This window comes from Pseudoalteromonas sp. JB197, assembly GCF_002332205.1.
Lineage (GTDB): Bacteria > Pseudomonadota > Gammaproteobacteria > Enterobacterales > Alteromonadaceae > Pseudoalteromonas > Pseudoalteromonas nigrifaciens.
The window spans coordinates 865,073-1,787,818 of sequence record NZ_NRGZ01000001.1 but is presented as its reverse complement, the minus strand read 5'-3'; the positions used below and the strand labels follow the sequence as shown (position 1 = coordinate 1,787,818).

791 protein-coding genes, 36 tRNA genes, 3 rRNA genes, 25 pseudogenes, 2 CRISPR repeat arrays and 2 riboswitches (2 of these 859 only partly in view) are annotated in these 922,746 nt (G+C 39.9%); of the genes and pseudogenes, 472 read left to right on the top strand and 383 right to left on the bottom strand.

Annotation, left to right across the window (positions count from 1 at the left end):
- The 10 genes from CIK86_RS08435 to cas6f all read left to right on the top strand — a co-directional run.
- On the top strand, positions 1–1,773 hold the 3' portion of the coding sequence (locus tag CIK86_RS08435) for a Mu transposase C-terminal domain-containing protein (protein ID WP_086999364.1). 51 nt of this gene lie to the left of the window's left edge; only the last 1,773 of its 1,824 coding nucleotides appear in the window; its start codon lies beyond the left edge, outside the window; the stop codon is at positions 1,771–1,773.
- A 2-nt stretch (positions 1,774–1,775) separates the two neighbouring features.
- Entirely contained in the window at positions 1,776–2,777 is a 1,002-nt protein-coding gene (locus tag CIK86_RS08430) for a TniB family NTP-binding protein (RefSeq protein WP_086999362.1), read from the top strand.
- 568 nt (positions 2,778–3,345) lie between these two features.
- Entirely contained in the window at positions 3,346–5,247 is a 1,902-nt protein-coding gene (locus CIK86_RS08425; RefSeq protein WP_086999359.1) for an AAA family ATPase, read from the top strand.
- Positions 5,244–7,088 carry a UvrD-helicase domain-containing protein gene (locus CIK86_RS08420; protein ID WP_058155013.1) on the top strand — a complete coding sequence of 615 codons (1,845 nt, stop codon included), beginning with the start codon at positions 5,244–5,246 and terminating at the stop codon, positions 7,086–7,088. Before CIK86_RS08425 ends, CIK86_RS08420 begins: the two co-directional genes overlap by 4 nt.
- A gap of 543 nt (positions 7,089–7,631) precedes the next feature.
- Positions 7,632–7,928, top strand: coding sequence for a helix-turn-helix transcriptional regulator (locus CIK86_RS08415; RefSeq protein ID WP_086999356.1), 297 nt, complete (start codon positions 7,632–7,634; stop codon positions 7,926–7,928).
- Positions 7,929–7,967: 39 nt separating this feature from the next.
- Positions 7,968–9,422: a hypothetical protein gene (locus CIK86_RS08410; RefSeq protein ID WP_086999353.1), complete on the top strand. Its 1,455-nt coding sequence runs from the start codon at positions 7,968–7,970 to the stop codon at positions 9,420–9,422.
- 61 nt (positions 9,423–9,483) lie between these two features.
- Positions 9,484–10,659, top strand: a complete 1,176-nt coding sequence (locus CIK86_RS08405; RefSeq protein WP_086999350.1) for a TniQ family protein — start codon at positions 9,484–9,486, stop codon at positions 10,657–10,659.
- 3 nt (positions 10,660–10,662) lie between these two features.
- A complete protein-coding gene (locus tag CIK86_RS08400; RefSeq protein WP_086999347.1) occupies positions 10,663–12,714 on the top strand; it encodes a type I-F CRISPR-associated protein Csy2 in 2,052 nt (683 codons plus the stop codon).
- Complete coding sequence (csy3, locus tag CIK86_RS08395) at positions 12,714–13,742, top strand: type I-F CRISPR-associated protein Csy3 (protein WP_086999342.1); 1,029 nt, start codon at positions 12,714–12,716, stop codon at positions 13,740–13,742. The genes CIK86_RS08400 and csy3 overlap by 1 nt, the downstream gene beginning before the upstream one ends.
- Positions 13,739–14,341 carry a type I-F CRISPR-associated endoribonuclease Cas6/Csy4 gene (cas6f, locus tag CIK86_RS08390; RefSeq protein WP_086999339.1) on the top strand — a complete coding sequence of 201 codons (603 nt, stop codon included), beginning with the start codon at positions 13,739–13,741 and terminating at the stop codon, positions 14,339–14,341. The genes csy3 and cas6f overlap by 4 nt, the downstream gene beginning before the upstream one ends.
- Before the next feature lie 116 nt (positions 14,342–14,457).
- Positions 14,458–14,667: a CRISPR direct-repeat array (repeat unit 29 nt; unit sequence AGTGAACTGCCGAGTAGGCAGCTGGAAAT).
- A gap of 92 nt (positions 14,668–14,759) precedes the next feature.
- On the opposite strand, the gene CIK86_RS08385 is transcribed toward cas6f, so the two are convergent.
- Complete coding sequence (locus CIK86_RS08385) at positions 14,760–15,209, bottom strand: antitoxin Xre/MbcA/ParS toxin-binding domain-containing protein (RefSeq protein WP_086999337.1); 450 nt, start codon at positions 15,207–15,209, stop codon at positions 14,760–14,762.
- 316 nt (positions 15,210–15,525) lie between these two features.
- Between CIK86_RS08385 and CIK86_RS08380 the strand changes: the two genes are divergently transcribed.
- The 9 genes from CIK86_RS08380 (at position 15,526) to CIK86_RS08335 (ending at position 27,491) form a co-directional block, all read left to right on the top strand.
- The gene (locus CIK86_RS08380; RefSeq protein ID WP_024601566.1) at positions 15,526–15,828 is read left to right on the top strand and encodes a hypothetical protein; all 303 of its coding nucleotides are present in this window, start codon (positions 15,526–15,528) and stop codon (positions 15,826–15,828) included.
- A 90-nt stretch (positions 15,829–15,918) separates the two neighbouring features.
- Positions 15,919–16,260 (top strand): PDZ domain-containing protein, encoded by a 342-nt coding sequence (locus CIK86_RS08375; protein ID WP_051385864.1) that lies wholly within the window; start codon positions 15,919–15,921, stop codon positions 16,258–16,260.
- Between the two features lie 351 nt (positions 16,261–16,611).
- Entirely contained in the window at positions 16,612–17,481 is an 870-nt protein-coding gene (locus CIK86_RS08370) for a hypothetical protein (RefSeq protein WP_140391205.1), read from the top strand.
- A 399-nt stretch (positions 17,482–17,880) separates the two neighbouring features.
- Positions 17,881–18,444 carry a hypothetical protein gene (locus tag CIK86_RS08360; protein ID WP_086999328.1) on the top strand — a complete coding sequence of 188 codons (564 nt, stop codon included), beginning with the start codon at positions 17,881–17,883 and terminating at the stop codon, positions 18,442–18,444.
- A gap of 98 nt (positions 18,445–18,542) precedes the next feature.
- Positions 18,543–18,863, top strand: a complete 321-nt coding sequence (locus tag CIK86_RS08355) for a hypothetical protein (protein WP_086999325.1) — start codon at positions 18,543–18,545, stop codon at positions 18,861–18,863.
- 817 nt (positions 18,864–19,680) lie between these two features.
- Positions 19,681–22,128, top strand: a complete 2,448-nt coding sequence (locus CIK86_RS08350; protein WP_086999321.1) for a TerB N-terminal domain-containing protein — start codon at positions 19,681–19,683, stop codon at positions 22,126–22,128.
- A 2-nt stretch (positions 22,129–22,130) separates the two neighbouring features.
- On the top strand, positions 22,131–23,438 hold the full coding sequence (locus tag CIK86_RS08345; RefSeq protein ID WP_086999318.1) for an ATP-binding protein: 1,308 nt from the start codon (positions 22,131–22,133) through the stop codon (positions 23,436–23,438).
- A complete protein-coding gene (locus tag CIK86_RS08340) occupies positions 23,435–25,624 on the top strand; it encodes a DEAD/DEAH box helicase (protein WP_086999315.1) in 2,190 nt (729 codons plus the stop codon). The genes CIK86_RS08345 and CIK86_RS08340 overlap by 4 nt, the downstream gene beginning before the upstream one ends.
- Positions 25,625–25,997: 373 nt before the next feature.
- The gene (locus tag CIK86_RS08335) at positions 25,998–27,491 is read left to right on the top strand and encodes an acetyl-CoA hydrolase/transferase family protein (protein ID WP_086999312.1); all 1,494 of its coding nucleotides are present in this window, start codon (positions 25,998–26,000) and stop codon (positions 27,489–27,491) included.
- Between the two features lie 228 nt (positions 27,492–27,719).
- Here the strand turns inward: CIK86_RS08335 and CIK86_RS08330 are convergent, their stop codons facing one another.
- The 5 genes and pseudogenes from CIK86_RS08330 to CIK86_RS08315 all read right to left on the bottom strand — a co-directional run.
- Positions 27,720–28,124, bottom strand: coding sequence for a DUF6691 family protein (locus CIK86_RS08330; RefSeq protein WP_011328659.1), 405 nt, complete (start codon positions 28,122–28,124; stop codon positions 27,720–27,722).
- A 3-nt stretch (positions 28,125–28,127) separates the two neighbouring features.
- Positions 28,128–28,541, bottom strand: a complete 414-nt coding sequence (locus CIK86_RS08325; RefSeq protein ID WP_086999309.1) for a YeeE/YedE thiosulfate transporter family protein — start codon at positions 28,539–28,541, stop codon at positions 28,128–28,130.
- A gap of 3 nt (positions 28,542–28,544) precedes the next feature.
- Positions 28,545–29,408 (bottom strand): outer membrane protein transport protein, encoded by an 864-nt coding sequence (locus CIK86_RS08320; protein WP_254910782.1) that lies wholly within the window; start codon positions 29,406–29,408, stop codon positions 28,545–28,547.
- 124 nt (positions 29,409–29,532) lie between these two features.
- On the bottom strand, positions 29,533–29,784 hold the full coding sequence (locus CIK86_RS19380; RefSeq protein ID WP_244181034.1) for a hypothetical protein: 252 nt from the start codon (positions 29,782–29,784) through the stop codon (positions 29,533–29,535).
- A gap of 229 nt (positions 29,785–30,013) precedes the next feature.
- Positions 30,014–30,205, bottom strand: a pseudogene (locus CIK86_RS08315) (MFS transporter); the annotation flags it as partial.
- A gap of 126 nt (positions 30,206–30,331) precedes the next feature.
- Between CIK86_RS08315 and CIK86_RS08310 the strand changes: the two are divergent.
- Positions 30,332–32,524, top strand: coding sequence for an exonuclease domain-containing protein (locus CIK86_RS08310; RefSeq protein WP_086999306.1), 2,193 nt, complete (start codon positions 30,332–30,334; stop codon positions 32,522–32,524).
- On the opposite strand, the gene CIK86_RS08305 is transcribed toward CIK86_RS08310, so the two are convergent.
- The 5 genes from CIK86_RS08305 to dinG form a co-directional block, all read right to left on the bottom strand.
- Positions 32,513–32,674 (bottom strand): YbaM family protein, encoded by a 162-nt coding sequence (locus tag CIK86_RS08305; RefSeq protein WP_086999303.1) that lies wholly within the window; start codon positions 32,672–32,674, stop codon positions 32,513–32,515. The two genes, CIK86_RS08310 and CIK86_RS08305, sit on opposite strands and share 12 nt — an antisense overlap.
- The gene (locus CIK86_RS08300) at positions 32,664–32,939 is read right to left on the bottom strand and encodes a late competence development ComFB family protein (protein ID WP_058373746.1); all 276 of its coding nucleotides are present in this window, start codon (positions 32,937–32,939) and stop codon (positions 32,664–32,666) included. Before CIK86_RS08300 ends, CIK86_RS08305 begins: the two co-directional genes overlap by 11 nt.
- Positions 32,940–33,079: 140 nt before the next feature.
- Positions 33,080–33,688: a primosomal replication protein gene (locus tag CIK86_RS08295; RefSeq protein ID WP_086999300.1), complete on the bottom strand. Its 609-nt coding sequence runs from the start codon at positions 33,686–33,688 to the stop codon at positions 33,080–33,082.
- Position 33,689: 1 nt separating this feature from the next.
- The gene (locus CIK86_RS08290) at positions 33,690–34,466 is read right to left on the bottom strand and encodes a TSUP family transporter (protein ID WP_086999296.1); all 777 of its coding nucleotides are present in this window, start codon (positions 34,464–34,466) and stop codon (positions 33,690–33,692) included.
- Between the two features lie 2 nt (positions 34,467–34,468).
- Entirely contained in the window at positions 34,469–36,544 is a 2,076-nt protein-coding gene (gene dinG, locus CIK86_RS08285) for an ATP-dependent DNA helicase DinG (protein WP_086999293.1), read from the bottom strand.
- Between the two features lie 59 nt (positions 36,545–36,603).
- Here dinG and CIK86_RS08280 point away from each other — a divergent pair, with 59 nt between their 5' ends.
- From CIK86_RS08280 to CIK86_RS08270, 3 genes are all read left to right on the top strand, one after another.
- The gene (locus CIK86_RS08280; RefSeq protein ID WP_086999290.1) at positions 36,604–38,949 is read left to right on the top strand and encodes a DNA polymerase II; all 2,346 of its coding nucleotides are present in this window, start codon (positions 36,604–36,606) and stop codon (positions 38,947–38,949) included.
- Positions 38,950–39,321: 372 nt separating this feature from the next.
- The gene (locus tag CIK86_RS08275) at positions 39,322–42,144 is read left to right on the top strand and encodes a TonB-dependent receptor (protein ID WP_086999287.1); all 2,823 of its coding nucleotides are present in this window, start codon (positions 39,322–39,324) and stop codon (positions 42,142–42,144) included.
- Positions 42,145–42,401: 257 nt separating this feature from the next.
- Positions 42,402–44,153, top strand: coding sequence for a DEAD/DEAH box helicase (locus tag CIK86_RS08270; protein WP_086999284.1), 1,752 nt, complete (start codon positions 42,402–42,404; stop codon positions 44,151–44,153).
- Between the two features lie 36 nt (positions 44,154–44,189).
- Here the strand turns inward: CIK86_RS08270 and CIK86_RS08265 are convergent, their stop codons facing one another.
- The gene (locus CIK86_RS08265; protein ID WP_011328642.1) at positions 44,190–44,525 is read right to left on the bottom strand and encodes a ribonuclease E inhibitor RraB; all 336 of its coding nucleotides are present in this window, start codon (positions 44,523–44,525) and stop codon (positions 44,190–44,192) included.
- A 202-nt stretch (positions 44,526–44,727) separates the two neighbouring features.
- Between CIK86_RS08265 and CIK86_RS08260 the strand changes: the two genes are divergently transcribed.
- The 3 genes from CIK86_RS08260 (at position 44,728) to CIK86_RS08250 (ending at position 51,119) form a co-directional block, all read left to right on the top strand.
- Entirely contained in the window at positions 44,728–46,455 is a 1,728-nt protein-coding gene (locus CIK86_RS08260) for an autotransporter assembly complex family protein (protein ID WP_086999281.1), read from the top strand.
- Positions 46,455–50,132, top strand: coding sequence for a translocation/assembly module TamB domain-containing protein (locus tag CIK86_RS08255; protein ID WP_086999278.1), 3,678 nt, complete (start codon positions 46,455–46,457; stop codon positions 50,130–50,132). Before CIK86_RS08260 ends, CIK86_RS08255 begins: the two co-directional genes overlap by 1 nt.
- A 90-nt stretch (positions 50,133–50,222) precedes the next feature.
- Positions 50,223–51,119, top strand: a complete 897-nt coding sequence (locus tag CIK86_RS08250) for a peptidylprolyl isomerase (RefSeq protein WP_086999275.1) — start codon at positions 50,223–50,225, stop codon at positions 51,117–51,119.
- 45 nt (positions 51,120–51,164) lie between these two features.
- On the opposite strand, the gene queF is transcribed toward CIK86_RS08250, so the two are convergent.
- A complete protein-coding gene (queF, locus tag CIK86_RS08245) occupies positions 51,165–52,010 on the bottom strand; it encodes an NADPH-dependent 7-cyano-7-deazaguanine reductase QueF (protein ID WP_086999272.1) in 846 nt (281 codons plus the stop codon).
- 59 nt (positions 52,011–52,069) lie between these two features.
- On the opposite strand from queF, the gene syd reads away from it, so the two are divergent.
- On the top strand, positions 52,070–52,609 hold the full coding sequence (syd, locus tag CIK86_RS08240) for a SecY-interacting protein (RefSeq protein WP_086999371.1): 540 nt from the start codon (positions 52,070–52,072) through the stop codon (positions 52,607–52,609).
- A 96-nt stretch (positions 52,610–52,705) separates the two neighbouring features.
- Here syd and CIK86_RS08235 read toward each other — a convergent pair whose 3' ends face one another.
- The 3 genes from CIK86_RS08235 to CIK86_RS08225 all read right to left on the bottom strand — a co-directional run bounded on the left by CIK86_RS08235 (position 52,706) and on the right by CIK86_RS08225 (position 54,117).
- Entirely contained in the window at positions 52,706–53,479 is a 774-nt protein-coding gene (locus CIK86_RS08235) for a Zn-ribbon-containing protein (RefSeq protein WP_086999269.1), read from the bottom strand.
- A 16-nt stretch (positions 53,480–53,495) separates the two neighbouring features.
- Complete coding sequence (locus CIK86_RS08230) at positions 53,496–53,759, bottom strand: hypothetical protein (protein WP_086999266.1); 264 nt, start codon at positions 53,757–53,759, stop codon at positions 53,496–53,498.
- A 121-nt stretch (positions 53,760–53,880) separates the two neighbouring features.
- Positions 53,881–54,117 (bottom strand): DUF2789 domain-containing protein, encoded by a 237-nt coding sequence (locus CIK86_RS08225; RefSeq protein WP_011328634.1) that lies wholly within the window; start codon positions 54,115–54,117, stop codon positions 53,881–53,883.
- Between the two features lie 278 nt (positions 54,118–54,395).
- Between CIK86_RS08225 and CIK86_RS08220 the strand changes: the two genes are divergently transcribed.
- Complete coding sequence (locus CIK86_RS08220; protein WP_086999262.1) at positions 54,396–55,037, top strand: GNAT family N-acetyltransferase; 642 nt, start codon at positions 54,396–54,398, stop codon at positions 55,035–55,037.
- A gap of 933 nt (positions 55,038–55,970) precedes the next feature.
- Here the strand turns inward: CIK86_RS08220 and CIK86_RS08215 are convergent.
- Both CIK86_RS08215 and CIK86_RS08210 read right to left on the bottom strand, forming a co-directional pair.
- The gene (locus CIK86_RS08215) at positions 55,971–56,270 is read right to left on the bottom strand and encodes a DUF3301 domain-containing protein (RefSeq protein WP_011328632.1); all 300 of its coding nucleotides are present in this window, start codon (positions 56,268–56,270) and stop codon (positions 55,971–55,973) included.
- The gene (locus tag CIK86_RS08210) at positions 56,271–57,299 is read right to left on the bottom strand and encodes a DUF3549 family protein (RefSeq protein WP_086999257.1); all 1,029 of its coding nucleotides are present in this window, start codon (positions 57,297–57,299) and stop codon (positions 56,271–56,273) included. It lies immediately after the preceding gene.
- Positions 57,300–57,509: 210 nt separating this feature from the next.
- On the opposite strand from CIK86_RS08210, the gene CIK86_RS08205 reads away from it, so the two are divergent.
- The 4 genes from CIK86_RS08205 to CIK86_RS08190 all read left to right on the top strand — a co-directional run bounded on the left by CIK86_RS08205 (position 57,510) and on the right by CIK86_RS08190 (position 60,185).
- The gene (locus CIK86_RS08205) at positions 57,510–57,830 is read left to right on the top strand and encodes a YqcC family protein (RefSeq protein ID WP_086999254.1); all 321 of its coding nucleotides are present in this window, start codon (positions 57,510–57,512) and stop codon (positions 57,828–57,830) included.
- Entirely contained in the window at positions 57,823–58,587 is a 765-nt protein-coding gene (truC, locus tag CIK86_RS08200; protein ID WP_086999251.1) for a tRNA pseudouridine(65) synthase TruC, read from the top strand. Before CIK86_RS08205 ends, truC begins: the two co-directional genes overlap by 8 nt.
- Positions 58,588–58,590: 3 nt before the next feature.
- Positions 58,591–59,034, top strand: coding sequence for a flavodoxin (locus tag CIK86_RS08195; RefSeq protein ID WP_011328628.1), 444 nt, complete (start codon positions 58,591–58,593; stop codon positions 59,032–59,034).
- A gap of 77 nt (positions 59,035–59,111) precedes the next feature.
- Positions 59,112–60,185, top strand: coding sequence for an aminoglycoside phosphotransferase family protein (locus CIK86_RS08190; RefSeq protein ID WP_011328627.1), 1,074 nt, complete (start codon positions 59,112–59,114; stop codon positions 60,183–60,185).
- Between the two features lie 44 nt (positions 60,186–60,229).
- On the opposite strand, the gene CIK86_RS08185 is transcribed toward CIK86_RS08190, so the two are convergent.
- Together CIK86_RS08185 and gloB are read right to left on the bottom strand one after the other, a co-directional pair.
- A complete protein-coding gene (locus tag CIK86_RS08185; RefSeq protein WP_011328626.1) occupies positions 60,230–61,813 on the bottom strand; it encodes a LysM peptidoglycan-binding domain-containing protein in 1,584 nt (527 codons plus the stop codon).
- Positions 61,814–61,969: 156 nt separating this feature from the next.
- Positions 61,970–62,743, bottom strand: a complete 774-nt coding sequence (gene gloB, locus CIK86_RS08180; protein WP_011328625.1) for a hydroxyacylglutathione hydrolase — start codon at positions 62,741–62,743, stop codon at positions 61,970–61,972.
- A 53-nt stretch (positions 62,744–62,796) separates the two neighbouring features.
- Here gloB and CIK86_RS08175 point away from each other — a divergent pair, with 53 nt between their 5' ends.
- Positions 62,797–63,564, top strand: a complete 768-nt coding sequence (locus tag CIK86_RS08175) for a class I SAM-dependent methyltransferase (RefSeq protein ID WP_011328624.1) — start codon at positions 62,797–62,799, stop codon at positions 63,562–63,564.
- 21 nt (positions 63,565–63,585) lie between these two features.
- Here the strand turns inward: CIK86_RS08175 and rnhA are convergent, their stop codons facing one another.
- Positions 63,586–64,050, bottom strand: coding sequence for a ribonuclease HI (gene rnhA / locus CIK86_RS08170; protein ID WP_086999248.1), 465 nt, complete (start codon positions 64,048–64,050; stop codon positions 63,586–63,588).
- Positions 64,051–64,118: 68 nt separating this feature from the next.
- Here rnhA and dnaQ point away from each other — a divergent pair, with 68 nt between their 5' ends.
- From dnaQ to CIK86_RS08125, 9 genes are all read left to right on the top strand, one after another.
- Positions 64,119–64,832 (top strand): DNA polymerase III subunit epsilon, encoded by a 714-nt coding sequence (dnaQ, locus tag CIK86_RS08165; protein ID WP_086999245.1) that lies wholly within the window; start codon positions 64,119–64,121, stop codon positions 64,830–64,832.
- Between the two features lie 9 nt (positions 64,833–64,841).
- A complete protein-coding gene (locus tag CIK86_RS08160; RefSeq protein ID WP_086999242.1) occupies positions 64,842–66,212 on the top strand; it encodes a TIGR03503 family protein in 1,371 nt (456 codons plus the stop codon).
- Positions 66,213–66,310: 98 nt separating this feature from the next.
- Positions 66,311–66,387: transfer RNA gene (locus tag CIK86_RS08155), tRNA-Asp, on the top strand.
- Positions 66,388–66,420: 33 nt separating this feature from the next.
- Positions 66,421–66,497: transfer RNA gene (locus CIK86_RS08150), tRNA-Asp, on the top strand.
- A gap of 41 nt (positions 66,498–66,538) precedes the next feature.
- A tRNA-Asp gene (locus CIK86_RS08145) sits at positions 66,539–66,615 on the top strand.
- Positions 66,616–66,648: 33 nt separating this feature from the next.
- Positions 66,649–66,725: transfer RNA gene (locus tag CIK86_RS08140), tRNA-Asp, on the top strand.
- Between the two features lie 38 nt (positions 66,726–66,763).
- Positions 66,764–66,840 (top strand) — tRNA-Asp (locus CIK86_RS08135).
- A 47-nt stretch (positions 66,841–66,887) separates the two neighbouring features.
- Positions 66,888–66,964, top strand: a tRNA-Asp gene (locus CIK86_RS08130).
- Between the two features lie 47 nt (positions 66,965–67,011).
- A tRNA-Asp gene (locus tag CIK86_RS08125) sits at positions 67,012–67,088 on the top strand.
- Between the two features lie 109 nt (positions 67,089–67,197).
- Here CIK86_RS08125 and CIK86_RS08120 read toward each other — a convergent pair.
- Together CIK86_RS08120 and fadE are read right to left on the bottom strand one after the other, a co-directional pair.
- Positions 67,198–69,138: a S9 family peptidase gene (locus CIK86_RS08120; RefSeq protein ID WP_086999237.1), complete on the bottom strand. Its 1,941-nt coding sequence runs from the start codon at positions 69,136–69,138 to the stop codon at positions 67,198–67,200.
- Between the two features lie 191 nt (positions 69,139–69,329).
- The gene (fadE, locus tag CIK86_RS08115) at positions 69,330–71,789 is read right to left on the bottom strand and encodes an acyl-CoA dehydrogenase FadE (protein ID WP_011328618.1); all 2,460 of its coding nucleotides are present in this window, start codon (positions 71,787–71,789) and stop codon (positions 69,330–69,332) included.
- Between the two features lie 312 nt (positions 71,790–72,101).
- Here fadE and CIK86_RS08110 point away from each other — a divergent pair, with 312 nt between their 5' ends.
- Together CIK86_RS08110 and CIK86_RS08105 are read left to right on the top strand one after the other, a co-directional pair.
- Positions 72,102–72,866 carry a class II glutamine amidotransferase gene (locus CIK86_RS08110; RefSeq protein WP_011328617.1) on the top strand — a complete coding sequence of 255 codons (765 nt, stop codon included), beginning with the start codon at positions 72,102–72,104 and terminating at the stop codon, positions 72,864–72,866.
- A gap of 114 nt (positions 72,867–72,980) precedes the next feature.
- Positions 72,981–73,415 (top strand): PACE efflux transporter, encoded by a 435-nt coding sequence (locus CIK86_RS08105; RefSeq protein WP_011328616.1) that lies wholly within the window; start codon positions 72,981–72,983, stop codon positions 73,413–73,415.
- A 136-nt stretch (positions 73,416–73,551) separates the two neighbouring features.
- Here CIK86_RS08105 and CIK86_RS08100 read toward each other — a convergent pair whose 3' ends face one another.
- From CIK86_RS08100 to cmoA, 5 genes are all read right to left on the bottom strand, one after another.
- On the bottom strand, positions 73,552–74,349 hold the full coding sequence (locus CIK86_RS08100; RefSeq protein WP_231613495.1) for a DUF3108 domain-containing protein: 798 nt from the start codon (positions 74,347–74,349) through the stop codon (positions 73,552–73,554).
- Entirely contained in the window at positions 74,303–74,950 is a 648-nt protein-coding gene (gene purN / locus CIK86_RS08095; RefSeq protein ID WP_011328614.1) for a phosphoribosylglycinamide formyltransferase, read from the bottom strand. Before purN ends, CIK86_RS08100 begins: the two co-directional genes overlap by 47 nt.
- Positions 74,950–76,002, bottom strand: coding sequence for a phosphoribosylformylglycinamidine cyclo-ligase (gene purM / locus CIK86_RS08090; RefSeq protein ID WP_011328613.1), 1,053 nt, complete (start codon positions 76,000–76,002; stop codon positions 74,950–74,952). The genes purN and purM overlap by 1 nt, the downstream gene beginning before the upstream one ends.
- 189 nt (positions 76,003–76,191) lie before the next feature.
- Positions 76,192–77,160, bottom strand: coding sequence for a tRNA 5-methoxyuridine(34)/uridine 5-oxyacetic acid(34) synthase CmoB (gene cmoB / locus CIK86_RS08085; protein WP_011328612.1), 969 nt, complete (start codon positions 77,158–77,160; stop codon positions 76,192–76,194).
- A 16-nt stretch (positions 77,161–77,176) separates the two neighbouring features.
- Positions 77,177–77,902, bottom strand: coding sequence for a carboxy-S-adenosyl-L-methionine synthase CmoA (gene cmoA / locus CIK86_RS08080; protein ID WP_011328611.1), 726 nt, complete (start codon positions 77,900–77,902; stop codon positions 77,177–77,179).
- Between the two features lie 116 nt (positions 77,903–78,018).
- On the opposite strand from cmoA, the gene CIK86_RS08075 reads away from it, so the two are divergent.
- Positions 78,019–78,708: a DUF3334 family protein gene (locus tag CIK86_RS08075; RefSeq protein ID WP_011328610.1), complete on the top strand. Its 690-nt coding sequence runs from the start codon at positions 78,019–78,021 to the stop codon at positions 78,706–78,708.
- A gap of 120 nt (positions 78,709–78,828) precedes the next feature.
- Here the strand turns inward: CIK86_RS08075 and CIK86_RS08070 are convergent, their stop codons facing one another.
- Positions 78,829–80,085: an adenylosuccinate synthase gene (locus CIK86_RS08070; protein ID WP_011328609.1), complete on the bottom strand. Its 1,257-nt coding sequence runs from the start codon at positions 80,083–80,085 to the stop codon at positions 78,829–78,831.
- Positions 80,086–80,206: 121 nt separating this feature from the next.
- On the opposite strand from CIK86_RS08070, the gene CIK86_RS08065 reads away from it, so the two are divergent.
- The gene (locus CIK86_RS08065; protein WP_011328608.1) at positions 80,207–81,109 is read left to right on the top strand and encodes a LysR family transcriptional regulator; all 903 of its coding nucleotides are present in this window, start codon (positions 80,207–80,209) and stop codon (positions 81,107–81,109) included.
- 149 nt (positions 81,110–81,258) lie between these two features.
- Entirely contained in the window at positions 81,259–82,272 is a 1,014-nt protein-coding gene (locus CIK86_RS08060; RefSeq protein ID WP_086999234.1) for a DUF5924 family protein, read from the top strand.
- A gap of 42 nt (positions 82,273–82,314) precedes the next feature.
- Here CIK86_RS08060 and CIK86_RS08055 read toward each other — a convergent pair whose 3' ends face one another.
- Entirely contained in the window at positions 82,315–82,815 is a 501-nt protein-coding gene (locus tag CIK86_RS08055) for a YgjP-like metallopeptidase domain-containing protein (protein ID WP_011328606.1), read from the bottom strand.
- A gap of 44 nt (positions 82,816–82,859) precedes the next feature.
- Entirely contained in the window at positions 82,860–83,708 is an 849-nt protein-coding gene (locus tag CIK86_RS08050; protein ID WP_086999231.1) for a DUF72 domain-containing protein, read from the bottom strand.
- A gap of 248 nt (positions 83,709–83,956) precedes the next feature.
- Between CIK86_RS08050 and aspS the strand changes: the two genes are divergently transcribed.
- Positions 83,957–85,735, top strand: a complete 1,779-nt coding sequence (aspS, locus tag CIK86_RS08045; protein ID WP_086999227.1) for an aspartate--tRNA ligase — start codon at positions 83,957–83,959, stop codon at positions 85,733–85,735.
- 87 nt (positions 85,736–85,822) lie between these two features.
- A complete protein-coding gene (locus CIK86_RS08040) occupies positions 85,823–86,428 on the top strand; it encodes a pentapeptide repeat-containing protein (RefSeq protein WP_086999224.1) in 606 nt (201 codons plus the stop codon).
- A gap of 28 nt (positions 86,429–86,456) precedes the next feature.
- Here CIK86_RS08040 and CIK86_RS08035 read toward each other — a convergent pair whose 3' ends face one another.
- Both CIK86_RS08035 and CIK86_RS08030 read right to left on the bottom strand, forming a co-directional pair.
- Complete coding sequence (locus CIK86_RS08035) at positions 86,457–86,780, bottom strand: hypothetical protein (protein WP_011328600.1); 324 nt, start codon at positions 86,778–86,780, stop codon at positions 86,457–86,459.
- 146 nt (positions 86,781–86,926) lie between these two features.
- Positions 86,927–88,129 (bottom strand): bifunctional alpha/beta hydrolase/OsmC family protein, encoded by a 1,203-nt coding sequence (locus tag CIK86_RS08030; protein ID WP_086999221.1) that lies wholly within the window; start codon positions 88,127–88,129, stop codon positions 86,927–86,929.
- A gap of 276 nt (positions 88,130–88,405) precedes the next feature.
- Here CIK86_RS08030 and CIK86_RS08025 point away from each other — a divergent pair, with 276 nt between their 5' ends.
- Both CIK86_RS08025 and CIK86_RS08015 read left to right on the top strand, forming a co-directional pair.
- Positions 88,406–89,245, top strand: coding sequence for a 2OG-Fe(II) oxygenase family protein (locus CIK86_RS08025; RefSeq protein WP_058373708.1), 840 nt, complete (start codon positions 88,406–88,408; stop codon positions 89,243–89,245).
- Positions 89,246–89,856: 611 nt separating this feature from the next.
- Entirely contained in the window at positions 89,857–91,257 is a 1,401-nt protein-coding gene (locus tag CIK86_RS08015; protein ID WP_011328596.1) for a DEAD/DEAH box helicase, read from the top strand.
- 104 nt (positions 91,258–91,361) lie between these two features.
- Here the strand turns inward: CIK86_RS08015 and CIK86_RS08010 are convergent, their stop codons facing one another.
- Both CIK86_RS08010 and CIK86_RS08005 read right to left on the bottom strand, forming a co-directional pair.
- The gene (locus CIK86_RS08010) at positions 91,362–92,105 is read right to left on the bottom strand and encodes a DUF3307 domain-containing protein (RefSeq protein ID WP_011328595.1); all 744 of its coding nucleotides are present in this window, start codon (positions 92,103–92,105) and stop codon (positions 91,362–91,364) included.
- Positions 92,105–92,728: a hypothetical protein gene (locus CIK86_RS08005; protein WP_041454486.1), complete on the bottom strand. Its 624-nt coding sequence runs from the start codon at positions 92,726–92,728 to the stop codon at positions 92,105–92,107. The genes CIK86_RS08010 and CIK86_RS08005 overlap by 1 nt, the downstream gene beginning before the upstream one ends.
- 150 nt (positions 92,729–92,878) lie before the next feature.
- Here CIK86_RS08005 and CIK86_RS08000 point away from each other — a divergent pair, with 150 nt between their 5' ends.
- The 7 genes from CIK86_RS08000 (at position 92,879) to CIK86_RS07970 (ending at position 98,933) form a co-directional block, all read left to right on the top strand.
- A complete protein-coding gene (locus tag CIK86_RS08000) occupies positions 92,879–93,382 on the top strand; it encodes an NYN domain-containing protein (protein ID WP_086999215.1) in 504 nt (167 codons plus the stop codon).
- Between the two features lie 189 nt (positions 93,383–93,571).
- Entirely contained in the window at positions 93,572–94,495 is a 924-nt protein-coding gene (gene nudC, locus CIK86_RS07995) for an NAD(+) diphosphatase (RefSeq protein ID WP_086999213.1), read from the top strand.
- A 2-nt stretch (positions 94,496–94,497) separates the two neighbouring features.
- On the top strand, positions 94,498–95,679 hold the full coding sequence (locus CIK86_RS07990) for a cystathionine beta-lyase (protein ID WP_086999208.1): 1,182 nt from the start codon (positions 94,498–94,500) through the stop codon (positions 95,677–95,679).
- A gap of 143 nt (positions 95,680–95,822) precedes the next feature.
- Positions 95,823–96,650 (top strand): ABC transporter permease subunit, encoded by an 828-nt coding sequence (locus CIK86_RS07985; protein WP_086999203.1) that lies wholly within the window; start codon positions 95,823–95,825, stop codon positions 96,648–96,650.
- Positions 96,647–97,555, top strand: a complete 909-nt coding sequence (locus CIK86_RS07980; protein ID WP_086999200.1) for an ABC transporter ATP-binding protein — start codon at positions 96,647–96,649, stop codon at positions 97,553–97,555. Before CIK86_RS07985 ends, CIK86_RS07980 begins: the two co-directional genes overlap by 4 nt.
- Positions 97,555–97,929, top strand: a complete 375-nt coding sequence (locus CIK86_RS07975; protein WP_011328588.1) for a PH domain-containing protein — start codon at positions 97,555–97,557, stop codon at positions 97,927–97,929. The genes CIK86_RS07980 and CIK86_RS07975 overlap by 1 nt, the downstream gene beginning before the upstream one ends.
- A gap of 200 nt (positions 97,930–98,129) precedes the next feature.
- The gene (locus tag CIK86_RS07970) at positions 98,130–98,933 is read left to right on the top strand and encodes a putative porin (RefSeq protein ID WP_086999197.1); all 804 of its coding nucleotides are present in this window, start codon (positions 98,130–98,132) and stop codon (positions 98,931–98,933) included.
- A gap of 362 nt (positions 98,934–99,295) precedes the next feature.
- On the opposite strand, the gene CIK86_RS07965 is transcribed toward CIK86_RS07970, so the two are convergent.
- On the bottom strand, positions 99,296–100,333 hold the full coding sequence (locus tag CIK86_RS07965; protein ID WP_096317089.1) for an IS110 family transposase: 1,038 nt from the start codon (positions 100,331–100,333) through the stop codon (positions 99,296–99,298).
- Between the two features lie 423 nt (positions 100,334–100,756).
- On the opposite strand from CIK86_RS07965, the gene CIK86_RS07960 reads away from it, so the two are divergent.
- Positions 100,757–103,033, top strand: a complete 2,277-nt coding sequence (locus CIK86_RS07960) for an acyl-CoA dehydrogenase (protein WP_011328586.1) — start codon at positions 100,757–100,759, stop codon at positions 103,031–103,033.
- A gap of 79 nt (positions 103,034–103,112) precedes the next feature.
- On the opposite strand, the gene CIK86_RS07955 is transcribed toward CIK86_RS07960, so the two are convergent.
- Together CIK86_RS07955 and cysK are read right to left on the bottom strand one after the other, a co-directional pair.
- The gene (locus tag CIK86_RS07955; protein WP_086993391.1) at positions 103,113–103,547 is read right to left on the bottom strand and encodes a hypothetical protein; all 435 of its coding nucleotides are present in this window, start codon (positions 103,545–103,547) and stop codon (positions 103,113–103,115) included.
- 141 nt (positions 103,548–103,688) lie between these two features.
- Positions 103,689–104,657: a cysteine synthase A gene (gene cysK / locus CIK86_RS07950; protein ID WP_086993393.1), complete on the bottom strand. Its 969-nt coding sequence runs from the start codon at positions 104,655–104,657 to the stop codon at positions 103,689–103,691.
- Positions 104,658–105,367: 710 nt separating this feature from the next.
- Between cysK and CIK86_RS07945 the strand changes: the two genes are divergently transcribed.
- The 12 genes from CIK86_RS07945 to CIK86_RS07890 all read left to right on the top strand — a co-directional run bounded on the left by CIK86_RS07945 (position 105,368) and on the right by CIK86_RS07890 (position 110,887).
- A complete protein-coding gene (locus CIK86_RS07945; RefSeq protein ID WP_086993395.1) occupies positions 105,368–106,513 on the top strand; it encodes a dicarboxylate/amino acid:cation symporter in 1,146 nt (381 codons plus the stop codon).
- Between the two features lie 148 nt (positions 106,514–106,661).
- A complete protein-coding gene (uvrY, locus tag CIK86_RS07940; RefSeq protein ID WP_011328582.1) occupies positions 106,662–107,312 on the top strand; it encodes a UvrY/SirA/GacA family response regulator transcription factor in 651 nt (216 codons plus the stop codon).
- Positions 107,313–107,321: 9 nt separating this feature from the next.
- Positions 107,322–109,145, top strand: coding sequence for an excinuclease ABC subunit UvrC (gene uvrC / locus CIK86_RS07935; RefSeq protein WP_086993397.1), 1,824 nt, complete (start codon positions 107,322–107,324; stop codon positions 109,143–109,145).
- A 42-nt stretch (positions 109,146–109,187) separates the two neighbouring features.
- Positions 109,188–109,733, top strand: a complete 546-nt coding sequence (pgsA, locus tag CIK86_RS07930) for a CDP-diacylglycerol--glycerol-3-phosphate 3-phosphatidyltransferase (RefSeq protein ID WP_011328580.1) — start codon at positions 109,188–109,190, stop codon at positions 109,731–109,733.
- Between the two features lie 216 nt (positions 109,734–109,949).
- A tRNA-Gly gene (locus CIK86_RS07925) sits at positions 109,950–110,025 on the top strand.
- A 19-nt stretch (positions 110,026–110,044) separates the two neighbouring features.
- Positions 110,045–110,118: transfer RNA gene (locus CIK86_RS07920), tRNA-Cys, on the top strand.
- A 37-nt stretch (positions 110,119–110,155) separates the two neighbouring features.
- A tRNA-Leu gene (locus tag CIK86_RS07915) sits at positions 110,156–110,242 on the top strand.
- Positions 110,243–110,317: 75 nt separating this feature from the next.
- Positions 110,318–110,393 (top strand) — tRNA-Gly (locus CIK86_RS07910).
- A gap of 39 nt (positions 110,394–110,432) precedes the next feature.
- A tRNA-Leu gene (locus tag CIK86_RS07905) sits at positions 110,433–110,519 on the top strand.
- A 75-nt stretch (positions 110,520–110,594) separates the two neighbouring features.
- Positions 110,595–110,670: transfer RNA gene (locus tag CIK86_RS07900), tRNA-Gly, on the top strand.
- Positions 110,671–110,689: 19 nt separating this feature from the next.
- A tRNA-Cys gene (locus tag CIK86_RS07895) sits at positions 110,690–110,763 on the top strand.
- Between the two features lie 37 nt (positions 110,764–110,800).
- A tRNA-Leu gene (locus tag CIK86_RS07890) sits at positions 110,801–110,887 on the top strand.
- 683 nt (positions 110,888–111,570) lie between these two features.
- On the opposite strand, the gene CIK86_RS07885 is transcribed toward CIK86_RS07890, so the two are convergent.
- Positions 111,571–112,989 (bottom strand): sodium:alanine symporter family protein, encoded by a 1,419-nt coding sequence (locus CIK86_RS07885; protein WP_086993238.1) that lies wholly within the window; start codon positions 112,987–112,989, stop codon positions 111,571–111,573.
- Positions 112,990–113,595: 606 nt separating this feature from the next.
- Between CIK86_RS07885 and CIK86_RS07880 the strand changes: the two genes are divergently transcribed.
- The 9 genes from CIK86_RS07880 to ihfA all read left to right on the top strand — a co-directional run bounded on the left by CIK86_RS07880 (position 113,596) and on the right by ihfA (position 125,888).
- Positions 113,596–115,131 (top strand): 16S ribosomal RNA (locus CIK86_RS07880).
- A gap of 299 nt (positions 115,132–115,430) precedes the next feature.
- A 23S ribosomal RNA gene (locus tag CIK86_RS07875) occupies positions 115,431–118,319 on the top strand.
- A 205-nt stretch (positions 118,320–118,524) separates the two neighbouring features.
- Positions 118,525–118,639, top strand: a 5S ribosomal RNA gene (gene rrf, locus CIK86_RS07870).
- The 16S, 23S and 5S rRNA genes sit together here, the layout of an rRNA operon.
- 138 nt (positions 118,640–118,777) lie before the next feature.
- Positions 118,778–119,813 (top strand): IS630 family transposase gene (locus CIK86_RS07865; protein ID WP_176359663.1). Its coding sequence is split into 2 segments (ribosomal slippage): positions 118,778–119,244 and positions 119,243–119,813, totalling 1,038 coding nucleotides; the frame shifts between segments, so codons are not numbered across the junction.
- Positions 119,814–120,352: 539 nt separating this feature from the next.
- Positions 120,353–121,408 carry a DUF2066 domain-containing protein gene (locus CIK86_RS07860; protein ID WP_011328578.1) on the top strand — a complete coding sequence of 352 codons (1,056 nt, stop codon included), beginning with the start codon at positions 120,353–120,355 and terminating at the stop codon, positions 121,406–121,408.
- Positions 121,408–122,118, top strand: a complete 711-nt coding sequence (gene hda, locus CIK86_RS07855; protein ID WP_172459224.1) for a DnaA regulatory inactivator Hda — start codon at positions 121,408–121,410, stop codon at positions 122,116–122,118. The genes CIK86_RS07860 and hda overlap by 1 nt, the downstream gene beginning before the upstream one ends.
- Before the next feature lie 84 nt (positions 122,119–122,202).
- Positions 122,203–123,183: a phenylalanine--tRNA ligase subunit alpha gene (pheS, locus tag CIK86_RS07850; protein WP_011328576.1), complete on the top strand. Its 981-nt coding sequence runs from the start codon at positions 122,203–122,205 to the stop codon at positions 123,181–123,183.
- A 15-nt stretch (positions 123,184–123,198) separates the two neighbouring features.
- Entirely contained in the window at positions 123,199–125,586 is a 2,388-nt protein-coding gene (gene pheT, locus CIK86_RS07845; RefSeq protein ID WP_086994471.1) for a phenylalanine--tRNA ligase subunit beta, read from the top strand.
- Positions 125,587–125,588: 2 nt separating this feature from the next.
- Positions 125,589–125,888: an integration host factor subunit alpha gene (gene ihfA, locus CIK86_RS07840; protein ID WP_011328574.1), complete on the top strand. Its 300-nt coding sequence runs from the start codon at positions 125,589–125,591 to the stop codon at positions 125,886–125,888.
- 66 nt (positions 125,889–125,954) lie between these two features.
- Here ihfA and CIK86_RS07835 read toward each other — a convergent pair.
- A pseudogene (locus CIK86_RS07835) lies at positions 125,955–126,754 on the bottom strand (DUF2989 domain-containing protein).
- 200 nt (positions 126,755–126,954) lie between these two features.
- Here CIK86_RS07835 and CIK86_RS07830 point away from each other — a divergent pair.
- From CIK86_RS07830 to ccoG, 9 genes are all read left to right on the top strand, one after another.
- A complete protein-coding gene (locus CIK86_RS07830; RefSeq protein WP_086994474.1) occupies positions 126,955–128,397 on the top strand; it encodes a glyceraldehyde-3-phosphate dehydrogenase in 1,443 nt (480 codons plus the stop codon).
- A 174-nt stretch (positions 128,398–128,571) separates the two neighbouring features.
- Positions 128,572–129,699, top strand: coding sequence for a M14-type cytosolic carboxypeptidase (locus CIK86_RS07825; RefSeq protein ID WP_011328571.1), 1,128 nt, complete (start codon positions 128,572–128,574; stop codon positions 129,697–129,699).
- A 148-nt stretch (positions 129,700–129,847) separates the two neighbouring features.
- On the top strand, positions 129,848–131,515 hold the full coding sequence (locus CIK86_RS07820) for an AGCS family amino acid carrier protein (RefSeq protein WP_011328570.1): 1,668 nt from the start codon (positions 129,848–129,850) through the stop codon (positions 131,513–131,515).
- Positions 131,516–131,573: 58 nt separating this feature from the next.
- A complete protein-coding gene (locus tag CIK86_RS07815; protein ID WP_011328569.1) occupies positions 131,574–131,900 on the top strand; it encodes a hypothetical protein in 327 nt (108 codons plus the stop codon).
- Between the two features lies 1 nt (position 131,901).
- Positions 131,902–132,183 carry a DUF1315 family protein gene (locus tag CIK86_RS07810; protein WP_011328568.1) on the top strand — a complete coding sequence of 94 codons (282 nt, stop codon included), beginning with the start codon at positions 131,902–131,904 and terminating at the stop codon, positions 132,181–132,183.
- Positions 132,173–134,854 carry a DUF349 domain-containing protein gene (locus tag CIK86_RS07805; RefSeq protein ID WP_086994477.1) on the top strand — a complete coding sequence of 894 codons (2,682 nt, stop codon included), beginning with the start codon at positions 132,173–132,175 and terminating at the stop codon, positions 134,852–134,854. Before CIK86_RS07810 ends, CIK86_RS07805 begins: the two co-directional genes overlap by 11 nt.
- A gap of 93 nt (positions 134,855–134,947) precedes the next feature.
- Positions 134,948–135,502 carry a DUF1439 domain-containing protein gene (locus tag CIK86_RS07800; protein ID WP_011328566.1) on the top strand — a complete coding sequence of 185 codons (555 nt, stop codon included), beginning with the start codon at positions 134,948–134,950 and terminating at the stop codon, positions 135,500–135,502.
- Positions 135,503–135,694: 192 nt separating this feature from the next.
- On the top strand, positions 135,695–137,113 hold the full coding sequence (locus CIK86_RS07795; RefSeq protein WP_086994480.1) for a sigma 54-interacting transcriptional regulator: 1,419 nt from the start codon (positions 135,695–135,697) through the stop codon (positions 137,111–137,113).
- A 146-nt stretch (positions 137,114–137,259) separates the two neighbouring features.
- Positions 137,260–138,642: a cytochrome c oxidase accessory protein CcoG gene (gene ccoG, locus CIK86_RS07790; protein WP_176359664.1), complete on the top strand. Its 1,383-nt coding sequence runs from the start codon at positions 137,260–137,262 to the stop codon at positions 138,640–138,642.
- Positions 138,643–138,720: 78 nt separating this feature from the next.
- Here ccoG and CIK86_RS07785 read toward each other — a convergent pair whose 3' ends face one another.
- The gene (locus CIK86_RS07785; protein ID WP_011328563.1) at positions 138,721–139,635 is read right to left on the bottom strand and encodes a M14 family metallocarboxypeptidase; all 915 of its coding nucleotides are present in this window, start codon (positions 139,633–139,635) and stop codon (positions 138,721–138,723) included.
- 244 nt (positions 139,636–139,879) lie between these two features.
- On the opposite strand from CIK86_RS07785, the gene CIK86_RS07780 reads away from it, so the two are divergent.
- Entirely contained in the window at positions 139,880–142,075 is a 2,196-nt protein-coding gene (locus tag CIK86_RS07780) for a UvrD-helicase domain-containing protein (RefSeq protein WP_086994483.1), read from the top strand.
- A gap of 49 nt (positions 142,076–142,124) precedes the next feature.
- Here CIK86_RS07780 and CIK86_RS07775 read toward each other — a convergent pair whose 3' ends face one another.
- Positions 142,125–142,712 carry a hypothetical protein gene (locus CIK86_RS07775; protein WP_086994486.1) on the bottom strand — a complete coding sequence of 196 codons (588 nt, stop codon included), beginning with the start codon at positions 142,710–142,712 and terminating at the stop codon, positions 142,125–142,127.
- 256 nt (positions 142,713–142,968) lie between these two features.
- On the opposite strand from CIK86_RS07775, the gene CIK86_RS07770 reads away from it, so the two are divergent.
- On the top strand, positions 142,969–144,600 hold the full coding sequence (locus CIK86_RS07770; protein ID WP_086994489.1) for a cyanophycinase: 1,632 nt from the start codon (positions 142,969–142,971) through the stop codon (positions 144,598–144,600).
- Between the two features lie 78 nt (positions 144,601–144,678).
- Here the strand turns inward: CIK86_RS07770 and CIK86_RS07765 are convergent, their stop codons facing one another.
- Positions 144,679–145,077, bottom strand: coding sequence for a YkgJ family cysteine cluster protein (locus CIK86_RS07765; protein WP_086994494.1), 399 nt, complete (start codon positions 145,075–145,077; stop codon positions 144,679–144,681).
- A gap of 166 nt (positions 145,078–145,243) precedes the next feature.
- On the opposite strand from CIK86_RS07765, the gene CIK86_RS07760 reads away from it, so the two are divergent.
- On the top strand, positions 145,244–145,492 hold the full coding sequence (locus tag CIK86_RS07760; protein WP_086994497.1) for a hypothetical protein: 249 nt from the start codon (positions 145,244–145,246) through the stop codon (positions 145,490–145,492).
- A 128-nt stretch (positions 145,493–145,620) separates the two neighbouring features.
- Here the strand turns inward: CIK86_RS07760 and CIK86_RS07755 are convergent, their stop codons facing one another.
- Positions 145,621–146,244, bottom strand: coding sequence for an SDR family oxidoreductase (locus CIK86_RS07755; RefSeq protein WP_217896473.1), 624 nt, complete (start codon positions 146,242–146,244; stop codon positions 145,621–145,623).
- A gap of 19 nt (positions 146,245–146,263) precedes the next feature.
- Positions 146,264–146,485, bottom strand: a complete 222-nt coding sequence (locus CIK86_RS19295; protein WP_217896474.1) for an SDR family NAD(P)-dependent oxidoreductase — start codon at positions 146,483–146,485, stop codon at positions 146,264–146,266.
- A 180-nt stretch (positions 146,486–146,665) separates the two neighbouring features.
- Between CIK86_RS19295 and CIK86_RS07750 the strand changes: the two genes are divergently transcribed.
- Positions 146,666–147,166: a nuclear transport factor 2 family protein gene (locus CIK86_RS07750; RefSeq protein ID WP_086994499.1), complete on the top strand. Its 501-nt coding sequence runs from the start codon at positions 146,666–146,668 to the stop codon at positions 147,164–147,166.
- Between the two features lie 97 nt (positions 147,167–147,263).
- On the opposite strand, the gene CIK86_RS07745 is transcribed toward CIK86_RS07750, so the two are convergent.
- Positions 147,264–147,340, bottom strand: a tRNA-Pro gene (locus CIK86_RS07745).
- Positions 147,341–147,464: 124 nt separating this feature from the next.
- Positions 147,465–148,088, bottom strand: a complete 624-nt coding sequence (locus CIK86_RS07740; RefSeq protein ID WP_086994502.1) for an arylesterase — start codon at positions 148,086–148,088, stop codon at positions 147,465–147,467.
- Between CIK86_RS07740 and CIK86_RS07735 the strand changes: the two genes are divergently transcribed.
- The 31 genes from CIK86_RS07735 to cas1e all read left to right on the top strand — a co-directional run bounded on the left by CIK86_RS07735 (position 148,089) and on the right by cas1e (position 171,666).
- A complete protein-coding gene (locus CIK86_RS07735; RefSeq protein ID WP_011328551.1) occupies positions 148,089–148,802 on the top strand; it encodes an ABC transporter ATP-binding protein in 714 nt (237 codons plus the stop codon).
- Positions 148,792–151,293 (top strand): FtsX-like permease family protein, encoded by a 2,502-nt coding sequence (locus CIK86_RS07730; protein WP_086994505.1) that lies wholly within the window; start codon positions 148,792–148,794, stop codon positions 151,291–151,293. Before CIK86_RS07735 ends, CIK86_RS07730 begins: the two co-directional genes overlap by 11 nt.
- Positions 151,294–151,422: 129 nt before the next feature.
- On the top strand, positions 151,423–151,947 hold the full coding sequence (ruvC, locus tag CIK86_RS07725) for a crossover junction endodeoxyribonuclease RuvC (RefSeq protein WP_011328549.1): 525 nt from the start codon (positions 151,423–151,425) through the stop codon (positions 151,945–151,947).
- Between the two features lie 2 nt (positions 151,948–151,949).
- Positions 151,950–152,567 (top strand): Holliday junction branch migration protein RuvA, encoded by a 618-nt coding sequence (ruvA, locus tag CIK86_RS07720; protein ID WP_086994508.1) that lies wholly within the window; start codon positions 151,950–151,952, stop codon positions 152,565–152,567.
- A gap of 7 nt (positions 152,568–152,574) precedes the next feature.
- Positions 152,575–153,582: a Holliday junction branch migration DNA helicase RuvB gene (gene ruvB, locus CIK86_RS07715; protein ID WP_011328547.1), complete on the top strand. Its 1,008-nt coding sequence runs from the start codon at positions 152,575–152,577 to the stop codon at positions 153,580–153,582.
- A 1,054-nt stretch (positions 153,583–154,636) separates the two neighbouring features.
- Entirely contained in the window at positions 154,637–155,341 is a 705-nt protein-coding gene (gene tolQ, locus CIK86_RS07710) for a protein TolQ (protein WP_041454480.1), read from the top strand.
- Positions 155,328–155,759 (top strand): protein TolR, encoded by a 432-nt coding sequence (gene tolR / locus CIK86_RS07705; protein ID WP_041454479.1) that lies wholly within the window; start codon positions 155,328–155,330, stop codon positions 155,757–155,759. Before tolQ ends, tolR begins: the two co-directional genes overlap by 14 nt.
- A gap of 4 nt (positions 155,760–155,763) precedes the next feature.
- The gene (gene tolA, locus CIK86_RS07700; RefSeq protein WP_086994511.1) at positions 155,764–156,669 is read left to right on the top strand and encodes a cell envelope integrity protein TolA; all 906 of its coding nucleotides are present in this window, start codon (positions 155,764–155,766) and stop codon (positions 156,667–156,669) included.
- Positions 156,670–156,678: 9 nt separating this feature from the next.
- Positions 156,679–158,037 (top strand): Tol-Pal system beta propeller repeat protein TolB, encoded by a 1,359-nt coding sequence (gene tolB / locus CIK86_RS07695; RefSeq protein ID WP_011328543.1) that lies wholly within the window; start codon positions 156,679–156,681, stop codon positions 158,035–158,037.
- 35 nt (positions 158,038–158,072) lie between these two features.
- Entirely contained in the window at positions 158,073–158,615 is a 543-nt protein-coding gene (pal, locus tag CIK86_RS07690; protein WP_011328542.1) for a peptidoglycan-associated lipoprotein Pal, read from the top strand.
- A 13-nt stretch (positions 158,616–158,628) separates the two neighbouring features.
- Complete coding sequence (gene ybgF, locus CIK86_RS07685; RefSeq protein ID WP_086994514.1) at positions 158,629–159,375, top strand: tol-pal system protein YbgF; 747 nt, start codon at positions 158,629–158,631, stop codon at positions 159,373–159,375.
- 179 nt (positions 159,376–159,554) lie between these two features.
- A tRNA-Lys gene (locus tag CIK86_RS07680) sits at positions 159,555–159,630 on the top strand.
- 69 nt (positions 159,631–159,699) lie between these two features.
- A tRNA-Lys gene (locus CIK86_RS07675) sits at positions 159,700–159,775 on the top strand.
- Positions 159,776–159,844: 69 nt separating this feature from the next.
- Positions 159,845–159,920, top strand: a tRNA-Lys gene (locus CIK86_RS07670).
- An 85-nt stretch (positions 159,921–160,005) separates the two neighbouring features.
- Positions 160,006–160,081 (top strand) — tRNA-Lys (locus tag CIK86_RS07665).
- Between the two features lie 69 nt (positions 160,082–160,150).
- Positions 160,151–160,226: transfer RNA gene (locus tag CIK86_RS07660), tRNA-Lys, on the top strand.
- Between the two features lie 85 nt (positions 160,227–160,311).
- Positions 160,312–160,387, top strand: a tRNA-Lys gene (locus CIK86_RS07655).
- Between the two features lie 69 nt (positions 160,388–160,456).
- Positions 160,457–160,532: transfer RNA gene (locus CIK86_RS07650), tRNA-Lys, on the top strand.
- An 85-nt stretch (positions 160,533–160,617) separates the two neighbouring features.
- A tRNA-Lys gene (locus CIK86_RS07645) sits at positions 160,618–160,693 on the top strand.
- Between the two features lie 145 nt (positions 160,694–160,838).
- A complete protein-coding gene (nadA, locus tag CIK86_RS07640) occupies positions 160,839–161,879 on the top strand; it encodes a quinolinate synthase NadA (RefSeq protein ID WP_058373665.1) in 1,041 nt (346 codons plus the stop codon).
- 203 nt (positions 161,880–162,082) lie between these two features.
- Positions 162,083–162,172: transfer RNA gene (locus CIK86_RS07635), tRNA-Ser, on the top strand.
- 260 nt (positions 162,173–162,432) lie between these two features.
- Positions 162,433–162,609 carry a hypothetical protein gene (locus CIK86_RS19245; RefSeq protein ID WP_176359680.1) on the top strand — a complete coding sequence of 59 codons (177 nt, stop codon included), beginning with the start codon at positions 162,433–162,435 and terminating at the stop codon, positions 162,607–162,609.
- A gap of 94 nt (positions 162,610–162,703) precedes the next feature.
- A complete protein-coding gene (locus CIK86_RS07630; RefSeq protein ID WP_086996192.1) occupies positions 162,704–163,273 on the top strand; it encodes a WYL domain-containing protein in 570 nt (189 codons plus the stop codon).
- Between the two features lie 138 nt (positions 163,274–163,411).
- Positions 163,412–165,820, top strand: a complete 2,409-nt coding sequence (gene cas3, locus CIK86_RS07625; protein WP_086996195.1) for a CRISPR-associated helicase/endonuclease Cas3 — start codon at positions 163,412–163,414, stop codon at positions 165,818–165,820.
- Positions 165,821–165,838: 18 nt separating this feature from the next.
- Positions 165,839–166,384, top strand: a complete 546-nt coding sequence (gene cas6e, locus CIK86_RS07620) for a type I-E CRISPR-associated protein Cas6/Cse3/CasE (RefSeq protein ID WP_086996199.1) — start codon at positions 165,839–165,841, stop codon at positions 166,382–166,384.
- Between the two features lie 14 nt (positions 166,385–166,398).
- Positions 166,399–166,818: a type I-E CRISPR-associated protein Cse2/CasB gene (locus CIK86_RS07615; RefSeq protein ID WP_086996202.1), complete on the top strand. Its 420-nt coding sequence runs from the start codon at positions 166,399–166,401 to the stop codon at positions 166,816–166,818.
- A 39-nt stretch (positions 166,819–166,857) separates the two neighbouring features.
- On the top strand, positions 166,858–167,883 hold the full coding sequence (gene cas7e, locus CIK86_RS07610) for a type I-E CRISPR-associated protein Cas7/Cse4/CasC (RefSeq protein ID WP_086996204.1): 1,026 nt from the start codon (positions 166,858–166,860) through the stop codon (positions 167,881–167,883).
- A gap of 47 nt (positions 167,884–167,930) precedes the next feature.
- Complete coding sequence (cas5e, locus tag CIK86_RS07605; RefSeq protein WP_086996207.1) at positions 167,931–168,578, top strand: type I-E CRISPR-associated protein Cas5/CasD; 648 nt, start codon at positions 167,931–167,933, stop codon at positions 168,576–168,578.
- Positions 168,565–170,034 (top strand): type I-E CRISPR-associated protein Cse1/CasA, encoded by a 1,470-nt coding sequence (locus tag CIK86_RS07600; protein ID WP_086996210.1) that lies wholly within the window; start codon positions 168,565–168,567, stop codon positions 170,032–170,034. Before cas5e ends, CIK86_RS07600 begins: the two co-directional genes overlap by 14 nt.
- Before the next feature lie 34 nt (positions 170,035–170,068).
- The gene (locus tag CIK86_RS07595) at positions 170,069–170,911 is read left to right on the top strand and encodes a KilA-N domain-containing protein (RefSeq protein WP_086996213.1); all 843 of its coding nucleotides are present in this window, start codon (positions 170,069–170,071) and stop codon (positions 170,909–170,911) included.
- Positions 170,911–171,666, top strand: a complete 756-nt coding sequence (gene cas1e / locus CIK86_RS07590) for a type I-E CRISPR-associated endonuclease Cas1e (protein WP_086996216.1) — start codon at positions 170,911–170,913, stop codon at positions 171,664–171,666. The genes CIK86_RS07595 and cas1e overlap by 1 nt, the downstream gene beginning before the upstream one ends.
- Before the next feature lie 24 nt (positions 171,667–171,690).
- Here cas1e and CIK86_RS07585 read toward each other — a convergent pair.
- The 3 genes and pseudogenes from CIK86_RS07585 to CIK86_RS19375 form a co-directional block, all read right to left on the bottom strand.
- Positions 171,691–172,176, bottom strand: a pseudogene (locus CIK86_RS07585) (IS3 family transposase); the annotation flags it as partial.
- Between the two features lie 62 nt (positions 172,177–172,238).
- Positions 172,239–173,762, bottom strand: a complete 1,524-nt coding sequence (gene ltrA, locus CIK86_RS07580; RefSeq protein ID WP_008109360.1) for a group II intron reverse transcriptase/maturase — start codon at positions 173,760–173,762, stop codon at positions 172,239–172,241.
- A 663-nt stretch (positions 173,763–174,425) separates the two neighbouring features.
- Positions 174,426–175,126: pseudogene (locus CIK86_RS19375) on the bottom strand (IS3 family transposase); the annotation flags it as partial.
- 248 nt (positions 175,127–175,374) lie between these two features.
- On the opposite strand from CIK86_RS19375, the gene cas2e reads away from it, so the two are divergent.
- Positions 175,375–175,683 carry a type I-E CRISPR-associated endoribonuclease Cas2e gene (cas2e, locus tag CIK86_RS07560; protein ID WP_086994878.1) on the top strand — a complete coding sequence of 103 codons (309 nt, stop codon included), beginning with the start codon at positions 175,375–175,377 and terminating at the stop codon, positions 175,681–175,683.
- A gap of 76 nt (positions 175,684–175,759) precedes the next feature.
- Positions 175,760–178,060: direct repeats of the CRISPR family, unit length 29 nt; unit sequence GTGTTCCCCGTACCCACGGGGCTGAACCG.
- A 454-nt stretch (positions 178,061–178,514) separates the two neighbouring features.
- On the opposite strand, the gene CIK86_RS07555 is transcribed toward cas2e, so the two are convergent.
- From CIK86_RS07555 to CIK86_RS07540, 4 genes are all read right to left on the bottom strand, one after another.
- A complete protein-coding gene (locus CIK86_RS07555) occupies positions 178,515–180,686 on the bottom strand; it encodes a M3 family metallopeptidase (protein ID WP_086994881.1) in 2,172 nt (723 codons plus the stop codon).
- A 244-nt stretch (positions 180,687–180,930) separates the two neighbouring features.
- The gene (locus CIK86_RS07550; RefSeq protein WP_086994884.1) at positions 180,931–181,812 is read right to left on the bottom strand and encodes a c-type cytochrome; all 882 of its coding nucleotides are present in this window, start codon (positions 181,810–181,812) and stop codon (positions 180,931–180,933) included.
- 292 nt (positions 181,813–182,104) lie between these two features.
- Positions 182,105–183,217 (bottom strand): methyl-accepting chemotaxis protein, encoded by a 1,113-nt coding sequence (locus tag CIK86_RS07545; RefSeq protein WP_086994887.1) that lies wholly within the window; start codon positions 183,215–183,217, stop codon positions 182,105–182,107.
- Between the two features lie 229 nt (positions 183,218–183,446).
- Positions 183,447–183,836 (bottom strand): DUF2750 domain-containing protein, encoded by a 390-nt coding sequence (locus tag CIK86_RS07540; protein ID WP_086994890.1) that lies wholly within the window; start codon positions 183,834–183,836, stop codon positions 183,447–183,449.
- A 257-nt stretch (positions 183,837–184,093) separates the two neighbouring features.
- Here CIK86_RS07540 and CIK86_RS07535 point away from each other — a divergent pair, with 257 nt between their 5' ends.
- The 7 genes and pseudogenes from CIK86_RS07535 (at position 184,094) to recD (ending at position 199,123) form a co-directional block, all read left to right on the top strand.
- Complete coding sequence (locus tag CIK86_RS07535; protein ID WP_086994893.1) at positions 184,094–185,137, top strand: alkene reductase; 1,044 nt, start codon at positions 184,094–184,096, stop codon at positions 185,135–185,137.
- A 214-nt stretch (positions 185,138–185,351) separates the two neighbouring features.
- Positions 185,352–187,721 (top strand): TonB-dependent receptor, encoded by a 2,370-nt coding sequence (locus CIK86_RS07530; RefSeq protein WP_086994895.1) that lies wholly within the window; start codon positions 185,352–185,354, stop codon positions 187,719–187,721.
- A gap of 69 nt (positions 187,722–187,790) precedes the next feature.
- A pseudogene (locus CIK86_RS07525) lies at positions 187,791–188,930 on the top strand (alkaline phosphatase family protein).
- Positions 188,927–189,970: an alkaline phosphatase D family protein gene (locus tag CIK86_RS07520; RefSeq protein WP_086994898.1), complete on the top strand. Its 1,044-nt coding sequence runs from the start codon at positions 188,927–188,929 to the stop codon at positions 189,968–189,970. Before CIK86_RS07525 ends, CIK86_RS07520 begins: the two are co-directional and overlap by 4 nt.
- Before the next feature lie 156 nt (positions 189,971–190,126).
- The gene (recC, locus tag CIK86_RS07515) at positions 190,127–193,426 is read left to right on the top strand and encodes an exodeoxyribonuclease V subunit gamma (protein WP_086994901.1); all 3,300 of its coding nucleotides are present in this window, start codon (positions 190,127–190,129) and stop codon (positions 193,424–193,426) included.
- On the top strand, positions 193,413–197,084 hold the full coding sequence (gene recB / locus CIK86_RS07510) for an exodeoxyribonuclease V subunit beta (protein WP_086994904.1): 3,672 nt from the start codon (positions 193,413–193,415) through the stop codon (positions 197,082–197,084). Before recC ends, recB begins: the two co-directional genes overlap by 14 nt.
- Positions 197,081–199,123, top strand: coding sequence for an exodeoxyribonuclease V subunit alpha (recD, locus tag CIK86_RS07505; RefSeq protein WP_086994907.1), 2,043 nt, complete (start codon positions 197,081–197,083; stop codon positions 199,121–199,123). The genes recB and recD overlap by 4 nt, the downstream gene beginning before the upstream one ends.
- Positions 199,124–199,192: 69 nt before the next feature.
- On the opposite strand, the gene ttcA is transcribed toward recD, so the two are convergent.
- The 11 genes from ttcA to ccoN all read right to left on the bottom strand — a co-directional run bounded on the left by ttcA (position 199,193) and on the right by ccoN (position 209,238).
- On the bottom strand, positions 199,193–200,107 hold the full coding sequence (gene ttcA / locus CIK86_RS07500; RefSeq protein ID WP_086994910.1) for a tRNA 2-thiocytidine(32) synthetase TtcA: 915 nt from the start codon (positions 200,105–200,107) through the stop codon (positions 199,193–199,195).
- An 87-nt stretch (positions 200,108–200,194) separates the two neighbouring features.
- The gene (gene uspE, locus CIK86_RS07495; protein WP_086994913.1) at positions 200,195–201,121 is read right to left on the bottom strand and encodes a universal stress protein UspE; all 927 of its coding nucleotides are present in this window, start codon (positions 201,119–201,121) and stop codon (positions 200,195–200,197) included.
- Positions 201,122–201,269: 148 nt separating this feature from the next.
- A complete protein-coding gene (locus tag CIK86_RS07490; RefSeq protein WP_058373651.1) occupies positions 201,270–202,007 on the bottom strand; it encodes an FNR family transcription factor in 738 nt (245 codons plus the stop codon).
- 41 nt (positions 202,008–202,048) lie between these two features.
- Entirely contained in the window at positions 202,049–202,720 is a 672-nt protein-coding gene (locus CIK86_RS07485; protein ID WP_041454477.1) for a sulfite exporter TauE/SafE family protein, read from the bottom strand.
- Positions 202,713–202,880, bottom strand: a complete 168-nt coding sequence (gene ccoS / locus CIK86_RS07480) for a cbb3-type cytochrome oxidase assembly protein CcoS (RefSeq protein ID WP_008109812.1) — start codon at positions 202,878–202,880, stop codon at positions 202,713–202,715. The genes CIK86_RS07485 and ccoS overlap by 8 nt, the downstream gene beginning before the upstream one ends.
- Positions 202,877–205,252 carry a heavy metal translocating P-type ATPase gene (locus CIK86_RS07475; protein ID WP_086994916.1) on the bottom strand — a complete coding sequence of 792 codons (2,376 nt, stop codon included), beginning with the start codon at positions 205,250–205,252 and terminating at the stop codon, positions 202,877–202,879. The genes ccoS and CIK86_RS07475 overlap by 4 nt, the downstream gene beginning before the upstream one ends.
- A gap of 8 nt (positions 205,253–205,260) precedes the next feature.
- On the bottom strand, positions 205,261–205,752 hold the full coding sequence (locus CIK86_RS07470; protein WP_086994918.1) for a FixH family protein: 492 nt from the start codon (positions 205,750–205,752) through the stop codon (positions 205,261–205,263).
- 142 nt (positions 205,753–205,894) lie between these two features.
- Positions 205,895–206,929, bottom strand: a complete 1,035-nt coding sequence (locus CIK86_RS07465) for a c-type cytochrome (protein ID WP_011328520.1) — start codon at positions 206,927–206,929, stop codon at positions 205,895–205,897.
- A complete protein-coding gene (locus CIK86_RS07460) occupies positions 206,926–207,111 on the bottom strand; it encodes a cbb3-type cytochrome c oxidase subunit 3 (protein WP_011328519.1) in 186 nt (61 codons plus the stop codon). The genes CIK86_RS07465 and CIK86_RS07460 overlap by 4 nt, the downstream gene beginning before the upstream one ends.
- A 6-nt stretch (positions 207,112–207,117) precedes the next feature.
- Positions 207,118–207,792 (bottom strand): cytochrome-c oxidase, cbb3-type subunit II, encoded by a 675-nt coding sequence (ccoO, locus tag CIK86_RS07455; RefSeq protein WP_011328518.1) that lies wholly within the window; start codon positions 207,790–207,792, stop codon positions 207,118–207,120.
- A gap of 12 nt (positions 207,793–207,804) precedes the next feature.
- Entirely contained in the window at positions 207,805–209,238 is a 1,434-nt protein-coding gene (gene ccoN, locus CIK86_RS07450) for a cytochrome-c oxidase, cbb3-type subunit I (RefSeq protein WP_011328517.1), read from the bottom strand.
- Between the two features lie 344 nt (positions 209,239–209,582).
- On the opposite strand from ccoN, the gene CIK86_RS07445 reads away from it, so the two are divergent.
- The 3 genes from CIK86_RS07445 to CIK86_RS07435 all read left to right on the top strand — a co-directional run bounded on the left by CIK86_RS07445 (position 209,583) and on the right by CIK86_RS07435 (position 214,747).
- Positions 209,583–210,005 (top strand): hypothetical protein, encoded by a 423-nt coding sequence (locus CIK86_RS07445; RefSeq protein ID WP_086995009.1) that lies wholly within the window; start codon positions 209,583–209,585, stop codon positions 210,003–210,005.
- Between the two features lie 822 nt (positions 210,006–210,827).
- Positions 210,828–213,275: a TonB-dependent receptor gene (locus tag CIK86_RS07440; RefSeq protein ID WP_086994921.1), complete on the top strand. Its 2,448-nt coding sequence runs from the start codon at positions 210,828–210,830 to the stop codon at positions 213,273–213,275.
- Positions 213,276–213,379: 104 nt separating this feature from the next.
- Positions 213,380–214,747 carry a hypothetical protein gene (locus tag CIK86_RS07435; protein WP_086994924.1) on the top strand — a complete coding sequence of 456 codons (1,368 nt, stop codon included), beginning with the start codon at positions 213,380–213,382 and terminating at the stop codon, positions 214,745–214,747.
- Between the two features lie 50 nt (positions 214,748–214,797).
- Here CIK86_RS07435 and CIK86_RS07430 read toward each other — a convergent pair whose 3' ends face one another.
- The 8 genes and pseudogenes from CIK86_RS07430 to CIK86_RS07395 all read right to left on the bottom strand — a co-directional run bounded on the left by CIK86_RS07430 (position 214,798) and on the right by CIK86_RS07395 (position 223,695).
- Entirely contained in the window at positions 214,798–215,052 is a 255-nt protein-coding gene (locus tag CIK86_RS07430; RefSeq protein ID WP_086994927.1) for a DUF3862 domain-containing protein, read from the bottom strand.
- Between the two features lie 25 nt (positions 215,053–215,077).
- Positions 215,078–215,914: a peptidoglycan binding protein CsiV gene (locus CIK86_RS07425; RefSeq protein ID WP_086994930.1), complete on the bottom strand. Its 837-nt coding sequence runs from the start codon at positions 215,912–215,914 to the stop codon at positions 215,078–215,080.
- A complete protein-coding gene (gene mfd, locus CIK86_RS07420) occupies positions 215,914–219,387 on the bottom strand; it encodes a transcription-repair coupling factor (RefSeq protein WP_086994933.1) in 3,474 nt (1,157 codons plus the stop codon). The genes CIK86_RS07425 and mfd overlap by 1 nt, the downstream gene beginning before the upstream one ends.
- 61 nt (positions 219,388–219,448) lie before the next feature.
- The gene (locus tag CIK86_RS07415; protein ID WP_086994936.1) at positions 219,449–220,342 is read right to left on the bottom strand and encodes a carbon-nitrogen hydrolase; all 894 of its coding nucleotides are present in this window, start codon (positions 220,340–220,342) and stop codon (positions 219,449–219,451) included.
- Positions 220,339–221,394, bottom strand: a complete 1,056-nt coding sequence (locus CIK86_RS07410; RefSeq protein WP_086994939.1) for an agmatine deiminase family protein — start codon at positions 221,392–221,394, stop codon at positions 220,339–220,341. Before CIK86_RS07410 ends, CIK86_RS07415 begins: the two co-directional genes overlap by 4 nt.
- A 57-nt stretch (positions 221,395–221,451) precedes the next feature.
- Entirely contained in the window at positions 221,452–222,060 is a 609-nt protein-coding gene (locus tag CIK86_RS07405; protein ID WP_086994942.1) for a PilZ domain-containing protein, read from the bottom strand.
- A gap of 225 nt (positions 222,061–222,285) precedes the next feature.
- Positions 222,286–223,046, bottom strand: a pseudogene (locus CIK86_RS07400) (haloacid dehalogenase type II).
- Positions 223,046–223,695, bottom strand: a pseudogene (locus CIK86_RS07395) (peroxiredoxin-like family protein). The pseudogenes CIK86_RS07400 and CIK86_RS07395 overlap by 1 nt, the downstream one beginning before the upstream one ends.
- A 119-nt stretch (positions 223,696–223,814) precedes the next feature.
- Between CIK86_RS07395 and CIK86_RS07390 the strand changes: the two are divergent.
- Positions 223,815–224,378, top strand: a pseudogene (locus CIK86_RS07390) (LysR family transcriptional regulator); the annotation flags it as partial.
- Positions 224,374–225,435 (top strand): annotated as a pseudogene (locus tag CIK86_RS07385) (TonB-dependent receptor); the annotation flags it as partial. The pseudogenes CIK86_RS07390 and CIK86_RS07385, both read left to right, overlap by 5 nt.
- Positions 225,436–225,555: 120 nt before the next feature.
- On the opposite strand, the gene CIK86_RS07380 reads toward CIK86_RS07385, so the two are convergent.
- The 6 genes from CIK86_RS07380 to CIK86_RS07355 all read right to left on the bottom strand — a co-directional run bounded on the left by CIK86_RS07380 (position 225,556) and on the right by CIK86_RS07355 (position 231,246).
- On the bottom strand, positions 225,556–225,999 hold the full coding sequence (locus CIK86_RS07380) for a PA2169 family four-helix-bundle protein (protein WP_011328498.1): 444 nt from the start codon (positions 225,997–225,999) through the stop codon (positions 225,556–225,558).
- Positions 226,000–226,172: 173 nt separating this feature from the next.
- Positions 226,173–227,111, bottom strand: a complete 939-nt coding sequence (locus CIK86_RS07375) for a LysR family transcriptional regulator (RefSeq protein ID WP_086994945.1) — start codon at positions 227,109–227,111, stop codon at positions 226,173–226,175.
- A gap of 17 nt (positions 227,112–227,128) precedes the next feature.
- Positions 227,129–228,844 carry a bifunctional isocitrate dehydrogenase kinase/phosphatase gene (gene aceK / locus CIK86_RS07370; RefSeq protein ID WP_011328496.1) on the bottom strand — a complete coding sequence of 572 codons (1,716 nt, stop codon included), beginning with the start codon at positions 228,842–228,844 and terminating at the stop codon, positions 227,129–227,131.
- 110 nt (positions 228,845–228,954) lie between these two features.
- Positions 228,955–229,434 (bottom strand): hypothetical protein, encoded by a 480-nt coding sequence (locus CIK86_RS07365; protein WP_086994948.1) that lies wholly within the window; start codon positions 229,432–229,434, stop codon positions 228,955–228,957.
- Positions 229,435–229,534: 100 nt separating this feature from the next.
- Positions 229,535–231,028 (bottom strand): DUF3413 domain-containing protein, encoded by a 1,494-nt coding sequence (locus CIK86_RS07360; protein WP_086994951.1) that lies wholly within the window; start codon positions 231,026–231,028, stop codon positions 229,535–229,537.
- A gap of 5 nt (positions 231,029–231,033) precedes the next feature.
- Positions 231,034–231,246, bottom strand: a complete 213-nt coding sequence (locus tag CIK86_RS07355; RefSeq protein ID WP_011328493.1) for a DUF1414 domain-containing protein — start codon at positions 231,244–231,246, stop codon at positions 231,034–231,036.
- Positions 231,247–231,308: 62 nt separating this feature from the next.
- Here CIK86_RS07355 and yejK point away from each other — a divergent pair, with 62 nt between their 5' ends.
- A complete protein-coding gene (yejK, locus tag CIK86_RS07350) occupies positions 231,309–232,325 on the top strand; it encodes a nucleoid-associated protein YejK (protein ID WP_011328492.1) in 1,017 nt (338 codons plus the stop codon).
- A 79-nt stretch (positions 232,326–232,404) separates the two neighbouring features.
- Here the strand turns inward: yejK and rne are convergent, their stop codons facing one another.
- A complete protein-coding gene (gene rne, locus CIK86_RS07345) occupies positions 232,405–235,872 on the bottom strand; it encodes a ribonuclease E (RefSeq protein WP_096317095.1) in 3,468 nt (1,155 codons plus the stop codon).
- A gap of 770 nt (positions 235,873–236,642) precedes the next feature.
- Here rne and rluC point away from each other — a divergent pair.
- Entirely contained in the window at positions 236,643–237,602 is a 960-nt protein-coding gene (gene rluC / locus CIK86_RS07340) for a 23S rRNA pseudouridine(955/2504/2580) synthase RluC (RefSeq protein ID WP_011328490.1), read from the top strand.
- Complete coding sequence (locus tag CIK86_RS07335) at positions 237,599–238,267, top strand: HAD-IA family hydrolase (protein WP_254910722.1); 669 nt, start codon at positions 237,599–237,601, stop codon at positions 238,265–238,267. Before rluC ends, CIK86_RS07335 begins: the two co-directional genes overlap by 4 nt.
- Here the strand turns inward: CIK86_RS07335 and CIK86_RS07330 are convergent.
- The gene (locus tag CIK86_RS07330; RefSeq protein ID WP_058373622.1) at positions 238,264–238,872 is read right to left on the bottom strand and encodes a Maf family protein; all 609 of its coding nucleotides are present in this window, start codon (positions 238,870–238,872) and stop codon (positions 238,264–238,266) included. The two genes, CIK86_RS07335 and CIK86_RS07330, sit on opposite strands and share 4 nt — an antisense overlap.
- A 131-nt stretch (positions 238,873–239,003) precedes the next feature.
- On the opposite strand from CIK86_RS07330, the gene yceD reads away from it, so the two are divergent.
- The 14 genes from yceD to CIK86_RS07260 all read left to right on the top strand — a co-directional run bounded on the left by yceD (position 239,004) and on the right by CIK86_RS07260 (position 250,836).
- On the top strand, positions 239,004–239,528 hold the full coding sequence (gene yceD / locus CIK86_RS07325) for a 23S rRNA accumulation protein YceD (RefSeq protein WP_011328487.1): 525 nt from the start codon (positions 239,004–239,006) through the stop codon (positions 239,526–239,528).
- Between the two features lie 9 nt (positions 239,529–239,537).
- The gene (gene rpmF, locus CIK86_RS07320; RefSeq protein ID WP_011328486.1) at positions 239,538–239,708 is read left to right on the top strand and encodes a 50S ribosomal protein L32; all 171 of its coding nucleotides are present in this window, start codon (positions 239,538–239,540) and stop codon (positions 239,706–239,708) included.
- A gap of 11 nt (positions 239,709–239,719) precedes the next feature.
- Positions 239,720–240,757 (top strand): phosphate acyltransferase PlsX, encoded by a 1,038-nt coding sequence (plsX, locus tag CIK86_RS07315; RefSeq protein ID WP_086994957.1) that lies wholly within the window; start codon positions 239,720–239,722, stop codon positions 240,755–240,757.
- A gap of 57 nt (positions 240,758–240,814) precedes the next feature.
- Positions 240,815–241,741: an ACP S-malonyltransferase gene (fabD, locus tag CIK86_RS07310; protein WP_086994960.1), complete on the top strand. Its 927-nt coding sequence runs from the start codon at positions 240,815–240,817 to the stop codon at positions 241,739–241,741.
- A gap of 11 nt (positions 241,742–241,752) precedes the next feature.
- On the top strand, positions 241,753–242,499 hold the full coding sequence (fabG, locus tag CIK86_RS07305) for a 3-oxoacyl-ACP reductase FabG (RefSeq protein ID WP_086994963.1): 747 nt from the start codon (positions 241,753–241,755) through the stop codon (positions 242,497–242,499).
- A 250-nt stretch (positions 242,500–242,749) separates the two neighbouring features.
- A complete protein-coding gene (gene acpP / locus CIK86_RS07300; protein WP_006792304.1) occupies positions 242,750–242,986 on the top strand; it encodes an acyl carrier protein in 237 nt (78 codons plus the stop codon).
- 208 nt (positions 242,987–243,194) lie between these two features.
- Positions 243,195–244,433 (top strand): beta-ketoacyl-ACP synthase II, encoded by a 1,239-nt coding sequence (gene fabF / locus CIK86_RS07295; protein ID WP_086995015.1) that lies wholly within the window; start codon positions 243,195–243,197, stop codon positions 244,431–244,433.
- Between the two features lie 59 nt (positions 244,434–244,492).
- Positions 244,493–245,317: an aminodeoxychorismate lyase gene (gene pabC, locus CIK86_RS07290; RefSeq protein WP_086994967.1), complete on the top strand. Its 825-nt coding sequence runs from the start codon at positions 244,493–244,495 to the stop codon at positions 245,315–245,317.
- Positions 245,311–246,297, top strand: coding sequence for an endolytic transglycosylase MltG (mltG, locus tag CIK86_RS07285; protein ID WP_086994970.1), 987 nt, complete (start codon positions 245,311–245,313; stop codon positions 246,295–246,297). Before pabC ends, mltG begins: the two co-directional genes overlap by 7 nt.
- A gap of 6 nt (positions 246,298–246,303) precedes the next feature.
- Positions 246,304–246,930, top strand: a complete 627-nt coding sequence (tmk, locus tag CIK86_RS07280) for a dTMP kinase (RefSeq protein WP_086994973.1) — start codon at positions 246,304–246,306, stop codon at positions 246,928–246,930.
- 1 nt (position 246,931) lies between these two features.
- Entirely contained in the window at positions 246,932–247,846 is a 915-nt protein-coding gene (locus CIK86_RS07275; RefSeq protein WP_086994976.1) for an AAA family ATPase, read from the top strand.
- Between the two features lie 10 nt (positions 247,847–247,856).
- Positions 247,857–248,183, top strand: coding sequence for a PilZ domain-containing protein (locus CIK86_RS07270; protein ID WP_086994980.1), 327 nt, complete (start codon positions 247,857–247,859; stop codon positions 248,181–248,183).
- A gap of 9 nt (positions 248,184–248,192) precedes the next feature.
- Complete coding sequence (locus tag CIK86_RS07265; protein ID WP_086994983.1) at positions 248,193–248,972, top strand: YchF/TatD family DNA exonuclease; 780 nt, start codon at positions 248,193–248,195, stop codon at positions 248,970–248,972.
- A 4-nt stretch (positions 248,973–248,976) separates the two neighbouring features.
- Complete coding sequence (locus tag CIK86_RS07260; protein WP_086994986.1) at positions 248,977–250,836, top strand: alkaline phosphatase D family protein; 1,860 nt, start codon at positions 248,977–248,979, stop codon at positions 250,834–250,836.
- On the opposite strand, the pseudogene CIK86_RS07255 reads toward CIK86_RS07260, so the two are convergent.
- Positions 250,833–251,699 (bottom strand): annotated as a pseudogene (locus CIK86_RS07255) (O-antigen ligase family protein); the annotation flags it as partial. The gene CIK86_RS07260 and the pseudogene CIK86_RS07255 sit on opposite strands and share 4 nt — an antisense overlap.
- Before the next feature lie 80 nt (positions 251,700–251,779).
- On the opposite strand from CIK86_RS07255, the gene CIK86_RS07250 reads away from it, so the two are divergent.
- Positions 251,780–252,502 (top strand): VpsP family polysaccharide biosynthesis protein, encoded by a 723-nt coding sequence (locus CIK86_RS07250; RefSeq protein WP_086994989.1) that lies wholly within the window; start codon positions 251,780–251,782, stop codon positions 252,500–252,502.
- A gap of 228 nt (positions 252,503–252,730) precedes the next feature.
- Here CIK86_RS07250 and rsmF read toward each other — a convergent pair whose 3' ends face one another.
- Positions 252,731–254,179 carry a 16S rRNA (cytosine(1407)-C(5))-methyltransferase RsmF gene (gene rsmF, locus CIK86_RS07245; RefSeq protein WP_086995018.1) on the bottom strand — a complete coding sequence of 483 codons (1,449 nt, stop codon included), beginning with the start codon at positions 254,177–254,179 and terminating at the stop codon, positions 252,731–252,733.
- 263 nt (positions 254,180–254,442) lie between these two features.
- Here rsmF and CIK86_RS07240 point away from each other — a divergent pair, with 263 nt between their 5' ends.
- From CIK86_RS07240 to prpF, 5 genes are all read left to right on the top strand, one after another.
- Positions 254,443–255,141, top strand: a complete 699-nt coding sequence (locus tag CIK86_RS07240) for a GntR family transcriptional regulator (protein WP_011328452.1) — start codon at positions 254,443–254,445, stop codon at positions 255,139–255,141.
- Positions 255,142–255,212: 71 nt separating this feature from the next.
- Complete coding sequence (gene prpB, locus CIK86_RS07235) at positions 255,213–256,085, top strand: methylisocitrate lyase (protein ID WP_011328451.1); 873 nt, start codon at positions 255,213–255,215, stop codon at positions 256,083–256,085.
- 25 nt (positions 256,086–256,110) lie between these two features.
- Entirely contained in the window at positions 256,111–257,235 is a 1,125-nt protein-coding gene (prpC, locus tag CIK86_RS07230; protein ID WP_086994992.1) for a 2-methylcitrate synthase, read from the top strand.
- A 134-nt stretch (positions 257,236–257,369) separates the two neighbouring features.
- Positions 257,370–259,979, top strand: coding sequence for a Fe/S-dependent 2-methylisocitrate dehydratase AcnD (acnD, locus tag CIK86_RS07225; RefSeq protein ID WP_086994994.1), 2,610 nt, complete (start codon positions 257,370–257,372; stop codon positions 259,977–259,979).
- 14 nt (positions 259,980–259,993) lie between these two features.
- Positions 259,994–261,160 (top strand): 2-methylaconitate cis-trans isomerase PrpF, encoded by a 1,167-nt coding sequence (gene prpF / locus CIK86_RS07220; RefSeq protein WP_041454466.1) that lies wholly within the window; start codon positions 259,994–259,996, stop codon positions 261,158–261,160.
- Between the two features lie 90 nt (positions 261,161–261,250).
- Here the strand turns inward: prpF and CIK86_RS07215 are convergent, their stop codons facing one another.
- Positions 261,251–262,267, bottom strand: coding sequence for a LacI family DNA-binding transcriptional regulator (locus CIK86_RS07215; RefSeq protein ID WP_086994997.1), 1,017 nt, complete (start codon positions 262,265–262,267; stop codon positions 261,251–261,253).
- A 145-nt stretch (positions 262,268–262,412) separates the two neighbouring features.
- On the opposite strand from CIK86_RS07215, the gene CIK86_RS07210 reads away from it, so the two are divergent.
- The 4 genes from CIK86_RS07210 to CIK86_RS07195 all read left to right on the top strand — a co-directional run bounded on the left by CIK86_RS07210 (position 262,413) and on the right by CIK86_RS07195 (position 267,315).
- Entirely contained in the window at positions 262,413–263,456 is a 1,044-nt protein-coding gene (locus CIK86_RS07210) for a UDP-glucose--hexose-1-phosphate uridylyltransferase (RefSeq protein WP_011328446.1), read from the top strand.
- A complete protein-coding gene (gene galK, locus CIK86_RS07205) occupies positions 263,456–264,601 on the top strand; it encodes a galactokinase (protein ID WP_086995000.1) in 1,146 nt (381 codons plus the stop codon). The genes CIK86_RS07210 and galK overlap by 1 nt, the downstream gene beginning before the upstream one ends.
- A 41-nt stretch (positions 264,602–264,642) precedes the next feature.
- Positions 264,643–266,205, top strand: a complete 1,563-nt coding sequence (locus CIK86_RS07200) for a sodium/sugar symporter (protein WP_086995003.1) — start codon at positions 264,643–264,645, stop codon at positions 266,203–266,205.
- A gap of 135 nt (positions 266,206–266,340) precedes the next feature.
- On the top strand, positions 266,341–267,315 hold the full coding sequence (locus CIK86_RS07195; RefSeq protein WP_041454464.1) for an aldose epimerase family protein: 975 nt from the start codon (positions 266,341–266,343) through the stop codon (positions 267,313–267,315).
- Between the two features lie 29 nt (positions 267,316–267,344).
- Here CIK86_RS07195 and CIK86_RS07190 read toward each other — a convergent pair whose 3' ends face one another.
- Both CIK86_RS07190 and CIK86_RS07185 read right to left on the bottom strand, forming a co-directional pair.
- A complete protein-coding gene (locus tag CIK86_RS07190) occupies positions 267,345–267,548 on the bottom strand; it encodes a hypothetical protein (protein ID WP_011328442.1) in 204 nt (67 codons plus the stop codon).
- Positions 267,549–267,654: 106 nt separating this feature from the next.
- Entirely contained in the window at positions 267,655–269,142 is a 1,488-nt protein-coding gene (locus CIK86_RS07185) for a bifunctional 2-methylcitrate dehydratase/aconitate hydratase (protein ID WP_086995006.1), read from the bottom strand.
- Between the two features lie 106 nt (positions 269,143–269,248).
- Between CIK86_RS07185 and CIK86_RS07180 the strand changes: the two genes are divergently transcribed.
- The 7 genes and pseudogenes from CIK86_RS07180 to CIK86_RS07150 form a co-directional block, all read left to right on the top strand.
- A complete protein-coding gene (locus tag CIK86_RS07180) occupies positions 269,249–270,217 on the top strand; it encodes an IS30 family transposase (protein WP_096317094.1) in 969 nt (322 codons plus the stop codon).
- 308 nt (positions 270,218–270,525) lie between these two features.
- Positions 270,526–271,380 (top strand): pirin family protein, encoded by an 855-nt coding sequence (locus tag CIK86_RS07175; protein WP_011328431.1) that lies wholly within the window; start codon positions 270,526–270,528, stop codon positions 271,378–271,380.
- A gap of 164 nt (positions 271,381–271,544) precedes the next feature.
- Positions 271,545–272,432, top strand: coding sequence for a LysR family transcriptional regulator (locus tag CIK86_RS07170; protein ID WP_086995354.1), 888 nt, complete (start codon positions 271,545–271,547; stop codon positions 272,430–272,432).
- A 100-nt stretch (positions 272,433–272,532) separates the two neighbouring features.
- A complete protein-coding gene (locus tag CIK86_RS07165; RefSeq protein WP_086995358.1) occupies positions 272,533–273,228 on the top strand; it encodes a pirin family protein in 696 nt (231 codons plus the stop codon).
- Position 273,229: 1 nt separating this feature from the next.
- Positions 273,230–273,961, top strand: a complete 732-nt coding sequence (locus tag CIK86_RS07160; protein WP_086995362.1) for a sulfite exporter TauE/SafE family protein — start codon at positions 273,230–273,232, stop codon at positions 273,959–273,961.
- Positions 273,962–274,018: 57 nt separating this feature from the next.
- The gene (locus tag CIK86_RS07155) at positions 274,019–274,642 is read left to right on the top strand and encodes a nitroreductase family protein (RefSeq protein WP_217896478.1); all 624 of its coding nucleotides are present in this window, start codon (positions 274,019–274,021) and stop codon (positions 274,640–274,642) included.
- 370 nt (positions 274,643–275,012) lie between these two features.
- Positions 275,013–275,405: pseudogene (locus tag CIK86_RS07150) on the top strand (TonB-dependent receptor); the annotation flags it as partial.
- A 65-nt stretch (positions 275,406–275,470) separates the two neighbouring features.
- Here the strand turns inward: CIK86_RS07150 and CIK86_RS07145 are convergent.
- The gene (locus CIK86_RS07145; protein WP_086995365.1) at positions 275,471–276,202 is read right to left on the bottom strand and encodes an FCD domain-containing protein; all 732 of its coding nucleotides are present in this window, start codon (positions 276,200–276,202) and stop codon (positions 275,471–275,473) included.
- 403 nt (positions 276,203–276,605) lie between these two features.
- On the opposite strand from CIK86_RS07145, the gene CIK86_RS19240 reads away from it, so the two are divergent.
- A complete protein-coding gene (locus CIK86_RS19240) occupies positions 276,606–276,743 on the top strand; it encodes a hypothetical protein (RefSeq protein ID WP_176359668.1) in 138 nt (45 codons plus the stop codon).
- Here CIK86_RS19240 and CIK86_RS07140 read toward each other — a convergent pair.
- Positions 276,730–277,866, bottom strand: coding sequence for an ISAs1 family transposase (locus tag CIK86_RS07140; protein WP_008466968.1), 1,137 nt, complete (start codon positions 277,864–277,866; stop codon positions 276,730–276,732). The two genes, CIK86_RS19240 and CIK86_RS07140, sit on opposite strands and share 14 nt — an antisense overlap.
- 86 nt (positions 277,867–277,952) lie before the next feature.
- On the opposite strand from CIK86_RS07140, the gene CIK86_RS07135 reads away from it, so the two are divergent.
- Complete coding sequence (locus tag CIK86_RS07135) at positions 277,953–278,282, top strand: hypothetical protein (RefSeq protein WP_086993439.1); 330 nt, start codon at positions 277,953–277,955, stop codon at positions 278,280–278,282.
- Positions 278,283–278,460: 178 nt separating this feature from the next.
- Here CIK86_RS07135 and CIK86_RS07130 read toward each other — a convergent pair whose 3' ends face one another.
- The 6 genes from CIK86_RS07130 to CIK86_RS07105 form a co-directional block, all read right to left on the bottom strand.
- Complete coding sequence (locus CIK86_RS07130; protein WP_086993441.1) at positions 278,461–280,785, bottom strand: TonB-dependent receptor; 2,325 nt, start codon at positions 280,783–280,785, stop codon at positions 278,461–278,463.
- A 712-nt stretch (positions 280,786–281,497) separates the two neighbouring features.
- Positions 281,498–283,018, bottom strand: a complete 1,521-nt coding sequence (locus CIK86_RS07125; protein ID WP_086993443.1) for a catalase — start codon at positions 283,016–283,018, stop codon at positions 281,498–281,500.
- A gap of 400 nt (positions 283,019–283,418) precedes the next feature.
- A tRNA-Val gene (locus tag CIK86_RS07120) sits at positions 283,419–283,495 on the bottom strand.
- 146 nt (positions 283,496–283,641) lie between these two features.
- Positions 283,642–283,718 (bottom strand) — tRNA-Val (locus CIK86_RS07115).
- A 114-nt stretch (positions 283,719–283,832) separates the two neighbouring features.
- Entirely contained in the window at positions 283,833–284,885 is a 1,053-nt protein-coding gene (locus tag CIK86_RS07110) for a DUF3080 domain-containing protein (RefSeq protein WP_086993445.1), read from the bottom strand.
- Positions 284,863–286,218 (bottom strand): MATE family efflux transporter, encoded by a 1,356-nt coding sequence (locus CIK86_RS07105; RefSeq protein ID WP_086993447.1) that lies wholly within the window; start codon positions 286,216–286,218, stop codon positions 284,863–284,865. Before CIK86_RS07105 ends, CIK86_RS07110 begins: the two co-directional genes overlap by 23 nt.
- A 171-nt stretch (positions 286,219–286,389) precedes the next feature.
- On the opposite strand from CIK86_RS07105, the gene CIK86_RS07100 reads away from it, so the two are divergent.
- Positions 286,390–287,013: a riboflavin synthase subunit alpha gene (locus tag CIK86_RS07100; protein WP_086993449.1), complete on the top strand. Its 624-nt coding sequence runs from the start codon at positions 286,390–286,392 to the stop codon at positions 287,011–287,013.
- Here CIK86_RS07100 and CIK86_RS07095 read toward each other — a convergent pair.
- Positions 287,010–287,213: a CPXCG motif-containing cysteine-rich protein gene (locus CIK86_RS07095; RefSeq protein WP_011328409.1), complete on the bottom strand. Its 204-nt coding sequence runs from the start codon at positions 287,211–287,213 to the stop codon at positions 287,010–287,012. The two genes, CIK86_RS07100 and CIK86_RS07095, sit on opposite strands and share 4 nt — an antisense overlap.
- 135 nt (positions 287,214–287,348) lie before the next feature.
- Positions 287,349–288,209 carry a fructosamine kinase family protein gene (locus CIK86_RS07090; protein WP_086993452.1) on the bottom strand — a complete coding sequence of 287 codons (861 nt, stop codon included), beginning with the start codon at positions 288,207–288,209 and terminating at the stop codon, positions 287,349–287,351.
- 109 nt (positions 288,210–288,318) lie between these two features.
- On the opposite strand from CIK86_RS07090, the gene CIK86_RS07085 reads away from it, so the two are divergent.
- From CIK86_RS07085 to CIK86_RS07065, 5 genes are all read left to right on the top strand, one after another.
- Positions 288,319–289,011, top strand: coding sequence for a hypothetical protein (locus CIK86_RS07085; RefSeq protein WP_011328407.1), 693 nt, complete (start codon positions 288,319–288,321; stop codon positions 289,009–289,011).
- A 186-nt stretch (positions 289,012–289,197) separates the two neighbouring features.
- Entirely contained in the window at positions 289,198–290,166 is a 969-nt protein-coding gene (locus CIK86_RS07080; RefSeq protein ID WP_096317079.1) for an IS30 family transposase, read from the top strand.
- A gap of 47 nt (positions 290,167–290,213) precedes the next feature.
- Positions 290,214–290,999 (top strand): hypothetical protein, encoded by a 786-nt coding sequence (locus tag CIK86_RS07075; protein WP_086996996.1) that lies wholly within the window; start codon positions 290,214–290,216, stop codon positions 290,997–290,999.
- 100 nt (positions 291,000–291,099) lie between these two features.
- A complete protein-coding gene (locus tag CIK86_RS07070) occupies positions 291,100–292,482 on the top strand; it encodes an amidohydrolase (RefSeq protein ID WP_011328405.1) in 1,383 nt (460 codons plus the stop codon).
- Between the two features lie 12 nt (positions 292,483–292,494).
- Positions 292,495–293,736 (top strand): amidohydrolase family protein, encoded by a 1,242-nt coding sequence (locus CIK86_RS07065; protein ID WP_086996993.1) that lies wholly within the window; start codon positions 292,495–292,497, stop codon positions 293,734–293,736.
- Positions 293,737–293,890: 154 nt separating this feature from the next.
- Here CIK86_RS07065 and CIK86_RS07060 read toward each other — a convergent pair whose 3' ends face one another.
- Both CIK86_RS07060 and cspD read right to left on the bottom strand, forming a co-directional pair.
- A complete protein-coding gene (locus CIK86_RS07060; RefSeq protein ID WP_011328403.1) occupies positions 293,891–296,113 on the bottom strand; it encodes an NADP-dependent isocitrate dehydrogenase in 2,223 nt (740 codons plus the stop codon).
- A gap of 795 nt (positions 296,114–296,908) precedes the next feature.
- Positions 296,909–297,127 carry a cold shock domain-containing protein CspD gene (gene cspD, locus CIK86_RS07055; protein WP_011328402.1) on the bottom strand — a complete coding sequence of 73 codons (219 nt, stop codon included), beginning with the start codon at positions 297,125–297,127 and terminating at the stop codon, positions 296,909–296,911.
- 209 nt (positions 297,128–297,336) lie between these two features.
- Between cspD and clpS the strand changes: the two genes are divergently transcribed.
- The 6 genes from clpS (at position 297,337) to CIK86_RS07025 (ending at position 303,445) form a co-directional block, all read left to right on the top strand.
- Positions 297,337–297,645: an ATP-dependent Clp protease adapter ClpS gene (gene clpS / locus CIK86_RS07050; protein WP_083497543.1), complete on the top strand. Its 309-nt coding sequence runs from the start codon at positions 297,337–297,339 to the stop codon at positions 297,643–297,645.
- 68 nt (positions 297,646–297,713) lie between these two features.
- Positions 297,714–299,975, top strand: a complete 2,262-nt coding sequence (gene clpA, locus CIK86_RS07045; protein WP_086996990.1) for an ATP-dependent Clp protease ATP-binding subunit ClpA — start codon at positions 297,714–297,716, stop codon at positions 299,973–299,975.
- A gap of 211 nt (positions 299,976–300,186) precedes the next feature.
- Positions 300,187–301,155, top strand: a complete 969-nt coding sequence (locus CIK86_RS07040; RefSeq protein ID WP_096317079.1) for an IS30 family transposase — start codon at positions 300,187–300,189, stop codon at positions 301,153–301,155.
- 50 nt (positions 301,156–301,205) lie between these two features.
- On the top strand, positions 301,206–301,511 hold the full coding sequence (locus CIK86_RS07035; protein WP_013465796.1) for a hypothetical protein: 306 nt from the start codon (positions 301,206–301,208) through the stop codon (positions 301,509–301,511).
- Entirely contained in the window at positions 301,508–301,861 is a 354-nt protein-coding gene (tnpB, locus tag CIK86_RS07030; RefSeq protein WP_254910727.1) for an IS66 family insertion sequence element accessory protein TnpB, read from the top strand. The genes CIK86_RS07035 and tnpB overlap by 4 nt, the downstream gene beginning before the upstream one ends.
- Before the next feature lie 39 nt (positions 301,862–301,900).
- Complete coding sequence (locus tag CIK86_RS07025) at positions 301,901–303,445, top strand: IS66 family transposase (protein ID WP_086960352.1); 1,545 nt, start codon at positions 301,901–301,903, stop codon at positions 303,443–303,445.
- A 179-nt stretch (positions 303,446–303,624) separates the two neighbouring features.
- On the opposite strand, the gene infA is transcribed toward CIK86_RS07025, so the two are convergent.
- The 4 genes from infA to trxB form a co-directional block, all read right to left on the bottom strand.
- Entirely contained in the window at positions 303,625–303,843 is a 219-nt protein-coding gene (gene infA, locus CIK86_RS07020; RefSeq protein ID WP_002962494.1) for a translation initiation factor IF-1, read from the bottom strand.
- A 90-nt stretch (positions 303,844–303,933) separates the two neighbouring features.
- The gene (locus CIK86_RS07015) at positions 303,934–304,638 is read right to left on the bottom strand and encodes an arginyltransferase (protein WP_041454455.1); all 705 of its coding nucleotides are present in this window, start codon (positions 304,636–304,638) and stop codon (positions 303,934–303,936) included.
- Entirely contained in the window at positions 304,631–305,347 is a 717-nt protein-coding gene (gene aat / locus CIK86_RS07010; protein ID WP_011328398.1) for a leucyl/phenylalanyl-tRNA--protein transferase, read from the bottom strand. Before aat ends, CIK86_RS07015 begins: the two co-directional genes overlap by 8 nt.
- A 97-nt stretch (positions 305,348–305,444) precedes the next feature.
- Positions 305,445–306,395 carry a thioredoxin-disulfide reductase gene (gene trxB, locus CIK86_RS07005; protein ID WP_086998685.1) on the bottom strand — a complete coding sequence of 317 codons (951 nt, stop codon included), beginning with the start codon at positions 306,393–306,395 and terminating at the stop codon, positions 305,445–305,447.
- A 288-nt stretch (positions 306,396–306,683) separates the two neighbouring features.
- Here trxB and pssA point away from each other — a divergent pair, with 288 nt between their 5' ends.
- Positions 306,684–308,009: a CDP-diacylglycerol--serine O-phosphatidyltransferase gene (gene pssA, locus CIK86_RS07000; RefSeq protein WP_086998682.1), complete on the top strand. Its 1,326-nt coding sequence runs from the start codon at positions 306,684–306,686 to the stop codon at positions 308,007–308,009.
- Positions 308,010–308,137: 128 nt separating this feature from the next.
- Here pssA and ald read toward each other — a convergent pair whose 3' ends face one another.
- Complete coding sequence (ald, locus tag CIK86_RS06995; protein WP_011328395.1) at positions 308,138–309,259, bottom strand: alanine dehydrogenase; 1,122 nt, start codon at positions 309,257–309,259, stop codon at positions 308,138–308,140.
- 138 nt (positions 309,260–309,397) lie between these two features.
- On the opposite strand from ald, the gene lrp reads away from it, so the two are divergent.
- The 7 genes from lrp (at position 309,398) to CIK86_RS06960 (ending at position 317,025) form a co-directional block, all read left to right on the top strand.
- Positions 309,398–309,877: a leucine-responsive transcriptional regulator Lrp gene (gene lrp, locus CIK86_RS06990; RefSeq protein ID WP_011328394.1), complete on the top strand. Its 480-nt coding sequence runs from the start codon at positions 309,398–309,400 to the stop codon at positions 309,875–309,877.
- A gap of 197 nt (positions 309,878–310,074) precedes the next feature.
- Positions 310,075–312,561: a DNA translocase FtsK 4TM domain-containing protein gene (locus CIK86_RS06985; RefSeq protein WP_086998679.1), complete on the top strand. Its 2,487-nt coding sequence runs from the start codon at positions 310,075–310,077 to the stop codon at positions 312,559–312,561.
- Positions 312,561–313,187, top strand: coding sequence for an outer membrane lipoprotein chaperone LolA (gene lolA, locus CIK86_RS06980; RefSeq protein ID WP_086998676.1), 627 nt, complete (start codon positions 312,561–312,563; stop codon positions 313,185–313,187). The genes CIK86_RS06985 and lolA overlap by 1 nt, the downstream gene beginning before the upstream one ends.
- Positions 313,180–314,523: a replication-associated recombination protein A gene (locus CIK86_RS06975; RefSeq protein WP_086998673.1), complete on the top strand. Its 1,344-nt coding sequence runs from the start codon at positions 313,180–313,182 to the stop codon at positions 314,521–314,523. The genes lolA and CIK86_RS06975 overlap by 8 nt, the downstream gene beginning before the upstream one ends.
- On the top strand, positions 314,516–314,896 hold the full coding sequence (gene crcB, locus CIK86_RS06970; RefSeq protein WP_041454454.1) for a fluoride efflux transporter CrcB: 381 nt from the start codon (positions 314,516–314,518) through the stop codon (positions 314,894–314,896). The genes CIK86_RS06975 and crcB overlap by 8 nt, the downstream gene beginning before the upstream one ends.
- Before the next feature lie 8 nt (positions 314,897–314,904).
- Positions 314,905–316,209 carry a serine--tRNA ligase gene (serS, locus tag CIK86_RS06965; RefSeq protein WP_058373536.1) on the top strand — a complete coding sequence of 435 codons (1,305 nt, stop codon included), beginning with the start codon at positions 314,905–314,907 and terminating at the stop codon, positions 316,207–316,209.
- A gap of 513 nt (positions 316,210–316,722) precedes the next feature.
- Complete coding sequence (locus CIK86_RS06960) at positions 316,723–317,025, top strand: hypothetical protein (RefSeq protein ID WP_086998670.1); 303 nt, start codon at positions 316,723–316,725, stop codon at positions 317,023–317,025.
- Positions 317,026–317,065: 40 nt separating this feature from the next.
- Here the strand turns inward: CIK86_RS06960 and CIK86_RS19370 are convergent.
- A pseudogene (locus CIK86_RS19370) lies at positions 317,066–317,205 on the bottom strand (IS110 family transposase); the annotation flags it as partial.
- A gap of 105 nt (positions 317,206–317,310) precedes the next feature.
- Between CIK86_RS19370 and CIK86_RS06950 the strand changes: the two are divergent.
- Positions 317,311–317,745, top strand: a complete 435-nt coding sequence (locus CIK86_RS06950; protein ID WP_086998667.1) for a hypothetical protein — start codon at positions 317,311–317,313, stop codon at positions 317,743–317,745.
- Between the two features lie 39 nt (positions 317,746–317,784).
- Here the strand turns inward: CIK86_RS06950 and CIK86_RS19235 are convergent, their stop codons facing one another.
- Both CIK86_RS19235 and CIK86_RS06945 read right to left on the bottom strand, forming a co-directional pair.
- Positions 317,785–317,928 (bottom strand): hypothetical protein, encoded by a 144-nt coding sequence (locus CIK86_RS19235; RefSeq protein WP_176359705.1) that lies wholly within the window; start codon positions 317,926–317,928, stop codon positions 317,785–317,787.
- Positions 317,929–317,993: 65 nt separating this feature from the next.
- Positions 317,994–319,184 carry a PQQ-dependent sugar dehydrogenase gene (locus tag CIK86_RS06945; protein ID WP_086998663.1) on the bottom strand — a complete coding sequence of 397 codons (1,191 nt, stop codon included), beginning with the start codon at positions 319,182–319,184 and terminating at the stop codon, positions 317,994–317,996.
- Here CIK86_RS06945 and CIK86_RS06940 point away from each other — a divergent pair.
- Positions 319,169–319,609: a hypothetical protein gene (locus CIK86_RS06940; protein ID WP_086998659.1), complete on the top strand. Its 441-nt coding sequence runs from the start codon at positions 319,169–319,171 to the stop codon at positions 319,607–319,609. The two genes, CIK86_RS06945 and CIK86_RS06940, sit on opposite strands and share 16 nt — an antisense overlap.
- A 106-nt stretch (positions 319,610–319,715) precedes the next feature.
- Here CIK86_RS06940 and CIK86_RS06935 read toward each other — a convergent pair whose 3' ends face one another.
- Positions 319,716–320,915 (bottom strand): Nramp family divalent metal transporter, encoded by a 1,200-nt coding sequence (locus CIK86_RS06935; protein ID WP_086998656.1) that lies wholly within the window; start codon positions 320,913–320,915, stop codon positions 319,716–319,718.
- Between the two features lie 301 nt (positions 320,916–321,216).
- Positions 321,217–322,479: a valine--pyruvate transaminase gene (locus CIK86_RS06925; protein ID WP_086998653.1), complete on the bottom strand. Its 1,263-nt coding sequence runs from the start codon at positions 322,477–322,479 to the stop codon at positions 321,217–321,219.
- Between the two features lie 519 nt (positions 322,480–322,998).
- Here CIK86_RS06925 and CIK86_RS06920 point away from each other — a divergent pair.
- The 4 genes from CIK86_RS06920 to CIK86_RS06905 all read left to right on the top strand — a co-directional run bounded on the left by CIK86_RS06920 (position 322,999) and on the right by CIK86_RS06905 (position 328,269).
- Positions 322,999–324,081 (top strand): endonuclease/exonuclease/phosphatase family protein, encoded by a 1,083-nt coding sequence (locus CIK86_RS06920; RefSeq protein ID WP_086998694.1) that lies wholly within the window; start codon positions 322,999–323,001, stop codon positions 324,079–324,081.
- Between the two features lie 238 nt (positions 324,082–324,319).
- Positions 324,320–324,739, top strand: coding sequence for an MAPEG family protein (locus CIK86_RS06915; RefSeq protein WP_011328379.1), 420 nt, complete (start codon positions 324,320–324,322; stop codon positions 324,737–324,739).
- Positions 324,740–325,145: 406 nt separating this feature from the next.
- Positions 325,146–326,540: a sodium:proton antiporter NhaD gene (nhaD, locus tag CIK86_RS06910; RefSeq protein ID WP_086998649.1), complete on the top strand. Its 1,395-nt coding sequence runs from the start codon at positions 325,146–325,148 to the stop codon at positions 326,538–326,540.
- Between the two features lie 352 nt (positions 326,541–326,892).
- Complete coding sequence (locus tag CIK86_RS06905) at positions 326,893–328,269, top strand: NAD(P)/FAD-dependent oxidoreductase (RefSeq protein WP_011328377.1); 1,377 nt, start codon at positions 326,893–326,895, stop codon at positions 328,267–328,269.
- Positions 328,270–328,351: 82 nt separating this feature from the next.
- Here CIK86_RS06905 and CIK86_RS06900 read toward each other — a convergent pair whose 3' ends face one another.
- The gene (locus tag CIK86_RS06900) at positions 328,352–330,199 is read right to left on the bottom strand and encodes an ABC transporter ATP-binding protein (RefSeq protein ID WP_086998646.1); all 1,848 of its coding nucleotides are present in this window, start codon (positions 330,197–330,199) and stop codon (positions 328,352–328,354) included.
- Positions 330,200–330,388: 189 nt separating this feature from the next.
- Between CIK86_RS06900 and CIK86_RS06895 the strand changes: the two genes are divergently transcribed.
- Positions 330,389–330,793, top strand: a complete 405-nt coding sequence (locus tag CIK86_RS06895) for a GFA family protein (RefSeq protein ID WP_086998643.1) — start codon at positions 330,389–330,391, stop codon at positions 330,791–330,793.
- A gap of 3 nt (positions 330,794–330,796) precedes the next feature.
- On the opposite strand, the gene CIK86_RS06890 is transcribed toward CIK86_RS06895, so the two are convergent.
- Positions 330,797–331,594 carry a hypothetical protein gene (locus CIK86_RS06890; protein WP_086998640.1) on the bottom strand — a complete coding sequence of 266 codons (798 nt, stop codon included), beginning with the start codon at positions 331,592–331,594 and terminating at the stop codon, positions 330,797–330,799.
- Between the two features lie 199 nt (positions 331,595–331,793).
- Here CIK86_RS06890 and CIK86_RS06885 point away from each other — a divergent pair, with 199 nt between their 5' ends.
- A complete protein-coding gene (locus tag CIK86_RS06885) occupies positions 331,794–333,212 on the top strand; it encodes a M28 family metallopeptidase (RefSeq protein WP_086998636.1) in 1,419 nt (472 codons plus the stop codon).
- 125 nt (positions 333,213–333,337) lie between these two features.
- Positions 333,338–333,784, top strand: a complete 447-nt coding sequence (locus CIK86_RS06880) for a DUF4826 family protein (protein ID WP_086998633.1) — start codon at positions 333,338–333,340, stop codon at positions 333,782–333,784.
- Between the two features lie 62 nt (positions 333,785–333,846).
- On the opposite strand, the gene CIK86_RS06875 is transcribed toward CIK86_RS06880, so the two are convergent.
- The 5 genes from CIK86_RS06875 to mnmA form a co-directional block, all read right to left on the bottom strand.
- Positions 333,847–334,314, bottom strand: coding sequence for a GNAT family N-acetyltransferase (locus CIK86_RS06875; protein ID WP_011328372.1), 468 nt, complete (start codon positions 334,312–334,314; stop codon positions 333,847–333,849).
- A 9-nt stretch (positions 334,315–334,323) separates the two neighbouring features.
- Positions 334,324–335,469, bottom strand: coding sequence for a cupin domain-containing protein (locus CIK86_RS06870; protein WP_086998629.1), 1,146 nt, complete (start codon positions 335,467–335,469; stop codon positions 334,324–334,326).
- An 89-nt stretch (positions 335,470–335,558) separates the two neighbouring features.
- Positions 335,559–336,929 (bottom strand): adenylosuccinate lyase, encoded by a 1,371-nt coding sequence (purB, locus tag CIK86_RS06865; RefSeq protein ID WP_011328370.1) that lies wholly within the window; start codon positions 336,927–336,929, stop codon positions 335,559–335,561.
- A 31-nt stretch (positions 336,930–336,960) separates the two neighbouring features.
- Complete coding sequence (hflD, locus tag CIK86_RS06860) at positions 336,961–337,563, bottom strand: high frequency lysogenization protein HflD (RefSeq protein WP_011328369.1); 603 nt, start codon at positions 337,561–337,563, stop codon at positions 336,961–336,963.
- Positions 337,563–338,663, bottom strand: coding sequence for a tRNA 2-thiouridine(34) synthase MnmA (gene mnmA / locus CIK86_RS06855; RefSeq protein ID WP_011328368.1), 1,101 nt, complete (start codon positions 338,661–338,663; stop codon positions 337,563–337,565). Before mnmA ends, hflD begins: the two co-directional genes overlap by 1 nt.
- A 293-nt stretch (positions 338,664–338,956) precedes the next feature.
- On the opposite strand from mnmA, the gene CIK86_RS06850 reads away from it, so the two are divergent.
- Positions 338,957–340,228, top strand: coding sequence for a sensor domain-containing diguanylate cyclase (locus CIK86_RS06850; RefSeq protein WP_086998625.1), 1,272 nt, complete (start codon positions 338,957–338,959; stop codon positions 340,226–340,228).
- Positions 340,229–340,293: 65 nt separating this feature from the next.
- On the opposite strand, the gene CIK86_RS06845 is transcribed toward CIK86_RS06850, so the two are convergent.
- Genes CIK86_RS06845 through CIK86_RS06820 form a run of 6 tightly spaced genes read right to left on the bottom strand, consistent with a single transcriptional unit; the run spans position 340,294 to position 343,023 of the window.
- Positions 340,294–340,977 carry a pseudouridine synthase gene (locus CIK86_RS06845; RefSeq protein WP_086998622.1) on the bottom strand — a complete coding sequence of 228 codons (684 nt, stop codon included), beginning with the start codon at positions 340,975–340,977 and terminating at the stop codon, positions 340,294–340,296.
- Complete coding sequence (locus CIK86_RS06840) at positions 340,977–341,306, bottom strand: TusE/DsrC/DsvC family sulfur relay protein (RefSeq protein ID WP_011328365.1); 330 nt, start codon at positions 341,304–341,306, stop codon at positions 340,977–340,979. The genes CIK86_RS06845 and CIK86_RS06840 overlap by 1 nt, the downstream gene beginning before the upstream one ends.
- Positions 341,307–341,309: 3 nt before the next feature.
- On the bottom strand, positions 341,310–341,576 hold the full coding sequence (tusB, locus tag CIK86_RS06835; protein WP_041454715.1) for a sulfurtransferase complex subunit TusB: 267 nt from the start codon (positions 341,574–341,576) through the stop codon (positions 341,310–341,312).
- A gap of 20 nt (positions 341,577–341,596) precedes the next feature.
- Positions 341,597–341,953 carry a sulfurtransferase complex subunit TusC gene (gene tusC / locus CIK86_RS06830; protein WP_041454449.1) on the bottom strand — a complete coding sequence of 119 codons (357 nt, stop codon included), beginning with the start codon at positions 341,951–341,953 and terminating at the stop codon, positions 341,597–341,599.
- Positions 341,950–342,303, bottom strand: coding sequence for a sulfurtransferase complex subunit TusD (gene tusD / locus CIK86_RS06825; RefSeq protein ID WP_011328362.1), 354 nt, complete (start codon positions 342,301–342,303; stop codon positions 341,950–341,952). Before tusD ends, tusC begins: the two co-directional genes overlap by 4 nt.
- A 54-nt stretch (positions 342,304–342,357) precedes the next feature.
- Positions 342,358–343,023 carry a Bax inhibitor-1/YccA family protein gene (locus CIK86_RS06820; protein ID WP_041454448.1) on the bottom strand — a complete coding sequence of 222 codons (666 nt, stop codon included), beginning with the start codon at positions 343,021–343,023 and terminating at the stop codon, positions 342,358–342,360.
- A gap of 251 nt (positions 343,024–343,274) precedes the next feature.
- Between CIK86_RS06820 and CIK86_RS06815 the strand changes: the two genes are divergently transcribed.
- The 21 genes from CIK86_RS06815 (at position 343,275) to CIK86_RS06715 (ending at position 372,388) form a co-directional block, all read left to right on the top strand.
- Positions 343,275–343,365: transfer RNA gene (locus tag CIK86_RS06815), tRNA-Ser, on the top strand.
- Between the two features lie 101 nt (positions 343,366–343,466).
- Positions 343,467–343,557: transfer RNA gene (locus tag CIK86_RS06810), tRNA-Ser, on the top strand.
- A 167-nt stretch (positions 343,558–343,724) separates the two neighbouring features.
- On the top strand, positions 343,725–344,105 hold the full coding sequence (locus CIK86_RS06805; RefSeq protein WP_086998619.1) for a hypothetical protein: 381 nt from the start codon (positions 343,725–343,727) through the stop codon (positions 344,103–344,105).
- 128 nt (positions 344,106–344,233) lie between these two features.
- Positions 344,234–344,692 carry a GAF domain-containing protein gene (locus CIK86_RS06800; protein WP_086998616.1) on the top strand — a complete coding sequence of 153 codons (459 nt, stop codon included), beginning with the start codon at positions 344,234–344,236 and terminating at the stop codon, positions 344,690–344,692.
- Positions 344,692–344,970 carry a hypothetical protein gene (locus CIK86_RS06795; protein WP_011328358.1) on the top strand — a complete coding sequence of 93 codons (279 nt, stop codon included), beginning with the start codon at positions 344,692–344,694 and terminating at the stop codon, positions 344,968–344,970. Before CIK86_RS06800 ends, CIK86_RS06795 begins: the two co-directional genes overlap by 1 nt.
- A gap of 15 nt (positions 344,971–344,985) precedes the next feature.
- Entirely contained in the window at positions 344,986–345,624 is a 639-nt protein-coding gene (proQ, locus tag CIK86_RS06790; RefSeq protein WP_086998613.1) for an RNA chaperone ProQ, read from the top strand.
- 26 nt (positions 345,625–345,650) lie between these two features.
- The gene (gene prc / locus CIK86_RS06785) at positions 345,651–347,675 is read left to right on the top strand and encodes a carboxy terminal-processing peptidase (RefSeq protein WP_086998610.1); all 2,025 of its coding nucleotides are present in this window, start codon (positions 345,651–345,653) and stop codon (positions 347,673–347,675) included.
- Between the two features lie 179 nt (positions 347,676–347,854).
- Positions 347,855–349,318, top strand: a complete 1,464-nt coding sequence (gene nhaC, locus CIK86_RS06780) for a Na+/H+ antiporter NhaC (RefSeq protein WP_176359703.1) — start codon at positions 347,855–347,857, stop codon at positions 349,316–349,318.
- A gap of 48 nt (positions 349,319–349,366) precedes the next feature.
- Positions 349,367–351,961, top strand: coding sequence for an aminopeptidase N (gene pepN / locus CIK86_RS06775; protein ID WP_086998604.1), 2,595 nt, complete (start codon positions 349,367–349,369; stop codon positions 351,959–351,961).
- Positions 351,962–351,964: 3 nt separating this feature from the next.
- A complete protein-coding gene (locus CIK86_RS06770) occupies positions 351,965–352,186 on the top strand; it encodes a DUF2835 domain-containing protein (protein ID WP_086998601.1) in 222 nt (73 codons plus the stop codon).
- Positions 352,187–352,439: 253 nt separating this feature from the next.
- Positions 352,440–354,539: a DUF1302 domain-containing protein gene (locus tag CIK86_RS06765; RefSeq protein ID WP_086998598.1), complete on the top strand. Its 2,100-nt coding sequence runs from the start codon at positions 352,440–352,442 to the stop codon at positions 354,537–354,539.
- A gap of 13 nt (positions 354,540–354,552) precedes the next feature.
- Positions 354,553–355,917, top strand: coding sequence for a DUF1329 domain-containing protein (locus CIK86_RS06760; protein ID WP_011328351.1), 1,365 nt, complete (start codon positions 354,553–354,555; stop codon positions 355,915–355,917).
- Between the two features lie 131 nt (positions 355,918–356,048).
- Positions 356,049–357,044, top strand: coding sequence for a YCF48-related protein (locus CIK86_RS06755; protein ID WP_011328350.1), 996 nt, complete (start codon positions 356,049–356,051; stop codon positions 357,042–357,044).
- On the top strand, positions 357,044–359,365 hold the full coding sequence (locus tag CIK86_RS06750; protein WP_086998595.1) for an MMPL family transporter: 2,322 nt from the start codon (positions 357,044–357,046) through the stop codon (positions 359,363–359,365). Before CIK86_RS06755 ends, CIK86_RS06750 begins: the two co-directional genes overlap by 1 nt.
- A 210-nt stretch (positions 359,366–359,575) precedes the next feature.
- Positions 359,576–364,405: an NAD-glutamate dehydrogenase gene (locus CIK86_RS06745; RefSeq protein ID WP_086998592.1), complete on the top strand. Its 4,830-nt coding sequence runs from the start codon at positions 359,576–359,578 to the stop codon at positions 364,403–364,405.
- A gap of 136 nt (positions 364,406–364,541) precedes the next feature.
- A complete protein-coding gene (pyrD, locus tag CIK86_RS06740; protein ID WP_011328347.1) occupies positions 364,542–365,552 on the top strand; it encodes a quinone-dependent dihydroorotate dehydrogenase in 1,011 nt (336 codons plus the stop codon).
- 179 nt (positions 365,553–365,731) lie between these two features.
- Positions 365,732–366,262, top strand: a complete 531-nt coding sequence (locus tag CIK86_RS06735) for a cell division protein ZapC (protein ID WP_086998691.1) — start codon at positions 365,732–365,734, stop codon at positions 366,260–366,262.
- Positions 366,263–366,352: 90 nt separating this feature from the next.
- Entirely contained in the window at positions 366,353–368,470 is a 2,118-nt protein-coding gene (rlmKL, locus tag CIK86_RS06730) for a bifunctional 23S rRNA (guanine(2069)-N(7))-methyltransferase RlmK/23S rRNA (guanine(2445)-N(2))-methyltransferase RlmL (RefSeq protein WP_011328345.1), read from the top strand.
- Entirely contained in the window at positions 368,463–368,702 is a 240-nt protein-coding gene (locus CIK86_RS06725) for a glutaredoxin family protein (RefSeq protein ID WP_041454446.1), read from the top strand. Before rlmKL ends, CIK86_RS06725 begins: the two co-directional genes overlap by 8 nt.
- Before the next feature lie 15 nt (positions 368,703–368,717).
- Positions 368,718–370,634: an ABC transporter ATP-binding protein gene (locus CIK86_RS06720; protein ID WP_011328343.1), complete on the top strand. Its 1,917-nt coding sequence runs from the start codon at positions 368,718–368,720 to the stop codon at positions 370,632–370,634.
- Between the two features lie 11 nt (positions 370,635–370,645).
- Positions 370,646–372,388, top strand: a complete 1,743-nt coding sequence (locus CIK86_RS06715; protein WP_086998588.1) for a DUF3466 family protein — start codon at positions 370,646–370,648, stop codon at positions 372,386–372,388.
- 93 nt (positions 372,389–372,481) lie between these two features.
- On the opposite strand, the gene CIK86_RS06710 is transcribed toward CIK86_RS06715, so the two are convergent.
- Positions 372,482–372,988: a DUF2062 domain-containing protein gene (locus tag CIK86_RS06710; protein WP_011328341.1), complete on the bottom strand. Its 507-nt coding sequence runs from the start codon at positions 372,986–372,988 to the stop codon at positions 372,482–372,484.
- On the opposite strand from CIK86_RS06710, the gene CIK86_RS06705 reads away from it, so the two are divergent.
- Genes CIK86_RS06705 through tcdA form a run of 7 tightly spaced genes read left to right on the top strand, consistent with a single transcriptional unit; the run spans position 372,968 to position 380,438 of the window.
- Positions 372,968–375,235 carry a DNA internalization-related competence protein ComEC/Rec2 gene (locus CIK86_RS06705; RefSeq protein ID WP_086998585.1) on the top strand — a complete coding sequence of 756 codons (2,268 nt, stop codon included), beginning with the start codon at positions 372,968–372,970 and terminating at the stop codon, positions 375,233–375,235. The genes CIK86_RS06710 and CIK86_RS06705 overlap by 21 nt on opposite strands.
- A 60-nt stretch (positions 375,236–375,295) precedes the next feature.
- Entirely contained in the window at positions 375,296–377,041 is a 1,746-nt protein-coding gene (gene msbA / locus CIK86_RS06700; protein WP_086998582.1) for a lipid A export permease/ATP-binding protein MsbA, read from the top strand.
- Positions 377,038–378,018, top strand: a complete 981-nt coding sequence (gene lpxK, locus CIK86_RS06695) for a tetraacyldisaccharide 4'-kinase (protein WP_086998578.1) — start codon at positions 377,038–377,040, stop codon at positions 378,016–378,018. Before msbA ends, lpxK begins: the two co-directional genes overlap by 4 nt.
- On the top strand, positions 378,008–378,205 hold the full coding sequence (locus CIK86_RS06690) for a Trm112 family protein (RefSeq protein ID WP_011328337.1): 198 nt from the start codon (positions 378,008–378,010) through the stop codon (positions 378,203–378,205). The genes lpxK and CIK86_RS06690 overlap by 11 nt, the downstream gene beginning before the upstream one ends.
- Positions 378,193–378,954 (top strand): 3-deoxy-manno-octulosonate cytidylyltransferase, encoded by a 762-nt coding sequence (gene kdsB / locus CIK86_RS06685; RefSeq protein WP_011328336.1) that lies wholly within the window; start codon positions 378,193–378,195, stop codon positions 378,952–378,954. The genes CIK86_RS06690 and kdsB overlap by 13 nt, the downstream gene beginning before the upstream one ends.
- The gene (locus CIK86_RS06680) at positions 378,951–379,631 is read left to right on the top strand and encodes a TIGR01621 family pseudouridine synthase (protein WP_011328335.1); all 681 of its coding nucleotides are present in this window, start codon (positions 378,951–378,953) and stop codon (positions 379,629–379,631) included. Before kdsB ends, CIK86_RS06680 begins: the two co-directional genes overlap by 4 nt.
- Positions 379,632–380,438 (top strand): tRNA cyclic N6-threonylcarbamoyladenosine(37) synthase TcdA, encoded by an 807-nt coding sequence (gene tcdA / locus CIK86_RS06675; RefSeq protein WP_086998574.1) that lies wholly within the window; start codon positions 379,632–379,634, stop codon positions 380,436–380,438.
- Between the two features lie 34 nt (positions 380,439–380,472).
- On the opposite strand, the gene CIK86_RS06670 is transcribed toward tcdA, so the two are convergent.
- The 3 genes from CIK86_RS06670 to CIK86_RS06660 all read right to left on the bottom strand — a co-directional run bounded on the left by CIK86_RS06670 (position 380,473) and on the right by CIK86_RS06660 (position 383,542).
- Entirely contained in the window at positions 380,473–380,889 is a 417-nt protein-coding gene (locus CIK86_RS06670; protein ID WP_086998571.1) for a SufE family protein, read from the bottom strand.
- 14 nt (positions 380,890–380,903) lie between these two features.
- Positions 380,904–382,130, bottom strand: a complete 1,227-nt coding sequence (locus CIK86_RS06665; RefSeq protein WP_086998567.1) for a SufS family cysteine desulfurase — start codon at positions 382,128–382,130, stop codon at positions 380,904–380,906.
- A 125-nt stretch (positions 382,131–382,255) separates the two neighbouring features.
- The gene (locus CIK86_RS06660; RefSeq protein ID WP_011328331.1) at positions 382,256–383,542 is read right to left on the bottom strand and encodes a citrate synthase; all 1,287 of its coding nucleotides are present in this window, start codon (positions 383,540–383,542) and stop codon (positions 382,256–382,258) included.
- A 406-nt stretch (positions 383,543–383,948) separates the two neighbouring features.
- Here CIK86_RS06660 and sdhC point away from each other — a divergent pair, with 406 nt between their 5' ends.
- The 8 genes from sdhC (at position 383,949) to sucD (ending at position 393,830) form a co-directional block, all read left to right on the top strand.
- On the top strand, positions 383,949–384,326 hold the full coding sequence (gene sdhC / locus CIK86_RS06655) for a succinate dehydrogenase, cytochrome b556 subunit (protein ID WP_011328329.1): 378 nt from the start codon (positions 383,949–383,951) through the stop codon (positions 384,324–384,326).
- Positions 384,317–384,664, top strand: coding sequence for a succinate dehydrogenase, hydrophobic membrane anchor protein (sdhD, locus tag CIK86_RS06650; RefSeq protein ID WP_086998564.1), 348 nt, complete (start codon positions 384,317–384,319; stop codon positions 384,662–384,664). The genes sdhC and sdhD overlap by 10 nt, the downstream gene beginning before the upstream one ends.
- Complete coding sequence (gene sdhA, locus CIK86_RS06645; protein ID WP_086998560.1) at positions 384,665–386,437, top strand: succinate dehydrogenase flavoprotein subunit; 1,773 nt, start codon at positions 384,665–384,667, stop codon at positions 386,435–386,437.
- A gap of 10 nt (positions 386,438–386,447) precedes the next feature.
- Complete coding sequence (locus CIK86_RS06640; RefSeq protein WP_011328326.1) at positions 386,448–387,164, top strand: succinate dehydrogenase iron-sulfur subunit; 717 nt, start codon at positions 386,448–386,450, stop codon at positions 387,162–387,164.
- A gap of 88 nt (positions 387,165–387,252) precedes the next feature.
- A complete protein-coding gene (gene sucA / locus CIK86_RS06635; RefSeq protein WP_011328325.1) occupies positions 387,253–390,072 on the top strand; it encodes a 2-oxoglutarate dehydrogenase E1 component in 2,820 nt (939 codons plus the stop codon).
- A 3-nt stretch (positions 390,073–390,075) separates the two neighbouring features.
- Entirely contained in the window at positions 390,076–391,614 is a 1,539-nt protein-coding gene (gene odhB, locus CIK86_RS06630; RefSeq protein WP_011328324.1) for a 2-oxoglutarate dehydrogenase complex dihydrolipoyllysine-residue succinyltransferase, read from the top strand.
- Positions 391,615–391,791: 177 nt separating this feature from the next.
- The gene (sucC, locus tag CIK86_RS06625; protein ID WP_011328323.1) at positions 391,792–392,958 is read left to right on the top strand and encodes an ADP-forming succinate--CoA ligase subunit beta; all 1,167 of its coding nucleotides are present in this window, start codon (positions 391,792–391,794) and stop codon (positions 392,956–392,958) included.
- Positions 392,958–393,830: a succinate--CoA ligase subunit alpha gene (gene sucD / locus CIK86_RS06620; protein WP_011328322.1), complete on the top strand. Its 873-nt coding sequence runs from the start codon at positions 392,958–392,960 to the stop codon at positions 393,828–393,830. Before sucC ends, sucD begins: the two co-directional genes overlap by 1 nt.
- 44 nt (positions 393,831–393,874) lie before the next feature.
- Here the strand turns inward: sucD and CIK86_RS06615 are convergent, their stop codons facing one another.
- On the bottom strand, positions 393,875–395,200 hold the full coding sequence (locus tag CIK86_RS06615; protein WP_096317081.1) for an IS4 family transposase: 1,326 nt from the start codon (positions 395,198–395,200) through the stop codon (positions 393,875–393,877).
- Positions 395,201–395,335: 135 nt separating this feature from the next.
- Positions 395,336–396,406, bottom strand: coding sequence for a DUF3083 family protein (locus CIK86_RS06610; RefSeq protein ID WP_086994245.1), 1,071 nt, complete (start codon positions 396,404–396,406; stop codon positions 395,336–395,338).
- 216 nt (positions 396,407–396,622) lie between these two features.
- Between CIK86_RS06610 and glnS the strand changes: the two genes are divergently transcribed.
- Positions 396,623–398,281 (top strand): glutamine--tRNA ligase, encoded by a 1,659-nt coding sequence (gene glnS, locus CIK86_RS06605; protein WP_086994249.1) that lies wholly within the window; start codon positions 396,623–396,625, stop codon positions 398,279–398,281.
- 113 nt (positions 398,282–398,394) lie between these two features.
- On the opposite strand, the gene fur is transcribed toward glnS, so the two are convergent.
- The 5 genes from fur to CIK86_RS06580 form a co-directional block, all read right to left on the bottom strand.
- Entirely contained in the window at positions 398,395–398,838 is a 444-nt protein-coding gene (gene fur, locus CIK86_RS06600) for a ferric iron uptake transcriptional regulator (RefSeq protein ID WP_011328319.1), read from the bottom strand.
- A 196-nt stretch (positions 398,839–399,034) separates the two neighbouring features.
- Complete coding sequence (gene fldA / locus CIK86_RS06595) at positions 399,035–399,562, bottom strand: flavodoxin FldA (RefSeq protein ID WP_011328317.1); 528 nt, start codon at positions 399,560–399,562, stop codon at positions 399,035–399,037.
- A gap of 12 nt (positions 399,563–399,574) precedes the next feature.
- Positions 399,575–399,853, bottom strand: a complete 279-nt coding sequence (gene ybfE, locus CIK86_RS06590; RefSeq protein ID WP_011328316.1) for a LexA regulated protein — start codon at positions 399,851–399,853, stop codon at positions 399,575–399,577.
- 2 nt (positions 399,854–399,855) lie between these two features.
- Entirely contained in the window at positions 399,856–400,077 is a 222-nt protein-coding gene (locus CIK86_RS06585; RefSeq protein WP_011328315.1) for a DUF2788 domain-containing protein, read from the bottom strand.
- 95 nt (positions 400,078–400,172) lie between these two features.
- Positions 400,173–400,940 (bottom strand): alpha/beta fold hydrolase, encoded by a 768-nt coding sequence (locus CIK86_RS06580; RefSeq protein WP_086994251.1) that lies wholly within the window; start codon positions 400,938–400,940, stop codon positions 400,173–400,175.
- A 263-nt stretch (positions 400,941–401,203) separates the two neighbouring features.
- On the opposite strand from CIK86_RS06580, the gene seqA reads away from it, so the two are divergent.
- The 6 genes from seqA to CIK86_RS06550 all read left to right on the top strand — a co-directional run bounded on the left by seqA (position 401,204) and on the right by CIK86_RS06550 (position 408,633).
- On the top strand, positions 401,204–401,794 hold the full coding sequence (gene seqA, locus CIK86_RS06575) for a replication initiation negative regulator SeqA (RefSeq protein WP_086994255.1): 591 nt from the start codon (positions 401,204–401,206) through the stop codon (positions 401,792–401,794).
- 9 nt (positions 401,795–401,803) lie between these two features.
- A complete protein-coding gene (gene pgm, locus CIK86_RS06570; RefSeq protein WP_011328312.1) occupies positions 401,804–403,441 on the top strand; it encodes a phosphoglucomutase (alpha-D-glucose-1,6-bisphosphate-dependent) in 1,638 nt (545 codons plus the stop codon).
- A 97-nt stretch (positions 403,442–403,538) separates the two neighbouring features.
- On the top strand, positions 403,539–404,594 hold the full coding sequence (astE, locus tag CIK86_RS06565) for a succinylglutamate desuccinylase (RefSeq protein WP_011328311.1): 1,056 nt from the start codon (positions 403,539–403,541) through the stop codon (positions 404,592–404,594).
- A 264-nt stretch (positions 404,595–404,858) separates the two neighbouring features.
- Positions 404,859–406,073: a thiamine pyrophosphate-dependent dehydrogenase E1 component subunit alpha gene (locus tag CIK86_RS06560; protein WP_086994258.1), complete on the top strand. Its 1,215-nt coding sequence runs from the start codon at positions 404,859–404,861 to the stop codon at positions 406,071–406,073.
- On the top strand, positions 406,073–407,050 hold the full coding sequence (locus CIK86_RS06555; RefSeq protein WP_011328309.1) for a transketolase C-terminal domain-containing protein: 978 nt from the start codon (positions 406,073–406,075) through the stop codon (positions 407,048–407,050). The genes CIK86_RS06560 and CIK86_RS06555 overlap by 1 nt, the downstream gene beginning before the upstream one ends.
- Before the next feature lie 8 nt (positions 407,051–407,058).
- Complete coding sequence (locus CIK86_RS06550; protein ID WP_086994262.1) at positions 407,059–408,633, top strand: dihydrolipoyllysine-residue acetyltransferase; 1,575 nt, start codon at positions 407,059–407,061, stop codon at positions 408,631–408,633.
- Between the two features lie 76 nt (positions 408,634–408,709).
- Here CIK86_RS06550 and CIK86_RS06545 read toward each other — a convergent pair whose 3' ends face one another.
- A complete protein-coding gene (locus tag CIK86_RS06545; protein WP_086994265.1) occupies positions 408,710–409,882 on the bottom strand; it encodes a putative manganese transporter in 1,173 nt (390 codons plus the stop codon).
- Positions 409,883–410,003: 121 nt separating this feature from the next.
- Positions 410,004–411,629, bottom strand: coding sequence for a M28 family metallopeptidase (locus CIK86_RS06540; protein WP_086994268.1), 1,626 nt, complete (start codon positions 411,627–411,629; stop codon positions 410,004–410,006).
- Between the two features lie 116 nt (positions 411,630–411,745).
- On the opposite strand from CIK86_RS06540, the gene CIK86_RS06535 reads away from it, so the two are divergent.
- The 4 genes from CIK86_RS06535 to CIK86_RS06520 all read left to right on the top strand — a co-directional run bounded on the left by CIK86_RS06535 (position 411,746) and on the right by CIK86_RS06520 (position 417,679).
- A complete protein-coding gene (locus CIK86_RS06535; protein ID WP_011328305.1) occupies positions 411,746–412,558 on the top strand; it encodes a DUF3025 domain-containing protein in 813 nt (270 codons plus the stop codon).
- The gene (locus CIK86_RS06530) at positions 412,555–413,343 is read left to right on the top strand and encodes an ATP-binding cassette domain-containing protein (protein ID WP_086994271.1); all 789 of its coding nucleotides are present in this window, start codon (positions 412,555–412,557) and stop codon (positions 413,341–413,343) included. The genes CIK86_RS06535 and CIK86_RS06530 overlap by 4 nt, the downstream gene beginning before the upstream one ends.
- Complete coding sequence (locus CIK86_RS06525) at positions 413,336–414,544, top strand: ABC transporter permease (protein WP_011328303.1); 1,209 nt, start codon at positions 413,336–413,338, stop codon at positions 414,542–414,544. The genes CIK86_RS06530 and CIK86_RS06525 overlap by 8 nt, the downstream gene beginning before the upstream one ends.
- Before the next feature lie 423 nt (positions 414,545–414,967).
- Positions 414,968–417,679: an ATP-binding protein gene (locus CIK86_RS06520; RefSeq protein ID WP_254910713.1), complete on the top strand. Its 2,712-nt coding sequence runs from the start codon at positions 414,968–414,970 to the stop codon at positions 417,677–417,679.
- Between the two features lie 121 nt (positions 417,680–417,800).
- Here CIK86_RS06520 and CIK86_RS06515 read toward each other — a convergent pair whose 3' ends face one another.
- From CIK86_RS06515 to CIK86_RS06495, 5 genes are all read right to left on the bottom strand, one after another.
- Complete coding sequence (locus CIK86_RS06515) at positions 417,801–419,525, bottom strand: proline--tRNA ligase (RefSeq protein WP_086994275.1); 1,725 nt, start codon at positions 419,523–419,525, stop codon at positions 417,801–417,803.
- A 94-nt stretch (positions 419,526–419,619) separates the two neighbouring features.
- A complete protein-coding gene (tsaA, locus tag CIK86_RS06510) occupies positions 419,620–420,324 on the bottom strand; it encodes a tRNA (N6-threonylcarbamoyladenosine(37)-N6)-methyltransferase TrmO (protein WP_041454438.1) in 705 nt (234 codons plus the stop codon).
- Positions 420,325–420,727: 403 nt separating this feature from the next.
- The gene (locus CIK86_RS06505; protein WP_011328299.1) at positions 420,728–421,297 is read right to left on the bottom strand and encodes an outer membrane beta-barrel protein; all 570 of its coding nucleotides are present in this window, start codon (positions 421,295–421,297) and stop codon (positions 420,728–420,730) included.
- Between the two features lie 261 nt (positions 421,298–421,558).
- A complete protein-coding gene (locus CIK86_RS06500; protein WP_011328298.1) occupies positions 421,559–422,023 on the bottom strand; it encodes an acyl-CoA thioesterase in 465 nt (154 codons plus the stop codon).
- A 121-nt stretch (positions 422,024–422,144) separates the two neighbouring features.
- Positions 422,145–423,791: an electron transfer flavoprotein-ubiquinone oxidoreductase gene (locus tag CIK86_RS06495; protein WP_086993361.1), complete on the bottom strand. Its 1,647-nt coding sequence runs from the start codon at positions 423,789–423,791 to the stop codon at positions 422,145–422,147.
- Between the two features lie 219 nt (positions 423,792–424,010).
- Between CIK86_RS06495 and CIK86_RS06490 the strand changes: the two genes are divergently transcribed.
- A complete protein-coding gene (locus CIK86_RS06490; RefSeq protein WP_086993363.1) occupies positions 424,011–424,760 on the top strand; it encodes an electron transfer flavoprotein subunit beta/FixA family protein in 750 nt (249 codons plus the stop codon).
- A complete protein-coding gene (locus tag CIK86_RS06485) occupies positions 424,761–425,687 on the top strand; it encodes an FAD-binding protein (protein ID WP_086993365.1) in 927 nt (308 codons plus the stop codon).
- Positions 425,688–425,962: 275 nt separating this feature from the next.
- Here the strand turns inward: CIK86_RS06485 and asnS are convergent, their stop codons facing one another.
- Positions 425,963–427,360 (bottom strand): asparagine--tRNA ligase, encoded by a 1,398-nt coding sequence (gene asnS, locus CIK86_RS06480; protein WP_086993367.1) that lies wholly within the window; start codon positions 427,358–427,360, stop codon positions 425,963–425,965.
- 304 nt (positions 427,361–427,664) lie between these two features.
- Here asnS and CIK86_RS06475 point away from each other — a divergent pair, with 304 nt between their 5' ends.
- Positions 427,665–428,099: an ATP-binding protein gene (locus tag CIK86_RS06475; protein ID WP_011328293.1), complete on the top strand. Its 435-nt coding sequence runs from the start codon at positions 427,665–427,667 to the stop codon at positions 428,097–428,099.
- 56 nt (positions 428,100–428,155) lie between these two features.
- Here CIK86_RS06475 and CIK86_RS06470 read toward each other — a convergent pair whose 3' ends face one another.
- The 5 genes from CIK86_RS06470 to bioA all read right to left on the bottom strand — a co-directional run bounded on the left by CIK86_RS06470 (position 428,156) and on the right by bioA (position 433,999).
- Complete coding sequence (locus CIK86_RS06470; RefSeq protein ID WP_086993369.1) at positions 428,156–429,175, bottom strand: ABC transporter ATP-binding protein; 1,020 nt, start codon at positions 429,173–429,175, stop codon at positions 428,156–428,158.
- Between the two features lie 14 nt (positions 429,176–429,189).
- A complete protein-coding gene (locus tag CIK86_RS06465; protein ID WP_086993371.1) occupies positions 429,190–430,689 on the bottom strand; it encodes an iron ABC transporter permease in 1,500 nt (499 codons plus the stop codon).
- The gene (locus CIK86_RS06460; RefSeq protein ID WP_011328290.1) at positions 430,689–431,729 is read right to left on the bottom strand and encodes an extracellular solute-binding protein; all 1,041 of its coding nucleotides are present in this window, start codon (positions 431,727–431,729) and stop codon (positions 430,689–430,691) included. Before CIK86_RS06460 ends, CIK86_RS06465 begins: the two co-directional genes overlap by 1 nt.
- Positions 431,730–432,542, bottom strand: a complete 813-nt coding sequence (locus CIK86_RS06455) for a hypothetical protein (RefSeq protein WP_011328289.1) — start codon at positions 432,540–432,542, stop codon at positions 431,730–431,732.
- Positions 432,543–432,697: 155 nt separating this feature from the next.
- Positions 432,698–433,999 (bottom strand): adenosylmethionine--8-amino-7-oxononanoate transaminase, encoded by a 1,302-nt coding sequence (gene bioA / locus CIK86_RS06450; protein ID WP_086993373.1) that lies wholly within the window; start codon positions 433,997–433,999, stop codon positions 432,698–432,700.
- A gap of 99 nt (positions 434,000–434,098) precedes the next feature.
- Between bioA and bioB the strand changes: the two genes are divergently transcribed.
- The 7 genes from bioB to CIK86_RS06415 all read left to right on the top strand — a co-directional run bounded on the left by bioB (position 434,099) and on the right by CIK86_RS06415 (position 440,293).
- Complete coding sequence (gene bioB / locus CIK86_RS06445) at positions 434,099–435,139, top strand: biotin synthase BioB (RefSeq protein ID WP_086993375.1); 1,041 nt, start codon at positions 434,099–434,101, stop codon at positions 435,137–435,139.
- Between the two features lie 53 nt (positions 435,140–435,192).
- Positions 435,193–436,344: an 8-amino-7-oxononanoate synthase gene (locus CIK86_RS06440; RefSeq protein WP_086993377.1), complete on the top strand. Its 1,152-nt coding sequence runs from the start codon at positions 435,193–435,195 to the stop codon at positions 436,342–436,344.
- Positions 436,341–437,225 (top strand): methyltransferase domain-containing protein, encoded by an 885-nt coding sequence (locus tag CIK86_RS06435; RefSeq protein ID WP_086993379.1) that lies wholly within the window; start codon positions 436,341–436,343, stop codon positions 437,223–437,225. Before CIK86_RS06440 ends, CIK86_RS06435 begins: the two co-directional genes overlap by 4 nt.
- 80 nt (positions 437,226–437,305) lie before the next feature.
- A complete protein-coding gene (bioD, locus tag CIK86_RS06430) occupies positions 437,306–437,989 on the top strand; it encodes a dethiobiotin synthase (RefSeq protein WP_086993381.1) in 684 nt (227 codons plus the stop codon).
- A 154-nt stretch (positions 437,990–438,143) separates the two neighbouring features.
- Complete coding sequence (htpX, locus tag CIK86_RS06425; RefSeq protein WP_058373453.1) at positions 438,144–439,013, top strand: protease HtpX; 870 nt, start codon at positions 438,144–438,146, stop codon at positions 439,011–439,013.
- Between the two features lie 116 nt (positions 439,014–439,129).
- On the top strand, positions 439,130–439,582 hold the full coding sequence (locus tag CIK86_RS06420; protein ID WP_086993383.1) for a DUF302 domain-containing protein: 453 nt from the start codon (positions 439,130–439,132) through the stop codon (positions 439,580–439,582).
- Positions 439,583–439,630: 48 nt separating this feature from the next.
- Entirely contained in the window at positions 439,631–440,293 is a 663-nt protein-coding gene (locus CIK86_RS06415) for an NAD(P)H-dependent oxidoreductase (protein WP_086993384.1), read from the top strand.
- A gap of 82 nt (positions 440,294–440,375) precedes the next feature.
- Here the strand turns inward: CIK86_RS06415 and gloA are convergent, their stop codons facing one another.
- Together gloA and CIK86_RS06405 are read right to left on the bottom strand one after the other, a co-directional pair.
- Entirely contained in the window at positions 440,376–440,903 is a 528-nt protein-coding gene (gene gloA / locus CIK86_RS06410) for a lactoylglutathione lyase (RefSeq protein ID WP_086993386.1), read from the bottom strand.
- Positions 440,904–441,191: 288 nt separating this feature from the next.
- Positions 441,192–441,953, bottom strand: coding sequence for an IS5 family transposase (locus tag CIK86_RS06405; protein WP_096317075.1), 762 nt, complete (start codon positions 441,951–441,953; stop codon positions 441,192–441,194).
- Between the two features lie 118 nt (positions 441,954–442,071).
- On the opposite strand from CIK86_RS06405, the pseudogene CIK86_RS06400 reads away from it, so the two are divergent.
- The 5 genes and pseudogenes from CIK86_RS06400 to CIK86_RS06385 all read left to right on the top strand — a co-directional run.
- Positions 442,072–442,629 (top strand): annotated as a pseudogene (locus CIK86_RS06400) (cold shock domain-containing protein); the annotation flags it as partial.
- A 1-nt stretch (position 442,630) separates the two neighbouring features.
- Positions 442,631–442,732, top strand: a pseudogene (locus tag CIK86_RS19495) (NAD(P)H-dependent oxidoreductase); the annotation flags it as partial.
- A gap of 313 nt (positions 442,733–443,045) precedes the next feature.
- On the top strand, positions 443,046–443,513 hold the full coding sequence (locus CIK86_RS06390; protein WP_086995271.1) for a hypothetical protein: 468 nt from the start codon (positions 443,046–443,048) through the stop codon (positions 443,511–443,513).
- Positions 443,514–443,648: 135 nt separating this feature from the next.
- Complete coding sequence (locus CIK86_RS19365) at positions 443,649–443,783, top strand: hypothetical protein (RefSeq protein ID WP_254910725.1); 135 nt, start codon at positions 443,649–443,651, stop codon at positions 443,781–443,783.
- 127 nt (positions 443,784–443,910) lie between these two features.
- Positions 443,911–444,672, top strand: coding sequence for an IS5 family transposase (locus CIK86_RS06385; RefSeq protein ID WP_096317093.1), 762 nt, complete (start codon positions 443,911–443,913; stop codon positions 444,670–444,672).
- A 143-nt stretch (positions 444,673–444,815) separates the two neighbouring features.
- On the opposite strand, the gene CIK86_RS06380 is transcribed toward CIK86_RS06385, so the two are convergent.
- Positions 444,816–446,009 carry an acetyl-CoA C-acyltransferase family protein gene (locus CIK86_RS06380; protein WP_086996982.1) on the bottom strand — a complete coding sequence of 398 codons (1,194 nt, stop codon included), beginning with the start codon at positions 446,007–446,009 and terminating at the stop codon, positions 444,816–444,818.
- Positions 446,010–446,293: 284 nt separating this feature from the next.
- Here CIK86_RS06380 and CIK86_RS06375 point away from each other — a divergent pair, with 284 nt between their 5' ends.
- Together CIK86_RS06375 and CIK86_RS06370 are read left to right on the top strand one after the other, a co-directional pair.
- The gene (locus CIK86_RS06375; protein WP_343251998.1) at positions 446,294–447,298 is read left to right on the top strand and encodes a transposase; all 1,005 of its coding nucleotides are present in this window, start codon (positions 446,294–446,296) and stop codon (positions 447,296–447,298) included.
- Positions 447,299–448,095: 797 nt separating this feature from the next.
- Positions 448,096–450,207, top strand: a complete 2,112-nt coding sequence (locus CIK86_RS06370) for a TonB-dependent siderophore receptor (protein ID WP_086996976.1) — start codon at positions 448,096–448,098, stop codon at positions 450,205–450,207.
- Positions 450,208–450,304: 97 nt separating this feature from the next.
- On the opposite strand, the gene msrA (CIK86_RS06365) is transcribed toward CIK86_RS06370, so the two are convergent.
- From msrA (CIK86_RS06365) to CIK86_RS06350, 3 genes are all read right to left on the bottom strand, one after another.
- Positions 450,305–450,904: a peptide-methionine (S)-S-oxide reductase MsrA gene (gene msrA / locus CIK86_RS06365; protein WP_086996973.1), complete on the bottom strand. Its 600-nt coding sequence runs from the start codon at positions 450,902–450,904 to the stop codon at positions 450,305–450,307.
- An 810-nt stretch (positions 450,905–451,714) separates the two neighbouring features.
- Entirely contained in the window at positions 451,715–452,236 is a 522-nt protein-coding gene (locus tag CIK86_RS06355) for a TetR/AcrR family transcriptional regulator (protein ID WP_086996965.1), read from the bottom strand.
- 510 nt (positions 452,237–452,746) lie between these two features.
- The gene (locus CIK86_RS06350; protein ID WP_011328256.1) at positions 452,747–452,950 is read right to left on the bottom strand and encodes a hypothetical protein; all 204 of its coding nucleotides are present in this window, start codon (positions 452,948–452,950) and stop codon (positions 452,747–452,749) included.
- A gap of 151 nt (positions 452,951–453,101) precedes the next feature.
- On the opposite strand from CIK86_RS06350, the gene CIK86_RS06345 reads away from it, so the two are divergent.
- Entirely contained in the window at positions 453,102–453,602 is a 501-nt protein-coding gene (locus CIK86_RS06345) for a GNAT family N-acetyltransferase (protein WP_011328255.1), read from the top strand.
- Between the two features lie 251 nt (positions 453,603–453,853).
- Positions 453,854–454,060: a hypothetical protein gene (locus CIK86_RS19230; protein WP_140391195.1), complete on the top strand. Its 207-nt coding sequence runs from the start codon at positions 453,854–453,856 to the stop codon at positions 454,058–454,060.
- A 334-nt stretch (positions 454,061–454,394) separates the two neighbouring features.
- On the opposite strand, the pseudogene CIK86_RS06340 reads toward CIK86_RS19230, so the two are convergent.
- Positions 454,395–455,605 (bottom strand): annotated as a pseudogene (locus tag CIK86_RS06340) (porin).
- A gap of 717 nt (positions 455,606–456,322) precedes the next feature.
- Between CIK86_RS06340 and CIK86_RS06335 the strand changes: the two are divergent.
- From CIK86_RS06335 to CIK86_RS06305, 7 genes are all read left to right on the top strand, one after another.
- Positions 456,323–457,912: an ABC-F family ATPase gene (locus CIK86_RS06335; protein ID WP_080516828.1), complete on the top strand. Its 1,590-nt coding sequence runs from the start codon at positions 456,323–456,325 to the stop codon at positions 457,910–457,912.
- 151 nt (positions 457,913–458,063) lie between these two features.
- Positions 458,064–458,546, top strand: a complete 483-nt coding sequence (gene purE, locus CIK86_RS06330; RefSeq protein ID WP_011328251.1) for a 5-(carboxyamino)imidazole ribonucleotide mutase — start codon at positions 458,064–458,066, stop codon at positions 458,544–458,546.
- A gap of 2 nt (positions 458,547–458,548) precedes the next feature.
- The gene (locus tag CIK86_RS06325) at positions 458,549–459,697 is read left to right on the top strand and encodes a 5-(carboxyamino)imidazole ribonucleotide synthase (protein WP_086996962.1); all 1,149 of its coding nucleotides are present in this window, start codon (positions 458,549–458,551) and stop codon (positions 459,695–459,697) included.
- A gap of 57 nt (positions 459,698–459,754) precedes the next feature.
- Positions 459,755–459,979, top strand: a complete 225-nt coding sequence (locus CIK86_RS06320) for a DUF2798 domain-containing protein (protein WP_011328249.1) — start codon at positions 459,755–459,757, stop codon at positions 459,977–459,979.
- Positions 459,980–459,985: 6 nt separating this feature from the next.
- Positions 459,986–460,912: a putative sulfate exporter family transporter gene (locus CIK86_RS06315; RefSeq protein WP_096317092.1), complete on the top strand. Its 927-nt coding sequence runs from the start codon at positions 459,986–459,988 to the stop codon at positions 460,910–460,912.
- Complete coding sequence (locus CIK86_RS06310) at positions 460,912–462,084, top strand: endonuclease/exonuclease/phosphatase family protein (RefSeq protein WP_086996959.1); 1,173 nt, start codon at positions 460,912–460,914, stop codon at positions 462,082–462,084. The genes CIK86_RS06315 and CIK86_RS06310 overlap by 1 nt, the downstream gene beginning before the upstream one ends.
- Before the next feature lie 102 nt (positions 462,085–462,186).
- Entirely contained in the window at positions 462,187–464,691 is a 2,505-nt protein-coding gene (locus CIK86_RS06305; RefSeq protein ID WP_086996956.1) for a prolyl oligopeptidase family serine peptidase, read from the top strand.
- A gap of 55 nt (positions 464,692–464,746) precedes the next feature.
- On the opposite strand, the gene rrtA is transcribed toward CIK86_RS06305, so the two are convergent.
- Positions 464,747–465,331: a rhombosortase gene (rrtA, locus tag CIK86_RS06300; RefSeq protein ID WP_086996953.1), complete on the bottom strand. Its 585-nt coding sequence runs from the start codon at positions 465,329–465,331 to the stop codon at positions 464,747–464,749.
- Between the two features lie 94 nt (positions 465,332–465,425).
- Here rrtA and ggt point away from each other — a divergent pair, with 94 nt between their 5' ends.
- The 3 genes from ggt to CIK86_RS06285 all read left to right on the top strand — a co-directional run bounded on the left by ggt (position 465,426) and on the right by CIK86_RS06285 (position 469,978).
- Positions 465,426–467,204, top strand: coding sequence for a gamma-glutamyltransferase (gene ggt / locus CIK86_RS06295; protein WP_086996951.1), 1,779 nt, complete (start codon positions 465,426–465,428; stop codon positions 467,202–467,204).
- Positions 467,205–467,355: 151 nt separating this feature from the next.
- Positions 467,356–469,050, top strand: coding sequence for an NAD-dependent malic enzyme (locus CIK86_RS06290; RefSeq protein ID WP_086996947.1), 1,695 nt, complete (start codon positions 467,356–467,358; stop codon positions 469,048–469,050).
- Between the two features lie 217 nt (positions 469,051–469,267).
- Positions 469,268–469,978, top strand: a complete 711-nt coding sequence (locus CIK86_RS06285; RefSeq protein WP_011328242.1) for an SIMPL domain-containing protein — start codon at positions 469,268–469,270, stop codon at positions 469,976–469,978.
- Between the two features lie 9 nt (positions 469,979–469,987).
- Here CIK86_RS06285 and CIK86_RS06280 read toward each other — a convergent pair whose 3' ends face one another.
- Positions 469,988–471,334, bottom strand: coding sequence for a DUF2254 domain-containing protein (locus CIK86_RS06280; RefSeq protein ID WP_086996944.1), 1,347 nt, complete (start codon positions 471,332–471,334; stop codon positions 469,988–469,990).
- Between the two features lie 121 nt (positions 471,335–471,455).
- Between CIK86_RS06280 and CIK86_RS06275 the strand changes: the two genes are divergently transcribed.
- From CIK86_RS06275 to CIK86_RS06260, 4 genes are all read left to right on the top strand, one after another.
- Positions 471,456–471,830 carry an MAPEG family protein gene (locus CIK86_RS06275; RefSeq protein ID WP_011328240.1) on the top strand — a complete coding sequence of 125 codons (375 nt, stop codon included), beginning with the start codon at positions 471,456–471,458 and terminating at the stop codon, positions 471,828–471,830.
- A gap of 8 nt (positions 471,831–471,838) precedes the next feature.
- Positions 471,839–472,471, top strand: coding sequence for a sulfotransferase (locus tag CIK86_RS06270; protein ID WP_086996941.1), 633 nt, complete (start codon positions 471,839–471,841; stop codon positions 472,469–472,471).
- An 87-nt stretch (positions 472,472–472,558) separates the two neighbouring features.
- On the top strand, positions 472,559–473,131 hold the full coding sequence (locus CIK86_RS06265; protein ID WP_011328238.1) for a tRNA-(ms[2]io[6]A)-hydroxylase: 573 nt from the start codon (positions 472,559–472,561) through the stop codon (positions 473,129–473,131).
- 238 nt (positions 473,132–473,369) lie between these two features.
- The gene (locus CIK86_RS06260; protein WP_086996938.1) at positions 473,370–473,591 is read left to right on the top strand and encodes a DUF1090 domain-containing protein; all 222 of its coding nucleotides are present in this window, start codon (positions 473,370–473,372) and stop codon (positions 473,589–473,591) included.
- 1,816 nt (positions 473,592–475,407) lie between these two features.
- On the opposite strand, the gene CIK86_RS06255 is transcribed toward CIK86_RS06260, so the two are convergent.
- Complete coding sequence (locus tag CIK86_RS06255) at positions 475,408–475,686, bottom strand: hypothetical protein (protein WP_086994068.1); 279 nt, start codon at positions 475,684–475,686, stop codon at positions 475,408–475,410.
- A gap of 250 nt (positions 475,687–475,936) precedes the next feature.
- On the opposite strand from CIK86_RS06255, the gene CIK86_RS06250 reads away from it, so the two are divergent.
- The 19 genes from CIK86_RS06250 (at position 475,937) to CIK86_RS06170 (ending at position 485,930) form a co-directional block, all read left to right on the top strand.
- The gene (locus CIK86_RS06250; RefSeq protein ID WP_086994072.1) at positions 475,937–476,185 is read left to right on the top strand and encodes a hypothetical protein; all 249 of its coding nucleotides are present in this window, start codon (positions 475,937–475,939) and stop codon (positions 476,183–476,185) included.
- A 951-nt stretch (positions 476,186–477,136) separates the two neighbouring features.
- A complete protein-coding gene (locus CIK86_RS06245; protein WP_086994075.1) occupies positions 477,137–477,475 on the top strand; it encodes a hypothetical protein in 339 nt (112 codons plus the stop codon).
- A complete protein-coding gene (locus tag CIK86_RS06240) occupies positions 477,472–477,696 on the top strand; it encodes a hypothetical protein (protein ID WP_086994078.1) in 225 nt (74 codons plus the stop codon). Before CIK86_RS06245 ends, CIK86_RS06240 begins: the two co-directional genes overlap by 4 nt.
- 99 nt (positions 477,697–477,795) lie before the next feature.
- Positions 477,796–478,413, top strand: a complete 618-nt coding sequence (locus tag CIK86_RS06235; protein WP_086994081.1) for a hypothetical protein — start codon at positions 477,796–477,798, stop codon at positions 478,411–478,413.
- Positions 478,414–478,424: 11 nt separating this feature from the next.
- Positions 478,425–479,030 carry a hypothetical protein gene (locus tag CIK86_RS06230; RefSeq protein WP_086994083.1) on the top strand — a complete coding sequence of 202 codons (606 nt, stop codon included), beginning with the start codon at positions 478,425–478,427 and terminating at the stop codon, positions 479,028–479,030.
- Positions 479,031–479,032: 2 nt separating this feature from the next.
- Positions 479,033–479,725, top strand: coding sequence for a hypothetical protein (locus CIK86_RS06225; RefSeq protein ID WP_086994086.1), 693 nt, complete (start codon positions 479,033–479,035; stop codon positions 479,723–479,725).
- Positions 479,726–479,876: 151 nt separating this feature from the next.
- Complete coding sequence (locus CIK86_RS19360) at positions 479,877–480,002, top strand: hypothetical protein (RefSeq protein ID WP_257010379.1); 126 nt, start codon at positions 479,877–479,879, stop codon at positions 480,000–480,002.
- A 141-nt stretch (positions 480,003–480,143) separates the two neighbouring features.
- Entirely contained in the window at positions 480,144–481,037 is an 894-nt protein-coding gene (locus CIK86_RS06220; protein ID WP_254910711.1) for a major capsid protein P2, read from the top strand.
- A gap of 9 nt (positions 481,038–481,046) precedes the next feature.
- Positions 481,047–481,364 (top strand): hypothetical protein, encoded by a 318-nt coding sequence (locus tag CIK86_RS06215; RefSeq protein ID WP_086994089.1) that lies wholly within the window; start codon positions 481,047–481,049, stop codon positions 481,362–481,364.
- Between the two features lie 10 nt (positions 481,365–481,374).
- Positions 481,375–481,512 (top strand): hypothetical protein, encoded by a 138-nt coding sequence (locus tag CIK86_RS19225; protein ID WP_176359658.1) that lies wholly within the window; start codon positions 481,375–481,377, stop codon positions 481,510–481,512.
- Positions 481,512–481,682 carry a hypothetical protein gene (locus CIK86_RS19220; RefSeq protein WP_176359659.1) on the top strand — a complete coding sequence of 57 codons (171 nt, stop codon included), beginning with the start codon at positions 481,512–481,514 and terminating at the stop codon, positions 481,680–481,682. Before CIK86_RS19225 ends, CIK86_RS19220 begins: the two co-directional genes overlap by 1 nt.
- 1 nt (position 481,683) lies before the next feature.
- Complete coding sequence (locus CIK86_RS06210) at positions 481,684–482,061, top strand: hypothetical protein (RefSeq protein ID WP_086994092.1); 378 nt, start codon at positions 481,684–481,686, stop codon at positions 482,059–482,061.
- Between the two features lie 128 nt (positions 482,062–482,189).
- Positions 482,190–482,993 carry a hypothetical protein gene (locus CIK86_RS06205; RefSeq protein WP_086994095.1) on the top strand — a complete coding sequence of 268 codons (804 nt, stop codon included), beginning with the start codon at positions 482,190–482,192 and terminating at the stop codon, positions 482,991–482,993.
- A gap of 2 nt (positions 482,994–482,995) precedes the next feature.
- Entirely contained in the window at positions 482,996–483,649 is a 654-nt protein-coding gene (locus CIK86_RS06200; protein ID WP_086994098.1) for a hypothetical protein, read from the top strand.
- Positions 483,637–484,185 (top strand): hypothetical protein, encoded by a 549-nt coding sequence (locus tag CIK86_RS06195; protein WP_086994101.1) that lies wholly within the window; start codon positions 483,637–483,639, stop codon positions 484,183–484,185. The genes CIK86_RS06200 and CIK86_RS06195 overlap by 13 nt, the downstream gene beginning before the upstream one ends.
- Positions 484,178–484,393 carry a hypothetical protein gene (locus CIK86_RS06190; RefSeq protein WP_086994105.1) on the top strand — a complete coding sequence of 72 codons (216 nt, stop codon included), beginning with the start codon at positions 484,178–484,180 and terminating at the stop codon, positions 484,391–484,393. Before CIK86_RS06195 ends, CIK86_RS06190 begins: the two co-directional genes overlap by 8 nt.
- Before the next feature lie 37 nt (positions 484,394–484,430).
- The gene (locus CIK86_RS06185) at positions 484,431–484,865 is read left to right on the top strand and encodes a hypothetical protein (RefSeq protein ID WP_086994189.1); all 435 of its coding nucleotides are present in this window, start codon (positions 484,431–484,433) and stop codon (positions 484,863–484,865) included.
- Positions 484,866–484,958: 93 nt separating this feature from the next.
- Positions 484,959–485,375: a hypothetical protein gene (locus CIK86_RS06180; protein WP_086994108.1), complete on the top strand. Its 417-nt coding sequence runs from the start codon at positions 484,959–484,961 to the stop codon at positions 485,373–485,375.
- A 174-nt stretch (positions 485,376–485,549) separates the two neighbouring features.
- Positions 485,550–485,930, top strand: coding sequence for a hypothetical protein (locus CIK86_RS06170; RefSeq protein ID WP_086994114.1), 381 nt, complete (start codon positions 485,550–485,552; stop codon positions 485,928–485,930).
- 193 nt (positions 485,931–486,123) lie between these two features.
- On the opposite strand, the gene CIK86_RS06165 is transcribed toward CIK86_RS06170, so the two are convergent.
- The 4 genes from CIK86_RS06165 to CIK86_RS06150 all read right to left on the bottom strand — a co-directional run bounded on the left by CIK86_RS06165 (position 486,124) and on the right by CIK86_RS06150 (position 489,800).
- On the bottom strand, positions 486,124–486,882 hold the full coding sequence (locus CIK86_RS06165) for a hypothetical protein (protein WP_096317091.1): 759 nt from the start codon (positions 486,880–486,882) through the stop codon (positions 486,124–486,126).
- A gap of 78 nt (positions 486,883–486,960) precedes the next feature.
- Entirely contained in the window at positions 486,961–487,434 is a 474-nt protein-coding gene (locus tag CIK86_RS06160; RefSeq protein WP_086994120.1) for a DUF3653 domain-containing protein, read from the bottom strand.
- 425 nt (positions 487,435–487,859) lie between these two features.
- The gene (locus CIK86_RS06155) at positions 487,860–488,819 is read right to left on the bottom strand and encodes a sugar-binding transcriptional regulator (RefSeq protein WP_086994123.1); all 960 of its coding nucleotides are present in this window, start codon (positions 488,817–488,819) and stop codon (positions 487,860–487,862) included.
- Between the two features lie 303 nt (positions 488,820–489,122).
- On the bottom strand, positions 489,123–489,800 hold the full coding sequence (locus CIK86_RS06150) for a hypothetical protein (protein ID WP_086994126.1): 678 nt from the start codon (positions 489,798–489,800) through the stop codon (positions 489,123–489,125).
- A 424-nt stretch (positions 489,801–490,224) separates the two neighbouring features.
- Here CIK86_RS06150 and CIK86_RS06145 point away from each other — a divergent pair, with 424 nt between their 5' ends.
- From CIK86_RS06145 to CIK86_RS06125, 5 genes are read left to right on the top strand one after another with little or no spacing between them, the layout of a single operon-like run.
- Positions 490,225–490,608 (top strand): response regulator, encoded by a 384-nt coding sequence (locus CIK86_RS06145; RefSeq protein ID WP_086994129.1) that lies wholly within the window; start codon positions 490,225–490,227, stop codon positions 490,606–490,608.
- A gap of 13 nt (positions 490,609–490,621) precedes the next feature.
- Positions 490,622–491,527, top strand: coding sequence for a MoxR family ATPase (locus tag CIK86_RS06140; RefSeq protein ID WP_086994132.1), 906 nt, complete (start codon positions 490,622–490,624; stop codon positions 491,525–491,527).
- A 5-nt stretch (positions 491,528–491,532) separates the two neighbouring features.
- Complete coding sequence (locus CIK86_RS06135; protein WP_086994136.1) at positions 491,533–492,522, top strand: DUF58 domain-containing protein; 990 nt, start codon at positions 491,533–491,535, stop codon at positions 492,520–492,522.
- Positions 492,519–494,501 carry a DUF3488 and transglutaminase-like domain-containing protein gene (locus tag CIK86_RS06130; RefSeq protein WP_086994139.1) on the top strand — a complete coding sequence of 661 codons (1,983 nt, stop codon included), beginning with the start codon at positions 492,519–492,521 and terminating at the stop codon, positions 494,499–494,501. The genes CIK86_RS06135 and CIK86_RS06130 overlap by 4 nt, the downstream gene beginning before the upstream one ends.
- The gene (locus CIK86_RS06125) at positions 494,498–495,820 is read left to right on the top strand and encodes a Na+/H+ antiporter family protein (RefSeq protein ID WP_086994142.1); all 1,323 of its coding nucleotides are present in this window, start codon (positions 494,498–494,500) and stop codon (positions 495,818–495,820) included. Before CIK86_RS06130 ends, CIK86_RS06125 begins: the two co-directional genes overlap by 4 nt.
- Positions 495,821–496,018: 198 nt before the next feature.
- Here CIK86_RS06125 and CIK86_RS06120 read toward each other — a convergent pair whose 3' ends face one another.
- From CIK86_RS06120 to CIK86_RS06110, 3 genes are read right to left on the bottom strand one after another with little or no spacing between them, the layout of a single operon-like run.
- Positions 496,019–496,453: an acyl-CoA thioesterase gene (locus CIK86_RS06120; RefSeq protein WP_011328175.1), complete on the bottom strand. Its 435-nt coding sequence runs from the start codon at positions 496,451–496,453 to the stop codon at positions 496,019–496,021.
- Positions 496,454–496,458: 5 nt separating this feature from the next.
- Positions 496,459–497,277: a M23 family metallopeptidase gene (locus tag CIK86_RS06115; RefSeq protein WP_086994146.1), complete on the bottom strand. Its 819-nt coding sequence runs from the start codon at positions 497,275–497,277 to the stop codon at positions 496,459–496,461.
- The gene (locus tag CIK86_RS06110) at positions 497,270–498,127 is read right to left on the bottom strand and encodes a 6-carboxytetrahydropterin synthase (protein ID WP_011328173.1); all 858 of its coding nucleotides are present in this window, start codon (positions 498,125–498,127) and stop codon (positions 497,270–497,272) included. Before CIK86_RS06110 ends, CIK86_RS06115 begins: the two co-directional genes overlap by 8 nt.
- Positions 498,128–498,330: 203 nt before the next feature.
- Between CIK86_RS06110 and fabA the strand changes: the two genes are divergently transcribed.
- Positions 498,331–498,846, top strand: coding sequence for a bifunctional 3-hydroxydecanoyl-ACP dehydratase/trans-2-decenoyl-ACP isomerase (gene fabA, locus CIK86_RS06105; RefSeq protein ID WP_086994149.1), 516 nt, complete (start codon positions 498,331–498,333; stop codon positions 498,844–498,846).
- A gap of 76 nt (positions 498,847–498,922) precedes the next feature.
- Here fabA and rmf read toward each other — a convergent pair whose 3' ends face one another.
- On the bottom strand, positions 498,923–499,093 hold the full coding sequence (rmf, locus tag CIK86_RS06100) for a ribosome modulation factor (protein WP_011328170.1): 171 nt from the start codon (positions 499,091–499,093) through the stop codon (positions 498,923–498,925).
- Positions 499,094–499,479: 386 nt separating this feature from the next.
- Here rmf and CIK86_RS06095 point away from each other — a divergent pair, with 386 nt between their 5' ends.
- The 3 genes from CIK86_RS06095 to CIK86_RS06085 all read left to right on the top strand — a co-directional run bounded on the left by CIK86_RS06095 (position 499,480) and on the right by CIK86_RS06085 (position 501,645).
- A complete protein-coding gene (locus CIK86_RS06095; RefSeq protein ID WP_086994152.1) occupies positions 499,480–500,115 on the top strand; it encodes a TetR/AcrR family transcriptional regulator in 636 nt (211 codons plus the stop codon).
- Positions 500,116–500,163: 48 nt separating this feature from the next.
- Entirely contained in the window at positions 500,164–501,156 is a 993-nt protein-coding gene (locus tag CIK86_RS06090) for an MDR family oxidoreductase (RefSeq protein ID WP_086994156.1), read from the top strand.
- Positions 501,157–501,228: 72 nt separating this feature from the next.
- Complete coding sequence (locus CIK86_RS06085) at positions 501,229–501,645, top strand: VF530 family protein (protein WP_011328167.1); 417 nt, start codon at positions 501,229–501,231, stop codon at positions 501,643–501,645.
- A gap of 103 nt (positions 501,646–501,748) precedes the next feature.
- On the opposite strand, the gene CIK86_RS06080 is transcribed toward CIK86_RS06085, so the two are convergent.
- Together CIK86_RS06080 and CIK86_RS06075 are read right to left on the bottom strand one after the other, a co-directional pair.
- Positions 501,749–502,192 (bottom strand): DUF3859 domain-containing protein, encoded by a 444-nt coding sequence (locus CIK86_RS06080; protein ID WP_011328166.1) that lies wholly within the window; start codon positions 502,190–502,192, stop codon positions 501,749–501,751.
- Between the two features lie 61 nt (positions 502,193–502,253).
- The gene (locus CIK86_RS06075; protein ID WP_086994159.1) at positions 502,254–504,068 is read right to left on the bottom strand and encodes a serine/threonine protein kinase; all 1,815 of its coding nucleotides are present in this window, start codon (positions 504,066–504,068) and stop codon (positions 502,254–502,256) included.
- Positions 504,069–504,282: 214 nt separating this feature from the next.
- On the opposite strand from CIK86_RS06075, the gene CIK86_RS06070 reads away from it, so the two are divergent.
- Entirely contained in the window at positions 504,283–505,800 is a 1,518-nt protein-coding gene (locus CIK86_RS06070; RefSeq protein ID WP_086994162.1) for a leucyl aminopeptidase, read from the top strand.
- A gap of 339 nt (positions 505,801–506,139) precedes the next feature.
- Here CIK86_RS06070 and CIK86_RS06065 read toward each other — a convergent pair whose 3' ends face one another.
- Positions 506,140–506,613, bottom strand: coding sequence for a hypothetical protein (locus CIK86_RS06065; RefSeq protein WP_086994165.1), 474 nt, complete (start codon positions 506,611–506,613; stop codon positions 506,140–506,142).
- A gap of 257 nt (positions 506,614–506,870) precedes the next feature.
- On the opposite strand from CIK86_RS06065, the gene nirK reads away from it, so the two are divergent.
- From nirK to CIK86_RS06050, 3 genes are read left to right on the top strand one after another with little or no spacing between them, the layout of a single operon-like run.
- Positions 506,871–508,274, top strand: coding sequence for a copper-containing nitrite reductase (gene nirK, locus CIK86_RS06060; protein ID WP_011328157.1), 1,404 nt, complete (start codon positions 506,871–506,873; stop codon positions 508,272–508,274).
- Between the two features lies 1 nt (position 508,275).
- The gene (locus CIK86_RS06055) at positions 508,276–509,034 is read left to right on the top strand and encodes a formylglycine-generating enzyme family protein (RefSeq protein WP_086994167.1); all 759 of its coding nucleotides are present in this window, start codon (positions 508,276–508,278) and stop codon (positions 509,032–509,034) included.
- Between the two features lie 4 nt (positions 509,035–509,038).
- Positions 509,039–509,626: an SCO family protein gene (locus CIK86_RS06050; protein ID WP_086994170.1), complete on the top strand. Its 588-nt coding sequence runs from the start codon at positions 509,039–509,041 to the stop codon at positions 509,624–509,626.
- 419 nt (positions 509,627–510,045) lie between these two features.
- Here the strand turns inward: CIK86_RS06050 and CIK86_RS06045 are convergent.
- A pseudogene (locus CIK86_RS06045) lies at positions 510,046–511,044 on the bottom strand (alpha-amylase family glycosyl hydrolase).
- Positions 511,045–511,526: 482 nt separating this feature from the next.
- On the opposite strand from CIK86_RS06045, the gene CIK86_RS06040 reads away from it, so the two are divergent.
- Both CIK86_RS06040 and CIK86_RS06035 read left to right on the top strand, forming a co-directional pair.
- Positions 511,527–512,501, top strand: coding sequence for a DUF1852 domain-containing protein (locus CIK86_RS06040; protein ID WP_086994173.1), 975 nt, complete (start codon positions 511,527–511,529; stop codon positions 512,499–512,501).
- A gap of 70 nt (positions 512,502–512,571) precedes the next feature.
- Entirely contained in the window at positions 512,572–513,621 is a 1,050-nt protein-coding gene (locus tag CIK86_RS06035; RefSeq protein WP_086994175.1) for a methionine synthase, read from the top strand.
- Positions 513,622–513,748: 127 nt separating this feature from the next.
- On the opposite strand, the gene CIK86_RS06030 is transcribed toward CIK86_RS06035, so the two are convergent.
- Positions 513,749–514,570, bottom strand: coding sequence for a sulfite exporter TauE/SafE family protein (locus tag CIK86_RS06030; protein ID WP_198408426.1), 822 nt, complete (start codon positions 514,568–514,570; stop codon positions 513,749–513,751).
- Between the two features lie 281 nt (positions 514,571–514,851).
- Here CIK86_RS06030 and CIK86_RS06025 point away from each other — a divergent pair, with 281 nt between their 5' ends.
- Positions 514,852–515,736, top strand: coding sequence for a LysR family transcriptional regulator (locus tag CIK86_RS06025; protein WP_086994178.1), 885 nt, complete (start codon positions 514,852–514,854; stop codon positions 515,734–515,736).
- Between the two features lie 275 nt (positions 515,737–516,011).
- Here CIK86_RS06025 and CIK86_RS19215 read toward each other — a convergent pair whose 3' ends face one another.
- The 3 genes from CIK86_RS19215 to CIK86_RS06010 form a co-directional block, all read right to left on the bottom strand.
- Complete coding sequence (locus CIK86_RS19215) at positions 516,012–516,218, bottom strand: hypothetical protein (RefSeq protein WP_089368250.1); 207 nt, start codon at positions 516,216–516,218, stop codon at positions 516,012–516,014.
- Positions 516,219–516,357: 139 nt separating this feature from the next.
- A complete protein-coding gene (locus tag CIK86_RS06015) occupies positions 516,358–517,020 on the bottom strand; it encodes a hypothetical protein (protein ID WP_086994180.1) in 663 nt (220 codons plus the stop codon).
- Positions 517,021–517,096: 76 nt separating this feature from the next.
- A complete protein-coding gene (locus CIK86_RS06010) occupies positions 517,097–517,897 on the bottom strand; it encodes a class III extradiol ring-cleavage dioxygenase (protein WP_086994183.1) in 801 nt (266 codons plus the stop codon).
- 660 nt (positions 517,898–518,557) lie between these two features.
- Here CIK86_RS06010 and ltrA (CIK86_RS06005) point away from each other — a divergent pair.
- Complete coding sequence (gene ltrA, locus CIK86_RS06005) at positions 518,558–519,913, top strand: group II intron reverse transcriptase/maturase (protein WP_256620722.1); 1,356 nt, start codon at positions 518,558–518,560, stop codon at positions 519,911–519,913.
- 80 nt (positions 519,914–519,993) lie between these two features.
- Here ltrA (CIK86_RS06005) and CIK86_RS06000 read toward each other — a convergent pair whose 3' ends face one another.
- The 6 genes from CIK86_RS06000 to CIK86_RS05975 form a co-directional block, all read right to left on the bottom strand.
- Positions 519,994–520,200, bottom strand: coding sequence for a hypothetical protein (locus CIK86_RS06000; protein WP_086996165.1), 207 nt, complete (start codon positions 520,198–520,200; stop codon positions 519,994–519,996).
- Between the two features lie 15 nt (positions 520,201–520,215).
- Positions 520,216–520,530, bottom strand: a complete 315-nt coding sequence (locus CIK86_RS05995) for a hypothetical protein (protein ID WP_086996161.1) — start codon at positions 520,528–520,530, stop codon at positions 520,216–520,218.
- 2 nt (positions 520,531–520,532) lie between these two features.
- Positions 520,533–520,760, bottom strand: coding sequence for a hypothetical protein (locus CIK86_RS05990; RefSeq protein ID WP_086996158.1), 228 nt, complete (start codon positions 520,758–520,760; stop codon positions 520,533–520,535).
- 149 nt (positions 520,761–520,909) lie between these two features.
- On the bottom strand, positions 520,910–522,745 hold the full coding sequence (locus tag CIK86_RS05985; RefSeq protein WP_086996155.1) for an AAA family ATPase: 1,836 nt from the start codon (positions 522,743–522,745) through the stop codon (positions 520,910–520,912).
- Between the two features lie 113 nt (positions 522,746–522,858).
- A complete protein-coding gene (locus tag CIK86_RS05980; RefSeq protein ID WP_086996152.1) occupies positions 522,859–523,635 on the bottom strand; it encodes an HNH endonuclease signature motif containing protein in 777 nt (258 codons plus the stop codon).
- A 140-nt stretch (positions 523,636–523,775) separates the two neighbouring features.
- On the bottom strand, positions 523,776–524,306 hold the full coding sequence (locus CIK86_RS05975) for an AAA family ATPase (protein ID WP_086996187.1): 531 nt from the start codon (positions 524,304–524,306) through the stop codon (positions 523,776–523,778).
- A gap of 248 nt (positions 524,307–524,554) precedes the next feature.
- Between CIK86_RS05975 and CIK86_RS05970 the strand changes: the two genes are divergently transcribed.
- Positions 524,555–525,517, top strand: a complete 963-nt coding sequence (locus CIK86_RS05970; protein WP_086996149.1) for an integron integrase — start codon at positions 524,555–524,557, stop codon at positions 525,515–525,517.
- 74 nt (positions 525,518–525,591) lie between these two features.
- Here the strand turns inward: CIK86_RS05970 and CIK86_RS05965 are convergent, their stop codons facing one another.
- The 7 genes from CIK86_RS05965 to CIK86_RS05935 all read right to left on the bottom strand — a co-directional run bounded on the left by CIK86_RS05965 (position 525,592) and on the right by CIK86_RS05935 (position 533,258).
- Positions 525,592–526,362, bottom strand: a complete 771-nt coding sequence (locus CIK86_RS05965; RefSeq protein ID WP_086996146.1) for an SDR family oxidoreductase — start codon at positions 526,360–526,362, stop codon at positions 525,592–525,594.
- Between the two features lie 9 nt (positions 526,363–526,371).
- Positions 526,372–527,262 carry a 3-hydroxyisobutyrate dehydrogenase gene (gene mmsB / locus CIK86_RS05960; RefSeq protein ID WP_086996141.1) on the bottom strand — a complete coding sequence of 297 codons (891 nt, stop codon included), beginning with the start codon at positions 527,260–527,262 and terminating at the stop codon, positions 526,372–526,374.
- 4 nt (positions 527,263–527,266) lie between these two features.
- Positions 527,267–528,409, bottom strand: coding sequence for an enoyl-CoA hydratase/isomerase family protein (locus tag CIK86_RS05955; RefSeq protein WP_011328138.1), 1,143 nt, complete (start codon positions 528,407–528,409; stop codon positions 527,267–527,269).
- Positions 528,409–529,206, bottom strand: coding sequence for an enoyl-CoA hydratase (locus CIK86_RS05950; protein WP_086996137.1), 798 nt, complete (start codon positions 529,204–529,206; stop codon positions 528,409–528,411). The genes CIK86_RS05955 and CIK86_RS05950 overlap by 1 nt, the downstream gene beginning before the upstream one ends.
- 10 nt (positions 529,207–529,216) lie before the next feature.
- Positions 529,217–530,374: an acyl-CoA dehydrogenase family protein gene (locus tag CIK86_RS05945; RefSeq protein WP_086996134.1), complete on the bottom strand. Its 1,158-nt coding sequence runs from the start codon at positions 530,372–530,374 to the stop codon at positions 529,217–529,219.
- Positions 530,375–530,501: 127 nt separating this feature from the next.
- On the bottom strand, positions 530,502–531,992 hold the full coding sequence (locus CIK86_RS05940; RefSeq protein ID WP_086996131.1) for a CoA-acylating methylmalonate-semialdehyde dehydrogenase: 1,491 nt from the start codon (positions 531,990–531,992) through the stop codon (positions 530,502–530,504).
- A gap of 84 nt (positions 531,993–532,076) precedes the next feature.
- Entirely contained in the window at positions 532,077–533,258 is a 1,182-nt protein-coding gene (locus CIK86_RS05935; protein WP_086996128.1) for an acetyl-CoA C-acyltransferase, read from the bottom strand.
- A gap of 330 nt (positions 533,259–533,588) precedes the next feature.
- Here CIK86_RS05935 and CIK86_RS05930 point away from each other — a divergent pair, with 330 nt between their 5' ends.
- The 9 genes from CIK86_RS05930 to CIK86_RS05890 all read left to right on the top strand — a co-directional run bounded on the left by CIK86_RS05930 (position 533,589) and on the right by CIK86_RS05890 (position 543,199).
- Entirely contained in the window at positions 533,589–534,023 is a 435-nt protein-coding gene (locus tag CIK86_RS05930) for a MerR family DNA-binding transcriptional regulator (RefSeq protein WP_086996125.1), read from the top strand.
- Positions 534,024–534,062: 39 nt separating this feature from the next.
- Positions 534,063–535,238 (top strand): isovaleryl-CoA dehydrogenase, encoded by a 1,176-nt coding sequence (locus CIK86_RS05925; RefSeq protein WP_011328132.1) that lies wholly within the window; start codon positions 534,063–534,065, stop codon positions 535,236–535,238.
- A gap of 10 nt (positions 535,239–535,248) precedes the next feature.
- Positions 535,249–536,856 (top strand): carboxyl transferase domain-containing protein, encoded by a 1,608-nt coding sequence (locus CIK86_RS05920; RefSeq protein WP_086996122.1) that lies wholly within the window; start codon positions 535,249–535,251, stop codon positions 536,854–536,856.
- Positions 536,857–536,868: 12 nt separating this feature from the next.
- Positions 536,869–537,639: an enoyl-CoA hydratase/isomerase family protein gene (locus CIK86_RS05915; RefSeq protein WP_011328130.1), complete on the top strand. Its 771-nt coding sequence runs from the start codon at positions 536,869–536,871 to the stop codon at positions 537,637–537,639.
- An 8-nt stretch (positions 537,640–537,647) separates the two neighbouring features.
- Positions 537,648–539,651: an acetyl/propionyl/methylcrotonyl-CoA carboxylase subunit alpha gene (locus CIK86_RS05910; protein WP_086996184.1), complete on the top strand. Its 2,004-nt coding sequence runs from the start codon at positions 537,648–537,650 to the stop codon at positions 539,649–539,651.
- Positions 539,651–540,547, top strand: coding sequence for a hydroxymethylglutaryl-CoA lyase (locus CIK86_RS05905; RefSeq protein WP_086996119.1), 897 nt, complete (start codon positions 539,651–539,653; stop codon positions 540,545–540,547). Before CIK86_RS05910 ends, CIK86_RS05905 begins: the two co-directional genes overlap by 1 nt.
- An 88-nt stretch (positions 540,548–540,635) precedes the next feature.
- Positions 540,636–541,334, top strand: coding sequence for a CoA transferase subunit A (locus CIK86_RS05900; RefSeq protein ID WP_086996116.1), 699 nt, complete (start codon positions 540,636–540,638; stop codon positions 541,332–541,334).
- Between the two features lie 17 nt (positions 541,335–541,351).
- A complete protein-coding gene (locus CIK86_RS05895) occupies positions 541,352–542,008 on the top strand; it encodes a 3-oxoacid CoA-transferase subunit B (RefSeq protein WP_011328126.1) in 657 nt (218 codons plus the stop codon).
- A 297-nt stretch (positions 542,009–542,305) separates the two neighbouring features.
- Positions 542,306–543,199, top strand: a complete 894-nt coding sequence (locus tag CIK86_RS05890; protein ID WP_086996113.1) for a LysR family transcriptional regulator — start codon at positions 542,306–542,308, stop codon at positions 543,197–543,199.
- Positions 543,200–543,526: 327 nt separating this feature from the next.
- Here CIK86_RS05890 and msrA (CIK86_RS05885) read toward each other — a convergent pair whose 3' ends face one another.
- Positions 543,527–544,810, bottom strand: coding sequence for a peptide-methionine (S)-S-oxide reductase MsrA (gene msrA / locus CIK86_RS05885; RefSeq protein ID WP_086996109.1), 1,284 nt, complete (start codon positions 544,808–544,810; stop codon positions 543,527–543,529).
- A 251-nt stretch (positions 544,811–545,061) separates the two neighbouring features.
- Between msrA (CIK86_RS05885) and pxpB the strand changes: the two genes are divergently transcribed.
- The 6 genes from pxpB to CIK86_RS05860 all read left to right on the top strand — a co-directional run bounded on the left by pxpB (position 545,062) and on the right by CIK86_RS05860 (position 550,097).
- Entirely contained in the window at positions 545,062–545,724 is a 663-nt protein-coding gene (gene pxpB / locus CIK86_RS05880; RefSeq protein ID WP_086996106.1) for a 5-oxoprolinase subunit PxpB, read from the top strand.
- A complete protein-coding gene (locus CIK86_RS05875; RefSeq protein WP_086996103.1) occupies positions 545,721–546,659 on the top strand; it encodes a biotin-dependent carboxyltransferase family protein in 939 nt (312 codons plus the stop codon). The genes pxpB and CIK86_RS05875 overlap by 4 nt, the downstream gene beginning before the upstream one ends.
- 42 nt (positions 546,660–546,701) lie before the next feature.
- The gene (locus CIK86_RS19490) at positions 546,702–546,782 is read left to right on the top strand and encodes a hypothetical protein (protein ID WP_303394021.1); all 81 of its coding nucleotides are present in this window, start codon (positions 546,702–546,704) and stop codon (positions 546,780–546,782) included.
- Complete coding sequence (gene pcp, locus CIK86_RS05870) at positions 546,775–547,443, top strand: pyroglutamyl-peptidase I (protein WP_011328121.1); 669 nt, start codon at positions 546,775–546,777, stop codon at positions 547,441–547,443. Before CIK86_RS19490 ends, pcp begins: the two co-directional genes overlap by 8 nt.
- A 157-nt stretch (positions 547,444–547,600) precedes the next feature.
- Entirely contained in the window at positions 547,601–549,274 is a 1,674-nt protein-coding gene (gene asnB, locus CIK86_RS05865) for an asparagine synthase B (protein WP_086996100.1), read from the top strand.
- Positions 549,258–550,097: a PhzF family phenazine biosynthesis protein gene (locus CIK86_RS05860; protein ID WP_086996181.1), complete on the top strand. Its 840-nt coding sequence runs from the start codon at positions 549,258–549,260 to the stop codon at positions 550,095–550,097. The genes asnB and CIK86_RS05860 overlap by 17 nt, the downstream gene beginning before the upstream one ends.
- A 4-nt stretch (positions 550,098–550,101) precedes the next feature.
- On the opposite strand, the gene egtD is transcribed toward CIK86_RS05860, so the two are convergent.
- Positions 550,102–551,088: an L-histidine N(alpha)-methyltransferase gene (egtD, locus tag CIK86_RS05855; RefSeq protein ID WP_086996097.1), complete on the bottom strand. Its 987-nt coding sequence runs from the start codon at positions 551,086–551,088 to the stop codon at positions 550,102–550,104.
- On the bottom strand, positions 551,085–552,359 hold the full coding sequence (egtB, locus tag CIK86_RS05850; protein WP_086996092.1) for an ergothioneine biosynthesis protein EgtB: 1,275 nt from the start codon (positions 552,357–552,359) through the stop codon (positions 551,085–551,087). Before egtB ends, egtD begins: the two co-directional genes overlap by 4 nt.
- A 496-nt stretch (positions 552,360–552,855) precedes the next feature.
- Here egtB and CIK86_RS05845 point away from each other — a divergent pair, with 496 nt between their 5' ends.
- Positions 552,856–554,436 carry a BCCT family transporter gene (locus CIK86_RS05845; protein WP_011328116.1) on the top strand — a complete coding sequence of 527 codons (1,581 nt, stop codon included), beginning with the start codon at positions 552,856–552,858 and terminating at the stop codon, positions 554,434–554,436.
- Positions 554,437–554,526: 90 nt separating this feature from the next.
- Here the strand turns inward: CIK86_RS05845 and CIK86_RS05840 are convergent, their stop codons facing one another.
- The 3 genes from CIK86_RS05840 to CIK86_RS05830 all read right to left on the bottom strand — a co-directional run bounded on the left by CIK86_RS05840 (position 554,527) and on the right by CIK86_RS05830 (position 558,305).
- Positions 554,527–555,237, bottom strand: coding sequence for a 3'-5' exonuclease (locus CIK86_RS05840; protein WP_011328115.1), 711 nt, complete (start codon positions 555,235–555,237; stop codon positions 554,527–554,529).
- A 7-nt stretch (positions 555,238–555,244) separates the two neighbouring features.
- Positions 555,245–557,140: a putative nucleotidyltransferase substrate binding domain-containing protein gene (locus CIK86_RS05835; RefSeq protein ID WP_011328114.1), complete on the bottom strand. Its 1,896-nt coding sequence runs from the start codon at positions 557,138–557,140 to the stop codon at positions 555,245–555,247.
- A 157-nt stretch (positions 557,141–557,297) separates the two neighbouring features.
- Complete coding sequence (locus CIK86_RS05830) at positions 557,298–558,305, bottom strand: rhodanese-related sulfurtransferase (RefSeq protein ID WP_086996089.1); 1,008 nt, start codon at positions 558,303–558,305, stop codon at positions 557,298–557,300.
- Positions 558,306–558,501: 196 nt separating this feature from the next.
- Here CIK86_RS05830 and CIK86_RS05825 point away from each other — a divergent pair, with 196 nt between their 5' ends.
- Both CIK86_RS05825 and CIK86_RS05820 read left to right on the top strand, forming a co-directional pair.
- On the top strand, positions 558,502–559,824 hold the full coding sequence (locus CIK86_RS05825; RefSeq protein WP_086996086.1) for a DEAD/DEAH box helicase: 1,323 nt from the start codon (positions 558,502–558,504) through the stop codon (positions 559,822–559,824).
- 2 nt (positions 559,825–559,826) lie between these two features.
- Entirely contained in the window at positions 559,827–560,657 is an 831-nt protein-coding gene (locus CIK86_RS05820) for a S1-like domain-containing RNA-binding protein (RefSeq protein ID WP_086996083.1), read from the top strand.
- A gap of 65 nt (positions 560,658–560,722) precedes the next feature.
- Here CIK86_RS05820 and CIK86_RS05815 read toward each other — a convergent pair whose 3' ends face one another.
- The 10 genes from CIK86_RS05815 to gyrA form a co-directional block, all read right to left on the bottom strand.
- Entirely contained in the window at positions 560,723–561,097 is a 375-nt protein-coding gene (locus CIK86_RS05815) for a hypothetical protein (RefSeq protein ID WP_172459228.1), read from the bottom strand.
- A gap of 93 nt (positions 561,098–561,190) precedes the next feature.
- Positions 561,191–561,895 (bottom strand): orotidine-5'-phosphate decarboxylase, encoded by a 705-nt coding sequence (pyrF, locus tag CIK86_RS05810; RefSeq protein WP_086996074.1) that lies wholly within the window; start codon positions 561,893–561,895, stop codon positions 561,191–561,193.
- Positions 561,896–561,940: 45 nt separating this feature from the next.
- On the bottom strand, positions 561,941–563,077 hold the full coding sequence (gene lapB / locus CIK86_RS05805) for a lipopolysaccharide assembly protein LapB (protein ID WP_086996072.1): 1,137 nt from the start codon (positions 563,075–563,077) through the stop codon (positions 561,941–561,943).
- Between the two features lie 2 nt (positions 563,078–563,079).
- Positions 563,080–563,361, bottom strand: coding sequence for a LapA family protein (locus CIK86_RS05800; protein ID WP_086996069.1), 282 nt, complete (start codon positions 563,359–563,361; stop codon positions 563,080–563,082).
- 22 nt (positions 563,362–563,383) lie between these two features.
- On the bottom strand, positions 563,384–563,671 hold the full coding sequence (gene ihfB, locus CIK86_RS05795) for an integration host factor subunit beta (RefSeq protein ID WP_011328106.1): 288 nt from the start codon (positions 563,669–563,671) through the stop codon (positions 563,384–563,386).
- Between the two features lie 63 nt (positions 563,672–563,734).
- Positions 563,735–565,402, bottom strand: a complete 1,668-nt coding sequence (gene rpsA, locus CIK86_RS05790) for a 30S ribosomal protein S1 (protein WP_086996065.1) — start codon at positions 565,400–565,402, stop codon at positions 563,735–563,737.
- A 95-nt stretch (positions 565,403–565,497) separates the two neighbouring features.
- Positions 565,498–566,208 (bottom strand): (d)CMP kinase, encoded by a 711-nt coding sequence (cmk, locus tag CIK86_RS05785; protein ID WP_011328104.1) that lies wholly within the window; start codon positions 566,206–566,208, stop codon positions 565,498–565,500.
- Between the two features lie 105 nt (positions 566,209–566,313).
- Positions 566,314–567,591 (bottom strand): 3-phosphoshikimate 1-carboxyvinyltransferase, encoded by a 1,278-nt coding sequence (gene aroA, locus CIK86_RS05780; RefSeq protein WP_086996061.1) that lies wholly within the window; start codon positions 567,589–567,591, stop codon positions 566,314–566,316.
- Positions 567,591–568,673, bottom strand: a complete 1,083-nt coding sequence (serC, locus tag CIK86_RS05775; RefSeq protein ID WP_086996058.1) for a 3-phosphoserine/phosphohydroxythreonine transaminase — start codon at positions 568,671–568,673, stop codon at positions 567,591–567,593. Before serC ends, aroA begins: the two co-directional genes overlap by 1 nt.
- A 324-nt stretch (positions 568,674–568,997) precedes the next feature.
- A complete protein-coding gene (gene gyrA / locus CIK86_RS05770) occupies positions 568,998–571,697 on the bottom strand; it encodes a DNA topoisomerase (ATP-hydrolyzing) subunit A (RefSeq protein ID WP_011328101.1) in 2,700 nt (899 codons plus the stop codon).
- Between the two features lie 177 nt (positions 571,698–571,874).
- On the opposite strand from gyrA, the gene ubiG reads away from it, so the two are divergent.
- The 6 genes from ubiG (at position 571,875) to CIK86_RS05740 (ending at position 580,067) form a co-directional block, all read left to right on the top strand.
- On the top strand, positions 571,875–572,585 hold the full coding sequence (gene ubiG / locus CIK86_RS05765; RefSeq protein WP_086996055.1) for a bifunctional 2-polyprenyl-6-hydroxyphenol methylase/3-demethylubiquinol 3-O-methyltransferase UbiG: 711 nt from the start codon (positions 571,875–571,877) through the stop codon (positions 572,583–572,585).
- Positions 572,585–573,265, top strand: coding sequence for an HAD-IA family hydrolase (locus CIK86_RS05760; RefSeq protein ID WP_086996052.1), 681 nt, complete (start codon positions 572,585–572,587; stop codon positions 573,263–573,265). The genes ubiG and CIK86_RS05760 overlap by 1 nt, the downstream gene beginning before the upstream one ends.
- Before the next feature lie 412 nt (positions 573,266–573,677).
- Positions 573,678–575,960 carry a class 1a ribonucleoside-diphosphate reductase subunit alpha gene (nrdA, locus tag CIK86_RS05755; protein ID WP_011328098.1) on the top strand — a complete coding sequence of 761 codons (2,283 nt, stop codon included), beginning with the start codon at positions 573,678–573,680 and terminating at the stop codon, positions 575,958–575,960.
- Positions 575,961–576,027: 67 nt separating this feature from the next.
- Positions 576,028–577,158 (top strand): class Ia ribonucleoside-diphosphate reductase subunit beta, encoded by a 1,131-nt coding sequence (gene nrdB / locus CIK86_RS05750; protein WP_011328097.1) that lies wholly within the window; start codon positions 576,028–576,030, stop codon positions 577,156–577,158.
- Complete coding sequence (gene yfaE, locus CIK86_RS05745) at positions 577,158–577,427, top strand: class I ribonucleotide reductase maintenance protein YfaE (RefSeq protein ID WP_011328096.1); 270 nt, start codon at positions 577,158–577,160, stop codon at positions 577,425–577,427. The genes nrdB and yfaE overlap by 1 nt, the downstream gene beginning before the upstream one ends.
- 273 nt (positions 577,428–577,700) lie before the next feature.
- Complete coding sequence (locus CIK86_RS05740) at positions 577,701–580,067, top strand: TonB-dependent receptor (protein ID WP_086996049.1); 2,367 nt, start codon at positions 577,701–577,703, stop codon at positions 580,065–580,067.
- Positions 580,068–580,306: 239 nt separating this feature from the next.
- Here CIK86_RS05740 and CIK86_RS05735 read toward each other — a convergent pair whose 3' ends face one another.
- The 6 genes from CIK86_RS05735 to CIK86_RS05710 form a co-directional block, all read right to left on the bottom strand.
- Positions 580,307–580,927, bottom strand: coding sequence for an FKBP-type peptidyl-prolyl cis-trans isomerase (locus CIK86_RS05735; protein ID WP_011328094.1), 621 nt, complete (start codon positions 580,925–580,927; stop codon positions 580,307–580,309).
- 69 nt (positions 580,928–580,996) lie between these two features.
- Entirely contained in the window at positions 580,997–581,383 is a 387-nt protein-coding gene (locus CIK86_RS05730) for a hypothetical protein (protein WP_011328093.1), read from the bottom strand.
- Positions 581,384–581,433: 50 nt separating this feature from the next.
- Positions 581,434–581,524 (bottom strand) — tRNA-Ser (locus tag CIK86_RS05725).
- A gap of 154 nt (positions 581,525–581,678) precedes the next feature.
- Positions 581,679–582,056 carry a hypothetical protein gene (locus CIK86_RS05720; protein WP_011328092.1) on the bottom strand — a complete coding sequence of 126 codons (378 nt, stop codon included), beginning with the start codon at positions 582,054–582,056 and terminating at the stop codon, positions 581,679–581,681.
- A 324-nt stretch (positions 582,057–582,380) separates the two neighbouring features.
- Positions 582,381–582,929, bottom strand: coding sequence for an NAD(P)H nitroreductase (locus CIK86_RS05715; protein WP_086996046.1), 549 nt, complete (start codon positions 582,927–582,929; stop codon positions 582,381–582,383).
- A gap of 220 nt (positions 582,930–583,149) precedes the next feature.
- On the bottom strand, positions 583,150–585,111 hold the full coding sequence (locus tag CIK86_RS05710; RefSeq protein ID WP_086996043.1) for an NADPH-dependent 2,4-dienoyl-CoA reductase: 1,962 nt from the start codon (positions 585,109–585,111) through the stop codon (positions 583,150–583,152).
- Between the two features lie 316 nt (positions 585,112–585,427).
- Here CIK86_RS05710 and sppA point away from each other — a divergent pair, with 316 nt between their 5' ends.
- Both sppA and ansA read left to right on the top strand, forming a co-directional pair.
- A complete protein-coding gene (sppA, locus tag CIK86_RS05705; protein ID WP_086996040.1) occupies positions 585,428–587,293 on the top strand; it encodes a signal peptide peptidase SppA in 1,866 nt (621 codons plus the stop codon).
- 72 nt (positions 587,294–587,365) lie between these two features.
- Positions 587,366–588,376 carry an asparaginase gene (gene ansA, locus CIK86_RS05700; protein WP_011328088.1) on the top strand — a complete coding sequence of 337 codons (1,011 nt, stop codon included), beginning with the start codon at positions 587,366–587,368 and terminating at the stop codon, positions 588,374–588,376.
- Between the two features lie 256 nt (positions 588,377–588,632).
- On the opposite strand, the gene gndA is transcribed toward ansA, so the two are convergent.
- Complete coding sequence (gndA, locus tag CIK86_RS05695) at positions 588,633–590,006, bottom strand: NADP-dependent phosphogluconate dehydrogenase (RefSeq protein ID WP_011328087.1); 1,374 nt, start codon at positions 590,004–590,006, stop codon at positions 588,633–588,635.
- A gap of 337 nt (positions 590,007–590,343) precedes the next feature.
- Between gndA and pyk the strand changes: the two genes are divergently transcribed.
- A complete protein-coding gene (pyk, locus tag CIK86_RS05690; protein ID WP_011328086.1) occupies positions 590,344–591,780 on the top strand; it encodes a pyruvate kinase in 1,437 nt (478 codons plus the stop codon).
- Between the two features lie 81 nt (positions 591,781–591,861).
- Here pyk and CIK86_RS05685 read toward each other — a convergent pair whose 3' ends face one another.
- The 10 genes from CIK86_RS05685 to thrS all read right to left on the bottom strand — a co-directional run bounded on the left by CIK86_RS05685 (position 591,862) and on the right by thrS (position 602,251).
- Complete coding sequence (locus CIK86_RS05685; RefSeq protein ID WP_058373312.1) at positions 591,862–592,686, bottom strand: LytTR family DNA-binding domain-containing protein; 825 nt, start codon at positions 592,684–592,686, stop codon at positions 591,862–591,864.
- A complete protein-coding gene (locus CIK86_RS05680) occupies positions 592,686–593,756 on the bottom strand; it encodes a histidine kinase (RefSeq protein WP_086996036.1) in 1,071 nt (356 codons plus the stop codon). Before CIK86_RS05680 ends, CIK86_RS05685 begins: the two co-directional genes overlap by 1 nt.
- A gap of 195 nt (positions 593,757–593,951) precedes the next feature.
- Positions 593,952–595,508: a SulP family inorganic anion transporter gene (locus tag CIK86_RS05675; protein ID WP_011328083.1), complete on the bottom strand. Its 1,557-nt coding sequence runs from the start codon at positions 595,506–595,508 to the stop codon at positions 593,952–593,954.
- A 132-nt stretch (positions 595,509–595,640) separates the two neighbouring features.
- Positions 595,641–596,099, bottom strand: a complete 459-nt coding sequence (locus CIK86_RS05670) for an Lrp/AsnC family transcriptional regulator (RefSeq protein WP_011328082.1) — start codon at positions 596,097–596,099, stop codon at positions 595,641–595,643.
- 94 nt (positions 596,100–596,193) lie between these two features.
- Entirely contained in the window at positions 596,194–596,835 is a 642-nt protein-coding gene (locus CIK86_RS05665; RefSeq protein ID WP_086996033.1) for an MBL fold metallo-hydrolase, read from the bottom strand.
- A gap of 1 nt (position 596,836) precedes the next feature.
- A complete protein-coding gene (locus CIK86_RS05660; protein WP_086996030.1) occupies positions 596,837–598,654 on the bottom strand; it encodes a M14 family metallopeptidase in 1,818 nt (605 codons plus the stop codon).
- A 273-nt stretch (positions 598,655–598,927) separates the two neighbouring features.
- The gene (rplT, locus tag CIK86_RS05655) at positions 598,928–599,290 is read right to left on the bottom strand and encodes a 50S ribosomal protein L20 (protein WP_086996027.1); all 363 of its coding nucleotides are present in this window, start codon (positions 599,288–599,290) and stop codon (positions 598,928–598,930) included.
- A 15-nt stretch (positions 599,291–599,305) separates the two neighbouring features.
- A complete protein-coding gene (gene rpmI / locus CIK86_RS05650; RefSeq protein ID WP_004587840.1) occupies positions 599,306–599,506 on the bottom strand; it encodes a 50S ribosomal protein L35 in 201 nt (66 codons plus the stop codon).
- Between the two features lie 212 nt (positions 599,507–599,718).
- Entirely contained in the window at positions 599,719–600,279 is a 561-nt protein-coding gene (gene infC, locus CIK86_RS05645) for a translation initiation factor IF-3 (protein WP_080516827.1), read from the bottom strand.
- 61 nt (positions 600,280–600,340) lie between these two features.
- Entirely contained in the window at positions 600,341–602,251 is a 1,911-nt protein-coding gene (thrS, locus tag CIK86_RS05640; RefSeq protein WP_011328077.1) for a threonine--tRNA ligase, read from the bottom strand.
- Positions 602,252–602,633: 382 nt separating this feature from the next.
- Here thrS and CIK86_RS05635 point away from each other — a divergent pair, with 382 nt between their 5' ends.
- Together CIK86_RS05635 and CIK86_RS05630 are read left to right on the top strand one after the other, a co-directional pair.
- A complete protein-coding gene (locus tag CIK86_RS05635; RefSeq protein WP_011328076.1) occupies positions 602,634–603,080 on the top strand; it encodes a DUF3010 family protein in 447 nt (148 codons plus the stop codon).
- A gap of 182 nt (positions 603,081–603,262) precedes the next feature.
- Positions 603,263–604,910: pseudogene (locus CIK86_RS05630) on the top strand (AMP-binding protein).
- Between the two features lie 85 nt (positions 604,911–604,995).
- Here the strand turns inward: CIK86_RS05630 and hflX are convergent.
- The 7 genes from hflX to CIK86_RS05595 all read right to left on the bottom strand — a co-directional run bounded on the left by hflX (position 604,996) and on the right by CIK86_RS05595 (position 613,104).
- Positions 604,996–606,348, bottom strand: a complete 1,353-nt coding sequence (gene hflX / locus CIK86_RS05625) for a GTPase HflX (protein WP_086996024.1) — start codon at positions 606,346–606,348, stop codon at positions 604,996–604,998.
- A 208-nt stretch (positions 606,349–606,556) separates the two neighbouring features.
- Positions 606,557–607,909: an NADP-specific glutamate dehydrogenase gene (gene gdhA / locus CIK86_RS05620; protein WP_011328073.1), complete on the bottom strand. Its 1,353-nt coding sequence runs from the start codon at positions 607,907–607,909 to the stop codon at positions 606,557–606,559.
- 433 nt (positions 607,910–608,342) lie between these two features.
- A complete protein-coding gene (locus CIK86_RS05615) occupies positions 608,343–608,816 on the bottom strand; it encodes a DUF1456 family protein (RefSeq protein WP_086996018.1) in 474 nt (157 codons plus the stop codon).
- A gap of 134 nt (positions 608,817–608,950) precedes the next feature.
- Positions 608,951–610,195: a lipoprotein-releasing ABC transporter permease subunit gene (locus CIK86_RS05610; RefSeq protein WP_086996178.1), complete on the bottom strand. Its 1,245-nt coding sequence runs from the start codon at positions 610,193–610,195 to the stop codon at positions 608,951–608,953.
- Positions 610,185–610,883 (bottom strand): lipoprotein-releasing ABC transporter ATP-binding protein LolD, encoded by a 699-nt coding sequence (gene lolD, locus CIK86_RS05605; protein WP_011328070.1) that lies wholly within the window; start codon positions 610,881–610,883, stop codon positions 610,185–610,187. Before lolD ends, CIK86_RS05610 begins: the two co-directional genes overlap by 11 nt.
- Positions 610,876–612,093 (bottom strand): lipoprotein-releasing ABC transporter permease subunit, encoded by a 1,218-nt coding sequence (locus CIK86_RS05600; RefSeq protein ID WP_086996175.1) that lies wholly within the window; start codon positions 612,091–612,093, stop codon positions 610,876–610,878. Before CIK86_RS05600 ends, lolD begins: the two co-directional genes overlap by 8 nt.
- Before the next feature lie 138 nt (positions 612,094–612,231).
- Entirely contained in the window at positions 612,232–613,104 is an 873-nt protein-coding gene (locus CIK86_RS05595; protein ID WP_086996014.1) for a LysR family transcriptional regulator, read from the bottom strand.
- A 129-nt stretch (positions 613,105–613,233) separates the two neighbouring features.
- Here CIK86_RS05595 and CIK86_RS05590 point away from each other — a divergent pair, with 129 nt between their 5' ends.
- From CIK86_RS05590 to CIK86_RS05580, 3 genes are all read left to right on the top strand, one after another.
- Positions 613,234–614,355: an S-(hydroxymethyl)glutathione dehydrogenase/class III alcohol dehydrogenase gene (locus tag CIK86_RS05590; RefSeq protein WP_011328067.1), complete on the top strand. Its 1,122-nt coding sequence runs from the start codon at positions 613,234–613,236 to the stop codon at positions 614,353–614,355.
- Between the two features lie 58 nt (positions 614,356–614,413).
- Positions 614,414–615,256 (top strand): S-formylglutathione hydrolase, encoded by an 843-nt coding sequence (gene fghA, locus CIK86_RS05585; protein WP_086996010.1) that lies wholly within the window; start codon positions 614,414–614,416, stop codon positions 615,254–615,256.
- A 161-nt stretch (positions 615,257–615,417) separates the two neighbouring features.
- Positions 615,418–615,834: an MgtC/SapB family protein gene (locus CIK86_RS05580; RefSeq protein WP_011328064.1), complete on the top strand. Its 417-nt coding sequence runs from the start codon at positions 615,418–615,420 to the stop codon at positions 615,832–615,834.
- A gap of 72 nt (positions 615,835–615,906) precedes the next feature.
- Here the strand turns inward: CIK86_RS05580 and CIK86_RS05575 are convergent, their stop codons facing one another.
- Positions 615,907–617,814 carry a beta-ketoacyl synthase gene (locus tag CIK86_RS05575; protein ID WP_011328063.1) on the bottom strand — a complete coding sequence of 636 codons (1,908 nt, stop codon included), beginning with the start codon at positions 617,812–617,814 and terminating at the stop codon, positions 615,907–615,909.
- A 127-nt stretch (positions 617,815–617,941) separates the two neighbouring features.
- Between CIK86_RS05575 and CIK86_RS05570 the strand changes: the two genes are divergently transcribed.
- The 3 genes from CIK86_RS05570 to CIK86_RS19350 all read left to right on the top strand — a co-directional run bounded on the left by CIK86_RS05570 (position 617,942) and on the right by CIK86_RS19350 (position 620,250).
- Complete coding sequence (locus tag CIK86_RS05570; protein ID WP_086996007.1) at positions 617,942–618,952, top strand: helix-turn-helix domain-containing protein; 1,011 nt, start codon at positions 617,942–617,944, stop codon at positions 618,950–618,952.
- Positions 618,953–619,021: 69 nt separating this feature from the next.
- A complete protein-coding gene (locus CIK86_RS19355; RefSeq protein ID WP_254910734.1) occupies positions 619,022–619,594 on the top strand; it encodes a GAF domain-containing protein in 573 nt (190 codons plus the stop codon).
- Positions 619,561–620,250 carry an EAL domain-containing protein gene (locus CIK86_RS19350; RefSeq protein ID WP_343252007.1) on the top strand — a complete coding sequence of 230 codons (690 nt, stop codon included), beginning with the start codon at positions 619,561–619,563 and terminating at the stop codon, positions 620,248–620,250. Before CIK86_RS19355 ends, CIK86_RS19350 begins: the two co-directional genes overlap by 34 nt.
- A gap of 28 nt (positions 620,251–620,278) precedes the next feature.
- Here the strand turns inward: CIK86_RS19350 and CIK86_RS05560 are convergent, their stop codons facing one another.
- From CIK86_RS05560 to CIK86_RS05530, 7 genes are all read right to left on the bottom strand, one after another.
- Positions 620,279–620,794, bottom strand: coding sequence for an MgtC/SapB family protein (locus CIK86_RS05560; RefSeq protein ID WP_011328060.1), 516 nt, complete (start codon positions 620,792–620,794; stop codon positions 620,279–620,281).
- Positions 620,795–620,836: 42 nt separating this feature from the next.
- The gene (locus CIK86_RS05555) at positions 620,837–621,994 is read right to left on the bottom strand and encodes a GNAT family N-acetyltransferase/peptidase C39 family protein (protein ID WP_176359679.1); all 1,158 of its coding nucleotides are present in this window, start codon (positions 621,992–621,994) and stop codon (positions 620,837–620,839) included.
- Positions 621,994–623,388 carry a RimK family protein gene (locus tag CIK86_RS05550; protein WP_086996005.1) on the bottom strand — a complete coding sequence of 465 codons (1,395 nt, stop codon included), beginning with the start codon at positions 623,386–623,388 and terminating at the stop codon, positions 621,994–621,996. Before CIK86_RS05550 ends, CIK86_RS05555 begins: the two co-directional genes overlap by 1 nt.
- Positions 623,389–623,710: 322 nt before the next feature.
- The gene (locus tag CIK86_RS05545) at positions 623,711–624,187 is read right to left on the bottom strand and encodes a GreA/GreB family elongation factor (protein WP_041454691.1); all 477 of its coding nucleotides are present in this window, start codon (positions 624,185–624,187) and stop codon (positions 623,711–623,713) included.
- A gap of 108 nt (positions 624,188–624,295) precedes the next feature.
- Positions 624,296–625,237: a protein translocase subunit SecF gene (secF, locus tag CIK86_RS05540; protein ID WP_086996002.1), complete on the bottom strand. Its 942-nt coding sequence runs from the start codon at positions 625,235–625,237 to the stop codon at positions 624,296–624,298.
- Complete coding sequence (secD, locus tag CIK86_RS05535) at positions 625,230–627,068, bottom strand: protein translocase subunit SecD (RefSeq protein WP_086995999.1); 1,839 nt, start codon at positions 627,066–627,068, stop codon at positions 625,230–625,232. Before secD ends, secF begins: the two co-directional genes overlap by 8 nt.
- A gap of 108 nt (positions 627,069–627,176) precedes the next feature.
- The gene (locus CIK86_RS05530) at positions 627,177–627,713 is read right to left on the bottom strand and encodes a hypothetical protein (RefSeq protein WP_086995996.1); all 537 of its coding nucleotides are present in this window, start codon (positions 627,711–627,713) and stop codon (positions 627,177–627,179) included.
- 137 nt (positions 627,714–627,850) lie between these two features.
- On the opposite strand from CIK86_RS05530, the gene CIK86_RS05525 reads away from it, so the two are divergent.
- From CIK86_RS05525 to CIK86_RS05510, 4 genes are all read left to right on the top strand, one after another.
- Positions 627,851–629,641 (top strand): ABC transporter ATP-binding protein/permease, encoded by a 1,791-nt coding sequence (locus CIK86_RS05525; RefSeq protein ID WP_086995993.1) that lies wholly within the window; start codon positions 627,851–627,853, stop codon positions 629,639–629,641.
- A 191-nt stretch (positions 629,642–629,832) separates the two neighbouring features.
- Positions 629,833–631,914 (top strand): M13 family metallopeptidase, encoded by a 2,082-nt coding sequence (locus tag CIK86_RS05520; protein ID WP_086995990.1) that lies wholly within the window; start codon positions 629,833–629,835, stop codon positions 631,912–631,914.
- Positions 631,915–632,104: 190 nt separating this feature from the next.
- The gene (locus CIK86_RS05515; protein ID WP_011328051.1) at positions 632,105–632,818 is read left to right on the top strand and encodes a YebC/PmpR family DNA-binding transcriptional regulator; all 714 of its coding nucleotides are present in this window, start codon (positions 632,105–632,107) and stop codon (positions 632,816–632,818) included.
- Positions 632,819–632,892: 74 nt separating this feature from the next.
- Positions 632,893–634,179, top strand: coding sequence for a leucine-rich repeat-containing protein kinase family protein (locus tag CIK86_RS05510; RefSeq protein WP_086995987.1), 1,287 nt, complete (start codon positions 632,893–632,895; stop codon positions 634,177–634,179).
- 83 nt (positions 634,180–634,262) lie between these two features.
- On the opposite strand, the gene gap is transcribed toward CIK86_RS05510, so the two are convergent.
- The 5 genes from gap to glk form a co-directional block, all read right to left on the bottom strand.
- Positions 634,263–635,267 (bottom strand): type I glyceraldehyde-3-phosphate dehydrogenase, encoded by a 1,005-nt coding sequence (gap, locus tag CIK86_RS05505; protein WP_086995984.1) that lies wholly within the window; start codon positions 635,265–635,267, stop codon positions 634,263–634,265.
- Entirely contained in the window at positions 635,264–635,896 is a 633-nt protein-coding gene (gene eda / locus CIK86_RS05500; protein ID WP_011328048.1) for a bifunctional 4-hydroxy-2-oxoglutarate aldolase/2-dehydro-3-deoxy-phosphogluconate aldolase, read from the bottom strand. The genes gap and eda overlap by 4 nt, the downstream gene beginning before the upstream one ends.
- 30 nt (positions 635,897–635,926) lie before the next feature.
- The gene (gene edd / locus CIK86_RS05495; RefSeq protein ID WP_086995981.1) at positions 635,927–637,780 is read right to left on the bottom strand and encodes a phosphogluconate dehydratase; all 1,854 of its coding nucleotides are present in this window, start codon (positions 637,778–637,780) and stop codon (positions 635,927–635,929) included.
- Between the two features lie 348 nt (positions 637,781–638,128).
- On the bottom strand, positions 638,129–639,142 hold the full coding sequence (locus tag CIK86_RS05490; protein WP_011328046.1) for a LacI family DNA-binding transcriptional regulator: 1,014 nt from the start codon (positions 639,140–639,142) through the stop codon (positions 638,129–638,131).
- Between the two features lie 26 nt (positions 639,143–639,168).
- The gene (gene glk, locus CIK86_RS05485; protein WP_086995978.1) at positions 639,169–640,167 is read right to left on the bottom strand and encodes a glucokinase; all 999 of its coding nucleotides are present in this window, start codon (positions 640,165–640,167) and stop codon (positions 639,169–639,171) included.
- Between the two features lie 471 nt (positions 640,168–640,638).
- Between glk and CIK86_RS05480 the strand changes: the two genes are divergently transcribed.
- Positions 640,639–641,655: a LacI family DNA-binding transcriptional regulator gene (locus CIK86_RS05480; protein ID WP_086995975.1), complete on the top strand. Its 1,017-nt coding sequence runs from the start codon at positions 640,639–640,641 to the stop codon at positions 641,653–641,655.
- 293 nt (positions 641,656–641,948) lie between these two features.
- Positions 641,949–642,566 (top strand): trimeric intracellular cation channel family protein, encoded by a 618-nt coding sequence (locus tag CIK86_RS05475; RefSeq protein ID WP_041454410.1) that lies wholly within the window; start codon positions 641,949–641,951, stop codon positions 642,564–642,566.
- A gap of 16 nt (positions 642,567–642,582) precedes the next feature.
- Here the strand turns inward: CIK86_RS05475 and CIK86_RS05470 are convergent, their stop codons facing one another.
- From CIK86_RS05470 to CIK86_RS05440, 6 genes are all read right to left on the bottom strand, one after another.
- Entirely contained in the window at positions 642,583–642,879 is a 297-nt protein-coding gene (locus CIK86_RS05470) for a hypothetical protein (RefSeq protein ID WP_086995971.1), read from the bottom strand.
- 483 nt (positions 642,880–643,362) lie between these two features.
- Complete coding sequence (locus tag CIK86_RS05460) at positions 643,363–643,680, bottom strand: hypothetical protein (RefSeq protein ID WP_086995966.1); 318 nt, start codon at positions 643,678–643,680, stop codon at positions 643,363–643,365.
- 94 nt (positions 643,681–643,774) lie between these two features.
- Positions 643,775–644,989: a serine hydrolase domain-containing protein gene (locus CIK86_RS05455; RefSeq protein WP_076921832.1), complete on the bottom strand. Its 1,215-nt coding sequence runs from the start codon at positions 644,987–644,989 to the stop codon at positions 643,775–643,777.
- Between the two features lie 62 nt (positions 644,990–645,051).
- Positions 645,052–645,642, bottom strand: a complete 591-nt coding sequence (locus tag CIK86_RS05450) for a hypothetical protein (RefSeq protein ID WP_086995962.1) — start codon at positions 645,640–645,642, stop codon at positions 645,052–645,054.
- 96 nt (positions 645,643–645,738) lie between these two features.
- On the bottom strand, positions 645,739–646,293 hold the full coding sequence (locus tag CIK86_RS05445) for a hypothetical protein (RefSeq protein WP_086995959.1): 555 nt from the start codon (positions 646,291–646,293) through the stop codon (positions 645,739–645,741).
- 33 nt (positions 646,294–646,326) lie between these two features.
- Positions 646,327–646,986 carry a hypothetical protein gene (locus tag CIK86_RS05440; RefSeq protein WP_176359678.1) on the bottom strand — a complete coding sequence of 220 codons (660 nt, stop codon included), beginning with the start codon at positions 646,984–646,986 and terminating at the stop codon, positions 646,327–646,329.
- 655 nt (positions 646,987–647,641) lie between these two features.
- Between CIK86_RS05440 and ltrA (CIK86_RS05435) the strand changes: the two genes are divergently transcribed.
- The gene (ltrA, locus tag CIK86_RS05435) at positions 647,642–648,997 is read left to right on the top strand and encodes a group II intron reverse transcriptase/maturase (protein WP_256620722.1); all 1,356 of its coding nucleotides are present in this window, start codon (positions 647,642–647,644) and stop codon (positions 648,995–648,997) included.
- A gap of 68 nt (positions 648,998–649,065) precedes the next feature.
- On the opposite strand, the gene CIK86_RS05430 is transcribed toward ltrA (CIK86_RS05435), so the two are convergent.
- The 10 genes from CIK86_RS05430 to CIK86_RS05385 all read right to left on the bottom strand — a co-directional run bounded on the left by CIK86_RS05430 (position 649,066) and on the right by CIK86_RS05385 (position 666,342).
- Positions 649,066–649,368, bottom strand: a complete 303-nt coding sequence (locus tag CIK86_RS05430; protein WP_217896477.1) for a hypothetical protein — start codon at positions 649,366–649,368, stop codon at positions 649,066–649,068.
- On the bottom strand, positions 649,355–651,499 hold the full coding sequence (locus tag CIK86_RS05425) for a hypothetical protein (protein ID WP_086995346.1): 2,145 nt from the start codon (positions 651,497–651,499) through the stop codon (positions 649,355–649,357). Before CIK86_RS05425 ends, CIK86_RS05430 begins: the two co-directional genes overlap by 14 nt.
- Positions 651,500–651,609: 110 nt before the next feature.
- Positions 651,610–652,086, bottom strand: coding sequence for a hypothetical protein (locus tag CIK86_RS05420; protein WP_086995343.1), 477 nt, complete (start codon positions 652,084–652,086; stop codon positions 651,610–651,612).
- 354 nt (positions 652,087–652,440) lie between these two features.
- Positions 652,441–654,156, bottom strand: a complete 1,716-nt coding sequence (locus CIK86_RS05415; RefSeq protein ID WP_086995340.1) for an alpha-amylase family glycosyl hydrolase — start codon at positions 654,154–654,156, stop codon at positions 652,441–652,443.
- A 72-nt stretch (positions 654,157–654,228) separates the two neighbouring features.
- Positions 654,229–656,634 carry a glycoside hydrolase family 15 protein gene (locus tag CIK86_RS05410; RefSeq protein ID WP_086995338.1) on the bottom strand — a complete coding sequence of 802 codons (2,406 nt, stop codon included), beginning with the start codon at positions 656,632–656,634 and terminating at the stop codon, positions 654,229–654,231.
- Positions 656,635–656,648: 14 nt separating this feature from the next.
- Positions 656,649–658,136 carry an MFS transporter gene (locus CIK86_RS05405; protein ID WP_086995334.1) on the bottom strand — a complete coding sequence of 496 codons (1,488 nt, stop codon included), beginning with the start codon at positions 658,134–658,136 and terminating at the stop codon, positions 656,649–656,651.
- Complete coding sequence (locus CIK86_RS05400) at positions 658,126–659,997, bottom strand: alpha-amylase family protein (RefSeq protein WP_086995331.1); 1,872 nt, start codon at positions 659,995–659,997, stop codon at positions 658,126–658,128. Before CIK86_RS05400 ends, CIK86_RS05405 begins: the two co-directional genes overlap by 11 nt.
- Before the next feature lie 106 nt (positions 659,998–660,103).
- Positions 660,104–661,960 (bottom strand): glycoside hydrolase family 13 protein, encoded by a 1,857-nt coding sequence (locus CIK86_RS05395; RefSeq protein ID WP_089368199.1) that lies wholly within the window; start codon positions 661,958–661,960, stop codon positions 660,104–660,106.
- Positions 661,961–663,457 carry a tryptophan halogenase family protein gene (locus CIK86_RS05390; protein ID WP_086995328.1) on the bottom strand — a complete coding sequence of 499 codons (1,497 nt, stop codon included), beginning with the start codon at positions 663,455–663,457 and terminating at the stop codon, positions 661,961–661,963. It lies immediately after the preceding gene.
- 98 nt (positions 663,458–663,555) lie between these two features.
- On the bottom strand, positions 663,556–666,342 hold the full coding sequence (locus CIK86_RS05385) for a TonB-dependent receptor (RefSeq protein ID WP_086995325.1): 2,787 nt from the start codon (positions 666,340–666,342) through the stop codon (positions 663,556–663,558).
- Between the two features lie 659 nt (positions 666,343–667,001).
- Here CIK86_RS05385 and CIK86_RS05380 point away from each other — a divergent pair.
- A complete protein-coding gene (locus CIK86_RS05380; protein ID WP_086995322.1) occupies positions 667,002–668,627 on the top strand; it encodes an alpha-glucosidase family protein in 1,626 nt (541 codons plus the stop codon).
- 336 nt (positions 668,628–668,963) lie between these two features.
- The gene (locus CIK86_RS05375) at positions 668,964–669,206 is read left to right on the top strand and encodes a hypothetical protein (RefSeq protein ID WP_011328030.1); all 243 of its coding nucleotides are present in this window, start codon (positions 668,964–668,966) and stop codon (positions 669,204–669,206) included.
- Between the two features lie 418 nt (positions 669,207–669,624).
- Here CIK86_RS05375 and topA read toward each other — a convergent pair whose 3' ends face one another.
- A complete protein-coding gene (gene topA, locus CIK86_RS05370; protein WP_086994334.1) occupies positions 669,625–672,342 on the bottom strand; it encodes a type I DNA topoisomerase in 2,718 nt (905 codons plus the stop codon).
- A gap of 253 nt (positions 672,343–672,595) precedes the next feature.
- On the bottom strand, positions 672,596–675,040 hold the full coding sequence (locus CIK86_RS05365) for a hypothetical protein (RefSeq protein WP_254910714.1): 2,445 nt from the start codon (positions 675,038–675,040) through the stop codon (positions 672,596–672,598).
- A 440-nt stretch (positions 675,041–675,480) separates the two neighbouring features.
- On the opposite strand from CIK86_RS05365, the gene CIK86_RS05360 reads away from it, so the two are divergent.
- Positions 675,481–676,812, top strand: coding sequence for a dicarboxylate/amino acid:cation symporter (locus CIK86_RS05360; RefSeq protein ID WP_011328027.1), 1,332 nt, complete (start codon positions 675,481–675,483; stop codon positions 676,810–676,812).
- A gap of 85 nt (positions 676,813–676,897) precedes the next feature.
- Here the strand turns inward: CIK86_RS05360 and sohB are convergent, their stop codons facing one another.
- Entirely contained in the window at positions 676,898–677,914 is a 1,017-nt protein-coding gene (gene sohB, locus CIK86_RS05355; RefSeq protein WP_041454407.1) for a protease SohB, read from the bottom strand.
- Between the two features lie 100 nt (positions 677,915–678,014).
- Positions 678,015–680,444 (bottom strand): VolA/Pla-1 family phospholipase, encoded by a 2,430-nt coding sequence (locus CIK86_RS05350; RefSeq protein ID WP_086994331.1) that lies wholly within the window; start codon positions 680,442–680,444, stop codon positions 678,015–678,017.
- A gap of 206 nt (positions 680,445–680,650) precedes the next feature.
- On the opposite strand from CIK86_RS05350, the gene CIK86_RS05345 reads away from it, so the two are divergent.
- The gene (locus tag CIK86_RS05345) at positions 680,651–681,397 is read left to right on the top strand and encodes a YciK family oxidoreductase (protein WP_011328024.1); all 747 of its coding nucleotides are present in this window, start codon (positions 680,651–680,653) and stop codon (positions 681,395–681,397) included.
- 285 nt (positions 681,398–681,682) lie between these two features.
- Here CIK86_RS05345 and rluB read toward each other — a convergent pair whose 3' ends face one another.
- The 3 genes from rluB to CIK86_RS05330 form a co-directional block, all read right to left on the bottom strand.
- Positions 681,683–682,555, bottom strand: a complete 873-nt coding sequence (gene rluB / locus CIK86_RS05340) for a 23S rRNA pseudouridine(2605) synthase RluB (RefSeq protein ID WP_011328023.1) — start codon at positions 682,553–682,555, stop codon at positions 681,683–681,685.
- Positions 682,552–683,142 carry an SMC-Scp complex subunit ScpB gene (gene scpB, locus CIK86_RS05335; RefSeq protein ID WP_086994328.1) on the bottom strand — a complete coding sequence of 197 codons (591 nt, stop codon included), beginning with the start codon at positions 683,140–683,142 and terminating at the stop codon, positions 682,552–682,554. Before scpB ends, rluB begins: the two co-directional genes overlap by 4 nt.
- Before the next feature lie 152 nt (positions 683,143–683,294).
- Positions 683,295–683,816 (bottom strand): calcium-binding protein, encoded by a 522-nt coding sequence (locus CIK86_RS05330; RefSeq protein WP_058373266.1) that lies wholly within the window; start codon positions 683,814–683,816, stop codon positions 683,295–683,297.
- 314 nt (positions 683,817–684,130) lie between these two features.
- Between CIK86_RS05330 and xthA the strand changes: the two genes are divergently transcribed.
- From xthA to CIK86_RS05315, 3 genes are read left to right on the top strand one after another with little or no spacing between them, the layout of a single operon-like run.
- Positions 684,131–684,937: an exodeoxyribonuclease III gene (gene xthA / locus CIK86_RS05325; protein WP_086994325.1), complete on the top strand. Its 807-nt coding sequence runs from the start codon at positions 684,131–684,133 to the stop codon at positions 684,935–684,937.
- Positions 684,938–684,941: 4 nt separating this feature from the next.
- Positions 684,942–685,589: an energy-coupling factor ABC transporter permease gene (locus CIK86_RS05320; protein WP_086994321.1), complete on the top strand. Its 648-nt coding sequence runs from the start codon at positions 684,942–684,944 to the stop codon at positions 685,587–685,589.
- Entirely contained in the window at positions 685,586–686,407 is an 822-nt protein-coding gene (locus tag CIK86_RS05315) for an L-histidine N(alpha)-methyltransferase (RefSeq protein WP_086994317.1), read from the top strand. The genes CIK86_RS05320 and CIK86_RS05315 overlap by 4 nt, the downstream gene beginning before the upstream one ends.
- Positions 686,408–686,420: 13 nt before the next feature.
- Here CIK86_RS05315 and yfbV read toward each other — a convergent pair whose 3' ends face one another.
- Complete coding sequence (gene yfbV, locus CIK86_RS05310) at positions 686,421–686,867, bottom strand: terminus macrodomain insulation protein YfbV (protein WP_011328017.1); 447 nt, start codon at positions 686,865–686,867, stop codon at positions 686,421–686,423.
- Positions 686,868–687,405: 538 nt separating this feature from the next.
- Between yfbV and CIK86_RS05305 the strand changes: the two genes are divergently transcribed.
- Genes CIK86_RS05305 through CIK86_RS05290 form a run of 4 tightly spaced genes read left to right on the top strand, consistent with a single transcriptional unit; the run spans position 687,406 to position 690,065 of the window.
- Positions 687,406–687,903: a PTS glucose transporter subunit IIA gene (locus CIK86_RS05305; RefSeq protein ID WP_011328014.1), complete on the top strand. Its 498-nt coding sequence runs from the start codon at positions 687,406–687,408 to the stop codon at positions 687,901–687,903.
- A gap of 4 nt (positions 687,904–687,907) precedes the next feature.
- A complete protein-coding gene (locus tag CIK86_RS05300; RefSeq protein ID WP_086994314.1) occupies positions 687,908–688,252 on the top strand; it encodes an ArsC family reductase in 345 nt (114 codons plus the stop codon).
- Positions 688,252–689,382: a succinyl-diaminopimelate desuccinylase gene (gene dapE / locus CIK86_RS05295; protein WP_011328012.1), complete on the top strand. Its 1,131-nt coding sequence runs from the start codon at positions 688,252–688,254 to the stop codon at positions 689,380–689,382. Before CIK86_RS05300 ends, dapE begins: the two co-directional genes overlap by 1 nt.
- A complete protein-coding gene (locus CIK86_RS05290; RefSeq protein WP_086994311.1) occupies positions 689,382–690,065 on the top strand; it encodes a M15 family metallopeptidase in 684 nt (227 codons plus the stop codon). The genes dapE and CIK86_RS05290 overlap by 1 nt, the downstream gene beginning before the upstream one ends.
- Here the strand turns inward: CIK86_RS05290 and CIK86_RS05285 are convergent.
- Positions 690,062–690,934, bottom strand: a complete 873-nt coding sequence (locus CIK86_RS05285) for a DMT family transporter (protein WP_086994308.1) — start codon at positions 690,932–690,934, stop codon at positions 690,062–690,064. The genes CIK86_RS05290 and CIK86_RS05285 overlap by 4 nt on opposite strands.
- Positions 690,935–691,140: 206 nt before the next feature.
- On the opposite strand from CIK86_RS05285, the gene CIK86_RS05280 reads away from it, so the two are divergent.
- From CIK86_RS05280 to CIK86_RS05265, 4 genes are read left to right on the top strand one after another with little or no spacing between them, the layout of a single operon-like run.
- On the top strand, positions 691,141–692,505 hold the full coding sequence (locus tag CIK86_RS05280; RefSeq protein WP_086994305.1) for an adenine DNA methylase: 1,365 nt from the start codon (positions 691,141–691,143) through the stop codon (positions 692,503–692,505).
- Between the two features lie 8 nt (positions 692,506–692,513).
- Positions 692,514–692,939 (top strand): YcfL family protein, encoded by a 426-nt coding sequence (locus CIK86_RS05275; protein WP_058373255.1) that lies wholly within the window; start codon positions 692,514–692,516, stop codon positions 692,937–692,939.
- Positions 692,940–692,950: 11 nt separating this feature from the next.
- The gene (gene lpoB, locus CIK86_RS05270; RefSeq protein WP_086994302.1) at positions 692,951–693,571 is read left to right on the top strand and encodes a penicillin-binding protein activator LpoB; all 621 of its coding nucleotides are present in this window, start codon (positions 692,951–692,953) and stop codon (positions 693,569–693,571) included.
- 16 nt (positions 693,572–693,587) lie between these two features.
- The gene (locus CIK86_RS05265) at positions 693,588–694,055 is read left to right on the top strand and encodes a glycine zipper 2TM domain-containing protein (RefSeq protein ID WP_086994301.1); all 468 of its coding nucleotides are present in this window, start codon (positions 693,588–693,590) and stop codon (positions 694,053–694,055) included.
- A gap of 71 nt (positions 694,056–694,126) precedes the next feature.
- Here the strand turns inward: CIK86_RS05265 and CIK86_RS05260 are convergent, their stop codons facing one another.
- Entirely contained in the window at positions 694,127–695,344 is a 1,218-nt protein-coding gene (locus tag CIK86_RS05260) for a pyridoxal phosphate-dependent aminotransferase (RefSeq protein ID WP_011328004.1), read from the bottom strand.
- Between the two features lie 130 nt (positions 695,345–695,474).
- A pseudogene (locus CIK86_RS05255) lies at positions 695,475–695,819 on the bottom strand (Hpt domain-containing protein).
- 137 nt (positions 695,820–695,956) lie between these two features.
- Between CIK86_RS05255 and CIK86_RS05250 the strand changes: the two are divergent.
- Together CIK86_RS05250 and CIK86_RS05245 are read left to right on the top strand one after the other, a co-directional pair.
- Positions 695,957–696,550, top strand: a complete 594-nt coding sequence (locus tag CIK86_RS05250) for a tRNA-uridine aminocarboxypropyltransferase (protein WP_011328002.1) — start codon at positions 695,957–695,959, stop codon at positions 696,548–696,550.
- A gap of 32 nt (positions 696,551–696,582) precedes the next feature.
- On the top strand, positions 696,583–697,368 hold the full coding sequence (locus CIK86_RS05245; protein ID WP_086994341.1) for a CLCA_X family protein: 786 nt from the start codon (positions 696,583–696,585) through the stop codon (positions 697,366–697,368).
- A gap of 17 nt (positions 697,369–697,385) precedes the next feature.
- Here CIK86_RS05245 and dcd read toward each other — a convergent pair whose 3' ends face one another.
- On the bottom strand, positions 697,386–697,970 hold the full coding sequence (gene dcd, locus CIK86_RS05240; RefSeq protein ID WP_011328000.1) for a dCTP deaminase: 585 nt from the start codon (positions 697,968–697,970) through the stop codon (positions 697,386–697,388).
- A gap of 6 nt (positions 697,971–697,976) precedes the next feature.
- Entirely contained in the window at positions 697,977–699,053 is a 1,077-nt protein-coding gene (gene apbC / locus CIK86_RS05235) for an iron-sulfur cluster carrier protein ApbC (RefSeq protein ID WP_086994297.1), read from the bottom strand.
- A gap of 176 nt (positions 699,054–699,229) precedes the next feature.
- Between apbC and metG the strand changes: the two genes are divergently transcribed.
- Entirely contained in the window at positions 699,230–701,251 is a 2,022-nt protein-coding gene (gene metG / locus CIK86_RS05230) for a methionine--tRNA ligase (protein WP_086994338.1), read from the top strand.
- Between the two features lie 78 nt (positions 701,252–701,329).
- On the opposite strand, the gene CIK86_RS05225 is transcribed toward metG, so the two are convergent.
- Positions 701,330–702,118 carry a hypothetical protein gene (locus CIK86_RS05225; protein ID WP_086994294.1) on the bottom strand — a complete coding sequence of 263 codons (789 nt, stop codon included), beginning with the start codon at positions 702,116–702,118 and terminating at the stop codon, positions 701,330–701,332.
- Between the two features lie 27 nt (positions 702,119–702,145).
- Complete coding sequence (locus CIK86_RS05220; protein WP_011327996.1) at positions 702,146–702,328, bottom strand: hypothetical protein; 183 nt, start codon at positions 702,326–702,328, stop codon at positions 702,146–702,148.
- A gap of 180 nt (positions 702,329–702,508) precedes the next feature.
- Here CIK86_RS05220 and CIK86_RS05215 point away from each other — a divergent pair, with 180 nt between their 5' ends.
- On the top strand, positions 702,509–703,045 hold the full coding sequence (locus CIK86_RS05215) for a DUF3365 domain-containing protein (RefSeq protein ID WP_086994291.1): 537 nt from the start codon (positions 702,509–702,511) through the stop codon (positions 703,043–703,045).
- A gap of 87 nt (positions 703,046–703,132) precedes the next feature.
- Here CIK86_RS05215 and CIK86_RS05210 read toward each other — a convergent pair whose 3' ends face one another.
- The 3 genes from CIK86_RS05210 to CIK86_RS05200 all read right to left on the bottom strand — a co-directional run bounded on the left by CIK86_RS05210 (position 703,133) and on the right by CIK86_RS05200 (position 705,800).
- On the bottom strand, positions 703,133–704,695 hold the full coding sequence (locus CIK86_RS05210) for a phospholipase D family protein (RefSeq protein ID WP_176359662.1): 1,563 nt from the start codon (positions 704,693–704,695) through the stop codon (positions 703,133–703,135).
- Between the two features lie 111 nt (positions 704,696–704,806).
- On the bottom strand, positions 704,807–705,331 hold the full coding sequence (locus CIK86_RS05205) for a DUF2937 family protein (RefSeq protein WP_086994284.1): 525 nt from the start codon (positions 705,329–705,331) through the stop codon (positions 704,807–704,809).
- A 52-nt stretch (positions 705,332–705,383) separates the two neighbouring features.
- Positions 705,384–705,800: a DCC1-like thiol-disulfide oxidoreductase family protein gene (locus CIK86_RS05200; protein WP_086994279.1), complete on the bottom strand. Its 417-nt coding sequence runs from the start codon at positions 705,798–705,800 to the stop codon at positions 705,384–705,386.
- A 327-nt stretch (positions 705,801–706,127) separates the two neighbouring features.
- Here CIK86_RS05200 and CIK86_RS05195 point away from each other — a divergent pair, with 327 nt between their 5' ends.
- Positions 706,128–707,264, top strand: coding sequence for an ISAs1 family transposase (locus CIK86_RS05195; RefSeq protein WP_008466968.1), 1,137 nt, complete (start codon positions 706,128–706,130; stop codon positions 707,262–707,264).
- Between the two features lie 184 nt (positions 707,265–707,448).
- Positions 707,449–708,060: a PilZ domain-containing protein gene (locus CIK86_RS05190; RefSeq protein WP_254910729.1), complete on the top strand. Its 612-nt coding sequence runs from the start codon at positions 707,449–707,451 to the stop codon at positions 708,058–708,060.
- A gap of 76 nt (positions 708,061–708,136) precedes the next feature.
- On the opposite strand, the gene lepB is transcribed toward CIK86_RS05190, so the two are convergent.
- The 4 genes from lepB to aceK (CIK86_RS05170) form a co-directional block, all read right to left on the bottom strand.
- Positions 708,137–708,712 (bottom strand): signal peptidase I, encoded by a 576-nt coding sequence (gene lepB / locus CIK86_RS05185; RefSeq protein WP_086995578.1) that lies wholly within the window; start codon positions 708,710–708,712, stop codon positions 708,137–708,139.
- A gap of 141 nt (positions 708,713–708,853) precedes the next feature.
- Entirely contained in the window at positions 708,854–709,105 is a 252-nt protein-coding gene (locus CIK86_RS05180) for a DUF2999 domain-containing protein (RefSeq protein ID WP_058373242.1), read from the bottom strand.
- Between the two features lie 82 nt (positions 709,106–709,187).
- The gene (locus tag CIK86_RS05175; RefSeq protein ID WP_086995580.1) at positions 709,188–710,150 is read right to left on the bottom strand and encodes a zinc-binding dehydrogenase; all 963 of its coding nucleotides are present in this window, start codon (positions 710,148–710,150) and stop codon (positions 709,188–709,190) included.
- An 89-nt stretch (positions 710,151–710,239) separates the two neighbouring features.
- Entirely contained in the window at positions 710,240–712,018 is a 1,779-nt protein-coding gene (gene aceK, locus CIK86_RS05170; protein WP_086995583.1) for a bifunctional isocitrate dehydrogenase kinase/phosphatase, read from the bottom strand.
- A 102-nt stretch (positions 712,019–712,120) separates the two neighbouring features.
- On the opposite strand from aceK (CIK86_RS05170), the gene CIK86_RS05165 reads away from it, so the two are divergent.
- Positions 712,121–713,068 (top strand): LysR family transcriptional regulator, encoded by a 948-nt coding sequence (locus CIK86_RS05165; RefSeq protein ID WP_011327987.1) that lies wholly within the window; start codon positions 712,121–712,123, stop codon positions 713,066–713,068.
- A gap of 112 nt (positions 713,069–713,180) precedes the next feature.
- On the opposite strand, the gene CIK86_RS05160 is transcribed toward CIK86_RS05165, so the two are convergent.
- Positions 713,181–713,549, bottom strand: coding sequence for an MliC family protein (locus CIK86_RS05160; protein ID WP_011327986.1), 369 nt, complete (start codon positions 713,547–713,549; stop codon positions 713,181–713,183).
- Between the two features lie 314 nt (positions 713,550–713,863).
- On the opposite strand from CIK86_RS05160, the gene CIK86_RS05155 reads away from it, so the two are divergent.
- Positions 713,864–714,310, top strand: coding sequence for a hypothetical protein (locus CIK86_RS05155; RefSeq protein WP_086995586.1), 447 nt, complete (start codon positions 713,864–713,866; stop codon positions 714,308–714,310).
- Positions 714,311–714,322: 12 nt separating this feature from the next.
- Here CIK86_RS05155 and icd read toward each other — a convergent pair whose 3' ends face one another.
- Together icd and CIK86_RS05145 are read right to left on the bottom strand one after the other, a co-directional pair.
- On the bottom strand, positions 714,323–715,573 hold the full coding sequence (icd, locus tag CIK86_RS05150) for an NADP-dependent isocitrate dehydrogenase (RefSeq protein WP_041454683.1): 1,251 nt from the start codon (positions 715,571–715,573) through the stop codon (positions 714,323–714,325).
- Between the two features lie 225 nt (positions 715,574–715,798).
- On the bottom strand, positions 715,799–716,359 hold the full coding sequence (locus tag CIK86_RS05145) for a hypothetical protein (RefSeq protein ID WP_086995589.1): 561 nt from the start codon (positions 716,357–716,359) through the stop codon (positions 715,799–715,801).
- A gap of 344 nt (positions 716,360–716,703) precedes the next feature.
- Between CIK86_RS05145 and CIK86_RS19210 the strand changes: the two genes are divergently transcribed.
- From CIK86_RS19210 to CIK86_RS19345, 4 genes and pseudogenes are all read left to right on the top strand, one after another.
- Positions 716,704–716,871, top strand: a complete 168-nt coding sequence (locus tag CIK86_RS19210; protein ID WP_007375427.1) for a hypothetical protein — start codon at positions 716,704–716,706, stop codon at positions 716,869–716,871.
- A 137-nt stretch (positions 716,872–717,008) separates the two neighbouring features.
- Positions 717,009–717,734: a hypothetical protein gene (locus tag CIK86_RS05140; protein ID WP_254910730.1), complete on the top strand. Its 726-nt coding sequence runs from the start codon at positions 717,009–717,011 to the stop codon at positions 717,732–717,734.
- A gap of 256 nt (positions 717,735–717,990) precedes the next feature.
- Positions 717,991–719,028: an IS110 family transposase gene (locus CIK86_RS05135; protein WP_096317089.1), complete on the top strand. Its 1,038-nt coding sequence runs from the start codon at positions 717,991–717,993 to the stop codon at positions 719,026–719,028.
- A gap of 215 nt (positions 719,029–719,243) precedes the next feature.
- A pseudogene (locus tag CIK86_RS19345) lies at positions 719,244–719,441 on the top strand (hypothetical protein); the annotation flags it as partial.
- A gap of 34 nt (positions 719,442–719,475) precedes the next feature.
- On the opposite strand, the gene CIK86_RS05125 reads toward CIK86_RS19345, so the two are convergent.
- The 5 genes from CIK86_RS05125 to CIK86_RS05105 form a co-directional block, all read right to left on the bottom strand.
- Positions 719,476–720,054, bottom strand: coding sequence for a YceI family protein (locus CIK86_RS05125; RefSeq protein WP_086995546.1), 579 nt, complete (start codon positions 720,052–720,054; stop codon positions 719,476–719,478).
- A 66-nt stretch (positions 720,055–720,120) separates the two neighbouring features.
- The gene (locus tag CIK86_RS05120) at positions 720,121–720,675 is read right to left on the bottom strand and encodes a cytochrome b (protein WP_011327979.1); all 555 of its coding nucleotides are present in this window, start codon (positions 720,673–720,675) and stop codon (positions 720,121–720,123) included.
- 233 nt (positions 720,676–720,908) lie between these two features.
- Complete coding sequence (locus tag CIK86_RS05115) at positions 720,909–721,661, bottom strand: ScpA family protein (protein WP_089368950.1); 753 nt, start codon at positions 721,659–721,661, stop codon at positions 720,909–720,911.
- Positions 721,662–721,757: 96 nt separating this feature from the next.
- Entirely contained in the window at positions 721,758–722,378 is a 621-nt protein-coding gene (locus tag CIK86_RS05110; RefSeq protein WP_011327977.1) for an L-threonylcarbamoyladenylate synthase, read from the bottom strand.
- Positions 722,375–723,229 carry a PHP domain-containing protein gene (locus tag CIK86_RS05105; RefSeq protein ID WP_011327976.1) on the bottom strand — a complete coding sequence of 285 codons (855 nt, stop codon included), beginning with the start codon at positions 723,227–723,229 and terminating at the stop codon, positions 722,375–722,377. The genes CIK86_RS05110 and CIK86_RS05105 overlap by 4 nt, the downstream gene beginning before the upstream one ends.
- A gap of 488 nt (positions 723,230–723,717) precedes the next feature.
- On the opposite strand from CIK86_RS05105, the gene CIK86_RS05100 reads away from it, so the two are divergent.
- The 6 genes from CIK86_RS05100 to trpA are packed head-to-tail and all read left to right on the top strand — an operon-like array spanning position 723,718 to position 730,336.
- The gene (locus CIK86_RS05100) at positions 723,718–725,286 is read left to right on the top strand and encodes an anthranilate synthase component 1 (RefSeq protein WP_086995549.1); all 1,569 of its coding nucleotides are present in this window, start codon (positions 723,718–723,720) and stop codon (positions 725,284–725,286) included.
- Position 725,287: 1 nt separating this feature from the next.
- On the top strand, positions 725,288–725,890 hold the full coding sequence (locus tag CIK86_RS05095; protein WP_041454404.1) for an aminodeoxychorismate/anthranilate synthase component II: 603 nt from the start codon (positions 725,288–725,290) through the stop codon (positions 725,888–725,890).
- An 11-nt stretch (positions 725,891–725,901) separates the two neighbouring features.
- Positions 725,902–726,969, top strand: a complete 1,068-nt coding sequence (gene trpD / locus CIK86_RS05090; protein ID WP_086995552.1) for an anthranilate phosphoribosyltransferase — start codon at positions 725,902–725,904, stop codon at positions 726,967–726,969.
- Positions 726,962–728,326, top strand: a complete 1,365-nt coding sequence (gene trpCF / locus CIK86_RS05085; RefSeq protein WP_086995555.1) for a bifunctional indole-3-glycerol-phosphate synthase TrpC/phosphoribosylanthranilate isomerase TrpF — start codon at positions 726,962–726,964, stop codon at positions 728,324–728,326. Before trpD ends, trpCF begins: the two co-directional genes overlap by 8 nt.
- Positions 728,327–728,333: 7 nt before the next feature.
- The gene (trpB, locus tag CIK86_RS05080) at positions 728,334–729,518 is read left to right on the top strand and encodes a tryptophan synthase subunit beta (protein ID WP_011327971.1); all 1,185 of its coding nucleotides are present in this window, start codon (positions 728,334–728,336) and stop codon (positions 729,516–729,518) included.
- The gene (trpA, locus tag CIK86_RS05075; RefSeq protein WP_086995558.1) at positions 729,515–730,336 is read left to right on the top strand and encodes a tryptophan synthase subunit alpha; all 822 of its coding nucleotides are present in this window, start codon (positions 729,515–729,517) and stop codon (positions 730,334–730,336) included. The genes trpB and trpA overlap by 4 nt, the downstream gene beginning before the upstream one ends.
- An 83-nt stretch (positions 730,337–730,419) precedes the next feature.
- On the opposite strand, the gene CIK86_RS05070 is transcribed toward trpA, so the two are convergent.
- Positions 730,420–730,689, bottom strand: a complete 270-nt coding sequence (locus CIK86_RS05070) for an HU family DNA-binding protein (RefSeq protein WP_011327969.1) — start codon at positions 730,687–730,689, stop codon at positions 730,420–730,422.
- A gap of 197 nt (positions 730,690–730,886) precedes the next feature.
- Positions 730,887–732,311, bottom strand: a complete 1,425-nt coding sequence (locus tag CIK86_RS05065; protein ID WP_086995562.1) for a sodium-dependent transporter — start codon at positions 732,309–732,311, stop codon at positions 730,887–730,889.
- A gap of 188 nt (positions 732,312–732,499) precedes the next feature.
- Between CIK86_RS05065 and CIK86_RS05060 the strand changes: the two genes are divergently transcribed.
- The 6 genes from CIK86_RS05060 (at position 732,500) to CIK86_RS05035 (ending at position 736,837) form a co-directional block, all read left to right on the top strand.
- Positions 732,500–732,802, top strand: coding sequence for a YciI family protein (locus tag CIK86_RS05060; protein WP_058373227.1), 303 nt, complete (start codon positions 732,500–732,502; stop codon positions 732,800–732,802).
- A gap of 159 nt (positions 732,803–732,961) precedes the next feature.
- Positions 732,962–733,234, top strand: a complete 273-nt coding sequence (locus tag CIK86_RS05055; RefSeq protein ID WP_086995566.1) for a PepSY domain-containing protein — start codon at positions 732,962–732,964, stop codon at positions 733,232–733,234.
- A gap of 3 nt (positions 733,235–733,237) precedes the next feature.
- Entirely contained in the window at positions 733,238–733,912 is a 675-nt protein-coding gene (locus CIK86_RS05050; protein ID WP_007375447.1) for a response regulator transcription factor, read from the top strand.
- Positions 733,906–735,243 carry an ATP-binding protein gene (locus CIK86_RS05045; RefSeq protein ID WP_011327965.1) on the top strand — a complete coding sequence of 446 codons (1,338 nt, stop codon included), beginning with the start codon at positions 733,906–733,908 and terminating at the stop codon, positions 735,241–735,243. Before CIK86_RS05050 ends, CIK86_RS05045 begins: the two co-directional genes overlap by 7 nt.
- Positions 735,230–735,640: a hypothetical protein gene (locus CIK86_RS05040; RefSeq protein ID WP_086995569.1), complete on the top strand. Its 411-nt coding sequence runs from the start codon at positions 735,230–735,232 to the stop codon at positions 735,638–735,640. Before CIK86_RS05045 ends, CIK86_RS05040 begins: the two co-directional genes overlap by 14 nt.
- A 102-nt stretch (positions 735,641–735,742) precedes the next feature.
- On the top strand, positions 735,743–736,837 hold the full coding sequence (locus CIK86_RS05035; RefSeq protein WP_086995572.1) for an FAD-dependent oxidoreductase: 1,095 nt from the start codon (positions 735,743–735,745) through the stop codon (positions 736,835–736,837).
- Between the two features lie 50 nt (positions 736,838–736,887).
- Here the strand turns inward: CIK86_RS05035 and CIK86_RS05030 are convergent, their stop codons facing one another.
- Both CIK86_RS05030 and CIK86_RS05025 read right to left on the bottom strand, forming a co-directional pair.
- The gene (locus tag CIK86_RS05030; RefSeq protein ID WP_086995575.1) at positions 736,888–737,922 is read right to left on the bottom strand and encodes an AI-2E family transporter; all 1,035 of its coding nucleotides are present in this window, start codon (positions 737,920–737,922) and stop codon (positions 736,888–736,890) included.
- A gap of 141 nt (positions 737,923–738,063) precedes the next feature.
- Complete coding sequence (locus CIK86_RS05025; RefSeq protein ID WP_096317073.1) at positions 738,064–739,290, bottom strand: RNA-guided endonuclease TnpB family protein; 1,227 nt, start codon at positions 739,288–739,290, stop codon at positions 738,064–738,066.
- Positions 739,291–739,328: 38 nt separating this feature from the next.
- On the opposite strand from CIK86_RS05025, the gene tnpA reads away from it, so the two are divergent.
- The 3 genes from tnpA (at position 739,329) to CIK86_RS05010 (ending at position 742,073) form a co-directional block, all read left to right on the top strand.
- Positions 739,329–739,724: an IS200/IS605 family transposase gene (tnpA, locus tag CIK86_RS05020; RefSeq protein ID WP_011327281.1), complete on the top strand. Its 396-nt coding sequence runs from the start codon at positions 739,329–739,331 to the stop codon at positions 739,722–739,724.
- A gap of 139 nt (positions 739,725–739,863) precedes the next feature.
- Positions 739,864–740,754 carry a TIGR01777 family oxidoreductase gene (locus tag CIK86_RS05015; RefSeq protein WP_086994235.1) on the top strand — a complete coding sequence of 297 codons (891 nt, stop codon included), beginning with the start codon at positions 739,864–739,866 and terminating at the stop codon, positions 740,752–740,754.
- Between the two features lie 140 nt (positions 740,755–740,894).
- A complete protein-coding gene (locus CIK86_RS05010; RefSeq protein WP_086994232.1) occupies positions 740,895–742,073 on the top strand; it encodes a GGDEF domain-containing protein in 1,179 nt (392 codons plus the stop codon).
- A gap of 75 nt (positions 742,074–742,148) precedes the next feature.
- On the opposite strand, the gene CIK86_RS05005 is transcribed toward CIK86_RS05010, so the two are convergent.
- Together CIK86_RS05005 and CIK86_RS05000 are read right to left on the bottom strand one after the other, a co-directional pair.
- Positions 742,149–742,817, bottom strand: coding sequence for a DUF2987 domain-containing protein (locus tag CIK86_RS05005; RefSeq protein ID WP_086994229.1), 669 nt, complete (start codon positions 742,815–742,817; stop codon positions 742,149–742,151).
- A complete protein-coding gene (locus tag CIK86_RS05000) occupies positions 742,810–743,619 on the bottom strand; it encodes a glucosaminidase domain-containing protein (RefSeq protein WP_086994224.1) in 810 nt (269 codons plus the stop codon). The genes CIK86_RS05005 and CIK86_RS05000 overlap by 8 nt, the downstream gene beginning before the upstream one ends.
- A gap of 186 nt (positions 743,620–743,805) precedes the next feature.
- On the opposite strand from CIK86_RS05000, the gene CIK86_RS04995 reads away from it, so the two are divergent.
- Complete coding sequence (locus CIK86_RS04995; protein ID WP_086994220.1) at positions 743,806–745,098, top strand: anti-phage deoxyguanosine triphosphatase; 1,293 nt, start codon at positions 743,806–743,808, stop codon at positions 745,096–745,098.
- 87 nt (positions 745,099–745,185) lie between these two features.
- On the opposite strand, the gene CIK86_RS04990 is transcribed toward CIK86_RS04995, so the two are convergent.
- Positions 745,186–747,342, bottom strand: a complete 2,157-nt coding sequence (locus tag CIK86_RS04990; RefSeq protein ID WP_086994217.1) for a prolyl oligopeptidase family serine peptidase — start codon at positions 747,340–747,342, stop codon at positions 745,186–745,188.
- A 154-nt stretch (positions 747,343–747,496) separates the two neighbouring features.
- Here CIK86_RS04990 and CIK86_RS04985 point away from each other — a divergent pair, with 154 nt between their 5' ends.
- Positions 747,497–747,805: a DUF962 domain-containing protein gene (locus CIK86_RS04985; protein ID WP_086994214.1), complete on the top strand. Its 309-nt coding sequence runs from the start codon at positions 747,497–747,499 to the stop codon at positions 747,803–747,805.
- A 202-nt stretch (positions 747,806–748,007) separates the two neighbouring features.
- Entirely contained in the window at positions 748,008–750,590 is a 2,583-nt protein-coding gene (locus tag CIK86_RS04980; RefSeq protein ID WP_086994211.1) for a TonB-dependent receptor, read from the top strand.
- Positions 750,591–750,699: 109 nt separating this feature from the next.
- Here the strand turns inward: CIK86_RS04980 and CIK86_RS04975 are convergent, their stop codons facing one another.
- From CIK86_RS04975 to CIK86_RS04965, 3 genes are all read right to left on the bottom strand, one after another.
- Positions 750,700–751,701: a branched-chain amino acid aminotransferase gene (locus CIK86_RS04975; RefSeq protein ID WP_254910712.1), complete on the bottom strand. Its 1,002-nt coding sequence runs from the start codon at positions 751,699–751,701 to the stop codon at positions 750,700–750,702.
- Positions 751,702–751,925: 224 nt separating this feature from the next.
- The gene (locus CIK86_RS04970) at positions 751,926–752,978 is read right to left on the bottom strand and encodes an acyl-CoA desaturase (protein ID WP_086994208.1); all 1,053 of its coding nucleotides are present in this window, start codon (positions 752,976–752,978) and stop codon (positions 751,926–751,928) included.
- Entirely contained in the window at positions 752,975–754,018 is a 1,044-nt protein-coding gene (locus CIK86_RS04965; RefSeq protein ID WP_086994205.1) for an FAD-binding oxidoreductase, read from the bottom strand. Before CIK86_RS04965 ends, CIK86_RS04970 begins: the two co-directional genes overlap by 4 nt.
- A 227-nt stretch (positions 754,019–754,245) precedes the next feature.
- Here CIK86_RS04965 and CIK86_RS04960 point away from each other — a divergent pair.
- Together CIK86_RS04960 and CIK86_RS04950 are read left to right on the top strand one after the other, a co-directional pair.
- Positions 754,246–754,426, top strand: a pseudogene (locus CIK86_RS04960) (DUF6435 family protein).
- 453 nt (positions 754,427–754,879) lie between these two features.
- On the top strand, positions 754,880–755,302 hold the full coding sequence (locus tag CIK86_RS04950; protein ID WP_176359660.1) for a GNAT family N-acetyltransferase: 423 nt from the start codon (positions 754,880–754,882) through the stop codon (positions 755,300–755,302).
- A 29-nt stretch (positions 755,303–755,331) separates the two neighbouring features.
- Here the strand turns inward: CIK86_RS04950 and CIK86_RS04945 are convergent, their stop codons facing one another.
- The 5 genes and pseudogenes from CIK86_RS04945 to CIK86_RS04925 form a co-directional block, all read right to left on the bottom strand.
- A complete protein-coding gene (locus CIK86_RS04945) occupies positions 755,332–755,925 on the bottom strand; it encodes a DUF2238 domain-containing protein (RefSeq protein WP_086994238.1) in 594 nt (197 codons plus the stop codon).
- A 42-nt stretch (positions 755,926–755,967) separates the two neighbouring features.
- A pseudogene (locus tag CIK86_RS04940) lies at positions 755,968–756,758 on the bottom strand (SDR family oxidoreductase).
- Between the two features lie 51 nt (positions 756,759–756,809).
- On the bottom strand, positions 756,810–757,313 hold the full coding sequence (locus tag CIK86_RS04935; protein WP_011327946.1) for an Mpo1-like protein: 504 nt from the start codon (positions 757,311–757,313) through the stop codon (positions 756,810–756,812).
- Between the two features lie 87 nt (positions 757,314–757,400).
- Complete coding sequence (locus CIK86_RS04930; protein ID WP_086994199.1) at positions 757,401–757,808, bottom strand: hypothetical protein; 408 nt, start codon at positions 757,806–757,808, stop codon at positions 757,401–757,403.
- A gap of 198 nt (positions 757,809–758,006) precedes the next feature.
- Positions 758,007–758,960, bottom strand: coding sequence for a LysR substrate-binding domain-containing protein (locus CIK86_RS04925; RefSeq protein ID WP_086994196.1), 954 nt, complete (start codon positions 758,958–758,960; stop codon positions 758,007–758,009).
- A gap of 108 nt (positions 758,961–759,068) precedes the next feature.
- On the opposite strand from CIK86_RS04925, the gene CIK86_RS04920 reads away from it, so the two are divergent.
- On the top strand, positions 759,069–760,016 hold the full coding sequence (locus CIK86_RS04920) for a sodium-dependent bicarbonate transport family permease (protein WP_011327943.1): 948 nt from the start codon (positions 759,069–759,071) through the stop codon (positions 760,014–760,016).
- Positions 760,017–760,439: 423 nt separating this feature from the next.
- On the top strand, positions 760,440–761,609 hold the full coding sequence (locus tag CIK86_RS04915; RefSeq protein ID WP_086994193.1) for an MFS transporter: 1,170 nt from the start codon (positions 760,440–760,442) through the stop codon (positions 761,607–761,609).
- 131 nt (positions 761,610–761,740) lie between these two features.
- On the opposite strand, the gene CIK86_RS04910 is transcribed toward CIK86_RS04915, so the two are convergent.
- Positions 761,741–762,148, bottom strand: a complete 408-nt coding sequence (locus tag CIK86_RS04910) for a hypothetical protein (RefSeq protein ID WP_011327941.1) — start codon at positions 762,146–762,148, stop codon at positions 761,741–761,743.
- 216 nt (positions 762,149–762,364) lie between these two features.
- Here CIK86_RS04910 and CIK86_RS04905 point away from each other — a divergent pair, with 216 nt between their 5' ends.
- Both CIK86_RS04905 and sbcB read left to right on the top strand, forming a co-directional pair.
- Positions 762,365–763,126 carry an IS5 family transposase gene (locus CIK86_RS04905; protein WP_096317088.1) on the top strand — a complete coding sequence of 254 codons (762 nt, stop codon included), beginning with the start codon at positions 762,365–762,367 and terminating at the stop codon, positions 763,124–763,126.
- A gap of 245 nt (positions 763,127–763,371) precedes the next feature.
- Positions 763,372–764,817: an exodeoxyribonuclease I gene (gene sbcB / locus CIK86_RS04900; protein ID WP_086993433.1), complete on the top strand. Its 1,446-nt coding sequence runs from the start codon at positions 763,372–763,374 to the stop codon at positions 764,815–764,817.
- 232 nt (positions 764,818–765,049) lie between these two features.
- Here the strand turns inward: sbcB and CIK86_RS04895 are convergent, their stop codons facing one another.
- Positions 765,050–765,931, bottom strand: coding sequence for an NAD(P)-dependent oxidoreductase (locus tag CIK86_RS04895; RefSeq protein WP_041454398.1), 882 nt, complete (start codon positions 765,929–765,931; stop codon positions 765,050–765,052).
- 118 nt (positions 765,932–766,049) lie between these two features.
- On the opposite strand from CIK86_RS04895, the gene CIK86_RS04890 reads away from it, so the two are divergent.
- Positions 766,050–766,544 carry a glutathione peroxidase gene (locus CIK86_RS04890; RefSeq protein ID WP_086993431.1) on the top strand — a complete coding sequence of 165 codons (495 nt, stop codon included), beginning with the start codon at positions 766,050–766,052 and terminating at the stop codon, positions 766,542–766,544.
- 53 nt (positions 766,545–766,597) lie between these two features.
- Here the strand turns inward: CIK86_RS04890 and CIK86_RS04885 are convergent, their stop codons facing one another.
- The gene (locus tag CIK86_RS04885; RefSeq protein WP_011327935.1) at positions 766,598–767,923 is read right to left on the bottom strand and encodes a sodium-dependent transporter; all 1,326 of its coding nucleotides are present in this window, start codon (positions 767,921–767,923) and stop codon (positions 766,598–766,600) included.
- Positions 767,924–768,096: 173 nt separating this feature from the next.
- Here CIK86_RS04885 and CIK86_RS04880 point away from each other — a divergent pair, with 173 nt between their 5' ends.
- A complete protein-coding gene (locus CIK86_RS04880; protein ID WP_086993429.1) occupies positions 768,097–768,840 on the top strand; it encodes a 4'-phosphopantetheinyl transferase superfamily protein in 744 nt (247 codons plus the stop codon).
- Here the strand turns inward: CIK86_RS04880 and lysC are convergent.
- On the bottom strand, positions 768,817–770,208 hold the full coding sequence (lysC, locus tag CIK86_RS04875; RefSeq protein ID WP_172459232.1) for a lysine-sensitive aspartokinase 3: 1,392 nt from the start codon (positions 770,206–770,208) through the stop codon (positions 768,817–768,819). The two genes, CIK86_RS04880 and lysC, sit on opposite strands and share 24 nt — an antisense overlap.
- Positions 770,209–770,283: 75 nt before the next feature.
- Positions 770,284–770,456: riboswitch (Lysine riboswitch) on the bottom strand.
- 132 nt (positions 770,457–770,588) lie between these two features.
- On the bottom strand, positions 770,589–771,836 hold the full coding sequence (nhaD, locus tag CIK86_RS04870) for a sodium:proton antiporter NhaD (protein WP_086993424.1): 1,248 nt from the start codon (positions 771,834–771,836) through the stop codon (positions 770,589–770,591).
- A 231-nt stretch (positions 771,837–772,067) separates the two neighbouring features.
- Between nhaD (CIK86_RS04870) and CIK86_RS04865 the strand changes: the two genes are divergently transcribed.
- From CIK86_RS04865 to CIK86_RS04850, 4 genes are all read left to right on the top strand, one after another.
- On the top strand, positions 772,068–773,339 hold the full coding sequence (locus CIK86_RS04865) for a hypothetical protein (protein ID WP_086993437.1): 1,272 nt from the start codon (positions 772,068–772,070) through the stop codon (positions 773,337–773,339).
- Positions 773,340–773,344: 5 nt separating this feature from the next.
- Positions 773,345–773,893 (top strand): hypothetical protein, encoded by a 549-nt coding sequence (locus tag CIK86_RS04860; protein ID WP_011327929.1) that lies wholly within the window; start codon positions 773,345–773,347, stop codon positions 773,891–773,893.
- Positions 773,890–776,664: an ATPase gene (locus CIK86_RS04855; RefSeq protein WP_086993422.1), complete on the top strand. Its 2,775-nt coding sequence runs from the start codon at positions 773,890–773,892 to the stop codon at positions 776,662–776,664. Before CIK86_RS04860 ends, CIK86_RS04855 begins: the two co-directional genes overlap by 4 nt.
- A gap of 109 nt (positions 776,665–776,773) precedes the next feature.
- Entirely contained in the window at positions 776,774–777,319 is a 546-nt protein-coding gene (locus tag CIK86_RS04850; protein ID WP_011327927.1) for a DUF4136 domain-containing protein, read from the top strand.
- Between the two features lie 148 nt (positions 777,320–777,467).
- Here the strand turns inward: CIK86_RS04850 and CIK86_RS04845 are convergent, their stop codons facing one another.
- Positions 777,468–777,977: a peptide-methionine (S)-S-oxide reductase gene (locus CIK86_RS04845; RefSeq protein WP_086993420.1), complete on the bottom strand. Its 510-nt coding sequence runs from the start codon at positions 777,975–777,977 to the stop codon at positions 777,468–777,470.
- Positions 777,978–778,141: 164 nt separating this feature from the next.
- Between CIK86_RS04845 and CIK86_RS04840 the strand changes: the two genes are divergently transcribed.
- Positions 778,142–780,010, top strand: a complete 1,869-nt coding sequence (locus tag CIK86_RS04840) for a TonB-dependent receptor (RefSeq protein WP_086993418.1) — start codon at positions 778,142–778,144, stop codon at positions 780,008–780,010.
- A 55-nt stretch (positions 780,011–780,065) separates the two neighbouring features.
- On the opposite strand, the gene CIK86_RS04835 is transcribed toward CIK86_RS04840, so the two are convergent.
- Positions 780,066–780,329 (bottom strand): YkgJ family cysteine cluster protein, encoded by a 264-nt coding sequence (locus tag CIK86_RS04835; protein ID WP_086993416.1) that lies wholly within the window; start codon positions 780,327–780,329, stop codon positions 780,066–780,068.
- A 312-nt stretch (positions 780,330–780,641) separates the two neighbouring features.
- Between CIK86_RS04835 and CIK86_RS04830 the strand changes: the two genes are divergently transcribed.
- Positions 780,642–782,312, top strand: coding sequence for an RluA family pseudouridine synthase (locus tag CIK86_RS04830; protein WP_086993414.1), 1,671 nt, complete (start codon positions 780,642–780,644; stop codon positions 782,310–782,312).
- 62 nt (positions 782,313–782,374) lie between these two features.
- Here the strand turns inward: CIK86_RS04830 and CIK86_RS04825 are convergent, their stop codons facing one another.
- Both CIK86_RS04825 and CIK86_RS04820 read right to left on the bottom strand, forming a co-directional pair.
- Positions 782,375–782,998, bottom strand: a complete 624-nt coding sequence (locus CIK86_RS04825) for a LysE family translocator (protein WP_011327920.1) — start codon at positions 782,996–782,998, stop codon at positions 782,375–782,377.
- A gap of 120 nt (positions 782,999–783,118) precedes the next feature.
- Complete coding sequence (locus tag CIK86_RS04820; RefSeq protein ID WP_086993435.1) at positions 783,119–784,054, bottom strand: LysR family transcriptional regulator; 936 nt, start codon at positions 784,052–784,054, stop codon at positions 783,119–783,121.
- Between the two features lie 168 nt (positions 784,055–784,222).
- Here CIK86_RS04820 and CIK86_RS04815 point away from each other — a divergent pair, with 168 nt between their 5' ends.
- Entirely contained in the window at positions 784,223–784,879 is a 657-nt protein-coding gene (locus tag CIK86_RS04815; protein ID WP_086993412.1) for a nitroreductase family protein, read from the top strand.
- A 72-nt stretch (positions 784,880–784,951) separates the two neighbouring features.
- On the opposite strand, the gene ribB is transcribed toward CIK86_RS04815, so the two are convergent.
- The 7 genes from ribB to dapB all read right to left on the bottom strand — a co-directional run bounded on the left by ribB (position 784,952) and on the right by dapB (position 794,708).
- Complete coding sequence (gene ribB / locus CIK86_RS04810) at positions 784,952–785,605, bottom strand: 3,4-dihydroxy-2-butanone-4-phosphate synthase (RefSeq protein WP_011327916.1); 654 nt, start codon at positions 785,603–785,605, stop codon at positions 784,952–784,954.
- 158 nt (positions 785,606–785,763) lie between these two features.
- Positions 785,764–785,944: riboswitch (FMN riboswitch) on the bottom strand.
- 64 nt (positions 785,945–786,008) lie between these two features.
- A complete protein-coding gene (locus CIK86_RS04805) occupies positions 786,009–787,067 on the bottom strand; it encodes a S66 peptidase family protein (protein WP_086993410.1) in 1,059 nt (352 codons plus the stop codon).
- A 207-nt stretch (positions 787,068–787,274) separates the two neighbouring features.
- On the bottom strand, positions 787,275–788,120 hold the full coding sequence (locus CIK86_RS04800; protein WP_011327914.1) for a magnesium transporter: 846 nt from the start codon (positions 788,118–788,120) through the stop codon (positions 787,275–787,277).
- Between the two features lie 522 nt (positions 788,121–788,642).
- Positions 788,643–789,119 (bottom strand): transcription elongation factor GreA, encoded by a 477-nt coding sequence (gene greA, locus CIK86_RS04795; RefSeq protein WP_011327913.1) that lies wholly within the window; start codon positions 789,117–789,119, stop codon positions 788,643–788,645.
- A gap of 53 nt (positions 789,120–789,172) precedes the next feature.
- On the bottom strand, positions 789,173–792,391 hold the full coding sequence (gene carB, locus CIK86_RS04790) for a carbamoyl-phosphate synthase large subunit (RefSeq protein WP_086993409.1): 3,219 nt from the start codon (positions 792,389–792,391) through the stop codon (positions 789,173–789,175).
- A gap of 16 nt (positions 792,392–792,407) precedes the next feature.
- On the bottom strand, positions 792,408–793,544 hold the full coding sequence (gene carA, locus CIK86_RS04785) for a glutamine-hydrolyzing carbamoyl-phosphate synthase small subunit (RefSeq protein WP_041454397.1): 1,137 nt from the start codon (positions 793,542–793,544) through the stop codon (positions 792,408–792,410).
- Positions 793,545–793,904: 360 nt separating this feature from the next.
- Complete coding sequence (gene dapB / locus CIK86_RS04780) at positions 793,905–794,708, bottom strand: 4-hydroxy-tetrahydrodipicolinate reductase (protein WP_086993407.1); 804 nt, start codon at positions 794,706–794,708, stop codon at positions 793,905–793,907.
- A 308-nt stretch (positions 794,709–795,016) separates the two neighbouring features.
- On the opposite strand from dapB, the gene CIK86_RS04775 reads away from it, so the two are divergent.
- Both CIK86_RS04775 and CIK86_RS04770 read left to right on the top strand, forming a co-directional pair.
- Positions 795,017–796,330, top strand: coding sequence for a Na+/H+ antiporter NhaC family protein (locus tag CIK86_RS04775; RefSeq protein ID WP_011327909.1), 1,314 nt, complete (start codon positions 795,017–795,019; stop codon positions 796,328–796,330).
- A 116-nt stretch (positions 796,331–796,446) separates the two neighbouring features.
- Entirely contained in the window at positions 796,447–797,235 is a 789-nt protein-coding gene (locus CIK86_RS04770; protein WP_086993405.1) for a nucleoside-binding protein, read from the top strand.
- Positions 797,236–797,359: 124 nt separating this feature from the next.
- Here the strand turns inward: CIK86_RS04770 and CIK86_RS04765 are convergent, their stop codons facing one another.
- Positions 797,360–798,157, bottom strand: coding sequence for a M48 family metallopeptidase (locus CIK86_RS04765; RefSeq protein WP_011327907.1), 798 nt, complete (start codon positions 798,155–798,157; stop codon positions 797,360–797,362).
- Between the two features lie 401 nt (positions 798,158–798,558).
- On the opposite strand from CIK86_RS04765, the gene CIK86_RS04760 reads away from it, so the two are divergent.
- A complete protein-coding gene (locus CIK86_RS04760; protein WP_086993359.1) occupies positions 798,559–799,761 on the top strand; it encodes a Bcr/CflA family efflux MFS transporter in 1,203 nt (400 codons plus the stop codon).
- Positions 799,762–799,788: 27 nt separating this feature from the next.
- Here the strand turns inward: CIK86_RS04760 and grpE are convergent, their stop codons facing one another.
- Positions 799,789–800,400, bottom strand: coding sequence for a nucleotide exchange factor GrpE (gene grpE, locus CIK86_RS04755; RefSeq protein WP_011327905.1), 612 nt, complete (start codon positions 800,398–800,400; stop codon positions 799,789–799,791).
- Positions 800,401–800,457: 57 nt separating this feature from the next.
- Positions 800,458–801,423, bottom strand: a complete 966-nt coding sequence (locus CIK86_RS04750; RefSeq protein WP_086993358.1) for an HrcA family transcriptional regulator — start codon at positions 801,421–801,423, stop codon at positions 800,458–800,460.
- Between the two features lie 167 nt (positions 801,424–801,590).
- On the opposite strand from CIK86_RS04750, the gene nadK reads away from it, so the two are divergent.
- Together nadK and recN are read left to right on the top strand one after the other, a co-directional pair.
- Positions 801,591–802,475 (top strand): NAD(+) kinase, encoded by an 885-nt coding sequence (gene nadK / locus CIK86_RS04745; protein WP_086993357.1) that lies wholly within the window; start codon positions 801,591–801,593, stop codon positions 802,473–802,475.
- Positions 802,476–802,834: 359 nt separating this feature from the next.
- Complete coding sequence (recN, locus tag CIK86_RS04740; protein WP_086993355.1) at positions 802,835–804,508, top strand: DNA repair protein RecN; 1,674 nt, start codon at positions 802,835–802,837, stop codon at positions 804,506–804,508.
- A 687-nt stretch (positions 804,509–805,195) separates the two neighbouring features.
- On the opposite strand, the gene CIK86_RS04730 is transcribed toward recN, so the two are convergent.
- Complete coding sequence (locus tag CIK86_RS04730) at positions 805,196–805,534, bottom strand: Grx4 family monothiol glutaredoxin (protein ID WP_004335359.1); 339 nt, start codon at positions 805,532–805,534, stop codon at positions 805,196–805,198.
- 267 nt (positions 805,535–805,801) lie between these two features.
- On the opposite strand from CIK86_RS04730, the gene CIK86_RS04725 reads away from it, so the two are divergent.
- The 4 genes from CIK86_RS04725 to CIK86_RS04710 all read left to right on the top strand — a co-directional run bounded on the left by CIK86_RS04725 (position 805,802) and on the right by CIK86_RS04710 (position 811,364).
- Positions 805,802–806,383: a Fe-Mn family superoxide dismutase gene (locus CIK86_RS04725; RefSeq protein ID WP_011327899.1), complete on the top strand. Its 582-nt coding sequence runs from the start codon at positions 805,802–805,804 to the stop codon at positions 806,381–806,383.
- Positions 806,384–806,593: 210 nt separating this feature from the next.
- Positions 806,594–808,516, top strand: coding sequence for a PrkA family serine protein kinase (locus CIK86_RS04720; RefSeq protein WP_011327898.1), 1,923 nt, complete (start codon positions 806,594–806,596; stop codon positions 808,514–808,516).
- A gap of 30 nt (positions 808,517–808,546) precedes the next feature.
- Entirely contained in the window at positions 808,547–809,830 is a 1,284-nt protein-coding gene (locus tag CIK86_RS04715; protein WP_086993351.1) for a YeaH/YhbH family protein, read from the top strand.
- Between the two features lie 19 nt (positions 809,831–809,849).
- Positions 809,850–811,364 (top strand): SpoVR family protein, encoded by a 1,515-nt coding sequence (locus CIK86_RS04710; protein ID WP_041454394.1) that lies wholly within the window; start codon positions 809,850–809,852, stop codon positions 811,362–811,364.
- Positions 811,365–811,442: 78 nt separating this feature from the next.
- Here CIK86_RS04710 and CIK86_RS04705 read toward each other — a convergent pair whose 3' ends face one another.
- Together CIK86_RS04705 and CIK86_RS04700 are read right to left on the bottom strand one after the other, a co-directional pair.
- On the bottom strand, positions 811,443–812,414 hold the full coding sequence (locus CIK86_RS04705) for a diguanylate cyclase (RefSeq protein ID WP_086993349.1): 972 nt from the start codon (positions 812,412–812,414) through the stop codon (positions 811,443–811,445).
- A 5-nt stretch (positions 812,415–812,419) separates the two neighbouring features.
- Entirely contained in the window at positions 812,420–813,424 is a 1,005-nt protein-coding gene (locus CIK86_RS04700; RefSeq protein WP_086993347.1) for a response regulator, read from the bottom strand.
- A 225-nt stretch (positions 813,425–813,649) separates the two neighbouring features.
- Between CIK86_RS04700 and tpx the strand changes: the two genes are divergently transcribed.
- Positions 813,650–814,231, top strand: coding sequence for a thiol peroxidase (tpx, locus tag CIK86_RS04695; protein ID WP_011327893.1), 582 nt, complete (start codon positions 813,650–813,652; stop codon positions 814,229–814,231).
- A 73-nt stretch (positions 814,232–814,304) separates the two neighbouring features.
- On the opposite strand, the gene adk is transcribed toward tpx, so the two are convergent.
- From adk to CIK86_RS04645, 11 genes are all read right to left on the bottom strand, one after another.
- Positions 814,305–814,949, bottom strand: a complete 645-nt coding sequence (adk, locus tag CIK86_RS04690) for an adenylate kinase (RefSeq protein WP_011327892.1) — start codon at positions 814,947–814,949, stop codon at positions 814,305–814,307.
- Between the two features lie 164 nt (positions 814,950–815,113).
- Positions 815,114–817,027, bottom strand: a complete 1,914-nt coding sequence (gene htpG, locus CIK86_RS04685) for a molecular chaperone HtpG (protein WP_086993345.1) — start codon at positions 817,025–817,027, stop codon at positions 815,114–815,116.
- A gap of 110 nt (positions 817,028–817,137) precedes the next feature.
- Positions 817,138–817,851 (bottom strand): RluA family pseudouridine synthase, encoded by a 714-nt coding sequence (locus CIK86_RS04680; RefSeq protein ID WP_086993343.1) that lies wholly within the window; start codon positions 817,849–817,851, stop codon positions 817,138–817,140.
- A gap of 350 nt (positions 817,852–818,201) precedes the next feature.
- Positions 818,202–818,810 carry a recombination mediator RecR gene (gene recR / locus CIK86_RS04675; RefSeq protein ID WP_058373067.1) on the bottom strand — a complete coding sequence of 203 codons (609 nt, stop codon included), beginning with the start codon at positions 818,808–818,810 and terminating at the stop codon, positions 818,202–818,204.
- 6 nt (positions 818,811–818,816) lie between these two features.
- Entirely contained in the window at positions 818,817–819,143 is a 327-nt protein-coding gene (locus CIK86_RS04670) for a YbaB/EbfC family nucleoid-associated protein (protein WP_011327886.1), read from the bottom strand.
- A gap of 63 nt (positions 819,144–819,206) precedes the next feature.
- Positions 819,207–821,741, bottom strand: a complete 2,535-nt coding sequence (gene dnaX, locus CIK86_RS04665; RefSeq protein WP_086993341.1) for a DNA polymerase III subunit gamma/tau — start codon at positions 821,739–821,741, stop codon at positions 819,207–819,209.
- 3 nt (positions 821,742–821,744) lie between these two features.
- Positions 821,745–822,290, bottom strand: a complete 546-nt coding sequence (apt, locus tag CIK86_RS04660) for an adenine phosphoribosyltransferase (protein WP_011327884.1) — start codon at positions 822,288–822,290, stop codon at positions 821,745–821,747.
- A 163-nt stretch (positions 822,291–822,453) separates the two neighbouring features.
- The gene (locus tag CIK86_RS19340) at positions 822,454–822,576 is read right to left on the bottom strand and encodes a hypothetical protein (RefSeq protein ID WP_011327883.1); all 123 of its coding nucleotides are present in this window, start codon (positions 822,574–822,576) and stop codon (positions 822,454–822,456) included.
- A gap of 72 nt (positions 822,577–822,648) precedes the next feature.
- Positions 822,649–823,401 carry a putative DNA-binding domain-containing protein gene (locus CIK86_RS04655; RefSeq protein WP_011327882.1) on the bottom strand — a complete coding sequence of 251 codons (753 nt, stop codon included), beginning with the start codon at positions 823,399–823,401 and terminating at the stop codon, positions 822,649–822,651.
- 45 nt (positions 823,402–823,446) lie between these two features.
- Complete coding sequence (locus CIK86_RS04650) at positions 823,447–824,274, bottom strand: DUF692 domain-containing protein (RefSeq protein ID WP_086993388.1); 828 nt, start codon at positions 824,272–824,274, stop codon at positions 823,447–823,449.
- 123 nt (positions 824,275–824,397) lie between these two features.
- Complete coding sequence (locus CIK86_RS04645; protein WP_011327880.1) at positions 824,398–824,934, bottom strand: hypothetical protein; 537 nt, start codon at positions 824,932–824,934, stop codon at positions 824,398–824,400.
- A gap of 217 nt (positions 824,935–825,151) precedes the next feature.
- On the opposite strand from CIK86_RS04645, the gene CIK86_RS04640 reads away from it, so the two are divergent.
- Both CIK86_RS04640 and CIK86_RS04635 read left to right on the top strand, forming a co-directional pair.
- Positions 825,152–826,132 (top strand): tRNA-dihydrouridine synthase, encoded by a 981-nt coding sequence (locus CIK86_RS04640; protein ID WP_086993336.1) that lies wholly within the window; start codon positions 825,152–825,154, stop codon positions 826,130–826,132.
- A 60-nt stretch (positions 826,133–826,192) separates the two neighbouring features.
- A complete protein-coding gene (locus tag CIK86_RS04635) occupies positions 826,193–826,519 on the top strand; it encodes a conjugal transfer protein TraR (RefSeq protein WP_086993334.1) in 327 nt (108 codons plus the stop codon).
- 35 nt (positions 826,520–826,554) lie between these two features.
- Here CIK86_RS04635 and CIK86_RS04630 read toward each other — a convergent pair whose 3' ends face one another.
- The 9 genes from CIK86_RS04630 to pyrC form a co-directional block, all read right to left on the bottom strand.
- Positions 826,555–827,598 carry a hypothetical protein gene (locus tag CIK86_RS04630; protein ID WP_086993332.1) on the bottom strand — a complete coding sequence of 348 codons (1,044 nt, stop codon included), beginning with the start codon at positions 827,596–827,598 and terminating at the stop codon, positions 826,555–826,557.
- Between the two features lie 62 nt (positions 827,599–827,660).
- Positions 827,661–828,920, bottom strand: coding sequence for a tetratricopeptide repeat protein (locus tag CIK86_RS04625; protein ID WP_086993330.1), 1,260 nt, complete (start codon positions 828,918–828,920; stop codon positions 827,661–827,663).
- Between the two features lie 11 nt (positions 828,921–828,931).
- Positions 828,932–829,549 (bottom strand): energy transducer TonB, encoded by a 618-nt coding sequence (locus CIK86_RS04620; protein WP_086993328.1) that lies wholly within the window; start codon positions 829,547–829,549, stop codon positions 828,932–828,934.
- Entirely contained in the window at positions 829,549–829,953 is a 405-nt protein-coding gene (locus tag CIK86_RS04615) for a biopolymer transporter ExbD (protein ID WP_007583867.1), read from the bottom strand. The genes CIK86_RS04620 and CIK86_RS04615 overlap by 1 nt, the downstream gene beginning before the upstream one ends.
- 14 nt (positions 829,954–829,967) lie before the next feature.
- Complete coding sequence (locus CIK86_RS04610) at positions 829,968–830,492, bottom strand: MotA/TolQ/ExbB proton channel family protein (RefSeq protein ID WP_011327873.1); 525 nt, start codon at positions 830,490–830,492, stop codon at positions 829,968–829,970.
- On the bottom strand, positions 830,492–831,856 hold the full coding sequence (locus tag CIK86_RS04605; RefSeq protein ID WP_086993326.1) for a MotA/TolQ/ExbB proton channel family protein: 1,365 nt from the start codon (positions 831,854–831,856) through the stop codon (positions 830,492–830,494). The genes CIK86_RS04610 and CIK86_RS04605 overlap by 1 nt, the downstream gene beginning before the upstream one ends.
- 6 nt (positions 831,857–831,862) lie before the next feature.
- Positions 831,863–832,633: a DUF3450 domain-containing protein gene (locus tag CIK86_RS04600; protein ID WP_058373057.1), complete on the bottom strand. Its 771-nt coding sequence runs from the start codon at positions 832,631–832,633 to the stop codon at positions 831,863–831,865.
- Positions 832,634–834,086: 1,453 nt separating this feature from the next.
- Positions 834,087–834,290 carry a cold-shock protein gene (locus CIK86_RS04595; RefSeq protein WP_002961702.1) on the bottom strand — a complete coding sequence of 68 codons (204 nt, stop codon included), beginning with the start codon at positions 834,288–834,290 and terminating at the stop codon, positions 834,087–834,089.
- Between the two features lie 493 nt (positions 834,291–834,783).
- On the bottom strand, positions 834,784–835,836 hold the full coding sequence (gene pyrC / locus CIK86_RS04590; protein ID WP_086993324.1) for a dihydroorotase: 1,053 nt from the start codon (positions 835,834–835,836) through the stop codon (positions 834,784–834,786).
- Between the two features lie 206 nt (positions 835,837–836,042).
- Between pyrC and CIK86_RS04585 the strand changes: the two genes are divergently transcribed.
- The 3 genes from CIK86_RS04585 (at position 836,043) to CIK86_RS04570 (ending at position 840,697) form a co-directional block, all read left to right on the top strand.
- Positions 836,043–838,412: a GGDEF domain-containing protein gene (locus CIK86_RS04585; protein ID WP_086993322.1), complete on the top strand. Its 2,370-nt coding sequence runs from the start codon at positions 836,043–836,045 to the stop codon at positions 838,410–838,412.
- 579 nt (positions 838,413–838,991) lie between these two features.
- Positions 838,992–839,879 carry a LysR family transcriptional regulator gene (locus CIK86_RS04575; protein WP_011327866.1) on the top strand — a complete coding sequence of 296 codons (888 nt, stop codon included), beginning with the start codon at positions 838,992–838,994 and terminating at the stop codon, positions 839,877–839,879.
- Positions 839,880–839,932: 53 nt separating this feature from the next.
- Positions 839,933–840,697: a YdcF family protein gene (locus tag CIK86_RS04570; RefSeq protein WP_080516809.1), complete on the top strand. Its 765-nt coding sequence runs from the start codon at positions 839,933–839,935 to the stop codon at positions 840,695–840,697.
- Between the two features lie 384 nt (positions 840,698–841,081).
- Here CIK86_RS04570 and CIK86_RS04565 read toward each other — a convergent pair whose 3' ends face one another.
- From CIK86_RS04565 to CIK86_RS04545, 4 genes and pseudogenes are all read right to left on the bottom strand, one after another.
- On the bottom strand, positions 841,082–842,263 hold the full coding sequence (locus tag CIK86_RS04565; RefSeq protein WP_086993320.1) for an MFS transporter: 1,182 nt from the start codon (positions 842,261–842,263) through the stop codon (positions 841,082–841,084).
- Between the two features lie 106 nt (positions 842,264–842,369).
- Positions 842,370–842,773, bottom strand: a pseudogene (locus CIK86_RS04555) (VOC family protein).
- Positions 842,774–842,880: 107 nt separating this feature from the next.
- Positions 842,881–843,213, bottom strand: a complete 333-nt coding sequence (locus tag CIK86_RS04550) for a YnfA family protein (protein WP_041454392.1) — start codon at positions 843,211–843,213, stop codon at positions 842,881–842,883.
- 295 nt (positions 843,214–843,508) lie between these two features.
- Positions 843,509–844,261: a Nif3-like dinuclear metal center hexameric protein gene (locus tag CIK86_RS04545; RefSeq protein WP_011327858.1), complete on the bottom strand. Its 753-nt coding sequence runs from the start codon at positions 844,259–844,261 to the stop codon at positions 843,509–843,511.
- A 150-nt stretch (positions 844,262–844,411) separates the two neighbouring features.
- Between CIK86_RS04545 and CIK86_RS04540 the strand changes: the two genes are divergently transcribed.
- Complete coding sequence (locus CIK86_RS04540) at positions 844,412–844,753, top strand: hypothetical protein (RefSeq protein ID WP_011327857.1); 342 nt, start codon at positions 844,412–844,414, stop codon at positions 844,751–844,753.
- A 127-nt stretch (positions 844,754–844,880) separates the two neighbouring features.
- Here CIK86_RS04540 and CIK86_RS04535 read toward each other — a convergent pair whose 3' ends face one another.
- The 6 genes from CIK86_RS04535 to CIK86_RS04510 all read right to left on the bottom strand — a co-directional run bounded on the left by CIK86_RS04535 (position 844,881) and on the right by CIK86_RS04510 (position 856,013).
- The gene (locus CIK86_RS04535; protein ID WP_086993317.1) at positions 844,881–848,063 is read right to left on the bottom strand and encodes an amidohydrolase family protein; all 3,183 of its coding nucleotides are present in this window, start codon (positions 848,061–848,063) and stop codon (positions 844,881–844,883) included.
- Between the two features lie 99 nt (positions 848,064–848,162).
- Positions 848,163–848,987 (bottom strand): M90 family metallopeptidase, encoded by an 825-nt coding sequence (locus CIK86_RS04530; protein ID WP_011327855.1) that lies wholly within the window; start codon positions 848,985–848,987, stop codon positions 848,163–848,165.
- Positions 848,988–849,045: 58 nt separating this feature from the next.
- Positions 849,046–851,934, bottom strand: a complete 2,889-nt coding sequence (locus CIK86_RS04525; RefSeq protein ID WP_086993316.1) for a ligand-binding sensor domain-containing diguanylate cyclase — start codon at positions 851,932–851,934, stop codon at positions 849,046–849,048.
- Between the two features lie 136 nt (positions 851,935–852,070).
- Complete coding sequence (locus CIK86_RS04520; RefSeq protein ID WP_080516808.1) at positions 852,071–852,709, bottom strand: chloramphenicol acetyltransferase; 639 nt, start codon at positions 852,707–852,709, stop codon at positions 852,071–852,073.
- 123 nt (positions 852,710–852,832) lie between these two features.
- Complete coding sequence (locus CIK86_RS04515) at positions 852,833–853,873, bottom strand: Glu/Leu/Phe/Val dehydrogenase (RefSeq protein ID WP_086993314.1); 1,041 nt, start codon at positions 853,871–853,873, stop codon at positions 852,833–852,835.
- Positions 853,874–854,486: 613 nt separating this feature from the next.
- The gene (locus CIK86_RS04510; RefSeq protein WP_011327851.1) at positions 854,487–856,013 is read right to left on the bottom strand and encodes a fumarate hydratase; all 1,527 of its coding nucleotides are present in this window, start codon (positions 856,011–856,013) and stop codon (positions 854,487–854,489) included.
- Positions 856,014–856,178: 165 nt separating this feature from the next.
- On the opposite strand from CIK86_RS04510, the gene pabB reads away from it, so the two are divergent.
- The 3 genes from pabB (at position 856,179) to CIK86_RS04495 (ending at position 859,588) form a co-directional block, all read left to right on the top strand.
- Positions 856,179–857,519 (top strand): aminodeoxychorismate synthase component I, encoded by a 1,341-nt coding sequence (gene pabB / locus CIK86_RS04505; RefSeq protein ID WP_086993312.1) that lies wholly within the window; start codon positions 856,179–856,181, stop codon positions 857,517–857,519.
- Positions 857,520–857,535: 16 nt separating this feature from the next.
- Positions 857,536–858,111 (top strand): CoA pyrophosphatase, encoded by a 576-nt coding sequence (locus CIK86_RS04500; RefSeq protein WP_086993310.1) that lies wholly within the window; start codon positions 857,536–857,538, stop codon positions 858,109–858,111.
- A 100-nt stretch (positions 858,112–858,211) separates the two neighbouring features.
- Positions 858,212–859,588, top strand: coding sequence for an L-serine ammonia-lyase (locus CIK86_RS04495; protein WP_086993309.1), 1,377 nt, complete (start codon positions 858,212–858,214; stop codon positions 859,586–859,588).
- 94 nt (positions 859,589–859,682) lie between these two features.
- On the opposite strand, the gene cysB is transcribed toward CIK86_RS04495, so the two are convergent.
- The gene (gene cysB / locus CIK86_RS04490; protein ID WP_011327847.1) at positions 859,683–860,660 is read right to left on the bottom strand and encodes an HTH-type transcriptional regulator CysB; all 978 of its coding nucleotides are present in this window, start codon (positions 860,658–860,660) and stop codon (positions 859,683–859,685) included.
- 286 nt (positions 860,661–860,946) lie between these two features.
- On the opposite strand from cysB, the gene CIK86_RS04485 reads away from it, so the two are divergent.
- Positions 860,947–861,705, top strand: coding sequence for a hypothetical protein (locus tag CIK86_RS04485; protein ID WP_086993308.1), 759 nt, complete (start codon positions 860,947–860,949; stop codon positions 861,703–861,705).
- 76 nt (positions 861,706–861,781) lie between these two features.
- On the opposite strand, the gene CIK86_RS04480 is transcribed toward CIK86_RS04485, so the two are convergent.
- Positions 861,782–863,074, bottom strand: a complete 1,293-nt coding sequence (locus CIK86_RS04480) for an NCS2 family permease (protein WP_050754470.1) — start codon at positions 863,072–863,074, stop codon at positions 861,782–861,784.
- A gap of 437 nt (positions 863,075–863,511) precedes the next feature.
- On the opposite strand from CIK86_RS04480, the gene CIK86_RS04475 reads away from it, so the two are divergent.
- Positions 863,512–863,946, top strand: a complete 435-nt coding sequence (locus tag CIK86_RS04475) for a SulA-like leucine-rich domain-containing protein (RefSeq protein WP_011327844.1) — start codon at positions 863,512–863,514, stop codon at positions 863,944–863,946.
- A gap of 40 nt (positions 863,947–863,986) precedes the next feature.
- On the top strand, positions 863,987–864,466 hold the full coding sequence (locus CIK86_RS04470) for a YchJ family protein (RefSeq protein ID WP_011327843.1): 480 nt from the start codon (positions 863,987–863,989) through the stop codon (positions 864,464–864,466).
- 218 nt (positions 864,467–864,684) lie between these two features.
- On the opposite strand, the gene CIK86_RS04465 is transcribed toward CIK86_RS04470, so the two are convergent.
- The 3 genes from CIK86_RS04465 to CIK86_RS04455 form a co-directional block, all read right to left on the bottom strand.
- A complete protein-coding gene (locus tag CIK86_RS04465; protein WP_086993306.1) occupies positions 864,685–865,605 on the bottom strand; it encodes a diguanylate cyclase in 921 nt (306 codons plus the stop codon).
- 307 nt (positions 865,606–865,912) lie between these two features.
- Complete coding sequence (locus CIK86_RS04460; protein ID WP_011327840.1) at positions 865,913–866,215, bottom strand: DUF6172 family protein; 303 nt, start codon at positions 866,213–866,215, stop codon at positions 865,913–865,915.
- Between the two features lie 288 nt (positions 866,216–866,503).
- Complete coding sequence (locus tag CIK86_RS04455; RefSeq protein WP_011327839.1) at positions 866,504–867,031, bottom strand: VC2046/SO_2500 family protein; 528 nt, start codon at positions 867,029–867,031, stop codon at positions 866,504–866,506.
- A 112-nt stretch (positions 867,032–867,143) separates the two neighbouring features.
- Here CIK86_RS04455 and CIK86_RS04450 point away from each other — a divergent pair.
- Both CIK86_RS04450 and CIK86_RS04445 read left to right on the top strand, forming a co-directional pair.
- Positions 867,144–867,228: transfer RNA gene (locus CIK86_RS04450), tRNA-Tyr, on the top strand.
- Positions 867,229–867,277: 49 nt separating this feature from the next.
- Positions 867,278–867,362, top strand: a tRNA-Tyr gene (locus CIK86_RS04445).
- Between the two features lie 76 nt (positions 867,363–867,438).
- On the opposite strand, the gene CIK86_RS04440 is transcribed toward CIK86_RS04445, so the two are convergent.
- On the bottom strand, positions 867,439–868,125 hold the full coding sequence (locus CIK86_RS04440) for a SprT family zinc-dependent metalloprotease (protein WP_011327838.1): 687 nt from the start codon (positions 868,123–868,125) through the stop codon (positions 867,439–867,441).
- Between the two features lie 170 nt (positions 868,126–868,295).
- On the opposite strand from CIK86_RS04440, the gene CIK86_RS04435 reads away from it, so the two are divergent.
- Both CIK86_RS04435 and CIK86_RS04430 read left to right on the top strand, forming a co-directional pair.
- On the top strand, positions 868,296–871,619 hold the full coding sequence (locus tag CIK86_RS04435) for an MHYT domain-containing protein (RefSeq protein ID WP_086993305.1): 3,324 nt from the start codon (positions 868,296–868,298) through the stop codon (positions 871,617–871,619).
- 3 nt (positions 871,620–871,622) lie between these two features.
- Entirely contained in the window at positions 871,623–872,618 is a 996-nt protein-coding gene (locus tag CIK86_RS04430) for a two-component system response regulator (RefSeq protein ID WP_086993304.1), read from the top strand.
- Between the two features lies 1 nt (position 872,619).
- On the opposite strand, the gene CIK86_RS04425 is transcribed toward CIK86_RS04430, so the two are convergent.
- Together CIK86_RS04425 and CIK86_RS04420 are read right to left on the bottom strand one after the other, a co-directional pair.
- On the bottom strand, positions 872,620–873,051 hold the full coding sequence (locus CIK86_RS04425) for a VOC family protein (RefSeq protein ID WP_086993303.1): 432 nt from the start codon (positions 873,049–873,051) through the stop codon (positions 872,620–872,622).
- Positions 873,038–873,709 (bottom strand): HD domain-containing protein, encoded by a 672-nt coding sequence (locus CIK86_RS04420; RefSeq protein WP_041454389.1) that lies wholly within the window; start codon positions 873,707–873,709, stop codon positions 873,038–873,040. Before CIK86_RS04420 ends, CIK86_RS04425 begins: the two co-directional genes overlap by 14 nt.
- A 140-nt stretch (positions 873,710–873,849) precedes the next feature.
- Here CIK86_RS04420 and CIK86_RS04415 point away from each other — a divergent pair, with 140 nt between their 5' ends.
- Entirely contained in the window at positions 873,850–875,040 is a 1,191-nt protein-coding gene (locus CIK86_RS04415; RefSeq protein WP_086993302.1) for a class I SAM-dependent methyltransferase, read from the top strand.
- Positions 875,041–875,084: 44 nt separating this feature from the next.
- On the opposite strand, the gene CIK86_RS04410 is transcribed toward CIK86_RS04415, so the two are convergent.
- The 12 genes from CIK86_RS04410 to CIK86_RS04355 all read right to left on the bottom strand — a co-directional run bounded on the left by CIK86_RS04410 (position 875,085) and on the right by CIK86_RS04355 (position 891,051).
- On the bottom strand, positions 875,085–875,846 hold the full coding sequence (locus CIK86_RS04410) for an IS5 family transposase (RefSeq protein ID WP_089367531.1): 762 nt from the start codon (positions 875,844–875,846) through the stop codon (positions 875,085–875,087).
- A gap of 144 nt (positions 875,847–875,990) precedes the next feature.
- Positions 875,991–876,287 carry a PilZ domain-containing protein gene (locus tag CIK86_RS04405; RefSeq protein WP_086998101.1) on the bottom strand — a complete coding sequence of 99 codons (297 nt, stop codon included), beginning with the start codon at positions 876,285–876,287 and terminating at the stop codon, positions 875,991–875,993.
- A gap of 8 nt (positions 876,288–876,295) precedes the next feature.
- On the bottom strand, positions 876,296–876,676 hold the full coding sequence (locus CIK86_RS04400) for a response regulator (protein WP_086998104.1): 381 nt from the start codon (positions 876,674–876,676) through the stop codon (positions 876,296–876,298).
- Between the two features lie 76 nt (positions 876,677–876,752).
- Positions 876,753–880,640 (bottom strand): ATP-dependent RNA helicase HrpA, encoded by a 3,888-nt coding sequence (hrpA, locus tag CIK86_RS04395; RefSeq protein ID WP_176359699.1) that lies wholly within the window; start codon positions 880,638–880,640, stop codon positions 876,753–876,755.
- 127 nt (positions 880,641–880,767) lie between these two features.
- On the bottom strand, positions 880,768–881,802 hold the full coding sequence (locus CIK86_RS04390; RefSeq protein WP_086998110.1) for an isoaspartyl peptidase/L-asparaginase: 1,035 nt from the start codon (positions 881,800–881,802) through the stop codon (positions 880,768–880,770).
- A 122-nt stretch (positions 881,803–881,924) separates the two neighbouring features.
- Positions 881,925–882,629 carry a SapC family protein gene (locus CIK86_RS04385; RefSeq protein ID WP_086998113.1) on the bottom strand — a complete coding sequence of 235 codons (705 nt, stop codon included), beginning with the start codon at positions 882,627–882,629 and terminating at the stop codon, positions 881,925–881,927.
- 341 nt (positions 882,630–882,970) lie between these two features.
- Positions 882,971–883,681 carry a 6-phosphogluconolactonase gene (pgl, locus tag CIK86_RS04380; RefSeq protein ID WP_086998116.1) on the bottom strand — a complete coding sequence of 237 codons (711 nt, stop codon included), beginning with the start codon at positions 883,679–883,681 and terminating at the stop codon, positions 882,971–882,973.
- The gene (gene zwf / locus CIK86_RS04375; RefSeq protein WP_011327826.1) at positions 883,681–885,156 is read right to left on the bottom strand and encodes a glucose-6-phosphate dehydrogenase; all 1,476 of its coding nucleotides are present in this window, start codon (positions 885,154–885,156) and stop codon (positions 883,681–883,683) included. The genes pgl and zwf overlap by 1 nt, the downstream gene beginning before the upstream one ends.
- 299 nt (positions 885,157–885,455) lie before the next feature.
- Positions 885,456–887,102 (bottom strand): glucose-6-phosphate isomerase, encoded by a 1,647-nt coding sequence (pgi, locus tag CIK86_RS04370; protein ID WP_086998119.1) that lies wholly within the window; start codon positions 887,100–887,102, stop codon positions 885,456–885,458.
- Between the two features lie 272 nt (positions 887,103–887,374).
- Complete coding sequence (locus tag CIK86_RS04365) at positions 887,375–889,633, bottom strand: aminotransferase class V-fold PLP-dependent enzyme (RefSeq protein ID WP_086998122.1); 2,259 nt, start codon at positions 889,631–889,633, stop codon at positions 887,375–887,377.
- 133 nt (positions 889,634–889,766) lie between these two features.
- Entirely contained in the window at positions 889,767–890,840 is a 1,074-nt protein-coding gene (locus CIK86_RS04360; RefSeq protein WP_011327823.1) for an AI-2E family transporter, read from the bottom strand.
- Positions 890,833–891,051, bottom strand: a complete 219-nt coding sequence (locus tag CIK86_RS04355; RefSeq protein ID WP_011327822.1) for a hypothetical protein — start codon at positions 891,049–891,051, stop codon at positions 890,833–890,835. The genes CIK86_RS04360 and CIK86_RS04355 overlap by 8 nt, the downstream gene beginning before the upstream one ends.
- A 146-nt stretch (positions 891,052–891,197) precedes the next feature.
- On the opposite strand from CIK86_RS04355, the pseudogene CIK86_RS04350 reads away from it, so the two are divergent.
- The 5 genes and pseudogenes from CIK86_RS04350 to CIK86_RS04330 all read left to right on the top strand — a co-directional run bounded on the left by CIK86_RS04350 (position 891,198) and on the right by CIK86_RS04330 (position 894,724).
- A pseudogene (locus tag CIK86_RS04350) lies at positions 891,198–891,864 on the top strand (hypothetical protein).
- A 1-nt stretch (position 891,865) separates the two neighbouring features.
- Complete coding sequence (locus tag CIK86_RS04345; protein WP_011327820.1) at positions 891,866–893,323, top strand: M48 family metalloprotease; 1,458 nt, start codon at positions 891,866–891,868, stop codon at positions 893,321–893,323.
- Positions 893,324–893,376: 53 nt separating this feature from the next.
- Positions 893,377–893,724, top strand: a complete 348-nt coding sequence (gene arsC / locus CIK86_RS04340; RefSeq protein WP_011327819.1) for an arsenate reductase (glutaredoxin) — start codon at positions 893,377–893,379, stop codon at positions 893,722–893,724.
- Positions 893,724–894,278 (top strand): NAD(P)H:quinone oxidoreductase, encoded by a 555-nt coding sequence (gene wrbA, locus CIK86_RS04335; protein ID WP_011327818.1) that lies wholly within the window; start codon positions 893,724–893,726, stop codon positions 894,276–894,278. Before arsC ends, wrbA begins: the two co-directional genes overlap by 1 nt.
- A complete protein-coding gene (locus tag CIK86_RS04330) occupies positions 894,275–894,724 on the top strand; it encodes a DUF2069 domain-containing protein (RefSeq protein WP_011327817.1) in 450 nt (149 codons plus the stop codon). Before wrbA ends, CIK86_RS04330 begins: the two co-directional genes overlap by 4 nt.
- Before the next feature lie 161 nt (positions 894,725–894,885).
- On the opposite strand, the gene CIK86_RS04325 is transcribed toward CIK86_RS04330, so the two are convergent.
- Both CIK86_RS04325 and CIK86_RS04320 read right to left on the bottom strand, forming a co-directional pair.
- The gene (locus CIK86_RS04325; protein WP_086998125.1) at positions 894,886–896,223 is read right to left on the bottom strand and encodes an ankyrin repeat domain-containing protein; all 1,338 of its coding nucleotides are present in this window, start codon (positions 896,221–896,223) and stop codon (positions 894,886–894,888) included.
- Positions 896,224–896,444: 221 nt separating this feature from the next.
- Complete coding sequence (locus CIK86_RS04320; protein ID WP_086998128.1) at positions 896,445–897,038, bottom strand: ABC transporter substrate-binding protein; 594 nt, start codon at positions 897,036–897,038, stop codon at positions 896,445–896,447.
- Between the two features lie 245 nt (positions 897,039–897,283).
- Here CIK86_RS04320 and CIK86_RS04315 point away from each other — a divergent pair, with 245 nt between their 5' ends.
- Together CIK86_RS04315 and CIK86_RS04310 are read left to right on the top strand one after the other, a co-directional pair.
- Complete coding sequence (locus CIK86_RS04315; RefSeq protein ID WP_011327814.1) at positions 897,284–897,811, top strand: acyloxyacyl hydrolase; 528 nt, start codon at positions 897,284–897,286, stop codon at positions 897,809–897,811.
- Between the two features lie 94 nt (positions 897,812–897,905).
- On the top strand, positions 897,906–898,052 hold the full coding sequence (locus tag CIK86_RS04310; RefSeq protein WP_011327813.1) for a DUF2897 family protein: 147 nt from the start codon (positions 897,906–897,908) through the stop codon (positions 898,050–898,052).
- A 37-nt stretch (positions 898,053–898,089) separates the two neighbouring features.
- On the opposite strand, the gene CIK86_RS04305 is transcribed toward CIK86_RS04310, so the two are convergent.
- Together CIK86_RS04305 and bamC are read right to left on the bottom strand one after the other, a co-directional pair.
- Positions 898,090–899,505 (bottom strand): YjiH family protein, encoded by a 1,416-nt coding sequence (locus tag CIK86_RS04305; RefSeq protein ID WP_086998131.1) that lies wholly within the window; start codon positions 899,503–899,505, stop codon positions 898,090–898,092.
- 65 nt (positions 899,506–899,570) lie between these two features.
- Positions 899,571–900,629, bottom strand: a complete 1,059-nt coding sequence (gene bamC / locus CIK86_RS04300) for an outer membrane protein assembly factor BamC (RefSeq protein ID WP_086998134.1) — start codon at positions 900,627–900,629, stop codon at positions 899,571–899,573.
- A gap of 353 nt (positions 900,630–900,982) precedes the next feature.
- On the opposite strand from bamC, the gene CIK86_RS04290 reads away from it, so the two are divergent.
- Together CIK86_RS04290 and bcp are read left to right on the top strand one after the other, a co-directional pair.
- On the top strand, positions 900,983–901,519 hold the full coding sequence (locus CIK86_RS04290) for an ACT domain-containing protein (protein ID WP_011327809.1): 537 nt from the start codon (positions 900,983–900,985) through the stop codon (positions 901,517–901,519).
- 14 nt (positions 901,520–901,533) lie between these two features.
- Positions 901,534–902,013 carry a thioredoxin-dependent thiol peroxidase gene (gene bcp, locus CIK86_RS04285; RefSeq protein ID WP_058373011.1) on the top strand — a complete coding sequence of 160 codons (480 nt, stop codon included), beginning with the start codon at positions 901,534–901,536 and terminating at the stop codon, positions 902,011–902,013.
- Between the two features lie 251 nt (positions 902,014–902,264).
- Here bcp and CIK86_RS19335 read toward each other — a convergent pair.
- The 4 genes and pseudogenes from CIK86_RS19335 to queE form a co-directional block, all read right to left on the bottom strand.
- Positions 902,265–902,506 (bottom strand): annotated as a pseudogene (locus CIK86_RS19335) (DUF2789 domain-containing protein).
- A 103-nt stretch (positions 902,507–902,609) separates the two neighbouring features.
- The gene (locus CIK86_RS04275) at positions 902,610–903,071 is read right to left on the bottom strand and encodes a flavodoxin family protein (RefSeq protein WP_086998138.1); all 462 of its coding nucleotides are present in this window, start codon (positions 903,069–903,071) and stop codon (positions 902,610–902,612) included.
- A gap of 409 nt (positions 903,072–903,480) precedes the next feature.
- Entirely contained in the window at positions 903,481–904,224 is a 744-nt protein-coding gene (locus tag CIK86_RS04270; protein ID WP_086998142.1) for a class I SAM-dependent methyltransferase, read from the bottom strand.
- A 195-nt stretch (positions 904,225–904,419) separates the two neighbouring features.
- On the bottom strand, positions 904,420–905,085 hold the full coding sequence (gene queE, locus CIK86_RS04265; protein ID WP_041454388.1) for a 7-carboxy-7-deazaguanine synthase QueE: 666 nt from the start codon (positions 905,083–905,085) through the stop codon (positions 904,420–904,422).
- Positions 905,086–905,231: 146 nt separating this feature from the next.
- On the opposite strand from queE, the gene queC reads away from it, so the two are divergent.
- Positions 905,232–905,888: a 7-cyano-7-deazaguanine synthase QueC gene (gene queC / locus CIK86_RS04260; RefSeq protein WP_011327802.1), complete on the top strand. Its 657-nt coding sequence runs from the start codon at positions 905,232–905,234 to the stop codon at positions 905,886–905,888.
- A gap of 47 nt (positions 905,889–905,935) precedes the next feature.
- Here the strand turns inward: queC and CIK86_RS04255 are convergent, their stop codons facing one another.
- Entirely contained in the window at positions 905,936–906,385 is a 450-nt protein-coding gene (locus CIK86_RS04255) for an isoprenylcysteine carboxylmethyltransferase family protein (protein WP_011327801.1), read from the bottom strand.
- 185 nt (positions 906,386–906,570) lie between these two features.
- Here CIK86_RS04255 and CIK86_RS04250 point away from each other — a divergent pair, with 185 nt between their 5' ends.
- On the top strand, positions 906,571–906,813 hold the full coding sequence (locus CIK86_RS04250) for a hypothetical protein (protein WP_011327800.1): 243 nt from the start codon (positions 906,571–906,573) through the stop codon (positions 906,811–906,813).
- Here the strand turns inward: CIK86_RS04250 and CIK86_RS04245 are convergent.
- From CIK86_RS04245 to CIK86_RS04230, 4 genes are all read right to left on the bottom strand, one after another.
- A complete protein-coding gene (locus CIK86_RS04245; RefSeq protein WP_086998145.1) occupies positions 906,808–907,854 on the bottom strand; it encodes a hypothetical protein in 1,047 nt (348 codons plus the stop codon). The genes CIK86_RS04250 and CIK86_RS04245 overlap by 6 nt on opposite strands.
- A gap of 309 nt (positions 907,855–908,163) precedes the next feature.
- Complete coding sequence (locus CIK86_RS04240; RefSeq protein WP_086998148.1) at positions 908,164–909,102, bottom strand: class I SAM-dependent methyltransferase; 939 nt, start codon at positions 909,100–909,102, stop codon at positions 908,164–908,166.
- A gap of 2 nt (positions 909,103–909,104) precedes the next feature.
- Positions 909,105–911,099, bottom strand: coding sequence for an excinuclease ABC subunit UvrB (gene uvrB / locus CIK86_RS04235; RefSeq protein WP_011327796.1), 1,995 nt, complete (start codon positions 911,097–911,099; stop codon positions 909,105–909,107).
- On the bottom strand, positions 911,096–912,472 hold the full coding sequence (locus tag CIK86_RS04230) for an MATE family efflux transporter (protein WP_086998150.1): 1,377 nt from the start codon (positions 912,470–912,472) through the stop codon (positions 911,096–911,098). Before CIK86_RS04230 ends, uvrB begins: the two co-directional genes overlap by 4 nt.
- A 1,049-nt stretch (positions 912,473–913,521) precedes the next feature.
- On the opposite strand from CIK86_RS04230, the gene CIK86_RS04225 reads away from it, so the two are divergent.
- The 12 genes and pseudogenes from CIK86_RS04225 to nth all read left to right on the top strand — a co-directional run.
- Positions 913,522–913,598: transfer RNA gene (locus CIK86_RS04225), tRNA-Asn, on the top strand.
- Positions 913,599–913,620: 22 nt separating this feature from the next.
- Positions 913,621–913,697 (top strand) — tRNA-Asn (locus CIK86_RS04220).
- Between the two features lie 22 nt (positions 913,698–913,719).
- Positions 913,720–913,796, top strand: a tRNA-Asn gene (locus tag CIK86_RS04215).
- A gap of 22 nt (positions 913,797–913,818) precedes the next feature.
- A tRNA-Asn gene (locus CIK86_RS04210) sits at positions 913,819–913,895 on the top strand.
- 150 nt (positions 913,896–914,045) lie between these two features.
- Positions 914,046–915,979, top strand: a pseudogene (locus CIK86_RS04205) (EAL domain-containing protein).
- 274 nt (positions 915,980–916,253) lie between these two features.
- Positions 916,254–916,835 carry an electron transport complex subunit RsxA gene (rsxA, locus tag CIK86_RS04200; protein ID WP_011327791.1) on the top strand — a complete coding sequence of 194 codons (582 nt, stop codon included), beginning with the start codon at positions 916,254–916,256 and terminating at the stop codon, positions 916,833–916,835.
- 1 nt (position 916,836) lies between these two features.
- Positions 916,837–917,391: an electron transport complex subunit RsxB gene (gene rsxB / locus CIK86_RS04195; protein WP_011327790.1), complete on the top strand. Its 555-nt coding sequence runs from the start codon at positions 916,837–916,839 to the stop codon at positions 917,389–917,391.
- Positions 917,392–917,399: 8 nt separating this feature from the next.
- Positions 917,400–919,823: an electron transport complex subunit RsxC gene (gene rsxC / locus CIK86_RS04190; protein ID WP_096317087.1), complete on the top strand. Its 2,424-nt coding sequence runs from the start codon at positions 917,400–917,402 to the stop codon at positions 919,821–919,823.
- Positions 919,820–920,878 carry an electron transport complex subunit RsxD gene (gene rsxD, locus CIK86_RS04185; protein WP_041454387.1) on the top strand — a complete coding sequence of 353 codons (1,059 nt, stop codon included), beginning with the start codon at positions 919,820–919,822 and terminating at the stop codon, positions 920,876–920,878. The genes rsxC and rsxD overlap by 4 nt, the downstream gene beginning before the upstream one ends.
- Positions 920,875–921,516: an electron transport complex subunit RsxG gene (gene rsxG / locus CIK86_RS04180; RefSeq protein ID WP_011327787.1), complete on the top strand. Its 642-nt coding sequence runs from the start codon at positions 920,875–920,877 to the stop codon at positions 921,514–921,516. Before rsxD ends, rsxG begins: the two co-directional genes overlap by 4 nt.
- Positions 921,513–922,211, top strand: coding sequence for an electron transport complex subunit E (locus CIK86_RS04175; protein ID WP_086998156.1), 699 nt, complete (start codon positions 921,513–921,515; stop codon positions 922,209–922,211). Before rsxG ends, CIK86_RS04175 begins: the two co-directional genes overlap by 4 nt.
- A gap of 40 nt (positions 922,212–922,251) precedes the next feature.
- Positions 922,252–922,746: the 5' portion of an endonuclease III gene (gene nth / locus CIK86_RS04170; RefSeq protein ID WP_041454385.1), read on the top strand. Its footprint extends 141 nt past the window's final position; 495 of the gene's 636 nt are visible here — the first part of the coding sequence; its start codon is at positions 922,252–922,254; its stop codon lies beyond the right edge, outside the window.

Genomic DNA, 922,746 nt, shown 5'->3' with positions numbered 1-922,746 from the left:
GTAGAGACCAAACTACCTCAAAATTACGCCAAAGATTTACAAGCCCTTCCTGAAAAAATTAAAACAACAACATTTGCTAAGCTTAAATATATTCAATGGCTTGAGGCTAATATTCAAGGCGGTTGGACACAAAAAAACCTTGAGCCTTTATTAAAAGTAATGCCCGAAGTTGAGGGAGAAAAAAAGCCCAGCTGGAGAACAGCTGCACGATGGTATAGCGCTTATACCAATGCAGATAAAAATATCATGGCGCTAATACCAAGCCACCAAAAAAAGGGTAACAGGGAGCGCGATACAGCCACCGATAAGTTTTTTGAAAAGGCACTTGAGCGTTACTTAGTAAAAGAAAAGCCATCAGTGGCTTCGGCTTATAAGTATTACGCAGACTTAGTTATCATTGAAAACGACAGTGTTGTAGGCAGTGATTTAAAGCCTTTAACATACAAAGCATTTAAAAACAGAGTAGATAACTTACCGCAATACGACGTGATGGTTGCTCGTTATGGTAAGCGCCTTGCTGATATTGCTTTTAATAAAGTAGAAGGGCATACACGGCCTACCCGAGTACTAGAAAAAGTTGAAATTGACCATACACCGCTGGATCTTATTTTATTAGATGATGAGCTACATATCCCGCTTGGTCGGCCGACACTCACCATGTTAGTTGATGTGTATAGCCATTGTATTGTTGGCTATTACTTCAGCTTCAGTGAGCCTAGCTACGACGCAGTAAGGCGAGCAATGCTAAATGCGATGAAACCTAAAAGTGAAGTGGCAAAGCTATACCCTGATACGGTAAATGAGTGGAAGTGTGCTGGTAAAATTGAAACACTCGTTACTGATAATGGAAGAGAGTTTTGGGGTAACAATCTTGAGCTTGCTGTTTGTGAAACTGGAGTAAATATTCAATATAATCCAACGAAAAAGCCTTGGCTTAAACCTTTTGTAGAACGTATGTTTGGCACTATTAACACCGAGTTATTAGATCCGATTCCAGGTAAAACCTTTTCTAACATTTTGCAAAAACATGAATATAACCCCAAAAAAGATGCAATCATGCGCTTTACAACATTTATGAAACTATTTCATAAATGGGTAGTAGACGTTTACCATCAAGATGCCGACAGCCGCTTTAATTATGTACCGAGTCAGTTGTGGGAGCAAGGCTTTAGTACGTTACCACCAACAATGCTGAGTGATGCTGATCTTCAACAACTGGATGTTGTGCTCAGTATTTCAAATCATCGGGTACTTCGTAAAGGTGGAATAAGGCTAGAAAATTTAAGCTACGACAGTACTGAACTGGCGAACTATAGAAAGCAGTTTAGCCACAAAGTATCTCAAGAAGTTTTAATTAAATTAAACCCCGATGATATCTCTTATATATACGTATACCTCGATAAGCTAGAGCATTACATAAAAGTGCCATGCATAGATCCAAACGGTTACACTCAAAATTTAAGTTTGAATCAGCATAAAATAAATATACGTATTCATCGCGATTTTATTTCGGGCTCTATCGATAATGTCGGCTTAGCAAAAGCGCGTATGTTTATTCATAATAAAATTCAAAACGAGTTTGAAGAGTTAAAAAATGCGCCAAAAAACTCAAAGGTAAAAGGGGGTAAAGCGTTAGCTAAGCATCAAAGTGTTAGTAGCGACTCGCAGAAATCAATAGCTCAGAGCGAACCAGTAGAACCCAAAAAGGTTACACCTAAAGAGCAGCCAGCTGATAGTTGGGATGACTTTATCTCAGATCTAGATGGATTTTAATTATGCTGACCGATAAACAAAAAGAAAAGCTTAATGAATTTCGCGATATATTTATTGAATATCCAATAATAACCACTGTATTTAACGACTTTGACAGATTAAGACTTGGTAAAGGGCTAGCGGGCGAAAAGCCCTGCATGCTGTTAAATGGCGATACAGGCACAGGTAAAACAGCACTGCTCAAGCAATATAAAGAACGACATTTACCGCAATTTATTAATGGAGTGATGAATCACCCTGTATTAGTCAGTCGCATACCTAGCAACCCTACACTAGAATCTACTTTAGCTGAGCTTCTTAAAGACTTAGGGCAAGTTGGCAGCACAGAGCGCAAGCTGCGAGTAAACGGTACTCGGTTAACTACATCATTAATAAAGTGCCTAAAAACGTGTGGCACAGAGCTTATAATTATTGATGAGTTCCAAGAGCTAATTGAGCACAATCAAGGTAAAAAGCGCCGCGAGATTGCTAATCGATTAAAATATATTAACGATGAAGCGGGTGTATCAATCGTATTGGTAGGTATGCCGTGGGCAGAAAAAATAGCAGACGAACCCCAGTGGTCATCGCGTTTATTAGTAAGGCGGCAGCTGCCTTATTTTAAGTTATCAGAAAACCCAAAGCATTTTGTGCAGTTAATAATTGGTTTAGCCAACCGAATGCCATTTATCGAGAAGCCAAACCTAAGTGAACAAGCAACAGTGTTTGCTTTGTTCTCCTTATCAAAAGGTTGTTTTAGAACATTAAAATACTTTTTAGATGATGCCGTGCTTTATGCATTAATGGATAACGCGAAAACCCTCACAACCAAGCATTTGGTCAAAGCATTTGAAGTACTGTTTCCTGATGTACCAAACCTATTTACGTTGCCTGTTGCAGAAATAACAGCAAGCGAAGTTGAGCGCTACTCACTCTATAAACCTGAAAGCGCCCAAGACGAAGATCCGTTTATAGCGACCAAGTTTACTGACAAGATGCCAATAAGTCAGTTGTTGAGGAAATAGATAATACAAAGTTTAAACTTCAATGAGTCTAGTTTCAATTCAACAATATCTAAGCATTTAAAGTGCTGAATTTCTTAGTGGCGCACACTGTTATACTAGATATGCTTAATGTGTTAGCAATAGACTGGAAAATATGTAAAAACTACACTTTAATACAGCCAAAAACTGAGTTGAAATTGTCACTAAGTGATGACTTTTCATGCAGGTGGAGCATTAACATAGCTGACTGATTGGGATTTTTTAATAGGTGCACTCATCACCTTTGGCATTACTTTTTCCAGTAAGGGTTTAGCCTTGTTTATATTGAACACTACCTTTTTGACTTGACAGGATAGCTCTTCACTTAAAAGTTATTTTTTACAATATGTTTCAATTATAAATGTGACACAGTATATTAAATCAAGCTAGTACATATATTTGAATATAAGACTTTAAGAACAAGTTAGGCTAGCTAAAGCATTGTTATTGAGCACGCCATTTAGAGAAAGAAGTCATTCAACTAGGATGTGTTAATTAATTTAATTGATCTCATTTATTACAGAGTCTAGCAATTGAACAAGGATAGTGTATGTATTTATCGAGTATAACGGCCGAGAATTTTAGAGGCTTTGTATCAACTCATGTTACTTTAAACAAAGGATTGAACCTACTAGTTGGTGAAAACGATGCTGGCAAAACGAGCTTAATAGATGCTGTAAGATTGGTCTTAGATACTAACTCAGCTGAATGGGTGAGGATTAAGTATTCAGATTTCAGGTCGGGATCGACAAAGCTAAAAATAAGATTGAAATTTTGTGAACTGAATGCTCATGATGGTGGGGCATTTGCTGAATATCTGACGTTTGAACAAGATGAAGATGGTAATGTTCAAACTGTGTTGCATATAACATTAACTGCTTCCATAAATGAAACCCAGACGAATAATTCACAAGGTATACGAACTGAAATCCGTGCAGGCGCTGATGATGAAGGGCCAATTTTAGATCGTGATACGCGATTATATCTTTCTACTACTTACCTTAAGCCATTAAGGGATGCTGAAAATGAACTTTCTGCAGGAAGAATGTCTCGATTGTCACAACTACTAGGCAGTAAGAGCAGCATTGGTGGTAACGAGCAGGATATAGAACGATTAATCACTTTGGTTGTAAAGGCTAACCAAATGATCAAAGCTGATGCCTCGATTTCGACTTCCAAAAATAGTGTCGAAAAACTCCTAGAAAAAATAACGTTCAAAGACACGCTATTTGCTCCTGTGATTGACATGCTTGGCAGTAAGAATGTCGAAGATATGAGTGTAGCGGAGAAGAATTCAGCATTTAAAGCAATTGTGGAGCGGCTTACTCTTGGACTGAATGATACAGGTATGTCTCATGGGTTAGGGTACAGCAATTTATTGTTTATGGCCGCCGAACTAATGCTTTTAACACAGTCAGGTGAAGGCTTTCCACTTTTGTTAATCGAAGAGCCTGAAGCACACCTTCACCCGCAGTTACAAATGAAGTTCATCCAATACCTAGCAGAAGAGCAAGAAGGCTTACAGTGCATCTTATCAACGCATAGCCCTAACCTCGCTTCAAAAGTGTCACTTGAAAATATAATACTGATGAATAAGGGGCAGTCATTTCCATTAAGGCGAGGGGCGACCCTGCTGAGTAATGATGATTACCCGTTTTTGGAAAAATTTCTTGATGTTAGCAAAGCAAATATGTTTTTCGCTAAGAGCGTTCTGTTGGTTGAAGGTGATGGTGAAAATATATTGCTGCCAACTATTGCCAAATTATTAGGGCGTCCTCTTGAAGATTATGGCGTGTCTATCGTGAATGTTGGCAACCTAGCTTATAAACGGTATGCAAAGATCTATCGTAAAAAAGTGGCTGATGAGCAACCATTCCCTATTAAAGTAGCTTGTGTAACTGATCTTGATATTTGGCCAGATAAGGCAGAAAAGAAGCAAGAGAATGACTACGGCTTTAAATTGAAAAAAGAACCTAACCTAGCCGAAGGGAAGAAAGGGAATTTGAATCGATGGATTAGCCACTATGATGATAAGCCAGATGATCTAGCAGCACGAAAAGCAAATAAGTGTGAGCAGGATGGAGAAAATGTAAAAACATTTATCTCTGAGGAATGGACTTTTGAATATTGCCTAGCCAAATCAGGTTTAGCTAAAGAAATGTATTGCTCTGTGAATGATAGTGAAGTTGGCTTTGAAAATCTTAGTGATGATCCTGAAGAAAAAGCTATTCAAATATACGGCATGGTTGAAAAAAAATCGTCTGGAAAAACTGAGGTCACATACAAATTAGCTGAAATATTAAGCAAGACCTATCAAAAGGACCCAACAGGGCTTAAAAATAAACTGCCTGCGTATATTGTTAGCGCCATTGAATATGTAACTGAACTGATTATTATAGAGGCAGAAGAGGAGCAGCCTGCTCAGTTAATCGAAGCGGAAGGTGCAGAATGATACCTTCTATAACCGATAACGATATCGAGGATTTTCAAGTTGAGACGGGGCTTATTTTTGATCATAAACGTCGACAAGCCATAAAAGAATTTGTCGATGTTCAAGCTTGCCCAGGTAGCGGTAAAACAACTCTTATTGCTGTGAAATTAATACTGCTAGCAAAGAGTTGGAAGCAGAGTACAAGTGGCATATGTGTACTTAGCCATACCAATGTAGCTAAAAATGAAATTATTAGTCGATTGGAGCGTAATGAATATGGATGTAAACTCTTATCTTATCCTCACTTCATTGGAACGATTCAAGAGTTTGTTAATCGATTCCTAGCATTACCTTTCTGTAGGTCAAAGAGCATAGTAATTAAGCGTATTGATGATGACGCTTGCTTTGATTATATTGATAGTAAACTTTCTTGGAAGGCAAGAAGGTATTTGGAAGGAAAGCCCAAAGCTAGTATATCTAACTTGCAAATTAGATATGTTGATGGTGAATTTAAAAAAATCATTCCTGGCTTCACAAAGCCCTCTACATCGGATAGTTTTAAAAACCTGTATGCAATAAAGGAAGCGATGTTGAGCGAGGGTTTATTCTTTTATAGAGAGATGTTTGAGTATGCAAAGGCGTACTTGGATATTAATCCAAATGTAATAAAAGCTATTCAATCAAGGTTTCCTTTGGCACTTGTAGATGAGATGCAAGATACATCCCTAGTGCAAGATGAAATAATTAATAAGTTATTTTGTTATAGAGGCGGCGCGCTTCAACGATTAGGTGATGCTGATCAGGCGATATTTTCTGGTGGCGAAGAAGAAAATAGCAATAGCTATAATGATTTGCAGCTGCAGGTTATAAATACCAGCCATAGATTTAACCCAAGCGTCGCAGCCCTAGCTAGTCGGTTGAGTACAAATAAGGTAGCATTGAGTTCTACTCACTTAGTCTATAACGCTCAGCCACATACGATCTACATCGTTGATGAGCAGAGCAGATCTAAAGTACTTTCAGCCTTTGCACAATTGTGCGCTAATAACCTTCCGTTAGATGAGAGACATCCAATTAAGGCCGTTGGTGGGGTTGGTAAGACTAAGCCGGAAGGTCTTACGGTTAAACACTACTTTTCAAATTTTGAAAAACGTAACTCCAGTAAAAACTTCAAACCAGAAAGAATGATCGAATACTTTAGAAGGGCTCAGAATATTGCTGCATGCAATGCAGATGGTTATAGAATAGTTTTGGAAGGAATTCGTAGGTTATTACCTATTGCAGGTTACGAACATGTACCTATATCTCAGCTAAAAAGTATGTTAAAGGACAGTCCAAAGCGTAATGAAATTAATCAAATTATAATTAAGATTCAAAATTCTGTTCTTAACGATAGTAATGCATGGGGAGATAATATTAAGGACTTATTAACAGCTCTTGGTTTGTTGGATAAGTATACAGTGCTTACCGACTTTATTTCGTATGTGGCACCAAGAGCTATAACTGATGATGAAGTTGTGTCGGCTAATATGTATGTTGAAAAAATAAATGATCGTGATATCTATATTGAGGTTGATACGATTCACTCCGTTAAGGGGGAAACGCACTCAGCGACTTTACTGCTAGAAACACAATTCTACGAGTATGATGTACATCAGGTGTTGGATTATATTATCGGTGTTAATAATACAACGCCAACAGGGGTTAGGAAGCCTAAATTTATGAAACAGCTGTATGTAGCAATGACGAGGCCAAAACACCTAATTGGCATTGCTATTGATGAATCTAGATTTCCTGAGGCTAAGCGAGCGATTGCTATTATGAATGGTTGGAATGTTGTAGATTTAACATTTGGTAATTAATATGGCACAACTATACCCACTAATTCCTATCGATTTCCTACTTTACAGGGAGTTGTTGTATAAATATGGCTTAGTTAAACGTCCATTAGTATTTCATGACTACTAGTTTAAAATAGGAAGTTAGCAGCCCAGACTGGCATTTTCAGTCGTCTCATTAGAGTTGCATAGTTATGAGTAATAGAGCTTAACGAGTGTAATCAATCACTTAATATGGTGTAAAATAATGGCATGTTTTAGACTCTTCTTTTGTAGTATAAGCAAATGAGTGTGCTTTTATTTTTCCGCCATTGCATGCAATTAAAAGGCATTACATGCGATACAAAAGCAATTGCATGCTTTACCATTTTTGACATTATTTATTGAAACAATCTTACCAGAAGCATCGCTAGCAAAAACAAGCATAAAATTCCTTTTAACTCATAAATTTATAGTTTAAGACATTACTAATTAAGTGTATATTTAAAAACTAAAATATCCTTAGTACACTTATAGGTTAGATACTAAGAGAATCTTAGCTAGATATGTTTTATAGCTAAGGTTCACATGGAAACTCCAACACCTTCACGCCTAAAATCTGCAAGAAAAGCAGCTGGCCTTACTCAGCAACAGCTAGGTATGGCATTAGGAATGGAGCCAAACACGGCTAGTGCTCGCATGAACCAATATGAAAAAGGCAAACATGCCCCTGATTTCTTAACCATGAAACGCATTGCTAAAGAGCTAGATGTACCAGTAGCTTATTTCTATTGTGAAGAAGATATTTTATCTGAATTAATTTGTGCTTTAGGTCAGTTAAGTAGAGAAGAGCAAAAAGAAATCTTATCCAAAATAAAATTATAAACTTGATTTCATGATTCATGTAGTTAGGGGAGATGAATAATGCGAGGAAAGCCAGAAGAAACAGATTTTACACTTTTCTGCGAAAGGCAAGGCATTGTGTGCTCAAAACCGGAAGAGGATACTAACGGATGGGATCGCCTACTTGAATACACATTTGAGGAAATTGAATATAAGGTTTACGTACAGGTTAAAGCTATGGAAGGTGCTTATGAAAGTTATAGAGGACGTAATGTAAAATTATCCAATATGCTGAAATTTGGAAGGACACTTGCCCCATGTTTCTTTGTTTTTGTTGAAACCAAACATAATCATAATACTAAGTTTCATCTAGTACATTACGACAAAAAGCTACTTGAAAAAACCTTACGTAAAAAAACGCAGTTAGAATCTGAGGGGAAAGATGAACTACATAAGATTAATATAAAAGTTAATCCAAAAACTGCAAATGAGGTTGTTGTAATAAGTAATGGTGATTGTATAAAATCTAAGATTTGTCAATTGATGAAATCATTTGGTAAAACTTATAAGGAATATATTAGTTATAAATCACAGGAGTTGGAATCTCTTGGTTATGAAGATGGTCGTTATCAAATAAACATGAAGTTTGAGCCTCAGCAGTTTGAGAAGCTTATATTTGGAGAGCAAAAAGAGATTCAAGTAGAGGTAACAGGGGCTTCGGAGAGTCGATTTGGGATTACTCTAACAGCCGATTCAGGGTTACAAAAGTTGGTCGGAAGCCCAAATGCAAGCTTAGTTTCTCCCGATTTTGTACCTGATTCGATAAAGGAACAAGTCGTCCACCTTGATAACAACGCTAATAGTAAGACAAAAGAATATGAGTTCGATTTTGGTGAAGCCTATTTCCCTATAAAAATGTCGGGTACACTTCTTTTAAGTCCTGTTACAGATGCGATGAAATTAACCTTTAGCTTCTTTTCTATAACTTACTATTTTGAAAACCACGAAATTAATTTAAAAATATTCCTTAATGAATTTTTTAAGAAGCCAAGGACACTATTTGAAATTAAAAGATGCTTTAAGCTATTGGAATTAATTGAGCAGTTTGACTTTCATATTGTAGATAAAAGCGAAGAAAGGATTCGATTACCTTTTAATTCTTTTAAAGGAAAATTACCAGTCATACTCAAGTTACTTGATACGCTCAAATTGTATACCAAATTTCTTACGGATTTAGATCTAGAATATGAGGAATTATTTGCAGGAAATTTCTTCGAAACGCAATTCCTTAATATCATATGTGGGGGTGATAATTTTCACTTAGATTGTAAAAGGAATATTGAATACTTAAATTGCTATTTTATCTTCGGTAATGAACATAGAAAGTTTTGTTCAAGCTATCATTTTAAGAAAGGGCTAGGTTCTAATAAATCTAATTATTATTATGATCATCATATTGAAAAGAGAATAATTTCAGATCTTAGCGAATTTCGCAGTGCTTTAAATCAAAAAGAGGATCTAATTATAGAGCTTTGAGTTGACTTTCATAATCGACTATTCTAAACCTAAACTAAGATTTTCTTAGTTTAGGTTGGCGATGCATTTTTTAGTTCAAACAAAACCTTATCCAGATGAAGCGCTTGAAAGCTATTTACTAAGGCTTGCAAGAGATAACTCATACGATGGCTATAGTGAGCTTGCTGATATTTTATGGCAATGGCTTGCAGAGCAAGATCATGATCTTGAAGGTGCGTTGCCGTTAGAGCTGAGTAAAGTTGATGTTTATCATGCTAGGCAAGCGAGTAGCTTTAGAATAAGAGCGCTTAAGTTGGTAGCTCAATTAGCTGATGTAAACGCTGGTGATATTCTTGGACTTGCATGGCGGCGCAGTAACTTTAAATTTGGCAACCTAGCAGCAGTAAGCCGTAATGAGCTGACTATTCCCCTTGAACTACTTCGCACTGATAACATACCTGTTTGCATTGAATGCTTAGCTGAATCTTCATATATTCCTTTTTATTGGCATTTAAAGCCCTATAAAGCGTGCCATAAACATGAAACACGATTGACTATACAATGTAGTGAATGTCATAACTTAATTGATTACAGAGCTTCTAAGGCGTTTTTAGAGTGTAATTGTGGTTGTAAACTAACCAGTAGTGAACAGTTAAACGATGCAGACTTTAAAATTGCATCTGCACTTGCAAGTAGTCACAGCCAAAAAATAGTCGGGTTAATATCCTGGTTTGCGAAGGTTAAGCAACTTGATGTAAGCGATGCTGACTTTAATCGATCGTTTGTTGATTACTTTAGTACTTGGCCTAAAAGCTTTAACGCTGAATTAGATTTACTCACAAATAATGCGCGGCTCAAGCAACTTAACCCTTTTAATAAAACTAAGTTCAGCTCTGTTTATGGCGATTTGATCCGTGATGCTCAAATAGCTGCAACAAGTAACCGTAAAAACAAAGTACTTGATGAGGTTATTAATTACTTTGTCGAATTAGTTGATAGTAACCCTAAAGCTAAACATCCAAACATTGCAGATTTACTGCTTTGTACTTTTGATGCCGCAGTATTATTAAATACCACTACAGAGCAAGTTTACAGGCTTCATCAAGAAGGTTTTTTAAACTGCGCTTACCCACAAAAAAAGCACGAACGACTCAGAGCTGATAGCCATGTATTTTATTTACGCCAAGTGATTGAGCTACAGCAAGCATTCGCAGCTGAAACGCCTCAAACAAAAAAACAATTTATAGCGCCGTGGTAACTTATGAACTTACAAGATGCATTTGCAATTGAATCACTAAAAGAAAAAACCACAACACTTAGAAAGTTGTTTGCGCCATACACGCCTCATGTTGCAGTAGATGGTTTTGAGGAACAAGCGCTGACTGTGCTCATTAACCTAGTTTATAAGCGCAGTGAAATTGATGATTTAACAAGTGTAAGAACTGCTAAAAGTGTATTACGCGATGAAGTGTTATTGAGTAAGTGCATTAACGAAGTTAAATGGTTTCATACTCATAATTTAAAATACCCCGATATACGAGTAAGCCATCAACGTTTAATTAGTGAAGTTGTAAGTGAAGATATTGCGGGTATTTGTAGCCGGTCATTACCTTTAAGTTTTGGCTGGTCGCACAACAGTGCTGAAATTAATCATGCAAAGTTATTTTTAACCTCATTTATTTGGCAAGGCGAAGTAACTTGTTTAGCAAAGTTACTAATAGCTGAAGAACCTGTTTGGATTAATTTAATCAGAGCATACGGGTTTACTAAAAAGGCGGTTTTAAACATCTCGGGCAAAATAAAACAGCTTTTGCCAGTGGCAGAACTCCCATTAGAAGTAAGCTCTTTTTCACCACAATTACAAATGCCATTTCAGCAAAGTTACCTTGCGGTTACGCCTGTAATAAGTCACGCAATGCTAGCTAAAATTCAGCAATTAACAACTGAGCGTAAACTAAACTTTGGTTTAGTTGAGCACTCAAGACCTGCCAATGTTGGCGATTTAGCAAGCTCAGTAGGTGGTAATATAAGAGTGCTTCGTTACTTTCCTAAAACATATTCAAAGGCTATTAACCGCTCTAAAGTAGCCAATAATGATATTGAAAAAGCATTTAAAATTCGTGCGCTATTAAGCAGTCAATTTCAACAGGCACTTTTGGTGTTGGTAGGCATTAAACAGTTTAATACGTTAAGGCAAAAGCGATTAGCGCGAGTAGCGGCTATTAGGCAAGTACGTGTTAGTTTGCAGTTATGGCTTGATAATATTCTTGAAGCTAAAAATAACGCGCAAAACCAAGCTTATCCTGAGTGGGCAAAGCATTATTTAGATCAGAGTATTACTAACTGTATAAGCCAATTTAGTAACATATTAAATGAAAGCCTTAGTTCTTTGAGCAAACTTAAACGCTTTGCGTATCACCCTAATTTAATGGGGCTGTTCAAAACGCAGTTAAACTATGTATTTACTCATTGTGCAACTGAACAAGAAACATTAAAAGATGAGCAAATAGTGTATGTACATTGCCAAGATATGCGAGTGTTTGATGCCGAGGCAATGGCTAACCCGTATATTCAAGGTATGCCGTCACTTACTGCTTTAAATGGGCTTGCTCATAACTTTGAGCGTAAGCTAAAAAACTTTATAGACCCTTCAATTAAGTGTATTGATAGTGCTATTTACATTGAAAACTATCAACTACATACGGGTAAACCATTACCTGAGCCAAGCAAGTTAAAACAAGTTACAGGGCGTAGTCATGTTATAAGTTCTGGTATTATCGATAAACCTAAATGCGATATAACACTCGATTTAGTGTTTAGGCTTTTCGTACCAAATACTGAGTTGTTAGATAAGTTAAACAGTCAGCTTATAAAGCCAGCAATTCCATCTTCATTTGCGGGTGGGACTATGCATCCACCTTCGTTATACCAGAGTATAGATTGGTGTCATGTACATACTAAACCGAGTGAGCTATTTAAAAATATAAAGGCAAAATCGTTAAATGGCAGTTGGTTGTACCCTTCAAAAAAAGTAGTCAAAAGTTTTGAACAATTGATAGATGCGCTTAACGGTAACTTTAATTTAAGACCCGCTGCAATTGGCTTTGCTGCGCTTGAAGAACCCGTAAAGCGAGATGCAGCTTTACATGAACACCATTGTTATGCAGAGCCCGTAATTGGGTTGTTAGAGTGTGTTAGCAATACATCAGTAAAGTACGCAGGCGCTAAGCAGTTTTTTCATAATGCATTTTGGGTTATGGATGTTCAAAAAGAGTCTATGCTTATGAAAAAGTCTAAGTTTGAGTATGAATAATGCAATTACCTCGGCACTTAAGTTACACGCGTTCGCTTTCACCCAGTAAAGCGGTGTTTTTTTATAAAACATCGGAGTCTGATTTTGAACCGCTACAAATAGAGCAAAATAAATTAGTTGGGCAAAAGTCAGGGTTTGGCGATGCGTATCAAAATCAAAATGAGGCTAAAAATTTAGCGCCACAAGATCTTGCTTTTGGGAACCCACAAACAATTGATGTGTGCTACGTGCCTCCAACGGTAAATGAGCTATTTTGCCGTTTTTCACTCAGGGTTGAGGCTAATAGTATAGAGCCTCATGTTTGTGATGACCCTAAAGTTATTTATTGGTTAAAACGGTTTTTTGAAACCTATAAAAAGCACAATGGCCTTAATGAAGTTGCAACTCGCTATGCTAAAAATATACTGATGGGCAACTGGCTTTGGCGCAACCGCCAATCACCAAATGTTGATATTGAAATCCTCACAGAACATTTAGACCCAATAATTGTTGAGGGTGCACAAAAGCTAAAGTGGCAGGGCAATTGGAAAAATAATCAAACAGCACTAATAACACTATCAGAAGCTATTCAAGAAGGGCTTAGCAGCCCTCAAAATTATTGTTATTTAGATATAACCGCAAAGATTAAAAATGCATTTAGCCAGGAGGTTCACCCAAGTCAAAAGTTTGTAGATGCTGTTGAACAGGGCATGTCATCTAAACAACTTGCGTACACCCAAGTGGGCGATAAAAAAGCAGCAAGTTTAAACTCACAAAAAGTAGGGGCGGCTATCCAAACTATCGATGATTGGTACGAGGGAGGCTACAAACCTTTACGCACTCACGAGTATGGCGCAGATAAGCAAATATTAGTTGCACACAGAACACCTAAGAGCCATTCAGACTTTTATTCATTACTCCCGCGCATTGCTTTGCATATTAAACACATGGAAAAGCATGGTTTAGAGCAAGGTGAAGAATCAGACGCAGTTCACTTTATTGCGGCAGTGTTGATCAAAGGCGGCTTGTTCCAAAGGAGTAAAGGTTGAAGCGCTATTATTTTACCATTACTTATATACCTAAAAATTGTGATGTAAGCCTTCTCGCAGGACGTTGTATTGGTATTTTGCATGGGTTTGTGAGTTCACGTGAAATAATTAATATTGGTGTGTGCTTTCCTAAATGGAATGAGCAAACAATAGGTAATCAAATAGCGTTTGTATCGACAGATAAAAAGCAATTAACCAATCTATCTCAGCAAAGCTATTTTGAGATGATGACTCATGATAAGTTATTTGGCTTATCAAAAATACTCGAAGTACCAGTAAACCAAAGCGAAGTCATGTTTGTTCGCAACCAATCAGTAGCCAAAGCATTTGTTGGTGAAAAGCAAAGACGATTGAAACGCGCTAAAAAGCGAGCTGAAGCTAGAGGGGAGGTTTACAACCCTGAATATAAATTTGAGGCAAAGGACATAGGCCATTTTCATTCAATACCTGTATCAAGCAAAGGCAACGGGGAAAGTTTTATACTTCATATACAAAAAATTGAAAATACTAATGCGGTAGGAAATCAATTTAATAATTATGGCTTTGCTACAAATCAAACATTCCAAGGCACGGTTCCCTCTTTGAATACCCTTTTTTAATAGTTTTAAAACACTCTTTTAATTTTCAATGAGTTATCTGATTGATTGAAAATAAGGGTAAATAATTTAAATTCATTTAACAGTTTGGTATTTGTAGAAATTTAAACTATTTTTAATAGTGAACTGCCGAGTAGGCAGCTGGAAATTCATAGCGACCTGAACGCCTTATGTTATACAAGTGAACTGCCGAGTAGGCAGCTGGAAATTGAGTACGTAAAAGAGCTGACTGCTCGACTTAGTGAACTGCCGAGTAGGCAGCTGGAAATATAAAAAACGATACATAGCGCTAATATATATTGTGAACTGCCGAGTAGGCAGCTGAAGTTAGGCCGGGAAGTGAATAACCACAAATTGTGACTTTTTACTGCCGAAAAGGCAGAGGTTAAATAGAAAGTCCCCAGCAAACGCTGGGGTCTTTTTAAGCGTTATAACCGTATTTAAGGCTATTAACAACGTTCTTAATTAGCCTTCTTCCTGCAATAGTATTTACAAACATCAAAGGTGCTTTAGAGCTAAATTGTAAGGAGTACGTATTTAGCCATTTATTCCATCGTTCAATATTTTCAAAGTAATCAATACAAGCTGATGCTAGATGAGCTAACTCAAAGGTATTTTCACTCAAAGTTGCATTTAAGCGTGTGTACTCTTTTTTATGACGTTTCAAAGTTCTAATATTTGTACCAATTGCTTTAGCAAAGGATTGAATATCCCAACCTAACTGAAGCCTAAACTTCTCAACACTCTTTATATCTAAACCACGCTGAATTAATTCAATTTCATCTAAAGGGTTTGAGCTTAAATTAACTTTTCCATTGCTGAGTATATCTACAAATTTATGATTAGTGCTAGGTTGCATATCACTAGGCATACATACCTCAAAGTCAGGAAAGTTATATTTAATAATAGCACTTCTACTATTAAGCTGATAGTCGGGTTAGAGCGAGAAGCGGACATTGAGAGTGGCTAAATGTAAGAGTTAATTGATTGGTCAAACTGTTTTTTACTCATATATTCATGAAATGAGGAAAAGCGTATATTGTTGACTCAGCTTTTTTGTAGGCGATAGAAACTTAGAGATAGTAATATCTTAGGTAATTTGGTAAAACTATGTAGATATTATCGTGCCTATAGCAGAGAAATGCGCTATTCGCGTGCTATTAAATTATACACATGGAGTAAGGGTATTGTTCAATAAATTAATTCCAATTTCTCTGATCGTTTTGTTATCAGCTTGTGGTGCAACCCAACCAGCACCATACCAAAAAGATAAAATACTTGAAGATAGAGATCAATATAACGGTTTAGAAGGTATGGCTCAGTATCAAAAAGATCAGAATTACCTTGTAAGTAAAGAGCTGTCTGATAAATGTACCAAAGCTAAAATTGACTTAGCAGTTGCAGAAACAAATAAAAATGCTAACGAAATTAAGAAACAAAATTCACTAATTAGCAATACGTGTATAAGGTTTTTCAAGTCGGGCCTCTAACAGTTTTGTCGGTTCCACGTCGTTTCATATTTTAGCAAATAATTACAAACCGCTTAAAACGGCGGTTAATTTTTTAAAGGAGTAAGGTTTTTGAATTTAACTAGGAAGGTTCTATTAATTTGTTTGTTTTTTCCATTTGTAGCTTTCGCCAAAGGGAAAGTTGGGATTGCCGTCGGTGTGTCTGTTGATGGGTTTTTTAGTCCTGAAATAACCGAGTTTAAAATTGATGAAGTTCATTCTGGATCTCCTGCAGAAAAAGCTGGAGTTAAAGTTGGTCAATTAGTTATCGAACTTGATGGTTGCAAAATCCCGGGCTGCCCAGCAGATAAAGCTAAAAAGCTTATGGATAAAGAAACAGGTGAAATATTACTATTACTAGTTAAAAACTTAGATGGCAGTGAAGCTTTGCTAAAAATACATGTAGGTGAGTAAAAATCTAACGAGAAACTAAACAAGGATAAAAAAGTTGGCTTTTATATGGGCTCCATTAACTTCAAGAGCTTATTTTGGGGTTATTCTACAACTTTATTGTTACAGTCCGCTTATTGCACTGAGCCGAACTTCGGCAAAGAGCGAATAGCAGACGGTCGAGTAAACTCGTTTTTGGACAAAATTTTACTAGTGACTTTACTAATGTATTAATGCATGAATTACTTCAGGTATTAAAAAGTCCCTCTTTCTTGTATGCTATGTGTCACTCTAACCGCTCCAAAAGATGTACAGGAAATGACGCCCCATAAGACCAAACTTGCTTCGCTGTTATTGTTAGTACCAGCATTGGCAATGGCTAAAACTGAAGTTATCGATATACCCGCAGAACAGAATTATCTATTGTCCTACAGCTGGAAAATAGATAAGGATACGACATTCACTTTATCTAGATACTGTGACCCTAAAAGGGACGAGGGCATTTTCGTTTCTTACAAGGAAAGCTACTGCAACAACTCTGCCTATGTTCGCAGCACTATGGCAAATGACTCAAGAACGCGCTTTGGTCATAGCTATACCGTTACAGTTAGCAATGGTGAAACGAGTGTCAGGTCTAACAGTTCTTGGAATAGGTCGAGTCAAAGGACAGAGAATAAGTTTATTCGCTCGCTATTTCAGAAGTCCGATCCTGTTGTTAGGGTGAATGGGTATGGTCAAATATCCGATGACAAGCTAATTAAACTGGATGGTCTTAAGCAAGTTAAGGTTCCTAAAAGTCTGTTTAAGAACGACCAAACATATTCAATTGATAAGTCAGTTCGTTTGCTTGGATACCGTGATGCCTACAACGCTATTCATGATGACGCTAAAGCCGAGTTCAATGCTAAGTATGATGCGCAGAACCAAAGACTTGCACTAATACTGCTCATGATTGCCATAGCGGTTCTTGGTGGAAGTTATGCGACTTGGAGGTACGTGTTAAAGCCAGCTGCGAATAAGCTGAGTAAAACGCGCAAAGAAGTGTCTGATAAGCTTGAGAAAAACAAGGTTAGTAAGATTGCCAAAGAAGAAGCGATTCGACAGAGCGTTCGTACCACAATCGAAAACGACAATGCTGCGATTACTGCACTGAAGTCTCAGATTAAAGAAGCTCTTGATAACGATGATGCTAAGACCGCGAAGGTTCTGATAGAAGCGCTAGATAAGATAGAGTCTAAGGACTGAATCACCATAAATCCATAGGCACTTTGTGGCATGATAAATAAAATAACTATGTATAAAAATGAGGCACAGCACAGTTCTAGCTTAGAATGGGGCAGAAACGAGTTACATCTTAATGTCCGCAATTGGCACTTTTGCGAAGTTCGGCTGTGAGCGAGAACCGGTCATTGAGGTTGGCTTAATACAACAGTTAATTGATTTGCTAACTGTGTTGTTCGCGCATATATTCAAGCAAACGAGCGTCACGCGCATTTTGTTTCATTTAACTTTACTTAAAGTTATAGAAAACTCAGCTATAGTAATACCTTAGGTTATTTGTTAAAACTATATAAGGTAGATAAATGAGTGTGGCGTCGGCAGCGATGAGCGCACCATTAAATTGTTATATATTTAGGAGAGTGTGTGCTTGTATTTATCTTAGGGGCCATTTCAGGAGCTTTTGTTTTATTAGTAGGATTTCTAATTTTTAAGTTTGAATTCGACTTAGCTCTTATGACTAATGTTGTAATTGCCGCAGCAACAGTTGTTGCAACGATAATCCATCTTGATTCAACAAGAAAGCAAAGAAAAGATCGAATTTGGGATATTAATAAAGATGCTCTGTTAAATTTGGCTCATTCTCTTTCTTTGGTAATTCATGCTTCGGAATATTATTCTGAGCTTGAGTGTTATCGTAATCAAGGCATTAATGAGTCACCTAGCATTCGTGAACCCAAAGATGGTGTTTATGAAAATTTTAATAATAACCAAGAGCAAGTATTAAATGTATATCGTACATTAATGGATAAAGAATTAATTGATAGCCTTGAGTCTTGCAAAGCACAAAATAAAAAAATATCTGAGGCAGTAGATCATGACGCAATAAATAATTATGAAGCTTATGATGCTTCATTAGATTCATATAAAGAACTGCAAAATAAATTAAATATTTTCATTGCAGAAATGTCAGGCATCAAAAGTATATAACAAGGAATTTAAACGGAACAAAAACAGTGGGTTACGTTTCGCTTCGCTACACATTTTAACCCGCTACTTTTGTCCGCTTAATGCGGCGTTAGGTGTATATGATAATCGACAAGCTTGCAGGATTTAACAACCCATACAGCCTGATGGCAGAAAGAGATGTTAGAGCGTCCGCGTGGGTTTACCTAAAAAGAAGTACAATTACCGAAGTAGGAGCGTTGCTTTTATGGTGGCGCTTCCAATACGAAATTACTTTAGATTTCATCAACAAAGGACGACAATTTTACGACATCTCATCATTTAATGGTAGAAAATTAGTCTCATTTAAAGAGAGGCTTAAGCTTTATCGTGAAAGTGGTGAAAAGCATCCTGTTGAATTACCTTTGCATTACAGCTCGTACTGGCAAGACAACCAGCTTTAATTCACTTAACAAGGTTGTAACCGGCGTTACAAACGTCCGGAAATGGCACATAGCAGCCAATTAAACTTGGCAGTATTTTTATGTGGTTGGCTTCATAAAGCCTGTATTTGGTAACTTTATGCCATTATAAGCTTCAATATTATGCCAACTTACACTTCAATTGCTACGCTGTAGCCCAGTAAAAAGGTATGTTCTTATGCCAGTTTATGCTTCAAACAACATTGGGTGTTACAAATTTAATTTAATATACTTCATAAACATATACTTTTTAAATAAAGCTATTAAAGCTTGCTTAACCATATTCTGATTTTTAAATTAGCTTTCTTAAGTATGATCATTTAAATGGAATTAAAAGCTTAATTTATGTCTACAGTTTCCAAAGTGTTTTTACCTGATGAGGGAAAAACTACACCTCTAATAAAATTCTATCTTTAGATGAAGCAAAACTATTCAAGCTTAGACGTTTTTTGAGAGAGCCTGAAGGGTTAGGTAGTATTTTATGTATTACATGTTTTGAGCCTTTAATTCTTGCTGGTACTCCACCTGCGGCAACTTTTTAATTATGAACCAAGTTCAGTTTAGCCTTTGAATTTTGTAAGTTTGACATTTTACTACGGGTGATCAAGTTAATCCCGAGTAACAGTTTGAATTGCTATACATAGTAAGCTTTATTAAAGACGGTTTTATTGTTTGCTTAAGAATAATTGAAATTACTTAGCAACAGTACTATACATTTATGAATTTTTTAGTGGTATGTTAGTAGTAGATGGAGTTTTAAATAACAAAATGGTGCCAACCATTTTTAAAGGGATGTTGCATGGAATTCGTTTTTATAATTGCAGTTGTTATATTGATAATTTGGTTAATTACAAGTTCACGCTCAGATTCAAAAAAAACAAAGCCTAGAGTGCTAGGTAACCCGAGTCAAAATATAAAAGAAACTCGTGATGCGGCTGCTTCTAAACATTCTTTATCTAAGCCTTCTTTATCTAGACCTTCGAGTGACGTAACTAGCTCGATAGCTCCTATTACAACTACAAAAGCATCAGTTAGTGTTGAGTTACACGAACAAGCTACTGAATTAACCACAGCAAAGCAGACTAATCCAAAAACTCACACCACTGCTGTTAATAAACCTACGCCAATTATAGAGAGTGCCCATAGTGCAACACATTCTGAGGACGATTTTGCTACATTTAATATTTTTGAGAGCACAGAACCTCAAAATGCAAACATTAAAAGTACAAGAAAAGCCCAATGGCTTGATAAGAAGAAAGAAACTATTATACACAAGCGCAAGCTAAGAGGATTTATTTACTTAGGTGAAAAAATGGAGTCTCTTCGAGGTTATGACTCTGAGCCTGCATTATTAAACCCAATTTTACCCGCATCAACCCCTTTGGGGCATCAGCTAGGTTATTATACAGATGATTCACTTGGTTACTGGCCGAGTTATAACAGGCTTTCTAGACAGTGTAGAGGAGCCTACCTTGACTGGTTAGCAACCGACAGAAGCGCGGCCAATACCCCAGTAGGATTCGTGTTTTTGTACTTTTATGGACTTGAAAGATTTGTTATTGAAAATGGTCAAGTTGATAAAGTTGGAGATGAACAATTTGAAGACATTTTTTATGAAGTACTGCGTTTGCACAAGGTGTTTATTTCAAATCGTTCTTTTGCTGGTTACTCAGCAAACTTTTTGGAATTTATGTATTTACTTAAACCTGAATTATTTAAAAGTAAAAAACATATATTACCGAAGACGCGTCATTCACTACTTTTTAAATTACGTCTTTCAGAGCAAGTTGTTGCCACAGAAAGAGTGAGTGATGAACTAGCACTTGAGTGGATTAAAAATACAGACCAATACAATCTAAAAACAGCAGCTAGACGCTGCGATGTAGAGTTTGATTCACTTTTCAAACTTTACTACAAGCAAAAATTCCCAGAAGGGATGCAAGTAAAAGTAAATAAAACTAAATTAAACGCTGAGTACTTTGCTGCCAGTGGTGGCATCCCTAGCGTTAAAATTTTACTCGACGGTTTGCCTGACCCGAGCATATTAAAAGCACCTATAAAAAAGCTTATTCCAATAGCAGATATGGTCACTGAGGAACTAGCTAGCTATAGCCGTTATTTAGCTAAGACTAATACAAGCAAAGATGATTTAGCTGCATTAATACTGTTGCCTCGTGCCATCGCTAATAGCCAACCATCACCATTAATCGAAAAGTTTAAAACGTGGGCCCAAACTATCATTTTAGAACATGATGGGGTAACAAATGTAGCTGATTTTTGGTTGCAAACAGACTTACCAGCACCAAAAGCGATAAATAAGAAAGAAGGTGAGCTCATTTATAACTTAGCTAACTTTGCTGATATTGGTATTGCGCCTGACTTACGTTATCACCATACAAAACCTAAATTAGATGGCAAACTTATATTATTTTATCCAGGTCATGGGGAAGAGTTCGTCCCTAGCTATGCGTTTAATCAAGTCGGTGTCGCACTGCGCTTAGGTGCTATGGTTGCAAATATAGATGGAATTGTAGATGAGTCAGAAAGTTCAGAGTTAGAAAAGCTAATTGCTCATGATGAAAAATTAACGGATACAGAAAAGCGATCTCTAAAGGCTTATCTTACATGGCGATTAGTTACACCATCAGATAATACGGGGTTAAAAAATAGACTTAATAATTTAGGTGTAAAAGAAATAGAATTTGTGAAACGGTTTATTCTGTCTATTGCGCTCGCTGATGGCAATGTTGATAACAAAGAAGTAAAGCAAATCGAAAAACTCTACACAAATTTAGGGTTGAATAAAGAGTCTGTTACGAGTGATATTCATCAGCTTACTACAAGTAGTCACCAACCAGCACTAAGTAATCAAAACTCATCAGAATTTAGCTTAGATGAAACAATATTAGCCCTTCATGAAAGCCAAACAACAGAAGCAAAAAATATGTTGGAACAGATCTTTATCTCAGGTGAAGATGAAAGCGATTATATTGAAGTCTCAGAGCTGACAAACGAAGTTGATGGATTAGATCTGGCTCATAGCCAGTTGTTTGAAAAGCTATGTGCTAAAGCGCAATGGGGTCGCGAAGAGGTAGCCCAAATGTGTAGTGAGCTAAAATTAATGGTCGATGGTGCTATAGAAACCATCAATGACTGGTCATTTGATTTAGTGGATGCACCAGTAATCGAAGACGATGGTGATATATACATTGATGAAGAAATAGTCGAAGAGATAAGGGAGTTATAACAATGGCAGCAAAAAAAATTAGAGCAAAAGAGCGCGATGCAATTATACAGTCTCTTAAATCGGGTGTTACCCCAAAAGTCGGCATACAGCATATACAAGTAGGCCGTGGTAATGAACTTAAGGCGCTCATTAAAGATATCGACAGAGTGACAGAGGGCGGCTCTGCTTTTCGGTTAATTATTGGTGAATATGGATCAGGTAAAACATTCTTTTTAAGTGTTGTAAGAGCGATAGCATTAGAGCGAAAGCTAGTTACTGTTAATGCGGATTTATCTCCCGACCGTCGTATTCATGCATCATCAGGACAAGCCAGAAACTTGTATTCTGAGTTAATGAGAAACATGTCTACTCGTAATAAGCCTGATGGTAATGCATTGACCAGTGTGGTTGAAAAGTTTATTACCGAAGCACGAAAAGAAGCTGATAATACAAGCAAGGAAATAACCACAGTGATCCACGAAAGGCTCGCGTCACTCTCTGAGCTTGTAGGTGGTTACGACTTTGCAAAAGTTATCGAAGCATACTGGACAGGCCATGAAACAGATAACGAGCAACTTAAAAACAACGCTGTAAAATGGTTAAGAGCAGAATATGCTACAAAAACAGATGCTCGCAAAGATCTTGGTATCAGAAGTATTATTTCAGATGCATCGTTTTATGACTCTCTAAAGCTTATGAGCTTATTTGTAAGGCAAGCTGGCTACGAAGGGTTATTAGTTAACCTCGATGAAATGGTAAATTTATACAAACTCAATAGCACCCAAGCACGATTATCAAATTACGAGCAAATTCTAAGAATACTCAACGACTGCTTACAAGGATCGGCTGAGTACTTAGGGTTTTTACTGGGTGGTACACCTGAGTTTTTACTTGATCCAAGAAAAGGCTTATATAGTTATGAAGCGCTGCAATCTCGCTTAGCTGGCAATACATTTGCAAAACAAGCTGGTGTTATTGATTACTCATCTCCAGCATTACATTTGGCAAGTTTAACGCCAGAAGAGTTATTCATATTACTTAAAAACCTTAGACATGTTTTCGCATCAGGGGATGAATCGTTATATTTAGTGCCTGACGAGTCCCTAAAAGCATTTTTAGTCCATTGCAGTAAAACAATTGGAGACGCTTACTTCAGAACACCAAGAAATACGATCAAAGCGTTTTTAGATATGCTTGCCGTGATTGATCAAAATCCAAACATTTCGTGGGACAGCTTAATAGAAAATGTTAATATAGCACAGGAAAAACCTTCCGATGTAGAGTTAGATATTGAATCTGAAGACGATGAGCTAGCTGACTTTAAATTATGATCAACGCACACGAAAAGCTCGATTTTCGCATTCAGCAGTGGATTTTTAAACAAGGTTGGGATCGACTTAGAGAGATACAATGTTTAGCAATTGATCCTATCCTCTCAGGCAATACTGATGTGCTTATTAGTGCCTCTACTGCCGCAGGTAAAACGGAAGCATTTTTTTTACCTGCAATAAGTAGTATCGCAGATGAAGTAAGCGGTGTGGGCATTTTATATATCAGCCCGCTAAAGGCGTTAATAAACGATCAAGACCGAAGACTCGAAAGCTTGTCAGATTTATTAGGCATACAAGTTACACCTTGGCATGGTGATAGCTCGCAAGGTCGAAAAAATAAGCTGAAACGAAATCCATCCGGCATGGTGTTAATAACGCCTGAGTCCCTAGAGTCATTATTAATAAGAGACAGTGGTTGGGTAAAATCTGCTTTTCAGAATTTAAAGCATATAGTTATAGACGAATTTCACGCATTTATTGGTACTGAGCGTGGCCATCACTTGTTGAGTTTACTGCACCGCTTAGAGCATCTGCTTGGCCGCGTAAACTCGCCAATACCCAGAACGGCTTTAAGTGCCACTTTAGGTGACCTAGAAAGTGTCCCAGCATCTTTAAGACCAAATAAATCACTACCTTGTAAAATAATAAAGCAAACGCAGTCTTCATCATCGTTAAAAATGCAAGTGAAAGGATACATTGAAAGCGCTGTAGTAACAGATGAGACGCTTACTGCGGAGCAAAGAGTATGTAACGATTTATATGGCCTTTGCCGTGGTGGAAACCACCTAGTATTTGCCAACAGCAGAAGCCGCACCGAAAGCATTGCAACTACTCTTGCAGAGATGTGTGAGAGCAACATTGTGCCTAACGAGTTTTTTCCACATCACGGCTCGTTAGCCAAAGAAATGCGAGAAACACTTGAAGCTCGGCTTCAGCAAGATCAAATTCCAACAACAGCAATATGTACTATGACTTTGGAGTTAGGCATTGATATAGGTAAAGTTAACTCTGTTGTGCAAGTTACTGCGCCACATTCTATTGCAAGCTTACGGCAGCGAATGGGTCGTTCAGGCAGGCGTGGTGGCGCTAGTGTTTTGCGAATGCTGATAACAGAGGCCGACCTTACAGAGCAATCAAATATTGCAGATAAACTTCGGCTTGAATTAGTTCAATCGCTGGCGATGATACGGTTACTGGTTGCAAGCAAGTGGTACGAACCCGCAGACACTTCGCTTTATCACTTTTCGACATTACTACATCAAGTCTTAGCGCTCATCGCGCAATGGGGTGGTATAAGAGCAGATCAAATCTACGTATTACTGTGCAAAGATGGGCCGTTTCAGCAGGTTAGTATTACCCACTTTAAAGGTTTGCTGTCTCACATGGGAAAAGTAGAGCTTATTACTCAGTTAGGGAGTGGTGAACTTGTTTTAGGCCACATGGGTGAAAAAGTAACAAATCATTATACGTTTTATGCGGTGTTTAAAACCCCTGAAGAATTTAGAATAGTGACTGGTAGTAAAACACTAGGGACATTGCCCATAGACAGCCTAATTTTAGAAGGGCAACATATTATATTTGCTGGCAAGCGTTGGGTTGTTGAGTTGGTTGATGCTGACAAAAAAGTGATTTCAGTACAGCATGCAAAAGGCGGGAAACCACCTAAGTTCGGTGGTACAGGGATGGCTGTACATGATGTAGTAAGGCAAGAGATGCTGACAATATTGAGAGAAGGAGATTACAGAATTCAAGTTGGCGAACAAAAAATTGAGTTTGGTGATGAGGTTGCTCAATCACTTTTCAAAGAAGCAGCAGGTTTTTTTCAAACAGCAAAACTTGATAGTACGCATTTTATACAGCATGGCAATATAGTAGTTATTCTGCCTTGGGCCGGAGATAAAGTTTTAAATACACTTGTTGCTGTACTTATTAACAAAGGTTTTGGTGCTGGCGCATTTGCAGGGGTGATAGAGGTTGAAAATGCTTTAGTAGAAGATGTTATTGATGCGCTTAAAAGCTTTCAAAATAACGAAACAATATCAGCAATTGATTTAGCTGAAGTTATCTCAGAAAAGGCCATTGATAAGTTTGATGAATATTTATCACAAAATTTACTCACACAAGGATATGCCGCTAGAGCATTTGACGTTGAGAAGACAAGGATATTAGTAAAAAAATTACTCTAAAGAAATCTCGCATCATAAAGCTAGAGGGCGTTCAGAATTCTGTGTCACCTTATACTTCAAACGACATTGGGTGTATAAACTAATTACTTATAATTAAGCCACTTTATAAACTACAATTATATTCAATTTATTTCTCTCTCATTATTCTACTTTTTTCCAATTTTAATCCCATACTTTAAATACTCACTTAAAACTTACGCTATATCAGCATATTAAATTTATATAAATGTTCGTACATTAAAGTAGATTGCTACCACCAAGGCACTTTATTCTGTGTTTACGTAACTTAATTTAGTAAATGCGACCTAAGTCTAGATTGCGAAGTGCGCTGTAATACTTAAAATAACGCCAAATTAAAAAGGGGCTCAGTAGTATGCAGTTAGAACGTATCCGCAATAGCAATCTGCACCAAAAAGTAATGTCAGCAGAACAAGCTAGCCAATTTATTAAAGATGGAATGACAGTAGGCATGAGTGGCTTTACTCGTGCTGGTGAAGCTAAAGCCGTGCCAAGAGCACTGGTTGAGCGTGTTAAAAATAACCCAATGAAAATAAACCTAATGACCGGTGCGTCGTTAGGTAATGATTTAGATAAACTACTTACAGAAGCGGGTGTGCTAGCCCGCCGTATGCCTTTTCAAGTAGATAGCACATTACGTAAAGCGATTAATAACGGCGAAGTAATGTTTATTGATCAGCATTTATCAGAAACCGTTGAGCAGTTGCGTAATCATCAATTAACTATGCCTGATGTGGCGGTTATTGAAGCGGTAGCCATTACTGAAGAAGGCCATATTGTGCCTACTACTTCGGTAGGAAACTCTGCAAGCTTTGCTATTTTTGCTAAAGAAGTGATTATTGAAATAAATATGTTGCACAGCCCTGAACTTGAAGGCTTGCATGACATATATATTCCTTCGTATCGCCCTGTGCGCCAACCAATTCCTTTAACTAAAGTAGATGATCGTATTGGTAGCACGGCTATTCCAATTGATCCTGCTAAAATTGTTGGCATTGTTTTTACTAATCAGAGCGATTCGTTTTCAACAGTTACCGACCCTGACGTAGATACAGCGGCTATTGCCAGCCACTTAGTGAGCTTTTTTAAAGAAGAAGTAGCACAAAAGCGTATGGCAGAAAACCTAGGGCCATTACAAGCAGGTATTGGTAATATTGCTAACGCGGTAATGATGGGATTGTTAGATTCTGATTTTGAAGATTTAACAATGTACTCAGAAGTATTACAAGATTCGACCTTTGATTTAATTGATGCCGGTAAACTTAAATTTGCTTCAGGCAGTTCAATTGTTTTATCAGAGCGTTGTAATGCAAAAGTATTTAATAACCTATCAGAATATAAAGATAAGTTAGTGTTACGTCCGCAAGAAGTGTCGAATCACCCTGAAATAGTACGTCGTTTAGGCATAGTGGCAATTAATACTGCGCTTGAGTTTGATATGTACGGTAACGTAAACTCAACTCACGTTTGTGGTACTCGTATGATGAATGGTATTGGCGGCTCGGGTGACTTTGCACGTAATGCGCATTTAGCGATATTTGTTACTAAGTCGATTGCTAAAGATGGCGCTATTTCGAGTGTAGTACCTATGGTAAGCCACGTTGACCATAACGAACATGACGTTGATATATTAGTAACCGAGCAAGGCTTAGCTGATTTACGCGGCTTAGCGCCACGTGAACGTGCTGTACAAGTTATTAAGCACTGTGTGCACCCAGATTACCGTGACGCCATGCTAGATTACTATGAGCGCGCTTGTAAGCGAGGCGGACACACACCTCATTTACTAGAAGAAGCGTTTAGCTGGCATATTCGCCTTGAAGAGCAAGGCAGTATGAAAAAAGCCTAATAAATGTAATCCCAAATTGCACCAATCCATACAGTTAATCTGTTTTGGGTTTAATTAAACGCTCCTTTTAGGGGCGTTTTTTTAGCGCTACTCTACACAATTAATTAGCCACTTAGTCTTGAGTATTAAAAGGCCTAAATTCGGATAATAAGTGCTGGCTAATTACCTTTAAGTAATCCATTAACACCTGGTATTAATGGATTACTTAAACAGCCTTTAAAATCAAACTTAAGTAAGCTTTTTAGTTAGCCACATACCGCCTAGCACGGCCGCAAAAAACAACAAAAATTCCACTTTAAAAGACACTAATTGAACCAAGCCAGGGCCTGGGCATATGCCACTTAAACCCCAGCCTAAACCAAAGAGTATTGAGCCAGTAATTAAGCGCGCATCAACTTTTTTCAAATCACTTAAGTTAAATGATCCTGAAAGGAGTGGCTTCTCTTTTTTTGCAACCCATAACCACGTAAGCATCATTATTAGCATGGCAACAGCCATCACTATAATTAAACTTGCGTCCCATTGGTTCCCGTAGGTAAGAAAGTTAATTACTTTAGCGGGGTTTGTCATACCGCTAATAATAAGCCCTAAGCCAAATATAAAGCCTATAACAACCATCATAATTGCTTTCATTATTTATCCTACCAGGTTTGCTGTAATAATGGCGACGAGCATAAATGTACACGTTGCAACCCAAGAGCGGGTAGAAAAACGCGACATGCCGCACACGCCATGGCCACTTGTACATCCATTAGCTAAAGTTGTACCTACGCCAACTAAAAGCCCCGCAACAATAATAAGCCAAGGCGACAACTGTAATTCGCCTTCTAATAAAAAAGGCGCAAATACTCTTACAGCTACACCTGCTAACAACAACCCTAAAATAAAGTATAACTGCCAACGAGAGCCCGAATTTGCTTTAGCAAATACAGACTTAACAATGCCCGAGATGCCTGCAATTTTTCCGTATAAAACCAGTAATAACGTACACGCTATACCTATTAATGCACCGCCTATTGCAGCCGACACTGGGGTGAATTCTGTTACCATTTTTTAAATTTCCCAAACAATAGAAACACCTAAACCGGTTTGTTTCATTTCGATTGATACTTGCTGATTCGGCGCTAAGTAGTTAGCACCTGTTACTTTTTTTGCTGGCGAATAAAAAGCCATAGCGTTTAATTGTACCTTGTTGGTAAAAGAATGGCTAAAGCCCGTTGTAAAATGCCACTCTTGAACGCCTGGCGCTAAAATATTTAATATAACTTGGGACGAAGGAATAGGTTGCTCGGTGTAAGACACCCCAAAGCGAATCTTTTGTTGCGGTGTACGCTGCCACTGATAACCAAGCTTATAAATAGTCATATCGTTCCAGCCAAATCCAGCGCCGGCGTTAGCTCCTAAAGGCGCTGACATTAAGTTATTGATTGGATTTGCAATACTTTTTACTTCGCTGTAATTGATTTTTTGCCAATCAAATACCACCTGATTACTGGGTGTAAGCTTATAAGCTGCACCAAGTTGAAACGAACTTGGCAGATCAAATCCGCCTTGCTCTGCAAACAAACCTTTATAGCTATCAAACTCTTCCATCGACACTGCTGAGCGGTAACTTGCGCCTAAACTAAGCGATGAGTTAATTGCATGGCTTATACCTAATTGAACACCAAACCCTGTACTTGTATCTGTGCCATTATTAGTAAGCGCTTCTGGTGATTGCGAAAAAGGAGCAAAGTTTTCAAGCCCTTGTGCTTCAAACTGTTGCACCACGTAAATGGGGGATACACCAAGGCGTGTTTGTTCATTCAACTTATAGCTTAAGGTTGGGCTAATAAAGAGTTGCTTTAAATCAACGCCTGCCATACCAGCGTAAAAGGTGCCTTCAGGAGCGGACTCTGCGCTGTACTCGGTATTCATACCGCCGTAATATTTACTTTTTCATTTAATTGATGACCAATAGCAAATTCTGGAATTGCAAACACGGTGTTGTCGCTTTTTTGTGTTTTTGCTGCAAGATAAAATGCGCCAGGGTAAAAAGTATCTACTTTTGATGCAGTGTATTTTCGCCCAGGAGAAAAAGCTCTAAGCCCAGAGATAGCTGTGTTCCGTTTGGTAAAAAGGTTGCTGGATTATTAGCGCCAGACATTAGCTCTTCTGACAGCGCTACACCTGCGCCAGCCATACCTTTGTGGGTCATGCCGTAGCCGTGAGTAAAATAACCATTCGTAGCAAATGTACTAAATGAGCCCAACGCGCACGTTAAAGCTAAGCCTGATATTAACTGTTTTTTCATTTTGGTAGACACATAAAGTTGCAATTGGCGGACAATAGCTAACTTTTGATATTCTAAAAAGGAATTTAAATAGATTACTTATAATAAAAGGCAATAGAACAATGACCATAAAGTTAAAATAAATGAGCATAGATTGCTATTTAACCTTTAGGTTATTTAAATCGCCATTATTAAATGGCGCTATTGTATGTAAAGGCAAAGCGGCGACTAATATCACCGCTTTTAAAAATCACATAGATTCGAGCGTTTTACCGCGCGTTTCTTTAATGTATTTAACAACAAAAAACAGGCTTATAAGTGCCGATAACGCATAAAATCCGTAAGCACCGGCAAGGCCTATATTGGCAAGCATAATAGGGAAGGTCATAGTAATTGCAAAGTTAGCAATCCACTGCGCACTGGCGTCCACAGCAAGGGCTGCAGCATCATAATTAGCGTAAGAAATAATATTATTAGCACTATTAATGGTGCTAAATCTAATCCTAATTAACGCCTGATAACTCAAAGCATTACTGGTTACAACTTTAAGATTGAATAATAAGCATAAATGCTAGATACTGTTTTTATATACAGCCATGGCAATGTTATGAAAAAAGAATTACCAGCAAAATACTATTTAGCGCATTTTAGAGAGCTTATTGAGTTTGTAACAAGTAAATGTATGCACTTACTTGAGCCCAAGCACAGCGAATTTATTAATAAAATTAATCAGCTTGATGAGCAAAGCCAGTGTATGTTGGCGCGCGTCTATTCGCGCAAACCCTATTTAGTACAAGCGCAGTCCCTCACTTATGAAGAAATAATCTCGCCGCATCAGGCTATTTATACGCTAAAAAAAGCAGGTATTTTATTTGAGCCGAACGAGCAGCATTATTCACAGCTTTTGGCGCACTTAACCAAACCTGCTTTACTAGAGTTACTAAGTAATTACGACGAACAAATAAGCTATAAAAAGAGCGCCGCTAAAGGCGCGCTGGTGGATAGTGCCCGTGAGTTTTTTAAAAGCTGCCCGCACGAGCTTGCACCGCTTTATAGCCAGTATGTAATTAATAATCGCAGCGATTATTATGAGTATTTTGAGTTTTTATTTGCAGGTAAACTAAGCAGTGGTGATGTGAATCATCAAAACCGTTTTGTAATGCGAGACTTAGGTTTAACCGCTACGCGTGAAGGGCATAGCGAGAGCTTATCGCGCTTTGAAACGAAGGCCGAGGGGCAATCAAACTATTTATTAAACCGTTACCGATTAGCATTTAAAAATATAACTGATGAGAACGATTACGTTGCTTTAGCGCCGCAGGTTCTAGTGCAAGCTGCGTATGGTGCAATAGCTGTTGCGCTTAAAAATAAGTTATTAGTACAGCTTTTTAAACAGTTAAAAAACACCAATAGCGAACTTGCTTTTAGTTTACTTGAAGGGTGTGTTGATGATAGCGAAGCACACGAAATTCAAATAAGAGAGCAATACAGGCTTGGTAATAAACAGTGGGTAAAAGCACGCTTAGAAGCCATTATTGAAAATCCGCTAACGGATGATTTACTGTATTTTGCTGACGACTTTTTAATGCGTAAATTTAATAAGCAAACGCGTTCGCGTTTAAGCACTATGCTTGCTGACACTCAGTGCGTACTCGAAATTGACGAATTATACCGAGGTGAAGTAGAGCAAGGCGTAAACGATTATTACACTGGCCAAGGTATGCAGGTATTTAATACCGAAAACACATTGTGGCAAAGTTTGTTTGGTTTAGTATTTTGGCACGAATTATTTATTGATACCCCTTATCCGCCATGCAATGAGTTTGATATTTATCCGCAAGTATTAAGGCTTGGTAATTTTTATGCAGCGCAACCAGCACAAATAAATGAGCGCTTAGCACAATGCCAAACACCTCAGGCATTACTTAAATTAGTATGTAAAAATGCAGCGCAATACTTTGATCAACCTAACGGTTTATTTAAATGGCATAACGAGTTATTACAACCACTAGAAGCGCTGATTTTAAATAGCCCAATTGAGGCGTTAATTACTCACTTAACTAATATGAGTAAACATTATTTACAGCTAAAAGACGGCTACCCCGACTTAATGGTTATCCATAACGGCAAAGTACATTTTGAAGAAGTAAAAGCCCCAGGCGACAAGCTAAGGCGCAACCAATTAACGACTATAGATAACTTAAAGAGCAGTGGTTTTGAGGTACATATAGCCGTTGTTAAATGGTTTATAGATCCCAACCGCATTTACAGCGTAGTTGATTTAGAAACGACAGGCGCATTAAAAGGCGGTAACAAAATAACCGAAATTGGCTTAGTTAAAGTACAGCATGGCAAAGTAATCGATACATGGACTACTTTAGTTAACCCACAGCGACATATACCAGGGTTTATCACGTCGTTAACCGGTATTAGCGATAGCATGGTAAGTAATGCGCCAGTATTTGCAGATATAGTAAAACCTTTAATGGCTAAATTAGCGGGAAGCATTTTTGTTGCGCACAATGTTAACTTTGACTACGGGTTTATTAAAAAAGAATGCGAAATGGCAAAGGTGCCTTTTAAAATGCCCAAGTTGTGCACTGTGGTGGAATCGCGTAAAGCCTTTGCGGGCTTAAAGTCGTACTCGTTGGGTAATTTGTCAAAGCACTTTAATTTAAACTTAACCAGCCATCACCGAGCGCTTGCCGATGCAACCGCCACAGCGCAGTTGTTACTGTTAATTCAAAAATCACAAAGCTAGCTTATTACTCTGCTTTTTTTCGAAGTCGCTTTTTACTATTTCGAGTGCTTTAAGTACTTCATCAGGAGCAACGTCGTGTTGCTCTAGTAGCATAATTAAATCGACTGCGAGTTTTATATGGGTTGGTGCTTGTTGTAGATTATTGCTCATGCTGAGGTTTCTTTTTTGCAATTTGGCTAATTGCTACATCAATGGCTGTTTGCACCCGCTGTTGCATATGCATACGCTCTGTTTGTGATAAATAATAGGCCATATCTACGTCGGAGCGAATATAGCGAGAAGGCAGTTGATTTAAAACAGTACAGCAAAAATCGGCCATTACATCATCAGTATATTGTTCATTAAGTTTGCGATTAATTATTTCTTCTAAAACAAATTTTTCATAAAAGTTATGTATATCTTCATGTAATTGCATATTCCACTCGCTCGTTTTTAATCCATTTAATTGAGTTTATACCAAGGTGCAGTATAAATCGAGGGTGTAGTTTTACAGCTATTTATTAACGGTTAATTAGTTAGTGGCTTGATTGGTATTGTAAAACATACTTAAAGTGTTTAGCGAAGTTGTTGTTTTTCTACACGTTGTATTTTTTCTTCGGTGGCGGAAATCGCTTTTCTACAGCGCCCTAAGCGTGCATGCGTTGTTAATATTTCCATATTTAGCTTTTGTGCTTTAGCCGGGGTTGCTTTATCCATTTGCATTTTACGCTCTTCAATCATTAACAATAATCGGCGTTCAAACTCGTGATTTTGTTTAAGTTCGTCATAAAGCTCATGAGATGATTGTATTACTTGTTGCACTGCTTGTTTATAAACGGCTTGTTTGGGGCGTGGTTTATAGTGACTTTTATTTTCTTTTATCCAAATAGGGGTTGATTTAATAACATTAAAAACAGCTTGTACTTGTGTTGCTATACGCTCAAGTGCATAGGTGTATGCATGGCGATGCTCACTTGGTGGTAAAGACGATACTTCGTCTTCTATTTCGGTTACATAGTCGGCTAGGTTCATACTTTTAGTACTAAAAACAGCACGGTCAAATAAGCTTGGTTGCGCTTGCATATAACGGTTTTTAGAAAACAGTTTGGCTTTATCAAATTGCTCGGCTTGCTGCTTTAAGGTTGCAACTTGTTGGCGTAGTTTATCAAAAGCGGGTGAGTGCATATTAAAAGTAAGCCTCGTAAATAAGTTTTAGTGCTAATAATATAACCATAGTATTAAATACTGGACGAATAAACTTACTGCCAAAGCGTATTGCTGAATGCGCGCCAAACCATGCGCCTAGCATGATAAAAAAGCCCATAGTAATACCCAGTAAAAAATTAACATGGCCTAGTGCTACAAAAGTAATAAGTGAAATAAAGTTAGACACAAAGTTCATTGAACGCGATAAACCACAATTTAGCAGTAGGTTCATTTTATATAGCATGCCGTTTGAGGCGGTCCAAAAGGTGCCTGTACCTGGTCCTGCTAAGCCATCAAAAAAACCTAAGCTTAAACCTTGCAACCACTGCTTTATTTTCATTGTTTGCGTAAGCTTAGGTAGCTCACTTTCCTCTGTGGTGCTTAAACTACCAAACAAGCTATAGCAGGCTACAACAATTATAATTATAGGTAATAATTTATTTAAGAAGTCGATACTTAAATGATCAACTATTAAAGTGCCTATTAATGCGCCAATGGCGGTGGCAAAAATAGAGGCTAGCCAAAACTTAGGATTAAATAAGTCTTTTTTATAATAAGTATAACTTGCAGTTAAAGAGCCAAAGCTGGCGGCTAATTTATTTGTGCCAAGCGTTAAATGCGGTGGTAAGCCTGCTGTTAATAAAGCAGGAACCGTTAACATACCACCGCCACCGGCGATGGCGTCAATAAAACCTGCGGCAAGTGCAACGGCACATAAAATAGCCCAGGTTGTTGGATCGAGTGCAAGTTCAAACATTATTAATAATCTATCTGTCTTTTAAAAGGAGGTAAGGTGTCGAGCATGGCTTTGCCGTATCGCTTAGTGATCAAGCGCCTATCTAAAATAGTAATACAGCCAGCATCGCTTTCTTTACGCAGCAGTCTACCACAGCTTTGTACCAATTTCTTTGCCGCATCGGGAACGGTTATTGATAAAAAAGGATTGCCGCCTTTACTTTGTACAAACTCGGCTTGCGCTTCTTCAATTGGCGAGGTGGGTACAGCAAAAGGAATTTTTGTAATTATTAGGTTTTCTAGGTATTTTCCTGGTAAATCAAGACCTTCAGAGAGGCTTTGGGTGCCAAATAAAATGCTACCTTTGCCTTCATCAATATTTTTAGTATGTAACATAAGCATTGCCTCACGCGACATTTCGCCTTGTACTAATAAGTTAAAACCTTTTGTTCTAAGAAGCTTTGATACATGGTCCATTTGCCAATAAGAAGCAAACAATACTAGGTTGGCTTTTTTGGTGTCTAAATACTCAGGTAGAGTATTGGCTAAGTGATCGCTAAACGCTTTATCGGTTGGTTCAATTTTAGAAACCGGAATACGCAAAGTTGCTTGATTAGGGTAGTCGAAAGGCGAGGGCACTTTAATAAATTTAACGCCTTCCTCTTTGGCCAGGCCTGTTTCGTAAGCAAAATGATCAAACGAGCCTAAAGCACTTAATGTAGCCGAGCATAAAACTGCGCCCGCGCACTCGCTCCATAGCTTGTCTTTTAAGTAGTAACCTACTTCAATAGGGCAGTCGCTTAATAAATGGTCATGGTGGTTTTTATACTCAAGGCGCTTTATCCATCTAGCATGCGGTGTACCTTCACCTTTATTTGCATAGCTAAACCACAGCTTATTTAATTGCTCTAAACGATTTATGTATTGCCCGCTCTCGCCTAAAATAGGGTCGGCTACGTAGGGTTTTATATCGCCGTCGCTTACATCTTGGGTTAGCGTGTCATGCATTTTACTTAAGCAGCGCAGTGCATCTTGCGTGGCTTCGCTTATATCTTTGGCTTTACTGTGTAGTGACTGTGGAATTTCGCCATTTTCGAACCTGTAAGTATCATCTTTTGAATATTCAAAGTCAGCATTATCGAGAATGTCGCGTACTACTTTTAAATCTTTGTTGGCGTCGTTAATGCTATCGCAAAGCTTAAAGTTTTGTCCTATCGCCTTTTGACCCACTATTACTTTAGCCATTTTGCCGCTAAATTTAGTGAGCTTATCGAGCCACTCTATAGTGCCTTTTATTGTCGCCGCCGCTGATGAAAAGTCGCGAGTAATATGCGCTAAATGGTGTGCTTCATCAATTACATAAATAGTGTTGTCGGGTTCGGGTAAAATTTTACCCCCGCCTAAGTCTAAATCTGCAAGTAATAAAGAGTGGTTGATCACCAGTACATCCATTTGCATTAATTGCTGACGCGCAAGCTGAAACGGGCAGGTTTGATGCGCTTTCATTTGGCGCTGGCACGAATGTTTATCGCAGGCTATTAATCCCCATACTTTATCGGGAACTGTGTCGGCCCAGCTATCTCTGTCGCCTTGCCATTTTTTTGTCGTATAAGCGGTGTAAAGCTCATTTAAACATTTAGTTTCCATTACGCTTAAAGGGGAGCTAAGCGTAGGCATAAATTCCATTTGTGTTTGGCTATCGCCGTTAACCGCATTGTGTAGTTTATGAGCGCAAATATATCGCTGGCGACCTTTTACTAAATCAAACTTAAAACTAAGCCCTGAATGCTTTTTAAAAAAAGGTAACTCTTTGGCTATTAACTGCTCTTGCAGCGCAACTGTGGCGGTTGAAATAACTAATTTCTTTTTTTGTGCTAGCGCAAGTGGCAGAGCGCCTAAACAATATGCCAGAGACTTGCCCGTGCCTGTACCTGCTTCTATAACGCAAATACGTTGTTTTTTGTGATATTCCCCCGCAAGCGTTTTTGCTATTTCGGCAACTAAGTAATTTTGGCTGCTACGCGGGCGGTAATCACTTAGGTTATTAGCCACATGCTGATGTACTTGCCTAATAGTTTTTTTTAATGAGCTCGATAGCATGTGATGATTACCTAAAGTATGTATATAATTACAGTGTATATATTAAGTGGGATCGGACATTGACACAAGCAATCTATCAGGGCTTTATTTTATCAAGGCAACAATACTCGTCTAAAAACAGGCAGGGCCTTACTTTGTGTTATTGGTTAAGCTCTGAGTCTGGGCCTATAAAGGTGGTTGTTGAAAACCAGCAAGCCGTATTTTTTATTGCGCAACAACAACTTCCTCTTGCACAAACGTTATTAGCCAAAGCCAAAATAAAGGTAAGTTTTAAAGCGGTTAATATGCGCCACTTTAGTGGTGTTGACTGCACAGCCTGCTATTTTAACGACAGTAGTAGCCTTTATAAAGCAAGAGCCCAGCTTGAGGAGCAAATAAATATATACGAAGGGGATATTCGCCACAGCGACCGATTTTTAATGGAGCGCTTTATTAAAGGCGGAGTGTGGGTAACTGGAGAGGCGCTACAAAAAAATGGCTTTATCGAAATTACTCAAGCAAAACTAAAAGCTAATCCAAACTATACGCCACAGCTCGCGTCGCTTTCATTAGATATAGAATGTAACGCAGAAGGCGTGTTGTTCTCTGTTGGATTAGTTGGTAATGGCCTCGATTGCGTATTAATGATTGGTGAGCCACAGCCTCACAGTAAGGCATTTAATATTGACTGGTGCGTTGATGAAATAAACTTACTGCAAAAACTGCAGTGCTACATTACTAGTAACGATCCGGATGTGATTGTAGGTTGGAATGTAATTGAATTTGATTTTAGCGTACTTAACGCACGCGCAGAAGCATTAGGACTGGTGCTTAATTTAGGTAGAGATCAACAACCTTTAACAATTAGAACGGGTCATTACACCCGGCTTATTTTACCTGGGCGCAGCGTAATAGATGGTATAGATACACTAAAAAATGCCACTTATCATTTTGACAGTTATTCGTTAGCTAATATTTCTTATAAAGTGCTGGGCGAGTCTAAGTTAATTCAAGCTGATAATCGCCTTAGCGAAATTATTCGTCAATTTAATCACGACAAGCTCGCACTTGCCGCTTATAACCGCCAAGACTGTATATTAGTAAATAGAATTTTTGTTAAGTTAAAGCTATTTGAATTTGCCATAGTAAGAACGCAACTTACGGGACTTGAACTAGAGCGTATGGGCGGCTCGGTAGCTGCATTTACCAACCTATATTTACCCTTATTACATCGCAGTGGCTATGTTGCACCTAATTTAGGCGATCATGGCTTATCGTTTGAAAGCCCAGGCGGTTATGTAATGGAGTCGACTCCTGGTTTATATAAAAATGTATTAGTGCTCGACTTTAAAAGCTTGTATCCGTCAATTATGCGCACTTTTTGTATTGATCCATTAGGCCTTATAGAAGGGCTAAACTCTCCCGAAAGTGCGGTAGCAGGGTTTAACGATGCACTTTTTTCACGCGAGCTGCATCACTTACCCAAATTAATTAAGCACTTAACCCGTACTCGCCAAAAAGCCAAAGACACCAACCAGCCAATGCTTTCTCAGGCAATAAAAATAATAATGAACAGCTTGTATGGCGTATTAGGCTCTAAAGGTTGCCGGTTTTACGATCCAAGGCTCTCAAGTTCAATTACACTTAGGGGGCACGAGATCATGCAAACCACCCGAAAATGGATTGAAGAGCTAGGTTATGAGGTTATTTATGGCGACACAGATTCAATATTTGTAAAAGTAAATGAGCGCTTAAACGCCACTGATTGCAATAAAATAGGCAATGATGTGATGCACATTATTAACAAGCGCTGGTCTGATAGCGTTAAAACTCGCTTTTCGTTGACCAGTTATTTAGAAATAGAGTTTGAAACCCATTACAGCCCATTTTTTATGCCAACCATAAGAGGAAAAAAAATAGGCTCAAAAAAACGTTACGTTGGCCAAATTGATAAAAACAACGCCAAGCAGCTCATTTTTAAAGGAATGGAAACCGTGCGCAGCGATTGGACCCAGTTTGCTCAAGAGTTTCAAACTGAACTTTTTAAAACATTATTTGATCAACAATTTGAAATAGAGCAATTAAACGACATTATAAAAAGCTACACTAAAAAACTATACGCAGGGGAGTTTGATAAAAAACTTATATACCGTAAACGCTTAGGCCAAAATTTAAGTGATTATGTAAAAAACATTCCTCCACATGTGCAAGCAGTAAAAAAATTTAAAGCGAATAACCCCGACTTTGATGTAAGGCGTGGCCAAATAATAGAATATGTTTATGCTATTAATGGCGCTGAAATTTACAATGCAAATAACACCCTCAATTACCCTCTTTATATACAGCGGCAGCTAGAACCAGTTGCCGATATGATTCTAAGCGCACTTGGCGTACAGCCAAACTCAACCCAAAGTACTTTATTTTAAGCTTAATAATCAGTAAAAAATTAAAGTGTAAAGCTGATTAAAGAAGCTGTTTACAAATATTCACATGCCGAAAGTTAACAAGTATGATTTTAATTAAACTGCAACTGAAAATAATATTGAATTAACTGCTTTAAAAACAGTGGGTTACTTTCATTTTTTAATTTGCAGCGAACTTACTAATAGGCTTTTTGTAAACGGCCAGTACTAATAACGGTGATAAAGTGTGATATATGATAACGACAGGTCACTTAAAGTTAATTTTGTGTTGACCTTTCTGTTCTCATAGTATTATCATTGGTTACATAATCATTGTTTATTCGTAATCAGATGATTAAATATAAAAAAATAAAATAGTATTCTTGGGAGAATCAAATGTTAAATAATAAAGTTTCAAAAGCAGTTCGCTTAGCGATCGCTTTTGGTAGTGCTTCAACAGCTGCGTTTTCAGTAAATTCTTTTGCTGCTGAAGAAGGCGTAGAAAAAGTTGAACGTATTCAAGTTACAGGTTCACGTATTCGTTCTACAGATCTTGAAACTGCACAGCCAATCCAAACAATTAGCCGTGAGGATATTGCAAATCAGGGTTTTACTTCAGTTATTGACCTTCTTGAAAATATGTCTGCGGCAGGTTCGCCACCAATCAGTCGCTCAGAACCTCTTGTTTCTGGTGAGAATGTTGGTGGGAGTTATGTGAACCTTCGTAATTTAGGTACTGGCAGAACTTTAGTACTTATAAATGGTAAGCGTTTGGGGATTACGACTTCTGGATATCAAGATTTATCGGCTGTTCCTATGGGAATGGTTGAACGTATCGATGTATTAAAAGATGGTGCATCAGCAATGTATGGCTCTGATGCTATGGCTGGTGTGGTAAATATTATAACTCGCAAGAACTTTGAAGGTCTTGAGTTCACTGTTTATGGTGCAGAGTACGACGAAGGCGATGGCGAGAAAAAGAATGTTAGTATGGTTACTGGCATCTCAGGTGACCGAGGCTCTATAACCTTAGGCGCTGAATGGCGTGATGAAGGTGATGTTTGGGCTAAAGACCGTTCATTTTCTGAAGTCTCATACCCTGGATACGATATTCCAAATAACCGCACTTTAGTTGGTCAATATGGTCGTTTTAACTACAATGACCAATGGTACGTTGCAAAGCGTCCAGGCAATGCATCATCATTTGACGATTTTGAACCACAAACTTATGAAAATGGTTCAAGTAATTCAAGTGAACAAATGCACTTAGAAACACCTCTTAGCGCGCGTTCACTCTATATTAGTTCAAATTATGCACTAACTGACGACATTAACTTTACCAGTGATATTGGCTATAGTGAGCGTCAGGCAAAACGCCAAGTTGCTGGTTACCCATATCAATCAGCTTCAGATGGGATTGTGCTAAGTGCAGATAGCCACTTTAACCCTGTTGGTGAAGATGTATCATTTACTCGTCGTGGTTGGGAAGTGCCTCGTACAACTGAAAGTAATCAAGATACATTACGCTTTACAGCAGCCCTTGAAGGTTCATTTGAACTAGCTGATCGTTATTTTGATTGGGATGTAGGTGGCGTTTATAGTAAAAGTTCTACAATTCAAGTTGATAATGGCAATTTATATAAGCCAGCTATTAAAGCAGCAACAGGGCCTTCATTCTTAAATTCAGCTGGGCAAGTACAATGCGGTACAGAAGCTGACCCTATTTCTTCAGCAGAGTGTATTGCTTGGAATCCATTAGCTGGCTTTGGTGCAGGCCCTGTGGAAAATTCTCTAGCTGATCCAAATGTACAAGATTTTCTATACCCAACTCTTCATTATCGTGGTGAAACACAAACAACCATGTATTTTGCTAATATTAGTGGTTTGATAGCAGAGTTACCTGCAGGTGGTTTAACCTTCGCTCTTGGCGGTGAATACCGTAAAGAAACAGGGCAGTATAACCCTGATGCACTTGCTCAATTAGGTGAAAGTACAACACTTGCATCTGGTGCAACTGGCGGTAAATACGATGTAACAGAAGCGTATGGTGAATTAAATATCCCTATTTTATCTGATGTAGCTGGTGCAAAGTCGTTAAGTGTTAACTTGGCAACACGTTATTCTGATTACAGTACTTTTGGTGATACAACTAATAGCAAAGTGGGTATTGAATGGCGACCAGTTGATGATTTATTGGTTCGTGGTACTTGGTCTGAAGGTTTCCGCGCTCCGACAATAAGTAGCTTATATGGTGGTAGCTCTCAAACCTTTACTACAGGATTTATAGATCCTTGTGATTCTGTATATGGTACGGCCGCGGGTTCTGCACGTTGTTTGCAAGATGTTCCAGCAAATTATCGTCAGCTACAACAGGGTTTCGTTCCAACAACAGGTCCTGCTGCACAAACACCAGTACCATTTAATAGTGGCTCAAATGAGTTTTTACAGCCAGAAGAGTCAACCAGCAAAACAATTGGTTTTGTATACAACCCAAGCTATGTTGAAAATTTAGATATTATTCTGGACTGGTGGAGCATTAAAATCACTGATACGGTTGTGTCTGATTCACCAAATGAGATCTTAAAAGATTGTTATATTGGTGGTGATGAATCACGTTGTGCTATGTTCTCGCGTGATCCAAGTAACTCTATCGTTAATGACCTAACTTATGGTACTCGTAATGCAGGCTTTACTGAAACATCAGGTATTGATCTTGCGTTAGCTTATGCGTTCGAAACTGAGTTTGGTGATTTCCGAGCTACTATGGATAGTACTTATTTACTTAAATATGATTCAAAATCAACAAATGAGCCAGAAACTAAAGTAGAATCTGATGTTGGTCATGGAGACATTTTCAGAACTCGTTCGAGCTTGGGTCTTAATTGGTCATATGGTGACTTTAGTGCAAACTGGGGTATCCGCTATTTCTCATCAATGCGCGAAGATTGTTACTTCGAGGATAAATGTAGTAATCCAGATTTCGAACGTGATTGGACTAATGGCGCTATAACACCGAAAAATAAAGTAGGTTCTACAACGTTCAATGATTTACAGTTAACCTACAATACGCCTTGGGAATCAAAATTATCAATAGGCGCGAACAACGTCTTTGATAAGCAAGGTCCAATTATGTATTCTGGTCCTAGCTCAACCTACTCTTACTATGGTGGTTTTGATATTGGTCGCCAGTGGTACTTCCGTTATTCACAAAGTTTTTAATTTAAATTTATAAACTAAAAATAATTAAACCCACTGATTTAGCAGTGGGTTTTTTTTCGGCTATTTAAACCTCCTGCTTCAGTAAGTATAAAATGGGTAAACTATTGACCTTAGACCAAGTTATACAAAAGAAATATTAGTCAATATTATGATCGGTTACTTATTTTAGGATGAGTATTTACTTTTAAATTAAATCTAAGTATTACTTATCATAATTTGTTAAAGTCTGCTTAATTTCAAAACCTAATAACTCCCTTATGACCTACACCCTTAGACCCTATCAGCAAGAGGCGGTTGAACGCACCGTTTTACACTTTAGAAAAACCAATGATCCTGCTGTCATTGTGCTGCCTACAGGTGCGGGTAAAAGTTTAGTCATAGCTGAGCTTGCGCGTATTGCTAAACAAAAAATATTGGTGTTGGCGCATGTTAAAGAATTAGTAGAGCAAAACTCACAAAAATATAAAAGCTTTGGGCTTGAGGCGAGTATATTTTCGGCAGGATTAAAAGAAAAATCGTTAAATCATCAGGTTACTTTTGCTAGTGTGCAGTCGCTATCGCGTAATTTAGATCAGCTTAATGAGCATTATTCATTGTTAATTATTGATGAGTGCCATAGAGTTAATGGCGATAAAAAAAGCCAATACGGTAAAGTTATTAATGCCTTGCAAGCGCATAACCCTCAATTAAAAGTATTAGGGTTAACGGCAACGCCTTATCGGTTAGGTATGGGGTGGATTTATCATCATCACTACCATGGTTTTGTGCGGGGCAATAAAGACAGCCCATTTAAAAGCTGTATTTTTGAATTACCGCTGCGCTATATGATCAAACATAACTATTTAACGCCACCCAATGAAGTGGATGCGGCGATTAGTCATTACGACTTTTCGGCGTTAACCAGTGACGCATTTGGCCGTTATACTAATGAGGATATGAATGCGTTATTAAAAAACAGCGCACGCGCAACGCAGGCCATTTTACAACAAGTAATACAATATAGTGAAAACCGCCAAGGTATTATGATTTTTGCCGCTACGGTTATGCACGCAGAAGAAATTTTAAGCTATTTACCTCATCAGCAAAGCGCCTTAATTACAGGTGACACACCTAATAGCGAACGCGATAAAATAATTAAGCAATTTAAAGCCAAACAATTAAAATATTTGGTTAATATATCTGTACTCACCACCGGATTTGATGCACCTCATGTTGATTTTATTGCTATTTTACGCCCTACGGAGTCGGTGAGTTTATACCAGCAAATTGTTGGCAGAGGGCTTAGATTAGCCGATTCAAAAACAGATTGTTTGGTGATTGATTATGCCGGAAATGGTTTTGATTTGTTTCACCCTGAGGTTGGCGATAAAAAAGGTGATAGCGATAACGAGCCGGTACAAGTGCTTTGTCCGGGTTGTGGCTTTGCTAATATTTATTGGGGTAAAACTGACTCTACAGGAAAGGTTATTGAACACTTTGGTAGGCGCTGTAAGGGCTTGTTAGAAGATGATGAAGGTAATAAAGAGCAGTGCGATTATCGTTTTCGCTTTAAAGAGTGTGATGAATGTGGTGCGCAAAACGATATAGCCGCACGTAAATGCCACGATTGCGGTGCGGTAATGGCCGACCCTGATGATAAGTTACGCAATGCACTAAACTTAAAAGATGCACTCGTACTTCGCTGTAGTGGTTTAAGTGTAACGCAGCTTAAAAATGAGATGATTAAAGTAACGTATTTTGACGAAGACGGTGCAAGTTGCGACGAAGTTTACGATATTGCCAATAAAGGGGCGGCGTATATTTTTAATCGGCAATTTGGTAAGCGAGTTGGCCAAGGGCAAGCGCCCATAAAATTTAAAACAGCAGAGCAAATAATTAACGCGCAGTTTGATTTAATTGCGCCCGACTTTGTAATAGCCCGTAAAAGTAAAAAATATGGTTGGAAGGTAGCAGATAAGCTATTTGATTATAAAGGCAGCTTTAGAAAAGCTAATCAGTTAAACCCTTAGGTTTAACTGATTTATAATTTAGTATGGCAATGCAGGTTAAGCTTCTTCTGCGTCCATTAATCCCCAACCATCGCCGTAACCGTTAAAGTTATTAGCTATGCTTTCAATGTATTGCTCAGCTTGGCCTAATAGAGTGTGTTCAGGAACCATTTGTACTTGAGTAATTACTTCCCATACGCCAGTGTCTTGGCATTTTTCGAGTTCAGCATGCTGTACTAATGTATCGGCTACTACTTCTTTGGCAAACTTTTCTGCATCGCTTTGTTGCTCAAATAAAATATAAAAATCGACTTGGTGCATTTTACTTAAATCAATACCAGCGGCGGCTATTTCGGCTAAAAGTTGGCCATTTTCGTCATCAGGAAATTGCATTAAAAAACTCATTAAAATTATTGTGTACTTGTTAAGGCCATTGTAACCAAAATAAACGTTTAAAGCGCACTAATTTTAATATTGTAGATTGCATATTATGACACTGGATAGCTATTAAGTTAATGTAAGGCTCATTACGGCTATGATATTATAGAAATTGTTGCATCGTTATATTTTAAGAATTAAAGGTAAGGATATTTACTTGTTTAATCAGTTTTTACGTTTCATGTTTGTTTTTTGCATTCTTCTGAGTGCTCAGTCTGTTGCCTCTGAAAATGTAATAGAAGATTATGAGATTAAAGGAATTAATGACGATTTAGAAAAAAACGTTGCGCTTTATTTAAAACAACTTATAGGTGAAAAACCAACCTTAACCCTGCGCCGCTATGCAAAAAAACAAGTCGAAAATAGTATTAAAGCATTAGGGTATTACAGCCCTAAAGTAGAGGTTAACTTTGACAAAGATGAGCGTGATTTGGTGGTTAGAGTTGAGCGAGGGCCAGCTACTCGCATCGCTGCAATAAATATTAGTGTAAAGGGGGCTGGCAAGCAGGACCCCGCTTTATTGGCAGTAATTAATAATATTACCCTAAAGCAGGGAGATATTTTAAACCACGGACATTATGACAGCGCGCATAAAAAAATAGAATCAATGCTGTTAGAACTAGGTTATTTTGACGCTAAATGGCCTGCGCGTAAACTAGAAGTATCTTTGGGGAAACATAGCGCAGAAGTTACTTTTATTATTGAAACTGGGGTGCGTTATCAGTTTGGCGATATTGTAATTGCTAGCGATACACCTGCTGAAAAGTATATTCGTTCTTTAGCGCCTTTTGCCAAAGGGCAGCCTTATAAATCGACCCACATAGCCGATTATAATCTTGATTTATCAAGCACGCCTTATTTTACTAGTGTACGAGTATATGCAGATATAACCGAACGTAACAATAACCAAGTACCTATAAAAGTAGATGTATTACATAAACCTGCAAATAGCTATGAAGTGGGTGGTGGCTTTAGTACCGACTTAGGCCCCAAAGTGCGCTTTAAATGGAGTAAACCATGGATAACGCAAGATGGCCATTACCTAGAAAGTAACTTAAATGTGTCTGAGCGACAACAAGATATTTCAATGGCTTATACAATCCCAGAGGATGATCCTAATGACGATTTATGGCGTTTTTCGGTTGGTTATAAACTTGAGGATGAATTAGCTAATAATATTTATAGTGAAATACTTACCGGGCAAGTACAACGCCAATGGCTAACTGATAATAACTGGGTGCGTACCGCTTTTATACGCCGCGATCATGAAACATATAGAATAGGTGACGATGAAGAAGAAAGCAGTGAAATGTTAATGCCGGGTATTAGTTATGCACGCAAAAAATCAAAAGGTGGAACAACCCCTTATTGGGGCGAGCAGTGGTTAATATCTGCAGAATTTGGTGTAGAAGATGTACTCTCTAGTACTAATTTGATCCGCGTGCAGTTACAAAATGCTTGGCTGAGAACTTATTTAGACCGCCATTTAGTGTTTTTAAAAGCGAACTTAGGTGCCATGTTGGTCGATAATATAGCTAATGTGCCGTATTCACTGCGCTTTTTTGCTGGTGGTGATCAAAGTGTGCGTGGTTTTGCGTATCAATCAATTTCACCCGAAAACGATGAAGGGCAGCTAATAGGGGGTAAATACTTAGTCTCTGGTACTGCAGAATATAACTATCAGTTTGCGCAAAATTGGCGAGTGGCTTTATTTGTTGATGGAGGTACCGCAACCAACGATTTTTCGGATAGATTTGAAGTAGGTGCTGGGTTTGGTTTTCGTTATTTAACGCCTGTAGGTCCGGTAAGAATAGACCACGCTTGGGGGCTTACCAAAGAAAGTAAAAGTACCCGTTTGAGTATTACTATAGGGCCTGAAATTTAATGTCTGTATTTAAAAAAATAACCGCAAGTGTCAGTGCTGTTTTAGTCATACTGCTAATAACCGTATTTTGTATATTATTTACGTCACCCGGAAATCAATTTATTGCCTACAGTGCAAATAAGTTGGTTGATGGTTTAAATATTGATATTAAAAACGGCCGCTTTTTATATAACGATGTATTTAATGTTCGGTATAACAATAACGGAGTAGACTTTAATGCCCAGCAACTAAAGCTTAATTTATTTTGGTGGCAGTGCGACGGTATTTGTATTGATAATTTAAGTGCTAATACAATTGCTTTAACTTTGGAGCAATCACCTGAAGCAGTTGCTGAAGAGCCATCTGAGCCATTAACTAAAATTACTTTACCTTTAAATATTGCTGTTAAAAATATAGCTGTAAAAGCATTTACTTTAGAACACCCAAGCGCCAACGTGCGAGTTGAGAACTTTAAGTTATCGGCAAAAGCGATGGGATCAGAGCTTGTAGTAAAAAGCTTAAACATACCTAAAATACTGGTTACGCTAAAAGAGCAAGCCCAATCCCTGCAATCACAAACAGCATCAACGGCAATTACGAAGCTTCCTGCACTGCCTAATATCGAATTTACTTCACCACTGGATATAACCATTGAGCAGTTTGATATTGATAAAGTGGCTATACAGCAGGGCGAACAAGACTATGAGATAGAAAATATAGCACTGCAAATGACTGTAGAAGATGCCAAAATAAATTTATATTCTTTAGCGGCTCGTTATCAGCAGTGGCAATTAAATACACAACTTAACACAGAGCTTGCAGGTAATATGCCGCTAAAAGGTCATATTGTATTAAAAAGCCCGCAACACCAAGCTGACTTATCACTCAGTGGCGACTTGGCAAATTTAAACGTTGATTTAGAAACCACCGGGCAATTTCCACTTAGCTTAAATGCCAATGCTAATTTAAAGCAAACAAACTACCCATTTACAGTTAAAGGCAAAATAAACCAGTGGCTGATCGACGCACAAAGCGAGCAGTTAACGCTACGTAAGGTTAACTTAAGTGCGCAGGGCAACGCAGATGACTATCAACTTAGTTTAACTGCAACGAGCCAGTTAGGCGCGTACCCGGCCGTTGATTTAAACACACAATTAACGGGCACGCTTACCCATGCACAGCTTTCTACATTGTCGGTTAAGGCCAACGACAGCACTGCAAAAATAAATGCCAATGTTAACTGGCAACAAGGTATAAAAGCAGATTTTGCAGGGACGCTATCGCATTTAAAAGCGCAATACTTAACAGATGCAGTAACGAGTGATATTTCTGGGCAGTTTAAAGGCTCATTTAATGCACAAACGGATACTTGGCAACTGAAAATGAATAATACCAAACTCACCGGCACACTTAACGACGTGCCATTAGAGTTTGCCGCAAACTTTAGGCTAGATAATGCATTAAAAGCTAATATAGATAGTTTTTATTTAAGCAGTGGTAAAAATAAATTAGAACTCAATGGCCAAATAGATAGCAAATGGTTAGTAGATGGCAATATAACACTACAAAGTGATGAGCAGGCTAATATGCCATTTATTGCAGATGGTAAGGCCAATATAGCCCTTAGAGGTCAAAGGTTAACACCGTCGGTTGACTTAGCATTAATGCTGGAACATTTTATTTTTGATGAAATAAATATAAGTAAGTTATCTGTTAAAGCTGATCTTGATACAGCGGCCGATTGGCAAACTAATATTGCAATAGATGTTGGTTCGGCTTTAGTTGCTGAGCAACAAATTAACAGTGTAAAAATAGATGCAACAGGGGATAAAAAAGATCATCAACTTACCGCATCTGTTGATGCGCAACAAGGTGCAGTTGAGTTTGAAGTTAATGGTCAACTTACCAATGCGATTTGGCAAGGTGTACTGAGCAATGTGCAGTTAAGCGATAAAAAGCTAAGCTTTAACAACAGTAAAAAAATTACACTTAACGTAAACACCCAAACAGGCGATTTTGATGTAAGTAAGCACTGCTGGCAATCTGCACAAAGTGAGTTGTGTATCGACACTTTGTCGCAAAATAAACAGTTAGGTCAATTCAATGCTAAATTAAACAATTTAGCACTTGAGGAACTAAAGCATTTACTACCTGATAATGTTGGTGCAGAAGGCGCTTTAACAGGGGAATTTGTTGCAAACTGGCAAGCGAGTGCGCTGAAAACATTACGCGCTTCTTTAAATTCAAATAACTTAATAGCCAAATACAATTCCGAAGAAGATAACTTTCGTTTACCAATAGAAACGCTTAGTGTGAATGCATTTACTGATTCTCAAACAGGTAAATTAACAGCTAACTTAAACTCTAGCGTGTTAGGTGAAATTACCACCCAAATTAATGTAGATGACATACAAAACACGCAAGCATTAAGCGGTAATGTAAACATAGATAAAATATTATTTTCTAACTTGCAGCCATTTTTAGACACTATTGAGCAGCTCAAAGGCAATATTAGCGGTAAAATTGCATTAGCAGGTACATTAAAAGAGCCACTCCTTGAAGGTGAAGTAAATATTGATGATATTAATTTACAAGGTGAACAACTACCAATAGCACTTGAAAAATCGAATGTGAGTATTTTATTTAACAAAGCGACAGCAACAATTAAAGGCCTTTTAACAGATCCCCAAGGCGGGAATATTAAATTAAATGGCGACATAGATTGGCAAGGTGAACAACCAGCCGTTAACGTTGCAATAGTAGGTGAGCAATTTTATGTACGTGCTCAGCAAGGAGTCGTTTTTAAAGTATCTCCAGATTTAAAAATTGGTTTGGCTAACAACGCAATAAACCTTGTGGGTGAAGTAATTGTCCCTTATGGGCGAATTGAAATAGAAGAGCTGCCAGAGGGCGCTGTGCAAGTTAGCGATGACGAAATAATCGTTGATCAAAAAACCAAAGCGACTAAAAAAGTGCCATTTGATTACGATATAGATTTAAAACTGATTGTAAAAAATGACGTGAAAATTGAATCATTCGGTCTAGAATCTAAAGTAGAGGGCGACTTGGCGATTAAAATGAGCCAAGGAACTCCTATTATTGCCACAGGCGAGCTTAAGTTAGTAAACGGTACATACTTAGCATTTGGCCAAGATTTGTTAATTCGTACCGGCCAGGTTGGCTTTAGTGGCTCAATAGAGCAGCCTTACTTAAATATTAAAGCCATTCGTAATCCCGAAAACACCGCCAATGGTGTTATTGCTGGGGTAACGCTTACAGGTAATGTAGAGCAACCCAGGCTAAAAGTGTTTTCGGAGCCAGCGATGGATCAGGCACAAGCTTTGGCCTATTTACTCAATGGCCAACCATTAGGCGAGGGCGATAGCTCCACCGATGCTATGCTCACTCAGTTGTTACTTTCGCAGGGGGTTAGCCGCAGTGAAGGGCTGGTTTCTAAAGTGGGTGAAACGTTTGGTTTGTCGGATGTTAGCCTTACCTCTAAAGGCAGTGGTGAGCAAACAAAAGTAGAAATATCAGGCTATGTGGCACCGAGCTTACAAGTAAAATACAGTGTTGGTATTTTTGACTCCCTTAGTGAAGTGGCAATACGTTATCAGCTGCTTTCGCAGTTTTATATCGAAATAACCAGTGGGCTATATCAAAACGTAGATATACTTTATAAGTTTGATTGGGACTAATAATTACAGGTTAAAGCAGATGTTAGTAAGTAATAACCAAGCTTAAGGATAAGACCCTAATGTAAAACTATAATAATAAGGCGCTAATTGATGAAAAAGTACCTGTTAACAGTGGCCGCTGCGATGTTATTAAACGGCTGTGCTGGACAATATAAACAAAGCATTACCACGCAACAAGGTGAGCCTAAAATAAAGTACACTGCCAGTGACGTTATTACTAAAGCCGCCGAGGACGAATGGCGTGTGGTTAACCCACAAAATATTTTAAAAATAACCTTACCCACAGGCGCCACTTATATTGAGCTTAATCCGCAGCTTGCTCCACAGCATGTAAAAAACATTAAAAAACTTGCGCGAGAAGGCTTTTATCAAGGAACGAGTGTTTATCGCTTTGTTGAGGGATTTGTAGCTCAAGGTGGTGCTAGCAGTGCTAAAAAGATTATTAAGACTGCAAATAAATCACTTTTGGCCGAGTTTTATTTAACCACTAAACAGCCGCTGGCAATTACAGCCCTTGAAGGTGATGGTTATGCACCTATAACTGGTTTTTTAAATGGTTTTGCGGTTGCTCAAAACGCACTACAAACCCAAACTTGGCAAGTGCATTGCAGCGGCATATTTGCAATGGCGCGAGATAACGATATAAATAGTGCAAGCACCGAATTCTTTATCACTATAGGGCAAGCGCCACGTTATTTAGATAAAAACACCACTGTATTTGGACGCGTACTTGAGGGTATAGAGCATGTTAACCGCTTAGAGCGTACCGCTCGCAATGATAAAGAATTTAACCCAATAACTGATATTCAAGTACTTGAAGACATTAATAATAGTGATAAAAGTGTTTTTAAAGTGATGAAAACAAACTCACAGGCATTTAAAAACCTAATTTCGGCAAGAAAAAATCGCTCTGAGCCTTGGTTTGTACATACAGCTAATTATATAGACGTGTGCGCTGTGGCTATTCCCACCAAACGTAGTACGTAGTGAATAAAAAAGGAGCCTAGGCTCCTTTTTTATTACAATAAACGCTTATTGGCGGTTAATTTTAACTGCAAATGGCGTGTCGTTATTATGAGTTGAGCGATACGGGTTTATATCGAGGCCACCACGGCGCGTATAACGTGCGTAAACTTCAAGATTTTTAATGTTGAGCTGAGTGCTTAAATCGCTATAAATACGCTCCACGCATTGTTCATGAAACTCGTTATGGGTTCTAAACGAAATTAAGTAGCGCAGTAACGACTCTCTACATATTTGCTCACCTGTATAACGAATAATTACACTTGCCCAATCGGGTTGTGAGGTAATTAAGCAGTTAGATTTAAGTAAGTGGCTATGCAGAGTTTCGGTTACTGTTTTATTACTTTGCGATTTTAGAGAATGAGCGTCAATATCGTAGTTATCAATTTCGATATCTAAATCATCAATGCACTCACCAGGTAATGGGGTGTAAGGAAGACAGTTATACTCATCTGCATTGTATAAAGTTACCTGCACTAAGCTGTTAACCACGGCGGTTAGATCTTTAACTAAATGCTGTTTCACTTCATCACGGCTGTTAAATCGAGTTTGGTTAAAGCTATTTAAATACAGTTTAAACGACTTAGATTCAACAAGATGACTGCTTTGGCAGGCAAAGGTAAATACAGCGATAGCGACTTGCGGCTTGCCTTTGGCGTTTAACCACGAGAGCTCGTAACCAGTCCAAATGTCTTGGCCTTTGAATGGTAAAGCGGCTTCGTCAATATTTAAAGCATCTCTATTTAGCTTGCGTGCAATTGGAAAAAGTAAGCTTGGAGTATATTGATCTATATATTCAGTTGATTGGCCTAACACACTGCCTTTAAGGTCGGGAGAATTGCTGTAATCTGTCATGTTTGCCCTTAAATAGTTACAATAGCGGCATTATATCTAATTTAAATGAGTTTCATAGTATGTCTGTTGTATTGCAGTTAACCCAGCTACACCAAAGGTTTAATGACAAAACCCTAAAAAACACGCAAAAACATCCACTTATGGTGCACGATGAACAATGGCCAAGCCCATGTGAAATAGGTAATGTTGATCAGCAAGGTAATATTCAGTGGCAAGCTGTGCTGCAGCAACCCCCAGGCGTGCTTAATGATTTAGCTAAGGCATTAGATGTTACATTTCCAAGTGGCTTAAATGCGCTTTATGGGCATATGTATGGTGGTAACATTCAAGCGAGTATTGATGGTCATCAAGTTGAATTGCTGCAGGCGTGGAATAGCGATGACTTTGATTTATTGCAACAAAATATAACAGGTCACGTTTTAATGAAGCGTAAACTTAAACAACCTGAAACAGTATTTATAGGGTTAACAGCACAAGATGATTTGTTAGTAAGTGTGTTACTGCACAGCGGTGAAGTGTGCTTAGAGTACGTAGGCAAAAAAACGCATCATGTGCTTGCTGCCAATATAGAAGAATTTTTGCAAGCGCTTGAGGTTTAATTAAAACCTGCTTAATTACCTTAAAATGATTTACTGTAAAGTATTAGCTCGGAATTAATTTTAATACCGAGCAAGTACCTAAATAATAATTTTAACTTATTGAAAGTCCCACGATATATTAGACACTAAGGCGCAGGGCTCACATCTAAAGTCGAATAACCCAAACCAGGATTCAGGTAACTTCCAATCGCCATTACAGCTTGGGCATTTACGCTCTAGTTCAGATGTTTTATCGGTGCCACCTACGCGGTATATATAGTAATACACAGGTTTTTTAGTTAAAAAGCTAATTCGTTTAGTAATGTCTTTACCGCGGCGGAATAAGTCGCTTTTAATACTCGAAATTTCTTCAAGAGCAGGAAACTCACAACGTGTTGCGCCATTAATTTGAATTTGATCGCAGGCTTGCCAGTCTTCCTGCCATTTAATTAAGGTTTTATAATCACCATTAGCAATTGCTGGGATCCGAAATAGCGGTACCGGTAAAAAGTCGTCACCACAATAAAGTGGGCTACAAGTATGCACATAAGTGGTGTATAAAATATAGCTAGAAGGCTCGGCGCAGCAATCAGACCCATTAGAATGAATATCTTGACCAATAATTTTTACTTTTGGCGCAAGTAAACCAGCGCTGTGCAATTGCTCAATGCTGTGTTTTACAAATGGACTATTGTTAAGCGGGTGCATGGCATCTTCGTTTGGGCACATAACACGGGTAATAAAGTAACCATCTTTTAAAACAGTAGGAAACTCTTCGCCCATTATTTGGCCATTAAAACGTAGCGCATTAACCAAGCGATTAATAGCTTGTTCGGCTTTCTCTAAAGTGGTGTCTTGGTAGCAATCAAAGGTTAAATCAACAACGAACATTTATAGTCTCGAATTATTATTTTTCTAGCAGGGTAAGTAACCGGTCGAGCTTTTCTTCAATTCTATCTAACTGAGAAGTTTTAGAATCGCTACCAATCGGTTGTACTTGGCTTTTCATTAAGTTATAAATTGAATCTGGATTGTTTTTATACTGACTCACCGCCGCAATAATAACAGGCATAGGTACAGGCTTAATTAAACGACTTTTAGTAAGCGCGACAGTAGGTACTTTGCCTTCGTCAAGAAGGACTTTAATTGCATCAAATACAGCAGCATTCATTAGGTTTATAACTCTTTAGTATAAATAGGTACGCAGCATGAAGCTGCTGCGTGGAGGCTATAGTAACAATAAATAGGGAGGGGCACATTAAATGTCCCAAATTAAATCAATTACCTTAAAATTAATTGCCTTGGCGAAGGCGTACATCAAGCTCATCAATAACTTCACTCCAATCACTGTCCTCTGCGAGTGATTCAGCTAAAAAATGCTGTTGAGATTCATCCCAAAAAGGTGCATCTTGTATTAACGTTGTATCTTCAATCGCATGGGAAGCAATAAAAGCATCAATCTGAGCTTCAGAACTAGGTAAGCCAAGTTGTGCAAACAGTGTATTTATATCGTGCTTTGTTGTATCCATGTTGTGCTCCTAGCGTGTCAAAATAAGATTATAAATAAACTATAGTCTAAGCCAGCTAAACTCACGCTGAATTTACCATTAATAACTTTACAGCTATAGTTTAGAAAGTGAGTAAATAAAGCGCTTATTTAGAGAACAAATATAAATTTATTATGTGTTTAAGTTGTAGCTATGAGTAAACCCAATCGCATTAAGTTAGTGATTATAGCGCCAAGCTAATGGTTTAATCATAAGGCGAAAATAATGATGTGTTGTTCTAATACAAAAAAGGAATAATAATGACTGTGACCACCCAAGCCGATACATTTAGCGTACAGTATTTAGCCGCAGAAGATATAAGTATTGCCGCGAGTTTAATTTATCAGGCGTACCACGACGATCCTATTTTACAAACTATGCTCAATTACGAGCAAGAGAGTAAATCGGCCTACGAAAAAAAACTTCGGTCATTAATTCGCGAAGAGCTAAGCAGCTTTTGGCAAGAAAAGCAGCCGCTTATTGGTTTATATCGTAACGATAAGCTCAAAGCCGTTGCCTGCGTGTTCGAATCAAACAGCCAATTACAGGCGCAGCGTTATTGGCATTGGCGCTTAAAGCTAATGTTAAGTGCTGGTTACTTACAAACCAATCAACTAATAGATAAAGAGCAAACAATTAGAGATGCACTACAGCAGCAGGGCAACTACTATTTTTTAGCTTTTATTGCGGTCGATCCGCATTTTCATGGCCAAGGATTTGGGCGTTATTTATTAAGAGGCCTAAATGACCTAGTTCAATCTAATGCTGAGTCTGCAGGTATGGCGGTGTTTGTAACGCGCAAAGAGCATACTCAGTTTTTTAAAACCGAAGGGTTTGAAAGCTTTAAGCAGCTTACTTTTAATAAGATTGCGGGCGAATTGTTATTTAAGTCAAAAAACTAAATTTAATTTAGGTTAGGGTCTGTTGATCTTTCAAGGTTAAATTTGCAGCAGTGTGTTTGGTATTTAGGCAAGGCAGAGCCTATGTGGTGTGGTTATTCCCCATAAATAGGCGATAACGTAGCATCAATGCCAAACATGCGCTGCCCGAAGGGTTCTGCCTAGGGGCGATTGACTCTTTGTTGCTCGGTTTTTACTTAGCCCACTAGGTTACAAACCTCGCGCCGTGATTAAATCGCCCCTAGTTTGAACAAATTTTAATCCGCAAAGGTCAACAGACCCTAAAGGTAGCCTGCATTGGTGGTTAACATCCCAATACGGACATATGACCGTGAGATATATCTTACATTGCTGTGCGAGTTGTCAGTTTAAATTGCATTGAAATAGTTTCTTATTACCTATTATATTGATATGTAAGGTTATTTTTGTAGTTTGTGTTTTTTAATATAAATGCCATTTAATAATTAACAGCTAGGTACTATATCTACTAGCCATTTGCTTTAAACTTTACTTTGTCAAGACGACACAGCTCAATGATTGAGTGATTGCCAAGGATACGGAAGTAGGCAACATAGCAGACGCTAGCAAGAAGCAAAACGGACAAGTTAACACGGATGCAAGGATGAGTAGGGAAGTGCATGATGCGCTTAAGTGGCAGGAGCTACTAAGGGATAATCAAGGATGGCGCTACAGGAAGTAGCCGGAGCGTTAGTTTACGCAGGACAGCCAAGGTGGCAAGAGGATATTGCAGGATGCAATGTGAGGGTGAACAAGGTTGTTTGCTCGTTCAGAGGATGATAATACGGATTACACAGGTAAAGGATACCTAACAGGATGTTTGTCAATTGGGGCGTAACTTTAGTTACGCCTTAGTTTTTTGTGTTTTACTCATTTTTAATCTTAACCTTAAATTAAACTTTTAGCGCAGTATAAAGGTTATATTTTATGCGGTGGAATAACCACACTTTTTAAATACTCATTTTCCATGATCAGTATTCCCTGATAGGCATTTTCGCCATCACTTGAAAACTCAAAAATAAATTCGCTTTTCACTCCAGGTTTACCACTTTTTAAAAAGCCAAAGCGGCGTTTACTACAGGCAACGCTCATTAATTGCACCTGCAGTTGTTCGCTTTGGCGTTTAGCATGAACGTTCGCCGCCTCGGCTACCTTTCGGTTTAGCCAAAATAAGTAAATTACACTACCAATAAGTATGAACGTCCATAAACTTGCCATTTAAGAGAATAACCTTCCAATTGCACGCGCGAGGGTTTCGCTACGATTTTCTTTACGTAATAAGCCTAATAAATGCGGGCGAATGGTGGGTATTGCAACTAAATCAGCAAAAACACTCACAAATAGTTCAGTAATTTGTTGATGGTGTGCACAGTTATCCATAAATATATGCAAGCGTTCAGGGTCTTCAAGTTGTTTAAAACAACGCCCAGCAATAGTGAGCAGTACATCAGCATCTTGATTAACCGATGAAGTTAATACGCTATCGACCAATTGGGTGGTTAAGCCTTGCGCTTGCGCTTTAGAAAGCGAACGTAGCGCTACTGTAACAGCAAACGGGTCATTATTTTTTATAGCCGCTTGGCCGTACTCTACTAGTAATTGGCTTAATGAGGGCGGTATTTCTACATGCTCAAGCATGGCGCTAAGGGGCTGTAATACCTCAACGGGCAAATAAGGCCAAGCTTTTTGTAAATTAGCTAAGTTAGTCTCATTATCGAGGCGCAGTGCAAAATCGGCAATGCCTTGTAATGCCACACTTTGCCAATTTTCAAAACCCAGCTTGCCACTAAAGTACAACTGCGTATGCTCGTAATACTGTGATGCAGGTTGCTTTAATAATACTTTAAGCTGCGCATTAAAGGCTGCTAACTTGTTGGCATTTGGTGTAAAAACATAAGGGTTGTTATCAAGTTTACCGTCGGCTTGCTCACCGGTAAGCTGTGTGCCGAGAGCTTCAATTACCATGTCGGCAAAGTGATCACGACTCGCACTCACCAATTTGCTTTGCTCATCTACTGGAAATTTTAAAAACCATACATAAGGTTCTTTACTCGCTTTACTATCCCAAAACTGAATAGCTAACCACGCATGACCAGCAAGCGGATATGGGTAAGGGACTTGTGCTTGCTCTATGGCTAAAAATTGTTTTTTATCAAGCTTAGTTATGTGCCTACCAATATCAAACGCGCGCCACTGAGTACCTGCATTATCTAAAAGCTGCCCTAATGTCGCTATTTGCTTACTCATCGTTTTCTCAATTGTTTTTACTACAAAATTGCGTCAATTATACGCCATAGCAAAGGTTGAGGGAACCGCGCTTATAGAATTTGAGTTTTGATTTTGCTAAATAACCGAGCAAGCGGGGGTAATATTAAGCGGGTATTTTCAGTTACTATAATTTCGCTCTTAATAAATACAAATGGTATTATTACTTCATCTAGTTTTAAGAGGGCGGTTATGTACCAGCAAACTCAAGCTTATTTAGTGCAGTTAAGGGCACTTTTAAAAAAGCATCAGCTTTGGCAAAATGAGCCAATAGCAGTAGAAGCATTACAATCAAACGTGCCCTTTTGCCACGACACCATAGCATTTGAGCAATGGTTACAGTTTGTATTTATTGAAAAAGTTGAGCAGCTAATTATTGATAAGCAGCCATTGCCGCGCAACTTTGCAATTGCTCCTATGGCACAAATGGCGCTTGCGAGTAAAAAAGGCAGCGATGAAATTATTACTCTGTTAACAGCTCTCGATGCCTTTTTAGGAGAGCCAAATGAGTGAGCGCCCAATACCAATTGAGTATGGCGAACTGACTATCTTGTATCAGGATGAAAACTACGTAGCCATAGATAAACCTTCAGGCTTATTAGTGCATCGTTCGTTTTTAGATAAGCACGAAACCCAGTTTGCTATGCAAATGCTACGCGATCAACTTGGGCAGCATGTTTTTCCGGTACATAGGCTCGATAGACCCACATCGGGGGTGTTACTGTTTGCGTTAAGTTCAGAAGCGGCCCGCGATATGAATCAGTTATTTATTGAAGGCACTATTAGTAAACGCTATTTAGCATTAGTACGTGGTTTTGCACCCGAGTGGGTATTTTTAGATAAACCACTAAAAGAAGAGCTGGACAAAATAGCAGATAAGTTTGCCGATCAAGACAAAGCGCCACAAGAAGCGCAAACTGAGTTTAACTGCTTGCACCAAGCAGCCTTGCCTATTCCCATTGGCAAGTATCCAACGGTGCGCTATTCCCTCGTAGAATGTTTTCCTAAAACGGGGCGTAAACATCAAATTCGTCGGCATTTAAAGCATTTATCACTGCCTATCATTGGCGATGTAAACCATGGTGATAATCAGCATAATCAATTTTTTAGGGAGCATTTTGAGCTGCGCAGATTAATGTTATTTGCAACTGAGCTTAGCTTTGTGCACCCTTATAGTAATGAATCAATAACAATTAAAGCGCCACTAGGTGATGCAATGCTCAGCATTTGCAAACAACTAGGTTGGCCAGATGAAGAAAAGGATTATTAATTAATGGCACATATTAGTATTTTTGTAGGCAGCGTATATGGCGGTGCAGAGCGTTTAAGTGACGAAGTAGCCACAACAATAGAGCAAGCTGGGCATGGCGTTACGGTATTTAATGAGCCAGTGTTGAGCGACATTCAAAGTGCGTCACATATTTTAATTATTACCTCAACAACCGGCCAAGGCGATGTGCCTGATAACTTGGCTGATTTTTATAATCAGTTAAATAGTACTTTTCCTATGTTAACCGACAAGCCATTTGGAATTATTGCCATGGGCGACAGAAGCTACGGCGACACCTTTTGTGGTGCAGGGCGCAGCTTTGATGAATTATTACGTGACTTACAAGCTAAGCCTGTTGGTAACCGCTTAGAAGTTGATGCCTGCGAAGACTTTGAACCTTGGCCGGTTACCGAGCCGTGGTTAAAAAATTGGCTTAGTAAGCTTTAATTATTAATAAAGGTGAGTGTTACCCTAAGCTCACCTTTATTATCTGAGTTATTTTATTTTTAGGTAGCAAAATAGCTATGCAGCTAAATCCCATCGCGGTTCATTTGTCTGAAAGTTTTGGCGTAGGCAATCAGCATATCAGTATCAAACCAATCGGTAGTGGGCTGATCAATAGTACATGGTTACTTAGCACGGCTAAAAAGTCGCTAGTAGTACAAAAGCTCAATGTTGATGTGTTTCCTGAGCCCGGTTTACTCGTAAAAAATGCCCGTTTAATAGAGCAACACCTAACTAGCAAGCAGCAATTGGGTGAGTACAACTTAGATATTATTCGCCACGTAGCGACTATTAATAATGACTATTTAGTTAACTGTGATCAGGGGGTATGGCGAGCACTAGAGTTTATTGGTGGCAGTTACAGCGACGATGTAGTCACTAATGCTACCCAAGCGCAAACTGCGGCGAATGCCTTTGGTCAATTTGCTGTGGCGCTAGAGGATTTTGATGCAGAACAATTGCACCATGTGATCCCTGACTTTCATAACTTAGCCATGCGTGCACAGACGTTTAAAACTGCAGTTAGTCTTGACCCAGAGCAGCGCTTAGCTAGTTGCCAAGCTGAGGTTGATTTTTGTTTATCGCAATTTACACTCATTGATGAACTTCAAGCATTAGCAGGATCTATACCGGTAAGGCCTTGTCATAACGATACAAAAATAAATAACATGCTGTTTTGTGAGCAATCACATAATGCTAAAGCGGTAATCGATTTAGACACCTGTATGCCAGGGTATTGGCTTTACGACTTTGGTGATATGGTACGCACCTTTTGCTCACCAGAGCAAGAAGACTCCACCGATTTAAGTAATGTAGGTGTGCGCGAAGAAATATTTGCAGCCATAGTTAAAGGTTACGTAGAGCCATTAAAAGGCCTGATCACCGAGCAAGAAAAACAAAGCTTTTGGCTAGGCGCTAAAGTGATGACCTTTATGATAGGCCTGCGATTTTTAACAGATTATATTGATGGCGATAATTATTTTTCAATCAAACATGCCAATCATAATTTAGAGCGGGCGCAAAATCAGTTTGCGCTTTATAAAGATATTATTGCAAAACAAAGCACCCTTAAAGCAATATTAGCACAAGCCTAAAATAACTAAGGCGCTATAAGCGCCTTAGTTTTACCTGTTGCAGTTTAACTGCTTCTAACATCTACTTTTAATTTAAGCTTTTGCCCCGGCTGTAAATACTTTTGCCCGGCTAAACTATTCCACTTTATAATGTCGTTTACAGTTAAGTTAAACTTAGACGCAATACGCGCTAACGAATCACCACGGCGCACTTTATACGTAATTGTACGATGCGTTGTGTTTGCTGCTGTCTTTGCTTTATTAGCAGATTTATATACCGTTAGCTTTTGATTTAAACGCAATGTGGCGCTTTTCTTCAGCTTATTCCACTTTGCAAGCTCATCCATAGTGACATCGTATTCACGACTAATATCCCACAGCGTATCACCACTTTTAACCGTATGCGAAAGCTTAGTACGGCTGGTATTATTAGCCGCAGAGCGCATTTGCTCTGGTAAATGTTCGCTATTAATTGCGCCATCAGTTAGTGGCACTAATAGTTGCTGACCGACTCTAATTGTATTTGAGCTTAACTTATTTAATGATCGGATTGCACTGGTGCTGGTGGTAAACTTTTTGGCAATAACCGATAAACTGTCGCCACGCTCAACCGTATATTGCTGCCAGCGTAAGCGGTTTTTAATATCAGTATTAGCTAATTTTTGACTAAACTGCTCAGCTTTATCAACCGGTAATAGTAAAGAATGCGGGCCATTAGGATCGGTTGCCCAACGATTAAAACCAGGGTTTAACCTATACAACTCAGTGAGTGTTATATCGGCCATTTCTGCAGCGAGTGCTAAGTCAATTTGCGAACCAATTTCAACTACTTCAACAACTTGTGCATTTATAATAGGATTCCACGTCACGTTAAAGTCATCTGAGCGCTTTAATAAGTCGGCCAGTGCTAATAATTTTGGTACATAGGCGGTGGTTTCGCTAGGTAAATCAAGTGACCAAAAATCGGTCGGCAAGTGTTTCTTGCGATTCTTTTTAATCGCGCGCAACAAACGACCTTCACCCGAGTTATAAGCTGCAATGGCATTGAGCCAATCGCCCTCAAGGGTTTTGTGTAAATACGACAAGTAATCAAGCGCAGCGCGAGTTGATTGTACTATGTCGCGACGCCCGTCATACCACCAGTTTTGCTTTAAATCGAAACGCTCACCGGTTTGTGGCATAAATTGCCAAATACCCGACGCTGTGCGATGCGAGTAACCAAACGGATCAAAAGCACTCTCTACAATAGGCAGCAGTGCAATTTCGATAGGCATTTCACGTTTTTCTATTTCTTCAACAATAAAATGCAAATAAGGTTCGGCACGCTTCGAAATACGATTTAAATAAGATTGGTGCTTTGCATAATAGTTACGCTCGGTAACTACGGGGCGATTTTGCGGCACCTCTATTGAAAGCTGGTAACGAATACGCTCCCATACATCATCAAAAATAGGTGCTTCAGTGTCAGTATCTTTAACGTGTTGATACTTGGCGCTGCTCATTAATGCATTGCTAATATCGTGTGGACTTGCGCCTCCAAGCTGCTTATTTGCTTGAGTTGCGGCTTGCGAGTCAGTGTTTTCGTTTGTTAACGTTTGACAGCCGCTTAGTGCTAATACTAAAACCAGTAATAGGGGAGATTTATTCATAAATACCAATACATGGGGTAAAAAACTCGGCGAATACTACCCGTTATGAGCTAACATTGCCACTTGTGACCTTTTAAAACACTTAGCAATAATCAAATGCTAATTTTAACTTTTTGATTGCTAAACAAAAAGTACATGTGGCTATTGGTTAGCGGATTAAAAATGGTCTTTGAACTTTCTCAGACCCGCAAAGTTTTCCCAAGGTTCATTGTTTTTTGTAACCGAGCAAAATTCTTTTGGTAATAGTTCAGTAATGTTAGGTAAATCGCTGCGCATAAAGGGGTTTATTTTTAGCTCTTGGCCGATAGTGCTTGGTAAAGTAATTTCATTTTTGCTGCGCAGTTCATCTACTCTTTTACTATAGGCAAGTAGCTCTGGGTTACGCGGTTCAATGGCTGTTGCAAAAGCGAGGTTAGCTTGAGTGTATTCGTGAGTACAGTAAACTTTGCAATCAGCAGGTAATTCGCGCAGTTTATTAAACGAGTGCCACATTTGCTCTGCAGAGCCTTCAAATAAACGCCCACAACCACCACTAAATAAAGTATCACCAGTAAAGGCAAGTTGTTCATTAACATAACAAATATGATCTAGAGTATGCCCGGGTGTCGCTATAATATTAAAAGCAGTATTAAGCACTGTAATACTTTGGCCATCAGTAAGTTGCTGAGTAATCCCCTTAAACGGGCTGTTAGTTGGGCCGTATACAGCAATGTTTGGGTTTTCGCTAACCAGCTTTGCTACGCCATCGGTATGGTCGTAATGATGATGGGTAATTAAAATACCCGCCAAGGTTAAATTATGCTGCGCCAAATAATCAAGTACTGGCTCTGCTTGGCCCGGATCGACTACCCAAGCTTGCGTATTATTGCTTGTAGTTAAGCACCAAATATAATTATCTGAAAAGGCTTTAATTGCTTTGACTTGCACCATGTAACGTTGCTCTATAAAGTGACAGTTAACACCTAGTATAACGAGCTCATAAAATGAAACCAGCCCTTAGTTTTCAAGAAGGACCTAAACCGTTGTCATGGCAGCAGTTTCCTCATGGGGATTATTTACGCTGTGAGATTGAACGTAAATTAGCGCCGTGGCTCCCCCGTATGTTTGGCTACCATATGCTTAAGTTAGGTAGTTTGAGTGGCGAGTTAAACACCAGTAAATGTTTAATAAAACACCAAGTGTGCGTAGCGCAAGCGGGCGCTCACACCGGCGTTATTGCCGATATAGACGAATTACCATTTTATGAGCACACTATTGATGCATGCATTTTAAGCCATTGCTTAGAGTATCACTCAGATCCTCACCATATTTTACGCGAAGCACATCGCACTTTAATTCCAGGTGGGTATATTGTGGTAACAGGCTTTAATCCGTTTAGTTTATGTGGGCTTGCGCAATTATTACCATTTAGTGGTCAGAAACTGCCATGGACAGGGCGTTTTTTTACCCCTGCACGGGTTAAAGATTGGCTTAATTTATTGGGATTTGAAATAGTGAGTGATGAGCGCTTTATTTACTCATCACTGGCGCGAGGTAATAGATTGTCGCGTTTTGCGTTTTGGCGTAGCTTTACCAAACAATACTTAAAACCTATGGGCAGTGTTTACATGCTGGTGGCACGTAAACGTGTTGCACCGCTCACACCCATTAAACCTAAGTGGCATGCTCGCCCGCGCTTTACAACAGTAGAAGGGGGCCTTAGACAAACCTCAAAGCAACACTTAAAGCATTGTGAGCAAAATAAAAAGTAATTTGGTATGTGCTAATCAGCTTTAAGGTTGATAACCTACATCATCGAGTAAATCTTTACTGCCAGCGGCATCGCGCGCTAAGTCATCTACAATTTCATTGTATTTATGACCGCTATGCCCTTTAACCCATTTCCAGGTTACGGTGTGTTTAGCGCACGCTAAATCGAGTCGTTTCCATAAGTCGACATTTTTTACTGGTTTTTTAGCTGAGGTTAACCAGCCGCGCTTTTTCCAATTCGTCATCCAAGACTCAATACCTTGTTTCACATATTGGCTATCGGTAGTGATATTAATAACACATGGGCGAGTTAATACTTCCAGAGCCACAATTGCCCCCAGCATTTCCATGCGATTATTAGTTGTTAGTTTATAACCTTGACTCAATTTTTTTTCATGTTCGTTATAAATCATGAATATACCATAACCACCGGGGCCTGGATTACCTAAACACGAACCATCGGTATAAATCTCTACGGTTTTTTCCACTGTTTTACCTTGATATTATGTACAATAAAGTGATTATAGAAAGATACCAGAGTCAGGATTAATTCGATATGGCACGCAGACAAATAGTTTTAGATACAGAAACCACCGGCATCGACCCTAAACAAGGGCATCGTATTATCGAAATAGGGTGTGTTGAATTAGTAAATCGCCGCTTAACCGGCAATAACTTTCATGTGTATATTAACCCGCAGCGTAACAGTGAAGAAGAAGCAATAGATGTTCACGGTATCACTAATGAGTTTTTACGTGATAAACCACTGTTTCATCAAATTGCTCAAGAGTTTTTTGATTATATTAAGGGTGCAGAACTGGTTATTCATAATGCGCCGTTCGATATTGGCCATATGGATAACGAATTTTCTCTGCTTAACCAGGGCTATCCTAAAACGGCCACCTTCTGTCAAGTACTCGACACGCTTAAAATGGCGCGTGACTTGCATCCAGGACAAAAGAACAACCTAGATGCGTTATGCCGTCGTTACGACGTAGATAACGCTAAGCGAACCTTGCACGGCGCATTACTGGATTCTGAAATATTAGCCGACGTTTACCTAGCAATGACTGGCGGACAAGTTAAGCTAAATTTGAATCAAAACAAAAATGACGATACCGAACAGCAAAAAGGCGGAATACGACGCTTAAGCGCCCAAAGAGCACCTCTTGTAGTATTAAGCGCCAGTGAGGCAGAACAAGCTGCACACGAAGCACGATTAGATATTGTTAATAATGAAGGCGGCCACTGTATATGGCGCGCTGATTAAGGCCATATTATGAAAACCTTTTATTTGGTAACCGCATTAGTATCTGCTAGTTTTTTTGCAACCAGCGCATATGGCGTTAAACAAGTTGAAGTACTAAAGCGTGATGGGAGGCAAAATGAAATCCCTTTATTAGATAATCGTTTTCGTATTGATAGCCATATTGATGAAATAACGTTACTTTTTTTTAGAAAACCAGGCACTCCAGCGGTAATTTTAGTTAGGCCTGATGGCGGTAAGTATGCAGTGACAGATCTAGCTAAAAACCTAGATCTTGATTGGTATGATGAAGTTGGCTACGACATTATTCGCATTAAAAATCCCATGCCGGGCCCTTGGCAAGCTATTGGTAATATTTTGCCTAAAAGTCGAATAGTGGTGCTAGGGGAAATAACACTCGAGACAGAGCCATTTCCTACAATGCTGTTTCAAGGTGAAAAAATAAAAATGACGGGAAGGGTCTTAAATGATGGTGAACCAATCAATGCAGATCTTTTTAACGATGTAGTAGATTTAAAAATAGATTTTATTAGTACAAATAATGAAAAATTTGCCAACTTTGGAGCGGGCAGAGAGGAAGTAGCTAGGTTCAAGGATGATGGGTATGGTTTAGATGAGCGTCAGAAGGATGGCGTATTTACGGGGGAGCTTAATTTAGATTTCATAGCAGGGGAGTGGACTCCAGTGCTTTATATTAAAACGCCGTTATTAGAAAGAAGCGTAGTGCAAGATGCTTTAATAGTGCACCAACCACCTTTTAGTTATGAAATCGAGCCTGCAGAGCAAGATATAAATAACCACCTGCTGACTATTAATTTAGATGACACAATAGTTAAGCCAGAAACCGTAATTATGCAGGGTAAAATTTACTACCCTAATAACGAAGAGCAAATGTTTAGTATAGAGTCGGATGCACAACATACGAGGCAGTTAGCAATTAAAAATTATGGTTGGGGTCGATATAGTGTCGAGCTGTCTATTTTTGGCACAAATATAAAGGGTCGTGAGTTTATGGCAACGCTGCCAACGTACAAATTTGAAATTGCACGCCCAATAGAAGCGATACCAGCAGTTGATCCAGCGACCATAATTCCACCTGATTTAATGATTGAGAGTGAACCCGTAGCAGAAAAAATAGCGAATTGGGTTTTACTCAGCTTAATTATTGTTGGAAATCTGTGCGTTTTATTAATGGGTTGGCTGGCAATTCGTATTTTTGTACAGAAAAAATCGCTTAAATTTAAAGTGAAGCTGCCTTTTATAAATAAAAAGACAACAACAAATGACGATGTTGGTAATTCTGAAAAAAAGCAAAGTACTAAAAACGGCTCAAAAAATGACAAAAGCGGTGAAATTTTAAACCTTTCGATGACAGATGACTAAAAAACCTAAATAAAAGCGAAAAAGCCCTTGACGAAATAGGGGCTGGTTCGTATTATTCACGCCGCTGTCAGGGGAGACTCAAACAGCAACGAAAATGTGGAGTGGTAGTTCAGTTGGTTAGAATACCGGCCTGTCACGCCGGGGGTCGCGGGTTCGAGTCCCGTCCACTCCGCCAATAAGAAAAAAGATAACAGTTTAAATATACGCTGGAGTGGTAGTTCAGTTGGTTAGAATACCGGCCTGTCACGCCGGGGGTCGCGGGTTCGAGTCCCGTCCACTCCGCCAACGCTTACACAACATATGGTTGTAAAACATATTCTTATTCTGGAGTGGTAGTTCAGTTGGTTAGAATACCGGCCTGTCACGCCGGGGGTCGCGGGTTCGAGTCCCGTCCACTCCGCCAATAAGAAAAAAGATAACAGTTTAAATATACGCTGGAGTGGTAGTTCAGTTGGTTAGAATACCGGCCTGTCACGCCGGGGGTCGCGGGTTCGAGTCCCGTCCACTCCGCCAACTATTTAAACATTGTTATAGTATAAAATTTGTATGCTGGAGTGGTAGTTCAGTTGGTTAGAATACCGGCCTGTCACGCCGGGGGTCGCGGGTTCGAGTCCCGTCCACTCCGCCAACAAATTAAGTAATACAAGTAAAGTTAAAGTAATATGATATCTCTGCGGAGTGGTAGTTCAGTTGGTTAGAATACCGGCCTGTCACGCCGGGGGTCGCGGGTTCGAGTCCCGTCCACTCCGCCAACAAATTAAGTAATACAAGTAAAGTTAAAGTAATATGATATCTCTGCGGAGTGGTAGTTCAGTTGGTTAGAATACCGGCCTGTCACGCCGGGGGTCGCGGGTTCGAGTCCCGTCCACTCCGCCACTTGTTATTTCCTCAATAACAAGTTTGAATACAATCAAAATCATAAATTACATTTCTTAGCACATAAAAAAGCCCACAAAGATGCAGGCATAAATTAATCAGTGCAAACTTATTCAGCTTTTAAATACTGCTCTAAAAATTTCAAGTAAGCGTTTGATGCCGTGATCCGATTTTCTTTTTTGCTAAAACCATGACCTTCATCGTCAAACAATACATACTCAACTGGTACGCCATTGGCTTTAAGTGCAGCTACAAGCTCATCACTTTCAACTTGTAACACGCGCGGATCGTTAGCGCCTTGAATAACCATAAGTGGCTTAATGATGTTTCTAGCGTGGAATAACGGTGAAATGGCGCGGTGACGATCACCGTCTGTTGCCGGATCGCCCATTTCGTCGTACAGCGACTTTTTAAAGCTCTCCCACCAAGGTGGAATAGAATTAAGTGTACGTACCCAGTTGGTTACTCCAAAAATATTAATCCCAACTTTAAACTCTTCGGGTTCAAAGGCAAGGGCTGCCGCGGTCATAAAGCCGCCATAGCTACCACCCATAATGCCAATTTTATCGGTATCGACCCACTCTAAGCTCTGTAAATGTTTTTTGCCGTATACAATATCTTGTAGGTCATCGGTGCCGTGCTTTTTATCATCTAAATGAAAAAAGGTTTTACCATAGCCCGAGCTGCCTCGATTATTAACTGCAAAAATGGCGTAACCATGATTTACCAAATGCTGTTGCATCGCACTATAACCGGTACGGCTTTGTCCGCCTGGCCCACCGTGCACCCAAATTAACGCAGGCACTTTGTTGGTGCTACTCGCTTGCTTGGGTTTATATAAAACACCTGGTATTTCTAAACCATCAAAGCTCTTAAAGCGTACTATAGTGCTTTGCACTAAATCGTTTTGATTAATTTTTTTACTGAGGGTATTAGTTAATTGCTGCGTGTTATTACTGCCTACTTGCCATACAAATAAATTACTAGGTGCAGTGTCTGAATTTAAATAAAAGGCCATGCTTTGCTCATCAGCTGAAAAGCTCACACCCCGTAAATTACCTGCCGGTAGCTTAGGCATGGCAATTTCTTTATTCGTTTGCGTATCGATCACGGTTACTTTAGTGCTGGCATCGGCGTTCACACCACTTACCTGGTAGCGCCCCGACGTTGAAAAATAAATAAAGGTTACGTCCCAGTCATCGGCTAAAGCTGGGCTGTGCTCGCCAGAAGCTAGGTCATAACGCCACATCTGCGAAAACTCGCCTTTAGCGTCTGTAGAGTAGTATAAGTATTTGTTATCGGCAGAGAAGGTTTCAGGGCTGTATTGAGCAGGTGTATGGTGTTTTGAAATTAACTGTGGCTTTAGTGTTTTAGTATAAGTATCTAAAATAAAGGTATCGCTGTCTTTGTTGCTATTACTTTTAGACAGCGCAATAAAACGACCATTTGGGCTTATTGCACCTACATTTAGTCCTAAAGTATTTTGATAAACAGGCGTCACTTTATAGGTTTTACTATTAACGCGATATAAATCCATAAACTTAGCATCACGCTGATTGCTGGTAATAAAAAATTGGCTGGCATTTTTAGTGAAGCCGGCAAAACTAGCGCGGGTTTCATCCCCTGGGGTTAAGTCTTTTACTGTGCCGTCAGTTTCGCGTACATAAATATGAAAGCGTTCGTTACCGCCCGTGTCTTTGGTAAACAACACTCGCTCATCATTTGGAAAATAGCGGATAGGGTAGGTACTGTCGGTAAAATCGGTTAAGCGAGTTTTGCCGCCTGTTTGGACATTAACCTCATATAGGCTGTAAATGCCACTTTCATCACTACTGACTAAAATTTTATCGCCATGGGGTGAAAAGCTACTCCCCATTATTGAGGTGGTATCAAAAAATGTTTCAGCTGAGTAGGTGCTCAGTTCTTTTACATGCGCTTTAGAGCTGGTTAGCGGGGCTGTATATGAGGATGAGTTGGTTGATTCACTGCAACCAGAGAGCGCTAGGGTAACTGCGCATGTAATTATTGTAAGTTTAATAATTTGCTTCATTGTTACGTTCCTTCACTGTTGTTTTTATAACCCGAATTTAGGTTAAAGTATTTATAGCAGTTTTACCTGAACAGTTTTTAAACGCAATAAGCAGCTGATTTTATGTACAATAAAAGTGTATCAAAATCTTACACATAAAAAAGCCAGCACATAATGTGCTGGCTTTTATAACTTAAAAGTAGATGTTGGGCTTATTTAGCGGCATCAGTTTTTTTAGGTTTATTATTACGAGCTGCTTTACCAGCGAGTAAATCAGCAGGATCAAAGTCGTCAACGTTTATAACGTCTAAACGAGCTTGTTCTACAGCGGCTAACTTGTCAGCTTCTGCTTGGCTTAAAATACCAGCCTCAAGACCCATTTGCGCTACTTTATCAAGCTGAAAGAATGGCAGTTTAAGGCCTTTTTCTTTACATACACGGTCAAATAATGGCTCAACTTCAAGTACGTCTTTAAGCGTTTGCTCTTGACGGCCTACAAGGTTAAGCGGCTCATTTGTTAAATACACATAGCTTGCCAAACGATTACGCGTTTCGCTAGGTACTTGTAGTATTTGCGCTAATTTGTGTTCAAGTTGGTCGGTAGGTTTACGAACCGGACGGCCAAACGGGAATAACAATACTTTTAATACGCCACGCAGTGGAGCAGAAGGCATGTTATTAATTAAATCAGCAAGTGCGCGTTGACAATGATACAGGTGATCTTGACAGCTCCACTGTACTAACGGGAAGTCTTCTTTTTTACGGCCTTCGTCGTTATAACGTTTAAGCGTTGCAGACACTAAGTATAGGTAGCTTAGTAAGTCACCTAAGCGAGCAGAAATACGCTCTTTACGTTTTAGTGAGCCACCAAATACTGCCATGCTAATGTCAGACATAAGTGCAAGTGATGCACTAAAGCGCGACGCTATACGGTAAAACTCAGCGGTTTCGTCTTTGTACGGCACACTTGTAAAACGAGCACCCGTTAACGCGAGCCATTTAGTGCGCACAAGGTTAGACATGGTAAAGCCAATGTGACCCATTAATGCTTTATCAAATACGTTTAGCGCTTCTTCACGGTCTTCAATTTCGCACGCACCTAGTTCGGTAAGTACAAACGGGTGACAGCGAATTGCACCTTGACCATAAATAATCATATTACGGGTCAAAATGTTGGCACCTTCAACGGTAATCGCAATAGGTGCACCTTGATAACCACGGCCTAAATAGTTATTTGGCCCAAGCATGATGCCCTTACCGCCAAGTACGTCCATGGCGTGCAGGGTAGAGTCACGCATTTGTTCTGTAAGGTGGTATTTAATAATAGCCGAAACAACCGAAGGTTTTTCGCCTAAATCTACCGCACCGGTAGACATGCTTACGGCAGCATCAGAGCTATATGCATAACCAGCAAGTTTTGCTAACGACTCTTCAACGCCTTCCATTTTACCAATAGGTAAGCGGAACTGGCGACGAATACGGCTGTAGGCACCGGTTGCAACAGCAATCATTTTAATGCCACCGGCTGAGTTTGACGGCAATGTAATTGCACGGCCAACCGATAAACACTCAACCAGCATACGCCAGCCTTGGCCTGCCATATCTGGCCCACCAATAATGTAATCAAGCGGTACGAATATATCTTTACCCTGCGTAGGACCATTTTGAAACGGCACATTAAGCGGGAAGTGGCGACGACCAATTTCAACCCCTGGAGTATCGGTTGGAATAAGTGCACAGGTAATGCCTGGCTCTTTATTATCACCAATTAAACCATCAGGATCTTGTAATTTAAATGCAAGCCCTAGTACCGTAGCCACAGGTGCAAGCGTAATATAACGCTTGTTCCATGTAAGGCTAACACCTACAACTTCTTCACCTTTCCATTGTCCTTTACATACTACACCGTAGTCTGGAATTGAGCTTGCATCAGAACCTGCTTCTGGCGAGGTTAATGCAAAACATGGAATTTCTTGGCCACTGGCAAGGCGCGGTAAGTAATGGTCTTTTTGCTCTTTTGTTCCATAGTGCTGGAGTAATTCACCAGGACCTAATGAGTTTGGTACGCCAACAATTGACGAAAGTAAGGTTGATTTACTGGTTAGCTTTTGTAGTACGCACGACTGTGCAAATGCTGAGAACTGTAAACCGCCATATTCTTTTTTGATGATCATGGCAAAAAATTTGTTATCTTTTAGGTATTGCCATACATCTTGAGGAAGATCGGTAAGTTCGTGTGTTGCTTCCCAGTCATCGAGCATACTACACACTACTTCAACAGGGCCATCGATAAAGGCTTGTTCTTCAATAGTTAGCTTAGGCACTGGATATTGGTGTAACTTTTTCCAATCTGGGTTACCACAAAATAAATCAGCTTCCCACCATGTTGTACCGGCATCAATGGCTGACTTTTCAGTATCAGACATGCTAGGCGTTACTTTTTTAAACATAGTAAAAAGAGGCTTAACAATATATTGCTGGCGAATACCAGTAACAGAGAGAGGCACCGCTATAATTAAAAATATTATCCAACTAATTAAACCAAAAGCACCCGCAAAGGTACCAATTAATAATGTTGCAATAGAAACACCAAGTGCGGTGTTCCAACTTGCTCTGTGGTAAACCGCTGCGCTGAGCAGTGCGATTAAACCGAGTGTAAATATGAGTGTCATTGCTAATTCCTTATTAGAGGTCAGACCACCTTAGTTAGAGTAGCGTTAGTAACGCTAAGTTTCAAGTACCTTACGTAGTTAAATTTTAATCAAAATAACCGTAAAAAAGCAGCTCATTTAATAGAGTCAGCGTTAATAAAGTAAGTTACAGCTTTAGTCTATGCATTCATAGCGACAAAAAAAATTTAATCTAATAGTAAAATGTTATTTTTTAAGTAAATATAGACGCCCGTACACATAACTAAATAGTGTACGCTTAATATAAAAATATAACGTTATTTATTAATACGTGGTTTAAAGGTTATTTATTTTATGTGTGAACTTCTTGGCATGTCAGCGAATGTGCCTACAGATATTTGTTTTAGTTTTTCGGGGCTGCTGGAGCGCGGGGGTAATACTGGGCCACATAGAGATGGGTGGGGTATTACATTTTACGAAGGCAAAGGCTGCAGAACCTTTAAAGATCCGCAGCCGAGCTACCAGTCAGAAATAGCGAAGTTAGTTAAAGCATACCCGATTAAAAGTGTGTCAGTTATTAGCCATATTCGCCAAGGTAACCGCGGTAAAGTATGCCTTGAAAACACGCACCCGTTTACGCGTGAACTGTGGGGGCGCGAAATTACTTATGCGCATAACGGCCAGTTATCTAATTACCATGATTTAAAGCCTGATCATTACCGACCTGTTGGCGATACTGACAGCGAGTTGGCTTTTTGCTGGCTGCTGGATCAAATACGCACTAAGTACCCAAATAAGCCAGAGGATATGGCATCGGTATTTCGTTATGCAGCAACGCTTTCGCATACACTGCGTGAAAAGGGCGTTTTTAATATGCTGCTGACCGATGGCGTATTTGTTTTAGCTTACTGTACCAATAACTTACATTACATAACTCGCCGTGCGCCCTTTGGAAAAGCGACCTTGATTGATGCTGACATGGTGGTCGATTTTAACGAAGAAACCACGCCCAACGATATTGTTAGTGTTATAGCAACAAAACCACTGACTAACGACGAGCGCTGGAAAAAAATGCAGCCGGGTGAGTTTGTATTATTTAAGATGGGTGAATTGATTTAAGCTTGTTTTTTGCCTTTAGCGCTTAGTTGAGAGGCAAACAACTGTTGTAGTAAAGTAGACGCGGGCTTTTATATTGAGCTGACCCAGTACATTATTTATTATCGGAATTATATTATGACTCCTAAAAAACGCCGTATTCTACAAGCTGTGTTGTATGAATTATTTGCCATTGCTTTTGTTGGTCCTATTATAAGTTTTATGTTTGATAAATCAGCAACTTCAGCGATAGGCCTCGCTTTTGTATTATCCAGCGTAGCACTTAGCTGGAACTATGTATTTAATGCGTTATTTGAGCGCTGGGAGTCTCAGCAAACAATAAAAGGTCGCTCATTCAATCGTCGCTTATTACACGGAATTGGCTTTGAAGGTGGCCTTGTTTTAATTTTAGTGCCGGTTATGGCGCTGTGGTTGAAAATTTCAGTGCTTAGTGCGTTTATAGCGAACCTTGGATTTTTTATATTCTTTTTTGTTTATGCAATTGTTTTTACATGGGCGTTCGATCGAGTTTTTGGCTTGCCAGCTTCTGCGCAGCAGCAAAGTGAAGCATAATAAAGCTTAACTTTTAGATTTAATCGCGAAAAAAACGTATATATAAAGCGCGATTTGCATCGCGCTTTATATAAACTAATAGTAATAAAGATATAAACTAATAGTAATAAAGCCATTTGTAGCTAAAAATAATTGCTTACTCTGGGCTTGTTACTTTTTTAATATCAGCAGGTGGGGCAATGACAGGTGTTGTCACGGTAAATGAGTTTATTTGCACTTCAAATTGTTCCATTCCTTTTTCACCTTTCCACATACGCACTAACATGTAATCCATTTCTGGTGCAAACCAAGCAAGTGCTTGGCGTTTGTCGTTATCGTATAAGCGTTTTACTTTAATTGCTTCTACGTTGCCGATAGGTAATGAAATCATCTCTGTTGCAACAACTTCAAAATTGTAGTCGCGGCGATTACCTTTTTTATCGATTAATGGGAATGAAAAACTGGTTTCGCCTTTTTTCAAACCTTCGCGCACTTGTACCTGATACGAAATAGCATCTTGAAAGTCATCAGTCCATTCGCATTCAAGCGGGTATTCGCTGCGACTACTGTTAACTACTTTTTTTTGTGCGTCAAAATCAATATTGTAATCTTTATCAGGACCAGTGCCGGTACGGATCATTGAATAATGATGCGGGCTCACTTTGCCATCTTTAAAGGTAAATTTAGAGGTTTCCTGGCGTGAGTCAGAAAAAATCATCCACTCAATATTGCTGTGATAGGTTAACTCGTAGTTATCGTCACTTATCTTTTTGAGTTCACGTACGGCTTCACCATGATTTTTACCTTTGCGTAAAATATCATACTTAGCTTCGTACTGTGTCAATTCGCCGGCAATAAGGCTAGTTGGAAGTAAAGTGCCCACACATAATAGCAGGGCACTTATTTTTTTATTGTGGGTACTGCGCGCCGTGTGCAGGAAGTTTTGTTTCGTCAAGAACTGCATAATCTGCTTCCATAGTTAGTCTGTGTTCACTGAACCACTTGACCACCAAAGGATAAATTATATGCTCTTGTTCGTGCACGCGTTTTGCTAATGTGTCTGCTGTATCATCCTTGAGTACAGGTACTTTTGCCTGAAGTATAACCGGACCTCCGTCTAGCTCTTCAGTTACAAAATGAACACTTACGCCATGAACATCATCATTTGCATCAATTGCTCTTTGGTGGGTATTCAGCCCCTGGTACTTAGGCAACAAAGATGGATGAATGTTCAACATTTTTCCAATATATTTTTGCACCAAGTTAGGAGTAAGAATACGCATAAACCCAGCTAATACAACTAGATTCGGTATAAAAGAGTCAATGATGCTCATTAACTGTGTATCGTAGGCCTCGCGTGAGTCAAAATCTTTATGACTCAGCACTTGTGTAGCAATGCCAGCTTGCTTAGCACGTTCAAGGCCATAAGCGTCTGCTTTGTTACTAATAACAGCCGCTATTTGCGCATTTATCTCGCCACTTTCACAGGCATCAATAATGGCTTGTAAATTAGAGCCACCGCCTGAAATTAAAACTACAAGACGAGTGGGTGCCATTACTTAGCGCCACCTACAATTTCAACTTGCTCTTCGCCAGGCGCTGCGTCTTGAATTTCACCAAGGTGCCATGCGTTTTCGCCCAAGTCTTTTAGCATGCTCAAACTTTGCTCAAGTTTGTCGGCTGGAACAACTAATACCATGCCTACACCACAGTTAAATGTGCGGTACATTTCATGCGTAGTAATGTTACCGTTTTCTTGTAACCAGTTAAAAATAGGTGGCCACTGCCAGCTATCGCCTTTTACTACTGCTTTTGCAGAGGCAGGTAATACGCGTGGGATATTTTCCCAAAAGCCGCCACCGGTAATGTGCGAAAGCGCGTGTACGTCAACGTGCTTGAATAACTCAAGCAGTGGTTTAACGTAAATGCGAGTAGGTTCAAGCAATGTTTCGCCTAATGTTTTGCCTTCAAAATCAGCGCTTGTATCTGCGTTAGATACTTCAAGTACTTTGCGAATTAGCGAGAAACCATTTGAATGCGGACCACTTGAAGCAAGGGCAATAAGTTGATCGCCCGCGGCTACTTTAGTGCCATCAATAATTTTTGATTTTTCTACAACACCGGTACAAAAACCAGCCATGTCGTAGTCTTCGCCGTCGTACATACCAGGCATTTCTGCGGTTTCGCCACCAATAAGGGCACAGCCAGAAATTTCACAGCCTTTACCAATGCCGGTTACTACGTCTGCGGCAGTGTCTACGTCTAGCTTACCTGTTGCATAGTAATCTAGGAAAAACAGCGGTTCAGCACCTTGAACAATTAAATCGTTTACACACATAGCGACCAAGTCGATACCTACAGTGTCGTGCTTTTTAAGATCGATAGCTAAACGTAACTTAGTACCCACACCATCAGTGCCGGCAACTAATACTGGTTGCTTATAACCTGCTGGAATTTCGCAAAGTGCGCCAAAACCACCAATACCGCCCATTACTTCAGGACGACGAGTTTTTTTAACCACCCCTTTAATACGCTCAACAAGTGCATTACCAGCGTCGATATCTACGCCCGCGTCTTTATAGCTTAGAGACTGTTTTTGTTCGCTCACAGGTTTTCCTCAAAATAGTTGTTTTGGGTTGCTTAGAAACGCGCGTATTTTACAACAATTGCGTAACCGCGGCTAGCGTAAATATAGTATTGAAATAATTGACAGGACACTTGTCCGCTAATTGCTGGCTAAATAAACAAAAAAACGCCCGTAGGCGTTTTTTATTGTTTGCTGATGTTGCCGTTAACGCTATGCTTTAGCAGTTAAAATAGCACGTAGTGGTGCTGGGTAACCTTCAATGGTTTTACTGGTGTCGTTTGGATCTAAAAAGTCGACTAACGATTCGTTTTCCATCCAAGCTGTTTTGCGTTGCTCATCTAGTGTAGTAATTGCGCAGTCTTTAATTTGTACGTTTTTAAAGCCCACGCGCTCCATCCACAGTTTTAATGCCGCAGTGCTTGGAATAAACCATACATTACGCATTTTTGCATAGCGATCAGTGGGTACAAGCACTGTATTTTCGTCGCCTTCAATGACTAAGGTTTCTAGTACCAGCTCGCCACCGGGGCGCAGTTGTGCTTTTAATTGCGCTAAAAAGTCGATAGGCGAGCGACGGTGATAAAGTACCCCCATCGAAAATACCGTATCAAATGCTTTTAACTCGGGTAGTGCCTCAACACCCAGTGGTAATAAGTGTACGTTTTCGTCGGGATTAAAGTGTTTTATAGCTTGAAATTGACACAAAAATAAGTCAGAAGGGTCAATGCCTACTACAAACTGAGCGCCTTCACCACGCATACGCCATAAATGATAGCCCGAGCCGCAGCCAATATCTAACACTGTGCGGCCTTTGAGTGGCTCAATATGTGGAAGCAGGCGATCCCATTTCCAATCGCTGCGCCACTCTGTATCTATTTCAATACCGTGAACACTAAATGGGCCTTTGCGCCATGGCATCATGCGCTTTAACAAATGCAGGGTTTGTTTTTGCTCACCATCGGTCATTTCACCCGGAGTGCCAATTTTTACCTGAGAAGTAATATCAACATGTTGAGTTTTAACCTCAGGTAAATTTTTAAGCACTTTTTGCCACTGTGGTAAGTCGCCATGACTTGCCTCTAACTGCCAATGTTTTAATTGCGCAGGCAGAGTTTCTAGCCAGTGACTAAGTGGGCTTTGTGCAATAGCAGCGTAAAATTGGTTAAACCATTGAGACATAAATTACTTACTCTCTTTATTTAATTGCGATCATTGAGCAAAAATTAAAACATTGGTACCACGCCTGAGTTTGGCTAAAGCCAATGTCTTTTAAGCGGGTAAAGTGCGTGCTTAGCGTATCTGGGCGCATTACGTTTTCAATAGCGGTGCGCTTTTGACTTATTTCAAGCTCCGAATACCCATTATGGCGTTTAAAGTCGTGGTGTAGGTCAATTAGTAAATTATCGCACAGCTCGTTTTCGGCTTTTATTTTTTCGCTCAGCAGCAATACACCGCCGGGTTTTAAGTTGGCGTATATTTTTTCAAGGACTGCTTGGCGCTGTGCATGCGGAATAAACTGCAGCGTAAAGTTCATTGCCACCACTGAAGCATTTTGAATTTCAAGCTCGTTAATGTCGCCTAAAGTAACGGTAACCGGTACTTCTGACTTAAAGCCTTGTAAATGTACCTTACAACGCTCAACCATAGCTTGTGAATTATCGACTGCAATAATATGGCAGTTATCGGTGCGAATATTACGGCGCATACTTAATGTAACTGCGCCCAGCGAGCAGCCTAAATCGTAAAGGTTAGAGTTACTTTGCGCATACTCACCGGCAAGTTTACCCATAGTACTTACTATAGTGGCGTAACCCGGCACAGAGCGCTGGATCATATCAGGAAAAACTTCGACTACGTTTTGATCAAAACTAAAGTCTTTAACTTGTTGCTCAGAGGCATAAATACTGTCTTTAATGGTCACGAAGCCAGTCTCTTTGAAAATAATGGCGCTATTTTAACATTTTATGCTGGATAGTCAGTGATAAATTAAGTAGCTTGGCTAGAATAATGAAAAATAAGTATAAATGAGACTATTAAATGAGCAAAAGTAAAGTTATTAGCACCGATGATATATTAGCAACCCTTTGTCACTCGGTTACAGGGGTACTCACATCGGCCAGTGGCAATAGTGTTAGTTACTCCGCTATGGTGCAAAAAATCACCCGTACTTGTATGCGCCCAGATATTGGCTGTTTTGTGTTATTTGACGGCGGCTTTACTGGCCTAGTAATTACTAATTTCACATCGCAAGCGGCAATGGAAATTTATGGTGATTACATGCGCAACATGGGTATGCCCGAGGAAGAAATAGCACATAGTCATTTATCTGACGATGTATCCAACGTATTAGGCGAGCTAATGAACCAAATAGTTGGTGACTTTACCTCTAAAGTACGCGAGCAATTACATACTTCTATTACCCAAAATCAGCCAAAAATGATGGCAATTAATAAACAGGTACAAATTTCGGTAGATACCACAATGGATCGCCCACAAGCGCGCCGCGTAACGTTTACCACCAGTAAGCAAAATATATTTTATTTAGAGCTGGCAATGGATAAAACTGAGTTTATTAAATTACACGACTTTGACATTGTCGAAGCAATAGATCCCGACGACATCATCGAAAACGAAGCAAAACAAAAAGCAGAAAAAGCCAAGGCTAAAGCTGAAAAAGAAGCAGAAGATAGTGATGATGACGACTTTATGGCAGGGCTAGGGCTGTAAGAATAAGTTAAAATAATTATGTGGTTAAGGTCATAAAATCAGCCAAGCGCAGTGTGACCTTTATTAATAACTGTTGGGTTACATGCAAACCCAACAATTATTTAAATACAATAGCGCTATTTAGCGAATAATCATCTGTTCGCGCTCAGGACCAACAGACACCATAGTTATTGGTACGCCCATTAACGCTTCAATGCGCTCAACGTATTGTTGCGCTGCAATTGGTAGACTGTCGAAGGTACGACAACCGGTAATGTCTTCATCCCAAGGTTGCATATTTTCATATACAGGGCTTAATGCAGCTGTTTGTGGCCAAATTGGGTTTTCGCTATGATCGCCGTCATAGGCAACACAGATTTTTAAATCTTTCATACCCGATAAACAATCAATTTTGGTTAAAGCAATTTCGGTTGCAGCTTGTAGCTCAACACCATTGCGCGTGGCAACTGCATCAAAGTAGCCCATGTCCCGTGGGCGGCCAGTTACTGCGCCATATTCGTTAGCGCTTTCACGAAAGTTGTCTTGCTCTTCCATCGCTGTAACTAAAGTACCCGTACCTACTGATGAGCTAAACGACTTTGCTACCGCAACAACACGTTCAGGACGAAGCGCTGGTAAACCGCTGCCTATGCCTGCATAAGCAGCCGTTACGTTTGAAGAGGTAGTGTAAGGGTATTCGCCATAGACTAAATCGCGACCTGCACCTAACTGAGCTTCAAATAATAAATTAGCATTTTGTTTTTGTAGTGCTTTTAACGGCTCTGTTACATTACAAATAAATGCACGCCAAGGCGCAGTAACATCGAGTAACCACTGCGTCATTTCTTCAGCTGTTTGCGAAAAATCACAACTTGGATATAAGGCTTTTAGCTGTGGCATTTTCCAATCAAGCATAAATTGAATACGCTCTAGTAAAACGTCAGGCTGATTTAACCAACCCACTAAAATGCCTTTTTTCATTACTCGGTCGCCATACGCTGGCGAAATACCTTGGCGAGTCGAGCCGTAAGCAGCGTCGCCTAAACGTAATTCTTCAAGGGTGTCTTCAAGGGCATGTAAAGGCAGACATAAAGTGGCACGATCAGAAATACACAGCTTTACATTAACGCCAGCGGCTTTAACTTCGGCTATTTCTTCACTTAAGGCGCTAGGGCTTATTACCATGCCTGGGCCAAGTACTGCTATGCAATCAGGATTAAAAATACCGCTAGGTAATTGGTGTAGTTTAAAGGTGCCAAAATCATTCACAACGGTATGACCGGCGTTATTACCACCTTGAAAGCGAATGCTTGCTGATGCGTTCTCAGCTAAAAAATCTACGATGCGGCCTTTGCCTTCATCACCCCAGTTTGCACCTACAACAACAATTGACGGCATAATTTAATCTCCAAATTGAACAAGCTGATATGATATGCGGGCTGTTAAAATAAGAGAAATTAATTATAATTATGATATCAATAAGGATTCCATATGGCGTGTGCAATATTAAGGAAGTGAGATGTTAGATATTCATTGGTTAAAAACCTTTGTTACATTAGCAGAGCTAAAGCACTTTGGTAAAACGGCAAGTGCACTGCACATGACGCAACCTAATGTGAGCTTGCATATTAAGCAGTTAGAAAAAATGACGCGGGTAAAGTTAATCGAGCGTAACCCCTTTTGTTTAACCCAAGCGGGTTTGCGTTTATTACAGTCGGGGCAAAAAACCTTATGGGAATTGAAGGTATGTCAGTCTGATCTAAATGCAATAAATAACTTAAGCCAAGGCACACTCACCATTGCAGCCAGTGATATTATTTCTCGCTTGTTACTCATAGAGCCTTTTCAGCTGTTTAAAACCCAGTTCCCGGGGATTGATTTTACCTTGCTTAATACCACCTCGTCACAGGCATCGGCGCTGGTTAAAAGTGCAGAAGCCGATTTAGGCTTTGTAATTGCTCAAAAAGAAAGTGAGCCACTGCATTTTAGTGAACTCCAACAGATAAAGTGGTGTGCGCTGGGAAATAATTTAGCGTTATGGCAGCAAGCAAAAAACGATGAAAGTATGGTACTCACTGAGCCGCCAACATTAATTTTATTAGGCCACGATACCCGCACCCGAGAGTTATTAGATAATGCGCTACCGTCTTTAAATTTACCGAGTTATCGGGTTATGGAAGTGGGCAGTGTTGATGCACAAATTGATTGGGCAGAAGCTGGTTTTGGCGTGGCAATTGTTCCTGAGTTTTCGCTGCGCTCTAAAGCTAATTTAACCACCACAGTAACGGCTTTACCGCAATTCCCAACCACCAGTTTAGGTTATATAGTGCGGCAAAATCAGGTGCTATCTAAGGCAATAAAACAGTTACTACACTGGGTAAATGAAGAAATTTCGCGCACCCATTTAAAACAACCAAAATAGTCATCACTTAATATTACTACCGATTATTATATTGTTAATAAGCTAAGGGGTTTTATGCTATTTATGTGTTGTTCAGGTAATTACTTTAAGATAAAGCGCTTATGTTTTTAAGCGCTTTAGCATGCACACTTGTACGGACCCAAAATTAGATGGACTATTTTAAAAGTTTAATAACAAAATTTATAATCGCAATGCAACAGCGGCCGGGGTTATTAGCGGTAATAGCATTTTGCTCTGGTGTGGCAAGTTATGTGTTAGTTGAGCGAAAAGAATCGTTTTCGCAATTTATTGCCATATTTTTGCTAGTGAGCTGGGTATGGTTAATTATTGATAACTGGTTGCGCGATGAAGTAGAGCAAAGATTTGGTGTCGCGGTATCGCCCAACTTTATGCGCTTTGCTTTACAAATGGTGCAACAAGAAAGCCTGTTTTTTGCTTTGCCATTTTTTTTAGCGGTAACGCAGTGGGATCACCCGCAAGCTATTTTTACCGCGCTAATGATAATGTGTGCAGTCATATCGGTAATTGATCCTTTGTATTATAAAAAGTTAGCAAAAAATCGCATGTTATTTGCGGTGTTTCATAACTTTGCATTGTTTGTCGTTATATTGGTTACTTTGCCTATTTTATTTAATGTAACCACTAGCCAAAGCTTAGCAATTGCTTTGGTTACTGCTGTTATTTTTACCCTCCCCAGTTTAGGCAACTTAATGCCTAATACCCGCTGGTGGCGATTTCCTTTATTGGTAGTGATTTTGTGTATATTGAGTGCTGGCTTATGGCAACTACGTAGCTGGGTGCCGCCAGCGGCTTTGCGCTTAACCGATATTACTTTATCGCACGAGGTTGATTTAGAGCAACGCCAACCTATTGGTAATATTAAGCAATTAGACTCTTATTCACTACATCATCAGGGGTTATATACGTGGACTGCTGTTAAAGCGCCCAGAGGATTAAATGAAAAAATATTTCATGTGTGGCTATACAACAATAAAGAAGTAGATCGGATCACACTAAATATAAGTGGTGGGCGAGAGCAAGGTTATAGAGCGTGGACCCATAAAGTAAATTTCCCAACTGATTCTGTCGGTAAATGGCAGGTGCAAGTAGTAACAGAATCGGGGCAACTTATAGGTTTAACTAAATTTACAGTTTTGCTTTAGCTAATGTGCATTTACTAGCGCGTTTACGGCAATTTAATTAGCTCATTTTAAGTAAGGATTATTGCCTTGCTCTACAGCCACGCAAAAAATGCGTAAATCAAGCTCTAGCTGGTGGTAACTTGGCTCCATGTGACAACAAAGTTTATAAAAACTTTTGTTATGGTCTTTTTCTTTAAAATGAGCGAGCTCGTGTACCACTAAGGCTTTTAATAACGGCTCGGGAGCGCGCAGTAAATCACTGTTGATGGCCAAATCGTGCTTGCGAGTTTTACCTTGCATACGATAGGTGTGCGTGCCAAGTGCATTAGTGACCATGTCGCCTTGCTTTTTAAATGCGGCGCGACCAAACGGCGGGGCATTTTTTAAATACTGTTTTTTAAGCTCTGTGGCGTAGCTAAAAAGTGCTTTGTCGCTGGTAATATTATGTGCCTGCGGATACTTTTTAAGTAAGTAGTTACTTACTTTATCATTACTGATTAGATTTAATACTTGCTCAACAATGTTTGCAGGGTAGCCGGTAAAATAACGTGCATATTCACTCATGTTGCTCTCTAAGTTCTAACATTTTATTTGTTGTAAGTGGTTATTTAAAACAGTGCTTGCTGGTGGGCTTCTGCCTCGCCGCTAAATGGATTTAGTACCTTGTGGTTATAACCTAGGTCCTTACAAAACTGCCTTGCTAATAATGGTGCTTCTCGGTTGTCTGCGGTATGAAAAAATACATAGGGCGTTTTTCCTTCATCAAGCCACTGTTTTACTTTACTAAGCCAAGGCTTATAAAAGGTTTTATATTCACTTTGTAAATTAGCAATAACAAAACGTGCCATGGGTTGCTCACTTGTAGCAATAGCATGCACGGGCAGATGCGGCTTTTTTTGTTGTGCATCAATCAGCGCTTCTGTATTCGCTTTAACTGCAAATAGGGCGCGGGTATCAATGGCTATACGGTTTATGTTATTTGCCATTAATAATTGATTAAGCGCTATTTCGGCTTCACCCTTTTGAAAAAATGCCGGATGGCGAACTTCTACCCCAAAGTTTAGCTCTTTGGGTAATAGACTAATAAATTGCGCTAACTTGGGTAAATCATTAGGGCCAAAGGCACTTGGCAGTTGCAGCATAATTTGCCCAGTTTTCTCTAAAATTGGTGCAAATAAGTTAAGCCAAGCGGTTAGCTCGTTGTGTACATTAGTCAGCTTTAGCTCATGGCTAAAGCGCCGATGAAACTTAAAGGTAAATTTAAAATCGTCGGGTACACTGTTTGCCCAGCGTAAAAGAGTACTTGGGGATGGATCGGCGTAAAAGCTGGTATTTCCCTCTACAGAGTTAAAATGTTGCGCGTATTGGCTTAGCATATCGGTATTTTTACATTGGCTCGAAAATAAATTGCCTTTCCACGCATTGCTTGACCACTGTGGGCACCCAATATATAGCATACAAACTAACGCCTAATTATAAAGTAGCTATAGTGTATCAAATAATAAAATATGCTGCTTTAAATCCGATGCAAAAAACGACACCCGCCCTAGTATCTTCATATCACTTGCGTATAATACAGGGCTTAATTTGATTATTTTGAATTGCAAGCGGTGTTATTTTTATATTCGTATTTATAAAAAAGATTTACCCTACTTAAAACGAATGTTTTTTGACCGTTGCACGCCTTTTATCTGACAGGAAAACTATGCGCTCTATATACTGCGGACAGCTAAATAAAACTCACATAGATCAAGAAGTTGAACTATGTGGCTGGATCAACAAACGACGTGACCTTGGTGGACTTATCTTTGTCGATTTACGCGATAGAGAAGGTTTAGTACAAGTTGTATTCGATTCTGACATTGAAGAGTTAATGAGTTCAGCTAACACGCTTCGCCAAGAATTTTGTGTGCAGTTAAAAGGTATTGTACGTGCACGCCCAGATAGCCAAGTAAATAAAGACATGCCTACAGGCGAAATCGAAATATTAGGCACTGAGCTTAATATTATTAACCGCTCAGAGCCATTACCACTTGATTTTAACCAAGTGAACTCTGAAGAGCGTCGTTTAAAATACCGCTACCTAGACCTACGTCGCTTAGAAATGAGCGACCGCATTAAGTTACGCGCTAAAGCAAGCAGCTTTGTGCGTCGTTTTTTAGATGAAAACGGCTTTTTAGACATAGAAACACCAGTACTTACTAAAGCAACGCCAGAAGGCGCGCGCGATTATTTAGTGCCGAGCCGTGTTCATAAAGGTAGCTTTTACGCATTACCGCAGTCGCCGCAGTTATTTAAGCAATTGTTGATGATGTCGGGTTTTGACCGTTACTACCAAATTGTAAAATGTTTCCGTGATGAAGATTTACGTGCTGATCGCCAACCTGAGTTTACTCAAATAGATATTGAAACCTCGTTCATGAGCTCTGATCAAGTACGTGGTATGACTGAAAAAATGATCCGCGAAATGTGGCAAACATTGCTAAATGTAGATTTAGGCGATTTTCCAATTATGCCTTACAGCGAAGCAATGAGCTTATACGGTTCAGATAAGCCTGATTTACGTAATCCAATGAAGCTTGTTGATATTGCCGATTTAGTTAAAGACGTAGAGTTTAATGTTTTCTCAGGCCCTGCAAATGACGAAAAAGGCCGTGTTGCGGTATTAACTGTACCAGGTGGTGCTAAGCTTTCGCGTAAACAACTTGACGATTACACTAAGTTTATTGGTATTTACGGCGCAAAAGGCATGGCGTGGATGAAAGTAAACGATCACACTGCTGGCGCAGAAGGCGTGCAGTCACCAGTAGCTAAATTTTTAACTGCAGATGTAATTACTCAGTTACTTGAGCGTACTAATGCACAGTCGGGCGATATTATTTTATTTGGTGCGGATAAGCGCAACACAGTAAATGAAGCAATGGGCGCACTGCGCGTTAAAATTGGTATTGATTTAGAAATCACTAACCTTGATAGCTGGGCACCACTTTGGGTTGTAGATTTCCCAATGTTTGAAGAAGATGACGAAGGTACGCTGCACGCTGTACATCATCCATTTACTGCGCCAAAAGACATGAGCGCAAGTGAACTTGAAGCAAACCCTGCGGCTGCTATTTCAGATGCGTACGATATGGTATTAAACGGCTACGAAGTAGGTGGCGGTTCGGTACGTATTCATAATGCTGATATGCAAGAAGCTGCGTTTAGAATTTTAGGTATTAATGAGCAAGAGCAACAAGACAAGTTTGGCTTTTTACTTGACGCACTTAAATACGGTACGCCACCACATGCTGGTTTAGCTTTTGGCCTTGACCGTTTAGCTATGTTGCTTTGTGGTACTGATAACATTCGTGACGTTATTGCGTTCCCTAAAACTACGCAGGCGTCGTGTTTATTAACCAATGCGCCAAGTAAGCCTAATGCTGATTCGTTAGCAGAACTTGCAATTAGTGTGGTAGAAAAAGCTGAGAAATCAGCAGAGTAAATAACTCAATAGTATTTAATTAATTCAAAACCCTTAGGCGTAAGCTTAGGGGTTTTTTGTTTAAGCAAGGAAAGCGTGGAGGTATGTATGTCAGCTAGTTATCAATTTTTAGAAAATGATTATTACCAGCAACAGTTTTCAAAGTGTAATGCGCAATCAGAGTGTTTCAGCGGTATTGAGTTTGAGCAGTGCCAGTTTATTGAGTGTGATTTTAGTCAAAGCCAGTTTAGTAATTGTCGCTTTATTGAATGCGAATTTATTAACTGTAATTTGAGTGATTTGAATTGGGGTTATAGTGCGTTAGAAGAGGTTAGCTTTTGTGATTGTAAACTCAATAGTATTCAGTGGGCGCAGGTAAATTGGCCGCAATTGGCATTTACTTCATCAGTGAGTTTTAAACGTTGTCAGCTTAGTCATAGCTCATTTTATGAGTTAGACCTAAAAGCATTGACTATGACCGATTGCTTTGCCAAAGATGTTGATTTTAGACACGCTAATTTAGCTGGCAGTGACTTTAGTAATACCAACTTTAGAGATAGTCTGTTTCAGCAAACAAATCTTAATAAAGTAAATTTCGTGGGCGCGACACACTTTAATATTGATGTAAAAAATAATAATGTGGACAAGGCTAAATTTGAGCGTTTTGAAGCGTTGAATTTACTCAGCGGATTAGGTGTGGAACTGGTGGATTAGCCGTTATTACACGGCTAATTAAGCTTTTTTAACAGCTAGGGCCATTTTTATTACGTGCACTTGCAAGCACTCTGGCTATTTCAAGCAACGCTGGCGAAATATCGGTTGCGCCATCTTTAATTAGCTTAGTTACATCACCCGATGAATATAAGCTATCGCGAGACGATTTAATGCCTAAACCACGTACATAGTCTTTGGTTTTACCCGTGCTGCCGGTTTCAATAAACTTAAAAATAATGCGTTCGTTATCACTTTTAGGTTCAGCTTTTAATACTTCAATTTCGTCTTTATAGGCTTCGATTCGGCTTTGTAAAATTTCAATTCGTTCTGCAATGGTGTTATATGATTTCATGGATGGATTCTTTTGCTAAAAATATTGGAACAATGACGGTTATTATCGCACACATTTAAAATAATTAATTATTTAGCTTAACAAGATGAAAAAATAGCGCAGCTTTAACTGCGCTATTTTATATACAGAATTAAAATTATTATACGTTACTCTACCAATTCACTTATCACCAGTGGGTTATTGTGCAGGGTTTTATGCACTGGGCATTTATTAGCTATTTCGAGTAAGCGCGCGCGTTGCTCGGGGGTTAAATCGCCCGTTAAGGTGATTTTACGCGTAATAGCTTCAACACCTTGGGTTTGCTCTGCGTCACCGTCTTGTTTTTTATAATCGCGAGTGTGCTCAAGCTCAACTTTGACATGCTCCAACGGTAATTTTTTATGGCTCGCATACATGCGCAGTGTCATAGAGGTACACGCGCCAAGCCCCGCGAGTAAATGCTCATACGGATCTGGGCCTAAGTTATGGCCACCTGCTTTTAGTGGCTCATCGGCAAGCCACGTATGCTCTTTGGTGCTTACGTGCTGAGTAAATACATGGTCTTTTTCTTCTACTAATACGCTGCCATTATTTAATTTAGCCGTATATTTAGTTTTATCGTAATTTACATAACGATTGGCCCAGGTGGCAATAATATCTGCTGCGTAGTCGGCATCGTTTTTATTAGTAAGTAAGTGATCGGCGTTATCTAGGCTAATAAAGCTTTTAGGATGCTTAGCTGATGCGTAAATTTTTTCGGCTTCGCTAATATTTACAGTCGCGTCAATAGGGGAGTGCATTACTAATAATGCGCGCTTAAGTTTACTTATGTGGCTTTTATCGTACTTAGCTATATCGTCTATAAATTGTTTTTTAATAGTGAACTCGCGGCCTGCTAAATTTACTTTAGCTTCGCCAGCTGCGTTAATTTCATCTAGGTGGGCTTTAAAGTTGTGTGCTACGTGTTGTGCATCTGACGGCGCACCTATGGTAGTAATTGCCGATACTTCTGGTATGTGCTCTGCAGCGGCCAGCACTGCTGCTCCACCTAAGCTGTGGCCTATAAGTAGCTGCGGCGCACCAAAATGTTCACGCAGGTGATTAGCGGCCGCTACTAAGTCTTGAATATTAGATGAGAAATTACTATTGGCAAAGTCGCCATCGCTATTACCTAAGCCGGTAAAATCAAATCGTAATACTGCAATCCCTTGTTGTGTGAGTGCACGGCTGATACGTGTTGCCGCCGCTATATCTTTGCCACAGGTAAAACAGTGTGCGAATAGGGCGTAAAATTTAATTTCACCAGAGGGCAGTTCAAGTTGTCCTGCCAATTTTAAATCACCACTTTTAAAAGATACTTTTTGTCGCATGAGAAGCCTTAATACTTAAATTTAAGTACAAAATAATAAACATTACTATCATAGTTCAGAGATAGGTGCGAAGTGATGTTATTTCAATCTTTATTTATAATTTGATTAAGATCAACTCGATTGTTCACCTAGCCAAGGTGCGGACATATGTCCTTATGATTTTAGGGCTGTTTGTCTATCCTCACGGTGGTAATAATACAGGCTTTGCTGCTTAAATAGAGTAATCTACCTCTATAATGTAAATGATCTCTCACAACCTATTCACTGGAATGTACAATGCAATTACCTACTGTTGATTATAAAGCGGACAATGCGGCTGCTCAATTTGTTGAATCATTAAGAAATACCGGCTTTGGGGTATTAAAAAACCATCCAATTCCGCAATCTTTAGTTGAGTCTATTTATAAAAATTGGCAAGACTTTTTTAACTCAGATCAAAAGCAGGACTTTTTATTTTCTAAAGATACCCAAGATGGCTATTTTCCGCCTTCGGTATCTGAAGTGGCAAAAGGCTGTAAAGTTAAAGACATTAAAGAGTATTTCCATGTTTATCCTAAAGGCCGTGTACCTGCCCAGTTAGAAGCAGACATACGTGAGTACTATCGTTTAGCTAATGAGTTTGCAGCAACGCTTTTAAGTTGGGTACAAGCAGAAGCACCAGCAGATGTGCGTGCTAAATTTTCGATTGACTTAAAAGATATGATTGCTAATTCTGAGCAAACATTGCTGCGTATTTTACATTACCCACCAATGACCGGCGATGAAGAGCCTGGTGCTATTCGTGCAGCTGCGCATGGCGATATTAACTTGCTAACTGTATTACCTGCTTCTAATGAACCGGGTTTACAAGTTAAAAATACCGAAGGCGGTTGGTTAGATGTTCCTTCTGATTTTGGTTGCTTGATCATTAATATTGGTGACATGCTACAAGAAGCGTCGGGTGGTTATTTCCCTTCAACAATTCATCGGGTAATTAACCCAACAGGTAAAGCGTCTAGTAAGTCGCGTATTTCATTACCACTATTTTTACACCCTCGCCCAGATGTGGTGTTATCAGAGCGCTATACTGCTGATAGTTACTTGCAAGAGCGTTTACGTGAGCTTGGCGTTAAGTAACTAGTAAATATCGCGATATAAAAAAGCGGCTTTTTAGCCGTTTTTTGCGTTTTATAACTGCGGGTAGCGCTGCTGCATAATGTTGAGTGACCTTGTAATAATCTGCGCGAGTATCGTTAAATCCACTTTAGCTAGGTTTGTAATATATAAACAGCTTTTACCTAAACTGTGCTTTCCTAACTGGTTAAGTAGGGTTTTAATCGTCTCATCTTCAAAGCCGGGCATTATATAAATACACAGCTTGGTTTTACGCGGGGAAAAGCCAGTGAGTGGCCATTTTTCACTGCTGCCAGAGTTATGTTTATAGGTGTAGTGGCCAAAGCCAATAATATCCTTACCCCATACAACGGCTTGCTCATTAGTGACTTTTGTAAATAGGGCGAGTAATGTTTTCGCCTCATCTTCCCGCTTAGCCTCTACATAATGTAAACTATTTGGTTTGCTTGGGTTTTTAAGCTCATAAGTAACTCTTTAATTTATTTTTAGCGGTAGTTAATAGTAGCAAAAAATGAGTACTAAAAGTTGGATGTGAATATTTTTATGCAATATTGCAGGTTATAGGTATAATGCGCGCAACTGGCTAGTTTAGCCTAATTTAAAAGAGAGTTTATATGAGTTTTGAAGGTTTAGGTTTATCACAGTCTTTAGTTAATGCGGTTTTAGAGAAGGGCTATGAAACGCCAACGCCAATTCAGGCTCAAGCAATTCCGGCGATTATTGAGCGTCGTGATGTGATGGCAGCAGCGCAAACAGGAACAGGTAAAACAGCGGGTTTTACACTGCCACTTATTGAGCGTTTGTCTAGCGGTCCTAAAGCTAAAAGTAACCATGTGCGTGCACTTATTTTAACGCCAACACGTGAGCTTGCTTTGCAAGTTAGTGAAAATGTTGAAGAGTACGCAAAGCATTCAAATGTAAGCTCGTTTGTAGTTTACGGTGGCGTTAAAATTAACCCACAAATGCAGCGTTTGCGCAAAGGGGTTGATATTTTAGTGGCAACTCCGGGGCGCCTAATCGATTTACATAATCAAAATGCGGTTAAGTTTGATAGTGTTGAAGTATTAGTTCTTGACGAAGCTGATCGCATGCTCGACATGGGATTTATTCATGATATTAAACGCCTGATTGCAAAAATGCCTGCAAAACGTCAAAACTTAATGTTTTCGGCAACGTTTTCTGACGAAATTCGTGCACTGGCAAAAGGGTTGATAAACGATCCGGTTGAAATTTCTGTTGCTGCAAAAAACACCACAGCTAAAAGCGTTACTCAGTGTGTTTACGCGGTAGATAAACCACGTAAAACAGCGTTATTAAGCCACCTAATTCGTACTAACGATTGGCAGCAAGTATTAGTATTTAGCCGTACTAAGCACGGCGCAAACCGCTTAGTTAAACAACTAGAGCGCGATGACATTGTTGGCGCGGCTATTCATGGCAATAAATCGCAAGGCGCACGTGTTAAAGCCCTTGATGGCTTTAAAAGCGGTGAAGTACGTGTGTTAGTTGCAACCGATATTGTTGCCCGTGGTTTAGATATTGTGGAGCTTCCACACGTTGTTAACTACGACTTACCAAACGTATACGAAGATTATGTGCATCGAATTGGCCGTACTGGCCGCGCCGGTGCATCGGGCCATGCAATTTCGTTTGTAACCACGGAAGATGCAGTGGATTTATACGGCATTGAGCGCTTTATTGGTGAGCTTATTCCTCGTGCTACCGAAGAAGGTTTTGAGCCGGTTAACCCAGTACCAGAGCGCGACTTAGATGCTCGTCCAATCGCTCCTAAAAAAGCTAAAAAGACCAATCAGCCATTTAATAAGCCTAAATCTGACAGCAGCAAGCCAAATAATAAAAAGCCTAATAATGGCGGAAACGGTACGGGTGCGCGCAGAGGCGGTTCTAAAAAGCCAGTAGCTAAAACGGATGATAAAGCGCAAAGCCCATGGGCAAAACGCGAATCTGTTGGTGGTAATACTCAGCGCCGTCGTCGTCCAAGTAACAACGATTAATAATACTTTTAAACGCTGAGACAAAAAACGCGCTTACTTGCTTTACAAGTAGCGCGTTTTTTAATGGGGATTTTTTAGTGTGTATGCTTTGCTATTATTACAGGCTAGCTGATTAAGTAATTAATTCCTAATCCTACAAATAAGGTAACACTTACGCTAAGTAGTGTGCCTAGCATTACATATTCGGTGAGCTTTTTATCTTTACTGGCACTTAAATCGCCAAATCTAAATACAGATTTAGCGGCAATTAAAAACCCTAGCCCTGCAAACTGATCTAATAAGATAAACGTTAGCATCAGTACTCTTTCAAGCATGCCAATACTTTGTCCAGCTAAGGGCAGGCTACCATCACTTGAAAAGTGGTTGGTTATACGCTCTAACATCATTCTTATAAATACGGCACTGGGATTTAAAATAATGAGGTAACCAGCTATAACCCACAGCGCTTTTGAGTTGGTTAATAGCGCCATTACACTGTTAGTAAACTGCAGATTGTCAGTTAGCCAAATACTTATCGCAATAATAATGATGATATGTGCAATTTGGTCGAATAAAAAAGGCACTACGCCTTTATTAGAGTACGATTTTGCAATATCAATAAAGTAGTGGCTAATCACGATAATACTGGTGGCAAGAAATACGCTACTCAGTTGTTGCCAGCCAAAGGTATACTCCCAAAGCGTAATAATTAGTGCGCTAGTCACGCCGTGAACTAATACATGGTAGTAAAGTTTTTTTGCTTTAAAGTGGCGGGTGTTTCTGTCGTTTACCCAGCTCATGGGTTGCCAGTAAAAATCGGCGAGTAGGTGGCCAATAATAAGGGCAACGAGTAAGAGTGAAAATGCCATTATTTACTTCCTGCGATTATTTTTTGGATACATTGCTGAGTGTATTTAATAAAACGCTCTATTAGTTGGTAATGCGCTAAATTAAGCAATTTAGTAACATTCTCCCGGCTTGTTTTTAGCTCTTTAGCTACAGCGGCATGGCTGTTGTCGGCTTTAGTTAAGTACACATACAAGGCATTGGCCTGCTTTAGCGTAATTTTAGTGAGTAACACATCTACAAAGGCTAGATTAAGGCTTAAGCTCTCATCGAGTTGTTGCTCTGCAATATTAATAATAAAGCGTTGATTGGCTATTTTATCTAGCCCTTGCCCAGAGAGAGTAAAGGCAGAGCCGGTTGCGGTTTTTATATCGCTGCGCGGATTATCTATTTTCCCTAAAGCCATACTTTGGCGTAGTTCATACCCCGATGCTTTTAAGTGTAAATACACTAAAATAGCGGTTTTAAATAATTGCTCTGGGTTGTTTAACTGTAATTGAAAGGCATCGCCTCGGTATATATTCCAATGAGTGCGCTGTGTGGTAATACTTCTTAGGCTTTGCTCTAGCTGATAAAGCATGGCATCGTACTGCTGCTGAGGAATAGTTTGCGATTTAATAATGTCGCCGCTGATCACACCAATCATATGAGCCTCGAAATAGTTACTTTTTAAAATGTAACCTAAATTGGTTACATGGAGTTAAGTAACCAATTTAGGTTACTTAAATAAAAAATGCAAGGTACACTTATTTTAATAGCACCACGCCATTACTATAAATCCTGATTAGGAAATTAAATGACTTCACAACACGAGCTGCAAAATACCAAACCCCGTGTAGGTATTTTTGTCGATGTACAAAATATTTATTACACTTGCCGTGAAAGTTACGGAAAAAACTTTGATTACAACGCATTTTGGCGAGTTATGGCGCAGCAATATAATATTGAATGTGCGTTTGCTTATGCAATTTACCGAGGGGATGAAAAACAAAGCCAGTTTCAAAATATTTTGCGTGCAATTGGTTTTGAGGTAAAACTTAAGCCATTTATTCAACGCCGCGATGGCAGTGCCAAAGGCGACTGGGATGTGGGTATAACCATTGATATGCTTGAGCATGGTAAAAACCTTGATAAAGTTATTTTACTCTCTGGTGATGGCGACTTTGCTTTATTGTTGGGGCATTTAAAAAGCCAATATAATGTTCCGTGTGATGTATATGGCGCTGATAGGTTAACCGCAGAGGCATTAAAACAAAGTGCTGAGCAATTTCATTTAATCGACAATACATTTTTGCTTTAAATCAAGGTTTACTAATAGCCAAAAAATAACACTCACATAGGCTATTAGCCCCTGCAACATGAGACTTTTTAATACTGCAGTGTTATATAGCAATTAAGCCTATTTTAGGCTTTTTTTATCGCGCTAATAAATTGGGTTTACTAAAGGGTTATGGTAATTTTAAAACATAACGTGTACCTAAGGATTTAAATGCTTCATTACAGCAACATGCCACTAGACAGAGGCTCAAATTTTCGTAACGACCCAGCATGGCTTAAAGCGCATATGTCGGCGCAAAGTAAGTGGGTTTTAGTTAAAAATAATCAAACCTTATTTATTAAAGATACCCCAAAAGTTAGTTATTTATCGTATCAACAGGTTGCCTATTTAGATTTAACGAATGCTATTTTTGTTGGCTTAAACAATGCAAAAGATGGGGTGTTTGCTCTTGATGTATCTAAGCTAGATACCAGCATACTTGATCCTTTAATTGACGGCGCACAGTTTGTTGACATACGCCAATACGGCCCTCAAGTAACCATTAAATACGCTTCAATAGCGGCACTTGCACGCGGCTTATGTTATTGGCATGCAACTCATAGTTTTTGTGGACGTTGCGGCAGTAAAAATCATTTAGTAGAAGCCGGGCATTCGCGAGTATGCGAAAACGAAAACTGTAAACACCCTACTTTTCCGCGCACTGATCCTGCAGTAATTATGGTGGTTACTAAAGTGTTTGCCGATGGGGTAGAGCGCTGTTTACTAGGTCGCCAAGCTGCGTGGGCGAGCGGTATGTATTCGTCGTTAGCGGGCTTTGTTGATCCCGGTGAAACACTCGAGCAAGCAGTTGCTCGTGAGGTAAAAGAAGAAGCGGGTATTGAAGTAAATAATGTACGTTATGTTGCATCACAACCTTGGCCGTTTCCTTCATCAATAATGCTGGGCTTTTTTGCCGAAGCGGTTACAGAAGATATTAATGTTGATAAAAACGAACTTGACGATGCTAAGTGGTTTAGCCGTGAAGAGTTACGCCAGTTTGGTAATTGGCATGACGAGGGGGAGCATTTAAAGCTTCCCAGAACAGATTCTATTTCTCGCTATTTAATTGAGTACTGGCTAAATAATAAGGATTAAGCATGACGAGCAAAAGCAATAAAAATACCCAACTTGTTACATCAGGACGTAAAAAAGCCTATACCCACGGTGTAGTTAATCCGGTTGTGCAACGTGCATCAACCATAGTATTTGACTCAGTAGCAGAATTAAAAAAAGCCGCTAAAACATGTGGTGACAAAACCTTATTTTATGGCCGTAGAGGCACAACTACCCACTTTGCGCTGCAAGAAGCGATAACTGAGCTTGAGGGCGGCGAAGGGTGTGTACTTTATCCGTGTGGCGCAGCTGCAATTAGCCAAACTTTGCTGTCGTTTTTAAAAACCGGCGACCATATTTTAATGGTTGATAATGTATACGAACCTACTCGTGATTTTTGCGATAAAATTCTAGCCGGCCTGGGTATTAGCACTACGTATTACCCACCTACTATAGGCGCAGGAATTAAAGACTACATTAAAACAAACACCAAGGTATTGTTTTTGGAATCGCCGGGCTCTATTACCATGGAAATTCAAGATGTACCGGCTATGGTAAAAGTAGCAAACGAGCACCACATAATGACCATGCTTGATAATACCTATGGCAACGGTTTGCATTATCGTCCGCTTGAGCACGGTGTTGATATTAGTATTCAAGCAGCTACTAAATATATAGTAGGCCATTCTGATGTAATGATGGGCGTGGCTGTTGCTAATAAAAAGTATTGGCTAACTTTGCGCGAAAACTCCTATTTACTCGGGCAATGCACTAGCGCAGACGATGCATATTTAGCACTTAGGGGCTTACGCAGTATGGCTGTGCGTTTAAATCAACACGAAAAAGCAGCAATAGAAGTGGCTACATGGCTTGAGCAACATGAGCTTGTTGATCATATTCGCCACCCAGCATTTGCTACTTGCCCAGGGCATGAGTTTTTTAAACGTGACTTTGATGGCAGTAATGGTTTGTTCTCAATAGTAATGAAAGCAGGGGGTCAGGCTGCCATAGATGCGTTTTTAGATAGCCTACACTATTTTAAAATGGGTTTTTCGTGGGGCGGCTTCGAAAGCTTAGTAACCGCTAATTTAACCATGAAAGGGCTGCGTTCGGATACAGGTTGGGATTTAGGGCCCGTTATTCGTTTGCATATAGGCCTTGAAGATGTAGACGATTTAATCAACGACTTAAGCCAAGCACTTGAGGTTTATAAGCAGCATTTATAATTTTTAATGTAATTTATGCTGTTACATTAAAATGTATTGTTACAAAGCTCACCATTGGTGAGCTTTTTTTTTCTGGTAATTCAAGGTGTTTACACTTAGTGTGGATAAATATACTGAAAACAAAAAGTCATTAAGGATAGTCAATGGCAACACCATTACCGATAAACATAGGGCGACTAACGCAAATAGCAGGCTTTGAGCTCGTACGTATGTTTTTAACTAAACGTGGGCTCATTGCATTAGCTGCCTTTGCATTGGTGTGGCTAATAATACTGCGCTACCCGATAGGGCAAGCGGTAGGCATTGTAAGTGCGCCCGATTTTGAACAAATTGCCCGTGATATATCTGGCTCCATAGGTTTAAGTAAATTACTTGATTGGCCTGAGGCCGAATTTGCTATGTATTGGCTGATTGCTTTGTATAGCTTTCCGATATTTAGTGTGTTTATTTGCAGCGACCAAACGGTAGGCGATAGAGAGCGTGGCACACTTCGCTTTTTATCGCTGCGTTCAACACGTTTTGAAATACTCTTTGGCCGTTTTTTAGGGCAATTAGCGGTATTAGCATGCTTGGTAGGTATTACCCTGGTGGCTACGCTCGCTGTGCTGGGGTTTAGAGATCCTAGTTTACTTGCTGGTGGCTTTGCCCGCGCACTTTCTATATTTTTAATATTAGTGGTTACTCTGTGCCCATTTGTAGCTCTTATGACGTTGATAAATACCTTTGCTCGCTCATCGCGTTTATCTATAGTGTTGGCAATTTTATATTTTACTGCAGGCGGTATTGTTGTTGGTATTTTGCAGTGGCAAATCCCCGCATTAGGTATGCTTGATTATTTATTTCCGGGTGTACAAATAGAGCTATTAGCTGGACAAAATTTACCATTACTAAGCGCGGTGGCTATTCCACTGATCCAAACAGCGGTATTACTAAGCGTTGCTCAGCGTGTTTTTGCAAGGAGCTCACTATGAGAGCATTAATTACAGGCAGCGGTTTGAGTAAATCGTATGGCGCAAAACTTGCGCTTAATAATGTGAACTTTGAAATAAATAAAGGTGCGCCAGTGGCGCTTGTTGGGCCAAATGGCGCGGGTAAAACCACCTTATTTAGTTTGTTATGCGGCTATATAGCGCCCAGTAAAGGCAGTCTTGAAATATTAGGGCATAAGCCTGGCAGCGCAGCTTTATTTAATAAAGTAAGTGCATTACCGCAAGACGCGCAGCTTGACCCTCGTTTTAATATAGACAAGCAACTTGCCTTTTATGCAAAACTACAGGGTATGGGCGCTAAGCAAAGCCAAACTGAGGCGCTACGTGTACTTGACTTGGTTGGTCTAAAAGAGATTGCAAAGCAGCGTGCAGGGGACTTATCACACGGTATGCGTAAACGTGTAACCATAGCACAGGCGCTTATTGGTGAGCCGCAAATAGTGATGCTTGATGAAGCCACTGCGGGGCTTGATCCTATTCATGCCAGAGAAGTACGCGAGCTGGTTTCTGATTTAAGTGAGCAGGCTACTTTTATTTTAAGCTCGCACGATTTAACCGAGCTGGAGCGACTTTGCTCGCAAGTATTGCATTTAGATAAAGGCGTTTTAAGCGAGCATCAAACCAAAGAAAACAAGTCAGATACACATTTTTATACCCTAATGCTTAATGAAAATTATCAAAATGTAGAGCAACAGTTGCAATCGATAGCAGGTATAAGCCGTGTATATATAAGCCAACATAAAGAGTTTGTAATTGAGTACCAGCCTACAGGTGAACCGCTTGATATTGCATTGCTTAACTTTTGCCATCAGCATAACTGGCAATATAGGCAGCTTGTGAACGGACACACCCTAGAGAATCAAATTTTTAAACAGGAGAAATTATAATGGGATTATTCAGTGGGTTAATGGGTAACGCTAGCGAAGTAGATGATGCCGACTTAGAAAAAGTATTATTAAATACCTTAATAGAAGGCGAACAGGTTGAAAAGGCTTATAAAGTAATACGCGATATGTTTATTTTTACTAACAAGCGATTGATCTTGATAGATAAACAAGGTGTTACTGGTTCTAAAATGGAGATGATCAGTATAGCTTATTCAAAAATAACAAAGTTTAGTAAAGAAAGCGCAGGGCATTTTGATCTAGATGCCGAGCTGAAAATATGGGTTGGCTCAGACTCTACACCTATTAGTAAAGACTTTAAGTCTGGCGATAATATTAATGATGTTTATCGTATTATTAGCCAATATGCACTGTAATACTTAGTTTAGTTAAAGTAGTTGTTAGCATGGTGTTGCAATTACTTTAATCTTACACATACCTACACTTCATTACAATTAACTTAATGAATACAAGTGCTTAGTTAAGTTTTCATTCAGTTTCACAGCGTTAGCATGTCCCTCGATCTCAGCTACCCAGCTAAGACATAAAAAAGTCATATAAATAGGGATTTATCATAATGAAAAAGTTAGCAGTTATTATCTCAAGTATTTTATTATCTAGCGCTGCAACCACTGCAATGGCAGCAGATAGCTATCAGTCAATTAGTAACCTAGGCTTTAAGCATGAAACTAGCAGCAATAACAATACCGTTGCGGTGGATTCTATTTACTATTTATCGCCTAAAAAAACATTAGGCCCGTACGATCAGTTTGAATACATAAATAAACAAAGTAATGTATATGGTGGCTACGCTGACGACGACTCTAGTGACGTAACTTCAGTTGGTGGCGAATACTTTATTAACAACTTTGTGGTAGGTGCATCTTACAGTAACCTTGATACTGGTTCGCACAATGAGTTTTACACGCTTTCAGGTGGTTTCTTTTTTAACCCAAACTTACTGGCTAAAGTAACTTTAGTTGAAAACAAAAACGGTGAAGATTTTGCGTTATTTGATTTAGCTTACAACCACATGTTAAACAGCACTGACTACATTGGTGTAACAGTAACCGCTGATGACGACTTTGATTACCGTGCAGTAGCAGCTAAATACTTTATTGACTTGCAGCAAGGTAACTTCTTAACGTTTGAAGGTAAGTACGAGAGCATTGATGATAAAGAAAACCAATGGGTAGCAGAAACTAACTACTACTTCTCAAAAGCAACATCTGTATTTGCTAACTACAACAAGCAAGATGCTTACAGCTTTGGTGCTCAGCATTTCATTAATGAAAATGTAGGTATTAAAGTTGGTTACGGTAACAATGCTGATGATTCAGGCAACGATGCTTACTTTGCTAACATGCGTTTTCAGTTTTAATTAAGGCTTATAGTTAATTTACTTAAGAGTAAAAACAAACCCCGCTTAATACTAAGCGGGGTTTTTGTATTTTTAAAGTAAGTAATTGAGTTAAAAATAATAACTAAAGCTATGCAGAAAGTTAAAAGAGGTGATTTTTAAATAAACTAGGGCCTTATATGGACTCCCTATTAATGTCAAAAATAAAATTGAAATAAATTAGATGCTAGCTTATATACGGGCTCAAATTGAGGAGCTACCCCTGGCCTCAAATGTATTCGCACCTTCATGACTTTTCTGTTGAGCAGTTTTTCAAACTTCAGACCCTAACAGTCTATTGAAGGTCGGTCTTACCTATTTCAATCGATCTTTCTGACAAGTTTTTAAGCCACAAGTAATTGTGGCTGATAATCTTTGTTATGCTTTTGCATTGCAAAAGCCGTTCTGATTGTTTTATTTGCTAACGCTATTGCGGCTACTTTTTTGCCTCGACGTACACTTAATTCTTTTAACCATATATCTTTTTGGCTACGAACTTCTCTTTTTTCTAGTTGTGAAACAACAGCTAATGCGCCTTTATACAAAGCACTACGCAGCTTCTTATTTCCTATTACTTTAGATATCGAGCCTATCTTTTGTTTTCCCCCGCTACTATGCTGTACTGGTGTTAGACCAAAGCAGGCCGCTGCTTCTCGACCATTTTTAAAATGGGTTGTATTACCTAGTGCTATTTTAATCAGTATTGCACAGACCGGTCCCACGCCTTCTAATGCTTGCAAGCGTATACAGGTTTGATCTTCTTTAATTACTTCATGCAATTGCTTTTCAATCAGCTTCACCTCTTCGACCGCCTCAGTAAAACGCTGATAAACTCGGTTAATTGTGAAGCGAAAAGCGCCTGTTAGGCTGTTTTCAGCATCTTCTAATATCTCAGGTATCGCTTGGGTCAACTTCGTATCCCCTTGAGCAATTGGGTAACCAAACTCTAACAATAAAGCTCTTAGTTGATTACCTAAGCTGACTTTTTGTTTGACTAATAAATCACGCATACATTCAATGCCTTGTAAGCATTGCTCTTGCACTGAAAGTAAACGACTTCCTTTTATATGAGGCTGTCTCGCTGCAACTGAAATAGCCAGCGCATCATTTGCATCGGTTTTCTGCCCTTGACGAAACGCTTTTACCTGTCGCGCGTTGATCGCTTTGATCTGGTGCCCTGCCTGTTTAGCAAATTGCGCCCAATAATGCGTACCACCACATGATTCCATAGCAACTAAAGATTGCTGTTCTTTAATTAATAACTCTTTAAGCTTGGCTCTGCTTATTGTTTTGTTATAAATAACTTTGCCATTGCTTTGCGTTTTGCAAACTTGAAATAAATTTTTTGCTAAATCAATCGCTATCACATTACAATTCAACATGTATGGGCTCCTTAGTAAAAGTTTGAACACTTATTACGTTACTTCTGATGGAAGTGGGAGTCCATACATCTGTTGACCTTTCAGGATTAAAATTTGTTCTAACTAAGGACGATTTAATCGTGGCGCGAGGTTTGTAACCTAGTGGGCTAAGTAAAAGCCGAGCAACAAAGAGTTAATCGTCCCTAGGACGAACCTTCAGGCAGCGCGTGTTTGGTATTTATGCTGCGTTATCGCCTATTTATGGGGAATAACCACACTACATAGGCTCTGCCTTGCCTAAATACCAAACACACTGCTGCAAATTTAACCTCGAAAGATAAACAGGCCCTAAGCATAACTTACGACTGAAGAATGATTGTATTTAACTTGAGAACGGTCATAATTAAACCACTATTTTCATTCAATGTATCAAGGAATATGCACATGACATTTTTTATTATATTGCTGGTCGTGGTGGTGGTTATATTTGCAGTTAAAAATATTCGCCTCAATTTAATCAGTCGACCTACCTTTAAAATGTTTAAAAAAGTATTACCGCCGTTATCACAAACCGAGCGCGAGGCAATGGAAGCTGGTGATGTTTGGTGGGATGGTGAGTTATTTAGTGGTAACCCAGACTGGCAAAAGCTGCACCGCTTTCCTAAGCCTGAGCTAAGTGATAAAGAAAACGCCTTTATGGATAATCAAGTAGAGACTTTATTGGCTATGCTTGACGATTATCAAATTGTGCAAAAAGATAAAGACTTACCAAAAGATGTTTGGGATTACTTAAAATCGGAAGGTTTTTTTGCATTAATAATTCCTGAAAAATTTGGTGGGCGTGAATTTTCTGCGATTGCAAACTCTACTATAGTGTCAAAAATTGCCACAAAAAGCTTAACAGCAGCTGTTACCGTAATGGTACCTAATAGCTTAGGCCCAGGTGAATTACTGCTACATTACGGTACTACAGAGCAACAAAACCGCTGGTTGCCTACGTTGGCGACTGGTGAAGATGTACCTTGTTTTGCACTAACAGGTCCAGAAGCCGGATCTGATGCAGGAAGCATTCCTGACTCAGGCGTGGTGTGTATGGGGGAGCATAATGGCGAAGAGGTTTTAGGCCTGCGTTTAAATTGGTCAAAACGTTATATTACGCTTGCGCCTGTGGCAACGGTTTTAGGGCTTGCCTTTAAAATGTATGACCCTGATGGTTTATTAGGTGGAGAAAAAGAGCTGGGAATTACCTGTGCGCTTATCCCTACTGATCACCCTGGAGTTGAAACTGGCGAGCGCCATTACCCACTAAATATGGCGTTTATGAATGGCACAACGTACGGTGAAGATGTGTTTATTCCACTGGATTGGATTATAGGCGGGCAGCAAGGCGCTGGACGTGGTTGGCGCATGTTGGTTGAGTGTTTAAGTGCAGGGCGTGGCATTTCATTGCCAGCATTAAGTACAGCAACAGGGCATTTAGCCGCTAAAATGACCTCAGCTTACGCCATGGTGCGCCAACAGTTTGGTGTGTCTATTGGTCAATTTGAAGGTGTACAAGAAGCACTTGCACGTATTGGTGGTTTAACCTATGCGCTTGAGTCGTGTCGTTTAATGACGGCAGGTGCAATTGATTTAAAACTCAGCCCTTCAGTTGTTACCGCTATTGCTAAATACCATATGACTGAAATGGGTCGTACAGTAATGAACGATGCGATGGATATTCATTCAGGTAAAGGCATTCAGGTTGGTCCAAATAACTATTTAGCGCATGGCTATATGGGGATCCCAGTATCGATTACGGTAGAAGGCGCTAATATTTTAACCCGTAATTTAATGATATTTGGCCAAGGTGCCACACGTTGTCATCCGTTTGTATTAAAAGAAATGGAAGCGGCAGCGATGGAAGATGATGACGCTGCATTAGAGCAATTTGATGGTTTATTAATGGACCATATTATGTTTGCCGCGTGCAACGCCAGCATGGCACTTGTGCATGGTTTAACGCGTAGTTGTTTTGCTAAAGCACCGGTAAGTGGCGAAACAGCAGTTTACTATAAGCAACTGACAAGAATGAGCCGTGGCCTTGCCATATGTACAGATGTAGCCATGCTCATGTTAGGCGGAGAACTTAAACGTAAAGAAATGATATCGGCACGTTTAGGTGATGTATTAAGCCATTTGTACTTAGCGTCAACCGTACTAAAACGTTTTGAAGACGAAGGGCGTCAACAAGCCGACTTACCCTTTGTTAAATACGCAATAGAAACGTCATTGTATGAAATTGGCCAAGCATTTGATGGTTTCTTTAAAAACTTCTCAAACCCTGTGGTTAACTTTGTACTCAAACGTATTGTATTCCCACTCGGTAATCATTATCACAAACCAAGTGATGCCATTGCACAAAGTATTTGTAAACATATGACTCAACCAGGTGTGTTTAGAAACCGTTTAACGCATTTATGTTATGTGGATGAAAACGCGGGTACGGGTGTAATGGAAAGTGCATTTTTAGCAATGCATGATATGCAAACACAATTTAAAGATCTAAAACAATGGCAGCGTAAAGGGAAGGTGCCCGCTACGCTTGATATTGAGGGGGCGATTAATTATGCGCTTGAAAACGATTTATTAAAGCAAACCGATGCCGATGCAATGCATCATGCTAATAAATTAAGAAAGCAAGCCATAGCAGTTGATAACTTTCAACCTGGTGAGCTTTAGTTTATAACTAAAATTTAGTAAAAGCCTCATGCTGACAAACATGAGGCTTTTTTATTAGACGGCTTGTTTATTAGATAAATCAACGCGCATAAGGGTCCGCAATTATTTTGTCAATGTACCACTTACCTTTACTGCGCTGCATCTGAACACTGCGCATTTCGTCAATTTTTTTATTACCTAGATAACCAGTAAATATGAGATTAATTTTAGCTTTATCACCATATTGTTCGCGTAAACTCATATTTGACATATCAACTTCTATAATTACTTTATCGTATTGCATATTAACTAAATTACGAGAAAACTGTCTAGCAGTACCATATGATATCATTATACGAGCGAGTGTTGGAGTTGCCATAGTGCTGGCTTTTTTAAGATCTTTTTCGTTATAAAGCGCATCAAAATAGGCCGTTGCAGTATCGCCAGGAGTAACTTCAGTTTTGTTTATTTCATCACCACAGCTAGTAATAAGTAGACAAAAAATAAAGATTAAAAGGGGAGTTATTTTTTTCATTTTATACTTTATTTGATTAATGTTACATAAAGTGTGTGGTTTAATTACACAGATGTAAATAGGGGGAGAGTAAATAAGTAGTTAATGCTTTGTTGTGTAGTGAAAAAGGATGGGGAAACCATCCTTTTTATGTTTCCGCTGTTACTGTACGAGCTCTTGTTCACTAAACTCTTCATCAAACATGGGGCTTGATAAATAACGCTCAGTGGCACTTGGTAAAATAACCACTACATTTTTATCTGCATTTTCAGGCTTTTCAGCAATGCGTTTCGCCGCAACAACCGCTGCGCCAGATGAAATACCTACTAATATACCTTCTTGTCTCATTAGTAAGTGTGCCATCGCAATAGCATCTTCGTTAGATACTTGCTCTGCACCATCAATCACACTTAAATCTAAGTTACCAGGAATAAAGCCAGCACCAATACCTTGAATTTTATGTGGCCCAGGCTTAATTTCTTCACCTGCTAGCGTTTGGCTAATAACCGGTGAATTTGTTGGCTCAACAGCAATCGATTTTACATTGAGACCTTTTTCGTTTTTAAGGTAGCGACTAACACCAGTGATAGTACCGCCAGTACCAACGCCTGCAACAAAAAAGTCTACTTTACCATCAAGGGCATCATAAATTTCAGGGCCGGTGGTTTCAAAGTGAATTTTAGGGTTTGCCGGGTTTTCAAATTGTTGTAATAAAATATATTTATCGGGAGCGGTTGCTTGAATTTCTTTTGCTTTATCAATTGCACCGTTCATACCTTTTGCGCCGTCGGTTAGTACTAGGTTTGCACCTAATGCTTTGAGCAGTTTTCGGCGCTCTAAACTCATAGTATTTGGCATGGTAAGGGTTAGTTTATAACCACGAGATGCTGCCACAAACGCCAGCGCAATACCGGTATTACCAGATGTAGGCTCAATTAGTTCTTTATCTTTCGTTAGCTGCCCTGATTTTTCAGCTTCCCAAATCATTGATGCACCAATACGACATTTTATACTAAAGCTTGGGTTGCGAGATTCAATTTTTGCGTATACGTTGCCACCGGTAACACGGTTAAGTTTTACCAGCGGTGTATTACCAATGCTTAGTGAGTTATCTTCAAAAATAGTAGACATAATGTTCCTTTGGATACAATCCGCTTAACATGTTAGTAGTTTTGCTATTAACTATATAAGCATACTTTACTGTGAGTTTAAAAAATTTAAAGTAAAGTTTGGCTATAACATATATTTATTGGGCTTATAACGAGGATGTGTTTATTTCTCAAGCTTGAATTTACCGCGGTGTGGTTGATTTTTGAGCTGTGTAGGGCCTTCTTAATGTGGTTACTGCTCATTAATTGACGCTAACGACGCTAACGACGCTAACGACGCTTAAAAGATAAATAAACCCTAATTAAATAAAAACTTGGCCTCGTGATCATTACAAGTGTTACTTAAGGAACCTGAGCTCCGGATAATAAATCTATCTCAAGCAGCTATTTTCAGCGCTAACTGCGTTGAATTTACTTGCAATAGGCCAGCTATTGACGCGTAAATTCGCCTTGTTTTCACTGAAAACTTCTGGCTAGAGAAAATAAAATTAAATATAACTATGATTCAATACGTTAGTAAATCTCTTAATCAGAGTTCAGATTAAGTAGAGAAATAAACTTTTGAAAGGCGTGTCATATTTATTTATATTCTAACAATTAATCTATTAAAGACTTAATACTCACCGTATTGTTGCTTATTTGTGCAAATGAACTGCAGTTGAACAGTTTTATGATACAAGCTATGCAAAACATGATAAAAACACAGTATCTAAATTCAAGAAAGCAATCACAATGAAGTTAATCTTAAAATTAATTGCCGGTATTGTGGCCGGTATCTTAGCTGGACTCTATTTACCACTAATAGGCGTTGAACTTTTATATACTGTTAAAGAACTGATTGGACAATTGATCTCCTTTACTATACCGCTGATCATTTTATTTTTTATTGCATCGGGTATTGCTGGACTACCAAAAGGGTCAGGGCACTTATTAGGTAAAACAGTTGGTTTTGCTTATGGCTCTACTGTTATTGCTGGCACACTGGCTTTTTTACTGGTTAGCACAGTAATTCCATTTTTAAGTGGCGGTATTACATTTGAAGCTGAATCAGCGACACAAGTTAGTAGTTTTATTGATTTAGAAATTCCGCCACTAATGGGCGTGATGACTGCATTAATGAGCGCATTTATATTTGGTATTGGCATGAGCCAGCTTGAATTGACTACGCTTAAAACAGTGTCTGATCAGGGGCGTGATATTGTTGATAGCTTATTATCTAAGGTGATAATACCGGCATTACCATTTTATATTGCAGGTGTATTTGCCGAAATGACGGTAGCTGGAACAGTTGTTGATACCCTACAAGCATTTGGCGTAGTACTTATTGCAGCGTTGGTTATGCACTGGTTATGGCTTACTGTTTTATATGTATCTACAGGCTTGTTACTAAAACGCAACCCAATCGAATTAATTAAAAATATGCTACCAGCGTACTTTACCGCTTTGGGCACAATGTCTAGCGCTGCAACAATTCCAGTATCATTACAATCAAGTAAGTCGAATGGCGTAAAAGAAGACGTAGCCAATTTTACGGTTCCGCTTTGTGCGACAATTCATTTATCGGGCTCTACAATTACAATTGTAACCTGTGCAATGGCGGTCATGTTTTTATCACCAAGCATGCAAGCACCTTCATTAATGGGCATGTTGCCATTTATTATGATGTTAGGTGTAGTAATGATTGCCGCACCAGGTGCACCAGGTGGTGCAGTAATGTCGGCACTGGGTTTATTAACAACTATGCTAGGCTTTAATGAAGGCGCAGTAGCTTTAATGATTGCACTATATTTAGCCCAAGACAGTTTTGGTACTGCGTGTAACGTAACCGGTGATGGCGTTATTGCTTTGTGGGTAGATCGCTTTAGCGAAAAAGCATAATAAACTGGGTGTGTTAATCTGTTAATATACATGTATTAACACACCTTAAACGATGAAATAATATCGGTTATTGTTTTATTTTAACTGTGTTACTGTGGCAAATTAATATTATTAAATTGCATTTTATTAGGCTAGTGAGGATGTTCCATTGATTAATGTACTTTTAGTTGATGACCATGAGTTGGTACGAACAGGGATCAGGCGGATTCTTGACGATGTACGAGGCTTTAAAGTTGTTGGAGAAGCTAAAACAGGTGAAGAGGCTGTGCAATTTTGTCGTCAACACTCACCCAATATAGTACTTATGGACATGAATATGCCCGGTATTGGTGGCCTTGAGGCGACGAAAAAGATTTGTCGTTATTGCCCTGATGTAAAAATTATAGTGCTTACTGTTAATTGTGAAGATCCGTATCCTAGCACCGTAATGCAGCTTGGCGCGCATGGCTTTTTAACTAAAGGTGCTGGGTCTGATGAAATGGTACGTGCTATACGCTGTGTGCATGCAGGACAGCGCTATATTGCACCTGAAATTGCACAGCAAATTGCATTAGCACAGGTAAGTGGGCGCACAGATGAAAGTCCATTTCAGAGTTTGTCAGAGCGTGAACTGCAAATAATGCTAATGATCACCAAAGGTGAAAAAGCACAAAGTATAGCTGAGCGTTTAAATTTAAGCTCTAAAACAGTTAATAGCTACCGCTATCGTATGTTTGAAAAACTAAATGTGAGTGGCGATGTAGAGCTGACTCATTTAGCTATTCGCTATAAAATGATTGATATAGACGTATCGTACTAATCATAATTTATGTCTGAATTTGATCACGCCCAGTTTTTAAAAACACTATCGAGTGAGCCCGGGGTTTACCGTATGCTCGATAGTGACAATCAAGTAATTTATGTTGGTAAAGCAAAGCATTTAAAAAAACGGGTGAGTAGTTACTTTAGAAGTAACATCACCGACAGCAAAACCCGTGTTTTAGTCAGTAATATTTGTAATGTTGAAGTAATGCTTACTAATACCGAAACCGAAGCGCTATTACTTGAAAACAATCTGATAAAAAAGTATCAGCCTCGTTACAATATTTTATTACGCGACGATAAATCCTATCCTTATATATTACTTACTAATCATAAACATCCTCGATTAGCGTTTCATCGTGGCAGTCGTAAAGTAAAAGGTGAGTATTTTGGCCCATTTCCAAGTGCGGGGGCGGTATCAGAAAGCTTACGACTGATGCAAAAAATATTTCCCATTCGTCAATGCGAAGATGTTTATTACCGTGCGCGCAGCCGACCATGCTTACAATATCAACTCAAACGATGCTCAGCCCCGTGTGTAAATAAAGTTTCAGATGAAGATTATACTGAGCAAGTTGATTATGTGCGTAAGTTTTTAACGGGTAAATCACATGAGGTAATCGCCGATCTCATTAAAAAAATGGAAGCAGCTAGCCAGCAGCTAAATTTTGAGTTGGCTGCAAAAGTGCGTGACCAAATAATGTTGCTGCGTAAAATGCAGGAACAACAGTCTATTTCGGGTAATTTTGCAGAAATGGATGTTGTAGGCTTTGCACACCTAAATGGTTTAAATGGCATTCACTTATTGATGATCCGCGACCATAAAGTATTGGGCAGTAAAACCTACTTTCCAAAAGTGCCAAAAGACTCAAGTGCACAAGAAATATTGACTTCGTTTTTAGGCCAGTACTATTTAGCGCCGGGGGCAACTGGGCGTATCGCAAAAGAAATCATTTTGCCGTTCGAAATACAAGAAAGCGACGTATTAGGCCAAGCACTTACGCAAATAAGTGAGCGTAAAGTAACTCTTAAAGTAGTTACTCGGGGTGAGCGTGCCCAGTATTTACAGTTAGCCAATAAAAACGCATTAAATAGTATTACCGTTAAGCAAAGCACCCAAGACTCTATTAATAAACGCTATGCGCAATTAAAAGCTACCCTACGCCTTGATGATATAACCAGAATGGAATGTTTTGATATAAGCCATACTATGGGGGAGAACACGGTTGCTAGCTGTGTGGTATTTGATTCACAAGGACCCAATACTAAAGAGTATAGGCGTTACAACGTGACTGGAATAACCGGTGGAGATGATTATGCTGCCATGGAGTTTGCGCTTAATAAGCGCTACAACAAATTAGTTGATGAAGATAAAATACCCGATGTGATTTTTATAGACGGTGGTAAAGGGCAATTAGGGCGTGCAGAGCAGTATTTTGCTACTTGGCCACATGCAAAAATGCCCTTGTTAGTTGGTGTAGCTAAAGGTACAAGCCGTAAACCCGGCCTCGAAACACTGTTAATAGACGGTGGTCGAAAAACTATTCCAATGGATTCAGATGCACCTGCACTGCATTTAATTCAGCATATACGCGACGAATCACATCGTTTTGCTATTGCGGGGCACCGTAATAAGCGCCAAAAACAACGAACGCAATCATTATTAGAAGAAATAAATGGCGTAGGTGCTAAGCGCCGACAAACATTATTAAAATATTTAGGGGGCATGCAAGGGGTAAAAGCTGCTAATATAGAACAGTTAAAGAAAGTACCGGGGATCAGCCCTGACATGGCTGACAAGATATTTAACCATTTGCATGACAAGGGTTAGCCCTTCATGCGAATATAGCAAAAAAGACATACCCAAGCAGTTATGTGGAATATTCCAAACACACTCACAACCTTTAGACTTTTTCTTATCCCCATTTTTTTGGTGGTATTTTATTTGCCTTATTCATGGGCGCTTTTTGCTGCCGCCTTTATTTTTTGGTTTGCATCAATAACCGACATTCTCGACGGTTATTTAGCACGTAAACTTGAGCAATCAACTCCCTTTGGTGCGTTTTTAGATCCCGTTGCCGATAAAGTTATGGTGTGCGCTGCCTTAGTCGCGTTATCAGAGCATTATCAGTCTATGTATATGACTATCCCGGCACTTATTATAATAAGCCGCGAAATTGTTATCTCTGCACTGCGTGAATGGATGGCAGAACAAGGTAAGCGTGATAACGTAGCCGTATCTAATATGGGTAAAATAAAAACAGCAGCACAAATGTTAGCCATTATCGGTCTAATTTGGCAATACGATGCTTGGATGAATTATTTAAGTTTTGGTTTATTGTATATTGCGACCTTCCTAACATTGAGTTCTATGGTGCAATATTTGGTATCGGCATGGAGTGAATTGACCAAAAATTGATTCTAAACGTCTAATAACGCACCATATTAGATAAAAAATAATCAAACAGTTCGAAAGTGGCATTTTTTGTATTGACGCGTTTAATAATCTCTGTAGAATGCGTCCGTGTTGAGAGGGCATAGCCCCCAAGATAAACTAAATGGTAATTAATCAGTTACTGAATATTAACTGCAATACGTTGCAAGTTGATTGAAAGCTTACTGAATAATATTAAATGCGGCACTAGCTCAGTTGGTAGAGCGCGACCTTGCCAAGGTCGAGGTCACGAGTTCGAGCCTCGTGTGCCGCTCCAAATTATTTGGATACATTTAGGCGGAATGGCAGAGTGGCCATGCACCGGATTGCAAATCCGTTTACCTCGGTTCGACTCCGGGTTCCGCCTCCATAGCAACACTCCACATGCTTTAAATAGCAAACTCGATGCCCGAGTGGTGGAATTGGTAGACACAAGGGATTTAAAATCCCTCGACTAACAAGTCGTGCCGGTTCAATTCCGGCCTCGGGCACCACTTTTATATAAAGCGGCAGAGTAATAAAATACTAATTTATAGTATAAGTAAATACCATTGCTTATAGAATAAAATGCGGCACTAGCTCAGTTGGTAGAGCGCGACCTTGCCAAGGTCGAGGTCACGAGTTCGAGCCTCGTGTGCCGCTCCATATTAGTTTTATCCACTTGCTTTAAATAGCAAACTCGATGCCCGAGTGGTGGAATTGGTAGACACAAGGGATTTAAAATCCCTCGACTAACAAGTCGTGCCGGTTCAATTCCGGCCTCGGGCACCACTTTTATATAAAGCGGCAGAGTAATAAAATACTAATTTATAGTATAAGTAAATACCATTGCTTATAGAATAAAATGCGGCACTAGCTCAGTTGGTAGAGCGCGACCTTGCCAAGGTCGAGGTCACGAGTTCGAGCCTCGTGTGCCGCTCCAAATTATTTGGATACATTTAGGCGGAATGGCAGAGTGGCCATGCACCGGATTGCAAATCCGTTTACCTCGGTTCGACTCCGGGTTCCGCCTCCATAGCAACACTCCACATGCTTTAAATAGCAAACTCGATGCCCGAGTGGTGGAATTGGTAGACACAAGGGATTTAAAATCCCTCGACTAACAAGTCGTGCCGGTTCAATTCCGGCCTCGGGCACCACTTTCTTGCTATTACTACTTATAAACAATGCTATAAGCTGGCAATAACATTAGTCAGTATTTACGCATCAATTCGTTATAATAAAACTACACATCTTGTTACTACAATAAAACCCAGTCTGTTAAAGTGAATAGTTACTTTAAATAACGCTAGATTCAGTGCTTATTTATATCTTAAAGTCTACAGCCTTACCTAAATAAGTATTTCCAATTAAGCAATTAGCTATTTATTGTTACTGCACGTAGGAAATAGCTACACTTGCTGATAATACCAAAGATCCCGTAACGAAATAACGCCGCAGCGCTTAGCTACATGGCTACACTTCATCTAGTTAGAATACTAATCAAAACATGAGGACTCTATACACTAGTATAGGGTTTTGTATTTGCCGCATGAGAACGTATTACAATACAAAACTAAATGCTTACCATGAGTAACGATTACTAGGCGTTAGCAATAAGTAATCGGCAAAGCGTTACCATTTAAATCGCCAGATCATCGTTACTAAGTTTAGGGGGGAGGTTAGGCCTCATGCGTCTCTGAGGCTAAGGTTATTGTATGAAGGTGTAGAGGTGAAGCGTTATTAGCCATATAAAGGCGAGCCAGCAATGGGGATGTGCTTTAAAAGCAAAAAAAGGGAAGCACTATAGCTTCCCTTTAATTTAACCAATATTAGCATTTAATTACTTATGCCAAATCCCTTTTGGAATTGTTTTATCAAGATGCTTATTTTTAGTTGGATCGAAGGTTGGTAACTTCCCAGCACGACGTTGCGTGTTGTAGTCTTTAGCAAGCCAAACAACTACGCCTGACAACATAAATAATGCTATAACGTTCACAATAGCCATTAACCCCATAGATATATCAGCTAAAGTCCACACTAATGGTAGCTCACCCATAGCGCCAAACATCACCATACCTAATACTAACAATCTAAAAATCAACATGCCGTATGCATGGTTATGCTCTAAAAATAATAAATTTGTTTCTGCATAAGAGTAATTAGCAACAATAGATGTGAAAGCAAAGAATAAAATAGCAATCGCAACGAATATTGCACCCCAACTACCTACATGATCCTCAAGTGCTGCTTGAGTTAAAGCTATGCCCGTTAAACCAGAGCCAGCAGTAAGTTGTTGTGATAATAAAATTAATGCCGCAGTAGCGCTACAAATTACAATAGTATCAACAAAAACGCCTAACATTTGCACATACCCTTGTGAGGCAGGGTGGGGAGGGTTAGGTGTTGCTGTTGCAGCTGCGTTAGCAGCGCTACCCATACCCGCTTCGTTTGAGAACAAGCCACGTTTAATGCCTTGGATCATCGCTTGCATAACGCCGTAGCCAATTGCGCCTGCGCCTGCTTGCTCAATGCCAAATGCACTATTTATAACATGCATAAAAACACCAGGTAGCTCAGAGTAATTTAAAGCACAAACGTACAAAGCCACGAGTAAATAAGCAAGAGCCATAAAAGGCACTACCATTTCTGCAAATCGAGAAATAGTTTTTAAACCACCAAAAATAATGATCCCAGAGCCAATAACTAAAGCAATACCTACTACATAGTTCGGAATATCAAAAGCGACTTTAAATGCAGCTGCAATAGAGTTTGATTGCACTGCGTTAAATACAAAACCAAACGCTAATATTAAACACAGTGAAAAAATAACGCCCATCCAGCGCTTACCTAAACCATATTCCATATAATAAGCAGGGCCACCACGAAAGTTCCCCTGTTCATCACGCGTTTTATAAGCTTGCGCTAATGTGCTCTCGGCAAAACTAGTCGCCATACCAATTAAAGCAATAAGCCACATCCAAAAAATAGCCCCAGCACCACCTAAATAAAGTGCAACTGCAACACCTGCCATATTACCAGTACCAACACGCGCTGCGAGTGAAGTACAAAAGGCTTGGAATGAAGAGATGCCATCGCCTGAACCTCTACGACTCAAAAACATCACTTTTATCATGTGAGGAAACTGTACAAATTGAATAAAGCGAAGGCGAATGGTGAAAAACAGCCCTGCTGCTATTAATAAGTATACTAAAACATGGCCCCATAAGAGGCTGCTTATACTGTTTATTATATCTGTCATGCTATTTGCCTAATCAACGAGTTTAAATCTGTCGCGCAACTTAGCATAAGCTTGAGAAATAGTTTAGTAATCTAGGTAAAAAAATGACTTGTCCACAGGCTTTTGTGGGTAACCTGTGAGCCTGGTTTGTGTATCTTTGGGGTAAAAATTAAATGCAAAAAAGGCGATAAAAACGCTTGCGTAAAATCTGCGGCTCCCTATAATGCGACCCCACTGAGAAGGGAAACGCTGAAGCATAGCAAGGCAGCAACTACTCAGAGAGTTAAATAAAACTTCGGTTTTAAATCTTCCAAAAAGAAAGTTTAAAACAAAGTGTTGACTCGAAAAATAAAGGATGTATTATACGCATCCCTTGAGACGCTAAAGCGACTCAAAACGTTCTTTAACAATATAAAGCAATCATCTGTGTGGGCACTCGTACAGATTGAGTTCTAACAGCCAAGCTTAGTTCGCTAAGTAAGGCAAACAAATTAGAGTCTCAATTGAAAACTGAGTGACCAACAGAAGTAACTTATTTATAAGTTGCTTCGGCACAGTCAATTCAATATCGAAAGATATTAAAATAAATTCAGAATTCATTGAGCTGTCGAAAGACATAAAACTTTTTAATTGAAGAGTTTGATCATGGCTCAGATTGAACGCTGGCGGCAGGCCTAACACATGCAAGTCGAGCGGTAACAGAAAGTAGCTTGCTACTTTGCTGACGAGCGGCGGACGGGTGAGTAATGCTTGGGAACATGCCTTGAGGTGGGGGACAACAGTTGGAAACGACTGCTAATACCGCATAATGTCTACGGACCAAAGGGGGCTTCGGCTCTCGCCTTTAGATTGGCCCAAGTGGGATTAGCTAGTTGGTGAGGTAATGGCTCACCAAGGCGACGATCCCTAGCTGGTTTGAGAGGATGATCAGCCACACTGGGACTGAGACACGGCCCAGACTCCTACGGGAGGCAGCAGTGGGGAATATTGCACAATGGGCGCAAGCCTGATGCAGCCATGCCGCGTGTGTGAAGAAGGCCTTCGGGTTGTAAAGCACTTTCAGTCAGGAGGAAAGGTTAGTAGTTAATACCTGCTAGCTGTGACGTTACTGACAGAAGAAGCACCGGCTAACTCCGTGCCAGCAGCCGCGGTAATACGGAGGGTGCGAGCGTTAATCGGAATTACTGGGCGTAAAGCGTACGCAGGCGGTTTGTTAAGCGAGATGTGAAAGCCCCGGGCTCAACCTGGGAACTGCATTTCGAACTGGCAAACTAGAGTGTGATAGAGGGTGGTAGAATTTCAGGTGTAGCGGTGAAATGCGTAGAGATCTGAAGGAATACCGATGGCGAAGGCAGCCACCTGGGTCAACACTGACGCTCATGTACGAAAGCGTGGGGAGCAAACGGGATTAGATACCCCGGTAGTCCACGCCGTAAACGATGTCTACTAGAAGCTCGGAGCCTCGGTTCTGTTTTTCAAAGCTAACGCATTAAGTAGACCGCCTGGGGAGTACGGCCGCAAGGTTAAAACTCAAATGAATTGACGGGGGCCCGCACAAGCGGTGGAGCATGTGGTTTAATTCGATGCAACGCGAAGAACCTTACCTACACTTGACATACAGAGAACTTACCAGAGATGGTTTGGTGCCTTCGGGAACTCTGATACAGGTGCTGCATGGCTGTCGTCAGCTCGTGTTGTGAGATGTTGGGTTAAGTCCCGCAACGAGCGCAACCCCTATCCTTAGTTGCTAGCAGGTAATGCTGAGAACTCTAAGGAGACTGCCGGTGATAAACCGGAGGAAGGTGGGGACGACGTCAAGTCATCATGGCCCTTACGTGTAGGGCTACACACGTGCTACAATGGCGCATACAGAGTGCTGCGAACTCGCGAGAGTAAGCGAATCACTTAAAGTGCGTCGTAGTCCGGATTGGAGTCTGCAACTCGACTCCATGAAGTCGGAATCGCTAGTAATCGCGTATCAGAATGACGCGGTGAATACGTTCCCGGGCCTTGTACACACCGCCCGTCACACCATGGGAGTGGGTTGCTCCAGAAGTAGATAGTCTAACCCTCGGGAGGACGTTTACCACGGAGTGATTCATGACTGGGGTGAAGTCGTAACAAGGTAGCCCTAGGGGAACCTGGGGCTGGATCACCTCCTTATACGATTTAGAACTTATTTGTTCGTAGTGTCCACACAGATGATTGTTAATTAGTGCTTGTCCTTCGGGATAACTAATTAATATGCTCTTTAAAAATTTGGAAAAGCTGATAATAAAATTCTGATGAATAACATTGTTATTTATCAAGAGTTTTCAAAAGTAAAAAAAGAATGGTAGCAGTACCATTCAGTGCCATTTAATTAACTCTTTGAGTTGATTGATTGGTATCTACTTTAGTATTCAATATTGACTTCTGGCGAAGTTAAACTGTCACACAACAAAGACCCGTTTGGGTTGTATGGTTAAGTGACTAAGCGTACACGGTGGATGCCTTGGCAGTTGGAGGCGATGAAGGACGTATTAACTTGCGATAAGCCTAGTCAAGCTAGTAAAAAGCACTTGAGACTAGGATTTCCGAATGGGGAAACCCACCTGCTTGCAGGTATCGTTAACTGAATACATAGGTTAACGAGGCGAACGCGGAGAACTGAAACATCTAAGTACCCGTAGGAAAAGAAATCAACCGAGATTCCGAAAGTAGCGGCGAGCGAAATCGGAACAGCCCTTAAGCTTATTATGTGTTAATGGAAGGCTGCTGGAAAGCGCCACGATACAGGGTGATAGTCCCGTACATGAAAAGACATTTTAAGTGAAATCGAGTAGGTCGGAGCACGTGAAACTTTGACTGAATATAGGTGGACCATCATCTAAGGCTAAATACTCCCAACTGACCGATAGTGAACCAGTACCGTGAGGGAAAGGCGAAAAGAACCCCTGTGAGGGGAGTGAAATAGAACCTGAAACCGTGTACGTACAAGCAGTAGGAGCCCACTTGTTGGGTGACTGCGTACCTTTTGTATAATGGGTCAGCGACTTATATTTTGTAGCGAGGTTAACCGATTAGGGTAGCCGTAGGGAAACCGAGTCTTAACTGGGCGAATAGTTGCAAGGTATAGACCCGAAACCCGGTGATCTAGCCATGAGCAGGTTGAAGGTTGAGTAACATCAACTGGAGGACCGAACCCACTAACGTTGAAAAGTTAGGGGATGACTTGTGGTTAGGAGTGAAAGGCTAATCAAACCGGGAGATAGCTGGTTCTCCCCGAAATCTATTTAGGTAGAGCCTCGGACGAATACTTACGGGGGTAGAGCACTGTTAAGGCTAGGGGGTCATCCCGACTTACCAACCCTTTGCAAACTCCGAATACCGTAAAGTAATATCCGGGAGACACACGGCGGGTGCTAACGTCCGTCGTGAAGAGGGAAACAACCCAGACCGCCAGCTAAGGTCCCAAAGTCATAGTTAAGTGGGAAACGATGTGGAAAGGCCCAGACAGCCAGGAGGTTGGCTTAGAAGCAGCCATCCTTTAAAGAAAGCGTAATAGCTCACTGGTCGAGTCGGTCTGCGCGGAAGATGTAACGGGGCTAAACTATGCACCGAAGCTGCGGATTCATCTTAGGATGAGTGGTAGGGGAGCGTTCTGTAAGCCGTTGAAGGTGACCCGGGAGGGTTGCTGGAGGTATCAGAAGTGCGAATGCTGACATGAGTAACGATAATGGGAGTGAAAAACTCCCACGCCGGAAGACCAAGGGTTCCTATCCCATGTTAATCAGGGTAGGGTAAGTCGACCCCTAAGGCGAGGCCGAAAGGCGTAGTCGATGGGAAACAGATTAATATTTCTGTACTCGATATAATTGCGATGGGGGGACGGAGCAGGCTAAGCAAGCATGGCGTTGGTAGTCCATGTGAAAGTGAGTAGGGCGTTTGTTTAGGTAAATCCGGACGAACACTAAACCTGAGACACGAGACGAGTCACCACGGTGATGAAGTTGCTGATGCCATACTTCCAGGAAAAGCCTCTAAGCTTCAGATTATATGGAATCGTACCCCAAACCGACACAGGTGGTCAGGTAGAGAATACTAAGGCGCTTGAGAGAACTCGGGTGAAGGAACTAGGCAAAATCGTACCGTAACTTCGGGAGAAGGTACGCTCCTATCTGTGATGAGACTTGCTCTCTAAGCGGACGGGAGCCGCAGTGACCAGGTGGCTGGGACTGTTTATTAAAAACACAGCACTGTGCAAAATCGCAAGATGACGTATACGGTGTGACACCTGCCCGGTGCCGGAAGGTTAATTGATGGGGTTATCCTTAGGGAGAAGCTCTTGATCGAAGCCCCGGTAAACGGCGGCCGTAACTATAACGGTCCTAAGGTAGCGAAATTCCTTGTCGGGTAAGTTCCGACCTGCACGAATGGTGTAACCATGGCCACGCTGTCTCCACCCGAGACTCAGTGAAATTGAAATCGCAGTGAAGATGCTGTGTACCCGCGGCTAGACGGAAAGACCCCGTGAACCTTTACTACAGCTTGGCACTGAACATTGAACCTACATGTGTAGGATAGGTGGGAGACTTTGAAGATGAGACGCTAGTTTTGTTGGAGTCAACCTTGAAATACCACCCTTGTAGTTTTGATGTTCTAACGTTGGCCCCTGAATCGGGGTTACGGACAGTGCCTGGTGGGTAGTTTGACTGGGGCGGTCTCCTCCTAAAGAGTAACGGAGGAGCACGAAGGTTGGCTAAGTACGGTCGGACATCGTACGGTTAGTGTAATGGTAGAAGCCAGCTTAACTGCGAGACAGACACGTCGAGCAGGTACGAAAGTAGGTCATAGTGATCCGGTGGTTCTGAATGGAAGGGCCATCGCTCAACGGATAAAAGGTACTCCGGGGATAACAGGCTGATACCGCCCAAGAGTTCATATCGACGGCGGTGTTTGGCACCTCGATGTCGGCTCATCACATCCTGGGGCTGAAGTCGGTCCCAAGGGTATGGCTGTTCGCCATTTAAAGTGGTACGCGAGCTGGGTTTAGAACGTCGTGAGACAGTTCGGTCCCTATCTGCCGTGGGCGTTTGAGAATTGAGAGGGGTTGCTCCTAGTACGAGAGGACCGGAGTGAACGAACCGCTGGTGTTCGGGTTGTCATGCCAATGGCATTGCCCGGTAGCTACGTTCGGAACTGATAAGCGCTGAAAGCATCTAAGCGCGAAGCAGGCCTCGAGATGATTTCTCACTAGAGCTATAAGCTCTCTGAAGGGCCGTTGGAGACTACAACGTTGATAGGCAAGATGTGGAAGTGCTGTGAGGCATTAAGCTAACTTGTACTAATTACCCGTGAGGCTTAACCATACAACGCCAAACGCGTTTTATGTGACAGTTCAAGCAAGAAGTTAATATTGCTAAAGTAGATATTTACGCAAAGACTTAAAAAATATTATCAGATATTTTCCAAATTTAGAGGTGACTCTTAGCGCGTAGCGTTAACATTGAGGCACCTTGCGCAAAGAAAATGGTAGCACTACGTGCTTGTCATTTATTCTTTGCACCATATTTGCTTGGTAACCATAGCGTTTTGGACCCACCTGACCCCATGCCGAACTCAGTAGTGAAACGAAACAGCGCCGATGATAGTGTAGCATTTGCTATGTGAAAGTAGGACATTGCCAGGCTCCAAATTGTAGAAAGCCCGAATTTAACGATTCGGGCTTTTTTACGTCTGCAGAAAAGTGAAATGTGGGTGAATAATACCATTTTAATTAAATTTGTGATCTAATTGTATTTATTTTTTTACATCAGTATTTCTACAAATGACTCCTTTTGACCACATTGATTTTAAAACACTAATTGCCAAAGAAACTAACGGCCGTATGCGCGTTCGTTTAATAGCGCTTTCTCATATTAAAGATGGTGCTAACAAAGCGCAAGTAGCAAGAAATCTTCGCATTAGCCGCCGTAGTGTTAACGATTGGGTTAAAAGATTTTATGAAGGTGGCCTTGATGGACTCAAAGAGAAACCCCGTACAGGTCGACCTTGCGCCTTAAGTCAATTACAGCTTAATCAGTTAAGCCAATACGTTCGCAACAATAGCATTAAAGAAAATGGTGGCAGACTTAACGCTGCAGCACTCGCTACCTATATTACTCAAGAGTTCAAGGTAAACTATTCTATTTTCAATGTGTATCGACTACTCCACCAGCTTGGGTTCTCCTGGATAACTAGTCGCTCAAGACATCCTAAGCAGTCCGATGAAGTACAAGAAACTTTTAAAAAAATTCGAAATTACAATGATCCGCACGATCCCGTGGAATATAAGCCTTAAAAATGTAGATGTATGGTTCCAAGATGAAGCTCGATTTGGGCAGCAAAATACGACGACACGGCTCTGGGCAGAGAAAGGCACAAGGCCAAGAGCCGTCAAACAGCAGCAGTTTGAATATGCCTATCTGTTTGGTGCCGTTTGTCCTGCAACAGGTGATACCGAAGCATTAATAGCACCGTGTATGAATATGGATGTGATGGAAAAACACCTCGCTTTGATATCAAAAAAAGTACCCGAGGGACGCCATGGGGTGATCGTTGTAGATGGTGCCGCTTGGCATCAATATCATTTAACGGATAAGTTCGATAACTTATCCATCATAAAGCTACCGCCTTATTCACCGGAGCTAAACCCAATTGAACAAGTTTGGCAGTGGTTAAGGCAAAATGAACTAGCGAACAGATGTTTTAAAGGTTATGAAGATATTATTGATGAATGCAGTCGAGCTTGGAATAGCTTTATATCTGATGTCTCCAGAGTGATAAGATTATGCTCTAGAGACTGGATAAAAGTGGGCAGTTAATTAATGCAATTGGTATAATGTACACAAGTCTCCCGCGTAGGTTGGGCGAGCGTAGCGACACCCGACACTCAAATCATAAAAAATCATAAAAACATCACCACTAGCCAATGAATGTGGGGTATTTACACTGTGACTTTCTACCGCTGTGGGCACTACGACATTCTACTGCGTTGTCGCTACGAAGTAGCGCACCGACATTCAAATCATAAAAACATCATCACGAGTCAATGAGTGTGGTGTATTTGCACTGTGACTCTCCACTGCTGTGGGCATTAAGACACTACCAGGTCTAATTAAAGACTCCGATTCTAATTATCGCTTTGTTATTGAGCTCGTTATTTAATATTAAATTACTCATTAACTTTATGCGATTAGTATAAAAACATTAAATTGTTAGACAAAAATAACCCCATCAGCAATCTCTGCTAGCACCTAGCACCTAGCACCTAGCACTTTTTCCTACAAATAAAATATAACTTTGCTTTGTGGGTTGCTTTGATTTAGGATCAAATCAGTTTAAAACTAAGAACAAATAGCCTGTGTATAGATTATTATTAAGTGCCTTATCAATTATATTTTGCTTTACTGCATCAGCGGTTGAAGTAACTGATCTTTATCAAGATATTTTAAAAGTTGATGATAAAACTCGAGACACGCGTTTAGCAGCAAGTCGTAAAGCATTGCTGAATGTTCTAGTGAAAGTCAGCGGTGATGAAAGTGCTGATCAAAACAGCTTAGCGCAACAAAAAACTCAAGATATTTCAGACTACATGCTCAAGTTTGAGTACGACGAGAGTACAACCGGTAACTTAAAACTTGTTGTTAAATTTGAAGCGCGAAAAATTAATGCATTAATTAAAGAGCTCGGTTTACCCTTATGGGGTGTGCAACGACCATTAATTGCAATATGGTTAGGAATTGAAGATAACTGGCGCAGAGAGCTAGTTACTCAAGAAAGCTACCCACAACTAGAACAGTTAATATACGATAAAGCAGGGCGACGTGGTTTACCGGTTGTGGTGCCTTTACTTGATTTACAAGACAGACGTCTAGTAGGTATTCCTGAAGTATGGGGTAACTTTTCAGAGCCAGTAGAAGAGGCCTCTAAGCGTTATAGTGCTGAGCGCAGTATTACAGCCAGAATGTATAAGCAACCAGATAGTGAAAACTGGGTTTTAGATTGGCGATTTACTAACGATGATCTTTTTGAATTAAATAGATTAACGGGTGATAAACAACAAGTTGTTGCGCAAATGATAGATACGTTAGCGAAAGGGCTAGCTAATGAATATGCAATTGATCCAAATGCTTATTACGAGCAAGCAGCGGCAACTTTAACTCTAAAAGGTACGCAAAGCTTTGTTGATATTGAGTTGGCTAAACGCCGGTTATCAAATTTAAGTGTGGTAACTCAGGCTACTATTATACGAAAAACCCCAGATTTAGTTGAGTTCAAACTTAATCATACGGGTAGTGTGGTTGATTTAAAAAAAGCATTAGGGCTTGATGCTGCGTTTAGAGATTATGTTGATCCAAGTGCTTTTTATCATATTGTTGATAAAAACAGTTTAGAGTATCAATGGATTGGTGAGTAATGCTAACTCATGAGCCAATGCAAATGGCATTGCCGGTTACTTTGCCCGATGACGAAACCTTTACCTCGTACTTTGGTGGTGAGGACTCTTTAGAAGTAAGTCATTTAAAAGACAGTTTTTCAAAATTGTCGCAATCTTTTCAATACACTTATTTATGTGGTTTGGGCGATTCAGGGAAATCTCACCTTTTGTACGCTACGTGTATTCAAGCGCAAGAGCGCGGCTTATCAAATATGCTGTTATCTATGCGAGAAGTTATTGATTTTGGCCCTATGGTATTAGAAGGCTTAGAAGCCCTTGATGTTTTATGCATAGATGATGTGCATTTGGTAGCGGGTGATGATGCGTGGGAAAAGGCCTTATTTAATTTTTTTAATCGCTTTAACGAGCCTAAAAAAATGTTAGTGGTGACCGCTGACTTACTCCCCGACATGCTAAATATTAGCTTACCAGACTTAGAATCGCGGCTAAAATGGGGAACTACGCTACAAATCCGCTCAATGAGCGATGACGATAAAGCACAAGCTTTAGTTAAACGCACAAAAATGCGTGGCTTAGAGCTAAGTGACGAATGCGCCCGATTTTTATTAACGCGCTTAAGCCGTGATATGCGTACATTACTCGACGTATTAGACAAATTAGATCATGCATCTATGGCCGCACAACGAAAATTAACAATTCCTTTTATAAAATCAACGTTAAAGCTCTAGTAGGTCTAGAATCTAGGCACTGCTTTCAGTTATCATAAGTTATTACTTAACAGCAATCACCTTCTGTGAAAGATCAGGTATCCAATGAACTTAGAAAATATATTAGCGCAAGCACTTGAGGCGGTAGCCAGTGCCAGTGAAATCGCGCAGTTAGAAGAAATGCGGGTTAATTATCTTGGCAAAAAAGGCGAGATCACCAGCTTACTTAAAACGTTAGGCAAAATTGCCCCTGAAGAGCGTAAAGAAGCGGGCCAAGTTATTAATCAAGCTAAACAAGATGTGCAAGCTGCTATAAACGATAAACGTGAGCTGTTAGCCAGTAAAGCGCTAGAAGAAAAGCTAGCCGCTGAAACTATCGATGTAACATTACCTGGGCGTGTTATGCCTACTGGTGGCCTACATCCGGTTACACGTACCATTGAGCGCATAGAAAGCTTTTTTGGTGAGTTAGGCTTTGCAGTTAAATCGGGTCCTGAAGTTGAAGATGACTTTCATAACTTTGATGCGTTAAATATTCCTGAGCATCATCCAGCCCGTGCTGATCACGACACTTTTTACTTCAACCCTAAGCTGGTATTGCGCACGCAAACGAGTGGCGTACAAATACGTACAATGGAAGTTGAGCAACCGCCGCTGCGTATTATTTCTCCTGGACGTGTATATCGTAACGATTATGACCAAACGCACACGCCTATGTTTCATCAGGTTGAAGGCTTAATGGTCGACACAGATGTGAGCTTTACTGAACTTAAAGGTATTTTACACGACTTCCTGCGTAACTTTTTTGAAGAAGACATGGAAATTCGTTTCCGTCCTTCATTTTTCCCTTTTACAGAACCTTCAGCAGAAGTAGACGTAATGGGTAAAGACGGCAAGTGGCTAGAAGTATTAGGCTGCGGCATGGTACACCCTAACGTTCTTAAGTCTGTGGGCATTGATCCTGAAAAATACACCGGCTTTGCTTTTGGCATGGGTGTAGAGCGCTTAACTATGTTGCGTTATGGCGTAAACGATTTACGTGCATTTTTTGAAAATGACTTAAAATTCCTAAACCAGTTCCGTTAAGAGTGAAACAATAATATGAAATTTAGTGAAAAGTGGTTAAGAGAGTGGGTTAATCCAGCCATTGATACGCAAGCTCTGTCGGAACAGCTTTCTATGGCTGGCCTAGAAGTTGATGGCGTAACACCTGCAGCAGCAAAATTTAATGGTGTATTGGTAGGTGAAGTTGTTGAATGTGGACAACATCCTGATGCAGATAAGCTACGCGTTACCAAAATTAATGTCGGTGGTGATGAACTACTTGATATCGTATGTGGCGCACCGAACTGTCGTTTAGGCATTAAAGTTGCGGTTGCAACTGTTGGCGCAGTGCTTCCTGGTGATTTTAAAATTAAAAAAGCCAAGTTACGTGGCCAACCTTCAAATGGCATGTTGTGTGCCTTTGTTGAGCTAGGTATTAGCGAAGAAGGCGATGGCATTATGGAATTGCCAAGCGATGCGCCAGTAGGTACAGATTTACGTGAATACCTAGGTCTTGATGATAATATTATTGATGTTGATTTAACACCAAACCGTGGTGATTGTTTAGGTATAAAAGGCTTAGCGCGCGAAGTGGGCGTACTTAACAGCATTGACGTAAACGTATTACAAATTCCAGCGGTTACAGCAACAATTGACGATAAAGTATCGATTGAATTAGTTAATGAAGATGCATGTCCTCGCTACCTTGGGCGTGTGATCAAAGGCATTAACCTTGATACAGCAACGCCGTTATGGATGGTTGAAAAACTACGTCGCAGTGGTGTGCGTTCAATCGACCCAGTAGTTGATGTTACTAATTATGTATTACTTGAACTTGGCCATCCAATGCATGCATTTGATTTAAATGCGATTGAAGGTGGAATTAAAGTACGTAGTGCAAACGCCGGTGAAGAGCTAGTTTTACTTGACGGTAATAGCGTTAAATTAAACGAATCTACATTAGTGATAGCCGATCATAATAAAGCACTAGCAATTGCGGGTATTTTTGGTGGCGAGCAATCGGGTGTTACAAATAAAACGTCTGATATATTACTTGAAAGCGCATTTTTTAACCCTGTAGCAATAGCTGGGCAAGCACGTAGCTACGGTTTACACACAGATGCATCGCATCGTTATGAGCGTGGTGTTGATTTTGCGCTACAGCATGATGCAATAGAGCGTGCAACAGCGTTACTACTTGAAATAGTAGGCGGTGAAGCAGGCCCAGTGGTTGAAGCCGTTGCCGCAGATAAACTACCTAAAGTGACTGAGGTTCGTTTACGTCGTAGCCGTTTAGACCGTGTTATTGGCCATCATATTGAAGATGAGAAAGTTACTGATATTTTAACTCGCTTAGGTTTTAACGTAAAAGTTGAAAACGACAGCTGGAGTGCAGATGTACCTAGTTACCGTTTTGATGTGCGTATTGAAGAAGATTTAATTGAAGAAGTGGCGCGTGTTTACGGTTACAACAGTATTCCTAATGTTGCACCGACTGCTAAGCTTAAAATGACTACCCATAACGAAGCGACTATCGCACTAAGCAAGTTTCGTAATACGCTAGTAGCCCGTGGTTATCAAGAGGCTATTACGTACAGTTTTGTCGACCCTAAAGCGCAAGCTATTTTGCACCCAGAAAGTCAGCCGCTAGTATTACCGCACCCAATTTCAATTGAAATGTCTGCAATGCGAGTAAGCTTAATGCCTGGCTTATTGGCGTCGCTAGCGTATAACCAAAATCGTCAGCAACCGCGTATTCGTCTATTTGAACACGGCCTTAAATTTTTAAGTGACGAAAATGCCGAAAACGGTGTTAACCAAGTGCCAGTAATTGGCGGTGTAATTACCGGTCTTGCGCATGGCGAACATTGGGTTGAAGAAAAACGCAACGTCGATTTTTACGATGTGAAAGGTGACGTGGAAGCACTACTGGCAATTACCAATGATATGAGCCGCTTTGAAATTAAAGCAGAGCAGTCAGACGGTTTGCATCCTGGTCAATCAGCGGTAATTTATGTTGCTGGTAAAAAGGTTGGTTTTTTTGGTGCATTACACCCTCAAGCGCAAAAGTCGTTAGATATCAATAATGCTACTTTCGTGTTTGAAATTGAAATGTCGGCAATCGAAAAAAGAAATTTACCGCAAGTTGCAGGGGTGTCTAAATTCCCTTCAAATCGCCGCGACATCGCGATTTTAGTGCAAGAGAGCGTAAATATTGGCGATATTTTAACAGCGATAGAAAAAGTTGGCGGAAATCAATTAGTTGACCTAAACTTATTCGATGTGTATAAGGGCAAAGGTATTGAGCCAAATTATAAGAGTTTGGCGATTGCTCTAACACTGCAATCGGTTGATAGAACACTCGAAGAGAAAGATATCAATCTAGTAGTTGATAACGTGGTGGCCACACTGGCCGAACAGTTTAATGCATCGTTGAGGGACTAGATATGGCGCTTACTAAAGCCGACATAGCTGAACACCTATTTGAAAAACTCGGGATCAATAAAAAAGATGCCAAAGATTTAGTTGAAGCGTTTTTTGAAGAAATCCGCTCAGCGCTTGAAAAAGGCGAGCAGATTAAGCTCTCTGGATTTGGTAATTTTGATCTTCGTGATAAAAAAGAAAGACCGGGACGTAATCCGAAAACAGGGGAAGATATTCCTATTTCGGCGCGTCGCGTGGTGACCTTTAGACCTGGGCAAAAACTTAAAACCCGAGTAGAAGTGGGCACAAGTAAAGCAAAGTAATATAAAAAAGGCAGCGTAAGCTGCCTTTTTTATTATTAATGTTTTATTTAACTACGCCTAGGTTACTTAAAACTCCCTAGGTGATACAAACTTACCAGCGCGAATTTGCTGAAAAGTTTGTTGCGCTAAAGAATCTAAACTATCAAGATTTTTTCTGCTGCTTGCCAATTGCTGCTCTACAGCAAATATATCAACGTTTTCTATCCCCGACATCTGCGCAACTTTAGAAAAAACATAGGCATGTTTATAATTTTGTTGTTTATAAAACAAACTGACCAAAGAGGTAAACACCTCGGGATCAGGTATTTGCTGTGCTTTATTAAGTTCTAATGTTTTGTAGAGCAAATCAATCGTTTTATCATCATCAAATTTAATATAATACGATGCCAAAAAAAGTTGCATTTCAGCACTTGTTGTCACCCTTTCATCATGCTCCAAAGCTAAAAATTTAGTCAGTGCTCGCTGATCGTTATTACGCGACCAATGATAGTAAAGTAAGCCTGGGTGATTAGTACTTTTAGTATCTTGATATAATCGCGTCATTTCTTTAATACTGGTTAATTTACCTTCTACACGAGAGGTCTTTTTTCTTTTAATTTTATATGCTCAATTTTAGCTGCAAGCGTAATACACTGATTATATGATTCAAACTCTTTAAGTAGCTGATATTTATTTTCATCAGTTGGGTGCTTATATTCAATATAACGCTGCAAAATAGTGTTAGAACGCTGCTCCCGACAATGATTATCTTTATTTAGATCGTTGCAAAAACCGGGCGTTTCTTTACATACTTGGGCCAAGCTTAGTGGCTTTTCACATCCGGCTAAGGTGAGTACTCCAAGCACTACTATTAGTCTTATAACCATCCTCAACCCTTAAATATATTAATATAATGTTATTCTAACGCAATCATTTAGCCTCTAACAGTAGAGAATAAAGCAAGATTAAATTAGAATAGGGAAGTCACTAGAGTGCGTTGACTTATCAGGGTCGAAATCATTTCAACTTTTGATGGTTAAATGCTCTAGGGCTATCCGTTCAAAAATGTTTAACTTAGGTAAATAAAATGACCTCATCTCACGAGTTAGAATACACAAATAGTTGGCAAGAACGCCAAGGTTACGCAGAAAGCATGCAACCAATCATTGGTAAGCTTTATCGTAGTCGTGGTATCGAAATTGCTGTTTATGGCCGCCCACTTGTAAATGCAAGCCCAATTGAAATTATCAAATCTCACAAATCAGTTGCGCAGTTTGAAGGTACAAAATTACGTTTACGTGAAAGCTTCCCATTTTTAGAAGCGATTAGCAAAATGGATTTAAATTCTGCACGTATCGATATTGGTAAGCTTGCTTATAGCTATTTGTATAATGATGCTGCAAACGGTCGTTCTGTTGAAGAGTTTGTAAAAGATGAGCTCACTGAAATTGCTGATTTACCAGCTAAAGAATCACGCGATGTGGTGCTTTATGGCTTTGGTCGAATTGGCCGTTTACTTGCACGCCTACTAATTGAAAAATCAGGTCCTTATGCTGACTTACGCCTACGCGCAATTGTTGTACGTGGTGGTAAAGATGGCGACCTTGAAAAACGTGCCAGTTTATTACGTCGTGATTCAATTCATGGTCCATTTAATGGATCTATCACTGTTGATAAAGAACGTAATGCAATTAAAGCTAATGGTAGCTACATCCAGGTTATTTACGCTAACTCTCCTAGCGAAATAGATTACACAGCCTACGGCATCGACAATGCACTTATTGTTGATAACACAGGTATTTGGAAAGATGAAGCAGGCCTTGGTCAGCATTTAGAATGTAAAGGCGCTGCTAAAGTACTATTAACGGCTCCTGCTAAAGGTAATATCAAAAACATCGTATATGGTGTAAATAACAAAGATATTTTACCTGAAGACAAAATTGTATGTGCAGCAAGCTGTACAACTAATGCCATTACACCAACACTTAAAGCATTAAACGATAAGTTTGGCATTAAAAATGGTCACGTAGAAACGGTTCACTCGTATACTAATGACCAAAACTTAATTGATAACTACCACAAAGCAGACCGCCGTGGCCGTGCTGCTGCACTTAACATGGTAATTACTGAAACAGGCGCTGCAAAAGCGGTTTCAAAAGCACTACCAGAGCTTGAGGGCAAACTAACGGGTAACGCAATTCGCGTACCTACACCTAACGTGTCGCTGGCTATTTTGAACCTAAACTTAGAAAAGAGCACCTCGGTAGAAGAGCTAAATGCATTTTTACGCGATACCGCACTTCACTCAGACCTGCGCGACCAAATTGATTACACCGCTTCTACTGAAATCGTATCTACCGATTTAGTAGGTAGTCGTTACGCTGGTGTGGTTGACTCGCAAGCAACTATTGTTGATGACAACCGTATTGTACTTTACGTTTGGTACGATAATGAATTTGGTTACAGCTGCCAAGTGGTACGTTGTATGCGCGATATGGCCGAAGTGGCATTCCCAAGCTTACCTCACTAATTTATTAGTCGTTATACAAAAGCCAGCATTTGCTGGCTTTTTTGATTATCAATATTTTTAAAGCGTAGCGCTTATGGTACGCTTTATACATTAGATACGGCTAATCGCAGCGTACTTACATCCTGGCTATTTATGCAGTCCAGAGACACTTAGTCAACTTATAGGTTTTTTGTCATGAAAATCAGTAGCAATTTCGATAGTGGTAATATTAAGGTTATTGAAGCCACCGATCCATTAAATATCCAGTTAGAGATTAATAACGATTTCCAGTCTGAATTTTATCAGTGGTTTCATTTTCGCCTAGAAACAACCCCTTACCAATTACATAAGCTAAATATAAACAAGCTCGAAAATTCAGCTTATCCAGATGGCTGGGTAGATTATCAGGCGGTTGCATCGTATGACCGTCAAACGTGGTTTCGTGTACCTTCAAGCTACGAAAATGGCACATTAAGCTTTGAAATAGAGCCAGAGTGCGGCAGTGTTTATTTTGCTTATTTTGCACCATATAGCTATGAGCGTCATTTAGATTTACTTACGTGGGCGCAAAGCCAGCAAATTTGCCAATTAGAAACATTGGGCGAAACCCTTGATGGCCGCGACATGAGCGTACTTAAAATTGGTGAGCCAAGTGCAGATAAGAAAAACATTTGGATCACAGCTCGCCAGCATCCGGGTGAAACAATGGCGCAGTGGTTTGTAGAGGGAATACTTCACAAACTACTTGATGACGAAGACCCGCATGCTGCTGCATTACTATCAAAAGCAGTATTTTATATTGTGCCAAACATGAACCCAGATGGTAGTGCTCGTGGGCACTTACGTACTAACGCTAAAGGCGTTAACTTAAACCGTGAATGGCAAACGCCGAGCATGGAAAATAGCCCAGAAGTTTATTTAGTGCTTAATAAAATGCGTGAAACAGGCCTAGATATGCACCTTGATATTCATGGTGATGAAGCAATCCCGTATAACTTTGTAGCCGGCAGTGAAGGCATTCCAAGTTATGATGCGCGCTTAAAAGATCTAGAAGATAGCTTTAAAGCTGCTTTGTTAACCATTACTCCTGAGTTTCAAGACGAACATGGCTACCCTAAAGACGAGCCAGGCCAAGCTAACCTTACAGTAGGTTCATCTGCAACAGCAGAAGAATTTAAGGCGCTTACCTATACAGTCGAAATGCCATTTAAAGATAATAACGACTTACCCGACCCAGATTACGGTTGGTCAGATCGTCGTTCATATCAATTTGGCCAAGATACTTTGGCGGCTATCGTAAATGTCGTTGATAAATTAAGATAAATTAGTATAAGGTAAGGGCAACATTAAAATGTTGCCCTTTTTTGTTACAACACTTACAAAAATAACAAGTGCGCAACGGCACAATAAACTGTGGCTTAACGAATGTTTAGTCAGCAATTTCAAAATAAAATAATAAGAGGAATTTAGCGTGGATGCATTCGGACAACTTTTAGATAGCCTAGATGGCATGTTAGGAGGAGCAGTATGGTTTCCTTATGTGTTATTAGGGGTTGGTTTATTTTTTACTATTTATTTAAAATTTCCCCAAATACGGTATTTTAAACATGCTTGCCAAGTTGTTTCGGGTAAGTTTGATAAAAAAGATACAGAAGGGGATACCACTCACTTTCAAGCACTTGCTACAGCACTATCGGGCACAGTAGGCACAGGTAATATTGGTGGCGTAGCACTGGCTATATCAATTGGTGGGCCTGCGGCGTTGTTTTGGATGTGGATGACCGCATTTTTTGGTATGACTACCAAGTTTGTAGAAGTTACCTTGTCGCATAAATACCGTGAAAAAACTGAAGATGGCACTATGTCTGGCGGCCCAATGTATTACATGGATAAACGCCTTAACATGAAATGGCTGGCCATTTTATTTGCCGTAGCCACTGTAATTAGCTCGTTTGGTACAGGCAGCCTGCCACAAATTAATAATATTGCACAAGGTATGGAAGCCACCTTTGGTTTTGCGCCTATGGCCACAGGTGCAGTGTTATCTATTTTACTTGCCTTGGTTATATTAGGCGGCATTAAGCGTATTGCAGCAATCACATCACGCGTAGTACCGTTAATGGCGGCTATTTATATTATTGGTGCTCTGGCTGTTATTTTTTATAACGCTGAAAACATCGGTCCTTCATTTTCTGCTGTATTTATGGACGCATTTTCTGGCTCTGCTGCCGCAGGTGGCTTCTTGGGGGCGTCATTTGCTTATGCGTTTAACCGGGGTGTAAACCGTGGTTTATTCTCTAACGAAGCGGGTCAAGGTTCTGCGCCTATAGCGCATGCTTCGGCAAAAGCTGATGAGCCAGTATCAGAGGGTATAGTATCTATCCTAGAACCTTTTATCGATACCATTATTATTTGTACGCTTACGGGGTTGGTTATTTTATCCTCGGGGGTGTGGAATGAAAAATTTCAAACTCATTTTGAGCGCTCGGCTATGAGCATTATTAAAGGCGATTACACAGAAGAAAACCAAACACAGCGCGAAGACCTCTATAAATATCTTAATGGTCAAAAAAGTAATATAGAGACGTTTACCGGCAATATTGAAGTGGTTAATGGTGAGGCATTGAGTACAGGTTTTACGGTACTACACTCACGCTCAATTGCAGAGGATGTACGCTTTGGTATTACTGAAAAGCACAAATACACAGGTGTTGTAGAAGTAATAGATGGCATGCCAACAGATGACAGCATTAGTTTAGTGGGCAAATCATTGGTACATTCAGCAGAGCTAACTACCAAGGCTTTTAAACGAGGTTACTTTGGCGATAGTGGCCAGTACATTGTATCAATAGGCTTATTGCTGTTTGCGTTCTCTACTGCCATTGCTTGGTCGTACTATGGAGATCGCGCAATGATTTACTTATTAGGGCATCGCTCAGTAATGCCGTATCGCGTATTTTATGTGGCTGCATTCTTTTGGGCATCGTTCGCCGATACCACCTTGGTATGGAAGTTAGCGGCAGTGGCTATTGTTGTTATGACGCTACCTAACTTAATTGGCATTATGTTATTGCGTAAAGAGATGAAAGAATCGGTAGATGACTACTGGGTCAAATTCAAAAAAGACAACGAGAAATAAAACAAGTACAATAAAGGCGCCGCAAGGCGCTTTTTTTATGCGTAGTATGGAGAGATGTATGGCGATTATCCGTTGCCCTAAATGTGCCAAATCAATATCAGATAAACACGCGCAATGTCCGCATTGCGAAAGTAACGTTGCCGACTTAAATAATGAGCAAGTTCAACAGCTTCAACGTGAGCAGCGAATTAAAAAACAGCAAATGTTTATAACTCACTCATTTTTAGCACTTATCCTATTTTTAGGCGGTTTTTTCTGTTTGTACTTCTTACAACCGCAAGAAAAAACACCTCAGTGGTATGCTTACACCATCGCTATTGGCGTGGGGTGTATTTGGTACCTTATTAATCGTATTATTTTAGTGACTCTAAAAAAGAAAAAATGACATGAATATCGACAATCTTGTACAAAATATTACCCCAGAATTATTTGAACGTTTGCAATATGGAGCAGCAACTGGCAAATGGCCAGACGGCACTCCTTTATCAGATGAACAAAAACAGCAAACAGTGCAGTTAGTTATGTTGTATCAAGCAAAAGTTGCTCAATCGAATGAGCAATTTACTATTGGTGCAAATGGCGAAATGGTGCAAAAAACAAAAGCACAACTGCAAAAAGAATTTAACTCAGATAACGAAATAGCTAGGTTTAGTGAACATGATCTTTAAACACCTTTTTACGCCAAAATGGAAACACCCAAAGCTGCAAGTACGTCTAGACGCAATCGAAAAATTAGATGTACAACGCGACGCAATAATTTTAAGCACTTTAGCGCTGGAAGATAGCTCAGCAGAAATTCGTCGTAAGGCACTGCAAAAAGTAAACGACTTGCCACTGTGGTGGAAAGCTTATAAACAAGATCAAGCATTAAAAGATATTGCTGAACAACAAATATCTACCGCAGTTTTAAGTAGCGAAAGTACACTGTCGCCGCAAATTAAAAGCGAATATATAGAGCGTTTTGCACCAGTAAAAACCCTTGAAAAACTTGCCTTTGCAGAAAAAGAGTTGCAAGTGCGGGTTAAGTTACTAAAGCGCCTAGGAAACCCTAAACTAATAGAAAAAGCCTTTAAAGAGGGCAGCGAAGAGTTACAAGCGCAACTAGTTGAGCTGGTTATTACCCACCAGTTAACTAAACCATTATTAAAGCATGCACAAAACAGTGCTAAAACAGCGCTTAACACGCATTTAGAAAACGAGCGTTTAGCAATTGAAATGCCAGCGCAAGTTGAGGGGGAAACCCGTGTTATTTTAGCCAAGCTAAATGCTTTGCGCGATAAAAATGATTTTGCATTAGTTAACCCAAAAGCCGGTGAGTTAATGGCGCAATGGCAAGCCTTAGAGCTTAAGTGGCTTAGCACCGAGCAAGTAAAACTGCTAAACGAAAAGTACAGCACAATTACCGAAAAGCTAAATGCCCATATTGCACAGCTTCGCAGTGAGCACGAAAAAGAGCAGCAATTACTTGCACTACAACAGCGTCAACTGTTGGCATTAGCAACGCTTGAAGCTTTAAGTGAAGAAATTGAAAATGCATTACAACTTGGCCTAGAAACGCCAGAGCAAATTCAGCAAGATTGGCTTGATGCAAAAGTAGCGCAGGCTCAACAAGCAATAAATGAAACAGAGTTAGCCAATAACCCGCGATCAAAGCAGGTTATTAATAAGTTAGAAAAGTCATTTACTCAAGTAGCTAAATTACCTGAGCTAACGTCTGCTATTAAAGATTATAAGCTGGCATTTACTGCACTGTGTGAAATAAAACCAGCAGCCGATTTAGCCCAATACGACGAAACCCTAGCTGCATTTAATAGTGGTTTTAAAGCAGCGCGTAATCATCTAAATATATTAGATAGTGCATTGCAAGGTACGTTTAAAACACAACTTAATGCGCATAAAAAGCAATTTTTAGTGCCAATGAACGAGTTGATAAAACCGCTTGAAAAAAATCAAAGCCAAGCTAAACGCAAAGCCCGTGATGTAAAGCGCCTAATAGAAGAAGGTCGTTTTAACGTTGCATTTGGTGTGTTTAAAGGCTTTGAGGAGCTATTTAATACGTTAACTGAGCAGTATCAGCAACCACTTGTAAGCTTAAAAACCGATTTAGAAGCGCAGCTAGCTGACGCCAAAGATTGGCAAAAATATGCTGCAGCACCAAAGCGCGAAGCATTACTTGAAGAAGTTAGCACGCTCGCTTTAGAGGAGTGCGTAGATCCCCAGCAACGGGCTGATCAAGTTAAAGTGTTGCGTAAACGTTGGAATGAGCTTGGCCGCTTAGATACAGACGAAGAAAAGCAACAAGGTGAGCAATTTGATCAAAAAATCGAATTATTGTTTGCACCTTGCCGTAACTATTTTGCAGAGCAAGAAGTACAACGTGAAGCGTCAAAAGCGCAGCGCGAAAGTATTATTGCTGACATGCATGCACTGCACTTACTCGCAACTGACGAGCAGGGTTTTGATTGGAAGCAGTTTGAAAGCCAATACAATCGTTTAAACAAAGCATGGCGCAGTGTGGGTAAAGTTGACCCTAAAACGTACCGTGTATTAAACGATCGTTATAAAAACGAGCAGCAGCGTGTGCTAGCGGCGTTAAATGCGTTTCATAAAGGCAATGCGGTACTTAAAAATGCATTAGTAGAGCAAGCGCAGCAATTATCACAAAGTGATGACCTAGCAGCAGCATGCCAAGAGCTAAAACAATTACAGCAGCAGTGGCAAGCAATTGGCTTTGCCGGCTTAAAAGCTGAAAATGCCTTATGGCAAAAATTTCGTCAATTTAACGACGAAACTTTTACTAAACGCAGCAGCGAGTTTGAACAGCAAAAGTTAGATCAAAGCGAAAACGACAAGCAAGTAGTCGCTGAGCTTAACGAACTTGAATTGGCGCTGGGTCAAATTAACGAAAAAGCGCAATTACACGACTTAGAAACTAAAGTTAAAGGGTATACCCAGTTTAAGTCACTATCGCCAAAAGTAACGTCGTTACTTAGCGCCATAGAAGAGAAGCTTGCAGGGCTAACGAGCAAAGCCGAACAAGCTAATTTAGTGGCCTTATTTAACGCTCTTGAAAATAATGAAGCGATACCGAGCCAGTACCAAGCTGCACTTAAAACATCACTTAGTAGCGCACAGTTACTTACTAGAATGGAAATTTTAGCTAATGTAAGTAGTAATGATGCAATGCAAAGAATGGCAGAGCAAGTTGCCATGTTAGATGATAAGCATCGTGGCGAACATGCAGATATAAGCTATTATTTAAAGCAGTTGTTAGCGCTCAGTGAAGGTTCAGTTGATGCTGACACACTAGCACGGCTAAAGGCTGTTTTTACAGCTTAGTGTAGTTACACCTAATAGAGTATTACTCTTTTAAAAGCCGCTCGTAAGCGGCTTTTTTATACCCATCACTTATAATAATTTAGAGAGTTTTTTATGAAAATATTATTTATTATTGCCGCATTATTTTTAACTGCATGTAACGCTACACAAGGAATGTCTGTTTATTCATTTACTAACGCCGACGTGGAGTCGTTATTAACAAAACAGCTTCCTAAATTAAGCGAACAGGTAAGTTTAATGGGATTACCAGTAGAGTTTGATGTAAACGATGTGAGTGTAAATATTGGTCCAGAAAATCGTGATGTTGTAGTGCTAGGCGCCGATTCAAGCGCTAACATTAGTGCTTTTGCATTAAAATACCCAGTACGCTTAAAGCTGCAAATAGAAGGTAGCCCATTTTACGACAGCGAGAAAAAAGCGGTGTTTTTACGTAATATAAAATTACTAGATTCGAGTGTTGATGCTGGTGGTTTTAAAGGTAATTTAGGTGCGCTAGACGAACAAGCTATGGATATTATTAACCGCTTTTTAGCTGTAAACCCAGTGTATGAGCTAAATATGAACGATCCTAAAATGGCCTTGCTAAGTAAACTACCACTTGATATGAAAGTGGTTGCAGGCGCTATAAAGTTGGTTCCACGCCTTTAAGTTAGTTGTAAATAAAGTCTAGTTAGCATAATAAGGTAACTAGGCTTTGTTTTCTGTCATAAATTTTTGTATTTTCGTAATTCTATTGTCACTCCCTTCCTCCAGCGCTATTAATTACTAATAATAATTTTTGCAGTGCACTTTTTGAATTAAATTGTCATAATGATCGCGATATTTCGCGAGGGCTATTTTATGATAAAACAATTTTTAAACGATCCTAGTTTATTACTCAACGCAGTGGGCGAAGGAATTTATGGCTTTGATCTGTCGGGTAATGCCGTGTTTGTTAACCCTGCGGCCGAGCGCATGACGGGCTGGAGTGCAGAGACACTATTAGGTAAAAAAATTCATCAATACCATCATCATACTCATGCCGATGGCACGCCTTATCCAGCCGACGAATGCCAAATATATTGCACCATGTTTGACGGTAAACGCCGTGAAGTGAAAAACGAAGTTTTTTGGCGCAAAGATGGCAGCTCTTTCCCTGTTGAGTACACATCGACACCAGTTTATCGAAATAATGAATTGATAGGTGCGGTAGCGGTATTTCGCGATATTTCTCAGCAGCAACAAACACAAAATGCATTACAAGATGCACTTGCACAAGTAAAACATTTGAGTGAACAGTTACAAGATGAAAATAATTATTTAATAGCAGAATTAAACGAAGATTGGCAAGACTCTGGCTTAGTAGGTAAAAGCCACGTGTTTCAAACCATGTTAGAGCAAATTAAGTTAGTGAGCGAAACCGGTACCACAGTGCTTATTTTAGGCGAAAATGGTACAGGTAAAGAGCTGGTTGCCCGAAACCTATACAGATTAAGTAAGCGTAATAAACAGCCCTTTATAAAAGTGAACTGCGCAGCATTTACGCCAAGCTTATTAGAGTCAGAGCTGTTTGGCCATGAGAAAGGCGCGTTTACTGGTGCTAATGAGCGCCGTAAAGGGCGTTTTGAACTAGCCGACAAAGGTACCTTATTTTTAGATGAAATAGCAGAGCTGCCGCTTGAAGCGCAAAGTAAGTTGCTTAGAGTGTTGCAAGAGCAAGAATTTGAACGTGTTGGGGCAAGCAATACATTAAAGGTAGATATTCGCGTTATTGCAGCAACTAACCGCGATCTATGGGAAATGGTGCAAAAAGGCAGTTTTAGAATCGATTTATACTATCGCTTAAATGTATTTCCTATAAAAGTGCCAGCGCTGAGAGAGCGCAAGGAAGATATTCCTTATTTATGTAGTAATTTAATAGTGCAGTTAAATAAACGTTTAACTAAGCAGCTTAAGGGATTAAGTAATAAGGCAATTTCTCAACTACAAGCTTATGACTGGCCAGGCAATATTAGAGAGTTACAAAATGTACTAGAGCGCGAGGCCATTTTATCTAAGCAAGCTATTTTACAATTAAGTCAGCCATTACAAGCAATATCACAAAGTACTATAAACCCAGCATTAACGCTCAATGAAATGCAAAAACAGCATATTATTACAGTGCTTAAGCTGTCGGCTTGGCAAATATCGGGGAGTAAAGGGGCCGCTGCAAAACTTGGTATGCCAGAGAGTACCTTACGCTCTAAAATGCACAAGTTAGGGATTAGCAAGATTTCGTGATATATCGCGAGTATCGCTTTATATCGCTAGTTTGAGGTTTTTAATAATAAGTAAATCACTTAAATATCAATGCAATGCCTTTGCTTTCAGTTTGGTCTGAAAGTTGCAAATACTTAACTAACATCCGTTATGATTAAGTAAGTACTATGAAGTTTGATATTAAAGAAGAAGATATGATCATCAAGCCCTACAAAAGCGAAGGGCCAATTTATATACGTGAGCAAAAAGGCTTTTTTCAACGTATACGCCGTAACTTAGGCTGGTTATTAATGCTTACGTTTATTGCAATACCGTGGATCCAATATAACGGCCAACAAGCGGTGCTATTAGATGTAGCAACGCAAAAGTTTACTATTTTCACTTTAACTTTATTCCCGCAAGATTTTATTATTGTAGCCATGTTGTTTATGGTGGGGGCCTTTGCGCTATTTTTTGTAACCAACTGGTTAGGCCGCGTTTGGTGTGGTTATACTTGCCCTCAAACTATTTGGATGTTGATGTTCTCGTGGGTTGAGCAACGCGTTGAGGGCACACGTAATCAGCGTATACAGCTTGATAAATCTGCATGGGGTTTTACAAAATGGCGTAAAAAGCTTACTAAACACAGTGCTTGGTTGGTGCTATCACTATTAACTGCCACTTCATTTTTAACTTATTTTATACCCGCAAAAACATTGTACTTAGAAATGTTTACTTTTGAGTGGTCGGGTATTACTAGCTTTTGGGTGTTTTTATTTGCTTTGTGTACTTATGGTAACGCAGGGTTTTTACGTGAAAAAATGTGTACTGTGGCGTGTCCGTATTCGCGTTTTCAATCGGTTATGTTTGATAAAGATACACTCGTGGTTACTTACGATAGCGCACGCGGTGAAAACCGTGGCCCACGTAAACGTAAGGCCGACCCAAAAGCACTTAACTTAGGTGACTGCGTAGATTGTAATTTATGTGTAGAGGTATGCCCAGCTGGAATAGATATTCGAAATGGTTTGCAATATGAATGTATAAACTGTGGCTTATGTATTGATGCTTGCGACGATACTATGAATAAATTTGGTTATGAAAAAGGGTTAATAAAATACGCTAGTGGAGAGCAAATGGCGGGTAAAAAAACCAACCCTTTTAGGCTTAAATTGGTTGGATATGGTGTTTTGACCGTGATGCTAATTGTAGCTATGTTTGCTTGGGTGGCACAAAGAACACCAATTGAAGCCTCGGTACTGCGCGATAGAGGCGCCTTGTACAGAGTAAATTATGAGGGTTTAGTAGAAAACCCTTATACGTTAACGATTATAAATAAAACCCAACAAACATTGCACTACACTATTGCTATATCAGGCTTAGCAGAGGCTAAATTAACTAGCCCAGATACAACACTAATTCAACCTGGAATGATGAGGCGTATACCCGTAACGGTGACTGCAGATGGCTTTGATATTTCAAACAAGGTAAGTAAAGTTAAATTTATTATTTTTGCAGAAGAAGATCCGAGCATTAGCATAACGAAAGACAGTTACTTTTATAAAAATTAAAAGTATAAAAATGCCCAAGCTAGTTTACCTACTTGGGCATTTTAATAGGATTATTAATTGTATATATTTAAACCCAGATCACAGATTAATTATGTAATCTAATGCGCTCGTAATTACGGCTACTTGTGCCAAAATACATTCTTCGTCACTTGCTGTAGGGCTATCTGGGTATACTTCAGTGGTGGTTACATAAGGTGCATTGGTAAAGCCCATACATAAACCTAATTCGCGAGCAGCGTAGTTGATCACCCCAAATTGCTCTTGTGGCACACCAATAAGTTGGTTATTTTCATCACTTGGGGCAATGTGGGTTACTTTTGCTACGCTATCAATAATGGCTTTTTGAAATGCAGCCTCAGGTTTAGTGCTATCGGCCACTAAATAAAAACCATCGGGAATATTCCAATTAGTATTTACTGTGCCTTCGCGTGCAGCTAGTGCCGGGCGAAACTCGCTGTTGTCGCTGTCGGTCGTTTCGTGCAAATCAATATGAGCAATTAAATCTAACTCAAGGGATTTTACATACGCCATAATCGCCGCCGACTCTTGCGCTGGGCTACCTTCATAAAATGAGCGGTTAGGATCAATGGCTTCTGGGTTCCAGCGGTTTATCGTTTCGTACCCCCAAGGGCTAATACAAGGTGCGATTACAATATTAAAATGCAGACTATATTTTTGCGCTGCCGTTTTTGCAAACCTAAGCGCGCCGTGTACACCGCTAGTTTCGTAGCCATGTACACCACCGGTAATTAAAACGGTAGGTTTGTTAGTGTTAAAGTCAGCGGTTTTTAAAACAAATAAAGGATATTTGCCTGCAACGTAATTTAGTTCGCCATATTGTTCTACATTTAGCTCATCTTTGAGCTCGTTAATGAGGGTTACTACTTCATTTTGATAGCTGCGTTTAATATTTTGGCGGGTTAACCAATCGGCTTTATCGTTGTTATTCCACTTAGTGCCGGGTGTGCCAATAGGGTATGTGCTGTTAGTCATAATAAACCTTTAATAATAATTAACCTTATAGCAAGGCTATATAGCAAATGCAGTTAATATAATTAGTAAATAAAGGCACAGCTTAACGCTGACTAAAATAAGGCGCAAATTAAAACGATAAACAGCTGTTTTAATTTTTTAAATTAGCTATTTACTAAGCTCAGTTATAGTAAGTTGTTAAATTAAATGTATTATAAAAGAGTATGTTACAATTGTTTTATTACCTACTTAGATATTGAGTATTATGGCGCAGTATTTTGCCACACCTAGTTGGTTAGGCCGTTTTTTCACCCGTATTAAATTACTCAGTATTGAGCAGGAAAGCTTAGTGATTGAGTTTAAAAACGCGACTAAGCAATCGTTTTTAATCAAGGATTTTAACGATTTTTCGCAGTTGCAAAACCGGATATTTAGCGCCAAAATTAATTTAACTCTAGGTGAAAATAGTGCTCATACTACTATTAGCTTTTTAAACAAAGCACAGGCAAAAGCACTAAACATTGCAATTAACCAATATTTTTCGCAAGCGCTTGAACACAAAATAAATAATGCTAAAGCTTTATTAAAGCGCACTGCGTTAGATGAGTATTTACGCGACAGTAATACCACAATTTTAAGCGCTGAGGTGTTTTCACTGAGCAAGCGCTATCAGCAAAACCGCAATGTGTGGCAAGGGCATTTATCTTCAAGTAGTAGCCAGTTTTTATCGGTATTGGCCAGTGCAAAAAATAAGAATGATGCTATTGCACAACTGCGTAATAAATATGAGCGCAAGCAACTTGCTCAACGAGCTGATTTTTATAATAACGTGGAGTCAAACCCATTAACTAATGAGCAGCGTCTTGCTGTAATACGCAATAACGATAAAAATTTAGTATTGGCTGCTGCAGGTACCGGTAAAACCTCAGTTATGGTAGCCAAAGCACTTGATCTAATTGCCACAAAACAAGCAATGCCAGAGCAAATACTGGTACTTGCTTATAATAAAACAGCGGCGCAAGAGCTTAAAACACGCTTTATTAAACGCGCCCAGCAGGCTAAATTATTAAGCAAGTCACCAGAGGTTTTAACTTTTCATGCGTTAGGGTTGCAGCTGCTACAGCAGGCAGGTAAAGGTTGCGACATATCGCCTTTTGTAAGTGATTTTGGCGCGCTGTCGAGCTGGCTAACATCATGGCTAAGTGAGCAAGTACAAGCCCAACCGGTATTATTAAGCGCCTTTATTGCTATGCTCGATAAGCCTTTAGTATCCTGCGATACTCATAAAAGTAAGTTTAATGCTACGCAAGTACTGGCAATATTAAAAGACTCAGGGCAGCTTAAGCATGAGGTTGATAAATATTTAAAATGCTTAGCAGCTATAAGGGCTGAGCAGTTAACCGATAGTGAAATTACTCAGCGGCTTAAGCGCCAAAATAATCAATTAAATACTGTTCAACTAAGTACCAATCAATTAAATACGAGTCAAATTAATAGCAATCAAAAAAGCACTAATCATCACAGTGCGGCCGCGCAGTTATTAATTGCTATGCATCGCGCTTATAAAGCGCAACTCATTGCGCAAAACTGTATTGATTTTGACGATATGATTTTACAAGCTACTCAGGCTGTAAATAAGCAGCAAGTGAATGTGCCATGGCAGCATATTTTAGTGGATGAATTTCAGGATATTTCTGCTGCGCGTATGGCTTTATTAAACAGTTTAATTAAGCATGGTCATAAGGTGCGTTTTACCGCTGTAGGTGACGATTGGCAGTCAATTTATCGGTTTTCTGGTGGTAACTTAGCACTTACCACACGTTTTAATGAGTTAGTGGGTAGTCATTCGTTAACGTTGTTGCAAAAAACATTTAGATATAACAATAGTATAAGTGACGTAGCGGGGCGTTTTGTTATGCAAAACCCTGAGCAGTATAAAAAGCTCATTATTACTCATACACAAGTGGCTGAGCCTCAAGTTATTTTATTAGATGACGTGTACCAAGGTAAAAAGTCGTTAGAGCTAAAAACCCAGCAAACTATCAATACTATTCAAAAACACCATGCAAACGCGAGTATTGCTGTATTGAGCCGTTATCGTTATACGCTCAACAAAGTGCAACAGTATTTAGCCTCACAACAAAAAAGTGCAAACGTAGCATTTTTAACCCTGCATAGCGCCAAAGGGTTAGAAGCAGATTACTGTATTATTATAGGGTTAGAGCAGGGGAAGTTTGGCTTTCCGAGCAGTCAGCAAAATAATCCGCTGCTGGAGGCTTTACTACCTAGCCAAGACACCTTTGCTTATTCAGAAGAGCGGCGTTTATTATATGTGGGGCTTACCCGAGCAAAACATAAGGCTTACTTAATTGCCGATGCTAAACAGCCGTCGTTATTTGTTAAAGAATTAATAAATGACAACTATCCAATTCATATTGCATCTACTTTGTTTAGCAAATAACAAAAAGCAATAGTATGCAGTGACTGTAACCAGAGGCTGTTGTTAAGCGCTAACTTGGTGAGTTAATTAATGGTTCATGCTGATATAAATTAGCGTATTGACGTTGGTGTTCGGCAAATAAATAAGCTCTTAATTGTTCTTTACCAGTATGAATGTGTTTTATTTTAGCTGCAAGGCCATGCTTGCTTTGCCTGACAGGCTCAATATCCATAGATACAGATTCTTTATTTGGTAGGGTAAATTCTACGTGTTGAACTTTTGATAGGTTTTTGTGTTTACCGGTGGGCTTTAAAAATACACCTGTGCTTGAAATTGATTCAATGCAAAAGCCTTGGCTTTTAATATTTAAATGGCTCAAGCGCCAACTGCGTTGAGTGCCTTTAGTATCAATAACTTCAGGAGCGCTTAAAGTAGGTGTAATTGTGCCGGATCTATTAATTTTTAAGTGTAGCGGAAACCACAGTTGGTAATGGGCAACCTCAGCCAGTAGAGTTAAATTGGCATTGCTAAGTAACTGCGCAATACTAACAGGCACACTGCTTTGCATGGTTAACATAGGCTCATGAGGTAATGCAGGTTTTTGATCGGATTTAAATAAGTCAGATAAAAAGTCTATTTCTTCAGCAGAAAAATCCATATTCCATACTCGGGTTGCCTAAAATATAAGCATAAGTTAAACAAAACACCGGGTCAATAAACAGCGTGTTTAATTTTGTTTAATTTTGTTTAGTTAGTCTTTAACCGTTTTAGGTAGTTAGTATCTTTAGCTAAACAAAGCGATACGGCGCGTTATTAGCTTAACCCTAGAGCTAGATTAAGATATAAAGTTGCAGCCCAAGTTATTAAAAATTAACATGATGTAATTACAAGCCACTTTTTATTTGGGTTATATCATGACGCATGCATTTACACATTATAGACAACAACAATTGGTCCGCTTTTTAGCTGTGTTATTAAGCATTACGTTTTGTGCTAGTTTAACGGCCGCAGAGCAAAGCCAAACGTTAATTTTAGTTGGTAGCGAGCTAAGTAGCTGCAGTAGTTTAAACATGCAACAGTGCGATAAAAACACCCAAATAGCAGGTAAAGCAGAGCATTTATTTAGCGTTACGGTTAAAAAAGTTAAAAAAATCACTCAGCAGTGGCCGAGTACTAATCAAGAAGTTAAAAGCAGTACAGTTAAAGTTTTACTTGCGATACAGGCCAAGTCATCAACATCAATAACTAAGCCTGCACTGTTATGGCACTGGCGCGATATTGATAATACCCAGCTTAATAGCCTATCGGAGCAAGAGTATTATTTTGTTATGGATATGCTTGAAGTGCCTCAGTTGAGTTCTCAAGGGCAGCGATTAGCGGAGCAAGTTAACCCTAGTTTGAATAATGAACCGGCTATAAACAATATACTGCAATTTATAACGGGTAGTTTAAAGGTAGCTAACGAGCAACCAAGTGTGTTGGCAATTACAGCAGCAAGCCGAGACCCTTATGCTGCTGCCGATTTTACTCAAGGTTTATTGAGCACGGCAAGTGTAAACAGCCAATGGTTAGCATTGACCCCTGCATTAGTTAAAGCAATTACTACAAACACCTGTGAAAAATTACCACAATATAGGCAATCAGAAATGCGCTTGTATAACCGTGAGGCTATTTATCCCGATCGCATCCAAGCAGAAAATGCCCTTTGTAGTAATGGCGTTAATAGCTTGGTAAAGCTAATAAATAACAGTACAGGAGTGATTTTTAATAATGGCGAGCAAGACTTAACGCGCAGCGTACTGTTTGATGAAAACAACCAAGCTTACCCGTGGACTAAAGCATTGCAAACACGCCCTGTTGTTATAGGTAGCGGCGCGGGGGCGGCTATTCAAAGCGGTGGCAAAAACACAAGTGGTAACATAGCTACAATTACTAAAGGATCGAGCCTTTTAGCTTTACAGGCAGATATTAACGATAGTTCTATGTTTAATCTTGCTGGTGGCCTTGCAACATTTAATTATGGCATGATCGATACTCACTTTAGTGAACAAAACCGTACATTAAGGTTGGCAACAGTACTTGATAAAACGCAACAAAAGTTTGGTTTTGGTATTGATGAAGCCACGGCATTAGTCGTTATAAAGTCATCCGCAGGTAACTTAATGACCGTAATAGGTAAAAGTGGTGTGGTATATTTAAAAGCAAAAGGCAATCAGCATTATAACTACTCATACTGGCCTGTAGGCAGCGTTATTGATATTGCACATGAAGATTTTACCCTAAGCCAGCGCAGCATTAATAAAGCTTTAGCAAGTATTAAAATACCAGCATTACCGCTACAACGATTTGGCTCTATATTAACGAATGCAAAATTACGCTCACTTATTCAAGCTATGTGCTTAAGCCAAGAACAAAGTACAGTTGCTCAACAAGATCAGTTTATATTGAGCTTAAGTGTACAAGCTAACACTGCGTATCATCGTATTAATAAGGATCAATATGGCTGTGCTATCAGTCATTTAGAGCTTGCAGTGAGTACATTTTAGTTCTGTAAATTTACCAGAGCGTGTTTAATTAAAACGGCCAAAATATTGTTTATAAAACTACATTGGCCGTTTTAATACTTAGTAGCCAGCGGGGCGACTATCACGCATGATAAAATCTAGTTTTATTTGCGCTTTTATTGGCTGCGACAGATCAGTTATTTCAATCATTTCACACTCATCTCTGATCATTTCAGCTATTAGGCTCGGATAATGGCGACAGTCTTCGGGGCGGTCTAAGTAAATACTGCAAGTGTATTTATTTTGCGCTAGTGGGTTTGTTTTAGGCTCAATCTCTAAAAAAGGGCACCTGCTTAGTCTTACACCCGATTTAGGGTCGAACCATATTTCATTATTTTTAACAAATTCAAAGATTTCAGGGTTAAATACTTCCCATAAATCAATTTCTTCTTGGGTAGCACTCAAGTCGCCATCGCCGTATTTAATACAACATTTACCGCATTGATTACAGTCTTTCATAGTTTGCCAGTTAGCATAATAACCAGGCCACAGTGTAGCACTTATATTGATATGCGGTGTTGTTGGCGAAAAGGTTTAAGTTTCTACCAAGAGTATATAAAATAGCGAGCATATTGTATTACTAAGCTTTGCAGTACGCGGAGCATGATTAAAAGAGTTATAAAAAATGAGTGAAGAGCAAAGTGTAATTGATAACCTAGCCGACCTTGAAAGTTTTTTACTTAATGTAGAAAGCGGTGGCTTTGGCTTAAAAGGTGTTGCAGGCATTGGTATGGCAACAAATAACGCAGATGGCAGCCGTTTTGTTGCTGTGTTTGACGATAATCAAAAGCTACTTTTAGCACGCATGATTACAGAAAACGTATTCCAAACAGGGCAAGACATGGTTCGTAATGGTGTAGGGTGCAAGCATTAACTATAATAGTTAAAACGCCGCTTTAATTTAAACTGTTAAATTAAAGCGGCGTTTATTTTGTTTTTAGCCTATAAGCTTATTTAAGGTTTATAGGCGCTATCAACTTCAACAGCCTCATCTATAACTTATTAATAAATAACGGCAGGGTTTGGCTTATTCGGCGAACCTAACATTTCGCGATAAGATGGTGGCTGCAAACCTTCTCTGTCGGTAATATTAAAACGCTTAGCTATTTCGGCAGCAATTACAGTGTGCCCGTTAAGCTCGTCACCTTTAGGGTCATTAGCAATAGCATAAACAATATCACCAATAAATTCTGGTGACTCTGCGGTTGCCATAAACTGCTGGTATTGCTCTTTATCTAGTTTACCTATAATGGCCGAACGTTCGGTTAAGAGTGGCCCCATCCAAATAGATACAGCACGCATACCTGTGCCTTTAAAGTCTACCGCCATATCATGAGCAAGCTTATCAAGGCCCGCCTTTTGTGCACCATAAGCAGGCCCATGAATATAACAACTAGCACCAAATGAAGAACCAAACATAATTAAGCCACTGTTATGCTTAGCCATTAGTTTTGCGCCATGCCAACTAGCCACGTAAGCAGAGCGTAAACCTACATCTAAAATTTTACCCGCATCAAGCTCTTTTTCCCAAAATGGTTTTTGTTCAACTAATTGATCATGAATAAATGCAGCGTTATTAACCAAAATATCTAATCGGCCTTGCTCTTTTTCAACCTGAGCAAACAATGCGGCGGTTTGCGCATCGTCACTGTGATCCTATACCACCTGCTTGATTAATTTGCTCAGCAGTTTCATATACTGTTCCGGGTAATACCGAGCCATCCCACCCTAAAACTGAGCCTGTTTTTATACTGCGGCCAGTAACATAAACTGTCATGCCTTTTTTACCTAAAGCTAAGGCAATGCCTCTGCCTGCACCGCGACTAGCACCGGTTACAATGGCAACTTTTGCTTCTTCCTGTTGCATGAATTCCCTCATTTAAAAAACGACACATAAAAAATACTAAAGGTTAAATTGGCTAACCAGCTCAATTTAGTTTCGATAGTAGTCGTACTAGTAATAAAGATATATTTGTATTGAAATTAGCATGTAAAGCCTTAGTATAAAAGCCTAGCTTAAAAATCAACCAAAAAACAAAGGACTGCTATGAAATATACAAAGACTACCGAGCAACGTTTACAGCAACTAGAAGACAAGCAATCAATATTAGAGTTGAAATATCGCTACCTAAATGCCTGCGATGAAAAACAACCTGAGGTGGTAACTAATTGCTTTATTAGCGGCGAAGTAGATATTAACTTTGGTCACATTGGCCAATTTAACCGACGGGAAGATTTTGTGGCTGTTTTTAAAGATCTTGGTTGCCACGACCATATAGTTGATATGCATCACGCACAAAATCCGGTTTTTTTAGAGCTCACCGACAATACAGCTAAGACTAAAATTAACCTTCGCTTTCAAAGTATCAACACCAAAGATAAGCTCCATGTGCAATTAGGTGGCTACTACCTCGACGAATTTGAAAAGCAAAGAGACGGTCAATGGCTGATCAGCAAAAGTGCATTTATAATAAATTCGGTAAGCATGAGTGATTTTTCAGGTGAATATAGCAAAGTGGTTTATAGCGGAAACTGCATGCCAGACTAGGTTACTGTATATTTTTTAAATTCAGGAAAGGTAGCAATAAAGTAACTGAGCATGTTGCGAAGTAATTGATTTTGGTTATTTAAAAGGCTTTTAAAGTTGGTCGGTATGGAGAGATTCGAACTCTCGACCCCTGCCACCCCATGACAGTGCGCTACCAAGCTGCGCCACATACCGACTGAGGTTGCAATAGTACGTGTATTTTTTTAAAAATCAATAAGCATTTGTTTGTTTGAGTGTTTTTTGCGCAAGCAGGCTGAAAATAGTTTCCTTGCGCAATTAAAAGTAGTTAAGCATGGCGCTAGTCGTTATTTAACCAAAGTTTGATCGTGTTATACATTTCGTCTCGTAGTATTGGTTGCGCAGTTTTGTTAGGGTGCAAGTTATCGTTTTGCATTAAGTCGTTTTGCCCAGCAACTTTAAGTACAAAAAAGTCCATAAGGTAAGCGTTTGTATTTTTACTTACTTGTGTAAAACTATCGGTAAACATTTTACTGTAACGTGGCCCGTAATTTGGGGGAATATAAATTTCCATTAAAGCGCTGGTGGCATTGGCTGCTTGGCTTTTTTTGATTAATTCGGTTAAGTTAGCTTGTAGCTTGCTCACCGGAAAACCACGTAAACCGTCGTTTGCGCCCAGCTCAATAAGTACATGAGTTGGTTGATACTGCGCTAGCAAAGAATCTACACGGCGCAGTGCGCCACCGGTTGTTTCGCCACTAATACTGGCATTAATAAGTTTGATATTACTTTGCTCAGCATCGTATTTATCTTGTAACAATTGTACCCAGCCTTGTTCTTGTTTAAGTCCGTAGGCTGCGCTTAAACTGTCACCAAGTATTAAAATGGTGTTATTAGCTGCTGCACTTAGTGGTTTGATAACTAAAAATAAAATGAATACAAAACGTAGGATTGAATGAGTCATATGTCAGCGCTTTCTCAATTAAATATAATTCAAGTAAATGGTTTGTCTAAAGTGGTATCTACCTTTGAAGGTGAGTTGCCCATCCTCAGCGACATCAGCTTTAATGTCAAGCATGGCGAATCTGTTGCAGTAGTGGGCACTTCTGGTTCTGGTAAATCTACGTTACTTAGTTTGTTAGCTGGGCTTGATACGGCGAGTGGCGGTGAAATATTTTTAGATGGCGAGCCGCTACATAATCTCGATGAAGAAGCGCGTGCTGGGCTGCGCGCCGCAAAAGTAGGCTTTGTATTTCAGTCGTTTATGTTAGTACAAAGTTTAACAGCGCTTGAAAACGTAATGCTACCCGCTGAACTTGCAGGGGAGCGCGACGCTAAACAGCAAGCACTTATTTTGCTAGAAAAGGTAGGTTTGGGTCATCGCATCGACCATTATCCGTCGCAACTCTCTGGTGGTGAGCAGCAACGCGTTGCTATTGCGCGGGCATTTATTGGCACGCCAAAAATACTGTTTGCCGATGAGCCTTCGGCAAACCTAGACAGTAAAAATGGTAAAATGATTGAGTCGTTATTATTTGATCTAAATTCGCAGCACGGTACTACGCTTATTTTAGTAACGCATGACGAAGCACTTGCACAAAAATGCCAGCATATTATTCAAATTGAAGGTGGCCGATTAGTAGAAAACTCAGCAGAGGAAATAGCAAATGTGGGCTAAGTTAGCGCTTAAGTTATTTTCGCGGGAGTTTCGCCGTGGTGAGCTTACGGTGATAAGTGCGGCTATAGCGCTTGCGGTACTTACCGTGCTTACTTTATCTATGGTTACCGAGCGTATTGCGCAGAGCATTGCGCAAAAAAGTAGCGCCTTTATTGCCGCCGACCGAGTGCTTGGCAGTAATCACGTAATCGACGCTTCTTATATAGCTAAAGCAGAGCAACAAAATTTAAAAACCGCACAAATGCTTTACTTCGACACCATGTTATTTGCCAACGACGAAATGCAATTTAGTTCGGTAAAAGCGGCTTCAAGTGGTTACCCGTTAAAGGGGCAACTTAAGGTTAAGTCGAGCCTAAATGGAGAAACCGAAGTTGCTAACGGCGGACCAACACTTGGCAATGTGTGGCTTAGCGAGTCGGTATTTTATAGTTTAAATATAGATATAGGCGATGTAGTAGAGCTAGGTGCTGCATTATTTAACGTTGAAAAAGTAATTGTAGAAGAGCCCGACGCGCCTTTTAATGTGTTTTCGAGTAGCCGCAGGGTGCTTATAAACATTAACGACGTGGAAAAAACAGAAGTAATACAACCGGGTAGCCGAGTGTTTTATCGTCAGCTTTATGCCGGCGATGAAAGCGATATAAATAGTTTTTACGATTGGCTAAAACCGCAGTTAAAAGAAAACCAGCAATGGTATGGCGTAAAAGATCGCCAATCGCCAATATCTAATAGTTTAAACCGTGCAGAAAGCTTTTTGTTGCTAGCAGGTTTGCTGGGCATTATTTTAGCCGCAGTGGCAATTGCGGTGTCTGCAAAGCGTTATTGTGAACGCCAATACGACCCAGTTGCTATGATGAAAACCTTAGGTGGTAGCCGGGCAATGATCCGCAAAATTTACCTTACACATTTATTAATGGTGTGTTTAATGGCGGTAACAGTGGGTTTATTAATTGGCTATGGTTTACAAGAAATTGCGACACATTATTTAGCAAAAAGCATGGGTACAACGTTGCCAATGGCGGGTTTTAAGCCGTGGTTAGTGGCAATTAGTACAGGTGTAATTTGTGCTGTGATGTTTTCTATCAAGCCCTTATTTGATTTATTTGATATTCCGCCATTGCGAGTGCTGCGTCGTAACTTAGGCGATAAACTAGCGGTTAGCAGGGTGCACTTAGCTATGAGTGCGTTTACCGTGTTTTTACTCATGTGGCTATTTAGCAATAATATAAAAATTACTCTGATTTTGTTTGCCTCAACCCTTACTTTAATTGGCGTGTTGTTTTTGGTGTCTAAAGTTATATTTAGTGGTGGCCGTAAATTGGGCTTAAAGCCGGGTAATAGTTGGTCGCTGGCAATTGCGTCAATTCAAAAGCGTGCAAATGTGAATGCAGTCCAGCTGATCAGCTTTTCCCTCGCTATTAAGCTATTACTATTTTTAGTGGTACTTAAAAACGACATGATAGCCGATTGGCAGTCGCAGTTACCAGATGATGCTCCCAATGCATTTTTAGTCAATATTACCCAAAACGAACTTGAGCCAATTAATACTTATTTGGCGCAAAAAAACATTCAGGTATCGGAGTTTTATCCCACCATTCGTGGCCGGGTAAATGCGGTAAATGGCGAGCTGGTAGCGCGAGAAGTATCATTGCAAGACAACGAGAAAAAAGATGAAGAGGCACGCGCTGGTATTGGTCGCGAGCTAAACTTAACCTGGCTTGAAACGCCGCCAGCGCAAAACGAAATAGTGCAAGGGCAGTGGTTTAATAAAAACACATTAGCAGAGGCATCCATTGAGGAGTCTATGCTTGAGCGTTTAGATGTTGAACTTGGCGACACGTTAACGTTTTTAATTGGTGCGCAGTCGTTTGACGCTAAAATTACCAGTGTGCGTAAAGTAAACTGGGCCACCCTTAAGCCAAACTTTTTTATTATTTTAAGTCCTGATGTGCTCAAAGACTTTCCGGCAACGTATATTTCGTCGGTACGTATTGAGCCTGATCAAAAGCGCGACTTTAGTCAATTGCTGCGCAGCTATCCAACGGTCACGGCCATAGATGTAGGTAACTTTGTTAAACAAATACAATCAACCATAGAGCAAGTGTCACTTGCAATTGGCTTTGTACTTACTATTGTGGTGTTGTGTGGTGCACTGGTATTAATATCGCAAGTGCAAGCAAGCTTAGGCGAGCGCATGCAAGAAATTGTAATACTGCGCACACTTGGTGCAAAAAGCCGGCTTATTAAAAACGCCACTTTATATGAATTTTTATTGCTTGGTGGTTTGGCCGGCTTCGTTGCCGCTTTTTTTAGTGATATTGCACTATTAATTGTACAGCAGCAGTTATTTGATCTGGCGGGTAAATTACATCCACATATTTGGATAATAGGACCGGTGGCAGGTGGAGTGTTTGTAGCGGGGTTAGGCTATTTTATGATTGCTCGCACACTTAAGCAAAACACCCAAGGGCTAGTGCGTGCGTTAGGTTAAGTTGCCAATATTTAAGCAAAAGGAAAACGCCCACTTAAGTGGGCGTTTTTGTTTTATTGTTACTGGTAATTTATACAGTGCTCTGGCATTATTAGCCTAATTAACGAATAACAATAATGAGAGTGCTTTTTGGCCATAATTTTAGGGATTGATCCAGGCTCACGCTTAACTGGCTACGGTGTTGTAGCGCATCAGGGGTCTAAATTCACTTATTTAGGCAGTGGTTGCATTAAATTAGCGGATCATGAGTTTCATATAAGACTTAAAATGATTTACCAAGGCATTACCCAGCTTATAGAGCAGTTTTCGCCAGAAACCTTCGCGATAGAAAAAGTGTTTATGGCGCACAATCCCGACTCAGCCTTAAAGCTAGGCCAAGCACGTGGTGCTGCTATTGTAGGCGCTGCAATGGCCGACTTACCAGTATTTGAATACTCAGCAAGGCAAATAAAACAAGCCGTAGTAGGCAATGGTGGCGCCGATAAAACTCAAGTTCAGCATATGGTTAAAAATATTTTAAAACTACCTGGTACGCCACAAGCTGATGCCGCCGATGCACTGGCTATTGCTATTTGCCATGCGCACTCAGAACAAAATTTAATAAAACTAGCGGGTAGCGCAAGCAAAACCGTTAGAGGACGTTTAAGGAAATAACTATGATTGGTCGCTTAAATGGTATTTTAGTAGAAAAACAACCTCCCGAAATATTATTAGAGGTAAGTGGTGTTGGCTACGAAGTGCAAATGCCAATGACCTGCTTTTACGACTTACCTAAAGTTGGCGAAAATGCCATTGTTTATACTCATTTTGTAGTACGCGAAGATGCACAACTATTGTTTGGCTTTAACAACAAAGTAGAGCGTGCCTTATTTAGAGAGTTATTAAAGGCCAATGGCGTAGGGCCAAAGCTAGGTTTAGCTATTTTGTCGGGTATGTCGGCGCAGCAATTTGTAAGCTGTGTAAATAACGAAGATTCCACAAGCTTAGTTAAATTACCCGGTGTAGGTAAAAAAACCGCCGAGCGGCTAGTACTCGAAATGAAAGACAGATTAAAAAATTGGGGCAACGATTTATTCACTCCTTTCAGCGACAGTGCGGTTATTGAGCCGTTTAGCGACGCAACAACTGCTAATAATGCCGCCGATGATGCTGTGTCGGCTTTGGTGTCGCTAGGTTATAAATTGCCACAAGCGCAAAAAGCAATAAAATCAGTAAGTAAACCCGATATGTCTACTGAGGTTCTTATTAAAGAATCTTTAAAATCAATGCTGTGAGTAACCTATGATCGAAGCTGATCGCTTAATTGACGCGACTGAAAAACCCAACGAAGACTCTATAGACCGTGCAATTAGGCCAAAATTACTCGCCGATTACCGTGGTCAACCGCATGTTAAACAGCAAATGGAAATTTTTATTGAAGCGGCCCGTAGCCGAGGCGAAGCACTCGATCACCTGCTTATTTTTGGCCCACCAGGTTTGGGTAAAACTACATTAGCTAATATTGTTGCCAACGAGCTGCAGGTAAATATAAAGGCAACCTCAGGGCCAGTGCTCGAAAAAGCCGGTGATTTAGCCGCATTGCTAACCAACCTTGAAGAAGGTGATGTATTATTTATTGATGAAATACACAGGTTAAGCCCACAAGTTGAAGAAATACTCTACCCAGCAATGGAAGACTACCAACTTGATATTATGATAGGTGAAGGCCCAGCAGCACGCTCGATAAAATTAGATTTACCCTCGTTTACGCTTATTGGCGCAACGACTCGCGCGGGTTCGTTAACCTCGCCACTGCGTGACCGCTTTGGTATTGTGCAGCGCTTAGAGTTTTATTCAGTAGAAGACTTATCGTACATAGTAGGGCGATCGGCGCATTTTCTTGATTTAGAAATGTGCGACGAGGGTGCAGTTGAAATTGCTAAACGCTCACGCGGTACCCCCCGTATTGCCAATAGATTACTACGCCGAGTGCGTGACTACACCCAAGTAAAGTCAGACGGTACGGTAAACGCCGAAGTGGCAGAGCTGGCACTTAATATGATAGATGTAGATAAAAGCGGTTTTGATTATATGGATCGTAAGTACTTACTCGCCATTATAGAAAAATTTATGGGCGGCCCAGTTGGGCTCGACAATATAGCTGCAGCTATTGGCGAGGAAAAAGAGACTATTGAAGATGTAATAGAACCCTTTTTAATTCAACAGGGCTTTATTCAGCGTACACCCCGTGGACGAATAGTGTCAGACAACGCATATCATCACTTTGGTTTACTACCAAAGCAAGACTAATAAAAAGCTTTACCCAATTTAAAAAGCCATTGCGATTAATTAATTGCAATGGCTTTTTAGTTTATGCTTAGCCGTGTTTTATGTTGCTTTGCGCTGCCGTTATATTCATTCTATAGGCATGTTATTGGCGCTATACTTGGTGAGTTTTAATGTGGTTGGTATGCGTACTTAAATTTAGCAATAATTCACGATGCGTTAAGTCAATCAAGGCTATTGTGCCTGCTGCTGGTGTTAACTAATAGGTGGCTTGCTGTGGCGCACTAGCTTAGGCTTTATGCAATTGTTATAAACGCTAAAATTGTGATGCTAACTTAATACCTAGGTATTAATGTTATGAAGATTATTTATGGGCAAAAAAAAGCCCGCAAATAATGCGGGCAAACAACAAGTTGAAGGAAGTAATCTTGGGAACTCTATTTTACTTACTTAGGTTTTATCCTAAAAAAGTAAAACAATGTAATACGATGAAATGTCATATTACGAAGAACTGGGTGCAATGAAAACTTTCATTTAATGCGTTAGTTCAGTATGAGGTAATAATACCGAAGAGTTGTTTTTTGTTCAAACTAGAAAATTTATAATTTCAGATAAAAAAAACTAATCTGAATGCTTTTTATGAATGTTCAATTATTGCACGTTAATTAATCGTTAACATTATAACTTTATGAAATTATTTGCTTATATTGTATTTTGCAGTAAATTTCGGTATTAGTTTTACTATTACGTTAAAGTAAACCTTAGGTTGTTTTGCGTGCTTATGCTTATATTTTGAATAAACAGCTAATTTAACTGAGTGTTACCTTTATAATAGCGCATTAATAAACACTAATATTAATTACGCAATTATAATAAACGGGTTATTTTACGGTTTAATAAAAATAAAAGAATTTTTTAACGTTTTTTGTTGTCTATTCATAGCAAGATCGTTGTAAGCGTTAAATACACTATATACACTAGCTACAATTTTAGACGCTTACCCTTTGTAGTTCTGGTGTAAGGTCATATTATCCAAATAAATCAATTTGATGTGTTTTTAATTTTTTAGGAGTTTAACGTGGGATCAGGGCTTAATTTTTTAGATCTAATTCTAGAAGCAAGTTTGCTTGTGCAACTAGTGATGCTAGCGTTAGTAGCGATGTCGGTAATGTCGTGGGCTATTATTTTTCAGCGTAAAAAAGCAATCTCAGACGCTTTAAGCAATGCCAAAAAGTTCGAACAAAAGTTTTGGTCTGGAATTGATTTAAGTAAGCTGTATAGCGAAATTTCATCACGTAGTGGGCAATCAAAAGGTATAGAAGCATTATTTACCGCTGGCTTTAAAGAGTTTGCACGTCATAAAAAAAATACATTTCAAAGTGCTGGCATTGTTATGGAAGGCACACATCGCTCCATGCGCGTGGCGCTTTCGCGTGAGGTAGAAAAATTAGAATCAAGTTTGTCATTTTTAGCAACCGTGGGCTCAATTAGTCCATATATAGGCTTGTTTGGTACAGTATGGGGCATAATGAATGCCTTTATTGCACTGGGCGAAGTTAAGCAAGCTACGCTACAAATGGTAGCACCAGGTATTGCTGAAGCGTTGATTGCTACTGCAATGGGCTTATTTGCAGCTATTCCAGCTGTTATTGCTTATAACCGTTTTGCTAATAAAGTTGAAAAATTAGAAACGCATTACATTAACTTTATGGAAGAGTTTGCTAATATCCTACACCGTCAAGCAGCTACTCAAATAGAGGCCCAAGCGAATGTATCAGCGTAAAAAGCGCCGTCCGGTCGCAGAAATTAATGTAGTGCCTTACATTGATGTAATGTTGGTACTACTAATTATATTTATGGCTACAGCACCACTCATTACTCACGGTGTTAAAGTTGACTTACCAAAAATGGAAGAGTCAGACTTAGTTGATACTAAAGATACGCCACCTATTATTGCCTCTATAGATGCTGATGGCCGATACTATGTAAGCGTAGGCACCGACCCTGAAGAGCCAATGGAAGCGCTAGATGTAGCTGCCGTAATTAAGTTACAGCTGATGAAAAATCCAGATGTACCTGTAATGATAAAAGGCTCGGGCAAAGTGTCATATCAAGAAGTATTACTATTAATGGACTTTTTAAAAAGAGCAGGCGTGCCATCGGTAGGGTTAATGACAGAATCCTTTGAGGGGACGAAGTAGCCTTATGCAAACACCATTAATTAAATCAGTACTTTTACATGTGGCATTAGGTGGGTTTTTGTATGCCACCGCAAATATTCATCCGCCAGCGCCTAAGGTAATGGAAGTTACACTTAACTCGGCTATTCCCGATGTAGATAAAGCGGTGTCTGCGGTAACGGTTGATCAAAAACAGGTTGAGCAAAAAATTGCGCAACTTAGAAAAAAAGAAGACGATCAAAAGCGAGCTGAAGACAAACGTATTCGCGATTTAGAGCGCAGAGCTAGTAATGCGCGCAAAGAGCGAGAATCAGAAGCACGACAAATTAAAAAGTTAGAGCAACAGCGTAAAGCCAAAGAGAAAGAAACGGCAGAGGCGCAAGCACAAGCTAAAAAAGCACGTGCCATAGAGCAGCAAGAACGTGCTAAAGCTAAGCAAGCCGAAAAGCAAAAGCAAGAGTCTGAAAACGCTGCAAAGGCTGCCGCTGATAAACGCAAAGCTGAGGAAGATGCGCTTAAAAAAGCACAAGCTGAACGCAAAAAACGCGAAGAAGAAGCCGAACGTAAGCGTGAGCAAGCAATGCAAGAGCAAATGTTACAAGAGCAACTTGCTAAAGAGCAGGCTGCCCGCAGTAAAATACGCCAACAACAAGTAGTGAGTGAAGTAGATAAGTACCGTGCATTAATAATGGCGCGTATACAGCAAAACTTACTTATTGACGAAAAAATGAAAAATCAGCAGTGCCGAGTTAACATTCGTTTAGGCTTTAATGGCTTAGTAACGCAAGTGACTTCATTAGGCGGCGATAGATTAGTGTGTGAAGCTGCATTAAGAGCGGTGCGTATGGCCGACACATTACCGGTATCAAAAGATAAAGACGTATTCGACCAACTTAAGAATATAAATTTAACAATCAAGCCAGAATTTTAAAGGAATGATATGTTCAACAAAGTAAAAGTAGCCTGTTTAATTTTATTATTGGGTTTTCAGGGCGTTGCAAATGCAGCTCTGGAAATTGTAATAACAGAGGGTATAGATGGCGCACGACCAATTGCTATTGTGCCATTTAAGTATCAAGGTATTGGCCCTATTCCACAAAAAATCAGCGAAGTTATTGCTGCAGATTTAATGCGCAGTGGTAAATTTAAGCCTGTAGATGTAGCACAAATGCCGCAACAGCCAAGTAAAGATAGCGATATTAACTATGCTTCTTGGGTAAACAAAGGAGTAGAGGCGATATTAGTTGGCGAAGTTGAGCAGCAATCTAATGGCCGCTACTTGGTACGTTATGAACTGGTTGATGTTATTCGTGGGCAAATTACCGGTGGTCAAACGCAAATGATGACTAACGGTAAATTGATTAAAAACCAAGACCATATTTTAGAAGCACGTGAAAGTATTATTAGCGACACCGGCTTTCGTCGTTATTCACACCGTATAAGTGATGTGATTTACGAAAAGTTAACCGGTGAAAAAGGCGCATTTTTAACTAAAATAGCCTATGTTATAGTACGCGATAATGACGACAGACCTTATCAATTGGTAGTTTCTGATTACGATGGTTTTAATGAGCAAGTATTACTGCGCTCTAAAGAGCCGTTAATGTCGCCAGCATGGTCGCCCGATGGCACTAAGTTAGCCTATGTAACGTTTGAAAATCGTCAGAGCCAAATTTACATTCAAGACTTATACTCAGGAAAACGTGAATTGGTTACTAGTTACCCTGGTATTAACGGTGCACCGCAGTTTTCGCCCGATGGTAAAAAGCTACTGTTAGTACTTTCAAAAGATAAAACCGGTGCAACCGAAGTTTATTTACTAGACTTAGTAACACGCAAAGAAACGCGTCTTACTCGTCATCGCAGTATAGATACAGAGCCATCGTGGCATCCAAATGGCCAAGATATTGTATTTACATCTGAAAGGGGTGGTAATGCTCAGATTTATAAGTTAAATTTAAAAACTGGCAGGACACAAAGATTAAGCTTTGACGGTGATATGAACCTAGCTGGTTCAATAACACCCGATGGCAAAGAATTAGTGATGGTTAACCGTACCAACGGGCAGTACCATCTTGCTAAAAAAGAGCTGGCTACAGGTGCGTTTCAAGTATTAACACGAACTCGCCTTGATGAATCACCGAGTATAGCGCCAAATGGCTCGATGATTATATATAGCACGCTTCATAATAATAAACAGGTACTTGCGCTGGTATCGATGGACGGTCGCTTTAAAGCACGGTTACCTGTGCTAGACGGACAAGTAAAGGCGCCAGCTTGGTCGCCATATTTACAGTAATAATTGCTGGTTTACTCAAAATAGGAATCTACTCAATGCAACTTAATAAAATACTTAAAGGCCTGCTAATTGCTGTGCCAGTAATGGCTTTAGCAGCTTGTAGCTCATCTTCAGATATTGATGAAGGCGCAGCTAACCAATCAAATCAAGGTATGGTTGAGCAATCAACAAATACTGACACAGTTGAAGTAGCGACAATTTCGCCAGAGCAACGTGCAGAAGAGCAACTTCGTCAAAAATACGAAGCACTTCGTCAAGAGCAAGTAATTTACTTTGATTTTGATAAAGCGACAGTTGAAGGCAAGTACGCTGATTTATTACGCGCACACGCTGAGTTTTTAGTTCAAAACTCATCTGTTAAAGTACTTATTGAAGGCCACGCAGATGAGCGCGGTACGCCAGAGTACAATATTGCACTAGGTGAGCACCGTGGCCAAGCAGTTGAAAAATACCTACAAAGCTTAGGTGTTTCTGCAAGCCAAATGTCAGTGGTAAGCTACGGTGAAGAGAAACCTATGGTTAAATCTCGCACTGAATCAGCTTTCGCTAAAAACCGCCGTGCGGTACTAGTTTACTAAGATAAGAGATATTATGAAGCCGAAAATTATTTTGGCAGCCATGATATTGAGCGGGAGCACCCAGTTAATGGCTGCTCCCGCTCCTGTTTCAGAAGCTGCAAGTTCACAATCGAGTATTGAAAAGCGTTTAGCGTCGTTAGAGAACATGATGCAACAACGTAACTTTTTACAAGTTGAGTTACAGCAACAGCTTAATTTATTGCAAGATGAAGTGAGCCAAATTCGTGGTGTAACCGAAGAGCAAAGTTATAAGCTAGAAAAAGTGCTGCAGCGTCAGCGCGAGCTTTATCAAGAAATTGAAAACCGCGTTAGCCAAGCTTATAGTCAACCGGCTGTCACAGCGCCTGGAGTTGATCACACGCAAGCAAGCGATACTCAGACATACAGTGCCGATTTATCTGAAAACGAAGCATACGAGCGTGCTGTTGCGTTAATAATGAAAGATAAACGCTATGATCAGGCGATCCCAGAGTTTCAAACTTTTTTAACTACCTACCCAAATTCTGTGTATACATCAAATGCACATTATTGGCTTGGGCAGCTGCTCACGATAAAAAATAACCCAGCTAAAGCAACGGAGCATTTTAAAGTGGTGGTTAATGAATTTCCAAATTCAAATAAGCGCCCAGATGCCATGTTAAAGTTAGGCACTTTGCTACAAGAGCAAAATTTAGCAGCCGAAGCGCAAAAAATACTGAACGATTTAATTAATCAGTATCCAAGTACCACTGCTGCAAAATTGGCCACAAAGCGCTTATAAAATTAATACAAGAGACTTGATTAGGCTGCTTTTTGTCATAAGCGGTCTAAAATTGTTCAGCTAAGCATAAAAACTTAAAAAAAGAGACAATTTCGGTTGCACTCATTTTATAAATAAGTATTATAAGCGCCCGCAGCAAACGAATGGTTACCCCACTCGAAATGCGACAAAAATAGAGCGGGTCATTAGCTCAGTTGGTAGAGCAGTTGACTTTTAATCAATTGGTCGATGGTTCAAATCCATCATGCCCCACCATTCTTTATATTTAAGAATGGCTGGAATCGGCGGATTTACGTAAGCTTAATTAAATTAAGTGCATAGAGCGGGGCATTAGCTCAGTTGGTAGAGCAGTTGACTTTTAATCAATTGGTCGATGGTTCAAATCCATCATGCCCCACCATTCTTTATATTTAAGAATGGCTGGAATCGGCGGATTTACGTAAGCTTAATTAAATTAAGTGCATAGAGCGGGGCATTAGCTCAGTTGGTAGAGCAGTTGACTTTTAATCAATTGGTCGATGGTTCAAATCCATCATGCCCCACCATTCTATGAGCAGTGAAAGTAAAGTATTAGTCGGCGGATTTACGCAAGTAACTAAACAGCAATGTTTGCTAGTTAGTTATCAGAGCGGGGCATTAGCTCAGTTGGTAGAGCAGTTGACTTTTAATCAATTGGTCGATGGTTCAAATCCATCATGCCCCACCATTCTTTATATTTAAGAATGGCTGGAATCGGCGGATTTACGTAAGCTTAATTAAATTAAGTGCATAGAGCGGGGCATTAGCTCAGTTGGTAGAGCAGTTGACTTTTAATCAATTGGTCGATGGTTCAAATCCATCATGCCCCACCATTCTATGAGCAGTGAAAGTAAAGTATTAGTCGGCGGATTTACGCAAGTAACTAAACAGCAATGTTTGCTAGTTAGTTATCAGAGCGGGGCATTAGCTCAGTTGGTAGAGCAGTTGACTTTTAATCAATTGGTCGATGGTTCAAATCCATCATGCCCCACCATTCTTTATATTTAAGAATGGCTGGAATCGGCGGATTTACGTAAGCTTAATTAAATTAAGTGCATAGAGCGGGGCATTAGCTCAGTTGGTAGAGCAGTTGACTTTTAATCAATTGGTCGATGGTTCAAATCCATCATGCCCCACCATTCTATGAGCAGTGAAAGTAAAGTATTAGTCGGCGGATTTACGCAAGTAACTAAACAGCAATGTTTGCTAGTTAGTTATCAGAGCGGGGCATTAGCTCAGTTGGTAGAGCAGTTGACTTTTAATCAATTGGTCGATGGTTCAAATCCATCATGCCCCACCATTTTTAGACAATCCCTTCTTAATAGCGTCTTTTTAAAACTTCAACTTTTTATTTATAAACACCTTGAGCAGATAGCTGTTATTTAGCTTTATATTCTCGTATAATTCATCGTAATTAATGCAATATAGATGAAGTGGTCGAGAACATGAGTCTAGCTCAAACTATTATGCCTGAAGGCTATATTTTCCCTCCTAAGCCAGCACCGTTAACACAAAACGAACAAGGCGAATACAAAGCACGTATAAAGCAACTACTGCAAGAAAAAAATGCCGTATTAGTTGCCCATTACTATACCGATCCTGAAATACAAGCACTAGCCGAAGAAACCGGCGGCTGCGTTGCCGACTCGCTAGAAATGGCGCGTTTTGGTACACGCCACGATGCCGACATGATCATTGTAGCGGGTGTGCGTTTTATGGGTGAAACCGCAAAAATATTAACGCCTAACAAAACCGTGGTTATGCCAACGCTCGAAGCAACTTGTTCGTTAGACATAGGTTGCCCGGTAGATGAATTCTCAGCGTTTTGCGATCAGCACCCCGACCGCACAGTAGTAGTGTATGCAAATACTTCTACCGCAGTAAAAGCGCGTGCAGATTGGATTGTAACCTCATCGTGTGCACTGGAAATTGTTGAGCACTTAGACGAACTAGGTGAAAAAATAATTTGGGGCCCAGACAAGCACCTAGGTAGCTATATTCAAAAGAATACCGGCGCAGATATGATCATGTGGAATGGTGCATGTATCGTTCATGACGAGTTTAAAACTAAAGCCCTAAAAGACATGAAAGCGCTGCACCCAGATGCGGGCGTACTCGTACATCCAGAGTCGCCAGAGGAAATTGTTGCCCTTGCTGATGCGGTTGGTTCAACCAGCCAGTTAATAAAAGCAGCGCAAACAATGAGCAACAAAAAGTTTATTGTAGCAACTGACCGCGGTATTTTTTATAAAATGCAGCAACTATGCCCAGACAAAGAATTCTTCGCCGCTCCAACTGCCGGTGAAGGCGCTTCATGTAAAACATGTGCGCATTGCCCTTGGATGGCAATGAACGGCTTAAAAGCGATTGAAGAAGCTCTGATAGACCCCAAAGGTAAAGAAGTGTTTGTTGACATGGACTTACGCGAAGGCGCACTTAAATCACTTAACCGCATGCTTGACTTTACCGCCACAATGGCAAAGTAAAATTAACGAATATAAAAACGCACGTTAAGTTAACGCTTAAAAAACGGTTATGCCACCCGCATAGCCGTTTTTTGTGCACAGCATAAAAAATATGAATGATAAGTGAGCAGTTAAAAGCTCAAAACTAAAAATGCCTTGCACCTATGGCGGCTATTTCATACTATAGCGCGCTTGTTGCACTACCTAGTATGTAGCAACGCCGTGGAGGGATGGCTGAGTGGCTGAAGGCGCACGCCTGGAAAGTGTGTTTAGGTTAATCCCTAACGAGGGTTCGAATCCCTCTCCCTCCACCATTATTCAATATCAGGACGTCTTATGACGTCCTTTTTTGTGCCTGTAATAAATATAAATCAATGGCTTGGCGTTTCACCTCGTCCCATGCTGTTTCACCCAAGCTAAGGTTTTTAGTATACCTGATAGTATACCCAGAGAAATGATCCACGCTCAGGTATACAAAAAAAAAGAATTAATACAGCACACAGGCTTGGCTTAGAGTTGCAATAATAATTTATTTTGATACTTTGTAAGTAGGAATCTTCAGCTAAGGAAAAGCATGAGCCTGCAACTAAGCTACGACGTCGTTCAACGTTTTTATTTCATAGAACTTATTATTTTTTGGGAAGGGCGGCTGACCACTAATCACCTGCAACAGCATTTTAATATTACTCGTTCAAGTGCATCTAAATATATTCAAGATTACTTACAATGTTACCCTCATTCATTAGTATAATGCTTCAAAAAAAGGGTATGAGCAAACCGCGAAGTTTACACCCACTCAGGGTTTAAGTGACTTAGGCAGCTATTTAAATATTACAGCACAAAGTATGCAAAGCCACGCATTAAACCATTTTACCAGCATGGCATCGCCACTCGTGCCGGTGCAGCCCAGTAAAGTAATGGGAATTTTACAGGCGCTAAAGTATAAGCAACGCATTGATGTAGGGTATATGTCGTTATCGAGCCCCGAGTTTGAGTCGCGCATAATTAGCCCGCATAACCTTGTTTTTGACGGCAGCCGCTGGCATGTGCGCGCCTATTGTGAAAAAAACCGCGACTTTCGCGATTTTGTATTAACCCGTTTTAATGGCGATTGTGAGATTGAAGGCGATGCATTATTTGCTCAACATCACGACACATTATGGCAAACAATACTCAATGTGAGTATTGAGCCCGACCCACGGTTAACTCCAAATAAAGCGCATATTATTGCTCTCGATCACCAAATGACTTTACAACCTAATGGACTCTGTAAACGCACCTTGCAAGTACGTGCCGCCTTATTACTTTATCTTTTAAAACAACTACGTGTAGATAGTTATCAAGCAAACCCAGCCGCGCAGCAAATAATATTAAGTCCTGACTGTTTAGCTGAGTTACAGCCTTACATGCCATAACTTTAAAGAGCAAACTAACGGTTTAAGTTATTAAAAAACCTGCCTAAAAATACGACAGGTGATAAACGTACAGTGTTGCTCATAAACCTAGCAAGCAGTAGGGTAAACAAAAATAAATAACAAGGAAGGGAAAATATAATGGGTATACCAAGTTATTTTAAATACTGGGGAAAAGCAAAGCGAGATCCGCTGCAAAACGGCGCTGATTATCACTTGCTGGTTTATCACTGTTTGGATGTGGCAGCGGTAGTCGATATATGGCTAGATGAATCAAGTGTCATTTTAAAACAAATCGCGCAACAAATTAATTGCTCCCAATCTGAAGCTAAAGCAATCGTATTATTTTATGTTTTACTCCATGACTTAGGTAAATTTGATGCTCGCTTTCAAAATTTTGCTGAAGAAATAAGAATAGAATTACAAGGCAATGAATTCGAAGTTGAGCCAGAAAAGTATGCCCATGGGTCGCATGGTTACCTGCACTTTATTCAGCAATATGGACATAATGAAGCAATGAAAGCGGTTGCTGGACATCACGGTTTTTGCGACACATCAATTGATCGTAATTTAATTGACCCAGACGCGGATGAAGAATTAGTAGAGCTTGATAAACAAGCGCGGCAAGATTGGATTGATTTTTGTCTCACGTTTACAGGTTTAACCGCAATTCCTGATGTTGGCGATATTCCAATGCTTGCTGGTCTGTGCAGTGTAGCTGATTGGATTGGCTCTTCTATAACCAATTTCACTAAAGATCAAACGCTTAACATAAAAAAGTATTATAAAAAAGCACTGCCAAGAGCAAAAGACGCATTACTTGAATCAGGTGTGCTAAACAAGATTAACGGTTCAGGCTTTGACTTTTTATTTACCCCATATCAACCTCGAGGAATTCAAACCTTACTAGCTAAACTACCTTTAAAAACAGGCTTAACGGTGGTTGAGTCTGATACGGGATCAGGTAAAACTGAGTTTGCATTGGCTTATGCTTCAGTGTTAATTGAGCAAAAGATAGCTGATGGTATTGTTTTTGGGCTTCCTACACAAGCAACGGCAAATGGATTATTTGATCGGATTGGCGAAGCCGCCTTTAAACTTTTTCCGGATAGCACACTTACCCTCGCTCATGGTAAATCAAAGTATTTATTCCCAGATGAAAATGGCTTTTTACATCAATCAAATAAACGCGCTTTTTTGGGTTCTATGTCGGTAGCAACAGTCGATCAGATTTTAATGGGTGTTTTAGGCATAAAACATCAGTTTATACGTTCGTTTGGTACACGAAAATCAGTATTAATTCTTGATGAAATTCATAGTTTTGATGCATACATGTATGCACTGATTGATAAAGTTATTAAGGGGCAACATCAAGCATTTTCTAACGTTATTTTATTATCAGCTACGTTATCTTTATCGTTAAAAAATAAATTACTAAAACCTTATGCAGGTAGAGCAAAAAGCAATGCGTATCCACTCGTAACGCATGTTGATTTAGACGGTAACACCCAAGAATACTCACTGGAATCATCTGATAAAAAGAAATATATAACGATTGAAAATTGGTTCTCAGAAGATTTATTGCCTTCCTCTGAGCAACAAATAACATTATTAGAGCATGCCAAAGCAGGTGCCGTTATTGGTGTTATTTGTAATACAGTTGCGGACGCACAAGGCTTATATACTCAATTGAAACGTTTAGCAGCAGAAAGGGAGATTGAAGTTGATCTATTTCATGCACGCTACACTTATGCAGATAGAGCAAAAATAGAAAATGAAGTTCTACAAACTTATGGCAAAAACGCACCTCGTAAAGGGCGTATTTTAGTTGCAACTCAAGTTGTTGAGCAGTCACTTGACTTAGATTTTGACATTATGGTTAGTCAAATAGCCCCAATAGAGTTTTTAATGCAGCGTATGGGGAGGTTGTGGCGACATAATCGTATTAATACGTCACTCCACACTCGTTGTAATAGAATAAAAAAGCCAACATTTATTACTTTATTACCAAGCCAGAAGATTAGTAATTGGAGCAGTCATTACCAGGGTAGTGGCTTTGTGTATAGAAACATCCGAGTGCTTTTTAGAACCGAGCAGTATTTGCAGCAAACAGACACTTTAACTTTCCCAGATTGCTATCGTCAGGCAATTGAATATGTACATGCTGAACAACCATACCCAAATGAGGCGTTAGAGCTAACTAACTTATACGATAAGTACCAAATTGAGCAAGAAGGCTCAGCTTATACAGCAAAAATGTACAGTGTACTTGATTCAAAGCCGTTAACAGATGTCGATCCTCGTTGCGTATTATTAACCCGCGAAGGTGAAATGACGGCAACGGTTGTGCTTATTGACGAGCAAGGTGGGTTATTACATGGAGGTGACTATAAAGAACAACAAGACAGAGAGCGTAGTACCGTTGCTATTGCTAAAAAGTATGCTAAAGGCAAGCAAGACAGTGATTTTCATTGCATCAAAGCAGTAGTAAACAAAGACATTGAATACGGCGAGTTAGGTGTTGTATTACCTAATTTGAAAAAACAATAAATTTAAAAAGGAGGCTCTATGTTCATATCTATGGTGGCATTAAATACGGCCGATAGTTATTTACAACATCAGGCAATTTGGAGTTTATTTCCAAAAACACCAGATAGAAAACGTGACCATTTATTTAGAGTTGAAAATAAGTCAGATTCAGGCCAGGTAACCGTGCTCTTACAGTCAAGTACTCAACCAAAAAGTAGTGATAGTGCAAAGGTATTACAGAGCAAGGAGTTCGCACCTCAATTAAACAATGAAGAGTTTTATAAATTTAAGTTATTAGCATACCCAACTAAGTGCATTAGCCAAGGCAAGCGAGTTGTAGAAATTCATGATGAAGACCTACAAGTAGAATGGCTGCATAAAAAGTTATCGGGTGCCAATGTTAATGTAACCGCGATAGATAGCGTATTAGTGAAAAGTAAAAAAAGCTTTAATAGCCGTTATGTTTGCTTTGAAGGGATTTTACAAGTTACTAATGCAGAACAAGTTTATCAGGCTTTAATTATGGGTATTGGTCGACAAAAACACGCCGGCGCAGGTTTATTGTCTTTGGCTAAAGCCAGTTAATTTAAGGAATACTTATGTACAACAGAATATATACAGCCTACTTAAATTTAACGAAAGGCGATCAGGCTGAACTTAAGCGCTGTAACTTAAAAAAGTTAGCTAATTGTCCTGCATATTTTCGCGTTTTAAAATTTTCAGGAGCACAAGATAATGCGCAGACGCAGCGTATTTTATTTTTACTCGTATCTATTAAAGTCACAGCAGATCCAGAATCAGATTCGGTCGCTCTTGCGCTTTTAAAAGCGGGTGTAAAAGAAACGCAAATTATTCAAATTACACGCAGTGGTGATAATGCAATTGAATACTTAAAACGACAACTTATCCGGTGTGAAAATATAAGTTTATCTAGTTTAGGGAAGTTAGCTCAATATTGGGGAGAGCAAGCAAGACGCGAGCTTTTAAAAGAGTTTATTTTGGCACAAATTGACGATTAGTTTGGTAACACTCATTTTATAAAAATTAAGGAAATTACAATGACTACTTTTATCAATATTCACGCATTAATATCACATCCTTCTTCAATGATGAATCGTGATGATTCTGGCTTACAAAAAACAGCCGTCTTTGGTGGAACCACACGCAGTAGAATTTCAAGCCAGTGTTTAAAACGTGCCATCCGCCAAAGTGACTTATACAAAAGTAATGTAGAGGAGCTATCAATTAGAACTAACAGGTTTGATGATCTACTCAAGCTTTGTATTGAAAAACTACCTGAATTTGATGCTAAAACAATTGAAGATGTTTTAGAAAATATGGGTTCTAAAATAAAAACAGAAACAGATAAAGACACTAAAGAAAAACGTCGTTACTTTGATGCTGTACAGCCATATTCATTAGGTGCTATACGCGAAGCCATTCATATTGTACAAGCGGGTACAGAACTAAAAGAAATTAAAAAAATTGTGCAATTACCCACTATTGATGTTGCATTATCAGGGCGAATGGACGCAAGTTGCCCTGAACGCAATGTAGAAGCGGCGATGAGCGTAGCACACAGTTTAACTACTCACAGCGCAGATATTGAAGTTGATTGGTTTACAGCGTGTGATGACTTAGCAGAGCAAGGATCAGGGCACATTGGTACAAATGAATTCAGCTCTGGTGTGTTTTATCGTTATGCATCAATTAACGTAGACCTACTAGCGGAAAATATTAAAAAATCAATTGAGGAAACTACCAGCATAGTAACCACTATTATAAATTGTTTTGCACAGGTTTCACCTTCAGCTAAACAAAAAACGTTTGCCGCTCATAATAAGGCTGATTTTGTATTGTGTACTTGCTCAAACCAACCATTATCCCTTGCGAATGCTTTTAGAAAGCCAATTCCCAATACTGGAGAAGTGATGGAAGCATCTATTCAAAGTTTAGTAACGCATTACGAAAACCTAGTTGATGGTTATGAATTAGAGTCTCAGGCTAAAGCATTCGATATGACCAATACCGCTCAGAGCGAAAAAATCACAATGGTGAATAAAATTAGCGATTTAACATTTTAATACCTGTTATTCACTAAATTGCTACAGAATGCAAAAGGGCGTTAACTATGAAAACGTTAATTTTAAAAACAGAAGGTTTGTCAGCATATGGCTTGCAAACCTTTGATGTTCACCGCAGAGCTAATCACTTTCCAACACGTTCTGCGATTATTGGTTTACTTGCTGCCGCGCTTGGTATTACGCGCAAAGAACAAGGTAGGCTTTTTGAATTATCTGAAAGTGTGCAGGTGGCAGTTCAAGTTAATAATGCGGGTGAAAAAATAATGGACTACCACACAGTGCAAAATTTTCGCAGCCCACAGGGAAAAATTCAAAAGGGCGTTAAACCTACTTACAGGGAATACTGGTGTGATAGTGAATATACGTTTGCTATTACAGCCAGTGAACAGTTAATTAAACAGCTAACTTATGCAGTGAAAGCGCCACAGTTTACTTTGTTTCAAGGGAGAAAATCGTGCCCGTTGACGCGACCTTTGTTTGAAACAGTGATGGATCAAACTAATCCGTCTACTGCTTTAAAAGAGCATGGTGAGAACGGGCAAATTTTTAGTGATATACAAGGTGAAAACCATGTCGCTACGTTGCAAGTACGAGACAAACTAACCTCTATTTTTAGAAAATATGCAATGAGAACAGTATTTGTTAGTGGGCAAATGATTAAAAAAGATCAGGAGGTATTGAATGAACTTACTTAAAGATCCTTTTATCGCTACAACCGTTGGTAAAGTTTCTTTAAAAGAGGTTTTAACTTCAGATTCTGATTATCAACTCCAGTACTTTTTTGACGAAACCCAGTTAGCCATGCTGCAAATGTTAGCGTCGCTTACAACGGTCGTATTAAAGCCAACAATCGCTGAGTTGAAAGACTATTTAGCGAATGGTTTAACGACGGAACAGTATGAAAAAGCACTTGAGGAGATAGAAGTAGAATGGTTTGAAGAGACGCGTTTTATGCGTTTACCATTTCCTGCCAACTCAAAAATTGCAGATGGACCAATTACTAAATTAGTTTCAGGAATTGAATGTGGTGGTTCAGCAAATGCTTTAGGATTATTTTCAGACCCACAGAGTGTAAGTCAATCTTGTTCAGATTGTACTCATGTTCTTAATTACAATTTGCACATGAACATTAAAGGTGAATGTTTTGGTCCAACAGGAGCAACAGGTATAAGGGGCGGTGGTTCAATAACTACCTTAATCGCAGGCGATACACTCAAAGCAACCTTATTATTAAATACAGTAGCGATTGATTTCTATGATGAATGTTCAGCACTAGATGAAACAGCAGAAACACGCTACATGTGGGATTTACCTCCTTCAGGAGCTGTCTACCAAGCACAAAATATTGGGTTAGAAAGAGGTTTATTTGCACTTGCATATTATATTGATTTTCAGATGGTTGAGCAGTCTGGATGCTGCCATATTTGCGGCTCTAAAACAGAAAAAGTAGCTAGAAATTTTCAGCGAATAAAGTTTACCGGTACATATGGCTCCACGAAGAATGGACGTGATAATGGCGCTGGTTGGTGGTTGCACCCTTATACGCCGAGAATGGAAAAAGAAGATGGAACATATGCTGTGTGCGCAAGAGATCAAAACTGGCAATCTTGGCAGGAGTTAACATCTTATATTGTTGGTAAGGAAACTGACAAAGCGATAGTGAAACCCGCTTTTATTTTTAATCAATTTCAAAATAAATTAGGGCGAGGAAAGGCGAATATACTCATTGGCGGTAATATTGCTGATCAAGGTTCAATAACCGGGCGTGTTTATGATTTGTATTCTATGCCTTCTTCACTATCAAAAAATAATAGGCGTATCTCTCAAGTTATAGATGCAGGACTTGAGCAAAAAGATAAGCTTTCTCAATCGTTTAATAAAATGTTTGGAGTTGGTTACGATAAAAACTTTGTAGGAGGAATTAAAAAGCAGGCAATGCAACGCTTTACCTCTAATGCGCAACAAATTATTCAACAAATTTTATTAGATGTAGATAGAAAAGAAGCGTCGCAATTAAGAAAAGACGCGATCACAGCGCTAAATACTGAAGCAAAATCCATATTTAAATCAGTACAGCGTAAATATCAGCATGATTTACCTTTATTTAAAGCGTTAGTAAAAGGTGAGTATGTACTTTATAAAGCTAACTAAAGTTGATGTAACTTAAAATTTAATAGGACTTGTTATGGCTGCGAAACTAAGGGTACTTGAAAAGGATATTTCTACTTTAAAACAAGGTGATATTGAATATATTAATATTACAGATATTGCGCGTTTTAAAAGCACGGCACGTACTGATGATTTAATTCGTAACTGGCTGCGTAACCGTAACACCATTGAATTTTTAGGTATTTGGGAGCAACTAAATAATCCTCATTTTAATCCCGTCGAATTCGACGGGTTTAAAAAAGAAGCGGGGTTAAATAGCTTTACGCTCACGGCTAAACAATGGATAAGTGCTACTAATGCGATAGGTATTATTTCAAAAGCAGGGCGTTATGGCGGTACATTTGCGCAAAAAGATATCGCGTTTGAATTTGCAAGTTGGGTTTCGGTTGAGTTTAAACTTTATTTGATCAAAGAATTTCAACGCTTAAAAGATCAAGAACAACAACAGCTAGGTTGGGATATAAAGCGAAACCTAGCCAAAGTAAATTACTTAATTCATACCGACGCGATTAAAGAAAACTTAATACCAGATACGGTTAGTTCATCTCAAGTAGCTCAAATGTATGCCAGCGAAGCTGATCTTTTAAATGTTGCTCTATTTGGTACAACCGCAAAGCAATGGCGCAGTGAAAACCCAAAAATAAAAGGTAATATGCGCGATCACGCTAATGTTCATCAGTTAGTGTGTTTGGCTAATTTAGAAAGTTTAAATGCTCATTTTATTGAGCAAGGGATTAATCAAGCTCAACGTCTTGAAAGTCTAAATAAATTAGCAATTAAACAAATGGGAATACTCAGTAACTCTATTAAACAACAGTCAAAGATAACCCTGGCTACAATTCAAAAAGATGCTAAATAATGACCTTTCTCCCTTTAAAACCAATACCCATTAAAGATCGTAACTCTATGATATTTGTTGCAATGGGGCGCATTGATGTACGCGATGGTGCATTTGTTGTTATTGATGAAGTGAACGGCGAACGAATGCACATACCAGTAGGGTCGGTAGTGTGTATTTTACTCGAACCTGGTACACGCATAAGCCATGCTGCTGTTAAACTTGCAGCAACAACAGGCACATTACTAATTTGGGTAGGAGAGGCCGGTGTCAGGCTCTATTCTGTAGGTCAGCCTGGTGGCGCACGTTCAGATAAGTTGCTTTATCAAGCCAAGTTAGCACTTGATGAAAGTTTACGCTTAAAAGTGGTTCGCAAAATGTTTGAACTGCGCTTTAACGAAGTAGCTCCAGAGCGACGCAGTGTTGATCAGCTGCGCGGGATCGAAGGGGCACGAGTGCGTAAAACCTATGAGCTACTCGCCAAACAATATAATGTTGAATGGCGGGGAAGGCGCTACAACCCAAAAGACTGGCAAGCAGGAGATATAATAAATCAATGTATAAGTGCTGCCACTTCATGTTTATATGGCGTAACCGAGGCCGCGATATTAGCTGCTGGTTATGCGCCTGCTATCGGTTTTTTACACTCAGGTAAGCCACTTTCATTTGTGTATGATATTGCCGACCTTATTAAATTTGACACGGTTGTGCCTGCGGCGTTTAAAGTTGCGAGCAAACGGCCTAAACAACCCGATCGAGAAGTTCGCATAGTGTAATGGTCAACTAATTTTAGAGAGATTCTAAGCGGCATTTTTTAATTCATTATATTTCTGATGCGGTGTCATGTAATCAAGCGTCGAATGCCTGCGTTTGTAATTATAAAACTGAATATAATTATCTACTTCATTTATCACTGAATCATGATTTATAAATGAAAGACCATTCAAACGCTCTGTTTTTAAACTCCTAAAAAAACGCTCCATAACGGCATTATCCCAACAATTACCTCGGCGACTCATACTTTGTGTTATCGTCAGTTGTGATAACCTCGTTCTAAACGAGGCCGCTGAATACTGACAGCCTTGATCTGAATGAAACATCAGTTGATTAAGAACCGGCTGTTGGCGCTTAATTGCATTACTTAATGCTGCTTTAGCTAGTTCAGCATTAGGGCTTTTTGATAAAGCATAACCTACAATTTCTTTCGTTGATAAATCTAACACGCAGGCCAAATAACTCCACCCTTGCTGGTTTCTAAGTAGAGTAAGAGGCAGAACGTAGTCGAACTATTTTTCTGCCTCTCCTCTCCGAACCGTACGTGCACCTTTCAGCGCATACAGCTCTCCGCTTAATTGTGGCTTACAGCCATTACAACATCGCTGTAGCGAGATGTGACAGTATTTCTCATTTCATCTCTAAGATAAGGGTTTGATTCAGGTAATCGCCAACGGAAGGGCAACTTAGGACTGCTCACCAGTCGATATAGTGAAGCGCTACATAAATTACCTCGATTGCTTTTACCAAATAATACCCAAGTCTTGGCCTGATTTGGCGTCGGTCGTTTTATCCACTTCATCATTAATGACTTAACGGAGCAACGATATTTCCGCGCTAGCCATTTTGCTAATTTCCAGAAAACTATACGATCAATTTTACTGTAAACTTTAGCGGTATAATCAGTATGACGATAAAATTGCGCCCAGCCTTTAAGCTTGCGGCTGAGTTGTTCAACTTTGTCTATCTTGCTACAACTGTGATCACTGGATAAAGCTTGGCTCAAGGAATGAGAAAATGCTTTAGCCTTACCATGTGGAATACCAGACACCACACGCATATTCCCTTTAGGACCACGTTTCCTTATGATCCTATGACCAAGGAAGATAAATCCATCATTCACATGCGTAATATGGGTTTTCTCCATGTTAAGTGTGAGTTTAAGTTTACCTTCAAGAAAATTTCGACACTGATCACGAATGGCTTCTGCTTGTTGTTTGTTACCTTTGACAATCACAAGAAAGTCATCGGCATAACGACAATAAGCAACCCCAGGTTTCCATTGTCTATTTTCCTCTAGTGCAATGGTACGCTTATCTTGGATTGTACGATTCCAGTACCAGCGATCTTTACGTGCTTTCTTGCTCAAGTAGCATTTATCCAAATACTGATCAAATTCGTTGAGCATGATATTTGACAATAATGGAGAAATGACACCACCTTGTGGTACGCCTTCGCTTGTTGCACAGAATAGATTACGTTCAATATGTCCTGCTTTGATGAACCGCCAGAGCAATTCATTAAATCGTCGACAATTGATACGCTTACGCACACATGTCATCAGTAATTGATGGTGGACTGTATCAAAATAACTTGATAAATCCCCTTCAATTACCCAGCGCCCACGTGGTTCACTTGAGCCTGTCATTTGTAACTTAACAGTTCTAATGGCGTGATGGACACTGCGTTCAGGTCTAAAACCATAGGATAGTGAATGAAAATCATTTTCCCATATCGGCTCCATTGCCATGAGCATGGCACGTTGCACTATTCTGTCTCTTAAGGTGGGTATGCCTAAAGGGCGTTGCTTTCCATTCGCTTTAGGAATATAAATTCGTCTGGCAGGCATTGGTTGATAATTACCCGAGAGTAAATCATTTCTGATCCCATCTAAGTAATCAGTCAGCTTATCCTGTAAGTGAATTTTAGTTATTCCATCAACGCCAGGTGTTTTGGCACCTTTTGAAGAAAGCGTTACTTCAGCCGCTTGGCAAAGCCATTGTGGGTGACTGATAAGGCGCAGTAATCGATTAACGCGACGCGCTTTATCGGTTGCTGTCCATGTTGCTAATTTACGTTGCAGTTCGCTGATTATCAAAGGTCTTCACCTCATTAAGGTCAGGTAATTTGCTTGCGCAAATCAATTAAACTGCGCCCCTTCGCCATGTAATGGGCTTTCCCCATCTCAGACTACTACGAACGCTCCGCCAGCTTGTTTGTCATCGGGGTCGTGCTCCCTTAGCATTCAAACAAACCTTCCCCGGTTTACCTATCTGAACTCGAACATATTGGGGTGGATGCCGATCGCAGTCTTTAACCTTATCGTGCTGTAAGGTAATAATACTTAAACGCTGAATTGTGATTTAGCGTTTATCCATTGATAAATACCTACGTGTGATTTATCAAGTCGGCAATAATACTCATACATTTAGTATTATTGCAGCATCATATTGCCTGTTAATTCGTGTAGGCAATGGCGACGTTTCAGCCCATAGATGCGGGTTAATCGGTTCATGTACTTCATCCGTCCAATACTTAGTCTAGAAGAGCATCTTGGCGTAACGAATTCGCCTCACTCCCCGTTGTCAGCGAGTTCCATCACCTTATCAGCATACGATAAGTCACTGCCGCTCAGACTCAACTATCTGCACAACCAGATAGTGCCATAAACAATTTGGCTCCTACCGTATTGCTCATGTATTTCAGATAGACTCGTGGTTCATTAAAGCATTCCTTGTTAGTGCTGAACTCCGGGCACACTGTAAGTAATATCACCTACCCAATGCGTGTTATGTGTCTTCGGGTTGAATTGTCGTTTTAAAAGGTTTTGTGCATAGTGATGCTCATCACCTGAGTTTGGGTAATAATGTTTTTTCTTTGGCACAATGGCGTGTATATTCAATTTGTTCATCAATGACGCCGTTTTATATACTCCTATTGTGTGATCAAGTGCATTCAGTTCAGCGTGTATTCTACGCCTGCCATACGTATTACCCGAGTCCTCAGCTATCGATTCAATTAAATCCAAAAGCACCTGCTCTTGTTCATCGGGTTTGGCAGGTTCATAGTAATAGCTACTCATACTAACCTCTAAAACACGACACAATTCAGTGATAGTGTAATCTGCGTTTGCTTTCTTCAATTCTTTCATTACTTTAAATTTTGATTGTCGCGAATGAAGAAAGCGGTGGCTTTTTTTAATATGTCATTATCCTTTAAAGCACGCTTCAGCTGCTTCTCTAGTAATTGAATACGCTGCTGTTCAGGTGTAAGTGCTTGTACATTTTCAGGGCTCTTACCATCTAGTTCAGATAAATATTGTTGCTTCCAACGTGATACTGCTGACTTTCCAGCGCCAGACATTTCTTCAATTTGTTTATTGGTATAGCCTTCTTCTACCATTAATTTGGCATATTCGAGTTTCTGCTGTGCACTGAGTATTACTTTTGATTTCCTGGTCATATTGATACCTTTTCGGTTTAACTCATTTTACGCTATAAACCTCTCCAGTTTCATTAGACCATTACATAGCGTGCCGTGAAGCTTTTAGAAAAGATAAAACCCTCAAACGGCTAATTCCTCTTATAGAAGAAGTACTAAATGCAGGAGAGATCACTCCACCTAAGCCTTATGATGATGTGCAGCCGCCGGCATTACCAGAGCCAGAATCTATTGGTGATTCAGGTCACCGTTCAAGTTAGGAATAGATTATGAGCATGTGTGTTGTAGTAACCGAAGCCGTACCGCCAAGATTAAGAGGGCGGTTAGCTGTTTGGCTATTAGAAATTCGAGCTGGTGTTTATGTCGGCGATGTTGGCAGAAAAATACGAGAGATGATTTGGCATCAAGTCCAAGAGTTAGCAGAGCAAGGAAATGTTGTAATGGCGTGGAGTACAAATACGGAATCGGGTTTTGACTTTATTACTTATGGTAAAAATGCACGAATGCCAATTGATTTAGAAGGTTTAAGATTAGTTAAGTTCACTCCAATTACGCAAGAAATACCGACTGATAAATAACTGTTTTGCTCTTTAAAAATCTGGTAGATTTTACTTAGCTATTTTTATTTAATTAAAACAAGCATATACTCTTAGAGTGTTCCCCGTACCCACGGGGCTGAACCGGTACATCTAGATATCTTCAGATGTGATTTATTGTGTTCCCCGTACCCACGGGGCTGAACCGGTGAGGAGATTTACGGTCTCACCCTTATCTGTGTGTTCCCCGTACCCACGGGGCTGAACCGTGGGACCAGATGTACCTGCATTGCTGATAGTGGTGTTCCCCGTACCCACGGGGCTGAACCGCCCATCAAAACGATGGGCTTTTTATTGCATTAGTGTTCCCCGTACCCACGGGGCTGAACCGACTCTGTAACTGGTGTTATGATTCCTACTTACGTGTTCCCCGTACCCACGGGGCTGAACCGTGCTTTGATTGTGAAACCAAGTGACTTCATACGTGTTCCCCGTACCCACGGGGCTGAACCGGCTGCTGGTGCCGGTTATTGGAATAAAATTAGGTGTTCCCCGTACCCACGGGGCTGAACCGGGAGCTTCAGGCTCTAGGCGGCTCTTTTGATAGTGTTCCCCGTACCCACGGGGCTGAACCGTATGTTTTAGGTGAAATAACATGCCGTGAGGAGTGTTCCCCGTACCCACGGGGCTGAACCGCTGCATGAGTGCTATAGCCAAGTCGTACAAAGGTGTTCCCCGTACCCACGGGGCTGAACCGCAGCGAGACAAGCTTGACGTGCTAGAAACCGAGTGTTCCCCGTACCCACGGGGCTGAACCGCCACCCTAAATGTTTAGCGTATATGCTTAAGCGTGTTCCCCGTACCCACGGGGCTGAACCGCTATAAAAAAATGGAAGTGGACGGTGAGCAAAGTGTTCCCCGTACCCACGGGGCTGAACCGCCTATTTTTTCGCCGCTCTCGGTAAATGCTGGGTGTTCCCCGTACCCACGGGGCTGAACCGATGATCTAAATATGCTTGGATTACCTCATACCGTGTTCCCCGTACCCACGGGGCTGAACCGTTAACCGCCAATGCGAAAGCAGAGGTGATAGGGTGTTCCCCGTACCCACGGGGCTGAACCGCCTTGCCTTGCTTGCAGTTGCTGCAGTCTCTGGTGTTCCCCGTACCCACGGGGCTGAACCGTTTTTTTATTGATATTTTTTTGCTTTTCAACAGTGTTCCCCGTACCCACGGGGCTGAACCGACTCACACCGGTGCGCTCTATTGCATCATTAAGTGTTCCCCGTACCCACGGGGCTGAACCGCGTTAAAAAATCACGGGTAAAAGGTTAACGTAGTGTTCCCCGTACCCACGGGGCTGAACCGCGATAATGACTAACCATGAAAAGGCTTTGGATGTGTTCCCCGTACCCACGGGGCTGAACCGTTATGAGTAAATTAAATGATGTTTTTAACGGTGTGTTCCCCGTACCCACGGGGCTGAACCGATCAAAACACTCGCAGTGTAGAGCAAATGACAGTGTTCCCCGTACCCACGGGGCTGAACCGCTTTAACAAGTCATAGCTTGGCATGTAATAACGTGTTCCCCGTACCCACGGGGCTGAACCGCTGCAAACGCTGCAAGATTAAGATCATCTATTGGTGTTCCCCGTACCCACGGGGCTGAACCGTCCATGCAACGATTCATCCATCGCGTCCAATTCGTGTTCCCCGTACCCACGGGGCTGAAGGGTGGACGATTATGACGCAGGATGAAGCTAAGTCGTGTTCCCCGTACCCACGGGGCTGAACCGCGGTTTACCGCCAGCTAAAAACAAGTTGTTAAGGTGTTCCCCGTACCCACGGGGCTGAACCGTGTTTTGGACGGTTTTGTTGGTGGCATAATTGGTGTTCCCCGTACCCACGGGGCTGAACCGTGTATATATATCATCACCACGAATTACACTAAGTGTTCCCCGTACCCACGGGGCTGAACCGCATATGCATGCTTAGAAAGACAATATCTTGTTGGTAAAACTCAACTACCGGTTCACTGCCGCACAGGCAGCTTAGAAAAGGCGTGCGTGATAGTGAAGGGCAATAGCAATGTTCACTGCCTAATAGGCAGCTTAGAAATAACCTTTGCCAAGCTGAACAACTCCAATCTAGTTCACTGCCGCACAGGCAGCTTAGAAAATTGAGGGGAAGAGATTAGATATGCGCTCAGTGTTCACTGCCGCACAGGCAGCTTAGAAAGTTAGAGACTGTTACACTATTTCCTGCCCCATGTTCACTGCCGCACAGGCAGCTTAGAAAGTTATTGAATCAAACCCACTTAAAACAGGTGTGTTCACTGCCGCACAGGCAGCTTAGAAAATGTAAATGACTCCTTAGTTTGATATATCAAAGTTCACTGCCGCACAGGCAGCTTAGAAAGCTCTCAAATATTTCGGCAAACGTTTGCGATAGTTCAAGGTTTGAGGAGCAAGGTTTATATTCAATGGAAAAAGTAAGTACAGGATGGCTTGCTCACTCGGCGTTTAGAAAATAAGCCGAAGGGATAGAAGAATACAGGAGCCGTATACGAGGCCCGTACGTACGGTTCTGTGAGAGGGATGAGGCAAAAGCCTCACCCTACTCGATGTGCCTGTAATAAAGTTTAGCCTGTTAGCTTATCGCTTGTGCGACTCGATTATTTTTATGCCGATGTTTTAACGTATACATGCTCGGCTAAGGTTAAACTGGTTGGGTAAGTGGGAGTCGTTTTGCTGCTGGGCAATTATTATTTAGGGCATACCCATAGAAATGGCTGAGGGACGTTTGAAGTTTAATGTACTAGCATAAAGCAGAGCTTAATGGCTATGTAGCCATCAAGCTCTACTAACAGCTTGTTATTCAACCGTGGCTGTTAAACCACGACGTTTAAGTAAGGCTGATGTGTCTGGCTCTTGGCCACGAAATGCTTTAAACGATTCCATCAGTTCACGCGAGTTACCGACTTCTAAAATTTCTTTACGGTATTTGTCACCTAGTTCACGTTTTAAGCCACCTTGCTCTTGTACATAAGCAAATGCATCAGCTGCTAAAATTTCACTCCACATGTAGGCATAGTAGCCTGCAGAGTAACCGCCCCCCATTGAATGAGAAAAGAATGCAGACTTATAACGCGGCGGCACAAATGGCACGTTAACGCCGTGTTTTGTTAAAACATCTTGCTCAAATTTTTCAATATCTTGCAGTGGGGCATCTGCTGGTAATGAATGCCATTCCATATCTAATAAAGCGGCAGATACATATTCTAATGTATCAAAACCTTGGTTAAAGCTTCTTGATTTAATTACTTTTTCAAGTAATTCATCCGGAATAGGCTCGCTTGTTTGATAATGTTTAGCATAGTTAGCAATTACTTCAGGGTGCATTGCCCAATCTTCTTCAAACGTAGACGGGAATTCAACAAAGTCTCTTGATACTGACGTACCAGATAAGGTTGGGTATTTTACTTTTGAAAGCATACCATGCAGGCCATGGCCAAGCTCATGGAACATAGTGGTTGTTTCATCGTAGCTAATAAGTGTCGGCTCACCTTTGGCGCCTTTTTGAATGTTCATAACATTCACAACAACAGGTTTTTGCCCATGCAAGCCAGACTGTTTAACAAACGAGCTCATCCATGCGCCGCCACGTTTACCTTCACGCGCAAAATAATCAGCAAAAAAGATAGCTAGGCTTTCACCATTTGCGTCAAATACTTCATATGCTTTTACATCTGGGTGATACACAGGTAGATCGTTACGTGGCTTAAATGTAATGCCATACAAACGATTCATGGTAAAAAATACACCGTCTTCTAATACACGGTTAAACTCAAAATATTCTTTTACTGCTTTTTCATCAAGGTTGTACTTATCTTGACGTACTTGCTCGGCATAATATAACCAATCCCATGGTTTAAGTTCGAACTGCTCTGCAGATGCATTTATTTTTTCTTGAATATCGGCAGCTTCTAACGCTACATTTTGAGTTAGCCTTGGCACCATGCTAGCAAACATATCAAATACAGCTTGTGGTTTTTTAGCCATTTGCGACTCTAAACCAAATTCAGCCCAGCTGTTGTAGCCAAGTAGCTTTGCTTTTTGTGCTCTTAATTTAACTAGTTGCGCAACAATGTCGCGATTACTAAATTCACCATCTAGCGCGCGCTCTGAAGATGCACGCCACACTTTCTCGCGTAAATCACGGTTTTGTAATGAAGCTAAAACAGGCTGGCGAGTGGTATTGGTGATTTTAATTAAATACTGCCCTTCGTGGCCGGCTTCTGCGGCTGCATTCGCAAATTGTTCAATTTGACCTGTCGATAAGCCAGCTAACTCTTTTTGGTCTTTTACGATGACAACATTACTTTTACTTAGCGCAAGTAAGTTTTGTGAAAACTGTGTCGTTAAGGTTGATAGCGATGAGTTAATATCACGTATTTGCTGCTTTTGTTCATCATTAAGCTGAGCGCCTGAGCGCACAAAACGTTTATAGTAAACGTCTAATAGTCGTGTTTCTTGCGCTGTTAATGCTAAAGAGTCTGTTTTTTCAAAAAGTGTGGCTACTTTTTTAAATAACGCATCATTTAAAAAGATGTTGTCTCTGTGCGCTGCAAGCTTTGGTGCAAGTTCTTTTTGAAGCTCACGACGCGCTGGGTTTGAGCTAGAGCCTGCAAGGTTGTAAAAAATGCTGCTTGCACGCGTTAATAACTCGCCACTTTGCTCAAGTGCCACGATGGTGTTTTCAAAAGTCGTAGGGGCTGTATTATTAATAATGTCTTGTACTTGCGCCATTTGCTGCGCCATACCTTGATTAAAGGCAGGTAAAAAATGCTCATCTTTGATGACTGCAAAGTCAGGGGTTTCGTACTGTAGTGTGCTTTTTTCTAATAATGGGTTGGTAGCTTGTTGTGCTTGCGCTGAAATACTTTGCGCAGTTGTTTGTTGTTTGTTGTCAGCGTTTACATTTGGCTCAGAGCAGCCCGAAAGTAATAACGCCGAGCTGATTGCCGTGGCGAGTAAAGTTTTCATATTTACATTCTCTTATTATTGTAACCAGTCGTTACCTTGTCATTAATCAAGTAAGAGTACGTTGACTTAAATGTAACTACACTTAGGTTGCGATAAAGTCTGAATTAACTGCGACGAGCTGTTAAGTTATATGCCCCATAGTGCATTTTTTGACGAGCGAGTAAAATATAAAGCAGTAAATAGGAGGGGCGTTGAGTGACTTAAATACGCCAGCGATGCTTAATTTATTTACCTATCTAGTTATTTATCGACGCACGTCTTTTGGTGCGCCACCTTTTGGCCAGTCATCCGCTTTATTGGCAAAAATAGGGCGTTCTAAATGTGAAAAGTAATAAGCAATATCAACAGCTTGTTGCTCGGTTAACATGCCTTCTTGGCCCAATGGCATATTTCCTTTAATAAATGCCGCTGCGGTGTAAGTGCGTGCCATACCCGCACCATCATTAAACGACTGACTGCCGGCAATGGCTGGGAACATGTAAGTATTATTAGGATATAAGCCTTGACCGTCTAGTTGGTGACAACTTGCACAGTGCTGAACGTAAAGAGTTTTTCCGTTATCGGCGTTTGGTATTAGCTCTTTATTAATAGTGACAAAACCTGTGTTGTCTTGCAGATCGTCTTTGGTTTTTATATTTTGTGATAAAAAGTTCATGTAGCTGACAATAGCCTGCATAGGCACTGAATTAGTAGGCAGTGGCTGGCCGTTCATGGAACGTTGAAAACAGCCATTAATTCTGTCTTCAATGGTGTTTATTTTTGCATTACGTGAACGATACTTTGGATATACCACATTCATGCCCACATAAGGCGCGACTTTGGCTACACGCCCTTCATTAAGATGGCAAGTGCTACAATTGAGCTTATTATTTACGTTATTGGGAAGTTGTTTATAGGTATCAATAATTAATAAGCGCCCATAACGAATTAAATCCGACTCAGGGCTGGCATCGAGCTCATGAATAGCGGGCGTTACTAGAGTGTTAGGGTGATTTGCTGATAAGTTTATAATTGTGGGCGCATTACTTAACGCTTTTTGCACAAGTGATTGTGTTTGCGCTTCTTGCGAGCATACGGGCAAAGTAAATAACGTCGCGAATAAAACACTTAAATGAACTTTAAACATAATTAAAACCTAAATAAAAAGAATAAAACGACAGTGCCATTATTGCTGCAATGTGGCTGAGTATTTTAATACCGCTGAATTAGTTAGGTGAATCAGTAAACCGTTACCCACTATCATTAAAATATAGTTAACGATTACTTAAAGGGTTAATAATTTAGTTAGTTTGATTATTGAACAGCAGTGCTTAGGTGGAGGTGTCATTAGTTTGTGATTAATTTATATAAGTTTGGTATGCATAGCCAAATGATTATGAACCATAACGCTATGCAAAGTGAGGTGTTTTTTGACTATTTTATTTACAGTTATAATCCATAATTTTGTGTGATAAAGCGCTAAGTATGTCCACTACTTTAAAACTTGCTTGCTCCATAAGAGATACTTTTTCTACAGCAGTATTGATATCGCCTAATTGGAATGCTTCTAAAGCAGCAAAGCCATTCTTATGGACATCTTCATGTGGTTGCTCTAATGCTTTAAAGTCGTTAATGCTTGAATATTTTAATGCACCTTCACCTTGGTAATACCATTTACCTAAACGACACATGGTATGATCAGAAAAGTCTTCTGCAGTCTTATTTGATTGGCCTAAAATGACTTTATAAATATCGTATTTCCATACAATGTGATCCATTTTTACTGTTTGAATAAATGCATCGGCACTTGAATTAACAATAACGCTATACATATTTTGTGATAGTTCAACCACTTTTTTAGCGGTAGCATCAATTTCTGATGAGCTATTTGCAATGCCATCACTTTCTTCGCTAACGTTAGTAATGTTAGTTACAACGCTTTGCATTTGCTCATTGACCTTAGCTATTAAATTAGAGATCTCGTTAGATGCATCAGAAGAGCGCTGAGCGAGCGTCCTTACTTCATCTGCCACAACAGCAAAGCCTCGTCCTTGCTCTCCGGCTCTAGCGGCCTCGATGGCCGCATTGAGTGCAAGTAAATTTGTTTGATCAGAAATCCCTTTAATTATGTTTACAAAATCATTAATTCCGATTGTTACTGACTGCAATTCTTTAACGGATTTAGTGGCTGATTTTGTATCTCTTGAGATATTATGTGTTGACGATGAAGTCGTTGCTAACATATCTAAAATTGTATCAAGTAATTCTTGGGATGACTTAAGTGACGTAATATCATTAATTAGTTTATGTGAAGTTGAGGCTAAGCTTTCTCTGATGTCACTAATTAAATCAGATGACTGTAATGATAATGTGTTTAATTCACGCTGTTTTACAAAGGCTGTATCATTTGCTATTTCATTGTCGTTTTGTTGTGATTGCTCGCTGTTTGCTGCTAACAATTGCGCTTCAAGCTTTTCATTGGTTTTTTTTAATTGAATTAACTCGTTATTTAACTCATTAATTTTGTTTTTATATTTTGAATTGAACAGCATGTAGACCCCAATTTAAACACAGAAAATAAATGTATATTTTTTATTAAATTTACCTGAGCATTGATTACTTTATTCGATTTTTTACGGGGGTGGAATTGACGTCCACCCAGGTCGATTTTTATAAAAGTAAGTTACAACACTATAATAGATGCTTTATAACCTTTTGGTAAATAAACTTTTCTTTTAATGCTTATAATAAGCTTGTTTAAGGTGAACACTGCTTTAGAAGTTAGTACTTCCTAATTGATTTACTCAACTGGGCTTGAAACTCATCAGGGAATAAAATTGTGCCGTCGTCTTCTTCGGTAGGGAACACGGCCACCAGTAAGTCGTCTTCTTCAAGGCCAGGTGTCCAGCGGCTAAACCAATCGTTTGTTGGAATTGCTTTAGGTGTACAGCCTTGCCATTCGCCGGTTGCCCAGGCTTGTGCGAACTCTCGTGTTGGCCATACCGGCACGCAATCGTCGTCCTCGTTAGTGAGCATTACGCAGCCGTCGTCATCGTTTAAAATCCACACTTGCTTAAATTGCTGCACAGTTTCGTACATGTATGCGAGTCGTTTTTTTGCGCCAAGGCCTAAAATTACGTCGTGTTGTTCTGTGTTATTTGCTGTTGTCATAATTTGCTTACTCTAAGTTTATGGCTTGGTATTAAGTGTAAGTATATCGAGTTATATGACAGTGTGGTGAAAAGTTATTATTTAATTTACCCTATATAGATCTAATTTACGGCTCTGTAAGTATAAGTTTTATTATTAATTTGAGCGTTCATTCAAAAATACCCTTGAATGTTTACCAAATGGCCGCATTTACACACCATACTTGCTATATAGGTTGAGCATTTAGTGCTTAGCCATTCCCACACAAAGGATCCACAATGTCGATTGATTTACTTGCCCCGTATAAATTAAACAGTACTATTGAACTTAAAAACCGCATATTAATGGCGCCGTTAACGCGCAGTATGGCTGATGATAACCTAGTGCCAACTCAAGCTATGGTTGACTACTACGCGCGCCGTGCAGATACAGGGTTAATTATTAGCGAAGCGACAATTATTCGCCCAGACGCGCAAGGCTATCCTAATACGCCGGGTTTATTTACTAGTGAGCAAATTCAGGGCTGGAAAAAAGTAACCGACGCAGTACATACCAATGGGGGCAAAATATTTGCCCAGCTTTGGCATGTTGGCCGTGTTGCTCACCCACACTTTTTTGATGGCGATGTACTTGCGCCATCAGCAATTGGTGTAGAAGGGACAGTTCCGCGCATGCGTGAGCTTACTTACATTACGCCAAAAGCGGCAACCACAGATGATATTAAAAGCTTAGTAGCCGATTACGCAAAAGCAGCTGAAAACGCAATAGAAGCAGGCTTCGACGGCATAGAAATTCACGGTGCTAACGGTTATTTAATTGATCAGTTTTTACATTATGCAGCAAATGAGCGCAATGATGAATACGGCCAAACGCCTGAGAACATGGCGCGTTTTGCGCTTGAAGTAACCGAGGCAGTTATTGCTGTCGTTGGAAACGAACGTACCGCTATTCGTGTAACGCCGGGTGCTTATTTTAATATGACCGAGGATAGCCGCGACAAAGCTGTATTTGATTATTTGTTAGCTGAATTAGACACAAAAGATCTTGCTTACTTACATGGTGGAATTTTTGACGACAGCATGCGTTTTGACTCGCTTGAAGGCAAAAATACCTCTGAATTTTTACGCGCAGGCTACAAAGGTACGTTAGTAGGTGTGGGTAGCTATAGTTTTGAAACAGCAAAAGAGGCGATTAACGACGCTAAGTTTGACTTAATTGCCATTGGTCGCCCACTTATTGCAAACCCAGACTACATAAGCAAAATTAGTAATAATCAACCGCTGGTAGAATACAATGCCGATATGCTTAGCGAGCTGGTGTAACTATTAGTTTTATAATTATTTAAAACGATTTTTAAGACAACCCATAAGCTTACTTTTGGGTTGTCTTTTTTTGTACATATTCCTGCCATAAATTTCCCATATTTGTTTAATTTTTATGTAAATAAAGTTCATCCCCGTTGTCATATTTAAAACTCATACTGCTCCCGTTTTCATAATAATTAATTTTTAATAATTAAAACTAAACGGGACAACAATGTACGCTTTAAAAAACAAATCGCTTTTGAGCATGGCTATAGCCATGGCTGTATCAACATCTGTTTATGCAAACGACAAAACTATAGAAGAAATAACCGTAGTCGCTAAGCCTACCAGCTACGCTAACAACGTTATTGAGCCTGCAATGCTTGAGCAACAAAGTTCGGTAGCAAGTATATTGTCGGTGATTGATAATTTACCGGGTATTAGCATAAACGAAGGTGATGCATTTGGTGGTGACGACTGGTCTACCACAATTACAATGCGTGGTTTTAGTATTGACGGTAACCAACAGCAATTAGGGATGACAGTAGATGGCATACCCAATGGTGGCTCTAATTACGGTGGCGGCGCTAAAGCAAACCGTTACCTAGACAGCGAAAACTTGGCTACAGTTGAAGTAGGCCAAGGTACGTCTGATATTAAATCGGCATCGCTGGAAGCGCTAGGCGGTACATTTAATTTTGTAAGTAAAGATCCCAGTCTCGAAAAAGGCACTACGTTTGCCTATACATCGGGCAGCCACGACGCCTCGCGTTATTATATTAAGCACGAAACAGGCACTGTTTTTGATAATACCCAAGCATACGTAAGCTACTCGCAAACCGACACCAGCCGTTGGATTGGCTCGGGAAGTAATGGCGGTAAAGACAACCAACATGCTGAGCTTAAGTTTGTATCTAATTTTAACGATTTAACCCTAACCGGACGTTTATCTTACGACGATGTAAGCGAAACTAACTACAACAGCGTGAGTATTGAACAATTTGAGCAAACACCTAATTGGGATCAATTAACGTGGAACTGGACAGGGGTTCCGCATTTTGATCAAATGTTTGCCGAAGGTTGGGGGACGCTACGTGAAAATACCTTAGGTTATTTAAAGTTTGAATATGCAATTTCGCCCACATCACTATTAACGATCAGCCCTTATTATCATAAAAACTCGGGGCGTGGTGACTGGATCCCACCATATTTAACAACCCCAGTTGATGAAAACGGCGAGCCAACAACACAAGGCGGTACTAATGCTGGCTCTTATGGTTTTGCTGATAGCGAGGGTAACCCACTTGCACCTAACTCAGGCTGTACAGCAAGTTTAAGTTGGCCGTGGGAGTCGGGGCCTGATTTAAATCCGGCATGTTACGACGATACAGCAACGCCCGTTATGTCTTATCGCCATACCCATTACAATAAAGATCGTTTAGGCGTAACCGCTAACTATCAAGCGACGTTTGGTGATCACGATATTGAGGCTGGTTTTTGGTATGAGCAAAGCGAGCGAGAAGAGTCGCGTGATTGGCACAAAGTAATTGATGCACGTATTTTTCATCATTTTGAAAACACCCCTTACTGGACTCAGTACAAAAATACCTTTGATACAGATACGTTCAAATGGTACATCCAAGACTCTATTAACTTAGGTGATTTAACCTTAAATATTGGCGCTAAACAGTATTTAGTTGAGTTACAAAAGTACGACCACTTTGCTAACGAAAGCTCAGATAAAGTAGACAGCGACTCTGATGTTTTATTTAGTGGTGGTGCGCTGTACCAGTTAAATAACGATACCGAACTATTTGCAAGTTACAGCGAAAACTTTGCTGCAATTAAAGACGGGGTGCTAGAGCGCGACAGTTCAACACTGACTGAAATAGAGCCAGAAACAGCAAAAAACATTGATTTTGGGGTACGCTACCAAGCCGATAAATTAACGCTTAGCGCAACGGCCTACAGCGTTAAGTTTGATAACCGCATTACCTTTATTGCACCTGGCAGTGATTCAGGCGGAATTGACTACACTATTGGCACTAATGGGTCATACATAAATGTAGGGGGCATCGATTCTAAGGGGTTAGAGCTTTCTGCTAGTTATATGCTCACACCAAGCTGGAGTGTTTATTCGTCGTATACCAATAGCAGCTCTGAATATTCGTCTGATGATCCAAATGCATATGACTCACAAGGTGTATTACTACAAGATAATGATGGCAATACTGCAGCGCCGAGCTTTAAAAAAGGCGATAGTTTAATAGATACATCGGAAGATTTATTGGTTGTATCTACCGATTACTTTAGTGACGGCTTTCGTGTTGGTTTGTCGGCTAAATACACAGGTGAGCGTTTAGGTGCATGGCAAGACGAAGGCACGCGAGCACGCAATAAAGTAGACGGCTACACGGTACTCGACTTTAATGCCGGCTACTCAACCGATGTAAACGCAGGGCCGTTTAAAGCCATTGATCTCTCGTTTGTGGTTTATAACATAACTGATAAAAGCTACTTAGCAGGTGGTACAGGTAATGGGGCTACTTACTTTATTGGTGCGCCTCGTACTGCTGCGGTTACCTTTACTGCAGATTTTTAAGTCGTAATGTAAATTATTTTAAGCCCATTACTAATGGGCTTTTTGTTATAAAAATAGGCCGATAACAATATGAAAACGATTTTAAAAGTAAGTGCATTTAGTTTAATTGCCCTAGCAAGCGACTTTGCAGCGGCAGTACAAAATACGACACAAAATGTCGTGTTGGTAACGCTTGACGGTGTGCGCTGGCAAGAGGTGTTTAGTGGTGCAGATAAAAACCTTATTAATAATTCCGATTTTGTTAAAAAACCAGAGCAGCTAAATACAGAGTTTTGGCATAACAGCCCTGCAAAACGCCAACAACTGCTGATGCCGTTTATTACCCAGATTGTGGCTAAGCAAGGGATAATAATGGGTAATAGAGAGCAAGGCTCTAACATGTCGGTAAGTAACCCGTGGTATTTTTCGTATCCCGGTTATAACGAAATACTTAGCGGTGAGGTAGATGAAGGTATTAATAGTAACAATAAAATTCCTAACCCAAATCACACTATATTAGAGCGTTTGGAGCACCAACCCGCGTTTAAAAATAACACCGCCTTATTTGGTAGCTGGGATGTATTTCCTTCAATACTTAATACTGAGCGCAGTAAGGTATATGTTAATGCCGGATTTATGCCAATTGAGGAGGATTTATTTGAAAATGCGCCACTTTTAAATGCCATGCAAAATGAAATTCCGAGCCCTTGGAGCAATGTACGATTAGACAGTTTTACTTATCGGTTTGCTAAGGCGTATATGTTAGCTAAAAAACCAAAATTATTAGTAATAAGTTTATGAGAGACCGACGACTTTGCTCACGATGGTGATTACCACGCGTATTTAAAATCGGCAAAACAAAGTGATGCTTTTATAGCTGATTTATGGAATACCATTCAAACAACACCAGGTTATAAAAATAACACTACCCTCATTATTACCACAGATCATGGCCGTGGTAGTAACGCAAGCGACTGGCAACATCACAGTTCAAAACGCGCCTTAGCAGCACTGCATTTAGGCGAAAATAAGTTTCCCGAGGGAATTGTAGGCTCCGAACATATTTGGCTTGCCGCTATTGGCCCTGCCATAAAAGGCCAAGGCTTAGTTAAAACAGCTACTGAGCTTAAACAAACGCAAATTGCCGCAACAGTGTTAAAGGCGCTTGGGCAAAACCCAAAGCAAATAAATGCCAATATGGCACCGGCTATTAATGAGATTTTAAAATGAAAATAATAGCCGCGGTAGTATTAACCAACTTACTTGTAAGCTTTAGTGCTTTGAGTGCTCCCTCTAAAATATTATTTGGCTCGTGCGGGCATCAAGATAAAAGCATTCCTATATTCGATGCCATAAACAAAGAACAGAGCGATTTATTTATATTTTTAGGCGACAATATTTATGGCGATACCAATAATATGAGCGTACTTGCCGATAAATATCAGCGCTTAGGGGCAAAGCCCGGTTTTAAAACACTAAAAGCGCAAACGCCTATTATAGCTATGTGGGATGACCACGATTATGGCCAAAACGATGCCGGTAAAGAATATCCGCATAAAGAAGAGTCGCGGCAAATTATGCTCGATTTTTGGCAAGAACCTGCAAACTCAGCACGACGCACTCGCCCCGATGGTATTTATACCTCGTATACCTATGGTGAAGGTGAGCAAATTGTGCAGGTGATTATGCCAGATTTGCGCTGGAACCGAGATGCGCTAAACACAGTAAGTAAGTTGGAGTACGCCACTAAGCGTAAACTAAATAATCAAGGTCCGTATAGCCCAAGTCATGTTAAAGGCGCATCAATGCTTGGTGAGGCGCAGTGGCAATGGCTTGAACAAGAGCTTAAAAAGCCCGCGGCTATAAAGCTAATTGCCTCAAGCTTACAGCTACTTCCCGATTTTACAGGGTGGGAGTCGTGGGCTAATTTCCCCGACGATCGAAAGCGTTTATTTACACTGATCAAAAAGCATAAAGTAAACGGCGTAGTTATTATTAGCGGCGATACTCACTGGGGCGAAATTTCACAGTATAAGCACAACCTTGACTACCCACTAATAGAAGTGACCAGTTCTGGCCTAACCGAAAAATGGAAAAATGTAAGCCCTAACACACACCGAATAGGGGACTTTACCCACCAGGTTAATTACGGCGATTTAAGCATAGACTGGCAACAAGCCGACCCGTCAATTTCATTACAGCTCAAAGATATTGATGGTAAAGCAATAATGCAAAGTCAGTTTAAACTCTCAAGCATTAGCCCTTATTAATTATCGCCCTTATAAAACGCACAGTAAATAGCATCACTACTGTGCGTATAAAATTTAACTAACCCGCTGATTTATTAAAGCCAATTTGCGCTAATCGCTACCCCTGTAATTGAAAATATCTTACACTCGTTTTATCTCAAGCAAGGACAGGTAAGTATGCTCAATATTATTCAATCAAACCGTATGGAAGCACTGCAAGCGCAGTTTCATCAGTTATTAAAAACCAACCCATTAGCAAGCCCATTCGACAAAGAAGTGGTACTGGTGCAGTCACCGGGTATGTCGCAGTGGCTAAAAATTGGTTTGAGCGAAAACTTAGGTGTAGCGGCGCAGGTGGATTTTCCGCTGCCTTCGAGCTTTATTTGGCAGTTGTATCAGCAACTTTTACCAAATGTACCTAAAGAGTCGGCGTTTAATAAACCCAACCTTGCATGGAAACTGTTTGCTATTTTACCAAGCTGTATTGATGAGCCACTGTATTTACCGCTAAAAACCTATTTAGAGGGCGATATTGACGGCCAAAAAACCTTTGCCTTGTGTGAAAAAATAGCCGACGTGTACGACCAATATTTAATGTACCGCCCGCATTGGATAGCCACATGGGATAGTGGTACAGATGAACTTGATGATGTTGATGTAACTATTGCCCCGTGGCAACCTGATTTATGGCGACGCATTGTAAAATTAAGCCAAGAGCTTGGGCAAAGTCAGTTTCATCGCGCTAATATGCAAGGACAGCTACTAGCAGCGCTTGAAACAATGGACAACAGTTTACTGCCACAACGCATTAGCTTGTTTGGTATATCGGCCATTGCCAGCTCGCAGCTTGAAGTATTTACAGCGCTGAGTGAAAAAACAGAGGTGTTTTTATTCTTTTTTAATCCCAGTGCGCATTATTGGGGCGATATTATTGATGAAAAAACAGCGGCTAAAATAAGTGCAAAGTACGCCAAAATGCCGCTGGTGGAAGCACAACAAAAAAAGCAAACTAATCCCGATGAAGAATACTACTTTATAGGCAACCCACTGTTATCCTCGTGGGGGAAATTAGGTCGCGATTACTTTGAGCAGCTAGTACAGCTAGATGCTCGTTGGATTGATGGCTTTATTGATGTGTTTGACGACACCTTACTTGGGCAAATACAAAGCGAGATTTATCAGCTAGCGTTTAAAGGTGAGTCACTGACCGATAACAAAGAGTGGTTTATAAACGACGAAGGTAAATTGCCTATAAGTGCAACCGACACCAGTATTACGTTAAGCGATTGCCATACACCGCTTCGAGAAGTTGAGCGCCTGCACGACTACTTACTTAATTTATTTAATCAAAACCCCGAACTAACCCCCAAAGACATAATAGTGATGATGCCCGATGTAGGTACTTACAGCCCGTACATTGAAGCCGTATTTGGTGGCGCACAAGGTAGCCGCTTTATTCCTTACGCATTGGCCGATTTAGCCATAGAGCAAGAAAAGCCCGTGCTTAGCTCGTTTGCGAGTTTAGCTAATTTACCGTTTTCGCGCTTTGGTGTGTCGGATATTCTCGATTTATTACAAGTGACGCAAATAGCCGAAAAATTTGGCCTTGAGGCACACGAGTACGAGCAAATTCAATATTGGCTGGAACGTGTTGGCGTTAAATGGGGTATAAATGCCGAGCATAAAAGTAGCTTTGATTTACCCGCTATCGATTTAAACACTTGGCAACACGGGCTTAACCGTTTATTGCTAGGTATTGCCATGCGCGACGAACAATGCCCGTTTAACGGCATTTATAGCGCCGATGAAGTAGAGGGCATGGCGCTCGAAACGCTTAATAAGCTAGTGCACTTTATTGATGTGCTACAAAGCTTTAAAGAGCAATTAACGCCCGACGATACGCTTACCAATAAAGCGCATATTTTAAGCGAGCTACTTAGTGCAATTTACGAGAGTGAAAGCGACGACAGCTGGGATTTGTTAGTGCTGCAAAACGTGCTCGAAGAGTTACAAAAGCATCATAATAATGGTGATTACAGCAAAGCGGTGTCGCAGCGTATTGTTAGTTACTTAATTAAACAAGGCATTCAAAAAAAAGGCGTAGGGCAGCGCTTTTTAGTGGGGCAAGTTAACTTTTGTACCCTAATGCCAATGCGCGCCGTGCCATTTAAAGTGGTGTGTATGCTGGGTTTGAATGATGCCGACTACCCGCGTAACGTACAGCCGATTGGTTTTGACTTAGTGCCTTATTCTAAAAAACAAAAAGGTGACCGATCACGTAAATTAGATGATCGTTACTTATTTTTAGAAGCGCTACTCAGTGCCCGCGATAACTTATACATGAGTTACATTGGTCGCTCGTGTTTTGACAACCAACCGCGCATGCCATCAACCCTTGTGAGCGAGTTGCTAGAATATATTGGGCGTAGCTTTGCATTAAGCGACGACAGCGAAAAAACACTGCCAGAGTGTTTAATTAGCCAGCAGCATTTACAGCCCTTTAATAGCCATTATTATTTAGCCAATGAGCAAGCAAACACTGTGCTGAGCAACCACAGCTATAATCCAATTTGGCTGCCAAGTGAGTCAATAACCCCACAAGTCGTGAGCGCGCTTAATGCAACACCGCCTGAGCAGTTAGAGCTCGATGTGTTTATTCGCAGTGTTTGCAACGCCCAAGAAAGCTTTTATCAACAAAGTTTAGGATTGCGATTACCGCAATTTAACGAAGTAGTAAAAGACGAAGAGCCCTTTAGCCTAGATGCATTGCGCCGCTATTTTTACCTTGATGAAATACTCGAAGCCAACATTAACGAGCTGCCACTTAGTACAGAACAAATATTGCAACGCGGCGAACTACCACAAGCCAACGTAGGTAGCTTAATATTTGAGAGCATGCAGCACCGAGTAGACGCATTGGCAGGGCAAGTGAAAGAGCAAATTAAAGGGGGCAAAAGCGACCCTATAGAGGTAGCCCTCGAACTAGAAAACACTAAAATAGAAGGCTGGTTAAACCATATTTATTTGCAAAAACAAGTGTTTTATCGCAGCGCTAGTATAAAAGCGAAAGATTTAATTAAAGGCTTTATTTATCACCTAGTAGCGCAAAGTATGGAGCAACAAGTAGAAACGCTAATACTTGGGCTTGATAAACAAGTTACCTTTGCGCCAATAAGTAAAACCGATGCCGATGCATTGTTACTTGATTGGTTTGAGTTATACAAAGCACTGCGCAACGAACCCGTGGCGTTTTTTCCGGTAAGTGGTTACGAGTACGTAAAAAGCGGCGGCGATATAGCAAAAGCCATGAGTAAATTTAGCCCGCAATACATAGGGAGAGGCGAGGGTGAAAACCCCTATATTCGCTTAACGGTACAATCGCTCAACGATTGCCAAGACGAGTTTATACAGTGGAGCGATAAATTACTCGCCCCGTTATTTGCACACGCTAAGGAGAGTGACCATGCAAGCGCTTAATCCACTTACTATGCCACTAACAGGGCAAAGCTTAATTGAAGCCAGTGCCGGTACGGGTAAAACGTATACAATTACTGGCCTATATTTACGTTACTTATTGGGAATGCAAATAGCCGATGATGCAAACTCGCTATTAAATAAGCCGCTAAGCGTTGAGCAAATACTGGTGGTAACTTTTACCGATGCTGCCACGCAAGAAATTAAAGACCGCGTGCGTAATCGCATTATCACCGCGCGCGATGCACTTCTTGGGCAAGATCCAAAAGATGAGCTTATAGCAGGAGTTATAGCTGCCGTTGATGATAAACACCGCGCCTTTGATTTACTCGATGCAGCGGCTAAATCGATGGACGAAGCGGCTATTTTTACCATTCATGGCTTTTGTCAGCGCATGCTAAAACAACACGCGTTTGAGTCGGGTGTTGCGTTTAACTTAGAATTTATTTTGGATGAGCGCGACATATTGCTCGAAACCATTAAAGATTTTTGGCGCGCCTTTGTATATCCACTCAATAAAGAAAAAACCGATGCTATTTTAGGTGTATTTTCCGCGCCAGAAGCTTTGTTTGGCAAAGTGACGAGTATTTTAAATAAAGCCAATGCGCAAATTACCCCGCAAGTAAACTTAGATGACGTATGGCAAGCGCGTGACGAGTATATAAGCCTAATACCTGCATTTAAAAAAGCGGTATTAGAGCAAGAGTTTATAGCTGCGATTAAAGGCTCGGGCTTAAGTGGTTCTAAAACGCCAGGGCGCAAAGGCAGCCTTGCAGCACTTGAAGCCTTTTGTTTAGGCGGCGATTTGTTTTTTGAATTTGGTACTAGTAAATATTCGTTTGAGGTATGGAGTAGTGAAAACTTAAGCGATATAAGTAACTATAAAAAAAATCAGCCGCTATTTACACATCCGCTATTAACTGAATTCGACCAACTTGCTGCACTTAATAATACCATAAACCAAGGGCTAGCAATTGCTGTAGTGCAGCATGCGGCAAAGTGGGTAAAAGCAGCCGTAATAAAGCGCAAGCAAGAGCAAAGCGTGATCACCCCAGATGATTTACTTAGCAATTTACACAGCGCATTAAATAACGAGCAAGGCAATGTACTGGAGCAAAAAATTGCTCAGTTGTTTCCGGTGGCTATGATAGATGAGTTTCAAGATACCGATCCGATTCAGTATGGTATTTTTAGTAAAATTTACCAGCAAGAGCACACTACACTGGCGATGATTGGCGATCCTAAACAAGCTATTTATGGTTTTAGGGGCGCAGACATTTTTACCTATATTGGTGCCAAGGAAGCGGTGCAAAAACAGCAGCAATTTACGCTAGGCACTAACTTTCGATCTAGCAGCGATGTAGTAAGCAGCGTAAACAGCTTATTTGGTAAGCACGCTAACAGTTTTATTTATAACGATGCCATACCGTTTAATGCAGTAGCAGCTAAAGGTAAAAAAGCTGACGAGTCGTTTTTGATTGACGGACAAGCAGCCACTGCGTTTGAATTTTGTGTATTTAGCGACACCGCCGCAGATGAAAAAAACAAGCCGACAGGCAAAGCCATTGGGCAGCAGCACTTAGCCACCTTTTTTGCCAATAAAATAGTCACTTTACTAACGCAGGCCGAGCAAGGGCGAGCCTGTATTGGTGAACAGCCAGTAAGCGCTGCAGATATTTGTATATTAGTGCGCGACCGTGTTGAAGCGCAAATAATGAAAAAGGCCTTAAGCAACGCTAAAATTGCCAGCGTGTATTTATCGCGCGAGAGTGTGTTTAGCCAAGAGCTTAGCCATCACTTACTTAATTTTTTAACTGCGTTGCATGGCCAGTATGATGAGTCGCTATTACGTGGGGTGTTAGCAGGGCCGTTATTTTGTTTAAGCTATAACGAAATATATGCACTGGCAGATGACGAGGCACAATGGCAAGAGCACTTAAACTTTTTTGCGCAACTTAACCATATTTGGAACAAGCAAGGCGCTATGGCAATGCTTGAGCGCTTAATGAGCCACAATCAACTTAGTGCTAAATGGCAAGGCTTAGGCTACAACGTTGAGCGCTGGCTTACCGACTTTAGGCACCTTGGCGAAATACTACAGCAAAAACAAATTGAGCTTGAGGGCACACTGCGTTTACTGCGCTGGTTTGCACAAAAGGTAAGCCAGCAAGATGGCGAAACAGTGCAAGTACGCCTAGAGAGTGACGCTAATTTAGTTAAAATAGTGACTATGCACGCCTCAAAAGGGCTTGAGTATCCGCTGGTATTTATGCCCTTTGCTAGTGGCTATCGTGAAACAAAAGAAGCGCTGTATCATAATAATGGCACACTAATTTACGATTTAAGTAAAGGGGATGACGCACTGCAAAAAGCAGAGCAAGAGCGCCTTGCCGAAGATTTACGCTTACTGTATGTAGCACTCACTCGCGCGGTACACTTTTGTGCTATTGGCATGTATAACATTGGCCAGGGGCAAAGTAGCCGTTTGGCAATACAAAGCAGCGCCCTGGGGCATGTGTTATTTGCAGGGCTTGAAATTACGAGCAGTCAAATTTGGCGTAACCATTTAGCCGATTTTTGCAGCGAGCATACAGGTATGGATTATCAGCAATTCACCTCAGAGGATTTATTAGCTCAAGGTACTTTAAGCTTTAATAATAACGTTGATGCTCAGCAAACATTGAGTATAAATAATGTAACGGCCAATATTGAGCGTAATTGGCGAGCAACTAGCTTTAGTGCGCTGAGCTTTAAAAAGCATATCGACCACCTAGCGCCTGGGCGCAGTGATGAGGATCATGAAAAAGATGAATTTGCCGTACAAGAAGACGAAGCACCTTCTGCGTATAGCTTTCCTAAAGGGGCAAAACCGGGGAGTTGTTTACACGAAATTTTTGAGCAAATAGATTTTACTAGCCCAATAGAGCACCCAGTTAATAAAGAGCACAATTTAGCAGACGTTATTAAACGCAGCCTAGCGAAGTACCATATTAGTGAACACTGGCAAGATGTTACTCAGCAGTGGATATTAGACGTTCTTGCTTGCCCGCTTAATGGCGATAGCAATGTTAATGCTGATGCCTCAGGTAATAGTACCTCAGGTAATAGTACCTCAGGTAATAATATCTCAGGTAACAGCTCTTTAGTTAATAGTAATGGCCTGAGCTTAAGCCAACTAGCGCCAAGCGATTGCCTAGTAGAAATGGAGTTTAACTTACCGCTTAAAAGTTTAAGTGCGCCGCAGCTTAATGAAATTCTTATAAAACATTTTGGTTTTGAGCACAGTAAGCTCGAATTTAGCCACGTAAAAGGGCTGTTAAAAGGTTTTATCGATTTAATATTTTGCCACCAAGGTAAATATTATATTTTAGATTATAAATCTAATTACTTAGGTAGTAACGCTGCTGATTACGAGCACGATATGCTTGAGCAAGCCATGAGTAGCCACCAGTACCATTTACAGTATTTAATTTACACCGTAGCGCTGCATCGTTTGCTAAAACAGCGTATAGCTGATTACTCAGTTGAAACTCATTTAGGCGGCGTGTATTACACCTTTTTACGCGGCATGCCAGCTGGGCAAGGTGTGTACTTTAAAAAGCTCACCACTGAGCAAGTGACTATTTTAGATGGTTTGTTTAGCCAAGGAGCCATGTTATGAGTGAACTAAATAATCAACCGGGCCTTTTTGATCAAGAGTTTGATCAAGAGTTTGATCAAGAGTTTGATCAAGAGTTAGATCAGGAGCTTGAGCTAAATGAGCAAAACCCTACTTTAAGCACAGCAGTGCCTTTACTTACCTATTTACTTAGCGAAAACCGCATTCGCATTGTGGATGTAAAGTTAGCTGAAATGCTCAGTAAAAGTAACAGCGATAGTGAAAAGGTGGACAATGAGATGTTTTATCTGGTGCTATTACTGTGTTTATCGCAGCAAAGCCAGCATAGTTGTTTAACCTTAAGCGAGGTTGATTGGAGTAACCCTTTTAATTTACGCAGCAGCGACGTTAGTAAAGCACAAGGGAGCGTGCCAGATAAGCTAAGCCCGTTTAGTGAAGAGTTTAATTATGAGCAGGTGCTTAGCTATTTACAAAACCATACAAGCGTTGGAGACAACAAACCACTGCAACTGTTTAATCAACGCCTTTATTTTGCGCGCCTTGCCGGATACGAGCAAACATTAGCGAGCCGTTTACTAACAATGAGCGAGCGTAAACTTAATATAAATAATGAGTTATTAGCTGCGCTACTTAATGAGTATTTTACACCCGATGTAAACATTACCACCGATTGGCAAAAAGTAGCCTGTGCTATTGCAGCCACCAAAGGTTTTAGCGTTATTACTGGCGGCCCAGGTACTGGTAAAACGACCACTGTGACTAAATTACTCGCCATTTTACAGTCGCTTTATAAAACTGCGCCACTGAGTATTAAGCTGGTGGCACCTACAGGTAAAGCTGCAGCGCGTTTAAGCGAATCAATTTTAGGCGCTAAAGATAAGCTCACTAATATACCCGCTGATATTAAAACGTTAATCCCCGAAAGTGCACAAACTATTCACCGATTATTAGGGGTAAAACCCTTTACCAATAAATTTAGGCACAATAAAGCGAATCCACTGCATTTAGATGTGTTGATTATAGATGAAGCCTCAATGGTCGACTTATCGCTGATGGCAAAACTAATTGAGGCATTACCTGCACATGCACGGTTAATACTCTTAGGTGATAAAGATCAGCTGGCCTCGGTAGACACCGGCAGCGTAATGAGCGACTTATGCCAAGGGTTAGTACTGGGGCAAACACCTGGTTATTCACCTGCACGATGTGATGAGCTAAATAACTTATGCTTTAACGGCGAAGCTAAATTAATAGCGCAAAGTAATAGCGCGTTTAAACTTGCCGATTGCATTGCATTTTTACAACACAGCTACCGCTTTGATGCACAAAGTGGTATTGGTCAACTTGCGTTAGCGGTAAATACCAATAACACAGGTGTTTTAAATTACGTTGAGCAAGAAAGTGTTGAGGGGCGTTTTAAGGATGTGATTTTAGATTACGACTTTATAGCTAAACCTATCGAAAAATTGGTTAAAAGCGCTGCAAGTAAATACACACATTACCTTAGTTTAATTGCTCAAGGTGCAAGCGTTGCAGAGGTGCATAAAGCCTTTGCAAGTTATCAGTTACTGGCCGCAGTACGTGAAGGTGATTACGGAGTTAATAGTTTAAATCAGCGTATTGAGCGCGTTTTACAACAACAAGGACTTATTACCCTAAGCCCGAATCAGCGTCATTATTCCGGTATGCCAATAATGGTAAGCCAAAACGATTATCAGCTTAAGTTGTTTAATGGCGACATTGGTATTTTAATGCCCGATGAAAGCGGCCAGCTTAAAGCACTATTTATAGACGAGCAGGGGAATCAACGCGCGTTTTCACCAGCACGCTTACCTGCGCACGACAAAGTATATGTAATGACTATACATAAATCACAAGGATCAGAGTTTAGCTACACCGCCATGGTATTGCCGCCGCTAAAACAAGCCCGCATGGGGATAAATAGGCAGTTAGTGTATACCGGCATAACGCGTGCTAAAAATACCTTTGAGCTGGTGGCAGATAAAAAAGTATTGTTACTGGCAATGAATAAAAGTGTGTCTAGGGCATCTGGTTTATATGAGCGTTTAAAGCTTGAATGATTAAGCTTTTAGGTGGGTGCAATAAAAAGGGTTTGCCATGGCAAACCCTTTTTATATATAACCTTTAAGTTAGCTCAGATTAATAGTAACCACTTCTTTGCTGGCATCTTCATCTTGTAAGCTATTAATTGGCACTTTTGGAATATCTGGTTTGTCTAGGGCAATATCGCCACCATCAATTACTTCGCCAGTTTGCAAATTAGTAAAATCAAATAACTGGTTATCTGCTAAATGCGACGGTACAACGTTCTGTATAGCGGTAAAAATACTTTCTATACGACCTGGGTGCTCTGCGTCCCACTTAGCTAACATATCTTTTGTGTGTTTACGCTGTAGGTTTTCTTGCGAGCCACATAAGTTACACGGAATAATAGGGTAGCCCTGTACAAACGCATATTGGCTAATATCGCTTTCTTTACAGTATGCAAGTGGGCGAATAACCATATGTTCACCGTTATCGCTCATTAGCTTAGCTGGCATACTTTTAAGTTTGCCGCCGTAAAACATATTTAAAAATAGGGTTTCTATCATGTCATCGCGATGATGGCCAAGCGCAATTTTAGTTGCACCTAACTCTTTAGCAGTACGGTATAAAATACCCCGGCGCAGGCGCGAACAAAGTGAACAAGTCGTTTTACCTTCAGGAATAATATCGGTCACTATGCTGTAGGTGTCTTCTTCTACAATTTTGTATTCAACATTTAGTTTATCTAGATACTGGGGTAAAACGTGCTCAGGAAAGCCAGGTTGCTTTTGATCTAAGTTAACAACAAATAGCTCAAACTTAATCGGTGCTACACGTTTTAAGTGTTGCAGCATGTCGAGCATAGTGTAGCTATCTTTGCCACCAGATAAGCACACCATAATGCGGTCGCCTTCTTCAATCATGTTAAAGTCCATGACGGCTTGACCTGTTTGGCGGCGTAAACGCTTTTGAAGCTTGGTTAAGTTAAATTGAGCTTTAGCTTGATCTGAATGAGACAATTACGCCCCCTTATTAAACAATACGGCAAAGTTATTTGCTAAAAATAAAGGGGCGCATTATATACTTAAAATGCCCGGTAACAAAATTTAATCTTTTGCGAGTGGGCTTATATAACCATCGGGTTTGAGTGCCAATACATCGCAATCTAGGCTATCAATTACATGCTCTGCAGTATTGCCTACTAAGGCCGCGCTTAAACCAGTACGCCCTACAGTGCCAATAACCACCAACTCGCTGTTTAAACGTTTTGCTACATCGGGAATAACGTCCTCAGGCAAACCCTCTTCAATAAAGCACTGCTCAGGGGGTAAATTAAACTCATCAGCCAGTGCATTAGTAGATTGATGATGATGTTTTTTAACCGACTCGTTATAAATGCCAGGGTTAAACTCAGGTATTTCTATGGCAATATTAATTGGTGTAGCAGGGTAGGCGTTCACCAAGTTTAGTTGGGCGTTGGCCAGTTCTGCTAAAAATTGTGCGTCTTTAATAATACGTTTATTAAGCGCTAAGTGTTGCTCGTTTTCGCTCACTGCATTAACAGCCGCTAAAATGTTGCCATTTGCAGGCCATGCCATTTGTTTTACAAATAAAACCGGAGATGGACATTTTCGTACTAAATGCCAATCGGTTGGGGTGAAAATAACGGCTTTAAGTGTACTGTGTTGATGAGTGCCTTTAATAACAAGGTCAAAGCTTTGCTCAATAACGGTATTAATAATGGCTTCGTACGGGCGATTGTGCCAAACAACTTGTGTATCAATATTAACATTTTGATAAGGCGATACTAAATCTTTTAACCAAAGCTCGCGGTCGTTTAACACGGCTTTGCGCATAGCTTCGCGCTCATCGCCAGAGAGCATAGTGGTCATTTCATAAGAAAAGTCGTAAACCGTCATAAAGGCGGTAATACTCGCACCAGATTTTTTAGCTAAATCAATCGAACGAGCTAAACCGTGCTGGTCGTCTTTGGTGGGGTCAATAACCGCAAGAATGCGTTTAATCGTGTTCATGTGCAAGCTCCATTCACTTTACGGGTGTACCTTGAGTGTAACGTAAATAGAGCACAGTGAAAGGGATAGCACAAATATTATTGTTCTAGATCAAACCATTTAATCGAATGGATTAAATGGTTTGAATATTACAACGTAAGTAGGCTAATTAGCGGGGCTTTACTATTGCAGCTGCTTTGGCCAGTGCATCGTTATCTAAAATAGTAATAAATTTGCCTTCAACTTTTATTAAATCGGCTTTTTGAAAGCGACTCAATAAACGGCTAATTGTTTCAACGGTTAAACCCAAGTAATTGCCAATTTCGCCGCGGGTCATGGTAAAGCGAAATTCTTTACGAGAAAAACCACGCTCACCAAAGCGTTCAGATAAGTTAAAAATAAAGCTGGCTAAGCGTTGCTCGGCAGATTTTTTGTTAAGCAGTAACAGCATTTCTTGGTCATAGGTAATTTCGCTACTCATTAAGCGCATTATTTGTTGGCGTAACTTAGGGAGTCTGCCTGCTAACTCGTCAAGGGTATCAAACGGAATTTCGCATACCATAGATGTTTCTAACGCTTGTGAAAAGCTTTGGTGCATCATTTTACTTATTGCATCAAAACCAACTAAGTCACCGGCTAAATGAAAACCTGTAATTTGCTCATCGCCTTGCTCAGATAAAGTATAAGATTTAAACGAACCCGAACGAACAGCATAAATAGCGTTTAATGGCGCGCCCGACTCAAACAAAAAGTCGCCTTTGTGTAATGGTTTTTTGCGCTCGATTATTTCGTCAAGCTTATCCATTTCTTGACCATTAAGAGAAAAGGGTAGGCATAACTGGCTGATACTGCAGTTATTACAGCTAATAGCACAATTACTTTTAGCACGACCTTGAGAAAAATCCATAAATTCAATCCGTTAAAATTCAAGCCACAATATGATCAATGTTAATGCACAAGCTTATCTGTTGCAATGATCAGTAAATAAATACCATACCAAATTATTACGCTGCCTAATATTATTCGCGTCCAAGGGTGATTAAATAGGGTGCTCAGTTTTTTTGCACTAACGCCTATTGTGATCATCGCGGGAAATGTACCTAGTGCAAAACACAGCATTACTAATGCACCATCAAGCGCATTTGCGCTGGTCATGGCCCAAGTAAGTGCTGAATAAACTAAACCACAGGGTAACCAGCCCCATAAAGCGCCGTATCCAAGTGCTTTAAATGGCGAGTTAATCGGCATTAAATATTTATTAAATTTAACTAGGTGTTGCCAAACTAAGGTTTTACCTACTTTTTCGAGCCATTGTAAGGTAGCTGCTAAGCGCATTATATATACCCCTACCAACAACATAAAAATGCCTGCTATAAAAGACAGTGATAATGCAAAAACAGAGTTTTGCGTGGCAAATTTACTGCTAATGCCTGCCACTAATGCGCCTGCAAGCATGTAACTCAGCGCTCGGCCTATATTATAAGCAAAAGAGTAAATGAGAGTTTGGCGTTTATTACTGGCTAATTGCAATGAGCTGGCTATGCCACCACACATTGCAATGCAATGGCCGCTGCCAATTAGGCCCATAAAAAAAGCACTGACAAAAATAGGGTCAATCATTACTTTTGTTATGCTGCTCTTTGTCATCTTCAAACAAGATACTATGGCCTTGTTTATTTAAATCAGAAAATTGCTCGCCTTTTACTGCCCAAAAAAATACTCCTATAGCTATTAGTACAAATAAAATAGCGATAGGAACTAAAATGTAAATTATGCTCATAACTTTAACAGCCTTAATGAGTTGCATATCACAATAATTGAGCTGGTCGACATACCAATAACAGCCATCCAAGGCGCTACCAGCCCCATTGCAGCTAACGGTAATATTGAGCCATTATACAATAAAGACAAAGTTAAGTTTTGTTTAATAATACGCCTAGTTTTTTTGGCAACTATTAATAGGTGCTCGATTGAGGCTAAATCGCTATTGAGCAAAACCACATCGGCGCTATTTTTTGAAATATCGGCCCCAGTTTCCATGGCGATTGATAAGTGCGCGCTGGCAAATACTGGGCTGTCGTTTACCCCATCACCTACCATGGCAACCACTTCACCTTGTGTTGACCATTGCTCAACCGCTGTTTGTTTGTCTTTAGGGCTACAGCCCGATTGCACGCTGTGTAATTTAAGTTTTTTAGCTATACGTTGCCCCGCATCAGACGCATCGCCAGTAAGCATATGACACGTTAACTTATGTGTGTGTAGAGCGTTAATTAACGTACTCGCATCATCTTTTATTTTATCGACAAAGTAAAAACGGGCAATAGGTTGCTGATTAATATACAAAGTTGCTTGCGCGTTAGTTTTTTTGCTATTAAACCAGCCACTTTTACCAATAGCATAATGAGTGTCGTTGTACTGTGCGCTGATCCCTTTGCCTGGATGTAATTGAATGTCGTTAAGTTTATGCCCTGGTACTTTATATTGGCTAAACGCACGGGCAATTGGGTGCTCTGAATAGCTCTCTAGTTGGGCTGCAATCTCAAGCACTTGATTTTTAGTGTACTCTTCGCTGAGTATATCGACCGCATCTAAGCTAAAGCGTCCTTGGGTTAGCGTGCCGGTTTTATCAAATGCGAATAAAGTGATTTTAGATAGAGTTTCGAGCACATGCGCTTGTTTTATTAAAATACCTTTACGAGTAAGGTTGGCTACCGAACAGGTTAATGCGGTTGGAATAGCTAAGCTTAGCGCGCAAGGACACGTAGCCACGAGTACAGAAATAGTGATCCAAAATGCTTGCTCAGGGGCAATTTGATACCAGCCAAATGCGGTTACCGATGCAAATATAAGTAACACAGCCACAAACCACTGAGCAACTTTATCTGTAATTTCTACTAGTTTAGGGCGTTTGGTAAGTGCATTGTGTTGTAGACGAATTATTTGATTTAGCAGCGTGCTTTGACCTATTTTATTGATTTTTATTTCAATAATACCGTCATGATTGACTGTGCCGGCGTAAACACTGTGATTAATAAACTTATTAACCGGCAGGTGCTCTCCGGTCATCATTGATTCATCAACGCTGGTTTTACCTTTAATTAAAATTCCATCGGCAGGAATGGTTTCGCCGGCTTTAATTAGAATAATATCGTTTAATTTAAGCTTTTTAGCGGCAATAATATGTTCTTGGCCATTTGCATCGAGAGTACGGGCGGTTAGTGGCAATAACTTTTGTAAGTTAGCTGTAAATTCACTGGCTTTTAATCGTGCTCTAAATTCTAGATATTTACCTAATAATAATAAAAAGGTGAACATACATACCGATTCAAAGTACACCTCGCCAACATTCATAATTGTGGCGTAAGAACTTGCGCCGTAAGCACCAAAAATAGCCAGCGAGACGGGTAAGTCCATATTAAGCTGTTTTGCTTTTAAACCATTAATGGCATTACTTAAAAAGGGCAGTGCGCTATATAAAATAACCGGAGAAGCTAAAACGAGGCTGATCCACCTAAAGTATTCCTCAAAATTACTGTCCATACCGGAGAACATGCCAAAGTACATAGCAAAGGCAAACATCATCACTTGCATGGTCATTAAACCGGCTACACCTAAGCGGCGAATATAGGCTTTTGCGGTTTGCTGTTTTTGCTGTGCTTCTAAGTCGGACTGAAACGGATAGGCTTTATAGCCAATTTTAGCAAGGCTAGTAATAATTTCGCTCAATGGGGTGGCGGTTTTATCCCATTGCACCATAGCGCGGTTAGTTGAGGTATTAACATCAACACGCTTTACTGTTTTTAAACTGAGTAATTGCTTTTCTATAAGCCATGCACAAGCTGCGCAGGTTATACCTTCTACGCTGAGCAATACTTCTGAGAAGTTGTCATTGGTCGTTATAAATTCGTCTTGAATATCTTCATTGTCGTAGCTTTTAATAAAGGCGAGTTGCTCTGGTACTAACTGCTCTACTTTACCAGCTTGAACGGTACGATATTTATAATAGTCGGTCATACCTTGATCAATAATGTTTTGCGCAACGGCTTGGCAGCCAATGCAACACATTGGCTGAGATTTATTATCAATTACTACGTGTGCGCTAAACCCGTTAGGTACACTTTCAAGGCAATGAAAGCAATTTATAGACATACTAAATACTACTTATAATTAGGCGTAACTAAAACAGCAAGGGTGGTTGGTAAGGTAATGTTTTCTTTTAGCTTCCAGCTACCATCAATAGGCTCAATAAATACCGAATAAGCACCGTCGGTAAACCCGTCAAGTAATGCGGTAAATTCTTGATTAGCATTAGGCGTTAGCGTGGCTTCAAAGTCATGCGCTTTAATTGTACGATGATAAAACGACAGTTTTAATGCATGTATGTTGCTCGTATCGCCTTTGGTAAATTTAAAACCAACGCGCTCACTGGTAACATTCAGCTCGCCATGTAAGTATAAAGCTTTTGCCTTATCAAACTTAGTAAGCTCTAAGTTAATTGCTTTGCCTTTTTTATAGTAGTCATCTATCACCATATCAGGGCCATTGCCTATGGCGGTAAAGAATAAGCTAATGCAGCCAATAATTGCAGCAGAGGGAAAAAAGATTAAAAACCAAGGCCAAAAATTTTTATACCACGGAGTAGGTTGCATAGTTACTCTAAAATAAAATGAAGATGCGGCTATACTATAATAAATATTTGTAAAAGACTAAAAAAAAGCCTCCGAGTGGAGGCTTTTTTGATCTGGATTAATCTATTGAATTTAAAAGGTTAAATATTCGTTAACGGCGTAACTATTTAGCTTGAGATAAGCTGTAAACGTAAGCCGTTAGTAGGTGTATTTTATCTTCACCTAAAATATCTTTCCACGCTGGCATTACACCGGCACGACCATGGTTAAGCGTTTCTTCAACAGCACGTTGAGAACCACCATATAACCAAACGTTGTCGGTTAGGTTAGGTGCACCAAAGGGTAAGTTGTGTGCAACAGAGCCTTTACCGTCAGCACCATGACATGCAGCACACATAGCCCATTTAGCTTCGCCGGCAGCAGCGTCTTTTTGGTTTACAGTACGACCTGAAAGGCTAAGTACATGAGCGGTCATTTCTTTAACGCCTTGCTCACCTAATGCAGCACCCCAAGGTGGCATTGCTGCTATACGCCCGTAAAGTAATGTTTCTTTAATTTTATCGGGTGTGCCGCCATATAACCAATCATTATCAGTTAGGTTAGGAAAGCCAGTACCACCACGCGCGTCAGAACCATGACACTGAGAACAGTTTTGTGCAAAAAGACGTTGGCCAATTTCAATTGCTAGCTGACCTTGTGTCTCGGCATGTTTTTCACCATTTTCAAGTGCAACTTGCTGTGCTGCGTCACCTTCAAATTTAGACTCAACCAATTTTACTACAGGTATTTGTGCCAGTTCATTAAAAATAGGACCAAAACGTGCATCTGCAACGCGGTACTCAGCGTCCAGTTTTACAAAGCGACCTTCTTCTTTAGCAAGTTCTACTGCTTCTTTAGACTCAGCCAAAGAAGTAATACCTTGGTTAGAACTAGTCCACTTACCTAACCCTTCCCAGTTACCTAAACCTGGGTAAGCTGCTAAGTAATAAACAGACCAAATAAATGTTGCAAAGAACATGTAAGTCCACCACTTTGGTAGTGGATTATTTAGCTCTTCAATTCCATCATATACATGTCCGCAGCTTTCACCTTCAGGTACACCAGCGTAGTTTTTTAAATTCCACACGAGTAAACCAAACAAAATGAACAAACATGATAGGGTTAATACAATAACCCAAATACTCCAAAAGCTAGTCATTTCTCAGACCCCTTTTCCTCGTTAGAGAGCGTATTGTTGTGTTTTTTTTCATCTTCGAAAATAACATTAGCAGCGTCTTTAAAACGTGTTTTACTACGTTTGCTGTATGCCCAAGCAACAATCACAATAAATAGTACTAAAATTACCAGAGTTAAAATGCCTCTGTATGTCCCATAATCCATAATTAGTTACTTCAAGTGGGTGCCAAGCTGTTGCAAATAAGCGATAAGGGCTTGCATTTCTGTTGCACCTTTACCGTCATTCATTGCATCAACTTTGGCAACATCAGCGATTAATTCTTCATCACTACCGTAACCTAAACCATCGTAACGGTCGGTACGGCTATCGATTCCAAATGTGTCACGGAAAATTTTAAGTTTATTCAAAGTCAAGCTTGTATCAAGCGTATTCTCTGCTAACCAAGGAAAGCCTGGCATGTTCGACTCAGGAACCACAGCACGTGGGTCAACTAAGTGAGCATAATGCCAGTCATCCGAATAACGTTTGCCTACACGAGCTAAGTCAGGACCAGTACGTTTAGAACCCCAAAGGAAAGGGTGATCCCAAACAGATTCACCAGCAACCGAATAGTGGCCATAACGCTCAACTTCGTCACGAAAAGGGCGGATCATTTGTGAGTGACAGTTAGAACAACCCTCACGTACATATAGATCTCGGCCTTCCATTTCAAGTGCCGTTAACGGACGTAGTCCGTCAACTGGTTTAGTTGTATCGTCTTGAAACATTAGCGGAGTAATTTCAACTAATGCACCAAAGCTAATTGCGAAAACGGTCAAGATAGCCATAAGGCCAATGTTTTTTTCGACTATTTCGTGTTTGTTTTGTGAATTTTTATTGCTCATTATCTCACTCCGTTATGCTAATTGTGCTTGTTCGTCTAATTGCAGCGAATCGTTCTTCGCTGCCACTGTACGATAAACGTTATAAGCCATAACTAGCATACCTACTACGATGAACACACCACCAATAAAGCGTATAACATAGAAAGGATGAGACGCCTCTAAAGACTGTACAAAGCTATACATTAATGTGCCATCAGAGTTAACTGCACGCCACATTAGACCTTGCATTACACCTGAGATCCACATTGCTACTATGTATAAAACAACACCAACAGTGTGTAACCAAAAATGTGTGTTAATTAATTTAACGCTGTACATACGACCTTGCGAGAATAGCGCAGGGATTAAGTGGTAAATAGCGCCGATAGATATCATTGCAACCCAACCTAATGCACCTGAGTGAACGTGTCCTACAGTCCAGTCGGTGTAATGAGAAAGCGCGTTTACAGATTTAATTGCCATCATTGGGCCTTCAAACGTAGACATACCGTAAAAAGATAATGAAACAACTAAGAAACGTAAAACAGGGTCAGTACGAAGCTTATGCCATGCACCAGACAACGTCATAATACCGTTAATCATGCCACCCCAAGATGGAACGAATAGGATAATAGACATAACCATACCTAAACTTTGCGTCCAATCAGGAAGCGCAGTGTAGTGAAGGTGATGAGGGCCTGCCCAAATATAAAGCGAAATAAGCGCCCAAAAGTGAACCACTGATAAGCGGTAAGAGTAAACCGGACGGCCTGCTTGTTTTGGTACAAAGTAATACATCATACCTAAAAAGCCAGCTGTTAATAAAAAGCCAACGGCATTGTGTCCGTACCACCACTGTACCATTGCATCAACTGCACCAGCATAAATGGAATACGATTTAGTTAACGACACAGGTACAGCCATACTGTTTACAATATGAAGTACAGCAACCGTAATGATAAAGCCAGCATAGAACCAGTTAGCTACATATATATGAGACACTTTACGCTTTGCGATTGTGCCCATAAATACTACGGCATAAGTTACCCATACAACGGCTATTAAAATATCAATTGGCCACTCAAGTTCTGCATATTCTTTAGAACTTGTAATACCCAAAGGTAGTGTAATAACAGCAAGCACAATAACAAGCTGCCAACCCCAAAATGTAAAGGCTGCTAATTTATCTGAAAGAAGGCGCGTTTGACAGGTACGTTGAACGACGTAATAAGACGTCGCAAAAAGTGCACTTGTACCAAATGCGAAAATAACTGCGTTCGTGTGTAACGGACGAAGTCGAGAGTATGTTAACCATGGTGTATCAAAGTTAAGTGCTGGCCAAGCTAGTTGGGCAGCAATCAGAACCCCAATACTCATGCCAACGATGCCCCAAATCACTGTCATAATAGCGAATTGGCGTACAACTTTATAGTTGTACTCAGTGTGTGATGCTACTGTCTGGCTCATTTTCTGGCTTCCGCTGCAATAAATGCGTTTAGAAATGAATTACCCACCTAAAAAAAGTGGGGCCTACTATTACTTCACAAGCTTGCCATCTAAAACATTAAAAATACGATTATTTTAGAAAACAGACTCGAGAAACCCTTATTTTTTTGCGGTTGAAATGATAAAATTTTTGGCTTAAAAAAGATAGGTCAATTGCATAATATTATGACATCAATCAAACTTTACTAGCTTGCTGTTTACTTTTTGAGGTGAATTGTACGTTATTTGTAATAAAAGTGTGATTTGACCTTGTGACTATTAAATTAGTGCCAGCCATTATTTTTTGGATTTTGAGTACCCGCCATATGTATATATATAGAGTATGTTTGTTTTTTTTACTAATTTTTTTAGTTGCGTGTGATTATTCAAAGAGCAGCGATACACAACAATTAAAAAACCTTGCTTGCGAAGCAGGTTTACCCTGTACTTTTCCTAACGGCGTTAAAGTATGGCTTAGCGATGGTGATTTATCCCCCGAAACACCATTCTCTATATTTGCCGAGTTACCTAAAGGGCATGTTATTACGAATGCAAAACTTGAAGGCGTAACTATGTATATGGGGTATATTCCTCAGCAATTTAAGCGCTATGGCAACACTTGGCAAAGTGAAACTATGGTAGGTATTTGCGCTGAAAAAAATATGCTGTGGAAATTAATCCTTAACGTAACCGATGAGGCAACACAGCAAAGCAACTCGGTATATTATTATTTTTACGTTACTTACTAAACATGCCATTGCTTATATTGCTTATTAAGTAGCTTGCTTAATTTGCAGCAGGGAGATAAGCATTCTGGTTGAGATCAGTTTAGTTGTGCTTACTCTCTTTAAGTTAAGCGTTACTTTTTATTTCTTGGCGCAGAAAAGCTAAATCCACAGAGGGTTAGCTTTAGCGCAAGAAGATTAAGCCTACAATAAGAGTACTTCGTACGCTCACATCATTTTAGCTAGCACTTAGCACTCCTGCCTTTTGTAATTTTTACTTTCTCTTTTTAATTTCGAAAAATGCATCAATGGTATTTGGTTAATTAAGTGTACTACTAGGTTTGAGGCAATCATTGCTTCATTAAATTGGTGAATAGTTTACTTGTTTAATCTTGGCTGAATAAAAAATCTCTCCTTTAAAAGCTATATATGCGTTAAATCAGACTAATTAATTACTCAAAGCGCATAAATATAGTTATCAATTAACATCTAGTTTTACGGTTTTAATAACCTACTGTGATTAACTTGTTAAATTACCGGTAAAAGGTACATTGTTGAGTTAATTACATTTAATTACAAAGTCCATTAGTTTGATTTCACCTGTGCTTTTAATGTAGCGCAATGCATTTAGTGTATTGATTTTGAAGTGTATTTATTAATTAACAAGGAAACATAGTGTAACGTTTGTACCTTTTTTGGGTGTTGTGTTTTTCGGTTGGTTTTTAATTAGCCATTCGTTAAGTTTTTGTTCAGTTAATCACGCCTAAGTTGCTGTTTTCTGACTCACAATTCTTATAAAAGTGAGCATTACCATTTAGGTAAATTTTCAACAAGTAGGGTTCATCCATGAAAAAATCAACTCTTGGCTTAGCGGTTATCGCTGCTATTCCAATGTTCTCAAGTGTGCAAGTTTTAGCGGCTGACGAAGCGGCAAAATCAATTGAAAAAATTCAAGTAACAGGTTCTCGTATTAACCGTACAGATATGGAAACGGCTAGCCCTATTACAGTTATTGGCGATGACTTTATTGCAAAGAGTGGTTATACATCAGTTGCAGACGTGCTTTCTAATCAACCATCAGCGGCAGGGATGAGCTTAGGTGGTTCGAGTAATAATGGTTCAGGTGGCACTGCTACTGTAAACCTACGTGGTATGAGCTCCAAGCGTACCCTAGTATTATTAAATGGTCGTCGTATGGTTTCATCTGGAACTGGTGCAGATTCGTCTGTTGATTTAAATACGATTCCAGTTGCAATGATAAAGTCTATTGAAATTTTAAAAGACGGTGCTTCTGCAGTATATGGTTCAGATGCTATCGCTGGTGTTGTTAATATAATAACAAAAAAAGATTTTGAAGGCTCAGAAGTTAATGTAGAAGGTAGCCGCACTACAAAAGGCGATGGTAATAACTACGGTGTAAGTTTATTACACGGAATGCAAATTGCTGAAGGTAATTTAGTTGTAGGTGCACAGTATTCAAGCCGCGGCGAAATAATCCAATCAGACAGAAGCTTTGTAGAGCCAGGTCAATCATCATATATTCCTGAGGGAACACTTGGTAGTAAAATGCCAGATGGAAATGGTGGTTTTATAGACCGCAATAAAGGCTATGATTATTCGACTTCTAGCTATGCACAAACACCAAATGACTTGTACAGTATTTTTACTAGCTTTGATAAAGAGTTAGACTCAGATACAACATTTAATGTTGATTTGATGTATACGCGCCGTGATTCGACTCAACAACTTGCGCCACAGCCAGCAAGCATAGATTTAAAAACAACGAATTTAGATGCTGCTTATACAAGTGCTTTTGTAGATGGTAATGGTGTACTTGCAGATACCTTAGAGTACCGCCGTAGAATGGTTGATGCTGGTCCTCGTATTTATGAGCAAAAAACCGATACATATAGAGCGTCAGTTGCATTAATGGGTACACTAGACAATGATGCTAGCTGGGATGTAAGTGCTACTTATGGCCGTAATGATTCTAAGGATAAAGTTCAAAATTCTATCCATGCAAGTAATGTTGAGCAAAGCATTTATGCTAATCAAGCGCTTTGGTTTGCTGGCGATGCATTAAATCGTGATATGTTAGTGTCAGATGGTGCAATTTACACTGAGTCAAATGAAGGTGGTAACGAGCAGTTTATCCTAGCTGCAGGTTACAGTGCACTAACAGATAACGATATTGGTTATGCAATTGGTGTTGAAAACAGATTTGAGAGTGGTTATTACACTCCAGATATGATCACTCAACGTGGTGAAAGTACAGCTGCACAACAAGATCCAACTGAAGGTGATTACTCAGTACAGTCTGTGTATTTTGAAGCGTCTATGCCAGTGCTTGAGTCAGTAACAATTGAAGGTGCTGCACGTTACGATAACTACTCAACGTTTGGTGGTGCAACAACGTGGAAGCTTGGTGCAACTTGGAACGTCACAGATGAATTTATGGTTCGCTCTGTATTAGCGACTGGCTTTAGGGCACCTAATGTTGCTGAGCTTTTTGGTGGTAACTCAGGCTCATTCGATTACCTTGCAGATCCATGGGGTAATGAGCAAGACCCTCAAATCGAAGTAAATTACACCAGTGACAAAAACCTTAAAGCAGAAGAAAGTAAGTCATTTACTTTTGGTATGGTATGGGAAATTACTGATGGCTTATCAAGCACCATGGATTACTGGAAGTTTGATATAACTGATGCAATTACGCGTCTAGACGTTCAAAACGAAATGAGAAGTTGTTTTGCTGGTACGCTTGAGTCATGTTCAGCAATCAATATTACATCAACAGGTGATTTATCAAATATGAGTTCAGCATTAACAAATGTTGGCTCGCAAAAAACATCTGGTGTTGATTGGAATATCTCATATAAAGCAGATAACTATGCTATCAACCTTGATACAACATACTTAATCGAATTTGAACAAGATGATATTGATTACACAGGCACTATCGATGGCAATATCGGTGGCTATGCTAAAATCAAATCGAATCTATCTGTAAATTACGATGTAAGCGAAGCTTTAAGCTTTCTTTATAATGCAAGATTCGTTAAAGGAATGGATGGCGAGTATTACGGTGACTTCTTTAGCACTGACAATACTGTTTATCATGATATTTCTATGAGCTACAGCGTAAGTGATGATTTACGCATTACTGGTGGTATGAATAATATCTTTGATAAAGAGCCTGAGTCTGTATTAGGTGGTAATGATATGGGAACAGTTCCTGAGATATACGATGTAATTGGTTCGCGTATTTTTGCGAGTGTTAATTTTAAATTTTAATTAGCAGAATAAATATTTTAAGGCCTAGTTTTTACTAGGCCTTTTTTATTGAACAAAATACTTCAGGCAAGTACACTAAGGAGCTATATTACAAGGAGATTTAATTGTTAAAGCAAGATGAAAATTTATCTTTTATTATTGAACCGCAGCTGGGCCAACGCTCAGAGCAACGCCTTGATTTATACTTTTCTATTCCCAACGAAATGGGCGTGAATGCACAAACCCTTAGTGAAGAATCCTATTTTAATAATCAATTTAAATCTTATTTAGCTTATAACGCCAATAATATTCACCTACCGCTAGTGCGAAGCCGTTTTGTAAGTAAAAACAAAGGTGAGCAGCGAGATTACCGACAAAACCTCAATTTGTATTGTTATCAGGTGCGCTTGGCTATTGATGCAGATATTAAAGAAACCCTCAAAATAGAAGACCCTGATGAATTTTATCAACGGGCGGGTGAGCTGTGCGAGCAAAGCCAAAGCTTATTAAGAAAACTAAGACGTTATACCCCTGAAGATGAAAAGCTAATTTCATTTTACACCAATGCCGATAACTACCTTAGTTGGCAAATAGAGCAGTCGTTTTTAAAACTGCTAGATGAAGGGCCACGCAGTAGTGACTATGCCAAAGAGCGCAACGACTTAGTTAACTTTTGTAAGTCAGAAAATAGCTATCGAGAAGAGCAACAATATAATTCAGAATCAACCCTTAAAGATGCAAACCGCATTACTAATAAAATGCGGTTATTGCAGCGTTTAATTGAACATGGCGTAATTTTAAACCGCCAAACTCGCTATCTTAATAGTTATTTAAAACGTTTAGTTAAGGGCTCGGTAACCGCTGTAATTATGGCGTTAGTGATGATAGTTATACTCAATGCACGCGCAACTTTTACAGAAGTTACAGCAACATTAATCTTAATATTGGGGCTTATTTATGGCCTTCGCGAAATATTTAAAGAAGATATAACCCGAATTATTTGGCGCTCTATTGTGCGTGGGCGGCCTAAGTGGCGTTTTATTTTTAAAAATAGCGTGACTAAAGACAAAGTAGCGAGTCAGTTTATTTGGTTAGAATATACGCGCTTTAAAAAAATCCCCAAAGAAGTACGTGCTATTTTCTCCAAACGCCGCCAACAAAATAAGCTCGCTGCACAGTGGTTACACTTTGCTAGCGAAACACGTGTAAATGCCCGAGAGTTTTTACCGGGTTACGATAGCTTGCATCAAACACTGCAATTTAGCCTTGCGCCGTTTTCTCGCTATCTTAAAAAAGGTGAGGGTAAGTTATATCATCTTGAGAGTAATAAGGTTTCTAAGCAGGCTGTAGAGCGGCGTTATCAATTAAATATGGTATTAGTGCTAACCGAGCGAGATAAAAAGCTGTATCAGCGTTATAAAATAACCATGAACCGCAGTAAAATAGTTAATATTGAACTTATTTACTCTGATGACGGTACTAAGCAGGAATAACAAAGGCTGTAACCGGTTACATCCCATGTTATTCCTCTAAAGGGTTAGCGTTAGTTGTTTGCTAACCCTTTTTTGGTAAATAAAGTTACCTTGTTTGATACGAGTATAATTTCGATATTTTTCGCATCGTCACCCCAAACGCAGTTGGTATGCAGTGTTTTTTCTACGCAGTTATCAGCGCTTCCTAAAAAAACTTCAACTTCTGATTTATCCATACCAATTTTTATTTTTTCGTAGTTCTCAACATTTACTTTAGAACACGCCGCTAGGCTTAGCGTTGCTGCAATAATCAGGAGTTTTTTCATTGTTATTTCCTATGTGTTAAATAACTTAATGTTTGAATTTTCTAATTTGGACGATCATTCCCATTCTAGGGTGATCAAAATAGTGTATTTCTTCACTTATTACTCGTCTAAATTGTGAAAAACGAGCGGCTTCTATTTCACCACTATCGTGCTTTTGGCTAATATCGAAATTAGCGGTTATGTATAAATAATGGCGTAAATGTATTTTAAATAAACCGTCGAGTTCCCACTTCATAGTGGGTTCTTTAGGTGCATTAAAAAAGGAATCTTGCGAGTTAACCAAACTAACAAAGTCTGGGTTTGCATAACTTGGGGCGCTAGGCTCTGCACTTTTAATATGCTCACCAGCGATTAAATGCATGCTAGGTGCACGCGACTTACTTGCCCCTTCAAAACGCCAGCCAGTATGTAATAGTGGCGTTAACCCTTTGCGCTCTAGGGCTTGGCGTTGGCTGTTAAATTGCAGTTGTGTTGGTGCTAAAAGGTATGTTTGCTGCATTGTATCTTGTGCAGCTACAAGCGGTGTTACCGGTAGGTGTTCATAACTTTTTAAATAATCAATACTGTTATCACACACCCCAGATTGCTGTTTTGAGTTAACTAAAGAATCTGTAAAAGAGCGTTTTTCAAAGCGTGTATCGCCATCAATACACGCTTGCATAGCTTGCTCAGTGTAAAGTGGGGTGAGTAAATCAAGTGTGTTTTTATCTTCAATAGCTGGTTTTTTAAGGCTAAAGTCTTCTTGTAAGTACGGAGCAGGGCGTTGTTTAAATACCAGTACTTCTACTTCAAACCAGCGCTCAGCAATTGCGGTGCTGCTAAATAAGCAGCATAAAATAATAAGCGATTTTTTTAGCAACATTAATGGCTAACCTTTTTTTCGAAATCTGCAAGCATTGCAGTGACCATTTTCAAGCGTTCGCGGGCATTTGCCTCGCTAATAACAAAGCGCAGTTTATTTGCGCCATCCATTTTGTACACGCGCGGTGCACTTTGTATCAAGCCTATGATGAAGCTAGGATTAACCTTAGTGTTTTGGCTAAATTCAAAGTAACCACCTTTCGGGTTTGCCTCAATTTTTGTTATACCTAAATCACTTGCTCGCATTTTTAATTGCTGCAGGCTAAAGAGGTTTTTAGCCGCGTCGGGTAATAAGCCAAAGCGGTCGATTAATTCTACCTGCAATTCGTCCATATCGGCAACATTAGCACAACTAGCAACGCGCTTGTACATACCTAAACGTGCGTTCACATCGTAAATATAATCATCGGGTAATAAAGCCGGTAGCTTTAAGTCTACCTCAGTTTGTTTTTGCAAGAGGTTTTCAAGGGTGGGCTCTTTGCCTTCTCGCAATGCTTTTACTGCTTGTTCAAGCATTTCCATGTATAAGCTAAAGCCAATGGTTTGCATTTGTCCTGATTGATCATCACCTAAAAGTTCACCCGCACCACGAATTTCTAAATCGTGGGTTGCTAGTGCAAAACCTGCGCCTAAGTCTTCTAATGACTCTATTGCTTGTAAGCGTTTGCTTGCATCTTTAGAAAGAGCTTTAGGATCGCCTGTTAATAAGTAGGCATAAGCTTGGTGATGGCTGCGACCAACACGTCCACGTAATTGGTGTAACTGCGCTAAACCTAGTTTGTCGGCTCTATCCATAATTATGGTGTTAGCAGTTGGTATGTCAATACCGGTTTCTATTATAGTGGTACACACTAATACGTTGTATTTTTGGTGGTAAAAGTCAGCCATTATTTGCTCAAGCTCTTGCTCGCGCATTTGCCCATGTGCACTGGTTACGTTTGCCTCGGGCACCCATTCACTTATTTCTTGTGCTACGCGCTCAATTGTCTCTACGTTATTATGTAAAAAGTAAACTTGGCCACCGCGTTTAATTTCTCGCAGTACCGCTTCACGTATTAATTCTACATCGCGTTGGCGCACAAAGGTTTTTACTGCTAAACGCTTTGCAGGTGGAGTGGCAATAATAGATAAGTCGCGCATACCGCTCATGGCCATATTTAAGGTACGCGGGATAGGCGTTGCAGTTAAAGTGAGTATGTCGACATCGGCGCGTAGCGCTTTAATCTTCTCCTTTTGGCGCACCCCAAAGCGATGTTCTTCATCAACAATTAATAAGCCTAAATCGTTAAATATAATATCAGCCTGGATCAGCTTATGAGTACCAATGACAATATCGAGCTTGCCGTTGGCCATTTTTTCAAGCGTGTCTTTTTGCTCTTTAGGTGAGTTAAAACGCGACAATACACCTACCTCAATAGGAAAGTCGGCAAAACGGTCTTTAAAGTTTTCAAAGTGTTGTTGGGCAAGTAATGTTGTAGGCACCAAAATAGCTACTTGTTTGTTATCGTTAACAGCTACAAATGCGGCGCGCATGGCGACTTCGGTTTTACCAAAGCCTACATCGCCACACACTAAACGGTCCATGGCTTGTTTTGATTGCATATCGCCTAATACGGCTTCAATGGCATTGCGTTGATCGTCGGTTTCTTCAAACGGGAAGCTGTCGCTAAATTGGCGATAAGCTGGGGCATCGAGGGTAAATTTATTCCCTGGTTTTGCTTGGCGCTGAGCGTAAATATCAAGTAACTCAGCGGCTACATCGTGCACTTTTTCAGCAGCACGTTTTTTAGCTTTGTCCCATGCATCTGAGCCAAGTTTATGCAGTGGTGCACTAGCTTCTTCGCCGCCCGAATAACGGCTGAGCATATGCAGCGCCGAAACCGGTACATACAGTTTTGCTTCACTGGCGTAAGTAATGGTAACAAATTCGGTGATAATGCCTGCGGCATCTATGGTTTGCAAACCTTGATAGCGACCAACGCCGTGATCAAGATGTACAATAGGTTGGCCTTCTTTAAGTTCGGCTAAGTTACGAATTAGTGCATCTTGGCTGGCTTGGTATTTATGCTTACGGCGACGGCGCTGCGATACTTTTATGCCAAGCAGTTCTTGTTCGGTGATAATAGATAAACTAGGTTTAGTACCTAATACAACACTTTGCTCCAGTGGGCTAACAATTAGGCCAACATCGCTTTGGCTTTTTGTAAACTGCTCAAAACTAGTAAATTCTTTAAACTTTAAGCCGCTAGGTTTTAATACTCCCAGTAATGACTCGCGCCGGCCATCCGACTCTACGCTTAGTAAAATACGGCCTTTTTGCTTTTTTTGCGCCGCTACATAGTTTATAAACGCACCGTAAGGTTCGCTTTGTTTATGATCAATGCGAATAACAGGTAATTCACTAACAGTTAAATTTTTATTGCCTGCTTTTGTACCTAGTTTTGCTTGAGATAAGCGAATACGCGCATAATTCCCTAAATTAGCAAACAATTCATTAATGGGTTGATACAGCGCGCTTGGCTCTAATAATGGACGCAGTGGGTCTACGCGGCGGTTTTCATAGCGCACGTTTACGTCATGCCAAAAATTATCGGCGGCATGTTCTAAATCACCGAGCTGCATTACCGTTGTGGTTTCAGGTAGGTAATCAAAAATAGTGGCCAGTTGCTCGAAAAACAGTGGCATATAATATTCTATACCGGCGGGCCAATTACCTTTACTCACTTGCATGTAAACAGAATCTTGCTGCGCGCTGGCACCAAACTTCTCACGGTACGCTATTCTAAAGCGTTCAATGTCGGCTTCGTTAGTGGGAAATTCGTGTGCCGGGAGCAGTTCAATTTTATCTACTTTTTCATCTGAGCGCTGGGTTTCAACATCAAATAAACGAATGCTGTCGAGCTCGTCGTCAAAAAAGTCGAGTCTAAAAGGATGCGGGCTGCCCATAGGGTATAAGTCGACAATAGAGCCGCGAATGGCGTACTCGCCGTGCTCCATTACTTGCTGTACGTTTAAATAACCCGCTTGTTCTAAATTATTTCTGAAATTATGAGTATCGAGCTTATCACCCACCTTAAAGTTAATTGTGGACCCATAAATAAACGAAGCCGGGGCGGTGCGCAGCATTAAGGTAGAAACAGGGACAATTAAAACACTTTGTTGCTCGTTTTTGAGCGTATTTAAAGTGGCTAAACGGGCAGAAATAATATCTTGATGAGGAGAAAAATGGTCGTAAGGTAGGGTTTCCCAGTCAGGAAATATCATTACCGGGTTGTCGGGCAATAAATATTCTAGCTCGGTTTCAAGGCGCAGGGCGCTTGGCGTGTCTGGGGTTACAATTAATACTAAATTGTCTTGTTGTTTTACACCCTCAGCAATAGCAATGCTTAAACCGCTGCCGCTAAGTTGCCCCCATTGAATTTTATCTTTTTGAGATTTCACCCAAGGCAAGGCTGCCCATTGCTCAAACGCCATTTATTACTCCATTTATAAATTGGCCCTAATTTATTATGTAATAAGGGCCAAGTAATTTTATTTAATCGCGGTAAATTTTTGTTAAGTCTTGGTAGTGATCAATTCTGCGGTCGCGCAAATACGGCCAAATACGTCTTACGTTTTCGCTGCGCTGTTGATCAAGCTCAATTACTAAAATTTGCTCGTCAGTATTATTAGCCTCAGCAAGTAATTCACCTTGTGGCCCTGCAATAAAAGAGTTCCCCCAAAATTGAATCCCTTCGCTTTGCTCACTTGGGTCTTGCTCGACTCCAACGCGGTTACAACTAATTACCGGTACACCATTGGCAATCGCATGGGCGCGCTGGCTAATAACCCACGCATCTTTTTGGCGGGTTTGTTCATCGCTATCATCACGCGGATCCCAGCCTATTGCAGTTGGATAAATAAGTAGCTCAGCACCGGCCATTGCCATTAAGCGTGCAGCTTCAGGAAACCACTGATCCCAACATACTAATACGCCCAATTTACCTACTGAGGTTTGAATTGGCTCAAAGCCTAAATCGCCTGGAGTAAAGTAAAATTTTTCGTAAAAACCAGGGTCATCGGGAATATGCATTTTACGGTATTTACCGGCAATACTGCCGTCATTTTCAAGTACTACAGCGGTATTGTGATAAAGGCCGGTAGCACGTTTTTCAAATAACGACGCCACAATTACAATGCTTAACTCTTTTGCCAGCTCACCTAAAGTATGCGTGCTTGGGCCTGGAATGGTTTCGGCTAAATCAAACACGTCTACATCTTCGGTTTGGCAAAAGTACAGGCTACGGTGTAGCTCTTGCAGCACAACTAATTTAGCGCCTTTGCTGGCTGCTTCACGAATTGCGGCAATCGACTTTGCCATATTTTGCTCAGCATTATCGCTATTGCTTTGTTGTACGAGTGCAACGGTTAATTTTGCAGGGCTGGTCATTGAGCTGCTCCAGTTAAAAATCCACGTGGGAGTTGCATTGTTATACAGTGCAAACTGCCAAATTGTTCAATAATAGGTAGGCAATTAATGCCCACTATTGTGTGCTCTGGGTACGCTTGTTGAATTTGCGCTAAGGCGAGCTTATCGCTTACATCATCGTACGTTGGTACTAATACCGTATTATTAATAATTAAGTAGTTAGCATAGGTGGCAGGCAAACGTGTTTGCTCATCGTCATACACTGCTTTGGGCCAAGGTAAGGCAATTAAATTATATGGGGTGTTATCGGTAGTTTTAAAGCCTTGAAGCTGTTTTTCCATCGCATGCAGCGCGTTGTAATGCTCATCGGTTTTATCGTCGCACTGTAAATAAACAAGAGTATTGTTTGGTGCAAAGCGAACTAGCGTGTCTATGTGGCTGTCGGTGTCGTCGCCCGCTAAATAACCATGCTTAACCCATAAAAAGTCAGTTGCTCCTAAGTGCTGTTTTAACAGTGTTGCAATGTCACTTGGGGTTAAATTTGGGTTGCGGTTTTTATTGAGCAAACATTCACTGGTAGTAAGTAGTACGCCGTGTTCGTTTATTTCAATGCCACCGCCTTCAAGCACCATATCTACTGCTTGGTAGTCATTATTTGTATCGCTAAGCTCATTGACTAAAACACGGTTTATTTGATTATCTAAATTACTTGCAAATTTATTGCCCCAACCGTTAAAGGTAAAATCATACACTTTAAGCTGATTAGGGTTATTTATAGCGGCGCAAGTAAGGGGGCCGTGATCGCGTGCCCATGTATCATTTGTTGGTGTAACTACAAAGTGAACACAGTTTAAGGGGACGTTGGCGGCGTGCAATAGCGCAATAACATGCTCTTTTACAGGCTCACTGTGCGCTACAATAACTAACTGTTGTACTGCGGTAATATGTTTTGCAAGCGCTACATACACAGGCTCAACGCGTGCTAAGTTTTCAGCCCAATCGGTGTTTTTATGCGGCCAAGTTAGCATAACAGCGTCTTGCTCGGCCCATTCTGGTAAAAGTCTAAAATTCATGAGTAATTGATACAAATTAAGGTAGCGCTAGTTTAGCAGTTTGAGTGTACATGTCAGCTATTTATCATCTGCTTGCATGTTTTGTGATTGCTCTAATTGCTGGCGTTTTTTTAGTTGTCGGGTTTGCGCATGCAAACTGGCTCTAACGACTAGTTCTTGGTCGCTGTCTCTTATGGCTATAAAGAGTAAAGTGTATTGGTAATGCTCGGTATCGATTTTTTTAATTGCAACGACTTCGGTATAGCAATAAACAGCAGACGCTTCATGGTGTAAAAAAAGTTTAGTCCGAAACTTTTGCCCTAAAGAATAAACATCCTCTGTTGTAAATTTTACGCCACCGCCGCCATAACTATCGCAATAAATAGCGTTATCTTCGCTTTGCTCTGAGGAGAGAACATGGCTCATTATTAAGTCTATTTTACGTGATTGCGCTTGTAAAAAAACTGCTAGCTCTTGGGCAACATCACCTAAATTACGCAGTGGTCCAAGCGCGCTTTGCTCTAAGCTACTTACTTCATTAGCGAGTTTAAATAAAGGGGGAATGTCTGCGTCTAACTGGGTAAGGTTTTTTGGAACGGCGTTATCATCAACTATGTATAGGTTTACACGGTTACTTTCATCAATTTGAAAATATTGTTCAAACTCACTTAATCTTTGACTGTTCATAGCACTCTCCGCAACACATTTAAGTAATAATAGCGCCCTTAGTGCTAAATTACTAGAATATATGTTATTTTGAATAACTGCTTGAATACTTTATTTATATTCATTTTATAAATATAAAAAAACGGCCAACGTTATCCTAACATTGGCCGCTGGGGTATTGATTAATTTTTACCACTTTAATCATGGCACATAGATGCCGTATGGGGAGGAGACCATTACATCAGGTTATTTAAGCAGCTCGGTTAACTCATGTAAGTTTTTTACAACATGATCTGGTTTTTTAGCCAGTGGGTAAAGTGCTTTACCTGGGCGTGCAATAAAAGTGGTTTGTAAACCGGCTGCTTTTGCGCCGGCTACGTCCCAACCATGTGCTGCAACCATCATGGCTTCATTTGGTTTTACATTAAGTTTTTTAAGTACCCATTGGTACGCACGTAAATCAGGCTTGTACACTTTAATATCTTCAATGCTGTAGCGCTCGTCAAAATAATGGGTTAAACCAGCGCTTTCAAATTGTGCTTGTACGCCTTTATTTGAAGAGTTTGTTAGGCTAACCAGCTTATAACCTTGTGCTCTTAATGCAGCTAAACCTGCTTTTACGTCTGCGTGTGGAGGCAGTGTTAATAATGGTGTAACAATCGCGGTTTTTGCTTGCTCGCTGGTAATATTAATATTGTTGTTTTGTGCCACCATTATAATGACGCCACGCCAATTTGGCCAAAGTCTTGGTAATCGCCAATTACAGTTGATACCAACGAGTGGTGTAGCATAGTAGAAAACCACAATGGTAATAAATCCTCTCGCCCACCAAGTGCTTCGCCTATAGAAGCGCGCATTGAATCTAGATCAAGGAGTGTTTCGTTAACGTCAAAAATTAACACTTTAGGTTTATTTGAGGTTTGTTCGGCCATAGTATCTCCAGATAATAGGCTTGCGCCTAAAATTAATGAAAGGGTTAGGGTTTTTAGGGATGTTAATACAGACATTATTTACTCTCAGATTTTAAAGCGTTTAATACATCAAAAGGTTCAGCGCGTAGGGTGTAGTCTTCAGTTACAAATGCGTAAGTGATCACACCTTGTTGATTAATAACATAAGTGGCCGGTAGTGGTAGTTGAAAGCTTTTATCGCCGTAGTAGTGCTCAAATCAATACCAAATTCGGTATATAACGCTTGAATACGCTCATCGAGTGTAAACAATAAACCGAACTGCTTGGCTATTTTATTACTTACATCTGAAAGTACATCAAATTCAAGGTCGTTTTTTTGCGCCGTTGACAGTGTTTCATCAGGAAGTTGTGGTGAAATGGCAATTAACTGTGCATTTTGCGCTTTAAATTGTGGTAAGTAATCATTCAGGGCTTTTAACTCTAAATTGCAATAAGGGCACCAGCCACCACGGTAAAAGCTAATAATTACTGGGCCTTGTTTTAATAATGTCGCAAGTTCAACCGTGTTCTCTTGATGATTAGCCAAGCTAAAATTGGTAACTTTTTGCCCTACCTGTAATGCATTATCTTTAATGTGCTGGGCAATAAGCTCTGCGTTTGTCGTATTCATTAGTGCTATAACATCTGCAGGGAGCTTTGCTTCTTTTTGCACGTTATAGGCATCAATTTGCGCTTTTAAACTCATATATAACCTCAATAATTAAGTTACGTTAGATTATATAGTTTTAGTTATTTAAATATAGATTGCAAAAGTGAAAGCTTCATTCGAAAATATTAAACATTGAAAACCCAAAGTAGCTTTTTATGTATAACATAAGTGATTTAGAAACTTTTATAGCCGTAGTAGAGAATAAAGGTGTACTTGCCGCTGCGCGCGAGCAAGGTTTATCGCCAGCAACAGTGAGCCATCGCCTTAGTAAATTAGAGCGAGAGTTGTCTACTGTTTTAGTCTTTAGGGATAGTCGGCGAGTACGTTTATCGCCTGCAGGAGAGGTGTTTTACACGCGTGTGGGCGCTATTATTGAGGCACTGCACGATGCAGAGCATAGTATAGGTGCTCGCAGCTCAACTGCGAGTGGGTTGCTAAGGGTAACTATGCCACCGTGGATTTTTTCTAAGTATGTTATGCCTAAGCTCAGCGAGTTTGAAAGTGAATATCCTCAATTAAAACTCGACTTTTTAATTACGGACCACTTTATTAATGTGGTTGATGATGCTCAAGATGTGGCTATAAGAGTAGGGCAGTTTAACGACTCTGGCATGTTGTCGCGTAAAATAGTCAATAATAGCCGTGTGTTATGTGCAGCGCCTAGCTATATAAATAAACAGGGTATGCCAAGTAATTTAACCGAGCTTGCGGCGCATTATTGAAGACGTTATTTTATCGGGCGCACTGCGCTACGATAATTATAAAGGCTTTGGTGATACGGTTAACTTTAAACTAGCGGGTAACTGGTCGATTACTGACGATATATCACTGCGTGGTGCATTAAGCTCAGGTTTTAGAGCGCCGTCAATGCAGCAGCTGTATTTTAATAATATCAGTACTCAGTTTGTTGTTGATGATGTTACTGGCAACTTAGTTGCCGAAGAAGTCGGTACTTTTAGAAACGACTCAACATTAGCGCAAAGCTTAGGTATTCCAAAACTAACAGAAGAAAAGTCGCAAAACCGCAGCTTAGGTATAGTGTATAACGTAACAGACAACATTAACGTAACGCTCGACTATTACTCAATTGATATAGACGATCGTATAGTTATCAGTAATCGTTTAGGTAAAGGGTTGTCGCCAAGTCTTGACGCTGCATTAATAAGCTCAGGTGCTGGTGCGGGTCAGTTCTTTTTAAATGGTGCTGATACAGAAACGCAAGGTATTGACTTTGTTGCTACCTGGAACACTGAAGGGTTAGGCGGTACGCTTGATTTTACCTTAGCAGCTAACTTTACTAAAACCGATGTGGTGTCGTTATTTACCCCGGCAGGTTCAGGTTTAGAAACAGTACCGGTTGAGGACGTGTTCTCTGACCAAGAAATTTCGATTATTGAAGAATGGCAACCAGAGGATCGCATTAACTTAAGTGCGCTTTACCAACGTGATGACTGGACAGTTAATTTGTCACTTAATCGCTTTGGTGAGTACACAGTAGAAGATGGCGGCCGCCAGACTTACGGTGCCGAAATATTAACTGATGTTAAAGTAAATTACTTTATAACTGAGAACTTATCGGTAAATATTGGCGCAAATAACTTATTTGATGTCTACCCAGATGAAAATACTATAGGTAATTCACGTACTGGTACTATTGTAGACGCCCAAGGCAATACCATTGTAAGCAGCCCAGGGGTATTTAAATACTCTCGCCGTTCAGCCCCATTTGGCTTTAACGGTGCGTATTACTACCTAGGTGCAGAATACCGCTTTTAATTATAGATACTCCCATTTTTATACTTAATATAAAGCCCAGCATTTAAGAATGCTGGGCTTTTTTAATTGTTTAACCTGAACTCAGCTTTAGGTTGAGTTATTATCCAGAATTTAGGCTACTTACTGCTTTTTCATTCGGCTCATTTCAGCATGACAGCTTTGCATTGTTAGTAATGCTTTAGCTAGTACAGCTTCGCAGTCTGCGGGTTGTGGTTTTTTCATTGCATCTTTAATTTCTTCGAGGGTTTTATCCTCAACTTCTTCTAGCTCTTTAATATACGTATCGTCGTTATTGCTGCTAAATTTAGTGATAAGCGCAGTGTAAGCACGGCGCGCTTCTACCGCAAATGATGAGCCATCCTCACGTTCGCCTTGTTCATTAACAGCAAAAGGTTGTAAGCGTTCAACGGTTACCTTACGTGCATCAATCATGCGCTGGAAAAGGGCGGCAACAGCGGGATCTTTTACGTTCTGTTGGGCTTTTTCGTAAAAATCTATACCACTATTCATTACTTGGATGATGTCAGAAATATGATTTACTTCATTACTTTGATGGGTGTTCATAATGACCTCTCTTATAAATGAAATTAAATGTTCATTTATATAAAAGCAAAGGTTGTTCCACTATAAATACTTTCGTAATCATTTGTTTTTATTGGTATAAATGTATTTTTAGGATGATGTTTGCTTACTTGTTAGATTAAGTAAGCAAATTTTACAAAGCTTTTGTAACGGTATTACTTAAGTTCTTCAGCAACTTCGGCTACTTTTTGACGTAACCAAATATGACTAGCATCGCGATGTAACAACGGGCTCCAAATCATATCTAACTCAAACGGTTGAATAGGAAAAGGAGGTTCTAATATTTTAAGACTAGGATCGTCTATATAAATGTTAGCTGCTTTGGAGGGCAATGTTGCTATTAAGTTTTGTACTTTGGCTAAATGTACTGCCACATGATAGTTACGGGTAAAGGTGGCAATATTACGGTGTTTACCAAAATGAGCGAGTGCTTCATCAACCCAGCCGAGTTTTTGCACATCTTTAGGATCCATTCCTACGCCTACACCAAAACCGGTTTTACTTACCCAAATATGGCGTGCTTTTAAGTAGCTCTCTAGGCTAAAATTGTCAATAATCGGGTTATCGGATTTAACTAAACAGCAAAAACTGTCTTTCCAAATGCGTTTATGATGAAACGATTGCGGTAGGTTTTCAAAGCGATTGATTGCCATATCCACTTTGCCATTTTCCACATCATGAAAGGTCACATCACTAGGGGTGAGTATATCTAAGGTGGTGTCGGGGGCTTCTGCGTGTAATTTACTTAATAGCTTGGGCGCTAAGGTACTGGCCGCATAGTCACTGGCCATTATTCTAAATACGCGCTTACTTTGGCTTGCTTCAAACTCACGATTAGGCGCAAGTGTTTCCTCTAGGGTCATTAATATACCGCGAATAACGGGTTGTAACTCTAACGCGCGCTCTGTGGGTACCATGCCATCGCTGGTGCGTACTAAAATAGGATCGTTAAATAAGTTACGAAGGCGCTTTAAGCCATTGCTCATGGCAGGTTGAGTAATACTTAACCGGTTTGCTGCGCGGGTAACATTACATTCGCGCAATAAAGTATCGAGATAAACCAGTAAATTTAAATCTATTTTACTTATATTCATTGTGTGTCCTTAACGCTTTACCAGTGATGGATAAAACGTTGTGCTGTCGGGTATGGATAAATATGACTAACCTGACCATTTTTAATATTTTGCTGTGCTTGCTTCCAAAAGTTAACATCAATAAGCTCTGGATGTGTGCTCATTAAAAACTGCTTATAGATTGGGTTAGGCATTACAAAGGTGCAAAGTTGCTCAGGGAATACATCTTGCGGCGCAACCGAATAGCTTTGCTCATCCATTAAGTAGTCGTCATACGTTTTTGCTTTAGGCAGTGCTCTAAAATTCATGTCGGTTAAATATTGCACTTCATCGTAATCATAAAAAATAATGCGTTTGTGTTTACTAACACCAAAGTTTTTTAACAGCATGTCGCCGGGAAATATATTAACAGCAATCATTTCTTTTAGTGCCTGGCCGTACTCTTCAATCGCGTCGGCGGCACTGGCATCATCGGCATTTTCTAAAAATAGATTAAGCGGTGTCATGCGTCGCTCAATATATAAATGTTTGATAATTAGCCAGTCGCCTTCAATTACCATGGATGAACCAATGGTTTGGTGCAACTGCTGCAACAAGTTACTATCAAACCGCGCTAAAGGAAATACGACGTTAGAATACTCTATGGTGTCGGCCATGCGGCCAACCCGATCGTGTTTTTTAACTAACTGGTAGCGCTTTAACACGGTATCACGACCAAAAGGTTTACTTTCGCCAAATTTATCTTTAATAACTTTAAATACATAGCCGAATGAGGGCAGGGTAAATACCATCATCACCATGCCTGGTGTACCAGGGGCGATAGTAAACTCGTCGTTAGAGTGAGTTAAATGATTTAAAAACTCACGGTAAAACTCGGTTTTACCTTGTTTATGAAAGCCAATAGCGTTGTAGAGCTCAGCTATGGTTTTATTGGGCATTAATTGGTTTAAAAATCGCACTAATGCGCAAGGCGCATGGGTTTCTACCATAAAGTAGGCACGCGCAAAACCAAAAATAACTCGCATTTGCGACGATTTAGTAAGTAGTGCGTCTAGGTACAAGCCTTTATCTTCATGGTGTAGTACTGCAATAATAAACGGCTGTACGCCGCTTTGCGATACCACTCGCCCTACAATATAGGCGGCTTTGTTACGGTAAAATGGGGTGTGTAGTATATCAAAGCGCATTTGCCATGCTTTATGGTGCGTATCGGGCGCTTGTTTATAAAATGCTTTTACCAGCAGTCGTATGTCTCGTTCTAAATTTACAAAGGGGGCTTTAAAATCAAAGTGATTAATGATTTGTTTAATTGTGGGCTTTAGGCCGTCAACTACAGGAAAATAGCTGCGATACTCAGCTTCTACGGGCACTGCAGGCGCATCTTTTAGAGTGGCTTCTACAAAAATAAAGTCGTTATGAAAATAACGGCGATGATACAGGCGGCAAAATACCGAGTTATAAAAAGTTTCGGCAAGCTCAGCTTGAGGATGGAAACATAAAAAATGTTGATAGAGCTTTTTTACTTCTAACCACAGTTGTTCGTCGAGTTGTTCGGTTTGTTGTTGTCGAAGTGTGGCGGTGGTTTCGTTAACCCGATCATCATAATGGCTAATACGTAATCGGCTTATATCATTAATTGCTTGCCAGTCTCTTTTAGCAAACGCCAGCGGTGCTTTTGCCGTGGTTTTTTGAAATAACAGGTAGTGCTTTTTAAAGCCCGTTAAAATTAATTCAGCAATATGACGAGGCTGCATCATTACTCCTTATTAGACGCTAGAGCTTATACTCTATCGTTGTTAAGAGTATGTTATTCTCGATTTAAAACCAAGCTAAATTAAGATGTTATTTATTCATGAGATAAAGATTACTGGTAGTTGTCTATTTTTTTTTGTAATTTATTAATGCGCTTTTTTACCATATTAATTTGTGCTTTATAGTTTTTGCTAATTACTTTTTGTTTTTTAGCAATATCGGCGGCAATGCGTTTTTTATCTTCCTTGGCTAAAATATGGTTAAGGCGCTGTTGCTGTTTATAATCAGCTTGGTCTTTTTTACGATCTAATATTGCTAACTTATGTTGGTTACTGCGCAGTTCTGCCTGTAAACCTGCTAGTAAGCTTTCGCGCTCTAGTTCGTTTAATTGCTTGGTGTAATCTACTTTAGGGCCGACTTGCTGATTTATTGTGGTGTTAACTTTGTATACGGTGGCGTTGTTATCGCACGGGAATTGAGAAAAGGTGGTGCCTTCTGGTGTAACGCACTTGTAGTAATTGGTTGCACTGAAACTGTTAAAGCTTAGGGTTGTAAGCAAGAGGAAAATAAAAATACAGTTCAGTTTAATCATATTGGCTATCCCTAAGAGTGTTTTACTGTGTTAAATATATAACGTTAAAGTAAAACTATAACCTAGCTTGGCGGTATAGCAAGCTAGGTCAATAATAGCCTTATTGAGTAAAGGTTTTTAACTTTTTAATACTGTGGACTAAAAATGGAATGTCTAAGCCTTGCTCAATCGAAAACCCTTCGGCGGCAGAAATATTTTTAAAGTCGCCATCAGGATCAATTAAGGTAATTCTATCCTTTTTATACGCAATAACCACGCCTTGAGAATAATTAACACCCATATTATCTTTTTTCTGGTGTAAGTTAACACCGAGCATAGTTTGCTCAGCAATAGCGTTGCAGTTTAAATACTGCCCAACAGCGGTCGCTATTATATCGCTAGGTTGAATAAGGCCATTAACGCGAGTGATCCGTTTATCGGAGCTATAAAGCGTTGAGGTAATTACCACCTCTTTATTAGTATCAGCCAAACTAAAAGCATAAATATGGGTGTTTTTATCGCGAGGTGTTAAGTCATCAGTGCCTTTAATAATTCTAATTGCACTATTGGTATGGGTTTGATCGTTAATGAAGTCTAACGCTGCAATACCATTTACTTCAACACTGCGACGTTGGCTTTGCCATGCGGGTAATGTTTGCTCATTTATAATTGTAGATTTATAAAATGCCGGTAAACCATAAACTAAACTAAAGAGCATGTCGTTATGATCGGTTGGTTGTAAAAACTGCTTAGTGCTATACAAGTTTTTATTACTGGCAAATTGAGCAAGCTGCTGCGCTGTTTCAAATACAAAAATATCAATTTTAGCCGGTTTGTAACTTTCGCATTTTATTAGCGGTGTAGGCAATTGGTAGCTAATGTTTTGCTGATTAATTTGCACGTTATGCGCTTGTTTATAGCTTTTTATGTCTAGTAGATCATTTTTAGCTAATAAGCTTTTAGCCGTTGTAGGATACGAAAGCGGTAAAAAGTTATCTTGTTTAGTTACATCAAACTTTAAATTAGCGTCAGCCCAAATATGAATACTATGACTTAAAGCAAAACAAATCACTAAAAATGAACTCGCGTAGCGAGCAAACTTGAGCTGCTTTAAACGCGCTAAATTTTGCCAAGTAAAATTACTGACCGTTAACTGAAAACCTAAAATAACTAAAACTATGCCACCGGCTAAAATAGTTGTTAAAGCGGGTGAGCTGTTTAAGCGGTGCCATAAAAGCGAAATGATCTCAGGTAAAGCAGAACTACTTAAGTGATAACCTAAATTAAAATAAACATAAGCATCAAGTGTGAGTAAAGAGGCGCCAAAGGTAGCAATAACTGCAGCCATACCGCGAATATGGCGAGGGTATGGAAAAACTAAACTGAGCGGAAATACCGTCAGCACAAACGCTAAAAAGGCAATAAAGCTAGTATGGCTAAGCCAAGTAACTAGCATATAAGTAATACCCATAAAGCTTGTAGGTGGCGAGTCGGCAAACAAGTAGCTTAAGCTAATTAAGAGCGCTAAGCCAATATTGGCAAAGGTAAACCAATGCCCCCAACTTAGTAATTGACTCGCTTTTGATGAAAACTGATTGTGCTGCGATAAATTCATAGAGTTTATTTAACCGACTGTGCGAGAGCTTTAGCAAAGTTCTCGGTAACGGCTTGTCTTTTCCCTGTTGGTACATGCTCTTTTAAGATATGCGTGATAGAATTTCCTAAACACATAAGACTCAAATCAACCGGCGCATTGTGTTGAGTTAACACATCAATAAGCTGATCGACGATTTGTTCTACTTGTTCATTAGAGTATTTTGATAAGATTGGCATCAGTTGGTTCAATTTAATAGTTATATTCTCACATTTTAACACCAGAGGCGTGAAAAACAAAGATGGCAACAGACGTTAAAAAACTAGTCGTTCATTATGTAGACAAAAAAGACGGCGATACTCAAATTCATTTGCGTAATGATGAAATGCTAATCAACGATAAAGTAGCTGTGTTTATTGAGCAATTGCATCATGCATATAATGGTAAGCCAGGTAAAGGCTTTTGCGCTTTCAGTGGCGATAAAAACAGCGTAGTTGCATCGGCAATGCAAAGTTACCGTAACAACGAACTTGGCTTTTGGCATATGACAGATCAAGCATCGAGTGTGTTAAAAGAGGAACTTGATAAATACGCATTTAATGAAACCGGTTATTTAGTGTTTTGTCACTATCAGTATGTGGCTACAGACTACATGCTGATTGCGATGATTAATATTAAAGAGCATTACTCAATTACCTCTGAGCTTGATTTAGCATCGTCACGTCATTTAGATATTTCGCGTATGCAATTAGCGGCACGAATCGATTTAACCGCTTGGGACACCCAAGCGCAAGACAATCGTTATATTTCATTTATTAAAGGCCGCGCAGGGCGCAAAGTTGCCGATTTCTTCTTAGACTTTTTAGGCTGTGAAGAAGGTATTGATCCTAAACAACAAAGCCAAGTAATGCTCAGTGCTGTAGAGGATTACTTATCAGAGCAACAATTTGATAAATCAGAAAAAGACGATTTACGTAAACAAGTATTTGATTACTGTAATGATTGTGTAACGACAGGTGAAGATGCCAACGTAAGTGAGCTTTCGGCAACACTTACAAAAGGCGATGACAGTCCGTTTGACAGCTTTTGCAAAGAGCAAAGTTACGATTTAGAAGAGTCATTCCCCGTTGATAAAAAAACAGTGGCAAGTATGGTTAAGTTCTCCGGTTTAGGTGGCGGTGTAAGTGTGAGCTTTGAGCGTAAACACTTAGGTGAACGTGTTACTTATAATGAAGCAACCGATACCTTAGTGATCAAAGGCATTCCGCCAAACTTAAAAGATCAGTTACAACGCTTCATGGAAAAAGAACAAGACTAATGCGATTGATCTAAAGTTACAGGTACAAAAAAGCCCCGCTAGTTAATAATTAACTAGCGGGGCTTTTTAATGAGTATTGTTAATCAACACTCATTGTTTTAGTCATTGTAGAACTTGCACGACCAGCAGGTTTGATTGAACCCGCACGCAAGCCACTGTCTGGCACTAGTTCACGTTTATCGTGAGCCATAGCAACAGATGTATGTTTTACTTCGCTATCAGCTACAGGGGTAGGCTGTGCCATTGGCGCACTTGCTGACCCTTGAGCTATCGCTGTTTTAACATGTGGTGCTGCAGTTACTACTGGAGTTTCAACTTTAGCTGGCTCTTCAGTTACTACTGGAGTTTCAACTTTAGCTGGCTCTTCAGTTACCACTGGAGTTTCAACTTTAGCTGGCTCTTCAGTTACTACTGGAGTTTCAACTTTAGCTGGCTCTTCAGTTACCACTGGAGTTTCAACTTTAGCTGGCTCTTCAGCTGCTACTGGCGTTTCAACTTTAGCTGGCTCTTCAGCTGCTACTGGAGTTTCAACCTTAGCTGGCTCTTCAGCTGCTACTGGCGTTTCAACTTTAGCTGGCTCTTCAGCTGCTACTGGAGTTTCAACCTTAGCTGGCTCTTCAGCTGCTACTGGCGTTTCAACTTTAGCTGGCTCTTCAGCTGCTACTGGAGTTTCAACCTTAGCTGGCTCTTCAGCTGCTACTGGCGTTTCAACTTTAGCTGGCTCTTCAGCTGCTACTGGAGTTTCAACCTTAGCTGGCTCTTCAGCTGCTACTGGCGTTTCAACTTTAGCTGGCTCTTCAGCTGCTACTGGAGTTTCAACCTTAGCTGGCTCTTCAGCTGCTACTGGCGTTTCAACTTTAGCTGGCTCTTCAGCTGCCACTGGAGTTTCAACCTTAGCTGGCTCTTCAGTTACTACTGGAGTTTCAACCTTAGCTGGCTCTTCAGTTTGTACTGGCTCTTCTACAGCTTCAACTTTGGCTAAGTCTTCAACCGCAACGGCTTGTTCAACTTGTTGCGCTGCATCCGCAGGTGTAGCTGCAGATTTAGCTTTAAGCTCTGCTTCATACTCTGCAGCAGCTTGGTCGGCAACAGGAACAAATGCCGGTGCTTCATCTGACTTAGCTTCATTGCCTTCACCTTCAGGGCGACGACGACGCTGACCTGATGCACGAAGATGACGAGGTGAGCGACGTGAACGTGTACGAGTTTGCTCTTGCTCGTCTTCGGTTGTAGGTGTTTCATCGTTAGAATCAACATCTTCAACTTTTTCTTCTTTAATATGAGCTGTTTTTTCTGCCGCTGTTTGAGTTTGCTTTTCTACAACAGGTGCTTGCTCTTGGGCTACTGGTGTTTCTTTTTCTGTAGCTTGTACAGGTGTTTCATCTGTTGTTTGTACCTGCTCAGCATTTTCATCTTGCAGGCGTACTTTTTTACGCAAATTACGACGCTGGCGACGAACCTTTGGTTTTTGATCCTTTGGCTCTTCGGCTTGAACTGGCTTAGTTTCAGCTTCTGCTTTTGCAGGTGCATCAACTTTTACTGCATCTTTATCTTCAGTGCGTGGCTCTGGGCGCTTACGTGAATTAGGATTGCGACGACGCTTATTGCGATTCTCGCCTCTCTCTTGGTTCTCGTTAGTTTGCGTTGCTGCTTCAGGTGTTGATACAGAGTTAGTTTTAACCTCTTCATCCGCAGTACGCTCAGTGCGTGGCTTAGAACGAGGGTTATTACGGCGACGCTGATTGTTGTTATTACGGCGACGATTATCGTTATTACGCGTATTGTCGCGCGTTTCTTGTTGCTGTTTTTGTGTTTCTTCTTTTTTCACTTCAACGGTTTCGCTGGCGAATAAAGATTTAAACCACTTACCAATTGCATCCAGTAAACCGCTTTGCGCTTTAGTTTCAGCAGGGGCAACAACGTTAGCAGGAGCCGCTTGTGGAGCTGGTGTTGCAGGCATTACAACGCCTTTTAACATTGGCTCTTCACGTACTGGTGCTACAGGCGACTTAGACATTTCAAATGCTTCAGGCTCTGGAGCAACAATTTGTCCATAGCTTACTGTTTCAATCGTTTCGTCTTTACGTAAGCGCATTACTTCGTAGTGTGGTGTTTCCATGTGTTGATTAGGAATGATCACTATGTCGCACTTATGTTGTTTTTCCATGCGATGAACACTACGGCGCTGTTCATTTAATAAATAAGCGGCAACAGCAACAGGCACTTGAGCATTAACTTGTGCAGTGTTGTCTTTAATTGCTTCTTCTTCAATTAAACGCAAAATAGACAGTGCAATTGATTCGTTAGAACGAATCGTACCTTGACCACTACAACGTGGACATGGGCCTTGGCTTGCTTCACCTAATGAAGGGCGCAGACGCTGACGCGACATTTCGAGTAAACCAAAACGTGAAATTTTACCAATTTGCACACGAGCACGATCAGGACGAACAGCGTCTTTTAGACGGTTTTCTACTTCACGCTGATGGCGTGGTGGTGTCATATCGATAAAATCGATAACAATTAAGCCACCTAAGTCGCGAAGACGTAATTGACGTGCAATTTCATCTGCTGCTTCTAAGTTAGTATTAAGTGCTGTTTCTTCAATATCGCCGCCTTTTGTTGCTTTAGACGAGTTAATATCGATAGAGGTTAATGCTTCTGTAGGATCAATTACAATTGAACCACCTGAAGGCAAGCGTACTTCACGCTGGAACGCAGACTCAATTTGGCTTTCAATTTGGTAATGCGTAAATAATGGCGTATCACCTTGATAAAGCTTAACACGGCTCATAAAGTCAGGGCGAAAACGTTCAATATGCGCTTTAGCTTCTTCAAAAACACGTGGCTTATCAATTAGTATTTCGCCAATATCACGACGTAAATAGTCGCGAATTGCGCGAAATATTACGTTGCTTTCTTGGTGAATTAAAAACGGCGCTTTAGCACTGTCGGCTGCAACACCAATTGCTTCCCAATGAACAAGTAAGGCTTTTAAATCGTAGTTTAATTCTTCAAACGATTTGCCAACACCAGCAGTACGAACAATTAAGCCCATACCTTTAGGAAGTTCTAAGCGGCTAAGTGACTCTTTAAGTTCAGTACGCTCATCACCTTCAATGCGACGAGATATACCGCCAGCACGAGGGTTATTAGGCATTAAAACTAAGTAGCTACCGGCAACGCTGATAAAGGTAGTAAGTGCGGCGCCTTTTTGGCCACGCTCTTCTTTATCAACTTGTACTATAACTTCTTGACCTTCTTTGATCACGTCACGAATATTCGGACGGCCATGGAAAGTGTACCCAGCTGGGAAGTAAGTACGGGCAATTTCTTTTAAAGGAAGGAAACCATGACGATCAGCACCGTATTCAACAAATGCTGCTTCAAGAGATGGTTCAATGCGAGTAATTTTGCCTTTATAAATATTGGCTTTTTTCTGTTCGTGACCTGGGCTTTCTATATCTAAATCATATAGGCGCTGGCCGTCAACCAGTGCTACGCGCATTTCTTCTTGCTGCGTTGCATTGATTAGCATACGTTTCATATTGTTACTCTACTAGTTTGTGTCGCTGACATGACGCTGTTTTCACGTCTGTTCAGTTATTCCTATTTTTAGAATGTGCAGCCTCACGACTGGGTCTTTAATGGAACGGCTCTGTTTTTTGCGTACGCAGTATTTTTAAATGCAGGCAAACAATAGTGTATTTATTACTATTAAATTCATAGCAGGGCTAAAACTGTCGGCTTTTCAGCTACGTTACACGTTTTACCCAGAAGTTGGCCTGTCATACTAATCTTATTAAATGCCGTTCATATTTAGGCGCATAGGGCTCGTTAAGTAAGTGAGTAATACAATGTGATGTACTACTAAAATCCATTTTTGTGAGCAAAAATCGCTGCCAATGTTAATGACGACTTATTTATTAGATTTTTTTAGTTCTAAATAAGCTGCTGTACGGTACTACAATTGAGCAAGTGCTGAACGACGTTTTTACGTCGTCACTATCAGACAAATTATCTGTTCATTGCTTTTTCAATCGCATTAAAAATCAATTCATGTTCAAACTTAACTGGCAATATATTACGCGCATTGCCGCTAATTGATCGCACGTGTTGACTGGGTATGTATAAAAGCTTTGGAAAACTTAACTCGGATCTGTATGATCAATTACCCAGAATGTGCATCACGAATGTATTACTGCGTTAAAAAGCACCGTTGTTATTTGCAAATACTAAATATTTGCGCTGCTGATTATCCCACTATTATAACTGTGTTAGCAACTAAATTATTTTTCTTAAATTAGTGATTAGGCAATGTCAGAAAAAAACGACTTACAAGTAACTTATGTCACGATCAACGAAGACCATTTAGGTCAACGAATTGATAACTTTCTTATTACCCATTTAAAAGGGGTGCCTAAAAGCGCAATTTATAAACTTTTGCGTAAAGGTGAGGTGCGCGTTAATAAAAAACGCATTAAGCCGGTATATAAACTGCAGCTAGAAGATGTTCTTCGTATTGCGCCAATTAGGGTGGCAGAACGAGAAGAGTTTGTGCCTTCAAAACTTGATAAAGTAACACGCCTTGAAAATGATATTATATTTGAAGATAAATACCTGATTGTTATTAATAAACCATCGGGTATGGCGGTACATGGTGGCAGTGGCTTAAGTTATGGTTTAATTGAAGCGCTGCGAGTATTACGCCCAGAAGAGCGCAGTTTAGAGCTTGTGCATAGACTAGATCGCGATACGTCGGGTTGTTTATTAATTGCTAAGCGCCGTTCAGTACTGACTGCTTTACATGAGCAGTTACGTGAAAAAACCATGGAAAAAAACTATTGGGCACTAGTTGATGGTCAATGGGACTCTAAAACTAAAAATGTTACCGAAGGGCTGCGTAAAAATACGCTTAAGTCTGGGGAGCGCGTAGTGCGTGTAGATAACACTGAAGGTAAACCCTCACATACCCGCTTTAAAGTACTTGAGCGCTTTAACGAGTGCTCGTTAGTGCAGGCGTCACCGGTTACCGGGCGTACTCATCAAATACGTGTGCATACACAATGCAAAGGGCATCCCATTGCGTGTGATGATAAATACGGCGATGAAGAGTTTGATAATTCGATGCGTAAAACAGGGTTAAATCGTTTGTTTTTACATGCTCATGACTTAACTTTTTATCATCCTAAAAACGAAACAACCATGCGCGTAGAAGCACCGCTTGATAAAGCACTGGCTAATTGCCTTGTTAAATTGCGTGCTAATAAAACGTGATAGCAGTCAGTTCGCTCAAAAAGTACAAGCTGGTTATTTTTGATTGGGACGGCACAGTAATGGATTCAATAACTAAAATAGTTAATTGTATTTGCAGCAGTGCCGTTGCGTTAAATATAGAACCGCCAAGCAATGAAGCAACAAAAAGCATTATTGGTTTGTCGCTTGATAAAGCCATTGCGGTATTATTTCCGCTGCATAGAGCGCAGCATCAAGCGTTAATTAGTGGATATAAGCAGCATTACCAAACAGATACTACGGCTACACCATTATTTGCCGATGTAGAAAAAGTGCTATTAGCACTACAGCACAGTGGCATTATTTTAGCCGTGGCAACAGGTAAAGGGCGCGCAGGACTCGATCGTTTATTACACCAAAGTGAGTTAGGGCATTATTTTAGTGCAACGCGTAGTAGTGATGACGCAAGCTCTAAGCCATCGCCGGATATGTTGTTGCAATTATTAGCAGAGCTTGGCATAAGCGCCGATGAAGCGGTTATGATTGGCGATACAAAAATTGATATGGCAATGGCGCAAGCCGCGGGTATGGATAGCATAGGTGTCACTATGGGTGTACATAACGCAAAGCAACTTAGCGAGTTTAACCCGATTGCAACTGTTGATAGTTATCAGCAGTTGCAACAGCTATTACTGCATAAGTATTAACTAAGGGGTGTATTTGATTGCGCGCTTAGCACATCAAGGCCAAACTCAGCTAATAATTGGCTGAGTTTGATCAGTGGTAAGCCAATTAAGCTGTTGGGATCGTCACCAGTTAATTTTTCAAATAAACAAATCCCTAGGCCTTCACTTTTAAAACTGCCTGCGCAATTATAGGGCTGCTCAGCATCGCAATAAGCACTTATTTGCGCATCAGTGAGTGTTTTGAAAGTAACATTAAATGGCTCAATGCAGGTTTTACTCTCCCCAGATGTAAGATCGTAAACGCACAGGCCAGTTAAAAATGTTACACTGTGGCCGCTAAAAAGGGATAACTGCTTTACGGCATTGTGTTTATTATGAGGTTTACCTAAAATTTGCTCATTAAATACAGCAACCTGATCTGAGCCAATCACTAAGCCTTTACTAAAGTGTTTACTAGCTGCGCGGGCTTTTAATTCACTTAAACGCTTAACTAGTTGTGCAGGGGTTTCATTGTTTAATGCTGATTCGTCAACATTAGGTGAAAATGTATCGAATGGCAGATTGAATTTTTGTAATAAAGACTGCCTAAAAGGTGAGCTTGAGGCTAATATAAGTGGGTACTTCATGGATTGTTTTCCTAACCAAAATCAGATTGAGTTAGGATAAATCAGATCCGTGAGTAAAACACGTGAAAAACCACGTAAATATGGTTTTTTACTTTGACTAACCAACTAACTATCTATATGATGCAGCCCCTATGCAAAAGGTGAAAATTCCCATCACTCTTCATCCAGGCAAAGCAGCGCAACACCGTTTAAAGTATGACGGCATTGTACCGCTTGAAAAACTAACTCGTTTACGAGAAGTTGTGCAGGAAGAAGTAGGTGAAATAGCGGTAAAAATTCATTGCAAAAACGACGACCAAGGTTTTGTTGTGATTAGAGGCAATTTGTCCACACACGTAACTGTCACTTGTCAACGTTGTAATGGTGATTTAGGGTTGGATTTGGTGCAAGATTTTGTTTATTCACCAGTTGGTGATGAAACAGAATCAGACATTTTTCCAGAAGACTACGATGAAGTAGCGCTTGATGAAAATGGTGAAATTAACGTTTTTAATTTAATTGAAGACGAATTAATTTTAGCAGTTCCATTAGTCTCTACCCACAACGAAGCTTCATGCAGTTATTCAGCAAAGCCTGCCAGCTTTGGTGTTTTAAAGGCGGAAGATGAGAAACCTAATCCATTTGATATTTTGAAACAACTTAAGAAAGATTCTTAGGAGAAGACTATGGCTGTACAAAAAAGCAAAAAGTCTCGTGCAAGACGCGGCATGCGCCGTTCACACGATGCGATTAGTGGTCCAAGCTTAACTGTAGATCAAACATCTGGTGAGACTCATCGTCGCCACCATGTGACTGCAGATGGTTACTACAAAGGCGTTCAAGTAATTTCTAAATAAGAGATTTCTTTATGCTGAATAATCTAACCATAGCGTTAGATATGATGGGGGGCGATTACGGCCCCCGTTCATCTATCCCCGCTGCCGTTAACGCGGTAAATGCTCATGCTAATTTAACGCTAATTTTATGCGGTAATGAGCAAGTCATATCAAAACAACTCGAATCACTCGATTCACTAGCACACCCTCGACTTATTATTCGCCACTGTAGCGAAGTTGTTACAAATGCATGTAAGCCCGGTGTTGCTGTACGCTCCAAAAAAGATTCATCTATGCGCGTTGCCCTTAACTTAGTTAAATCGGGCGAGGCTCAAGCATGCGTAAGTTCAGGTAATACTGGCGCGTTATTCTTTATGGCACATTACGTGTTAAAAATGCTTCCTGGTGTAAAACGTCCAGCACTTATTTCTGCGGTACCTACAGAGCGAAAAAACCCTGTTTATTTACTCGATCTGGGTGCTAACGTACATTGCGATGCGCAAACCTTATATCAATTTGGCATTATGGGGTCGGTAGTCGCAGGACAAGCACTTGGCTGCGATAATCCCAAAGTAAGTTTATTAAATATTGGCTCTGAAGATATCAAAGGCCATGAAGATATTAAGCAAGCTGCACAATTAATGCAGCAAAGCCCTTTAATCAACTATATTGGTTACAGTGAAGGTAGCGATATATTTACCGGAAAAGCCGATGTTATTGTATGCGAAGGCTTTGTGGGTAATGTGGCGCTTAAAACCTGTGAAGGGATTGCAAAACTTATAATGAATAAGTTTACCGCCGCGCTTGAAAAGCACCTCGTATACAAATGCATGGCGTTTATGCTGAGCCCTATAATAAAAAAACTCTATAAAAGGGTGAACCCCGACCAGTATAACGGTGCAAGTCTGGTAGGATTGCGCGGTATTGTGGTTAAAAGCCATGGAAATGCCTCAGCTAAAGCATTTCAAGCAGCAATTGATGAAGCGGTAAAGGAGGTTGAACGCCAACTTCCTGACAAAATAGCCGTAATTTTTGAAAAAATACATTCTAAAGACACGGTGAACGAGTAGTAATTGAGTTGCCGTGTTTATAACATTATTTATTTGTTTAATTAAAAAGAGCAAAATATGGCACAACAAATTGCAATTCTATTTCCAGGTCAAGGCTCACAAAGTGTTGGCATGTTAACTGAGTTACTCCAAAGCTCAGACATTGTTAAAGCAACTTTTAGCGAAGCGTCAGCGGCGTTAGGATATGACCTAGCAGAACTGGTTCTTAATGGCCCAGAAGAAAAACTAAATCAAACTCACCGCACTCAACCTGCATTATTAACAGCCAGTGTTGCTATTTACCGTGACTGGTTAGCAGCTAACTCAGATGCAGATGTTGTCATGGCTGGACACAGCTTAGGTGAGTACTCAGCATTAGTATGCAGCGAAGTAATAAGCTTGAGTGAAGCGGTAAAGCTAGTAGAAAACCGTGGTTTATATATGCAAGAAGCCGTACCTGCAGGTGTGGGTTCAATGGCTGCTATTATTGGCTTAGGCGACGATGAAACCAAAGCGGCTTGTGCCGCTGCAGCGCAGGGTGAAGTGGTTTCTCCGGTAAATTATAATTCTCCTGGGCAAGTTGTTATTGCAGGCCATAAAGCGGCTGTAGATCGCGCTTCTCAAGCGTGTAAAGATGCAGGTGCAAAACGTGCATTGCCTCTTGCTGTTAGCGTACCATCGCATTGTGAGCTAATGAAGCCGGCCGCTGAAAAGCTAGCTATTGATTTAGCTGCGTTAACATTTAACGCGCCTAAATGCGCTGTTATTAATAATGTTGATGTAAAAGCTGAAACGTCAGCTGATGCAATTAAAGACGCATTAGTACGCCAGTTATACAGCCCAGTACGCTGGACTGAAACAGTACAAGCATTAGTTGCACAAGGTGTAACACAAAGCTACGAATTTGGCCCAGGCAAAGTATTAACTGGCCTTGCAAAACGAATTGATAAAGTAATGATCTGTGGTTCAGTTAACGACTGTGCCTCAATTGATGCTGCAAAATAAGAGTATAAAATATGACTAATTTATTTTCATTAGCGGGCAAAGTTGTCCTGATCACGGGCGCTAGCCGTGGTATTGGTAAAGCCATTGCAACTACTTTAGTTGCCCAAGGCGCAAAAGTAGCGGGTACGGCCACCAGTGAGTCGGGCGCTGCTAAAATTAGCGAGTATTTAGGTGAAAGCGGCAAAGGTTATGCGTTAAACGTAACTGATCCTGCATCTATTGAGGCGACATTGGCGGCGATTAAAGCTGATTTTGGCGATGTTGACATATTGGTTAATAATGCCGGCATCACTCGCGATAATTTATTAATGCGCATGAAAGAAAGTGAGTGGGATGATATTATCGACACTAACTTAAGTTCTATATTCCGTTTATCTAAGGCAGTATTACGCCCAATGATGAAGAAAAAGAACGGTCGTATTATCAATATTGGCTCAGTAGTGGGCACTATGGGTAATGCTGGGCAAGCTAACTATGCAGCGGCTAAAGCCGGTGTTATTGGCTTTTCTAAGTCACTAGCACGCGAAGTAGCGTCGCGTGGTATTACGGTAAACGTAGTTGCGCCTGGTTTTATTCAAACCGATATGACCGATGGTCTTACGGATGAGCAAAAAGCAGCCACACTGGCAAATGTACCAGCAGGGCGTTTAGGGCAACCAGATGAAATTGCTGCTGCTGTATGTTACCTAGCGTCAGATGCGGCTGCGTATGTATCGGGTGAAACTTTGCATGTAAATGGTGCGATGTACATGGTTTAATAGCCTATGTGCAAAGAAAGTAATTAAATATAAGTAATTAAATTGCCAAAAAAGATTGAATTATTGGCAATCTTGCTTTAAACATACTTGAAATCGTGGTTAAAATAAGCGATAAAAGACGAAACGTACACTCAAGAGGTTTGACCAGACAATTATTTATGGTCAAAAGATTGAATCAGAGAATTATGCGACGTAAACTACGCCGCAATCTGAAAATAACGCATTGGCGTTTTTAATAAAGGAAAGAAGAATGAGCGATATCCAAGAACGCGTAAAGAAAATTATCATCGAACAACTAGGTGTTAAAGAAGAAGAAGTGAAGAATGAATCTTCTTTCGTAGATGACTTAGGTGCAGATTCTCTTGATACAGTTGAATTAGTAATGGCTCTTGAAGAAGAGTTTGATACTGAGATCCCTGATGAAGAAGCTGAAAAAATCACTACAGTACAATCTGCTATCGATTACGTTACAGCTCACGCTGAGTAATTAATCGCATATTAAGGGCAGCATTCGCTGCCCTTAATCTCTATATCCAAACCACTTCAAAGTATATGATTCAAAGCAAAGCTAAACATCAATCTAATTTACACTGATTTTATTGGTATTATGCGTTTTAAATCTAATTTGGGACGAGTACTTTGAAGTTGCTTGGGTATTATTATCCCCTTATAAAACACCTTATTGGAGGCAAACCGTGGCTAAACGTCGAGTTGTCGTAACTGGCTTAGGAATGTTGACGCCGCTAGGTAATGATGTGCAATCAACCTGGCAGGGCTTATTAGATGGCAAAAGTGGTATTCAAACTATCACACACTTTGATACATCAAAATTTGGTACGCATTTCGCGGGTCTAATCAATGATTTTGATGCATCGGCTTATATGCCAGCAAAAGATGCTAAAAAAATGGATTTATTTATTCAATACGGCATTGCCGCGGGGATCCAAGCATTTAAAGATTCAGGCCTTGAAGTAACTGAACAAAATGCGACGCGTATTGGCGTAGCAGTGGGTTCAGGTATTGGTGGTTTAACGCTTATTGAAGAAAACCATATAAAACTACTTAATAGTGGACCGCGTAAGTTATCCCCATTTTATGTACCTTCTACCATTATTAATATGATTTCTGGTCATTTATCAATAATGAATGGACTACGTGGCCCTAATATTTCTATTGTTACAGCCTGTACTACGGGTTTGCATAATATTGGCCATGCTGCCCGTATGATAGCGTATGGCGATGCAGATGCTATGGTAGCTGGCGGTGCTGAAAAAGCCTGTACACCAATTGGTATGGGGGGCTTTAATGCTGCTCGTGCACTTTCAACACGCAACGATGATCCACAAGCGGCTTCGCGTCCTTGGGATAAAGACCGCGATGGTTTTGTATTATCAGATGGCGCGGGTGTTGTGGTTGTTGAAGAATACGAACACGCAAAAGCACGTGGTGCAAAAATTTACGCAGAACTAGTTGGTTTTGGTATGAGTGGTGATGCATTTCATATGACTTCACCACCAGAAGATGGTGCAGGCGCAGCATTAGCGATGGAAAATGCGCTAAACGATGCGCAAGTAAATGCGGACCAAATTGGTTACATTAACGCACATGGTACATCGACCCATGCAGGCGACAAAGCAGAAACCTCGGCCGTTAAAAGTATTTTTGGCAGTGCAGCAAAAGACGTAATGGTGAGTTCATCTAAATCTATGATGGGTCATTTATTAGGTGCTGCTGGTTCGGTTGAGTCGATTATTTCAATATTGTCGTTAACCGATCAAAAAGTTACCCCAACAATAAATCTTGATAACCCAGATGAAGGGTGCGATTTAGACTATGTACCGCACACTGCCCGAGATGCAAAATTAGAGTTTGCACTCTGCAACTCGTTTGGCTTTGGTGGTACTAATGGCTCGTTACTGTTTAAAAAGGTATAATCTTTTTTAACAACAGACCAGACTATAAGAGCTCAGTTGTTTAACTGGGCTTTTTTTATATGCAAAAAACACAAAAAGACACACAAACTATTATTACAACAGTTAAAAACAGCACTATAAGCGCGTACGATCGTGGCTTAAATTATGGTGATGGCTTTTTTACAACTGCAAAAGTAGTAAATGGGCAAGTAGAGCATTGGTCACATCATAAAGCGCGTTTAATTGAATGTGCTGCACGACTTGGTTTTCCATTAGTAGATTTTGCTGAACTTGAAGCAGACATAGCTAAAAGTATAGCGGAGCATACGCTGTGCGTGCTTAAAATTGTAATAACGCGAGGTGAGGGAGGGCGCGGTTATGGTTTGCCGCAAACCTGTAATATCACCGTGTTATTGAGTGTTTTAGATTACCCTAAAAATTACAGCAGATTGGTAGATGAGGGTATAAGTCTTAACATCAGCCCCATTAAACTAGCCGCACAACCCTTGCTTGCAGGACTCAAAACGCTAAACCGCCTTGAACAAGTATTAATAAAAAAAGCGCTGCAAACGCAACCTTGTGACGATGTACTTGTACTTGATTACAACAACAATGTGATAGAAGCCTCTGCAGCAAATATTATTGCTATTAAGCAAAATAAATTATTTACCCCAAGCCTTAATGAGTGCGGGATAAAGGGGGTTTATCTGCAATCATTATGTGATAAATTAGCCGTTGATTTTAAGTGCGTAAGTATTACAGACTTGCTTGAAGCGGATGCGGTTTTTATCTGTAATAGCTTAATGGGCGTAGTGCCTGTTAATCGTCTTGAGCAGCGTAGTTTTGATGTTGTGCATAGCCAGTTATTATTAAATAAATTATTAGCCAAGGAGGCTAAGTGTTAAAAGTTACTTTATCGGTATTATTATTAGCCATAATTACCAGTGTTTTTGGTTATCAGCAATTACAAGCAACGCTCCATAGCCCATTAAAAGTAGCGAATAACACCCAGTTTGAAGTGAAAAAAGGCACTGGCTTTAATCAGTTATGCAAGCAATGGCAAGCTAATAACTGGGTAGAAAACTGCTGGCGTTACCAATTACTTGCTAAACTAGACCCAACACTCACAGATTTAAAAACGGGGCTTTACGCACTTAATAGTGATAGCGTTATTAGCAATATAAAAAAAATCAATAAAGGCCAACAAGTTAGCTTTAGTTTTACTATTATTGAAGGCCAAGCATTGCGCGAAGTATTAGCTGCTATTAAAAATGCCAATCACTTAGAAAATGATTTAAAAGAGCAGCAACTAAGTCAGCAAATACTTGGCAATGATATGCACCTAGAAGGCTGGCTATTTCCCGAAACCTACCATTATCATAATAACGACACAATTAGCAGTGTACTAAAACGCGCCGCCCAAAAGATGCAACAAACCCTTGATGCTGCTTGGCAGCAGCGTGCACAAAATTTACCTTATAACACTGCGTACGAAGCACTGATAATGGCCTCCATTATTGAAAAAGAAACGGGCCTTGCCAGTGAGCGGCCATTAATCGCCTCTGCGTTTGTAAACAGACTAAATACTAATATGCGCCTACAAACAGATCCAACCGTAATTTATGGCATTGGAGAGAGCTTTGACGGCGATATTAAACGCAAAGACTTGCGAAACTACACGCCCTATAATACCTATCGTATTAATGGCCTGCCGCCAACACCCATTGCCATGCCATCAAAGGCAGCTATTTTAGCCGCGGTTAATCCGCCCACAACTGAATATGTTTACTTTGTTTCAAAAGGTGATGGTAGTCATCAATTTTCAACCACATTGCAGCAGCACAATGCGGCAGTTAAAACGTATATATTAAACAAAAAGAACTAATTTTCTATGAAACCTAAATTTATAGTAATCGAAGGGTTAGAAGGGGCTGGTAAATCTACCGCTATAGCTTTGTGCCAGTCGTTTTTAAACAGCAAAGAAATTGATTTTATTAATGTGCGTGAACCTGGTGGTACGCCGCTTGCTGAATCGTTACGTACATTAGTAAAAGCACAACATGACGAAGAAATAGCATTCGAAACTGAATTATTAATTATGTACGCTGCACGCTCGCAGCTAATGCATAATGTTATTAACCCAGCGCTTGAGCAAGGGCAATGGGTACTTGCCGATCGTCATGACTTGTCATCGCAGGCGTATCAAGGTGGCGGACGTGGTATTAGTGCTAATACACTTGCATCACTTTCTTCAATGGTATTAAAAGGGCTAAAACCCGATTTAACCATTTACTTGGATATTGATCCGGTTATTGGCCTTGAACGTGCTAAAGGTCGAGGCGAATTAGACAGAATAGAACAAGAAGCAATTGAGTTTTTCCAGCGTACACGTATGCGTTACTTAGAACTTGCTAATGACGACAACTCTATTAAAACTGTTGACGCAAACCAAAGTATTGAGCACGTACATCGTGATATAACGAATGTATTACGCACATTTTTTGCAGAGCAAAAATAATATGACATTACCTTGGCTGCACGATATAGAGCAACGCTTAACACAAAGCTTTAAAGCGCAGCGTTTTCATCATGCACAGTTGTTTAGTGGTCCTATTGGTGTTGGTAAGTTTGCTTTTGCCAGCCAGTTGGCAAATGCTTTGTTGTGTAACAATATAGCCGAGCAAGTTGCGGCAAAAAAGAGTGTATTATCGGCGTGTGGGCAGTGTAAAAGTTGTTTATTAATAAAAGCAGGTACTCACCCTGATAAGCGCTTAACGCAAGTTGATGGGCAGAGTATTGGCGTAGACGATATACGTGGTATTAGTGATTTTATGCATCATTCGGCAGCGCAAAATGGTAATAAAGTCGCTATTATCGAAAACTGCGAAAAAATGACTACCGCTGCTGCAAATGCGTTATTAAAAACGCTAGAAGAGCCAAGTCAAAGCCGGTTTTTAATTCTCACAACCAGTCAAGCTACACAATTGCCAGCCACTGTTTTAAGTCGCTGTGCAAAAACGGATGTAAAAGTAACAAACTTAGCACTTGCTCAGCAATGGTTCGAATCACTAGAAATAACCAATTACACCTGGTTGCCGCTGTTTTACAGCCAACCACTGCAAGTTAAATATTGGCAAGAGCAAAATCAGCTACAAAATATAAATACCCTTTATAAATTTGCAACTGAGTTTAAACAAAGTCATAATTTTACTGAGTTAGTAGCAATAATAAATAAACAGCCTGAGCTTATTCGTATATTTACATTATTTTTAAGCGAGCAATTAAAGCAACAGCTTATGCAAGGCATGAGCTTTGACGCTTATCAAAATGTGCAACATGCACTAAACGAGTTTTTACAAAATAATACCAAAATACTCGGGCTAAATTTACCGCTAGCAGTATCGAAATTAGCGTCCGTACTGCGAAATAATTAAAGGACTGAGCATGCAAGAGCTATTAGTAGATATAGACGATTTAGATGAATTATATTGCTGTTATATGCCTTATTTAAAAAAAGGCGGCTTATTTGTACGCACTAATATGCGTTACGAAGTAGGGCACTCACTCGCCTTACGAGTCACCCTTCCAGATGCGTTAGAGGATGACGTTGTGACCGGAAAAGTGTCGTGGATCACACCACAAGGCGCGCAAAGCTCTAACCCGCCGGGCATAGGTATTAGTTTTTTAGATGATAAAACAAACCTAAACGCCAAGATCGAAAAACTACTGGGGACTATGTTAAACTCCGATAATCCAACTTATACCATGTAAAGTAGTACCATGATTGTAGATTCTCATTGCCATTTAGACCGCCTTGATTTTGATAAGCTCGATTTAGACCTCGACCAAGTACTTGATAAAGCGCGTGCAAAAAAAGTTGAACATTTTTTATGTGTAAGCGTAACGCTTGATCAATTCCCGAGTATGCTTGATAAAATTAAGCATTACGATGATGTGTCAGCGTCGTGTGGCGTACATCCACTTGATCAAAAAGATGCGCTTAATAAGCAACAATTAATTGATTTAGCGTCGCACGATAAAGTCGTCGCCATTGGTGAAACAGGGCTTGATTACTACTACGCAAAAGACACACATGCCGTACAACAGGCAAGCTTTGTAGGGCACATAGAAGTAGCAAACCAACTACAAAAACCACTAATTATTCATACCCGTGACGCCCGTAACGATACCATTAATTTAATGAAACAGCATAACGCCGAAAATTGCGGTGGTGTACTGCATTGTTTTACTGAAGATTGGGATATGGCTAAAAAGGCCATTGATATGGGCTTTTATATTTCTATTTCGGGCATTGTTACCTTCAAAAATGCCGTAGAGTTAAAAGAAGTGGTAAAACAAATACCGCTCGATCGCCTGTTAATAGAAACCGACTCTCCATATTTAGCACCAGTACCGTATCGCGGCAAAACTAATCAACCAGCATATGTAGAAGATGTGGCTTATTACATTAGTGAGTTAAAGGGAATTAGCTTTAACGAACTGGCAAAAGCGACTACAGAGAACTTTTACTCTTTATTTAAGTTAGCAGCCAAAGGCTAAATACATGATTACTCACACGGCGCAACTTCCTCTTTTATTAATGGGGCCTATGGTGCGCCGTGCGGATAAAACCAGTGTATGCATTCAGTTTGCTACCTCTAAGCCTGCTAATTGCCGCATTGAACTGTTAAGTTATGAATGTTACAGCGATCAACACAGCGTTTCTCTCGGCGAGCATTTATACCTGCATTTCGTCATTATAAAGCCAATAAATCATAAGTTTCCTACTGACAGCTTATTAAGCTACGAACTTATAGTTGACGATACCCCAATTGATTTATCGCCATGGTGCTATAGCAATCAAGCAACACCTGCATTTGTAATTCCCAATAAACTCAGTGATATTTTGCACGGATCATGTCGTAATGCACATCACCCCGCAAAAGACAGTTTAGTTTCTGCAAGTCATTGGCAAAATACTCAGCGCGGTAATAACAACCAAGGTGCACAATTGCTATTACTGAGCGGTGATCAGGTTTATGCCGATGACGTAGCAGGGCCTATGTTATTAGCCATTCATCAGTTAATTGAAGCTTTAGGTATTTATAAAGAGCAACCACTTACAATTGAGCTATCGAACGATATAAATGAGCAGCTTTATAATCGCCATTTGTTCTTACCAAAAACACCTTGGCAAAAACGCTCAAAGTTAGGTGTTAGTTACTGGCTGAAAAAAGATGAACCTCACTTTTCAAGTGTAAAAGCCAACAATCATCTTATCCACTTTGAAGAATATATAGCACTTTATTTATTAAATTTTAGTGCTGCCGCTTGGCAATGTGTCGATATAAAAAACTCAACGTATGCAGGTCAAAACGCGCAAAAAAAGACTATTTTTAACGCCGAAAAATCAGCACTGATTGATTATACAAAAGGGTTGAGTGATGTAGAGCGGTTGTTTGCCAATGTATCTACATTAATGATATTTGACGATCATGATGTAACCGATGACTGGAACCTGACAGCTGGATGGGAGCAAGCGATTAATCAAAACCCTGTGAGTAAACGTATTGTAAGTAATGGTTTAATTAGTTATTGGTTGTTTCAAGGGATGGGGAATGATGCGCTCACTAAAACGGGTACATTAATCGCTGCGTTTAAGGACAGCTTAGCGAGCAGTAATACCTGGCAGTTTAAAGCATTTGATAAAACACTAACAGAATTTAGTCACTGGCATTATGAACTGACAACGGTTCCTAAAGTGGTGGTGCTCGACACTCGTACACATCGTTGGCGTAATGAGCAAAACTTTAATGAGCCCTCTGGTCTACTTGATTGGGAGCGACTTACTGATCTTGAGCAGAGCTTATTGAGCCATGATCAAGTTATTATTGTATCGCCCGCGCCAGTATTTGGCGTTAAATCGATTGAAGCTATTCAAGCGCTATTTAATATGTGCGGACAACCGCTCACGGTCGACGTAGAGAACTGGATGGCTCACGAAGGCTCGGCAAGAAAATTGCTCGATACTTTTAGAAGAGACGATACGCCAAACGAAACGCTAATTTTATCTGGTGATGTACATTACTCCTTTTGTTTTTCGGTGCAAAAACGTTTTGGCGATCATCCTAATAGAGTGTGGCAGCTGACTGCCAGTGGTATAAAGAATGAATTTCCGCGTAAATTAATAAATATACTCGATAAACTCGATTCAATTTTATATAGCCCGAAAAGTCCGCTGAATTTCTTTACTAAACGTTGGCATATGGAGGTTGATAAACACCAAACTAAAGGCGATGGGCAAAAGTATTTAGTGAGCGATTCAGCTATTAGCTTAATAACGCTAGAGCAAGGTAATTTGGCCCGCTATCAGCTTATTCATGGCGACGGTCACTTAACTGAGTTTGATTTAGCACAGCACTAGTCAGCTTGATTACGTCTTTTTTTTATAGTTTTAGGCGCGGGTAATTTATTAGTTAAAATGGCCAAGCATAAAATAGCCATAAACAGCATTGAATTAGCGCCAGCTTGCAGCGAATAGTCGACTAAAGAATGCAGTAGCATAGTAATAATAGCTACTGCACAGCCAAATGCCACTCCTTGATAAAGTGCGGTTTTACGTTGGCGCATGGTCACAATACAGAGCCATAAACAATAAAGTATCAACAAACCAAGCGCTAATGTTGCCGGGATACCTAGCTCCACAGCAAATTGTATATAATCGTTATGCGCATTATCGTAGTAGCCAGAAAAGGGTTCTGATTGATACGCAGGGAAAGCAGTATAAAAAGTACCCCCACCTGATCCCAGCAATGGTTTATCTAATATAAGCGGTATAGAGTCGCGTACCACTTCGTCACGTGTTTCTGAGTGTATACTGGTTTCGCTAATACGCTGTTTTACTTTTTCAACGTCAAATATTGCACCAATAATAATTAAATCGATAATAAAAAAGCTAATAATAAGGTGTTTAAACGCTTTGGGCTTTTGCCTATAAATAAATAAAGCCAATAAGCTAATAGCCATTAAAGCGATAAAAAATGCCGAGTTACCCATACGGGTGCGAGTTAATATTAAGGCAACAATAATAATAATTAATGACACGCGTAATACAATTTTAGAGCTTAACAATATGCCAGTCCAGTCACGTAATGTTTGTGCGAGTGATTGTGTATTGTCGTTAGCAGAGCGTTTTAACTCACTGATCAATACACCAATGCCTAAGCATAAGCACAGCGCTAAATAGTTGGCTAAAAAGTTAGAATAAGTAAAAGTACCAATAGCACGAATCGGTAATTTAGTAGGGGAGGATAAAGCACATATGTTATTTGTAACTAACCCTTGGCGCTTAACTGAGTCACTATTTTGTGATTAGTTTTAAATTAAATAGGTTAATCCCTATTATTGTTTTAGCGCTTATAACCTTGTTTATTGCCTATTACAGTATAAAAAGCATACGCGCCAATGCTTGGTATTTTAATGCTAGAAATACGCTGGAACAGCTGTCCTCTCCAATTAAGCGCTCAGAATTAAAGCAGGCCGAAAAAGCTATTACTTTAGCGGCTAAGTTTGAGCCAAGCCATCCTCATTATTGGCACTTGAATGCGTATATAAAAATATTATCAGTAAGTATTTTAAATCAGCCGACTGTAATTAATGCTCCTACACATCAGCATGCTTATAAACAAGCCGAACAAGCGCTTTTAAAGTCTATTGAATTAAGGCAAACATGGGCAGAAACTTGGATAGCATTGGCGCAAGTGGTGAGTTATCAAGATGGGCCCACAGAGCAGGTTTATGATTATATTCAACAAGCAAAAAAAGTAGGACCTTATAAGCTTGATGTACATTTAGGTATTATTCAAATAGCGTTGATTCATTGGTCGCAGCTAACTCCACAATACAAAGCTTTATATGTTAACGAATTGAAGTTAGCAGTTAAATATGGCTATAAATTCAATCAAGTATTTGATATTGCAAAACAAAGTAATAGCTTACCCATATTGTGTTTATCGTTACAATTTGGTGGCGATTTCGATTCTGTTCGCAAAAGTTATATATTTAAAAAACATTGTGGTAGTGGCAAATAAAAATGCCCAGAGTTATAAAAACTCTGGGCTATAAAATGGCTCTTAGTTGAGCCTTACGTTAACTGAAGACGCTTTCTTGATTATAGGGAGAAGAAGAAAGTACATATAAGTATAGCTAAAATCATTAAAACCGCACATTTATTATCCGAATTTAAGTACTTTTAACAACCCAATTATATTCAAAAATGTATACATGTTTTAATACTCACATTTTACATTAAACGCTGTTTAATTGCTTTGTGCCCATGTTATTAGCTGCGTATTTTGTACTAGATCGCGTGGGAGTGAGTTTTTAACTTTATTTTTTTGCCATTTCCCTAAGCCAATAGGGCAGCCACATAAAGTTAAAATAACCTCTCCCGTATTTTGGCTTACATCAGCTAAGCGAATATCCTTACCCTGAAAGTAGTCGTTAGCTTGAGTGTCGGTTAAAGGCAACACATTACTTTTACACTGCTTACCAAATGCGGTTGCAAACTCGTGGGCTAAACGCACGCCATTATTATGAATGGCACCAAGTTGAATGCCTAAACGGGCGTATTTAATTTTGTTTTGCACAGCTTCAAACTCCTGCGGAAATAACCACAGTTCTTTATCGCGCTGCATTAATATGCCAGGTAAGGTAGTTAAGCCAAATTGTTGCTTAAGGGTTTGCATAAAAGCAGCACTTTTTTTGCTCTCAAATTGCTGAAACGGAAATGCACCTTTTTTGACTTGTAGATTTGGGTTGTCGCAACTTGCTTGCTTTTTGAATTTGGCAATAAAAAAGCCTTCACTGTCAAACGTTTGCGGCCACACGTGTAAATAACCCTCTGTTGTGGTTGCTTCACTTGCACCAGGGAATAGATCACTTAAAGACTCCGGCTCTATACAGTCGCCAAATTCACTAAGTAAGAAGTCGCACACGTGTTGGTTTTCAAGTGGAGTAAGCGTACAGGTTGAATACACTAAGGTTCCACCGGGCTTTAAGGCGTAAAACGCACTTTTAATTAGATCTTTTTGTACTTGGGCAATTTCAATATTAGAGTCGATAGACCAATTTTTTAGTGCATCTGCATCTTTTCGTACTGTGCCTTCGCCAGAGCAGGGGGCATCGAGTAAAATGCTATCAAAGCACTCAAACATATAATTACCAAAAATTACCCCATCAAAATGCGATAACGCACAGTTACCTACTCCCATGCGTTTTAAAGTAGCGCTAAGTACTTTTAAGCGTGATGACGAAAGCTCATTTGCAACCAACACCCCTTGGTTATTCATTAGTGCAGCAAGCTGCGAAGTTTTAGAACCAGGTGCAGATGCCATATCAAGAACGTAATTAGTGTGCTCTATACTTTGTTTTAGTGCTATGGGGGGCAGCATGGAGCTTGCTTCTTGAACATACATAGCACCGCTAAGGTGAAGATCTGTATTGCCAAGTGCTAGGTTTTGCTCTTCTGCGGCAGGGCGCTCTAACCAAAAACCTTCCTCGCACCATGGAATAGGAGTGAGTAGCCAATTTTTTTGCTTAGCGTATTGCTTAAACTCAGTAACAGATATTTTTAAGGTATTAACACGAATAGATTTTCGTAGTGGCCGCCGGCAAGCATTAATAAAGTCGTCTATATCTAGGTGTGCAGGTAAATAGGTTTTTACATCATCGATAAAGTGCTCGGGGATAAAGGTATTTGCGTCCACGGTTTGGCCAGTCGTTATATTAAAGACAAATAATAACATTTCTTAAAGTGTGTTTCAGTGCTTAACAGGTAAAAAGTTAGTTTTTATTGGTGTCGACACTTAGCGGTGGTTTATCACTTTAGAGCAGGTAATTATTATACTTTAGGCTAATGATGTCGACAATGAGTGTGTTTTTTGAGCTTTTCATACTGTTTTAGGGTTGACACTTAGTGGTAGTGAGTTCATAGTGGCTTTATAAATTGTCGACAATCTAATAGTAACCTATGACGCAAAGCCTGTTAAATGAAACACCTATTACAACCGCATCAGATCAAGTGTTTGTAAATATGCGCCGAGAAATAGTAGAGGGCAGCATAGCACAAGGCAGTAAAATATCTGAGCCAGAACTGGCAAAGCGTTATGGAGTAAGCCGTGCAACGCTGCGTGAAGCGTTAAATCGTTTAGAAAGCTGTTATTTAGTTGAGCGTAAAGCCAACATAGGTTGCCGAGTTGTATCGTTAACAGCAGATCGCTTGATAGAAGTTTATCAAGTGCGCAGTGCCTTAGAGGGCTTGGCGTGTCGTCTTGCTGCCGACAATATGGCAGCCGATGAAGTCCAAGGTTTAAAGCAATTACTTAATCAGCATTTAAAAACGCAACGAGTAAAAGAAGGCGAGTCGTACTATCAAGAAGCAGGTGATTTAGATTTTCATTACCGCATTATTAAAGGCAGTAAAAATGCCCACTTGATTCATTTGCTATGCCACGACCTTTATCAATTAATAAGAATGTACCGCGTACAAATGGGTATGGTTGGTCCGCGGGTATCAAAAGCATTTGATGAGCACTTAGCTATTATTAATGCGATTGAAAACCACGATGGTGAATTAGCCGAAATGTTGATGAAGCGCCACATAAGTGCTTCACAAGCCAATATTCAAACTAAATTTGATTTACTTGCAGCGCAAACTAAAGCCAGTTAAATAAATCGTTTTAGTATTTAAAATATCAAAACTGCCCCAGAGCAGCCACCGTTCAAAGTTAGGAGAAACGAATGTCAGCAGGATCAAAGTTTAAACAGGCTATTGCCAATAATCACCCATTACAAATAGTGGGTACTATTAATGCGTACACAGCAATGATGGCTGAAAAAATGGGTCATCAGGCAATTTACTTATCGGGTGCTGGTGTTGCCAATGCTTCTTTTGGTATGCCTGATTTAGGTATGACTAGCCTTGATAACGTGCTTGAAGATATTCGCCGTATTACCGGTGCAAGCGACTTACCTTTATTAGTAGATGCAGATACAGGTTGGGGTGGTGCGTTTAATATTGCCCGTACAGTAAAAGAAATGACTAAAGCAGGCGCTGCCGGTTTCCATATTGAAGACCAAGTAGCGCAAAAGCGTTGTGGCCACCGCCCAAATAAAGAAATAGTTAGCCAAGGTGAAATGGTTGACCGTATTAAAGCTGCTGTAGATGCAAAAACCGATAGTGACTTTTACATTATGGCACGTACCGATGCGTTTCAAAAAGAAGGTTTAAATGCCGCTATTGAGCGCGCAGCAGCGTGTGTTGAAGCCGGTGCAGACGCCATTTTTGCAGAAGCCGTGCACGACCTTGCCGACTACCAAGCATTTACAAAAGCGATTAACGTTCCTGTATTGGCTAACATTACTGAGTTTGGTCAAACGCCTATTTATACTAAAGAGCAGTTAGGCGATGTAGGCGTTGAAATGGTGCTTTACCCATTAAGCGCATTTAGAGCGATGAACAAAGCAGCCTATAATGTATATAGCTCAATTTTAAATGAAGGTTCGCAACAAAGCCAAATTGAAAATATGCAAACCCGTGCTGAGCTTTATGATTTTTTAGATTATCACACCTATGAAAATACCCTAGATAACCTTTTTTCATCAACTAAATAATAATAACAATTTAAGGAGATAAATTATGAGTACTAAAGTATTAGCGGGTGCAGGTTTACGCGGACAAGTAGCAGGTCAAACTGCATTATGTACAGTAGGCCAAACAGGTTCAGGTTTAACTTATTGTGGTTACGATATTAGCGAGCTTGCTGAAAAAGCGCAGTTTGAAGAAGTATCGTTTTTATTATCTCGTGGCGAATTACCAACAACCGGTGAGCTTGCAGAATACAAAGCTAAACTAAAAAGCTTACGCGGCTTACCACAAGCACTTAAAACAGTGCTTGAGAACATTCCAAAAGACGCACACCCAATGGATGTGATGCGCACAGGTTGCTCTATGCTGGGTAACCTTGAAATGGAAAATGATTTTAGCGAAGCCAATGATGCGATTGACCGCATGGTTGCAGTATTTCCAAGTATTATTTGTTACTGGTATCGCTTTACGCATGATGGCGTACGCATTGAAACGCAAACAGATGATGACTCAGTTGGCGCGCATTTTTTAACCTTATTACACGATAAAGCCCCGTCTGAGCTATTTGCTCAAGTAATGAATGTGTCACTAATTTTATACGCAGAGCATGAATTTAATGCCTCAACCTTTACTGGTCGTGTGTGTGCATCAACGCTATCTGATATTCATTCATGTGTAACCGGTGCCATAGGTACGTTACGTGGGCCATTACATGGTGGTGCTAACGAAGCGGCAATGGATATGATTGAAAACTTCACCAGCGCAGATCAAGCAGAGCAAGAAATTATGGGCATGCTTGAGCGTAAAGATAAAATTATGGGCTTTGGCCACGCTATTTATCGCGAATCAGATCCACGTAACGTAATTATTAAAAAGTGGTCTGAAAAGCTCGCAGCAGAAGTAGGTGATGATGTACTTTATCCTGTGTCTGTTCGTTGTGAAGAAGTAATGTGGCGCGAGAAAAAGTTATTTTGTAATGCTGATTTCTTCCACGCATCGGCGTATCACTTTATGGATATTCCGACCAAATTATTTACGCCAATATTTGTAATGAGCCGCGTAACAGGTTGGACAGCACACGTTAAAGAGCAACGTGCAAATAACCGTATTATTCGTCCAAGTGCTGATTACACTGGGCCAGATGCACGTAGCTACACACCTATCGAATCACGTTAAAATTATTTGGTGGGCACGTAAAGTGCTCACCTTTTTTATTTGCTGCACACTATTTTAAGGCTCATCACTTTTCACTCTCTCCTTAAATAAGCTAGTAGTGCACAACCACCGTCACCAAATTAGCGAATATTTTAATGACTATAATAAATAATACTGAATATCGAAAACCCTTACCCAATTCAAACGTTGATTATTTTGATGCTCAAGCAGCTGTTGATGCGATTAAACCAGGTGCATATGCAACACTGCCTTATACATCACGTGTATTTGCCGAAAACTTAGTGCGCCGCTGCGATCCAGCAATGCTTACCGATGCACTAAACCAGTTGATTGAACGCAAACAAGATTTAGACTTTCCTTGGTATCCAGCGCGTGTAGTGTGTCACGATATTTTGGGTCAAACTGCACTGGTTGACTTAGCTGGACTGCGTGACGCGATTGCTGCTAAAGGTGGCGATCCGTCTAAAGTAAACCCAGTTGTACCTACGCAATTAATTGTTGATCACTCTTTGTCGGTAGAGCATGCAGGGTTTGATCCCGATGCATTTGAAAAAAACCGTGCTATAGAAGACAGACGTAACGATGACCGTTTCCATTTTATAAACTGGACCAAAACAGCGTTTAAAAATATTGATGTGATCCCGCCAGGTAACGGCATTATGCATCAAATTAACCTTGAAAAAATGTCGCCGGTAATTCAAAACCGCGATGGTATTGCCTTCCCAGATACCTTAGTAGGTACAGACAGCCATACTCCACACGTTGATGCACTGGGTGTTATTGCTGTGGGTGTAGGTGGCCTTGAAGCAGAAAGCGTAATGCTAGGGCGCGCTTCGTACATGCGCCTGCCAGACATTGTAGGGGTTGAGCTAACAGGTAAGCGCCAACCGGGTATTACCGCTACCGATATCGTACTGGCTATTACTGAATTTTTACGCTCGCAGCGTGTGGTATCAGCATACTTAGAATTTTACGGTGAAGGTGCCGATGCACTTACGCTGGGCGATCGTGCAACTATTTCAAATATGACGCCTGAATTTGGTGCCACAGCGGCGATGTTTTACATCGACGATATGACCATAGATTATTTGCGTTTAACGGGTCGTGAAGAAGAGCAAATTGCACTGGTAGAAAACTACGCTAAAACCACCGGCTTGTGGAGCGATAGCTTAAAAACAGCGCAGTACGATCGCGTGCTTAAGTTTGATTTATCAAGTGTGGGGCGCAACATTGCTGGGCCATCAAATCCACATCGCCGTGTATCTACAAGCGATTTAGCTAAAGAAGGTATTTCAGGCGTAGTTGAAAACGAAGCAGGCTTAATGCCAGATGGTGCGTGTATTATTGCCGCTATTACCAGCTGTACAAACACCAGTAACCCACGCAACGTGATTGCCGCGGCATTACTTGCGCGTAATGCTAACGCCAAGGGGTTAACGCGTAAACCTTGGGTAAAAACCTCATTAGCACCGGGCTCTAAAGCCGTGCAATCGTACCTAGAAGACGCTAACTTACTTACCGAACTTGAACAGCTAGGTTTTGGTATTGTTGGTTTTGCTTGTACTACGTGTAATGGCATGAGTGGCGCGCTTGACCCTGTAATTCAAAAAGAAGTGATTGATCGCGACTTATACGCCACCGCGGTACTGTCGGGTAACCGTAACTTTGACGGCCGTATTCATCCTTACGCCAAACAAGCGTTTTTAGCATCGCCGCCTTTGGTTGTTGCTTATGCAATTGCCGGTACGATTCGTTTTGATATTGAAAAAGATATACTTGGTAAAGATCAGCAAGGTAACGACGTTACCCTTAAAGATTTATGGCCGTCAGATGAAGAAATTGACGCAGTAGTTAAGCAAAGCGTTAAGCCAGAGCAATTTAGAAAAGTATACGAGCCCATGTTTAACTTAACCGTAGATTACGGTGAAGATAACGACCCGCTATACGAATGGCGTCCAGAAAGCACTTATATTCGCCGACCTCCTTATTGGGAAGGTGCATTAGCGGGCGAGCGTACCATGACAGGTATGCGTGCACTGGCAGTACTTGGCGATAACATTACAACCGATCACTTATCGCCTTCAAATGCGATAATGGCCAGCAGTGCCGCGGGTGAATACCTATTAAAAATGAACGTACCTGAGGAAGACTTTAACTCATACGCAACCCATAGGGGCGATCATTTAACAGCGCAGCGCGCTACGTTTGCTAACCCTAAATTGCTAAATGAAATGGTACTTGATGAAAGCGGCGAAATTAAGCAAGGTTCGTACGCGCGCATAGAACCAGAGGGAAAAAATACTCGCATGTGGGAAGCAATCGAAGCATACATGCAGCGTAAGCAACCACTTATTATTGTGGCTGGCGCAGATTATGGCCAAGGCTCGTCGCGCGATTGGGCGGCAAAAGGCGTAAGACTCGCGGGTGTTGAAGTAATTGCAGCTGAAGGGTTTGAGCGTATTCACCGTACTAACTTAGTGGGTATGGGTGTTTTACCGTTAGAGTTTAAAGCGGGAACAACTCGTAAAACACTCAAACTAGATGGCAGTGAAAGTTACGATGTAACGGGTGAACCAACCCCTGGTTGCACACTTAACTTGTCGATCACTAGTAAAAATGGCGAAGTACTAAACGTACCAATGAAATGTCGTATAGATACACAAGAAGAGCTGTCTATTTATGCTGCAGGTGGTGTATTACAACGCTTTGCACAAGACTTTTTAGAAGCTACAAAAACAGCATAAGGGCAGGGTTAATTATGTTTAAACCACAAATTAAAGTACCAGCCACATACATGCGTGGCGGTACTAGCAAAGGGGTGTTTTTTAACCTTAGTGACTTGCCAAAGCCTGCCCAAGTGGCAGGTGAGGCACGTAATAACTTATTACTGCGCGTTATTGGCAGCCCAGATCCGTACGGCAAACAAACCGATGGTATGGGCGGTGCTACATCTAGCACCAGTAAAACGGTTATTTTAAGTAAAAGTGAGCAAGCCGATCACGATGTTGACTATTTATTTGGCCAAGTGGCAATAGATAAAGCATTTGTTGATTTTAGCGGCAACTGCGGTAATTTAACCGCAGCTGTCGGTGCTTTTGCTATTAGTAATGACTTAGTTGATAAAAGCCGTGTACCCGATAATGGCGTTGCTGTTGTACGTGTGTGGCAAGCCAATATTAAAAAAAGCATTTTAGTGCATGTACCTATGACTAATGGCGAAGTACAAGAAACCGGTGACTTTGAGCTAGACGGCGTTACATTTGCAGCAGCTGAAGTAAAACTTGAATTTATTGACCCTGCAGATGGCGACGGGGCGTTATTCCCAACTGGCAATGTGGTTGATGACCTAGAAGTGCCGGGAGTCGGTACTTTAAAAGCGACGATGATCAACGCAGGCATTCCCACCATTTTTGTTAATGCAAGCGACATTGGTTATACCGGCACTGAATTGCAAGATGATATAAACGCAGATGCAGCAGCGCTTGAAAAGCTTGAAACCATTCGTGCCTATGGCGCAGTTAAAATGGGACTCATACAAAATATTGATGAGGCAGCAGCACGCCAACATACACCTAAAGTGGCATTTGTTGGTGCAGCACAAAATTACAAAGCGTCAAGCGGTAAGCAAATTAACGCCAGTGAAATTAACTTGTTAGTGCGTGCTATGTCTATGGGTAAATTACACCATGCAATGATGGGCACAGCAGCAGTAGCTATTGGTACCGCTGCGGCAATTGACGGTACGTTAGTTAATTTAGCCGCTGGTGGCGGGGCATTGAGTGAAGTTAACTTTGGTCACCCATCGGGCACCTTAAAAGTAGGCGCACACGCTACAAATACGGATGGTAACTGGCAAGTAACTAAAGCCAGTATGAGCCGCAGTGCACGGGTACTTATGGAAGGCGTGGTAAGAGTACCGCAATAAAGCATTGTTTTAATTACGATTAAGTTATTTATAATTTATGCATAAGTTGATGCGGTAATACTTTAGGGTATTACTCATCAACTTTTTTGTTTATGGGCTATTTTTGATACTCGTTGACTCTCGTTTGACCAAGCGGGGTAAATATTTATGCTCACTGTGACTGACACTTTCAACTATTTCATTTTTAAAGTGTGTTAACGCCAACTGAGCTGCATGCTGCGCCATTTTTTCAATGGGATAGTTTAAAGTGGTTAGTTTTGGCCTTGAATAACGCGCAATCAGCACATCATCAAAACCAATCACCGACACATCACCGGGTACCTTATAGCCATTATCTTCAAGTGTTGAAATAGCACCAATAGCCATAGCATCGTTATAAACAAAAATAGCGCTGAAGGGCTGCCCAGAGGCTAATAAGTTTTGCGCAGCGCTTTGTCCGCCTTGTAGGGTAGGCTCCGCGTATTTAATCAGCGCAGGGCTAATTGGATTACCTGCCATATTTAGTTCTGCCGAAAAACCATTAAGGCGTAGCGCAGGATCTTCAATTTGATACTTGCTGCTTATACAGGCAATGTTTTTATGTTTGAGCGCCATTAGATGCCGCGCTGCTATTTTTGCACCTTCTTCGTTATCTAACCAAATACATTTATGTTTTATTTGCTCAATGTGTCTATTGATAAGCACTAAGCCGGGGAGTTTTTCACATAAAGTAATTAGTTCGCAGTCAGGAATTATTTTACTATGCATAACAACAGTTTGGCAGCGGCGCTCAAGTAATAAATTAATAGCTGCGCGTTCAGATTCTACACTTTGTCCTGCGGTACTTAACAGCAATTGCATATTATTTTCGCGGGCTACTTTATCTACCCCGCTGGCTAATGATGCAAAAAATGGATCGCTAAGTTCGGGGATCACCACGCCTATGGTCATACTTTTTCGGGTTACTAAAGCACGTGCATTAGCATTGGGCGTGTAGCCAAGCTCTTGCATTACTTTATTTACTTTTTCTATGGTTGCCTTACTTACTTTAGGGCCATTATTAATTACACGAGATACCGAGGCGATAGACACGCCTGCAATTCTGGCTACATCTTTTATTGTTGTCATTGGCGGGTAATCGTTTTCTACATCCTGTTAATAATAAAATTTACACTATTTAACGTGGGCTGTATATGTAGATTTTTTAGGTTGCAAATAGCGGGGTAAGCGTTTACCCTTTTCGGTTTTATCATAAACCACATTTGAGATATTTATGGATACAATTTTTGACCCAACTGAGCATCCACATCGTCGCTACAATCCATTGATTGATGAGTGGGTGTTAGTTTCACCGCATCGTGCCAAACGACCTTGGCAGGGACAAGTTGAAACTCTCGATGAAGACGTTAGAGAAAGTCATGATGAAAGCTGTTTTTTATGTGCTGGTAATACTCGTATAAACGGTGAGGTTAATGACAACTATAAAAAAACTTATGTGTTTACTAATGACTTTGCAGCTCTGAAAATTGATACTCCAGAATTTAAAACAGACGATCCGCTATTTAAAATGGCCACAGAGCAAGGCGAAAGTCGTGTTATTTGCTTCTCTCCAGATCACAGCAAAACCTTACCGCAACTTAGTATTAGCGCTATTACCGACATTGTTAAAACGTGGCAAAGCCAGTGCTTAGAGTTAGGCGAAAAGTATAACTGGGTGCAGGTATTCGAAAACAAAGGGGCGATGATGGGGTGCTCAAATCCGCATCCGCATGGCCAAATTTGGTCGCAGCAGCAATTACCTACTTTGGTAAATAAAAAACAACATGCGCTGAGCGACTATGCTAAAAAATATAACAGTAACTTATTACTTGATTACGCTCAGCGTGAAGCGCAATCGGGCGAGCGTGTTGTTGTTAAAAATGAAGATTGGCTGGTGGTTGTACCGTACTGGGCAGGCTGGCCATTTGAAACCTTATTATTACCGCGTTTTGCGTTAACACGTATGGTCGACTTAACCCCAGAACAAGCGGTAACTCTAGCCGATGCATTAAAACAAATTACCACTAAATACGACAATTTATTTAATTGTTCGTTCCCATATTCTATGGGCTGGCACGGCGCGCCTTATGATGGGCAAGAGCATAGTGAATGGCAGCTTCATGCAAGCTTTTTTCCACCATTATTACGCTCAGCTACTGTGCGTAAATTTATGGTGGGTTACGAAATGATGGCTGAATCACAACGTGATTTAACCCCAGAGCAAGCAGCACAAAGATTACGTGATGTACCAAACGTACATTATAAGGAGGCTAAGTAATGCCAAGAACTACAATGCTTATTAGTCAATTTGAACAACATTTTAATTGCCCGCCAGAACAGCTATTTCATGCACCTGGGCGCGTTAACCTCATTGGTGAACACACAGATTATAATGATGGTTTTGTGCTACCTGCTGCGATTAATTTTGGCACCGACATTGCTGCAAAAGCACGAGCTGATCGCAACATTAACGTCTTAGCAATTGATTGTAACAGCGAAACCAATAGTTTTAGCCTAGATAAAATAGAATTTAGCCAACAACAAATGTGGGTTAATTATATTCGCGGCACACTGCAAGCATTAATGCAAAGCTATCCAAATATTAGTGGCGCCGACTTAGTGGTATCGGGCAATGTGCCACAAGGTACAGGTTTGAGTTCATCAGCTAGTTTTGAAATTGCTCTTTTAAAAACGTTTGCAACATTAAACAATATTCCGCTCGATGGTGTTAAAGCGGCACTTATGGGACAAAGTGCTGAAAATAACTTTGTCGGCTGTAATTGCGGCATTATGGATCAATTAATTTCGTCGATGGGCAAGCAAGGGCATGCCATGTTGCTCGATTGCAGAAGTTTAACCTTTGAATATGCTGTGATTCCAAAGGGAATGTCGTTAGTTATTGTTAACTCTAATGTTAAAAGAGGGCTGGTCGACAGCGAATACAATACCCGACGCGAGCAATGCGAAGCTGCAGCAAAGCACTTTAATAAACCGGCATTGCGCGATGTTACTCTTGAGGAACTAGAAGCAGAGCAAGCTAATTTACCGCCATTAATATATAAGCGCGCTAAACATATAGTCACTGAAAATACCCGTACCGAACTAGCTCTCAAAGCGCTAAACGTCAATGATATGGTAACTATGAGCCAACTTATGGCACAATCGCACCTATCAATGAAAAATGATTTTGATATTACTACCTCTCAAATAGACTTTTTAGTGGATATTACTGCTCAAGTTTTAGGCGAACAAGGCGGCGTGCGTATGACCGGTGGTGGTTTTGGTGGTTGTATCGTTGCTTTAACACCGGATCATTTAGTTGAGCAAGTACGTAACACTATTGACACACATTATTATGCAAAAACAGGGCTTCAAGCAGACGTTTACGTATGCCTGGCTTCTCAAGGTGCTTTTAGTAATTAATAAAACACAATAAAAATCAATAAGACAACAAGGTTAAAGTTATGAAATTACAACCGCTCGACATTGCCATATTTTTTACTTATGTGGTGGGGTTATTAGTACTCGCGCTGTGGATCTCGCGAGAGGAGAAAGGTGCCAGTAAAAATACTGAAGACTACTTTCTTGCTAGTAAAGCACTGCCTTGGTGGGCAATTGGTGCATCATTAATTGCTTCAAATATATCGGCAGAACAAATTATTGGCATGTCTGGTTCGGGCTATGCGATTGGTTTAGCTATTGCATCTTATGAGTGGATGGCAGCAATTACCTTAATTATTGTAGGTAAATATATGCTGCCGATATTTCTTAAAAATGAAATATTTACTATGCCGCAATATTTAGAGCAACGCTTTGATAGCAAAGTTAAAACAGTGTTAGCGCTGTTTTGGCTAGCGGTATATGTATTTGTAAATTTAACCGCTGTTTTATGGCTTGGTGGTTTAGCAATAGAAACCGTTGCCGGTGTTGACTGGATGTACGGAATGATCTTTTTAGCCTTATTTTCAGTCGCTTATTCACTTTATGGTGGTTTGAAAGCCGTTGCTTATACCGATATTTTACAAGTAGTGCTACTGGTATTTGGTGGCTTGTTTTTAAGTTACTTAGCACTAGATGCAGTGGCAGATGGCGATGGGATAATAGCAGGCTTTGGCGTTTTAACTGATCAGCTTCCTAACCACTTTGATATGATTTTAAGCCCAGATAGCCCGCATTATATGAGTTTACCTGGTTTATCAGTATTAATTGGTGGCCTGTGGATAATGAACATTAGCTACTGGGGATTTAATCAATATATTATTCAGCGCGCACTTGCCGCTAAAAACCTTAAAGAAGCACAAAAAGGTATTGCCTTTGCTGCCTATTTAAAATTATTAATGCCAGTAATTGTAGTGTTGCCAGGTATTGCTGCGGTTGTTTTATACCCGCAACTTACCACGCCAGATCAAGCGTATCCGTCTATGATGGCGTTAATGCCAACAGGTATTAAAGGTCTTATTTTTGCTGCATTAGTGGCGGCAATTGTTTCATCACTTGCCTCTATGACTAACAGTATTTCAACTATTTTCACTATGGATATTTACAGCAAGTTAAAACCAGGTAAATCACAAAAACATTATGTATTTATAGGCCGCTCAGCTGCATTAATATCTTTAGCTATAGCCTTGGTTGTGGCAGAGCCATTATTAGGTAAGTTCGATCAAGCGTTTCAATATATTCAAGAATTCACCGGTTTCTTTACTCCAGGTATTGTAGTGATTTTTGTAATGGGTATGTTTTGGTCAAAAGCCAGTTCAGCGGGTGCGTTAGCTGCGGCAATTGGCTCGGCTGTATTCTCAATCCTGTTAAAAGTTTACTGGGTAGCGCTGCCATTTATGGACAGAGTAGGCTTAGTATTTTTACTGTGTTTAGCATTGTGTGTAATTGTATCATTAGCTAAGCCAGATAAAGGCCAAGACAGTAGCGTTAGCCTAGACGATGTTAACTTTAAAACCTCAAGCAACTTTAACATAGCGGCATTGGGTGTAGTTATCATCTTAATCGCTTTGTATACTACTTGGTGGTAATGCAGAATGCTTACTAAGTGAGTATGACAGCCATAGCTATCTGCTCACGTGTTTAACGCAAAATATAGTGAATCAAAGCAGCTTAGGTTGCTTTGATTTTTTTGTGTTCTAATAGACATAACAAGAAAACAGTAAATGAATCAATTACACAGTTATATATTAAGCAATGAGCAAGGCATGCGGGTCGAAATATTAAATTATGGCGCGCGGGTTAAATCTATTTTATTTCCGGTAAACGATACACCCACAGAAATGACTGTTGGGTATGCCGATAGCAGTCGTTATTTAACCGATACTTATTATTTAGGTGCTACCTGTGGTCGCGTTGCTAATCGTATTAGTGGTGCTAGTTTTGAGCTTGAAGGTGAGCAATATTTACTGAGTAAAAATGATGGTGAAAATTGCTTACATGGCGGTGCGGATAACTTTTCTCTGCGTTTTTGGCAAGTGCAATCGAGTACTGCCAACGAAGTGATTTTGAGCTTAAGCTCAGAAGATGGCGACCAAGGTTTTCCTGGCAAGGTTGAAATGCAAATACGTTATCATTTATCACATGATAATAAGTTGACTATGAGTTTTAGCGCAACCACAAATAAAGCAACCCCTATTAACGCTACTAATCATTGCTACTTTAATTTAGGTGAGCAAAATTGCTTGCCACTCACGTTACAAATAAATGCGGCCAGCTATTTAGAGCGTGACAATAACAGCTTACCAACTGGTAGAGTGTTAAGTGTCAAAAATAGTGACTTTTGTTTTGACCAACCGGTTATTATTGGCCAGCGTCTGCAGTCAGCTCAGCACCCACAACTAACAGGGCCAACAGGGTTTGATCATTGTTTTGTTATAAATCAGCCACAAGCAAACAAAGCTGCAGCGGTATTAAGCTCATTACGCAATAAAGTTAAAATGTCGTTGTACACCGACCAAGCATCTATACAGCTTTATACTGGTGCATTTTTAGCCGCACCATTAAGCCCTGATCAGGGAGTGTGTTTAGAAGCTCAAAATTATAGCGATGCAGTAAACTTTCCAGATTTTGAAAACTCAATACTAAAGCCGGGCGAAGTTTATAATAAATATATTAGCTATCACTTTGAAAATATTTAAATAAAGCTGTTTAGTATAAGGGCTATGAGCTATTTTTTAACGGGAATATCTTCGAGTATCTTTAAAATAGCCTGATTACTGTTTAATTTGGCTAAATCGATTAGGTAACTTTTTTCAAGATCTTGCATAGGTTGCTTTGTTAATAGCGCTTTTACTGACTCTTCTTCTGCATTTACTATGGCGGTTTTTAACGCTGCAAAGTTTGCGATACTGTGTTCATTTTGCTCAGTCATATTAAATCCTCTTATTGGCGCGAGTTGTGACTTTTAAAGTTATGGCCTTAACTACTTGGCCATATAATTAAATCTACGCGCTTTCATAAACCAGCCAGCGGTGTACTTACTCAATAACAAATAAGTCCATAAAGCTATTTACAGGCATGGCCTCAAGCGCTGTTTGATTTTTACAAAGCGTGAAAATAGTGTGGCATTGTTTATTCTCAAAGCGGGACGCTAAATTAGCTTTAAATTTTTGCTCCAATAGTGGGATCCCTTCCTCACGACGGCGACGATGACCCACAGGATATTCTATAACTGTGTCCTCGGTGCTACTGCCATCTTTAAAGAAAACCTGAATAGCATTTGCGATAGAGCGTTTATCATCCTCTAAATATTCTTTGGTAAAGCGTGCATCTTCTACAATGTGCATTTTGTTGCGCAGTTTATCAATAATCGGGTGTGCGTTATGAAATTCGTCTTCGTAATGATCAGCGGTTAAATTGCCAAATATTAACGGCACTGCAATCATGTATTGTAAACAATGATCGCGATCGGCTGCGTTATCCAGGGAACCCGTTTTTGAAATAATACGAATGGCCGACTCGTGAGTACGCACAACAATTTTATCAATATCGGCTAGCCGATCTTTTACCTGAGGATGTAAAATAACCGACGCTTCAGCGGCTGTTTGGGCATGAAACTCAGCAGGAAACGATATTTTAAATAAAATATTTTCCATAACATAACTGCCGTAGCCTTGGGTGAATAAAAACTGCCGTTCGGCCTCAGGTTTAAGTGCTTGGTCTTTGTTGGTTTTAGAAAAAGAGACATCATAAAACCCCCATTGCGGGGCTGTTAACACGCTTGGAATGCCCATTTCACCACGCATAGATATATCAGCTAAATGAACGGCTCGGGAAGTTGCATCGCCAGCAGCCCATGATTTACGAGAGCCTGCATTGGGTGCATGCCTATAGGTGCGCAGCGCTGAGCCATCTACCCAAGCTTGTGATATAGCGGCCATAATTTGTTGTTTATTGCCGCCCATCATTTTAGTGGCAACCGCAGTAGATGCAACCCGTACTAATAATACGTGGCATAAACCCACCCGATTAAACGAATTTTTTAGCGCTATTACGCCTTGAATTTCATGCGCCATGATCATGGCTTCTAGCACTTCGCGCATTTTTAAAGGTTGTTCACCCTTGCTCAGTCTCACTTGGGATAGATGATCAGCAACGGCTAAAATAGCACCTAAGTTATCTGACGGATGACCCCATTCGGCGGCCAACCAAGTATCGTTATAATCGAGCCAGCGAATAATGCAGCCAATATCCCATGCCGCTTTTACAGGGTCGAGTACCAAAGATGTGCCCGGTACGCGTGCACCATTAGGCACAATCGTACCTGCTACTATAGGGCCGAGGAGCTTGCTGCATTCAGGAAATCGCAGCGCTAATAGCCCACACCCTAAAGTGTCTATTAAACAGTTACGGGCAGTATTGAGCGCTTCCTTGCTGCTCACTTTATAATTTAATACATAATCAGCTATATCTTGTATTACATGGTCGTAATCAGGGCGATTATTAATATCTACATTATTACTCATTTTTTATCCTTATTCGTTCCTAAATTCGGATAATAAGTGCAATTTCTCAGATTAGATGGCCAGCTGTTATAATTCGGCCATTTTCTCGCCAAAGGAAATTGCTTTAATGAAATATAAACAGCTGACACAAGAAGAAAGATACCAGATTTACGCGTTAATAAAAGCAGGAAATAACCAAAAGCAGATAGCTGAAGAACTAACTCGTTCACCGTCATCTATTTCTAGAGAGCTAAAACGCAATAAAGGACTTAAAGGCTATCGGCCTAACCAAGCCAATAACTTTGCTGAACAAAGACGTAAGTCATCTTTCAAAGCAAGTAAGTTAACAGAGGACGTCACTCACTGGATTAATAAATTGTTGCATGACGGACTTTCCCCTGAGCAAGTGGCAGGCCGCTTAGCTTTAGAGAAACAGGTCGTTTTACATCATGAAACAATTTATCAATATATTTACAGAGACAAGGCTCGTGGTGGCAAGCTACATAAGACACTCACTCGTGCATGTAAAAAGTATAAAAAACGCTATGGAAGCTATGATAAACGTGGACAGATAGTTAATCGAGTCAGCATTGATGAACGCCCAAGTATTGTGGATTCAAAGTCTAGGATTGGTGATTGGGAGGGCGATACAGTGATAGGTAAAGGGCGTAAAAATGCGCTTGTCACAATGGTTGAACGTAAAACGTTATATACAGTCGTTCACAGAATTGAAAGCAAGCATGCGAAAATAACAGCCGATGCGCTGATCAAGTGTATGACACCATATAAAGATAGGGTTATTACCGTGACGTTAGATAATGGAAAAGAGTTTGCTCACCATGAGCATGTTGCACAAGCATTAGAAGCTGATGTGTATTTCGCTCATCCCTATTCATCATGGGAGCGGGGCATAAATGAGAATACCAACGGCTTACTTAGACGCTTCTTCCCCAAGGGAACTGACTTTATGGCGCTAAGTGAAGCAGAGATACAGGCGGCAGTTGATAAGCTCAACCATCGGCCAAGAAAAACAAGAGGGTATAAAACCCCTCATGAATTATTTACGGGGCAATCAGAAGTTCTGGTGGCTGCATAATGATTGCACTTAATACTTGAATTCAAGTTTAGGTATATACGTTTTAACCTAAAAATAAGACCCTAATTTAAAAGTAAGAATAAAAAACGATTATGTAAATTACCTGCATCTTTTGTGTAATTGCAATGACGTGCCACATTCTCAAAGAGAGAATGGTGCGGGCTAAAGTAACGCTATTCATTAATTAAATAAGAACAAAGGATGTTGGCTTTCATTAAACTACAATATGAATTATAGATAATCGACTGTATATAAAATCAAAATAACATACGTTTATTTTTATAAAGCAACTTAAGAGGATGTTTATTATGGCTAAAGTGCTTAAAGCGAAAGAGCATGATATTGGTGGGTTAAATGTAAAACGCGTTTTACCTCATCAAGAAAAACGCATGGTAGGTCCATTTGTTTTCTTTGACCAAATGGGGCCAAATAATTTCCCTGCGGGCCAAGGTATAAATGTTAGACCGCATCCACATATTGGTTTATCAACACTAACTTACCTATTTGATGGTAGTATTTTACATCGTGATTCGCTGGGTAATAATTTAGAAATTCGCCCCGGTGATGTTAACTGGATGACCTCAGGCAAAGGTATTACCCATTCAGAGCGTGAAAGCTTTGAAGTACGAGCAAATCCACATTCAATTAGTGGTTTACAGTGTTGGGTTGCATTGCCAGAAGCTATGGCAGAAATTGAACCGTCATTTAATCATGTGAAAAAAAACCAATTACCGCACATTACCCACGAAGGAGTAATGATGCGATTAGTGGTGGGTGAAGCTTATGGTTTAAGTTCGCCGGTTAAAACCTATTCACCCATGTTTTATATTGATGTTGTTGCCAGCAAAGGAAGTGTTATAAAGCGCCCACACCCAGAACAAGAAACTGCAATATTTACCATTTGTGGCGAAGTAACTGTTAACGGTGAAACGTTTGGTACTAATGAGTTTATTTTATTAGAGCCAGGCGATAGCGAAATTACACTGGCAAGTGACGGTCGCTTTATTATGTTAGGCGGCGATAAATTTGAAAAAGTACCATTTTTGTATTGGAACTTTGTGTCATTTAGCAAAGAGCGCATTGAGCAGGCGAAAGACGATTGGGAAAATGGGCGCTTTCCAACTATTCCAGGTGATGATAAAGAGTTTATTCCACTTAAATAATGCCAAAGCTATTGAGCTTTAATAGCTAATTACCTGAGATCCAAATAAAAGCCACATCTATTTATACATCATAACTAGGTGTGGTTTTGCTCAAGTTTAACTTGTCTGAAGATAGCCTGCAGAATTAACAACAAAAATAAAATATAAAGCAATAAGAGGTAATCATGCTTAGAGTCACACTAGAGCAATGGCGAATGTTTCGCTCTGTGGTGCAATTTGGTGGCTTTAATCAAGCCTCACAAGGAATTCATAAAAGCCAGTCAAGTATTCATAATGCGGTGGGTAAAATAGAAAGCTCGCTCGATGTTAAGTTATTTGAAATTGAAGGGCGAAAAACTGTTTTGACTCAAGCAGGTGAGCTAATGCTTAAGCGCGCCAACTTTTTGCTTGATGAAGCCGCTAAGCTGGAAATAGTGGGTCATACTCTTGGTCAAGGCACAGAAGGGAGCCTAAAAATTGCAGTTGATGAAATGTTTCCACAAGCAAGGCTGTATAAAGTGCTTGATACTGTTTCTGCCCAATACCCAATGCTGCAAATTGAGTTGGTGGAATCGGTACTGAGTGGGGCAAGCGAACTGATTGAGAATGCTGATGTAGATATTGCTATTTCACCGGTTGCATTAACAGAAGGTTTTAGTGAGCAACTTTGCCAAATAGACTTTATTGCAGTTGCTAATCCAGATCACACATTACATTCTTTGGGGAGAGATTTAACCGCAGAGGATTTAAAAAGTCATCGTCAAATTGTAGTGCGCGACTCAGGTATGCATCGTAAAAGTGATGCAGGCTGGTTAGGTGCTAACCAGCGCTGGACGGTGAGTCATTTACGCACTTCTATTGATATGATCTGCAGTGGTTTAGGTTTTGCTTGGCTACCTTTAACTTCTATTAAAAATGAACTAGTACAGGGCAAACTCAAAACACTCCCTTTGCAACATAACAGCAAGCGCTCTATGCAGTTGCATTTAATCTTTAAAGATGGCGACAGCTTAGGTCCAGCAGCCAGAGCTTTTTTAGCTGAACTAAGATATCAATGTGAAGAACTACAATAAACATTCTTTTAAATCGAATGATTGATACTAAAACAGCTAATTTTAATCGTATAAACACAGTAGTAAACTGGCTTCATTGAAATAGATGAAGGAATTTATAATGAAATATATAAGAAAGTCACAAGAGCGCGGCTCGGTCGATCTTGGTTGGTTGCAAAGCAAACATAGTTTTTCTTTTGGCAGTTACTACGATCCAAAACATATGGGTGTTTCAGCACTGCGCGTAATAAACGACGACATGGTTATGCCAGGTAAAGGTTTTGGGACGCACGGGCACCGCGATATGGAAATTATTTCGTATGTTATGCAAGGCGCATTAAAGCATGAGGACAGTGAAGGCAATAAGCACACTGTACCGGCAGGCGACGTACAACGTATGAGTGCGGGCAGTGGCGTAATGCATTCAGAATATAATGCATCTAACACTGACCAAGTTAAGTTTTTACAAATTTGGATACAGCCCAATAAAATGGGAATTAAACCAAGTTATGAGCAAAAAAGTATTGCGCAAAATGGTCCACTAACGCCATTACTTACACCAGAGGGCGGCGAAAATGCATTGTCAATTAATCAAGATGCAAGCTTGTCACGCTTAGTTTTAAACGTGCAACAAACGTTTATGCTGGCCTCGGGTAAGCAAATTGGTTACCTGCACATTGTAAAAGGTAGCGTAATGGTTGATGGTAAAGAATTTGCTGCAGGTGATGCCTTTGCGGTTGACCCCGCGACAGAGTTAAACCTTGAAGCAACAGCTGAACTTGAAGCTTTATGGTTTGAATTACCGGCGGATTTCTAGTATGGATATTACAACACTTGTTTTAATAGCAGCTGTTGTTGTGTTAATAGGTGTTTCAAAATCAGCATTTGCAGGGGCATTAGGCGTGTTTGCCGTGCCGCTGCTAATGCTAAAATTGCCAGCAGCGCAAGCCATTGCACTGATGCTGCCACTATTAATTATTGGCGACATGTTAAGCGTAAGAAGTTACTGGCGAAAATGGGACAATCAACTACTTCTGCCCCTAATTCCTGGGGCAATAGTAGGTGTGCTCATTGCTTATTTAATTATAGACGTTATTAATGCAAAGCACTTACGCTTGATAATCGCCTTAATATGTATTGTTTTTTCAATTAAAAATATTTTCTTTAAAAAAAGCTCGCTTAAAATTCTCAGTAATAAAATTGGCGCGGGGATAATGTCCATGTTCTCCGGTATTACCAGCAGTTTAGTGCATGCAGGTGGGCCACCCATTATTATTTATTTCACAGCGATAGGGCTTACTCCGGGTAAGTTTGTTGCTACCGTGGCGATATTTTTCGCAATGATGAATGTAATAAAACTTATTGCAGCTTTATCGTTCGGCTTGTTAACGGGTGAGACAATTTTAACTGCACTGGCCTTTTTCCCACTGGCATTTGTAGGTAATTGGTTAGGGGTAAAAATTAATGAAGTACTGGATAAAGTGTTATTTTTAAAGATAATGAATTATTTATTGTTAGTGCTCGGTTTTTGGTTACTTTTAGGTAAGTAACTGTAAATAGATTAGTTTTTAATTACTTAAATATTTGAACAACCACAGGAGATACTCATGTCTGAATTGAAAATGTCAAACTTAAAAGATTTACAACAATTAGCACAGAAGCGTCGCTCTATCTATGCTCTAAGCGATCAGTTGCCAGTTTCTAACGAAGAAGTAGTTAAGCTTGTTGAGCACGCAGTTTTGCATACGCCATCAGCTTTTAACTCACAATCGGCACGTATCGTCGTTTTGTTTGGTGATGAGCATCACAAACTGTGGGACATTACTGAAGAAACGCTTAGAGTTATCGTTGGTGACGACGAAAAATTTCAAGGTACTAAAAATAAAATTGCAGGCTTTAGAGCCGGTGCAGGTACGGTATTGTTCTTCGAGGACAAAGCCGTAGTAAGAAACATGCAAGAAGCTGCACCTTTGTATGCTGACAAATTTCCAATTTGGGCGCAACAAAGCAGCGCTATGCATCAGTATGCGATTTGGACAGCATTGGCTAGCTTAGACATTGGTGCCAACCTGCAACATTATAATCCAGTTATCGATCAAAAAGTTGCAGATGAGTGGAACATAGCTGCAGACTGGGAATTGAATGCACAAATGGTATTTGGCGCTATCGATCAGCCAGCAGGCGACAAGGAGTTTAAACCGGTTGAAGAACGTATGAAAGTATTTGGTTAATACACTTACTTTAATATAATTTAACCAATGAAACCGTTTAGATGTATTTCTAGCGGTTTCATTTTTTATAAGTAACCAATTAATCTAACATTGATTTAAACAACAGCCAAAGCGTTTAACTTTAACATTTGTAATGTAAAGTATGACTTACTTTTTTAGTGAATAAATCAGAATACCCGCCATAGCACCTAATACCTAGCACCTAGCAATAGCATTCAGTATAAAATGATAAGCACTACTTCGCTTTGTAACCTCTACTTAGCTTATATTTTTAAATTAGCAATTTATAGCTTCAATAATCAAACGCTTGGCAATATAGCTTTATCCTATAAAAACAATACCGTGGCTTTCATAGTTCCTTAAATTATTAGGCGACACGTATGAAACTGATGTAGATGGAAATTCAACTCAACTGCAAGCAGGTATTATTCCACCAGCTTCAGTACCTGGCTTTTCTAAGCATGTATTTAGTAGCCAGTTGTACTACCAAATTGGTGGATTTGATACCGCGGTTATTTACAAATACCGTAGCGAATACTTCCAACCTTACACATCTAATGGTACTCGCTTACGTTATGTAGACGGGGTAGGGGTGTGGGAAATGCGCGCATCTTATAAAATTAATGAGCACATTAGAATTAAAGCAGAGGCAATTAACTTATTTAGTGCACCTAAATCACAAGACTTCTTTGTTGAGGGGAACTTAGGTGAAGTGAATGACTATGGCCCACGCTTATTCTTGGGTATGAGCTTTAAGTTCTAATTTAAAGCAATTAACACACAAAAGGCTCTAATTTAGAGCCTTTTTTATTTGGTGAACACACTAACTTAGTGGGTTAAATGGGTAATAGAATACAATCCACGCGTTTCATCTGTTTTACGTTTTATCTCTTCAAGCGCTTTAGCTTCACTGGCTGCAAATAATGCATTAATTAATCGGTTAAAGTGGTTATGCATTGCTTTTCTTGCTGCTGATGAGTCATGCGATGCAATTGCTTCGTATATAGCAGTGTGTTCTTGTATTCGTTGCTCGTTACTTTGCGAACAAACATCTTCATGAGCCGAGATAATTACAGGTTCGGTTAATCTCAACTTCCAAAGATTATTAATTGTTAAAACAATAGCGTTATTACGGGTTGATTGCGCGATAATTTCATGAAAACGTTGATCGGCTGCATTCGCGGTTTCAGCAATACGCATGTCATCAAGTGTTTGTTTTAACAACGCTAACTCTTCACTTTGTATCGTTGCGGCAGACAGTGCTGCAGCCTCTGCTTCAACCAAAGCACGGGCTTGAGTTAGCTCAAATGCACTAATTGGTTTAGCGAAGCTTTCTGACTTTTTAGTGTCAGTAACAAAAACACCAGATCCCGTTTTTACTTCAACGCGCTCTCTAACTTCAAGTGCAATAATTGCCTCGCGTATAGTCGGGCGGCTTACTTGGTGAATTTCGGCTAACTCACGCTCTGCTGGTAACCGTGTACCCACAGGATAAATGCCTTGAGCTATCGCGGCTTCTAATTTTTCAACAATTGTCCAAAAACGTCTGCGCCTTTTCATTTTCATATCCTCTGATTTAAATTGTTGTAAATTCATAATGTTGCCACAATAGAAAATTAATAAGGCTACTTTACGCCTACTTTGTAATCGTAAGTTAATTGGTAATTTTATAATACTAATTGGTAAGATAACTCCCTTCAAGAAGCTTGTCAAATTGGCTTCACTTTTCATGTAAGGTATTGATATACATTTCTCTATTGATAAATACCTAGCGTATTATTGCAAACAAAAACGCATTTATTAATCAATCTTATTTACAAATAAATCTAAGGCATAATGCTGTGGTTTGAGGTAGCCTATTCAACACTTTAAAAATGCATTTATAAGCAATTAAAAATTTAGCGATTAAATACATGGTTTATTTAAAGCCATGAGTTAAATATATAAATAAAAGGAGTTTAGTATGAAAAGTTATAAAGCGTTCCCGCTTGAAGTTAAAAATGACATAGCAGATTCAATTAAAAGTCAGTTTGGTGATACTTTTTCAAATGATTTAATTTTAACCTTTATTCGGGTAATGGACACGGCTAGCGCATTTTAATCCCAGACTCTAACAGGGTTGAGCGGTAATCATCGTCTAGCCCTGCCATTTTCTTTTTCCTCGCCATACTTGCTGACTTAGATGCATCTTGTTTAAAAAGCGCCATGGCTATCTTTCGCATTACATTAAACATTAATGGCCCTTGAAGTTTGCGTATTCTCGATTCATCTTCTCTGAAGTTCATATCAAGCATCCAATGCATGCTTTCAACCTGCCAGTGACTGCGTACCGCATTGAGTGCTTGCGCTGCATTTAAGTCTAATGAACTTATATACCAGCGTGTTTCAGTGGTATCCGACCCTGCCGACTTATCATGAACTTCAGCCCTGACCTTAATAATACTCGTTAAGCCAGGCCAACGATAATCCTTGCCTAACCAGCTTTTATCTATAAGTAACTGCTGGCATGTACGTGTTTCAACACGCCCATGTCCTGAGCTTATTTCGGTATGTTCATCACAATTATGCTTAGTTAACCTTTCACGCTCGCACTTGTGCCACCACGCTTCTAGTTCCTTTTGCATGCCTGAATGATTACCTTTAAGTGCAAGAATATAATCTGCTTTTTGTTGGATGATTTGTTTTGCTATTTCTTGTTGGCATCCCATCGCATCTAACGTAATGATACTGTTTTCAATATCGAGCAGGGTGAGTAATTCTGGTATTGCGGTGATTTCATTTGTTTTATTATCAACAGCCGTCTGCCCAAGCACTAACTGGTGTTGGCAACTCCATGCACTGACCGTGTGTAAGGCACTTTTTCTGTCTTTTGTGGTAAATGAACGCCGTGCGGTTTTGCCATCGATAGCGATGATATCTGCACCTGTGGTTTCAATCAGTGATGATATCCAAGATTGAAATGCCCTTTCTATTTCATTTGCTTTTAACCGACACATGACGCGCGCAATCGTGTCATGTTTTGGAATTCCTGCGTTGAACGTGCCGTATTTTTTTAACCAATCAAGTTTTAGGTGCCCAAAGTCTTCAATATCTTCCCATCCTTCTGCACCAGAGAGCACAGCGCTAATAGCAAGGAGAAGAATATCGATAAGTTCATGCTTTTTACAACGTTCAATGCGAGGATCTGTAATTGAATTAAAATGTTTCAGAAAAGTAGTGCTCATATTTATGCGACCAAGTAATTATTATGCCTTGATCTGATCACTACTTGCTCTATAAGTTCAATTTATAATGATCTTGCCGTGGGGTAATGGAAGATTCAACATTTGTTGAAGTTGATTTTACAGATTTATTAGCATTTTTAGCCGAGTGTAAACTTGGTTTTAAAACCTTTTCTAATCAAGATACGTTAACTGAATTTGTTAAATCAAATCAGTGCGCACCAAAGGCTTTATTTGGGCATAAAAAGTTGCTTGAAAATTCCGAGACTAATTTTATGGATGACTTTTCTGATAGTGTAAATAAGCTTAAGCAGCTTGTAGAAAATGATGGCTTTTTATATGTGTCGGCTGGCTTTAATCAAGACTTAAGTGAGCATAAAAACGGTTTTGAATTTTTTATGATTAGCTCTCATGAATAGAGAAGGTTAATTATTAACACAATAAGCACTTAATTTATATAATAGCTTTAGTTGAGTATATTTATTAAATGCATAGTCTGATATTTAATATTGATCACTTTGCCGACTAAAAATACAATCAAAAAGCAAGCAAACAAAACCCAGTATTATTGCTGGGCTTTGTTTTGTGGATGGCTAATTAGAAGCTATAACTCATTGAAACCCATAAACTACGTGCTTTTTGGGTCGTATTATAATCAGAAAGGCATTCGTATTCTTGCTCTGATGTTGCAAGCAGACATGAGCGACTCGAAAGGTCATCATCTAATAGATTATTAATACGTGCATTAAGTGCTAAGCTATCGTTTATTTTATAGTTGGCAGCTAAGTGGTATAAATCATAGGCTTTGTAGTATAGCTTTTGTGTTTCAGGGCCTTGTGGACCAGATACATTAGCGGTACCACGGTAACGGTCACTACGAATTTCTGAAATAAGTGAAATACTTAAATCATCTAATGGTTGCCATGCAAGTGTTAAGTTATACATGTTTTTAGGTGTATTAACCAAAGGTAGGCCTTCATCTCGACCGCTTTTCACTTCGCTATCTGTGTATGTGTAATTGCCACGCAGTGATAGCTTCTCAATAATTTGCCATTTTGCAGCAACTTCAATACCACGAGTAACTGATTTATCAACGTTGGCCGCTTGAGTAAATGTAGTACTACCAATACTAGCCCAACCTGCACCAATTTCTACACAAGGCTCATCGGCAATAGCTATTTCACAGTTTGGTAAGTTATCTTGATTGATTATCTTATCATTAAAATCATTGTAAAATACGGTGACATTACCGCTGAAGTTATCATTGCCATTAAAATAAGCGGCTACTTCATAGTTAACACTTGTTTCAGGCTGTAAGTCAGGTGTACCAACAAATGGTTTTGTACCTTGGCCACCAAAACCAGTAATACCAGGGAATAGCTGGTTTGGCTCTGGTGTTTTATAGCCAGTACTAATACCGCCTTTAAACGTCCACTCATTAGTAGGGGAGTAAGCTAAGTAAGCACGGGGACTAACTTGTGAACCAAAAATATTATGATGATCATAACGCGCACCAAAAGTGGCCGTTAACTCGGGAGTAATTTCCCAGTTATCTTCAGCAAATATAGCCGTTTGACGGTGATTTTGAGTTGTACCTTCACGATAACCGTCGCCATACATACCAAATACGCCATCTTCCATTTCAGCATCAAAGTATTGCGCACCAATTACAAAGTAATGGTTATTGATATTTGACTCGAATTTAGCATTAATTATTAAGTTATCAAGCTTTAAAGTACGCAGTGGGCGAGGTAAAAAAGCTTCATCTAGCTGTGTGTAAATTTCATCTGTTAATGCTGGCTTATCGGTATTTTGATCAATTACTGCCTGATCCCAAATTGCTTGTACACCTAAACGCTCTTGCACATTTAATGGAAGTGAACGGCCAAAATTTTCACTACTACTTTGCGTAATATTGCTTGTTAGCGTACCGGCATCGTACCGACCAACATGCGCAAACACAAATTGCTCACGCTCAACTCGTTGATAAGGAGTGTAGCCAACTCTAGGTTGTACTATCCCATTACTAATACGCCATAAACTTACAGGGCTATCTAAGCTGCCTGTTTGGCCTTCAGTATTATCGTAACGTTGCTTTGCAACATCGTATTCAAAGCTAATTTCGTTTTGATTATTTATTAGGTAATTTATTGTTGCGCCAGCATTCCAGTTATGTGCAGCAACAATTTTTTTATCTCCGAAGCTGCCGTCATCTTCCCACATACTGCCATCGGGGAGTGGTAAGCTTTCGCTGTATGTGGGTTCACTTTCTTGGCGATCATAAAAGCTTCCTCTTAGGCCATAAGTTAGTCCTTCAATACCACTTGGGCCGGTTAAATATACATCAATTTTATTATCGTTGCCGTACTGCTCGTCTTGTTGAATATTACTGCTTACGGTAACGCTGCCATGAGTTGTATCAAGGTTTTTTCGAGTAATAATATTTATTACACCGCCAATTGCATCGGCGCCATATAAAGTTGACATAGGACCACGAACAACCTCAATTCGCTCAATTGCTTCAAGTGGTGGCATGTACATAAATTGGCTGTTGCCAAAGTTATTTGGACCAATATTGCCCACATCACTTTGACGTCGGCCATCAATAAGCACTAAAGTATAGCTCTCTGGTAGGCCACGCATCGTAATACTTATATTACCGTTTTTATCCTGCCCTGCACCAACATCAATACCTTCAATATCACGAAGTGCATCAGCAAGGCTAGTAAATGGTCTATTTTGTAGTTCTTCGCGAGAAACAACAGAAACACTAGCGGGTGCATCAATTAATTTTTGCTCGTAACCTGAGGCTGTTACAACTAAAACCTCCATATTTTCAGCAGTGTTGTCATCAGCGGTAACAGCTGCTGATGTTAAAAATGTACTTATTAGTGTGGCCAGATAAAGCGGGCGAGATTTCATTGTAGTTCCTTTATGAAAGTAACGTAAGTTTAGAATATGCCGCGGATGATAATAGATATCAATCGCGTTCTCAATAGTGAGTTCAATATATTTACATTTAAAAAACAAAAAGAGTTAAAAAAGGGGGATTTATATAGGCAAGCATTTACACAAATGCCCCTGTAGTGATTACGGATGATGCTATAGCGTTACTAGTTAATATTGAGGTATGGCTTTTGTACTAACAGCCTTTTCACCATAGGTGGGTTAATAATTTATATTAGTGGGCGAGTTGTGGCTAAAAGATTTAAATTAGTAAGTAAAGCAACCGCAAAAGCCGTAGCAGTATAACTTTTTATATGTAGCTTATTATTAATAACTAGTCGTTTATTACTAAGAAATGCAACTACATTAAGTAGGTGGCAAAGCATAAATATATTTATGGCAGCAGTTATTTACTTTGTTGTAGTTTATGGCGGTATTGGCGGTGTTTTTATTGGTATAGTGGCCGCTTAATTAATAGATTTGTTAACAGGGGTTTGCGAGCAAAGCCAGTCAATAAGTTATAACTATACAATAATTTCCCTCATTACGAAGTTACAAGAGCTAATATAGTGCTTAGTACATCGCTTTTACTAACGCTGTGTACTAAACACTAAATATAACAAAGCATCCTTGCTTATTAAAACTGTGTTTCTAGCTGTAATATCAAAATTTAGATATAACTAATAGTTTATAAGCAGCCAGGTAAATGTTTTGCAGGGTCTGTTTCACGTGCTTTTATCGCATCAGCAACCGTCATTCCAAGCGCTTTAGCAACACCTTCACCATAGGCAGGATCGCACTGATTACAGTTACGAATATGACGATATTTAATAAAGTCATAGGTATCACCCATTTGTGCCGCCGTATTACTAAATAGCGCTTGTTTTTGCTCATCATTCATTAAGTTAAAAAGAGCGCGTGGTTGGCTAAAGTAGTCGCTATCGTCTTCACGGAAGTCGTAATGTTTAGCATCGCCATTAATTTTAAGTGGCGGCTCAACATATTGTGACTGCTCTTGCCACTGGCCAAAGCTATTCGGTTCGTAGTGTAGCCTTGCGCCATAGTTACCATCAACACGGCCTTGTCCATCGCGCGCATTGCTATTAACAGGGCAGCGAGGTTGATTTACCGGCACTTGATTATGATTCACACCTACACGGTAGCGCTGTGCATCAGCGTAGTTAATTAAACGGGCTTGTAGCATTTTATCTGGTGATACACCAATTCCAGGTACTAAATTACTCGGTGCAAAAGCAGCTTGCTCTACATCAGCAAAGTAGTTATCAGCGTTTTTATTTAACTCATACTCACCTACTTCAATCAGTGGGTAATCACCTTTAGGCCATACTTTAGTTAAATCAAAAGGATGATACGGCACGTTATCAGCTTCGGCTTCAGGCATAATTTGCACATACATTTTCCATTTAGGGAAGTCGCCGCGCTCAATCGATTCAAATAAATCTTTTTGATTACTTTCACGATCCATAGCAACTATTTCAGCAGCTTCTGCATCGGTTAAGTTTTTAATACCTTGCTGTGTACGAAAATGAAATTTCACCCAAAAGCGCTCACCGGCTTCATTCCACAAACTATAGGTGTGTGAGCCAAAACCATGCATATGTCTATACGAGGCAGGTATACCACGATCACTCATTACAACCGTTACTTGATGGAGTGCTTCAGGTAATAAAGTCCAAAAGTCCCAATTGTTAGTTGCAGAGCGCATATTAGTACGAGGATCGCGCTTTACCGCTTTATTCAAATCTGGGAATTTAAGAGGATCGCGCAAAAAGAATACAGGGGTATTATTACCCACCATATCCCAATTGCCTTCTTCGGTATAAAACTTTAATGCAAACCCACGAATATCACGTTCAGCATCAGCAGCGCCACGTTCACCAGCAACCGTACTAAATCGAGCAAACATTTCGGTTTTTTTACCAACTTCGCTGAATATTTTTGCACAAGAATACTTACTAATGTCGTTAGTAACAGTAAATGTGCCAAACGCGCCAGAACCCTTTGCATGCATACGGCGCTCTGGAATAACTTCGCGTACAAAATTTGCCAGCTTTTCATTTAGCCAAACGTCTTGAGCAAGTAATGGCCCACGCTTACCAGCGGTCATACTATTTTGGTTATCAACAACAGGCGCACCGCTGTTAGTGGTGAGAGGGGTATGGTCAAAAGGACATCTTTTATCACTCATACAATTGCTCCTTTAATGATTATTTAGAATGAAAACAAAATACACTGATTACTCAATACTATACTAATAGCCCAAATAGTATAGTACGAAAATCAGCCGAGATAGATCCCTGTAAAAAATGGTATTTAAAGTTTTATAAAAAGGCTTTTAGAATAGGCTTATCTTCGATAGCGAAACATGCAAATCAAATTATCATTAAACAAAGCTTTAGTTGCAGCCAAAGTTTATACTTTTAGTAATTATGCTTAAGTATTAAGAATTAGATAAACTACTTGGGGTATTTAACTGCTTAAAATGAAAGAGTTAGCTGGTGTGATTGAGTTGGTTTTAACCGTAGAGCTTTAGAGTAGGTGAGCAAGAGTTGGGAGTGTTCTTTTTAGATGTTCTCATTACTTTGAATTGGTACGACCGAGTGGATTCGAACCACCGACCTCTACCATGTCAAGGTAGCGCTCTAACCAACTGAGCTACAGTCGTACTACAATTGAATTCTTAAATAAATTTATTCTTTAGGTTAAGAATAAATGTTGGTACGACTGAGTGGATTCGAACCACTGACTCTTGGACCGGGTGATCAAGAGTAGGTAGTGCTCTTTCCTTCAATTATACTTTTTCTTAAATGTTGGTACGACTGAGTGGATTCGAACCACCGACCCCTACCATGTCAAGGTAGTGCTCTAACCAACTGAGCTACAGTCGTATTACTTTAATTTAAGCTAAGTGCTAACTAGGTAGCACGGGCGCTAATATATAGCGTGATGGGAGTTGGATCAAGCAGCTTTATAGTTTTTGCGTTTATTTGCCGTTTTTTTATTCATATTGGGCTGATTTCACACGTTTTATAAAAAACTTGCCACCAAAGTACATGGTTTTTAGCTGAGTATTTTAGTTGGTTCAATAAGTTACTGTTTGCATTGGGCTGGAGTAAATTATTAATTGGTTTGCTGGTGATTGCTGTTTTATACCAAAGTTGTTGATATAGCGGTTGCAGGGTTTCTAAGTAGCCGGCGAGTTGTGCTTGGTAAGGTTGCACTTGTCCTAAGTAATATTTTTTAAAGATATTATTTACAATTTGCGCTTGGTTATTATTTTTACCTGCTTGGCATAGCTGGCTAATATTTATGGTGTTTATAAATTGGGTAGCACTGTTATTTAGGGCTATTTGCGTTCTTACTGATTGAATTAGCTGCTGGTTAAACTGGTATTTATTAAGCTGCTCTAGTGCGGCAAATAAATGCTCGGAGTTTATTTGTGCAAACTGCTGCTTGGTTATTTGTTGTTTAATATTTACCAGCTTTGTTACGGCATTTACTGTGTCGCTAAAGCCTGCTGGGGTTATTGAAAGCTCTCGCGAGCTCAGTTGCCAAATGCGATTAAGCTCGGACTCTTTATAGAGCATGCTATTAAAGTAGTGCATTAAGTTATTTTGTTTGTGTTCGGTTGCCGCCAAAATCTTTTTATAAATAGAAGAGTCTTTTTCAAGTGTCGTTAAGCACTGCTGCGCACTTTGTATAAATTTTATTTGATAGATTAATATGCTTGCCGCTGTGGCGGTTTTACCGAGTTGGTTATTATGCTCGCTAATGAGGACGTTAAGTTTGCAGTGGCTTAAACTGGCAAGTTGAATAATGCCCAAGGTGATGTTGCTATCACTTAATACAGTTAATGGTATTAAGCTTAGTGGCACTAGCGGTTTTGGTGTTACTGGCTGTAAATCAAGCGTGTTTGCTAGCCGCTGGATATAAGTATGATTTGCATTACTGGGCTTATCGCTACAAGCGGTTAATGCAATAAAGCACACTACCAATAAACAGGTTATTGGCAGTGGCTTTACTAATAGCCGTTTAAGCTTGCAAAGATGGTTCATATTTAAAACGTCTATGTACTGTGTACATTAACAATACAGCAGCGAGTGTTAAGCCAACAATAATGCCCAACCAAAAACCATGTGGGCCCATTGCTGGGACGATTAAGTCGGTTCTGGCTAATACATAGCCTAGTGCAAAGCCAACTAACCAATACGATACAAATGTAATGTATGAAATAGGTGCGGTGTATTTTAATCCACGTAATATGCCATTTGCAGCAACTTGTAGTGCATCAGGTAGTTGATATATACAGGCTAAAATCATGATAGATGAAGCCAGTGCCAGTACTTCGGGGCTGTCGCTGTACAGTTGGCTTATTAAATCGCGGCCTAAAAAGGTAGTTACGGCAACAAACAGGGCAATGAGCGCTGCCAGTATATAGCTAGTTGAAACAGCAACTTTTAGTTGTTTTAAATGGTTTTGACCATATAAGTTGCCTATACGTATACTTATAGCAATAGAAAGGCTGAGCGGCATCATAAACAATAAAGTGGTAACACTGGCGGCAATCTGATGGCCAGATACGGCTACGGCGCCTAAATGGGCTATAAATAATGGAATGCAGGCAAATAAGGTTACTTCAAAAAAAGTAGCTAATGAAATAGGAATACCCAATTTAGTGATAATGCCAATAGTGGTTAAATTAGGTTTTTCAAATGGAGTCATTAAGCCTTTAGCACCTATTTTTTTACTCATTTGGCAATAAATAACCTGGGCTATTGCCATTACAGTTAATACTAATGCAGTAGCAATACCACAGCCTGCGCCGCCATAAGCGGGTAGGCCAAATAAGCCATTAATAAAAATATAGTTAACCGGAATATTAACCGCTAAACCTAACAGGCTGATATAAAAAGCGGGTTTGGTCATGCCCATACCTTCGGTCATATTTCTGTAAACGGTAAAAATTAAAAAGCCAAATACTCCCCATTTAACAAAGCGAATATAATCACTGGCAAGTGTTGCTATAGCAGGGCTGGTGTCGAGCTTTAATATAATAATATCGGCAAATTGAGCAATACCAAACCCAGCAATACATAGCAGCGCAGTTAAATATAAAGCTTGTTGAAAATAATGGCTGATGCCTTTTTTATCGTTGGCCCCCGCAAACTGTGCAATAACACCGGTTAAAGCGAGTAAAATACCTTGCAGTGCAAGTAATAATGGGTTCCAAATACCAGTGGCAATAGATAAAGCAGCTAAATCAGTTGGGCTTACTTGGCCTGCCATAATCGTATCGACGACAGACATTAAAACAAGGGTAACCTGAGCTAAAAAAACGGGGATGGCAAGGGAAAGTAAGCGTTTAGCTTCCCAATTACTAAATGTCATAACAAACAGCTAAGAAATAATACAGGGCATAATTGTAATCTATTGCGGGGTGCCAATCCATTAAGATAATTATTAAGAGTGCATGATTTTATAACTTGATACGTTAAACTAGAGGCTATTAAGCAGCAAAGGCTTAACAGCCCCAATTTTGTAATAAACTTAAGAGATTATATGTTTACAGGAATTATACAAACCCAAGCGAGAGTCGTGTCGGCTAACCAAGTAAATGGCGTGATGCAATTAACCATAGCGGTTGAAAAGCAATATATACAGCAACTAAATTTAGGGGCGAGTATTGCTATTAATGGCTGTTGTTTAACAGTTGTTAAAGTATTAGCAAGTGATGATTTAATGGCGCAGGTATATTTTGATGTGATTGATGAAACACTCAAGTTAACTAACTTAGGTAAGCTTGAACTGGGCAGTTTAGTTAATTATGAGCGTTCAGTAACCTTTGGTACTGAACTTGGCGGGCATATTGTGTCTGGCCATATTCACTGTACGGCTAAAGTGGTGCAAATAGTTAAACAGCAAAGTAATTATAAAATGCAATTGTGCATACCGCCGCAGTGGCAAAAGTATGTATTGTATAAAGGTTTTGTGGCTATAAATGGCGCAAGTTTAACTGTAGGTAATGTTGATGAGCAGGGCTTTTGGCTGCACCTTATTCCCGAAACCCTCGCTATTACCAACTTAGATGCAGCTAAGCTAGGTGATGAGTTTAATATTGAGGTAGATCAGCAAACCTATACCATAATAAATACGGTCGAGAACTACTTGCGTCAGCAGAGTTAAAATATTTGTTCGTCGCCGCTATCTACATGTAATTCTAGTTTATTACGAGCATGGTCAATGTGCATGTTTAAATGAATAGGGTTACAACAGGCGCTGCACTCTTCTATGTAGTCTTGATCTCCCATGCTGGCATCTAAATCTAAATGAATATGATGCCCGCAGTGCGGACATGAAATACGTTGCGATACAAAGTTTTTCATAATCACTCCATGTACATTATTAAGTAGGCTTTCAATAATATAATTACACTAATTAATCACTTACTTAATGCTATTGGTATAAGCTCAATATAGTCGGGATTAAATGTTTACTGCGTTTAATTTAGTTTATTAGGATTACTTTATTAACCTTTCTATGTGTTGTTTTGCTTGGGTAAGGTAATGCCCCGCAAAAATATTAGCGTGGTTTAAAATAGGGTAAAGCTGGTATATTAATTTACGTTGCTCAAAACTTGCTAGCAACGGATATTGTTGATTATAAGCGCTGTAAAAATCATCTGGCAGTGGTGCAAATAGCTCGCTCATGGCTATATCAACCTCTCGGTCACCGTAATAACAGGCAGGGTTAAATATACTCGGTACTGTATTTATAAACCCTACATTACCACGCCAAAAATCGCCATGTAATAATGATGGCTCTACGGGGTGGCTGTGTAATTGCTCTTTTACTAAATTAATTAATCGCTCTGGCTCTATAAATATAATGCCTTTTTCTGCCAATAATTGTAATTGCCAGCCTATGCGCTCTTCGGCGTAAAATATATTCCACTTTTTATGCCAGCTATTAGGCTGTACTGTAGTGGCTAAATAATTATCTACATCAAAACCAAACATGGCTTGCTGATGCTTTTGATGCAACATTGCTAAGCCTTTTCCCATTGCGTTCCATGTGGGGTGTGGTTGTTTGTCAAATTCTAACCACTCTAAAACAATAAACGAGAACTCTATATTTGCACCTGTTGTAATGCAATCAGGCACTATAAACACCCCGTTTTCTGTGAGCAGCTTTAAACCAAGCGATTCGCTTTCTAGGCGCTCAAGCTCATTTTTTAACGCTACTTTTACTAAATAGTTGTGCGTACCATTGGTTATATTAAAAAGTTTGTCGGTGTTGGTGCTCTGAAGTTGCTGTTTATGAGTATGTTTAAAGTCATAATGTATGGCTTGGCTTATTTGCTCGTTTACTGTTTTCCACATAACAATTGCTCGCTTTTTAAACCGATACTTAAACTATGGCAAAAAGGTATTAATTTAACAAACTAATCGTTGTAAAATTAATGCCATAAATCACTGAAATGGAATAAAAATGAATAAAAGTTTAATAACCAATTTGCTAGCGGGTATATTTGTTGTTCTCGGCTTTATATTTGATCAGGCAATTGTGCTGTCGGTTGGTTTATTTGCACTCTCTGGAGCAGTGACTAATTTATTAGCTATTCATATGCTGTTCGAAAAAGTACCTTTTTTATATGGTTCGGGAGTAATCGCGTTAAAGTTTCAAAGCTTTAAAGTAGCAATAAGAAACTTAATTTTAACTGAGTTTTTTTCAGAGCAAAAAATTAATAGCTTACTCAGCAAAGCGCAACCTAATATCGACTTTGAACCAATAATAAATAATGTTGATTTAAACCCCGCATTCGACAGTTTACTAGAGGTAATTGAGCAATCTCAGTTTGGCAGCATGCTTGCTATGTTTGGTGGCAGTGCGGCGGTTGAGCCAATGCGTGAAAAATTCATTGAAAAAATGCAACTGTCGCTTGGAGAAATATCTCAAACTGATAACTTTAAAGCCTTAGTTAGTCAAACACTTTCGCAAAGTAATAGTGCTGAAAGTTTACACAATACAGTGCTTAAATTAGTTGATGAGCGCCTTGATGAACTAACCCCTAAAATGGTTAAAGAGATTATTCAAACCATGATCCGCGAGCACTTAGGTTGGTTAGTTGTATGGGGCGGCGTGTTTGGTGGATTGTTTGGGTTAATCGCTGCCGTGATTTAAATATAGTCTGAGCTATAAAATAATTTTATTAAAAGTATTTTATAGCTACTGACATATTTTTTCAGACTGTTATTATCGCCCCCTAATTTTTAGTGTTTCCTAAATTCGGATAATAAGTGCAATTTCTCAGATTAGATGGCCAGCTGTTATAATTCGGCCATTTTCTCGCCAAAGGAAATTGCTTTAATGAAATATAAACAGCTGACACAAGAAGAAAGATACCAGATTTACGCGTTAATAAAAGCAGGAAATAACCAAAAGCAGATAGCTGAAGAACTAACTCGTTCACCGTCATCTATTTCTAGAGAGCTAAAACGCAATAAAGGACTTAAAGGCTATCGGCCTAACCAAGCCAATAACTTTGCTGAACAAAGACGTAAGTCATCTTTCAAAGCAAGTAAGTTAACAGAGGACGTCACTCACTGGATTAATAAATTGTTGCATGACGGACTTTCCCCTGAGCAAGTGGCAGGCCGCTTAGCTTTAGAGAAACAGGTCGTTTTACATCATGAAACAATTTATCAATATATTTACAGAGACAAGGCTCGTGGTGGCAAGCTACATAAGACACTCACTCGTGCATGTAAAAAGTATAAAAAACGCTATGGAAGCTATGATAAACGTGGACAGATAGTTAATCGAGTCAGCATTGATGAACGCCCAAGTATTGTGGATTCAAAGTCTAGGATTGGTGATTGGGAGGGCGATACAGTGATAGGTAAAGGGCGTAAAAATGCGCTTGTCACAATGGTTGAACGTAAAACGTTATATACAGTCGTTCACAGAATTGAAAGCAAGCATGCGAAAATAACAGCCGATGCGCTGATCAAGTGTATGACACCATATAAAGATAGGGTTATTACCGTGACGTTAGATAATGGAAAAGAGTTTGCTCACCATGAGCATGTTGCACAAGCATTAGAAGCTGATGTGTATTTCGCTCATCCCTATTCATCATGGGAGCGGGGCATAAATGAGAATACCAACGGCTTACTTAGACGCTTCTTCCCCAAGGGAACTGACTTTATGGCGCTAAGTGAAGCAGAGATACAGGCGGCAGTTGATAAGCTCAACCATCGGCCAAGAAAAACAAGAGGGTATAAAACCCCTCATGAATTATTTACGGGGCAATCAGAAATACTGGTGGCTGCATAATGATTGCACTTAATACTTGAATTCGAGTTTAATTAAAAGGAGCCACTGTGAGTAAAACGCTAGCCAGTTATTATCAGCAGGCGTATGCATGCGACCAACAGCACTTTAACCAATGTTTTTATTGTGGCTGTGAAGCGACAGAGCGCGACCATTGTCCGCCATTACACATGCTACAAAGCATTATTGACCTAGGTGAAGAAGCCGACTTTGTATCAATACCGGCATGTTATGAGTGCTATGCGCTACTACATAACGAAAGGTTAATGACGATAGATGAGCGCTTTACTAAAATGAAAAAAAAGCTTTCTAATAAATACGCTAAACCACTGCGTGTTTATAATATGTGGGAAGAGAGTGAACTGGGTGATATGAGCGACGAGTTTGCGCACAGCATTCAAGCGGGTATGAAACTAGGTAAAGAAGCCGCAGAGCGCTTAGCATTTACTGGCTTTAGTTACGTCACTGAAGAGGCTAAGGTCACAGTGCGGGAAAAAACCAAAGAATTTGACGTAGAAGGCGTGTTATTTACTGATTTTAAAGAGGCACTAAGCTACTGTATTACCGACTTAAATGTTGATAAAAGTGATTTTTATAAAATATTGGTTGAAGACTATCAAGGCGATTTTAACAAAGCACTTAGCCAGTATCGTCATCGGCATGACAAAGTAACTGCCGCTAAAGATGGCAACACGTTAATTAAAGATTTTTCAAAGCTGCACAAACAAAACTCTGATTTTGTAACTCGCACTGTTAAGCACTTTATGGAAAAAGATCCAGTGTTAACAACCGAAGGCGCACTAGAGAAACTTTATAACAATTATATAAAAAAGTAATTACAGTAACTCATCTCAATTTATTGGTTTTTGGCCTGTTTTTTTAGCTTTATTAGTTAGCTTTAGCTAAAGTAGCAAAAAAACAGGAGAACCGAATAACATGCAAAAATTTGCTCCCTCATTGTTAGCTATTGGCTTAGCAACTGCACTTGTTGGTTGCCAAGAAAACGGCCCACAAGACGATAAAATAACAATAAACAAAAACCCTTACCCAAGTACTTATAAAGTGGTTGCTACATCAAGCACGCTGATCACTAATGCCACTGTATTAACAGGTACGGGCGAGCGCTTAGATGATACCGATGTATTACTTGTTGATGGTAAAGTACAACAAGTAGGCAAAGATTTAACTGCATCAGCAGATACCACAATTGATGCTCAAGGCAAGTGGGTCACACCGGGTATAATTGACGTTCACTCACATTTAGGTGCATATCCAAGCCCCTCGGTTGAGTCGCATCAAGACGGTAACGAAATGACCAGCCCAAATACAGCGGAAGTATGGGTAGAGCACTCTATTTGGCCACAAGATCCAGGCTTTAACCGTGCTCGCGAAGGCGGTATTACCTCACTACAAATATTACCTGGCTCTGCTAACTTGTTTGGTGGGCGCGGCGTAACACTTAAAAACGTACCAGCGCATACAATGCAAGCAATGAAATTTCCAGATGCGCCGTACGGCTTAAAAATGGCGTGTGGCGAAAACCCAAAACGCGTTTATGGTCGTAAAGGCACGTTACCGTCAACCCGTATGGGGAACATGGCCGGTTACAGAATGGCATGGGCCGAAACTGTAGAATACAAACGCGCGTGGGATAAATACGATAGCGATTATGCAGCGGGTAAAAACCCAGCAGCACCTACCCGCGATATTAAATACGATACATTGCGAGGAGTGTTAGAGGGCGAAGTGCGCATTCATAACCATTGCTATAAAGCAGAAGAAATGGCGATGATGATTGACCTTTCAAAAGAATTTAATTATCACGCGGGTACTTTTCATCATGGTATAGAAGCCTATAAAATTGCTGACATGCTAGCTGCAAACGGTTCATGTGCTGCGCTTTGGCCAGACTGGTGGGGCTTTAAAATGGAAGCCTACGACATGGTGCAAGAAAATGTGGCCATTGTTGATGCAGTTAAAAACTCGTGTGCGGTAGTTCATTCTGATTCAGATACGACTATTCAGCGCTTAAACCAAGAGGCTGCTAAGGTAATGTTCCGCGCTAATCAAAATGGTTTTGATATTTCGGAGCAACACGCAATTAAGTGGATCACCGCTAATGCGGCAAAATCACTAGGAATTGATGATAAAACAGGCTCACTCGAAGCCGGTAAACAGGGCGATGTGGTTATTTGGAACCAAAGCCCGTTTAGTGTTTACGCTAAAGCTGAGCAAGTGTTTGTTGATGGTGCAAAAGTTTACGATAGAAACGATAGCACGTATCAGGCAACAAGTGATTTTATGTTAGGTCAACAATAAGGAGCACCCAGAATGAAAAATTTATCACGTTCGTTTTCGCTTTCTCTGGTTGCTACAGGGTTATTAGCAGCAGGCGCGGTTAATGCGCAGTCACTGGCAATTATTAACGCCACATTACACACCTCAACAGAGCAAGGTGTATTAGAGGGCGCGAGCATTGTAATGACTGATGGCAAAATTTCTGCCATTAATCCAAGCGCTGTAAAAGCCGACAAAATTATTGATGCTAAGGGCCAAATAGTAACGCCTGGCTTTATTGCCAGTATTAACCAATTAGGTTTAGTTGAAGTAGGCGCGGTTGCAGGCTCACGCGATGGCGGCGATGAAAAAGCCGGTATTGATTTTGATGCAAGTTTAGCTTTTAACGGCCACTCGGGGTTAATTCCTTACGCACGTAAAGGCGGAATTACACGCGATGTGATCACCCCACAGGGCGGCGAGAGTATTTTTGCAGGCCTTGCTAGTGTAGTTGATTTAAGTGGTAGTTTTGAAAGCGTACTGCAAAAACAAGTGGCACTAGTGGTTAATTTAGGTGAGCGCCGTAAAGGTTCACGTGCGTTTACTTTGCAAACACTTATAAATAAGCTAGATGAACATCAAACTAAAGCCGATAAAAAAGCTAAAAAAGATGACAAAAAGCCAACCACCGAAGATAAAATAATGGTTAAAGTACTTAGCGGTGAAATGCCATTAATCGTTAATGTATCTCGCGCTGCCGATATAGTTGAGCTTATTAAAGTAAAGCAGCAGTTTGGCATTAACTTAGTACTTAATGGTGCGCAAGATGCTGTTGTAGTTAAAGAGCGTTTAGCTAAAGCAGACATTCCAGTGATCATTAGTGCTATGGATAGTTTGCCAGGTAGTTTTGACTCATTAAATGCGAGTTTAAATAACGCAGGCTTACTTGAAAAAGCCGGCGTAAAAGTATTGCTAACAGTGGGCGGCGATGCCAGTCATAACGTTTACCAGCTACGTTTTGATGCGGGTAATGCTGTATCGTATGGTATGAGCCAGCAAGGCGCATTAAAAGCAGTTACAGCTAACGTGGCTGAGGTATTTGGCATTAATGCAGGCAGCTTAGCGGTAGGTAAAGCGGCCGATGTGGTTATGTGGAGCAATGATCCGTTTGAGCTTAGCAGCCACGTGAGCAAAATGTTTATTAATGGGGTTGAGGTATCTACACAATCTCGCCAAGATAAACTGCGTGACCGTTATACAACTGAGTCAAGTATGCCACGCGCATATACTAAGTAATCAGAAACTAAGCTAAACATCCTATATATTAGGGGTTGAAGCTACTACTAAAAAAGGCCGCTATTTTATAAATAGCGGCCTTTTTATTTGTAAAATTTTAGACACAAAAAGCCGCTTACTTTTGCAAGTAAGCGGCTTTAAATTTAATTCAATATTATACTAATTTAGCTAAAATATCGTTAAAGGTAGTGCTTGGACGCATCGCTTTAAAAGCAGCATCGTCGTTAGGCTGGAAGTAACCGCCTAAATCTACCGCTGGGCCTTGCGCGTTGTTTAGCTCACTAACAATTTGTTCTTTGTTAGTTTCAAGGTCGCTAGCAATTTGCGTAAACTGCGCTTTAAGTTCGCTGTCGTCATTTTGCTTAGCAAGTTCTTGTGCCCAAAATAAAGATAGGAAGAAATGAGAACCACGGTTATCAATTTCTTTTACTTTACGTGAAGGCGACTTGTTTTCTGCAAGGAAAGTACCAGTTGCTTTATCTAGGGTGTCAGCAAGTACTTGTGCCTTGTTGTTACCCGTCGTTACGCTTAGGTGCTCAAGCGATGCAGCAAGTGCTAAAAATTCACCTAAAGAATCCCAACGTAAGTGGTTTTCTTTTTCGAATTGTTGCACATGCTTAGGTGCAGAACCACCTGCGCCAGTTTCAAATAAGCCACCACCGTTCATAAGTGGAACAATTGACAGCATTTTAGCACTTGTACCCAACTCTAAAATTGGGAATAAATCTGTAAGGTAATCACGTAAAACGTTACCTGTTACAGAAATCGTGTCTTTACCTTCTTTAATACGCGCTAAAGAGAATAAAGTTGCTTCAAGCGGTGCTAAAATTTGAATATCTAGGCCAGCTGTATCGTGCTCTGGTAGGTATTTATTTACTTTTTTGATTAGCTGCGCATCATGTGCACGGTTTTCGTCTAACCAAAAAATAGCAGGAACGCCCGTTGCGCGTGCACGGTTTACTGCAAGCTTAACCCAATCTTGGATTGGTGCATCTTTAACCTGGCACATGCGCCAAATATCGCCTTGCTCAACACTGTGCTCAAGTAAAGTAGTACCGTTTGCATCAACAACACGGATCGAACCGTCTGCTTTAGCTTCAAACGTTTTGTCGTGTGAACCGTATTCTTCTGCTTTTTGCGCCATAAGGCCAACGTTTGGAACGCTACCCATAGTTGTTGGATCAAACGCACCATTTTCTTTACAAAAATCAATAGTTGCTTGGTAAATACCTGAGTAACAACGATCTGGAATTACAAAGCTAGTGTCTTGTAATTTACCATCGTTATTCCACATTTGACCGCTTGAACGAATTGCAGCAGGCATAGATGCATCGATGATCACGTCACTTGGTACGTGTAAGTTTGTAATACCACGGTCAGAATCAACCATAGCAATAGCGGGGCGGTTAGCGTAAACAGCTTGAATGTCTGCTTCAATTTCTTCGCGCTTAGCGTCATCTAATGTTTGAATTTTAGAGTACACATCGCCTAAACCATTATTTACATCAACACCTAGCTCTTCAAAAAGTTTACCATGCTTGGTAAATACATCTTTGTAGAATACTTTTACAGCGTGACCAAAAATAATTGGGTCAGATACTTTCATCATTGTCGCTTTCATATGCAGCGAGAATAATACGCCTTTTTCTTTAGCAGCATCAATTTCGGCAGCTAAGAAAGCTTGCAGTTTAGCAGCGCTAATGCTTGATGCATCAATAACTTCGCCAGCTAAAAGCGGTGTGCTTTGTTTAAGCACAGTAACGTCGCCGTTAGTTGCAACATGTTCAATACGCACATCAGTGGCTGTATCAACAGTTACTGATTGCTCAGAACCAAAAAAGTCGCCTTCGCTCATGCTAGCAACGTAAGATTCAGAATCTTTGCTCCACGCACCCATTGAATGCGGGTTGTTACGTGCATATTCTTTTACAGAGCCTGGCGCGCGACGATCTGAGTTACCTTCACGTAGTACAGGGTTTACTGCACTGCCTTTAATTTTGTCGTACGCAGCTTGAATTGCTTTTTCTTCATCGTTTTTAGGCTCAACAGGGTATTCTGGAAGTGCATAACCTTTAGCTTGAAGCTCTTTAATTACCGCGCGAAGCTGTGGTACAGAGGCGCTGATGTTTGGTAATTTAATAATGTTAGCTTCTGGTGTTTTAGCCAGTTCGCCAAGTTCAGCCAGTGCATCGTTAATACGTTGTTCTGGTGTTAAATAATCAGGGAAGCTTGCAATTACACGACCTGCTAATGAAATATCGCGAGTTTCAACTTCAACACCTGCCGCATTTGTATATGCTTGGATGATAGGTAGCAACGAATAAGTTGCGAGTGCCGGAGCTTCGTCCGTTTTTGTATAGATAATTTTTGATGTCATCATCATTCCTAGATAGTTGGCCATAACGACCATATTCAACAATGCAAAGAAATCATTGCCACCAGTATTGGTAATACATTAAAGCGTTAATAATGGAGCAACGAGCAGTCAGTTAGGTGTTTATTGCCCTATATTTATATAAAGCAAAATAGTCACACCTGACCAGCTAGTACCGTATTTATAACTAAACATTTAATAAAAATAAATTAGCCTTTAGGCTAGCGTTAATACGTTATTTTTAGGGTAAAGAGTGTAACAAGCTTGGTTTAAAAGGGCTAGTTTTTGCAAGCACCATCCAAGTAGTTATACCAATTGAATTAAAAACATTGATCGTTCTAACGGACTAAAGTTTCATAATGGCATTAAAATTTCATATAGAATAACTATACGGTTAAATTTATGCTTAATTATTAAGCTTTTTACTTGTCGCTATAGTAAATGCCAATTTTATTAAAAATATGAGCATGCTTGCGTATTAAATGACTTATTGGTTACTTTTAAAATAACTAAGGTAAAACAATGGGATACATTATTTAATCCTATTGTTAAGCCATTTGTTTTGCGCCGAAATTACTCATTAATTTAATGTTATTGGTATGCCCGTGTATTTAATACAAATTGATATTTAACATTCAATACAGAAAATATTGGGGTAGATAAAATAAATTCAAGGAAAAGGGTTGAATTTGCAGATAATGAGGCTATTAATACAGAAGAAGAGATGATAAAAAAGATGTTGAAGGAATTAAGCGAGGATCTAAGCAGGTCACTCGCTTTAGTAGAACAAAATAACAGTCACTCAATAATATCACCGTTAGGCGCTATATTTTTAGCGTGTAAGCCTTTAGGGCCTTGTTCTAATTCGAATGTTACATCTTGACCAGCTTTAAGTGTTTTATAGCCGTCCATTACAATTGTTGAGTAATGAGCGAAAATATCATTCTCGCAGCCGTCTTCTACGATGAAACCGAAACCTTTGGCATTATTGAACCATTTGACTTTACCACAAGCCATACTTCTACATCCTTCTATAAGTTCACTAATTTAGTTAATCTAAACTGTATAATTTGCTAGACTGACTAAGGTTTAATCAATCTATGTTTGACTGTAGTTTATTTAGCCAGTCAGTCAAGTGTTTTGATCTATTTATTAACATTTTATTTATTTTTTTATTCAAGTTTGCTTGAGTTACAAAGACAAGACTATATTTAATTATGAGTGGTATGAAAGATTCAGGTGTTATAGACATCGTTCGCGACAAGGAAAAGCAAAAGCTGCAACCACCGCGAAAATATAAAGTTGTTTTAAATAACGACGATTACACGCCAATGGATTTTGTGATAGAGATCCTGATGACATTTTTTAATATGGATAGCGATAGAGCAACCGACGTGATGCTGCAAATTCATCAACAAGGGAAGGGGATCTGTGGCGTATTTAGCTCAGATGTAGCCCATACAAAAGCTGAACAAGTTAACCGGTATTCAAGGGATAACGAGCATCCACTGCTATGTAGTTGTGAGCAGGAATAAATACCAAACGAATGATCTTTCGTTCGATTGTAATGGTATAAAATTATTATCTCTGTAAGGGGTTGCCAATGCTAAATAAAGATTTAGAACTTACTTTGAACAGCGCGTTTCGCGAAGCGCGTACACGTCGTCATGAGTTTATGACGGTAGAACACCTTTTACTTGCGCTTTTGGACAATCCATCTGCTGGGGAAGCGCTAAGTGCCTGTGCAGTAAATGTTGCAGAGTTAAAAACTGAACTACTTGAGTTTATTAACGAAACCACACCAGTTATTCCAGATTTAGAAGAAGAGCGTGAAACTCAGCCAACACTTGGTTTTCAACGTGTATTGCAACGTGCTGTTTTTCATGTGCAATCATCGGGTAAAAACGAAGTAACAGGCGTAAACGTGCTGGTGGCTATTTTTTCTGAGCAAGAAAGCCAAGCAGTATATTTACTTAAAAAACACGATATATCACGTCTTGATATTGTTAATTTTATTTCGCATGGCATTGCCAAAAGCGATGATGAATTAGGCGATGATACCGACGATATTCACGAAGACGTACAAGAAGTGCAAAGCGAAGAAGCGAGCAAGCTCGACAGCTTTACCACTAATTTAAACGTACAAGCGCTCGAAGGCCACATTGACCCATTAATAGGGCGCGATAGTGAAGTAGAACGTACTGTGCAGGTGTTGTGTCGTCGTAAAAAGAACAACCCATTATTAGTAGGCGAAGCAGGTGTTGGTAAAACAGCAATTGCAGAAGGCCTAGCGTATCGTATTGTAAATAAGCAAGTACCCGAAGTAATTGCCGATGCCGTTGTTTACTCGCTTGATATGGGCGCATTATTGGCAGGTACTAAGTACCGTGGCGATTTTGAAAAACGCTTTAAAAGCTTACTAAAAGAGTTGCAAGCACAGCCGGGCTCTATTTTATTTATTGATGAAATTCATACCATTATTGGTGCCGGCGCGGCATCGGGTGGCGTTATGGATGCATCAAACTTACTTAAGCCGCTACTCTCTAGTGGGCAATTACGCTGTATGGGTTCGACAACTTATAACGAGTATAAAAATATTTTTGAGAAAGACCGTGCTTTGGTACGTCGCTTTCAAAAAATTGATGTGCTTGAGCCGAGTGTTGCCGATACCACTAAAATATTAAATGGTTTAAAAGAGCGTTACGAAGCGCACCATGGTATTCGTTATACGCAAAAAGCGTTAAAAGCAGCGGCAGAGTTAAGTGCAAAATATATTAATGAACGCCATTTGCCAGACAAAGCAATTGACGTAATTGATGAGGCCGGTGCAAGCCAACGTTTACTGCCTAGCTCTAAACGCAAAAAAACCATTGGCGTTGCCGATATAGAAAATATTGTGGCTAAAATGGCGCGTATTCCACCGCAAAGTGTGTCATCTAGCGATAAAGAAACGCTTAAAAGCTTAGACCGCAATTTAAAAATGTTGGTGTTTGGGCAAGATCAATCTATTGATGCGCTTACATCGGCTATTCGCTTATCGCGCTCTGGTTTAGCCAACGAAGAAAAACCAGTAGGGTCGTTCTTATTTGCAGGCCCAACAGGGGTAGGCAAAACCGAGGTAACTAAACAGCTAGCTAAGTGTATGGGTGTTGAGTTTATTCGCTTTGATATGTCGGAGTACGTAGAGCGCCATGCAATAAGCCGACTAATTGGTGCGCCACCAGGTTATGTTGGTTTTGAGCAAGGTGGTTTACTCACTGAAGCGGTAATTAAAAACCCGCATGCGGTAGTACTATTAGATGAAATTGAAAAAGCGCATTCAGATATTTACAACATTTTGTTGCAAGTAATGGATCACGGTACATTAACTGATAATAACGGTCGCAAAGCCGATTTTAGAAATGTAGTCGTGGTAATGACCACCAATGCGGGCGTGCAAGAAACAACGCGTGCGTCAATTGGTTTTAGCGAGCAAGACCATACGCACGATGCAATGGGTGAAATTAATAAAGTATTTTCACCAGAATTTAGAAACCGTTTAGATAACATTATTTGGTTTAATCACCTTGATAAAGACGTTATTTTACTTGTGGTTGATAAGTTTATTGTAGAGCTTCAAGCGCAACTGGATAAAAAATCAGTTAATCTTGAGCTTAGTGCTAAAGCGCGGGAATGGCTGGCTGACAAAGGTTACGACAAAGCGATGGGTGCACGTCCTATGGCACGTATTATCCAAGAACAGCTTAAAAAACCATTAGCCAACGAAATACTCTTTGGTGAACTTGTTGAAGGCGGTACGGTTAAAGTATCGGTTAAAGATAAAAAAATACGCTTTGATTACGAAAGCGATTTAACTCCAGCTTAGTTTAATATGCGTTAAATGAGTTAAATAAAAAGGCCTGCTTTTAAAAGCAGGCCTTTTTTGTAAGTAAGCGCGCAATTAAACCCACATACCAATATTAATGCTACCTATGCATAATTTACTCAGCCTAAATTCGGATAATAAGTGCAATTTCTCAGATTAGATGGCCAGCTGTTATAATTCGGCCATTTTCTCGCCAAAGGAAATTGCTTTAATGAAATATAAACAGCTGACACAAGAAGAAAGATACCAGATTTACGCGTTAATAAAAGCAGGAAATAACCAAAAGCAGATAGCTGAAGAACTAACTCGTTCACCGTCATCTATTTCTAGAGAGCTAAAACGCAATAAAGGACTTAAAGGCTATCGGCCTAACCAAGCCAATAACTTTGCTGAACAAAGACGTAAGTCATCTTTCAAAGCAAGTAAGTTAACAGAGGACGTCACTCACTGGATTAATAAATTGTTGCATGACGGACTTTCCCCTGAGCAAGTGGCAGGCCGCTTAGCTTTAGAGAAACAGGTCGTTTTACATCATGAAACAATTTATCAATATATTTACAGAGACAAGGCTCGTGGTGGCAAGCTACATAAGACACTCACTCGTGCATGTAAAAAGTATAAAAAACGCTATGGAAGCTATGATAAACGTGGACAGATAGTTAATCGAGTCAGCATTGATGAACGCCCAAGTATTGTGGATTCAAAGTCTAGGATTGGTGATTGGGAGGGCGATACAGTGATAGGTAAAGGGCGTAAAAATGCGCTTGTCACAATGGTTGAACGTAAAACGTTATATACAGTCGTTCACAGAATTGAAAGCAAGCATGCGAAAATAACAGCCGATGCGCTGATCAAGTGTATGACACCATATAAAGATAGGGTTATTACCGTGACGTTAGATAATGGAAAAGAGTTTGCTCACCATGAGCATGTTGCACAAGCATTAGAAGCTGATGTGTATTTCGCTCATCCCTATTCATCATGGGAGCGGGGCATAAATGAGAATACCAACGGCTTACTTAGACGCTTCTTCCCCAAGGGAACTGACTTTATGGCGCTAAGTGAAGCAGAGATACAGGCGGCAGTTGATAAGCTCAACCATCGGCCAAGAAAAACAAGAGGGTATAAAACCCCTCATGAATTATTTACGGGGCAATCAGAAATACTGGTGGCTGCATAATGATTGCACTTAATACTTGAATTCGAGCAGCATATTAACCTGAGGTAATTATGAATAAACAGCAAAAAATAAAACACTGGCAAGGCATTTTTGAGCAGCAAAAATCGAGTGGTTTAGCCATCATTCAATTTTGTCGTGATAACAACATTAACGCATCGACTTTCTATGTTTGGCGTAAACGCCTTTCTGACGAAACGATAAGGGTTAAAAAGCAACAGGTGATCCCGTTTGTTATTCATGAGCAAGCCTTTACACACCCTTCAATCATTAAACTCACCACACCAAACGGCTATCAAATAGACTTCGAGTCGACATTAGCTAACCAAACGCTAGCCAAATTATTGAGCGTACTGTGACACCTTGCACCCACCAAGTTTACTTGGTCACGGGATTCACCGACATGCGAAAATCAATCAATGGGTTAAGTATTATTGTCAGCGATACCCTATCTCTCGATCCTTTAAGCCAAGCGTGGTTCGTTTTTTGTAATAAACAACGCGATAAATTAAAAATTTTGTTTTGGGATACCAATGGTTTTTGGCTTTATTATCGTCGCTTAGAGCAAGGACGATTTCAATGGCCAAATCATGCTCAAGCACACGTAGCCATGGGGATTGAACAACGGCAGTTACAATGGTTATTATCTGGCTTACCGGTAAATAATAAAACCCGCCACTCAACTTTATCAGGGTTATCAGTGATATAAATTAACCAGATCGTTTTTTTTACTTGAACGATCTTTCCCATGTGTCATGCTATTAAAATGCCAGACACTATTCTCATCACCGAACTACAAAATCAGCTTGCACTTATGCAGGCTAAGCTTGATGGCTTAGAAAAAGATAAAATTTCACTGCAAGAAGATAAGGTTGAAATGCAATCGCGGATTGACCACTTGCTTGCTGAGCTTAAGTTAAGTAAATCCCAAAAATACGGTAAAAAAAGTGAAAAAGCCCCACGGGGCACCTTCAATGAAGCGGAGCAGCATAAAACGACTGAGCCGCCTAAACACCATAAGAAAGGTAAACAAATACTGGCTGAGCACTTTGAACGAGAAGAGGTTGAGCACACCTTAACCGAGTTAACGTGTCAGTGTTGCGGTGAACAACTACATCAATGTGGTAGTGAAGACAGCGAGCAAGTGAAGATTATTCCGGCGAAAGTCAGTGTCATTAAGCACAAACAATTTAAATATGCTTGCAGACATTGCGAGCATGAACAATTGGCCAGTAAAATAATCACCGCGCCTAAACCCAAGCAGCCTATTCCTGGCAGCATTGCGAGTCCAGAAGCGTTATCGGCGGTTGTTACGGGCAAATACTGCGATGCCTTACCGCTTTATCGTTTCGTTGACATACTGGGCCGTGGCGGCCTTGAACTATCGCGCGGAACATTAGCTAATTGGTGTATTAAAGCGGGCCTGCTAATCAGCCCCTTAGTGGCAGCCATGCAACGTCACTTGCTTAGTGAGCACAGTTTATGTGCCGATGAAACCCGTACACAAGTGTTAGATGAAGGTGACAACCCTAGCAGCAATTCCTACATGTGGGTTTATCGCAGCAATGAGGTCAGCCGTGAGCCTGTCGTGATTTACGATTACCAAGCAGGTCGAAGTCGCGCTTGCGCAAAAGAATTTCTTGCCGGTTATCAAGGCTATTTACAGTGCGACGGTTACCGTGTTTATGACGGTATTGAAGGCATTACCCCTGTTGGTTGCTGGGCACACGCTAGACGCAAATATAACGATGCCTTAAAAGCAGAGTCGAAAAACAAAGGTCGAGCGCATAAAGCCATCAGCTTTATCAGCCAATTATATAAACTGGAAACCCACGCTAAAAACAAACAGTTATCTCCTCAAGCGCGGTATCAGTTACGACAAGAAAAAGCCTTACCCATATTAATGCACTTTAAAGCGTGGCTTGATGAAGCCGAAGGTAAAGTAACGGCGGGGAGTTATATTGGCAAAGCGATAAAATACACGCTTAATCAATGGCCGAAATTAATGCGGTATAGTGAAGATGGCGAACTAGGGATTGATAATAATATTACTGAGCGAGATATTCGGCCGTTTACCACTGGTAGAAAAAACTGGCTATTCTCAAAATCGGTTAATGGTGCTCAGGCCAGCGCGATACTTTATAGTATTGTGATGACGTGTCGTGCTAATGACATCAATCCGTATTACTACTTTGTGCATTTATTTAAAACGTTGCCGAATCGAGATGAGGGTGATGATGATTTTACCGACCTAATGCCGTGGAATGTGCAGCTAGACTTCGATTATAGCTAAGCGCACTGCTTAAATGCGCGCTTACTTTTGTAATGTTTTATAGACAACAAAAAACCCAGCAAGGCTGGGTTTTTTGTTTATTAAATGTAATTGCTAGTTAATATCCATCAATTACATTTAATAAACGCTTAAAGCTAGTGAAGCACTAGCCAAAAACTAAATCTCGTTTACGCACTTACTTAGCGAGCACGGAATACGATACGACCTTTCGATAAATCGTAAGGAGTCATTTCTACCGTTACTTTATCGCCGGTTAAAATACGGATATAGTTTTTGCGCATTTTGCCTGAAATGTGAGCCACAACTACGTGACCATTTTCTAGCTCAACTCGGAACATTGTATTTGGTAAAGTATCAAGGACTGTCCCTTGCATTTCGATTACGTCTTCTTTCGCCATGTTTAGCGTAACACCTCTTTAATAGTTAAACGCTGCAGATTCTGCCCAAAATACGCCAATAAGTAAAGGCGCAGCGGCTATTTTTGCAAATTAAATAGTCAACCACTGGTCTTTGACTTGTTTTTGCGCCGGTAAAAATTGCGTTTTGTAGTTCATTTTAGGACATTCGTCTATTTGGTAGCCCAAGTACACGTAGTGCTTATTTTGTGCTTTAGCAAATATTAGCTGCTGTAAAATCATCACAGTACCCAAACTATACTGCTCATAGTCGGGGTCAAAAAAAGTATAAATAGCTGAAATAGCCTTGTCCATACAATCAGTTACGGCAACTGCAACTAAATTATCTTGATCCCAAAGCTCTATAAAAGTGATGTTTAACCAACTGCATAATAAAAAACTCTGAAACTGTGTTTTATCAGGAGGATACATACTACCGTCTTGATGGCGCAAACTAATATATTTACTGTACAGCGCGTAGTATTGCGGGCGCTCTTGATTAGAATATTTAACCTCAAAGCGTGTTTTTGCTTTGTTTAGTTTACGTTTGTGCGATTTTGTCTCAATAAACTCTTGTGCTAATACACGTACAGAGCTACATGCGCTGCAAGTTGGACAGTGTGGGCGGTAAATTTGGTTACCGCTGCGACGAAAACCTAACGCCAGCAAAGACTCAAATTTATCGCTGCTGTAGCAACTTGGATCAAGAATGACCAATAACTGCTCTTGGCGGTTGGGTAAATAACTACAAGCAAACTCTTGGCTTAAACCGGCGCGTGCAGGAATATGTTCATTCATAAATAGCGTTAAGCTCCTGTGGTATCCACATAGCAGGGTCTACTTTATAATTTTGCGCTGCGTGTAGTTTAGCTAAAAATGCAGGGCGTGGGATCACTGTCGCCCCTAACGACATTAAATAGGGGTTTTCGAGCTGACAATCAATAAAATGCGCGTTATGGCGCTTAAGCCAATTAACCAACGCCCACATAGCCAGCTTAGAGCAGTTTGTTTGATGATGAAACATCGACTCGCCACAAAAAACACCATTTTGCATAATGCCATATAAGCCACCTGCAAGCTCTCCCTCGCGCCACACTTCTACACTATGGGCAATGCCTGCGTTATGGGCGTTAATGTACGCAGTGAGCATATCAGAGGTGATCCACGTACCATCGGTATCAATGCGTTGCTCGCAGCATGCTTCAATCACTTCAATAAAGGCATTATTTATAGTAACGGTGACCGGGTGCTTTTTTAAATGCTTGCGCAGGCTTTTACTAATATGAAAATTATCGAGCTCTACAATGCCGCGCTCACTGGGCGACCACCACATTATTGGCTCGTCTTCGCTAAACCACGGAAATATACCATTATTATAAGCGTTACTTAGCCGCGCTAAACTTAAATCGCCACCAATAGCGAGTAAACCGTCGGGGGAGTCGAGAGCGCACTCTATAGGAGGAAATGCTATATCGGTATTACTTAGCTGGTACAGCTGCTTTTTCATACAATACTTCAATAAAAACGAATAACAAAAGTGTAACTATAATTTAGACATAAAAAAAGGCTGGTTTATCAGCCTTTTTCACTAAACACTTAACAGCTTATAGATTATCTAAAAAGCGCTCAGCATCTAATGCTGCCATACAACCTGTTCCGGCTGAAGTAATTGCTTGGCGGTAAATATGATCCGACACATCACCAGCGGCAAATACGCCTGGTACGCTAGTTTGTGTAGCGTTACCATTAAGGCCCGACTCAACAATTATATAGCCGTCTTTCATTTCTAGTTGGCCAACAAACATATCGGTATTTGGCTTATGGCCAATAGCAATAAATACGCCCGCTAGGTCTAATTCTTCGGTTGCATCAGAGTTTGCATCTTTAATACGCACACCGGTAACGCCCATTTGGTCACCTAATACTTCGTCAAGCGTGCGGTTGTAGTGCATTATCACATTACCGTTTGCTGCTTTTTCAGCTAGGCGATCGGCTAATATTTTTTCACTACGGAAACTATCACGACGGTGAATTACATGCACTTCATCGGCAATGTTAGATAAGTAAAGCGCTTCTTCAACTGCTGTGTTACCGCCGCCAACAACCGCTACTTTTTGTCCTTTATAGAAAAAACCATCACAGGTCGCACACGCAGATACGCCACGGCCTTGAAAATTTGTTTCTGACTCTAAGCCTAAGTACTTAGCAGACGCGCCTGTCGCAATTATTAGTGCGTCACAGGTGTAAGTGCCTTGGTCGCCAGTTAAAGTAAAAGGGCGTTTAGACACGTCTACTTTATTTATGTGATCAAATATAATTTCAGTTTCAAAGCGCTCAGCATGCTCTTTCATACGATCCATTAACGCAGGACCAGTTAAGCCATGCGCATCGCCAGGCCAGTTTTCTACTTCGGTAGTGGTGGTTAATTGGCCACCTTGTTGCATACCAGTAATTAATACCGGGTTTAAATTTGCGCGGGCTGCGTAAACTGCGGCAGTGTAACCAGCGGGGCCTGAGCCTAAAATAAGTAACTTACAATGTTTTGCTTCAGTCATGGTTTTTTCCTAAACGTTTAATTCACTCTGTAATGCGCTCGATTCTAAGAAAAACAAGCAGGAAGTAAACAAAATCCGTGATTAATTTTTTTAACAAATTTTAAAGCTGTGCAATATTGTGTACTTAAAATGGAGTAATTTATGTCTAATAAGTAAAATTAGTTCAATAAACAGACTAATACGCAACAAAACTGCGTTAATTCATGACCGGTTTGATTTTTTTTGATATGTTTTACCTAATTTTGATTTGTCACTGAAAGATTATGTGACCTAAGTGAATAGGCAACTATGTTATTTTGGCAGGAAAAACCCGCATTTGGGTTGACTTCAAAAGACCTTAACGTCTTAACCAATGCGCAAGAGTACCGTACGCAATTGCTACGTTTAATTGCCAACGCAAAAAAACGAATTTATATAACCACGCTTTATTTACAAGATGATGAAGCCGGACGTGAAGTTTTAGAGGCACTGCACCAGGTGTCATTAGCTAACCCAGCGCTTGAAATAAAAGTGCTGTTAGATTTTCATCGCGCGCAACGTGGCCTTATTGGTGCCGAAAAATCTGAGGGGAATGCCAGTTTATATTGTGATTACCTCGAAAAGTTTCAATCGAACGTGCAGGTATACGGCGTACCAGTAAAAGCGAAAGAGTTATTTGGCGTATTGCATTTAAAAGGTTTTGTGATTGACGACACCTTGCTTTATAGCGGCGCGAGTATAAATAATGTGTATTTAGAGTATAACGACCGTTATCGCCTCGATCGTTACTTTTTAGTTACGCAAAACGCATTGTGCGATGCTGTAATAGACTTTATTGAAACAACATTACTTAGCTCAAATGCAGTGCCGCGTATTGATAGCCGCCCGCTGCCAAAGCTTAATGACTTTAGATTAGATCAAAAGCAATTAATGCGTGATTTAAAAACAGCAAGGTATAACAGCGCCGAGCTGCATAATACTCAGTCCTTAGGTATTCGTTTGTTTTTAGGATTAGGGCGACGCAATAACGAACTTAATCGTTTAATTAAAACCATGTTTGACGCCACCGAGCAAGAGCTAGTGTTGTACACGCCTTACTTTAATTTTCCGGCGCCATTAATGCGCTCATTACGCCGCTTATTAAAACAAGGTAAGCAAGTCACTATTGTAGTAGGCGATAAAACGGCTAACGACTTTTATGTACCGCCTAGCGAGCCATTTAGTAAAATAGGCGCGTTGCCGTATTTATACGAAACTATTTTGCATAAATTTGTTAAAACACAAAAACGCCATATTGATAACGGTAATTTAAACGTTTATTTATGGAAGCACGACAGTAATTCGTTTCATTTAAAAGGCATTTGTTCAGACAGAAAAGTACATTTACTCAGTGGTCATAACCTTAACCCGCGGGCGTGGGGACTAGATGTTGAAAATGGTATTTTAATTGAAGATCCACAACAAACAATAATGCAAGATATTGACAACGAAAAGCAAGAAATTCTGCAGCACTGTCGCCGTTTAACTGGCCCAGATGATTTAGAAACCATGGACGATTATCCGCAAGCGGTTAAAAAGTTACTTGGCCAAGCAAAACGTGTAAAAGTAGATTTTATAATTAAACGTTTTATATAAGTAACCTTATAAAATTTAAAATCTATACAACAAAAAAGCAGCTAATAGCTGCTTTTTTGTTTGCACTAATGTTTACTCTAAAGTTTAAAGCACTCAAGTAAATTAATGCTTGAGTGCTTTACGCTAAATTAAACGTTTTCTAGCGCAGTACGAGGATCAACATATTCCATGTTAAACGCTTGTGCTACTTCTTTGTAAGTTACTTGGCCTTTTATTACGTTTAAGCCTTTTAAGAAGTGAGCGTCGTCAAGCAATGCCTTTTTATAACCTTTGTTTGCAAGGTTAATAATAAACGGCAAGGTTGCATTGTTAAGTGCAAACGTAGAAGTACGTGGCACAGCGCCCGGCATATTAGCAACACAATAGTGAACAACGTCATCAACAATGAACGTAGGATCTGCATGGGTAGTTGCTTTAGAGGTGGCAATACAGCCACCTTGGTCAATGGCAACGTCAACAATTGCAGAGCCTGGTTTCATGGCTTTAATGTGCGCAGCAGTTACTAGTTTAGGTGCAGCTGCACCTGGAATAAGTACACCACCAATTACTAAATCTGCCTCTAGTACGTGTTTTTCTAGTGCGTCGGCAGTTGAGTAAATAGCGCGTACTTTATTGCCAAACTGTGCGTCTAGTGCGCGTAATACATCAATGTTACGATCAAGTATTACTACGTTTGCACCTAAACCAACCGCCATAAGTGCAGCGCTACGGCCAACCATACCGCCGCCAATAATAACTACTTTAGCTGGCTCAACGCCCGGTACGCCACCAAGTAACATACCACTGCCTTTATTTATTTTTTCAAGCGCTTGTGCGCCTGCTTGAATAGACATACGACCTGCTACTTCACTCATAGGTGCTAAAAGAGGAAGGCCACCGCGAGAGTCTGTGACTGTTTCGTATGCAATACAAATTGCTTTGCTTTTAACTAGGTCTTCAGTTTGTGGTAAGTCAGGGGCAAGGTGTAAGTAAGTGAAAAGAATTTGATCTTCGCGCAGCATGGCACGCTCAATCGCTTGTGGCTCTTTTACTTTAATTATCATCTCGGCTTTTGCGAATACATCAGCAGGTGTTGCTAAAATTTCAGCACCGGCTTGTACGTAATCGTCGTTAGTAAAGCCAATGCCCATACCCGCATCTGTTTCCACTAATACTTGGTGGCCGTGATTAACGAGCTCACGAACACTAGCAGGAACCATACCTACGCGGTATTCATGGTTTTTAATTTCTTTAGGTACACCTATAATCATAATTTTGCCTTGTTAGAACGGGATAAGTTTTTTCACTATTATATTCATGAGTTGCTAGTGTGTCTTACCTTTTTTTTAACATATTATAGTGATAATATCTGTTTTTGGCTTTTAAACAGAATAATAAACTAGGTGAGTATGCATACACTATTAGATAGAATAGATCGCAAAATATTAGTGGAATTACAACAGGATGGGCGGTTATCTAATGTGGAACTGGCCCGACGAGTTGGCTTAAGTGCGACACCTTGTTTAGAGCGTGTAAAAAAGTTGGAGCGAGAAGGTTATATACTTGGTTACAAGGCTGTGGTCGATCCGGCTAAGCTTGGCCAAGGTTTATCGGTATACGTTGAGGTAACAATTACTAAAACATCGGCAGATGTATTTGACGAATTTAGTGCTGCAGTTAAAAAGCATAACGAAATAATAGAGTGCCATTTAGTATCGGGTAATTTTGACTTTTTACTTAAAACGCGGGTAAACGACATGTCAGAATATCGAGGAGTACTGGGCGATATACTCTTAAAGTTACCCAATGTTAGCGAAAGTCGTACTTATGTAGTAATGGAAGAAGTAAAAGGCGAGGAAGGCGTAATTATTCGCCCCTATGTTGCTTAAGCTGATTTACAATATGTGTGTTATTTATAGGCTAATATAGTAATTTATAATTAGTTTCGCATAATATAAGTTTAAATTATAAAAACTTGTTCATAATCAGGCCATCAAGGTTAAGATAAAGTGCAACAAAATACATTTCCTGCTAAGGTATTCCACTGCTAAGTGAGTGTAAAAATAATAAAGAGGAATAGGGAATTATGCGCCTAAACGGTGTGCAAAGGCTATTAGAAACAGGGCTGATAATCAGCACTTTTACAGCAATATTTATTTTATGTGCCTTAATCAGCTTTGATCCGGCGGATGCTGCATGGTCGCAAACTAGCTTTAGCGAAGTAAAAAACATTACTGGCGCTGCGGGTGCATGGATTGCTGACATATTATTACTCACTTTTGGCTGGTTGGCTTATTTAGTACCGGCCGCAATTCAGATATTTGGTTATTTATTATTTAAACAACCGCACCGAATTTTACAACTCGACTACACCACCTTAGCATTGCGTGTTATTGGTTTTGCTTTATTTATTACCTCAGCTACCGCTATTAGCAGCATTAATTTTGATGATATTTATAACTTTTCATCAGGCGGGGTAGTGGGCGATGTGATTGAATCGGCAATGATGCCAGCATTTAACTTTACCGGTACTTCAATACTATTATTGTGCTTCTTTTTTGCCGGTTTAACATTATTAACGGGCGTTTCGTGGGTAGATTTTGTTGATTATTTAGGTGATTTAATCGTACGTTTTTATCGTTACATTAGCAATTATGTAAAAGGCTGGTTAAACCGAGAGCGTTTAGCAGGTAATGATAATCAGCAAATAGACGCACAATTTGAACCAGACACCAACGAGCAAGCCGATGAAACAAATAGCAAAAAAGTAAATAAACAAAAATCAATTAACAAACCGCAAACGCCATTTAATGAGCCGCAAATTAGCGACGAATTTATGCCGTTTGACGAGCTAGATGATATTCTCGATCAAGAAATTGGCTTTAGCGCCATAGATGACGATCCAATGGATACAGAAGCTGCACTTAATGCACTTGATCAGAGCCCAGTAGTAGAGCCAGAAAAGCCTGTAACTACAGTAGTATCGCCAGCAAGGCCAATGAACAAGCCAAAAGCTGCGTATCAGCCGCCGCCAACAGCCAAAGAAAAATTTGAACAATTACTTAATCAAGAGCCGCCACTAGGGCCATTACCATCGCTTGATTTACTCGACAGACCCGACAAAGCTAAAAACCCTATTTCGCAAGAAGAGCTCGATACAGTATCGCGGCTAGTAGAGACAAAACTGCTCGACTTTAACGTACAAGCAAAGGTTGTAGCAGTATACCCAGGGCCAGTTGTAACGCGCTTTGAGCTAGATTTGGCACCCGGTATAAAGGTGTCTAAAATTACCGGTTTAGCAAAAGATTTAGCCCGTTCGCTTTCGGCAATTAGTGTGCGCGTGGTTGAGGTTATTCCGGGTAAAACCTATGTAGGTATAGAGCTGCCTAACAAGTATCGCGAAATAGTGCGTTTATCAGAAGTAATAAACGCCCCTAAATTTGAGCAAAACCCATCGCCACTCACCATGGTCTTAGGTAAAGATATTGCCGGGGAGCCGGTATGTGCCGACCTTGGCAAAATGCCGCATTTACTGGTAGCCGGTACTACAGGCTCGGGTAAATCAGTGGGCGTTAATGTGATGATAGTAAGCTTACTGTACAAATCGGGGCCTGATGATGTACGTATGATCATGATTGACCCTAAAATGCTTGAACTTTCGGTATACGAAGGTATTCCGCATTTATTGTGTGAAGTAGTTACCGACATGAAAGAAGCCGCTAATGCACTGCGTTGGTGTGTAGGCGAAATGGAGCGTCGTTATAAGCTAATGTCGGCTTTGGGTGTACGTAACTTAAAAGGTTACAACCAAAAAGTGCTTGAAGCCAAAGAAGCGGGCTATCCAATAATGGACCCATTATTTAAAGACACCGATGGCATGAAAGATGGCCCAGATGAGCTTGGAAAACTACCTAGTATAGTGGTAGTAATTGACGAATTTGCCGACATGATGATGATTGTAGGTAAAAAGGTAGAAGAGCTAATTGCCCGTATTGCGCAAAAAGCACGTGCCGCAGGTATTCATTTAATACTGGCAACACAGCGCCCATCGGTAGACGTAATTACCGGTTTAATTAAAGCAAATATACCAACGCGTATGGCGTTTCAGGTATCGAGTAAAATAGATTCGCGCACTATACTTGACCAACAAGGTGCCGAAAATTTACTAGGTATGGGTGATATGTTGTATTTACCGCCAGGTACAAGTGTTCCTGAGCGTGTGCATGGCGCGTTTGTAGACGACCACGAAGTACACGCAGTAGTAAACGACTGGAAAGCCCGTGCTAAACCAAATTACATAGACGAAATACTTAATGGCGACGCGAACGAGGATATTTTATTACCGGGTGAAGCCAGCGAAAACGCAGATGAAGAAAACGATCCGCTATACGACGAAGCCGTGTCGTTTGTAATTGAAACCGGTAAAGTATCGGTGTCGTCTGTGCAACGTAAATTACGTGTTGGCTATAACCGCGCAGCACGCTTAGTAGAACAAATGGAAACATCGGGTATCGTGAGTTCAGCTGGCCACAATGGCGCTCGCGATGTATTAGTACCTAATGGAGCAAATTAATGAAAAAACTTAACACCTTGTTATTAGTACTTGGCAGCTTAGTTGCTACGCCAAGCTTTGCAGACGACAGCCAAGCATTACAAGATCAACTCGCATCGCTAAAAAGCTTTAAAGCGCAGTTCTCGCAAAAAGTAACAGACAAACAAGGCCAAGCAGTAATGCAAGGCGAGGGCACTATTGCCCTGCAACAACCTATGATGATCCGCTGGCAGCAAACCAATCCAGACGATACATTATTTGTATCAAATGGGGATAAAACATATTACTTCGACAGCTTTGCTGAGCAAGTAACTATTATGCAAACTAGCAGCCTTATAGATTCAACGCCGTTTGTGTTACTTACCTCAAAAGACCCAGCGCAGTGGGAAAAATACAGCGTACTGGCTACAAATAGCGGCTTTAGCGTAACGCCAAACAAAGGCGTAGAAAGCCAAGTAGAGCAGCTAGATATAACCTTTGCTGGTAACGAGCAAGGTTTGGCTAAATTAGTGGTAACCGATAATTCAGGGCAGTTATCGTCGTTTACTTTTAATGATGCACAAGTTAATACGCCGCTTGATAAAAGCACCTTTGAATTTACGCCTCCTGAAGGTGTTGAAATAGACGATCAGAGTAACGGTGAGTAACTTAGGATTTAACTTTGGGCCCGATGTGCGCCCACTCGCAGCGCGTATGCGCCCAACCACGCTTGATGAATACATTGGCCAGCAGCACTTACTCAGCGCCGATAAACCACTGCATCAGGCAATTGTTGCAGGGCGCTGCCATAGTTTAATATTGTGGGGCCCGCCGGGCGTAGGTAAAACAACGCTCGCGCAAATAATAGCTAATCATGCCGATGCTGCGCTTATTCAAATGTCGGCAGTTACTGCAGGCGTTAAAGACATTCGCGACAGCGTTACGCAGGCGCGCGAAAACCTACAAAGCCGTGGCCAACGCACCTTAATGTTTGTTGACGAAGTACACCGTTTTAATAAATCTCAGCAAGATGCATTTTTACCGCATATAGAAGACGGTACGTTTATATTTGTAGGTGCAACCACCGAAAACCCATCATTTGCACTTAACAACGCTATTTTGTCGCGGGCGCGTGTGTATGTTTTAAAATCGCTTGCCGATACCGATCTATACACAGTAATAGATCGCGCACTCAAACAAGACGAACAATTAAGCCAAAAGCACATAGTAATTGCCGACAACGCTAAAAAAGCACTGTGCCAAGCAAGTGGTGGCGATGCGCGCAAAGTACTTAACTTACTTGAGCAAGCGGTTGATTTAACCACAGAGCAAAACGGCCAATACAAGGTAGACGAGCACGTACTTAGCCAAGTGCTGCCCACACATTTAGCTAAATACGACAAAGGCGGCGATGAATTTTACGATTTAATCTCAGCCTTTCATAAATCAGTACGTGGCAGCTCTCCCGATGGCGCGCTGTATTGGTATTGTCGTATTTTAGCCGGTGGGGGTGACCCTTTATATGTAGCTAGGCGCTTACTTGCCATTGCCACAGAAGACATAGGCAACGCCGATCCGCGCGCTATGGAAGTGGCGCTAAACGCATGGGATATTTTTCAGCGAGTTGGCCCAAGCGAGGGCGAACGCGCAATTGCCCAAGCCACACTTTATTTAGCCAGCGCACCTAAAAGTAATGCGGTGTATATGGCGTTTAATCAAGCCAAGGCCGATGCCCAAAACGAGCCAAGTTACCCCGTGCCAGAGCATTTACGCAATGCGCCAACCAACTTAATGAAAGACTTAGGGTATGGCGCTGAGTATCGTTATGCGCACAACGAAGAAGGCGCTTTTGCTGCCGGAGAGAAGTATTTACCACCAGAAATGCAAGGTAGGGAGTATTACTTACCGAGCGATCGTGGCCTTGAGCAAAAAATTAAGCAAAAGCTCGATTACCTAAAAGAGCGCGACGCGCAAAGCCCACTTAAACGATACGAAAATGATTAAACTTTATATGATGATCGCCCTTGGCGGAGCCTCAGGAGCGTGTTTACGGTTTTTTATTAGCGAAAGCATGCTAAAACTCCTCGGTAGGGGATTCCCTTTTGGCACGTTGGCGGTTAATATTCTGGGTTCATTGTTGATGGGCATTTTGTACGGTTTACTAGATAAAGATATAATCGCCGAAAGCCCTGCTAAAGCCCTGATCGGGGTTGGCTTTTTAGGTGCGTTAACCACCTTTTCAACATTTTCAATGGATTCGCTGTTGTTGTTACAACAAGGTCACTTTATTAAAATGGCCCTCAATATCATCTTAAACGTGATGGTGTGTATTTTTATGGCTTGGCTGGGCCTTCAGCTAGTAATGCAAAAAGGTTAAAAACTAACATGTTAGATTCTAAATTTTTACGTCAAGATATCGAACAAACTGCAGCACGCTTAGCGGCTCGCGGTTACGAACTCGATGTAGCGACGGTCACGGCACTTGAAGAAAAACGCAAAACATTACAAGTAAAAACGCAAGAACTTCAAAGTCAGCGTAATGCAAGCGCAAAAGCAATTGGCCAAGCTAAAGCCAAAGGCGAAGACGCTCAACCGCTACTTGATGCAGTTGCTAACTTAGGTAGCGAGCTAGACGCAGCAAAAGCGCAGCAAGATGTAGTATTAGCCGCAATTAACGACATTGCCTTAGCAATTCCAAACTTGCCAGACGAATCAGTACCTGCAGGTAAAGACGAAGACGACAACGTTGAAATACTAACGTGGGGCACTCCTAAAAAGTTTGATTTTGACGTGAAAGATCACGTTGATGTAGGCCAAGACTTAAACGGCTTAGACTTTGAAATGGGCGTTAAAATTAGTGGCGCACGCTTTACTGTAATGCGCGGCCAAGTAGCGCGTATGCATCGTGCATTAACGCAATACATGCTAGACACCCACACAGACAAAAACGGTTACACAGAAATGTACGTACCGTACCTAGTAAATAGCGCAAGTCTATACGGTACTAGCCAATTACCTAAGTTTGCGGGCGATTTATTCCACACGCTAGGCCTTGTAAACGACGATGGCGAACAACAATCAGGCTTTAGCTTAATCCCTACAGCAGAAGTACCACTTACTAACAGTGCACGCGATGAAATTTACGACGAAAGCGATTTGCCAATTCGTTTAACTGCGCACACGCCATGTTTTAGAAGTGAAGCCGGCAGCTATGGTCGCGATACTCGCGGCTTAATTCGCCAGCACCAGTTTGATAAAGTAGAACTGGTACAGCTGGTAAAACCAGAAGACTCAATGGCAACACTTGAAGAGTTAACAGGTCATGCGGAGCAAATACTACAAGAACTTGAACTACCGTACCGTAAAGTAATTTTATGTATGGGTGATATGGGCTTTGGCTCAGCTAAAACCTACGACTTAGAAGTATGGTTACCAGCGCAAAACACCTACCGCGAAATTTCATCATGTTCAAATATGGTAGATTTTCAGGCGCGTCGTATGCAAGCACGTTTTCGCCGCGAAGGGGCTAAAAAGCCAGAGTTACTACATACACTAAATGGCTCAGGTTTAGCCGTTGGCCGTACACTCGTAGCCATACTAGAAAACTACCAACAAGCCGATGGTTCAGTAGTAGTACCAGAAGTATTACGCCCGTACATGGGTGGCCTTGAAGTGATTGGTAAACAATAAAACGTAAACTTTAAGTCAGGTTTTAGGCTTATGAGCTTAAAAAGAAAGCCGCTGTTAATTACAAACAGCGGCTTTTTTATTATAGGTTAAAAGTAAAAAGGTTCAGCTAATATGTAGGGCGTGCTTTAGCACTTTATAGCTCTTTGACAAAGTTATGCGCCTGTCCTTTTTAGTTTCCTTTTTATATGTTACGACTTTTTATCTGTTATGGAGTCAGGTGAATGAGCAATGGCAACTGTATAGCCTTGTTCATAATATAGAAAAGCTGCAAAACACGATGCATTAAGGTGGGTAAGGCCTTTTAACCTCAATAAAGCCACTTAAACACCAGTAATACCTTCTAAAATGCCAATTAAAACAACATCAACCTCCCACTTTATATTCTGCATAAAATACAGTAATCGATTGAACCAAAATAGGAACTCAGCTATGGTTTATTAATCAATAAAAACAAATAAAAAACGAGTTAATCTACAGGCTCGTTATACGTTTTTCAAAAATGGAGTTTTAAAAATGAGTAAAGTATTTCAATTCAAAGTTAAAAATCACACTATTAAAATAGTTAATTCATGGCTTCGAGGTGTGAAGCTCTACGTAGATGGCGATTTTCGAGATCACGACTCAACTTTCCTAGCAATTGGTAAAAAAGCTCTTTTATCAGCAAGCCTAGGAGAAAGTGGTATCCTAGAAATTATTCCAATGTCAGCTTTATTCTCTGTAGAAATGGATGCGTATTTGATTTCAGATAATTCAACTCAGCATGTTTATAGCTCACATAAACGCTTAAGTTTAACAGAACAAAGAACCGCGCAATAAACGTATAACAACACGGCCTGAGGTGGACGACTAGTAAAATTTAGCTATTAATTGCAAATTTTAAAAGTGGTGAGCCCTGCGTTTTAATGCTGATAAATACGTCGATTCATCGTAGGGTGTATTCGTTTTCCAACACCTAAATACAATCCTTATCTATTTAAATGTCAGTGTTCTAAAAGTAAAATAAGACAGGCACAAATTTTATATACAAGAACAAATAACAGCTGGCAAAACATTATAGTTGAACTCTAGCCAGCAATAATTGATTAAATAAGGGGTATTACAATGGATAAAATGTCAGTTAATATAACGTCTAAACCTTTAGAAGCTCACCCGAAAAAACAAATATTAAAGGTGGTGGCTGATGACGCTTCTGAAAAAGAGACAGTGCAAAAGGGAGTGGCTCAAGGCGTCCAAGTAGACATATCTGAAGAGGGGGCGGAAAAAAGTCTGGAAGATAAAAATCAAGCGGCGTTTCGCAAGTTATTAGGTAATGAAGATGTAGATCAAGCATCACAATCTGAAGGTGACCTCCTTGATGAACTAATTGCTGAAATACAAGAAAAGCTTGAAAAACTACTGCAGGAAACTGCATTGTTACGCAGTAAAGATGATGAAGAGTCGCAGGCAAAAGTGAAGGTGCTAGAAGGTGAAATTACCGGGCTTAATATTCAACTTATTGAATTATTAAAACAGAAATTAGAATCGGGTAAAAACTAGGTGTAAAGCTCCTGTAATTACCTTTAATACATTTTTCGGTTACTGCATAACGCGGTAAGTCGGGTTGTTTCTAGTAAACTCATCACTTTTGTCGGATGGCGTGGCTTCGCCACTTATCCGACTTACGTCAAAAGGTAGGTTGGTTAAGCCGAAGGCGCCACCCAACAGAGTTATTAAACCCATTAAAGCGGCTTACTAAAAGGCGCTATCACCCTCTAAAAGCGAAGTCTCTCTAACCCTCTTGTGAACTAATTTGATTTAACTAACATTAGCTTTGCATCTTCCCCATCGGTTAATATTGCTACATTACCTTCAGTGGTTACAAACACATCTCTTAATCGGCCTGTGGCCTCTGGGAATATATGAGACTGGGTAAATTCACCATTAGCTAAATTTACAGCGTAGAGCTTTTTATCAGCCAAAGTCGTAATTAACACATGTTTTTGTAGTGAAGGGAAAGCGGCGTGCTTAGAGCCGTAATACGCTATGCCAGATGGGGCTATTGATGGCGTCCAATTAACACTTGGTTTTTGCATGCCTGGGTATTGCGTAAAAGGTGAAATACGCGCTTGCGAATAATCCCTACCGTAAGTAATTACTGGCCAGCCATAATTGGTGCTTGCGGTTAAGTAGTTTAGCTCGTCGCCGCCTGCGGGGCCGTGTTCGTGGCTAATAATTTGCTGTGTATCGTAATCATATACAAGGCCTTGAGGGTTACGGTGGCCAAGTGAGTAAACAGCATGGGCATTTGGATTTGTATGGTTAATAAATGGGTTATCTGTTGGAATACTGCCGTTTAAGTTTATACGTAATATTTTACCAAGCTGGCTGGTAATAACCTGTGCTTGCTCTCTAAAGTCAAAGCCATCGCCCGTTGAAACTAATAACGTATTGTCGGGTAGGACAAGGGCGCGCCCAGCGTAATGCTGTGGTGTGTTTTTATTGGTAGCTACTTTATGAATAATTTGCGGCTTTGAAAAACGAGTACCATTAAAGGTGGCTTTGGCAACAACAAGCCTGTTTGCGTTGGCATCGCCTTGGGCGTAGGTAAAAATTACTTCTTTGGAATTGCTATAATCTGGCGATAACACTATATCGAGCAAGCCACCTTGGCCTGCAAGGTATAAGCCCTCTAGGTTTAGTTTTACTCTTGATTGCGCATTATTTTTAATTATAACTACGTGGCCATCGCGCTCTGTAATTAACCATGTACCGTTTGCTAGTTCAACCATGCTCCACGGAGACTGTAATTGTGTAGCAAGGGTTTTTGTACTGTATTGCTTTTTTGGTAACGCAGCGCCTGCATTAACAGAAAACGCAAAAAGCGAAAGCAGAGTAAAAAAAGAGATACATTGTTTACGGGGTAAGCCTTTGCTAGCATGGCTTATATAAGAAAAAAACTTTATTTTAAGTTGAGATAACCATGTCATTTTTAACACGTATATTGCCCTCATTTTTAGTTTCTTGGTTATTTACATTCACACTTGCTAGCTTGTTTCATAGCCAATACGTTGTCAATCAATTAGTTAATGTAGGTGTTGTAGTGAGCTTTAGCGACCGTGTTAGTTTAACACTGGATGATTGGCTGGGCTTATTACCTACCTATGGTGCTATTATTGCCATTGCATTGGCAATCGCTTTTTTAGTTACGGTGCAGCTTAATAAAAAGGTTAAAAAATACCGTACTCAGCTATTTGTTATTGCTGGCATTGTGGCATTTGCTATGATGTTAATTGCCATTGAGTCGATTATGAATATTCATATTATAGCGGGCGCAAGAGGTTGGGGGTTTTACACTCAATTGCTTGCAGGTGCGGCCGGTGGCTATGTGTTTTCACGCTTAACAAAAACAAATATTATCTGATTTTAATTACTGCAGGATACAGGTAAGGTTTTTTATTATAATGAATAAGTAAAAAAGCCACTGTTTGTAGTGAACAGTGGCTTTTAATTAGATGTTTTTAGTTTAATTAAAAAATCAAACTAATCAGCTTGTAGCTACTTAAGCCAAAAATAAGCAGTAATATAGGCACAGTGATAAGGTTTAATAACACAGAATTGGTGTAATTGCCCATCACCGCTTTTTGATTTACCAACCAGAGTAAGTAAACAGTAATAATAGGCAGTAATAAGCCATTAGCAGCTTGGGCAAAAATGATCACGGCAACCGGATCTAACCCCAAAGAGGCAACAGCTGCGCCAAACAGCAAGATAACCAGTGCTACCGATTTGAAACGGCTACTTTGCATTTTGTTAGACCAACCAAGCATTCCGCAAACTGCATAGGCTCCCGCTAAAGGAGCAGTAATTGCACTAGTTAAACCTGCAGCAAATAAACCAATAGCAAAAAAGTAATGGGCAGCGCCACCTAATAATGGTTCAAGCTGTACAGCCATATTGGCTGCGCTAACTTTACCTGCGTCGGTACCATAAAAAGCCACCGAGGCGGTAGATAAAATAGCCAAAGTGATCACTCCACCTAAAGTGATTGATAAGCTGGTATCGATATTTGTTTGCTTAATTATTTTACGTTTATCGCTATTATTGTTGTATTTTGCTGCGAGCACTCCTGAATGCAAAAATAAATTATAAGGTACTATGGTGGTGCCAATCAGTGCAAGTACAGTGGTAACAGAGCCCTCAGGCATAGTAGGAATAAAACCCGCTAGTACTTGGCTTATAGGCGGAGCAGCCATAACTAAAGTAGAAATAAACACTAAGCTCATTAAAATCACTAATAAAATGAGCGCGTTTTCTACCACTTTATGTTTTCCGCTGTACAGTAACAATGCGCTAATAAAAGCAATGAGCGGCGTCCATATTTGCGCATTTATTGTCGGAAATATCTTTATTAAACCCATGCTAGCGCCACTAAGGTTACCCGCTTCATAGGCGGCGCTGCCCACTCCAATGGCGCTTATTACCAAAAAGCTAGCGAGCACTTTAAGCACTGGGGTATGAATATGCGCGCGCAGTGCTTGAGCAAGATCTTTGCCTGTTGCTACGCCAAGGCGAGCAGCCATAGATTGTAATAATATAGTGGCTATTACTGAAAAAAGTAATGTCCAGATAAGTGCAAAGCCAAAGTTTGCACCTGCTACGCTAGCAGTCGTTATGGTGCCTGGTCCTATAAAGGCTGCGGTGACTAGTAGTCCTGGTCCTAATCGCATAATTTACCTGTATGTTGGTGTTTAAAGTGTGCACCTGTATGGGCGCGCGTTTTATTACTGCCACTTAGTAAGCGTTTGCAGCCTGAACTACCTTTTATGCTACCCGCTAGTAAATAGCGTGTAAAAAAGGTCGCGTAGAATAACAGTTTATATATAAATTTAAAGAGTATAGCGCGCGTTTGCACAAAAAGAGTACAGTATTACAGAGGTAAATAAGGGATAAAGGCAACACTTGCTCAATAGCGTGCCGTTATAGTGGATGTTAAGTTATAGCCAAAGCGTAGATAGCATAAGCATTAATTTACGCCATTAAATACTTTATGGTTTGTAAACCTTTGCGTAGTGTTGCTTCATCGGTTGCATAGTTAATGCGAATACACTCGTGCTTGTGCGCCCAGCTATCGTCAATGCCAATAAAAAAGTTGTGTCCAGGAATTACATACACATCTTGCTCTTTAAGCTTTTGGTATAGTGTTTCGCTTGTTATTTTTGCATCTTTAAACCACAGCCACATAAAAAATGCGCCTTCAACTTTATGCAAGTAAACACTCATATCGGCAAATATTTCATCAAACAGTTCAATCGCTACTTGTGCTTTATTACGATAAAAAGGCAACACAACATTACGACACAGCGGCAGTAGTTCGTCGTCGTTAATTAAACGGGTAACTAAGCTTGGGCCTATACTATTTGGCGATAAAACCATGCTGCCATTTACGCGGCCAATTGCTTTAATAATTTCATTGTTTGCAACCACAATACCGCTGCGTAAACCCGGTAAGCCAAGCTTTGAAAGCGACATACATAAAATTATGTTTGAGTTCCAGGTTAGGCTTGCGTCGGTGTAAATACAGCCCGGGAATGGATCGCCATATGCGTTATCTATAATGAGTGGAATGTTGTATTGCTTAGCGAGTAAATCAAGGTGTTTTACTTCTTCGTCGGTTATTACATTACCGGTTGGATTGGTAGGGCGCGATACGCACAGCGCGCTGATACTGCTGTCGTTTGCTAATATTTTTTCAACCGCTTTAAAATCAATAACGTATTTAAATTGTTTAGATGTGCTACCGGTATTTAAAATTTCGATATCGGGCTTTATGGCAACAAACATATCGTCCGATAAACCTTGGTCGGCATAACCTACGTATTCTGGCGCGAGGGGAAATAAAATCTTTTTATGGCTGCCATCAGGCATTTCGCCTGCAAACATATTAAACAGCACAAAAAAGTTAGCTTGGCTGCCATTACCAAGTGCTACGTTATTGGCGCTTATATCCCATGCATATTCTTTACTTAGTTGGCTTGCTAATGCAGCTCTAAACTCGTCGTTACCGGTTGGGCCGTCGTAAAGGCCAAATACTTGCGATACTTTATTACTGGCAACGAGCTTTTGTAACTCACTTAAAAAAACCTCATTTACTTGTGGTACTAATGCAGGGTTACCGCCACCAAGCATAACAATATTAGGATTGTTACTGCTTTTAGCACTGCCTAAGTCTTCCATTAACTGAGTAATGCCGTTGGGTTGTGTAAATTTAGTGCTAAAGTTTGAGTAGTTCATAATACATAGCGTTTGTAGGTAATGGAAAGGGCAGTATAGCCTAAATAAAGGGCTAAAATAGTAAGTTGAGAATTATTCAATGCGTAGTTTTAAAGGTTGTTACTGCAACCTCATTGCATATAAGCATAATAAAGCAGTAATAAAATAGGCACTGTGCTTTTTGGAGATATTTGTAAAAGATGAGGGGTTTTTGGTTTTAATAGCGCGTAGCGATACTCAAGGGTAAAAATAAAGCGTACGAATACGTAAGCAGCTAAATTTGTAATGCTATTGTTTGATGTATGAAATTGAATTGATTTGTCATGTATGATCTTATTTTTACAAGTTTACTGAAATAGCACAGGTTTTGAACACCCCCCTAAAGCCTTAAAAACGATAAGCAATAGGGTATACTGCTATTACATATTCATTTAAGCAAGCATTAGGGCTAATAACTCAGCGATGTTTGTTATTTTAAAATGTACAGCAGTGGAACCTCTTTTGATAAAAAACACTCAACTAAAAATAGCCACATTTAACTTGTTTAATTACCTTGAGCCACCCAATGCATACTATGAGTTTGAGAAAATTTATACCGCGCAACAGTGGGCTAAAAAGCAGCAGTGGGTTATTGATTATTTAACAGAGCACGCACCTGATGTGATTGGTTTTCAGGAAGTGTTTAGTATTGAGTCGTTACAAGAATTAGTACGTGGGCAAGGTTATGAGCACTTTGCAGTGGTAGATACGCCCGAGGTGATTGACGACTTTATTTATAAACGCCCCGTAGTGGCAATTGCCGCAAAATATCCTATTGTTGAAGTGGCTGCGGTGCAGCACGATAATGAACTTGTAGCTACCCTTGGGCTTAGTGCTGATTTTACATTTAGCCGCAAGGTATTAAGAGCCACAGTAACTTTGCCGCACATAGGTAATACCGATTGTTATGTGGTGCATTTTAAATCTAAACGCCCAATGATTGAGGTTGATGAGCACAATAAAGCACTTTCGCCCGAAAAGAACATAATTGAGATTTTAAAAGCGAATGTAGCGGGTGGCTGGGGATCAACTATTCAGCGCGGCAGCGAAGCCACATTATTAATGATACAAATGATTGCGCGCCGCGAAGCTACGCAGCAGCCTATGATTTTAATGGGCGACTTTAATAACAGCATAGCTGATGGTGTGTTAAGCCACATGCTTACTAATACACTGCGTTTTGCCCCTGCTTTTGACGCTAAAACCTACCTTGCTAAATATTGTTTAAATGATGCATGGGACTTATTTACAAAGTCGCAATTGGCAAGTGCTGAGCCACAAGCACCAACAGACGACTTGCGTGTTGATGGTGATATAGCGAGTGTTGTAATTGAGCAAGGTGATACAAATAATGTGGCTAAGCCAGCAACTCCACGCACGCCAACCCATTATTATGGCGCGAGCAGTTCAGTGCTTGACTACATTTTATTGTCTAGTGAATTTGATGCCAGCTACCATGATAGCTTTTTTGAAGTAAGTGACTATAACACTTACGATCGGCATTTAATTAACCCAGTATTTGAGCGAGACGATTTAAGTACCGACCATGGGGTGGTTATAGTTAGTTTAACTTTGAGGTCGTAGGCTATAATTTTAATGATTGATATTGCTAAGAATATTTGTTTAACAATATTACTTTTACGGTTTTTAATTTAAGTAAAGTGCTTTTATGTAAAAACGTCGGAATAAATTACTGAGTTTAAACGATAGCTTTAATTATTTGTATAACTATCAAATAATTAAACTCGGCCTAAAACTTGCCTGTTATTAATGTTAAACATCTAAAAATTGATAATCTTTAATAAAAACAAGGAAATTAACTATGACTAATATTGCACTTTCGGCGTATTTGGCGTTTTACCTGTATTTAATTATGTTGCTTGTACAGTGGGCGGTAGCAACTTTTAGCAAAGCAAAACAGCCTAATGCAGTGCCGGGTAAAATAAGTGACGATTTATCTCACGATAGTTTTATATTTAGAGCACACCGTACTTTTCACAATACCCTTGAAAATAGTGCGTTATTTATAGGAACAGTGTTGTTTGCTTTTGTAATAAATTATCAAAGCCCAATATTTGCACTATGTGTATGGATATACGTTATTGCGCGATTAATTCATATGGTGCTGTACTACGCAATTGCTACTAATAAAAATCCTAGCCCACGTAGCTACTTCTTTTTAATTGGCGTACTTGCCAATGTTGTGATGCTAGTAATGGTAGGCTTAAGGTTAATTGCCTAATACAAATTAAATAACAAACAACAATTAACCAAGAGCGAAGTTGCTTACATAGCAACTTCGCTTTTTTTGTAAACTACTTTCGCAGCACTAAATAAAAAATATAACTAATTGAATTTTAAATAATTAACCTGTAAATATTAAAGTTTGCACAACCACCATTCACACACTCTATTTACAATATAGCAACCAGCTATGCATATATAGACCTCAGTACAATAGCCACTTGGTAATGCTGTGCTATTTTATTGTGGTGAAAAAATAATAACCAATAAATACTCACCAAAATGCGTATCAATAAAGCAGATAAATTGCTTTATTGTAATTAAAGCTAGCTGATTTATGTAATTAAAACAGGAAATGTAAAATGAAGAGTTTGTTACGGGGGTTCAACATAGTATGTATTGCTATGTTGTTTTTTTGCTCGCCAGTTTGGGCTGCGCAAGGGCAGTTAGATTTAACATCATCGAGTATTGGTTGGTTGTGTATTGGTATATTTTTAATTGCTTATACCGTGGTTATGCTCGAGGAAAAGCTACATTTAAGAAAGTCAAAACCAGTATTGGTTGCAGCAGGATTAATTTGGATATTAATAGGTGCCTATTACGTTAGCCATGATATTACTGAACTTACCGAAACTGCATTTAGGCATAATTTACTTGAGTTTGCTGAGCTTATGCTCTTTTTACTAGTCGCTATGACCTACATAAATGCGCTAGAAGAAAGAGGAGTATTTGATGCATTGCGCGCTTGGATGATCCGTAAAGGCTTTAACTATAAAAATTTATTTTGGATAACCGGTTTTTTAGCATTTTTTATCTCTCCGATTGCCGACAACCTTACCACCGCGTTATTAATGTGTGCAGTGGTAATGAAAGTTGCCGAAGGTGATAAGCCATTTATAAACATCAGCTGTATTAATATTGTTATTGCGGCTAATGCGGGCGGCGCATTTAGCCCCTTTGGCGACATAACCACGCTAATGGTGTGGCAAGCTGGATTGGTGCATTTTAACGAGTTTTTAGTGCTGTTTTTACCTGCTTTAGTTAATTACTTAGTGCCCGCAGCCATTATGAGCTTTTATGTTGCCGATAAGCACCCAACCGCACAATACGAAGCGGTTGAGCTAAAACGCGGCGCAGTGCGAATATTAGTGTTGTTTTTACTTACCATAGCCACTGCCGTTGCTTGCCATAGCTTTTTAAACCTGCCACCAGTATTAGGTATGATGATGGGGCTAGGCTATTTACAGTTTTTTGGTTATTTTTTAAGAATGACTTTACCAGGATCACTGGCACGTAAAAGAGCCGATGCAGAGCAGTTGGGCGATCAAGAACGATTAGCTAAACTAGGCAGTGTTGTACCATTTGACGTATTTAGTAGAGTGCAACGGGCAGAGTGGGACACGTTATTATTTTTTTACGGTATTGTTATGTGCGTGGGTGGCTTAGGGTTTTTAGGTTATTTAAACTTTATGTCTGAGATGCTATACGGCAATTGGTCTACTACAACGGCAAATATTTTTCTTGGGGTGATTTCTGCAGTGATCGATAATATACCGGTTATGTTTGCGGTATTATCTATGGATCCTGAAATGTCGCATGGGCAATGGTTGCTGATCACATTAACTGCGGGGGTAGGCGGTAGTTTACTCTCGATTGGCTCGGCTGCGGGAGTGGCATTAATGGGGCAAGCACGCGGCTACTATACTTTTTTTGGTCACCTAAAGTGGACGCCTGTGATTGCGTTAGGTTACGGGGCCAGCATAATGCTGCACTTATGGCTTAACGCATCATTATTTTAAAGATACCAGCAAACGCCTATAAGCTATTTTTTATCACAGTAATAATACTATAAAGCTTTAATTTAAGTATTTAATGGTAGTAAAAGCGAAGGAGCATAAACAGCATCTTCGCTTTTTTTATTACTTAAATTTAAGCCGTTATAAACTAATAGCTGAGTGCTTACTGATTAAATTTTTTAAGCCAAATAAGTTGTGGTGATAATAGACGGCTGGTTAATAAAACATTGATTTATTTTATGTTTTTTTAAAGGTAAATGTTATAAAAAAGGATTTATTTTTATTGTGGCAAATAATTTGCATGAAAAAATGTTATAGTAAGGCTCGTATTAGCTATTAGGAGTCGACTTTTATAATGAAAAAAATTGCTATTTTGGGCGCAGGTCCAAGCGGTTTGGCACAATTACGTGCATTTGAAGCAGCTCGTTTAGCCGGTATTGAGAATTTACCGGAAGTTGTTTGTTACGAAAAACAAAATGATATTGGTGGCATGTGGAACTATACATGGCGCACTGGGCTAGACAGAAATGGTGAGCCGGTACATGGCAGTATGTATCGTTATCTTTGGTCTAACGGACCAAAAGAATGCTTAGAATTTGCTGATTATTCTTTTGAAGAACATTTTGGTAGACCTATTCCTTCGTATCCCCCTCGTGAAGTGCTTAAAGACTACATAATGGGGCGTATTAACAAGCAAGATATTCGTAAATACATTCGCTTTGAGTGCCCGGTTCGTTGGGTTACATTTGACGACGAAACACAAATGTTTACTGTAACGGTTATGAACCATAAAACCGGCGAGCAGGAAGTGAATGAGTTTGATTATGTTATTGTTGCTACAGGTCATTTTTCTACACCAAACATGCCTTATTTTGAAGGGCTAGAAGAGTATTCTGGTCGAGTATTACATGCTCATGACTTTAGAGATGCGCTAGAATTTAAAGATTCAGAAGTTTTACTTATAGGCAGTAGCTATTCTGCCGAAGATATAGGTACGCAGTGTTATAAGTATGGCGCTAAATCGGTAACTATAAGCTACCGTACTAAAGCACTTGGCTATAATTGGCCAGACGGCATTGCAGAAATGCCACTTGTAACCCACTTTGAAGGGGACGTTGCGCATTTTATAGATGGCACTAGTAAGCGCTTTGATGCTGTGATTATGTGTACTGGGTATTTATTTCATTTTCCATTTTTACCTGACGAACTACGTTTACAAACACATAACTGTTTGTATCCGGCAAACTTGTATAAGGGTGTTTTTTGGCAGCCAAACCCTAAGTTAGTTTATTTAGGCATGCAAGATCAGTACTTCACTTTTAATATGTTTGATGCGCAAGCATGGTATGTACGCGACGAAATTTTAGACAGAATAAAAATACCAGCATTAGCAGCACGACAAGAAGATGAAAAAAATTGGTTAGCTAAGTACGATGAAGTAACGAATGTTGAAGGCTCTATTGATTATCAAGCAGCGTATATTCGTGATTTAACTAATGCCACAGATTACCCTGAATTTGCAGTTGAAAAACAGGCAGATATTCTCAAAGAATGGCAAAAAGATAAACAACAAGACATTATGTGTTTTAGGGAAAAAGCGTATCGCTCTACTTTAACAAATACCTTGGCACCTGAGCTTCCTGTGCCGTGGTTAGATGTACTTGATGATTCATTAGAATACTTTTTAGAATTATCGGCTACTCACACCATAGAAAAAAGTAAAGCGAGCTAGCACGTAATAAAACAATATTAAACCATAACGCATTTTTCGTTATGGTTTAATATTTTAAGTTTGTTGTTAATACTTAAAAAAACTATTCAACGCCAATAAACCCACCTGTTTGATGTGCCCAAAGTGCAGCGTAAATCCCATTCTTAGCTATTAACTCATCATGTGTGCCTTGCTCAACAACACCGCCGTTATCAAGTACGATAAGCCTGTCCATTTGCGCTATGGTTGATAGCCTGTGAGCAATAGCAATTACTGTTTTATCTGTCATTAAATCATCAAGACTTGCTTGAATAGCGGCTTCTACTTCTGAATCAAGCGCGCTGGTGGCTTCGTCGAGTATGAGAATAGGGGCGTTTTTAAGCAGTACGCGCGCAATAGCAATACGTTGGCGCTGCCCACCCGATAAGGTAACGCCACGTTCGCCTACTTGCGCGTCAAAGCCTTTATTACCTTTGCTATCAACTAAGTCGGTTACAAACTCTAGCGCTTTAGCTTGCTTGGTGGCATCGATCATTTCGGCTTCAGTGGCATCTGGTCTGCCGTATAAAATGTTGTCTTTTACTGAGCGGTGCAGCAGGGAAGTGTCTTGAGTTACCATGGCAATGTAACGGCGTAAGCTTTCTTGGCTCACATCGGTAATGTTTTGGCCGTCAATTTTTATACTGCCAGAGTCGGTGTCGTAAAAGCGTAGTAGTAAATTAACTAGCGTTGATTTACCCGCGCCAGAGCGACCCACTAAGCCAATTTTTTCACCGGCTTTAATATTTAAGTTTAAACCGTTAATAACCGGGCCACGCAGCGTTTCACTTGCTGCTTTGCCGTAGTTAAAGTGCACATTGTTAAATTCAATTGCACCTTGGCTAACGTTAAGAGTGCTGGCATTGGGTTTATCGGCTACTACAATTGGGTTAGAGAGGGTTTGCATGCCATCGGCCACGGTGCCAATATTTTCAAATAAGCTGCTTATTTCCCACATGATCCACTGCGCCATGCCGTTTAATCTAAGGGCTAAACTTACCGCAACGGCAATTGCTCCTGCGCTAATGGCACTTAGCGACCACAAGTAAAGTGATACCGCAGTGACCGAAAACACTAATAAGTAATTTAAAGTTTGAATAACAAAGTTGAGGCTGGTAACTAAACGCATTTGCTTGTACACCGGCTGTAAAAAAACATCCATACTTTGTTTTGCGTATTCTTCTTCGCGTTGGGTGTACGAAAATAGTTTAATGGTAGCAATATTAGTGTAGCTGTCGACAATGCGGCCGGTCATTTCTGAGCGGGCATCGGCTTGTGAGGTAGCCACTTTTTTAAGACGCGGTACAAAGTAAAGTTGAATGCAAATATACAAAACAAGCCAAACAAGTAAGGGTAACATTAAGCGCCAATCGGCCTCGGCTACTAAAAACAACATAGAGCCAAAATAAACGATTATGTACATTAATACGTCGAGTAGTTTTGTTACAGCTTCGCGCACAGCCAGAGAGGTTTGTAATACCTTGGTGGCGATGCGTCCGGCAAATTCATTTTGATAAAAACTAACACTTTGGCGCAATAAATATCTATGTGCTAACCAGCGAATCGACATGGGGTAATTGCCCAGTAATGCCTGGTGCAACATTGCAGAATGAAAAAACACCACTACAGGCAGCACCACAAGGAGCATAAGGGCCATTTTTGTCAGCTCGGACTGCTGCTCTACAAAGAGTGTTTGTGGTGTATAAATTGCCAGCCAATCAACTAGTTGCCCCATATAGCTAAATAGCGATACTTCTAAAATAGCGAGCAAGGCGGCACTTAACGAGAGTAGTGCTAGCGACAGCCCCATGCCTTTGGTGTAATGAAGACAAAACGCAAGCAGCGTGTTAGGTGGCTGCGTTGGTTTATCTTGTGGGAACGGCTTAGTAATGCGCTCAAATAGTCGATACATTTTAATAGCTTAAATGGCAAGTAATTGCAGCTATCATAGCATTTTTGTGTTTTTAAATGCAGCTTAGTAGAGGCTTAATTACTCATACTCTAAGGTATAATTAATATTAGTAAGCATTAAAACAATACTAAGATTGTTTTTAGTCATTCATTAGGTTAAAAAATAATAATTTAATTATAAGGAAGTTGTATGTACACAGGTTCATGTTTATGTGGTGAGGTTACAGTAAAAATAACGGGTGCTATTACGAGTATTATCCATTGCCATTGTTCACTTTGCAGAAAAAATAGCGGAACCGCTTTTGCAACTAACGGGTTTATAAATGTGCATGAATTTTCAATTTCAACAGGCAATGATTTACTAAGTAAGTATTCTTTTAAAGCAGGGCGCACACGTTATTTCTGTAAGTGTTGTGGTTCACCTATTTATAGTGCTAATGCGGATGATAAATCTCGGTACAGAATTCGCTTAGGCCTTATAGATTCAACAATTACAGAAAAGCCATTATCACATAATTTTGTGACTTCTAGGGCTAATTGGGAACTGCTAGAAACGAGCCTACCTTGTTACGATACATTTGAGCCTGGTCGTTAATTTTTATACTGCTGCTATATGGTAAATAGTATTTATATTGCTATGCAAGTTTGGCGCTATGCTTTGCATTACTGTTGAGGCTTGTATTGCCTCTACCGTTATATGCTTTAACGACAGGTTACTTAGTATAAGAACAATGTTTTTGTATTCATAAAACTCTATAAGTGCAATACAGTTAAAGTAATGGCGTAACAGTACTAAAGTAGTTTGTAATTCTTGCCCTGTTTTAGGATTTAGGTTAATGATTGCCTGGCCGCTTTTATTAATGCAGTGGTTAATGGCGTGCCAAAACGACTCGCTTTGAATAAACGTTTGGTGGTGCTCGCCACTAAATATATCTATGTAAATTAGGTCGTATTGTTGAGTGCATTGACTAATAAATTGCTGAGCACATTGCAAGTGCACAGTATGATCACTGGGTAATTTAAAAAATTGCTTAGCGATACTTATAACATCAGGGTTTATTTCTACACTTTCAAACGTATCAATTAAATTACGGCGGCTAGATTCAATGTGTTTAAGTGCGCGCTCTATTGCTGCAGTGCCTAAGCCCAAATTTAAAATACGTAGCTCACTAACCGGGGCTAATAAAAATAACAACATGCTTTGATATATTGGTACACATAATAGTTCAGGCCGGGCTTTGTTCATTACTCCTTGAAGGGTAGAGCCTAGCGGCGGATCGTTATTAAAAGTGAGCCATCTATAATCTTCATTTTGATAAACGCGTACCGGACCAAACTTACTGTCGGCATGATAGATTTGATTACTGAGCTTGGTATCGTTTTTTAATTGGCGCATAAAGTTTTTAATACATAAAAAAGCTAGTGTGGCATAAATAAAATAACTATATTACTAAATATTGTAGTTGCTAATTATTTGGCTTAATTAAACCTTTAACCTGTACTCTAGCTTACTTTTTTGTGGTGCCTACCGCAAAAGTATTGCGCAATAAGCTTACTTGCGTAATGGTGATTATAATAAAAATAAGGAGCTATAAATGCTTAAAACACCTTTTAAAATAACAACAAAATTACTTAGCGTGAGTACCCTTACAGCTGCTTGTTTTGTGGGTTTAACTTCGCAAGCATTGGCAGCGGGCGAGATTAAATACACTGATCAACAAAAATTGCATGCTATAGCCGGTGATATTTCAGCGCAGCGTATTGGTGGCGATATTCAAACGCTGGTGGATTTTGGTACGCGCCATACATTATCAGACACTAAATCGGAAACCCGTGGCATTGGTGCAGCAAGGCGCTGGATAAAACAAGAGTTCGAAAAAATATCAGCACAATGCGGCGGCTGCCTAGAGATTATTGAAGTAAAAGACACTATATCGGGCGAAAAACGAATTCCTGATGCAACCGAAGTGGTTAATATTGTCGCTATTCAGCGCGGTATAAGCGAGCCTAACCGTATGGTAATAATGTCGGGCGATATAGACTCACGCGTAAGCGATGTGATGGATTTTACTAGCGACTCGCCGGGGGCTAACGATAACGCCTCTGGTGTGGCGGGCGTAATAGAGGCGGCGCGTGTATTGAGTAAACATAAATTTAATGGCTCTGTGGTGTACGCGGCGCTGTCGGGCGAGGAGCAGGGTTTATTTGGTGGTAAAATTTTAACCGCTTATGCGCAAAAACACGACTGGCAAGTACACGCAGTACTAAACAACGACATGATAGGCAATATTACCGGGGTTAATGGCGTAACCGATAACACCACAGCGCGGATATTTTCTGAAGGTACGCGCGTAATAGAAACTAAAGAGCAAGCACGAACGCGGCGCTTTACGGGGGGCGAGGTTGACTCAGCTAGTCGTAACTTGGCGCGTTACATAGATACCATTGCCGACAGATACATTGCTAATTTAAATACTATGTTAGTTTATCGGTTAGACCGATTTGGTAGAGGTGGGCACCATAGACCTTTTAATGACGCGGGCTTTGCTGCAGTGCGCATTATGGAAACAAACGAGCATTACGATCGCCAGCATCAAGACTTACGCATTGAAAACGGCATTGAATATGGCGATACGATCAAAGGCGTTGATTTTGACTATGCGGCCAAATTAACCGCACTTAATGCTGTAAGTTTAGCGTCGATGGCGTGGGCACCAGCCCCTCCTAAAGACGTGAAAATCGCGGGTGCGGTAACGGCTAATACGCGTTTGTCGTGGCAGGCATCTAAAGACAATAATATAACCGGTTATCGTATTTATTGGCGTTATACCAGCGAGCCACAATGGCAGTTTAGTAAAACCGTGGGTAAGGTTACTCAAGCTACACTTAACAATGTAGTAATTGATAATTACTATTTTGGTGTTGCAGCCATTAATAAAGAAGGGATTGAGTCGCCGGTGGTATTTCCGGGGGATGTGGGCTCATTCGATCATAATATTAAAATAGTTAAGTAAAGCTTATAAATTTGGCTAAAAAGCAGGCAAACAGCGGGTTTGAGGCTAAAAAATACTATTTTTGTACTTGCACCTTATTTGTTAAGCCCTTAAAGTGTTAAAAAAGAAGTAAAAGGTTATTAATAATGACACAACAAGAAAAAAAACCGTTAACAGCACAAGAACAAGCTCAAGTAGAGCAGCAAAATATATTATGGCAGCGTGAATGCTTTCAAAACGCACAAAAGCATTTAGCTGAAAAAGGCATTATGCCTAAAACGTTGATTGAAAAAGACAGTCGTTTTTTAGCCCCATTTTGTGCTCTATGGAAATTTAAGGCGCAAAACGGTAAAAACTATTGGGTAATTACCGGTCGTTTACCAACTGATCATGCTGAAGTGAGTGCTGCAAAAGATGCTCGCGATGCAATACGTTATTTTTCACTGCAATGGCAGTTAAAAGCTGATCAAATAATGCAAACAGGGGCGAGTGAAAAAACCAAGGTTGATTTTGCCAATTTACTGATCAATCGTGCCCATGGTTTATACGAAATGCACGAAAATGAACAACTGTGGGCTAACGAGCCTAAATAAGTTTAATATGTTTGTATAACAAATTAAAAAAGCGAGCTACTTTATTTATTGTAGCTCGCTTTTTAATGCGTTAACGTAAATGGACGAGTTTCAAAGCTGGTAACAGGGCATTGCATTCGTAGCTTTGCAATGCCAGCCTCCATGAATACATTGCCTTGTTGGCTAAAGCCATTTTGTTTAAATAATTCAACTTCTTCTAAAATGCAGTTAATACTCAGTACTTCAATATTTTGCTCTGCAGCAAGTGCAACAATAAAGTTAAGTAGGGATTTGTAAACATTGCGATTGCGGTGGGCGGGTAATACAGCTATACGGCCTATAAGGCCATCGCTACACAGCCTGCCTGTGGCTACAGGAGACTGTGTGTCGTTGGTAATACAGGTGACAAGAATATGTTGGGCAAGTGGGTCTAGGTTATCAAATTCAATATGTTTAGGAATATGTAACTCATAAACAAATACACGCTCTCTTATTTGCTGCAGTAGCGCTTTTTGGCTGTGCCAATCGACCTGTTCTACCCGGTAGTCCATAATACACCTTTAATTGAACCAAATACCCTCATTAATTAGTGTAGTGAATATTTCAATAAAAACTAGGCTTGGTGCCGTATTTTTTAGCTGTTGCGCATTAAAACCTGTAAAATCAGTTAGTAACTTAACAGCATTTAAGTCACTATTTAGTACAGAGTAGTTTTCTCCGTTAACACTTACTAATAATTCATCAGCTGTTTGCTGATATATAGCACGCGTTCCACCTAGGCGCTCAAAGCTTATGTCGTCATTGTTTATTGCATCGGCTATTTGCGCCGCATTAAACGGTTGCTCAACAGGCATTAAGTCCATATCGTGCTTTGGTTGGCTTAACGTTGTGCCAAGCCATTGTTTAAACAAGGTGTCGTCGTTAAGTAATGCTTGCATTAACACTTTTACTTTATCAACCTCAGTATCGCTTAGCTCGCCCTTAGACTCTCTTAATGTAAGGTTGTGGTCGGTGTAGCGCTTTTGCCCGCTTTCGGTATCAATAATATGATCGGCAAAGCTAGAGAGTAAATCTTGTTGATTTGGTGCTCTAAAACCCACCGAATAATTAAGGGCGTTTTCTACGGCATAACCTTCGTGCGGGCAACCTGGTGGAATATATAAAATATCGCCGGGTTCTAAAATACAATCAATAACCGCAGTAAACGCTTCTACTTGCAATAATGTTTTATTTTGGGTGAATTGTTTAAGGCTAGGATCTGGCAGGCCTACTCGCCAATGGCGTTTGCCTTCACCTTGAATAATAAATACATCGTATTGATCTAAATGCGGGCCAACACCACCGCCAGGCGTTGAATAGCTGATCATTAAATCATCTATGCGCCAGTTTGGGATAAATCGAAACGGCTCTAGCAGCTGTGCTGCATCGTTATGCCAATGATCAACCGCTTGTACTAATAAAGTAGAGTGTTGCTCTGTAAGCTGTTCAAAGTCTTCAAACGGCCCTTGGTGCGATTGCCATTCATTATTATGATTAGTAACAATACGCGACTCTATGCTGTCTTCCATTGCAAGGCCTGCAAGTTCATTCGCATCAAGCGGGTCCTGAAAATTACTAAAACCTTGTTTAATTAAGAGTGGTTTTTTTTGCCAGAACTGAGTTAAAAACTCTTGCTCTGATAAGTCATTTATTTTTAATTGATACATACAGTGGCCCTACAAATTAGTGCAAGTGGTATTAAAACAAAAAAAGCGAAAGGAGACCTTTCGCTTTTTCATTGATTTTAGTTTAGTTATTAAACTAAATCATCAATAAACTCAACAGCGCGGCCAATATAATTAGCAGGTGTTAGTTTTTTCATTTCTACTTTAGCGTGTTCAGGAAGGTCTAAACCATCGATGAAGTCTGCCATTATTTCTTGGTTTACACGTTTGCCACGGGTTAAGTCTTTAAGCTTTTCGTATGGCTTTTCGATACCGTACTTACGCATAACTGTTTGAATTGGCTCTGCTAGCAGTTCCCAGTTTTGATCAAGCTCTTCTAATAAACGTTGCTCGTTTACTTCAAGCTTACTTACACCTTTAAGTGTTGATTGGTATGCAATAAGTGCATAACCCATACCTACACCTAAGTTACGTAATACCGTTGAGTCGGTAAGATCACGTTGCCAGCGAGAAACAGGCAGCTTTTGTGCAAGGTGAGAAAAAATAGCATTTGCTAAACCTAAGTTACCTTCTGAGTTTTCAAAATCAATAGGGTTAACTTTATGTGGCATTGTTGATGAGCCAATTTCGCCAGCAATGGTTTTTTGCTTAAAGTGATTAAGGGCAATGTAACCCCACATGTCACGATCAAAATCGAGCAGTATTGTGTTAAAACGGGCAATAGCATCAAAAAGCTCAGCAATGTAGTCATGCGGTTCAATTTGTGTAGTAAACGGGTTTAGAGTTAAACCTAGGCTTGATACAAATTTGTCTGCATGTGTGTGCCAATCGTAATCTGGGTATGCACTAAGGTGAGCGTTGTAGTTACCTACAGCACCGTTAACTTTACCTAGCATTTCTACTTGTGCAATTTGGTCGCGTTGACGTTTTAAGCGCATGTAAACGTTAGCAAACTCTTTACCCATAGTAGACGGTGTAGCAGGTTGTCCGTGCGTACGTGTCATCATAGGGATTGTTTTGTACTCAATCGCTTTTTCTTTAATTGCGCTAAGTAACTGATCGCAATATGGTAGTAATACATTATTGCGTGCTTCAGTTAGCATTAAACCATGAGATAGGTTGTTAATGTCTTCAGAGGTACATGCAAAATGAATAAATTCGTTAATTGCATGTAGTTCTGCGTTATCGGCTACTTTTTCTTTTAGAAGGTATTCAACCGCTTTAACGTCGTGATTTGTTGTGCGTTCAATATCTTTAACGCGCTGTGCATCAGCTTCGCTGAAGTTATCAACAATGGCGTTTAGTAATGCATTAGCTTGTTCGCTAAATGCAGGGACTTCTTTAATATCGCTCGCTGCAGCTAACGCTTGCAACCAACGCACTTCAACGGTTACGCGGTATTTGATTAGGCCAAATTCGCTGAAAATACTGCGTAGTTCAGTGGTTTTGCTGCCGTAGCGACCATCCACTGGAGAGATAGCCGTTAACGCTGAAAGCTCCATAATAACTCCTAAATTTTAGTTTGAACGATAATTAAATTTTTGCTTTAGCAATGGCGATTATTTTTCTTTTTGCAAAGAAAAAGTGACGGCGTTTACCGCCCATTTGTCGCCATAAAACTGCACTTCTAATACCGGCTAATAATAATGCGCGGATTTTATTTTGAGTGAGCTGCTGCTTTAGTAACTCAGGTTTACCATAAACCTGTATACGGTGCCCAAGGGGGCTTAGCACCGTTGAGTATATATCCGCTAAACCGGCGACAACGCTCTCGTCGGTTATAGCAAAATGATCTAAACGTCGATGAATGTCATCAATACGTTTACCTAATTCGTTTAAGCTTTTGTCGTTTGCACTCAAGGCACGTTCTAGCTGCATTAAACCACCGACGTATTTTACAATTTCAACATCTTTTTGCGCGCCAGCACTTAGCTGTGCCAATAATGTTTTGTAGCCATCGCGTAGGTTATCTGTGCCTTGGTATACATCCTCTGGCGATGCCGGCGAGGTTTGAATAATACTCGAAAGTAGTATTTCTAAATCGTGTTCATTATTATTGCCGTACTGAGCAACTTTTTGAACTTGTTTAGCAACTTGGCACATGGCGGCAAGCGCCATGACTTGGTGTTGATTCATTATTTGATCACCGAATCAATAATACCACCACCTAAACACACATCTTCTGCGTAAAATACGGCAGATTGACCTGGAGTAACGGCTTTTTGTGGCTCGTCGAATAATACGCGTGCCATGCCGTCTTCGCCTACAAGTAGCGTACAGCTTAAGTCTTCTTGGCGGTAACGGGTTTTAACTGTGCAGCGAGTAGTGCCTTTAGGGCCAATACGGTCAACCCAGTGCAATTGGTTAGCATTAAGGCCATTACTGTATAGGCGAGGGTGATCTTTACCTTGGCCAACAATAAGTACATTTCGCTCAAGGTCTTTATCTACTACATACCATGGCTCGCCTGAGCCTTCTTTCATACCACCAATTAGCAAGCCTTTGCGTTGACCTAGGGTGTGATACATTAATCCTTCGTGCTCGCCTACATTGTTACCATCAGTGTCTTCGATAACACCAGGTTGGGCAGGTAAAAACTTTTGTAAAAAGTCTTTAAATTTGCGCTCACCAATAAAACATATACCTGTGCTGTCTTTTTTATCGTGAGTAATTAGGTCTTGCTCTTCAGCTATGCGGCGCACTTCTGGCTTAGCAATATCGCCAACAGGGAATAATGTTTGGCCAATATGTTCGTGGCTAAGCGTGTATAAAAAGTAGCTTTGATCTTTATTATCATCTAACCCGCGGCACATAACGTATTTGTCATCGCGTAGTTCGCGGCGTACATAGTGACCGGTGGCAATAAAGTCGGCGCCTAATGCTTGGGCCGCAAATTCTAAAAAGGCTTTAAATTTAATTTCTTTATTGCACATTATATCTGGGTTAGGTGTACGACCTGCTTTGTATTCTGCTAAAAAGTACTCAAATACGTTATCCCAATACTCAGCGGCAAAGTTAACTGTATGCAGTTCAATACCGAGTTTATCGCAAACTGCTTGCGCGTCTTTTAAATCATCAGCTGCGGCGCAATATTCATCATTGTCGTCTTCTTCCCAGTTCTTCATAAACAGGCCTTCTACCTGATAGCCTTGTTGCTTTAACAAATATGCAGATACAGAAGAATCAACACCGCCGGACATACCTACGATGACTTTAATGTGACTATTTTCGCTCATGAATAATTTCGCTTATACAGATTACTGTTATTAATAACATCTTGGAAAGGCCGCGATTATAGCATGTATTTAAGCAGCGCTTAAAGAGGCTTAGCCTTAATGCAGCGCTTTTGTAGTTATTTTTATAGCGTCAGCAAAACGTTTTTGCTATTTGCAGTAAGCAAAATAAATATAAATAGTAAATAAGTGTGAATATTAGCTGTGTAATAGTAGGAGGAGTTATAGCTTTATATTGCTTTATAGTGTTATATTTAAGCGTAACTAAGGTTATTTATACTCAATGGAATGAATATATGAACTATGCTTCTCACGTCAACAAAGTAAAATCTTTTATTTTAGATTACCCAAAAAAAACCGATATAAGTGAGTTGCTTAACAACCCGTTGAGTGAACTTAAAGAAACAGCTTATTATTTGTTTGATGAATTGATCACAATAACTCCCCCTATTTTTTTCCAAGAGCCACATCCTATTGTTGAGTTATTTAAATTAATTGAACAGTCGTTGACCCCTAATCTAAAAGTAGAAAAGGCATTATTAAAGCGTTTAGAAGCATGGTGGGTTGAATGGCATTTTGTAGCGACTATGAATGCCAAATTACTTAACGAACATAACGATCCACAACAAAAATATTTAATTGCTCACACGCATCACCCTATGCGTAATCATGAGCTGAGCCATTATGCAAAATTATTTACAGTACTTCCTATGCCTATTTGTAATGTGTGCGTTGAAACGGGTGATATATTAAAAGTTAACCAGCGTTATATTGATGTATTTGGTTTTACTATAAATGATACGCCCAATGTAGATATTTGGTGGGGAAAAGCCTACCCAGATATTGATAAAAGAAATGCTGCTCGGGCATTATGGAGCGCATCGCTTGCACAAGCCGAAAGTAATAAAGGCGATATTCCTGCAAACGACTACCAAATAACCTGCAAAAATGGTGAGCAAGTCATTATGCAAGTATCGGGTATTAATATTGGTAATGAATTTTTGGTTGTTTTTAATGACGCCACTGAGCGGATTAAAGCACATGAGATTTTAAGCGAAATGGCGTTTTTAGATTCGTTAACCAAAATTGCCAATAGGCGCCGCTTTGATGAAAAAATTGTTGATGAATTTTCCCGTGTTAAATTAGCAAACTGTCAGCTTTCACTCATTATAATTGATATTGATAACTTCAAAAAATTTAACGACCGTTACGGGCATATTGCAGGCGATAAGTGCTTATACGCTGTGGCACAAAAACTTGCCGACACAGTGAGTCGTCCAGAGGATTTTGTTGCCCGTTATGGTGGTGAAGAGTTTGTTGTATTGCTACCACAAACAGATAAACAAGGGGCGCTATTTGTGGCTGAACAAATTCAAAAAGCAATTGAAATGTTGGCAATTGTGCATGAAGATAGCTTTACAGGGTATTTATCAGTAAGCATGGGAATTAATACTGTTAATCATCATCAGTGTGATGATCATTTAACATTTATTCAAGCTGCCGACGATGCTCTTTATTATGCAAAAAACCAAGGAGGTAATTGTATTGCGCTAAGCCCTGGCAAATAGCTTAAACGCTAATTTAAAGTTAATAATGGCTTATTAATTAGCGATTGTAAGTTGGTTTACATCAGTTAGGTATGCTTTATACCTGTCATTACTTTATACTCGCCGTTTTTAATGCCATCTAGGGTGTACTTACCAATACTATAGCGAATTAAACGCAAAGTAGGGTGCCCAATATGTGCTGTCATGCGTCTAACTTGGCGGTTACGCCCTTCACTTATTGTTATGCTGAGCCAAGTTGTAGGTATTAGTTTTCGCTCTCTTACTGGTGGGTTTCGCGCCCACAGCGTTGGCTCACTGATGATGCTCACTTTAGCGGGTAATGTAAGGCCATCTTTTAATTCTACGCCTGTGCATAGTGCAGCAATTGACTCTGAGCTTGGCTCACCTTCTACCTGAACCCAATAAGTTTTACTGGTTTTTTTACCCGGTGCGGTTAGGGTGTTTTGTAATTTACCGCAATTGGTGAGCAGTAATAAACCTTCACTGTCTCTGTCGAGTCTGCCTGCAGCGTAAACTTCTTTTATAGGAATAAATTCAGCAAGGGTTTTTCTGTTGGCATCATCAGTAAATTGGCACAAAACGTCGAAAGGCTTATTAAATAAGACTATTTTTATATCTTGTGAAGCTATTGCTGGTTTTATTTCTCTTTTTGAAGCGACGCTTTTTAACGTGCTGCGAGAATAGGTTCTGCCAGTATTACGTTTGGGTTTAGCTGTGTACTCTTGCTTATTAGCTGACTTATTATTCATTATATGCACCTGGCAGGTTTTGGTAAGCCGGCAATTTTAGTCGCTTGTTTTGCCGGGCCTTTAGGAAATAATTTATATAAATATAGGCTATTACCTTTATCTTCACCGAGTGCTTTAGCCATGGCTTTTACCAGCATTCTAATAGCGGGGCTGGTGTTGTATTCTAGGTAAAAGTTGCGAACAAAGTTAATAACTTCCCAATGCTGCTCAGTTAAACTAATGTTTTCTTGCTGTGCAATAATGGGCGCTAATTCTTTTGACCATAAAGTATGGTCAAGTAAATAACCTTGTTTGTCTGTTTCAAGCTGTTGGTTGTTAATTTCAAGCATAAGTTACCAGGTAATAGATTGATTGGTTGATAAGCTAAGGGTTACAAATTCGTCATAGCTAATTACTTTATCGTTATTATTTAGCTTTATAGCGCGAGCACTCGCATCAGGCGCTAAAATAAACAATGATTCGGCAAATTGTCGATACTGCTTTGCTGCATAACAGGCATCGCCAACCAGAAGTACAATATCAGTTGCTTGAATTAGGTTTTCTAATCGATTGGCGCTGTAGTAGCTAAGTGGTTTAGAAAATATATGTAAGGTGCTCAAAGCATTAGTTTGTAGGTTACTCATAGGTTCACCACATGTTGCTGGGTTTTAATTAGCGCTTTTTGCTGATCAAAGTTTAGTGCTTGCACATCTAACAATAAATCATTTTTGTTTAAGCCATAATCGAGTAGTGACTTTTCGCAGACGTAAATATTTTCAACGTCATAAATTTCCAATGTTTTAATGTTTTTAAAAAAATCTTTTATACCAAGCATATTTGGTTGTTGTTGCTTTTTTAGTGCCAGTACAGCAGGGCCACTAAATAGCCAACTGATATTCTGATCGACAGCTGCAAATATGAGGGTCATGTCTAGGGCGTCGCGAATATGCAAGTCATCAAAAGGACTGCATTGGCTCATTACGAGTACGTTAATCATTTAAACTGTATCCATTTGTCGGCATCACTAGCAAGCATGGCAAACTCAGCAAGCCCAGCAACATTAAACACATTGGTGTGTTTAATGTCTAAACCACGTTTTTCAGCGGCGGTTACACATAACATTAAATTAATTTTTTGATCTGCTAATTGCTGCCATAACATCGGAATTTGTAGCTCATCAGTGGGAAGATCAAAGTGGTTTGAAGCATGATAAACCCCTTGCTGATATAAAAATATAGCGTCTATGGTGTGTCCTTGCGCTAAGCAAGCGTGCGCAAATTTAACTAAACGCTGCGTAGTATCGTGATCAGAGGGTGGAGTATGTAAAGACAAGACGAAACGCGACAAAATTATTCCAAAAAAAAGCCCCAATTAAGGGGCTATTTTAACAGAACTTTTTAATTAGTCATTATTTGCGCCAAGCAGAGCAAGTAATGAAGTAAATAAGTTATATACACTTAGGTAAAGTGACACAGTTGCGCGAATATAATTTGTTTCGCCACCGTTAATAATACGGCTGGTATCAAATAAAATTAAACCAGACATAATTAATACTACAGCAGCATTAAGTACCATAAACATCAGTGAACTACCGATGAAAATATTAACAATGCTTGCCACAATAACAACGATTAAACCAACCGTTAAAAAGCCACCCATAAATGAGAAGTCTTTTTTAGTGTTAAGTGCATAAGCCGATAAACCAAAAAATATCAGCGCGGTAGAGCCCAGCGCTTGCATAATTAGCATAGGGCCATTAGGCATTTCTGCATAGTGGTTAAGCATTGGGCCAAGGCCTGCGCCCATTAAGCCGGTAAAAGCAAATACCCAAAATACACCAGATGCAGTTTCTGCTTTTTTATTTACTACAAATAATAAGCCGAACGAGACAAGTGTGAACACTAATCCCATAAAGTATGGTAACTGTAGTGCCATTGAAATACCCGCTGTAACAGCGCTAAATGCGAGTGTCATAGCAAGTAATAGGTAGGTGTTTTTAAGCACCTTGTTTGTTTCAATGGTAGACATTACCGGTTTAGCGGTATTGTACGATTGATTAAACGCCATTGTAGAGCTCCTGTGGTTGAAACTGAGTAGTTCCGATAATTTAACTAAATTTAGATTAACAACTCTTATATGTTTGGGCAAACCTTTGTAGTTCAATAGAGTGAAATATTTAAATAAAAGTGCAATTACAATTAATACAGGCCACTTTTGCTTTAACTTTAAACAAATTAGTTGTTTTTTAATCACTTAAACAATTAATTTAAAATAAAGCTTCACAAACCTCTGCGCTTTCCCTATTATTCAGGCCGTGCGGAGAGATGGCAGAGTGGTCGAATGCACCGGTCTTGAAAACCGGCATGGGTTTATAGCCCATCTAGGGTTCAAATCCCTATCTCTCCACCACTTATTTAACAAATAAATGGTGTTTTGGTTTTTAAAATCAATAATAAGCATTTATTTAAAATAGTTTAAAATACACTCTTATTTTTAACTATAGCAGTATCGGAGAGATGGCAGAGTGGTCGAATGCACCGGTCTTGAAAACCGGCATGGGTTTATAGCCCATCTAGGGTTCAAATCCCTATCTCTCCACCATATAACAAAACAGCCCGCTTAATTAGCGGGCTTTTTTGTGCCTCATATAAAATAACGCGTTTGTTTTGTAAGTTTAAATTACGACCATAGTCTCTATTTATAAGCTACCTCGCTTAGGGCATGCTTATATTATTGAGGCTTATGTTTGTATATTTAAGGATTTTACGATGAAACATCAACTTGCAAAAAGTGTCGGGCTTTCATTACTCTCCCCAATCATTATTGGTGGTATGTTGGGTGTTTATTATGGCCTTGCTATGAGTGGCGACTTTTTATCTGTATTTTTTCAATTATTGATGACGGCAATAGCAAACGCACACATTGTAGGGTTAACAATGGCCGCATTTGTAGTGCCAGGTTACTTACTTATGTTTAAGTACGCTAAAGTAAATTATTCAGGGGTTTTAACGCTTGGTTTATTAGGCGGCGCTATTTTTAGTTACTTACTTAGTGCTACTACGGGCGAGATATTTTTAATAAATAGTGTGATGTCTGGGTTTGCTGCAGGGCTGTTTTTGTTTGGGCTGCGTAAAACCGCAAAAAAATAATCGTAGCATTATTAAGCAAGCATGCTGATAAAGCGTGCATTTTCCTTTTTTTTAGCCGCAAAAGGTTTCAATTTTTCACGACAAAGAGTACCTTTAGCTACTGTATGTTTAATAAGAAGTAGTTTGGTATGCAAAAGCACGATTTTTACCAGTCATTAGTTAAGCAAACGCAATCGCTGATAAGCGGTGAATCGAATGTAATTGCTAATATGGCAAATATAAGCGCGCTGTTATTTACTTCATTAGATGATGTAAATTGGGCGGGCTTTTATTTTATGGATTCACCTACCGAATTAGTGCTTGGTCCGTTTCAAGGTAACCCGGCTTGCATTCGAATTCCGGTAGGAAAGGGTGTATGTGGAACCGCCGCTGCAACCGGACAAACACAATTAATAGAAGATGTTCACGCTTTTGATGGGCATATAGCCTGTGATGCAGCGTCAAATTCTGAAGTAGTTGTACCTATTATGAAAGCTGGTAAAGTATTTGCTGTACTTGATATAGATAGCCCAAGTATTAGCCGATTTGATACTGACGATCAAGCGGGTCTTGAAGCATTAGTAAAATGCTTAGAGGCAAGCCTATAATGAAAGACTTGCTAAATGTTCAAGACTACCTTTTTGCCGTACAAGATGTGGGCGATTGGGAAGGCGATGAAGAACATGTAGCGGAAACGCTCAATGATTTGATTCATATTGCTTGGGATCGTCTACCAGACGAAGCCGAGTGTGAATTTATCGATGAAACAATTAATGGTATTTGGGAACACCTTCGTGGTGATATGGCTGTAATTGAGGCCGACTTCGAAGAATTGGTCGACTGGGTAATACACTATGTTGATTCGTCCCTTGATGAAAAGATGTGAAAAATAGGTTCTAAAATGGAAACCACAAACAAGCTAAAAGATATGAACGAAGTGTTGGAATTTTTATATCAAGAATTCCCGCAGTGTTTTAAACAAAAAGACGGTATCAAACCGCTTAAAGTCGGTATTTTTAAAGATATTGCTGAGCGTATTGAAGGGTCTGAAAAAGTAAGCAAGACTCAAGTGCGCCAAGCGCTTAGAAAATACACGTCTAACTGGCGTTATTTAGAAGCTGTGACTAAGTCAGAGTTTCGTATTGATCTTGATGGTAATCAAGCTGAAAAAGTTGAGCAAGAGCATATCGACCATGCACAAAAAGCATTGGAAGAAAGCCGCGCGAAAATGGCTAAACGCAAAAAGCAGCAACGTCCGCGTCCAGATGCAGATGCAAAATCTTTCAAAAAGAAACCTGCTCATGCCGCTAAAAATGCTACTTCAGCAGATAAAACAGCTAAAGCCGCACCGGTTAAGCGTTCAGGAAAAATTGAACCTTTACCAGCAAGTGAGGTCAAGGTTAATAATAAGGTTAAGGTTAAACTTGGCCAAGCACTTGTTAATGCAATAATCACTGAAGTGAACAAAGACGACGTTCATGTTGAATTAGTGACTGGTATGCAAGTTAAAACCAAAGCTGACAGCTTATACATTATTTAAGCTGAAAATAAATTAAGGAGTTGTGTATGAGTAAAAAGTTTACGCTCATTCCGTTAGTTGCTGCCCTGTTTTCAGGTTCATTATTTGCTGCCGTTGAAGCCGTTACGTTAAAAGACTTACCGTTGCTTAAGCAAGAAAGTCAACATGCTACAGCCAGCAAACGAGTGGTTAACTTATTTACTCGTTCACACTATACACCGGTTCGATTTAACGATGAGCTTTCAAGTAAAGTGTACGATCGTTATATCGAATCCCTTGATTTTAATAAAAGTGTATTCTTAGCCAGCGATATTGCGTCATTTGAGCAATATCGTAATGGCTTTGATAACGCATTGGTAACCGGCAAATTAGGCTTTACTTTTGATATTTTTAACCTAAGCCTTAAACGTCGCTTTGAGCGTTATGATTACTCGCTTTCATTACTTGAAAATGAGATGACGTTTGATAAACAAGATGAATACTTTTTTGATCGAGAAGATGCTGCTTGGGTAACCACCCAAGACGAACTTGATGAAATATGGCGTGAGCGCGTTAAATATGACGCACTACGCTTAAAAATGACCGGTAAAGATTGGGAAGGTATAAAGGATGTACTTGTAAAGCGCTATAAAAATGCACAAAAGCGTTTAGTACAATCAAAATCCGAAGATGCCTTTCAAATAGTAATGAATTCGCTTGCACGCAGTATAGAGGCGCATACCTCTTATTTATCGCCGCGCCGTGCAGAGCAATTTAAAATGGATATGGACCTAGAGCTTGAAGGCATAGGTGCAGTATTAAGCCCAGACGAAGACTATACCGTTATTCGCAGTTTAGTACCGGGTGGTCCTGCCGATAAATCACAACAAATTAAAGCCGATGACCGCATTATTGGCGTTGCCCAAGACGGTAAAGAGTTTGTTGATGTGATAGGTTGGCGCTTAGATGACGTGGTTGATTTAATTAAAGGCCCTAAAGGTACAAAAGTACGTTTACAGTATCTAAAAGGCGCTGATGCGCACGGTACGCCTAAAATAGTTGAAATAACCCGAGATAAAATACGCCTAGAAGACAGAGCAGCCAAATCTGAAGTGTTTGAAGCACAGTATTCCGATTTAACCAGTAAAATAGGCGTTATTGAAATACCTGGCTTTTATAATAACTTGTCGCAAGATGTAAAAGTTGAACTAGCTAAACTAAAAGAAGCTAAAGTAGACGGTGTTATTATAGATTTACGTCAAAATGGTGGTGGTTCTTTATACGAAGCAACACAGCTTTCTGGATTGTTTTTCGACCAAGGTCCTGTGGTACAAATTCACACTCTTAATAATCGTATTGAAGAGCAGAAAGACCGCGATGGTATTACGTACTACGATGGCCCGTTAACTGTTCTAGTAGACAGATACAGTGCATCTGCTTCTGAAATTTTTGCAGCAGCGATACAAGATTATGGTCGCGGTATTGTGATTGGCGAGCAAACCTTTGGTAAAGGCACTGTACAACAGCACAAAGGCTTAGGGCGAGCGTACGACCTGTACGACAACGAGCTTGGCAGTGTGCAGTATACAATTGCTAAGTTTTACCGCATAAATGGTGGTAGCACACAACACAAAGGCGTTATTCCTGATATTTCGTTTCCATCTGCAATTGATCCCGCAGAGTGGGGAGAAAGCAAACAAGATAATGCACTGCCGTGGGATAGCATAGTACGCGCTAGATACCAAGAAATGGGTGACTTAAAACCGATTATTACGTATTTAGATAAGCAACATGCGCAGCGTATTCAGTCAGAGCCAGAGTTTAATTATGTATTTGAAGACATTACTCGCTACAACGAAGAGAAAGACCGCAAAACTATTTCGTTAGTAGAAGCTCAGCGTATTAAAGAAAAAGATGAAAATGAAGCACGCGCTTTAGTGCGTACTAATGAGCGTTTAGCGCGTTTAGGTGAAAAACCAATCGAAAACCTAGATGATGTGCCGGAAGTAATTGAAAAGCTGGATCCATTTTTAGAGGAAGCAGCCCTGATCACTCAAGACTATATTAAATACGGGCGTATAGCCAAAAAGTAATAATTGGTTTACCTCTATAAAAAAGGCGCTATTGCGCCTTTTTTGCTACCCATAATTTACAAGATTGTTATAATCGCTGATTACACAAAGTTGAGCTAGATCAATGTTGCTCGATTAATGCGCTGTATGTGCTAAGAAGAATAATTAACATGCATTAGATGTGTGTAGGAGTCTTTATCTTGAAGTCATTAGAAGAAAAACCAATAAAACCCGCCTCGTTTTTTGATGCACTCATTCCAATCTCAGTTCTCATTTGTTTACTTGGTGCGGCTGTTTATCTATTTGGTGATAATTCCTCTTCTGGGCCAAATCAAATAGCTTTGTTATTTGCTACTTTTGCAGCAGCATTAATAGGTCTAAAAAATGGCTACAATTGGAAAAAACTAGAAGATGCGATGATTGAAGGGATCACCTTGTCGTTAGGCGCTATCTTAATTTTACTTATGGTAGGTGCGTTAATAGGCACTTGGTTGCTTTCGGGCACAGTACCTACGCTAATTTACTACGGCTTACAGGTTATTAATCCGAGTTGGTTTTATGCAGCAAGTTGTTTAATTTGTGGCATTGTAGCAATGAGCATTGGTAGTTCGTGGACCACAGCGGCTACAATAGGTGTGGCTTTATTAGGCGTTGCTACAGGCTTAGGGTTAGAGCAAACAGTAACGGCTGGTGCGGTTATATCGGGCGCGTATTTTGGCGATAAGCTTAGTCCACTATCAGAGACTACTAATTTAGCGCCTGCGGTTGTGGGGGCAGATTTATTTGAACATATTCATCATATGCTATGGACTACAGTACCGAGCTTTGTAATTGCCTTAATAATCTTTATATTTATGGGGTTTAACGCGACTGCATCGAGTGAAGCAGGGCGTATTGATGAAATTACTGCTATTTTGCAGCAAAACTTTAATATTGGTTTAGAAATGCTAGTGCCTTTAATTGTACTTTTGGTACTTGCGATACGCAAAATGCCAGCGTTTCCTGCCATATCGATAGGCGCGGTACTTGGCGCTGTGTGGGCTGTGTTGTTTCAATCTGATTTAATTGCCAGCCAAATAGACATAAGCCAAGGCCAGCTAATAGGCTACTTTAAATTAATTTGGACCACTTTTTTTGATGGTTTTAGTATTAGTACCCAAGACGACAATATGGATGCGCTCCTCAGTGGTGGTGGTATGTCAGGTATGCTTACAACAACCTGGCTAATTATGACGGCACTGATGTTTGGCGCTATTATGGAAAAAACGGGACTGTTAGATGTGTTTGTTAAGAGTATTCTTAAAATCGCAAAAAGCACAGGTTCGTTAATCACTGCAACTATAGCGACTTGTATTGGTACAAACGTCATTGCGGCGGATCAATATATTGCTATTGTGGTACCGGGGCGGATGTTTAAAGAAGAATACGCAAACCGTGGTTTAAAACCGGTTAATTTATCGCGTACCTTAGAAGATGGCGGCACAATTACCAGCCCGCTGATCCCATGGAATACCTGTGGTGCCTATATGCAAAGCGTGTTACTGATCAATCCATTTGACTATGCACTGTATGCTTTCTTTAATTTAATTAACCCTGTATTGGCAATTATTTATGCTTATTTAGGTATTAAAATATTACGTATTAAACCAAAACAGACTGCTTAATTTAAACAGCCTCTTTTAAACATAAAAGGGGCTTTTTTTGGAGTATTTATGACTGCCGCACAAAAACCGCAAACACAATATTTAAAAGATTACCAAGCGCCAGACTTTTTAATTAATCACACCGAGCTTAACTTTGATTTACAGCCGTTAACAACAAGAGTCACTGCGCTACTTACATTGAGCCGCGTGGGCGCTAAAACGGCACCTTTAGTACTCGATGGCATTGATTTACGCTTAGTGTCGCTCTCAATAGATACTCATGATATTAGCGATTATAAAATAGTGGGTGAGCAACTCATTATTAATAACCTACCAGATCACTGCCAACTTAGTATAGTGACCGAAATTTCTCCGCAAACAAATACTTCTCTAGAAGGACTTTATTTATCGGGTGGGGCTTATTGTACTCAGTGTGAAGCGCAGGGTTTTAGAAAAATAACTTACTATATGGACCGTCCAGATGTTTTATCAACATTCGATGTAACCATAATAGCAGACAAAAAATACCCGCAGTTACTCTCTAATGGCAACATGGTAGATAGCGGTGAAACGCAAGACGGTCGTCATTTTGCTAAGTGGCAAGATCCGTTTAAGAAGCCAAGTTACTTATTTGCTTTAGTGGCGGGTGACTTTGATGTGTTAAATGATAGCTATACTACAAAAAGTGGTAAGAATGTTGATTTAACCTTATTTGTAGATAAAGGTAACTTGTCAAAAACACCACATGCAATGAGCTCACTTAAAAAAGCGATGCAGTGGGATGAGACACGCTTTAATTTAGAGTATGACCTTGATATTTATATGATTGTTGCCGTTGATTTTTTCAACATGGGAGCGATGGAAAATAAAGGGCTTAATATTTTTAATAGTAAGTGTGTTTTGGCAAATCAAGAAACCGCTACCGATAAAGACTATCACACCATTGAATCTATTGTTGGGCATGAATACTTTCATAACTGGACCGGCAACCGCGTAACCTGTAGAGATTGGTTTCAGTTATCGTTAAAAGAAGGCTTAACAGTATTTAGAGATCAAGAATTTAGCAGTGATTTGGGCTCGCGCGCGCTAAACCGTATTGATGCCGTTAAAGTAATGCGTACTCACCAGTTTAGTGAAGATGCAGGACCCATGGCGCATCCTATTCGTCCAGAAAAAGTAATTGAAATGAATAACTTTTACACTGTGACTGTATACGATAAAGGCGCTGAAGTTATTCGCATGATGCACACCTTGCTTGGTGAAACTAACTTTCAAAAGGGCATGACACTTTACTTTGAACGCCACGATGGCCAAGCAGTTACCTGTGACGATTTTGTAAGTGCTATGAGTGATGCATCTAATATTAACTTAGAGCAATTTAAACGCTGGTATAGCCAATCGGGTACTCCTCGTTTAAATGTACAACAAAGTTATCATAGCGAGACGCAAACGTTTAGCCTTACCATTGAGCAGGCTGCGCCAATTAATCAGCCACAAAACGATACTTTGCATATTCCTTTTGCAATTGAGCTGTTAGATAGCAAGGGGAAAAGTGTACCGTTACAATATAAAGGTCAGAGCGTTGATCATGTGCTTGATGTAACTAAAGCAACGCAAACATTTAATTTTGATCAGCTAGCAGAGCAACCTGTTGCCGTTTTATTGGAAGACTTTTCAGCCCCGTGTATATTAAAGCAGCACAGTAACGATCAAGACCTATTGCACATAATGCGCTTTGCGCGTAGCGACTTTTCGCGTTGGGATGCACAGCAACAGCTATTTATTAATGCGGTTAAGCGTGGTATTGCAAGCAAAAAACCTGAACCATTAAGTAATGAAATAATAGCAGCATTACAGGTATTAATAGCCAGTAGAGCAGGTGACTTGGCATTACTTGCTGAACTGTTAAAACTCCCTAGCTTTGATACCTTAGCAGCTGAGTTTGAGACGATCCCAGTTGATGCTATTCTTACTATTACGCAGCAGTTTGAACAGCAAATAGCCGATACCCTTGAACAAGAATTTATTAATTGTTACCAAGCACTTGAAGACGATGGCAGTGTTAATGCGGCTGCTGTGGCAATACGTTCATTAAAACAACAATGTTTGTATTACCTAGCAAAAACAGACAGTTTATCAGCGGCTGAATTTATAAAAGAAGCTGCAAGCTCAACTAATATGACCAATGTGCTCGGTGCGCTCAGTGGTGCTATAAAAGCGTCGCATACCTTAAGCGACACCTTGCTTGCACATTTTGATAGCCAATGGCGACACGACGTATTAGTAATGGACAAATGGTTTGCACTGCAAGCCATGCAGTCGGGTGATGATGCAATTGACAATATTAAAGCACTGTATGAACATCCTTGTTTTGACTTTTCAAACCCTAACCGAGTGAGTGCTTTAATTGGCAGTTTTAGTCACTTTAATACCGCGCAATTTCATCGCCTAGATGGTAAAGGTTATGCTTTGCTTGGTGATTTACTCATTAAGCTCAATACTATTAATCCGCAAAATGCATCACGCATGTTAACGCCTTTTATGTCGTGGAAACGTTACGATAAAGTACGTTCTGCAGCAATGAAAACACAACTGCAGCGTTTAGCTGATTTAGATACGCTGAGCGACGATTTATTTGAGAAGGTTGAAAAAGCCTTAAATTAAATCATGATTGAATATTATTTTAGATTAAATTTGAGCTACAACGAATGCATGGATTACTACCATGGACGTTATAGCTCAGTACAAGTTGTAGATGACAGCGGTAAAACCATTCGATTTGCCGCAAACTACCTGCGCCCCTACATTTCTAGTTTAGGGGTGCGAGGTAGGTTTAGATTGATACTTACCCCCGAAAATAAGTTTATCCGCCTCGAACGAGTAGCCTAAGCGCTTGTATTTATGTTATAGATATACATAAATATTGCCTTTTTGTTAATTTCGATTTGTCCTATTGTTAATTTGCGTGTATAAATTACTGGTATGACGTCTTACCATTGCGTAAACGTCAGTGAATAAAAAAAGATTATGACTGATTGAAGGCGACTGTTTGTAATTTGTTTAATTCGCTTCTATCGTTACGATTACACTAAAAACAATAACTTGATCACACAAAATGACCCGCGACAGGGGGGAAACCAAAATGATAAGAAGATCGCTTTTTGTTAAAAATAAAATCGCTATAGGTTTAGCAGCCGCAAGCTTAGGGTTATCTGCAATGACTGCACAAGCGGCAGTTTTTGAAGCCGGAGGTTTTGATATAACTTTCGACTCCACTTTTTCTTATGGGCAAAGTATTCGTGTAGAAGACCGAGACTTTGGCTTAATAGGTAAAAGTAACAACCCTTCATTCGATTGGACGGGTTATAACCCAGCCTTAAACAATACCGTTTACTCATCGCAAGATGTGTGGGCGCAACCAGGATCATATTCAAACAATGGTGATGCAGGCGATTTAAACTTTGATAGTGGTGATTCGTTTTCAAAACTATTAAAGGGCACCCATGATCTATCTATCAGTAAAGATAATTATGGTTTGTTTACTCGATTTATGTATTTTTATGACTTTGAGTTAATGGATGGCGATCGTGCTTATGTAAACCCTACCTCAGGCCAAGGCGTCGATCCATGTGATGACAAAGATACAAAAGCACAAAGCTGTGCTGACATCCGTTTATTAGATGCGTATGTATGGGCAAGCTTTGATTTAAATGAAGGAAAAAACCCACTATCAATTCGCGTTGGTCAACAAGTAATAAATTGGGGTGAAAGTACATTAATATCGCATGGTATTAACGTTAACCCAGTTGACATAGACCGTTTAAAAGCGCCTGGTGCAGAGCTTAAAGAAGCCTTTATACCTGTTGGTATGTTATGGGCGTCGTTAGGTATTACTGATAACGTAACCTTAGAGGGTTTTTATCAATACCAATGGCAAGAAACACGCTTACCAGCAACGGGAACGTATTTTTCTACCAATGACTTTGCCTCTGAAAATGGTTATCAGCAAAATGTGCAGTTAGGTTTTACTTCAAATCCTGATATTGATTTAGCATTTTTAACCGACAGTTTAAATAATTTAACCTCTGACTTTGCCCTAGCAGCCTCACTCAAAGGCGTTGATCCTTCAAGTGCTCAAGGCAAAGCGCTACTGGCCGAAATGTATTTAGCCTATCCAACTAAGGTAGCACTAAAAGGTAAAGGCGATGAAGGTAAAGTAGAGCCGGATGACGGCGGCCAATACGGTTTACGTTTAGGCGTGTTTTTACCTGAATTTAATGACACGGAAGTGGCATTTTATCATGTGAATTATCATAGCCGTCGCCCGTTAGTATCTGGTCGAGTGTCTAATTTTACTCAAGCTTCACTTGCCCAAGATTTAGCAATGATTACAACGACTGAAATCACTGAAGATAATATTCATAATTTAAGAGCTTTCTCTTTAGCAAAAAATGAATACCCAGAAGACATTAAACTCTATGGTTTGAGCTTCAACACATCTTTAGGTGAAACTGCGTTTGCCGGTGAGTTTACTTTTCGCGAAGATGAACCACTACAAATTGACGACGTAGAGCTACTTTACGCTGCAATGCCAGAGCAATTAGCAGTGGCAGGTTTACGCCCTGAATTTGCGGGTATTTCACAAATGAGCCCAGGCAATGCAGTTAGTGTTGTTGGCCCTGGCGAGCTAGCAAAAGGTTATATAGAGCGTAATACCAGTCAATTACAATTTACCGCGACGCATTTATTTGGCCCATCTTTGGGTGCAGATAGCTGGGCTGTGGTAGGTGAGGTTGGTGGCGTGCGTATTCATAGTATGCCGGAGTACGATGAAATGCGTTTAAACGTTTCTGGTACTGGGCGTAGTGGCATTATGACCGGCCCAGGCAGTTCTGATTATTCTGCGCTACATATGGCGTTATCAAATGGAGCAGAGCAAAAAGAGTTTGCTACGGCTACATCGTGGGGTTATCGCTTAATTGCTAAAGGTGATTATTATAACCTGTATAACGGTATTAACTTTTCGCCACGTTTTGTATTTTCTCATGACGTAAATGGTAACACGCCAGATCCTATGTTTTTGTTTATAGAGGATCGTAAATCGTTAGGTGCAACCATGAACTTTAACTATCAAAATGCGTGGTCATTAGATGTTAGCTACAACTCATTTTGGGGTGGCGGCGACATTAATACCTTCTCTGATCGCGATTACATTTCATTTAACTTAAAATATTCTATTTAGGGGTAATATTATTATGATTAAAAAACCTACCCTCATTGCTACTGCATTTTGTAGCTTGTTTGCAAGTCACGCTGCTTTAGCTAAAATTAGCAGCGAAGAAGTTGCGCGTTTAGGTGCAGACTTAACGCCGCTAGGCGCGCAAAAAGCAGGCAATGCAGATGGTTCTATTCCTGCGTGGAATGGTGGTATTACCGCAGCACCGGCAGGTTATAAAGCAGGTATGCATCACTTAGACCCGTTTAATACGGATAAAGTGTTGTTTACTATTGATAAAAGCAATATTGAAAAATATAAAGCGAACTTAAGCCCTGGCCAAATTGCGTTATTTGAAGCGTATCCTGATACCTTTAAAATGCCAGTATATGCAACTCGTCGCTCCGCTTCGTTCCCGCAATTTGTATATGATGCAACTAAGCAATTTGCACCCACTGCAGAGCTAATAGAAGGCGGTAATGGGATTAAAAGTACAGCAATTGGTATTCCATTTCCTATTCCTAAAACTGGTTTAGAGGCAATTTGGAATCACTTGCTACGTTACCGTGGTCAGTCTATTGAGCGTTTTGGCGGCCAAGCAGCACCTACCGCTTCGGGTTCGTATAACTATGTTGGTTTTGATGAGCAACTACTAGTTAAATACTCAGATCCAAGTGCTACACCTGCGCAACTGCAAGACTCAAATATTTTGTTTAAGTTTAAACAAAAAGTAACAGAGCCGGCACGCCTAGCGGGTACTGCGTTATTAGTGCATGAAACCATGGACCAAATATTAACGCCACGCCAAGCATGGACCTACAACAGTGGTCAACGTCGTGTTCGTCGTGCACCTAACGTTGCTTATGATGCACCAGGTACAGCAGCTGACAGCTTACGTACCACAGATGACTTTGACATGTTTAACGGGTCACCAAACCGTTACACCTGGACATTAAAAGGTAAGCAAGAGCTTTATATTCCATACAATAGTTATAAGCTCCATAGCGATAAACTAAGCTATGACGAAATATTAATGCCAGGACATATTAACCCTGAGCATACACGCTACGAAAAGCACCGTGTGTGGGTGGTTGAAGCTAACTTAAAAGATGATACGCGCCATATTTATAAAAAACGTGTGTTTTATATTGATGAAGATAGCTGGCAAGTACAGGTTACCGATATTTACGATAACCGTGACCAACTTTACCGTGTAGCTATGGCTTATGGCCTTAACTACTATGAAGTACCAACGCAGTGGAGTACGTTAGAGGTTTATCATGATTTAAACTCTCGTCGTTACTTAGCAATTGGTTTAGATAACCAGCACAAAATGTATGATTTTTCTCAGTCGTTTAACGACAATGAGTTTACATCAAGCGCATTACGTCGCGAAGGTAGATAGTTAATAGTAGGCACCTAACCGATTGGTTAGGTGCCTTTTTTCCTTTCTCATCGCGTTTGTCTTTTTGACGCGCAGGGCTTTTCCTCACCTAAATAGACAAACAATTCCCCAGTTCAAGGCGATTTAAATTTATGAAGTATTTGGTATATGCCAGCCTGATCCTCAGCGGTGCGAGTGTTGCACAAGAAACTCCTCAATTTGCTATTAGTGCAATAAACGCCGATAAAACGTTATTGACTGATATTACCCAAACTAAAGCGGGTTTAGTGGCTGTTGGTAAGCATGGCACTGTAATTACAAGTATTAATGGTATTGATTGGCAACAAGCAGAATCGGTGCCAACTCAAGTATTGTTAACTGCGGTTGATTTTACTAATGAAAACAATGGCTGGGCCTGTGGGCACGATGCAACAATTATAAATACTACAAATGGTGGTAAAACGTGGCATTTACAACAAGCTAAGCCAGAGATAGATAAACCGTGTTTAGATATTTTATTTAAAGATGAGCTACATGGTTATGCTGTGGGGGCTTATGGCATGTTTTATCAAACCAGCGACGGTGGTAAGCACTGGCAAAAACGTTTTTTAGACTCGCTATTATTTAGTGACGATAGAGAATATTTGAGTGATTTAAAAGAACACGACCCAGAAGGTTATGAAGCAGAAACAGCCTCAATTTTGCCGCACTTTAACCGCATTGAGCAAACTCCAGACGGTTTAATGTTAGTGGGTGAAATGGGCTTAATGGCAAAAAGTACCGATGCAGGCTTAACATGGCAGCGAGTTGACGAAATTTACCCAGGATCATTTTTTGCATTTAGCGCCAATGCGCAGCAAGAGGTAGTGGCAGGATTACGAGGCAATGTTTTTACTCGCCAGCAAGGTGATCAAAATTGGCAGCACCTTGATAATAAAAAAACAGCAACGATTAACAACATCATAAATTATAACAATGAACAATGGCTAATGTTGGCCAATAGCGGCGTGATTTTTCATTTGCAAAACGCTGAGCTTACACATGAGCAATTGGCCGACGGTAAAGCAATTCTAGATGGTGTGATTTTAAATAATAAACTAATCATGGCAACAGAAGATGGCATTAAAGTGAAGGAGTTGACCCCTTAATGCATAAGATTTTAGACTTTATAGAAAATGCGATATTTAAACATCGCTTAATTATGCTTATAAGCTTTGTGCTTATAACCTGTTTATTGGCATTTAAAGCGACACAAATTCAACTTGATGCCTCGTTTAATAAAAACATTCCGTTAAACCACGATTATATGAAGGTATACACCAAACATGAAAAGCAGTTTGGTGGCGCTAACAGTATTTTAATTTCGGTGTGTGACGACAGCGGCGATATTTTTAATCCTGAATTTTTTACCCAATTAAAAGCGGTACACGACCAGCTATATTTTATCCCTGGTGTTAATCGACCTTTAGTAAATTCAATATTTTCACCCAGCGCTCGATTTGTTGAAGTAGTTGAAGATGGTTTTGCCGGCGGGCCAATAATTCCTGCTAATTTTAAAGCCGATAAACAGGGTTTAGGGGTCGTTAAAGAAAATATCGAAAAAGCGAAAGTAGTTGGGCGCATGATTGCCAGTGACTATTCGTGTGCGATGGTGACAGCGCAATTAATGGAAACCGATCCGCAAACCCAAGAAAAGCTCGATACTTTAGCATTTGCGCAAAAACTCGAAACACAACTACGTGAACCGCTAAGCACCGACAAGGTGAGTATTCATATAATTGGTTTTGCTAAAATGGCCGGTGATATAGCCGAAGGTGCAAAAGGTGTGGTGGTATTTTTTGCCATCGCGATTGCCTTTACTTTTATTATGGTTTGGCTATTTTGTGGCAGTTTAAAGCTGACTATTTTACCTATAATGTGTTCGATCATTGCTGTAATTTGGCAATTAGGGATACTGTCGAGTTTAGGCTTTGGCTTAGATCCTATGTCTATTTTGGTACCTTTTTTAGTATTTGCAATTGGTGTGAGCCATGGTGTGCAGATGATTAACGCGATAGGTAAAAAAGTAGGCGAGGGTAAAAGTACGCGAGAATGTTGTCAGTCAAGCTTTAGAGCATTATTGATCCCAGGCGGCATTGCGTTGTTATCGGATACGGTTGGCTTTTTAACTCTGCTAACCATTGACATTGGTATTATTAGAGAGCTTGCTATAACTGCTAGTTTAGGTGTTGCGGTAATTATATTTACTAACCTGATTTTACTCCCTGTATGGGCGTCGTATATGCACTTTGAAAATAGTGTACATATTCAATCGGGTGATGCTAAAAAACCAAATATGCTTGATGCAATTAGAGATTTATTGGTTAAAGCCACCGATCCTAAAATTGCTAAAATGATAATTGCTTTTACTTTAGTGTTATTTGCACTTGGTTATTGGCAAGCAGATAAAATGCGTATTGGGGACTTACATGCTGGCGCACCATCATTGCACCAAGATGCACGCTATAACCAAGACACATTTTTAATCTCGGACAAATACACCATTTCGTCTGATATCTTAAAGGTAATTGTAGAAGCGTATCCTGCAGCATGTACTGAGCATGATGTGATGCGGCGTATTAGCCGTTTTCAATACAAAGTAGAGAATGTTGCCGGTGTGCAATCAGCGGTAAGCTTAAGCTCGGTAGCGCAGTCGGTAAATGCCGGTTATAACGAAGGTAACCTTAAATGGCAAAGCCTGCCACGTAACTCTGCAAGCTTAGTACAATCTACCTCGCGGGTAGAAACCAGCACGGGATTACTCAACGGCGATTGCTCAGTGATGCCAGTGATTATCTTTTTAGATGATCATAAAGCGCAAACAATTGATCTTGTAATTGAAAGTGTTAAACGCTTTGCACAAGAAGAGGGTACAGATAAAGTTGCGTTTAAACTCGCATCAGGCCCAGTAGGTGTAATGGCAGCCACAAACGAGTCAGTGTCAGCGGCGCAAATTCCGATGATGCTGTATGTTTACGGCGCTGTAATTGCTTTGTGTTTACTAAGCTTTAGAAGCGTAAAAGCAACCATTGCAGTAGTGTTACCTCTGTATGTGGTATCTACTCTTGCACAAGCACTAATGGTACAGCTGGAAATTGGCTTAACCGTATCTACACTGCCAGTTATTGCATTAGGTGTGGGTATAGGCGTTGATTATGGTATTTATATATTGTCGTCGATGATGGGGCAGTTAAAACAAAATGTACCGCTGAGTGTTGCTTATCGAAATGCGTTAATTGAGCGCGGTAGTGCAGTATTATTTACCGGTATTACACTTGCTATTGGCGTGAGTACTTGGATTTTCTCTGATTTGAAATTTCAAGTTGATATGGGAATTTTGCTTACCTTCATGTTTTTAGTAAATATGCTGGGTGCAGTGCTGCTTTTACCAGCAATTGGTAGCTTGCTCTGGACTGACCAGAAAAAATAAAGTGAATAAGTTTGCTCCTAAATGGCCTGTAAAGGCCATTTATATCTATAATTTGTGAATAGATGACCAAATAGCTGAAAAGCTAAAAATGTTTTCATCGTAAAAGGCTGTTTATTAGTTGTAAACGAGTTAGAATTTGCTCGACTACACGCTAATAAATGCTGTACAAATATTCTGCTATTAAGCAGTAATAGATTTAAGGAATAAACAATGACACGAAATGAAGGTCAAGCCTCAGTTATTTTAGATAATGTTTGTAAGCTTATCCACAAAAAAGTTCGCGCTGATAATGTGTTACTCGTTGAAAAATTCGCCAAAGCCTTGTACAGCAATATGTCTAAAGAGGATTTGGCTAATCGTAACGATAGTGACTTATATGGTGCTGCACTAAGCCTTTGGAATTCGCTAGAAAAGAACACGTCTGATGACGCGGTTATTCGCGTTTTCAACCCAGAAGTGGCAAAAGATGGCTGGCAGTCATCGCATACCATTGTTGAGATTATAGCTAAAGACATGCCGTTTTTAGTTGATTCAGTACGTATGGCCATGACTCGTGAAAATATTGCCTCTCACTTATTACTACATAGCCCGCTTAAAATCCAACGAGATGAAAATGACAAAATCTCAGGTTTATCTGGTTTAAAAGCAGAGCAAGAATCAACCTCGACCAAAACAGTATTCTTTATTGAAATTGACCGTCAAACAGATTCAGCTGTGATTGAGTCTTTCAAACAAGAGTTAGAGTCTGTGCTTACAGATGTGTCGGTAGCGGTAGAAGACTGGCAGCCAATTCGCGAAAAGCTAATTGCAGTTAGTAAAGAGCTACCAAAACGTCGTGCTGGCAAAAATAATGCTGAAGTAGATGAAACGGTTGAGTTTTTAGACTGGTTAGTTAAAGACAACTTTACCCTAATGGGCTATCGCCAATATGAGTTATCGCCAATACAGGGTGATTACGAGTTAAAAGGCGTAATGGAAACCAGTTTAGGTTTGATGAAAAATGCCGGTGTAGAACACACTCGTCTACTTTCTGAATTACCAGAAGCTGCTCGCCAAGATGCGCGTAGTAGTAACTTACTAATTTTAACTAAAACTAACTCATTATCACGCGTACATCGTCCGGCTTATATCGACTATGTTGGTGTAAAACGTTTTGATGACAAAGGCAATGTTATTGGTGAGGATCGCTTTATTGGCTTGTTCTCGTCAAACTTTTATAACTACAGTGCGGCAGACGTACCGGTTCTTAAAAGTAAAATTGACCGTATTATGCAAATGTGTGATTTTGCCAAAGGCACCCATGCTTATAAAGCGGTGCTTAATATATTAGAAACCTACCCGCGAGATGAACTTGTACAAGCCCGCGAAAGCGAATTGCTAGAAGTTGCAATGGGCGTGTTGCAAGTACAAGAGCGTGATATGTGTCGCTTGTTTGTACGTAAAGATGCCTATGGACGTTTTTTCTCATGTATGGTTTATGTACCACGTGAGCGCTATAACACGGCACTGCGTCATGAAACGCAAAATATTTTAGCAAATGCATTTAATTCTGACGAAAAAGTCGAATTTACAACCTATTTCTCTGAGTCAACACTAGCCCGTACTCATTATACCGTGCGTGTGACTGATAATAATATAGAGTATAAAGTGAAAGACATTGAAAACAATTTAGTTGAAGCGGCCCGTACTTGGGAAGATAAATTACAATCAGCCTTACTAGAGCAAGCTGGCGAAGCACGCGGTAATGAATTAAACCGTAAGTATGCTCAAGCATTTGCTCGCTCATATAAAGATGAAGTATTACCAAGTGCAGCTGTTGTTGATATTGAAAAGCTAGAAATGCTTAACGATGAAAACAAACTTGAAATGTTATTTTATCGCCCGCAAGAAGAAGCTAACAGCAATGTTGTGCGTTTAAGCTTATTTCATAAAGATGAGCCTATTCATTTATCTGATGTGATGCCGATGCTAGAAAACTTTGGCTTACGTGTCGTTGGCGAAACACCTTATTCAGTTAAAACTAGCGATGGTAGCATTAATTGGATCATGGATTTCTCTATGCTAATTGATAGCAAAGGGATGGCAGATTTTGATAAAATTTCAGCACGTTTTCGCGCTGCGTTAACCAGTGTTTGGAATAACCGCTTAGAAAACGACGGTTTTAACCGTTTAGTATTAATGGGTGGTCTTACTGGGCGTGAAGCGTCAATATTACGTGCGTACGCTAAATACATGCGCCAAATTGGGGTTACCTTCTCGCAAGCTTACATTGAAGGCACTTTTGCAAATTATCCACACATTGCAGCAAAAATTGTTAACTTGTTTACTAAAAAGTTCTCAGTTAAAAGCCCTGCAAGTGAAAAAACACTTGAAAAGCTTAGTACAGAAATATATTTAGAACTTGAAAACGTAGCCAATCTTGATGATGACCGTATTATACGTCTATACGTTGATATGATAGTGGCAACACTGCGTACTAGCTTCTTTCAAAAAGATGGCAATGGCCAATTTAAATCGTATGTATCGTTTAAAATTAAGCCAAGCTTAATTCCTGGCGTACCATTACCATTACCGGCGTTTGAAATTTTTGTATATTCTCCGCGTATTGAAGGTGTGCATTTACGATACGGTAGTGTTGCCCGTGGTGGCTTGCGTTGGTCAGATCGCCGTGAAGATTTCCGTACTGAAGTACTTGGCTTAGTTAAAGCACAACAAGTGAAAAATGCGGTAATTGTGCCAGTAGGTTCAAAAGGCGGTTTTGTTTGTAAACAATTGCCAACTGAGCGTGAAGCATTCTTAAAAGAAGGCCAAGAATGTTACAAAATCTTTATTCGTGGTTTGTTAGATATCACAGATAATATTGTACAAGGTGAAATTGTTGCGCCTGTAGATGTAACTCGCCACGATGGCGATGATGCTTATTTAGTTGTAGCAGCCGATAAAGGTACTGCAACTTTCTCTGATATTGCTAATGGCATTGCAAATGAATATAACTTTTGGCTAGGTGATGCGTTTGCATCAGGTGGCTCAGTGGGTTATGACCATAAGAAAATGGGTATTACAGCACGTGGCGCGTGGGAATCAGTTAAACGTCATTTCCGCGAAATGGATATTGATTGTCAAACAACCGATTTTACCGTGGTAGCTATTGGCGATATGGCAGGGGATGTATTTGGTAATGGTATGTTGTTATCTAAACATACTCGTTTACAAGTTGCATTTAACCATATGCATATTTTTATTGACCCAACACCAGATGCAGCAGCAACGTATCCTGAGCGTGAACGTTTATTTAAATTACCGCGTTCATCGTGGGAAGACTTTAATAAAGATTTAATTTCTGCCGGTGGTGGTGTTTTCTCTCGTGCGGCTAAGTCGATTACACTAAGCCCAGAAATGAAAAAAATGTTAGGCACTAAAAAAGCCAGCATGACACCAACTGAACTGATCAAAGCTGCGCTAATGATGGATTACGATCTATTGTGGAATGGTGGTATTGGTACTTATGTTAAGAGCAGCAAAGAAACTGACGCCGATGTAGGGGATCGTGCAAACGATGCACTGCGTATTAACGGTGGCGAGCTAGGTGCTAAAGTATTTGGCGAGGGCGGTAACTTAGGTGCAACTCAGTTAGGACGTATTGAATTTGCAGCGAAAGGCGGCCGTGTTAATACTGACTTTATTGATAACGTAGGTGGCGTTACTTGTTCAGATAACGAAGTTAATATTAAGATTTTACTTAATGGTTTAGTTACCTCAGGTGACTTAACGCGCAAGCAACGCGATGAACTTTTATACGCTATGACAGACGAAGTGTCTAAGCTGGTATTGAATGATTGTTATCGTCAAACACACACTATTTCAATTACTCAATCTAAAGGCTCATCAACGCTTAAAGAGAAAATTCGCTTTATTCATGCTCTTGAAAAAGAAGGCAAGCTAAATCGTGCGATTGAGTTTATCCCAAGTGATGAAGAATTAGCAGAACGTGCAGCAGCTGGCAAAGACTTAACACGTCCAGAGTTAGCGATTTTAGTGTCGTACTCTAAAATGGTACTTAAAGAGTCATTTGTTACAGATGAAATTACGGAAAATCCATATTACCGTCAATTGTTAGTTAATTCGTTCCCGTTACCACTGCGTGAGAAGTTTAACGAAGCGATGGATAATCACCCACTTCGTAAAGAAATTATTGCCACTAAACTGGCTAATCAAATTGTTAACGATATGGGCCTTAACTTCATGGTGCGTATGCATGAAGAAACCGGTGCAAATGAAGCTGAAATTGCTTTATGTTATTCAATTGCCAGCGAGTTGTTCCAAATGAGCGATACGTGGGCCTCGGTTGTTGCACTTGATAATAAAATTCCGGCTGCTGTACAAACTGAAATGCTATACCAATTACGTCGCACGGTTCGTCGTGTAACACGTTGGTTCTTACGTCATCGCAACAAAGCACAAACAATTACCCAAACAGTTGAATTTTTTGCGCCAATATTTGCAGATTTAAGTGCTAATTTAACAACGTATATGGTTGATAAAGAAGGCGAGCTTTTAGTTGCAGCTGCCCAAGAGTTAACACAAAGTGGTGTGCCTGCAGAACTAGCTAATCGCATTACTGGTTTATCTAGCTTGTTTTCTGCTATGGACTTAGCTGAAATCTCAGCAAGTTCGAAACAAAGTATCGATACTGTATCGCATACTTACTTCAAGCTTGGTGCAAACATGGGCTTACATTGGTTCTTAGAGCAAATTACTAAGCAACCAGTAGCAAACCATTGGCAGGCATTAGCGCGTGCATCGTACCGCGAAGAGCTTGATTGGCAACAACGTACATTAGCAGAAGTGGTATTAAACGGTTTTGCCGATGATAACAAAGATGTTAATGGCCAAATTGAGCAATGGATGGATAGCCAAGAGTTATTATTACAACGTTGGAAGCAAATGCTTGCAGAGTTTAGAACATCACAAACTCACGATTTTGCTAAGTTTTCAGTAGCACTACGTGAACTCATGTTATTAAGCCATAACTGCGTGTAATAGAATAAAAACCATAATTAATGCCTACTCATTATTTTCCTTGGTGAAAATAATGAGTTAATGGTTAAAATTGTTATACAATACCTCGGCCTAGTCTGAGGTATTTTTTTGTCTGCATTTTAAGAGGATTATATTCATGTTTTACGATTTAGCTCGCCGTTTTATGTTTACCCGTGATGCGGAGTGGGCGCATGAGTTCGCTCTTAATAATTTAAGTCGTTTTGCCAATACACCATTAAGCGCTGCTTGGTCACAAAATATTGTGAATAAACCAGTTAATTTTTTAGGCTTAGAACTTAAAAACCCCGTTGGTCTTGCTGCAGGGCTTGATAAAAATGCAGAGTGTATTACTGCATTTGCACAAATGGGCTTTGGTTTTGTTGAAGTGGGTACAGTTACTCCGCGCCCACAAGCTGGTAACGATAAACCACGTATGTTTAGATTGCCGCAGTCAAATGCCATTATCAATCGCATGGGATTTAATAACAAAGGCGTTGATAATTTAGTTAATAACGTTAAAGCAGCCAACTATACCGGTATTTTAGGTATTAACATTGGTAAAAATAAAGACACACCGAATGAGCAAGGCAAAGACGATTACATACATTGCATGCGCAAGGTGTTTGAACATGCCTCGTATATAACTGTTAATATTTCATCGCCAAATACCCCAGGGCTTCGTGATTTACAATACGGTGCAGCCCTTGATGATTTACTACAAAGTTTGAAAAACGAGCAGCTTGATCTTGTTGCTAAACATGGTAAACAGGTACCTATGCTGGTAAAAATTGCGCCAGATTTAGATCCAATCCAAATTGCTCAAGTAAGTGAATCTTTACTAAGCAATAAAATAGATGGGGTAATTGCTACCAATACTACACTTGAGCGTAGCATGGTTGCGGGTCAGCAATATGCTGACGAAGCCGGTGGTTTATCGGGGCAGCCAGTTAGGGAGCGTGCGACGCATGTAGTTAGCGAGTTAAAGCGTTTAACTAATGGGCAGTTACCTATTATAGGTGTAGGCGGTATTGACGATGTGTCATCGGCGAAAGAAAAAATAAACGCAGGTGCCGATTTAGTACAAATTTATACTGGCTTTATTTATAAAGGCCCACAATTAATTAAATCGATAGTTGATAGTTTATAAAAAATAGGGCTACTTAGCCTTAAAAGTTAAGTTTGTTTTAACACTAAAAGGCTAACTTGCCCTCTAAGCTTTTGATCGTTCAATAAATATTCTAATAAAACATTTTAAAAATGATTAAAAGCGGCTATACTTTGTGCTTATTGTTTTTATTATATTTAAATGTTAAGCGTGGAGGGGATATGTTACAAGCATCAAAGCAATGGCAGTGGATATCTTGCGCCAAAAAAAACCGCTTATTACTTGATTTAAATGAAGATATGCAGTTCTGCACTCCTTATAAGTTAAGACAACTTACTGACAGTACATTTAAAAACCCTTATTTTAGCTTAGAAGATGCCGCTTTTTATGAACAAGTTTATCAATATCTTGTGCAATTTAAGCTGTGGAATCCAGCGCAATTATGTCAAATATCACTCAATGCAACCGCAGTGAAATTTCAATTAAAGCCAGTACTTGCTAAAAGTTGGTTTTTTGAGCAATACACAGGAAGCACTCCAAGTACTGAAGCCGTTATTAATTTAACCTCTAAAGCGCAGTCGGGAGAGTTTTTAATTGTAGAGCACAGCAGTGATGCATCTGTGTGTATTAACCTAAGTGAAAATTTTCAATTAGATGATAATTTATCATTAGTACAGTTTGAAGCCATTCGCGTTTTAAACAATCGTGTACATCCTCTCTTAAATCAGCATATTCATAGCAAAATAGCTTAATCTAATTTTATTTTCAGCCCGTGTTTATGGCGTGTTTGTATGCAAACCTATGTTATAATCCTGCGCAATTAGCTATTAAGGGTTACTACTTTGCAATTTATCGCACTTACTTCTATCGGAATCGAAAATTTATTGGTTGATGAACTAACAGAACTTGGCGCAACTGTGTCTAAGCAAACTGTTGGTTCTGTTCGCTTTGAGGCAGACTCATTATTGGCGCAAAAGGTGTGTTTATCGACTCGCTTTGCTACGCGCGTGCTTATGCTTATTGAAGAAAAAGAAGGCGTAGATGACAAAAATAGCCTGTATAACTTTGCTCGCTCACAACCATGGCAAGAATGGTTTGGGCCTACACAAACGTTTGCTGTCGACTTTAATGGCACCAACGACTCATTAAAAAATACACAGTTTTCTGGTTTAGTTATAAAAGATGCCATAGTTGATTACTTTAACGACTTATTCGAGCAGCGCCCTAATGTTGATAAACAAGACGCTAATGTGCGTGTGGTTGCGCGTTTAAATCGTTATGGCGTATCTATGTATATAGATTACTCTGGCCCGCGTTTATCTGAGCGTGGTTACCGACAGGGCCAAGGTAAAGCACCTATAAAAGAGCATTTAGCAGCGGCATTAATCAAACGCAGCGGCTGGCTTGAAAATGTAAATCAGCCTTTGTTTGACCCATGTTGTGGTGCAGGTACTATTTTAATTGAAGCTGCCGGTATGGCGCGCAACGAAGCTCCCGGCTTATTTCGCGAAGGCTTTGCATTTGAGCGCTTACCAAGTTTTAGAGCTGCGAAATTTAAAGAGCTAAAAGAAGAATTGCTGGGCAATATTATAGACCCTAAATTATGGCTCATTGGCCACGATTACGACGCTCAAGTATTAGGTAAAGCAATTGATAACGCAAAACGTGCTGAGCTAGACGATATTATTAAGTTTAAACAAAGTGATGCAACTAAACTAACCGCAGTGGCTAAATTACCTGGCGTAGTTATATCTAACTTACCTTATGGTGAGCGTATTGGTTCTATGGCTGAGCTTGTAGATTTACATCGTAATTTAGGTGTGGGCTTTAAAAAGCACTTCAATCATTGGAAGCTTGCTTTACTGGGTATGGATGAGAGCTTATTTAAGCTGTTAAAGTTGGTTAGGCTGAAACGTTATAAATTTAAAAATGGCCCGTTAGATGTTGAACTTAACTTGTATCAACTTGATGACAAACAAGTAAGCCTGACAACCGATGATAAAAAAGCGCTGAATTTTGAAGGTTCAATGTCTTTTGCTAATCGATTGAAAAAGAACAAGCAGGGTTTAAAAAACTGGCTTAAGCAAAACGAAATTACAGCATACCGTGTATACGAAGCTGATATTCCTGAGTACAACGTTGCTGTAGATATTTACGGTGACTCAGCGGTTATTTTTGAATACGCAGCCCCGAAAGAAATTGATGAAAAAACGTCTGAAAAACGCTTACAAGATGTGATCAGCTTAACCGCTGAACAACTCAAAATAGCACCAGAGAATATTGCTGTAAAAGTACGTAAAAAGCAAAAAGGCGAAGAGCAATACACGCCAATGGCTAAACAAAACCGCACTATGGTGGTTGAAGAGTTTGGCGCTAAGTTTAAAGTGAATTTATTTGATTACTTAGACACTGGCTTGTTTTTAGATCACCGTTTAATGCGTCGTTATATTCAAGAAAACGCCAAAGATAAGCGCTTTTTAAACTTATTTGCCTACACAGGTACAGCGTCAGTACATGCAGCACTTGGTGGCGCTAAAGCAATTACCACGGTTGACTTGTCAAAAACCTATTTAAAATGGGGCCAAGACAACTTTGATTTAAATAATATTAGTAATACTCGCTACCGTTTTGAGCAAGCAGATTGCTTAAAGTGGCTAGAGCATGCGACGGCGCAGTACGATTTAATCTTTTTAGATCCCCCGACGTTTTCAAACTCTAAGCGTATGAAAGATGCATTTGATGTGCAGAGCGATCATATTAAGTTATTAACTTGGGTTAAAAAAATATTAAGCCCGTCGGGTACGCTTATTTTTTCTAATAATAAACGTGGCTTTGTTATGGATGAAGTGGGTTTAATTGGCTTGGGCTTAAAAGCGGTTAATATTTCTGACAAAACCTTATCGCCTGATTTTAAGCGTAATAAAAAAATTCATAATAGCTGGTTAATTACCCATGGCTAAGTGGATTTTATATCACACAGATGGTTGTCATTTGTGTGAACAAGCTGAGCAATTAATTAAGGGATTAGTTAATAGCCACAATGAATTATTGCTAGTAGATATTATGACTGATGATCAGCTTATTGCTGATTATCAGGTTAGTATTCCGGTATTTAAAAGTGAGCAAGGCCAACAATTATTTTGGCCTTTTACTGCACTAGACGTGCGTGAATTTTTAGCGCAAGCAGAATAAGAGCAAAGAAGAATTATGGATTTAATTAGAATTTTAAAAGCACAACTGGCCTTTGGTACTCATGCATTGCTTAATAAAGCAGATGCAGTGATTGAAAGTGGCGAGCGTGTGTGTGTTGTAGGTCGAAATGGTGCTGGTAAGTCAACGTTATTAAAAGTACTCGATGGTGAGGTTTTATTAGATGATGGCGAAATAAACCAGCTTGGCGGTATAAGAATTTCTCGTTTAGAACAAGATCCACCAAAAGGCGCAAGCGGCACTGTATTTGATTATGTTGCTCAAGGTATGCCTGAAATTGCCAACTTACTGATTGATTTTCATCATGTGAGTACAGAGCTACAAACCGTATGTACCGATAAGTTATTAAATAAACTTGAGCGTTTATCAAACCAATTAGAAGCGGTTGATGGCTGGCGTTTTGACAGTCGCATTCAAGTTGTTTTAACCCAACTAGAGTTAACACCTGATGCTAAGCTTGAGTCACTTTCAGGTGGTTGGTTACGTAAAGTTGCACTTGCTCGTGCACTGGTTAGTGAGCCAGACTTATTATTACTCGATGAGCCTACTAACCACTTAGATATGGCAAGTGTTATGTGGCTTGAGCAATTTTTAAAAGAATTTAAAGGCGGCATTGTATTTATATCGCATGACCGTGCCTTTATTCGTGCTGTTGCAACGCGTATTTTAGATTTAGACCGTGGTAAATTAATATCATACCCTGGCGACTATGCTACTTATTTAGAGCAAAAAGCCCACGACTTAAAAGTTGAAGAAAGCCAAAATGCTTTATTTGATAAGCGTTTAGCCGAAGAAGAAACGTGGATACGCCAAGGTGTTAAAGCACGAAGAACCCGTAATGAAGGGCGCGTACGTGAACTTAAGCAACTACGTAACGAGCGTAAACAACGTGTTGACCAAGTAGGTAAAACAGACTTTAATATTGAAACCGCAGATCGTTCGGGTAAATTGGTATTTGAAGCTAAGCATCTTTGTCATGCATTTAAAGATAAAGTGATTGCAGATGATTTTTCAACCTTGGTTATGCGCGGCGATCGTATTGGTTTAGTTGGTCCTAATGGCATTGGTAAAACAACGTTATTAAAATTAATGTTTGGTAGCCTAGCCCCAGATAGCGGTGAAACTAAGCAAGGTGTTAATTTAGAATTTGCTTACTTTGACCAATACCGTGAAAAATTAGATGAAGAAGCAACAGTACAAGACAACGTTGCTGAAGGTAAGCAAGAAGTAATGATGGGTGGTCGCTCGCGCCATGTATTAGGTTACTTACAAGACTTTTTGTTCCCGCCAGCACGTGCCCGTACACCAGTTAAAGCGCTTTCGGGTGGTGAAAAAAACCGCTTGTTATTGGCTAAACTGTTTTTAAAACCGTCAAACATATTGGTACTCGATGAGCCAACTAATGATTTGGATATAGAAACATTAGAGCTTTTGGAAGATATTATTAACCAGTATCAAGGCACAGTATTAATAGTAAGCCATGACCGTGAGTTTATTGATAATACCTGCTCTAGTGTTTGGGCATTTGAAGGTAATGGCAAAATTACTGATATTGTTGGCGGCTACAGTGATTACGAAGCCTATGTTAATTACTTAGCAGAGCAACAAAAAAATCAACCACAGCAAGCAACTAAAAAAGTTGAAAAAGCACCTGCTGCGCCAGTAGTTAAAGCAGAGGCTAAAGGTAATAAACTCTCTTACAAATTAAAACTTGAATTAGAGCAACTGCCTAATAAAATGGAACAACTCGAAGCCGATGTTGAAATTCAACAAGCCATAGTTAGTGATGTTGATTTTTTTAAGCAAGACAGTGATATAACGGCTAAGGCATTGAACCATTTGGCAAAACTTGAGTCAGACCTTGAGGCCGCGTTTTCGCGCTGGGAAGAACTTGAAGAATTAAAAAATCAGTAGTAAGGACTAAAATGAAATATAAATTACTCGCTGCCAGTATTTTAGCAACAATGAGTACTTCAGCATTAAGTGCGACTTATCAATTAACGGAATTGGGTGCACTTGAAGGCGCGAAATATTCTTATGTTACCGATGTAAGTGAAAGTGGTCATATTATAGGTATAGCTAATGGCTTATATAATTTACCTGTAGATATTGAGCATATTGATTTTTCACTGAGTTTAATTCAAAACGCTTACACTAATGAAGTTAATGCATTTGAGCTTAGTGATAAAGAGATTACTTTTACGTTAGAAGACATAGAAAAAAACAATGCTGTAGCAACTAATGCAGATGCGCATAGCTTCATGATTCGTTTTTTAGCTAATGTGTCGGCTAATTATCAGTTTCAAAAGTTAAGCTCTCTAACGGCAATAAAATATGATAGCGGCGCTGCTGTTGAGCAAACTTTGTTTGATATAAACTCGCCTGATTACCCAGGTGTTACCCGCTCTGTGACTAACTTTTACAACGCTGTTGCAGAAGATGGCACTACAGTTGGTTGGGGTAGTGCTCCTTTTGATAAAATAGAGTTTACTATAGAGGACGAAACTGATCCTAAACCGTGGTTTACCCGTGACTTTATAGAGCGCGGTATTGTTATATCTGAAAGCGGTATGGAAGTTCCTTTAGTACCCCAATTTAGTGAATATGGTGGTACCAGCCAAGCCTCTGATATTGTAAAAACCGCAGATGGTTATATTGTTGTTGGTAATATGTCACTTGGTATACCGCAAACGCGTCAAACCAATATTACTGATAACTGTGATGATAAATATCAGCCATTTTCAACCTGTATTGAAGTTATTAACAACCAAACAACCCGCGGACTATTTAACAAGCATGCAACTAAATGGACGCTCGATAACGCATTTAATATCACATCTACAGAAGTACTTGGTTTAGCTTTAGTGCCAGATGAAGATGAAACTGAAAATACCACGTTTATCAGTAATGCATTAGCAGTTAACAGCCAAGGGGTTGCTGTTGGTGTATCAAACACGCGTTATTTTGACCGTGAAAGTACTATTTTAACCATGCCAGCTTATTTTAAAGATGGCGAAGTAATTGATTTTATTGAACAGCGGGATGACTGGCAAGGTGGAATGTCTTTAGCGATCAACGATAATAATATTATTACTGGTTATGCAACAAAACGTCTTGAGGGTACCTTACGTAATAAGTTTTTCTATCATGATATAGCAACAGGTACTACCGTTTATCCAGATAGCTATTTTACGAGCTCAAGCTCATACGGTAACAGTATAAACAATCAAGGTTATATTGTTGGCGAAGGTGAGGTTGGTGTTTCTGATAGTTCACGTAGATCAGCTGCGTTCATTTATAAAATAGGCGATGATAAAATCACTAATTTAAATGATTTACTGCCGTGTTACGACATGGACGGTACAAGTAGTTATGGCTATAGCATGAGTGAAGCTAAAGTGATTAACGAAAACAATGAAATATTTGGTGTGGCCACTAAAACTGTTGAAAAGCGTAACTCATTAGGTGAAGTTGTAACCGATGTTAACGGTAAAACTGAATATGAAAGTGTTGCTGTAGCAGTAAAGCTTTCGCCAATACCTAATGGCACGATAGAGGATTGCGCACCACCTGATGCCGAAGTGTATGAGCGTCGCTCTGCAAGCTTCTCTTGGTATGGATTATTATTATTACCACTGATTGCGTTTAGACGAGTATTTAGATTTTAATAGAATTTAAATCGAAAATTTAAGCCGAGAAACTAAAAAAGCCCAAACTTGTTAAGTTGGGCTTTTTTTGTCTATAGTCATTATAACTATTGGCTACTTGTTACGTATTAACCATGCTTTTCTAACTGAACGCCGCCAAACAATATCTATTCCAAAATAGCCGATAATCGCGGCAACTGATGCCGACACCAAGGAGCCAACTAAAAATGCTGGACCAATAGTCGTTAAGCTTTCGATAAACCAAGGCCAGCTTGCTTCAAAGGAAAAATGTTGTTCTGGCTGGTTTAGTACTAGGGTGCCAATAAGATAAGAGCAGTAAAAAATAGGTGGCATGGTAACGGGGTTAGTTATCCACACTAAGGCCACTGAAATGGGCAGGTTTACCCTAAACACTATAGCGGTTGCTGCAGCTAGAACCATTTGAAAAGGAACAGGGATGAACGCAAAAAATAACCCGACAGCAAATGCACCACGCGCAGAGCGTCTATTTAAATGCCAAAGGTTCGCGTCTTGTAACAAACGGCCAAATATTTTAAGTGATTTGTGATGCCTAATTTTATTTGGATCGGGTAAAAATCGTTGGATCGTTTTTTTAGCCATTTAAAGCAACCATTTACATCAATGTGGATTAGTCTTGGATTTGTGTGCGGAAGTATTGCAACCGTATTTTATTTTCAAACCCTCGAATTTATACTCATCACAATTTCAATCCTAATTGCGAGCGCTTATTTTAAGCCGTTTTCAAATGTTTTGTTAGGCTTTATTTGCGCTATTTTTGCTATCTTAGTGCATTTCACACTTTTTTACTCGTTTGAGCTACCAGCGCAGGGTGAAAAGTATGCATACTCAGTAAAGTTAGTTGTTGAAGACGTTGTATCAGCTAATGCTCCGCAATATATAAAAGCAAAAATTATTAAGCTTGATGAGCAAGATTACGCTTATTTTACTGCCCCCAGTGCTATGTTAAGTGTTGATTCAGCGCAAATATTAGAAGTAGGCGCAACCTTCAGTGCTCACGCACATTTAAAAAACTTTAGAAGCACAAAAAATTTTACTGTTTTTGACAATCAACTTTATGCATTTACACAAAAAATATTTTTTAAAGGCAAAGTACTCAATAAAAATTTAATTATTACTGATACAAAAAGAAACCAACACGTTATAGCTTATCGCCACTATATTAAACACATATTTAAAGAGTCTAAGCTTAACTGGCTTTATTATACGCTGCTGACGGGCGACAAGTCTTTAATGAACTTTGAACAAAAGCTGACCATGCAAACGCTGGGGTTAAGCCACTTACTGGCAATTTCTGGGTTGCATATTTCGTTAGTATTTGGCTTTGCTTTTTTTGTAACACGGTCACTTGTAAGCCGCACCAGAATTAGAATAAAACAAACAATTAACCTTGCAACTTGCTATAGCTTAATGGGCTTTATAGCGGCATTTGTTTATGTATATTTAAGCGATTTTATTGTCTCTGCGACCCGCGCTTTAATAATGTTAGGGTGCTACTTATTATTGTATTACCTAGCTAAACAATCGCTACGTTGGCGCAGTATTTTATACGCCTTGGTTTTAGTTTTAATGATTAACCCTTTTAATGTATTAAATCCTGGTTTGTATTTTTCATTTTTAGCTGTGGTTATCATCTTTATTGTTATTACAAAAGTACCCTTTAAGGGGGCCTCTGTTATCGCTAAAATAGGCATGTTATGTGCTATACAAGGGGCACTATTTATAGGCTTATTGCCTTTGTCTTTATACTTTTTTAATGGTGTGAGTTTGGCAGGGTTAGTCTTGAACTTAATGGCTATTCCGTTGCTCGCCTTTATCATTATGCCATTATTATTAGTGGTTGCGATATTGAGCAGTATTATTGATATGAGCCTGATAGTGTCGTTATTTGACCCCGTATTGTATTTTTTGTATCAACAATTAATGGCAATACCGCCAGGCTGGCGTTGGTTTAATGTAGGAACAATTACTTTAGATATAGTAATGTTTAGTTATGTAACCATGCTACTACTGTATTTAGTGAAATTTAAATGGCTTGCTTGTATCCCGTTAAGTGTATTGCTGGTTGATAGTTACTTTACTTCCAAAAGTGATTGGCAAGTAAACATATTTGATGTTGGCCATGGTTTGATGGTGTTGTTAGAAAAAGATAACAATGCATTAATTTATGATTTTGGCCCTAGTTATTTTAACCGCTTTAGCCGTACACGTAGTATTTTACTGCCGTATATAAAAGCTAATAACCTGAATGTTGCGACCGCTATTTTAAGCCATCAAGATAACGACCATGCAGGAGGAGTTAAACATTTTATTGAGGCAGGCTTTGAATCGACTCTCAGTGCTTTTCATCCAAATGGTATACCGAGTTTATGTAAAACCATGACTATGGATTTTTATGGGCTTAAAATACAAACGTTTAGTTCAATTACTTTTAACAATAACAACGATGACTCCTGCGTAGTTAAAATTAGTAGCGCGCAACACAGTGTACTTTTTACTGGTGATATTTCTAAGCAACGAGAGCACGCACTAATTGCCGCAGGATATAATTTAGCAAGCAATGTATTAATAAGCCCGCATCATGGTAGTGGCACTTCATCAAGTAGTGAGTTTATTGCGGCTGTTAACCCTAAAGTTGTGGTGCATTCGAGTGCTTACAAAGGGCAATGGCATTTTCCTAATGATGAAGTGGTTGCGCGGTTTAACAAAATTGGCGCTGCGCAATATATTACTGGGCAGCAAGGACAAATTAGAATTAAATTTTATAGTACTAATCTGCATGTTGAAACGGCGAGAGAGCGTGAAAGTTATTGGTTTATTAAAGATTGACGTTTTGTTTTAGCCTCCCTGAGGATACAATAGGGGCTGTAACTGTATAAAGAGAGTGTTATGGATCAAAGTACTACACAAATTTATAAACGTCTTATTTCTTACGTTGGTGCGTACAGAGCAGTCGCCATCGTCGCTATTATTGGCATGATAGGGTATTCAGGTATGGATGCTTTATTTATTCAGCTTATGAAGCCGTTTATTGACGAAGGTCTTAATGAGCGCAATGCTGATGTATTAAAATATGCACCATTTGTAGTTATTGCTTTGGTAATAGGGCGTGGTGTATTTAACTTTATGTCGTCTTATTGTTTGAGTTATGTAGGCTCACAAGTTGTACGCTCGCTGCGCCAAGAGTTGTTTGAACATATTCTACATTTACCGGTATCGTTTCATGATAAAAATTCCACCGGCGATCTTATTTCCAAAATAACCTTTGATACCGAACAAGTACAACAAGCTATTACCAAGGCATTATTAATTGTAGTGCGTGAAGGCGCTTTTGTGGTGTTTTTACTCGCAGTTATGTTTTATACCAGTTGGCAATTATCGCTGATATTTTTAGTTATTATTCCTTTAGTTGCTGTCATAGTCACTGTTGTGTCAAAGCGCTTTAGACACATTTCTAAAAGTATTCAATCAGCTATGGGGCAAGTTACTCGTAGCTCAGAGCAAATGCTAAGCGGTCATAAAGTGATCCATGGTTTTGGTGGCCAAAATCAAGAAATAGATCAGTTTTCAAAAGTAAATAATCATAATCGTCAGCAACGAATTAAAATGGACGCAACTAAAGCCTTGAGTGTATCAATCATTCAAGTATTGGCTGCCAGCGCTATGGCGGTTATTTTATGGGTTGTGTCAATGCCTTCGATGATTGACACCATAAGCTCAGGTGACTTTGTAGTATTAATTTCATCAATGATGATGTTACTTCGCCCGCTTAAACAGCTAGCTAATGTAAACAGTGATATGCAGCGAGGAGTTTCAGCCGCGCAAAGTGTGTTTTTAATACTCGACGAGGAAGTAGAAAAAGACACAGGTACTGTAAGCGTAGATAAAGTAAAAGGCTTGATTGAAGTTAAAAATGTCACCTTTAAATACCCAACTAAAGATGAGCCGGTATTAAACAATTTATCGTTAACGATTAAAGCGGGTGAAAGCATTGCTTTAGTTGGGCGTTCGGGCTCAGGTAAATCTACTATTTCTAACCTATTGCCACGTTATTATGATTTAGAAGCGCCTAGTGAAATTTTACTCGATGGCATTGCACTGCATGATTATAAGCTAACCGATTTACGTCGTCAGTTTGCGCTAGTGTCGCAACAAGTGGTGTTATTTAACGACTCCATTGCCAATAATATTTGTTACGGTTTACAGCGTGAAATATCGCAGCAAGAACTGGAAAAAGTAGCCAAGCAAGCGCATGTATGGGAGTTTGTAAAAGACTTACCAGAGCAGCTAAATACTATGGTTGGCGAAAATGGGGTAATGCTCTCTGGTGGTCAACGCCAACGTATTGCTATTGCTCGTGCAATATTAAAAGATGCGCCTATTTTAATCCTTGATGAAGCAACATCTGCGCTCGATACCGAATCAGAAAAACTAATTCAGCAAGCACTCGAGGCATTAATGAAAGACAAAACCTCGATTGTAATTGCGCATCGCTTATCAACGATTGAAAATAGCGACCGAATTTATGTTATAGATAATGGCAGTGTTATTGAAAGTGGCGATCATTTAAGTTTACTGGCAAATAATGGCACTTATTCAGCATTATGCAAAATGCAATTTGGTGAGCAAGGGTGAGCAAAATTGAACAAAGCTGGTATCAGCCTGTCAGTTTAATTACTATATTATTACTGCCTTTAGCTGCACTGTTTTGGCTAATATCAACATTACGTAAATGGCTTTATACATGCGGTATATTAACGCAATTTAGTAGCAAAACACCTGTAATTGTAGTGGGTAATATTAGTGTTGGCGGCAATGGTAAAACGCCATTTGTACTGTGGCTACACGCTCATTTAACTCAGCAAGGTTTATCTGTAGGTATTATTAGCCGAGGCTACGGCGGGCATGCTAAGCAATATCCATTGCTTGTTGATCATAACAGTACTACGCTTGAGGCGGGCGATGAACCGATACTTTTATATCATCGTTTGCAGTGCCCCATAGCGGTTGGCCCAAACAGACAACAAAATATAGAATTACTTGAACAAACCTCTGCTATTGATGTAATTATATCTGACGATGGCATGCAACATTATAAAATGGCACGTAGTATTGAATGCTGTATTGTTGATAGTGCACGTCAATTTGGCAACGGTTTGTTAATGCCAGCAGGCCCGCTTCGCGAAACTAAAAAGCGTTTAAAGAGCGTTGATTTAGTGATAGAAAATGGCGGCAACAACCCACAACGTTATAATTTGCAGCCTGCAGCTTTAAAATCTGTGCTCAATAATAGTACGCTAACAGAGCCTATATTAACAGCCCACGCTGTGAGTGCTATTGGTAATCCGCTGCGTTTTGAGCAGTCATTACAAGCACAAGGCATTACCTTAGTATCAACCCATCATTATCGAGACCATTATCCATACACTGCTGATGATTTTACTCAGTTTGGTGATGAAAATGTGTTAATGACCGAAAAAGATGCTGTAAAGTGTAGTGCTTTTGCAAAACAAAATTGGTATTACTTACCAGTGGATGCTCAACCTACCGATAGCGTTATAAACAAATTAAATTCATTATTAAAAGATAAAGGGATCCTCAATGGCCTTTGATACAAAATTACTCGAAATTATCGCCTGCCCAGTATGTAAGGGTAAATTACGTTTTGATAAAGAAAACAGCGAACTAATAAGTACAGCCGCTAAGTTGGCGTATCCGGTTATCGATGACATTCCAGTATTGCTTGAAAATGAAGCGCGTGAATTGTCACTTGATGAGGTACAAAAGTGGAATTCGTAGTTGTTATTCCTGCGCGTTACGCTTCTAGCCGTTTACCAGGCAAACCACTAGCCGATATTTGTGGTAAGCCAATGATCCAGCATGTTTACGAAAAAGCCTGTTTATCGGGTGCGAGTAAAGTTGTTATTGCGACCGATCATCAAAAAGTATTTGATGCTGTGAGTACCTTCACAAGTGATGTATTAATGACGCGTGAAGATCATCAGTCAGGCACGGAACGTTTAGCAGAGGTTGTTGATTTACTTAAGCTTGATAACAACACTATTGTAGTTAATGTGCAAGGTGATGAGCCATTATTGGCACCAGAAAATGTATCTCAAGTTGCCACGTTATTAAATGAATCAACTGCACCTATGGCCACTTTAAGTGTAGCGATAGAAGAGCAAGAAGACGTTTTTAATCCTAATGCAGTTAAAGTCGTTAGCGATATTAATAAAAATGCATTGTATTTTTCGCGTGCCAGTATTCCGTTTGATCGTAGCGCCATGATGGGCGAGCAGAGCACGCTGGATTTAACGCCGTTTCAACGCCATGTGGGTATTTATGCCTACCGAGCTGGTTTTATTAAGCAATATATTGAGCTAAGTGTGTCGCCGCTAGAGCAGCTAGAATCACTAGAACAATTACGTGTGCTTTACCATGGCTACAATATTAAAATAGAGCAAGCGCATATTACTCCACAAGCGGGTGTCGATACGCCAGAAGATTTAGCTAAAGTAATTAGCTATTTGCAAAGTAAACACGCGTGAGCATTACGAATAAAGCCTATTTAAAAGTTGTGCATAGTCATAGCGACTTTTATATTTTAGCAAAACCTGCAGGGCTGAATTTTCATTCAGAAGACGCCGCAGGTTTTGTGGTATTAGCAGAGCAGCAATTAAATGAAAAACTCTTTGCAGTACACCGTCTCGATAAAGTGACCTCAGGCTTGCTTATTTTAGCGCGCAATAAACTCGCCGCCGCTAAATTTACGCAAATGTTTACTGAGCACACAATTAATAAGTTTTACTTGGCTATTAGCGACGCCAAGCCTAAAAAAAAGCAGGGTTGGATAAAAGGCGATATGGCAAAATCACGCCGTGGTACTTTTAAGTTACTTACAACAACAGCTAATCCTGCTATTAGTCGTTTTTATTCTGTAAGTTATAAACCCGGTTTTAGGGGGTATATTTTAAAACCTTACTCAGGTAAAACGCACCAATTAAGAGTAGCGCTAAAAAGTATAGGCGCACCTATATTAGGTGATACCTCTTATGCAGGTGCGCATAGCGCACGTACTTACTTGCATGCATTTGCGCTTGATTTCTTATGGAATGAGCAGCAAATACAATTTACTCTTTTACCCGATAATGGGGATGAGTTTACACAATTAATTAAACATCAAGATTTTCAAGCATGGAAAACACCATGGCAACTGGATTGGTAAATGACTGAAAAAGTAACAGACATACGTTTTGGCGGGATCAAACGTTTATACGGACAACAACAGTTTGACTGGTTACAGCAGGCACATTTTTGTGTTGTTGGCATTGGTGGTGTTGGTAGTTGGGCCGCAGAAGCATTGGCGCGCACTGGGGTTGGCAAATTAACCCTAATAGATTTAGATGATATTTGTGCCACTAATGTAAATAGACAAATACACGCACTTACCGGCACCATTGGCCAAGCTAAAGTGGAGGCGATGAAAGCGCGTTGTGAGTTAATTAACCCACAATGTGAAGTGCAGGTGATTGATGACTTTATTACTTTAGATAACATTCATGAGCATATTCAGGGCTTTGATTATGTTATTGATTGTATTGACGCAGTGAAAGAAAAAGCGGCATTAATTGCGCATTGTAAACGCAATAAACTAGCTGTAATTACTACCGGCGGCGCAGGTGGGCAAACTGATCCGGGGCAAATTACGTTTGGCGATGTGGCTAATACTACCCAAGATCCACTCTTAGCTAAAGTGCGTTATATTTTACGCAAGCAATATAATTTTAGTAATAACCCTAAGCGTAAGTTTAATATTGATTGCGTATATTCAACAGAGCAGCTGGTATACCCAGGTAGTGATGGCAGTGTTTGCCATGCTAAGCAAAATGCCGATGGTAGTATGAATATGGATTGTAATAATGGCTTTGGCTCAGTGACTATGATCACTGGCAGCTTTGGCTTTTTTGTAGCAGCAAAGGCCGTTCGTAAGTATTTAGATAAAAAACAGCGTTTACTTAGTTCCCAAGCATAACGCTGCTTATAACTTAACCTGATCTTGGGTTAATTTAACTTATTTTTTGCTTAGCCATGGTTTGAATAGTCTCTACCATGGCTTTAATACCATTTCCTCTAGATGGACTTAAGTGGCTAATTAGCCCTAATTTTTCAAACTCTTGATAGGCGTTTATTTCAAGTACTTGCTCTGGGGTAAGGCCATTGTATAGCGCTAATATTAAGGCAAGTAAGCCCTTTACAATACGGGTATCAGAATCACCTATCACCACGAGTGTATTTTCGGTTAAATCAAACTCCACAAATAGCCACACTTTACTTTCGCAACCAGAAACTAATGCGCTGTCTATTTTCAAAACGTCAGCAAGTACTGGTAATGTTTTACCAAGTAACATTATTTCTCGGTATTTTTGCTGCCATGCAGGTGCATTTTTTATCCCTTGGGCTGCTTTATTAAAAGTATTTGTCATATTCTTATCCAACATTAGTCTAATAGAGCAATGCATTTTTGTAGTGCATCAATAAAATTATCTACATCTGTATGGTTATTATAGAAAGCTAAGCTTGCTCTAAGGGTGCCATTGACCCCTAAATGCGCCATTAAAGGCTGAGTGCAATGATGGCCACTGCGCAGTGCAACCCCATATCCGTCAAGTAAAGTTGCCAAATCGTATGGGTGCTCATCTTTATAGTTAAAACATAAAGTGCCAATATTATGCTTAAGGTCACTAAATAGGGTGATGCCATCAATTTGCTGTAGTTTATTGGCTGCATAATTAAATAGCGTTTGTTCATATTCAATTAAAGCAGGGTGATTTAATGCATTTATATACTCAAGTGCTGCACCAAAGCCTAATACGCCGGCAATATTTGGCGTCCCCGATTCAAACTTTGCCGGTGCATCGCGATAAGTGCTGTGCGTTAAGGTTACGGTTTGGATCATTTCTCCCCCGGTTTGGTATGGGGTGAGGGCATTTAATTGCTCGTAGCGGCCATATAAGCCACCTAAACCGGTTGGCCCCAGCATTTTATGGGCAGAAAAAACGTAAAAATCACAATTAAGTGTGCTTAAATTAGCTTTTAAATGCATTGCCCCTTGTGCGCCATCAACCAGTACTAATGCGCCTACCGCTTTCGCACTGGCAATCAACGGCGCTAAATTAGTGATATTACCAAGCGCATTAGAGGCTTGGCTAATGGCCAATAACTTAGGTTTATGCTGCTTTATAAATTCACAGCATGCAGGTATATCAAAGGTGGCATCGTCGTTAAGCGGTAAAATAGCAAGCTTAGCACCAGTTTGCTGAGACAAAACCTGCCAAGGTACAATATTAGCATGATGCTCAATAGGCGTAATAATGATGGTATCGCTGGCTTTTATTTGATTTTTTAAGCCATTAGCGACTAAGTTTATAGCTTCAGTTGCCCCTTTAGTCCATACAATTTCATTACTATTAACACCAAAAAATTCTGCAGCTTTATCGCGTACTTGCTCATAACGATAAGTAGCCTGCTCACTGAGGGTATGGCGTCCACGATGTACGTTCGCGTTTTGCGCTGCATAAAACTGTGCCGTGGTATCAATAACGCATTGTGGCTTTTGTGTGGTTGCCCCAGAGTCTAAATAAGTTAAAGTTTGGCTATTAATCGTTTGATTTAGGATAGGGAAATCATTACGTATTTTAGTGATATCAAACGTGGAAACAGACATAAGCTCATTTAATTAGTCAATTTAGGGCGAGAATTGTAATCTGTTTAAGATAATTCTCAAGTGCTGAGTAACAAAAAAGGCCGCAATAGCGACCTTTTAAAATACTTAAGCAATATTACAGCGAATTAACGCTTGTCAGTTGCTTTGTAGTCACGTTGTGTGTAACCCGTGTAAAGCTGACGTGGGCGGCTGATCTTATGACCAGGTTGAGATAGCATCTCATCCCAGTGAGTGATCCAACCAACAGTACGTGCCATTGCAAAAATTACAGTGAACATGCTTGTTGGAATACCGATCGCTTTTAAGATAATACCTGAGTAAAAATCTACGTTAGGGTAGAGTTTCTTCTCAACAAAGTACGGGTCTTCAAGCGCAATTTGCTCAAGCTTCATTGCAATATCAAGCAATGGATCTTGAATATTTAGCTCAGCAAGTACTTCGTGACACGTTTGACGCATTACCGTTGCACGTGGATCAAAGTTTTTGTAAACACGGTGACCAAAGCCCATAAGACGGAACGGGTCTGACTTATCTTTTGCTTTAGCTACGTATTCGTCAATGCGATCAACAGAACCAATTTCTTCTAACATGTTTAAACATGCTTCGTTAGCGCCGCCGTGTGCAGGGCCCCAAAGAGATGCGATACCAGCAGCAATACAAGCATATGGGTTAGCACCAGATGAACCTGCAAGACGTACAGTAGACGTTGATGCGTTTTGTTCATGATCAGCATGAAGCATGAATATTTTATCCATAGCTTTAGCCGTTACAGGGTTAACTTTATACTCTTCAGCAGGTACAGAGAACATCATATGTAAGAAGTTTTCGGCGTAGCTTAAATCGTTACGTGGGTATACAAATGGTTGGCCAATGTTTGTTTTATAAGCCATAGCTGCAATAGTAGGTAACTTAGCTACTAATTTAATTGCACTTGTTTTGCGTTGGCTTGCGTCTGTAATATCAAGATCTTCATGATAAAAAGATGATAAAGCACCAACCACGCCACATAGCATTGCCATAGGATGTGCATCAAAACGGAAACCTTGGAAAAAAGTTGCAATTTTTTCATCTAGCATAGTACTGCGAGTGATTTGTTGTGCAAATTCTTCATACTGCTCTTTTGAAGGTAACTCACCGTTTAATAGTAAGTAACATAGCTCTACATAGTTAGAGTCTTCAGCAAGCTGCTCAATTGGGTAACCACGATGAAGTAGAACACCTTTGCCGCCATCAATATAAGTAATTGTAGATTCACAAGAGCCAGTCGACATAAAACCTGGATCGTAAGTAAAGTGACCATGTGAACCTAATGTACGTACATCAATTACATCCTGGCCAGCAGTACCTTGATAAATTGGAAGTTCGATTGGATCTAGACCATCAATATGGACTGTGGCTTTCTTATCCGCCATCTATGTATCTCCTATTAAGATAACTATTCTGATTTTATACTCTAAAATCTGTTTTAAGCACATCTTCTCATTTTAACGTGAAAGAGGGGTATAAAGTCAATTTTTATAAGCATTATGCGTATACGTATAATAAATATTCGGTATGGTTTGAATATTATACCATTGGCTAATTTGCAAATGGCTCTAACTAAACAAGAATTGTAAAAAGGCCTGCGGCTATATATACTGTCGAAGGTTTTTAACCGTATTGTATTTAGGTAAACATATTTTTACATTATAATTTTTGCATTATAGTGAACTTTATTTGTAAAGAGACGTTTATTTTGATAGTTCCATCAGAAATATTTGGTGGGTTTTAGAAAAACAAGTAGATGAGCCCCACTGTGGGCAAGATGGGCAAGTAACTGTGAAAAAGCAAAGACCTGTAAATCTAGATCTAACAACTATATCTATGCCGGCAACGGCTAAAGCGTCAATTTTCCACCGCGTCACCGGTGTTGCATTATTTTTTGCTTTAACGTTTGTCATTTGGGCTTGGTCAGAGTCTCTTTCTTCTGCTGAAGGTTTTGAATTCGTCAAGGGTCTGTTTAACGGATTCATTGCCAAATTTATTGCTTGGGGCACCGTGTCTGTATTGGGTTATCACCTTATTGGTGGTATTCGCCATATGATTATGGATATGGGACATTGGGAAGAACTTGAATCAGGTAACCTCAGCGCTAAAATTGCAATGGCTCTTGGCGTTGTGTTTGCCGTATTGGCAGGGGTGTGGATATGGTTTTAAATCAAGCAACTCTTAAACGTGATGGTGTACAAGATTTCGTATCTTTACGTACCACGGCATTAATAATAAGCGCGTATGCGATTTTTATTATCGGCTATTTTTTAGCAACGCCAGAAGTCACTTTCGAAGCCTGGACAGGCCTCTTCTCTAACCTAGCAATGAAAGGGTTTACTTTAATTGCCCTGGTTTGCATTATGGTTCATACCCGCATTGGCCTTTGGCAAGTTCTAACAGACTATGTTAAGTGCGCTAAGCTTCGTGCTGTTTTAGGCTTTGTACTAAACCTAATAGCCTTTGCTTACGTAGCTATTGGTCTAATCGTATTATGGGGTGTATAAGTGAAATATTCTGTTCGTGAATTTGACGCCGTAGTAATCGGTGCCGGTGGTGCAGGTATGCGCGCTGCTTTAGCTATTACTGAGTCTGGCAAAACGTGTGCTTTAATCTCTAAAGTATTTCCAACTCGCTCACACACTGTATCAGCACAGGGTGGTATTACAGTAGCGCTTGGTAACTCGCACGAAGATAACTGGGAATGGCACATGTACGATACCGTTAATGGCTCCGATTTTATCGGTGACCAAGACGCTATTGAATATATGTGTCAAACAGGCCCAGAAGCTATTACTGAATTAGAAAACATGGGTCTCCCATTTTCTCGCTTTGAAAATGGCCGTGTTTACCAACGTCCTTTCGGTGGTCAATCGAAAAACTTTGGTGGTGAACAAGCTGCACGTACTGCGGCAGCTGCCGATCGTACTGGTCACGCACTATTACACCTTCTTTATCAACAAAATGTTAAAAACAAAACAAATGTATTCTCAGAATGGTATGCACTTGATTTAGTTAAAAACGATAATGGTGATGTAGTTGGTTGTACTGCAATTGAAATTGAAACAGGTGAAATCACTTATTTCAAATCTAAAGCAGTAGTATTAGCAACAGGTGGTGCGGGTCGTATTTTTGCATCAACTACTAATGCGCACATCAACACCGGCGACGGCGTTGGTATGGCAACACGTGCTGGTATTTCTATGCAAGATATGGAAATGTGGCAGTTCCACCCAACGGGTATTGCTGGCGCGGGTACGCTAGTAACCGAAGGTTGTCGTGGCGAAGGTGGTTATCTTTTAAATAAAGATGGCGAGCGCTTCATGGAACGTTATGCACCAAACGCAAAAGACTTAGCGTCTCGCGATGTGGTTGCACGTTCAATGATGACTGAGATCCGTGAAGGTCGTGGTTGTGATGGTCCTTGGGGTCCTCACCTTAAGCTAAAACTAGATCACTTAGGTGCAGAAACACTAAATCTGCGTCTTCCTGGTGTATGTGACCTTGCTAAAACATTTGCTCACGTTGACCCTGCAAAAGAACCAATTCCAGTAATTCCTACATGTCATTACATGATGGGTGGCGTGCCAACCAACGTAAATGGTCAAGCGCTACAAATCGACGCAAACGGCAAAGAAACAATCGTTGAAGGTTTGTTTGCGGTAGGTGAGATTGCCTGTGTATCAGTACACGGTGCTAACCGCTTAGGTGGTAACTCATTACTTGATTTAGTGGTATTTGGTCGTGCGGCCGGTAACTTCTTAGGTAAATACCTAAATGATGTTGAAATTTCTAAAGCGGCATCAGAGTCTGATTTAGAAACATCACTTGCACGTTACAATCGTTGGGAAAATTCAACGGCTGGCCAAGGTGAAGATCCAGTTCAAATCAAAAAAGACTTACAGCAATGTATGCAACTTAACTTCTCGGTATTTCGTGAAGGTGACTCAATGGCTGCTGGTCTGCAAGAACTTAAAGAAATTCGTGAACGTCTGCAACATGCACGTCTTGATGATAAATCATCAGACTTCAACACGCAGCGTATTGAATGTCTTGAACTAGATAACTTAATGGAAACAGCTTACTCAACTGCAGTAGCTGCAAACTTCCGTACCGAAAGCCGTGGTGCACACTCTCGCTTTGACTTCCCAGATCGTGATGACGAAAACTGGTTATGTCACTCAGTATTTAATCCGTTAACGGATGAAATGAGCAAGCGTGACGTAAACTACGCGCCTAAGTCGCGTGAAGCTTTCCCACCTAAAGCACGTGTGTACTAGGAGATAGACGATGGCACAAGTACAATTTTCAGTTTATCGTTATAATCCCGATGTTGACAACGCACCTCGTATGCAAGAATACACCTTGCAAACAGAGGAAGGTCACGACATGATGGTTTTGGATGCACTTATTCTTTTAAAAGAACAAGATCCAACATTATCTTTCCGTCGTTCATGCCGTGAAGGCGTGTGTGGATCTGATGGTGTTAACATGAATGGTAAAAATGGTTTGGCATGTATCACTCCTTTATCTACGCTGCAAAAAGGTGGCAAAGGTAAAATAGTAGTGCGTCCATTACCAGGCTTACCTGTGGTTCGTGACCTTGTTATTGACATGAGTCAGTTCTACACTCAATACGAAAAAGTTAAACCGTATCTAATTAATGACACGCCAGCAGCTGGCGAGCGTCTTCAAACAATCGAAGAACGTGATAAGTTAGATGGGCTTTATGAGTGTATTTTATGTGCATGTTGTTCAACATCGTGTCCTTCGTTCTGGTGGAATCCAGACAAGTTCATTGGTCCAGCAGGCCTTCTTCATGCTTACCGTTTCTTGGCTGATAGCCGAGATACAGCAACAGAAGAGCGTTTAGCTGACTTAGACGATGCTTTCAGTGTGTTCCGTTGCCACAGTATAATGAACTGTGTTAGCGTTTGTCCTAAGGGTCTTAATCCGACCAAAGCAATTGGACAAATAAAATCTATGTTATTAAACCGAGCGGTTTAATTACTTAGTAAATGTAGGATGGCTAATACTAATTAGTCATCCTGTTATCATAACTATTAATTTCTGCGCTAAAGAAAAGGGCTTATAAATGCACGAAGGTGTGATGAAGGCATGGCTAGAATCTTCACATTTAAACGGCGGTAACGTTGCTTATATTGAAGAGCTTTATGAAGCGTATTTAGACGATGCGACTTCGGTGCCAGAAGAATGGCGAGAAGTGTTTGAACAATTACCTAAAGTTGATGGTGTGGATGTTGAAGTAAAACATTCAGAAGTTCGAGCACAGTTTGCGGCGCTTGCTAAAAACAAGCATAGAGAAGTAGTGGTAGCAGAGGGCAGTGGCGGTGACCTTAAACAGGTTAAAGTATTGCAACTTATTAATGCTTTCCGTTTTCGTGGACACCAAAATGCTAACTTAGATCCGTTAGGTATTTGGCAGCGAGAGCGCGTACGAGATTTAGAGCTAGATTACCACGACCTATCCAATGCTGACTTTGACCGCGAATTTAATGTAGGATCGTTTGCTGTAGGGCGCGATACTATGCCTCTAGGTGAGTTATACCAAGCACTAAAAACCACGTATTGTGGTTCTATTGGCGCCGAGTATATGCACATCACATCAACAGAAGAAAAACGTTGGTTACAACAGCGTTTAGAGTCTGTTCAGTCTAGGCCAAAATTCAATAAAGACGAAAAGCTACGTATCCTTAAAGGATTAACCGCAGCCGATGGTCTTGAAAAATATTTAGGGGCTAAGTTCCCAGGTGCTAAGCGCTTCTCACTTGAAGGTGGCGATGCGTTAGTACCTATGCTTAAAGAGCTGATTCACCGCGCTGGTGAAAGTGGCCAAAAAGAAGCTGTTATTGGTATGGCTCACCGCGGCCGTTTAAACGTACTTGTGAACGTACTTGGTAAAAATCCATCAGAGTTATTTGATGAGTTTGCCGGTAAACACAAAGACACGTTAAGCTCGGGTGATGTTAAATACCACATGGGTTACTCATCTGACTTTGCTACTAAAGGTGGCAATGTGCACATGGCACTTGCGTTTAACCCATCGCATCTTGAAATTGTAAATCCAGTGGTTATGGGCTCAGTACGTGCTCGTTTAGACCGCTTAGGTGACAGCTCAGGTATTAAAGCACTGCCAATTACTATTCATGGCGACTCAGCAATTGCTGGTCAAGGTGTTGTACAAGAAACATTTAACATGTCACAAACAAACGCCTTTAGCTGTGGCGGTAGTATTCGTATAGTAGTAAATAACCAAGTTGGATTTACAACGTCTAAACAAGACGATGTACGTTCTACTCCATACTGTACTGACATTGCTAAAATGGTGCAGTCGCCAATATTTCATGTTAATTCTGACGATCCAGAAGCAGTGGCATTTGTTACTCAACTGGCACTTGATTTCAGAAACCAATTTAAGCGTGACGTTGTAATTGACCTTGTTTGTTACCGTCGCCATGGTCATAACGAAGCTGATGAGCCTAATGCTACTCAGCCTGTTATGTATCAAAAAATTAAAAAGCATCCAGTTCCACGTTTAATTTACGCTGATCAATTAATTGCCGAAGGCTCATTCACTGAAGATGAGGTTAAAGCACTTGTTGATGATTACCGTAATGGTTTAGACGAAGGTAATTGTGTGGTTGATGAAATACAGCCAGAAACATCACATTCATCAGATTGGGCAAAGTATGTTGGCCATGAATGGAGTGTTGATTACGATGCAAGTGTCTCGGTTGAAAAACTAAAAGAGCTTGGCAACATAGTGTCTAGCTACCCAGAGAGTCATAAAGCGCAATCGCGCGTGAAGAAAATTTACGACGATCGTAAGCTAATGGCATCTGGCGAAAAGCCGCTTGATTGGGGCATGGCAGAAACACTAGCTTATGCAACTATTGCAGCAGAAGGCACAGATATTCGCTTTACTGGACAAGATTCTGGTCGTGGTACTTTCTTCCATCGCCATGCGGTAGTACATAGTCAAGCCGATGGTGCGACTTACACTCCACTTGAGCATGTTGGTAAAGATCAAGGTACTTTCCAAGTATTCGATTCAGTTCTTTCTGAAGAAGCGGTTGTTGCTTTTGAATATGGTTACGCAACCGCAGAGCCAACGTCATTAATTATTTGGGAAGCACAGTTTGGTGACTTTGCAAACGGCGCACAAGTTGTATTTGATCAGTTTTTAAGCTCGGGTGAGCAAAAGTGGGGGCGTTTATGCGGCCTTACTATTTTATTACCACATGGTTACGAAGGCCAAGGTCCAGAGCACAGCTCTGCACGCTTAGAGCGCTTTTTACAACTTTGTGCTGATCACAATATGCAAGTATGTGTACCTTCAACGCCAGCGCAAGTATATGCAATGCTTCGTCGTCAATCAGTTAGACCATTGCGTCGTCCACTGATTGTTATGACGCCTAAGTCATTACTACGCCATCCGTTAGCAGTGTCTTCGCTAGAAGAACTCTCTGCAGGTGTTTTTCATAATGTGATTGACGAAATTGATGATATTAACCCTGAGAAAGTAGAGCGCGTTATTTTTTGTAGTGGTAAAGTTTACTATGAACTATTACAAGAGCGCCGCAAGCTTGAACAAGATAATATTGCTATCGTACGTGTAGAGCAGCTTTACCCGTTCCCACACGACGAAATGAAAACTATTATAGAGCGTTACCAGCACGTAACTGATTTTGTATGGTGTCAAGAAGAGCCGCAAAACCAAGGTGCATGGTATTGCTCGCAACATCACTTCAAAGATGCTATTCCACAAAACGCTAAACTAACGTATGCGGGTCGTAAGGCTTCAGCATCACCAGCATGTGGTTATATGTCAGTACATACTAAAGAACAACAAGCGCTCGTTGCCGACGCGCTTACTATCGAAAATAAAGGATAAGCAATGAGCACAGAAATTAAAGTTCCTGTTCTTCCTGAGTCGGTTGCAGATGCTACCGTTGCTACATGGCATGTAAGTGTTGGCGACAAAGTAACTCGCGACCAAAACTTAGTAGACATTGAAACAGATAAAGTGGTTTTAGAAGTTGTTGCGCAACATGACGGTGTGATTACTGAAATTACACAAGAAGAAGGCGCTACGGTACTTGGCGATCAAGTTATCGGTTTACTTGGCGATGCTGATGCAGCACCAGCAAGTGAAGATGCACCAAAAGAAGACTCTTCAACTGAAGAATCTGCAGCAACTAAATCAGAAGACGCGCCAGCGGCGCAATCAGCACCAGCATCAGAAGGTAAAGAAGTGGATATTAAAGTTCCTGTACTTCCAGAATCAGTTGCAGACGCAACAATTGCTACATGGCATGTACAAGCAGGCGACGCAGTAACTCGCGATCAAAACTTAGTAGATATTGAAACTGATAAAGTGGTACTTGAGGTTGTTGCTCAAGAAGACGGTATCATGGGTGAAATAATCCACGGCGAAGGCGACACTGTATTAGGCGAGCAAGTAATTGGCTCGGTTAAAGCGGGCGGCGCTCCAGCAGCACCAGCTAAAAAAGCAGACGCAGCTGCACCAGCAGCAAGTGAGTCAAACGACAGCTCTGATGTGTTAACACCTTCAGTACGTCGTTTAATTGCTGAAAAAGGCCTAGACGCTGCAAAAATTAAAGGCACGGGTAAAAACGGTCGTGTAACTAAAGAAGACGTAGATACTTTCTTAAAAGCACCTGCACCAGCGGCAAAAGCAGCACCAGCGGCAGCACCTGCAGCAGCAATGGGCGATCGTACACAAAAACGTGTTCCTATGACGCGTTTACGTAAAACAATTGCTAAGCGCTTACTTGAAGCGAAAAACTCAACTGCAATGTTAACAACATTCAACGAAGTGAACATGGAACCTATCATGAGCCTTCGTAAGCAGTATCAAGAAGTGTTTGAAAAGCGCCACGGTATTCGTCTAGGTTTCATGTCTTTCTACGTGAAAGCGGTAACTGAAGCACTTAAGCGCTTCCCAGATGTTAATGCATCAATTGATGGTGACGATATTGTTTATCACAACTACTTCGACATCAGCATCGCTGTATCTACACCTCGTGGTCTAGTAACGCCAGTACTTAAAGATTGTGACAAGTTATCAGTTGCAGAAATCGAAAAAGGTATTCGTGAACTAGCACTAAAAGGTCGTGATGGTAAGCTAACACTTGATGATATGACAGGTGGTAACTTCACTATTACAAATGGCGGCGTATTTGGTTCTTTACTATCTACTCCTATCATTAATTTACCGCAGTCTTCAATTTTGGGTATGCATAAAATCCAAGATCGTCCAATGGCTGTAAACGGTAAAGTAGAAATACTTCCTATGATGTATTTAGCACTTTCTTATGACCATCGCATCATTGATGGCAAAGAATCTGTTGGCTTCTTAGTAACAATTAAAGAGTTACTTGAAGATCCAACACGCTTATTACTGGATGTTTAATTTAGTTGTATGAAATGTAAGCTGTGAATGAACATTCACAGCTTTTTTTTTGCGCCTTTGGTCATACTGGGGTTTTCATGTTAAGCCTTGGGATCTATACTATGGTCGCAATTTGGGATAGTTGTTTATTTGAAAAAATATTCGGCTCTTTTAGTATAAAAATTTGGATAAAGCATCATGAATTTGCATGAGTATCAGGCAAAACAACTTTTTGCCGAATATGGTTTACCAGTTTCTACAGGTTACGCTTGCGATACACCTGAAGAAGCTGCAGCTGCTGCTGAAAAAATTGGCGGCGATATGTGGGTTGTTAAAACTCAGGTTCACGCAGGTGGACGTGGTAAAGCTGGCGGTGTAAAGCTAGTAAAAACTATCGACGAAGTTAAAGCGTTTGCAGCTAACTGGTTAGGTAAAAACCTAGTTACTTACCAAACAGACGAGAAAGGCCAGCCAGTTGCTAAAATTTTAGTAGAAAGCTGTACTGACATCGCCAACGAATTGTACCTAGGTGCAGTTGTTGACCGTGCATCTCGCAAAGTTGTTTTCATGGCGTCTACTGAAGGCGGCGTTGAAATTGAAACTGTTGCTGAAGAAACACCTGAGCTTATCCACAAAGCTGAGATCGACCCATTAGTAGGTCCTCAAGCTTATCAAGCACGTGAACTTGGTTTCAAATTGGGTCTTAACCCAGTACAAATGAAACAGTTTGTTAAGATCTTTATGGGTCTTGGTAAAATGTTCACTGATTTTGATTTCGCATTGCTTGAAATCAACCCGCTTGTGATCACAGACGAAGGTAACCTTCACTGTCTTGACGGCAAAATCGGTATCGATGGTAATGCACTTTACCGTCAGCCTAAAATCCGTGAATTCCACGATCCTTCACAAGAAGATTCACGTGAAGCACATGCAGCAAGCTTTGAGCTTAACTACGTAGCGCTAGATGGCAACGTTGGTTGTATGGTTAACGGTGCAGGCCTAGCAATGGGTACTATGGACATCGTAAACCTACACGGTGGCAAACCTGCTAACTTCCTAGATGTTGGCGGCGGCGCGACTAAAGAACGTGTTTCTGAAGCATTCAAAATCATTCTTTCTGATGATAATGTTAAAGCTGTTTTAGTTAACATCTTTGGCGGCATCGTACGTTGTGACATGATTGCTGAAGGCATCATTGGCGCAGTTAAAGAAGTAGGCGTAAACGTACCAGTAGTTGTACGTTTAGAAGGTACTAACGCTGAACTAGGCCGTGAAGTTCTTAAAAACTCTGGTCTAGACATCATCGCTGCTGAATCACTAACAGACGCTGCTGAAAAAGTAGTTGCTGCTGCGGAGGGCAAATAATGTCTGTATTAATCAATAAAGATACAAAAGTTATCTGTCAAGGTTTCACCGGTGGCCAAGGTACTTTCCACTCAGAGCAAGCGCTTGAGTACGGTACACAAATGGTTGGTGGCGTAAGCCCAGGTAAAGGCGGTCAAACGCACCTTGGTCTTCCTGTATTCAATACAGTGCGTGAAGCAGTACAAGAAACTGGCGCAACTGCGTCTGTTATCTATGTACCAGCACCTTTTTGTAAAGATGCAATCTTAGAAGCAATCGATGCAGGCATCGAGCTGATTGTTTGTATCACTGAAGGTATTCCTACACTTGATATGGTTGATGTTAAAATCAAACTAGATCAAACAGGTACACGTATGATCGGTCCTAACTGCCCAGGTGTTATTACTCCTGGTGAAACTAAGATTGGTATCATGCCTGGTCATATCCACAAACCTGGTAAAGTAGGTATTGTTTCTCGCTCTGGTACATTAACGTACGAAGCAGTTAAGCAAACTACTGATGCTGGTTTTGGTCAGTCTACATGTGTTGGTATTGGTGGCGACCCAATTCCAGGTACTAACTTTATCGACGTTTTAGAAATGTTCGAAAAAGATCCACAAACTGAAGCGATCGTAATGATCGGTGAAATTGGTGGTACTGCAGAAGAAGAAGCTGCAGAGTACATCAAAGCACACGTTACTAAACCTGTAGTATCTTACATTGCTGGTGTTACTGCACCAGAAGGTAAGCGTATGGGTCACGCTGGCGCAATCATTGCCGGTGGTAAAGGTACTGCTGATGAGAAATTTGCTGCACTAGAAGCTGCGGGCGTAAAAACTGTACGTTCACTTGCTGATATCGGTAAAGCACTTAAAGAGAAAACAGGCTGGTAATCGCTTTTTTGCTCTAAAAAGGCTCGCTAATGCGATAATGCCAGTCAGTTAACACTGACTGGCTTTTTTTTATACGGATATTTAGATGGTTTCTTTTTCACACATCGTGGAAAGCGGCGCTCATGACGCCTTGTCGGTAACTGAAATAGCGTCAGCGTTTCTAATAAATGCTCATAGTGTTTTGGTAAATTTCCCGGACTGGTCAGTGGGATAGTTAACAGAAATACGTTGATATGCCTTGAACAATGAGAAAAACTCAGTTGATTTGGCCATACTTCCAGTAACTCTGCGGCCTCACGCATGGCTATTCTTATAATATTGTAGGCAATTAGTAACCCCCACAACTCTTGCCTTATCATATCCGGCCTTTTTGAGCGTAGGATATAGTTTGAGTGCAGCATCGTTTGTTTTATTTCTCGATATCCTATTTCTATTTCCCATCGATGCATGTACAAATCAGCTATTTCTTTTGATGGGTAACGCATTACATCAAGCATTGATGTAAGAATCTGATACTGCTTATTATTATGCGTGTAAGTAAGCAGCCGAGCTTCTATAAACTCTGGCAAGTCAGTAAACTTTTTTCGCGCTTGGGGCGATGTTTTAAGACGCACTAACTGGTCATTTTTACTCATTTTCTTTATGGTATCAACCGTTAAGCCTTTTCTGACAGGTATCATCCAGTGTCTTTCAGTCCCTGCTTGATGCCAACGATGCAAAAGCCCTAATGAATAATAACCGCGATCAAATAAGGTTAATGAATTATCCGGTGTGCCTTCAATGAGCTCTTCAGCGAGTGTCATTTCCCCTTGATGCTGCCCGTTAAAAGCACAATTAATGAGTTGATGACTCGTTAGCTCCATGTGGCATACCATCCGAATTTGAGGATAGGTATTTTCACCATACTGGGTTGAGCCACACCCAAATACGTCTTTATTCTCTGGCGTATCATGTGTACGAAAGACAACCCCATCAACAGCTAATAGATTTAAGCCACAAAATGTATCAAAGTGGGCATGGTTATAATGCCGTGACGCCATCATCTTGAAGACCTGCTCGACAGCACCTTCACCTAAACGTTGTCTCGCTTGAACCATGGCACTAGGGGCAACTAGTTTCCCTTTACCTGGTAAGGCGATGTCCATTTTAGAGGCTATATCCCAAACAGATTCATGACGAAATAAACTCATACCAATCACAGACCAAACGACAGCATCGAGTGGTAAGCGACGTTTACGAACGGTGGCGACACCCGATTTTTCAAAAGCTTGGTTAAGTAATTCGGGATCTAAGATGCCAGATAAGTTATCAAGCGCTGTAAATTCCTCGGCAGATGAGAAAGTGGTCGAAAGAGCTGTTTGAATATCCATAAAAAATCCGTAATTAGCGAAACTAATTACGGATTATTCACGATCATTTAGATCGGTCAACCGATCAATTAACCTTAACTGATCGGCATTACGCTAATGCGAGCCTTTTTGTTATCTGCACTTTTACTTTTACATTTAGTATAGGTAGCTTATATGCTGATAAAACCGCACTGATAAATCTTGGCGTTGTTTATTTATAGCTAACTCATCGCACAAAGTATGAATCGTTTTCTCTACTTGATTCATAAACCGCCCATAGCCCATTTCATTATTATTATGCTGCGCAGCTACCACTACAAAATGCAGTGTTTCTACTAATTTATCTTCATTAAATAGCGCTTTAATTTGCACTTGATCTGTCTCTATGTCAAAGCTTAACTTTTGTAATTCTTGATTACCGTCATTTTTATCAATGCTGCTATTACGAATAATTGGTATAGCGCCATTAGCAACCATAGCCCCGTGGGTTAACTTATTGGTATTACAAATTTGGGTAAATAAATCGGTAAAGTATGTATAAAATTGCTTAAAATCACGATTATTTATTTGTGTTTGAAATTGTGTTTTGATTGCTCGTGACACTGGAATAGCGAAGGTTGCATAGCTCATTTGGGCATGATCACTGGGAATATTACACTGCCTTGACTGGTAGCGAGGGTAGAGGCTACGCAGTTTATAACCGTAGGTTTGTTTATTGCCTTTATCTTTAGCAAATAAGTCATAGGTTAAATGTTGATGATCGCGCAGTTTAAACAGTGGTTGTTCTAAAAATAACTGCTGTTGTAAATTATTTAATACCTTTTGTACTTTGCTATGAAACAGTGCTGAATTTGCACGCAGATCGTCACCGGTTGCTAAAAATAACAGCCTGATTTTTTTACTGGCTATATTTTCAGTATAGTACGCTTTATGTGCTTCGTGGTAGCGAGGGTTATAAAAAAACAACATTTGTTTATTCGTTTCAAGCTGATACGACTCATCGTTAAAGCGTACTACAGGTAGTTTGTCGTTCGCTAATAAATGCACATTGTGTAAGCCAAGCTCATCACAGCAAGAAAAAAGCTCACGTGCTATACGCTCATAACAACAGTTAATATTACTAAAGTTTTTATAAAAATCAGTGGTAGGGGTTATTTCAGCTAAAAGGTAGTGATTGGTACGGGCATTGGTTGGAATATAAACACGGTGTTGATTTTGTATAGCCATCATGGTTCCTTTAAGTCAGGTTATTTGCTTACTATAATGGCCTTTGATGACGTTATTATTGCGCTAAAACAAAGTTTATTCATTAACTGACTCGTTACTGAATTAAAGTTAACCAAGATCTAAAATAAACCTTAATCTATTGCTGTATGTTAGTGTATGTTTTTGTAATAATGCATTAGTTTTGTTATCACGCACTATTTTGAGGATCATACTCCTATGGCGGAAATCGAGAATCGCCCAAGTAATTTTATTAGAACCCGCATTGACCAAGATTTAGCAAGTGGAAAGCATGCGTCTACGCATACTCGTTTTCCACCCGAACCAAATGGTTTTTTACACATTGGCCATGCAAAATCAATTTGTTTAAATTTTGGCATCGCAAAAGACTATAACGGTTTATGTAACTTACGCTTTGACGATACAAACCCAGAAAAAGAAGATATTAACTACGTTAATTCTATTAAAGAAGACGTGCAGTGGTTAGGCTTTAATTGGGATGGCGAAATTAAATACTCGTCTAATTACTTCGATATATTATACGATTATGCAGTTGAGCTAATAAATAAAGGCTTAGCGTATGTGTGCTTTTTAACGGCAGATCAAGCCCGTGAATACCGTGGCACATTAAAAGAGCCGGGTAAAAACAGTCCATACCGCGATACAGCAAGTGATGAGAACCTCGCGTTATTTGAAAAAATGCGTAATGGCGAGTTTAAAGAAGGCGAGTGTGTACTGCGCGCTAAAATTGATATGGCAAGCTCATTTATGGTGCTTCGCGATCCTATTATTTATCGTGTACGCTTTGCTCATCATCATCAAACTGCAGATAAGTGGTGCATTTACCCAATGTACGACTTTACTCACTGTATTTCTGATGCGCTAGAAGGTATTACTCATTCATTGTGTACACTGGAGTTTCAAGATAACCGTCGTTTATACGACTGGGTACTTGATAACATCAGTTTAGAGTGTCATCCACAGCAAATTGAGTTTTCACGCTTAAACCTAGAGTACACTATTATGTCTAAGCGCAAGCTCAGCGACTTAGTAGTGAATAATCATGTAGAAGGGTGGGATGATCCACGTATGCCTACGATTGCAGGCTTACGTCGTCGTGGTTATACCCCAGCCTCCATTCGTGAGTTCTGCTTACGTATTGGTGTAACCAAACAAGAAAACATGGTTGAAATGGGCATGCTTGAAGCCTGTATCCGTGAAGATCTTAACGAAAATGCACCACGTGCAATGGCGGTACTTGATCCCGTTAAAATCGTTATTGAAAACTATGATGCTGATAAAGTTGAAACCTTATCTGTGGCTAATCACCCAAATAAAGAAGAAATGGGTCGCCGTGATGTGCCATTCACACGTGAAATTTATATTGAACGTGAAGACTTTAAAGAAGAAGCTAATAACAAGTTCAAACGTTTAGTACTTGATAAAGAAGTACGCTTACGCGGCGCTTATGTAATTAAAGCACAGCGTGTTGAAAAAGATGAAAATGGTGAAATTACCACTATTTACTGTACTTTTGACCCAGAAACGCTAGGTAAAAACCCAAGTGATGGTCGTAAAGTTAAAGGGGTTATTCATTGGGTATCGGCAAGTGAAGCGATTACAGCAGAAGTACGTTTGTATGACCGTTTATTTAGCGTACCAAACCCAGCAGCAGCCGATGAGTTTGAAAGCACCTTAAACCCTGACTCATTAGTTATTTTAACGAATGCTAAGTTAGAGCCATCGTTGGCTAATTCAGCAGCCGAGCAAGGTTTTCAGTTTGAACGTACTGGCTATTTTTCGCGAGATTCAAAAGCGAAAAACATAGTATTTAATCAAACAGTGGGTCTGCGTGACTCATGGTCAAAAACTCAGTAAAGGTTAACGCCTCAGTACTCATTATTACCTAGGAAGTGTTAGTAATGAGTACTGGGAATTTTACTGACAAAAAAACCTGCATTAAGCAGGTTTTTTTTGTTTATAATACAAGCTTAACTTATATTATTAGCAAAATTTTTGCACGCTTCTTTGTCTTCGCATTCACCATACAAATATAAAGAATGATTGGTTAATTTAATACCATTTCTTTCAGCAACTTCAAGTTGGCGACGTTCAATAACATCATCTTCAAACTCAACCACTTTACCACATTTTAGACATACTAAGTGGTCATGGTGAGTGCTGGTTGCAAGTTCAAATACTGATTTACCACCTTCAAAGTGATGGCGAGTAACAATACCAGCGTCATCAAATTGATTAAGTACGCGATATACAGTTGCAAGACCGATTTCTTCACCCAAATCTAGAAGAATTTTATAAACATCCTCAGCACTAATATGCTGGTTATCAGGTGATTGTAAAATCTCTAAAATCTTAATTCGCGGTAAAGTAACCTTTAAACCGGCTTTTTTTAATTCCAAATTATGATCAGTCATTAAATCTGTCTCAATTTTGTTTGGTTATACTAGACACCTTGCAAGGATGTACACGAATAGATGTACACGACACATCAACCGGTAAGGGTAACGTGCCTAGCTACTAAGTGCAAAGGTCAAAGCTAATAAATACCGATAAAAGCGCATTTACTAATATATTGCTACTAATTTAAGCAAAAACCAAGAAAAAATAAAGTTAATCAGCAAGTTCGCTTAAACACATTTCTTCATAAACTTGCGCAGACCAGGCTTTAACACGCTGCTCAGTGAGTTCTGGTTGACGGTCTTCATCGATACCTAAACCAACAAAATGTTTGTCATCAGCAATACCTTTAGATGCTTCAAAGTTATAACTTTCACTTGGCCAATGACCAACCACAATAGCACCACGTTCAGTAACTATATCGTTAATCATGCCCATTGCATCTAAAAAGTACTCTGCGTAGTCTTCTTGGTCACCACAACCAAAAATAGCAACCAGCTTACCTTCAAAGTCTACTTCTTCAAGCTCAGGAAAAAAATCATCCCAATCACATTGCGCTTCGCCATAATACCAAGTAGGAATACCAAATAAGATTAAATCAAATTCCGCAATCTCTTCTTTAGAGCTTTTTGCAATATCATGTACAGCTACGAGCTTTTTACCCAATTCTTTTTGGATCATTTTTGCTACGTGTTCTGTATTACCTGTGTCACTTCCGAAAAAAATGCCTACACTTGCCATGGATTAAACCTTTTATCTATCAATAGCCAATCTTTCTTGTAAAATTGTTTCAATCAACACACTGCGGCTAATATTTTGTGCATCTGCCATATCACTAAGTGCCTGATATAACTGTGAAGAAACTTTAAATTCAACACGCTTTAAACCACGTGCTTTATCTCTTTTTATTTGATTACGTTTATTAACCTTTAACTGCATATCCCGTGGAAGGGGATTGGTTTTAGGTCTACCTGGGCGTTTTTCGTATTCAAATAAATCGAGCGTTGTTCTATCTGTTTCTGACTTGGCCATGCTTAACCTACACCTGCGCCTTGCCAAAATACTTGAATAAGTCCTTTAGCAATAAAGCCAGAACACCCTAAAAAGAGTACAGCCCAAACAATGTAACGACCAAACTTGGGTACATTGCCGCTTTTTAGTACGTCTTTAATTGCCATACCGATAAATATAAAAATACCGGCTAAGCCAAAATACAACCCTAAGGTATCAAATTCGTTAATTAACTGACTGACCATCAACGTGTAACCTTTAAATTAAACGGCGCATACTATAGCATATAAATATACGACTTTTTAGTACGCAAAATCAAAAACAGGCGATTAAAATGAGTTTAAATCGCAGTTAAAAAGTCATTTATTGCTTTATTCACTGCTAATGGCTTTTGCGCATGCAACCAGTGGCCAGCACCGTGAATTATTTTGGCACTGGCATTACTAAAGCGCGCATTAATAGCCGCTCTATGCTCAGCTAATATATAGTCAGAATCATTACCTTTAATAAATAGAGTGTCGCACAAACAAGAATTATTTTCATTAACATTGTCGGTAATTATCGAATAATTTTTATCAAGACTCAATAAATTAAACCGCCATGCAAAATTGCCTTCATCGTTTTTAGCTAAGCTTTTTAATAAAAACTGACGCACACCCATCTCGTCTATAAAAGGCTGCATAATTGCATCGGCATGCTTTCTATCTGTAATAGATTCGTTTGCAACCGCTTTAAGCGCTTGAATAATTTTAGTGTGACGAGCAGGGTAACTAACAGGTGCTATATCAAGCACAATTAATTTATTAACGTGCTCAGGATGGGTTAATGCCAATTCCATTGCTACTTTTCCGCCCATAGAGTGGCCTATAATGTGCGCTTTATCTATGTTCAAATGTGTTAATAATTCAATAATATCTTGGGCCATTGCCGCATAAGTCATTGTATCGCTATGGGGCGATTTGCCATGGTTACGTAAATCGACATTGGTTACGGTATAAAATTCACTAAGGGGTTTTGCGATCACGTTTAAGTTCTCTAATGATCCAAAAAGCCCATGAATTAAAATAACATGTGGGCCTTGCCCTTGTTGCTTATAATTTAACTGCATATTAGCCTCAGTGTAAAATTCGCCATAGTGTGACGAGCATTTGCTTAAAAAGCAAAAAATACAGTCACAAAATATAATATTGGGCTGTAGCCTGTTTTATCAACAATATTTAGCTATTTAATCGTGCTAAATAGTAATTTAAATAGCGCACATAAGTAATTTAAAATATATGTTTACAGCGGGGTTTGTTGTAACTCGCATTTCTAACTGGTTTGGGTATAATCACACGGAAAGAAAAATGTGGCCGTAATGACAGGAAGAACATGAAACAAATCGACATAGACGACGAGTTATATCAGTATATTGCCAGCAATACGCAAAGTATTGGTGAGAGCGCATCCACTATTTTACGTCGTTTATTAAATCTGAGCGGCGAAAAAATTCAGACCGCAAACGTAGAGCTTAATCAAAATAATCAAACAACTACCTTGCCTAAAATTCCCCCTGTAGCAGAGCAAACACCTGCGCTTGCTGCTAAGCCAAGTGCAGTAGCTGAGAAGTCTGTGCAGCAAAAAAATGCGAATGTATTTAATGTATTAAATAAAGAAGAGTTGGCAATGCAGAAAGGCGTTGTGGGTCGGTTTTTATTTATTTTAAGTGCATTTTACCGTACCCATAAAACTGACTTTCGCGCCGTATTAGATATCAAAGGCCGTGATCGCGTTTACTTTGCTACTAGCAAAGAAGACTTAGTTAATAGTGGTAGCAGTATGAACCCTAAAAACATCACCGACAGTGAGTACTGGGTAATGACAAACTCTAACACTACACGTAAAAAAATGATGCTTCATGAAGTTGCTTTGTGTTTAGGTTATAGCACAGAACAAGCTGAAAAAATTCGCGACTACCTGTAAGGAAATACTATGGCTATTCATCCAGGTGCGGGCAAACCAGCTCCACAATCGGTATTAATAAATGTACCTAAATTAGTATCTGCGTATTATTTAAATGAGCCAGACCTTGAGCAGAATCCAGAGCATTGTGTTGCATTTGGTACATCAGGGCATCGTGGTTGCTCCTACGATGTTAAATTTAACGAGTCGCACATACTCTCTATTACTCAAGCTATTTGTGACTACAGAAAACAAAACGATATTTTTGGCCCGTTATTTTTAGGAAAAGACACCCACGCTTTAAGTGAAGCGGCCTTTAATTCGGCAATAGAAGTATTAGTAGCCAACGAAGTGCAAGTGATCACCCAAGACGATGGTGACTTTACTCCAACACCTGTAATTAGCCACGCTATTGTAAGTTACAACAAGCTGCACCCAAATGAATTAGCCGACGGTATTGTAGTTACGCCTTCGCATAACCCACCAGAGGATGGCGGGTTTAAATACAACCCACCCGATGGCGGGCCTGCCGATACCGACGTGACTAAATGGATAGAAGACAGAGCTAATCAGTTATTACTAGAGGACTTAGTTGAAGTGGAATTATTTCCGTTTGCTAAAGCCTCGCGCTCAGGGTTTATTAAATACCAAGACTTAATGACCCCGTATATTAATGATCTAGAAAATATTGTTAATTTAAAAGCGATTAGCGAAGCGGGTATCAAAATTGGCGTTGATCCGCTGGGCGGCTCAGGCATTAATTTTTGGCCGGTTATCGCTAAAAAATATAATTTAGACATTAGCGTTGTAAATGATGTTGTTGATCCTCGTTTTGCATTTATGCCACTTGATAAAGATGGCAAAATTCGTATGGATTGCTCATCACCTTATTCAATGGCCAACCTTATTGCGCTTAAAGATGATTTTGATATTGCCATTGGTAACGATCCAGATTACGACCGCCATGGCATAGTAACGCCAGATGGTTTAATGAACCCTAATCACTTTTTAGCGGTTGCGATTGATTATTTGCTTAAAAATCGAGACTGGAACGCAAATGTGCAAATTGGCAAAACGTTAGTTTCCAGCTCCATGATCGACAAAGTTACTGAGCGTAATGGCCGTAAAGTAAAAGAAGTACCGGTTGGCTTTAAATGGTTTGTTGAAGGGTTAAATAAAGGTAAGTTAGCCTTTGGCGGCGAAGAAAGTGCTGGCGCCGCATTTTTACGTTTTGATGGCAGTGTTTGGTGTACCGACAAAGATGGCTTTATTATGGGCTTATTAGCGGCCGAAATACTTGCTGTTACCGGTAAAACACCGTCTGCTCTTTATAAAGAGTTAGAGCAAGAATTTGGCTCGCCGCTTTATAAACGTATAGACGCACCGGCTACAAGCACGCAAAAATCGCGTTTAAAAGCCCTCAGTGCCGACGACGTTAAAGCCGATACACTCGCAGGTGAACCTATTTTACAAAAGCTAACCCATGCGCCAGGTAATAATGCGCCAATTGGTGGTTTAAAAGTAGTTACCGAAAGTGGTTGGTTTGCAGCGCGTCCATCGGGTACTGAAGATATATACAAAATTTACCTTGAGTCGTTTAAAGGTGAAGCGCATTTAGCACTACTTGAAAAAGAAGCTAAAAAGCTAGTAGACTCAGTTATTAGCTAATATCGCTTATATTACTTAAAAACGGCTGATTTAATCAGCCGTTTTTGTTTTTAATTGCATAATAATAATTTCAATTTTACAAAGGGCTTTTATCCATATGTCAGCCACTACTCCAGATTACATCGAAGAATTAAAACAAACTGGCGACTTTTTGACGCTAAGCCGCAATAACGAATGGCACTTAGCCGCAGGGGAGTTCACCCTCAATAATGGCACCGTAGTTACTATTCATGATACCGGTGTTATAGAGTTTCAACCGGCCACTGTTTCAAGCAAAGACGTAGTGTACTCAAGTGCAGTGCACGGAAACGAAACCGCACCAATCGAAATATGCGACGAATTAATTAAACAAATAATCGCCGGTGAGCTGCTCTTAAAGCAGCGCGCTTTATTTATTTTTGGTAATCCGCAATCAATTAATATTGGTTTGCGTTTTGTAGAAGAAAACCTTAACAGGTTGTTTAATGGCCACCATAGTGTAGACGGCGTACCAATGAATAACGAACGTACCCGTGCAGCCAAATTAGAGCAGTACGTAAGTGACTTTTTTAGCCGAGGCGAGCAAGGTAGCAGCCGCTGCCATTACGATTTACATACTGCAATTCGTGGCTCTAAAAACGAAAAGTTTGCAGTGTATCCCTATTTACATGGTAAACCGTGGAAAAAGTCGCAATTACAGTTTTTATTAAGTTGTGGGGTAAATACCGTATTAATGATGAAATCCCCAGCAACCACCTTTAGTTATTATTCATCATTTGTGCATGGTGCCGATTCGTTTACGGTCGAGCTTGGCCAAGTTAAGCCCTTTGGTGAGAATGACATGAGCCGCTTTGCAAAAACCAAACAAACACTCACTGCATTAATTAGCCAAGATAAGGTTGAATATCCAGAATTTAATGCAGATGAATTCGAGTTGTTTACTGTGCACCGCACCATAAATAGAACGCAGAATGAATTTAGTTTTCCATTTTCAGATCAGGCCGAAAACTTCACAGGTTTTGCCAAGGGTGAGTTGTTAGCTACTGATGGCGATACACCTTACTACGCCGATGTGCAAGGAGAAGCGATTATTTTCCCCAATGCAAACGTAGCTATTGGCCAGCGAGCGCTGTTAACCGTTGTGCCAATGGCGATAGACAGTAATTTTATTTAAAATAGCTGATCAGACCACTTGTTGTAATAAGTTAACTATATGATTAATAAATAGTAAAATATCTGTATAGTTAACTTGCCATTTTTATACTCACTATTTAGTTTTGTTTCGTCACAGATTTGTTGAATAACACTTTACGTTAACGTAAAGTGTCGGCAGCTTTAATTAAAGACAGTGCGGATGTTGCAAAGTTTATTCGCAGCAATCAACCCACAATAATAATTTAATGGGCACTGTTTTATCGACAACAAAAGAAGGTAGGTTATGAGTAATCCAAATAACGTATCGCTGAATATTAACCATAAGCTTGAGTTTATCGATGGCAATGCGTTAACTATTCCAACCCTTAGTATTTTAACTGAGGACGGCGAGATTCATCCAGGTGCAACCGCACCCGACATTTCAAAACATACCGCAATTAAATTATACGAAACCATGCGCTTTATACGTTTGTTAGATGAGCGCATGCAAGGTGCACAGCGCCAAGGCCGCATTAGCTTTTATATGCAATGTTTAGGTGAAGAAGCTGCAGTAACAGCCTCTGCAGCTGCGCTTGATCAAAATGATATGATTATGGCTCAGTACCGTGAACAAGCGGCGCTTCACTATCGTGGTTTTACGCTTGATCAGTTTATGAACCAAATGTTTTCTAATGAACTGGATTTAGGCAAAGGCCGCCAAATGCCGATTCATTATGGTTCTAAAGCATTAAACTATATGACCATATCATCGCCATTAGGAACACAAATTCCACAAGCGACTGGCTACGCTTATGGTCAAAAAATTAAACATATAGATGCTAAAACAGGTGAGCTTGCCAGCACTATAGATAACATCACTATTTGTTATTTTGGTGAAGGCGCAGCGTCTGAAGGGGACTTTCATGCCGGTGTAAATATGGCTGCAGTGCATCAAGCGCCGGTAATATTTTTTGCCCGTAATAATGGTTATGCTATTTCGACCCCTGCAGATGAGCAGTTTAAAGGTGACGGCATTGCTTCTCGTGGCGTTGGTTACGGTATTAAAACAATTCGTGTTGATGGCACAGATGCCCTTGCAGTGTATGCGGCAACTAAAAAAGCCCGTGAAATTGCAGTGAGCACAGGCGAGCCAATTTTAATTGAATCAATTGCTTATCGCTTAGGTGCGCATTCGACCTCAGACGATCCAAGTGGTTATCGCTCTAAAGATGAAGAAGCTAATCATCAAGTATGCCCAATCGACAAGTTTAGAAAATGGCTAATTAAGCAAGACTGGCTAAACGAAGGCGACGATGTAAAAGCTAAAGAATCAATTCGTGAAGAAATTTTAGCTGCGCTAAAACGTGCCGAAGTAGTGGCAAAGCCAGCTTTAGAAGAATTAATATCAGATGTTTACGATACCCCAATTCCATCATTGCAACGCCAATATGAGCAACTAAAAGCGCATATAAAACTGCATCCAGATGCCTACCCAGTTACAGCAGGGAGAATTAAGTAATGGCTAAAATGAACATGCTACACGCAATTAATTCTGCACTTGACATTACTATGGCAGAGCATCCACAAGCCTGTATTTTTGGCGAAGATGTGGGTTACTTTGGTGGTGTATTTAGAGCAACTTCAGGCTTACAAGAAAAGTACGGTAAACACCGTGTATTTAATACCCCGCTTACAGAGCAAGGTATTTTAGGTTTTGCGAATGGTTTAGCGGCTTTTGGCGCTCCAGCGCTGGCAGAAATTCAGTTTGCAGATTATATATTTCCAGCCTTTGACCAAATAGTTAATGAATCAGCTAAATTTCGCTACCGCAGTGGTAATGAGTTTAATGTGGGTAATTTAACTATTCGTACACCTTACGGCGGCGGAATTGCAGGGGGCTTGTATCATTCACAATCACCCGAGGCTTACTTTGCACATACACCAGGCTTAAAAGTGATTGTGCCGCGTAACCCGTACCAAGCAAAAGGCTTATTACGCGCGGCAATCAAAGATGACAACCCGGTATTGTTTTTTGAACCAAAACGCTTATATCGCGCATCAATCGGCGAAGTGCCAGAAGAAGATTACACCATTGAGCTTGGAAAAGCCGAGGTAGTACAGCAAGGTACAGACGTGACCTTACTTGCGTGGGGCGCGCAAATGGAAATAATAGAAGACGCCGCCAAACAAGCAAGTGAACAAGGCATTAGCTGCGAAGTAATTGATTTACGCAGTATTTTACCATGGGATGTAGAGGCAATTGCACAGTCGGTGACTAAAACTGGACGCTTGATTGTTAGCCACGAAGCGCCAATTACTAATGGCTTTGGTGCAGAAATAGCGGCAACCATTGGTCAAGAATGTTTCCTACATTTAGAATCGCCAATTATGCGCGTGTGTGGCTTAGATACGCCGTATCCGTTAGCGCTTGAAAAAGAATATGTACCGGATGCATTAAAAGTATTGGCCGCAATTAAACAATCAATGGATTTTTAGGGGATACCATGGCTAAAGATTTTATATTACCCGATATTGGTGAAGGCATAGTTGAATGCGAAGTTGTTGAATGGCTTGTGGCAGAAGGTGACACTGTGGCTGAAGATCAGCCTATTTGTGATGTAATGACAGACAAGGCATTAGTGCAAATACCCGCTGTACATGATGGGGTAATTACCAAGCTTTATTATCAAAAAGGTGAAATTGCCAAGGTTCATGGGCCATTATTTGCTATGAATGTAAGTGGTGAAGCAGTTAGCGAAGAAGCTGATGCAGCACCTGAAAAAGCAGCTCAAACGGTTGTCAGTAATAATAGCAGCGAGCACTTAGAAGATTTTATTTTGCCAGATATAGGCGAAGGTATTGTTGAGTGTGAAATTGTTGACTGGTTAGTTGCCGAAGGTGAAGAAATAGTTGAGGATCAAGCGGTTTGTGATGTAATGACAGACAAAGCCTTGGTACAAATACCGGCAAAATATACTGGTGTTGTAAATAAGCTGTATTATCAAAAAGGTGAAATAGCCAAAGTGCACAGCCCGTTATTTCAAATGACGGTAGCAGGGCGTACAGCTAAAGCCGATGCAGATATAAATCAAGCAGTGGTAAAAGCACAAACTAATGCAGCAGATAAACCAGCGGCTATTAAAGCTGAGCAAACAACTAAAATTGTGAATAAAAAAGCAGTTGCATCGCCAGCGGTTCGTCGTAAAGCACGCGAGCTTGATGTTGATTTAACCTGTGTACCGGGCAGTGGTAAAAATGGCCGTATTTATAAACAAGACATAGAAGAGTTTGTAAAAGGCGAAGTTCCTAACACTATCGATACCTCACCATTGCACAGTGGCAATGAGCAAAGAGCATCAGCTACACACTCAGGTGGTACACGTGTAGAGCCAATTAAAGGCATAAAAGCGGCAATGGCTAAACAAATGGTGGCGTCGGTTTCGACCATTCCACACTTTACCTTTAGTGATGAAGTAGACTTAACTAAGCTAATTGCGCTTCGCTCTAGTTTAAAAGAGCAGTATAAAGCGCAAGGTATTAAACTAACCATGATGCCGTTTTTTGTTAAAGCATTATCGCTTGCAATGAAAGAGTACCCAGTACTTAACTCTAAAGTAAATGATGAGTGCAGCGAGCTTACCTATTATAACGATCATAATATTGGAATTGCAGTTGACTCAAAAATAGGTTTATTAGTGCCTAATATTAAATCGTGTCAGAGCAAAAGTATTGTAGAAGTTGCAAACGATTTAACCCGTTTAACCGACTCAGCGCGAGAAGGTCGTGTTGCGCCAGATGATTTGAAAGGCGGTACTATTAGTATTTCAAATATTGGTGCAATTGGCGGCACTATTGCGACGCCTATTATTAATAAACCAGAGGTGGCTATTGTTGCTTTGGGCAAATTACAGCACTTACCGCGTTTTGATGAAAACGGCCAAGTGGTAAGCAAAGCTATAATGCAGGTGAGCTGGTCTGGCGATCATCGCGTGATTGATGGTGGCACTATTGCCCGTTTTAATAACCTTTGGAAATCGTACTTAGAAAATCCATCGGTAATGATGATGGCGATGAGCTAAACATACGCGCTTATTGTTATTAAAAAAACCAGCTTCGGCTGGTTTTTTGTTTACTGTATTTAAAAGTATTATTTACTCACCAAAAATATAAACCATAACCCACGGCTAAAGCCGGTATTGCAGTATAAAAAGTTGCTATGAGCGCGGCTTTTGGTGCCATTGCTATGGCAGGAAACAGCGCATCGCCATCGTTAGAAATAGCATTTGCAGTTAAAGCACTAAATGGAATAATACCTTGAATGTACAAAGTGGTAACAATTATTTGTGGCCTGCAACCGGGTAAAAAACCGATTAATACCGCTATAAGTGGTGCTAAATATGCATAGTGTAAAAACCATGCTTTTAAATCAAGTCCTGCCACATTTACTAATATTTCAAATAACATAAATGACGCAACGACCCACGCAGTTACAAAGTGAGTGTCTTGTAATGCCTTGGTAATATTAGAGGGAGGATTACGCTTACATGCATCGTCTTCTGAGGTGACTTCTTTATAGCTCTCTCCTTTAGACGAATATGCCCAAATACTGACAATAAACAGTGCCATTGCAGCGCCAAAAAAGCTAATAATGTTAGGTATATTAGTACCCCACTTGTTAAAATCAACATTAAACGCAATTAACAAAGCAATAATTAAGCTTGGAACAATAGCAACCATCCATACCGGCTTAGATATTTTAATAATAGCTGTTGGTAGCTGTATAACCTGTTGTTTATGCTGTTGTGGGAGTGGTCGCAAAAAGTCTTTTTTATGAATAGCATTTACTATCAACCCGCTTAAAGTTCCTACAACCAAGCCAATACCCATAATAATTACTCCTTCGGTAGGGCGAGTAGCAAGTAGTAAAAATGCCGCATCACCCATTGTTGCAGCTAAAACCGCGACAATAGCGCCAAAACTGGCTTGGCCTTTTGTAAATTGGGTAACAACAATAATTGCACCACCACAGCCTGGTAATGCACCTAGTATAGATGCAAAAGCAACTTCTAAAATAGGCGACTTAGCGCTTAAATAACTAAGCTCTAATTGTGGTAAACGTGCTATGGCATAGTAGTAAATTAGTAAGGTAGCTGCTACAAAAACACTGACCTGAAAAAATGCGTCACTGAGTGCAGTAATAGTAATAGCGCGTAAATTAGGTAGGGCTAAACACACTAATATAAAGAGTGGTAATAATAAGCGTTTGTTTTGACCCATAAAGCGTTTTGAATTGGCTGTTATAAATCCACTATGTGAGAGTAATTGCATAAAGTGTGGCCTAGTAAGTAACTAAGCTACACTTTATATTGCACTCAAATGATAATTAATATCATTTGAGTGCAATTATATCGATTACTCTATTTGAGTTTTTCGATTAGATAAGATTAAATTACTTACGTTGGAACTCAGAGTTAGTGTTCCACGTTGGCCATTGCTCTTGCTCAGAAATATTAAAACCTACTTTATAAAATAATTGTAGGTCTTGCACCGCGCCCGATAAATCCCATTCATCACGGTAGCGATCGCATGGTTGATGATAACAACCACGCAGTACTAAGCTCATACGCTTACGGTAGTTTGTAGTTTCTTCGTCAAAGGCTTGCGTGCCACCACCTGCGTACATGGCTGGAATGCCCATGTTTGCAAAAGCAAAGTGATCAGAGCGATAGTAACCACCCGAAGAAGGATTAGGATCGCCAGATATTGTTCTGCCTTGCTCAAGCGCAACCGTTGTTAATAAATCATCCATTTGTGATTTACCAATACCTACCACGCTAATATCTTTCACTTTGCCTAATAAATTTAAGCTGTCCATATTAATGTTAGCAACGGTTTTATTGGCAGCAATAACAGGGTTAGCTGCATAATATTTTGACCCTAATAAGCCTTGCTCTTCAGCGGTTACCGCTAAAAAGGTCATTGAACGGCTAGGGTGCTTAGGTAATTTAGTAAAGGCTTCAGCCACTTCAATTAAACCAGCCGTACCGGTAGCATTATCGTGCGCGCCATTAAAAATTTGATCCCCTTTGCGGTTTTTATCAGTGCCTAAGTGATCCCAATGTGCAGAATAAATAACATGTTCATCTGGTTTTTCACTGCCCGGTAAAGTGGCAATAAAGTTATACGAGATAGACTTTTTAATGGTGTTTTTTATCTTTATAGAGGCAGTCAAATCGCCCATATCAACGTGGTAAGCGCCTTTTGCAGCATTGGCTTTTAGTGTATCAAAATCAAGCCCTGCTTTATTAAACAGCTCTTTGGCTACGTCTGTTGTTACCCAGCCTTCAACCGCTACACGGTCCATATTGTTGTTTTCTTTTTGAAAACCAAACTGCTCACCACTCCACGAGTTTTCTACTACAGACCAAGGGTATGAAGCCGGTGCTGTTTCGTGAATAATAATTGCGCCCGCTGCACCTTGACGACTCGCTTCTTCGTATTTATAAGTCCAACGGCCATAATATGTCATGGCATCGCCAGTAAATAAATCAGGGTTTTTAGTTGCAAAGCCCGGATCGTTTACCAGCATTACTACCGTTTTGCCTTTAACATCTAAGCCTTCGTAATCGTTCCAGTTATACTCTGGTGCATTAACGCCGTAACCAACAAATACTAGCTCAGAGTTTTCAATTGCTTGGTTTTCGCTAATGCGACTACTGCCCATTACCATGTCTGTTTTGTATTGGTAGTTTTTACCACCAATTTTTAATACCATGTCTGAGTCTGCTTCAAGCGAAACTAGTGGAACTTCTTGTAAAAAGCTATTGCCATTACCGGGCTTTAAACCCAAGGCTTTAAATTGCGCTGTTAGGTAATCAAGCGTTAGCTTTTCGCCTGGCGATGAAGGGGCACGGCCACCAAATTCATCCGATGCTAACACTTTTACATGCTTAGCAATTTCATCAGCTTGAATACTGTTGTAGCCCTTAGTTACATCATCGGAGGTAATACTTGTTGTAGCGCAGCCCGCTAATACGGCAGCAGTGATAAGGGTAAGAGAGAAATAACGTTTCATATTGGCTCTATTTTTGTTTTAAGATAACCCAGTATATGAAGTTCTATTAATTAGAACCAGTTTTTGCGGTAAACTGTTACAAAATTTAAGGTATAAACTAGTAAGTACAAATAATAATGAAGCGTTTTACTCCCCCAGAAGAATTTCAGCCAAGCTGCTTACAAAGCGGCGCTTTTGAGCATTTGCGTACGTTGTTTAATATACATGAGCAAAAAAATTGGCCTCTGCCTAGCTGGTTTAGCCCACACTTAAACGCAATTAATGCCAATAACTTGGCTATTAGCTTTGTCGATGATGCAAAAATAGATTTTGCTGAGCGTTATTACGAGCAAGTTATTTTTGAAACAGGGCAGGTGCCTACGCGTACTGAAAATTGGCACGACTTATTTGGTGGCTTTATTTGGTGTTTATTTCCTAAAACCAAAGCGCTCATTAATCAACGCCACGTAGCAGATATTGCAGTACATGGCACAAAGCAGCGTACCAAACATCGCAATGCCCTAACCTTATTTGACGAATGCGGTGTTGTACTGGCTATTAGCAATACCCAATGGCAACAGTGGTTGCGCGATCATCAATGGAAAACAGCGTTTGTTGAGCATAGAGCGCAGTGGGGAAAAACCATCAAACCATTTATGTTTGGCCATGCAAATTACGAAATGCTAACTAAACCCTATATTGGTTTAACGGGTAAAGCGTTGTTTGTAACTGTACCCGATGAAATATTTTGTAAAGATTTAGTTACCCAATACCAGTACCTAGATCAAAGACTTTATGAGATGATAAAAACCGATCAGTGTTTAGCCGACAATAAACTCCTTTCACCTTTACCACTACTAGGTGTTCCGGGGTGGCATGAGGACAACACCGACGACACATTTTATAATAATACGGATTACTTTAGAGAAAAACGAAGGATACGAACATGATAGAAGTTATTGGCCTTAAAAAGAAATTTAAGCTAACTAAAGATCATAAAAAAAACAAAGTGGATGAAATAGACCCGCGCGAAGATAAAGATTATTTTCATTCAGTTAGAGATGTTAGCTTTCGTTGTGCAAAAGGCGAAGTACTTGGACTGCTAGGACCAAATGGCGCAGGTAAAACCACCACGTTAAGAATGATTTCTACTGCCTTAAAACCCGATGCCGGCAGTATTACCATTGCCGGTAACGACATAATAAAAAAGCCATTGCTGGGGCGTAAATCGATTGGGTTTCTATCGGGTTCAACCGGCTTATACGGGCGTTTAACCGTAAAAGAAAACATCGAATATTTTGCAAAACTCCATGGCATGAGCAAAAAAGATATTGCAACACGCTGCGAAGAGCTATTTACCTTGCTCGATATGCATAAATTTATAGATAAGCGTGCAGAAAACCTCTCAACCGGAATGAAACAAAAAGCCAATATTGCCCGCGCAGTAGTGCATTATCCTGCTGTAGTGGTTTTAGATGAGCCAACGACCGGGTTAGATATTATAACCACACAAACGGTAATTAACTTTATAAAAGGTTTAAAAGCGCAAGGCACACCGGTTGTTTTTTCAACGCACCACCTAGATGAAGTTGCTTTACTGTGCGATCGCGTAGCAGTGATTAACGAAGGCGTAAGCTGTTTTGATGGCACTGTAGAAGAGTTTAAACAAACAGGTAACAGTGAAGAACTTAACCAAGCGTTTATGAACATATTAACGGAGAAACGTGATGTTTGAAGTATTTAAAAAGGAATTAAGAGAGTTACTACGCGATAAAAAAACGCTCATATTTGTAGTGGCTGTGCCAGTTGCAGTGTTCCCACTTATTTTTGCCGTTGTTGCCTTTATTAGCGCACAAGCAGCTATGGATGCAGAGCAAAAAGTAAATACCTACGCTATTGTAAACGGCGACTATGCGCCAGAGTTTACCGACAAAGTGTTTTACCATAAAAGTTTTGAGCAGTATAAAGGCACTAAAACCTTTAATAGTGTTGCACAGCTTAAAGCCGCAGTGATTGCTGGCGATATTGATATGGGCATTTATTTACCAAGCAATGCACAGCAAACGTTAAATAATGCACAGCAAAGCAAATGGCAGGTAGTGTTTAACGACGCTAAGTCTATTAACTTTTTGTTTCAGCGGGTGAAAGAGCTAGCGCAAGAATACAGCGATGCGTTACAAGTACAAAAGCTGCTTAGTTTTGGCATTGACGAAGCAACGCAAAAAGCAATACTTGAACCAATTGAAGTTGTAAAAGTAGATACCGCCGACAAACGTGAAAACTTAGGTGAAAAAATAGGTGGGTTTTTACCGTACTTATTAGTACCTTTAGTATTAATGGGAGCAACTTATCCTGCCATTGACTTAGGAGCAGGCGAAAAAGAACGTGGCACCCTAGAGACATTATTGTTAACACCTATCACTCGTACACAACTTGTTTTAGGTAAGTTTATTACCCTTTTAACTACTTCAATCGCCTCTACAACCATTACTGTGCTGAGTATGGGAGTGTGGATAGCCTTGGCGATTACTTTTGCGGATCTTGAATTTATTAAAGTTGCATTTAGTAGCTTAGCCGTTTCTGATTTATTAATGATTTTTGTATTACTGTTACCACTGGCGGCTATATTTTCTGCGCTAGCGTTAGCTATTTCAATTTACGCACGTACCTTTAAAGAAGCGCAAAACTACATGACACCGTTATCTCTGGGCGTTATTTTTCCGGTAATAATTGCCTTAATGCCAAATGTGGAACTCACTGTTAAAACAGCGTTTATTCCTGTCACTAATGTAGCGTTAGCAATAAAAGAAATAGTTAAAGGCACAGTAGATTACACGCTAATAGGGCTAATATTTTTAGCTACAGCTATTATTGCCGGTATTTTATTAGCTTTTTGCGTTAAATGGTTTAACCGCGAAGATGTGTTATTTAGATAGTTAATAGACAAAGCTTTAAGTTTTGAAGGCAGCACTCGCTGCCTTTTTCATTTATAAACAAATATAAATAGCGTTTAGTTTATTTCATTAAGAGCAATGGTAGTGGTAGAATACACTTCATAATTTGGCACTCTTTATTGCAAATAAAAGAGGTAAGTAATTAATTTTGAGGTTTATTGTTTCTCAATCTAGACTACTTATGTAAGTACTATAGTGTAGGTAATAGTAAATGTTAAAACGAAATTTTTTATCTAGAGTTGCAAAAAGTAATAAGCGAAATTTATCACACGGCGAAAATAGAGCTAAAACGCGAACTCGAAACTAAAACATTATCGTTAAAAAAACACTTTACCGACAGCGTTAACGCCATTCGATTTTTAGGCTATTTGGAAAAATCGCTTAGCGAGTATATTTTCTGGCTTTATGCGCACCGACGAAAGCATATTACAAGCGCGTTATATAATGCTAGCAGAAGGCGGGCAAGAAGTCGTAAGGGTTGATCGGACCGAGCAAGGCAAAATTACCATACTCGAAGGCGAGCAATTACAACAAAAAGGCCAACGAGATTACGTTATTAAAACCAGTATGCTTGATGAGCACACTGTTTATATTTCACCAATAAATTACAACCGTGAAAATGGTAAAATTCAGCAGCCTTATATCAGTACCTTTCGGGTAGCAAAACCTGTATTTGACAAAAACAAACAGGTTTCTGCGGTTTTAGTTACGAATTATTATGCAGAACAATTATTTAAAAGCCTCACTTTTGAGTCTCCGCAAGGCACTGCAATTTATTTAATGAATAACCAAGGTGAGTTTTTATATCATCCAAACCCAGAGCTGCGCTTTGGGTTTGAGTTTAATAAAAGCAGAACCTGGGAGCAAGAGTCTGTTGGCGCGCAAAATATGGCTGCAGACAAAACGCTGCCGTTAAATAACTACCCACAACAATACACACTGCAAAAGCGTATTTATTTTGGTAATGATATTGCCATGCTGCCACTCGAGCTTGCTGTGAGTGTAGATACGCAAACATTATTAGCAAAAGTGAGCGAGAGACGCCAAAGCTTTATTACTACATTAGCTGTATTTTTTGGTGTGTTTTTAGTTATGACCAGGCTGTATCAGCGCTTTATAAACCGAAAGTTACTTATTAACTCGTTAAAAGAGCAAAATAACACAGTAATAGAAAACTCCTTAGATGCTATTTTTAGCATTTCAGAGTCGGGTAAAGTGGTGCAATTTAATAACACAGCTAAGCAAGTGTTTGGCGATATACTAGAGAGTGATAACGTAAATTTTATTTCTTTATTTACTTTAAATAAAGAAGATGAGCAATGCATAAGAGAAACCATTAAAAATGGCTCCAAAATGCCCTTTGAAGCCATGCACACCGACAGTTCGGGCAATAAATACTACTACTCAATAACCCTCAGCAGTATTTATGATGTATTTAATGAGCGTTATCAAGTTGCGGCTATTTTAAGAGACATCAGCTCGCTTAAAAACATTCAAGCTGAACTAGAGGGAGTTAATACCACTTTAGAGCTTAAAGTTTCGCAAAGAACCCGAGAGCTTGAACGCGCAATAGATGAAGCATTAGCAGCAAGCCAAGCTAAAAGTGACTTTGTAGCTAATATTTCTCACGAAATACGCACCCCTATGAACGGGGTATTAGGCATGCTAGAAATGCTTAAAGAAGATGGCTTATCAGAGCAACAGCATCATTATTTAAAACTTGCAAATAGCAGTGCTAATTCTTTAATGAATTTAATTAATGATATTTTAGATTTTTCAAAAATAGAAGCGGGTAAGCTCGATATTGATAATCACAGCTTTGATGTTGTTACTGTGTGCAGCGATATGATTAACTCATTAGCGCTACAAGGGCAACGCAAAGGACTTGAAGTATTTTTACACACCCACAATATTGTTGATCGTATGGTAGTAGGTGACAGCCATCGCCTTAAGCAAATTTTAATTAATTTGGTTAATAATGCTTTTAAGTTTACTCACAAAGGTGAAGTTAGCTTAACCATAGGCTCTAAATACATTACCGATACTAAATTACAGATGAGTTTTGCGGTTAAAGACACTGGAATTGGCATAGCAGCTGAAAATATAGATAAACTATTTGAAGTGTTTACCCAAGAAGATTCAAGCACCACACGCCATTTTGGCGGTACCGGCTTGGGTTTATCAATTTGTAAAAAGCTAGCGCAATTAATGGGTGGTAATATATCGCTAACAAGCGAAAAAGGGGTAGGGAGCACTTTTACTGCAACCGTTGAGCTGCATGTAGCACCCCAGAAAAAGCTAAATACCGGTATTGAGCTTGCTACCAGTATTGATGTTGCTGCATTAATTGCTCGCGATAATGTGTATAACAATGTGTGTGATTTATTACTGCAAACATGCAAAGTAGATAAAAGTAATATTGTTAGATTAGATTACTTTAGTGAGCATGATGAGTTTGAAGCGGACTTATTAATTATTGACGACGACCATCCACAAGTTAATGCCCTGATTAGCTTTTGCAAACAGTACGGTAAAAAATATGTACTAATTTTGCGTGATATGGTGATGAACAAACAATCGAAAAAAGTATTTCCTGATCATCTACATATTTTAAACAAACCGCTTACCCAAGATGAGTTTAGTTACAAATTAGCGAGTTTATTTGGTGCCAGTAGTGAGTTTGTCATTACCCCACCAAATAGCTTAATTGAAGAGCCTGTAGATGCAGACTTATCAGCTTATCATGTGCTTTTAGTTGACGATAATATGATCAACATAGAAGTGGCTAAAGCGATTTTAAAGCACACTAAAGTTAAAATCACCTGTGCATCTGACGGTCTTGAAGCTTTAGAGGCGTTAAAGAGCAATAAACAGCAACCTTTTAACGTTATTTTAATGGATTGCCAAATGTCTAATTTAAACGGCTACGATACCACCAGCGAAATTAGAAACGCCAAAGCCGGAATAGAATATATTCATGTGCCTATCATTGCGATGACAGCAAGTGCAATGGAAGGCGACAGAGAGCGTTGTTTAACGGCCGGTATGAACGACTACATTACTAAACCAATTAAGCCGCAAACGTTAAAAGACAAGCTTATTACGTGGTTGAGTTAACACTAAAGCGAAATAGGCGGCTTTTAATAAGTCACCTTTTTAGCTGAAGTGATTATATTTTAGATATAAAAAAACCGCTTTAAAGCGGTTTTTTTTATTTATAGTTAAGTGTATTTTATGCTTAACCTTTAACAGCTGCTTTAATTGCATCGATTGCTGTATCAATATCAATCATTAGCTTTTCACCAGTGCGGCGGTTTTTAAGTTCAACTTTGTTTTCATCAAGGTTGCGCTCGCCAATAACTAATGTAAATGGCACGCCAATTAATTCCATGTCGTTAAACATAACGCCAGGGCGCTCTTTACGGTCATCAAATAACACATCAAGTCCAGCATCTTTTAAGCCTTGGTAAAGGTTGTTAGCAATATCTGGAATGCGATGCGACTTATGCATATTCATAGGCACAATAGCTAAATCAAACGGTGCAATTGGTTGTGGCCAAATAATACCGTATTGGTCGTTGTTTTGCTCGATTGCTGCAGCCACAATACGCGACACACCAATACCATAACAACCCATAGTCATTATTTGGTTTTTACCTGATTCGTTTAATACGCCAGCCTTCATTGCTTGTGAGTATTTAGTGCCAAGTTGGAAAATATGGCCAACTTCAATACCACGTTTAATTTGTAAAGTGCCTTGGCCACATGGGCTTGCATCGCCTTCTACAATATTACGTATATCAGCAACTTCATAATCAGTTACATCACGATCCCAGTTAATGCCGCTGTAATGCTCGTCGTCTTTATTAGCGCCGGCAACAAAGTCAGCTAGTATGTTAGCGCTTCTATCAACAATAATTGGCATAGACAGGCCAACCGGGCCTAATGAGCCAGGTTTTGCACCAATAGCAGCAACAATGTCTGCCTCTGTTGCCATTTCAAGCGGAGAATCTACTAACGGGTGTTTTTCAGCTTTTAGTTCGTTAAGGTCGTGATCGCCGCGTAAAACTAGCGCAACTAAACCACGTACCCCGTTTTCATCAGGCGCAGCGTAAACGATTAATGTTTTAACACCGCGATGTGGTTTAACACCGTAGTGCTTTTTAAGCTCGTTAATTGTTTTAGCGTCAGGCGTTGGAAACGCTTTAAGCTCTTTTGTTGCAGCTGGGCGTGGCTCGCTTGGTGCAAGTGCTTCTGCTTTTTCAATATTTGCTGCGTAGTCGCTGCCATCACTAAATGCAATAGCGTCTTCACCAGATTCTGCAAGTACATGAAACTCATGCGATACGCTACCACCAATAGAACCCGTGTCGGCAATAACAGGGCGGTAGTCTAAGTTTAAACGCTCAAAAATATTACAATACGCTTTGTGCATTACTTGATACGTTGCATCTAAACACTCATCACTTAAGTGAAATGAATAGGCATCTTTCATTGTAAATTCGCGGGCGCGCATTACACCAAAACGCGGACGACGTTCGTCGCGCACTTTAGTTTGTATTTGGTATAAAGAAATTGGTAGCTGTTTATAGCTGCTAATTTCTTTACGAACAAAATCAGTGATCACTTCTTCGTGAGTTGGGCCAAGCGCAAAGGTACGATTATGACGATCGGTAAAACGCATAAGTTCAGGACCAAACTCATCCCAACGACCTGATTCTTCCCATAAATCTGCTGGTTGAATTACTGGCATCAGCATTTCAATCGCATTGGCTTTATTCATTTCTTCACGTACGATATTTTCTACTTTTCTAAGTACCCGTAACCCAGTGGGTAACCAAGTGTATAAACCCGAAGCGACACGACGGATCATACCGGCTCTAAGCATTAATTGATGCGATACAATTTCAGCATCCGAAGGCGTTTCTTTAAGTGTGGCGAGTATATATTGACTGGTACGCATGTTGTTTCCGAAATTAGAGTAATTATGTACATATTGTAAGGGCTTCAGTCTACCAGCGGTTGCATTTACACTAAAGCGCTAAGTGATAAATTATTTAGGTATTTTCTATACTAGTAACTAAATTATGCGACTCATTAACTTGCCAGCAAATATTATAGTTATACAAAGTCATACCGTAGCTTTGCTGTCCGTCTTTTTGCTTTTTATAAGCAGGGCGAGGATCTTGCTTTAGCACATTACTTATAAACGCCTGTAAATCTGGATATTGCGTTTGCTGCGCAATAAAATCTAGTACTTCAGGGGTAAATTCAACGCTCATGTGGGTTTCTGGGCGGGTGTCGGCAAACCCCGCACTGGCCTCTGGCATAGAGTCAGAATAGGGTAAGTAAGGCTTTATATCGATTATTGGTGTGCCATCGAGTAAATCTATTCCGGCGAGTAATAAGCTCAGTTGGCCATTTTTATACTCTATACCTTCTAGTTTTACCGCGCTCATACCAATGGCGTTAGGCCTAAAAGTGGCTCGCGTGGCAAACACGCCTTTGCGGGCATTACCACCTAAACGAGGCGGGCGCACCATAGCCGAATAGCCTTTGTCGGCTGTTTCATGAAAACGAAATAGCAGCCAAATATGGCTAAACTCATCGAGCCCGCGTACAAATTCTTCACGATTAAAGTCAGGCGCAAAAATAAGCTTTGCTTTAGCTTCCGGCACTAAACGAGGTTGCCTAGGTATAGCAAACTTTTGTTTATAAGGAGATTGAATGTGGCCAATAGCCGAAATGGTATAATCGCTCATAGTACTCGGGTGCAAATGAAATAGAGCGCTATTCTACCCATATTTAGCGTTTATGGCATTACTTGTAAGTGAGTTTATTACTTAACCTGAGCTCCGGATAATAAACCTATCTCAAGCAGCTACTTTCAGCGCTAACTGCGTTGAATTTACTTGCAATAGGCCAGCTATTGACGCGTAAATTCGCCTTATTTTCACTGAAAATCTCTGGCTAGAGAAAATAAAATTAAATATAACTATGATTTAATACGTTAGTAAATCTCTTAACCAGAGCTCAGGTTACTTATAGAAGCCTAGTCTAAAAGGTATTGATTAGACTAAGTGGTTTATATGCATGTGCGTTTAAACCACTCAAAACAAAAAAGGTAAGCCTAAGCTTACCTTTTACACACGTTTTAGGGTTTAATTAAAACATGTACTGCACTGATACAGACGCTACATCCATATCTGGGTCAATATCGTCATCAAGTTTATAGCGTTCATACTCTAAACGAAATTGAACGTTTGTTGTAAGTGCATATTCAATACCTGCACCGTAAAACGCATCACCACCATCTGTAGAAGCTGAAACAGAACCTACTGGTAAATCTTGTGTGTATTCTGCATCCCACTCAAGCCAACCGCCTTTTGCATACACAGAAAAACTCTCTGTAATAGGGTAGCCCAAGCGTGCGGCAAGCGATACGCCATCAATTTCAGCTTTGCTGTCCACATCACTTACTTCATCAAAGTTTTGATAAGCAAGCTCTAAGCTTAAATACTCGTTAAATTGTGCGCCAACGTAACCTTTTAGCATTTGTGCATCGTCGTCAAAGTCAGTGTCTTTGTCACTGTCTTCAAATTCAAAAGAATATTGACCGTAACCAACACCCGTGTAGATACGTGGAGAATCGAAATCAGCAATATCAGCCTTAGCTGCAGTATTAAAACCCAGTGTTACTAAAGCAAGTGTAGAAAGAGAAAGTGTTTTAATCATGAATTAGCTCCTTTAATAATAAAAATCAAATGCTTGAAAAAATAAGATGTAATTAAATCAAACGTCATCAAGGTAGGTGCAGTGAGCATGCCAATTATTAAAAACATAAAAAAACGGCCATAAAAACCTACTTTAGTATTGGTTTTTATGGCCGTTTGTATGATACGTGTACAGCAGTGAACTTTTATTAGTTGTTACTTTCTAAGCTCTATTGCATGTTTTACAAAAAGTGTGAGGTTTTTACAGGCACACTTTAGTTACTTATACCTTATGCAGTAAGTTTTCCGTCTCTATTGCAATTTCTTTCATTTTTATAGCGTAGTTTTCTAATTTTAAATCTTCTTCGGTAATCGCTTTAAAAGAAGGCACAGCTACTGGGTAACCGGTTTCATCCATAGCAATAAAGCTAATAACACAGTGGTTGGTTTCAACCATATTTTGTGTTTTGGGGTCGCCACAACGCACTTGAATAAATATTTGCATACTGGTTTTACCAGTATGCGCTATTTTAGCTTCCACTTCAACAATTTGGCCTACTAAAATAGGGCGTCTAAACTTAACCCCAGCAACAGATACGGTAACACAGTAATGGCCACTCCAGCCTGCAGCACATGCATAGCCAGCTTGGTCAATCCACTTCATGACGGCTCCACCATGCACTTTACCACCAAAATTTACATCAGTAGGCTCTGCTAAAAAACGAAAAACAACTTTTGACGACGGCATAACTAATTCTCTTTTATAAAAACTAGGGTAAGCATAGCGCAAAACAGGGGCACAAGCCCCTGCAAATTAGTGTAGGTTTATAATTTATATGTAAAAACCTACTTTTTATTAACAATAATAACTACATATTAGGATAATTTGGCCCGCCAGTCCCCTCCGGAGTTACCCAAGTAATATTTTGGCTCGGATCTTTAATATCGCAGGTTTTACAATGCACGCAGTTTTGCGAGTTAATCACAAACTCTTTAGTGCCAGCAATTTCTTGAATTTCATAAACCCCAGCAGGGCAATAGCGCTGCGCTGGTTCATCAAATTTAACTAAGTTTACTGCAATTGGAATACTCGGATCTTTTAATTGCAAATGACACGGCTGTGACTCTTCGTGGTTAGTATTTGATAAAAATACCGACGACAACTTATCAAAACTGAGTTTACCATCGGGTTTTGGATACACTATTTTATCGGCATCCGCCGCATCAACTAAGGTATCGTGATCTGGGGTGTTGTCTTTAAAGGTAAATGGCAAGCAACCATTAAAAATATTTTGATCTAGGGTGTTATATGCGCCACCAACAAACTTACCTAACTTGTGCATAACAGGGCCAAAGTTACGTGATTGCTGCAATTCTTTATAAGCCCAAGATTGCTCAAACGCGTCTTTAAACTCGCTTAAGTCGGTATTTGCTTGCTCACTTTCTAATGCTTTAAAAATAACTTCAGCTGCCACCATACCCGACTTCATTGCAGTATGATTACCTTTAATTTTTGCAAAGTTAAGCGTACCTGCATCGCAGCCTACCAATAACCCACCAGGAAAATGCATTTTTGGTAATGAGTGCAAGCCGCCTTTAGCAATAGCACGAGCACCATAAGCAACTCGTTCGCCGCCTGCTAATACATTTTTAAACACCGGATGATGTTTCATACGCTGAAACTCATCAAACGGGCTTAAATGCGGGTTTGAGTAGTTGAGATCAACAATCAGTCCTACCACAACTTGGTTGTTTTCACAGTGGTACATAAATGCGCCGCCGTTAGTATCGCCTTGTAATGGCCAGCCTGTACCGTGTACTACAGTGCCTAATTGATGCTTACTTTCATCAATTTGCCAAATTTCTTTTAAGCCTAAGCCATAGTGCTGCGGTGATGACTCATCATCGAGGGCAAATTCATTAATGAGTTGTTTGCCCAAATGACCACGACAACCTTCGGCAAATACGGTGTATTTAGCGCGTAGCTCCATGCCAGGCATGTAACCATCTTTTTCGTTACCGTCTTTATCAAGGCCCATATCGCCAGTAATAATGCCTTGTACTGTATCGTCTTCAATAATAAGCGAATGCGCACTAAACCCAGGAAAAATCTCAACTCCCAGTGCTTCTGCTTGCTCAGCTAACCAGCGACAAACATTCCCCATAGAGACAATATAATTGCCATCATTATGAAAGGTTTTTGGTGTGGCAAAGTGCGGAATAGCGGTGGCTTTTTGTTCGTTGTTAAACCAGTAAATTTCATCCTTTGCTACTTTGGTGGTTACAGGGGCGTTGAGCTCTTGCCAATTTGGCAGTAATTCATCCAGCGCTTTGGTTTCAAACACGGCACCAGAGAGTATATGAGCACCCACTTCTGAACCTTTTTCAACGACACAGATCATGCATTCTTGTTGTTTATTTTGCGCTTGTTGTGCCAGTTTTATTGCACATGCAAGACCCGCTGGGCCTGCACCTACAACAACTACATCAAATTCCATGGTTTCCCGGGTGATCATAAATACCTCTTATTCGAATGGTTAACGTACCCTATATTTAACTACACGTTAATGAAATACATAACCCATTTGATAGATGCTAATAAAAAGTTATGGGTTGTGAATGTTTAAAGGTTATTTTAGGTTGATGTTTACGTCAATAGACAGTAGTCTGATTTCATAAAATAAATAGGTTGACGTGCACGTCAGCTTGTAGGTTTAAATAACGATGGAGTCCATATGAAAGTTCTCGTACCAATAAAAAGAGTTATAGATTACAACGTAAAAGCGCGAGTTAAGTCAGACAAAACAGACGTTGATTTAACCAACGTAAAAATGGCGATGAACCCATTTTGCGAAATTGCAATTGAAGAAGCGATTCGCTTAAAAGAAGCGGGTACAGCAAGCGAAGTTATTGCCGTAACAATTGGCCCAAAAGCCTCGCAAGAACAGTTACGTACGGCCTTAGCCCTAGGCGCCGACAAAGCCATTCACATCGAAACCGATGAAAAGTTAGAGTCGCTGCATATTGCTAAATTACTTGCAAAAATTGTAGAACAAGAAGCACCAGAATTAGTTATTTTAGGTAAGCAATCAATTGATTCAGACAATAACCAAACCGGCCAAATGCTAGCTGCATTGACTAAACGTGGCCAAGGTACGTTTGCTTCAAAAGTTGAAGTGGTTGATGGAAAAGTTAATGTTACCCGTGAAGTTGACGGCGGCTTACAAACAGTAGCGCTTAATTTACCGGCTATTGTAACTACCGATTTACGTTTAAATGAGCCACGTTATGCGTCGCTGCCAAATATAATGAAAGCGAAACGTAAACCGCTTGAGGTTATTGCAGCCGATACTTTGGGTGTTGATTTAACGGCCCGTATGCAATTAATTAGCGTTGAAGAGCCAGCTAAACGTACTGCCGGTATTATAGTTGAGGACGTGGCGCAACTTGTAGAAAAATTAAAAACAGAGGCGAAGGTAATCTAAATGAAAACACTTGTAATAGCAGAGCACGATAACGGTGTATTAAAACCAGAAACCTCAAAAACAATTAACGCAGCAGCAAAACTTGGTTTTCCTATTGATGTGCTTATTGCGGGCGAAAACCTAGGTGTACTAAGCGAAGAAGTTGCGCTTATTAATGGCGTAGCCAGTGTACTGGTAGCAGATAACGCAGTATATGCACACCAATTAGCTGAAAGTATGGCAGATTTAGTGCTATCGCTTGCTGATTCTTATAGCCACATAGTGGTAAGTGCTACCACTACAGGTAAAAACTTTATGCCACGCGTTGCAGCCTTGCTTGATGTTGCACAAATTTCAGAAATTATTGACGTTGTTGACGCAGAAACATTTAAGCGTCCTATTTATGCGGGCAACGCAATTGCCACGGTTAAGTCACTCGATAGCAAAAAAGTTATCACTGTACGTGCTAGTAGCTTCGACTTACAAACAGAGCAAGCAAGCGCGCCAATAACGGCAGTTAATACGGTATCCGATTCTGCGCTAAGCAGCTTTGTAAGCGATGAGCAAACTAAATCAGAGCGCCCAGAATTAACCGCAGCTACTGTGGTTATCTCAGGTGGTCGTGGTATGCAAAATGGCGAAAACTTTAGTTTATTACACGGAATAGCCGACAAGTTAGGCGCTGCTATTGGTGCTTCGCGCGCAGCAGTTGATGCAGGCTTTGTACCAAATGACATGCAAGTAGGGCAAACAGGTAAAATTGTAGCGCCAAACTTGTACATTGCAGTGGGTATTAGTGGTGCAATTCAGCATCTAGCCGGTATGAAAGACTCAAAAGTAATTGTCGCAATTAATAAAGACCCAGACGCACCTATTTTTCAGGTTGCAGACTACGGTTTAGTTGCCGATCTGTTTGATGTTTTACCACAGCTAGAGCAAGCTCTATAAGTTAATAACTAAAAATTATATTTGTATTTATAGTTATAGTGATAAATTAAAAGCCGCAGTATCATTTTATGATGCTGCGGCTTTTGATTGTGCCTAATAAACCTAAGGTACTTATTCACTTAACCTGACTGGCCTATTGCAAGAAAATTCAACGCAGTTAGCGCTGAAAAATAGCTGCTTGAGATAAGTTTATTATCCGGATCTCAGGTTACTTAGGCATAAAAAAACCAGCCATCGGCTGGTTTTTACTATGGTACACAGTAAGCGTTAACGTATTAGTACGTTGCGCTGCCTTTAGTGCGAGGGAAGGCAATAACGTCACGTACGTTGCCCATACCGGTAACATAAGCAACTAAACGCTCAAAACCTAAGCCAAAGCCTGAGTGCGGCACAGTACCGTATTTACGTAAATCGCGGTACCAGCTGTAGTCGTCTTTGTTTAAGCCCATTTCGTCTAAACGAGCATCGAGAATATCTAGGCGCTCTTCACGTTGTGAGCCACCAATGATCTCACCAATACCTGGCGCTACTATGTCCATTGCGGCAACGGTTTTACCGTCTTCGTTTTGGCGCATGTAAAACGCTTTAATATCGCGTGGGTAGTTTTTAATAACAACCGGTGCTTTAAAGTGTTCTTCTGCTAAGTAACGCTCGTGCTCAGACTGTAAATCTACGCCCCATTCAACAGCGTACTCAAACTTTTTACCACAGGCTTTTAATATTTCTACCGCTTCGGTGTAATCAACTTGTGCAAAGTCTTTTTCTACAAATTCTTCAAGGCGAGTAATGGCTGTTTTTTCTACACGTTGTGCAAAAAATTCCATGTCATCGCGGCGCTCTTCTAGTACGGCTTTAAACACATACTTCAACATCTGCTCTGCTAGTTTTGCAATATCTTCTAAATCAGCAAATGCTAATTCAGGTTCTACCATCCAAAACTCGGCAAGGTGGCGCGAAGTATTTGAGTTTTCTGCGCGGAAGGTTGGGCCAAACGTATAAATTTTTGACATTGCCGACGCGTAAGTTTCACCATTTAACTGGCCAGATACAGTAAGAAATGCTTCTTTACCAAAAAAATCTTCGCTGTAATCTACTTCGCCTTTATCGGTAAGCGGTAAGTTTTGCATATCAAGCGTTGATACGCGGAACATTTCACCTGCGCCTTCACAGTCACTTGCTGTGATAATAGGGGTGCTTATCCATAAAAAACCTTGATCATGGTAAAAGCGATGAATAGCTTGAGCTAAACAGTTACGTACACGGGTTACGGCACCAATCATGTTAGTACGAGGGCGAAGGTGAGCGTGCTCACGTAAGTACTCAATACTATGACGCTTTGCAGCCATAGGGTACGAATCTGGGTTTTCTACCCAACCTAATACAGTAACCGAGTTAGTTTGAATCTCATAAGACTGACCTTGGCCAGCAGATTGCACTAAAACACCGGTAACCGACACAGAACAACCGGCTGTTAGGCTAGTGACTTCATCATAATTATTAAGTGAATTAGGAACTACCGCTTGAATAGGATCAAAACACGAACCGTCATGAACGGCTAAAAATGAAATTCCTGCTTTTGAATCGCGGCGAGTACGGATCCAGCCTTTTACTGTAACTTGGCTGTCTACCGATACCTTGCCTTTTAATAGCTCTGAAATCGCTAAATGGCTCATCTTCACTCCAATGATATAAGTTGCCTAACTATGTAATTTAACTACGCACCACACGCTGGCAAAATTGCTCTTAAACGGCGCTGCACTTGAACCCTGTATCTTACCTAGTAAAGTAAGATAAAAAAACTATTGTGGGCAACTCTTTAAAAATTTTTATAAATGCGCTTTATTTTTATACAGTTTTAAGGCCTAAATGTGAGTATTGTTATTTGTTGCTCTTATGTTTACCCATTTTGTGGCATTATGAACATTCAGATATTTTTATATTAATCGTTTTACCATTACATACTAAAAAATGGATGCTATGAAACAAGTTTTTATTTTACGAGGACTACCAGGAAGCGGTAAGTCTTATTATGCGCAAAATCTTGCCGATGAACTCGCCGGTGCAGACGAAAGCCAATATGTTATTTGCTCAACCGATGATTATTTTATTAATGATCAAGGTGAATACCAATTTGATAAGTTTAAATTGCCGCAATACCATAATTTAAATTTAGCGCGCTTTATTAACGCTTTAGCACAAAATATCCCGTTGGTGATTGTAGATAATACCAATATTAAAAAATGGGAATTTATTGCCTATGCGCAAGCGGCAGTTGCTTTGGGTTATCAAGTAAAAGAAGTGATTGTGGGCGAAGTAAAAGACAAATCTATGCAGCATTTATATGCCAAGCGTAACAGCCATAACATTCCACTTAAAACTATTAGTAAAATGGCCTATATGTTTGAATGGTAATTTATACAGATTAAAAAAGCCCATGTTAATGGGCTTTTTAGTGTTGCATACTTTTATTATTGCGCGAGTTGTTTATAAACTGCTAGCGGGTGTGAGGTACTTAAAGATACATGTACAGCATCGCCGGGGTTTACCACTATTTCATGGCTAACGCGGCTGGTTACTACAGTTCCGCAGGCAAGCTTTATAGCACATAAGCGGCTGCCACCTTCAAAGCGCACCCAAATAACTTCGCCATTATTACCCACACTACTTTGCACTAGTAATACATCATCGGGGCGCAGCAGCACATCTACATCGCCACTATCGCAATCAACACCGTGGGCAGGGGCATTACCAATACTTGTGGTTGCTTGGCCTTGGCTAAATTGGCCGCTTATAAAACTGGCTTCCCCTAAAAAGCGTGCCACAAATCGATTGTTAGGCATACTAAAACAGCGCTCTGGTGTATCTATTTGCTGAATTTTACCGCCTTGCAGTACACCCACACGATCGCCTACCGACAATGCTTCTTCTTGGTCGTGCGTTACCCAAATTGCAGGTACGCCCGCCGCTTTAAGCGCGTTGCGAATATCCCAGCGCAGCATGTCTTTAAGTGCGGCGTCTAAGTTAGAAAGCGGCTCATCTAATAATACAAAGTCGGGCTGGTGGGCAAGGGTGCGCGCAAGTGCTACGCGTTGTTTTTGTCCGCCTGAAAGCGTTGCTGGTTTTTTATTTCTAAACTCATCAAGGCCAAGTAACTTTATCCAATGCTCGCCTGGGCTGGTGTCTTTTAACCTAAAAAAAATATTTTGCTGCACGGTTAAATGCGGAAATAAAGCAAAATCTTGAAACACCATACCTACACTGCGTTTTTCCGCAGGTACAGTAATTTTAGGCGTTGCCCGCCATTTACCACTGTTTATTTCGCCTTCGCTTATAGGTATAAGGCCGGCTAATGCCTGCAAAATAGTACTTTTACCGCAGCCAGTAGGGCCTACAAGCATAAGAATTTCGTTATTGCCTAATGATAGGTTTAAATCGCTTATTACACGGTTACTGCCATAATCTATAGACAACTGACTTACAGATAGCATTTGTTATTAAATCCTTAATGTTCGAGCTGGTTGCGTTTTTCGCCAGTGAGCATAATAGCTAACGCGCACGCAGAAATCACCACTAATAATAACCCCGGAATAGCAGCGCGGCCAAAATAGCCGGCTTCGTATACACGCCACAAATAAGTAGAGAGGGTTTCAAACCCCGTAGGGCCAAGTAATAAGGTGGCCTCTAGTTCACGCATCGACTCTAAAAACACTAATGCCGCACCGGCAATAATACCGCGCATAGTTAAGGGCAGTGTTATACGCATAAATGCTTCGCGTGGGCTGGCACCAAGTACCCGGGCCGATTTTACCAAGCTTGGATCTAAGTGTTCGGTGCTGGTACGTACTGAGCCTACAGCAAGGGGTAAAAAGCGCAGCGTATAAGCGATAATAAGCAACCCTAATGTTTGATACAAAAAGGGCAGTTGCAAGCCGCCATAAACAAGCGCTGTGCCCATTACTATGCCCGGAATACCAAAGCCAAAGTAAGTTACGCGCTCCATTACTTTACCTGCTTTACCGTTAAGAGCCGCATGAGCAACCGGAATGGCCACAATTACAGCTACTACAGCAGCAATTGCTGAGGCATATGTTGAGTTCCAAGCAATACTAAAATCAAAGCCGCTAAAACCATCCCGTGCCAGCCACAACGAAAATATAGCTAAAGGTAAGCCAATGGCTAATAACAAAATAGGCGCAAAAGTTATAAACATAGCGCTTAACTGCCACTTTTTAGGGAATAAAATAAGTGGTCTGCCTTGGCGTTCAGTGGCGGTTTTTATTTGTGATTCAATCATTAATAAAAAGCCAACAATAACCATTAATTGCAACGAGAGCATAGCCGCACGGCCCAAAGCAAAGGCGTTGTATTCCACATAAATAACTCGGGTAAAGGTATCTAAGCGCATCATTGCCGGTGTACCAAAGTCAGATAAAGTATAAAGTGCAACAAGCAAAGATCCCGCGGCAATACCATTAACTACGCGGGGTAATATTACTTTAAATACACTTTGTGTCATCGACATACCCAGTGTACGTGCAGCGTTTACCATACTGGCATCAAGGCTGAGTAAGGACGAGCGGGTGGTCATCATTACAAACGGAAATGTGTACAAGGTCATTACTATGGCTGCGCCGCTAAGGCCGTCCATTGAGGGCGTTGGAATGCCAAGCAGGTTATTTATTTCCCCCCCAGGGCCAAAAGCTGCATAAAGTGTAAACGCCCCTATATAACTAGGTATAGCTAAGGGAGCTGCAAATATAACCAGCCATAATTTTTTCAATGGCAAATGTACATAAGCGCTAATAAACGCCAGTGGCACGCCAATTAAAATAGAACCCAATACAGTTAACGCCATTAACGATAAGGTATTAGCTAAAATGTCGAGGTTATGGCTGTCAAATACTGAGCTTGTGTCGCTGGCAAGGGTAATTAACACATAAATAGGGGTAAGCGTAATGAGCGCTGCAAGCAGCGCCATTGGGTAGGATGCAGGTAGTCGCATTACAGTACGCCGCTACTGCGCATTAAATCGATAGTGGGGCGTAAATCGGCGAGCTGAGTTAAATCAATTTTAGGCGGCGAAATACTCGATAAAGACGGTATGCCCTGTGGCACACTAATGCCATTAACAAGTGGGATTTCGTAAGCTTCACTGGCTAAATAGCTTTGCACTTCGGTGCTTAGTAAATAACGCATAAAATTAGTTGCTAACGGATCGTCACTTAAAGCTAACACCCCTGAGGCATTGACCAAACAGCCTGCATCGTTTTGGGTAAAAGCTAAATCTAGCTTAGCATCGGGCTTACCCGACTTTAACCTAAGTGTGTAATAGTGATTTGCAAAACCAATATCAACTTCACCGCGCTCAACGCCCATAACTACACCTAATTCACCGGCATAGGTTTTAGAGCGCTTTTTAATTTTTTTAAGCCACTTAGCGGTTTTGTCATCACCTTCTAAAATTCGCATTGCAGTTACAAACGACTGGAACGACGCATAAGCAGGGGCCCAACCAATACTTAAATCGCTGTCGGCAATTTCCATAATGCTGGTGGGAATTTGCTCTTTAGTTAAACGCGACGTGTTGTATGGCAAGGTACGAATACGGCCGGTTACCGGCGTCCATTCTTTATATCTAAATTGCGGTTGTAACTGAGCCGATAAATCACTTGGTATTGGCTGTGCAAGGCCAGCATCGGTAACTAAACCAATCGCGCCTGAGTCAACCGCCCAAAATAAGTCAGCACGGCGAACGCCTGCTTTTGCTTCAGCTACTATGGTATTTGCTAATGCAGCAGTTGGGCCTCGGCGTATACCGAGTTTAAGGTTTGGATTTTTTTTCTCGATAGCTTGTAATACGTTTTCGTATAAGCCACCTTCACCACGCCCTAAATAAAGCGTAAGCTCACCCTCTAGTTTAGGTAAGCTATCTACAGACACAGGGTTTGCTATATTGGCCGCTAGTGCGCGAGCAAGAGGCAGTGGTAATGCACCCACAGCCCCAAGCGCAACCAGGCCTTGTATAAAGGTCCTACGCTTCACTTAAAATACATCCTTACGTGTTTTTTCGGCTTTTTCGATCAGCGTTTTAGCGCGATCTAATTTTGTTTGCATGTCGCTTATTACATTACGTACTTCGTCTACGCTTTTGTTGCTAGAAATAGCAAGTGGCAGTGTTACGTTAAAGTCTTTCTCTAACACTTCAACTAAGTTAGCGTCTTGCGCTATCAGTGTGCCTTCTACGCCTTCAAATAAGTGTAGGTAAGTGTCGTGTACAATTTCGGTGGCTTCGTCGTTTAAACGCTCAGCAAACTTTGCAACAACACGATCGAGTCGGTGCTTAATTTCGTCGATAGTGGCACTTTGGGTCATTTCTTTGGTTGCTGTTGTTGTTACATTTGCTAATAAACCCTGTTGCTGAAATTTTGCCGCTAATTTAACAGCGCCAAGGCCTTGCCATAGGGCATTGTTCATGGCTTGTTGTTGTTTACGAACTTCAGCTGCAGGCTGTTTGTTTTCGATAGCCATTTTTACGCCGTAAATACCTTGCCAAATAGAAGCGTAAACAGGTACAAAATTGGTTTCTATGGCGCTGTGAAATTTAACCGACTCCCAATATTCAATAAGGTCATCTGTTTTTACCGCTTTAGCACCTTTAGTATCGTAGTCGCTTACCATGGTATCGACTTTGCCAACCATCCACTCTACTTCTTCGGCGTAACTTTTAAGATTAGCCTGAAGATGATTAACATGCTCGCCAATAGGGCCGTTTGCAAGTACCGGTTGCGTTATAAAAGCAGAGGCTAATAACAGGCTTACGCCTAACGCTTTAGCTGGTTTAAATAATAAGTTCATAAAAGAGTCCGAAAAGGTAACTGTAAATGATAGGTATTATCATATAGGTAAAGATCACTGAGATCAATACTCTAAAGGTGAGTTAAGGGGCTATTTGTTTATTAGGGTAAAGTGTGTACAACTTTTAACCCTAAAACTTTAATTTAGCGGTAAGTTTAAGCGTAATGCTTGCCTTTAATGGCGTTATAAATGGCATCACACAAGGTTTTTATGCTGCTATGGTCTGAAATATATGGCGGCATTAAATAAATAAGTTTACCAAAGGGGCGTATCCACACACCTTGTGCTACAAAATAAGCCTGAATTTTAGCCACATCAACATTGCCTGCTTCCGCTGTTAGCTCTACCACCCCAATAGCGCCTAAAGTGCGTACATCGGCTACGTCATCAAGCTCTTTGCACTTATTGAGTTGTTGTAGTTGGCTGTTTAGGTTGGTTATGCGCTGCTGCCAGTTTTGCTCAAGCAGTAAATCTATACTGGCACAGGCCACAGCGCAGGCAAGCGGGTTGCCCATAAAAGTAGGGCCGTGCATTAATACACCGGCTTCGCCTTCGCTTATACCTGTGGCTATTTTGTCACTGGTAAGAGTGGCCGATAGGGTCATAGTGCCGCCAGTGAGTGCTTTGCCTATACACATTATATCGGGCTGAATATTAGCATGCTCTACGGCAAATAATTTACCGGTACGGCCAAAGCCTGTGGCTATTTCGTCGCATATAAGTAACACCTTATATTGCGTGCATAACTTGCGTACGCAGGCTAAGTACTCAGGGTGATAAAAGTTCATGCCACCAGCATTTTGTACAATTGGCTCAATAATAAATGCCGCAACGCTCTGGTGGTGCGCTTTAAAATACGCTTCAAGCTCGGTTGCCTCAGCTTGGTTAAATTCACTATTAAATTGGCTTACCGGGGCTGGTACAAAAATATGCTCGGGTAAAAAGCCGCTGTACAAACTGTGCATTGAATTAACTGGATCGCATACACTCATAGCCGCAAAGGTATCGCCATGATAGCCCTTGTAGGGAGTCATTAATTTTTGTTTGTTAGAAATGCCTTGGCTAAGCCAATACTGCAGCGCCATTTTTATAGCTACTTCAACACTTACCGAGCCGCTATCGGCTAAAAATACCTTAGTTAAGCTAGCAGGGGTAATGCTTACTAGCTTTTTACAGAGCTCTACAGCGGGTTTATGGGTAAATCCGCCAAACATAATGTGGCTCATAGAGTTAATTTGCTCAATCATGGCGTTATTTAAAACTGGGTGGTTATAGCCATGTATAGCGCTCCACCATGAGGCCATGCCATCAATGAGTTGCTCGCCTGTTTCAAGCTCAATAATATTATGATTTGCGTGGGTAACAGGGTAAACCATTATAGGCTTGGTCATAGAGGTATAAGGGTGCCAAATATGCTGGCGATCAAAATTTAGGTCAATCGCATTCTTTTTAATCATATGTAAACTTAAGTGGGCTTGGGTTCGTTGACAATGGTACTTCAAGAAGTAGACTAAGCCAATATCACCGTTATGAAAAAATAAAGAGAGTAGAAAACTATGGAACTTGCACCTGTTCGTCACAACTGGACCCACAGTGAAGTTAAAGCACTATTTGAAATGCCATTTAACGATTTACTATTTAAAGCCGCATCGGTTCATCGTGCTAATTTCAACCCAAATGAAGTGCAAATTTCTACTTTATTATCGATTAAAACCGGTGCCTGCCCAGAAGATTGTAAATATTGCCCGCAGTCTGGGCATTACCGAACCGATTTAGAACGCGAACGCCTAATAGAGGTAGAAAAAGTAGTAGAACAAGCGCGTTTAGCCAAACAAAAAGGCGCAACTCGTTTTTGTATGGGGGCCGCGTGGTCAGATCCAAAAGACAGAGACATGCCGTATATTTCGCAAATGGTTAAAGAAGTAAAAGAACTTGGCCTAGAAACCTGTATGACCCTAGGCATGCTTAATAACGAAAAAGCCCATGAACTACGCAATGCTGGGCTTGACTACTACAACCATAACCTTGACACCTCGCCTGAGTATTACGAGCAAATTATATCTACCCGTACTTTTCAAGACCGCCTAGATACCATAGGCAATGTGCGCGACGCGGGTATGAAAGTATGTTCGGGCGGTATTGTAGGTATGGGTGAGCAAGCAGCCGATCGCTATGGCTTATTAATGCAACTGGCCAATTTAGATCAACAACCAGAAAGCGTACCCATTAATATGCTGGTTAAAGTTAAAGGCACACCGCTTGAAAACGTAGATGACTTAGATCATTTTGAGTTTATACGCACAATTGCAACCGCGCGCATTATGATGCCGCACAGCTATGTGCGTTTGTCGGCAGGGCGCAACGCCATGAACGAGCAAATGCAGTCAATGTGCTTTTTTGCAGGTGCTAACTCTATATTTTATGGCGACAAACTGCTTACCACCGAAAACCCAGATGCCGATGCCGATATGGCCTTAATTAAAAAGTTAGGGATGAACCCAGAAACTCGTCACGACTATTCAGATGAAGCCGTAGCCGCGTCGCTTTCATCGCAAGTGGCCGACAAAGCAACGTCTAAGTTATTTTACGAAGCATAACCATAGCCATAATAATAACTAAGCTATAACTAAGCCTAGGTAAACACAGCCAAATGTCATTTGAATTTATAAATACGCATCTGCAAGCTTGCTTGCACGATGCGCTACTGCGTAAACGCCACCAAGTACAGCATGCTACGGCGCGCAAAATTACTATTAATAACAAAACCTATCTTAATTTTGCCAGTAACGACTACTTAGGCTTTGGCGATAACGCAATTGCTTTAAATGAATTACCAGCATTAGGGAGTCACAGCTCAGCGTTAGTTACCGGTTACCAAGTACAGCAACATGCATTAGAGCAGTATTTGTGCGCGCAGTTAGGTTACGAAGCCGCCATGCTGTTTAGCTCGGGCTTTAGTGCTAATAGCAGTGTAATAAAAGCGCTGTTTCAAGATAAAACCGTAGCGCAGCACAGTGCTGTTTTTCAAGATAAGCTTAATCATGCCAGCCTAATAGACGGTGCACTGCATGCTAACGCCGCTTTAATCCGTTTTAATCATAACGACATGAGCCATTTACGCGCCCGCTTAGAAAAATCAACAGCCAAACATAAGCTAATTATAAGCGAAGGTGTATTTTCGATGGATGGCGACAAAGCGCCACTTAGCGAGCTACTGGCCTTAGCCAAACAGCACAATGCTTGGCTAATGATAGACGACGCTCATGGTTTTGGCGTATTAGGTAAAACCGGATTAGGCAGCTGCGAGGCGCTTAATACCGAGCAACTACCTGAGTTACTGGTTATTACTTTTGGCAAAGCGGCAGCCAGTAGCGGCGCGTGTGTATTAGGCAGTAAACATTTTATTGATTACATGCTGCAATTTAATCGCGATTACACTTATTCCACGGCTATGTCGCCGCTTATTGCAGGGCTTACTCTTGCACGTATTAAAGCGATTAAAACCGCAGATGATAAACGCGCTAAATTAAAGGCAAATATTAGCTACTTTAAGCAACTTGCTAAACAACATAATATTGCCGTAATGGAGTCAAGTACCGCTATTCAGCCCATTGTTTTAGGCTGCGCCGAGTACACCTTAAACGTGGCTAATAAACTTAAAAAATACGGTGTTTGGCTTACTGCTATTCGCCCGCCAACCGTTGCTCATAACACCGCACGTTTGCGAATTACTCTCAGCGCAGCGCATACAAAGCACGACATTAACCATTTAGTTAATAGCTTAGTAGGTGCATTAGTATGATTGCTCAAACACTTTTAAATGCTGCTTCTATAACTACACAGCCATTAAATACAGAGCCAAATAGGCAGCCGTTAAATATACAATCATTATCAGCAGGGCCTATATTATTACCAAGCTGTAGCCTTAAAAAAGGGGCGCAGAGTAAATTTTCAAAAGCAGCCAGCAGTTATAACCACCATGCTAATGTGCAAAAACAAGCCGCAGATGATTTATTTAAACTTATAAAAGCGAATGCAAATAGCAGTAATAAAGCCAAACTGTGTATCGACTTAGGCGCAGGGCCATTAGTTAATACACATACTTTGCAAACATTATTTGGCAGCGTTATTGCCATGGATCTTAGTTTAAACATGCTACAAAGCAGCGCACTAAATACGCCACGGCTATGCGCCGATATGGATAATCTACCGCTGCAAGCCAATAGTATTGATATTATTTACAGTAACTTTGCAGTGCAATGGTCGGCCAATTTTGCCCAATTATTAAAATCGCTTTATACTGCGCTCAAACCAGGCGGGCAAGCCTATATTAGCTGCGTTATTGAAGGCTCGCTTAACGAGATAAAAACCGCATTTAGCGCACTTGATAACAACAGCCATATAAATACCTTTAATAGCGAACAGCATATAAACCAATCAGTCCAAAAGTCTGGGTTTACTATTAATACAATGCAAAAAGCCTTGTATAGCGATGAGTTTACATCACCATTAAATGCCATTCGCTCTATTAAGGCCATAGGTGCTACAGCGCAAAATCACAGTAATACGCGCAGAGGCTTGTTAACTAAGCACGCTTTGAAGCAGGTATGCAGCGCATATCCGCTTAGAAATAATAAAGCGCACGTGTCGTATCACGTTATGCTATTAGCACTTGGTAAATAAAAACCAGTTAAATAAAAACCAGTTAAATAAAAACCGTTAAATAAAAACCGTTAAATAAAACAGCAAAGGTAAATAACGCCATGAAAGAATTTTTTATTACCGGCACCGACACCGACGCCGGAAAAACCCACGTTACCAGTTTATTACTAAAGCTACTTGCCCAACATAAAAAGCAAGCTATTGGTTTTAAACCGCTCGCATCTGGCTGCGAAATGGCGTTTGATCAGCTAGTAAATGCCGATGCACTAATATTAATGGAAAGCGCAACCGTAAGTGCCAAGTACGATGTAATTAATCCGTTTGCCTTTGCACCTGCTATTGCCCCGCACATAGCCGCCGAGCAAGCAGGGGTTACTATTACTGCAGATAAGCTAAGCAGCGCGTATAAAAACGTAAAACAGCAAGGTGCCGATTACATACTTACCGAAGGGGCTGGTGGCTGGGCGCTGCCTATAAGCAACACAGATTATTTATACAATTGGGTTAAAGCAGAGCAACTGCCGGTAATATTAGTAGTAGGTATGAAGTTAGGCTGCTTAAATCATGCGCTACTTACGGCTGCACATATGCAAAGTATAGGTATAAATTGCATTGGCTGGATTGCAAATCAGGTTGATCCAAACATGGACGAGTACCAAGCTAATCTTGATTCACTTAAATTACGTTTACCCTTTCCTATACTGGCAATAAGCCCATACAGTGAGCAAACCCCTAAATTACAAATATATAAAACACTGCTAGAAAATTTCGCACTAAACACATAAAAAACTCTTGTTTTACGACATAGTTTGTCACAGAATAGCGCTGACGTTGTGACATACTGTGTCATAACGCAGTGATTGCTTTTAATCAATTTAGTGCCAAACGCACTAAACATATTAATAGTACCGCAATCGATATTATTTTTTGAGGACAAGTATGAAACGTGTTTTTTTATTTTTACTAACAAACCTCGCGGTTATGTTGGTATTAGGTGTAGTGCTTTCAATAGTGATGAGTGTATTAGGACTAAGCAATCGTAGCTTAGGCGGTATGCTAATGATTGCTACCGTGTTTGGTTTTGGTGGCTCGTTTATTTCGTTATTTATGTCGAAATGGATGGCTAAAAAATCAACCGGCGCACATGTTATTACCCAACCACGTAACGAAACCGAACATTGGCTAGTAACTACGGTTGCAGCACAAGCGCAAAAAGCCGGCATTAAAATGCCAGAAGTGGCCATTTACGACAGCCCAGAAATGAACGCATTTGCCACCGGCCCAAGTAAAAACAACTCACTAGTGGCAGTAAGCACAGGTTTATTACACAGCATGAGCCAAGATCAAGCCGAAGCCGTACTTGCCCACGAAGTATCGCATATTGCTAATGGCGACATGGTAACGCTTACACTTATACAAGGCGTGGTAAACACCTTTGTTATATTTGCCGCTAAAGTGCTAGCAGGCATAGTAGATAACTTTATAAACAGTAACAACGATGAACAAGAGGGCGGCAACAGCTGGACCTACTTCCTGTTCGATATGTTGTTTCAAGTAATTTTTGGCATTTTAGCCAGCGTTATAGTGGCTTATTACAGCCGCCAACGTGAGTTTGCTGCCGACAGCGGCGCTGCCAAACTAGTAGGCGCAGACAAAATGCGTTCAGCCCTTGAGCGATTAAAGCAAAATCATCCTTCGCAACTAGAAGGCTCAATGATGGCGTTTGGTATCGCCAGTGGTAAAGGCATGGCTGAGTTGTTTTCGTCGCACCCACCGCTTGACGCCCGTATAGACGCACTGCGTAAATAATGTTTTAGCGCAAAGTTATTGCATATATACCAAGCCAGCTTAACCGCTGGCTTTTTTGTGGCTAAATTACATGCTAAGTTAGTTGCTCATATGTTTAACCAAACCAGAGTTTATACATGAAACTATTAAGCACCACTTTTGTATTTGCGTTACTTTTTGTGTTTTTTCCGGCTAAAGCAACAAACGGCCTAATAACACTACAAAGCCAGCAAAGCGCCAAAGCCACTATGAATAAGTTTGAGCTACTGGCTAAAAATAAAGGACTGACAATTTTTGCACGTATTGATCACACCGCAGGGGCTAAAAAAGTAGGGCAGCAGCTTGGCTACACCGAAGTTATTATATTTGGTAATCCACAAGGGGGTACTCCTTTAATGCAGTGCGCGCAAACAATGGGGATTGATTTACCGCTTAAAGCACTTGTTTGGCAAGACCCCGATGCAAAAGTATGGTTGAGCTACAACGATCCTAGCTATTTAACTAAGCGCCATGGTGCAGCGCAATGCGCTGTTGCTACAAAGCTTGCCAATGTACTTGCAGAGCTTGCTGCACAGGCACTGCAGCCCTGAGCTTAATTAGCAATTCTAAAAAGTAATTTAAACAATGAGGGAATATACATGAAGTTTTTAGTATTTTTAGGCACAGTACGCAATAGCACACCCCCTAAACCAGCAAGGCTTGGTGAGCGCGTAGCCCAAGCATGTATAGCGTGTTTGCAAAGCCAATTTAGTACACACGAAATAGAGCTAATCGACGCGCTAGATTACCCGCTCGAACCGGTATTTAAGCCACACTTTGCTTATCCAAAAAGTAAAGCTCCGGAGCAGCTAAATACCCTAGCCGATAAAATTGCCGCAGCCGATGGCTATATTATGATCAGCCCAGAGTACAACCATTCTATGAGCCCAGCACTGGCCAACTTATTAAACCATTTTGGCAGCTCACTGTTTTCGTACAAACCCAGCGCTATTGTTACTTATTCTGCTGGGCAGTGGGGTGGTATGCGCGCCGCTGTGGGTATGCGTAACTTTTTAAGTGAATTAGGCTGTTTACCCGTATCAGCAATGATCCATGTACCAAAAGCGCAGGAGGTAATGGCTGAAAATGGCTCGTTCAATGAGCAAAGTGAACAAGACACTTGGTTTAATTACTTCTCACGTACATTTACTCAATTAGCCTGGTGGGCAGAGGCTGCTCAACAGCAAAAACTAACTCAAAATCCAACTGAAGTATTAAGCAGCTTTACTAAAGATCCCTCACAGCGAAACGCTCCTAAATAAACTAAGTTTAATTAACAACGCCTGCAAACAGTAAAGCCAGCTTAGCTGCTGGCTTTGTAACTTTAAACATACGGCCTAGCTATTACTGAGACATAATAATTTCGGTAATGCCCTCGGCCGAGAGTATTTCAATCCAATAGCCGTCGGGGTCTTTAATAAACGCCAAACCTTTCATCGAGCCATCGTCTGGTTTTTTTACAAACTCTACATCGTATTTTGCAAAACGTTCGCACGCGGCGTATACATCGGGTACGCTAATACCAATATGGCCAAAGCCTTTTGGCTCTTCGTTACCACTTACATAGCCTGCAAAGCTATCGTCGTTTTCTGTGCCCCAATTATGGGTAAGCTCAATTAGTGCAGGACGGCGAAACACCCATTCAGCTTTGGTTTTATCATCGCCCGCAGGCAGTTGTTGCTCGTAACCTAAAAAGTACAGGGTAAACTTCATACCAGGAAAGTCATATTTTCCCAACAACTTCATACCTAATACGTTTTCATAAAATGCTAATGACGGTTTTGGGTCTTTAATTCGCAGCATAGTTTGCTGCATTACATAACCTTCGGTCGCTTTAGTAACTTGCTCTGGAGATTCGTTATAGCTAGACATAAGATGATCCTTACTAAAAAATTTAAAGCACAACAGACTTATTAAGTATTTCTAGCGCCATCATAATCAACAGCACCGCAAATTAAAACCACCCTATGTAATTCATTCGTTATTCAATCACTATTCAATAATTAGTTAATTAAAATACCGCCAAGCAATGGCTATAAAGTAGTTTAATTTTAAAATTACTTAAAATAAGTTTACCGAACACTTTTAGAAACGTATAGTTTGCATAAGTAACAAATAAAAACAAATAACTAGGGGCTGTTGATCTTTGTAGTACATATATCAATCAGCCCACATTGGTAGCCACATCATAGTAAATGCTAAAGCGAGCATTGAATGATAATTTCGTTCAAGCTTTTCATACCGCGTGGCTATCCCTCTATATTGCTTAATACGGCCAAATGCATTCTCAACCAAGTGCCGATATTTGTACATGCACCAGTCAATATCTTCATTGCCTACTAAACTGTTGCCCTTACGTGGAATAACGGGTGTAGCGTTATTATCACGAACAAACGCTCTCAGTTTTTCACTGTCGTAGCCTTTATCTGCGACAACCATATTACTTGTTGGGCAATTAGCTACGAGTGACTCTGCATGGACGATATCATGCGTATTTCCACAGGATAATTCATAATAAACAGGCAACCCTCCGCTATCGACTGCAAGATGAATTTTCGTAGAATTTCCACCTCGGCTCTTTCCAATTGATTCATTGTCAGCAGTTCTTGCACCGCAACTCTGTTGATGAGCCCTGACAATACTGCCATCAATGAAGACCCAATCCATGTCCGCATCACGAGATAATGCGCGAAACAGTTCATTCAAAATCCCTTTTTTGGACCATAAATTAAACCGTCTGTAGATAGCACTCCAACGGCCAAAATCAGAAGGTAAATCTCGCCATGGAATACCTGTGCGCATCTTATACAGTATGCCTTCGAGCGTTTTTCTATGGTTGGGCTTATTATAAATTCGACCACTTAAGTACATTACTTTTGATAAGACATTCCATGTCCCGTCTGTTAACATTAATCTTGGCATGTAGGTTCGGTGTAAAGTTTTCTGGCGAATTCAATTATACCTTATCTTCATGCTGTTTGTTTTTCATACCACAAAGATCAACACGCCCTAATAAAAAGTATAAAAATCAGGAACACCAATGAACAAAGGATTGTTAACGTCGTGGAACGACAACCGAGGCTATGGTTTTATTAAATCTAGCAGCGTTGCACGCGACACCTTTATACACATATCTTCGCTTAAACACATGAGCCGTAAACCCAAAGTAGGCGACACCATCTATTTTGAGGTTGCCACCGATCCCAATGGTAAAAGCAAAGCAATTAATTGCCGCATTGAAGGCGTAATCGAAAGAAAAGCAGAAAGCAAACTAGAAAACACAGCTACTTTTAATAAACCTTTTAAAATGAGTAAAGCAAAAAAGAAGTCGAGTACTTTAGCTAACCTTGTTGCGCTGGCAATTATATTAAGCATAGGTTTTAGCGCATACAATAGGTACTTCGCAAACACTCATACAGGCAATAAAAACACTACCCCCGTTATTACCAATGCCGACTTAACCACCTTTGATGAAAAATACCCGAAGATAGTTATTCCTAAAAACACACAAAATTTTAGCTGTGATGGCAGGCAGCACTGCAGCCAAATGACCTCACGAGCCGAAGCTGTATTCTTTATAAAAAACTGCCCGAATACAAATTATGATCAGCCCAGAGTACAACCATTCTATGAGCCCAGCACTGGCCAACTTATTAAACCATTTTGGCAGCTCACTGTTTTCGTACAAACCCAGCGCAATGGATGGCGATAACGACGGGATACCTTGTGAAAATGATTCAAGGTTTTAAATAGGTGATAATTGCAGATGCGTTTTATATAAAAAATAGATTTAATAAATGGCTGTATATAAACACAGTTGTGTAGGTTTTATCCCATAACATTATTAAAAGTCGTTTTGGGATTAAATTATAAAGGTTACAAAATAGCAATTGTAACTGCTTGTTTATAAGTAAGTTGTTTGGTTTGGTTATCGAGCAACGTAATATGCGCCGTTTTGGGGTGTTATAACCCCAAAAGTGGTGTTCAATAAGCTGTTATGCCTAAAGGATGTGTATGCCAAGTAAATTAGATATCTCTAAAGAGGCACTTATTTTAGCTGAACAAGGTCTAAGGGAGTTAGAGTTGTCCGAAGCATCTCTTTCATCAATAGCCTTAAAAGCTAGTCGAATTGCACGCATTTCAGGTGATCATGAAATGCAAAATATTATGCTTTATGAAGTTGGTGGTTACCCGTCAGAGCCTTCAGGTGTAGATAAAGAGGTATGGAATGCAGCAGAAAGAGCGGGTCGAGTTTATAGAAAAAAAGAAGAAGATGGTGAAGAAAAAAGCTATGCAAAATTAGAATCGATTGAATCAATGGAAAGCATAATTCTAGCGAATAAAGAGTTATTGAAGTGTGCCCAATATCCAGTCGAAAGAACTAAAGCTTCAAATGCAATTACCAGCACTGCAAAAATGATTGGGAAACGAAGATCATTCATATATCAATATCTTAGAAGACAAATAAAGGGACAGGCATAAAATAATTAACAGTGCCGTAAATTAATCCACTTGTATTTTCTAAGCCATTTTCCTAGATGGATTAGGAATATGGATGATTTTATACCAGGCTATTTGCTAATAAACTCAATTTAACTAGGACGTTAGGGAAGTAAAATGAGTTTAATTGAAGCAAGCACAAAGGAATTTGGCAATATTACGGTGTTTTTACATAGCCTAGGCTCATTTTGCTATCGTATTGAGTGGTATAGCAAAATGACAGGGACAAATAAAGGGACAGGCATAAAATAATTAACAGGTTTATGCCTGTCCTTTACTAACTTTTTACTAGGGCGTGTTGATCTTTGTGGTATGAAAAACAAACAGCATGAAGATAAGGTATAATTGAATTCGCCAGAAAACTTTACACCGAACCTACATGCCAAGATTAATGTTAACAGACGGGACATGGAATGTCTTATCAAAAGTAATGTACTTAAGTGGTCGAATTTATAATAAGCCCAACCATAGAAAAACGCTCGAAGGCATACTGTATAAGATGCGCACAGGTATTCCATGGCGAGATTTACCTTCTGATTTTGGCCGTTGGAGTGCTATCTACAGACGGTTTAATTTATGGTCCAAAAAAGGGATTTTGAATGAACTGTTTCGCGCATTATCTCGTGATGCGGACATGGATTGGGTCTTCATTGATGGCAGTATTGTCAGGGCTCATCAACAGAGTTGCGGTGCAAGAACTGCTGACAATGAATCAATTGTAAAGAGCCGAGGTGGAAATTCTACGAAAATTCATCTTGCAGTCGATAGCGGAGGGTTGCCTGTTTATTATGAATTATCCTGTGGAAATACGCATGATATCGTCCATGCAGAGTCACTCGTAGCTAATTGCCCAACAAGTAATATGGTTGTCGCAGATAAAGGCTACGACAGTGAAAAACTGAGAGCGTTTGTTCGTGATAATAACGCTACACCCGTTATTCCACGTAAGGGCAACAGTTTAGTAGGCAATGAAGATATTGACTGGTGCATGTACAAATATCGGCACTTGGTTGAGAATGCATTTGGCCGTATTAAGCAATATAGAGGGATAGCCACGCGGTATGAAAAGCTTGAACGAAATTATCATTCAATGCTCGCTTTAGCATTTACTATGATGTGGCTACCAATGTGGGCTGATTGATATATGTACTACAAAGATCAACAGCCCCTAATCAAAACTTTATTTTTACTAAATTAAAGCGGCTTATTTTAAGCCGCTATTTCTTTTTACAAGCGCAGCGACTTTTACCTGTTTTTAAAAAGAGTACTTATAAAATTTTACAATTAAAGTGCTTCAAAAATAGCTGCAATACCTTGCCCGCCACCAATACACATAGTGACTAAGCCATATTTACCGTTAATACGTTTTAGTTCGTACAGGCATTTGGTTGATAAAATAGCACCGGTTGCGCCAACAGGGTGGCCAAGCGCTATAGCTCCGCCATTGGGGTTAACTTTATGCTCAGGAAAGTTTAACTGGTTGGCTACGCATAGTGCTTGTGCGGCAAAGGCTTCGTTTGATTCTATTACGTCCATGTCATTAATAGTTAATCCGGTTTTTTCAAACACCTGCTGCACAGCAGGAATAGGCCCTGTGCCCATTAATGAAGGCTCAACACCTGCTCTGGCATAACCGACTAGGCGACCGAGTGGTTTTAAGCCTTGTTCATTGGCCTTTTTCTCCGACATAAGCACTAACATGGCTGCGCCATCATTAATACCTGATGAGGTAGCTGCGGTGACTGTACCATTTTGTTTAAAGTAGGGTTTTAAGGTGGCGAGTTTTTCGGCCGTTGTGTCAGCGCGCACATGCTCGTCAGTATCAAAAACGTGATTGCCGTTACGCGATTTAATCTCGATGGGCATTATTTGCTGTTTAAAATGGCCTGCAGTAATGGCTTTAGCGGCTTTATGATGGCTTTGTGCTGCGTAAGCGTCTTGTTGCTTGCGGCTAATGCTATATTTTTCTGCAATGTTTTCGGCGGTAACGCCCATAGGGGTGTTATCCCATGGGTCTTGTAATGTGGTGCTTAGCTCATCAATTACTGTGCTATCACCCATTTTTTGGCCCCAGCGGTTACTCGCAAGGGTATAGCCTGAGCTACTCATGCTTTCAGCTCCGCCCGCTAAGGCTGCATCTACTTCACCTAATTGAATTTGTTGCGCTGCTTGTATAATGGCTTCTAAACCCGAACCACACAAACGGTTGAGTGTTACCGCATGACTACTAACAGATAACCCTGCATCTAGGCCAATAACTCGCGATAAATACGCGTCTTTAGGGCCGTTATGTATCACTTTACCTACCACGCATGAGCCAACTTGCTGTGGTGAAATGTTGGCTCTGGCTAATGCTTCTTTGGCGCACATGGTGCCTAATTGAGCGGGAGTGAAGTTTTTAAGGCTGCCACCAAAGCCACCGATAGCGGTGCGAACTGCGCTTAATATTACTACGCTATTGTTATTAAATTTTGTCATTGTGTTCTCTTATTATTTTTTTGCTTGTATCCACTTTGTTCTAAATGATATTAAAAGAGCAAAAGGATAAAGGTTGACTTTAATTCATCAAAACATAATTTTAAAATAAACTAAAGCTGCAGGCGTTGAGTTGATATATAACTTTGTTAATCATTTTATGTTTTTGCTTTAAAGAGATTTAAAAAGAGGATTTAAAAGATTTAAAAGGACAGGCACAAAGTATTTGCAAAACTCACATTAGCTACTACTGTTATTATATCCAGTGGTTATTGGTTTTGTATTTTATGACACGCGCAAGAAAAAATCTCATTGATTTGGCATCAACATCTTATTATCACTTAATAGCTAGATGCGTTAGGCGAGCTTTTTTGTGTGGTGATGATAAATACACAGGTAAAAACTTTGATCACCGCAGAGAGTGGCTAGTAGAGCGTATAAAGTTGTTAAGTAGTGTGTTTGCCATAGAGATTGCAGCTTACGCAATTATGAGTAATCACTATCACTTAGTTGTAAATGTTAATAGAAAGCAGGCACTAGATTGGGCAAATAGTGAAGTAATTGAACGCTGGAATAGGCTTTATAATGGCCACGCTTTGGTGGATAGTTACTTAAAAGGCGAGCAGTTAGATAATCCGAGTTTAGTTTGCGTTAATGAAATTATAGCTAAATGGCGAGAAAGACTTTACGACATAAGCTGGTATATGAAAAACCTAAATGAATACATTGCCCGTGAAGCAAATAAGGAAGATAGCTGCACAGGTAAGTACTGGGAAGGGCGCTATAAATCACAAGCATTATTAGATGAAACCGCATTGCTTAGTTGCATGGCCTATGTCGATTTAAATCCTATTAGAGCAAACATGGCCGGTACGTTAGAAGACAGTGATTTTACTTCTATTCAAGAACGTATAGCGCAATTGACAGCCTTTACTAAAAATACGGTTCAAACAAATAACCGCTCAAAACAAAAAGATAGTGTTCAAGATCAAAGTCAACCAAGTCAGCTAAAGCCATTTTGCGCTAACAACATAAAACACACTATACCTTTTGCGTTACTAGATTACTTAGAGTTAGTAGATTGGAGTGGTCGTCAAATTTCTCCAAACAAAAAAGGATATATAAATAAAGCAATTCCTAAATTGCTAGTTACTCTGAATATAGAAGAAGCACAATGGCTTGAATCGATTCAACGATTTAGGCATAAATATTCAAACTTTGCAGGGAGTAAACAACGATTAAAGCAGCAAGCCGCGAATAACGATGTTAAATGGTACAAAGGTGCAGGGTGAGCGCCACACCTTCAGCGATAACTTAAACAACAACTTTAACAAACCACCTTTGAAACTAACTTTACCTGCCTGATATCCCTACTAAACATATATCTACTAATAACTTAAATTATATAAACTAATAGAGCGTAGAAGTGAGAGGGAATTAGTAAATAACGATGACGAACTTTGAGGTTAAATAAACCAGGTAATATGTGCCTGTCCCATTTTAATCCCTTTTTAATATGCCTGTCCCATTTTTAATAATAAATAACTTCATGCCAATGTTGCAATAAACACCGTTTATGGTATAAGACTGCCAGCTTTAGTTTACTCAATATAGTATGGATAATAGCAAGGGTGAACAAGCCAATTCAATCTATTGAATTTTTGGACTTTTATCTAAAAACGGCGCCCAGTATTACCTTTAATATAAAGCCGCTTTGCAGCAACAGCACTTAACCAAACACACCGAATTTATTTTAGCCTACGGCTGCACCTTAAATCATACGTACCGCACGAATGCTTATATGAGCACGTACCTGGGTATTTAGTATTAATTACACGCCGCTGGTGATGATCACGCTAGGCATGTCATTTTGTAAGTTAATTAATTCTAATCACACGGCTATGGCCGTAAATTTGTGTAACCAGTTTATAAGCTACAGCACTTTATAAACGTCAACGCTTTAAACGTAATCCAACAAAAGCGGCATTACCTCACATGCCAAGCTTTGCAAACAGCCTATAAGTACTAAGCACTAGTTACTGCTTTAGGCTGCAATTCAATTTTAGTTATGTAATTAACAAGGTTAACAATGAACACCAATTTTAAAGAGCGTAAGCTTACTTATTTATCTGCTTGTTTAGTTTTCTTATTTACCAGCCAAACAAGCTCAGCCTTTGAGCAACCACCGCTATTTAATCAGGCTAATACAGCTATAGAGAGGGTTGCAGTGATAGGCTCGCGCCATGTATACAGCAGTAACTTTACGCCTTTAGAAACACCACAAGCTGAGCAAACAATCGATTTAGCAACGCTTGAAAATGCTGGCGCATGGGATTTAAACCAAGCATTGGATCTATCTGCTTCGGTTGCTAGGCAAAATAACTTTGGTGGCCTGTTAAATAATTTTGCTTTACGTGGTTTTACAGGAGATGAAAACCTCTCGAGTAACTACTTAGTTAATGGCTTTAATATAGGCTGGGGCTTGGGTGGTACGCGAGATCTGTCAAGTATTGCCTCGGTTGAGGTGCTAAAAGGGCCGCGTGCTGCGTTATTTGGCCGGGGAGAACCTGGCGGAGTGGTTAACTTAATAACTAAACGGCCAACATTTGATACCGCAGGCGAACTAAAACTTGCTGTTGCAAGTGAGGATACCTATAGGGCTGATATAGATTACACTACTGGGGTTTCTGATGATGTTGCAATTAGACTGATCGGTTTTTATGAAGATTCAAATAGCTTTAGAGACACCATTAAAAAAACCAAACAAGGCGTTAGCCCATCAGTAGCTTGGTATATTAACGACAATAGTGAACTGATTTACGAACTTGAATACAGTAAGCAAACAATACCTTTTGATAGAGGAGTGTTAGCAATAAATGGTGAGCTTGGGGTTATTCCTGCAAACCGATTTTTAGGTGAGCCGGGTGATGGCCCTATTACAGCACAAGTAGTTGGCCATCAGCTTGAACTTAAGCATGATATTAATGACGACTGGAGTGTATTAATTGCTGCTAATTACCGTGATACTAAGTTAACAGGCTTTGCTACTGAGACTGGTTTTGCAGGTGTAGTGAATGATGAGGTTAATCGCTTTAGGCGTTATCGAGATTACAGTGCAAACTATAAGGTTTTACGCGGCGAAGTTACTGGCGATATTAATTTTGCAGGGTTTGAGCATCGTTTAACTATAGGGGCTGATACCGATAAATTTGAAAACGATCAGTTTTTACTACAGGTAAAGGGCGATCAATATATTAATGTATATAACCCAGAGTATGGTGCTTATGCGCTACCTGCACCCACCACTCATACTGATCGTATTGAAATTCAGCAATCATTGGGCGTATTTATACAAGATCAAATAAGTTTAACCAATAAGCTAGATATACGTCTTGGCGCGCGTTTAGACGATTTTAAGCAAACACTTAATAACCGTTTAACTAATACAGGGTATAAACAAACAGAATCGCGTATTAGTCCGCAATTAGGGGCTGTGTATGCGGTGTCTGACTTTATATCGGCTTATGCGGCTTATGGTGAAAACTTTCGTCCGCTTTCGGGTACCGACGCCCAGGGAAACAGCTTTAAACCAAACCAAACAACTTCAAAGGAAGTAGGCGTTAAGGTTAGTTTAAATAACGGTGCGCTGGTGGGCACCTTAGCCTTATTTAAAGTTGAGCAACAAAATATGTTGGTAGTAGACGATCCAACAGCATTTACCAGTGCCGCTATTGGGGAGGCGCAAAGTAAAGGGTTTGAAATTGATATAAATGGTCAGCTAACGAATAACTTAAACCTGTGGGCGTCTTATGCTTATGTTGATGCAACAACCAAAAATTCATTTTACGATAGCAACTTTGGCCTAAATATAGCTGCAGGCAGCTCGCTGTTAAATATTCCTCAGCATCAATTGAGTTTACAGTTGGTAAAGTCGACAGAAGTGAATGGAAAAGCACTAAAATTGGGTGGTGGTTTACTTTATGTGGGAGATCGAAATGGCTTTTTTGGTACCGACTTTACACTGCCAAGTTATATAACTGCTCGGGCATTTATGCGTTACGCCGTATCAGACTCAATAACGCTAACAGGGGAGCTAGATAACTTATTTAATGAAACTTATTATATCAGCTCATTTTCAGACGATTGGGTACAACCTGGCACGCCTCGTAGTGTTAGGTTTTCTGCCTCGTTTAAGTTTTAATACCTTACACGTATTTTAAAAACGTATATCAGGCTGGTTAGTATAAGCAGCCTGTTAGTTAATCTAGTATTGAGTAAGGTATTTTATTGTGGGTACTTTAATGGCTTGCTTTATCGCCCCAAATTTCTTCTAGGCGGTTGTCGCGCCCACAACGCCAGCGATAGGTATTGTAGCGAATAGGATTGTTTTTATAATAATCTTGATGGTAACTTTCATCGCCTTTAATTGGGTAAAAGGTACTGGTGTTTAGTATAGGGGTAACCACGGTTTTATTTGGGAACTGTTTGCTCACTGCTTGTTTAGATTGTTCTGCTAATTTGCGCTCTTGCTCGTTAGCTACAAAAATAGCGCTTAGGTAACTTGGCCCTTTATCGCAAAACTGGCCTTTAGCATCAAAGGGATCAATGTTTACCCAGTAATGGTCGAGTATAGCTTTATAGCTAACTATTGCAGGATCGTAAGTAATTTCTACAGCTTCATAATGACCACGATGATTGCCGTTATAAGTTGGGTTTTTAAGTTTACCTCCCGTAAAACCCGATATTACATCGGTTACACCTGCTAGCTTTTCAAAATCACTTTCCATACACCAAAAGCAACCTCCGGCTAAAACGGCTTTTTCGGTTTTGTTTGCATGGGCGAGCGATGCATAAAATATAACGGATGATGTTAACGCTAAGGCTAATATTCTTTTCATAAAATCTCGCATCTGTTTGATGAATGTATAAATATATTGGTATAGTTACTAGACCCGCTATTAGTAAAACGTATTTCATTTTTATTTATAAGCCGCAACGCGCTTTAGTGAATGAGGCCACTTTAATAAAACCCACTTTAAAGCCTAAATCCTATTTTTGAAGCTATCGCAAAGCTTGTTAGCTAATTTTAAGAACAGTAAAACTAATAAAATGCTTATTGCCGGTGGATCACAACTAGGCATTAGCAAAAAGATAGCGGGTAGGTGCTTAGTACACAAGCTTATAAAATGTTAACTGCCAATACCGCTGGTGGGGGTATGTATTTAAAAAGTAGGGAAGTAAGATATTTAGCACAAATGGCGTTGACTGTGTGCGTACAGTGTTTGTTTTTATATAATAAACTTTATGTATAAATTCAGTTTTATAATAGGTTGTTATATATAAAGTTTTAACTTTAAATGGTGCCGGTTTACTTAGCTGGGTTACAATATTGCAGGTAACTGTGTTTATACACAGTATTGTTTGGAGGTGCATAATATTACCTGTACTTATTAAAGTGCAGAATAGGAGTTTAATAAGAAATGGCTAGTGTATTAAACACCTTATTCAGAGCTTATTTTATTTATACTGAATGCTATTAGCTTTAATGGACAAAGTTATGAGTAAAAAGAACACATCGTGCTTTGTTGTGAGTGAGTATAGTTTAGCAATAGCGCTAATCTTTATGTTTTCTTTATCATAAGTAAAGGGCGGGGCTTACCGCATAGCGATGCTCCGTTTTAGTTACCAGTAATTATATAGTGCTCTGTTTATAGCAAAGCTATTTTTTGGGTAAGTTGCCTTAACATAGCATCGGCATTGGGAGATTGCTCGTTTAACCCGCTAATTAAAGTCATAAAGTAGCAGTCAATCATTACGCTTGCTTTTACGTCATCAATTTGAGTTTGCTGCTGAAATAATAACTGTTTAAACAGGCTTACTTGCTCACTAAAAAAGGTTGCTTGCCAAATAACATTACTGATAAGTATTTTACTAAATTCACTGTTTTCACAATAAAAATAATACAGGGGATGTGCATAATGACGCAGCTTTAATCTAGGAGAGTGTTGTTTATCGGATGCGCGAGCTTGATTAATTATAGCGGTAATTTGTTGCTGCATTCCGGCAATTAATAAGTCTATTTTATTTTCGAAATGACTAAATACAGTGCCCACAGCCACACCAGCAGCTGTTGCAATTTCTCGGGTTGAGGTATGCTCGTAACCTTGTAATAAAAATAACTCCCAAGCAGATACTAAAATTTTATTACGTGTTCTCTGTTTTTTATCCATTATATTTGTGTATTGCTCTCTACTAGTTTTATTAAGTAATGTTTGTAAGTGCAAAATAAGTGTTTATAAAACTGCATTAAAAACAATTGAGTACCCTATTTTAAGCTTGCAAATGCTTATTGACTATTCGCTACTTACTAAATTAAGTAAATAGTAATTGAGTGCGCTCATTTTTATTGTGAGCATGCTCAATTAATAATCTGCATTGTTATTATTATAGCAAACATGTATTTGTTCATTCTACAGGTTCTAGTTTGCTTATCTAACTCTCAAGTTAGAGTTTATTGTCTTATTTAAGCGCATTAAAATAAACCAGTAGCTTGGTTATAAGCGATAATACTTACTCGCGTAAATGCTATAAAAATTAGCTCAGTGTAATACTTAGGATATGTTGTTTAATAGCTGCATTTTAACTAAAATAACTTTATAATCTCGCAGATTTAATTAATAACCAAAAGGCTGCTTTTTATCAAAGCAGCCTTTTGGTTATTAATGTAAGCTAAAAAGTCGTTATTTATTTTGCTGCTCTCTTGCTAATTGGTTTGGCAATAACTGCTCTATAATTTCGCGAGCGGGAAGGGTGTAGCGCGTGCCGTCAAACATCACCGAAGTGAACTCGTTAATATTAGTAATCCCCGTTAGGGTCCAACCTTCGCCGCGCTCAGGGCAATAAACCGTGGTAGTGGGCTGTATTACTTTAAAATCGTCACTCATGGCTAATTACTCTCAATATATTGCTTGTTAATGCAGTATGGTAAGTTAATAATACTGTTATATAAAGTGCTATTTATTGCTTAATAGCTATTTTTACAAATACTGAATTTAAGTAGTAGGTAGCTCAAAAATTTATAATTTTGGTAATTGCATGTTTAAAACAATAACACTACCGCGAGTTACCTTGCGTTTAATAACTCACAAACATGGCGCAGCTTTGTTTGGCATTTTAAATCATCCTTTAGTGTCTCAATATAACGATTACCAAACACCGCTTAGCCAGCAACAGGTAAAGCAATTAATACAAAACGATATTAGCGGCTATTACGAAGGGGGTGTATTGCGCTTAGCAATTGAGCATAACAGCAATGGCCAATTGTTAGGCTCGTGTGGTTTATACAAAATAAATACAGACAAGCAAACTGCTTTTATAGGTTTTGAGCTACACCCAGATTTTTGGCAACAAGGAATTATGCAAGAAGTGCTTTTAGGTTTTATGGCAGTAATGCCTGCATTACAATTAAAACATTTGTATGCTGAGGTAAGTACACACAACCAACGTTCACACGCTTTGCTAATAAAGCTAGGATTTACGCCAAAGTGTGGTGTACAAAATAGTGATAACAGTTCACTTTGGTATAAATTATTATAGAGTTAACGTGCTACAATAATCTAAACGTTACCTCCGTAATTACTGTAATTATTTATAAGTAAACACAGTAAAGAACACATCATACTTGCTGTGAGGGAGTAATACCTTAGCAAAGGTGTTAAATTTATAAAGTAGCAGGGCAGTAGTAAATGCTAAGCGCAGATATTTATTTCAAATTACAATATCTGAGATCCTGACGACTTATCCGGTTCACTTAAATTGCACATTTGAGTTCGGCGTGTTTAACCTTTATGGTGGCTTTGGTCCGCACTTATACAACCTACTATATGCAAGTGCACGTAACGTTATTTGAAATGACAGCTACAGAGCAAATTGATATAGCGTTTTCAAGGCCATTACTAAGAAGCACAATTAGCAATGAATTTATTAGCCATACGGTCTATCCAGATAAGCTAGTTGCTCTTGTTAATCAAGGCCATAAATGTGAAAGTAAATAAGTCGGGTTTTCGCCAAATAGTGTTAGCAAACCTAGGCATATGCAATCATTAGTAACCGAGATTGTAATGTTTAGGAGTGGGGTGATAGGACAGTATTGTGCACAAGAAATTTTACAGTGAGGATGTCATTTTATAACGCTGGAGAATGTAAGTACGCAAAGTCCACTACAAATTCAATTTAAAAAATGACGTAAGTACAACATTTGTAAATATAGTTTTAAGCGCCAAAATAGACATTCAAAGCAGCATGGCTGAGTGATGCTATAAACTTAAAACCAATAAAAAAGGCCTTGTTATGCTCTATAACAAGGCCTTTATAAAACTATGTTAGGCTTTAAAGTATATACCTAAAACCAATTGCGATGCCGTCATCTTCCGATTGTTCCATAAGTGCTTGTTGTTCTTTATTAGCACTTTCAAAGTCACCAAAATCTTTACGTGCTTCTATGTAAAGCTGGGTATTGTCGTCAAGTAAGTAATGAACACCAATAACGGCAAATTGACGCTTAAATACATCGTTAGGGTCGGCGTTAAAGTTAGGTTGAATTACGTAATCGTCGCCAGCATCAAAAAGGTTGTATGCAATAAATGGTCTAAAGTCATTATCGAAACGGTAAGATACAAATGTTTCTATACCAACTGCTTCTTTAATTAAGCGACCCAGATTGTCGGTATCATGGTTTTCGTTTTTATTAATGTTAGCGGCAGCGTATAAACCTGGTGCGTTAATGTTACCCCAAATAATACCAGCGCCATAAATTATATCTTCTACTGAGCGAGTTGTGCCATCGCCAAAGTGTAAGTCAAACTCACCGCGGTTAATGCCGGCAGTTAACGTAAGCATATTGGTTACGTTATAAGTTACTGCGCCACCAAAAGTGTAATTAAACTCTACTTTTTGTGCTGTCGCATCGCCAGCTTCCCATTTTTTTGGCACTGTGCTTCTGTAATATTGCTTACATCACAAGTGTAAAACTCACTGTTTTTTAGCTGCGTTTGTACGCTAAATTCAAAGTCGTTGTAAGTATTGCGATATTGCAACGTTTTATCACCGCGACCGGTACCATTTACTGCGCCATCGTCTTTATTATATGTGTAAACACCTGCAGCGTTACCATCCCACACATAGCTGTAGTTGGTGGCGTAAACAACATCGAACCACGAACCCCATTGTTTACCAATGGTAATTTGACCATATTTATCATGCGATAAGCCGGCATAACCTAAGCGGTTATATAAAAACTCATCTTGAATAGATTCAAAACGGTTATTATAAACAATATCACTGTTACCAACAGGGTTTACACCCCATTCAATTAAGGCCAGTGCTTCCCAATCATTTTTTAATTGACGTTTAAAAGCAAAGTTAATACGCGAGGCACCATTTACTATTTCAGTTTGGTTTTGGGTATTGATCGCACGAACGTCAATATAACCACCAATAGAGACAGCATTTTTTTCGTCTTTATAAACTTCTACTGCTGATACAGCTGGAGCCGCTAAAATACTTACGCTTAGTAGAGTTGCTAACTTGTTATTTATCATTTGTTGCCTTGTGTAAATTTGATGCTTTTTTATTGGGGTATATCTGTGGGGTTGAAGACTAACAAAGCAATAATATGCTCAAAAGTGAAAAATAATCACCCGCAATAAACAAAATAAATGGCAAATATTCACCTAGCGTTAATTTTGTTTTTGTGGTGTTGCTTTTTTTAATGCTTTAAGTTGCTGGGTAGTTGTTTGGTATTAGAAATTAAAAAAATAAAGGTGAGTTTTTTTCAAGTTGGCTAAAAAGTGAAGGGTAGTGCAAAAGCTCTAAGTGGCTTTTATATCATCAATATATACAAAAATATTTTTAATAAAAACTAAATGCGACAAACAAGCTAACAAACAGGTTAAACAGTTGTATTAAATAATTTTGCAGATGTTAACAACGGCGAATGAAATTCAGTCAGCAAAAATTTATTAATTAAATACGCACCAGCAGCAATATCAATTGCTGACTGATGTTGTTTTTGGATACAAATATAAGGAGGTGATAACTTTTCAAAATTGAAATTTGTTTAATTATGCGGCAATTTAATCGCTTTGTAAGGTGCGTTACCTAGCGTGCGTTAAGTAATATTTCACAACTTAATTATAGTTATTAAAGCAGGCTCTTATTTGCGTATTTAGCCTTTAAACTTTCATAGAAAAAACGATGAATTTGGTTTAAACTGCGCGCAATTAAAATACATCATGTCTCCCTTGGAGGGTAGCGCTATTATTAGTACAGCTAACATCACCATGCAATTTGGTGCTAAACCATTATTTGAAAACATCTCAGCAAAATTTGGCGACGGCAACCGTTACGGTTTGATCGGTGCTAATGGTTGCGGTAAATCAACATTTATGAAAATTCTAAGTGGTGAGCTTGAGCCGTCTTCGGGTAACGTTAGCACTGATCCAAATGAACGAGTTGCTAAACTAAACCAAGACCAGTTTGCGTACGAAGAGTATTCTGTAATTGATACTGTGATCATGGGTCACAAGCAGTTATGGGAAATTAAACAAGAACGCGACCGCATTTACTCTTTAGCTGAAATGAGCGAAGCGGATGGCATGAAAGTAGCAGATTTGGAAACTGAATTTGCCGAAATGGACGGTTACTCTGCAGAATCTAAAGCGGGTGAGTTGTTATTAGGTGTAGGTATTGCTACTGAGCAACACTATGGCCCTATGTCAGAAATTGCGCCAGGTTTTAAATTGCGTGTACTTTTAGCACAGGTACTGTTTTCAGATCCTGAAATAATGCTACTCGATGAACCTACTAATAACTTGGATATTTATACAATCAAGTGGTTAGAAGATGTATTGAACCAACGCGATTGCACCATGATAATAATATCGCATGACCGCCACTTTTTAAACTCGGTTTGTACCCACATGGCCGATATTGATTACGGTGAGCTGCGTATTTATTCAGGTAACTACGACGAATACATGTTTGCTGCAACGCAAGCACGTGAGCGTCTGTTAAGTGAAAACGCCAAAAAGAAAAACCAAATTGCTGAACTTCAACAATTTGTATCACGTTTTTCTGCTAATGCGTCAAAAGCTAAGCAAGCAACGTCGCGTGCTAAACGGATCGACAAAATTCAGTTAGATGAAGTTAAAGCGTCATCACGTCAAACGCCATTTATTCGTTTCGATCAAGAAAAACAATTATTCCGTAATGCGCTAGAAATGACTAACCTTAGCCAAGGTTTTGGCGACAACACTTTGTTCTCTGGCCTTGAAGGTTTAGTAGAAGTAGGTGAACGCATTGCTATTATTGGTGAAAACGGTGTAGGTAAAACAACACTATTAAATACCTTTGCTGGGCGTTTAGCGCCTAAATCGGGTGAGTTTAAATGGTCTGAAAATGCCAATATTGGTTATTACGCGCAAGATCATGCAGATGAATTTGCCACCGATATGAACTTATTTGAGTGGATGGAGCAATGGCAGCAAGAAGGCGACGACGAGCAAGTGGTGCGCAGCTTTTTAGGCCGTATGTTGTTCTCTCAAAACGATATTAAAAAGTCGGTTAAAGTAATATCGGGTGGTGAGCAAGGCCGTATGTTATTTGGTAAAATTATGATGCATAAACCAAATATATTACTAATGGATGAGCCAACCAACCACATGGATATGGAATCTATTGAAGCACTTAACTTAGCACTTGAAGCCTACGAAGGTACTTTATTGTTTGTGTCTCACGATCGCCAATTTGTATCATCGGTTGCTACGCGTATCTGGGAAGTTAAAGACGGTAAGGTTATTGACTTTAGAGGTACCTACGCTGAGTACCTAGCAAGTAAAGAGGCGTAAATAGCGCTTTACTGCTAACTTTAAAAAGCCATGTTTAACATGGCTTTTTTTGTTTTTGTTAGTCGCAATTTAATGACTTTTGGGTATAATACCCGCCATAAAAGCGGACATAAGTCCGCTAGTTAAAATAGTATATTACTGAGGAGTATTTATGAAAGTTGGCATTATTATGGGTTCTAAATCAGATTGGCCAACCATGGAACATGCGGCGCTCATGCTAGAAAAATTTGGCATTGAGTACGAAACAAAAGTAGTTTCTGCCCACCGAACTCCTCAACTCCTTGCTGATTACGCAAGCTCAGCAAGTGACCGTGGTATTAAAGTTATAATTGCAGGCGCAGGCGGCGCGGCCCATTTGCCGGGTATGGCAGCTGCATTTACCTCATTACCAGTACTTGGTGTGCCAGTTAAATCAAAAGCGCTTAATGGTATCGATTCGCTACTTTCTATTTGCCAAATGCCTAAAGGTGTTGCGGTAGGGACATTAGCTATTGGTGAGCCTGGCGCTGCTAATGCAGGTTTACTTGCAGCGCAAATTTTAGGGTGTCAAAACCCTGAAATATTCGCAAAAATTGAAGCGTTTCGTAAAGAACAAACCGACACTATTTTAGCTAACCCTAATCCTGCAGAGTAATAATGACTATTTTAATTTTAGGTGCAGGGCAATTAGCACGCATGATGAGCCTTGCTGGCGCGCCACTTAATTTAAACGTGGTTGCGTACGATGTAGGCAGCCAAAAAATTGTGCACCCACTCACAGGCGAAGTTTACTCAACCACATTAGAGCAAGCCATAGCAAACGCAGATGCAATTACTGCTGAGTTTGAGCATATACCTGACGATGTATTAACACTTTGTTGTAATAGCAATAAGTTTTATCCGGGTAAAGCGGCCATTAAAACTGGTGGCGATCGCCAAATCGAAAAAGCACTACTAGATAAAACAGCTGTAGCGTGCGCACCGTATCAACTTATTACTGAAAAAGCGCACCTTGAGCTTGCGGTTAAAAACCTAGGTAAACCTTTAGTTATTAAAACCTGTCAAGCAGGCTACGATGGTAAAGGCCAATGGCGATTAAAGTCTGACGATCAAATTGATGAAATTTGGGCTCAAATGTCTGATTTTATTGCCTCAGGCACAGCACATGCACCTCATACTATTATTGCTGAAAAAATGATTCCGTTCGATCGTGAAGTATCTATTATTGGTGCACGCGATAAACACGGTAATGTTGCAATTTATCCGTTAACCGAAAACCAGCACACCAATGGTGTATTAACCTTATCGGTAGCAGGTTTAAATAATAGCCATGTAGAGCAGCAAGCTATTGATGCCTTTACTAAATTAGCGAATGAGCTTAATTATGTGGGTGTATTGGCAATTGAGTTTTTTGACGTTAAAGGCACTTTACTGGTAAACGAAATTGCCCCGCGTGTACACAACTCAGGCCACTGGACACAGCAAGGTTGCCATTGCTCGCAGTTTGAAAACCATATGCGTGCGGTTGCAGGGCTGCCTCTGGGTAATACTGAGCTTAAACACGCCACTGCGATGATAAATGTGCTTGGCCAAGCCAGTATTCCTACTGCAGTTTTAGAAGTGACTGATGTAACTAGTCATTGGTACGGTAAAACAGTAAAACCAGGGCGTAAAATGGGTCATATTAATGTCTCAGCTCAAAGTCTACATCAACTAGGTGAACGCTTAGCTGAACTTAGCGAGTGTTTACCAGAAAAAGCCTACCCAGGTATTTTAGCCACGAGTACATCTTTGATACTCAACTAAAAATAAGCAATAAATTGGGACATCTCAATTTATTGCTTAACGCCAAAGGCTACACCTATGTTTAACCCTAAATACCGCAATGTTGTGTTTGCATTTTTAATGGCACTATTAATGTCGGGCTTTATGTCTTTTGTGATCTCATTATTTAACGTGGGAATGGTCGATAATATTATAACTATATGGCTTAAAGCATGGGTATTTGCATTTTCTATCGCATTTCCTACAGTTATTCTAGTTGCACCTTTAGTACACAAGTTAACTGATAAAATAATTCGAGCGTAATACAGCATGCCATTAACACTCAAAAAGCCATTGTTTTTAATTCTTTTAGCATTATGTATCACTCCTTTTATTGGCGCTGGTAGTGCACTGGTAATAGGCGCTGCTTTTGCTATGACATTAGGTAATCCGTTTGCCGAGCTTTCGCAAAAAGCCAGTAAGTGGATGTTAAAAGCAGCGGTGGTCGGGCTTGGTTTTGCCGTTGACTTTAATCAGGTAATTGAAGTGGGTAGCAGCTCTTTAGTGCTCACTATTGTGAGTATTACCGCAATAATTGGCTTAGGTGAAATACTTACCCAAGTATTTAAACTTAACCGCAATACCGGCGTATTAATTTCATTTGGCACTGCTATTTGTGGTGGCAGTGCTATTGCAGCTATGGCACCGGTAATTAAAGCAAAAGATCATGAAGTGGCTGTGGCACTTGGCGTAGTATTTATGCTCAATGGCGTGGGCTTACTGTTGTTTCCGGCCATTGGCCATTATTTTAATTTAACCGAGCAGCAATTTGGCATGTGGGCTGCTTTAGCTATTCACGATACCAGCAGTGTTGTAGGTGCATCCGCTACTTATGGCGCTGTGGCACTAAGCATTGCCACCACAGTAAAATTAACCCGCGCTATGTGGATCATTCCTTATACTGCGCTTGCTGGGGTGTTTTTACGCTCAGATGAAAAAGCCAGTATTCCACTATTTATTGTTGGCTTTGTACTCGCCGCACTTATTAATACTTATTTGCCACAGTTTTCACCTGTATGGAGCGTTATTAATATAGTTGCTAAACAATTGCTTATAGTTACATTATTTTTAATTGGTAGTGGCCTATCATTAGCAATACTAAAACAAGCCGGACTTAAGCCCTTTATAATGGCAATTTTATTATGGATAGTGGTAAGTAGTGTTATTTTATTTTTAATTTTAGATGGGTTGATATAATGAAAGGTAATTTAAGTAGTATTACTTTGGGTAGTACGTTGTTTTGTTTACTGCTAAGCAACTACGTTGCAGCGGCGCAACTGCGTGTTGCCACCTTTAATGTAAGTATGGATGCAACTAACTATACACCAAGAAAAACCCCTGTAAAAAGCGATTCTTTGGTTAGCGCGCTTAAAGCAGAGCATTCACAAATTAAAAATATTGCCGAAATAATTCAACGTGTTCGCCCCGATATAATACTATTAAACGAGTTTGATTATGTGCCAAAAGAGCAGGGTATAGCGTACTTTAAAAGCCATTATTTAAACGTGAGTCAAAATAATCAAGCGGCAATAGACTATCCTTATTTTTATATTGCGCCGGTTAATACCGGTTTAGCCACTGAGTTTGATTTAGATAACGACGGTAAAAAAATAGGAATAATGGGCGACGCTCACGGTTTTGGTTTTTTTGAAGGCCATTACGGTATGGCCGTTTTATCTCGTTATCCAATCGATTTAGATAAAGTACGAACGCTGCAAACTTTTAAATATAAAGATATGCCTAATGCGCAAATGCCTATCGATCCAACCACAGGCAAAAACTGGTATAACGAGCAAGAATGGCAAAACATTCGTTTGAGCTCAAAATCTTTTTGGGATTTACCCATATCAGTTAATAATAAAACGGTACACATACTTGCATCGCACCCAACCCCGCCGGTTTTTGATGGCTTAGAGGACAGAAACGGTAAGCGTAACCATGATGAAGTAAGGTTAGTTGCAGACTACATTAATAATGCCGATTATATTTATGACGATAAAGGTAAAAAAGGCGGTTTAAATGCTCAGTCTCGGTTTGTTATTTTAGGTGACTTAAATGCCGCCCCTGAGGGTGATAAACAGCGAACTATAACTACAGATCAGCTACTTAAGCATCCGCTTGTAAACGCCAGTTTTATACCGAAAAGTGCTGGCGCAAAAGAGCAATATCCACAGCACAGCCATGCTAAAAATTACAGTGCAAGTTGGCAAGCACGGGTTGACTATGTTTTGCCATCGCATTATGGGTTAAAAATTATTGATGGTGGGGTATTTTGGCCAACTAAAAATAGCCAGCTATACCGCTTAATTAAAGACAGAAATGCGTCGAGTGATCATCGACTAGTTTGGCTAGATTTACGCTTAGAATAAGCAACCTAACTCAGTTACACCGGCGTTTGTCTTAAAAAATTGCAATCACCAAAGTGCTTCTGCTTAAATACGGCTTAATTATAATTACCGTTAAGAAGCACTATGATTTTTAATATCTCATCGTCCAAAACATTAATAGCACTGGCTGTTGCCTCAAGTGTTTTTTTAGCAGGGTGTCAAGCAACTGCATCATCTTCAACAGCTACGCAAAATAATGTAACAACGTCTCCTGTTGCTGCCGTTGTTAATACCCCCGCCGATATGGGCTCTACTAAAATAACGTTAGAGCAAGCTATGGCCCATCCCGATTGGCTTGGACGTCAACCAGAGCGCGCATTTTGGGGCAGTGATTCTGCTACCATTATTTATGCACGTAAAGAGCAAGGTAATGAGTTACGTAACTTATTTAGCCAATCAATTACAAGCCAAAGCGCAGAGCAAGTAGCACTTAATAAACTGCACACTGTAGGTGCAAATAAAGCTGTTTATTCAAAAAATAAAGCCCTGCAAGCCTATGTATTTGAGGGTAATATATTTGTAAAAAGCGTTACAACAGGTGCAATTCAACAAGTAACGCATACCTCTAGCACTGAATCTAAGCCACAATTTTTAAATGATGGCAGCTTAGCTTATCGTCAAGGTAATACATTTTTTAAAGTTGACTTAAGCTCAGGCTTAACCACTGAAATTGCTAATTTAAAACTGGCAGATAAGCCCCAGGGCATTACAGAGCCAAGCAGTTATATTGCTAAAGAGCAGCATAAACTTATTGATTACATAGCGCTAACGCATAAAAACAATAAAGATAAACAAGCACGCAAAGCACAGCTTAAGCAGCAAAATAGCTCAATTGCTAATACTGAGTTTTATTTAGGCAAAGGTAATAGTGTAAAAGACGTGCAGTTATCGCCAAATGGTGATGCTTTATTAGTGGTAGTGCAAGAGCAAAGAGATTGGCGCGATGATAGCGATATAATGCCAAATTATATTACCGATGATGCCCGCATTGAACCTAAAAAAGCGCGCCGCCGAGTAGCTGACGAAAAGTCGCAAACCTCAGAGCTGGTATACATTAATTTAAACGATAAAAGTCAAAATACCTTAAGCTTTGATACCCTACCGGGCTTTGATGAAGACGTATTGGCAGCGGTTAAAAAAGAAAACTATGCCCGTGATGGTAAAACGTATAAGTCTAAAAAAGCGCCGCGTGGTATAAATTTAATTAGCGATTGGGGCTGGGATCAAAGCCCTATAATTTGGAACGACGACGGCTCAAACGTAGCAATAATGCTAGAAGCGTGGGATAACAAAGATCGCTGGTTAGCAACCGTCGATTTTAAAAATAATAAGTTAGTGTCGCAACATCGTTTACATGACGACGCTTGGATAGCCTATGCTTTTAACGATTTTGGCTGGCTACACAACTCTAACACCTTATATTATTTATCAGAGCAGTCGGGGTACAGTCAGCTTTATAAAAAGCCGTTAAATGGTAAAGCAACAGCGCTAACAACAGGTAAGTTTGAAGTATCTAACCTTACGCTTACCGACGATAACAGTGCTATTTATTATAAAGCTAACGTTGAACACCCAGGCCTATACGAAATTTACCGTGTAAATCCACTAACCGGTAAAAACGAGCAAGTAACCGACCTTAACGGTATGACCGACTATACACTTAGCCCTGATCAAACCAAGCTGCTGTTAAAGCACTCAACAATTATGTTACCAACTGAGTTGTATGTGGCTGATGCAAAAGCAAACACACAGGTTACCCGGTTAACACATACGGTTTCGGATGAGTTTTTAGCTAAAAAGCTAACAACCCCTAAAATAATTGCAGTGCCATCTAGCCATACTGATCAACCTATTTACGCAAAAGTGTACTATCCGGCTGATTATGTAGAGGGCGAAGTGGGTAAAAAGCGTAAAGCGGTTATTTTTAACCACGGTGCAGGTTACTTACAAAACTCGCACTTGGGCTGGTCTGGGTATTTTCGTGAGTTTATGTTTCATTCGTTATTAGCTGACGAAGGTTATGTAGTAATGGATATGGATTACCGCGCATCTAAAGGCTATGGACGTGATTGGCGTACGGCAATTTATCGTCAAATGGGTACACCCGAAACCCAAGATTTAGCTGATGGGGTTAAATGGATGGCAGAAAATGCCAACGTAAATACGCAAGCTGTAGGCACGTATGGTGGCTCTTATGGCGGCTTTATGACCTTTATGGCGTTATTTACCGCGCCCGAATTGTTTCAAGCGGGTGCTGCACTTCGCCCCGTTACAGATTGGGCTCATTATAATGCGCCGTACACAGCAAATATATTAAACCATCCGGATGTTGATCCAATTGCGTATGAGCGCAGTTCGCCTATTTACTATGCTGAGGGTTTAAACAAACGCTTATTAATTAATGCGCCTATGGTTGACGACAACGTGTTTTTTCAAGATACGGTTAGATTAGTACAGCGTTTAATTGAGCTTGAAAAAGAAAACTTTGAAACGGCTATTTTTCCGGTAGAGCCGCACGGTTTTGTGCAGCCATCGAGCTGGTTAGATGAATATCGCCGTATTTATAAACTGTTTAAAGAAACCCTGTAACGATTAATAACAAGTTACACCTAAAACGCCACTTTTAAGTGGCGTTTTTTTATATTTAGTTTTTGTTTTTAATATAGTTAACTAATAAAGGTGCGGCTAACAAAGTACCACCAATAGCACCAATTAAGTGCGCGTCAATTGCAACGGTTGAGTTTATAAGCTTACCAATATCGGCATTAGGGCCATTTAGCTGCTCAAATATTATTTTAAGCCACACCCCAATAAACAATAAATAGCCCGACTTAAGCTCAAGTGTTGTATCTTTAACTGCGCCCCAAATAATAACGCCATGTAACAGTGCGCTTAGCCCAGTGTAAATATAAATACTGGGGCAAAACCAGTAAACACCTAAGCCGCACCACAGAGCCAATAAGCTAATATTAATAGCGTAGCGTTTAGGCGACGTATGTTCGCCATGTAGTAACCAAATTAAAATAATACCGCCGCAGTTTAGCGCCAAATGTGCCCAGTTAGCATGAACAAATTGGCTGCTAAAAACTCGCCACAATTCGCCCTGATTAACTAAATCGCGATTAAATTCGAGTAAGTCATTTAAATCAAAAGTAGCAAAAGTAACGCTTAGCAGCATTAAAAATAAAGGAGGGAGTAAATAACGAGGTTGCACTGGTAAATTAAGCATTTAATTGTAATTTTTAGTATTAATTTTTGCATATTGTGCCTGTTTAACTTTAAGATGCCAATTAACTCCTGATAATTTAGGTTATTTACTTTTTATGAACTTTAAACATCACGCATTACTTGCTATTACATTATGTGCAACGTCTTTTCCTTTATTTGCACAACCCCTTACTCAAATTGAAACGCGCGAGCCAGAAGCCGCAACCGGCTTAGTACATAAACAAGCCGTGAGCGGCAATAATTATATGGTGGTTGCAGCTAACCCGTATGCATCTCGTGCTGGGCAGCAAATATTAGCGCAAGGCGGCAGCGCTGTTGATGCTGCAATAGCAACGCAACTGGTACTGACTTTAGTAGAACCACAATCTTCAGGTATTGGTGGCGGCACCTTTATGCTGTACTACAACAAAGTAAACAACAAATTAACCAGTTTTGATGGCCGTGAAACTGCACCAGAAAACGCCGACGAAACATTGTTTTTAGATAAGCATGGCAAAGCCGTGAAGTGGATTGAAGCCATAGTAGGTGGACGCTCAGTAGGTGTGCCAGGGGTTTTACATGCCTTTGCTGACGCACATAAACAATACGGTAAACTACCTTGGGCTGATTTATTTAAACCAGCCATTGAGCTTGCAGAGCAAGGCTTTGAGGTTTCGCCGCGATTACACGGTTTACTGCAGCGCCAATTAAACCCTGGTGTAATGAGCATGCCAGTAATTAACGACTACTTTTTCCCAAACGGTAAATTAATTGCGATAGGTAGCATCAAAAAAAACCAGCCATTAGCTAATTTATACAAAGAGATTGCTAGTAATGGTATTGATGCATTTTATAAGGGCGCTAATGCCAAACAAATGGTTAATGCGGTACAGCACTCTAAAATAGCGCCTGGCAAATTAAATGAGCAAGATCTGGCTAATTACACTAGCAAAGAGCGCGAGGCGGTATGTATTGAGTATCGTGTTTATAATGTATGTTCTATGGCACCACCCAGTAGCGGCGGGGTAGCTGTGCTGCAAATGCTTGGCTTATTAGAGCATAAAAACATGGGCGCACTGCCAGTAAATGGTGAGCAAGCACTGCATTACTTTAGCCAAGCATCAAGAATTGCGTTTGCCGATAGGGATGTTTACATGGGCGATCCCGATTTTACCCAAGTACCTACCAAGGAATTATTAAATAAAGACTATATAGCCACACGTGCAAAACTAATTACCGAGCAAGATATAACAGCCGTTGCTGGTAACCCAGTTGATTACTTAAGTTATGCCAAAGACGACTCGTTCGAATTGCCATCAACCAGCCATGTGTCGATTGTAGATAGCCAAGGCAATGCAGTGTCTATGACCAGTTCAATCGAAATGGCTTTTGGCTCAACGGTAATGGTAAATGGTTTTATTTTAAATAATCAGCTGACTGACTTTTCATTATCGCCGCGTAAAAACGGCCAGCTTGTAGCAAACCGAGTTGAAGCTGGCAAGCGCCCGCGCAGCTCTATGTCGCCAGTAATGGTATTTAATAAAGATGGAAGTTTACGTTTGGTTGTCGGATCTCCTGGCGGAAGCCGTATTATTAGTTACGTTGCGCAAGTGGTAATTGGCGTGCTTGATTGGGATTTATCTGTTCAAGAAGCAATTAATCTACCACGTACTACTAATCGTAACGACTACACTAGCCTTGAAAAAGGCACTGCGCTTGAAGCATTAGCGCCAGCACTTAGCAAGCGTGGTCATAATGTTAGAATTTTAGATTTAAATTCTGGTTTACATGCAGTTGAAGTAAAAAACAACACATTAATAGGCGGCGCCGATCCTCGACGTGAAGGGGTGGCTTTGTCTGATTTAACTGATAAAAGCGCCACTTTAAAATTCTAAATTATGTATAATACAAATGCGCTAAGCTAGTGTTTAAAATTAGCGCATTTATATATTCTCAATGGTCTGACAAGGTTAAATAGCATTGCAATTTAGCCTTTAACACCGATAATGGCAGATCATAACTTAAGACTAAGTAAAGCTTGGAAATATGACTACAAATACCGATCCAAATTATCTTTATATTCATCATTCTGGCCCCGGCCTTCTTGAAACGCCATTACTCAATAAAGGCAGTGCATTTAGCCAAAAAGAACGCGAAAACTTTAATATTGCGGGTTTACTGCCTCCTCGTTATGAAACAATCGAAGAGCAGGTAGAGCGTTGTTACCAGCAGTATTCTAGTTTTACCGACAATCTTAATAAGCATATTTATTTACGTGCAATTCAAGATAATAACGAAACACTTTATTATCGTTTAGTGCGTGATCATATTGAAGAAATGATGCCAATAATTTACACCCCAACAGTGGGTGATGCCTGTGAAAAATTCTCAGATATATATCGCAGCGCACGTGGATTATTTATTTCATATGAAAATCGTTTTCAAATAGACGACATTTTACGCAATGCCACCAAAGGTAAAGTAAAAGTAATTGTGGTAACCGATGGTGAACGCATTTTAGGCTTAGGTGACCAAGGTATTGGTGGCATGGGTATTCCTATTGGTAAGCTATCTTTGTATACCGCATGTGGTGGCATTAGCCCTGCGTATACATTACCGGTAATGCTAGATGTGGGTACAAATAACGAGAAGCTATTAAACGATCCTATGTATATGGGTGCGCGTCATAAGCGTATTACTCAAGATGAGTACGATGAGTTTTTAGACTTATTTATTAAAGCAATCAAGCGTCGCTGGCCAAATGTATTACTACAGTTTGAAGACTTTGCTCAGCCAAATGCGATGCCACTGCTGAAACGTTACCGCAATGAAATTTGTAGTTTTAATGACGACATTCAAGGCACAGCTGCAGTAACTGTTGGCTCATTGCTTGCTGCGTGTAGAGTTAAAAACGAACGCCTAGCAGATCAAAAAGTAGTATTTGTTGGTGCTGGCTCTGCGGGTTGTGGTATTGCTGAGCAAATTGTAAGCCAAATGGTTTTTGAAGGTATTAGCGAAGCGCAAGCACGCAGCCAGGTATTTATGGTTGACCGCTTTGGTTTGTTATCGGAAGGTATGGAAGGTCTACGCGACTTTCAGCAAGTTTTAGCGCAACCACAAGCTCGTTTGAGTGAATGGACGTACAGCGGCGAATTTGCGTCATTACTTGATGTAATGCATTGCTCTAAACCCGATATTTTAATTGGTGTTTCGGGCCAACCTGGTTTATTTACCGAACAAGTAATACGCGCTATGTATTCAGGTTGTGAACAACCTATTATTTTCCCATTAAGTAACCCGTCAAAACAGGTAGAAGCACAGCCAATAGATATTATTAACTGGACCGAAGGTAAAGCACTTGTTGCTACAGGTAGCCCATTTGCCCCAGTTGAATATAATGGTGAGCTTTTCCCAATTCCGCAGTGTAACAACAGTTATATTTTCCCGGGAATTGGTTTAGGGGTTATAGCTGCAAAAGCAACGCGTATTACAGATGCTATGTTAAGTGTTTCTAGCGAAATGCTGGCTGAATCATCGCCGCGTGCAAATACTGGCAAAGGTAGTTTATTACCGGCACTTACAGAAATTGAAACCCTAAGTAAACGTATTGCATTTGCTGTAGGCAAAAAAGCGATTGAAGAGGGCGTTGCTCTTGATATTTCTGATGACGCACTATGGGCTGCTATCGATAAAAACTACTGGTTACCTAAGTACCGTAACTATAAGCGCAGTAGCATTTAAAGCTGCAACTTAGTATTTAGTAATAATTAAAAAACAGGCTACGGCCTGTTTTTTGTACTTGTTCATCTGTAATTAACCACTTAAAGTGTTTAATAAGCTTAATATATAGCAAGCTGTAAATACTTTTTGTATTAAATTAGTGACCAATAAAGGATTGCGAATTTAATAAAGTTAGTAATATAACCAGTTGTTACGGTTAATATAAAAGGATTCACTTATGAAAACGTTTACTTTATTTTTAGGTGCAGCACTGAGCTTTAATGCATTTGCTGCGGCCACACCCGATACACCGCATATTTATGTTAAAGGTGAGGCAACAATTACCACCATGCCAGACCATGTATTATTAAATGTTGGCATTACCGAAATAGATAAAGATTTAATTGCTGCAAAAAATAAAACCGATATAACCATGGCTAAGGCAATAAAATTAGTAACAGCATTAGGTGTAAGTGATGCAGATATTAATGCCGGGCAAATATCAATAAACCGAGAAAGCCAATATAATCGTGAAAGCGGTGAGCAACAATTTAAAGGTTTTAGGGTTAGCAGATCTTTAACGGTTAAGCTTAATGCCATTAATAAATATCCCGAGCTACTACAAAACTTAGTAAACAATGGTATTAACGAAATTAACCATACGCGTTTTTTAGCAAGCAATTACGATGAACTCTACAAAAAAGCGCAAAAACTGGCTATAAAAGATACTCGCGATGCAGCTAAAGAATTTAGCAGTGAGTTTGGCGTAGAGTTAAAAGGCTTATATAGCGCATCTATGCAGCCATTAAATGTGCAATCGGCCCCTTATATGCGCGCCGAAAAAGTGATGCTCTCAGATAGTACACCGAGTAATTATGTACCCGATGCCTATCATGCAGGTGAAATCATTATAACTGCATCTAGTTATGCAGTTTATTATATAGATTAAGTTTATAACTTACTGGCGCTTAAAACGTGCCAGTAATGTATCACCTTGTTGCTTACTAATACGGGCAATTGATTTAAGCATATTATTAATTTCCTGCCTGTCGTACTCATTCGTTACGTGCTCGTTAATGTCATCAACAATAGCATTTAAATAATTAAATAAACTTTCCCTCGCCGCTGAATTTTCGTGAGCAACAAATAAAATATTTTTAAATGCTTCTAACACATTAGTCATTACGTACGCATCGCCTTTAGCGTAATTACGTAGCGGGGTAAAATTATCATGCAGTAATTCATCAAAGCGGGTTTCGTGTATATATAATAATGGCGTATCTTTGCTGTGTTTAAAGCTGTAATTAATATCACTTATTGAAAGTCGTTTAATTAATAAAATACTTAACATATCAATGGCTTTAACTGCTGTACCCGGATCGTTTATGCCTGGGCTCATCGCTTTAACGGCTATTTCTGATATTTGCGTTAAACCATAACGGTAATGGTCGCTAATATACTCTTCTATATAAAAAATAAAACAGCTTAAAATTTTAGCAATTAACTCATCATTACTTGAAATATCTTTATTACACTTTAAAAATGGATAACCTTTAACTGTAAAATAACCTTGTTTAACAGTGATATAAAGCTCAATTTCTTCTGCAGATAATAAGGCGCAAAGCTTATCGGTGTGCACTCCTTTGTAGTAGCCTTCAGTTTGACTATTTATAGAATGCCAATCAGTAAAGTCGGGAAGATTTTTAAGCGGCGCTTCTTGCTGACTTTTAATAATGGTTTTAATTTCACTTTTTGTTTGGCTAAATAAACCATTTAAAACATTATCTACTTGAATAGCGCGAGATATAGAGTGAATAAAAAATACGAATAGCCCTAACGAAATCAAACCAAAAATAAGCGCAAATAATACCCCAAGTGCCGGTATAGCCATGGCGCCATTCTCGAGTTTATTAATATTTATGAGCATAATTACTGAGTAAATAATACTGCCTAAATAAAAACCTAATACCAGTTGGTGAGATTTCCGGGTTATTAATCCAGGTACTACACGCGGCGATAAACTGGCACTGGCTGAGTTTAATACCACCATTACCATTGAAAAACTAAACACAGTTAACGAAATAATACTGCCGGCTAAGGTACTTAAAACAGTTCGCGCATTTTCGGCGCTATCTACTAATACTACAGATATAAACGACTTTAGCTTTTCAATAATGGGCATATATTCAACCGACATCGTAATAACCGCAAAGGTTAAAAATGCAATTGAAAGTAAAGAAGGGTAAAAGCCAATACTATTTATCATTTCTCGATAACTGTCGGCTACTTTGCGAGGTACAAACATAAAATCCTTATGCTTTATTGTATAAGAGTATTATTAATACTTTAGCATAGTTGTAAACTAAACTTCTGATAATGAAGGTTAACTTGTGTGTTATTATTGCCAAAAATATTAGGATAATACTGTGATCATTTCAACATACGCTGCATTACTTGCATTTTACTATATTTACTTAAGCTTTAACGTAATAAACGTGCGCAGGGCAGCGCAAATATCACTTGGTGAAGGCGAAAATCCACAGTTGCAACGGGCAATTCGTGCCCATGGTAATTTTATGGAATATGTACCGTTTGCTATTATTTTGCTTTTTTTAGCAGAATATCAGGGGTTAGCGAGTCATTATTGCCATGCACTTGGTGCAATGCTACTTATAGGCCGCGTTTTTCATAATTTTGGCATAGTAGAAAAAAACCTAAAGTACCGCCAAATTGGTGTTATAGCTACATTTTTAACTATGCTTATAAGTGCTTTAGTTATTTTATTAACCCGCTTTAGTTAAATTTAATTATGAATAACAAAATATTTATTATTGGTTTACCGCGTACAGGCACTACAAGTGTTTGCCATGCTTTTTTAGAGTTTGGTATACCAACAGCGCATACTGCTTACACAAACAATTGTTTTGATAACGCCCATGCAATTGCCGATACGCCAATTTTTAATGATTATAAAGCTCTCGATAAGTATTATCCGGATGCAAAATTTATTTATTTAGAGCGTGAGCTTAACGTATGGCTACCATCAATAAAGCAATTATTATTACGTATGCATACTAATTTAACACGCACTGATGGTGGCTTTAACATTCATATAAAGCATTGTTATTTAAATACATTTAGTAATTTAACAATTGATAATATAAACGATGATAGTTACTTAACGCATTGTTATAACACGCATATCAATGACGCTAAAAATTATTTTAAACACCAAGAGCAACGCTTTTTATCAATAAATATAGCAAAACCGCAAAGCTACAAAATGCTCTGTGATTTTTTAGCGATTAAAAGTAATAAAACAGATTTTGAAAAAATGAATATGGGCGGCAAAGTTACTGCCTGGAACGATATAAAACATCCGCTAAAAGTTGAATCAACAGCAAAAGGGCGCATAGATAAACTGTTACGCTACAAGGTTTAACTTTACAGGCTTAGGAGCATGATTTTTTACCTAATATACGCTAAAATCTGCGCATTATTTTACACCTTGTTATAAGTAGTACAGAGCATGTTTGAATTAAAATACCACACTCCATTTGAATGGACCGAAGTTGTACTTGATGACTTCGATACTTTTTTACAAGACCACGCCGCAGCCGAAAAAAAAGCATCGGGTATGGCCATGTCTATGCTGTCGCATTACCCCGATAAACGTAAACTGGTTACAGCTATGGCAGACTTAGCACTTGAAGAAATGATTCATTTTAAAGAAGTGCTGAAAATTTTAATTTCACGTGATGTAAATTTAGGTGACGACAAAAAAGACCCTTATATAAAACAAATACGTGCTTTATTTAGACACGGCCGCGACGGTTTTTTAATGGATCGATTATTAGTCGGTGGGGTTATTGAGGCAAGAGGGCACGAACGTTTTTCACTAGTGGCGCAAGCGTTACCAGAGGGCAAAGAAAAAGAGTTTTACATTGCGATTGCCGAATCAGAAGAAAAACATAAAAACTTATTTGTAGAACTAGCGTATGAGTATTTTGATAAAGAAGAAGTAGACATACGCCTAGAAGAGCTACTAATAGCGGAAGCTAAAATTTGTGAAAGCATTCCGTTTACTGCGGCACTGCATTAATTTAAGCTGTTAATGCCATACTCTAAAAGCGCTAAATTTATATTTGGCGCTTTTTTGTTTGTAACAATTACGCATAATTTAATAATTATTATGTTTGGACAAAGCTGATGATTAATATATTTTCAAAATATAAAGTAATACCAACAACAGCAGGTATTCTATTTATGCTATCATCCACACCGGTTGCTGCATCATTAGCGTGTAGTGATTTGTCTGGCTGTGAAAAAAATTTTGCGAGATAGAAAGCCAGCTTGCCATAGCTAAGGAACATGGTAATAAGTACAAGATTGAAGGGTTGAAAAAAGCATTACATGCAGCAAAAGCTAATTGCAGCGAAAAAGTATTGAAAGAAGATTTAATAGAAAAAATAAACGATGCTAACAATGATATTGCTGAATATGAAGAAGATCTGCTAGATGCTAAACAAGCAGGTAAAAGTGATAAAGTTAGGGCCTGTTGACCTTTCAGGATTAAAATTTGTTCAATCTAGGGGCGATTAAATCGCGGCGCGAGGTTTGTAACCTAGTGGGCTAAGTAAAAACCGAACAACAAAGAGTTAATCGTCCCTAGAAAGAACCCAAAGGGCAGCGCATGTTTGGCATTTATGCTGCGTTATCGCCTATTTATGGGGAATAACCACACTACATAGGCTCTGCTTTGCCTAAATACCAAACATACTGCTGCAAATTTAACCTCGAAAGATAAACAGGCCCTAGTAAGTATCAAAAAAAGATTACAGCAGAAAAGCTTAAACTAAAACATCTGAAAGATGAGCTTGGCAAAATTAATTAAATCACCAGTGGCTACTTGTTGTTAACGCTTTAGGTTATCGTTAACAGCGAGTGTACTGCGAATATTATCGGATTAACCATCATATTTAATTACATTATTACGCAACAATAACTATATACAGTGCAGGGCACTTCAATCTTTAAAACTAGCCTAATTAAAATACACTTAAAAAGTCATACTACAAATAGCAATCAAACATTATGGGGAAGCGCGTTTCCATTACTCTGTTTTATACCAGCTGTCTTTCAACAACTTAGAAGTTCATAGTTAAAACCACTATCAGCAGGGAGTTTTAGTTAAATAACCAAGCGCATTACTGTGATAAACATAATCACACCACAATTTAACATAATTTAAATGACTAATAATTAAACCAAATATAACTAAAACTGAAAATTAAAACCCTACATAATAGGCTATTTAAAGCACCTGCTTATAAAACGAACTAAACCAGCTGATTTATTACTGTTAATAGCGTTATTTTGTAAAACTAGCTATGTAAATACAGGTAAAACCCATGTGTGTAACAGTGATAAACCAGATCTTTTTGAGGTTTATTTATAAAAAACTATTACAACTGATAGCCAAAGTATAAGCATATGGTATATCAATTCAAATATTATGGCCGGATTGTTACTCATAAAGAGTAATAAAACAGCATGGGATTGAAATAGAAATGTTAGTTAGCTATTGGAATAGAAGATAAAATAAAGCGATTAACTAGGTTAAAGACTTAAGCTTATTTATAGGCGTTAATTATGTAGTAAGTTATAGCGCAAATTTAATTGAATTATCACTTAGTTAAAATCACAGTAAGGCTGCTAGTAAATTTATAGAATAAGTTAAGCAAGGATATGCATATAGAGATTTATAAGTAACGTGTAGGTATGAAATAGTAGCTGAATATTACCTAAGTTAAATTGGTAATTTATGCATAGCTAAAAGAAAGAAATGCTTTAAGGGGCCTGATTCATTAAGCTAGATAAGATAATAATTGCAACATAAGTGTTTATATACAAAGAGTATAAGAAGCCACATAAGTAGTAAGCAGCAAAATTCCGTTATTTGAATTGAAAATATAGCAAAGGCATAACAATATACTTGCAGACTGGTTAGTTATAGATAGGTGCGCTTTATAAACAAGGAGAACTTTAACCGCTAAATTATCAGCGGGCTTGTTTTATACAAATACATGTTTAAATAACAAACTTGCTTTATAGGGCTCATGTAAGTAAAGCATCCATATTTAAAGTTATGTATTCGTAGTAGTAGGAAAGCAGCTGTATTGAATTTACTTAAAAACGTAAAATACACTTAATAATCTCGTAACGAGAAGGCTTACAACACACATAGTTATACTGAATAGCTTATTTTAAACTCTATTTAACATAATATAAATCGTAAGAACCCAACCCAATTGCAGGGCGCGCCAGCCCTGAACTTACCTTTTTTAGTAACGACATTCTGACGGGGGTAAAACTCATCTAAGCCGCACTTTTGCGCCATAATTTAGCTATCTCAGGCTTTCCCTTCTTTTCCGCCTTATTTGCCTCTATCAAAGCCAGTGTTTTCAAGGGTTCTGGGTGGTCTGCAATCAAAAGTAACTGTAATGAGATATGTTCTGCAAATTCACGTTCACCAGTTCTGATACTGCTAAGTGTCTGTTTTGATATGCCTGTCAGTTTCCAAACCATGTAGTCTGAGTCAATATCTGCGGTGTCTCTGAACCAATCAAGTAGTTCTAGCGAAGTGGTTATTTTCATATGTTTTGCATCCGTCTTGGCGTGTCGGTGTTTCGATTATAGTGCTAGTTAACACATTGTGCACTAGGCCACAAGGTATGGACTATTCCACATCTTGTGGCTATCATTCTCCCGAATCAGTCATTCGACTGTTTTGCACTATGCTTGGCAGCAGGTGGCGGTTACTGCGCAATACAGTAACCGCCACCAACCTAACCAAGCATGAACAAACTGTTAAAAATTGTTAAATGCCAAGTTTAGGGAATTAATCATGTTAGAAAAATTAAAAAAAATAGATTTACAAAACGCACTGGGTGCAAGTATTAGGGTTTCTCTGCAAACTAAAATAGCCAGTACAGACAATGGCATGGCCGTTTTCTTTGATTCGTTATCTTTTAATGATGAATGTGAACTGATTTATTTTATCAGCAAAGGTGAGTACTGCGGTTCATGTCAAGTGCTACCGCAAGAGTACGAGAAATTCAAAGCCGTGGCTAAGGCCCAAAACCTAATAAATTAACCAGCCTTGTGCTGGTTTTTGTGTTTTTAGTTAAGGCCATTACGGTGGCTTTACCTAAAAATACACTCGTTAAATAAATGGTTTTGGGGTTTGTGCACAAATTGGATCATAGAGTTTTGTGGTTTGTGCGTACCAAAATCGTGGGGGTTGAGTATCCCAATTGAGCTATCACGGGAACAATGCCGAAAGCTCAACCTGTACGAAGCGATAACATTACTGGCTAGGATAAGCGCCCAACTGGGGTAATTGGAGGTTCGCACCCTCCCGCCTATAACCGTTAGGAACACGGCCAACGTTATGAGAGTGAGCAGGGGCATAAGGGGGGCGTAGGTTGAAAGCTCTTTTAAGTCACTCTTGCGGTACGCTTGCCTAAGCAAACCGCCATCCGAAGTAAGGCTTACCAAAGCACATTGGTTAATGTTCTTTGATAAGCCCCTCAATGCGACTTTGGGTGTGGCGCCTCTATTGTAATTAGCATAAGTACCGATTGAGTTCGGTTAATCTTATAGCGGTTTACAAGGGGCTTGCTGCACCCGAAGCGCAGCGAGGGGCAGCAAGTAGTAACAGTTCCCAGCCCTTTTAGGGCGCGCATCATAAACCCAGAGAAAAGCCCCGCAGGGGCCAACATTATTCTGGGTCGCAATGGCTCTTTATTGCGGCCCATACAACCCCATGGGCGTAAGTGAGGAGAATAGCCCCGCAGGGGCCAGCATTTGGCCCGCCGCTAGGCGCAAAAAAAGGCCAAGCAATTTTATTAAAAATTAAAAGAAAACTTATTGGGCGGTGCGGTATGTGCGTCAACAAGCCCCGCAGGGGGTTTTGTCCACATATCCACGGCTGATTGTATTGTGCGGTAAGTGTGTCAGTAATACGCGCAGCGGATTCTGTCCACTTATCCACAAATTTCGTTTTTTGCGGTTTTCAGGCCGATTTAATTAAATAGGTACCTAAATGTTTAAGAAGTTAATCAAGCTTTTTTCAGGTAAAACGCGCGTGGTAGGTAATGGATTCGGAGCTGGTCGCTCAAACAGTGTATATGCTCCCGATTCAAGTGAAAACCCAGAACCACAGGAGCACATAAGCAATCAGCCAGATAAAAAGTTTGTAAGCAGGCTTGTTAATAAACGCACTATTCAGGGCAGAGAGCACCGTTCAAGTAACCCTTATTCAGTGCGTGAAGTCGAAAATATGAATATTAAATATTTGCTTGAGGATATTAAGCAAGAGAACACATTAACCCCCAAAACAATAGAGCTTTTAGAGTTCATATCTAAAAAGGTGATCAAGTGAAAGAAATAAGCACACAAATTAATAGAGTTGAAGTTGCAGCAGAAGTAACTAAGCGCGCAAGTATGCTCCAAGCCAAAACAGCGGCGGTAAATTTAGGGGATGAAACGTTAGTTTTATTGAAAATGATGGTCGCACTATGCGGGGAACTGAAACAAGAGAGCCAACAGGCCATTAAAGAACTTGGAGAATTAAAGAAACTCGTTGAGTTAACAAGTGATTGAAGTTTTAAGTTATTCACTTGTTGTTATTGCCGTCTGCCTTGCTCTTCTTTTGCTGCTAGCCGTTGTGGGATTATTTAAACTCATATTTTTGGAATAACAATGAAACTACCAATTAAAACAGTACCGGCGCCTGATGGTGGAACAATTCCACTTCGCACAAGTAAAAATCCTGTGCTTGGGGTTTACCTACATCATTGTGGGTCGGTTGCCAGTGTTCACAGACCAAAGGGAAAGCGTAAAAATACCCTTTACTTAATTTGTGACGAGTGCAAAACCGACCAGTGCGCGGGCGCTGCCTATCAAGAAAAAATAGCAGCTAACATGCAGCCGAATATTGAAGCCTTACAAAAAACCTGTGACATGCCAGGCGAATTACCTGTGAAAATTTTCGAAGAAAAAACAGCAGACGAACCAAGCGTAATAGATGAAATTAAGGCTATAGGTTTAGAGTGCGGTTTGGAGGTCGATGGTAAAACTGGCGAACCGCTTAAGCCGATAGATACCGCAGAAATAGCGGTTTACAGCCCAACGCAAGCCGAACCGTTAACCGAAAAACTAGCCGAAACAAGCGAACCAGTTAAGCCGCTTGATACCGCTAAAACAGCGGCTCAAACCGAAACAGCCGACCCAGTAGAGCAGGCAAAGCCTGAAAATGCCAAGCGTATTGGCCTGTTTGCCATTATCGGCGCGGGCTTAGGTGCATTACTAGCAATTTAATAGGGTAAATCATGACAGACAAAAGCAAAGAACAACAAGCCGAGCAAGCCGCATTAAACGAAGAGTTTAAGCCATCTATTGAAGATGAAATAAACCGTGAAGATGAAGTTCAAGCTATGGCTAAAGCGTTGGGGTTAGATGATGGTGACTTTGATCCAAAAGCCGCAGGGGTTGAAGATGCAAAGCCACTCACTCAGGAACAAAAAGAAGCCCAACAAGCCGAACTGGCAAAAGAGCTCAAAAGTGAAGAGGGTTCATTGTTTGCTGCTACCAAGTTTTTAGGTAGCTTAGAGTTTATGTTTAAGAAGTTCGGGCATCATAAGTTTGCAATTGATCCCGTTGAAAAACAAGAAACGATTAAAGCCGTTGCCCCAGCTATACAAAAATATAGCGGGTCGTTGGTGTCTATGATGGGCGATTATGAAGCCGAGGTAATGGCAGCGCTTGCGGTGGGCTCTCTCACTTATGGTTCAGTGAGTCAAATTAAGGCACTTAAGGCGATGGATAAAGAAAAAGTAGTCAATACAGACGAAACTCCCACACCCGATGAACAAAAAGCGCAAAGTAATGAACCACAGCAGCCAGAAACCGCGCCAGAACAAACAAAGGCGGCTTAATCATGGCTTTATCACCTATCAACCCAAATGACGCGCTAAATATCACCCATGCGCTTTATGCAGGCTCTACGGGGTCGGGCAAATCAACTGCAACCCGTAAAATGGGGTTAATCAAAGCAACGGATCAGGTTGTGTTTTGGGATTTATACGGCCAATACAAAGATAAAGAGTTTTTAGGGCGTCAGGTTCGCACCTACTCAAGCCTAAAAGGCTTTTTAATGGCTTTACACGCTGGCCGTAAAACTAAGCAAGGTTTTAAAATTGCATTCACTCCCACTAATCCACCAAAAGACAAAAGCAGCATTCGTAAGCTGTTTTTAAAAGTGTGTGGCATTGTTTGGGGAATGGGTAACGGTAAGCACCCTAAAACTTTGCATTTCATAGCTGAGGAAATTAACCGTGTAACCATTACCGCAGGCGATGAAGACTCTATTTATGGCGAGTTATTAGAGGCAGGCCGTAAATTTAATATTATGGTTCATTCTATTAGCCAGCGCTTGGCACCGATACCAAACACCGTTATTTCTATGTCCGGTTATAAATGGGTCGGTTGCCAAAATTTAATAAGTGATGTTGAGCGAGTAGCTAAGGAACTGCAAGTTAAAGCCGCCGATATTATGGCACTAAACAAGCTCGAATATTATTTTAAAGGCGAGGGCTTTGGTAATGTAAAAAATGGAAAACTGCGCTTTTAAATCATTCTCCAAACAAAAACCGCTTAATTGCGGTTTTTTTTCGTCTAAATAAACCTATTAGGTTAGCCCTCATTTTACCCCATTGACCTAAGCCGAAACCATAGCGTTTACTAAAAGCCACTTAAGCAAGCACACAACGCAGAGCGCAAATGTGAACAAACAAATTATAGTCGGCACAGGCGCAGCGGTTGCAGCGTTTGCAGCAGTAAAAATTATTAAACACTTTATTTTAAACAGCAAAAGCGAGAGCGCAAAAAATGAAATTGAACAAAAGTAACTACATGGTAATTGGTATTTGCACACTGATTGCAGCGGGTGTTGTATGGGCATCAAACAACGTTGATGCAGTAGAAGACGTAATTGGTTAATTGGCCTTGCCAACTAACCCCGAATAAACACTAACGCAGGACGTTAAAAAATGAACGAAACAAATTTATCTGCCGCCATTGCTCGCATTATGGGCAAAATGCAACCGACCATGATTCAATTGGAAGGTGCAACGGGCGTAGCATACGAAGAAGAGGCAACAATCAAGTTGCAAGCTGGCCTTGTTTATCACTCTATTGAGTTGGAGACAAATTTAAAAGAAGTGCCAACAATTGAAAAAATCACCGTTGATATTAGCGGTACACCGGTTGTTTATTCGTCTAACGTAATGTTGGATGTATTAGATAAAGCGTATCAAAAATTTCAACAAGAAGGCCGATTTGTTCTTGACCTGTCAAAGTTTGAATTTCGCACGTCGCAAGGCGTTTACCAAACACAACTAGTTACTGAGCTAACAGACACAGTAACACTGCAAATTAAATTTAAAGCCAAAGGCGAAACAGACCCTGTTGTGCCCACGCTAAAAGCAAAGGCATGGGTAACTGATAAAAAACCAACTGGCCGAATTTTTGTACCTACCCGTTACGAGCATACACAGTTTAGTGCAGCAAGTGGCGAACATACATGGGCATTTCCAAATGGCAGCGCAGCAGAGCATGTGCAGCGCATGGTATTTGCTGAAAATGAAGTGACCATATCAGAAATTCGCGTTAAGCGTGGCTCAAACGTTATTCATCGTGTTATGCGTAGTGACCTTGATTTTAGTTTGCAGCGCTTGGCAGGTGTAGCACCGCAAGCGGGTTATTGTATTTTAGACTTTACTGCATTGGGTTTTGGTGCAGAAGGTGCGTTTAATACGCTGGGGCTTAACTTTGAATTTATCGTAAGCGGTAAAGGTGCAATTAAAACGCATATCCAGGGTTATAAACAAGTTAAAGCATTGCCAACTCGCGCACAGCTTGAGCAACTAGTTTTAAATAGCTAAGGGGGTTTTATGTCTTGGTGGGATTCAATAGTTGATATTGGCGGTGACTTATACGACGGCGCGGCCGCCGTGGTCACTGACCAGTACAACGCATACACAGAATACCAAAAGGCCGCGCAATCTGATGCAGCTAAAAACGTTGATAACTTAAAGCAAGCTGAGCCAATGAAAGGTAATACCGTTGATGGTTCAACAACGGTTGCGGTCACGGGTTCGCAGCAGCAAAACGGCGCGCCAATGTTTAGCAATCAAATAATTGCAGGTGTAGACAACAGGCTGTTAATTGCTGGCGGTCTAATTGCCGTATTGCTAGTGATGAAAAAATAAGGGGATAAAAATGCCTTTATTACTAGTGTTTGCAGCGGGCGGCGGTGTTGGCTTGGCGCTTAGCTCGCTATTAAACAGCACGGTCAAATTAGGGTTAGTTGCTGGCGGTGGCTATATTGCATATCAAGTTTATACAGGTGGTAAATAATGGGTGCAGGGTATAGCGTTAGCGGCGGCGCAAGCAGTGCTGAAAATGGTGATCAGTCGTTTGGTTCAACAACAAACTTCGGTGGCCTGAACTATGGCGGAACAGGGGTTAGCCCTTGGTTGCTGTTCGGTATTGCTGGCCTAGCCCTTGTATTTATTATGAAAAAATAATATGCAAAAAATCAGCTTTGAAAGCGTGAAAGACAAGCTAGCGCCAGCCATGAAGGGCGGCGCGGGGTTAATCAAGCGCGAAATTAAACAGGGGTTAGCAACTACATGGATAACAAGTAATCGCCAAGTAGCCGCTATTATTCGGCCAGAAGGTAGAGAGCTTGTTTTTGTAGCAGTGGCCGGAACAAACCTAGCGCGCGCAGTAAATGAATTTGTTTTATTTGCAAAGCAGCGCGGGTTTAGTTCGATTCGGTATCACACAAAAAACCCACACTTTTTAGCAAAAGGCGTTAGCGCACTAGCTATAAAGCCGCAACTGGTTGAAATTCGAAAGGCCTTTTTCGGCAGTGATGAATATATTTACAGGGTGAAATTATGAAAATATTAACGGTTAAAGGGGCGCACAAGTTAAAGCGTCGCAAAGTGAACCGCGCAGTGCGTAAAGCGCGCCGCGATTCCATCGGTGGCAATGTGAAAACGCCGCGACTTACTCGATAGGAGATTGCTATGGGTGGTAAGTCGAGTAGTAGCCAATCAACTAGTAATTTGCAAACCACCAACAACATCGTAAACGATGGTGATTATGCAGGTGTTGGCGGTAATGTAACACATGACGAATCGTCAAATGATAACAGTGTAGATAACTCCCAAGAATGGGAAATTGATATTGATAACTCGCAAGAGTGGGATATAGATAATAGCGTTGAAAATGACGGTGATTTTGCAGGTAACAGCGGCAATATTAATGTGCTGGATGGCGGCGCAATCAAGGGGGCGTTTGATTTTGCCAGTGACGCGCTAAGCTTTGGCGAAAAAGCCCTTGATGCAAATAAAGACGTAAGCAAAGCCGCTATTGATGCAGCAAACAAAGCCGCAGCAACAGCAGCAAAAACCGCAGCGGATGCAATAAAAGAAAATGGCCGTGTTGTTGATGCATCGCTTGATTTTGCAGGTGATGCAGTTAAACAAGTCGGGAATACTGCAAATACAGCAATCAATGAGGTAGGTGATTTTGGGCGCTCGACAATATCAGACTTTAGCGAGTTTAGTCTTGATGCAGTAACCGAGCTATCCGATAGCTTGCGAAATGCAACACAAACGCAGCTAAACAACTCAGCGCAAACGGTTGCACAAATTGCACAATCAGCCAGCGAAGACAAAGCCATTATTTCGGAGCTTGCAAAAAACACCGCACTACAGGGGCAAGATATTGTAGCTGAACAGGCGGGGCAAATGATTAAGTATATGGCTATTGCGTTGGGCGTTATTGGTATTGCAGTTGCAATTACAGCAATGGCACGGAGTAAATAAACATGCCTAGAATTACACTAAAAGCAGGAGAAGAACAGCAGCGCCCAATGGGCGCGCGCTGGCTGTCAATTGTTGAAGCAAACACACGTTTTAAAATCGAAGGCGGGTTTGGCAGTTTAGTTGGCGAAGTTGGCCGCATATTTGATATGGAAGGTTTTAACCAAGTAACCTTTAAAAACGAAAGCACTGAGCAAATCGAATTCGAGTACGAGACATCAAACATTAAAGTTTACGCAGTAGGCAAAGGTGTTGTTTCGGTATCAAATGCAATTGAAGTAACCCGCATTCGTGAATCAATTCAGGTTGATGCTAATGCAACCGTTGAAAACGGCAAAATGGCAATATTGCCCGCGAATAACTTTGAGTCGATAGCGCCTAATAAAACCGTGGTTGCTCCTGGTCAAACGCTTGAAATTTTCCCCGCAAGAAACGCCGAAAATCGCAGCGTGTTAATTCAGTTAATAACTGATTCGCCAAACTTTTCAGCGGTTCGCGTGGGCACAAGTGCAGCCAATGTTGCAACGGGTGTTTTTATGTCCGGCAATAAAAATGCACCGGCATCATTTAACTTTGAAAATATCGCCGCACCTATTTTTGTTAAAAATGAAAGTGCCGAAAACGTAACGTTAGCAGGGGGTGAACAATGGCGGGTGTAAACAATCAACCAAATTTTAAACCGTTAATTGATAACCAAAGCACAGCGCAAAGCACTGAATTAACAGCCGCAGAGCAAGCAATTAATTCAAGCATTGATAGTGCGAAAAATGAATTGTCAGCAAAAAGCGACAGCGTAAAAGCAGCGGTTAACGCAGCAAAAACGCTAATAATTGATGATGCGAAAGTAAAAACGGATGCGCTGTTAGTTGTTGTTGAAGCTGCAAAAAATGCTGTGTTAGCTGATATAAGCGAAAAAATAAACGAGCTGCAATTAGCTGTTGATGCGCCTAAGTCACCCATTAAAAGCATACAGCGCGGGGTTGTTGGTATGGCGGGTAATGGTTACAAGACTGTAAGCATTGCTACTGTTGATTTAAGTAAAAGCTTTATTGTTAGCTCATCGTCATCTGACCAACACTCAGGGTTGTACTCGGTTGTGCCGTTTGCCCAGCTTGAGTCGGCATCAGCTATTAGAGTTTATCAAAGGTATGAGGCACGCACAGAACTAAGCTGGGAGGTTATCGAATATGTTTAATTTAATAACATTATCAACCACTGAAAATAAAACCACTGTGTCAGGTGTTCGCATGGTGGGCGAGTCGGTAAAACTCACCGAAAGCGATATAAAAATAAATGAATATCGCGCCGATTTAGTGGGTTGTGAGGTGATAGACGGTAACGTTATCAGCGACAGCGGTGAAGTTTTATATTCATTAAACGGGGTGCAGGGTGAACAAGTGTAATTTACTTGTTGCCCTTTGCTCGGTGGGGTTTATTTATATGTTAACTAAAAATCAAATTAACGTACCGCTAAACGTGCGTTATAACAACCCGCTAAACATACGAACGGGTAACGATTGGGACGGCGAACGAGAGCGCGACATTGAAAAAGGCTATGAAGAATTTTTAACGCCCGAATTTGGTTTTCGTGCCGCTTATAAACTGCTTATGACTTACAAACATAAGTACAGCGCTTACACGCTCGAAACAATACTAAACCGATGGGCGCCAGCTAATGGCGAGCACAACGGGCAAACGTATGTTAACCATACGCAAAGTTATATTAACTATGTTGGTCAGCGTTTAGGTATTACCAGCAGCGACCCAATTCCCGATCACCTTTACCCAGAGCTAATGCTCGCAATGGCAGATTTTGAAGGCGCAAAAGGCGCGTTTAATCTAAATCAAGCGCGCGAAGGGGTAGCACTCGCATGATAAATAAAAAATGGTTAGTGACCACAGTGGCGGGTGCGGTAATTGGCGCACTCGTTGTTTATCAAGTTAAAAAACACACTAAAGGGATTTTGGATGATGAGTAATCCTTTTTTTGCATTTATTGGTGGCCTGTTCGCACCGCTTGCAACGTGGTTAGATAATCGCGGCAAAATAAAACAAGCCGAACTTGATAGAGATTTAGCAGTAATCAATAATCAAGCAAAGCTTGTTCAATCGGGCGTTGATAATAATCACAATTGGGAAATGCAAAGCCTACAAGACAAGGATAAAACGCTAAGGCTTTTTAGTTATTCAATGTTTACCGCGCCCATATTAATAACCGTTGTATCGCCCGAGCATGGCGCAGCCATATTTAAAAACCTTGACGCTGTGCCGCCTTGGTTAGTGCAAACATGGATTGCAATTAATGGCGGCGTGTGGGGAATTGCTAGTTTAAAAAATATCGTACCGCAGTTCGTTACATTATTAAAAAGGGCTAAAAATGGATAGCTTAACCTTAAAAGACTTCGTTTTTATCATCATGCAAATAATAGTAATAACCACAGTGATCGTAACAAACAAAATTCACATTGGTTTTTTGCAGGGTCAAAATGAAGACCTAAAAAACTGCATCAAAGAAATGCAAAAAATAATCACCGAATTGCGTGTTAAGGTCGGTATTTAATGAATGCAACAAAGTGGGCCCTAATTATTGGCGCGAGTTATTTTTTATATCGTAAAATGGCCGCACCGCTTGAAGCGCTCGACCAAACAGTAAAAACACTTACTAGGCCAGTGGCGCAAGCGCTCGCAGAGGTGCAATTTATTATTAATGGCAGCAATTACATTAAAAGCCCAACCAGTGAATTTTATTTAAACACCGACAAGCTAGATAGTAATTTTAAAGTTATTGATAAAGTTTGGTTAAAAGCGATATACTTAAAACACGATAGCAACGGCGATTTGATTGAGGAGATATTCGACCCGTATTTGAGGCTAAAGCCCAAATATTACCCGCTGGTAAATGGGTTGGTAGATGCAACCACAGTTAACGCACTAAAATAAAAGGCTCATTATGTACCACAACCGCAGAACAATAGTTAAAGCGCCCATCATGCAGGATGAATACAAAAGCGCATTTGAAAACGGAAAACTGAAAAAGGGTTTTCGATATATCAAAGGCGGGGACATAGTAACCCCAACCGCAACAACAATAAAAAAGGCCGCATAATAGCGGCCTTTTTGTTTTGGGTAATGCCTAACCTTTAAATAAAATATTAGTTAAAGAGTAAGCAGCATTACTACCTTGGAAAATTAAACCCGCTGGCACATCATCGTAAACTTTGCCGTAAGTCGCTAGGCCTGAATATTCGCCATCTAAATCAGCGCAGGATGAAACCGTTAATTTTAACGAATAAAGATTAATGTCAGCGTCTTTATGCTCAACAGTACCAGTATACTGGCAACCAAATGTATCAGAGCCAGACAAATCGCCGCTATCATCAAGCATAATCGACGTTGTTAAATCAGCATCAACGTAATTACCCGCAATAACATCTAAGCCAGCCGCATCATTAGTCATTGCCAATTGCTCAATGCTAAAGCTGCTCAGTTTTGCGCCATCGAATGACGTTTCGCCCGTAATGGCCGTTGGGTTATATGTGCCGGTTAAAGTGCCAGCACCTGCTTTTGCATTATCAATAAACGAATCAACGTTAGCGGTGTAATTAGTTTTATCCGAAAGCGAAAGGGTTCCCGTGTTTTGTTCTTCGTATTCAGTAATAAATCTAAATTCGCCCGTTGACGAAATAAGCCCAACAACGCCAAATTGTTCAATACCATCGGCCATCGTAATAGTGCCAGACCAAACACCGCTAGGCATAATTAAAGTGGGTTCGGGTGTTGTGGTAACAGGTGGTGTTGTGGTTTCTGTTTTATCGTCACTACCACCGCCGCCGCAAGCAGCAAGAGTTGATAATAGAAGGGCGCCTGTAATTGCCTTAAGTGTTTTTTCCATAGGGTAATACTCCATTTGTTTTTTATTGTGCTTTAAAAGCCGTGTTAGGGTATTGCATTAACACACTGATTTCTAGCATTAAGCTGATTTTTTATCGCCATATTTCATAACGATATCTTTTAGCGCAAATTCGTCCGACATTTTAATCAAATCGTTACCAATAGCCTTTAGTGTTTCACTGGCCGCAACCAGCTCATGCAAGTGGTCTATTTTTTCTTGAAGTGTTTTAACGTGGTTTTCGTTGTAGCGCACCGAATTTTGTAAAAAGTCTAATTTGTTTAAGTAGCTAGGTTCGTAGCGTTTGCCGCGCGGTGTCCATAAATAGCCATCTCTACAAATATAAAAATCAGCCCAGCCTTTATGCAAACTCATGCCGCCGTTTATACGTTGCTCAAGCATTCGCACCGCGCGTGGGCATGGCTTGTTTGTGCTTATCCAGCGCTCTAAAGTGCGCTCAGAATTAATAAATAAAAATTCCATTGCTGCAATACTGTCTAATTTGCCCATATTCATAAAGCCAGCTCTAAAAAGTAGGTGTTTAAAATCGCTCATGTTTAGTTCCTTTTTTCACATTGAGCCGTATTTAGGCCACATACGTAAAAAATAACCATTCTTTTATTAGATTGATAAATAAATATCCAATCAATTTAACAGATGATACGCAAAAACAGATAACTTGCTAAAACAGGGGGTTCGAGTGATTTTAACAGGCAACGCCCAAACAGCGCCATATTGTCGTGTTTGATGCTATTTAACATAATATAAATTATAGGTAGTTGTATATGTATTAATAAGGAGTGCTATATTCTCTTTATTAGCTCTGCAATATCCAATACTAGACGGTATCGGACATTAAAGGGGTTTTTATCTAAGTTAGTTATTCTCAGTTTGGTACATTTAAATTTAATTAATATTTTCTAATGTATGTAATCTAATGCATGGAATATTATATTTCAGGATTTCATTTAAAATATAAGTTACTCAATACTTAGTAAACGCTCGGCCGTGTATTCGTTAGTAATAAGCCCACTAATCATTTTAGATCTTAGCGCACCTAAAATGGCTAATACTTTTTCTTCTCCGGCAGCTATGGCAAAAATTTGTTTATCTGAATTAACTTTTAATGGCGTACTTGCTACTCGTTGATTAACATTACAATCTAATAACTTACCATTTTTATCAAACACCCAGCTTATCATTTCTCCTACAGCACCTTGCTGTTGTAACTCTTGGAGTTCGTCAAGGCTTACAAAACCGTCTTTATGAAGTGGCGAATTTAATCCTAAATTACCAACGCCTACAAATGTAACATCTGCATTCGTGGCTAATTTTAAATTACTAGCAACATTCTGCTGTGAATGCAGTTGCTGCTTTTCCTCAATGGTGCGTGGCAAAACTGGTAATGGCATAGGGTAATGTTTGGCATTTATATGTTCCGCCATTCTTACTACTACATCGTATGGCGATGCTGATCCGTCTAATGCCATATTGCCTAACATGGCAACTATTTTATGTTGTTGGCAATCTTGTGTTCGCAGCTCATCTACGCATGCGCGTAAAACTCGCCCAGTTCCCATTGCAATAACTTTTGGTTGTGGTGATTTTAAATGGCGTTCTATTTCAGCCGCACCAGCTTGTGCCAAACCTAATGTAGATGAAGGTTCTGACGGATCACTAGGGACTACATCACAAGAGAGCAAACCAAAACGTGTTTTAATTTGTTCAGCCAAATCCATACATTTAGCAATAGGATGATCGAGTCTTACTTTTATTAATCCTTGGCTAACAGATAGCGCTACCATTCTTTGTGCCGATTGGCGTGAGGTATTAAGCTTTTTAGCTATTTCGTCTTGTGTTTTACCTGCAACATAATACAACCACCCTGCTCTTGCTGCGTCATCGAGTTTTCTAATTTCTGTATTAGATAGCTTGGCCACTGAAACCTCTTAAAATCAAAATAAATAGACTATTAAAATTGATTAACAGCAAAATATTTTTGTTAATTGAACGAATTATTTAATTGTTATTAGCCCTCTAAATATACCATTCATTTAATAAAAGTGTCGAATTTTCATGTTATTGCACTAATAGAAATCAAGTTAACGCTTTCTAATTGCTCACAACATATTTTTTCTATTGCAGCTAAGTGCAAGTTATGGCCACAGCTATAAAAATTATAAAAACGTAAATGCGACCTGTAATGCACCTTTATTTTGCGCGGGGTTCCACATAGCTGTTGCCTATATAGGAAAATTATACTCTAGTATTTGTAAGCTCTTGGAGTAAGTAAAACCTAAGTTAACTATATTAGCGTTATCATCATAAAAGTTTTGCTGATCTAAAAAAGAAAAAGCACCACCAATAAATACAGAGACTTGCTCATCTAATTCATTACCCTTCCACACGGGCATGCTAGCTTCGAGATAGTTAGTGTAAGCTTGTTTGTTTTTTCCTGAACTTTCATCTAAATAGGTATCTATCCCTTGAACTATTACTGAGTAGTAAAGTGATAATAGCATTTCGCCCGCAAAGGTATAACCAAGACCGACATCAATAAAGTTTCCGGTTTTATCCGGATCGCTTGAATAGTCAAAAATATCTACATTATTAATCGACGAGTGGTTCCCATGATTAACAATTTCAATGAACAGCTGCTCTGAAAACTTATAAGAAGCAAAATAAGTAAACTCCTGATACTCACCATCAAAAGAGGTCCCACCCCATAAACCTAAGGTGATTTTATTATCCGCCGTTTTATAAGTTAATTCACCAGCAACCATTGGGCCTGGCGTTACAATTGAGCCATGCCATAAGTGATTTGTTTTAAATTCTAACCCTAAATTAAAATCGTTGCTGTGTACCTGGCTACTATAAGTCGTTATTGCTGCCGTTAGTGTTAATACATGTTTAGCTTTCATAGATATGCTTCTTTGGTTGTATAAGCTCTACGTTTGGCTTGAGTTATATAGTGCTAAATTACAGCATGGGCATAAGCCCTTGCTGCGGTCATAATCCCAGCAAGAGGTTCGTACGTCAACTATTTAAATAACAAAAAATTCACAATGCGTTACCTTGCAATAATAAACCAATTATATCAGTAGGTTAAAACACCATAATTGTTAATTTTTTTATTAATTAAACGTAAATCACTTACAACGTAAATTTTTACAATATTAAAGGATAAGTAATGCGCGGAGGTTATTTAATAAAAACGACAAAGTAGCTAAAAATCATTTAAATCAGTTATTAATGACTGTTTTTTAGTTACTGTCTTGAGCTTATGAGGTGGTTAGCTTAGTATTGAAAGTACTCAAATGGTATTAACAATAGAAGTAACAACATATGGAATTTGTGCACCCACTAGAACCTATTTTAATTATTGATGATACAAAAAACAGTCGCGACTATCTAAACCAAATTTTAACGGATCTTGGTTATGAAGATATTCTTGAGTGTGAAGATTTTGATTGTGCAAAACCGCTGCTTAGCGAAAAGTCCCCAAAGGTTATATTTTTAGATGTCGAAATACCTGACTCTGAAGGTAGTGATATTTTAACTTATATAAATAATTGCTATCCGCATATTCATGTTGTTATTTGCTTTGGCCATAACAGTTTCGAAAATGTAGAAAATACGTGGGAACTTGGTGCTAAAGGGGTTATAGCAAAACCGTTTAATGTACAAAAAGTAGATACAGTAATGAAGCGTTTAGAGCTCATTGAATAATATTAAGGTTAGTATGCAAAGTTCTGTTAGTGCAATTATCGATGATTTATCTAATGTTATTTTTGGTAAAAAACAACAAATAAAGCTCGCGCTCACCTGCTTATTTAGTGAAGGCCATTTACTAATTGAAGATTTACCTGGCATGGGTAAAACAACGTTATCGCATGCCTTAGCAGCCGTTTTAGGCTTGTCGTATCAACGGATACAATTTACCAGCGACTTACTCCCAGCCGACATATTAGGTACTAATGTATTTAATAGTAATGAACACAGTTTTAGCTTTCATAAAGGGCCTATTTTTAGCCAAGTTGTTTTAGCAGACGAAATAAACAGAGCGGGACCTAAAACACAAAGCGCCTTACTTGAGGCAATGGAAGAACAACAAGTTACTGTTGATGGTAAAAAGTATTCTCTTCCTACCCCATTTTTTGTTATTGCTACACAAAATCCATTACATCAATCAGGTACTTACCCTTTACCTGAGTCGCAGCTAGATCGTTTTTTAATGCGTATTAGCCTTGGTTTTCCGCCTAAAGAAGCCGAAAAAAGGCTGTTACTAAATATGCAAAAGCGTGACTACACCCAGCTACCACAACGTATTACTGAGCAACAATTAGCTCAAATTCAAACTCAAATTAGCAATATTACACTTAGTAATCCTGTAATTGATTATATTATTGAATTAGTAAATTATACACGCGAAAGTAATAATTTTGCTGCATCGTTATCGCCACGCGCTAGCATGGCATTAGCAAAAGCTGCTAAATCATGGGCTTATATTGACGGTCGTGACTTTGTTATGCCTGAAGATGTGCAAGCAGTTTTTGCCAGTGTTTGTCAGCACCGTTTAGGGTTACACAATGAATCTGGCGAAGCGCAAGTTATACAAATATTAAAAGCTGTTATGGTTCCGGTATAGCATTTATGCCAAATAACAAAGCTAAGCGCCCTGCTTTATTTAAGTCATTTAAACGTGCCATATTTAATAAATTATTAAAAAATAAACATTTAAAACAGTCAATTACACTAGAACACAAAACTATTTATGTTTTTCCATCAGCCCTTGGCTGCTACTTTATTAGTGTAGCTATTTTAAATTTTGTGATGGGGATTAACTATCAAAACAACTTAATTTTGATCATGGCTTATTTAATGTTTGTGGTAATGATTATTGCTGTACTACTGGGTTACAGCAATGCAAAAGGGCTAACTGTTACTTTTAAAAATTCACTTTCGAGCTTTGCACCACAAAATCCACAAGTTCAGTTTGCTGTACAAAGCCCCTCTATTTGCCAATCTGTGATGCTAATTTATCAAGGCGATCAACAAACGCAAATTAATCATGATGAAATAACCAATGCAGCCCAAACGCTAAGCTTACCACTACCCTATAACAAACGCGGATGTTACTCACTACAGCGAATAAAAATTGCCAGTAATTATCCCTTTGGCTTGATCACTGTTTGGAGCTACATTCAACTACAATCAAGTGTTTATATTTACCCTTCACTTGAAAAGGTGTTTAGTGACGCTCAGATAAATAGTCTAGCCGAGCAAGCCGAAAACGGTATTGCCAAACAACTCGGTAGTGAAGAGTTTGAAACATTAATACCGCACTTGCCTGAAATGGGATTGCAAAGAATTTCTTGGAAACATTTTGCTAAAACACAGCAGTTATTAGTTAAAGAGTTTGTTGATTTTAAAGCTGCTGATGCATTATTTGATTTTGATTTAATGCATGGCGATACCGAGCAACGCTTAAACCAGCTGTGCTTTTTAGTATGTGAAGCAACAGAGAATAACACCCCTTTTATGCTAAAACTACCAAGTAAAATAATAGCTACCAACCTAGGTGTGCAACATAAAACACTTTGTTTAGAATCACTTAGTACATTTAATGGTGATACAAAGTGACGGCAATAAAAAACATAAAAGTAATAAATTATTCACTGTGTTTTATATACAGCTGCTTAGTCGTGTTTTTTATTGCTCACTTACCAATTGTATTTATTAGTGTACTAGCGCTACTTTGTGCGTGGAACTTTTATGTAACCATAAGTAATAAAACTAAACCTAATGCCTGGTTGGCTAACGCTTTAGCAGCACTTGCTTTAGGGTTAATGCTTTTTAGTGTGGGATTTAGCGACACGGTTATTTTATTTGTGGCTATGTTGTTGCTTTCAAGCTTATGTAAGTTGTTACAGGCGAAAACTAAAAAGCATTATCATGTAATAACTACGCTGACATTTTTTTCGCTTTCGGCGGTTTATTTATTTAACCAAAGTATTTTAACTACTTTAGTAGTGAGTAGTTTGTACATTTTAAACTTTGCTGTACTGGGCTTGTTAGAATCAAAACATAATTTAAAAGTCGCATCTAAACAAAGCGGTAAATTACTATTATTGGCATTACCGCTGGCGGTATTTTTATTAATATTTTTACCAAAAATGCCTGCATTTTGGCAACTACCTGGGCCAAAGTTAGCTAAAACAGGTTTGTCTGAGCAAATAGATCCGTTTGATATTGCCAAGTTATCTAATTCAGATGAACTGGTTTTTAGAGCTAAATTTAATGATCTAGCACCTAAAGCTCCCCTGTATTGGCGAGCCTTAGTACACGATGAGTTTAACGGAAATGCGTGGCTCACTTCCAATTTATTAAAGCATAACAGCGTAACTCAAACTAAAACGCAACAAGTTAGCAGTTTAACAAAATACGACTATTCGATTATTGCCGAGCCCTCGAGTCAAAAGTGGTTATATGGGCTCAACTTTGCAACCAGTAATAACGATAACGTAGAGAGTGACTCACTGGGCTTACTGCGTAAAAAAAATTACCAAGCTAAAAGTGTGCAATACACAGCAAGCAGCTCTGCACTAACAAATGCTCCTTTATTACAGTGGCAAACTAAGCACTACAAACACTTAGTAAATAACGACAATAACAAAACAAGTGCCCTTGCCTATAATTTAAAACAAAACTTAACCAGCGACCGTGATTTTTACAATGCATTACTACAGTACTTTATAGACGAAAAATTTAGTTATACGCTTAACCCGACGCCAATGAGCGGCAACAATACTATTGATCAGTTTATGTTTGAGCAACAACGTGGGTTTTGTGGCCACTATGCCAGTGCCGCAGCTTATATTTTTAGAAGTGCGGGTATACCGTCAAGAGTTGTCAGTGGCTATTTAGGTGGTGAGCTTAATACTGATAATAATACTTTATCTGTTCGCCAATATGATGCACATGCATGGGTAGAAGTGTATTTAGATAATGAAGGCTGGCAAATATTTGATGCCACAGCGGTGGTTGCTCCCGATAGACTTACAGGATCGCTTTCACAAAATAATGAATTAAATAATGAGTTTAAAAGCAATCTCGACTTTGGTTTGGTCAGTTTAAGTAACTTTGCAGCTATTAACTGGTTAAGGCTAGAGCTAGAAAACTTAGATTATAAGTGGTCTAGCTGGGTACTTGGTTTTGATGATGAAAAACAAAACGACTTTTTAAAGTCTATTTTTGGCAGCAAAAATATTTGGCTGGTACCGCTGGCTGTAATTGTTATTTTAGGGCTGACTTTTGTTAGTTATTTTGTTTATTTAAATTGGCCTAAGCCCGCTACTAAATTAGCTCCTATTGTTAAAGAGTTTGAAAAATTAATAAATTGGGCTAAAAAACGTAAATTTTCGATAGCCGATCATTTAACTCCTACCCAACAATTAAATCACTTAGCAGCGCAAGCGCCGCATGTTGAGCAACAATTAATCGAGTTTAGCCAGTTATTTAACCAAGTACGTTATGCTAAAAAACCATTTAATAAACAACGTAAAACTCAGGCAAAATATCTGATAAAATTAATTAAATCTACGAAACAGAGAAATCTATGAATGCGGTTGTTATAGGCGTTTTATTAATGCTTGGGCTAACCTTGGTCCGCGTAAATGTTATTGTTGCAATGATAATAAGTGCCCTAGTAGCTGGTTTAACCGCGGGTTTGGGCTTAAAAGAAAGTATAGACGCCTTTAATTCGGGATTGTCGGCAGGTGCTGAAATAGCACTAAGTTATGCCATGTTAGGTGCTTTTGCAGTGGCTATTTCTAAGTCAGGTTTAACACGTATTTTAGCCGCAAAATTATTAGCTAAAGTTAATGCACAAAAAAGTGGCAGTGAAACCCTGCTCAGTTATTTTATTTTATTTATAATAATGATCTGCGCCATTTCATCGCAAAACTTAGTGCCGGTTCATATCGCCTTTATTCCTATTCTTATTCCACCGCTGCTGGTAATTTTTAATAAACTTAGGCTGGATAGACGTGCAATAGCTTGTATATTAACTTTTGGTTTAGCTACTTCTTATATGGTACTACCGTATGGCTTTGGTGGTATTTACTTATATTCAATACTCCATAAAAATTTAGTCGACAACGGTTTAGAAATAATAAATACCCAAGTGCCTATGTCAATGATAATTCCGGCTTTGGGCATGTTTGCAGGTTTATTAATTGCAATATTTTTTAGTTACAGAAAACGTCGCGACTACGCAGCGCTTCCGCTTACCATAGAAAGTAAAGAAACCACGGTAGAAAACCCAAAAAAGGTAATGTTAGTTGGCCTGTTTGCTGTACTTGCTTCACTTATTGCGCAAAACGCTAGCGGTTCAATGATTTTAGGCGGCTTAGTGGGTGTAATGATTTTTAGCGTTTTCGGTATCGTTAAATGGGAAGATAATGGCGACGTATTTAGTAAAGGCGTCGCTATGATGGCAATGATTGGTTTTATAATGATTTCTGCTCAAGGATTTGCAGCTGTTATGCAAGCTACAGGTCATGTGGCTAGTTTAGTACACAGTGGCGCTGAGTTATTTGCTGGGAATAAACCCATTGCGGCAGCGGTTATTTTATTAGTTGGATTGTTTATTACCATGGGTATAGGTAGCTCATTTTCAACCGTACCAATTATAGCTACTTTATTTGTTCCTTTATGTTTAGAGCTGGGCTTTTCGGTTATGGCCACTGCTGCTTTAGTTGGTACGGCCGGTGCGTTAGGTGATGCAGGCTCCCCCGCTTCTGACTCTACACTTGGGCCAACTTCCGGGCTAAATGCTGATGGCCAGCACGACCACATTTGGGATTCAGTAGTGCCTACCTTTATTCACTTTAATATACCGTTATTAATATTTGGCTGGATAGCCGCCATGGTGCTTTAACCTAAGTAATGTAAAACGATAACCTAATAATAGATTAGGTTATCGACCTCCCACCTCGATAATTTTTATTAAAATTGACTCTGCTGTTTAGCTATATCTTTTGCAATTAATTGGTATGATGTGTTCTTTAGTGGTGATTAAATAAGCACTACTTAAAGTGCTTATTTTTAATAACATTAAAATACTTTATTCTAATGTTTACTTGTCAAAACCATAAATCATTTTATCGCAAACAACAGGCGTTGGTCGGTGATCATCATTTACTGCAACAAAGGTAAAGCTGCCACTAATAGCAGAATGCTTGTTGTCATTATGCATAGTTTCTAGAAGTATATCGACATCAACCTTTAAACTGGTATTACCTACATGCACTACTTTTGCTATAAGTTCAGCAAAAGTACCTGCAGGAATAGCTTCTTTAAAGTCTACTCGATCTGATGAAATGGTAACTAAAGGCTTACGGCAAAAACGCGTTGCCGCTATAAAAGCAACCTCGTCCATCCAAGCTAAAGCGTCGCCACCAAATAAAGTGTTGTGGTGATTAGTTCGCCCCGGAAACACTGTTTTAGTTACCGATGTGGTGGAATCTTTAATACGTTGCGCGATAATAGCATCGCGCTCTACTTGTGTCATAGTATCTACTTTTTATTAGCTAATTTGTTTTGCATTAATAAGGCCGGATCAAGGCGTTCACCTTGCCAGTTAAAACGCCAATCTAAATGTGGGCCTGTTACCCGCCCTGTTGCACCTATCTCAGCTATTTTACTACCTTGCTCAATTTTATCGCCCAGCTTTACATCAAGCTTACTTAAATGAATATAAGTAGAGGTAACGCCGTGGCCATGGTCTAAAATAAGTGTGCCACCTGAATAATAAATATCCGGCTGCGAAAACACCACTGTACCACTTATAGGTGCATACACAGCTGTCCCCGTTTTATTGGCTATATCTAAGCCAAAATGTGGTCTGCGTGGCTCGCCATTAAAATAACGTTGGCTACCATACACCCCAGATATACGCCCTTGTGCAGGTTTTAGCACAGGATCTAAAAAGTACAATAGGTCAGAATTAACCTGGCGCGCAGCTCTAATCGCAGCAGCCTCTTTACTTATACGTGCGCTGAGTTCTTTAGCCGGCGATACATATTTTTTAGCAACGCCGGTAATTTTATCAATTTGATAGTCGCGCTTAGTAATTACTAGGCTTTCACTGTGCTCAACACCAGCTTTATCAACCCATTTAAGTGTGTGATTTGTTGGTGCATCGCGGCCAAAGCCAAATACAAAATCACCCTTACTCGAAAGCTTAAGTGTTTTGTCGTTAAAGCTAACCGACTGCGCGTTGCTAATATTACCGGTTACTAAACCGCCTTGAGTTAATTGCCCTTTTAGCTCAAGTGCCATTGCACTTAAGCTAGTAGAGGAAATTAACACGGCTGCTAATAATGTTTTAAGCATGGCTAATAGACCCTTTGCCTACTCCTTCGTAGGCCGTTATTTTTACCGCTTTTTCAGGATATTGTGCTTTTACCTGACCCGCTAAGTATTCTGCAATGCATTCAACCGTGGTATCGCTAGGTAAAATATCGCAACGCGATTCGCTAATAGCCATTTCAAAATAGCCTTGCGCTGAAGTATATGCAAAACATACATCGCCAGCTTTTGCGCTAACGTGCTGTAACTCGTCTGCCTTAATTTGATCCTCAGCGGTGGCTAGATAAATGTCTTGCCACTTTTGTGACCATTCTTTTTGCAGGCGAGGCATAGAAATACCATCTAAACTAATACCAATTTGAGAACGATGCCCATGAATAATACGTTGGCAATTACCATCATGCTTTTTAAGGCCATGGCTGTAATGGTAATAATAGCTTTGATTATGCTCTGGCTTCAATGACAGCTCAATTTTTTCTATATTATCTGGCAGTTGTGGCAAAATAGTCGCTATTAAAAAATCTGTAACCGATGCAATTGTTACTTCATCAGCGTTAATCATACAATAAGCTTGATGTGGAGCACTCATCGCCAAATGGTGGTTATCACCAAATGTACAATCTAATGTTTTATGGTCGCTAAATTCGCTAACCACGCCATTTAGATTATTAGGTACAGCTAAACGATGATCAATACACTCATCTATAATGCCTTTAATTTGCTTTTTAACTAAGCCAAAGTCTAATACCATAGACTCATTGTTTAGTTTGCCATGCAAAGTTAAATCAACAATCCAGCTCTCGCCAACTGCGCCGCGTTTATTACACAAGTAAGAAAAATCTATCACTGTTAGTGAGTTAACAAAAAGGATCATAAATTTCCTTTAAACAAGTTAAAAGTCAGCGGTAATTATAATGATTTATGATTGTAATTGCGCGGTTTAATCAGGCTAAAATCAATTACACCAATCGATTGATTAAAAAACCTGCTAAATTTAGCTTTTTTAACTGATCCGAGTTGTTCAGCGTACAAGTGTACGCTAAAGTAGTTGGCAATTTATAAGCGAAGATAAGTGTTATGGAACCTAAAAATAGCTATACAAAAGAAGACTTGATCCTATGTGGTGAAGGTAAAATGTTTGGTGAAGGTAACTGCCGTTTACCAAGCGACAATATGTTAATGATGGACCGCATTACCTCTATTACTGCCGATGGCGGAATACACGGTAAAGGCGAAATTGTTGCTGAGCTAGATATTGACCCTAGCTTATGGTTTTTCGACTGCCATTTTAAAGGTGACCCTGTAATGCCCGGTTGCTTAGGTTTAGACGCTATGTGGCAGTTAGTTGGATTTTACTTAGGTTGGTCTGGCGGTCCAGGTCTTGGCCGTGCGCTAGGTGTGGGTGAAGTTAAATTTACCGGCCAAATTTTACCAACCGCTAAAAAAGTAACCTACCGCCTAATAATGAAACGCGTAATTAAACGCAAATTATTTATGGGTGTTGCCGATGGCACGGTAGAAGTAGATGGCCGTGTAATCTACGAAGCGAAAGATTTAAAAGTAGGTCTATTTCAAGACACCAGTGCATTTTAATTAACTGTTAATAATTAAAATACACATACAAAAATGCCTCCACTTGGAGGCATTTTTGCTTAAATTCAGTTATATACTATGTTTTATAAATATTACGATTATCTATTGCTTCGCGCCAACCACCTAACCATTCTGATTTTGGATCAACTTGTTGATAGGGACAATGCTCTTTAGAGCGACCTGCTAAACCTGCTTTAAATCCTTGAGAATGTGCTCTCTCTAAACGATCTCTTTTTTGTCTCTTCATCGGTAATATCCTCACCTTTGTATTTATATATTTTGTAGCATTAGTGAAATCTACATGTAATGAATAGCTAATAAAAAAGGTTAATTCAAATTATAAAAGCAATTAATTAGTTTGACTTTAACTAAGCTGCTGATGCAATGATGAATTAGCTTTTTAAAAAGTAAGTGGTCGTACTTGCACTGTATTGACCGGTTTAATCTAACTTAAAAACACGATTAAAAAATCGTTTTATTACACTGTTGTGTATATATTGTGACCGGCTAATTTAGCCTTAGTTCCAAATTAATCTAGTCTATTTTTTAATTATTTTAAATTTTATTTAGCTTATTTAATAAACAACACAATTAATGCTTGATTATTTAAAGTCGATCGGTCTAATATGTTGTATGAACAAAAACACACCAACTCCAGTAAGGCGTGGCCGCCCACCCAAAGTAGCCAGAGAAAACGCAGATACCAAAGCGTTACTTATTCGCACAGGCCTAGAAACACTAACCGAGTTTGGTTTTAGCGCAACTGGCCTCGATACCATATTAAAAAAAGCAGCCATACCTAAAGGCTCTTTTTATCATTACTTTAAAAGTAAAGAAGCGTACGGTATTGCCCTTGTTGATGCTTACGACAGTTATTTTATTGCCAAACTTAATCATTATTTACAACAAAGTGACGTACCCCCGCTGGAGCGAATAGTCAACTTTACCCAAAGTGCCATTAAAGGTATGAAGAAGTACGATTATAAGCGTGGCTGTTTAGTAGGCAATTTAAATCAAGAACTGAATCACTTAAGTGACGAATTTAAAACCCGCTTATTGCAAAGTTATACTAGCTGGCAAAACTTGGTAGAGGTGTGTTTAAATCAAGCAAAGCAGCAAGGTACAATTGCCAACAGTGTAAACACCCCATTAATGAGTGAGTACTTTTGGATTGGTTGGGAGGGTGCGGTTATGCGTGCCAAGCTCACTAAGTCTAATACTCCACTTACTTTGTATACAGAAATGTTTTTACGCGCATTACTAACCTAATGCGTTTTTTTTACCAATTAAAAGACGATCGGTCTAAAAGGATATCCCATGAGTAACCCAATTAAAGCCATTGTTATTAATAAAGATGATAATAACTACAGCGCCTCTTTAAGCAGCATTAAGAATAGTGACCTGCCGAATGAAAATGTCACTATTGATGTGCTATACAGCACTTTAAATTATAAAGATGGCTTAGCAATAACCGGAAAAGGGCCTGTGGTACGCAGTTTTCCTATGGTGCCGGGTATAGATTTAGTAGGCACTGTGAGCCACTCCACCGGCGATGAATTTAAAAGTGGCGATAAGGTAATTTTAAATGGGTTTGGTGTAGGCGAAAAACACTGGGGTGGGCTGGCTCAAAAAGCAGCACTTAATAGCGATTGGTTAATCCCCTTGCCTGCTGGCATTTCACCTAAACAAGCTATGCAAGTTGGCACTGCGGGTTACACCGCTATGCTCAGTGTAATTGCACTCGAAAAACAAGGCATAACACCCGATTCAGGCGAAGTGCTGGTAACCGGTGCTAATGGTGGCGTAGGTAGTTTTGCAATATATTTACTAAATCAGCTTGGCTACAATGTAACCGCAGCTACTGGACGAATGGAGCAAAGTGATTATTTAAAAGAGCTAGGAGCAGCAAATGTAATTAATCGTGATGAGCTTTCAAACCCAGGTAAGCCGCTACAAAAAGAGCGTTTTGCCGCAGCTATAGACTCAGTAGGTAGCCATACTTTAGCTAATATTTGCGCCTCATTAAAATATGGAGGTGTTGTAACCGCATGTGGGCTTGCACAAGGTATGGATTTACCTGGCTCTGTAGCACCATTTATATTACGTGGCATTCGATTAATAGGCATTGATAGCGTAATGCGCCCAAAAGCCGACCGAATTGAAGCATGGGATCGTTTAGCATCTTTAGTAGCAGCTGATTACCTTGATAAAATATCGACTGAAATAACGCTTGAACAAGTAATTGATAACGCCGAGCAGCTTATGAAAGGTAAAATTCGCGGCCGTGTTGTAGTTAATTGCCAAAGTTAAGCTTTTTACACTGTTAAAGCCTCGTTATTAAATTTATAATACACTTTGTATTTTAATAACGAGGCAACACCTATGAGCAACCAAGAACTTTTCAGTAATAACCCACTGCAAGGCGTAAAATTAGAACAAGTGGTTGAAGAGCTGGTTGAACAATATGGGTGGGAACTCCTATACGCTTATTTACAGCTAAATTGCTTTAAAAATAATCCTGATATTAAATCGGCGGTTAAATTTTTACGTAAAACACAGTGGGCACAAGAAAAAGTAGATAACTTTTATTTGTATCGCCTTAAAAACTTACCACGTCCTGATGATGTGCAATACGAACTGCCACCGCGTGATCGCGTGATCCCTGCTGATCATAAACCTGGTGAGCCGTGTGAGTTAAGCTTTACTGATGCAAAGCGTATTATGGAGAAAAAAGAGACTAAGCAACGTGCGCGTACCCGTAAACAGCGTGTTAGCTCAACTAATCCTTGGGGCAACTAAAGCACAAGGTTAAACCACTCATTATTAAAGCTGGCATTGCCGGCTTTTTTATTACGCCTTTTTACTCATACCCTATAAGTTAACAGCAACAGAGGTATAAACTTTACTTTAGTGGCTTGTATCCCCTATCTTGCCAAAACTCTACAGCCGAGCGCTCTGTAGGCAGTGCTACATTAAATGTTTTATCCGCTATAAGTTTGCCATTGTACTCTATGGTCATGCGCCAATTACCAAGTTTATTATTAATTGGTGGCCATAAAGTATCACCTAAATAAAAATGCCAGTCGCTGTCTTTAACATACACCACTCCGGAAAAAGGAGGCATTATGTCGCCTTCATCATCGGGTATATTAGGATGATAAATGCTGTAATGTAATTTTTCGCCTTTGGCTTTTTTAATATTTATGATCAAACCAAATTCAACATCAAGAGTAGCGATGACCTCAGTAGTAAATTGCTCTATTTGCGGCAATGCTTTACTCTCGTTATCCCATGTTGAGTAAATACCGTAGCTTTGCAGCGTAATTATCGGTTTTAATTTAGCCATATCACCTAACTTTATATTTAACGTTTATTGTATGCCAGCAGAGTGTGTAAATTTGCCATATTTAAAGTGTCATTTTTGGGTTTTTAGGATAGTAATGATTGCTCTGCTGCTCGCACAAACTAAACTCACGAGTATTTTTGTAAGGTAACTTCATAAAACCGGCTACCCCTACGTCGGTAATATTAACTGCGTATTGCATCAACTTATTAAGCAGCCGCCTAAACTCATCCTCTTTACTGGCATCGAGCAACCGGTAGTAATGATGTATTTTGAGCCTATCGGGCAGCGCTTCAAAAATAATGCAGCCAGTGTGGTGTATTTGATTTAGCTCAAACACACATTTAATTACTTTTTTTGGCAGTTGTAGTTGCTCGTCGGGATCTTTACCATCTTCAAAGTAAGAATGTGGCCGGGTAACATCACTGGCATTTACATTCACCGTTTCAAAATCAAGTTCTGGTAAACTTTCAAACTTAAAAGCGCCTGTTCTATCGCGCTCTAGCTGAATGGTTTTACGTGCGTCAAACAAACAACATTTAAACAGCCCTTTTTGGCTAATTGCTTGTGCCAGCATTACGGTATTATTTACCGCATCGGTAAATGCAGCGGCTAACGTTTCGTTATACAAAATTAGCGATGATTCAACAAACAGTGACTCATCTTTCCAATGAAAGCTTAATCCGCCTACGGCTGGATACTTTGCTAAACGACTAATTGAAGCTAAAAATGCTTTTTCGGTATCTCCGGTATCAAACAAAAACTCTTTGTAGTAACGATCTAATTGGGCATCGTTTACATCAAGCAATTGCTGTTTATGATCGGCTTGGCGTAAAAACTGCTTTCGTGAACTGTATACAACGGTTTCGGGCTCTTCGTCATAACTAAACCAAAACGGAATCGCGGCTTTAACTACTTTTTTAGGTAACTCGGGTAAGTAGGCTTTCGCCATATTAGTAATGTTACGCATAAAGTAATCACCTGCGCTATTTCTCACTTGTTTATTTTTAGAGAGCATACCGTCAATTACTTTAGCCAGCTCTATTGGTAGCCCTAAACTGCTGGCCGGAATAACGTCTACTCCAAACCGACAAGACTGTGCAGAAGCAAGTGCGTACAAGGTTGCCGCTACGCCTTGCTCATCAAAGCGTGGAGATGATTGCTCTCCCGACATTTGTGCTTCACCAATAAAGTAAACATCGCCCATACGTGCGTTAGTAGTGCTTAGGTCTGCCGACATTAAATCCATAAAATTACTGGCAATGGGGTTACCGTCACTATCTATTTGCGCGTATACCGAGCTTCCCCAATCCACTAACGATAGTGCATCACTGGCTTCGTCCCATACTAAGTTTGAAGGTTTAATGTCGCCATGCACAATAGGCTGCGCCGTTATACCCGTATTATGATTGCGCAGATCGAGCAGCACGTTTCTGAGTCGCACTGCCAGCGTCATAATTTTTGCAGCGCCAATTCGGCCTTTTTTCAACGATACTTTTTCAAGGTCTTCGCCCATGGCGCGAGCCATCATTAAAATGCCTTGTTTTTTAATTCGTTCAAATGCATAAAATTCAGGTACAAGTGGATTGTTAATTTGCGATAGCATGTAAGCTTCGTCTTCTAGGCGGTCGCGTATACTTTGCGCTAGCGTAATACGCGAAAACTTAAATACCCAAGGTAAGCCGGTATCGTCGTGTCCCGCAAAAACAAAACCAAAAGCGCCTGAGCCAATCATTTCTACATTTTCGTAACCAAGTAAGGTAAGTTTTTTAATACATATATTAAGCCACTGCCGATGCTTTTTAGCATCGTGGTGTGAGAGCAAATAAACAGATTGCTCTTCGTTAATATAAAAGTTACGAATTTCTTTGGCTTGCACTGTATTTTCTCAATTAAGGAAGTATAACGGCTTAAATTAATAACCCTTTTAGCTGTGTAATACTCTATTTTATTTAAAGTTTTATCTCAAGTAATAGCGCTCGTTTAAATTTTAAGGCTACATATCGCTATAAATTGCGCATTCAACGTATAGGGCTTAACCTATTGGGCTAAAATAAGGTAAAACAGGGCTTTATATTCTTTTGGGTTAAACAATGACAAACATAATTAAAGCCTCTTCCTTAGCTATAGCGCTTTGTGCTGGTATGAGTACGCACGCAGCTGAGTTTACTTTCTCATCAAACATAAACAAAGATGCACAAACATTAGTCGTATTTTATAGCCAAGATGGAAAAAACAAACAATTTAAAGCACTTAATAAAGAGTTTAAACAGCATTTACAGCGCATAATAGACATTGAAAACTTTAAAGGCGATTACGCCAGTGTTGCCGAACTTATAGCACCACAAAACAGTAAATACGATCGTATATTAGTGGTAGGTACGGGTAAACAAAAAGAACTAGATAAAGCCCGTATTGCAAAATTAGGTGGCAATATACATGCTCGCTTACTTGGCAATAAAGTAACAACTGCAAGTGTAATATTTGATGACGTAACCGGCTTAAATAATAATGCCGAGTTAGCAGCTAACTTTGCTCATGGCGCTAATTTACGCGACCACCGCTTTGAAAAGTATAAGCAAAAAGCCAACACAGCAACCATTAGTTACACATTTGATGTTACCAATACTAAGCAAACACAAAAAACATATAAAGTGCTGCAAAGCATTCAAGCTGGGGTATTTTTAGCCCGCGACTTAACTTCTGAAGTTGCTACCCACATGACCCCGGTCGACTTTGCCAATGCAGCTAAAGAATTAGAGTCTCTTGGCGTTACTATTAGCGTACTTGAGCCTGCCCAATTAAAAGAACTAGGTATGGGAGCGCTTGAAGCTGTTGGCCGTGGTAGCGAACAAGGCGCTCGCCTTGTAGTTGCTCATTATAAAGGGTCTAACGACGCACCTATTGCCCTAATAGGTAAAGGTATTACATTTGACTCTGGCGGCTACAGCATTAAAACAGGTGCATCTATTGCACGAATGAAATCAGACATGGCAGGTGCAGCAGCGGTACTGGGTACTGTAAAAGCAATGGCACTTGCTAAAGCAGATAAAAACGTAGTTGCAGTGATGGGTATGGCCGCTAACATGGTGTCGCAATTTGCTGTAGCACCGGGCGACGTAGTACGTACCGCTGAAGGCTTAAGTGTAGAAATACTTAATACCGACGCAGAGGGCCGCTTGGTACTTAGCGATTCAATGTGGTATGCGCGTAAGCACTTTAATCCTGAAATAATGATTGATGTAGCCACATTAACTGGCTCTAAAGTAGGTGCTGTTGGCAATGAATACGCTGCAGTATTTTCACAAGATGATAAATTAGTGACGCAATTAACCTTAGCCGGTAAACAGGTTAACGAAAACTTATGGCGCCTGCCTTTAGGGTATAAAGATGCTTTAAAGTCGGATATTGCTGATTTAACCAATGTTGGCTCCAGCGGCCCTGGTGCAACTACTGCAGCAAGCTTTTTAGAGCATTTTGCCGGTGACACTCGCTGGGTACACATTGACATAGCCGGCAATGCATTAGCTAAAAAAGGCAAAGACGAAGTATCTGCTGGCGGTACCGGATTTGGCGTGCGTTTATTGAGTGAATGGCTACTAAGTAATTAAATATACATTAGTTAGCTTTACTAGCTAAAACACAAAACGCCAAAAGCACATACATTCTTTTGGCGTTTTTTATTGTTAGTTAAAGCAATATAACCTTTAACCTAGAAGGTCAAACACCTTCTAGTCGTAACCATATTTATTATTAAACGCTTCATCGCTCATGGTTAATAAAATAATAAACTCTACAAATGCAATGATCGCCGGAATAGCTGTCCAAAAGAACAACAGATAAATTTTGTTAACTTTATTAGTTAAATAAAATCACTGCAGCTAGGGCTAGCTGCAGTGTTAAAAATACGGAATATAAGGTAGGTAATTTAAAGTTTTATAAATATGCTACTAAACCTCTTCGCACTCCCAGCTTGGCTTTTCAAATTTAAACACTGCTAATCCTAAAAGCGCTATTACTATTGCAAAAGCTAACCAAGATGATAAAAGCTGTGCTGCAAAAAACCAACCCACTGCAGCGGCAATAACACTAATAACAAGCTGAGCCATAAGCGGAACTTTACCTTTGGTACCGTAAGTAAGTTTATAAGCTTTAACTAATTCATCAGCCACAAAAAACTCACAAAGTGTCACGTTTTTAGTTAAACCGTGGGCTTTTAGCCTAATTTTGGCCGGGTTGCCATTTATTTCAAACTGATGAGTAGAGCTAAACTTAAAGTTTTGTGCTTCGCTAACTATCTCACCGTTAACTTTTACAACTTCTTTTCCCGATACGGGCAAGCAGTAATAAGTAACTTCTACGTCATCACTGTAAAACTTAAAATGCATTCCACTTTTGGCCGAAACCTCTACTTTATTTGTCATCATCATCCTTATTGATATAAATTTAATTATATAGTTTCCAAAGAAAGTTAACAGCATGCTTACAACAATAAATCGTTAACTCACTCATAAAAAGCTATACCTCAATAAAAACAAACAATAGATTTAAAATCAAACTCGTTAACATTGCTGATCAGTACTAAACTTTTGCTCATCAGCAGTTAATTGATCTGTATCAAGTCATTTTTGCACTTAAGCGCAATACTAAGTTAATCGTCATTTATAATGGAAAATATAAAATGAAAATACAACCTAATAAGCACACCCTATGGCTCCCTCTAATAGCTATTTTATTTAGTGGTAACCTACTTGCTGCCAGTAATTTAAAAACTGAACAAGCAATACTAACGCCTCCTCCTATGGTGCCGCCCGCCATTAATAGAGATCACAGTGCAAAAGTAGTTATCAACCTAGAAACAAGAGAACAAGTAGGGAGAATTGCCGATGGCGTTGAATATGTATTTTGGTCATTTGGTGAAACCGTACCAGGGAGTTTTATTCGAGTTAGAGAAGGTGATGAAATTGAGTTTAACCTCTCAAATCACCCTAGCTCAAAAATGCCGCACAATATTGACTTACATGCGGTAACAGGCCCAGGTGGTGGCGCGGAATCGTCATTTACGGCCCCAGGACACACCTCAACATTTAATTTTAAAGCACTTAATCCTGGGCTTTATATTTATCATTGCGCCACGGCTCCTGTTGGTATGCACATAGCCAATGGCATGTATGGCTTAATTTTAGTTGAACCAAAAGAAGGCCTTGCGCCCGTAGACCGAGAGTATTATTTAGTACAAGGGGATTTTTATACTAAAGGTGAATTTGGTGAAGCTGGCTTGCAACCTTTTGATATGGCAAAAGCAATAGATGAAGACGCCGACTACGTAGTATTTAATGGCTCAGTAGGCAGTACCACAGATGAAAACTCTTTAACCGCTAAAGTAGGTGAAACAGTTCGATTATATATTGGTAATGGTGGCCCTAACTTGGTTTCTTCTTTTCATGTAATAGGCGAAATTTTTGATACCGTTTATGTAGAAGGCGGCAGTTTAAAAAATCACAACGTACAAACCACATTGATCCCCGCTGGCGGCGCTGCCATTGTGGAATTTAAAGTAGAAGTACCAGGCACCTTTATTTTGGTTGATCATTCTATTTTTAGAGCATTTAACAAAGGTGCACTAGCAATGCTAAAAGTAGAAGGTCCTGACGACCATTCTATTTTTACAGGCAAAACAGCTGAAAACGTATATTTACCAGAAGGCTCAGCAATACAGTCGTTAGACAATACTTTTACTAAAATAACAGCCAACAATAAAGATGAACAAATACGTTTCGGCCAACGTGTTTATGAAGCTAACTGTATGGCTTGCCATCAAGCTAATGGCGAAGGTATTCCCGGAGCATTCCCGCCTTTAGCAAAGTCTGATTATTTAAACAACAACCCACTTTTAGGTGTTAATGCGATTATTAAAGGCTTATCGGGTCCGATTAAAGTTAATAACGTTAACTACAACGGCGTAATGCCAGCAATGAACCTAAATGACGAAGATATTGCCAATGTTATTACCTTTGTACTAAATAACTGGGATAACGCTGGCGGAAAAGTCTCTGCTGAACAAGTTGCTAAGCAGCGCAAGTAACATGATTTTTTCTTTATTAACGATGACACTGACACTGGCAGAGCCTCCTAAAATGGTAGCGCTGCCCGCGGGTAACTACAGGCCGCTTTATATGAATAAAAACAGCCCACAAACATTTGTGGGCGCTTTTAGCATAGATGTTACGCCTGTGACTAACGCGCAATATTTAACGTTTGTAATAAATAACCCTCGTTGGCAGTCACAGCAAATACCTAGCATATTTGCGGAGGCTCAATATTTACAACATTGGCAACAAAATCTAACTCCAAAGCAGCCGTCACAAGGACAATTAAACAGCCCTGTAGTTAACGTATCGTGGTTTGCAGCCCAAGCTTATTGCCATTCACTTAATAAAAGCTTACCCACGGTTGCTCAGTGGGAACGTGTTGCCAGTGCCAGTGCAACCCAGCCCAATGGCAGTCTAGAAAAAAGCTATAACCAACGTATTTTACAATGGTATAGCCGCCCTAGTAGCAAACAGCTCCCCGAGGTTGGTACTACCCCAGCAAACTATTGGGGAGCACAAGACTTACACGGCTTAATTTGGGAATGGACAGAGGATTTTAACTCCGCTTTGGTCAGCGGCGAGTCCCGTGGTGATAGTGATATAAATCAAAAATTATTTTGCGCCGCAGGAGCACAAGGCGCTGCTGATCCCAGTGATTATGCCGCATTTATGCGCTTTGGCTTTCGATCTAGTTTGCAGGCCAAATATACTTTACCCAATTTAGGGTTTCGCTGTGCGAAATCAAAGGAATAAACAAATGATAAAATATAACCCAGCTATAATTTCTAATAATATAACACTTAAAATATTAGGGCTGATATGCATGCTTGCCAGCTCATACGCTTACTCGCAAAACATACCACAAGACTCTGTTTATCAGCTTAACAGTACATGGTTAGATCAAGACGCTAATAAACGTACTTTAAGTAGCTTTAGCGGTAAAAAACAAGTCATAAGCCTTATTTACACACACTGCTTACATACCTGCCCTACTATTGTTTCTACCATGCAAGCCATTGAAAATAAGCTGAGTGAGGCTGAAAAACAAGACGTAGGTTTTATTTTAGTATCGTTAACTCCAGACACAGATACACCTGCAGTACTAAAAGAATTTGCACAAAGCCGAAAGTTAAATTTACAAAACTGGAGTTTATTAACCGGCACACCACAAGACGTTCGTAGTTTAGCCATGGTATTAAATATAAAGTTTCAAAACATAGACAACAATGAAGTTAATCACTCCAACTTAATGACAGGTTTAGACGAGCAAGGACGTATTAAGTTTCAAGAACTTGGAGTAATAAATAACGCAGCAATAGCCGCTGAAAAGCTAACAAACTTTTAAAGCTCGTACCCTTAAGTAAACTATAAAAATGAATAAACACTCGCACAAAAGCAGAGTGTTTATTTAATTTCAAAAATTTTAATATGGGACAGGCATTTAATTTTTATTAAAAAGCAAATGCGCAGTTTATTTATTATTTACTCCAGTGTATGGCTTTCATTGAATCACAACAGTTAAAGTTTATTCGATTTTAGGGAGATTTTAACGAGAGTTAGAGGCTTACACTTCATATGATGGATATTTACTAACTTAACTGACACAGGCTCTTTTGACGACCTCAAGCCATTGTTACTTATTTACTTATTTAAATTAATCACACCAACTGCTTACTTCCGCCAAAACAATAAGAGTAAATTTTACTGGTTAGAACAAAAAAACAGCGGATGCTCGTATTTATTCTGCATTAAATAACTTACAGATTAACCAACACCTTTGTACCACTTAGCTTGGTTCTGCGCAGCTAAATTCATTAACCTTACTTTACTCCCTGCAAAGTTTGCATATTGCCTACGAAAATGCTGAATTGCGTTTAGCCACTCAGCCTCTTCTATATTTAATTTGGCTAATATATTGAGTACATTTTCATTTATTTCCCCTTGCTTATTGCAAGTAAAACAACGACTACTCCAACTTACTAACTCTAAATAGTCTATTAACCTAAATGGGATCGTGTCTGGATCTGCATTACTCCCTAATTTAAGTTATTGCATTGGCTGGCTTTTATGCTCAAACAGTTCTGTTTTTTGTATAGATTGCTTACTATTTTCTGCCGTGTTTTTATAATTATGGATGCGCTCTTGAATTGATGTAAAATCACTATTTTTAAGTTCTGTAGCTACTTTCGCTCTAATAGGATTTAAATCAACATACGCCATACAACTTAAAATGGCCTTATCATCTAATAGTGCTTGGGATTTATAACGCCCTTCCCAGTATTTTCCTGTGCAGTTATCTTCTTTATTTGCTTGCCTGGCAATATATTCATTAAGATTTTTCATATACCAGCTAATATCATAAAGTCGTGCTCGCCATGTTGCTATTATTCCACTAAAAATATGCAAGCTAGCCTCATTTAGTTTTTCGCCATTTAAAAAGCGTTCAACCAAAGGCTCTCCTCGTTTGTATAACTTATACGAACGCCTTATAACCTCCTCAACAGACCAATCAAGTGCTTTGTTTTTATTTACTTTAACCACTATATGATAGTGATTACTCATAATAGCGTAAGCTGCTATATCAATAGCAAATACATCGCTCAGTAATTTCATCCGCTTAACAAGCCATTTCCTACGGTGGTCAAAGTTTTTACCTGAGTATTTATCATTGCCGCACAAAAAAGCACGGCGAACACAGCGCGCTATTAGGTGGTAATAAGGTGTTGCCGATAAATCTATGAGTGACTTTCTGGCGCGGGTCATGTTTAACACTCCTGCTTTACATGTATATAAACAGTAGTTCAACACATGGGAATTACCAGTTTTTTATGCCTGTCCTTTTATATTTACTTTTATATGTATGTAAAGTTCAAGTAAATGTTGTGCCTGTCCCATATTTATTAAATTAAATAAACATTCTTTCACTTAACTTATTCCTCCTCAAAAATGCACCTCACAAACCTACAGCCACGCTAATAAACGCAGCAAAACTAACAAGAAAAACAACTCATGAACAGCGCTCATATATAAATGAAATTAAATCAGTTTTATTCATAGCAATAACAACGTATAAAATACATTCTTGCTTTTACCTTTAGCCGCACTGCACTTGGTTGCAATTAAGCCTTTAGGTAAAAATAAAAAATACTGTGGTGACTACTGACAGGGAAATCTGAAGATATTACCGAAAACCTCAGAAGTTAAACAAAAATTCAGCTTTAATTATATAAATGGATACCAAAATCATGAAAAAAGACTTTAAATTTACTATTAAGAGCACTTCTCTTGATGAAAGTTATCAGCCATCTAACGATACGCGCCTTACAACCAACTTTGCTAACTTGGCAAGAGGAAAATACCGCCAAGCTAATTTGCGCAACGCGTTAAAAATGATTGATAACCGCTTTAATGCTTTAGCTAATTGGGATAACGAAAATGGAGATCGTTACTCTGTCGAACTTGAGATTATTTCTGTAGATTTAGATATTAAAGGCAGTGGTAATACTTTTCCATCGATAGAAATATTAAAAACAATTATTGTTGATCATAAAACTAATAAACGCATTGAAGGCATTGTAGGTAATAACTTTTCATCTTATGTGCGCGATTATGACTTTAGCGTATTGCTGCAAAATCATAATAAAAATCAACCTAAATTTAGTATCCCAGATAACTTTGGCGAGCTGCACGGCAAGCTGTTTCAGCATTTTATTAACTCAAGTACTTACAGACTAAATTTTAATAAACTACCTGTAATATGTATTAGTGTTTCTGATAACAAAACGTATAATCAAACTCAAAACCAGCACCCAATTTTAGGCGTTGAATACCTGCCAAATGAGTCATCTTTAACCGAGCAATATTTCAAAAAAATGGGCTTGCAGGTACGTTATTTTATGCCACCAAACAGTGTAGCGCCTTTAGCATTTTTCTTTTTTGGTGACTTACTTAATGATTACACTAACCTTGAACTTATAAGCACTATTTGTACCATGGAAACATTTCAGAAAATCTATCGACCTGAAATTTACAATGCAAATGCACCTGCAGGAAAGTTTTATCAGCCAAATTTGAACAACCAAGATCATTCATTAACGCAAATTGTTTATGATCGAGAAGAGCGTAGCCAAATGGCCAGCCAGCAGGGAAAATTTACCGAAGAGCATCTAATTAAGCCATACCAAACTGTGCTTGAACAATTCTCTGCCAATTACGTTTAAAAGCAGCGCTTAACAGTTTCGCTCAATAGCTAGGTTCAATTATAACTTTAAATATACGGCACTATTTATCATGAAAACACTTATTAGCAATACACTATTACCTACGTCAACTGCGGGCAGTTTGCCTAAACCGGTTTGGCTTGCACAACCACAAACACTTTGGTCGCCTTGGAAATTACAAGACGATGAACTAATTGAAGGTAAGCAAGACGCCCTTCGCTTGTCATTACACGCTCAGCAACAAGCAGGCATTGATATTGTCAGTGATGGCGAGCAAACCAGGCAACACTTTGTTACCACCTTTATTGAGCACCTCAACGGTGTTGATTTTGAAAAGCGTAAAACCGTTAAAATTCGCGATAGGTACGATGCAAGTGTACCAACGGTTGTTGGCCCTGTTAGTCGACAAAAGCCGGTTTTTGTTGAAGATGCTAAATTTTTACGCCAGCAAACTAACCAGCCAATAAAATGGGCTTTGCCAGGCCCAATGACAATGATAGATACCCTTTATGACGATCATTATAAAAGTCGCGAAAAACTTGCGTGGGAATTTGCCATAATTCTTAATCAAGAGGCCAAAGAGCTAGAAGCTGCAGGGGTAAATATTATCCAATTTGATGAACCAGCATTTAATGTATTTTTTGATGAAGTTAATGACTGGGGTATTGCCTGTTTAGAGCGCGCAATTGAAGGACTAAAATGCGAAACCGCGGTGCATATTTGCTACGGCTACGGCATTAAAGCCAATACCGATTGGAAAAAAACATTAGGCTCAGAATGGCGCCAATACGAAGAAGCGTTTCCTAAGTTACAGCAATCGAATATAGATATTATTTCGCTAGAATGTCATAACTCTCATGTACCAATGGAGCTACTTGAACTTATTCGCGGCAAAAAAGTGATGGTAGGCGCTATTGATGTAGCAACCGACACCATAGAAACACCCGAAGAAGTTGCTAATACCCTGCGCGAAGCGCTTAAATATGTTGATGCCGACAAGCTCTACCCTTGTACCAACTGTGGTATGGCTCCTTTAGCGCGTAATGTAGCAAACGCTAAGTTAAATTCCTTAAGTGCAGGAGCAGAAATAATTCGCAAAGAACTAGCTAACAAAAGTTAGCCCAACAAATAAACCTATATAATCCAACTAATATAAGCACTTCAATATAGTTATGTAAAAGAATGCCCGCCATAGAGCTCCTATGCCGGGCATTCTTTTTTAAACAAACAATAACTAAATTAAAAACCTATAAAAACACTTGCCCTAACATGCGTAAACCAGTAATTAATAGTACACAAGCAAATATCTTTTTCAGTTTACTTGCATCTAGTTTTGCAGCTAACGACGCGCCTACAGGCGCAAACAGTACGGTTAGCGGTACAATACATGCAAAGCCAAATAAGTTAACCAAACCAAAGGTCCCCGCTGGCGCATCAATTGGCGTACTGCCCAATATCAACATAGTTAGCGCACCAGGCAATGAAATAATTAACCCAATTGCTGCAGCTGTACCAACGGCCTTGTGAGCAGGATAGTTATATAAAGTAAGTAATGGCACCGAAATAGTGCCGCCACCAATTCCCACCATAGAGCTTAAAAAGCCAATAAATGCGCCCATAACACTTTGCCCTACTGTACCTGGCAGTTTTTGATACAACGCCGACTTGCCCGTTCTAAACAGCATATTAAGTGCAGATAACAGCGCTATTGCCCCAAACAATACCGTAAGCAACTTGCCATCAACCCGAGTAACTAACCAGCTACCCAGCAATACACCTATAAGAATAAATGCAGCCCAACGTTTTAAAAGGTCAAAGTCCACATTGCCTTTTTTATTGTGAGACCTAATTGAACTTATAGATGTAGGCACTATGGTTGCCAAAGACGTGGCTGTTGCAATTAACATTGCAGACTCGGGCGATACCCCAAAGCTCTGAAACAAAAAAAACAACACAGGCACAATTACAATTCCACCGCCCACACCGAGTAAACCGGCTAAAATACCGGCAAATACGCCTGTGGCTACCAATGCCAACAAAGTAGATATATTACTTGTTATAAATTCAATGATATTCATTAATTATTACTTCTATTTTTAATCACAACAAAGACCTTTCAGTCAATTTACGAGGTAATTACAGCCCCCTGCTTTTAGGTTTTTAAATAAAACAATCACGTTAGCATGCTCTACAAACTTAGCTCTCGCTAAGTTTAATATAACGCTTTGTTATAATTAGTTATTCCCACCTTAATAGTAAATAAACTTGTTTGCTTGATAAAATGATATAATTTCATCAACCAATGAATATCAGTCATCATTAAAGCTAAATTATAGATAGGAGTTAACTTGTGCTGGAAAGGATCCACTTAGAAATACTAACCGCCATAAAAGAACATGGAACCCTAACTAAGGCAGCAAATTCGTTGTACTTATCGCAATCGGCACTAAGTCATAGTATAAAAAAACTAGAAGGCCAAGTTGGTACGCCAATATGGAAAAAAGACGGTCGAAATTTGCGCCTTACAGCGGCTGGTGAGCATATTCAAACACTGGCAAACAGAGTATTACCGCAGTTTGTACACACTGAGTTATTACTAAATCAAATTGCTAAAGGTGAACTAGGCTCGCTACGCATTGGCATGGAGTGCCACCCTTGTTACCAATGGTTGCTTAGAGTAATTGAGCCCTATTTAGAGCACTGGCCAGACATAGACATTGACGTAAAGCAGGAGTTTCAGTTTGGTGCTTTAGGTGCATTACTAAGCTACGAAATTGACGTACTAATAACTCCCGATCCACTCTTTAAACCTAAAATAAGCTACATACCTGTGTTTAACTACGAACACAGACTCGTAGTTGCTAAATCCCATAAACTTGCAACACAAAAGTTTGTATTACCCGAGCAGCTAAGCGAAGAAGTATTGTTTAGTTACCCTGTAGAGCCGCTAAGGCTTGATATTTTTAGCCAGTTTCTTAATCCAGCAAAGTGCTCAGTAAAAAAACACAAAACCATTGAAACAACCGAAATCATGCTACAAATGGTCGCTGCGGGTCGCGGTATTTGTGCTTTACCAGGCTGGCTAGTAGACGAGTATTCTAAAACAATGCCTATCAAAAGCCTAAGGTTTGGAGAGCAAGGTATTAACAAACAAATATTTGTCGGTATTCGTAACAACGAGCAGCATATAGACTACTTAAATGACTTTATTGCCCAAGCTAAAAAAACAACATAACCAAATAAAATGCACAGTGTGGGCTCATAAGCGCGTTATCCTACCCGCATGTTTAGTACAAACCAGCTGTGCAGGCTGGGGTTTTGTAAATAGCTGATTGAATTCAGCACAGTGTATTTTAAGTAACAAAGCCAAAAGTAAACCACATAACAGCATTATTAGATCACAGGCATTTAAATGGATAAGGAACGTATTTAGGTGTTGGAAAACGAATACACCCTACGATGAATCAACGTATTTAGCAGCTTCAGGGCGTGTTGTTAGCACCGATGTTGCTAATCATCGTTTATTTTATTCTCACGTTTTACGCGCCATTTATCAAATTCCTCTTGACTAGATGAACCCGATTTTGCGGCATAAAATCTAGCAACTGATACCACTATTAAAATAAAACCTATTCCAATATTGAGAATAGATTTTTCAACAATACCTAAATAGAAAAGAAATACAGCCAAAATAGCTAAGAAAATTTGAGCAAACATAAAAATCCTTTTTAATTAATCAATACAGGCTAATAAAACTCTAATGATTTAAGCCTGCTAACGCTTGCAAGCACAGGCGAGCGAAGAATGAGCGAGTCCGGCACAGTTTGCTGTGCGGTTGTGCCTTGCTTTGTTATGCCTAAATATCACTAAGCTCTCGCCTCATTTGATTTAATAGCTCTTTTGAATTCTTCTGAATCTCAGCGCCAAGCTCTGCTGCCTTCACTTTAAAGGCTTCTGTTTTTTCATTTTGTTGGTTAAAAATAATTTCTGTAAAATTATTCATGTATTCATTAGTACAATCCATTGACTCTTGAGTTAATGCCTCAAGTCGGTCAAATGTTTCAAGCATTTCATCAGTAGCAATCAGTTTGAGTCGATTAGATTCAGATTTCAGTATTAGGACATCTTTCAAACCTTCTTGCATTAACCCGGATATTTGCGAACTAAGCCAACCAATTACTATTCGCTCCTGTTCTTTATCCTCAGCTTCGGCAGCAGCTAGATAGCGCTGAAGATACTCGTCAAAAATAGGCTGCATTCGCTCAGGCATCTCAATTTCATTTTTTCTACCAAAGGCATCCAAGTCTGTAACGTACTTACCGTATTCAGACGCTTTTAGATCAAATATTTTTAGCCTCCTGCCTGCTCTGTAGCGTAAGTCTTGTTCTAGTTGTTTAAGATTCTTTTCATGGGTTTGTTTATTGAAATAAACAAAACCTAGCCACAACGCATTAATCACCCCGAATACCCATATGTAATATTCAGGGTTTTCCTGTATTAGATCGTATATGAATTGCATAGATTCCTTTTAGGCATAACGCCCGGGTAATAGGCGAGAGCTTGCGAGCGTCCTAATTGACGCGTTTGTTAGCATTTTATGACCAGATGTACATGCTCGATTTTTTATTTAGAATCTTTAGCTCAAACGACTTAGTGCAAACACTATTAGCTATTCCATAGCAAACGTGCAACGGCAATAAATGCTCTTCTCTTGGGTGACAGTAACGAGCACCGGGGGCTTTTTCCCATTGGATAAATCTTTGTTCTCTTTCTTCTTCAGTAATACTACTGTTAGTGCAAGTCTCTAGCAGCCACGCTTCAAAAGATTCATTTAAAGTTTTTGATTCACTGGTTTCAGATGAAAAAAATGCTTTCATATTATGAAAGGAGAAACCAGAACCAATTATAAGTAAATTTTCATACTCCAAGTCTTGGATTGCTCGCCCTATCCCGACATGAGCTGCTGGACTGAGATTATCGACAAGAGAGAGCTGAATGCACGGAATATCTGCCTCCGGGTACATGATTTTCAGAGGAATAAATAGACCGTGGTCAAAACCGCGCTGCTCATCAAGTTTTGCGGAAATACCTGAATGCTCCAGCCGCTTATAGGTCTGCTCCGCCAGTGATGGCTCTCCCTGACAAGGATAGGTAATACTATAAGACTTTTCTGGAAATCCATAGTAATCGTAAATAAGGGAAGGGTTGGCGCCCGAAGTAATGGTTGGGATTTTTTCTTCCCAGTGCGCACTTACCACTAAAATGGCTGATGGCTTACGCAAAATAGATGAGATTTTTTGCAAGCAATCAATCATTTCTTTATGCCCAACATCACCTAGAAGTGGCATCGGCCCGCCGCCATGAGACAAAAATAATATTTGAGGTTTAGTGTTCATCACGATCCTCTTAATAGGAGAATGCTAACGCCCTGTTAACAGGCAATAAAATAGTTTGCTAAAATGTTGAGGAACGAAAACAGCAAACTGTTTTATGTCCCTCTTGAGTGGCTTGTGTACGCCCGACATGGGCATTGACTTATGAGGTGAAAGTCCTCTGTAGGAAGATCACCGTTTAAATAACACACTGTTATTAAACGATAACTACTAGCGAATGGCAAGGGCTAAATCGCGAGAGATAGTCTAGAGGAAGCCGCTAGCAAATCTGTGAGCTGATGAACAAAAACATCATATGAGGCGTAGGCTGGAGACGAGCTAGCACAAGATAGCGAAGTCATGTGATCTAACGGCCACCGTAAATGATGCAGTTGTGCAGAGAAAGTCGATGCACCTTATTCGGGGAGATCTGATAAACACGCATCCGCGCTAACGCTTGGAGATTACCAGTTAGGGACTGGTTGTTCAACCCTTGGCGCTTTGGTTGCTGCGACCTACAGCGAGCGAAATAGCAGTAAACAAGCGTTAGTTTCGACGCGCTTTATCGAGTAATCGCTAGAGTGATTTATCAGAAGTCAGCAGACGGCATAGTAGCCAAACGCCCATCGTAATGGAGGGGACACGGTGAAGGCCTGAACATCTTAACCAGAGGAGATACTACAAATGAACTTGAATTCACATAGATCACCGTGTTGTGATAGTGATGAACAGCGTTCGACTGTGAATAATACCTCGAATGAATACAACCAAACAGATCGTGACCTGATGGCAAGGGTACTGAGCAACCACAATATTGGTGCAGCATGGCAACATGTTAAGCGCAATAAAGGGGCTGCGGGTATTGATAATATGAGTATTGAGGAATTTAATCACTTCGCTAAGTTACATTGGCTGGGTATTAAACAACAATTACTTAGCGGCACTTATCAACCCTTGCCAGTCAAACGCGTGATGATACCCAAACCCGATGGCGGTGAGCGAATGCTTGGGATCCCTTCTGTTATCGACAGAGTGATCCAACAAGCTATTGCTCAAGTGATTAGCCCTTACTTTGAGCCTCTATTTTCACCACATAGTTATGGTTATCGCCCTCATAAAAGAGCCAGCCAAGCAGTAAATCATGTTCAATCTTGTGTTAAACAAGGTTATAAAACAGCAGTTGATATTGACTTGTCTAAGTTCTTTGATGAAGTAAACCATGACATGCTGATGAATCGTGTTGGTCGTAAAGTCAAAGACAAAGCACTCATGCGCCTACTTGGTAAATACCTCCGAGCGGGGATCGCAGAGCGCGAAACGGGTCTGTGGTTTGAGTCAACCAAAGGAGTCCCTCAAGGTGGGCCATTATCCCCTTTACTTTCCAATATTTTACTCGATGAATTAGATAAGAAGCTAACCTACAAACACCTTAAGTTTGCACGTTACGCTGATGACATAATCATTTTAGTAAAAACGAAAAGCGAAGGACTCATAATCCAACGGGAAATTACTGCGTTTATCACTCAGCGATTAAAACTCAAAGTGAATGAATCGAAAAGTCGAGTCGGTCCCGTATCAGGCTCGAAATTTCTCGGGTTTACCTTCCGTTACGCTCAAGTGCAGATCCACGAACAGGCGCTAAAGAAATTTAAAGCAAATGTAAGAGAACTCACTAACCGCAACTGGGGGATCTCAATGACCCTACAAATTCATAAACTCACGCAGTATTTACGCGGCTGGGGACACTACTACCTAATAGCCAACGCTTATCAACTAACAGTGGATTTAGATCATTGGATCCGTCGTAGGATAAGAATGTGCTACTGGCGGCAATGGCGTAAACCTCGCACCAAAGTACGCAGTTTAATGAAATTGGGTGTTAGCGAGCGACTCGCCATAGCCTGTGGTATCACCAGTAAAGGCCCTTGTAGAAGCTCAAAAACAAAAGGAATTAACATTGCGCTAGGTAATGACTATTTAGCATCACAAGGTTTAGTGTCATTGAAAGATATTTGGATCAATATTCATTACGGGAGATGAACCGCCCATTGCGGACCCGCATGATGGGTGGTGTGGGGGCTGGAGGTTAGAGACCTCCGGCTACCCGATTATGTGAGTTTTCAGAGTGCCGCAACATATTTTATTGACACTGCATTTTCAGGAATGTCAACATCAACAAAGGCACTTTCACCAACAAAAAATGTTTGTTCATTACACTCTGGGCATTGAGCCGCATATGTTTTAGAAACATCAAACAAGTCGTTTAAAACACCTGAAAAATTACCCGAACAATGAGTGCATGTAATTTTAATTAATGATTGTGTCATGTTAATTCCTTAAGTTTATTTTTTACAGGTTGAATTAAATACTAACTGAGCAGCTTCAGTTTTAGATATTTCTAGGAGCATAGAACCCGACTTTATGAAACCTGAAGCATAACCAACATTTAACCCTTCTTGAAATTCAGTAAATTTCTCTTTTCTGGCTTTATTTTTATAATAGTCAACAACCGACTCTGGTTCTTCAGCTATTTGCGCATACGCCCAACATCTAGTGTTAAACTCAAATTGGCTAGAAGCTTTATCTGAAGTAAAGAAAACATCTTCAGCATATACTGGGACAGAAAACAAAAATAACAAAGGTAAAAATTTTTTCATACTTAATCACCATACTCTATAAAGTAATCACATTGAGATTCAGATACGCCACGATCACTACAGTATGTTAGCCTTTTGTTGTTTTGATAAGTATCATAACCAACACCTAGTAGCAAAAATGCAACAACAGGCAAAACTAGCCACTTTAAAATCTTCTTTCCAATAGTCGCTAAATCAGTATCTAGAATTAGGCTTGCGATCTTTTTGGATATACTTCTAATTGTTGCCACAATTGATCCTTTTTAGTAATAAGACACCGATAGCTGATTAATCGGATACTCACATAACGCCGCGCTAAATGGTTTATTTTAGCTGGCAGCTTTTTTCCCAAAAAAGGTGACAGCTAAAATAAATCCACTTTCAGCGCCTTGTTATATTTCTATTGATTAGTGTTGAATGTAACTGAAGCAAAGCGCGCCTGAACTGCATCATTTAGCTGCGAAAGATCAGACCATGTTAATGCACCTTCAGGTAACTGATTTTCGTCTATTTCAAGAATGCCATCCAGTAAGTCCTTAACCTTGTTATACATATCTGGCTCTTCTTTAATATGATTTATACAGTTCTCAGGCTTATCACTACCAATGGTTTCGTCAAAATAAGCATCCTCAAAGTTGATTACTGAAGCAACAACTCTAGATTGTTCTGTCATCTGAGCAAGAATTTTTTCATTGTTAGTCCACGCTGGATTCGTCATCGTAAACTGGTCATAAACTATCGCACCATCGACACTCAAGTCTTTATTTTTTCTTTTGGATTGAACTGTTGGGACATCGGTATCATGTAGCGCGTAGAATTTTTTGCCAAAGTGATTGAGAACTTTCATCATGGATGCAACAGTAACTTTTCCCCTTGCTCTGATTACATTCAGATCATGGTATGAGTTGTTACCGGCCTCAAGCTCTTTACTTTTAATGTAGTTAAAAGCTGAATACTCAGTATCACCCTCAACAATTAGAACTCTGCCACCGAAAAAGGCTTCGGAAATATGAGAGTCAAATAAGTTAATCAACTTTAGGTTTTCTTTGTCATCATCATCTAATTGTGCAGATTCAGGTTTGAACAAAGTGGTAGTTTCAATGTTATCGTCTTGAGTTTTATCAACTCTGATAATGGTCGTGTGATCCTTCGTCAGATCAATGAAGCTTGGTGAGTGCGTCGCCACCATAATCTGCCAATTATCATTCTCTGGCAAAGAATAGAGAACATCTCTTGCGATTTCAGTAGCAGAAGGGTGGAGACTAACTTCTGGCTCATCAAGCAACAAAACATGTGCTGTATTAGGGCCGACTGGCTCGTGATGTGCTTTAGCTTTTGGCCCTGCTGCTTTTGCACGAACACCATTATCAGCTAACAATTTTAGTATTGTCCATAATGCTGTTCTTCGACTGCCGCTTCCTTGTTTATCTAGTGGAAACGTCAAGCCACCTATTGGTCCCATTTCTATAGAAAACTCATTACCAAGGAGATCAATTTTAATTGGAGCTGAGCTTGTAGGTGCTGATATCTTTAATTCGTGACTTGGAAATATTTTGCTTATAATCTCATTCGCACTACCCTCCAGACCCTCGATACTCTCTTGCTGCGTAATTTTAGAGGAGTCCCGCAAAGACTTAAGACTTTCTACAAGCGTTTCATATTTGGTTTTTTCGTCATCATCATTTTCTTTGATACTTTGGATACTATCTTCAAGTAAACTTTTTAGAAGAGATGTTATAGCCTTAGACTGAATTTCTGGATCATCAAAGGTATTGACCCTATGAGGTTTAGGCCTTCTGGCCTTTGCTACATTATTCATTCCCCATGGCATTTTCTCTTGATCACCATCTTGCGCCCATCGACCAAGACCAAAATTAAAGCCAACCCTTTCAGGCTCTCTATTTGTTCCAGTCCACTTCCATTTTTCTCTAACTAAAAATGTACCGTCAGCTTGATTTGAGCACCATTCTTCACCTGGTTTATTGTCTTCGGTTGCAACTGATTGAACTTCAATCTCAGGATAATTATCTACGCTAACTTGTTTGTTATGAAAATCATCTTGTTCCAATTTCAAACAATCGGTCACTGCTTCATATGCCTTTAGGATCGTACTCTTTCCAGCATTATTGGGGCCGACCAAGACAACAATATTATCAATATCCAACTCAATAGGTTGGTTTCCAATACATCCGAAGTTCTTAATCTTAAGCTTTTTAATACTCGGCACTTGACTCATTAATAATTCCTTTTAAAGCACGGAAGTAGATTTGAAATATCGCCTCAATAACCAGCGCAGCTTTGCTGCGTCCGGCGCCTGAAAGGCGCGCAGTTAATTGACCTGATAAATTTTTATTGCTGATATGAATTTAAATCAACTTCTTGGTAGTTACCTCTTATGAAGTCAATTAGGTTCATGTATGCAGTAATGAACTTAGAGTTTTTCTCATTTAATATATCATTCAACTCTGCAATCTTCTCATATGGTAAGTGCTTTCTTTCCATATGAAGGTAAAACCTCTCATCAGCTTGACTAAAATTTGACTGTTGACGTCCCTCTACATCGGTAGACCCAGATATTACGTACCACAAGTCGTAATAGCTTCTTATAAATGAATCAAAGTATCCTTGAAGGTTTTGATCATTTAGTGGATATAGGTGAGGATTGTCTTTGCAATGCGCCTCGAACATATCGCCAACACTACAGAGTTCTAGCTTAACCGATGTCGGTAAGTGTTCTACAAAATATCGAAGTCTAGTGAAAGGGACAAACCGCATAAAAATCTTAAGGAAACTTAAGTCATTATCTCTTTCCTTCGGCGTATCAAAAAGAGAAGCAACTATTTTTTCATGTTCTGCTTTTATAGATTGAAGCTTTTCAACAGTGTAAAAGTTAGGATTTTGATCAACTTCAGTATGATGATTAGCACAGAGTAGAATTAAGTTATCGTATGAGTTTCTACCACCAGATAGTACCTCATTACCTCTTGCTCCCTTTAAACTCTTTGCGATGATATGAGCCATTTCACCAATATGGACATCATTACCGAAAACGTCCATTTTGCAAATACTGCATCTTCCAGCCGCTAGGCCATAGAGTTTTTTAATTTCTGGATTCGAGATGCTCACATTCTGTCCTTAAAATATAACGCCGTGCTCAACGGCAGTTTGTAAGTTGTGGTTTTGTGGATTACTTTTGCGCAGCAAAACCACAAAGCCACAACTTACAAACTGTCCAGCGCACGAAGTGCGCGAGTTGGAGCACTTTGTTATGTGACGATGTGCTTTTCAATTTCAGCTGCCGACTCTTGTATATTTAATTCAGTGTTGTTGAGGTGGAACGTTTCAACCCCAGCTATATCCACTGAAAAGTCGAACCTATTTAGATAGTCCTCAAGGTATTCCTTGGACTGAATTTTATTTGTATTTTTCCGTTTTTCGCTGGTAACTCGAAGCACATGTTTATCGAAGTCGCAGGATAACCTGATAAAGTCAGCCTTAATCTCGAACTCTTTCAACAGGGCAAAGAGGCCGTCGATAAAATAGTTACTAGCGGGTGATACGTAACAAAATGTGAATACAATACCAGACACATTTTTTTCAATAAGCGCTCTAAAAGCGTCTAAACAAATATTGCGTTGGTATTTCTCAAATCCGTTGTTACCGAAGCCAACAACAGCACAAGAAATATCAAAAGCCAGATGCTGAGGGAATATATTCCAGCTATTTCTCCTCGCCAGCTCACGTCCTACGCTTTCCTTTCCAACGCCCGATGGGCCGTAAATCATTACAAATTTCACGCTCATTCTCCTTGGGTTACATAACAGCTTATTGAACACCACTTTGGGGGTTTATAACACCCCAAAACGGCGTATATTACATGGCTCAATAATTCCACTAAATAACTACAATGTAAACAAGTAATTACGTATGTTATAAAATCACCGTAGTTAAAATACCCCAAAACGACTTTTAATAATGTTATTGGACAAAATACAAATAACTGTCTATATATACAGTGTCGAGTTTAAATAATTGAATATCATTTATGAAATCTCTCTTTCTAACCATGATTAAAGATCATATGTATAGCAAGCGTTATGCAAAGAGCACTATTGAAGCTTATTTGTTTTGGATAGCTGCCTATATCCGCTTTAATAATATGCAACACCCAAGCTCTATGGGGGATACTCAAGTGGAATTATATTTAAATCATTTAGTAAACTCGCAAAATGTAGCGCAAGGCACACAAGCCCAGGCATTGAATGCGCTAAGTTTTCTATATAAGGAAATAATTAAAAGTCCTCTCTCATTATCATTAGATTTTGTAAAAAGTGAACGCCCTAGAAAATTACCTGTTGTGCTTACACAAACAGAAGTTTCAGCGTTATTTAAACACTGTATTACAAAGCATTATTTAGCGTGTGCACTACTTTATGGTAGCGGTATGCGGTTAATGGAGGTACTACGTTTGCGGACACAAGATATTGACTTTGATTATAACTGTGTTCGAATTTGGGATGGTAAAGGGGGCAAAAATCGTGTTGTAACGCTTGCAGGAGAACTGATACCACAAATACGAACACAAATTCAATTAGTCGATAATTATTTACAATTAGACCTAAATAACCCGCTGTTTTGTGGCGTGTATATGCCGCATTTATTACGTAAAAAATATCCAAATCATAACAAACAGCTGGGTTGGCAATATTTATTTCCATCTTATAAACTCAGTATTGATCCTGAGAGTAAACAGCTAAGGCGCCATCATATTGATGAAAAGCAATTACAGCGCGCTGTAAAAAAAGCGGCTTTTAATGCACACATTAATAAACACGTTACGCCACATACTTTGCGCCACTCATTCGCTACGCACTTACTGCAAAGCGGCGCTGATATACGCACAGTACAAACACAACTCGGGCACAGCGATATTCGTACAACACAAATATATACCCATGTTTTACAGCAAGGTGCTAATGGTGTTATTAGCCCTTTTTCAAGATTATAAGCTTCCCTATTTAAAACAAAAAAGCACAACCCACACGAGTTATGCTTTTTTAATTAATCTTAAACCAACTCATTTTACAAACGAATGCCGCCGTCTATTTCTACTACGCGACCGGTAAAAAAGTCGTTTTCGATAATATATTGTGCGGTATGGGCTATTTCTGCAGTTTCACCTAAACGCCCTACTGGAGTTACGCTAAGCATGCGCTCTTTAGCTTCTGGTTTCATTACGTCGGTCATTGCGGTGCTTATAACACCTGGTGCAATTGCGCCTACGCGAATACCAAAACGGCCAAGCTCTTTAGCCCATGTAGTAGTAAGCGCTACAACGCCTGCTTTTGAAGCAGCGTAGTTTGTTTGCCCTATGTTTCCGGCGCGCGCTACACTCGACATATTTACAATAACGCCACCTTTGCCCGACTCAATCATATGGCTGGCAGCTTCTCGCCCTGCCAAAAACACGCCAGTAAGGTTTACGTCTATTACTGATTGAAATTGCTCAAGCGACATTTTTTTAACTACTTTGCCGTCTTTTGCTTTAATAAACATGCCATCGCGTAAAATACCGGCGTTGTTGATCAATACACCAATATGGCCAAAGTCGCTATTAATGGTGTTAAATACCGCTTCCATTTCGCTCTCGTTGGTAACGTTGGCAGCGTAGCCTTGAATACGCGTAGTTACGCCGTCAAGTTGACTTAATTGCTCAGTTGCTGTGTTAAGTGCATCTTGCGCCATATCGATTAGGGCAATGTTTGCGCCCATTTTTGCAAACTTTTGCGCCATGGCAAAACCCAAGCCTTGTGCGCCACCGGTTATTACTACCGTGTTATTTTTAATTTCCACGCGTTACCCCTACTTCGAAAATAATTTAAATATGGCACTAAAATCTTCAGTACCCGCACCTTGGTGCTGCAATGTAGCGTATAAGTCGTTGGCCATTGAACCCATTGGCGTGGCTGATTTACTTTGTTTTGCTGCTTCCATTGCCAAGCCTAGATCTTTCGCCATTAGATCGACCATAAAGCCTGGTTTGTATTCGTTACTTGCAGGAGCCGACTCCATTACACCCGGACACGGGTTATATAATTCTAACGTCCAGTTACGCCCTGAGCTTGCGGTCATTATGTCGCTAAGCACTTTAGGATCTAGGCCATTATTTATGCCCATTTGTAGTGCTTCGCTGGTGCCTGCCATTAAAATGCTCAACAGCATGTTATTACATATTTTTGCTACTTGCCCTGCGCCAATGTCACCTGCATGAAAAATATTTTTGCCCATATCAACCAGCACAGTATTGGCTTTGTCGAACGCGGCTTTATCGCCACCTACAATAAAGGTAAGTGTGCCGGCGGTTGCGCCTGCAACGCCACCCGATACCGGTGCATCTACAAAGCTAATACCTTGCTGTGCTAACTCTTTACCAACCACGCGCGCCGATTCGGCATCTATGGTTGAGCAATCAATAACTAAAGTGGTTTTACTTAAGCTGTTAATTAGCCCATTTTCGCCCAAATAAAGCGCTTTAACATGCTTGCCAGCAGGTAACATGCTAATAAGTATGTCTACATTGTTGGCACATTGCGTTGCATCTGCGGCTGCGTTTGCACCTTTGCTTTTTAGCTCGTTAACTGTATTTTGGTTTAAGTCGAACACACTTACCGTGTGCCCTGCTTTTATAAGGTTTGCCGCCATTGGCCCACCCATATTGCCTAAACCAATAAATCCTATATTGAGTTTGCTCATAGCTTTAGCCTTGTTGTAATTGTTTAAGTGGGTGGTTATTGCCATAGCGATCTTCAAAAAAGCTATCTACCACTGAGCTTGGCACGTCGCTGAGTGTTTTGTATTGCCAGTTTGGCGCACCGTCTTTGTCGATTAACAATGCACGTACACCTTCTTGAAACTCACCCACTTCGCCAGCACGTACCGACATACCTAGCTCCATTCTAAAACACTCAGCAAGGCTTTTGCCTTTACTGGTTTTTAATTGGCGGCTTACTAACGCACAGCTTAGCGGACAACCATGCTTAAGCGATTTTTGCGCTTTTAGTAGCCATTTGTCGTCTGTGTTTAAGTTTAAAATATAGTCAACCTGTTGTTGTAGCGTAGTAAACTCAGCAAGTTCTTGAATAGTTGCCAAATTTGCTTTGATATTACCTTTAGGCAAACGCCCTGATTGCTGATCTAAATCAGTTAACAGCGTAGTAAGTTTTTCGTGATTTAAACTGGCCGTTTTACCCCATTTAATGCTGAGTAAACCCGCTAAAAGTGCATCGTATTTGTCTGCTTTTACATAGTGATCGGCAAGGGCAACAAAACGGGCATCGTCGCAATTTATAGACGCTGACGTAAGCCCTAAAAACAACCCAACACTGTGAGGCATTTTATGTAAAAAATAACTGCCGCCAACATCTGGGTATAAGCCAATAGTTTGCTCAGGCATTGCTATACGCGATGTTTCGGTTACTACGCGGTGGCTTGCACCGGCCATTAAGCCTAAACCGCCGCCCATTACAATACCGTTACCCCACACTAATAATGGCTTTTCGTAACAGTGAATTAAATAGTCAAGCCGATACTCTTGCGTAAAAAAATCCTCTACTAAGTCGCTTGCGCTGCCTTGAGCCATAGCGTGGTGCAAACTTACAACATCGCCGCCAGCACAAAAGGCTTTGTCGCCTGCGCCTTTTAATACCACCATGGCAATACTGCTGTCTTGCGCCCAAGCTTTTAGTTGCGGCTCTAATAGTTTGATCATTTCAAAATTAAGGGCGTTTAACGACTTTGGTGCATTTAGCGTAGCAAACGCTATTAAAGCACCGTTTGACGCGGTTGCCGTTTCGAATACGACTGCGTCATCTGCATGATTTAATAATGTTAAGCCGCTCATTAGCCGTTCACCCAATTTGCACGACGCTTTTCTAAAAAGGCACTTACACCTTCTTGCTGATCTTCGGTGTCAAATAAGGCCACAAATAACTCACGTTCTAGCGGTAAAATGCTCGCCATAGGCTGATGACGCCCTTTTTGAATCAATGTTTTACATGCTGCAACCGAAGACGGACTTTGATCGGCCACTTGATTAGCTAGTTTAAGTGCTGCAGCAAAGCTTTCGCCTTGTGGAACAACTTCTTCAATTAAGCCAATTTGCAGTGCTTTGTCGGCTTTTAAGCGCTCGCCACATAAAATCATGCGTTTTGCCCAGCCTTCGCCAACCAGCCATGCTAGGTTTTGTGTACCACCAGCGCACGGTAGTAAACCTACTTTAGCTTCAGGAAGCGCCATTTGTGCTTGCTCTTCAGCAATACGAATATCACACGCGAGTGCTACTTCTAAACCACCGCCCATGGCATAGCCATTAATAGCCGCAACCGACACGCCCGTAAAGTTACTAAGTGCTTCAAATGCTTCGCCAAATACGCGCGACATTTCGGCGGCTACGCCTTTATCGCCACCGGCAAACAAGTTTAAGTCGGCACCGGCACTAAAAAACTTTTCGCCTTCGCCGGTAAGCACTAGTGCATAAATATTTTTATTTTTGTTTAGCTTATTAACGGTGTTTTTTAAGGCAATTAATGTGTCTTTGGTCCAGGTATTTGCTGGCGGGTTTGACATAGTTAATATGGCTACATGACCTTCGGTCGTTAATTCAATGCTAGGATTAGACTTAGTATTTGACTCTGACATAAATAACTCCTTATAAAACTTCGCTGGCTGACTCTGCTAAAATACGACGCGCTATAATAACGCGCATTATTTCGTTAGTGCCTTCTAAAATTTGGTGTACACGTACATCACGTACATGGCGCTCTAATGGGTATTCTTTAATATAACCATAGCCACCATGAATTTGCAGGGCGTCGTTACATACGGTAAAGCCCACATCGGTTGCAAAACGTTTTGCCATAGCACAATACGTGGTTTTTTCGCTGTCGTTATTATCAAGCTTAAACGCAGCCAGCCTTACCATTTGGCGCGCGGCTACAAGCTCGGTGTTCATATCGGCAATTTTAAACTGCAGCGCTTGAAACGCGGCCAGTGGTTTACCAAACTGAGTACGTTCTTTTAAATATTCGCGGGCCGTATTAAGCGCCGCTTGCGCCGTGCCAATTGAACAGGTTGCAATATTAATGCGCCCACCATCAAGGCCTTGCATAGCAAATTTAAAACCTTCGCCTTCTGCACCTAATAAGTTATGCGCCGGAATACGCACATCTTCAAAACTAATTAAGCGTGTAGGTTGTGCGTTCCAGCCCATTTTTTCTTCGGCTTTACCGTATTCAACACCTTTAGCGTCGGCAGGCACTATAAAGGCCGAAATACCTTTAGGGCCATCGCATCCGGTGCGCGCCATCACCACTAATACTTCGGTTTCGCCCGCGCCCGAAATAAACATTTTTGAGCCGTTAATTACGTATTCGTCGCCATCGCGTACTGCTTTGGTTTTTAGCGATGCGGCGTCTGAACCTGAGCCTGGCTCGGTTAAACAATACGATGCCAGTAAATCGCCAGTAACCAGTTGTTCGCAGTATTTGTCTTTAGCGGCGTCAGTACCAAAGCTTGCTACCATCCAAGTGGCCATATTATGTATGGTTAACATGGCTGTTGTTGCGGTACAGCCCATAGAAAGTTGTTCAAAAATAATGCTTGAATCTAAGCGCGATAAGCCAAGGCCACCGGCTTCTTCTGGCGTGTAAAGGCCACAAAAACCTAGTTCGCCTGCAGCTTTAATCGTGTCTTTAGGAAAAATATGTTCGCGATCCCACTTAGCGGCGTAAGGTGCGAGTTCTGAGTCAGCAAACTGACGTGCTGTTTGAGCAAATGCTTGCTGATCATCTGATAAATTAAAGTCCATATAGACCTCTTCAATTAGTTATGTGTTGTCTAGGTGATTAGTGAAGAGCAACGAAGGTAATAGGAGTTACCTTCGTGCCCTTCTTTATTATTAATTATGCTTTTTATAAACTATTTATTATGAGTAATTACTTTAAGTTAATGCTCATATTTGGACCCGACGCTATGTCGTCTTCAAACCAACGTGAAGTAATGGTTTTAGTTTCGGTATAAAAACGAATACCTTGCTTACCGTAAGTGTGAGTGTCGCCATAAAACGAGCCTTTCCAACCAGTAAACGAAAAGAACGGCAGTGGCACCGGAATTGGCACGTTAATACCTACTTGGCCTACTTCAATTTCGTGTTGGAACTTACGCGCAACTGCGCCGCTTGAGGTAAACAGCGATGTGCCGTTACCGTATGGGCTGTCGTTTATTAGCGCAATGGCTTCATCTAATGTATTTACAAACATACACGCCAGTACGGGACCAAAAATTTCTTCTTTATATAAGTCCATGTCTTTAGTTACATCGGTAAACAACGTTGGGCCTACCCAGTTACCTTGCTCGTAGCCTTCAACCGTAAAGTTTGAGCCGTCAATTAAACACTTAGCACCTTGCTCTTTACCACCGGCAATAAGCGATAAAATACGTGCTTTTGCAGCCGGTGATGTTTGCGGACCATACGCTGCGCCTGCATCATCCCATACGCCTGGGCGTACACCTTCAAAACCCGCTTTAATTTCATCAACCCAGTCTTTTGCTTGGCCAACAAATACCGCAACCGAAATACCCATACAACGCTGACCAGCGGCACCAACCGATGCGCCAACTAAGTTATTTACCACATGCGATTTGCTAGCATCTGGCATAATAACCATGTGGTTTTTAGCACCCACACACGCTTGTACGCGTTTAAGATTTGCTGTGCCTTTTGAATAAATATAAGCGCCAACGCCACACGAGCCAACAAACGAAATAGCGCGTACTGCTTTGTCCTCTAGTATGCGATCTACTTGTGGTTTTGTACCATGTACTACTTGTAACACGCCTTTTGGCGCGCCAGCTTCCATAAATAACTCAGCTAAGCGCATTGGCGTAAGTGGATCTTGTTCAGACGGTTTTAAAATAAAGGTGTTACCACACACAATTGCCAGCGGAAACATCCACAATGGGATCATTGCCGGAAAGTTAAACGGCGTAATACCCGCACACACACCTAATGGTTGCATGTAAGAATACGTATCGATTTTACGCGCTACGTTTTCCATGGTTTCGCCCATCATTAATGACGGTGCGTTAGCCGCTTGCTCAACTACTTCAATACCACGCCATACATCGCCTTTGGCGTCTTCAAAGGTTTTACCAAGCTCATGACAAATAATAGTGGCAAGCTCGTCGTGGTGCTCTTTTAATAGCGCAGCGTATTTCATCATAATGCGCGCGCGCTCAGTAATTGGCACATCTTTCCACGTTTTAAACGTTTCTGAAGCCGAGGCAATAGCTGCATCCATTTCTGCGTCTGTGGTGCAAGGTACTTGGGCTAGCACTTCTTGGTTGGCTGGGTTTATTACGTCAATAAGTTCTTTTGAGCTTGATTGAATAAATTCGCCATTAATCAGTAGTGGTACTTGGTGCATAATTAAATCCTGTTTTATAAGAGTGTTAGTGCAGCTTTATTATTATAATTAGCGCTGCATTGATTATTATTTTGTGATGAAAAATTAAAGTGTTTCTACTGCCATGGCCACGGCTTCACCGCCACCAATACATAAAGACGCTACGCCTTTTTTAAGACCACGATTTTTAAGTGCATGAATAAGCGTTACTAAAATACGTGCACCGCTTGCACCAATTGGATGGCCCAATGCACATGCACCGCCATTTACGTTTACTTTGTTTTCATCTAGTTTAAGCTCGTTAATAGCAAGCATAGTAACCATGGCAAACGCTTCGTTAATTTCCCACAGGTCAACATCGGCTGTAGTCCAACCGGCTTTTTCTAGTACCTTGTTCATTGCGCCCACTGGCGCTACTGTAAATTCGCTTGGTTTTTGAGAATGCGTGCTGTGGGCTACAATTTTACAAAGCGGGGTTAAGCCCTGCTCTTTGGCTTTTGACTCGCTCATTAAAATAAGTGCTGCGCCACCGTCTGAAATTGACGATGAGTTAGCGGCTGTAATAGTGCCGTCTTTTTTAAATGCAGCACGCAGGCTCGGAATTTTTTCTGGGCGGGCATTACCTGGCTGCTCGTCAATGGCAACGGTAACGTCGCCTTTGCGTGTTTGCATAGTGTGCGGTGCAACTTCGTTATTAAAGCTGCCGTTTTCAATTGCGGCTTTTGCTTTGGTAAGCGAGCTTAGTGCAAAGTTATCCATTTGTTCACGGCCTATACCGTATTCATCGGCGGTGTCTTGTGCAAAACAACCCATAGCTTTGTTGTCGTAAGCATCTTCAAGGCCATCGCTCATCATGTGATCTTTAATTTTGCCATGCCCCATGCGCATGCCGCCGCGAGCTTTGGGAATAAAGTACGGTGCATTACTCATACTTTCCATGCCACCAGCAACTGCTGAGTTTATAGAGCCCGCTTTAATTAGATCATGTGCCAACATTGCCGCTTTTAAGCCAGAGCCACACACTTTATTTATAGTGGTAGCCCCCGTGCTAAGTGCTAGGCCTGCTTTTAACATTGCTTGACGAGCAGGCGCTTGGCCTACACCAGCAGGTAATACACAGCCCATAATTACTTCATCAATAGCATCTGTGCTTAGGCCTGTTTCTGCCAATGCACTAGCAATAGCGGTTGCCCCCAGCTCAGTTGATTGCGCATCATTAAGTGCGCCCATAAATCCACCCATTGGGGTGCGTTTTGCTGCTACAATAACAACGGCTTCAGTAGTCATAAAAAGGCTCCATTTAGTAATTGGCCCCGTGCAATTTAATGCGCTGAACCAAACAATTTATTTATAATCTGTTTACGAGCATACATAATATTTACGTTTACGCCAACGTAAATCTAAAATCAACTTTTAGTTGACTGTAAAAACTGTAAACTTATTTGTATTATGTTTCATTACACTTCAGTAAAAACACCTGCGCAGGCTTTAAAGCCTAACTTTAATGAAAGTTTACTCGCCATTTTCATTAGTCTAAAGTATTACACAAACATCTTGCTTTACCTTTACGTAAACTTCACTTATATTGGAGTTATTCGAATGAGGTAAAACACTATTATGAAACCAGATAATCAATCAAGCTTTGCAACGTCGGCCACTGTGCCTGCCAATAATGAACAAACTTTTAGTATTAGCGAACTCGCAAAGGAGTTTGACATTACCACCCGCTCTATCCGCTTTTATGAAGACCAAGGGCTTGTTACGCCAAGTAGAAATGGCCAAACCCGTATTTACTCTAAACGCGATAAAGTACGCTTAAAGTTAATTTTACGTGGTAAACGCTTAGGTTTTACGCTGGCAGAAACAGGACGTTTGTTTGAACTTTACGACGCCGACAAATCAAGTGCTAAGCAGCTGGTAACTATGCTGGACCTTATTAGCGAGAAAAAAGCCGACCTATCACAACAAATGGACGACATTAAAGTTGTTCTTATGGAATTGGTAACAGCCGAGCGCCGTTGCCGCGACGCACTTAATAAAATAGATGAGTAATACGCGGTATTAACTTAATCAATCACACAGGAATGAATCATGAGCACTATTTCACTATATAAAGAAATGAACTTTGGCCTTGGCGAAACCGCCGATATGATCCGCGGACATGTAAACAGCTTTGCCAGCCAAGAAATTGCCCCACTAGCCGAAAAAACTGACCTTGATAACGCTTTCCCAAATCAACTTTGGCCACAAATGGGCGAAATGGGTTTATTGGGAATGACAGTAGCTGAAGAATTTGGCGGTGCTGGTTTAGGTTATTTAGAGCATGTTATTGCCATGGAAGAAATTAGCCGTGCAAGTGCTTCTATTGGCCTAAGCTATGGTGCGCATTCAAACCTGTGTGTAAACCAAATTAATCGTAACGGCACGCAAGCCCAAAAAGAAAAATACTTGCCTAAGCTTATTAGCGGTGAGCACATTGGTGCCCTTGCTATGAGCGAGCCAAATGCGGGTTCAGACGTAGTTTCAATGAAACTTAAAGCCGAGAAAAAAGGCGATAAGTACATTTTAAACGGTAATAAAATGTGGATCACCAATGGCCCAGATGCGCATACTTTAGTTATTTACGCTAAAACCGATTTAACTGCCGGCGCAAAAGGTATTACTGCATTTATTGTAGAGAGCGACTTTCCTGGTTTTTCAACCGCGCAAAAGCTCGACAAACTTGGTATGCGTGGCTCAAATACCTGTGAACTGGTATTTGAAAACTGCGAAGTACCCGAAGAAAACATTTTAGGTAACTTAAACGAAGGCGTTAAGGTATTAATGAGCGGCCTAGACTACGAGCGCGTAGTACTTGCAGCAGGCCCACTGGGTATTATGCAAGCGTGTATGGATATTGTTGTACCTTATATTCATGAGCGCAAACAGTTTGATACGCCTATTGGTCAGTTTCAGTTAATTCAAGGTAAAGTAGCCGACATGTATACGCAAATGAACGCCGCACGCTCGTATGTATATACAGTGGCTCGCTCGTGTGATCGCGGTGAAACCACCCGTAAAGATGCTGCCGGTGCTATTTTATATGCAGCCGAGCTGGCAACTAAAATGGCGCTAGATGCCATTCAAATTTTAGGTGGCAATGGTTATATAAATGAATACGCAACGGGCCGCCTATTACGTGACGCCAAATTATATGAAATTGGTGCAGGTACCTCAGAAATACGCCGTATGCTAATTGGCCGCGAACTTTTCACTGAAAGCCGTTAAGGATTAAATAATGACGATTTTAACATCGAGCGTTAATCCTCACGATCCAACGTTTGTACAAAACCATAAAAATATGTCGGCGTTGGTAGATGATTTACGTAATAAAGTGGCAACCATTAGCCAAGGTGGCGGCGCTGCATTAAAAGAGCGCCACGAAGGCCGCGGTAAATTATTTGTACGCGACCGTATTAGCACTTTAATTGACGAAGGTTCGCCATTTTTAGAAATTTCGCAATTTGCCGCCTTTGGTGTTTACGAGCAAGAAATTGCGTGTGCCGGTGTAGTAGCAGGTATTGGCCGTGTTAAAGGTGTTGAATGCATGATTATTGCAAACGATGCCACGGTTAAAGGCGGTACTTACTTTCCGCTAACGGTTAAAAAGCATTTACGCGCGCAAGATATTGCTGAGCGTTGCCATTTACCTTGCATTTATTTAGTTGATTCGGGCGGTGCAAACTTGCCAGAGCAAGATGATGTATTTCCAGATAAGCTGCATTTTGGCCGTATATTTTACAACCAAGCCCGTATGTCGGGTAAAGGTATTCCACAAATTGCTGTGGTTATGGGTTTATGTACCGCAGGCGGTGCCTATGTACCGGCCATGGCCGATGAAAGCATAATTGTAAAAGATCAAGGCACTATATTTTTAGCGGGTCCGCCTCTTGTTAAAGCTGCAACCGGTGAAGTAGTAACCGCCGAAGAGCTTGGTGGTGCCGACGTGCACTGTAAAACATCGGGGGTTGCCGATCATTACGCGCAAAATGACGAACATGCGTTGTCGATTGCGCGCCAATGTATAGCGCGTATTAATTACACCCGCCCTACTGCGCCGTTGCTAGAGGAAGTTAAACCACCTCGTTATGATATTAACGAGCTTTACGGCATTGTTGGCACCGATCTTAAAAAGCCATTTGATGTACGCGAAGTAATAGCACGCACAGTTGATGATTCATCGTTTGACGAATTTAAACGCTACTTTGGCGAAACCCTAGTAACGGGGTTTGCGAGTATTTATGGCCACCCAGTGGGCATAGTCGCTAACAACGGTATTTTGTTTAGTGAGTCGGCGCAAAAAGGCGCGCACTTTATTCAGCTATGTACGCAGCGCAACATTCCTTTAGTATTTTTACAAAACGTAACCGGCTTTATGGTAGGTAAAAAATACGAAGCCGAAGGTATAGCTAAACACGGCGCTAAAATGGTTATGGCGGTATCGTGCGCCGATGTGCCTAAATTTACCGTACTGATTGGTGGCTCATATGGCGCAGGTAATTACGGCATGTGTGGCCGTGCATTTGAACCTACCATGATGTGGATGTGGCCCAATGCGCGTATTTCTGTAATGGGCGGCGAGCAAGCAGCCGGTGTAATGACGCAAGTTAAGCAAGACGGTTTAGCCCGTAAAGGCCAAAGCATGAACGAGCAAGAAGTAAGTGACTTTAAACAGCCAATTATTGCTCAGTACGAAGAGCAAGGACATCCGTATTATGCCAGCGCCCGCTTATGGGATGACGGCATTATTGATCCTGCCGACACACGTAGCGTTTTAGGACTTGCCTTAAGTGCCGCTAGTAATGCACCAGTGCAAGAGTCGAAATTTGGCGTATTTAGAATGTAATCGGAGCGTAAAATGTCAGTTACTCTACAAATAACAAAATCAAATGTGGCGGTACTCGTTTTAAGCCGCCCCGAAAAACGCAATGCATTTAACAGCGAAGTCATTCAAGAGCTTATAAAATGTATTGAACATGCTAATACGCTCGATATTCGCGCCTTGGTGTTAAAAACTGAGGGCAAACATTTTTCAGCCGGTGCCGATTTAGCCTGGATGAAATCGATGGCAGATAACAATGTTAACGATAATTTAGCCGATTCAATGCAGTTAGCTAAATTAATGCAAGTGTTAGCAACAAGCCCGCACCCTACTATTTGTGCCGTGCAAGGCGCTGCGTTTGGCGGCGCTTTAGGTTTAATTGCCTGTTGCGACATTGCAATATGCCAAGACAATGCACAATTTTGCCTAAGCGAAGTAAAGCTGGGGCTTATTCCTGCGGTTATTAGCCCTTATGTAATTAAAGCCATTGGTGAACGTGCAGCGCGTAGATACTTTTTAACTGCTGAGGTATTTGATGCGCATACTGCTAAGCAACTTGGGTTAATTCATCAAGTAACCGGTAATTTAGAATGTGCGCTCGACGCTATGCTGCAAACATTGATTGATAATGGCCCGGTTGCAGTAAAAGCGGCAAAAGCACTTATTAACGATGTAGCAAATAAAGAAATAACCGATGAGCTAATTGAGCTTACCGCTCATCGTATTGCCAAAATTCGTGTATCGGATGAAGGCCAAGAAGGCTTAAGCGCTTTTTTTGACAAACGTCCACCACAATGGCAACTGTAGGATTAATTATGAACGTAAATAAATTACAAAAAATACTCATTGCTAACCGTGGTGAAATAGCATGCAGAATAATGCGCAGTGCTAAATTAATGGGCTTAACCACAGTTGCTGTGTATTCCGATGCTGATAAACACGCGCAGCATGTAAAAATGGCTGACGAAGCCTACCACATTGGCCCAGCGCCAAGTAAAGACTCGTATTTAGTTGCCGATAAAATACTGCAAGTAGCAAAAGACAGCGGCGCAGATTGTATTCACCCTGGTTATGGGTTTTTGTCTGAAAACAGCACGTTTGCCAACGCATGTGAAGCAAATAATATTGTATTTGTTGGACCACCAGCAAGCAGCATTGAAGCTATGGGCTCTAAAACGCGTGCTAAAGAAATTATGGCCGCGGCTAATGTGCCATTAGTACCTGGTTATTATGGCGACAAGCAAGATCCTGCTTTTTTACAAGCAGAGGCCGAAAAAATTGGCTACCCGGTACTGATCAAAGCAGCATTTGGTGGCGGTGGTAAAGGCATGCGCGTGGTAAATCATGCTAATGAATTTATTAGCGCACTTGAAGGCTCACAGCGTGAAGCCGTTGCTGGTTTTGGTAATGACCTTGTATTGCTAGAGCGTTACGTTAACCAACCACGCCACGTAGAAGTACAAGTGTTTGCCGATAACCACGGTAACTGTGTTTATTTAGGCGATCGTGACTGCTCGTTGCAACGTCGTCATCAAAAAGTAATTGAAGAAGCCCCTGCCCCGGGTTTATCAGACGAGTTGCGCAAAGAAATGGGTGAAGCCGCGGTGCGTTGCGCTCTTGCAATAAACTATCGCGGTGCAGGTACAGTTGAGTTTTTACTGTGTGGCGATGAGTTCTTCTTTATGGAAATGAACACGCGTCTGCAAGTAGAGCACCCGGTTACCGAAATGGTTACTGGTGTTGACTTAGTTACGTGGCAAATTAATATTGCCGGCGGGCAAACACTGCCATTCAAACAAGCTGATATTAAATTGCAAGGCCACAGCTTTGAAGCGCGTATTTACGCTGAAGACCCTGCTAATGAGTTTATTCCGTGCTCAGGCACAATTGAAGCACTTTATACTCCGCTAAACAGTGAGTTTGTGCGTATTGATACTGGCATTGCAGCTGGCGACGAAATTAGCCCATATTACGACCCCATGATAGCCAAGTTAATTGTGCATGATGATAATCGCGAACAAGCGCTGAGCCGTTTACAACACGCGCTTGAGCAATTTCACTTAGCGGGCTTTAGTACTAACATTGGCTTTTTACATAACTTAGCTGTGCACCCTAGCTTTAAACAAGGCGCGCCTAGCACTCACTTTATTGCCGAGCAAGGCGATTCGTTAGTGGCGGTTGATCAATCTCTGCGCCAAGCAAGCCAGCTTATTGCAGCCTTTACTTATTTAGAGCAGCTAGTTAGCACTCAAGAAGCGCCAAATACAAGCCCTTGGCAACAACTCAGTGGCTTTGCTCTAAATGCACCGCAAAGCGTTAAAATTGCGTTTGTTGATTTAACCCTTAATGCGGTTAAAACGAATAATGGCTACAGTATTACCCATAATGAGCACGTATTTAATGTTCAAGGCAGTTTAAATAATGGCCTTTGTAGTGTATTTATAAACGGTGAAAAACACACAGCCCACGTAAGTCGCGTTAATAACGTGATCACCGTAATGCACAAAGCACTACAAACTCGCCTAGAGCTAGTAAATAAGCACTATATTAGCGATCACCAAAGTGATGCCCTGCCTTTAGCTGCGCCACTTAATGGTACGGTAGTAAAACACTTAGTTGAGCTTGGCAGTAGTATTACCAAAGGTGACCCTGTGGTTATTATTGAAGCGATGAAAATGGAATATACGCTCAACGCCCCGCACGATGGTATTTTACAAAGCTATTGTTTTGCCGAAGGTGAACTAGTAAGCCATGGCGCGTTACTGGCTATAGTTGAAGATACGACAGTTGCAAGTGACCCTGCTGAGGGAGGCGCATAATGAGCGTTTTTCCGCAAAAAGTACGTATTGTTGAAGTAGGCGCGCGCGATGGCCTACAAAACGAAAAAGCAGTAACCACTGCCGACAAAGTAGCGCTTATTAACGCGCTTGCTGCTGCGGGTTTAAAAGACATTGAAGCCGGTGCGTTTGTATCCCCTAAATGGGTGCCGCAAATGGCAGACTCAGCTGATGTGATATCGGCTCTTAATTTGCCGGATGTAAACTTAAGTGCGTTAACCCCTAACTTAAAAGGCGCACAAGCTGCGCATGCCGCTGGAATTAAAGAATTTGCCATATTTACAGCGGCTAGCGAATCGTTTTGTCAAAAAAACATTAACTGCAGTATTGAGCAAAGTATTGAGCGTTTTAGCGACGTTATGGAGTTTGCCAAAGCGCATAACATTAAAGTACGCGGCTATGTAAGTTGTGTTTTAGGTTGCCCGTATGAAGGCGAAATAGACCCTCAAGCTGTACTTTATGTTAGCCAAAAGCTACTCGCACTAGGCTGTTATGAAATAAGCCTTGGCGATACCATAGGTGTAGGCACAGCTAAAAAGGTAACTGAGTTACTTACTTTGCTATTACAGCACATTGATAAGTCGCAGCTTGCAGTGCATTTTCATGACACTTACGGCCAAGCGCTCACAAATATTTACGCGGCACTAAACTTAGGTATAGCAACGGTTGACGCGGCAGTAGCAGGCCTTGGTGGTTGCCCTTACGCTAAAGGGGCGTCAGGAAATGTTGCCACCGAAGATGTAGTTTACTTACTGCAAGGGCTTGGCATTGAGCACGCAATTGATTTACAAAGGCTTAGTGATGCAGGATGGCAAATAACAAAAGCGCTTGGCAAACAACCCGTAAGTAAAGTGTCGATTGCATTGCATGCTAAATAACATCCCCAATAATTTTTATACAAAGTATTTATAAACTAACTATCATATAGTTAGTTAAACAATTTAAGCACACAATGAGGAGTGACTCATGGCCGGATTTGATAAGGTAGTTTCTAGTTACGAAGCTGCAATGGCAGGATTAAAAGACGGCGATACCGTAATTGCCGGTGGTTTTGGTTTATGTGGTATTCCTGAGGGCTTAATTAAACAAATTAAGCAAATGAAAACCAAAGAGCTAACTGTGGTGTCTAATAACTGCGGTGTTGATGACTTTGGTTTGGGTATTTTATTACAAGACAAACAAATTAAAAAAGTAATTGCCTCATACGTTGGCGAAAATGCCCTATTTGAGCAACAGTTACTCAGTGGCGAAATTGACGTAGAGCTTACACCACAAGGCACTTTGGCAGAGAAAATGCGTGCTGGTGGTGCAGGTATTCCGGCGTTTTACACCGCAACAGGTTACGGTACGCCCGTTGCCGAGGGTAAAGATGTAAAAGAATTTAATGGTCGCCCTTATATTTTAGAAGAGTCGATAACCGGTGAATTTGCTATTGTTAAAGCATGGAAAGCTGACCGTTACGGAAATTTATTGTTTCGCCACACTGCAATGAACTTTAACCCACTTGCCGCAACCGCTGGTAAAATTACGGTAGCCGAAGTAGAAGAAATTGTAGAGCCGGGTGAACTTGAGCCAAGCCAAATTCATACCCCTGGCATTTATGTAAACCGCGTTATTAAAGGCAACTTTGAAAAACGCATTGAGCGTGTTACTACACGAGATTAAGCAGGAGCATTAATATTATGGCATTATCACGTGAACAAGTTGCAATGCGCGTTGCACAAGAGCTAAAAGATGGCTATTACGTTAATTTAGGCATAGGAATTCCGACACTCGTCGCAAACTATGTTCCAGACGATATTGAAGTTATGTTACAGTCCGAAAATGGCTTGTTAGGCATGGGACCATACCCGACTAAAGCAGAGCTAGACGCCGATATGATTAACGCGGGTAAAGAAACCGTGACAGCTGCAAAAGGTGCAGCCATATTTAATAGTGCAGATAGTTTTGCCATGATACGCGGTGGTCATGTAGACTTAACAGTTCTGGGCGCTTTTGAGGTAGATCAAAACGGTAGCATAGCGTCGTGGATGATCCCTAAAAAGTTAATTAAAGGCATGGGCGGCGCAATGGACTTGGTTGCAGGCGCGCAAAACATTATTGTTACCATGACCCACGCCAGTAAGCATGGCGACTCAAAGCTATTAGAGGCCTGCACATTACCGCTTACCGGCGTTAATTGCGTTAAAAAAATAGTTACAGATTTAGCCGTACTAGAAGTTAAAGACGGCGCGTTTCATCTGTTAGAGCGCGCTCCGGGCGTATCTGTAGATGAAATTATTAGTAAAACAGCAGGTAAATTACTTGTTGACGGTGAAGTACCAGAAATGGTGTTTTAAGCCCTAGGTTTAAACTTTACCTTGTACCGACCTCATTCCCAGTGCCAATGGCGCTGAGTTACCCAAAATCCCTCTAACGAGGGATTTTTTTGCCTATTTTTCTAAGTTTTATTATTATTTTAAGAAGCTGAAATTTTACGCTAACTTGTAACTGCCCTGCACCACCTTGTTACCTTGTTGCACCATTATTGTGAACTTATTGCAGTAAAAGTTTCAACCTTCTGATATTATTGATTTTAATAATTGGTTCAGTTATTGCCTTATATAGGCGACTCAAACAACTTTATATTGGAAAACATGCAAACTCCTATACGTGGTCTTCGTTCATTTTGCTTCGCGGCGCGAAGTTTAAGCTTTAAACATGCAGCAAATGAGCTGTATTTAACGCCTTCGGCTGTAAGCCATCAAATTAAACAACTAGAAGAACAACTTGGCATTGAGCTTTTTGTGCGTAAAACCCGCTCGATTAGTTTAACTACAGCTGGAAAGGACTTTTTTGAAGCTATATCGCCAATAGTTAGTACGCTTGAAAGCACAATTAATGAATTTAGCCAAATGCAGCAAAATACAAATTTAACGATTACCTTGCCTGAATTTTTTGCAAGCGAATTGCTAATGCCTAGATTGCGCGAATGGACGTCGGCGCACCCTAATATTAATTTACAAATGGATACGCTTAAAACCCGTAAAGAGCTAACCCGACATAGCGACTTATCAATAGTGCTGTCCTCGAATAAGCCAACCGAAGGAGTTGTAACAGAGCTATTTAACTTAGAGTATATACCTGCTTGTAATAAAAATTTGTTAGCACAATGGAAGGATGACCATTGTAATGCTCTAAATCAAGTGCCGCTTATATTACACAAAGCACGCCCTTGGGCATGGCATCAGTGGGCCGAGAAAGCTGGAATAGTTGACTTTTCACCAACCCAAATTATACAAATTGACAGCATGTTTGGTGTAGCACGAGCAGCGCAGCAAGGTATGGGTATTGCGCTTATTCCTCTGCCTATAAGCCAAAGCTGGCTAGACGAACTCTGGTTATATAAACTATTCGAGCGCCCGCTGACCACTAAAGACAAGTACTATTTAGTGCAACACGAGCCAAGTAATGTAAATCATCCGCTTGATTTATTTGCTAAGTGGGTTATAGCTACTTTTAAAAATACACAAACCAAACCTATAGATTAATTTATTTCACTCATTGGGTGTATTTTTATCGTTTGTGATTAATGCTCAATAAATCTAAAGTTCACCTATCGAAAGTATCGCAGCTTAATTTAAGGTTTGATAATTAAGCTGGTAAAAGAATCTTATATTGTGTGTGTAAGATGTTGTCAGTGTAAAAAACGGTTCAAGTTAGGTGGTGACTTGGCTTGAACTGTTTTTATTTTTAGGCAATCCACATAATATTTACTAAAAATAAATTAGGCTTTAATACTGCTTTTTAGCTAAAGCCTTAATTAAAAAGCCCAGTAAAAGTTAAGTTTACTGGGCTTTTGTATATCTCACGTATTTTTAATCCCTTGGTATAAATTCAAGAACCGTAGCATTTATACAATAACGGTCTGTACCGCGTGGGCCTTCCCCGGGGAATAAATGCCCTAAGTGTATGCCTGTACTTTTAGAGCGCAGCTCAATACGAGTCATTCCCCAGCTACTGTCGTCATGTTCAGTAACGCTACTTTTTATTGGGTGCGTAAACGATAACCACCCAGTTCCAGAGTTAAACCTATCGCGGGTATCAAATAATGGCTCGCCACTGAGCTTATCGACAAAGGTGCCATCGGGTGTATTTTTAAAAATTTTGTATTCTTTGCAATAAGCGCGATCGGTTTTTGAATTAAATGCAACTTTATAAGCTTCACTATCGCCTAGTTTAAATGCGCCAAGGGCTTTGTAAAACGCCTCTGGGCTTGCATAGCCTTGACGTCCGTATACTTCAGTGCCATTTTCTAAAAATAAAATAGTGGGGGTTGCCCACGTTGCCGACTTAATGGTTAAACCTTGGAGTTGATCGGCGTGGCGAAAGCTCATAGCAATACTGCCTTTGTAGTCGTTAGCTACGGCGCTTTTAAATTTTTCACAGTATGGGCAGTATTCGCGTGAGTCTAATACCACTATTTGTTTACCCATTAATAAAGCGGAGTTATCTACTTGTTCGGGCGGTTTTTTGTTAAACACCACGCCAGTTGAGTGATCGGGACAATAGCCATTTGGATTTTTTTCTAAATAATTTTGATGATATTCTTCAGCTGCATAAAAAGTGTCAAGTGGCTTAATAATAGTGGCTATAGTGCCGTACTCTGCTTGCGTAAGCAGTTGTTGATATTGCGATTTAACTTGCTTTGCTACTTTCGCTTGCTCAGTGGTGGTAGTTAAAATAATTGAGCGATACTGAGTGCCTACATCGTTACCTTGGCGATTTTTTTGTGTTGGGTCGTGGCTTTCAAAGTAGTTTTCGAGTAGCTCCTTTGCGCTAATAATATTGCTGTTATAGGTAACTTGCACAACTTCGGCGTAATTGTCCTCGTCAAAGCGACGTGATTGACTGGTTATATTGCTGTAAGTGGCTTTAAAGCCGTTTCCATCGGCATAACCTGACTCAGCATCAATAACACCATTAAGTGCTTCGTAGCGTTTTTCAGCGCCCCAAAAGCAACCTGAGCCAAGTACTAGTGTTTCTACGTGCATAGTCGCTTGAACATTACTTTGCACGACTTTTTCCATTGATAAAGCAACACTGCTTGCGCTAAATAAAATAGCAACGCTAGATAAATAAATTAAACCCTGATACGACATAAACTACCTCTTAAATAAATGCTAAGGCCGGTTACTGTTGCGAATGTATTTTTAACAAAAAATAGTAACAGGCTTTAATAAAGACCTTACCTGTTGAATTATTATTTCAACTTGGTAAGTAATTAAATACGAGTGAGCGGCTTATAAGGTTTATATTTTATCTCTTAATCCATTTTGCTGGTCGCAATGGTGTAAATAAATCAATAGAACTATGTTAGCTTTGAAACTTGTTGTATTAACAGGTTTGTTTTATGAGTTCGGCTCCTATAATTTATGCACTTAGTAACAATAGCTTATTGATAGATGCAGCACATTTAGACGCAAACAATGTATTAACTATACAAAAAAAAATTTGGGCTTTAGCTGCGCACTGTAAAAACACCGCAGAGTTTACCGACTTAGTTGCAGGAATGAATTCCCTCACCTTGTATTTAAAGTCATCTGCGGGCTTAACTAAATGGCTAGAGGCATTACCATTATTATGGGATGAGCTTAAAAGCAGTACTTTTACTGGTAAACACCATTTAATAGAGACCCTATACGAGGGTGAAGATCTTGCTTATGTAGCCAGCTTTCATAATTTAAGTATTGATGAGGTAATTAGTATACATAGCAAAGCTCAGTATCACGTTTTATTTTTAGGCTTTCAGCCCGGATTTGCCTATTTACATGGTTTAGATACACGCCTACATACCCCAAGGCGCGCTGAGCCTCGCATTAAAGTACCTAAAGGTGCGGTGGCTATTGGCGCTGCCCAAACCGGTATTTACCCTAGCGACACTCCCGGTGGCTGGCATATTATTGGCCATACCAATACCACATTATTTAATAGCTCTCATTCTCAACCTTGCTTAATGCAACCAGGCGATACCCTTGAGTTTGTAGCGCTAAAAAACCAAGGAGCAGGCGCATGATAAAAGTACTAAAACCAGGCGTACAACTCACTATTCAAGATTTTGGCCGAATTGGCTATCGTCATTTAGGAGTAAGTAAAGCTGGCAGCTTAGACCCCTGTGCACAATTAATAGCTAATCGACTCCTTGGTAATAACGACAACGATGCGGTGCTTGAAGTAACTGTGGGCTTATGTGACCTTGAATTTAACTGCGATACTGTCATTGCCATCCAAGGCGCTGATTTACAGGCAAAGCTTGATGAACAGCCGATTTACCCAGGTTGGACATACGCTATTAAAAATAAACAAGTATTAAGCTTTGCCACAGGACGAGCGGGGTTAAGAGCATATATTGCAGTAAAAGACGGCGTGCAGTGCCCACTAATAATGGGCTCTCGAGCAACTGATTTAAATGCATGCTTTGGTGGGCTCGATGGCAAAGCACTCAGCAGTGGTGACTGCATTCCAATTAAGCCTTTTAATGGCCCTTTTATAAAAATGGGGGCTATTGCTCCACCGCAACGTAAAATTATCCGCTTGCACCCTAGCCCACACGCAAAGTTATTAGGTAAAACACTTTTGCATAGCTTTACTTCGGGTAAATTTAAAGCCAGCCCTAACAGTAATAGAATGGGCGTAAGGTTAGTAAATAATACAGATAATCTGATGCACACACATTCATTACCTTCTGTGGCTGTGAACCCAGGGAGCATACAATTGCCCCCCAACGGAGAGCCCATAGTATTACTTAATGATGGCCAAACTACCGGCGGCTATCCGCTACTAGGTACAGTGATCAGTGCTGACTTACATCAATTTGCACAGTTTAGAGCAGCCGATAATATAGAATTTGAATATGTAACCCTAGAGCAAGCACGCACAGCCCAACATAAACAAAATGCTCATTTATATCAGCTCAGTTTAGCACTCAATAATAGCAATAATAAAAAATAGGACGGTTATGCTCGATTTAAATATAAATAGAAGCATAGTGTAATAAAAGTACAAACTCCTACGGCAGTAACCTTACTCGCCGTTAATATTGTTTTAATGTATAGCGTGGTGTTCAATGACTAAATCAACTTACCCTATGGCGTGCGTATTAATTACCGGTTTTACTCCTTTTGATGGCGAAACCATTAACCCCTCTTGGCAAGCAGTGCAAAAGCTCGACGACCATATAATAATGAAACATAGAGTATGTGCTATTGAGTTATCGTGTGAGTTTAATACCTCTATTGCACAATTACACCAAGCGATAGAGGCCCATAATCCGGCGATAGTTTTATGTGTTGGCCAAGCTGGTGGACGTAGCGAAATATCTATAGAGCGTATTGCGATTAATATAGATGACGCTCGCATTAAAGATAATGCCGGTAAGCAACCTATTGATACCCCAATTGCAAAAAATGGCCCCGATGCTTATTTTAGCAATTTACCAATAAAACGTATGCTAAGCGCCTTACATGAAAGTGATATTCCTGCGGCCATTTCTAATACTGCCGGTACTTATGTGTGTAACCATGTGATGTATGGTTTGCTGCATTATATAAACGAAAACTATACAAAAATGAAAGGCGGCTTTATTCATATTCCTTATTTACCAAGCCAAGCAGTGCACCATAATGGCGCACCAAGTATGAGTGAAGAAGTGGTAATAAATGCGCTAAAAGTAATGATAGCTGAAGCTTTGAGCAATGAGCGCGATGTAAAAATAGCAGCTGGCACCACACATTAATCATTTTGGTGCAATACGAGCTATGTTGGTGCATAAATTATTCTTATTATTTTGTAAATGCGGTGTGACTTACGTTATTAATTCTGCTAAAACAAAGGTGAGTCGCAGAGTTTTTTTGCTCTGCAATACACATAAAAACAAGAATGAGGGGTAGTCTATGTGTTCAATTTTTGGGGTGTTAGATATAAAATCTGATCCCGTACAGTTGCGTACGCAAGCCATCGAAATGTCGAAGTTATTAAGGCACCGCGGCCCTGATTGGTCGGGTGTTTATGCATCGAAAAAAGCAATTTTAGTACATGAACGCCTAGCTATTGTAGGGGTTTCTAGCGGTGCACAGCCTTTATATAATCCAGAAAAAACACATATTTTAGCGGTAAACGGTGAAATTTATAATCATAAAGAATTAGCAGCAAATTTAACCACCGATTTTACCTTCCAAACAGAATCTGACTGCGAAGTTATTTTAGCGCTTTACAAACAAAAAGGTGCCGACTTTTTAGATGATTTAAATGGCATTTTTGCATTTTGTTTATACGATGAAGAAAATGACAGTTACCTTATTGGCCGCGATCATATTGGTATTATTCCGCTTTACACCGGTCACGATGAACACGGTAACTTTTACGTAGCTTCAGAGCTAAAAGCCCTTTCACCAATTTGTAAGCACATTGAAGAATTTCCGCCTGGGCATTACCTAAGCAGTAAAGATGGCGAGCTTAAAGCGTATTACAAACGCGATTGGCAAAGCTTTGACGCCGTTAAAAATAACAGCGCAAAGGCCGAAGATGTTAAAAGCGCACTAGAGGCTGCCGTTAAACGCCAGCTTATGTGCGACGTGCCTTATGGCGTATTACTCTCTGGTGGCTTAGATTCGTCGCTTATATCGGCTATAACCCAGCGTTTTGCGGCAAAACGAATTGAAGATAACGACGAAAGCGATGCATGGTGGCCTAAATTGCATTCTTTTTCTGTTGGTCTTGAGGGCTCACCTGATTTAGCCGCGGCTAAAAAAGTAGCCGATATGATAGGCACTATTCATCACCCTATTATATTTACTATTGAGCAAGGTATAGATGCCCTGCGCGAAGTGATTTATCACATAGAAACATACGATGTAACCACTATTCGTGCCTCTACTCCTATGTATTTAATGGCCCGACAAATTAAAGCCATGGGTATTAAAATGGTGCTATCGGGCGAAGGAGCAGATGAACTGTTTGGTGGCTATTTGTATTTTCATAAAGCGCCGAATGCACAAGAGTTTCATGAAGAGCTTAACCGTAAAGTATCTAAACTGCATATGTTTGATTGCCTACGTGCCAATAAGTCGATGGCAGCATGGGGAGTTGAAGCTCGCGTACCATTTTTAGATAAAGAGTTTGTGGATGTGGCAATGCGTATTAACCCACAAGCTAAAATGTGTACAGAGGGAAAAATAGAAAAGCATATTTTACGCGAAGGCTTTGCAGATTATTTACCAGAGGAAGTATTATGGCGTCAAAAGGAGCAGTTTTCAGACGGTGTAGGTTATAACTGGATTGATACCTTAAAAGTGTTTGTAAACGAGCAAGTGAGCGATCAAGAGCTTGCCAATGCAAAGTTTAAATACCCTATAAATACCCCCGATTCTAAAGAAGCATATTATTACCGCGCTATTTTTGAATCTCACTTTCCTGGTGATGCCGCCGCTAAATGTGTGCCTTATGGCAAATCGGTAGCGTGCTCTACGCCCGAAGCGCTGGCATGGGATGCGTCGTTTCAAAATAATGCTGACCCTTCTGGACGTGCCGCGCTTATTCATAACGATGCGTATGCTAGCAAAAGCTAAGCGAATTTGCTTAGCGCCACACAAGCCAGCATGGCTTGTGTGGCGCTTTATAACACTCGCATCGTCCCAAGCTGTTTTTTATAACCACACAGCTAACTTAGCAGGTTCAAGTGCTTTAATTGTTATTTATAAAAATGGCTTAACCTCTAAATTAATGCAATATATTGCGTCAAAATCGAATCATCCTGCGACTGTATTTTTAAATCAAAATGAGATAACTAAACCTTATTGTAAAATTCGCTGGTTTAACCAAACAAGTGAAATTAAGCGCTGTGGGCATGGCACTTTGGCTGCAGCTAACTTTTTACTTCATTATTTTTCTTATTGCCCACAGGTATTTATTACAAGCTGTAATGAGCGTTTTAAAATAAAAATTAACAGGCAACAGGCTCAGTTGGTATTAGCAAGTATTGAGTCGATAAAGTCCCCCTGCTACTGTAAATTACAGCGAGTATTTTCATTATCAATAAAAGCCGCGTACAGCAGTGCCAATAAAAACGGTTACACCTTGTTATTGTTCAATGCACAAGACGATTTAACACGCTTACAAGTTGATTTTAAAGCCCTAAGTTACCTGCATAAAAATGCGGTTATTGCGCTAACAGTACAAAATACTCAAGCACAAAATGCCATTGCACATTTTAGATACTTTGCCCCGCAGTTTGGTGTAAACGAAGATAACGCAACGGGTTCAGCAGTATCGGTTATTGCACCCTTATTATTTAGACTATACGGTTTAAATAAAGTTACGCTTATACAGCAATCGCCTAATGGCGCGTTGTTAAACTATAAACTTAACAACGGCCAAGTTGTTATTTACTAATAATTTATAGCGGCCTTAATAGGCATAAGGCAAAGTAATTATTATCGTCTTGCCATGTTTGCTCTAAACTTAAATTAGCTTGTGCCGCAAGCTGTTTAAACGATTCTAGGGTGTACTTATGAGAATTTTCGGTATGAATACTTTCACCTTGTTTAAAATTAATTTGTTGGTTATTAATTATCACTGTTTGCTCGCAAAGGCTCACTAAGTGCATTTCTATGCGGTTATGCTGCTCGTTATAACGTGATTCATGGTTAAAATTTGCTAAATTAAATGATCCATTTAGTTCGTCATTGATTCGTTGTAATAAGTTTTTATTAAATGCAGCGGTTACACCGAGTTTATCGTCGTATGCATCTAACAGTACTTGGCGCTGTTTTACCAAGTCAATCCCGATTAAAACATAGCCATTTACACCACATAAATGCTGAAAGTTTCTCATTATTTCAATGGCTTTAAGCGTGTTAAAATTACCTAAGGTGGAGCCCGGGAAATACACTAAATTAGTTTGGCTATCGAGGGCGGTTTCTTTAATAAGCTGTTTAACCATTGCGCTATCGGTAAAGTCGCCTAATAACGGAGCAATAACCAGTTCAGGGAATAATGGCGATAAATGCGCTAATGAATAGTTAAGCATTTCTGTAGATATTTCGAACGGTACAAACGTTTTTACTTTGCTCATATGAGCTAATAAGTGGGCAATTTTTTTGCCTGAACCACAACCGGGTTCTATTATTGATAAGCTTTCAGGTAGGATTTGTGCAATCTCTTTTGAGTACCTTTCTAAAATAGCCAGCTCAGTACGGGTTACGTAATACTCTTGCAGCCTTGTTATTTGCTCAAATAATGCAGCCCCCTTGTCGTCATAAAAATATTTACAGGGGAGTGATTTTTGTTGCTGGGTTAAGCCACTTATTACATCTGTTAAAAACTCACAGTTGCTTATAGAGGTATTTATACTGCACTGCTTTATTGTTGTCATTTGGCTCATGTTTTATCCTTAGCGAGTCTTATACCACTACACATCCAGGCTTGATGGGGATAATAAAAGTTTCTGTAGGTTGTACGTAAATGATTAGCAGGAGTTAACACACAACCGCCACGTAATACCATTTGATTGCTCATAAACTTACCATTGTACTCTCCTGCCACGCCTGCAATTGGCTTAAAACCTGGGTAAGGTAAATAAGCACTGTTTGTCCATTGCCAGCAGCTATCTGTAAGCTGTCCAATAGCAGCGCTACTATCGGCCATATTTGGCAATAAAAGTGACGTGTGCGCTGTATTACTTGGTGCGTGTTGCTGGGCTGCATATTCCCATTCAAATTCTGTGGGCAGGCGTGCATTAACAAAACTTGCATAAGCGCTGGCCTCATAATAACTAACATGACAAACCGGCGCGGCTAAGTTAAGGGGTAATAATCCGTAATGGGTAAACTCAAACCACTCCCCGTTTATATAATGCCAATACAATGGCTGTGTTAAATTATTAGCCTGTATATGTGCCCAGCCGTCACTTAGCCAATGTTGCGGGTTGCTATAGCCTGAGCTATTAATAAAGCCTAAATACTCTGCATTAGTCACTAATCTATTAGCAAAGCTAAATGGATGAACCAGCACAGAGTGCTTAGGTTGTTCGTTATCGTAGGCAAATTGGTTTTCAGCATTGTTCCCTATATTTATAATTGCTTGGTCAAAGTTTATAAACTTTATAGCGGCACTGGATTGCTGGTTTGGTACTTGAGTTGGCTTTAGTGATTGGTACGCAGGAAATATTGGGTTAATAGAAAAGTTATACTTAATATCCATCAACATTAGCTCTTGGTGTTGTTGCTCGTGATTTAGGCCAAGAGTAATTATTTGCTCTATTTCTGGGGTTATTGCAGTATTTAACACGCTTATAACAGCTTCATCAATATATCGTCTGTATGCTATTACGTCATCAAGACTCGGCCTCGATAGGCTGCCTCTGTTGCCCCGCTTAAATTGCTCACCAATTCCGTTGTAGTAAGAATTAAATAATATTTTAAACTCAGGGTTAAATACTTTGTAATTACGGCTATGAATGCAGAGTAAAAATGTTTCAAAAAACCAACTGGTATGCGCAAGATGCCATTTACTTGGGCTTACGTCGGCCATTGCTTGTAATTGACAGTCTTCTGCACTTAACGCACTAATGAGTGATAGGCTATATTTACGTACCGATTTAAAATGCTCACTAAGCTCATTTTTTCCAACTAAATGTTTAATATCATTAGTCATAGTCGCAATTTACTCCTTTAACTACTTTACTGTTAAAATATAACCTAATGTTAAATCATATACTAAGTACTCTTAGATTAAAGGGGCGTTTATATTAGGCACCTTTAATTAGCAGCTTATTAGTATTTACATACTCCGTGACAGTAATTATTTACCTATGTGTTTTTATAATTCTGATTTCGGATAATATGCGCTGATTTATAAGTGTTCTCGTATATGTATTAGTAAATAGTAAACTAATTTAACAAGTTAGAGAGTGTTTGTTTTTTATACTTAAAAGCAACAAACATCATCATTTTGACTATAATATCAGCAGTCTAAATACAAAATCATTTACATTTAGTATTTAACTCATACACTAGTAAAGTTAATGATCAAAAATCAGATTAGTTAGTCTTCTAATTATTTGTGTTTAAACTAATATAATTACAAGACTAATATAATTAATTACGACACTGGGTAACATCCAGGGTTAGAACAACAAATGAGGTATTGCATGAGCGAAGAGCATGACAAATATAGTATTGATAGTACGGACTATACCGTAGGTCAAGACAACGTACAAAAATGGGGGTTAGATATACATAACTCTGTTTTCGGCATAAGTGCTGGTCTGATTGTCATCTTTTTGATCGCTATTTTAGTTACCGATCCACAAACAGCTAAGTCTGCACTTGATAGTATAAAAACAGATATTATTAATAACTTTGATGCCTTATTTATGTGGGCTGCTAACTTTTTCGTTATTTTTTGTTTAGCACTTATTGTATCGCCTTACGGTAAAATACGTTTAGGGGGAGATGATGCAGTACCTACTCACTCTCGCCTTTCATGGTTAGCTATGTTATTTGCTGCAGGTATGGGTATTGGCTTAATGTTTTGGGGTGTTGCAGAACCGCTTGCTTATTATACTGGCTGGTTTGAAACACCTTTAAATGTAGCTCCTAATACACCAGAGGCTGCAAAACTAGCAATGGGCGCAACTATGTTCCATTGGGGTCTACATCCGTGGGCTATTTATGCAGTTGTCGCACTTTCACTTGCATTCTTTACTTATAACAAAGGCTTACCACTGTCTATCCGTTCTATTTTTTATCCTATTTTAGGTGATAGAGCGTGGGGATGGCCTGGCCACCTTATCGACATTTTAGCTGTGCTTGCAACACTCTTTGGTCTTGCAACTTCACTAGGGCTAGGAGCACAACAAGCCTCTGCAGGTATAGATCATGTATTTGGTACCTCTGGTGGTGTTGGTTCACAAATTTTAGTTATTATTGGGGTTTCACTTTTAGCTATTATTTCGGTAGTTAGAGGGATTGATGGCGGAGTAAAAGTACTTAGTAATGCCAATATGTTAATTGCCTTGGTTTTACTTGTGTTTGTATTTTTAGTTGGCTTTGCTGTTGCTATAGGTAATGTTCCTACTACCATAATGGGCTATGTAGAAAATATTATTCCCTTAAGTAATCCTCATGGTCGTGAAGATGAAACCTGGATGCATGGCTGGACTGTATCGTACTGGGCGTGGTGGATTTCCTGGTCACCGTTTGTAGGTATGTTTATTGCGCGTGTTTCTCGTGGTCGTACTATACGTGAATTTTTAATTGCGGTATTACTAGTGCCTACTGCTGTTACTATTTTATGGATGTCTATATACGGCGGTATTGCTATTGATCAGGTGGTTAATAATGTAGGTGAGCTAGGTACTAACGGCCTTACTGAAGTACCACTTGCTATGTTCCAAATGTTTGATGCATTACCTTTGTCTAACATTTTATCGTTTGTAGCGATTATTTTAGTATTGGTGTTTTTTATTACGTCATCGGATTCTGGTTCATTGGTAATTGATTCGATCACGGCTGGTGGCAAAATTGATGCACCTGTACCACAACGTATCTTTTGGGCTGTAACCCAAGGTGCGGTAGCTGCCGCACTACTTTGGATAGGTGGAACTGAAGCTATACAAGCGCTGCAAGCTGGCGCTATATCTGCCGGGTTACCTTTTACTATTGTATTGTTGTTTATGTGTTTAAGCTTACTGTTGGGCTTACGTACTGAGCCTCGTACTAAAAAGTAACCGTACTTATTACCCTTACTGGTAATTATAAAAAGTACTAATAAAAACGCCGCAAATTATGCGGCGTTTTTTATAGCTATAAAATAAAGTTTATATCCACAAATCATCTATCGGCGTATCTAAGCGATAATGATGACTCAGCTGCGCTTGTAACAACTCAGCTGTGGCCAATGCATCGGTTAGGGCATTATGGTTATTATACGCAGGAAGTGAGTAGCGCTTACGACAATCATTTAATCGCAACGAGCCTATTTTAGAATTAAATAACCGCCCTATTAAACCCTGGCGTGCTGTTAATGCTCTTTTTTCAATATCCATAGTGTCAACTAACGCAAACTCTATGCCTTCGTGCAGCCTAAGTAACAACGCATTATTTAAAAATGGCCGCTCAATTGCTGCATAATGTACCACCACGACTTTACCGCTTAGCGCGGCAAGCAAAGGCTCAATAATACGATTAAAGTCTGGTGCATCATCAACCTCTGAGTGCGTAATACCATGAATGATTATTGATTCTTCATGTAAGTTTCTGCGCGGTTGTACTACCCAATGGCGGCTGTGCTTGCAGTATATTCGCTGTAAGTTAAAAGGCACTAAACCCACACTCACTATGTCATCTGCTTCGCTATCTAAGCCGGTGGTTTCAAAATCCATCGCTACAAATGGCACATCAGCTATTGCTGCAGCAGGCTGATTAAAAGCCGATGCATAAAACTGCTGTAACAAGGCATTTTCACTGCTATTTGCTAATTGCTGATACCTAAGCGACCAGTCAACTATTGCTTGCTTTTGCTTGCTCATAGAAAAATCACTTCACATTTGTATTTGAAATAAAGCTAAATTTTAGATAGTTTTGCGCTTTTTCAAGAATCGCAAATGCCTCTTTTAAATTACGCTGCTCAAACGGTGAAAGTTGATGCGGATCTAAATTATTATCGGGCTCTTCACCTTGCTCTATTTGTAATGCTTGATGACGAATTCGCATCATAGCTATATACTCCAGCGCATCTCGTAAATCTTGTGCTTTACCCTCGGGTAAACTTTTTGCGGCAATTATATCCTCAAGGCGGTCAAACGAGTTTTGTTTGCGTGAACCAATCGCTAATGCATGCACCCGTATAACATCCGAAAGTGGTGCGGTACCACGGCGTTTTAAGTTCATTGAGTGCTTATGCTGGCCGTTATGCTCTAAAACAAAACCTTTGAAGAACCCAAGAGGCGGCGTTCGATTACGCGCATTAGCAGCCATATTTGCCAAAAACACCCTATTTGCTTTGCTTTGTTTAGCAACAAAGACTTTGAGCTCATCGGCCCATTTTGTTTTACCCCAAACGCCGTCCAAATCAAAAAATATAGAGCTGTGTAATAACGTTTGTGGTTTTGGTTTCGCTATCCAATCTGCAAATTGCTCAAACCACTGAGAGCGAGTTTTACGCCACTTTTTAAATGACGCCATAATTTCGCCATCGCAATAGGTGTAGCCACATTGTGCTAAACCATCGCAAACAAAGTCTGCAATATTTTGAAAGTACTCGTTATGTAACTCATCGTTGTAACTGTCATCTAAAATAAGCGCATTATCTTGATCCGTTACTATAAGTTGCTCATCGCGCGCCATGGAGCCTAAAGCAATAAAACAATAAGGCACGGGAGCTGGCCCATACTTTTCTTCAGCTAATATTAATAACCTTTGCTTAAAAGTACGGCCAATCACTGCCATGGCTGTACCAACCATATGAGAGTTTGCATCTTCGTTAACCATACGCACAAATACATTAGGTAACTGGCGGGCATAATGGGTTAAGTCTTCCACTGATTGCTGGGCCAAAATACCACGCACTAATAACAAGCTACTTTGCGACTCGTAACGTAAAATATCAGACAGTGATATTACCCCAATCGGCCTGCGTTTTTGCACTACCGGCAAATGATGCAGGCTGTCTCTTAACATAGCTAATACAGCTTCGAAAACGTAGGCATTAGCATCTAAAATCACTAAGTTAGTAGACATAATATGCTGTGCTTGAGTATCAAACGACAGCCCTGGCGCAACCACTTTATTACGTAAATCTCGGTCGGTAATTATGCCAACTACTTGGCCATCATCCTCTTCCGGGTCGTCGTTAACGGGCTTATTTATATCTGTAACCAGTACTGATGAAACCGCTTCTTCACTCATTAATTTAGCAACATCTTGCACCGTAGAAGTGGTTAATACTGTCACTACATCGCGATGAATAAGCGACTTTACTTTTGCTGTCGTTAAATCGTTACTGTCGGCTTGCTCAACAATAGCTTGGTGCAAACGTACATTGCCATCGGTTTCAAAGTAATCAGCAAATGCATCAAACTCATCGCAATAACGATTAAACAGTTCAACATTAATGCAGTAAACCAATGTGTCTTCTAGTGCAGTGGCCGGAAAACGCACTTTGCGGTTCATCAATAGGCCCATTTGGCCAAATATTCCACCCACGGCTAAACGATTATAAAGCTCGCCATTACGGCGATACATTTCTACCGAGCCGCTTCTTATAACGTACAAGTCGGCAATATCTTGGCCTAACTGTAAAATCTCTGTTTGCGCTCTAAAGTATGCAACTTCAACTTGTTGCGCCAGCTCGTTAAGCGCTTTAATGGGTAAATCGTTAAAAGGGGGATGCTGTGCTAAAAACTGCGCTATTTCTATTTGTTCGGCTTGCATAGTTGCTTCCTACATAGCGATATTATGATGTGTTTTATACTAATTTAATGCAATTGGTATTACCTAAAGACTAACATTACCAATCTTAGGTTAAAACATATAGTGGATACAAAAAAAGAGTCAATAATGACTCTTTTTAAATTAATTTAATAAAATATTATTTACTACGTTGGGCTTGTTTTTTAGCGTTTTTAGCCTCTTTACGTTGCTGTAAAATAGCTTGTGCTTCATTACCAATGTGGCCTTCGCCACGCGCTTGTGCAAGCTCTATTTGCTTTTGTCGCTCAGCAAAACGTTCTCTCTGCTCATCGCTTACATTATCAATACAATGGTGACACGATACGCCTTCCATATATTCAGCTTTTAACTTTTCGTCTTCGGTGATTGGCATACGACACGCATGACATTGGTCATACGAGCCTTTTTGTAAGTCGTGATTAACCGCTACACGATTATCAAATACAAAACATTCGCCTTCCCACATGGTTTCATCTTTTGGTACTTCTTCAAGGTATTTTAAAATACCGCCTTCAAGATGGTACACTTCATCAAAGCCTTGCTCTTTCATATACGCTGTTGATTTTTCACAGCGGATACCGCCAGTACAAAACATAGCTACTTTTTTATGCTTGCTTGGATCAAGGTTTTCTTTAGCCCACTGCGGAAATTCACGGAATGTTTTGGTGTTAGGATCAACTGCGCTTTGAAAGGTGCCTATTTCAATTTCGTAATCGTTGCGGGTATCTATAAGTATCACTTCTGGGTCTGAAATTAATGCGTTCCATTCATTTGGCTTAACATAACTACCCACTACTTTTAGCGGATCGATGCCCTCAACCCCCATAGTCACAATTTCTTTTTTTAGTTTTACTTTGGTGCGGTAAAATGGGCATTCGTCATCGTAAGATTCTTTAGTAACAATGTTATTAAGGCTTGGCTGTTGTTCAAGCCATTTAAGAAAATTATCTATGCCAGCACGTTTAGCTGAAACCGTACCATTAATACCCTCAGAGGCGATTAGTAAAGTACCGCGAACTTCATTTGCCTCCATTACATCTAGTAATGGTTTTCTAAGCGCTTCAAACTCAGGTAATGCTACAAATTTATACAGTGCACACACTATAAAGTGCTCGCTGGTTAAATTGTCTTTATGAACAGCCGTCATATTTATTCCTATTTTGCTTTTTAATATATACCGAATCGTAAATCCGGCGCATCTTGGGCGCGTATTTTACGCTTTTTGTGATTAAATGCAAAAATTAGCCTTATAATTTGCATTTTACTGTTAGCCATACGCCTCTGTGGGCTATAATGCGCCGATAGAATTAAGATATAACTTGCTCATTTTGGAGAAACACACCTTGCACTTTACTGATCTTGGGATTGATAATCGCCTTGAAACACAACTAGCACATCAAGGGATCACCCAGCCTACCGACATTCAAGCACATGCAGTGCCTACAGCACTTGCAGGGCATGACATTTTCGCCCAGTCTAAAACAGGGTCAGGCAAAACCTTGGCGTTTTTATTACCCGCTGTTCAACGAGTAATGAAACAAAAAGCACTCAGTAAACGCGATCCTCGGGTACTTATTGTTGCTCCAACACGTGAGCTTGCTACGCAAGTATTTACACAACTGCGTTTATTAATCGCAGGTACAAACATTAAAGCCGTAAAAATACTCGGCGGCGAAAATTTTAATGACCAAATTAAAGCGCTTAGAAACGATCCGCAGTTTGTAGTTGCAACACCAGGTCGTCTAGCCGATCACCTTACAAAGCGTACGTTACAATTGAGCGGTCTTGAGCTACTTATTTTTGATGAAGCAGACCGTATCCTAGATTTAGGCTTTACCGAACAACTTAAAATGATTAATGACTTGGCCGATCATCGCCTGCGCCAAACATTATTGTTTTCGGCTACACTAGATCATGCACAAGTAGATGCACTATCACGCAACTTATTAAAAAAGCCTAAGCAAATAATGCTCAGCGCTGCAAACGAGCAACACTCAGATATTAAACAAAGCTTATATCTTGCTGATCATCTTGAGCATAAAGAAGCCTTACTTGAGCACTTTTTGAATCAAGACGATGTTGGCCAATGTATTATATTTACAGCTACCCGTGCAGATACCAGCCGTTTGAGCGAAGCGCTTTGCGCTAAAGGTTTTAAAGCACAGCCATTAGCAGGTGATTTAGCACAAAATAAGCGTCTCGATATTATGGATGCATTTAGCCGCGAAAACTTCAAAATATTAATAACCACAGATGTTGCGTCACGTGGCTTAGATTTACTCAGTGTTACCCATGTTATAAATTTTGATTTACCTAAACACGCTGAAGAATATGTTCACCGAATTGGGCGAACAGGTCGAGCTGGTTTTAAAGGCAGCGCACTGTCGTTAGTAGGCCCTAAAGATTGGCCAAGTTATTTAGCAATTAAAGCATTCTTAAATGATGAATTAAAGTTTGATAGCGTTGATGGTTTAAAAGCTAAATTTAAAGGGATTAAAGAAAAGAAACCAGTTGCAGTTTTAGCCACAGAAAAAACAGTAGCAGCTAAAAAGCCAGTGTTTAAACGCAAAGCTAAGCCTAAAAAACCATCAGCTCCCATTAAAGCCCCTATTAATATTGATGGCGATACTCCTATGCGCCGTAGAAAAAAGCCTGAACAGGAATAATTATGAGTTACCTTGGAACCACACAAACCTTATTTGTAAAAGAAGTTAGTAACGAAGGTGCTTACCTAGACGGCCACGATTTAGGCGAAGTATTTTTACCAAAACAAGAAATAAAACATGAGCTTGAAGCTGGAGATAGCATTAGCGTATTTATATTTTTAGATAATGCTAATTTACCTACAGCAACAATTAAAAAGCCTCATGCACAAGTAGGTGAATATGCCCTACTGCGTGTTAAAGAAATTAATAGTATTGGTGCCTTTTTAGATTGGGGCTTAGAAAAAGATGTACTAGCGCCGTTTAATGAGCAAAAACCGCGTATGCAAGAAGGTCATTCGTATTTAGTGCGTTTGTACCTAGACAATGCCAGTAAGCGTATTTGTGCATCAAATAACTTTAATCGTTTTTTATCTAAAGATGAGCCGCAATACACCCATTTACAAGAAGTCGATTTGATCATAGCGGGTAAAACTGACATTGGTTACAAAGTCCTTATTGAAGAATCTCACTTTGGTGTTATTTTTTACAATATGGTATTTAAAAGCTTATTTGTAGGTCAAAAACTAAAAGGCTTTATTCAAAAAGTACGTGAAGATGGCAAAATTGACGTTGTATTAGAAAAACCAGGTATGGCTAAAGTTAGTAATCTTGGCGATATTATAATGGAAAAGCTAAAAGAGGAAGGTGGCGTTATTGCTTTAGGTGATAAGTCTGATCCTGAAACAATTAAGAAAATATTTTCGACCAGTAAAGCTAATTATAAAAAGGCAATTGGTGGATTATTTAAACTAGGATTAATAGAAATTGAAGCGAAATCCATTCGCTTAAAATAACAATTTATTATTATGCGTTGAGTGTAGCCTAAGTGCTGCACTTAGCGCTTATAACTAACCTTTCACTACCCAATAATATATTTATACGGCAAAGTACATTGTGTATATTGCTTAGCGTAATTGAGCACTTCTTCTTTATTTTGCAAATTTAATGGCGCTAAACGAAATACTTTATCTTCACAATCTCGTTTAAGGCTATCATGGCTATCTACACATTCGTGTGAAGTTACATGCTGTTGACTTAATCTATCCTCATTTTTATAACAAAGGTGATAAGCGTAATTTTGCAATGTTTGTTTAAAATCGAATATATTTACGGGATATATAGCAACAATATCCGTAACTGTCGTTACTCCATCATACACTTTACTAGAAAAAACATATTTGTTTACTGAAAATCCAGCAACAATAATCACTATAGAACCTAACATTAGTCTCAAAATAAAACCCTTACTGCATTTTGATTTTATTAATGTAACATAAAACAAACATCTCGCAAGGGTTCTGGCAATAAAGTCTGAACTTTTGTTAAATTATTCCATAGATTTATTAACATCTGCCAAAACAGCAACAGGATTGTCTGCTTGAGTAATTGGACGTCCGATCACCAAGTAATCGCTGCCTGCATCTATAGCTTGTTTAGGAGTCATAATGCGTTTTTGATCGCCAGCATCACTCCCTACTGGGCGAATACCAGGCGTTACTAGCTTAAAGCCTGCGCCTAACTCTGCTTTTAATTGTTGTGCTTCTTGAGCAGAGCAAACAACACCATCAAGTCCTGCTTCTTTTGCCAACTTCGCTAAATAAATAACTTGCTCTTGTGGTGTTTTTTCTACGCCTAAACGCTTTAACTCTGTCTCATCCATACTCGTTAGCACGGTAACAGCAATTAATAATGGTGCTTTATCGCCAAATGGAGCTAGTGCTTGTTTAGCTTTGCTCATCATCTCAAAGCCACCACTTGCATGCACATTAACCATCCATACACCCATTTTTGCCGCCGCAGTCACTGCTTTTGCCACTGTGTTAGGAATATCATGAAATTTTAAATCTAAAAATACATCAAAACCTAAATCAATTAACTCTTTTACAAATGCAGGGCCAAAGTAAGTAAACATTTCTTTACCTACTTTAAGGCGACATGAATCGGGTGATAGCTGTTTTACAAAGTCTAAAGCGGCTTGCTGATCATCGTAATCGAGTGCAATAAGAATTTTTTTTGATTTTTCGAAAGGCATAACTATCCTACTTTATAGCGAAAGTGTTATTTGAAAACTAAAGAATTAAAATCCGTCTAAGCCCTTGCTTGGTACAGTAGTTTCCCAATGCTTACAAGAAGGACAATTCCAATAAATTGTATAACTAGTAAAGCCACAATGCTGACATTGAAAGTCTGGTTTGGTGGCAATATAAGAAGTGACCAGTTTATCTATTTGGTCGAGCACCTCTTTAGTATTTTTATCTTGAGCGCCCATTAGTTGTAATAAAAAACTAAACCCGCGTATGGTTGGTTGGCGCTTTAAGCTATCAGTTAAAAACTCAAAAGCTTGCTCTGTATTGCCTTGCTCTAACAAAGCTTGGCAATGTTGTATTTTTATTAGCACGCCACCTTTGTCGAGTAACTCACTGATCAGCTGATGAAATTGATGAGTTAAATTTAGATGCTTATAACAATGTGCTAATTTATCGACAAATAAAGGAGCAAAAAATGTAAATTGGCAAATTAATTCGCGCCAATAGTAAATTGCCTTTACGTAGTCTTCTTTAGTATATGCAGACAAACCAAGTTCATATAAAGGACGTATCGCTTTATGATTCAAACTAATGGCTTTGCGCATTAATGAGGGGTTATTATCACTTAACGCCAGCTCACAGTAAAAGTTAGCTATGGCTTTAAAGTGTTGTTCTTTTGAAAATAATTCACTATGCGCTTCAAACATATTAATCCCTTTTTGCCACTCTCGGGTTTGCGAATATAGAGTGATAATAGGATCTAATGCTTCACTGTGGTCCATTTTAACAAGCCAAACTAAATGCTCTTCGGCACTATCTAATAGCCCAGCCATAACATAATCCTCTGCTAATTCTAAACGACTAGCAGCAGCTTGTTGCTCATTAAGGCTTGGGTGTTTTAAAAGGAGTTCGTGAATTTTTATTGCGCGGTCTAGCTCGCCTCTGCGGCGAAACATAGTTGCAAGCGTTGAATAATGTTCAACCGAGTCAGCTGCAACTTCTAGTAAATTAATTAAATGTTCAAGACCTTGATCTTCTTCCCTGTCGAGTAAAAACTTTAAGCCTTTACTATATTCAGAGGTGATCTGCCGATTAAATTGATGAGCTTGATTTTTAGCACTGTTTTTTCCCATTATCCAGCCGTAACCGGCAGCCACAGGAAGTAGTAAAAATAACAGCTCAATCATAATTATGAGTCTTTATCAGCAGCAGGCTTTTTTTTACTTTGTTCAGGTGCTAACTGTTTTTTTAAACGATAATTTTGCCACTTAAGTTGTGAAAACAATTTAAAGCTTACAAAACAACCAATTACAACACCTAATAAAAAGCAAATACTTATTATAACGGCTAAAGGCAATGTATTGCTGGCTATAATATAGTTTATTTGTACTAATTGTGGATTTTGAGAACCCAATACAAATGCACTGATCAAGCAAAGTGCAACCAGAATAATTTTTAATACCTTAAACAAGTACCCTACTCCAATAAGTTAACTAGGCAATGCTCTCGTTTACACGATCACGTAATTCTTTACCTGGTTTAAAATGTGGTACATGTTTACCATCTAGCTCTACTGTTTCGCCAGTCTTAGGGTTACGACCGGTACGTGGAGCGCGATAATGCAAAGAAAAACTACCAAAACCTCTGATCTCAATACGATCTGAAGAAGATAATGAGCCGGCCATTTGTTCAAGAATTTCTTTTACTGCATTTTCAACATCTTTCACTGGAACGTGTGCGTGTTGCTGTGCAAGTGTTTCTATCAGTTCTGACTTAGTCATAGCATTTCCTTAAAAGAAATAATGGAAGGGCATAAACTGCCCTTCCAATTAAAGACTGATTAATTAGTCTTTTTGTGCATTTGCGAAAGCAGCAGCCATTGCGTTTTCAAACACTGGCTCGTCTTTCTTAAGCTTTTCTATTACTTCTTTCTCTTCAGCTTCGAAAAGAGCTTTAACAGATAAGCTTAAAGTGCGGTTCTTGCGATCAACACCAACATATTTAACTTCAATTTCGTCGCCTACAGAAACAACAGTAGTTGCATCTTCAACGCGCTCTTGAGCGATATCAGCTACACGGATGTAACCTTCAACGCCTTCGATAAGTTCAATAGTTGCGCCTTTAGCATCAACTTCAGTCACTTTACCTTTAACAATAGCACCTTTTTTGTTTGCATCAAGGTAGTTATTGAATGGGTCAGCTTCGATTTGCTTAACACCTAGAGAGATACGTTCGCGCTCTGGGTCAACTTGCAATACGATAGCAGTGATTTCGTCGCCTTTCTTGAATTCACGTACAGCGTCTTCGCCAGGTGTATTCCAAGAAATGTCTGAAAGGTGTACAAGACCATCAATACCACCGTCAAGACCGATAAAGATACCGAAGTCAGTGATTGATTTGATCTTACCAGTAACTTGGTCGCCTTTGTTTTGTAGACGAGCAAATTCCTGCCAAGGATTAGCAATACATTGCTTAAGACCAAGAGAAATACGACGACGTTCTTCGTCGATTTCAAGAACCATAACTTCAACGCTGTCGCCAAGGCTAACAACTTTTGAAGGATGGATGTTCTTGTTAGTCCAATCCATTTCAGAAACGTGAACTAAACCTTCAACGCCTTCTTCGATTTCCACGAAACAGCCGTAATCTGTAAGGTTAGTAACACGACCAGAAAGTTTAGAGCCTTCTGGGTAACGACCAGCGATAGCTGCCCATGGATCTTCGCCAAGCTGTTTAAGGCCTAGAGATACACGAGTTTTATCTTTGTCGAATTTAAGAACTTTAACTGCGATTTCGTCGCCAACATTAACGATTTCTGAAGGGTGCTTAACACGCTTCCACGCCATATCAGTAATGTGTAGTAGACCATCAACACCACCAAGGTCAACGAATGCACCGTAGTCAGTAAGGTTCTTAACGATACCTTGAACTTCTTGGCCTTCAACAAGGTTAGCAAGAAGCTCTTCACGTTCTTGTGAGTTTTCAGATTCGATAACTGCACGACGTGAAACAACAACGTTGTTACGTTTTTGATCAAGCTTGATTACTTTAAATTCAAGCTCTTTGCCTTCAAGGTGAGTTGTGTCACGTACTGGACGAACATCAACAAGTGAACCAGGTAGGAAAGCACGGATTGAATCAACTTCAACTGTGAAACCGCCTTTAACTTTACCGTTGATAACACCAGTAACAGTTTCTTGCTCTTCACATGCTTTCTCAAGACGGATCCACGCTTCGTGACGCTTCGCTTTCTCACGAGAAAGGATAGTTTCACCGAAACCGTCTTCAATTGCATCCAGTGCAACATCTACTTCGTCGCCAACAGCAACTTCAAGTTCACCAGCAGCATTTTTGAACTGCTCAGCAGGGATAGCACTTTCTGATTTAAGACCAGCATCTACAAGTACAATGTTGTTCTCGATTGAGATTACTGTACCTTTAACGATAGAGCCTTGCTCTGCTTCAAAACCCTTTAAGCTTTCTTCAAATAACTGCGCAAAATTTTCTGACATACGAATATACGTCTCTATATATTATACCAATAAGCAACCATGCTGCATGGGGTTGTTAAAATAGCACTGGCATCCTGCTGGTGCATAAAATGTATTTAGCTTCGTTTAGGAAGCCGACCTTCAGAGATAGCCGTATCCAATAAAGTTAATACCTTATCATATACTTGCTGTGCATTAAGCTCGCTAGTATCAAGCTCAATAGCATCCTCTGCAGGCACAAGTGGCGCAACGGCACGATTCATATCGCGATCATCACGCTCTTGAATGTCTTTTAATAGACCACTCAGTGTAACATTAAGACCGCGAGCATTCAACTCAACAAAACGTCGTTTGGCGCGTTCTTGTGCACTGGCGGTTAAAAATATTTTTAGCGGTGCATCTTTAAAAACCACAGTACCCATATCACGACCATCAGCAATTAGACCTCGTTCAGTTCTAAATGCGCGTTGGCGACGTAATAACGCTTCGCGTACGCGAGGTAGTGCTGCTACTTTTGATGCTGCAGCCCCTACTTCTTCGTTACGGATTGTGGTGGTTACATCCTCACCTTCTAAAACAACCTTTGCTGCATTAGTTTGACTATCTACCAAAAACTGCACATCTAAGTTAGCAGCTAAGGGAACTAATGCATCTTCGTTATCTAATGCGATTTGATGGTGAAGTGCCGCTAGAGATAAAACGCGGTAAATTGCGCCACTATCAAGTACATCCCATCCCAACTTTTCGGCTAACAAGCGACAAACAGTTCCTTTACCTGAACCACTTGGGCCATCTACGGTGATCACGGGCATTAATAACGCCTGCATTTAAACCTCCTACAATGCACACCTAAGTAAACCGCAATATTATACGTCAGTTATTTAAATAGATCGCTATTAGTGTGTAACTTTTTATTAATTAACATCAAAAACCTACTCACTAACTGATGCTAATACATTGAAAAATGTCGGAAATGTTTTATAAGTACACTTAGGATCATTAATCGTGATTGGCTTTCCACCTACGGCAACCATAGCAAAACACATGGCAATGCGATGGTCATCGTAAGTATCAATTGCCACATCGTTAAAGTGTTTCGGGGGAGTGATTTCTATAAAATCGTGCCCTTCTACAACTTCTGCGCCCACTTTTCTGAGCTCAGTTGCCATAGCGTGTAGTCGGTCGGTTTCTTTTACGCGCCAATTATAAATATTACGAATAGCCGTTGGCCCTTTAGCGAACAGAGCCACAGTGGCTAATGTCATTGCTGCATCAGGTATGGCATTTGCGTCAATATCAACACCGTTTAATTGGCCTTTACGAACAACTAAACGCTCATCATACCAATCTATTTTAGCGCCCACTTGTTCCATTACTTTAGCAAAGCCAATATCGCCTTGCACCGATTTAGCACCAACACCTTTAATTTCAATTTCGCCACCGGCAATTGCAGCTGCAGCTACAAAGTAAGATGCAGAAGACGCATCGCCTTCAACCATAATACGCTCAAGTGACTGGTACTGTTGACCACCTTTTACGGTAAAAGTTGCATAATTACTATGCTCAACTTCTATTCCAAAGCGTGCCATTACATCAAGGGTAATATCAATGTAGGGTTTAGATACTAAAGTGCCTTTAATCGTTATTTTGGTATCACCATTAAACAGTGGTGCAGCCATTAGTAATGCAGTTAAAAACTGACTTGATATACTGCCGTCAATTGCAACTTCACCACCGTTAATTTGCCCACCTATAATTTTAAGCGGTGGGTAATCTTTATTTTTGCTGTAAGTAATATCACCGCCAAGTGCTTGCAGCGCATCAACTAAATGCCCTATTGGGCGCTCTTCCATGCGTGGCTCGCCAATCAGTTCGTAGTCACCTGCAACCGCAGCAAGTACAGCGGTTAAAGGACGGTAAGCTGTGCCTGCATTACCTAAAAACAAAGGCTCTCTGGGGGTTTTAAATACCCCACCAACACCTTGTACTGTAGCAACTGTTCGCTCTTGGTTTAAACTAACGTTAACACCTAATAATTGTAACGCGCCCAACATATGGCGTATATCGTCACTATCAAGTAAGTTTTCAACAACAGTAGTGCCATTTGCTAATGCCGCTAATAACAATATACGGTTTGATAAGCTTTTTGAACCCGGCAGAGTGACGCTGCCATTAACACGCGAAATAGGTTCTAAGCGTAATTGTTCCATTAGCTATTTTCCTTTGCAAAAGCAGCCATAAAATCAACAAGCGCTTGCACGCCCTCAAGTGGCATTGCGTTGTAAATACTGGCGCGCATTCCACCTACAATTCTATGGCCTTCGAGTGCTAGCAAGCCTGCTTCGTTTGATTGAGTAACAAACCTACTGTTTAAGCTTTCATCATTTAACCAAAAAGGGACGTTCATACGCGAGCGACTATGCTTAGCTACTTTATTAGAATAAAAATCAGAATTATCGATAAAATTATAAAGTAGTTCAGCTTTTGCAATATTTTGTGCTTCCATGGCTTTTACACCACCATTTTGCTCAAGCCATTGGAATACTTCAGCCGCTAAATACCATGCAAATGTTGGTGGCGTATTAAACATACTGCCCTGCTTGGCCTCTAGTGCATAATCTAAAATACCTGGTTTAGGAAGCCCTTCACGTGCTAGTAATGTTTTACGTACGATAACGATTGCAATGCCCGAAGGACCTATATTTTTTTGTGCGCCAGCGTAAATTAAATCAAATTGATTAACGTCAATTTCACGCGATAAAATAGTTGACGACATATCTGCGATAATTGGCGCTGTTGGATGACTCGGTACATCAAAAATCTCTAAGCCATCAACGGTTTCGTTAGGACAATAGTGAATGTACGACGCATCTGCTGGCAACTGCCAGTCTGCCACTGCTTTAATCGAAAATTGACCATCGGTATCGTTACGAACATCGATAGCAGTAGTTTGGGTAAACTTATTTGCTTCATCCGTTGCACTTTTTGACCATACGCCGTTTTCGCAGTAAACCGCTGATTTATTTTCCTGATGTAAATTTAATGGCACAGCACTAAATTGACCGCGACCGCCGCCATGCATAAACAGCACTTCAAATTCATCGCTAATATTCATTAAACGACGCAGGCTCGCTTCACATTTTTTAGTGAGCGCTAAAAACTCTTTACTACGGTGACTCATTTCCATCACCGATACACCCAAACCTTGCCAATCTATAAATTCTTGTTGTGCTTTTTTCATTACTGCTGGCGGTAACATGGCCGGCCCCGCACAAAAATTATACTTACTCATTACCTTTTCCTCATTCCAGTAATTAAAAAATTAAACACCCGATTACCATTCAATCAGGTTATACACATTAAATTAAAGCTGTGATCATTAAGTGGGCTATAGCCTCACTCATAGTATTAAAGCCTTCATTACCTATAAAGCTGCATTAATGCAGCAAACAGAGCAATATAAAACAATTACTGAGAACAACTATATATATAAATTAACGTCTTGCAATTGAGTCTTTTTGCTATTGTAAAAATTATTTTATTGCGCAGTATTATTAATATTAATTTTATTCAACACCATTAAAAAAAGCGGCCAAGGCCGCTTTTTTAATCTCAATTATTCTGAAGGAGGATTATCATCCGCTACTTCATCAATAACCGTATCAACTGTTTCGACGTCTTCGATATCAATTAAGTCACTTTCGGTAACTTCAATCTCTTCTATACGTTGTAAACCAACTACTTGCTCTTCGTCAATAGTTCTGATCAAAATAACACCTTGCGTGTTACGTCCAACCGTAGAAACTTCATTAACGCGAGTTCGTACTAAGGTACCACGATTTGAAATAATCATTATTTCATCGTTATCGTCAACTTGTACAGCACCTACAACCGCACCATTACGCTCACTTACTTTAATAGACACTACACCTTGAGTCGCACGACTCTTCGCTGGGTAGTCTTCAAGTAAAGTACGTTTACCGTAGCCGTTTTCAGTCACGGTTAAAATAGCACCATCTGTTTTAGGCACAATTAACGATACTACGCGTTGTCCTTCAGGCATTTTAATACCACGAACACCTGTAGCTGTACGGCCCATAGGACGAACACCTTTGAAGCGAATCTCAGGGTTACCTTCTTCGTCTAGTACTGGGTTACCGTTTTCATCAACAACCGTTGTTTCTTCTGCTTCTTTAAAGCGTACTACTTTACCTGCATCGGTAAACAACATAATTTCGTTGCTGCCATCGGTAACATCAACACCAATTAGGCTATCGCCTTCATTTAGGTTAACCGCAATAATACCGCTTGCACGTTGACGACTGTATGCCGTTAGTGGTGTTTTCTTCACTGTACCAAATGCGGTTGCCATAAAGATGTATTTATCTTCTGCATACTCGCGTACTGGTAATATAGCGGTAATACGTTCATCTGCCTCAAGTGGTAATAAGTTAACAATTGGTTTGCCGCGCGCTGCACGACTTGCAAGTGGTAACTGATACACTTTAAGCCAATATAAACGACCAGCCGTTGAGAAACACAATATAGTATCGTGCGTATTAGCAACTAATAAACGTTCAATGAAATCTTCATCTTTCATCTTCGTTGCCGATTTACCTTTACCACCACGACGCTGCGCTTCGTAATCAGACAGAGCCTGATACTTAACATAACCTTCGTGAGAAAGCGTTACTACTACGTTTTCTTCGGTAATTAAATCTTCAAGGCTGATATCGTGTGCTGCGGCATTTATTTCAGTACGACGCTCATCACCATATTGCGCTTTAATTTCAACTAACTCATCGCGAATAACTTCCATTAAACGCTCTGGTGTTGCCAAAATATGTAAAAGCTCAGCAATTAAATCTAATAACGATTGGTATTCAGTTAGAATCTTTTCGTGTTCTAAACCCGTTAGCTTATGTAAGCGTAAATCTAGGATTGCTTGAGCTTGTTGCTCAGAAATAAAGTATTGACCATCGCGAATACCTAACTCAGCAGCTAACCAATCTGGGCGGGCAACGTTGTCTTCGCCTGCTTTATCAAGCATGGCTTTTACGTTACCTAATTCCCACGAACGCGCTGTTAAAGCAACTTTTGCTTCAGCAGGTGTTGGTGAATTACGAATAAGCTCAATAATTGGGTCGATGTTTGCCAGTGCAATTGCTAAACCTTCTAGCATATGTGCACGGTCACGCGCTTTGCGTAAATCAAAAACAGTACGACGAGTTACTACTTCACGGCGGTGAATAATAAACTCTTCAAGCATTTCTTTTAAATTAAAGCACTTAGGCTGGTTGTTAATTAACGCAACCATATTCATACCAAACACAGTTTGTAACTGCGTTTGCGCATATAAATTATTTAAAATAACTTCGCCTACGTCACCACGTTTAATCTCAATAACGATACGCATACCGTCTTTATCTGATTCATCACGTAGCGCACTAATACCTTCAATTTTTTTATCTTTAACCAGCTCAGCAATTTTTTCAATTAGGCGCGCTTTGTTAACTTGATAAGGTATTTCGTGAACAATGATAGTTTCACGATGCGTTTTTTCATCTACTTCTATTTCAGCGCGGGCACGCATGTACACTTTACCACGGCCAGTTAAATAGGCTTGCTCTATGCCTTTTTTACCGTTGATAATTGCAGCAGTTGGGAAATCTGGGCCCGGGATATAATCCATTAACTCTAAAATAGATAATTCAGGGTTTTGAATGAGTGCTAAACAGCCATTTACCACTTCAGTTAAGTTATGAGGTGGAATGTTTGTTGCCATACCTACCGCAATACCCGATGAACCGTTTACTAATAAGTTAGGAACTCTGGTTGGTAAAACGTCAGGGATTTGCTCAGTGCCGTCGTAGTTAGGAACGAAATCAACCGTTTCTTTTTCAAGATCGGCTAATAATTCATGCGACATTTTTGCCATACGTACTTCTGTATAACGCATTGCCGCTGCTGAATCACCATCAACCGAACCGAAGTTACCTTGACCATCTACTAGCATATAACGCAGTGAGAATGGCTGTGCCATACGTACTATAGTGTCGTAAACAGCACTATCGCCGTGTGGGTGGTATTTACCGATTACGTCACCGACAACACGTGCCGATTTTTTGTAAGGCTTGTTCCAATCATTACTAAGCTCGTTCATTGCAAACAAAACGCGGCGGTGAACAGGTTTTAAGCCATCACGCACGTCTGGTAATGCACGTCCTACAATTACGCTCATTGCGTAATCTAAGTAGGAGTTTTTTAACTCGTCTTCAATATTGACTGGCAGAATGCCATGGGCGAGATCAGTCATTGATATCACATTCCTTCAGTATCAGCTCTTAAACACCCACTATTAGGTATCAAGAGAATTTGTTATTATTACTAAAGAAACATGCTACCACAATTTTTTTAGATTTACAGGCGCAAAACTTTGCGATTTACCAATTTAGCCCTATATAATGCCCCCAGATTGACGAGGAAGTATTTTATGACCGAACATCAAAATGTAGATCACGCAGAAATTGCAAAATTTGAGGCCATCGCAGAGCGGTGGTGGGATTTAGACGGGGAATTTAAACCGCTTCACGAAATAAACCCCTTACGTTTAGACTTTATAGCCAATAAAACTGGCGGTCTATTTGACAAAGAAACACTAGATGTAGGTTGTGGCGGCGGTATTTTAAGCCAAAGCATGGCGCGCATGGGGGCAAAGGTAACCGGCATAGATATGGGCCAAGAGCCTTTAACTGTTGCCAAATTACACAGCCTAGAGACAGGCGTACATGTAGAGTATATTAAAGTACCTGCTGAACAATATGCATCCGAGCACCCTGCTCGCTTTGATGTAGTAACCTGTATGGAAATGCTGGAGCATGTACCCGATCCGGCTTCTATTATTCATGCTGTTGCAGAGCTTGCAAAACCCGGTGCTGATGTGTTTTTTTCAACACTTAATAAAACCCCTAAAGCCTATTTGTACGCCATTATTGGTGCAGAAAAGTTATTAAAAATGGTGCCTGAAGGCACTCACGATCATAAAAAGTTTATTAAACCAGCACAGTTAATTGCCTGGGCTGAACAAGCGGGTTTAAAAGTGCGCGCCAGTGCTGGGTTATCTTATAATCCATTATCTAAGCAGTACTCGCTTAATACCGACGTAAGCGTAAATTATATTCTGCATTTTGAGAAGTTAGCGTAATGGCTAGCTCTCAATCAACGTCACCTACTATAGAGTACGATGCTTTTTTATTTGACTTAGATGGCACTTTACTCGATACCGCTGATGACTTAGGTGCAGCTTTAAATACCGTACTGCGTTCGCAGCAATTAGATACAGTAAGTCGTGAGGTATATCGCGCTGCTGCATCTAATGGCGCAGCAGCCTTGTTAGAGGTCGGTTTTAAAGATAAATGGGGTGAGCAACCGCAAGCACAACTCGTTAAGCAATTAATTGATGCCTACGCGGCTAACATAGCCAAACACACCACGTGCTTTGCTGGTATTGAGCCACTACTTTTCGAACTGGAGCGAAAAAACATCAAATGGGGGATCATGACTAACAAACCCGGATTTTTAACCGCCCCTTTAGTAGCCGCGATCCCTGCTTTAAAAAATGCCTGCGTGGTTATCAGTGGCGATACTTTAGCTGAAGCTAAACCTTCGCCTTTACCTTTACTACATTGTGCCAAGCTAATGGGCGTTGCGCCTAATCGTTGCTTGTACATTGGCGATGCTTTGCGTGACATTCAAGCAGGTAAAGCGGCAGGTATGCACACCGCAACCGCACTTTGGGGTTACGTGCCTAACTTAACCGAAGTTTTGAGCTGGCAGGCCGATTTTAATTGGCAAAGCCCTATTGAAGGTTTTAACCATATATAGTGCTATGTTAATTATCAAACACTATATATTGTGATTGTGTTAGTTTTCACACAAAGCCTGCTGATAAAAAAAGCAGTCAAAATATATTTTTAAAAAGCGTAAATTTAGTAGATCCTTAGTTGATTTTTGTAAATTTCAACTTAACCGAATGTTCGAAGGTTAATGCTTACTAACACAAATGTGTTATCCCGACGTTATCCACAATTAGGGGCAATTCTGTCCCTTGCAAAACAACGCGGACCACACTATCTTGTGATCTCTAATTTGAACAACACCAGATATTGTGGCTAAATGTTATTCAATAAAATCGCCTGAATTGGTGTAAACAATAATAAATGAATAGATACTCTGTTATTTTGGAGTATTAATCATTGGTCAAAATACTTAATTTCCAAGGAATACAGGCAAAACTATGAACCAACAGTTATCTGTAAGCAAACGTGACGGCCGTAAAGAGCCACTTGATCTTGACAAGATCCATCGCGTTATTGAATGGGCCGCCGAAGGGTTAAATAACGTTTCGGTTTCGCAAGTTGAATTAAAATCACACATTCAATTTTACGACGGTATTCGTACTAAAGATATTCACGAAACCATCATTAAAGCTGCAGCCGATCAGATTTCAAAAGAATCTCCTGATTATCAGTATTTGTCAGCACGTTTAGCTGTATTCCATTTACGTAAAAAAGCGTATGGCCAATTTGAGCCACCACGTTTATTTGATCATGTAACAAAAATGGTTGGCGACAAACGCTACGACGCTCACCTACTGGTAGATTACACCGAGCAAGAGCTTGACGAATTAGACGAATACCTAGATCACAGCCGTGACCTTAACTTTAGTTATGCTGCGGTTAAACAGCTTGAAGGTAAATACTTAGTTCAAAACCGTGTAACCGGTGAGATTTATGAAAGCGCGCAGTTTTTATATATTTTAGTCGCAGCTAGCTTGTTTGCTGACTACCCTCGCGATACACGTATTGCGTATATAAAACGTTTTTACGATGCGATTTCATTGTTTAAAATTTCACTGCCTACGCCAATTATGGCAGGTGTTCGTACGCCAACACGCCAGTTTAGCTCGTGTGTATTAATTGAATGTGGTGACAGCCTTGATTCAATTAACGCCACCTCGTCTGCAATTGTTAAATACGTATCGCAACGTGCCGGCATTGGCATTAACGCAGGTCGCATTCGTGCACTGGGTAGCCACATTCGCAATGGCGAAGCGTACCATACGGGTTGTATTCCTTTTTATAAGCACTTTCAAACAGCGGTTAAAAGCTGTTCGCAAGGCGGTGTACGTGGCGGCGCAGCAACCTTGTTCTACCCGCTTTGGCATTTAGAAGTAGAAAACCTGTTAGTACTTAAAAATAACCGCGGGGTTGATGACAACCGCGTGCGTCATTTAGATTACGGCGTACAGTTTAATAAACTAATGTACTCACGTTTAATTAAAGACGACTACATTACCTTGTTTAGCCCCTCTGATGTGCCAGGCCTTTACGATGCATTTTTTGAAGACCAAGACGAGTTTGACGCGCTTTATGTAAAATACGAACAAGACGAATCAATTCGTAAAAAACGCATTAAAGCTATTGAACTGTTCTCAATGTTTGCGCAAGAACGTGCAAGTACCGGTCGTATTTACTTACAAAACGTTGACCACTGTAATACGCACAGCCCGTTCATTGCTAAAGTGGCACCTATTCGCCAATCTAATTTATGTTTAGAAATTGCATTACCAACTAAGCCGTTGGATAACGTAAACGACGAAGAAGGCGAAATTGCGCTATGTACACTCTCTGCATTTAACTTAGGGGCTATTGAGTCACTAGATGAACTTGAAGAATTGGCTGAGCTTGCTGTACGCGCTTTAGATAACTTACTTGATTTTCAAGACTACCCTGTACCGGCTGCAAAAAATGCCACTATGGGTCGTCGTACTCTAGGAATAGGCGTAATTAACTACGCATACTACCTAGCTAAAAACGGTAAGCGTTATTCAGATGGCAGCGCAAATGCACTAACGCACAAAACATTTGAAGCGATTCAATACTACTTAATGAAAGCATCAAACGAGCTTGCTAAAGAGCGTGGTGCATGTCCTAAGTTTAACGAAACAACCTACTCTCAAGGTATAATGCCAACAGATACGTACAAGCGAGATCTTGACAAAATTTGTGATGAGCCACTACACCTTGATTGGGATGCATTACGTGCCAGCATTAAAGAGCACGGTATGCGTAACTCAACAGTAAGTGCGCTAATGCCATCAGAAACATCGTCGCAAATTTCTAACGCAACAAACGGTATTGAGCCACCACGTGGTCATATTAGCGTTAAAGCAAGTAAAGACGGTATTTTAAAGCAAGTTGTACCTGAATATGAACGTTTAAAAGATAACTACGAGTTACTGTGGGATATTCCTTCAAACGATGGTTACTTACAACTTGTGGGTATAATGCAAAAATTTATTGATCAGTCTATTTCGGCCAATACAAATTATGATCCTGGTAAGTTTGAAGGCGGTCGCGTACCGATGAAAGTCTTATTAAAAGATTTGCTTAGCGCCTACAAACTGGGTGTTAAAACCTTGTACTATCACAATACCCGCGATGGTGCATCTGATGCACAAGAAGATACACCGGATCTTGAAGATGATGATTGCGCAGGCGGCGCGTGTAAAATTTAATTTTTGAGTTTTTATTTTAAGCGGGCACTAAGCCCGCTTTATTCTGATAGTTTTTTGAGTGATAAACATGTCTTATACTACCTTTAGTCGTAAACATAATAACCAAATGGAAGAGCCAATGTTTTTTGGCCAAACCGTTAACGTATCTCGTTATGATCAACAAAAATACCCTATTTTTGAAAAACTAATTGAAAAGCAGCTTTCGTTTTTTTGGCGCCCAGAAGAAGTAGACGTAAGCAAAGACCGCTTAGACTTTCAAGCATTACCTGATCATGAAAAGCATATATTTTTAAGTAACTTAAAATATCAAACATTGCTTGATAGCGTACAAGGGCGTTCACCAAACGTAGCCCTACTACCTATTGTATCGCTACCAGAGTTAGAAACATGGATAGAAACGTGGGCGTTTAGTGAAACGATTCATAGCCGCTCGTACACGCATATTATTCGTAATGTTACCCAAGCACCTGAACTTATTTTTGATGACATAGTTAGCAATGATAAAATTAGTGAACGTGCCGATGCGGTAACAAAATACTACGATGATTTAATTAACTCAGTGTCGCTTTATAATTTATACGGTGAAGGCAAACACGAGATTAACGGTAAATCTGTTGTTGTTAATTTATTTGAGCTGAAAAAGAAACTTTACCTGGCAATGATGTCGGTAAATATTTTAGAAGCGATTCGTTTTTATGTCAGCTTTGCCTGCTCGTTTGCGTTTGCTGAGCGTGAATTGATGGAAGGTAACGCTAAAATAATCAAGCTTATTGCCCGCGATGAAGCGCTACATTTATCTGGCACTCAGCATATTTTAAATATTATGCAAGACGGTAAAGACGATCCAGAAATGGCGATTGTTGCCGCGCAGTGCCGCGACGAAGCAATTAAAATGTTTGTGGACGCTGCAGAGCAAGAAAAAGAATGGGCCGAGTACTTATTCAAAGATGGCTCAATGATTGGCTTAAATAAACACATTTTATGTCAGTACGTTGAATACATTACCAACGCTCGAATGACAGCCATTGGTTTTCCTGCACAGTTTAAAAACAACAGTAATCCCATCCCATGGATAAACTCTTGGTTGGTGTCAGATAACGTGCAAGTAGCACCACAAGAAGCTGAAATTAGCTCCTACCTTGTTGGTCAAATAGACTCGCAAGTTGATGCCTCTGAATTTGGTGACTTTGATTTATAATGACTGATCGACCTACTGCAAGCATTACGCTTGCAGATAACAGCCAGTGCATAGAATTTAGCACTGGCTGCCCTTCTGTTTTACACTGCCTAGAATCTCAACAGATAGAAGTGGCCTTTCAATGCCGCGAAGGCTATTGCGGTGCCTGCAGAGCGACTTTAGTGTCGGGTAAAGTTGATTATAATGAAGAGCCTCTAGCGTTTGTACGCGACGGCGAAATACTGTTGTGCTGCTGCAAACCTAATGGCGACATACATATTAAACTTTAACTTCATTTAAACCAAACAGTCTAAAAATCACTCTCTAATCAGTTTTAAGTACTTTTAAACCACTTAGTTTAAAAGTACTTTTTAGCCCTTTATAAAAAGCATATTCATAAAGCAAATTAATTAACCTTTATAAATTGTTAACAATCAAAGCCTTGCAGATTTCCCTGCTAATTAATTACTAAAATCGATAAAGTTATACTATAACATCATTGAACCGTCGCTTTTGTAGTGTTATATTATATCACAACATAACAACCACGAACTTAAAGACTCATGACTAAGCTAACATTAATTTCTTCTGCAATTTTTTCTGTTTTATGCTCTCACTCTGCACTTGCTGCTACTGTTAATGGCAAAGTAACAGATGAAAAAAATCAACCTATTGAAAACGCCACTATTCATGTACACGGTAAATCTCAAAGCGTTAAAACTAACAAGCTTGGCGAGTTTGCCATTGAGCTTGATGCGAGCGGCCAGCTGCATATTAGCAAAGATAACTATAGCGATTCACGCATTACGGTAACCGAGTCATCAAACAATATTGCAATTGCTTTAAAGCCAACCTCTATTGAAACTGTAGTTGTGTTTGCATCAGCCTTGCACAAAAGTAGCTTAGAAATGATTTCTCCGGTAAATGTACTCTCTGGTGATGAGCTAAGAAACAAGTCAAAGCCAACGCTTGGCGAAACCCTAAAAGGCTTACCGGGAGTTAACGCGAGTTATTTTGGCCCTGTTTCATCAAGCCCAATTATTCGTGGCTTAGATGGCCCTCGGGTTAAAATTATGCAAAATGGCTTAGACAGCAGTGATGCATCGCGTATTGGCCCTGATCATGCTACTTCTAGCGACAGCTTAGCTGCTGAACAAATAGAAGTACTACGTGGCCCAAGTACTCTACTGTATGGCTCTGGTGCTATTGGTGGTGTGGTAAACGTAGTTGATAACCGCATTCCTACGAGCAATATAGATGAATTAACCGGTGCAGTAGAATACAGTCACGATTCGGTATCCAACGCGAATACCTACGCTGCAAAGTTAGAGACGGGTTATAATAATTTTAACTTTCATTTTGATGGCACTAAACGCAGCGGCGATGACTATCAAACACCACGATTTAACCAGCTTCACGAAGATGGTGATGTTGAAAGTAAAGATTCTGTAGAAAACACCTTTATCGACAGTGAAACCGTTAACTTTGGTACTAGCTACGTAGGTGAGCATTTAACGGTTGGGTTTTCTTACGGTAAAATAAAAACGGATTATGGTATTCCAGGTCATGAGCATGATCACGGACATGAACACGATCATGCAGCCGACGGCGATGCCCATAGTGATGAAGCACATGAAGAAACACCTGTTTTTGCCCAGTTAGAGCAAGATCGCTGGCAAGGTCTATTAAGCTATGCGCTACATAATAATTGGATTGAAACCATTAATTTGCGCTTAGGCTATACAGATTACTTACACAGTGAAATTGAAAATGGTGAAATAGGCACTACATTTAAAAACAAAACCACTGAAGCACGCTTAAACATAGAACATAAATTAGCTGATTGGCACGGCATGGTGGGTTATCACTACAGTGATTCTGATTATGATGCCAACGGCGAAGAAGCATTTACGCCAGCCAGTGTAACGACCACTAATGCTTTATATTTATTAGAAGAACGTGAGTTTGGTGATGTAACTATTGAGTTAGGTGCGCGAGTTGAAGACTATAAAATAAAAAGCCAAATAGCAGCGCATCAGCATAGTCATGATGACACGCAAACAAGCAATGCTGAAGTACTTGCCTACACTAAAAGCTTTACTAACCTTAGCGCTTCAATGGGTGCTATTTGGCAATATACCCCTGGATATAGTATGGCAATGAGTCTTTCACACTCAGAACGTGCTCCGCTCTCTGCAGAGCTATTATCTAATGGCTTACACATTGCAACTGGTACCTATGAGCTTGGCCTAGGCTATCATATTGAAGACGGTGAAGCGCATTTTGAACCCGAGAATATCAAACAAGAAACCTCAACCAATATTGATTTAGGTTTTAGACGCTTTAGCGGTGACTTTGGTTACTCTGTAAACTTTTTTTATAATGATATTAAAAACTTTTACTTTCAAGAAAATACTGGCTTAGTATTTGATGAAGAACATGGTTTAGAAGCGGCTGATAACGGCCACGACCATGGTGTGGCGGTGTATCAGTTTACCAGTAAAGACGCCGAGCTGTATGGCTTAGAGTTTGATGCGCATTATAAAGTTAACGCAAGCACCTTGGTTAAAGTATTTGGTGACTCTACGCGAGCAAAACTCAAGCAAGACGATGAAAACTTACCTCGTGTCCCTGCTAATAAATTAGGCTCTGAGTTGCAATACAACTTAGGTAATTGGCAATTCGCATTAACCGGTACCCATTATTTTTCACAAACCGATATTACCGCCTATGAGACTAAAACCGATGGTTATACTTTATTTGATGCACAAGCTAACTATCAGCTAGATTTAGGTAACCTTGATACACAACTGTATATCAACGTTGATAATATTACTGATGAGCTTGGCTTTGTACATAGCTCATTTATTAAAGACACCGCCCCATTACCAGGTAGAAACTTCCGCTTTGGTATTCGCGGCTACTTTTAACAATATACTTTAATTACCGCTAATCATTAATAAGCCCCTTGCTATGCTGGGGCATATTTATTGCTTGCTAAAGTGCAGTGTTTTATATCCTCTTTATACATATCTCACTTTAAATACTTTTCACAAAAAGAAAAGAAGAAGCATAAATGAGCAGATAAAAAGTTAAATATACCGGTAAGACACAAAAAAACCGCATTCAATTTAATGAATGCGGTTTTTTATTTATTGCTTAAGAATACTTAAGCAATAATTTCGTGTAACTCAACATCAAATACTAGTGTTGAGTAAGGTGCGATTGCAGCACCGGCACCACGTTCACCATAAGCAAGGTCATGAGGAACGTAAAGACGCCATTTAGTACCCGCTGGCATCATTTGTAATGCTTCAGTCCAGCCTTTGATCACGCCACCTACTGGGAATTCAGCAGGTTGACCGCGCTCGTATGAGCTATCAAAAACAGTACCGTTAATTAATGTACCGTGGTAATCAACACGTACTGTAGACTCAGCTGTTGGCTTGTCGCCTTCACCTGTAGTAATTACTTCGTATTGAAGACCTGATTCAGTCACTGTGATTTCAGGACGTTTTGCATTTTCTTCTAGAAATGCAATGCCTTCAGCAGCAAGTACTTGTGATTCTTGCTCACGACGAGCTTGAATTTCTTCATTGATTTTTTCAAAAGCTGCTTGGATCTCAGGGATCTCAACTTGAAAAGCGCTACCTGCGTACGCATCTTTCATGCCTTCAAACACTGAATTTAGGTTTAAGCCTTCAAAAGGATTAGACTTAAGTTGCTCACCCATTTGTAAGCCAATACCGTAACTTGCTTTTTCAGCATCTGTAGTAAAATTATCTGACATAATGTGTTTTTCACGTTTTGTTAGTTAAAAGACGCGACTATGCTATCACAAAATAAACCCGCTTTGGGGCTAGTTTTTGCTGTGTTTTACTTTAATTAGGCCAACAATATAGGTACTCACTGGTAAACTGCATAAAATTCCAGCAAGTAGCGCTAAAGTGAGTAATCCACTAGCACCAAATAATAAAAATGGAATTACCACAAGCCCAACTAAACCTATAAATACTGAGCCAATAACTGGCCAAAATTTATCGTATTTAGTAATTAAATGAGCCACTAAAATATTAAAACCGAGGGCATAAACAAAGGCGGTAATAACAGGGTTATTTGGTTGCGCATCAAGCGCCATTTTGACTAATAAACTTATTGCACTTTGATAACAATAAGCAAACACAATCCATAATAAAACGTGTTTAATTAATTGCTGTGAGGTTGAAAGGTTAGTTGATTTTGACATACAAGTTCCACAAAGCAAAAAACCGCCAATAAGGCGGTTTTTTTAAATAATGGTGGAGAGATAGGGATTTGAACCCTAGATGGGCTATAAACCCATGCCGGTTTTCAAGACCGGTGCATTCGACCACTCTGCCATCTCTCCGCACGGCGCGAATAATAGGGGTAAATGACAAACTTGTAAAGGCTTAAAAGCATAAAATCGTTAAAAATAATTTTATGCTTAAAATTAAAGCAATCTATTAAAATACCAACTGTTATTAATTTAGCGACTGCTAAATTTAACAAAGGAGTTTATTTTAGTAATATTGCTTTGGCCTGCGTGCAATCCAAGAACAAAGCAAACACACAAATAAACTTAAAGTTAAAAATGTTGCACTTTGAAATATTAAATCAAATCGATTTAAATCATCACTAGGCACTACTACAACCAAAAATGCAGGCAATACGGTGAGCAATAACACATAACAACATATTTTAAATGCACGACCAAAGTCATAGCGTTTAGATTGTTGCATCCACCAGGTTAAAACAACTAACACACCCATTGATGAGGCAACAATAAAATGTGCTTTACTGGTACTCATTGCAACATAAAGGGTTATAAAAGCACCTATGGCGCCCCAAAAAGACCAAGCCAGCCAACTTTCTTTTTCACGTAAAAATAAATTTCCCATTAATTTCGTCTTCTTTATCTTTGTTTTTATTAAGACTTTCCATACTTTATCAAAAAACAATCGATTAAAAAACAAACTGCAGAAGGAGTTTTATAGATTACGCATCCTAGCACTTCTCACAGCTAAACTACTTAACCTGAACTCTGGTTAAGGTATTTACTAACACATTTAATAATAATGATATTTAAACTTATTTTCTCTAGCGTTGAAAATAGCTGCTAGAGATAGATTTATTATCAAGAGTTCTGGTTACTTACACATCCACTCTAACATACAAGCGTTAATGGTGTATGAGTATAAGTAGGGCAAAAAGTTCATCTTATTTTATAAGTAGCTGAAAAAATCAACAGCTTTATGACGAGGCGACTTTTTACAATCAACAGCCGGTGTGCCTAAATACAAATAGCCCACTATTTCGTCTTGCTCATTTAATTTTAATGCCTGTTTAACTGCAGGGCTTTGCGCAAAAAAACCAGTTCGCCAAATACCACTAAGCCCTTGTGCAAAAGCCGCTTGTTGCATAGCAAATACGCTACACCCTGCGCTTTGTATTTGCTCAATTCGCGGAACTTTTGGGTGTTCTTGATACTTTGCTATAGCAATAATAATCATAGGCGCGCGCAACGGGTGCTCTTTTGTGCGCTCAATCATTTTTTCGGCTTGTTGCTCTGCAATTGCACTTTGCTGAAAAATGTCGCCTAATTTATGGCGCGCATCACCCTCTACAACAATAAATTGCCAAGGTGCAATACAACCATGGTCGGGAACACGTAGCGCGGCTTGCTGGATCACCGCGAGTTGTTCTTCATTTGGGCCTGGCTCTGTTAATTTGGCGTCAGATTGACGGGTCAATAATAATTCAATCGCGTTCATAACCATCTCTCAAAATAAAAGCTAGCATAGCATTGATTTAACATAGAAAAATAAAGCGCTGTAATATCAGTGCTTATTTTAGCGAGAATAATAGATAAACAGCCTAAGCTGTATATTAACAGGCGGGATAAACTTATACCCCGCCTAAATAGCGGGGTATAGTATGCAGTAGCCAATTGGTTATAACAAGTTAGACTAGCCTATTGGCTAAGCCAAAATGTTATATTTCTCTGGCAATTTGCAGCGCTTCATAAATAGCACGTTTAGCATCAATTGCGGTGGCAAGCTTAGCGCCCCCAATAACATGCACTTTGGCGTTGTCGCTTTGCTTTGCCAATACTTCATTATTAGAAACCTGACCAATACAGGCAATCACAGTATCTACTGCTAATACTTGCTTATCTCCTGCAACCGTAATGGTTAAACCATTTTTATCAAAACTATGATACTGACAATCAGCAATTTGTTTAACGCTATGTTGTTTAGCTACTTGGCGATGGATCCAGCCTGTTGTTTTACCCAAATCACTACCAAAGCGACCTGCACTGCGTTTTAACATATACAGTTGGCGATCATCTTTATGGGGTTTAGGTTCGCACTCAATACCCCACTGGCTTTTAAAGTCACTAATACTTTGCGACTTTTGCTCGCTTAAAAATGCCACCATATCAAACCCGATTCCACCGGCGCCTAATATAGCAATTGACTTACCTAACTCTACTTCACCACGAATAACTTCATCGTAGGCAAATACGCGTTTACCATCACTGCATTCAATACTTGCCTCACGCGGCCTTACCCCTGTGGCAAATACAATGTCATCATAGTGTGCAAGCATGCTGTCGTTGTATGCTTTACCTAACTCAACCGTTACGTTTAAACGTTCAAGCTCATTAGTGTAATACGCTAAGGTATGATTAAAGTCTTCTTTCCCAGGTATTTGCATGGCTAAATTGAATTGCCCACCCATTTGCATTTTTTGATCTATCAGCGTTACCGTATGGCCTTTTTCTGCCAAATAACAACTTGATGATAAACCCGCAGGCCCTGCACCAACTACTAATACCTTTTTAGCTTTAGTCGTTTTTTCTAGTGGGTAGTCGAGCTCAAAAGCCGCTTGTGGGTTAACTAAACAAGTAGCACGCTTGCCTTTAAATACGTGATCCAGACACCCTTGGTTACACCCTATACAAATATTAATATGCTTTGATAACTGATTATTATATTTATTAAAAAACTCCGGATCAGCCAGTAATGGCCGCGCCATCGAAATTAAGTCGGCATCGCCTGCGTTTAGTATTTCGTTAGCTATTTCTGGGGTGTTAATACGGTTTACCGCGATAACGGGTACTTTAATTACATCTTTTAAGCGTTTTGATGCTTCTTTAAACGCCCCAGGCGGAACCATACTTGCAATTGTAGGAACTCGCGCTTCGTGCCACCCTATTCCTGTATTAAAAATATCAACACCCGCTTTTTCAAGTTCAAGCGCTTGAATAGTTACTTCGTCAGGGGTAGAACCATTAGGAATTAAATCCATTACCGACAGTCTAAAAATAATTAAAAACTGCTCCGATACCTTAGCCCTAACCGCTTTAACTATTTCAACGGCTAAACGCATTCTATTTTCTAAACTGCCACCAAACTCATCATTTCGTTTATTCGTATGCGGTGCCATAAACTCATTAATTAAATACCCTTCAGAGCCCATTACTTCTACGCCATCGTAGCCTGCTTTTTCAGCCATGTAGGCTGAATGTGCAAAGTCTTTAATAGTTTTTTTAATTGAGCTTAACGACATTGCCTTTGGCTTATAAGGACTTATAGGTGCTTTAATTGCGCTCGGAGCTTGATTAAAAGGGTGATACGCATAACGCCCGGCATGAAGTAGTTGCAAACATATTTTACCACCATGCTTGTGTACTGCATTGGTGTAAGCACGATGTTTAAAAACATCGTAATAGCTATTAAAGGATGACGAAATAGGCGTTAATTTACCACGCAAATTTGGGCTATAGCCCCCGGTAATTAACATGGCAGTACCACCTTTAGCACGTGCTTCGTAAAAAGCACGTAGGCGTTTGCGGTTATGCCAACCTTCTTCAAGACCGGTGTGCATTGAGCCCATTACTAAGCGGTTACGTAATTGTGTGTGTTTTAATTGTAATTGTTGTTCTAACATCCTGTGCCCCATTAACTGGTCTAACCTGTATGCATTGATCAATTCTGCTTTAATACCGACCAATAAGCAATATCTGAACTTAGTATTTTAATAAACTGTTGCACATTAGGCTAACAATACCCATTTTTCGGCTATTACAAGCCTACTTTTTTAATTTCAAAAAGTGCAACTGAAGTTTATATTGATAAAAATGTGAATAGCAACAGTGGCATAATTAGCTTTATAAATACTTCGTTACGATTTAGCAGTTAAATTTATTTATATTCTGAGCTAAGATGCTTGTAATGTATTAGTTGTACCAAATTAAGGATCTATTTTGATTGCAAAAGTATTTAAAGGTATTTGGACTGGGATAAATTTTTCTCGTCGTTTAATACTCAACATTTTATTTTTATTACTGGTTATTGTTTTTATTGTGTCTCTTTCAAGTGACGGCGATAAAATAATTGTAGAAAATGGCTCAGTACTTAGACTAAACCTTAACGGCCCTATTGTTGAAGAAAAAACCTATATAGATCCTATTGAAGCAGCAATTAGTGATGCTACTTCAAACGCTGAATCACCGGGTGAAATTTTACTCGATGATATAGTTGAGGTTATTAACGAAGCCGCAAAAGACGACCGTATCAGCGTAATACTCTTAGATTTACAAGAAATGCCAAAAGCGCATTTAAATAAATTAAAACAAATTACCAAGGCACTTGAAGCATTTAAACAAACGGGTAAAAAGGTTATTGCCTCTGGTTATTACTACACTCAAGCTCAATACTACATTGCAGCACATGCAGATGAAGTCGCTATGCACCCTTATGGCAGTGTAGCAATTGAAGGCTTTGGTATGTACCCACTGTACTTTAAAGAAGCACTTGAAAAGTTAAAAGTAACGCAGCATATATTCCGTGTTGGTACGTTTAAATCGGCAGTTGAGCCGTTTATTCGCAATGACATGTCGGATGCAGCTAAAGAAGCTAATCGCGTATGGTTAACTGCACTTTGGAATGAATACAAACAAGATGTTGCTGCAGTACGTCCTTTTGATGAATCAAATTTTGACGAAACTATGGATGTATTTTTAGCAAAAATGACAGCTGCAAATGGCGACGCGGGTCAATATGCGCTAGATAATCAATGGGTCGACACATTAAAAACCAATCAACAAGTTCGCCAACAGTTAATTGATTTAGTTGGCGCTGATGAAAAAGGCAAAACTTTTAAACAAGTTTCATTTCGTCAATATTTAAGCCTAGTTAAGCCCCCTGTTGTATTTGATAACCCAATGACAGAAAAAGTCGCGGTAGTTGTTGCTAGAGGTACAATTGTAGATGGTGAGCGCAAAGCCGGCGAAATTGGCGGCGACTCTACAGCTGCACTACTGCGTAATGCACGTTTAGATGACAAAGTTAAAGCCGTAGTACTGCGCATTGATTCGGGTGGCGGCAGTATGTTTGCCTCTGAAGTTATTCGCGCTGAGGTGTTAGCACTTAAAGCAGCAGGTAAACCTGTTATTGCTTCAATGAGCTCTGTTGCAGCTTCTGGCGGTTATTGGATTGCTTCAGCAGCGAATGAAATTTGGGCTGCGCCAAGCACAATTACCGGCTCTATTGGCGTATTTGGCACCATTATGACCTTTGAAAACACCTTATCTAACCTTGGTGTTTACTCGGATGGCGTGGCAACAACCGACATGGCTGGGTTTTCTATTACTCGCCCGCTTGATGACAAAATGGCGCAAGTAATTCAAATGAGTGTTGAGGAGGCCTACGGACGCTTTTTAGATGTGGTTGCAGATGCACGTAACATGACACCTGAGCAAGTTGATAATATTGCCCAAGGCCGTGTATGGATCGCAGCAAAAGCACAAGAGCTAGGCTTAATCGATAAACTAGGTGATAAGCAAGACGCAATTAAAGCGGCAGCAGCACTTGCTAAACTAAATCATTACGATATTAAAACGATTAAACAAAGCTTGAGCCCGCAACAAAAAATGATTCAAGATATTTTAGGTAATGCGTCGGTTAAATCTATGCTTGGCAGTAACAACGCAACAACCTCGGTGCTTGCAACGCAAGCTAACTTACAAAGTGTGGTTAAGCGTTTAAGTAGTGAAATAGATAACCTTAAAGATTATAACGATCCACAAGGTGTTTATGCGCGCTGTTTAGCTTGCTCTGTAGCACAATAAAAGTGCATCTGCCTTTATAAGCAGTTGTATTTAAAGTTATACTAAGCCCAGTTATTTTACTGGGCTTTTTTTATGAAACGTAAACGCATTTACATCGCTTACACTGGCGGTACAATTGGGATGAAAAAATCGAGTCGCGGCTATATTCCTGCAGAAGGGTTCTTAACTCAGACTGTGGTCAATAATGCAGAATTTAACCGTGAAGAAATGCCACTTTTTGATATTCACGAGTATTGCCCTTTAATTGATTCCTCTGATATGACGCCTGCTCACTGGCAGTTAATAGCAGATGATATAAAAAACAAATATCAAGACTATGATGGCTTTGTTGTCCTCCACGGCACCGACACTATGGCGTATACCGCCGCCGCCTTATCTTTTATGTTTGAAAACTTAACTAAGCCTGTAATCGTTACCGGCTCACAAATTCCCTTGTCGCAATTGCGCTCAGACGGGCAAGTGAATTTACTCAATGCTATGTACTTAGCAGCAAACTACCCTATTGCTGAAGTAAGCTTATTTTTTAATAATCAGTTGTTTCGTGGTAATCGAGCCACTAAAGCCCATGCCGATGGATTTGATGCATTTGCCTCACCAAACCTTGAACCTTTAGCGCTTTCAGGTATTAATATTCAACTTATAAAAGGCCAATTAAGCCCCTATGTTGAAAACGATTTACAAGTAACCCCCATTACAACGCAGCCTATTGGTGTGCTGCATTTATATCCGGGCATTAGTACCGAGGTTGTGAAAAGCTTAGTAAACGGTAGCATTAAAGCATTGGTATTATTAAGTTTTGGCGTGGGCAACGCACCACAAGATCCTGAATTTTTAACTATTTTAGAGCAAGCCAGCAAGCGCGGCGTTATTATTATAAATTTAACCCAATGCATAAAAGGTCATGTAAATATGGGCGGCTATGCAACGGGTAACGCGCTCCTTAATATAGGTGTGATCAGTGGTTACGATATGACATTAGAGGCTTGCTTAACTAAGCTGCATTACTTATTAAGTCAAAACCTTGAAGTAGAGACAATTCGTCACTTAATGCAAGACAATTTACGCGGTGAGTTAACCCGTTAATTTAGCGGACTTAAATTAAAAAAGCACGCTAAATTTAGCGTGCTTTTTTGTCGTTTTAATAATTAACCTGCACTCTGGTTAAGAGATTTACTAACGTATTGAATCATAATTATATTTTATTTTCTCTAGCCAGAGGTTTTCAGTGAAAACAAGGCGAATTTACGCGTCAATCGCTGGCCTAGTGCAAGTAAATTCAACGCAGTTAGCGCTGAAAATAGCTACTTGAGATAAGTTTTTTATCCGCAGTTCAGGTTGATTAACGTACTTTCGCGTCAATCTCAACTAGGTCTGTTAAATGACACACTTCACCTGTATGGGTTTTAACCCCATGCTCACCAAAGTAATCACGCTGGGCTTGTACTAAATGCCCATTACTTGGAGTGGTTAATGTAGCAAAGTAAGTTTGCGATGAGCTAAGCACCGGAAACGCTAAGCCTGTCATCATTGCTTGGCCTGTTATTTTACGCAGTGCAAATACTTCTTTATCAAGGGTGTCAATAAATTCAACGCCTTGTGCAACACTATCTAAATAATCAGCACGAATAATACAACCCGCACGCCATGTTTGCAGTGTTTTAGACAAATCTACTTTCCACTGATGCGTACGCGACGCGCCTTTAATTAAAGCCAAACCTTGGCGATAAGCAAGTAAGCTCGCTAAGGTAAATGCATCTTTAAGCTCAACTAAGTCAATTTCAACTTTAGTGGTTGCTCTATCGGCGTAAGTCATCTCTTGTGCAGCAGTTGTGTCATAAACATTCGTTAAATGACGTGCTTGCACTGCAGCTACTAAAGACGGTACTGCAATACCAAGCTCTAATGCATTTTGCGCAGTCCATAAACCTGTGCCTTTAGCACCCACTTTATTATCAATTAAGTCCACAAGTGGTACATTATTTTGATTTTCAAGTGACAATATGTGGCTAGAAATAGACAATAAGTAGCTGTTTAAATGCTCTTGCGACCATTCGTCAAAAATTTCTGCTACTTCTTTAGGTGAACGCCCAGTGCCATGACGCAGCAATTGATACACTTCAGCAATAAGTTGCATTAGCGCATATTCAATGCCGTTATGAACCATTTTTACAAAGTGACCACTGGCTGATTGGCCCACACGAGCGAAACACGATTCACCCTTATAACTTGCAGCAACCTTTGTAAACCATGGCTCGACACGCTCCCAACCACCTTCAGATCCACTTGCCATCATTGCAGGACCATGACGAGCACCTTCTGCGCCGCCTGAAATCCCCATAGTGGCAAACTCAAATTTATTTTGGTATTTAAGCTTGCGGTTAATACCGTCTTTATAATTACTGTTACCACAGTCAACTATAATATCGCTGCACTGTACGCCTGCTTCTATGAGTTCACTGCATACAGCATCAACCAACTCGCCCGCAGGAACAAGCAACAAAATAGAACGCGGTGCTTCTAAACGTCTAACCATGTCTCCTAAATCAGAAACAATGTGCAGCTTATCAGCTAAACCTTCTGACTTAGCGCAGCTCAATAACTCTTCACCCGCATGGGGGTTTTTGTCATAAGCGACCAGCGTTATGCCCTTTTCAATTAAGTTTAGGGCAAGGTTTTTCCCCATAACGCCTAACCCTACTAATGCAACTTGCATTTAGTGCCCTCCTCGGTAACAACTAATTGGTTAGTTAATTTAAATAAATACTTTGGCACGTGTATTATATCATGAGCAAAAAAATATACTTTTATCACAATGTAATTATATCAAACAACAGCGGACTCAGGGGGAGAAATAGTCGCTAGATTAAAAATTTATAGATCATTGACGCCCCCTGACACCGGTGTCATAATGATCGCACATTCATTTTGTATATAATAGTGGCAATACAATAAAAATTGCCCATAACTAAAACTTTACCTGCTAATGGTAACTGCTTTATAAAACAAAATAACCGTCAATCTGCTTAAAATTAAGCATACAGGAGAATTAAATGCTAAGACGCACAAAAATAGTCGCGACACTAGGGCCTGCTACTGATAGAGATAACAACTTAGAAAAAATTATTTGCGCAGGTGCAAATGTCGTACGTTTAAACTTCTCGCACGGTGTGGCACAAGATCATAAAGACCGCGCCCAAGCGGTACGCGAAATTGCTAAACGCTTAGGTAAACATATTGCTATTCTTGCTGACTTACAAGGCCCTAAAATTCGTGTTTCTACCTTTAAAGAAGGTAAAGTAACCCTAGCTGTTGGTGCCAAATTTACCCTTGATGCAAAAATGGAGTTAGGCGAAGGCGATATTAACGCTGTTGGTATAGATTACAAAGAACTACCTAACGATGTAAGCGCTAATGATTTACTGCTGTTAAACGATGGCCTTATTCAGCTACGCGTTAACGAAGTTGTTGGCCACTTAGTACATTGTACTGTAACTGTTGGCGGTGTTTTATCTAACAATAAAGGGATTAACCGTTTAGGCGGCGGCTTAACTGCGCCGGCATTTACAGAAAAAGACAAAGAAGACCTACTTACAGCTGCAGAAATTGACGTTGACTATATAGCCGTTTCATTCCCACGCAGTGGCGATGATATGCGCTACGTACGCTCACTGGCTGAAGCCGCAGGTTCAAAAGCGCAGTTATTGGCAAAAATTGAACGTGCAGAAGCCGTTGAAACACAAGAAGCCGTTGATGATATTATTCTTGCGTCTGATGCGGTCATGGTTGCCCGCGGTGATTTAGGTGTTGAAATTGGTGATGCCGCGCTAATGGGCAAGCAAAAACTCATTATTCGCCGTGCGCGCTCATTAAACCGTACCGTTATTACTGCGACGCAAATGATGGAGTCGATGATCGACAATCCAATGCCAACACGTGCTGAAGTAATGGATGTTGCCAACGCAGTGCTTGATGGTACTGATGCCGTAATGCTTTCGGCTGAAACAGCCGCGGGGGATTATCCTGAAGAAACCGTTGCAACTATGGCGCGAGTTTGTTTAGGTGCTGAGTCGCAAAAAGAAACGCATGTTTCTAAACATCGTTTAGACAGTCGTTTTTCAAGTAATGCAGAATCTATCGCCCTTTCGGCTATGTATGCAGCAAACCACTTAGATTCAGTAAAAGCAATTGTTACCTTAACTGAATCAGGTAGTACGGCTAAGTTAATGTCGCGTATTAGCTCAGGTTTACCTATTTACTCGTTATCTCGCCATGCCAGTACACTAGGACAAACTGCGCTATACCGTGGTGTTTATCCAGTATTTTTTGATTCTACTAAAACTGAAAAAGACGGCATGGTTAAAGCGGCACTTGCAACACTTGTTGAACAAGGTGCTTTAGAGTCTGGTGATACAGTTATTATTACTCACGGTGACTCTATGGAAACTGTGGGCGCAACTAACACCATGAAAATTGTTACTGTAAGCTAATATTTAATACAGTAACTTAAATACAAAAAGCGAGCTAAGCTCGCTTTTTTTGTATCTACTCTGCAATCACTAACTGAAATATTAACTCGCTAATGCTGCTTTTACTTTATCGCGGTAGCTACGGCTTACTTTAAGCTCTTGACCGTTTTCAAGTACTAATAAATATTCACCACTTACTTGAGTGACCAATTTACTGATTTGTTTAGTATTTACAATTGCACTGCGATGCACGCGTACAAACAACTGCGGATCAAGCTCTTGTTCAAGCTCTTTCATGGTTTTACGTAATATATGCGTTTGCCCATCTTGGCAATGTAGGCACATATAATCACCCGCAGCATCAACCCATTGAATAGTAACAACTGGCACACGAATTATTTCGCCCTGCTCTTTTACGGCAAGCGACTCTGGGTAACGTCTATCCGTTAATGTGTCGCCTGTGGCTAATTTTTTAAGTATTTCTTCGCAATTATTACCTGTGATCCCAGCGACAAAGCTTGCTAGTTTTTTCTTATGGGCGTTGTCTTGCTGCGTTTTTAAATAAGTATGCACTTTTTCTACCGCCTGCTTAAGTCTGTTGTCATCAACGGGTTTTAAAATGTAATCTAAAGCATGTATTTCAAATGCTTTAACTGCAAACTGATCAAAAGCAGTAACAAAAACAATAGCTGGTAATACTCGTGTACTTTCGCTTAACGCGCGTGCAACTTCAAAACCGTTCATACCAGGCATTTGAATATCTAAAAAAATGAGATCTATTTTTTGACTTTTACATATTTCAATCGCATCGGCACCGGAGCTACATTGTTTGATCACTTCAATGTCAGCAAACTCTTCAAGCCTTACAGCTAAGCCCCTACGTGCTAACGGCTCATCATCAACTATAAGTGTTTTTATTTTTATCATTACTTTACTGCCTTCTCAAACGGTACTCGCAGATTAACTTTTAATCCACTTGGCGTATTATGCGATAATACAAACGAATAATTATTTTCGTAGAGCGTTTTTAATCTATCCTTGGTATTTGCAACGCCTACACCTTGAGCATTTACCAACTGACCATTAACTAGTTCTGTTCCTGGTCCATTATCACCTACTTCAAGTAATAATTCATTAGCAAACACTTGCGCCTTAATATCTATTACACCGCCCTCTACTAAGTGTGCAATTGCATACTTAATCGCATTTTCTATAATAGGTTGTAAAATCAAGCTCGGCACTAATGCCTGCTTTGCTTGCTCACTAATTTCTATATTTACTTTTAAGCGTTCATCAAACCGCACTCGCTCTATTTCTAAATAAAGCATTAAGGCATGTAACTCTTGCTCTAGCGGCACTTTTTTAATTGGATCTGTATTAAGTGTATAACGTAAAAAGTCGCTTAATTTTGACACCATTAAATTAGCATCTTTGTTCTCTTTTACCAAAATTAATGTAGAAATAGCATTGAGGGTATTAAATAAAAAGTGCGGATTTAACTGATACCTAAGCATTTTTAATTGAGCTTCGTGCGCCATGGTAGTGGCTTTTAGTGCTTTTTGACGCTCACTTTGTAATAGCTGGTAATACTTAACGCCAAAGTATAAACCACTCCAACATAAAATTATGTATACCGAATCTAAGCCTTGCTGTAGGTAGTAAAACCATTCTTCTGGCCGATAGCCATGGCGGTATATTTCCCATAAATTAAATTTTTGTACCACAGCCCATAAAGTGCCCGTAATATAGGACGCGCTAAATACAACCAGCATTAATACCCAAGGTGAAGCATGCCAAATTTTTCGGTAAATATAGCGCAGCGGCACTGTCATTAAACAGCCTGCGTAGGCATTTAATAAAATAACAAATACGTAAATATCGCGCATTTCAAATACTTTAGAGCCGATATAATTTACCAAGGCGTAACCAATCCAGCCTGCTACTTGCAAGAGCCAAAAAAAACGCTGTCTGTTATCAATCAAAGATTGCCAATTCAAAATAAATTATTACCCTATGTATTTGTCACTATTATATCGAGTTATGTAAACGCTTAGCACTACCAACCATCTTGCTTTTTAAGAGCCTTGCCGCAAACAGGTATTGATCGCATCTATTGTTACGCATAAAAAAGCGAAAGGAATAAACCTTTCGCTTTTAACGTATTTATTTACTAAATTATTGCTTAATTTAAATTAAGCAAGCTTATCAGATACCACTTTATAGGTTGGGTCTTCAATTACATTAACTTGAACTAAATCGCGTGCTTTATGCAGCAGTTGCGTACAGTCTTTACTTAAGTGTCGTAGGTGTAATTTTTTGCCTGCTTTTTTATATTTATCAGCTAAGCTGTCAATTGCCTCAATGGCACTGTGATCGGCCACACGACTATATTTAAATTCAATAATAATATCGTTAGGATCGTTCTTTACATCGAATAATTCAACAAAGTTTTTAACCGAACCAAAAAACAGCGGTCCATGTAATTCATATACTTTAGCACCTTGTTCATCAATATAGTTGGTTGTGTATATATGCTTTGCATGCTGCCAAGCAAATACCAATGCCGATACAATCACACCCACACACACTGCAATGGCTAAGTCGGTAATAACGGTAACACCCGACACTAATACAATTACAAATGCATCAGACAGTGGTACACGCTTCATCATTTTAAAGCTTGCCCATTCAAAAGTACCCAACACCACCATAAACATCACACCAACCAAAGCAGCCAGTGGGATCATTTCAATTAAACCTGAGGCAAAAATAATAAACGCAAGTAATATTAGCGCAGCACTAATGCCCGATAAACGCGAACGCCCACCTGAGTTAATATTGATCATTGACTGACCTATCATGGCACAACCGCCCATAGCACCAAACATGCCACAGGTAATATTTGCAGCGCCTTGGCCTATACATTCTTTGTTACTATGCCCACGCGTTTCTGTTATTTCGTCAATTAGGCTCAGCGTTAATAAAGACTCAATTAAACCAATTGCCGCTAAAATAAGTGCATAAGGAAAAATAATAATAAAAGTATCTAGGGTAAATGGCACCATAGGAATATGAAATTCAGGTAAACCGCCAGCAATCGTTACCGCTTCATCGCCGGTCATCCCTTTTAGGAAATCAAGTACAGTGTGCGCTTCTAAATCAAAGCCAATAACCAAGGCTGTAACTGTTACAATAGCAACTAACGACGATGGGATTGCTGTAGTTAATTTAGGTAAAAAATGAATGATAGCCATGGTTAGTGCCACTAACCCCAACATAATATACAGAGGATTCCCTGTCATCCATTGCTGACCGCCCATGCCATCGGGAACTTTAAACTGCCCCAACTGAGCTAAAAATATAACTATGGCTAAGCCGTTCACAAAGCCAAGCATTACCGGATGCGGCACCATACGAATAAACTTTCCGAGCTTAAAAACTCCAGCCAGTATTTGCAGTATGCCCATTAGCAGCACAGTGGCAAATAAATATTCAACCCCATGATCAAATACTAAACTTACCATAACAACAGCTAAGGCACCGGTTGCGCCAGAAATCATGCCAGGGCGACCACCGAAAATAGCCGTAATTAAACCAACGATAAACGCGGCATAGAGCCCAACTAAAGGTTCTACATTTGCAACAAAGGCAAACGCAACAGCTTCTGGGACCAAGGCTAATGCCACGGTTAATCCAGATAGGATATCGTTTTTAGCAGAGCTTGGCGCTTTGCTGAGTAAGTTAAACATTGAGTTCCTCAAGTGTTTTCATAGACGGGTAACAAAAAAAGCGCTGAATTCTATCAAAAAAGCGCCCAGTTAACAATTGTCAGTAGGGCATTAACGCTAAGCAATAAGTACTTAGCGTTAATAGATATTTGGTTACAGAGGTAGAGCGGTACTGCGTTTAACGCAAGTCATGGTCACATTAGAATGTACTTCTTGAACGTACTCTAAGCTAAGCAAGTTATCACGTACAAAGTGCTCATAGCCCTCAATACCTTGTGAAATAATACGCAGCATAAAGTCCATGGTGCCTGCCATAGTGTAACATTCCGTTACTTGATCGTAACTCAATATTAGTTTTTCAAATTCAGCAAGATTCTTTTTACCATGGTTCGATAAACGCACGTGAGCATAAACCAGCATATCAAAGCCCAGCTTTTTCTCATCTAAAAGTGCAACTTTACTTTTTATGTAACCATCTTGCTCTAGCTTAGCAATACGGCGCCAACAAGGAGATTGCGACAAACCTACTTTATCTGCTATTTCAGCGGTTGATAAACTAGCATCTTGCTGCAAAAGTGCCAAAATTTGGCGATCTACGTGATTTAGAGACATTTTATTTCTTATTTATCAGATAAACTGGCTAAATTATACATGTGTTTTAAAAAACAGTCTGCTTGTTTTTGGCAAAAAAATTATTTACTCAGCATTAACCAAACTGCCCACTTATAAAAGGATTGTTCTGTTTTTCGTAGCCTACGTTCGTATCGCTGCCATGCCCTGCAAGTATGCGGGTATTATCGGGGAGCGTCATTATTTGCGTTTTAATTGAGGTAATTAACTGCTGAGCATCTCCTTTTGGGAAATCCGTGCGCCCTACTGAGCCTTTAAATATTACATCACCCACAATAACACACTGCTGTTGTGGCTGATAAAACACCACATGACCAGGAGTATGCCCAGGGCAATGCCTTACGATAAAGCTCAACTCACCAACGCGTATTATATCGTCGTGTGCTAGCCACTCATCTGGATAAAAAGCAGTAACCACTGCAAAACCAAACATTTGTGCTTGCATTGGTAAATTTTCAAACCAAAAGTGCTCATCTTTATGTGGGCCAATTATTTTTACGCTATAGGTATTACGCAAGGCATCAGCCGCACCAACATGATCTAAATGGCCATGCGTTAACCAAATTGCTGTTAACGTTAAATCGTGCTGTTTTAATGCCGCCACAATTTTGTTGTAATCGCCACCTGGGTCTACTACCACAGCTTGTTTGCTTTGCGAGCATGCAATAATGCGACAGTTTTGTGCAAAAGCAGTAACGGGTATTGTAATTATATGCATCTTAAATTTCTTTATCTTTTTGCTCAGCAAGTACAATGTCTTCTTCAAAAGACATTAATATTGGATATTTTAAATAAGCTTGATCGTAAAATGGGCTCTGCTCATATAACCAATTTAAGCGCGCATCAGCATCTTTGGCAAATACCTTATCGTCATTAATCTTTTTATCGAACGCGAGCGCTAATTTAGGATTATTTTTGAGCATTTGGCGGGCATAAGGAATTAATGCATAGTTTTCCATGTACTCAGTACGCTGAAAAATAGTATTAAATTCGCCCCACGCAAAAAATGAGTCAGGCGCTTCGGGGTGTAATAAATGCACCGCCAACTCGCCTGCTTTTTGCTGCGTGTTCACTTGATACCAGCCATTTAAATCAACATTAATTGCAGCAACATAATCAAAGTTTGCCGAGACTCTAAATCGCCCTTCAAAGGGGGCTTTATCAAAAGTGTAATCTTTTACTTTCGCTACTTTTAATGGTTGAGTATTTACCCCTTCAAGCTGAGTAAGCTCCACACCATGCAATTTAAGTTTTGCTACAAGGTCGCTATACACTGGCGGAATAAAGAATGCTTTAGGTACTTCAACTGTATGCAGCACCTCTTTTTGCCAATAAATAGGAAGATTAGTGTAGTCTTGCTTATTACCTAAATATTTAACTTCTACTTGTCCAGAAAGTGCATTTTGTTCTCGCGCGTAACTTATGCCTTTAAATTCTATTTCGTTTGCTTGCTCAGCATAGCCGCGCTTAACACTAAGTTGCTTAGGAATAAATGCTTGCTCTTTTTTTACCGCAGCTAATAATTCATTACTATGCTCAGCAAGCGCACTTATTGCGCCATCTAAAAACACATACGTCCCCAAAACTCGTTGTTTATAGGGTTTTAATGAATGGTTTTCAACGAGAATGGTCGGTAATGACTTTAAGTCTCCCCAGCCGTTAGAGTATCTTGGCGTAGCCACCCAACCCGCTAGGCCACTTTTAAACTCGCGCTTGTCCATAACAAATACCAGTGGTCCTGGTATATGTCCTTGCGATACCAGCTTTTCATCTATTAAAGGTTTAAAAAGTTGATTGAGTGTATCTGATACCGCCGGCGACTCGCTAGCAAACACCGGATTGTAGCCATAGGTTACATCGTATTGATAATCTGCACCGTCGGTTACATGTACATCAATATACAAATTAGGGTTGTAGTCGTTAATTACTTTTAAAACACTTTTAATTTCTGGTGTATCGAGTTTAGTAAAATCACGATTTAAATTTAGATTATTGCCATTGGTTCTAAAGCCCATTTTTACCGGACCGCGCTGATTAATACGGTTAAATGCACTACTGCGCTCGTGGCCATCTACGTTTAAAATAGGAATAAATAAAATATTAACGTTTTTTAATATATCGCGGCGCTTACCTGTTGCTATATCTCTGAGCAACATAAACATGGCATCTTTACCGTCAATTTCTCCGCCATGAATACCGGCTTGAACAAAAATGGTTGGTTTAGTATCGTTTGCTATTTGACTGGCTTGAAAATACCCTTGCTCGCTGGCAATCAACATTTTTATAGCCCGTTGGCTATTGCTGTAACCAATTGTTTGAGCTTTAAATTGCGTTGGGTTCGCAGCAACCAGTCTGTCTACAAAGGCCATCGTCTCGGCATAACTTGGTGATGCTTCACCAGAGGATAGTTCAAAGTCAGTGGTCAGCGGACCTGCTTTTTGCATTAGGGATATGCTTTGCCCTTGCCATGGCAACAAAGGAGGTAAATGGCTGTCATACGCCACACTAGCTGATAAAACCAATAAACTTGCAAACATAAAATTCTCTAACAAACGCCTTAATTAAATAAATTATATCAATTAAACATTTTTATATGATGAAAGTGCGGTGATTCAACAAAAAAAAGCAGCCAATAACATTTAGCACTTTGTTTGTGTTTAGCGAATTATTAAGGGGAACAATAAATTTACTAAAATTCAATATACTATGCAGTTTATACTAATGATAAAAGCAAACTGCGGAATAATTACTATACGCCGAACACAAAAAAAGGAGCCATAGGCTCCTTTTTAATACTTATATAAAAAAGCTTAAGCGACCGCTAGGCCTTCTTTTGCTTTTTCAACAAGCGCTGCGAATGCAACTTGGTCATAAACAGCGATATCTGCAAGGATCTTACGATCGATTTCTACAGATGTCTTTTTAAGACCACTGATAAAACGGCTGTAAGACAGACCATTTTGACGTGAAGCAGCATTGATACGTGCAATCCATAATTGACGGAAAGTACGTTTCTTCGCACGACGGTCACGGTAAGCGTATTGACCCGCTTTAGTAACAGCCTGGAAAGCTACACGGTAAACACGTGAACGTGCTCCGTAATAACCTTTTGCTTGTTTTAAAACTTTTTTGTGACGTGCACGTGCGACAACGCCGCGTTTAACTCTTGCCATTTCTAAAAACCCCTATTAAGCGAACGGTAACATACGTGAAACTAGACCATGGTCATTTTTATGAACCATCATCTTAGGACGTAGGTGTAACTTACGCTTAGAAGTTTTCTTAGTCAGAATATGACGAAGATGCGCTTGTTTACGCTTGAAACCGCCAGAAGCAGTCTTTTTGAAACGCTTAGCTGCGCCTCTGTGACTTTTTAGCTTATAAGCCATTGCAATAACTCCAAATTGTATTGCATTTAAATTAGTAAGCAGGCGTGAGATATATTGCTATAGCTCCACTTTCAGGCCTAACTTACTGCCATGTTCCGGTGAAAACCCAGCATAAATGCTGCAATCTTACTTTAAAACCGGTTAACTCAGGTGAATATTTACATATTACTTGCAGACCTGAGCTATTTTCGGTGCGTATTATCGCTTAAAAATTATTTTTTAGCAACAGGCGCCATCATCATAACCATTTGGCGACCTTCAACGCGATTAGGGAAAGACTCAACAACTGCAAGCTCCTCCAAATCGCCTTTGATACGGTTTAATAATTCTATACCAATTTCTTGGTGAGCCATTTCACGACCACGGAAGCGAATCGTAATTTTAGCTTTATCGCCAGCTTCTAAGAACTTACGTAAGTTGCGCAGCTTAACCTGATAATCACCTTCATCCGTACCAGGACGGAATTTGATTTCTTTTATCTGGATTTGCTTTTGCTTCTTCTTCTGCTCTTTTAGTTCTTTGCTTTTTTCAAAGATGAACTTACCGTAGTCCATGATTCTACAAACAGGCGGCTCAGCGTTCGGGCTAATCTCTACAAGATCAACACCCGCTGCATCAGCCATAGTTTGCGCGTCTTTTAATGACTGAATTCCAGCTTGCTCGCCGTCAATGTCAATTAAGCGAACTTCTTGAGCTGTAATTTCTTCGTTAATACGATTTTTTTGGGCTGTTTGTTGCCCTTTCTTGCCGCCTCTAATAGTACGTTCCTCCAAGAATATCAATAATAGTAAGCGTGTAATTGGCTGTTTGTAAATGCCTTACACGCTCGATTTTTTATTGTCGACTTTTTATCTCTTCGCTAATTTTAGCTACAAAGTCATCAACATTAAATTTGCCAAGGTCTTCACCTGTGCGGGTACGTACTGCTACTTCTTGTTGTTCAACTTCTTTATCGCCAACAACAAGTAAGTAAGGAATACGCTTAAGTGTATGCTCTCGGATTTTAAAGCCAATCTTCTCATTTCTCAAGTCAGCAGTGGCTCTAATTCCAAGTTTATTTAATTTTTGTACAACTTCTTTAACATAATCGGCTTGTTTATCGGTAATATTCATAATTACCACTTGCTTTGGCGCAAGCCACGTAGGGAATAAACCAGCGTATTCTTCAGTTAAAATACCAATAAAGCGTTCAATAGAACCTAAAATAGCACGATGTATCATAACTGGGGTGCGGCGTTCGTTATTTTCAGCAACATAAGTTGCGCCTAAACGACCCGGTAATGCAAAGTCTAGTTGCACTGTACCACATTGCCACGCTCTGTCTAAACAATCGTACAAAGTAAATTCAATTTTAGGGCCGTAAAATGCGCCTTCACCTGGTAGGTAATCAAATTCAATCTCGTTTAGTTTAAGTGCTTCGGCTAATGCCAGCTCTGCTTTATCCCACATATGGTCTTCACCAATACGTTGCTCTGGACGTGTTGAGAGCTTAACCACGATTTTTTCAAAACCGAATGTTTCATATGTATCATAAACCATCTTAATACACGCTGAAACTTCGTCCATTATCTGCTCTTCGGTACAGAAAATGTGCGCATCATCTTGGGTAAAGCCACGTACACGCATTAAGCCATGTAATGCACCCGATGGCTCGTTACGATGACAACAACCAAACTCAGCCATACGTAGTGGTAAATCGCGGTACGATTTTAAACCTTGATTAAATATTTGTACGTGACCTGGGCAGTTCATTGGTTTAATCGCGTATTCGCGCTTTTCAGATACTGTGGTAAACATAGCATCTGCATATTTTTCCCAATGACCTGATTTTTCCCATAACGAACGATCCATCATCATTGGACCTTTTACTTCTTCGTAATCGTATTCACGTAGCTTTTCACGCACAAAATCTTCAAGCTCACGGTAAATGCTCCAACCATCGTTGTGCCAAAATACCATACCTGGCGCTTCTTCTTGCCAATGCCATAAATCAAGTGCTTTACCAATACGGCGGTGATCGCGCTTTTCAGCTTCTTCAAGGCGTTTTAAATACGCTTTAAGTTGCTTTTTATCGCCCCACGCTGTGCCGTAAATGCGTTGTAACATTTTGTTTTCTGAATCACCACGCCAATATGCACCCGCTACTTTCATTATCTTGAAGTTTTGGCAAAATTTCATGTTAGGTACGTGAGGGCCACGACACATGTCTACATATTCTTCGTGATGATATAACCCTGGACGGTCATCTTTAGCGATGTTTTCATCCAAAATTTCTATTTTGTATGTTTCACCACGCGCTGCAAATACATCGCGTGCTTCTTGCCAGCTTACGGTTTTTTTAACTACATCGTAGTTTGTTTTAGCAAGTTGCAACATACGCTTTTCAATCGCGTCAAGATCATCTTGAGATAACGACTGTTCCATATCAATATCGTAATAAAAGCCGTTATCAATAGTAGGACCAATTGCCATTTTTGCATCTGGGAAAAGCTGTTTAACCGCATGCCCAATTAAGTGTGCACACGAGTGACGAATAATTTCTAAGCCGTCGTCGTCTTTTGCGGTGATGATTTCAAGGCGCGAATCTTCACTTATTAGGTCACATGCATCAACACGCTCGCCATTAACACGGCCAGCAATGGTCGCTTTAGCGAGTCCTGGGCCAATATCGTTGGCAACATCTAGCGTACTTACTGGGTTTTCAAAACTACGTTGACTTCCGTCAGGGAGAGTAATAACTGGCATTATAAATCCTTGCTACAGTGGTGACACCTACAATGTATCACGTGTATTTTTTAAATTAATTAAATGAGAATGACTCGACAACGCTCTTACGAATAAGCATTGACTATTTTTCGCCAAATTTGGCTAATGTAGATGCTGAGTCTGCTCAACTACAAAAAAGATATTGTCGCGTGCAACGCTACTAATTACAAGTTTAAAGCGGCTAAAACACCTGCTATTTTGTTATAAAGGCTAAATTAATAATGTTTCGGCGCAGATTTTATTGCATCAATATAATAAATCTAATCGCCGTTAAATTTACAACAGACTTAAGTGCTTACTCTCGCAATTTAATGGATGTTGCGTATAATACTGGGTAATTAAGTTATATTAGAGAATAGACATGAGAACATGTGGTGTAGATATTACCGGTAGTGATGTACTACTTTGTATTTTAAGTAAAGATAATGACGTATTTGATATTCGCGACGTGCGCCAAACACGCTTTACCTTAGGTAACGGTAACGACACAGAAGTAATGCGTAAGTTTCAGTTTGATTTTGCCAAGCTAATGCAAGATTACCAAATTGATTCTGTTGCAATACGTCAACGTGCTCCAAAAGGTAAATTTGCTGGTAGTGCTAATGGTTTTAAAATGGAAACCGCGATTCAGCTAATCGAAAACCTTGATGTAAAATTATTTACAACAACCGAAATTAAAGAGCAAGTTAAGCGCAACCCTATCCCTATTGATTTTGAGGATACCGGTCTTAAAAAGTATCAAGAAAATGCTTTTGTAAACGCTTACGTTTATATTATGAAAAAAACTTACCGCAGCGACGAAATGTAACCTCATTTAGTCGTTGCTAAAAGCGCGTACTTACAGTGTAAGGCGCGTTTTTTTTGCTTTATTTTTACTTATTTCATTTTCAGCAACAAACCTAAGACATTAGTCTACCCCCTTTCCCTTTGTCGACAATATATGTTTATTTATCATTCAAGCTATTCATATCTACTGATACGGAGAATGACATGAATGTAACAACAAAAGCGGTTAAAGAAATAGAAAAAATAAACCCTATGCCGCTATTGCAGAGTTATTTTAAAGGAATACAAAGCACCCCATTAACCAAGCAAACCATAGGTGACTACTTCGACAGTATTGTCGACAATACCCCCGACGCATTAGCCGTGGTTGTACACCATCAAAATATACGCTTGAGCTATAAAGAGTTTCAACATCAAGTAAACCAATTAGCAATGGGCTTACTAGCACTGGGTATTAAGCCAGGTGAAAGAGTAGGCATTTGGTCGCCAAATAACATTCAATGGTGTTTAACTCAGTTCGCCACCGCTAAAATTGGCGCAATTATGGTATGTGTAAACCCAGCTTATCGCCCCAGCGAATTACAGTACGCTTTAAACAGGGTTGAGTGCACTACCTTAATTACTGCTTCCGAATTTAAAGGCAGCAACTATCTGCAAATGCTACAAAATTTGGCGCCAGAGCTAGCAGAGTGCGAAAAAGGTCAGCTTAATGCCGCTGCTCTTCCCACGCTTAAAAACGTAATTAGAATTGGTGATGAAGCAAGCCCTGGCATGTTTTCATTCGCTGAAGTAACCGCACTTGCAACTCAAGAACATAAACAGCAGTTAGATTCAGTCGCCGCAACTCTTAATTGCAATCAAGATATCAATATTCAATTTACGTCTGGCACCACTGGCAACCCCAAAGGGGCAACGCTTACCCACAAAAACATTTTAAATAATGCGTTATTTGTTGGTGAAGCCATGCACATTACCAATAAAGATAAAATATGCATACCTGTGCCACTTTATCATTGCTTTGGTATGGTACTTGGCAGTTTAGTCTCTATGAGCAAAGGGGCTACAGCAGTTTATCCTGGGGATGCATTTGATCCGAAAACAACTCTCGAAGTAGTACAAAATGAGGGCTGTACAGCACTGCATGGTGTACCGACCATGTTTATTAGTGAGCTTGAATTAAGTAACTTTAATGAATATGCACGAAGTAGTTATTGCATATGGCCAAACTGAGTGTAGCCCTATTAATAATATTACTGAAACCGACTCATCAATTGAGCGCCAAGTAACCACAGTAGGCCGTGCATTAGCGCATACCGAAGTTAAAATAATTGACGAGCTAGGTAATATTCAACCCGTAGGGCAATCGGGTGAGGTATGTAGTCGCGGTGCAGGTATTATGCGCTGCTACTGGAACGATGAAGAAAAAACCAAAGCGACTATAGATCAAGATGGTTGGCTGCATTCTGGCGACTTAGGGGTAATGGACAGTGAGGGCTTTGTTAGTATTGTTGGCCGCATTAAAGACATGATAATTCGCGGCGGAGAAAACATTTATCCCCGCGAAATAGAAGAAGTGCTTTATACCTACCCAGGTGTTCAAGATGCCGCTATATTTGGTATTAGCGACGAAAAATACGGTGAAGATGTATGCGCCTGGATCCAACCAAAAGAAGATGCGGTTTTAGATGAAGAGCAAATACGGTTATTTTTAAAAGACAAATTGGCTTACTTTAAAGTGCCTCGCCATATTCGTTTTGTTGAAAATTACCCTATGACGGTAACCGGTAAACTGCAAAAGTTTAAAATGCGCGAACAAATGCAAGAAGAGTTAGCAGAAAAAGTATTTTCATAATTATCAACTTTAACAATGCGCAGCCTAAAACAGGCTGCGCTATTATTATAGCAAACGTGCACTAACTAACCTGAGTTCAGGTTAACTATAAATCAAGCATACGCTTTTTTAGCCTTTCTAAGTCAATCGCATTGGAGCGCACGGTGAGTTTAATATGGCTATATTCATATTCTTCTTTAATGACACTCATGGTCGAGCGAATTTCACCCACTATACCTTTGGCGGTGTAAGGAATAATAACCTCTTCTTCAATCATGTCGCTTTGTGCAGTATCAACAATGTACTTATGCAGTTTAGCTATATCAGCAAGGTTACGTGTTGATGTCATCATAGCATCAGGAAATTCAGCCATTAATGCTTGTTGTTGCGCATCGCTAAGTTGGTCTGATTTGTTCAGTACTAATAACTTTTTACTGCCTTGAACACCCACTTCTGCCAATACATTATGCACTACATCAAGTTGTGAGCGAAAAGACGCATCCGATGCATCAACTACATATAACAACAGCGACGCATCATGTGCTTCGGCTAAAGTTGAATGAAATGAAGCAACTAAGTCATGCGGTAGTTTTTTAATAAAACCAACTGTATCTGATACTAATATGCGTGGTTGCGTTATTGGATACAAAGCACGAACTGTGGTGTCCAGAGTAGCAAAAAGTTTATTTTCGCCCTCTACATCACTGCCCGTAATTGCGCGCATCATCGACGATTTACCCGCATTGGTATAACCAATTAAAGCCACTGAAAATAGCTCTGAGCGCTGTTCTCGTCTGTCCATCATTACATCTTGAACATTTACCAGCTCACGCTTTAACTCAGCTAATTGGTCACGTACTTTACGACGGTTAAGCTCAAGCGTTGTCTCACCTGCGCCTTTACCCATTTGGCGTTCTTTATCGCCGGTAGATGTTTCACGCAGACGCGGCGCTACATAATTAAGGCGAGCAATTTCAACTTGTAATTTTGCTGTTTTAGTACGCGCATGGCGGCTAAATATTTCAATAATTATGCCGGTGCGGTCAAATACTTCCACACCTAACTGGTTTTCCACATTACGTAGTTGAGAAGGCGTTAAATCGCAGTCAAACACGACAACATCGGCACAAGCAAAATCTAAACCGTCTGATGGAATTTCTGATGGCATGTCGGATAATGGATCGTCATCAAGAAAATTCTCACCCTCTTTCTCATCTGCAGCAGAACCTTTATTACCAGTAAGGTACGCTATTTCAGCCAGTTTACCTGAACCCAGTACATTTACTTTTTGGGTAGAACTTTGCTTTTGTGATTGTGTACCAACTACTTTAAAGCCAAGAGTGGTAACTAGGCGTGCCAATTCTGCAAGCGACTCAATTGCTTCATCGCCTTTAAAGTGAGGTGTACTAATAGAGATAAGTAATGCGTTAGGAAGTGATGCTTTTGCAGTTAGTTGCATAATTTTTTATGTTAATGCACCGCGAAGTGCAAACCTATTTTCATTCGAAAGTAGCCTGATCCTACGCTGTTATAGCTTGGCTTTATAGCGTTATAACTAACTTAAGCGGTTATTTAAATAAAACACCCCATAAATAGCTAAATTTATGGGGTGTTTTTAAGTACAGGCTCTCACAGCAATAAGCTGCAATTGCTTTAAACTATTTTAGTTAAACTACGCCTTGCTCTATCATTGCATCGGCAACACGGCGAAAACCAGCAATATTAGCGCCAAGTAACAGGTTAGTAGGTTGGCCAAATTCTGCCGCTGTTTCGTTAGCAATATTAAAAATGTTTTTCATTATGTGCTGTAATTTTGCATCCACTTCTTCAAAAGTCCAGCTTTGCATACTGGCATTTTGCGCCATTTCTAATTGGCTGGTTGCAACGCCGCCCGCATTAGCAGCTTTACCTGGGCCGTAAGCTATTTTGGCTTTAATAAAGCAGTCAATCGCGTCTTTGGTCGAAGGCATGTTTGCACCTTCACTCACCAAAATACAGCCATTGCTTAGTAGCGCTTTTGCATCGCCTTGAGTTAACTCATTTTGAGTGGCACACGGGAACGCAGCATCGGCTTTAAAACGCCACACTGCATGCCCATCTTCTGGGTAATCTGCGCGAGCAATATAAGTAGCTTCTGGGTAGCTTTCTTTATATTTGCTTAAACAGCCACGTTGCTGCTCTTTTAATTCTTTAATAAGCGTTAAGTCTATACCCGCGTCATGAAATAGTGTACCGCGAGAGTCACTACAGGTAATTGGTTTTGCATTTAATTGATACAGCTTTTCCATCGCATAAATAGCAACATTACCCGAGCCCGAAATTAAACAACGTTTTCCTGCTAGGCTATCATCGCGGTTTTGTAGCATGTAGTTTGCAAAGTACACTGCGCCGTAGCCAGTTGCTTCTTTACGAACTAACGAGCCACCCCACATTAGGCTTTTACCGGTTAACACACCATCGTAACGCCCTGTTAAACGCTTGTACTGGCCAAACAAATAACCAATTTCGCGTGCGCCAACACCAATATCCCCTGCAGGTACGTCGGTAGTTGGGCCAATGTGGCGGTATAACTCGTTCATAAATGATTGGCAAAAACGCATTATTTCACCGTCTGAGCGCCCTTTTGGATCAAAGTTAGCACCGCCTTTACCACCACCAATAGGTAGGCCGGTTAATGAGTTTTTAAACACTTGCTCAAAACCCAAAAACTTAATAATACTGGCATTAACACTCGGATGAAAACGCAAGCCCCCCTTATATGGGCCCAAGGTAGAGCTAAATTCAATACGATAGCCTTTATTTACTTGAATATTACCTTCGTCGTCAACCCAAGGTACACGAAACATTAGTTGACGCTCTGGCTCTACCATTCTTTCTATAATGGCTTCTTTTTGATAATTTGTAGTTTTTGCAAAAAGAGGTTCTAAAGATTCTAGTACTTCTTCAACAGCTTGATAAAACTCACTTTGCGCGGGGCTAGTTTGCTTTAATTGAGCTATCGTACTATGTATATAATTCATAATTATTCTTCCGTGTAAGCTATTTTTAAAATTTGAGAATTCGGGTAAGTATGATTGAGTTTGTTTTTTGAATATAAATCTATTTTAAAATCATAATTTTCATACACCTTACCATTAGAAAGAGTGGTGTTGCACGTCATTCAAGTTGAATTATTTTACTGTTGTGTAAAAATAAAACAGCGACTAGCCGAATTTTTATTCACTTTAACGATATAAAAATACAGTGCACGGTTACTAAAACCAAACATACAGCTAACAAAGGAGGTAATTACTTGATATTTAAATGATCTCATTCAATTGCTAGTTTATTAAGCGGTATTGAACAATTTTAAAGTAGGCGTGTAACAAGTTGAAATATATTTAACTTAAAAACAACAAAACGCTAAAACAAAGGCTGTTTTAGCGTTTTGAAAGAGTAATGGCTTTACCTTGCTTACTCAGCAGTGCTTTGTGGACGAACCTGCTGTTGTACACCCGTTAAAAATAAACGAAGTACCTGGTTGTTACATACGCGGTAGTGCTTGTTATCTACTTTACGAGAAAACGCGCTTAGCTCATGCTTACTCAAATTAAAGTTAACGAGTGCCAGCGTCGCAATCACATCTTCCGCTTTCATATTTAAAGCAATACGCAGCTTCATAAAAATAATATTGTTATTTAACTTGCTCTCAGGAGCAGGTTGCTCGCCTTCGCGCTTACCACGTTGCGTATTAATAAAACCATTTAAAAAAGTTGCAAACTCTGTATCACTTATTTCAGTGTAAGCTTCTTCGCCTTCTTTAGTTAACCAAGCAATTACTTGCTCTGTAGTAACCGTATGCTCAGCTGCAGCAAAAACATTTACCATAGCGGTGTCGGTTAAATTAAAAGTGTAGCGAATGCGGCGTAAAATATCGTTATTTGTCAAAGTAAATCCCAGAGTAGTAAATGCTAACCCAATGGTTAGTTATTGTTAGCTTGTAAATAAGCGCCCTAGTTTAACAGACTTGCCAATACTGCCCTATTAGTTTTTATTTAGCAGCGCACACGCTACCAATGCCGCTAATTACCCAGCACTTTTGCAGGGTCAACTCTTGTTGCTTGCCACGCCGGATAAATAGTAGCTAACGCCGCTAAAATAAAAGTAACAACAACTGTTACCACAATATCTTGCCACACTAACTTACTGGGTAAAAACTCTATAAAATAAACTCCTTGAAGTGGGTTTGCGCCAAAGAGTTGGCTGAGCCAAGTAAATAATTCGCTAATATTTATTGCCAGTACCACACCAATTAAGCTGCCTAATACCACACCTACAAAAGCTTGCGTTAAACCCTGCATTACAAAGGTAGCTAAAATGGTACTGTCTTTTGCGCCCATGGTTTTTAAAATAGCAATATTGCCTTGTTTTTCGCGTACTTCCATTACCAATGAGGACACAATATTAAAACTTGCCACAGCTATAATTAAAAACACCACAATATAAACTATGGTACGCACCATTTGTATATCTTGGTATAAGCTGCCTTGCGTTCTAAACCAACTAGAAATATATACATAGTCGTCTATGGTTTGCCCTACCCGTAGCGCAATTTGATGCGCAGTAAATACGTCATCAACGCTTAGGCGAATCCCGGTTACTTGGCTTTCATCGTAACCTAATGTTTGCTGCGCTTTATTAAGGTGGATAAATGCAGCTGTGCTGTCTATTGGCCCACCCATTTCAACAATACCTGCAAGTAACAGCGTTACTCGCTTAGGGGCTAATAATGACTGCCCTTGCTGAGCTATTTGAGGAATAAGTAAGGTAATACTATCGCCCACGCTGGCATCGAGCTGGTTAACTATTTGCTTGCCTAAAATAACTTCATCAATGCCAAGCTGGCTCACCAATTTGCCTTTGGTAAATTGATTAATAGCCGACACGCTCCCCTCTAATGAAGGCTCAACCCCGCGTATTTCTACTGCTTTTAATTGGCTTTTAAATTGCGCCATGCCGTTAACTGCAATAAATGGCGCGGCGCCGGTTACATGATCTTGCTGTTGAAGCTGCTCAACTTTTTGTGGCCAATTAGCAATTGGCCTATTAGGCGCTACATATTCAACCTGCGGCACTACGCTTAATAAGCGATGCACTAATTGCTGCTCAAAGCCATTAATTACCGACAGCGCAACTATTAAAACCGCAACGCCCAATAAAATACCCACAGTAGATGCTTTAGCTATAAAGCTTACAAAGCCATTTTTTTCATCTTTATGACCAGAATACGCTCTAAAGCGTTTACTTATAAACGCACTAAGCAACATGTTGCGACTCTTTAATAGTAAGTTTTCCATCATCTAAATAGGCTATTTTACCGAGTTTGTCGGCCAGCTCTAAGTCGTGTGTTACCACCACAAAGCTGGTATTTAAACTTTTATTAAGCTCATTTATTAAGTCGTATATTTTAATCGCGTTCTGTTTATCTAAATTACCGGTTGGCTCATCGGCAAGCACTAATGCCGGTTTAGTAACGAGCGCGCGCGCAATTGCCACTCGTTGGCGCTCACCACCAGACAGTGCCGACGGCTTATGAGAGCTACGATGTGCTAGGCCCACTTTTTCAAGCATTTCTAATGCAGCTACTTTCGCAGCTTTAGCACTTAGTCCTTTAATTAAAAGCGGCATAGCTACATTTTCTACCGCGCTAAATTCCATCAGTAAATGATGAAATTGATAAATAAAGCCTAAGTTTTTATTTCTAAATGCCGCTTGCTCTGTACGGGAGAGCTTAGCCACTTCTTGATTTTTAATTTTAGCACTGCCAGAAGTTGCAGTATCGAGCGTACCGAGTATATGCAATAAGGTACTTTTACCCGAACCAGAGCTGCCCACAATAGCCAGCATTTCACCTTGTTGCAGGGCTAAATCAACCCCTTTTAATACTGCAACTTGGTTACTACCATCTTGATAAACTTTATTTAAATTTTCACAACTAATAACTAAATCATTCATAACGCAATACCTCGGCTGGTTTTACTTTTGCGGCTTTGCGCGCAGGGTAAACAGTGGCTAAAAAGCTCATAGCAATACTCGAACAAGCGATAACAATTAGGCTTGGCACATCAAATTTTACCGGCAACTCTATACCTGCCATCAAATTTAACCCTACTAATGCTAATAACTCATTAATATATAAACTAAGTAATACACCTAAAAATGCCCCTACTGCGGTGCCTATCACGCCATTATAAAGTCCTTGCACCATAAACACTTTTTGTACTTGCGATGGTGTTAAACCCAAGGTTTGTAAAATAGCGACTTCGCCTTGTTTTTCACTTACCATCATCGTTAGCGCAGAGACAATATTAAATACCGCAACCAGCACAATAAGCCCTAATAACATCGACATAATCCGTTTTTCCATTGCTACAGCAGCAAATAATGTGCCTTGGCTGCTGCGCCAATCTGTATAGGTATGATCTTTTAATATTAGTTTGCTGGCCTGTATAAATTCATCCAATGCAAAGGGTTCATACAAAGAAATACTTAAATTAGGTGCAGTGTTTTGATCCAACTTTAATACGCGTTGCAACGACGCACCACTGGTAAAAGCCAGCCCCATGTCAATTTCAGAGCCGGTTTCGTAAATGGCTGCTATTTTAAACAAGCGTTGGCTAGGCATACGCCCAAGCGGTGTATAGGTAGAAGCATTTGGCATAATAACCCGCAGCTTATCTCCCAAACCAACACCTAATTTACGGCTCAGGTAGCGACTAATGGCAATGCTATAGTTTTTATTAAGTACTGTTTGCCAATTTCCTTGTACTATTTTATCGGTAATTTTATAGAGCGAGCCGCCATCGCCATATAAGCCTTGCAGCAACACACCGTGTAAATCTTTATTGGTTTGTAATATAGCTTCACCATGCTGATAAAGGCTTACAGTACTTACATAAGGAGATTGTTCAAGATCTGCTTTTAAACTACTCATTTGCGCTGCAGTACGCTTATTAGCTTGCACTTCAACGTGCGGAATAAGCCCAAGCATATTGGTTTTTAAGCTGCTTTCAAAGCCATTCATTACTGAACTGACAGTAAATAATGCCATTAAGCCAATCGCAATACCGGCAATAGAAAAAAACGAGATAAATGAAATAAACGCATTCCCTTTTGAGGAGCGACTATATCTAAGCCCAATAAACAAACTAACCGGTTGAAACATATTGTTTTTAAACACTTATCCTAAAAATAGTAACTTATAATAACACGAATAATCCGTACTTGGGTATGCTACTAAATGTAATAAATATTTAAAAATCTGATACTTGGCTAGAATAAAAATTAAATGATTAACCCGCTATTAAGCTTTTAGTCCTGCGACTAAATAATCAAGTAGCACCCTTACATTAGTTGCCACAAACTGTCGAGGCGGATACACACCCCATACCCCTTCTTGCAGCGGCTGATAGGATGTTAAAATAGGCACTAACTGCCCTGTTTTTAACTCGTTTTCAATGTAGTAATTAGGGAGCTGAATAATCCCTAAACCTTTTTTAGCGCCATCTACCAACGCCCAGCCACTATTACATTGCAGTCGCCCAGCTATTTTAATATGCTTTTCGCGCCCTCCTTCGTTTACTCGCCAATAACGACTATTCCCCACTAAACATTGATGATTTATTAGCTCACCTAATGTGTGTGGCTCGCCAAATCGGGTTAAATAATCAGGGGCACAACACATAATAAAACGCCGTGCACTTAAGCGCCGTGCTTTTAAGCTCGAGTCTTTTAAATGCCCCAGTCTAATAGCCAGATCAAAACCACCTTCTAATAAGTTTTCTTGCTCATTACTGAGCGTAGCAACGACTTCTACATCGGGGTGGTCGTGCATAAAATTATGCACTATTGGCATAATAAAGCTCTCGCCATACATTACCGGGGCTGTTAGATTAATTTTACCTTTTGGCGTACTTTGCTGTTGCGCTAAACTTTGCGTGGCATCATCCATTGCATGTTGTAAATGCTTTATTTGGTGTAAAAACACCTCACCTTCTTTGGTCAAAACCACTTTACGCGTTGTGCGCGTTAGCAACTGTGTATTTAAGCGTTGTTCAAGCGCACTAACATGGCGGCTAATATGCGCAACCGACAGCCCAATTGCTTTGCCTGCAGCGGTAAAACTACCTTCTTCACCTACCGCTATAAATTCGTCTATTCCATCCCATCGTGCCATTGTTACAGTTCTGAAAAAGTGTTTTCATAAAATTGAGATTATCATTATTTGAGAAACAAATACAATAGCTACATCACCCAAGAAAATTGGGTCTACAATTATTATCTACCCACTACAAAGGATAAGCACATGTCAGAATTTATTAAATCAAAAGCAGCTATTGCTTGGGGTCCTAATCAACCACTTAGTGTTGAAGAAGTTGATGTGATGATGCCTAAAAAAGGCGAAGTAATGGTAAAAATTACCGCTACTGGTGTATGTCATACCGATGCATTTACATTATCGGGTGAAGATCCTGAAGGTATATTCCCTGCAATTTTAGGCCACGAAGGCGCTGGTGTTGTATATGCAATCGGAGAAGGCGTAACCAGCGTAGAAATTGGCGATCATGTTATTCCTTTATACACCGCAGAATGTGGTGAATGTAAAATGTGTACCTCGGGCAAAACTAACCTGTGTTCTGCTGTGCGCGAAACCCAAGGTAAAGGCTTAATGCCAGACGGTACAACACGTTTTTATAAAGACGGTCAGCCAATTTACCACTATATGGGTTGCTCAACTTTCTCTGAGTACACAGTACTGCCAGAAATCTCTTTAGCTAAAGTAAACAAAGAAGCGTCTTTAGAAGAAATATGCTTACTAGGCTGTGGCGTAACAACAGGTATGGGCGCAGTAACAAACACAGCTAAAGTAAAAGCGGGCGACACTGTAGCTATTTTCGGTTTAGGTGGCATAGGTTTATCAGCTATTATTGGCGCAAAAATGGCCGGTGCGAGTCGTATTATCGGTATCGATATAAACAACTCTAAATACGAGTTAGCAACCAAGCTTGGCGCAACCGATTTAATTAATCCAAAAGACTTCGACAAGCCAATTCAAGACGTAATTGTTGAAATGACCGATGGCGGCGTTGACTACTCGTTTGAATGTATTGGTAATGTTGATGTTATGCGCTCAGCACTTGAGTGTTGTCATAAAGGTTGGGGTGAGTCGGTAATTATTGGTGTAGCAGGCGCTGGCCAAGAAATTGCTACTCGTCCATTCCAATTAGTTACTGGGCGTGTATGGCGTGGTAGCGCATTTGGTGGTGTTAAAGGCCGCTCACAACTACCTGAAATTGTAGAACGTTACATGGCTGGCGAGTTTGCACTAAATGACTTTATTACCCACACAATGGGCCTTGAAGACATTAATGATGCATTTGATTTAATGCACGAAGGCAAAAGCATTCGTACCGTTATTCATTACTAAGCAATAAACAAATCGCTTGTATTCACGGTGTGGATATAAGCGGCTTTTGAGGATTATCATGTTAGAAAATATCTCAAGTGTAAAAGTATCCGGTGGCTGGCATAAACAATATACGCACAGCGCTGTAAGCACTCATTGTACTATGCGTTTTGCCGTTTATTTGCCGCCCGGCGCTAGTGAAAGTAATAAAGTACCGGTACTTTATTGGCTTTCAGGTTTAACCTGCACCGACGAAAACTTTATGCAAAAAGCAGGCGCATTCAAAAAAGCAGCTGAGCTAGGTATTGCTATTGTGGCACCCGACACTAGCCCTCGTGGGGATAATGTTCCTAACGAAGACAGCTACGATTTTGCTCAAGGCGCTGGGTTTTATGTTAACGCGACACAAGCCCCTTACAACACTCACTTTAATATGTACGACTACGTAGTGAATGAATTACCCGCGCTTATAGAGCAGCACTTTCCAGTGACTAGCACAAAAGCAATTAGTGGTCATTCAATGGGCGGCCACGGTGCGTTGATGATCGCCCTTAAAAACCCACAGGATTATGTTAGTGCCTCGGCGTTTAGCCCTATAGTAAACCCTATTAATTGCCCATGGGGCGTTAAAGCGTTTACGGGTTATTTAGGAGCCGATAAAACAACATGGGCACAATACGACAGCTGCAAATTAATGGCTAAAGCTGAGCAAAGTAACTACTTGCCAATGTTAGTGAGCCAAGGCGATGCCGATAACTTTTTAGACGAGCAATTAAAACCACAAAATTTAGTGGCTGTTGCAAAACAAAAAGACTACCCACTGACCCTAGAAATGCAAACCGGGTACGATCATAGTTACTTTTTTATCAGTAGCTTTATTGATCAGCACTTGGTATTTCATCAACAATACCTTCAATCTTAAGTATTAATAGATAAAAGGGAGTACCAGCAATGGTGTTCCCTTTTTTAATACCCCCATAGTCAATAATAAAATTTTGTTTTAACCAATAAGTTTTATGTACTGTAATATTTCTTAATGTATTTGCTATAGTTAATAACTAATTAACTTTGCTGAGAAAACACATGGAAATTGATTTACAGTGGCACGAAATCGTTGATAATCTGATTCACTTAGGCATAGCTTATTTACTTGCTTTGCCAATGGCCTACGACAGAGAGCGCAGCCAAGATGGTGCGGGGCTGCGTACCTTTCCATTAGTAGCAGTGGCATCGTGTGGTTATGCATTAATTGCGTTGTCTGTTCTTGACTCCTCTGAAGCACAGTCAAAAATGTTGCAGGGGATCATTACCGGTATCGGCTTTATTGGCGGTGGCGCAATTTTAAAAAATAACCAATCTACCTCAGGTACTGCCACCGCGGCGAGCATTTGGAATATGGGTTTAATTGGTATTGCGGTGGCCTACAGCCGCTACGAAATAGCTATTTTACTTGCCATTATTAACTTTATAACATTACGCTATATTAAAAAGTTTAAATAAGTTCTCAATTTTATACCTTAATAAAAACAAAAAAGGCGCTATTAAAGCGCCTTACCAAACAAGAATGTGTGCTTAAAACATGTCTTGATAGGGATTTTTTGTATTAAAAGCAATCGCTTTTTCAAAGCCAGGAAGGTGTATGCTTTGCTCATCTATTACAATGTCGTTGTCGTCAATTAAGCCATCACCAAAACGATAAATGAGTTGGTATTGGCCTAAGTCTGCTTGTGATTGATAGCTTTGTTGCGCTGCTTTTACAGCCACATTTTTATTAGCATAATCATTCATAACGCTTTTTCCATGGCGCTTGGCAAGCATTTGCAGTGTTATTTTTGCAGACAATACTGTAGCGGTAGCGTTGTTACCACCAAAGCCTTTTGAGTTAATAAATGCAATATCCATATCACCGCAATCATAATGGCTGTTTCTAATATCTAGATGATCAGCGTAAACATCGTCGGCTATTTTATCTATAGTCGTAATACCAGGCATAATATTGTGGCTAAATACACCTAATGCTATAGCTAACTGATCGCCACTTGCAGGAGCAATAGTATGGCCAACATATGCTTTTGGCGCAGTTACTTTCCAGTTATCAATAGCAAAGGTTTGTGCCACTTTATGATAAATTAATGACTCGGTTACACGGTTTAACGGCGTACTTGAACCATGGGCTAATATAAAGCTGCGCTGTTGCAGGGCTTCTTTACCTAATAAGCTACTTGCCAGTGCCGCCGATTTTGCCATAGTAATGTAGTTACCCGGCCCTGGTGAAGTAATTGACTTTTTAATCCCGTCGGCATTTACAAATACATCTGGCACACACCCCATAATGTCAGCGCCTAACTCTAGTGCTAGAGCATCATCCATTAAAATAGCCACTTGCGCGCCTTCACCTAGCGTAAAGCCACAGTTTTCGCCAAACGGACGGCTACTTTTACGATAGTCGGGCTCATCTGTATTGCTTAGGTTATCTAAACGGCGCAAACCTTCAACGTTTGCCAGTGCGCTCATGTTACCAAAGCCTTCTATAACCTCTGGCGTAATAGCACATTCAACACTGGCTACCACAGCAACGCGAGTACGCCCTGCTTGTATATCGTTAACCGCTGCACGTAAGTTATATAAAAACGTAGCACATGCGCCCGAAGTTGAAAACGTAGTACCTACGTTGCCCGTTACATACGCATTAATAAAGTCGGTCGACATAGTATTTAAACCCAGCGCTAATTGCTTAGTGCTTACGCGGTCGCCTTGCTGGCGAGCTTTAACTAAGCCACCTAAACCTGTGTCATCCATTTGGCCAATAACAGACGCCGAATAAGTACCAATTTTGTCTGGCTCTACGCTATTCATTATATGTTGCCAATCAAGCCCGGTTGATTTTATTGCATCGGTAGCAGCAAAAATAGTTGCTTGCAAACCACGTGGCTGATAGCGGCTGTTATACATTACAGACGGATCAAACCCAGTAGGAAACTGCCCTGCCGATTTAATCGGGTTGTCGCGAGTTGAAGCGTGTTTAACATCTATATCTGCGGCAATAGTAACTTTAACTTTTTTACCTTCGAGTTGCTCTACCTGCCAACTTGCAGGTACCGGTTGTGGTAAATCGCGAGCACGGGTTTCAAACACAATCGCATTCTCATCCGAGTTGCTTAGCGTCATTTTTTGCTGCCATGGGGTAGCGTCTGGATCAAAATGTTCGTTTTCGATTTTTCGAATAAGCGTACCGGCAATTATTTGTTCACCAAAACGTGCTTCTATGTCGCTTTGCTCAACATTGTTACCTTGAGTGTCTTGTAGTTGATTATCAACAACACTAACTAAATTCATCAAGGTGGCGAGGCCTAAAAACGTTTCTTGACGATCTTGTGCACTTAAACTGTCTAACACAATACGGCGGTAACCTTGGTGAAAAGAAGTACGGCCAGCGGCATTAATGCCTCCCATGCCTACAATTACGGGTAATGCGGTCATAATTTACCTTTAAAAAACGTGTTATAAGAATATGACACTAGTTTAAATGGATTGCGCACCACACTTTGTGCTTTAATAGCCAAATATTAAGCATAAAAGGCCAACCCTAACTGGTCGGAGCATCTATATGACTGATAAACAGAGTAACCCCCCATTAAATATAGCTATTGCTGTTTACCAACACTTATTAATAACGAGTTTAACCCTCCCTATAGAGATGCTGAGAGCGGGCGAAGCCTTTGCAAAAGGCCATATTAATAAAAAAAATTTTAGGCCACTCGCTATTCATTTAGTTGCTAAAAACCTTGAACCAATAAGTAATCGTACCGGCTTGGCAATCCTTCCCGATTGCGCCACCAGCAATACCCCAAATTGCGATTTAGTAATAGTGCCCGGTATTTGGCGAAACCCGCGCCCAGTTGTACGCACTAATCAAAATATAGTTACTTGGCTGGGGCAAAGTTTTACAAATGGCAGCCATATTATAGGTGTAGGCACTGGCAACTGTTTACTAGCAGAGGCCGGGTTACTTGACGGGCACCCAGCAACCACCCATTGGCATTACGCTAAACAATTTAGTCACGACTACCCCAAGGTACTGTTAAAGCCTGACTTTTTTATTACTCAATCCGAGCGACTCTATACCGTAGCCAGCCTAAACGCCCTAGCCGATGTAATAGTGCATATTATTAGCCAGTATTATGGCAAAGCTGCAGCGCAGCATGTTGAGCGCAATTTTTCCCACGAAATACGCAAACCCTACGAAGATCAGCGCTATCTTGAAGGTGCGGTTGATCGCCATCCCGATGAGTTAATTGCCCAAATTCAATTTTGGTTAAAAACCAACTTAGCAACAGAGCTTAATTTACAGGATGTAGCCGCACAGTTTAATTTAAGCTATCGCTCTTTTACGCGGCGCTTTAAAGCAGCTACCAACCAAAGCCCTATTGAGTATTGGCAACAGTTACGAGTAGAAGGTGCTAAAGAGTTGCTCGCTTCGTCAAATTTATCAATTCAGGAAGTAGCGTTAGAAGTAGGCTATAACGATCAAGGTCATTTAACGCGAATATTTAGAAAAATACTGAACCAAACACCCAGTGAGTATCGTAAAGTAGTGAGAAAAAAATTGTTTGGCTAATACTTTAAAAACAAGCCAGGCTACTGTAATAATATAAACCATTAACTAAAACACAAGGAAGTTGGAAATATGCATGTAAATTTTAGTGAAAATTTACTATTAGATATTGAAGCAGAGACTGATCTCAATATTAGACTAACTCGCTTGCTAGCACTTATTCGTAAACACCTTGATATGGACGTTGCTTTTATTTCTGAGTTTAAAGACTCTAAACGTATATTTAAATTAGTAGATACCAAACGCCCTAACGAAATTGTAAAAGTAGGTAATTTTGATCCCATAAACGAAACCTACTGTAATAAATTAGCCAATAATGAACTAGATAATATAATACCTGACACTAGTAAAAATAGTATAACCCGCGATATGCCGGTTACTAAAAAGCTTAATATTGGCGCTTATATTGGGGTGCCAATTACCTTATCTAACGGCGACATTTATGGCACATTTTGCTGCTATAACGAACAAAAAGACGACACATTAAACAAGCGTGATCTGGCGTTTTTAAATTTAATTTCAGATCTGGCTTCACAGCTTATTGATACACAAATACAAAACAATGAAGCAAAACAAATTATTAAATCTAACGTGCTTAATATACAAACAATATTGAAATTTACTACCAGCCTATATATAGCTTAAACACAAATAAAGTTTCGGGTTACGAATCCTTGTCTCGCTTTTTTGTTGAGCCCTATAGAACACCTAACATTTGGTTTGATGAAGCAGCACAGTTTGGTTTAGGTGAAGCCCTAGAAATGTTGGCAATAAACAATGTTTTAGGCAATATGAGTCATTTTAATAAAGAGGTGTATGTGTCAATTAACACCTCTCCAGAGCATATACTAAGTGGTGCCGTTGCCAATGCATTAGCTGCTATTTCTGATTGCAGCAATATAGTATTGGAGGTAACCGAACACTCTCCTATTGCCAACTACAATGAAATGTTAACGGCACTCGCGCCACTGCGTAAAAAAGGCATACGCCTAGCTATAGACGATGTTGGTGCAGGGTATTCTTCTTTTCAGCATATTTTGGAGCTACAAGCAGATATTATTAAGCTTGATATTAGCCTTACCCGAAACATTAATAGCGATCGTCGTAAATATTTATTAGCTAAAGCGTTATGCGGATTTGCTAAAGACATTGGCTGTAATATTATTGCCGAAGGCATAGAAACACTAGAAGAAATAAACACCCTCCGCAAACTAAATGTCGATAAGGTTCAGGGCTATTATTTAGGCCGCCCACAAGCACTTTGCGATGCTTTAGTGCATCAAAAATTAGTATTAAGTTAGTTATAAACTTAATTATAAAAACGCCACTTTATAAGTGGCGCTCTGTTTCATTTTCGCTCTTGCGATAATAGCGCTTTGAATAAATTTTAACTTTAGTGTGCACGCCTTTACTTAAGCTTTTAAACTTAGCTTCAAGCACATCAACACCGTATAAAATACCGACCACCAGCACAGAGAGCTTAATAGCTGCTCCCAAGTTTTCGGTGGCTATCATTACACCAATAGACGCTAACACCCAAATGGTTGCTGCCGACGTTACTCCTACCACAGCGCCGTCTTTAGCTAGCATTACGCCTGCGCCCAAAAAGCCAATACCAGTAATTATTTGCCCCACTACGCGAGAGTGGTCAATTACATCGCCTTGTAAATTAAACGCAGTCGATAAAAATAAATAGGTACCTAAAGTAATTAACGCAGAAGTACGAATACCCACAGGTTTGCCACGTAATTGGCGCTCAATACCAATAATAGCGCCACAAAATGCCGCCGTACCAATTGCAGCCCATGAGTACGGAGCTACATCAAATAAATCAGGTAAAAACACGTAATTTCCTCGTTATTCATATATGAATAATTTAATTTTATATTAACAATTTTTTGATTTAGCAATAGCCACTGCTGTTCTTAAGCGTTGGCTACCAAACGCCGACATTTTACTAAAGTCGCTGCGGGCAATAGGCACATATTGGCAATCTATAGCCAATTGACTATCACTTCCTGGCTCACAAAACGGATCATGAACATACACACAGTGCTCATCTAAATGCGTAACACACACCCAATGCGGTGATTTTTTACCATCAAACCGATAAGTACTGATTAAGAGCAACACGCTAAAATTTTGCTTCAGCCAACGCTCAATGTCTTCAAGCTCAACATCTTTATTACTAAGCGGTATTTTGGCAGCGGTTATGCCATCTACAAACTGCTGATGTACCGTTGCTAATACTACTTTTTTATTTTCACTGCGCACGCCATCTAAAAACAACGGCTCTAGGGTATTAACAATTACCTCGCTGTTAAAACCACGTTTATGTGCCGCCAGTGCTAAACCAAACGGATGGCAGCCGCCATGCCCAGAGGTCATAAAAATAGTAGTGCCTTCTCGCCATAATGACAACTCATGTGATTGAGTCAGTTCAGTGCTAGCATCTAAGCTCCCCATAGCCATTAACAACGCCGCAGGACCACAGGTAAACTCAGTAGTTTGCTGATACCACGGAGTTAACCGTGCTAACTTAAGCTCACTGGTTTTACGAATGTTTTTTTGCATGCGTAGCGCATCGCTGTGATCGTCGTAATAATCGCTATATTGACCAAACACCCGATAACCTAAGCTTTTATACAAACCAATTGCGCTGTCGTTATTTACAGCCACTTCTAAACGCAGATAAATTCGCCCACGCTCTGCGGTGGCTTTTTCAAGTGCAATAAGTAGCATTTTTGCAATGCCTTTGCCTTGCATGGTAGGTAATACAGCAAGCGAATAAAGACGCGCTAGACGAGTGCCTTTATGGCACCAAATTAGCCCATAACCGCATAACGCATTATTTTGCTCGGCAACTAATAAAATACCGTGCTTAGCACTTAGCCAGCGCTTTAAACTGCGCGGGCTAAGCTTGTCGTTACTAAAGCAAGCATTTTCAAGTGCTGTAAGCGCGGTTAAATCACTGATAAGCGCTTGGCGAATAACCACTTGCTCAGTCTGTTCATTAACCACACTCTCAACCATGGCTTTTGCCATTAACCACGACCCCTAGCTTCAAGGCGTTGTTTAAACTCATCCATAATGATCATATAAAGCTCATCGCCTAAATAGCCGTCTTCTACTTTATGATCAATACTTGGGTTATCGTTTACTTCAAGTACATAAGCACGCCCTTGATGTTCTTTTACATCAACGCCATATAAACCCTTACCCACTGTTTTACACGCTTTTAATGCTGCATCTAATACCGCTTTTGGTAATTCAAAAGTAGGCAATGTTTCAAAGCCACCCGAAAAAAACCGCTTTGCATCGTGGTTATAAATTTGCCAATGGTTACGCGCCATTAAGTAACGACACGCGTAAATTGCACGGCCATTTAGTACCCCTACTCGCCAATCGTATTCGGTGTACATGTATTCTTGTGCAAGCACTAAAGCACTAAATTCAAATAGCTCAGTTAACTTAGCTTCCAGCTCAGCACGGTTCGTTACTTTATATACCCCTTTTGAAAACGAGCCTTCTGGCATTTTCAATACTAACGGGTAGGTAAACGCCGCTTCTAACTGCTCAAGAGTCTCGCTTGACTGATCAGCCACAACCACTGTTTTTAAACTAGGTACTTTTTGATAGTTAAACGCATCGTGTAAATACACTTTATTACAACAACGTAAAATAGACTCCGCATCGTCAATAACCACTAAACCTAAGCTTTGTGCCTTGCTAGCAAGGCGATATGTTGGGTGGTCAATTGCTGTAGTTTGACGAATAAATAACGCATCAAACTGGGCTATATTGTCTATTTCGTCAAAGCTTAATGCTTGGGCATTAATACCATGTTTAGCCGCTGCTTTAATAAACTTTGCTATTGCGTCTTTATCGCTCGGTGGCACCTTTTCATTGTGATCAACAAGTATTGCCATGTCCCAGCGAAAACGACGTCGCTCCGCAGTAATACGCCATTGCGTTTGGGTAAAGTTATTCAACTTAGCTACAAAATCGCTGTACTGTTGCTCATCTAATGACGATAACGACCCTTGTTGTAATAAGCCTTGGTTATCAACAAATAAAATAGGCGCCGGGTATTGTTTAAATACCGATTTAGCCGCTTTTGTTTGCTCATCGTTAGTGGCATTACCAAAGTATAGAGCGCCATCTATTTGGCCAACATTGTGCATAGGTGCTTGGCCGCTACGTAACGCATTTATTGTTTTTACACTTGGTAATACTTGGTGCTTACGCGCTTCAGCGAGTAGCGAGCAATAGTAACCTTTGCTCAAGTATTGGCTTGAGTCACATAAGTTAATAATGCGAGTTTTAGGTTCATCACGTTTTGGATAGTCACGTAGGTAAGTATTAAACGTAATAACATTTTCGAATGATTGAGCAAGAGTTTGCTCGTTGTTATCAACCACAATTAAGGTTTTAAACACGACTTTTCCTAGTTAAGTCTAATTATAAAAGCATGCTTAATTTTTTATAATTAAGCATTAAAAATAGAAACACCCATCGTACTAAGTGGTGCATTGCGCGTGTCACTTAATAAGATGGGTGCTTTAGTTTAGGTAATCCTAAACCACATCTGCTTTATAAGGCCTTTTTGATAAACTAACAAACGAGATATTTTTAGCGTGAAGATGAAAATTATTAATGTAGGTCGGATAAGTGGCGAAGCCATGCCATCCGACAATAAAATGAGGGGGAATAAATAAGTTTTGTGGTACTTAAAAATGGGCTTTGCTTACAACCAATATTTTATAAAATTTCTACAATGTCATAATCGTGCTTTACATCGGCAATGGTTAAACTAATGCCATCATCAATTTGTTTATTTAATAACAGCTTACCTAGTGGTGCGCCGGGGGTTACAACGGCAATCGTTAAACCTTTAACCTCTACGGTTAACCCACCTGCGCTTGGGCCTAAATAAAACCATTTTTGCTGCTCATTTGTATCCTCTAGGCACACTAGCGAGCCAATGGCTATTTTACTACTGGCTGGCTGATTAAATATGGGCTTAAATAACTCCATGCTTTTATAGCAATCATTTACGCGCTGCGCTTGGCCTTGGGCTAAATAGGCGGCCTCTAACCCTAGGGTATCGTATTTGTTTTCTGCTATGTTTTCTTCGTGCGTGGCGGTGTCGTGCGCTGTTTTAGCGGCCACTTTTGCGGTGGTAAGCTGCGCCTCTAGGGCAAACTTAAGGTGTTCAATAACGTGGGCTTTGTTCATGGGGTTTACACACATACAGTAAAATATTGCGAGCAGTTTAACATTGCTACGGGGGCTAAACACAATAGTTTGGCCCCTAAGCTTTGTTTATTTGTATGCTTTGAGCCTTTATGGCATATCCATGAGCGCTTGGCTTTGGCTATCTATTTTCACTTCGTAGTTTTTAGCACTTAACCCCATTAGCTCGGGCAAGGTGGCGGCAATACAAACAGATGAAAACGTACCCACAACAATGCCACTAAATAACGCAATAGCAAAGCCTTGCAGCGGTGTTCCAGCTAATAGCCACACACTTGCTACTGTGGCTAAAGTGGTGCCTGAGGTAATTAAGGTACGCGTTAGGGTGCTTTTAATCGCACTATTTATAATGCTGGATACGCTAATACTGGCATTTAATTTAACTCTTAATAGCTCACGCACCCTGTCACCAACAATTATAGAGTCATTAAGTGAGTAGCCTATAATTGCCAATAAACTGGCTAATACGGTTAAGTTAAATTCAAGCTGTAATAGCGAAAACAAACCCAGCACCAATATTAAGTCGTGTGTTAAAGCAACTACCGAGCCAAGGGCTAAACGCCATTCAAACCTTATCGCTAAATACAGCATTACTGCAACCATAGCTGCTAGAAGTGCCAAACAGCCTTGTTCAAATAGCTCATCGCCCACTTGCGAGCCAATATAGGCCGATGACAATACCGTGGCATTTATGTCGGTGCTTTGTGTTACCGCACTTTGCCAATCGTTGCTGCTATTACTCGCAGATTGATTAATAGCTGGCGCTTCTCTTAATTGAAAGTGGTTATTCCCTTGGGCTGTTAGCTCAAACTCACCGTTGTGATTTTTAGCTATAAAAGTTTTAAGCTGCTTTAGCTCAATACTTTGGCTAGTCGTAAATTCTGTTAAGTAACCACCGGTAAAATCTAGGCCAAAGTTAAGCCCTTTTTGCGCTAAGGTTACTACCGATAGCAATACTAATACTGTACTTAAAACCAAGCCCATAAAACGCATGCGTGTGCCGGTTTCGCCTTTTAAAAAATAATTAAGCATCTGTACTTACTCCGCTTTTTTTACCCAATTTTAAATACAAACTTTGGCTCAACACTTTCGATACATACACGCCTGTAAACATACTGGTTACTAAACCCAGCGCCAAAGTAATTGCAAAGCCTTTCACTGGCCCATAACCTATACCGTATAAAATAAGTGCAGTGATCATAGTGGTAATATTGGCATCAAAAATAGTGCTAAATGCTTGCTTATACCCTTGCTCAATAGCTTGATAAGGCGCGCGGCCTTTACGGCGCTCTTCTTTTATACGTTCGAATATAATGACGTTGGTATCTACTGCCATACCTATGGTTAGCACCAATCCGGCAATACCGGGAAGCGTAAGCACTACCCCAGGCAATAACGACATTAAACCCACTAATGAGGTTAAATTTAAAATAAGTGCTACGTTGGCAATTAACCCTAAACGTCTGTACCACATAGCCATAAATGCCAAAGTAATACCCATACCTAACATTAGGGCGGCTAAGCCGTTACTTATATTTTCGCTGCCTAAGCTTGGCCCTATGGTTTGTTCGTGCACTATAGTAACCGGCGCACTTAACGAGCCTGCACGTAACAATAGCGCTAAGTCGGCCGCGGCTTGTGGGCTTTGCATATTGGTTATGCTAAAACGCGAACTTAAGTGCTGAGCAATATTGGCTACATTAATAACCTCACTCTTTTTAACTACCTCTCCTTTAGCATTTTGCGAATACTCTGAGTAAACCGTCGCCATAGGTTTACCTATATTAGCTTTAGAAAATGCCGACATAGCATCGCCGCCTTGGCTATCAAGGCTTAACTGCACTAGCGGTTTGCTCCAATCGTCGCGCCCAGCATGAGCGTTATTAATATGCTCACCGGTAAAAATTGGCACAGGGTCGAGTTTTATAGTACCGCCCGTCTGTAAATTAAAGGTTTGCCCACCCACAGCTTTTAATTGATAAAACCCCAGGGATGCCGTTGCGCCAATAATGCGTTTCGCCTCGGTAGGATCTTGCACTCCAGGTAGTTCAATACGAATGCGCTGCTTACCTTGGCGCTGTGTTACCGCTTCGGTTATGCCCAGCTCTTCAATACGCGAACGTAGAGTTGTGAGGGTTTGGCTCATAACTTCTTTATCAAACGCGCTTCGCCCTTGCTCTGAGTAACTAAATTGCGCCGTTTTAACTGTGCCATTATTGTTTGTTACTACTGCTAAGTTAGCAAAGCGGCTTTGCAGCTCTTTAATAACAGGGGTTAATTTATCACCAGCATTAGGTAGAGCATTTATTACAAACCCAGTTTGAGTTTGCAGCGCTTTTACTCCATGTGCCTTTTGCTTAATTATGATTGATTTAGCTTGCTGATACGCACTCACTAGTTGCTCATCAATAGCTTTGTCTAAATCTACATCGAGTACAAATAGCACCCCACCGTTTAAATCTAGACCTAACTTTATTGGCGAAAGTCCAAAGCTTTGTAACCAGCTTGGACTGGTAGCGCGCTCAACAATTTTGGTCTGAGTATTTGCATATTGCGCTTTTATAGCCGCTTGTGCCTGGGCACTTTTTGTTGGCTCGTTAAGCAGCACATTTATTGTTGCTTGCGACTCATACGCTTGCGCCACATTTAAGCCTTGCTCATTTAAAAATGTAACTAAGGTATTAGTGCTCGGGGGTGTTTGTATTTTGCTGTGTGGGGCTGCACTAATATACAACCATGACTGGTTTGGATATAAATTAGGTAACGCACTCATTGCCAGTAGCAGTAATACCACCAACATAGCAAAGGTGCTTAATTTAAATTTAGCCATAAACGGCTTTTTATTATTTTTAAAACTCAACATTGTTATTCCTTACTATCAGCAACTAGCTGATAAGCGCTTAAAAAAGCACAATTAATCTGCAAGCTAAAACTTTAAAAGTTAAAACCTATTAATTATTAAATAAGGAAATTAAGCGTGATGGGTGTTGGTAGCGCTGTAAAGTAAGTTAGCTTCTTTCCAGCCACTAATACGAGACTTTTTACTATTAGAAACAACTGTATACCAAGGTAGTGCCGTGCTTATAGCTTTAGGTTGTAAATAAAACTGCCTTGCTAGCGTATGAATAAAAAACTCATAAATAACGTCGTATTCAGGCTCTGTTTGCGCACTAAATAAAAACAACGATGAATTACTGGCAGTTAGCCTAGGTTGCAGTGCATCAAACGCTGTTTTATTAGGCTTAGTTTGTTGTTTAGCATGCAATACTTTAACTAATATGGAGGGGTGACTTATACCTAATGAAACATTACCTAATGAAGTAGCATCTAATGAAGTAGTATCTAATGAAGTAGCATCTAGTGAGAAAGGAGCTGCTGAAAAAGCAGCAGATATTAAAGTAGAATTTGCAGTGTTTAAACCATGTTTAACTGGCGCGGCTTCGCTACATGCACTAAAAAGTGCAGTAATAAGCAAAAATGCAGTTAAAAACAAACGAAATTTAAACATCAATTTTCAAACTTTAATTAAGGATTACTAGTATATAAGGGCAGCTATTTAAAATACAATAGTCTAATTAAGTATTTAGCTTGATGAAAAATTAAATCCACAGCAATTTATACCCATTATAAAAACCGAGATCATTCATGCGCTCTAAACAAAGCTCAGTAAAACGCCCCGACGCAATGAACCTGCGCCAAAGTATAAAAACACTTTGGCCTTATATCACACAATTTAAAGGGCGAGTTTTTATTGCAGCTATGGCACTGGTAGGCGCTAAAGGTGCTACTTTACTTATGCCGTGGGCACTAAAAGAAATTATTGATAGCGTTGATAAATCTATTCACCCAGTGCTTTTTATTCCTACCCTACTGCTTATTATGTACGGTGCACTGCGCTTTGCCAGCGTATTTTTAGGTGAAATACGCGATGCGGTTTTTTCGCGAGTTACCGAACACGCCATGCGCGACATAGGCCTAAAGGTGTTTAAGCATTTGCATTCGCTTGAACTGGCTTTTCATTTAGATCGACAAACCGGTGGCATAAGTCGCGATATAGAGCGTGGCACCAGCGGTTTGAGCTTTTTAATGCGATTTTTAATGTTTAACATTGTGCCTACTCTATTTGAAATTCTTACCGTTGCATTAATTTTTGGCACTTTGTTTTCTATCTGGTTTGCGCTTATAACCCTACTTGCAGTTGCCATATATATTACCTTTACAGTAACCGTAACCCAGTGGCGCAATCGCTTTATTCGCGAAGCTAACACCGCCGACAACTTAAGTAATACCCGCGCTATCGACAGCTTACTAAACTACGAAACAGTAAAATACTTTAACAATGAAGAGTTTGAAGCCAGCACCTACGACACCTTTTTAGCACGCTGGGAAAAAGCCCGATTAAAAAACCGCATGTCGTTATTGGCACTAAACTCTGGGCAAGCGTTAATTATAGCCAGCGCCATTACCGCACTTATGTGGTTAGGCTCAAGCGAAGTAGTAACCGGTACACTTAGCATTGGTGAGCTCGTAATGATAAACGCGTATATGATCCAACTGTTTTTACCGCTTAACTTTTTAGGCTTTGTATATCGCGAAATAAGACGCGCCCTTACCGACCTTGAAAACATGCTTGGGCTGCTCAACAAAAAACCACACATTGCCGACACTCCTGCATCACAACTACTAACACTCTCTAAAGGTGAGGTTAGCTTTAACAATGTAAGTTTTAGTTACGATGCTAACCGCCCTATTCTTAACAATGTTAGTTTTAGCGTAAAACCCGGCACTAAGGTAGCAATAGTCGGTGCAAGTGGCGCAGGAAAAAGCTCATTAGCTAGGCTCTTGTATCGTTTTTATGAGGTGTCATCAGGTAGTATCACTATAGATAAGCAACCTATAAACACCGTAACTTTGCACAGTTTACGCCAAGCTATAGCCATAGTGCCGCAAGATACCGTGCTATTTAATACTTCAATACGCGAAAACATTGCTTATGGCAGGCCAACAGCCAGCGAGGCCGAAATAGATCAAGCCATTGCTATGGCGCATTTAACAGCGTTTATAAACAGCCTTGATAAAGGCGATAAAACCTTAGTAGGCGAGCGCGGTTTAAAAGTGTCGGGCGGCGAAAAACAACGCATAGCCATTGCCCGCGCAATCTTAAAAAAATCGCCTATTTTAATTTTTGACGAAGCCACCTCAGCCCTCGACTCCCATGCCGAGCAAGCTATTTTAACGGCTATACGCGCTGTCACACAAAACCATACTAGCATAGTGATTGCCCATCGCTTATCAACCATAATAGATGCCGATAATATTTTAGTATTGCATAAAGGCGAGCTTCTTGAGCAAGGCACACATTCTGAGTTACTAGCCCTTAACGGCCAATATGCGCAAATGTGGCAATTGCAGCAAGAACAAGCAAAAAACACATAAATACCATTAATATTGCTCGTATAAAGGCTTTATTTGCTATTTTATCGACCTCTAGGGTGACTCACCTCAAAAGGTTTGTTTAGCAGCCTCTTATAAATAACAATTACTAAAATAACCTGAACCTAGGTTAAGATAATATTTACAATAATAAAAAATATTAATTAAACAGAGTGAAAGCTCAGGGGAACACAATGAAAAAGAGTTTAATTGCAGCTGCATTAGCTGCCACATTTATTACCGGCTGTTCAGAGCCACAAACATCAAAAACGCAAGTACAACCAGCACCTACTGCACCAATAGCCGCAACAACAGAAAAAGCAGAGTTGGGTAGTTTTGGTGTTGATTTAGCTGCACGTAACGAAGCGGTTAAACCAGGCGACGATTTTTTTATGTACGCCAGTGGCACTTGGTATGACAATTACAGCATGCCTGCTGATAAAACCCGCTATGGCGCATTTTCGGCATTGGCCGAGCGCAGCGAAGACCGCGTTAAAGTAATTATTGAAGAAATTGCCGCGCGTAAAGACTTAAATGCCGATGAAAAACTAGTAGCCGACTTTTACAACGCCTACATGGACACCAAAGCACTTAATAAGCTAGGCATAACACCAATTAAGCCGCTTTTAACGCAAATAAGTGAAATATCATCAACCGACGACTTAGCCAAAATGTTTGGTCAGTCTTGGTTAACCGGTGTTAAAGCCCCGCTTGGTGGTGGCATGTGGTTTAACCGCTTAGATCCTAATAAATACGAAATGTCGTTAGGGGCTGGCGGTTTAGGCTTACCCGATCGTTCATACTATCTTGAAGACTCAGAACGTTTTGTTAATACGCGTAGCGCCTATGTTGCTCATATTGCCGACATGCTTAAATTTGCCGATGCAGATAACGCCAATGAGCGCGCACAGGCAATTTTAGAGCTAGAAACCAAAATTGCACAAGGCCATTGGCCACGCGAAAAGCGCCGTAACCGCGACCTTACATTAAATCAAATTAAACGCGACGAGCTAAGCACTGCCTACCCTGACTTTAACTGGGATGCATATTTTGCTCAAACAGGCTACAAAGTACCGCAGTTAAATGTATCGCAACCAGAGCCAATAAAAGCCATGATTGAATTAATCAATCAAGAAGACTTAGCGGTATGGAAAGATTATTTAACCTACCACGCAATAAGTGGTAACGCTAACTTGCTCTCTGAAGATATTTTTAATACTAATTTTGCATTTTTTGGTAAAGAGTTAAATGGTCAGCAAGAGCCTCGTCCGCGTTGGAAACGTGCTATAGATGAAATGTCGAGCACCAATTCACTTGGTTTTGCTATTGGTAAAATATACGTAGCACGTTATTTTCCTGAGTCGTCAAAACAACAAATGTCTGAACTGGTCGAAAACTTGCGTACCGCATTAGGTGAGCGTATTGATAACCTAGAGTGGATGGGCGCAGAAACCAAAGTAAATGCGCGCGCTAAACTAGCTGCATTTGTACCAAAAATTGGTTACCCAGATGTATGGCAGTCGTACGAAGGTTTAACTATTAGTAATAACGACTTAATCGGCAACGTAAAAAACATGCGTGAGTTTTTTCAAGCCGAAAGCGTTGCAAAAGAGCTGCAAAAAACAGATCGTAACCGTTGGGGTATGACACCACAGCGCGTTAACGCTTACTACAACAGTTCATTTAACGAAATTGTATTTCCAGCGGCAATTTTACAACCACCATTTTTCGATCCAAATGCCGACGCAGCAGTAAACTACGGCGGCATTGGCGCAGTAATTGGCCACGAAATGGGCCATGGTTTTGACGACCAAGGTTCAAAGTCAGACGAAAACGGGATCCAACGTAACTGGTGGACTGATGCCGATCGCGCCGCATTTGACGCAAAAGCCGACCAGTTAGCAGCGCAGTACAATAAGTATGAGCCAATTGAAGGTAACTTTGTTAACGGGCGTAATAGCCTAGGTGAAAACATTGGTGATGTGGGTGGTTTAGCCATGGCTTATCATGCCTACAAACTGAGCCTAAATGGTAAAGAAGCACCGGTTATTGACGGTGTTACTGGCGATCAGCGCTTCTTTCTTGCTTGGGCACAAGTATGGAAAGAAAAACGCACCGAGCAAAGCATGTTAAATCAGCTGCGCGGTGGCACGCATGCGCCAGGTCGCTTTAGAGCACAAGCCCCGCGTAACCACGACGCATGGTACAAAGCATTTGATGTAAAACCAGGCGATGAGCTGTATCTTCCTGAAGATCAACGCGTACGCATTTGGTAATAAAGCGCTAAATTGCAATTAAATATAACCCGCCAGTGCGGGTTATATTTTTTCTGCTCAGTTATATTTATAGCCCTTAGTATAAAACTTAACTCATCCTATTTAATAGTTACTAGCCCTACCCCACTTTTACCTTTAAACTATGCCCCTGAAAATTATTTTAATACTTATATTTAAAGGCGAAACGCAGATGGGAAGAGCTTACCAAAACAAAAAAGATTCAATGGCTAAAACTGCGGGTGCTAAAACTAAAGTTTATTCTAAGTACGGTAAAGAAATTTATATTTGTGCTAAAAATGGCGGTACCGATCCAGACGGTAACTTATCGCTACGTCGTTTAATTGAGCGCGCTAAAAAAGACCAAGTTCCGGCGCACGTTATTGACCGCGCAATAGACAAAGCAAAAGGCGGCGGCGGTGAAGACTACGTAGCCACACGTTACGAAGGTTACGGCCCGGGTAACTGTATGATTATTGTTGACTGTTTAACCGACAACAATAAACGTACCTTTGCTGATGTACGTGTTTGCTTTACTAAAGCTAACGCTAAAATTGGTGCACAAAACTCGGTTTCGCATTTATTTGATCACCTTGCAATTTTTGTATTTGACGGTGATGACGACGAAACAGTACTTGAAGCACTTATGATGGCTGATGTAGATGTAACCGACGTAGAAGTTGAAAACGGCAAGGTAACTGTATTTGCACCACATACTGAGTACAACAATACTCGCACAGCACTTGAAGAAATGGGCGTTACTGAATTTGACGAAGATTTAATTTCGTTTGTACCACAAATAGCAGCGCCTATTGAAGGCGAAGATGTTGAGGTTATGGAGCGCTTTTTAGCTATGCTAGAAGATTGCGACGACGTACAAAACGTTTACCACAACGCAGAGTTTTAAGCGTTAATAATAAAACGTGATCAAAGGCCAACTTAGTTTGGCCTTTTTGTTTTTGTAAAATGGATTAGTTAATTTTGAATACCCTTGAACAACTACGCAGCGGTGCTTTAAGCGGTGCTCGCCACTTACAATTGGTGGAAAACCTCACTGATTTCCCAAAAGAAATTTTTACCCTTGCCGACACCCTAGAAGTACTCGACCTATCTAATAATAACCTGAGTGATTTACCCGCAGAGTTTGCCAGTTTAACCCGCCTTAAACGGGTGTTTTTATCGTTTAATCAGTTTAAGCATATTCCTGCTGTTTTAGCACAATGCCCAGCACTTGTTATGATCGCATTTAAAGGCAATCAAATTAGTGAGTTTGCCCAGCATAGCCTGCCGCTTACAACACAGTGGTTAATATTAACCGACAACCGTATTGAGCAATTACCCGCATCATTCGGCGAGCTTAAACAGCTGCGCAAACTTGCTTTAGCGGGTAACCGGTTACGCACTTTGCCAAGCAGTATGCAGCAGTGTACAAACTTAGAATTAGTGCGCTTATCTGCCAATAACTTAACGCACCTAGATAACTGGTTATTTGAGTTACCAAAGCTTACTTGGCTGGCCTTTGCTGGTAACACCTTTAATAAAGCCCAGTGCCTAACAAAAAGTAGTTTAGAGAATAAGCCACTGAGTGATTACACATTACAGCACGTTATTGGCCAAGGTGCATCTGGGGTTATTCACCTTGCAAAAGCTGCAAATAAAGCGGTAGCTATTAAGCTGTTTAAAGGCGCAATAACCAGCGATGGTTATCCGCTTGATGAAGTTAATTGCTGCTTGCAGGCAAAGGAACATGCCAATTTAATTAAGGTACTTGCCTATATAGAGCAAGGCAGCCAACTTGGTTTAGTAATGGAGCTAATAGATAATAGCTTTAGCAATTTAGGATTACCGCCAAGTTTACAAACGTGTACTCGCGACACCTTCGCAGATGGCTGTAATTATAGTAGCCAAGCTATTTATAAAATTGTGCAACAAATGGCCAGTACCCTACAACATTTGCATGCAAATAAAGTAAGCCATGGCGATGTGTATCCGCATAACACTATGGTAAACCAAGACGCAGATGTGTTATTTGGCGATTTTGGTGCAGCAACTAATTTAGCTATGTTGAGTGAATATCAGCGCCAGCAAATGCAATTAATTGAAGTACGCGCGCTAGGTTGTTTAATTGATGATTTACTAAGTGTTTGCAGCGACAATAATGCAATAGCAGTTAAGCTTGCGCAACTAGCTAAGCAATGCATGACAACTGATATTATACAGCGCCCCACACTTTCGCAGTTAAGCACACAGCTAACTACACAGTTATAAAACGTCGTAAATTTATAAATGGCACAAAAAAACCACGCAATGCGTGGTTTTTAACGTTATTTATATAACCTTAAACTCTAAAATTATAAAAACTTACCTAACGCTTTAACTTGATCTAACATGCGGTTTGAAAAACCCCATTCGTTATCGTACCAAGCCATAACTTTAACCAGTTTACCATTCGCTCTGGTTTGTGTTGAATCAAACACACAAGACGCTGGGTTATGGTTAAAATCAATAGAAACAAGCGGCAGCTCATTATATTGTAAAATATCTTTCATTGAGCCCGTTGACGCTTCTTTCATAATTGCATTAATTTCTTCAATGCTGGTATCGCGCTTCGCAATAAACGTAAAATCAACCAAAGAAACGTTAATTGTAGGCACACGTACCGACATACCATCTAACTTGCCTGCAAGTTCAGGTAGCACTAAACCAACAGCTGCAGCTGCGCCAGTTTTAGTTGGGATCATCGACTGCGTTGCACTACGTGCACGGTATAGATCAGGATGATATACATCTGATAAGTTTTGATCGTTGGTATATGCATGAATAGTGGTCATACTGCCTTGATCAATGCCTACCGTGTCGTTAATTGCTTTAGCAATCGGTGCTAAACAGTTAGTAGTACACGAAGCGTTTGAAATAATTTGGCTTTGTGCATTAAGTACTTCGCTGTTAACGCCATGCACTACGGTTGCATCCATATCTTTGCCCGGTGCCGAAACAATTACTTTTTTAGCGCCAGCAGTAATATGCTTAGCGGCTGCTTCGCGCGTAGTAAACAAACCTGTACACTCTAAAACAATATCAACATCGAGTGCTTTCCACGGTAAATTTGCTGGGTCGCGCTCTTGCGTTAAAGTAATAACATCGTCGCCAATTAGCATAGTGTTATCGGCTAGCGTTACTTTATGAGCAAATTGTCCGTGTACTGAGTCAAATTGCGTAAGATGAGCATTAACATTAGCTGGGGCTAAATCGTTAATTGCAACAATTTTAATCTCATTATTTTGTGCCGACTCGTAAAGTGCACGCAATACATTGCGGCCTATACGGCCATAGCCATTAATTGCTACGTTAATCATTTTTGACTCCTATTTACTTCACAAGCTTGTCGAGCAAGCGCTTCAATAGCTTGCCAGTCTTTATTTTCAATTAGTTGTTTATCTAACATCCAGGTACCACCCACACAAATAACATTATTTAGTGCTAAGTAGTTAGGTGCAGTAGCGAGCGTTATGCCGCCCGTTGGGCAAAAAGTAATATCGGGTAATGGCCCACCGATTGATTTAAGCATGGCGGTTCCGCCTGCGGCTTCTGCCGGAAAAAACTTTAAATACTTAAAACCGTGCGACGCTAGTTTCATAACTTCGCTTGGCGTAGCAGCGCCTGGTAAAAACGGGATATCGCTCGTTTTTATCAGTTCAAGTAGCTCGTCACTAACCCCTGGGCTTACCATAAAGTCAGCGCCTGCAGCTACCGAAGCATCAAAGCTGGCTTTATCAACTACCGTACCTGTGCCTACATAGGCCTCAGGTACAGCTGCTTTCATTAGTTTTACCGCTTCTGCCGCAATGGGCGTGCGCAAAGTAATTTCCAGCGCTTTTAAGCCACCGTTATATAAGGCTCTAGCAAGTGGCGCTGCATCTTCTAATTTTTCGATTACCACTACTGGCACAACTGGCGCCGATGCTAATATTTTTTCAATACTCATTACGTGTTCCTCATTACCCACAATGGCTGATTATTCTTCAATTCCGAAAGCACTCGCACCTAAATCGGCGCTGCTTACGATATTTCTAAATCCGGTAAATAACTCTCGGCCTGTGCCAAAGGTTAAGCTTGGTAGGCTTAATTGCAGTTCACGTTTAGCAAGCTCTTCATCGCTAACATGTACTTTTAATATGCCGCTTGGTGCATCTAAAGTAACTAAATCACCTTCATGAATTTTAGCAATTATGCCGCCTTCAACTGCTTCTGGCGCTAAGTGAATCGCCGCAGGTACTTTACCCGATGCGCCCGACATACGACCGTCAGTTACAATAGCTACTTTAAAGCCTTGATCTTGTAGCGTTGCCATTACAGGTGTTAATTTATGTAGCTCTGGCATACCTTTAGCTTTAGGGCCTTGCTCTTTTAGCACTGCAATAAAGTCTTGGTTTAATTCGCCGCGGCTATAAGCATCTTGTAACTCACCTTGCGAGCTAAATACTTTAGCTGGGGCGGTAACTACTTGATGTTCAATTGCTACTGCCGATACTTTAATAACTGCTTTGCCTAAGTTACCCGTAAGCAGTTGTAAACCACCTTGCTTACTAAACGGATTACTCACTGGGCGAAGTACATCTTCATCGTGTGAGTTATCAGGGCAAGCTACCCATTTAATTTTGCTTGGGCCGGTTGCATCACTCATTATTAAGCTGTTGTCTTTATCAAGACGCGGCTCGGTCATATAGGGTGCTAAACCATCGCCTAGCATAGTTTTAACGTCGGTATGTAAGTAGCCTGCACTGGCAAGTTCACGCATTAAAAAGCCCATACCACCGGCTGCTTGAAAATGATTTACATCAGCAGAGCCATTAGGGTAAATACGCGTTAATAGTGGAACCTCAGCTGATAAATCAGACATATCTTTCCACGTTATTTGAATACCTGCCGCTTTGGCAATAGCCACAATGTGAATGGCGTGGTTAGTAGAGCCACCGGTAGATAGCAAACCAACCAAACCATTTACTATAGTTTTTTCGCTGATCACATCTGCTAAACACGGGCTGTCTTTATCGTCGGTTAATTGCTTAAGCATGGTTTCTACCGCATTACCGGTTAAACCATCGCGAAGCTCTGTGTATGGGTTAATAAACGAGCTACCAGGAAGGTGTAAGCCCATTATTTCCATTAACATTTGATTTGAGTTAGCAGTACCGTAAAAAGTACAGGTACCAGCACTGTGGTAAGACGCGCTTTCGGCTTCTAGCAAGTCTTCGCGGCTTACTAAGCCTTGCGCAAACTTTTGACGAATACGGGCTTTTTCTTTATTTGGAATACCTGATTGCATTGGTCCTGCCGGTAAAAAGAACACCGGTAAATGGCCAAACGACAGTGCACCAATTAATAACCCTGGGACTATTTTGTCGCATACGCCTAAACAAAAAACGCCATCAAACACATCGTGCGATAACGATATTGCCGTAGACATAGCAATTACATCGCGTGAAAAAAGTGATAATTCCATGCCGTCACGCCCTTGTGTAACGCCATCACACATTGCTGGTACGCCGCCTGCTACTTGAGCTGTAGCGTCGTATTTAGTAGCAATGCTTTTAATTAAATCTGGGTAATCTTTATAAGGCACATGTGCCGAAAGCATATCGTTATATGAGTTGATAATTGCAAGGTTTGGTTGCTCATCGGCTTTTAAACGTGCTTTGTCATCGGTGCTACACGCAGCCATAACGTGGGCAATATTACCGCAGCCTAATCCAGCACGAACTCTTGTTTGTTTTTTTGCGTGCGAAATGCGATCTAAATAAGCTTGGCGGGTTGCTTTACTGCGCGTAATGATACGTTCGGTGACTTCTTGAATTCGTGGATGCAACATAATTAAACTCAGCTCTATTCGTTAGAGGATAAAGGCTCAGTGGCAATTAAAGACTCCACGTAATTAATTGCACTGAGCATCTTTGGCTTACCCGTTCAAAGGTACCTTATCAGAGGGCCTCTCACAACCACCCTGACACCGGTGTCACTGTATTAACGCACGACCATGACACCGGTGTCAACCCTGTCTAATAAAAATAGTCACTTTTTTTAACATAGCCAACTATTTTTTATAAATAGACATTTAATAATGTTGTACAGCATCGTTATATTTAACAACAGCCAACAAAAAGCCCGAATATGCTTTGTGCACATTCGGGCTACTGTAAATATTCGTTTTAAGTTGAGTTTATTTAACCTGCGCCGTCGACTCGCGAGTAATTAAACGCGCCTCTAGGGTCACCTGATACGCAACCTCTTGTGGCTGAATAATATGAGCAATAAGCTGAGTAACCGCTTGTTTGGTCATTTCTTCAACTGGCTGCGCTATGGTAGTTAACCCAGGCCAAATATGGCGTGCTATAGGGGCGTTATCAAAGCCAGCAATTGAAATATCATCGGGCACACGTAAACTGCGTTGAGTTGCTAATTTAAGTACGGCGGCTGCCATGTAATCGTTTGAAGCAAATACTGCGGTTGGCCGTGGCGATAAATCTAAAATACTACGGGCACTGTCTACCCCTGAATGATAACTAAAGTTACCCTCTTCTACTAAACGCTCTTCAAATTCAATGCCATGGCTTGCTAACGCCCGTCGGTAACCTTTAAAACGCTGTTCAGTGGCACTGTGATCGGGATGACCTTTAATAAAAGCAATTGATTTATGACCCAGTGTAATTAAATGCTCGGTTATTTCAAATGCCCCTTGCTCGTCATTGCTGCGCACCGAAATCGAATCATCTTCAAGTACTGCAGAGGCAACGCGTGCATAAGGTATTTTTTTCGATTTTAAAAAATCAACTAGTTCAGCAAAGTCCGAAAAAGGCGGCGTTAATACAATGCCATCTAAGCGTGATGACTGCAGTAACTGATCAATATTATTGATTAGTGCTTCACCGCGCAGCTCACAAGGATGAATTAATAAATTGTAATTGTTTTCTTGGCAGGCAGCCAATGCGCCTGTTTGCACGCGGGTAATATAACTTTTACTTGGATTATCGTAAATACAACCAATAATAAAACTGCGATTTTGAGCAAGACCACGGGCAATAGGATTAGGCGTATAATCAAGCTCTTTAAATACTTTAAGTACCTTTTCGCGGGTAGCTGCACTTACATTTGGCTCGTTATTTAACACCCGAGAGACTGTTTTTTTAGAAACCCCCGCATAACTCGCTACACTATTTATGGTGACTTTTTTCATCTATTTACTTCCAAATACCAGCAGCATTATTCCTGCTTACTATTATGCAAACACGCCGCAGCGCCAATCAAAGGTATATTATCTTGGGTTACTAGCGTAACAGGAACTTGCCCGTTATATTGCGACATAATACCTTTTTGTGAAAAACGTTCAACAAAACGACTCTCTAACAAGCGCGATTGCATGCGTGGCAATATACCACCGCCAATAAATAAACCGCCCAACGCACCATAAGCTAATGCTAAATCGCCTGCGGCACTACCAAGCCAGTCACAAAACTGGTTTAGAGTTGCATCGCAAACCTCACACTCGCCGGTATTGGCTAAATTACTAATTTGCGCGGCATCTAAATGCTTAGCAGTAATACCTTTAACCGCCGCCATCGCTTTATATAAATGGGCAATACCCGGGCCTGAAAAAACAGTTTCTAAAGACACATGCGGATGTTCTTTGCGTAATTCTATAAGTAACTTTGCATCTAAATCGGTAACGGAAGCCAGCGATATATGCCCGCCTTCAGAGCTAAGCACCGCACTAGACTGCGCTGTTCTAACTAGGCAAGCTGCACCAAATCCTGTGCCTGGGCCCATAACTGCAATGTTTGAGTTTTCATCGGCTTGCCCTGCTTTAATAACCACATTTTGGTTACTATCTAAATAAGGGGCAGCGTAGGCAAATGCAGCAAAGTCGTTAATAATTTCAAGCTGCAAAAAAGAAAAAGCCTGTTTAAACTCACTAACGCTAAAATGCCAACCTAAATTAGTAAGGTGAACCTGCCCTGCTTTTATAGGGCCTGCCACTGCCAAACACGCGCGCACAGGTTTAATATGAGGCACAGTTGATAAATAATGGCGTGTTGCATTTTGTAACGAGCCAAAGTCGGCACTAGGAAAGGTATGATTATATTCTATAACAAATTCGTTTTTTGCTGCATCAAAGGCAGTAATTAGTGCAAACCGCGCATTGGTACCACCAATATCGGCAACTAAAATAGGATCAAATTGGGCAGAAGAGTGTAAGCTCATAGTGTTATCTCTTTTGTATAATACTAATCTTATTAAAAAAATGAACATTTTAACTAATTAAATAACTTACTCACTGCGTTAAAACAATTCATATAAAACAACTTATATAATTACTTTCGCCTTGTGATTAAACCATTTTTTGGCGCTATTTTTTTTGCGTTTTAATAGTCCACTCTTTAATGCGATTAGTATAAGCGATTCATGCTTATTATTTTACAACGGGTAACCCATTGTTCTTTTTATTACTTTAGGCTATCACCCCAAAGCAGCTATCACAGTAAAAAAATGCTGCCTATAAAAATATAGGCAGCCAATACGTTTTGACAACAAAATGATAAAACGCCCTCATTATGACACCGGTGTCATGGGTAGATCAACTAAAAAAAGTGCTTAATTGATAAATTAGCTTGAAATAAATCATTAATAAACGAGAATGGCTGCATTATTCTCTTTGTTATTTAAGTAGTGCTCATGAAAGGTAAAGCAACGTCATTTGATATAGCCCATTATGCTGGAGTGTCGCAATCAACTGTATCTCGTGCTTTACGTAACAGCCCCTTGGTAAACGAAGAGACCCGTAAGCGCGTTTTCGATATAGCTAAAAAACTCAACTATAAAGTAGACAAAAACGCCAGCAATTTACGCACCCAACAAAGTAGCACCTTAGCGCTATTATTGTTTGAAGATCCAACCTCTGATGAATCACAAATTAACCCGTTTTTTTTAGCCATGCTAGGCAGTATTACCCGCGCTTGTGCTAAAGAAGGTTACGATTTACTGGTGTCGTTTCAATCGGCCAGTGCCGATTGGCAAGCCGACTACGAAGATAGTCACCGCGCCGATGGTATTATTTTACTCGGTTATGGTGATTACTTAGATTATCAACCTAAATTTAACACCCTGCTTGAGCAAAACACCAAGTTTGTTTGTTGGGGTGCAACGGTCGACAATCGCCCCGATCTGACTGTGTGCTGCGACAATTATGGTGGCGGAAAACTAGCTGCAGCGCATTTAATTGCGCGCAACAGAACCGACTGCGCGTTTATAGGCGACGCATCGGATCATAGCCCTGAGTTTTTTGCCCGTTTTCAAGGTTTTAAAGATGAACTAAGCGCTAATAACGTAACCTTAAACGAACGTAAAACAGCAAATGCAATATCGACTGAAGAGTCGGGGTATCATGCCACTCGCTCACTAATAGCCAATAACATAAAATTTAATGCACTCTTTGCAGCCAGCGATTTAATAGCCATTGGTGCAATACGCGCACTCAAAGAAGCCGGTATTAGCGTACCAAAAGATGTTGCCATAATAGGTTTCGATAACATCGCCATTGCCAGCTATACCAACCCACCTTTAACCACAGTAGAGCAAAACACCACTATAGCCGGGCAAATGTTGGTAGAAAACCTATTAAAACTAATTCGAGGCGAAGCAGTACAAAGTACCCTACTCCCGCCAATATTAATTGCCCGAGGCTCAAGTTAACAGCCTGCATTACCTTGCTTTTAAATACCACCCAACAATATAAAGTGGCTCTAGGGCAATAACGGCTTAAAATTCAAAGTAACTTATTTTATTGTTTGCGGCCTATTGTCCTTCACCTTTTACAACCAACCCAAAGGTTTACCCCAATTTAACAGCCTATTTACGCATAAGTTTCGTATTAGTTTTTCTTATCTGAAGTAAGCGTTTTTAGCGTGATTTCTCACTCGTTATTTTGCTATTTTATCTATACAATCACGCCTTTATTATAAGTGTAAATTTCAAGTGACTATCTCATGCTATTAAGTATTGTTTTTATTATTGGTATTACAGCAGAAGCCATGACCGGAGCGCTAAGCGCTGGCCGAATGAAAATGGACTGGTTTGGCGTTAGCTTGGTAGCCAGTGCCACCGCCATAGGTGGTGGTAGCGTTCGAGATATTTTACTTGGTAACTACCCGCTTACGTGGGTGCAACATCCAGAATATTTATTAATTACCTGTATGGCCGGCATTATCACCACTTGGTTGGCTAAATGGGTAGTTAAGTTTAAAGGCATATTTATGCGCTTAGATGCCCTTGGCCTAGCTGCTTTTAGTATTATTGGCTGCCAAGTTGGGCTAAATATGGGTTTACACTATGGTATTTGCGTGGTTGCAGCCATAGTTACTGGCGTATTTGGTGGTTTGTTACGTGATTTAATATGTCGTCAAGCGCCATTGGTATTACACCACGAGCTGTATGCCAGCGTTTCACTTATTGTGGCGTGTTTATACCTAGCACTGCATCACTATAATATTGATGACAATATAAGCATTATTGTTAGCTTAGTTACAGGGTACTTAATACGTATGGCATCGGTACGCTTTAAATGGCGCTTACCTGTGTTTAGTTTATTAGAACCCGCTAAGTAACTAATATTGCATGTTGTTATATGAAAGCTAACTTAATAATGGCACCACTATAAAGTAAGGTGATTAGCAGCCCAATTGCTAAAGTAACTTTAGCTTTCATTGTTTGCTTTGGCTTTTGCGTAAATACAAAAACAGTTCTATACAGCGTACTAGGCACTATAAGCAACATGCTAAGTAACGCAGGAAGTACCCCCATAATAAAACCAAAACCGAATCCTGGATTTTCAACTTGGGAATATAAAGCTACAAACCCAAACCAAGCTATAGCAATTAAAAAGAAAACAGCTCCGAGTGAAATATAAAAAAGTGCCATTATTAAAAACCCCTTTTCACATAACGAGTCTGTAAATAAACTCGTTTTTTATTTTTTTTATTGATAAACAAACCATAGCCGAGTTCCTATTTTGGTTCAATTTATTACGTTATTTTATGCAGAATATAAAGTGAGAGCTAGGTATTGTTTTAATTGGTTGTTTTAATTGGTTGTTTAAATTGGCTTTTTTAAAGTACCCCCTCATTTTCATGAGGCTAGCTGTTGAGAGAACTGGCTTTTTATTAGTTATCCGTTTTGGGCTAAAGCGTATTATGAGCAACAAAAAGCCAAGGGCAAGCCACGTAATAACATTATTAAATCGCTGGCATTTAAATGGATAAGGATTGTATTTAGGTGTTGTAAAAAGAATACACCCTACTATGAATCGACGTATTTAGCAGCATTAAAACGCAGAGGCTCACCACTAGTAAAATTTGCAATTAATAGCTAAATTTTACTAGTCGTCCACCTCAGGGCGTGTTGTTAGGTATACTTTAACTGCACTATTTTTTTAAGGCGCCTTTTAATCAATCTTTGTTCACAATAAAGTCCAAAAAAACCGCCAACACCAAAAGAAACAATAACTAGCATCCAATATAAAGGACTGGTAAATGATTGAATACCAGAGATATAAAGATATAGGTTAAACGGGAGAATAAAGAGCAAACCTCCTAAGACTTTAATAAACTCTCTAAGAAGTTCAGTATCAGATTTCGCTTCATCAACATATGAGATAATAATTTCATTTGGGGTATCTTTCAGTTTAGGAAATACCTTTTGTAACCAATTTAAATAATTCAATTATGCACCCTTGTTTGCTTGTATACCTAACGCAGAGCTAACAGGCGGAGGCAAGCGAAGCTTGCAGAAGTCCTGTTGAGCGACATGTTAGCTATCACATGGACCACAGTCGACGACTCAATTTGTCCATCGCCCGATCAGAAGCCATGTCAACGCCCCGATTCATCACAATAATCACGGCATCTTTCTTAACTGGGTCGAAGTATAAAGAAGAGAAGACACCAATATCCGCTCCCTTATGACCAATTCTTCCTTGTAGATTGTCCCTCCAAAAGAACCTCTGTCGTTCATCAATGTCGTCGGTGAGCTGTTTAGCTAGCATTTCACCTTTAAGACTATCGGAGAATACCGTATCTCCGTCGTCGCTATCCAATAAAGCAAGGATGAGCGTATTTAAGTCGTTGATGCTTGTCCGGATGCCACCATCAGGATACTGCGGGTTACCGTAGTGAGGGTGTCTTTGAAAGGTCTTATAATCAATCGGTGGATTAAAAAGCTCTGAAATGATGCCGTTTTTTATGGGCGACTTCCAATTGGCACATATTGAAATGTATGGAATGCACTGCTCTACTTCGTATGGAACCGCGAGACCTCCCAAGCCCTCAAAGTCAGCCAATAACCATCCAGTATCGGCCATTCCTAATGGAAGAAATATATTCTCTCGACTGTATTCTGACAGACTTTGTCCAGATGTTGACTCAACAATCAGACCAGCGACCGCAGCGCCAAGGTTACTGTACTCTCGCGTAGTACCCGGTGGGTTCGGCAAATAGTAATCACTTCCAGAAGCAACCAGCAATTTTTCAACATGCTCTTTTAAAGAGATATTTGAATCAGCGTTGTGGGAGTATGTTTTCGGATCATAGAAATCAGCGATACCGGACGTATGAGTAGCTAATTGCCTTATCGATATGTGCGCTGAAGATGCGCTCGGATGATCAATTTTGAATGGCAGGTAAGTGTTGATGTCATCATCCAAATTAAGGTGCCCACGCTCGGCGAGCTGCAATATAGCTATCCCCATAATCGGTTTGCTAATTGATGCAATATTAAAGGGTGTGTCAATAGTGGCAGGCTTCTTTTTCTCGATATCCGCGAACCCGTAGGCACGAATTAACTCTGTATTCCCGTTTCGGATAACAGCAATCCCCATACCCGGTATTGCAGCCTCTTCCATAACATCTAATATAAATTCATCAATATCATTATGATGCTCAGATATGGCCTTTTGTTTCGGAATAACGAGCCAAGTAGCTAGGACCGCGACAATTGCAAATGAGACAAACATTACTATTTTTCTTATTTTCATACGTTTCCTTTCTGGATTCCGTCGAGTGCGATAATCGCTCCCCGAATGAGCTAACGCCGCAATCACGCGCCTGTCGCGTGAATTGCCTTGTTATATTTTTTGTATCTACGCCAGATTTCCCGACGCATTCCAGATTTCATACTTACCTTTACCTTTTTTCCGACACTGGTACACAGATATATCTCTGATGTGAAGATCCTGAAAAATGCTTTCAACTTACTCGCTGGAAAAATAAAATTTTCTGGCTCATCAAGTTTTTCGATAAAGTCAGCGCTAAAGAAAAGTCTCGCAGACTCACCATCAGTTAATCGCATTGGAAACTGTGAGCAAAATTTAGCAACACGATGATCCAGATATGGCTGTATAAATGTGCGCTGTTTCTTTAACAGAGGGACGTGTTTCCAGTGCCATTCAAAGTTAACTACCTGTACATCTCGCGCACCAACATTGACAAAATCTAGAACATACACGTAAGTATCAAGCTTGGTGGGGTCGTAGCTCGGAACTAAACCTCCACTGTAATTTGCATTGAGACGAATAAATTTATCTCGAATTGACAGCCAAAGCGCCAGCCCCGAAATGAAAATCGTCCCCAAAGCAGATAGCCAAGGAGCGAAGCTATTTATACACTGCCAAGTATTGCAAGTGTCCATTCATGCTCCTCAGTTTAGAAAAATATAACGCCACAATAAAAGGCGAGCGTTAGCGAGTCCCGCCCACGTTTTTTGTGGGCGACTTTCATTGCCTTGTTATACGCTGTACGTGCCATCTTTAATTTTTCTAGTATCGGACATCCACCACTCACACATATCCCAAAAATCTAATTTTGTGGCTTCATTGCCCATGCTCTTACGAATCTCTATGAGAAAATTACCTAACAGCTCCATCATATCTTTGAGAAAGTCCATTTCACCTGATGTTTGAGCCTCTTCCATGCTGTAGAGGTACTGCATTAAATTATTGTAAGCTTTCACAACAGAGTCATTTGCCATTAGGGCAAGTTTAAAACCGTGGCGTCTATACTCTAGAGTTAGCATGGTGCTAGTTGCGAAAGCGCTTTTATCTTTGCCTTTGTTTTTCTTATCAGATTGCCATGCGGTATCCGACATTAGCAAAATAATGAAAGGCTCTAGTATTTTGTTATAAATTTCAATTCGATCGTCACGGAGTTTATTTTCAAGGTCGATTTCTCTTTCGATACGATTTTTAGCTTTCCAGCCAATGGATGAAACTATTAAAACAATTACAGGAGTAGCTACACTTCCGATTGCGGTAACGAAATCCAACCAATGCTTTTCTTCCATGCTCAATTCTCAATTTATCGTATAACGCCGCATTCAGCGGATTGTCCGCTGCAATGCCTTGTTAACCCTTGGTTGTTCAATGCTTGCTACTGGATAGTGTACAATATCTTCTTCCCTAGCCACTAACTTGTAACGCTCGACGAAATGGGGAATTTCTCTATCCTGCGGCCAGTATGTCTCTTTAATTGAAATTGCAAAAAAACCAGCGTCTTCTTCACTTAATGAGCTACATATATTTCGCACTGATGTTCTTATCTTTGATAACTCTTTATTAAGATCAGACTTGGATATTTTTGGTTTTGATTCAAGACGATCTATTGCAAGCAGCACACGACGAATTTTATCGGGATCACAGTGCATTTTCTTCTTTTCAATTATGTCCGCCTCACTCATTCCATTTTTTACTATTTCACTAGTAACCAAATTCATCAATGATTTGGCATCTTTGATCATGTAATCAATACCAGAACGGAATGAACCATATTGACCAATGCCAATGTACAGAGCGCCAACAACTGCTAGAGTGACCTTGAGACTCCCTTCTTGAAGTCGCACATAGATCTTTGTATGTTGATCAAATATGAGGTTCGCGTACTTTGATGTTAATTCTTCAAGGTACTGCTCCGCCTCCTTAAGAGGCACCTCCTCAAAGTCTAAGTCAAAATGAAAATCCAATCCCGCGAGTAATGCCACAATCTCTCCTTGAGGGTTAACGCCGCCTTAAGCGGACAAAAGTAGTTGGCTGTAATTTTTTGTGAGGCACGAACAAAAGCCAACTGTTTTTGTTCCGTTTAAAGGCCTTGTGTACGCCCGACATGGGCATTGACTTATGAGGTGAAAGTCCTCTGTAGGAAGATCACCGTTTAAATAACACACTGTTATTAAACGATAACTACTAGCGAATGGCAAGGGCTAAATCGCGAGAGATAGTCTAGAGGAAGCCGCTAGCAAATCTGTGAGCTGATGAACAAAAACATCATATGAGGCGTAGGCTGGAGACGAGCTAGCACAAGATAGCGAAGTCATGTGATCTAACGGCCACCGTAAATGATGCAGTTGTGCAGAGAAAGTCGATGCACCTTATTCGGGGAGATCTGATAAACACGCATCCGCGCTAACGCTTGGAGATTACCAGTTAGGGACTGGTTGTTCAACCCTTGGCGCTTTGGTTGCTGCGACCTACAGCGAGCGAAATAGCAGTAAACAAGCGTTAGTTTCGACGCGCTTTATCGAGTAATCGCTAGAGTGATTTATCAGAAGTCAGCAGACGGCATAGTAGCCAAACGCCCATCGTAATGGAGGGGACACGGTGAAGGCCTGAACATCTTAACCAGAGGAGATACTACAAATGAACTTGAATTCACATAGATCACCGTGTTGTGATAGTGATGAACAGCGTTCGACTGTGAATAATACCTCGAATGAATACAACCAAACAGATCGTGACCTGATGGCAAGGGTACTGAGCAACCACAATATTGGTGCAGCATGGCAACATGTTAAGCGCAATAAAGGGGCTGCGGGTATTGATAATATGAGTATTGAGGAATTTAATCACTTCGCTAAGTTACATTGGCTGGGTATTAAACAACAATTACTTAGCGGCACTTATCAACCCTTGCCAGTCAAACGCGTGATGATACCCAAACCCGATGGCGGTGAGCGAATGCTTGGGATCCCTTCTGTTATCGACAGAGTGATCCAACAAGCTATTGCTCAAGTGATTAGCCCTTACTTTGAGCCTCTATTTTCACCACATAGTTATGGTTATCGCCCTCATAAAAGAGCCAGCCAAGCAGTAAATCATGTTCAATCTTGTGTTAAACAAGGTTATAAAACAGCAGTTGATATTGACTTGTCTAAGTTCTTTGATGAAGTAAACCATGACATGCTGATGAATCGTGTTGGTCGTAAAGTCAAAGACAAAGCACTCATGCGCCTACTTGGTAAATACCTCCGAGCGGGGATCGCAGAGCGCGAAACGGGTCTGTGGTTTGAGTCAACCAAAGGAGTCCCTCAAGGTGGGCCATTATCCCCTTTACTTTCCAATATTTTACTCGATGAATTAGATAAGAAGCTAACCTACAAACACCTTAAGTTTGCACGTTACGCTGATGACATAATCATTTTAGTAAAAACGAAAAGCGAAGGACTCATAATCCAACGGGAAATTACTGCGTTTATCACTCAGCGATTAAAACTCAAAGTGAATGAATCGAAAAGTCGAGTCGGTCCCGTATCAGGCTCGAAATTTCTCGGGTTTACCTTCCGTTACGCTCAAGTGCAGATCCACGAACAGGCGCTAAAGAAATTTAAAGCAAATGTAAGAGAACTCACTAACCGCAACTGGGGGATCTCAATGACCCTACAAATTCATAAACTCACGCAGTATTTACGCGGCTGGGGACACTACTACCTAATAGCCAACGCTTATCAACTAACAGTGGATTTAGATCATTGGATCCGTCGTAGGATAAGAATGTGCTACTGGCGGCAATGGCGTAAACCTCGCACCAAAGTACGCAGTTTAATGAAATTGGGTGTTAGCGAGCGACTCGCCATAGCCTGTGGTATCACCAGTAAAGGCCCTTGTAGAAGCTCAAAAACAAAAGGAATTAACATTGCGCTAGGTAATGACTATTTAGCATCACAAGGTTTAGTGTCATTGAAAGATATTTGGATCAATATTCATTACGGGAGATGAACCGCCCATTGCGGACCCGCATGATGGGTGGTGTGGGGGCTGGAGGTTAGAGACCTCCGGCTACCCGATTAGCTTTCTTGTGCACCAACGTCTACAAAGCCGTACTGTTCCATCTCTTGATGCACATCGAATAATTCACCATTTAATTGCTCAAGGTATTCTTTTGCTACATGATAAAAAAGGTCTTTATCTGCATCTTTTAAGCTGATTGAAAACACACCCTTTTTTAAGCGTTCTATTAAACAGTTAAATGCAGACTTTACCGCATTAGGATCATCATTTGATATGGGGATAGTTATTTTTGGTTCTTCTAAAATATCAATGAAGTACTCACCTTCGATCGTAACCAACTCTGCTTCAATTATTTCCATATATCTTTCCTCTCTCGCCAAAAGCATTCTGCCCACCTTCAAGGGTTTTCATACTAATTTGTTTCCAATCTAAAGTTTTTTCTGTATTTTCCAAACATATCAATCTATTTGAAAATGGATTTCCAGTATAAGTACCATAGCCATCTTTATCATGGCATCTATAAATAGAGTTATAAGGCAATGTCCTCACTGCGACATTAGCATCATGAGTGGATATAAAGACCATTTTCCCTTGTATTGCTTTGTCATTTATAAGTGGGATAATGACATCATTAATATATTCATTACCTAAACTTCTTTCTGGTTCATCTAGTAGGTAAATTTCTTTATCCTCTGCTAATTCACTATGTAGATTGAGCATTGAACATTCACCGTTTGAAGGAGAATAATCCTCACCAGATAAAGTGAATCGTCTCCAGAAAAGTAACAAATCAGAAAGGCTTGATATTTTATCAATATCGACAATTGCATTTAACTCAGTGACTGAATCAAATAAATCATCTGATGTAGCCTTATCTTTTATTGCTTTCATGATTCGAACAAATTCTTTTTGGTCTAGTTTGCGCATACTTTTCATTGATAAGTATTTAGATTCATGAATTTCACCATTCTGGAACTGAAAGCTAGTTGCACATTTTAGCAGGCCTTTATCAGGGCCAAGAACCCCAACATTTTCTACCTTGTCCTGAATGTTTTTATTGATATTTTCAATGACTTTTTTTGCATCCCGACCGATGTTTAATCTATTTGTCGCGAATGTTTTAAAACCTGTATCACTTGGCTTACTTCTTTCTCCAGTTTTACGGGTAACTTCGTTACGAAAACATTGCGATGCGCTATCAGTTAATTTTGCACTCTTCCATTCAGCGAAAAGATCCCAAGAGCCATTTTTTAGTTTTAATGAAAGTGAATTTAGATTAGATATTAGGCTAGTGCGCTCTTCCTCTGTCGTAACTTCATCTACAGGTGAATTAGTTTTAAGAAAATTAACCATTTCCTGCACTTTACTATGTGCGTCTTTGTATTCATTAAACTTGCTATCAGAGTTTTCTGAAAGAAGTGTAGGAAGATCTTTAATCTTCATTTTTTTAGCGTTTTTGTTTTTGTTTTCTGAATTGAAGAATTCACGGTATTTATAAAGGCTTGTAATGTCTGACTCTTTAGCCTTTCTAATGCGACCAATTTCTTCGTGGCAACAATCTACACCTTGTAAATCTATAGATTCCTCAATGTTTTTTCCTTTAATATCAAATCTATCTGCTAACCTATCTGGTGCAGACTCAAATACAGAAGCCTTTATCCCACGATAAGAATAATGCTTGGCGATAGCTTCAAGAATTTTAGTTTTACCAGTCCCTTTAGGACCAAAGATAATATTAATATCATTAAACGCTCGAATTTTAACTTTTGTCTCATCTTCGAAAGGTTGCAGCGTTAAAATTTCAGAATGCTTACGATCTATAGCTGTATCTATAGCGGGCACATCCTTTTCAAGCAATAGGCAAAAATGTTCAAAGCTATCTACAGATAATCTCAATTCAGGTAGTTCCTCTACATTTTCTGTATATTTATCCCAATCTTGTACATCAGAGCCATACATTGATTTATGCCCATGGGCAATAAATATTCCAGCAGAGATGGAGTTTGTTGCTTCTTTAATCACTCGATTAGGGTTTATTCCCATATTCAATAACTTAAGAATACTAGCTTCACTCATATCAGGCTTCTTACCTAAATAATGAGCTACATATAATGGACCAAGCTTTTCAAAAGATTCAACAGTACCTTCTAATGAAATGGTAAACTCGTCTGCGGTTTTACCCTCAGTCATTTGGTTAATTATTTGATTAAATTCATCCCGTTTGTCAGGAGATACAATAACTATCAAGTGGGATCTTTTTCCGCCATCGATTACATCTAACTCTACACCAGGCCAAATTTGAACAGCACCATCTAAACAAACTTCCATTTGATTGAATTGTTGTAAATCGAAAACATTATGGTTTGTTATAGCTAAGATTTTTACGTCAGTTGACAATACTATTTTAGAGAACTTTTCAGGTGTGACTTCTCTAGTAGGAGCATCTCCTTGCTTAGTTTTTCTAGTATGGACATGTATATCTATCTTCATGACATCCCTTATCTATGATTGAAAGCTAACGCCTCAATAACCGGCGGCTGGAACGAAGCGCAGCGCAGTGTAAGCCGTCCGGCGCCGAAGGCGCGTAGTTTATTGATTTGTTAGCGGCGACCGTGAGTAAGGCTAAACTTGGGGCGCTCTTTCTTCCGGTTGAATTCAGGGAGTTCCCCGAGCTCCTCCACGCACTGAGCCATAACCTCATACTCTGCATTGCAAATTTTCCCCATGGCACGAAGATCCATTGGTGTCTCTGCTGCGGGCGTGCACTCCACATGCCAAAGTGCAACATAGAGCTTACTGACAAGTGACGCATAATCTTGATGCTTGTACAGAACTCGATCTGCACCACCATGCTGGCAATGTCTTTGAGCAATAGTGTTGTCGAACTGGCTAAGTCGGCCCCGAAGGCCAGCCACAGCATTGGTCATTCCAACGTAGATTACGTCGTCGTTGATTGAAAAAGGCTGACCAGCAACATTCGCTTCTGAAATCAAAACGACGTAGATTCCCGGAAAAGCTATGCCGGGATAGTCATTCCTAGATTTCCAGTGATACCAAGAGCTAAATCTTAGTTCCATAACTTCCTTAGCAGCTAACAGCTTATTGAACACCACTATGGGGGTTTATAACACCCCAAAACGGCGTATATTACATAGCTCAATAGTTGCACCAAATAACTCCAATGTAAACAAATGATTACGTGTATTATAAAATTGTCTTTGTTAAAATATCCCAAAACGACTTTTAATAATGTTATAGGGCAAAATGCAAGTAAGTGCTTATATGCACAGCTTTACTTTAATGTGATCTGATGTGTGACTTTGTGAAACTTCTCTTTTTAATTGTGTATTACAACAAAGAGCGAACGGGGGGGCTGTGCGTAGTAACAAATAGGGGCTAACGCATGTTAACCCCTATAATAAGTATGCTATTTACAGTGTGTTATTTAGTAACAATAAACCGTAAGCGGCAAGTTGTTCGCCATTGAGATCGTGCTGCCAACTGGCTGTTAAACCGTCGCGTGTAATACTGCTGATGCTTTGAGCTTTGTCCGTTAGGTTAAGTACAAAAACACTTTTGCTGCCGCTTAACTCTCGCGTTATTTCTACTATGCCATTGTCGTGCTGCGTTAGCTGGTAACTGCCGTTAATAGTAAATTCTGGGCGCTGCTTTTTCATTGCGATTAAGTGCTGATATAAACGCCAAACTGAGTTTGGTTGTGCTTGCTGCGCTGCAACGCTGCGATCGCCTGCTGCTAGTTGCTTAGCAAGAAACTCTGGCCACCAGTTTGCAAAATCATCACCAAATAATGCCGTTTCTTCAACCCAACTATTGTCACTTTGCGTAAAGCCCGCTTGATGACTATTGTCCCACTGCATAGGCGCGCGTTTATAAACGTCGTGACCTGTGCCACCTTGTGTTAAGCCAATTTCTTCACCGTAGTAAATATAAGGGGTGCCCGGTGAGCTAAATAACATGGCGGCGGCAAGCTTTGCCTTGTCGTCATGCTCTGTTAGCTGATAAGCCACTCGCTCTTGGTCGTGATTGGTTAAAAACGGCGCAAAAAAGTCAAGTGGTGCGCTCGAGTCAATACGCTGTTGTAAGTTTTGTTTTAACACATTGGCATCAACCGTATTTTTTTGCTGGTTAGACTGCATAGTGCCAAATTGCGCTTCGCCACTGGCGTCAGGCTTTAATAAGCCAAGGATTTTATAGCCCACTTCAAAGTCAAAACCTTGATCGAGCCCTTTGCCATCGCCGTAATATTTTGCTGCAACAGGAATATCGGCCCATGCTTCACCGACTAAGTACGCGTCTGGATCAACACTTTTTACATACTGATTAAAGTGCTGCCAGTAAGCAATGGTTTCATCGGTGTCGGCTTGCGCATTGCCGCCGCTTTCCATGGCAAAGCGTACTGCGTCTAATCTAAAGCCTGCTACGCCTTTATCGAGCCAAAACTTGGCCATTTTTTCCATTTCGGCAATCACGTCGGGATGGCGTAAATTTAAATCAGGTTGGCTGGCACCAAATGCACCATAGTAATATTGCTGACGGGTTTCACTCCAATGCCATACCGCATCTGGCTTGTCGTTATCGCTCCATGCGTGGCCCCAGCCACTGCCCACTTTTGGCAAGTCGTCACGCCACACAAAGTAGTCACTGTAAGGGCGCTCGCCGTTTGCAGAGCGTTTAAACCATGGGTGCTCACTTGAAATATGGTTAATCACTAAATCAAGTATCACCTTCATACCTTTGTCGTCAGCGGCTTGTATAAAGGCTTCAAATTCTGCCATGCTACCGTAGTCGCTTTCTACTTGGTAAAACTCAGTAAAGTCGTAACCATGGTAAGATGGCGCTTCAAACATGGGGGTCAACCACAATGCATTTACACCTAACTCTTGTAAATACGGCAATTTTTTGGTCATGCCGTTAAAATCGCCATGGCCATCACCGTCGCTGTCATAAAAGCTGCGTGGCCAAATTTGATAAAATATCGCACTTTGCCACCATGGCGCGGCGTGTTGTTCGGCACTGATTTGCGCCGTAGCGGCTGTATTAGTATTTTGTGTGTTAGTTGTAGGTGCGCTCTGGCAGCCCGTTAACATTAAAGCGAGGGCCAACGCACTCAAGGTAAAGGTTTTCATTGCATCTCCGTTATTATTTTAATAAATGCACCTAGCCGTATGTGACTACGGCTAGTCATTTGCTAGAAAAGGTTATTGCAGTGCGTGTTCAACCACGGGGTAATGATCCCACACTTGCTTGTCGTGTAATGAACGAAGTAGTTTGATGTATTCAGCATGGGTCCACGCCAGTGGTGTGGCTGAGTTGGTGCCCTCGCCAAGCTTATATCCTGCTTTGTTAACCCCTACGCCATCCCATACTTGCTCTGGTAGCATAAACCCTTGGTTAGCAAATGTTTCCATACCTTTTACATAGGTGTTTTTGATGGCGTTTTGCTTAGTGGCATCGAAGCTATTTGTGGCATTAGCGGCGGCAATTTCATAATGACCTCGCTCGCCGGTAAAAAACGGCCATACTCGCCCACGTTGCCCTGGGGTTTTTATGCCGCCTTCAGCGTAGTTTCCGCCCGTTACTTCGTCTTCACCGTAACCGTCGTTACCATAGCGGCGATAGCCTGAGAAAGTGCCTGAGCCGTCGGCAAACTCAAATGTGTAATGCACTTGCAAGTTATCTTCTAAGCTTTGATCATCATACTCAGGTAAGGTTTTAACAATGCTAGGGGCAAGTGCATCGCGTACGCCATAACGTACTAGCTCTAAAAAGCCGCCGTCGAGAATTTGCTTTTTATTAAACCCTTCACGGCCATTATTGGCACTAATTTTAGTGTTTGAATTGGCGTCTTTATCTTGGCCAATACGAATGAAATATTCGCCGTCGCTTGCTGTTGAGTCAAGGTTGCCTTGGGTTGTAAACATGGTGTTTTCAATGTCGGCATTATAGCTTTTTGCGGTTGCAAGGTAGCGCTTAACATTGGCCTCATCACCCGCTAGTTTGGCAATGTCGGCGGCGGTAATTAAACCCGCTATAACCGCTGCGGTGGTTGACGGTGAATACCCCTCTTGCTCTTCCCAGCGCTCTTGTTGTGTGGCCGGTGGCGTTATTTGTGTGTCGTTCCACAAAATTTTAGCGCGGCCGCCATCCACTAAAAAATCAGCTGCGGGTTTTAACATACGCCCATACCAATCTATGAGCTCGCCATCAGTTAATACTCCTGCTTGGTGAAGCTTCCACGCTAGCATAATCGGCATCGCGGTTTGATCAAGCTGCACGCCTACCCACTCAAGTTCGCCATCAACATGCGTTTTTTGTAAAAACCAGCCTGTATCACCTTGGTTACCTGGGGTATTTGGGTTGACTTGCACTTTATCTAAATATTCGAATGCGGTTTTTGCAGTGTGGGTATCGCCCATGGCCATAAATGCCATCGCCACTTGGTAAAAGTCACGTACCCATACGGCTTTATAACCGGTAGAGCCTGTTTTAGCCGACACCGTTTCGCCCCATGGGTTTGAAAGCGACGCGATTAACGCACCGGCATGAGTTTTGTCTTCTTGCGCTTTTAGCACCATGGCACTGGTGTATAACAACTTGCCATTGTCGGTAGTATCATCAACAAGGCTTGCAAGAGGTGCCAAACTGCTAAGGTAATCTTGCCAACCAATGGCATCGCCTTTACCATTGTAGTTATCAAGTACCGTTTGATAACCACGGGCTAAACTTGCTTGGCCTTCTTTAAAGCTGGCTTGCTCGCTTTTGCCAAAGCTAAGGGTTAAATCAAACTGACTATTTTTGCCAATTTCACCCAGCTCTGCCAATAAACTAACATTACCTGATTGATCACCGGTATTTTTATAAACACTGCTAAGCTGCTGGGTTGTTTTAAGGTCGCTTAAACCATCACTCACACCTGTAAAACCAACACTAGTTTGTTTAAAAGGTTGTGCGCTTTGTAACGATAAATAATTATCATCTTGCCAAGCAACAAGGCCTTGCTCTGTTACTTTTGCAAAATCATCTAGGCCATTATTGTCAATGTATGGGTTAACATTAACAAAGGCTTTTACGCCTTCAAGCTCGGTATTAAAAATACTGCGTACAAATAACGTTTGCCCATCTGGATCGGTGAATATGTGTTTTTCGAGGCTAAAGCGCCCTTGCTTATCTTTGCTTGTTACTTTGTAAGCAAGCGATAATGGCCGCCCTGCTTGGTCTTTGTATAAGTAATCAATGCTTACGTCTAAATCATCCGCTTCTGTGACTGTAAAGTCTTTACCCACCACTATAAATTGCATGTCTTTAATTTGTGCTTGGTGAATTAAACCAAACATGGTTTCAGTGATCATGCCTTTGGCAATTGAAAACCATACTTTTGACACTGTTCCAGTTGTGGCGCTATCACTGTATTGGCCATCTTGGTATTGCTCAAACGATGTACCAATACCGGTTTTGCCTGCGTATGCCCAAAATGAGGCTTCGCCTGGTGCGCCTGGCGCACTCACTGATTTTTGTGCTACTGCACTGGTTTGCGTATTTTGCACGCCACAACCTACAAGGCCTGCGGCCAATATTGTCGCGGTAATTAGGTTATATTTTTTCATTTTAGCCCCTTAAATTAAGACTGTTTAACACGCAGTACGGCAACCGCTGCAAGTACAAAAGACACAGCACCTAGCATCAATGCGTAAATAGGTTGATTTTGGAAAAAGTGACGGAGTATCAGGCCAAGGACACTGGCGGCTAATAATTGTGGGATCACAATAAAAAAGTTAAATATTCCCATATACACACCCATTTTATGACTCGGTACAGAGGTACTTAACATGGCGTAAGGCAACGACAAAATAGACGCCCACGCAAAACCAATACCTATCATTGGCCAAATAAGTAAGCTCGGATCTTGTATAAACATAAAGCTCGCCAAACCTAACGCACCTAAAATAAGGTTAAGTGCATGTGCTAGTTTTAAACCAACACGCTTAACGATGATCGGGATACATAAAGCCGCCAATGCAGCAAAACCGTTGTAAGCCGCAAATAAAATACCCACCCAGTCTGCACCATTGTTATACGCCGCTGAACTTGTGTCGCTGCTACCATAATGAAAACTTGTTACCGCTGAGGTGGTATAAATCCACATGGCAAATAAGGCAAACCAGCTAAAAAACTGTACCCAAGCAAGTTGTTTCATCGCCTCTGGCATGGTGAATACATCGTTAACGACTTGATAAAAGCCACCGCTGGTGTGGTTTTTTGCCTGTAGTGCGGCTGCAATAAATTGAATAACGCCAAAACTCACTAAGCCAGCTGCTAAAAGGTACAGCTCTTTTTCTAGGTTTAATCCCGTGACTAAACCAAGTACGGCAAGCCCTAACACGGTAAATACACTGCCGCCTTTACTAAAGTTAATTTGTGCACAAACCGCCTGTTCAACTTCAGCTTGCTCTTGTTGATTAAATGCGGCCAATTCTTCAGGTGAATATTCTTTGGTGGTTATAATTGTCCAGCCCACTGCGACCAGCAATACAACTGCACCAAAGTAAAATGAGTACTTTACTGAATCAGGAATTTGCCCTGCAGCGGCGGTGTTGGCAATATCAAACCAGTTTGTCATCATCCAAGGGAGTGCTGATGCAACCACCGCTCCCACACCAATAAAAAAGCTTTGCATTGCATAGCCCGTAGCACGCTGTTTGTTTGGTAGGTTATCGCCTACAAGGGCGCGAAATGGTTCCATGGTGACGTTAATCGATGCATCCATGATCCATAACATGCCCGCTGCAATCCAAAGTGTTGGTGAGTTTGGCATAACAAATAACGATAATGTGGTTAAAATAGCACCGTATAAAAAAAACGGACGACGGCGGCCTAATTTGCCCCAGGTTTTATCGCTCCAGTAACCAATAATTGGCTGTACAATTAAACCGGTAAGTGGTGCTGCCACCCACAAAATAGGAATGTCATCTACATTCGCCCCAAGGGTTTGAAAAATCCGGCTTACGTTAGCGTTTTGCAGTGCAAAGCCAAATTGAATGCCTAAAAAGCCAAAGCACATGTTCCATATTTGCCAAAAGCTTAAGGTTGGTTTGTTATTATAATTCATGGTCAGCCTTATTTGTTAAAACGGCACTACTGAGTGCATCAAGGGTCAGCGTAAAGGTTGTATTTTGTTTCTCATCGCTCACCAAAATACCGTTATGCGACTCTAATAGATCGTAAAGCGTTGAGTTTGGTTTGAGCATTGTTGCTTGATTGGGCGTGAGCGTAATAGTGACTGTTTGCGCTTGCTGACTAAAGTTACTCAGCACCCATAATGATTGCTGTCCTAAGGTACGCACAAAACCAACCACGCTGTCACTCCCCGTGATCATCAGCTGCGCCATATCGCCGGCAACAATCGCTGGTAAATCGTTAAGTGCCATAATTGAAATATAATATTGGCGTAATTGCGCTTGTTCAGCTGTTAACTGACCACCATCAAATTTACCGTTGTTCATCCACGCTTGGTGAGCAGGAACACCAATATAGTCAAAAATACTGGTGCGAGTTGGGCTAGCAAACCCCGCGTTTTCTGAGCCATCTTCACCGACATCTTGACCAAAATAAAGCAAGCTTGGCGAGCGACTGATTAGGTGAGAGACCACCATTGCAGGCTTGCCCAATGCGGCATCGCCGGCAAAATCAGGACTTGCGATACGTTGTTCGTCATGGTTTTCTAAAAAGTGCAGCATGTGCTGTTCTATATCGGCAACTTGCTGTTGTGCATCAAAAATAGTGCTCGCAGCTTGCTTATTTTGCATAATAGCTTTTAGCGTGTCGTAAAAACCCACCTTGTCGTATAAGTAATCCATTTTGCCCTGATGAATATAACCTCGGTACATTTTTGGGTTATATACTTCGGCAAGTAAAAAGGCATTAGGGTTTTGCATTTTGATTGCCGAATTTAAAAAGCTCCAAAATTCAACTGGCACCATTTCGGCCATGTCATAGCGAAAGCCATCTACGCCTTTATCTAACCAAAATAGTGCAATATCGCGAAATTTATACCAGCTGTTAGGTAGGTTTTTGTCTTGCCAAAATTCATAGTGCGCTCGGGCATCTTTAGTTGCAAAGCTTGCAGGTAGGGTTGGAAAGTCATAACTGCCATCGGGTTTAACCCCGTAGTTTACTTTTACAGTTTCGTACCAGTCGTTTATATCGGGCTTGGCTGCACGCGCGCCGTTTCCTGTCCATTTAGCAGGGCTTTCGTTAAACAAGCCATCGGCTAATGGGTGTGCATCTCCTCCTAAAACTTGGTATTGATCAGAGCTAGGTACTTGAAACGACTGCCCTGGCACATAATAAAAGTTATTATCACGCGCATATTCTTTGCTGGTATCGTCTTGCTCGCCAAAGTCTTTTACACCAGCAGGCCTAGCAATTGAATGATAGTTACGCGCCACATGGTTTGGCACAATATCAATAACCACTTTCATACCATGTTGATGAGTGCGCTCAATAAGTGCAGAAAACTCCACTAAGCGACGCTCTGGGTTTACTGCAAGATCTGGGTTTACATCGTAGTAATCTTTTATTGCATAAGGCGAACCCGCACGGCCTTTAACTACATCAGGGTCGTCTTGTTTTATCCCGTATTGGCTATAATCGCCCACCAGCGCATGATGCAACACGCCGGTATACCAAACATGGGTGGTGCCTAAATCTTTAATGCCTTGCAATGCGGCGTCATTAAAGTCGGCAAATTTACCAATCCCATTTTGCTCCTTAGTGCCCCAAGGTACATTCACCGTTTGGGTGTTACCAAACAAACGAGTGAATACTTGGTATACAACTGGTTTGCTGATCTCATCTGCAGATTTAGTTAATTGCTCATTAACCTGATTAGCTTGTGTTTCGCTATCTGAGCAGCCTGTTAGGTAAATGCTGCTGGCTAAAAACAAAGGGCTATATTTAATTATCTTCATTATTGTCATAGTCTACTCTACTACTTTGTCGTTTTTGTTATGAATTTAATACTAGTGTGAAGCGCGACTGACTGACAGTCGCTGCATACGTATTCAGTTAAGCAATTTACTCTATCACTAATACTGTGGCGCTCATGGGTGCTAATGTTATTGCATCAGTTAAATTAATTTGCTGCTTAGTAAACAAGTTTGTTGCTGTTGTATGCAGCTTAAGCACCTCTTGCATATACTCTAATGACCAATTTTTAGCCTGCTTATTTTTATTCAAAAATACCAACACTATTTGCTCATCGGCTATACGTGCATAACTGTAAATACCTTGATGTGGACTAAAATGCGTTAGCTTGCCATAACCTAATGCAGGGCTTTGCTTTCTAAAATTAAGTAACGTACGTAGGGTTTGGTGCATATCACGCTGTGCATTTGTGAGCCCTTTACCTGTAAAGGCATTAACTGTTTGCCCAGCAAAGCCGCCCGGAAAATCAATACGAATATCGCCGTGGTCATTACTGCCTGTGTTATCGAGTAATACTTCGGTGCCATAATACATTTGTGCAATACCGCGGGTGGTAAGCAGCATGGTCATCGCCATTTTGGTTTTATTTAGATTTTGCTTTAGCTCAGTATAAACACGGCTCATATCGTGGTTATCGGCAAATACTAAAAGGTTATTTGGATTAGGGTATAAAAAATCATTGGCAAGTGATTGGTATACTTTAACCCAACCTGTGTTCCAGCTTTCATCTTCGTTTAAAGCTTGAATGAGCGCCTCTTGCAGCGAAAAGTCCATCACACTGGGTAAACTTGAAGTATAACCGTCGCTGTTATTTTTGCCCGCTTGCCAATACGATGCAATTGCTGGATTGGTAGTCCACTCTTCACCAACAATATTAAACGCTGGGTATTCGCTCATAATTGCTTTGGTCCAATTGGCTAAAAAAGCTTTGTCTGAGTATGAATATGTATCTACTCGAATACCGCTTAAATTTGCATACTCAATCCACCAAATGGTGTTTTGAATTAGGTAGGTTGCCAACAAAGGTTGACGCTGGTTTAAATCGGGCATGGTTTCTACAAACCAGCCATCGCTAAATTGACGTTTATCGAACTGGCTGGCGTGAGGGTCTTGAATGGTTTGCCTTGCATGACTAGTGGCATGTTTACCATTGGCAAACTCACCATTAAAATTAATCCAATCAGACGTTGGCTTGTCATTCATCCACACATGCTCAGAGCCAAAGTGATTAAGTACAAAATCCATCACTAAACCAATCCCCTGTTGCTGCGCTTTATTTGACAGCTCTTGGTAGAGTTCATTACTGCCCATACGGGGATCTATATTATAAAAGTCAGTAATAGCATAACCATGGTAAGAGTAGCTTGGCATATTGTTTTCAAGCGCTGGGGTTAACCACAATTGAGTTACCCCTAAATCATTTAAATATGGAAGTGCATTGATCACCCCTTGTAAGTCGCCACCGTGGCGCCCGCCTTTACTTTTTGGATCAGCGGCCTCTAACATGCCTGCTGCGGTGTCGTTACTGCTATCGCCATTTACAAAACGGTCTGGGTTAATTAAATAAAGGGTATCTTGGCTGTTAAAGCCTTTACGCTTGGCACTGTTGCTGCTGCGAGTATGTAACGGGTATTCAAAGCGCTCACCCGTTGGGCTGGTAAACACTAAGTCACCAGGCTTTGCTTGCGGCGTTATTTTTAGGTTTAAAAACGCATAATTAGGGTTATCTGTTTTGCTAATACTGATTAACTTAACCCCATTGTAGGGGATTAATTGCCACTGTTGTTTAGCAATGTTTGGCTCATGCAACATAACTTGCAATGCCTCATTTTGCATGCCAACCCACCAATTTTGTGGCGATACAGACATGGCCTGTGCCTTTGTTGCAGTAAATGGTATTGCAGTAAACAATGTTGTAGCAAACAGTGCTTTAATTAGCTTTTTCATTTAATTATTTTTCATCCTAGATAAAAATTCACTATGGGAAGGGAGTTGTTCAACCGTGTGGTTAATCAAAGCTTTTAAATCAGAAAATAATGCGAGCAGCGGCTCATCAGTTAGGGCGTTGCCTAATGGGTGATAATCATCTGCTTCAAGCCCCTGACCTATCATTACTTGCTGCCACGCTGGCTCGGAAAAAAGTTCGTCGTCTTCTCGAGTGAGCTTGCCTGTTTGCTTGAACAAGGTTATTTTTTGTTGCAGAGTTTCGGGAATACTCATTTGCTGACATTGACGCCCAAATGCGCTATCTGTGCGGGTGGTAAGCTTATAATGTAAAATTATAAAGTCGCGTATGCGTTCTATTTCGGTTTTACTTTGCAGGTTATATGTAGTTACTTGCGAGTGTTTAATCCCATTATGCGGAAACAACTTAATTAATCGAATAGCCGCTGTTTGAATTAAATGAATACTGGTTGACTCTAACGGCTCTAAAAACCCACTTGAGAGTCCAATAGCAACTACATTTTTATGCCATTGTAAGCGTCGGCGCCCCGTTTTAAAACGGATCACCCGCGGCTCTGTTATTGCTTTGCCGGGCAAATTAGCGAGTAATTGCTGCTTTACTTCATCATCTGTTAAATAGCGGCTCGAGAACACTAAGCCGTTACCAACTCTGTGCTGTAAAGGTATTTGCCATTGCCAACCAGCATTTTGGGCAATAGAGCGAGTATAAGGTACTGGCTCATTCGCTGATTCACTTTGCACTGCTACTGCGCTGTCGCAAGGTAGCCAATGCGACCAGTCTTCAAAGCCTGTATTTAAGGTTTTTTCAATTAATAATGCACTTAGCCCAGTGCAGTCAATAAATAAGTCGCCCTTAATTACTGAGCCACTCTCAAGTGTTAATGCTTGTATATCACCTGACTGCTGACACTGCTGCACGCTTTTTATTTTACCTTCTACACGTTTAACACCGCGCTGCTGCGCAAGTTTTTTTAACAGTTTGGCATATAAGGTTGCGTCAAAATGATAAGCATAATGTAACCCTGGTAATTGGGTATTAGGCAAATTACGTAAATGGGCGAATTTACCTGCTTTTGCCGCTTGGTAGTTAACAGAAAAATCCCACAAGTCGGGGGCGTAGTTTTGCTGTTTTGCTTTTAGCCAAAAGTGATGAAACTCACAAAACGGAAAATCTTTACCTATGCTGCCAAAGGCATGCATGTATTTATGATTTTGCTCGCGCCAGTTTTCAAACTCAATGCCTAATTTAATCGTTGCTTGAGTGGCATTAATAAACTCATGTTCATTTATGCCCAACGCGCCATTTAAATGCGAAATTGGCGGAATGCTCGCCTCTCCTACGCCAATAGTCCCTATTTGATCAGACTCAACTAAGGTGATGTTGATCACGTTACCCAATACTTTATTTAATAAGGCTGCCGTGATCCAGCCTGCAGTGCCCCCACCGGCAATTACCACATTTGTTATTTTATTATTCATTTAGTTTTCACCATGGTTGTTGAATAAACCAGTATTGAATGTGATATAAAAAAGCCCTTGTAAAGCAAATCACAAGGGCTTTTCAACGCTAAATAAAACTAGAGTTTATAACTAAAGCCTAGTAAAAATGTACGGCCATAATCTTGGTAGTCACGTATTTGTAGGTCGTTATCGCCTTGCAGCGATACAAAAGGTTCTTCGGTAATATTTTGCACTTGGAAGGTAACACTTAAGCCAGCTAAGCTATCAAAACCGCCTTCGCTAAAGTCATAACCTAATTGTGCATCCCAAATTGTTTCGCCTTTGATATCAACTTGAGTGGTTTCAAAGCCTAAACCATATACGTCACCTTTAAAGTCACTACGTTTGCGCATACTGGTACGTGCTTGAAAACCGCTGTGCTCATAATAAAAGGTTAAGCTGTCGATTTGGTCTGATAAGCCTGGTAACTCATATTCGTTACCATTTTGATCACTCAAGTCTTGCTCTACACCTGTATGGCTAGCAATTAAACCAAAACCTTCTAGGCTTGGATGAAATACGCTAAATGGTAATGATAAAGATAGCTCATAACCCCAAAGGTCGCCTTCACCGCCATTTACTTTACCTGAGCCTGTGCCGGTAGACGTAGCTGGAATTTCACCTGTAGATGGGTCTGCAACACCTGTCATATCTACATCATAGGTACCATCAAAAATCCATTGCGTAATATCTTTGTAGAAGAATGCTGCAGCAAAGTAACCTTCTGCATCAAAATAGTTTTCGTAGCTTAGGTCAAAGCCTGTCGCTTCTTTAGGCTCAAGCTTTGGATTACCACCCGAAATGCTCCAAAAATTACCGTTATCGTCTGGTTGTGTTTGGCTGTAAGTGGCATTTATTGATGCATTCATTTCATCAAGACGTGCGCGCGAAATTGTTTTTGCTGCACCAAAACGTATTGTTTGCTCTTCATCAATTGCAAACGATAAGTTTATGCTTGGTAAAAAGTGGCTATAGTCATGGCTAACATCGGTAGGCGTTACAACCACTAAGCCATTAACTGTATTAGCAGCAGAGCCTTGTGATGATTGATCTGTTTGTACATAACGCGCACCAATATTACCCGTTACCGGAATTGAGCCAATTTCTGCGTTAATATCTAGCTGTGCAAATACTGCAATTACTTCTTCTTGAACAGTCCAAGATTGCGTTTTGTGTTTTTGGTTTGTAAGGCTTTCTTGTAATAGATCGTAGTAGCCATCGTTTACTAAGCCGTTTGTATCGTAGGCAACCATGTTACCCATACCAATAAAATCTAAGCTAGCAGACCCTTCACGGTATTGCTCAGGAATAGTCAACATACCTGGATTGGCAAGCGAGAAGTCTTTTAAGGTCATGTAATACCCTTCAGACAACTTACTTTTTTCGCGATCCCGATATGAAACACCAAAGCTTACTTTACTAAAATACTCATTTTCGAGTGCTTTGCTTGCAGCAAGCTTTAGTGTTTGTAGTTCATCGTTAATTTCTGGGGCGTTAATAAAGCCGTCTTGTGCTGTGTTTTCATAAGCAGTGCCCGTTAAACCATATTTGTCGTTAAGGGCTGAACTCGCTCCCCAAGATAACGGGCCGCCTAATTGAATAAGATCATAATCACTGTAATCTAATTCATGACTAAATTGCGCGCCAGTATTGCCACCATCAAAGGCATAACCTATGTTATCAGCAACGCCGTTTGCATCGCCACGCCCTGTACCAGAGTAACTTTCGATACTCCAAATTTGACGTTTTACTTCAGATACACTGGCATCAAACTCTAACGACCATGAATCATTAATATCGTATTTAGTGTTAAAACCAAATTGCGTTAGCTCAGCATTACGTTCTTCATAATCGTTACGAACGACAACTCGTTGCCCTTGTGTAACTGCACTGGTGATAAAACCAGACGACTCATCTATTTCAGCGCTTGAAGCATCTATTGTGCCTTGGCCCCATGCAAAAGGTACTTCTATACCACGTAATATCTTCTCATCTGAAAAATCAACATAAAGCGCATCAAACGTCATGTTTAAACGATCAGTTGGTGCGGCTTCAAGTACAAACATTGCTGAATCACGTTCAAGTGTTGATGAGCGCACATAAGGTTTTGCACCACCTAATATAGAATATTGCTCGCCAGCTGCTTCAAATTCAGGGTAGCCCCATGAGTTCCATCGTTTTTCTTGGTTTGGTGAACTCATTTTATTATAAGCAAACGCAACACCTATGGTGTCATCTGCAAACTGGTCAATGTACGAAATTGTGCCGCGGTAACCACTGTCGTTGCCATCAGGGTTTAATTTATCAAAACCTGTTTGCTCTAATTGGCCATTAAACATGATCACACGCTCACCTTTACTTAAAGGCTTAACGGTTTGCATGTCGATTACACCAGCAATACCTTCTGCATCAAGACTTGCATTAGGCGTTTTATAAACGGTTACACCGCTCATTATTTCTGATGGGTACAGGTCAAATTCAACACCACGGTTGTCACCAATAGAAACTTGCTCGCGACCATTAAAGGTAGTGGCACTTTCATTTTCGCTAAAGCCACGCACACTTACACGACTTGCTCGGCCATCAAGACGCTGCGCGGTTAAACCCGGCAAACGCGCGATTGATTCAGCAATAGATGTATCTGGAAGTTTACCAATGTCTTCTGCAGAAATTGACTCAACAACCTGTGTTGAAAAACGCTTAGTATTAATTGATTCAACAACACTACCGCGAAAACCTTTTACCTCAATAATTTCTACATCATCATTTTTTATTGTTTCTTCTTGTGCCGCAGTGGTGGCAAAGCTTGATAGTCCGGCAGCAGTTAATGCTAGCGTTAATATACTTGGTTTGAACATAGCCATAATGTTTTCCCGTTACCCATAATGTGATACCCGCTTTGTTTGAGTGATAGTCAAACAAAGTGAGCTAATTTTGTTGTCAGGATTAATGTTAACGCTCTCTTCATTTTATTAACAACTTTATGCATACGTATTCAACACTTGCACATTGACATTACATTAACACAAAAATAACCTAAAATACCATAAGTAATTGTTTTAATTGCTTTTATAACTTTACATTAATTTCTTAATAAATTTAGTTAAGTAATTATATTTATCAATAAAAGGAGCATGTTGTTAAATTTAAACTGAATAAAAATAACCATATTTAAGCTGATCCCTGCTCTGTATACGCTTATTGTTGGGCGTACAATTGGTAAGACCAATGAAGTATAGAGGCGATTAACTCAAGCCATTGTTAATAATGATTAAAATAAGTATTAACCTATAAATCAATTTAAAAACCTTAATTGGTAAGGTTGTTTTCTCGCTAATTTAAAATATTTAATTGGTTTTTAGTGATTTTTTTAATACTTAAAAAGTGTGTATTTTACTGCATACGTATGTAGTATTTTTACAGAATCACGGGCTTCACGTATGCTTTTTAGAAATATTATATGGTGAGTTAACAAACCATATTTAGCGTAATCGAAATACGGTGTACAATGACGGAGAAAAGCATGACCCAACAGCAGTGGTACAAAGGTGCGGTAATTTATCAGGTTTATCCGCGTAGCTTTCAAGATAGCAACAATGATGGTATTGGTGACTTAAAGGGGATAATTAATCGCATTGATTATATTAAAAGCTTAGGTGTTGATGCTATTTGGATTTCACCTTTTTTTAAATCGCCAATGAAAGACTTTGGTTACGATATTAGCGACTACCGAGATATTGACCCAATATTTGGTGATTTAAACGATTTTGATGCGCTAATTGAACAAGCGCATGCCCGCGATATTAAAATTATTATTGACCAAGTACTCAGCCATACCTCTGATCAACATCAATGGTTTTTAGATAGCCGCGAAAATACCACTAATGATAAGTCTGATTGGTATGTTTGGGCTGAGTCAAAAGAAGATGGTACAGCACCTAATAATTGGTTATCTATTTTTGGCGGCCCGGCATGGCAGTGGGAGCCGCGCCGAGGTCAGTATTATTTACACAACTTTTTTACCGAGCAGCCCGATTTAAACTTTCATAATCCAGATGTTAGACAAGCTGTGCTTGATAACGTGGAATTTTGGCTGAAAAAAGGTGTAGATGGCTTTAGGCTCGATGCAATTAACTTTTGCTACCACGATGCGCAATTACGCGACAATCCTGCAAAACCAAAAGATAAGCGCCAAGGCCGCGGTTTTAGTGAAGATAACCCGTACGCGTTTCAGTATCACTATTACAACAACACCCAACCAGAAAACATCGAGTTTATGCAAGATATTCGTGCCTTACTTAATAAGTATCCAGGTGCGGTTTCATTGGGTGAAATATCATCTGAAGATTCACTCGCTACCATGGCGCAGTATACCCAAGGTGACGATAAGCTACACATGGGCTACAGCTTTGAATTACTCACTGATGACTACTCTAGTGAATACATTAGAACAACAGTGCAAACGCTTGAGCAGCAAATGACTGAAGGTTGGCCTTGCTGGGCGTTTAGTAACCATGATGTAGAACGTGTTGCGAGCCGTTGGAGCGACAATGGCGAAATTAACCCTGCCCAATGTAAAATGCTTACAGCCCTACTCGCTTCACTGCGTGGTAGTGTATGTATGTATCAAGGGGAAGAGCTAGGTTTGGGCGAAGCAAACGTGGCCTTTGAAGACTTACAAGACCCTTACGGAATTACATTTTGGCCTAACTTTAAAGGACGTGATGGCTGTAGAACTCCAATACCTTGGGAAAATGAGCAAGTAGATTATGCTGGGTTTAGTGAAAATAAGCCTTGGTTGCCTGTAGACACAGCACACAAATCTCAATCGGTAGCAGAGCAAAATAGCGATAAAAACTCTATTTTAAACGCGTACCGTGAATTTATGGCTTGGCGTAAAACGCAAGCGGTGATGATTACAGGCGATATTGAGTTTATCCAAACGGCTGAACCGATTCTGGCGTTTTATAGAACACTTAATAATGAAAAAATGCTGTGTGTATTTAATTTAAGTGCGCAACAAGCAAGATTGAGTTTGCCGGTAGCTATAACTAAAGCGTATGACACGCTTTCGCATCACAATGCTACTTTGAGTAATAACCAGCTAATAATGAATGGTTTTGGCTGCTATTACGCCCAATGTAGCTAAAAGTCATTTAATATAAAAAGCCCCCAGTAATTGGAATATCCAACTATTGGGGGTCACTTCAGAGTAACTCAGGCTTTTTGTAGCTAACGAATATAAAACACTCCAATATCGATTCTATTTATTTGTTTTGGTTGGCTTAGAGCTTGATGATTCGTCCATGTATGATCCTAATTACCATTAAAGTTTAACACTCAACTTACTTATCCTGACGATAAAAATATTTCGTTATCTTTTATTTCAAATTCGATTAAAAATCAGCATACCAACAGAGTTGTTCTGGCTTGGGTACACTTGTTTTAAATAACAATTGTCATAACATTTTTTAGGAATAAACAAATGAACAAAGCATTGCTAGCATTAATCGTAGCACCTCTATTTGCACTGTCTGCACTTAATGTGGTTGCAGAAGATGCGGCGGACGCTTCAGCTGAAACAGTTAAAGAATACACAGAAATGTGTGTTAACTGGGCTAAAGATGACGACGTAAGCAATGAAGAGCTTTATGGCTATGTATTAAAGTGCGTGAATGATGAGCTTGTATCTGAAGGCTACAAAAAGGTCTCTGCAGTAAAAATTTAATTAAGTTTATTGTCTAATTAAGTCTATTGCTAATAAAGCCGTTGCGAACACTTTTAATTAGATATAAAAAAACCGGAATCGACACTCAAAGTGTATTCCGGTTTTTTATTGCTTTCAAAAAGAGAAAAATTAAATACTTATATTAGGGCCTGTTTATCTTTCGAGGTTAAATTTGCAGCAGTATGTTTGGTATTTAGGCAAAGCAGAGCCTATGCAGTGTGGTTATTCCCCATAAATAGGCGATAACGCAGCATAAATGCCAAACATGCGCTGCCCTTTGGGTTCTTTCTAGGGACGATTAACTCTTTGTTGTTCGGTTTTTACTTAGCCCACTAGGTTACAAACCTCGCGCCGCGATTTAATCGCCCCTAGATTGAACAAATTTTAATCCTGAAAGGTCAACAGGCCCTAGTATTATTTATTCATCATCTTTTTTAGTTTTTGCTTTAGCCTTAGTTTTAGCAGGCGCTTTTTTGGCAGCTGCTTTCTTTTTTGGTGCTGCTTTTTTCTTCGCTTCTTCAACCCACTTACCCGCAACATAATGCGCAGTCCAACCGGTCGCTTTACCGTCGACTTCGGTCATTACATACTGCTCTTTATTTTTACGGCTGTAGCGTACAACAGCTAAGTTTCCATCTGGATCTTGTGCTGGTGCATCGGCTAAGTAATAAAACTTAGGTGAAATACGGTCTCTAAAGCGTTGTAACTCTTCAACCTTAGGCGCACGTGTTTCGCGCGATTTAGGGAAGGTATTTGCAGCCAAGAAAATACCTGCAGCGCCATCACGTAAAACAAAATACGCATCTGACTTTTCACATTCTAATTCGGTAATGTGAACAGGGTCTTCTTTTGGCGGCGCAGCTTCGCCGTTTTTAAGTAACTTACGGGTATTTTTACACTCATCGTTATTACAACCAAAGTACTTACCAAAACGTCCCGATTTTAATTCCATATCCGCGCCACACTTATCACATTCAATAAGAGGCCCGTCATAGCCTTTAATTTTAAACGTGCCCTGCTCAACTACATGGCCACTACATGCTGGGTTATTACCACATACATGTAATTTACGGGTTTCGTCGATTAGGTATGAATCCATTGCCGTTTCACAAATTGGGCAACGTTTCATTTGCATTAATGTTTCGGTTTCAAGATCTTCTGCATCGGCACTGTCTGCGGCAACTGCTTCATCGCCCGATACTAAGTTCATCGTTGTTGTACAACGCTCTTTTGGTGGCAAGTTATAACCAGTACACCCTAAGAACACGCCAGTAGATGCGGTACGGATACCCATTTTACGGCTACAAGTCGGACATTCAATATCAGTTTCGACCATTTCATTAAGACGCATTCCGCCATTTTCAGGCTCGTCTTTCGCAACAGTTAATTGCGTTGAAAAGTCGGCATAAAACTTATCGAGTACTTCGGTCCAAATGCGCTTGCCTTCGGCGATATCATCTAAACGACCTTCCATTTTGGCAGTAAAGTCAAAGTTCATTAAGTCTTCAAAATTTTCTACTAAGCGGTCGGTAACTATTTCACCCATTTTTTCAGCGAAGAAACGACGGTTTTCAACCCGTACATAACCGCGATCTTGAATAGTAGAAATAATAGATGCATAAGTAGATGGGCGGCCAATACCACGTTTTTCAAGCTCTTTTACTAAACTCGCTTCGCTAAAACGCGCTGGCGGTTTAGTAAAGTGTTGCTTAGGGTCAAGTTCAATTAACGTTAATGTTTCGCCTACTGTTACTGCAGGTAAAGACTGATCTTCTTCGTTCTTTTTACGAATAGCAGGCTGTACTTTAGTCCAACCATCAAAGCGTAGCACACGGCCTTTGGCTTTTAGTTGGAAGTCATTTGCTGCTACCGTTAATGTCGTTAAGTCGTATTCTGCAGGTACCATTTGGCACGCTACAAATTGACGCCAAATTAGCTCATATAGTTTTTTAGCATCGGCATCAACCCCTTCAATATGCCCCGAAAGCACAGTTACACTAGATGGACGAATTGCTTCATGCGCCTCTTGTGCATTGCCTTTTGAGCTATAATTAATAGGATCTTTAGGTAAGTATTTTTCACCAAATTGCTCTGTTACATATTCGCGACACATAGCAACCGCATCTTTTGACAGATTAGTTGAGTCGGTACGCATATAGGTAATGTAACCGCCTTCGTACAAGCGCTGCGCTAGCATCATGGTTTTTTTAACGCCATAGCCTAAACGTGTACTGGCTGCTTGTTGCATAGTTGAGGTGATTAAAGGCGCACTTGGGCGACTTTTACTTGGTTTTTCGTCAACGCTTATAACTTTATATTCTGCATTCTCAAGGCTTTTAACTGCTGCGCTTGCCTGAGCTTCATTTACTGGCTTAAATGGCTTGTCTGCTTGTTTGGCTACTTCTAAGCGTAACTCTGACTCAGCATTTTTAACGTCAGCATGAATATCCCAAAACTCTTCAGGTATAAACGCTTTAATTTCGCGTTCACGCTCAACGAGTAAGCGCACTGCTACCGATTGAACACGTCCAGCCGAAAGTCCACGTGCCACTTTTGCCCACAGTAAGGGAGATACCATAAAACCAACAACACGGTCTAAAAAGCGACGTGTTTGCTGTGCATATACCATATCGGTATTAAGCTCACCGGGTGTTTCGAATGCTTGCTGAATTGCGTTTTTTGTAATTTCGTTAAAAACCACACGCTTATATTTTGCAGGTTCACCGCCAATAATTTCTTGAAGGTGCCAAGCAATTGCTTCCCCTTCTCTATCCAAATCCGTTGCGAGATATATTTGGTCAGCGTTTTCGGCAAGCTTTTTAAGCTCTTGTACTACCTTTTCTTTTCCTGGCAGTATTTCGTAATGTGGTTCCCAGCCTTTATCAGGGTCAATGCCCATACGCGCGACTAAGTTAGAATAGTCTCGTTGCTTTTTATACGCTGCTTTCTCTTCAGGTGGTAATTTACGCACTTCAGCCGGCGTTTTAGTCGCTGGCACTTTGTTTTTTCCAGAACCTGAAGTAGGTAAATCTCGCACGTGTCCAATACTGGACTTTACGATGAAGTCATTACCTAAATATTTATTAATTGTTTTAGCCTTAGCAGGTGACTCTACAATTACTAGCGATTTGCCCATAGTTGCCTATTTCTAACCAAGTTTTTTAAAATGTGTTTAGCCGACATAAGCGGCACGAATATTTATAGGTATATCTACAAACACTAATTGTTACAAGCTTTTAATACAAACTTTTCAGTTTTAAGCGAATAAACGAACAATTTCTACGTTTAATTTAAACAAACAGGTGTTTTTAGAGTAATTGATGGGGAATATATAGAATAGAAACAAAAAATGCCAACCTTATGGTTGGCATTTTTATAATTAAACCGTTTTAAGGCTTAGGTTCATCTAAAATAGACATGACAGTATATTGTGTTTTAACTCCCCCAGGGGTTTCAAATTCAATATATAAAAATCCTGAGTCAACATCATTTGGTTGTGACTCCTTCGTTATATTTACTGTTACTGAGTTAGGTACCTTTTGCGCCGTATTTACAACTGTGTAATCTGTTAACCCTCGCAATATTGCATTATCAGACGTTACTGTTACTTTGGTGCCTGCCGGTAGTGGGTTATTATGAATATCACTAAAGAAAATCGTAATCGAAATTGCACTGTAAGGTGTTGAGTCACTAATATCAATAAGGTTAATATCACACATATTTGCCATATCTGAAGGCTCTAAACTAATACCATCGGTTAATGTGCAATCGTTTAACGCTGTCACAGCTCTAATATAAGGAGTACTTCCAGACATAACTAGTTCTGACTGACTTCGTACATTAACAGTTTCACGTGTACAAGCGCCCACAGCTAAAGCTTTATCGCTACAAAGTAAACCATTATATATTGAATCACCGGCGTCATATTTACCATTATCTAAAGCACCTGAGCGCTCAACATACCACTCGTTCTCCCCTCCATTTGAATCAACTGGATCTGCAGGGGCTGATACGTTGCCATCAAAAATACCATTTTCATTAAAATCGATAAATGCTTCGGGCAAATCCTGTAAAGTTGAATCAAACTCACCTTGATTAAATTCACCATTTGCCGATACATCATTAAATGATTCCTCGCCTACTGCATATGCTAGTAAGCTTACACGCCCACCTAATGGGTGATCAATTGGGGCTTGCAATGGTGCATCTGCGAGCGTTAAAGGAACATTCTTAATATCAAGATAACTAATTAAATTACCATTTAAATCAAGTTGCGACTTTCTAATACCTAAGCTACAAGGTGCTGCTTTTCCAAAAAAGCGGTCACATTTATCTGCAACCGAATTTTTGTAGATACTATAATGATAAGGTATTGGGTTTTGACTACGCCATTGTGCTGTACATACGCCATCTATGGTACGACACAATAATAAGTCACTAAATTGAGCACCATCAATTGTACCCACTGCTCCACCTTCGCTTGCTAAATAAACAGCTGTATTATCTGGTACAAAGTTATTAAAGTGATCAGCAGCATAAACGGTTAGATCAACAATTACGCCAGCTTGATTTAAGGACTCCGTATTAAACGTTTGTACAGCAAGCGTAAAACTATCCTGATCGGGTATACCTGTAGTAACTGTTAAATCATTAGAGACTATTGAAATAGTGCTACTTTCAACTTGATGAGATGCAATAACAGAAAGTACCCCCGCTGATTTACCTGAGCGTACATTGACAGTCGCAATACCATCATTATTTGTAAACTGATAGAGGTTATCTAAGGATGCGCCACCTGAATTTTGCGACAAAGCAAAATTTATACGTTTTTGACCAACTGGATTACTATTAATATCTAGTAACTTAAAAGTAAGTAATGAGTTTTCTGTGAGTGACTGACCGCCAATTCCCTTTATTGCAAGTACTTGGTGGGAAGCATTAATAAATGAAATAGATCCTGTTTTAGCAGCAGCAACATTAATGTTAATCGTTTTCGTTGCTACATTGCCTCCAGTTACAACCGTTGCAGAGATAGTGTCCACACCATTACAGCCATCTGCTTTGTACGTTGCTGTAGCCTTACCGCCAATACTTGTAACTATTTTATCAATTGTTGCTTTAGGAGTCGCTTCTTCAGAACAAGCTGAGGTGAACTGTACTTCCAACGGCGTTGTGAATAATGCACCTGAACTATCAACAACCTCAGCGGTAATAATTGTTGTAGAACCTGCCGATAATATATCGCCAGGTAATATCCCTGCGGTTAAATTTACATCAACCTGTACTGCATTTATTTCAAATAATGATATTGCACTGCCACCCTGCGATGTTAATTCTACTTGCCCAGCACCTGAACTTTTTCCTGATAACAAGTTTAAAACCGCCACCCCAAAAGAATCAGTTTTTGCAGTCAAGCTCTCTGGCAGTAGGGTACCTAACGATGTTGTTGCATTTACTAAAACGTTACTTGCAGGCTCATTAGTATCAGGCCTTGTTATTTTTGCATATATTATTGCTTGTTGATTTAAAATATTATTATTTTCAACACACGAATTTGGATCTAGTTCAAAAGTATCTCGATCAATATTCAACCACCCATCTGGGCAGTTTTGCAATATTTTTATTACTATATTAGCGTTTGAACCACTGCTTTTCGGCTCATCTCCAATAGTATAAAACCCTAATTTATCCGAGCCTTCTGCATAAGTGGCTATTACTGTCCCCGCACCTTCGATATTTCCGGCTGTGAGCTTTATAACAGCAGTACTATTAGCGTCGGTTAAAGCACTTCCTGTAGAAGGAATAAATGTACCTAGAGTCGTTGTGAAGCTCACTTCTTGTCTTACTACTGGGGAGCCACTACTATCTGTAACTGTTGCAATAACTTCAAGTGGTGTATCAACAGTGATTACTCTATCTTCAAAGTTCAGTGCAACAATTGTTGCTTTTTCTGTTACATTTCCAGAAGTATCACCATTTCCACCTATACTGCCCTCCTTTTCAAGTGAGCCACCACCACAAGCTGTGATAAAAAAGCTGTGATAAAAAAGCTGAGCATCATAATGCTTAGCAGTCGTGTTAAAGGCATAAACCTCTCCCTAGCGTTATTATTAACTTTATATTGTTTACCTCATATTAACCTATAACTTAGTTTAAAATCACAGTTTTTCATCACTTCCTTTGATAAAAAAATTTAAATTATTAATAAATTTTTCTGTATAAATATTTACATACTGGTAGGCTGTGCCAAATTTATAAAAAATAGATTGGAAATATGTCGAAAATACGTTCAATGAGCTTAACAACTCGCATAATGATAGGCATGGCACTTGGTATTGCCGTAGGCTTTTTATTTCAAGCTATATTAGCTGGTGAAGACGATTACCTAATACCACTTGGGTTATTCTCTTTGCCAATTAAAGCTTTTTTTGTTGATGGAATTTTTCACATTGGTGGGCAAATATTTATTGCCAGCTTAAAAATGCTGGTTGTTCCTTTAGTATTTGTATCTTTAGTGTGTGGCACATGTAGCTTAAGCGATCCTAAAAAATTAGGCAGCTTGGGTGGTAAATCAATTGGTTTATATTTAATTACCACAGCCTTAGCTATTACTCTGGCTATTACTTTGGCTTTACTGTTTAGCCCTGGCGTAGGTATTGACTTGCCAACAGATGCAAGTTACGACGTATCTGAGGCACCTACCTTAGCGCGCGTTATTATAGATATGTTTCCAACCAACCCTTTTGAAGCTATGGCAAAAGGTAATATGCTACAAGTTATTGTTTTCGCATTACTGTTTGGTATTGCTATGGCACTTAGTGGTAATGCCGGAAAGCGCGTAGCGGTGGTTTTTGAAGATCTTAATACGGTAATTTTAAAGCTAGTTACTTTATTAATGAACGTGGCGCCTTACGGGGTGTTTTTCTTAATGGCAAAGCTATTTACCACCATAGAGTTAAACTTAATTGTTAGCTTGGCTAAATACTTTTTTGTAGTGGTTGCTGCATTATTATTACATGCGTTTGTAAATTACAGTTTGTTATTAAAACTATTGACGGGTTTAAACCCTGTAATTTTCTTAAAGAAAATGAAACACGCTTGTTTGTTTGGTTTTAGTACTTCAAGTTCAAGTGCAACTATGCCAATTACTCTTGAAACAGCCACTAAAAAACTCGGCGTTAATAACTCTGTTGCTTCATTTACTATTCCGCTAGGTGCAACCATAAACATGGATGGCACTGCCATTATGCAAGGGGTTGCCACTGTATTTATTGCACAAGTGTTTAGTGTTGATTTAACCATTTCTGATTACTTAATGGTAATTTTAACGGCTACGTTAGCGTCTGTTGGCACGGCCGGCGTACCGGGTGTTGGCTTAATTATGTTAGCAATGGTACTTAATCAAGTAGGCCTACCTGTAGAGGGTATTGCAATAATTATTGGTGTAGATAGATTACTAGATATGACCCGCACTGCAGTTAATATTACGGGTGACTGTATGGTTACCTGTGTGGTTGCTAAATCTGAAGGTCAGTTAGATGAGTCTATTTATAATGACCCAAATGCAGCGAAAGATTTAGAAAACATAAGTAAATCTATGAATTAGTAAATAACTTCGCATTAAAAAACCCTTGATTAATTCAAGGGTTTTTTATTGGCCAAAGCTAATTAAGCTTAAAGTAATCCACTATTTATGGATTTAATGATTTAAACTTAGAAACTAAATTAACCCCTGCCTTATTAACTGCACTACTAAAGCCAAGTGCTAACTTGTCACTTAAGCCTTTTTTAATCTTATATTTAATCTTATAAATTTGGCACTCATCTTGTTGTTCAAGCAAAGCATCATCACTGGTTTTTATAACATCCACCAAGCCTTTTTCTATTGCTTGAGTCGCAAACCAATGCTCACCTGTAGCCACTGAGCTTATATCTAAACTTGGGCGCTGCGTGCTTACAAAAGTTTTAAATAAGCCATGAGTTTGCTCAATTTCTTCACGAAATTTTTCACGCGCTTTATCGGTGTTCTCGCCAAATAAAGTAAGAGTACGTTTAAACTCCCCCGCAGTAATTTGCTCAAATTCAACATCGTTTTTCTTTAATATTTTATTAAAGTTAGGTATTTGCGCTATTACACCAATCGAGCCTACAATAGCAAATGGCGCTGCAATAATTTCATCAGCAACACAGGCCATCATATAACCACCGCTTGCTGCTACTTTATCTATAGCAACACTCAAAGGTATACCTGCATTTTTAATGCGCTGTAACTGTGAAGCTGCAAGCCCATAACCATGTACTACCCCACCTCCACTTTCTAAACGAATAAGAACTTTATCTTTGCTCGCATCTGCAATAGAAATAATAGCGGTTATTTCCTCTCTTAAACTCTCTACTTCATGTGCATCCATACTGCCTATAAAGTCAACCACATATAATCGCGGTTTTGGCTCTTTACTGTCATTTTTTTTATTGTCTGCCTTAAGCTTTTTTTGATGTGCTTTAAGTTCTTTTTTACCTAAAGTATTGTGTAAAAAGCTTTGTTTAATATTATCTAGTTGCTCTGATATATTATCTATTTGTATTTCACCCTTTTTAGCTTTTGGCTTAACTGCCGCACCAACTATCAGCATTAAAATAATGGCTATAGCAATAACAAAAGTAACCGTTTTAGCGAAAAATAAACCGTATTCGTATAAAAATTCCAACACTTTTCTCCATTTATAAATTTCAGCTAATTTAGCATGCTTTTTAACAAAAAAAAGCCACTAAACAGTGGCTTTGGTTACTTAATTGCGTTGTAAGCTATTAATCGGTCACAACATCACTATTTGTAATTAACAACAAACGACCACGAGCGGCTAAGTAAGTTGCAATTTGCAATTGCATTTCAGAGTTAGCAGCTAAGCTACCTGCAGCATCCGAACCCGCCTCTTCGCTAGGCGCTGGTGTTAATACTGAACCATGATGCCCTTTAGTAAATTTAACTAAATAGCTAGACGGCGTGGCACTAGGTGCTTGTGAGGTGCTCACTGTTTCTAAGCCCATAAAGTTGGCCAGTGGTAAACTACCTGCAAGCGGATTGCTAGCAACACTTGGAGGAATAACTTGATCTGACTTATTACCTGCGCCATCGCCCACTACCACGTTCATATATACAGGCGTTTCGAGTGCTTTAACGGTTGCGGCATAATTAGTTGGGTCGCCACTATCTAGTGCAGTTTGTGCTGCAAAAGCAAATTGTGTCATTACGCCTTTAATATTTGCCAGCTTACCCGTTTCGCCAGCCATAGTTAAAGCCGTTGCATATTCGGTGTAACCACAGCTTAAGAAGGCTTGCATATCAGACTGTAACGCACCACAGTTAGAAATTGCATCACCTTGTAAAAATGCATTAAATTCAGTTGCTTCGGTTGTACCTGCTTGTGATAACACCGAGCCTTGAATAAATGAACCAAACGCTGCTGATTCTAACAAGAAACTGGCAATACCACCGCCGCCACTTGCAAGCGCAACTGTATTAACGTTAAACAGTGGGTCAAGTGATTCAGCCATTGGGCTATTTGCTTGGGCAATAAACGCCGGCGCTACAATTGAACCCAGTGAGTGACCAACATAAGTCACATCTTTACTGTTTATACTTGTATCATTAATAAAGTTTAGACCAAAACGCAAGCCTAATAAGTCGGCACTTGATTGGCGTAAACTATCACGGGCAACAAGCAGTGAGCTTAGGTTCATATAACTAAGTACCGAACCTGTGGTTGCATTAAAGTCATCGTTACCGTCAGCATCTACGTCAATTCCTCGCTCGCCATGGCGCGGATGATCAATTGCAATTGTGGCAAAACCCTGAATAGAAAGCTGCGCCGTTAATGTCAGCATGGTTTCTTTATTGGTAGTAATACCGTGCTGCATAATAACCACAGGCCAGCCACTTTCAGGCATAGCAATAGGTGCTAATTGTAAACTTGCGCGCACACCATTAATTATAGGCAAAATAGGTTTAGTCACTTGCACTGGCACATTGGCCATACTTTGCACTTTAGGAATAGAGTTATATTTGGTTAAATGACGCGTGCTATCTAACCCTAAGTCACGTAATTTACCACCGCTTAATGCGGCACATGCGCCGTCATTTTCACTAATTGGATCGGTAGGAAATGCAGCACCTGCTTGTGCTTTATAACCCAATACAGCAACTGCGTTATCACACATGCCTTGCCAATAAGTGTCGTTTAAATCGCTAATTTCTTTACCTGTAGGCGTACCTAAATACATAGGCAACATAATGCTACCTTTTTGGTATTGCACACCTTGAAAGGCATCGCTAACAGCAACACCTTGTGATTGAAATACTTGCTGTACATTTACCATTGGCTGAGTAGGTACAGTAATTGCTGGTGTCGGTAAATTTGGATTTTGCAGGCTCGCTGCTAATAACTTTTTAATTGTACCAAGCACAGGCCCTGCCGATTGCATGGTCATTGCAGCAGAGAAAATAATCTCATCTTTAGTAATATTGCCTGAACTAACCACTACATTTTCGTAGCTATTAACTACGCCTTGCAGTGATAGTTGTTCTGGCGTAATTAATGGCGCTTCTTGTTTTACTGTAGCGTAAGTAGATGACGGCTCAATAGCACGCCCCTGTGAGTCTTTAAGCTCTGTGGTTAATACATTAATATAAGAGCTGCCGGCTTTAAATGGCTTAAGTGGAATAACCGCCACCGCATCACCAGATGCCTGGGTGATAAAGTCAACACCAAATTGCAACTCACCTACTAGTTTACAGGCAGCACCTGCAGGTGCTTGTGAGCATTGTTCATCGGTTAAACTTGCTCCCATTATCACTTCAAAAATACGTACTGAACCTGGTGTACCTGCAGAGGTGGCATCTAGGCTCACATTTGGTGGGAAAGTTAAATCTATTTTAAAAGGAACTTGAGTAGACCAGCCATCAAGCGCACCCAGTGCAAGTTGAGGGTTAGCATAATCAGCACGAGGAATAGACACATTAGCGTCATTTAACTCCCCAGGAATATTTAAAGTACCATCTTGGGTACCGCTCATTAATAAATCATTGGGTACAGATATAACTCCATTAGCGGGATCAAACTTTACCGTCGCCTTTGGGATAACTGTAACCGAATCGTTTTTAACATCTTCTAGCGTTTCTCCGCCGCCACAACCTGCAAGAGCAGCTGTAACCGAGAGTGAAAGTAGCATTTTTTTCATATTGTTGGCTCCGCACATATCTTATTTTTATAGTGTGTTTATTAAGTATATTAAGTTAAAACAATGTAATCAGTTTATTAATGAGACATTAGACCAGTTAAACTTAACGTAAACTTTCTACTTTCGCCACCTAAATTTACAATAAATTCGATTACTTAATGTTTTGCTATGTTAAAATCAAAAAAAATTCATCCATGGGTACATTTATGAACACCTATCAAGCTGCTGAAAATGCACTTAAAGATAAAGTTATTTTAATCACCGGCGCAGGTGATGGAATTGGCCGAGTAGCTGCAATTACATACGCTAAATACGGCGCAACTGTTATTTTATTAGGCAAAACAACTAATAAACTAGAATGTGTTTATGATGAAATTGTTAAAGCAGGTTATCCACAACCGGCAATAGTCCCTATGGATTTAAAAGGCGCAACTAAGCAAAACTACCGCGATCTAGCTGCCACTATAGAGTCTCAATTTGGCTGTCTTGATGGTTTATTAAATAATGCGGGCATTTTAGGCACGTTAGGGCCACTTGAGCACTTTTGCTCGTCAACTTTTGAAAACATAATGAAGGTTAATGTCACCGCGCAAGCTATGATCACTAAAGCGCTGTTTCCGGTACTGCGCAAATCTAAAAATGCATCCGTGGTATTTACATCATCTGGCGTGGGCCGTAAAGGTCGCGAATTTTGGGGGCCTTATGCTATTTCGAAATTTGCTGTAGAGGGCATGATGCAAACATGGGCATGTGAAGTAGGTAAAACCAATATACGTATTAATTGTATTAACCCTGGTGCTACACGCACTTCAATGCGCGCTAGTGCTTATCCTGGTGAAGACCGAGATAAACTTGCAACACCTGAAGACTTAATGCCTACTTACTTATATTTAATGAGTGATGATTCGAGTAATGTGAATGGCGAGTCGCTTGACGCTCAAGTAAAAAAATAGCTATTACTCTAATGTAGATACAAAAAAGCCGCTCAAAATTTTGAGCGGCTTTTTTAATGCCTAACTAATTTAACCTGAACTCTGGTTAAGAGATTTACTAACATATTGAATCATCGTTATATTTAATTTTATTTTCTCTAGCCAGAGGTTTTCAGTGAAAACAAGGCGAATTTACGCGTCAATAGCTGGCCTATTGCAAGTAAATTCAACGCAGTTAGCGCTGAAAATAGCTGCTTGAGATAAGTTTATTATCCGGAGCTCAGGTTAATTTAACTAAATAGCAGGTTACTTACGTTTAGTTGGTTTAACACGTTGATTATGCTTTTTAACCGCTTTACGTATTTGGTTTATTTTGGCACGCTTATCTTTGCGTTTTTCAGGCATTACAGAAAGCTTAGTTTGTGTTTCACGTCCTAACTTAACTGTTTTACGTAAATAGTTTACAGTGTCTAGGTCGTATTCAATCCAACCACCTTGTGGTACGCGCTTATCCAGCTCTAATTTACCGTAACGAATACGAATTAGGCGAGAAACTTCCACCTCTTGTGATTGCCATAAACGACGAACTTCTCGGTTACGTCCTTCATTAAGCGTTACATTGTACCAACGGTTTATACCTTCACCGCCCATAGGGTTAACCGTTAGAAATTTTGCTGGGCCATCTTCAAGTTCAACACCACGGGTTAAGTTTTTAATGGTTTCTTTGGTTACTTCACCAAATACACGGGCTGAGTATTCACGTTCAACCTCGTAACTTGGGTGCATGAGTCGGTTTGCTAATTCACCATCGTTAGTAAATAGCATCAAGCCTGCGGTATTAATATCTAATCGGCCAACCGCAATCCAGCGCTCGCCATCAATACGAGGGAGTCGGTCAAATACAGTACGACGACCTTCAGGATCTTTACGCGTGCTTAACTCACCTTCAGGCTTGTTATACATAATTACGCGACAAATTCTATCCGCTTTTTCTTCAATTTTTACTGTATGGCCATCAACGCGAATTGAATCTGTTTCTTCAACACGATCGCCTAATTTAGCCACTTTGCCGTTAACGCTAACGCGGTTTGCATCAATGTATTTTTCCATTTCACGGCGTGAGCCTACGCCAGCACGGGCTAGGACTTTTTGTAACTTTTCACCTTGTATAACACTCATTCGGATGGTTCTCTCACAGAAGGATCACTTAATAACTGGTTAATTTTACTTTGCTGTTGCTCTGGCAAGGCAGGTAAATTATCTAAACCTGTTATCGAAAAATAATCTAAAAATTGTTTAGTAGTCGCATATAGCGCCGGCTTACCCGGCACTTCTTTGTGGCCTACCACTTTAACCCACTCTCTTTCGAGTAGTGTTTTAATAATATTTGACCCCGTAGTAACACCACGCACTTGTTCAATTTCGGCGCGTGTAATTGGTTGCCTATAAGCAATTAGCGATAATGTTTCGAGCAAAGCACGCGAATATTTGGGCGCGCGTTCTTGCCATAAATTACTTAGCCAAGGGCTTAAGCTACTACATGCCTGAAAACGATAACCACTGCCTACTTCTACCAAACGAATACCACGGGTCTGAAAATGTGTTTGTATTGCTGTTATTGCATCGTTTATACGCACCATAGATATTGCTAAATCGGCTAAAACAACATCCTTTAGATGACGTTTACTTAATGGTTTGTCAGCAACAAAAATCGCCGCTTCAATGATCTCAATTAATTGCTCATCACTAACTCGCCGACCCACCATAAACGCTCTTAAACTAATAAACACACACAGCCAACTATTATGCCAGAACTACAGCAAAGTAGGAAAACATATCGAGCAATTTAGTAAATCAAAGCCACAAAAAAAGCCAGTGCACAGCACTGGCTCCTTCCTCACACTTTAAAATGGTGTGCTTAGCTGTTATTGGCGCTTTTAAGTGCGTCGTCTTCAGCGACTGCATTGCCATATTTTTTTATGTAAGTTACAAATTCACGTTTGCTAACACGCTTGTCTTTATTTACATCCATATAGCCAAAGTGATTTGAAATATCATCATCGTCTGCTTCTTCTACCGAAATATAGCCACTTTTATCGTTATCTAAACTCGAGAAACTGCTTTGTATTTTATCAAATTTAGTAATATCCGCTTTAAATGCTGATTCGCTTACTTCACTGTCTGTGGCAACTTTTCCGGTATTTAATTGCATGTACGCATTAAATTCATTGCGACTTATTTGATTATCCATATTGGTATCAATATTTGAAAAGTGTTGCCAAATATTATCGTCATCGGCTTCAACTTTCGAAATAAAACCATCACTATCGTTATCTAAACTTGCAAAGTCACTATCAATTTTATCTAACCCTTGGTTAGATGCACAAGCTGCTAAGCTTAACGTTGCTAAAATAGTAGAGGCTAATGTTAACTTTTTCATAAGACGTATCCTTGTAGTTAATTAATGTCACTTTAACTAATACAAGTTAAACGCCAAAAACACTAACCCTTTAAAATCAACTAGTTACAAAGAAAATATAAGTATAAAAACTAACGTAGCGCATTATAGTAATGAAAGCTTTGCTTCATGCCTTGTAATTTTTGCAAAAATATTGGTGTAATACCGGACATTACAGCGAGTGTTTTTACACTTAAAAGTTCAGCCAATAACTTCCTTGTTTCGGGCGTGTTATGTAAGTGTATTTACTGATATAATTTAACGCATTATATAGAACCAATTTTAAGGTATATGCTATGAAAGTGATTTCTTTCAATATCAATGGTCTGCGTGCGCGTCTTCATCAATTACAAGCTATTATCGACAAACATCAACCCGATATTATTGGCCTACAAGAAATTAAAGTTCATGACGAAGCGTTCCCACTAGAAGATGTACAAAAAATGGGATATCACGTTTATTATCATGGCCAAAAAGCCCATTACGGCGTAGCTATGTTATGCAAAAAAGAACCTAAATCGGTATTTAAAGGTTTTGCCACTGATACTGAAGAATCACAAAAACGCATGATCAGTGTTACCGTAGAGCAAGACAATGGCCGTGATTTAACGGTAATGAATGGTTACTTCCCGCAAGGTGAAAACATTAATCACGAAACCAAGTTCCCGTATAAACGTCAGTTTTATAAAGATTTAATGACCCACCTGCAAACAAATCATACCCCTGATGAAGACGTGATTGTAATGGGCGATATTAATATTTCACCTACCAACCTAGATGTAGGTATTGGCGAAGTAAATGCTAAACGTTGGTTAAAAACCGGTAAATGTTCTTTTCAACCGATAGAGCGTGAATGGCTGGCAACATTACTTAATTGGGGCTTTAAAGACACCTTTAGAGAGCAAAACCCAGAAACCAGCGATCAATACTCGTGGTTTGACTACCGCTCAAAAGGGTTTTTAGATAACCGTGGCCTACGAATTGATGTTGTACTTGCAACACATGAGCTAGCCGCGCGTTGTATAGACACAGGTATAGATTACGAATTACGTGGCATCGAAAAGCCATCGGATCACGCCCCTATTTGGTCTGAATTTAAATAACCCTATGCTTAGCCTCCCAATACAAGGGCTACTTTGGGCCCTTGTAATCGCTATAAGCTTATTTAGTATTGATAAAGCAACCTATAAAGCACTCTACAAAGTACCCATACGCCAAACAGGAGTACTTGCATGTGCGTTGGTGTTTGCTGTTTTATGGCGCATTAAAGCTGGCATTTTAACGGGCCTTGATTTACATATTTTAGGTATTACTGCAGCTACACTTATACTCGGTTGGCGTTTAACTATTTTAAGTAGTGTTCTGGCAACGGCGCTATTAGCCGCATTTGGTTTAATTGAGTTTGAGTTACTGCCAGTGCAATTGCTTATTGGCGCATTTATTCCTATTTTATTGAGCTACTTGGCTTTTATTGTTAGTTATCAGTATTTACCGCGCCACTTTTTTGTTTATATATTTGTATGTGCGTTTATTACGGCTGGGTTTATCGCCTGTATAAAAATAGCTTTAGGGGCATTATTTTATCTTGCTATTGGTCAATATAGCTGGCAACAATTAGCAGATAATTACGTTTACTTAAGCGCTATTATTTGGCTGCCAGAAGCCATGTTAAACGGTATGGCTATTACAATTATGATCACTTATCGCCCACATTGGGTAAAAACTTTTTACGATAAGGACTACCTAGGCTCATGAGTCTTGAATATAGCTGCCCACTGTGTAGCAACTCACTAATAAAAACAGCTAATATGCTTCGCTGTGAAAACAACCATAGTTTTGACTTTGCAAAAGAAGGCTATGTAAATTTATTGCCTGTACAGCAAAAAAACTCAAAACAACCTGGTGACTCATTAGAAATGGTGCAAGCTAGGCGCGCTTTTTTAGAGCGCAACTATTATGCCTTTTTACAGCACGAACTTGGCCAAATTATTAGTAATATAGCAGCTAATAATATTATTGACTTAGGGTGTGGTGAAGGATTTTATACCCAAGCTTTAGCTAGTAATACCCAAGCTACTGTGTACGGGGTTGATATATCGAAGGCGGCGGTAAAATATGCGGCAAAACGCTACAGCAATTGTCACTTTAGCGTGGCATCCATTAGCCAAGCACCTTTTAAAAGCTACTTTGCCGATGTATTGGTCAGTGTATTCGCACCATTATTTACTCAAGAACTAGCAAGACTTGCTAAACCCGGTTCAACACTCGTAGTGGCAAGCCCCGGACCTCAGCATTTAAAAGAGTTAAAAGAGTATATTTACTCAAGTGTTAATGAACATACACAAATAGAAGTACCTGCAATGTTTACACAAACATCGCAAACACTCATCACTGAGCAAGTTACCTTAAACTTTAGCGACGTTAAAAACTTAATAATGATGACACCATTCGCGTGGAAGTTCAGACCCGAGCACTGGTTAGCACTCGAAGAAAAAGGTGAACATAATGTCACCTTATCGTTTTATATTACACAATTCACAAGAGATAAAAGCATAGCTGTTGCGCACATATAAAGGCAACAGGCGCTTAAAATTGCTCTTTAGTGAACGTTTTGTCCATTTTATCAAACATATCGTTAAGTAATTCTTCAAGCTCCAAGTAACGGGGCTTTTTTTCGCTGCGCTGTGCTTGATAGCCATTAGCGACCATTTTAGCATAAAGCTCGTTATACCAACGTTGCATAGCAGGCTCTAACTCGGTTTGCGCTCGTTTTCCTAACCATAACAAACCTTGTAAAGGGAGCGATATAAAAAAAAGCGCGCTTGCAATTGCTTGCGGTAAAAAGTCAGAGCCAAGGTAATTTAACTGAAAAAATAACGTTAGCATGGCTAATATTGGCATTACCGTAATCGCCAACTCTGTCGCCTTTATTACTTTAAACTCAGCAAACAAAGGAGCTAATTCTTTTCGCATTGGCCATTTTTTAGCGTACACACGCCCTATTTGTACTTGCGACATCACACTTTTTTGCATCATGACTCCTCATACATAATATCAACACTACCAATAATATTGGTTGTTATCATGATAGTGTAACACAAATTATTTTATATGGAATTTTCATAAAAACGCACTAAACGAGTAAACAATCACTCATACTTTAAGGCCTTTTGTTTGAACAGGTTTCGTCTCAATATTAATACATACGCTGTTAAGTGCTAAATGGATCTTTTCTAAACTAATAATTTTAAACATTATAATCAGCATGTTAAGCCACTTATACGCCACAATTCCCACAGTTATCCACAGAAAATGTGGACAACATAATTAACCTCACTTTTGCTAACGTAACCACAACTAGCTTAGTTACTGTTACTGCTTTAATTTAAGGTTAATAATCTATACTATAACCTTATAGTTATTGCTGTTCGTCGGGCTTTTAATGTCAAAAAAAACATTACAATTGCATAGTACAGTCGATACCGATTATATATTAGTAAAAAAACACACCGTAGATTTAGCTATTACCGCTTTGAAAAAAGATGGCTATAACGTAATTTTTGAGTGACTTATGAAACCGCAAACAATAGATTATTTAGCTCAGAATAAATTACCTCGTCATGCCATTAATATTACTAGCCCATTTTCAGGAAAAGTAATAGCACTTAACGAACACCCCGAACCACTTTTTCGCTTTGGCACATTAGGCCCAGGTATTATGGTACAGCTAAGCAACCATAAAATATTAGCCCCGTTTGACGGCACTTTGCTGCAGGCAAAAAATGCCGGCACCGAATTTATTTTACAAGCTAAAAACGGCCTAAAAGTACTGATTAATTTAACTATTGCGAGCTCGCAACACATTACCCATACCCACATAGCTCAGTTAAATGGTAGCAAAATAAGTAAAGGCCAACGCCTTGCTTATTTTGATTTACGCGAACTTGATACACCTATGCTAGCAAGTTTAATTTTGCTCAATGGCCACAGCCTAGGTACATTTCACTTTTCACACTTGCAGGTAAATGCGGGTGTCGATACTTTATTAACTATTATTAAAAAGAAGTAGATTTATGATCACCCTTTACGGCATAAGCAATTGCGACACTATAAAAAAAGCTAAAAAATACTTAACCGATAACAACATTGAGTTTACTTTTCATGACTATCGCAAAGATGGCGTAAACGAGAGTATGGTTAGCAACTTTGCTGATAAACTTGATTGGGAGCAGCTTGTAAACAAGCGTGGCACCACTTATCGCGCTTTAAGCGATGATGAAAAACAAAGCTTAACTAAAGAAAAAGCGATACCGTTATTAGTTGAGCAGCCTGCAATGATAAAACGCCCTGTACTGGTTAATAATAACGAGTACCACTTAGGTTTTAAAGCAGCACAATACGATGAGATTTTTAAATAATGACAAATGACGTAATCGCTCTAGCGCAAGCCTTAATACAACGCGAGTCAGTAACACCTGAAGATGCTGGCTGCCAGCAAATGATGAACGATAGATTGCAAGCAGTTGGCTTTAACATCGAATCGTTATTTTTTACCGATACCTTAAATACTTGGGCACGCAAAGGGACGCAATCGCCACATTTTTGTTTTGCCGGGCACACCGATGTAGTCCCCACAGGCCCTGAGAAAAACTGGCAGTACCCACCATTTTCTGGCCTAGTTGAAAATGGTTTATTACACGGGCGCGGTGCAGCCGATATGAAAGGCTCATTGGCTGCTATGCTGGTTGCTACTGAACGTTTTGTAACAAAGCACCCAGATCATAAAGGCTCGATTTCTTTTTTAATTACTTCAGATGAAGAAGGCCCATTTATAAACGGCACTACTCGGGTAATTGACACCCTTGAAGCTCGCGGTGAAAAAATAGATATGTGTTTAGTTGGCGAGCCTTCATCTCGTGATGTATTAGGCGATGTAGTTAAAAATGGACGCCGAGGCTCACTGACCGGCTTTTTAACTGTTAAAGGTATACAAGGGCATGTGGCATACCCGCAGTTAGCGCAAAACCCTATTCATTTAACTACCCCTGCACTCACTGAGCTAAGCCAAACAGTATGGGATCACGGTAACGAGTACTTTCCCGCCACTAGTTTTCAAATTTCAAATATAAATGGCGGCACTGGGGCCGGTAATGTGATCCCCGGGGAGTTAGAAGTACAGTTTAACTTTAGGTTTAGTACTGAAGTTACTCATACGCAATTACAACAACGCGTTAACGCTATTTTACAGCAGCATAATTTAAATTATGAATTAAGCTGGATTGTAAACGGCCAACCGTTTTTAACAGAGCACGGCCCACTGGTTGACGCCACAGTAAAGGCAATTAAATCGGTAACCGGTTTAACAACAAATCTAGAAACGACTGGCGGTACATCAGACGGGCGTTTTATTGCTCAAACCGGCGCTAAAGTAATTGAGCTTGGCCCGCGCAATGCCACTATTCATAAAGTAGATGAATGTGTAAGTACCGATGACTTAATTGCACTGTGCGATATTTACGAGCAAATTTTAGAAAACCTACTAACGTAATGGACTCAAAAAAAACAACCACAATGTGTATTACAGGACAAAGTGATACGCATTTAACCCAAATTCAAAATCATCGTTTGCACTGCAATATCGTTAATGATTTTTTAGCATTGCAAAGTGCCGCAAAAGCAGCAGGGTTTGAGCTTACAATAGCTTCCAGCTTTCGTGACTTTAACCGCCAAGCGGCTATTTTTAACGCTAAATTTTCAGGTGCACGCCCTGTTTATAATAAACAACAGCAAGTTGTTGAATTAGATAACTTAAGCGATATAGATAAATGTATTGCCATTATGCTCTACTCTGCACTGCCTGGCGCAAGTAGACATCATTTAGGGACCGATTTAGATGTGTTTGATAAAGCGGCAGTGAGTGATGATTACCAGTTGCAACTCACGCCCGATGAATATCAACAAAGCGGCCCATTTTCCCCACTGAGCGACTGGCTAGATGCTAACTTAGCACTATTTGGGTTTTATCGGCCTTATCAGCATGACTTAGGTGGTGTAGCCCCCGAGCTTTGGCATATTAGCCATATTAAGCAGTCGCAATTACTGGTTAATATGCTTAGTCTGCAAGTACTGCATGAGTGTATAAGTAATAGTGACCTATTAGCCAAAGAGGCTATTTTAGCCAACTTACCCATGCTTTATGAGCGCTTTATAATAAACGTTAGCCCTGTTTAACAGGGCTGTTTTTTATTGAGCGTAAATACCAGCACTGCCCCCAAAATAACACTGCTGGCAACTATAAATTGCACGGTTAACTGCTCAGATAAAAACACCACGCCCGCAATGGCAGCAAGCACAGGTACACATAGCTGCACCACTGCTGCTTGGGTGCTTTTTAATTTTGGCATTGCCGTATACCAAATACTGTAACCAATACCTGAAGCTATTGCGCCACTGGCACATGCAAGTAACACCCCTTCTATGCGGATACTTTTTATATAACCCATACCTATTATTAGCAATATAGGCAAAGCAACTAAGCTGCGAATAAAGTTAAATGCAGAGGTTCTCAGTGGTGATATACAAGCTTTGCCTCGTATACTATAAACACCCCACGCTATGCCACTAATGGCCATAAGGGTCGCTCCAAATAATGAAGGTATTGCTGCAGAGGGCAACATTAAATAAACAAAGCCGGCAAAAGCGCTTATAAATGCCAACCATTGTAATAGGCTTAATTGCTCTTTATTATAAATTCCCCAGCCAATCATAGTAAGTTGTACTGCTGAAAATAAAATAAGTGCACCAGTGCCAGTATCAAGCTCTATATACGCGATGGAAAAACACAATGCATAAACCAGCAAACTAATACTGCTTCGCCAGCTTCCTGTATCTTTTAATATTTCGCTATTAAACGTGCCGTTACGTTTTGTAGTATTAGTATAAAGCAGCATAATAATGGCTAAACACACAGCCCCGCTAAGTAAGCGAATAATAGTAAAGTTCCATGCATCTATATACCCTTGTGCTAGCGCCATTCTGCACAATAAAGAGTTAGCGGCAAACGCAATTAAAGCACTTAAAGTATACAACGTTGTTTTCAAAAACAATCCTTAGCTAAAATAAATACAGTTTAACACTGTCAATTCAGTGGTTTTTAGATTTAGTTATTATAATAACAGTGCAATTATTAATACGATTAACGCTTCGTTCACTGCTCGGCAGTTATGCTACGCTTTTTTACAATATTTCACATATTTTTTTAATGGGTGTATGTTAATCTTATTAAGTAAATTTAAAGGAGTGCTCAGTGCGCCGCAGCTTAATATTTAGTTTTTGTTTTATTTTAAGTGGTTGTAGTACCATAGGATTTAGCGATCTATTTAATGACTATGCGACTCAAGTAACCCCTGTAAGACAAGCAATAGAGAGTAACAACATAGCACAAGCGCAGTCGCTTATTGCTAAAAACAGTAGTATGCACAGTAGCTACTTGCTTAATCAACTAGAGCAAGCGCGCCTAGCCGACTTAGCTAACATGCAAGCCGATGCACAAAGCCAATTTGAAAACGTTTATCAACAAGTACAAAACAAGCGCGAGGCTGCCAAAGTTCAGCTCAGTAGCGGGCTTGAACAAAGTAATGCTTTATTTACCAACGACTCGGCTATTACTTATATACCCGCCCCTTATGAAATGAGCATGCTGCATAGTTATAAAGCGCTTAATTACGTATATAAAAATGATGTTGAAGGTGCATTAGTTGAAGTTAGGCGGGCTAATAAAGTACAAGTAGACGCACTTATTCAAAATCAGGCAGCGCTAGATTCCGCTACAAAAGAAGCGCAGCAGCATTATCCAAGTATGAGCAAGGTTACCCGAGACGTTAAAAATGGCTTTCAAAATGCTTATACTTTTTATTTATCCGCTTTATTGTACCAAAGCAGTAAACAGTATGATGATGCCTACATTGACTATAAAAAAGCACTCGAAATACAACCCAACAATATTTATTTGCAACGTGATGTACTTCGCCTTGCTAAAAAACAAGGCTTTGATCAAGACCTAAGCGACTTTAAAAAGCGCTTTGGTGAGGCAGCAAATATACCGTCTGAACAAGGCGAAGTAGTTATATTATTTGAACAAGGCTTAGTGCCTAAGCAACACGAATTTAAATTACGTTTACCTATTTTTACCTCTGGTGGTAATGCACGTTTTTATAGCTTAGCTATGCCAGTTTATAAAGACAAAGCCTATGTTCGTAGCATTAATAACATCAGTATTAATGCCCAAAACTTAGTATTAAGCCCGCTAGTGCACATAGAATCACTGGCTGCTAAAACGTTAGAAGATCAAATACCTGCCAGAATAGCGCGGCAAATACTACGTTTAGTCGCCAAAGAAAAAGTACGAGCCGAACTGGCTCGTAGCACCGGAGACGTAGGTAATATAATTGCGAACATTTATAACTTAGCCTCTGAGCAAGCCGATACACGTAGTTGGCTCACGCTACCAAATCAAATAAGTGTGGCGCGAAGTAGCTTAAACAGCGGCGCGCATTCATTAACCATAGGCACGCAAGCGCCAATAAATTTTACCGTTAGTAAGCAAAGGTTAACCTTAATTTATCTAACCTCTATAAATAACTACTTTAATTATCATGTAGTACAACTCTAGGAGCGATTATGAGATACATAATGCCATTATTTGCGGTTTTAATACTCAGTGCCTGTGCTGGCAAACCAGACACATCGGGTATAGCAATTGAGCAAGGTAATAAAACATTTAATCAGCAACTACGTGTTGATAACCCAGAGCTTGGTGAGAAACTAGCTATTAGTGACGTAAAAACACGTCAAACAAACCAATTAACTGACGTGGTAGTTACCTTAGCAAGCCAATATAAAAAGTCGCAATACTTACAGTATCAATTTAATTGGTACGACAAAGACGGCTTTGTTATTAAGGGCAATCACTCCCCTTGGCAAGCAATTACCTTATTTGGCTTTGCACAAACACAATTACCAGGCCTAGCACCCAGCCCAGATGCAGTTACCTTCTCATTAGCAGTAAGAGAAGTGTCTACCGATGCGCAAGAATTTAAAGAATAAAGGAAATAACAATGATCATACGTAAAAAATTCAAAACAGCTTCAAATTACGCGCTTATTGGTTTAAGTGCATTAGTATTAAGTGGTTGTGCAAATAAAGCGGTAGTTAGTTATGGCGACGCACAAGCCGTAGAAACCACTGACATTAACTTTGGCTCTACCGATTTACAAAAAGTAGCCAGCCAAATGACCGATTCACTATTAAGCTCTCCGGTTGTTGGCACCATGACCGCCAATAAACGCCCTGTGGTATTTGTTGAAAGAATTAAAAACAAAACCAGCGAGCACATTGATACCGAATCAATCACCGACTCTATTTCAACTCAGTTACTGCGTAGCGGAAAATTTAGATTTGTTGATATGACCCGAGTTGAAGCTATACGTGAGCAGCTTAAATTTCAAAACGAAGATGCATTAGTTAACCCCACGACTGCTGTGGCATTTGGTAAACAAATTGGTGCGCAGTATATGCTGTACGGCAACTTATCAAGCATAGTTAAATCCAATGCTGACAAATCAGACGTATACTATAAATTTACCATGCGTTTAATGGATATGGAAAGTGGCTTAGTTGAATGGGCTGACGAAACAGAAATTCGTAAAACGAAAGAAAAATCAACCTTTGGCTGGTAGTCAATAGGAGTTAATTATGAAAGCGATTACTGTATTAATGTGTACATTACTTACAATTAGCGCACCTGCATTGGCTAATTACGAGCGCAATAAAGCAGTAGCAGTACAACAAGTGCTATTTGGCGATGTGCAATCAGTGCGTAATATTACTGAGCAAGAGCTAGTACAAGATCAAAGCAATGGTTGGAAAACATTTGGCGGCGCTTTGCTTGGCGGCGTTGTTGGTAATCAGTTTGGCGGTGGCAGCGGGCGTACCGTTGCTACTATTTTGGGCTCAGTGATAGGCGGCAATGTAGCGCATAATCAACAGCAAAAAAGCCATTACCAACAAACTCGTTTAGTAGAGTTATTAATACAAGTTGAAAATGGCGATCAATTTATGGTGGTTCAAAATCAAGACCAATCAATGCGCTTTAGCAAAGGCGATAGTGTAAGGCTGGTGTATTTAAACGATAACAGCGTACGTGTTGATAAAGCCTATTAATAGCAATTATATTAACTTTAGCATAAGTAAAAACGAGCCTAAATTGGCTCGTTTTTTGTGTGTTTTAAAAGTTAGGCTTGTCGGTAATCTTTAAAAAAGCGCTGCATTTTAGTCATCGCATCCGTTAAATCATCTTTGTTGGGTAAAAACACCAATCTAAAATGATCAGGCTCAGGCCAGTTAAATGCACGCCCATGCACCAGTAATATTTTTTCAGCTTTGAGTAAATCAAACATCATTTGCTCATCGCTTTTAATATTAAAGCGCGCGGTATCTACTTTAGCAAAAGCATATAAGGCACCTTTTGGTTTTACGCAGCTAATACCCTCTATTGCATTGAGCCCGCGCCACGCTATATCACGCTGTACATACAAACGCCCGCCTGGATTAATTAGGTTGTCGATTGATTGTACTCCGCCCAATGCTTGTTGAATGGCATATTGAGCAGGTACGTTAGCGCACAAACGCATAGATGATAAAATTTCTAGGCCTTTGCGTAAGTCACTCATAACCGACGTACGCCCACTTAACACCATCCAGCCCATTCTTAGGCCAGCAGCACGGTACGTTTTTGCTAAACCGTTAAAGGTAATAATAGGCACATCGTCGCACAGTGCACCAATTGAGCTATGCGTAATGCCGTCGTATAAAATCTTTTCGTAAATTTCATCACTTAACAGTAGTAACTTGTGCTCACGCGCTATGTCAATTAACTGCTGCAGTAAATCATCGCTATACACAGCCCCTGTCGGGTTATTTGGATTGATCAATACTAATGCTTTGGTTTTAGAGGTGATTTTACTTTTTATATCAGCAATATCCGGAAACCAATCTTGCTCTTCATCACATAAATAATGCACCGGATTGCCACCAGAGAGCTTTACTGCAGCGGTCCACAGAGGGTAATCGGGAGCGGGGATCAGCACTTCATCGTCATTATTTAACAATGCCTGCGTAACCATTTGAATCAGTTCGCTAACGCCATTGCCAATATAAATGTTATCTACATCTAAATTATATAAACCGCGTTGTTGATAATGCTGATAAATAGCCACCCGCGCCGAATAAAGCCCTTTAGAATCACAATAACCTTGGGCTGAATATAAATTGCGAATAATATCGCGGTGCATATCTTCTGGCATATCAAAGCCAAACGCAGCCGGATTACCAATGTTTAGCTTTAAAACTTTTTGGCCTTCGTCTTCCATTTTTTTAGCTTGGACTAAAACAGGGCCGCGAATGTCATAACAGACACCGTCTAATTTATGACTCATTTTAATTTCTGACATTACTACCTCTAAAGGGCACGAATAACCCTTAGAATAACTTAGTAAAGACGTAAAACACTAGTCAATTTAGTAACTTAATACTGAAATAAATTCATGTTTAATGCCTAAACCTACGCCTTTACTTATCTGCTTAACGTGATGCCAACCAGTTATTTAATAGCGTTTGAGATTGCGCCACTTGCGTCATTAACTGCGCTGATGCAGCAGTGGCTTGAGCTAAGTTATCGTTATTTAAACTTTGTTCAATTTCACCCGCTACCGCGGCCAAGCTATCGGCACCAAATTGAGCCGCATTCGACTTTAAACTATGAGCGTGGCGCACCGACGCTTCTTTGTCTTGTCATATTGTGGCCAACACTTCTGAGCCTAAGCGCTCAAATTCCACACAACAAAAGTCGAGAGTAGCTGCAAATTGCTCACCTAATAACGATTCCATACTCTCTAATGCTGCTTCGTTAATACTTGCTTCTGTCATATTTTAACCCTTAAAAACAATCTATACTTAATTAACCTTAATCTATAACACTCTATAACTAAGCGTAAAAAAATCCAACTTAATTACCTTATAAATGTATAATTACTCATAATGTACCTTCACCAAAAGTAGTTTAAATGGCTCGCCCACTGTGTAATTTTTGTTTGTTCGCACTTAATACTTGTATTTGCAGTGCTGTAACCTCTATTAACAATAAAGTAAAAGTAATTATTTTACAGCACCCTAGTGAAGAAAAAGTAACAAAAAACACGGCTAAACTATTAAATTTATGCCTAGCTGATTGCCAAATAATCAAAGGCGAAAGTAATAACGACTTTGCGCAGCTTCGTGCCCTACCTGCCAGCTCAACCGTTTTACTTTACCCTAATGAGCAGGCTATAAATTTAGATAATAACGACGCGCTAAACACACTACTGCCTATTACGCACTTAATTGTTATTGATGGTACATGGAAAAAAGCCTATAAAATTTTACAGCTAAGCTCGCTACTGCAACGGTTTCAAACTGTAAGCTTTGCTAATTTACCTAAAAATCGTTACACAATACGTAAAGCTCCCCGCGCAGATAGCTTGTCAACGCTTGAGGCCGTTGCACATAGCTTACAGCTTATTGAACAGTTAAACCCTGCCCCACTTTATAATTTACTTGATGAATTAATACAAAAACAAACCCATCACATGCCTGCTCACGTAAAAGCACGTTACTTATAATTTATGATTAGTTTTTATAAATGATATTAGCGATGCGTAACTATCAAAATAGATTAAAACGCGGCTTTAGCCGTCAAGGTCCCGATTATCGTTTTGACGATCAAGTTGATTTTAGCGATATAAGAGACACTTTCGGTTTTAGATCTATGGTGGTAGGTAAATGGGTAAACAAAGAAGAGCGCTACATTAGTGCAAATTTAATTTATGATGCGCTTGCCGACTTAGCACAAATACTGCACTTACCACCTAAAGCAATTGGCCTGCGCAGTAAACTCAATTTTGCGTTTGGTGCTGGCGGACAAAAGCATGTACAAGCGCATTATAATGCAGCTAGCCAAACGCTTGCACTTGCAAAAAATGCCGGCGGTGGTGCGCTCGCCCATGAATGGTTTCATGCTTTTGATCATCATATAAGTGAGCATTTATTTGCAGCAAAACCACGCTTTGGTTTTGCGTCTAAACTGTGGTTATCAAACACGCCTAATTTATCGCATCCGCTCAATAATACGCTTAATGACTTTTACAAAAACGTGTTTTTAGATGCACAGGGCATTACTGCAAACCGATTTGTACAAACGTGCATTGAATACGATAAAGCAAAAAATATGAATTACATGAGTATGCCCGAGGAGCTAGCAGCGCGTTGCTTTGAAGCCTGTATAGCCAGCCACCCGCATATAAAGAATAGCTTTTTAGTCAGTGGGCTAAAAAGTAGTGATTTAATATACCCAGATGATGAGCACATTAACGCTGCAAATAAAGCGCTTAACCAATATTTTGAATTACTGGGTTATGCGCTTCATAAGTTAGATGAGTAAAGTGCTTTATTTAATCATTACCTGTCATCGCTAATACGACTTGCTACGGCACTGTTTTGATCTTTGTACTTAGCATCTTTACGCGTATTGTAAGGATTAGCACAAGGGCCTGTAAGTGTTTCAAAACTCATAGCACCAATTTTCATCATAGGTCTTAGTGCTAAAGGGAGTTTACCTGAGTTATAAAACTCTAAAACAATATTACCACTCCAACCGGGATCAATTCGATGCGCGGTTACATGCACCATTAAACCTAATCGTGCCAGCGATGAACGTCCATCTAGCCAGCCTACAATGTCTGCTGGCAGTGTTACTTTTTCATAGGTAATAGCCAGTGCAAGCTCGCCTGGGTGTAAAAAAAATGCTTCGCCTTCATCTAGCACAATTTCGTCGCTCATGATTGACTCCATGGCTTTATTGAGCTGATCTTTAGGGCCACTTAAATCTACATATGCTGCTGTATGTGCATGAAAAGTTCTAAATTTATTACCTAAGCGTAAGTCGGCAGTAACACCCGAAATCATCTCATCTGTAGGTGCAGGCTCAATAACAATACGGCCATCGTTTAGGTATTCTTTAATATGTGTATCTGAAAGTCTCATGGTGTATTAATCATCCGTAATCACAATCTCTACCGAGTTGTGATGCTGTTGATAGTAAAGCGTGCTGGCTATAAGCCGCGCTGCTGCGCTGTAAGTTTTGCTTATTGCTGCAGTGTTATCGCAAGCAATAAGTTTGCCCTGCTCAGAGTATTCTCGAATATCTATTGCAAGCGGAATATGTGATAGCACAGGAACGCCGTGCTTGTGTGCTAGTTTTTGTGCGCCATCTTTACCAAATACGTGGTTTGCCTCGCCGCAGTGGCTGCAAATGTAATGGCTCATATTTTCAATTAAGCCCAGCACTGGCACGTTTACTTTATTAAACATGGCGATGCCTTTTTGCGCATCGGCTAAGGCTAAATCTTGGGGTGTGGTAACAATTACTGTGCCACTTGCCGGTACTTTTTGGCTCATAGTAAGTTGAATGTCACCCGTACCTGGTGGCATATCAACAATAAGGTAGTCAAGCTCGCCCCAATCAGTTTCATTTAGTAGCTGGCTAAGCGCCCCCGATGCCATAGGCCCGCGCCATACAGTGGCGTCATCGCTTGGTACTAAAAAGCCGATTGATTGTGCTTTAATACCGTTTGCATCAAAAGGCTGTAACTTTTTGTTATCTTTAGTGATGGGCTCTGCGCCTACCAAGCCTAAAAGCATAGGGATTGACGGGCCATAAATGTCGGCATCTAAAATACCAACTTTTGCGCCTTCGCTGTGCAGCGCGCCTGCTAAATTAACAGCAGTAGTCGATTTACCCACCCCGCCTTTACCTGAAGCAATAAGCACAATATGTTTAATTGTTTTAAATTTTGCAGGCTCTTTAAGCTCTACCGTGGCCGATACAGTTACTGCCACCTTGAGGGCGTTAGTAACATGCTCTGCCACCATTGGCATTTCTGACTGTGCAGCAAATGGCAAAATTAAAGTAATAGTGAGCGATTTATCGTCGTTTTGGGTGATATTCTTAATGAAGCTTTCATCAATACCCACAGCAAAAGCGGCACTACGATACGCGGCTAAAGCAGCAAAGATCGGTTGTTTTTGCACCGATTTAGAAGAGAATAGTTTCGACAGTCCAAACATAGTAATTAAATAACGTTTCTTTGATGAAAAGTGCCTCGGAATTATGTAACATTCAGGGCATTAACACCAGTCAATTAATACAAATCCACAAGCTGTTGCGTTGTTAGCGCTTAGCTTGTAAATAAATTAATGATTTTCATCCGTTCCTTAATAGGAACCGTCAATTCGGAATGATTATGGCACAGCGAAAGATCCTGATTACCAGCGCATTACCTTATGCAAATGGCCCTACTCACTTAGGTCATTTATTGGAATATATTCAAACTGATATTTGGTCACGTTTTCAAAAACTACAAGGCCACGAAGCCTATTATGTTTGCGCCGACGATGCCCATGGCACGCCTATTATGCTTAACGCGCAAAAGCAAGGGATCACGCCTGAAGAAGCGGTAGAAAAAGTAAGTATTGAGCGTCAAAGCGACTTTGCCGACTTTAATATTAAGTTTGATAATTATCACAGTACCCACAGCCAAGAAAACAAAGAGCTGAGTGAGCTTATTTATAATCGCCTAAACGATGCAGGGCATATTAAAAGGCACACTATTTCGCAGTTATTCGACCCAGAAAAAGGCATATTTTTACCCGATCGCTTTGTAACCGGTACGTGCCCAACCTGTAAGTCTGAAAATCAAAATGGCGACAACTGCGACTCATGTGGTGCAACATATAGTCCTACAGATTTAATTAACCCGCGCTCGGTTATGTCTGGTGCTGAGCCTATTTTAAAAGACTCTGAGCATTACTTTTTTGATCTGCCAGCATTTGAAGGCATGTTAAAAGAGTGGTTACACTCGGGTACTATTCAGCAAGAAATGGCTAACAAGCTTGATGAATGGTTTACTGATGGCCTGCAACAGTGGGATATTAGCCGTGATGCGCCTTACTTTGGTTTTGAAATACCAAACGCACCAGGTAAATACTTCTACGTTTGGTTAGATGCGCCTATTGGTTATATGGCCAGCTTCAAAAACCTGTGTGATAAAAAAGGTATCGACTTTGATGCTTTTTGGGCTGCAGATTCAGACGCTGAGCTTTACCACTTTATTGGTAAAGACATTATTTATTTTCATAGTTTATTTTGGCCAGCAATGTTAGAAGGCGCTAACTTTAGAAAGCCAACTAACGTATTTGCCCACGGTTTTGTTACCGTAAATGGCGAAAAAATGTCTAAATCGAAAGGCACGTTTATTAAAGCGCGTACTTATTTAGATAATTTAAACCCAGAATATTTACGTTACTATTACGCGGCAAAATTAAGCGGCGGCATTGTTGATCTTGATTTAAACCTAGAAGACTTTGCGCAACGCGTAAACTCAGACCTAGTTGGTAAAGTAGTAAATATAGCAAGCCGTTGTGCGGGCTTTATTACTAAAAAGTTTGATGGCAAGCTAAGCGCAACCGTTATGCAACCCCAGTTGCTTAAAGAATTTCAAGCAGCTGCACCAAGCATTACAGCCCATTACGAAAACCGTGAGTTTAGCCGTGCAATTCGTGAAATAATGGCGCTTGCCGACAAAGCAAACCAATTTATAGATGCCGCAGCACCTTGGGTACTCATTAAAGACGAAACTAAACAACAAGAAGCGCACGAAGTTTGCTCATTAGGGCTTAACTTATTCCGCGTGCTAATTACCTACTTAAAGCCTGTACTGCCTGAAATGGCCGATAACGTAGAAGCATTCTTAAATGACGACCTTGCATGGGACGGCGTGCAAAATGCATTAGTAAGCCACCCAATCAATAAATTTAAACCGTTAATGCAACGTGTAGAAATGGACAAAGTAAATAAAATGGTTGAGGAGTCAAAAGAAAGCTTAGAATCAAAAGTGACTATTGACCCTAATAGCCCACTGGCTAAAGAGCCAATTTGTGATGAAATTGAATTTGACGACTTTGCAAAAGTAGACTTACGCGTAGCAAAAATTGCTAAAGCTGAGCACGTAGAAGGCGCCGATAAACTACTTAAGCTAACACTTGATTTAGGCGGCGAAACGCGCCAAGTGTTTGCGGGTATCAAATCGGCTTACGCTCCAGAGGATATTGAAGGTAAGCTTACTGTTATGGTTGCTAACCTTAAACCACGAAAAATGCGTTTTGGTATGTCAGAAGGCATGGTATTAGCTGCAGGGCCTGGCGGTAAAGAGATTTACATTCTTAACCCAGACGACGGCTCAGAGCCTGGCATGCGTGTAATGTAAGCTTTGCTTATAAATTTATATTTGCGTTAATATTTTTGTTAATGTAAAAAGCCGCTGAATTTATTAGCGGCTTTTTTATTAACCCAGCTTGTAGGTTATATTTATTTTAGCTAAATGAATTACTAAGCATTGCGAGCTAATATAAATTATCCAATTTATATACCTAATTTGTGGAAAGTACCCTTCACCGCTGTTCCCATAAATCCAATATAAACCAATTAATGCATCGGCAATTGCCGCTAATACTAACCCTAAACTAACCAGCCATACTCCCAAAGGTGCGTTTAACCCGCAATATGTATTAAGCAACACTAAACTCATTAATCCCACACTGGTTATAACAAAACTATGAAGCCCGGTTAATAGCAGTACATAATAACCTGCCTCTGGAATATGCATAAAATAAAAACAAAGCAGCGATATTAATAGCGTGCCCCCTAAATAAGCAGCCACATAATATAATGGATACATAACTAAACTACGGCTCGCCAACAACACAGCAATAAAGAGTAAGCTGTATCCGGGTACAAAAAACCATACAGAGTCAGCTAAATAGTCGTGCTTAATTACCTCGTTATAACGGTAATATTGATTATTTAAATTAAAATTTACCACGTCTCCACAAATGCATAGCACTAAGGAGGCTATGCATAATAAGGAAATATAACGTTGTTGTTTGTTTTTAGTGTGTTTATATACCCAGCAGGTAATACTGGCGCTATTAAATAACAAAATAATTAAGGTTATTATTTCAATAGCTAAAAGCACTTTACTCTGTGGTGAAGGCCATAAACCATATATACCTGCAGCTCCCACAAAAAGAGCCGCTAACCAAGCTAAAAACGAAAGCGTAATGTGTTTATTCATAAAACAAATCCAGTAAGCTGTTTTACGTTATTGTTTATTTTTGTCAGGGGTAGATTCTGCTTTCATAGTTTGCATCTCTTTTTCTGCTTTTAGCTTACATACGGCCAACTGCTCTAAACGCATGCTTTTAATTGCTTCTAGCGGATCATCAAGCGGTTTACTTTGCTGCGATAATGCATATTTAGCACTGTCATCATTTTTAGTTGTCATTATTAGCTACCTTTTATGTAATTTATATTTTGGGTTTATCATCATTTAGCTAAGCTCTTTGCAGCTATAATTTATACAGTACTTAAATTAACCAGATATCCGGATAATTAGCGATAGAAAAACTTGAATAAATTATTGCTCAGCTGTACATTAGAATCCTCTAATGTACAAAGGTGTATTATGCGCTCTATTTTATTATTTACCAGCTTGGTTGTTTCATCAAGCGTATTAGCTAATAGCGACGATGCATACTTTGCTCGCAGCACTGTTAAAGCATTTTCAACTGATTTAAAAAATGTTTTAGTAAGTACCATGAAAGCGAGCGGGCCTGTTGCAGCAATTGAAGTATGCAATATCAGTGCGCCGGCTATTGCACTACAACACAGTGCGAATGAGTGGGAAATTAGTCGTACATCATTAAAAGTGCGCAATCCTAATAACCAAGCTAACGAGTGGTTAAATTCAATACTGCTCGATTTTGAGCAGCGTAAAGAAAATAGCGAACCTATAGCTAATATTGAACATCAAGAACAAAAAGCCGATGCTTGGTATTTAGTCAAAGCAATTCCTACTGGGCAGGCTTGCTTAGCCTGCCATGGTAGTGAATTAAAGCCTGAAGTAAAAAACAAATTAACTGAGCTTTATCCAAGCGATAAAGCGACTGGTTTTAATTTGGGCGATATACGAGGCGCTTTTGTTGTAAAAAAGCACCCTTAAATACTATTATTATTCAAACTGTTAAACCTCTTACCTTGAGTGCTGATTAAGTATTAATATTGGGGTTACCGCCTTATTTAACACATATTAAAGTAAGTGTTCTACAGGCAGGTAGCCAAATAACCAAGCCTGAAAACGTACCCAGGTGCTGGCCTCTGGCTCAGAGTTTTTACTTACCACTTTAGTGGGTGTAATTGATTCATCTAACCACAGTAAGTCGTGATTAAAACCCCACCAATTCTCAGTTTTAGCGACATCTAATCGCCATGCATGGCGAGGTAACTCTTCTAAAAATATATCTGCTGCTGTGCTTGCCATTTTGTCACTGTAAATTACAACACCTATTTCGGTATTTAAATTAATTGAACGTGGATCTAAGTTCATTGAGCCAACAAAAAGCGTATTACGATCAAAAATCATTGTTTTAGCATGTAAGCTCGCTTTTGATGAACCAGCTAAATCGGTGATTTTTTTATGTTTTGCTTTATCTTTAGATTTAATTTTAGGCTTAGACTTAGACTTAGGTTTTACTGTAGCGCGTAACTCCCATAATTTAACGCCCGCCTCTATAAGTGACTCACGATAGTTTGCATAGCCGGCGTGCACAACGGGTACGTCGTTGGCCGAGAGCGAATTGGTTAAAATGGTCACATTAGCACCGGTATTAATCCAACGTTTTAAGCTTGCAACGCCTGCATCACCGGGAATAAAATAAGGTGAAACAATTAATGCTTCACTATGTGCATCATTAAGTAAATTACTTAATGCTGGGGCCATATAACCAGTATTATCATCACTCACATTCATTATTTTATCAGGATGATCGTATACTAATTCAGAGTTTGCCCAGTAAAGTGCTAGCTGTCCGCGTAGCAAATTATCAATAATATCCAGTGACTCTAAACGCCGTAGATAGGCTTTACTTTGCTCACTAGTAGATATTTTAGCGAGTTGTTTTCGTACTTGTTCTAGTTTAGCTGCACTCGATGCAGGCGCTATATATTTAATCGCTACCGAGAGTGAATGATTCCAATATAAATCAAATGCAGTGGCCACACGCGGGGCAAATTCCCCCACGCCAAGTACATCTAAATCAGAAAAGTTAGTGTAAATATTGGCAGAAAAATAAGTATCTCCAATATTACGGCCACCAATAATAGCCGCCTGATTATCAACAATAAACGACTTGTTATGCATGCGCCTATTGATCTGTTTAAAATTAGTTAAAAAATCAACATAAGGTAAAGTGCGATTTGAAAACGGATTAAATAACCGTACTGACACATTAGGGTGTTGCACCAAGGCACTAAATAAAGCGTCTTGGCTTTCGTGGCCAAAGTCATCTAGTAACATGCGTACCCGCACGCCTCTATCGGCTGCACGAAGTAAGTAATGAGTGAATATTTTGGCCGTAGTATCGTTATGAAATAAGTAATACTGCACATCAATAGACATTTCGGCTTTTTCTATTAATAACAGCCTAGTTGCAAATGCATCAAGGCCATCACCAAGTAGATAGAACCCTGAGCTCGCAGGGTGTTTACTCGCCTCTAATGCTATGCCTTTAGCTAAGCTAGTATTTTGCGTTTTGCTAAATGCATAGCTAGGTTCGGCTTGAACCTTAGGATAACTAGCGCAGCCAAAAAGCATGCTTATAACCATAAATAAACAAAGGGAAATTGCCGATAAATATCGCATAAATGCTATCAGTTCTCATAATATGTGAGCCTAGTTATATAGGTGATTTAAATGATTATACTATTATTGGGCTGGTTTCTCGATAGTGTTAACTTTACTTGCCCTTTTTTTAACTGAGTAAATTGTAAAAGGTAGCATAATTAATTGATTTAATAAAAAGCCAAATACTAGCCCAAACGCAATACCGGTAAAAGTAATCGGTATGCCTAATTTAAAGTTATCAATAGTATTTTTTAATATACCGAAACGGGTGGGGGTAAACATATAAATTAGTTTTTCAAAAAAGTTACCCTGTTTAAATATAGTCATTCCACCTTCTAAATCTGCAAATAAATCAAGGGTTAACAGTTTTTGTTGTGCATCAGTTTTAACACTTGGCTCGCTATTGCGTAAGTGTCTATCAATCATTGCTTTAACACTGGGAAATGCATGCATTTGGGCGGTGGCTTTATAACCATCAACTTGCCATTTTGTTGCCTGATACAAGCCCGCTAAATGTTGCTGATAATGATCCGTAAGTTGCGGTACTTGCAACGCTATAATTAACGCAACAGCAAAGGTTAGCTTATCAAATATTCTTACTATCATGATTAATTCCCCTTAGCATTTGCGTATTAAAGTTAAAAGTCTATTTATAAATTTAATCTAAAAAGCGATCACTTATGTCCGCTGCTGGCAACCAACAAGCATTTGTACGCCCAAACCACTTATAACGTCTAGCACCAATAAAATCATAACCCCAATCTCGTAATGGCCGAGGTATTATGAGTAACACTTGCAACAACGGCCATAAACCCGATAACTGCCCTGCAGTACGAAGTGCCGCTGTTGACTTAAACCAAATGCCACTATCGTCAATAAGCACCACAGAACCCAGCTTACTTGTAGCTTCACTTCCCTGCTGCTTGAGTAAGTTTTTTGCTACAGTTGACTGCAATGACGCAAAGCGAAATTTTTTATATGGATCATGCTCAATCACAAAGCGTACCGAGCCTGTGCATAAATTGCATACACCATCGAACAGTAATATAGGGGGTTGCTTAGCAACTAAGGTCATATCTGCTCCTGCGCTTTGAAGGGACGCACTAAACGGAAAATACAGCCTACGTAGCGGCTATTAATTTAGATTAGTTAAGCCACTGTATTAGTTAAGCCACTGTATTAGTTAAGCCACTGTATGTGTTAAGCCACTGTATGTGTTCTTTTTTATTGCCAAAAGAATAACTGTCTAATGTCTGTAGCAGAGTATAATATCAACTCCGCTCACTATAACGAACATAAAGTATTAATTAACTCCTCCCTACACGGCAAGATCATTATAAATTGAACTTATAGAGCAAGTAGTGATCAGATCAAGGCATAATAATTACTTGGTCGCATAAATATGAGCACTACTTTTCTGAAACATTTTAATTCAATTACAGATCCTCGCATTGAACGTTGTAAAAAGCATGAACTTATCGATATTCTTCTCCTTGCTATTAGCGCTGTGCTCTCTGGTGCAGAAGGATGGGAAGATATTGAAGACTTTGGGCACCTAAAACTTGATTGGTTAAAAAAATACGGCACGTTCAACGCAGGAATTCCAAAACATGACACGATTGCGCGCGTCATGTGTCGGTTAAAAGCAAATGAAATAGAAAGGGCATTTCAATCTTGGATATCATCACTGATTGAAACCACAGGTGCAGATATCATCGCTATCGATGGCAAAACCGCACGGCGTTCATTTACCACAAAAGACAGAAAAAGTGCCTTACACACGGTCAGTGCATGGAGTTGCCAACACCAGTTAGTGCTTGGGCAGACGGCTGTTGATAATAAAACAAATGAAATCACCGCAATACCAGAATTACTCACCCTGCTCGATATTGAAAACAGTATCATTACGTTAGATGCGATGGGATGCCAACAAGAAATAGCAAAACAAATCATCCAACAAAAAGCAGATTATATTCTTGCACTTAAAGGTAATCATTCAGGCATGCAAAAGGAACTAGAAGCGTGGTGGCACAAGTGCGAGCGTGAAAGGTTAACTAAGCATAATTGTGATGAACATACCGAAATAAGCTCAGGACATGGGCGTGTTGAAACACGTACATGCCAGCAGTTACTTATAGATAAAAGCTGGTTAGGCAAGGATTATCGTTGGCCTGGCTTAACGAGTATTATTAAGGTCAGGGCTGAAGTTCATGATAAGTCGGCAGGGTCGGATACCACTGAAACACGCTGGTATATAAGTTCATTAGACTTAAATGCAGCGCAAGCACTCAATGCGGTACGCAGTCACTGGCAGGTTGAAAGCATGCATTGGATGCTTGATATGAACTTCAGAGAAGATGAATCGAGAATACGCAAACTTCAAGGGCCATTAATGTTTAATGTAATGCGAAAGATAGCCATGGCGCTTTTTAAACAAGATGCATCTAAGTCAGCAAGTATGGCGAGGAAAAAGAAAATGGCAGGGCTAGACGATGATTACCGCTCAACCCTGTTAGAGTCTGGGATTAAAATGCGCTAGCCGTGCTCCTCCCTAAATATCTCCTTTAATACTAGTGATTTTCACGCTATATTAAAAGATAATTAATGGTCTGTTAATATTGAGAAAATATTTGTGGAAACCAATAAAAATAATACTACGGTTGAAGATAAACCAATTGAAGATCAAAAGAAATTTTTCCTCGATTTACTTCCAGGAAAACTGATTGATATACAATTTAATAACCCTATTCAGGTTCGCTTTAATCGGTTACGACACCGGTAAATATTTAATATTAAAATACCCTGCTCAAGCAGGTAGGAACGATTATAGTGACATTTTAGTTGAAGGGAACGGTGCTATAGTACGTTACATTATTGAAGATGAACGTGGTGAATGTGTGGCTTTTTCAACTAGCATATTAGCCATTTCTTTTCGTCCCGAACGGTTGATTTACTTAGCATATCCTAAAAAGATAGAAAGTCGTCAGCTACGTGAAACTAGCAGATTACCCACCCATATCCCAGCTAAAGTTAGCTTACATAAAGGTGAACTAGACGCCGACAATAAAAGTTTATTACAGGGTTTGATTATTGATATTTCACCCAGTGGCTGTCGCTTCGCTATTCATGTAAGTTCTGGATTTGTTGCACTGAGAAAACGCCAAGTTTTTGTGCACATACTTTCACCGTTAGATAATAAACCTGTGATTATTAGCTCTTACATAAGAAACAACCAAATGAGAGGTGAGCGTCTAAGTGTGGGTATTGAATTTGATATATCCGAGCAAGAAAAGCTTACAAAACTGCTTGAAGCTTACTCGATTGACATTGACTAATACTTAATTTAAGAACTTGCAAAAATAGCTATGGCTAACAACTAAATCGTAGTTAGCCATCAAGTTACTCAGCATGTTATTCCAAACGCTTCAAAAATCGCTCACATCTTGGTAAATAATAGTTATCGTAATCAAGCGATACTATTACTCGCTCTGCTTTACCTAACATTTCGCTACGCGGGATCAAGCCTATTACGCGAGAATCGGCACTGTTATCGCGGTTATCACCCATGGCTAAATAGTAATTATTCGGGATTGTGATTTTATCAAGTGAACCTAAATTACTGTGCAAACGAGCATAGTTAAGCTTTTTACCATTAATAATAAGCTCGTTATCCTCAAGCGACACAGTATCGCCAGGTACGCCTATTACCCGCTTTATTAAGCGGTTGTCAGCTTTTTTTGAATCAAATACTATGATATCACCTGCTTGTGGGTCGCCTAACTTCATTAGTGGTATATGCGTAAAGGGTAAGCGTAAGTCGTAAGCCATTTTATTTGTTAAAACTCTGTCGCCTACTTCAATGGTGGGCCGCATAGAGCCTGTAGGTACTTCGTACCAATCGGCAACTGCACTTCTAAATACGCTCATTAACGCTATAAATATGATTAATGAACGGTTATTTTTCCAAAATTTAATCAGTGTTTTCATACAATATTCCCACCATTTTATCGACTAAAACTAAGACGCTAAAAATCAATAGCAGTTCAATTGCTAATGTAACAAAACATGTTTAAGGTGAGCTAAAGTACCAAGGTATAAGGTTATACCTTGGTTAAAAGTGCGGAGGGATTACTGATTTAACTTATCTTTTGCGGCTTGTACTTTCGAAAAGTCTAAACCTAACTCGTCTGTCGCTTCTTTAATTAAGTGCGGTTGAGTCATCACTACTGCCATTAGTTGCTGTAGTTTTTCAGGTGGTATACCAAGTTGTTGCACCATGGCCATTGCCATCATTGGGTTTTGCGTTAATGCTTCAAATAGCTCGGCTATTTGCTCGTCGCTAACATTATGCTCTTTTAAAGTGGCGATAATTGGATTCATTATTAACCTTATTATGTGTGTTATAACTAAATTATATTGACTACCAGAGATATAAACAATGCCTATACATTACACTACTGGTTTATTCTACACTTAACACTACTTTACCGGCGTTTTCATTGCGCTCTAAAATAGCATGAGCCTCGCTTGCTTGGCTCCAAGGTAGCACTTTATATAAATTAAAATCGTAGCTTTTACTTGCAATATCGCTATAAAAACGCGCTACAAAATCATCTCTTAATGCGCGTTTAAACTCTATACTACGGTTTCTAAGTGTTGATGCATGAAACGAGATACGTTTTTGCAGTAAACGGGCAAAATCAACTTCAGCAAAACGACCATCTAAAAATGCCAGCATTACAATTTGGCAATCCATAGCCGCAACAGCCGCATTTTTGTTTAAATAACTACCCGAAACAGGATCTACAATTGTGTTAGCCGTTAGGTTATTAGCCTTCATATATTCTACAAAATCAGTGGTTTTATAGTTTATAGCATGATCGGCGCCCAGTGCTTTGGCATGTGCACATTTTTCATCTGAACCTGCGGTTATAACCACAGTTGCCCCTGCGCTTTTAGCCATTTGAATTGCAGCACCACCCACACCGCTTGCACCTGCATGAATTAACGCCGTTTGCCCAGCTTGTAATTTACCTAATTCAAACAAAGCACCAAATGCTGTTAAATATACTTCACTTATTGCAGCGCCCTCTCTCATAGACACGTCATCTGGTAACTCCATTAGCTGTTTGGCATCAACCGCAACATATTCACTGTAAGCACCACCAGCACATAAAGCAAAAACGCGTTTATTAAGCCAAATTTTATCAACTTTACCACCAATATCGCAAACGATGCCTGCGCACTCTAATCCTAATATTTGGCTGTCATCTTTTGGCGCCGGATACTTACCTTGGCGTTGCATACAATCGGCGCGATTTACACCAATGGCGGCTACTTTTACCAGTACTTCATGGCTCTTTAAAACCGGTTTATTGGTTTCACTAAATGCAAGTATGCCATCTTCATGAGAAATGTATTTCATTGCCACTCCTAAGCTTTATATAACTAAACGCTATTACTAAACGTTGCATAACTAAATTAATGTAATTTATATATGGGGATCAAAACACCTTATTTAAAGCGCCAACTTTGTTTATATGGATACACGTCGGGTAAATAGCCTTGTTGTACCTGTTGTTGGCACGTTTGCCAAAACTGGGCGTTAAATAAATCGCTGTGATGACTATTAAAAGCATTAAATGCCAATTCATTAGCACTAAAAAACACTTTAAATTGACTCGGAAAAATATCATTTGGCTCTATATCAAAATACGAGTCTGAACTTAGCTCTTCTAGCGCATTTTGCGTTTGCGGCACTTCTCTAAAGTTGCAATCGGTAAGTGGGCAAATTTCGTCATAATCATAAAATACTACCCGCCCCCAGCGCGTAACACCAAAGTTTTTCATCAGCATATCCCCAGGGAAAATATTAGCACCGGCTAAGTCTTTAATTGCTCTGCCGTAATCTAGCATCACTTGTGCAAGTGCTTTGCTGTCGCAATCATTTATATATAAATTAAGCGGGGTCATTTTTCGCTCAACATAAACATGTTTTAAAATAAGCGCCTTGCCCGAAATAATTAAACTGGACCCAATGTGCTCTTTCATTTGTTGCAGCAACTGCTCGCTAAAGCGGCTCAAATCAAACGCTAAATACCTAAACTCATGCGTATCTACCAGTCGCCCTACTCTATCGGCTTGTTTTACAAAGTTGTATTTTTCTTTTACTTGCGCTTTAGTGGCGGTTTTTGGTGCGCTAAATTTATCTTTAATTACTTTATAAACATGGTCTGAGCCAGCAATAGTAAACACTAGCATTACCATACCCGGTGTACCTGGCGCAGCCACATACTTAAAGCTCGCGGGGCTATTTTTAGTGGTATCTACTTTATAACGATAAAACTCTGTTTTGGCATGTTTTATAAAGCCAATCGCATTAAATAGCTCAAAGCGCTGTTTATGCGGCATAAGTACACTTAAGTAATCTACATAACGCGCTGGTTGGTCGGTATCGACCATAAAATACGTGCGCGCAAATCCAAATAGTAAACTTAGTTGGTCGGCGCCCATCATTACCGCATCAATTTTAAGCCCCTTGGGGGTATTTAAAATGGCAATAGCAAAGGGCATATTATCGCCATTTTTAGCAATGCATCGGCCTATTAAGTAACAGGCTTTGTTTCTATAAAAATGTGAATATGCATATTCTATATAGCCGTCGTTTAAGTTTATTAACTCATAAACTTGTCGACATTGTTGCTTAGCACCTTGCGTTAAAGTAGCCTGCAGGGTGGCAACATCTTGGTTTAAATTACTAAATGGCACTCTAAAAACCTGATTAGTGATCAGCGTTTTTATTGCGCTATTAAAGCCATGCTGCAATGAAATACGTTTAACTAAGCTGTCGTATGGTCGAGGTTGAGTACGATATTTAGCTTTTAATACAAATAAATGCACAGTACGTATTTTTTTATCGTCCCAAATAGCACCAAAGGTAGAATTAAAAAAAGTATGCGCTATTGGCTCGTTTTCATGATTTTTTACCATGTTGCCATAAATATTTTTAGCTAATTGCCAGGTCTGTGGACAGCTTAACTCCGCGTAGGCAATAACCTTTACCGCTTCACTTACACTTTTAACTTGGCGCTCATACACTTGTAAGCGCTCGCGCATAGCACTTTGTACCTCGTGATATTGTCGCTGTTCAAAGCGGCTTTGTGTGCCTAAGGTTATATTTAAAAAGGTGGCAAACATAGCTTCAAACCCAGCAAAAACGGCGCGCGCTAACTTAGTCGCAATCACATCTTGCACTGTACTATTTTGCAGTTTATTCGTTATTGTATCTGGCATATTTACTAGGCTTATTACGGCTATTATTTTTTAGTTGTTTACACCTTAGCAAGCAGGCTTTAATTTAGATAATTAATACAGTAAATAAATAAGATTGATTAAATGAATATAAGAAATGTCGATCTCAACTTGCTTGTGTACCTAAACGTACTAATAGACGAAAAAAGTGTTTCTAAAGCGGCTAATAAACTCGCACTTACCCAACCTGCTATGAGTAATGCGTTAAAGCGGCTGCGTGACTTATTTGACGACCCGCTTTTGGTGCGGGCTTCAGGCTCTATGGCGCCCACAGCAAAAGCGCTGGCACTAAAGCCCGAAATAGAGTTATTACTTAAAATGGCTGAAGAAATTACTCAGCCCACTGAGCTATTCGATCCGACAAGTGCCAAAGTAACGTTTAGAATTATGGCAAACGATTATTTAGAGTCGACGTTAATCGCCCCTTTTATAACTGAGCAGTTGAGTAAAAACCCAGGAATAAACTTTGATATACTCAGCCCAAGTGATGTAAATCTGCAAGATATGGAAAAAGGCACCATAGATTTAGCAATTAACCGCTTTAATGGTCTACCACGCTCGTTTCACCAAGCTACGGTTTGGCGCGATAACTATTGTTGTTTAACGCACCCCAATAATCAATTTTTACAACAGTCGAGCCTAGAAGATTACTTAAAAAGCGAACATATTTGGGTAAATCGTGCAGGTTGGGGGCCTGAGCCCGCTGTTACTAATAAATCTGGTAAGCAAAAGTTAGGATGGGTAGACGAAGCACTGTGGCAATTAGAACAAACTCGAAAAATACGCGTTTTTACACGCCACTATATGATTGCCAGTTTACTGTGCCAGTCAGATAAGTTAATTGCTACATTACCACGTCGCCAAGCTAAGCTGTTAACTACGCATACTAACTTGGTTATCAGCCCAGTACCTTTTCAAATTGTACCTATTGAGGTAAAAATGATCTGGAGCCCATTGTTGCATCATGCATCGGCGCACCAATGGTTACGCAGAGAACTACTGGAATTTGCAAAAACAATTGCCGACAGGTAGTAATACTAGTGCAAAGGTATATAAAATTTACAACGAGTAACTTGCACAGTAGATGTTGCAAATTACTCGTTAAATTCGCCTAAGTTTAGGCTTTAATGCGTATTAATAAGGCTTATAGCGCTGTACATGTTTCAATTGCATCACCCGTGCTACCATCTTGCATATGGCTAAACAGCGTGCCTTCAGAGCCAGTACCTGATGCTTTAGTCCAAAACTCGTACTTGTCATTCATATAGCGCGCACCACTGGCCGACACAGCAATCTTCATTTCGTATTCTGTACCTAAATAGTCAACTGTTGCAGTGTCTGTAGAGGGGTAAGTTACCGCCATTGTATTACCACTTTCACACTGATAGTTATGCACTATTACCGCTGTTTGTGCCGTGTTTTTTACGTCGGTGTGGCTGTTGTCTTGTGGCTCATTACCACAAGCCGAAAGCATTAATGTGGTGATAATAATAGCAGGAGCAAAAATTTTCATAGCAGTCTCTTTATTGTTAGTTAGTGGTTAAACCATTGCCTGTGTAACAAGGTTATTGTTAAGTGTTATCTGTTAACTTACTAATAATAGATACTTATACCAGTGTGGTTAAGCCTCTGTATCTAGTTTGTAAAATTAACAACTGTGGCTACTGTAAGCTAATTAGGCTTAATGTAGCCTTGCTAAACACACTAAAATTCGTCGTAATTTAACAGTATTGATATAATCAATATCAGCTATTGAAAACAACAATTTTATTAATACTAGAGTTAGCGCTAGAGTGAAATTAAGCCAACTAACTAAGAGTAATAATTATGCAAACTTCATCAAGCTTCACCCAACAAGACGGATTGTTTATTAATAGCCATTTTCATCAATTTATTGAGCAGCAGTTAGCACCACTAGCGGCGATGCCAAGCGATGATATTTATCAGGTACTTGCCACTTTAGTAGATGAATTTGGCTGTACTTGTCGTAAAACTAAACATAATGCGGATGATGTTTTAGACGTGCAAACATTGCTTAATGCTTATCAGCATAATAACCACCCTTATTGCAATGTAGACTCGCAAACAACAGAAGCTGTTCTGGATGAGCATTGCTGCCAAGTTCCAGCCATTATTGTAGTTGCGTTAATGGATACGCTTAGCGGCACATTTAATACCGACCAAGATGCACATGCTATTTATCATCGTGCTGCGCAGTTAACTAATCGTGCATGTACGCATCGCGTAAACCTTGTTAACGTATCTGCAGCCTAATAATGGTGTTGTTTAAAAGTGCTCGATGACCCTAAGTGCAAAATCTGTACAACTTAAGGGCATCGAGTTATGAGGCTCAGATAGCAAATCAAACGTAACCTCTCCCGCCGCTAACGTGCGCTCTAAGGCATTTTCTATTAAATTAGCCGCCTCATGCCACTGCATAAACTTAAGCATTAATACCGCACTTAAAATGCTGCTGCTCGGATTCGCTTTATTTTGCCCAGCAATACGCGCAAATGTACCGTGCGTGGGTTCAAAAAATGCTACCTCATTATTTAAATTAGCCGCCGGCATTATGCCTACCCCACCTACTTGTGCGCTAAGCATATCTGCTAAAAAGTCACCATTTTGATTAGTCGTTGCAACTACATCAAATTGCTCTGGGTGCATTAAACACTGCTGTAACATGTTATCGGCTATAACTTCTTTAATTATAAGTGGTGGCTGCCCTTGTCGTGGAATATGTAACCAACGGCCGTTTTCATCATCAATGGCTTGGTATTCACGCTTAGCGAGTGCAAAGCCCCAGCGTTTAAATGCACCATCAGTAAATTTAAGCACATTACCTTTGTGCACTAAAGTCAGCGATTCGCTGTTATTTTTTAGCGCGTAATTAATTGCGTAACGTACTAGGCGCTCTGAGCCTTCTTTAGAAATGTTTTTAATGCCAATTCCGCATTCTTGGGTAAACCTTAAACGCGTAACCCCCATTTCTTCGCATAAAAAATCGAGTACTTTTTCGCTTTCAACACTACCAGCTTGCCACTCTATACCCGAGTAAACATCCTCACTGCTATCGCGCAACACAGTGATATTAGTTAAATAAGGATTTTTTAACGGCGATGGCAATGCACTAAAGCCTTTTATAGTGCGCATATTGACAAATAAATCCATTTCTTGTCTAAGTGCAACGTTAAGCGAGCGAAAACCACCACCTAAAGGAGTCGTTAATGGCCCCTTAATCGCTATTTTACATTCTCTTACTGCATTTATTGTTTCTTGTGGAAACCAATCACCATCATATAGTTTGGCTGCTTGCTCACCATTGTATACCTGCATCCAATGAATTTTTCGCTTTGCTTGGTAACAATGCGCTATCGCGCTATCAACCACTTTTCGCATTACAGGCATCACATCTTGGCCTACTCCATCACCATCAATGTAAGCAATAATAGGTTGCAACGGAATTTGCCATTGGCCATTTTTTGCTATTTTTATGCTTTGCCCCTGTTCGGGCACATTAATATGTTGATACTGCAAAGCTAACATCCATCAAAAGTACATTACACTCGATTAAAGCATGTTAAATTAAGCGTGTCTGCAGTTGCTTTTTATAGCGACTATTACAGTAATGAATAGTCAGAACTTGCCATTTTATAGCTGTTAATAAATGAGTTTTTGAATTGGCGCAGCTTATAATAATTAAAACTGTAAAAGTAATCTTAGTGGTTTTTATACGCACTTATTATTTGCAGCCGGGCATTTTTAGTGCGCTTCGCTATTCGCTGTTTTTATAACTTTATAAAGATATTGGTAACCATATTCACTAAAATTTTGTGACTGCTGATTCATAAAGCCATGCAGGTATAGTGTTTTTAAACAGCGCACATTGTTTTTGGCCGATAAATTAGTTATTAATTCATCTACATTAAAGTGCGGTTCAAACCCAGGGAAAATGAATTCACATGGATGAATAGCATCTATATTTAAATAATTACGTATTTGCGTAGGATAAAAAGCAATCACTTTTTTAAGATGTGTAGTTGTAGTACTCGCTTGTGCCCGCCATGCAGCGCTAGCACCGGCACTAAATGCAATACAAATAGTGGGTTTGCTTAATTTATTAAAATATTCTTCGAGCTTGGCTGCATATTCGTCATGGCCACAGTGTTTAATAAATAACTTATAGTATTCCTCTTCATTTTCAAGGGCTTGATGAACTCCATTATAGGGATCAACTATTTGGTTTTCAGCATTAAAGTGCTTAGCTAATTGCTGTAAACAAGGTGTTTTACCGTAAATATCGCTGATAACTAGGTATTGCATCATTTCCCTTTTAAGTTATTGATAGTGGCTGTCATAAATAATATAACAAAAAGCTTGCATATAAAATACAACTGGGTTACCTTCCCTCTCTGGTTTAAATAAACCACCGCGGTTAACCATTTACCCTGATCCAGTAAGCCCCGCAAAACGTATATTCAAAAGCTAAGTTATTGTACGGCGAGAACCCCTTAAATAATACCGAGATGATTTTATTATCATCGCAAAAGTGTCATAAAGATCGTCAACACTGTAATGAAGCTAAACACAACATCGTTAATTTATTAACTGCATATAGCTATAAAAAATAGCGCAGAATAAATAACAAGAATAAAGTGAGTTTTATTATGTCTTATAAATATAACGGGTCTATGATCCAAATTGCACATCCAGTGCAGTCAATTTCAGTAAACAAACATCGTGTAATTTTTAGTGATACACAAGGTTTAAAAAATGCATTGTTTCAAAAAGCAAGCGATGCGCGTCAATTTGTTAAATGGCTAAAAGCCAGCTAACCTACACTGATTATAATTTGCCTACTTATTAGCGCAATAATCAAAATTAAATGCCAGCCTTGTTGCTGGCATTTTACTTTTTATCACTTTATTAGCTACACTTAAGGTTAATAGAATAATAGTAGGTAATTTTTGTAATGCTCCGCGCATTTTTAGTTGTTTTTATACTTAGCTTATTCAGCTCACCAGTTATTGCTAATACCATTAACTGGTTAACGCATGACTTTGCACCCTACTACATTTTAAATGGAGAAAACAAACACCAAGGTCGCGACGAAAGCATTATTTCTTTACTCGAAAAACAACTCCCCAATATTACTTTTAATAGAATACTCATTCCTTCGGGCAGAGTTACCCAAGAACTCTCCAATACCTCAGCCAATACGTGTGCTTTGTCACTGTATAAAAATAGTTTTAGAGAAGAGCGCATTTACTTTACTGATGAAAGCTCTACTACTGGCCTTTCTCCTGCAGTAGCTATGCATATTAAGCTCAGTAGAGCACTTAAGCTACCTGCTGATAAAGCGGTGTCGTTAGCCTCTTTAATTACGGCTGATAAGTTAACTTTAGGTATTTCTATGAGCCGCTCTTACGGTAACGAAATAGACACACTTATTAATACCACACCCGATATAAATTTAATTATTAGACCTACCCGAGATAGCTTAGCAAGCCTTACTTATATGCTTAATTTAAAACGCATTGATTTGTTATTAGGTTACCCAAGCGAGCACTACTATTTAGCTAAATCTATGAATTTTGATAAAAACCTAACACAGCGACCCCTTCTAGGGCCTGTTTATCTTTCGAGGTTAAATTTGCAGCAGTGTGTTTGGTATTTAGGCAAGGCAGAGCCTATGTAGTGTGGTTATTCCCCATAAATAGGCGATAACGCAGCATAAATACCAAACACGCGCTGCCTGAAGGTTCGTCCTAGGGACGATTAACTCTTTGTTGCTCGGCTTTTACTTAGCCCACTAGGTTACAAACCTCGCGCCACGATTAAATCGTCCTTAGTTAGAACAAATTTTAATCCTGAAAGGTCAACAGATGTATGGACTCCCACTTCCATCAGAAGTAACGTAATAAGTGTTCAAACTTTTACTAAGGAGCCCATACATGTTGAATTGTAATGTGATAGCGATTGATTTAGCAAAAAATTTATTTCAAGTTTGCAAAACGCAAAGCAATGGCAAAGTTATTTATAACAAAACAATAAGCAGAGCCAAGCTTAAAGAGTTATTAATTAAAGAACAGCAATCTTTAGTTGCTATGGAATCATGTGGTGGTACGCATTATTGGGCGCAATTTGCTAAACAGGCAGGGCACCAGATCAAAGCGATCAACGCGCGACAGGTAAAAGCGTTTCGTCAAGGGCAGAAAACCGATGCAAATGATGCGCTGGCTATTTCAGTTGCAGCGAGACAGCCTCATATAAAAGGAAGTCGTTTACTTTCAGTGCAAGAGCAATGCTTACAAGGCATTGAATGTATGCGTGATTTATTAGTCAAACAAAAAGTCAGCTTAGGTAATCAACTAAGAGCTTTATTGTTAGAGTTTGGTTACCCAATTGCTCAAGGGGATACGAAGTTGACCCAAGCGATACCTGAGATATTAGAAGATGCTGAAAACAGCCTAACAGGCGCTTTTCGCTTCACAATTAACCGAGTTTATCAGCGTTTTACTGAGGCGGTCGAAGAGGTGAAGCTGATTGAAAAGCAATTGCATGAAGTAATTAAAGAAGATCAAACCTGTATACGCTTGCAAGCATTAGAAGGCGTGGGACCGGTCTGTGCAATACTGATTAAAATAGCACTAGGTAATACAACCCATTTTAAAAATGGTCGAGAAGCAGCGGCCTGCTTTGGTCTAACACCAGTACAGCATAGTAGCGGGGGAAAACAAAAGATAGGCTCGATATCTAAAGTAATAGGAAATAAGAAGCTGCGTAGTGCTTTGTATAAAGGCGCATTAGCTGTTGTTTCACAACTAGAAAAAAGAGAAGTTCGTAGCCAAAAAGATATATGGTTAAAAGAATTAAGTGTACGTCGAGGCAAAAAAGTAGCCGCAATAGCGTTAGCAAATAAAACAATCAGAACGGCTTTTGCAATGCAAAAGCATAACAAAGATTATCAGCCACAATTACTTGTGGCTTAAAAACTTGTCAGAAAGATCGATTGAAATAGGTAAGACCGACCTTCAATAGACTGTTAGGGTCTGAAGTTTGAAAAACTGCTCAACAGAAAAGTCATGAAGGTGCGAATACATTTGAGGCCAGGGGTAGCTCCTCAATTTGAGCCCGTATATAAGCTAGCATCTAATTTATTTCAATTTTATTTTTGACATTAATAGGGAGTCCATATAAGGCCCTAGAGTCACCTGAGTTAAGTTATGGCTATATAGGTTGCACTAAAAACCAGCAAGGTGCCAAACACATTGCTTTGTTAAATGAACAACTAAAAATAATTAAACAAACCCAAGCTTATACGCAAATATTAATGCGCTGGTTACCTGCGCATTTAAAAATAAAGCTTAAAACACGCATAGCAGAAACAAAAAACGCCACATAATGTGGCGTTTTTATCGAAGTGCTTACTTCAGATATTACTGACGAATACCTTCAATAGATAAACCAATATCAACATGAGTTGATGCTGGGCCTAAATTGTAGTCAATGCCATAGTCAGCTAACTTAAGGCTAGTTTCGCCTTCAAAACCTACACGATGACCACCCCATGGATCTTTACCTTCGCCTACTTTATCTATTTCAAAGGTAATGGTTTTAGTAACGCCATGCAAAGTAAACTCACCCGTCACTTCACCAGAATCGTCGTCATCAAACTTTACGCTGGTACTTTTAAACATTGCCGTTGGGTATTTACTAACATTTAAAAAATCTTTACCTCGTAAGTGCTTATCGCGCTCTGCATGGTTAGAATCTAAACTCGTGGTATCAATGTTTACCGTGATCTGTGATGCGTTTGGTGTTTTTGCATCATAACTAAATGTACCGTCAAAGGTATTAAAGCGACCATGTAACCAACTATAGCCTAAATGCTTTATTTTAAAATTTACAAACGCGTGTGCGCCTTGTGTATCAATCACATAATCAGCAGCGTTTACAGCACTTGCCGATAGCAGCATAGCGCCTGATACCGCGGTACTTAATAGTAGTTTTTTCATTGTAATCATCCTTTTATTGGTAAATACCCGTTAACATTAATAGCTAATCTGAGTTCAGGTTAGCTATTAATTTTTAGCGTTAATTGGTTTAATCATTCGAATTAATGTTTTATCTTTATCTATAAAATGGTGTTTTAATGCACCTAGTGCATGCAGTACAGCAAAACCAATTAAAGTGCAGGCTGCGTAATAATGCACTTCCCCAGCAATATCGGCTTGTCCGTCAAATGTAAAGTTTATTGCTGGCACATTGAATAACGTAAACACTTCGATAGCTCGCCCATCTGCGGTAGAAATTAAATAGCCTGCTACAACAATAACCGCCAAAATAATGTACATAATAATATGGGCAGTGTGCGCTATTTGGTTCATTGTTTTGTTAGTACCCAGTGGCTTAGGTTGAGTCGAAAAAGAGCGCCATAAAATTCTAAACAAAAACACCGCAGCTAAAGTCAAACCTATGCTTTTATGCAAGTCTAATGAGCCTTTATACCAACTATCGTAGTAGGTAAGTTCTACCATGTACAAGCCAAGGCCAAATAAACCAAAGATAGTTAATGCCATTAGCCAATGTAAAATAATCGCAATAAGCCCGTAAGATGCAGGCGAGTTTTTAAACATGTCTTTATTCCTTTATGTTATTACACCTACAATATCGCGCCAGAGCATAAATAGGAATAACATTTACAAACACTTTACGTGCATATACGCACAGAAGTATGTTTACGCAGCCAATTTTATTAACTAGTAGGTAATAAGTAGAGAATTATAAGACTTGCATGCGGAGCTTTTTAATAACTATTGTTAATTGTAATCGTTATTAAAAGAGGTTGTTTTTGAGTGCTTATTAATAACTATTGAGTCGATTTTTTACTGAGGCTCACATAAATAAGGCTATCTGATGTGACTTGCAGGCAGGTAATTAACCCTTCTTTTACCAGCTCAAGTATAGCGATAAAGCTAACCACTGCACCGCTTCGCCCTTCATTAACAGTAAAAAGTGCACTAAATGGTAAAGCCGATTGAGTATGTGATAACTGCTGCAATATTTGGCTCATGCGTTCACGGGTAGAAAGTACTTCGGCGCTAATTAAGTGATGTTCTAGTGTTTTAGCGCGCGCCATTATATCGCTCAGGGCAAAAAGTAAATCTTTAAGTTGCACTTCAGGAAGCTGCTCAGTGATATTTTCAGCCACCGGCATAGCAGCATGGGCTACAAAAATATCACGACCCACCCGCGGAATTTCGTCTAAGTTTTCGGCGGCTTTTTTAAATTGCTCGTATTCTTGCAAACGTTTAATAAGCTCTGCACGTGGATCTTCCTCTTCTTCTAGCTCTTTGTGTACGGGCAACAGTAAACGAGATTTTATTTGCGCCAATAAGGCTGCCATCACTAAATACTCGCCCGCAAGTTCGAGTTGAAACTCAGTCATCATTTCAACATAACTCATGTATTGCTCTGTAATACTAAAAATAGACAATTCGAGAACATCAAGCTTGTGTTTTTTTATTAAATACAGCAATAAATCGAGCGGCCCTTCAAACGTTTCTAAAATAATTTCCAGCGCATCTGGCGGAATATATAAATCAGACGGTTTATCGACCATGGCTTTACCATGTAAAAAAGCCAGTGGCAGCTTTTGCTGCACTGGCTTTTCAATGGGGGGGCTTATTGGTTTGGTGTTTTCTTCGTTCACTATTTTTTACTCAAACGGACTAGTATCACCACAGCCAACACGCAAAATTTGCACTTCATCTTCAGATAAATCAACCACTGTGGTTGCTTGCTCTGCTAAATAACCACCATGGATAATTAAATCTACGTGTTTATCTAATCGCTCAATAATTTCATCTGGATCTGACTCAGTGTATTCTTCACCTGGCAAAATAAGTGAACACGACATGAGTGGCTCGCCAAGTTCCTCTAGCAATGCACACGCAATAGGATGCGCTATAACGCGTATACCTATGGTTTTTTTCTTGTCGTTTAATAAACGTTTTGGTACTTCTTTAGTGCCTTTAAAAATAAAAGTATAAGGCCCGGGAGTATTGTTTTTTATTAATCTAAAGGTTTGATTATCTACGCGTGCATACGTAGAAAGCTCAGATAAATCGCGGCACACTAAGGTAAAGTTATGGTGTTTTTCTATGCCACGAATACGCTCAATACGCTCTTTTGCTTGTTTATTACCAATATTACACCCTATGGCGTACCCCGAATCTGTAGGGTAAACAACAACGCCGCCTTGCTTAATTATATCGGCAGCTTGTTGAATTAACCTTGACTGTGGATTCTCTGGATGAATATGAAATAATTGACTCATGTTGCTGCTCCTTCTTGCTTTTCCCAAGCTTGCCAAACGCCGCGGCAATCCTTAGGTAAGTATAGATTTTTACCAAGCTCTAAGTAGCTTGTCGGAAAATGAAAATCAGACCCTTGTGAACACAACAAATCATACTCACGGCTCAACTCGCCTAAAAATTGACGATCACTTGGTGCTTGCTGAGGCTGAGCAACTTCCATTGCGTCTCCGCCAACAGATTTAAACTCAACCAATAATTTGCGTAGCCATTTATTAGACATTTGATAACTGCTAGGGTGAGCTAAAACCGCCACTCCACCAGCGGCATGAATCGCCTTAATAGCCGTTTTCATATCGCACCAACTACTTGGTACATAACCGGTTTTTCCGCGCCCTAAGTATTTTTTAAATACCCCGGGAAAGTTTTTTGCAACACCGCGTGCTATTAAAGCGCGAGCAAAATGCGCGCGAGTAATTTGCGCATCTTTTGCAAGCTCTTTTGCTTGCTCGTAAATATCATCAAAGCCATTTTTAGCTAGGCGTGTACCTATTTCTAACGCGCGAGTTTCGCGTTTTTGCTGTTGCTCTAGCAATAAAGCCGTTAGGTCTGAATTTTCAGTATCAATATTTAACCCCACAATATGAATTTCAAAGCTTTCCCAGCGGGTTGATATTTCAACTCCGGTGATCAGCGATAATGGTAGGTTTTCGGTATCAATAATATGCTGAGCAGGCTTTATGGCCGCCACAGTATCGTGATCTGTAATAGCAAACACATCTATATTTTTATCAACAGCACGATGCAATAGCTCTGCAACGCTTAGCTGCCCATCGGAATGTGTTGTATGGCTATGTAAATCATATTTTATCAAAAGAAAACTACTTAAAATTAAGTGTGGAAAGTATCGGTAATTAGTATAACAAGTTTTTTAACTAAATTGTTTTTAAATAAACACTTGACATCAAAGCATATGATACGTTTTACTGTACGCACTTAAAGACACTATAAGCATTAACAATAATGAACAATTCTACTTTAAACACTATTTGGTGGTGGCACTCGTAATTTCCGGGTGATGAATTGTCGTGTCTAACAAATATTCAAAACCCGCAACTGTGCGGGTTTTTTTATCACTAAATTTTATAATTATTATTTAAACGTATCTTTTTAACCAGTAACGACTGGAAAAAATAAAAAGCATTAGAGGCTAAAAAACATGAATAACAATCTTACTCTTACACATCGTTGGTGGCGCTTAATTTAGCGGGACGGTAATGATCTGTTTGTAATTTAGATATCGTTATTTAAACCCCGCATTGCTCAGCATTGCGGGGTTTTATTTTTTTGAGGGAATGAGGTTTGATTTTTAGTCACATAACTACAACACCAGGCGAAGTAACCAGTATTACGCAAGTACGCGACTATATTAGTAGCCCGCTTGCACTATATAGCGCACTTGATAAGCCAAATTCGCTACTGCTTGAGTCGGCCGAAATTGAGTCTAAAGACAGTGTTAAAAGTTTAATTTTAGTTGATTGTGCACTGCGTATTGTATGTCAGGGTAAAACTGTAACTATTACAGCGCAATCAAATAATGGGCAACAGTTACTAAGCTACTTACATGCTAATGTAAAAAGCTGTAAAGCCACGCTAAACGATACAAGATTAACGCTTGCGTACTTAAACTCAAACAATGATATTGACGAAGCGAGTAAGTTGGTTGCCGATAATGCATTCAGTGCACTGCGCACCTGTATTAACAGTATTAAAAGCACTACTAACAATCCTTTTTCGGTATTTTTAGGCGGTGTATTTGCCTACGACATGGTGGCCAATTTTGAGCAGTTAAGTGATGTACCAGACGGCGAAAACACCTGCCCAGATTACGTATTTTATTTAGCCGAAACACTCGTTGTTATTGATCATCAAAAACAAACCACAGAACTTATTGGTAATGTATTTAATGGCCCCGACGTACATGCAAACTGTTTTGAAGTAGGCAAAGAGCTAGAGCGCTTAAATGCCTTATGCGATAGTGCTGCACCATTTAGCGCCAAAATGCAAAGCGGCGAATGCAATGTTGCTATTGATATAAGCGACGAGACTTACTGCGAACAAGTAGTTAAGCTGAAAAAGAACATTGTAGATGGCGATATATTTCAGGTTGTGCCTTCGCGTACTTTCTCGCTGCCTTGCCCCGACCCTCTTCATGCTTATAGCAAACTTAAACAGCAAAACCCCAGCCCGTATATGTTTTATATGCGCGACGAAGACTTTGCTTTATTTGGTGCATCACCCGAGTCAGCACTTAAATATACTGTGGCATCAAAACAGGTCGAAGTGTATCCAATTGCAGGAACTCGAGCACGTGGCAAATTTGCTAATGGTCAAATAAATCTAGACCTAGACAGCCGTATCGAGCTTGAACTTAGAAACGATCAAAAAGAGCGCGCTGAGCATTTAATGCTAGTTGATTTAGCCCGTAACGATGTTGCCCGTATTAGCGTAGCCGGTACTCGCTTTGCAAAAGAGCTATTAAAAGTAGACCGCTACTCTCAAGTAATGCATTTAGTGTCGCGCGTGGTCGGCACGCTAAAGCCAGATCTTGATGCACTACACGCATACCAAGCATGTATGAACATGGGAACCTTAGTTGGTGCACCAAAAGTACGCGCTGCAGAACTTGTGCGCCAAACCGAAGGTAAACGCCGTGGTAGCTACGGTGGCGCTGTAGGTTATTTAACCGGCGATGGCGCTATGGATACCTGCATTGTTATTCGCTCAGCTTTTGTAAAAAATAATATTGCTTACGTGCAAGCCGGAGCCGGAGTGGTATTTGACTCAGATCCGCAGTCAGAAGCAAACGAAACCCGTGCTAAAGCACAAGCGGTTATTACCGCTATTAAATCTACTTTCGAGGCGGGTTAACATGAGCCAACAACACCCAATTAAAATTTACTTTTTAGATAACTTTGACTCGTTTACCTATAACTTAGTTGACGAGCTAACTATGCTTGGCTGTGAACTGGTTGTTTACAGAAACAATATTAGCGCTGAGGTTATTTTTAATAAAATGCGCCAAGAGCAAGGCCAAGTGCTATTAGTACTTTCCCCAGGCCCTGGCACACCAAGTAATGCAGGCTGCTTAATGGATTTAATAGCGCTTACCAAAGGTCACTTCCCTATGCTGGGTATTTGTTTAGGCCAGCAAGCTTTAACCCAAAGTTATGGCGGCGTAATTGGCCATGCTGGGGAAACCGTACACGGCAAATCGTCAATAATTGATTTAGGTGAACACCCAGTATTTAACGGTATGGGCAGCACTATGCCCGTAGCGCGTTATCACTCTTTAATGGCCACTAAAGTGCCCGATAATATTGCAGTAATTGCCCAATACCAAGATATTCCTATGGCTATTTATCATCATGATGACAATGTTTTAGGGTATCAGTTTCATCCTGAGTCTATTTTAACCCCAAACGGCGCGCAGCTATTACAGCAAAGCATTGCCTACTTAACCGCTAGCCAATAAAGGAGAACATAATGAGTATACAAACCAAGCAAAACATTAATGTTCTCAGTGCTAATATGCACAATGCGAGCATTCAAACTGCAATTGAGCAACTGATAAGCAACCAATCATTAAGCTACACGCAATCTAAAGCGCTGTTTGATGAAATAATGCAAGGTAACATGAGTGATATTGAGCTTAGCGCACTGCTTATAGCGTTAAAATCAAAAGGCGAAATCAGCGATGAAATAGCTGGCGCTGCGGCGTCTATGCGAGAAAATGCGCTTGCCTTTAATACTACCCGTAACCAACTTGCTGATTGCTGCGGCACCGGTGGCGATGGCTCTAATACAATTAATATTAGCACTACCGCTGCTATTGTTGCAGCCGCGGCAGGTATTAATATGGTAAAACACGGTAATCGCAGTGTCTCAAGTAACTCAGGCTCTGCCGATTTACTCAAAGCATTGGGCATCAATATTGAAATGACGCCAGCACAAGCGGCAAATTGTTTAGAACAAACAGGCTTTACTTTTTTGTTTGCACCTCAGTACCACCCAGGCGTGCGCCACGCAATGGGAGTACGTACTGCCCTTAAAACACGCACTATTTTTAATATTTTAGGGCCTTTAGTAAATCCAGCTGCGCCTGAAGTACAGTTACTCGGGGTATACAACCCCAATTTATGCTTACCTATGGCACAAACATTAAGAACCCTAGGCACCAAGCGCGCAATGATAGTACATGGCTCTGGCACCGACGAAATTGCTCTGCACGGCCCAACTACTGTGGTTGAGTTAAATAATGGCAACATTAGCGAGTATACGCTTAACCCAAGTGACTTTGACCTTGCAAACTATTCACTTGAACAACTAACCGGTGAAGGCCCACAATACAACGCTAATGTCTCTCTTGCTATTTTGCAAGGTAAGGGTGATGAAGCGCATAATGCCGCTATTATTGTTAATGTGGCCGCACTGTTATACCTAAGTGGTAAAGCGCAATCGCTAAAAGACGGCGCACAAAAAGTACACACGTTATTAAGTTCAGGGCAAGCCATGAACACACTAAATGCAATTATTGAGGTAAGTTATGGCTAATGTATTAGACAAAATTGTTGCTGATAAAAAATTAGAACTAATTGAGCGCAAAGCCGCTCGCCCACTAGATAGCTTTAAGCACCTTGCGGTGCCAACAACTCGCAGCTTTTATAAAGCACTTGCAGCCCCTGGCATTCAGTTTATTTTAGAATGTAAAAAAGCATCGCCGTCTAAAGGGCTTATTAGAGAACCTTTTAATTTAACTGAAATAACCTCGGTTTATAAAAAGTATGCCAGCTGTATGAGCGTGCTAACCGACACCAAGTATTTTCAAGGCAGCTTTGATTACTTAGAGTTTGTACGTAGCCAAGTAGAGCAGCCTATTATTTGCAAAGATTTTTTTATAGACGAGTATCAAGTATATATGGCGCGTATTTATGGCGGCGACGCTATATTATTAATGCTCTCAGTACTTGACGATGAAAGCTATAAAGCATTGCATAGCGTTGCTGACTCGTTAAATATGTCGGTGCTAACTGAGGTAAGTAACGAAGCAGAAGTACACCGTGCGCTTGCCCTTGATGCTAAAATAATTGGCATTAACAACCGAGACTTACGCGATTTAAGTACAGATTTAGCCACCACCGAAAAGCTACGTAAACTTATTCCGGCTAATAAAGTCGTTATTTCGGAGTCGGGTATTTACACCCACCAAGACGTAAAACGATTAGCGCCACTTTGCGATGGCTTTTTAATTGGCAGCTCACTTATGAGCGAACGCGATTTAGAACAAGCCTGCAAAAGAGTTATATTAGGCGATAACAAAGTATGTGGCTTAACGCGCAGCCAAGATGCGCTTGCAGCGTATGAAAGTGGCGCCGTATATGGTGGGTTAATTTTTCATCCTAAGTCGCCTCGTTATGTCGACTTAGACTGCGCCATAGAGCTTAGCCAAAGTGCACCGCTTAACTTTGTTGGGGTATTTGTAGATGCGCCTATAGAGCAAGTAGCCCAGTACGCAAGTGTGTTAAAATTGGCGGCTGTGCAATTACACGGTCAAGAAAGTGACGATTACATTACCACCTTGCGTACACAACTACCTAGCGACTGCGAAATTTGGAAAGCACAGGCAATAAAAGATGCATTGCCGACTCCAGTACATGGTGTTGATCGCATTTTGTACGACACCTACAGCAACACCCAAGCTGGCGGTACAGGTAAAACATTTGATTGGTCGGTGCTACGTGATGCCACCACCCCCTTTATGCTTGCTGGAGGCTTAAATCCTGAGAACATTAAAGAGGCACTTTTTCAAGGCGCCTTAGGGCTAGACCTTAATTCTGGAGTGGAACAGTCTCCGGGTAAAAAGTGCCCTAACAAATTACAAAACGCATTTACAAGTATTAGAAATTATTGAGGTTAAAATGAAAAATCCAGCTTATTTTGGCGAGTTTGGCGGTATGTTTGTACCCGAGCTACTTGTCCCTGCGCTTAAGCAGTTAGAAAACGAATTTAACAAAGCACAAAAAGATCCACAGTTTCAGGCTGAGCTTTCAAAATTACTTAACGAGTATGCGGGTCGCCCTACGCCACTTACTTTAACGCGTAATTTAATTAAAAACCCAAAGGTTAAACTGTATTTAAAGCGTGAAGATTTACTGCACGGTGGCGCGCACAAAACTAACCAAGTACTTGGCCAAGCGTTATTAACTAAACGTATGGGTAAAACAGAGGTTATTGCCGAAACAGGTGCAGGCCAACATGGTGTTGCTACAGCACTTGCTTGTGCTCTGCTGGGTTTAAAATGCCGTATTTACATGGGTGCAAAAGACGTTGAACGTCAGCAACCAAACGTATTTAGAATGGAGCTAATGGGCGCGACTGTGATTCCGGTAACAGCGGGTTCAGGCACATTAAAAGATGCTGTAAACGAAGCACTACGTGACTGGTCAGCAAATTATCAAGATGCGCACTACCTACTTGGTACTGCAGCGGGCCCACACCCATTCCCAACTATTGTGCGTGAATACCAAAAAATTATTGGTGAAGAAGCAAAACAACAAGTGCTAAAAGCTGAAGGTCGCCTACCTGATGCCGTTATTGCCTGTGTTGGCGGCGGTTCTAATGCCATTGGTATGTTTAGTGATTTTATTAACGAGCCAAGTGTAAAGCTCATTGGTGTTGAGCCTGCTGGTAAAGGTTTAGATACACACGAGCACGGTGCTACTATTTGTAAAGGTACTAAAGGTATATTGCACGGTACTTACACCTATATTATGCAAAATGACGACGGCCAAATAGAAGAATCGTATTCTGTATCTGCCGGCCTTGATTACCCAGCTGTTGGGCCGCAACATGCATTTTTACACGAAACAGGTCGTGCACAATATGTAGCCATTACCGACACCGAAGCACTAGACGCTTTTCAGTCGCTTGCCAAAAATGAAGGTATTATTCCGGCGCTCGAATCTAGCCACGCCCTCGCTTATGCACTTAAATATGCAGAAGCGCTAACTGATGAAAGCATTATAGTGGTTAATTTAAGTGGCCGAGGCGATAAAGACTTAGCCCACGTTCACAATGTATTGTCGCAAGGAGGTCAAATATGAGCCAAGTAAAAACAGATCGCTACGGTAAAATGTTTGCAGCCCTAAATGAGCAAAAACACGGGGCATTTGTACCCTTTGTAACTATTGGCGACCCCGGTAAAGAGCAAAGTATTGCTATTATTAAAAGTTTAATTGATGGCGGCGCTGATGCCCTAGAGTTAGGTATTCCGTTTTCAGATCCAATTGCTGATGGACCAGTCATTCAAAAAGCAAATATTCGCGCCCTTAATGTACACATTAACACCCAAGACTGCTTTGATATTATTAAACAAATACGCCAGTACAATGCAGATATTCCAATTGGTTTATTACTGTATTCAAACTTAGTTTTTAAGCGCGGTATAGACACCTTTTATAAAGATGCTAAAGCCGCCGGCGTAGACTCTATTTTAGTGGCCGATGTGCCACTGCATGAGTCAAAAACATTTAGAAAAGCAGCCATGGCAAACGGTGTAGACCCTATCTTTATTGCCACCCCTAATGCTGATGACGACACGCTTCGTGCATGCGCATCGTATGGCAGAGGTTACACCTATTTACTGTCGCGTGCGGGAGTTACCGGCACTGACGAAAAAGCGCAAATGCCAGCGGGCAACATTGTAACTAAATTAAAAGAATACCATAGCGCACCAGCACTATTAGGTTTTGGTATTTCAACGCCTGATGATGTAAAAGCCGCATTAAGTGCCGGTGCTGCGGGGGCTATTTCGGGCTCGGCAGTGGTTAAAATTATCGAAGCAAACCTTGATGATTTACCCACCATGACCACACAATTAAAAGCCTTTGTAGCTAAAATGAAAGCTGCTACAGCGCTTTAATAAACTACAACGGAAATTAAAAAAGGACATTTTTAAAATGCCCTTTTTGTTTTTATAAATAAAGTGTTTAACGGAGAATTAAATTAAAGAACATCTTTTAACGCTTTAGAAGCCTTAAACACCGCTTTATTAGCCCCTTCAATTTCAATACTGGCACCGGTTTGTGGATTACGCCCAGTGCGTGCTGGGTAATAGCTTAATGCAAAAGTACCAAAACCGTTTATTTGAACTTGATCCCCTTCTGCTAGCGACTTAGTAATTACTTTTTGTAAACTGGTAAGTGCTGCTTGTGCGTCTTTTTTAGTTAACTCACTTTTTTGAGCCATAGCGGTAACTAGTTGTGCTTTATTCATTGAATGCTCCTAAATACACGCATAATGAAATTAATTAAGCGTGGGAATTTAACCATAATATAAAATAAAGTCAGGGAGGCTAAGGCTTACAAGGACGCAAGTCAACCCTGCAGCGTTAATACAATTAATATTATGTACATTTATTTCAGACATAAAAAAGCCGCGAAATACGCGGCTTAATTAATATTAATCAGTTTTTAAAAACCAAATAATTTCAATCCAAAAAACTTAGTTGCAACTGTGTTTATAAATATAGTCGCTAAAATAATTGGAATAAACGTTGAAAGCGAAAAGTTAACATATTTTTCCATAAAGCTGCCTGCATAATTAGGCGAGCCTATGCTCAACTCTTTACTTAAATTTGCTTTTTTCCAGCGGTACATTACAAATAAACACACCATTAAACCGTTAAGCGGTAAAATGGTGTCGTAAAATACATCGTAAACTACATCAAAAAAGCTTTTACTTTCACCGCCGTAACCAGTAAACGACGTTAAGCTATCTACCATACCAAACGACATAGTACATAAGATTGTAAGTACGCCTGTGGCTAAGGTTAAAATACCCAATGCTTTTTTACGGCTTATGTCTTTGCGATCGCTTAATGTTGCTGTAGGTACTTCTACAATAGAAACGAGTGATGTAATTGCAGCAAAAAATACTAATAAAAAGAATAAGAATGCCACTGCCGATGCACCAAAGTAACCAATATCATGTTGCAGTGCTAACAATATTTTAGGAAGGTATACAAATATCATCGATACTGATGAATCAGAAAGCGTTGCTGGGTCTGTATTTGGATCAAAGCTAAAAATAGCCGGTAACACCATTAAACCTGCAACAAACGCAACTAATGAGTCGGTAATCGCAACCATTTTTGCACTGCCTACAATGTCGTCCTTTTTAGATATATAAGACGCATACGTCATTAAAATACCCATACCAAGCGATAATGAGAAAAATGCTTGCGCTAACGCACCATTTAACACACTGGCATTCATTTTAGAAAAATCTGGAATAATATAATACTTAACACCTGCCATCGCGTTATCTAGCGTTAATACATAACCCACTAACACAATTAACATGACGAATAATGCCGGCATTAAAAATTTAGCCGCTTTTTCTATTCCTTGCTTTACGCCACCTAACAAAATTAAGTTAACAACAAGTACCACAGCTGCCATATAAGCAAATACTGTGTAGCTATTAATAAACAACCCAAAGTGTCCAGGGTTTGCCAACGAATCTAAATTACCAAGTGCGGTTTGCGTTAAATAGCCAAAAATCCATACGGTAATAACCATATAAAAAACCGCTATCATAAAAGGAGTAAATACAGCTAAAAAGCCAGCCAACTTCCATTTTGTGTCATTGTTACCCAATATTTTGTATGAACCTAGGGGATCTTTTTGCGCTTTACGGCCCATGGCCATTTCAGCCATCATTACGGGTAAACAAATAAATGCGACAAACAAGGCATAGACGAGCAAAAATGCGCCACCACCGTTTTTTGTTGCAGAAACAGGAAAGCCCACTAAATTACCAATGCCCACAGCAGAGCCCGCCGCTGCTAATATAAACCCTAGGCGGGAGCTAAAATGCTCTCTATTTTCACTCATGTATAAACCTTGTTATTATTTATCTTATCCATGGGACTCTAACAGTGTTACACAGCGCTTTTCAAGCAATTACACAGTAAAAAAATATTCTCACTGTAAACAAAGCTGTAAACACTTTTAATTCACCATTTTTCAACGCTATGCTAGTATACACTTAACTAAATTTAACAAATTTTATGAGATTCTTTATGTTGTACATGATTTATTCAATCGATGTTGAAAACAGCTTAGCACTGCGTAAAGAGGCCCGACCAGCGCACCTTGCACGCTTAAGTGAACTTGATTCGCAAAACCGTTTACTGACTGCAGGCCCGCTTCCGGCTATCGATAATGAAGACCCAAGTGATGCAGGTTTTACCGGTTCACTAGTAATTGCTCAGTTTGACTCTTTAGAGGCCGCCCGAGAATGGGCAGCAGCCGACCCTTATGTTGCGGCTGGCGTATATGAAAACTCAATTGTTAAACCATATAAAAAAGTATTCCCTGCTTAATAACACATGTACTTAACCTTGAATGATCTCACTATAAAATTCAGGGTTTGTTCACTCGTTAATTATTAAACTGTTGCCGTAAAATTCTTATTAAGTATTTAATTGAATTTTGGTAACTCAGTTTATTAAACTGAGTAGGTCTGATCTAGGAGTCCCGTCATGCGCGTATTATTAATCCTCAACTTTTTCGCTTGTATTTGTTTTGCTAATACGCTGCAAGCTAATACGCTGCAAGCTAATACAATAACCAAGGTTAATAGCGTTGAGATAAGCAAAAAGAAAGCGGTAGTACTTGCAAAAGAAACCACTGACGGTACGACATTAAAAATTACCGAAAAAATAAATTTTTATACTGTACGAATTTTAAAATCTGACGGCCACGTCGTAGATTTAAAAATAAATAAAAAAACTGGCGAAGTGAAAAAGGATTGATTGATGCGAATTTTAGTTATAGAAGATGATTTACACTTAGCAGATAACCTGCGTAATGCTCTAGAAAAAGAACGTTACAGCGTAGATTTATGCCACGATGGTGAAGCGGGTCTTTTTCATATCACTGAGTACCCTTTAGACATGGCTGTGGTTGACTTAGGTTTACCTAAAATAGACGGGATTGAGCTTATTAATAAAGCCCGTGCCCAAGGCATTACCATTCCTATTTTAATACTAACAGCGCGCGATCGTTGGCAAGACAAAGTAGAAGGCTTAGATGCCGGTGCAGATGACTACCTAACAAAACCATTTCATGTTGAGGAGCTAATTGCCCGTTGTAATGCACTAATTCGCCGCAGCGCAGGTAAAGCAAACCCAGAAATGACAGCAGGACCAATTAAAATTCATACTCGCTCGCAGCAAGTGTGGGTTGACGATAAAGAGTTAAGCTTAACTGCATACGAATACAAAGTACTAGAATACCTCATGGTTAATCCGCAAAAGGTAATTTCTAAATCAGAGCTTACTGAGCATATTTACGACCAAGACTTTGACCTTGATTCGAACGTAATTGAAGTATTTGTACTGCGTTTACGTAAAAAATTAGATCCTGAAGGCGTACTAAATCCTGTAGAAACACTACGAGGACGCGGCTACAGGCTTAAAAGCCAGTGGTAGCACCGCAAATATCGTTAAAAATAAGGCAAGGATTTATCCTTGTCTTTGTTTTGTTAGTCGCCCTGCCTATTTTGTTTTACTCTATAGGCACCGCTTATTATGCCTCTTTGGTTGATGCAACAGAAAAAAACCTCGAAGCCCATCTGTACTCCCTAATTTCTGAAGTCGACTTTACAGAGCGCGGCATTATTATGCCCAGCACTATTTTAACCCCCGAACTTAATAATTTAAATTCAGACACCTACGCAATGATATACCGCGATGATGTACCTATTTGGTATTCTGAGTCGGCGGTGAATGTTAATTTTACGCCAGAATATATTGAGCCCAAAGCCGGCGCCGCTGACTTTAGGCGTGTGGAGTATAATAACACCAGCTATTGGCAATTAAGCTTAACCGTTATTCTCAATAATATTGATCAGTCTGAGCAAGCACGCTTTATTTTACTCAAACGTAACGACGCGTTAGTAAAGCTTATGGATGGCTTTAAACAAACACTGGTTGACTGGATGTTTATAATGGGAATAGCAATTGCTGGGTTAATGGCAATTGGTTTTATTTGGAGTGCCCGCCCACTACAGCGCCTAGATAAAGAAATTAAAGCGATAGAGTCTGGTGATATACAAGAAATAAAAGGCTTGTACCCAGTAGAGTTACAAACAATAAAAGCTGATTTAAACTTATTACTTGAGTCGCAACAACGCCAAAAAGAGCGCTACAGAGCGTCATTAAGCGACTTAGCCCACGCACTTAAAACACCATTGGCAGTACTAAAGTCGAGTCCATTGGCAAATGATGCCGATGCACAAGAACAACTAGATCGCATCAATGTGATGATCGAGCATCAATTAAAGCGTGCTGCTACAGGTGCTTCCGACACTTGGAAAAAACAAACCGTTATTAAACCTGTTTTAGACTCTATTTTAAGCGCAATGGGTAAAGTATACCGCGATAAAGATATTATTTTTGACTGTAAAGTAGGTAAAAAAGATTACTTTTTAGGTGATAAAACCGACCTAATGGAATTACTTGGTAATTTAATTGATAACGCCTGTAAAGCATGTCGCTCGCAAGTAACCATTAAAGTAGCGCAAGGTAAAACCCTGTGTATTAGTATTAGCGACGACGGCCCAGGTGTACCACAAGACAAACGCGAATCTCTGCTTACCAGAGGCACACGCTTAGATACCTACGAAAGCGGCCATGGTGTAGGTATGGCAATCGTATCTGACTTAGTTAAGTCGTATCGTGGCTTACTCACCATTTCTAAGTCTGAGCAATTAGGCGGAGCCAAGTTTATGCTAGAGTTTAATTACCATGAAAAAAAGTAACCTTATAATTTATTTATTAAGCTTAACTTTATTATTTTTTAGCTCGGTAAGCTTTGCCCAGCAAACATGCAAATTACCTGCTCAAGCAACACCAGAGGTTACTAAGCGTTACATTCAGTGCCTAGATGATCAGTTAAATACAGCTAAACAACTACAAAATACTTGGATCCAAAAGCGCAAATTTGAGTTAAACAAATTAGAATTTGAAACTGGCAATACGCAAATTTTACAGCTGTTTATAAAAAGCATTGCCAGTAACGAAAATTATATTAAGCATAGTTGCCAGTGGCGCTACTCATTAAAGTTACCTAACGCTTTGAGCGCCGCAATAACCTATAAAACCTGCGAGCTATCACTAGTAGAGCAATTTACTTTAGACTTAAAGCGGCCTCTTTAATATTCAAAATAAGTGCTGCGCTATTGATATCGACATAAGTAGCGATACTAATAAATAGTCCAGCGCCTTACAATGCAAACCACAAAGGTATAAAAGCTTACTATGAGCAAATCCACTACAAATGGACCCGTTATTATTATTGGCGGCGGCTTAGCTGGGTTATATAGTGCATACCTGCTACAGCAACGCAATATTCCCTACCTATTATTAGAAGCAAAACCACAGTTAGGCGGGCGAATTGAAGCAGCACATGACACTCACAATAGTGCTATTAGCTTTGATTTTGGCCCTACTTGGATTTTTGATCATCAACCTAAAATTCAACAACTTATCTCGTTATTATGCTTACCTGTATTTGCACAATATACACAAGGCGATGTGTTATATCAGGCAGCGCAAACGCTAAAGCCACAACAAATAGCAGGTGCAGGCGAAATGCACCTACTAAGATTAACAGGCGGCATGTACAGCTTAATTAAAGCCTTGTATGAGCAGCTTAATCCAGCTTCAATCCTAACAGAGCATCACGTCGTTAAATTACATAAACAACAAAATACCTGGCATATAACCGCTAACCACAATGGCAAAGTTAAGCAATTTAGCGCAAAGCAACTAATTGCAGCGCTCCCCCCACGTATGATAACCCAACACTTAACTCCTGATCTTTGGGCTGACCAAACACTTATAAATCGCTTAACTGCAGTGCCTACATGGATGGCAGGCCAAGCTAAATTTATAGCAACTTTTGAACATGCTTTTTGGCGTGATAAAAACTTATCTGGGCAATGCTTTAGCCGTGTTGGGCCATTAGTAGAAGTTCACGATGCAAGCGCCAGTCATAATGGCCACCCCGCCCTATTTGGCTTTATTGGTGTACCTTATTCAACGCGCAGTACAGTAAGCACTGAGCAATTAAAACAAGCGTGTATAAAGCAACTTGCTTATTTTTATGGCGATGAAGTATACACCGCAACGGGGTATTTTATTAAAGACTGGGCAGCTGACCCCTATGTAGCAAATGAAAATGATAAAACAGGGCCTTCACAACACCCAGAGTTTAACTACTCGGGGCTAAGCTCACAGTTAGCTAACTTAAATATTCATTTTGTTGGCAGTGAATTTGCGCAGCAAGAGGCTGGATATTTAGAAGGTGCAATAAACGCAGCAGATACGGCTATTAATGCTTTAAAAGTTTAATAGCCGTAAAGTTATGCTTATAGCAAAGTAATATACTACTTTGCTATAAATTAGTTTTCAGTAAGCTCTTCGCCTGTACCTAGTAATGTTGCCACCCAGCGGCCTTCGTCACTTGCCTCAAGCCCTATTTTAACTATCATAGTTAAAGGTACCGACAGCAACATACCTACAGAGCCTAATAACCAGCCCCAAAATATCAAAGACAAAAACACCACTAAGGTAGAAAGCCCAAGCCCTTTACCTAAAAATTTAGGCTCTACTATATTACCCATCACAGTATTAATAACTAAATATCCAGCTCCCACTAAACCAGCAACTAAAGGGCCTTGCGTTATAAGTGCCAATAATACCGCAGGTACAGCAGCAATAATTGAACCGATATTTGGAATGTAATTAAACATAAAGGCTAATACACCCCACAATACAAAATAATCGACATCTAAAAACCACAGTAAAGAAGCAGCTAATATACCCGTTCCTAAGCTTACTAAGGTTTTAATGGCTAAATAAGAGTTAATTGAGTCTAAAAAGCGATTAATTTGTTTCATTTTTTTATCAGGATCGTTAAGCGCCGAATGTATTTTATGATTAAGTGACGGCCCTTCAAATAGCATAAAAACCACGGTTAAAATAATTAAAAACATATTCGCCATTACTCCACCTAAGCCGGTGAGCATATTGGTGGCGACATCAACCAGTTTACCAGGATCAAACATAGATAATATTTGGTCTTTATTAATTAAAATATTGTACTGCGACGCTATATCAACCAGCCAAACAAACTCTTCTTTTAATTTAACTTTAAACTGCGGAAGTTGCTGCGAAAAATCGTTAACTGACTGCCCTACCAAGCCGCCAAGGCTGACTCCTAGCCCTACAATAATAAGCACCACAAAAATAACAGCAATGCCTTTAGGAATACGATAGCGAGCAAAAAATTTAATTAGCGGGCTGCAAATAATTGCAATAAATGCCGCTAAAATAAAGGGAATAATAATAGCGCTGGCCGACTTGATCCCTGCGAGCACAATAACTAGTGCAGCAAAAATAATTAAGCTTTTATTTACCCCTGTTAAACTTGCCAATATTATGATCCTTATTATTTTTTATTAGGCTTTAGTGTAAGGCAAAAGCTAATAAAATGAAATATTTACTAAGTGATCGTGAACTACCCATCGACGCCACTCCGTGTCGATCAATGGGCTTCTACAGCCTTGACTTAGAGACTAGGCTGCTTCTTTTTTCTCAGTTCCAACAGCAAACTTCGATAGCTCGAAGACTTTCGTTTTAATGGCTGATTTCTGCTGAGATGTGGGGGTAACCCTTGCGACGATCCCAGCCGCAATCAAATCTAATTCACCTGTTTTTGCTATGCTTTTAGCCGCTGACAAGTCTCGGTTTTGGTAAGTTTCACAAGCCGTACATGTGAAATATCTGTCGTTCAATGTCAAAACATGATGTTGGCCGCATTCAGAACAAACCCCAGTGGATTTTTCAAACCTGCCAATCTCGTGATAGAGTTTACCTTCAAGCTCAGTTTTGTATTTTGAAAGCTGAGTAATTAAGCCCATCACATTGTCGGCAACCATGCTGCCATTGAACTTTTGCATCCCTTTTACGTTTAAATCTTCGAACACTAAAATGTCATTTTCATTGGTTATCTGGCGTGAAATTTTGTGTGCAAAGTCGAGCCTTTGCCGTGAGATTTTGCCGTGTAATTTGTTGATGCGTTGTTTGGTTTTTTGCCAGCGATTTGAACCTTTAGTTCGGCGTGCAAGCTGGCGTTGCAATTGATTTAACTTTGTTTTTGACTGCTTTAAAAACGTGGGGTTATCGACCACAAAACCATCTGAGCCAACAACAGTTTGCTTTGAGTTAATGTCAAAACCTGTGATTGTTTTTAAAACTTGTTTAGCTGTTTTGCACTCAACTTCCTGAGTGATGCTGCATCCCCATTTTCCGTGGTGATACTGGATAGTTACAGTCTTGATTTTACTTGCTAGTTTGCGATGCAAGATAATGGGTATCTTGCCTACCTTTGGGATACTGATAGCGCCATTTTCAATGCGGATACAGTGCGAGTTATTGACCGCTCGAAAACTATCGTTGTGACGTTTTTTCTTTTTATATGAGATCTTGTGCTTTGGAAAGCGTTGCAAGCGACCTTTAGTAAAAACATTCTTGAGCGCTAATTCCAGGTCGCGGGCAACTTGTTGAGCTGCCGCAGAATCGAATGCTTTGATCCAGTTAAACTCTTCGAACGTCTTGATATCTTTAAGTAGTGAGGCCATGTCTTTGTAAAACAAAAACGTTTTATCGTGCTCGTATCGACGTATGTTCTCAGACAACAATAAGTTCCAAATGCCACGCGCTGTCGCGCCAAACTCAACGAGTTTAGCTTCTTGCTCTGGCGTAGGATTTAGCCTGTAGTTGTATCTAAGCGTCTTTTTCATATACTGTATAGACTACTGTATGGAAATGAGTTGTCAAGATGGAATATGAAACTAAATCTCACTGTAAATATTTAATAGCGCTACATTTAATACTTGTGGTTAAATATAGAAAACAATTGTTAAAAGGTGATGTAGGTGATTTTGTAAAACAAAAAATCACTGAAATTGCAGAGCGCTCAGAATTTAATATCGAAGAGATCGAGGTGGACAAAGATCATATACACATATTGCTAACGATCTCTCCCAATATCAGTGTTGCGAGTTACGTTAGGAGAATTAAACAATCTACAACGCAAAGTCTATGGTCGAGATTTAAATGGTTTAAAAAGCAATTCTGGGTTAAAAAAACATTTTGGTCTGACGGATATTTTGTTTGCTCTGTTGGAAATGCGGCTGCTGATACAATTCGAAAATACATTCAAGAGCAGGGCTAACTATTCCGATTCATCCCATCGACGCCGCTTCGCGTCGATCAATGGGTTTTCTCGGAAAATTTCGATAAATTTGCAAAACCAAGCACTAGCGAGTATAAATTTTAAACACTTGCTAGCAATTAAAAAATAAGGCTGTGTTATGCATATTTTTATTACTGGAGCTACTGGCTTAATTGGCCAATACCTTTGTCCTTTTTTAACCCATCATCATAGTGTTACTGTGCTAAGCCGTAACCCCACAAAAGCAAACGTACTTTTAGGGCATAAAATAAATGCAGTTACCAACATAGAAGCGGTTGATTTTAATAATGTTGATGTAGTAATTAACCTCGCAGGTGAGCCCATTGTAAATAAACGCTGGAGTGATAAGCAAAAATCGATTATTCGCGATAGCCGCATTGAGCTAACAAAACAAATATCTGCAGCAATCGCTGCATCCAATACCCCACCGCATACGTTTATATCAGGCAGCGCTGTTGGTTTTTATGGTCGCCAAGGCATTACCCCAATTGATGAAGAAAATAATAAACCCCACGATGAGTTTAGCCGCCAGCTTTGTAAAGACTGGGAAAACGCAGCATTAGCAGCTCAATCAACTAGTACCCGCGTGTGTTTACTGCGCACAGGTATAGTATTAGCAAAAAAAGGCGGTGCTTTGAGCAAAATGCTACCGGCGTTTAAGCTCTGTTTAGGCGGCCCTATTGCCAATGGCGAGCAAGGTATGTCGTGGATCCATATTGACGATATGACGCAGTTAATATTATTTATTATAAAACATAAAAATATGACTGGGCCTATTAATGCAACGGCACCAAACCCTGTAAGTAGTAAAGTATTTAGCAAAAGTTTAGGTAAGGCGTTATCTCGTCCTGCTCTAATTCCTATGCCAGCGCTTGTGTTAAAGCTGTTAATGGGCGAAATGGCTGATCTGCTCATTACCGGACAATATGTTTTACCCCAAAAAGCATTAGAGCATAACTACCGATTTCATTTTTCTGATATTGATTCGGCATTAGAGAGTTTAGTATAAGCACAGTCATTCAGCATTTATAAATACTTATTTAGTTATAAATACAATGCTTTACAACGATTTTTAAAATTTTATAACAGTATATAATACACGGACGCAGCGAATTGCTCTGCCACTTTATATTTAAGAGTACTTACAACATGCTGCACTTACCAACTATAACTAGCCTATCTTTTATTTTCAACTTACTGATAGGTATACTGTTTATTTCTTTTTACCTGCACAAAAAAACAACTAGCTTTTTGTTATTTGGTGGTGCTTGTATCTCGTTTGCCACTGCTATTTTACTTGTGAGTTTTAAAGAAGAGCTAAACCTCCCATGGCTAACTCACTACCTTGCAAACCTATTTATTATACTGAGCCCACTATTACTTGTAATCGGCTTAAATAAGTTTAACAACAAAGCTGTAATAAACTTAACGCCTTTGGCTTACCTTTATGGCTTGTGCGCTTTATTACTCGTGTTTGTATACAATCATGTTTTAAGCCAAATATTAACAAGCTTTATTGTTGCCATTTTATTTTTATACGGCGCTTTTATTTTATTAAAAACACACTGCGTTGCTAAATTACAGCAACGATTACTTATAATAGGCTTAGTAACACATAGCTTAGTGATGTTAGGACAAGTTATTTTATTGTTGCTCCCCTTTATAACCTCAAATAATGATGACTTTAAGCCCCAGTTACACATCCTATTAATAGCGCACCTTTTTATTACCACACTCTGTGCTTTAATTTTGCCTTTTATTATTTTTGCAAATTCAGAATCTAAGCTGATTAACTTGGCAAACAATGATTCGTTAACGCAATTATTAAATCGCCGCGGATTTTTCTCTACCTGTAAAAACATTAAAGCCAATACAGCCGATAAAAATCATACCCTTGCTTTAATTATGTTAGATATAGATTTTTTTAAGCGTGTAAACGATAAATATGGCCATGATGTAGGCGACCAAGCATTAAAATGGATAGCGCAACATATCAGCCAATTATTTATGAATATTGGCATAACAGCGCGAATTGGGGGAGAAGAGTTTGCAGTATTGCTTAATGGTTATACGCTTGAGCAAGCAAATACCTTGGCAGAGCAATTAAGCTTTAATATTCGTCAGCAACCATTTTATTGTAATGATCAATCCATTCCTCTGTCTGTTAGTGCCGGTGTTAGTAGTACCACTATTAACCAGCTAAATTTAAAAGAGCTATTATTACACGCCGACAAACACCTATACCTTGCAAAAGAAACAGGCCGCGACAAAGTAGTTAGCCAATACGATCACACCCTCTTCTCGCAAGCCAACACGTCCGCAATATAATACTTAACCAGAGTTAAGGTTACTAAATAAAAAAGCGGCAAAAGCCGCTTTAAATAATTTTTTATAAAATTATATTTATTTAGTTATCCAAGGTGTTACTTTTATAACATCTGCTATATCAGCTAATTCTTTGGTATCGTCTTGCCAATTGTCTGCAACAGCGAAATAGCACACTGATTTTTTACACTCAATGCTTTCATCATCAAAATGCATTGGTTTTTTAAAGGTAACAACTACGCCTTTTTGTTCTGGTAATAAAAACCACATTAATTTGCTAACAAAAAATCCCGATAAATCAGCCAACAGTTCGTCAAGTTCAGTGTGTATAATAAATAACGACTGTTTAGTAAAGCTTAAACCTTCAAGTTCATTCGCTTCTATTTGTAATTTTAACTGACAGTCATGTACCGGATTTTGCGGTTGCACCACAATAACCGCTTTATCTGTATCAAGTTGCTTATCAAAAGGCAGTAATAATTGCGCTTGTTCGGTGTAATTGAGCGGGTATTCGTTATTTTCGGTTAAAATTGTGCCACTTTTAATTGCACAGGCTTCGTTAGTGCCAATATCGCTAATATAAAAATTAACTCGCGCATATTGAAAATCACCTTTATTAACCACTTTTAAGCGATCGTAAAAGCCATCGTACGACATTACAAACTCTCTAGCAGAGGCATTTAATGCGGTAACACTCAGTAGTGTTAACGACAGTGCTGTCATTATATTTAATACACTTTTATTCATCAAAGTAGGCTCTATTTTGGTTAATCATAGTGTTTAGCTCTTCTATATACGCTTCACCACGCTCTGAATACGACATTAAACCCTGAGTTAATAATGTTGCTGCTATGGGTTGTTGTTCTAAGCGTAGGTTTTCGCGAATAGATCGCAGCTCTTTATAAGCATTATGGGTGTTTATATTTTTAAAGTAAGAACTAACCGCAGCACGCACCGACTTAAACGCAGCCACTTCATGTGCAGCACCGGTATCGCGTCTACCAGGGACCATACCGCAGCCTTTTGAATAACACCACTGGCCAAAAAAGTTCAGGCCAATACGTGCAAATCGCGATGTTCCCCACGCAGACTCATTAGCAGCTTGCATTAGGGCTAGTTCTTTAGGGATCACGTCTACACGGCGAAGTGCTTGTTTAAGCGTAAAGCTATCTATTGTTGTGGGTAGGTCGTACGACTTTAATATTTTAACAATATCATTGCTTTGTTTTTCATCTAACGGTAAGTCGTTTTCAAGCATCATTCGAGCAATTTCTAAATTAGCGCGTTGTTGTAAAATCTTTTTATTTTCGGCTTCTACATGCGGTTTAATAAAGTTAAAAAATGCCCGCTTTTTATCTTTTACATCCGCAAACTCAGAAAACTTTGGTAGCGTTACACTGTGCAGCGGTTTTTCTTTTTTCTTTTGCTTTGTAGGTTGCTCTGAACTTGTTTGTTCATCTGAACCACTCTCGTCACTTTGTAAAAAAGGAAACGCCAGTGCCCAAATAAAAAGTGCGGCTAATAAAAACTTTATAATGTTTTTTAACATGTACTCTCTCAATAAAACTTTAAATTATGTATGGGTAATGCACATACATACGAAGCGTTATTATACCTAAGCCACTTTATAAAGGCGAACTTTCACTAACTGCGCAAATACCGTACAACGTGTGCACTCGCAATTTATAGTTCATGGGTATATTCTAACGTTATTAACTAATTACGAGTCAGTAGTATGGACAAACAGTGGCAAAGCCGAATTATAGAACAATATAAACATCGCCCTAATGATAATCGCTCACCGTGGCAGGTTGATCGCTCACGAATTATTCATGCTGCTGCGTTTAGGCGTCTGCAAGCTAAAACTCAAATTATGGGTATTGGCTTAAACGACTTTTACCGAACTCGCCTTACTCACTCATTAGAAGTGTCGCAAATTGGCACCGGCATACTGCGCCATTTAAAAGTACAACACAGCGACTTTAGCCATTTTCCGTCAACCGGATTACTAGAAACCCTATGCTTAGCCCACGACATTGGCCACCCGCCGTTTGGTCATGGCGGCGAAATTGCACTTAATTATATGATGCGCGATCACGGTGGTTTTGAAGGCAACGCGCAAACGCTGCGTATTGTTGCCAAGCTTGAACCATACAGCGACGGCCATGGTATGAACCTTACCCGCCGCACCTTATTGGGCTTTATAAAATACCCTGCATTTATAAATAAGCTTTGGCACACTATCCCTAAAGTAAACCCTGAGCGTGCATTTATTAAAGCAGACGATTGGCGACCAGCTAAAGGCTTATATAACGACGATGCGGCTATATTCAATTGGATAGTAGAGCCCTTGAGTCAAAACGATAAAAGCTTGTTAAGTAACCACACGGCAATAGATAAGTACCGCGCTAAAACCAGCTATAAGTCGCTCGATAGCGCCATAATGGAGCACGCCGACGATATAGCCTATGCGGTACACGACCTAGAAGATGCCATAGCCACCAAAGTACTTACTCTTGATGATTGGCAAACCCATGCTTTACCACAACTGCAGGCGCTTAAATATAGCTGGTTAAACGATATGCTTGAATCACTCACTTTACGACTGTTTTCAAAGCATGATTTTGAGCGCAAAGATGCCATAGGCGAGCTGGTTAATACCTTTATCATTCATATTCATTTAGATGTGCAAAACGAAGCGTTCGAATGCCCTATTTTAAAATACACAGCCAAGCTAGAAACTCAGTACGAGAGTGTACTGCAAATACTTAAACACTTTGTGTTTCAGCGCTTAATTCGCAACCCTAAAATGCAACAAATTGAGTTTAAAGGGCAAAACCTACTGATTGAATTATTTACCGCTTTTGCCAGCGATCCGCTGCGGTTATTACCCGAAACCACGCAAGCCCAGTACATAGAGGCGCAAAAACAAAACCAAGGTATGCGTATTATTTGCGATTACCTCAGTGGTATGAGTGATGAATACGCCTATAAAACCTATCAACGGCTGTTTTCACCCGTTCAATAATGAGTGGCTTATAAACGATTAATAAAAAACCGAGTAAGTTAATTTACTCGGTTTTTTTGTGGTTACTTCACTTTTAAAAGGTCGTAATTAAAGTGACTTAACTCCCATGTTATAAAGCGTAAAGCCATACATATCCGCGTACAAATCAATAATTTTACTCGTTGGTGTGCCTGCACCATGTCCGGCGTTTGTTTCAATACGAATAAGCGTAGGGTTTGCACCGGCTTGTTTAGCTTGTAACTGCGCAGCAAATTTAAATGAGTGCGAAGGCACTACTCTATCGTCATGATCCCCTGTTGTTATCATAGTTGCAGGGTATTCTATGCCCGCTTTTACATTATGCAGCGGTGAATAGTTTTTTATATAAGTAAACATTTCTTTGCTTTGCTCACTGGTTCCATAATCGTACGCCCAGCCTGCGCCTGCAGTAAATGTATGGTAACGCAGCATATCGAGTACGCCTACAGCCGGCAGCGCTACTTGAAACAAGTCAGGTCGCTGGGTCATAACTGCGCCTACCAATAAGCCACCATTTGAGCCACCACGCAGAGCTAAACGCTGTTTAGATGTGTACTTTTTGCTTTGTAAATACTCAGCTGCGGCAATAAAATCATCAAATACATTTTGTTTTTGTAATTTAGTGCCTGCATTGTGCCACTCTTTCCCATACTCACCACCACCGCGAATATTGGCCACCGCATACACGCCGCCTTGTTCAAGCCACGCGGCAGTCGTTGGGCTAAAGCTTGGCGTTAAGCTAATATTAAACCCGCCATAACCGTATAAAATAGTTGGGTTTGAACCATCTAACTTTATACCGTTTTTGTAGGTAATTATCATAGGTACTTTAGTGCCGTCTTTTGAGTTATAAAACACTTGCTCAGAGGTGTAATCGTCACTATTAAAATCAACCCCAGATTTACGATAAACACCCGACTCTCCCGTAGTTACATCAAACGTATAAGTCGTTCCTGGGGTTTTATAATTGGTAAAAGAGTAATACAGCGTTGTTTGCTCTTTTTTGCCACTGAAGCCACCCGCAGTGCCCACACCCGGTAAGGTAATATCGCGAATTAGCTCACCCTTTTTGTTGTACTGTTTCACTTTTGAAATAGCATCAACCATGTAATTTGCAAAAAAGGTATCTCCGCCTTTAGTAAGCTTTAATACATTTTCGGTTTCGGGAATAAAGTCCTGCCAGTTTTGCGGGCCAGGATCAGCTGCATCTACCGTTACTACTTTTTGATTTGGGGCATTTAAGTTAGTCACTAAAAACAGCTTACTGCCTTCGTTATCAATAACCGATGTATCTGAGTCGGTGTTTCCTACAATAGTCACAAACTCGCTATTTTTTTGAGTTAAGTCTTTAATAAATAGCTTATTACCCGAAGTAGAAGTACTAGCCGAAATAAGTAAATAACGGCCATCATGCGTTACATCTGCTCCTACATAACGATGTTTTTGCTCATCGGTTGCGCCAAATACCAACTTATCGGTTGCTTGATCAGATCCTAAGGTGTGATAGTACACTTTATGTTGATCGGTTTTAGCCGACAACTCACTGCCTTCAGGTTTATCGTAGCTAGAATAATAAAAACCCTCGTTGCCTAACCAGTCTATGCCACTAAATTTCACATCAACTAAAGCCTGTTCCACTTGCTCTTTAGTTTGCGTGTCTATAATAATAATTTTGCGCCAATCACTGCCACCTTGAGATATTTGATACGCGAGTAATGAGCCATCTTTTGAAAACGACAGCCCCGACATAGACGTAGTGCCATCGTCGCTAAACGTGTTTGGATCTAAAAACACCTCAACGTCACCACCCTCTTTACTGCGGTATAAAACATACTGGTTTTGCAGGCCATCGTTTTTATAAAAGTAGGTGTAATCGCCCTCGGTAAAGGGAGCGCCTATTTTTTCGTAGTTCATTAACTTTTCAAGACGCTGCTTTAACTTATCGCGATAAGGAATTTGCTCTAAATACGAAAAGGTTACCTTGTTTTGTGCTTTAACCCAATTGGCAGTCTCTGCGCTCATATCATCTTCTAACCAGCGATATGGGTCGGCCAGTGTTTCGCCAAAGTAGTTATCTACTACATTACCCTTTTTAGTTACAGGGTAGTTTACTGAATTTGCTTGGCTCATGGGTGCTTTAGCTTCTTTATTAGTTGCGGTATTAGTTGGCTCTGAACAGCCGCTAAGTGCTACAAGAACAGCACATGCTAGGGTTTTTTTAAACATTTATCGTTCCATTATTATTGGTTTTTAATAGTAGGCCTAAGTTATTAACTTTAAGCAAGTTTGTCTAGCTAGATACGTTCAATACCACTTGTCGCTGTAAACAAGTGTAAATTTAGGCTTTAATAAGATTACGCAGCATAAATAAGAGCAATACATGCCCAGCCATAAATTTAATAGCTTTAAAGCATTTTACCCCTACTACTTAACAGAGCACCGCAACATTACGTGCCGACGCTTGCACTTTATTGGCAGCACTTTAGTGCTTTTTGTTATTGGCGTAGCGGTGCTTAAATCGCAATACCGTTTATTGTGGTTGTTACCAGTAATTGGCTATGGTTTTGCCTGGGTTGGGCATTTCTTTTTTGAAAAAAACAGACCCGCTACCTTCAAGCACCCTTTTTACAGTTTGTGGGGCGACTGGGTTATGTTTAAAGATATGCTCATTGGAAAAATAAAGTGGTGAACTATAGCTAACTTAAACTCTAGATAATAAATTCCTATTATTAATCCCTCACTTTCAAGTAAACATTATGTTTATTGAATGTTATTCAATTGACTGCCTTTGCTGCTTGGGTATATGTTAAAAGCTGTAATTTTAATTAACTCAATTGTTACTGCAAATTTAACTGAACTAATTTACTGCGTTTTTGAATGAGGGAATCAACATGAATAATAAATTATTATTAAAACTGCAAAAATCAACGCCACTGACTGTGTGCGCGCTAAGCGTATCGGCGGCATTACTGGGCTCTATGTACGCATCTGCTGCTGAGCAAGACACCCAAGCCGAGGCAAATATTGAACAAATTAGTGTTATTGGCTCGCGCCGACTAGGCCGAACTGTAGAGGACAGCCCAGTTCCAATTGATATTATTGGTGCCGATTCGCTTAAAAACTCAGGTCAAACCGAAACCAACGCCCTGCTTAGTAGCTTACTGCCTAGCTTTAACTTTCCGCAAGCATCACTTACCGATGGTAGTGACCATGTGCGCCCAGCTCAACTGCGTGGTTTAGCACCCGATCATACCTTAGTCCTTGTTAATGGTAAGCGCCGCCATAGTAATGCACTACTTAATTTAAATGGCTCAACGGGTCGAGGCTCATCATCGGTTGATTTAAATGCTATTCCGGCCAATGCTATTGCCCGAATTGAGGTACTGCGTGATGGCGCTGCTGCGCAGTATGGATCCGACGCAATAGCCGGGGTTATTAATATTGTACTTAAAAGTGCCAGTAGTGGCGGTTCTGTATCGGCTATATATGGCGCAAACATGACCGAAATGGATGGCGTGCCTGAACTTAAATCGGTATCAGAAGATGCCAATGGTAATTTAGCCTTTAACGAAGGGAGCGACCGTTCATTAACCGATGGTCAAACGTTAACACTGCAAGGCAATATGGGATTTGAGCTAGGCGATAACGGTTTTTTAAATATATCTACCGAATATCGCGATCGTCATTCAACCAATCGCTCTGACTACGACCAACGTGAAAACTACGCTCGTTTAGATGATGGCTCCGTAAATGGCGCACTCGATCCACGCGAGTTAACCTGGGATCGCTACAATCATAATTTTGGTAATGGTAATGTAGAAGACTTTTCTGTTTTTTATAACTCAGGATATGAGCTAACAAATAACGCTGAACTGTATTCTTTTGGCTCTTATAGTAAACGCGAAGGCGAAGGTGGAGGTTTTTACCGCCTCGCACAAGATGATCGTAACGTCACCGATATTTACCCCGACGGCTTTTTACCGGTTATCACCTCTGATATAAATGACTTTTCTCTCGCATTGGGTGTTAAAGGCTTTGTGAGTGAGTGGAATTACGATGTATCTGCCGTATACGGGCTAGATGACTTTGAATTTGGTGTAATAGATAGCGTAAATACCTCGTATGGGCCAAGCAGCCAAACACGTTTTGATGCCGGTACACTTACCTACGACCAACTTACGCTTAATGTTGATTTTAGCCGCGAGGTTGATGTCGACTTTTTAGCCAGCGGCTTAAACATTGCTGTAGGTGCTGAGTACCGCCGCGAAGGCTACGAAATTCAAGCAGGCGAAGAAGCCTCTTATGCCCAAGGCACATTTGGCCCTGGTGGTGCAGTAACCGATCCAGTGAACGGCCCATTTGGTTCAGCAGGCTCGCAAGTGTTCCCTGGCTTTACCCCTGAATCGGCAAGCGATAACAGCCGCCATAATGTAAGCTTATACGTAGATTTAGAAGCCTACATTACCGACAACTGGAACTTAACCGTTGCAGCGCGTTACGAAGATTACTCTGACTTTGGTGATACCTTAAACGGTAAAATTGCCACACGTTATACACTAACCGAAGATTTAGCGCTGCGCGCCTCAGTATCAACCGGTTTTAGAGCGCCTTCGCTACAGCAACAACATTTTACTTCAGTTGCTACTGTATTTGTTGATGGTGAACCCACACAAACCGGTACTTTTGCACCCAGCAGTAACGTTGCAAAAGCACTCGGATCACCTGGCCTAGATGCCGAAGAAGCCACCAACTATGGAATAGGCTTTACTTGGTCAACCGACTTTAATTTCAGCTTATCGGTAGATTACTATCAAATACTTATTGATGACCGTATTGTACTGTCGAATAACTTATCTGGCGCTGCTATTGCCGATTTACTCGAAGGTACAGGGGCTAATCAAGGACGATTTTTCTTAAACGCTATTGATAGTAAAACTCGCGGTGTTGATGTGGTTGCATCATATAACCTAATTACAGATAACTACGGCGATGTAGCATTTAATTTAGGCTTTAACTATGGCAAAAACCAAGTAACAGACATTATTGCCCCACCTGCAGAGCTGCAAGGCGCTGGGTTTGATCAAGACAACTTATTTTCTGGTAACGAACTACGTCGCTTTGAAGTAAGTACCCCGCGTAATAAATATAACTTAAGCGCGGTTTGGACTATGGATGATTGGCGTGCCACCCTACGAAACACTCGCTACGGCGAAACCCAAGATCCATCGGATATTGCACAGCGTAACGAGGTTTTAAAACCTAAATGGATCACCGATTTAGATGTAGCCTACGCAGTAACTGACAATGTATCGGTAAGCTTAGGTGCTAATAATATTTTTGATGTATACCCAGATCCAACCCGCGACCTAGTTGATGACGTAACTATATTCTCACGCTTATTTTCGTACTCAAGCTTTTCGCCATTTGGTTTTAATGGCCGCTACGTTTACGGCAAAATAGAAATGAGATTTTAATCCGCTAAGGTGTAAAGCTATTTAACCTAAGCGCTAATTAAATAGCAAAAATACAAAAGCCACCTAATTAAAGTTTATTAGGTGGCTTTTTAGTGGGTTAAATTAAAAACTAAATTTTAGTTAACCAACCGTGTGTATCTGCAGTTTTACCCCATTGAATATCGTTCAATGCTTGGCGCAGGCGCGCAGTAGTTGGGCCAGCTTCGCCGTTACCAACTTGGTATTCTTTATCATTATGAATAAAGGTGCCCACTGGTGTTAATACTGCCGCAGTACCCGAAAGTGCTGCTTCAGTGCCCGGTTTAGCTGCGCGCTCTAAAAGTTCAGTAACGCTAAAGTTGCGCTCGCTTACCGTCATACCTAAGTCTTTAGCTATGGTTAAAATACTATTACGCGTAACACCGTGTAAAAACGTGCTATCGAGCGCTTTAGTAATAATTTCGTTGCCATCAATTAAAATAAAGTTAGCTGCACCGGTTTCTTGTACGTCGCCGCCTGGACAAAATAAAATTTGATCAGCCTGATGCTTAGTACGTGCTGCTGAAATTGGTCCTAGTGCACTGGCGTAGTTGCCACCACTTTTTATCATGCCCATGTGCGGCGCACAGCGCATACCATCTTCTTCAAGTAATACGCGCAGTGCCGTTGCACCGCCACTAAAGTAATCACCTACTGGCGATAACAAGGTATATAGCAATGAGCTCATTGAAGGCGCAGCGGCTTTACCAATTGCGGCCTCAGTACCAATATGCGTTGGGCGAATATACATAGAGCCCGGTGGTAAAGGCGTTTCATCTGCATATTGGCGCACAATATCAATAATCATGGTTTTTAGCATCTCGCCATCAACACTTGGTAAACTAAGCAATTCAGAACTCTGCTGCATGCGCGCAATGTTTGCATCCATTCTAAAAATATAGACTGAGCCATCTTCATGGCGAAAGGCTTTTAAGCCTTCAAAACATGTGCTTGAATAATGTAAAACGTGAGCGCCAGGATGCAGTTCAAGCTTATCAGAAGGGACAATTGAGCTTTCGCTCCATTTATTATCAGAAAAACGAGCTTGAATCATCTGCGGCATAAACACAGTACCAAATGCGGCCATTTTAATCTCTCTTGTGTGGTCTATTTTTCTCCATTGTATGACAACCAACTACTACTTAACCATAGCAAAACAGCCTGTTTTTAAATTAATTAGAAGAGTTTTTTGCATGTAGTGGTGGTTATTTAATCAAAAAAGCCTTTTACAACACTTTAATGCAATAATCAGCTAACGCCTTTACGCTAACCGATTATTTAATGCAGGCATTACCGTTACAGCTACTTTATTAATCATTATTTAAAAGAATACCGAAATATACGCTTTAACACCGAGGCATATTGACTAAAAAACCCTCCCGTATTGTAGGCAATGCCTTGTTTTTGCAATACTGCTTGTACTTGCGGTGCCACTTCTTGATAACGCGACGAAGGCATATCTGGAAACAAGTGATGCTCAATTTGAAAACTCAAATGCCCGGTTAATACATGAAACCAACGCGGCCCTTTAATATTTGACGAGCCCAATACTTGGCGGTAATACCACTGCCCTTGGCTTTCGTTTACACAGTCTTGTTCTTTAAAGGTTTCGGTTTGCTCAGTAAAGTGACCACAAAATATAATGGTCGACGTCCATAAGTTACGAATTAAATTTGCTACTAAGTTACCCGCTAATACCCACAAAAATAATGGCCCAGCAAGTAACGGAAATACCACATAATCTTTAATTAATTGGCGCGCGCCTTTACTAAAAAAGCGCTGCTTTAAGGTACTATGCAACACGGCTCCATCGCGGTGTGGCTTCTTTTTACCTATAAACACGCGCTCGCCTGCCAGTTCGTGATACGACACTCCCCATTGAAACAGCACACTTAAATTTAAATAGGTTATAAATTGCCACGTGTTTTTTAAACGCCATTTAAAATCGTCACTTAACCTTAATAAGCCATAACCAAAATCGCGGTCTTTACCAATAATATTGGTATAAGTATGGTGTTCAAAATTATGCACTCGGTGCCAACTTTGCCCATCGCAGGCTATGTCCCATTCATATTGCTGTGAATTAAGTTGCTTATCGTTCATCCAATCGTACTGGCCATGCATTACATTGTGGCCAATTTCCATATTATCTAAAATTTTAGCAAGGGCGAGTAACAGCACACCCACAACCCACAGTAATGGCACAATAAAACCAAGCATAAGTAAAATACGCCCGCTCCATTCGCATACTCGCTGTTTACGTACAACAGCGCGAATATAATCAGCATCTTGCTGTCCTACTTTGCCAAGGGTATCCATTTTTATGGCATTTAATTCTTTTTCTAATTGCTCAAAGTTAATGGTTTTCATAATTGTAGCTCCAAATCACTTACCGCTTGGCTTACGCAAAGTTGAATTAACTGCTCGCCGCTATCACTTAATTCACCGGTTTTTAAATTGCGTACCACGCCCGACTTTTTAATACATTGGCACTGATGGCAAATACCAATGCCGCAACCACGTTTAACGGGTAGCTTTTTTTCTTCAAACTGAGTTAGCAAAACATCGTTGCCCAATACCACATGCGCGCCACTGTTAATTTTTACATTAAATTGGCTGTCGTCTTTTAAGCGCGGCAACGCTAAACCAAATGCCTCTTGGTAGTAATTTAAATCATGCTTTTTAGCAAAGTCACTCACCGTTTGCATAAAGGCTGCAGGGCCACAGCAATAAATATCGGGGTTTTCCCATGGTTTAATATTGCTGGTTATGTCGCTTGATTGCTCGCGCGTTAATAATAAAAACGAAAAATGCTCAAACCGTGCAGCCAGTTCACCCAACTCATCAACACATTGATGCTCAGTTACTTTTGCGTAATACACTAACAACACCTTTTGCGTTGTTTGGCTTAGGTAATCATCAAGCATAGCCAGCATGGGAGTAATGCCCGACCCACCAGCAATAAAAGTGGCCGGTGTATGTGTGCTTTTAAATACAAAGTCGCCGTTTGGCGCAGAAATACTGCACCACAAACCCGCTTTTAAGGTGTTATTTAGTAAGCCTGTAAAGCGCCCTTGTGGATTCGTTTTGATTAGTAAACGCACTAAGCCTGTGTTTTTAAATTGCTGAGCGCTTGAAGCCACAGTAAAAACACGCGTTAATAATCGCCCGTTAATTTCAAGGGTTAAACTTATATGCTGCCCAGCAGTATGCTTAGGCCATTGTTTACTTGGCTTAAGTTGCACACTTAAAAAACTCCCATTAAGGCTAACTGCGTCAACTACTTGCGCTCTATATTGCCCAGCGCGCCATGCGGGTTTAAACACCTGCATAATTGGCTCTATATAACTGGCAAAACTTTGATGGTGTAAAAACCATTTTGAAAATTGATCTAATATTTGCGTGATCATAAGCACTTAATTCTCTATTGCGATTCAAAACACTTTAGGCTTACACGTGTGCGCCCAAACTTTCAGCGCACAAGTGTACGCTCAATATTTGTGATTTCAACCCTGTTAGAGTAATTATTCAATATTTAGCTGCAGGACTAATTTATACTTTAATAATCGATTTTCCACGCGGCATCGTATGTATACTCAATCAAGCAAATACATTAAAAGTAATTAAGAGAGTAAGCATGTTTTCGATATTTAAATCAGATCCAAGCAAAAAACTACGCAAAGAGTACGACGCAAAATTAGAGCAAGGCATGCAGGCACAGCGTAAAGGCGATATTAAAAGCTACGCTATGTTAAGCGCCGAGGCCGAAAAAAATTTGGAGTGAAATAGAAACTCTTGAGGCTAAAAAAGCTAAGTAAATGCATTTAGTTAAACGCGGCTCTTTGCATTAAAAACACCGGGCAGCGTTTAGTAAAATAACTCATAAATTTAAACTTTCTTTTTATACCGCTGTGGTATTTTCTGATTACTTTCAAGTAAAAGCAGCAAATAAGTATTAATCAGCCTCCCCACCCCAAAAAAACCACTTAAAAACTTAACTACTAAATAAATCCCACTCAATAAAACCAAATAAATTATTAAGCGACAACTACTGCGCATTAAAACCGTATTTATATTTTGCCCTATAACCTTATTAAAAGTTGTTTTAGGCATAACAGTAAAACTTATTTTATACCCCGCATAAACAATTGTTTACATAGACGTTTTTAAGTGAAATTATTGAACAATATAATACACGCTATTTTGGGGTGTGATAACTCAAAAAGTGGGACTCATTATCCATATAAGTAATTAAAGCAGGGAGATTTGCAGTGATTTCATATCAAGCAACAGTCGATCTTTATGCATCGGCAGATATTACATATAAAAATATGCGTTCATACTATGAATATTATTCGGTTTGCTGGGAACAATCTAATATACAAGAGCAAATTGTAGACTTAGAAAATTGGGATATTCTTTATAATACTTCGCTCGTTGGCGCAATTCGTTTAGCCTTTGATAATGAAGGATGTTATATCCGAGATATACAGGTTAGTGAGAAATTTCAAAATAAGGGAATTGGGGCAGCTGCTCTAGCAGAGTGCGAACGATTAGCGATTAAAGCTGGTGTTAATTTACTTAGACTACGAGTTTTTAAAATTAGCCCTGCGTATCATCTGTATACGAGAAATGGCTTCGTAATAGACAAAGAAGAAGACCGGTTTTTCTATATGTCACGAAAGATCTATTAACAAGCGCTATAAAGCCTAAGCATAATAACTCATCCATAATCTTTAACGCTTTTTAGCTGCTTGTCGTGTACTTTAGAAAGCACTAATAGCGAGCAAATAGCACCTAATAGTGCTAATCCCATATCTGATTGGGTATCCCAAATATAACCCTGAGTGCCTAAAAATGCTTCGGCATTTTCGCCGCTCAACAATGCCACCCACCACTCTAGTAGCTCATAAAAAGCACTAAAGGCTAAGCATATCGAAATAATAAACGTAATGAGCCACCCTTTGCCATTAACTACATTTTTACGCAGTAAAATTTCGCGTGCTAGTAATGCAGGTACAAAGCCCTGAAAAAAGTGCCCTACTTTGTCGTAGTTATTGCGCTCACTGCCAAATAAATTATCGAATAGCGGTACTTCAGCATAGGTGTAATGGCCGCCTACCATCAACACAATACAATGCGCTAGAATAAACCAATATAAAATAGGGGTTAACTTAAATTGTTTATAGGTGCCAAGCATAATTACCACACCAATAATGGCTGGTAGCACTTCTAAAAACCAAGTAAATTGATCTTTTGGGTTTATGCCCGACCAGATCAGCACGCTAAAAAATAATCCGAGCCATATATACTTTATTATCATTTTTATACTCAACTATAGCTTTCTTGAATTTTGGTATTATTTAAAGTTAACTTTAGCTGTTAAACGGTTAAATAAACGCGGAAAAAAGCGTTTAATGGTAGGAGCCCAACCACTTAAGCCTTGGCCAACAATCACTTCATCTTTTTTGCTATTAATAGCGTTAATCATTTTTGATGCGGCTACTTTAACATCCATGCCATTTTCTATAGCTTGCTCAGATTTATTTTGTGCAACACCTTGCGGGTTTAATGAGTTATGCGCAATCGCGGTTTTTATAAAACCTGGGCAAATTGTTAAACAATGAATGTTATGCTCTTTTACTTCTGCGCGCAGGCAATCCATAAACCCCACCACTGCAAATTTAGTGCCTGAGTAACCGGTTCTTAGTTTAGAGCCTACCTTTCCTGCCACACTACTTATAGCCACAACCGAGCCACTTTTTCTTGCAACCATAGAGGGCAATACCGCTTTAGTTAACGCCACTAAACCAAAATAGTTAACCTCCATTAATTGGCGATACACTTTAAAGTCGTTTTCTAAAAATAAGCTACGCTGCGATATGCCACCGTTATTAATTAAAATATCGATTGCGGGCAACTCATTTATTGCCGCGGTAACTTTACTTAATACTTCTTCGGGCTTTGCTAAATCGAGTGGTAATATTAAATGCCCACCTCCTTTTAGCTCAGCCTTCAGCGCTGTCAGTTTTTCAACATTACGCGCCGATAAAATAACGCTAGCGCCCAGCTCTGCAAACTGTATTGCCAGCTCCCTACTATGCCCGATGACGCGCCGGTGATCCACACTGTTTTATTATTATAATCCATACATTGTTACCGTATTTTTATGCTTTAGTTACAGCACGTTAGTTATTGTGTTTATGGCTTGGTTGGGCCGGCAATATCGGTTACTTGCTGCTCTAGCTTTTTATAACAGCCCAACATAAATAATAGCTCTGCAGTTACATACAAAGGGCCAATAATAAGCCCCGATATATCATCTATAAACGCGGGTTTTTTACCTTCAAAATAGTGGCCAGCAAACTGTAAAATCCAACCAAATACAAACAGCCCTACACTAATCGTTAACCAAGGAGTAAATGCCATGGCTGCAATAGGTTGCGCGCCCACAAGTAATATAGTTAATAGCACAGCCATAATAAGACCCAACGACACACTCAACATTAAATAATACACAACTGATACAAATACAATAAGTTGTCCGCCATCTATAACAAGGCCTCCCAACGGGATCTGAATGCGCGCCAATAAGCACAATACGGCAAATACAATGAGCGGAATGCCTAACAGGTGGGTGAGTACATTGCGTTTTGAGCGGTGATAAAGCCCGTAGTTACCTAGTTGCTGCTGCAGGGTTTTCATTAGTAATCCTTGTTTATTTTTGTTATAAGTTTTTACCTTAGCAAAAGTAAGCACAATAACAATGTAAACTATTCAATATTATGTAAATTAAATAAGTGCAAAAATTATTTTTCCCGGCTCATGCTGAGGTTTCATATCCATTCGATCGCGCCCTTGTTGGTATTCTTGCTCAAGCATTTTTTCAAGTTCGTTAATTTTATCTGCAATTACATCAAGATCAGCGCCTTGCGCTTGTAACTCTTTAGTCAGCTCCTCTATTGCCGCTTTTAGCTCGTCTATTTTGTCTTTATTTACACCTAAACGCTGATAAACAAGCGCTTCTTGAGCTTTTTCTAAAAATGATTGCTCTTTAGGGGCTGAGTTTATGCCTTTAACATCACCTGCTTTTTCATCAATGGGGGGATTGATTGCCGCAACTTCGCTTGGGCTTGCCGCTTTAGTTACACTAGAGGAGTTATAGTTACTGTATTGATTTTTAAACGTTATTGTTGTCATTAGCTCAAACCCATTGCTGCGTTACAAGCTATGCAGCAATTTTAGTTCCAACTAAGTAAAAAAGCCCTAACAAAATCTAAACTTAAACCTTACTTAGCTTTATTTAAAATAAAAGCAAAATAATAAATAGTTAGAGCTAAGTATTATGGGTGTTTTTATAACCATTATTGATAGCAATATAACTACTATTTTTTAAATTTAACTTTTAGGTTCTAAATATAATCTATGAACTTCATTGCGTACCCATTTTGTATCGAGGTAATGCTCTAAATTAGCTTGGGCAAACTTTAAAAAGCTGCGCGCTGCGTGCGAAATGTGTCTGTCGGTACGCATTACAAAGTACCATTGGCTGGCTATATCGGTGTCGATCACATGCAGTTTTGTATAGCTATTATCATCTTTTGGTAAAACATGATGCGACAGCAAGCTAATTCCCATACCCGACGACACTGCAACCCGTATGGCTTCGTTACTCGCCATTTTAACGCCGTCGCTAAGTACTAAGCCCCTACTTTGTAGCTCACTTTCAAATAGCATACGTGTGGCAGATCCGTTTTCACGCAGTAAAAAGCGATATGGCATTAAGTCCGCCAACGTTACGTTTTTTTTATTCAATAGAGGATGATTATTAGGCACTATAAATTCTAATGGATTATGTAAAAACCGAGCAGCTTGGGCTTGCTCTAACGATGGTGGGTGGCTAAAAACGTAAATGTCGTCTTCTCCACGCTCAAAGCGAGCTAATACCTCTTCGCGATTGCCAATTTCCAGCGGTAACTCTACATGCGGATGCAAATTACTATAAGGGCCGAGTAATTTAGGTAAAATATATTGCGCCGTATTTACCATGGCAATTTTACATCGGCCTCGCTCGCCTCCACGTAATTCGGCTAAAAAATCTTGGTAATCTTCAAAATGAGCAAACACCTGCTTGCAGGTTCTAAATAGCTCAAGGCCAGCCTCGGTTACCTGTAACTTTTGCTGTTGCATAGTTATTAGTGGCTCTCCTATTTCTTCTTGTAAGCGCTTTATTTGAAGTGAAACAGTAGGTTGCGTTAAATAAAGCTGCCTTGCTGTTTCACTTAACGAGCGGGTTTTTACTACACTCATAAACACTTCTAGTAATCTAAACGATATATGCCTTAAATCCATACCCACCTCATAGATAGTTATCTATACATAACCACTGTTCATTTTATTATTTACTATACAAAGTTTTCTCTACAATAGCGCCACTTAATTTTATAGCTAGGAAACACCGTGCCCGATATTGTTGTTATGTTTTTTATATTAGGTTTAATCGCCGGACTTATACACTCTGATCTTGCTATACCCAAAGCCACTTACGAAACCCTAAGCTTACTGCTAATGCTTACTATTGGTTTAAAAGGCGGTATGGTTTTACACGGTAATTTAAATTGGCAGCTACTCCCTGAAATGGGGGCCATTATGCTGCTTGGGGGGCTTATTCCTTTAATGCTGTACCCTATTTTAAAGTACGTTATTACACTTTCTCATGCTAATAGTGCCAGTATTGCGGCGCATTATGGCTCTGTTAGTGCGGGTACATTTGCTGTTGCGCTTGCCTACGCAGAGTCGTCTAGTTTGGTTGTAGGCGCTGAAGTAACTTTGTATTTAGTGATGCTAGAGCTGCCGGCCATTATTGTTGGCCTGCTGATATATAGAAAATTTAATAAAGAAAGTGCGCCAGCTAAAAAGCTGTCTTTAAAAGCGGTTTGGCACGAAGCACTAACCAATAAAAGCGTTATTTTACTCGTTGGCGGTGTAATTATTGGCATAATGTACGGCACGCAACAAGGTAGCCAAGTTACCAGCTTATTAACTAACGGCTTTAAGGTTGTACTGGCATTATTTTTACTTGAAATGGGTTTAACCGCAGCGCAAACTTTGCGCCCTGTGCCTTGGCATCATTGGAAGTTAGCTTTATTTGCTATTATTACCCCTTTATTTTTGGGCACGCTTGGCGTAGCAGTCGGTACACTTTTACACCTGGAAATGGGTTCAATTGTAGTTTTAGGGAGCCTAGTTGCCAGTGCCTCATACATTGCAGCGCCTGCAGCCATAAAAGCCGCTATTCCAGAAGCGAATATTGGCCTTGCTATGCTGTGCTCTTTAGGTATTACCTTTCCGTTTAATGTTTTAATAGGTATTGGTTTGTATCATCAATTAGCGCTGCTAATGCAGTAATCAAACGTTTAGTTTTAACTCAGCTGCATAAATTAAAACCGCTCGTTTACAACACATAAAAGTAATCGTTTTAAAGGCTGTTACTTTTATTTGTTGTGCCGCAACTATTTAAAACTTAAAAACGCTTACGAACAGTTTGCTAAACGGCTTAAATTTATTGCTCTTATCGCATTAAACCAAGCAAATAAAATAACAAAAACCATACAATTTTAATACGTTTAAAACACAAACACGTCGCAATTGTGCGCTTATTTTACGTAATTGTGCAGTTAAAAATTTATTTTCATTGATTAATAAAAAATCACTTTACTTCCTTTCAAAAGAGTCCTACATTCGCCGCAAAATCAACCAACATTAAATAATCGCCTTAAAACAGAGTCGGTAAACAGCGTTTATTTATGACCTTAAAATCGGATAATTCTAATGATAGAATTCGTTGCTACTAGCAAGTCAAATAACCCGTTAGCACCTGTTATCGGTTTGTCTTTTTTTGCTATAGCTTCTGGCTTTTTAATGAGCCTGATCCCGCTATCGCTATCGGCATTTAAACTCGATGTAGATCTTGCCCCATGGCTAGCGAGTGTATTTTATTTTGGCTTACTTATTGGCGCTACATGCATTGAACGCATAGTGGTAAAAATAGGCCACAGGTTTGCTTTTATTTTATTTCTTAGTTTATTAATTTTAAGTGTTCTTGCTCAGCTAGTTATGCCTAAAACTGGGGTTTGGTTAATGGCGCGTTTTGTTGCCGGTATGGCCGTTGCAGGTGTATTTGTGGTGGTTGAATCGTGGTTATTAATGACCAACACGCCTAAAGCTCGTGCTAAACGTTTAGGCCTTTACATGACCTCGCTTTATGGCGGCAGCGCAGTAGGCCAACTTGCTATAGCACCGCTAGGCACGGTAGGTGCTGTGCCCTACTTATTTGTAGTTGGTTTATTATTGCTAGCAATTTTAGCACCGTTATTAATTACATCAGGCCAACCAGATAGCCAAGAACTACAAAAACTGCCATTAAAAGAAATTAAAACCCTTAGCCGCCCAGCAATATTAGGTTGCTTAGCGTCGGGGCTATTACTGGGGCCAATTTACGGATTAATGCCTGTATATATCGCAGCACAAAGCGAGCAAGCTCAATATACAGGTTTGTTAATGGCAATTATTATTCTTGGCGGCATGTTAGTACAGCCACTTGTAAGTTACTTATCTACTCGTATGGGTAAAAACTTACTCATGGCAATGTTTTGCTTTTTAGGTGCAGCAAGTGTGTTAGGTATATTGCAAGCAACCAGCTTTAGCGGCTTAGTTGTTAGCTATTTAGTGTTAGGGGCAGCAAGCTTTGCACTTTATCCTATTGCCATTACGCTCGCCTGCGACTCTTTGCCTATGGCTAAAATTGTATCAGCAACCGAAATCATGCTTTTAAGCTACAGCTTAGGCTCTGTGCTAGGCCCAATGCTTGCAGCTAACTTCTCTGATGCAAGCGATGGTATTTTACTTTATTTAGGCGGCTGCTTAGCCACCACCTGTATTTACATGCTAATTAAAAGCATGAAAGACATTCCAACAGGCAGTACACCCGTTGCAGGCTAAGCTAGCAACCACATAAATTAGTAATACAAAAATGCCGCTCAGTAAAATGAGCGGCATTTTTTGTTGTTCACAATTAATAATAATACTTTATAAAGGCATCGCCCTTTTTAATCTTTGCTATTTAATGCTTCTTATAAAGATAGCTCTTGTTTAGCGCGCGTTAAGTTATGTGATACAAGTGCGTTTTTATTAAGCTGCACTGCCTCGTATAAATCAGCGATTGCAGCAGTCTCGTTATTTGCTTTTAAACGTGCAACACCACGGTTACTTAACGCGTACGATGTAAGCTGGCGTAGTTTAAACTTAGAGCCTTGTGCATTATTTAATAGTGCAATTGCTTGTGTACACACGGCTTCAGCTTCAGCGTAATTTTTTGACTTAACGTTAAGCGCACAGCTGTTAAACGATTGCTCCAACTGCTGTGGTGCAGTTGCGGTTTCAATAACCATTAATTTGTAATCACTTTGCTCAGCCATTGCAGCAGCTGAACATGTAAGTAGTGAGCTAAGAGCGATAGTTTTGATAAGTGTTAATTTCATGGTCATAGTCCTATTAGTTAAGTCGTGCTTGTTGCCGACAACTGAACTTTAGAGAATTAACACAAAATCGACAAACGATTAAAATAAACTCGATAGGTGAATAAAACTAACCTATAGACTTTAGTCTAGGGCGTGTTGATCTTTGTGGTATGAAAAACAAACAGCATGAAGATAAGGTATAATTGAATTCGCCAGAAAACTTTACACCGAACCTACATGCCAAGATTAATGTTAACAGACGGGACATGGAATGTCTTATCAAAAGTAATGTACTTAAGTGGTCGAATTTATAATAAGCCCAACCATAGAAAAACGCTCGAAGGCATACTGTATAAGATGCGCACAGGTATTCCATGGCGAGATTTACCTTCTGATTTTGGCCGTTGGAGTGCTATCTACAGACGGTTTAATTTATGGTCCAAAAAAGGGATTTTGAATGAACTGTTTCGCGCATTATCTCGTGATGCGGACATGGATTGGGTCTTCATTGATGGCAGTATTGTCAGGGCTCATCAACATAGTTGCGGTGCAAGAACTGCTGACAATGAATCAATTGTAAAGAGCCGAGGTGGAAATTCTACGAAAATTCATCTTGCAGTCGATAGCGGAGGGTTGCCTGTTTATTATGAATTATCCTGTGGAAATACGCATGATATCGTCCATGCAGAGTCACTCGTAGCTAATTGCCCAACAAGTAATATGGTTGTCGCAGATAAAGGCTACGACAGTGAAAAACTGAGAGCGTTTGTTCGTGATAATAACGCTACACCCGTTATTCCACGTAAGGGCAACAGTTTAGTAGGCAATGAAGATATTGACTGGTGCATGTACAAATATCGGCACTTGGTTGAGAATGCATTTGGCCGTATTAAGCAATATAGAGGGATAGCCACGCGGTATGAAAAGCTTGAACGAAATTATCATTCAATGCTCGCTTTAGCATTTACTATGATGTGGCTACCAATGTGGGCTGATTGATATATGTACTACAAAGATCAACAGCCCCTAGTGATGATTCATTAATTTACTCTCATATAATTTATCTAGTTGTCGTAGCCCCTCTACTTACTTTTTGCTTCACTTATGCTTAAAAAGCAAGCACATCATTTTTCACCCAAAACTATAAACTCCCCCGCCCATATGCCATAATCTAAATAATTCATAATTTTAGTAACTTGGCGCTATTTTTGGCGCTTTAAAGTTAACTACTCAAGGTTTTACGCATGGCATATCAAGAGCAAAATCAACCTACAATATACTGGCACGACTACGAGACTTGGGGGGCTAGTCCGCAAAAGGATAAGCCGAGCCAGTTTGCGGGTGTTCGTACCGATCTTGATTTGAATATTATTGGTGAGCCGCTTATTGAATACTGTAAACCGCAGGCGGATTACTTGCCGCATCCTGAGGCGTGTTTAATTACCGGCATTACGCCACAAGTGGCGATGAAAAAAGGCTTGGTTGAGGCTGAATTTATAGCAAAAATTCATGCACAATTTAGTGTGCCAAATACCTGTGTTGCCGGTTATAACAGTATTCGCTTTGATGACGAAGTAAGCCGTTATAGCTTTTATCGTAACTTTTACGATCCGTACGAGCGCGAATACAAAAACAACAACAGCCGTTGGGATATTATTGATTTAGTGCGTGCTTGTTATGCACTGCGCCCAGAGGGCATTGAATGGCCGTTAAAAGAAGACGGTAGCCCAAGCTTTAAGTTAGAGCATTTAACCGTTGCCAACGGTATTGAACACGCTGCGGCGCACGATGCACTAAGCGATGTAACCGCTACTATTGCACTGGCTAAACTAATAAAAGACAAGCAGCCAAAGCTGTATAACTTCTTTTTTAGTTTACGTGGTAAAAAAGCCTTAGCTGAGTTGGTTGATGTATTTAACATGACCCCGCTCGTACATACCAGCTCACGCATTCCAGCAACGCAAGGCTGTACTAGCTGGGTTGCACCTATGAGCTTTCATCCGGTAAATAAAAATGCCGTAATTTGTTTTGATTTAACTCAAAGCCCACAAGTACTTATTGATTTAAGTGTTGAGCAATTACGTAAACGTTTATATACCAAGCGTATTGATTTAGCTGAAGACGAATTACCCGTAGGGTTAAAACTAGTGCATTTAAACAAGTGCCCTATTTTAGCACCTGCTAAAACGTTATTACCTGAAAATGCAGCGCGTTTAGGCATTGACCGCGAGCAATGTTTAAAAAACTTGGCGGTGTTAAAAGCCAATAGCGAGTTGCGCGATAAAGTAACTGAGGTGTTTAACGAACAAGGCGATTACAGCGCAACAACTAACGTTGACTATTTACTTTACGATGGGTTTACTAGCCATGCAGATAAAGCTAAATTTGCGATTATTCGCGATGCAAAACCCGAAGACTTAGCCGATTTAAAACTCGATTTTGAAAATAAAAAGTTTAATACTTTATTGTTTAGATACCGCGCTCGTAACTGGCCGCAAACGCTTAACCAGCAAGAGCTGGATCAATGGCGTCAGTATTGTCAAAACAAGTTAATGCACGGGGAAGATCAACCCTCAATTAACGCTCAAGACTTTATGATCACACTTGAGAATTTAGCCCATGAGCACGACGATAGTGAAAAAAACCTAACCATTTTAAAAGCCTTATATAACTACGCACAAAGCATGTAGCTTGCTTTAAGTTTATTGGTACAACGCATACAAAAACGCGACGCTTTATAACTAAAGCGTCGCGTTTTTTGTTTTAAGTAAATGAGAAGACATAAAACCAACAATGATCTTTTTAGATCTATCACTTCCTCTAAAAGCGCAGCGCCTCTTAACCTCTTGGTGAATAAATCACTTTACGGGCTTTGCACATCACGCAAGCTTGGCGTCTACAACGATATACTCAAGGTAAACGTTATTTTTTATGCTGTGCTTCAATGCGTGCAAGTAAGCTTGATGTATCGTAGCGGCCACCGCCTAATGCTTGCACGTCGGCGTAGTACCCATCTACTGTGGCTGTCATTGCTAGCGTTGCGCCGTTATTTTTAGCCTCATTAAGCGCTATGCCTAAGTCTTTACGCATCCAATCAACTGCAAAACCAAAGTCGTATTCCCCTGCCCACATGGTTTTGTAACGGTTTTCCATTTGCCACGAACCGGCTGCGCCTTTAGAAATAGTTTCTATTACTTTTTCACCATCAAGCCCTGCTTGCTTTGCAAAATGTAAGCCTTCGGCTAAGCCCTGTACTGCACCCGCAATACAAATTTGATTAACCATTTTACATAATTGCCCTGAGCCTACGCCACCTAACAATTGGCTAAAACGACTAAATGCCGTCATAACAGGCTGCACTTTGGCAAATACAGCTTCGCTGCCACCAGCCATTACCGTAAGCACGCCATTTTCGGCGCCAGCTTGGCCTCCCGATACTGGCGCGTCAATAAAGTCGACTTTTAATAACGCTGCTTTTGCTGCCACTTCGCGTGCCACTGTTGCTGAAGTAGTGGTATGATCGACCAAAATACTGCCCGCTTTAATACCGGCTAATACTCCATTTTCGCCATATACTACCGAGCGTAAATCGTCGTCGTTACCCACACACATAAATACAATGTCGGCATCGTTTACAGCTTCGCGTGGAGTAGCTGCAAAGCTGCCGCTAAATTCGTTAGCCCACTTTTGAGCTTTAGCTTGAGTACGGTTATAAACGCACACACTGTGCCCTGCTTTTGCTAAATGCCCCGCCATTGGGTAACCCATTACGCCTAAACCTATAAATGCTACTTTCATTGACATAAAAATGACCTATTAAACTGATAACTTAAAAACCATGCCTGATTATGTCAATCGGTTGATAAAAAAGCGAATGAAGTCTTTATAAAGTTTATTTAATAGGAATTTAAGTAGGTGATCTATGGATAGTATTTATCAATTTAATGCAGAATGCTGTAACAAGGCGCTTTTTTCTTTTAAGCAGTTAAAAGGCAAAACGCTACTTATTGTAAATATTGCCAGTGAATGTCATTTGTCGGCGCAGTTAACCGCTTTAGAAAAGCTGTATCAGCAGTATAAAAACAGTGGATTTACCATTTTAGCGTTTCCGTGCAATCAATTTGGCCAAAAGGAGCCGCTTGATAATTTAGCCATTAACAGCTTTTATCAAGCGCAATTTAATACTACATTTGAAATATTTGCCAAAGTAATGGTAAACGGCCCAGAAGCTCACCCCTTGTTTAATTACTTAAAACTGCACACCAGAGGTATTTCGCAAGGACGAGTAATAAAGTGGAACTTCACTAAATTTTTAATTAATTCGCAAGGCCAACTTGTTTCTCGTTATGCGCCGCGCACCAAGCCAGAAACATTAAAGCAGGCAATTGAAAATCAGTTATTGCTAACAGCTAAATAACAAAGCAAAACGAGAGCAAAAGCTCCCGTTTTATTTATAACGTGCAGTAATGCTTAACTACTAAATGCCACATTGGCAAATACCAAGGTCATTAATATTGGGCAAACAAAACGTATGTACTGAGCAAACCAGTAATGCGCGCCGCTAGTTGCTTGGTGTAATTTGTTACCGCGCTGCCATAACCAGCCCACTGTAACAAAGTAAAACAGCCCCATTAACGGTAATTGGTACTGGGTAAATACCATAATAACCAAGCCAAATAACCAATCAAAATTAAGTATTATTAAGCTGGCAAACACTAGCACTACGCCACTAACCAGCCACGTAGCTTTAGTGCGATCAACGCCGTGGTTTTCGACTAAAAACGCCACCGGAATTTCGGTGGTTGATATAGTAGAAGTAACCGAGGCTATCGACATTAATACAAAAAACAATAAACCAACCAATAAGCCAATATCGCCCATGGTGCTGAATAACGCTGGTAAAATGGCAAAAATAAGCTGCCCTTCGCCAATTAATTTACCGTTACTAAATACTTCTACGCCGTTGTGCTGCGCCACATAAATAGCAGGCACAATAAGTAAACCAGCTAAAAAGGCCACACTGGTATCGAGTAGTGCTACGCTGGCAGTCAGTTTTGGTAAGTTAGCACCGGGTTTTAAATACGAGCCGTAAATCATCATACAGCCCACACCTAGCGATAAGGAGAAAAAGGCTTGCCCCATAGCTGCAATAATTAAGTTAGGGTCGAGTATTTGGCTAAAATCAGGTATTAAATACGCTGCAAAGCCATCACTTGCACCATCTAGCGTTGCAATATAAATAATTAAACCAATTAGCAATACTAGTAGCACCGGCATTAAACGCCGTGACCAGGTTTCAATACCCGATTTAACCCCTTTTAAAATAATACTCGCGGTTAAAATAAGCATAAGTGGGGTAAACACAAAATTACGCAGCGCAGAGTCGCTGTGTAAAAATTCGCTAGCGCCGCTAAAGCCTAAAAATGTAGTTACGGGTTCAATAGCATACGACAGCATCCACCCCGCCACTATTGAATAAAAGCTAAGCATTACAATAGCGCCGCCAAGGCCAATATAACCTGCAGCCGCGCCTACTTTAGGGGCTTTATTTTGCCATGCTTGCCTAAGTGCTTTTACCGGATTAGCTTGGGCGTAATACCCTAAATACAGCTCGGTATATAAAGCCGGCAAAGCAAGTAAAAATATAACAATAAAGTAAACCAGTAAAAAAGCACCGCCACCATGATTAGCAGCCTGCGTAGGAAAACCCCATATATTACCTAAACCTACCGCTGCGCCAGCGGCGGCCAATACAAAACCAAGTCGACTTTGAAAACCATCACGCACTTGTGTCATACACCTACAAATCTGTTATTATTTTAGCTGTTGTGAATTAAACCATATTTCATCGCGCCTTAGTAATAAAAATGTACCTAGCGCGCACAACAACTAACAACCGCTCACTATATGTTCAGCTTATGCATACAAGCAGGTAATCGGTATTAAATTTATTATTATTTTGAGCGTTTATGAGTTCACTTTACTTTAAAAACACCCTGCAAATTAATCAGCCTTTTAGTAACAATAAAAGCCCTATTTTATTGTTTGACGCTAAAACGCTCGATATAAGCCAATATAATTTGCCTGATTATTTAAGCCCTTTTGAGCTGCAAATAATAAACCGCCGTAAAAGTGTATCGGCCAAGCAAGAATATTTAGCCACGCGATTATTACTTAAGTATTTAGTTATAACCTCGCACCCTAATATGGCGGGCATTAAGCCGTGTAATATAAGTTCAGAGTTTAACCTACAAACAAGTAAATTAGCGCTACACATTAATAACAGCCACACCGTTATTAATACCTGTATATCGCATTCTAATGGTTTTGTTGGCGCTGCACTTAACCCTACAAAAGCCCAGTTTGGTTTCGATATTGAAAAAATAAGCACAAAGCGCCCATTTGAAAAGCTCGCAAAGCATTTTTATCATACCGATGAAATTGCGCTGATCACCAAGCCTGCCAATGCAGAGGATCAAGCTAAACACTTTTTTAGAATTTGGACCTTAAAAGAAGCGCTCGCTAAAGCCACTAGCCGCCCTATTGCCAAGTTGCTAAGCCCTAATGTGTTTACTGAGTTAACTTGCTCACAGCTTAATGCCAGCAGTGCTGTGGTGGGTAAGTTTGATATAAGTGTAGTGAGTGAAAAAAGCACTGACTGGCAGTGCTCTCTTATTAATTTAGCTGTATTAGGCCGCGCAATCGCTCTCTAATAGTCGGCTATGAATAGCTTGCACTACGTTGTCGGATTCGCCTTGCTCGACCAAAAAGCACAAGTTATGCTTACTTGCACCGTGGCAAATTAGCCGTATATTAAAGTCACTTAATACCTGCATTAAGTTCATTTCATGCTGGCGTAACTGTATTTCTGAGCCAATAAGCGCCACTAAAGTTAAGTTATTTTCTACCGATACATGGCAAAACTCAGCAAGTTTATCTAAACACCCCTGATCAAGCTCTGGGCGCGATGCATTAGGCGCGTTATCAAGCGTTATTGCTACGCTAATTTCAGAGGTGGTCACTAAATCTACCGAAATATTAAACTCACTTAAAATAGTAAACACTCGTGCTAAAAAGCCACTAGCTAATAGCATTTCTGGGCTTTTAAGAGTAAGTAATATTTGGTTTTTGCGTTGTGTTACTGCGCGGATTCCTGGCAGTTGCGACTTTTCACGCTCAATCCAAGTACCACCACGCTCAGGTTCACGGCTCGACCCTACAAACACATTAATATGGCTGCGGCTGGCGGGTAAAATAGTTGCCGGATGCAATACTTTTGCACCAAAGGTAGCCATTTCGGCGGCTTCGTCAAAGCTGAGGCGTGCAATTGGCGTGGCTTTTACACATAAACGCGGGTCGGTACTAAAAATACCCACTACATCAGTCCAAATATGTACACTTTTAGCATGAATAGCCTCGGCCAGTAATGCCGCGCTGTAGTCTGATCCACCGCGCCCTAAAGTGGTCGTTTGGCCGTGTTCGTCGCTGCCAATAAAGCCCTGTGTAACAATTACTTGATCGTCTAACAGCGGAACAAGTAATGCGCTTGCCGCTTGTGCAGTAGCTGCAACATTAGGGGTTGCTTTGCCAAATTGACTGTCGGTTTTAAGCACTTGACGCACGTCAAAGCGTATTGCATTTAAACCTTTTGAGCGCAGCACTTGGGTAAATAAATAAGTTGATAATCGCTCGCCAAAACTTAATAGCTCGTCATGTAGCGCTTTTGTTTGTAACGTTTGGCTGGCTAGTTTTTCAAATGCCGCTAACGTCTGGGCAAAGCCCTGCTCTAAATCGGTATCTAAACTCAATTCAGCTAAAATAGCCTGCTGAATCGCTAGCACACCGTTAATATGCGCTTGGCGCTCATCTTCGCTAAGGCTGCTATTGCACAGCTCAACTAAATGATTAGTGACTCCTGCGCTGGCGCTTAGTGCAACAATACGCACGCTTTTATCTGCTACTATTATTTTACTACTGTGATCCATAGCTGCAAAGTTAGCTACGCTGGTGCCGCCAAATTTAGCAACGGTATAATTTGATTTGTTGCCTAATACTACATGTGGCACTGATTGGGTTGTCATTTCGTCTCCTTTCACGGCATCCAAACCGTAATAAAACAAGAAGAACTTGGCAGCAAATATAAGGTAAGAAAATTCACTGCCAGAAGCTCTCCACCTATATTGGTGACAGTTTTGAGGATTCAGCCCCATAAACCGAAAAATAACGACGACGACGTGTTATTTTTCTCGGCGAGTACTTCCCTCTTTAATGCTCAACGGCGTTCGTCACCTCACATTAAATACCTAAGTATCGCACCTCTTCTGAATGTTGTATTAATGGCTATTTTCGCAATCACTAATAAAACAAAACCCCAGCAATATATTGAAAAGCTCAATACTTTACTGGGGCTTTGAAAGTTATCGTTTAGACATCTAGCTGTCAAGCACTTTAATAACTAATATTAAACAAAACCAGCCATTAAATACGAGCCGGTATAGCCTACTGTGTAACAAATTAATAAATAAAACGACAAGCGTAAGTAGTTCATAAAGGTCAGCTCTTTAACTTTACTCATGGCAATAATACCCGCCGCTGAGCCTATAATTAACATAGAACCCCCTACGCCTGTGGCATAAGTAAACGACAGCCAATGCTGTTGTGTCATTACTATATCTGCTTTTAATAACGCGGCAGTAAGTGGTACGTTATCAACGCCTGCTGATAATATACCCATTAAGTAGTTAGCATATTCAGGTGCCATTATTGTATATAACTCACTAAAGTGACTTAGCATACCTACTTCTTTTAACGCCCCTACCAGTAGTAATACACCTACAAAAAACAGCAAGGTGTCGTATTCTATTTCACGAATAAAATCTATCATGTCTTTGTTAATGTCTTTTTTACGCATTAAAAATTGCGCTACTAAAAACATCATAGACAAACCAAACAAAAAGGTAAGCAATGGCGGTACACTGTATAAAACACTCAGCGTTAAGGTGGCAATAACCGTAGATAAAAAGATAACTGCAATTGTAATATCGGTTTTTTCAATGCGTTTTTGCTTCGTTTTAGTAAAGTCGAGCTGGCCATTTAAGCCAATTGATAACAGTGCGGCTAACAGCATCACACTTATAAATGCTGGCACAATTAACAATAACAAATTGCTAATAGTTACTTTGCCATCTAAAAATATCATTAACGTGGTTACATCGCCGGTAATTAACGACACACCACCGGAGTTAACCGCAAAGATAATCAGCGTGGCGTATCTAATTAGCTTTTTGGCTTCAAGTTTTAATGATAAAACCACCGCTAAAGATATAAGCGTAGCGGTTACGTTATCGGAAATAGAAGAGAATATAAATGCAAAAACACCAACCAAAAACATTAACTTACGTTCGCTAATTCGTTTTGGCATAATCCGGTTAACAATATTTTCGATAAACCCTTTTGAGTTTAAATAGGCAACAAAGGTCATTGCCGCCATTAAAAACAACCATAAGGAGGCAATTTCTAAAATATTATGATTAAGGAGTGATTGAATCGTATCAGGGCTTTGCCCATTAATAGGGAAGATAAAAGAGATAATCCAGCAGAGCGTACCAAAAAAAAGTGTCGTTTTAGCTTTGTTTACGTGGATTATATCCTCAATAACGATCAGCAAAAATGCAATCGCTATTAAAGTCAGGATAATAGAGGAAACCATGATAATTGAACAACCTTTGGAATAATGTAAAAATTGAACCTATGAAGAAAATAGAGCCGCACATTTCGTGTGCCTATTTTCGGTGCGGATGTTATCACTATGACCTGGTAAAAACTATTATTAAATCGTTGTAAAAACGAATACCATATAGCTATCAGCGCTATTAAAATTACGAATAACTAGCTTATTTAGCTACTTATTTAACAACATACTAGGATGTATAAACGCCTTATGATCCCAGCTAAAAAGCTATTAAATACCCTTAGCGAACATTGGGGGGTGCTAGAGCTATTATTTAAACGTTTTAAAATGGCAGACTTTAGTATTAAAGATTTGCAAAATGCCATTAAACAAAAACAACCTACATGGCATAACGAGCGTATTTATAAAGAAACTAATCGCTTGTTAAATCAAGATATTATAATTCCTTTAGCGAAATCTTCGCAGCTTGAAATAAACCGTGCCATTGCCGACTTTGCTACATTTTTACTGCAAGAAGAACATTTAGGTTTAGCACAAGAAATTAGCGTATTAGTAGAGGATTTAGCCCGCCTTGGCGATCGCTTAGCTAACGCGGGCGAAGTGGAAGACTTTGACGACTTACGCCGTTTTAGCCGTATTATGGATGATCGGGTGCGCAAAATAATGAAACTGTACGCACACAACGAAAACGCCATTTTAAATATTGTTGAGCAAGCTAAATCTAATAACGCGGTGCAATCGCTGCAAAAGCGTTATAAAGCGGTAATAGAAGCGTTTGACGAATACATAGAGCCAATGCTAGAAATGGTTGATATTCGAGGCGATTTTCATGCCTGCTTTAATCTTATAGAGCAGCAAATTAGTACGCAAATAGAGCGTATTGAGCAATCGGGTAAAGCATATACCGACAAACGCATGCTAGAGCAATTACGTACCCGTATTCTCGAAATGCATTTAATCGGCCGCGAAAGCCTGCGTAAAAGTGCCGACATGCTTATGCCACTGCGTGAAGAACTACGCCGTAATAACTTAATTACCCGCCAAGCTGCAAGAGTGCTTGGGTTAGTGCGTAAAAATGGCGTAGACAACATGCTAACTGCGGTGCAACCGCATTTTGTGAGCGACGCACAGCGTTACTCGCTGGGGCAACAACGCCATATAGTTGCCTATATGGCAAGTTTGGTTGAGTTTGAGCATCAAGAATATCAATTGCCTGATCAGCAAGATGTACCGCCTTTTCAAACGCCTAATATTCCCGATTACAACGATGTTAAAAGCAGCTTTGCAAAACGCTTCAATACAAAACGTAAAAAGCCGCAACCATTGCTGCAATTTTTAGACGAAAGTTACCCCGATTTAGATGCCGAAGAAATGCTGTTTTTGTATCAAAAATTAGTAAGTGACAACGAGCTTGAAAAAAGCCAAAGCGATGAAAAAGCGCGCTTTAAAATTGCCGGTCAGTATTTTTCTCTTTATCCCTATAATTCACAGCCGCAAACACCTAGTAAGGCAGATGAGTAATCACCATGACACAAATAAACTTAAACGAGCTTACCCACTTACAAGCAATTAATAAAAAATTAGTGGCGGGTTATCATATTTGCGAACAAGACAACCTAATGTGGCAAGAGCTGGATCAAAACATAGACGCGTACAGCGCGCTATTTAGCGCCCTAGGTAATGAGCTAAAACACGACAGCCGTGGCTTTTATTACTTTAGCAGCGACGAAAGCACACCCAATATGGGCAAAATATCCCGTGCTATTGCGCTCACTATTTATATTTTAATTGAGCACTACGCCAACACCGGCAAAGACCCAATGCGCGCCTTGTTCGACGAAGTAAACGATTTAGAGTTAATGCAAACCTTAGTGCAAATTAACAAACATTTGTTTGATCAACTGGAGATATTTTCGGGTTCAGATCTGCGCAAAGACGTGTACCTGCGCATGGTACGCTTAGGTTTGGCACGCGAAGTAGAAGCAGGCTTTATGCTACAAGCCCCTATCCATCGCTATATAGATGCCTTAATGGAAGTAAACGAAGAAACCTACCTAACAGAGGACGAGGAATGAAAAATTTATACGGACTAAGTAAACTCGCCCTACTCAATACCGCAGGTTACGCAAAGTGTGTGATCCCGCTGGATAAAAGCAGCTCTATTTGCGCGCCCAACAATACGGGTAAAAGCTCAGTAATAAATGCCCTGCAATTTCCGCTTATTAACGATTTACGCCTAACCGAATGGGATGGCCACGATTTAGACGAAACCCGAAAGTTTTATTTTTCGTCAGATCAATCCTACATTTTGCTTGAAGCAAATTTGCCCCATGGCTCAGTAGTGATTGGTGTAGCGGGTTTGGGGAAAATTGCCGGTTATGCGCATCAATATTTTTGCTACCAAGGCAAGCTTGATTTAGAGCAGTACACCCAAGGTAAAACCATTATTAAATACACTAAGCTGTTCAGCCATTTAAAACAGCTTGGTTACAACCCCATAGAGCTAAAAGCGCAAGAACTAAACGCCCTACTCACCGGCGGCGCAACCCCGTTTGACGACGAGATCAACTTAAAAATGATCCCGCTTAATAACGTTCAAGATTCGACTATTTATAAAGAAATATTTCGCCGTATTCTTAACTTACATAAACTCGGTGCCGCCGATGTAAAACGCTTTATGCTACGTGTATTTGAGCGCCACATGTCTAACTCTAAGGTCGACTTTTATGAAGTGTGGCGTCGCTCGTTCGATAAAGTAAACCGCAGTAAACGTGAATTGCACGCCCTTGAATCGATGCAAGAGCCCATAGCGGCGCTTGAGTCGATGCTAGAGAACCAAACCGTTCTAAAAGGTAAATTAGCGGCTTATGCTCCAAAAATTGACCAAGCACTGATTGATTTTGACAACTACCAAGAGTCGCAACTAGAAGAGCTAGCAATAGCACTTGAAAACATAGAACACGAAAAACACGAGTTTGAACAAAAGCAAAGTTTGTACGTACAGCAGTCGCGCGATATAGAGCGCAGGCAAACGCAAATAGAGCAATGGTTTTTAGATTTTAACGCACTTAAAAACGAATTTGAACTGGTTAACAAAGCCACGCTTAAAACGAGCCTTACCCAGTTAAAGCAAGACTACGAGTCGCTTTCACACTCTATTACCAGCGCACAAGGGCAAAGCCTGCATACACTTGACTACCGTATTACCGAAACCCAAAAACAAATTAAGAGCTTAAAGCTACAACTTAAAAACTTGGAGTTTAATTTATTTACCCGCATGCGCGAAGAGCTGTCGTTAAAAGAAGTGGAAGAAATTTCGCGCATTTTAAACCCCGACATGCTCTCGTTTGCAACCACCAGCAATGGCGACATAAGCATTGATGACGAAGACGCATTTAGTGCGTTTTTATCGCACTTAAGCGAAAACGTAAAAGGCGGCGTGCTTAGCTTACCTGGCGCGAGTATTAAGCTTAAAAAGCTCTCCCCTGTACAAATGCAAAGCGGCGAAAATAAAGAGCAGCTAACCGCTCAATTAAGTGCCCTTGAGCATGCTTTAAAAGAGTTTAAGCAACAGCGCGATGTAGCTGCAAATGTGGCCGATAAGCAAAAAGAAAAAGACACCTTGTACGATGAACTAATGAGCGCCGAGGCCGCCCTTAAACGTTTAGAGCAGTTTGACACTATGCTGCAATCGGCTGAAGCACAAACCATGCTAAAAGAGCAGTTGTTAGCTGAGCGCGATCAGGTTGACGACTACCTACAAGACATTCAAAAAAATAGCGGCTCAATTAGCGACAGACGCTCAATTATTAAATCAAAACAGGCGCAAATTAATCGCCAATCAGATCGTCTGCGCCAAGTGAAAAGCGAACGAATTGATCACACGCTTGATTTATACAGCGGCAAAGTTACCCCTTACATGATAGAGGTAACAATAGACTTTGATAATTTAAGCGACCTAGTGCACCACTTTAATAAAGACTGCCAAGAGCTGCGTAACTTTGAGATAAACGTACGCAATACCTATTTGCATATTTATAATGCCGGTATTACCAAGTTTGATAACGAAAACGATGAGTTTAGTAAATATCAAAAACTCATTAGTGCGTTTCATAACATTGATAACGAACGCGATGCCGTTGAGCGTCAAGGCCGTGTGGCCCTAACAGAAGTAGCCGCAACCATTAAAGGCCTACGCGAAGATTTAGACCGCCTGCGCCGCGAAATGAACAGCTTTAATAAAGGCATTAGCCAGCATCGTATTTCGAACCTGCAAGCATTTAAAATTAATGTAATACCGCGCAAAATGTTAGTTGATAGTATAGATACTATAATTAGTACCTCGCATCAGTTTGAGCAAGGGGACACGCTGGATTTACTCAGCCAAGAACCGTATAGCGAAAGCGCAGTAAACGAGGCGAAAGATCATTTAATTAAGCTCGCCTCCGACAAAGCTGGCCTTACCCTCACGGATTTATTTGATATTCGTTTTGAAGTAGTCAATCGCGCAGGCGATACCGAACACTTTGACAAAATAGACTCGGCGGGTTCAAACGGTACGCGAATAACTATTAAGTTATTATGTGGTATGTTGTTTATTCGCTATTTGTTAAGCTCACAAGAACAAAACTTATACCGTATACCTATATACATAGATGAAGCCGCCGACATTGATCCGCAAAATCAAAAGGCAATTATTGAAACCGCGCTTAGCTTTGGCTTCGTCCCTATATTTGCCTCAGTTAAACCGCAAACAAGCTGCGATTATATTGTGCCAATTCGCTCAGTTAAAGACGGTGCACAAAACTGGGTAGACGAAAAAGACTGGATAGAAGTTGAACATTAAGTAATTAATCAATGGTTCAGCTATAACAGCTAAACTGTTGTTAAGCGCTTAAATATCACACTGCCTAACAATGTGTGTTATTTTATAAAAAAGATTAGGAGTAAACTGTATGAAAAATATTTTTATTGTAGCCGCACTTGCGTTTTTAACTGCTTGTACGCAAACCGCAGATTGGGATTACGACAAGTCAGCAAACTTTGCTAACTATAAAACGTTTGCGTGGGTAGAAAATGCAGATTTAACAAAAGACACCAATAATTATCAAATTAATGCGTTAATGGAAAAACGTGTACGCAGCGCAATAAGCAGTGAGCTTAATCAAAAAATGGGCATGAGCTTAGCCGATCCTGCTCAAGCAGACGTGCTGGTAAACTACCATGCATCGGTAGATAAAGAGCTAGACGTAAGTTCTTTTAATATTGGCTACGGCGCTCGTTGGAGCTCGTGGGGTTTAGGGTATCAAAACGATATATCTGCTCGTGAATACGAAGTAGGTACTTTAGTTATTGATATTATTGACCGTGAATCAAACCAGTTAGTATGGCGCGGCGCTGAAGATGGTCGATTAAAGAAAAACCAATCTCCTGAGCAACGTGAGCTGTCGGTTAGAAAAACAGTCGCTAAAATTTTAAATAACTTCCCGCCACAAAAGTAGCGGCAGGTTTTAAAGCACATAAAAAGCTCACAATTTGTGAGCTTTTTTGTGGCTGATTATTTTTTATTAAATCTTTTGTTGTAGCCACAGAGCTTACTGATGAGAGAAACAGTTGCTCTTAGCATAATTGATATAGCAGACTTTAACTTTATTTCGATTTATATTTATGTAATAACTCAGGTGGGATATGACAATAGTCATCGGGAAAATTAGTTAACCGGTCTTGGTGCTCTGCATCGCTGGGAACATAATTGGTTAGCAACTGAACTTGTACCACTATTTTATCTGCATCAGCGCGTTGATTTATATAGTCGTTTGCAATTGTTAAGTGACATTGCTGTTTACTATAAATAGCACTACGGTATTTTAAACCAACATCGTTACCCTGCTTATTAACACTGTAAGGGTCAATAATCTCAAAAAAGTATTCAATCAGTTTATAGAGTGTCACGGCTGTTATATCAAAGGTTACTTTCACGCACTCGGCATAACCGTCGTATTCACCTTGTGTATTATTATTTGTGCCATTAGCTCGCCCAGCCTCAGTGGTAACAACGCCGGGTAAGTACTTAATAAACTCTTGTACCCCCCAAAGGCAGCCTCCGGCAAAGTAAATACTTTCTAGATGCGAATTTTCGCTTGTTTGTACTGTGCTCATAAAATCAATTACCCTACTTTACGAATGATTATCAAATGCAATTTTTTAAGATTAATATACAATACCAAGCCAAATTACAATTATTTGACTACTTTATCACGCCTTAACAGGCGTGTTTCGGATTTAATTATTAGCACAATTACATATACAAAAATGAGAAAAACATGAATCGTGCCCCGCGCCTTATATTACCCGTATTATTACCTACATTGCTATGCAGTGTTACTAGCTTTGCCTACGCTGAAGTGCAAACTAAAAATGCCACTGCAATAGAGCAAATAACGGTTGAAGCCTCCCCTACTGCAAATAAAGAACCCGTGGGCACTTTCGACTCACCGGTTTCTAATTTAGAGTATGATCCGCGTGTTGATGTGCAATCGCGTAATATGGCCGAAGCACAAGCAGATGTAACCATTCGTGGTGGTATTTTCGAAAATACTGGTTTTAGGGTTGGCAGCGCCACTTTGTTCGATCCGCAGTCGGGACATTATTTTGCCGAAATTCCTATAGCGCCGCAAATGCTGCGCGGCCCAGCTATATTCACCGCAGCAGATAATGCACTTTATGGCGTTAACAGTTCAGTTGGTACAGTATCGTTTGCTTGGAAGCCAATTAGTACAGGTGGTAGCGTATCACTTGGGGTTGGTAGCAATGATTTTAATTTACAAAGCCTGCATGCGGGCGTGAATATACCATTGGATGGTATTACCGATTGGCAGCTGGGTGTGGAAGGCGAGTTTTCTCACTCACAAAGTGATGGCTCTATTGATTATGGCGATCATGACTTTACCCGCGCCTCAAGCCGTGTTCAATTAGTGGGGCCAGACTCACAAACCGATCTGTTTTTTGGCTCTCAAGAAAAGTTTTTTGGTTGGCCAAATTTGTATACTCCTTTTGGGGTTAACGAAACTGAAGATCTTAAAACTCAGCTATTTATGCTCAACCATAAGCAAAACTATAGCGCCGAGAGCTCGTTTGAAGTATCTACATATTATCGTAAACACGAGGATCACTATGTGTATTCTCGTGAAAACCCAATGTCGTTCGAAGCGTTTCATCAAACCGACGTTAAATCACTAGCACTTTCAGGGCGCCATGCGCACAGCACGTCTTTTGCTCTCAATTATTCTGCGCAATTTATTAATGATTCGATTGAATCGACCACGCTTGAAAATAATTTTACCTCACGTAATTATTATAAAGTAAGTGTGCTGCCAGAGTACCAAATGGCACTTGAGAGCGATCAACACCTTACTATTCGCCTTGGTGCGGCTTTTGACGATACCAATCGTGACGATTCTGAAATTTCACTTATTGGTGATATAACTTTAAATACACAAAATAGCGACGGCACTGAGCGCACTGTTTATTTATCGTATGCACAGGCAAGCCAAGTAGCAGGCTATACCGCAATTGGCGGCAGTGACACTGGCGGTTTGTTTAGAAGTAACTATAACCTTGAGCGCGAAAGTACTAAAAACCTCGAGCTGGGCTTATTATTAGAACGACAAAGTTGGCGTTTTAATTCTGCTGTTTTTTATCGTCAAGATGATAACTTAACCGATTGGACTTATAGTTTTGATGCCACTTCTGCCCGCTTTGCCAATCCGGTAGATATTAATACCTCGGGGGTTGAGTTTCTTGCAACTAAGCATTTTGATAACGCAGAAATTATTGCCAGTTATAGCTTTTTAAAAAAATCAGAGAATTATGGCGCAGCCGATATAGATGCCAGCTTTTACGCATTAAACTACCCAGACCATAGGCTAACCCTTGCGGCTATTTGGAACCCAACAGATATTTTAGAGTTTCGTATAGATAACGAGTGGCGCAAACAACATGAAAATACGCTGCGCAGTGGCGATGATGATGCGTTATTTACTCATTTAACCTTAAAAATAATGCCGCCGCAGATTAAAAACTTATTTATTACATTGGCCGCAGATAACCTGTGGAATGAATCGTTTCAAGAGATCCCGGGCACTCCTGGACGGGGCGAGCAATATACGCTAAGCGCAACGTATAGTTGGTAGCGCACTACACAAGCAAGCTTATTATTTACCAGGTGGTTGTAGATGATAGGCTTGCTCAGGTCAACTCCTCAAGCTCAGTAATAAGCGCTAAAGCCTGCGCATTAGTTGTACCGCATACATCTAATGTGGCGCTAAAATTGCTGCATACTTTTGGCCGACTGGCGTCGCCAAATAACTTACATAAATTACGCTCATCTAGCTGAATACAGCGCTCTCCGGCCTTTTTACCGTTTGGCATTCCTGGTATGGGCGAGCTAATACTTGGCGCAATACAACATGCCCCACAGCCTAACCGACACGCCATAGGCTGTGTTTTCATAATAACCTCTGTTTAAATGCATTTGCTTATTAGTAATCTAGTTGATGCTACACACACGATATTAACGCTTAGCGTTTTGTAAAATTAAAGTCCAGCCTAGCTCACTAAAACATTGATTTTTTAACGGGCTAATATTTTAACACGAATTACGATAAATAATGGCGCTACTCATTTAATTAAAACTTTGCAGCAACCCGTTACATCAAACAATTAAGGCACATACTAATAACACAACACACTTAGTGACATAGCAGCGACTATGTTATTATATTGGCTAATTATTTCGTTAAAAACTTCATTATTATATTGCCCATGCCAAATATTGCTACTTGCTTTACGCCATTTTCAGCGCCTGTAAATCACATGGCGCTACCTGATAAATTTACTTTTCCTTTTTACTATGAGCCTAAAGCAATTGCTGTAGCAGCAACCGAGCAGTTGCAACAACAGCTCGAAACACAGTTAGAGTACTTGGCAAACTCAGCTAATAATGAAGAGTCGGGTAAAATGTTTGGCGTACTAGTGGTGCAAAATAATCAGCAACAGCTTGGTTATTTAGCCGCTTACTCGGGGCAACTTGAGGGCGTAAGCAGTAAAATTAACTTTGTACCTGCCGTGGCCGATATGCAGCTACACGATGCTGAGTATTTAGCACAAAGCAGCATTATTAATAATATTAACGCCCAAATTGAGCAGCTAGAAAATAGTGAGCAATTTAGCACTCTTAATAACGCATTTAACCAAGCCAATGCCACTTATCAGCAGCAGTTAGAAGCGCAGCAAGCGTTAATGCAAGTTAGCCGCCGAATGCGTAAACAACAACGCACTGATGCAAGCACTCAGTTATCCCCAACTGACTTTGAGCAGCTAAAAATTCAGTTAGCTGGGCAAAGTATTGTCGAAAAAAAGCAACTGCAAGCACTAAAGCAGCAATGGCAAAGTAAACTCGACACCCTGCAGCAAGCTCTAAATAATATTACTGATGAAATTGCACACTTAAAAAAACGTCGTAAAACACTTTCTAAAAGCTTACAAAAAAAGCTGTTTGCGCAATACCAATTTTTAAATGCTAATAACGAAACTAAAGATCTAAACGCTATTTTTGCATCCTTGCCTGAGCATACGCCACCAGCAGGCGCAGGAGATTGCGCCGCGCCTAAGTTATTGCAATATGCGTATCAACATAATTTAAAACCTTTAGCTTTGGCAGAATTTTGGTGGGGCGCTGCGCCTAAATCAGCTATTAGGCATCATAAACATTACTACCCGTCTTGTTATAGTAAATGCCAACCCATTTTAGGGCATATGCTCAAAGGCTTACATGTAGAAGAAAATCCATTATTGATCAACCCTGCTATTGGTAAAGATTTAACTATTATTTACCAAGATCACGATATATTAGTGATTAATAAACCAGCTGAATTTTTGTCCGTTCCTGGGGTTAATATTGAAGACTCGGTTTATTTGCGCATTAAAACACAATTTCCACATGCTACCGGCCCGCTCATTGTGCATCGCTTAGATATGTCAACATCAGGGTTATTAATTATTGCACTCAATAAAAGAGCGCATAAAGCCCTGCAAAAACAGTTTATAGAGCGTACCATAGAAAAACGTTACGTTGCTTTAGTTGCCGGAAATGTAGTTCAAAACAGTGGCACAATTGATTTACCTCTGCGCTTAGATTTTGATGACAAACCGCGCCAATTAGTGTGTTATCAACACGGTAAAGCATCCCTTACTACTTGGCAGGTGTTAGAGCGAAAAGATAATATTACCCGTTTGCACCTTTACCCTAAAACGGGGCGTACGCACCAGCTAAGAGTACATTGCGCGCACAAGTTAGGCTTAAATATGCCCATAGTTGGTGATGATCACTACGGTGAAAAAGCTAATAGATTACATTTACATGCCGAGTACTTATCGTTTTGCCACCCGATTAATCATCAGCAGTTAGAGTTTGAAGTAGCGCCCGACTTTTAAAAATGGTCGAGCCTAGGCCCATTGACTTCTTATTGTTTAAATTTGCTCTCAGGGTGTTTTGTTTAAACGCCTTGGGAGAATACCTGCAGCGTAATTTCTTTCACCACAGGTGCTACCGATAAAACCAGTAACGCCGACATAGTATAATTAAAGTAGCGTCTATAACGTTCAGACTTTAATACTTGCTTTAATAATGTACCAAAAAACAACCATACTCCTGCACACGGAAAAGCAACCAACAAAAACGTCAGCGCTAATGTAAAACTTTGCCCGTAATAACCTGCGCCAACTGTTGTAAACGCCGCAATAGCACCAGTGGCTACAACCCATGCTTTACCATTTACCCACTGAAATAGTGCTCCTTTTATAAAAGTAAGCGGCTTGGTTTGACTGTTTGTTGAGTTTACACTGCCAGATTTAGCAATAAGCCATGCTAAATACAGCAAGTACAGTGTTCCTAAGCACTTAATAATTAAATGCAAATTAGGGAACAACGCAAATAATTGCCCAAAGCCTAAGCCTATCAGTAGTATCATTAAGGCAAAACCAATACAGATCCCCGTAAGTAAAGGTAGGCTTTTTCGCACGCCAAAATTTACCCCTGAGGTCATAAGCATGATGTTATTTGGCCCAGGAGTGACCGAAGCTGATACAGCAAAAAATACGGTTGCAACTAAATAATCCATAAGCACACCTTATTAAAAGTCCTTTATTTAAATTTAACTGCCCGACTTAATATTTACCACCTTAAGCTAAAGCCTTATATTTATACCCTACACTTAAAATTATCAAGCGTAAATAAATGGCTAGTCCAATACACTTTTATCAATAATACCTTTGGCAATTAACTGTTTTATAATTGTGCGGCATTTTTCACGGCACACATCGCGCAGTAAACGCACCGCGGGAGTAATTGACTGCCTGCTTGGGCAAATAAGCCATAACTCACCGCTAACATGTTGATAATTTGGCATCACCGTAACCACCCTATCGGCCAGTAAATCATCTGCTATATCGAGCGCTGACTTAACCGCCAGCCCCTTACCGGCAACGCACCAGCGCCTAACTAAATCGCCATCGTTAGAGGCACGCTTACCTTGCATTTTAACTTTAAACTTACTTTGCCCGTCGGTAAATTCCCAGCTGTTATTTATAATGTCTTGTAGTTGATAAAACATGCCCTGATGACGATTCAATTCCTCTGGGTGATTGGGGCTACCATGTGCTATTAAGTATTCTTTAGTGGCGCAAAGGAGCCGTGGTACGTTACAAATTTTAAAACCATACATATTAGTATCGCTTGGAGATCCATAACGCAGCGCTATATCGACCGAATCACGATAAAAATCAACGTTACTGTCGCTTATATGCGTTCTTAAACTGAGTTTAGGATAATTATCCATAAGCTCATCAATCCAGGGGATCACTAAATTACGCCCAAAATCTGATGACAGTGCAACGCGCAGCTCTCCCTCAATTTCATCATGTTCGCCTTTGAGGTTTTGTTTTGCTTGCTCTAGCACTGCAAGTGCTTGCTCACACTGAGGAATGTAACGCTCACCCGCTGCCGAAAGGCGTAAGTGGCGTGTTGTTCTTATAAACAGCTCACTGCCAAGGGCTAACTCTACACGTTTAATGGCAGCACTCGCGGTTGCGGTGCGCATATCGCATTTTGCTGCGGCTAAAGTAATGCTTCTAAATTCTGCAACTTTTAAAATAAGTTTAAGATCGTCTATCTGCATATTATCTATTTTTATTTGATAATGTTTCAATTATTATGCTGTTTATTTTTCACAAAGCAAAGCGTATATTAGCTGCCATTCGCACTAAGCACTTATTACTCTAACCAATCGTTAATTTTTATCTGTTAAATATGATTGTTTTAAAGTTAAATTTACCCGGAGAAAACCATGACTCACCCTATTATTAGCGATTTAGAAAAACGCCACACGGCCAAACATTATGATGCAGCTAAACGTATTAGCGATCACGACCTTAACGTAATTTATGAAGCTATGCGTTTATCGCCTTCATCAATTAACTCACAACCGTGGAAGTTTATTGTTATTGAGTCTGATCAAGCTAAGCAACGTTTTCATGACAGCTTTGCAAATATGTTTCAGTTTAATCAAAAGCACGCAAAAACAGCATCGCATATTGTGCTTTTTGCTCACAAAACTAACTATACCCGTGATGATTACGCACACGTTATAGACACAGATATTAAAAATGGTCGCACGCAAAGCGAAAACCGTGAACAAGCTTTTGGCGCGTTTGCGTTTGTAGATATGAATACCGATGAGCAAGGCAATAATGCAACTTGGACTAAAGCGCAAACTTACATTGCACTTGGTAATACCATGCACGCAGCAGCTCGTTTAGGCATTGACTCAACCCCAATGGAAGGCGTAGATGCGCAGTTACTTGGTGAAATTTTTGCGAAAGAATTAGATGGTTACGTATGTGATGTCGCATTAGCGCTGGGCTATCACGATAGCGCTGAGGACTATAATGCTAAGTTACCTAAATCGCGTTTAGACGCTGAGCAAGTAATTCAGGTTTTATAATCGCGTTTATCGCCCGTTTTTAATAATTTAAATCCCTGTTTAATTAAATTAAACAGGGATTTTTTATTGCAGTTAACTTACTTTTTGTTGTGCAATTTGAATGTACTGCACTAAATCCTCTATCGATACCACTGGCATATTATGCTTATTTGCATAACCGCTCACCTCAGGTAAACGCGCCATTGAGCCATCGGGGTTAGTAAGCTCGCAAATAACGCCAAACGGCTTTAAACCCGCAAGTTGCATTAAATCTACAGATGCTTCGGTATGACCACGGCGTACCAGTACTCCACCCGTTTTAGCTTTTAAGCCAAATACATGCCCTGGGCGCGATAAATCCTCAGGTTTAGCATTGTCGGCTGTGGCGGCTTTAATCGTTGTAACTCTATCGGCTGCAGAAACGCCAGTAGTTACGCCCTCTTTGGCCTCAATGGTTATGGTGTAAGCGGTATTGTTTTGACTGGTGTTATGAGTAACCATTTGCGGTAGGTCGAGCTGTTTTATGCGCTCCTCCCCCATGCATAAACACACAATGCCGCTGCCTTCGCGGATCATCTCAGCCATTTGGGCGGTGGTTAAATGCTCGGCTGAAAATACAAAGTCACCTTCGTTTTCACGGTTTTCGTCATCAACAACCAATACGCCTTGGCCTTGCTGTAGTGCGGTAATGGCATTTTCGACGCGCGTTAACGGCTCGCCAAATTGAGTAAGTAGAGACTGAATCATCATTATATTCCTGATTAAAAATAAATAGATTCAGGACACTGAAAGGATCGATAAAATAAACTCTAAAAGCATTAAAGTATAAGTACCAACAATAACTTAAATTAAAAAACATAAATAGCACACAGCCAAAAACCACGCACTATTAACGCTATATTAAGCCATATTCTCTTTCATCCGGACTGTAACCGTCGGCTCTGGCATCTCACCAGATCTGCTGACCTTTAATATTATATAAAACAACAAAGCGCTCGCGGGCTTATTTAAACACTACAAATGTAATTAAAATAGTGAATTAAACATACCGCCGGTGGGGAATTTCGCCCCGCCCTGAGAATGTACTTAAATAACGAATTATAAAAGCCAGCTTATTATACCCCTGTACCGGCACGTTATTCAAAGCCAATTAAGAGAGCGACGTATTTAATGACGCTTTTATTACTCTGCCTTCGTTTATATCGGCAATTAATGTGCAATTAGCACCGTTAATTAAATTTAAGTTAGGTGCAATATGGCCTATATCTGCATCTATAATAACCGGAAACATACAGCCCCCAAGCGCTACATTTAATGCGTGGCGATAGTCAAATTCGGGGTTTTTGCCTTGTGTAATTTCACTGCGGCCGATAATTATGCCGTTAATGTCGTCAAATATACCAGCTAGTTTTAACGACAGTAAAAATCGCGCTACAGTAGTGGGGGTTAACTCTGAATTTTCTAAGTATAAAATTAGCCCTTCGGGCGCGCTGTGCTTTTTAAATTCATGCAGGTCTAAAAATGGTGAATCGAGTAATAAACCCACGGTATCTAGGCAGCCTCCAAATAAACGCCCCGACATTTCGATAGTACGCTGATCAAAGTAATTTAAGCATTGCCACTGAGTCGTCTCGGTATAATTAAATAAAGCTTCTGGGTGCTGTGCATAATCGGGGGCTACTTTTTGATAATGTGTTGATGGTGCCTGTGTAAACTCACTATTTGCTGCATAACTTAGGGTTTCAAATATTTGTAAGCAATACGGGCTTTTTTCGTTTGGGTGCAATTGCATTAAATTGGCACTATGCAGCGTTGCCCATTGGCATTTAGCAGTGAGTGCACAGGCCACAGTACTCACATCTGAAAACCCCACAAGCCATTTGGGTTTAGCCTGTTTAATAGCATTAAAATCAAGTTGCGGCAGTATTTCCATCGCAAGTTCGCCACCAAAGGGAGGCATAATTGCATCAATACTATCGTCAACTAAAAAGCCCATTAACTGCTCTGCATGGGCTTTGGTAGCTAATTCTGCTGTTGCTTCGCTGCGCCGTAAAAACGCCCCCTCAATTACTTCATAGCCACGCTGTTTTAAACCGTTTATTACACTCTCTAAACGAGCATGATATTTAGCCGCGATCCCTTCTGAAAGCGAACACACCGCAATTTTAGAACCTACTTTTAAAGGTGCCGGGTAAAGTATATTAGCCATTATTTATCCTTATTTGAGAGGACGTTAAACCGTATTGTTCCATATCAGCATAGATCAAATTGATGGCAGATGAATAACCTAAAGAAATTTTAGTTAAAAGTAATTGGTAGAGGGGGAAATGTGCAAGAATAAATTCAAACTAAGTTTTGCGCTAATTACTGAGTGTTAAGTGATTAGCGCAAAACATATAAACCTAAAATTTTTGATTTAACCAATTTCTAAAAAATAGTTAACTACGGTAAAGTAAATCCACATCCCCGATATATCAACAATTGATGCCAATACAGGGCTCACTAATACCGCGGGGTCTAGCTTAAGTGCCCGCGCTAAAATAGGTAATAACCCCCCTAGCGTAGTAGAAATAGTTACCTGAATAAACAATGCCACTGCGATGGCCATCGCAATTATATTTAAATCGAACCCACCGGCAGATTTAACATCGCTAAAAAATAAGATGCGAATAACCATTACGCCCGCCACCGCTAACGCAAGACACACTGCAATTTGGCTTTCTTTAAGAAACACAGCAAACCATTGTCTTTTTTTCAGCTCGCCTGTTGCTAACGCCCGTATTACCAAAGTAGCCGCTTGTGAGCCTGTGTTACCGCCCGCAGCCGCAATAACCGGCATGTACACTGCCAACAATACTAACTGGCTTAATGTGTCTTCGTATTGAGTAATAATTAACCCAGACACTATACCTAATAACGCTAATACTATGATCCAGCCAATACGCTGCTGCACATGCCCCAGTGCCGAGGTATTTAAATAACTTTGCGCTGTTTCAACTTCTGAGTGAATAAAACCCAACTGATGCGCATAGTGTCGAGCGAGTTTGTCGTAACCGTCTTTTTCTAAACGACTTATTAAGTCTTGTACATAAGTAATTGAACAGTGCTGTAAAATAGCAACCGCTTCTTCAACATCCATTATTGTTAATAAGTGCACTTGTTTATTATAGCTGTGCGCTAAAAACACTTTTCTAGCCGCCCCTATTTCTGCTTGAGAAAAGTGTGGGTTATTTTCTACGTAGTTTTTGCTCATTACCGTCATGGCGAATCTCCCGATTGGCTAATGCTAGGCTAATTGTATTTTATTTAAATTAATAACATGGCGTTCAAACAGTTAAAACTACTGCTTAGCTAATAGCCATTAATTAGGAGTAAAACACATTAGCATAAGGTAACGACCATCAAATAATGAAACTATATGACTGATTAAAATACCAGCGTACTAGTAACTATAATCAGCACTTTAATAAGGCTAATTTCATTATTTATATCTAGGTGTCTGAGAGAAGAAAAATAGGAAAGAATAAAATTACTCTACCGCTTAGGTAGATTTATAGAAGATAAATACCAATACGGGTTATTTTTCTGCCCTCAATCTAGAGGGATGGTCGGTATCGTTCATAAATATCTCCGAGTAAACTGCTTAATTTGCAGCCTGTATATGGTAACAAAGTAAAATTTTTAAGGCCAATTTATAAGGGCTGTTTTAACACTTTTAAACACTTTAAAACAAAAAAGCCAGTGTATTAATACACTGGCTTTTATTTACACGTAAAGTGAGTTATTAAATATACTCAACCTCGATGATTTCGTATTCAACGGTGCCTTTAGGGGTTTCAATGTTCACAGCATCATCTGCTTGCTTACCAATTAAACCTCGTGCGATCGGTGAATTAACCGAAATACGATTATCTTTAATACTTGCTTCGTCATCACCAACAATCTGGTATTTAACTTCAACATCAGTTTCAACGTTGACAATAGTAACTGTTGTACCAAAAATAACTTTGCCGGTATTAGGCATTTTAGTTACATCAATTATTTGTACATTTGAAAGCTTAGCTTCAATTTCTTGAATTCGGCCTTCACAAAAACCCTGTTGCTCACGCGCAGCGTGATACTCAGCATTCTCTTTTAAGTCACCATGCTCTCGTGCAACTGCAATATCGCTGACGATTTTAGGACGGGTAACTGTTTTTAATTCGGTAAGTTCTTTGCGCAGTAAATCTGCACCACGAACTGTCATCGGAATTGTTTGCATACTTTTTCTCACTTAATCCCAAGGCCGCAATTTAACGGCCTTGGCACATTTCCTTAGTTCAATCGCAGGTGTAGTTCTTGAACTGACGTCACCTTCCCACGGTCATCTGCTTGGTTTGCTGTACAGTTTGCAAACGCCGCATTTAAGGTCGTAGTATAGTTGGTTTTGTGCTGTAAAGCACCACGACGTAACACCTTCGAATCTTCAATCGCTTGGCGACCTTCTGTGGTATTAACAATATAGCTATACTCGCCACTTTTGATTCTATCAAGAATGTGCGGGCGCCCTTCAAATACTTTATTTACACGGCGAACCGCAATGTCAGCATTTTCAAGTGCAGCAGCTGTACCACCTGTTGCATCTATTTCAAAACCAAGGTCTGTCATGATTTTAGCTAGTTCAACAATACGTGGCTTATCGCTATCACGCACGGATAATAGCGCGCGACCACCGCGTGGTAAAGTATTGCTTGCACCTAATTGTGCTTTTGCAAACGCTTCGGCGAAAGTATCACCAACACCCATCACTTCACCGGTTGAACGCATCTCAGGGCCACGGATTGGATCCACACCTTGAAACTTAGCAAATGGTAAAACAACTTCTTTTACGCTGTAATATGGAGGAATAACTTCTTTAGTTATACCTTGGCTTGCCAAAGACTGACCCGCCATACAACGTGCAGCTACTTTTGCAAGTGCAACACCGGTTGCTTTTGATACAAACGGTACGGTACGTGCAGCACGTGGGTTAACTTCAATTAAATACACTAAGCCATCTTTTACAGCAAACTGAGTATTCATTAAACCAACAACACCAAGTTCAAGTGCCATATCAGTAACTTGCTTGCGCATTACATCTTGTACTTCTTGCGATAGCGTGTGAGCCGGTAATGAACATGCTGAGTCACCTGAGTGAACACCCGCTTGCTCTATGTGCTCCATAATACCGCCAATAATTACTTGCTCGCCGTCGCAAATTGCGTCAACGTCAACTTCAATCGCGTTATCTAAAAAGCGGTCTAGTAATACTGGTGCTTCGTTTGAGGCTTGTACTGCTTCGGTCATGTAGCGACGTAAGTCTTGCTCGTCGTATACAATTTCCATGGCGCGACCACCTAGTACATACGATGGACGTACTACTAATGGAAAGCCAATTTCAACTGATTTTAAAATTGCTTCTTCAGTTGATGTTACCGTAGCGTTTTCTGGTTGCAGTAGATTTAAACGCTCGACTAATTGTTGAAAACGTTCGCGGTCTTCTGCACGGTCTATTGCATCTGGCGATGTACCAATAACTGGCACGCCATTCGCTTCAAGTTCACGCGCTAATTTAAGCGGTGTTTGACCACCGTACTGCACAATTACACCCACTGGCTTTTCAACACGTACAATTTCTAGTACGTCTTCAAGGGTAATTGGTTCAAAGTATAAACGATCTGAGGTGTCGTAATCGGTAGATACCGTTTCAGGGTTACAGTTAACCATAATGGTTTCATAACCGTCTTCACGCAGTGCAAGCGAAGCGTGTACACAACAGTAATCAAACTCAATGCCTTGACCAATGCGGTTAGGACCGCCACCAATCACCATGATTTTGTCACGGGTTGTTGGGTTGGCTTCACACTCTTCATCGTAAGTTGAGTACATGTAAGCTGTGTCTGAACTAAACTCTGCAGCACAGGTATCAACACGCTTGTATACTGGTAGAATGTTTAGTAAATGACGCTTTTTACGAATTTCAGCTTCTGATACGCCTGCAATTTCTGCAATACGTGGGTCAGCAAAACCTTTACGCTTTAACTTGCGTAGGAAGTCGGCATTTAAGCCTGCCATGCCTACGTCGCTAATTTTTGCTTCGTCTTTTAAAATGTCTTCTATTTGTACTAAGAACCAGCGGTTAATTTTTGTCAGCTCGTAAACATCCTCAACGCTCATACCATGGCGCATTGCATCGGCAATATACCAAATACGCTCTGCACCTGGCTCGCGTAGTTCACGAATGATAATTTCTTTTGCTTTAGGGTCGTCAAGCGCCACAATTGGGTTAAAACCAGTTGCACCCACTTCAAGGCCACGTAATGCTTTTTGTAATGACTCTTGTTGGTTACGACCAATCGCCATTACTTCGCCTACTGATTTCATTTGCGTGGTTAAACGGTCGTTCGCACCGGCAAATTTTTCAAAGTTAAAGCGAGGTATTTTTGTAACTACATAGTCAATTGCCGGCTCAAACGACGCGGGTGTTTTACCGCCAGTAATATCATTTTGTAGCTCGTCAAGTGTGTAGCCTACGGCTAATTTTGCAGCAATTTTAGCAATTGGGAAACCCGTTGCTTTTGACGCTAATGCTGATGAGCGTGATACGCGTGGGTTCATCTCGATGATAACCATACGGCCATCTTCAGGATTAATACCGAACTGTACGTTAGAACCGCCTGTTTCAACACCAATTTCACGTAATACCGCCATAGAGGCGTTACGCATAATTTGGTATTCTTTGTCGGTTAATGTTTGCGCTGGTGCAACGGTGATCGAATCACCCGTGTGCACACCCATAGGGTCAAAGTTTTCAATGGTACAAACAATAATACAGTTGTCGTTTTTATCACGTACAACTTCTGTTTCGTATTCTTTCCAACCAATCAGTGATTCATCAATTAGCAATTCGTTCGTTGGCGATAAGTCTAAGCCACGCTCACAAATTTCTTCAAACTCTTCTAAGTTATACGCTACACCACCACCGGTGCCGCCCATAGTAAAAGAAGGCCTGATAATACACGGTAAGCCAATGCGAGTAATGATGTCTCTAGCTTCATCCATTGAATGAGCAATTTCAGCACGTGGGCATTCTAAACCAATGTTTTTCATTGCTGTATCGAAACGTTCGCGGTTTTCTGCTTTGTCGATTGCATCTGCTGTTGCGCCAATTAACTCAACGCCGTGCTTAGCCAATACGCCGTGCTTGTCTAATTCAAGCGCACAGTTTAATGCTGTTTGCCCACCCATAGTCGGTAGGATTGCATCTGGCTTTTCTTTTTCGATAATTTTTTCTACAACTTCCCAGTGAATTGGTTCGATGTACGTCGCATCTGCCATATCAGGGTCAGTCATAATTGTTGCTGGGTTTGAGTTAACTAATATAACTCGATAGCCTTCTTCTCTCAGTGCTTTACACGCTTGTGCACCAGAGTAGTCAAATTCACAAGCCTGACCAATAACAATTGGGCCTGCGCCTAAGATAAGAATGCTTTTTATGTCGGTACGTTTTGGCATTATTACTCCGGTTAAATTAGTGTTTACGCGCTTGCATCAAATCGATGAAGTGATCAAATAATGGGGCGGCATCGTGCGGGCCTGGGCTTGCTTCAGGGTGACCTTGGAAGCTAAACGCTGGCTTATCTGTACGATGAATACCTTGCAAAGTACCGTCAAATAACGATGTGTGCGTAGCACGCAGGTTATCAGGTAGCGTAGTTTCATCGGCAGCAAAACCATGGTTTTGTGCGGTGATCATCACTACATCACGTTCTAAATCTTTAACTGGGTGGTTGGCACCATGATGGCCAAACTTCATTTTGACTGTTTTAGCACCTGAGGCAAGCGCTAATAATTGATGGCCTAAACAAATACCAAAAATAGGGATTTCGGTTTCTAAAAGGGTTTTAATTGCATCAATGGCATAAGTACACGGTGCTGGATCGCCCGGGCCATTAGATAAAAAGATACCATCTGGGTTTAATGCTAGTACGTCAGCGGCAGAGGTTTGCGCTGGTACTACAGTCAATTTACAACCACGATCTACAAGCATACGTAAAATATTACGCTTAACACCGAAGTCGTAGGCAACAACATGAAACTTTTCATCAGCCGCGTTTAAGGTTTTAAAACCTTCGCCTAATGTCCAGCTTGATTCGCGCCACTCAAACATTTCCTTGGTTGAGACTACTTTTGCTAAATCCATACCTTTTAAGCCTGGGAAGGCTTGCGCGGCTTGAAGCGCTTTGTTTTCGTCTAATTCGTCACCGGCTATAATACACCCGTTTTGAGCGCCTTTATCACGCAAAATACGCGTTAGCTTTCTGGTGTCGATGTCCGCAATACCTAAAATATTACGTTGTTTTAAGTAATCATCTAACGATTGCTCGCTACGAAAATTACTTGCTAGCAGTGGCAAATCACGGATCACTAGGCCTTTGGCCCATATTTGATTCGCTTCTTCGTCTTCGCTATTAGTACCCGTATTACCTATATGTGGGTACGTCAAAGTTACGATTTGTTCCGCGTATGATGGGTCAGTCAAAATTTCTTGATAACCAGTCATAGACGTATTGAATACTACTTCACCTACTGACATGCCGTCAGCGCCGATTGCAGTACCGCGAAACACTGTGCCGTCTTCTAGGACTAACAGAGCGGATTTAGTCAAATTAACCTCCTAACAGTAAAAAACGAGGCTAAGCAAAATGCTTAACGCCCCGCCAATACCCAGGCGATTGTTAAAGCGAGTTTTTGTGGATAAAGTTATTTTATAAACAGTGTTAAATGACGCCGATAACGAGCTTTAAACCTTAATCATTTTTTCTTGCCTTAAAACGACTTTATTCCCACTGAACCCTGCTTTTTTCAAGCCACTTGGGTATAATTGGAAACACGCGATTATTAATTTTTGGCAAATTGGCTGCATTTTACATTAAGTTTTCTTTTAGATCTAACGCTATTTAGTAAATTATAATAAATAACTGTTTGTACCTTTATTCAGACCCAAACAGCCGAAAGAACAAGTTAACTACTTCAAATCTAGCACATCTTGCATATCATAAAGTCCTGCGGGTTTATTTATTAACCAGCCTGCAGCTCTTATAGCCCCTAATGCAAAGGTCATTCTTGAGCTTGCTTTATGGGTTAATTCGAGTCTTTCGCCCATTGTTGCGAAGTATGCGGTGTGTTCACCTACTATGTCGCCGCCTCTGAGCACCGAGTAACCAATTTCATTTTGCGACTTAGCCTGCTCAACTTTGCTGCGGTCGTATACGGCAACTTTGTCGTGATCCCAGCCTTTTGCATCTGCAATGGCTTCGCCAATGGCCAGCGCAGTACCCGACGGCGCATCTATTTTATGGCGATGATGCGCTTCAAAAATTTCAATATCCATATCATCGCCAAACTTTGTAGCGGCTGTTTGCACTAAATTAAGTAATACATTTACCCCCACACTGTAATTGCGCGCAAATACGATAGGAATATGGTCTGCAGCCTCGTGTAGCAATGTCATATCGGCTTCGTTTAGCCCGGTGGTACCAATTACCATAGGGACACCTTGCTTAACCGCTGTTTGTAAATGCGTGCGCATGCCGGCTGGCAAAGTAAAATCAATTAATACATCAACATTCGTAATATTAGCTTCATCGCTAAAGGTTACTGTTTTATCTGCAGCACTGTTGAGTTGATTAACATTAATGCCTAATAACGGTGAACTACTGCGCACATAAGCGGCCGCAAGTTCACTATGCTCTTTTATACTTGCTGCTTCTAATAAGGCTGAGCCCATTCTGCCGTTGGCACCAAAAACACCGATTTTATTTTTTGTCATTACCTTACCTAATATTTTAATTTGCAGCACCTTGTGGCTCGCGCGAAGATACTATTGGTCAATTAACACTATTTACTAGGCTAGATATTACCTAAATAGCATGTAATAGTCAGGTCACACTTTTAACTTAAGTAATAATACCAGTTTACTTTAGCCATCTATACATTTAAACTTCTTTTCAGCGTCGATTTGGTCTTTGGCTTGCGGGCGCAGTGGTCTCCTAGTTTAAGTACAGTGGAGGATTCGCTAAACACAGCTAAAAGAGGAGTTTTTGGCTGTGATCTTTTTTCAATAATACGAGGAATATGATGCAGCCATCATTTAACAAAAATAAAGCAATACTTTCTTTGCTTCCCCTACTTACCTTTGTAGCGATATTTTTAGGCTCAGGCTTATATTTACAATCACAAGGGGTTGATTACGCTTTTTATCAATTACCTGCACCTGTTGCTATTTTACCCGCCATTATTCTGGCTTTCATTTTAAATAAAACCTCAATAAACCAAAGCGTCGAAACCTTTATTAAAGGCGTAGGTAATAACAACATAATTACCATGTGCTTAATTTACTTATTAGCGGGTGCGTTTTCTGCTGTTGCCGGTGCCACAGGTGGCGTTGATGCGGTTGTTAACGCTGGTTTGTCAATTATTCCACCTTCTTTATTGCTCCCTGGATTATTTTTAATTGCCGCCGTAATTTCCACCGCCATGGGTACTTCAATGGGAACTATTGGTGCCATTGGCCCTATAGCGTATGCAGTGTCGGTTAAAACCGGCATAGATCCAGCACTCATGGCCGGTACTATAGTATCGGGCGCGATGTTTGGTGATAACTTATCGATTATTTCAGATACCACTATTGCGGCCACCCGTACTCAGGGCTGTGAAATGAAAGATAAGTTTAAAGAAAACCTTAAAATAGCTATTCCGGCCGCCATTGTCACAATTGCGTTGTTGTTATATTTAACACCCGCTGCACAAGTTGTTGAAACCAAAGATTACGACATTTTATTAGTGTTGCCTTATGCCTTTATTTTAGTGCTTGCGGTAATGGGCTTTAACGTATTTGTAGTTTTGCTTAGCGGTATTGTTTTTGCTGCACTTATGGGCTTTACTGGTAGCTATGAAGGCGCCAGCTTTGTAAAAGATATTTATAAAGGCTTTACCGACATGCAAGAAATATTTTTGCTGTCGATGTTTATAGGTGGTCTTTCTGAGTTTATTCGCCTTAATGGTGGCCTGGATTACATAGCGCAAAAAATCCAAGCAATTACTAAAGTGATTGCTAAGTGGCATCGAAAAGTGGCTGACCAACTCGGTATAGCGGCGTTAGTAATGGCCAGCAATATGTGTATTGCTAATAATACCGTGTCTATTATTGTTACCGGCCCAATTGCTAAAAAACTTGCTGATGATGGTAATATTACTGGTAAACGCTCGGCTAGTTTGCTCGATATATTTGCCTGCGTAACGCAAGGGACCCTGCCTTATGGCGCGCAAGCATTGCTACTTGGAGCTACATTTAAAATTAGCCCATGGGAAGTATCAACTTCTTCTTATTACTGTTTTATATTAGCTTTTAGTGCTATTGCGGTTATTTGTCTGCGCAGAAATAAAGCATAAATTAACGTTACTGTGTTGTAGCTTAGTGATTAAGCTACAACACAGTAATATAATAATTAACAAACCACTCCCCTTTGCTTATAATAGCGCTCCCGCGTGTCACACTAATTAGTATTATGAAACTAAAAAAATTACTTCCCGCTTTATGTTTAAGCACTTGCGCTTTATCTACCTCTGCTATTGCTGCTAACTGGAGCAGTACTGCTCTACACATTAATTATGGCGAGCAAACAAATCCATTCACAGAGCAAGAGTCAGATACCGCTGTGTATTCAATTCAGCACGCATCTGGTTATGATTACGGCGATAATTTTTTCTTTATTGATTACAGTAAAGACGACCTTGAAGACGGTTTTCAAGACCGTGATTTTTATGGCGAATGGTATTCAACCGTTAGCCTATCAGCTATTACCGGCCAACAGATTGGTTCAGGCGCGTTAATTGATGTTGGTTTAACCGCCGGTATTAACGTAGCAGGAGACGCCAAGGTAATGAAATATTTACCGGGTGTTAAATTAAGCTGGGATGTACCTGGTTTTAACTTTTTTCAGACATTGGTAACTGCCTACATTGATGACAGTGAAGGCGTAGCAAAAGGTGGTGCACCTATAGAAACTAATAGCTGGATGTTTGATGTTGCGTTTGATTACCCTTTTATGATCGGCACGCAAAAGTTTAATGTAAAGGGCCATGTTGAGTACATTGCTGAGCGTGAAAATGAATTTGGTCAAGATGTGCGTGCGTGGTTTTTAGCGCAGCCTATTATTACCTGGGATTTAGGCCATGCCCTTGAAATGAAAGAAAACACTCTGTTGCTAGGGATGGAGTGGCAATATTGGCATAACAAATTTGGCACTAATGTTACAGAATCGGTACCACAACTTCATGTTGAGTGGACTTTTTAAGCTTTAACTAGGGTCTTATATGGACTCCCTAATAGCTCTTTACTCAATAAATAAAGATTAGCACTGAATATAAAAACCCTGTAAGTAAATTACTTACAGGGTTTTTATTTGTAGTTAAACTAAATTACAGCTTACATTGTGGGTTTTTACCCTGTGCTCTTGCTGTTTTTTGCTCGCCTAAAGCTTGGCTCATTTGTGCTTGCAAGTCTTTAATGCGGCTTGCTGGTGCTGGGTGAGTTGATAAAAACTCAGGTGTTGCGCCACCACCCGCTTTACTCATATTTTGCCATAAAGTAACTGACTCTTTTGGATCAAAACCAGCTTGCGCCATTAAATCCAAGCCGATTTCGTCAGCTTCTGATTCGTGCGAACGACTAAACGGCAATACAACACCGTATTGTGCACCCAAGCCCAAACCCTGCATAATTTCGTTACGATACCCAACATTACCCATTTCAAGAGCTGCACCGCCAATTTGCATGCCGGTTTGTAGCATTGAGCTTTGCGATACACGCTCGTTCGAATGCTCTGCAATTACATGCCCTACTTCATGGCCAAGCACTGTAGCCACTTGGTCTTGGTTAGTAGCCACTTTTAGCAGCCCCGTATGCACACCAATGTAACCGCCTGGCAATGCAAACGCATTCGCTGAGTCGTCTTCAAATACCACTACTTCCCATTTTTGCGAAGCATACTGCTTAGGTAAAACAGCCACTACTTGCTCGGCAATACAATTTACATACGCGTTAGTTTGTGGATTTTTATTGATTGGCTGATTTTTTTTCATCTCAGCAAAACTGGCTGTGCCCATTTCACTCATTTGTTGATCAGAATAAAGCGCAATTTGGGTGCGCCCTGTTGGTGATGTTTTACAGCCAGCCAGCACTGCAGTAGCTAATATAGCTATCACGAGTTTTTTCATTATATTCCCTCAAATCATATTTTTTGTTAGCGCTAGAATAGCAAATACCACCGCAGTTTAAAATAATTGCTTTTTAGCAAGTAACAATAAAATTTTGTTGTTTATTTAACCTGAACTCTGGTTAAGAGATTTACTAACGTATTGAATCATAGTTATATTTAATTTTATTTTCTCTAGCCAGAGATTTTCAGTGAAAATAAGGCGAATTTACGCGTCAATAGCTGGCCTATTGCAAGTAAATTCAACGCAGTTAGCGCTGAAAATAGCTGCTTGAGATAGGTTTATTATCCGGAACTCAGGTTATTTACCCATTACAATTAACTTAGCAGGCAAACTAAGTTTATCCAATCAGCATGCCCTGTTACACTATACATCCTGTTTAGTAATGATTGAGTTTATACATGCCTGCATCGGCTTCGTCTTTTAACACCCGTATTTTATTGCCTTTACTAGCTAGTATTGTGGCAATTACGCCTTTAGCTATTGATATGTATTTACCGGCAATGTTAGTTATTGCGGGCGACTTACAAACCAGTATGCCTAACGTACAAATATCGTTAAGTATTTATTTAGCGGGCTATGCATTAGGGATGTTATTTTTTGGCCCTATTGCCGATCAAATTGGTCGCCGTAAATTGGCTAAAATTGGCTTAACTTTATTTGGTATAACGTCATTAGCACTTGCCTTTACTACCGATATATATGCATTTTGGGTCTTGCGTACCGTACAGGCATTTACCGGTGCAGCGGCAACCGTGGTAGTTCCTGGGATAATTAGGCATATTTACCAAAAAAACACCGCTAAAGGTATGTCTTATGTATCGATGATTATGATGGTAGCGCCATTACTTGCACCTTCAATTGGTTCGCTTATTTTAGGGTTTTCTGTTTGGTCTACCATCTTTTTAATTTTAGCGGCCTACAGCTTTATTATTTTAGCTTTTGTGCATGTGTATTTAATCGACATTCCTATTTTTAAAAATGACCTTAAAGGGCTGCCATTATTTTTTAATAGTTATAAAATAATACTGAGTAACAAAGATGCACGTGCCGACATTTTAAGCTCTATGTTTGTATCGTTTGGATTTTTTTGTTTTTTAACCTCAGTACCGTTTGTATATTTAGACTTATTTAAAGTATCAGAGCAGTTATTTGGCATTTTGTTTGCTTTTAACGTTATAGCACTCATGTTTGGGAATTTTTTAAATACTCGTATTGTGCCGCGAATTGGCTCTCGTAAAATGCTCTACTACGGATTAATATTTGGCTTACTTTCGGGCGCTGCGTTACTTACTTTTAGTGTTATGCAGCTGTCGCTTTACTTTATTGTTGGTGCTATTGCACCACTTATGATGAGCTTAGGCATAATAGCCAGTAATGCTGACTCACTTATTTTAATGAAGTTTGAAGCAAATACAGGCACAGCAACCGCAGTTATTGGTACGTTACGCTTTGGTAGCGGTGCTTTGGTCGGCCCCCTATTAGCTATACTACATGCTAAAAGTGCCGTGCCTTTTTCAAGCTTGATGTTTGGTGCTGTAATACTAACTGTTTTAGTGCAATTGGTTCACTATTTAAAAAGCAAAAAAAATGCCTCAAATTGAGGCATTTTTTAAATCATTAATAACAACTTAAGCGTCAGCTGCTTTAGATACCATAACCATAGCTGGGCGCAATAAACGTCCGTTTAAGGTGTAGCCTTTTTGCATTACCGCTAATACTGTATTTGGCGATACATCGTTGCTTGGCTGAATTGACATAGCTTGATGAAACTCTGGATTAAACTGCTCACCCTGTGGGTTAACAATTTCAACACCAAATTTTGCAACAGCATCGTTAAAGCTTTTTACCGTCATGCTAATACCTTCTAGCACAGGTTTTAGCGTTTCGTTTTCTTTATCAGAAAACTCAATTGCGCGCTCTAAGTTATCAATAACCGGGAGTAATTCGTTAGCAAACTTCTCTAGTGCAAATTTATGTGCTTTTTCTACATCTTGTGCTGCACGACGACGCATGTTTTCAACATCAGCAGCGGCGCGAACTACACCGTCTTTTTGATCTGCTATTGTTTGCTTTGCTACTTCAAGCTCTGCATATAACATTGCAATTTCGGCTTCAGGGCTTTGCTCTTGCTCTGCGTGTTCTTCTGCTGCTTGTACAGCGGCTTCAACATCAGCTTCCATTTTTGCTAGGTCTTCGTTTAGTTCTACTTCTTGTTCTGGGTTTTGTCTCTGCTCAGACATAAATATGTGCTCCAATTCTTTACAACTGCGGTAATTATGGGGATTGAATTAAAAGATTCAAGAGTTAGATGTCTCAATTAATTTAAATTCTTGGATTATTTTTTCGATTGGCGCTGATTTTGGACAAATTACACAAAAACGACTCTGATATTCTTGATTTTGAAAGTACGGCAAGCTAATCACAATCAATTCGTTACACTCTGAAAAAGGTAGGTTTTCAGTATTAAGTACCGACACCCCATTTTTAAATACTAGCTTGTCTTCAACAAAATTTAAAAAAGACACCCCAATGTTTAGGCTTTGCTCGCAATCTATTTGTTTATACAAATAGTTTTCACCAACCACAATACTATTATCAGAGCCAAGCTTTTGGCTTAGTTCACGCGTCCATTGGTTTAGTGAATCATGACAGTTACGCGGCGCAGTATTAGCCATTGCCTGCATACGGTACAAGCCTTCAATTAAGGTTTGTTGGCTAAATACCGTATTTAACCACGTGGCAAACTGATAACGCACACTATCACTTGCGTCATCGGGCTTATTAATACAAATGTTATGACTTTGCCCTGCTCTGTCTATTAATAAGATTAACCAATCCGTGGAATCAAAATCGAGCACTTCCACTCTAAATACTTGTTGCGAGCGTACTTGTGGCAAACCAACACAACAACACACCTGATAACGCTGACTTAAACCATGCGCTAATTCAACTAATTGTGTTTGCGCAGGTTGCCAGTAATTAGCTATGTCGGCGAGTGCAAAAAATTCCTCAAACCAATAATCAAATCCGTAGTCTGTTGGCACGCGCCCCGCTGATGTGTGGGGTGAGTAGAGCAAGCCCACTTTCTCTAAACGTGCCATGGCATTACGTACTGTAGCTGAGCAAACTGCCATACCTTTTAGCTTGGCAATTTTTGTTGATGGCACAGGTAAACCTTCACCATTACAATACGTGCTCATTACAGCCGCAAAAATTTGTTGATCTCGTGGGTTTAGTTTCATGGTTACTGCATCTTGTCTCATGTGCTTTATATCGGGGCAGAGCTTCTTAATTTCAAGTGATTAGCTACACGGCACGTAAATTAATGAGCTGCAAGATTAATTCATTGCAGTATTGCTAACGATCTGTATTTTCAAACACTTCTGTTTTAGGTTACTCTACAAATATTAAAACTTGCTGTGTATTTATTATGGATTCTCCTTTTCGCACTATCGGCCTTATTGGTAAACCAAATCATCCAGATGCGGCGGCAACCTTGCAGCGCCTGCATACATTTTTACTTGCGCTTGGTTTTACAGTTATTGTAGAAAAACGCACAGGAAGCCAACTTATTGATATACCAAAAAATAAGTTAGTTAAACTGGTCGACTTAGGTGAACAAGCTGATTTAGCCATTGTAGTAGGTGGCGATGGCAATATGCTTGGCGCAGCGCGTGTATTAGCACGCTTTAATATAGCCGTTATAGGTGTAAACCGAGGCAATCTTGGGTTTTTAACCGATTTAAACCCCGAGGGTTTCGAAGCCAGTTTAGAGCAGGTACTCAGCGGTGAGTATGTTGAAGAAAAGCGCTTCTTACTCGAAGTAGAAGTGTATCGTCATAACGAGCTTAAAAGTGCAAACTCGGCTGTAAACGAAGCCGTTTTACATGCCGACAAAGTAGCGCATATGATTGAGTTTGAAGCCTTTATAAATAACGACTTTGTGTTTTCTCAGCGCTCTGATGGACTTATTGTATCTACCCCTACCGGCTCAACTGCTTATTCACTATCGGGGGGCGGCCCTATTCTTACTCCTGAGCTTAACGCAATAGCACTAGTGCCTATGTTTCCACATACTTTATCGAGCCGACCTCTGGTAGTTGATGCCGATAACGAAGTACGCTTAAAACTAAGCCTTGAGAACACCGATAGTTTGCAAGTTAGCTGCGACAGCCATGTGGTACTCGCCGTTTTACCTGGTGATGAGGTAGTCATTAAAAAAGCCGATAAAAAGCTGCGCCTTATTCATCCTAAAAATTACTCTTATTACAACGTATTACGCCAAAAGCTCAATTGGGGCAGTCGTTTATACTAATTTTATTGCTAAGTATCGTGCTTTAAGAAATATATCGCCGAACGAATAAATTAAATTTATTAAAGCAACGTTTCTCAAAGCTTAAACAACAACATGCCGTACTTTGTTGCGGAACTTGCCTTGTAGGTATTTTATAAACAAACTTTTTATCATATTATTTCACCCTTATTATTAACCTTAAAACAAACGACATAGAACAACTCGCTGATAATATTAATAATGCTGACGAAATAAGTGACATTAATAGCCATTCTAAAAGTATTCAAGATGAAGAAATTGCGTAAGTCATAAAAATTTAATTTGCAAAAAACCAAAACACTGTATAAATTAACAGTTAATTGACTGGATGGATAAACAGTATGTTAATTGGTTTAGAAATTAAAAATTTCGCAATTGTAAGTAATTTAAGTACAGAGTGGCAAAACGGCATGACCGCAATTACCGGTGAAACGGGTGCGGGTAAGTCGATTGCTATTGATGCCCTTTCGCTATGTTTAGGCGAGCGCGCCGAAGCCTCTGCTGTGCGCCCAAACACAGATAAAGCGGAAGTATGCGCGCAATTTGATTTAAGTAATTTACCCCTCGCTCATGCTTTTTTAGAACAAAATATGTTGAGTAACGCCGATAACGAATGTTTATTGCGCCGCGTGGTGTGTAAAAATGGCCGCAGCAAAAGCTATATTAATGGCAGCGCTGTAACAGCAGCGCAACTAAAAGAGCTTGGCCAGTATTTAATTTCGATTCATGGCCAACATGCCCACCAACACTTGTTAAAAGCCGAGCATCAACTGCAGCTACTAGATGCCTATGCCGGACATCATAATTTGGTCAGTGGCGTTAGCCAAAGCTATAAGCAATTTACTAATTTACAAAAAGAATTTAAACACTTACAACAACAACAGCAGCAGCAAGCTGCGCAAAAACAACTATTAGAATACCAAGTAGCAGAACTTAACGAGTTTGCCCTACAAGAAGGTGAGTTTGAACAAATAGAAGCTGAGCATTACAAGTTAAGTAATAGCCAAACGATTTTAGAAACGTGTCAGCGTGAGTTACAGCATTTATACGAAAGTGATGAGCAAAATGCTTGTTCGTTATTGCAACACAGCGCGCAACAGTTTTCTGAGCTGGCACAATATGACGAAACATTAGCAAGTGTAGCTACATTGCTTGCAGAGGCCGCAGTACAAGTAGAAGAAGCTAGCCGAGAAGTGCGCAGTTACACTGAGCAGGCCGATTTAGATCCTGCTCGCTTGGTGGAGGTAGAAAACAGATTAAGCGGCGCTATGGATTTAGCGCGTAAACACCATATTAAACCACAGGCATTGGTTGAGTTTCATCAAGCTATTAGTCAAGAACTCGAGTCTATTAGCAATAACAGCTCTCGCTTAGAGCAGTTAGAATCTGAAATTGAAAACACACTTAGCCATTATCAACATGCTAGTGAACAGCTAAGCCAAAGCCGCCGTGAGTATGCTAATACACTAAACCGCTTAATTAGTAACAGCATGGCAAACCTGTCAATGGAAAACGGCATATTTGAAATTGCCCTAACTCAAGAAACCGAACGCGCACCAAATAGCTTAGGCTACGACAATGTATCGTTTTTAGTATCAACTAACCCAGGACAACCATTACAACCATTAGCAAAGGTTGCATCGGGTGGTGAGCTGTCGCGTATAAGTTTAGCTATTCAGGTAATTATTGCGCAAAAAGTCACAACACCTACCCTTATTTTTGATGAAGTTGATGTGGGGATCTCCGGCCCAACGGCCTCTGCTGTTGGTAAGTTATTGCGTCAATTAGGTAAGTCTACCCAAGTGATTTGTGTTACCCATTTACCGCAAGTAGCCAGCAGTGCGCATCAACAGTTTTTTGTTGCTAAAGAAATAGCAAATGGAGAAACTTTTACCCATATGCAGCCTTTAAACAAAGATGGCAGAGTTAACGAAATAGCACGCCTATTAGGGGGTGATAATATAAGTAAAACAGCAAAAGCAAATGCTAAAGAGCTAATAATGGCACACGCTTAATATTACTTTTATACGTTTATTTTAATATGTGGTTAGTAGGGTTAAGAGTTAAGGATTAAAATGCAAAATACAGTTGCCTACTTTTGTTTAACTTCGGGCTGGTTAGTGTTAATCGTTAGCCTTGTTTTTCTGATTTTGAGTACCTTTAAACATACTCACTTTAAGCAGATTTTATTGCGCTATTTAAATACAGCATTGATTTGGCAGTTATTGGTCATGCTGGTTTTTATAATGAATAATACAACAGCCACTTTGAACAATTTTATTATTATTTGTGGGGTAATAATTACATTGCAATTGCTATGTAATTTAGCCTGTTATTTAGGTTTAAAACGCGCAAAAGCAAAAGGCAGACCCTCATTAGATCATTTTTCTATGGACTAAGTATTACTGTATTTTATTCAAGCAATAATAAAGTACTTACAGTGGAGTAAAGCGTTTTAATGTGCTGCTTTGATGTTGGCTTTTAGTAGGTATTTTATTGCTGAGCTACTCAACTTTTTAAGTCTAAAAGCTAATGTTGCAGCATTTACGCACGTCTAATTTGGTTTGGCTGGTAAGTTTTTAATGATTAATTTATCGATAAGAAACGATTAATAAAAAACAATAAAACCACTATAAAAGTGGTTTTATTGTTTTAGCAAAATTTTGTATCAATACACCTTAAAAAGCGTGCTTATCGAGATATTATTCTGCGTCAGCTTCTTTATATTTAGCTGCTGTTTCAGTAATTAATGGTTGTAATTCACCACGCTGAAACATTTCGATGATAATATCACAACCACCAACTAATTCGCCATCTACCCATAACTGTGGGAATGTAGGCCAATTTGCATAAGCAGGAAGCTCAGCACGAATGTCTGGATTAAGTAAAATATCAACATATGCAAATGGTTCACCACATGACATTAACGCTTGCGATGCTTGTGAAGAAAAACCACAGTTAGGCAACTTAGGCGATCCTTTCATGAAAAGGATTATTGGGTTTTCTGAAATTTGCTGTTTAATTTTATCAATGGTTTCCATCTACAACCTCAAAATGACGATAATTTAATATACCTAAGGCCTTGAAAATAACTCAGTGAGACCATAGATCTATAACTTAAAATGGGCAAATAAAGCCGCAATTGAAATAGTCTTTAGCAATAGCATTGCTGTTTGCTAAAACTTGAGTAGAATACTCAACAATTATAGTAACACTATATTCCCGTTTGGTATAGATAACTGGCCTGTTCCAACAGGCATTACGTATTACTAAATGGACTATTAACTAAAAGAAGATGGAGATAAAAAATGGCATTTGAACTACCGTCACTACCATATGCAATTGATGCACTTGAGCCGCATATTTCAAAAGAAACTCTTGAATTTCATCATGGTAAACATCACAACACTTATGTTGTTAAACTTAATGGTTTGATCCCAGGCACTAAGTTTGAAAACAAATCTCTTGAAGAAATCGTATGTTCATCAGACGGTGGCGTGTTTAACAACGCTGCACAAATCTGGAACCATACGTTCTACTGGAACAGTTTATCGCCAAATGGCGGTGGTGCACCGACTGGCGCGGTTGCTGATGCAATCAATGCTAAATGGGGCTCTTTTGATGCATTTAAAGAAGCATTAAACGACAAAGCAGTTAATAACTTTGGTTCTAGCTGGACTTGGTTAGTTAAACTAGCTGATGGTTCACTAGACATAGTTAACACTTCTAACGCTGCTACACCATTAACTGATGATGGCGTTACTCCAATCCTAACTGTGGATTTATGGGAACACGCTTACTACATCGATTATCGTAACGTTCGTCCAGATTACCTTAAAGGTTTTTGGTCGCTAGTTAACTGGGAATTCGCGAACGCTAACTTCGCTTAATTAGTCCTTAAAAGCTAAATTTAAAAAGACGCTGCGGCGTCTTTTTTTATGCTTGGTAAATTACCATCTCCTTGTACAAGTACCTCTTATATTAAAAAGTCAAGATCATAATTTTTAATATAAATTTTTAATTTTATTGCACAAAAATTCAAAATCGTGACTAGACTTTAAGAAGTTAAGCTATTTTTAAAGTGGGTTTTGGAGGTCTTTATGACGATTTTTGATCATTACCAAGCACGATACGAAGCTGGACAAGAAGAAGAGTACAGTATTGCTGAGTTTTTAGATATTTGTAAAACCGACAAATCTGCCTACGCAAGTGCCCCTGAGCGCCTACTAATGGCAATTGGCGAACCACAAATGATAGACACAGCAACAGACGCACGCTTAAGTCGATTATTTTCTAATCGTGTAGTAGCACGCTACCCTGCCTTTGCTGATTTTTATGGTATGGAAGATGCCATCGAACAAATTGTTTCTTATTTAAAACACGCCTCTCAAGGCCTAGAAGAATGTAAACAAATTCTTTATTTATTGGGTCCGGTTGGTGGTGGTAAATCATCTATTGCCGAAAAACTGAAATACTTGATGCAACAAGTACCCATTTATTCTATTAAAGGCTCCCCTGTAAACGACCACCCGCTGTCATTATTCGATCCGATTGAAGATGCTAAATTACTTGAACAAGAATACGGCATTAAACCACGCTATTTGAAAACTATTATGTCGCCTTGGGCCGGAAAACGCTTAAAAGAATTTAACGGCGACATTAGTCAATTTAAAGTGGTTAAGCGCTACCCTTCTATTTTAAATCAAATAGGGATTGCCAAAACTGAGCCTGGGGATGAAAACAACCAAGATATTTCGGCATTAGTAGGTAAAGTAGATATTCGCCAACTAGAACATTTTGCACAAAATGATCCCGATGCTTACGCCTACTCTGGATCTTTATGTTTAGCAAACCAGGGCTTAATGGAGTTTGTTGAGATGTTTAAAGCGCCTATTAAGGTACTGCATCCTCTGCTAACAGCCACCCAAGAGGGTAACTACAACGGTACTGAAGGTATTAGTGCTCTGCCCTTTAACGGCATGATACTAGCCCACTCTAACGAATCTGAGTGGCAAACTTTTAAAAACAATAAAAACAATGAGGCATTCCTAGACCGGGTATATATTGTTAAGGTTCCTTATTGCTTACGTGTTACCGAAGAAATTAAAATTTACGATAAGCTACTTCAACACAGTGAGTTGTACAACGCGCCATGCGCCCCGGGAACACTTAAAATTTTAGCGCAGTTTTCAACGCTATCACGATTAAAAGAGCCTGAAAACTCGAGCCTTTTTTCAAAAATGCGAGTGTATGACGGCGAAACCCTAAAAGACACTGATCCTAAAGCTAAATCGTATCAAGAGTATCGAGACTATGCTGGGGTTGATGAAGGTATGACAGGACTTTCTACCCGTTTTGCTTTTAAAATTTTATCGCGAGTATTTAATTTTGACACCCTAGAGGTTGCTGCGAATCCAGTACATTTATTTTATGTATTGGAGCAACAAATTGAGCGTGAGCAGTTTGCATCTGATACCGAAGAGCGTTATTTGAGCTTTTTAAAAGGCTATTTAATTCCGCAATATGTGGAGTTTATTGGTAAGGAGCTGCAAACCGCATACTTAGAGTCGTACTCTGAATACGGACAAAATATTTTTGACCGTTATGTTATTTACGCCGACTTTTGGATTCAAGATCAAGAATACCGCGACCCCGATACTGGCCAACTATTTGACCGTGATGCCCTTAATGCAGAACTTGAAAAAATAGAAAAGCCAGCGGGTATATCTAATCCAAAAGATTTTCGTAACGAAATAGTAAACTTTGTGCTTAGGGCTCGAGCGCACCATAATGGTAAAAACCCACTGTGGACCAGCTACGAAAAATTGCGCACCGTGATCGAGAAAAAAATGTTCTCTAATACCGAAGATTTACTACCCGTTATTTCGTTTAATACCAAAACCTCTGCCGAGGATCAGCAAAAACACGAAGACTTTGTTAATCGTATGGTCGAAAAAGGCTACACACAAAAACAAGTGCGGTTGTTATCTGAATGGTATTTACGGGTTAGAAAATCGCAATAACCTTCATATTGGTAGTTTAGGAGGTAATTAATGGCGCATTTTATAGATAGGCGATTAAACGCAAAGAATAAAAGTACGCTTAATCGCCAGCGCTTTATTAGGCGCTATAAAAAACAAATTAAAGAAGCGGTTTCTGATGCGATTAATAAACGCAGTGTCACCGACGCAAGTTCGGGAGAGAGTATTTCTATTCCGCAACGCGATATTAGCGAACCTACATTTCATCAAGGAAAAGGCGGCAATAGAGAACAAATACATCCAGGGAACGATCAGTTCTCTACTGGCGATAAAATAGAGCGCCCTAAAGGTGGGCAAGGTGGTGGCGCAGGAGGCGGTGAAGCGAGCGACTCGGGAGAAGGCCAAGACGAATTTGTATTTTCGATTTCAAAGGATGAATATTTAGATTTATTGTTTGAGGATTTAGAGCTGCCAAACTTGCAAGAAAATCAGCTCGACAAACTAGTACAAATGAAAACTCATCGCGCTGGTTTTTGCAGCGATGGTATGCCAAGTAATATTGATATTGTACGTTCACTCAAAGGCTCGTTAGCACGGCGCGTGGCCATGAGCGCAGGTAAAAAGCGTTTATTGGCAGAGCTTGAAGCTCAGTTAGTTATTTTACTTGCACAAGCACATCCTGATGAAGCTGCTATTGTGCTGTTAAGTAGTGAAATTGAACTAATTAAAAAGCAAATTAAGGCAGTGCCTTTTATTGATAATTACGACTTACGTTTTCGTAATTACGAAAAACGCCCTCACCCTACCAGCAAAGCCGTGATATTTTGTATTATGGATGTGTCTGGCTCTATGGATCAGGCCACAAAAGACATGGCTAAGCGCTTTTATATTTTGCTATATCAGTTTTTAACACGCAGCTATAAAGACATTGAAGTGGTATATATTCGCCATCACACGCAAGCTAAAGAAGTTGACGAACAAGAGTTTTTTTACTCCCAAGAGACCGGCGGCACGATTGTTTCGAGTGCCCTTAAACTCATGGACGAAATAATTAAAGCGCGCTACAACTCTGAACAATGGAATGTGTATGCCGCGCAAGCGTCTGATGGTGATAACTGGGCAGACGACACACCGCAATGTGGACAAATTTTGCGTAATAAATTATTAAACGCAGTGCGCTATTTTGCCTATATAGAAATAACCACACGGGCGCATCAAAGTTTATGGCGCGAGTATCAAGACATAACCCAAAGCCATGCTAATTTTGCCATACAACATATTCAAAGCGTTGAGGATATTTACCCTATTTTTAGAGAGCTATTTAAAAAAGGTCGTCAGCAGCAAGGGGCTGCATAGCCTAAGCGAGGTAGTAAATATGAAGGATAAACATATAAGTGATGGCCCAGATTGGACTTTTGAGTTATTGGCCCAGTACCGTGATGAAATAGCCCGTGTTGCACAGCACTATCGCTTAGACACGTACCCTAATCAAATTGAAGTGATCACCGCTGAGCAGATGATGGATGCCTATTCTAGCGTTGGTATGCCTATAGGCTATAGCCATTGGTCATACGGTAAAAAGTTTATTCAAACTGAGCAAAATTATAAACGCGGTCAAATGGGATTAGCCTACGAAATCGTCATTAACTCCGATCCATGTATTGCCTATTTAATGGAAGAAAACACCCTGCCAATGCAAGCACTGGTTATGGCGCATGCTTGTTATGGGCATAATTCTTTTTTTAAAGGGAATTACTTATTTAAAACCTGGACCGACGCCGGCTCAATTATCGATTACCTACTGTTTGCTAAAAAGTACATTAGCCGCTGCGAAGAAAAATACGGTATTACTGAGGTAGAAACCCTGCTCGACTCTTGTCATGCGCTAATGAATTACGGCGTAGACAGATACAAGCGCCCGCAACGTATTTCATTATTTGAAGAACAAAAGCGCCAGCAAGAACGAAAAGACTATCTACAATCACAAGTAAACGAGTTGTGGCGCACTATTCCAGCTCAACAACAAGAAGCTAAAAAGCATGAGCGTCATTTTCCACAAGAGCCACAAGAAAATATTTTATACTTTATTGAAAAAAATGCACCATTGCTAGAGTCATGGCAGCGTGAAATCATTCGGATTGTACGTAAAATATCGCAATATTTTTATCCGCAAAAACAAACCCAGGTGATGAATGAAGGTTGGGCTACATTTTGGCATTATACTATTTTGAATCACTTATATGACGAAGGAAAATTGACTGATTCATTTATGATGGAGTTTTTACAAAGCCACACTAATGTGATTTATCAACCACCTTATAATAGCCAATATTACTCGGGTATAAACCCTTATGCTCTGGGCTTTAATATGATGGTAGACATTCGCCGTATTTGTGAGCAGCCAACAGAGGAAGATAAACGCTGGTTCCCGCAGTATGCTGGCAGTAATTGGCTCGACACGCTGCACTTTGCTATGCAAAACTTTAAAGATGAAAGTTTTATAAGCCAGTTTTTATCACCTAAACTGATCCGTGACTTTAAATTATTTACTATTGTTGATCATACAAATAACCCTCATTTAGAAATAGGTGCTATTCATGATGATAATGGCTATAAAGCAGTGAGAGAGGCGTTATCGGCGCAATATAATTTAAGTAATCACGAGCCTAATATTCAAATCTATAATGTTGATATTAGAGGCGACAGATCTCTTACATTACGTTATGTGCCGCACAATAATATTCCGCTCGCTAACTCACACGATGAAGTACTTAAACATCTTTACCGTTTATGGGGATTTAAAGTAAAGCTAGAGCAAGAGTCGAGTAGCGGTGAGGTTTCTATTCTTAGTCAATGTCCAATAGATGATTATCGCCATACTACAGAGTAAATAATCTAGGTTATGGATAATAGATTTATTAAGCAACGCTGTATACTTGCGTTAACTAACCAATATAAAAAATGACGCTTAGGCGTCATTTTTTATATCGTCAAACATAGTAATACTATTTCTACCATTATGTTTTGAATTATAAAGTGCTTTATCGGCCGCCTCAATCCAGCGTTCATGGTTTTTAAATTCATTACTATAAGAGGCAATGCCAATACTGACCGTCATATTTACTAGCTGATCTTTGTAAGCCACCGGAGTTGCTGCTATTAGCTCGCGTAAACGCTCAGCTATTATAAGCGCACCTTGCTTATCGGTATCGAGTAAGGTGATAACAAATTCTTCACCACCGTAGCGCCCTGCTATATCGGTTTCGCGCAAAGTACCTTTTAGTAATTTTGCAATATGGCGCAATGCCTCATTGCCACAACTATGGCCGTACTCATCGTTCACTTTTTTAAAGTGGTCAATATCAAACATTAATAAAGTACTGCAACCACCACTGCGTTTAGTACGCAAAAACTCTTGGCGTAACGTGTACTCCCAGTGCCCTCGGTTAGTTAGCTGCGTTAAGCTGTCGGTTTTACTAACTTGCTCAAGTTTTTTATTTAACTGTTCGAGTTCTTTTTTATTAACGGCTACATCGGTTACATCGTAAATAATAATACATATATGCTCAACGTCACCACGGGTATTTGTTAGTGGGATAAAAGTGGCGTTTTGGTACATATAATCGGCTTTACCGGTAATTGGCCGATAGTTTTTAAAACGAAAAATATAAGGCTGTTGTTCCCAAATTGTAAACGAGCGATTTTTTAGTACAAACACAGATTCAGATTTACTTCTAAACCACTTTTCATTAATTGCAGGAAATAAATCAAACAAGTCTTTGTGTTTAACTGCGCTTGGCAGTAATCCTGAATGATTTTCCATAAAACCATTCCACACACATACTTTATATTCTCTGTCGAGCACCACTAGGCCCACATCAACAGTATTAAACATATCCATTAACCAATGGATTTCATTCATATTTAAATCAGCTGACATAATCGTTAATCTTCTAATAGGTAGGCAACTTTGTACTTCAAAGTTTTTAGTGAATCTTCGGTAAATAACAGCATCATATCGCAATTAATGTCGTGGTTTTCAATACCGTAACTTATCTCGATTGCTAAGGTACGTTGCCAACGTGGTTTGTTTGATTTAACCAACTCCGATACATCTCTATGCTGGCCCAGTACTATGGGATGCCCTTGGCTAAATGTCATATCGAGCTGCTTAGAGAGTCCAGTTAACATAGCGCCAATAAGTATATTGCTGATATCCATTAACAGCTCTAGCTCTACTTTTTCGTTAAGCTCACCGTCGTAGTTCATTAGCGATGCTATTTCTTTAAAGCTCGAGTCATTTAAAAGTAATAATGCTTCCCCTGATATGCCGCCCCCTATGAAACCTTGGCAAATACCCGAGGTTGAGGTGCTGTTATCAATTGAGCGCAGCGCCATATCAAGCTCATTTACTTCTAGAATATTAACATTAGGTATGGGCAGCTTAACAAATACATTAAGTAACCTTGCGAGTAGGTCGCCTGCTTGCCCCATGGCCACGTTAGTAAGCTCTTGGTATATATCTCGCACATCAGGGTCTACCTGCTCACCTAACGAGTGCGCAAGGCGCTCTCGCATTGCTTTGTCTTTAATGCCATGATGTTCAATAATAGTGGCTAGCTTTTCTGCGGAGCAAGGTTTTTGAATAAAATCAATTGCACCTAGCTCTAATACGCGCTCATGTGCCGCTGGCTGAATATCGCCAGAAACCACCACAGTGAGCACATTAAGACCAAGCTCTCGTATCGCTATGAGTACTTCATAACCATCCATTTCCGGCATATTTAAATCAAGAAAAAGAATTTCTGGCTGTATTTTTTTTATTTGGTTTATACAATCTACACCGTCATGCGCAAATTCAATTTTAATATCCCAATCCACTGGTAAAGATCGAGCTAATTGGCGTCTAGCTAATTTTGAATCATCACATATTAGTACCGATGTTGACATATTCTCTCTCTATTTTGACCCTGTTATAGGTATCAAACTGCATTAATAAAGGTTTAATTATTGTTTTTATATACATATTTTTTACATATGTATGTTATATCAAAGTATACCTTGTTTACAATTTTTGATTAATAAATAAAAGCATCTGCTTATTCTGCTTGGTGAGCACTTCGCAGTATAATACACTTAACGCTATTACAGCCTGAATCTAAAAGGAAATACCCCATGTTTCGCTCGTTAATTTTTGCATTAAGTGCATTTAGTTCTGTGGCTTTTGCTGCCGATTATACCGAAAACACGCTTGATGCTGGCAAAGTATCCGCACAAGGTAAACCTGTTACTTTATTAGGTAAGGGAGTTGCTGTAGGTGATAGCGCACCAGAGTTTAAAGTGGTCGACGCTAACTTTACCCCTGTTACATTGAGTGCGTATAAAGGCCAAGCCGTTTTGATTAGCGTAGTACCTAGTTTAGATACCGGTATTTGCAGCCTACAAACTAAACACTTTAACGAAAAAGTAGCACAACAATTTCCAAACATAACCATGTTGACCATTAGTAGCGATTTACCTTTTGCGCAAAAACGTTTTTGCAAAGCCGAGAACATAGATAAGGTAATTGTGCTTTCTGATTCGGTATGGCACGACTTTGGTCAGAAGTATGGATTTATAATTAAAGATATGGGGCTACTAACACGCGCTGTACTTATTTTAGATAAAAACCATAACGTGGTTTATAAGCAATTAGTGAGTAACCTTGCAACTGAACCTGAATACGCCAGCGTGATTGAAAAACTAAAGGCACTCTAAATTAACCTAAACTCTGCACAAAAAAACCGCTAAATTTTACATTAGCGGTTTTTATTTAATAGAGGACTGTAAATTAGCCTAATAGCTCACCTAACTGTTTGCTAATAGCATCAACAGCTTGTGTACCATCTAGCTTATGATACTGGGTGTTACCCGCAGCAGCTTCTGCTTGGTAGTAATCAACCAATGGCATAGTTTGCTCATGGTAAATACCTAAGCGTTTACGTACTGTTTCTTCAGTATCGTCTGCACGAATAATAAGCTCTTCTCCTGTTTCGTTGTCTTTATCTGCCACTTTTGGTGGATTATAAACAACGTGATAAACACGACCAGAACCTGGATGAACACGACGTCCACCCATACGCTCAACAATCACTTCATCAGCAACATCAAATTCAATAACGTGATCAACCACTACGCCATTTTCTTTCATCGCATCAGCTTGTGGAATAGTGCGCGGGAAACCGTCTAATAAAAAACCATTTTCGCAATCAGCTTTAGTAATACGCTCTTTTACTAAACCAATGATAATATCGTCAGAAATTAACTGGCCTGCATCCATTACTTTTTTTGCTTCAAGACCCAGTGGAGTGCCTTCTTTAATTGCTGCACGTAACATATCACCAGTCGAAATTTGTGGAATACCGTATTTATCCATCAAGTACTGAGCTTGAGTGCCTTTACCTGCACCCGGCGCGCCCAAAAGAATAATGCGCATATCATTGTCCCTTAGTAATAGTTTGTTTTTTGAAGCCTGAATTCTTCCATAAGCGCCGCCGATACTCAAGCAACTTATACTAATTGATAAGTCATTAGCGGGCATATAGCGTATAAAAAAGGGAACTTAGGTTCCCTTTTAACTTAATCTTTAATTTTTTAAACTTATTTACTTAATTCAAGCATAAGTTTATTTAAGCGAGTTACAAACCCTGTAGGGTCTTTAAGTGTGCCACGCTCTGCAAGTAGCGCCTGGTCAAGTAATACATGCGACCACTGTGCAAACTTATCTTCGTCTTGCTCATCATTTAAATGCTTAACAAGTTGATGCTCTGGGTTTAGCTCAAACACAGGTTTTGCTTCAGGAGCAGCTTGACCAACCGATTCCATTAGCTTTTGCATTTGTGAGCTCATGTCGTTGTCATCGCTAACAACACATGCTGGAGAGTCGGTTAAACGATGCGTAAAACGCACTTCTTTAACTTCATCACCTAACGCAGTTTTAATACGCTCTACTAAACCGGCAACTTCTTTTTCAGACTCTTCTTGCGCTTTTTTAGTCTCTTCGTCGTCAAGCTTACCTAAGTCTAAATCACCACGGGTGATTGATTGTAGTTGCTTATCAGCAAATTCTGTTAAGTGGCTCATCATCCACTCATCTACACGGTCACTTAGCAGTAATACTTCAATGCCTTTTTTACGGAAAATCTCTAAATGGGGAGAGTTTTTCGCAGCAGTAAACGTATCAGCCACTACGTAGTATATTTTTTCTTGGCCTTCATTCATGCGCTCAACGTATTGCTCAAGCGATACATCTTGCGTTGCTGAATCGGTATGCGTAGAAGAGAAACGTAATAGTTTACAAATTGCTTCTTTATTAGCTGCATCCTCTGCAGGGCCTTCTTTGATCACTTGACCAAATTCATTCCAAAATACTTGGTAATCGTCCGCTTTGTTTTTAGCCATACGCTCAAGCATTTTAATAATACGCGATGTACACCCTTTACGAATAGCTTGCGTTACTTTGTTGTCTTGTAGAATTTCGCGAGATACGTTAAGTGGTAAATCGTTTGAATCTAACAAGCCTTTTACAAAACGTAAATAACTTGGCATGAATTGTTCAGCGTCATCCATAATAAACACGCGTTGTACGTACAGTTTTAAACCACTTTGGCGATCACGATTCCATAAGTCGAATGGCGCTTTTTTAGGGATGTATAACAAACTAGTGTATTCAGTTTTACCTTCTACCTTGTTATGCGCCCAACTTAGTGGATCTTCCCAATCGTGGCTTACGTGCTTGTAAAACTCTTTGTATTCGTCATCTGAAAGCTCTGACTTATCACGAGTCCACAGTGCAGTAGCGCGGTTAATACTTTCCCACTCACCTGGTACTGCTGGGATTTTTTCGCCATCTTCCCCTTCAGACTCTGGCACTTCTGCTTTGTACATTTGTACTGGGGTCGAAATATGATCCGAGTATTTAGTCACTATGCTGCGCAGGCGCCACTCATCAGCAAACTCTTTTTCTTCTTCGCGAAGATGTAGAATAATGTCGGTACCACGGCCTTCTTTTTCAATTTCTTGCAGCGTGTACTCGCCTTCGCCTTGAGACTCCCACTCGTAAGCAGTTGTTTCGCCAGCTTTACGGGTGCGAACCGTTACTAAGTCTGCCACAATAAATGCTGAGTAAAAACCAACACCAAACTGACCAATTAACTGCGAGTCTTTACTTTGATCGCCAGTTAAGTTTTTGAAAAACTCAGCAGTACCCGACTTAGCAATCGTCCCTAAAGAGCTAATTACTTCATCGCGGGTCATACCAATACCATTATCTGAAATAGTAATGGTGTTAGCTTCTTTGTCAGCGCTAATACGCACACGTAAGTCAGCGTCGCCTTGGTACAGATCACCTTGTGATAATGCTAAAAAGCGTAACTTGTCTGCTGCATCTGAGGCATTTGACACAAGTTCACGTAAAAATATTTCTTTATTAGAATAAAGAGAATGAATCATTAAGTTTAATAATTGTTTTACTTCTGTTTGAAAGCCTAATGTTTCTTTTTGTGCTGCAGTCATTTATATATCTCCAATTTGCAAAGTGTCTGCGTTATGCACTTAATATGGGGGGAGCTGCTAGAACTTCAAGGGAAAAAATAAAAAAAGTCCTAACCAATATTGTCTTAAAACTAAAACGTACCAGCGCATTGCATATGAATTTGTTCATTGCTTACCGGGTGCTGAAAATACAAATCACTTGCATGAAGCTGTAAGCGCGCTGCCATATGCTCGCTTTGTGCATTGTTATATAAATCGCACCCTAAAATAGGATGCCCTATAAACTGGCTGTGAATACGCAATTGGTGCGTACGCCCTGTAATGGGTGTAAATTGCACTAAGGTTCGCTGTGGTTGCGTTAGGCGCTGCAGCACTTTATATTCACTTACGGCTGTTTTACCTGTGGTTTCGCAGATTTTAACCCGCGGAAAAAGCAGTTTATCTTTTGCTATCGACGCACTAATTTGCCCTTCGTCGTCAATTAACCATCCGTGTAACATGGCTACATAGCGCTTTTTAATTGTACGCGCCTGAAACTGCTTATTTAAGTGCTTAGAAGCCGCCGCGTTTAATCCCACAATCATAATGCCTGATGTACCTAAGTCTAACCTATGCGGTAACTTAGCCTCAGGGTACGAAGCCGTAATACCTGTTTGCCCATTTACCAAACGATAATGCACAGAATCCCTATTGAGCGGGTTTTTTCCCGACAAACTCAACAAACCACTGGGTTTGTTGATCAGTAAAATGTCTTCATCTGCAAAGAGGACTTCAACCAAGCCATCACACTGTGGAGCTACAAAATCATCAACTATAATCATGGTATCAGAGTCAGGAGTCGGCATAATTATTCCTTAAAATTAGGACTGGTTATACTGCTTAACCTAAACTCTGGTTAAGAGATTTACTAACGTATTGAATCATAATTATATTTAAATTAACTTCTCTAGCCAGAGGTTTTCAGTGAAAACAAGGCGAATTTACGCGTCAATAGCTGCTTGAGATAGGTTTATTATCCGGAGTTTAGGTTACTTACTATGCCTGAATTAGTAGGCTTAATATTTATACCAATCCAATTAAAAAACATGATCATACTGGTAATGCACGTCTTTAATCTAGTGGCTTACGTACAACAAAAAAGCCCACATAACTTAATTATGCAGGCTTTTTTACAATTTCTAACAGCAGTTATCAGTTAGTCTTGTGTTACCGTTCGCCTGCCACTAAAGGCATGCATTAACGTTGTCCCGTCGACTAAGTCAAGCTCACCACCTACCGGTATGCCATGGGCAATACGCGAGGCACCTACTTTGTATTTATGACAAAGCTGGGCAATATAATGTGCGGTGGTTTCGCCTTCAACCGTAGGGTTGGTTGCTAAAATCACCTCATTTATACCGCTTTGAGCCAGCTTTGCCTCTAAAACATCTAGGCCAATTTCTTTAGGGCCAATACCATCAATAGGCGATAAATGCCCCATTAATACAAAGTACAACCCTAAATATTGACCCGTTTGCTCTATAGCAAGTACGTCGCTTGGCGATTCAACAACACATAATATGCCGCTGTCTTGGCGTTTAGTACTTAAACAAATGTCGCACTGCGACTGCTCGCAAAAGGTGCGACATGACTCACAATGACCAACCGCCGTCATAGCTTTTGTCAATGCATTACCAAGTTGAGTGCCCCCTTTACGGTCGCGCTCTAGCAAGTGAAAAGCAATACGTTGCGCTGACTTAGGGCCAATGCCCGGCTGACAACGCAATGCTTCTATAAGCTGAGTTAAACTAGCTGAAAGTTGCATATAGGCTTAAAACGGCATTTTCATACCTGGTGGTAATTGCATACCGCCAGTTACTTTACCCATACGCTCTTGTGTTTCGTCTGCTACACGGCGTACAGCATCGTTACATGCAGCTGCAAGTAAGTCTTCAATCATGTCTTTGTCGTCTTGCATTAAGCTCTCATCAAGCTCTACGCGACGAACGTTGTGATTACCTAGCATAGTTACTTTAACTAAACCGGCACCGGCTTCGCCTACAACTTCTAATGTTGCAATTTCGTCTTGGGCTTTTTGCATGCGATCTTGCATTTGCTGCGCCTGCTTCATCATGTTACCCATTCCACCTTTAAACATAACTTTCTCTCTTTCTTTTTTAATACATTAACTAGGTTACTAAATAAGGGCTGTTGTAATAAATTACAATGCCTGAATGCTGTTTTCGTCAATTTCGGCGCTAAATAGCTGCTGAAATTGTACTATATTATCGTCTGAGGTGATCACATCTATTGCTTGCTGATGACGACCTGCATCAATTTTTTGCTGAATTAAGTAAGGCGAATCAATCACCCCTTTAGCAAAATTAATACTCAGTGTTACATTGTGCTCATAAATACTGGATAACGCCGCATCAAGTCTTTGGCGTAGCATGGGCGTATCTAAATGTTTTTGTGATTCATCAACATCTATATGCAAATTATTGCCTTGCTTAGTAAAAATAGAGTGCAACGCAAACTGGCGCATACGCCCGCCTAATCCCATGCGTTTAATTAAATATGCCCACTCGTCTTGCTGATGCGCAAAGCGAATTTCGCTTATTGGGCTTTGAAAATCATCAGGCGCTGGAATGCTAGGCTGCGCTACAACAACTTCGGGTACTTTTTGCGGGTTAATTTGCTCAAGTAACTCAGGGGCTAAATTTTCGGTAATTGTTTGGTGCTTTGCTTTAAAGTCTATTTTTCGCTCAGGCTTTGACTCAAACTGAGCTTGGCTTGCTGCCTTGTTTTGGCTCCCCGCTAGTGGGAGCTGTGGCTTTTTTTCGCTCTCACCTGCGAAATCATTAGGCCACGGCGGCGGATTATCTGCGTGTGTTTGCTGCGCATTATTGTTAGCTCTACTGTGATTAATTGCATCGCTATTTGTTGTAACATTTTGCTCATTGCTGTTACTGCTATTAGCTGTAAAACGACTCGGGCGAGTGTTAGCAGAGCTTAAATTTGCTGTATTTTGCTGCTCCGTCTCTTTTGCATTTGAGAGCTTACCCGCACCCGATATATTTCTATCTCTTAAAATACGTGCAATAGCAGATTGCGCTCGCGCTTCTTGTTCGCTAATTGAGGTGTCTGTTGCTTGGCTTTGCTGAACTTGCGCTGCCGTATTTGTTGCAGGGTTAAACCCTTGATCAACCGCACTACTAATAACATCATCAAACTGTGCAGCTAATGAGTGCTCTAAATTACTTTGCTGTAAGTAGGCTTCATCTTCGCTTTGACGCTGGGCTTGCTCGTCAGTAACGTCATTTGTATGCTGATGTTGCTGAGTTACTAATTGCTCACTCGCCGCTTCATTTGGCACAGCCGACACAATTGTTGGCTCTACTGCTTGCTCAACTGCTGGTACCGTAGTTGAAACCTGCTGCGTTGTACTAGAGTTATTATTAAGTGGATCGGGCGCTACGTTTTGCGGCTCTGATAGCTTAGCGACATCAGCTGGTTTTGGCTCAATAATTTGTGGTTGCGTTGTATCATTATTTTGAGCTGTGCTTGGTAGCGGTTTACTTTTATTTAAAATATCACGTAAGGCACTAGCCTTTGTCGTATTACTTTGCACCGGCTGTGTATTTACAGCTACTGGTTGCTGACTTTGTGTATCAATTGGTTGAAACGCTAACAGCCTCAGCATAATCATTTCAAAGCCTAAACGAGGCTCTGGCGCCCATTGTAGATCTTTTTTACCGTTTAACAGTAGCTGATAGTAAATTTGAATTTGCTGTGGATTTGTATTTTGAGCAACATGCGTGACGTAATCGGCATTTGTTTCATCAAGGGCGGCAGCTTCAGGCACTAATTGGCTTAACTGTGTCAAATGCGTTAATGCAATTAAATCATCCAGTAAGGCCACATAATTAGGATTTCTGCTAGCAACATTAGCTACTTCTTTCATTAGCGCTGCGCCATCTTGGGCAAGTAACGCGGCTAGTAAACTTTGGCTATAATGGGTGTCCATTAAACCAAGCATAGTTTGTACAGCTTGGTTGTTAATATCACCATTAGTTTGCGCTATAGCTTGATCGGTTAAGCTAAGTGCATCTCGCATACTACCGTCTGCGGCTTTGGCAATAATACGCAAAGCATCGTCGTCAAAGTTCAGTTTTTCATGCGTCAGTACGTGTTCAAGCTGAGTTTTTATTTCACTTTGCGATAACGCATTTAAGTTAAATTGTAAGCAGCGAGATAATATAGTGACAGGTAGCTTTTGTGGATCGGTAGTCGCAAGTAAAAATTTCACGTGCTCAGGCGGCTCTTCCAACGTTTTTAGTAACGCATTAAAGCTGTGCTTAGAAAGCATGTGAACTTCATCGATTAGGTATACTTTATAACGGCCCCGTGTAGGCGCGTATTGTACGTTATCGAGTATTTCGCGAGTATCTTCTACTTTAGTGCGCGAAGCTGCATCTATTTCGAGTAGGTCAATGTAACGTCCTGCTTCTATATCTTTACAGCTACTACATTGACCACACGGATTTGCCGAAATGCCTTCATCACAATTTAAGCTTTTAGCAAAAATACGCGCTATTGTGGTTTTACCCACACCTCGGGTTCCAGTGAATAAATAAGCGTGGTGCAGTCTATTTTGCGTTAGCGCATTAACCAGCGCTTGTTTAACATGAGACTGTCCAACCAATTCATGAAAGGTTTGTGGACGCCATTTTCTCGCTAGAACCTGATAACTCATCGATTACTCGCCTTCGAATTCAACCAATTTTAGGATTTTAATACCCATTTTTGCGATACGCTTTTCACCACCAAGCTCTGGTAATGAAACAACAAATGCTGCATCAGTGGCTTCGCCACCTAATTTTTGCACTAATTTAATGGTTGCTTCAATAGTACCACCGGTTGCTAGTAAGTCATCCACAAGCAATACTTTGTCACCTGGAACGATAGCATCTACATGCAGTTCTAATGTGTCTTCGCCATATTCAAGTAGGTAGTCTTGACGAACAACTTCACGCGGCAGTTTGCCAGGCTTACGCACTGGAATAAATGGAATACCCAAAGCATAAGACAAGGGTGCACCAAAAATAAAACCTCGTGATTCAGTACCAATAATTTTGGTAAAGCCCTGATCTTTATATGCAGCAATAAAAGCATCGATAGTCGCTTTAAATGCATCTGGGTTTGCCATTAGTGTAGTTACATCGCGAAACATAATGCCCGCTTTAGGGTAATCAGCAATAGTAGTTATGCTGTTTTTGATAATTGCTGGTGTTACTTGAGTCATAATTTTAACTGCTCAATGGTTTATATTACAAAGCAGCTGATTATAACCTTAAGTGACCTTTGATTGCGAGTTTGACGTTATTATAAAAGGTGTTTTAACCGTTTCAGTCGAGGGGAAGTTTTATAAATAAGGCTGTTGGTAACAACAGCCTTGAGATAAATAATTAAGATAACACAGCAAACCAGCCAACAATTGCATTTAAGCAACCAATACCTACAAATATAGCTACGAAGCCAAAAAAGTACGCTGCATTGAACGGATCTTTAAATTCTTTATCATCTGACATTTTTACAACCTTTTATTAAGCACGACACATAAGGGCGTCATAATAAACGATGTAAAATAATCTATAAAGAGCTTAAGCTTGATTTTTTGTCACTATAATCCCAAGCTCAGCCATGGCACGTAAAGTAACAAGTGCGCCTTGGGCAATTTGTGCAGCGCTAAACTGCACAGCATGGCGGGTTACTTGCTCGCAAATAGTATCGAGTATCAAACCATCATGCTCACTTATAATCGATAATAACAAGGCTGTCATAGCATTAGTTGTTAAAAATTGAACTTCATCATCGCCATCGCGATATACAACAAAATAATTTGGCTGTGCTGATGGTTGTTGCGGCTGAAACTGCGTACTTATTGTTTGCACCGCAAATTGGTAACTTAAATTACGTGCTGTACTTGATAAGTACAAACGTGCAGAAGCAACCTGATCAGACGCTATGAGTTGCTCATTTTCAGCCTGCTGTGTAATAGCTACATCTAATTCAATCCATTCATAATGGGCAAGCTCGAGCATAAATGGCGGATCATATTTTTGCATCTCATAATTACTTGATAAATAATTAATGAACTCCCCTGCTATATCTAAAAAATACGGTGAGTGACAATCATATTCACTAAAAAATCGGCGAATAAGCATTTGCCATTGTTTATCGCTGTATAAGGTTTTTAACACCGGAAAACCCGATGAAATAAACCCAACAATATTATTAAAAAATAAATCGCGGTAAATCGCCATGCGTCTATCTTCAATCCCTTGCGGCTTTTTATTTTGGCTGGGTTTGCGAATATGCGCCATAAATTCGTTTTGTATTTCAATAAAGCTCATAACTAAATACTCCTTTTGCAGGCACTCTAGATTCAGACATGCTTATTAAGCTCGCTGTTTGATTAATGATTTATCGAGGTATTTTGCTTGCAGGTTATGAATAATATCTAGCTCTTTGGTTAATACATTAATGGTCGGTATATTAAAATCTCGCTCGAGCAGCGTCGAAAATACACCGTGAGTTTGGTACGCTTTATCGAGTAACTGCCAAACTGGGTCAATTACATCTGCACCATGAGTATCTACAATTAGATCATCTGCTTCATTGTAATGCCCAGCTACATGGCCGTAAGCAATGCGCTGTGTAGGTAATCCGGTTAAAAAGGCTTCGGCGTCATAACCATGGTTTACTGAGTTCACATAAATATTATTCACATCGAGTAACAGCTTACAATCAGCTTGCTCTAAAATAGCATTAGTAAACGCCAGCTCTGACATTTGCTGCCCAGGGGCTGCGTAATAAGACACATTTTCTATAGCAATTTGGCGCCCTAATATATCTTGTACTTGTTTGATACGCGGCACTACATGAGCAATCGCTTCTAAAGTAAACGGAATAGGCATTAAATCGTACATATGCCCAGTGCCAGAGCAGTAACTTAAGTGCTCGCTGTAAATTTTTACATCATGTTCATCAAAAAACTTTTTTAGTGATTTTACAAATTCAATATCAATTGGCGCAGTTGAGCCAATTGAGAGCGATAAGCCATGACAAGCAAAACTATTAGCACTGGTTAATGCTTTAAATTGTTTTTTAAAACGCCCACCTAATTTCAGCCAATTTTCTGGAGCAACTTCCATAAAATCGACTTGTTTAGGTACATGCATTAGTAACTCGTCGAGCATTTCTCTGCGTAAGCCTAAACCAACCATACCTAAGTCAGTATTTATAATTTGTGTCATAACCACTCCCAACAAAAAGGGCCAACCGGCCCTTTATTCTATATGGTATTAAAGTATTTAACCTGAAGTAAAGTTATTCTACTTTAATAAATTTTAATGACCGCCACACTTACCTTCACCGCACTTGCCTTCTTTTTTGGCTTTTGCATCTACGCCACTTTTAGCTTCGCCACATTTGCCTTCTTTTTTAGCTTTTGCATCTGCGCCACATTTAGCTTCGCCACATTTGCCTTCTTTTTTAGCTTTTGCATCTGCGCCGCATTTAGCTTCGCCACATTTGCCTTCTTTTTTAGCTTTTGCATCTGCGCCACATTTAGCTTCGCCACATTTGCCTTCTTTTTTAGCTTTTGCATCTGCGCCGCATTTAGCTTCGCCACATTTGCCTTCTTTTTTAGCTTTTGCATCTGCGCCGCATTTAGCTTCGCCACATTTGCCTTCTTTTTTAGCTTTTGCTTCGCCGCCACATTTACCTTCGCCACACTTACCTTCGGTAGCATCTATTTGATAGCCGGTAACCATTTGTTGAAACTCAAAAGGATTGGCTTGCACATCCACAGATACAAAGCTTGCAGAGCCAACAACAACTGCACCTAATGTTAACGCGATTGAACTTTTTTTGATTGTATTCATTATATGACTCTCTTTTTAATAAGATTGTATAACCAAAGAATTGGAAAATACGAGTATGTATTTAAGTAGACCTGTATAAAAATAAAAAATTTCATTTTAGTTTAATTAATTGTAAACTTTTTGGCTAAAGTAACTATGCGCGGTAATTACGGATTTATCAATTTATGATTAACGGTTACACTACACATCCCTTTATTTAGCCATAATTAATCTTTCTATGAAACTTGTTTTAGCACCGATGGAAGGTGTTGTTGACTTCAAAATGCGCCAACTTCTTACCAATATAGGTGGTTTTGACTTATGTGTGACTGAGTTTGTGCGTGTTGTTGATGCTTGCTTACCTGATAAAGTTTTTTATCGTTACTGTCCTGAACTTAGCAATAATGGCCTCACTAGTGCTGGTACACCGGTACGCATTCAGTTATTAGGTCAAGTTGCAGGTGCGCTTGCAGAAAATGCAGTTAAAGCAATTAGTTTGGGCTCCCATGGCATAGACCTAAATTTTGGCTGCCCTGCAAAAACTGTTAATAAAAGTAAAGGCGGAGCTGTACTGCTTAAAGATCCCGAGCACATGTATGAAATAATTAAAGCGGTAAGAGACGCCGTTGATAGCAAGCATCAAGTGAGTGCAAAAATTCGTCTTGGTTTTGATGATGACAGTAACAGCCAAGAAATAGTAGATGCTGTTGTCAGCGCTGGTGCAAGTAGTATTGCAATTCATGCTCGCACTAAACGTGATGGCTATAACCCACCTGCTTATTGGGAAAAGATCCCACCTTTAATTAAAGATAAAAATATTGCGGTTGTGGCCAATGGCGAAATATGGCAAGTAGAAGATGCTATGTTGTGCCAAAAACGCAGTGCTTGTACCGACTTAATGCTTGGTCGTGGTGCGTTATCTCATCCCGATTTAGCAAAAAAAATTAAAGCAAATATAAATAATGAACCTTATGTAGGGCTCGAGTGGGAGCATATTCTTTATCATTTAATAAATTCAGCTATTCATCACGACCCGGCTAAAGATGAAAAGTACTTTGCATCGCGTACTAAGCAGTGGCTAGGTTACTTAAAACGTCAGTACCCACAGGCAATAACATTATTTGATGAGATCCGACGATTAAAGGCCAAAGAAGATGTCGCAGAGGTACTAAGTAAGTATGCCAAAGCGCCACAGTTTGATGCAAATCATAACGCGTAAGTAAATCTACCTAGATAATACCCCTATTGCTCAATGCTAATTATAAAGGGGTTATACACGATGCAACATCAGCAAAGGTTAATTAATGAAATAGAGGAAGTAAAATTAACTATATTAAACTTACTTTCTCAATCAGCGCATCTATCTCATCAGCATTTATTATCTTTATTAACGCAAACAGTCAATGCAGAGTGGCTCGATTTGGCGGCGCAAAAACTAGGCCCCGAATACGATGAATATATTCAACGAATGACCACTTTAGAGGCTGCTGTGAGTCAAATTGAGATAGGTCAGTACGGTTATTGCTGTGATTGTGAAGAGCCTATAACCACAGCATTACTCGAATTAGATCCAGCTACACAACGTTGTGAACAGTGCGCTAAATAAAGCGCACATTGAGCAACGTTAAGTCGCTGGAGCAGTTAAAGTAATTGCTGAGCAAAGCTAAATGCCTGCCCAGGGTAAAGCACTATATTTTTAACTAATCTTGTTGCATCTATTTCGCTAATGTTTAAACGCTTTATTAAGTTAACCTTTGCCTGTGGCAAGGTCCACGCATGAATATGCAACCCAACATCAGTTTCCATCATTGCTAACATTAGCGTTTTTTGCTGCGCTAAAAGTGATTTGTTTTCAGCTATAGCGGGTAAGTTTCTAAACCCCGACAACCAATCTAAACCTGGTACCTCTTTATCCCCATTAGTAAATTGCACCAAAAATGACTGTGGATAAATTTGGCTAACCTCCTGATTAACTGGTTGTGTACTTTCCTCTTTTAACTGCTCATTTATAATAGTAAGCCACTCTAGCGGAGAGTGCACTGTACCACTAAAATAGTTTAGCTTACTTTGATACCACTCACTGCCATTAGCTAAACCATATAGCCCGACACTTCCTCTGGGGCTATATTGCACGAAATAATCTTTTAAAATATTAAGTTGAGCTAATAAGCTATTGGGTATGTTTTTATCGTTTAGTGCACTAAGCACATAATTTTTTATTAAATTGTGTTCAATTTTATTCAACTTTAAATTGCTTAATTGCGCACTTTCTAGTTGTCGCTGCACAAATTCAAGCCAATTACTTATATTTTGATAGTCACTTTCTGAACTTGCTAAGTTAAGTAAATTAACTAAAACATTTGTATGTGCTGGCCAGGCAAAGTAACGTTCAGGAAAACGCTCTGCAATAACAAGATAGTTAACCTGCTCAGTTTGCTGCTTGGTTAGTTGCATTTGCATTAAGCTTTGATAAATAGCGTGGCGTTTTTTTAAATACGCATCTGTAAAAGGCAATTGCTCACTACGCAGCCCTGTGTGTTTACTATTTTTTGGCTGATATAAAGCTAAGTTAAGCGATTTTAATGCGTGCTGCGCTTCATCAAACGATGTGTACTGCTGTGGTTGCTTAGAGCAAGAGGCCAAAAATAGACAAAGTAAAAATGAAAAAATAAGCGTTTTGTTCATGTTCATCCCAATAAAAAAAGCCCCATTGGGGCTTTTTAAAAATTGCTAATATACATTAAAAATTAAATTTTAACACCGTTGCGAGCGGCTTTATCTTTAATATATGTAGCCCAACCTTTTGCAAACTTACGCGTGCTAGGGTCATCCATAGCTTTAGTAATTGCAGCATGTGCTTGCTTATACTTAGCTTGGTAGTAGTACGCTTCAGCTAAATCTGAATAAATAGTGCCCTTTTTATCAGAGCCTAACTCTAGTGCTTTGTTCAAACGAACAACTGCAGCGCTAAAGTTTTCAGATTGTAAAAGTAACGAACCGGCTTTGCGATAAAGCTCAGCATCGTTATCAAATTTTGCAGCTTCTTCGTAATACTTAGCGGCTTTTTCAATATCTTTTGAACGATGGTAGTTACTAGCAATTGCACTGATATTTTGCTTAGTGCGTTGTACTTTTTCTTCTTTAACGCCTTTTTCAAGCGTTAATGCCGCTTTATAAGGTATTTCGTTTAAAGAATAAAAATTAGCTAGTACTTTGTATTCAACTTCGTTCTCAAAGTAACCGTTTTTGTATGCAACTTCCATAGTTGCAAGGCCTTTTTTGTAGTCTTCAGTTTGTAAGTAATACTTACCTAAGCCTACCCAAGATTTTTTATCATCTGGCCATACACGAACGATTTCTTCTGCAACTTGAACCATATTTTGATACTGCTTTTGTTCAAAATATGAAGCTAACTTAAGTTGATAAGGAGCTTTTGTAGGCTCTTTTTCAAGCTTAATCGCTTTATCTGCAGGCTCTATAACATCCTTAAACTGTTTAAGTTCGTAACTTGCTTGCGCAATACGAGTATAAACTTTCGGATCTTCTTCACCTGTAAAGTCCATCCAATCAGCGTAGGCTTTTTTTGCAGCACTATATTGCTCAGTACCTGCATACATGTCACCTAAGGTTTTTAAACCCTGTGCTTGATCGGCAAAGTTTAATACATCTGGTGCAATTGCTGCTTTCATATACTTAATGGCTGTTTTGTATTGCTCTTTTTGAGCATACATACTACCTAAGTAACGATTTACAGTTGCTTTATCAAAATCGTTAGACGGATCTAACTCTTTAAGTAAAGCAATTGCACCATCAACATCATCTTCATTATACAAGTCAAACGCTTTAATTACCTTTTTACCAGTACGCTCGCCCATGATTTTAGTTTTTGCTTTTTTACGCTCTTCTATTTTTGCGTAATTTGGCGCCGCTAAAACAGGTGCAGTCAAAGCTGCACCCGACACAGACATAAGAATTGCAAGAGCAGTTACTTTAGATAAATTTCTCATTACTCGCCTCCTTAGTTGCCTTGGTTAAGTTTAAAGTCTAATTGAACTTGTAAACCAACTTGTTTTTGTGGTTTACCGTCAATAATTTTAGGACGGTACTTCCACTTGCGCAATGCACGTTTAGCTTCACGGTCAAAGATACGTTTCGGGTCAGCGTCAATTACATCAACGTCAACCACGCCACCTAACTCATCGATAGTGAACGAAAGTTGAACCCAACCTTCTCTACCATCACGTGCTGCTTGCGTTGGATATTTTGGTTCAATACGAACGATAGGTGTCGCATCACCATCTCGTCCAAATGCACCCGGACCACTTAGTCCACCTGCCGTGCTTCCCACATCGATGCTTGGCATATTAAATGACAATCCACCAGGATTAGGGTTGTTATTTTCCGGCTGTGGCGGCTGCGGTTTAGGCGGCTGCTTAGGCGGTGGAGGAGGAGGAGGCGGAACACGCCTTCTTTCCTGCACCTTAGATTCAGGCGGATTCGTCATTATTTCGACTATGATCTGCTCTTTTTGTTCAGTATTACGGTCAGCCCCACCAGAGATGAGGAATGCCATGAAGTAGAACAAGCCGAAAGTAACTGCCCCACCTGCAATCAGTGAAAACAGAAAACGAATCATTACTGATCTCCAGCGATTGAAATTCTTAGGTTATCACCCGTCGCTTTAATCTGGTCCATCACTTTAACTACCGTGCCATGCTTAGCTTCTTTATCAGCTTGTATAATCACAACTTCGGTAGGTTGCTCTGCTAATAAACTTTCAATTTTTGCTGAAATACGTTCAACATCAATTTGTTGTTTATCAACCCAGATTTCGCCGTTACTACGTATAGCAATAAAAATGTTAGCATTTTTTTGCTTAGTAGCTTGGGCAGCTTTTGGTTTATTGACCTCGATACCAGCCTCTTTAACGAACGATGTAGTTACGATAAAGAAAATAAGCATGATAAATACGATGTCAAGCATCGGCGTCATATCGACCGCTGCTTCTTCTTCTTCACGAAAACGTTGTTTACGTGCCATATTTAATTCTCTCTCTAGTGATGAGGCATGTTATCTACAAGTTTGGCTTTCACCATTTTAGCTTTTGTCTCAAGACGTGAGCTAAAAAACACTCCAGATAGTGCCGCAACCATTCCAGCCATTGTTGGGATTGTTGCCATTGAAATACCTGATGCCATTAATCGTGCATTACCAGTACCTTGACTAGCCATGGTTTCGAAAACCGAAATCATACCCGTAACAGTACCTAACAAACCTATTAAAGGACAAACAGCTACTAATGTTTTAATCAACAACATACGCTGATCTAATTTTTCAGACGCTTCAGAAATCCATGCTTCACGGATTCTGTGTGCGTACCAAGACGTAGTGTCTTGGCGGGCATCCCACTTTGCAATAATTTCTTGCGATAAACGCGGAAACTCTGCAAGTAAGAACCAATAGCGCTCAATCATTAAAACCCACATCAGAAAGAGTGCTATCGCGACCACGTATAAAACCTGGCCGCCTGTGCCAACAAAATCCCTGATAGATTCCCATATCTCCATCAGGACTAGCATTAGGCTTTCTCCTTCTCCGCGTGAGTCGCAACGATACCTGCGCTTTGCTCATCTAGGATGTGTAATACCGACTTACTACGACCAGCTACAAGTGCGTGAAGTAGAATTAGTGGTAGTGCAGCAATTAGACCTAGCGCTGTAGTTACAAGTGCTAGAGAGATATTACCAGCCATGATCTTCGGATCGCCCGTACCGAACAATGTGATTGTTTGGAACGTTAATATCATACCGATTACTGTACCTAGTAGACCAAGTAATGGTGCGATTGCAGCAAGGATCTTGATAATGTTGATACCAGCTTCGATGCGTGGCGTTTCACGAAGAATCGCTTCATCAAGTTTAAGCTCAAGGTTTTCAACATCTTGATTCTTGTTGTCATGGTACACTTTAAGAATACGACCCAATGGGTTATTTGTATTCGGTGTAGCAACATTTTTAAGTTGGCTCTTAATTTTGCTTGTAGTAAGCGTAAGGTCAACAAAACGAATTAGAGTAATTAACATACCTAAAGCTAACAACGCAGTAATTATGTAACCTACTACGCCACCTTGATGGAAGTATTCCATAAGTGTTGCTTTTTGAGTGTTAATACGCAAAATCGCGCCACGTGTTGGATCCACATATACACCAGCATAGTTGTCAGGTGATGTTTTTTCAAGGTCTGCAATACCGTCTAAAATGTAGCTATCAGGCTGCTTACCAAGTGGTTGAATCGACTTTGTTTCTGGTGAATAAATTAAGTAACCGTCATCTGTAACTAAGTTAAAGTTACCAATACGTGTTACTTTTTTCATTGACGGGTTACCGTCAAGACCAGCAACTTCAGTTTCAAAAGTAGAAACTTTAGCAGACTCTGTCATTTCAGTTTGAAGTGAAATCCAAAGCTCTTCTAACTCACGAACTGTAGGAAGCTCTTTAGCCGCAGCTAATGAACGTAATACTTCAGCACGACCTGGCTTTTCAGCACTTACTAATGACGCTTCGATAGAACCGATAGCATCTTGAGCTGCACGACGTACAACACCAAACATTTCACCAAGTGTACCTTGAGCATTTTGTAGTGCTTGCTCTTTCTCAGCTAGCGTGTTTTCGTTTTGTGCATATTCTTTAGTTAAACGATCGCCACGTGACTTTTCAGCAGCTAATTGGCTTTTCGCTTTATTAAGTAATGATTGCTTGTCAGCACGTTCTGATAAGAACTCTTGCTCACGTTGCTTATTGATTTTACCTTCAGAGATACGCTCTTGCTTTACTTGCTCAAGAATTTTATCTAATGCATTCGTATTTGCGTGTGCATTAAGCGCGGTACCTGCAGAAACAGTTAGTACTGCTGCAACAGCAAAACCTTTAAATAGTTTCTTCATTATTGATTACTCCGCGCCAAAAATTGGTAGTTTAACAAGTTCTAGTGTCGCTTGCTTACGTGCCATACGGATCACTTCTTTAACAGATTTTAGGTATTCTTCACCTAATTCTTTCCACTGTTTAGTGTTGTTATCCCAAACCCAAGCATGTTTTAAGTCAAAAGACTGCGCAACATAAGTAATACGACCTAAACGACCGATATCAACGTTAATGCTACGGCCATCAACATCAAGCGTACCTTGTGAAGCATTTACAGCTGAGCTGTATGATGTTTCTACTGTGTAAGCTTCAAGTACTTGACGGAATTTCTCAGACGTTGTTACAGAAGAAGAAGACATGATTTCACGTAATCTTTCAACACGACCTAAGCGCGTTTCAAGATTAAATGGAACGTCCGCTTTGATGAATTGCTCAAGCGTATCGATCATGCGATACATCAGAGGCACAACGTTTTGTTTAGTGTTATCAATAGTTGCTATTTGACGGTCAAACGATTCAATAGACGCGTTTTGGTCATCAACCAAACGTGCTACGTGATCGTTGTACACTTTCATAAGTTCAGTCTCATCAACGATGCTACGGTACTCAGCTATTAGCTCTTGAGTTTGACCATATACATTGTCAATTTTAGTTTGAGACTTAACTGCAGCCTTTTGAATTTGCTGACCTGCTTGTTGCACGTCATTCAAAGGATCTGCAATCACATTGCTGCTTGCAAATGCAAATGCGCCAACCAACGCAGTTGCTACAAGACTCTTTCTGATTTTAACAGACATAGTTCCCAACCAATTAAGTAATGTTACTTTTATAATTTAATTATCAACCTACAAGAGGAAGACAACCCTGATATCTTTTAATAGATATCAACCTTTCAATAATGCTAAATGCAGTAAGTCATGTCAACTTGATGTTTAGCATTACCTATAAATAAATATGCATATGAACTAGTTATTTAATATACCAACCCGATAACATTAACATTATTGCAACCACTTTACCGCAAATACTTTCATGAAACCCTTTTGTAATAACAATATTCATAATTAACAACTTAAAAATAAACATTATTATAACATTTGACATTAACTATTTAGAGACTAAAAAAAAAATATAAATAACCTTCTATTATTTTATCTTTAACAACTTTTGAGCGTTTTATAGACGAAAACTCATTTGTACCATAGATAATCTACAACCCACTTCATAATAACTATTGTGTATTACATTATAAAAAACTAACCATAAAGGTAGAATTCAAACAATAAATATGGCTTATCCATTTTTTAAAATGCAAAAATAATATAAATCATTACCACCCTATTAGCACAATGTTTATTTTTAATGTTTGCTACTAAAGCGGTATCTGCAGGCTTATTTGAGAGTAGTTGATAATTACTACATCCCCTAAGGCAATAATATTAATATGCTTAATTTAAAGGGTTATTTTAATGACGAGCAAGCCTCTTGTTCTTAATCAAGGCTTTATATTTCGTTGTTCTGAATTATTACTTTGCCATCACTTTCACTTAGTACGCTCGTGTGGTGACTAAAAATTACTTTTAACGCAGCTATTGATGATTTAATTCTATAGTCTGATCATTTTTTATTAATTTAAAGTGATGTGGATTGATTAACACAGCATTAAAGCTAAGGAGTGCTTACCCCTTAAACTATGAGGCTGGTAGTTTGTAATATCCTGTTGTAGCGCCTTTGTACGCTCGCAGCACTTACATACGCAACTTACATGCGTACACAAGTTACTTTTAATAACTTTGACGACCTTGTATCAGCTTATTAAAACTGCTTTAAATTCAGTGGGAGTAAATAACGAAGGGGGATTTAAATTAACTGCGCACAAACAAAAATTAGTTACTCTATTTAAGTTACTTTCAACACAGTGAAGAAGCTATTTTATCTTTTTTAAAAATATTACCATTAAACTTTATAACCCATGATTTGCTGTGTTTGTGGTTATTTAAACTATAAATAGCAAATACATAAAGAATGATTTTATTTATTGAGTAATGGAATTTTTAAAAATTGTAATTATTAAAATGACGCACAACAACAGAGTGTTTAAGTTGATAAGTGATAATTAAAATATTTGGAGGTTAATATTTGGAGGTTAATATTTGGATTTTATTTGCGGGAATGTGAATTATTTAAAAAGAAAATTATGGTGAAACAGTAGCCTGTTTCACCACGTTGAACGAAGGTTCACATAATAAATTATGCTGCTTCTACGTTCTCAGCTTCAGGGCCTTTTTGACCTTGCTTGATGCTGAATGTCACTGCTTGACCTTCGCTAAGAGTGCGAAAACCAGAACCAGTGATTGCGCTGAAATGTACAAACACGTCAGGACCATTTTCTTGTTCAATGAAACCAAAGCCTTTAGCTTCGTTGAAAAACTTTACTTTACCAGTAACCGACATACTAAATTTTCCTGTAAGTCAATAATTAAAATTCAGCCATATTATTATGGCAATATCCTCCTTGAATCAATGCTCAAAAATATGGAGGTACAGTACAGGAAGAAGTAATAACCAAACCGGTAACCTTAAACGCAGCACAACATCCGTAAATTCATTAGGCAAAAACTCAAAGCAAGTTAAGATTAGCACATTAAATTTTATTTCGCTCTATTAATTAGAAAATATTTATCAATAATGCGTTGTTTCTGATTTTTTTTCTTAAACGGTTAATTTAAAAGCAAATAAATATAGATTTTATCCTGTAATTGTCACCTTGCTGGCGATACTATTAAACGCTTTAGTATTTTCTATAATCATCTAACAATAAATCTAAAGCGCTTTTCTAAAATTACCAGCTGATTCTACCTAAACTTTAAACTCCGTTTAAAAAATGAAAAAGCCGCTTAGCTAAGCTAAACGGCTTTAAAAATTTTAGGTATTGTGAGCAACCAGGCTACTTAACTTGCCAGTCAATTGTATCCTCTGCCTTTATAGGTACTACTTGTGAGTCGCCAAGCGTATAACTTGCAGGCACTTGCCACGGGCTTCTTTCTAAAGTAATGGTATCTTTATTACGTGCAAGGCCATAAAAGTCTGGTCCAAAAAAGCTTGCAAAGCCTTCCAGTTTGTCTAGTTTACCAGCGCCTTCAAATGCCTCTGCGTATAACTCAATAGCAGCATGTGCGGTATAAGCTCCTGCACAACCACACGCAGCTTCTTTTTTATCTTTATAATGAGGCGCTGAGTCAGTACCTAAAAAGAATTTTTTATTACCACTTACTGCAGCAGCCATTAAAGCATGTTGGTGAATATTACGTTTTAAAATAGGTAAACAGTAATAATGTGGGCGAATGCCCCCTGCCAGCATATGGTTGCGATTGTACAGTAAGTGATGAGCAGTAATTGTTGCTGCAACATTATCCGGCGCATTAGTTACAAACTCTACCGCATCTTTGGTTGTAATATGCTCAAGTACTATTTTTAGCTCAGGAAAGTCAGTTACTACATCACCTAAAATCGTTTCGATAAATATTTTTTCACGGTCAAAAATATCAATAGACGAATCTGTCACCTCACCGTGTATTAAAAGCAGCATGCCTACGTCTTGCATTGCAGCTAAAACAGGGTAAATATTTTTAATTGAGGTAACACCTGAGTCTGAATTTGTTGTTGCACCTGCCGGATATAGTTTTGCTGCAACTATTTTGCCAGTTGCTTTGGCTTTTATTATTTCATCTGGGGTTGTTTTATCTGTAAGGTATAGCACCATTAAAGGCTCAAAATTGCCTTGTGGGCCTGCAGCCATTATACGTTCTCTGTATGCTAATGCCGTATCTGTACAAGTTGCTGGCGGCATTAAATTAGGCATAATAATTGCTCGACCCATATAACGGCTAATATCACGAACCGTGTCTTTTAATTGATCACCATCACGTAAGTGTACATGCCAATCATCTGGCCTGGTAATAGTGAGTGTTGCTGCAGAGTCTGTATTTTTAACGGTCATGAGTTGGTCCCTAAGCTAAATTTATCCGATCATAGGCATAGGATGTTTTCGAGTAAAGATCTTATTATAAATAATCAACCTTTGTAGCGCTGCAATTAAACTTTACAGTTTACATAAAGCAATTATCATTTTGTTTTGTAGGAAAGTTAATACCATGTTAAATTAGTACCCGTATTTATACTTAACTAAGAACTACATTATTTGCTATGCCTAACAAAGTAGATATCACTACAGCGCTCGAAGTTAAAACCGATCAGCTGAGTATAATTAATCAGTTCTCCTCAAGCTTGCTGCAATTAGATACGCTTGATGAGCTATTTGAATATGTAACTACCCAAGTGATTAATAGGCTTGGCTTTGTTGATTGTGTTATTTATCTTGCTGATACTGCCAATTTAACGCTTATTCAAGCCGCTTCTATGGGCGTTGCCAGTGAGCGCAAAGAATATCAAGCACAGAGAAAAGTGATCCGCTTTGATGAAGGTATCACCGGCTATGTAGCAACCACAGCTAAAGCAATCATGATTGGCGATGTAACCAAAGATAGCCGCTACATTGCTGATGAGCGCCCTGCTCAATCTGAAATATGTGTTCCACTTATATACAAAGATCATGTTTTAGGGGTAATAGATTGTGAGCACCCAATTAAAAATTACTTTACTAACTCGCACCTCGAAATACTCACTACGGTTGCTCACTTATTAAGTGCCAAAATAAACCAAGTTAATTCGGTAAACAGCTTACAAACAATGGTTTTACAATTAAATAATGCCCAAAAGTTAGAAAATAGCCTGCTGCAAATTGCAAACTTAACTTATAAAGCTAAAAATTTAGACGTTTTTTTTGAATCGCTGCATTTAATTATTAATAGTTTACTCCCTGCCGATAACTTTTTTATAGCGCTATACGATAAACAAATTGACGTGTTAGATATTGTTTATATTGTTGAAGAAGGCATTAAAACCAACAGCCATCAAAAAATTTCAAAAGAGCAATTAAAAGACACTGCCTCGTATTATTTATTAGTTACGGAGCAATCTTTACTGCTCACTAATAGTGAGTTTTTACACCATGTAGAACAACAGCATTTTAAAATGGTGGGTAGGCGCGCAGAATCTTGGTTAGGTGTCCCATTTAGGGTAAACGATCGCCATAGCGGTGTTATAGTAGTGCAAAGTTACGATAAAGCACTACATTACAGTCAACACGATAATGCGCTGCTGACCTATGTTAGCCGACAAATAAGTATGGCGATTGATCGCCAATTAGCTCGCCAAGAACTAGAGCACCGCGCCCTGCACGATGACCTCACTGGCCTAGCTAATCGCTCATTACTTATTGAGCGAATTAAGCATGCTATTTTACGCCTTGCAAGAGCAAAAAAAGGCACTAGCCACGCCTTACTCTATTTAGATTTTGATCGCTTTAAAAGTATTAATGATTCACTTGGTCATGAAGTGGGTGATCACTTTTTAATAAAAATATGCCAATTAATTAAAGGCACGGTGCGCAATACCGACACATTTTCACGTTTAGGTGGCGATGAGTTTGCTATTTTTATGGAAAGCATCACTCACCGCAATCAGGTAACGGATGCGCTCAAACGCATACAACTTGCCCTTTCAAAGCCAATTAATATTGACGGCCATCTATTACAAGCATCTACAAGTATTGGCGTAGCATTAAGTGATAACGAAAACGACAAAGCCTATATTTTATTGCAACAAGCTGATGCAGCTATGTACGAAGCTAAATCGACAGGACGCGGACAAGTTAAGCTATTTAATAATATTATGCGCAAAAAGCTTAAAACACATGCCGATATTGAAAACGACTTACAACACGGTATAGAGCACAATGAGTTTGAGCTGTATTTTCAGCCTATATTTACCATTGCAACATGTGAAGTAATCGGTTTTGAAGCACTTGTTCGTTGGCATCATCCCAGTAAAGGGTTTGTACCGCCAAATGACTTTATTCCAATTGCTGAAAAAACCGGGCAAATAATTAATTTAGACTTACATTTATTAGATTTAGCCGCACAACAAATTAGCACTTGGCATCAACAAGGACACCGGTTTTTAAAAGTCACTGTTAATGTCTCGTCTCGTCACTTTGCTAGTTTAGATTTTGTGGCACAAATTCACGCTATTTATAATAAATATCAGCTCCCACTGGGGTCTTTGTGTTTAGAAATTACTGAATCGGGGTTAATCGAAAATTTAGACTTAGCTACGCAAATAATTGAAGGCTTATCGCCATTAAAAGTAAAGCTTTGCCTTGATGACTTTGGCACAGGTTACTCAGCGCTTGGTTACTTACATCAGCTACCTATTCATATTTTAAAAATAGATAAGAGCTTTATTGATCACTTACATGACTCTGCCAACCCACTCGTTGATGCTATTTTGTCGCTAGCAATATCACTTAATCTTGCAGTGGTTGCTGAGGGGATTGAAACTGCTGAGCAACTCGCTATTTTACAAACTACGCAGTGCAATTACGGGCAAGGCTATTTAAAATCAAAACCGGTAACAGCCCAAGAAGCTATTTTACTAATCGACGCCCCACTATAATAAAAAAGCCAGCTAATTATTGCTGGCTTATTTTTACGATTATTTTTATATAAGTAATATACGTAAGCTACATTTTTAAGGTGTAGATCTAACCTTTAACTCTTCACGCAGCTCTTTGGTTGTTTTAACCATGTTGGTAAGTGCTTGGCGGGTTTATTCCCATGCTCTGGTTTTTAAACCACAACCTGGATTTACCCGCAAACGCGCAACCGGTGCTTTAGCTGCTTTGTGAATAATTGCTTTTTATCCATGCAATACTGGGCATCTTAGCTGTATTAATATCCTAATACACTTGGTCAGTGTCATTCGGGTAATCAACATTTCAAACCTTTGTAATAAATCCATGCTCGCCCACAATATTTTTAGTAATCACACCAAAACCCAACATGAGCTAAACTCATGCAAAATCCATCAAATCTATTTTAAAATGACTTTCATGATTAAAAAACTTAATGTTAAGCATAGAGGTTACTAATAAAACACAATTAACAGCCTTCTAGACGTTGAAACGTTTTTTGTAAAAGCGTAATATGTGCTTACTCTGAGTTAAACTCACCTTTTTCATGAGAATTTTTAAAGATGATTGGTCTTAAACACTTAAAAACCATTGCTACCTTAAAAGAAACGGGATCTTTGGTTAATACCGCACGTGAGTTATTTTTAACGCAATCGGCTTTATCACATCAAATCAAAGATTTAGAGAACAAATTAGACTGCCAATTGTTCGAGAGAAAAACCCAACCAGTACGATTTACCCCCCAAGGTATGCTATTACTTGAATTAGCCCACGAAATATTACCAAAAGTAGAAGCAACCAAGTGCCGCTTAAAAGAAAGTTTAAACCAGCCTATTTCACAAATGCGCTTAAGTGTTGAGTGCCATGCGTGCTTTCATTGGTTATTGCCAACAATTAAAGAATTTAATAACTTTTGGCCCGATATAAAAATTGATTACGAACGCGGTTTTAGCTACGACGCCATCCCTGATTTATTAAGTGATGAACTTGACCTAGTGCTCACCTCAGATATACGCGAACCCGACCAGCTAGAATACGCCCATTTATTCGACTTTAAATTAAAGCTCATTGTTGCCCCCGACCATGATCTTGCTAAAAAAGCCTATGTAACTGCGCTTGATTTAAAAAACGAAACTATTATTTCCTACCCTATTCCGCGCGAACGCCAAGATATTTTTAAACACTTTATTCAAAATGCCCGTTTTGATGGCACACTTAAAACAGTTGACCAGGGATTACTTATTTTTCAACTCGTTAGTGCGGGCATGGGCGTGGCTGCATTACCCGACTGGCTGGTTACACCTTACGAAAGCCAAGGATTAATTAAGTCAATTCCGCTAGGAGCATTAGGCTTAACTCGCCCTATGTATTTAGCGATGAAAAAAGAAATGAAAGACAACCCTGTTTATCGTCACTTTTTAAATACCTGTAAGTTAAATAACGGTCGATAAACATCTTACACATGAGTAATATAAAGCTAACTTAGCTTTTTATATTACTCATTATGTTTGCCATTAAAAAATTATTGGGTGGTTTATTAATGCCACTGCCTTTATTGGGTCTATTTGCCCTTATTATGCTACTTTTGGCATTTAGAGGTAAAAGATCTGCTTTATTTTTATCTTTTATAAGCTTAGCGGCGCTGCTTTTAGTCAGCACACCGCTGGTTGCTAACCTAATTATAAAAAATAACGAGTCACCCGCACTGGCATTTAATTCATTAAAACAGCCAAAAATTGACAAAATAGTCGTACTCGGTTGCGACATTAACCCCAACACGGCTTTAAGTGCTAATAACCAACTTGGCAACTGCGCACTTACTCGTTTAGTCGAAGGCATAAAGCTAGCCAAACTCTACCCAAATGCACAACTTATTGTATCGGGCGGCGGATACCAAAAAGTCACTAATAGTAGCTTAATGTATAACACAGCAATAAATTTAGGCATTAATAAAAATCGCTTAGTGCAAAATCCAGCGGCTATGGATACCCCAGCCGAAGCAAGATTATTAGCCCCCACATTAGTTGACTACAAAGTGGCATTGGTTACTTCAGTTTTACATATGCCGCGCGCAAAAGATTTATTTAACGCCCAAGGTGTTGAGGTAATAACAGCGGCAACTGATTATCATAACTTTGCTGTATTACCTTGGCACAAACAACTCGTACCAAATGCCCAAGCTTTGCATGTAGTAACACAATACAGCCATGAGGTAGTGGGTAAAGCGTGGATCAGCATGCGCCGTTGGATAGACCCAGAAGCACTTTAACGTAAGTTCAACACAGTAAATTACAAATAGTGTATTAAACCGGATTACTTAAATAGGTGTCCGGTTTTGTTAATTTATAACACTTTTGCCAATGCGCCACATAACATCCCACAAAGTTACACGTGTTAGTGCACTTACCAAAGACAGCTTTGATTACTTTGTTAAGCAACAAGCAGTGACTTTCCATCGCGCTTAGAGTCAAATTCCAAATGCTAAAGCAGATACATAGGGAGCTCACTTTAGGCCATTTTGCTGCATGAACAAGCTATAACTATAACCATCATCATCCGGCACTAGAGGGAGTAATATTAGTTACACTACCTTTCAATTGGCCACTTCACTTTAACTGTATAGATTTTATTTTCTTAGTATCAATAAGTTTTTCTAAAACACTTTACTTAAAGTTTTTTTCGCAAAAAATGAGATAATAATACCCGGAATAGATAAAGCAACGGCAAAGTACACCAAGCTCATAGGTGAATAAATCCCCAGCAGCAGCCCAGCAACAGAAGATGCGATCATAACGGATAAATTAAATACCGAGGACTGAACTGAAGTAGCAACATCTTTAGCATTTTTTACCTGCCTGCTAACGGCGGCCTGCATTAAAGTGACTAAGGGACCAAATGAAAGACCCCAGATAAAAAAAGCAAAATGCCCTACACCTTTTACTTTGCCAAACATTAGTAATGTGAGCATAGAAACAATAAGTAATGCAAACATGGTTATTGTTAATAGCCGCAGGTATTTATCGATAAGTTTTATAGCTAAAAAAACAGAAATCATCGAACCTATACCAAAAAACAATAAAGCACTTTCAATCCCACCAGCTAAACCAATTTCCTCAACCAGGCTTGTAATGTAAACATAGGCACCATAATGTGCGGTTACACCAAGCAAGGTAAGCACAAGAATAACTAGTACAGCTGGATTTGTTAATACCGCAAAAGGTGAGGAGCTTTTGCTCAGCTTTTCACCGGGCGTAGAAGGCAAAGCAAAAAAGCTAATAACTGCAATAGCAATAATAACCAGCCCAAAGCCAATAAACTCACTTCGCCAGCCATATTCATTGCCAATAGTGGTCATTATGGGCATACCAAGACTAATTCCCAGCGTGGTGCCTGCCATAATAACCGCAATAGACTTGCCATGATGTTCCTCATCTACCAGTCGCATACCGTAAGCTGCAATCATTGGCCACATCACACCTGCACAAATGCCTCCGATAATTCTAAGAAAAATAATAACGTTATAATTATCAATCAGCCCAACCACAATGTTTGAAACGGCAAAGCCACTCAACAAAATCAGCAGTAAGTGCTTGCGATTAAATTGCATCGTCATTGAAATGAGCGGAATTGCAAATATCGCTGAAGCAATGGCGTAGTAGCCCACCAAATTACCTGTTTGCATCTCACTAATATTGAGATCGGCCATCATTAAAGGCATAACACCTGAGGGCATCAGCTCCGATAATATCCCTACAAAGGTCACTGACGACATCAAGATCATAATCAGCCATGGGAATAAGCTAGCGGTTTTTTGAGAAATATTTTCAGTGCTCATAATTTTTATCGGTTCTTAATTTTTTAAATTTATTGGCTTAGATGCTGCCAGATTAAGTATATGGTGAAAACAGCTGTTGTTCCTATAGTCTATTGTTAAGTGCATACTATTTGGTTGTGCTGTTGAGTTGCAGTAAATCCCATTTATTACTATATAGGTCTTGAAAAAACACTACTGCGCCATACTCTTCAACTCATGGCTCTTCATTAAATACAACATCATTTGCTTTCATTAGCTCATAGTCTCGCCAGAAATCGTTGGTCTGTAAAAATAAGAAAACACGTCCACCGGTTTGGTTACCAACAGCTTGTGTCTGCTCGTTTGTGCTCCTAGTAAATTCGTACCATTAGAATAGGGAAGATAAACCTAAACTCAGCGCTTCCCGCCACCTAAATCAGTATCTTCGAGGAGTGTAAATTGAAGTTTTTTAGTATACAACGCGATAGCACCATCGTAGTTTTTAACGATTAGAGCTACATTTTTAATGTGCGGTTGAACTGATTTAGACATGGTAATTTCCGGATATGTGCAGCTTTACTAACTACGCTGCAATTACAAACCTTAAAATAGGTGTTTTTTATTTTCCGTGATGGAAACTACCACCTCTGATACTATTGTTATACGCTACGTGGAGCAAACATTATTATAGCCATACCTACAAGTGCTACACCAGACCCCACAAGATCCCATGTAGTTGGACGAATACCATCAACAGCCCACAACCACAAAATAGCCATGAAAATATACACGCCACCATAAGCAGCATAAACCCTACCTGCAGCGGCTGGATGCAACGACAATAACCAAGCAAATATAGCCAGGCTGAGGGCTGCAGGAACCAGTAACCAAACCGATTTCCCCTCACGCAACCAAAGGTATGGTAAATAACAGCCAATAATTTCTGCCAAAGCCGTAATTAAAAAAAGACCAAATATTTTCATTTCGCTCAAAAGTGACTCCTCTCATTACTTAGATTCGAGGCTCTGAAGGCTCTGAAGTTTCTAGTTATAGAAAAACGGCTTCAAGCATTCCCCAAAAACGCGATCACGACTTAAATCTAGAGCAGCTCATAAATATAAAATAGCCGCATAGGTTAGTAGCTTAAGCTTTACCTGTCACTTTGTATTTAGTAAAAACCACCCAGCCGCAACCTTCACTAACACATGTATTAATATGGTTTTTTGTATTGTTTACCAAAGCCATGAGAGCTAATGATGATTTTATATTTATTGCATTTTTAACTATTTATACTGGGTTATCTATGTCAATAAATGTGACGTCAAAACCATGCTCTTGAGCGAGTAGCTCACCTAATGCTTTAATGCCGTAGCGCTCTGTGGCGTGGTGCCCTGCGGCAAAAAAATCAATATTTTGCTCGCGCGAGCTATGAATAGTTTGCTCCGAGGCTTCGCCAGTTAAGTAGGCGTCAAGGCCTTGCTCTGCAGCTAGGTCAATGTAACCTTGCCCGCCACCGGTGCATAACCCAATTGTCTCTATTTTATCGGTTCGTACTAAACTGCTCAGTGGTGATCTGTTTAACACTTGAGCTATTTTATTGGCAAACTCTTCACCCGTTAACGGTGTTTTTAAACGCCCTTTCATTGCTACGCTGTTTGCAACAGGCTCTAAACCCGCTTCAATTTCAATATCTAGCAACAGTGCTAATTGTGCGTTATTACCAAGTACCGGATGTATATCGAGCGGTAAATGATAAGCAAATAAGTTAATGTCATTTGCTAATAACGCACCAATGCGGCGTTTTTTCATACCTGTAATTGGTTGTGATTCGCCTTTCCAAAAATAACCATGGTGCACTAATATTGCATCAGCATTTTTTTCTATTGCAGCATCAATCAGTGCTTGGCTTGCAGTAACACCAGTAATTATGGTTTTAATTTCATTTTTGCCTTCAATTTGTAGGCCATTTGGGCAAAAATCATTAATTGTGTGGGGTTTTAAAATGTCATTTAACAGCTGGTTAAATTCTCGACGTTGCATACAAGCTACCTTACTTAACACTGAATTTTGTGCAAATTTTGGCTGTTTATGAGCTAAAATGGAAGGAAAATCGCAAAAAATTGAAAAACACTTTTAAAATAGGTATAAATAGGACTTCTTTATCTGTGTTAACAACGTATAGGGTCTCTAATGAGCAAACTAGACAAAACAGCAGTGTTATCTGCCTTTGAATCAGCGTATGAAGCTGCCAACGGTAAAAAACCTGAAATCACTACAAAACCTGGCTGGTACAGCATCGATGGCGGCAAAAATTTACGCCTAGCTGATGTAGCAGAGTTAACTAAAAAGTTAACTTCTGGCAAAACTGCTAAAACGAAAAAAACTAAAGTGGCTGCGCCTGCTAAAGCACAGAAAAAAGCACCATTTACTGTTGTTACCGAAAATGAAGACGGTTATACAGCTGAAGAGTTTTGGATTGTAGAATTAGCGCGTAAAGAGCACGATTGCCGTTTACCGCGCGGTGTTGTTTAACATCCTAATGTGATTTTAAAATAAACCGCGTTAAGCGGTTTTTTTATGCCTAAAAAAAGCGGCTAACTTAACACTAAGTTAGCCGCTTTTAAATGCGTTAACGTTATTTAAACTCTAACTTTAAATGTTATTTGTTGTTTTCAAAATAAAGTGGTTTACGCTGTTTTTTACCCACCTCAACCATAGTTGCGGCATTAAATAAGCGGCCGTTGATCATGGTGTAGTCAATTTTGTCTGAGTCGCGGATATTACTTAGCGGATCGCCATCAATTACCATTAAATCAGCAAGTTTACCTACTTCTAGCGATCCGACGTTTTTATCTAGCCCTAAGTACTTAGCTGGATCGAGTGTAGAGGCTCTAATTGCTTCAAGTGGGGTCATGCCACCTTGGGCAAACATCCACATTTCCCAATGCGCACCTAAACCTTCACGTTGGCCATGCGCTCCTAAGTTAACTAGTACACCTAGGTCTTGCAGCTCAGCAGCTACGCGGGCATTGTTAAAATGGTTATAGTGATGCTCGGGTGCTTTAACGCGGCGCATTGAGCGCGGTAATAATTGGTTTTTAGGCACAAATTTACTTAACCGTGGGTGATTCCACACATCCGTTTTATCGTACCAGTAATTTTCGCCCCAAATACCGCCATAGGCTACAACAAGCGTTGGTGTATAACCTACATCACTTTGTGACCACAGCTGTTTTATATCGTCGTAAATATGCTCTACCGGAATTGAATGCTCAATGCCTGTATGCCCATCTACTATCATACTTAGGTTATGTTGTAGTAATGAGCCACCTTCGGGTACTACCATCATTTGCAGTTCACGCCCCGCTTCTATTACTTGCTGGCGTTGCTCGCGACGTGGTTGGTTGTACGATTTAACACTAAACGCGCCAACCTTTTTTAAACGCTCTAAATGAAATTTAGCATCATCTAACGAGTCAATATGCGAGGTATACCCTGGCATATTGGCGCCATACAAAATAGTACCGGTAGAGAATATACGCGGGCCAACTATCATGCCTGCTTTTTGCATTTCACTGGCGGTGAATATTTCTGAGGTGTCGTTTGATGGGTCGTGAATTGTAGTTACACCTAATGCAAGCCCTGCAAAGTTTTTCCAGTTTTGTTGTGGAATAATTTCATCACTTGCTTGCGAGCCATGTGCGTGGGCGTCGACTATCCCTGGCATAATCGTTTTGCCCGTTACATCAACTACTTTAGCACCTTTGGGAATGCTTACTTCAGCGGCTGTACCAATGGCTTTTATATGCTTACCATCGGTGATAATCACACCATTTTCAATAACTTTTTCGCCATCCATAGTAATAATTTTAGCGCCCGTTAGAGCTATCATGCCCTTTGGCTCAGCCATTTTTTTACTAAAACTAATGTTATCGCCACTTTTTACTTTAAAGTCTTTATCGTCAGCTTTATTAATAGCAAACATACCCTCAAGGCTGGCATGATAAAGCTCAGGACCTAAAGTCCAATACAGTTTATTGCTATTAGCGCTCCAGCTAATATTTTCTCCCGCACGAACAGATAACTGCTCAATAGGAAATTGGTTGTCTGTAGGGCTAATATTAAGCGTTTTACCGCTTTCTACGAACGGTGTTACAAATACTTTAAAGCGCTCAGCAAACGCAAGATATTGGCCATCTGGCGATACTCTAAACTCGGTGGCATGCTCAGATTCGTAAAGCTTACGCACTTTTTTAGTATCAAGCTCTACTACACTCAGCGTTGGTTTTGGCCACGGGCTCATGATGTACACTCGATCGTTAGCTGCGCCAAACTGTGGCTGATAGCCATTTTTTGAAATTAACTCACTTTTGCCGCCTTTAGTACTTACGCTGTAAACTCCTGGGTTTAGTGACCACTTAGGGTTTAAAATACTGCCACCGGTGGCTTTGCGATAAACCACTGTTTTACCATCTGGGCTAAAGGTAGGCTCAACGTACTTACCCGGTTGCTCAGTTATGGTGTCACCACGGCCACTGCTCGCAGAAACCACACGTACTTGACCTTGCTCGTTATCGTCCCACGTGGTGTACACTATTTTTTTGCCATCGCGCGAGTACTGCGCAAATAACTCGTAATGATCGGTTTGTTTGGTTAAACGCTTAATTTTACCTGATTCTAAATCACGTTTATAAATGTGTCCTAACGCTTCAAAAATAGCCGTTTCACCATCGGGGCTAATTTGTACGTTACGCAGCATTTTTACATCAAACTCATCAGTATCGAGGTTTTGAGTAAAACGCACTGCTTTTTGAATTTTTTTAGTGGTTTGTACTTTAAAAGCAATGGTTTCTACCGATTTATCGCTAACATCGAGTTTATGTATTGTGCCACCAGCCCAAAATACCAGTTGTTGATTATCTGGCGTCCAAGCAATCGTGGGGTAAACACCATGAATAGCCCAAGTTTCTTGCATATCGCGTTCTAACTTATCGTACAGTTTAGTGTGCTCACCGCTAGTTAAGTCGTATAAGTACAGGCTAGTTTGAAAGTCGTCACGCTTTATATAAGCAAGCTTTTTACCATCGGGTGAGGGGGTTGGTCTTATTGCGCCACCCATGCCACTAATCACCGTTTCAATTTCGCCGGTTTCACGGTCGTAACGTTTTATTTTATAAATTCCCGCCACAGAGTCTTTTGAATAGTGAAAGGTTTTACCTGGTGTTGCATCATGCGAAAAGTACACATAACGACCATCGGGCGAAAACATCGGCTCACCCAAATCTTTTTGATCGTCAGCTCGCTTGGTAAGCTGTACTCCTTTACCACCCGCTTTATGATAAAGCCATACTTCGCCTGCCCCTAATGAGCGACTTGCGGTAAAGTGTTTACGTGCAACTAGGTAGTCGCCATCAGGACTCCATGCAGGGCTGTTTAATAAGCGAAAGGTTTCGTCGGTTACTGCACTTTGGTTTTCGCCGTTTAAATCCATAATCCAAATATTATCGCCGCCACCTTGATCTGAGGTAAAAGCAATGTGTTTACCATTTGGGCTAAAGCGCGGTTGCATTTGCCATGCAATATCTGAGGTAAGTTGTGTGGCATTGCCGCCACTTATTGGCATAGTATAAATATCGCCAAGTAAATCAAACACCAGTGTTTTACCATCAGGGCTAATATCTAGGTTCATCCATGTGCCTTGATCAACACTAATGGTGGCATCTACAAATTGCCCTTTAGGTGAATCTACTTGCCATTTTGGCTCATCGTCTTGTTGGGCTTGTGCGTTGCCTAGTGCCAATGACACAGATAAAGCTAGCACCGTTTGCAGCATTTTTTTCATGCAATTCTCACTTATTATTGTTGCTCTATGTAACTCTCTTACATGATTGCAACAAAAACGCCGACAAGTTGCCAGCGTTATAAGATGAAATGCCGTAAATTAATGCCAGACTATAGGGTCAAATTGATAATAGTCCACCAGCAAGCGATAAATTTCAGGGTCATATCGGCGCAGTTCTGCCGGCTTCTCTAAAAAGGTTTCGGTGATCACCGCAAAAAACTCAGCCTCATTAGTCGCGCCATAACTATGAATAACATGCTCCATACTATAAGCAACATGACTTTTTAACTGGTTAAAGGCACGACTAAATACACGCCCCCATTCTTTATACTCGGCTGCTGTTTTAAGTAACGGCGTACCGGTTGTTTTGCCGGTTTCTTGATCTAGCTGATGCGCAAATTCATGAAACACTAAATTATGGCCATCACTGGGTAATCTATTTCCCTCAAGAACGTCGTGCCAACTGAGTACTAATGTACCACCTGGCCACGACTCACCTAGCCTAATTGCATTATGATAGCTAACTAAGCCAGCGCTATCACGCGTTAACTGCGGCGCATAATAAGCACTTGGATATAGGAGTATTTCTTTTACATTTTTGTAAAGTGGCCAAGGTTTATTGAGCACAAGCAAGCAGGCATCGGCTGCTACAATTAGCTTCATTGCACCTGTTAGTTTTAAGCCATCGCACCCTACAAAGCGCTTTTCACTTAAAAACCACATAATATGACGCTCTAACTTTGCTCTATCAGCATCGGTCATTTTTTTATAAATAGGCATACAACGCAGTAAAATATCTTTTTGCTGCGAATTAAGCTCAAGAGTTTTATATTTACGTTGCCATAATCTATTTTGAATAGCTGGCCAACGCCAAAAAATAACCACAAAAATAATTAAGATAACAATTAACAATCCATTTATCATGCTGATGCCTTCGCTCAATGTATACTCTCTATATGTGTGCGACTGAGGCACTTTTCAATTACATGATTTCGGTACGATTACGGCCACCGTTTTTGGCTTTGTATAATGCCTGATCGGCTCCCGATAACAGTCGGTCGTAATCGTCTATATTATTAGAGTCAGAAACACCAAAACTTACGGTTACTTGATGCAACCCTTCTGCAATTACTGAAAAATCGTTACTTGCAATATCCTCCCGTAATAGTTCACACATGAGCTTTGCTTCTGCTGCTGTTTTGTTAGGAAATACTAAGGTAAATTCCTCCCCGCCCCAGCGAGCTACTTGCTGCTCACCTTCGCAATGCGATTTGAGTATTTTGGCTATTTCACAAATAACTTTATCGCCAACAATATGTGACCAGCCATCGTTCACCCGCTTAAAGTGATCTATATCCATGATAGCAATAGCTAATATTTTATTTTGCTGCTTATAAGTGGCAAAATTTGCTGCTAACCAACTATCGAAAGCGCGCCGGTTTGGCATATCAGTAAGTTGGTCGTGAGTGGCTTGATAAGCAAAGGCGTTTGCCTGTTCTTGAAGGTCCTGTGTTTGCTTTTCTACTCGTTTAGTTAGCTCTGCCTCTACTTTTTTATAATGATATAAGCGGTACTTATAAATAGCATATATAGTGACTAAAAAAGTAAAAAACAGCATTAATTTAAAGCTCAACTTTTGCCAGTAATGTGCTTGAATTACAAAGCGAATTTCTTGCTCATTTTGCTGCCATTGCGTATTTGGATAACCGGCGCGCACCTTAAACGTATACTTACCTGCAGGTAAGTTGGTGTATTCTGCACCTGTCATGTGCTGGCGGTTTACCCACTCTTTATTAAAACCTTCTAACTGTGTTTGAAAACTTAAACGCTGCGGCATAATAAAACTCAAACCCGCATACTGAAAAGATAATCTTGAAACATTAGGCGGCAATAATACTGTTTCACCATCTAATGGGAGCGCTGTTGCTCTGCCGTTAACGCTAAAGCTCTCAATCATAGTAGGCAAATCTACTTTGCTTGATGCTTGCAATAACTCAGGTTTTAGCGCGCTTACTCCTTTTGCAGTAGCAAACCAAATGGTGCCATCTTTATGCACTGTTGCTGATGGGGTCGAGCCGCCATTAACTTGTGCACTGAGCATGCCATCGCCCTCGTCATAAAGTTGAAATACGAGTGGAATATTTATATTTTTTTGTTTTTCATCAAGAACATGATTAACGTGCTGGCGATCAACCTGAATAACCCCGCGGTTACTCGATAACCAAAATGAATCTTTATGAGCCACAATTTGAAATAACTTATCGACTGGCAGCCCTTGCTCCCGCCCTAAAATAGCCATTTTGCCCGCACTGTGCTCATAGCGCATTAATCCACGATCTGTCGTCATCCATGTGTAGTCGTCATCGAAATAAAAACCAAATCCATACTCGGCAGCAAATTGCGCTGGAAAGCTTATAGCACTAAATTGCTCAGTTAGTATATTAAACACCACAACCCCATTGCCGGTGCCAATCCAAACATTGCCTTTGTTATCTTCACTGAGTGCTAAAATAAAACCGCTAGGCAGCTCTTTTTCATTGGTAAATTGCACTAATGAGCCATCTTTTTCAACTCGCGTTAACCCCATAGCAGAGCCGATCCATAATCGCTGTTTGGAATCGAGTAATAGCCCTCTTACTTCGTTACTCCCAAGGCCATTACTACGATTTAAATAAGGCGTTATTTTATTATTACTGACCTTTAATACACCCGATGTATAAGTGCCTATCCATACATCGCCATCCTCGCCCTCCAGTAAACTCAATACCGAATAGGGAGAACCTTCTTTAGCACCTTCTATTTGAATTACATTATTATTTTTAATTTTGTTAAGGCCGGCACTACTCCCTACCCATAAGCTACCATCGGAGTGCGATAATACCGTTCGCACGTAATCCCCAGCTAAACCCCGCTTAGTAGTCCAGGCGGTAAATGGCGCCTCCCTTAATCTAAACAGCCCGGCATTAGTGCCCACCCAAATACTGTTTTCTCTATCTTGTAATAAAGACAATATTCTATTAGCAGGGAGTCCGCCTTTCGCATCTAATTGCTCAAGCCCAGCCACACTGAGTCGAAAAATACCTTTATTAATAGTGCCAAACCATAAATCACCGTGGTTATCTTCTAATAAACTAGAAATAGACTCGACACTGAGCTGTGGATGGATGGCAGTAAATACTGCGTCTTTGAGAATATAAGCGCCGCGCTCACTGCCAATAATTAATTTCCCTTGGCGAGTAAGTAGTAGCGTATAAACTGCTGCATTGGGTAGCCCGTCATCGGCTGTTATTAAGCTTGCTTGCTGATCAACAATTTTATATAAACCATCGCTAGTAGCAGCCCAAATAACGCCATTGGCATCTTCAAGCACACGATAGGCGCTAACATTATGAACAATGGCCTGATCGTGTTTACTATTAGCCCCGCGGTAAAATACGCCATCGTTTTCTAATGCCAGCCAAAACCCGTCATCGTTACTTTTAATTATGTGATTAACCATAGCTGAGGCACTCGGCTGAGTATTCCACTGTCTATATTGATATAAGCTGATACCACCTCTTGCACCGGCTATTAATAAGCCGCCGTCATCGGTAGGAGTAAGTGCACGAAGCCCTGAGTCGGGAAGATTATTTATTTCAGCGCGAGTAAATAGTTTAAATTCTTGGCCATTAAAGCGCGCTAAACCCTCCCATGTTGCTATCCATAAATAACCGTCTTGAGTTTGCGCTAAGCTATTAATACTATTGTGAGGCAGGCCTGAGCGGGTATTCCATGTTTCAAAAAAATAATCACTTAAAGGTAAACGAGTTTGTGACTGCACCTGACACGTGAACATGACGAAAAATACACATAAAATCCCTAAATGCTTCATCACTGCGACCTTTATAATTATTATTGATTAATTAGTATTACCCACTAAATTTAACGCAATCCTAAGTGATTAAAAACCAACCAAAACCAGCTAAACTAAGAAAATACTACCACAGCCTGCAGTAGCATTTCATTAACTAATCTTTACAAAAGTTATCAAATGTATCTTGTAAAATGTTTATAAACTTTGCTACGTGTAAACCATCCATTAAAGAGTGATGTACATCAATAGCTAAGGGCATAGTTTGCTGCTGTTTATTAAGCTGACCAAATACAAATTTAGGGATCCCTAAACATTTCCCTTCACTAAACGCATGCGAAAAAGCACTAAAATTTAGCCAAGGTAATACCGAAATATGAATTAAGTCGGCCTGCCCTTCGGTTTGTGCAAAGGCGTCAGAAAATAAAGGCTGCGATTTAGCATTAAAACTAACTGCGCTGGCATGCACGGCAAACTCAGTAAAGTTGGCCTTATCACTAAAGTAACTAAACCTGAACGAGTCATCTGCTGCCAGCTCAACCACACTAGCGCGGGTGTTACTTAGTAGCCATGGCTTATCATTAATAATACGCAGCATAATTGGCGGGTACGCATGGCACGCTTTAAGTGTGGCATAAGTATAGGCCTGAAAAAAAGACAGCTGATGCGCTTTACAGTAATTATATAAGGCCTTCGCGTTTAGCTGTACACACACATTAAAGTAAGGTTGAGAAAAGTGTTTAAACAACTCAAAATGTTGTTTACGGGGCCAGCTATCAAAATCAATAGGCTGCATAGAAACAGGCGAAGAAGACATAGATAAATAAACACATAAAATAAAAAATTAAGTTTAACGTATAAACAAAAAAAAGGCGTGCAATTGCACGCCCTAATATTTACGGTTAACTTATTTAGCCGATTAAAGACCGTTTTTAAGGATCTCTTGTGCAAGCTCATCAGCAATTAAATGCGTAGATTTTTGCTCTTTTTCACTACGCGCAAAAATTTCAGTTAGGGTATCAAAAATACCTTCAACATGTTTATTTGACGCAGCAGCACTGTACCCTTCTGGTAGCGTTTCATAATAAACATTAATAATACCACCGGCGTTAATTACGTAATCTGGTGCATATAAAATACCTTTCTCACGAATAATTTCACCATGGCGCGATTGTGCCAACTGGTTATTGGCACAGCCTGCAATTATAGTAGCTTTAAGGCGCGGTATAGTTGCATCGTTTATAGTTGCACCTAGTGCACAAGGTGCGTACACGTCTACGTCTAAATCGTAAATTCCGTCAATGCCAACGGCTGTAGCACCAAACTCATTAACAACACGGTCAATTGCTGCTTGGTTAATATCAGTAACATATAGCTCAGCGCCCGCCTCTGACAAATGCTTACATAAAGTATAAGCAACAGTCCCTAACCCTTGTACTGCTACTTTAATACCAGCAAAGTTTTGATGACCACGCTGATGGTTTAATGCCGCTTTTATACCTAAAAACGTACCGTATGCTGTAAATGGTGATGGGTTACCACTTTTGCCTTCAAGGCCAAGTACATAACTGGTTTCTTTGTTCATCATTGCAACATCGTCGCAGTTGATATTTACATCTTCAGCAGAATAGTAGCTGCCGTTTAATCGCTCTAATTGACGACCAAAAGCACGGAATAATTGCTCAGATTTAATTTCTTTAGCATTACCAATAATCACAGATTTACCGCCACCAAATGGCAAGCGCGCAACTGCATTTTTATAGGTCATGCCTTTGGATAAACGCAGCACGTCGTAAACTGCATCTTCATCATTTGCATAATCCCACATTCTACATCCGCCCACTGCCGGACCTAGGTTTGTATTATGTACCGCAATTATTGCTTTTAAACCCGACTCTTTATCAGTACAAAAAACCACTTGTTCATGGTTATCAAATTCAACTTGATTAAACACAACCACTTTAAATACTCCGAAATAGTTAACCCTAAAGGGTATGCATGCATGAAATTGCCGAGACTTTATCACTTCGGATAACGCTTCGCTATACCACGAGAGGATAAACCCAAGCGCAAAACAGCATTGAATTAAATAGCCAGCTTTAATTGTAAGTGCACATAAAAATTCCACAAAGGTAAAGAAATCAAGTATTAAAAGCTAAAAATAACAAACACCACAAGGTTTACGCTCACGTGAACGTAACGCAACTAATAACTGTAAAGTTTAAATTACACGCAAGCATAATATGCAAACGCTTATGCTACATAGGTTTGCTTTAAAAAGGGGGTGGTTTAAGAGAGCTGGTCAGAGCTGTTCACTCTTTTGCTAAGCAAATTAAATTACGGGCAATAGAACAGGTTATTTAACCTGAACTCTGGTTAAGAGATTTACTAACGTATTGAATCATAGTTATATTTAACTTTATTTTCTCTAGCCAGAGATTTTCAGTGAATTCAACGCAGTTAGCGCTGAAAATAGCTGCTTGAGATAGGTTTATTATCCAGAGATCAGGTTACTTAGTTTAAGTTAAACAAAAAGCGAGCACAGGGCTCGCTTTGTATATTAGTAAGTTAGATTACTTTAGCTTGCTATCTAGCTCTTCAATTTTAGCTTTCCAAATTGCAGGGCCTTGCGTATGCGCATTAGCACCTTCGCTATCAACAGCGACTGTTACCGGCATATCTTCTACTTCAAACTCGTAGATGGCTTCCATACCTAAATCTTCGAAAGCAACAACACGTGCTTTTTTAATTGCTTTAGATACTAAATACGCCGCGCCGCCAACTGCCATTAAGTACACTGACTTATGCTGCTTAATAGACTCAACCGTAGCAGGGCCACGCTCTGCTTTACCTATCATGCCTACAATACCGGTTTTTTCTAGCATCATATCGGTAAATTTATCCATACGCGTAGCCGTTGTCGGACCCGCTGGGCCAACTGCTTCGTCACGTACAGCATCTACTGGGCCTACGTAATAAATAAATTTATTATCAAAATCTACGCCTTTAGGTAAACCTTCGCCTGAGTTGATCATGTCTTGCAAACGCTTATGCGCGGCATCTCGACCCGTTAAAATAGTACCCGAAAGTAAAACAGTTTCACCCATTTTCCATTCTTGCACATCTTTTTTGGTCAAGGTATTTAAATCAACACGACGTGTGCCTTCGCCCACTTCAAAGGTTACTTGTGGCCAATCTTCTAACTTAGGTGCTTTTAGGTTTGCTGGGCCTGAACCATCAAGGGTAAAATGTACGTGGCGAGTAGCCGCACAGTTAGGGATCATCACGACCGGTTTTGACGCTGCATGCGTTGGTGCTGTTTTAATTTTAACATCAACAACCGTTGTTAAACCGCCTAAGCCTTGTGCGCCAATACCTAATTTATTAGCACGTTCAAATATTTCTAAACGTAGCTTTTCTTCTGTGGTTTCTGCACCGCGTTCCATTAATTCATGAATATCTACCGGATCCATTAACGACTCTTTAGCCATTACTGCCGCTTTTTCAGCCGTACCACCAATACCTATACCTAGCATGCCAGGCGGACACCAGCCTGCGCCCATTGTAGGTAGCGTTTTTTCTACCCATTCTGCCACATCGTCAGATGGATTTAACATAACCATTTTACTTTTGTTTTCAGAGCCGCCGCCTTTAGCCGCTACCATTACTTCAACCTTACCGCCCGCTACTAAATCTATATGTACAACTGAAGGGGTATTGTCTTTGGTGTTTTTACGAGTACCTGCAGGGTCTGCAACAATAGAGGCGCGCAGCGGGTTGTCTGGATTTAAGTATGCACGGCGTGTGCCTTCATCAACCATTTGTTGAACGGTTAAATCGGTTTTATCCCAGTTAACATCCATACCTACTTTAACAAAACAGGTAATAATACCTGTGTCTTGGCAAAGCGGACGCTTGCCCTCAGCCGACATACGCGAGTTAATTAGAATTTGTGCGATGGCATCTTTTGCTGCTTTACTTTGTTCTTTGTTATAGGCTTTTTCAAGCGCTTGAACAAAATCAAGGGGATGATAGAAGGAAATATACTGCAAAGCATCTTCAATGCTATCTATAAAGTCTTGCTGACGGATTGTACTCATAGTGGTTCCTTAAGTTACCGTTACGCGGGGTCGCGTAAGCTATATCAAACCGGTGACGGTGGTTTGCACTGTTTTTAATTTGGGAAGCAACTAAACGCTGCCAAAAAAATTTGACTTATGATACCCTCCTCGCCCGTTTCGAGCCAGTTCTTAAAGGGGTAGTAAATGCTAAACAATAAAAATAATTGTATAAAATTAGCCATAACACAAAGCTGTATTGATGTATTTGCGCATTTTGCCCACTTGCCTTATGCCATTTTACTCGATTCGGCCAATAGTGAGCATGTAGACAGTCGTTTTGATATTATTGCCATCGAGCCCAAAAGCACACTGGAAGTACAAAACAACCTGAGTATTTTAAATAACCAACCCGATGCAAGAAGCTGCTTTGAAATAATGAACAGCGAACTGCTAAAACTTAATAACAACAAAGCGGCCAACAACCTACCCTTTAGTGGTGGCTGGCTGGGTTATTTGGGTTATGACTTAGGCCGCACACTTGAAAACCTCCCAAGTAGCGCTATAAACGATATAGACTTGCCACAAATGGCCGTTGGCTTGTACTTAGATGCACTCATATACGATAAACAACAAAACAGTTGGTTTTATATTGCCCAGCCTAAGGTTAATCGCTTAGCACTTTATCAGCAGTATTTAGCACAACCTGCCATTATGCCTAGCTTTGCACTTAAAACTGCGTGGCAATCTAATATGAGCCGCGCTGATTATGCGCAAAAATTTGCCGTAATTGAAGATTATTTAAAAACAGGCGATTGCTATCAAATAAATTTAGCACAGCGTTTTAGTGCCCAATATGAAGGCTCGCCTTGGGCTGCCTACGTTAAATTAACAGCAGCGAATAAAGCGCCGTTTTCTAGCTTTATAAACCATCCGCAAGGCGCAATTTTGTCTATTTCTCCGGAGCGTTTTATATTAGTAAGCGATAATCAAGTGCAAACTAAGCCGATTAAAGGCACGCTACCGCGAAAAGCGGATCTGCAGCAAGACGCCCAGCAAGCACAATTATTGGCAAACTCTGCCAAAGATCGCGCCGAAAATGTAATGATTGTTGATTTATTACGAAACGATTTAGGTAAAGTAGCCAAACCAGGATCGGTACAGGTGCCCTCATTATTTGCTATTGAGAGCTTTCCGGCGGTGCATCATTTAGTTAGTACAGTTACTGCCACATTGGCAGAGGGTAAAACGGCGGTTGATCAACTCGCTGCAGCATTTCCTGGGGGCTCGATTACTGGCGCGCCTAAAGTGAGAGCAATGGAGATTATTGAAGAACTTGAACCGCATCGTCGCAGTATTTATTGTGGTTCAATAGGCTATTTAAGTGCTTGTGGTAACATGGATACCAGCATTACTATTCGCACTTTAGTATGCCACGCTCAACAAATACACTGCTGGGCCGGTGGTGGCATAGTAGCTGATTCTAAAGTTGCATTGGAATATCAAGAAACATACGATAAAGTAAATAAAATACTTCCATTATTATAAATAACAGTAGGTCGCTTTGAATAGTGAACACATTATAGCGCGGTTTCAGTTAAGCCCTACGGCAGCGCCAGATCAAGGAATAGATACCCCTAAAAAGCGTGCCAGCGCAGTCATGTTGCCGCTTATTGATGTAGACGATCATGCGCATATTTTACTGTGTAAGCGCCCTATTTATTTGCACCATCATCCCGGTGAAATTTGCTTGCCCGGTGGTAAGTTTGAAGCAAGTGATATTACGCTTCGCACTACTGCCCTGCGTGAACTACATGAAGAGCTAAATATTACGCCCAGTAATGTTAAAGTATTTGGCCAATTACCTTTGTACTCAACACTCACCGGCTTTAACATTAGCCCTTTTGTTGGCATGCTTAATAAACACACTATTTGGGAGAACGATCATAATGAGGTACAAGCTAGTTTTTTATTACCACTGCGTGATTTAACTAACGAGGCTAATTGGCAGCCCCTGCCTTTTCAGCGTTTTGGTAAAACCATTACTTTATATGGTTACAATACCCCACATGGTTTACTTTGGGGTGCAACTGCAAGCATCATTAAAAACTTTACAAAACAACTCGCCTTACCAGTTTAAATGTTCTTGATTAATGGTTACATAGTCACAATTTAGCGTTACTATACACGACCGTTCAAAAAAGCAGCCTAGTGCTGAGTAAACACAGAAGAGACACATTATGATAAGTGCATTTGATATGTTTAGTATTGGTATTGGCCCTTCTTCGTCACATACCGTTGGCCCAATGCGCGCATCTCGTTTATTTGTTAATGACCTACAAGAAAAACAATTATTAGCAAACGTTACCGACATTAAAGTAGAGCTATATGGATCGTTAGGTCAAACTGGTATTGGCCACGGCTCGGGTAAAGCTGTAATACTTGGCCTTGCTGGGTATGATCCTGAAACCATCGACGCCGATTTGGTTGATACTATTTTAGCCACAATTGAAAAAGAACAAGTTATTTATTTAAATCAAACGCATAAGGCTAAATTCCCAAAGCAAGGGGCTATTGTTTTTCACCGTCGTAAAACGCTACCTAAGCACTCTAATGCAATGGAAATTATTGCCTCTAATAATGGCGAGAAGGTTTATAGCCAAATTTATTACTCAATTGGCGGTGGCTTTATTGTTACTGACCAAGATTTTGAAAACGAAAAACAAGCAGCGCTTGATATTCGTGAAGAAAACCCTGCACCTTTTCCGTTTGGTAGCGCACAAGAATTACTGGTAATGTGTAAAGAGTCGGGTTTCAGTGTATCTACTTTAATGATGCATAACGAAAAAACACTACGCAGCGAAAACGACATTAAAGACGAGTTATTTAATATTTGGCAGGTAATGAAAGCCTGTATTGAGCGTGGTATGCGTACCGAAGGGATTTTACCAGGCGGTTTAAAAGTAAAACGTCGTGCTCCTAATTTACATTTAAAACTTAATGTTGAAGTAAGTAACGACCCCCTACGTGCTATGGATTGGGTCGACTTATTTGCTTTAGCTGTAAATGAAGAAAACGCCGCAGGCGGGCGTGTTGTAACCGCGCCTACCAATGGCGCAGCGGGTATTTTACCAGCAGTACTTATGTATTATCATACTTTTATAAAAGAAGTCGATCGCGATATAGTTACGCGTTATTTATTAACCGCCGCCGCTATCGGTATTTTATATAAAAAGAACGCCTCTATTTCGGGTGCCGAAGTAGGTTGCCAAGGTGAAGTGGGCGTGGCTTGCTCAATGGCTGCAGGCGCACTTACCGAAATTGTAGGTGGTAATGTAGTGCAAGTAGAAAATGCCGCCGAAATTGGCATGGAGCATAACTTAGGGCTTACGTGTGACCCAGTTGGTGGTTTAGTGCAAGTACCCTGTATTGAACGCAACGCCATGGGCGCGATAAAAGCAATTAATGCGTCACGCCTTGCAATTCGTGGTAGTGGTGAGCAAAAAGTATCACTCGATAAAGTGATTAAAACTATGCTCGAAACCGGTAACGATATGAAAACTAAATATAAAGAAACCGCTCGTGGTGGTTTAGCCGTTAATATAATTGAGTGTTAACACACTTAATTATAATTAAAAAAGGCGCCTGTTTAAAAACAGGCGCCTTTTTTATTAGCTACTTTTAACAGTTAAGTATTAGATACCGAAACAATTATTTAACTGGCAATTCTATATCAGCAAATAACTTATCAACATCTTCTTGGTTGCGTAATAAGTTAGCACGCTCTACTCGCTCTTTAGTTAAGTGTGGTGCAAAGCGTTCAATAAAGTCATACATATAAGTGCGTAAAAAACTGCCTTTTCTAAAACCAATTTTAGTGGTACTCGCTTCAAATAAATGGCTGGCATCAATACACACTAAATCAGTATCACTGACCTGGTCAATCGCCATTGACGCAACCACTCCAACACCTAATCCTAAGCGTACATACGTTTTAATAACGTCGGCATCGGTGGCGGTAAATACTATGTGCGGCTCAAGCCCATGAGCACTAAATGCTTTATCTAGTTCTGAGCGGCCAGTAAAGCCAAATACATAAGTAATAAGCGGATATTTTGCAATATCAGCCACGGTTATACTATTGGCTTTTTTAGCTAATGGATGGTCTTTTGCCACCACAATACTACGGTTCCAATGATAACAAGGCAGCATAACAAGGTCTGAATATAAGTGTAGTGCTTCTGTTGCAATAGCAAAGTCAGCATCGCCACGTGCAGCTGCATCTGATATTTGCTGCGGTGTACCTTGGTGCATATGAAGTGACACTGCGGGGTATTTTTTCATAAACCCTTTAATAACATTCGGCAATGCGTAACGTGCTTGGGTATGAGTAGTGGCAATATTAAGCTTACCTTGATCAGGTAAAGTATGCTCATGAGCAACCGCTTTAATACCTTCCACTTTTGAGAGGATTTCGCGCGATATATTAATGACTTCTTCACCGGCACTCGTTACATGCGTTAAATGTTTACCACTGCGACCAAAAATTTGAATACCTAACTCATCTTCAAGCATGCGCACTTGCTTAGAAATACCTGGTTGTGAGGTAAATAAACTTTCAGCTGTTGCTGAGACATTTAATTTATGATTTTGAACTTCTACAATATATCTAAGTTGTTGTAATTTCATAGCTATGTATTTCGTTATTATTCGTTTTTGAGAGGGTAAATACTTTATCTTTAAAAACTGACCACCCGACAAATGGTGGGGTTTAATTGATAATATCGTATTTAATAAATATAGGCTTAGGCTAGCACAATAAATATACTTCAGATAGCAATGATTATCATATAAAGCATTAAGATTTAAACGCTTTCTTAGCCTGCTTTTTATAGTTAATTAGCGCAAAGTTTCCCTGTTCTTATATATTTAATGTAAGATTAGGATATTAAAATAGCAATTTGAGAACTGTAACATGATCGTCTCTATCATAATCGTATTAATTGTTGCTCTCATCATCATAGCGCTTTGGGTTGGTGCGGCACAACAGTATAAAGAAAAACAAGAAGCTGAGCGCCGTAAAGAACTAACCAAACAAAAAGCTATTATTGAGGAAACCGAAGAAGCGTTAATGAATAATGCTAATATTCCGCTTTCGGATAATACACTACGTGTTTTACAACGCCGTAATCACGATGCGCTTAGTGCTATGGTGTCGCTTTCAGCTGGCTCTAAAATACTAAAAAACCGTTTAAATGAAGCGAAAGAGCGTTTAAATAATCCTGTTCAGGGAAGTAATAACGCGTCTTTGTCACTGCCTAGCAACGATAAGCAACTGGTGTCGCTAATTCAGGGTATAAAAAAATTACGTATTATTTTTCGCTCTGAGCATAATAAAGGAAATCTAGACAGCCAACTCTTTGTAACCGAAGACAAGCGTATGGAAAAACTACAGCTACAAATAAATATTGAAAGCCAAATTAAACGTGGTTTATCGGCGCGATCCGCTGGCATGGTAGGCTCTGCAAGGCAGTATTTTGAAAAAGCCCTCGTATTACTCAATACAGTATCTTACAGCGATGAGTATATAAGTGATAAGTCTCAAGAAGTCGAAGGTTACTTAGAAGAAATTAGTGTTGAGCTAAGGGCATCGAATGCCAATGCACTTAAAAAGAAAACTGAGCAAGAGCAAGATGACCTAGATGTACTATTTGCTCCGAAAAAGAAATGGTAAATTAGCACTAAAATTTATAAACGAAAGCCCATACAAAATTGTATGGGCTTTTTTTATTGATAGTTAAATAAGTTTTTTAAGATAAAAATGCAAACTTAACAATAAACAATGCCGTTAAAATCCACACACTAATACTTACTTGATCCTTTTTACCGCATAATACCTTAACCGCAGTGTATGAAATAAACCCAAGCGCTATACCATGAGCAATAGAAAATGTCAGCGGGGTCATTAATAACACCACACTAACAGGAATGGCATCTGTCATGTCGTCCCAGTTTACAAACTTTAAGTTTTGTAGCATAAGTACCGAAACATATAAAATAGCACCGGCAGTGGCATAGGCTGGCACCATTTGCGCTAGTGGCGCAAAAAACATCATCAATAAAAAACAAATACCCACAACAACGGCTGTTAAGCCTGTGCGTCCGCCTACAGAAACGCCAGCCACCGACTCTATGTAAGATGTAGTAGTAGATGTACCAAGCATTGCACCGGCAATAGTGGCAGTGCTATCAGCGCTAAGAGCGCGCCCTAAACGTGGCATATTGCCTTTTTCATCTGCAAGCCCTGCTTTTTGCGTGACCGCAACCAAGGTGCCTGAGGTATCAAATAAATCTACAAATAAAAATGCAAAAATAACACTCAACATTGAAAGCTCAAATGCCGCACTAAAATCAAGTTGCATAAAGGTTGGTAAAATTGACGGCGGCATAGACATAACCCCCTGATATTCAACCAAACCAAAAGCCAAAGCAATACCTGTTACCAGTAAAATACTAATTAACACACCACTTTTAAAGTCGCGATATAACAATGCCGCAATCACAAAAAAACTTAAAATAGCAAGTAATGGCCCAGGTGCAGTAATATCACCTAGCTGCACTAAGGTTGCAGGGCTAGATACTATGATCCCTGCACTTTTAAGCGCAATTAGCGCCAAAAAAGCACCAATACCGGTCGCTATTGCTTGTTTTAGCACCAGTGGAATGGCATTAATAATCCACTCTCGTACTTTAAATAAACTTAAAAATAAAAATATACAACCCGACATAAACACAGCACCTAATGCCGCTTCCCAGGTATAGCCCATTCCTAAAACAACGCCATAGGTAAAAAAAGCATTTAATCCCATACCCGGCGCTAACGCTAACGGATAATTGGCCCATAGGCCCATAATAAAACAGCCTATTGCAGCTGCAATACATGTAGCTACAAACGCAGCGCCTTGATCCATTCCTGCTTGGGCAAGCATTGCTGGATTAACAAAAACAATATAAACCATAGTAATAAAAGTAGTCATACCGGCAACACATTCACGTTGTACTGAGGAATCATTTGCGCGGATTTTAAATAAGGCTTCGAGCATAACAAACTTAAGGTAGTAAAAAGTGGCGAGATTTTAGCATAAAAATAGCGAAATACCGGACATTTTACCTTGTTATGCATTAAGTTATTGAAGTAGCTGAAATAATAAATATGACACGGTAATACGTATGTACTTCAGGTTTTAAAAATAATAATTACCGTGCTTATATGCTGAGCAATCAGCTTTACTTTAACGTAAATAATAGAGCATAAAGTACTGTATAGGTGCTATTCGCTGCATAACTTTAATAAAAAATATAAAATACATACCTAAAATATTAACGCCCTGTTTTTAATAGTTATTTTTGTTTTTTTATCCGTGTAAAAATTTAAAACTGAATGACTGTACAAATAATTAGCAAAAAAACACTTGCACCATAACACTGTATAAACTACTGTATATGGGTACTGTATAAAAACCCAGTGAGTGAGAAATTTATGTTACAGCCTATTACCGTAAGAACCGTTAAAAGTTATCAGCAAGACGATAAAAGTGATTGTGTAAATTTAATTCAAATTGAAGATGAAATTTCAGCAACCTTTGAATTGCTTAAAGTATTACACCAATACAATAGCTTAAATGCATGGACACTGCTGATTGCACCTGACCATGTACCGAGTAAAGCCTTACTTGATTCATGCTCCATTGATACCAGCAAATTACTGGTGATCAGGCAAAAACATTTAGTAAACTTAGAATATGTACTTAGCTCGGCGCTGCACAACGGAAACTTTGCTGCGGTTATTACCTGGACTGATATTATTAATGATCAACAGCTGACACAGCTATCATTAAATTTAAGCACTACAAATACTAAGCTTTACTGTTTTACTAAAAATACTCACAACCTTGAGATACCACTAACTCAATAAGCTTGTTAAACTCGTGTTTTAAACACTTTATATTAATATTATGACCTCATTAACGACTTCTCCTTGCTTTTGTGGCAGCCAGCAAAATTATGCTGACTGCTGTGAACCACTTCATTTAGCATCAAAAATAGCTGAAACACCTGAGCAACTTATGCGTGCTCGCTACAGCGCATATGTACTTAAAAATGCAACTTATGTTTATCAAACTTATGCAAGTGAAAAACAGGCAGAAAACCCTGTAAAAGAGATTAAAGACTTTGCTGATAGCTGCCGCTTTATAAAGCTAACCGTCATCGACACTGAGCACGATGCAAGCGAAGGCTTTGTAACATTTAAAGTAAATTACTTTTACCAAAACCTATATTGCGAGTTGCACGAAAAGTCGTTGTTTATTAAACAAGATGGGCAGTGGCGCTACCTTGAAGGCACACTATTTCCGGTAGCCGATATTAAAATAAGCAGAAATGACAACTGCCCTTGCCAAAGTGGCAAAAAATATAAAAAGTGTCATAGCGTATAACAAACTGCAGCTGTGCGGTGAGTAAAGTAGGTAATTACAGGCAACTGAACCTTAAATACATCCAATAGCCATGCCTAGGGTTGGCTGTTACAGGCGATGTGTATGGCTAAAATAAAATTTTACTTTCGAGCAGCTATTGGCTATTTACTTACATACCTATAGGCCTGCTGCGTTAATAACTGCTCTACCGTATATTTTGCTACTGGGCTCGCTGCGCTTTAAAAGCACACTGTATTTCGCCCTTGTGCTTTAGCGGCGTACATTTTTTTATCTGCGCGTTGCAAAATATCTATATTGCCTTCGTCTGATTGCAATAACGTAGCCCCACCTATACTTATAGTGACAAATTCAAACTCTGAGTACTTATGTAAAACACCTAAGCCGGATATGTTATTTTTAATTTTTTCAGCAACACAGCGAGCGCCTTCCTCGTTGGTATGGGGTAGCACAACCACAAATTCTTCGCCGCCATACCGGGCAACAAAATCGCTTGGCCTTTGCAGGCTGTTAGCAATTGTTTGAGCAACTAAATGTAAAACAACGTCGCCTTCTACGTGTCCATAAATATCGTTGTATTGCTTAAAGTAATCAATATCCATAAGTAATAAAGCGTATTGTGTATTCTCTCTTAATGCACTCAATTGTATTTTATTTATATGAGTATCAAAATAACGACGGTTAAACACTTTAGTTAAGTCATCCAGAAACACTTTTTGACTTAATAAGTCATGTTGCAGCTTAATAGTTAAGTGCGCCCTTACTCTTCTGTATAAGGTTTCTGGGTTAATCGGTTTTTGAATAAAGTCTACCGCGCCCGCTTCCCAGCAGTCCTCTTCTTGATTTCCAAAGGAGGTAACAAATATAACGGGAATGTCTTGGGTTTGTGTCGTCGTTTTAAGTTTTAAACAGGTTTCTATACCGCATATGCCATTCATTGAAATATCAAGCAGTACGATATCGGGAGTATTAGATTTACATATTTCAACTGCTTCTTCACCGCTGTTGTTGGTGTTAACAATAAAGTGCTTTGATAATATTTTTTTCAGTACAATTAAGCTAAATAACTGATCATCAACAATGAGGATTTTTGAGGCTTTAAGGCTAAGTTTTAAATCGCTATCGGCATAATTTAATGGCATAAATACTACTGTTTTCTATAATTATCAACTAACACAGTATAATACAGTCTTATGTTATGCAAATGTATTAAAGTTGGGTTTTTAATCAAACTTACAACCAAATATAAAAATGGCGATACAGAGTTGTTGTTAATTGTTTTAGAAAATCACGGCCATAATTTTCAGGGTAATACTGAAAGTAAGCACTGCTTATAAGCTGCTTGTACTTGAATGCTCAAGGTTTAAATCGCGTTTGCATAAACGTACAAACAAAAAATGGGCCACTAAGGCCCATTTTAAAAATTACGCAAATTACTTTATAAGCGTCTTATTCGTCGTCATCCAAATCTGGTTGTTGACGTTGAGCTGGGCGCGCTAATATTTCTACATAAAAAGAAGTTAAGCTTTGCTTTTCTATTTCGCTTATATGATTACTAAGCTCTGCAACGTGCACTACTTGTGCATCTTCAGCGGTATTACCAAACTTACAATCAAACGCCCAGTAATCAGCATCGAGTGGTAGAGTTTTGTTACGCTCTCTTTTCAAATATTTTTTCACTTCATGCTTTGCGGCGTCAACCATACGAGGATATTTGATTTTCTCGTGATTTAGCGTGAATATTTTCTTCATTACGTTCCTAATTACCTTGGTTTAATGATAGCGGCATTTAATGTCATACCATTTGAGCCTATTATAGCAATTGCATTTAATTTTTGGATGCTTTTTTTATATTAAATCAATTATTAATCCATTAATAAAATAAAATATCGCTAAAATTCGCTTAAGTGTAGAGAGTTAGCGGCTTTATATTACAGACAAGTAATTTAATAGTTAGAGTGATGACGCAATCGTTTGCCAAGTTCTATTAATATGATTGGTTATTGCAATATCAAAGCAGTTACAGCGTACGCTTTATAATTAAGCGCTTACTAAATGCAATGGGTGGTGAAGCGCATCATTATTTAGGCTTTCGTAAAAGGCAGCAGCATCGAGTTGCGGGTTAGATAGTTGCGTTTGTGTGTTATTTATACGCCTGCGCACTGCTAATTCACAATTATCACGCACCTGAAGCGGAATATGGCTTACATCATCTCTTATAAACAATGGTTCAGGGTTTAAACAGTGATTTAATTTAATATCGCTCATTCCAGCGCGTTCCCCTGCTTGCATTAATAGTGAGGCGTTAAACTGCCCTATCAAGATATCAAACTTATCTGGCGCTAAAAGTTGCTTTGGACCTGCTCCAATTTGTTTGCGAAGGGTATCTTCGCCAACAGTTGAATCTTCAATTTCTGTTTTTGGTAAATGGAATTGGCTAAAATCGAGTGCATCATGAGATAGCATAGCGAGTAAAAGCGCAAACTCTCCTCGGCGCTTTTCATGCACACTTTTATTGAGTCGAGTGTTGAGCTGACTCTCTGTGATTAACAAATCACCGATTTGCATAGACTTTAGCCGATTGAAGTAAGTAATACCTATTTATCGGCTTTATTTCATTTTTCTTTAGCTTTTTTCTTTACTTAAATACGATGTTTGCTATTATCAGCGCCGTTGCATTGGAGGGGTTCCCGAGCGGCCAAAGGGATCAGACTGTAAATCTGACGGCTCAGCCTTCGCTGGTTCGAATCCAGCTCCCTCCACCACTTTTCTTACCGCTAAGTTAAGTGGGGCCAAATGTAACAAAATTAGTGTGGAGGGGTTCCCGAGCGGCCAAAGGGATCAGACTGTAAATCTGACGGCTCAGCCTTCGCTGGTTCGAATCCAGCTCCCTCCACCACTTTTCTACTTATTTTCTACTTATATAGTTACTACATTCCTTGTTAGTAATCTCCGTGTTTTTTCTTAGTTAAACATTAAAATACCCATTGTAAACTCATACCATGCTGTTTTAGCCATAACGTACTTGCTTTATAGTCGGGACAAAATTGTGCTACGCGCTGCCAAAATGCTTTGCTATGATTTAAATGTCGTAAATGCGCCAGCTCATGCACTATTACATAATCAATAATGCTATGCGGTGCACCAATCAATAATAAGTTAAATGTTAACGCCCTTTTACTATTACAACTTCCCCATTTGCGTTTATAAACTGCAATATTTAAATCGTTAGGCAGCGCTTCTTGCATCAGCGTGCAAAAGTCATTAAGTCGCATTTCAATGTATGCGGTTAACTGCTCTTTTAAATACGCCTCTAAAAGTAATTGGTACTTTTGCTGCTGATGCTTAACACGAGCAGAAACGGTAATAAGCAGGCCATCTTGTTGGCGCTCCACTGTAGAGGTATTGCCTTGCTGAAACGTTAAATTAATTGCTTCTGAAAAAACCCAGATCTTTTTGTCCTTAAGTGGATACTGTTTTGTATCAACCAAAGTAAGCTGTTTTTGCAGCTGCGCCTCAACCCATGATTTTTTTTCTAATAACCAGTTATCGAGCACTTTTTTTTGTACGTGATGGGGGGCATATACCGTCACATTTTGATTATGCACTTTAATAGCAACGGTCTTTCGTCGGGTACTTTTTTTTAGTTGGTAGGCAAACAAATTAATCTCTCACACTATACTAGCTAGGGGCTACTTTTCGTCTAATGGTTAGTTAATGCCGTGTTGTTTATTTATAGCTTAATAAGCAATCCTAAAATTAACGGTTTATTAATTAATTAATTAATAAATTCTATTAAACTACACGATTAAAATGCCTATTTAGAGCCGCCATGTTATCAGCTTTCTTTATTACTGACCAAGATCCTAGTTTAATTATAAACGGGGTTTACGATCCTCTCTTGGTTTCTCTTTCAGTTTTAATAGTGATATTTGCCGCTTTTTTTACTACAAAACTCATTGATTTAGCTAAAAAAACTACTTTCCCAAGCTATCAACGTTTAGCTACTGTAACCGCTGCAGCTGTTTTTTCTGCGGGTATTTGGAGCATGCATTTTATTGGTATGTTAGCTTATTCTTTGTGTACTAACATTAAATATAACCCAACTATTACCTTACTCTCTTTTATACCGGCATTTTTGGCATGCCAATATGCTGTATCTATACTGGTAAAAAGTAATGGTAACTTTAAAGTATTAGCTATTTGCTCAGTATTATTAGGCTCGGGTATTGGCACTATGCATTACAGTGGTATGGCGGCGATGGAGCTTGCGCCTATGCTACGGTATGACCCAGTTATGTTTGGGTTGTCTATTTTAATGGCCGTTGCCCTATCGTTTATAGCTTTATATAGCCGCTTTAATCTTGAAAGAATTTTCCCTCGGTTATCACAGTTACAAATTCGTTCAACCAGCGCCGTTATATTAGGCTTTGCTGTTACTGGTATGCATTATATGGGTATGGCAGCAACCCGTTTTGTAGCAACTTCTCCTCTTATTTACGCAGACGAAAATCCGTCTGCTGGGCTTACATTTATTGCAATTGCGGTTGCCACTGCAACTGTTGCAATAACCAGCGTGGTTGCTGTAATTAATGGTATGGTACGCTATAAACTGCTACTTGAAGAGAAGTCAGCCGACGAGTCGCGGTTAAACGCCATATTAGAAACAGCAATAGATGGCATTGTGACTATTGATCATCAAGGTATTATTTTAAGCTTTAATGATGCTGCGAGTAAGATTTTAGGTTGGCGAGAACATGAGTTACAAGGTAAAAGTGTACAGATTCTTTTAAATGATAATAACGCCTTAAACAATGCGTCATCATCTGGCGATATGACTCTTGATTTAAGCGCTATTATAGGCATAAACCGCGATACTTTTGCTAAACATAAAGATAACCATTTGATCCCTGTGCGCCTTGGTATTGGACAAGTGACGCAAACTGGGCAACCGCCTTTGTATGTTGGCTTTATTACTGACTTAACGCAGCAACGAGCGCTACAAAAAACGGTTGTTGAAAATGAGCAAAAATATCGCTCATTAATGCAAAATATGCCAGGCGTTGCCTTTAGATGTAAATTTGATACTAACTACACCATGCTATTTGTTAGCCCAAGTATATTGGATTTAACTGGCTATACACCGGATGAATTTATTGAGCAACACATTGAGTTTACGGACCTGATTTTAAAGTCTGACCAACAAATGATTATTACCACGCTCACTAATGCCGTTACCGAAAAGCGTCAATACTCTGTTGAATATAGAATTCGCCATCGCAACGGCGCAACTGTATGGGTATTAGAGAAAGGTAGTTTTGACTTTAATAATACCGATGTAGCACAGTGGATTGATGGTGTACTTGTTGATATTACTGAGCGCAAAGAGTATGAAGCAAAATTAGAGCACGCTAAACTGCAAGCAGAAGAAGCTGCCAATGCTAAGCAATCTTTTATGGCAAATATGAGCCATGAAATACGCACCCCTATGAATGCAATTATTGGCTTTAGCGATCTGCTAATGGATACACCGCTAAGTAAAGAGCAGCAAAAGCACCTTGTTACGGTTAACAATGCAGCACGCTCTTTGCTACGCCTACTTAATGAAATTCTCGACTCTGTAAAGTTAGAACGAGGAAAGCTAACCATTGAGCCTGTGCATTTTAATTTAAAGCCCGTTATCGACAGTATTATTTCAACTTTTTGGTTAGAAGCTAAAAAGAAAAACCTTAATTTAACGCTTAATATTAATAAATCAGTTAGCACCGCATACTACGGTGATCCCGACCGCCTTAGGCAAATACTTACAAACCTTATTGGTAACGCTATTAAATTTACTGAGCAAGGCGCTGTTACTGTTACCGTAAGTACCACACAAAATAATCACCTATTTTTTGAAGTACAAGATACAGGCATTGGTATTGCTAAAGATCGTATTAAAGCGGTTTTTCAGCCTTTTGTGCAAGCCGATGGCACGACCACACGTCGATTTGGTGGCACAGGTTTAGGCACAACAATAAGTAAACAATTAGTAGAGCTTATGCATGGCTCAATTGATTTAGTGAGTGAAGTTGATAAAGGCAGCTGCTTTTACTTCTCATTACCTTTTACTGTTGGTGATGAAAATAAAATAGATTATTTTGAAGGCCTACATACCGAACTACCTCCGCTTAGAATATTAGTGGTTGATGATATAGAACAAAATACAGAGCTACTTTCTATATTACTTTCGCGAGATCAACACACAGTAACCACTGCAAGTAATGGTTTAGAAGCCATTGAGGCGTTTAATCAGCAAGACTTTGATGTCATTTTAATGGACATTCACATGCCTGAATGTGACGGTATTGAAGCCACCATTAAAATTCGTGCATTGGAGCAACTAAAACAAATAAAATTTACGCCTATTATTGCATTAACAGCCAGCGTGTTACAGCAAGATAAACTAACCGCTAAAAATGCAGGCATGAATGGGTTTGCTAATAAGCCGGTTGATATCAACCAACTGAATCAAGAAATAGCACTGGTGCTTGGACTTGGCTTAGCAAAAGAAACATTAATTGCGCAAACCGACCCCGATGCCAAGCACATAGATTTTGAAAAAGGGTTAGCTTTGTGGGGCTCTAAATGTAAACAGCTTACCGAAATTACTAAATTTGTTAATACCAACGAAAAGCAATTTATAAGCTTATTTAAGCTGCAACTAAGCGATATTAAAAGTGTTTATACGCTTATTCACACTTTAAAAGGCGTGGCTGGTAATTTAGGGTTATTAACCTTAATGACACTGTTAACGCGTTTAGAGAACGCAGACGATGAAGCTGCGCTAACCAGCGTTTTGGCAGATATAAAAACTGAATTGGCGCTTATCGGCCAATTATTAGCAAGCACTATATGTAAAGAGCCCGCCAAACTTATCGACAATGCTGAGCCGTTATCAACAGCTGAGCTAATAGAAATTTGCCAAGAACTCTATGCTGATGCACAAAATGCCGAACTTAATGATGATCTTCTCGATCAGTTACAACGTAAATGTATAGCATCAGTACAAGTAGATATAGATGAAATAGCCAGTGCCTTTGATGAATTCGACTTTGATAACGCGCAAGTTAAATTAGCAAATTTACTTAAAAAGTTAACCCTAAAGGAGAATTAATTAATGGATTTTATTTTAGATAAGCCCCGCATATTAATTGTTGACGACGAGCCTGCAAACTTAAAAGTAATGCGCGAGGTGCTTGGTAATCAATATAGAATGTCGTTTGCTAAATCGGGCGCTGCCGCTATAGCATTACTTGAAAAAGAACTACCAAAGCTAATTTTACTCGATATTATGATGCCTGATATGAATGGCTTTGAAGTATGCCAAATTGTTAAAGCTAACCCTGCAACATCGCATATCCCTATTATTTTTGTTACTACACTAAGTGATGAAAGTGATGAATTTAAAGGTTTTGAACTAGGCGCTGTAGACTATATAACCAAACCCATTAGCCCTGCTATTGTACGGGCACGTGTTAAAACTCACCTGTCGTTAGTGCAAGCTGAGCAGCTAAAACAAGCTCATGTCGATTTAGTACAGCGTTTAGGTCGTGCTGCAGAATATAAAGACACCGATACCGGTGAGCATATTATACGTATGAGTCAATACAGCAAAGTACTTGCATTGGCGCTGGGTATGGATGAGCAACACGCCGAATTATTACGCCAAGCAGCCCCTATGCACGATGTAGGTAAAATAGGTATTCCGGATGCCATTTTGCTAAAACCCGGAAAGTTAACTGCCGATGAGTTTACCCACATGAAAGAGCACGCTTTAATTGGTGCACAAATTTTAGCAAATTCATCATCGCCACTATTACAACTGGCGCATGTGCTGGCAATTGAACATCATGAAAAGTGGGATGGTATTGGCTACCCCAATGGCCTAAAAGGAGAAGCCATATCGCTGGAAGGCCGTATTGTTGCCATTGCCGATGTATTTGATGCACTTACCTCAAAACGCCCCTATAAAGAGCCTTGGAGCATAGAGCAAACTCTAGAACATATGCAACAACAAGCCGGTAAACACTTCGACCCGCAATTGGTTGAGCTATTTATTGGCAAAATTGACGATATTATTGCCATAAAAAATGCTCATCAGGAGCGATTTTAATTTAGCTCTTTTTGGCTGTATGCGAGCCTAATAATACCTGCGGATACACAGTTTTAATCTGCGTATAGTCATGAGAGGTAATTTCATGGCTATTTCCGCTGTTATCTTTAAAATAAATTGAAAACGTAACGCCGTGATCAGCTAATACTGTTTTAATATTTAGGTGTTCAAAATGCTCAAGCCATGCAATAAATTGCTCCCCAGTGGCTAAAAAAGCAATGCCTTTACTACGTCCCTGTGCAGTAAATAACGCTAAACGCGTGGTAGCATTTGCATCTTCAAGGGTTAATGGCCCTTTGCCATCTTCATTCCAAAAGGCGAGCGCTTCAACCACACTAAAACCTAAAACACGCTCATACCATTTAACCGCTTGCGCTAAATCATCCACATTTAAATGACAATGATCAATCCCAGCTAGCTTAGGTATACTCACGCTGCTCTCCTATTTCAGACTTTAGTTGCTCTAAAAAGTCATGCATATACTCAGTACGTCTTAGTGCTTCGGCCTTAGCCGAGGGAGTATTCATGCTTTGAGCTATGTGTAATAACTTAATAAAAAAATGATCAAGCGTGTATTTTTTATCATCTGCTTCGCGTTGTAGGCAAAATGGGTCATCCGGGTTATATAGTAATCGACTTATTGAGCCACCTACTTTCATGCAGCGGCTTATACCAATCGCGCCTAGTGCGTCCATTCTGTCTGCGTCTTGCACTATTTGTGCTTCTACTGAGTTCACTTTAATATTGGCGCTAAAGCTATGCGCCGCTATTGCATGATGAATTTGAGTAAATAATTGCGCGTCGTAATTAATAGAAGCTAAAAAAGCAATCGCTTTATCGGCGGCCATAGTAGAGGCTTTAGCCCTATCTGGGTGGTTTTTAGCCACGGCTACACAGTCGTGTAACCATGCAGCCGGGAGCACTACCTTCATATTAGCTTGCTCTGCATCGCACAATTTAATAGCAACCCGAACTACGCGTTCAATATGGGTTATATCATGCGCCACATCGGCATGAATTAGTGTGGTAATAAAGGCTCTGCACTGTAAATTGAGCTGCTGCAGCTCAGGGCTTAACATTATGTCTGTCACAACGTGTTCCAAATACCTAATTAACATATTGAATTAGCCATACTTTACCGCGATTTATGGGCTCCATGCAAAACATTCATTGTATGTTGCCCTTGCCTTGACTAAAATACAGCGCTTATTTATTACTACTGAGAAGCTTTATGACATCTGCCGTTTACCTGCAAGCTGGCCGCGATAAATCATTAAAAAGAAAACACCCTTGGTTATTTTCCAAAGCCATCAAAAAAATTAAAGGTAAACCAGGCCTAGGTGACACAGTTACTATTCACGACAGTGAAGGTAAATTTTTAGCAACAGCAGCTTATAGCCCACATTCACAAATTCGTGCCCGTGTTTGGAGCTTTGACGAAAAAGAAGTTATTGATCAACACTTTTTTGAACGCCGCCTACGTCGTGCACTAGAAGCCCGTAGCCAAGTAATCGAAGAAGGTGGTTTAACTGGCTTTAGACTCTGCGCCGCAGAATCAGATTTTTTACCCGGCGTTACCATAGATAAGTTTGACAACGTATTAGTGTGTCAATTACTTAGCGCGGGTGCTGAGCGTCATAAAGGTGAAATTGTTGGCGCGTTAATGGCTATATTCCCTGGTATGAGCATTTACGAGCGCTCAGACGTAGAAGTACGTACCAAAGAAGGCCTTGAGCCAATTAAAGGGGCATTATGGGGCAATGAACCAACTGCCCCAGTACTCATTGCAGAAAATGGCTTTAAAATTGAAGTTGATATTATTGATGGCCATAAAACCGGCTTTTATTTAGATCAACGCGATAGCCGCGCTGCACTTGAACGCTTTTCTAAAGACAAAACCGTATTAAACTGCTTTAGCTACACGGGTACATTTTCGTTGTATGCCCTACGTGGCGGCTGTAAACACGTAACTAATGTGGATGTATCGCAGCCAGCCCTCGATACAGCTAAGCGCAATGTTGAGCATAACAACCTTGATTTAGATAAGGTTGATTTTGTCAAACAAGATGTATTTACGTTACTGCGTCAATACCGCGAAGACGGTGTATTGTTTGACACTATAGTAATGGATCCGCCAAAGTTTGCCGACAACAAAGCACAACTTACTGGTGCGTGTCGTGGCTATAAAGATATAAACATGATTGCTATGCAAATATTAAAACCAGGTGGCACCTTATTAACCTTCTCGTGTTCGGGCTTAATGGAGCAAAACTTGTTTCAAAAAGTGGTGGCTGATGCAGCTCTTGATGCTGGTAAAGACTTACTCATTATGGAGCGTTTAAACCAAGCTGCCGATCATCCTATTGCGGGTAGTTACCCTGAAGGTTTTTACTTAAAAGGCTTAATTTGTAAGGTTTACTAACGCCTAGGCTTGATTAGGGGCTGTTGATCTTTGTAGTACATATATCAATCAGCCCACATTGGTAGCCACATCATAGTAAATGCTAAAGCGAGCATTGAATGATAATTTCGTTCAAGCTTTTCATACCGCGTGGCTATCCCTCTATATTGCTTAATACGGCCAAATGCATTCTCAACCAAGTGCCGATATTTGTACATGCACCAGTCAATATCTTCATTGCCTACTAAACTGTTGCCCTTACGTGGAATAACGGGTGTAGCGTTATTATCACGAACAAACGCTCTCAGTTTTTCACTGTCGTAGCCTTTATCTGCGACAACCATATTACTTGTTGGGCAATTAGCTACGAGTGACTCTGCATGGACGATATCATGCGTATTTCCACAGGATAATTCATAATAAACAGGCAACCCTCCGCTATCGACTGCAAGATGAATTTTCGTAGAATTTCCACCTCGGCTCTTTCCAATTGATTCATTGTCAGCAGTTCTTGCACCGCAACTATGTTGATGAGCCCTGACAATACTGCCATCAATGAAGACCCAATCCATGTCCGCATCACGAGATAATGCGCGAAACAGTTCATTCAAAATCCCTTTTTTGGACCATAAATTAAACCGTCTGTAGATAGCACTCCAACGGCCAAAATCAGAAGGTAAATCTCGCCATGGAATACCTGTGCGCATCTTATACAGTATGCCTTCGAGCGTTTTTCTATGGTTGGGCTTATTATAAATTCGACCACTTAAGTACATTACTTTTGATAAGACATTCCATGTCCCGTCTGTTAACATTAATCTTGGCATGTAGGTTCGGTGTAAAGTTTTCTGGCGAATTCAATTATACCTTATCTTCATGCTGTTTGTTTTTCATACCACAAAGATCAACACGCCCTAGCATTTATACGTGGTTATTACCTATTTATATGGGCAATAACCACGCTACCTAAGCTAATTAAACTGTATTATCTCAAGTCCGGCAGTTATTGTACCATCATCTTCTTTGCTGGCGCGTATCACCTTAGCCGTTGCGTCTAAAGGCGCAATACTCGGATGAGTTGAGTCTATATGTACCAATAAAATAGTGTTTGGCTCAAGTAACTCATCTAAATGCAACGACAACCCAGTTGCACTCAAATCTACACATTCTGCATTATAATTTAAGCCAGCAATCGGCTCTATTGTGGTTAGCTTTGCTGGTGTATTGATCTGCATACGTCGAAAATTTCGCTTATCATCTGTAAACATAATTTTTCCTATACTATTTTATTAATTTGCTCTAACAACAGTGGTACAGAAAACGGCTTAACCACATAAGCATCACAGCCTGCGTCAAACCCAGCTTGTTTTTCAAGCGGTGACTCCAGCCCAGACACCATAACAATAGGGATGTTTTTTGTCTCAGGTGTATGTTTAAGCATTCTACACGTGTCGTAACCATCCAGCCCTGGCATACATACATCAAGCAAAATAATATCGGGTGGATTAGCAATAGCAGAGGCTAAACAGCTTGTTCCAGAATCGGCATAATTAACAGCAAACTTTGCGCTAAGTGCTGCTTTGAGTATTTCATAATTAAAATACTCGTCGTCTACCACTAGTAGTTGTTGTACTTTATGTTCTATTGATGAGGACATGGCTATGTCGTTTCCTTCTCAAAACAAAAAATAAGTTCTATTATTAAGCACTTAAGCTTAATAATAGACACACCTTTTACTCTATTTCTTTTATTGCATTTAACACGCGTTTTGCCGAAATTGGATACGGAGTACCCAAGGTCTGTGCAAATAAAGACACTCTCAGCTCTTGCTGCATCCAAAATATAGCTTCTACTTCTTTTGGAATAGGCATCCCTTTAGGGGTTTTGTTTGCTTGCTTTTTATATTCTTGAGCCACTTTATCAAGCTCAAGTACACATAATCTATCGCGATTTGGATCTATGGGTAACTTTTCTAAACGTTTTTGAATCGCTTTTAAATAACGGATTAAGTCACTTAGCTTAGTTGCCCCATGTTGGCTTACAAAGCCTTTAAAAACAAGAGACTCTAATTGCGATTTAATATCTCCATGCGCAGTGATCATGGTTAAATCTACCCGTCCTTTCATTTTTTTATGTAAGGCATGGGCTATACTTAACACTTGCTCTACTTGCGTGGCAATTTCAACTACAGCGTCACCAAGCTCACCACGTATATGCTCTTTTACATTTTCAAACGCGTCGCTGGTGCGAATGTCACCGTACTTTAATAATAAGCTATCAACACCGGCGGCAATGCAGTCATCAATTAAATCGGCTATTTTACCAAAAGAATTAAAATACAATCCAAGCTTAGCCTTATTTGGTAAGTTTTGCTGCAAATACTTTATTGGTGAAGGCACATTTAATAATACTAATCGGCGCAGCCCTTGTTGATGGGCAACCTGTGCTTTTACTTCGTTATCGAAAAGCTCAATAGCAGCAGTTGATTTTTTATCCACCAGCGCCGGATACGCTTTAATTTCGTATTGCCCTTGTTTTTTTACATATGAATTAGGTAGCTCGCCAAAATCCCACTGCGTTAAGTCTGCTTTTTCTATGCCTTTATCGGCTACTTTGGATAATGTTTGCGTTACTTCGCCTTGTAGCTGCGCTTTAAGTTTGGCTAAATCTAGGCCACGCGCGAGTAACTTATCGTTATCGCCACGTACTTCAAACTGCAAACGTAAATGCGCTGCCAAGGCACTTAAATCCCAGGCATCAGGGTCAACTCGCACCCCTGTCATTTTTAATAGTCGATTACTAAGTGCGTCAATTAAACTCCCCTGCAATGGCTCAATAGCCGCCAAAACAGCATCGGCATAGTTAGGCGCAGGTACAAAATTACGGCGCAGTGACTTAGGCAATGATTTAATTAAACCACTTATTAACTCATGTCGAAACGCAGGTATATGCCAGTCAAAGCCGCTTTCTTGCACTTGGTTTAATAGCGCAACCGGTATTTGTACCGCCACACCATCAACCGCTTGACCGGGATCGAAATGATACGCTAAAGGTAAAATTAAATTATCTTGCTGCCAAGTATCTGGGTAGTCAAACTCGGTAATACTGCTTGCACCATGCTGCATTAAGTCATCGCGGCTCATTTGCAAATAGTGTTTATTTTGTTGTTTTTGCGTTTTATACCATTTTAAAAATGCTGCACGATTATTAATTTCTTTTGGAATTTTTTTATCGTAAAACTCAAATAAAGTTTGCTCATCAACTAAAATATCGCGCCTGCGTGACTTGTTTTCAAGCACTTGAATATCTTCAATCAGCTCGCGGTTAAACTCTAAAAAGCTTTCGTTTAAACCCAGTTCTTGCTCAACTAATGCGGTGCGAATAAACAGCTCACGGCTCACTTTAGGATCAATATTGCTATACACGCAGCGGCGCTTATTGACGATTAGCAGGCCATATAAGGTTTGTTGCTCAAAGGCGATTACCGCACCGGGTTTTTTCTCCCAATGTGGCTCTGTATAACTGCGCTTAACCAAATGCTGCGCCAGTGGCTCAACCCAGTTAATGTCTATTTTGGCGTTAGTGCGGGCATATAATTTACTGGTTTCTACCAGCTCTGCCGACATTAGCCATTTTGGGCTCTTTTTAAATAACCCCGACCCCGGAAAAATATGAAACTGGCTATTACGCGCGCCTTTATAAATTTGTTTTTCATCTTTAAAGCCAATATGGCTAAGCATACCGCTCAGTAATGCTTTGTGAACTTGCTCACCGTCGGCAGCATTCGATGTGGCTTTCATACCCATTTCGTTGCATACGGTACTTATTTGATAAACAATATCTTGCCACTCACGAAGGCGCATATAAGCGAGGAAGTCTTTTTGGCAGAGTTTTCTAAACTGGCTATTAGTCAGTTCGCTTTGTTGCTCTTCTAAATAATTCCACAAGTTTAAAAATGCAATAAAGTCTGAATCAGGATCATCAAAACGGCCGTGTTTTTCGTTTGCCGCAGCACGTTTTTCTTGCGGGCGCTCACGGGGGTCTTGAATAGACAGTGCCGCCACTATAATAATTACTTCACGTAGCGCACCGAGCTTATGTGCGGTTAACACCATTTTAGCTAAACGCGGATCGACCGGTAAACGGCTTAATTCTCGGCCTGACTGGGTAAGCGCTGTTTTGTCGTTACGTTTAGTGGGATGTACTGCTTGGAGTTCCTCAAGCAAGGTTAAACCATCGCTAATATTACGACTATCTGGGGCTTGCACAAACGGAAACTGCGCCATGTCGCCTAAACCCAGCGCTAGCATTTGTAAAATAACCGAAGCTAAGTTAGTACGTAGTATTTCAGGATCGGTAAACTCTGGGCGCGATAAAAAGTCATCCTCAGCGTATAAACGAATACAAATACCCGCCTCTACGCGGCCACAACGTCCCATTCGCTGATTTGCACTGGCTTGCGATATTGGCTCTATAGGCAGGCGCTGTACCTTGGTGCGGTAACTATAACGGCTAATACGCGCCGTACCCGGATCAATTACATAACGAATCCCCGGTACGGTTAACGATGTTTCGGCCACGTTGGTCGATAAAATAATATGGCGGCGCGAGTGCGGTGCAAATATACGGTTTTGCTCGGCGTTTGATAGTCGCGAATAAAGCGGTAATATATCAGTGTGTTTTAAATTACGTTTACTGAGAGCATCGGCGGTATCGCGTATTTCACGCTCACCATTTAAAAATATTAAAATGTCGCCAGGGCCTTCTGCACACAGTTCATCTACAGCATCAAAAATACCTTGCAGTTGGTCGCCTTCGGCTTCCATATCTTCTTTATTTATCTCAGTAACTGGGTTGTAACGTACATCAACCGGGAAGGTTCGCCCTGATACTTCTATAATTGGCGCATTATCAAAGTGCTTTGAAAAACGCTCTGGATCGATCGTTGCTGAAGTAATTATTATTTTTAAATCGGGGCGCTTAGGGAGTAAGTTTTTTAAATAACCTAAAATAAAGTCAATGTTTAAGCTACGTTCGTGCGCTTCATCAATAATAATGGTGTCGTATTGATTTAAAAATCGATCTTGTTGAATTTCGGCAAGTAAAATCCCGTCGGTCATTAGTTTAATATAGGTATTATTCGAGACCTGATCACTAAAGCGTATTTTAAAACCAACTTGTTGGCCAAGTTCACACTGCATTTCTTCTGCAATACGATTAGCCACCGTTCGTGCTGCTAGTCGCCTTGGTTGGGTGTGGCCAATTAAGCCATCAACCCCACGCCCTAGCTCTAAACACATTTTAGGAATTTGCGTGGTTTTACCTGAACCAGTTTCACCTGCAATAATAACCACTTGGTTATTAGCAATGGCGTTTTTAATCACATCCTTTTTTTGACTCACCGGTAATTGCTCTGGGTAAGTCACTTTAGGCAGAGCCGCTAAACGCTGCGCGCGCAGTGCTTGGCTACGGGTAATGTCGGCCGCTATTTTTTCAAGCGCGTTGGCATGCTTATTCTCATCGGTTATTTTTTTTACGCCATGTAAGCGTTTTTTAAAAATGAATTGATCTTTTTTCAAGCACGTCTTTAGCTCGCCAAACAACTGACCTAGGTTTACCACCCGCATACCTTATAAAATTAGTAAAAGAGCCGCAATTGTAGCAAATTAAATGGCTGGGGTTAATCCTACAAAGTGCATAACGCTTAGTAGTTTGTTATATAAGCCACCAGCCAAACAAATAAAGCGCTTATTCGCCTTTAAAAATGCCTACATAAGTGGCTTGGGTATTTGATTTACTGGCTCTGTACATACCTGAGGTATTAAACGGCAAACTAATATTACCTTTAGTATCCACTATAATAACACCGCCCGTACCGCCTATTGGTGCAAGTACCCCATTAATCACTTCGTCCCCTGCTTGCGTTATGGTTTTACCTTGGTATTTAACGCGCGCACAAATATCGCTGGCTACATTGTAACGAATAAAATACTCACCATGGCCGGTAGCCGATACCGCACACGATTCATTTTCCGCAAACGTTCCTGCACCAATTACCGGCGCATCACCAATACGGCCATAGCGTTTGGCGGTCATACCGCCGGTTGATGTACCAGCTGCTAAATTGCCATTTTTATCCAGTGCTACCGCACCAACCGTGCCCATTTTATAGTTATTTGGCAAGGCTTTATGCGCCGCTTGATAGTCTTTACTGGTTGCTTTGGCTTTATCTAATTTTTGCTTTGCTTTTAATAATGCTTTATAGCGGTGCTCGGTATCAAATAAGTTATTTTCGATTAAGGGAATACCTTGCTCTTTAGCAAATTCTTCAGCGCCTTGGCCACTGAGCATGACGTGTACTGAATTATCCATAACCAAACGTGCTAAATTAATTGGGCTCTCTACATGCTTAACACCTGCAACTGCGCCCGCCTGACGATTACGACCATCCATAATTGATGCATCGAGCTCATGGCTGCCATCGTAAGTATAAACCGCGCCACGCCCTGCATTAAAATAAGTAGACTGCTCCATCACTTGAATCGCTGCCGTTATGGCATCTAAGCTTTCGCCGCCTTGCTCAAGTACTTTATAACCGGCCTCTACCGCTTGGGTTAATTTAGCACGATAAGCTTGCTCTTCTTTTGGCGTAAATTTACTTTTTTCAATCGTGCCCGCACCGCCATGAATGGCAATAGCAAAAGGTACTTCTGCGCTTAAGACGTTATTGCTTACGCTAATAAAACTAGTGGCGATAAGCGCCATTAAAAGTGATTTTTTCATAATGAGCTCTTATAAACTTCAGTGAAACCAATGTGGATGGTCGCTAACTATTTATCAAGTAAAGTAAGTTTAAACACATAAAAAAAGCGCCCAAAGGCGCTTTTTTTTGCTGGTTTAAATTATTACGCTTGTTGCGCTTTTAAACGAGCTAAACGTGCTACTTGATGCGTAGACGTTAAAAAAGAATAAATTGGTGCTAAATAACCACGTTTACGTAGCTCTAAAAAGTCAGCATCACTTAATTCATTAAGTTTTTTCTCATCGATAAGGTAAATACCGTTGATGTCTTTTTTCTCGCCTTTAATATCAACTGTTAGCGTTTGCGCTACTAAAAGCTCTTTATCGGCTAAAAACTTCGTAAAAGTATCTGTGATCTGTGAAAACTCAATAAACGATACTAATGCTTCTTTACGACGCTTTAAGTAGTCAGTTTCTTCGCCGTTTTCAAACAACGCATTACCTTCTTCTTCGCCAACTAATGGGCTCGCTTCGTCAATAACAATACCGTATTGATCTTGATCTGGGTGTTTTACTAAACCTAGTGGGTAGCGCGTCGTAGCCATTGGTGCAAATGCTGCCGTCCACTTATCGCCTTCAACAAACAAGTTTTCGCCTGGCTCAAGGCCAAACATAGCAACTGCTTGAAAAGTGCCTGTTTCGTTATTTTTAACGAAAGACATTGGAAATTCATTCGCTATACGCGCAAATTCATGTGCAACTACTGGCACTAAATGTTGCGTTTTCATAAATTCTACATTGATGCCGTTTTTAATTTTAGTATTGGCATGTTTTTCGTTGTGTAAAGGCTGTACTTGTTGCTCCGCCATGTTACTGCTCCGTTTATTTTTAATTTGTATGTTTCTTTGTTAATACCTTTAGGCTAATGCTTTTGAGCAAAAAAAGGAAGGGAAACTTTTATGACAACCGTTTTGATAAAATAAAATTTAAATAAATCTGCACCTTGCCAAAAAACGTACACATAACAAGGGTTAAATCTGCTTAAAAAGCACACACAGTAAGGCTACTTAACATACAGGCTTGTTTTTAATGTTAACCTGTTTTAACAAAATCACGTTACTAACCACGTTATTTTGGATAATAATTACACAAATAAAAAGGCAGCTAGTTATAGCTGCCTTTTTATTTGTTCATTCGCACTCATTTTAAATTACGGCGCCCAATAAACCTCAATATTAATACTTGGGTGATTTAGCACTGCGCGCAGTGGCATGTCGTTTACATCTCCGCCCGCTTTGGCTTGCTTATACACAGCGAGTTTTTCATCACCGCTAATAAGTAGCTTAACCACTTTAGATTGCGCTATCGCGTTTAATGTAAGTGTCATACGCTCAGTTATACTGCCAGTTACATCACTTTCAATGGCATTAATTGCACACACCAGTTGATCCGAGTTTAGGCCTATTTCTAAACCCTCTGCATGTGGGAATAATGACGCAGTATGACCATCTGGCCCCATACCTAAAATAGTCACATCATACGGGCGTTTTAACGCAGCATAAGCAGCTTCACACACTGCAGTGCCTTGCTGCGCTGTTTCGGCGCTATTTTTCATCGTGACAAAGTTAGCCACAGCACCATAGTTTTGTAATAACGTGCTGTTAATAAATGCTTCGTTACTTTTTTCGTGGCTCGCATCTACCCAACGCTCGTCAACCATAGCAACATCAACATGTTGCCAATTTAAATCAAGGGTTGATAAATGCTTATACGCAGCAGCAGGGGATGAACCGCCCGATACCATTAATACTGCACGGCCATCATTGCTTATGCCATCACGTAATGATTGTTCAAGTGTTGCTGACAGCTCCGCTGTAAGCGCCTCTTTACTATCAAAAAATTTTTCAATTATTGTTGCCATTATGCTCCCTTATCACCGGTGTTAAACCATACATGGTTGTTCTCTGCTAATAATTCGTCTGCATCTTCTGGGCCCCAGCTACCTGCACGATAAAGTGCCGGTTTGCCTTTTTCTTGCCAGCGGTCGATGATTGGATCAATCCACTTCCATGCTTGGCGTACTTCATCTCGATGGATAAATAACGAAGGATTATTAGCGGCTGCATCTAGCATTAAGCGCTTGTAGGCATCTGAGTGAAAACCATTGCTATAGGCTTGTGAAAGCTCAATATTCATCGTTACTGGCTCAAGCTGCATTTCAAGGTTATCTAATCGTTTAGACATCAATGTTAGCTGAATAGTTTCCTCTGGTTGTAGGCGAATCACCAAGCGGTTTGGCTCTATTTCGCCTACGCTGTCTTCGTATACATTGTGTGATACTTTTTTATATTGCACTACAATTTCAGCACAGCGTTTAGCCATGCGTTTACCAGTGCGCAAATAAAATGGCACACCTGCCCAACGCCAGTTATCAATATGCGCTCGAATACCTACAAAGGTTTCGGTTTTACTTGAACCTTCATTAAGCTCTTCTAAGTAACCTGGTACAATTTTACCGTTTAGATCACCTGGTACATATTGGCCACGAATAATATTTTTATCTACGTCGCTGCCAATAAGTGGACGCAGCGCTTCTAATACTTTGAGCTTTTCGTTGCGAATACTATTGGCATTAAGTTTATGGGGTGATTCCATTGCTACTAAACATAACAGTTGTAACAAGTGGTTTTGAACCATATCACGCAGCGCACCGGCTTTGTCGTAAAAGCCTGCACGGGTTTCAAGGCCCACAGTTTCTGAAATGCTAATTTGAATATTATCGATTGATTTAGCATCCCACATGTTTTCAAACAACGAGTTTGAAAAACGCAGTGCCATTAAGTTTTGAACAGTTTCTTTACCTAAGTAATGATCAATTCGGAAAATTTGCTCTTCGCTAAAATACTCTGCGATTTTTCCATTGATAGCCTCAGCAGATTCACCACAATAACCAATAGGCTTTTCAACCACTACACGTGAAGTAGGCGTTATTAAGTTTTTAACAGATAATATTTCACAGCAAGTGCCGTACACAGCAGGTGGTAGTGATAAATAAAATACGCGAGATTTAGTGCTGTCGTGCTCATCTAAAATACCTTTTAGCACATCCCAGTTATCGTCAGGGGCTGTTACATTGCTAACAACAGGTACTAAAAAAGTAGCAAAGGCTTTCCAATCTTTAGCATTAAACTCATCCTTTGCTAAAAACTCTTTTAAGGCTTTGTGTGCTGTTTCTATGTACTCAGCACGTTGGGTTTCTTCGCGTACCGTTGGCAAAATACGTGAGCCTTCAGGTAAATTACCTTCTTGATATGCTCGATACATTGCAGGTAGTAATTTGCGTAACGCAAGGTCACCACCGCCCCCAAAAATTATAATATCAAAAGGATTAAGCATAGTTACTCTCTACGTTTGTGCTACCTGGCACTACCCGTTAGGTAATCAGATATAGCGGTTTATTGCTTGAATGATGTCGGTTTTTATAAATATATTTGCACAAAAACCTGCTTTGTTATGCTGTGATGATGATGTTTTTTATTTAACCACACTGCTGGCTATTTATTATTAATTTTATCATCTGCGCTTAAAAATGGGCCTTAGGGAACTGTAATTCCTCTCACAAAAATACAGTCCCTAAGTACACCAGCGCTACCCGTTCAAAGGTATTTGGTTGCTTATGTTACTAAGCTAAATTTTTACTGCGTACGATGTTGCTTATAATACGCCATTAAGCCATTAGTTGAACTATCATGAGCATATTTAACGCGCTCATCAACTAACTCGGCTTCTATTTTTGATGCTAATCCTTTACCTAGCTCAACACCCCATTGATCAAATGAGCAAATTTCTAAAATAATGCCTTGGCAAAAAATCTTATGCTCATACAACGCAATTAAGCGCCCTACCGTTTTAGCGTCTACGCTATCTAGTAACATAGAGGTAGTTGGGCGGTTGCCTTGATGAATTTTGTGCTTTAGTAACTCATCTATTTGTGCCTGAGATTTACCCTTAGCAGTTAAATCTGCGGTGATCTCTTGCTCATCTACGCCATTCATTAGTGCTTCTGTTTGCGCAAAAAAGTTCGATAATAAAATATCGTGATGTTTATCAACGCTTACTTGCGGCTTAATTGAGGCAATAAAATCAGCCGGTACAATAACATTACCTTGATGCAAACATTGGTAAAATGCGTGTTGCCCGTTAATCCCGGTCATACCCCAAATAATTGGCACTGTTGTATAAGGCACAGTTTCACCCGCAAAGTTAACATGCTTGCCGTTACTTTCCATTTCGCCTTGTTGTAAGTACGCAGGCAACATGTGCAGCGCTTGGTCATAAGGTAAAATAGCTTGCGAGGTATAACCTAAAAAGCTGGTATTCCACACACTTAATAATGCCATAATAAGCGGAATATTTTGCTCTAGTGGTGCGTTTTTAAAGTGCTCATCAACTTCGTACGCACCCTCTAAAATTGCTTCAAAAGCGTCATATCCTGCATATAATGCAATCGGTAAACCAATAGCGCTCCATAATGAAAAGCGACCACCAACCCAATCCCACATCGTAAATACGTTGTCGTTACTAATGCCAAACTCGGCTGTTTTTTCTAAATTAGTGCTCACCGCAACAAAATGCTTAGCAATAGCGGCGTTATCTTTAGCTGTTTGTAAAAACCAATCAACCGCTGTTTTAGCGTTGGTCATTGTCTCTGACGTGGTAAACGTTTTTGATGCAATAACAAACAAGGTTGTTTCAGCATCAATATTTTTTAATACCGAGGCAATTTGTACTCCGTCAGCATTCGACACATAATGTACATTTAAGGTATCGTCACTTAATGCTTTTAATGCTTCGGTTGCCATTTGCGGGCCAAGGTTTGAACCACCTACACCTATACTTACTACATCTTTTACTGGCTTACCACTGTAGCCTAACCACTTACCACTGCGTACTTTTTCAACAAACAGTTTAATTTTAGCAAGTTCGTTATCAACCAACTCAGTTACATTTTCACCATCAACAATAAGTGGCGTATGAGCGCGGTTACGTAATGCTGTGTGTAACACTGCTCGGTTTTCGGTGATATTAATTTTTTCACCGTTAAACATTTTTTCACGCCAAGCGCTAATGTCACACTCTTTAGCTAATGCAATTAACTGCGTAAAAACATCTTTATCAATACGTTGTTTTGAGTAATCAAATAATAATCCAGGGATTTGCGTAGAAAACTGAGAAAAACGCGCGTCATCTTTAGCAAATAAATCCCTAAGATGGCTTTGTTTCATCTTGGTTGCACTTTTTTCAAGCGCTTGCCAACTTGCTAATTGCGAACGGTTAGTCATGTAAACATCCCCTAAAATATTAATCTATTGATTTAAATGTATTTATTATATAAAACTTAGTTAATTAACATATATAGCAAAGTTAAAAATGAGCTGTTTTTATATTTTATGCTGTGAATGATAACGTAATTTTTTGCTTTTGACACCGGTATCATAAAATTAATATATTAATTTAACAACCCATTCAGAGGCGACTCAGTTAGCTTAATTTGGCAAATAAATAAAAAGGCCGACAAATGCCGACCTTAATTATATTTATTTGCTAACTAATTTTAACTTCCCAGTGCCAAACCGCCATTTAAATTATAAACCGAGGTATAACCTAGCTCAATTAAATTAGCTGCTGCCAACTTTGAGCGGTTACCACTGCGGCACACTAAAATATATTGATTATTTTTATCTAGCTGCTGCTCTACTATTGCGTTTGCCATACGGCTAAGCGGAATATTTAAGGTTTTAGCAGTAGCAACATTTAACAGTGATGAAATATTATTAGCGCCATGCTCATAGGGTTCGCGCGTATCAATTAAATATACATTGCCGTGGCTGAGCATTTCTTTTGCCTGTGAATAACTCAATTGCTGTGTATTTGTATCTGGTTGCGCATTTACATAACCACAAAGCTGGTTGTTATTATCTGTTTGTTTTTGCTCATCGTGCTGCTGCTTTTTAGCAGCAAATTCATCTTTCGTTATTTGCTTAGATAATAATGCGCTCAATAAAGGAGTTTGCTGTTGTTGCACCGCCCAGTTCATAGCAAAACACTGTTGGTAATCGTGTCCTGAGCAAATAACCGCCTCTGGGGTTAACTGCTGCGCTAATAATATTAACGAGTCAGCCATTTGCTCTGCACTACCACCAAGCAAATGAGTATTACCCAGCCCCGCTGGTAAAATGAGATCACCACAAAAACAATAGCGAACCTCACCCGAGGCTTCTTTTAATAAGTAACTCACACTGTCTTGGCTATGCCCAGGTGTGGCAAGTTTTTCTAGGCGTTGCCCATTTAAATTAATCACCGTTTGGTTAACTGGCCAACCCAATTGATCAACCTCTCCTGCTACTAAACGTGCTGCTAACACACTGCGTAATAGGGTAATTGCACTATTACGCTCTTGGTGAGCATGGGTGTCTAAAATAGCGGCTATGGTTAAATTTTGCGTATTGGCTATTTTTTCAAAGCGCGGTATTAACTCTATAATAGGGTCGATGATCACCGCCTGGTTGTTGCTATTAACATATAACCAGCTGCACGCGCCTTGGTGCCTAAATTGGGTTAAGCCTAGTGCACATAATTCCTGCGTAGGTGTAGCGCTGTCAGATACTACCAGGCAATTTGCTTGTAATACTTGTTTAAGGGCGCGAATTCGCTCACAGGCATGGTCAATATCTTGTTGCGTGGCGGCAGGTCCAAACGATAAACGTATGGCGTTTTCACTTTGCCACTGGCTTGCACCCATTGCATCTAGTACAAAACTTTGTGAAGCACCAGTACTACACGCAGAGCCGCCGCTCACGCGTATGCCGGCAGCATCAAATAAATCAATAACTTCTTTACTGGTTAAGTCGTTAACCGCAAAATTAAGCGTGGTGGGCACTGAGTATGCAAAATCATGGTTAAAGGTAATGGCACCAAATGTATCGCTTATTGCATTGTGTAATTGGCTGCGATATTGCGCAAGCACAGCACTTGATTTAAACGTGTCATCAGTTTTATCTAATAACAAACTAAATAACTTATTAAGTCCTGCAATACCAGGGAGATTTTCAGTACCTGAGCGCATACCACTTTCTTGCCCGCCACCGGCTATAAATGCCGTATAAGCACTGCCTTGACGAATATATAATAAGCCAATGCCTTTGGGAGCGTAGAGTTTATGGCCCGAAAACGGTGCGTAATCTATTGTTGTTTCGCTCAACATAAGCTGCTGCTTACCTAATGCTTGAACGCAATCGACCATCCAAGACACGCTGCTATTGCGATTACGAATAACCTGCTCTATTGCCGCTAGATCTTGGTATACACCGGTTTCATTATTAACCGCCATAGTGCAAATCATCAGCGCATCATCAATATGCTGAGCAATAAAATCTAAGTCTAAAATACCGTTACTATCAACCGGAATAGCAAGTACTTGAGCGTTAATCTCTAGCACTTGATTCCAATGTTTTAGGGTGTTTGGTACTGCTTTGTGCTCTGTAGCGCCATAAAGTAACACCGGATTTTTTTTATTATGGGTTTTAGCATTTATCAGCGTAGACACTACAGCCGTTTGAATACCTTCGGTTGCCCCAGAGGTAAATAAAATATCACCATTATTAGCGCCAATTACCGCGCGTGCTTTTTGTCGAGTTTGCTCCAATAAGTGCTTAGCTTGAATACCCGTTATGTGTGGGCTAGAAGGATTACCAAAACAGGTTTGCATTGCATGGCACACCACATCAACTATGCATGGCAACACAGGGGTCGTTGCATTTGCATCAAGGTAAACTTGTTTTACTGGCTCATCGGGTAATAAATACTCAGACATTAAAAAACGCACCTTATTACTAATAAATATATCTTATACCAATATTACATAGTTTTGGCTGCAATAGATAATAATCAATTAGTTTTAAAGATGCGTTTTCTATGCTTTTTTATACTTAAAGCGGTGTTAACTTTTAGCTCAGCTCTTTAATGATTTCTTCTTGAGTAGATGACCACGCATTGATCAGCGCTTTGACTAATGACGCCAGTGGAATGGCAAAAAATACGCCCCAAAAACCCCACAAGCCACCAAAAAACAATACCGCTACAATAATAAATACCGGATTTAAATCAACCGCTTCAGAGAACAATAAAGGCACTAGTACATTGCCATCAAGCGCTTGAATAATACCGTAAATAATTAAAATGGTCCAAAATTGGGTTTCAATTCCAAACTGAAACAACGCCACTGCCGCCACCGGAATGGTTACCAATGCCGCACCCACAAAAGGGATCAACACCGAAAAGCCCACTAATACTCCCAATAACGCAGCATAGCGTAAATCAAGTACCGTAAAGGCAATAAACGACACCGAGCCAACAATCAGTATTTCAAACACTTTACCGCGAATGTAGTTCATTATTTGCTGATTCATTTCATTCCACACCTGCATTATTAAGCGTCGTTGTTGCGGAATAAGTTTAGCAATACTGTGGCTAAGCTCTAGTTTGTCTTTAAGCATAAAAAACACTAACAAGGGCACTAAAATTAAGTAAATTAACCACGCAACCGCATCTTTTAAAGACGTGAGCGACACCGACAGCACTACTTGACCAAATTCAATTACTTTAGTCTCTACTGTTAATACAATTGTTTGTACTTGTTCTGCAGTAATTAAACTAGGGTACTGCGCAGGCAAGGCCAATAAAAACGATTTTCCTTGCTCTACCATATGCGGTGTTTCTTGAAATAAATTACTGGTTTGCTGCCACAGCACAGGGCCAATAACTAAAATAAGTGTCAGCATAATACCTGTAAATATAAGCATAACAATTACTGTAGCGGTAAAACGCCTTAACCCAAAACGCTCTAAGTGCAGTACCGGCCAATCGAGTAAATAGGCAATAATAAGTGCCACCAATACCGGCACTATCAAAGATCCAATAAAATATAATAAGGCTACTAACGCCAATAATAAAAATAATAAAGTAACTGAATGAGGATCAGAAAACTTTTTTTCGTACCACGCTTTTATATATTCAAACACGTAATGGCTCCACTAATAACATTCCTTGGCGCTTATTTAAGGTATAACAATATGCATGCTTTTGTAAAAATCGTTCAATGTCGTTTATATTTTCTGCATTATTAAAACTAAAAGTAATACTTTGTTGTAACGACACGGCTTTACGCAGCCCAAGTTTAAATTGAATAAACTGCTGTGGGCATTTATAAGCTGATAAATTTTGCTCTAGCATACTCGTTTCACCTTGAGTTCACATCAATAATAAGTCCCATAGTCACCACCTAAAAATGTATTAAGTGTGAACATGCATAACTTTTCCTTAAAACAACCTCGGCATTAACCTATCCTTAGGGCATAATTAGCAGTAAGGATAGGTTAATGCCTGGCACGCATAATAAAGCGCAATTACCCAGTAATCCAACACTCAAAGAGATTAATTGGTATAAAAAACAAATAAATTGGGGCGAATTACCACCTTTTTTATCACCTTGTTGCCTCATCGGTCAGCGAAGCTGAAGGTATTTTAGAACATGGGTTTGATAATGCAGTAAAAAGCCTTTTAGACAAACGTAATTGGAACCTTGATCTACTTGACGGCTACGAAACCGAGCTAGGCGAAATTCAATGTAATAAAAAGCCACGCATTGCACTGCATCAAGTATTTACCGAGCGTGGTTTTGAGCTTTGGGCTCAACCTTACGCTAAAGATGTTATTATTGATCAATACGTTAAAAATAATCGTTTTATGGAATTTAAAGTATGGGATCCACTTTCCATGAAGTGCTTAATTAGAATAAATCAATTACATACATTTATTGGCTTTTATTTTGAACGTGGAGACAAAGCCGATAAAACTATTATTTTACACGCACACAAGGTAGTGCATAAAATTATTACTTTTTTACAAATACAATTGAACGTAGTAAAGCTAGATGGGGTCACAATAAAAGCGCTTTATCAATTATGTGAAAAAGACAGCCGTGCATGCAGTGACGAAATAAACATTGCCAAAATTGCTCTTGGTGAACCAATTAACAGGGAATAAAATGCAGCTAAAATCAGCCTTTATCACTTTATGTAGTGCCGCGCTTACATTTAGCCTATTAGTAAGTGAGCCTTTAAAGGCGCAAACAAACTTTAAATTGCCAGATTTAGGTACCTCAGCCTTACAAGTGCTGCCGCTCGAAAAAGAACAAGCGATTGGCGAAGTAATGATGATGCAAATTAGAGGCTCGTCGCCAATAATTAACGACCCTGTGCTTGATGAGTACTTAACCACAGTGGGCCGTAAACTTGTGGCTAGCGCCAATGATGTGCGGTTTCCGTTTTCATTTTTTTGGTTAAATAACTCTGAAATAAACGCCTTTGCATTTTATGGCGGCCATGTAGGCGTACACACCGGATTAATTGCGCAAGCTGATGATGAAAGTCAATTTGCATCGGTACTTGGCCATGAAATTGCCCACGTTACCCAGCGCCATTTAGCACGGCGCCTACAGCAGCAACAAGACAACAGCGCAATGACTATAGCCGGAATGATTGCCGGTATTTTAGCCGCTGTAGTCGTGCCCGATGCTGGTATTGCTATTATTTCAGCAAGCCAAACACAATCGGCATTTAGCCAACTAACGCATAGCCGCTCAGCAGAGCAAGAAGCCGACCGTATTGGTATGCAAACGCTTAATAATGCAGGCTTTGATCCGCGTGCATCAAGTGAATTTTTAACTAAACTCGCTGCGCAAATTCGTTATAAATATAAGCCACCTGCGTTTTTACTTACTCACCCGCTTCCTGAGAGCCGTGTGTCTGATGTAAGATTGCGTGCGCAGCAATACCCTAAACGCCAAGTAAACCCGAGCCTTGAGTTTAATTTAGCAAAGAGTCGCGTGCTGGCAAGATACGACAATAAACCAGAAGCAGCAGAATCGCTGTTTAGAAAATTAATTCGCGAAAATAGCTACAATAATGCCGCCCTAAAATATGGCTTAGGCATTAGTTTGCTGGATCAAAAAAAGCTTGATGAAGCGCAGCCTATTTTAGATGAACTACTAAAAAGCGATCCTAAAAACTTATTTTATATAGATACCTATACCGATTTATTAATAGCGCAAAAAAAGGCCGCTGAAGCCGTTACCTATTTAGCAGAATTAAACAATTACCGCCCTAACAATCAGGTAATTACGCTAAACTATGCCAACGCAGCCCTAGAAGCAAAGCAATACGAGCTTGCCGAAAACATCTTAAAAAGCTTTTTACTAGAAAAACCAGATCACAGTTTAGGTAAGCAACTATTAACCGACGCCTATAAAAAGCAAGAAAAACTCGCCGCCTATCACGAAGCCAATGCCGATGTATTATCGCAATACGGCGCTTATTTAAAAGCTGCCGACGAAATACAAAAAGCACTCAACTTTATTGAGCCAAACGAGCTAGTTAAACAACAAAGGTTAAAAGCGCTACTTACACAATACCGACTTTTACAAAAAGAGCTTGCTAGACTTTAAGTCTACAAGCGCTTGGCCTAAAATGGCCGCAACTCATTTATTGGAAGCATTTTATGTCTGTAACTATTTATCATAATCCGCGCTGCTCTAAATCGCGCGAGACCCTAGCTTTATTACAAAGCAAAGCTATTGAGCCAAGTATAGTTGAATACTTAAATACGCCTTTAAGTAGCGAGCAGCTAACTACATTAGTTAAGCAGCTGGGTTTTACATCTGCACGCGAGTTAATGCGCACCAAAGAAGACATTTACAAAACGCTAAACTTAAAAGATGAAACCAGTGAAGCTGCACTTATTAATGCTATGGTACAAAATCCAAAACTAATTGAGCGCCCTATTGTGGTTAACAATGATAAAGCTGCTGTTGGTCGCCCTCCAGAAAACGTATTAAGCGTTTTATAATGAGCACGACCATAGTGGTACTTTACCATTCAAGCCATGGCTCAGTTGAAGCTATGGCCCATGAAATTGCCGAGTCTATAGAGCAACAAGGGGCCAGCGCTTTGCTGCGCACTTTTGTTGCTAAAAACCCACACGACATTATTATCACTAAAGACGATTTAATAAACTGTGATGGCCTTGCCTTTGGCACACCTACTCGCTTTGGTATGATGGCCTCTCAAGCAAAAATGTTTTGGGAAACCACCAGCGAATTATGGTTAAAAGGGCAATTAATTGACAAGCCAGCCTGTGTTTTTTCGTCGTCAAGCAGTATGCATGGCGGCAACGAAGCCACATTACTGAACTTATCGCTACCGTTACTGCACCATGGCATGATGTTACTCGGTGTACCTTACGATGTACCCGAATTGCTGGCAACACAAACCGGTGGCACGCCCTATGGTGCAACACATGTTGCTGGTAGTAGTAATAGTACTGAATTAAGTAAAGACGAAATTAAAATATGCCAAAGTGTTGGCAAACGCCTCACTCAAATTGCGAGAAAACTTCAATGAAAACAGCTGAAATTCCAGCTAAAAAGCCAATTACTATTAAATTTCAACGTACCGCGATTTTTGGTTATGTCGGTTTATTAATTTTAATGCCGTTATGGATGTTTGTATTTGCACCGAGAGAAGGCCACAGCAATGGCTTTATTTTTGCCGTGTACATACTGCCATTATTATTTCCTCTTAAAGGCATAATTCAAGACAAAGCGTATACGTATGCATGGGCAAACTTTATTGTTATGCTTTACTTTATTCATGGCCTTACATTGCTTTGGGTAGCGCAAGATGAGCTGGTATGGGTATTGTTAGAGCTACTATTTGCCTCTGCTATGTTTATTGGCTGTACCTACTATGCTAGGCATCGTGGGCAAGAACTTGGCTTAAAAATTCGTAAATTGAAAGACGATCTCGCCGAAGAAAAAGCAGCGCACGAGCACGAAAAAACAGATTAAATTATAATTTAAACACAAAAAACGCGCTAATTAGCGCGTTTTTTATTTATGCATCGTTATCGCCTATTTATGGGGAACAGCCACACTACATAGGCTCTGCCTTGCCTAAAGGCCAAACACATTGCTGCAAATTTAACCTCGAAAGATAAACTTGTAAATATTTAAACTAAAGAACTTAATGCGGCAAGGGTTACAATAGCGGCTAAACCTAACTGCCCTACTAGGCTAACTAAAGAAAAGCCTCTTAATACAAATAATCCCCACGGGTGTTTAATGTGCGGGTACAGCGCGCAGCGCTTTAAAGTAGCCGCAAAAAAGAAACACACCGCCGCAATCATAGTTAGAGTTAATGTTAATTCGCTTTTTATGGTTATTGTTTCATCAAAAAAGAAAAACAATTGCACCGGCAATAATAAAGTAACCAGAGCATGCAGCGCATGCACTTTTTTAATGCGATCAAACTGCCCTTCAGGCGACAACTCTTTAATACCAAAGTCGCGCTCAAGGCACTTTACTAAGTTACTCGCTTTTATGCTCACTGCTAAGCGATAACAGCTAAGCCCTTCGTTATTACGCACTCTAAAGTCATACCCCGCCTTTAGCAGCAATACCATAAGCGATTCGTTTTTAGAGAGCACAGCATAATGCAAGGCAGTATTCCTCTTATCATCAACTGCTTTTTTATCTTGTTGGCTCAGCAGGGTTTCAACTACATTTACGTAGCCTTTTTCAGCAGCCCACATAAAGGCCGTTTTATTGTGCTCATCGGCAAGCGTACCTGTTGCGCCTTGCTCAATAAAGCGCATGGCCATCATTTGCTTAGCGGTTTTTTTATTTAAATGAGCAAGCAAAGCTTTTTCAAGTAGTACCACAGAATCTACATCCGGCGATACTTGAGTGAGTAAAGTAAAGTAGTCTTTGCCTTTAGCCACTTTTTCACTTGCCAGTTCAGTTAAATGCTCAAGATCGGCAATTGAACCTGGAATATAAGCACTCAAACGTTCTCTAAAATCAACTTCTTGCCACAGAGCTAGCGTGTCAACCGCCGATAATTTACTGCGATTATTTAACGCATGCTCAATTAGAGTAAAATAGCGTTTAGCAAAAAATAAACTAAATAACGACTGCGGTGTATCAATCTCATTTTGCGCCGATACATTCGCGTATTTTTCGAGCCGTTGGCAAAGCATAAGTACTAAGCTTTCGGGGGTATATTCGTTATCAAAATAATGTTCTTTTACCGCGCTTATATACGTTTGTGCACTTTCGTCATACTCGCAAATATGTTGAAAATAACACTCTTCAAAAGGCTCCAGCGGAGTAAACCACGCTAAATAAAATATGGGCGGTAAAACAGTAGTACATACTCCATCATCTTCATGGGTAGAACGACAGGCAGGCCAAGTTTCTAAAGCATCTAAAATAAAGGCACCATTTTGTTCTACAAGTCCTTTGATAAGTAATGGGTATTCCTTTGGCCAAATCAGTACATTTTCCATTAAAACAACACAACTCCAGTGTAGCTTGGGACAGTGGTCAGTTATAGCAGCTTTTAGCTGACACCACGCTTAATCGACGAGCCGATATTCTAGCACACCTTGATCGCCACGCTAGCGCAAAGTAACGCAATACTTATAAAATAAAAAAGCAGCCAACTACATAACTAGTTGGCTGCTTATTTGGTTGGAGCTGGACTTAATCAGGGTCACATAATCTACTATTAGTTGTTTCTTAATTCGCTAATAACGCTCTCTATACCTACATCAGAAATACGTTGTATAATTTCTTTTTGCTTGGCGCTGAGCAATGAAATGCCTTCTGCAACTATGTCGTATACTTTCCATTGTTCATCTTTCCCTAAGCGCAATTTAAAATGTAAATCTATAGTAGGCGCATTTGCTTGTATTATCTGGGTTTTAACCGTAGCGTACTGTGAGTCGCTCAAAGCGTTATCTTGCTCAAAAACTACTTTTTGACCAGTGTACTTCATTAAAGCACCGGCATAAGTGCCTGTTAAATAATGCTCTACTGCATCAATAAAATTAACTGCTTGCTCGCGCTCAATGCCCTTTATATGTTTACCTAATAATTTAAATGCTACAAATTTTATATCAATATGCGGCATTAAGCGCTGCTCAACAATGTTAAACATGTCTTCTTTACTTGCATCGCCTTTGGCATTAACTTGGGCTATATCGGCAAATAAAGTATCGGCTACGCTTTTAAGGAGTTGTTGTGGAGATTGTTGCGTTTGAGCAAAAAGTGAGCCGCTAAAGAATACAGCTACAACGAGAAACAGTTTTAAAAACTTCATAATAAATTATTGTCTGTGTGATTAAGATGACGCTAATTTACGCGATAATTACACCTTTAAATAGGCTTAAATAAGCAACTTATTAATGCCCATTTAGCACCAATAAAACAAAGTAAATAAATTCAATTAGTTAATCAACCTCGGTTAACACCCTATATACAAGCGTATTTTTGTCCCATTGAAAACACCCATGTTGCGCCCTTACTATTTAGTCACTATTTAACTCAGGCACAGCACTGACACCTATGAAAACGTCATTTTTATCATTATTTATATTTGTTTTATTATTCACGAGTCAACACGCATTCGCACAATCGCAGCACGGCTACGCAATTGATCTGCTCAAGGGAGAAGGTGGCGTAAATGGCTTTAAACTAGCCCATCAATATTATCCTACAGGGTTGCAGTCTTTACTTGGCGATACGCGCTTTTATTTCGAAACCAGTGTAAACCTTTGGCAATATAACCATGGCGATAAAACACAGTCTAATGTAGTGCTTGCCATGTCGCCTGTGCTGTTGTTCCCAGCATTTAGCATTAACAATACCCCCATATATGTAGAAGCGGGTATTGGTATTTCATTGGTTGATGAAACCTATTTTGCGGGTAAAAACATTAGCACTCACTATCAGTTTGAAGACAGAATTGGCTTAGTTGCTGATTTTGGCGAAACCAACGTGGCGCTAAGAATTATTCATTACTCTAATGCGGGCTTTAAAGATCCCAACCCCGGGCTAAATTTTTTAACTCTATCGGTAGCAAAACGCTTTTAAATACTGCATTAGCACCATTTTTTAAGTCACTTTATTGCTGTTTTAAACTAAAACGCTCACACTTATACTTTGCTTATAATTAACGGACGTTGCTATGCAAACTTGGCACATGGTTGTTATTGTTATCATTGTATTTGCTATTATTATTGGTAATCTTGCACTGCTAAAGCACTCGGCAAATTTACCCTTTAAAAAAACAAAGCCCGATAAAACTAACTCTACAGATACAAAAAAGCCCTGAATATCAGGGCTTTTTACTGCTTAATCTTTATAACCAACTAACCAACTAACCAGTGCGCCATTAAGGCAATAACTGGTAAAGTGATTAAGGTTCTAAGAATAAAAATAATAAACAATTCAAAAATATTAACCGGTATTTTACTGCCTAGTAAAAGTGCACCCACTTCCGACATATAAATAAGTTGCGTTACACTCATTGCCGCAATAATAAAACGGGTTACGTCGCTTTCAATTGTGCCCGCTGCTAATATTGAAGGAATAAACATATCAGCAAAACCAACCATAATCGTTTGTGAAGCAAGCTCAGCTTCTGGTATTCGTAGCAGCTCTAAAAATGGAATAAACGGCATACCTAAATACTGAAAAACAGGGGTATATGTGGCAATAATTAACGCAAATGTACCTACCGCCATTACGACAGGTAATACAGCAAACACCATATCAAATGCATTGTGTAAGCCTTCTTTTAACGTGCCTTTAAACCCTGGCGATCTATGCGCTTTAGCTAACGCAACATCTAAAGAATGCCCAAACAAGGTTTTACCACTTGGTACAGACTCAGCATGCTCATCGCGTTTACTGCCATCTATAAAGCTATCTTTTTTGAAGCGTAACGGCGGTAAGCGCGGCACAATAATCGCAGCAACCACACCGGCTAAACACACAGTTAAATAAAACGGTGCAAAGTGACTCTCTAAGCCCACTTGTTCAATAACCACTAAGCTAAAGGTAATCGAAACTGCCGAAAACGTAGTACCAATTATGGCCGCTTCACGCTCAGTGTAATGTTTTTCTTCGTACTGACGCGCAGTCATTAAAATACCTACGCTGCCATCACCTAACCACGACGCCGCACAGTCAACAGCACTGCGCCCCGGCACACCAAATAACGGACGCATAAGTTTAGTAAACAAGGTGCCCACTAGCTCTAACAAACCAAAATTTAATAACAGCGGCAGTAATAAACCCGCTAAAACAAATACCGAAAACAAAATAGGCAATAAATCGTTTAAAACCAAGCCGCCCGTATCTGCCGAGGTAATAGCATTAAATACCGGTAATAAAAACGCAGGAAGCGCCGAGCTCACGTCTGCGCCGGTTTGACTAATAAAGGTCAAAACAATAAACAGCATACCCAGTAAACGAATACCTAGCCAAAGCCAGTTAACATCAAATAAGTGTTTTAGTATAAAAGACTTTTTAATAAAGCTAGGCTTAACAACTTTAGCTAATAGCGAAAGCACACCCGTTACACAAATAATGAATGTAAGTAGCTCAATCATAATAGAGCTAATTCCCTCTTTAATTGCTTTAGCCATTAATGCAATGGGAATGGTCATACCATCAGCAATAGGGATTGGTGTCATAAATAAAAACAAACCAATTAGCGAAGGAACTAAAAAGGTAAGCCAAGTGCGCATATCATACTGCGACGAAGTGGGTAACTGAGACATATTTTTAACCTATAAAAACCACAAAAAGAGCAAAGTGCTCTTTTTGTGGTAAAAGTTTATTATTATTAAATATTAATACCGCGCTGAATGAGTGCAGCCACTAATGCTTGCTGTAAACCATTCATAGTACCTGGCTCAAGCGTATCGCCTTGTTCATCCATCCAGGTCAGACTAGTGCCGCCTTGTTTGGTTTTACTTACTAATATTTGATATTGACCTTCATCAATAGGTAGTTGGGCTACTTCGTCACCCCAAATAGAATCCCATACACTTGACTCTGGTTTTTTGTAATCTGCAGTAATTAAGCCTGTATCTTGATTAATTTCAACAATAGTGAACGACAAACGCTCTAAAAACCCTGAAAAACGGTCAAATACAGCTTCATACGACTGCTCAGTTACAAGTGCTGCATTACCTTTGTTATCAAAGCCCATCTCTAAAGAAATAATACCTTGGCGTTTGCGCATATCAACTTCAAGTTGACGATAACGATAATCAAACTCGCTAATAACTTGGTTAAGTGCACGCACTTCTAACTGTTGCTTTAATAAATCACTTAAAGGCTGATCACCTTTAAAGTCAATAAGTTCAGCACTTAATGAAGCCGTACGCTGATGCGATTTTTCTTCAATTGTAAATTTAAAACGTTCTAAATCAACACTTTCGTCGCTATTCCATAACCAGCTTTCTTCTGGCTTAATAATAGCGTACCAATCTGTTTCTATAATGCCTAGTAGCTTGTCTGCTTTAGTCGCTTGCGTGTTATTGTCGGCTAAAACCGCATTAATAGACTCCCAAATAAACTCATCTAGGTCATCAATACCATCGTTTTTATCAAAATAAACACGGGCGTTTTTATCTGTTTCTTCAACCCAACTACCCTTTGCTACTGTAAGTACTTGAGCAGGCGGACGGTAATTTGTAGCATCTGGATTATTACTATATTGGCCTACATCCATTTTATATGTTGGATCTTGAGCGGGTTGTGATAACGATGCAGGCACTTTTACTGCTTCATGAGCGCGATAATTACGCTCGTCATGTGCATCATTAGTAAATACACTACATCCTGATAAACTTACCAATACACTTACTGTTAGTGCTTTTGGGATCCAATACTGCACAGATATTTCTCCTTAGCATACCCTTTAATTGTTTTAACAAGTATATGAGTGGGTAATGCCGATTTGGTTCAGTGTAAAATCAATATTAACTTTACAGTTATAATTTGGTTGCCTGGTTGCTTAATACTCACCTCTGTTAACAAAAGTAAGCAACAAATAGACACATTTGGGCTATGGTACTTTCCCATGCTTGTAAAAACAAGAAACACTGTACTTTTAAACTGCTAAATTAGCAGCCTGTGTAGTTTAAACACGTTTTTGTGTTAAACTTCGCCGCCACGCAACTTTATGTGTTTACTTTTTGTGTTGCCAACTGCGCTGTTGTAATTCAAGTAACTTAGGTATTTAAACCCATGACTGCACACTCAAATCATCAAATTGTTTTAACAGCTATTGGCGAAGACAGGTCTGGCATAGTTAGTGAGTTAACTCAGCTAGTAAGCGATTGCCACTGTAATATAATAGATAGCCGCATTGCTATTTTAGGTAACGAATTTACATTTATCATGCTACTTAGCGGTGACATGTCGGCCATTAGCCGCATAGAACACACCCTGCCTACCAAAGCGATGGAACTGGGTTTGCTCACTATGATGAAGCGCACAGCAAGTCATAACCAAGGAGCGTTTCGCGCCGGTTACACACTAGAGTACACAGGCACCGACACCCCCGGCACTTTGAGTAAAGTTACGCGCTTTTTTGCAGACAACAATATTATTATTTGCTCACTAAAGTCTGACACTTATGATGACGAAGAAGCAGTAATGAGAATGCGCTGTGAACTAGAGTTTAATATTCCTGTTGAAGTAGATGTAGACCAATTTAAAATTAGTTTTGAAAAACTTTCTCACCTTCTCAACGTAGACTATATATTTAGACGTATTCGTTAAATTAAGGAGCAAGCATGAACAAAATCAGCCCATTACAAGCCGGCGATAACGCCCCCGCTTTTAGCTTACAAAACCAAAACGACGAAACAATTACCTTAAGCGAGTTGTTAAAACAGCAACAGGTACTGGTTTACTTTTACCCTAAGGCGTCAACACCTGGCTGTACCGTACAAGCCGAAAACCTACGCGACCAGCAAGCAGAGCTGGCAAAATTTAACACCCGCGTAGTAGGCATAAGCCCAGATCCAATTAAACGCCTTAAAAATTTCGAAACTAAAAAAGAACTTAACTTCGATTTACTCTCAGATGAAGATCACGCCATTGCAGATGCATTTGGAATTTGGGGCTACAAAAAATTTATGGGCAAAGAATACGACGGCATACACCGCCTGACGTTCTTAATCGGTCAAGACGGCAAAATTAAACACCTGTTCGATAAGTTTAAAACCAAAGATCACCATCAGGTAGTGTTGGATTATCTCGCAGCAGAATAAGTTAGCGGCAGAGTAAGTTACTCGCTGTTAGAAATTAGACATAAAAAAGCGTTGCTCAAGGGCAACGCTTTTTTGTGGGTGTTGATTAAATTATACTTTTCATCGAAAGGTAAACTCACAGCGACTATCAAACGTTCAATGATGATAATGTCTGAAGTCAAGATTTGACCCCTACGGCCTATGGTTTTTGTTCTACATTCGCTACGCCCAAGATCGACATATCTATTATCTGATAATTACTGCAAATTTATTTACTCAGCGACGTTTGACAAAAGTAAATTTAAATCATCGATGACTTGAGTCCACATGCTGTTTTTATCCCATTCCTCTTGGAGAAACGTGCGTTGGCTATCATTCCAAATCTTAGATTCTTTTAATGATTCGCCTGCTGCTAATTGATTTTTTCGATAAACTCATTAATGGCGTCATCCGAACTGTCTAATCCTAATTGCGCAAACAAGTTATTCATCGTATATTCTGATTCTGCTAACATTTTGTTTCTCCTACAATTATTTTAATTTAAACCTTAGCATATTGGCCCGGGTAAGTATACTCAGCCTGGGTAGAGCACGCGGCTTACCCTGTGTTTTGGTTCGTTAATAAATTCCCACATCAAGCCCAGCTGCTATGGTCATACCTAACGCTTCGCATTGCTCAAGAAACGCTGGTTGCCAGTCGCCACGACACACTAATGGTGGATGAGCCCAGTGCCAACGCAAGCCACTACAAATTGATTCAACTGCTCGGCAAGTACCAGTACCATCGTTACCAGCACGAACAAATAATGCACAAGGCAAACCCTGTTTTACATCTAGGCAAGGGTAATAACAACGGTCAAAAAAATCTTTCAATGCGCCACTCATATAACAGAGGTTTTCCGTCGTGCCCATAATTATCGCATCGCAAGCTAATACATCTTCAAGTGTGGCGTTTAATGGTGATACCCAGCGGGCTTGTACTTGCTCAATTTCTGGATGCTGTGCCCCTGTCAAAACAGCATTAACCATTAACTGGGTATTTTTAGAGGGCGCATGGGCAACAATTAACAGTGTTTTCATAGTTTTCCTGCTTTTGTGTTTTAGCGGCAACTGTTTTTCGCCAGCTGTGTTACTGCCGATAGAGTAGAATTTTTATACTATAAGATAAAGCCATTGATAAGTTAATACTATGACATTAGATAAAATACCGGCGCAAATTGCCACTGCTCGGCAAGGGCCATGTGAAAAATGCTGCCTGAGACAAAGCGACAAAGGGGTCAAATCTTGACTTCAGACATCACGATTAATTAACGACTGATCTCCAATCGTACGACAACGCTAAATGCTGATAATAATTGGCAAGATATTTTGCTGTGTCGGATGGCGCTTCGCTTATCCGACCTACGTTTTCAAATATATAATGCGGGTTTATTAGGGGGTGGGTATTCGTTGGGTTTCGCTACGCTCTACCCAACCTACGTCGTTTGTCTTAAATTTTTACGCAAGCAAAAATAGCATTGCCCGAATTACCATTCCACGGGGTTATTTGCTCATAGTTATGCTCAAATATATGGATTTCGAAATAAGGCTGCAAAACTGCTTTTAGCTCGGTGAAGCTAAGCGCCACCATGGGGTGTTCATCATTCCAGATGAATGTTTCATCGCTTGTGGTTTTTTCAATACGCAGTTTTAGCGACTGTTTTTCGCCCGTGCCACTGTAATGCCAGCCAGAGCTGAAGGTAAATAAACTATTTTCACTAGTTGCTGTATGTTTTACAAATGAATCGTTATTTATAGTATTTTTATCAACTGCGTTAAAACACAACATGCCACCGGCTTTTAGTGCGTTATGTACGCTGATGATACATCCTTTTAATTTTTCAATGCCATCACAGTAGTGAATTGAATACAAAAAACAGGTAATTAAATTTTGCTGCTGCGCTACGGTAAACTCGCTCATATTTTGCAATGTAAATTGTGCTTCTGGGCAGCGAATAGCGGCTCTATCTAGCATAGGTTGATTAATGTCGAGGCCACTGCTTGTATAGCCAAAATTAATAAAATGCCGTACATGCGGGCCTGTGCCACACGCTAAATCTAGGTGTGTATTTGCGCCATTACCAAAAATTTGGTGTAACCGTTTAATAAAATGGCTTTGAGCTTGATAATCTATATCAGCGCACATTAAGTCATAGTAACCAGAGAGATCTGTGTATAAAGCATTTGCGGACATATTAGCCTAGTTATTAAAGGGTAAGTAATTTGGGTGGCGCATAGTAAACTAGTTATTAGTATTAGCGAAGTAAGCTTTAGGGTAGATGTAATTAAGGGTTGTCGGATGGCGCTTCGCTTATCCGACCTACGTAATATAAATTAACGCCGAGCTGGTATTAGCTCACAGCTAATCACTTAAAACCCGGCTTAATTATTAGCTAATCCCTAAATACTTATGCACTTGAATTGATAAGCGCCAGTTTTTAGCAATACAGGTTTTAATAGCCAGTTTAGTTGCAGACTCTTTTTGGCTAATAGGCTGTAAATAAACCAATTTAGGGTTAACACCCGTTTTAACAAACAGCTCTTCTAGCTCCTCTACATGCTTTTGCATGGCAACGGGGTGTTTAATTTCGTTGGCGCGCTGCATGGCGGTTGTAAGTACCTCAAAACCGCCGCGCATATTAATTTTTGGCGATACAGTAACCCAAGTTTGCGCTGGGGCAAGTATTTCAAAGGTGCCGCTGGTTTCTATTTGCGTACTGAAGCCGTTTTCGTGCAATAAATTACACACTGGGTTTAAGTCGTACATGCAAGGCTCGCCACCTGTGATCACCACATGCTTTGCGGTATAACCACGTGATTGAAATAACGCTAATATGTTTGCTGCGCTGGCTTGTGCCCAATGATCTGAATCGGCCTTTTTTTCTACTGTTTCGTCAAGCGACACTTTGTACACATTATCAACATCCCATGTTTGTTTTGTATCGCACCAAGAGCACCCTACTGGGCAACCTTGCAAACGCAAAAATATAGACGGTGTACCTGTATAACTAGCTTCACCTTGGATGGTTTCAAACACTTCATTTATTTTGTACAAAAGAGAACTCACTTACGATCAAGCAGCAAAATTGCTACCATTAAGGACTAAATAGCGCAGCGCAAAAATTGTTATTTATGCCGTGGGCATGTAGTATATCGTGCCCTGATATAAACCTCTATTAAAACTAAAGAGCAAAACCAGATATGACGCAAAAAGTAGTAGTTATTTATTCCGGCGGTATGGATTCATTTACCGTATTAAATAAGGCCCTGCAACAAGGACATGATGTTTATGCCTTATCGTTTGACTATGGTCAGCGTCATGTAAAAGAACTTAAGGTGGCAGCCCAGGTATGTAAGCAATTAAATGTGCCACACAAAATTGTTGATATTTCGGCTATTAATCAAATTATTGGCGGCTCATCTTTAACTGATGATATTGACGTGCCAGAAGGCCATTACGAAGAAGACAGCATGAAAAGCACAATAGTGCCAAACCGTAATATGATTTTACTGTCTTTAGCGGTAGGTTATGCAGTGTCGCTTAAAGCGAGCCAGGTTTATTATGGTGCCCACTCTGGGGATCATGCGATTTACCCTGATTGTCGTCCTGAATTTGTGCAAAAAATGGATGATGTGTGCCGCATTGCCAACTACGATGCCGTAGAAATTTTTAGCCCGTATTTAAACAATACAAAAATTGATATTTTAACCGATGGCATTGCAATGGGCTTAGATTACAGCCAAACATGGACCTGTTATAATGGCCGTGAAAAAGCCTGTGGTAAATGTGGAGCATGCCAAGAGCGCTTAGAAGCATTTGAGGTCAATAACTTAACCGACCCGCTAGAATACGAATAAACAATTTATTAAGGCTATCATCGATAGCCTTTTTTATGGGTGCTTGTTTATAGCCAGCGTTTTACTTTGTTTTTGTATTGGATGTAATCCTCACCAAAGAGCTGAGTAAGCGCCCGCTCTTCAGGAATAATTTGAAACAGTGTTAAGTAGGCAATAAAACCCGCCACACACAAAAGTGCCCATAACGAGCTTAACCAAATACCCCACCCTAGTAGTATAAATACAAAACCCACATACATAGGGTTACGAGAAAACCTATAAACGCCACTGGTAACTAAATTTGTCGCTTGCTCTGGTTTACTTGGGTTTACTGTGGTGTTAGCCAAACGAAAACTAACCAATCCGGCAATACAAAATACGCAGCCTATAGTTACTAAACTCACCGTTAAATATAAAATAAAGGCACTAAAATCAATCACACTATAATGTGCAATTAAGGCCATTATTAATGCAAAAAAAAGCACAACAACAAGTGGAGGAATTTTATTATTTAACATAGCAGCTCACTTAATTAGTTAATAAAAGGGGCAAACTCTTTGCTTAATCATTACACAATATAGCCAATGTATAAACTACCAGCACACCGGCAATCAACATTTAGAAAAATAAAGTTACAATTAGGCGCTTTATCGTAAATGTATTACGGTTATACTTTAACCAAAGTAATTAACAGGAAGCGGTTATGTCGGGCACTACCATGATTGTATTAATTGTACTTATATCTGTTGGCTCTGGAGTTATATACGATATGTACAAAAAACATTTAGAATTTAAACACCGTATGCAAAATAATAATAGCGATGCTAATAAGCACCTTGCTGAAGTAAGTGCGCAAGTTCAAGCATTAAAAGAGCGTGTGCAAACCCTTGAAACCATAGTTACCGATTCAAGCTTTGACGTAAAACAAGAAATAAATAAACTATAAATAATTTTCATATAAATGGGCGTTTTCTGGCTGCTCAATACCGTGGGCAGCTAAAAAACCACCAATAACCTGACCACAGCCCTGTGGTGCTCGGGTGCTGTCTATTTCAAAGTTTAATTGATTAGCGTGCTGCTTGCCCATAGAGCACAAGCCTACCGCGTCTGGCGAACGTATAGCTACACTTAACTCCCCTATTTGCTCGGCCATTACCTGTTTGCTAAAGCGTGCAAAATTTTTATATTTAAAGTGCTCGCTTACATACTCGTTACTAATGGCTACAAGCGCTGTAATAAAGCCATGTAAAAAGCTATTTGCCGACGTATCGGTTATTAAAAATGCCATGGTTTTATTATTAAACTCATTTAATTGGCAATCACTACAATTAAGCTCAAGCGTATATAAGTGCTGTTTACTGGTTATTACTTGATGGTTTTTAATCACTATGCTCATACCGGCAAATATCAGCCGTTTAGCTATCGATTGAGCGCTCGCTTGATCAGTGCTATTACTTACCAACTCAGGGTTTTGCGCCATTAATGACAAGTCGTGATGGTTATTAAATGGCGTACTTGTTGCCCCTTTATGCGTTAATTGCAGCAGCTCTCGCACTTCGTGCTCTCGTGCTATTTTAAGTGCTAAAAACGCAGTTTGAATAAGCTCTGAGGTTGGTAGGTTTTTTTCTACTAGCCAGCGCCTGCCAAATAATAATTTTTTTGCGCGAGTGTGATTTTTGTTAGCTGCGCTATTTTTCTCGCAGTTTGAATTATTTGAATAGTTGTCTGGGCTAAGCACTGCCACTTGTAAGTAAAGCTGTTCATTTTGCTGGGCAGCAACCACTCTAAAGTGCGCCGAAAAGTCGATATTTTCAAGCACTGTATTAACACTTTCAAGTGTGTGTTGGTAGCGTAAAAAATGCTGTGGAACAACCCAATTATTATTCTTTAATTGCACCAAAGGGGCAAACGAAATTGGCTGCTCGTAACTGTATTGCCATTTTTTATTATTGACGAGAGGTATACGGTGGCTGTTTTTATTTGGCATAAATTAGTTCGCACATGGCAATGTATTGTCTGTAGCTATTTACGTTATTAGCGGCAATATTAGATCACATTTATGTGCAATTCTAAGTGGCTAATATTTAATTAATTAAGCTCTGCGTTTGTGATGATCGGGTGCAGGAATGCCTGCCTTAAAAGTAAAATTACCTATTACCCCCATAAACACTACTTTAGGTAAATAGCGCCTTAGTAATAAAAATGGCGCATGTATTATAAACATTGCGCCACGGCTCATTTTTTACTGGTAACTAATAACTAAAAACTGGTTATTAATTAAGAGTCATAATTTAAATTAGGCTACTGTTTGCGATGTTTTATAAACAAGCGCTTTTAAGCTTCTGTCACGATCTACTTCAATAAAACGCTCTGTAGCAGCTAACCGTTCAACAAACTCAATAGCGCCCTCTGTGTGCTCTGTAATTAAGGCTTTAAAAGCCTCTTCACTAAGCTCTGGGCTGTTAGCGCAAAGTAATAGCTGGGTTGTATCGCTTAATAGCTCAGGTAATCTGCGCAGTACTTTTTGATAGTCTTTCGTTAAAATAAAGCTGCCTTTTTGAAAGCTTGGCGGATCAACAATAATGAGAGCAAACGGCGCTGCTTTTTTTAATTTACCAAACGACTTTAAAATATCATGCGGTAAAAAGCTCACCCCTTTATTAAAGCCATTGAGCTGATGATTTTGTTTACCCACCCTAAGCACGCCTTTGCTCATATCCATGTTCATTACATGATCGGCTCCGCCTTGCATTGCCGCCAGCGAAAACCCACAGGTATACGAAAATAAGTTAAGTACTTTTGCCTGTTTACTGTTTGCTTGCACAAACTCACGGCCGCTGCGCATATCAGGAAATATTCCAGTATTTTGGCGGCTGGTTAAATCAACTAAAAAGCCAATACCGTTTTCTTTTACCACATGTTGGCTAGGCAATTGCCCATAAACCAGAGTATTTTGGCTTTGTACACCCGCGCGCTGCTGATACACAAGCGCAGTTATAAGCTCAGGGTGATGTTGCTGCGCCCATTGCCACAGCACACTGGTTAGTTCGCTCAGCGTTGGCTCATCTATTTCATCATAAGACACTAAAAACAAACTAGGTGGGTAAAAGTCTAAGTTAATATGGCTTAGCGCTTCTACGCTATGGCCGCGGCCATGAAACACGCGGCACAGCTCATTTTTTAATAAAGGGGCATCGGCTAATGCGTCAATAAGTGGAGTAAAATTAGGGGTCATAGTTAATTTATCAACTGTTGTTGGAGTTCGTGTATTTCATCACGCACTGAGGCTGCTTTTTCAAATTCTAGATCACTGGCGTAAGCGTGCATTTTACTGTCGAGTTGCTTAATTTGCACTGTGATTTCTTTAGCACTAAGGACTTTTTTAGACTCTTTACGAATGAGTCTAAGGTTATCTTTTGGCCCTGCTTCTTCGCCTACGTCCATCGAATCTAGAATCTTTTTGGCTAACGAATGTGGTTCAATACCGTGTTCAATATTATAAGCATGCTGAATTTCGCGCCTACGTGCGGTTTCGTCCATCGCCTTAGCCATCGATTTTGTAATTCGGTCACCGTATAAAATTGCGCGCCCTTCTAAATGACGTGCGGCGCGGCCTACGGTTTGAATAATAGAGCGCGCTGAGCGTAAAAAGCCTTCTTTATCGGCATCAAGAATTGCCACCAGTGCTACTTCTGGCATATCGAGGCCTTCACGCAGTAAGTTAATGCCTACTAACACATCAAATACTCCAGCGCGTAAATCGCGAATAATTTCGACTCGCTCTACGGTATCTATATCTGAGTGAAGGTAGCGCACTTTTACATTGTGCTCACTTAAGTAGTCGGTTAAATCCTCCGACATACGTTTGGTTAGCGTGGTAACCAGTACCCGCTCACCTTTCTCAACACTTTTATAAATTTCTGAAAGCAAGTCGTCAACCTGGTCCCCCACTGGGCGCACTTCAATAAGTGGATCAAGCAGTCCTGTTGGTCGAATTACTTGCTCTGCAATTGCGCCTACGCAGCGATCTAATTCAAAATCGCCTGGGGTTGCCGACACATAAATTGTTTGTGGCGAAATAGCTTCAAATTCTTCAAAGCGCAGTGGGCGGTTATCCATAGCCGATGGCATTCTAAAACCATATTCAACCAGGTTTTCTTTGCGGCTTCTGTCGCCTTTGTACATAGCGCCAATTTGCGACACTGTTACATGCGATTCATCAATAATCATTAATGCATCGTCGGGTAAGTAATCAAGTAAAGTTGGCGGCGGATCGCCCGGTGTACGCCCCGATAAGTAACGGCTGTAGTTTTCTATGCCCGAGCAATAACCAAGCTCGCGCATCATTTCAATGTCGTACTGCGTACGCTGTGTTACGCGCTGCTCTTCTACCAATTTATTGGCACTTAATAGCTGTGCTCGGCGATCTTTTAGCTCTTCTTGTATTTTTTCGATAGCACCAAGAATTTTTTCACGCGGGGTTACATAGTGTGTTTTAGGGTAAATAGTGGTGCGCACTATGTGTTTTTCAATTGCGCCTGTGAGGGGGTCAAAAATACTTAAGCGTTCTATTTCGTCATCAAACATTTCTACACGTATCGCAAATGTGCTTGATTCTGCAGGAAATATATCAACCACTTCGCCACGTACTCGGTACGTGCCGCGGCTAAAGTCTACATCATTACGGGTATATTGTATTTCGGCTAAGCGGCGTAGCATATCGCGCTGATCCACTTTTTCGCCCACTTTTAAAAGTAGCATCATTTTCATGTATGATTTTGGATCGCCCAAACCATAAATGGCCGACACTGAAGCTACAATTATAGTATCGCGGCGCTCAAGCAGTGCCTTTGTAGCACTTAAGCGCATTTGCTCAATGTGTTCGTTAATAGATGCGTCTTTTTCTATAAACGTATCACTAGAAACCACATAGGCTTCTGGCTGGTAATAATCGTAATAAGAAACAAAATATTCAACTGCGTTTTTAGGAAAAAACTCTTTCATTTCCCCGTAAAGTTGCGCGGCTAAGGTTTTGTTATGTGCCATTATTATCGTTGGACGGTTTAAGTCGTTAATAATGTTAGCCATGGTAAAGGTTTTACCTGTGCCGGTAGCACCTAGCAAGGTTTGATGAGCAAGCCCGGCCTCAAGTCCTTCGCATAACTGCGCAATCGCGGTGGGCTGATCTCCCGCAGGCTTAAAGTGTGACTTTAGTTGAAAATGATCGCTCAATGACTGCACTCCTGTAACGATTGGTTACTTAATGTTTCAAGCTCTTTCATAAACCATTTATAGGCCACCAAAGCGGTAAACAAGTTACCCACAGCAGCGCCAATAAATAACCCCAATAAGCCAGCAAGTTCGTTGCCTATATACGCAAAGGGTAAATAAAAAATAAATAAACGAATAATACTTAAAAACAATGCGTTCATCGGTTTATGTAAAGCATTAAACGATGAGTTTGATAATATGATCACCCCTTGCAAGCCGTAGCTTAATGGAATGGTGTAAATAAATAGTTTTATAACATCAATAACGGCTTGTTCTTTGCCAAATAACTGGCTTAACACGCCTGCACTAGCAATTAGTAATATATAAATAATAAACTGCCAAACCATTACAAATTTTAAGGTGCCGGTGTAGGCGTCTTTCACTCTTAATAATTTACTAGCACCAAAGTTTTGGCTTATAAATGGGGGTAATGTCATCGAAAGCGCTAATACTAACAAGCTGGCAATAGATTCTATTTTACTCCCTACCCCAAATGCAGCAACCGCTTCGGGTCCATGGTGAGCCACTAATGCGGTCATTACTGCCATTGCAACTGGCGTAAGCATATTTGCCCCTGCCGCAGGCAAACCAATTTTTAATATTTTACTAATAGAGCCAATAACCGTTTGTTTACCTGCTTTTAAACTCAATAAACGTTTTTTTAGTAATATATATAAAATAACCACTACCGCTACTGACCAGGCAATAACACTGGAAATAGCAGCGCCTTCAATACCTAATGCCGGAATAGGTCCAAAGCCAAAAATAAGTATAGGATCGCAAATGGCATTTATTAGCCCTGCCCCGCCCATCACAAAGCTAGGCGTTTTGGTGTCGCCGCTGGCACGTAATACCGAGTTGCCAATCATAGGTGTTATTAAACACACGCTGCCTAAAAACCATACATTCATATACTGATGTATTAGCGGTAATACGTTTTCACCAGCCCCTAGTAAAGTAAATATGGGGTCAATAAACACATAACCAAAAAAAGATAATATAAGTACCAAAATCACAGCCACCAATAAAGAAATACTGGCATCAAAACGCGCTTCATTTACTTTGTGGCTGCCCAAGGCTTTTGCAATAACCGCAGAAGTGCCTATGCCCAAACCAATGGCTAAGCTTATTACCATAAAAGTAACCGGAAATGTAAAGCTCACGGCTGCTAATGGCTCTGTTCCTAATAAGCTAATAAAAAACGTATCAACAATGTTAAACATCATCAACGACACCAGGCCAAATATCATTGGAATGGTCATTTTTTTTAGTGTTGGCGAGATAGGATCATTGAGTAAATCAGGGCGAGTATGTTTTTCTGAAATTACGCGCATAGAATAAGTTGACCTCTTTTTACTGAGCTAAACATTTTAAAGCATCTGGGCAATTCAAGCCATGCTTTATTGAGTATAGAGGGCTAAATACCTAACTAAGGAGTAAAGCTTTGTTTTCAAGCCTTAGCGCATAAATTCACCTTGAGAGCGCCAAAAAACAAATATAGATCATTTAAATTACTTTTATAACATTTAACGCTTCATAAATGGTGCATTATCACACAACATATTTTTTTACTTTATCGTCACGAAAAGTTTTACTTATCGTTAGAGTCGCTTTCAGCATCAATTCGTAACACACTGTTTTTTAATGATTTAAAAAAACATTCTTAAAGACTTGAAATCGTTGCAGCCCCCTAAAATACTGGGGGTACTGAAGTTCATAAAGTTTAATAAACAGAGTTATCCACAGAAACCGTGGATAACTCATTCAAAGCCGCATTTATAAAGGGGTTACAGCGGATCAAATAAAATGCCGTATTAAACTTATCCACGTTACCAATATGAAAACTTTCTTGGGCTTTAATGTAAAGCTTGCTGTTAGCTGCAATCACCACCTTATTGAGCAACCTAAAGGTGTAAATAAAATTATTTAAGCTATTGATTGTGTTGTTTTTGTACAAACCTTTGCGATTGGCTAATTATTAACTAATAAGTAATTAAATAAAGATATTTTTAGTTTTTGCCGTATTCGTTTTTTATGGAATTTAAGTATTAAATCGATTTTAAGCGTTAAATTTTAAAAACCACTCTGCCTGTGTAAGCTCTTTACGGTAATGTTTTTGTAATATTGAGCGCTATTTTTAGGTGTAATGGCTGTTTTTTATATTTTAAATTAAGTAAATACGCCCTTTAATTTAATAATTTTTAAAAACAAAAGTACTTTTTCATAAAAATGACGCGCTTTAATTTTGGTATTTGTGCTATAAAACGTGCAGATCGAACACAAAAACAACGAATAGAGTTCTTTTTTGTATTTATGATCTTTTATGTGTTGACACTTTGCGGCTGGATCATTAATATTTCGCCCCGTTGAAAGGCAAGACGCTTCCCCCTTAGCTCAGTTGGTTAGAGCGACGGACTGTTAATCCGCAGGTCCCCCGTTCGAGTCGGGGAGGGGGAGCCAAGTTTATGTTTATGATAGTAGTTCCCCCTTAGCTCAGTTGGTTAGAGCGACGGACTGTTAATCCGCAGGTCCCCCGTTCGAGTCGGGGAGGGGGAGCCAAGTTTATGTTTATGATAGTAGTTCCCCCTTAGCTCAGTTGGTTAGAGCGACGGACTGTTAATCCGCAGGTCCCCCGTTCGAGTCGGGGAGGGGGAGCCAAGTTTATGTTTATGATAGTAGTTCCCCCTTAGCTCAGTTGGTTAGAGCGACGGACTGTTAATCCGCAGGTCCCCCGTTCGAGTCGGGGAGGGGGAGCCAATTGCTAATAATTCCATAGACATTCCTCTCAATATCTACTACCCTTTCTGATTAATAACTAAAGTATATTCACTCAATTTTCGTGTTACGATTAGTTTATAAATCAAGGATTTGATTCCTTCCCTTTCTGACAATTAAAAGATTGAAAAAATGGCAGGCTTTAAAAAACTCATATTAATACAAATACTCTCTTGGTTAGCATGTGTTGCCGTTGGTAGTTATTTTATAGCTATTAGCTTTAATTACACAGTTAACGAAGCGCAAAAAAATGCACAAGCTACAGTCCAAAATTATATAGATGGTTTAACTTTATCTGATATATCAACAAACAATTTTAAACGCGCTATTACTAATAACGATACTTTTGCAAACTTCATCCTCAGAGACAATCAAGGAGCTGAAGTATTTAAAGTAACGCACTGCCTTTTATTGCCGAATTTGTACAAACAAATTTTAACTCGGTACGTCCCCAGTTTGTAAGCGGTAGTAATACTGATATAAAAGTAGAATTTACACTTAATGTGCAACGTTTTGCACACTTATTACAAAGCGCGTTTTTTATTATTGTGCTTGTTAGTACTTTTTTAATTATTATTCCTGTGGCGTTAATGAAGACCCTTTCTCATAGAGTAAATAAAAGAATTAGTATGGACGTGGCTGATGTTATTGATGTTTATATAAATCAAAACCAGTTAGATCATGACCTAGAAGTAAGTCTTGATACAAGCAGGCTCAAAAGCCAAGGAAAGAGCTTAGTTCCTAGCTTTAATCGTTTATCGCACTTTTTGAAAAGTAAAAATGAAGATCTTCAAAACGCAGCACTCACAATAAAACATCAAGCCTATAAAGACGGCGTAACCGATTTAGGCAATCGGAATATGTTTGTTGAGTACTATGAAAAAAATATAGAAAACAGCGAAAAAAGCACTTTTGGTACACTCGCTTTAATTAGATGTAGTGAACTGCAATCGATTAACCAAACCCGCGGTTATCAAAAAGGTGATGAATACATTAAAGGTGTGGCTGATATTATTAAGCACATTAGTGGCACTTATACTGGTAGCCAAGTATTTAGACTTAACAGCTCTGATTTTGTAGCTATATTACCTAATATACCGCTAAAAGAAGCCGAACGTTTTGGTGAAAACTTACAATCTCGCTTTACTCAGTATCAACAAAACCAAGAGCTCAGCTCAGTAGCTAATACTGGTATTGTGGGTTACGAAAAAGCAAAACCACTTGGTGAGTTACTTTCGGTAGTAGATAACGCCATGAGTATGGCGCAATCAAAACATGCTAACGCTTGGCATGTACAACGTGAAAGCGATTTAATTAATAATGTAAGTGCTGGATTTGGTAATCAAAATTGGCGCAAAGTTATAAATGAAGTAATTGAAGCAAAACGTGTGCATTTAGTAATGCAAAATATTATGCCTTTGGGCAAAAATATTAAAGCGTATGCTGAGATTCAGGTGCGATTTAAAACCGAAGATAATCAAATGCTACCTACAGCCTCATTTTTAGCCATGGCCGAAAAACTTGATATGGCTATAGAAATCGACAGGCTAATTATTGACTCATCACTTGAGAAAATAAAAAGCCGAAATCTTTCAGAAAAGTTTTTTGGTTTAAATGTTACGCCTTCAAGTGCGCACAACGACCAGTTTGTAATTTGGTTAGAACGCCGATTATTAAAAGATACCCATATTGCATCAAAACTTGTTTTTGAAGTAAGTGAATTTGGGCTACAACAAAACATTAAAGCGAGTAAACGCTTTATTGACATGATTCATCGCGTGGGTGCTCGCATAACAGTTGAGCGTTTTGGTGTTGGCTTAACATCGTTTAAGTTTTTCCGCGATTTAAAACCAGACTTTATTAAAATGGATGCCAGTTATACCCGCGGCCTAGAAGATGATAAAAACAATCAATATTTTATGCGCTTAATGGTCGATTTAGCACACAGGATTGGTATAAGTGTTTTTGCTGAAGGGGTCGAAAGCCAAGAAGAAAAGCACATTATAGAAACCCTGTGCTTAGATGGTGTACAAGGTTACTACATAGAAAAACCTAAAGACATTTGATATAAGGGCGTAGTTAACCCAAGTTCAGGTTATTTAATTAATAAAAAGAGCACTTGTTGCTCTTTTTTACTTTATTTTCAGTACTGCCTAGTACTTTAAACCCATACTAAAACCATAACGTTAAGTAAACTCTACAAACAAATTACAGTAATTTTACATCTTCATTATGCGTTAATTATTTTACCCTATTTATTTGACTGATAACTACTCCACATGTTGTTTATCTCGGCAGAAAAATGGATAATGCATTGGATTTTAATAGCGCGAGGCACACATGACAGAATATGTATTGTTATTGATTGGCACTGTTCTGGTTAATAACTTTGTATTAGTACAATTTTTAGGCTTGTGTCCGTTTATGGGCGTGTCGAGTAAACTAGACACGGCTATAGGTATGTCTTTGGCTACCACTTTTGTGCTTACCCTTGCCTCTGTAACCAGCTACTTAGTTAACCAATATATTTTAATACCGTTGGATATTACCTATTTACGTACCATGAGCTTTATTTTAGTGATTGCTGTAGTAGTACAATTTACCGAAATGGTAGTACGTAAAACAAGCCCTACTTTATATCGCTTGCTGGGTATTTTTTTACCCCTTATAACCACAAACTGTGCTGTGCTAGGCGTTGCATTACTTAACATTAAAGAAGATCACTCCTTTTTACAGTCGGCGGTTTATGGCTTTGGTGCCGCAGTTGGTTTTTCGTTAGTACTTGTATTGTTTGCTGCCCTGCGAGAGCGCCTTGCAGCGGCCGATGTTCCTACCCCCTTTAAAGGTGCCTCTATTGCCTTAATTACCGCAGGCTTAATGTCGATGGCATTTATGGGATTTACCGGATTAGTGAAGTTTTAATATGACCTTGTTTTATGCATTAATAGCACTAGGCTCACTGGCATTAGTTTTTGGCCTAATTTTAGGATTTGCCGCTATCCGCTTTCGGGTAGAAAGTAACCCTATTGTTGAGCAAATTGATACCATTTTACCGCAAACTCAATGCGGCCAATGTGGCTACCCTGGCTGTAGGCCATACGCCGAAGCGATTGCCAATGGCGACGAAATAAACAAATGCCCACCTGGCGGCGAAGCTACTATGAAAAAGCTCGCCGAATTAATGGGCGTTGATCCCAAGCCCTTAGCTGGCGGAGAGCAAGCTGAACCAATTAAAACTGTGGCATATATTCGCGAAGACGAATGCATTGGCTGTACCAAGTGTATACAAGCATGCCCAGTTGACGCCATTGTTGGTGCAACTCGACAAATGCATACTGTATTAATTGACGAATGTACTGGCTGCGATTTATGCGTAGAGCCCTGCCCTGTAGATTGCATTGATATGCTCCCTGTAGCCGAAACTAAACAAAACTGGAAATGGCAGTTAAATGCAATTCCCGTTACACAAATAGATTAGAGGTTTGAGTGGATAAGTTACTTGAACAAATAAAAAAAGGGGTCGTTTGGCCATTCCCTGGCGGCGTTCACCCACCACAACAAAAATCACTCTCTAATAGTGCCAGTATTACTCGCTTGCCATTACCCGACAAACTCGTAGTTGCACTTAAACAACACATAGGTGCTAACGGTAAACTTATTGTTGAGAAAGGTCAGCACGTTTTAAAAGGCCAAGCTTTAACCATACCTAAAGCTAACTGGTCGGTGCCTATGCATGCGCCAACCTCAGGCACAATAGCCGACATAAAGTTAATGCCTTCGGCGCACCCTTCGGCCCTACCTGAACTTAGTGTAATAATTGAGCCCGATGGTAAAGATTTATGGTGCGAGCTTAACCCAATTAAAAACCCAGCAACGCTAAGCCACGATGAACTTGTTAATATTATTCATCAAGCGGGCATTAGTGGTATGGGAGGCGCTGGTTTTCCAACTTATGTTAAAGCCGATACTAAGCAACCTATCGAGTTTTTAATTATTAATGCGGTTGAGTGCGAACCTTATATAACAGCTGATGACATGCTAATGCGCGAGCATGCCAAGCAAATAGTGCAAGGTATTGAGCTAATGCAACAACTGCTCAATCCTACGTTATGCATTGTGGGTATAGAGGACAACAAGCCAGAAGCAATTGCTGCAATGATACAAGCAGCGGAGCATAATAGCTTAATATTGGTGCAAAAAGTGCCCACTATTTATCCCTCTGGTGGCGAAAAACAGCTTATTAAACTGCTTACTAATCGCGAAGTACCTAATAATGGCATTCCGGCAGATGTTGGTATACTGGTACATAACACCGGTACTTTATTTGCTATACAACAAGCTGTTTATGAAGGTAAACCCTTAATTGAGCGCGTAGTCACAGTAACGGGTAATACTATTCATAAACCCGGAAATGTATGGGCTTTATTAGGCAGCGAAATAAAGCACTTGCTCGATTGCCAAGGTTTTTCGCCTGTACCACAGCAACAAGTAATTATGGGCGGCCCAATGATGGGCTTTACCCTACCAACAATTCGTATTGGCGTGGTAAAAACCACTAACTGTATACTCGCGCCCGATCATAAAGAGCTTGCAGAGCCCGGCCCAGAAAAAGCCTGTATACGCTGTAGTGCCTGTGCGGATGCTTGCCCTGCTTCTTTATTACCTCAGCAATTACAATGGTTTGCTAAGTCAAAAGAATACGACAAACTACAAGAACACAATTTGTTTGACTGCATAGAATGCGGCGCGTGTGCCTACGTTTGCCCAAGTGAAATACCGCTAGTGCAGTACTACCGGGTAGCCAAGGTAGAAATAAAAGAGCAGCAGGCAGAAAAAATTAAAGCAGATCGTGCTAAAGAGCGTTTTGATGCGCGAAAAGAACGCCTTGATCGCGAACAAGCTGAGCGACAAAATCGCCATAAACGTAAGCCTGCAGTTAAAACACCAGACGAAAAACAAAAAGTAGCCGATGCTTTAGCAAGAGTTAAAAGTAAATCAGCTAATAGCGATGAAAAATCAGCCGTAGCCGCTGCTATTGCCCGTGCTAAAGCTAAAAAGCAACAAGGCGATGCACTTGAACCTGATAATAGCGAAGTAGCAAAAGAACGCGCATTGCGTAAAGAACAAGCTCGACAATATAAAGAGCAAAAAGCACAAAGTGATGATCCAGCAAGCCCTGATGATAAAAAATCAGCTGTAGCCGCAGCCATAGCTCGCGCTAAAGCTAAAAAGGCCGCGCAATTAGCAGACGCTGAAAGTACAGCTGACGATACACCGCAAAACGATGCACCCGTTGATGACAAAAAAGCTGCTGTAGCCGCAGCCATTGCTCGCGCCAAAGCGAAAAAGGCCGCAAAAGCATTAGCCGATGCTGAAAGTACAACTGACGATACACCGCAAAACGATGCACCCGTTGATGACAAAAAAGCCGCTGTAGCCGCAGCCATTGCTCGCGCCAAAGCGAAAAAGGCCGCGAAAGCATTAGCCGATGCTGAAAGTACAACAGACGATACACCGCAAAACGATGCACCCGTTGATGACAAAAAAGCTGCTGTAGCCGCAGCCATTGCTCGCGCCAAAGCGAAAAAGGCCGCAAAAGCATTAGCCGATGCTGAAAGTACAACTGACGATACACCGCAAAACGATGCACCCGTTGATGACAAAAAAGCCGCTGTAGCCGCAGCCATTGCTCGCGCCAAAGCGAAAAAGGCCGCAAAAGCATTAGCCGATGCTGAAAGTACAACTGATGATGCGCAAGTAACGAGCGCTGTTGAGAATAACGACGCCGCATCTAGTACTAAAGCCGACGAGCCTAAAGCGAACGATGACAAGAAAAAAGCCGCAGTAGCTGCTGCTATTGCTCGAGCAAAAGCCAAAAAGTCTCAAAAAGAAGGAAATGATCAGTCGTGAAATTAACCATGGCCAGTTCGCCTCACAGCCATAGCCATAAATCGTTAACCCGATTAATGCTTTGCGTTATTGCTGCGTGTATTCCTGGGCTAATTGCTCAGATCATCTTTTTTGGTACAGGTGTGCTTATTCAGCTCATATTAGCGCTGATTGCTGTAAGTGTATTTGAAGCTGCAGTAATGCTACTTCGCAAACGCCCCGTTTGGCCTGCGTTAAGTGATGGCAGCGCGTGGCTTAGCGCAGTACTACTTGCATTGAGCATTCCGCCATTAGCCCCTTGGTGGATAGTTATTATTGGCTGTTTATTTGCCATCGTTATAGTTAAGCAGCTCTATGGTGGTTTAGGGTTTAATTTATTTAACCCTGCTATGGCCGCTTATGTATTATTATTAATTTCGTTTCCGGTACAAATGACCGCGTGGATGCCAATTACCGAGTTATTAAATACTCCGATTGGTTTTACCGAGCAGCTTAGGGTTGTTTTTACCGACTTTACTGCCACCGGTTTTAGTTTAGATCAAGTACGTGCAGGTATAGATGGCATTACTATGGCAACCCCACTGGACACTATTAAAACAGATATTGCCCATGGTTTAACCGTAACCGAAAGCATGCAAAAGCCGATATTTAATGAGTGGGCTGGACATGGATGGGTGTGGGTTAACTTAGGCTTTTTAGCCGGTGGTTTATACCTTTTAAAAGAAAAAATAATTAACTGGCATATCCCAGTAAGTTTTATTGCAAGCTTAGCACTGTGCAGTGGCATAGGTTATATAGCAGCGCCCGGTACAGAGCCTGGTATAATATTTCATCTATTAAGTGGTGCCACTATGATGGCTGCATTTTTTATTGCTACCGATCCGGTGTCGGCTGCCACCACCAATAAAGGGCGCTTAATTTATGGCGCAGCAATTGGCTTATTAGTGTATTTAATTCGCACCTTTGGTGGCTTCCCTGATGCTGTTGCTTTTAGTGTATTACTGCTCAATATTGCTGTTCCCTTAATTGACTACTACACACAGCCGCGCACTTATGGCCACGGAGCAGCAAAATGATACTATCCTCTATGGCTAAAAACGGCGCTATTTTAACTGCTTTTGCATTAGTGACTACAGGGCTGGTTGCCTCTATTAATATGCTTACCGCCGATAAAATAGCAGAGCAAGAGCTATTGCACCTTACTTCACAATTACAAGAAGTGCTCGACCCTAGTACTTACGACAACGAACTAACAACAGATTGCGTTATTATTTCAGATGAACGACTAGGCCCTTACGCTAATCAAATAGTTTACCGTGCCCGTAAAAACAATGAACCTGTAGCCCTTATTGTAAGGCACGTAACGCCAAGTGGTTACAGTGGTGATATTAACTTACTAACCGCGGTTTTAAGTGATGGTAGTATTGCCGGTGTGCGTACTACTAAGCACGAAGAAACTCCAGGCCTAGGCGATAAAGTAGAAGTTAAAAAATCACCGTGGATCACTAGCTTTAAAACGTTAACTGTACAAAGCAGTAGCGATGCACGTTGGGCGGTTAAAAAAGACGGTGGCCAGTTTGATCAATTTACCGGTGCAACTATTACACCTCGCGCTGTGGTTGGCTCGGTAAAAAATGCCGTATTATTTGCTCAAAGTGAATTTGATGCTATTTTTGCAGCACCTAATGCCCAATGTGTAGAGGTAACTAAATGAGTGAATTAAAAACACTATATAAAGACGGTATGTGGGTCAACAACCCTGCCCTAGTACAGCTATTAGGCCTTTGCCCACTGCTTGCTGTTACGTCTACCATTACTAACGCACTTGGCTTAGGGCTGGCTACACTACTTGTTTTAGTGGGTTCTAACATTAGTGTATCAATAGTGCGAAACTGGGTACCTAAAGATATTCGTATACCGGTATTTGTCATGATTATTGCCGGCTTTGTAACTATAGTGCAGCTATTAATGAACGCTTATACCTATGGGCTTTATCAGTCGTTAGGTATTTTTATTCCGTTAATTGTTACTAACTGCGCCATTATTGGTCGCGCTGAAGCATACGCGTCTAAAAACCCAGTTCACTTATCGGCGTTTGATGGGCTAATGATGGGTTTGGGCTTTATGATTGTGCTTGTTGTTTTAGGCGCAATGCGCGAGCTAATTGGGCAAGGCACTTTATTTGATGCCGCCGACTTGTTACTTGGCCCTTGGGCACAAAGCCTACGCATTGAAATATTTAGCTTTGATAATCAATTTTTACTCGCAATTTTACCACCGGGTGCCTTTTTAGGTCTTGGGCTACTTATTGCCGCTAAAAATGTAATTGACGCACAAATAAAGTCAAAACAAGTTACCCCACCAGAGCCTGAAAAAGGCCCTCGTGCTCGTGTTACTAGCTTAACTTAATAGGAAAAGCGCACATTAATAAGGTGTGCGCTTAAGTAATATGAATAAAGAAAAACGCCACCAAATTCTTACTCGCTTACGCGACGATAACCCGCACCCAGAAACCGAGCTTGAATACTCAAGCCCGTTTGAGTTACTTGTCGCTGTAACGCTCTCAGCGCAAGCAACCGATGTAGGCGTTAATAAAGCCACTCGAAAGTTATTCCCTGTGGCTAACACACCACAAGCCATTTTAGATTTAGGCCACGATACACTGCGAGATTATATAAAAACCATCGGCTTATTTAATTCTAAAGCGGCAAACGTTTATAAAATGTGCCAAATTTTGGTGGATGAACACAACAGCATAGTTCCCGAAAACCGAGAAGCACTAGAAGCCCTACCTGGCGTTGGCCGAAAGACCGCAAACGTAGTACTCAACACAGCCTTTGGCTGGCCTGTAATCGCCGTAGACACGCATATTTTTCGTGTTTCTAACCGTACTAAACTCGCCATGGGTAAAGATGTTGTAGCCGTTGAGCAAAAGCTTGAAAAA

Coding starts and splice junctions, on each gene's coding strand:
- CIK86_RS08430 (WP_086999362.1), top strand. CDS start 1,776: ATGCTGACCGATAAACAAAAAGAAAAGCTTAATGAATTTCGCGATATA.
- CIK86_RS08425 (WP_086999359.1), top strand. CDS start 3,346: ATGTATTTATCGAGTATAACGGCCGAGAATTTTAGAGGCTTTGTATCA.
- CIK86_RS08420 (WP_058155013.1), top strand. CDS start 5,244: ATGATACCTTCTATAACCGATAACGATATCGAGGATTTTCAAGTTGAG.
- CIK86_RS08415 (WP_086999356.1), top strand. CDS start 7,632: ATGGAAACTCCAACACCTTCACGCCTAAAATCTGCAAGAAAAGCAGCT.
- CIK86_RS08410 (WP_086999353.1), top strand. CDS start 7,968: ATGCGAGGAAAGCCAGAAGAAACAGATTTTACACTTTTCTGCGAAAGG.
- CIK86_RS08405 (WP_086999350.1), top strand. CDS start 9,484: ATGCATTTTTTAGTTCAAACAAAACCTTATCCAGATGAAGCGCTTGAA.
- CIK86_RS08400 (WP_086999347.1), top strand. CDS start 10,663: ATGAACTTACAAGATGCATTTGCAATTGAATCACTAAAAGAAAAAACC.
- csy3 (WP_086999342.1), top strand. CDS start 12,714: ATGCAATTACCTCGGCACTTAAGTTACACGCGTTCGCTTTCACCCAGT.
- CIK86_RS08385 (WP_086999337.1), bottom strand. CDS start 15,209: ATGCCTAGTGATATGCAACCTAGCACTAATCATAAATTTGTAGATATA.
- CIK86_RS08370 (WP_140391205.1), top strand. CDS start 16,612: ATGGCTAAAACTGAAGTTATCGATATACCCGCAGAACAGAATTATCTA.
- CIK86_RS08355 (WP_086999325.1), top strand. CDS start 18,543: ATGATAATCGACAAGCTTGCAGGATTTAACAACCCATACAGCCTGATG.
- CIK86_RS08350 (WP_086999321.1), top strand. CDS start 19,681: ATGGAATTCGTTTTTATAATTGCAGTTGTTATATTGATAATTTGGTTA.
- CIK86_RS08345 (WP_086999318.1), top strand. CDS start 22,131: ATGGCAGCAAAAAAAATTAGAGCAAAAGAGCGCGATGCAATTATACAG.
- CIK86_RS08340 (WP_086999315.1), top strand. CDS start 23,435: ATGATCAACGCACACGAAAAGCTCGATTTTCGCATTCAGCAGTGGATT.
- CIK86_RS08335 (WP_086999312.1), top strand. CDS start 25,998: ATGCAGTTAGAACGTATCCGCAATAGCAATCTGCACCAAAAAGTAATG.
- CIK86_RS08330 (WP_011328659.1), bottom strand. CDS start 28,124: ATGAAAGCAATTATGATGGTTGTTATAGGCTTTATATTTGGCTTAGGG.
- CIK86_RS08325 (WP_086999309.1), bottom strand. CDS start 28,541: ATGGTAACAGAATTCACCCCAGTGTCGGCTGCAATAGGCGGTGCATTA.
- CIK86_RS08320 (WP_254910782.1), bottom strand. CDS start 29,408: ATGAATACCGAGTACAGCGCAGAGTCCGCTCCTGAAGGCACCTTTTAC.
- CIK86_RS19380 (WP_244181034.1), bottom strand. CDS start 29,784: ATGAAAAAACAGTTAATATCAGGCTTAGCTTTAACGTGCGCGTTGGGC.
- CIK86_RS08310 (WP_086999306.1), top strand. CDS start 30,332: ATGCTAGATACTGTTTTTATATACAGCCATGGCAATGTTATGAAAAAA.
- CIK86_RS08305 (WP_086999303.1), bottom strand. CDS start 32,674: ATGAGCAATAATCTACAACAAGCACCAACCCATATAAAACTCGCAGTC.
- CIK86_RS08300 (WP_058373746.1), bottom strand. CDS start 32,939: ATGCAATTACATGAAGATATACATAACTTTTATGAAAAATTTGTTTTA.
- CIK86_RS08295 (WP_086999300.1), bottom strand. CDS start 33,688: ATGCACTCACCCGCTTTTGATAAACTACGCCAACAAGTTGCAACCTTA.
- CIK86_RS08290 (WP_086999296.1), bottom strand. CDS start 34,466: ATGTTTGAACTTGCACTCGATCCAACAACCTGGGCTATTTTATGTGCC.
- dinG (WP_086999293.1), bottom strand. CDS start 36,544: ATGCTATCGAGCTCATTAAAAAAAACTATTAGGCAAGTACATCAGCAT.
- CIK86_RS08275 (WP_086999287.1), top strand. CDS start 39,322: ATGTTAAATAATAAAGTTTCAAAAGCAGTTCGCTTAGCGATCGCTTTT.
- CIK86_RS08270 (WP_086999284.1), top strand. CDS start 42,402: ATGACCTACACCCTTAGACCCTATCAGCAAGAGGCGGTTGAACGCACC.
- CIK86_RS08265 (WP_011328642.1), bottom strand. CDS start 44,525: ATGCAATTTCCTGATGACGAAAATGGCCAACTTTTAGCCGAAATAGCC.
- CIK86_RS08255 (WP_086999278.1), top strand. CDS start 46,455: ATGTCTGTATTTAAAAAAATAACCGCAAGTGTCAGTGCTGTTTTAGTC.
- CIK86_RS08250 (WP_086999275.1), top strand. CDS start 50,223: ATGAAAAAGTACCTGTTAACAGTGGCCGCTGCGATGTTATTAAACGGC.
- queF (WP_086999272.1), bottom strand. CDS start 52,010: ATGACAGATTACAGCAATTCTCCCGACCTTAAAGGCAGTGTGTTAGGC.
- syd (WP_086999371.1), top strand. CDS start 52,070: ATGTCTGTTGTATTGCAGTTAACCCAGCTACACCAAAGGTTTAATGAC.
- CIK86_RS08235 (WP_086999269.1), bottom strand. CDS start 53,479: ATGTTCGTTGTTGATTTAACCTTTGATTGCTACCAAGACACCACTTTA.
- CIK86_RS08230 (WP_086999266.1), bottom strand. CDS start 53,759: ATGAATGCTGCTGTATTTGATGCAATTAAAGTCCTTCTTGACGAAGGC.
- CIK86_RS08225 (WP_011328634.1), bottom strand. CDS start 54,117: ATGGATACAACAAAGCACGATATAAATACACTGTTTGCACAACTTGGC.
- CIK86_RS08220 (WP_086999262.1), top strand. CDS start 54,396: ATGACTGTGACCACCCAAGCCGATACATTTAGCGTACAGTATTTAGCC.
- CIK86_RS08215 (WP_011328632.1), bottom strand. CDS start 56,270: ATGGCAAGTTTATGGACGTTCATACTTATTGGTAGTGTAATTTACTTA.
- CIK86_RS08210 (WP_086999257.1), bottom strand. CDS start 57,299: ATGAGTAAGCAAATAGCGACATTAGGGCAGCTTTTAGATAATGCAGGT.
- CIK86_RS08205 (WP_086999254.1), top strand. CDS start 57,510: ATGTACCAGCAAACTCAAGCTTATTTAGTGCAGTTAAGGGCACTTTTA.
- truC (WP_086999251.1), top strand. CDS start 57,823: ATGAGTGAGCGCCCAATACCAATTGAGTATGGCGAACTGACTATCTTG.
- CIK86_RS08195 (WP_011328628.1), top strand. CDS start 58,591: ATGGCACATATTAGTATTTTTGTAGGCAGCGTATATGGCGGTGCAGAG.
- CIK86_RS08190 (WP_011328627.1), top strand. CDS start 59,112: ATGCAGCTAAATCCCATCGCGGTTCATTTGTCTGAAAGTTTTGGCGTA.
- CIK86_RS08185 (WP_011328626.1), bottom strand. CDS start 61,813: ATGAATAAATCTCCCCTATTACTGGTTTTAGTATTAGCACTAAGCGGC.
- gloB (WP_011328625.1), bottom strand. CDS start 62,743: ATGGTGCAAGTCAAAGCAATTAAAGCCTTTTCAGATAATTATATTTGG.
- CIK86_RS08175 (WP_011328624.1), top strand. CDS start 62,797: ATGAAACCAGCCCTTAGTTTTCAAGAAGGACCTAAACCGTTGTCATGG.
- dnaQ (WP_086999245.1), top strand. CDS start 64,119: ATGGCACGCAGACAAATAGTTTTAGATACAGAAACCACCGGCATCGAC.
- CIK86_RS08160 (WP_086999242.1), top strand. CDS start 64,842: ATGAAAACCTTTTATTTGGTAACCGCATTAGTATCTGCTAGTTTTTTT.
- CIK86_RS08120 (WP_086999237.1), bottom strand. CDS start 69,138: ATGAAGCAAATTATTAAACTTACAATAATTACATGCGCAGTTACCCTA.
- fadE (WP_011328618.1), bottom strand. CDS start 71,789: ATGACACTCATATTTACACTCGGTTTAATCGCACTGCTCAGCGCAGCG.
- CIK86_RS08110 (WP_011328617.1), top strand. CDS start 72,102: ATGTGTGAACTTCTTGGCATGTCAGCGAATGTGCCTACAGATATTTGT.
- CIK86_RS08105 (WP_011328616.1), top strand. CDS start 72,981: ATGACTCCTAAAAAACGCCGTATTCTACAAGCTGTGTTGTATGAATTA.
- purN (WP_011328614.1), bottom strand. CDS start 74,950: ATGGCACCCACTCGTCTTGTAGTTTTAATTTCAGGCGGTGGCTCTAAT.
- cmoB (WP_011328612.1), bottom strand. CDS start 77,160: ATGTCTCAATGGTTTAACCAATTTTACGCTGCTATTGCACAAAGCCCA.
- CIK86_RS08075 (WP_011328610.1), top strand. CDS start 78,019: ATGAGCAAAAGTAAAGTTATTAGCACCGATGATATATTAGCAACCCTT.
- CIK86_RS08070 (WP_011328609.1), bottom strand. CDS start 80,085: ATGCCGTCAATTGTTGTTGTAGGTGCAAACTGGGGTGATGAAGGCAAA.
- CIK86_RS08065 (WP_011328608.1), top strand. CDS start 80,207: ATGTTAGATATTCATTGGTTAAAAACCTTTGTTACATTAGCAGAGCTA.
- CIK86_RS08060 (WP_086999234.1), top strand. CDS start 81,259: ATGGACTATTTTAAAAGTTTAATAACAAAATTTATAATCGCAATGCAA.
- CIK86_RS08055 (WP_011328606.1), bottom strand. CDS start 82,815: ATGAGTGAATATGCACGTTATTTTACCGGCTACCCTGCAAACATTGTT.
- CIK86_RS08050 (WP_086999231.1), bottom strand. CDS start 83,708: ATGCTATATATTGGGTGCCCACAGTGGTCAAGCAATGCGTGGAAAGGC.
- aspS (WP_086999227.1), top strand. CDS start 83,957: ATGCGCTCTATATACTGCGGACAGCTAAATAAAACTCACATAGATCAA.
- CIK86_RS08040 (WP_086999224.1), top strand. CDS start 85,823: ATGTCAGCTAGTTATCAATTTTTAGAAAATGATTATTACCAGCAACAG.
- CIK86_RS08035 (WP_011328600.1), bottom strand. CDS start 86,780: ATGAAATCATATAACACCATTGCAGAACGAATTGAAATTTTACAAAGC.
- CIK86_RS08030 (WP_086999221.1), bottom strand. CDS start 88,129: ATGCGACAAAAAGTATCTTTTAAAAGTGGTGATTTAAAATTGGCAGGA.
- CIK86_RS08025 (WP_058373708.1), top strand. CDS start 88,406: ATGCAATTACCTACTGTTGATTATAAAGCGGACAATGCGGCTGCTCAA.
- CIK86_RS08015 (WP_011328596.1), top strand. CDS start 89,857: ATGAGTTTTGAAGGTTTAGGTTTATCACAGTCTTTAGTTAATGCGGTT.
- CIK86_RS08010 (WP_011328595.1), bottom strand. CDS start 92,105: ATGGCATTTTCACTCTTACTCGTTGCCCTTATTATTGGCCACCTACTC.
- CIK86_RS08005 (WP_041454486.1), bottom strand. CDS start 92,728: ATGATTGGTGTGATCAGCGGCGACATTATTAAATCGCAAACTATTCCT.
- CIK86_RS08000 (WP_086999215.1), top strand. CDS start 92,879: ATGACTTCACAACACGAGCTGCAAAATACCAAACCCCGTGTAGGTATT.
- nudC (WP_086999213.1), top strand. CDS start 93,572: ATGCTTCATTACAGCAACATGCCACTAGACAGAGGCTCAAATTTTCGT.
- CIK86_RS07990 (WP_086999208.1), top strand. CDS start 94,498: ATGACGAGCAAAAGCAATAAAAATACCCAACTTGTTACATCAGGACGT.
- CIK86_RS07985 (WP_086999203.1), top strand. CDS start 95,823: ATGGCAACACCATTACCGATAAACATAGGGCGACTAACGCAAATAGCA.
- CIK86_RS07980 (WP_086999200.1), top strand. CDS start 96,647: ATGAGAGCATTAATTACAGGCAGCGGTTTGAGTAAATCGTATGGCGCA.
- CIK86_RS07975 (WP_011328588.1), top strand. CDS start 97,555: ATGGGATTATTCAGTGGGTTAATGGGTAACGCTAGCGAAGTAGATGAT.
- CIK86_RS07970 (WP_086999197.1), top strand. CDS start 98,130: ATGAAAAAGTTAGCAGTTATTATCTCAAGTATTTTATTATCTAGCGCT.
- CIK86_RS07965 (WP_096317089.1), bottom strand. CDS start 100,333: ATGTTGAATTGTAATGTGATAGCGATTGATTTAGCAAAAAATTTATTT.
- CIK86_RS07960 (WP_011328586.1), top strand. CDS start 100,757: ATGACATTTTTTATTATATTGCTGGTCGTGGTGGTGGTTATATTTGCA.
- CIK86_RS07955 (WP_086993391.1), bottom strand. CDS start 103,547: ATGAAAAAAATAACTCCCCTTTTAATCTTTATTTTTTGTCTACTTATT.
- cysK (WP_086993393.1), bottom strand. CDS start 104,657: ATGTCTACTATTTTTGAAGATAACTCACTAAGCATTGGTAATACACCG.
- CIK86_RS07945 (WP_086993395.1), top strand. CDS start 105,368: ATGAAGTTAATCTTAAAATTAATTGCCGGTATTGTGGCCGGTATCTTA.
- uvrC (WP_086993397.1), top strand. CDS start 107,322: ATGTCTGAATTTGATCACGCCCAGTTTTTAAAAACACTATCGAGTGAG.
- pgsA (WP_011328580.1), top strand. CDS start 109,188: ATGTGGAATATTCCAAACACACTCACAACCTTTAGACTTTTTCTTATC.
- CIK86_RS07885 (WP_086993238.1), bottom strand. CDS start 112,989: ATGACAGATATAATAAACAGTATAAGCAGCCTCTTATGGGGCCATGTT.
- hda (WP_172459224.1), top strand. CDS start 121,408: ATGCTAACTCATGAGCCAATGCAAATGGCATTGCCGGTTACTTTGCCC.
- pheS (WP_011328576.1), top strand. CDS start 122,203: ATGAACTTAGAAAATATATTAGCGCAAGCACTTGAGGCGGTAGCCAGT.
- pheT (WP_086994471.1), top strand. CDS start 123,199: ATGAAATTTAGTGAAAAGTGGTTAAGAGAGTGGGTTAATCCAGCCATT.
- ihfA (WP_011328574.1), top strand. CDS start 125,589: ATGGCGCTTACTAAAGCCGACATAGCTGAACACCTATTTGAAAAACTC.
- CIK86_RS07830 (WP_086994474.1), top strand. CDS start 126,955: ATGACCTCATCTCACGAGTTAGAATACACAAATAGTTGGCAAGAACGC.
- CIK86_RS07825 (WP_011328571.1), top strand. CDS start 128,572: ATGAAAATCAGTAGCAATTTCGATAGTGGTAATATTAAGGTTATTGAA.
- CIK86_RS07815 (WP_011328569.1), top strand. CDS start 131,574: ATGGCGATTATCCGTTGCCCTAAATGTGCCAAATCAATATCAGATAAA.
- CIK86_RS07810 (WP_011328568.1), top strand. CDS start 131,902: ATGAATATCGACAATCTTGTACAAAATATTACCCCAGAATTATTTGAA.
- CIK86_RS07805 (WP_086994477.1), top strand. CDS start 132,173: ATGATCTTTAAACACCTTTTTACGCCAAAATGGAAACACCCAAAGCTG.
- CIK86_RS07800 (WP_011328566.1), top strand. CDS start 134,948: ATGAAAATATTATTTATTATTGCCGCATTATTTTTAACTGCATGTAAC.
- CIK86_RS07795 (WP_086994480.1), top strand. CDS start 135,695: ATGATAAAACAATTTTTAAACGATCCTAGTTTATTACTCAACGCAGTG.
- ccoG (WP_176359664.1), top strand. CDS start 137,260: ATGAAGTTTGATATTAAAGAAGAAGATATGATCATCAAGCCCTACAAA.
- CIK86_RS07785 (WP_011328563.1), bottom strand. CDS start 139,635: ATGACTAACAGCACATACCCTATTGGCACACCCGGCACTAAGTGGAAT.
- CIK86_RS07780 (WP_086994483.1), top strand. CDS start 139,880: ATGGCGCAGTATTTTGCCACACCTAGTTGGTTAGGCCGTTTTTTCACC.
- CIK86_RS07775 (WP_086994486.1), bottom strand. CDS start 142,712: ATGGATTTTTCTGCTGAAGAAATAGACTTTTTATCTGACTTATTTAAA.
- CIK86_RS07770 (WP_086994489.1), top strand. CDS start 142,969: ATGACGCATGCATTTACACATTATAGACAACAACAATTGGTCCGCTTT.
- CIK86_RS07765 (WP_086994494.1), bottom strand. CDS start 145,077: ATGAAAGACTGTAATCAATGCGGTAAATGTTGTATTAAATACGGCGAT.
- CIK86_RS07760 (WP_086994497.1), top strand. CDS start 145,244: ATGAGTGAAGAGCAAAGTGTAATTGATAACCTAGCCGACCTTGAAAGT.
- CIK86_RS19295 (WP_217896474.1), bottom strand. CDS start 146,485: ATGCAACAGGAAGAAGCAAAAGTTGCCATTGTAACCGGTGCTAGTCGC.
- CIK86_RS07750 (WP_086994499.1), top strand. CDS start 146,666: ATGAAATATACAAAGACTACCGAGCAACGTTTACAGCAACTAGAAGAC.
- CIK86_RS07740 (WP_086994502.1), bottom strand. CDS start 148,088: ATGACTCATTCAATCCTACGTTTTGTATTCATTTTATTTTTAGTTATC.
- CIK86_RS07735 (WP_011328551.1), top strand. CDS start 148,089: ATGTCAGCGCTTTCTCAATTAAATATAATTCAAGTAAATGGTTTGTCT.
- CIK86_RS07730 (WP_086994505.1), top strand. CDS start 148,792: ATGTGGGCTAAGTTAGCGCTTAAGTTATTTTCGCGGGAGTTTCGCCGT.
- ruvA (WP_086994508.1), top strand. CDS start 151,950: ATGATTGGTCGCTTAAATGGTATTTTAGTAGAAAAACAACCTCCCGAA.
- ruvB (WP_011328547.1), top strand. CDS start 152,575: ATGATCGAAGCTGATCGCTTAATTGACGCGACTGAAAAACCCAACGAA.
- tolR (WP_041454479.1), top strand. CDS start 155,328: ATGTATCAGCGTAAAAAGCGCCGTCCGGTCGCAGAAATTAATGTAGTG.
- tolA (WP_086994511.1), top strand. CDS start 155,764: ATGCAAACACCATTAATTAAATCAGTACTTTTACATGTGGCATTAGGT.
- tolB (WP_011328543.1), top strand. CDS start 156,679: ATGTTCAACAAAGTAAAAGTAGCCTGTTTAATTTTATTATTGGGTTTT.
- pal (WP_011328542.1), top strand. CDS start 158,073: ATGCAACTTAATAAAATACTTAAAGGCCTGCTAATTGCTGTGCCAGTA.
- ybgF (WP_086994514.1), top strand. CDS start 158,629: ATGAAGCCGAAAATTATTTTGGCAGCCATGATATTGAGCGGGAGCACC.
- nadA (WP_058373665.1), top strand. CDS start 160,839: ATGAGTCTAGCTCAAACTATTATGCCTGAAGGCTATATTTTCCCTCCT.
- CIK86_RS19245 (WP_176359680.1), top strand. CDS start 162,433: ATGAGCCTGCAACTAAGCTACGACGTCGTTCAACGTTTTTATTTCATA.
- CIK86_RS07630 (WP_086996192.1), top strand. CDS start 162,704: ATGCAAAGCCACGCATTAAACCATTTTACCAGCATGGCATCGCCACTC.
- cas3 (WP_086996195.1), top strand. CDS start 163,412: ATGGGTATACCAAGTTATTTTAAATACTGGGGAAAAGCAAAGCGAGAT.
- cas6e (WP_086996199.1), top strand. CDS start 165,839: ATGTTCATATCTATGGTGGCATTAAATACGGCCGATAGTTATTTACAA.
- CIK86_RS07615 (WP_086996202.1), top strand. CDS start 166,399: ATGTACAACAGAATATATACAGCCTACTTAAATTTAACGAAAGGCGAT.
- cas7e (WP_086996204.1), top strand. CDS start 166,858: ATGACTACTTTTATCAATATTCACGCATTAATATCACATCCTTCTTCA.
- cas5e (WP_086996207.1), top strand. CDS start 167,931: ATGAAAACGTTAATTTTAAAAACAGAAGGTTTGTCAGCATATGGCTTG.
- CIK86_RS07600 (WP_086996210.1), top strand. CDS start 168,565: ATGAACTTACTTAAAGATCCTTTTATCGCTACAACCGTTGGTAAAGTT.
- CIK86_RS07595 (WP_086996213.1), top strand. CDS start 170,069: ATGGCTGCGAAACTAAGGGTACTTGAAAAGGATATTTCTACTTTAAAA.
- cas1e (WP_086996216.1), top strand. CDS start 170,911: ATGACCTTTCTCCCTTTAAAACCAATACCCATTAAAGATCGTAACTCT.
- cas2e (WP_086994878.1), top strand. CDS start 175,375: ATGAGCATGTGTGTTGTAGTAACCGAAGCCGTACCGCCAAGATTAAGA.
- CIK86_RS07555 (WP_086994881.1), bottom strand. CDS start 180,686: ATGAAAACTTTACTCGCCACGGCAATCAGCTCGGCGTTATTACTTTCG.
- CIK86_RS07550 (WP_086994884.1), bottom strand. CDS start 181,812: ATGTTTAAAGTTCATTTAAGTGTTTTATTCGCGACGTTATTTACTTTG.
- CIK86_RS07545 (WP_086994887.1), bottom strand. CDS start 183,217: ATGCTGTTCAATTCAAAATATAAAAACAAAATTAATGAGTTAAATAAC.
- CIK86_RS07540 (WP_086994890.1), bottom strand. CDS start 183,836: ATGACAACAGCAAATAACACAGAACAACACGACGTAATTTTAGGCCTT.
- CIK86_RS07535 (WP_086994893.1), top strand. CDS start 184,094: ATGTCGATTGATTTACTTGCCCCGTATAAATTAAACAGTACTATTGAA.
- CIK86_RS07530 (WP_086994895.1), top strand. CDS start 185,352: ATGTACGCTTTAAAAAACAAATCGCTTTTGAGCATGGCTATAGCCATG.
- CIK86_RS07520 (WP_086994898.1), top strand. CDS start 188,927: ATGAAAATAATAGCCGCGGTAGTATTAACCAACTTACTTGTAAGCTTT.
- recC (WP_086994901.1), top strand. CDS start 190,127: ATGCTCAATATTATTCAATCAAACCGTATGGAAGCACTGCAAGCGCAG.
- recB (WP_086994904.1), top strand. CDS start 193,413: ATGCAAGCGCTTAATCCACTTACTATGCCACTAACAGGGCAAAGCTTA.
- recD (WP_086994907.1), top strand. CDS start 197,081: ATGAGTGAACTAAATAATCAACCGGGCCTTTTTGATCAAGAGTTTGAT.
- uspE (WP_086994913.1), bottom strand. CDS start 201,121: ATGAACACGATTAAACGCATTCTTGCGGTTATTGACCCCACCAAAGAC.
- CIK86_RS07490 (WP_058373651.1), bottom strand. CDS start 202,007: ATGGATTTTTCTCAAGGTCGTGCTAAAAGTAATTGTGCTATTAGCTGT.
- CIK86_RS07485 (WP_041454477.1), bottom strand. CDS start 202,720: ATGATTGACCCTATTTTTGTCAGTGCTTTTTTTATGGGCCTAATTGGC.
- ccoS (WP_008109812.1), bottom strand. CDS start 202,880: ATGAGCATAATTTACATTTTAGTTCCTATCGCTATTTTATTTGTACTA.
- CIK86_RS07475 (WP_086994916.1), bottom strand. CDS start 205,252: ATGTCTATAAATTGCTTTCATTGCCTTGAAAGTGTACCTAACGGGTTT.
- CIK86_RS07470 (WP_086994918.1), bottom strand. CDS start 205,752: ATGCAACCTACTCCGTGGTATAAAAATTTTTGGCCTTGGTTTTTAATC.
- CIK86_RS07465 (WP_011328520.1), bottom strand. CDS start 206,929: ATGACTAGCTTTTGGAGTATTTGGGTTATTGTATTAACCCTATCATGT.
- CIK86_RS07460 (WP_011328519.1), bottom strand. CDS start 207,111: ATGGATTATGGGACATACAGAGGCATTTTAACTCTGGTAATTTTAGTA.
- ccoO (WP_011328518.1), bottom strand. CDS start 207,792: ATGAGCAATAAAAATTCACAAAACAAACACGAAATAGTCGAAAAAAAC.
- ccoN (WP_011328517.1), bottom strand. CDS start 209,238: ATGAGCCAGACAGTAGCATCACACACTGAGTACAACTATAAAGTTGTA.
- CIK86_RS07445 (WP_086995009.1), top strand. CDS start 209,583: ATGTATATATATAGAGTATGTTTGTTTTTTTTACTAATTTTTTTAGTT.
- CIK86_RS07440 (WP_086994921.1), top strand. CDS start 210,828: ATGAAAAAATCAACTCTTGGCTTAGCGGTTATCGCTGCTATTCCAATG.
- CIK86_RS07430 (WP_086994927.1), bottom strand. CDS start 215,052: ATGAAAAAACTCCTGATTATTGCAGCAACGCTAAGCCTAGCGGCGTGT.
- CIK86_RS07425 (WP_086994930.1), bottom strand. CDS start 215,914: ATGTTGCTAAAAAAATCGCTTATTATTTTATGCTGCTTATTTAGCAGC.
- mfd (WP_086994933.1), bottom strand. CDS start 219,387: ATGGCGTTTGAGCAATGGGCAGCCTTGCCTTGGGTGAAATCTCAAAAA.
- CIK86_RS07415 (WP_086994936.1), bottom strand. CDS start 220,342: ATGACCAGCCCTGCAAAATTAACCGTTGCACTCGTACAACAAAGCAAT.
- CIK86_RS07410 (WP_086994939.1), bottom strand. CDS start 221,394: ATGAATTTTAGACTTTTACCAGAATGGGCCGAGCAAGACGCTGTTATG.
- CIK86_RS07405 (WP_086994942.1), bottom strand. CDS start 222,060: ATGAACAGTCAAAGATTAAGTGAGTTTGAACAATATTTTCAAATTGAT.
- CIK86_RS07380 (WP_011328498.1), bottom strand. CDS start 225,999: ATGAACACCCATCAAAGTAATGAAGTAAATCATATTTCTGACATCATC.
- CIK86_RS07375 (WP_086994945.1), bottom strand. CDS start 227,111: ATGAATATAAGTAAAATAGATTTAAATTTACTGGTTTATCTCGATACT.
- aceK (WP_011328496.1), bottom strand. CDS start 228,844: ATGCAGCCTCGTCATATTGCTGAATTAATTTTAACGGGCTTTAAAAAG.
- CIK86_RS07365 (WP_086994948.1), bottom strand. CDS start 229,434: ATGATTAAACTGAACTGTATTTTTATTTTCCTCTTGCTTACAACCCTA.
- CIK86_RS07360 (WP_086994951.1), bottom strand. CDS start 231,028: ATGAATTTATCGCAGCACAATCAGTTTTCATCAAAAGCGAGTCAATTA.
- CIK86_RS07355 (WP_011328493.1), bottom strand. CDS start 231,246: ATGCCAATCTTATCAAAATACTCTAATGAACAAGTAGAACAAATCGTC.
- yejK (WP_011328492.1), top strand. CDS start 231,309: ATGGCAACAGACGTTAAAAAACTAGTCGTTCATTATGTAGACAAAAAA.
- rne (WP_096317095.1), bottom strand. CDS start 235,872: ATGAAACGTATGCTAATCAATGCAACGCAGCAAGAAGAAATGCGCGTA.
- rluC (WP_011328490.1), top strand. CDS start 236,643: ATGTCAGAAAAAAACGACTTACAAGTAACTTATGTCACGATCAACGAA.
- CIK86_RS07330 (WP_058373622.1), bottom strand. CDS start 238,872: ATGAAGTACCCACTTATATTAGCCTCAAGCTCACCTTTTAGGCAGTCT.
- yceD (WP_011328487.1), top strand. CDS start 239,004: ATGCAAAAGGTGAAAATTCCCATCACTCTTCATCCAGGCAAAGCAGCG.
- rpmF (WP_011328486.1), top strand. CDS start 239,538: ATGGCTGTACAAAAAAGCAAAAAGTCTCGTGCAAGACGCGGCATGCGC.
- plsX (WP_086994957.1), top strand. CDS start 239,720: ATGCTGAATAATCTAACCATAGCGTTAGATATGATGGGGGGCGATTAC.
- fabD (WP_086994960.1), top strand. CDS start 240,815: ATGGCACAACAAATTGCAATTCTATTTCCAGGTCAAGGCTCACAAAGT.
- fabG (WP_086994963.1), top strand. CDS start 241,753: ATGACTAATTTATTTTCATTAGCGGGCAAAGTTGTCCTGATCACGGGC.
- acpP (WP_006792304.1), top strand. CDS start 242,750: ATGAGCGATATCCAAGAACGCGTAAAGAAAATTATCATCGAACAACTA.
- pabC (WP_086994967.1), top strand. CDS start 244,493: ATGCAAAAAACACAAAAAGACACACAAACTATTATTACAACAGTTAAA.
- tmk (WP_086994973.1), top strand. CDS start 246,304: ATGAAACCTAAATTTATAGTAATCGAAGGGTTAGAAGGGGCTGGTAAA.
- CIK86_RS07275 (WP_086994976.1), top strand. CDS start 246,932: ATGACATTACCTTGGCTGCACGATATAGAGCAACGCTTAACACAAAGC.
- CIK86_RS07270 (WP_086994980.1), top strand. CDS start 247,857: ATGCAAGAGCTATTAGTAGATATAGACGATTTAGATGAATTATATTGC.
- CIK86_RS07265 (WP_086994983.1), top strand. CDS start 248,193: ATGATTGTAGATTCTCATTGCCATTTAGACCGCCTTGATTTTGATAAG.
- CIK86_RS07260 (WP_086994986.1), top strand. CDS start 248,977: ATGATTACTCACACGGCGCAACTTCCTCTTTTATTAATGGGGCCTATG.
- CIK86_RS07240 (WP_011328452.1), top strand. CDS start 254,443: ATGACGCAAAGCCTGTTAAATGAAACACCTATTACAACCGCATCAGAT.
- prpB (WP_011328451.1), top strand. CDS start 255,213: ATGTCAGCAGGATCAAAGTTTAAACAGGCTATTGCCAATAATCACCCA.
- prpC (WP_086994992.1), top strand. CDS start 256,111: ATGAGTACTAAAGTATTAGCGGGTGCAGGTTTACGCGGACAAGTAGCA.
- acnD (WP_086994994.1), top strand. CDS start 257,370: ATGACTATAATAAATAATACTGAATATCGAAAACCCTTACCCAATTCA.
- prpF (WP_041454466.1), top strand. CDS start 259,994: ATGTTTAAACCACAAATTAAAGTACCAGCCACATACATGCGTGGCGGT.
- CIK86_RS07215 (WP_086994997.1), bottom strand. CDS start 262,267: ATGACAACAATAAAAGATGTAGCCAGAATTGCAGGCGTGTCTATCGCC.
- CIK86_RS07210 (WP_011328446.1), top strand. CDS start 262,413: ATGGATACAATTTTTGACCCAACTGAGCATCCACATCGTCGCTACAAT.
- galK (WP_086995000.1), top strand. CDS start 263,456: ATGCCAAGAACTACAATGCTTATTAGTCAATTTGAACAACATTTTAAT.
- CIK86_RS07200 (WP_086995003.1), top strand. CDS start 264,643: ATGAAATTACAACCGCTCGACATTGCCATATTTTTTACTTATGTGGTG.
- CIK86_RS07195 (WP_041454464.1), top strand. CDS start 266,341: ATGAATCAATTACACAGTTATATATTAAGCAATGAGCAAGGCATGCGG.
- CIK86_RS07190 (WP_011328442.1), bottom strand. CDS start 267,548: ATGACTGAGCAAAATGAACACAGTATCGCAAACTTTGCAGCGTTAAAA.
- CIK86_RS07185 (WP_086995006.1), bottom strand. CDS start 269,142: ATGAGTAATAATGTAGATATTAATAATCGCCCTGATTACGACCATGTA.
- CIK86_RS07180 (WP_096317094.1), top strand. CDS start 269,249: ATGAAATATAAACAGCTGACACAAGAAGAAAGATACCAGATTTACGCG.
- CIK86_RS07175 (WP_011328431.1), top strand. CDS start 270,526: ATGGCTAAAGTGCTTAAAGCGAAAGAGCATGATATTGGTGGGTTAAAT.
- CIK86_RS07170 (WP_086995354.1), top strand. CDS start 271,545: ATGCTTAGAGTCACACTAGAGCAATGGCGAATGTTTCGCTCTGTGGTG.
- CIK86_RS07165 (WP_086995358.1), top strand. CDS start 272,533: ATGAAATATATAAGAAAGTCACAAGAGCGCGGCTCGGTCGATCTTGGT.
- CIK86_RS07160 (WP_086995362.1), top strand. CDS start 273,230: ATGGATATTACAACACTTGTTTTAATAGCAGCTGTTGTTGTGTTAATA.
- CIK86_RS07155 (WP_217896478.1), top strand. CDS start 274,019: ATGTCTGAATTGAAAATGTCAAACTTAAAAGATTTACAACAATTAGCA.
- CIK86_RS07145 (WP_086995365.1), bottom strand. CDS start 276,202: ATGAAAAGGCGCAGACGTTTTTGGACAATTGTTGAAAAATTAGAAGCC.
- CIK86_RS19240 (WP_176359668.1), top strand. CDS start 276,606: ATGAAAAGTTATAAAGCGTTCCCGCTTGAAGTTAAAAATGACATAGCA.
- CIK86_RS07140 (WP_008466968.1), bottom strand. CDS start 277,866: ATGAGCACTACTTTTCTGAAACATTTTAATTCAATTACAGATCCTCGC.
- CIK86_RS07135 (WP_086993439.1), top strand. CDS start 277,953: ATGGAAGATTCAACATTTGTTGAAGTTGATTTTACAGATTTATTAGCA.
- CIK86_RS07130 (WP_086993441.1), bottom strand. CDS start 280,785: ATGAAATCTCGCCCGCTTTATCTGGCCACACTAATAAGTACATTTTTA.
- CIK86_RS07125 (WP_086993443.1), bottom strand. CDS start 283,018: ATGAGTGATAAAAGATGTCCTTTTGACCATACCCCTCTCACCACTAAC.
- CIK86_RS07110 (WP_086993445.1), bottom strand. CDS start 284,885: ATGAACCATCTTTGCAAGCTTAAACGGCTATTAGTAAAGCCACTGCCA.
- CIK86_RS07105 (WP_086993447.1), bottom strand. CDS start 286,218: ATGACATTTAGTAATTGGGAAGCTAAACGCTTACTTTCCCTTGCCATC.
- CIK86_RS07100 (WP_086993449.1), top strand. CDS start 286,390: ATGTTTACAGGAATTATACAAACCCAAGCGAGAGTCGTGTCGGCTAAC.
- CIK86_RS07095 (WP_011328409.1), bottom strand. CDS start 287,213: ATGAAAAACTTTGTATCGCAACGTATTTCATGTCCGCACTGCGGGCAT.
- CIK86_RS07090 (WP_086993452.1), bottom strand. CDS start 288,209: ATGTGGAAAACAGTAAACGAGCAAATAAGCCAAGCCATACATTATGAC.
- CIK86_RS07085 (WP_011328407.1), top strand. CDS start 288,319: ATGAATAAAAGTTTAATAACCAATTTGCTAGCGGGTATATTTGTTGTT.
- CIK86_RS07080 (WP_096317079.1), top strand. CDS start 289,198: ATGAAATATAAACAGCTGACACAAGAAGAAAGATACCAGATTTACGCG.
- CIK86_RS07070 (WP_011328405.1), top strand. CDS start 291,100: ATGCAAAAATTTGCTCCCTCATTGTTAGCTATTGGCTTAGCAACTGCA.
- CIK86_RS07065 (WP_086996993.1), top strand. CDS start 292,495: ATGAAAAATTTATCACGTTCGTTTTCGCTTTCTCTGGTTGCTACAGGG.
- CIK86_RS07060 (WP_011328403.1), bottom strand. CDS start 296,113: ATGACATCAAAAATTATCTATACAAAAACGGACGAAGCTCCGGCACTC.
- cspD (WP_011328402.1), bottom strand. CDS start 297,127: ATGGCTTGTGGTAAAGTCAAATGGTTCAATAATGCCAAAGGTTTCGGT.
- clpS (WP_083497543.1), top strand. CDS start 297,337: ATGAAAGATTCAGGTGTTATAGACATCGTTCGCGACAAGGAAAAGCAA.
- clpA (WP_086996990.1), top strand. CDS start 297,714: ATGCTAAATAAAGATTTAGAACTTACTTTGAACAGCGCGTTTCGCGAA.
- CIK86_RS07040 (WP_096317079.1), top strand. CDS start 300,187: ATGAAATATAAACAGCTGACACAAGAAGAAAGATACCAGATTTACGCG.
- CIK86_RS07035 (WP_013465796.1), top strand. CDS start 301,206: ATGAATAAACAGCAAAAAATAAAACACTGGCAAGGCATTTTTGAGCAG.
- CIK86_RS07025 (WP_086960352.1), top strand. CDS start 301,901: ATGTGTCATGCTATTAAAATGCCAGACACTATTCTCATCACCGAACTA.
- infA (WP_002962494.1), bottom strand. CDS start 303,843: ATGGCGAAAGAAGACGTAATCGAAATGCAAGGGACAGTCCTTGATACT.
- CIK86_RS07015 (WP_041454455.1), bottom strand. CDS start 304,638: ATGAATGAACATATTCCTGCACGCGCCGGTTTAAGCCAAGAGTTTGCT.
- aat (WP_011328398.1), bottom strand. CDS start 305,347: ATGAAAAAGCAGCTGTACCAGCTAAGTAATACCGATATAGCATTTCCT.
- trxB (WP_086998685.1), bottom strand. CDS start 306,395: ATGACTGAAGCAAAACATTGTAAGTTACTTATTTTAGGCTCAGGCCCC.
- pssA (WP_086998682.1), top strand. CDS start 306,684: ATGTTATTTTGGCAGGAAAAACCCGCATTTGGGTTGACTTCAAAAGAC.
- ald (WP_011328395.1), bottom strand. CDS start 309,259: ATGATTATAGGTGTACCTAAAGAAATTAAAAACCATGAATACCGCGTA.
- lrp (WP_011328394.1), top strand. CDS start 309,398: ATGCATACACTATTAGATAGAATAGATCGCAAAATATTAGTGGAATTA.
- CIK86_RS06985 (WP_086998679.1), top strand. CDS start 310,075: ATGCGCCTAAACGGTGTGCAAAGGCTATTAGAAACAGGGCTGATAATC.
- lolA (WP_086998676.1), top strand. CDS start 312,561: ATGAAAAAACTTAACACCTTGTTATTAGTACTTGGCAGCTTAGTTGCT.
- crcB (WP_041454454.1), top strand. CDS start 314,516: ATGATTAAACTTTATATGATGATCGCCCTTGGCGGAGCCTCAGGAGCG.
- serS (WP_058373536.1), top strand. CDS start 314,905: ATGTTAGATTCTAAATTTTTACGTCAAGATATCGAACAAACTGCAGCA.
- CIK86_RS06960 (WP_086998670.1), top strand. CDS start 316,723: ATGAGTAAAGTATTTCAATTCAAAGTTAAAAATCACACTATTAAAATA.
- CIK86_RS06950 (WP_086998667.1), top strand. CDS start 317,311: ATGGATAAAATGTCAGTTAATATAACGTCTAAACCTTTAGAAGCTCAC.
- CIK86_RS19235 (WP_176359705.1), bottom strand. CDS start 317,928: ATGGGTTTAATAACTCTGTTGGGTGGCGCCTTCGGCTTAACCAACCTA.
- CIK86_RS06940 (WP_086998659.1), top strand. CDS start 319,169: ATGTCATTTTTAACACGTATATTGCCCTCATTTTTAGTTTCTTGGTTA.
- CIK86_RS06935 (WP_086998656.1), bottom strand. CDS start 320,915: ATGCGATTAGGACCAGGACTACTAGTCACCGCAGCCTTTATAGGACCA.
- CIK86_RS06925 (WP_086998653.1), bottom strand. CDS start 322,479: ATGAACTACTCAAACTTTAGCACTAAATTTACACAACCCAACGGCATT.
- CIK86_RS06915 (WP_011328379.1), top strand. CDS start 324,320: ATGACTAATATTGCACTTTCGGCGTATTTGGCGTTTTACCTGTATTTA.
- nhaD (WP_086998649.1), top strand. CDS start 325,146: ATGTTGTTTTTTTGCTCGCCAGTTTGGGCTGCGCAAGGGCAGTTAGAT.
- CIK86_RS06905 (WP_011328377.1), top strand. CDS start 326,893: ATGAAAAAAATTGCTATTTTGGGCGCAGGTCCAAGCGGTTTGGCACAA.
- CIK86_RS06900 (WP_086998646.1), bottom strand. CDS start 330,199: ATGTATCGACTATTTGAGCGCATTACTAAGCCGTTCCCACAAGATAAA.
- CIK86_RS06895 (WP_086998643.1), top strand. CDS start 330,389: ATGTACACAGGTTCATGTTTATGTGGTGAGGTTACAGTAAAAATAACG.
- CIK86_RS06890 (WP_086998640.1), bottom strand. CDS start 331,594: ATGCGCCAATTAAAAAACGATACCAAGCTCAGTAATCAAATCTATCAT.
- CIK86_RS06885 (WP_086998636.1), top strand. CDS start 331,794: ATGCTTAAAACACCTTTTAAAATAACAACAAAATTACTTAGCGTGAGT.
- CIK86_RS06880 (WP_086998633.1), top strand. CDS start 333,338: ATGACACAACAAGAAAAAAAACCGTTAACAGCACAAGAACAAGCTCAA.
- CIK86_RS06875 (WP_011328372.1), bottom strand. CDS start 334,314: ATGGACTACCGGGTAGAACAGGTCGATTGGCACAGCCAAAAAGCGCTA.
- CIK86_RS06870 (WP_086998629.1), bottom strand. CDS start 335,469: ATGTATCAATTAAAAATAAATGACTTATCAGAGCAAGAGTTTTTAACT.
- purB (WP_011328370.1), bottom strand. CDS start 336,929: ATGGAGCTTTCAGCGTTAACGGCTATCTCTCCAGTGGATGGTCGCTAC.
- hflD (WP_011328369.1), bottom strand. CDS start 337,563: ATGAATCAACACCAAGTCATGGCGCTTGCCGCCATGTGCCAAGTTGCT.
- mnmA (WP_011328368.1), bottom strand. CDS start 338,663: ATGAGCGAAAATAGTCACATTAAAGTCATCGTAGGTATGTCCGGCGGT.
- CIK86_RS06850 (WP_086998625.1), top strand. CDS start 338,957: ATGAACTATGCTTCTCACGTCAACAAAGTAAAATCTTTTATTTTAGAT.
- CIK86_RS06845 (WP_086998622.1), bottom strand. CDS start 340,977: ATGAATAATAAGTCAGCTAATAAGCAAGAGTACACAGCTAAACCCAAA.
- CIK86_RS06840 (WP_011328365.1), bottom strand. CDS start 341,306: ATGCTTGAAATTAACAACCAACAGCTTGAAACAGACAAACAAGGTTAT.
- tusC (WP_041454449.1), bottom strand. CDS start 341,953: ATGATTAACGTACTCGTAATGAGCCAATGCAGTCCTTTTGATGACTTG.
- CIK86_RS06820 (WP_041454448.1), bottom strand. CDS start 343,023: ATGGCGTTTAATCAATCGTACAATACCGCTAAACCGGTAATGTCTACC.
- CIK86_RS06805 (WP_086998619.1), top strand. CDS start 343,725: ATGAAACATCAACTTGCAAAAAGTGTCGGGCTTTCATTACTCTCCCCA.
- CIK86_RS06800 (WP_086998616.1), top strand. CDS start 344,234: ATGCAAAAGCACGATTTTTACCAGTCATTAGTTAAGCAAACGCAATCG.
- CIK86_RS06795 (WP_011328358.1), top strand. CDS start 344,692: ATGAAAGACTTGCTAAATGTTCAAGACTACCTTTTTGCCGTACAAGAT.
- proQ (WP_086998613.1), top strand. CDS start 344,986: ATGGAAACCACAAACAAGCTAAAAGATATGAACGAAGTGTTGGAATTT.
- prc (WP_086998610.1), top strand. CDS start 345,651: ATGAGTAAAAAGTTTACGCTCATTCCGTTAGTTGCTGCCCTGTTTTCA.
- pepN (WP_086998604.1), top strand. CDS start 349,367: ATGACTGCCGCACAAAAACCGCAAACACAATATTTAAAAGATTACCAA.
- CIK86_RS06770 (WP_086998601.1), top strand. CDS start 351,965: ATGATTGAATATTATTTTAGATTAAATTTGAGCTACAACGAATGCATG.
- CIK86_RS06765 (WP_086998598.1), top strand. CDS start 352,440: ATGATAAGAAGATCGCTTTTTGTTAAAAATAAAATCGCTATAGGTTTA.
- CIK86_RS06760 (WP_011328351.1), top strand. CDS start 354,553: ATGATTAAAAAACCTACCCTCATTGCTACTGCATTTTGTAGCTTGTTT.
- CIK86_RS06755 (WP_011328350.1), top strand. CDS start 356,049: ATGAAGTATTTGGTATATGCCAGCCTGATCCTCAGCGGTGCGAGTGTT.
- CIK86_RS06750 (WP_086998595.1), top strand. CDS start 357,044: ATGCATAAGATTTTAGACTTTATAGAAAATGCGATATTTAAACATCGC.
- CIK86_RS06745 (WP_086998592.1), top strand. CDS start 359,576: ATGACACGAAATGAAGGTCAAGCCTCAGTTATTTTAGATAATGTTTGT.
- pyrD (WP_011328347.1), top strand. CDS start 364,542: ATGTTTTACGATTTAGCTCGCCGTTTTATGTTTACCCGTGATGCGGAG.
- CIK86_RS06735 (WP_086998691.1), top strand. CDS start 365,732: ATGTTACAAGCATCAAAGCAATGGCAGTGGATATCTTGCGCCAAAAAA.
- CIK86_RS06725 (WP_041454446.1), top strand. CDS start 368,463: ATGGCTAAGTGGATTTTATATCACACAGATGGTTGTCATTTGTGTGAA.
- CIK86_RS06720 (WP_011328343.1), top strand. CDS start 368,718: ATGGATTTAATTAGAATTTTAAAAGCACAACTGGCCTTTGGTACTCAT.
- CIK86_RS06715 (WP_086998588.1), top strand. CDS start 370,646: ATGAAATATAAATTACTCGCTGCCAGTATTTTAGCAACAATGAGTACT.
- CIK86_RS06710 (WP_011328341.1), bottom strand. CDS start 372,988: ATGGCTAAAAAAACGATCCAACGATTTTTACCCGATCCAAATAAAATT.
- msbA (WP_086998582.1), top strand. CDS start 375,296: ATGGATCAAAGTACTACACAAATTTATAAACGTCTTATTTCTTACGTT.
- CIK86_RS06690 (WP_011328337.1), top strand. CDS start 378,008: ATGGCCTTTGATACAAAATTACTCGAAATTATCGCCTGCCCAGTATGT.
- tcdA (WP_086998574.1), top strand. CDS start 379,632: ATGACTGAAAAAGTAACAGACATACGTTTTGGCGGGATCAAACGTTTA.
- CIK86_RS06670 (WP_086998571.1), bottom strand. CDS start 380,889: ATGACAAATACTTTTAATAAAGCAGCCCAAGGGATAAAAAATGCACCT.
- CIK86_RS06665 (WP_086998567.1), bottom strand. CDS start 382,130: ATGTCTGTTTCCACGTTTGATATCACTAAAATACGTAATGATTTCCCT.
- CIK86_RS06660 (WP_011328331.1), bottom strand. CDS start 383,542: ATGGCGGATAAGAAAGCCACAGTCCATATTGATGGTCTAGATCCAATC.
- sdhD (WP_086998564.1), top strand. CDS start 384,317: ATGGTTTTAAATCAAGCAACTCTTAAACGTGATGGTGTACAAGATTTC.
- CIK86_RS06640 (WP_011328326.1), top strand. CDS start 386,448: ATGGCACAAGTACAATTTTCAGTTTATCGTTATAATCCCGATGTTGAC.
- sucA (WP_011328325.1), top strand. CDS start 387,253: ATGCACGAAGGTGTGATGAAGGCATGGCTAGAATCTTCACATTTAAAC.
- odhB (WP_011328324.1), top strand. CDS start 390,076: ATGAGCACAGAAATTAAAGTTCCTGTTCTTCCTGAGTCGGTTGCAGAT.
- sucC (WP_011328323.1), top strand. CDS start 391,792: ATGAATTTGCATGAGTATCAGGCAAAACAACTTTTTGCCGAATATGGT.
- sucD (WP_011328322.1), top strand. CDS start 392,958: ATGTCTGTATTAATCAATAAAGATACAAAAGTTATCTGTCAAGGTTTC.
- CIK86_RS06615 (WP_096317081.1), bottom strand. CDS start 395,200: ATGGATATTCAAACAGCTCTTTCGACCACTTTCTCATCTGCCGAGGAA.
- CIK86_RS06610 (WP_086994245.1), bottom strand. CDS start 396,406: ATGGCTATACAAAATCAACACCGTGTTTATATTCCAACCAATGCCCGT.
- glnS (WP_086994249.1), top strand. CDS start 396,623: ATGGCGGAAATCGAGAATCGCCCAAGTAATTTTATTAGAACCCGCATT.
- fur (WP_011328319.1), bottom strand. CDS start 398,838: ATGACTGATCATAATTTGGAATTAAAAAAAGCCGGTTTAAAGGTTACT.
- fldA (WP_011328317.1), bottom strand. CDS start 399,562: ATGGCAAGTGTAGGCATTTTTTTCGGAAGTGACACAGGTAATACAGAA.
- ybfE (WP_011328316.1), bottom strand. CDS start 399,853: ATGGCCAAGTCAGAAACAGATAGAACAACGCTCGATTTATTTGAATAC.
- CIK86_RS06585 (WP_011328315.1), bottom strand. CDS start 400,077: ATGGTCAGTCAGTTAATTAACGAATTTGATACCTTAGGGTTGTATTTT.
- CIK86_RS06580 (WP_086994251.1), bottom strand. CDS start 400,940: ATGCAGTTAAATTATAAGCAACAAGGGCAAGGCCCACATGTTATTTTA.
- seqA (WP_086994255.1), top strand. CDS start 401,204: ATGAAACAAATCGACATAGACGACGAGTTATATCAGTATATTGCCAGC.
- pgm (WP_011328312.1), top strand. CDS start 401,804: ATGGCTATTCATCCAGGTGCGGGCAAACCAGCTCCACAATCGGTATTA.
- astE (WP_011328311.1), top strand. CDS start 403,539: ATGTCAGCCACTACTCCAGATTACATCGAAGAATTAAAACAAACTGGC.
- CIK86_RS06560 (WP_086994258.1), top strand. CDS start 404,859: ATGAGTAATCCAAATAACGTATCGCTGAATATTAACCATAAGCTTGAG.
- CIK86_RS06555 (WP_011328309.1), top strand. CDS start 406,073: ATGGCTAAAATGAACATGCTACACGCAATTAATTCTGCACTTGACATT.
- CIK86_RS06550 (WP_086994262.1), top strand. CDS start 407,059: ATGGCTAAAGATTTTATATTACCCGATATTGGTGAAGGCATAGTTGAA.
- CIK86_RS06545 (WP_086994265.1), bottom strand. CDS start 409,882: ATGCAATTACTCTCACATAGTGGATTTATAACAGCCAATTCAAAACGC.
- CIK86_RS06540 (WP_086994268.1), bottom strand. CDS start 411,629: ATGAAACGTTATTTCTCTCTTACCCTTATCACTGCTGCCGTATTAGCG.
- CIK86_RS06535 (WP_011328305.1), top strand. CDS start 411,746: ATGAAGCGTTTTACTCCCCCAGAAGAATTTCAGCCAAGCTGCTTACAA.
- CIK86_RS06530 (WP_086994271.1), top strand. CDS start 412,555: ATGATAGAAGTTATTGGCCTTAAAAAGAAATTTAAGCTAACTAAAGAT.
- CIK86_RS06525 (WP_011328303.1), top strand. CDS start 413,336: ATGTTTGAAGTATTTAAAAAGGAATTAAGAGAGTTACTACGCGATAAA.
- CIK86_RS06520 (WP_254910713.1), top strand. CDS start 414,968: ATGCGCACCGACGAAAGCATATTACAAGCGCGTTATATAATGCTAGCA.
- CIK86_RS06515 (WP_086994275.1), bottom strand. CDS start 419,525: ATGCGTACCAGTCAATATATACTCGCCACACTTAAAGAAACGCCTTCG.
- tsaA (WP_041454438.1), bottom strand. CDS start 420,324: ATGAGCGATTATACCATTTCGGCTATTGGCCACATTCAATCTCCTTAT.
- CIK86_RS06505 (WP_011328299.1), bottom strand. CDS start 421,297: ATGATTAAAACACTTTCTCTTTCTACACTTGCTTTAGTAACACTGGGT.
- CIK86_RS06500 (WP_011328298.1), bottom strand. CDS start 422,023: ATGCCGTCGTCAAAAGTTGTTTTTCGTTTTTTAGCAGAGCCTACTGAT.
- CIK86_RS06495 (WP_086993361.1), bottom strand. CDS start 423,791: ATGATCACCCGGGAAACCATGGAATTTGATGTAGTTGTTGTAGGTGCA.
- CIK86_RS06490 (WP_086993363.1), top strand. CDS start 424,011: ATGAAAGTTCTCGTACCAATAAAAAGAGTTATAGATTACAACGTAAAA.
- CIK86_RS06485 (WP_086993365.1), top strand. CDS start 424,761: ATGAAAACACTTGTAATAGCAGAGCACGATAACGGTGTATTAAAACCA.
- asnS (WP_086993367.1), bottom strand. CDS start 427,360: ATGAGCCATTTAGCGATTTCAGAGCTATTAAAAGGCAAGGTATCGGTA.
- CIK86_RS06475 (WP_011328293.1), top strand. CDS start 427,665: ATGAAACAAGTTTTTATTTTACGAGGACTACCAGGAAGCGGTAAGTCT.
- CIK86_RS06470 (WP_086993369.1), bottom strand. CDS start 429,175: ATGCTATCTGTAAGTCAGTTGTCTATAGATTATGGCAGTAACCGTGTA.
- CIK86_RS06465 (WP_086993371.1), bottom strand. CDS start 430,689: ATGCGACTACCTGCATCCTACCCAATGGCGCTGCTTGCAGCGCTCATT.
- CIK86_RS06455 (WP_011328289.1), bottom strand. CDS start 432,542: ATGAACTTATTATTTAAACCAGCTAAAGCGTTAGGCGTAAGCCTGTTA.
- bioA (WP_086993373.1), bottom strand. CDS start 433,999: ATGATTAAAAAGAATGCGATTGACCTAAATTTTGATCGCCAGCATATT.
- bioB (WP_086993375.1), top strand. CDS start 434,099: ATGGAACTTGCACCTGTTCGTCACAACTGGACCCACAGTGAAGTTAAA.
- CIK86_RS06440 (WP_086993377.1), top strand. CDS start 435,193: ATGTCATTTGAATTTATAAATACGCATCTGCAAGCTTGCTTGCACGAT.
- CIK86_RS06435 (WP_086993379.1), top strand. CDS start 436,341: ATGATTGCTCAAACACTTTTAAATGCTGCTTCTATAACTACACAGCCA.
- bioD (WP_086993381.1), top strand. CDS start 437,306: ATGAAAGAATTTTTTATTACCGGCACCGACACCGACGCCGGAAAAACC.
- htpX (WP_058373453.1), top strand. CDS start 438,144: ATGAAACGTGTTTTTTTATTTTTACTAACAAACCTCGCGGTTATGTTG.
- CIK86_RS06420 (WP_086993383.1), top strand. CDS start 439,130: ATGAAACTATTAAGCACCACTTTTGTATTTGCGTTACTTTTTGTGTTT.
- CIK86_RS06415 (WP_086993384.1), top strand. CDS start 439,631: ATGAAGTTTTTAGTATTTTTAGGCACAGTACGCAATAGCACACCCCCT.
- gloA (WP_086993386.1), bottom strand. CDS start 440,903: ATGTCTAGCTATAACGAATCTCCAGAGCAAGTTACTAAAGCGACCGAA.
- CIK86_RS06405 (WP_096317075.1), bottom strand. CDS start 441,953: ATGCCAAGATTAATGTTAACAGACGGGACATGGAATGTCTTATCAAAA.
- CIK86_RS06390 (WP_086995271.1), top strand. CDS start 443,046: ATGCCAAGTAAATTAGATATCTCTAAAGAGGCACTTATTTTAGCTGAA.
- CIK86_RS19365 (WP_254910725.1), top strand. CDS start 443,649: ATGAGTTTAATTGAAGCAAGCACAAAGGAATTTGGCAATATTACGGTG.
- CIK86_RS06385 (WP_096317093.1), top strand. CDS start 443,911: ATGCCAAGATTAATGTTAACAGACGGGACATGGAATGTCTTATCAAAA.
- CIK86_RS06380 (WP_086996982.1), bottom strand. CDS start 446,009: ATGACAAAATTTAATAACAATAGCGTAGTAATATTAAGCGCAGTTCGC.
- CIK86_RS06375 (WP_343251998.1), top strand. CDS start 446,294: ATGACACGCGCAAGAAAAAATCTCATTGATTTGGCATCAACATCTTAT.
- CIK86_RS06370 (WP_086996976.1), top strand. CDS start 448,096: ATGAACACCAATTTTAAAGAGCGTAAGCTTACTTATTTATCTGCTTGT.
- msrA (WP_086996973.1), bottom strand. CDS start 450,904: ATGAAAAGAATATTAGCCTTAGCGTTAACATCATCCGTTATATTTTAT.
- CIK86_RS06355 (WP_086996965.1), bottom strand. CDS start 452,236: ATGGATAAAAAACAGAGAACACGTAATAAAATTTTAGTATCTGCTTGG.
- CIK86_RS06350 (WP_011328256.1), bottom strand. CDS start 452,950: ATGAGTGACGATTTTAAAGTAATACAGCCCACTACCACGGTTTATTGC.
- CIK86_RS06345 (WP_011328255.1), top strand. CDS start 453,102: ATGTTTAAAACAATAACACTACCGCGAGTTACCTTGCGTTTAATAACT.
- CIK86_RS19230 (WP_140391195.1), top strand. CDS start 453,854: ATGGTGGCTTTGGTCCGCACTTATACAACCTACTATATGCAAGTGCAC.
- purE (WP_011328251.1), top strand. CDS start 458,064: ATGAAAGTTGGCATTATTATGGGTTCTAAATCAGATTGGCCAACCATG.
- CIK86_RS06325 (WP_086996962.1), top strand. CDS start 458,549: ATGACTATTTTAATTTTAGGTGCAGGGCAATTAGCACGCATGATGAGC.
- CIK86_RS06320 (WP_011328249.1), top strand. CDS start 459,755: ATGTTTAACCCTAAATACCGCAATGTTGTGTTTGCATTTTTAATGGCA.
- CIK86_RS06315 (WP_096317092.1), top strand. CDS start 459,986: ATGCCATTAACACTCAAAAAGCCATTGTTTTTAATTCTTTTAGCATTA.
- CIK86_RS06310 (WP_086996959.1), top strand. CDS start 460,912: ATGAAAGGTAATTTAAGTAGTATTACTTTGGGTAGTACGTTGTTTTGT.
- CIK86_RS06305 (WP_086996956.1), top strand. CDS start 462,187: ATGATTTTTAATATCTCATCGTCCAAAACATTAATAGCACTGGCTGTT.
- rrtA (WP_086996953.1), bottom strand. CDS start 465,331: ATGCTTAATTTACCAGTGCAACCTCGTTATTTACTCCCTCCTTTATTT.
- ggt (WP_086996951.1), top strand. CDS start 465,426: ATGAACTTTAAACATCACGCATTACTTGCTATTACATTATGTGCAACG.
- CIK86_RS06290 (WP_086996947.1), top strand. CDS start 467,356: ATGACTACAAATACCGATCCAAATTATCTTTATATTCATCATTCTGGC.
- CIK86_RS06285 (WP_011328242.1), top strand. CDS start 469,268: ATGAAAACGTTTACTTTATTTTTAGGTGCAGCACTGAGCTTTAATGCA.
- CIK86_RS06280 (WP_086996944.1), bottom strand. CDS start 471,334: ATGTTTGTACCTCGCAAAGTAGCCGACAGTTATCGAGAAATGATAAAT.
- CIK86_RS06270 (WP_086996941.1), top strand. CDS start 471,839: ATGAATAACAAAATATTTATTATTGGTTTACCGCGTACAGGCACTACA.
- CIK86_RS06265 (WP_011328238.1), top strand. CDS start 472,559: ATGTTTGAATTAAAATACCACACTCCATTTGAATGGACCGAAGTTGTA.
- CIK86_RS06255 (WP_086994068.1), bottom strand. CDS start 475,686: ATGAAAATAACCACTTCGCTAGAACTACTTGATTGGTTCAGAGACACC.
- CIK86_RS06250 (WP_086994072.1), top strand. CDS start 475,937: ATGTTAGAAAAATTAAAAAAAATAGATTTACAAAACGCACTGGGTGCA.
- CIK86_RS06245 (WP_086994075.1), top strand. CDS start 477,137: ATGTTTAAGAAGTTAATCAAGCTTTTTTCAGGTAAAACGCGCGTGGTA.
- CIK86_RS06235 (WP_086994081.1), top strand. CDS start 477,796: ATGAAACTACCAATTAAAACAGTACCGGCGCCTGATGGTGGAACAATT.
- CIK86_RS06230 (WP_086994083.1), top strand. CDS start 478,425: ATGACAGACAAAAGCAAAGAACAACAAGCCGAGCAAGCCGCATTAAAC.
- CIK86_RS06225 (WP_086994086.1), top strand. CDS start 479,033: ATGGCTTTATCACCTATCAACCCAAATGACGCGCTAAATATCACCCAT.
- CIK86_RS06220 (WP_254910711.1), top strand. CDS start 480,144: ATGAACGAAACAAATTTATCTGCCGCCATTGCTCGCATTATGGGCAAA.
- CIK86_RS06215 (WP_086994089.1), top strand. CDS start 481,047: ATGTCTTGGTGGGATTCAATAGTTGATATTGGCGGTGACTTATACGAC.
- CIK86_RS19225 (WP_176359658.1), top strand. CDS start 481,375: ATGCCTTTATTACTAGTGTTTGCAGCGGGCGGCGGTGTTGGCTTGGCG.
- CIK86_RS19220 (WP_176359659.1), top strand. CDS start 481,512: ATGGGTGCAGGGTATAGCGTTAGCGGCGGCGCAAGCAGTGCTGAAAAT.
- CIK86_RS06210 (WP_086994092.1), top strand. CDS start 481,684: ATGCAAAAAATCAGCTTTGAAAGCGTGAAAGACAAGCTAGCGCCAGCC.
- CIK86_RS06205 (WP_086994095.1), top strand. CDS start 482,190: ATGGGTGGTAAGTCGAGTAGTAGCCAATCAACTAGTAATTTGCAAACC.
- CIK86_RS06200 (WP_086994098.1), top strand. CDS start 482,996: ATGCCTAGAATTACACTAAAAGCAGGAGAAGAACAGCAGCGCCCAATG.
- CIK86_RS06195 (WP_086994101.1), top strand. CDS start 483,637: ATGGCGGGTGTAAACAATCAACCAAATTTTAAACCGTTAATTGATAAC.
- CIK86_RS06190 (WP_086994105.1), top strand. CDS start 484,178: ATGTTTAATTTAATAACATTATCAACCACTGAAAATAAAACCACTGTG.
- CIK86_RS06185 (WP_086994189.1), top strand. CDS start 484,431: ATGTTAACTAAAAATCAAATTAACGTACCGCTAAACGTGCGTTATAAC.
- CIK86_RS06180 (WP_086994108.1), top strand. CDS start 484,959: ATGATGAGTAATCCTTTTTTTGCATTTATTGGTGGCCTGTTCGCACCG.
- CIK86_RS06170 (WP_086994114.1), top strand. CDS start 485,550: ATGAATGCAACAAAGTGGGCCCTAATTATTGGCGCGAGTTATTTTTTA.
- CIK86_RS06165 (WP_096317091.1), bottom strand. CDS start 486,882: ATGGAAAAAACACTTAAGGCAATTACAGGCGCCCTTCTATTATCAACT.
- CIK86_RS06160 (WP_086994120.1), bottom strand. CDS start 487,434: ATGAGCGATTTTAAACACCTACTTTTTAGAGCTGGCTTTATGAATATG.
- CIK86_RS06150 (WP_086994126.1), bottom strand. CDS start 489,800: ATGAAAGCTAAACATGTATTAACACTAACGGCAGCAATAACGACTTAT.
- CIK86_RS06145 (WP_086994129.1), top strand. CDS start 490,225: ATGGAATTTGTGCACCCACTAGAACCTATTTTAATTATTGATGATACA.
- CIK86_RS06140 (WP_086994132.1), top strand. CDS start 490,622: ATGCAAAGTTCTGTTAGTGCAATTATCGATGATTTATCTAATGTTATT.
- CIK86_RS06135 (WP_086994136.1), top strand. CDS start 491,533: ATGCCAAATAACAAAGCTAAGCGCCCTGCTTTATTTAAGTCATTTAAA.
- CIK86_RS06125 (WP_086994142.1), top strand. CDS start 494,498: ATGAATGCGGTTGTTATAGGCGTTTTATTAATGCTTGGGCTAACCTTG.
- CIK86_RS06120 (WP_011328175.1), bottom strand. CDS start 496,453: ATGACACAAGTAGAGCGCGATGCTATTATCGCGCAACGTATTAAAGAT.
- CIK86_RS06115 (WP_086994146.1), bottom strand. CDS start 497,277: ATGCTTAAAACATTATTAGCAGCCGTGTTAATTTCCTCTACTAGCTTA.
- CIK86_RS06110 (WP_011328173.1), bottom strand. CDS start 498,127: ATGATCCTTTTTGTTAACTCACTAACAGTGATAGATTTTTCTTACTTG.
- fabA (WP_086994149.1), top strand. CDS start 498,331: ATGGAACCTAAAAATAGCTATACAAAAGAAGACTTGATCCTATGTGGT.
- rmf (WP_011328170.1), bottom strand. CDS start 499,093: ATGAAGAGACAAAAAAGAGATCGTTTAGAGAGAGCACATTCTCAAGGA.
- CIK86_RS06095 (WP_086994152.1), top strand. CDS start 499,480: ATGAACAAAAACACACCAACTCCAGTAAGGCGTGGCCGCCCACCCAAA.
- CIK86_RS06090 (WP_086994156.1), top strand. CDS start 500,164: ATGAGTAACCCAATTAAAGCCATTGTTATTAATAAAGATGATAATAAC.
- CIK86_RS06085 (WP_011328167.1), top strand. CDS start 501,229: ATGAGCAACCAAGAACTTTTCAGTAATAACCCACTGCAAGGCGTAAAA.
- CIK86_RS06080 (WP_011328166.1), bottom strand. CDS start 502,192: ATGGCTAAATTAAAACCGATAATTACGCTGCAAAGCTACGGTATTTAC.
- CIK86_RS06070 (WP_086994162.1), top strand. CDS start 504,283: ATGACAAACATAATTAAAGCCTCTTCCTTAGCTATAGCGCTTTGTGCT.
- CIK86_RS06065 (WP_086994165.1), bottom strand. CDS start 506,613: ATGACAAATAAAGTAGAGGTTTCGGCCAAAAGTGGAATGCATTTTAAG.
- nirK (WP_011328157.1), top strand. CDS start 506,871: ATGAAAATACAACCTAATAAGCACACCCTATGGCTCCCTCTAATAGCT.
- CIK86_RS06055 (WP_086994167.1), top strand. CDS start 508,276: ATGATTTTTTCTTTATTAACGATGACACTGACACTGGCAGAGCCTCCT.
- CIK86_RS06050 (WP_086994170.1), top strand. CDS start 509,039: ATGATAAAATATAACCCAGCTATAATTTCTAATAATATAACACTTAAA.
- CIK86_RS06040 (WP_086994173.1), top strand. CDS start 511,527: ATGAAAAAAGACTTTAAATTTACTATTAAGAGCACTTCTCTTGATGAA.
- CIK86_RS06035 (WP_086994175.1), top strand. CDS start 512,572: ATGAAAACACTTATTAGCAATACACTATTACCTACGTCAACTGCGGGC.
- CIK86_RS19215 (WP_089368250.1), bottom strand. CDS start 516,218: ATGTTTGCTCAAATTTTCTTAGCTATTTTGGCTGTATTTCTTTTCTAT.
- CIK86_RS06015 (WP_086994180.1), bottom strand. CDS start 517,020: ATGCAATTCATATACGATCTAATACAGGAAAACCCTGAATATTACATA.
- CIK86_RS06010 (WP_086994183.1), bottom strand. CDS start 517,897: ATGAACACTAAACCTCAAATATTATTTTTGTCTCATGGCGGCGGGCCG.
- ltrA (WP_256620722.1), top strand. CDS start 518,558: ATGAACTTGAATTCACATAGATCACCGTGTTGTGATAGTGATGAACAG.
- CIK86_RS06000 (WP_086996165.1), bottom strand. CDS start 520,200: ATGACACAATCATTAATTAAAATTACATGCACTCATTGTTCGGGTAAT.
- CIK86_RS05995 (WP_086996161.1), bottom strand. CDS start 520,530: ATGAAAAAATTTTTACCTTTGTTATTTTTGTTTTCTGTCCCAGTATAT.
- CIK86_RS05985 (WP_086996155.1), bottom strand. CDS start 522,745: ATGAGTCAAGTGCCGAGTATTAAAAAGCTTAAGATTAAGAACTTCGGA.
- CIK86_RS05970 (WP_086996149.1), top strand. CDS start 524,555: ATGAAATCTCTCTTTCTAACCATGATTAAAGATCATATGTATAGCAAG.
- mmsB (WP_086996141.1), bottom strand. CDS start 527,262: ATGAGCAAACTCAATATAGGATTTATTGGTTTAGGCAATATGGGTGGG.
- CIK86_RS05955 (WP_011328138.1), bottom strand. CDS start 528,409: ATGAGCGGCTTAACATTATTAAATCATGCAGATGACGCAGTCGTATTC.
- CIK86_RS05950 (WP_086996137.1), bottom strand. CDS start 529,206: ATGTCAGAGTCAAATACTAAGTCTAATCCTAGCATTGAATTAACGACC.
- CIK86_RS05945 (WP_086996134.1), bottom strand. CDS start 530,374: ATGGACTTTAATTTATCAGATGATCAGCAAGCATTTGCTCAAACAGCA.
- CIK86_RS05940 (WP_086996131.1), bottom strand. CDS start 531,992: ATGCACCAAGTACCACTACTGATTAATGGCGAATTTATTCAATCAAGC.
- CIK86_RS05935 (WP_086996128.1), bottom strand. CDS start 533,258: ATGACTACTGAAGCCGTTGTTATTGTAGCAGCAAAACGCACCCCAATG.
- CIK86_RS05930 (WP_086996125.1), top strand. CDS start 533,589: ATGAAACCAGATAATCAATCAAGCTTTGCAACGTCGGCCACTGTGCCT.
- CIK86_RS05925 (WP_011328132.1), top strand. CDS start 534,063: ATGAGCACTATTTCACTATATAAAGAAATGAACTTTGGCCTTGGCGAA.
- CIK86_RS05920 (WP_086996122.1), top strand. CDS start 535,249: ATGACGATTTTAACATCGAGCGTTAATCCTCACGATCCAACGTTTGTA.
- CIK86_RS05915 (WP_011328130.1), top strand. CDS start 536,869: ATGTCAGTTACTCTACAAATAACAAAATCAAATGTGGCGGTACTCGTT.
- CIK86_RS05910 (WP_086996184.1), top strand. CDS start 537,648: ATGAACGTAAATAAATTACAAAAAATACTCATTGCTAACCGTGGTGAA.
- CIK86_RS05905 (WP_086996119.1), top strand. CDS start 539,651: ATGAGCGTTTTTCCGCAAAAAGTACGTATTGTTGAAGTAGGCGCGCGC.
- CIK86_RS05900 (WP_086996116.1), top strand. CDS start 540,636: ATGGCCGGATTTGATAAGGTAGTTTCTAGTTACGAAGCTGCAATGGCA.
- CIK86_RS05895 (WP_011328126.1), top strand. CDS start 541,352: ATGGCATTATCACGTGAACAAGTTGCAATGCGCGTTGCACAAGAGCTA.
- CIK86_RS05890 (WP_086996113.1), top strand. CDS start 542,306: ATGCAAACTCCTATACGTGGTCTTCGTTCATTTTGCTTCGCGGCGCGA.
- msrA (WP_086996109.1), bottom strand. CDS start 544,810: ATGTCGTATCAGGGTTTAATTTATTTATCTAGCGTTGCTATTTTATTT.
- pxpB (WP_086996106.1), top strand. CDS start 545,062: ATGAGTTCGGCTCCTATAATTTATGCACTTAGTAACAATAGCTTATTG.
- CIK86_RS05875 (WP_086996103.1), top strand. CDS start 545,721: ATGATAAAAGTACTAAAACCAGGCGTACAACTCACTATTCAAGATTTT.
- pcp (WP_011328121.1), top strand. CDS start 546,775: ATGACTAAATCAACTTACCCTATGGCGTGCGTATTAATTACCGGTTTT.
- asnB (WP_086996100.1), top strand. CDS start 547,601: ATGTGTTCAATTTTTGGGGTGTTAGATATAAAATCTGATCCCGTACAG.
- CIK86_RS05860 (WP_086996181.1), top strand. CDS start 549,258: ATGCTAGCAAAAGCTAAGCGAATTTGCTTAGCGCCACACAAGCCAGCA.
- egtD (WP_086996097.1), bottom strand. CDS start 551,088: ATGAGCCAAATGACAACAATAAAGCAGTGCAGTATAAATACCTCTATA.
- egtB (WP_086996092.1), bottom strand. CDS start 552,359: ATGACTAATGATATTAAACATTTAGTTGGAAAAAATGAGCTTAGTGAG.
- CIK86_RS05845 (WP_011328116.1), top strand. CDS start 552,856: ATGAGCGAAGAGCATGACAAATATAGTATTGATAGTACGGACTATACC.
- CIK86_RS05840 (WP_011328115.1), bottom strand. CDS start 555,237: ATGAGCAAGCAAAAGCAAGCAATAGTTGACTGGTCGCTTAGGTATCAG.
- CIK86_RS05835 (WP_011328114.1), bottom strand. CDS start 557,140: ATGCAAGCCGAACAAATAGAAATAGCGCAGTTTTTAGCACAGCATCCC.
- CIK86_RS05830 (WP_086996089.1), bottom strand. CDS start 558,305: ATGACGGCTGTTCATAAAGACAATTTAACCAGCGAGCACTTTATAGTG.
- CIK86_RS05820 (WP_086996083.1), top strand. CDS start 559,827: ATGAGTTACCTTGGAACCACACAAACCTTATTTGTAAAAGAAGTTAGT.
- pyrF (WP_086996074.1), bottom strand. CDS start 561,895: ATGCCTTTCGAAAAATCAAAAAAAATTCTTATTGCACTCGATTACGAT.
- lapB (WP_086996072.1), bottom strand. CDS start 563,077: ATGATTGAGCTGTTATTTTTACTACTTCCTGTGGCTGCCGGTTACGGC.
- ihfB (WP_011328106.1), bottom strand. CDS start 563,671: ATGACTAAGTCAGAACTGATAGAAACACTTGCACAGCAACACGCACAC.
- rpsA (WP_086996065.1), bottom strand. CDS start 565,402: ATGTCAGAAAATTTTGCGCAGTTATTTGAAGAAAGCTTAAAGGGTTTT.
- cmk (WP_011328104.1), bottom strand. CDS start 566,208: ATGCAGGCGTTATTAATGCCCGTGATCACCGTAGATGGCCCAAGTGGT.
- aroA (WP_086996061.1), bottom strand. CDS start 567,591: ATGGAACAATTACGCTTAGAACCTATTTCGCGTGTTAATGGCAGCGTC.
- serC (WP_086996058.1), bottom strand. CDS start 568,673: ATGAGTAAGTATAATTTTTGTGCGGGGCCGGCCATGTTACCGCCAGCA.
- gyrA (WP_011328101.1), bottom strand. CDS start 571,697: ATGACTGATCTCGCCCATGGCATTCTGCCAGTCAATATTGAAGACGAG.
- ubiG (WP_086996055.1), top strand. CDS start 571,875: ATGACCGAACATCAAAATGTAGATCACGCAGAAATTGCAAAATTTGAG.
- CIK86_RS05760 (WP_086996052.1), top strand. CDS start 572,585: ATGGCTAGCTCTCAATCAACGTCACCTACTATAGAGTACGATGCTTTT.
- nrdA (WP_011328098.1), top strand. CDS start 573,678: ATGAACCAACAGTTATCTGTAAGCAAACGTGACGGCCGTAAAGAGCCA.
- nrdB (WP_011328097.1), top strand. CDS start 576,028: ATGTCTTATACTACCTTTAGTCGTAAACATAATAACCAAATGGAAGAG.
- yfaE (WP_011328096.1), top strand. CDS start 577,158: ATGACTGATCGACCTACTGCAAGCATTACGCTTGCAGATAACAGCCAG.
- CIK86_RS05740 (WP_086996049.1), top strand. CDS start 577,701: ATGACTAAGCTAACATTAATTTCTTCTGCAATTTTTTCTGTTTTATGC.
- CIK86_RS05735 (WP_011328094.1), bottom strand. CDS start 580,927: ATGTCAGATAATTTTACTACAGATGCTGAAAAAGCAAGTTACGGTATT.
- CIK86_RS05730 (WP_011328093.1), bottom strand. CDS start 581,383: ATGTCAAAATCAACTAACCTTTCAACCTCACAGCAATTAATTAAACAC.
- CIK86_RS05720 (WP_011328092.1), bottom strand. CDS start 582,056: ATGGGAAATTTATTTTTACGTGAAAAAGAAAGTTGGCTGGCTTGGTCT.
- CIK86_RS05715 (WP_086996046.1), bottom strand. CDS start 582,929: ATGAACGCGATTGAATTATTATTGACCCGTCAATCTGACGCCAAATTA.
- CIK86_RS05710 (WP_086996043.1), bottom strand. CDS start 585,111: ATGTTAGAACAACAATTACAATTAAAACACACACAATTACGTAACCGC.
- ansA (WP_011328088.1), top strand. CDS start 587,366: ATGAAACGTAAACGCATTTACATCGCTTACACTGGCGGTACAATTGGG.
- gndA (WP_011328087.1), bottom strand. CDS start 590,006: ATGCAAGTTGCATTAGTAGGGTTAGGCGTTATGGGGAAAAACCTTGCC.
- pyk (WP_011328086.1), top strand. CDS start 590,344: ATGCTAAGACGCACAAAAATAGTCGCGACACTAGGGCCTGCTACTGAT.
- CIK86_RS05685 (WP_058373312.1), bottom strand. CDS start 592,686: ATGATAAAAATAAAAACACTTATAGTTGATGATGAGCCGTTAGCACGT.
- CIK86_RS05675 (WP_011328083.1), bottom strand. CDS start 595,508: ATGTTTAACTTACTCAGCAAAGCGCCAAGCTCTGCTAAAAACGATATC.
- CIK86_RS05670 (WP_011328082.1), bottom strand. CDS start 596,099: ATGTCTCTAAATCACGTAGATCGCCAAATTTTGGCACTTTTGCAGCAA.
- CIK86_RS05665 (WP_086996033.1), bottom strand. CDS start 596,835: ATGCATATAATTACAATACCCGTTACTGCTTTTGCACAAAACTGTCGC.
- CIK86_RS05660 (WP_086996030.1), bottom strand. CDS start 598,654: ATGTTTGCAAGTTTATTGGTTTTATCAGCTAGTGTGGCGTATGACAGC.
- rplT (WP_086996027.1), bottom strand. CDS start 599,290: ATGGCAAGAGTTAAACGCGGCGTTGTCGCACGTGCACGTCACAAAAAA.
- rpmI (WP_004587840.1), bottom strand. CDS start 599,506: ATGGCTTATAAGCTAAAAAGTCACAGAGGCGCAGCTAAGCGTTTCAAA.
- thrS (WP_011328077.1), bottom strand. CDS start 602,251: ATGCCAGTTATTACTCTCCCTGACGGAAGTCAACGTAGTTTTGAAAAC.
- CIK86_RS05635 (WP_011328076.1), top strand. CDS start 602,634: ATGAGAACATGTGGTGTAGATATTACCGGTAGTGATGTACTACTTTGT.
- hflX (WP_086996024.1), bottom strand. CDS start 606,348: ATGCAACTAACTGCAAAAGCATCACTTCCTAACGCATTACTTATCTCT.
- gdhA (WP_011328073.1), bottom strand. CDS start 607,909: ATGAATTATATACATAGTACGATAGCTCAATTAAAGCAAACTAGCCCC.
- CIK86_RS05610 (WP_086996178.1), bottom strand. CDS start 610,195: ATGTTGCTTAGTGCGTTTATAAGTAAACGCTTTAGAGCGTATTCTGGT.
- lolD (WP_011328070.1), bottom strand. CDS start 610,883: ATGAATGATTTAGTTATTAGTTGTGAAAATTTAAATAAAGTTTATCAA.
- CIK86_RS05600 (WP_086996175.1), bottom strand. CDS start 612,093: ATGTTTCAACCGGTTAGTTTGTTTATTGGGCTTAGATATAGTCGCTCC.
- CIK86_RS05595 (WP_086996014.1), bottom strand. CDS start 613,104: ATGGCACGATGGGATGGAATAGACGAATTTATAGCGGTAGGTGAAGAA.
- CIK86_RS05590 (WP_011328067.1), top strand. CDS start 613,234: ATGTCAGAATTTATTAAATCAAAAGCAGCTATTGCTTGGGGTCCTAAT.
- fghA (WP_086996010.1), top strand. CDS start 614,414: ATGTTAGAAAATATCTCAAGTGTAAAAGTATCCGGTGGCTGGCATAAA.
- CIK86_RS05580 (WP_011328064.1), top strand. CDS start 615,418: ATGGAAATTGATTTACAGTGGCACGAAATCGTTGATAATCTGATTCAC.
- CIK86_RS05575 (WP_011328063.1), bottom strand. CDS start 617,814: ATGACCGCATTACCCGTAATTGTAGGCATGGGAGGCATTAATGCCGCT.
- CIK86_RS05570 (WP_086996007.1), top strand. CDS start 617,942: ATGACTGATAAACAGAGTAACCCCCCATTAAATATAGCTATTGCTGTT.
- CIK86_RS19355 (WP_254910734.1), top strand. CDS start 619,022: ATGCATGTAAATTTTAGTGAAAATTTACTATTAGATATTGAAGCAGAG.
- CIK86_RS05555 (WP_176359679.1), bottom strand. CDS start 621,994: ATGGCAAAAGCCATGGTTGAGAGTGTGGTTAATGAACAGACTGAGCAA.
- CIK86_RS05545 (WP_041454691.1), bottom strand. CDS start 624,187: ATGAACAAAGCCCACGTTATTGAACACCTTAAGTTTGCCCTAGAGGCG.
- secF (WP_086996002.1), bottom strand. CDS start 625,237: ATGCTTAATTATTTTTTAAAAGGCGAAACCGGCACACGCATGCGTTTT.
- secD (WP_086995999.1), bottom strand. CDS start 627,068: ATGTTGAGTTTTAAAAATAATAAAAAGCCGTTTATGGCTAAATTTAAA.
- CIK86_RS05530 (WP_086995996.1), bottom strand. CDS start 627,713: ATGTTTAAATTTCGTTTGTTTTTAACTGCATTTTTGCTTATTACTGCA.
- CIK86_RS05525 (WP_086995993.1), top strand. CDS start 627,851: ATGCGCTCTAAACAAAGCTCAGTAAAACGCCCCGACGCAATGAACCTG.
- CIK86_RS05520 (WP_086995990.1), top strand. CDS start 629,833: ATGAAAAAGAGTTTAATTGCAGCTGCATTAGCTGCCACATTTATTACC.
- CIK86_RS05515 (WP_011328051.1), top strand. CDS start 632,105: ATGGGAAGAGCTTACCAAAACAAAAAAGATTCAATGGCTAAAACTGCG.
- gap (WP_086995984.1), bottom strand. CDS start 635,267: ATGATTAACGTAGCAATTAATGGCTATGGCCGTATAGGCCGCAATGTA.
- eda (WP_011328048.1), bottom strand. CDS start 635,896: ATGAGTATTGAAAAAATATTAGCATCGGCGCCAGTTGTGCCAGTAGTG.
- edd (WP_086995981.1), bottom strand. CDS start 637,780: ATGTTGCATCCACGAATTCAAGAAGTCACCGAACGTATCATTACGCGC.
- CIK86_RS05490 (WP_011328046.1), bottom strand. CDS start 639,142: ATGAAAAAAGTCACCATAAATAGTGTAGCGAGTTATGCGGGGGTTTCT.
- glk (WP_086995978.1), bottom strand. CDS start 640,167: ATGAGCTTACACTCTTCTGCCCAATTTGATCCTATTTTAGTTGCCGAT.
- CIK86_RS05480 (WP_086995975.1), top strand. CDS start 640,639: ATGAAAGGTAAAGCAACGTCATTTGATATAGCCCATTATGCTGGAGTG.
- CIK86_RS05475 (WP_041454410.1), top strand. CDS start 641,949: ATGCTATTAAGTATTGTTTTTATTATTGGTATTACAGCAGAAGCCATG.
- CIK86_RS05470 (WP_086995971.1), bottom strand. CDS start 642,879: ATGGCACTTTTTTATATTTCACTCGGAGCTGTTTTCTTTTTAATTGCT.
- CIK86_RS05455 (WP_076921832.1), bottom strand. CDS start 644,989: ATGAAAATAAGAAAAATAGTAATGTTTGTCTCATTTGCAATTGTCGCG.
- CIK86_RS05450 (WP_086995962.1), bottom strand. CDS start 645,642: ATGGACACTTGCAATACTTGGCAGTGTATAAATAGCTTCGCTCCTTGG.
- CIK86_RS05445 (WP_086995959.1), bottom strand. CDS start 646,293: ATGGAAGAAAAGCATTGGTTGGATTTCGTTACCGCAATCGGAAGTGTA.
- ltrA (WP_256620722.1), top strand. CDS start 647,642: ATGAACTTGAATTCACATAGATCACCGTGTTGTGATAGTGATGAACAG.
- CIK86_RS05430 (WP_217896477.1), bottom strand. CDS start 649,368: ATGGAAATAATTGAAGCAGAGTTGGTTACGATCGAAGGTGAGTACTTC.
- CIK86_RS05425 (WP_086995346.1), bottom strand. CDS start 651,499: ATGAAGATAGATATACATGTCCATACTAGAAAAACTAAGCAAGGAGAT.
- CIK86_RS05420 (WP_086995343.1), bottom strand. CDS start 652,086: ATGGAACTAAGATTTAGCTCTTGGTATCACTGGAAATCTAGGAATGAC.
- CIK86_RS05415 (WP_086995340.1), bottom strand. CDS start 654,156: ATGAAAACCTTTACCTTGAGTGCGTTGGCCCTCGCTTTAATGTTAACG.
- CIK86_RS05410 (WP_086995338.1), bottom strand. CDS start 656,634: ATGAAAAAATATAACCTAATTACCGCGACAATATTGGCCGCAGGCCTT.
- CIK86_RS05405 (WP_086995334.1), bottom strand. CDS start 658,136: ATGAATTATAATAACAAACCAACCTTAAGCTTTTGGCAAATATGGAAC.
- CIK86_RS05400 (WP_086995331.1), bottom strand. CDS start 659,997: ATGAAGATAATTAAATATAGCCCTTTGTTTTTAGCCAGCAGCATTTAC.
- CIK86_RS05395 (WP_089368199.1), bottom strand. CDS start 661,960: ATGAAAAAGCTAATTAAAGCACTGTTTGCTACAACATTGTTTACTGCA.
- CIK86_RS05390 (WP_086995328.1), bottom strand. CDS start 663,457: ATGAATAATAAAATAACAAATGTGGTAATTGCCGGTGGGGGCACTGCA.
- CIK86_RS05385 (WP_086995325.1), bottom strand. CDS start 666,342: ATGGCTATGTTCAAACCAAGTATATTAACGCTAGCATTAACTGCTGCC.
- CIK86_RS05380 (WP_086995322.1), top strand. CDS start 667,002: ATGACCCAACAGCAGTGGTACAAAGGTGCGGTAATTTATCAGGTTTAT.
- CIK86_RS05375 (WP_011328030.1), top strand. CDS start 668,964: ATGAACAAAGCATTGCTAGCATTAATCGTAGCACCTCTATTTGCACTG.
- topA (WP_086994334.1), bottom strand. CDS start 672,342: ATGGGCAAATCGCTAGTAATTGTAGAGTCACCTGCTAAGGCTAAAACA.
- CIK86_RS05360 (WP_011328027.1), top strand. CDS start 675,481: ATGTCGAAAATACGTTCAATGAGCTTAACAACTCGCATAATGATAGGC.
- CIK86_RS05350 (WP_086994331.1), bottom strand. CDS start 680,444: ATGAAAAAAATGCTACTTTCACTCTCGGTTACAGCTGCTCTTGCAGGT.
- CIK86_RS05345 (WP_011328024.1), top strand. CDS start 680,651: ATGAACACCTATCAAGCTGCTGAAAATGCACTTAAAGATAAAGTTATT.
- rluB (WP_011328023.1), bottom strand. CDS start 682,555: ATGAGTGTTATACAAGGTGAAAAGTTACAAAAAGTCCTAGCCCGTGCT.
- scpB (WP_086994328.1), bottom strand. CDS start 683,142: ATGGTGGGTCGGCGAGTTAGTGATGAGCAATTAATTGAGATCATTGAA.
- CIK86_RS05330 (WP_058373266.1), bottom strand. CDS start 683,816: ATGAAAAAGTTAACATTAGCCTCTACTATTTTAGCAACGTTAAGCTTA.
- xthA (WP_086994325.1), top strand. CDS start 684,131: ATGAAAGTGATTTCTTTCAATATCAATGGTCTGCGTGCGCGTCTTCAT.
- CIK86_RS05320 (WP_086994321.1), top strand. CDS start 684,942: ATGCTTAGCCTCCCAATACAAGGGCTACTTTGGGCCCTTGTAATCGCT.
- CIK86_RS05315 (WP_086994317.1), top strand. CDS start 685,586: ATGAGTCTTGAATATAGCTGCCCACTGTGTAGCAACTCACTAATAAAA.
- yfbV (WP_011328017.1), bottom strand. CDS start 686,867: ATGCAAAAAAGTGTGATGTCGCAAGTACAAATAGGGCGTGTGTACGCT.
- CIK86_RS05305 (WP_011328014.1), top strand. CDS start 687,406: ATGAAACCGCAAACAATAGATTATTTAGCTCAGAATAAATTACCTCGT.
- CIK86_RS05300 (WP_086994314.1), top strand. CDS start 687,908: ATGATCACCCTTTACGGCATAAGCAATTGCGACACTATAAAAAAAGCT.
- dapE (WP_011328012.1), top strand. CDS start 688,252: ATGACAAATGACGTAATCGCTCTAGCGCAAGCCTTAATACAACGCGAG.
- CIK86_RS05290 (WP_086994311.1), top strand. CDS start 689,382: ATGGACTCAAAAAAAACAACCACAATGTGTATTACAGGACAAAGTGAT.
- CIK86_RS05275 (WP_058373255.1), top strand. CDS start 692,514: ATGAGATACATAATGCCATTATTTGCGGTTTTAATACTCAGTGCCTGT.
- lpoB (WP_086994302.1), top strand. CDS start 692,951: ATGATCATACGTAAAAAATTCAAAACAGCTTCAAATTACGCGCTTATT.
- CIK86_RS05265 (WP_086994301.1), top strand. CDS start 693,588: ATGAAAGCGATTACTGTATTAATGTGTACATTACTTACAATTAGCGCA.
- CIK86_RS05260 (WP_011328004.1), bottom strand. CDS start 695,344: ATGTCAGAAATTAAAATGAGTCATAAATTAGACGGTGTCTGTTATGAC.
- CIK86_RS05250 (WP_011328002.1), top strand. CDS start 695,957: ATGGCTCGCCCACTGTGTAATTTTTGTTTGTTCGCACTTAATACTTGT.
- CIK86_RS05245 (WP_086994341.1), top strand. CDS start 696,583: ATGCGTAACTATCAAAATAGATTAAAACGCGGCTTTAGCCGTCAAGGT.
- dcd (WP_011328000.1), bottom strand. CDS start 697,970: ATGAGACTTTCAGATACACATATTAAAGAATACCTAAACGATGGCCGT.
- apbC (WP_086994297.1), bottom strand. CDS start 699,053: ATGTTTGGACTGTCGAAACTATTCTCTTCTAAATCGGTGCAAAAACAA.
- metG (WP_086994338.1), top strand. CDS start 699,230: ATGGCACAGCGAAAGATCCTGATTACCAGCGCATTACCTTATGCAAAT.
- CIK86_RS05225 (WP_086994294.1), bottom strand. CDS start 702,118: ATGAATAAACACATTACGCTTTCGTTTTTAGCTTGGTTAGCGGCTCTT.
- CIK86_RS05220 (WP_011327996.1), bottom strand. CDS start 702,328: ATGACAACTAAAAATGATGACAGTGCTAAATATGCATTATCGCAGCAA.
- CIK86_RS05215 (WP_086994291.1), top strand. CDS start 702,509: ATGCGCTCTATTTTATTATTTACCAGCTTGGTTGTTTCATCAAGCGTA.
- CIK86_RS05210 (WP_176359662.1), bottom strand. CDS start 704,695: ATGCTTTTTGGCTGCGCTAGTTATCCTAAGGTTCAAGCCGAACCTAGC.
- CIK86_RS05205 (WP_086994284.1), bottom strand. CDS start 705,331: ATGATAGTAAGAATATTTGATAAGCTAACCTTTGCTGTTGCGTTAATT.
- CIK86_RS05200 (WP_086994279.1), bottom strand. CDS start 705,800: ATGACCTTAGTTGCTAAGCAACCCCCTATATTACTGTTCGATGGTGTA.
- CIK86_RS05195 (WP_008466968.1), top strand. CDS start 706,128: ATGAGCACTACTTTTCTGAAACATTTTAATTCAATTACAGATCCTCGC.
- lepB (WP_086995578.1), bottom strand. CDS start 708,712: ATGAAAACACTGATTAAATTTTGGAAAAATAACCGTTCATTAATCATA.
- CIK86_RS05180 (WP_058373242.1), bottom strand. CDS start 709,105: ATGAATCCAATTATCGCCACTTTAAAAGAGCATAATGTTAGCGACGAG.
- CIK86_RS05175 (WP_086995580.1), bottom strand. CDS start 710,150: ATGAAATACATTTCTCATGAAGATGGCATACTTGCATTTAGTGAAACC.
- aceK (WP_086995583.1), bottom strand. CDS start 712,018: ATGCCAGATACAATAACGAATAAACTGCAAAATAGTACAGTGCAAGAT.
- CIK86_RS05165 (WP_011327987.1), top strand. CDS start 712,121: ATGAATATAAGAAATGTCGATCTCAACTTGCTTGTGTACCTAAACGTA.
- CIK86_RS05160 (WP_011327986.1), bottom strand. CDS start 713,549: ATGAAAATTTTTGCTCCTGCTATTATTATCACCACATTAATGCTTTCG.
- CIK86_RS05155 (WP_086995586.1), top strand. CDS start 713,864: ATGCAAACTTCATCAAGCTTCACCCAACAAGACGGATTGTTTATTAAT.
- CIK86_RS05145 (WP_086995589.1), bottom strand. CDS start 716,359: ATGCAATACCTAGTTATCAGCGATATTTACGGTAAAACACCTTGTTTA.
- CIK86_RS19210 (WP_007375427.1), top strand. CDS start 716,704: ATGTCTTATAAATATAACGGGTCTATGATCCAAATTGCACATCCAGTG.
- CIK86_RS05140 (WP_254910730.1), top strand. CDS start 717,009: ATGCTCCGCGCATTTTTAGTTGTTTTTATACTTAGCTTATTCAGCTCA.
- CIK86_RS05135 (WP_096317089.1), top strand. CDS start 717,991: ATGTTGAATTGTAATGTGATAGCGATTGATTTAGCAAAAAATTTATTT.
- CIK86_RS05125 (WP_086995546.1), bottom strand. CDS start 720,054: ATGAAAAAACTACTATTAAGTACCGCGGTATCAGGCGCTATGCTGCTA.
- CIK86_RS05120 (WP_011327979.1), bottom strand. CDS start 720,675: ATGTTTAAAAACTCGCCTGCATCTTACGGGCTTATTGCGATTATTTTA.
- CIK86_RS05115 (WP_089368950.1), bottom strand. CDS start 721,661: ATGGTCGATAAACCGTCTGATTTATATATTCCGCCAGATGCGCTGGAA.
- CIK86_RS05110 (WP_011327977.1), bottom strand. CDS start 722,378: ATGAGTCAATTATTTCATATTCATCCAGAGAATCCACAGTCAAGGTTA.
- CIK86_RS05095 (WP_041454404.1), top strand. CDS start 725,288: ATGAGCCAACAACACCCAATTAAAATTTACTTTTTAGATAACTTTGAC.
- trpD (WP_086995552.1), top strand. CDS start 725,902: ATGAGTATACAAACCAAGCAAAACATTAATGTTCTCAGTGCTAATATG.
- trpCF (WP_086995555.1), top strand. CDS start 726,962: ATGGCTAATGTATTAGACAAAATTGTTGCTGATAAAAAATTAGAACTA.
- trpB (WP_011327971.1), top strand. CDS start 728,334: ATGAAAAATCCAGCTTATTTTGGCGAGTTTGGCGGTATGTTTGTACCC.
- trpA (WP_086995558.1), top strand. CDS start 729,515: ATGAGCCAAGTAAAAACAGATCGCTACGGTAAAATGTTTGCAGCCCTA.
- CIK86_RS05070 (WP_011327969.1), bottom strand. CDS start 730,689: ATGAATAAAGCACAACTAGTTACCGCTATGGCTCAAAAAAGTGAGTTA.
- CIK86_RS05065 (WP_086995562.1), bottom strand. CDS start 732,311: ATGAGTGAAAATAGAGAGCATTTTAGCTCCCGCCTAGGGTTTATATTA.
- CIK86_RS05060 (WP_058373227.1), top strand. CDS start 732,500: ATGTTGTACATGATTTATTCAATCGATGTTGAAAACAGCTTAGCACTG.
- CIK86_RS05055 (WP_086995566.1), top strand. CDS start 732,962: ATGCGCGTATTATTAATCCTCAACTTTTTCGCTTGTATTTGTTTTGCT.
- CIK86_RS05050 (WP_007375447.1), top strand. CDS start 733,238: ATGCGAATTTTAGTTATAGAAGATGATTTACACTTAGCAGATAACCTG.
- CIK86_RS05040 (WP_086995569.1), top strand. CDS start 735,230: ATGAAAAAAAGTAACCTTATAATTTATTTATTAAGCTTAACTTTATTA.
- CIK86_RS05035 (WP_086995572.1), top strand. CDS start 735,743: ATGAGCAAATCCACTACAAATGGACCCGTTATTATTATTGGCGGCGGC.
- CIK86_RS05025 (WP_096317073.1), bottom strand. CDS start 739,290: ATGAAAAAGACGCTTAGATACAACTACAGGCTAAATCCTACGCCAGAG.
- tnpA (WP_011327281.1), top strand. CDS start 739,329: ATGGAATATGAAACTAAATCTCACTGTAAATATTTAATAGCGCTACAT.
- CIK86_RS05015 (WP_086994235.1), top strand. CDS start 739,864: ATGCATATTTTTATTACTGGAGCTACTGGCTTAATTGGCCAATACCTT.
- CIK86_RS05010 (WP_086994232.1), top strand. CDS start 740,895: ATGCTGCACTTACCAACTATAACTAGCCTATCTTTTATTTTCAACTTA.
- CIK86_RS05005 (WP_086994229.1), bottom strand. CDS start 742,817: ATGAATAAAAGTGTATTAAATATAATGACAGCACTGTCGTTAACACTA.
- CIK86_RS05000 (WP_086994224.1), bottom strand. CDS start 743,619: ATGTTAAAAAACATTATAAAGTTTTTATTAGCCGCACTTTTTATTTGG.
- CIK86_RS04995 (WP_086994220.1), top strand. CDS start 743,806: ATGGACAAACAGTGGCAAAGCCGAATTATAGAACAATATAAACATCGC.
- CIK86_RS04990 (WP_086994217.1), bottom strand. CDS start 747,342: ATGTTTAAAAAAACCCTAGCATGTGCTGTTCTTGTAGCACTTAGCGGC.
- CIK86_RS04985 (WP_086994214.1), top strand. CDS start 747,497: ATGCCCAGCCATAAATTTAATAGCTTTAAAGCATTTTACCCCTACTAC.
- CIK86_RS04980 (WP_086994211.1), top strand. CDS start 748,008: ATGAATAATAAATTATTATTAAAACTGCAAAAATCAACGCCACTGACT.
- CIK86_RS04970 (WP_086994208.1), bottom strand. CDS start 752,978: ATGAAAACCATTAACTTTGAGCAATTAGAAAAAGAATTAAATGCCATA.
- CIK86_RS04965 (WP_086994205.1), bottom strand. CDS start 754,018: ATGATCACGCAAATATTAGATCAATTTTCAAAATGGTTTTTACACCAT.
- CIK86_RS04935 (WP_011327946.1), bottom strand. CDS start 757,313: ATGAAAACCCTGCAGCAGCAACTAGGTAACTACGGGCTTTATCACCGC.
- CIK86_RS04930 (WP_086994199.1), bottom strand. CDS start 757,808: ATGACAACAATAACGTTTAAAAATCAATACAGTAACTATAACTCCTCT.
- CIK86_RS04925 (WP_086994196.1), bottom strand. CDS start 758,960: ATGGATTTAAGGCATATATCGTTTAGATTACTAGAAGTGTTTATGAGT.
- CIK86_RS04915 (WP_086994193.1), top strand. CDS start 760,440: ATGATAGAATTCGTTGCTACTAGCAAGTCAAATAACCCGTTAGCACCT.
- CIK86_RS04910 (WP_011327941.1), bottom strand. CDS start 762,148: ATGAAATTAACACTTATCAAAACTATCGCTCTTAGCTCACTACTTACA.
- CIK86_RS04905 (WP_096317088.1), top strand. CDS start 762,365: ATGCCAAGATTAATGTTAACAGACGGGACATGGAATGTCTTATCAAAA.
- sbcB (WP_086993433.1), top strand. CDS start 763,372: ATGGCATATCAAGAGCAAAATCAACCTACAATATACTGGCACGACTAC.
- CIK86_RS04895 (WP_041454398.1), bottom strand. CDS start 765,931: ATGTCAATGAAAGTAGCATTTATAGGTTTAGGCGTAATGGGTTACCCA.
- CIK86_RS04890 (WP_086993431.1), top strand. CDS start 766,050: ATGGATAGTATTTATCAATTTAATGCAGAATGCTGTAACAAGGCGCTT.
- CIK86_RS04885 (WP_011327935.1), bottom strand. CDS start 767,923: ATGACACAAGTGCGTGATGGTTTTCAAAGTCGACTTGGTTTTGTATTG.
- CIK86_RS04880 (WP_086993429.1), top strand. CDS start 768,097: ATGAGTTCACTTTACTTTAAAAACACCCTGCAAATTAATCAGCCTTTT.
- lysC (WP_172459232.1), bottom strand. CDS start 770,208: ATGACAACCCAATCAGTGCCACATGTAGTATTAGGCAACAAATCAAAT.
- nhaD (WP_086993424.1), bottom strand. CDS start 771,836: ATGGTTTCCTCTATTATCCTGACTTTAATAGCGATTGCATTTTTGCTG.
- CIK86_RS04865 (WP_086993437.1), top strand. CDS start 772,068: ATGATCCCAGCTAAAAAGCTATTAAATACCCTTAGCGAACATTGGGGG.
- CIK86_RS04860 (WP_011327929.1), top strand. CDS start 773,345: ATGACACAAATAAACTTAAACGAGCTTACCCACTTACAAGCAATTAAT.
- CIK86_RS04855 (WP_086993422.1), top strand. CDS start 773,890: ATGAAAAATTTATACGGACTAAGTAAACTCGCCCTACTCAATACCGCA.
- CIK86_RS04850 (WP_011327927.1), top strand. CDS start 776,774: ATGAAAAATATTTTTATTGTAGCCGCACTTGCGTTTTTAACTGCTTGT.
- CIK86_RS04845 (WP_086993420.1), bottom strand. CDS start 777,977: ATGAGCACAGTACAAACAAGCGAAAATTCGCATCTAGAAAGTATTTAC.
- CIK86_RS04840 (WP_086993418.1), top strand. CDS start 778,142: ATGAATCGTGCCCCGCGCCTTATATTACCCGTATTATTACCTACATTG.
- CIK86_RS04835 (WP_086993416.1), bottom strand. CDS start 780,329: ATGAAAACACAGCCTATGGCGTGTCGGTTAGGCTGTGGGGCATGTTGT.
- CIK86_RS04830 (WP_086993414.1), top strand. CDS start 780,642: ATGCCAAATATTGCTACTTGCTTTACGCCATTTTCAGCGCCTGTAAAT.
- CIK86_RS04825 (WP_011327920.1), bottom strand. CDS start 782,998: ATGGATTATTTAGTTGCAACCGTATTTTTTGCTGTATCAGCTTCGGTC.
- CIK86_RS04820 (WP_086993435.1), bottom strand. CDS start 784,054: ATGCAGATAGACGATCTTAAACTTATTTTAAAAGTTGCAGAATTTAGA.
- CIK86_RS04815 (WP_086993412.1), top strand. CDS start 784,223: ATGACTCACCCTATTATTAGCGATTTAGAAAAACGCCACACGGCCAAA.
- ribB (WP_011327916.1), bottom strand. CDS start 785,605: ATGATTCAGTCTCTACTTACTCAATTTGGCGAGCCGTTAACGCGCGTC.
- CIK86_RS04805 (WP_086993410.1), bottom strand. CDS start 787,067: ATGGCTAATATACTTTACCCGGCACCTTTAAAAGTAGGTTCTAAAATT.
- CIK86_RS04800 (WP_011327914.1), bottom strand. CDS start 788,120: ATGACGGTAATGAGCAAAAACTACGTAGAAAATAACCCACACTTTTCT.
- greA (WP_011327913.1), bottom strand. CDS start 789,119: ATGCAAACAATTCCGATGACAGTTCGTGGTGCAGATTTACTGCGCAAA.
- carB (WP_086993409.1), bottom strand. CDS start 792,391: ATGCCAAAACGTACCGACATAAAAAGCATTCTTATCTTAGGCGCAGGC.
- dapB (WP_086993407.1), bottom strand. CDS start 794,708: ATGACAAAAAATAAAATCGGTGTTTTTGGTGCCAACGGCAGAATGGGC.
- CIK86_RS04775 (WP_011327909.1), top strand. CDS start 795,017: ATGCAGCCATCATTTAACAAAAATAAAGCAATACTTTCTTTGCTTCCC.
- CIK86_RS04770 (WP_086993405.1), top strand. CDS start 796,447: ATGAAACTAAAAAAATTACTTCCCGCTTTATGTTTAAGCACTTGCGCT.
- CIK86_RS04765 (WP_011327907.1), bottom strand. CDS start 798,157: ATGAAAAAACTCGTGATAGCTATATTAGCTACTGCAGTGCTGGCTGGC.
- CIK86_RS04760 (WP_086993359.1), top strand. CDS start 798,559: ATGCCTGCATCGGCTTCGTCTTTTAACACCCGTATTTTATTGCCTTTA.
- grpE (WP_011327905.1), bottom strand. CDS start 800,400: ATGTCTGAGCAGAGACAAAACCCAGAACAAGAAGTAGAACTAAACGAA.
- CIK86_RS04750 (WP_086993358.1), bottom strand. CDS start 801,423: ATGAGACAAGATGCAGTAACCATGAAACTAAACCCACGAGATCAACAA.
- nadK (WP_086993357.1), top strand. CDS start 801,591: ATGGATTCTCCTTTTCGCACTATCGGCCTTATTGGTAAACCAAATCAT.
- recN (WP_086993355.1), top strand. CDS start 802,835: ATGTTAATTGGTTTAGAAATTAAAAATTTCGCAATTGTAAGTAATTTA.
- CIK86_RS04730 (WP_004335359.1), bottom strand. CDS start 805,534: ATGGAAACCATTGATAAAATTAAACAGCAAATTTCAGAAAACCCAATA.
- CIK86_RS04725 (WP_011327899.1), top strand. CDS start 805,802: ATGGCATTTGAACTACCGTCACTACCATATGCAATTGATGCACTTGAG.
- CIK86_RS04720 (WP_011327898.1), top strand. CDS start 806,594: ATGACGATTTTTGATCATTACCAAGCACGATACGAAGCTGGACAAGAA.
- CIK86_RS04715 (WP_086993351.1), top strand. CDS start 808,547: ATGGCGCATTTTATAGATAGGCGATTAAACGCAAAGAATAAAAGTACG.
- CIK86_RS04710 (WP_041454394.1), top strand. CDS start 809,850: ATGAAGGATAAACATATAAGTGATGGCCCAGATTGGACTTTTGAGTTA.
- CIK86_RS04705 (WP_086993349.1), bottom strand. CDS start 812,414: ATGTCAGCTGATTTAAATATGAATGAAATCCATTGGTTAATGGATATG.
- CIK86_RS04700 (WP_086993347.1), bottom strand. CDS start 813,424: ATGTCAACATCGGTACTAATATGTGATGATTCAAAATTAGCTAGACGC.
- tpx (WP_011327893.1), top strand. CDS start 813,650: ATGTTTCGCTCGTTAATTTTTGCATTAAGTGCATTTAGTTCTGTGGCT.
- adk (WP_011327892.1), bottom strand. CDS start 814,949: ATGCGCATTATTCTTTTGGGCGCGCCGGGTGCAGGTAAAGGCACTCAA.
- htpG (WP_086993345.1), bottom strand. CDS start 817,027: ATGACTGCAGCACAAAAAGAAACATTAGGCTTTCAAACAGAAGTAAAA.
- CIK86_RS04680 (WP_086993343.1), bottom strand. CDS start 817,851: ATGCCGACTCCTGACTCTGATACCATGATTATAGTTGATGATTTTGTA.
- recR (WP_058373067.1), bottom strand. CDS start 818,810: ATGCAACTTTCAGCTAGTTTAACTCAGCTTATAGAAGCATTGCGTTGT.
- CIK86_RS04670 (WP_011327886.1), bottom strand. CDS start 819,143: ATGTTTAAAGGTGGAATGGGTAACATGATGAAGCAGGCGCAGCAAATG.
- dnaX (WP_086993341.1), bottom strand. CDS start 821,741: ATGAGTTATCAGGTTCTAGCGAGAAAATGGCGTCCACAAACCTTTCAT.
- apt (WP_011327884.1), bottom strand. CDS start 822,290: ATGACTCAAGTAACACCAGCAATTATCAAAAACAGCATAACTACTATT.
- CIK86_RS19340 (WP_011327883.1), bottom strand. CDS start 822,576: ATGTCAGATGATAAAGAATTTAAAGATCCGTTCAATGCAGCGTACTTT.
- CIK86_RS04655 (WP_011327882.1), bottom strand. CDS start 823,401: ATGAGCTTTATTGAAATACAAAACGAATTTATGGCGCATATTCGCAAA.
- CIK86_RS04650 (WP_086993388.1), bottom strand. CDS start 824,274: ATGGTTGGTTTAGGCTTACGCAGAGAAATGCTCGACGAGTTACTAATG.
- CIK86_RS04645 (WP_011327880.1), bottom strand. CDS start 824,934: ATGAATACAATCAAAAAAAGTTCAATCGCGTTAACATTAGGTGCAGTT.
- CIK86_RS04640 (WP_086993336.1), top strand. CDS start 825,152: ATGAAACTTGTTTTAGCACCGATGGAAGGTGTTGTTGACTTCAAAATG.
- CIK86_RS04635 (WP_086993334.1), top strand. CDS start 826,193: ATGCAACATCAGCAAAGGTTAATTAATGAAATAGAGGAAGTAAAATTA.
- CIK86_RS04630 (WP_086993332.1), bottom strand. CDS start 827,598: ATGAACAAAACGCTTATTTTTTCATTTTTACTTTGTCTATTTTTGGCC.
- CIK86_RS04625 (WP_086993330.1), bottom strand. CDS start 828,920: ATGAGAAATTTATCTAAAGTAACTGCTCTTGCAATTCTTATGTCTGTG.
- CIK86_RS04620 (WP_086993328.1), bottom strand. CDS start 829,549: ATGATTCGTTTTCTGTTTTCACTGATTGCAGGTGGGGCAGTTACTTTC.
- CIK86_RS04615 (WP_007583867.1), bottom strand. CDS start 829,953: ATGGCACGTAAACAACGTTTTCGTGAAGAAGAAGAAGCAGCGGTCGAT.
- CIK86_RS04610 (WP_011327873.1), bottom strand. CDS start 830,492: ATGCTAGTCCTGATGGAGATATGGGAATCTATCAGGGATTTTGTTGGC.
- CIK86_RS04605 (WP_086993326.1), bottom strand. CDS start 831,856: ATGAAGAAACTATTTAAAGGTTTTGCTGTTGCAGCAGTACTAACTGTT.
- CIK86_RS04600 (WP_058373057.1), bottom strand. CDS start 832,633: ATGTCTGTTAAAATCAGAAAGAGTCTTGTAGCAACTGCGTTGGTTGGC.
- CIK86_RS04595 (WP_002961702.1), bottom strand. CDS start 834,290: ATGTCGGTTACTGGTAAAGTAAAGTTTTTCAACGAAGCTAAAGGCTTT.
- pyrC (WP_086993324.1), bottom strand. CDS start 835,836: ATGACCGTTAAAAATACAGACTCTGCAGCAACACTCACTATTACCAGG.
- CIK86_RS04585 (WP_086993322.1), top strand. CDS start 836,043: ATGCCTAACAAAGTAGATATCACTACAGCGCTCGAAGTTAAAACCGAT.
- CIK86_RS04575 (WP_011327866.1), top strand. CDS start 838,992: ATGATTGGTCTTAAACACTTAAAAACCATTGCTACCTTAAAAGAAACG.
- CIK86_RS04570 (WP_080516809.1), top strand. CDS start 839,933: ATGTTTGCCATTAAAAAATTATTGGGTGGTTTATTAATGCCACTGCCT.
- CIK86_RS04565 (WP_086993320.1), bottom strand. CDS start 842,263: ATGAGCACTGAAAATATTTCTCAAAAAACCGCTAGCTTATTCCCATGG.
- CIK86_RS04545 (WP_011327858.1), bottom strand. CDS start 844,261: ATGCAACGTCGAGAATTTAACCAGCTGTTAAATGACATTTTAAAACCC.
- CIK86_RS04540 (WP_011327857.1), top strand. CDS start 844,412: ATGAGCAAACTAGACAAAACAGCAGTGTTATCTGCCTTTGAATCAGCG.
- CIK86_RS04535 (WP_086993317.1), bottom strand. CDS start 848,063: ATGAAAAAAATGCTGCAAACGGTGCTAGCTTTATCTGTGTCATTGGCA.
- CIK86_RS04530 (WP_011327855.1), bottom strand. CDS start 848,987: ATGATAAATGGATTGTTAATTGTTATCTTAATTATTTTTGTGGTTATT.
- CIK86_RS04525 (WP_086993316.1), bottom strand. CDS start 851,934: ATGAAGCATTTAGGGATTTTATGTGTATTTTTCGTCATGTTCACGTGT.
- CIK86_RS04520 (WP_080516808.1), bottom strand. CDS start 852,709: ATGCAGCCTATTGATTTTGATAGCTGGCCCCGTAAACAACATTTTGAG.
- CIK86_RS04510 (WP_011327851.1), bottom strand. CDS start 856,013: ATGAGTACAATCCGTCAGCAAGACTTTATAGATAGCATTGAAGATGCT.
- pabB (WP_086993312.1), top strand. CDS start 856,179: ATGCTAAACAATAAAAATAATTGTATAAAATTAGCCATAACACAAAGC.
- CIK86_RS04495 (WP_086993309.1), top strand. CDS start 858,212: ATGATAAGTGCATTTGATATGTTTAGTATTGGTATTGGCCCTTCTTCG.
- cysB (WP_011327847.1), bottom strand. CDS start 860,660: ATGAAATTACAACAACTTAGATATATTGTAGAAGTTCAAAATCATAAA.
- CIK86_RS04485 (WP_086993308.1), top strand. CDS start 860,947: ATGATCGTCTCTATCATAATCGTATTAATTGTTGCTCTCATCATCATA.
- CIK86_RS04480 (WP_050754470.1), bottom strand. CDS start 863,074: ATGCTCGAAGCCTTATTTAAAATCCGCGCAAATGATTCCTCAGTACAA.
- CIK86_RS04475 (WP_011327844.1), top strand. CDS start 863,512: ATGTTACAGCCTATTACCGTAAGAACCGTTAAAAGTTATCAGCAAGAC.
- CIK86_RS04470 (WP_011327843.1), top strand. CDS start 863,987: ATGACCTCATTAACGACTTCTCCTTGCTTTTGTGGCAGCCAGCAAAAT.
- CIK86_RS04465 (WP_086993306.1), bottom strand. CDS start 865,605: ATGCCATTAAATTATGCCGATAGCGATTTAAAACTTAGCCTTAAAGCC.
- CIK86_RS04460 (WP_011327840.1), bottom strand. CDS start 866,215: ATGAAGAAAATATTCACGCTAAATCACGAGAAAATCAAATATCCTCGT.
- CIK86_RS04455 (WP_011327839.1), bottom strand. CDS start 867,031: ATGCAAATCGGTGATTTGTTAATCACAGAGAGTCAGCTCAACACTCGA.
- CIK86_RS04435 (WP_086993305.1), top strand. CDS start 868,296: ATGTTATCAGCTTTCTTTATTACTGACCAAGATCCTAGTTTAATTATA.
- CIK86_RS04430 (WP_086993304.1), top strand. CDS start 871,623: ATGGATTTTATTTTAGATAAGCCCCGCATATTAATTGTTGACGACGAG.
- CIK86_RS04415 (WP_086993302.1), top strand. CDS start 873,850: ATGACATCTGCCGTTTACCTGCAAGCTGGCCGCGATAAATCATTAAAA.
- CIK86_RS04410 (WP_089367531.1), bottom strand. CDS start 875,846: ATGCCAAGATTAATGTTAACAGACGGGACATGGAATGTCTTATCAAAA.
- CIK86_RS04405 (WP_086998101.1), bottom strand. CDS start 876,287: ATGTTTACAGATGATAAGCGAAATTTTCGACGTATGCAGATCAATACA.
- CIK86_RS04400 (WP_086998104.1), bottom strand. CDS start 876,676: ATGTCCTCATCAATAGAACATAAAGTACAACAACTACTAGTGGTAGAC.
- CIK86_RS04390 (WP_086998110.1), bottom strand. CDS start 881,802: ATGAAAAAATCACTTTTAATGGCGCTTATCGCCACTAGTTTTATTAGC.
- CIK86_RS04385 (WP_086998113.1), bottom strand. CDS start 882,629: ATGGCGGAGCAACAAGTACAGCCTTTACACAACGAAAAACATGCCAAT.
- pgl (WP_086998116.1), bottom strand. CDS start 883,681: ATGGCAACAATAATTGAAAAATTTTTTGATAGTAAAGAGGCGCTTACA.
- zwf (WP_011327826.1), bottom strand. CDS start 885,156: ATGCTTAATCCTTTTGATATTATAATTTTTGGGGGCGGTGGTGACCTT.
- pgi (WP_086998119.1), bottom strand. CDS start 887,102: ATGACTAACCGTTCGCAATTAGCAAGTTGGCAAGCGCTTGAAAAAAGT.
- CIK86_RS04365 (WP_086998122.1), bottom strand. CDS start 889,633: ATGTCTGAGTATTTATTACCCGATGAGCCAGTAAAACAAGTTTACCTT.
- CIK86_RS04355 (WP_011327822.1), bottom strand. CDS start 891,051: ATGCTAGAGCAAAATTTATCAGCTTATAAATGCCCACAGCAGTTTATT.
- CIK86_RS04345 (WP_011327820.1), top strand. CDS start 891,866: ATGCAGCTAAAATCAGCCTTTATCACTTTATGTAGTGCCGCGCTTACA.
- arsC (WP_011327819.1), top strand. CDS start 893,377: ATGTCTGTAACTATTTATCATAATCCGCGCTGCTCTAAATCGCGCGAG.
- wrbA (WP_011327818.1), top strand. CDS start 893,724: ATGAGCACGACCATAGTGGTACTTTACCATTCAAGCCATGGCTCAGTT.
- CIK86_RS04330 (WP_011327817.1), top strand. CDS start 894,275: ATGAAAACAGCTGAAATTCCAGCTAAAAAGCCAATTACTATTAAATTT.
- CIK86_RS04325 (WP_086998125.1), bottom strand. CDS start 896,223: ATGGAAAATGTACTGATTTGGCCAAAGGAATACCCATTACTTATCAAA.
- CIK86_RS04320 (WP_086998128.1), bottom strand. CDS start 897,038: ATGAAGTTTTTAAAACTGTTTCTCGTTGTAGCTGTATTCTTTAGCGGC.
- CIK86_RS04315 (WP_011327814.1), top strand. CDS start 897,284: ATGAAAACGTCATTTTTATCATTATTTATATTTGTTTTATTATTCACG.
- CIK86_RS04310 (WP_011327813.1), top strand. CDS start 897,906: ATGCAAACTTGGCACATGGTTGTTATTGTTATCATTGTATTTGCTATT.
- CIK86_RS04305 (WP_086998131.1), bottom strand. CDS start 899,505: ATGTCTCAGTTACCCACTTCGTCGCAGTATGATATGCGCACTTGGCTT.
- CIK86_RS04290 (WP_011327809.1), top strand. CDS start 900,983: ATGACTGCACACTCAAATCATCAAATTGTTTTAACAGCTATTGGCGAA.
- bcp (WP_058373011.1), top strand. CDS start 901,534: ATGAACAAAATCAGCCCATTACAAGCCGGCGATAACGCCCCCGCTTTT.
- CIK86_RS04275 (WP_086998138.1), bottom strand. CDS start 903,071: ATGAAAACACTGTTAATTGTTGCCCATGCGCCCTCTAAAAATACCCAG.
- CIK86_RS04270 (WP_086998142.1), bottom strand. CDS start 904,224: ATGTCCGCAAATGCTTTATACACAGATCTCTCTGGTTACTATGACTTA.
- queC (WP_011327802.1), top strand. CDS start 905,232: ATGACGCAAAAAGTAGTAGTTATTTATTCCGGCGGTATGGATTCATTT.
- CIK86_RS04255 (WP_011327801.1), bottom strand. CDS start 906,385: ATGTTAAATAATAAAATTCCTCCACTTGTTGTTGTGCTTTTTTTTGCA.
- CIK86_RS04250 (WP_011327800.1), top strand. CDS start 906,571: ATGTCGGGCACTACCATGATTGTATTAATTGTACTTATATCTGTTGGC.
- CIK86_RS04245 (WP_086998145.1), bottom strand. CDS start 907,854: ATGCCAAATAAAAACAGCCACCGTATACCTCTCGTCAATAATAAAAAA.
- CIK86_RS04240 (WP_086998148.1), bottom strand. CDS start 909,102: ATGACCCCTAATTTTACTCCACTTATTGACGCATTAGCCGATGCCCCT.
- CIK86_RS04230 (WP_086998150.1), bottom strand. CDS start 912,472: ATGCGCGTAATTTCAGAAAAACATACTCGCCCTGATTTACTCAATGAT.
- rsxA (WP_011327791.1), top strand. CDS start 916,254: ATGACAGAATATGTATTGTTATTGATTGGCACTGTTCTGGTTAATAAC.
- rsxB (WP_011327790.1), top strand. CDS start 916,837: ATGACCTTGTTTTATGCATTAATAGCACTAGGCTCACTGGCATTAGTT.
- rsxG (WP_011327787.1), top strand. CDS start 920,875: ATGATACTATCCTCTATGGCTAAAAACGGCGCTATTTTAACTGCTTTT.
- CIK86_RS04175 (WP_086998156.1), top strand. CDS start 921,513: ATGAGTGAATTAAAAACACTATATAAAGACGGTATGTGGGTCAACAAC.